The organism is Bradyrhizobium sp. RDM12, from assembly GCF_051917485.1.
GTDB lineage: Bacteria > Pseudomonadota > Alphaproteobacteria > Rhizobiales > Xanthobacteraceae > Bradyrhizobium.
In genome coordinates, this window is the sequence record NZ_CM133064.1 from 4,369,969 (window position 1) to 5,272,558 (window position 902,590).

783 protein-coding genes, 14 tRNA genes and 136 pseudogenes (1 of these 933 cut by a window edge) are annotated in these 902,590 nt (G+C 63.7%); 547 read left to right on the top strand and 386 right to left on the bottom strand.

From position 1 onward, the window contains the following. The first annotated feature begins 456 nt into the window (after positions 1-456). From rplJ to ACTGJ9_RS21265, 6 genes and pseudogenes are all read left to right on the top strand, one after another. Positions 457-975, top strand: coding sequence for a 50S ribosomal protein L10 (gene rplJ, locus ACTGJ9_RS21240; RefSeq protein WP_456672722.1), 519 nt, complete (start codon positions 457-459; stop codon positions 973-975). 52 nt (positions 976-1,027) lie between these two features. Next, positions 1,028-1,399, top strand: a complete 372-nt coding sequence (gene rplL, locus ACTGJ9_RS21245) for a 50S ribosomal protein L7/L12 (RefSeq protein ID WP_247436956.1) — start codon at positions 1,028-1,030, stop codon at positions 1,397-1,399. 473 nt (positions 1,400-1,872) lie between these two features. After that, a complete protein-coding gene (rpoB, locus tag ACTGJ9_RS21250; protein WP_456672723.1) occupies positions 1,873-5,991 on the top strand; it encodes a DNA-directed RNA polymerase subunit beta in 4,119 nt (1,372 codons plus the stop codon). A 128-nt stretch (positions 5,992-6,119) separates the two neighbouring features. After that, a pseudogene (gene rpoC / locus ACTGJ9_RS21255) lies at positions 6,120-10,314 on the top strand (DNA-directed RNA polymerase subunit beta'). 192 nt (positions 10,315-10,506) lie between these two features. Continuing rightward, entirely contained in the window at positions 10,507-12,579 is a 2,073-nt protein-coding gene (locus ACTGJ9_RS21260) for an FAD-dependent oxidoreductase (RefSeq protein ID WP_456672724.1), read from the top strand. Between the two features lie 135 nt (positions 12,580-12,714). Continuing rightward, positions 12,715-14,732: pseudogene (locus ACTGJ9_RS21265) on the top strand (ABC transporter ATP-binding protein). Here the strand turns inward: ACTGJ9_RS21265 and ACTGJ9_RS21270 are convergent. Continuing rightward, positions 14,654-15,897, bottom strand: a pseudogene (locus ACTGJ9_RS21270) (FAD-dependent oxidoreductase). The pseudogenes ACTGJ9_RS21265 and ACTGJ9_RS21270 sit on opposite strands and share 79 nt — an antisense overlap. A 667-nt stretch (positions 15,898-16,564) precedes the next feature. On the opposite strand from ACTGJ9_RS21270, the gene rpsL reads away from it, so the two are divergent. The 35 genes and pseudogenes from rpsL (at position 16,565) to hisC (ending at position 39,683) form a co-directional block, all read left to right on the top strand. After that, on the top strand, positions 16,565-16,936 hold the full coding sequence (gene rpsL / locus ACTGJ9_RS21275; RefSeq protein ID WP_007603006.1) for a 30S ribosomal protein S12: 372 nt from the start codon (positions 16,565-16,567) through the stop codon (positions 16,934-16,936). 15 nt (positions 16,937-16,951) lie between these two features. Then, on the top strand, positions 16,952-17,422 hold the full coding sequence (rpsG, locus tag ACTGJ9_RS21280; RefSeq protein WP_148750332.1) for a 30S ribosomal protein S7: 471 nt from the start codon (positions 16,952-16,954) through the stop codon (positions 17,420-17,422). 33 nt (positions 17,423-17,455) lie between these two features. Continuing rightward, positions 17,456-19,528, top strand: coding sequence for an elongation factor G (gene fusA / locus ACTGJ9_RS21285; RefSeq protein ID WP_456672725.1), 2,073 nt, complete (start codon positions 17,456-17,458; stop codon positions 19,526-19,528). 40 nt (positions 19,529-19,568) lie between these two features. Further along, on the top strand, positions 19,569-20,759 hold the full coding sequence (tuf, locus tag ACTGJ9_RS21290; protein WP_008136415.1) for an elongation factor Tu: 1,191 nt from the start codon (positions 19,569-19,571) through the stop codon (positions 20,757-20,759). A gap of 84 nt (positions 20,760-20,843) precedes the next feature. After that, the gene (gene rpsJ, locus ACTGJ9_RS21295; protein ID WP_002712302.1) at positions 20,844-21,152 is read left to right on the top strand and encodes a 30S ribosomal protein S10; all 309 of its coding nucleotides are present in this window, start codon (positions 20,844-20,846) and stop codon (positions 21,150-21,152) included. 53 nt (positions 21,153-21,205) lie between these two features. Beyond that, positions 21,206-21,922: a 50S ribosomal protein L3 gene (gene rplC, locus ACTGJ9_RS21300; RefSeq protein WP_456672726.1), complete on the top strand. Its 717-nt coding sequence runs from the start codon at positions 21,206-21,208 to the stop codon at positions 21,920-21,922. Position 21,923: 1 nt separating this feature from the next. After that, positions 21,924-22,544, top strand: coding sequence for a 50S ribosomal protein L4 (gene rplD / locus ACTGJ9_RS21305; RefSeq protein ID WP_011088150.1), 621 nt, complete (start codon positions 21,924-21,926; stop codon positions 22,542-22,544). Next, on the top strand, positions 22,541-22,843 hold the full coding sequence (locus tag ACTGJ9_RS21310; RefSeq protein WP_027535292.1) for a 50S ribosomal protein L23: 303 nt from the start codon (positions 22,541-22,543) through the stop codon (positions 22,841-22,843). Before rplD ends, ACTGJ9_RS21310 begins: the two co-directional genes overlap by 4 nt. 12 nt (positions 22,844-22,855) lie before the next feature. After that, the gene (gene rplB / locus ACTGJ9_RS21315) at positions 22,856-23,689 is read left to right on the top strand and encodes a 50S ribosomal protein L2 (protein WP_128951222.1); all 834 of its coding nucleotides are present in this window, start codon (positions 22,856-22,858) and stop codon (positions 23,687-23,689) included. Between the two features lie 12 nt (positions 23,690-23,701). Continuing rightward, positions 23,702-23,980, top strand: a complete 279-nt coding sequence (gene rpsS / locus ACTGJ9_RS21320; RefSeq protein ID WP_008136357.1) for a 30S ribosomal protein S19 — start codon at positions 23,702-23,704, stop codon at positions 23,978-23,980. 10 nt (positions 23,981-23,990) lie between these two features. Further along, positions 23,991-24,365: pseudogene (gene rplV, locus ACTGJ9_RS21325) on the top strand (50S ribosomal protein L22); the annotation flags it as partial. A gap of 32 nt (positions 24,366-24,397) precedes the next feature. Beyond that, positions 24,398-25,123, top strand: a complete 726-nt coding sequence (gene rpsC, locus ACTGJ9_RS21330) for a 30S ribosomal protein S3 (RefSeq protein ID WP_456672727.1) — start codon at positions 24,398-24,400, stop codon at positions 25,121-25,123. A gap of 32 nt (positions 25,124-25,155) precedes the next feature. Then, positions 25,156-25,569, top strand: a complete 414-nt coding sequence (gene rplP / locus ACTGJ9_RS21335; protein ID WP_148750337.1) for a 50S ribosomal protein L16 — start codon at positions 25,156-25,158, stop codon at positions 25,567-25,569. Positions 25,570-25,574: 5 nt separating this feature from the next. Then, positions 25,575-25,781 carry a 50S ribosomal protein L29 gene (rpmC, locus tag ACTGJ9_RS21340; protein ID WP_456672728.1) on the top strand — a complete coding sequence of 69 codons (207 nt, stop codon included), beginning with the start codon at positions 25,575-25,577 and terminating at the stop codon, positions 25,779-25,781. A 13-nt stretch (positions 25,782-25,794) separates the two neighbouring features. Next, positions 25,795-26,043 carry a 30S ribosomal protein S17 gene (gene rpsQ / locus ACTGJ9_RS21345; protein ID WP_027535298.1) on the top strand — a complete coding sequence of 83 codons (249 nt, stop codon included), beginning with the start codon at positions 25,795-25,797 and terminating at the stop codon, positions 26,041-26,043. Positions 26,044-26,126: 83 nt separating this feature from the next. Then, a complete protein-coding gene (gene rplN / locus ACTGJ9_RS21350) occupies positions 26,127-26,495 on the top strand; it encodes a 50S ribosomal protein L14 (protein WP_456672729.1) in 369 nt (122 codons plus the stop codon). Beyond that, on the top strand, positions 26,495-26,809 hold the full coding sequence (gene rplX, locus ACTGJ9_RS21355; RefSeq protein ID WP_027535300.1) for a 50S ribosomal protein L24: 315 nt from the start codon (positions 26,495-26,497) through the stop codon (positions 26,807-26,809). Before rplN ends, rplX begins: the two co-directional genes overlap by 1 nt. Next, on the top strand, positions 26,802-27,359 hold the full coding sequence (gene rplE, locus ACTGJ9_RS21360; RefSeq protein ID WP_148770526.1) for a 50S ribosomal protein L5: 558 nt from the start codon (positions 26,802-26,804) through the stop codon (positions 27,357-27,359). Before rplX ends, rplE begins: the two co-directional genes overlap by 8 nt. A gap of 46 nt (positions 27,360-27,405) precedes the next feature. Next, positions 27,406-27,709 (top strand): annotated as a pseudogene (gene rpsN, locus ACTGJ9_RS21365) (30S ribosomal protein S14). A 14-nt stretch (positions 27,710-27,723) separates the two neighbouring features. Beyond that, on the top strand, positions 27,724-28,122 hold the full coding sequence (gene rpsH, locus ACTGJ9_RS21370) for a 30S ribosomal protein S8 (RefSeq protein ID WP_027535303.1): 399 nt from the start codon (positions 27,724-27,726) through the stop codon (positions 28,120-28,122). 16 nt (positions 28,123-28,138) lie between these two features. Continuing rightward, positions 28,139-28,672: a 50S ribosomal protein L6 gene (gene rplF / locus ACTGJ9_RS21375; RefSeq protein WP_456672730.1), complete on the top strand. Its 534-nt coding sequence runs from the start codon at positions 28,139-28,141 to the stop codon at positions 28,670-28,672. Positions 28,673-28,683: 11 nt separating this feature from the next. Continuing rightward, positions 28,684-29,046, top strand: coding sequence for a 50S ribosomal protein L18 (gene rplR, locus ACTGJ9_RS21380; RefSeq protein ID WP_027535305.1), 363 nt, complete (start codon positions 28,684-28,686; stop codon positions 29,044-29,046). 44 nt (positions 29,047-29,090) lie between these two features. Then, positions 29,091-29,684: a 30S ribosomal protein S5 gene (gene rpsE, locus ACTGJ9_RS21385; protein ID WP_027535306.1), complete on the top strand. Its 594-nt coding sequence runs from the start codon at positions 29,091-29,093 to the stop codon at positions 29,682-29,684. A 25-nt stretch (positions 29,685-29,709) separates the two neighbouring features. Beyond that, positions 29,710-29,904 carry a 50S ribosomal protein L30 gene (gene rpmD, locus ACTGJ9_RS21390; RefSeq protein ID WP_148770529.1) on the top strand — a complete coding sequence of 65 codons (195 nt, stop codon included), beginning with the start codon at positions 29,710-29,712 and terminating at the stop codon, positions 29,902-29,904. Between the two features lie 75 nt (positions 29,905-29,979). Continuing rightward, a complete protein-coding gene (rplO, locus tag ACTGJ9_RS21395; RefSeq protein WP_456672731.1) occupies positions 29,980-30,465 on the top strand; it encodes a 50S ribosomal protein L15 in 486 nt (161 codons plus the stop codon). 150 nt (positions 30,466-30,615) lie between these two features. After that, entirely contained in the window at positions 30,616-31,947 is a 1,332-nt protein-coding gene (gene secY / locus ACTGJ9_RS21400) for a preprotein translocase subunit SecY (protein ID WP_456672732.1), read from the top strand. Between the two features lie 278 nt (positions 31,948-32,225). Further along, the gene (locus ACTGJ9_RS21405) at positions 32,226-33,116 is read left to right on the top strand and encodes an adenylate kinase (protein WP_456672733.1); all 891 of its coding nucleotides are present in this window, start codon (positions 32,226-32,228) and stop codon (positions 33,114-33,116) included. A gap of 188 nt (positions 33,117-33,304) precedes the next feature. Continuing rightward, positions 33,305-33,673, top strand: coding sequence for a 30S ribosomal protein S13 (rpsM, locus tag ACTGJ9_RS21410; RefSeq protein WP_014494511.1), 369 nt, complete (start codon positions 33,305-33,307; stop codon positions 33,671-33,673). A gap of 131 nt (positions 33,674-33,804) precedes the next feature. Further along, a complete protein-coding gene (gene rpsK / locus ACTGJ9_RS21415) occupies positions 33,805-34,194 on the top strand; it encodes a 30S ribosomal protein S11 (protein ID WP_007603045.1) in 390 nt (129 codons plus the stop codon). A gap of 111 nt (positions 34,195-34,305) precedes the next feature. Continuing rightward, the gene (locus ACTGJ9_RS21420) at positions 34,306-35,337 is read left to right on the top strand and encodes a DNA-directed RNA polymerase subunit alpha (RefSeq protein WP_035972803.1); all 1,032 of its coding nucleotides are present in this window, start codon (positions 34,306-34,308) and stop codon (positions 35,335-35,337) included. Between the two features lie 142 nt (positions 35,338-35,479). Next, positions 35,480-35,896 (top strand): 50S ribosomal protein L17, encoded by a 417-nt coding sequence (gene rplQ, locus ACTGJ9_RS21425; RefSeq protein ID WP_148770535.1) that lies wholly within the window; start codon positions 35,480-35,482, stop codon positions 35,894-35,896. 264 nt (positions 35,897-36,160) lie between these two features. After that, on the top strand, positions 36,161-36,949 hold the full coding sequence (locus tag ACTGJ9_RS21430; protein ID WP_456672734.1) for an SDR family NAD(P)-dependent oxidoreductase: 789 nt from the start codon (positions 36,161-36,163) through the stop codon (positions 36,947-36,949). A 9-nt stretch (positions 36,950-36,958) separates the two neighbouring features. Continuing rightward, positions 36,959-37,255, top strand: a complete 297-nt coding sequence (locus ACTGJ9_RS21435) for a DUF1330 domain-containing protein (protein ID WP_456672735.1) — start codon at positions 36,959-36,961, stop codon at positions 37,253-37,255. Between the two features lie 56 nt (positions 37,256-37,311). Further along, complete coding sequence (locus ACTGJ9_RS21440; RefSeq protein ID WP_456672736.1) at positions 37,312-38,628, top strand: chloride channel protein; 1,317 nt, start codon at positions 37,312-37,314, stop codon at positions 38,626-38,628. Then, positions 38,625-39,683, top strand: coding sequence for a histidinol-phosphate transaminase (hisC, locus tag ACTGJ9_RS21445; protein ID WP_456672737.1), 1,059 nt, complete (start codon positions 38,625-38,627; stop codon positions 39,681-39,683). Before ACTGJ9_RS21440 ends, hisC begins: the two co-directional genes overlap by 4 nt. Before the next feature lie 133 nt (positions 39,684-39,816). On the opposite strand, the pseudogene ACTGJ9_RS21450 reads toward hisC, so the two are convergent. Further along, positions 39,817-40,829 (bottom strand): annotated as a pseudogene (locus ACTGJ9_RS21450) (zinc-binding alcohol dehydrogenase family protein). A gap of 121 nt (positions 40,830-40,950) precedes the next feature. Between ACTGJ9_RS21450 and ACTGJ9_RS21455 the strand changes: the two are divergent. Further along, a complete protein-coding gene (locus ACTGJ9_RS21455) occupies positions 40,951-41,337 on the top strand; it encodes a winged helix-turn-helix transcriptional regulator (protein ID WP_456672738.1) in 387 nt (128 codons plus the stop codon). Positions 41,338-41,376: 39 nt separating this feature from the next. On the opposite strand, the gene ACTGJ9_RS21460 is transcribed toward ACTGJ9_RS21455, so the two are convergent. Continuing rightward, positions 41,377-42,984, bottom strand: coding sequence for an OprO/OprP family phosphate-selective porin (locus tag ACTGJ9_RS21460; protein WP_456672739.1), 1,608 nt, complete (start codon positions 42,982-42,984; stop codon positions 41,377-41,379). A gap of 314 nt (positions 42,985-43,298) precedes the next feature. On the opposite strand from ACTGJ9_RS21460, the gene ACTGJ9_RS21465 reads away from it, so the two are divergent. From ACTGJ9_RS21465 to ACTGJ9_RS21500, 8 genes and pseudogenes are all read left to right on the top strand, one after another. Further along, the gene (locus ACTGJ9_RS21465) at positions 43,299-44,702 is read left to right on the top strand and encodes a DegQ family serine endoprotease (RefSeq protein WP_456672740.1); all 1,404 of its coding nucleotides are present in this window, start codon (positions 43,299-43,301) and stop codon (positions 44,700-44,702) included. Further along, positions 44,699-46,033: a replication-associated recombination protein A gene (locus tag ACTGJ9_RS21470; protein WP_456672741.1), complete on the top strand. Its 1,335-nt coding sequence runs from the start codon at positions 44,699-44,701 to the stop codon at positions 46,031-46,033. Before ACTGJ9_RS21465 ends, ACTGJ9_RS21470 begins: the two co-directional genes overlap by 4 nt. 49 nt (positions 46,034-46,082) lie before the next feature. After that, positions 46,083-46,373, top strand: a complete 291-nt coding sequence (locus ACTGJ9_RS21475) for a type II toxin-antitoxin system RelE/ParE family toxin (RefSeq protein WP_456672742.1) — start codon at positions 46,083-46,085, stop codon at positions 46,371-46,373. A gap of 9 nt (positions 46,374-46,382) precedes the next feature. Further along, complete coding sequence (locus tag ACTGJ9_RS21480; protein WP_456672743.1) at positions 46,383-46,700, top strand: HigA family addiction module antitoxin; 318 nt, start codon at positions 46,383-46,385, stop codon at positions 46,698-46,700. Continuing rightward, a pseudogene (locus ACTGJ9_RS21485) lies at positions 46,697-47,910 on the top strand (RluA family pseudouridine synthase). The gene ACTGJ9_RS21480 and the pseudogene ACTGJ9_RS21485 overlap by 4 nt, the downstream one beginning before the upstream one ends. Positions 47,911-48,270: 360 nt before the next feature. Then, positions 48,271-49,063, top strand: a pseudogene (locus ACTGJ9_RS21490) (ATP12 family chaperone protein). 54 nt (positions 49,064-49,117) lie between these two features. Then, a pseudogene (gene fliK / locus ACTGJ9_RS21495) lies at positions 49,118-50,738 on the top strand (flagellar hook-length control protein FliK). Beyond that, positions 50,735-50,997 (top strand): annotated as a pseudogene (locus ACTGJ9_RS21500) (EscU/YscU/HrcU family type III secretion system export apparatus switch protein). The pseudogenes fliK and ACTGJ9_RS21500 overlap by 4 nt, the downstream one beginning before the upstream one ends. 70 nt (positions 50,998-51,067) lie before the next feature. Here the strand turns inward: ACTGJ9_RS21500 and ACTGJ9_RS21505 are convergent. Both ACTGJ9_RS21505 and ACTGJ9_RS21510 read right to left on the bottom strand, forming a co-directional pair. Beyond that, positions 51,068-51,664, bottom strand: coding sequence for a hypothetical protein (locus ACTGJ9_RS21505; protein WP_456672744.1), 597 nt, complete (start codon positions 51,662-51,664; stop codon positions 51,068-51,070). A gap of 167 nt (positions 51,665-51,831) precedes the next feature. Further along, positions 51,832-52,236: a DUF4260 domain-containing protein gene (locus ACTGJ9_RS21510; protein ID WP_456672745.1), complete on the bottom strand. Its 405-nt coding sequence runs from the start codon at positions 52,234-52,236 to the stop codon at positions 51,832-51,834. A 149-nt stretch (positions 52,237-52,385) separates the two neighbouring features. Here ACTGJ9_RS21510 and ACTGJ9_RS21515 point away from each other — a divergent pair, with 149 nt between their 5' ends. After that, positions 52,386-53,918, top strand: coding sequence for an acyl-CoA carboxylase subunit beta (locus ACTGJ9_RS21515; protein WP_456672746.1), 1,533 nt, complete (start codon positions 52,386-52,388; stop codon positions 53,916-53,918). A gap of 103 nt (positions 53,919-54,021) precedes the next feature. Further along, positions 54,022-54,368: pseudogene (locus ACTGJ9_RS21520) on the top strand (hypothetical protein). Positions 54,369-54,377: 9 nt separating this feature from the next. Here the strand turns inward: ACTGJ9_RS21520 and ACTGJ9_RS21525 are convergent. Next, positions 54,378-54,530: a hypothetical protein gene (locus ACTGJ9_RS21525; protein ID WP_456672747.1), complete on the bottom strand. Its 153-nt coding sequence runs from the start codon at positions 54,528-54,530 to the stop codon at positions 54,378-54,380. A 93-nt stretch (positions 54,531-54,623) separates the two neighbouring features. Continuing rightward, a complete protein-coding gene (locus tag ACTGJ9_RS21530) occupies positions 54,624-55,265 on the bottom strand; it encodes a glutathione S-transferase family protein (protein WP_456672748.1) in 642 nt (213 codons plus the stop codon). Between the two features lie 192 nt (positions 55,266-55,457). Here ACTGJ9_RS21530 and ACTGJ9_RS21535 point away from each other — a divergent pair, with 192 nt between their 5' ends. Together ACTGJ9_RS21535 and ACTGJ9_RS21540 are read left to right on the top strand one after the other, a co-directional pair. After that, on the top strand, positions 55,458-55,772 hold the full coding sequence (locus ACTGJ9_RS21535; protein ID WP_456672749.1) for a hypothetical protein: 315 nt from the start codon (positions 55,458-55,460) through the stop codon (positions 55,770-55,772). Between the two features lie 130 nt (positions 55,773-55,902). Beyond that, a complete protein-coding gene (locus ACTGJ9_RS21540) occupies positions 55,903-56,181 on the top strand; it encodes a twin-arginine translocation (Tat) (RefSeq protein WP_456672750.1) in 279 nt (92 codons plus the stop codon). Positions 56,182-56,314: 133 nt separating this feature from the next. On the opposite strand, the gene ACTGJ9_RS21545 is transcribed toward ACTGJ9_RS21540, so the two are convergent. From ACTGJ9_RS21545 to ACTGJ9_RS21555, 3 genes and pseudogenes are all read right to left on the bottom strand, one after another. Then, entirely contained in the window at positions 56,315-56,560 is a 246-nt protein-coding gene (locus ACTGJ9_RS21545) for a GCG_CRPN prefix-to-repeats domain-containing protein (RefSeq protein ID WP_456672751.1), read from the bottom strand. A 204-nt stretch (positions 56,561-56,764) separates the two neighbouring features. Beyond that, positions 56,765-57,776: pseudogene (locus ACTGJ9_RS21550) on the bottom strand (alpha/beta fold hydrolase). Between the two features lie 123 nt (positions 57,777-57,899). Beyond that, entirely contained in the window at positions 57,900-58,598 is a 699-nt protein-coding gene (locus ACTGJ9_RS21555) for a metalloregulator ArsR/SmtB family transcription factor (RefSeq protein WP_456672752.1), read from the bottom strand. A 164-nt stretch (positions 58,599-58,762) separates the two neighbouring features. Between ACTGJ9_RS21555 and ACTGJ9_RS21560 the strand changes: the two genes are divergently transcribed. From ACTGJ9_RS21560 to ACTGJ9_RS21570, 3 genes are read left to right on the top strand one after another with little or no spacing between them, the layout of a single operon-like run. Next, positions 58,763-59,071 carry an NIPSNAP family protein gene (locus tag ACTGJ9_RS21560; protein ID WP_456672753.1) on the top strand — a complete coding sequence of 103 codons (309 nt, stop codon included), beginning with the start codon at positions 58,763-58,765 and terminating at the stop codon, positions 59,069-59,071. Between the two features lie 24 nt (positions 59,072-59,095). After that, on the top strand, positions 59,096-59,446 hold the full coding sequence (locus tag ACTGJ9_RS21565) for an antibiotic biosynthesis monooxygenase family protein (protein ID WP_456672754.1): 351 nt from the start codon (positions 59,096-59,098) through the stop codon (positions 59,444-59,446). A gap of 51 nt (positions 59,447-59,497) precedes the next feature. After that, the gene (locus ACTGJ9_RS21570; protein ID WP_456672755.1) at positions 59,498-60,307 is read left to right on the top strand and encodes an isocitrate lyase/PEP mutase family protein; all 810 of its coding nucleotides are present in this window, start codon (positions 59,498-59,500) and stop codon (positions 60,305-60,307) included. Positions 60,308-60,487: 180 nt separating this feature from the next. Here ACTGJ9_RS21570 and ACTGJ9_RS21575 read toward each other — a convergent pair whose 3' ends face one another. Next, positions 60,488-60,916: a hypothetical protein gene (locus ACTGJ9_RS21575; protein ID WP_456672756.1), complete on the bottom strand. Its 429-nt coding sequence runs from the start codon at positions 60,914-60,916 to the stop codon at positions 60,488-60,490. Positions 60,917-61,078: 162 nt separating this feature from the next. Between ACTGJ9_RS21575 and ACTGJ9_RS21580 the strand changes: the two genes are divergently transcribed. Next, the gene (locus tag ACTGJ9_RS21580) at positions 61,079-61,723 is read left to right on the top strand and encodes a trimeric intracellular cation channel family protein (RefSeq protein ID WP_456672757.1); all 645 of its coding nucleotides are present in this window, start codon (positions 61,079-61,081) and stop codon (positions 61,721-61,723) included. Between the two features lie 123 nt (positions 61,724-61,846). Here the strand turns inward: ACTGJ9_RS21580 and ACTGJ9_RS21585 are convergent, their stop codons facing one another. Then, positions 61,847-63,058 carry a cytochrome c gene (locus ACTGJ9_RS21585; RefSeq protein WP_456678583.1) on the bottom strand — a complete coding sequence of 404 codons (1,212 nt, stop codon included), beginning with the start codon at positions 63,056-63,058 and terminating at the stop codon, positions 61,847-61,849. A gap of 281 nt (positions 63,059-63,339) precedes the next feature. On the opposite strand from ACTGJ9_RS21585, the gene ACTGJ9_RS21590 reads away from it, so the two are divergent. The 9 genes and pseudogenes from ACTGJ9_RS21590 to ACTGJ9_RS21630 all read left to right on the top strand — a co-directional run bounded on the left by ACTGJ9_RS21590 (position 63,340) and on the right by ACTGJ9_RS21630 (position 75,860). After that, entirely contained in the window at positions 63,340-66,831 is a 3,492-nt protein-coding gene (locus ACTGJ9_RS21590) for an indolepyruvate ferredoxin oxidoreductase family protein (protein ID WP_456672758.1), read from the top strand. A 499-nt stretch (positions 66,832-67,330) separates the two neighbouring features. Continuing rightward, positions 67,331-68,488 carry a thiolase domain-containing protein gene (locus ACTGJ9_RS21595; protein ID WP_456672759.1) on the top strand — a complete coding sequence of 386 codons (1,158 nt, stop codon included), beginning with the start codon at positions 67,331-67,333 and terminating at the stop codon, positions 68,486-68,488. Continuing rightward, a complete protein-coding gene (locus ACTGJ9_RS21600; protein WP_456672760.1) occupies positions 68,488-68,877 on the top strand; it encodes a Zn-ribbon domain-containing OB-fold protein in 390 nt (129 codons plus the stop codon). The genes ACTGJ9_RS21595 and ACTGJ9_RS21600 overlap by 1 nt, the downstream gene beginning before the upstream one ends. A 199-nt stretch (positions 68,878-69,076) precedes the next feature. Continuing rightward, on the top strand, positions 69,077-69,937 hold the full coding sequence (locus ACTGJ9_RS21605; RefSeq protein ID WP_456672761.1) for a MaoC/PaaZ C-terminal domain-containing protein: 861 nt from the start codon (positions 69,077-69,079) through the stop codon (positions 69,935-69,937). A gap of 164 nt (positions 69,938-70,101) precedes the next feature. Then, positions 70,102-70,979, top strand: a pseudogene (locus ACTGJ9_RS21610) (SDR family oxidoreductase). A 132-nt stretch (positions 70,980-71,111) separates the two neighbouring features. Continuing rightward, on the top strand, positions 71,112-72,065 hold the full coding sequence (locus tag ACTGJ9_RS21615) for a dihydrodipicolinate synthase family protein (RefSeq protein ID WP_456672762.1): 954 nt from the start codon (positions 71,112-71,114) through the stop codon (positions 72,063-72,065). Positions 72,066-72,069: 4 nt separating this feature from the next. Then, positions 72,070-72,862, top strand: a pseudogene (locus ACTGJ9_RS21620) (NUDIX hydrolase). 37 nt (positions 72,863-72,899) lie between these two features. Further along, positions 72,900-73,082 (top strand): annotated as a pseudogene (locus ACTGJ9_RS21625) (EamA/RhaT family transporter); the annotation flags it as partial. A 90-nt stretch (positions 73,083-73,172) separates the two neighbouring features. Then, on the top strand, positions 73,173-75,860 hold the full coding sequence (locus tag ACTGJ9_RS21630; RefSeq protein ID WP_456672763.1) for a PAS domain S-box protein: 2,688 nt from the start codon (positions 73,173-73,175) through the stop codon (positions 75,858-75,860). A 60-nt stretch (positions 75,861-75,920) separates the two neighbouring features. On the opposite strand, the gene ACTGJ9_RS21635 is transcribed toward ACTGJ9_RS21630, so the two are convergent. Then, positions 75,921-76,274 carry a GrlR family regulatory protein gene (locus tag ACTGJ9_RS21635; protein WP_187437378.1) on the bottom strand — a complete coding sequence of 118 codons (354 nt, stop codon included), beginning with the start codon at positions 76,272-76,274 and terminating at the stop codon, positions 75,921-75,923. A 260-nt stretch (positions 76,275-76,534) separates the two neighbouring features. Here ACTGJ9_RS21635 and ACTGJ9_RS21640 point away from each other — a divergent pair, with 260 nt between their 5' ends. After that, positions 76,535-77,023 (top strand): hypothetical protein, encoded by a 489-nt coding sequence (locus tag ACTGJ9_RS21640; RefSeq protein WP_456672764.1) that lies wholly within the window; start codon positions 76,535-76,537, stop codon positions 77,021-77,023. 48 nt (positions 77,024-77,071) lie between these two features. Here the strand turns inward: ACTGJ9_RS21640 and ACTGJ9_RS21645 are convergent, their stop codons facing one another. Then, positions 77,072-77,458: a VOC family protein gene (locus ACTGJ9_RS21645; RefSeq protein WP_456672765.1), complete on the bottom strand. Its 387-nt coding sequence runs from the start codon at positions 77,456-77,458 to the stop codon at positions 77,072-77,074. A 429-nt stretch (positions 77,459-77,887) separates the two neighbouring features. Between ACTGJ9_RS21645 and ACTGJ9_RS21650 the strand changes: the two genes are divergently transcribed. The 3 genes from ACTGJ9_RS21650 (at position 77,888) to ACTGJ9_RS21660 (ending at position 79,032) form a co-directional block, all read left to right on the top strand. Beyond that, on the top strand, positions 77,888-78,166 hold the full coding sequence (locus ACTGJ9_RS21650) for a hypothetical protein (RefSeq protein WP_456672766.1): 279 nt from the start codon (positions 77,888-77,890) through the stop codon (positions 78,164-78,166). A gap of 158 nt (positions 78,167-78,324) precedes the next feature. Then, the gene (locus tag ACTGJ9_RS21655) at positions 78,325-78,798 is read left to right on the top strand and encodes a hypothetical protein (RefSeq protein WP_456672767.1); all 474 of its coding nucleotides are present in this window, start codon (positions 78,325-78,327) and stop codon (positions 78,796-78,798) included. Between the two features lie 158 nt (positions 78,799-78,956). Then, a tRNA-Arg gene (locus ACTGJ9_RS21660) sits at positions 78,957-79,032 on the top strand. A gap of 402 nt (positions 79,033-79,434) precedes the next feature. Here the strand turns inward: ACTGJ9_RS21660 and ACTGJ9_RS21665 are convergent. The 3 genes and pseudogenes from ACTGJ9_RS21665 to ACTGJ9_RS21675 all read right to left on the bottom strand — a co-directional run bounded on the left by ACTGJ9_RS21665 (position 79,435) and on the right by ACTGJ9_RS21675 (position 82,628). Further along, positions 79,435-80,193, bottom strand: coding sequence for an outer membrane protein (locus ACTGJ9_RS21665; RefSeq protein ID WP_456672768.1), 759 nt, complete (start codon positions 80,191-80,193; stop codon positions 79,435-79,437). Between the two features lie 868 nt (positions 80,194-81,061). Beyond that, positions 81,062-81,943, bottom strand: coding sequence for a polyphosphate kinase 2 family protein (locus ACTGJ9_RS21670; protein ID WP_456672769.1), 882 nt, complete (start codon positions 81,941-81,943; stop codon positions 81,062-81,064). A gap of 179 nt (positions 81,944-82,122) precedes the next feature. Next, positions 82,123-82,628, bottom strand: a pseudogene (locus tag ACTGJ9_RS21675) (MarR family winged helix-turn-helix transcriptional regulator). 1,824 nt (positions 82,629-84,452) lie between these two features. On the opposite strand from ACTGJ9_RS21675, the pseudogene ACTGJ9_RS21680 reads away from it, so the two are divergent. Next, positions 84,453-86,012 (top strand): annotated as a pseudogene (locus tag ACTGJ9_RS21680) (porin). 669 nt (positions 86,013-86,681) lie between these two features. After that, positions 86,682-87,788, top strand: a complete 1,107-nt coding sequence (gene ltrA / locus ACTGJ9_RS21685) for a group II intron reverse transcriptase/maturase (protein WP_456672770.1) — start codon at positions 86,682-86,684, stop codon at positions 87,786-87,788. A 235-nt stretch (positions 87,789-88,023) separates the two neighbouring features. Here the strand turns inward: ltrA (ACTGJ9_RS21685) and ACTGJ9_RS21690 are convergent, their stop codons facing one another. Further along, on the bottom strand, positions 88,024-88,989 hold the full coding sequence (locus ACTGJ9_RS21690; RefSeq protein ID WP_456672771.1) for a helix-turn-helix domain-containing protein: 966 nt from the start codon (positions 88,987-88,989) through the stop codon (positions 88,024-88,026). Positions 88,990-89,397: 408 nt separating this feature from the next. Further along, positions 89,398-89,660: pseudogene (locus ACTGJ9_RS21695) on the bottom strand (hypothetical protein). Between the two features lie 305 nt (positions 89,661-89,965). On the opposite strand from ACTGJ9_RS21695, the gene ACTGJ9_RS21700 reads away from it, so the two are divergent. The 3 genes from ACTGJ9_RS21700 to ACTGJ9_RS21710 all read left to right on the top strand — a co-directional run bounded on the left by ACTGJ9_RS21700 (position 89,966) and on the right by ACTGJ9_RS21710 (position 92,210). Further along, positions 89,966-90,412 (top strand): hypothetical protein, encoded by a 447-nt coding sequence (locus tag ACTGJ9_RS21700; protein WP_456672772.1) that lies wholly within the window; start codon positions 89,966-89,968, stop codon positions 90,410-90,412. A gap of 89 nt (positions 90,413-90,501) precedes the next feature. Further along, positions 90,502-91,380: a DMT family transporter gene (locus tag ACTGJ9_RS21705; RefSeq protein WP_456672773.1), complete on the top strand. Its 879-nt coding sequence runs from the start codon at positions 90,502-90,504 to the stop codon at positions 91,378-91,380. 89 nt (positions 91,381-91,469) lie between these two features. Beyond that, positions 91,470-92,210 (top strand): hypothetical protein, encoded by a 741-nt coding sequence (locus tag ACTGJ9_RS21710; RefSeq protein ID WP_456672774.1) that lies wholly within the window; start codon positions 91,470-91,472, stop codon positions 92,208-92,210. A gap of 57 nt (positions 92,211-92,267) precedes the next feature. Here ACTGJ9_RS21710 and ACTGJ9_RS21715 read toward each other — a convergent pair whose 3' ends face one another. Next, positions 92,268-92,561 carry a histone gene (locus tag ACTGJ9_RS21715; protein ID WP_456672775.1) on the bottom strand — a complete coding sequence of 98 codons (294 nt, stop codon included), beginning with the start codon at positions 92,559-92,561 and terminating at the stop codon, positions 92,268-92,270. Positions 92,562-92,872: 311 nt separating this feature from the next. Continuing rightward, positions 92,873-93,531 (bottom strand): annotated as a pseudogene (locus ACTGJ9_RS21720) (peroxiredoxin). 391 nt (positions 93,532-93,922) lie between these two features. On the opposite strand from ACTGJ9_RS21720, the pseudogene ACTGJ9_RS21725 reads away from it, so the two are divergent. After that, positions 93,923-94,500: pseudogene (locus ACTGJ9_RS21725) on the top strand (hypothetical protein). Positions 94,501-94,540: 40 nt separating this feature from the next. On the opposite strand, the gene ACTGJ9_RS21730 reads toward ACTGJ9_RS21725, so the two are convergent. Continuing rightward, entirely contained in the window at positions 94,541-96,397 is a 1,857-nt protein-coding gene (locus ACTGJ9_RS21730; protein ID WP_456672776.1) for an alkaline phosphatase family protein, read from the bottom strand. Between the two features lie 1,143 nt (positions 96,398-97,540). Between ACTGJ9_RS21730 and ACTGJ9_RS21735 the strand changes: the two genes are divergently transcribed. Further along, positions 97,541-97,990, top strand: coding sequence for a hypothetical protein (locus ACTGJ9_RS21735; RefSeq protein ID WP_456672777.1), 450 nt, complete (start codon positions 97,541-97,543; stop codon positions 97,988-97,990). Between the two features lie 13 nt (positions 97,991-98,003). Here the strand turns inward: ACTGJ9_RS21735 and ACTGJ9_RS21740 are convergent, their stop codons facing one another. Beyond that, entirely contained in the window at positions 98,004-98,318 is a 315-nt protein-coding gene (locus ACTGJ9_RS21740) for a hypothetical protein (RefSeq protein WP_456672778.1), read from the bottom strand. Positions 98,319-98,473: 155 nt separating this feature from the next. Beyond that, entirely contained in the window at positions 98,474-99,316 is an 843-nt protein-coding gene (locus ACTGJ9_RS21745; protein WP_456672779.1) for a GNAT family N-acetyltransferase, read from the bottom strand. A 125-nt stretch (positions 99,317-99,441) separates the two neighbouring features. Between ACTGJ9_RS21745 and ACTGJ9_RS21750 the strand changes: the two are divergent. Next, positions 99,442-100,144 (top strand): annotated as a pseudogene (locus ACTGJ9_RS21750) (SDR family oxidoreductase). A gap of 9 nt (positions 100,145-100,153) precedes the next feature. Here ACTGJ9_RS21750 and ACTGJ9_RS21755 read toward each other — a convergent pair. Then, on the bottom strand, positions 100,154-101,224 hold the full coding sequence (locus tag ACTGJ9_RS21755; RefSeq protein WP_456672780.1) for a serine hydrolase: 1,071 nt from the start codon (positions 101,222-101,224) through the stop codon (positions 100,154-100,156). Between the two features lie 282 nt (positions 101,225-101,506). Here ACTGJ9_RS21755 and ACTGJ9_RS21760 point away from each other — a divergent pair, with 282 nt between their 5' ends. Then, on the top strand, positions 101,507-101,923 hold the full coding sequence (locus ACTGJ9_RS21760; protein ID WP_456672781.1) for an ArsR/SmtB family transcription factor: 417 nt from the start codon (positions 101,507-101,509) through the stop codon (positions 101,921-101,923). 2 nt (positions 101,924-101,925) lie between these two features. Next, the gene (locus tag ACTGJ9_RS21765) at positions 101,926-102,417 is read left to right on the top strand and encodes an SRPBCC family protein (protein ID WP_456672782.1); all 492 of its coding nucleotides are present in this window, start codon (positions 101,926-101,928) and stop codon (positions 102,415-102,417) included. A 53-nt stretch (positions 102,418-102,470) separates the two neighbouring features. On the opposite strand, the gene ACTGJ9_RS21770 is transcribed toward ACTGJ9_RS21765, so the two are convergent. The 4 genes and pseudogenes from ACTGJ9_RS21770 to ACTGJ9_RS21785 all read right to left on the bottom strand — a co-directional run bounded on the left by ACTGJ9_RS21770 (position 102,471) and on the right by ACTGJ9_RS21785 (position 106,298). Beyond that, complete coding sequence (locus tag ACTGJ9_RS21770; RefSeq protein ID WP_456672783.1) at positions 102,471-103,694, bottom strand: ABC transporter substrate-binding protein; 1,224 nt, start codon at positions 103,692-103,694, stop codon at positions 102,471-102,473. 18 nt (positions 103,695-103,712) lie between these two features. Continuing rightward, positions 103,713-104,687, bottom strand: coding sequence for a Bug family tripartite tricarboxylate transporter substrate binding protein (locus ACTGJ9_RS21775; protein WP_456672784.1), 975 nt, complete (start codon positions 104,685-104,687; stop codon positions 103,713-103,715). Positions 104,688-104,723: 36 nt separating this feature from the next. Then, positions 104,724-105,604, bottom strand: a pseudogene (locus ACTGJ9_RS21780) (IclR family transcriptional regulator). A 184-nt stretch (positions 105,605-105,788) separates the two neighbouring features. Beyond that, positions 105,789-106,298, bottom strand: a complete 510-nt coding sequence (locus ACTGJ9_RS21785; RefSeq protein WP_456678584.1) for a NuoB/complex I 20 kDa subunit family protein — start codon at positions 106,296-106,298, stop codon at positions 105,789-105,791. Between the two features lie 230 nt (positions 106,299-106,528). Here ACTGJ9_RS21785 and ACTGJ9_RS21790 point away from each other — a divergent pair, with 230 nt between their 5' ends. Both ACTGJ9_RS21790 and ACTGJ9_RS21795 read left to right on the top strand, forming a co-directional pair. After that, on the top strand, positions 106,529-107,026 hold the full coding sequence (locus tag ACTGJ9_RS21790) for a ferritin-like domain-containing protein (RefSeq protein ID WP_456672785.1): 498 nt from the start codon (positions 106,529-106,531) through the stop codon (positions 107,024-107,026). Between the two features lie 266 nt (positions 107,027-107,292). Then, positions 107,293-108,135, top strand: coding sequence for a hypothetical protein (locus ACTGJ9_RS21795; protein ID WP_456672786.1), 843 nt, complete (start codon positions 107,293-107,295; stop codon positions 108,133-108,135). Between the two features lie 66 nt (positions 108,136-108,201). On the opposite strand, the gene ACTGJ9_RS21800 is transcribed toward ACTGJ9_RS21795, so the two are convergent. From ACTGJ9_RS21800 to mhpA, 4 genes and pseudogenes are all read right to left on the bottom strand, one after another. Next, entirely contained in the window at positions 108,202-109,410 is a 1,209-nt protein-coding gene (locus ACTGJ9_RS21800) for an ABC transporter substrate-binding protein (RefSeq protein WP_456672787.1), read from the bottom strand. A gap of 79 nt (positions 109,411-109,489) precedes the next feature. Beyond that, entirely contained in the window at positions 109,490-110,692 is a 1,203-nt protein-coding gene (locus ACTGJ9_RS21805) for an ABC transporter substrate-binding protein (RefSeq protein WP_456672788.1), read from the bottom strand. A gap of 57 nt (positions 110,693-110,749) precedes the next feature. Continuing rightward, a complete protein-coding gene (locus tag ACTGJ9_RS21810) occupies positions 110,750-111,601 on the bottom strand; it encodes a fumarylacetoacetate hydrolase family protein (RefSeq protein WP_456672789.1) in 852 nt (283 codons plus the stop codon). Positions 111,602-111,624: 23 nt separating this feature from the next. After that, positions 111,625-113,117 (bottom strand): annotated as a pseudogene (gene mhpA / locus ACTGJ9_RS21815) (bifunctional 3-(3-hydroxy-phenyl)propionate/3-hydroxycinnamic acid hydroxylase MhpA). A 205-nt stretch (positions 113,118-113,322) separates the two neighbouring features. Here mhpA and ACTGJ9_RS21820 point away from each other — a divergent pair. Together ACTGJ9_RS21820 and ACTGJ9_RS21825 are read left to right on the top strand one after the other, a co-directional pair. Continuing rightward, positions 113,323-114,470 (top strand): annotated as a pseudogene (locus ACTGJ9_RS21820) (ABC transporter substrate-binding protein). Between the two features lie 951 nt (positions 114,471-115,421). Then, positions 115,422-115,535, top strand: a pseudogene (locus tag ACTGJ9_RS21825) (hypothetical protein); the annotation flags it as partial. 143 nt (positions 115,536-115,678) lie between these two features. Here the strand turns inward: ACTGJ9_RS21825 and ACTGJ9_RS21830 are convergent. Then, the gene (locus ACTGJ9_RS21830; RefSeq protein ID WP_456672790.1) at positions 115,679-116,470 is read right to left on the bottom strand and encodes a DNA-binding transcriptional regulator; all 792 of its coding nucleotides are present in this window, start codon (positions 116,468-116,470) and stop codon (positions 115,679-115,681) included. Positions 116,471-116,615: 145 nt separating this feature from the next. Here ACTGJ9_RS21830 and ACTGJ9_RS21835 point away from each other — a divergent pair, with 145 nt between their 5' ends. After that, positions 116,616-117,599, top strand: coding sequence for a VOC family protein (locus tag ACTGJ9_RS21835; RefSeq protein ID WP_456672791.1), 984 nt, complete (start codon positions 116,616-116,618; stop codon positions 117,597-117,599). Between the two features lie 21 nt (positions 117,600-117,620). Here the strand turns inward: ACTGJ9_RS21835 and ACTGJ9_RS21840 are convergent, their stop codons facing one another. Both ACTGJ9_RS21840 and ACTGJ9_RS21845 read right to left on the bottom strand, forming a co-directional pair. Continuing rightward, on the bottom strand, positions 117,621-118,274 hold the full coding sequence (locus ACTGJ9_RS21840) for a response regulator (protein ID WP_456672792.1): 654 nt from the start codon (positions 118,272-118,274) through the stop codon (positions 117,621-117,623). Beyond that, a pseudogene (locus tag ACTGJ9_RS21845) lies at positions 118,271-119,654 on the bottom strand (sensor histidine kinase). Before ACTGJ9_RS21845 ends, ACTGJ9_RS21840 begins: the two are co-directional and overlap by 4 nt. Positions 119,655-119,840: 186 nt before the next feature. Between ACTGJ9_RS21845 and ACTGJ9_RS21850 the strand changes: the two are divergent. Further along, a complete protein-coding gene (locus tag ACTGJ9_RS21850) occupies positions 119,841-120,278 on the top strand; it encodes a DUF2380 domain-containing protein (protein ID WP_456672793.1) in 438 nt (145 codons plus the stop codon). Between the two features lie 12 nt (positions 120,279-120,290). On the opposite strand, the gene ACTGJ9_RS21855 is transcribed toward ACTGJ9_RS21850, so the two are convergent. From ACTGJ9_RS21855 to ACTGJ9_RS21865, 3 genes are read right to left on the bottom strand one after another with little or no spacing between them, the layout of a single operon-like run. Next, positions 120,291-121,322 carry an L-idonate 5-dehydrogenase gene (locus tag ACTGJ9_RS21855; RefSeq protein ID WP_456672794.1) on the bottom strand — a complete coding sequence of 344 codons (1,032 nt, stop codon included), beginning with the start codon at positions 121,320-121,322 and terminating at the stop codon, positions 120,291-120,293. A gap of 25 nt (positions 121,323-121,347) precedes the next feature. Then, positions 121,348-122,115, bottom strand: coding sequence for an SDR family oxidoreductase (locus tag ACTGJ9_RS21860; protein ID WP_456672795.1), 768 nt, complete (start codon positions 122,113-122,115; stop codon positions 121,348-121,350). Between the two features lie 12 nt (positions 122,116-122,127). Next, a complete protein-coding gene (locus ACTGJ9_RS21865) occupies positions 122,128-123,327 on the bottom strand; it encodes a mandelate racemase/muconate lactonizing enzyme family protein (protein WP_456672796.1) in 1,200 nt (399 codons plus the stop codon). 179 nt (positions 123,328-123,506) lie between these two features. Between ACTGJ9_RS21865 and ACTGJ9_RS21870 the strand changes: the two genes are divergently transcribed. After that, a complete protein-coding gene (locus tag ACTGJ9_RS21870) occupies positions 123,507-124,271 on the top strand; it encodes a GntR family transcriptional regulator (protein ID WP_456672797.1) in 765 nt (254 codons plus the stop codon). A gap of 42 nt (positions 124,272-124,313) precedes the next feature. Continuing rightward, complete coding sequence (locus tag ACTGJ9_RS21875) at positions 124,314-125,678, top strand: MFS transporter (RefSeq protein WP_456672798.1); 1,365 nt, start codon at positions 124,314-124,316, stop codon at positions 125,676-125,678. A gap of 9 nt (positions 125,679-125,687) precedes the next feature. Here ACTGJ9_RS21875 and ACTGJ9_RS21880 read toward each other — a convergent pair whose 3' ends face one another. The 4 genes and pseudogenes from ACTGJ9_RS21880 to ACTGJ9_RS21895 form a co-directional block, all read right to left on the bottom strand. After that, on the bottom strand, positions 125,688-126,938 hold the full coding sequence (locus tag ACTGJ9_RS21880) for an arsenic transporter (protein ID WP_456672799.1): 1,251 nt from the start codon (positions 126,936-126,938) through the stop codon (positions 125,688-125,690). A 25-nt stretch (positions 126,939-126,963) separates the two neighbouring features. Further along, positions 126,964-128,240 (bottom strand): annotated as a pseudogene (locus ACTGJ9_RS21885) (MFS transporter). A gap of 66 nt (positions 128,241-128,306) precedes the next feature. Continuing rightward, positions 128,307-128,746: pseudogene (locus ACTGJ9_RS21890) on the bottom strand (EamA family transporter). Between the two features lie 211 nt (positions 128,747-128,957). Next, positions 128,958-131,435, bottom strand: a complete 2,478-nt coding sequence (locus ACTGJ9_RS21895; protein WP_456672800.1) for a PAS domain S-box protein — start codon at positions 131,433-131,435, stop codon at positions 128,958-128,960. A 211-nt stretch (positions 131,436-131,646) separates the two neighbouring features. On the opposite strand from ACTGJ9_RS21895, the gene ACTGJ9_RS21900 reads away from it, so the two are divergent. From ACTGJ9_RS21900 to ACTGJ9_RS21915, 4 genes and pseudogenes are all read left to right on the top strand, one after another. Then, entirely contained in the window at positions 131,647-132,717 is a 1,071-nt protein-coding gene (locus tag ACTGJ9_RS21900; protein WP_456672801.1) for a zinc-binding metallopeptidase family protein, read from the top strand. Between the two features lie 174 nt (positions 132,718-132,891). Further along, a pseudogene (locus tag ACTGJ9_RS21905) lies at positions 132,892-134,906 on the top strand (acetyl-CoA carboxylase biotin carboxylase subunit). Between the two features lie 157 nt (positions 134,907-135,063). Then, positions 135,064-135,930 carry an isocitrate lyase/PEP mutase family protein gene (locus tag ACTGJ9_RS21910; RefSeq protein ID WP_456672802.1) on the top strand — a complete coding sequence of 289 codons (867 nt, stop codon included), beginning with the start codon at positions 135,064-135,066 and terminating at the stop codon, positions 135,928-135,930. Then, positions 135,927-136,225: pseudogene (locus ACTGJ9_RS21915) on the top strand (acylphosphatase). Before ACTGJ9_RS21910 ends, ACTGJ9_RS21915 begins: the two are co-directional and overlap by 4 nt. A 7-nt stretch (positions 136,226-136,232) precedes the next feature. On the opposite strand, the gene ACTGJ9_RS21920 reads toward ACTGJ9_RS21915, so the two are convergent. Next, positions 136,233-137,753 (bottom strand): ATP-binding protein, encoded by a 1,521-nt coding sequence (locus tag ACTGJ9_RS21920; protein WP_456672803.1) that lies wholly within the window; start codon positions 137,751-137,753, stop codon positions 136,233-136,235. Positions 137,754-137,990: 237 nt separating this feature from the next. Beyond that, positions 137,991-138,845, bottom strand: a complete 855-nt coding sequence (locus ACTGJ9_RS21925; RefSeq protein ID WP_456672804.1) for a LysR family transcriptional regulator — start codon at positions 138,843-138,845, stop codon at positions 137,991-137,993. Between the two features lie 111 nt (positions 138,846-138,956). Here ACTGJ9_RS21925 and ACTGJ9_RS21930 point away from each other — a divergent pair, with 111 nt between their 5' ends. Then, a complete protein-coding gene (locus ACTGJ9_RS21930; RefSeq protein WP_456672805.1) occupies positions 138,957-139,379 on the top strand; it encodes a tautomerase family protein in 423 nt (140 codons plus the stop codon). A 10-nt stretch (positions 139,380-139,389) separates the two neighbouring features. On the opposite strand, the pseudogene ACTGJ9_RS21935 reads toward ACTGJ9_RS21930, so the two are convergent. Together ACTGJ9_RS21935 and lipB are read right to left on the bottom strand one after the other, a co-directional pair. Then, positions 139,390-140,101 (bottom strand): annotated as a pseudogene (locus tag ACTGJ9_RS21935) (DNA helicase). A gap of 196 nt (positions 140,102-140,297) precedes the next feature. Then, entirely contained in the window at positions 140,298-141,035 is a 738-nt protein-coding gene (gene lipB, locus ACTGJ9_RS21940; protein ID WP_456672806.1) for a lipoyl(octanoyl) transferase LipB, read from the bottom strand. Positions 141,036-141,117: 82 nt separating this feature from the next. Here lipB and ACTGJ9_RS21945 point away from each other — a divergent pair, with 82 nt between their 5' ends. After that, on the top strand, positions 141,118-141,360 hold the full coding sequence (locus tag ACTGJ9_RS21945; protein ID WP_008141759.1) for a FliM/FliN family flagellar motor switch protein: 243 nt from the start codon (positions 141,118-141,120) through the stop codon (positions 141,358-141,360). A 141-nt stretch (positions 141,361-141,501) separates the two neighbouring features. Then, positions 141,502-141,585 (top strand) — tRNA-Leu (locus tag ACTGJ9_RS21950). 173 nt (positions 141,586-141,758) lie between these two features. On the opposite strand, the gene ACTGJ9_RS21955 is transcribed toward ACTGJ9_RS21950, so the two are convergent. After that, positions 141,759-142,016, bottom strand: a complete 258-nt coding sequence (locus ACTGJ9_RS21955; protein WP_456672807.1) for a hypothetical protein — start codon at positions 142,014-142,016, stop codon at positions 141,759-141,761. 229 nt (positions 142,017-142,245) lie between these two features. On the opposite strand from ACTGJ9_RS21955, the gene ACTGJ9_RS21960 reads away from it, so the two are divergent. Beyond that, entirely contained in the window at positions 142,246-142,620 is a 375-nt protein-coding gene (locus tag ACTGJ9_RS21960; RefSeq protein WP_456672808.1) for a hypothetical protein, read from the top strand. A gap of 10 nt (positions 142,621-142,630) precedes the next feature. Here ACTGJ9_RS21960 and ACTGJ9_RS21965 read toward each other — a convergent pair. Then, a pseudogene (locus tag ACTGJ9_RS21965) lies at positions 142,631-143,886 on the bottom strand (polysaccharide deacetylase family protein). Between the two features lie 180 nt (positions 143,887-144,066). Further along, positions 144,067-144,873, bottom strand: coding sequence for a polysaccharide deacetylase family protein (locus ACTGJ9_RS21970; protein WP_456672809.1), 807 nt, complete (start codon positions 144,871-144,873; stop codon positions 144,067-144,069). Positions 144,874-144,948: 75 nt separating this feature from the next. Between ACTGJ9_RS21970 and mgtE the strand changes: the two genes are divergently transcribed. The 4 genes and pseudogenes from mgtE (at position 144,949) to ACTGJ9_RS21990 (ending at position 148,825) form a co-directional block, all read left to right on the top strand. After that, entirely contained in the window at positions 144,949-146,370 is a 1,422-nt protein-coding gene (mgtE, locus tag ACTGJ9_RS21975; RefSeq protein WP_456672810.1) for a magnesium transporter, read from the top strand. A 238-nt stretch (positions 146,371-146,608) separates the two neighbouring features. Further along, complete coding sequence (locus ACTGJ9_RS21980) at positions 146,609-146,920, top strand: helix-turn-helix domain-containing protein (RefSeq protein WP_456672811.1); 312 nt, start codon at positions 146,609-146,611, stop codon at positions 146,918-146,920. Positions 146,921-147,061: 141 nt separating this feature from the next. Continuing rightward, a complete protein-coding gene (locus tag ACTGJ9_RS21985; RefSeq protein WP_456672812.1) occupies positions 147,062-147,880 on the top strand; it encodes an aldo/keto reductase in 819 nt (272 codons plus the stop codon). A 50-nt stretch (positions 147,881-147,930) separates the two neighbouring features. Further along, positions 147,931-148,825 (top strand): annotated as a pseudogene (locus tag ACTGJ9_RS21990) (hypothetical protein). 95 nt (positions 148,826-148,920) lie between these two features. On the opposite strand, the gene ACTGJ9_RS21995 reads toward ACTGJ9_RS21990, so the two are convergent. After that, positions 148,921-149,637 carry a DUF599 domain-containing protein gene (locus ACTGJ9_RS21995; protein WP_456672813.1) on the bottom strand — a complete coding sequence of 239 codons (717 nt, stop codon included), beginning with the start codon at positions 149,635-149,637 and terminating at the stop codon, positions 148,921-148,923. A 124-nt stretch (positions 149,638-149,761) separates the two neighbouring features. On the opposite strand from ACTGJ9_RS21995, the gene ACTGJ9_RS22000 reads away from it, so the two are divergent. From ACTGJ9_RS22000 to ACTGJ9_RS22020, 5 genes and pseudogenes are all read left to right on the top strand, one after another. Beyond that, positions 149,762-150,424 (top strand): glutathione S-transferase family protein, encoded by a 663-nt coding sequence (locus tag ACTGJ9_RS22000; RefSeq protein WP_456672814.1) that lies wholly within the window; start codon positions 149,762-149,764, stop codon positions 150,422-150,424. A gap of 88 nt (positions 150,425-150,512) precedes the next feature. After that, a pseudogene (locus ACTGJ9_RS22005) lies at positions 150,513-150,880 on the top strand (YidB family protein). 186 nt (positions 150,881-151,066) lie between these two features. Next, complete coding sequence (locus tag ACTGJ9_RS22010) at positions 151,067-151,270, top strand: hypothetical protein (protein ID WP_195804664.1); 204 nt, start codon at positions 151,067-151,069, stop codon at positions 151,268-151,270. 157 nt (positions 151,271-151,427) lie between these two features. Further along, entirely contained in the window at positions 151,428-152,417 is a 990-nt protein-coding gene (locus ACTGJ9_RS22015; protein ID WP_456672815.1) for a hypothetical protein, read from the top strand. A 42-nt stretch (positions 152,418-152,459) separates the two neighbouring features. After that, positions 152,460-152,900 carry a DUF1489 family protein gene (locus ACTGJ9_RS22020; RefSeq protein ID WP_456672816.1) on the top strand — a complete coding sequence of 147 codons (441 nt, stop codon included), beginning with the start codon at positions 152,460-152,462 and terminating at the stop codon, positions 152,898-152,900. On the opposite strand, the gene panC is transcribed toward ACTGJ9_RS22020, so the two are convergent. Then, positions 152,897-153,748, bottom strand: a complete 852-nt coding sequence (gene panC, locus ACTGJ9_RS22025) for a pantoate--beta-alanine ligase (RefSeq protein WP_456678585.1) — start codon at positions 153,746-153,748, stop codon at positions 152,897-152,899. The two genes, ACTGJ9_RS22020 and panC, sit on opposite strands and share 4 nt — an antisense overlap. A gap of 268 nt (positions 153,749-154,016) precedes the next feature. On the opposite strand from panC, the pseudogene ACTGJ9_RS22030 reads away from it, so the two are divergent. From ACTGJ9_RS22030 to ACTGJ9_RS22045, 4 genes and pseudogenes are all read left to right on the top strand, one after another. Beyond that, positions 154,017-154,938 (top strand): annotated as a pseudogene (locus tag ACTGJ9_RS22030) (division plane positioning ATPase MipZ). A 343-nt stretch (positions 154,939-155,281) separates the two neighbouring features. After that, positions 155,282-156,142 (top strand): alpha/beta fold hydrolase, encoded by an 861-nt coding sequence (locus ACTGJ9_RS22035; protein WP_456672817.1) that lies wholly within the window; start codon positions 155,282-155,284, stop codon positions 156,140-156,142. A 126-nt stretch (positions 156,143-156,268) separates the two neighbouring features. Then, the gene (locus ACTGJ9_RS22040) at positions 156,269-157,024 is read left to right on the top strand and encodes a VWA domain-containing protein (RefSeq protein WP_456672818.1); all 756 of its coding nucleotides are present in this window, start codon (positions 156,269-156,271) and stop codon (positions 157,022-157,024) included. A gap of 66 nt (positions 157,025-157,090) precedes the next feature. After that, positions 157,091-157,815, top strand: a pseudogene (locus ACTGJ9_RS22045) (DnaJ domain-containing protein). A 225-nt stretch (positions 157,816-158,040) separates the two neighbouring features. Here ACTGJ9_RS22045 and ACTGJ9_RS22050 read toward each other — a convergent pair. Next, a complete protein-coding gene (locus ACTGJ9_RS22050; protein ID WP_456672819.1) occupies positions 158,041-159,861 on the bottom strand; it encodes a D-alanyl-D-alanine carboxypeptidase in 1,821 nt (606 codons plus the stop codon). A 388-nt stretch (positions 159,862-160,249) separates the two neighbouring features. Between ACTGJ9_RS22050 and ACTGJ9_RS22055 the strand changes: the two genes are divergently transcribed. Further along, positions 160,250-160,588 carry a phasin family protein gene (locus ACTGJ9_RS22055; RefSeq protein WP_456672820.1) on the top strand — a complete coding sequence of 113 codons (339 nt, stop codon included), beginning with the start codon at positions 160,250-160,252 and terminating at the stop codon, positions 160,586-160,588. A 79-nt stretch (positions 160,589-160,667) separates the two neighbouring features. Here ACTGJ9_RS22055 and ACTGJ9_RS22060 read toward each other — a convergent pair whose 3' ends face one another. Beyond that, on the bottom strand, positions 160,668-162,317 hold the full coding sequence (locus ACTGJ9_RS22060; protein WP_456672821.1) for a pilus assembly protein TadG-related protein: 1,650 nt from the start codon (positions 162,315-162,317) through the stop codon (positions 160,668-160,670). 485 nt (positions 162,318-162,802) lie between these two features. Here ACTGJ9_RS22060 and clpS point away from each other — a divergent pair, with 485 nt between their 5' ends. After that, positions 162,803-163,135, top strand: coding sequence for an ATP-dependent Clp protease adapter ClpS (gene clpS, locus ACTGJ9_RS22065; RefSeq protein WP_456672822.1), 333 nt, complete (start codon positions 162,803-162,805; stop codon positions 163,133-163,135). 293 nt (positions 163,136-163,428) lie between these two features. Next, positions 163,429-165,835: pseudogene (gene clpA, locus ACTGJ9_RS22070) on the top strand (ATP-dependent Clp protease ATP-binding subunit ClpA). A 77-nt stretch (positions 165,836-165,912) separates the two neighbouring features. On the opposite strand, the gene ACTGJ9_RS22075 reads toward clpA, so the two are convergent. The 3 genes from ACTGJ9_RS22075 to ACTGJ9_RS22085 all read right to left on the bottom strand — a co-directional run bounded on the left by ACTGJ9_RS22075 (position 165,913) and on the right by ACTGJ9_RS22085 (position 169,572). Next, a complete protein-coding gene (locus ACTGJ9_RS22075; RefSeq protein ID WP_456672823.1) occupies positions 165,913-167,334 on the bottom strand; it encodes an MFS transporter in 1,422 nt (473 codons plus the stop codon). 184 nt (positions 167,335-167,518) lie between these two features. Continuing rightward, complete coding sequence (locus ACTGJ9_RS22080) at positions 167,519-168,544, bottom strand: aldo/keto reductase (protein WP_456672824.1); 1,026 nt, start codon at positions 168,542-168,544, stop codon at positions 167,519-167,521. Between the two features lie 122 nt (positions 168,545-168,666). After that, a complete protein-coding gene (locus tag ACTGJ9_RS22085; RefSeq protein WP_456672825.1) occupies positions 168,667-169,572 on the bottom strand; it encodes a LysR substrate-binding domain-containing protein in 906 nt (301 codons plus the stop codon). A gap of 225 nt (positions 169,573-169,797) precedes the next feature. On the opposite strand from ACTGJ9_RS22085, the gene ACTGJ9_RS22090 reads away from it, so the two are divergent. Continuing rightward, positions 169,798-171,120 carry an aspartate aminotransferase family protein gene (locus ACTGJ9_RS22090; protein WP_456672826.1) on the top strand — a complete coding sequence of 441 codons (1,323 nt, stop codon included), beginning with the start codon at positions 169,798-169,800 and terminating at the stop codon, positions 171,118-171,120. A gap of 19 nt (positions 171,121-171,139) precedes the next feature. After that, positions 171,140-171,988 carry an amino acid ABC transporter substrate-binding protein gene (locus ACTGJ9_RS22095; RefSeq protein WP_456672827.1) on the top strand — a complete coding sequence of 283 codons (849 nt, stop codon included), beginning with the start codon at positions 171,140-171,142 and terminating at the stop codon, positions 171,986-171,988. A gap of 49 nt (positions 171,989-172,037) precedes the next feature. On the opposite strand, the gene ACTGJ9_RS22100 is transcribed toward ACTGJ9_RS22095, so the two are convergent. After that, entirely contained in the window at positions 172,038-172,226 is a 189-nt protein-coding gene (locus ACTGJ9_RS22100) for a hypothetical protein (protein ID WP_456678586.1), read from the bottom strand. A gap of 149 nt (positions 172,227-172,375) precedes the next feature. After that, positions 172,376-173,332 (bottom strand): AraC-like ligand-binding domain-containing protein, encoded by a 957-nt coding sequence (locus ACTGJ9_RS22105; protein ID WP_456672828.1) that lies wholly within the window; start codon positions 173,330-173,332, stop codon positions 172,376-172,378. 197 nt (positions 173,333-173,529) lie between these two features. On the opposite strand from ACTGJ9_RS22105, the gene ACTGJ9_RS22110 reads away from it, so the two are divergent. Next, positions 173,530-174,546: a carbon-nitrogen hydrolase family protein gene (locus ACTGJ9_RS22110; protein WP_456672829.1), complete on the top strand. Its 1,017-nt coding sequence runs from the start codon at positions 173,530-173,532 to the stop codon at positions 174,544-174,546. Positions 174,547-174,573: 27 nt separating this feature from the next. Continuing rightward, complete coding sequence (locus ACTGJ9_RS22115; RefSeq protein ID WP_456672830.1) at positions 174,574-175,614, top strand: phenylacetaldoxime dehydratase family protein; 1,041 nt, start codon at positions 174,574-174,576, stop codon at positions 175,612-175,614. Here the strand turns inward: ACTGJ9_RS22115 and ACTGJ9_RS22120 are convergent. Together ACTGJ9_RS22120 and ACTGJ9_RS22125 are read right to left on the bottom strand one after the other, a co-directional pair. Next, on the bottom strand, positions 175,611-176,249 hold the full coding sequence (locus ACTGJ9_RS22120; RefSeq protein WP_456672831.1) for an HAD family hydrolase: 639 nt from the start codon (positions 176,247-176,249) through the stop codon (positions 175,611-175,613). The genes ACTGJ9_RS22115 and ACTGJ9_RS22120 overlap by 4 nt on opposite strands. A 73-nt stretch (positions 176,250-176,322) precedes the next feature. After that, positions 176,323-177,243, bottom strand: a complete 921-nt coding sequence (locus tag ACTGJ9_RS22125; protein WP_456672832.1) for a TRAP transporter substrate-binding protein — start codon at positions 177,241-177,243, stop codon at positions 176,323-176,325. A 251-nt stretch (positions 177,244-177,494) separates the two neighbouring features. Between ACTGJ9_RS22125 and ACTGJ9_RS22130 the strand changes: the two genes are divergently transcribed. From ACTGJ9_RS22130 to tsaA, 4 genes are all read left to right on the top strand, one after another. After that, the gene (locus tag ACTGJ9_RS22130) at positions 177,495-178,400 is read left to right on the top strand and encodes a transglycosylase SLT domain-containing protein (RefSeq protein ID WP_456672833.1); all 906 of its coding nucleotides are present in this window, start codon (positions 177,495-177,497) and stop codon (positions 178,398-178,400) included. 99 nt (positions 178,401-178,499) lie between these two features. Further along, the gene (locus ACTGJ9_RS22135) at positions 178,500-179,240 is read left to right on the top strand and encodes an AzlC family ABC transporter permease (RefSeq protein ID WP_456672834.1); all 741 of its coding nucleotides are present in this window, start codon (positions 178,500-178,502) and stop codon (positions 179,238-179,240) included. Continuing rightward, positions 179,237-179,587 carry an AzlD domain-containing protein gene (locus ACTGJ9_RS22140; protein WP_456672835.1) on the top strand — a complete coding sequence of 117 codons (351 nt, stop codon included), beginning with the start codon at positions 179,237-179,239 and terminating at the stop codon, positions 179,585-179,587. The genes ACTGJ9_RS22135 and ACTGJ9_RS22140 overlap by 4 nt, the downstream gene beginning before the upstream one ends. Positions 179,588-179,618: 31 nt before the next feature. Further along, complete coding sequence (tsaA, locus tag ACTGJ9_RS22145; protein WP_456672836.1) at positions 179,619-180,110, top strand: tRNA (N6-threonylcarbamoyladenosine(37)-N6)-methyltransferase TrmO; 492 nt, start codon at positions 179,619-179,621, stop codon at positions 180,108-180,110. A 115-nt stretch (positions 180,111-180,225) separates the two neighbouring features. On the opposite strand, the gene ACTGJ9_RS22150 is transcribed toward tsaA, so the two are convergent. From ACTGJ9_RS22150 to ACTGJ9_RS22165, 4 genes and pseudogenes are all read right to left on the bottom strand, one after another. Further along, the gene (locus ACTGJ9_RS22150; protein ID WP_456672837.1) at positions 180,226-180,654 is read right to left on the bottom strand and encodes an HIT family protein; all 429 of its coding nucleotides are present in this window, start codon (positions 180,652-180,654) and stop codon (positions 180,226-180,228) included. Between the two features lie 62 nt (positions 180,655-180,716). After that, complete coding sequence (locus ACTGJ9_RS22155) at positions 180,717-181,958, bottom strand: GNAT family N-acetyltransferase (RefSeq protein ID WP_456672838.1); 1,242 nt, start codon at positions 181,956-181,958, stop codon at positions 180,717-180,719. Between the two features lie 48 nt (positions 181,959-182,006). Beyond that, positions 182,007-182,756 (bottom strand): annotated as a pseudogene (locus ACTGJ9_RS22160) (glycerophosphodiester phosphodiesterase). A gap of 5 nt (positions 182,757-182,761) precedes the next feature. Further along, positions 182,762-183,229, bottom strand: a complete 468-nt coding sequence (locus ACTGJ9_RS22165) for a RidA family protein (RefSeq protein WP_456672839.1) — start codon at positions 183,227-183,229, stop codon at positions 182,762-182,764. Positions 183,230-183,452: 223 nt separating this feature from the next. On the opposite strand from ACTGJ9_RS22165, the gene ACTGJ9_RS22170 reads away from it, so the two are divergent. Both ACTGJ9_RS22170 and ACTGJ9_RS22175 read left to right on the top strand, forming a co-directional pair. Continuing rightward, on the top strand, positions 183,453-184,295 hold the full coding sequence (locus tag ACTGJ9_RS22170; protein ID WP_456672840.1) for a cell envelope integrity EipB family protein: 843 nt from the start codon (positions 183,453-183,455) through the stop codon (positions 184,293-184,295). Between the two features lie 72 nt (positions 184,296-184,367). Next, positions 184,368-184,770, top strand: a pseudogene (locus ACTGJ9_RS22175) (RidA family protein). 405 nt (positions 184,771-185,175) lie between these two features. On the opposite strand, the pseudogene ACTGJ9_RS22180 reads toward ACTGJ9_RS22175, so the two are convergent. Next, positions 185,176-186,464, bottom strand: a pseudogene (locus ACTGJ9_RS22180) (DNA polymerase IV). Then, on the bottom strand, positions 186,461-186,772 hold the full coding sequence (locus ACTGJ9_RS22185) for a DUF3572 domain-containing protein (protein ID WP_027530048.1): 312 nt from the start codon (positions 186,770-186,772) through the stop codon (positions 186,461-186,463). The pseudogene ACTGJ9_RS22180 and the gene ACTGJ9_RS22185 overlap by 4 nt, the downstream one beginning before the upstream one ends. A 275-nt stretch (positions 186,773-187,047) precedes the next feature. On the opposite strand from ACTGJ9_RS22185, the gene ACTGJ9_RS22190 reads away from it, so the two are divergent. Both ACTGJ9_RS22190 and ACTGJ9_RS22195 read left to right on the top strand, forming a co-directional pair. After that, entirely contained in the window at positions 187,048-187,413 is a 366-nt protein-coding gene (locus ACTGJ9_RS22190; RefSeq protein WP_008130064.1) for a response regulator, read from the top strand. 14 nt (positions 187,414-187,427) lie between these two features. Continuing rightward, the gene (locus ACTGJ9_RS22195; RefSeq protein ID WP_456672841.1) at positions 187,428-188,801 is read left to right on the top strand and encodes a PleD family two-component system response regulator; all 1,374 of its coding nucleotides are present in this window, start codon (positions 187,428-187,430) and stop codon (positions 188,799-188,801) included. Positions 188,802-189,052: 251 nt separating this feature from the next. Here the strand turns inward: ACTGJ9_RS22195 and ACTGJ9_RS22200 are convergent, their stop codons facing one another. Next, positions 189,053-189,664: a TetR/AcrR family transcriptional regulator gene (locus tag ACTGJ9_RS22200; RefSeq protein WP_456672842.1), complete on the bottom strand. Its 612-nt coding sequence runs from the start codon at positions 189,662-189,664 to the stop codon at positions 189,053-189,055. A gap of 152 nt (positions 189,665-189,816) precedes the next feature. Here ACTGJ9_RS22200 and ACTGJ9_RS22205 point away from each other — a divergent pair, with 152 nt between their 5' ends. Continuing rightward, a complete protein-coding gene (locus ACTGJ9_RS22205; protein WP_456672843.1) occupies positions 189,817-191,055 on the top strand; it encodes an MFS transporter in 1,239 nt (412 codons plus the stop codon). Positions 191,056-191,218: 163 nt separating this feature from the next. Here ACTGJ9_RS22205 and ACTGJ9_RS22210 read toward each other — a convergent pair whose 3' ends face one another. Further along, complete coding sequence (locus tag ACTGJ9_RS22210) at positions 191,219-192,382, bottom strand: mandelate racemase/muconate lactonizing enzyme family protein (RefSeq protein WP_456672844.1); 1,164 nt, start codon at positions 192,380-192,382, stop codon at positions 191,219-191,221. Positions 192,383-192,443: 61 nt separating this feature from the next. Continuing rightward, positions 192,444-193,691, bottom strand: coding sequence for a C4-dicarboxylate transporter DctA (dctA, locus tag ACTGJ9_RS22215; RefSeq protein ID WP_456672845.1), 1,248 nt, complete (start codon positions 193,689-193,691; stop codon positions 192,444-192,446). Between the two features lie 235 nt (positions 193,692-193,926). Between dctA and ACTGJ9_RS22220 the strand changes: the two genes are divergently transcribed. Beyond that, the gene (locus ACTGJ9_RS22220) at positions 193,927-194,817 is read left to right on the top strand and encodes a LysR family transcriptional regulator (RefSeq protein WP_456672846.1); all 891 of its coding nucleotides are present in this window, start codon (positions 193,927-193,929) and stop codon (positions 194,815-194,817) included. Positions 194,818-194,850: 33 nt separating this feature from the next. On the opposite strand, the gene ACTGJ9_RS22225 is transcribed toward ACTGJ9_RS22220, so the two are convergent. Next, entirely contained in the window at positions 194,851-195,837 is a 987-nt protein-coding gene (locus tag ACTGJ9_RS22225; protein WP_456678587.1) for a cysteine synthase A, read from the bottom strand. 464 nt (positions 195,838-196,301) lie between these two features. On the opposite strand from ACTGJ9_RS22225, the gene ACTGJ9_RS22230 reads away from it, so the two are divergent. Together ACTGJ9_RS22230 and ACTGJ9_RS22235 are read left to right on the top strand one after the other, a co-directional pair. Continuing rightward, on the top strand, positions 196,302-197,147 hold the full coding sequence (locus tag ACTGJ9_RS22230) for a transglutaminase-like domain-containing protein (RefSeq protein ID WP_456672847.1): 846 nt from the start codon (positions 196,302-196,304) through the stop codon (positions 197,145-197,147). Positions 197,148-197,399: 252 nt separating this feature from the next. After that, on the top strand, positions 197,400-197,744 hold the full coding sequence (locus tag ACTGJ9_RS22235; protein WP_456672848.1) for a hypothetical protein: 345 nt from the start codon (positions 197,400-197,402) through the stop codon (positions 197,742-197,744). A 79-nt stretch (positions 197,745-197,823) separates the two neighbouring features. Here the strand turns inward: ACTGJ9_RS22235 and ACTGJ9_RS22240 are convergent, their stop codons facing one another. From ACTGJ9_RS22240 to topA, 8 genes and pseudogenes are all read right to left on the bottom strand, one after another. Then, positions 197,824-198,090 carry a hypothetical protein gene (locus ACTGJ9_RS22240; protein ID WP_456672849.1) on the bottom strand — a complete coding sequence of 89 codons (267 nt, stop codon included), beginning with the start codon at positions 198,088-198,090 and terminating at the stop codon, positions 197,824-197,826. An 80-nt stretch (positions 198,091-198,170) separates the two neighbouring features. Continuing rightward, positions 198,171-200,000: a tetratricopeptide repeat protein gene (locus tag ACTGJ9_RS22245; RefSeq protein ID WP_456672850.1), complete on the bottom strand. Its 1,830-nt coding sequence runs from the start codon at positions 199,998-200,000 to the stop codon at positions 198,171-198,173. Positions 200,001-200,346: 346 nt separating this feature from the next. Next, positions 200,347-200,514: a 50S ribosomal protein L33 gene (gene rpmG, locus ACTGJ9_RS22250; RefSeq protein ID WP_008139339.1), complete on the bottom strand. Its 168-nt coding sequence runs from the start codon at positions 200,512-200,514 to the stop codon at positions 200,347-200,349. A gap of 125 nt (positions 200,515-200,639) precedes the next feature. Next, a pseudogene (locus ACTGJ9_RS22255) lies at positions 200,640-201,964 on the bottom strand (LLM class flavin-dependent oxidoreductase). Positions 201,965-202,220: 256 nt separating this feature from the next. Then, the gene (locus tag ACTGJ9_RS22260) at positions 202,221-202,967 is read right to left on the bottom strand and encodes an NUDIX hydrolase (RefSeq protein ID WP_456672851.1); all 747 of its coding nucleotides are present in this window, start codon (positions 202,965-202,967) and stop codon (positions 202,221-202,223) included. 32 nt (positions 202,968-202,999) lie between these two features. Beyond that, positions 203,000-203,439, bottom strand: a pseudogene (locus tag ACTGJ9_RS22265) (DUF983 domain-containing protein). Further along, positions 203,433-205,785: pseudogene (gene rnr / locus ACTGJ9_RS22270) on the bottom strand (ribonuclease R). The pseudogenes ACTGJ9_RS22265 and rnr overlap by 7 nt, the downstream one beginning before the upstream one ends. 8 nt (positions 205,786-205,793) lie before the next feature. Continuing rightward, a complete protein-coding gene (topA, locus tag ACTGJ9_RS22275; RefSeq protein WP_456672852.1) occupies positions 205,794-208,589 on the bottom strand; it encodes a type I DNA topoisomerase in 2,796 nt (931 codons plus the stop codon). A gap of 225 nt (positions 208,590-208,814) precedes the next feature. Between topA and ACTGJ9_RS22280 the strand changes: the two genes are divergently transcribed. Further along, positions 208,815-209,054: a hypothetical protein gene (locus tag ACTGJ9_RS22280; protein WP_456672853.1), complete on the top strand. Its 240-nt coding sequence runs from the start codon at positions 208,815-208,817 to the stop codon at positions 209,052-209,054. Between the two features lie 169 nt (positions 209,055-209,223). On the opposite strand, the gene ACTGJ9_RS22285 is transcribed toward ACTGJ9_RS22280, so the two are convergent. Then, complete coding sequence (locus ACTGJ9_RS22285) at positions 209,224-209,694, bottom strand: winged helix-turn-helix transcriptional regulator (RefSeq protein WP_456672854.1); 471 nt, start codon at positions 209,692-209,694, stop codon at positions 209,224-209,226. A gap of 122 nt (positions 209,695-209,816) precedes the next feature. On the opposite strand from ACTGJ9_RS22285, the gene ACTGJ9_RS22290 reads away from it, so the two are divergent. Both ACTGJ9_RS22290 and ACTGJ9_RS22295 read left to right on the top strand, forming a co-directional pair. Then, positions 209,817-210,590: an SDR family oxidoreductase gene (locus ACTGJ9_RS22290; protein ID WP_456672855.1), complete on the top strand. Its 774-nt coding sequence runs from the start codon at positions 209,817-209,819 to the stop codon at positions 210,588-210,590. 174 nt (positions 210,591-210,764) lie between these two features. Further along, positions 210,765-210,947: a hypothetical protein gene (locus tag ACTGJ9_RS22295; RefSeq protein ID WP_456672856.1), complete on the top strand. Its 183-nt coding sequence runs from the start codon at positions 210,765-210,767 to the stop codon at positions 210,945-210,947. Positions 210,948-211,016: 69 nt separating this feature from the next. On the opposite strand, the gene ACTGJ9_RS22300 is transcribed toward ACTGJ9_RS22295, so the two are convergent. Beyond that, entirely contained in the window at positions 211,017-211,625 is a 609-nt protein-coding gene (locus tag ACTGJ9_RS22300; protein ID WP_456672857.1) for an FMN-dependent NADH-azoreductase, read from the bottom strand. Positions 211,626-211,708: 83 nt separating this feature from the next. On the opposite strand from ACTGJ9_RS22300, the gene ACTGJ9_RS22305 reads away from it, so the two are divergent. Beyond that, positions 211,709-212,119 (top strand): winged helix-turn-helix transcriptional regulator, encoded by a 411-nt coding sequence (locus ACTGJ9_RS22305; protein WP_456672858.1) that lies wholly within the window; start codon positions 211,709-211,711, stop codon positions 212,117-212,119. Here ACTGJ9_RS22305 and dprA read toward each other — a convergent pair. After that, positions 212,116-213,201 carry a DNA-processing protein DprA gene (gene dprA, locus ACTGJ9_RS22310; protein WP_456678588.1) on the bottom strand — a complete coding sequence of 362 codons (1,086 nt, stop codon included), beginning with the start codon at positions 213,199-213,201 and terminating at the stop codon, positions 212,116-212,118. The two genes, ACTGJ9_RS22305 and dprA, sit on opposite strands and share 4 nt — an antisense overlap. A 23-nt stretch (positions 213,202-213,224) precedes the next feature. Here dprA and ACTGJ9_RS22315 point away from each other — a divergent pair, with 23 nt between their 5' ends. After that, the gene (locus ACTGJ9_RS22315) at positions 213,225-213,686 is read left to right on the top strand and encodes a hypothetical protein (RefSeq protein WP_456672859.1); all 462 of its coding nucleotides are present in this window, start codon (positions 213,225-213,227) and stop codon (positions 213,684-213,686) included. A 227-nt stretch (positions 213,687-213,913) separates the two neighbouring features. Then, on the top strand, positions 213,914-214,246 hold the full coding sequence (locus tag ACTGJ9_RS22320; RefSeq protein WP_456672860.1) for a virulence factor: 333 nt from the start codon (positions 213,914-213,916) through the stop codon (positions 214,244-214,246). Here ACTGJ9_RS22320 and ACTGJ9_RS22325 read toward each other — a convergent pair. After that, positions 214,243-215,226 carry an IS1595 family transposase gene (locus tag ACTGJ9_RS22325; RefSeq protein WP_456672861.1) on the bottom strand — a complete coding sequence of 328 codons (984 nt, stop codon included), beginning with the start codon at positions 215,224-215,226 and terminating at the stop codon, positions 214,243-214,245. The two genes, ACTGJ9_RS22320 and ACTGJ9_RS22325, sit on opposite strands and share 4 nt — an antisense overlap. A gap of 102 nt (positions 215,227-215,328) precedes the next feature. Here ACTGJ9_RS22325 and ACTGJ9_RS22330 point away from each other — a divergent pair, with 102 nt between their 5' ends. Next, entirely contained in the window at positions 215,329-215,565 is a 237-nt protein-coding gene (locus ACTGJ9_RS22330; protein ID WP_234684005.1) for a DUF6471 domain-containing protein, read from the top strand. A 1-nt stretch (position 215,566) separates the two neighbouring features. On the opposite strand, the gene ACTGJ9_RS22335 is transcribed toward ACTGJ9_RS22330, so the two are convergent. The 3 genes and pseudogenes from ACTGJ9_RS22335 to ACTGJ9_RS22345 all read right to left on the bottom strand — a co-directional run. Then, positions 215,567-215,884, bottom strand: a complete 318-nt coding sequence (locus ACTGJ9_RS22335; protein ID WP_456672862.1) for a hypothetical protein — start codon at positions 215,882-215,884, stop codon at positions 215,567-215,569. Beyond that, positions 215,881-216,546: a hypothetical protein gene (locus ACTGJ9_RS22340; RefSeq protein ID WP_456672863.1), complete on the bottom strand. Its 666-nt coding sequence runs from the start codon at positions 216,544-216,546 to the stop codon at positions 215,881-215,883. The genes ACTGJ9_RS22335 and ACTGJ9_RS22340 overlap by 4 nt, the downstream gene beginning before the upstream one ends. Positions 216,547-216,660: 114 nt before the next feature. Further along, positions 216,661-216,774 (bottom strand): annotated as a pseudogene (locus ACTGJ9_RS22345) (DNA-processing protein DprA); the annotation flags it as partial. Between the two features lie 90 nt (positions 216,775-216,864). Between ACTGJ9_RS22345 and ACTGJ9_RS22350 the strand changes: the two are divergent. Continuing rightward, positions 216,865-218,109, top strand: a complete 1,245-nt coding sequence (locus ACTGJ9_RS22350) for an amidase (protein ID WP_456672864.1) — start codon at positions 216,865-216,867, stop codon at positions 218,107-218,109. Here ACTGJ9_RS22350 and ACTGJ9_RS22355 read toward each other — a convergent pair. From ACTGJ9_RS22355 to ACTGJ9_RS22370, 4 genes are all read right to left on the bottom strand, one after another. Next, a complete protein-coding gene (locus ACTGJ9_RS22355) occupies positions 218,101-219,273 on the bottom strand; it encodes a patatin-like phospholipase family protein (protein ID WP_456672865.1) in 1,173 nt (390 codons plus the stop codon). The genes ACTGJ9_RS22350 and ACTGJ9_RS22355 overlap by 9 nt on opposite strands. A 150-nt stretch (positions 219,274-219,423) precedes the next feature. Continuing rightward, positions 219,424-220,020, bottom strand: coding sequence for a glycerol-3-phosphate 1-O-acyltransferase PlsY (plsY, locus tag ACTGJ9_RS22360; protein WP_456678589.1), 597 nt, complete (start codon positions 220,018-220,020; stop codon positions 219,424-219,426). Between the two features lie 98 nt (positions 220,021-220,118). Next, positions 220,119-221,420 carry a dihydroorotase gene (locus ACTGJ9_RS22365; protein ID WP_456678590.1) on the bottom strand — a complete coding sequence of 434 codons (1,302 nt, stop codon included), beginning with the start codon at positions 221,418-221,420 and terminating at the stop codon, positions 220,119-220,121. 5 nt (positions 221,421-221,425) lie between these two features. Next, positions 221,426-222,373 (bottom strand): aspartate carbamoyltransferase catalytic subunit, encoded by a 948-nt coding sequence (locus ACTGJ9_RS22370; protein ID WP_456672866.1) that lies wholly within the window; start codon positions 222,371-222,373, stop codon positions 221,426-221,428. A gap of 252 nt (positions 222,374-222,625) precedes the next feature. Between ACTGJ9_RS22370 and ACTGJ9_RS22375 the strand changes: the two are divergent. The 5 genes and pseudogenes from ACTGJ9_RS22375 to ACTGJ9_RS22395 all read left to right on the top strand — a co-directional run bounded on the left by ACTGJ9_RS22375 (position 222,626) and on the right by ACTGJ9_RS22395 (position 227,001). After that, positions 222,626-223,374: pseudogene (locus tag ACTGJ9_RS22375) on the top strand (M15 family metallopeptidase). 189 nt (positions 223,375-223,563) lie between these two features. Next, positions 223,564-225,207: an acyl-CoA dehydrogenase family protein gene (locus ACTGJ9_RS22380; RefSeq protein ID WP_456672867.1), complete on the top strand. Its 1,644-nt coding sequence runs from the start codon at positions 223,564-223,566 to the stop codon at positions 225,205-225,207. Then, complete coding sequence (locus tag ACTGJ9_RS22385) at positions 225,179-225,994, top strand: CPBP family intramembrane glutamic endopeptidase (RefSeq protein WP_456678591.1); 816 nt, start codon at positions 225,179-225,181, stop codon at positions 225,992-225,994. Before ACTGJ9_RS22380 ends, ACTGJ9_RS22385 begins: the two co-directional genes overlap by 29 nt. A 255-nt stretch (positions 225,995-226,249) precedes the next feature. After that, complete coding sequence (locus ACTGJ9_RS22390; RefSeq protein WP_456672868.1) at positions 226,250-226,681, top strand: hypothetical protein; 432 nt, start codon at positions 226,250-226,252, stop codon at positions 226,679-226,681. Positions 226,682-226,704: 23 nt separating this feature from the next. Further along, a complete protein-coding gene (locus ACTGJ9_RS22395) occupies positions 226,705-227,001 on the top strand; it encodes a CPBP family intramembrane glutamic endopeptidase (protein WP_456672869.1) in 297 nt (98 codons plus the stop codon). Between the two features lie 3 nt (positions 227,002-227,004). Here ACTGJ9_RS22395 and ACTGJ9_RS22400 read toward each other — a convergent pair whose 3' ends face one another. Both ACTGJ9_RS22400 and ruvX read right to left on the bottom strand, forming a co-directional pair. Then, positions 227,005-227,928, bottom strand: coding sequence for an AEC family transporter (locus ACTGJ9_RS22400; protein WP_456672870.1), 924 nt, complete (start codon positions 227,926-227,928; stop codon positions 227,005-227,007). 3 nt (positions 227,929-227,931) lie between these two features. Further along, positions 227,932-228,423: a Holliday junction resolvase RuvX gene (gene ruvX / locus ACTGJ9_RS22405; protein WP_456672871.1), complete on the bottom strand. Its 492-nt coding sequence runs from the start codon at positions 228,421-228,423 to the stop codon at positions 227,932-227,934. A gap of 46 nt (positions 228,424-228,469) precedes the next feature. Between ruvX and ACTGJ9_RS22410 the strand changes: the two genes are divergently transcribed. Next, on the top strand, positions 228,470-228,685 hold the full coding sequence (locus ACTGJ9_RS22410) for a hypothetical protein (RefSeq protein ID WP_456672872.1): 216 nt from the start codon (positions 228,470-228,472) through the stop codon (positions 228,683-228,685). Here the strand turns inward: ACTGJ9_RS22410 and ACTGJ9_RS22415 are convergent. Continuing rightward, positions 228,672-229,562, bottom strand: a complete 891-nt coding sequence (locus ACTGJ9_RS22415) for a LysR substrate-binding domain-containing protein (RefSeq protein ID WP_456672873.1) — start codon at positions 229,560-229,562, stop codon at positions 228,672-228,674. The two genes, ACTGJ9_RS22410 and ACTGJ9_RS22415, sit on opposite strands and share 14 nt — an antisense overlap. Before the next feature lie 96 nt (positions 229,563-229,658). On the opposite strand from ACTGJ9_RS22415, the gene ACTGJ9_RS22420 reads away from it, so the two are divergent. The 7 genes from ACTGJ9_RS22420 (at position 229,659) to gatB (ending at position 235,566) form a co-directional block, all read left to right on the top strand. Further along, positions 229,659-230,636 (top strand): NAD(P)H-dependent flavin oxidoreductase, encoded by a 978-nt coding sequence (locus ACTGJ9_RS22420; protein WP_456672874.1) that lies wholly within the window; start codon positions 229,659-229,661, stop codon positions 230,634-230,636. Positions 230,637-230,650: 14 nt separating this feature from the next. Further along, complete coding sequence (locus ACTGJ9_RS22425; protein ID WP_456672875.1) at positions 230,651-231,727, top strand: NAD(P)H-dependent flavin oxidoreductase; 1,077 nt, start codon at positions 230,651-230,653, stop codon at positions 231,725-231,727. Between the two features lie 77 nt (positions 231,728-231,804). Next, entirely contained in the window at positions 231,805-232,092 is a 288-nt protein-coding gene (gene gatC, locus ACTGJ9_RS22430) for an Asp-tRNA(Asn)/Glu-tRNA(Gln) amidotransferase subunit GatC (RefSeq protein WP_456672876.1), read from the top strand. Positions 232,093-232,110: 18 nt separating this feature from the next. Then, complete coding sequence (locus ACTGJ9_RS22435; protein ID WP_014494728.1) at positions 232,111-232,326, top strand: hypothetical protein; 216 nt, start codon at positions 232,111-232,113, stop codon at positions 232,324-232,326. Continuing rightward, the gene (gatA, locus tag ACTGJ9_RS22440) at positions 232,323-233,798 is read left to right on the top strand and encodes an Asp-tRNA(Asn)/Glu-tRNA(Gln) amidotransferase subunit GatA (protein ID WP_456672877.1); all 1,476 of its coding nucleotides are present in this window, start codon (positions 232,323-232,325) and stop codon (positions 233,796-233,798) included. Before ACTGJ9_RS22435 ends, gatA begins: the two co-directional genes overlap by 4 nt. Further along, complete coding sequence (locus ACTGJ9_RS22445; protein ID WP_456672878.1) at positions 233,789-234,091, top strand: hypothetical protein; 303 nt, start codon at positions 233,789-233,791, stop codon at positions 234,089-234,091. Before gatA ends, ACTGJ9_RS22445 begins: the two co-directional genes overlap by 10 nt. Next, positions 234,088-235,566, top strand: a complete 1,479-nt coding sequence (gene gatB / locus ACTGJ9_RS22450) for an Asp-tRNA(Asn)/Glu-tRNA(Gln) amidotransferase subunit GatB (protein ID WP_456672879.1) — start codon at positions 234,088-234,090, stop codon at positions 235,564-235,566. Before ACTGJ9_RS22445 ends, gatB begins: the two co-directional genes overlap by 4 nt. A gap of 66 nt (positions 235,567-235,632) precedes the next feature. Here the strand turns inward: gatB and ACTGJ9_RS22455 are convergent, their stop codons facing one another. Beyond that, positions 235,633-235,944, bottom strand: coding sequence for a hypothetical protein (locus tag ACTGJ9_RS22455; RefSeq protein ID WP_456672880.1), 312 nt, complete (start codon positions 235,942-235,944; stop codon positions 235,633-235,635). Between the two features lie 1,017 nt (positions 235,945-236,961). Here ACTGJ9_RS22455 and ACTGJ9_RS22460 point away from each other — a divergent pair. Next, the gene (locus ACTGJ9_RS22460) at positions 236,962-237,228 is read left to right on the top strand and encodes a hypothetical protein (RefSeq protein ID WP_456672881.1); all 267 of its coding nucleotides are present in this window, start codon (positions 236,962-236,964) and stop codon (positions 237,226-237,228) included. Positions 237,229-237,456: 228 nt separating this feature from the next. On the opposite strand, the gene ACTGJ9_RS22465 is transcribed toward ACTGJ9_RS22460, so the two are convergent. Both ACTGJ9_RS22465 and ACTGJ9_RS22470 read right to left on the bottom strand, forming a co-directional pair. Continuing rightward, positions 237,457-237,549, bottom strand: a tRNA-Ser gene (locus ACTGJ9_RS22465). Positions 237,550-238,071: 522 nt separating this feature from the next. Beyond that, positions 238,072-240,520 (bottom strand): annotated as a pseudogene (locus ACTGJ9_RS22470) (lytic transglycosylase domain-containing protein). A 296-nt stretch (positions 240,521-240,816) separates the two neighbouring features. On the opposite strand from ACTGJ9_RS22470, the gene dapA reads away from it, so the two are divergent. The 4 genes and pseudogenes from dapA (at position 240,817) to ACTGJ9_RS22490 (ending at position 243,319) form a co-directional block, all read left to right on the top strand. Beyond that, complete coding sequence (gene dapA, locus ACTGJ9_RS22475) at positions 240,817-241,707, top strand: 4-hydroxy-tetrahydrodipicolinate synthase (protein WP_456672882.1); 891 nt, start codon at positions 240,817-240,819, stop codon at positions 241,705-241,707. Positions 241,708-241,762: 55 nt separating this feature from the next. Further along, entirely contained in the window at positions 241,763-242,176 is a 414-nt protein-coding gene (gene mscL / locus ACTGJ9_RS22480) for a large conductance mechanosensitive channel protein MscL (RefSeq protein ID WP_456678592.1), read from the top strand. A gap of 73 nt (positions 242,177-242,249) precedes the next feature. Further along, positions 242,250-242,723: an SsrA-binding protein SmpB gene (gene smpB / locus ACTGJ9_RS22485; protein WP_018320004.1), complete on the top strand. Its 474-nt coding sequence runs from the start codon at positions 242,250-242,252 to the stop codon at positions 242,721-242,723. Positions 242,724-242,738: 15 nt separating this feature from the next. Next, positions 242,739-243,319: pseudogene (locus ACTGJ9_RS22490) on the top strand (peroxiredoxin). Here the strand turns inward: ACTGJ9_RS22490 and ACTGJ9_RS22495 are convergent. Together ACTGJ9_RS22495 and ACTGJ9_RS22500 are read right to left on the bottom strand one after the other, a co-directional pair. Beyond that, positions 243,316-243,991 (bottom strand): annotated as a pseudogene (locus ACTGJ9_RS22495) (uracil-DNA glycosylase). The pseudogenes ACTGJ9_RS22490 and ACTGJ9_RS22495 sit on opposite strands and share 4 nt — an antisense overlap. Further along, positions 243,972-244,616 carry a LabA-like NYN domain-containing protein gene (locus ACTGJ9_RS22500; RefSeq protein ID WP_148773836.1) on the bottom strand — a complete coding sequence of 215 codons (645 nt, stop codon included), beginning with the start codon at positions 244,614-244,616 and terminating at the stop codon, positions 243,972-243,974. The pseudogene ACTGJ9_RS22495 and the gene ACTGJ9_RS22500 overlap by 20 nt, the downstream one beginning before the upstream one ends. Positions 244,617-244,944: 328 nt before the next feature. Between ACTGJ9_RS22500 and rpoZ the strand changes: the two genes are divergently transcribed. The 11 genes from rpoZ to parC all read left to right on the top strand — a co-directional run bounded on the left by rpoZ (position 244,945) and on the right by parC (position 255,791). Next, positions 244,945-245,337, top strand: coding sequence for a DNA-directed RNA polymerase subunit omega (gene rpoZ, locus ACTGJ9_RS22505; protein WP_014494742.1), 393 nt, complete (start codon positions 244,945-244,947; stop codon positions 245,335-245,337). Between the two features lie 208 nt (positions 245,338-245,545). Continuing rightward, positions 245,546-247,831 (top strand): RelA/SpoT family protein, encoded by a 2,286-nt coding sequence (locus ACTGJ9_RS22510; RefSeq protein ID WP_456672883.1) that lies wholly within the window; start codon positions 245,546-245,548, stop codon positions 247,829-247,831. A gap of 45 nt (positions 247,832-247,876) precedes the next feature. After that, complete coding sequence (locus tag ACTGJ9_RS22515; RefSeq protein ID WP_456672884.1) at positions 247,877-248,629, top strand: pyridoxine 5'-phosphate synthase; 753 nt, start codon at positions 247,877-247,879, stop codon at positions 248,627-248,629. Next, positions 248,626-249,045 (top strand): holo-ACP synthase, encoded by a 420-nt coding sequence (gene acpS, locus ACTGJ9_RS22520; RefSeq protein WP_456672885.1) that lies wholly within the window; start codon positions 248,626-248,628, stop codon positions 249,043-249,045. The genes ACTGJ9_RS22515 and acpS overlap by 4 nt, the downstream gene beginning before the upstream one ends. Before the next feature lie 248 nt (positions 249,046-249,293). Then, positions 249,294-250,058, top strand: a complete 765-nt coding sequence (gene lepB, locus ACTGJ9_RS22525; protein WP_456672886.1) for a signal peptidase I — start codon at positions 249,294-249,296, stop codon at positions 250,056-250,058. Further along, positions 250,055-250,933 carry a ribonuclease III gene (gene rnc / locus ACTGJ9_RS22530; protein WP_456672887.1) on the top strand — a complete coding sequence of 293 codons (879 nt, stop codon included), beginning with the start codon at positions 250,055-250,057 and terminating at the stop codon, positions 250,931-250,933. Before lepB ends, rnc begins: the two co-directional genes overlap by 4 nt. Then, positions 250,923-251,849, top strand: coding sequence for a GTPase Era (gene era, locus ACTGJ9_RS22535; protein WP_456672888.1), 927 nt, complete (start codon positions 250,923-250,925; stop codon positions 251,847-251,849). The genes rnc and era overlap by 11 nt, the downstream gene beginning before the upstream one ends. A 21-nt stretch (positions 251,850-251,870) precedes the next feature. Next, on the top strand, positions 251,871-252,251 hold the full coding sequence (locus tag ACTGJ9_RS22540; RefSeq protein WP_456672889.1) for a hypothetical protein: 381 nt from the start codon (positions 251,871-251,873) through the stop codon (positions 252,249-252,251). Positions 252,252-252,318: 67 nt separating this feature from the next. Next, positions 252,319-253,071: a DNA repair protein RecO gene (recO, locus tag ACTGJ9_RS22545; RefSeq protein WP_456678593.1), complete on the top strand. Its 753-nt coding sequence runs from the start codon at positions 252,319-252,321 to the stop codon at positions 253,069-253,071. A 125-nt stretch (positions 253,072-253,196) separates the two neighbouring features. Further along, positions 253,197-253,472: a hypothetical protein gene (locus tag ACTGJ9_RS22550; RefSeq protein WP_456672890.1), complete on the top strand. Its 276-nt coding sequence runs from the start codon at positions 253,197-253,199 to the stop codon at positions 253,470-253,472. A gap of 60 nt (positions 253,473-253,532) precedes the next feature. Beyond that, positions 253,533-255,791: a DNA topoisomerase IV subunit A gene (parC, locus tag ACTGJ9_RS22555; RefSeq protein WP_456672891.1), complete on the top strand. Its 2,259-nt coding sequence runs from the start codon at positions 253,533-253,535 to the stop codon at positions 255,789-255,791. 3 nt (positions 255,792-255,794) lie between these two features. Here parC and ACTGJ9_RS22560 read toward each other — a convergent pair. From ACTGJ9_RS22560 to ACTGJ9_RS22570, 3 genes and pseudogenes are all read right to left on the bottom strand, one after another. Then, a pseudogene (locus ACTGJ9_RS22560) lies at positions 255,795-257,061 on the bottom strand (YeeE/YedE family protein). Between the two features lie 163 nt (positions 257,062-257,224). Continuing rightward, positions 257,225-258,608, bottom strand: a pseudogene (gene chrA, locus ACTGJ9_RS22565) (chromate efflux transporter). Next, positions 258,608-259,426, bottom strand: a complete 819-nt coding sequence (locus ACTGJ9_RS22570; RefSeq protein ID WP_456672892.1) for a chromate resistance protein ChrB domain-containing protein — start codon at positions 259,424-259,426, stop codon at positions 258,608-258,610. Before ACTGJ9_RS22570 ends, chrA begins: the two are co-directional and overlap by 1 nt. A 250-nt stretch (positions 259,427-259,676) precedes the next feature. On the opposite strand from ACTGJ9_RS22570, the pseudogene ACTGJ9_RS22575 reads away from it, so the two are divergent. Further along, positions 259,677-260,500: pseudogene (locus tag ACTGJ9_RS22575) on the top strand (N-acyl homoserine lactonase family protein). An 82-nt stretch (positions 260,501-260,582) separates the two neighbouring features. After that, a complete protein-coding gene (locus ACTGJ9_RS22580; protein WP_456672893.1) occupies positions 260,583-261,461 on the top strand; it encodes a DMT family transporter in 879 nt (292 codons plus the stop codon). A 22-nt stretch (positions 261,462-261,483) separates the two neighbouring features. Here the strand turns inward: ACTGJ9_RS22580 and ACTGJ9_RS22585 are convergent, their stop codons facing one another. Continuing rightward, a complete protein-coding gene (locus ACTGJ9_RS22585; RefSeq protein ID WP_456672894.1) occupies positions 261,484-261,675 on the bottom strand; it encodes a hypothetical protein in 192 nt (63 codons plus the stop codon). Between the two features lie 30 nt (positions 261,676-261,705). Beyond that, a complete protein-coding gene (locus ACTGJ9_RS22590) occupies positions 261,706-262,863 on the bottom strand; it encodes an MFS transporter (protein ID WP_456678594.1) in 1,158 nt (385 codons plus the stop codon). A 153-nt stretch (positions 262,864-263,016) separates the two neighbouring features. Between ACTGJ9_RS22590 and ACTGJ9_RS22595 the strand changes: the two genes are divergently transcribed. Further along, positions 263,017-264,276 (top strand): adenylate/guanylate cyclase domain-containing protein, encoded by a 1,260-nt coding sequence (locus tag ACTGJ9_RS22595; protein WP_456672895.1) that lies wholly within the window; start codon positions 263,017-263,019, stop codon positions 264,274-264,276. On the opposite strand, the pseudogene ACTGJ9_RS22600 reads toward ACTGJ9_RS22595, so the two are convergent. After that, positions 264,273-265,438, bottom strand: a pseudogene (locus ACTGJ9_RS22600) (MFS transporter). The gene ACTGJ9_RS22595 and the pseudogene ACTGJ9_RS22600 sit on opposite strands and share 4 nt — an antisense overlap. 229 nt (positions 265,439-265,667) lie before the next feature. Here ACTGJ9_RS22600 and ACTGJ9_RS22605 point away from each other — a divergent pair. After that, a pseudogene (locus ACTGJ9_RS22605) lies at positions 265,668-267,019 on the top strand (Nramp family divalent metal transporter). A gap of 72 nt (positions 267,020-267,091) precedes the next feature. Here the strand turns inward: ACTGJ9_RS22605 and ACTGJ9_RS22610 are convergent. The 3 genes from ACTGJ9_RS22610 to hemB form a co-directional block, all read right to left on the bottom strand. Beyond that, a complete protein-coding gene (locus ACTGJ9_RS22610; RefSeq protein WP_456672896.1) occupies positions 267,092-267,868 on the bottom strand; it encodes an arginyltransferase in 777 nt (258 codons plus the stop codon). Positions 267,869-267,998: 130 nt separating this feature from the next. Then, positions 267,999-268,535: an RDD family protein gene (locus ACTGJ9_RS22615; RefSeq protein ID WP_456672897.1), complete on the bottom strand. Its 537-nt coding sequence runs from the start codon at positions 268,533-268,535 to the stop codon at positions 267,999-268,001. Positions 268,536-268,694: 159 nt separating this feature from the next. Next, positions 268,695-269,756: a porphobilinogen synthase gene (gene hemB / locus ACTGJ9_RS22620; RefSeq protein ID WP_456672898.1), complete on the bottom strand. Its 1,062-nt coding sequence runs from the start codon at positions 269,754-269,756 to the stop codon at positions 268,695-268,697. Positions 269,757-269,916: 160 nt separating this feature from the next. Here hemB and ACTGJ9_RS22625 point away from each other — a divergent pair, with 160 nt between their 5' ends. The 12 genes from ACTGJ9_RS22625 (at position 269,917) to ACTGJ9_RS22680 (ending at position 280,583) form a co-directional block, all read left to right on the top strand. After that, on the top strand, positions 269,917-270,396 hold the full coding sequence (locus ACTGJ9_RS22625) for a DUF6163 family protein (RefSeq protein WP_456672899.1): 480 nt from the start codon (positions 269,917-269,919) through the stop codon (positions 270,394-270,396). Positions 270,397-270,883: 487 nt separating this feature from the next. After that, positions 270,884-271,402, top strand: a complete 519-nt coding sequence (gene ldtR, locus ACTGJ9_RS22630) for a transcriptional regulator LdtR (protein WP_027529973.1) — start codon at positions 270,884-270,886, stop codon at positions 271,400-271,402. A 213-nt stretch (positions 271,403-271,615) separates the two neighbouring features. Then, positions 271,616-271,849, top strand: a complete 234-nt coding sequence (locus ACTGJ9_RS22635) for a hypothetical protein (protein WP_456672900.1) — start codon at positions 271,616-271,618, stop codon at positions 271,847-271,849. Positions 271,850-271,884: 35 nt separating this feature from the next. Next, positions 271,885-272,106, top strand: coding sequence for a hypothetical protein (locus tag ACTGJ9_RS22640; RefSeq protein WP_456672901.1), 222 nt, complete (start codon positions 271,885-271,887; stop codon positions 272,104-272,106). 259 nt (positions 272,107-272,365) lie between these two features. Beyond that, positions 272,366-273,664, top strand: coding sequence for a serine hydroxymethyltransferase (glyA, locus tag ACTGJ9_RS22645; RefSeq protein ID WP_456672902.1), 1,299 nt, complete (start codon positions 272,366-272,368; stop codon positions 273,662-273,664). 29 nt (positions 273,665-273,693) lie between these two features. Further along, complete coding sequence (gene nrdR / locus ACTGJ9_RS22650; protein ID WP_007603426.1) at positions 273,694-274,176, top strand: transcriptional regulator NrdR; 483 nt, start codon at positions 273,694-273,696, stop codon at positions 274,174-274,176. Then, positions 274,173-275,321, top strand: a complete 1,149-nt coding sequence (gene ribD / locus ACTGJ9_RS22655; RefSeq protein WP_456672903.1) for a bifunctional diaminohydroxyphosphoribosylaminopyrimidine deaminase/5-amino-6-(5-phosphoribosylamino)uracil reductase RibD — start codon at positions 274,173-274,175, stop codon at positions 275,319-275,321. Before nrdR ends, ribD begins: the two co-directional genes overlap by 4 nt. A 1-nt stretch (position 275,322) precedes the next feature. Further along, positions 275,323-275,934, top strand: coding sequence for a riboflavin synthase (locus ACTGJ9_RS22660; protein WP_456672904.1), 612 nt, complete (start codon positions 275,323-275,325; stop codon positions 275,932-275,934). Between the two features lie 125 nt (positions 275,935-276,059). Next, a complete protein-coding gene (ribH, locus tag ACTGJ9_RS22665; RefSeq protein WP_456672905.1) occupies positions 276,060-276,551 on the top strand; it encodes a 6,7-dimethyl-8-ribityllumazine synthase in 492 nt (163 codons plus the stop codon). Between the two features lie 3 nt (positions 276,552-276,554). Then, on the top strand, positions 276,555-277,049 hold the full coding sequence (nusB, locus tag ACTGJ9_RS22670) for a transcription antitermination factor NusB (protein WP_456672906.1): 495 nt from the start codon (positions 276,555-276,557) through the stop codon (positions 277,047-277,049). Between the two features lie 176 nt (positions 277,050-277,225). Then, positions 277,226-278,224 (top strand): thiamine-phosphate kinase, encoded by a 999-nt coding sequence (gene thiL, locus ACTGJ9_RS22675; RefSeq protein WP_456672907.1) that lies wholly within the window; start codon positions 277,226-277,228, stop codon positions 278,222-278,224. A gap of 238 nt (positions 278,225-278,462) precedes the next feature. Further along, positions 278,463-280,583, top strand: coding sequence for a sodium-translocating pyrophosphatase (locus ACTGJ9_RS22680; protein WP_456672908.1), 2,121 nt, complete (start codon positions 278,463-278,465; stop codon positions 280,581-280,583). 109 nt (positions 280,584-280,692) lie between these two features. Here the strand turns inward: ACTGJ9_RS22680 and ACTGJ9_RS22685 are convergent, their stop codons facing one another. Then, positions 280,693-281,694, bottom strand: coding sequence for a Bug family tripartite tricarboxylate transporter substrate binding protein (locus ACTGJ9_RS22685; protein ID WP_456672909.1), 1,002 nt, complete (start codon positions 281,692-281,694; stop codon positions 280,693-280,695). 123 nt (positions 281,695-281,817) lie between these two features. Next, entirely contained in the window at positions 281,818-282,303 is a 486-nt protein-coding gene (locus ACTGJ9_RS22690) for an outer membrane protein assembly factor BamE (RefSeq protein WP_456672910.1), read from the bottom strand. Positions 282,304-282,401: 98 nt separating this feature from the next. On the opposite strand from ACTGJ9_RS22690, the pseudogene ACTGJ9_RS22695 reads away from it, so the two are divergent. From ACTGJ9_RS22695 to ACTGJ9_RS22740, 10 genes and pseudogenes are all read left to right on the top strand, one after another. Continuing rightward, positions 282,402-282,954: pseudogene (locus ACTGJ9_RS22695) on the top strand (ubiquinol-cytochrome C chaperone family protein). After that, positions 282,951-283,529 carry a YceD family protein gene (locus tag ACTGJ9_RS22700; protein WP_456672911.1) on the top strand — a complete coding sequence of 193 codons (579 nt, stop codon included), beginning with the start codon at positions 282,951-282,953 and terminating at the stop codon, positions 283,527-283,529. The pseudogene ACTGJ9_RS22695 and the gene ACTGJ9_RS22700 overlap by 4 nt, the downstream one beginning before the upstream one ends. A 300-nt stretch (positions 283,530-283,829) precedes the next feature. Next, positions 283,830-284,891, top strand: a complete 1,062-nt coding sequence (gene plsX, locus ACTGJ9_RS22705) for a phosphate acyltransferase PlsX (protein ID WP_456672912.1) — start codon at positions 283,830-283,832, stop codon at positions 284,889-284,891. Further along, positions 284,888-285,868, top strand: coding sequence for a beta-ketoacyl-ACP synthase III (locus ACTGJ9_RS22710; protein ID WP_456672913.1), 981 nt, complete (start codon positions 284,888-284,890; stop codon positions 285,866-285,868). Before plsX ends, ACTGJ9_RS22710 begins: the two co-directional genes overlap by 4 nt. Before the next feature lie 134 nt (positions 285,869-286,002). Beyond that, positions 286,003-286,344 (top strand): integration host factor subunit alpha, encoded by a 342-nt coding sequence (locus ACTGJ9_RS22715; protein ID WP_177243187.1) that lies wholly within the window; start codon positions 286,003-286,005, stop codon positions 286,342-286,344. A gap of 27 nt (positions 286,345-286,371) precedes the next feature. Next, entirely contained in the window at positions 286,372-286,950 is a 579-nt protein-coding gene (locus ACTGJ9_RS22720) for a MerR family transcriptional regulator (protein WP_456672914.1), read from the top strand. A gap of 106 nt (positions 286,951-287,056) precedes the next feature. Further along, positions 287,057-287,134: transfer RNA gene (locus ACTGJ9_RS22725), tRNA-Pro, on the top strand. Between the two features lie 486 nt (positions 287,135-287,620). Then, entirely contained in the window at positions 287,621-287,854 is a 234-nt protein-coding gene (locus tag ACTGJ9_RS22730) for a hypothetical protein (RefSeq protein ID WP_456672915.1), read from the top strand. Between the two features lie 129 nt (positions 287,855-287,983). Beyond that, complete coding sequence (locus ACTGJ9_RS22735; RefSeq protein WP_456672916.1) at positions 287,984-288,604, top strand: RNA polymerase sigma factor; 621 nt, start codon at positions 287,984-287,986, stop codon at positions 288,602-288,604. Further along, positions 288,601-290,700: an AAA family ATPase gene (locus ACTGJ9_RS22740; protein WP_456672917.1), complete on the top strand. Its 2,100-nt coding sequence runs from the start codon at positions 288,601-288,603 to the stop codon at positions 290,698-290,700. Before ACTGJ9_RS22735 ends, ACTGJ9_RS22740 begins: the two co-directional genes overlap by 4 nt. A 137-nt stretch (positions 290,701-290,837) precedes the next feature. On the opposite strand, the gene ACTGJ9_RS22745 is transcribed toward ACTGJ9_RS22740, so the two are convergent. The 3 genes from ACTGJ9_RS22745 to ACTGJ9_RS22755 all read right to left on the bottom strand — a co-directional run bounded on the left by ACTGJ9_RS22745 (position 290,838) and on the right by ACTGJ9_RS22755 (position 292,742). Continuing rightward, positions 290,838-291,302, bottom strand: a complete 465-nt coding sequence (locus ACTGJ9_RS22745; RefSeq protein WP_456672918.1) for a hypothetical protein — start codon at positions 291,300-291,302, stop codon at positions 290,838-290,840. Between the two features lie 61 nt (positions 291,303-291,363). Then, positions 291,364-291,708, bottom strand: a complete 345-nt coding sequence (locus ACTGJ9_RS22750) for a hypothetical protein (protein ID WP_456672919.1) — start codon at positions 291,706-291,708, stop codon at positions 291,364-291,366. A 737-nt stretch (positions 291,709-292,445) separates the two neighbouring features. After that, a complete protein-coding gene (locus tag ACTGJ9_RS22755) occupies positions 292,446-292,742 on the bottom strand; it encodes a PilZ domain-containing protein (RefSeq protein WP_456672920.1) in 297 nt (98 codons plus the stop codon). A 317-nt stretch (positions 292,743-293,059) separates the two neighbouring features. Here ACTGJ9_RS22755 and ACTGJ9_RS22760 point away from each other — a divergent pair, with 317 nt between their 5' ends. The 16 genes from ACTGJ9_RS22760 to ACTGJ9_RS22835 all read left to right on the top strand — a co-directional run bounded on the left by ACTGJ9_RS22760 (position 293,060) and on the right by ACTGJ9_RS22835 (position 304,996). Beyond that, the gene (locus ACTGJ9_RS22760) at positions 293,060-293,296 is read left to right on the top strand and encodes a hypothetical protein (protein ID WP_456672921.1); all 237 of its coding nucleotides are present in this window, start codon (positions 293,060-293,062) and stop codon (positions 293,294-293,296) included. Continuing rightward, a complete protein-coding gene (locus tag ACTGJ9_RS22765; RefSeq protein ID WP_456672922.1) occupies positions 293,289-293,537 on the top strand; it encodes a hypothetical protein in 249 nt (82 codons plus the stop codon). The genes ACTGJ9_RS22760 and ACTGJ9_RS22765 overlap by 8 nt, the downstream gene beginning before the upstream one ends. 323 nt (positions 293,538-293,860) lie before the next feature. Next, the gene (locus ACTGJ9_RS22770; RefSeq protein WP_456672923.1) at positions 293,861-294,463 is read left to right on the top strand and encodes a phage tail protein; all 603 of its coding nucleotides are present in this window, start codon (positions 293,861-293,863) and stop codon (positions 294,461-294,463) included. 320 nt (positions 294,464-294,783) lie between these two features. Then, the gene (locus tag ACTGJ9_RS22775; protein ID WP_456672924.1) at positions 294,784-295,299 is read left to right on the top strand and encodes a hypothetical protein; all 516 of its coding nucleotides are present in this window, start codon (positions 294,784-294,786) and stop codon (positions 295,297-295,299) included. Positions 295,300-295,308: 9 nt separating this feature from the next. Beyond that, a complete protein-coding gene (locus ACTGJ9_RS22780) occupies positions 295,309-297,102 on the top strand; it encodes a terminase gpA endonuclease subunit (protein WP_456672925.1) in 1,794 nt (597 codons plus the stop codon). Continuing rightward, positions 297,099-297,254 (top strand): hypothetical protein, encoded by a 156-nt coding sequence (locus ACTGJ9_RS22785; protein ID WP_456672926.1) that lies wholly within the window; start codon positions 297,099-297,101, stop codon positions 297,252-297,254. The genes ACTGJ9_RS22780 and ACTGJ9_RS22785 overlap by 4 nt, the downstream gene beginning before the upstream one ends. Positions 297,255-297,309: 55 nt before the next feature. Next, entirely contained in the window at positions 297,310-297,462 is a 153-nt protein-coding gene (locus ACTGJ9_RS22790; protein ID WP_456672927.1) for a hypothetical protein, read from the top strand. Next, positions 297,463-298,935 (top strand): phage portal protein, encoded by a 1,473-nt coding sequence (locus ACTGJ9_RS22795; RefSeq protein ID WP_456672928.1) that lies wholly within the window; start codon positions 297,463-297,465, stop codon positions 298,933-298,935. After that, positions 298,932-299,147: a hypothetical protein gene (locus ACTGJ9_RS22800; RefSeq protein ID WP_456672929.1), complete on the top strand. Its 216-nt coding sequence runs from the start codon at positions 298,932-298,934 to the stop codon at positions 299,145-299,147. The genes ACTGJ9_RS22795 and ACTGJ9_RS22800 overlap by 4 nt, the downstream gene beginning before the upstream one ends. A 246-nt stretch (positions 299,148-299,393) precedes the next feature. Then, a complete protein-coding gene (locus ACTGJ9_RS22805; protein WP_456672930.1) occupies positions 299,394-300,152 on the top strand; it encodes a hypothetical protein in 759 nt (252 codons plus the stop codon). A 24-nt stretch (positions 300,153-300,176) separates the two neighbouring features. Continuing rightward, positions 300,177-300,527 (top strand): hypothetical protein, encoded by a 351-nt coding sequence (locus ACTGJ9_RS22810; protein ID WP_456672931.1) that lies wholly within the window; start codon positions 300,177-300,179, stop codon positions 300,525-300,527. A gap of 143 nt (positions 300,528-300,670) precedes the next feature. Next, the gene (locus tag ACTGJ9_RS22815; RefSeq protein WP_456672932.1) at positions 300,671-301,249 is read left to right on the top strand and encodes a hypothetical protein; all 579 of its coding nucleotides are present in this window, start codon (positions 300,671-300,673) and stop codon (positions 301,247-301,249) included. Beyond that, entirely contained in the window at positions 301,167-303,041 is a 1,875-nt protein-coding gene (locus tag ACTGJ9_RS22820; RefSeq protein ID WP_456678595.1) for a phage tail tape measure protein, read from the top strand. Before ACTGJ9_RS22815 ends, ACTGJ9_RS22820 begins: the two co-directional genes overlap by 83 nt. Further along, entirely contained in the window at positions 302,987-303,382 is a 396-nt protein-coding gene (locus ACTGJ9_RS22825; protein WP_456672933.1) for a hypothetical protein, read from the top strand. The genes ACTGJ9_RS22820 and ACTGJ9_RS22825 overlap by 55 nt, the downstream gene beginning before the upstream one ends. 62 nt (positions 303,383-303,444) lie before the next feature. Beyond that, a complete protein-coding gene (locus ACTGJ9_RS22830) occupies positions 303,445-303,711 on the top strand; it encodes a hypothetical protein (protein WP_456672934.1) in 267 nt (88 codons plus the stop codon). A gap of 928 nt (positions 303,712-304,639) precedes the next feature. Then, positions 304,640-304,996, top strand: coding sequence for a hypothetical protein (locus ACTGJ9_RS22835; protein ID WP_456672935.1), 357 nt, complete (start codon positions 304,640-304,642; stop codon positions 304,994-304,996). Here ACTGJ9_RS22835 and ACTGJ9_RS22840 read toward each other — a convergent pair. Together ACTGJ9_RS22840 and ACTGJ9_RS22845 are read right to left on the bottom strand one after the other, a co-directional pair. After that, positions 304,983-306,017: a DUF2806 domain-containing protein gene (locus ACTGJ9_RS22840; protein ID WP_456672936.1), complete on the bottom strand. Its 1,035-nt coding sequence runs from the start codon at positions 306,015-306,017 to the stop codon at positions 304,983-304,985. The genes ACTGJ9_RS22835 and ACTGJ9_RS22840 overlap by 14 nt on opposite strands. An 18-nt stretch (positions 306,018-306,035) precedes the next feature. Next, positions 306,036-306,251 (bottom strand): hypothetical protein, encoded by a 216-nt coding sequence (locus tag ACTGJ9_RS22845; protein WP_456672937.1) that lies wholly within the window; start codon positions 306,249-306,251, stop codon positions 306,036-306,038. 28 nt (positions 306,252-306,279) lie between these two features. Here ACTGJ9_RS22845 and ACTGJ9_RS22850 point away from each other — a divergent pair, with 28 nt between their 5' ends. Together ACTGJ9_RS22850 and ACTGJ9_RS22855 are read left to right on the top strand one after the other, a co-directional pair. Further along, positions 306,280-307,233: a hypothetical protein gene (locus ACTGJ9_RS22850; protein WP_456672938.1), complete on the top strand. Its 954-nt coding sequence runs from the start codon at positions 306,280-306,282 to the stop codon at positions 307,231-307,233. Between the two features lie 40 nt (positions 307,234-307,273). Then, positions 307,274-307,540: a thermonuclease family protein gene (locus ACTGJ9_RS22855; RefSeq protein ID WP_456672939.1), complete on the top strand. Its 267-nt coding sequence runs from the start codon at positions 307,274-307,276 to the stop codon at positions 307,538-307,540. Between the two features lie 58 nt (positions 307,541-307,598). On the opposite strand, the gene ACTGJ9_RS22860 is transcribed toward ACTGJ9_RS22855, so the two are convergent. The 6 genes from ACTGJ9_RS22860 to ACTGJ9_RS22885 all read right to left on the bottom strand — a co-directional run bounded on the left by ACTGJ9_RS22860 (position 307,599) and on the right by ACTGJ9_RS22885 (position 311,467). Further along, positions 307,599-308,000 carry a hypothetical protein gene (locus ACTGJ9_RS22860; RefSeq protein WP_456672940.1) on the bottom strand — a complete coding sequence of 134 codons (402 nt, stop codon included), beginning with the start codon at positions 307,998-308,000 and terminating at the stop codon, positions 307,599-307,601. 77 nt (positions 308,001-308,077) lie between these two features. Beyond that, positions 308,078-309,226, bottom strand: a complete 1,149-nt coding sequence (locus ACTGJ9_RS22865) for a tyrosine-type recombinase/integrase (RefSeq protein WP_456672941.1) — start codon at positions 309,224-309,226, stop codon at positions 308,078-308,080. Between the two features lie 680 nt (positions 309,227-309,906). Then, positions 309,907-310,068, bottom strand: coding sequence for a PilZ domain-containing protein (locus tag ACTGJ9_RS22870; protein ID WP_456672942.1), 162 nt, complete (start codon positions 310,066-310,068; stop codon positions 309,907-309,909). Positions 310,069-310,073: 5 nt separating this feature from the next. After that, positions 310,074-310,301 carry a hypothetical protein gene (locus tag ACTGJ9_RS22875; RefSeq protein WP_456672943.1) on the bottom strand — a complete coding sequence of 76 codons (228 nt, stop codon included), beginning with the start codon at positions 310,299-310,301 and terminating at the stop codon, positions 310,074-310,076. Between the two features lie 65 nt (positions 310,302-310,366). Beyond that, on the bottom strand, positions 310,367-310,723 hold the full coding sequence (locus ACTGJ9_RS22880; protein ID WP_456672944.1) for a hypothetical protein: 357 nt from the start codon (positions 310,721-310,723) through the stop codon (positions 310,367-310,369). A gap of 576 nt (positions 310,724-311,299) precedes the next feature. Next, positions 311,300-311,467, bottom strand: coding sequence for a hypothetical protein (locus ACTGJ9_RS22885; RefSeq protein ID WP_456672945.1), 168 nt, complete (start codon positions 311,465-311,467; stop codon positions 311,300-311,302). Between the two features lie 258 nt (positions 311,468-311,725). On the opposite strand from ACTGJ9_RS22885, the gene ACTGJ9_RS22890 reads away from it, so the two are divergent. From ACTGJ9_RS22890 to ACTGJ9_RS22900, 3 genes and pseudogenes are all read left to right on the top strand, one after another. Further along, positions 311,726-311,872, top strand: a complete 147-nt coding sequence (locus ACTGJ9_RS22890; RefSeq protein ID WP_456672946.1) for a hypothetical protein — start codon at positions 311,726-311,728, stop codon at positions 311,870-311,872. 191 nt (positions 311,873-312,063) lie between these two features. Beyond that, positions 312,064-312,980: pseudogene (locus tag ACTGJ9_RS22895) on the top strand (SDR family NAD(P)-dependent oxidoreductase). A 284-nt stretch (positions 312,981-313,264) separates the two neighbouring features. Then, positions 313,265-314,380, top strand: coding sequence for an alpha/beta hydrolase family protein (locus ACTGJ9_RS22900; protein WP_456672947.1), 1,116 nt, complete (start codon positions 313,265-313,267; stop codon positions 314,378-314,380). Positions 314,381-314,412: 32 nt separating this feature from the next. On the opposite strand, the gene ACTGJ9_RS22905 is transcribed toward ACTGJ9_RS22900, so the two are convergent. Continuing rightward, positions 314,413-314,919: a MarR family winged helix-turn-helix transcriptional regulator gene (locus ACTGJ9_RS22905; protein WP_456672948.1), complete on the bottom strand. Its 507-nt coding sequence runs from the start codon at positions 314,917-314,919 to the stop codon at positions 314,413-314,415. 407 nt (positions 314,920-315,326) lie between these two features. Between ACTGJ9_RS22905 and ACTGJ9_RS22910 the strand changes: the two genes are divergently transcribed. Then, on the top strand, positions 315,327-316,811 hold the full coding sequence (locus tag ACTGJ9_RS22910; protein ID WP_456672949.1) for a porin: 1,485 nt from the start codon (positions 315,327-315,329) through the stop codon (positions 316,809-316,811). Between the two features lie 292 nt (positions 316,812-317,103). Here ACTGJ9_RS22910 and ACTGJ9_RS22915 read toward each other — a convergent pair whose 3' ends face one another. The 3 genes from ACTGJ9_RS22915 to ACTGJ9_RS22925 all read right to left on the bottom strand — a co-directional run bounded on the left by ACTGJ9_RS22915 (position 317,104) and on the right by ACTGJ9_RS22925 (position 319,015). Continuing rightward, positions 317,104-317,604, bottom strand: coding sequence for a GcrA family cell cycle regulator (locus ACTGJ9_RS22915; RefSeq protein WP_456672950.1), 501 nt, complete (start codon positions 317,602-317,604; stop codon positions 317,104-317,106). A 72-nt stretch (positions 317,605-317,676) separates the two neighbouring features. Continuing rightward, positions 317,677-317,874, bottom strand: a complete 198-nt coding sequence (locus ACTGJ9_RS22920; RefSeq protein WP_369723331.1) for a hypothetical protein — start codon at positions 317,872-317,874, stop codon at positions 317,677-317,679. Positions 317,875-318,073: 199 nt separating this feature from the next. Continuing rightward, positions 318,074-319,015, bottom strand: a complete 942-nt coding sequence (locus ACTGJ9_RS22925) for an acetamidase/formamidase family protein (protein WP_456672951.1) — start codon at positions 319,013-319,015, stop codon at positions 318,074-318,076. A 150-nt stretch (positions 319,016-319,165) separates the two neighbouring features. On the opposite strand from ACTGJ9_RS22925, the pseudogene ACTGJ9_RS22930 reads away from it, so the two are divergent. The 3 genes and pseudogenes from ACTGJ9_RS22930 (at position 319,166) to ACTGJ9_RS22940 (ending at position 321,997) form a co-directional block, all read left to right on the top strand. Beyond that, a pseudogene (locus ACTGJ9_RS22930) lies at positions 319,166-319,970 on the top strand (YdcF family protein). Positions 319,971-320,026: 56 nt separating this feature from the next. After that, positions 320,027-320,809 carry a DUF169 domain-containing protein gene (locus ACTGJ9_RS22935; RefSeq protein WP_456672952.1) on the top strand — a complete coding sequence of 261 codons (783 nt, stop codon included), beginning with the start codon at positions 320,027-320,029 and terminating at the stop codon, positions 320,807-320,809. Positions 320,810-320,818: 9 nt separating this feature from the next. Then, the gene (locus ACTGJ9_RS22940; RefSeq protein WP_456672953.1) at positions 320,819-321,997 is read left to right on the top strand and encodes a saccharopine dehydrogenase family protein; all 1,179 of its coding nucleotides are present in this window, start codon (positions 320,819-320,821) and stop codon (positions 321,995-321,997) included. Between the two features lie 113 nt (positions 321,998-322,110). Here ACTGJ9_RS22940 and ACTGJ9_RS22945 read toward each other — a convergent pair whose 3' ends face one another. Then, the gene (locus ACTGJ9_RS22945) at positions 322,111-323,307 is read right to left on the bottom strand and encodes an FAD-dependent monooxygenase (RefSeq protein ID WP_456672954.1); all 1,197 of its coding nucleotides are present in this window, start codon (positions 323,305-323,307) and stop codon (positions 322,111-322,113) included. 148 nt (positions 323,308-323,455) lie between these two features. On the opposite strand from ACTGJ9_RS22945, the gene ACTGJ9_RS22950 reads away from it, so the two are divergent. Further along, the gene (locus ACTGJ9_RS22950; RefSeq protein ID WP_456678596.1) at positions 323,456-323,932 is read left to right on the top strand and encodes a MarR family transcriptional regulator; all 477 of its coding nucleotides are present in this window, start codon (positions 323,456-323,458) and stop codon (positions 323,930-323,932) included. Here ACTGJ9_RS22950 and ACTGJ9_RS22955 read toward each other — a convergent pair. The 3 genes from ACTGJ9_RS22955 to ACTGJ9_RS22965 all read right to left on the bottom strand — a co-directional run bounded on the left by ACTGJ9_RS22955 (position 323,901) and on the right by ACTGJ9_RS22965 (position 328,087). After that, positions 323,901-325,157 (bottom strand): O-antigen ligase family protein, encoded by a 1,257-nt coding sequence (locus ACTGJ9_RS22955; protein WP_456672955.1) that lies wholly within the window; start codon positions 325,155-325,157, stop codon positions 323,901-323,903. The two genes, ACTGJ9_RS22950 and ACTGJ9_RS22955, sit on opposite strands and share 32 nt — an antisense overlap. A 158-nt stretch (positions 325,158-325,315) precedes the next feature. After that, the gene (locus ACTGJ9_RS22960) at positions 325,316-326,863 is read right to left on the bottom strand and encodes an undecaprenyl-phosphate glucose phosphotransferase (RefSeq protein ID WP_456672956.1); all 1,548 of its coding nucleotides are present in this window, start codon (positions 326,861-326,863) and stop codon (positions 325,316-325,318) included. A 120-nt stretch (positions 326,864-326,983) separates the two neighbouring features. Further along, complete coding sequence (locus ACTGJ9_RS22965; RefSeq protein ID WP_456678597.1) at positions 326,984-328,087, bottom strand: glycosyltransferase family 4 protein; 1,104 nt, start codon at positions 328,085-328,087, stop codon at positions 326,984-326,986. A 230-nt stretch (positions 328,088-328,317) separates the two neighbouring features. Between ACTGJ9_RS22965 and ACTGJ9_RS22970 the strand changes: the two genes are divergently transcribed. Further along, positions 328,318-330,531, top strand: coding sequence for a GumC family protein (locus ACTGJ9_RS22970; RefSeq protein WP_456672957.1), 2,214 nt, complete (start codon positions 328,318-328,320; stop codon positions 330,529-330,531). A 21-nt stretch (positions 330,532-330,552) separates the two neighbouring features. Here ACTGJ9_RS22970 and ACTGJ9_RS22975 read toward each other — a convergent pair whose 3' ends face one another. Next, positions 330,553-331,734 carry a GNAT family N-acetyltransferase gene (locus ACTGJ9_RS22975; RefSeq protein ID WP_456672958.1) on the bottom strand — a complete coding sequence of 394 codons (1,182 nt, stop codon included), beginning with the start codon at positions 331,732-331,734 and terminating at the stop codon, positions 330,553-330,555. 128 nt (positions 331,735-331,862) lie between these two features. On the opposite strand from ACTGJ9_RS22975, the pseudogene ACTGJ9_RS22980 reads away from it, so the two are divergent. Then, positions 331,863-332,904: pseudogene (locus tag ACTGJ9_RS22980) on the top strand (polysaccharide deacetylase family protein). Here ACTGJ9_RS22980 and ACTGJ9_RS22985 read toward each other — a convergent pair. Beyond that, positions 332,894-333,115, bottom strand: coding sequence for a DUF2842 domain-containing protein (locus ACTGJ9_RS22985; RefSeq protein WP_045003154.1), 222 nt, complete (start codon positions 333,113-333,115; stop codon positions 332,894-332,896). The pseudogene ACTGJ9_RS22980 and the gene ACTGJ9_RS22985 sit on opposite strands and share 11 nt — an antisense overlap. A 108-nt stretch (positions 333,116-333,223) precedes the next feature. Here ACTGJ9_RS22985 and ACTGJ9_RS22990 point away from each other — a divergent pair, with 108 nt between their 5' ends. Continuing rightward, positions 333,224-334,306 (top strand): COX15/CtaA family protein, encoded by a 1,083-nt coding sequence (locus tag ACTGJ9_RS22990; RefSeq protein WP_456672959.1) that lies wholly within the window; start codon positions 333,224-333,226, stop codon positions 334,304-334,306. Between the two features lie 8 nt (positions 334,307-334,314). Here ACTGJ9_RS22990 and ACTGJ9_RS22995 read toward each other — a convergent pair whose 3' ends face one another. The 6 genes and pseudogenes from ACTGJ9_RS22995 to ACTGJ9_RS23020 all read right to left on the bottom strand — a co-directional run bounded on the left by ACTGJ9_RS22995 (position 334,315) and on the right by ACTGJ9_RS23020 (position 340,283). After that, the gene (locus ACTGJ9_RS22995) at positions 334,315-334,659 is read right to left on the bottom strand and encodes a hypothetical protein (RefSeq protein WP_456672960.1); all 345 of its coding nucleotides are present in this window, start codon (positions 334,657-334,659) and stop codon (positions 334,315-334,317) included. Between the two features lie 109 nt (positions 334,660-334,768). Further along, on the bottom strand, positions 334,769-335,521 hold the full coding sequence (locus tag ACTGJ9_RS23000) for a class I SAM-dependent methyltransferase (protein WP_456672961.1): 753 nt from the start codon (positions 335,519-335,521) through the stop codon (positions 334,769-334,771). Between the two features lie 138 nt (positions 335,522-335,659). Further along, positions 335,660-336,940, bottom strand: a complete 1,281-nt coding sequence (locus ACTGJ9_RS23005) for an O-acetylhomoserine aminocarboxypropyltransferase (RefSeq protein WP_456672962.1) — start codon at positions 336,938-336,940, stop codon at positions 335,660-335,662. A gap of 128 nt (positions 336,941-337,068) precedes the next feature. Continuing rightward, positions 337,069-337,653 (bottom strand): CoA-binding protein, encoded by a 585-nt coding sequence (locus ACTGJ9_RS23010; RefSeq protein WP_456672963.1) that lies wholly within the window; start codon positions 337,651-337,653, stop codon positions 337,069-337,071. Positions 337,654-338,198: 545 nt separating this feature from the next. Further along, positions 338,199-339,361 (bottom strand): annotated as a pseudogene (locus ACTGJ9_RS23015) (IS110 family RNA-guided transposase). Between the two features lie 97 nt (positions 339,362-339,458). Beyond that, on the bottom strand, positions 339,459-340,283 hold the full coding sequence (locus ACTGJ9_RS23020; protein WP_456672964.1) for an enoyl-CoA hydratase: 825 nt from the start codon (positions 340,281-340,283) through the stop codon (positions 339,459-339,461). An 86-nt stretch (positions 340,284-340,369) separates the two neighbouring features. Between ACTGJ9_RS23020 and ACTGJ9_RS23025 the strand changes: the two genes are divergently transcribed. From ACTGJ9_RS23025 to ACTGJ9_RS23050, 6 genes are all read left to right on the top strand, one after another. Then, positions 340,370-340,798: a PaaI family thioesterase gene (locus ACTGJ9_RS23025; RefSeq protein ID WP_456672965.1), complete on the top strand. Its 429-nt coding sequence runs from the start codon at positions 340,370-340,372 to the stop codon at positions 340,796-340,798. Between the two features lie 158 nt (positions 340,799-340,956). Next, entirely contained in the window at positions 340,957-341,421 is a 465-nt protein-coding gene (gene rplM / locus ACTGJ9_RS23030) for a 50S ribosomal protein L13 (protein WP_456672966.1), read from the top strand. A gap of 1 nt (position 341,422) precedes the next feature. Then, positions 341,423-341,902: a 30S ribosomal protein S9 gene (gene rpsI, locus ACTGJ9_RS23035; RefSeq protein ID WP_007611021.1), complete on the top strand. Its 480-nt coding sequence runs from the start codon at positions 341,423-341,425 to the stop codon at positions 341,900-341,902. 230 nt (positions 341,903-342,132) lie between these two features. After that, entirely contained in the window at positions 342,133-343,365 is a 1,233-nt protein-coding gene (locus ACTGJ9_RS23040; RefSeq protein ID WP_456672967.1) for a diguanylate cyclase, read from the top strand. Positions 343,366-343,422: 57 nt separating this feature from the next. Then, on the top strand, positions 343,423-343,659 hold the full coding sequence (locus ACTGJ9_RS23045; protein ID WP_456672968.1) for a hypothetical protein: 237 nt from the start codon (positions 343,423-343,425) through the stop codon (positions 343,657-343,659). 98 nt (positions 343,660-343,757) lie between these two features. Further along, positions 343,758-344,054, top strand: coding sequence for an antibiotic biosynthesis monooxygenase family protein (locus tag ACTGJ9_RS23050; protein WP_456672969.1), 297 nt, complete (start codon positions 343,758-343,760; stop codon positions 344,052-344,054). Between the two features lie 6 nt (positions 344,055-344,060). Here ACTGJ9_RS23050 and ACTGJ9_RS23055 read toward each other — a convergent pair. Beyond that, positions 344,061-345,196, bottom strand: a pseudogene (locus ACTGJ9_RS23055) (AI-2E family transporter). A 256-nt stretch (positions 345,197-345,452) separates the two neighbouring features. On the opposite strand from ACTGJ9_RS23055, the gene ACTGJ9_RS23060 reads away from it, so the two are divergent. The 3 genes and pseudogenes from ACTGJ9_RS23060 to ACTGJ9_RS23070 all read left to right on the top strand — a co-directional run bounded on the left by ACTGJ9_RS23060 (position 345,453) and on the right by ACTGJ9_RS23070 (position 348,600). Continuing rightward, a complete protein-coding gene (locus ACTGJ9_RS23060) occupies positions 345,453-346,226 on the top strand; it encodes a gamma-glutamyl-gamma-aminobutyrate hydrolase family protein (RefSeq protein ID WP_456672970.1) in 774 nt (257 codons plus the stop codon). A gap of 237 nt (positions 346,227-346,463) precedes the next feature. Then, a pseudogene (locus ACTGJ9_RS23065) lies at positions 346,464-347,829 on the top strand (NfeD family protein); the annotation flags it as partial. A gap of 9 nt (positions 347,830-347,838) precedes the next feature. Then, positions 347,839-348,600: a slipin family protein gene (locus ACTGJ9_RS23070; RefSeq protein ID WP_456678598.1), complete on the top strand. Its 762-nt coding sequence runs from the start codon at positions 347,839-347,841 to the stop codon at positions 348,598-348,600. Between the two features lie 80 nt (positions 348,601-348,680). Here the strand turns inward: ACTGJ9_RS23070 and glnA are convergent, their stop codons facing one another. Both glnA and ACTGJ9_RS23080 read right to left on the bottom strand, forming a co-directional pair. Further along, on the bottom strand, positions 348,681-350,090 hold the full coding sequence (gene glnA / locus ACTGJ9_RS23075) for a type I glutamate--ammonia ligase (RefSeq protein ID WP_456672971.1): 1,410 nt from the start codon (positions 350,088-350,090) through the stop codon (positions 348,681-348,683). A gap of 151 nt (positions 350,091-350,241) precedes the next feature. After that, positions 350,242-350,580, bottom strand: coding sequence for a P-II family nitrogen regulator (locus ACTGJ9_RS23080; protein WP_007603495.1), 339 nt, complete (start codon positions 350,578-350,580; stop codon positions 350,242-350,244). Between the two features lie 383 nt (positions 350,581-350,963). Between ACTGJ9_RS23080 and ACTGJ9_RS23085 the strand changes: the two genes are divergently transcribed. Together ACTGJ9_RS23085 and ACTGJ9_RS23090 are read left to right on the top strand one after the other, a co-directional pair. Then, positions 350,964-352,463, top strand: coding sequence for an NAD(P)H-hydrate dehydratase (locus ACTGJ9_RS23085; RefSeq protein WP_456672972.1), 1,500 nt, complete (start codon positions 350,964-350,966; stop codon positions 352,461-352,463). Next, positions 352,463-352,897 carry a GNAT family N-acetyltransferase gene (locus tag ACTGJ9_RS23090; protein WP_456672973.1) on the top strand — a complete coding sequence of 145 codons (435 nt, stop codon included), beginning with the start codon at positions 352,463-352,465 and terminating at the stop codon, positions 352,895-352,897. Before ACTGJ9_RS23085 ends, ACTGJ9_RS23090 begins: the two co-directional genes overlap by 1 nt. A 10-nt stretch (positions 352,898-352,907) precedes the next feature. Here the strand turns inward: ACTGJ9_RS23090 and ACTGJ9_RS23095 are convergent. Beyond that, positions 352,908-354,235: pseudogene (locus tag ACTGJ9_RS23095) on the bottom strand (multicopper oxidase family protein). A 154-nt stretch (positions 354,236-354,389) separates the two neighbouring features. Between ACTGJ9_RS23095 and ACTGJ9_RS23100 the strand changes: the two are divergent. The 8 genes and pseudogenes from ACTGJ9_RS23100 (at position 354,390) to ACTGJ9_RS23135 (ending at position 362,971) form a co-directional block, all read left to right on the top strand. Then, positions 354,390-354,474 (top strand) — tRNA-Leu (locus ACTGJ9_RS23100). 179 nt (positions 354,475-354,653) lie between these two features. After that, positions 354,654-356,012 carry a trigger factor gene (tig, locus tag ACTGJ9_RS23105; protein WP_456672974.1) on the top strand — a complete coding sequence of 453 codons (1,359 nt, stop codon included), beginning with the start codon at positions 354,654-354,656 and terminating at the stop codon, positions 356,010-356,012. Positions 356,013-356,276: 264 nt separating this feature from the next. Next, a complete protein-coding gene (locus ACTGJ9_RS23110) occupies positions 356,277-356,909 on the top strand; it encodes an ATP-dependent Clp protease proteolytic subunit (RefSeq protein WP_426418486.1) in 633 nt (210 codons plus the stop codon). A 458-nt stretch (positions 356,910-357,367) separates the two neighbouring features. Then, positions 357,368-358,639: an ATP-dependent Clp protease ATP-binding subunit ClpX gene (clpX, locus tag ACTGJ9_RS23115; RefSeq protein ID WP_456672975.1), complete on the top strand. Its 1,272-nt coding sequence runs from the start codon at positions 357,368-357,370 to the stop codon at positions 358,637-358,639. A gap of 413 nt (positions 358,640-359,052) precedes the next feature. Then, positions 359,053-361,381: pseudogene (gene lon, locus ACTGJ9_RS23120) on the top strand (endopeptidase La). Between the two features lie 67 nt (positions 361,382-361,448). Continuing rightward, entirely contained in the window at positions 361,449-361,853 is a 405-nt protein-coding gene (locus ACTGJ9_RS23125) for a GFA family protein (RefSeq protein WP_456672976.1), read from the top strand. A 49-nt stretch (positions 361,854-361,902) separates the two neighbouring features. Further along, a tRNA-Val gene (locus ACTGJ9_RS23130) sits at positions 361,903-361,979 on the top strand. 131 nt (positions 361,980-362,110) lie between these two features. Beyond that, on the top strand, positions 362,111-362,971 hold the full coding sequence (locus ACTGJ9_RS23135) for a class I SAM-dependent methyltransferase (RefSeq protein WP_456672977.1): 861 nt from the start codon (positions 362,111-362,113) through the stop codon (positions 362,969-362,971). A 431-nt stretch (positions 362,972-363,402) separates the two neighbouring features. Here ACTGJ9_RS23135 and ACTGJ9_RS23140 read toward each other — a convergent pair whose 3' ends face one another. From ACTGJ9_RS23140 to ACTGJ9_RS23165, 6 genes and pseudogenes are all read right to left on the bottom strand, one after another. Next, on the bottom strand, positions 363,403-363,750 hold the full coding sequence (locus ACTGJ9_RS23140) for a hypothetical protein (RefSeq protein ID WP_456672978.1): 348 nt from the start codon (positions 363,748-363,750) through the stop codon (positions 363,403-363,405). A gap of 335 nt (positions 363,751-364,085) precedes the next feature. Continuing rightward, positions 364,086-365,063, bottom strand: a complete 978-nt coding sequence (locus ACTGJ9_RS23145) for a cation diffusion facilitator family transporter (protein WP_456672979.1) — start codon at positions 365,061-365,063, stop codon at positions 364,086-364,088. A gap of 2 nt (positions 365,064-365,065) precedes the next feature. Further along, a pseudogene (locus ACTGJ9_RS23150) lies at positions 365,066-368,274 on the bottom strand (efflux RND transporter permease subunit). Beyond that, a complete protein-coding gene (gene ihpB / locus ACTGJ9_RS23155) occupies positions 368,267-369,244 on the bottom strand; it encodes a divalent metal ion exporter adaptor subunit IhpB (protein ID WP_456672980.1) in 978 nt (325 codons plus the stop codon). The pseudogene ACTGJ9_RS23150 and the gene ihpB overlap by 8 nt, the downstream one beginning before the upstream one ends. Then, positions 369,241-370,513, bottom strand: a pseudogene (gene ihpA, locus ACTGJ9_RS23160) (divalent metal ion exporter subunit IhpA). The gene ihpB and the pseudogene ihpA overlap by 4 nt, the downstream one beginning before the upstream one ends. 61 nt (positions 370,514-370,574) lie before the next feature. Continuing rightward, complete coding sequence (locus ACTGJ9_RS23165; protein ID WP_456672981.1) at positions 370,575-370,934, bottom strand: hypothetical protein; 360 nt, start codon at positions 370,932-370,934, stop codon at positions 370,575-370,577. A 363-nt stretch (positions 370,935-371,297) separates the two neighbouring features. Between ACTGJ9_RS23165 and ACTGJ9_RS23170 the strand changes: the two genes are divergently transcribed. Continuing rightward, positions 371,298-372,194, top strand: coding sequence for a hypothetical protein (locus tag ACTGJ9_RS23170; RefSeq protein WP_456672982.1), 897 nt, complete (start codon positions 371,298-371,300; stop codon positions 372,192-372,194). Between the two features lie 9 nt (positions 372,195-372,203). On the opposite strand, the gene pepT is transcribed toward ACTGJ9_RS23170, so the two are convergent. From pepT to ACTGJ9_RS23190, 4 genes are all read right to left on the bottom strand, one after another. Continuing rightward, entirely contained in the window at positions 372,204-373,451 is a 1,248-nt protein-coding gene (pepT, locus tag ACTGJ9_RS23175) for a peptidase T (protein ID WP_456672983.1), read from the bottom strand. A gap of 161 nt (positions 373,452-373,612) precedes the next feature. Next, the gene (locus ACTGJ9_RS23180; RefSeq protein WP_456672984.1) at positions 373,613-373,912 is read right to left on the bottom strand and encodes an HU family DNA-binding protein; all 300 of its coding nucleotides are present in this window, start codon (positions 373,910-373,912) and stop codon (positions 373,613-373,615) included. 237 nt (positions 373,913-374,149) lie between these two features. After that, a tRNA-Asp gene (locus ACTGJ9_RS23185) sits at positions 374,150-374,226 on the bottom strand. Positions 374,227-374,465: 239 nt separating this feature from the next. Continuing rightward, entirely contained in the window at positions 374,466-374,669 is a 204-nt protein-coding gene (locus ACTGJ9_RS23190; protein ID WP_456672985.1) for a hypothetical protein, read from the bottom strand. A gap of 224 nt (positions 374,670-374,893) precedes the next feature. Between ACTGJ9_RS23190 and ACTGJ9_RS23195 the strand changes: the two genes are divergently transcribed. Next, positions 374,894-375,799, top strand: a complete 906-nt coding sequence (locus tag ACTGJ9_RS23195) for an alpha/beta fold hydrolase (RefSeq protein ID WP_456672986.1) — start codon at positions 374,894-374,896, stop codon at positions 375,797-375,799. 6 nt (positions 375,800-375,805) lie between these two features. Here the strand turns inward: ACTGJ9_RS23195 and ACTGJ9_RS23200 are convergent, their stop codons facing one another. Beyond that, the gene (locus ACTGJ9_RS23200; protein WP_456672987.1) at positions 375,806-377,098 is read right to left on the bottom strand and encodes a spinster family MFS transporter; all 1,293 of its coding nucleotides are present in this window, start codon (positions 377,096-377,098) and stop codon (positions 375,806-375,808) included. A gap of 155 nt (positions 377,099-377,253) precedes the next feature. After that, positions 377,254-378,444, bottom strand: a complete 1,191-nt coding sequence (locus tag ACTGJ9_RS23205) for a Rieske 2Fe-2S domain-containing protein (protein WP_456672988.1) — start codon at positions 378,442-378,444, stop codon at positions 377,254-377,256. Positions 378,445-378,623: 179 nt separating this feature from the next. Between ACTGJ9_RS23205 and ACTGJ9_RS23210 the strand changes: the two genes are divergently transcribed. The 33 genes and pseudogenes from ACTGJ9_RS23210 to ACTGJ9_RS23370 all read left to right on the top strand — a co-directional run bounded on the left by ACTGJ9_RS23210 (position 378,624) and on the right by ACTGJ9_RS23370 (position 409,800). Continuing rightward, positions 378,624-379,139 carry a MarR family winged helix-turn-helix transcriptional regulator gene (locus ACTGJ9_RS23210; RefSeq protein ID WP_456672989.1) on the top strand — a complete coding sequence of 172 codons (516 nt, stop codon included), beginning with the start codon at positions 378,624-378,626 and terminating at the stop codon, positions 379,137-379,139. A gap of 186 nt (positions 379,140-379,325) precedes the next feature. Continuing rightward, on the top strand, positions 379,326-381,575 hold the full coding sequence (locus tag ACTGJ9_RS23215; protein ID WP_456672990.1) for a TonB-dependent siderophore receptor: 2,250 nt from the start codon (positions 379,326-379,328) through the stop codon (positions 381,573-381,575). Continuing rightward, complete coding sequence (locus ACTGJ9_RS23220) at positions 381,493-381,879, top strand: PepSY domain-containing protein (protein ID WP_456672991.1); 387 nt, start codon at positions 381,493-381,495, stop codon at positions 381,877-381,879. The genes ACTGJ9_RS23215 and ACTGJ9_RS23220 overlap by 83 nt, the downstream gene beginning before the upstream one ends. After that, positions 381,819-382,745 (top strand): annotated as a pseudogene (locus ACTGJ9_RS23225) (PepSY-associated TM helix domain-containing protein); the annotation flags it as partial. The gene ACTGJ9_RS23220 and the pseudogene ACTGJ9_RS23225, both read left to right, overlap by 61 nt. Beyond that, a complete protein-coding gene (locus ACTGJ9_RS23230) occupies positions 382,742-383,152 on the top strand; it encodes a hypothetical protein (RefSeq protein ID WP_456672992.1) in 411 nt (136 codons plus the stop codon). The pseudogene ACTGJ9_RS23225 and the gene ACTGJ9_RS23230, both read left to right, overlap by 4 nt. Positions 383,153-383,220: 68 nt before the next feature. After that, positions 383,221-383,586: an NADH-quinone oxidoreductase subunit A gene (locus tag ACTGJ9_RS23235; protein ID WP_456672993.1), complete on the top strand. Its 366-nt coding sequence runs from the start codon at positions 383,221-383,223 to the stop codon at positions 383,584-383,586. Beyond that, positions 383,577-384,164 carry a NuoB/complex I 20 kDa subunit family protein gene (locus ACTGJ9_RS23240; RefSeq protein WP_456672994.1) on the top strand — a complete coding sequence of 196 codons (588 nt, stop codon included), beginning with the start codon at positions 383,577-383,579 and terminating at the stop codon, positions 384,162-384,164. The genes ACTGJ9_RS23235 and ACTGJ9_RS23240 overlap by 10 nt, the downstream gene beginning before the upstream one ends. An 11-nt stretch (positions 384,165-384,175) precedes the next feature. After that, positions 384,176-384,787 (top strand): NADH-quinone oxidoreductase subunit C, encoded by a 612-nt coding sequence (locus tag ACTGJ9_RS23245; RefSeq protein WP_456672995.1) that lies wholly within the window; start codon positions 384,176-384,178, stop codon positions 384,785-384,787. A 2-nt stretch (positions 384,788-384,789) separates the two neighbouring features. Next, on the top strand, positions 384,790-385,986 hold the full coding sequence (locus ACTGJ9_RS23250; RefSeq protein WP_456672996.1) for an NADH-quinone oxidoreductase subunit D: 1,197 nt from the start codon (positions 384,790-384,792) through the stop codon (positions 385,984-385,986). Beyond that, a complete protein-coding gene (locus ACTGJ9_RS23255) occupies positions 385,986-386,948 on the top strand; it encodes an FkbM family methyltransferase (protein ID WP_456672997.1) in 963 nt (320 codons plus the stop codon). Before ACTGJ9_RS23250 ends, ACTGJ9_RS23255 begins: the two co-directional genes overlap by 1 nt. Before the next feature lie 10 nt (positions 386,949-386,958). After that, positions 386,959-387,570 carry an NADH-quinone oxidoreductase subunit NuoE gene (nuoE, locus tag ACTGJ9_RS23260; RefSeq protein ID WP_148753629.1) on the top strand — a complete coding sequence of 204 codons (612 nt, stop codon included), beginning with the start codon at positions 386,959-386,961 and terminating at the stop codon, positions 387,568-387,570. Next, complete coding sequence (locus ACTGJ9_RS23265; protein WP_456672998.1) at positions 387,570-387,773, top strand: hypothetical protein; 204 nt, start codon at positions 387,570-387,572, stop codon at positions 387,771-387,773. Before nuoE ends, ACTGJ9_RS23265 begins: the two co-directional genes overlap by 1 nt. A gap of 15 nt (positions 387,774-387,788) precedes the next feature. After that, positions 387,789-389,114, top strand: a complete 1,326-nt coding sequence (gene nuoF, locus ACTGJ9_RS23270) for an NADH-quinone oxidoreductase subunit NuoF (RefSeq protein ID WP_456672999.1) — start codon at positions 387,789-387,791, stop codon at positions 389,112-389,114. A gap of 5 nt (positions 389,115-389,119) precedes the next feature. Next, complete coding sequence (locus tag ACTGJ9_RS23275) at positions 389,120-389,608, top strand: hypothetical protein (protein ID WP_456673000.1); 489 nt, start codon at positions 389,120-389,122, stop codon at positions 389,606-389,608. Between the two features lie 7 nt (positions 389,609-389,615). Continuing rightward, the gene (nuoG, locus tag ACTGJ9_RS23280; protein ID WP_456673001.1) at positions 389,616-391,691 is read left to right on the top strand and encodes an NADH-quinone oxidoreductase subunit NuoG; all 2,076 of its coding nucleotides are present in this window, start codon (positions 389,616-389,618) and stop codon (positions 391,689-391,691) included. A 4-nt stretch (positions 391,692-391,695) separates the two neighbouring features. Next, positions 391,696-392,763: an NADH-quinone oxidoreductase subunit NuoH gene (gene nuoH, locus ACTGJ9_RS23285; RefSeq protein ID WP_456673002.1), complete on the top strand. Its 1,068-nt coding sequence runs from the start codon at positions 391,696-391,698 to the stop codon at positions 392,761-392,763. Positions 392,764-392,777: 14 nt separating this feature from the next. Continuing rightward, positions 392,778-393,266, top strand: a complete 489-nt coding sequence (gene nuoI, locus ACTGJ9_RS23290; protein ID WP_027529879.1) for an NADH-quinone oxidoreductase subunit NuoI — start codon at positions 392,778-392,780, stop codon at positions 393,264-393,266. Between the two features lie 9 nt (positions 393,267-393,275). Continuing rightward, complete coding sequence (locus ACTGJ9_RS23295; protein ID WP_456673003.1) at positions 393,276-393,914, top strand: NADH-quinone oxidoreductase subunit J; 639 nt, start codon at positions 393,276-393,278, stop codon at positions 393,912-393,914. Next, positions 393,911-394,219: an NADH-quinone oxidoreductase subunit NuoK gene (gene nuoK / locus ACTGJ9_RS23300; RefSeq protein WP_008547737.1), complete on the top strand. Its 309-nt coding sequence runs from the start codon at positions 393,911-393,913 to the stop codon at positions 394,217-394,219. The genes ACTGJ9_RS23295 and nuoK overlap by 4 nt, the downstream gene beginning before the upstream one ends. 7 nt (positions 394,220-394,226) lie before the next feature. Further along, the gene (nuoL, locus tag ACTGJ9_RS23305; protein WP_456673004.1) at positions 394,227-396,335 is read left to right on the top strand and encodes an NADH-quinone oxidoreductase subunit L; all 2,109 of its coding nucleotides are present in this window, start codon (positions 394,227-394,229) and stop codon (positions 396,333-396,335) included. After that, positions 396,336-397,844 (top strand): NADH-quinone oxidoreductase subunit M, encoded by a 1,509-nt coding sequence (locus ACTGJ9_RS23310; protein WP_456673005.1) that lies wholly within the window; start codon positions 396,336-396,338, stop codon positions 397,842-397,844. Between the two features lie 22 nt (positions 397,845-397,866). Further along, positions 397,867-399,303, top strand: coding sequence for an NADH-quinone oxidoreductase subunit NuoN (gene nuoN / locus ACTGJ9_RS23315; RefSeq protein WP_456673006.1), 1,437 nt, complete (start codon positions 397,867-397,869; stop codon positions 399,301-399,303). A 1-nt stretch (position 399,304) separates the two neighbouring features. Continuing rightward, positions 399,305-400,111, top strand: a complete 807-nt coding sequence (locus ACTGJ9_RS23320; RefSeq protein WP_456673007.1) for a biotin--[acetyl-CoA-carboxylase] ligase — start codon at positions 399,305-399,307, stop codon at positions 400,109-400,111. After that, positions 400,111-401,781 (top strand): ribonuclease J, encoded by a 1,671-nt coding sequence (locus ACTGJ9_RS23325; RefSeq protein WP_456673008.1) that lies wholly within the window; start codon positions 400,111-400,113, stop codon positions 401,779-401,781. The genes ACTGJ9_RS23320 and ACTGJ9_RS23325 overlap by 1 nt, the downstream gene beginning before the upstream one ends. Positions 401,782-401,821: 40 nt before the next feature. Then, positions 401,822-402,226 (top strand): methylmalonyl-CoA epimerase, encoded by a 405-nt coding sequence (gene mce, locus ACTGJ9_RS23330; RefSeq protein ID WP_456673009.1) that lies wholly within the window; start codon positions 401,822-401,824, stop codon positions 402,224-402,226. Positions 402,227-402,236: 10 nt separating this feature from the next. Beyond that, positions 402,237-402,512, top strand: coding sequence for a DUF1467 family protein (locus tag ACTGJ9_RS23335; RefSeq protein ID WP_456673010.1), 276 nt, complete (start codon positions 402,237-402,239; stop codon positions 402,510-402,512). Positions 402,513-402,565: 53 nt separating this feature from the next. Next, the gene (locus ACTGJ9_RS23340) at positions 402,566-402,913 is read left to right on the top strand and encodes a hypothetical protein (RefSeq protein ID WP_456673011.1); all 348 of its coding nucleotides are present in this window, start codon (positions 402,566-402,568) and stop codon (positions 402,911-402,913) included. A gap of 33 nt (positions 402,914-402,946) precedes the next feature. Next, positions 402,947-404,233: an S-methyl-5-thioribose kinase gene (gene mtnK / locus ACTGJ9_RS23345; protein WP_456673012.1), complete on the top strand. Its 1,287-nt coding sequence runs from the start codon at positions 402,947-402,949 to the stop codon at positions 404,231-404,233. Positions 404,234-404,393: 160 nt separating this feature from the next. After that, positions 404,394-405,983 (top strand): ABC transporter substrate-binding protein, encoded by a 1,590-nt coding sequence (locus ACTGJ9_RS23350; protein ID WP_456673013.1) that lies wholly within the window; start codon positions 404,394-404,396, stop codon positions 405,981-405,983. Between the two features lie 57 nt (positions 405,984-406,040). Beyond that, a complete protein-coding gene (locus tag ACTGJ9_RS23355; RefSeq protein ID WP_456678599.1) occupies positions 406,041-406,964 on the top strand; it encodes an ABC transporter permease in 924 nt (307 codons plus the stop codon). Then, entirely contained in the window at positions 406,961-407,782 is an 822-nt protein-coding gene (locus ACTGJ9_RS23360) for an ABC transporter permease (protein WP_456673014.1), read from the top strand. The genes ACTGJ9_RS23355 and ACTGJ9_RS23360 overlap by 4 nt, the downstream gene beginning before the upstream one ends. Further along, positions 407,779-408,756, top strand: a pseudogene (locus ACTGJ9_RS23365) (ABC transporter ATP-binding protein). The gene ACTGJ9_RS23360 and the pseudogene ACTGJ9_RS23365 overlap by 4 nt, the downstream one beginning before the upstream one ends. Further along, a pseudogene (locus ACTGJ9_RS23370) lies at positions 408,749-409,800 on the top strand (ABC transporter ATP-binding protein). The pseudogenes ACTGJ9_RS23365 and ACTGJ9_RS23370 overlap by 8 nt, the downstream one beginning before the upstream one ends. A 135-nt stretch (positions 409,801-409,935) precedes the next feature. Here ACTGJ9_RS23370 and ACTGJ9_RS23375 read toward each other — a convergent pair. Both ACTGJ9_RS23375 and ACTGJ9_RS23380 read right to left on the bottom strand, forming a co-directional pair. Further along, a pseudogene (locus ACTGJ9_RS23375) lies at positions 409,936-411,206 on the bottom strand (IS110 family RNA-guided transposase). Positions 411,207-411,740: 534 nt separating this feature from the next. Next, a complete protein-coding gene (locus tag ACTGJ9_RS23380) occupies positions 411,741-412,265 on the bottom strand; it encodes a hypothetical protein (RefSeq protein WP_456673015.1) in 525 nt (174 codons plus the stop codon). A gap of 267 nt (positions 412,266-412,532) precedes the next feature. On the opposite strand from ACTGJ9_RS23380, the gene ACTGJ9_RS23385 reads away from it, so the two are divergent. After that, positions 412,533-412,724, top strand: coding sequence for a hypothetical protein (locus ACTGJ9_RS23385; protein ID WP_456673016.1), 192 nt, complete (start codon positions 412,533-412,535; stop codon positions 412,722-412,724). Between the two features lie 176 nt (positions 412,725-412,900). On the opposite strand, the pseudogene ACTGJ9_RS23390 reads toward ACTGJ9_RS23385, so the two are convergent. Then, a pseudogene (locus tag ACTGJ9_RS23390) lies at positions 412,901-413,517 on the bottom strand (LysR family transcriptional regulator). A 128-nt stretch (positions 413,518-413,645) separates the two neighbouring features. Here ACTGJ9_RS23390 and ACTGJ9_RS23395 point away from each other — a divergent pair. Next, entirely contained in the window at positions 413,646-414,038 is a 393-nt protein-coding gene (locus ACTGJ9_RS23395; protein ID WP_456673017.1) for a RidA family protein, read from the top strand. Positions 414,039-414,085: 47 nt separating this feature from the next. After that, positions 414,086-414,790 carry an L-2-amino-thiazoline-4-carboxylic acid hydrolase gene (locus tag ACTGJ9_RS23400; protein WP_456673018.1) on the top strand — a complete coding sequence of 235 codons (705 nt, stop codon included), beginning with the start codon at positions 414,086-414,088 and terminating at the stop codon, positions 414,788-414,790. A 280-nt stretch (positions 414,791-415,070) separates the two neighbouring features. Here ACTGJ9_RS23400 and ACTGJ9_RS23405 read toward each other — a convergent pair whose 3' ends face one another. The 3 genes from ACTGJ9_RS23405 to ACTGJ9_RS23415 are packed head-to-tail and all read right to left on the bottom strand — an operon-like array spanning position 415,071 to position 418,645. Beyond that, a complete protein-coding gene (locus ACTGJ9_RS23405) occupies positions 415,071-416,099 on the bottom strand; it encodes an ABC transporter permease (protein ID WP_456673019.1) in 1,029 nt (342 codons plus the stop codon). Between the two features lie 12 nt (positions 416,100-416,111). Then, the gene (locus ACTGJ9_RS23410; RefSeq protein WP_456673020.1) at positions 416,112-417,614 is read right to left on the bottom strand and encodes a sugar ABC transporter ATP-binding protein; all 1,503 of its coding nucleotides are present in this window, start codon (positions 417,612-417,614) and stop codon (positions 416,112-416,114) included. An 8-nt stretch (positions 417,615-417,622) separates the two neighbouring features. After that, positions 417,623-418,645 carry a sugar ABC transporter substrate-binding protein gene (locus ACTGJ9_RS23415; RefSeq protein ID WP_456673021.1) on the bottom strand — a complete coding sequence of 341 codons (1,023 nt, stop codon included), beginning with the start codon at positions 418,643-418,645 and terminating at the stop codon, positions 417,623-417,625. 701 nt (positions 418,646-419,346) lie between these two features. Here ACTGJ9_RS23415 and ACTGJ9_RS23420 point away from each other — a divergent pair. From ACTGJ9_RS23420 to ACTGJ9_RS23460, 9 genes and pseudogenes are all read left to right on the top strand, one after another. Next, positions 419,347-419,719, top strand: a pseudogene (locus tag ACTGJ9_RS23420) (DUF2946 family protein). Positions 419,720-419,806: 87 nt separating this feature from the next. Next, positions 419,807-421,883, top strand: a pseudogene (locus ACTGJ9_RS23425) (TonB-dependent receptor). Then, a pseudogene (locus tag ACTGJ9_RS23430) lies at positions 421,856-422,146 on the top strand (TonB-dependent receptor domain-containing protein); the annotation flags it as partial. The pseudogenes ACTGJ9_RS23425 and ACTGJ9_RS23430, both read left to right, overlap by 28 nt. Before the next feature lie 198 nt (positions 422,147-422,344). Continuing rightward, positions 422,345-422,860 carry a copper chaperone PCu(A)C gene (locus ACTGJ9_RS23435; RefSeq protein WP_456678600.1) on the top strand — a complete coding sequence of 172 codons (516 nt, stop codon included), beginning with the start codon at positions 422,345-422,347 and terminating at the stop codon, positions 422,858-422,860. A gap of 31 nt (positions 422,861-422,891) precedes the next feature. After that, on the top strand, positions 422,892-423,410 hold the full coding sequence (locus tag ACTGJ9_RS23440; protein WP_456673022.1) for a YcnI family copper-binding membrane protein: 519 nt from the start codon (positions 422,892-422,894) through the stop codon (positions 423,408-423,410). Beyond that, on the top strand, positions 423,410-424,972 hold the full coding sequence (locus tag ACTGJ9_RS23445) for a copper resistance CopC/CopD family protein (RefSeq protein WP_456673023.1): 1,563 nt from the start codon (positions 423,410-423,412) through the stop codon (positions 424,970-424,972). Before ACTGJ9_RS23440 ends, ACTGJ9_RS23445 begins: the two co-directional genes overlap by 1 nt. A gap of 146 nt (positions 424,973-425,118) precedes the next feature. Next, positions 425,119-426,438, top strand: coding sequence for a proline--tRNA ligase (gene proS / locus ACTGJ9_RS23450; RefSeq protein ID WP_456673024.1), 1,320 nt, complete (start codon positions 425,119-425,121; stop codon positions 426,436-426,438). A 73-nt stretch (positions 426,439-426,511) separates the two neighbouring features. Next, positions 426,512-427,792: a lipoprotein-releasing ABC transporter permease subunit gene (locus ACTGJ9_RS23455; protein WP_456673025.1), complete on the top strand. Its 1,281-nt coding sequence runs from the start codon at positions 426,512-426,514 to the stop codon at positions 427,790-427,792. A 7-nt stretch (positions 427,793-427,799) separates the two neighbouring features. Beyond that, a complete protein-coding gene (locus tag ACTGJ9_RS23460) occupies positions 427,800-428,501 on the top strand; it encodes an ABC transporter ATP-binding protein (protein ID WP_456673026.1) in 702 nt (233 codons plus the stop codon). A gap of 127 nt (positions 428,502-428,628) precedes the next feature. Here the strand turns inward: ACTGJ9_RS23460 and ACTGJ9_RS23465 are convergent, their stop codons facing one another. Then, positions 428,629-429,708, bottom strand: coding sequence for a quinone oxidoreductase family protein (locus tag ACTGJ9_RS23465; protein ID WP_456673027.1), 1,080 nt, complete (start codon positions 429,706-429,708; stop codon positions 428,629-428,631). Positions 429,709-429,817: 109 nt separating this feature from the next. Here ACTGJ9_RS23465 and ACTGJ9_RS23470 point away from each other — a divergent pair. Both ACTGJ9_RS23470 and ACTGJ9_RS23475 read left to right on the top strand, forming a co-directional pair. After that, positions 429,818-430,590, top strand: a pseudogene (locus tag ACTGJ9_RS23470) (helix-turn-helix transcriptional regulator). A gap of 232 nt (positions 430,591-430,822) precedes the next feature. Beyond that, a complete protein-coding gene (locus ACTGJ9_RS23475; RefSeq protein ID WP_456673028.1) occupies positions 430,823-431,974 on the top strand; it encodes a serine hydrolase domain-containing protein in 1,152 nt (383 codons plus the stop codon). Positions 431,975-432,178: 204 nt separating this feature from the next. Here the strand turns inward: ACTGJ9_RS23475 and ACTGJ9_RS23480 are convergent, their stop codons facing one another. Then, positions 432,179-433,390, bottom strand: a complete 1,212-nt coding sequence (locus tag ACTGJ9_RS23480) for a hypothetical protein (protein WP_456673029.1) — start codon at positions 433,388-433,390, stop codon at positions 432,179-432,181. A gap of 228 nt (positions 433,391-433,618) precedes the next feature. On the opposite strand from ACTGJ9_RS23480, the gene ACTGJ9_RS23485 reads away from it, so the two are divergent. From ACTGJ9_RS23485 to lpxB, 19 genes are all read left to right on the top strand, one after another. Continuing rightward, positions 433,619-434,125, top strand: a complete 507-nt coding sequence (locus tag ACTGJ9_RS23485) for a hypothetical protein (protein WP_456673030.1) — start codon at positions 433,619-433,621, stop codon at positions 434,123-434,125. Between the two features lie 342 nt (positions 434,126-434,467). Next, on the top strand, positions 434,468-435,187 hold the full coding sequence (locus ACTGJ9_RS23490) for an outer membrane protein (protein ID WP_456673031.1): 720 nt from the start codon (positions 434,468-434,470) through the stop codon (positions 435,185-435,187). Positions 435,188-435,713: 526 nt separating this feature from the next. Beyond that, entirely contained in the window at positions 435,714-439,217 is a 3,504-nt protein-coding gene (gene dnaE, locus ACTGJ9_RS23495; RefSeq protein ID WP_456673032.1) for a DNA polymerase III subunit alpha, read from the top strand. Positions 439,218-439,336: 119 nt separating this feature from the next. Then, positions 439,337-440,077 carry a carbonic anhydrase gene (locus ACTGJ9_RS23500; RefSeq protein ID WP_456673033.1) on the top strand — a complete coding sequence of 247 codons (741 nt, stop codon included), beginning with the start codon at positions 439,337-439,339 and terminating at the stop codon, positions 440,075-440,077. A gap of 174 nt (positions 440,078-440,251) precedes the next feature. Further along, entirely contained in the window at positions 440,252-442,663 is a 2,412-nt protein-coding gene (locus tag ACTGJ9_RS23505; protein WP_456673034.1) for a caspase family protein, read from the top strand. A 208-nt stretch (positions 442,664-442,871) separates the two neighbouring features. Next, on the top strand, positions 442,872-443,861 hold the full coding sequence (locus ACTGJ9_RS23510) for a 30S ribosomal protein S2 (protein WP_456673035.1): 990 nt from the start codon (positions 442,872-442,874) through the stop codon (positions 443,859-443,861). A gap of 136 nt (positions 443,862-443,997) precedes the next feature. Beyond that, complete coding sequence (gene tsf / locus ACTGJ9_RS23515; protein WP_456673036.1) at positions 443,998-444,921, top strand: translation elongation factor Ts; 924 nt, start codon at positions 443,998-444,000, stop codon at positions 444,919-444,921. A 60-nt stretch (positions 444,922-444,981) separates the two neighbouring features. Then, the gene (gene pyrH / locus ACTGJ9_RS23520) at positions 444,982-445,698 is read left to right on the top strand and encodes a UMP kinase (RefSeq protein ID WP_456673037.1); all 717 of its coding nucleotides are present in this window, start codon (positions 444,982-444,984) and stop codon (positions 445,696-445,698) included. Positions 445,699-445,764: 66 nt separating this feature from the next. After that, positions 445,765-446,328: a ribosome recycling factor gene (gene frr / locus ACTGJ9_RS23525; protein WP_426407304.1), complete on the top strand. Its 564-nt coding sequence runs from the start codon at positions 445,765-445,767 to the stop codon at positions 446,326-446,328. A gap of 130 nt (positions 446,329-446,458) precedes the next feature. Then, positions 446,459-447,217 (top strand): isoprenyl transferase, encoded by a 759-nt coding sequence (locus tag ACTGJ9_RS23530; protein ID WP_456673038.1) that lies wholly within the window; start codon positions 446,459-446,461, stop codon positions 447,215-447,217. Continuing rightward, on the top strand, positions 447,214-448,056 hold the full coding sequence (locus tag ACTGJ9_RS23535) for a phosphatidate cytidylyltransferase (protein WP_456673039.1): 843 nt from the start codon (positions 447,214-447,216) through the stop codon (positions 448,054-448,056). Before ACTGJ9_RS23530 ends, ACTGJ9_RS23535 begins: the two co-directional genes overlap by 4 nt. A gap of 4 nt (positions 448,057-448,060) precedes the next feature. Next, positions 448,061-449,284 (top strand): 1-deoxy-D-xylulose-5-phosphate reductoisomerase, encoded by a 1,224-nt coding sequence (gene dxr / locus ACTGJ9_RS23540; protein WP_456673040.1) that lies wholly within the window; start codon positions 448,061-448,063, stop codon positions 449,282-449,284. Between the two features lie 44 nt (positions 449,285-449,328). Beyond that, positions 449,329-450,480, top strand: coding sequence for an RIP metalloprotease RseP (gene rseP / locus ACTGJ9_RS23545; protein WP_456673041.1), 1,152 nt, complete (start codon positions 449,329-449,331; stop codon positions 450,478-450,480). Positions 450,481-450,656: 176 nt separating this feature from the next. Further along, entirely contained in the window at positions 450,657-453,212 is a 2,556-nt protein-coding gene (gene bamA, locus ACTGJ9_RS23550; protein WP_456673042.1) for an outer membrane protein assembly factor BamA, read from the top strand. Positions 453,213-453,357: 145 nt separating this feature from the next. Next, on the top strand, positions 453,358-454,425 hold the full coding sequence (gene lpxD / locus ACTGJ9_RS23555) for a UDP-3-O-(3-hydroxymyristoyl)glucosamine N-acyltransferase (protein ID WP_456673043.1): 1,068 nt from the start codon (positions 453,358-453,360) through the stop codon (positions 454,423-454,425). Then, the gene (gene fabZ / locus ACTGJ9_RS23560; protein ID WP_018320213.1) at positions 454,422-454,883 is read left to right on the top strand and encodes a 3-hydroxyacyl-ACP dehydratase FabZ; all 462 of its coding nucleotides are present in this window, start codon (positions 454,422-454,424) and stop codon (positions 454,881-454,883) included. The genes lpxD and fabZ overlap by 4 nt, the downstream gene beginning before the upstream one ends. 205 nt (positions 454,884-455,088) lie before the next feature. Next, entirely contained in the window at positions 455,089-455,880 is a 792-nt protein-coding gene (gene lpxA, locus ACTGJ9_RS23565; RefSeq protein ID WP_456673044.1) for an acyl-ACP--UDP-N-acetylglucosamine O-acyltransferase, read from the top strand. A 19-nt stretch (positions 455,881-455,899) separates the two neighbouring features. Further along, positions 455,900-456,757, top strand: a complete 858-nt coding sequence (locus tag ACTGJ9_RS23570; RefSeq protein WP_456678601.1) for an LpxI family protein — start codon at positions 455,900-455,902, stop codon at positions 456,755-456,757. After that, the gene (gene lpxB, locus ACTGJ9_RS23575) at positions 456,754-457,938 is read left to right on the top strand and encodes a lipid-A-disaccharide synthase (RefSeq protein ID WP_456678602.1); all 1,185 of its coding nucleotides are present in this window, start codon (positions 456,754-456,756) and stop codon (positions 457,936-457,938) included. Before ACTGJ9_RS23570 ends, lpxB begins: the two co-directional genes overlap by 4 nt. A 13-nt stretch (positions 457,939-457,951) precedes the next feature. Here the strand turns inward: lpxB and ACTGJ9_RS23580 are convergent, their stop codons facing one another. The 5 genes from ACTGJ9_RS23580 to ACTGJ9_RS23600 all read right to left on the bottom strand — a co-directional run bounded on the left by ACTGJ9_RS23580 (position 457,952) and on the right by ACTGJ9_RS23600 (position 460,751). Then, positions 457,952-458,725 carry a GntR family transcriptional regulator gene (locus tag ACTGJ9_RS23580; RefSeq protein ID WP_456673045.1) on the bottom strand — a complete coding sequence of 258 codons (774 nt, stop codon included), beginning with the start codon at positions 458,723-458,725 and terminating at the stop codon, positions 457,952-457,954. A gap of 168 nt (positions 458,726-458,893) precedes the next feature. Further along, the gene (locus ACTGJ9_RS23585) at positions 458,894-459,082 is read right to left on the bottom strand and encodes a hypothetical protein (protein WP_456673046.1); all 189 of its coding nucleotides are present in this window, start codon (positions 459,080-459,082) and stop codon (positions 458,894-458,896) included. A gap of 126 nt (positions 459,083-459,208) precedes the next feature. Next, the gene (locus ACTGJ9_RS23590; RefSeq protein ID WP_456673047.1) at positions 459,209-459,571 is read right to left on the bottom strand and encodes a hypothetical protein; all 363 of its coding nucleotides are present in this window, start codon (positions 459,569-459,571) and stop codon (positions 459,209-459,211) included. A gap of 66 nt (positions 459,572-459,637) precedes the next feature. Next, positions 459,638-459,970, bottom strand: coding sequence for a 2Fe-2S iron-sulfur cluster-binding protein (locus tag ACTGJ9_RS23595; protein ID WP_456673048.1), 333 nt, complete (start codon positions 459,968-459,970; stop codon positions 459,638-459,640). Positions 459,971-459,980: 10 nt separating this feature from the next. Further along, positions 459,981-460,751, bottom strand: a complete 771-nt coding sequence (locus ACTGJ9_RS23600; RefSeq protein WP_456673049.1) for a TenA family transcriptional regulator — start codon at positions 460,749-460,751, stop codon at positions 459,981-459,983. Between the two features lie 273 nt (positions 460,752-461,024). Between ACTGJ9_RS23600 and ACTGJ9_RS23605 the strand changes: the two genes are divergently transcribed. From ACTGJ9_RS23605 to ACTGJ9_RS23615, 3 genes are read left to right on the top strand one after another with little or no spacing between them, the layout of a single operon-like run. Next, positions 461,025-462,575, top strand: coding sequence for a hypothetical protein (locus ACTGJ9_RS23605; protein ID WP_456673050.1), 1,551 nt, complete (start codon positions 461,025-461,027; stop codon positions 462,573-462,575). 16 nt (positions 462,576-462,591) lie between these two features. Then, positions 462,592-464,088 carry an aldehyde dehydrogenase family protein gene (locus tag ACTGJ9_RS23610; protein WP_456673051.1) on the top strand — a complete coding sequence of 499 codons (1,497 nt, stop codon included), beginning with the start codon at positions 462,592-462,594 and terminating at the stop codon, positions 464,086-464,088. Between the two features lie 55 nt (positions 464,089-464,143). After that, on the top strand, positions 464,144-464,617 hold the full coding sequence (locus tag ACTGJ9_RS23615) for a GlcG/HbpS family heme-binding protein (protein ID WP_456673052.1): 474 nt from the start codon (positions 464,144-464,146) through the stop codon (positions 464,615-464,617). Positions 464,618-464,676: 59 nt separating this feature from the next. Here the strand turns inward: ACTGJ9_RS23615 and ACTGJ9_RS23620 are convergent, their stop codons facing one another. The 8 genes and pseudogenes from ACTGJ9_RS23620 to gltX form a co-directional block, all read right to left on the bottom strand. Continuing rightward, complete coding sequence (locus ACTGJ9_RS23620; RefSeq protein WP_456673053.1) at positions 464,677-465,444, bottom strand: SDR family NAD(P)-dependent oxidoreductase; 768 nt, start codon at positions 465,442-465,444, stop codon at positions 464,677-464,679. Beyond that, positions 465,441-466,555 (bottom strand): annotated as a pseudogene (locus tag ACTGJ9_RS23625) (ABC transporter ATP-binding protein). The gene ACTGJ9_RS23620 and the pseudogene ACTGJ9_RS23625 overlap by 4 nt, the downstream one beginning before the upstream one ends. A gap of 10 nt (positions 466,556-466,565) precedes the next feature. After that, positions 466,566-467,423, bottom strand: a complete 858-nt coding sequence (locus ACTGJ9_RS23630) for a carbohydrate ABC transporter permease (RefSeq protein WP_456673054.1) — start codon at positions 467,421-467,423, stop codon at positions 466,566-466,568. Then, a complete protein-coding gene (locus ACTGJ9_RS23635) occupies positions 467,416-468,345 on the bottom strand; it encodes a carbohydrate ABC transporter permease (protein ID WP_456673055.1) in 930 nt (309 codons plus the stop codon). Before ACTGJ9_RS23635 ends, ACTGJ9_RS23630 begins: the two co-directional genes overlap by 8 nt. Next, a complete protein-coding gene (locus ACTGJ9_RS23640) occupies positions 468,342-469,628 on the bottom strand; it encodes an ABC transporter substrate-binding protein (protein WP_456673056.1) in 1,287 nt (428 codons plus the stop codon). The genes ACTGJ9_RS23635 and ACTGJ9_RS23640 overlap by 4 nt, the downstream gene beginning before the upstream one ends. Positions 469,629-469,681: 53 nt before the next feature. Next, positions 469,682-470,860 carry an ROK family transcriptional regulator gene (locus ACTGJ9_RS23645; protein WP_456678603.1) on the bottom strand — a complete coding sequence of 393 codons (1,179 nt, stop codon included), beginning with the start codon at positions 470,858-470,860 and terminating at the stop codon, positions 469,682-469,684. A gap of 196 nt (positions 470,861-471,056) precedes the next feature. After that, on the bottom strand, positions 471,057-472,361 hold the full coding sequence (gltA, locus tag ACTGJ9_RS23650; protein ID WP_456673057.1) for a citrate synthase: 1,305 nt from the start codon (positions 472,359-472,361) through the stop codon (positions 471,057-471,059). Positions 472,362-472,506: 145 nt separating this feature from the next. Beyond that, a complete protein-coding gene (gene gltX / locus ACTGJ9_RS23655) occupies positions 472,507-473,934 on the bottom strand; it encodes a glutamate--tRNA ligase (RefSeq protein WP_456673058.1) in 1,428 nt (475 codons plus the stop codon). 156 nt (positions 473,935-474,090) lie between these two features. Between gltX and ACTGJ9_RS23660 the strand changes: the two genes are divergently transcribed. The 13 genes and pseudogenes from ACTGJ9_RS23660 (at position 474,091) to ACTGJ9_RS23720 (ending at position 487,104) form a co-directional block, all read left to right on the top strand. Beyond that, entirely contained in the window at positions 474,091-475,767 is a 1,677-nt protein-coding gene (locus ACTGJ9_RS23660; RefSeq protein WP_456673059.1) for a glutamine--tRNA ligase/YqeY domain fusion protein, read from the top strand. A gap of 9 nt (positions 475,768-475,776) precedes the next feature. Beyond that, positions 475,777-476,163 carry a YybH family protein gene (locus ACTGJ9_RS23665; protein ID WP_456673060.1) on the top strand — a complete coding sequence of 129 codons (387 nt, stop codon included), beginning with the start codon at positions 475,777-475,779 and terminating at the stop codon, positions 476,161-476,163. A gap of 83 nt (positions 476,164-476,246) precedes the next feature. After that, a complete protein-coding gene (locus ACTGJ9_RS23670) occupies positions 476,247-476,480 on the top strand; it encodes a DUF2171 domain-containing protein (RefSeq protein WP_148753702.1) in 234 nt (77 codons plus the stop codon). Between the two features lie 99 nt (positions 476,481-476,579). Then, a pseudogene (locus ACTGJ9_RS23675) lies at positions 476,580-477,797 on the top strand (ComEC/Rec2 family competence protein); the annotation flags it as partial. 492 nt (positions 477,798-478,289) lie between these two features. Next, complete coding sequence (locus ACTGJ9_RS23680; protein WP_456673061.1) at positions 478,290-479,924, top strand: hypothetical protein; 1,635 nt, start codon at positions 478,290-478,292, stop codon at positions 479,922-479,924. Further along, positions 479,921-480,256, top strand: a complete 336-nt coding sequence (locus ACTGJ9_RS23685; protein WP_456673062.1) for a hypothetical protein — start codon at positions 479,921-479,923, stop codon at positions 480,254-480,256. The genes ACTGJ9_RS23680 and ACTGJ9_RS23685 overlap by 4 nt, the downstream gene beginning before the upstream one ends. 12 nt (positions 480,257-480,268) lie before the next feature. Next, positions 480,269-480,970: a hypothetical protein gene (locus tag ACTGJ9_RS23690; RefSeq protein WP_456673063.1), complete on the top strand. Its 702-nt coding sequence runs from the start codon at positions 480,269-480,271 to the stop codon at positions 480,968-480,970. A 98-nt stretch (positions 480,971-481,068) separates the two neighbouring features. Further along, positions 481,069-482,034, top strand: coding sequence for a hypothetical protein (locus tag ACTGJ9_RS23695; RefSeq protein WP_456673064.1), 966 nt, complete (start codon positions 481,069-481,071; stop codon positions 482,032-482,034). 208 nt (positions 482,035-482,242) lie between these two features. Then, on the top strand, positions 482,243-483,325 hold the full coding sequence (locus ACTGJ9_RS23700) for a hypothetical protein (protein WP_456673065.1): 1,083 nt from the start codon (positions 482,243-482,245) through the stop codon (positions 483,323-483,325). Between the two features lie 647 nt (positions 483,326-483,972). Continuing rightward, on the top strand, positions 483,973-484,485 hold the full coding sequence (locus ACTGJ9_RS23705; protein ID WP_456673066.1) for a hypothetical protein: 513 nt from the start codon (positions 483,973-483,975) through the stop codon (positions 484,483-484,485). Positions 484,486-484,557: 72 nt separating this feature from the next. Beyond that, positions 484,558-485,085: a DUF5681 domain-containing protein gene (locus tag ACTGJ9_RS23710; protein WP_456673067.1), complete on the top strand. Its 528-nt coding sequence runs from the start codon at positions 484,558-484,560 to the stop codon at positions 485,083-485,085. A 106-nt stretch (positions 485,086-485,191) separates the two neighbouring features. After that, positions 485,192-486,589: an IS1380 family transposase gene (locus tag ACTGJ9_RS23715; protein ID WP_456673068.1), complete on the top strand. Its 1,398-nt coding sequence runs from the start codon at positions 485,192-485,194 to the stop codon at positions 486,587-486,589. A 263-nt stretch (positions 486,590-486,852) separates the two neighbouring features. Continuing rightward, complete coding sequence (locus tag ACTGJ9_RS23720) at positions 486,853-487,104, top strand: hypothetical protein (RefSeq protein ID WP_456673069.1); 252 nt, start codon at positions 486,853-486,855, stop codon at positions 487,102-487,104. A gap of 263 nt (positions 487,105-487,367) precedes the next feature. Here ACTGJ9_RS23720 and ACTGJ9_RS23725 read toward each other — a convergent pair whose 3' ends face one another. Continuing rightward, a complete protein-coding gene (locus ACTGJ9_RS23725; protein WP_456673070.1) occupies positions 487,368-487,547 on the bottom strand; it encodes a hypothetical protein in 180 nt (59 codons plus the stop codon). Positions 487,548-488,145: 598 nt separating this feature from the next. Between ACTGJ9_RS23725 and ACTGJ9_RS23730 the strand changes: the two genes are divergently transcribed. From ACTGJ9_RS23730 to ACTGJ9_RS23760, 7 genes and pseudogenes are all read left to right on the top strand, one after another. After that, positions 488,146-490,152, top strand: coding sequence for a PAS domain S-box protein (locus ACTGJ9_RS23730; RefSeq protein ID WP_456678604.1), 2,007 nt, complete (start codon positions 488,146-488,148; stop codon positions 490,150-490,152). Positions 490,153-490,188: 36 nt separating this feature from the next. Further along, a complete protein-coding gene (locus ACTGJ9_RS23735; protein ID WP_456673071.1) occupies positions 490,189-490,740 on the top strand; it encodes a recombinase family protein in 552 nt (183 codons plus the stop codon). A 165-nt stretch (positions 490,741-490,905) separates the two neighbouring features. After that, the gene (locus ACTGJ9_RS23740) at positions 490,906-491,163 is read left to right on the top strand and encodes a hypothetical protein (protein WP_456673072.1); all 258 of its coding nucleotides are present in this window, start codon (positions 490,906-490,908) and stop codon (positions 491,161-491,163) included. A 134-nt stretch (positions 491,164-491,297) separates the two neighbouring features. Continuing rightward, positions 491,298-491,663 (top strand): hypothetical protein, encoded by a 366-nt coding sequence (locus ACTGJ9_RS23745; protein WP_456673073.1) that lies wholly within the window; start codon positions 491,298-491,300, stop codon positions 491,661-491,663. 457 nt (positions 491,664-492,120) lie between these two features. Continuing rightward, positions 492,121-492,261, top strand: a pseudogene (locus ACTGJ9_RS23750) (hypothetical protein); the annotation flags it as partial. Between the two features lie 80 nt (positions 492,262-492,341). Then, the gene (locus ACTGJ9_RS23755) at positions 492,342-493,478 is read left to right on the top strand and encodes a tyrosine-type recombinase/integrase (RefSeq protein WP_456673074.1); all 1,137 of its coding nucleotides are present in this window, start codon (positions 492,342-492,344) and stop codon (positions 493,476-493,478) included. A gap of 35 nt (positions 493,479-493,513) precedes the next feature. Continuing rightward, positions 493,514-494,582, top strand: a pseudogene (locus ACTGJ9_RS23760) (ComEC/Rec2 family competence protein); the annotation flags it as partial. Positions 494,583-494,592: 10 nt separating this feature from the next. On the opposite strand, the gene ACTGJ9_RS23765 reads toward ACTGJ9_RS23760, so the two are convergent. The 4 genes from ACTGJ9_RS23765 to ACTGJ9_RS23780 form a co-directional block, all read right to left on the bottom strand. Beyond that, complete coding sequence (locus tag ACTGJ9_RS23765; protein ID WP_456673075.1) at positions 494,593-495,024, bottom strand: hypothetical protein; 432 nt, start codon at positions 495,022-495,024, stop codon at positions 494,593-494,595. A gap of 188 nt (positions 495,025-495,212) precedes the next feature. Then, positions 495,213-495,455, bottom strand: coding sequence for a hypothetical protein (locus ACTGJ9_RS23770; protein WP_456673076.1), 243 nt, complete (start codon positions 495,453-495,455; stop codon positions 495,213-495,215). A gap of 177 nt (positions 495,456-495,632) precedes the next feature. Next, positions 495,633-496,334 (bottom strand): transcriptional repressor LexA, encoded by a 702-nt coding sequence (gene lexA / locus ACTGJ9_RS23775; RefSeq protein ID WP_456673077.1) that lies wholly within the window; start codon positions 496,332-496,334, stop codon positions 495,633-495,635. A 176-nt stretch (positions 496,335-496,510) separates the two neighbouring features. Continuing rightward, the gene (locus ACTGJ9_RS23780; protein WP_456673078.1) at positions 496,511-497,722 is read right to left on the bottom strand and encodes a molybdopterin molybdotransferase MoeA; all 1,212 of its coding nucleotides are present in this window, start codon (positions 497,720-497,722) and stop codon (positions 496,511-496,513) included. A gap of 134 nt (positions 497,723-497,856) precedes the next feature. Here ACTGJ9_RS23780 and ACTGJ9_RS23785 point away from each other — a divergent pair, with 134 nt between their 5' ends. Further along, complete coding sequence (locus tag ACTGJ9_RS23785) at positions 497,857-498,084, top strand: hypothetical protein (RefSeq protein WP_456673079.1); 228 nt, start codon at positions 497,857-497,859, stop codon at positions 498,082-498,084. After that, positions 498,035-498,274: pseudogene (locus ACTGJ9_RS23790) on the top strand (type II toxin-antitoxin system RelE/ParE family toxin); the annotation flags it as partial. The gene ACTGJ9_RS23785 and the pseudogene ACTGJ9_RS23790, both read left to right, overlap by 50 nt. A 181-nt stretch (positions 498,275-498,455) precedes the next feature. On the opposite strand, the gene ACTGJ9_RS23795 reads toward ACTGJ9_RS23790, so the two are convergent. From ACTGJ9_RS23795 to ACTGJ9_RS23805, 3 genes are all read right to left on the bottom strand, one after another. Next, positions 498,456-498,650: a hypothetical protein gene (locus ACTGJ9_RS23795; protein ID WP_456673080.1), complete on the bottom strand. Its 195-nt coding sequence runs from the start codon at positions 498,648-498,650 to the stop codon at positions 498,456-498,458. Positions 498,651-498,786: 136 nt separating this feature from the next. Then, positions 498,787-499,413: an HAD family hydrolase gene (locus tag ACTGJ9_RS23800; protein ID WP_456673081.1), complete on the bottom strand. Its 627-nt coding sequence runs from the start codon at positions 499,411-499,413 to the stop codon at positions 498,787-498,789. Positions 499,414-499,421: 8 nt separating this feature from the next. Continuing rightward, a complete protein-coding gene (locus ACTGJ9_RS23805) occupies positions 499,422-500,549 on the bottom strand; it encodes an alpha-hydroxy acid oxidase (protein WP_456673082.1) in 1,128 nt (375 codons plus the stop codon). Positions 500,550-500,836: 287 nt separating this feature from the next. Between ACTGJ9_RS23805 and ACTGJ9_RS23810 the strand changes: the two genes are divergently transcribed. Continuing rightward, a complete protein-coding gene (locus tag ACTGJ9_RS23810; RefSeq protein ID WP_456673083.1) occupies positions 500,837-502,174 on the top strand; it encodes a S41 family peptidase in 1,338 nt (445 codons plus the stop codon). 155 nt (positions 502,175-502,329) lie between these two features. On the opposite strand, the gene ACTGJ9_RS23815 is transcribed toward ACTGJ9_RS23810, so the two are convergent. The 5 genes from ACTGJ9_RS23815 to ACTGJ9_RS23835 form a co-directional block, all read right to left on the bottom strand. After that, complete coding sequence (locus ACTGJ9_RS23815) at positions 502,330-505,050, bottom strand: bifunctional diguanylate cyclase/phosphodiesterase (RefSeq protein WP_456673084.1); 2,721 nt, start codon at positions 505,048-505,050, stop codon at positions 502,330-502,332. A gap of 343 nt (positions 505,051-505,393) precedes the next feature. Beyond that, positions 505,394-505,921, bottom strand: coding sequence for a cyclic pyranopterin monophosphate synthase MoaC (gene moaC, locus ACTGJ9_RS23820; RefSeq protein ID WP_456673085.1), 528 nt, complete (start codon positions 505,919-505,921; stop codon positions 505,394-505,396). Next, positions 505,921-506,742, bottom strand: a complete 822-nt coding sequence (gene trpC, locus ACTGJ9_RS23825) for an indole-3-glycerol phosphate synthase TrpC (protein ID WP_456673086.1) — start codon at positions 506,740-506,742, stop codon at positions 505,921-505,923. The genes moaC and trpC overlap by 1 nt, the downstream gene beginning before the upstream one ends. 7 nt (positions 506,743-506,749) lie before the next feature. Then, a complete protein-coding gene (gene trpD / locus ACTGJ9_RS23830) occupies positions 506,750-507,763 on the bottom strand; it encodes an anthranilate phosphoribosyltransferase (RefSeq protein WP_456673087.1) in 1,014 nt (337 codons plus the stop codon). Between the two features lie 14 nt (positions 507,764-507,777). Then, positions 507,778-509,676 (bottom strand): SurA N-terminal domain-containing protein, encoded by a 1,899-nt coding sequence (locus tag ACTGJ9_RS23835; RefSeq protein ID WP_456673088.1) that lies wholly within the window; start codon positions 509,674-509,676, stop codon positions 507,778-507,780. Between the two features lie 222 nt (positions 509,677-509,898). Here ACTGJ9_RS23835 and tpiA point away from each other — a divergent pair, with 222 nt between their 5' ends. The 3 genes from tpiA (at position 509,899) to ACTGJ9_RS23850 (ending at position 512,983) form a co-directional block, all read left to right on the top strand. Further along, positions 509,899-510,654 carry a triose-phosphate isomerase gene (tpiA, locus tag ACTGJ9_RS23840; RefSeq protein ID WP_456673089.1) on the top strand — a complete coding sequence of 252 codons (756 nt, stop codon included), beginning with the start codon at positions 509,899-509,901 and terminating at the stop codon, positions 510,652-510,654. Positions 510,655-510,796: 142 nt separating this feature from the next. Then, positions 510,797-511,186 (top strand): preprotein translocase subunit SecG, encoded by a 390-nt coding sequence (gene secG, locus ACTGJ9_RS23845; RefSeq protein ID WP_148753720.1) that lies wholly within the window; start codon positions 510,797-510,799, stop codon positions 511,184-511,186. Positions 511,187-511,351: 165 nt separating this feature from the next. After that, the gene (locus ACTGJ9_RS23850) at positions 511,352-512,983 is read left to right on the top strand and encodes a CTP synthase (protein WP_456673090.1); all 1,632 of its coding nucleotides are present in this window, start codon (positions 511,352-511,354) and stop codon (positions 512,981-512,983) included. On the opposite strand, the gene ACTGJ9_RS23855 is transcribed toward ACTGJ9_RS23850, so the two are convergent. After that, positions 512,946-513,275: a BrnA antitoxin family protein gene (locus ACTGJ9_RS23855; protein WP_456673091.1), complete on the bottom strand. Its 330-nt coding sequence runs from the start codon at positions 513,273-513,275 to the stop codon at positions 512,946-512,948. The genes ACTGJ9_RS23850 and ACTGJ9_RS23855 overlap by 38 nt on opposite strands. Continuing rightward, positions 513,259-513,519, bottom strand: a complete 261-nt coding sequence (locus ACTGJ9_RS23860; protein ID WP_456673092.1) for a BrnT family toxin — start codon at positions 513,517-513,519, stop codon at positions 513,259-513,261. Before ACTGJ9_RS23860 ends, ACTGJ9_RS23855 begins: the two co-directional genes overlap by 17 nt. A 190-nt stretch (positions 513,520-513,709) precedes the next feature. Between ACTGJ9_RS23860 and ACTGJ9_RS23865 the strand changes: the two genes are divergently transcribed. Continuing rightward, positions 513,710-514,795, top strand: coding sequence for an IS5 family transposase (locus ACTGJ9_RS23865; RefSeq protein WP_456673093.1), 1,086 nt, complete (start codon positions 513,710-513,712; stop codon positions 514,793-514,795). A 122-nt stretch (positions 514,796-514,917) separates the two neighbouring features. On the opposite strand, the pseudogene ACTGJ9_RS23870 reads toward ACTGJ9_RS23865, so the two are convergent. Further along, positions 514,918-515,563, bottom strand: a pseudogene (locus ACTGJ9_RS23870) (class I SAM-dependent methyltransferase). On the opposite strand from ACTGJ9_RS23870, the pseudogene ACTGJ9_RS23875 reads away from it, so the two are divergent. The 10 genes and pseudogenes from ACTGJ9_RS23875 to ACTGJ9_RS23920 form a co-directional block, all read left to right on the top strand. Next, a pseudogene (locus ACTGJ9_RS23875) lies at positions 515,529-515,681 on the top strand (response regulator); the annotation flags it as partial. The pseudogenes ACTGJ9_RS23870 and ACTGJ9_RS23875 overlap by 35 nt on opposite strands. A gap of 321 nt (positions 515,682-516,002) precedes the next feature. Next, complete coding sequence (locus ACTGJ9_RS23880) at positions 516,003-516,329, top strand: NIPSNAP family protein (RefSeq protein WP_456673094.1); 327 nt, start codon at positions 516,003-516,005, stop codon at positions 516,327-516,329. Between the two features lie 126 nt (positions 516,330-516,455). Next, positions 516,456-517,307: a 3-deoxy-8-phosphooctulonate synthase gene (kdsA, locus tag ACTGJ9_RS23885; protein WP_456673095.1), complete on the top strand. Its 852-nt coding sequence runs from the start codon at positions 516,456-516,458 to the stop codon at positions 517,305-517,307. Beyond that, positions 517,307-518,518, top strand: a complete 1,212-nt coding sequence (locus ACTGJ9_RS23890; protein ID WP_456673096.1) for an MFS transporter — start codon at positions 517,307-517,309, stop codon at positions 518,516-518,518. Before kdsA ends, ACTGJ9_RS23890 begins: the two co-directional genes overlap by 1 nt. Positions 518,519-518,661: 143 nt before the next feature. After that, entirely contained in the window at positions 518,662-520,755 is a 2,094-nt protein-coding gene (locus ACTGJ9_RS23895) for a methyl-accepting chemotaxis protein (protein ID WP_456673097.1), read from the top strand. 177 nt (positions 520,756-520,932) lie between these two features. After that, positions 520,933-521,385, top strand: a complete 453-nt coding sequence (locus ACTGJ9_RS23900) for a universal stress protein (RefSeq protein WP_456673098.1) — start codon at positions 520,933-520,935, stop codon at positions 521,383-521,385. Between the two features lie 185 nt (positions 521,386-521,570). Continuing rightward, positions 521,571-522,071, top strand: coding sequence for a hypothetical protein (locus tag ACTGJ9_RS23905; protein WP_456673099.1), 501 nt, complete (start codon positions 521,571-521,573; stop codon positions 522,069-522,071). Next, a pseudogene (locus ACTGJ9_RS23910) lies at positions 522,064-523,098 on the top strand (HlyD family secretion protein); the annotation flags it as partial. The gene ACTGJ9_RS23905 and the pseudogene ACTGJ9_RS23910, both read left to right, overlap by 8 nt. A gap of 76 nt (positions 523,099-523,174) precedes the next feature. Further along, positions 523,175-524,255, top strand: a pseudogene (locus tag ACTGJ9_RS23915) (IS5 family transposase). 122 nt (positions 524,256-524,377) lie between these two features. Further along, positions 524,378-524,578, top strand: a pseudogene (locus ACTGJ9_RS23920) (HlyD family secretion protein); the annotation flags it as partial. Positions 524,579-524,606: 28 nt separating this feature from the next. On the opposite strand, the pseudogene ACTGJ9_RS23925 reads toward ACTGJ9_RS23920, so the two are convergent. Both ACTGJ9_RS23925 and queF read right to left on the bottom strand, forming a co-directional pair. Beyond that, a pseudogene (locus ACTGJ9_RS23925) lies at positions 524,607-525,337 on the bottom strand (substrate-binding domain-containing protein). A 74-nt stretch (positions 525,338-525,411) separates the two neighbouring features. Continuing rightward, positions 525,412-525,900 carry a preQ(1) synthase gene (queF, locus tag ACTGJ9_RS23930; RefSeq protein WP_456673100.1) on the bottom strand — a complete coding sequence of 163 codons (489 nt, stop codon included), beginning with the start codon at positions 525,898-525,900 and terminating at the stop codon, positions 525,412-525,414. Positions 525,901-526,026: 126 nt separating this feature from the next. On the opposite strand from queF, the gene eno reads away from it, so the two are divergent. The 14 genes and pseudogenes from eno to ACTGJ9_RS24000 all read left to right on the top strand — a co-directional run bounded on the left by eno (position 526,027) and on the right by ACTGJ9_RS24000 (position 540,437). After that, entirely contained in the window at positions 526,027-527,310 is a 1,284-nt protein-coding gene (gene eno, locus ACTGJ9_RS23935) for a phosphopyruvate hydratase (protein WP_456673101.1), read from the top strand. A gap of 34 nt (positions 527,311-527,344) precedes the next feature. Beyond that, positions 527,345-528,483: pseudogene (locus ACTGJ9_RS23940) on the top strand (zinc-binding dehydrogenase). 111 nt (positions 528,484-528,594) lie between these two features. Next, positions 528,595-529,591: pseudogene (locus tag ACTGJ9_RS23945) on the top strand (MBL fold metallo-hydrolase). A 182-nt stretch (positions 529,592-529,773) separates the two neighbouring features. Next, a pseudogene (locus ACTGJ9_RS23950) lies at positions 529,774-530,325 on the top strand (NADPH-dependent FMN reductase). Positions 530,326-530,520: 195 nt separating this feature from the next. Beyond that, positions 530,521-530,838: an FtsB family cell division protein gene (locus ACTGJ9_RS23955; protein ID WP_027529774.1), complete on the top strand. Its 318-nt coding sequence runs from the start codon at positions 530,521-530,523 to the stop codon at positions 530,836-530,838. A gap of 91 nt (positions 530,839-530,929) precedes the next feature. Continuing rightward, a complete protein-coding gene (locus ACTGJ9_RS23960; protein WP_456673102.1) occupies positions 530,930-531,751 on the top strand; it encodes a glycerophosphodiester phosphodiesterase family protein in 822 nt (273 codons plus the stop codon). Positions 531,752-531,838: 87 nt separating this feature from the next. After that, a complete protein-coding gene (gene pdhA, locus ACTGJ9_RS23965; RefSeq protein WP_456673103.1) occupies positions 531,839-532,861 on the top strand; it encodes a pyruvate dehydrogenase (acetyl-transferring) E1 component subunit alpha in 1,023 nt (340 codons plus the stop codon). A gap of 30 nt (positions 532,862-532,891) precedes the next feature. Further along, positions 532,892-534,280, top strand: a complete 1,389-nt coding sequence (locus tag ACTGJ9_RS23970) for a pyruvate dehydrogenase complex E1 component subunit beta (RefSeq protein WP_456673104.1) — start codon at positions 532,892-532,894, stop codon at positions 534,278-534,280. A 3-nt stretch (positions 534,281-534,283) separates the two neighbouring features. After that, the gene (locus ACTGJ9_RS23975; protein WP_456673105.1) at positions 534,284-534,586 is read left to right on the top strand and encodes a DUF5076 domain-containing protein; all 303 of its coding nucleotides are present in this window, start codon (positions 534,284-534,286) and stop codon (positions 534,584-534,586) included. Positions 534,587-534,588: 2 nt separating this feature from the next. Beyond that, positions 534,589-535,041: a nucleoside deaminase gene (locus ACTGJ9_RS23980; RefSeq protein ID WP_456673106.1), complete on the top strand. Its 453-nt coding sequence runs from the start codon at positions 534,589-534,591 to the stop codon at positions 535,039-535,041. Between the two features lie 62 nt (positions 535,042-535,103). After that, positions 535,104-536,451: pseudogene (locus ACTGJ9_RS23985) on the top strand (pyruvate dehydrogenase complex dihydrolipoamide acetyltransferase). Between the two features lie 140 nt (positions 536,452-536,591). Beyond that, positions 536,592-538,010: a dihydrolipoyl dehydrogenase gene (lpdA, locus tag ACTGJ9_RS23990; protein WP_456673107.1), complete on the top strand. Its 1,419-nt coding sequence runs from the start codon at positions 536,592-536,594 to the stop codon at positions 538,008-538,010. Positions 538,011-538,136: 126 nt separating this feature from the next. Further along, a complete protein-coding gene (locus tag ACTGJ9_RS23995) occupies positions 538,137-539,378 on the top strand; it encodes a threonine synthase (protein ID WP_456673108.1) in 1,242 nt (413 codons plus the stop codon). 87 nt (positions 539,379-539,465) lie between these two features. Continuing rightward, a complete protein-coding gene (locus ACTGJ9_RS24000; RefSeq protein ID WP_456673109.1) occupies positions 539,466-540,437 on the top strand; it encodes a tripartite tricarboxylate transporter substrate binding protein BugD in 972 nt (323 codons plus the stop codon). A gap of 181 nt (positions 540,438-540,618) precedes the next feature. On the opposite strand, the pseudogene ACTGJ9_RS24005 reads toward ACTGJ9_RS24000, so the two are convergent. Then, a pseudogene (locus ACTGJ9_RS24005) lies at positions 540,619-542,795 on the bottom strand (lytic transglycosylase domain-containing protein). Between the two features lie 325 nt (positions 542,796-543,120). Here ACTGJ9_RS24005 and ACTGJ9_RS24010 point away from each other — a divergent pair. The 3 genes and pseudogenes from ACTGJ9_RS24010 to ACTGJ9_RS24020 all read left to right on the top strand — a co-directional run bounded on the left by ACTGJ9_RS24010 (position 543,121) and on the right by ACTGJ9_RS24020 (position 545,560). Continuing rightward, a pseudogene (locus ACTGJ9_RS24010) lies at positions 543,121-544,856 on the top strand (adenylate/guanylate cyclase domain-containing protein). A gap of 105 nt (positions 544,857-544,961) precedes the next feature. Further along, positions 544,962-545,138 carry a hypothetical protein gene (locus tag ACTGJ9_RS24015; protein ID WP_234684043.1) on the top strand — a complete coding sequence of 59 codons (177 nt, stop codon included), beginning with the start codon at positions 544,962-544,964 and terminating at the stop codon, positions 545,136-545,138. Positions 545,139-545,347: 209 nt separating this feature from the next. Further along, on the top strand, positions 545,348-545,560 hold the full coding sequence (locus ACTGJ9_RS24020; protein ID WP_456673110.1) for a hypothetical protein: 213 nt from the start codon (positions 545,348-545,350) through the stop codon (positions 545,558-545,560). Positions 545,561-545,587: 27 nt separating this feature from the next. On the opposite strand, the gene ACTGJ9_RS24025 is transcribed toward ACTGJ9_RS24020, so the two are convergent. Next, on the bottom strand, positions 545,588-546,283 hold the full coding sequence (locus ACTGJ9_RS24025; RefSeq protein ID WP_456673111.1) for a GntR family transcriptional regulator: 696 nt from the start codon (positions 546,281-546,283) through the stop codon (positions 545,588-545,590). A 210-nt stretch (positions 546,284-546,493) separates the two neighbouring features. Here ACTGJ9_RS24025 and ACTGJ9_RS24030 point away from each other — a divergent pair, with 210 nt between their 5' ends. The 10 genes from ACTGJ9_RS24030 (at position 546,494) to ACTGJ9_RS24075 (ending at position 553,325) form a co-directional block, all read left to right on the top strand. Then, the gene (locus ACTGJ9_RS24030) at positions 546,494-547,390 is read left to right on the top strand and encodes a VOC family protein (RefSeq protein ID WP_456673112.1); all 897 of its coding nucleotides are present in this window, start codon (positions 546,494-546,496) and stop codon (positions 547,388-547,390) included. Between the two features lie 40 nt (positions 547,391-547,430). Next, a complete protein-coding gene (locus ACTGJ9_RS24035) occupies positions 547,431-549,005 on the top strand; it encodes a bifunctional 3-(3-hydroxy-phenyl)propionate/3-hydroxycinnamic acid hydroxylase (protein WP_456673113.1) in 1,575 nt (524 codons plus the stop codon). Between the two features lie 34 nt (positions 549,006-549,039). Further along, positions 549,040-549,720, top strand: coding sequence for an MFS transporter (locus ACTGJ9_RS24040; RefSeq protein ID WP_456673114.1), 681 nt, complete (start codon positions 549,040-549,042; stop codon positions 549,718-549,720). Further along, on the top strand, positions 549,717-550,367 hold the full coding sequence (locus tag ACTGJ9_RS24045; RefSeq protein WP_456673115.1) for a hypothetical protein: 651 nt from the start codon (positions 549,717-549,719) through the stop codon (positions 550,365-550,367). The genes ACTGJ9_RS24040 and ACTGJ9_RS24045 overlap by 4 nt, the downstream gene beginning before the upstream one ends. Before the next feature lie 29 nt (positions 550,368-550,396). Continuing rightward, positions 550,397-551,245: a fumarylacetoacetate hydrolase family protein gene (locus tag ACTGJ9_RS24050; RefSeq protein ID WP_456673116.1), complete on the top strand. Its 849-nt coding sequence runs from the start codon at positions 550,397-550,399 to the stop codon at positions 551,243-551,245. 154 nt (positions 551,246-551,399) lie between these two features. Further along, complete coding sequence (locus ACTGJ9_RS24055) at positions 551,400-551,657, top strand: hypothetical protein (protein WP_456673117.1); 258 nt, start codon at positions 551,400-551,402, stop codon at positions 551,655-551,657. An 81-nt stretch (positions 551,658-551,738) separates the two neighbouring features. Beyond that, positions 551,739-551,987: a hypothetical protein gene (locus tag ACTGJ9_RS24060; RefSeq protein ID WP_456673118.1), complete on the top strand. Its 249-nt coding sequence runs from the start codon at positions 551,739-551,741 to the stop codon at positions 551,985-551,987. A 57-nt stretch (positions 551,988-552,044) separates the two neighbouring features. Next, positions 552,045-552,341, top strand: coding sequence for a hypothetical protein (locus ACTGJ9_RS24065; RefSeq protein WP_456673119.1), 297 nt, complete (start codon positions 552,045-552,047; stop codon positions 552,339-552,341). Beyond that, complete coding sequence (locus tag ACTGJ9_RS24070) at positions 552,338-552,544, top strand: CbtB domain-containing protein (protein WP_456673120.1); 207 nt, start codon at positions 552,338-552,340, stop codon at positions 552,542-552,544. Before ACTGJ9_RS24065 ends, ACTGJ9_RS24070 begins: the two co-directional genes overlap by 4 nt. Before the next feature lie 10 nt (positions 552,545-552,554). Beyond that, positions 552,555-553,325 carry a CbtA family protein gene (locus ACTGJ9_RS24075; RefSeq protein WP_456673121.1) on the top strand — a complete coding sequence of 257 codons (771 nt, stop codon included), beginning with the start codon at positions 552,555-552,557 and terminating at the stop codon, positions 553,323-553,325. Positions 553,326-553,373: 48 nt separating this feature from the next. Here the strand turns inward: ACTGJ9_RS24075 and ACTGJ9_RS24080 are convergent, their stop codons facing one another. Continuing rightward, positions 553,374-554,432, bottom strand: a complete 1,059-nt coding sequence (locus ACTGJ9_RS24080) for a Cj0069 family protein (protein WP_456673122.1) — start codon at positions 554,430-554,432, stop codon at positions 553,374-553,376. Between the two features lie 504 nt (positions 554,433-554,936). Here ACTGJ9_RS24080 and ACTGJ9_RS24085 point away from each other — a divergent pair. Next, complete coding sequence (locus ACTGJ9_RS24085) at positions 554,937-555,809, top strand: DUF1259 domain-containing protein (RefSeq protein WP_456673123.1); 873 nt, start codon at positions 554,937-554,939, stop codon at positions 555,807-555,809. Between the two features lie 33 nt (positions 555,810-555,842). Here the strand turns inward: ACTGJ9_RS24085 and ACTGJ9_RS24090 are convergent, their stop codons facing one another. Further along, entirely contained in the window at positions 555,843-556,904 is a 1,062-nt protein-coding gene (locus tag ACTGJ9_RS24090; RefSeq protein WP_456673124.1) for a nickel/cobalt efflux transporter, read from the bottom strand. Between the two features lie 5 nt (positions 556,905-556,909). After that, positions 556,910-557,188 (bottom strand): metal/formaldehyde-sensitive transcriptional repressor, encoded by a 279-nt coding sequence (locus ACTGJ9_RS24095; protein WP_092290650.1) that lies wholly within the window; start codon positions 557,186-557,188, stop codon positions 556,910-556,912. 437 nt (positions 557,189-557,625) lie between these two features. Between ACTGJ9_RS24095 and ilvD (ACTGJ9_RS24100) the strand changes: the two genes are divergently transcribed. Together ilvD (ACTGJ9_RS24100) and ACTGJ9_RS24105 are read left to right on the top strand one after the other, a co-directional pair. Further along, on the top strand, positions 557,626-559,350 hold the full coding sequence (gene ilvD / locus ACTGJ9_RS24100; RefSeq protein WP_456673125.1) for a dihydroxy-acid dehydratase: 1,725 nt from the start codon (positions 557,626-557,628) through the stop codon (positions 559,348-559,350). Beyond that, complete coding sequence (locus tag ACTGJ9_RS24105; protein ID WP_456673126.1) at positions 559,337-560,161, top strand: tetratricopeptide repeat protein; 825 nt, start codon at positions 559,337-559,339, stop codon at positions 560,159-560,161. The genes ilvD (ACTGJ9_RS24100) and ACTGJ9_RS24105 overlap by 14 nt, the downstream gene beginning before the upstream one ends. Positions 560,162-560,177: 16 nt before the next feature. On the opposite strand, the gene xth is transcribed toward ACTGJ9_RS24105, so the two are convergent. After that, complete coding sequence (gene xth / locus ACTGJ9_RS24110) at positions 560,178-560,975, bottom strand: exodeoxyribonuclease III (RefSeq protein WP_456673127.1); 798 nt, start codon at positions 560,973-560,975, stop codon at positions 560,178-560,180. 135 nt (positions 560,976-561,110) lie between these two features. Between xth and ACTGJ9_RS24115 the strand changes: the two genes are divergently transcribed. Both ACTGJ9_RS24115 and ACTGJ9_RS24120 read left to right on the top strand, forming a co-directional pair. Continuing rightward, positions 561,111-563,453 carry an ATP-binding protein gene (locus tag ACTGJ9_RS24115; RefSeq protein ID WP_456673128.1) on the top strand — a complete coding sequence of 781 codons (2,343 nt, stop codon included), beginning with the start codon at positions 561,111-561,113 and terminating at the stop codon, positions 563,451-563,453. A 164-nt stretch (positions 563,454-563,617) separates the two neighbouring features. Continuing rightward, on the top strand, positions 563,618-564,691 hold the full coding sequence (locus ACTGJ9_RS24120) for a dienelactone hydrolase family protein (protein WP_456673129.1): 1,074 nt from the start codon (positions 563,618-563,620) through the stop codon (positions 564,689-564,691). Between the two features lie 118 nt (positions 564,692-564,809). On the opposite strand, the gene ACTGJ9_RS24125 is transcribed toward ACTGJ9_RS24120, so the two are convergent. Continuing rightward, positions 564,810-565,649, bottom strand: coding sequence for a hypothetical protein (locus ACTGJ9_RS24125; RefSeq protein ID WP_456673130.1), 840 nt, complete (start codon positions 565,647-565,649; stop codon positions 564,810-564,812). Positions 565,650-565,861: 212 nt separating this feature from the next. On the opposite strand from ACTGJ9_RS24125, the gene ACTGJ9_RS24130 reads away from it, so the two are divergent. Further along, the gene (locus tag ACTGJ9_RS24130) at positions 565,862-566,569 is read left to right on the top strand and encodes a DUF4272 domain-containing protein (RefSeq protein WP_456673131.1); all 708 of its coding nucleotides are present in this window, start codon (positions 565,862-565,864) and stop codon (positions 566,567-566,569) included. Between the two features lie 245 nt (positions 566,570-566,814). On the opposite strand, the gene erpA is transcribed toward ACTGJ9_RS24130, so the two are convergent. Then, positions 566,815-567,144, bottom strand: coding sequence for an iron-sulfur cluster insertion protein ErpA (erpA, locus tag ACTGJ9_RS24135; protein ID WP_456673132.1), 330 nt, complete (start codon positions 567,142-567,144; stop codon positions 566,815-566,817). Between the two features lie 126 nt (positions 567,145-567,270). Here erpA and ACTGJ9_RS24140 point away from each other — a divergent pair, with 126 nt between their 5' ends. The 12 genes from ACTGJ9_RS24140 to surE all read left to right on the top strand — a co-directional run bounded on the left by ACTGJ9_RS24140 (position 567,271) and on the right by surE (position 578,695). Beyond that, the gene (locus tag ACTGJ9_RS24140; RefSeq protein ID WP_456673133.1) at positions 567,271-568,479 is read left to right on the top strand and encodes a deoxyguanosinetriphosphate triphosphohydrolase; all 1,209 of its coding nucleotides are present in this window, start codon (positions 567,271-567,273) and stop codon (positions 568,477-568,479) included. 9 nt (positions 568,480-568,488) lie between these two features. Then, entirely contained in the window at positions 568,489-570,279 is a 1,791-nt protein-coding gene (gene argS, locus ACTGJ9_RS24145) for an arginine--tRNA ligase (RefSeq protein WP_456673134.1), read from the top strand. 140 nt (positions 570,280-570,419) lie between these two features. Continuing rightward, positions 570,420-571,934 (top strand): SPOR domain-containing protein, encoded by a 1,515-nt coding sequence (locus ACTGJ9_RS24150; RefSeq protein ID WP_456678605.1) that lies wholly within the window; start codon positions 570,420-570,422, stop codon positions 571,932-571,934. 45 nt (positions 571,935-571,979) lie between these two features. Next, positions 571,980-572,423, top strand: coding sequence for a glycoside hydrolase family 3 N-terminal domain-containing protein (locus ACTGJ9_RS24155; RefSeq protein ID WP_456673135.1), 444 nt, complete (start codon positions 571,980-571,982; stop codon positions 572,421-572,423). Further along, complete coding sequence (locus tag ACTGJ9_RS24160; RefSeq protein WP_456673136.1) at positions 572,420-573,259, top strand: segregation and condensation protein A; 840 nt, start codon at positions 572,420-572,422, stop codon at positions 573,257-573,259. The genes ACTGJ9_RS24155 and ACTGJ9_RS24160 overlap by 4 nt, the downstream gene beginning before the upstream one ends. A gap of 21 nt (positions 573,260-573,280) precedes the next feature. Then, a complete protein-coding gene (gene scpB, locus ACTGJ9_RS24165; protein ID WP_456673137.1) occupies positions 573,281-574,033 on the top strand; it encodes an SMC-Scp complex subunit ScpB in 753 nt (250 codons plus the stop codon). Between the two features lie 170 nt (positions 574,034-574,203). After that, positions 574,204-574,440 (top strand): twin-arginine translocase TatA/TatE family subunit, encoded by a 237-nt coding sequence (locus ACTGJ9_RS24170; protein WP_426407209.1) that lies wholly within the window; start codon positions 574,204-574,206, stop codon positions 574,438-574,440. Positions 574,441-574,528: 88 nt separating this feature from the next. Beyond that, positions 574,529-575,092, top strand: a complete 564-nt coding sequence (gene tatB, locus ACTGJ9_RS24175; protein ID WP_456673138.1) for a Sec-independent protein translocase protein TatB — start codon at positions 574,529-574,531, stop codon at positions 575,090-575,092. Continuing rightward, positions 575,089-575,901 carry a twin-arginine translocase subunit TatC gene (gene tatC / locus ACTGJ9_RS24180; RefSeq protein WP_456673139.1) on the top strand — a complete coding sequence of 271 codons (813 nt, stop codon included), beginning with the start codon at positions 575,089-575,091 and terminating at the stop codon, positions 575,899-575,901. The genes tatB and tatC overlap by 4 nt, the downstream gene beginning before the upstream one ends. Positions 575,902-576,053: 152 nt before the next feature. Continuing rightward, a complete protein-coding gene (gene serS, locus ACTGJ9_RS24185; protein WP_456673140.1) occupies positions 576,054-577,385 on the top strand; it encodes a serine--tRNA ligase in 1,332 nt (443 codons plus the stop codon). A gap of 95 nt (positions 577,386-577,480) precedes the next feature. Further along, positions 577,481-577,840 (top strand): hypothetical protein, encoded by a 360-nt coding sequence (locus ACTGJ9_RS24190; RefSeq protein WP_456673141.1) that lies wholly within the window; start codon positions 577,481-577,483, stop codon positions 577,838-577,840. 87 nt (positions 577,841-577,927) lie between these two features. Then, positions 577,928-578,695, top strand: coding sequence for a 5'/3'-nucleotidase SurE (gene surE / locus ACTGJ9_RS24195; protein WP_456673142.1), 768 nt, complete (start codon positions 577,928-577,930; stop codon positions 578,693-578,695). Between the two features lie 3 nt (positions 578,696-578,698). On the opposite strand, the gene ACTGJ9_RS24200 is transcribed toward surE, so the two are convergent. Then, on the bottom strand, positions 578,699-579,070 hold the full coding sequence (locus ACTGJ9_RS24200; protein ID WP_456673143.1) for a response regulator: 372 nt from the start codon (positions 579,068-579,070) through the stop codon (positions 578,699-578,701). Positions 579,071-579,310: 240 nt separating this feature from the next. Between ACTGJ9_RS24200 and ACTGJ9_RS24205 the strand changes: the two genes are divergently transcribed. From ACTGJ9_RS24205 to ACTGJ9_RS24225, 5 genes and pseudogenes are all read left to right on the top strand, one after another. Further along, on the top strand, positions 579,311-579,961 hold the full coding sequence (locus tag ACTGJ9_RS24205) for a protein-L-isoaspartate(D-aspartate) O-methyltransferase (RefSeq protein WP_456673144.1): 651 nt from the start codon (positions 579,311-579,313) through the stop codon (positions 579,959-579,961). A 109-nt stretch (positions 579,962-580,070) separates the two neighbouring features. Further along, on the top strand, positions 580,071-581,459 hold the full coding sequence (locus tag ACTGJ9_RS24210) for a peptidoglycan DD-metalloendopeptidase family protein (RefSeq protein WP_456673145.1): 1,389 nt from the start codon (positions 580,071-580,073) through the stop codon (positions 581,457-581,459). Between the two features lie 446 nt (positions 581,460-581,905). After that, on the top strand, positions 581,906-582,880 hold the full coding sequence (locus tag ACTGJ9_RS24215) for a formylglycine-generating enzyme family protein (RefSeq protein ID WP_456678606.1): 975 nt from the start codon (positions 581,906-581,908) through the stop codon (positions 582,878-582,880). Between the two features lie 205 nt (positions 582,881-583,085). Then, positions 583,086-583,208: pseudogene (locus tag ACTGJ9_RS24220) on the top strand (hypothetical protein); the annotation flags it as partial. 95 nt (positions 583,209-583,303) lie between these two features. Next, positions 583,304-584,656 carry a sulfatase-like hydrolase/transferase gene (locus tag ACTGJ9_RS24225; protein WP_456673146.1) on the top strand — a complete coding sequence of 451 codons (1,353 nt, stop codon included), beginning with the start codon at positions 583,304-583,306 and terminating at the stop codon, positions 584,654-584,656. Positions 584,657-584,927: 271 nt separating this feature from the next. On the opposite strand, the gene ACTGJ9_RS24230 is transcribed toward ACTGJ9_RS24225, so the two are convergent. Beyond that, positions 584,928-585,950: an ATP-binding protein gene (locus ACTGJ9_RS24230; protein WP_456678607.1), complete on the bottom strand. Its 1,023-nt coding sequence runs from the start codon at positions 585,948-585,950 to the stop codon at positions 584,928-584,930. A gap of 160 nt (positions 585,951-586,110) precedes the next feature. Between ACTGJ9_RS24230 and yajC the strand changes: the two genes are divergently transcribed. The 6 genes from yajC to ACTGJ9_RS24260 are packed head-to-tail and all read left to right on the top strand — an operon-like array spanning position 586,111 to position 591,761. Then, positions 586,111-586,479 (top strand): preprotein translocase subunit YajC, encoded by a 369-nt coding sequence (gene yajC / locus ACTGJ9_RS24235; protein WP_148753779.1) that lies wholly within the window; start codon positions 586,111-586,113, stop codon positions 586,477-586,479. A 47-nt stretch (positions 586,480-586,526) separates the two neighbouring features. Next, complete coding sequence (gene secD, locus ACTGJ9_RS24240) at positions 586,527-588,125, top strand: protein translocase subunit SecD (RefSeq protein WP_456673147.1); 1,599 nt, start codon at positions 586,527-586,529, stop codon at positions 588,123-588,125. A 16-nt stretch (positions 588,126-588,141) separates the two neighbouring features. Next, entirely contained in the window at positions 588,142-589,167 is a 1,026-nt protein-coding gene (secF, locus tag ACTGJ9_RS24245) for a protein translocase subunit SecF (RefSeq protein ID WP_456673148.1), read from the top strand. A 60-nt stretch (positions 589,168-589,227) separates the two neighbouring features. Further along, positions 589,228-589,611 (top strand): Mth938-like domain-containing protein, encoded by a 384-nt coding sequence (locus tag ACTGJ9_RS24250; protein WP_456673149.1) that lies wholly within the window; start codon positions 589,228-589,230, stop codon positions 589,609-589,611. Further along, positions 589,608-590,471 (top strand): phytoene/squalene synthase family protein, encoded by an 864-nt coding sequence (locus tag ACTGJ9_RS24255; protein WP_456673150.1) that lies wholly within the window; start codon positions 589,608-589,610, stop codon positions 590,469-590,471. Before ACTGJ9_RS24250 ends, ACTGJ9_RS24255 begins: the two co-directional genes overlap by 4 nt. Positions 590,472-590,516: 45 nt before the next feature. Further along, entirely contained in the window at positions 590,517-591,761 is a 1,245-nt protein-coding gene (locus tag ACTGJ9_RS24260; protein ID WP_456673151.1) for a threonine ammonia-lyase, read from the top strand. A 6-nt stretch (positions 591,762-591,767) separates the two neighbouring features. Here the strand turns inward: ACTGJ9_RS24260 and ACTGJ9_RS24265 are convergent, their stop codons facing one another. The 5 genes and pseudogenes from ACTGJ9_RS24265 to ACTGJ9_RS24285 form a co-directional block, all read right to left on the bottom strand. Next, entirely contained in the window at positions 591,768-592,946 is a 1,179-nt protein-coding gene (locus tag ACTGJ9_RS24265; protein ID WP_456673152.1) for an aminotransferase class V-fold PLP-dependent enzyme, read from the bottom strand. Positions 592,947-593,036: 90 nt separating this feature from the next. Further along, positions 593,037-593,612 (bottom strand): CAP domain-containing protein, encoded by a 576-nt coding sequence (locus tag ACTGJ9_RS24270; RefSeq protein WP_456678608.1) that lies wholly within the window; start codon positions 593,610-593,612, stop codon positions 593,037-593,039. A gap of 76 nt (positions 593,613-593,688) precedes the next feature. Then, positions 593,689-594,783: an AMP-binding enzyme gene (locus ACTGJ9_RS24275; RefSeq protein ID WP_456673153.1), complete on the bottom strand. Its 1,095-nt coding sequence runs from the start codon at positions 594,781-594,783 to the stop codon at positions 593,689-593,691. Between the two features lie 7 nt (positions 594,784-594,790). After that, positions 594,791-596,213 (bottom strand): annotated as a pseudogene (trmFO, locus tag ACTGJ9_RS24280) (methylenetetrahydrofolate--tRNA-(uracil(54)-C(5))-methyltransferase (FADH(2)-oxidizing) TrmFO). 126 nt (positions 596,214-596,339) lie between these two features. Further along, complete coding sequence (locus ACTGJ9_RS24285; RefSeq protein WP_456673154.1) at positions 596,340-596,492, bottom strand: DUF1127 domain-containing protein; 153 nt, start codon at positions 596,490-596,492, stop codon at positions 596,340-596,342. A gap of 630 nt (positions 596,493-597,122) precedes the next feature. Between ACTGJ9_RS24285 and ACTGJ9_RS24290 the strand changes: the two genes are divergently transcribed. Continuing rightward, the gene (locus ACTGJ9_RS24290) at positions 597,123-597,449 is read left to right on the top strand and encodes a hypothetical protein (RefSeq protein WP_456673155.1); all 327 of its coding nucleotides are present in this window, start codon (positions 597,123-597,125) and stop codon (positions 597,447-597,449) included. An 80-nt stretch (positions 597,450-597,529) separates the two neighbouring features. On the opposite strand, the gene ACTGJ9_RS24295 is transcribed toward ACTGJ9_RS24290, so the two are convergent. Both ACTGJ9_RS24295 and ACTGJ9_RS24300 read right to left on the bottom strand, forming a co-directional pair. Next, a complete protein-coding gene (locus ACTGJ9_RS24295) occupies positions 597,530-598,354 on the bottom strand; it encodes a lytic murein transglycosylase (RefSeq protein ID WP_456673156.1) in 825 nt (274 codons plus the stop codon). Positions 598,355-598,502: 148 nt separating this feature from the next. After that, positions 598,503-599,405 (bottom strand): DUF2189 domain-containing protein, encoded by a 903-nt coding sequence (locus ACTGJ9_RS24300; protein WP_456673157.1) that lies wholly within the window; start codon positions 599,403-599,405, stop codon positions 598,503-598,505. 331 nt (positions 599,406-599,736) lie between these two features. On the opposite strand from ACTGJ9_RS24300, the gene ACTGJ9_RS24305 reads away from it, so the two are divergent. Beyond that, positions 599,737-600,150: a DUF3597 domain-containing protein gene (locus ACTGJ9_RS24305; RefSeq protein ID WP_456673158.1), complete on the top strand. Its 414-nt coding sequence runs from the start codon at positions 599,737-599,739 to the stop codon at positions 600,148-600,150. Positions 600,151-600,204: 54 nt separating this feature from the next. On the opposite strand, the gene ACTGJ9_RS24310 is transcribed toward ACTGJ9_RS24305, so the two are convergent. From ACTGJ9_RS24310 to ACTGJ9_RS24320, 3 genes are all read right to left on the bottom strand, one after another. Continuing rightward, positions 600,205-600,480 carry a GNAT family N-acetyltransferase gene (locus ACTGJ9_RS24310; protein WP_456673159.1) on the bottom strand — a complete coding sequence of 92 codons (276 nt, stop codon included), beginning with the start codon at positions 600,478-600,480 and terminating at the stop codon, positions 600,205-600,207. 54 nt (positions 600,481-600,534) lie between these two features. Next, complete coding sequence (locus ACTGJ9_RS24315) at positions 600,535-600,810, bottom strand: GNAT family N-acetyltransferase (protein ID WP_456673160.1); 276 nt, start codon at positions 600,808-600,810, stop codon at positions 600,535-600,537. A gap of 123 nt (positions 600,811-600,933) precedes the next feature. Beyond that, on the bottom strand, positions 600,934-601,299 hold the full coding sequence (locus ACTGJ9_RS24320) for a hypothetical protein (RefSeq protein WP_456673161.1): 366 nt from the start codon (positions 601,297-601,299) through the stop codon (positions 600,934-600,936). A 198-nt stretch (positions 601,300-601,497) separates the two neighbouring features. Here ACTGJ9_RS24320 and ACTGJ9_RS24325 point away from each other — a divergent pair. From ACTGJ9_RS24325 to ACTGJ9_RS24335, 3 pseudogenes are all read left to right on the top strand, one after another. Beyond that, positions 601,498-603,104, top strand: a pseudogene (locus ACTGJ9_RS24325) (acyl-CoA synthetase). Between the two features lie 9 nt (positions 603,105-603,113). Then, positions 603,114-603,973 (top strand): annotated as a pseudogene (locus ACTGJ9_RS24330) (PCC domain-containing protein). 9 nt (positions 603,974-603,982) lie between these two features. Continuing rightward, positions 603,983-604,362, top strand: a pseudogene (locus ACTGJ9_RS24335) (AAA family ATPase); the annotation flags it as partial. Between the two features lie 97 nt (positions 604,363-604,459). Here the strand turns inward: ACTGJ9_RS24335 and ACTGJ9_RS24340 are convergent. Then, positions 604,460-606,528, bottom strand: a pseudogene (locus ACTGJ9_RS24340) (DUF1217 domain-containing protein). 905 nt (positions 606,529-607,433) lie between these two features. Further along, positions 607,434-608,074 (bottom strand): annotated as a pseudogene (locus ACTGJ9_RS24345) (HAD-IA family hydrolase). A gap of 72 nt (positions 608,075-608,146) precedes the next feature. Here ACTGJ9_RS24345 and ACTGJ9_RS24350 point away from each other — a divergent pair. The 4 genes from ACTGJ9_RS24350 to ACTGJ9_RS24365 all read left to right on the top strand — a co-directional run bounded on the left by ACTGJ9_RS24350 (position 608,147) and on the right by ACTGJ9_RS24365 (position 610,507). Next, complete coding sequence (locus ACTGJ9_RS24350; RefSeq protein WP_456673162.1) at positions 608,147-608,368, top strand: DUF433 domain-containing protein; 222 nt, start codon at positions 608,147-608,149, stop codon at positions 608,366-608,368. Positions 608,369-608,371: 3 nt separating this feature from the next. Next, the gene (locus ACTGJ9_RS24355) at positions 608,372-608,695 is read left to right on the top strand and encodes a DUF5615 family PIN-like protein (protein WP_456673163.1); all 324 of its coding nucleotides are present in this window, start codon (positions 608,372-608,374) and stop codon (positions 608,693-608,695) included. Next, entirely contained in the window at positions 608,679-610,076 is a 1,398-nt protein-coding gene (locus tag ACTGJ9_RS24360) for an IS1380 family transposase (protein ID WP_456673068.1), read from the top strand. Before ACTGJ9_RS24355 ends, ACTGJ9_RS24360 begins: the two co-directional genes overlap by 17 nt. 170 nt (positions 610,077-610,246) lie before the next feature. Continuing rightward, on the top strand, positions 610,247-610,507 hold the full coding sequence (locus ACTGJ9_RS24365) for a hypothetical protein (protein ID WP_456673164.1): 261 nt from the start codon (positions 610,247-610,249) through the stop codon (positions 610,505-610,507). Positions 610,508-610,738: 231 nt separating this feature from the next. On the opposite strand, the pseudogene uvrA reads toward ACTGJ9_RS24365, so the two are convergent. Then, positions 610,739-613,722: pseudogene (uvrA, locus tag ACTGJ9_RS24370) on the bottom strand (excinuclease ABC subunit UvrA). Positions 613,723-613,838: 116 nt separating this feature from the next. On the opposite strand from uvrA, the gene ACTGJ9_RS24375 reads away from it, so the two are divergent. Further along, positions 613,839-613,985 carry a hypothetical protein gene (locus ACTGJ9_RS24375; RefSeq protein ID WP_456673165.1) on the top strand — a complete coding sequence of 49 codons (147 nt, stop codon included), beginning with the start codon at positions 613,839-613,841 and terminating at the stop codon, positions 613,983-613,985. A 23-nt stretch (positions 613,986-614,008) separates the two neighbouring features. On the opposite strand, the pseudogene ACTGJ9_RS24380 reads toward ACTGJ9_RS24375, so the two are convergent. Then, positions 614,009-614,691 (bottom strand): annotated as a pseudogene (locus ACTGJ9_RS24380) (outer membrane protein). 481 nt (positions 614,692-615,172) lie between these two features. Here ACTGJ9_RS24380 and ACTGJ9_RS24385 point away from each other — a divergent pair. The 3 genes and pseudogenes from ACTGJ9_RS24385 (at position 615,173) to gyrA (ending at position 618,834) form a co-directional block, all read left to right on the top strand. Further along, positions 615,173-615,670 carry a single-stranded DNA-binding protein gene (locus tag ACTGJ9_RS24385; RefSeq protein ID WP_456673166.1) on the top strand — a complete coding sequence of 166 codons (498 nt, stop codon included), beginning with the start codon at positions 615,173-615,175 and terminating at the stop codon, positions 615,668-615,670. Positions 615,671-615,768: 98 nt separating this feature from the next. Next, a pseudogene (locus tag ACTGJ9_RS24390) lies at positions 615,769-615,918 on the top strand (DUF2306 domain-containing protein); the annotation flags it as partial. Between the two features lie 168 nt (positions 615,919-616,086). Next, the gene (gene gyrA / locus ACTGJ9_RS24395; protein WP_456673167.1) at positions 616,087-618,834 is read left to right on the top strand and encodes a DNA gyrase subunit A; all 2,748 of its coding nucleotides are present in this window, start codon (positions 616,087-616,089) and stop codon (positions 618,832-618,834) included. Positions 618,835-618,869: 35 nt separating this feature from the next. On the opposite strand, the gene ACTGJ9_RS24400 is transcribed toward gyrA, so the two are convergent. Beyond that, the gene (locus tag ACTGJ9_RS24400; protein WP_456678609.1) at positions 618,870-620,723 is read right to left on the bottom strand and encodes a potassium transporter Kup; all 1,854 of its coding nucleotides are present in this window, start codon (positions 620,721-620,723) and stop codon (positions 618,870-618,872) included. 189 nt (positions 620,724-620,912) lie between these two features. After that, positions 620,913-621,170 (bottom strand): hypothetical protein, encoded by a 258-nt coding sequence (locus ACTGJ9_RS24405; RefSeq protein WP_456673168.1) that lies wholly within the window; start codon positions 621,168-621,170, stop codon positions 620,913-620,915. Positions 621,171-621,429: 259 nt separating this feature from the next. On the opposite strand from ACTGJ9_RS24405, the gene coaD reads away from it, so the two are divergent. The 5 genes and pseudogenes from coaD to queA all read left to right on the top strand — a co-directional run bounded on the left by coaD (position 621,430) and on the right by queA (position 624,625). Then, positions 621,430-621,927, top strand: a complete 498-nt coding sequence (gene coaD, locus ACTGJ9_RS24410) for a pantetheine-phosphate adenylyltransferase (RefSeq protein ID WP_456673169.1) — start codon at positions 621,430-621,432, stop codon at positions 621,925-621,927. A gap of 37 nt (positions 621,928-621,964) precedes the next feature. Further along, positions 621,965-622,540 (top strand): peptidylprolyl isomerase, encoded by a 576-nt coding sequence (locus tag ACTGJ9_RS24415; RefSeq protein ID WP_456673170.1) that lies wholly within the window; start codon positions 621,965-621,967, stop codon positions 622,538-622,540. Positions 622,541-622,548: 8 nt separating this feature from the next. Beyond that, positions 622,549-622,974, top strand: a complete 426-nt coding sequence (locus tag ACTGJ9_RS24420; RefSeq protein ID WP_456673171.1) for a hypothetical protein — start codon at positions 622,549-622,551, stop codon at positions 622,972-622,974. Then, positions 622,971-623,435 carry a peptidylprolyl isomerase gene (locus ACTGJ9_RS24425; RefSeq protein ID WP_045007486.1) on the top strand — a complete coding sequence of 155 codons (465 nt, stop codon included), beginning with the start codon at positions 622,971-622,973 and terminating at the stop codon, positions 623,433-623,435. Before ACTGJ9_RS24420 ends, ACTGJ9_RS24425 begins: the two co-directional genes overlap by 4 nt. Positions 623,436-623,552: 117 nt before the next feature. Continuing rightward, positions 623,553-624,625, top strand: a pseudogene (gene queA, locus ACTGJ9_RS24430) (tRNA preQ1(34) S-adenosylmethionine ribosyltransferase-isomerase QueA). 114 nt (positions 624,626-624,739) lie between these two features. Here queA and ACTGJ9_RS24435 read toward each other — a convergent pair. The 4 genes and pseudogenes from ACTGJ9_RS24435 to ACTGJ9_RS24450 all read right to left on the bottom strand — a co-directional run bounded on the left by ACTGJ9_RS24435 (position 624,740) and on the right by ACTGJ9_RS24450 (position 628,915). Continuing rightward, positions 624,740-625,777, bottom strand: a complete 1,038-nt coding sequence (locus ACTGJ9_RS24435) for an aspartate-semialdehyde dehydrogenase (protein ID WP_456673172.1) — start codon at positions 625,775-625,777, stop codon at positions 624,740-624,742. Positions 625,778-625,994: 217 nt separating this feature from the next. Then, on the bottom strand, positions 625,995-626,600 hold the full coding sequence (locus tag ACTGJ9_RS24440; protein WP_456673173.1) for a PepSY domain-containing protein: 606 nt from the start codon (positions 626,598-626,600) through the stop codon (positions 625,995-625,997). A 267-nt stretch (positions 626,601-626,867) separates the two neighbouring features. Then, entirely contained in the window at positions 626,868-627,626 is a 759-nt protein-coding gene (locus tag ACTGJ9_RS24445; protein WP_456678610.1) for a TetR/AcrR family transcriptional regulator, read from the bottom strand. Positions 627,627-627,774: 148 nt separating this feature from the next. After that, positions 627,775-628,915 (bottom strand): annotated as a pseudogene (locus tag ACTGJ9_RS24450) (patatin-like phospholipase family protein). 229 nt (positions 628,916-629,144) lie between these two features. On the opposite strand from ACTGJ9_RS24450, the gene tgt reads away from it, so the two are divergent. Further along, positions 629,145-630,293 (top strand): tRNA guanosine(34) transglycosylase Tgt, encoded by a 1,149-nt coding sequence (gene tgt / locus ACTGJ9_RS24455; protein WP_456673174.1) that lies wholly within the window; start codon positions 629,145-629,147, stop codon positions 630,291-630,293. Position 630,294: 1 nt separating this feature from the next. Here the strand turns inward: tgt and ACTGJ9_RS24460 are convergent, their stop codons facing one another. Beyond that, positions 630,295-630,513, bottom strand: coding sequence for a hypothetical protein (locus ACTGJ9_RS24460; protein WP_456673175.1), 219 nt, complete (start codon positions 630,511-630,513; stop codon positions 630,295-630,297). A 221-nt stretch (positions 630,514-630,734) separates the two neighbouring features. On the opposite strand from ACTGJ9_RS24460, the pseudogene cysK reads away from it, so the two are divergent. Next, positions 630,735-631,706 (top strand): annotated as a pseudogene (gene cysK / locus ACTGJ9_RS24465) (cysteine synthase A); the annotation flags it as partial. 8 nt (positions 631,707-631,714) lie between these two features. Then, complete coding sequence (locus tag ACTGJ9_RS24470; RefSeq protein WP_456673176.1) at positions 631,715-631,957, top strand: BrnA antitoxin family protein; 243 nt, start codon at positions 631,715-631,717, stop codon at positions 631,955-631,957. A 74-nt stretch (positions 631,958-632,031) separates the two neighbouring features. On the opposite strand, the gene ACTGJ9_RS24475 is transcribed toward ACTGJ9_RS24470, so the two are convergent. Together ACTGJ9_RS24475 and ACTGJ9_RS24480 are read right to left on the bottom strand one after the other, a co-directional pair. After that, a complete protein-coding gene (locus tag ACTGJ9_RS24475; protein ID WP_456673177.1) occupies positions 632,032-633,456 on the bottom strand; it encodes a caspase family protein in 1,425 nt (474 codons plus the stop codon). Between the two features lie 207 nt (positions 633,457-633,663). After that, positions 633,664-634,539 (bottom strand): DMT family transporter, encoded by an 876-nt coding sequence (locus ACTGJ9_RS24480; RefSeq protein ID WP_456673178.1) that lies wholly within the window; start codon positions 634,537-634,539, stop codon positions 633,664-633,666. Positions 634,540-634,685: 146 nt separating this feature from the next. On the opposite strand from ACTGJ9_RS24480, the gene ACTGJ9_RS24485 reads away from it, so the two are divergent. Beyond that, on the top strand, positions 634,686-635,084 hold the full coding sequence (locus ACTGJ9_RS24485; RefSeq protein WP_456673179.1) for a RidA family protein: 399 nt from the start codon (positions 634,686-634,688) through the stop codon (positions 635,082-635,084). 51 nt (positions 635,085-635,135) lie between these two features. Here ACTGJ9_RS24485 and ACTGJ9_RS24490 read toward each other — a convergent pair whose 3' ends face one another. The 3 genes and pseudogenes from ACTGJ9_RS24490 to ACTGJ9_RS24500 all read right to left on the bottom strand — a co-directional run bounded on the left by ACTGJ9_RS24490 (position 635,136) and on the right by ACTGJ9_RS24500 (position 636,736). Continuing rightward, a complete protein-coding gene (locus ACTGJ9_RS24490) occupies positions 635,136-635,681 on the bottom strand; it encodes a hypothetical protein (protein ID WP_456673180.1) in 546 nt (181 codons plus the stop codon). Then, positions 635,626-635,966 (bottom strand): annotated as a pseudogene (locus ACTGJ9_RS24495) (hypothetical protein). Before ACTGJ9_RS24495 ends, ACTGJ9_RS24490 begins: the two are co-directional and overlap by 56 nt. A 182-nt stretch (positions 635,967-636,148) precedes the next feature. Then, positions 636,149-636,736: a formyltransferase family protein gene (locus ACTGJ9_RS24500; protein WP_456673181.1), complete on the bottom strand. Its 588-nt coding sequence runs from the start codon at positions 636,734-636,736 to the stop codon at positions 636,149-636,151. Positions 636,737-636,924: 188 nt separating this feature from the next. Here ACTGJ9_RS24500 and ACTGJ9_RS24505 point away from each other — a divergent pair, with 188 nt between their 5' ends. Further along, positions 636,925-637,209: a hypothetical protein gene (locus ACTGJ9_RS24505; RefSeq protein ID WP_456673182.1), complete on the top strand. Its 285-nt coding sequence runs from the start codon at positions 636,925-636,927 to the stop codon at positions 637,207-637,209. A 214-nt stretch (positions 637,210-637,423) separates the two neighbouring features. Continuing rightward, a complete protein-coding gene (locus tag ACTGJ9_RS24510) occupies positions 637,424-637,660 on the top strand; it encodes a hypothetical protein (RefSeq protein WP_456673183.1) in 237 nt (78 codons plus the stop codon). A 6-nt stretch (positions 637,661-637,666) separates the two neighbouring features. Here the strand turns inward: ACTGJ9_RS24510 and ACTGJ9_RS24515 are convergent, their stop codons facing one another. The 3 genes from ACTGJ9_RS24515 to ACTGJ9_RS24525 form a co-directional block, all read right to left on the bottom strand. Continuing rightward, positions 637,667-637,969, bottom strand: a complete 303-nt coding sequence (locus ACTGJ9_RS24515; protein WP_456673184.1) for a hypothetical protein — start codon at positions 637,967-637,969, stop codon at positions 637,667-637,669. Positions 637,970-638,097: 128 nt separating this feature from the next. Beyond that, complete coding sequence (locus tag ACTGJ9_RS24520; protein WP_456673185.1) at positions 638,098-640,146, bottom strand: acetoacetate--CoA ligase; 2,049 nt, start codon at positions 640,144-640,146, stop codon at positions 638,098-638,100. A 370-nt stretch (positions 640,147-640,516) separates the two neighbouring features. Then, positions 640,517-640,744 carry a hypothetical protein gene (locus ACTGJ9_RS24525; protein ID WP_456673186.1) on the bottom strand — a complete coding sequence of 76 codons (228 nt, stop codon included), beginning with the start codon at positions 640,742-640,744 and terminating at the stop codon, positions 640,517-640,519. Between the two features lie 230 nt (positions 640,745-640,974). Here ACTGJ9_RS24525 and ACTGJ9_RS24530 point away from each other — a divergent pair, with 230 nt between their 5' ends. After that, positions 640,975-642,192: an AI-2E family transporter gene (locus tag ACTGJ9_RS24530; RefSeq protein ID WP_456673187.1), complete on the top strand. Its 1,218-nt coding sequence runs from the start codon at positions 640,975-640,977 to the stop codon at positions 642,190-642,192. Between the two features lie 51 nt (positions 642,193-642,243). After that, complete coding sequence (locus ACTGJ9_RS24535) at positions 642,244-642,636, top strand: NUDIX hydrolase (RefSeq protein WP_456673188.1); 393 nt, start codon at positions 642,244-642,246, stop codon at positions 642,634-642,636. A 164-nt stretch (positions 642,637-642,800) separates the two neighbouring features. Here the strand turns inward: ACTGJ9_RS24535 and ACTGJ9_RS24540 are convergent, their stop codons facing one another. The 11 genes from ACTGJ9_RS24540 to ACTGJ9_RS24590 all read right to left on the bottom strand — a co-directional run bounded on the left by ACTGJ9_RS24540 (position 642,801) and on the right by ACTGJ9_RS24590 (position 654,530). Then, positions 642,801-644,198, bottom strand: a complete 1,398-nt coding sequence (locus ACTGJ9_RS24540) for an IS1380 family transposase (RefSeq protein ID WP_456673189.1) — start codon at positions 644,196-644,198, stop codon at positions 642,801-642,803. A 309-nt stretch (positions 644,199-644,507) separates the two neighbouring features. Continuing rightward, the gene (locus ACTGJ9_RS24545; RefSeq protein WP_456673190.1) at positions 644,508-644,795 is read right to left on the bottom strand and encodes a YciI family protein; all 288 of its coding nucleotides are present in this window, start codon (positions 644,793-644,795) and stop codon (positions 644,508-644,510) included. A gap of 73 nt (positions 644,796-644,868) precedes the next feature. Continuing rightward, a complete protein-coding gene (locus ACTGJ9_RS24550; RefSeq protein ID WP_456673191.1) occupies positions 644,869-645,843 on the bottom strand; it encodes a sugar ABC transporter substrate-binding protein in 975 nt (324 codons plus the stop codon). A gap of 43 nt (positions 645,844-645,886) precedes the next feature. Continuing rightward, a complete protein-coding gene (locus tag ACTGJ9_RS24555) occupies positions 645,887-646,864 on the bottom strand; it encodes an ABC transporter permease (protein ID WP_456673192.1) in 978 nt (325 codons plus the stop codon). Beyond that, positions 646,861-647,811: an ABC transporter permease gene (locus tag ACTGJ9_RS24560; protein WP_456673193.1), complete on the bottom strand. Its 951-nt coding sequence runs from the start codon at positions 647,809-647,811 to the stop codon at positions 646,861-646,863. The genes ACTGJ9_RS24555 and ACTGJ9_RS24560 overlap by 4 nt, the downstream gene beginning before the upstream one ends. Then, complete coding sequence (locus tag ACTGJ9_RS24565) at positions 647,804-649,318, bottom strand: sugar ABC transporter ATP-binding protein (protein ID WP_456673194.1); 1,515 nt, start codon at positions 649,316-649,318, stop codon at positions 647,804-647,806. Before ACTGJ9_RS24565 ends, ACTGJ9_RS24560 begins: the two co-directional genes overlap by 8 nt. Continuing rightward, positions 649,315-650,706, bottom strand: coding sequence for an FAD-linked oxidase C-terminal domain-containing protein (locus tag ACTGJ9_RS24570; protein WP_456673195.1), 1,392 nt, complete (start codon positions 650,704-650,706; stop codon positions 649,315-649,317). Before ACTGJ9_RS24570 ends, ACTGJ9_RS24565 begins: the two co-directional genes overlap by 4 nt. A gap of 135 nt (positions 650,707-650,841) precedes the next feature. Further along, the gene (locus ACTGJ9_RS24575; RefSeq protein WP_456673196.1) at positions 650,842-651,654 is read right to left on the bottom strand and encodes an NAD(P)-dependent oxidoreductase; all 813 of its coding nucleotides are present in this window, start codon (positions 651,652-651,654) and stop codon (positions 650,842-650,844) included. A gap of 107 nt (positions 651,655-651,761) precedes the next feature. Next, positions 651,762-653,126, bottom strand: a complete 1,365-nt coding sequence (locus ACTGJ9_RS24580; RefSeq protein ID WP_456673197.1) for an amidohydrolase family protein — start codon at positions 653,124-653,126, stop codon at positions 651,762-651,764. A 4-nt stretch (positions 653,127-653,130) separates the two neighbouring features. Then, positions 653,131-654,210, bottom strand: coding sequence for a maleylacetate reductase (locus tag ACTGJ9_RS24585; RefSeq protein WP_456673198.1), 1,080 nt, complete (start codon positions 654,208-654,210; stop codon positions 653,131-653,133). Then, the gene (locus tag ACTGJ9_RS24590; protein ID WP_456678611.1) at positions 654,207-654,530 is read right to left on the bottom strand and encodes a Dabb family protein; all 324 of its coding nucleotides are present in this window, start codon (positions 654,528-654,530) and stop codon (positions 654,207-654,209) included. The genes ACTGJ9_RS24585 and ACTGJ9_RS24590 overlap by 4 nt, the downstream gene beginning before the upstream one ends. A gap of 107 nt (positions 654,531-654,637) precedes the next feature. Here ACTGJ9_RS24590 and ACTGJ9_RS24595 point away from each other — a divergent pair, with 107 nt between their 5' ends. Continuing rightward, complete coding sequence (locus ACTGJ9_RS24595) at positions 654,638-655,558, top strand: LysR substrate-binding domain-containing protein (RefSeq protein ID WP_456673199.1); 921 nt, start codon at positions 654,638-654,640, stop codon at positions 655,556-655,558. A gap of 424 nt (positions 655,559-655,982) precedes the next feature. On the opposite strand, the gene ACTGJ9_RS24600 is transcribed toward ACTGJ9_RS24595, so the two are convergent. The 3 genes from ACTGJ9_RS24600 to ACTGJ9_RS24610 form a co-directional block, all read right to left on the bottom strand. Then, a complete protein-coding gene (locus ACTGJ9_RS24600) occupies positions 655,983-656,222 on the bottom strand; it encodes a hypothetical protein (RefSeq protein ID WP_456673200.1) in 240 nt (79 codons plus the stop codon). A 151-nt stretch (positions 656,223-656,373) separates the two neighbouring features. Further along, positions 656,374-656,616 (bottom strand): hypothetical protein, encoded by a 243-nt coding sequence (locus ACTGJ9_RS24605; RefSeq protein ID WP_456673201.1) that lies wholly within the window; start codon positions 656,614-656,616, stop codon positions 656,374-656,376. A 164-nt stretch (positions 656,617-656,780) separates the two neighbouring features. After that, the gene (locus tag ACTGJ9_RS24610) at positions 656,781-656,951 is read right to left on the bottom strand and encodes a hypothetical protein (protein WP_456673202.1); all 171 of its coding nucleotides are present in this window, start codon (positions 656,949-656,951) and stop codon (positions 656,781-656,783) included. Positions 656,952-657,229: 278 nt separating this feature from the next. Between ACTGJ9_RS24610 and ACTGJ9_RS24615 the strand changes: the two genes are divergently transcribed. From ACTGJ9_RS24615 to ACTGJ9_RS24660, 10 genes are all read left to right on the top strand, one after another. Beyond that, positions 657,230-657,904, top strand: a complete 675-nt coding sequence (locus ACTGJ9_RS24615) for a hypothetical protein (RefSeq protein ID WP_456673203.1) — start codon at positions 657,230-657,232, stop codon at positions 657,902-657,904. A gap of 1,082 nt (positions 657,905-658,986) precedes the next feature. Continuing rightward, entirely contained in the window at positions 658,987-660,204 is a 1,218-nt protein-coding gene (locus ACTGJ9_RS24620) for a tyrosine-type recombinase/integrase (protein ID WP_456673204.1), read from the top strand. Next, entirely contained in the window at positions 660,201-660,806 is a 606-nt protein-coding gene (locus ACTGJ9_RS24625) for a hypothetical protein (protein WP_456673205.1), read from the top strand. Before ACTGJ9_RS24620 ends, ACTGJ9_RS24625 begins: the two co-directional genes overlap by 4 nt. Before the next feature lie 690 nt (positions 660,807-661,496). Further along, entirely contained in the window at positions 661,497-661,991 is a 495-nt protein-coding gene (locus tag ACTGJ9_RS24630; RefSeq protein WP_456673206.1) for a hypothetical protein, read from the top strand. Positions 661,992-662,174: 183 nt separating this feature from the next. Then, on the top strand, positions 662,175-663,146 hold the full coding sequence (locus ACTGJ9_RS24635; protein ID WP_456673207.1) for an AAA family ATPase: 972 nt from the start codon (positions 662,175-662,177) through the stop codon (positions 663,144-663,146). An 837-nt stretch (positions 663,147-663,983) separates the two neighbouring features. Continuing rightward, complete coding sequence (locus ACTGJ9_RS24640; protein ID WP_456673208.1) at positions 663,984-664,148, top strand: hypothetical protein; 165 nt, start codon at positions 663,984-663,986, stop codon at positions 664,146-664,148. Positions 664,149-664,164: 16 nt separating this feature from the next. Continuing rightward, positions 664,165-664,368, top strand: coding sequence for a hypothetical protein (locus ACTGJ9_RS24645; RefSeq protein ID WP_456673209.1), 204 nt, complete (start codon positions 664,165-664,167; stop codon positions 664,366-664,368). Between the two features lie 26 nt (positions 664,369-664,394). Next, entirely contained in the window at positions 664,395-664,799 is a 405-nt protein-coding gene (locus ACTGJ9_RS24650) for a hypothetical protein (RefSeq protein ID WP_456673210.1), read from the top strand. Positions 664,800-664,858: 59 nt separating this feature from the next. Further along, on the top strand, positions 664,859-665,293 hold the full coding sequence (locus ACTGJ9_RS24655; protein ID WP_456673211.1) for a hypothetical protein: 435 nt from the start codon (positions 664,859-664,861) through the stop codon (positions 665,291-665,293). Next, a complete protein-coding gene (locus ACTGJ9_RS24660) occupies positions 665,286-665,792 on the top strand; it encodes a hypothetical protein (protein WP_456673212.1) in 507 nt (168 codons plus the stop codon). The genes ACTGJ9_RS24655 and ACTGJ9_RS24660 overlap by 8 nt, the downstream gene beginning before the upstream one ends. A gap of 42 nt (positions 665,793-665,834) precedes the next feature. Here ACTGJ9_RS24660 and ACTGJ9_RS24665 read toward each other — a convergent pair whose 3' ends face one another. After that, positions 665,835-666,677, bottom strand: a complete 843-nt coding sequence (locus tag ACTGJ9_RS24665) for a hypothetical protein (RefSeq protein ID WP_456673213.1) — start codon at positions 666,675-666,677, stop codon at positions 665,835-665,837. Beyond that, positions 666,674-667,381 (bottom strand): HipA family kinase, encoded by a 708-nt coding sequence (locus tag ACTGJ9_RS24670; protein ID WP_456673214.1) that lies wholly within the window; start codon positions 667,379-667,381, stop codon positions 666,674-666,676. The genes ACTGJ9_RS24665 and ACTGJ9_RS24670 overlap by 4 nt, the downstream gene beginning before the upstream one ends. Before the next feature lie 289 nt (positions 667,382-667,670). On the opposite strand from ACTGJ9_RS24670, the gene ACTGJ9_RS24675 reads away from it, so the two are divergent. Continuing rightward, positions 667,671-667,919, top strand: a complete 249-nt coding sequence (locus tag ACTGJ9_RS24675; RefSeq protein ID WP_456673215.1) for a hypothetical protein — start codon at positions 667,671-667,673, stop codon at positions 667,917-667,919. 297 nt (positions 667,920-668,216) lie between these two features. Here ACTGJ9_RS24675 and ACTGJ9_RS24680 read toward each other — a convergent pair whose 3' ends face one another. The 3 genes from ACTGJ9_RS24680 to ACTGJ9_RS24690 all read right to left on the bottom strand — a co-directional run bounded on the left by ACTGJ9_RS24680 (position 668,217) and on the right by ACTGJ9_RS24690 (position 668,846). Continuing rightward, the gene (locus ACTGJ9_RS24680; RefSeq protein ID WP_456673216.1) at positions 668,217-668,396 is read right to left on the bottom strand and encodes a hypothetical protein; all 180 of its coding nucleotides are present in this window, start codon (positions 668,394-668,396) and stop codon (positions 668,217-668,219) included. 97 nt (positions 668,397-668,493) lie between these two features. Further along, positions 668,494-668,655 (bottom strand): hypothetical protein, encoded by a 162-nt coding sequence (locus tag ACTGJ9_RS24685; RefSeq protein WP_456673217.1) that lies wholly within the window; start codon positions 668,653-668,655, stop codon positions 668,494-668,496. Then, positions 668,652-668,846 (bottom strand): hypothetical protein, encoded by a 195-nt coding sequence (locus tag ACTGJ9_RS24690; protein WP_456673218.1) that lies wholly within the window; start codon positions 668,844-668,846, stop codon positions 668,652-668,654. Before ACTGJ9_RS24690 ends, ACTGJ9_RS24685 begins: the two co-directional genes overlap by 4 nt. A 280-nt stretch (positions 668,847-669,126) precedes the next feature. On the opposite strand from ACTGJ9_RS24690, the gene ACTGJ9_RS24695 reads away from it, so the two are divergent. Next, a complete protein-coding gene (locus ACTGJ9_RS24695) occupies positions 669,127-669,642 on the top strand; it encodes a hypothetical protein (RefSeq protein ID WP_456673219.1) in 516 nt (171 codons plus the stop codon). Positions 669,643-671,087: 1,445 nt separating this feature from the next. Here ACTGJ9_RS24695 and ACTGJ9_RS24700 read toward each other — a convergent pair. The 4 genes from ACTGJ9_RS24700 to ACTGJ9_RS24715 form a co-directional block, all read right to left on the bottom strand. Next, complete coding sequence (locus ACTGJ9_RS24700) at positions 671,088-671,345, bottom strand: hypothetical protein (RefSeq protein WP_456673220.1); 258 nt, start codon at positions 671,343-671,345, stop codon at positions 671,088-671,090. A 224-nt stretch (positions 671,346-671,569) separates the two neighbouring features. After that, positions 671,570-671,791 (bottom strand): hypothetical protein, encoded by a 222-nt coding sequence (locus tag ACTGJ9_RS24705; protein ID WP_456673221.1) that lies wholly within the window; start codon positions 671,789-671,791, stop codon positions 671,570-671,572. Between the two features lie 4 nt (positions 671,792-671,795). After that, complete coding sequence (locus ACTGJ9_RS24710; protein WP_456673222.1) at positions 671,796-672,089, bottom strand: hypothetical protein; 294 nt, start codon at positions 672,087-672,089, stop codon at positions 671,796-671,798. 327 nt (positions 672,090-672,416) lie between these two features. Further along, positions 672,417-672,638 (bottom strand): hypothetical protein, encoded by a 222-nt coding sequence (locus tag ACTGJ9_RS24715; protein ID WP_456673223.1) that lies wholly within the window; start codon positions 672,636-672,638, stop codon positions 672,417-672,419. A gap of 188 nt (positions 672,639-672,826) precedes the next feature. Here ACTGJ9_RS24715 and ACTGJ9_RS24720 point away from each other — a divergent pair, with 188 nt between their 5' ends. Continuing rightward, positions 672,827-673,483, top strand: a complete 657-nt coding sequence (locus ACTGJ9_RS24720) for a methyltransferase domain-containing protein (protein ID WP_456673224.1) — start codon at positions 672,827-672,829, stop codon at positions 673,481-673,483. A 102-nt stretch (positions 673,484-673,585) separates the two neighbouring features. Here ACTGJ9_RS24720 and ACTGJ9_RS24725 read toward each other — a convergent pair whose 3' ends face one another. From ACTGJ9_RS24725 to ACTGJ9_RS24740, 4 genes and pseudogenes are all read right to left on the bottom strand, one after another. After that, positions 673,586-673,903, bottom strand: coding sequence for a hypothetical protein (locus ACTGJ9_RS24725; protein ID WP_456673225.1), 318 nt, complete (start codon positions 673,901-673,903; stop codon positions 673,586-673,588). A gap of 349 nt (positions 673,904-674,252) precedes the next feature. Beyond that, positions 674,253-674,328 (bottom strand) — tRNA-Lys (locus tag ACTGJ9_RS24730). A gap of 273 nt (positions 674,329-674,601) precedes the next feature. Further along, a pseudogene (locus tag ACTGJ9_RS24735) lies at positions 674,602-677,269 on the bottom strand (glycosyltransferase). Between the two features lie 217 nt (positions 677,270-677,486). Beyond that, complete coding sequence (locus tag ACTGJ9_RS24740; protein WP_456673226.1) at positions 677,487-678,080, bottom strand: beta-1-3, beta-1-6-glucan biosynthesis protein; 594 nt, start codon at positions 678,078-678,080, stop codon at positions 677,487-677,489. Between the two features lie 333 nt (positions 678,081-678,413). On the opposite strand from ACTGJ9_RS24740, the gene ACTGJ9_RS24745 reads away from it, so the two are divergent. After that, entirely contained in the window at positions 678,414-679,973 is a 1,560-nt protein-coding gene (locus tag ACTGJ9_RS24745; RefSeq protein ID WP_456673227.1) for a glycoside hydrolase family 17 protein, read from the top strand. Here ACTGJ9_RS24745 and ACTGJ9_RS24750 read toward each other — a convergent pair. Further along, a complete protein-coding gene (locus ACTGJ9_RS24750; protein WP_456673228.1) occupies positions 679,933-680,313 on the bottom strand; it encodes a hypothetical protein in 381 nt (126 codons plus the stop codon). The two genes, ACTGJ9_RS24745 and ACTGJ9_RS24750, sit on opposite strands and share 41 nt — an antisense overlap. Before the next feature lie 387 nt (positions 680,314-680,700). Next, positions 680,701-682,145 (bottom strand): annotated as a pseudogene (locus ACTGJ9_RS24755) (hypothetical protein). 168 nt (positions 682,146-682,313) lie between these two features. On the opposite strand from ACTGJ9_RS24755, the gene glmU reads away from it, so the two are divergent. Continuing rightward, entirely contained in the window at positions 682,314-683,681 is a 1,368-nt protein-coding gene (gene glmU, locus ACTGJ9_RS24760; protein ID WP_456673229.1) for a bifunctional UDP-N-acetylglucosamine diphosphorylase/glucosamine-1-phosphate N-acetyltransferase GlmU, read from the top strand. A 6-nt stretch (positions 683,682-683,687) separates the two neighbouring features. On the opposite strand, the gene ACTGJ9_RS24765 is transcribed toward glmU, so the two are convergent. Further along, positions 683,688-683,903 (bottom strand): hypothetical protein, encoded by a 216-nt coding sequence (locus ACTGJ9_RS24765; protein WP_456673230.1) that lies wholly within the window; start codon positions 683,901-683,903, stop codon positions 683,688-683,690. Between the two features lie 220 nt (positions 683,904-684,123). Between ACTGJ9_RS24765 and glmS the strand changes: the two genes are divergently transcribed. From glmS to ACTGJ9_RS24780, 3 genes and pseudogenes are all read left to right on the top strand, one after another. Beyond that, positions 684,124-685,950 (top strand): glutamine--fructose-6-phosphate transaminase (isomerizing), encoded by a 1,827-nt coding sequence (gene glmS, locus ACTGJ9_RS24770; RefSeq protein WP_456673231.1) that lies wholly within the window; start codon positions 684,124-684,126, stop codon positions 685,948-685,950. Between the two features lie 79 nt (positions 685,951-686,029). Further along, on the top strand, positions 686,030-686,800 hold the full coding sequence (locus ACTGJ9_RS24775; RefSeq protein ID WP_456673232.1) for a DUF502 domain-containing protein: 771 nt from the start codon (positions 686,030-686,032) through the stop codon (positions 686,798-686,800). Positions 686,801-686,908: 108 nt separating this feature from the next. Further along, positions 686,909-687,760, top strand: a pseudogene (locus tag ACTGJ9_RS24780) (NAD(P)-dependent oxidoreductase); the annotation flags it as partial. A gap of 53 nt (positions 687,761-687,813) precedes the next feature. Here ACTGJ9_RS24780 and recG read toward each other — a convergent pair. Further along, positions 687,814-689,916, bottom strand: a pseudogene (gene recG / locus ACTGJ9_RS24785) (ATP-dependent DNA helicase RecG); the annotation flags it as partial. 185 nt (positions 689,917-690,101) lie between these two features. Here recG and ACTGJ9_RS24790 point away from each other — a divergent pair. Both ACTGJ9_RS24790 and mfd read left to right on the top strand, forming a co-directional pair. Continuing rightward, positions 690,102-690,395, top strand: a complete 294-nt coding sequence (locus tag ACTGJ9_RS24790) for an FAD assembly factor SdhE (protein WP_456673233.1) — start codon at positions 690,102-690,104, stop codon at positions 690,393-690,395. Next, a pseudogene (gene mfd, locus ACTGJ9_RS24795) lies at positions 690,392-693,908 on the top strand (transcription-repair coupling factor). Before ACTGJ9_RS24790 ends, mfd begins: the two are co-directional and overlap by 4 nt. A 118-nt stretch (positions 693,909-694,026) precedes the next feature. Here mfd and ACTGJ9_RS24800 read toward each other — a convergent pair. From ACTGJ9_RS24800 to ACTGJ9_RS24810, 3 genes are all read right to left on the bottom strand, one after another. After that, entirely contained in the window at positions 694,027-695,250 is a 1,224-nt protein-coding gene (locus ACTGJ9_RS24800) for a GGDEF domain-containing protein (protein WP_456673234.1), read from the bottom strand. An 84-nt stretch (positions 695,251-695,334) separates the two neighbouring features. After that, positions 695,335-696,837 carry an AMP-binding protein gene (locus ACTGJ9_RS24805; protein ID WP_456673235.1) on the bottom strand — a complete coding sequence of 501 codons (1,503 nt, stop codon included), beginning with the start codon at positions 696,835-696,837 and terminating at the stop codon, positions 695,335-695,337. 4 nt (positions 696,838-696,841) lie between these two features. After that, positions 696,842-698,701 carry an extracellular solute-binding protein gene (locus tag ACTGJ9_RS24810; RefSeq protein ID WP_456673236.1) on the bottom strand — a complete coding sequence of 620 codons (1,860 nt, stop codon included), beginning with the start codon at positions 698,699-698,701 and terminating at the stop codon, positions 696,842-696,844. A 260-nt stretch (positions 698,702-698,961) separates the two neighbouring features. Here ACTGJ9_RS24810 and ACTGJ9_RS24815 point away from each other — a divergent pair, with 260 nt between their 5' ends. Next, positions 698,962-699,780: an invasion associated locus B family protein gene (locus ACTGJ9_RS24815; protein ID WP_456673237.1), complete on the top strand. Its 819-nt coding sequence runs from the start codon at positions 698,962-698,964 to the stop codon at positions 699,778-699,780. Between the two features lie 97 nt (positions 699,781-699,877). Here ACTGJ9_RS24815 and hspQ read toward each other — a convergent pair whose 3' ends face one another. Then, on the bottom strand, positions 699,878-700,210 hold the full coding sequence (hspQ, locus tag ACTGJ9_RS24820) for a heat shock protein HspQ (protein ID WP_354138138.1): 333 nt from the start codon (positions 700,208-700,210) through the stop codon (positions 699,878-699,880). A 106-nt stretch (positions 700,211-700,316) separates the two neighbouring features. Here hspQ and ACTGJ9_RS24825 point away from each other — a divergent pair, with 106 nt between their 5' ends. Next, positions 700,317-701,270, top strand: coding sequence for an AEC family transporter (locus ACTGJ9_RS24825; RefSeq protein WP_456673238.1), 954 nt, complete (start codon positions 700,317-700,319; stop codon positions 701,268-701,270). Between the two features lie 19 nt (positions 701,271-701,289). Here the strand turns inward: ACTGJ9_RS24825 and ACTGJ9_RS24830 are convergent, their stop codons facing one another. Beyond that, a complete protein-coding gene (locus ACTGJ9_RS24830; protein WP_456673239.1) occupies positions 701,290-702,474 on the bottom strand; it encodes a UbiH/UbiF family hydroxylase in 1,185 nt (394 codons plus the stop codon). A gap of 140 nt (positions 702,475-702,614) precedes the next feature. Between ACTGJ9_RS24830 and pcsA the strand changes: the two genes are divergently transcribed. From pcsA to ACTGJ9_RS24845, 3 genes are all read left to right on the top strand, one after another. After that, complete coding sequence (gene pcsA / locus ACTGJ9_RS24835; RefSeq protein WP_456673240.1) at positions 702,615-703,340, top strand: phosphatidylcholine synthase; 726 nt, start codon at positions 702,615-702,617, stop codon at positions 703,338-703,340. Continuing rightward, on the top strand, positions 703,337-704,071 hold the full coding sequence (locus ACTGJ9_RS24840) for a TerC family protein (protein WP_456673241.1): 735 nt from the start codon (positions 703,337-703,339) through the stop codon (positions 704,069-704,071). The genes pcsA and ACTGJ9_RS24840 overlap by 4 nt, the downstream gene beginning before the upstream one ends. 75 nt (positions 704,072-704,146) lie before the next feature. Further along, a complete protein-coding gene (locus ACTGJ9_RS24845; RefSeq protein WP_456673242.1) occupies positions 704,147-705,121 on the top strand; it encodes a quinone oxidoreductase family protein in 975 nt (324 codons plus the stop codon). A 163-nt stretch (positions 705,122-705,284) separates the two neighbouring features. On the opposite strand, the pseudogene ACTGJ9_RS24850 reads toward ACTGJ9_RS24845, so the two are convergent. After that, positions 705,285-706,480, bottom strand: a pseudogene (locus ACTGJ9_RS24850) (acetylornithine transaminase). A gap of 134 nt (positions 706,481-706,614) precedes the next feature. Here ACTGJ9_RS24850 and ACTGJ9_RS24855 point away from each other — a divergent pair. From ACTGJ9_RS24855 to ACTGJ9_RS24865, 3 genes are all read left to right on the top strand, one after another. Continuing rightward, the gene (locus tag ACTGJ9_RS24855; protein ID WP_456673243.1) at positions 706,615-706,854 is read left to right on the top strand and encodes a hypothetical protein; all 240 of its coding nucleotides are present in this window, start codon (positions 706,615-706,617) and stop codon (positions 706,852-706,854) included. Positions 706,855-706,922: 68 nt separating this feature from the next. Further along, complete coding sequence (locus ACTGJ9_RS24860) at positions 706,923-707,708, top strand: hypothetical protein (RefSeq protein ID WP_456673244.1); 786 nt, start codon at positions 706,923-706,925, stop codon at positions 707,706-707,708. Next, positions 707,666-707,863, top strand: coding sequence for a hypothetical protein (locus tag ACTGJ9_RS24865; protein WP_456673245.1), 198 nt, complete (start codon positions 707,666-707,668; stop codon positions 707,861-707,863). Before ACTGJ9_RS24860 ends, ACTGJ9_RS24865 begins: the two co-directional genes overlap by 43 nt. 99 nt (positions 707,864-707,962) lie before the next feature. On the opposite strand, the gene rimO is transcribed toward ACTGJ9_RS24865, so the two are convergent. Continuing rightward, entirely contained in the window at positions 707,963-709,282 is a 1,320-nt protein-coding gene (gene rimO / locus ACTGJ9_RS24870) for a 30S ribosomal protein S12 methylthiotransferase RimO (RefSeq protein WP_456673246.1), read from the bottom strand. A 418-nt stretch (positions 709,283-709,700) separates the two neighbouring features. Between rimO and ACTGJ9_RS24875 the strand changes: the two genes are divergently transcribed. From ACTGJ9_RS24875 to ACTGJ9_RS24905, 7 genes and pseudogenes are all read left to right on the top strand, one after another. Further along, the gene (locus ACTGJ9_RS24875; RefSeq protein WP_456673247.1) at positions 709,701-710,129 is read left to right on the top strand and encodes a hypothetical protein; all 429 of its coding nucleotides are present in this window, start codon (positions 709,701-709,703) and stop codon (positions 710,127-710,129) included. A 148-nt stretch (positions 710,130-710,277) separates the two neighbouring features. Continuing rightward, a complete protein-coding gene (locus tag ACTGJ9_RS24880; RefSeq protein WP_148772657.1) occupies positions 710,278-710,868 on the top strand; it encodes an ANTAR domain-containing response regulator in 591 nt (196 codons plus the stop codon). Beyond that, a complete protein-coding gene (locus tag ACTGJ9_RS24885; protein ID WP_456673248.1) occupies positions 710,865-712,028 on the top strand; it encodes a CmpA/NrtA family ABC transporter substrate-binding protein in 1,164 nt (387 codons plus the stop codon). The genes ACTGJ9_RS24880 and ACTGJ9_RS24885 overlap by 4 nt, the downstream gene beginning before the upstream one ends. Before the next feature lie 351 nt (positions 712,029-712,379). Next, the gene (locus ACTGJ9_RS24890; protein WP_456673249.1) at positions 712,380-713,210 is read left to right on the top strand and encodes a formate/nitrite transporter family protein; all 831 of its coding nucleotides are present in this window, start codon (positions 712,380-712,382) and stop codon (positions 713,208-713,210) included. Positions 713,211-713,223: 13 nt separating this feature from the next. Continuing rightward, the gene (locus ACTGJ9_RS24895) at positions 713,224-715,014 is read left to right on the top strand and encodes a NirA family protein (protein ID WP_456673250.1); all 1,791 of its coding nucleotides are present in this window, start codon (positions 713,224-713,226) and stop codon (positions 715,012-715,014) included. Continuing rightward, positions 715,011-716,622, top strand: a pseudogene (locus tag ACTGJ9_RS24900) (sulfite reductase subunit alpha). Before ACTGJ9_RS24895 ends, ACTGJ9_RS24900 begins: the two are co-directional and overlap by 4 nt. A gap of 210 nt (positions 716,623-716,832) precedes the next feature. Then, positions 716,833-716,985: a hypothetical protein gene (locus tag ACTGJ9_RS24905; RefSeq protein WP_456673251.1), complete on the top strand. Its 153-nt coding sequence runs from the start codon at positions 716,833-716,835 to the stop codon at positions 716,983-716,985. Here ACTGJ9_RS24905 and ACTGJ9_RS24910 read toward each other — a convergent pair whose 3' ends face one another. Genes ACTGJ9_RS24910 through pxpB form a run of 3 tightly spaced genes read right to left on the bottom strand, consistent with a single transcriptional unit; the run spans position 716,986 to position 719,550 of the window. Beyond that, positions 716,986-717,756 (bottom strand): LamB/YcsF family protein, encoded by a 771-nt coding sequence (locus ACTGJ9_RS24910; RefSeq protein WP_456673252.1) that lies wholly within the window; start codon positions 717,754-717,756, stop codon positions 716,986-716,988. A gap of 28 nt (positions 717,757-717,784) precedes the next feature. Continuing rightward, complete coding sequence (locus ACTGJ9_RS24915) at positions 717,785-718,822, bottom strand: 5-oxoprolinase subunit C family protein (protein ID WP_456673253.1); 1,038 nt, start codon at positions 718,820-718,822, stop codon at positions 717,785-717,787. After that, entirely contained in the window at positions 718,819-719,550 is a 732-nt protein-coding gene (gene pxpB, locus ACTGJ9_RS24920) for a 5-oxoprolinase subunit PxpB (RefSeq protein ID WP_456673254.1), read from the bottom strand. The genes ACTGJ9_RS24915 and pxpB overlap by 4 nt, the downstream gene beginning before the upstream one ends. A gap of 236 nt (positions 719,551-719,786) precedes the next feature. On the opposite strand from pxpB, the gene ACTGJ9_RS24925 reads away from it, so the two are divergent. After that, positions 719,787-720,485, top strand: a complete 699-nt coding sequence (locus tag ACTGJ9_RS24925) for a ribonuclease activity regulator RraA (RefSeq protein WP_456673255.1) — start codon at positions 719,787-719,789, stop codon at positions 720,483-720,485. An 18-nt stretch (positions 720,486-720,503) separates the two neighbouring features. Next, the gene (locus ACTGJ9_RS24930; RefSeq protein WP_456673256.1) at positions 720,504-720,908 is read left to right on the top strand and encodes a (R)-mandelonitrile lyase; all 405 of its coding nucleotides are present in this window, start codon (positions 720,504-720,506) and stop codon (positions 720,906-720,908) included. Between the two features lie 75 nt (positions 720,909-720,983). Here ACTGJ9_RS24930 and ACTGJ9_RS24935 read toward each other — a convergent pair. Together ACTGJ9_RS24935 and ACTGJ9_RS24940 are read right to left on the bottom strand one after the other, a co-directional pair. Continuing rightward, positions 720,984-721,846 (bottom strand): annotated as a pseudogene (locus tag ACTGJ9_RS24935) (DUF2147 domain-containing protein). 171 nt (positions 721,847-722,017) lie between these two features. Then, the gene (locus tag ACTGJ9_RS24940; protein WP_456673257.1) at positions 722,018-722,800 is read right to left on the bottom strand and encodes a transporter substrate-binding domain-containing protein; all 783 of its coding nucleotides are present in this window, start codon (positions 722,798-722,800) and stop codon (positions 722,018-722,020) included. Positions 722,801-722,926: 126 nt separating this feature from the next. Here ACTGJ9_RS24940 and ACTGJ9_RS24945 point away from each other — a divergent pair. After that, positions 722,927-723,531, top strand: a pseudogene (locus ACTGJ9_RS24945) (DUF1993 domain-containing protein). 90 nt (positions 723,532-723,621) lie between these two features. On the opposite strand, the gene ACTGJ9_RS24950 reads toward ACTGJ9_RS24945, so the two are convergent. The 6 genes and pseudogenes from ACTGJ9_RS24950 to ACTGJ9_RS24975 all read right to left on the bottom strand — a co-directional run bounded on the left by ACTGJ9_RS24950 (position 723,622) and on the right by ACTGJ9_RS24975 (position 729,740). Further along, complete coding sequence (locus ACTGJ9_RS24950) at positions 723,622-724,125, bottom strand: hypothetical protein (RefSeq protein ID WP_456678612.1); 504 nt, start codon at positions 724,123-724,125, stop codon at positions 723,622-723,624. 169 nt (positions 724,126-724,294) lie between these two features. Further along, on the bottom strand, positions 724,295-725,284 hold the full coding sequence (locus ACTGJ9_RS24955) for a hydroxyacid dehydrogenase (protein WP_456673258.1): 990 nt from the start codon (positions 725,282-725,284) through the stop codon (positions 724,295-724,297). Positions 725,285-725,318: 34 nt separating this feature from the next. Then, positions 725,319-726,418, bottom strand: a pseudogene (locus ACTGJ9_RS24960) (ABC transporter ATP-binding protein). A gap of 6 nt (positions 726,419-726,424) precedes the next feature. Beyond that, on the bottom strand, positions 726,425-727,330 hold the full coding sequence (locus ACTGJ9_RS24965) for a carbohydrate ABC transporter permease (protein WP_456673259.1): 906 nt from the start codon (positions 727,328-727,330) through the stop codon (positions 726,425-726,427). After that, positions 727,330-728,268, bottom strand: a complete 939-nt coding sequence (locus ACTGJ9_RS24970) for a carbohydrate ABC transporter permease (RefSeq protein WP_456673260.1) — start codon at positions 728,266-728,268, stop codon at positions 727,330-727,332. Before ACTGJ9_RS24970 ends, ACTGJ9_RS24965 begins: the two co-directional genes overlap by 1 nt. 131 nt (positions 728,269-728,399) lie before the next feature. Further along, a complete protein-coding gene (locus ACTGJ9_RS24975) occupies positions 728,400-729,740 on the bottom strand; it encodes an ABC transporter substrate-binding protein (protein WP_456673261.1) in 1,341 nt (446 codons plus the stop codon). Positions 729,741-730,223: 483 nt separating this feature from the next. Here ACTGJ9_RS24975 and ACTGJ9_RS24980 point away from each other — a divergent pair, with 483 nt between their 5' ends. Together ACTGJ9_RS24980 and ACTGJ9_RS24985 are read left to right on the top strand one after the other, a co-directional pair. After that, positions 730,224-731,012 carry a Spy/CpxP family protein refolding chaperone gene (locus tag ACTGJ9_RS24980; protein ID WP_456678613.1) on the top strand — a complete coding sequence of 263 codons (789 nt, stop codon included), beginning with the start codon at positions 730,224-730,226 and terminating at the stop codon, positions 731,010-731,012. A gap of 111 nt (positions 731,013-731,123) precedes the next feature. Next, positions 731,124-731,501 (top strand): response regulator, encoded by a 378-nt coding sequence (locus tag ACTGJ9_RS24985; protein ID WP_456673262.1) that lies wholly within the window; start codon positions 731,124-731,126, stop codon positions 731,499-731,501. 81 nt (positions 731,502-731,582) lie between these two features. Here ACTGJ9_RS24985 and ACTGJ9_RS24990 read toward each other — a convergent pair whose 3' ends face one another. From ACTGJ9_RS24990 to glk, 3 genes are all read right to left on the bottom strand, one after another. Continuing rightward, the gene (locus tag ACTGJ9_RS24990) at positions 731,583-731,771 is read right to left on the bottom strand and encodes a hypothetical protein (protein WP_456673263.1); all 189 of its coding nucleotides are present in this window, start codon (positions 731,769-731,771) and stop codon (positions 731,583-731,585) included. A 112-nt stretch (positions 731,772-731,883) separates the two neighbouring features. Further along, positions 731,884-732,087, bottom strand: coding sequence for a hypothetical protein (locus tag ACTGJ9_RS24995; RefSeq protein WP_456673264.1), 204 nt, complete (start codon positions 732,085-732,087; stop codon positions 731,884-731,886). Positions 732,088-732,226: 139 nt separating this feature from the next. After that, positions 732,227-733,195 carry a glucokinase gene (gene glk, locus ACTGJ9_RS25000; RefSeq protein WP_456673265.1) on the bottom strand — a complete coding sequence of 323 codons (969 nt, stop codon included), beginning with the start codon at positions 733,193-733,195 and terminating at the stop codon, positions 732,227-732,229. Positions 733,196-733,465: 270 nt separating this feature from the next. Between glk and pncA the strand changes: the two genes are divergently transcribed. The 4 genes from pncA (at position 733,466) to ilvD (ACTGJ9_RS25020) (ending at position 739,896) form a co-directional block, all read left to right on the top strand. Then, on the top strand, positions 733,466-734,092 hold the full coding sequence (gene pncA / locus ACTGJ9_RS25005; RefSeq protein ID WP_456673266.1) for a bifunctional nicotinamidase/pyrazinamidase: 627 nt from the start codon (positions 733,466-733,468) through the stop codon (positions 734,090-734,092). A 73-nt stretch (positions 734,093-734,165) separates the two neighbouring features. Further along, positions 734,166-735,224, top strand: a complete 1,059-nt coding sequence (locus ACTGJ9_RS25010) for an alpha/beta fold hydrolase (RefSeq protein ID WP_456673267.1) — start codon at positions 734,166-734,168, stop codon at positions 735,222-735,224. Between the two features lie 139 nt (positions 735,225-735,363). Next, positions 735,364-737,397, top strand: coding sequence for an NAD(+) synthase (locus ACTGJ9_RS25015; RefSeq protein WP_456673268.1), 2,034 nt, complete (start codon positions 735,364-735,366; stop codon positions 737,395-737,397). A gap of 648 nt (positions 737,398-738,045) precedes the next feature. Next, positions 738,046-739,896, top strand: coding sequence for a dihydroxy-acid dehydratase (ilvD, locus tag ACTGJ9_RS25020; RefSeq protein WP_456673269.1), 1,851 nt, complete (start codon positions 738,046-738,048; stop codon positions 739,894-739,896). A 141-nt stretch (positions 739,897-740,037) separates the two neighbouring features. Here the strand turns inward: ilvD (ACTGJ9_RS25020) and ACTGJ9_RS25025 are convergent, their stop codons facing one another. Further along, complete coding sequence (locus ACTGJ9_RS25025; RefSeq protein ID WP_456673270.1) at positions 740,038-741,636, bottom strand: IS1182 family transposase; 1,599 nt, start codon at positions 741,634-741,636, stop codon at positions 740,038-740,040. A 290-nt stretch (positions 741,637-741,926) separates the two neighbouring features. Here ACTGJ9_RS25025 and ACTGJ9_RS25030 point away from each other — a divergent pair, with 290 nt between their 5' ends. The 4 genes from ACTGJ9_RS25030 (at position 741,927) to ACTGJ9_RS25045 (ending at position 744,513) form a co-directional block, all read left to right on the top strand. Further along, positions 741,927-742,253, top strand: a complete 327-nt coding sequence (locus ACTGJ9_RS25030) for a hypothetical protein (RefSeq protein ID WP_456673271.1) — start codon at positions 741,927-741,929, stop codon at positions 742,251-742,253. 310 nt (positions 742,254-742,563) lie between these two features. After that, positions 742,564-742,653 (top strand) — tRNA-Ser (locus tag ACTGJ9_RS25035). Between the two features lie 49 nt (positions 742,654-742,702). Continuing rightward, on the top strand, positions 742,703-743,446 hold the full coding sequence (locus ACTGJ9_RS25040; protein WP_456673272.1) for a DUF7168 domain-containing protein: 744 nt from the start codon (positions 742,703-742,705) through the stop codon (positions 743,444-743,446). Between the two features lie 410 nt (positions 743,447-743,856). Next, positions 743,857-744,513 (top strand): DUF2865 domain-containing protein, encoded by a 657-nt coding sequence (locus ACTGJ9_RS25045; protein WP_456673273.1) that lies wholly within the window; start codon positions 743,857-743,859, stop codon positions 744,511-744,513. Positions 744,514-744,642: 129 nt separating this feature from the next. On the opposite strand, the gene ACTGJ9_RS25050 is transcribed toward ACTGJ9_RS25045, so the two are convergent. Then, complete coding sequence (locus ACTGJ9_RS25050; RefSeq protein ID WP_456673274.1) at positions 744,643-745,215, bottom strand: ester cyclase; 573 nt, start codon at positions 745,213-745,215, stop codon at positions 744,643-744,645. A 251-nt stretch (positions 745,216-745,466) separates the two neighbouring features. Between ACTGJ9_RS25050 and ACTGJ9_RS25055 the strand changes: the two genes are divergently transcribed. The 3 genes from ACTGJ9_RS25055 to ACTGJ9_RS25065 all read left to right on the top strand — a co-directional run bounded on the left by ACTGJ9_RS25055 (position 745,467) and on the right by ACTGJ9_RS25065 (position 746,771). Further along, entirely contained in the window at positions 745,467-745,811 is a 345-nt protein-coding gene (locus tag ACTGJ9_RS25055; protein ID WP_456673275.1) for a helix-turn-helix transcriptional regulator, read from the top strand. A 60-nt stretch (positions 745,812-745,871) separates the two neighbouring features. Next, on the top strand, positions 745,872-746,081 hold the full coding sequence (locus tag ACTGJ9_RS25060; RefSeq protein ID WP_456673276.1) for a WYL domain-containing protein: 210 nt from the start codon (positions 745,872-745,874) through the stop codon (positions 746,079-746,081). A gap of 498 nt (positions 746,082-746,579) precedes the next feature. Beyond that, positions 746,580-746,771, top strand: coding sequence for a hypothetical protein (locus ACTGJ9_RS25065; RefSeq protein WP_456678614.1), 192 nt, complete (start codon positions 746,580-746,582; stop codon positions 746,769-746,771). A 140-nt stretch (positions 746,772-746,911) separates the two neighbouring features. Here the strand turns inward: ACTGJ9_RS25065 and ACTGJ9_RS25070 are convergent, their stop codons facing one another. Then, on the bottom strand, positions 746,912-747,268 hold the full coding sequence (locus tag ACTGJ9_RS25070; protein WP_456673277.1) for a hypothetical protein: 357 nt from the start codon (positions 747,266-747,268) through the stop codon (positions 746,912-746,914). An 886-nt stretch (positions 747,269-748,154) separates the two neighbouring features. On the opposite strand from ACTGJ9_RS25070, the pseudogene ACTGJ9_RS25075 reads away from it, so the two are divergent. Further along, positions 748,155-749,080 (top strand): annotated as a pseudogene (locus ACTGJ9_RS25075) (septal ring lytic transglycosylase RlpA family protein). Between the two features lie 10 nt (positions 749,081-749,090). Here ACTGJ9_RS25075 and ACTGJ9_RS25080 read toward each other — a convergent pair. Next, positions 749,091-750,047: an alpha/beta fold hydrolase gene (locus ACTGJ9_RS25080; RefSeq protein WP_456673278.1), complete on the bottom strand. Its 957-nt coding sequence runs from the start codon at positions 750,045-750,047 to the stop codon at positions 749,091-749,093. A 153-nt stretch (positions 750,048-750,200) separates the two neighbouring features. Between ACTGJ9_RS25080 and ACTGJ9_RS25085 the strand changes: the two genes are divergently transcribed. From ACTGJ9_RS25085 to ACTGJ9_RS25125, 9 genes are all read left to right on the top strand, one after another. Then, complete coding sequence (locus tag ACTGJ9_RS25085; RefSeq protein ID WP_456673279.1) at positions 750,201-751,463, top strand: D-alanyl-D-alanine carboxypeptidase family protein; 1,263 nt, start codon at positions 750,201-750,203, stop codon at positions 751,461-751,463. Positions 751,464-751,465: 2 nt separating this feature from the next. After that, positions 751,466-752,152 carry a dTMP kinase gene (gene tmk / locus ACTGJ9_RS25090; RefSeq protein WP_456673280.1) on the top strand — a complete coding sequence of 229 codons (687 nt, stop codon included), beginning with the start codon at positions 751,466-751,468 and terminating at the stop codon, positions 752,150-752,152. Continuing rightward, the gene (locus ACTGJ9_RS25095; RefSeq protein ID WP_456673281.1) at positions 752,149-753,195 is read left to right on the top strand and encodes a DNA polymerase III subunit delta'; all 1,047 of its coding nucleotides are present in this window, start codon (positions 752,149-752,151) and stop codon (positions 753,193-753,195) included. Before tmk ends, ACTGJ9_RS25095 begins: the two co-directional genes overlap by 4 nt. 46 nt (positions 753,196-753,241) lie before the next feature. Next, positions 753,242-755,212 carry a methionine--tRNA ligase gene (metG, locus tag ACTGJ9_RS25100; protein WP_456673282.1) on the top strand — a complete coding sequence of 657 codons (1,971 nt, stop codon included), beginning with the start codon at positions 753,242-753,244 and terminating at the stop codon, positions 755,210-755,212. Positions 755,213-755,224: 12 nt separating this feature from the next. Further along, a complete protein-coding gene (locus ACTGJ9_RS25105) occupies positions 755,225-756,001 on the top strand; it encodes a TatD family hydrolase (protein WP_456673283.1) in 777 nt (258 codons plus the stop codon). A 13-nt stretch (positions 756,002-756,014) separates the two neighbouring features. Further along, positions 756,015-756,812, top strand: a complete 798-nt coding sequence (locus ACTGJ9_RS25110; protein WP_456673284.1) for an MBL fold metallo-hydrolase — start codon at positions 756,015-756,017, stop codon at positions 756,810-756,812. 147 nt (positions 756,813-756,959) lie between these two features. Continuing rightward, entirely contained in the window at positions 756,960-757,565 is a 606-nt protein-coding gene (locus tag ACTGJ9_RS25115) for a TRAP transporter small permease (RefSeq protein WP_456678615.1), read from the top strand. Between the two features lie 2 nt (positions 757,566-757,567). Next, positions 757,568-758,881, top strand: coding sequence for a TRAP transporter large permease (locus ACTGJ9_RS25120; protein WP_456673285.1), 1,314 nt, complete (start codon positions 757,568-757,570; stop codon positions 758,879-758,881). 40 nt (positions 758,882-758,921) lie between these two features. Beyond that, positions 758,922-759,899, top strand: a complete 978-nt coding sequence (locus tag ACTGJ9_RS25125; RefSeq protein WP_456673286.1) for a TRAP transporter substrate-binding protein — start codon at positions 758,922-758,924, stop codon at positions 759,897-759,899. 100 nt (positions 759,900-759,999) lie between these two features. On the opposite strand, the gene ACTGJ9_RS25130 is transcribed toward ACTGJ9_RS25125, so the two are convergent. From ACTGJ9_RS25130 to ACTGJ9_RS25145, 4 genes are all read right to left on the bottom strand, one after another. Beyond that, positions 760,000-761,661, bottom strand: coding sequence for an acyl-CoA synthetase (locus ACTGJ9_RS25130; RefSeq protein WP_456673287.1), 1,662 nt, complete (start codon positions 761,659-761,661; stop codon positions 760,000-760,002). A 26-nt stretch (positions 761,662-761,687) separates the two neighbouring features. Beyond that, positions 761,688-763,571: a TRAP transporter large permease gene (locus tag ACTGJ9_RS25135; RefSeq protein WP_456673288.1), complete on the bottom strand. Its 1,884-nt coding sequence runs from the start codon at positions 763,569-763,571 to the stop codon at positions 761,688-761,690. A 27-nt stretch (positions 763,572-763,598) separates the two neighbouring features. Continuing rightward, on the bottom strand, positions 763,599-764,618 hold the full coding sequence (locus tag ACTGJ9_RS25140) for a TRAP transporter substrate-binding protein (protein ID WP_456673289.1): 1,020 nt from the start codon (positions 764,616-764,618) through the stop codon (positions 763,599-763,601). A gap of 373 nt (positions 764,619-764,991) precedes the next feature. Next, positions 764,992-765,678: a carboxylesterase family protein gene (locus ACTGJ9_RS25145; protein ID WP_456673290.1), complete on the bottom strand. Its 687-nt coding sequence runs from the start codon at positions 765,676-765,678 to the stop codon at positions 764,992-764,994. 322 nt (positions 765,679-766,000) lie between these two features. Here ACTGJ9_RS25145 and ACTGJ9_RS25150 point away from each other — a divergent pair. Continuing rightward, positions 766,001-767,196: pseudogene (locus tag ACTGJ9_RS25150) on the top strand (M24 family metallopeptidase). Positions 767,197-767,214: 18 nt separating this feature from the next. Here ACTGJ9_RS25150 and ACTGJ9_RS25155 read toward each other — a convergent pair. The 5 genes from ACTGJ9_RS25155 to ACTGJ9_RS25175 form a co-directional block, all read right to left on the bottom strand. Beyond that, positions 767,215-767,871, bottom strand: coding sequence for a hypothetical protein (locus ACTGJ9_RS25155; protein WP_456673291.1), 657 nt, complete (start codon positions 767,869-767,871; stop codon positions 767,215-767,217). A 14-nt stretch (positions 767,872-767,885) separates the two neighbouring features. Beyond that, positions 767,886-768,380 (bottom strand): type II 3-dehydroquinate dehydratase, encoded by a 495-nt coding sequence (locus ACTGJ9_RS25160; protein ID WP_456673292.1) that lies wholly within the window; start codon positions 768,378-768,380, stop codon positions 767,886-767,888. Between the two features lie 31 nt (positions 768,381-768,411). After that, entirely contained in the window at positions 768,412-769,692 is a 1,281-nt protein-coding gene (locus ACTGJ9_RS25165; RefSeq protein WP_456673293.1) for a TRAP transporter large permease subunit, read from the bottom strand. Positions 769,693-769,744: 52 nt separating this feature from the next. Then, on the bottom strand, positions 769,745-770,254 hold the full coding sequence (locus ACTGJ9_RS25170; RefSeq protein ID WP_456673294.1) for a TRAP transporter small permease: 510 nt from the start codon (positions 770,252-770,254) through the stop codon (positions 769,745-769,747). Between the two features lie 74 nt (positions 770,255-770,328). Beyond that, complete coding sequence (locus ACTGJ9_RS25175) at positions 770,329-771,348, bottom strand: TRAP transporter substrate-binding protein (protein ID WP_456673295.1); 1,020 nt, start codon at positions 771,346-771,348, stop codon at positions 770,329-770,331. Between the two features lie 229 nt (positions 771,349-771,577). Between ACTGJ9_RS25175 and ACTGJ9_RS25180 the strand changes: the two genes are divergently transcribed. Both ACTGJ9_RS25180 and ACTGJ9_RS25185 read left to right on the top strand, forming a co-directional pair. Continuing rightward, a complete protein-coding gene (locus ACTGJ9_RS25180; RefSeq protein ID WP_456673296.1) occupies positions 771,578-772,237 on the top strand; it encodes a GntR family transcriptional regulator in 660 nt (219 codons plus the stop codon). Positions 772,238-772,258: 21 nt separating this feature from the next. Continuing rightward, positions 772,259-773,134: an SMP-30/gluconolactonase/LRE family protein gene (locus ACTGJ9_RS25185; protein WP_456673297.1), complete on the top strand. Its 876-nt coding sequence runs from the start codon at positions 772,259-772,261 to the stop codon at positions 773,132-773,134. Here ACTGJ9_RS25185 and ACTGJ9_RS25190 read toward each other — a convergent pair. Further along, positions 773,131-773,946: a hypothetical protein gene (locus tag ACTGJ9_RS25190; RefSeq protein ID WP_456673298.1), complete on the bottom strand. Its 816-nt coding sequence runs from the start codon at positions 773,944-773,946 to the stop codon at positions 773,131-773,133. The two genes, ACTGJ9_RS25185 and ACTGJ9_RS25190, sit on opposite strands and share 4 nt — an antisense overlap. 202 nt (positions 773,947-774,148) lie before the next feature. Here ACTGJ9_RS25190 and ACTGJ9_RS25195 point away from each other — a divergent pair. Next, positions 774,149-774,720, top strand: a pseudogene (locus ACTGJ9_RS25195) (helix-turn-helix domain-containing protein). Here the strand turns inward: ACTGJ9_RS25195 and ACTGJ9_RS25200 are convergent. The 3 genes and pseudogenes from ACTGJ9_RS25200 to ACTGJ9_RS25210 all read right to left on the bottom strand — a co-directional run bounded on the left by ACTGJ9_RS25200 (position 774,717) and on the right by ACTGJ9_RS25210 (position 778,791). Beyond that, positions 774,717-776,710 (bottom strand): annotated as a pseudogene (locus ACTGJ9_RS25200) (primary-amine oxidase). The pseudogenes ACTGJ9_RS25195 and ACTGJ9_RS25200 overlap by 4 nt on opposite strands. Positions 776,711-776,724: 14 nt before the next feature. Continuing rightward, complete coding sequence (locus ACTGJ9_RS25205; protein WP_456673299.1) at positions 776,725-777,921, bottom strand: serine hydrolase domain-containing protein; 1,197 nt, start codon at positions 777,919-777,921, stop codon at positions 776,725-776,727. A 186-nt stretch (positions 777,922-778,107) separates the two neighbouring features. Next, positions 778,108-778,791: a hypothetical protein gene (locus tag ACTGJ9_RS25210; protein WP_456673300.1), complete on the bottom strand. Its 684-nt coding sequence runs from the start codon at positions 778,789-778,791 to the stop codon at positions 778,108-778,110. Between ACTGJ9_RS25210 and ACTGJ9_RS25215 the strand changes: the two are divergent. Further along, positions 778,790-778,990: pseudogene (locus ACTGJ9_RS25215) on the top strand (helix-turn-helix domain-containing protein); the annotation flags it as partial. The gene ACTGJ9_RS25210 and the pseudogene ACTGJ9_RS25215 sit on opposite strands and share 2 nt — an antisense overlap. A 99-nt stretch (positions 778,991-779,089) precedes the next feature. Here the strand turns inward: ACTGJ9_RS25215 and ACTGJ9_RS25220 are convergent. From ACTGJ9_RS25220 to ACTGJ9_RS25235, 4 genes and pseudogenes are all read right to left on the bottom strand, one after another. Continuing rightward, a complete protein-coding gene (locus ACTGJ9_RS25220) occupies positions 779,090-779,755 on the bottom strand; it encodes a methionine ABC transporter permease (protein ID WP_456673301.1) in 666 nt (221 codons plus the stop codon). Beyond that, on the bottom strand, positions 779,745-780,878 hold the full coding sequence (locus ACTGJ9_RS25225) for a methionine ABC transporter ATP-binding protein (RefSeq protein WP_456673302.1): 1,134 nt from the start codon (positions 780,876-780,878) through the stop codon (positions 779,745-779,747). Before ACTGJ9_RS25225 ends, ACTGJ9_RS25220 begins: the two co-directional genes overlap by 11 nt. A 232-nt stretch (positions 780,879-781,110) precedes the next feature. Further along, positions 781,111-781,218: pseudogene (locus ACTGJ9_RS25230) on the bottom strand (anion permease); the annotation flags it as partial. A gap of 20 nt (positions 781,219-781,238) precedes the next feature. Further along, positions 781,239-782,045 carry an enoyl-CoA hydratase/isomerase family protein gene (locus ACTGJ9_RS25235; RefSeq protein WP_456673303.1) on the bottom strand — a complete coding sequence of 269 codons (807 nt, stop codon included), beginning with the start codon at positions 782,043-782,045 and terminating at the stop codon, positions 781,239-781,241. 122 nt (positions 782,046-782,167) lie between these two features. Between ACTGJ9_RS25235 and nthA the strand changes: the two genes are divergently transcribed. From nthA to ltrA (ACTGJ9_RS25255), 4 genes are all read left to right on the top strand, one after another. Beyond that, entirely contained in the window at positions 782,168-782,800 is a 633-nt protein-coding gene (nthA, locus tag ACTGJ9_RS25240; RefSeq protein WP_456678616.1) for a nitrile hydratase subunit alpha, read from the top strand. Then, complete coding sequence (nthB, locus tag ACTGJ9_RS25245; protein WP_456673304.1) at positions 782,797-783,456, top strand: nitrile hydratase subunit beta; 660 nt, start codon at positions 782,797-782,799, stop codon at positions 783,454-783,456. The genes nthA and nthB overlap by 4 nt, the downstream gene beginning before the upstream one ends. Continuing rightward, a complete protein-coding gene (locus ACTGJ9_RS25250; protein ID WP_456673305.1) occupies positions 783,456-783,836 on the top strand; it encodes a nitrile hydratase accessory protein in 381 nt (126 codons plus the stop codon). Before nthB ends, ACTGJ9_RS25250 begins: the two co-directional genes overlap by 1 nt. Positions 783,837-784,329: 493 nt before the next feature. After that, positions 784,330-785,706, top strand: a complete 1,377-nt coding sequence (gene ltrA / locus ACTGJ9_RS25255; protein ID WP_456673306.1) for a group II intron reverse transcriptase/maturase — start codon at positions 784,330-784,332, stop codon at positions 785,704-785,706. 182 nt (positions 785,707-785,888) lie between these two features. Here the strand turns inward: ltrA (ACTGJ9_RS25255) and queC are convergent. Beyond that, a pseudogene (queC, locus tag ACTGJ9_RS25260) lies at positions 785,889-786,601 on the bottom strand (7-cyano-7-deazaguanine synthase QueC). A 127-nt stretch (positions 786,602-786,728) separates the two neighbouring features. On the opposite strand from queC, the pseudogene mazG reads away from it, so the two are divergent. Beyond that, a pseudogene (gene mazG, locus ACTGJ9_RS25265) lies at positions 786,729-787,579 on the top strand (nucleoside triphosphate pyrophosphohydrolase). 157 nt (positions 787,580-787,736) lie between these two features. Here the strand turns inward: mazG and hflX are convergent. From hflX to dusB, 7 genes and pseudogenes are all read right to left on the bottom strand, one after another. Next, complete coding sequence (hflX, locus tag ACTGJ9_RS25270) at positions 787,737-789,119, bottom strand: GTPase HflX (RefSeq protein WP_456673307.1); 1,383 nt, start codon at positions 789,117-789,119, stop codon at positions 787,737-787,739. Between the two features lie 11 nt (positions 789,120-789,130). Next, positions 789,131-789,379 (bottom strand): RNA chaperone Hfq, encoded by a 249-nt coding sequence (hfq, locus tag ACTGJ9_RS25275; RefSeq protein ID WP_007591126.1) that lies wholly within the window; start codon positions 789,377-789,379, stop codon positions 789,131-789,133. A gap of 248 nt (positions 789,380-789,627) precedes the next feature. Next, entirely contained in the window at positions 789,628-790,998 is a 1,371-nt protein-coding gene (gene ntrX / locus ACTGJ9_RS25280) for a nitrogen assimilation response regulator NtrX (protein WP_027536085.1), read from the bottom strand. A gap of 17 nt (positions 790,999-791,015) precedes the next feature. Further along, positions 791,016-793,448 carry an ATP-binding protein gene (locus ACTGJ9_RS25285; RefSeq protein WP_456673308.1) on the bottom strand — a complete coding sequence of 811 codons (2,433 nt, stop codon included), beginning with the start codon at positions 793,446-793,448 and terminating at the stop codon, positions 791,016-791,018. Between the two features lie 489 nt (positions 793,449-793,937). Further along, a pseudogene (ntrC, locus tag ACTGJ9_RS25290) lies at positions 793,938-795,379 on the bottom strand (nitrogen regulation protein NR(I)). A gap of 9 nt (positions 795,380-795,388) precedes the next feature. Further along, positions 795,389-796,564 (bottom strand): two-component system sensor histidine kinase NtrB, encoded by a 1,176-nt coding sequence (locus tag ACTGJ9_RS25295; RefSeq protein ID WP_456673309.1) that lies wholly within the window; start codon positions 796,562-796,564, stop codon positions 795,389-795,391. Beyond that, positions 796,561-797,562 carry a tRNA dihydrouridine synthase DusB gene (dusB, locus tag ACTGJ9_RS25300; RefSeq protein WP_456678617.1) on the bottom strand — a complete coding sequence of 334 codons (1,002 nt, stop codon included), beginning with the start codon at positions 797,560-797,562 and terminating at the stop codon, positions 796,561-796,563. Before dusB ends, ACTGJ9_RS25295 begins: the two co-directional genes overlap by 4 nt. A 283-nt stretch (positions 797,563-797,845) precedes the next feature. Between dusB and ACTGJ9_RS25305 the strand changes: the two genes are divergently transcribed. Beyond that, positions 797,846-799,042, top strand: a complete 1,197-nt coding sequence (locus ACTGJ9_RS25305) for a bifunctional 2-C-methyl-D-erythritol 4-phosphate cytidylyltransferase/2-C-methyl-D-erythritol 2,4-cyclodiphosphate synthase (RefSeq protein WP_456673310.1) — start codon at positions 797,846-797,848, stop codon at positions 799,040-799,042. A 3-nt stretch (positions 799,043-799,045) separates the two neighbouring features. Further along, a pseudogene (locus ACTGJ9_RS25310) lies at positions 799,046-799,655 on the top strand (CinA family protein). 6 nt (positions 799,656-799,661) lie between these two features. Here the strand turns inward: ACTGJ9_RS25310 and ACTGJ9_RS25315 are convergent. The 3 genes from ACTGJ9_RS25315 to lipA form a co-directional block, all read right to left on the bottom strand. Further along, entirely contained in the window at positions 799,662-800,438 is a 777-nt protein-coding gene (locus ACTGJ9_RS25315) for a mechanosensitive ion channel family protein (RefSeq protein WP_456673311.1), read from the bottom strand. A gap of 566 nt (positions 800,439-801,004) precedes the next feature. Next, on the bottom strand, positions 801,005-801,487 hold the full coding sequence (locus ACTGJ9_RS25320; protein WP_456673312.1) for a type II toxin-antitoxin system RatA family toxin: 483 nt from the start codon (positions 801,485-801,487) through the stop codon (positions 801,005-801,007). A 6-nt stretch (positions 801,488-801,493) separates the two neighbouring features. Next, positions 801,494-802,450, bottom strand: a complete 957-nt coding sequence (gene lipA / locus ACTGJ9_RS25325; protein ID WP_456673313.1) for a lipoyl synthase — start codon at positions 802,448-802,450, stop codon at positions 801,494-801,496. Positions 802,451-802,580: 130 nt separating this feature from the next. On the opposite strand from lipA, the gene ACTGJ9_RS25330 reads away from it, so the two are divergent. After that, on the top strand, positions 802,581-803,183 hold the full coding sequence (locus tag ACTGJ9_RS25330; RefSeq protein WP_456673314.1) for a DNA-3-methyladenine glycosylase: 603 nt from the start codon (positions 802,581-802,583) through the stop codon (positions 803,181-803,183). On the opposite strand, the gene ACTGJ9_RS25335 is transcribed toward ACTGJ9_RS25330, so the two are convergent. The 8 genes and pseudogenes from ACTGJ9_RS25335 to ACTGJ9_RS25370 all read right to left on the bottom strand — a co-directional run. Then, entirely contained in the window at positions 803,135-806,056 is a 2,922-nt protein-coding gene (locus ACTGJ9_RS25335) for a valine--tRNA ligase (RefSeq protein WP_456673315.1), read from the bottom strand. The genes ACTGJ9_RS25330 and ACTGJ9_RS25335 overlap by 49 nt on opposite strands. Before the next feature lie 128 nt (positions 806,057-806,184). Continuing rightward, a complete protein-coding gene (locus ACTGJ9_RS25340; protein ID WP_456673316.1) occupies positions 806,185-806,964 on the bottom strand; it encodes a PopZ family protein in 780 nt (259 codons plus the stop codon). Positions 806,965-807,267: 303 nt separating this feature from the next. Continuing rightward, the gene (locus tag ACTGJ9_RS25345) at positions 807,268-808,653 is read right to left on the bottom strand and encodes a TolC family outer membrane protein (protein ID WP_456678618.1); all 1,386 of its coding nucleotides are present in this window, start codon (positions 808,651-808,653) and stop codon (positions 807,268-807,270) included. Between the two features lie 203 nt (positions 808,654-808,856). Beyond that, a pseudogene (locus ACTGJ9_RS25350) lies at positions 808,857-809,518 on the bottom strand (protein-L-isoaspartate O-methyltransferase family protein). A gap of 161 nt (positions 809,519-809,679) precedes the next feature. Then, on the bottom strand, positions 809,680-809,829 hold the full coding sequence (locus ACTGJ9_RS25355) for a hypothetical protein (protein WP_456678773.1): 150 nt from the start codon (positions 809,827-809,829) through the stop codon (positions 809,680-809,682). A gap of 175 nt (positions 809,830-810,004) precedes the next feature. Then, a tRNA-Asn gene (locus tag ACTGJ9_RS25360) sits at positions 810,005-810,079 on the bottom strand. A gap of 136 nt (positions 810,080-810,215) precedes the next feature. Continuing rightward, positions 810,216-810,584 (bottom strand): hypothetical protein, encoded by a 369-nt coding sequence (locus ACTGJ9_RS25365; RefSeq protein ID WP_456673317.1) that lies wholly within the window; start codon positions 810,582-810,584, stop codon positions 810,216-810,218. A 211-nt stretch (positions 810,585-810,795) separates the two neighbouring features. Then, a pseudogene (locus ACTGJ9_RS25370) lies at positions 810,796-811,016 on the bottom strand (flotillin family protein); the annotation flags it as partial. 321 nt (positions 811,017-811,337) lie between these two features. Between ACTGJ9_RS25370 and ACTGJ9_RS25375 the strand changes: the two are divergent. After that, the gene (locus ACTGJ9_RS25375) at positions 811,338-811,559 is read left to right on the top strand and encodes a hypothetical protein (RefSeq protein ID WP_456673318.1); all 222 of its coding nucleotides are present in this window, start codon (positions 811,338-811,340) and stop codon (positions 811,557-811,559) included. Positions 811,560-811,643: 84 nt separating this feature from the next. After that, positions 811,644-811,717, top strand: a tRNA-Cys gene (locus ACTGJ9_RS25380). A gap of 333 nt (positions 811,718-812,050) precedes the next feature. Here ACTGJ9_RS25380 and ACTGJ9_RS25385 read toward each other — a convergent pair. The 5 genes and pseudogenes from ACTGJ9_RS25385 to ACTGJ9_RS25405 all read right to left on the bottom strand — a co-directional run bounded on the left by ACTGJ9_RS25385 (position 812,051) and on the right by ACTGJ9_RS25405 (position 822,024). Then, a pseudogene (locus ACTGJ9_RS25385) lies at positions 812,051-812,790 on the bottom strand (tRNA-uridine aminocarboxypropyltransferase). A gap of 36 nt (positions 812,791-812,826) precedes the next feature. Further along, positions 812,827-815,934 carry an efflux RND transporter permease subunit gene (locus ACTGJ9_RS25390; RefSeq protein ID WP_456673319.1) on the bottom strand — a complete coding sequence of 1,036 codons (3,108 nt, stop codon included), beginning with the start codon at positions 815,932-815,934 and terminating at the stop codon, positions 812,827-812,829. Continuing rightward, positions 815,934-819,086: an efflux RND transporter permease subunit gene (locus tag ACTGJ9_RS25395; RefSeq protein WP_456673320.1), complete on the bottom strand. Its 3,153-nt coding sequence runs from the start codon at positions 819,084-819,086 to the stop codon at positions 815,934-815,936. The genes ACTGJ9_RS25390 and ACTGJ9_RS25395 overlap by 1 nt, the downstream gene beginning before the upstream one ends. A gap of 36 nt (positions 819,087-819,122) precedes the next feature. After that, complete coding sequence (locus ACTGJ9_RS25400) at positions 819,123-820,547, bottom strand: efflux RND transporter periplasmic adaptor subunit (protein ID WP_456673321.1); 1,425 nt, start codon at positions 820,545-820,547, stop codon at positions 819,123-819,125. Then, positions 820,537-822,024 (bottom strand): efflux transporter outer membrane subunit, encoded by a 1,488-nt coding sequence (locus tag ACTGJ9_RS25405; RefSeq protein ID WP_456673322.1) that lies wholly within the window; start codon positions 822,022-822,024, stop codon positions 820,537-820,539. The genes ACTGJ9_RS25400 and ACTGJ9_RS25405 overlap by 11 nt, the downstream gene beginning before the upstream one ends. 450 nt (positions 822,025-822,474) lie before the next feature. On the opposite strand from ACTGJ9_RS25405, the pseudogene ACTGJ9_RS25410 reads away from it, so the two are divergent. Beyond that, positions 822,475-823,508 (top strand): annotated as a pseudogene (locus tag ACTGJ9_RS25410) (cysteine synthase A). Between the two features lie 24 nt (positions 823,509-823,532). Here ACTGJ9_RS25410 and ACTGJ9_RS25415 read toward each other — a convergent pair. From ACTGJ9_RS25415 to ACTGJ9_RS25435, 5 genes and pseudogenes are all read right to left on the bottom strand, one after another. Next, on the bottom strand, positions 823,533-824,066 hold the full coding sequence (locus tag ACTGJ9_RS25415) for a DUF805 domain-containing protein (RefSeq protein ID WP_456673323.1): 534 nt from the start codon (positions 824,064-824,066) through the stop codon (positions 823,533-823,535). A 225-nt stretch (positions 824,067-824,291) separates the two neighbouring features. Then, positions 824,292-825,032: an amino acid ABC transporter ATP-binding protein gene (locus ACTGJ9_RS25420; protein ID WP_456673324.1), complete on the bottom strand. Its 741-nt coding sequence runs from the start codon at positions 825,030-825,032 to the stop codon at positions 824,292-824,294. An 11-nt stretch (positions 825,033-825,043) separates the two neighbouring features. Beyond that, positions 825,044-826,563 (bottom strand): annotated as a pseudogene (locus ACTGJ9_RS25425) (amino acid ABC transporter permease). Further along, positions 826,560-827,764: pseudogene (locus tag ACTGJ9_RS25430) on the bottom strand (amino acid ABC transporter permease). Before ACTGJ9_RS25430 ends, ACTGJ9_RS25425 begins: the two co-directional pseudogenes overlap by 4 nt. Positions 827,765-827,787: 23 nt before the next feature. Beyond that, on the bottom strand, positions 827,788-828,804 hold the full coding sequence (locus tag ACTGJ9_RS25435) for an amino acid ABC transporter substrate-binding protein (RefSeq protein ID WP_456673325.1): 1,017 nt from the start codon (positions 828,802-828,804) through the stop codon (positions 827,788-827,790). 386 nt (positions 828,805-829,190) lie between these two features. Here ACTGJ9_RS25435 and metC point away from each other — a divergent pair, with 386 nt between their 5' ends. The 4 genes and pseudogenes from metC to ACTGJ9_RS25455 all read left to right on the top strand — a co-directional run bounded on the left by metC (position 829,191) and on the right by ACTGJ9_RS25455 (position 834,056). After that, positions 829,191-830,381 (top strand): cystathionine beta-lyase, encoded by a 1,191-nt coding sequence (gene metC / locus ACTGJ9_RS25440; protein ID WP_456673326.1) that lies wholly within the window; start codon positions 829,191-829,193, stop codon positions 830,379-830,381. A gap of 102 nt (positions 830,382-830,483) precedes the next feature. After that, positions 830,484-831,104, top strand: coding sequence for an adenylate/guanylate cyclase domain-containing protein (locus ACTGJ9_RS25445; protein WP_456673327.1), 621 nt, complete (start codon positions 830,484-830,486; stop codon positions 831,102-831,104). After that, positions 831,056-832,258 (top strand): tetratricopeptide repeat protein, encoded by a 1,203-nt coding sequence (locus tag ACTGJ9_RS25450; protein ID WP_456673328.1) that lies wholly within the window; start codon positions 831,056-831,058, stop codon positions 832,256-832,258. The genes ACTGJ9_RS25445 and ACTGJ9_RS25450 overlap by 49 nt, the downstream gene beginning before the upstream one ends. Before the next feature lie 111 nt (positions 832,259-832,369). Continuing rightward, a pseudogene (locus ACTGJ9_RS25455) lies at positions 832,370-834,056 on the top strand (Na/Pi cotransporter family protein). Positions 834,057-834,066: 10 nt separating this feature from the next. Here the strand turns inward: ACTGJ9_RS25455 and ACTGJ9_RS25460 are convergent. The 6 genes and pseudogenes from ACTGJ9_RS25460 to ACTGJ9_RS25485 form a co-directional block, all read right to left on the bottom strand. Continuing rightward, positions 834,067-834,405: a lipid-A-disaccharide synthase N-terminal domain-containing protein gene (locus tag ACTGJ9_RS25460; RefSeq protein ID WP_456673329.1), complete on the bottom strand. Its 339-nt coding sequence runs from the start codon at positions 834,403-834,405 to the stop codon at positions 834,067-834,069. Then, a complete protein-coding gene (locus ACTGJ9_RS25465; RefSeq protein ID WP_456673330.1) occupies positions 834,402-835,136 on the bottom strand; it encodes a glycosyltransferase family 2 protein in 735 nt (244 codons plus the stop codon). The genes ACTGJ9_RS25460 and ACTGJ9_RS25465 overlap by 4 nt, the downstream gene beginning before the upstream one ends. Positions 835,137-835,201: 65 nt before the next feature. Continuing rightward, on the bottom strand, positions 835,202-836,047 hold the full coding sequence (locus ACTGJ9_RS25470; protein WP_456673331.1) for a phosphatase PAP2 family protein: 846 nt from the start codon (positions 836,045-836,047) through the stop codon (positions 835,202-835,204). Between the two features lies 1 nt (position 836,048). Then, positions 836,049-837,791: an ArnT family glycosyltransferase gene (locus ACTGJ9_RS25475; protein WP_456673332.1), complete on the bottom strand. Its 1,743-nt coding sequence runs from the start codon at positions 837,789-837,791 to the stop codon at positions 836,049-836,051. Between the two features lie 50 nt (positions 837,792-837,841). Continuing rightward, the gene (gene pbpC / locus ACTGJ9_RS25480; RefSeq protein ID WP_456673333.1) at positions 837,842-839,974 is read right to left on the bottom strand and encodes a penicillin-binding protein 1C; all 2,133 of its coding nucleotides are present in this window, start codon (positions 839,972-839,974) and stop codon (positions 837,842-837,844) included. 8 nt (positions 839,975-839,982) lie between these two features. Beyond that, positions 839,983-845,187 (bottom strand): annotated as a pseudogene (locus ACTGJ9_RS25485) (alpha-2-macroglobulin family protein). A gap of 401 nt (positions 845,188-845,588) precedes the next feature. Between ACTGJ9_RS25485 and ACTGJ9_RS25490 the strand changes: the two are divergent. Together ACTGJ9_RS25490 and ACTGJ9_RS25495 are read left to right on the top strand one after the other, a co-directional pair. Next, a tRNA-Arg gene (locus ACTGJ9_RS25490) sits at positions 845,589-845,665 on the top strand. Between the two features lie 170 nt (positions 845,666-845,835). Further along, a complete protein-coding gene (locus ACTGJ9_RS25495) occupies positions 845,836-846,069 on the top strand; it encodes a hypothetical protein (protein ID WP_456673334.1) in 234 nt (77 codons plus the stop codon). Between the two features lie 342 nt (positions 846,070-846,411). On the opposite strand, the gene ACTGJ9_RS25500 is transcribed toward ACTGJ9_RS25495, so the two are convergent. From ACTGJ9_RS25500 to ACTGJ9_RS25515, 4 genes are all read right to left on the bottom strand, one after another. Continuing rightward, entirely contained in the window at positions 846,412-846,564 is a 153-nt protein-coding gene (locus ACTGJ9_RS25500; protein WP_456673335.1) for a hypothetical protein, read from the bottom strand. Positions 846,565-847,289: 725 nt separating this feature from the next. Beyond that, entirely contained in the window at positions 847,290-847,793 is a 504-nt protein-coding gene (locus ACTGJ9_RS25505) for a hypothetical protein (protein ID WP_456673336.1), read from the bottom strand. Between the two features lie 503 nt (positions 847,794-848,296). After that, positions 848,297-848,509: a hypothetical protein gene (locus tag ACTGJ9_RS25510; protein ID WP_456673337.1), complete on the bottom strand. Its 213-nt coding sequence runs from the start codon at positions 848,507-848,509 to the stop codon at positions 848,297-848,299. An 89-nt stretch (positions 848,510-848,598) separates the two neighbouring features. Next, positions 848,599-848,835 carry a hypothetical protein gene (locus tag ACTGJ9_RS25515; protein ID WP_456673338.1) on the bottom strand — a complete coding sequence of 79 codons (237 nt, stop codon included), beginning with the start codon at positions 848,833-848,835 and terminating at the stop codon, positions 848,599-848,601. A gap of 259 nt (positions 848,836-849,094) precedes the next feature. Here ACTGJ9_RS25515 and ACTGJ9_RS25520 point away from each other — a divergent pair, with 259 nt between their 5' ends. Beyond that, positions 849,095-849,442 (top strand): DUF6481 family protein, encoded by a 348-nt coding sequence (locus ACTGJ9_RS25520; protein WP_456678619.1) that lies wholly within the window; start codon positions 849,095-849,097, stop codon positions 849,440-849,442. Between the two features lie 166 nt (positions 849,443-849,608). Here the strand turns inward: ACTGJ9_RS25520 and ACTGJ9_RS25525 are convergent, their stop codons facing one another. Then, on the bottom strand, positions 849,609-849,848 hold the full coding sequence (locus ACTGJ9_RS25525; RefSeq protein ID WP_456673339.1) for a pentapeptide MXKDX repeat protein: 240 nt from the start codon (positions 849,846-849,848) through the stop codon (positions 849,609-849,611). Between the two features lie 341 nt (positions 849,849-850,189). On the opposite strand from ACTGJ9_RS25525, the gene ACTGJ9_RS25530 reads away from it, so the two are divergent. Genes ACTGJ9_RS25530 through ACTGJ9_RS25540 form a run of 3 tightly spaced genes read left to right on the top strand, consistent with a single transcriptional unit; the run spans position 850,190 to position 853,118 of the window. Further along, complete coding sequence (locus tag ACTGJ9_RS25530) at positions 850,190-851,212, top strand: TRAP transporter substrate-binding protein (RefSeq protein ID WP_456673340.1); 1,023 nt, start codon at positions 850,190-850,192, stop codon at positions 851,210-851,212. Further along, positions 851,209-851,763, top strand: coding sequence for a TRAP transporter small permease (locus tag ACTGJ9_RS25535; protein WP_456673341.1), 555 nt, complete (start codon positions 851,209-851,211; stop codon positions 851,761-851,763). Before ACTGJ9_RS25530 ends, ACTGJ9_RS25535 begins: the two co-directional genes overlap by 4 nt. Further along, complete coding sequence (locus ACTGJ9_RS25540; RefSeq protein WP_456673342.1) at positions 851,760-853,118, top strand: TRAP transporter large permease; 1,359 nt, start codon at positions 851,760-851,762, stop codon at positions 853,116-853,118. Before ACTGJ9_RS25535 ends, ACTGJ9_RS25540 begins: the two co-directional genes overlap by 4 nt. Positions 853,119-853,231: 113 nt before the next feature. Here the strand turns inward: ACTGJ9_RS25540 and ACTGJ9_RS25545 are convergent, their stop codons facing one another. From ACTGJ9_RS25545 to ACTGJ9_RS25560, 4 genes and pseudogenes are all read right to left on the bottom strand, one after another. Next, positions 853,232-854,143, bottom strand: a complete 912-nt coding sequence (locus ACTGJ9_RS25545) for a hydroxymethylglutaryl-CoA lyase (RefSeq protein WP_456673343.1) — start codon at positions 854,141-854,143, stop codon at positions 853,232-853,234. A gap of 1 nt (position 854,144) precedes the next feature. Beyond that, positions 854,145-856,159: pseudogene (locus ACTGJ9_RS25550) on the bottom strand (acetyl/propionyl/methylcrotonyl-CoA carboxylase subunit alpha). Positions 856,160-856,163: 4 nt separating this feature from the next. Next, positions 856,164-857,769 (bottom strand): annotated as a pseudogene (locus ACTGJ9_RS25555) (carboxyl transferase domain-containing protein). 39 nt (positions 857,770-857,808) lie between these two features. Next, on the bottom strand, positions 857,809-858,936 hold the full coding sequence (locus ACTGJ9_RS25560; protein ID WP_456678620.1) for an isovaleryl-CoA dehydrogenase: 1,128 nt from the start codon (positions 858,934-858,936) through the stop codon (positions 857,809-857,811). 170 nt (positions 858,937-859,106) lie between these two features. Here ACTGJ9_RS25560 and ACTGJ9_RS25565 point away from each other — a divergent pair. After that, positions 859,107-860,133: pseudogene (locus ACTGJ9_RS25565) on the top strand (AraC family transcriptional regulator). A 44-nt stretch (positions 860,134-860,177) separates the two neighbouring features. On the opposite strand, the gene ACTGJ9_RS25570 reads toward ACTGJ9_RS25565, so the two are convergent. Both ACTGJ9_RS25570 and ACTGJ9_RS25575 read right to left on the bottom strand, forming a co-directional pair. Further along, positions 860,178-860,672: an Lrp/AsnC family transcriptional regulator gene (locus tag ACTGJ9_RS25570; RefSeq protein WP_456673344.1), complete on the bottom strand. Its 495-nt coding sequence runs from the start codon at positions 860,670-860,672 to the stop codon at positions 860,178-860,180. A 95-nt stretch (positions 860,673-860,767) separates the two neighbouring features. Further along, entirely contained in the window at positions 860,768-861,073 is a 306-nt protein-coding gene (locus ACTGJ9_RS25575) for an ETC complex I subunit (RefSeq protein WP_194462258.1), read from the bottom strand. Between the two features lie 255 nt (positions 861,074-861,328). Between ACTGJ9_RS25575 and ACTGJ9_RS25580 the strand changes: the two genes are divergently transcribed. After that, positions 861,329-862,507 (top strand): OpgC domain-containing protein, encoded by a 1,179-nt coding sequence (locus tag ACTGJ9_RS25580; protein WP_456673345.1) that lies wholly within the window; start codon positions 861,329-861,331, stop codon positions 862,505-862,507. Between the two features lie 52 nt (positions 862,508-862,559). On the opposite strand, the gene ACTGJ9_RS25585 is transcribed toward ACTGJ9_RS25580, so the two are convergent. Further along, positions 862,560-862,754 carry a hypothetical protein gene (locus tag ACTGJ9_RS25585; protein ID WP_456673346.1) on the bottom strand — a complete coding sequence of 65 codons (195 nt, stop codon included), beginning with the start codon at positions 862,752-862,754 and terminating at the stop codon, positions 862,560-862,562. A 306-nt stretch (positions 862,755-863,060) separates the two neighbouring features. On the opposite strand from ACTGJ9_RS25585, the gene ACTGJ9_RS25590 reads away from it, so the two are divergent. Further along, positions 863,061-863,219: a hypothetical protein gene (locus ACTGJ9_RS25590; RefSeq protein WP_456673347.1), complete on the top strand. Its 159-nt coding sequence runs from the start codon at positions 863,061-863,063 to the stop codon at positions 863,217-863,219. A gap of 256 nt (positions 863,220-863,475) precedes the next feature. On the opposite strand, the gene ACTGJ9_RS25595 is transcribed toward ACTGJ9_RS25590, so the two are convergent. Together ACTGJ9_RS25595 and ACTGJ9_RS25600 are read right to left on the bottom strand one after the other, a co-directional pair. After that, complete coding sequence (locus ACTGJ9_RS25595; RefSeq protein WP_456673348.1) at positions 863,476-863,880, bottom strand: hypothetical protein; 405 nt, start codon at positions 863,878-863,880, stop codon at positions 863,476-863,478. Between the two features lie 178 nt (positions 863,881-864,058). Continuing rightward, positions 864,059-864,795, bottom strand: a pseudogene (locus tag ACTGJ9_RS25600) (outer membrane protein). Between the two features lie 271 nt (positions 864,796-865,066). Between ACTGJ9_RS25600 and ACTGJ9_RS25605 the strand changes: the two are divergent. The 3 genes from ACTGJ9_RS25605 to ACTGJ9_RS25615 all read left to right on the top strand — a co-directional run bounded on the left by ACTGJ9_RS25605 (position 865,067) and on the right by ACTGJ9_RS25615 (position 868,395). Further along, on the top strand, positions 865,067-865,288 hold the full coding sequence (locus tag ACTGJ9_RS25605; RefSeq protein ID WP_456673349.1) for an RNA-binding protein: 222 nt from the start codon (positions 865,067-865,069) through the stop codon (positions 865,286-865,288). Between the two features lie 713 nt (positions 865,289-866,001). Beyond that, complete coding sequence (locus tag ACTGJ9_RS25610; protein ID WP_456673350.1) at positions 866,002-866,823, top strand: hypothetical protein; 822 nt, start codon at positions 866,002-866,004, stop codon at positions 866,821-866,823. 312 nt (positions 866,824-867,135) lie between these two features. Beyond that, entirely contained in the window at positions 867,136-868,395 is a 1,260-nt protein-coding gene (locus tag ACTGJ9_RS25615) for a tyrosine-type recombinase/integrase (RefSeq protein WP_456673351.1), read from the top strand. Positions 868,396-869,762: 1,367 nt separating this feature from the next. Here ACTGJ9_RS25615 and ACTGJ9_RS25620 read toward each other — a convergent pair. Further along, complete coding sequence (locus ACTGJ9_RS25620; protein ID WP_456673352.1) at positions 869,763-869,909, bottom strand: hypothetical protein; 147 nt, start codon at positions 869,907-869,909, stop codon at positions 869,763-869,765. A 73-nt stretch (positions 869,910-869,982) separates the two neighbouring features. Then, positions 869,983-870,312, bottom strand: a complete 330-nt coding sequence (locus ACTGJ9_RS25625) for a hypothetical protein (RefSeq protein ID WP_456673353.1) — start codon at positions 870,310-870,312, stop codon at positions 869,983-869,985. Positions 870,313-871,196: 884 nt separating this feature from the next. On the opposite strand from ACTGJ9_RS25625, the gene ACTGJ9_RS25630 reads away from it, so the two are divergent. The 9 genes from ACTGJ9_RS25630 to ACTGJ9_RS25670 all read left to right on the top strand — a co-directional run bounded on the left by ACTGJ9_RS25630 (position 871,197) and on the right by ACTGJ9_RS25670 (position 876,149). After that, entirely contained in the window at positions 871,197-871,631 is a 435-nt protein-coding gene (locus ACTGJ9_RS25630; protein WP_456673354.1) for a hypothetical protein, read from the top strand. Continuing rightward, positions 871,631-871,909: a hypothetical protein gene (locus ACTGJ9_RS25635; RefSeq protein ID WP_456678621.1), complete on the top strand. Its 279-nt coding sequence runs from the start codon at positions 871,631-871,633 to the stop codon at positions 871,907-871,909. Before ACTGJ9_RS25630 ends, ACTGJ9_RS25635 begins: the two co-directional genes overlap by 1 nt. 469 nt (positions 871,910-872,378) lie before the next feature. Continuing rightward, positions 872,379-873,119, top strand: a complete 741-nt coding sequence (locus ACTGJ9_RS25640; RefSeq protein WP_456673355.1) for a hypothetical protein — start codon at positions 872,379-872,381, stop codon at positions 873,117-873,119. A gap of 118 nt (positions 873,120-873,237) precedes the next feature. Beyond that, positions 873,238-873,603: a hypothetical protein gene (locus tag ACTGJ9_RS25645; protein ID WP_456673356.1), complete on the top strand. Its 366-nt coding sequence runs from the start codon at positions 873,238-873,240 to the stop codon at positions 873,601-873,603. Positions 873,604-873,765: 162 nt separating this feature from the next. Further along, entirely contained in the window at positions 873,766-874,131 is a 366-nt protein-coding gene (locus ACTGJ9_RS25650) for a hypothetical protein (protein WP_456673357.1), read from the top strand. Next, entirely contained in the window at positions 874,128-874,379 is a 252-nt protein-coding gene (locus tag ACTGJ9_RS25655) for a hypothetical protein (protein WP_456673358.1), read from the top strand. Before ACTGJ9_RS25650 ends, ACTGJ9_RS25655 begins: the two co-directional genes overlap by 4 nt. Before the next feature lie 52 nt (positions 874,380-874,431). After that, complete coding sequence (locus ACTGJ9_RS25660; RefSeq protein ID WP_456673359.1) at positions 874,432-874,758, top strand: hypothetical protein; 327 nt, start codon at positions 874,432-874,434, stop codon at positions 874,756-874,758. Positions 874,759-874,767: 9 nt separating this feature from the next. Further along, positions 874,768-875,241 carry a hypothetical protein gene (locus tag ACTGJ9_RS25665; protein ID WP_456673360.1) on the top strand — a complete coding sequence of 158 codons (474 nt, stop codon included), beginning with the start codon at positions 874,768-874,770 and terminating at the stop codon, positions 875,239-875,241. A 29-nt stretch (positions 875,242-875,270) separates the two neighbouring features. Next, the gene (locus ACTGJ9_RS25670; protein ID WP_456673361.1) at positions 875,271-876,149 is read left to right on the top strand and encodes an SIR2 family NAD-dependent protein deacylase; all 879 of its coding nucleotides are present in this window, start codon (positions 875,271-875,273) and stop codon (positions 876,147-876,149) included. Between the two features lie 199 nt (positions 876,150-876,348). On the opposite strand, the gene ACTGJ9_RS25675 is transcribed toward ACTGJ9_RS25670, so the two are convergent. Continuing rightward, complete coding sequence (locus tag ACTGJ9_RS25675; protein ID WP_456673362.1) at positions 876,349-876,585, bottom strand: DUF6894 family protein; 237 nt, start codon at positions 876,583-876,585, stop codon at positions 876,349-876,351. A gap of 148 nt (positions 876,586-876,733) precedes the next feature. Here ACTGJ9_RS25675 and ACTGJ9_RS25680 point away from each other — a divergent pair, with 148 nt between their 5' ends. Next, entirely contained in the window at positions 876,734-877,039 is a 306-nt protein-coding gene (locus ACTGJ9_RS25680; RefSeq protein ID WP_456678622.1) for a hypothetical protein, read from the top strand. 118 nt (positions 877,040-877,157) lie between these two features. After that, on the top strand, positions 877,158-877,328 hold the full coding sequence (locus tag ACTGJ9_RS25685) for a hypothetical protein (protein ID WP_456673363.1): 171 nt from the start codon (positions 877,158-877,160) through the stop codon (positions 877,326-877,328). Positions 877,329-877,624: 296 nt separating this feature from the next. Here ACTGJ9_RS25685 and ACTGJ9_RS25690 read toward each other — a convergent pair whose 3' ends face one another. The 15 genes from ACTGJ9_RS25690 to ACTGJ9_RS25760 all read right to left on the bottom strand — a co-directional run bounded on the left by ACTGJ9_RS25690 (position 877,625) and on the right by ACTGJ9_RS25760 (position 887,190). Further along, positions 877,625-878,119, bottom strand: a complete 495-nt coding sequence (locus ACTGJ9_RS25690) for a DUF4142 domain-containing protein (protein ID WP_456673364.1) — start codon at positions 878,117-878,119, stop codon at positions 877,625-877,627. 601 nt (positions 878,120-878,720) lie between these two features. Beyond that, positions 878,721-879,056, bottom strand: a complete 336-nt coding sequence (locus tag ACTGJ9_RS25695; protein WP_456673365.1) for a P27 family phage terminase small subunit — start codon at positions 879,054-879,056, stop codon at positions 878,721-878,723. A 420-nt stretch (positions 879,057-879,476) separates the two neighbouring features. Then, positions 879,477-879,665 (bottom strand): hypothetical protein, encoded by a 189-nt coding sequence (locus ACTGJ9_RS25700; RefSeq protein ID WP_456673366.1) that lies wholly within the window; start codon positions 879,663-879,665, stop codon positions 879,477-879,479. Between the two features lie 205 nt (positions 879,666-879,870). Next, a complete protein-coding gene (locus ACTGJ9_RS25705; RefSeq protein ID WP_456673367.1) occupies positions 879,871-880,437 on the bottom strand; it encodes an HK97 family phage prohead protease in 567 nt (188 codons plus the stop codon). A gap of 158 nt (positions 880,438-880,595) precedes the next feature. Beyond that, positions 880,596-881,180 (bottom strand): hypothetical protein, encoded by a 585-nt coding sequence (locus tag ACTGJ9_RS25710; RefSeq protein ID WP_456673368.1) that lies wholly within the window; start codon positions 881,178-881,180, stop codon positions 880,596-880,598. Continuing rightward, entirely contained in the window at positions 881,181-881,711 is a 531-nt protein-coding gene (locus ACTGJ9_RS25715; RefSeq protein WP_456673369.1) for a hypothetical protein, read from the bottom strand. 325 nt (positions 881,712-882,036) lie between these two features. Further along, positions 882,037-882,480 carry a hypothetical protein gene (locus ACTGJ9_RS25720; protein ID WP_456673370.1) on the bottom strand — a complete coding sequence of 148 codons (444 nt, stop codon included), beginning with the start codon at positions 882,478-882,480 and terminating at the stop codon, positions 882,037-882,039. Positions 882,481-882,754: 274 nt separating this feature from the next. Further along, positions 882,755-883,507 carry an AAA family ATPase gene (locus tag ACTGJ9_RS25725; protein WP_456673371.1) on the bottom strand — a complete coding sequence of 251 codons (753 nt, stop codon included), beginning with the start codon at positions 883,505-883,507 and terminating at the stop codon, positions 882,755-882,757. Then, entirely contained in the window at positions 883,438-883,956 is a 519-nt protein-coding gene (locus ACTGJ9_RS25730) for an AAA family ATPase (protein WP_456673372.1), read from the bottom strand. The genes ACTGJ9_RS25725 and ACTGJ9_RS25730 overlap by 70 nt, the downstream gene beginning before the upstream one ends. 58 nt (positions 883,957-884,014) lie before the next feature. After that, positions 884,015-884,194, bottom strand: coding sequence for a hypothetical protein (locus ACTGJ9_RS25735; protein WP_456673373.1), 180 nt, complete (start codon positions 884,192-884,194; stop codon positions 884,015-884,017). Positions 884,195-884,301: 107 nt separating this feature from the next. Continuing rightward, a complete protein-coding gene (locus ACTGJ9_RS25740; RefSeq protein ID WP_456673374.1) occupies positions 884,302-884,562 on the bottom strand; it encodes a helix-turn-helix transcriptional regulator in 261 nt (86 codons plus the stop codon). A 241-nt stretch (positions 884,563-884,803) separates the two neighbouring features. After that, positions 884,804-884,880 (bottom strand) — tRNA-Pro (locus tag ACTGJ9_RS25745). A 93-nt stretch (positions 884,881-884,973) separates the two neighbouring features. Next, a complete protein-coding gene (locus ACTGJ9_RS25750; RefSeq protein WP_456673375.1) occupies positions 884,974-885,459 on the bottom strand; it encodes a DUF192 domain-containing protein in 486 nt (161 codons plus the stop codon). A 128-nt stretch (positions 885,460-885,587) separates the two neighbouring features. Continuing rightward, complete coding sequence (locus ACTGJ9_RS25755) at positions 885,588-886,220, bottom strand: cold-shock protein (RefSeq protein WP_456673376.1); 633 nt, start codon at positions 886,218-886,220, stop codon at positions 885,588-885,590. A 208-nt stretch (positions 886,221-886,428) separates the two neighbouring features. Next, positions 886,429-887,190, bottom strand: coding sequence for an SIR2 family NAD-dependent protein deacylase (locus ACTGJ9_RS25760; protein WP_456673377.1), 762 nt, complete (start codon positions 887,188-887,190; stop codon positions 886,429-886,431). 269 nt (positions 887,191-887,459) lie between these two features. Between ACTGJ9_RS25760 and ACTGJ9_RS25765 the strand changes: the two genes are divergently transcribed. Further along, positions 887,460-887,624: a hypothetical protein gene (locus ACTGJ9_RS25765; protein ID WP_456673378.1), complete on the top strand. Its 165-nt coding sequence runs from the start codon at positions 887,460-887,462 to the stop codon at positions 887,622-887,624. A gap of 85 nt (positions 887,625-887,709) precedes the next feature. On the opposite strand, the gene ACTGJ9_RS25770 is transcribed toward ACTGJ9_RS25765, so the two are convergent. Continuing rightward, positions 887,710-887,997, bottom strand: coding sequence for a hypothetical protein (locus tag ACTGJ9_RS25770; protein ID WP_456673379.1), 288 nt, complete (start codon positions 887,995-887,997; stop codon positions 887,710-887,712). A gap of 293 nt (positions 887,998-888,290) precedes the next feature. Between ACTGJ9_RS25770 and ACTGJ9_RS25775 the strand changes: the two genes are divergently transcribed. Together ACTGJ9_RS25775 and ACTGJ9_RS25780 are read left to right on the top strand one after the other, a co-directional pair. Next, on the top strand, positions 888,291-888,506 hold the full coding sequence (locus ACTGJ9_RS25775; protein ID WP_456673380.1) for a hypothetical protein: 216 nt from the start codon (positions 888,291-888,293) through the stop codon (positions 888,504-888,506). Between the two features lie 108 nt (positions 888,507-888,614). Beyond that, entirely contained in the window at positions 888,615-888,740 is a 126-nt protein-coding gene (locus ACTGJ9_RS25780; RefSeq protein WP_456673381.1) for a hypothetical protein, read from the top strand. Here ACTGJ9_RS25780 and ACTGJ9_RS25785 read toward each other — a convergent pair. Continuing rightward, positions 888,737-888,934 carry a hypothetical protein gene (locus tag ACTGJ9_RS25785; RefSeq protein ID WP_456673382.1) on the bottom strand — a complete coding sequence of 66 codons (198 nt, stop codon included), beginning with the start codon at positions 888,932-888,934 and terminating at the stop codon, positions 888,737-888,739. The two genes, ACTGJ9_RS25780 and ACTGJ9_RS25785, sit on opposite strands and share 4 nt — an antisense overlap. 149 nt (positions 888,935-889,083) lie before the next feature. After that, positions 889,084-889,434 (bottom strand): GrlR family regulatory protein, encoded by a 351-nt coding sequence (locus ACTGJ9_RS25790; protein ID WP_456673383.1) that lies wholly within the window; start codon positions 889,432-889,434, stop codon positions 889,084-889,086. On the opposite strand from ACTGJ9_RS25790, the gene ACTGJ9_RS25795 reads away from it, so the two are divergent. After that, positions 889,433-889,717, top strand: a complete 285-nt coding sequence (locus ACTGJ9_RS25795) for a hypothetical protein (RefSeq protein WP_456673384.1) — start codon at positions 889,433-889,435, stop codon at positions 889,715-889,717. The genes ACTGJ9_RS25790 and ACTGJ9_RS25795 overlap by 2 nt on opposite strands. Here the strand turns inward: ACTGJ9_RS25795 and ACTGJ9_RS25800 are convergent. The 3 genes from ACTGJ9_RS25800 to ACTGJ9_RS25810 form a co-directional block, all read right to left on the bottom strand. Further along, positions 889,714-890,016, bottom strand: a complete 303-nt coding sequence (locus ACTGJ9_RS25800; RefSeq protein WP_456673385.1) for a hypothetical protein — start codon at positions 890,014-890,016, stop codon at positions 889,714-889,716. The genes ACTGJ9_RS25795 and ACTGJ9_RS25800 overlap by 4 nt on opposite strands. Positions 890,017-890,192: 176 nt before the next feature. Further along, the gene (locus tag ACTGJ9_RS25805; RefSeq protein ID WP_027531020.1) at positions 890,193-890,489 is read right to left on the bottom strand and encodes an HU family DNA-binding protein; all 297 of its coding nucleotides are present in this window, start codon (positions 890,487-890,489) and stop codon (positions 890,193-890,195) included. A 318-nt stretch (positions 890,490-890,807) separates the two neighbouring features. Next, positions 890,808-891,596, bottom strand: coding sequence for an AraC family transcriptional regulator (locus ACTGJ9_RS25810; protein WP_456673386.1), 789 nt, complete (start codon positions 891,594-891,596; stop codon positions 890,808-890,810). Between the two features lie 176 nt (positions 891,597-891,772). On the opposite strand from ACTGJ9_RS25810, the gene ACTGJ9_RS25815 reads away from it, so the two are divergent. The 4 genes from ACTGJ9_RS25815 (at position 891,773) to ACTGJ9_RS25830 (ending at position 894,544) form a co-directional block, all read left to right on the top strand. After that, on the top strand, positions 891,773-893,257 hold the full coding sequence (locus ACTGJ9_RS25815) for a carboxylesterase/lipase family protein (protein WP_456673387.1): 1,485 nt from the start codon (positions 891,773-891,775) through the stop codon (positions 893,255-893,257). A 320-nt stretch (positions 893,258-893,577) separates the two neighbouring features. Then, positions 893,578-893,763 (top strand): hypothetical protein, encoded by a 186-nt coding sequence (locus tag ACTGJ9_RS25820; protein ID WP_426406901.1) that lies wholly within the window; start codon positions 893,578-893,580, stop codon positions 893,761-893,763. Between the two features lie 133 nt (positions 893,764-893,896). Then, positions 893,897-894,205 carry a hypothetical protein gene (locus ACTGJ9_RS25825; protein WP_456673388.1) on the top strand — a complete coding sequence of 103 codons (309 nt, stop codon included), beginning with the start codon at positions 893,897-893,899 and terminating at the stop codon, positions 894,203-894,205. A gap of 162 nt (positions 894,206-894,367) precedes the next feature. Then, positions 894,368-894,544 carry a hypothetical protein gene (locus ACTGJ9_RS25830; RefSeq protein WP_456673389.1) on the top strand — a complete coding sequence of 59 codons (177 nt, stop codon included), beginning with the start codon at positions 894,368-894,370 and terminating at the stop codon, positions 894,542-894,544. Between the two features lie 132 nt (positions 894,545-894,676). Here the strand turns inward: ACTGJ9_RS25830 and ACTGJ9_RS25835 are convergent, their stop codons facing one another. The 5 genes from ACTGJ9_RS25835 to ACTGJ9_RS25855 form a co-directional block, all read right to left on the bottom strand. Continuing rightward, positions 894,677-894,907, bottom strand: a complete 231-nt coding sequence (locus tag ACTGJ9_RS25835; RefSeq protein WP_456673390.1) for a hypothetical protein — start codon at positions 894,905-894,907, stop codon at positions 894,677-894,679. A gap of 66 nt (positions 894,908-894,973) precedes the next feature. Beyond that, positions 894,974-895,177 carry a hypothetical protein gene (locus tag ACTGJ9_RS25840; RefSeq protein WP_456673391.1) on the bottom strand — a complete coding sequence of 68 codons (204 nt, stop codon included), beginning with the start codon at positions 895,175-895,177 and terminating at the stop codon, positions 894,974-894,976. A 483-nt stretch (positions 895,178-895,660) separates the two neighbouring features. Further along, positions 895,661-895,828, bottom strand: a complete 168-nt coding sequence (locus ACTGJ9_RS25845; protein WP_456673392.1) for a hypothetical protein — start codon at positions 895,826-895,828, stop codon at positions 895,661-895,663. A gap of 225 nt (positions 895,829-896,053) precedes the next feature. Then, positions 896,054-896,407: a hypothetical protein gene (locus ACTGJ9_RS25850; RefSeq protein ID WP_456673393.1), complete on the bottom strand. Its 354-nt coding sequence runs from the start codon at positions 896,405-896,407 to the stop codon at positions 896,054-896,056. Further along, the gene (locus tag ACTGJ9_RS25855) at positions 896,404-896,775 is read right to left on the bottom strand and encodes an MBL fold metallo-hydrolase (RefSeq protein ID WP_456673394.1); all 372 of its coding nucleotides are present in this window, start codon (positions 896,773-896,775) and stop codon (positions 896,404-896,406) included. Before ACTGJ9_RS25855 ends, ACTGJ9_RS25850 begins: the two co-directional genes overlap by 4 nt. Here ACTGJ9_RS25855 and ACTGJ9_RS25860 point away from each other — a divergent pair. Continuing rightward, positions 896,759-896,962: a hypothetical protein gene (locus tag ACTGJ9_RS25860; RefSeq protein WP_456673395.1), complete on the top strand. Its 204-nt coding sequence runs from the start codon at positions 896,759-896,761 to the stop codon at positions 896,960-896,962. The two genes, ACTGJ9_RS25855 and ACTGJ9_RS25860, sit on opposite strands and share 17 nt — an antisense overlap. 158 nt (positions 896,963-897,120) lie before the next feature. Here ACTGJ9_RS25860 and ACTGJ9_RS25865 read toward each other — a convergent pair whose 3' ends face one another. Further along, positions 897,121-897,762, bottom strand: coding sequence for a plasmid pRiA4b ORF-3 family protein (locus tag ACTGJ9_RS25865; RefSeq protein ID WP_456673396.1), 642 nt, complete (start codon positions 897,760-897,762; stop codon positions 897,121-897,123). A 165-nt stretch (positions 897,763-897,927) separates the two neighbouring features. After that, positions 897,928-898,635 (bottom strand): hypothetical protein, encoded by a 708-nt coding sequence (locus tag ACTGJ9_RS25870; RefSeq protein WP_456673397.1) that lies wholly within the window; start codon positions 898,633-898,635, stop codon positions 897,928-897,930. 293 nt (positions 898,636-898,928) lie between these two features. On the opposite strand from ACTGJ9_RS25870, the gene ACTGJ9_RS25875 reads away from it, so the two are divergent. Both ACTGJ9_RS25875 and ACTGJ9_RS25880 read left to right on the top strand, forming a co-directional pair. Then, on the top strand, positions 898,929-899,381 hold the full coding sequence (locus ACTGJ9_RS25875; protein ID WP_456673398.1) for a VOC family protein: 453 nt from the start codon (positions 898,929-898,931) through the stop codon (positions 899,379-899,381). A gap of 275 nt (positions 899,382-899,656) precedes the next feature. Next, positions 899,657-900,295 carry a glutathione S-transferase family protein gene (locus tag ACTGJ9_RS25880; RefSeq protein WP_456673399.1) on the top strand — a complete coding sequence of 213 codons (639 nt, stop codon included), beginning with the start codon at positions 899,657-899,659 and terminating at the stop codon, positions 900,293-900,295. A gap of 129 nt (positions 900,296-900,424) precedes the next feature. Here ACTGJ9_RS25880 and ACTGJ9_RS25885 read toward each other — a convergent pair whose 3' ends face one another. Both ACTGJ9_RS25885 and ACTGJ9_RS25890 read right to left on the bottom strand, forming a co-directional pair. Continuing rightward, the gene (locus ACTGJ9_RS25885) at positions 900,425-900,664 is read right to left on the bottom strand and encodes a hypothetical protein (RefSeq protein WP_456678623.1); all 240 of its coding nucleotides are present in this window, start codon (positions 900,662-900,664) and stop codon (positions 900,425-900,427) included. A 47-nt stretch (positions 900,665-900,711) separates the two neighbouring features. Beyond that, entirely contained in the window at positions 900,712-900,933 is a 222-nt protein-coding gene (locus ACTGJ9_RS25890; protein WP_456678624.1) for a PilZ domain-containing protein, read from the bottom strand. Positions 900,934-901,191: 258 nt separating this feature from the next. Here ACTGJ9_RS25890 and ACTGJ9_RS25895 point away from each other — a divergent pair. Continuing rightward, positions 901,192-901,266, top strand: a tRNA-Glu gene (locus ACTGJ9_RS25895). Positions 901,267-901,402: 136 nt separating this feature from the next. Here ACTGJ9_RS25895 and ACTGJ9_RS25900 read toward each other — a convergent pair. After that, positions 901,403-902,590: the 3' portion of an acyltransferase family protein gene (locus ACTGJ9_RS25900; protein WP_456673400.1), read on the bottom strand. It continues 651 nt past the right edge of the window; only the last 1,188 of its 1,839 coding nucleotides appear in the window; the start codon falls outside the window, past its right edge; the stop codon is at positions 901,403-901,405.

The window sequence follows — 902,590 nt, forward strand, 5'->3', positions numbered from 1 at the left end:
GCGCGTCTGTGCACGCATTCCGAAAACCCAACGCGCAGGAGATCATTCCTTTTCAGGACGTCCGCAAGGATTTGCCCGGAAAGGAAGGAAAATCCATCGATTGGTGGGATGCGGGCAGAGGTCAGGCGGTTCGCCGGCTGGCCTTGTCCTGTCCAAGACTGCAGGCGCCTGCGGGAAATTTCGATTTCTCAACGGCTTAATCGCATGGCCTGCATAGACGGGTGAAGACCGGATTTCACTTCGCATCCCACCTTTGGGTGGTCGCGGAAGGAGTTTGGTTCGGACCTCGACACGCCGTGGGCTCTCACCAGCTCCCGGAGGGCAGGCTTTGAATTGTCGTCTCGCCCGGCGCGTGTCCGATGGGTTTTGACCCTGAGGTTCAGGTTTTGGGTGGGACGATGGGTGCAACCCGGCGGTCCCGCTTTTGCGATGACCGCCAACCGGAAAGAGCTTGCTGTGGAACGAGCGGCAAAAAAGGAAGCGGTCGAACAGCTCAATGGGGTCTTCAAGACCACGAGCGTCGCGGTCGTTGCCCAATATTCCGGCCTGACCGTTGCCCAGATGCAGAAGCTGCGGACGCAGATGAAGCAGGCTGGCGCCTCGGTGAAGGTCTCGAAGAACCGTCTCGCCAAAATTGCTCTTGAAGGCACTGACGTCGTTGCCATCGGCCCCATGCTGAAGGGACCGACCGTGATCGCCACTTCGAACGATCCGGTAGCGGCGCCAAAGGTCGCCGTCGAATTCGCCAAGACGAACGAAAAGTTCGTCATCATTGGCGGATCGATGGGAACGACCGTCCTGAATGTCGAGGGCGTGAAGGCTCTTGCCTCACTGCCGTCGCTTGATGAACTGCGTGCCAAGATCGTCGGCCTCCTCGTGGCTCCGGCGACCAAGCTTGCGCAGCTCGCAAACGCGCCCGCGGGCAAGCTCGCGCGCGTCATCCAGGCTTATGCCTCAAAGAGCGAAGCGGCCTGACGCCCTTCGCAAAACTCAAACCCGAACCAGACTAGTTTAAGGAAACAGAACAATGGCTGACTTGCAGAAAATCGTTGACGACCTCTCGAGCCTCACCGTGCTCGAAGCCGCCGAACTCGCCAAGCTCCTCGAAGAAAAGTGGGGCGTGTCCGCCGCCGCGGCAGTGGCCGTTGCCGGTCCCGCTGCTGCTGCCGCCGCTCCGGCTGAAGAGAAGACCGAGTTCACGGTCGTTCTGGCCGCCGCCGGCGACAAGAAGATCGAGGTCATCAAGGAAGTCCGCGCCATCACCGGCCTGGGCCTCAAGGAAGCAAAGGACCTCGTCGAGGGCGCGCCGAAGCCTGTCAAGGAAGGCGTGAACAAGGACGAGGCCGAGAAGCTCAAGGTCCAGCTCGAGAAGGCTGGCGCCAAGGTCGAGCTTAAGTAAGCAACGCTTACGGGCGAGGTCCCGGGCTGACGCCCAGGACCTCGGTCCATCCCTCAAAAGGATGGGCCAGATGCAAAAGGCGTGCGACGGATCGTCCCGACGCAGGTCGAACACGAAAATGTGTGGGGATTTGAGGGTATACCCCTCGGATCTCCACTATTGTCGCCCCATATCGGGTCGGCAGCACGAAAGCGCGGTGGGCAGGGATGCCGGATTTCCCTGGAAGCCGTTGGGAGAGCAGGCTATTTCGGGCTTTTGCAGTCCGTGAAGACGATCGTTGTGACGGGCGGGCGTGCCTATGCGCCCCGCGCGTCGTTTTGCGTTTTGAAGGTCTGAAGAACAGATTCAGGACATGACGGCCTGAAACTGGATTTTCGGTCCCCAAAACGGGTTCGAAAAATTCAACCCGGGGAGCGGCGGCAGCCGAGTCCTGGACGGCGCGCCCAGAGCGGGCGACGAAATGAGAGGCCACGATGGCGCAGCAGACATTCACCGGTCGCAAACGGGTTCGCAAGTTCTTCGGACACATCAAGGAAGTCGCCGAGATGCCGAACCTCATCGAGGTTCAGAAGGCGTCCTACGACCAGTTCCTGATGGTCGATGAACCCGCGGGCGGTCGCCTCGACGAGGGCCTGCAGGCTGTGTTCCGCTCGGTGTTCCCGATCTCGGACTTCTCGGGCACCTCGATGCTGGAATTCGTCCGCTACGAGTTCGAGCAGCCCAAATACGACGTCGACGAGTGCCGCCAGCGCGGCATGACCTTCGCGGCTCCCCTCAAGGTGACGCTGCGCCTCATCGTGTTCGATATCGACGAGGAAACCGGTGCGAAGTCGGTCAAGGACATCAAGGAGCAGGACGTCTACATGGGCGACATTCCGCTCATGACGATGAACGGCACCTTCATCGTGAACGGCACCGAGCGTGTGATTGTCTCGCAGATGCACCGTTCGCCCGGCGTGTTCTTCGATCACGACAAGGGCAAGACCCATTCCTCGGGCAAGCTGCTGTTCGCCGCCCGCGTGATCCCGTATCGCGGCTCCTGGCTCGACATCGAGTTCGACGCCAAGGACATCGTCTATGCGCGTATCGACCGTCGCCGCAAGATTCCGGTGACGTCGCTGATGTTTGCCCTCGGCCTCGACGGCGAGGCGATCCTGTCCACGTTCTACAAGAAGATCCTCTACAAGCGGACCAAGGAAGGCTGGCGCGTTCCGTTCGACGCCAACCGTTTCCGCGGTTACTCGACCATCAACGACCTGATCGACGCCGACACCGGCAAGGTCGTGCTCGAGGCCGGCAAGAAGCTCACCGTGCGCGGTGCGCGTCAGATGCAGGAGAAGGGGCTCAAGGCGCTGCGCCTGTCGGATGAGGAACTCGTCGGCAACTACCTCGCCGAGGATCTCGTCAACCCGAAGACCGGTGAAATCCACGCCGAGGCCGGCGAGGAAATCACGGACAAGTCGATGAAGGCCCTCAACGAGCACGGCTACAAGGAACTGCCGCTGCTCGATATCGACCACGTCAATGTCGGCGCCTACATCCGCAACACGCTCTCGGCCGACAAGAACATGACGCGTGAAGACGCGCTGTTCGACATCTACCGCGTGATGCGTCCGGGCGAGCCGCCGACGCTGGATTCGGCCCAGGCGATGTTCCAGTCGCTGTTCTTCGACGCCGAACGTTACGACCTCTCCGCGGTCGGCCGCGTCAAGATGAACATGCGCCTCGACCTCGATGCGCCCGACACCCAGCGCACGCTGCGCAAGGAAGACATCCTCTCCGTCATCAAGACGCTGGTGGATCTGCGCGACGGCAAGGGCGAGATCGACGACATCGACCATCTCGGCAACCGCCGTGTGCGCTCGGTCGGCGAGCTCATGGAGAACCAGTACCGCATCGGCCTCCTGCGCATGGAGCGCGCGATCAAGGAGCGCATGTCCTCGGTCGACATCGACACGGTCATGCCGCAGGACCTGATCAACGCGAAGCCGGCGGCTGCCGCCGTGCGCGAGTTCTTCGGCTCCTCGCAGCTCTCGCAGTTCATGGACCAGACCAACCCGCTGTCGGAGATCACCCACAAGCGCCGCCTGTCGGCACTTGGACCGGGCGGTCTGACCCGCGAGCGCGCCGGCTTCGAGGTGCGCGACGTGCATCCGACGCATTACGGCCGCATCTGCCCGATCGAGACGCCGGAAGGTCCGAACATCGGTCTGATCAACTCGCTCGCCACCTTCGCGCGCGTGAACAAGTACGGCTTCGTCGAGACGCCTTATCGCAAGGTCAAGGACGGTCGGGTCACCGACGAGGTCGTGTACCTCTCGGCGATGGAAGAGGGCCGCTACACGGTCGCGCAGGCCAACGTGCCGCTCGATCCGAAGGGCCGCTTCACCGAAGACCTGGTGGTCTGCCGTCACGCCGGCGAAGTCTTGCCGGTGACGCCGGACAAGGTCGACTACATGGACGTGTCGCCGAAGCAGCTCGTTTCGGTTGCCGCGGCGCTGATCCCGTTCCTCGAGAACGACGACGCCAACCGCGCGCTGATGGGCTCGAACATGCAGCGCCAGGCGGTGCCGCTGGTTCGCGCCGAGGCGCCGTTCGTCGGCACCGGCATGGAAGGCGTGGTTGCGCGTGACTCGGGTGCTGCGATCGCGGCGCGCCGTTCGGGCGTGATCGACCAGATCGACGCGACCCGCGTCGTCATCCGCGCCACCGAAGATCTCGATCCGACCAAGTCGGGCGTCGATATCTACCGGCTGATGAAGTACCAGCGTTCCAACCAGTCGACCTGCATCAACCAGCGTCCGCTGGTGAAGGTGGGAGACATCGTCAAGAAGGGCGACATCATCGCTGACGGTCCGTCGACCGATCTCGGCGAACTCGCGCTCGGCCGCAACGTGCTCGTCGCGTTCATGCCGTGGAACGGCTACAACTTCGAAGACTCGATCCTGCTCTCCGAGCGGATCGTGAAGGAAGACGTGTTTACCTCAATTCACATCGAAGAATTCGAGGTGATGGCCCGCGACACCAAGCTCGGGCCCGAGGAAATCACCCGCGACATTCCGAACGTTTCGGAAGAAGCGCTGAAGAACCTCGACGAAGCCGGTATCGTCTACATCGGTGCGGAAGTGCGCGCCGGCGACATCCTGGTCGGCAAGATCACGCCGAAGGGCGAGAGCCCGATGACGCCGGAAGAAAAGCTTCTGCGCGCCATCTTCGGCGAAAAGGCCTCCGACGTTCGCGACACCTCGCTGCGCGTTCCCCCGGGCGTGCAAGGCACGATCGTGGAAGTGCGCGTGTTCAACCGTCACGGCGTCGACAAGGACGAGCGTGCGCTGGCGATCGAGCGGGAAGAGATCGAGCGCCTGGCCAAGGACCGCGACGACGAGCAGGCGATCCTGGACCGCAACGTCTACAACCGTCTTGCCGAGCTCCTCGAGGGACGGCAGGGCATTGCGGGCCCGAAGGGCTTCAAGAAGGACACCAAGATCACCCGTGCGGTGCTCGAGGAGTACCCGAAGTCGCAGTGGTGGCTGTTCGCTTCGCCGAACGACAAGCTGATGGCCGAAATCGAGGCCATGCGGAAGCAGTACGACGAGTCGAAGAAGGGGCTTGAACAGCGCTTCCTCGACAAGGTCGAGAAGCTTCAGCGCGGTGACGAATTGCCGCCCGGCGTGATGAAGATGGTCAAGGTCTTCGTCGCGGTGAAGCGCAAGATCCAGCCCGGCGACAAGATGGCCGGTCGCCACGGCAACAAGGGCGTGGTGTCGAAGATCGTGCCGATCGAGGACATGCCGTTCCTCGAGGACGGCACGCATGCCGACATCGTGCTCAATCCGCTCGGCGTGCCCTCGCGCATGAACGTCGGACAGATCCTCGAGACCCATCTCGGCTGGGCTTGCGCCGGCCTCGGCAAGCGTATCGGCCAGACGGTCGATGCCTACCTGTCGAAGCAGGACATCAAGCCGCTGAAGGATACCTTGAAGAAGGTCTACGGCGAGGACGAGACGATCAAGTCGCTCAACGACAATGAGCTGCTTGAACTCGGCCATAACCTCAGCCGCGGCGTGCCGATCGCGACGCCGGTGTTCGATGGTGCCAAGGAAGCCGACATCGAGGAGATGCTGAAGCTTGCCGGTCTGGACGCTTCGGGTCAGTCGACCGTCTATGACGGCCGCACCGGCGATGCCTTCGATCGCAAGGTGACCGTGGGCTACATCTACATGCTCAAGCTGCACCATCTCGTCGACGACAAGATCCATGCGCGTTCGATCGGTCCGTACTCGCTCGTCACCCAGCAGCCGCTGGGCGGCAAGGCGCAGTTCGGCGGCCAGCGCTTCGGCGAAATGGAGGTGTGGGCGCTCGAGGCTTACGGCGCGGCCTACACGCTCCAGGAAATGCTGACCGTGAAGTCGGACGACGTCGCCGGCCGTACCAAGGTGTACGAGGCGATCGTGCGTGGCGACGACACCTTCGAGGCCGGTATTCCGGAATCGTTCAACGTGCTGGTCAAGGAAATGCGCTCGCTCGGCCTCAACGTCGACCTGCACAATTCCAAGGTGGGACCGGCGCCGACGTCGGAAGCAGCCGAGTAATACGACCTTTCATGCCCGGCCTTTGCGGCCGGGCATTGGCGCCCCTCCCGATGCCTTGAGGGCAGGGCGCCCCGCTCAGTGATTTTCGAATTTGCGGCCGCAGGCGACCGGCACGCGAGGAGAAGACGATGAACCAAGAAATTATGAATCTCTTTAACCCGACGACGCCGGCTCAGGTCTTCGACCAGATCCGCATCTCGATTGCGTCCCCGGAGAAGATTCTGTCCTGGTCCTACGGCGAGATCAAGAAGCCGGAGACCATCAACTACCGTACCTTCAAGCCTGAGCGCGATGGCCTGTTCTGCGCGCGCATCTTCGGGCCGATTAAGGACTACGAGTGCTTGTGCGGCAAGTACAAGCGCATGAAGTACAAGGGCATCATCTGCGAGAAGTGCTCGGTCGAGGTCACGCTGTCGCGCGTCCGGCGCGAGCGCATGGGCCATATCGAGCTCGCGGCTCCCGTCGCCCACATCTGGTTCCTGAAGTCGCTGCCCTCGCGCATCGGCCTGCTGCTCGACATGACGCTGAAGGATCTCGAGCGGATCCTCTACTTCGAATATTACGTCGTGCTCGAGCCGGGCCTCACCGCGCTGAAGGACCGTCAGTTGCTGTCGGAAGACGAGTATCTGAAGGCGCAGGACGAGTACGGCCAGGATTCCTTCACCGCCATGATCGGCGCGGAAGCGATCCGCGAGCTGCTCAAGGGCATGGACCTCGAGAAGCTCGAGCTGACCTTGCGCGCGGAGATGCAGGAGACCGACTCCGACATCAAGCACAAGAAGCTCGCCAAGCGCCTGAAGATCGTCGAAGCCTTCCGCCACTCCGGCAACAAGCCGGAATGGATGATCCTGACTGTCGTTCCCGTGATCCCGCCGGACCTGCGTCCGCTGGTGCCGCTGGACGGCGGCCGCTTCGCGACCTCGGACCTCAACGACCTCTACCGCCGCGTCATCAACCGTAACAACCGCTTGAAGCGGCTGATGGAGCTGCGCGCGCCCGACATCATCATCCGCAACGAGAAGCGCATGCTTCAGGAAGCGGTCGATGCGCTGTTCGACAACGGCCGCCGCGGCCGCGTCATCACGGGGCCAACAAGCGCCCGCTGAAGTCGCTCGCCGACATGCTGAAGGGCAAGCAGGGCCGTTTCCGCCAGAACTTGCTCGGCAAGCGCGTCGACTATTCGGGCCGTTCGGTGATCGTGGTCGGTCCCGAGCTGCGCCTGCATCAGTGCGGCCTGCCGAAGAAGATGGCGCTCGAGCTGTTCAAGCCGTTCATCTATTCGCGGCTTGATGCCAAGGGCCTGTCCACCACCGTGAAGCAGGCGAAGAAGCTGGTCGAGAAGGAGCGGCCCGAGGTCTGGGACATCCTGGACGAGGTGATCCGCGAGCATCCGGTGCTGCTCAACCGCGCGCCGACGCTGCATCGCCTGGGCATCCAGGCGTTCGAGCCGGTGCTGATCGAGGGCAAGGCGATCCAGCTTCACCCGCTGGTCTGCTCCGCGTTCAACGCCGACTTCGACGGCGACCAGATGGCCGTGCACGTTCCGCTGTCGCTTGAAGCGCAGCTGGAAGCGCGCGTGCTGATGATGTCGACCAACAACATCCTGCACCCGGCGAACGGTCAGCCGATCATCGTGCCGTCGCAGGACATCGTGCTCGGTCTCTACTACGTCTCGATCATGCGCGAAGGCCTGCCCGGCGAGGGCAAGCTGTTCGGCGACATGGCCGAGCTTGAGCACGCCCTGCACGCCAAGGTCATCCACCTCCACACCAAGATCAAGTATCGGTGGGAGGGCATGGACGAGACCGGCAAGGTCTCCAAGCGCTGGATCGAGACCACCGCCGGCCGCGTCATGCTGGGCAATCTGCTGCCGAGGAACCCGCGGATTTCGTACGAGATCATCAACAAGCTGATGACCAAGCGCGAGATCTCGGGCGTCATCGACCAGGTCTACCGTCACTGCGGCCAGAAGGAGACTGTGATCTTCTGCGACCGCATCATGGCGCTCGGCTTCTACAATGCGTTCAAGGCCGGCATCTCGTTCGGCAAGGACGACATGGTCGTTCCGCACTCAAGTGGAAGATCGTCGACACCACCCGTACGCTGGCGAAGGATTTCGAGCAGCAGTACAATGACGGCCTGATCACGCATGGCGAGAAGTACAACAAGGTCGTCGATGCCTGGTCGAAGGCCACGGAAGAAATCGCCAAGGCGATGATGAAGGAGATCTCTTCCACCAAGAAGACGGCGAGCGGAGCCGATGCCGACATCAACTCGATCTACATGATGGCTCACTCCGGCGCCCGCGGTTCGCCGGCCCAGATGCGCCAGCTTGCCGGCATGCGCGGCCTGATGGCCAAGCCGTCAGGTGAGATCATCGAGACGCCGATCATCTCGAACTTCAAGGAAGGCCTCTCGGTTCTCGAGTACTTCAACTCGACCCACGGCGCCCGTAAGGGCCTCGCGGACACCGCGTTGAAGACCGCGAACTCGGGCTACCTGACCCGTCGTCTGGTCGACGTCGCGCAGGACTGCATCATCACGCAGTCGGACTGCGGCACCAAGCTCGGCATCAAGATGCGCGCCATCGTCGATGCCGGCACCGTGGTTGCTTCGCTCGGCTCGCGCATCCTCGGACGCACGGCCTGCGAAGACATCCGCGACAGCTCCGGCAAGGTGATCATCAAGCGCGACACGCTGATGGAAGAGAGCCATCTGGACGCCATCCAGCAGGGTGGTGTGCAGGAGGTGAAGATCCGCTCGGCGCTGACCTGCGAACTCGTCAACGGCATCTGCGGCAAGTGCTACGGCCGCGACCTCGCCCGCGGCACGCCGGTCAACCACGGCGAAGCGGTCGGCGTCATCGCGGCGCAGTCGATCGGCGAGCCGGGCACCCAACTCACCATGCGCACCTTCCACATCGGTGGTGCGGCGCAGCTCAACGAGCAGTCCTTCGTCGAAGCCAATTTCGACGGCAAGATCGTGATCAGGAACAAGGCCATCGCCCGCAACAGCGAAGGTCACCTGGTTGCGATGGTGCGCAACATGGTGGTGGCGATCGTCGATGCCGACGGCACCGAACGTGCGACGCACCGTATCCAGTACGGCGCACGCCTGCACGTCGACGAGGGCGACATGGTCAAGCGTGGCCAGCGCATCGTCGAGTGGGATCCCTACACCCGTCCGCTGCTCACCGAAGTCGAAGGAACCATCGGCTTCGAGGATCTGGTCGAAGGGCAGTCGATCACGGAAACGCTGGACGAGGCCACCGGTATCGCCAAGCGCGTGGTCATCGACTGGCGCTCGACCCGCGGCGGCGCGGACCTGCGTCCGGCCATCGTGGTCAAGGGCAAGGACGGCAAGGTGCTCAAGCTCGCCCGCGGCGGCGATGCCCGCTACATGCTGTCGGTCGACGGCATTCTGTCGGTCGACGTCGGTGCCAAGGTCAATCCGGGTGACATTCTCGCCCGTGTCTCGACCGAAAGCGCCAAGACGCGTGACATCACCGGCGGTCTGCCGCGGGTGGCGGAACTGTTCGAGGCACGGCGTCCGAAGGATGCGGCGATCATCGCCGAAATCGCGGGCACCATCCGGTTCGGGCGCGACTACAAGAACAAGCGTCGCATCTCGATCGAGCCGATGGACAAGACCGACGAGGCGCGCGAGTACCTGATCCCGAAGGGCAAGCACATCCACCTTCAGGACGGCGACGTCGTCGAAAAGGGCGACTTCATCGTGGAAGGCAACCCGGCGCCGCACGACATCCTCGCGGTCAAGGGCATCGAGGAGCTCGCGGCCTATCTGGTCAACGAGATCCAGGAGGTCTACCGGCTTCAGGGCGTGCTCATCAACGACAAGCACATCGAGGTGATTGTCCGTCAGATGCTCCAGAAGGTGGAAGTCACCGACCAGGGCGACACGGACATGATCTCCGGCGAGCAGGTCGACAAGATCGAGTTCGACGCGCTGAACGAGAAGGCCAAGGAAGAGGGCAAGAAGATCGCCACGGGGACGCCGGTTCTACTCGGCATCACCAAGGCGAGCCTCCAGACCCGCTCGTTCTTCTCGGCGGCCTCGTTCCAGGAGACCACCCGCGTCCTCACGGAAGCGGCGGTCAACGGCAAGGTCGATCCGCTCGAAGGCCTCAAGGAGAACGTCATCGTCGGCCGGTTGATTCCGGCGGGCACCGGCGCCTCAATGGCCAAGATCCGCGAAGTCGCCGTCAAGCGCGACAAGATGATCCTGGACGAGCGCGAGAAGCAGGCGGCGGTCGTGTCGCCCGCGCCGGAGGCGGAGCTTCCGGCGCTGCCGCCCGCGGAATGATGGCTCATCCGTAGGAATACCGAGGACAATGAAAAGGCCGGCGGAAGCCGGCCTTTTTGCTGCTTTGTTTGCCTGTTGCGGTGCGGGATCAATCTTTGTTCATCTTTCCTTCAGTCAGAAAAGCGCTTCTGCTAGGGGAGCTTAGACCGGTGGTCCCGTGACGGGGGCAGGGCCGGAGACCACGGAACTGATATGCTTGATCTCGCAATCGTAGGCGGCGGCCCAGGCGGGCTGATGAGCGCCTGGTACCTGAAGCGTAAGCTCGGCGATCTCTGCCGCATCACCATCTATGAAGCCTCCGACCGGCTCGGCGGCAAAATCGTCACGCGCAAATTCGATTCCGCACCGGCGATGTATGAGGCCGGCGTGGCCGAGATCTACGACTACTCGATGACGGGTCCCGATCCGCTGCGCGAGCTGATCCAGCACTTCGGATTGCAGACCATTCCGATGGACGCCGAGCAGGTGCAGTTCGGCGGCGAACTGCTCAACGACATCGCCGGCATGCGCCGCAAATACGGCGCCAAGACTGCGGCTGCCATCGAGTCGTTCCGCAAGCGCTGCGCCGACGCGATGTCGCCGATCGAATATTATGAGGGCGTCGGCGCGCATGACAACGAGAACCCCTGGGCCTACAAGACCGCCGAGCAGGTGCTCGACGAGGAGGTCGAGGACGAGATCGCAAAGCGCTTCTTCAAGGTGATGGCGCGCTCCGATATCGCGACCGAAAGCCACAACACCAACGGCCTCAACGCGCTCAAGAACTACCTGATGGATGTCGAGGGCTATATCGGCCTCTATTCCATCCAGAATGGCAACGAGCAGCTGATCGAATGCCTGCAGTCGGAGGTCAACGCCGACATCCAGCTCAATCACCGCGTGCTCACCGTCGGCAAGGCGCCGACCGGCCGCTATCAGCTCAAGATGATGAACGGGAAGGGACCGGAGACACGCGACTTCGATCTCGTGCTGGTCTGCCTGCCGCATTCCTGGCTCTCCACCGTCGGCTGGGAAGGCGAGCAACTGCGCAAGTCGATGGTCAAGCACGTCTCCTATTTCGACCGTCCCGCGCATTATCTGCGCGTCTCGATCCTGTTTGATTCCCCGTTCTGGGGAGACAAGATTGCCGGCGCCTGGTTCATGTCGGAAGCCTTCGGCGGCTGCTGCGTCTACAATGAGGGCGCGCGCCACGACGTCGGCAAGCATGGCGTCCTGAACTGGCTCATTCCCGGTTCTGATGCGCTGGCGTTCGCCAATCTGTCGGATCAGGAACTGATCGGCGCCGCGCTGAAATCGCTGCCGGCCTCGCTCGGCGATGCGCGCGCGCATTTCATCGAAGGCAAGATCCACCGCTGGCTGTCGTCGGTGAATGCGATCCCGGGTGGTCTGCCCGTGCGCGACGTCATGACCAATCACCGGCCCGAGCCGAAGCAGCATCCGGGCATCGTCGTGGTCGGTGACTATCTGTTCGACTCCACGCTGAACGGCCTGCTCGACTCATCCGACGCGGCGACCGATATCATCCTGACCGAGATGATGCGGCTGCGCCGCGAGCATGCCCAGGACAGCAAGCCAGTCTCGGACAAGATCGACCGCAACTATTTCGAGAACTATCGCGGCGTCGGCCCTTACAGCGAAGCGTGGCGGCAGTTCACCGATCCAGACTACCTTGCAAAGCTGATCGGCATCGTCTGGGGGACGGCGAAGGGCGCAAAACTCCTGGTCGCGGGCTCCGCCAGCGGCGAGCTGGTCGGCGCGCTGCGCGAGCGTGGCATCGATGCCTGGGGCATCGAGAACAACCGTGCCATTCACGCCAAGACGCCGAAGGCGCTGAAGAAGTACAACAAGCTGGGATCGATCCTGGACATGCCGTTCAAGGACGGCGCGTTCGATTACGTGTTCGAGACCAGCCTCTGCCACGTTGCCCCGAAGCAGGTGGTCCGCGCGATCCGCGAGTTGAACCGCGTGGTCAGGACCGGCCTCGTGTTCGGCTCAGTCACCTCGGACATGGCCTCAGTCGTGATCGACCGCTACGACCTGCTGCGCGGGGTCAAGAAGCTCGGCACCTGGTGGGAATGGTCCGAACTGTTCTTCGGCAACGGCTTCGACCTGTCGATGCATCGCAAGGACTGCACCGACGCGCTGTGGGCGGCGACGCTTGCCGCCAACAAGGGGCCGGGGCAGTGGTATGCCGACGCCGACTCCTTGCGTTATTCCTTCTTCGACAAGGTCGAGGACGAAGACGACGACGACAACGACGACTAGCATCACAGGGCGGATGAATTCGCCAATTGTTTTGCTGAATTCATCCTGATCGCATAGAATCGGTGGAAGTGGCGGTGTTCCGCTATTTCCCTGCTTTCTCTGCGGTCATGCCGGCCGTCAGCATCGGTTGGTTTCATGGCGTCCAAGCCTCTCTCTCCCGACAAACAGAAGTTCGCCGCACCCGAGGCGGCCGAGCTTGAGGACAAGCTCGCTACCGGTCACGAGCCGGAGCTCGAAGAGGACGACGAAGACGAGGACGACGACGAGCTTGAGCTCGACGACGATGATGACGAGGACCTCGTCGTCTTTACCGCCCGCGAAGCAGCCGGCGCGCTCGCGACCATCCTGGGATTCGTCAAGCCGTTCCTGTCCAGCTACAAGCGCATCCTGGGCTATGTGGCGTTCGGCGTTCTGGTCGAGACCCTGTTCAACGTCATCATGCCGCTCAGTCTGAAGTTCCTGATCGACGACGCGCTCGGCGAGGAGGATTTCCAGGCGCTGTACAAGATCCTCGGCGTGCTCGCGGTCTCCGGCATCTTCACCTCGATCGTCGCGGTCTGGTACGAGCGCTGGGACGCGCGGCTGGCCGCCTGCATCATCTCGGACGTCCGCAAACGCCTGTTCGAGCACGTCCAGGACCTGCCGGCCGCCTATTTCGGCCGCACCAAGCGCGGCGAGATCCTGTCGCGCTTCTCGGTCGACCAGGCGGCCTTCGAGGGCTCGGTCAAGACCTTCGCCAACAGCGCGGCGCTGCCGTTCCTGGAGTTGATCGCCGGCATCATCCTGATGTTCTTCTTGAACTGGCAGCTCGCCTTGGTTGCACTGCTGGTGTTCCCGATCACGCTGATCGGGCCGCGCATGCTCACCCCGAGAGCGGTGCAGGCCAATTACGAGCAGAAGCTCAATGAAAGCGCGCTGCTCGGCATGGTGCAGGAGAACGTGGCGGCGCAAGCGGTGATCAAGGCGTTCAGCCTGCAACGCAGGATGTTCGGCTTCTTCAGTTTCCGCAACGACGAGACCCGCAACAGGATTGCGTCCGCCGCATTCCTGTCGACCATGGTGGAGCGGACCGTCACCATCTCGGTGCTGCTGCTGCACCTCGTCGTGCTCGCGATCGGCGCGTATCTGGCGACCAAGGGCCAGATCACCATCGGTACCTTCGTCACCTTCGAGAGCGCCTTTTGGGAGGTCTCCTACAACATCGCCCATGTGATGCACTTCATCCCGGTGTCGATCTCCTCGGCGGCCGCGATCCGGCACATGCAGGAGTTGCTGGACGAGCCCACGCGCGGCGCCGATCGACCCGGCGCGCCCGATCTGCCGCGCATCACCCACGACATCACCTTCGACCACGTGACGTTCCAGTACGAGGGCAGTCAGACGCCGGTGCTGGACAATCTCAGCCTCAAGCTCAGCGCCGGCAAGAGCATCGCCATCGTCGGCCCTTCGGGTTCCGGCAAGAGCACGCTGCTCAATCTGATCCTGCGGCTCTACGTGCCGGACGAGGGGCGGGTCACCATCGACGGTGTCGACGTGCGCAAGGCGACGCTGGATTCGCTGCGCCGGAGCATGGCCGTGGTGTTCCAGGAGAACATGCTGTTCAACATGTCGATCCGAGAGAACATCCGGCTCGGCAAGGAAGGCGCGACCGACGAGGAAGTGGAGGACGCCGCCAAGAAGGCCGAGATCCACCGCTATATCATGAGTCTGCCGAAGCGTTATGATACACAGGTCGGCGAGCGCGGCGACACGCTGTCAGGCGGCCAGCGCCAGCGCATCGCGATCGCGCGCGCCATCATCCGCAATCCCTCGGTGTTGCTGCTCGACGAAGCCACCTCGGCACTCGACCAGACCACGGAGGCAGCGATCAACCGCACGCTGCTCAAGGTCGCCAAGGGCCGCACCATGATCTGGTCGACTCACCGCCTCTCCTCGGTGGTCGAGATGGACGAGATCATCGTGATTTCAGGGGCAGGGCGATCGAGCGCGGCTCCCATACCGAGCTGCTCGCCAAGAACGGCACCTACCGCAAGCTGTGGAACGACCAGACCCATCAGCCGCATGGCGCGGCGGCTCAGGCCGACGACGATAGCGACGATGACGAGGACGACCTCGACGAGGGTGATGAGAACGAGGACGAGGACGAGGAGTGACCGAGGAAGTTGGGCTCCAGGTGGAACGTACCTCCCAGCCGTCGCAATAATCCTTGGGCCGACCACGCCATGAAGCGCGCCCAGCGCTGCGCGGTCCAGTACGGGCTCGTCGCAATCGACACCGAGCGGAAGTCGAAGGCTTTCGCCGCCGACCATTCATCGCAGGCCCGCTTGACCGGGTCGGCGTAGAAGGCGGCGATCTTGTCCGCATCCATCCCGTCGGACGCCAGCCATTGCGGGATGTGAACGTTGCAGAGTCGCTCGACGTCGGTGAACACCTTGTCGCAGCCGGTACCGGCGACCGGGCAGGAGGTGGCGAAGGCATCGCCCACCAGCACCACGCCGTGCTGATGGCTGGCATCATTCACATAGAGATCGACCGGGCGGAGCTTCAGCTCGCCTTGGACGTCGAAGGGGCCGGTGATGCGCTTGAGCCGCGGCAGGGCGGCGTCCAAGGTCGCGGCCGGCGCGCGCCGCAGTTCGCGCAGCCAGGGATCGTCGAAGCCGCGGTAGACGAACAGATTGGCGCGCATCCGCGGGCCGATCGGAAACAGCGTGATGTAGGGGATGCGGTCGTTCGGCCGCTCCGAGAAATAGGTCAGCGCCGGGAAGTCGAACGAATTCCGCCCGGCCGGGGCGACGTCGAAACCGATCGAGATCGAATGGCAGGCGCTGATGATGTTTCGCGTGATGCCGAGCTGATGGCGCAGGCCGACATTCAGGCCGTTGGCGAGCACGACCAGGCGGGCCGAGATCGTCTCGTCGTTGGCGAGCGCGATTCTCGAGCGTTCCGGGCTGGTCTCGACCGACACTGCCTTGGTCCAGATTCGCTCGATGGTTTCGGGGATCTCCTCGCGGATTGCGTTGACCAGGGAATCGTAAAGGATGTTGAACTGCTGGCTCGGTGCCTTGTCGAGGAGATGCCCGAACCGTGCAATCCAGTTCTCGCCGGAGAACGTCGCGCGACGCAGCACTGAGTCGGCGATTCCCGTCCGCTCGAATCGCTCGACCTGACCGTGACCGCTGAGTTTCTCGACGCGAAAATCGGCTGGATAGGTCTCATGCGGGTCGATCAGCGCCGCCGAAATGCCGGCACGCCCGAGCATCGCGGCAGCCGTCGAGCCGGCAAGCCCCCGCCGATGAGGGCAATGTCGGTGTACCGCATGGCGTCTGCCTCTGCCGAAGAGGCCAGATTGACGCATCAAGAGGAAAAAAGCCTTAGCGCGGGTTATGAAAGTATATTTCTCCCGGATATAATTGTCGTCGGGCTGGCGGAACCGGTGCTTTGACCCCATATAGCGGAGGCGTGGGGAAGAAGCCGAACAGGCTTTTTCTTCAGGCGCGATAAGCGCTTTCTGACGGTCATTTCACCTTGACTTGATCGATTCTCACTTATAGAAAGCGCCTCACTTAACGACAGGCGGTGAGCATCGCCAGCGTCGGTACGGAGCACCTGCCTGATCCCGTTGGGATCGTTCGGCAGGCACCAACCTCGACGAATGCCGCTCAAACGCTGTCGCTTATAGCTAGGCAATGCCAGGCGAATTTAGGTCTCTTGAGCACGTTCTCTTGAGATCGAACTCGGATGCATGACCTCGGTGCGCGGGCTGCGGCGTTTTCGCCGATTGGCCCGAAGGCTGCGGTCCTCTGTGCGTCGAAACGCTTTCCGCTCAGTGATGGAGCGGTTGGCGCAATTTCGCTTTGCGCGGATTGTTTCGTGCGGGGCGACCCCGTCGGGCGGGTAGCTCGAAAGAATTTGCGGTCCCGGCAACGGGCCGCGGCAAGACAGCGGGCCCGCAAGGGGCTGCGGCATAACAAAGGGTAAGGCCAGGATGCCGACGATCAACCAGCTGATCGCTCAACCGCGTGAAGTGCAGAAGTCGCGCAAGAAGGTGCCGGCGCTGCAGCAGTCGCCGCAGAAGCGTGGTGTTTGCACCCGCGTCTACACCACGACCCCGAAGAAGCCGAACTCGGCGCTTCGTAAGGTTGCCAAGGTGCGCCTGACCAACGGCTTCGAGGTGATCGGCTACATCCCGGGTGAGGGCCATAACCTTCAGGAGCACTCGGTGGTCATGATCCGCGGCGGTCGCGTCAAGGACTTGCCCGGCGTGCGCTACCACATCCTCCGCGGCGTTCTGGATACCCAGGGCGTCAAGAACCGTAAGCAGCGTCGTTCGAAGTACGGCGCCAAGCGTCCGAAGTAAGCGGGAACCAGCTCAATGTCTCGTCGCCACTCAGCGGAAAAGCGCGAAGTTCTTCCCGATCCGAAGTTCGGGAACATCATCGTCACGAAGTTCATGAATTCGGTGATGTACGCCGGCAAGAAGTCGGTCGCCGAAGGCATCGTCTACGGTGCGTTCGGTCTCATCGAGAGCAAGACCAAGCAGAACCCGCTCGGCGTGTTCGAGCAGGCTCTCGAGAACGTCATGCCGACGATCGAAGTGCGCTCCCGCCGCGTCGGCGGCGCGACCTATCAGGTTCCGGTCGAGGTTCGCTCCGTGCGCCGTCAGGCTCTGGGCATCCGTTGGCTGATCTCGGCTGCGCGCGAGCGCAACGAGAAGACGATGACCGAGCGGCTCTCGGCTGAGCTCCTGGACGCCTCGAACAACCGTGGCAACGCCGTCAAGAAGCGTGAAGACGTGCACCGGATGGCGGAAGCCAACCGTGCCTTCTCGCACTATCGCTGGTAACGGCGAAACAAACGGATTCGCAAGGAACACCCCATGCCCCGCCAACATGCCATCGAAGACTACCGCAACTTCGGTATCATGGCGCATATCGACGCCGGCAAGACGACGACGACCGAGCGCATCCTCTATTACACCGGCAAGAGCCACAAGATCGGCGAAGTGCACGAAGGTGCCGCGACGATGGACTGGATGGAGCAGGAGCAGGAGCGTGGCATCACGATCACCTCGGCTGCCACCACCGCGTTCTGGGCCGGCAAGCGCCTGAACATCATCGACACCCCCGGCCACGTCGACTTCACCATCGAAGTCGAGCGTTCGCTGCGCGTGCTCGACGGCGCCGTCTGCGTGCTCGACTCGAACCAGGGCGTTGAGCCCCAGACCGAGACCGTCTGGCGCCAGGGCGACAAGTACAAGGTTCCGCGCATCGTCTTCGCCAACAAGATGGACAAGACCGGCGCCGACTTCTTCAAGTGCCTGGCCGACATCGTTGACCGCCTCGGCGCCAAGCCGATCGCGATCCAGCTTCCGATCGGTGCCGAAAACAACTTCAAGGGTCTCGTCGACCTCGTGAAGATGAAGGGCATCGTCTGGAACGACGAGTCGCTCGGTGCGAAGTTCGACTATGTCGACATTCCGGAAGATCTGGTCGAGCAGGCCAAGGAATACCGCGAGAAGATGGTGGAAGCCGCCGTCGAGCTCGACGACGATGCGCTCGCCGCTTTCCTCGACGGCAACGAGCCGGACGAAGCGACGCTGAAGCGGCTGATCCGCAAGGCGGTGCTGACCGGCGCGTTCTATCCCGTGCTGTGCGGCTCGGCCTTCAAGAACAAGGGCGTCCAGCCCCTGCTCGACGCCGTCGTCGACTATCTGCCGTCGCCGATCGACGTGCCTGCGATCAAGGGCACCGACGATCGCGGCAACGAGGTCGTGCGCAGGGCCGACGACAAGGAGCCGCTCGCGCTGCTCGCGTTCAAGATCATGGACGACCCGTTCGTCGGCACCATCACCTTCTGCCGCATCTACTCCGGCGTTCTCCAGAGCGGCACCGGCGTCGTGAACTCGACCCGCGAGAAGAAGGAGCGCATCGGGCGCATGCTGCTGATGCATGCGAATAACCGCGAAGACATCAAGGAAGCCTATGCCGGCGACATCGTCGCGCTGGCCGGCCTGAAGGAAGCGCGCACCGGTGACACGCTGTGCGATCCCGACAAGCAGGTGATCCTGGAAAAGATGGAATTCCCCGAGCCGGTCATCGAGATCGCGATCGAGCCTAAGTCCAAGGCCGACCAGGAAAAGCTGGGCGTGGCGCTGGCGAAACTCGCTGCGGAGGATCCGTCCTTCCGCGTGTCGACCGACCAGGAGTCCGGCCAGACCATCCTCAAGGGCATGGGCGAACTCCACCTCGACATCAAGGTCGACATCCTCCGTCGCACCTACAAGGTCGACGCCAACATCGGCGCGCCGCAGGTGGCGTTCCGTGAGCGCGTCACCAAGAAGGCCGAGGTCAAGTACACCCACAAGAAGCAGACCGGCGGTACCGGTCAGTTCGCTGAAGTGTCGATCGTGGTCGAGCCGAACGAGCCTGGCAAGGGCTACGAGTTCGAGTCCAAGATCGTCGGCGGTGCGGTTCCGAAGGAATACATCCCCGGCGTCGAAAAGGGCCTCAACAGCGTGATGAGCTCTGGCGTGGTCGCGGGCTTCCCGGTGGTCGACGTCAAGGTTCAGCTCGTCGACGGCAAGTATCACGACGTCGACTCGTCGGCGCTCGCCTTCGAAATCGCATCGCGCGCGGCGTTCCGCGAAGCACTGCAGAAGGGCAAGTCCGTCCTGCTCGAGCCGATCATGAAGGTCGAAGTGGTGACCCCGGAAGACTACACCGGCTCGGTCATCGGCGACCTGAATTCCCGGCGCGGTCAGATCCAGGGGCAGGACATGCGCGGCAACGCCAACGTCATCAACGCGATGGTGCCGCTCATGAACATGTTCGGTTACGTGAATAACTTGCGCTCGATGAGCCAGGGTCGCGCGACCTTCACCATGCAGTTCGACCACTACGCAGAAGCGCCGGCCAACGTGTCGGCAGAAGTCCAGAAGAAGTTTGCCTGATTGTCGTCGGTCCAGAGCTGACGATTGAACGGAGAGTCAAATGGCCAAAGCAAAGTTTGAACGTAACAAGCCGCACTGCAACATCGGCACCATCGGTCACGTCGACCATGGCAAGACGTCGCTGACCGCGGCGATCACCAAGGTTCTCGCCGAAGCCGGCGGCGCAACGTTCACCGCGTACGACCAGATCGACAAGGCGCCGGAAGAGAAGGCGCGCGGCATCACCATCTCGACCGCACACGTCGAGTACGAGACGCCGAACCGCCACTATGCGCACGTCGACTGCCCCGGCCACGCCGACTACGTGAAGAACATGATCACCGGCGCCGCCCAGATGGACGGTGCGATCCTGGTCGTGTCGGCCGCTGACGGTCCGATGCCGCAGACCCGCGAGCACATCCTGCTCGCCCGCCAGGTCGGCGTTCCCGCGCTCGTCGTGTTCCTCAACAAGTGCGACATGGTCGACGATCCGGAACTGCTCGAGCTCGTCGAGCTCGAAGTTCGCGAGCTGCTCTCGAAGTACGACTTCCCGGGCGACAAGATCCCCATCATCAAGGGTTCGGCGCTCGCCGCTCTCGAAGACAGCGACAAGAAGCTTGGTCACGACGCCATCCTCGAGCTGATGAAGAATGTCGACGAGTACATTCCGCAGCCGGAGCGTCCGATCGACCAGCCGTTCCTGATGCCGGTTGAAGACGTGTTCTCGATCTCGGGCCGCGGCACCGTCGTCACCGGCCGTGTCGAGCGCGGCATCGTCAAGGTCGGCGAGGAAATCGAGATCGTCGGTCTCCGGGCGACCCAGAAGACCACCGTCACCGGCGTCGAAATGTTCCGCAAGCTGCTCGACCAGGGCCAGGCCGGCGACAACATCGGTGCGCTGCTCCGCGGCACCAAGCGCGAAGACGTCGAGCGCGGCCAGGTGCTGTGCAAGCCGGGTTCGGTCAAGCCGCACACCAAGTTCAAGGCTGAGGCTTACATCCTCACCAAGGAAGAGGGCGGTCGCCACACCCCGTTCTTCACCAACTACCGTCCGCAGTTCTACTTCCGCACCACCGACGTGACCGGTGTCGTGCATCTGCCGGAAGGTACCGAGATGGTGATGCCGGGCGACAACATCGCGATGGAAGTGCACCTGATCGTGCCGATCGCGATGGAAGAGAAGCTCCGCTTCGCGATCCGCGAAGGTGGCCGCACCGTCGGCGCCGGCGTCGTCGCTTCGATCATCGAGTAAGCAGCGAACAGGGAATGGCGAGTAGCGAGTGGACCAGAACCATTCGCTATTCGCTACTCGCCACTCACCAAGAAAGACACGGCAATGAACGGCCAAAATATTCGTATCCGTCTCAAGGCGTTCGACCATCGTATCCTCGATACGTCGACCCGCGAGATCGTGAACACGGCGAAGCGCACCGGTGCGCAGGTCCGCGGACCCATTCCGCTGCCCACCCGCATCGAGAAGTTCACCGTCAACCGTTCGCCCCACGTCGACAAGAAGAGCCGCGAACAGTTCGAGATGCGCACTCACAAGCGCCTGCTCGACATCGTCGATCCGACCCCGCAGACCGTCGATGCTTTGATGAAGCTCGACCTGGCCGCCGGTGTCGACGTCGAGATCAAGCTCTAAGATTTTTGGATCACGTTCGCACCTAGCGGACAGAAAGAACAGGAAGCACGCCGATGCGCTCCGGAGTGATCGCACAAAAGGTCGGGATGACGCGGGTCTTTACAGAGGCCGGCGAACATATCCCCGTGACCGTGCTGAAGCTCGGCAATTGCCAGGTCTTAGGCCACCGCACCGAAGAGAAGAACGGTTATGTCGCGCTCCAGCTTGGTTCTGGCAGCCGCAAGACCGTGTACATGCCCAAGGCAGAGCGCGGCCAGTTCGCGGTCGCCAAGGTCGAGCCGAAGCGGCAGGTCGAGGAGTTCCGCGTTTCCGCGGATGCCATGATCCCCGTGGGCGCCGAGATCCTCGCCGACCACTTCGTCGTCGGCCAGTTCGTCGACGTCACCGGCACCTCGGTCGGTAAGGGGTTTGCCGGCGGCATGAAGCGCTGGAACTTCGGCGGTCTGCGCGCCACCCACGGCGTGTCGGTCTCGCATCGCTCGATCGGTTCGACCGGCGGTCGTCAAGATCCCGGCAAGACCTGGAAGAACAAGAAGATGCCCGGCCACATGGGTGTCGACCGCATCACCACGCTCAACCTCCGCGTCGTTCAGCTCGACGTCGAGCGTGGCCTGATCCTCGTCGAAGGCGCCGTTCCCGGCTCCAAGGGCGGCTGGATCCGCGTGCGCGACGCCGTCAAGAAGCCGTTGCCGAAGGAAGCTCCGAAGCCCGGCAAGTTCAAGGTTGCAGGCGGCGAAGCGGAAGCCTCGGCCCAGCAAGAGGGTGCGTGAGATGGAATTGAAGGTCACCACCCTCGAGGGCAAGGAAGCCGGCTCCGTCCAGCTCTCCGACGCCATTTTCGGCCTCGAGCCGCGCCAGGACATCATTGCGCGTTGCGTGCAGTGGCAGCTCAACAAGCGTCAGGCCGGCACTCACAAGGCCAAGGGCCGCGCCGAGATCTGGCGCACCGGCAAGAAGATGTACAAGCAGAAGGGCACCGGTGGTGCTCGTCACGGCTCGGCCCGCGTGCCGCAGTTCCGCGGCGGCGGTCGTGCCTTCGGTCCGGTCGTGCGCTCGCACGCCACCGACCTGCCGAAGAAGGTCCGCGCGCTCGCTCTCAAGCATGCGCTCTCGGCCAAGGCCAAGGACGGTGATCTGCTCGTGATCGACAAAGCCGCGCTGGAGGCCGCCAAGACCAAGGCGCTGCTCGGCCACTTCTCGGGTCTGGGGCTCACCAACGCGCTGATCATCGACGGCGCCGAGCTCAACAACGGCTTTGCCGCTGCGGCCCGCAACATCCCGAACATGGACGTGCTGCCGATCCAGGGCATCAACGTCTATGACATCCTGCGCCGTCAGAAGCTCGTTCTGACCAAGGCCGCCATCGATGCGCTGGAGGCGCGCTTCAAATGACGAAGAACATCGAGGCTCGGCATTACGACGTGATCGTCGCCCCGGTCGTCACCGAAAAGGCGACGCTGGCGTCCGAGCACAACAAGGTCCTGTTCAAGGTGGCCGCCAAGGCGACCAAGCCGCAGATCAAGGAAGCGATCGAGAAGCTGTTTGACGTCAAGGTCAAGAGCGTCAACACGCTGGTCCGCAAGGGCAAGACCAAGGTCTTCCGCGGCAATCTCGGCTCGCAGTCGAACACCAAGCGCGCGATCGTGACCCTCGAAGAGGGTCATCGGATCGACGTGACCACCGGTCTGTAAGGTCGCACGACGATGGCACTGAAGAAATTCAATCCCACGACACCGGGCCAGCGCCAGCTGGTCATGGTCGATCGTTCAGCCCTCTACAAGGGCAAGCCGGTCAAGGCGCTCACCGAAGGCAAGCACTCCTCGGGCGGTCGCAACAACACCGGTCGCATCACCGTGCGCTTCCGCGGCGGCGGTCACAAGCAGACCCTGCGCATCGTCGACTTCAAGCGCGACAAGGTCGATGCGCCCGCGACCGTCGAGCGGCTGGAATACGATCCGAACCGCACCGCGTTCATCGCGCTGGTCAAGTACGAAGACGGCACCCAGGCCTATATCCTGGCGCCGCAGCGTCTGGCAGTCGGCGATTCCGTGGTGGCCGGCAACTATGTCGACGTGAAGCCGGGCAACGTCATGCCGCTCGGCAACATGCCGGTCGGGACGATCATCCACAACATCGAGGTCAAGATCGGGAAGGGCGGCCAGCTCGCCCGCTCCGCCGGGACCTACGCCCAGCTCGTCGGCCGCGACCAGGACTACGTCATCATCCGCCTGAACTCGGGCGAGCAGCGTCTCGTGCACGGCCGTTGCCGCGGCACGATCGGCGCGGTGTCGAACCCGGATCACATGAATACCTCGATCGGCAAGGCCGGCCGCAACCGTTGGCTGGGCCGCAAGCCGCATAACCGCGGCGTGTCGATGAACCCGATCGACCATCCGCACGGCGGTGGTGAAGGTCGTACCTCGGGCGGTCGTCACCCGGTCACCCCGTGGGGCAAGCCGACCAAGGGCAAGAAGACCCGCAGCAACAAGTCGACCAACAAATTCATTCTCCTAAGCCGCCACAAGCGGAAGAAGTAAGGAACGCCGGACATGGTTCGTTCAGTCTGGAAAGGCCCGTTCGTCGAGGGTTCTCTGCTCAAGAAGGCAGATGCCGCGCGCGCGTCCGGCCGTCACGACGTCATCAAGATCTGGAGCCGTCGCTCGACGATCCTGCCGCAGTTCGTCGGCCTGACCTTCGGCGTCTACAACGGTCAGAAGCACGTGCCGGTGGCCGTCAACGAGGAAATGGTCGGTCACAAGTTCGGGGAGTTCTCGCCGACCCGGACCTTCCATGGCCACTCCGGTGACAAGAAAGCCAAGAAGGCTTGAGGATTAAACGATGAGCAAACCTAAGCGCGAACGGAGCCTCGCCGAGAACGAGGCCAAGGCGGTCGCCCGGATGCTGCGGGTGAGCCCGCAGAAGCTCAATCTGGTCGCCCAGCTCATTCGCGGCCGGAAGGCTTCCGCTGCGCTCGCCGACCTGCAGTTTTCGCGCAAGCGGATCGCGGTTGACGTGAAGAAGTGCCTGGAATCGGCTATCGCCAATGCCGAGAACAACCACGATCTCGACGTCGACGATCTCGTCGTGGCGCAAGCCTTCGTCGGCAACGGCCTCGTGATGAAGCGCTTTGCCGCCCGCGGCCGTGGCCGCTCGGGCCGTGTCTACAAACCATTTTCGCAGCTGACGATCATTGTTCGTCAGGTCGAAGCCGAGCAGCAGCGGCTTAAGGGTCGCAGGAGAAAACGATGGGTCAAAAGATCAATCCGATCGGTCTGCGTCTCGGCATCAACCGGACCTGGGATTCCCGCTGGTTCGCCGGCAAGCAGGAATACGGCAAGCTGTTGCACGAGGACGTCAAGATCCGTGAGATCCTGCACAAGGAGCTCAAGCAGGCGGCCGTCGCCCGCATCGTGATCGAGCGTCCGCACAAGAAGTGCCGCGTCACCATCCACTCGGCTCGTCCGGGCGTGGTGATCGGCAAGAAGGGCGCCGACATCGACAAGCTTCGCAAGAAGGTCGCGGACATCACCTCGTCCGACGTCGTCATCAACATCGTCGAAATCCGCAAGCCGGAGCTCGATGCGACGCTGGTGGCCGAATCGATCGCGCAGCAGCTCGAGCGCCGCGTCGCGTTCCGCCGCGCCATGAAGCGCGCCGTTCAGTCGGCGATGCGTCTCGGCGCGGAAGGCATCCGCATCAACTGCTCGGGTCGTCTGGGCGGTGCGGAAATCGCGCGCATGGAGTGGTACCGCGAAGGTCGCGTGCCGCTGCACACGCTGCGCGCCGACATCGACTACGGCGTTGCGACCGCGTTCACGACCTTCGGCACCTGCGGCGTCAAGGTCTGGATCTTCAAGGGCGAGATCCTCGAGCACGATCCGATGGCCCAGGACAAGAGAATGGCCGAAGGCGAGACGGGCGGCAGTGGTGATCGTGGCGGCCGTCAGCGCCGCGACAACGCTGCGGCCTGACGCCAGCACAGAGAATTTGAGGGCTTGAAGCCATGATGCAACCTAAGAAAACGAAGTTCCGGAAGGCGCATAAGGGCCGGATTCACGGCGTTGCGACTTCGGGCGCGACGTTGGCGTTCGGCCAGTTCGGCCTGAAGGCGACCGAGCCTGAGCGCGTCACCGCGCGCCAGATCGAAGCCGCCCGCCGCGCGCTGACCCGCCACATGAAGCGTGCCGGTCGCGTCTGGATCCGCGTGTTCCCCGACGTTCCGGTGTCGAAGAAGCCCGCCGAAGTCCGCATGGGCTCCGGCAAGGGTGCGCCGGAACTGTGGGTCGCGCGTGTCAAGCCGGGCCGGGTGCTGTTCGAGATCGACGGCGTCAACACCCAGACGGCGCGTGAGGCGCTGACGCTGGCGGCCGCCAAGCTGCCGATCAAGACGCGCTTCGTCGAGCGCATTGCGGAGTAATGGCCATGGTCCAGATGAAGATCGAAGATATCCGCGCGATGAGCCCCGACCAGCAGGACGACGCCGTCCTGAACCTGAAGAAGGAGCGCTTCAACCTGCGCTTCCAGCGTGCCACCGGGCAGCTCGAGAACACCTCGCGCCTGCGCGAGGCCCGTCGTGACATCGCCCGGATCAAGACCGTCGCCGCGCAAGCGCGCGCGAAGAAGAAGTAAGGGGCTAACGGATATGCCGAAACGTACTTTGCAAGGCGTGGTCGTCAGCGACAAGACTGCCAAGACCGTCGTGGTGCGCGTCGATCGCCGCTTCACGCATCCGATCTACAAGAAGACGATCCGCCGTTCGAAGAACTACCACGCGCATGACGAGAACAACGAGTTCAAGCCGGGCGACATGGTGTGGATCGAGGAATCGAAGCCGATCTCGAAGTTGAAGTCCTGGATCGTGATCCGGGGCGAGCACAAGAAAAGCGCCTGATCTGTTGGCCTTGGCCGACTGACTTCAGGGAAATGTTGAGCGTCGGCTAGGCTGGCGCAAAAAGAAGAGGACGAGGTGCATCAATGATTCAGATGCAGACCAACCTCGACGTGGCCGATAATTCCGGCGCACGCCGTGTCATGTGTATCAAGGTGCTCGGGGGCTCCAAGCGCCGCTACGCCACGATCGGCGACATCATCGTCGTCTCGATCAAGGAAGCGATTCCGCGCGGCAAGGTGAAGAAGGGCGACGTGATGAAGGCCGTCGTGGTGCGTGTCCGCAAGGACATCCGCCGCGCCGACGGTTCGGTCATCCGCTTCGACCGCAACGCCGCCGTCCTGATCAACAATCAGTCCGAGCCGGTCGGCACCCGCATCTTCGGGCCCGTGCCGCGCGAGCTGCGTGGCAAGAACCACATGAAGATCATCTCGCTCGCGCCGGAGGTGCTGTGATGGCTGCGAAGATCCGCAAGGGCGACAAGGTCGTCATGCTGACGGGCCGCGACAAGGGTCGCACCGGCGAAGTGTTCGAAGTGCGTCCCGACGCCGGTACCGCGCTGGTGCGCGGCATCAACATGGTCAAGCGTCACCAGAAGCAGACGCAGGCGCAGGAGGGCGGCATCATCTCGAAAGAGGCGCCGGTCCAACTGTCCAACATCGCGTATGTCGGCAAGGATGGAAAGCCGACCCGCGTCGGATTCAAGATTCTGGCGGACGGCAAGAAAGTCCGCATCGCCAAGCGCTCGGGAGCTGAGATCGATGGCTGAGGCCGCTTACACGCCGCGTCTGCGCGCGGAATATGACGCGAAGATCCGCACGGCGATGACCGAGAAGTTCGGTTATGAGAACGTGATGCAGGTTCCGCGTCTGGACAAGATCGTGCTGAACATGGGTGTTGGCGATTCCGTCAACGACCGCAAGAAGGCGGAGACCGCCGCTGCCGAGCTGACCCTCATCGCCGGCCAGAAGGCGATCGTGACCTACTCGCGTATCGCGATCGCGACCTTCAAGCTGCGTGAGAATCAGCCGATCGGCTGCAAGGTCACGCTGCGCAAGGCCCGCATGTACGAGTTCATCGATCGCCTGGTGACGGTCGCGCTGCCGCGCGTCCGCGACTTCCGCGGCCTGAATCCGAAGAGCTTTGACGGTCGCGGCAACTACTCGCTCGGCATCAAGGAACACATCATTTTCCCCGAGATCGACTTCGACAAGGTCACGGAAGCCCGCGGTATGGACATCACCGTCTGCACCACGGCCAAGACCGACGAAGAGGCGAGGGCCTTGTTGACCGCTTTCAATTTCCCGTTCCGGCAGTGAGACGCTGACCTAAAGCCTCTCAAACGCGGATACCCAGGAGCCAAGCATGGCAAAGAAGAGTTCAGTCGAGAAGAACAACCGGCGCAAGCGGATGGTGAAGAACGCCGCCCCGAAGCGCGAGCGGTTGAAGGCGATCATCGCCGACAAGACGCTGCCGATGGAGGAGCGGTTCGCCGCGACCCTGAAGCTTGCGGAAATGCCGCGCAATTCGTCGGCCACCCGCGTTCGCCTGCGTTGCGAGCTGTCGGGCCGCCCGCGCTCGAACTACCGCAAGAACAAGCTGTCCCGTATCGCGCTGCGCGACTGGCTCCAAGGGCATGGTCCCGGGCCTCGTGAAGTCGAGCTGGTAAGGAGGGTCGTTTAGATGTCTACGCACGATCCAATCAGCGATCTGATCACCCGCATCCGCAACGCGCAGATGCGTGCCAAGAGCAAGGTCTCCACGCCTGGCTCGAAGATGCGCGAGAACGTCCTCGAAGTGCTGAAGAGCGAGGGCTACATCCGTGGTTACGCCACGCTCGAGCATTCCTCGGGCCGCAGCGAGATCGAGATCGAGCTGAAGTATTTCGACGGCGAGCCCGTCATCCGCGAGATCGAACGTGTCTCCAAGCCCGGGCGTCGCGTTTACGCCTCGGTGAAGAACCTGCCGCGGGTCAATAACGGACTCGGTATTTCGGTGTTGTCGACGCCGAAGGGGATCATGGCCGACCACAGTGCGCGTGAAGCGAACGTGGGCGGTGAAGTCCTCTTCACGGTGTTCTGAGAAGGATTTTTGATCCATGTCACGTGTTGGCAAAAGGCCTGTGGCGGTGCCGTCCGGTGTGACCGCGACCGTCGATGGGCAGACCGTCAAGATGAAGGGCCCCAAGGGCCAGCTTCAGTTCATCGTCCATGACGATGTCGAGGTGAAGCTCGAGAACGGCCAGGTCAAGGTGAACCCGCGGGTCGAGACCAATCGCGCGCGCGCCTTGTACGGCACCGCTCGCGCCCAGGTCGCGAATCTGGTCGAAGGCGTCACCAAGGGCTTCGAGAAGAAGCTCGAGATCACCGGCGTCGGTTATCGCGCCGCGATGCAGGGCAAGAACCTGCAGCTCGCGCTCGGTTACAGCCACGACGTGGTCTATGCGATCCCGGAAGGGATCACGATCACCGTGCCGAAGCCGACCGAGATCACGGTGACGGGCAGCGACATCCAGCGCGTCGGCCAGGTCGCCGCCGAGATCCGCTCCTATCGTCCGCCGGAGCCCTACAAGGGCAAGGGCGTGAAGTATGTTGGCGAATTCATCTTCCGCAAGGAAGGCAAGAAGAAGTAACGGAGCCGGTCATGTCCAAAGCCAAGGTTACCAATGCCCGGCGCAAGCGGAGTGTGCGGCTGAAGCTGCGCCGCTCCGGTGCTGGCCGCCCGCGTCTGTCGGTGTTCCGCTCGTCCAAGCACATCTACGCCCAGGTCATCGACGACCTGAAAGGCGAGACGCTGGCCTCTGCCTCGTCGCTCGAGAAGTCGATGCGCGACGGCGGCAAGACCGGCGCCGACATCGATGCAGCGAAGGCGGTCGGCAAGTTGCTGGCCGAGCGCGCCGCCGAGAAGGGCGTCAAGGAAGTCGTGTTCGATCGCGGCAGCTATCTCTACCACGGGCGCGTGAAGGCTCTTGCCGACGCTGCGCGTGAGAGTGGGCTGAGCTTCTAACAGAATTTGAGGATTGAGGCGTAAGCCTCTGAAGGATTGGAAAAATGGCAGAACGCGAACAACGTGGTGGACGCGATCAACGCGGCGGCGGACGTGACCGTCAGCAGCGCGAGGAGCGCGACAGCGAGTTCGTCGACAAGCTCGTCCACATCAATCGCGTGGCCAAGGTCGTCAAGGGCGGCAAGCGCTTCGGTTTCGCAGCGCTCGTCGTGATCGGCGACCAGAAGGGCCGCGCCGGCTTCGGTCACGGCAAGGCGCGCGAAGTGCCCGAGGCGATCCGCAAGGCGACCGAATCCGCCAAGCGCAATCTGACCCGCGTGTCGCTGCGCGAGGGCCGTACGCTGCATCACGACATCGCCGGCCGTCATGGCGCGGGCCGTGTCTATCTGCGTGCCGCTCCGGCCGGTACCGGCATCATCGCCGGCGGTCCGATGCGCGCCGTGTTCGAGACGCTCGGCGTCCAGGACGTGGTGGCGAAGTCGATCGGCTCCTCGAACCCCTACAACATGGTTCGCGCGACCTTCGATGCGCTGAAGCACCAGGACAGCCCGCGTTCGGTCGCGGCGCGTCGCAACATCAAGGTGTCCACCCTCCAGGGTCGTCGCGTCGGCGGCGATGCCGAGGCGGCTGCGGACTAACGAACGCTTTTCGGAGTAGACCACGATGGCCAAGGCCGCAAAGACGATCAAGCTCGAGCAGACCGGCAGCGCGATCCGCCGCCATCACTCGCAGCGTTCGACGCTGATCGGGCTCAAGCTCAACAAGATCGGCCGCACCAGCGAACTGCCGGACACTCCGGCGATCCGCGGCATGATCGAAAAGGTTCACCATCTCGTTCGCATTGTCGACGAGAAGTAAAATTGCGCGCATGATCCCGAAAACTGGATACCGGTTTTCGGACCAGATCATGCGCAAAACACAAGGAGCAGGGCGATGAAGCTCAGCGATATCGCCGACAATGCCGGCTCGCGCAAGAAGCGCATGCGCGTCGGCCGTGGCATCGGTTCGGGCAAGGGCAAGCAGTCCGGCCGTGGCGGCAAGGGTCAGACCGCGCGTTCGGGCGTGCGCATCAAGGGTTTCGAAGGCGGCCAGATGCCGATGCATCGCCGTCTGCCGAAGCGCGGCTTCAACAACATCTTCCGCGTCGAGTTCGCCGAGATCAATCTCGACCGGCTCCAGGATGCGATCGATGCCAAGAAGCTCGACACCGGCAGCGTCGTGAACGTCGAGGCCCTGGTGAAGGCCGGCGTGCTGCGCCGCGCCAAGGCCGGCCTGCGGCTGCTCGGCCGCGGCGAGCTCAAGGCCAAGCTGAACATCGAAGTGCACGGCGCCACCAAGACCGCGATCGAAGCGGTCGAGAAGGCCGGCGGTTCGGTGAAGATCCTCGCCCCTGCCAAGGAAGAAGGCGAGGCGGCGTAACAACTGCGTCATTGGCCCGCGCCTCGCGGGCCTTTGCGCATGCGGGACGATGGACTTATCGAAGCCGAAGCCCCAGATAACGTCCGGCGTCCGCTAGAATAGCCCGGCCGCGGGTATGACGGCGCAAAAGGCGGCGGGAGAAAGTCCAATATGGCCTCAGCAGCGGAACAACTGGCAGCCAATCTCAATTTCGGCGCGTTCGCCAAGGCCGACGAGCTGAAGAAGCGCATCTGGTTCACCCTGGGGGCGCTGCTCGTTTATCGGCTCGGCACCTACATCCCGCTGCCCGGCATCGATCCCAATATCTGGGAGCAGGTGTTCAAGTCGCAGGCAGGCGGGATCCTCGGCATGTTCAACATGTTCGCCGGCGGCGGCATCCACCGCATGGCGATCTTCGCGCTGAACATCATGCCTTACATCTCGGCCTCCATCATCATCCAGCTCCTGACCACCGTCTCGCCGCAGCTCGAGGCGCTGAAGAAGGAAGGTGAGTCCGGCCGCAAGCTGCTGAACCAGTACACCCGCTATCTGACCGTGATCCTGGCCGCGTTCCAGTCCTATGGCATTGCGGTAGGCCTCGAGGGTGCCGGCAACGTCGTCAGCGATCCCGGCATGTTCTTCCGTCTCTCCACCGCGATCACGCTGACCGGCGGCACCATGTTCCTGATGTGGCTGGGTGAGCAGATCACCTCGCGCGGCATCGGTAACGGCATCTCGCTGATTATCCTCTCCGGCATCGTCGCCGAGCTGCCCTCGGCGCTCGCCAACATGCTCGAGCTCGGCCGTCAGGGCGCGATGTCAACCGGCCTGATCCTGGTCGTGATCGTGATGGCGGTCGCCGTGATCGCCTTCATCGTGTTCATGGAGCGCGCCCAGCGCCGGCTCCTGATCCAGTATCCGAAGCGCCAGGTCGGCAACAAGATGTTCGAGGGCCAGTCCTCGCATCTGCCGCTCAAGCTCAACACCTCCGGCGTGATCCCGCCGATCTTCGCGTCCTCGCTGCTGTTGCTGCCGACGACGGTTGCGAACTTCAACGCGGGCAAAGGGCCGGAATGGTTCCAGTGGATCACGACCCAGCTCGGCCACGGCCGTCCGCTGTTCCTGATTCTCTATCTCGCGCTGATCGTCTTCTTCGCTTTCTTCTATACCGCGATCGTGTTCAACCCGACCGAAACCGCGGACAATCTGAAGAAGCATGGCGGCTTCATCCCGGGCATCCGTCCGGGCGAGCGCACCGCGGAATATATCGACTACGTGCTGTCGCGCATCACGGTGCTCGGCGCGATCTATCTGGCGATCGTGTGCTTGATCCCGGAAATTCTGATTTCCTACGCCTCGGTGCCATTCTACTTCGGCGGCACGTCGCTGCTGATCGTGGTCAGCGTCACCATGGACACGGTGGCGCAGGTGCAGGGTTATCTGCTGGCCCATCAGTATGAAGGCCTGATCCGCAAGTCGAAGCTCCGCGGCCGCCGCCGCTAAGACGCGGCGTCCTCTCAAGGCGGCGCGCCGGCGCCGCCGATTCGCCGCGCGAGCAACGCGCGGCGCCTGCCTGAGGCGATCAGCCAGTCATTCAGTCGCATCGGCAGAGCTGCTCTCACTGCCGTGCAATCACTGATTTCAAAGGCGTTCTTGGCGTCCGGGCATTTGCTCCCTTATGATATGGGTAGCGGTGCGGCGCCGATTATGGTTTGCACTGTTGTCAAACTTGAAACACGGGTGCGCGACGTATCGCTCACCAATCGGGGGGGCGTACGCCGATGAGAATTATCCTGCTGGGACCGCCGGGATCGGGCAAGGGGACCCAGGCGCAACTGCTGGTGCAACGCTATGGCATCGTCCAGCTTTCGACCGGTGAGATGTTGCGTGCAGCCGTCGCGACCGGAACGCCGGTCGGGCTGAAGGCCAAGGAGATCATGGCCAGCGGCGGGCTCGTGCCCGACGATGTCGTGGTTGGAATCATCTCCGACCGCATCGATCAGCCGGACGCGAGGCACGGTTTCATCCTCGATGGTTTCCCGCGCACCGAGCCGCAGGCCGAGGCGCTGGACGAACTGCTCAAGCACAAGCACATGAAGCTCGACGCCGTGATCGAGCTCCGCGTCAACGAGAGCGCCCTGCTGAGTCGCGTCGAGACCCGCGTCGCCCAGATGCGCGAGCGCGGAGAGGAGGTCCGGGTCGACGACACCCCGGAGGTCCTGACCAAGCGGTTAGCCAGCTACCGCAGCCAGACGGAACCGCTGATTCATTACTATTCCGAGCGTCGGAAGCTCTCCACCATCGACGGCATGATGGCCATCGACGAGGTCACCCGCGCCATCCACCGCCAGCTCCTGGCGCTCGGCGCGGTCGAACCCAAATCCCATGGCAAGAGCCATGCGCGTAGCGCGGCCAAGGCGGCGCCCGCCAAGACGGGGGCCAAGAAGGCCAAGACAGCCAAAAAGCCTGCCAAGAAGGCATTCAAGAAAGCAGCCAAAAAGCCGACGAAGACGGCCAAAAAGGCTCCCAAAGCGGCTAAATCCGCTAAAAAGGCCGCAAAGGGCGCCAAAAAGGCGGCCAAGAAGACAGCCAAGAAAGCGGTCAAAAAGACCGTCAGAAAAGGTTCGAACAAGGGTCCAAAAAAGGTCACGAAAAAGCGAGCCAAGCGCTAGCGGCGGTTGACGAAAGCCCCCTGAATCCCTTAATAAGCCCCGCATCCAAGTCGGATAGTTTCAAACGATGCCGGGCCCCAGGAAGACCAGGGGTGGGCGTCGTGTTCGCGTTTGTGAACACCTGCCCGAGAAACATAAGCACTTAAAGCCCGATTCCTGACGAGGGATCGGGGACAGGAGAGAAGGCCGTGGCCCGTATTGCCGGCGTGAACATTCCGACCAACAAGCGCGTGCTGATCGCGCTCCAGTACATCCATGGCATCGGCCAGAAGATCGCTGGTGAGATCCTCGAAAAGGTGAAGATCCCCGAGGATCGTCGCGTCAATCAGCTCAGCGACGCTGAGGTGCTCCAGATCCGCGAAGTGATCGACCGCGACTATCTCGTCGAGGGCGATCTGCGTCGTGAGGTCGGCATCAACATCAAGCGGCTGATGGACCTCGGCTGCTATCGCGGCCTGCGTCATCGTCGCGGTCTGCCGGTGCGCGGTCAGCGGACCCACACCAATGCGCGTACGCGCAAGGGCCCCGCCAAGGCAATCGCCGGCAAGAAGAAGTAAACTGGCGAATAGGGTTTGGCGAATGGCGAGTAGGGAGCGTCCCTATTCGCCATTCGCTACTCACCATCCGCTTCCACAGGTGTAGCCGCTGGCATTACGGCGGCGTTTGAGATCTCCAGGAAAGGTAGTCTATGGGCAAGGAAGCCACCCGCGTTCGTCGTCGTGAGCGCAAGAACATCGCCTCCGGCGTCGCGCACGTGAACTCGTCGTTCAACAACACGACCATCACCATCACCGACGCGCAGGGCAATACGATTGCGTGGTCCTCCGCCGGCACGATGGGGTTCAAGGGCTCGCGCAAGTCGACGCCGTATGCCGCGCAGGTCGCCGCCGAAGACGTGTCCAAGAAGGCGCAGGAACACGGCATGCGCACGCTGGAAGTCGAAGTCGCCGGTCCCGGTTCGGGCCGTGAGTCGGCGCTCCGCGCGCTGCAGGCGGCGGGCTTCACCGTCACCTCGATCCGCGACGTGACCACGATCCCGCACAACGGCTGCCGTCCGCGCAAGCGTCGGCGCGTCTGATACGAAGTTGCGGGCGCATCGTCGCCCGCGATGCTTTTTTAAGAAGCCGCGGGTTTGATCCGCGGCCTTTCTCCAACGCCAGTATTTGAATTTTCAAATCGACTGGCCTGTATGGGTGAAACAGTGACGATCCAGAAAAATTGGCAAGAACTGATTCGACCGAACAAGCTCCAGATTCAGCCCGGCAGCGATTCGACCCGCTTTGCGACCATCGTCGCCGAGCCGCTCGAGCGCGGCTTCGGCCAGACGCTCGGCAACGCGCTGCGCCGCATCCTGCTCTCCTCGCTCCAGGGCGCGGCGGTGCAGTCGGTGCACATCGACGGCGTGCTGCACGAGTTCTCCTCGATCGCTGGCGTCCGTGAGGACGTCACCGACATCGTGCTGAATATCAAGGACATCGCGATCAAGATGCAGGGCGAAGGCCCCAAGCGCATGGTCGTGAAGAAGCAGGGCCCGGGCGCTGTCACCGCCGGCGACATCCAGACCGTCGGCGACGTCGTAGTGCTCAATCCCGACTTGCAGATCTGCACCCTGGACGAGGGCGCCGAGATCCGCATGGAGTTCACGGTCGCGACCGGCAAGGGCTACGTGCCCGCCGAGCGCAACCGTCCCGAGGACGCGCCGATCGGCCTGATCCCTGTCGACAGCCTGTACTCGCCGGTCCGCAAGGTCTCCTACAAGGTCGAGAACACCCGCGAGGGCCAGATCCTCGACTACGACAAGCTGACCATGACGATCGAAACCAACGGTGCGCTGACGCCGGATGACTCCGTGGCTTACGCCGCCCGCATCCTGCAGGATCAGCTCAACGTGTTCGTCAACTTCGAAGAGCCGCGCAAGGAAGTCGCCCAGGAGATCATCCCGGACCTCGCCTTCAACCCGGCCTTCCTCAAGAAGGTGGACGAGCTCGAGCTGTCGGTACGTTCGGCCAACTGCTTGAAGAACGACAACATCGTCTACATCGGCGACCTCGTGCAGAAGTCGGAAGCGGAAATGCTCCGCACCCCGAACTTCGGCCGCAAGTCGCTGAACGAGATCAAGGAAGTGCTGGCCCAGATGGGTCTGCACCTCGGTATGGAAGTGCCGGGCTGGCCGCCGGAGAACATCGACGAGCTCGCCAAGCGCTTCGAGGATCACTACTAGGCGAAGAGGGAGTGGCGAATGGCGAATGGAAACAATTCGCTACGCGCCATTCGCTACTCGCTATCTGGGCGAACGCAGGCAGCCAACCTGAGCAACATGTCCGACGAACCGTCGCGGCAGTTCATACGTAAGGAATAGACATATGCGTCACGGCAAGGTTCATCGGAAGCTCAACCGCACGGCCGAGCATCGCCGCGCGATGTTCGCCAACATGGCGGCCGCGCTGATCAAGCACGAGCAGATCGTCACCACGTTGCCCAAGGCCAAGGAGCTTCGTCCGATCGTCGAGAAGCTCGTCACCCTCGGCAAGAAGGGCGGGCTGTCCCTGCGGCGCCAGGCCATCTCCGAGATGCGCGACAAGGACCAGGTCAGGAAGTTGTTCGACGTGCTGGCCCCGCGCTACAAGGACCGCCAGGGCGGCTACACCCGCATTATCAAGGCGGGCTTCCGCTATGGCGACAACGCCGCGATGGCCGTGATCGAGTTCGTCGATCGCGACGTCGATGCCAAGGGCCAGGACTCCGGTCCGGTGCAGGCGAAGGAAGCCGAGGCGGCGTAAGCCGGCGGGTCCTGAGATTCGAGACAGCGGCGCCTTCGGGCGCCGCTTTTTTATGACGTGAGCGGTAGGGTGGGCAAAGGCGCGCCCTTAGCGCGCCGTGCCCACCATTCTATCCGCGCGCTGTGCTGACATGGTGGGCACGCTACGCTTTGCCCACCCTACAAGTCCGTCATTGCGGCGATAGATCCTCACGCATCGGTGAGCGCTGATTGCCATGATGCTGGCAACGCCCAATATCTCCGTCGATATCAACGGAGATCACAGATGAATATCGACCTTTCCGGAAAGACCGCCCTCGTGACCGGCTCGACCGCCGGCATCGGCCATGCCGTCGCCAAGGGGCTCGCCGGCTCGGGTGCGAGCGTGGTGATCAACGGGCGCAGCCAGGACAAGGTCGATGCGGCAGTGCGTAAGCTGGAAGGGACGGGTGCCAGGGTGCGCGGCATCGCCGCCGACGTCTCGACCGCTTCAGGCTGCAAGGCGCTTCTAGCGGCGCTGCCCGAAGTCGACATTCTCATCAACAATGCCGGCATCTTCGAGCCGAAGGACTTTTTCGACATTCCGGACGAAGACTGGAGCCGCTTCTTCGAGGTCAATGTGATGAGCGGCGTGCGACTCTCGCGCGCATATATGAAGGGCATGCTCAAGCGCAACTGGGGCCGCATCGTCTTCATCTCCTCGGAATCCGGGCTCAACATTCCCGTCGAGATGATCCACTACGGCATGACCAAGACCGCGCAGCTCGCGGTCGCGCGGGGCCTCGCGCAGCTCACCCGCGGCACCGGTGTCACCGTCAATTCCGTGCTGCCGGGTCCGACCATGTCCGAGGGCGTTGAGACTTTCGTGAAGGATCTCGCCCAGCAGAACGGTCAGTCCCTCGATGAAGCTGCCGCCAGTTTCGTCAAGCAGCATCGCCCGAGCTCGCTGCTCCAGCGCTTCGCTGGCGTGGACGAGATCGCCAACATGGTGGTCTATGTCGCCTCGAAGGAGGCGTCCGCGACCAACGGCGCAGCGCTGCGGGCGGAAGGCGGCATCGTCAATACCATCGCATGAGGCCCGCCTGTGTCGGCCTATGTGATCTCCGAGGTGGAGGTACGTGATCGGGCTGCTATGGAGGCCTATCGCACGCTCGCGTCCCAAACCATCGTGCAATATGGCGGCCGCTATCTTGCGCGCGGCGGTCCGGCCGAAGTTGTGGAGGGCGGTCCGCCGCCCAAGACCATCATCATCGTGGAGTTTCCCTCGATGGCCCGCGCGCGCGAATGGTACGCCTCGCGGGAATATGCCGAGGCGCTCAAGCTGCGGCAGACCGCGCTGGAGCGGCGACTGTTGTTCGTCGAGGGCATAGTCCCCGCCTAGCTGGTCTGCCCACTTGCCGCTTCAATTCGGAGCGCGACCGGCTAAAACGGGGGGCCATGCTCAGGCCCCTTTCGACCCGCCACAAACGTCTGTTCAGGCTGACATCCGCGCGATGGCAACGGCGGGCGATCTTTGTGCTTGGCGGGATCGCCGTCGGCGCTGCGGCGGTGGCGCTGGCACAGCTTGCTGATCTCGCCCAACACGCTTTTGTGCTCCTCTTGGCCAAGTCGCGCTATGCCGTGTTGGCGGTGACGCCGCTCGGCTTCATGCTGTTGGCCTATCTGACCATCCGTCTGTTCCCCAACGCGCAGGGCAGCGGTATTCCGCAGGCGATCGCCGCGCGGCATCTGACCGATCAGGCGGCGCGCGAGAGCCTGGTCTCGATCCGGATCGCGATCGGCAAGATGATCCTCACCCTGTTCGGGCTCCTGTGCGGCGGCTCCGTGGGGCGGGAAGGGCCGACCGTTCAGGTCGGAGCCTCCATCATGTTCGCGCTCGGCCGCGTCTCGCCACGCCGCCAGCCCGGGCTGATTCTGGCGGGTGCGGCCGCCGGGGTCGCCGCGGCCTTCAACACGCCGCTCGCGGGAATCGTCTTCGGCATCGAGGAGATGAGCCGCGCTTTTGAGACCCGTACATCCAGCCTCATCATTGCAGCCGTCATCGCGGCCGGCCTGACCTCGCTCGCGCTGGCAGGCAATTACGCCTATTTCGGCAGCAGCGCGACATCGCTTGCGCGTGGCGCTGATTGGCTGGCCGTTCCGCTTTGCGGCGTGGTCGGCGGTCTCGCGGGTGGCCTGTTCAGCCGCGTTGTCATCGCGATGGCGCGCGGTTTCAAGAACCCGCTCGGGCGAGCGATCAAGCGCCATCCACTCTGGTTTGCATTTGCTTGCGGCCTCGCTGTCGCGATTTGCGGCCTGATATCGGGCGACACGATCTATGGCACCGGTTATGTGCAGGTGAAGGAGGCGCTGGATCACGGCACGCCGCTGCCGCGAGACTTCGGCGTTCTCAAGCTCCTGGCCACCACCTTTGCCGCGATCAGCGGTATACCGGGCGGCATCTTTTCGCCGTCGCTCGCCGTCGGCGCCGGGATCGGCAGCAATATCGCCGCGTTGTTTCACGACGCGCCGCTCGGCGCGATCATGCTGCTCGGCATGGTCTCGTATTTCGCAGGCGTGGTGCAGGCGCCGATCACCGCCTTCGTGATCGTGACCGAGATGACCGACAATCACAGCATGGTCGTGCCGTTGATGGCGGCGGCGCTGATCGCGCATTTCGTCTCGCGGATGATCTGCGAGGAGGGCATCTATCACGCGCTCGCAAAAGGCTTCGTCGAGCGGGCGACGCGTCCGCGTGAGGGGGAAGGAACATGAGCCGTTTCTGGAGCAGCTTGACGCATGATTTGAAGCCCTACGTGCCGGGTGAACAGCCTCGCATGGCGGCCCTGGTCAAGCTGAACACCAACGAGAACCCGCTCGGTCCGTCTCCGCGTGCGCTGGAGGCGATCCGCGAGGCGGCAGCCGATACGCTGCGTCTTTATCCGGACCCGCAGGCGACCGCGCTGCGGGCCGCCGTGGCCAGCTATCACGGCGTGAGACCCGAGCAGGTTTTCGTCGGCAATGGCTCGGACGAGGTGCTGGCGCATGTCTTCGTCGCCCTGCTGAAGCATGATGCACCGCTGCTGTTCCCTGACATCACCTACAGTTTCTACCCGGTTTACTGCCGTCTGTTCGGCATCGCGCACGAGACCGTGCCGCTCGATCAGGCCATGCAGATCCGCATCGCCGATTACTGTCGGCCGGCCGGCGCGATCATCATCGCAAATCCGAACGCGCCGACCGGGATGGCGCTGTCTCGCGCCGAGATCAAGACACTGCTGGAGGCGCATCCGGATGTGCCTGTGGTCATCGACGAGGCCTACGTGGATTTCGGCGCCGAGACCGCGATTCCGCTGGTGGCGTCCCATCGGAATCTCCTGGTCGTGCAGACCATGTCCAAGTCGCGCGCGCTGGCAGGGCTTCGGGTCGGATATGCGATCGGCGATGCCGATCTGATCGATGGGCTGACGCGCGTGAAGGACAGTTTCAATTCCTATCCGCTCGGCCGGCCCGCTCAGGCCGGCGCGATTGCCTCCCTGGAGGACGAAGCCCATTTTCAGCAGAGCCGCGTTCGCGTGATCGAGGGTAGGGAGCGGTTGAGCCGCGGACTGAAGCGAGCTGGCTTTGAGGTGCTGCCGTCGCTGGCCAACTTCGTCTTCGTGCGCCATCCCGCGCACGAGGGTGCCGCGCTTGCGGCGGCGCTACGCGAGCACGCCGTGATCGTTCGCCACTTTACCGCTCCCCGCATCTCGGATTTTTTGCGGATCACCGTCGGCACGGATGAGCAGATCGACCGGCTGTCGTCGGCCTTGTCCGGGATCCTGGGCTGATTGCGAAATTGGTAGGGTGGGCAAAGCGCAGCGTGCCCACCATTTTGGCTGCGTGTGTTGCGAGATGGTGGGCACGGCGCTTGTGCGCCTTTGCCCACCCTACGAGGACTGAATCTACCTACGAGGACTGAATCTACCAGCCCTCCAGCACGATCTTGCCGCGCGACTTGCCGCTTTCGAGCAGCGCGTGCGCGCGCTTCAGGTTGGCTGCGTTGATGGTGCCAAAGGTCTGGTCGAGCGTGGTGCGGAGCACGCCTTTGTCGATGAGGTCGGCGACATCATTGAGCAGATGATGCTGCGCGATCATATCCGCCGTCTGAAACGATGAGCGCGTGAACATCGATTCCCAGTGCACCGAGATCGCCTTGCCCTTGAATGCGCTCACGTTGAACTCCGAGGGATCGTCGATCAGGCCAAATTTGCCCTGTGGCGCCATGAATTCGGCGATCGCCTTGTAGTGCTGCTCGGTGAAGGTGAGGCTCGCGACCAGGGCGACCGGGGCAGCTTCAGCTTCTCGATCTGCTCCTTCATCGGCTTGCCGTGGTCGATCACCGCATGTGCGCCGAGATCAAGGCACCATTTCTGCGACTCCGGCCGCGTCGCGGTGGCGAGCACCGTCAGCCCGGTGAGACGGCGGGCGAACTGGATCAGGATCGAGCCGACGCCGCCGGCGCCGCCGGTGATCAGCAGCGTGCGCGGATCGACGCTCTTGCCCGGCACAGCACCGAGGCGGTCGAACAGTAATTCCCAAGCGGTGATGGAGGTGAGGGGAAGGGCGGCCGCCTGCGCGAACGAGAGCGACTTCGGCTTGTTGCCGACGATACGCTCGTCGACCAGATGGAATTCGGAGTTGGTGCCGTGGCGCTGGATCGATCCCGCGTAAAACACCTCGTCGCCCGGCTTGAACAGCGTGACCTCGGGCCCGACGGCGTCGACCACGCCTGCCGCGTCATAGCCGAGGATCTTGGTCTCGCCTTCGGGCGGGGCCGCGCGTTTGCGCACCTTGTAGTCGACAGGATTGGCCGAGATCGCCTTCACCGCGACGCGGATGTCGCGCCCCCTCGGTTCCGGTTTGGTGGTCTCGAAATCAATCAGCGCGTCCTGATCCTCGATCGGAAGCGATTTCTTGTAGCCGACGGCCTTCATGGCTTGTCTCCATCAGATGGCGTATTCGCCTGCCGTTCTAACTGTCGCCCTGGCTCCCATTTGGCAAGTACTGTAAATTCGGGGATATAGTCCCTGTTTGGATACTATTGGGAAAGCACGCATGAAACGGCGCAATTTTGCCCGTCGTCCCGGCTGCTCGGTCGAGGCGACGCTGGATCTGATCGACGGCAAGTGGAAAGGCGTGATCCTCTATCACCTCCAGAGCGGGACCCAGCGCTTTGGCGAACTGCGTCGCATGATGCCCGGAATCACCCAGCGCATGCTGACAAAACAGCTTCGCGCGCTGGAGGAGGACAGGCTCGTCATCCGCAAGGTCTATGCCGAAGTGCCGCCGCGGGTGGAATACACGCTGTCTGAACTCGGCGAAAGCTTGCGCCCAGTGATCGACATTCTGAAAGCGTGGGGTGAGGGCCATCAGGAGCGGCTGTCCAGCGCGCCGGCGCCTAAGGTCGAGCCCGTCGTCAAGAAGCCGAAGCGCGCTGCTTGACTTCCGGGAGCGGCCACGCCGCCCCCGGAATCGATCGCGTCAGAAGGCGAACTGCGTGCGCATCGCCACGGCGTCAAAGTTCGAGCCCGTGTTCGCGAATGCAGTCGGCGGCAGCGTCTGTTTGGAGACGGTGCCATGCAGGTAATCGAGCATGAAGCGGACGTTACCGTTGACGTACCAGTTGAGCGCAAGCGTGTAGATGTTCTGGCGCCCACCGGCGACGCCGTTGGCGCTCGCAAGCTGATCATTGAGGTCGATCGTCGAGAAGCGTCCTGCGATCTCCCACGCACCCCAGCCGCCGCCATCGAGCGAGAACGGATGCGCAGGCTTGACGCCGTTATAGGCAGCGTTGGCAGCGTTGTAGGTGTGGGTCTCGCCGGTCAGCACGTAGCCGGCCTGCGCGTAACCGCCCTGGAATTTCAGGCTCGGCGCGCCGACCAGCGGCACGCCGGTGTTGGCGGTGCGCTCGACGTTGTACCAGAAATACTCGCCCTGGAGGATCAGCGGTCCGTAGGTCGCGGCCGCCTCAACGCTGTAGACCTGAGCGCCCGAGACATTGGCAATCGCACCGGTCGACACCAGCGTCGTCGGGTCGAGACGCAATTCCGGACGGTCGCTGAGCGTGACTGTCTGTGTGTTGGCGATCAGATTGCGCGGCGGCTGGATCAGCCATTGCGCGTCGGCGCCAATATGCACCGAGTAGTCCTTGCCGCTGATCGGGTTGCCGGCAATACGCGCCACCGCGCCATATTGCTCGCTCGTTCCCGCCGGTGCGGCGCTCGAGGCGGAGTGAATCGCTCCGGTCGACGGTCCGGTGACATAGCCGCCGATCCAGAGCTGGTCGTTGAACCAGCGCGTGCCTGCCGCGGAGCGGAAGTCGCCTGCAGCAATGTTGGTCGCGACCACGCCGGGCGAGGCGCGCTCCATGAACATGATGTCGTTGGAACTCGTGGCTTCGTCCAACGTGTACGGCACGTCCATGATGCCGGCCTCGATGGCCATCCGGCCGCCGAACGGCTTCAGGCCAGTGTAACTGAGGTTGGCATTCTCCAGGCCGGAGACGCCGCCGCCGGGGAGCGAGCCGGGCGCTGCGCCGCCAAAACCGTCGGACGAGCCGCCGAAGTCGTAGACCAGCGCGAAATTCCAGTCGTTGAAGAATTTGCCGGCGAGGCCAATGCGTGCGCGGCGGACATTCTCGCCGCTGTCGAGCTTCTGCGGGACGGTTGACGCAGTGTTGGGTCGATAGTCGTAGCCGCCGACATCCCAGTGGACGCGGCCGGTGATGGCAACGCAGTTCGCCCCGTCGGATGTGCAGATGGTCGGCCGGTTGTTCGGCATCGTCACGATCACCCCGGCTGTCGGCGGCGCGCCCTTGACCGGAAACGCCGCATTGGCATTGGCCACAACCGCCTTCGCCTCGGAGCGAGCTTCGGCTTTCGCTTCTGCCTTTGCTTCTGCCTTCGTCTTTGCCGCATTCGCAGCGGTCTGGCTTTGGAGCTTGTCGAGCTTCTGCTCCAGCATCTTCAGCTGCTGTTTCAGCAGCGCGATCTCCTGTTCGCTGCTGCTTGCCGATTGGGCCTGGGCCTGCGAGGCCGCCAAGGCGCCGGCGAGACCAATCGCCGCGGCTGTAATTCTTGTCCTGCTCACGTCATGACTCCATCGTTTGACGAGATTCCCCAAGTCGAGCACGGGAGAGCCTAGGATCGATCGATGACTGCCCCGCGACGATGCGCGTCCGGTTGCGCGGTTCCCACTGGTGCAGGTTCGCCGCAACCGAATCCGTCATCAGGCAGAATGCAAGATGACGCGCGTCATGCCAATCCGCGCTCCGGACAAATTGCCATTTCGCACGCTGGGCTTGCATTTGGGAGACACCGGAAGGGGCAGAATATTGCCGCCCTGCGCCCTTCTATTGAGGGGCGAACGCGCCTATATTCCGGCGTCTTTTCCGAGAGGTAGGAATGTTTCGACCGATCCGTGCCGCCGTCTTCACCGCATTGTGCGTAACCCTGCTGGGCTTCCTTGCTCCGGCCTCGGCGCAGGACCGTCGTGTCCCGTCCTCGCCGGCCGAGTTGCGGCTTTCCTATGCGCCGATCGTGCAGCGGGTGCAGCCGGCGGTCGTCAACGTCTATGCCGCCAAGGTGGTGCAGAACCGCAATCCGCTGCTGGACGACCCGATCTTCCGCCGTTTCTTCGGCGGCGGCCAGCAACAGGAGCAGGTGCAGCGGTCACTCGGTTCGGGCGTGATCGTCGATTCCTCCGGGCTGGTCGTCACCAACGTTCACGTCATCGAGGGCGCCGACCAGGTGAAGGTGTCGCTGTCGGACAAGCGCGAGTTCGAGGCCGAGATCGTGCTGAAGGACTCCCGCAGCGATCTCGCGGTGCTGCGTCTGAAGGACACCAAGGAGAAATTTCCGGCGCTCGAATTCACCAACTCGGATGAGCTGATGGTCGGCGACGTCGTCATGGCGATCGGCAACCCCTTCGGCGTCGGCCAGACCGTGACCCACGGCATCATCTCGGCGCTTGCGCGCACGCAGGTCGGCATCACCGACTACCAGTTCTTCATCCAGACCGACGCCGCGATCAATCCCGGCAATTCCGGCGGCGCGCTGGTCGACATGAACGGCCGGCTTGCCGGCATCAACACCGCGATCTACTCGCGCTCCGGCGGCTCGCAAGGGATCGGCTTTGCGATCCCCGCCAATATGGTGCGCGTCGTCGTCGCCTCCGCCAAGAGCGGCGGCACGGCGGTGAAGCGGCCATGGCTCGGTGCGAAGCTGCAGGCCGTGACGCCCGAGATCGCCGAGAGCCTCGGCTTGCGCTCGCCGACCGGCGCGCTGGTCGCAAGCGTCGTTCCCAACGGTCCTGCGGCAAAGGCCGGGTTGAAATCCTCCGACCTCATCATCGGGATCGACGGCCAGGCCGTGGACGATCCCAATGCGTTCGACTACCGCTTTGCCACCCGTCCGCTCGGCGGCACGGCGCAGATCGACGTGCAGCGCGGCAGCAGGCCGCTCAAGCTGGCGATCGCGCTCGAGACTGCGCCGGATACCGGCCGCAATGAACTCGTCCTCACCGCCCGCTCGCCGTTCCAGGGTGCCAAGGTCTCGACCATCACGCCGGCGCTTGCCGATGAGCTGCATCTCGACGCCGACACCGAAGGCGTCGTGATCACCGATCTCGGCGGCGACAGCGCGGCGGCGAGTGTCGGCTTCCAGAAGGGCGACATCATCCTGGCCGTCAACAACCAGAAGATCGGCAAGACCGGCGATCTCGAGAAGGCGGCGGCCGCAAGCCAGCGGCTCTGGCGCATCACGCTGGTGCGCGGCGGCCAGCAAATCAACGTCACGCTGGGCGGATGAGTCCGAAGCGACCACAGGAGACGCCAACCCTCTTTGCCGCGGCGGGGCTCGACCACGAGGCCCCGCATCCGCTGCCGGACCGGCTGCGGCCGCGTGCGCTGTCGGAGGTCGTCGGCCAGGACCACATCCTCGGCCCCGACGGCGCGCTGACGCGCATGCTGGAGACGCGCACGCTCGGTTCGCTGGTGTTTTGGGGACCGCCCGGCACCGGGAAGACCACCGTGGCGCGCCTGTTGGCGGATGCGACCGACCTGCATTTCGAGCAAATCTCGGCGGTGTTCTCCGGAGTCGCTGATCTCAAGAAAGCGTTCGAGGCCGCGCGGGCCCGCCGCGAGATGGGCAAGGGCACGCTGCTGTTCGTCGACGAGGTGCATCGCTTCAACCGCGCCCAGCAGGATTCGTTTCTGCCGGTGATGGAGGACGGCACCGTCGTGATGGTCGGTGCCACCACCGAAAACCCGTCCTTCGAGCTCAACGCGGCGCTTCTGTCCCGCGCCCGCGTCCTGGTGTTTCGCTCGCTCGATGCTGCCGCGATCGAAAAACTGTTCGCGCATGCCGAGGAGGTCGAGGGCCGCAAGCTGCCGCTCGATGAAGAGGCGCGCGCCGTGCTGGTGCGCATGGCCGATGGCGATGGCCGCGCGTCCCTGACGCTTGCCGAAGAGGTCTGGCGTTCGGCGCGGGCGGATGAGATTTTCAATGCCGCACAGTTGCAGGACATCCTGCAACGCCGCGCGCCGATCTACGACAAATCGGCTGATGGCCATTACAACCTGATCTCGGCGCTGCATAAATCGGTGCGCGGCTCCGATCCCGATGCCGCGCTGTACTATCTCGCGCGCATGCTGGACGCCGGCGAGGATCCGCTGTTCCTGGCGCGGCGCGTCGTGCGGATGGCGGTCGAGGACATCGGCCTTGCCGATCCGCAGGCGCTCGTCATCGCCAATGCGGCGAAGGACGCCTTCGACTTCCTCGGCCATCCCGAGGGCGGGCTCGCGATCGCGCAGGCCGTGGTCTATCTCGCCACCGCGCCGAAATCGAACGCGGTCTATACCGCTTTCGGCACGGCGATGCAGGTCGCAAAACAGGCCGGCTCGTTGCTGCCGCCAAAGCACATCCTGAATTCGCCGACCAAGCTGATGAAGTCCGAGGGCTACGGCGCGGCTTACGAATACGACCACGACGCCCCCGATGCCTTCTCGGGGCAGGACTACTTTCCGGAAGCCCTGGGCCGCCAGACCTTCTACGACCCGCCCGAGCGCGGTTTCGAGCGGGAGATCCGCAAGCGGCTGGATTACTGGGCCAAGCTGCGCAAGGAGCGGGGCGGGAAGTAATGGCTCCCAGCAATTTACCATTTACGTAACCCGTAAATCCTGCTAATGTTTGGGTACGATCGTCAGCTACCGCGACAAGCGCACTGAGCGATTTGCCGCTGGCCAGCACGTCAAGGAGTTCTCGGGATTTGCCCGGCAAGCAGAGACGCGCCTCGATCGATTGGACGCAGCGACAAGTCTGGGCGATTTGGCGGCATTACCCGGTAATCGACTTGAAGCTTTGAAAGGCGATCGCGCAGGCCAATTCTCGATCCGGATCAACAATCAATGGCGGATCTCCTTCAGTTGGCCGGAAGGATCGCCCGGCCCGATTGATGTGGAGATTGTCGACTATCACTGAAGGAAGCCTATGTCCCGCACGCCCATTCATCCCGGAGAACAGCTCGCCGAAGAGTTGCGTGAACTCGGCATCACGGCCGCGGAGCTGTCTCGTCAGATCGACGTGCCGGTCAATCGCATCACTGGCATCATCAATGGGCAACGCGGCATTACTGCCGATACGGCTCTGCGCCTCGGTCACTGGTTTGGCACCAGCCCGCAATTCTGGATGAACCTGCAACAGCAATATGAGCTGCGGCTGGCGGAGAAAGAGGTGGGCGCGCAAGTTGCGTCCCTGCCCCGCCGCGCCAACGCGCAGTCGACGCGAAAGCTTGGAAAAACCGCATGAGCCGCCGTATCAAGAGAATGGACCCAAAACCCCGCGAGCGCGACGAGCGCAAGGAGGCGCGTCCGTATCAGGCGCGCAGCGCGAAGAAGGCTGGGCTGCGTTCGGACGGGAAGCCCGGCGCCAAGCCGCCGCGCTTTGCGGGCGAGCGCGCCGAGCGGCGTCCGCCCAAACCGGAGCTGGAGAAGGCCGCGCCGGCAAAGCCGGTCGAGGTGCTGCTGCCGACCAAGGTTCAGACCGTCAAGGTGACGGCGGACGAGAACAACATGCGCGTCGATCGCTTTCTCGAAGCGCGCTTTCCGGGCCTGTCGTTCTCCCACATCCAGCGCGTTGTCCGCAAGGCGAGCTGCGTGTCGACGGCAAGCGCGTCGACAGCAAGGATCGCCTCGAGGAGGGGCAGAGCGTGCGCATTCCGCCGCTGAAGCTCGACGCGCCGAAGGCGGCGGGTGAAATGTCGGAAGGCGCGCAAAAGACGCTTGCTGCGCTGAAGGAGATGACGATCTACGAGGACGACGACGTCCTCGTGCTGAACAAGCCCGCCGGCCTCGCCGTGCAGGGCGGCTCGGGCATGACACGACACATCGACCAGATGCTCGAAGTATTGCGCGATTCCAAGGGCCAGAAGCCGCGGCTCGTGCATCGCATCGACAGGGAAACGTCCGGCTGTCTGCTGATCGCCAAGACGCGTTTTGCCGCCTCGCATCTGACCGGAGCCTTCCGCTCGCGCTCGGCGCGGAAAACCTATTGGGCGCTGGTGCCGGGCCTGCCGAAGCCGAAGCAGGGACGCATCTCGACTTTCCTCGCGAAGGAGGAGAGCGAGGACGACACCATCATGCGCATCGCCCAGCATGGCGACGACGGCGCCAGCCACGCGGTGACCTATTACGCGGTGGTCGAAACCGCCGGCAACAAGCTGACCTGGGTGTCGCTGAAGCCGGTGACGGGGCGCACCCACCAGCTCCGCGCCCACATGGAGCATATCGGCCATCCGATCGTCGGCGATCCCAAATATTTCAACATCGAGAACTGGCAGCTGCCGGGCGGCCTGCAAAACCGGCTGCATCTGCTCGCGCGCCGCATCGTCATCCCGCATCCGCGCGGCGGCGTGATCGACGCCACCGCGCCGCTTCCGCCGCACATGCAGCAGTCGTGGAATCTGCTCGGGCTGGATGCGAGCCGATTCGACCCGATCGAGAACGCGCCGGAGGAGTAGGGGTACTGCTAGCCACGCTCTCACTGTCATCGCCGGCGAAGGCGGGCGATCCAGTATTCCAGAGGCCGGCCTTAGCGTGTTCGCTCTCATCACATCCGGCACGGAGTACTGGATGCCCCGCCTTCGCGGGGCATGACAGCAGTGATTGTGGTTGCGACCGGAAGCCGCCCCGCTCAATTCCGAAACTGAGATTGCGGACGAGCGATTCCGGGGTGCCAAAGCGGGCCTCAAAGCCGCCGAACATGGCCACAATGCCCGCAAGTTCCCTCATGCCCGCTCGCTTTATCGGCCGCCGCTCTTACCTTAAAAGCCGATCTTATTTCAAAAGCCTGCATTCAGCGGCGGAGACCGAAAACTCAGATGCGCGAATTGTTCGAAGAAGCAGCCGGCCAACCCCCGGCGGATCCGCGGAATCGGCGCGTGCGTCCGCGCGGACGCCGCTGCGCAAGCGCTTCTACAAGGAAGTGGGCGTCGCCGAGGCCAATGGCGGATTCGCCATCACGCTCGACGGCAAGCCGATCCGCACGCCGTCCGCCCGTCAGGTAGTAATCCCGGTGCGGGCGCTGGCCGATGCCGTGGCCGCGGAGTGGGCTGCACAGGGCGAGGCGATCGATCCCGTGACCATGCCGCTGACGCGGATCGCCAATAGCGTGGTCGAGGGCGTGGTCGATCGCGTCGACCTCGTCACTGATGACCTCGCAAAATACTTCGAGGCCGACCTGCTGTTCTATCGCGCCGGCCACCCCGAGGGGCTGGTCGCCCGCGAGGCCGCGCATTGGGACCCCGTGCTGTTCTGGGCTGCGGAGGCGCTGGGGGCGCATTTCATCCTGTCCGAGGGGTGATGCACGTGAAGCAGCCGGACGAGGCGCTCCGCGCCGCCCGCGCTGCGCTGCCGGGAGATCCCTGGTCGGTCGCCGCCCTCCACATCGTGACGACCCTGACCGGCTCCGCGCTACTGGCGCTGGCGCTGGCCCATGGCATGCGTGATGCTGGCCAGGTCTGGGCCGCCGCCCATGTCGACGAGGACTGGAACACCGACCAGTGGGGCGTGGACGAGGAAGCGGCCGCCCGCCGGGCCACGCGCTTGCGGGATTTCGAGGCCGCCGTGGCGGTGCTGGCCGCCGTGAACCCGCCCGCGGCCGGAGGTCCTTAACGAGAGGTTTACGGGGGGACCTTAGGGTGGAGCAACAATCCCCGGGCCCCTGAGATGCCGACGCCGATAAGCTCGATCGTTCCCGTCAGTGCCGCCAGCCCCGTGGCTGATGCGGCGACGCCCGATCTCGTGCTGCAGGCCGGCAGCGTCGTCGATGCCAAGGTCATCAGCGTGCTCGCCGATGATCTGGTGCGGATCGCGATCGCCAATCTCTCGATGAACGTGATGTCCGAGGTGTCGCTGACCCCCGGGCAAAATCTTCAGCTCGCGGTGTCGCAGAACGACGGCACGATACGCCTCGCTGTAGTCAACGGAGCAGGCGAGGCAAGCGCCGATCAGGTGACGCTGACGCCGACGGCGGCGTCGCTGGTCGACAGCCCGTCGCTTGTGCCATCCGCGACCGCGGCACGCAATTCCCTGATGCCGGCCGAGCAGGTGGCCGTCAGCGCAGCCTCGGCCGAGGCCGTGACCAAACAGGGCAGCCAGGCGCCGCTGTTCGCCAATGTGGCCTCCGTCGTGACCGGTAGCGATCTGCCTGATGGCCTGAAGCAGGCCGTGCTGCGCGTGCTGGCGCAGCGGACGCCGCTCAACACCGCGCTCGATGGCGGCGATATCGAATCCGCCTTCCAGAAGTCCGGCCTGTTTCTCGAGGCCTCGCTTGCCGCAGGCATAGCGCCGTCAGGCGCGGTGCCCGATTGAAGGCAGCGCTGCTGGTGCTGCGCCAGACGCTGGCCGCAACATCAGCTGCGCTCGAGACTGCCGCGCCCCCACACAGGCCGTTGCGGTTGCGACGAACGCCCTCGCCACAGTGGAGGCCGCAAGCTCACCGTCTCAAATTATGGGCGAGGCTGTCCAGGCGCTTCTGCCTGACGCAGAGACATCCCAATCGCGGCCAGGACCGCGCAGCGCCAATGTCGTGACCGCCGTACTTGCCGACATGGCCGACGCACCGCAAGCGGCGCCGCCGCGGACGATCTCCGCAGGCCTTGCCGCGAGCCTGCTGCAAGAGGTTACGCAAAACCTGCCGCGCCTGACCGGCAACGTGCCGGGCGGCACCAAGGCCGTACCCGACGGCCACGTCTTCGAAGCGGCCGCGCGCACCACGACGCCACCGCCGTTCCGCGGCGCGTTGCCATCGCCGCAAGCGGTCGCCTCGCCATCGCTGACGCCTAACACGCCGCTCGCCGCGACCGTGCATCGCCTGCTCGACGACACCGATGCCGCGATCGCGCGACAGACGCTGCTGCAGGTCGCTTCGCTGCCCGGTCGCGTCGATGCCGGCGGCCATCGCATCGATCCGGCTGCGCCGCAATGGAATTTCGAGATTCCGTTCGCGACGGCGCAGGGCACCGCGATCGCGCAGTTCGAGATTTCGCGTGATGGCGGCAACGAGCAGGCCGATCCCGCCAAGCGCGCATGGCGCGCGCGCTTCACGCTCAATCTCGAGCCGAGCGGACCCGTGCACGCGCTGATCACACTCAATGGTGACAAGACTTTCGTGCGGATGTGGGCCGAGCGGCCGGCGACGGCGCAGCAACTCCGCGCCGGGATCGGCGAGCTCAATCACGCGCTGACCAAAGCTGAGCTCAAGCCCGGCGATATCGTCGTGCGCGACGGCACCCCGCCGCAACCGGCGCCAGCCCGCACCGGGCATTTCCTGGATCGCGCCACATGAGTGACGAATCCAAGCTCGCGATCGCACTGCATTACGAGAAGGGCAGTGGCGCCCCTGTTGTCGTCGCCAAGGGCAAGGGCACGATCGGCGCCAAGATCGTCGAGATCGCCAAGGCCAACGACATCCCGGTCGAGGAGAACGAGATTTTAGCCGGCGCGCTCTCAAGGTCGAACTCGGCGAAGAAATCCCGCCTGATCTCTACAAGGCCGTCGCCGAAGTGCTGGTGTTCGTGCTGCGGCTGTCGGGCCGGGCGCGGTAGCGCATGAAGCTGGCGTGCATCTCTCTCCACGCGTCATTGCGAGCCGTGCGCGCTGTCAATTTGCGCGGTATCAGGTCTTGTCGGCCGTCTTCTTCGCCGTCAGCGCCTGGTCGATGGCGAAGCCGCCGATCTCGCTCATGGTGTGCGAGATCACGTCGCCCTTCTGTGCAGATCCGCTGGAGAGATAGTCGAACTGGGTACGTGCGAGGCGCAGCACTTCGATCGGTACGGAGACGAAGGTCTCGTTGAAGCTGTCGACGGAGGCGCGCAACGTATCGAGCTCGGCCGTGAGCTTGCCGATGTGGCTCTCCGCATTCTGCATCAGGCCGAGCAGCTTGCCGCGCTCGGTGTCGAACGCGGCCCGCTCCGCGGCCGCGGCCGACGCCACCTCGGCAAGATGCGCCCGCAGTGCTGCGATCTGGCTGGCCATGGCGTCGGAGGCGAGCTCGGCCGCCTGGCGCAGCTCGAGATGCAGCGAGTTCTCTTCCTGCTGCCGGTGATAGAGCCGTTCGGCCGTCATCGCGCGCTGCGTCAGCGACTCGATCAGGGTTGCCGCGCGCAGCAGCATCTCGCCGTTCCGCCCCGACACCATGCTGGCCATCCGCCGCAGGAAACCGGTGGTTTCGGATGCGCTGTTCGGAAGCAGGGGAACGACCGTGGCGGACATGAGGTGATGCTTGCAGCCGGACGTGATGACCGCCGCCGTACCGACTGAGCTCACGCAACATTCGGCGCCTGATCGCAAGGTTGGAGCAAGCCTGAATCGGCAGGCGCGGTCAACCGGCCAAGGGTGACAAAATGGCGGCCATCCCGCCGCGAAAGCGCGCAACAGCCTCAGGCGTCTTTCTGCCGGCCGATCCGTCCGAGATGGGTAAAGCCGAACCCGGCCGAATATTTCAGGCCGTAACCCAGCGCCCGGTCGATGCCGATATGGGCGAGCCAGATCAAGGCGATTGACAAGGTGAGGGGCGAAGCAAAGCCGAAGCCCAGCGTCATCAGCGTCACGGGGGCGAGGTAGCTGTGGGCGGCATTGTAGACCAGCGCGCCAAACCTGGCGTCCGACAGATAAGCCAGGAAGCTCAGATCGGGCACGAAGAAGAGCAGGGCAAAGACCAGCCAGGAGCCGCCCCAGGCTGCGTAAAGCATCACCATTCCCGCGAACAGGACCAGCCCCTCCACGCGGAGCAGGATGTTGACGCCACCTGTCACGGCCCCGGCCTCGGCAGGTTGCTCGTCCATGATCACCTCCCAGGCAAAACTTTGTAATTCCTTGCGCTTTCACGCTGCGGCAAGGCAGCCCTGCGGCGCCGAAAGCCGCTTCCCGGCTCGCAAAATGCCGTGTTAGAACCCCCGGCAATCGCATTTAGGCTAAGAACTGGCGGGAGCAAATGAAACATATCCTGGACGCCCTTGAAGACCGTCGTGCCGGCGCAAAGCTCGGCGGCGGGGAGAAGCGCATCGAGGCGCAGCATGCCCGCGGCAAGCTGACCGCGCGCGAGCGCATCGAGCTCTTGCTCGACAAGGGATCGTTCGAGGAATTCGACATGTTCGTCGAACACCGCTCCACCGAGTTCGGCATGGAGAAGAACAAGATCCCCGGCGACGGCGTCGTCACCGGCTGGGGCACCGTCAACGGCCGCAAGACGTTTGTCTTTGCCAAGGATTTTACGGTTTTCGGCGGCTCGCTCTCGGAAACGCACGCGCTGAAAATCACGAAACTCCAGGACATGGCGATGAAGGCAAGGGCGCCCATCATCGGCCTCTATGACGCGGGCGGCGCCCGCATCCAGGAGGGCGTCGCCGCGCTCGCCGGCTATTCCTACGTGTTCCGCCGCAACGTGCTCGCCTCGGGCGTGATCCCGCAGATCTCCGTCATCATGGGCCCCTGCGCCGGCGGCGACGTCTATTCGCCTGCGATGACCGACTTCATCTTCATGGTGAAGAACACCAGCTACATGTTCGTCACCGGCCCCGACGTGGTGAAGACCGTGACCAACGAGGTCGTCACCGCAGAAGAGCTCGGCGGCGCCTCGGTGCACGCCACGCGCTCCTCGATCGCGGACGGCGCTTTCGAGAACGACGTCGAGACGCTCTTGCAGATGCGTCGCCTGATCGACTTCCTGCCCTCCAACAACACCGATGGCGTGCCGGAATGGCCGAGCTTCGACGATACCGCCCGTATCGACATGTCGCTCGACACGCTGATCCCCGATAATCCGAACAAGCCCTACGACATGAAGGAATTGATCCTGAAGGTCGTCGACGAGGGTGATTTCTTCGAGATCGCGGAGAGCTTCGCCAAGAACATCGTCACCGGATTCGGCCGCATCGCGGGCCGCACCGTCGGCTTCGTCGCCAACCAGCCGATGGTGCTGGCCGGCGTGCTCGACAGCGATGCCTCGCGCAAGGCCGCGCGCTTCGTGCGTTTCTGTGATGCCTTCAACATCCCGATCGTCACCTTCGTCGATGTGCCGGGCTTCCTTCCGGGGACCGCCCAGGAATATGGCGGCCTGATCAAGCACGGCGCCAAATTGCTGTTCGCCTATTCGCAATGCACCGTGCCGCTGGTCACCATCATCACCCGCAAGGCCTATGGCGGCGCCTTCGACGTCATGGCGTCGAAGGAAATCGGCGCCGACATGAACTACGCCTGGCCGACCGCCCAGATCGCGGTGATGGGCGCCAAGGGCGCGGTCGAGATCATCTTCCGCTCTGACATCGGCGACCCCGACAAGATCGCCGCGCGCACCAAGGAATACGAAGACCGCTTCCTGTCGCCGTTCATTGCGGCCGAGCGCGGCTACATCGACGACGTCATCATGCCGCATTCGACGCGAAAGCGCATCGCACGGGCGCTGTCGATGTTGAAGGACAAGAAGGTGGAAACGCCGGCGAAGAAGCACGACAATTTGCCGTTGTAGAGGGAAGCGTCGGGCGGGTTAGCAAAGCGTAATCCGCCACTCATCTGAATTCGGCGGATTACGGCTGCGCCTAATCCGCCCTACAGTCGGTATCTAAAATCCGATGACCGAAGACGATCCGACCGACGAAATCTCCGACATCGAAGATCGATCGAGCGGCTCGCCGAGATCGCCGAGCGGTGCCGGAAGTACATTATCGTTTCCAAGATCGCCATCGGCGGTGGTGGCGCGCTGCTGCTGATCACGATCCTCGGACTGTTTGGATTGGGCCAAACCGCGGCACTTGGATCGATCGCCTTGGTGCTGGGCGGCATCGTCTCGCTCGGCTCGAACATCAGCACGCTGCGGCAGACGGATGACGCGATCCACGCCGCGGAAGCGCGTCGTGCGCAATTGATCGGCAGGATTGACCTCCGCGTGGTCGCCGATACGCCGATGAAGCTGGTGTGACGCGCTGTCTCAGGCGGCAGTCCGTAGCGTCAGCGCCGTCAACTCCGCGCGGCATTCGGCGGCGAAGGCTTGCAGCCGCTCCACGGTTTGCTGGTCGAGGACGGTTTTCGCCAGACGCTCGGCGCGGGCAACCTGCTCCTTGAGATAATCGATACGGCTCATGTGGCACCTCCCGCGGGAATAATTTGAAGCAAATTGCTTCGTTCCGGCGGCGGTGCGGAGATGGTGAATGGCGGGTTAATTATGTGCGGCGGGTCACGCCCCGCGCGCCTCGTCTGCCGCAGCGAAATGCGCGATCTGATCCGCGTGGGCCTTTGCGAAAGCGGGGCGGTCCGTGGCGCGCGCCACGTAGGCGCGGCAGGCAGGGCTGTCCGCGAGCCCGCCGAAACGTTCGACGACACGCAGCACGTCCGACATCAGGATGTCGGCGACGGAAAAGGATCCCGCCAGCCATTCGCGGTCGGCCAGCACCATCTCCATGTGCTTGAGGCGAAGCTTGAGGAAGTCGTCGAAAAATTTCGATCCCGGCTCGCCCATGAACTTCAGCATCGTCCACGGCAGGCTCGCCATCTCCACCGAATTGAGCGCGGCGAATACCCATTCCGTCGCCTCGCTGCGGCCGCGCGGATCGGCGGGCAGCAGGGCGTCGCTGAGCTCGCCGAGATGCAGCAGGATTGCGCCGGTCTCGAAGATCGAGAGATCGCCGTCGGTCAGCCATGGCGCCTGGCCGAACGGCTGGTGCGCCAGATGCCCAGGCCCGCGCTCGTCGAACGGCGTGCTGGCGACGCGATAGGGCAATCCAGCCTCTTCGAGCGCCCAGCGCACACGAAGGTCGCGGACATAGCCGCGCGGCGGCGGGGGAACCCAATCGTAGGTGATCAGGGTGAGGTCGGGCATGCGGTGTCTCCGTGCTGTCTCAAGCATAGGACGGATGAATGGCGCGCGTTCCGACGGCGTGAGACCGTTTTTTCTTCGCAGGCAGGACCGGTCGGGTGGGCAAAGGCGCGATCGTCATGTTCCGTCGCGCGGGCTTTTTGTTGCCGGCACTATAACCAGCTATGCTGCGGCCAAACAAAAGGAGGAAATCCGATGTTCGCCGCCTACTTCGTCGTCCGCGCCATCGTCGCCGATGCCAGCAAACGCGCCGCCTTCGACAAATGGTATGAGACCGAGCACGTGCCCGACGCGGTGAAGGCGTTCGGCGTAGCCAAGGCCTGGCGATTCTGGAGCCTGGACGATCCCTCGCTGCACCAGGCCATGTATCAGTTCGATGACGAGGCCGAGCTTCAGGCCATGCTGAAGGGCGACGCGCTGACAAAGCTTGTCGCCGATTTCAACCGCGACTGGCCGGAGGTGAAGCGCTCGCGCGAGACGCTGGTGCTGGCGCAGGAATTTGCGAAATAGGACACGCTCCTGTCGGCTTTGCAATGAACCTGAACGCGCGATTCAGCGGCAGTTCATGTCGCCAGCCCGACACTTCCTTTGCATCACTTGATCGATAAAGCAGAGGACATGTCATGGAGCGCCGGAATTTTTGAAGCTCGCATTCGGTGTCGCGGCCGGTGCCGCCGCGTTTACGGCCGCCGCACAGGCGGCGCCAATGGTGCCCCAGGTGCTCGGTGATCCGCGCATGCCGCAAGGCAATCCGGACGCTCATCCCGCCGTGACCAGCAGCGAGGAAGCAGCGCAGCTCAAGCCCGAGCAGGTGCGCTGGCATGGCCACGGCCACTGGCATCACCGGCACTGGGGCTGGCGCCATCGCCATTGGGGCTGGCGTCGTCGCTGGCATCGCCGCCACTGGCGTCACTGGTAACGTCGCGCCTGGACTGAAAAAGGGGATCGCGATTGCGATCCCTTTTTGCCATGGACGAATTGCTATGGGCGAAGCCTCTCAACGAAAATGGCCGCGCAGCTTCCGCCGCGCGGCCATTCGCAAGTGCAAAAGATCAGAACGGACGACAGCGGCCGGCGTACCAGCGGAAGCCATAGGGGCACACGCGCGGACGCACTACGACGACCGGCGGGGCGACCACGACCGGGGCGGGGGCCACGACGACCGGACCGCGCATCGGACGGCAGCCGCCATAGGCGCCGCGGTACCAGCCCGGGCCGCAACCACCGGCGGCGCTGGCCGCCTCGCTGAAGCCCACGACCGCGCTGGCGAGCATCACGGCGGCAAACAGATATTTCATTTGATCTTCCTTCTCGTCCTTGGAGGCAGGTGTCTGGGGTAAGTTTCGGGGTTTGCGCGCTTGCGGCGCACAATGAATCAAAAGATACGATTCGACATGTTAATTTTTGCGACATGTCGGCACGGCGCGATCCAAACCTGCCAATCATGACCTGAATGCGGCATGAACATTCGTCCCGTACGGCCTCGGGCGACAGCGATGGCCTTAGCGGCCGAGAAAGCCCAGCACCAACTCCCGATACTTCTCCGGCGCTTCCAGGAACACGAGGTGACCCGTGTCAGGAATGACTTCAGCCCGCGCATTCGGCATCTTCGCCGCGAACGCTTTTGCCAGCTCGGCGTTCTCTCCCATCTTGGGCCGCAGCGCCTCCGGCGCGTTCGGCCGGCCCGGCGCGTTATGGTCATCGGCGCCCATGATGAACAGGGTCGGCTCGGTAATGAGCGGAATCTCGTGCGCCACCGGCTCGCGATAGATCATCTGGCCGGACGAGACGAAGGCGCGCAGCCAGCGCGGATAATCCGGGCTGCCCTTGATGTTGAAGCGGGCGTCGATGAACGGCGTGATCGCATCCGGCGGTAGCTTGATCGCGTAATTGGTCTGCAGCTGTTTTCGGTAGCCGTCGGCGGTGAGCTTGTCCTCGGTCTCGATGATCTTATCGGTCGGCGTCGGCGGCACGTAGAGGCGGTAGTCTTCCAGCCCGATCGGCGCGGTCAGCACGAGATGGGCGACGCGGTCGGGATAAGCGCGGGCGATGCGCACGCCGAGCATGCCGCCGAGCGAATGCGCGATGATATCGGCTTTGTTGATCTCCAAGTGATCGAGCAGCGCGATGGTGTTGCGCGCCAACGTGTCGAAATGCAGTTCGCCCACGGGCTTGGAGGATTTGCCGAAGCCGATCTGGTCCGGCACCACGACGCGATAACCGGCCTCGTTGAGCATCTTGATGACAGGCGCCCAGTAGCTCGAGGGGGAAATTGCGCCCGTGCAGCAGCACCACGGTACGGCCGTTCGGCTGCGTCGGCGCCACGTCCATGTAGGCCATGCTGAGCTGCTCGCCGTCATTGACGACCGGCAACAGGTGCACGGGATAGGGATAGGCAAAGCCTTCGAGCGCGATGCCATAGGGCTCGCGTTGCGGCGCGTCGGCGGCGTGGCTGACTGTGATCGGGGAGCCGAGAAGAACGGCGGCGAGCGCGGCCGGGATGATGCGGTTCATAAGAGTCTCCGTCACGCCCGGGGCTTGTCCCGGGCATCCACGTCGGCCGCAATAAACGCGTGGATGACCGGGTCAAGCCCGGCCGTCGCGAGACTGGCAGCTCACACGCAATTGTGTGCGTGATCACTCCCTCTCGCCACCGAACAGCGCCGCAAACTGCTTCTCGCCGGTGCGGGTGAAATTCACCACGCGGCTGCCGGGCGTGGCATCGCGCGCGGCCCATTTCAACTCGGCAAAACGCTGCATCATCGCAGCGCCCAAGGTCCCGGCGAGGTGGTGGCGCCGCTCGCTCCAGTCAAGGCAGGCCTTGCACACCGGACGGCGCGGATGGCTGAGCATGTCAGTCGAGATCTGCAGATTCTTGGCGAGGAAGCGCTCGCCCTCGGCGGTCAGCTCGATCTCCTGCTTTTTCTGCTTGACCAGGTTTCGCGCACGCAAGCTATCGAGCATCTGCACGCCGAGATCGCCGGCGAGGTGGTCGTAGCAGATCCGCGCGCGCCGCAGCGCCGGATCTTTCGGCCCGGTGCGCACGCGCATATGCCCGGTGCGCGCGGCAAGGCCGGCGAGCCCTTCGAGCACGCCGGCGACATCGTCGTCGGTGAGCCGGTAGTAACGGTGACGGCCCTGCTTCTCCGGCTCGACCAGTCCGCCGGCCTCGAGCTTCGCAAGATGCGAGCTCGCCGTCTGCGGCGTGATGCCGGCCTCCTGCGCGAGCTCGCTTGCCGTGAGCGCACGTCCGTTCATCAGCGCCGTGAGCATGTTGGCGCGGGCGGGGTCGCCGACCAGCGCGGCGACCATGGCAATGTCGGGTCCTGATTTCATGCTTCGATGATAGCCGAAGCATTGCGGTCGGGCAAGGCGGTAATCTCTCAACTCCTCATTGCGAGGCGCGCAGCGACGAAGCAATCCAGACTGTCCCTGCCGCGGGATTCTTGGAGTGCTTCGCTGCGCTCGCAATGACGGAGGAAACATCAGGAGAGTGCCTCATGTCCGTCACCGTTTTCATCCGCTACCAGCTCGATCCGTTCAAGCGCGCGCAGTTCGAGGAGTATTCGAAGCGCTGGCTCACCATCATCCCGAAATGCGGCGGCGATCTGATCGGCTATTTCATGCCGCATGAGGGCACCAACAACATCGCATTCGCGTTGATCACCTTCGAGAATCTTGCCGCCTACGAGGCCTATCGTGCGCGGTTGCGGCAGGATGCCGAAGGCATGGCGAACTTCCACTTCGCCGAGGACAACAAGTTCATCCTTGCGGAAGAGCGCACCTTCCTGCGCAAGGTGGTAGTGTAGTCCATCAACGATAAGGAGCCGCCCATGATCGCCGTGATCTTCGAAGTCTGGCCCAAGCCGGAACACCGCCAGGACTACTTCGACCTCGCGGCCGATCTGAAGCCGCTCCTGCAAACCATCGACGGCTTCATCTCGGTCGAGCGGTTCGAGAGCCTGACCGAGAAAGGCAAGGTGCTGTCGCTGTCGTTCTGGCGGGATGAGGCCGCGGTCGAAGCCTGGCGCAACACGATGGAGCACCGCCGCACGCAGGCCAAGGGTAGGGCGCAGATTTTTGCCGACTATCATCTGCGCATCGCCAGCGTTGTCAGGGACTACGGCATGAACGATCGCGCGCAGGCGCCGAAGGACAGCCGCGCGGTGCACGACGCGCACTAGCGCTCGCGGGCGCGTGTGCCTATCTCTGCGCGGCCAACAAGGGAGAGAAACATGCATGTGACAACGGCTGACAAGCGCGCGAATTTCAAGAGAATGCACGAGAGCGGCTGCTTCATCCTGCCCAATCCGGTCGATATCGGTAGCGCCAAGGCGCTGCAGCATCTCGGCTTCAAGGCGATCGCGTCGTCGAGCGCGGGCTTTGCCTGGACCATCGGCAAGGCCGACAATCGCGTCACGGTCGAGGATGTCTGTCAGCATCTGGCAGCACTGAGCTCTTCCGTCGATATTCCCGTGAATGCGGATTTCGAGGGTGGCTTCGCGGTCGAACCGGACAAGGTCGCGGACAATGTCGCGCGCGGCGTGCGCACCGGCGTTGCGGGCCTGTCGATCGAGGATTCCACCGGCGACAAGGACAAGCCGATCTTTGATCGTGCGCTCGCGATCGAGCGTATCAAGGCATCGCGCGAGGCAATCGGCGACAGCGGTACGCTGCTGGTCGGCCGCTGCGAGGCGTTCCTCTGGGGCGTGACCGACCTCAAGCTCGTCATCGATCGGCTCACCGCTTACGCGGACGCCGGTGCCGACTGTCTTTATGCACCGGGGCTGAAGACGCGCGAGGACATCGCGGCAGTGGTGAAGGCTGTCGCACCAAAACCGTTCAACCTGCTGATCGGCGGCTCCGGCCTGTCGTTGAAGGAAGCCGAAGATCTCGGCGTCCGTCGCATCAGCGTCGGCGGCTCGCTCGCCCGCGCCGCCTGGGGCGGCTTCATGCGCGCTGCGAAAGAGATGGCGGAGAAGGGGACGTTTACCGAGCTCGCGAGCGGCTATTCCGGCGGCGAGCTCAATAAGATGTTTGGCTAGCGCCAACCAAAAGCGGCGGGATGTTGTGTCCCGCCGCTCTCTCTTCGCTCGCTTCGCTCGGTGTCATGCCCCGCGCAGGCGGGGGCATCCAGTACGGTGTGGCCGATCGATCAATCGCTGCCGTCTCGCGGTACTGGATCGCCCGGTCTCAACATCAAGCCGGGCGATGACAGTGGTGCGTTACTTCGCGCCGTCAGACGGAGTCTGCGTATCCGGCGCCGGCTTTGCCGCAGGCGTATCCGGAGCCGGGGCGGCCGGCTTGCTCGACGCGGCGCCCGTGGTCACGCCGGGCGCGGTGTTGTTGCGCGGCGTCACGTCACGCATGCCGGGAGGCGCGGCGGGATTAGCCGGAGCCGTCTGCTGCGCGGTCTGCGTTGTCGGCGTATTGCCGGCTTGGTTGCTCGTGCTCGTATTATTCAAGCCGTAGAACACGGCGCCCAGCACCAGGGCAATCGCCACGGCAAACAGCGCGATCTTGCCGCTGGAGGCGGGGCCTTCGCCCAGCTCGGGATCGACCTGCAGGTCGGAATCCCGGCGCGCCGCGCGAAGGTACTCATCGTCGGCGAGGTTCGGGCGGTACGGATCGTTGGGAAAACGGTCGTCAGCCATCGATTGGGTCTCCTCGTTGATTGCGCCTGACAACCCGGAGGTGCGAGATTCTGTTCCGCATGCCTTATGCTTTCGTCGCATGTTGCCCTCGTGACGGAATCGGGAACCAGTTTGTTCGGGAACCCGGCGCGATGGTTCCATCGATGAAGAGGAAACAAGGCGATGTGGAGCCTGCCGCCGAGCGATAGCGTGCTGCATTTCCTGTCCCTGGTCGCGGTCGCCGCGCAGGGCATGACGGCTGCGCTCGCGGCCGGCCGCCGCAGCATGGACTGGCTTGGCGTCTGCTTCCTCGGCTGCATCACCGCGCTCGGCGGCGGCACGCTGCGCGATCTCTTCCTCGGCCATTATCCGCTGGCCTGGGTACAAAACCCGATCTATCTCGCGCTGGCCGGCGGCGCGGCCTTCCTCACCATCCTGTTCGCGCGGCTCGTGCACCGGCTCAAGCTCGCCTTCATCGTGCTCGATGCCATCGGCCTTGTCGTCTTCACCATGACGGGCTGCGACATCGCCTGGCAGATGGATGCTTCGCTGCCGATCGTGATCGTCTCCGGCATGGTGACGGGCTGTGCCGGCGGGGTGTTGCGTGACGTGCTCTGCAACGATGTGCCGCTGTTGTTTCGCTCCGAGCTCTACGCCAGCGTCTCGGTGGTGACCGGATTGTTCTACGCCACCGCGTTCGGTCTCGAGCTCAACGCCGAGCTCTGGACCATTTTGACTTTTGTCGTCGGCATCAGCTTCCGCCTGCTCGCGGTACGCTACAAATGGGAAATGCCGAAATTCGTGTTCACGGGAGATGAGGAGCGGTAGCGGCTCTATCCACCGCTCTATCCACGTCATTGCGAGCGAAGCGAAGCAATCCAGAGTCTTCCCGCGGAGGCAATCTGGATTGCTTCGCTTCGCTCGCAATGACAGAGAGGATGCACCGGAGAGCTACGGCTCCTGTCCGCGTGCCTTCGCCACCTGCGCCGGCGTCACCAGCGGGCCGGCGTTGCCCCAGGAATTGCGGATGTAGTTCGTCACCGCCGCGATCTCGTCATCGGACAATTGCTTGGCGTAGCCTGGCATTTCGCCGGTGTTCGGCGCCCGCGGCGTCGTCACGGTGTGGGCGCCGTCGAGGATGATGCGCAGGGTGGAGGACGGGTTGATCGATTGCAGCAGCGCGTTGGCCGGCAGGGGCGGGTAGATGCGCGGCGCGCCAGAGCCGTCGGCTTCATGGCAGGCGATGCAGAGCTTTGCGTAGACGGCCTGGCCCGCTTTCATCTCGGCCTCATCAGGCGGCGTCACCTTCGGTTCGCGCCGTACCGGCGGCAGGTCCTTGAGATACGCTGCTATGGCGCGCACATCGGCATCGCTCATCTTCGAGGTCGAATTGACGATCACCTCGGCCATTGGCCCGCCGGCGTGGCTCCGCGCGTTCCGGCCGCTCTGCAGATATTCGGTGATGTCGTCCGCGCTCCACGACTGCAGGCCGGTGCGGGCGGCGCCATCAAGCCGCGGCGCATACCAGCCGCCAAGCTCGCTGCCCGACAGCGCCTGCACGGTCTTGTCCGCGCCAAAATAGTTCTTCGGCGTGTGGCAGGCGCCGCAATGGCCAAGCCCGGTGACGAGATAGCCGCCCCTGTTCCACGCCGCACTCTTGCTCTGGTCCGGCTCGAACAGGCCGGGTGTGAAGAACAGCAGCCTCCAGGCCCGCATCAAACCGCGATAGCCGAACGGCCAGCGCAGCTCCGGCGGCCTGTTGCGGCTGACGACCGGCGAGAGCGTGCCGAGATAGGCGCGGATCGCCAGCGTGTCGTCCTTGGTCATCCGGGTGAAGTAGGGGTAGGGGAAGGCCGGGTAGTAGAGCGAGCCGTCCGGCGCCGTGCCATAGCGCACCGCGCGGGTGAAATCCGCATCGCTCCAGGTGCCGATCCCGGTGTCGCGGTCCGGCGTCAGGTTCGGCGCATAGATCGCGCCGAAGGGTGTGTCGATGCGCTTGCCGCCGGCGAACGGTTTTGCGGGATCGGCGGTGTGGCAGCCGGCGCAGTCACCGGCCTCGACCAATGTCTTGCCGTAGGCGATCAGCTCGGGCGACGGCTCGGCGGCAACGGCTGCACCGGCAACCGCACTGCACAAGACCAGACTCGCCAGAATCCTCCGCATCATCGACCCTTCTTGCTGCGACTCATCAGCCCATTCGCATCCTACGGGCGGCACGTCGTTTCGTGACGCCGGGCTATGGTGACACAAATTGAAAACCGCCATGCCTTTCCGGGCACGAAATTGCGTTTTTTTCCCGTCCCCGCCGAAGGCCCAGATTTGTGATGCGCCGCGTTAAATATCCGACATAGAGTGGCGGAGGTGGTCGGCGCGCCCTAGCTAAAAACAACGGGCAGGCAACGGCTTAATGAGCAAGACCTGAGCAGGGCGGCAAAGAGGACAACATGGGCATCAACCAGGGTCCGATCAGTCTCGATCAAAAATACACCCAGGACACCGGCCATATCTTCACGACGGGCATCCAGGCGCTGGTCCGCCTGCCCATGGCTCAAATCCGCCGCGACCGTGCCGCAGGCCTGAACACGGCGGGCTTCATCTCCGGCTATCGCGGCTCGCCGCTCGGCGGCTACGACCAGCAGCTCTTCGCCGCGCGAAAGCATCTCGAGCAGTACAACATCAAGTTCCAGCCCGGCGTGAACGAAGACCTGGCTGCCACCGCCGTCTGGGGCTCGCAGCAGCTCAACCTCTCGCCCGGCGCCAAATACGACGGAGTCGTCGGCATGTGGTACGGCAAGGGCCCCGGCGTCGACCGCTGCGGCGACGTGTTTCGTCACGGCAATGCCGCCGGCTCCGCTAGGAACGGCGGCGTGCTGTGCCTCGCCGGCGACGACCATGGCGCAAAGTCCTCGACGGTCCCGCATCAGTCCGATCACGCCTTCATCTCGGCCCTGATGCCGTATCTCTATCCGTCGAGCATCCACGAGATGATCGAGATGGGCCTGCTCGGCATCGCGATGTCGCGCTATTCGGGCTGCTGGGTCGGCATGAAGGTGATCACGGAGACGGTGGAGACCACCGCCGAGATCGACCTCACCGACGAGATGAAGCCTTTCATCATCCCACCCGATTTCGAGCTGCCGCCCGGCGGCCTCAATCTGCGCTGGCCTGACGACCGTTTCGAGCAGGACCGGCGACTGCAGGACTACAAGGGCTTTGCCGCGATTGCCTTTGCGCGCGCCAACAAGGTCAACCGCGTCACCATGGATTCGCCGAACGCCCGCTTCGGCATCATGGCCTCCGGCAAGAGCTACGAGGACGTCCGCCAGGCGCTGCGCGAGCTCGGCATCACCGAGCAGGTCGCTGCCAAGATCGGTCTTCGCCTCTACAAGATCGGCATGCCCTGGCCGCTCGAGCCGGAAGGCGTGCGGCAGTTCGCCGTGGGCCTCGAGGAGATCTTCATCGTCGAGGAACGCCGTGAGATCGTCGAGAACCAGGTGAAGCAGGAGCTGTTCAACTGGCGCGATGACGTTCGCCCGCGCATCGTCGGCAAGATGGACGAGCACGACAAGCGCTTCCTGACATTCTCGGCCGAACTCAGCGTCGCCTCGCTTGCGACCTCGCTCACCGAGCGGCTTCTTCGATTGAATCTCAACCCCGAGATCGCGGAGATGCTTCGCGTCAAAGCCGACTGGTTCAACGGCCGCCAGGCCACCCAGATGCAGGCCACAGCACCTGTCTCCCGCACGCCCTACTTCTGCTCCGGCTGTCCCCACAACACATCGACGAAAGTCCCCGAAGGAAGCCGCGCCCTGGCCGGCATCGGCTGCCACTTCATGGCGCTGTGGATGGACCGCTCGACCGAGACCTTTACGCATATGGGAGGCGAGGGCGTGCCGTGGGTCGGCATCGCGCCCTTCACCAACGAGAACCACATTTTCGCAGATCTCGGCGACGGCACTTACTTCCACTCCGGCCTTCTCGCCATCCGGCAGGCGGTCGCCTCCAAGACCAACATCACCTACAAGATCCTCTACAATGACGCCGTGGCCATGACCGGCGGCCAGCGTCACGACGGCGATCTTTCCCCGCAGCAGATTACCTTCCAGCTCCACGCCGAGGGCATTCGCGAGATCTACCTGGTCTCGGAAGCGCCCGACACCTATCCGGCCGACACCATCGCGCCCGGCGTGAAGAAGTATCACCGCGACGAACTCGACAACGTCATGAAAATGTGCCGCGACTACAAGGGCACGTCCGCGATCGTCTTCGTGCAGACCTGCGCCGCCGAGAAGCGCCGCCGCCGCAAGCGCGGCCTGATGGAGGATCCGGCGCGCCGCGTCATGATCAACCCGGCTGTCTGCGAAGGCTGCGGCGACTGCTCGGTGCAGTCGAACTGCATCTCGGTCGAGCCGCTGGAGACCGAGTTCGGCCGCAAGCGCGCCATCAACCAGTCGTCCTGCAACAAGGATTTCTCGTGCCTCAAGGGCTTTTGTCCGTCCTTCGTCACCATTGACGGCGGGGCGCCGCGCCATCGTGCGCCGGCCGATCTGTCTGACATCGGTGCTATTCCCGAGCCGGCGTCGCGCCCGACCCTGGACAAGCCCTACAACATCGCCATTGGCGGCGTCGGCGGCACCGGCGTGCTCACCATCGGCGCGCTGCTCGGCATGGCCGCGCATATCGAGGGCAAGGCCTCGATGATCCTCGACATGTCCGGTCTCGCGCAGAAGGGCGGCGCTGTGCTCAGCCACGTCCGCCTGTCGGATCATCCGGCCGAGGTGACATGCTCGCGCATCGTCACCGGCACCGCCGACGTCGTGCTCGCCGCCGACGAGGTGGTCGCGGTCGCCAAGGACACGATCTCGCTCTGCGACACCGGCCGCACCCGCGGCATCATCAACAGCCACGTCATTCCCACCGCCGATTTCGTCCTCAACCGCGATTTTAACTTCCAGACCCGCAAGCTGAACGGGCTTTTGGAAACGGCGCTGCACGAGGACTCCGTGTTCTTCGACTTCACCAAGCCGGCCGAGCAGTTGCTGGGTGACAGCATCGCCACCAACATGATGATGATGGGCTATGCCTATCAGAAGGGCCTGCTGCCGCTGTCAGCGGAAGCGATCGAGCAGGCGATCGAGGTCAACGGCGTCTCGATCAAGATGAACAAGGAAGCCTTCCGCCTCGGCCGCCTCGCGGTCGCGGACCCCGCGCGCCTTGCCGACATGCTGAAGGGGACGGACGAGGTTGCGGCACCCAAGACGCTGGATGTCATGACGCTCGACGAAGTGATCGAGCACCGCACAAGGCATCTCACGGCTTACCAGAATGGCCGGCTGGCCAAGCGTTACCGCAAGCTGGTCGACCAGGTCCGCGATGCCGCGGAGAAGGGCGGCTATGGCGACGCGCTGCCGCGCGCGGTCGCGATCAACTACGCAAAGCTGCTGGCCTACAAGGACGAGTACGAGGTCGCGCGGCTCTTCACCGACGGCGCCTTCGAAAAACAGCTGCGCGACCAGTTCGAGGGCGATTTCAAGTTCAGCTTCAACCTGGCCCCGCCGATTCTGGCGTCCGGCGTCGATGCGCTGGGCCAACCGAAGAAGCGTGCCTTCGGCCCGTGGATGCTGAAGGCATTCCGTGTGCTGGCGAAGTTCAAATTCCTGCGCGGCACGGCACTCGACATCTTCGGCCGCAGCGCCGACCGCAAACTCGAGCGCGATCTGATCACAGGCTACGAAAAGGACGTCGCCACCGTGCTCGGCCTGCTGTCGCCGCTCACGATCGACACGTCCGTCGAACTGCTGTCGCTGCCCGACCGTATCCGCGGCTACGGCCCGGTGAAGGAGAAGGCGGTGGCGGACGCCAAGGCGCGTTACGCGCAGCTCGCCGCGGATTTGGCGAGCCCGCCGCCGGCCCCAAGGCAGATCGCGGCGGAGTAGCGAGAACCTTCGTAGGGCGGGCAAAGGCGCAAAGCGCCGTGCCCACCATCTTGCCAACATTGCGGTCTGAAGAGGTGGGCACGCTTCGCTTTGCCCACCCGATTTCCTGTTTGAAATCAACCACCGTCCTACTGTGCATGGGGTTGTTTTCATAAAGCGGGCTGCTTTCGATAAAAGCGAAGATCGCTTGTGCCGTCGGGCAAAACACCTTTATGATTTTGGCCGATCGAAGCTCTCGTGCCCCGGACGCAGCGCAGCGCTTCTTTAGCGGTGCGCTGCAGAGCCGGGGCCCATGTTGCCACGACGTGCGCGGGCGGCATGGGTCCCGGCTCTGCGCAGCGACGCTAAGGCGTTGCAGCGCGTCCGGGACATGAGACATCAGCGTGAATTGCGCCAAGCCGCTATCCTCTCGCCCGACGGAATATTTCCGCGCTTGCCAATCAGCCCGGTGCGGTTCAGAAAAACGAGCCAAGAAGAAACGCGAGCGGAGACCTCTGTATTGACCATCAAGGGCAAGGCCTACATTGCCGGGATCTACGAACACCCGACCCGGCATGCACCGGACAAATCCACCGCCCAGCTCCACGCCGAGGTCGCCAAGGGCGCGCTCGAGGATGCCGGGCTCAGCAAGGACGATGTCGACGGCTATTTCTGCGCGGGCGATGCGCCCGGCGGCGCCTGGCCGATGGTCGATTATCTCGGCCTCAATACCAAAAAGCTCCGGCACGTCGATTCCACCGAGACCGGCGGCTGTTCCTACATCATCCATCTCGGCCATGCGGCTGAAGCGATCGCGGCGGGCAAGTGCTCGATCGCGCTGATCACGCTGGCCGGCAAGCCGCGCACGGGCGTGATGCCGCCGCGCGCGGCCGGCGCGGAAGCCGATTTCGAGTCCGCTTACGGCGCGACCACGCACAATGCCTATGGCATGTGTGCCATGCGTCACATGCACGACTATGGCACCACCTCGGAACAGCTCGCCTGGATCAAGGTCGCGGCCTCGCACCATGCGCAGTACAATCCGCATGCGATGCTCAAGGACGTCGTCACCGTCGAGGATGTGCTGAACTCGCCGATGATCTCCGATCCCCTGCATCGCATGGATTGCTGCGTCGTCTCCGATGGCGGCGGCGCGCTGATCGTGACGACGCCCGAAATCGCCAGGAGCCTGAAGAAGCCGCTGGTCAAGCTGATCGGCCATGGCGAGGCGATGAAGGGGCCGCGCGGCGGCAAGGATCTCGATCTCACTTACTCCGCCGGCATCTGGTCCGGCCCGCGTGCGTTCGAGGAAGCCGGCATCACGCCGAAGGACATCAAATACGCCTCGATCTATGACAGCTTTACCATCACCGTGCTGATGCAGCTCGAGGACCTCGGCTTCTGCAAGAAGGGCGAGGGCGGCAAGTTCGTTGCCGACGGCAATCTGATCTCGGGTGTCGGCAAGCTGCCGTTCAACACCGATGGCGGCGGGCTCTGCAGCAACCATCCCGTCAACCGCGGCGGCATGACCAAGATCATCGAGGCCGTCCGGCAGCTGCGCGGCGAGGCGCATCCGAAGGTGCAGGTCAAGAATTGCGATCTCGCCATCGCCCACGGCACCGGCGGCCTCTTGGGTGTTCGCCACGCCGCCTCGACCGCCATTCTGGAGCGCGTGTGATGGTAGACGCGAAAAAATATCCGGCCCCGGTCACGAACCCCGAGACCGCCGCGTTCTGGGACGCGGCCAAGCAGGGCAAGTTCCTGATCAAGCGCTGCACGGCTTGCGGCGAAGCGCATTACTTTCCGCGCTCGATCTGCCCGTTCTGCTATTCCGATAGGACGGTGTGGGAAGAGGCCTCGGGCGAGGGCACGATCTACACCTGGAGCCTGATGCGGAAGTCGCCGACCGGTCCGTATGCGATCGGTTACGTCACGCTGAAGGAGGGCCCGTCGGTGCAGACCAATTTTGTCGACTGCGATCTCGAGAAGCTGAAGATCGGCCAGAGGGTGAAAGTGGTGTTCAAGCCGACCGACGGCGCCCCGCTGCCGTTCTTTACGCCGGCGTAAGATTCTTCCCTTCTCCCCTTGTGGGAGAAGGTGGCGCGAAGCGCCGGATGAGGGGTATCGCTCCGCAGAAAGACTTTCACTGCGGCGCCAACCCCTCAGCCAAACGAGTTTGCCGCAGGGCTCTCGCAGCCCTCTCCCACAAGGGGAGGGCACTTCGACTGGCAGCGGCGCACACGAATCCCGGGAGGAAACAAACAAAATGTCCGCCAGATACGAAGAACTCAAAGGCCTCAAAAACATCGGCCAGAAATATGCCTACAGCGATCGCGAAGTCATGCTCTACGCCTGCGGCATCGGGCTCGGCGCCGATCCGATGGACGAGAACGAGCTCGCTTTCGTCAACGAAGGCACGTTCACGCCGCGACCGCTCAAGGTGGTGCCGACCTTTGCATCGGTTGCCGCGTGGGGCTCGGGTCCGGGCGAGATGAATCTCAACCGCGTGATGGTGGTCGACGGCGAGCGCGACATCACCTTCCATCAGCCGCTGCCGGTCGCCGCCAACATCACCGCCGACTCCTCCGTGGTCGAGGTCTACGACAAGGGCAAGGACAAGGGCGTCGTTATCAGCCATCAGACCGTGCTGAAGAACGAGAAGGGCGAGAAGCTCGCCACGCTCGTTGCCTCGCGCTTCGCCCGTGGCGACGGCGGCTTTGGCGGGCCGAACCTGACCCAACCCGATCCGCACAGGATCCCCTCGCGCGCGCCCGACAACACCATCGACATTGTCACGCGCCCCGACCAGGCGCTGGTCTATCGTCTCTGCGGCGACCGCAATCCGCTGCACTCCGATCCGGAGTTTGCGAAGAAGGCCGGCTTCCCGCGTCCGATCCTGCACGGCATGTGCACCTACGGAATCACCTGCCGCGGCGTGCTGCAAACCTATGCTGACTACGATGTCAGCGCGTTCCGCCAGCACGTCGCGCGGTTCTCTTCTCCGGTCTTTCCCGGCGAGACCGTGACCATGGACCTCTGGAAGGACGGCAACACGATCTCGTTCGAAGCCAAGGTGAAGTCGCGCGGTGTCACCGTGATCAAGAACGGCAAGACGGTGCTGGGTTAAGAAAGGTCTCGTGCCCCGGACGCAGCGCAGCGCTTCTTCAGCGCTGCGCTGCAGAGCCGGGGTCCAGAGCGACCCAACAAGAAGCCGGGTCCCGGCTCTGCGACGCAGCTTTCACGCTGCATCGCGTCCGGGACACAAAACAACAAAAACAGGGAGAAGCCATCATGGGACTACTCGACGGCAAGGTTGCGCTGATCACCGGCGCGGGCGGGGGCTTGGTGAGGCCTACGCCAAACTGTTCGCGCGGGAAGGGGCCTCGATCGTCGTCAACGATCTCGGCGGGCCCCGCGACGGCTCCGGCGCCGACAAATCGATGGCGCAGCTTGTGGTGGACGCGATCAAGGCGGAGGGCGGCAAGGCGGTCGCGAATGGTGCCGACATCTCGACCATGGAAGGCGGCCAATCGGTGTTCGACGACGCCATCAAGCACTTTGGCCGCGCCGACATCCTCGTCAACAACGCTGGTATCTTGCGCGATCAGACCTTCGCCAAGGCCAGTGAGTCCGATTGGGACAAGGTCATCAAGGTGCATCTGAAGGGCACCTTTTGTTGCACCTTGCCGGTGTTTCGCTGGATGCGGGAAAACGGCGGCGGCGTCATCGTCAACACCTCCTCGACATCAGGACTGATCGGCAATTTCGGCCAGAGCAATTATGGGGCGGCCAAGGGCGGCATCTGGGGCCTGTCCAACGTCCTGGCGATCGAGGGCCGCAAATACAACATCCGGGTCTGGACGCTGGCCCCGGGCGCGCTGACCCGCATGACCGCAGACCTGCCCCGCTATAAGGAGAACCCCTCGGCGGCGCTGGGGCCGGACGGGATCGCACCGGCCGTGCTATACATGGTCAGCGACTTGTCGGGCGACCAGACCGGGAAGGTGCTGGGCGTGTCCGGGCCCCGCGGCGTGCGCGAAATGCGGATGATGGAGATGGAAGGCTGGAAACCCCCGCACTCGGGCTGGAACGCCCGGGACATCGCTGAGCATGCCAAGGAGATCTTCTTCTCCGAGGAGCAGATCAAGATGGGCGCGCGGCGGTTTTAGCCACACGGTCATTCCGGGGCGCGACGAAGTCGCGAGCCCGGAATCCATAACCCCGGCTTGTGGTTATAGATTCCGGGCCTTGTCCCTTCGGGCCATCCCGAAATGACGAATAGAGAGAGACAGGGAAAGACGATGAAACTCACCGCCGATGCCAAGGGCACCTTCGCAATCGCGCCGACGCCGTTCCACGACGACGGAAGGATCGACGAGCGCTCGATCGACCGCCTGACCGATTTCTATGAGGAGGTCGGCTGCGACGGCGTTACGGTGCTGGGCATCCTCGGTGAGGCGCCGAAGCTCGATGCCGCCGAGGCCGAGCAGGTGGCGGTGCGCTTCGTCAAGCGCGCCAGGAAGATGCAGGTGATCGTCGGCGTCTCTGCACCCGGCTTTGCCACCATGCGCTCGCTGGCGAAGGCCTCGATGGACGCAGGCGCCGCCGGCGTCATGATCGCGCCGCCGCCCTCGCTCCGCACCGACGACCAGATCATCGGCTATTACAAGCAAGCAGCAGAGGCGATCGGTCCTGACGTGCCCTGGGTGCTCCAGGACTATCCGTTGACCCTGTCGGTGGTGTTCACGCCGGCCGTGATCCGCAAGATCGTCACCGACAATGCGAACTGCGTGATGCTCAAGCACGAGGACTGGCCGGGCCTCGAAAAGATCTCGACCCTGCGCAACTTCCAGAAGGACGGCTCGCTGCGTCCGCTGTCGATTCTCTGTGGCAATGGTGGGCTCTTTTTGGATTTCGAGATGGAGCGCGGTGCCGACGGCGCCATGACCGGCTACGCCTTCCCCGAGCTTCTGATCGACGTCGTGAACCTGTCCAAGGCTGGCAAGCGCGATGCCGCGCATGATCTGTTCGACGCCCATCTGCCGCTGATCCGCTACGAGCAGCAGCCGGGCGCCGGTCTTGCCGTGCGCAAGCACGTGCTTCAGAAACGCGGCATCATCGCCTCCAGCGCCCAGCGCAAGCCCGGCGCGACCATCACGCCGGCGGCGAAGGCCGAGGTCGATTACCTGCTGTCGCGCGTCGCCCGCGTCGACAAGCGCGCCAATTTTGGCCCGCAGTCCAGTGCCGCAGGTTAGCTGAATGGTGATATCAGCATCACGCCCGGCCTCGACCATCCTCCTGCTGCGCGACGGCGCAGCAAAGGAAGTCGAAGTCTTCATGATGGTCCGCCATCATCAGATCGAGTTCAACTCGGGCGCGCTGGTGTTTCCCGGCGGCAGCGTCGATGCCGGCGATCAGGAGATCGTCAAGCGGTCCGACCTGTATTCGGGGGCGAGGGTCTCGGCGAGGCGGACCGCGGCTTCCGCATCGCTGCGATCCGCGAGACGTTTGAGGAAAGCGGCATCCTGCTGGCGCGTTTGAAGGGCTCGAACACGCCCGTTGATGCGAAGCGCGCCGGCGAGATCGCCGACAAGCATCGCGTCGCGCTCAACGAGCACAAGATCAGCTTCCTCAGCATTCTCGCCGACAACGGGCTCCAACTCGCGCTCGACACGCTCGTGCCTTACGCACACTGGATCACGCCGGAGGGCATGCCGAAGCGTTTCGACACCTGGTTTTTCTTGCGGCAGCGCCGCCCGACCAGCTCGGCGCGCATGACGGACGAGAGTCGACCGACTCGATCTGGGTCTCGCCGCGCGAGGCGGTTGAGGGCGGCGAGAGCGGCCGCTTCAAGCTGCCGTTCCCGACTACGCGCAATTTGATCCGGCTGGCGAAGCAAGGCAGCGTGAGCGCTGCGCTCGATCATGCCAGGGAGATGTCGATCGTCACGGTGATGCCGGTGATGACCAAGACCGACAGCGGCCGCCAGCTGCGCATTCCCCGCGACGCCGGCTATGACGGCGAGGTGTTCGAGGTCGGCGCGGTCGGCTAGGACATTTCGACAACCAACGAAGTATTGGCAGGCCGTGCTCGGCTCGGTCGGCACCACCGCACAGGCCTATCTTCGTGTCCCGATTGGGGTCGCCATCAGCGTCGCCTTTCTGGGAGAAACCCTGAGCCAGACGGCCTGGATTGGCTTGGCCTGCGTCGTCCTCGGTGTTGCCGCCATGACGATTCCGGCCCGACGTCCGGCTGTCGCTAAACCATCATGAAAAACAGCCCGTTCCGGCCGGCGGAGGCATGTTCCCCCGGAGGGGCGATACAGCGTATATTGGGGGTGAATGGAGTCCGGTTCCGCCCCAATGCCTGTCAAAACGCCACCGAATCCGCCGCCGAAGCGATCGTTTTCGCTGTCGATCGGTCAGATGACGTTCGGCAGCTTCATTCTGGTGCTGGTTGTGATCATCGTCACCTCGACGGCCAGCGTGATCGCGATCAGGCATATCGACGCCACCTTCGCCGAATTGCAGCGGCTGCAAAGCGTCGGCGATCTCGCGGAAGACATTGACCGCCGCATGAACGATTTGCGGCTCGCCGCGCGTGACTTCGTCACCGACCCCGGCGCCGGCATCCAGTTCAAGCAGGTGGGCGAGGCCGCCTCGACGCTGAGCGACATCCTCAAGAAGACCCGTATCGATCTTGCCCCCGAGCAGCAGGACATGATCGACGGCGTCTCCGAGCGGCTTGCGACTTACCGCAGCGGGCTGGAGCGGATATCGACCCTGATCGATCGCCGGGCGCAGTTGCTGGCCGGGCTGCCGCCACTGCGCGATCAGTTCGATGCGGCGGTCTCCGAAAGCGGGGACCGCGATCTCGCCGCTCGCCTGTCGGAGGCGCAGAGCCGGATCGCGCTCGGGCTGCTTGCGCGGAATCCTTCCGCCGCCGAACAGGCCGCGCAGGGCATGCGGGCGATGGACATCACAGATAGCAGGCTGAAGTCGGCCGTGAACAATTACGCCGATGCCCTTGTCGCGGTCGCCGTCCGCGAACGGCAGATCGCCGATATCGACCGCGAGGTGCTGGGAACCGAGGGCCGGCTGATTGGCCGCGTCACCGAATTGCTTCGTGACGTCAGCGACCGCCGCGGCCATGTACTGTCGCGCGATTTCGCCCGGACGCTCGCGGAGGCGCGCTGGCAGAGCATTGTGCTCGGCAGCATGGGTGTGTTGATCGGCATCCTCGCCGCGGGCTTTGTGGTGCGCCGGACGGTGCGTCCGCTGGCCCAGATCGCGCGCTCCATTCGGGCCCTTGCGGCGGGCGAGAAGAATACGTCGATCCCGTCGGCCGATCTTAACAACGAGATCGGCGACATCGCGCGCGCGGCAGAGGTATTCCGTCGCGCGCTGGAAGAAGCCGACACCGCGCGAGAGGCAGCCGTGCGCGCGCTCACCGAGCAGCGGCTGGCCGAGGAAAGCTATCGCAAGCTGTTCGAGGGTTCGGTCGACGGCATCTACGTGACGACGCCGTCCGGCGATCTCCTGAACGCCAATCCGGCGCTGGCGCGGATGATGGGCTATGACAGCCCGCAGCACCTGATCGACAGCATCAACGACATCGCCCACACCATCTACGTCGATCCCGCGGCCCGCGAGGAGTACCAGCGGCTGATGCATCGCGACGGCATGGTCCGCGAGTTCGAGTATCAGGTGCGCCAGCGCAGTGGCAATATCCTCTGGCTGTCCGACAGCGCGACCGGCGTGCGGGACGAGCAGGGCAGGATCGTCCGCTACGAGGGCACGCTGCGCGACATCACCGACCAGAAGCGGGCGGAAGACGCCATCGCCGAAGGCCGCCGCCTGCTCCAGCAGGTCATCGACACCGTGCCGGCCGTCATCAACGTCAAGGACCGCGACCTCCGTTACGTGCTGATGAACCGCTATATGGCCGGCATCTTCGGCATCGAGCCCGGCGACGCGCTCGGCCGCACCACCGCCGATCTGATGTCGCGCTATGGCGCGGCCAAGACGGACGAGAACGACAAGCGCGTGCTCAACTTGCGAAGAGGTCTCGGCTTCTACGAGGAGGAGTACAAGGATTCCTCTGGTAACATGCGGCAATGGCTGGTCAACAAGCTGCCGCTGCTGGATGCCGAGGGCGAGATCGAGCGGATTGTTACCGTGGCGCTCGATATCGGCGAGCGCAAACGCGGCGAGCAGGAGATGCGGAAGGCCAAGGATGCCGCCGAGACGGCGCTGCGCAATCTGCGTGAGACGCAGGCCTCGCTGATCGAGGCGGAAAAGCTCGCGGCCCTCGGACGCCTGGTCGCCGGCGTCGCGCACGAGGTCAACAATCCCGTCGGCATCAGCCTCACGGTCGCCTCTGCGCTGGAACGCAAGACGGCGATGTTCAGCGCCGAGGTCGAGCGAGGCGAGCTTCGCCGCTCGACGCTCAACGACTATCTCAACACCAGCCGCGACGCGTCCTCGCAGCTCGTCTCCAATCTCAACCGCGCAGCCGAGCTGATCCAGTCGTTCAAGCAGGTCGCGGCCGATCGCAACTATTCGGACCAGCGAAGCTTCGATCTCGCCGACCTCACCGAGCAGGTGGTGATGAGCCTGCGGCCGGGCCTGCGCAAGCAGAACCTGACGCTCAACGTCGAGTGCCAGCCCAACCTGACCATGAACAGCTATCCCGGTCCGTACGGCCAGGTGTTGACCAATCTGTTCCTGAATTCTGTGGCGCACGCCTTTCCGGACGGACGTCCGGGGATCATCGACATCCGGGTGCGCGAGTCCGGCAAGGACAATGTCGAGATCATCGTCTCCGACAATGGCTGCGGCATGTCGCTTGACGTACGTCGCCGCGCCTTCGATCCGTTCTTCACGACGCGGCGCGACCAGGGCGGCACCGGTCTCGGACTGCACATCGTCTACAGCATCGTGACGAACCGGCTCGGCGGGCGGCTCGACCTCGATTCCGAGCCGGGCGAGGGGACGCGCATCCAGATGATCTTGCCGCGCACCGCTCCGCTGGAGCAGGCTGCCGAATAGCATCTATTGTTTGAGCATGATCTTCTCGGAACACCGCTACACACTTTTCCGGATCATGCTCTAGTCGGCCTCTGCGAGCTTGTGCAGGGTGGCGCCGAAAATCAGGCTGGCCTTGCCGACCAGCGCCGTTCCCGTCATCTCCGCGCGCGTCTCCGTGTAGGTCCCGCTGACACCGATGCCGACCGGGGCAGGGCCGCCGAACAGCGGATTGTCATCGCCCCGCGGCGAGGTGTGCCGTTGCACCAGCACCTCGCCTTTGAAGGTGTGGTCGTCCTTCACCACGTAGCTGCCGGTGTAATAGAGGTAGGCATCGCCGCCGAGAATCTTGCCATCGCGAAAAAGAATCACGCCGCTGCCCTTGCCGACTCGACCGTCGAGCAGGCTCACGTGAATCGAATAGAGGCCGTTCTTCATCACGTCCCGTCGGCCGGCCGCCATCGCCCAATGGAGGAACCGGCGAAGCTTTTATGCCAAAGCGAAAGCCGTCGCGCAACGCGGCAGTTTTACCGGCGGGTGTGTCCCATGCCGGCACGCGAACCGTCATTGTCCCAACGTGTGTGACACGGTTATGACGGTCTCATTCTACGGCGACGCCAGTCGTTGCGAATCAGACTTGGCCCGCGAAATGCATAACCATTGTTGCACTGGCCGCGGGGTGCTGGAGCAAGACGAACGTGAGCAACTGGATCGATTCCGGCGGCGATGAGCCGCGTCTGTACAGTGTGCGTCCCGCGAATTGCGAAACACAACGACGGCGGATTGGCCGTCTCATACGGTGGCGAAGCGCGGCAGGGCTTGCTTGCGCGCTGGCGCTGATTGCTCCGGTTGGGCACGCGCGCGACCGCGGCCAGTTCGTCAACACCAGTGCAGAGCTGAAAGCCTGGTTCGACGGCTTGCGCAGCGGCAAGGGGCCATGCTGCTCCGATGCCGACGGCTCCGCGATCTCGGACTCCGATTGGGAGAGCAAGGGCGGGCACTATCGTGTCCGCATCCCGCGCCTTGGCTACGTGATCGAGGGCCGGGAGCAAGAGCTCGTCTGGGTTGACGTGCCCGAGGAGGCCGTGATCTCGGAGCCCAACCGGGTCGGACGCACCATGGTCTGGCCGATCTACGGCTACATGGGCGTCACGATCCGCTGCTTCATGCCCGGCAGCATGACTTAGCCGGGCGACAGCACCCGGCCTATCGTCGATATCAGGTGCGGCGCTGCGTCAGGTATACTTCTTGTCGCGCTCGAGCAGCTCGATGGAGATGCCTTCGGGGCCGCGGATGAAGCAGATGCGGACGCCGGGCCGGATCGTGGTCGGCTCTCGGGTGAACCTCACGCCCTTGGCCTTGATCTCGGCGGCGACGGCATCGATGTCCTTCACGGTGAGGCCGAAATGGTCGAGGCCTTGGTGGGGGTGCGGGGGTGGCGGGTTGACGGCGCTCTCGCCCTCCAGCGGCGCGATAAAGATCCTTGCACCGCCCAGGTTCACGTCGATGCGTCCCGGCGCGCGCACGATTTCGCCGCCAAGGATGTCGCGCAGCCAGGCGGCGGTCGTTTCCGGATCGGGGCTGCGCAGATGGATGTGATCCCAGGTGACGACGACTGGCATTTCAATTTCTCCCGATCGGGCCTTCGCGATGTTGCAACGCATGTTAGCGATCCCGCTCCACGATCGCCACCGTGGCTCCTATCCGAGATTCGCGCCGTTGCGGGAACCTTAGTTCGTCTCACGGATTGAGGAAGCAGGCGAGTAATGCACCCATGAAAACAGGGTTTAGCCGGATCGGACTGGGAAGCTTTGCTGGGAATGGCCAGGATCGGCCACGGCTCCAGTCCCCAACTGGTGTCTGGCTCAAGCGAGGCCTGTTGTGGTGGCTGGTGGCGCTCGTGGTGGGCGGTGCCGTCTGGCTGCTGATGCTGCCCTCCGAAGGCAATGTCGCGCAAACCGCGCCTATGAAATTGGCGCTGGGAAGCGTCGATCCAGCTCCCCGACGGCCGCCTCAGACACCTCCCCGGGGAGGCGGCCGGGCTCGATCGGATGAAGATTTCGTCGCAGACTTGGCGCCGCGGCGGGCTCGGCTCAAAGGCACTTGTTACCTTCACCGTGCGAAATGACAATGATTATGCCGTAAAGAATGTCGAGATCATCTGCGCCTTCACGCGGCGAGATGGCAGCCATCTGACCGACCGCGGCCGTGTGCTGGCCGACATTGTCGGCATGAAGAGTCGCAAGACCTTTGCGCACGTCCCCATCGGCTTCGTCAACGTGAATGCCGATCAGGCGACCTGTTCGCTGGTGACGGCGCGGCGCGCCTGAAAGGCCCACATTTCGCTAGCGGAAAAGTTACCGTCCTGCCCCTGGTCCAAAAACTTGGCGTTGCCATTTGAACCAAACGGCTGGGCTTAGGAACCAATTGAAGGATCGCCGGTTAAGGCGAAGAGCCCACGCGGGGATGCGGGGGCGGAGCGCGGCCAATGCCCATCTTACGCTATTTCATGTTTGTCGGTGGAGCTCTGCTCGCCCTGTTGTTCGCGGCTGATTTCGTTTGGCCGACGTCGCCGGTTGCGCAGGTCGTTGCGGGTGCAACCTACGATCAGCCGGTGATCCGGATCCGCTCGGATCGCCATCTGCCTGAACGTGTCGTGCTCGACACCAGCCAGCCGACCATTGCCGCGCCGGTGACGAAGACGGCTGCCGTCGCGGCGCCTCAGCCGCCGGCACAAGCGGACGTATTGGCTGACATGACGGCAAAGGCGCGGGTGCGCGAGACCTTTGCGCAGTTCACCTCGAAGGGCGATGTGGCCGCGGCCAGGAAGGTCGTCGACGCCAAGGCTCCGGCTCAGCCCAAACGCAAGGTCGCCAGGGCGCGTCTGGCGCCGCAGCGCGATCAACCGATGATGCTGGTCGCACAGCAGCCGCATTTCGGTCTTTTCAACACGACCTGGTGACAACGCGCCTTCTGCCCCGTCTAGATAAAGGCAGGGAGGGCTTTTTATTGTCCGACCTCTCTGCTAATTCGTACCGGTCCGAGCGTCGCAGATCAGCTGGCCTCAAGCCTATGTCTGCGACGCTTCGGTTTGTGGCCCAATACCCCGGGGTCATCAGGGCGCTCGTAGCTCAGCTGGATAGAGCATCGGATTTCGATTCCGAGGGCCGGGAGTTCAATCTCTCCGAGCGCGCCATTGCGTATAGAACCACGAACATTTCCGTTCTCGGTCAAGTTTGCCGGCAATGGCGGTCTGGAGGATGTCCTTGCTGCCGATGATACGGGCGGCCTTATCATCGACCTCGACGTCGATGATTGAATGGATTTAGCCCTTCCGCGTATTGGTATCCGCAGTATCGAGTTTCTCATTCATCAGCCGCGCGAACGCGTCGATCTGCCCAGCATCGATGCGGCTGCGGTACCGCATCATGGTCCAGCACCGCCTTGGCACGCGCCCGCTGCGATTTAAGGGCGGCGCTACGTTCTCGCAGGATTTGTACATTGCAAACGTCAATTTCGGGAAACTACTATTTCTTTTCATAAAAAAAGACCGGCTTTTCTGCCGGCCTTTTCTTAGTTGCAATGCTCAAGGACGTGATCAGTATCTCGCGACGACAGGACCGCCGAAGCGATAGTTGATGCGGGCGGTGATGAGATTGACATCCGATCTGGTGTTGGCGGTGATCGAGGTCACGGCAGGTGCCAGGGTGGGTGTCGCGAAGGTGCTGCTGTCGCTGACCCTGAAGAGATAGTCGTACTCGAGGGCGACCGACCAGTTCGGCGCGAAGCCGTACTCAATCCCGGTTCCGACGGTGCCGCCCCAGCGTGTCCGTTCGGCTTGATTGATGCCTATCCCGGTGGCGGTGTTGTAGAGGTCCCAGCGCTGGTTAGCGACTGCGGCGCCGCCTTTCACGTACCAAAGCACGTTGTTCCAGGCGTAACCGATCTGGCCGGTGAAGAGACCCAATGCGTTGGTCTTCGTGGACCAGGTATTTCCCGGGAAGAACAGGCTGTCGTCCCTGTTGCGGAGGTTGGCCCAGTCACCCTGGGCTTCCAGTCCGAACACGAAGTTGTTGGTCTGCCATCGATAGCCGATCTGACCGCCAGCGACGCCACCGCCGGCATCGCGGCAACCCTCGGCGCCGGCGATGCCGACAGCGCCGACCGCAGTGACATCGAGACACCGATGACTCCAGCCATATCCGGCATTCGCACCGATATAGAACCCGGTCCAGTCGTAGACCGGATTCACCATCGGGGGCGGAGCTTTCGTGTAGGGACGTGCAGCCAGATCCGCCGCCGCCGCCGGAGCGGTTACTGCAACGAGCCCTGCCGTGACTAACAGAAGTTTCCTCATTAGCTTTATCTCCATCCCGTCGCGTTCACCTTTCGATTTACAGCGAAGATGCGCGTGCGATCCCGTGTTGCATTGCCTGAAACACCCCAGCCCAGGGAAGGCTACAACAGCACGCTCTGAAATTGTGTAACATACTCGCAACACGCGCTGACTAATGCATCTTAGGACAGCATTCGTGACCTTTGCTCGCGGAAGTCACACTTCACCGGGCGGTGGGCGGGGTAGGCGATGATCGGTAGTGTTGGGCGAGAGCACGTGTGAGGTAGAGCTAGGCCCGGCGCAAGGAGTGTACGCCGGTGCCGTCGCGGAATGAGATCGGATCCATCCTTCGGAATACGAAGGATGTTACTCGGTTGAGTCGGCCGCTCCGTCAGCTCGATTTAATTCGGCGGCAGCCTAGCAGACGTTCACCGTCTGCCGGACGTAAGCATAGCCATTCCAGACGTTCCGGGTCTGATAGCACGAAGAGCCGTAAGCTGCGGCTGCACCAAGTGCTGCGCCGGTTGCAACGCCGGCCGCTGCGGCGCCCCAGCCATAGCCTCCGCGGTAATAACCTCCACGATAATATCGTCCACCGCCACCGGCCCATCGGGCGCCGCCGCCATGGAAACGGGCTCCGCCTCCATGGAAATGAGCTCCACCACCGTGGAAATGAGCGCCGCCCCCATGCGGCGCGCGTCTGCCGCGTCCGGAAGGGCGGTTGCTGCCGCAGCAGCGAAGCCAAGGGCTAGCAAAGCTTTGGTCGGCCGCATTGTACTCTCCATTGCAAGAACAACTCGGCGGGGATGCGTGGCGACCTGATTTAGTTCCCCGTTCCCCGTTCCGCGTTGCTTGTTGCGACGCTGCAGCGCGGGGAATTGTCGCGGAGTCAGTTCTCCGCAAGCAGAATCTTGCGCGCCTTGGCAAGCTCCCGTCGTGCGGATGGCGACAAGGACGGAAAATGCAGGTCCAGTCTGGACATGGCGCTTACGATCCGCGCACCTACGACCAGCCTTGTGAACCATTTGCTGTCAGCGGGGGCAACGCACCAGGGCGCATCAGGATGACTCGTGTGCCGGATCATGTCCTCATATGCGCGCTGATATTGCCTCCAGTGCTGACGCTCCTTAACGTCATTCATCGAGAACTTCCAGTTCTTGGAGGGCGTGTCTATGCGCTCAAGGAAACGTTTTTTCTGTTCCTCCTTCGAGACATGCAGGAAAAACTTAAGAACGATCGTGCCGTTGCGTAAAAGATGCCTTTCGAAGCTCCTTATGTCGTCCATGCGCTCCTTCCAGATATTCTTAGTGACGAGCGAAGGGGGCAAGTTTTGATCTGCGAGAACTTGCTGGTGAACTCGGGCGACAAGTACCTCCTCATAGTATGAGCGGTTAAAAATTCCGATGCGTCCTCGCTCAGGCAAATGTCGTGCTGCTCTCCAAAGAAAGTCGTGGTCGAGTTCCTCGGCGCTCGGCTGCTTGAAGGAATGGACCTCGCACCCTTGCGGATTGATGCCCGACATGACGTGCTTGATAGCACTGTCTTTTCCTGCCGCATCCATGGCCTGAAAAATCAGCAAAACCGACCAGCGATCGTCGGCGTAAAGGCGCTCCTGCAATTCTGATAGTTGCTCGATTCCCGATTGGAGAAGATTATTAGCTTCCTTTTTGTGGATATCGAGGCCGCCAGTATCATGCGGCTTGATCTGGCTCAGGCGAAACGAACCTGGATGCCCCACCAGGTAAGGTTTGACGAACTTCGCCAGATTCATCTGTGTCTCCGCAAATATCTGACCTGCTCAACCGTGGTGTTCGAAATCGTGCAAACGGCTGCATCCAGCATTTTGCTGCGGTTGCCCCGAACGAAGTGCGACACGCAAATCGCGATACACCGCGTCCAATCGCATCATTAGCCCGTGCGACAATCTGACTGGCAAAAACGATGCGCGCCTCAGAAATCGAGGGAGATCCTGACGCAGGCCTTTTCGAGCCGGGTCTTCAGCGTCGCGAGCTTGCTGGTGAACTCCGTCATCTCGTTCTCATCGAACTCCTGGAAGACGAATTCGCGAATGGATTTGTACTGCTCATTGAGGCTCGCGATGTGCTTCTGCGTCTTCTCGACCAGCGACAGCCGCACCACGCGGGCGTCGGTCAGCGAGGGCGGCGGCGCAGGAGGCCCTTCTTCTCCAGCAGTTTGGACTGGGTAGTGACGAAGGACGGATCGACGTGAAGCAGCTTGGAGACCACGTTGACGGGCACGCCATCGTCCTTGTCGAGGTCTGAGATCGCCATCAGGATCAGCCATTGCGGCCCACTGATACCGAGCGTCCTGGCCCACAGCTGACGCAGCTCCTCCAGATGCGTGTTGATCGACGATATCTCCCAGGTGAATCGCCTGATGATATCGAGATTGCCGGTGGAGCGCCGGCGCGCACCTTCTTTTCTCGTCGCTGACACAGCGTTACTCCCGCGAGCCGATTTCTCTTTTGGCCGGTGTTCGCCACGACATAGTCCATGCAAGTCTGTCCTGACGCAAGGGCAGAGCAGAATAATTATGTTAGCCATTTCACGAATGTGACCTGATCAGCCAAATTGGCAGGCATTGGCCTCCACATTAGCGCTGACCGCGCGAGTAGCCGGGTCGAGCGCTCCGACAGGTGTCGGAATAATCTGATGCATTAGACTAGCTTGGGCGAGCTGCAACTTCTGAGCAATCAGTGCCTCGTCTTCCGACGCTTTTGCCCAAGCGACCCTTAGCGCGGCGGCGATCTCCGAGCCCGTTCGCGAGCGCGGCTGCCAGCGTCTCTTTCCCTGGGCGGCAATGTCATCCGGAACAGCGTGGGGTCGGCACCCATCTGAAAATCAGACGCGATCTAACTTCCCGAAATTTTGGAATTTTGCAGCAACCGCAGATTTCTTCCCTCAGCGCTCTGCGGTCGCCAACTAAAGCTAGGGTCCGACAGTCGATGCCCTTGAAGGCATAGGCGCGCCGCTGAGACGATGCCGAGCCGGCCTAAGCCCACGGCCAGCTGATTGCAGCGATCCACACGCTTAGGAAGAGTGACATGCCTGATCGTCATGCCTAAGGATCTTGACCGGATCGCCGCGTCATTCCGGAAGCTGTAGAGACCGCCGGGGTGAGGATAGCGTTTCAGAGATCTCCTGAGCTGTAGGCCGGGCTTCGCCTGCCGCAGCGCACGCTAGTGCGTCCAGCGGCGATCCAAACCCTGACGCTACTCGGAATTGGGGACTATCGCCGCAGCTTAAGAGCCCGTGCATTCCCGCAGGGGTTGCATCATCGTTCGACACTAACGCGACAGCTGCCGCCAAGCTCAACCTCGATGATCCCGGCCCCTGCAGCTGTCACCAACCGGCGTAGACGGGAACGAGTGTTGGCACGGAATCTCCGCCGGCTGAATCTAAGGCCCGATCCTCGGACCGACTATAGAACTACAAGGCGGCCGACCCGTACGGACAGCTCAATCGAGCGCCTCGACGGCGAGATTAAGCGAGGGGCGTGGTCGCATTCTTCGCGGTTAAGACGCGGTCATTCGTCTCATAGGAGGCAATCCTGCCCCCAGCAAAAACGATGAATGGGCCGTCCAATGCGCGCGGCTATCGCCAGATGGCCGACCGAGCATCGGTCGGCGAACGCGAAGATGCACCAGCGATGCCATACCAAAGACACGATCTCCGATCGCCAGTTCGAAAAATTCGCTGCACGACTTTGGTCCGTTCTTGCAAATATAAGAAGTTTTGACGATCCACACTCAATCCAAGCCAACCCGGTGCTGCCGAGATCTTCCTGTGGTTGTCTGGCAATTCATTGCTCTGTTCTCAGGTATCTCTCCTCTTGATTCGGCTCCAAGAGCGGTCCGAACTCCCGCGCTCGTGCGGTGAACGCGAGCGCAGCAGCACAGAGCGCGCGATCGCTCACGGTGCTGTGAAGAGTAATATCTTTTATATTCAAGTGGTTAGCTTTGTTCCGGCGCGGGACCTCCCGTGATTTTTGTGCAACACCCGCCTAGATTCCGACGCAACTAGCGCTTTTGCCTCGGTTCCGATGTTGCTTATGCAAGGGGCATCGATCATCGTCATTGGGCGACGGAGGGGGGCATCCCAAAGTCGTCCCGTTGGTGGTTCCTTAAGTCCCTCGCGTTCAGCGGGTGTGTCCGAAGACGCGAAGCACTCAGCGGTAAGTTAATGGTCAAGGAACCAATCTTAGGGTGCGTCACCCCGTGGATCCGGAACCTTCCTCACAGCAAACTTTGGAGGTTTAACATGAAGTTGGTTAAGAGCCTTTGCTCGGTTCAGCGGCAGGTCTGATTGCCGTTGGTGGAGCGCAGGCAGCCGATCTCCCCGTAAAGGCCAAGGCGGTCGAATACGTGAAGATCTGCTCGCTATACGGTGCCGGATTCTACTATATGCCTGGCACTGATACCTGCATCAAGTTCGGCGGCTATCTCCGTGCCGACGCGTTGCTGGGTACAAACAATGACTACGGCTTCGCCGGTGGCGTCACTGGCGCTCAAAACCGTCTGAGCAACTACTTCACCAGCCGCGCTCGTATGGATCTGACGATCGATACGCGCACCGCGACCGAGTATGGTGTCGTCCGCACCTATGCTGACCTCGTCTATACCTGGACGGGTGGTGGCTACACTGCGACCGGCACCGGCGGTACGGTTTACGACAGCACCGGGACCAACGCGACCATCGGCGGCGCTCAGCTGGGTGTCTACCACGCGTTCATCCAGTTCGCTGGGTTCACCTTCGGCCGCACGGTCTCGATCTTCGACGCCCCGTGGCAGAGCTATCCGGCTGGCGGTCCCGACACGCTTCCGGGTGGTTCCAACCATGTCACCGGTGTGAACCAAATCGCTTATACCGCTGACTTCGGCCAGGGCATCACCGGTTCGCTCGCTCTGCAGGATCCGACCCAATACAATCAGTCGAACCTGTTCAACCTCGGCGTTGCCCCGGCGGTTGCGCCCCGATTGCTGCGTTGTTGCCCGCACTTAGCGGCGGCTACGGTGCCAACGATTGGGGTGGCACGCGCGCTCCTGACATTATTGGTTCGGTCCGTGTTGACCAGGCCTGGGGTCTCGCGCAGTTGTCGGTTGCTGGACATGACATGCATGCCGCCTACTACGGTGGAACCGAGCCGACGGGTCATCCTGAAGACAAGTGGGGCTTCGCCGTCCAAGGTGCCTTGTCGATCAAAAACATCCCGACCGGCGCTGGTGACAGCCTCAACTTGCAGGCTGTCTACACCGACGGCGCGACTCGGTACAACTTCCAGAGCTTGTTCCCGCAGGGCTTCGCTGTCTACGGCAACACCAGCCTGGCTGGTGCCTACCAGAGCGTCGCGTTTGTTTCCCTTGCTGACGGCACCTTTGGTCCGGGCCAGGGTATCGAAAGCGTGAAGACCTGGGGCTTCCGTGGTGGCTTCACCCACAACTGGACGCCCAACTGGTCGAGCAGCGTTTACGGTGCCTATGCTCAGCTGAAGTACGGCAACAATGCAAAGACCACTCTTTGCGGCGCGGCTGGCACGGGTGTTGGCGGTACGCTGGGTGTGGCAGTCGCAGCTGGCGGCGCCGGCTTCGTCGGAACCTCTTGCAACCCCGACTTCAACATCGGTGTAATCGGTGGCAACGTGGTTTGGACCCCGTGAAGAACCTTGCTTTCACGGCGGACGTCAACTGGACGCGTATTGATCAGAAGTATGCTGGTACGTTCGGTGCTGGCAACGCGGCTGTGGCAAAGCCGGTTGCTATCTACGAAGCGAGGGATCAGAACGCAGTCAACGTGCTGCTTCGCGCCCAGCGCAACTTCTAAGATCGGTTCTCGTTTGCTCTGACAGCGCCCTCGGCGGGAAACCGCCGGGGCTTTGCATTGGTGCGCCCAGCATGGGCGCACTCTTGTGGGTGAAAGTCCCATCGTGAGTTGATCACAACGAGCGAAGCGAAGCGCAACTGCATGAGGGCGACCGAGTGTGGGGAGGAAGCGTGGAACGAAGCTGCGGGCCGATGAACAAGAACTGGATGGAAGGCGGTGCTTACCAGGGCGAGCGGGCCAATAACCGCGAAGCTCTCGTGATCAAGGGGAAGCGGCGTAGATCCGGCGGTCGTGCAGTGAAGGAGTGCGTTCTTACCTGGGGAGATCTCGCCTTATGCCTGAAAGGGCGACGGTGTCGAGCCGGAGCGAGAAGTCAGCAGAGGCCGTAGTAGTCGGCGGGAAGGCTGCGGAGCCATCCCGCAGGTGAAGGGCCGAACGAGAGGGAGTGTTTGAGGCCATGCCGATGCGGCGAGCATCGCATCAGATGCCTGCGCAAGCAGGGCGGTCCGGGGTAGGACGCGGTGAATCCGCGTGGCCCGGGCAGCGATGAAGCTCGTCGCCCGCGGCATGAACCGAAGGGCACAGGGTCGGCGCTGCTTTTAGCGGCGCTGACGAGAGAACCTGCAACGGGCGTGGAAGCGGGTGCGAGCCAACAAAGGCGTAGCCGGTGTGGATGGTCTGGACATTGATCAGACCGCTGCGCATCTGCGTACGGCGTGGCCTGTGATCCGCGAGCAACTGTTGTCGGGGACGTACCGGCCTGGTCCGGTGCGACGGGTAGCGATTCCCAAGCCCGAGGGCGGCGAGCGTGAGCTTGGCATCCCGACGGTGACGGATCGTCTGATCCAGCAGGCGCTGCTGCAAGTGCTGCAGCCGATTCTTGATCCCACCTTCAGCGAGCACAGCTACGGCTTCCGGCCGGGCCGAAGTGCGCATGACGCCGTCCTTGCGGCGCAGTCATACGTGCAATCGGGCCGCCGAGTCGTGGTGGACGTTGACCTGGAAAAGTTCTTCGACCGGGTCGATCACGACATCCTCATCGACCGCCTCCAGAAACGGATCGGAGACGCCGGGGTCATCCGGCTGATCCGGGCGTATCTGAACAGCGGGATCATGGACGATGGCGTGGTCCGGACGCGTAGGATGGGGACGCCGCAGGGCGGCCCGCTATCGCCGCTTCTGGCCAATGTCCTGCTCGATGAAGTGGACAAGGCGCTGGAACGTCGGGGCCATTGCTTCGTGCGCTACGCCGACGATGCGAACGTTTACGTTCGCAGCCGCCGGGCGGGTGAACGGGTGATGGCGCTGCTTCGGCGGCTCTACGGCAAGCTGCGCTTGACGGTCAACGAGACCAAAAGCGCGGTGACCAGCGTGTTCGGTCGCAAGTTCCTGGGCTATGGCTTCTGGCCGGGTCCGGGTGGCGTGATCAAACGCAAGGTCGCCGACAAGCCGCTGAGGACGTTCAAGCAGCGCATCCGGCAACTGACCTGCCGCAGTGGCGGGCGCAGCATGCAGGATGTGGTGGATCGTCTGCGGCCCTATGTTCGGGGATGGAAGGCATACTTCCGGCTGGCGCAAACCCCACGAGTCCGGCGAGAGTTGACCAGTGGCTGCGTCATCGGCTGCGCGCCATCCAGCTCAAGCAGTGGAAGCGCGGCACGACCATGTACAGGGAACTGCTGGCGCTGGGAGCCAAGCCTGATGTGGCGCGACAGGTGGCAGCCAACAGCCGTCGCTGGTGGCGCAACAGCGGCATGCTCATTAATGCCGTGTTGACCCTGAACTGGTCAGACCGGCTGGGACTGCCCCGTCTCTCATGACCTCAACTTCTCGAACCGCCCGGTGCGGACCCGCATGCCGGGTGGTGTGGCAGGGGAGCGGCCCACAAGGTCGCCCCCTATGCCGATTTGGAGTTCGCCATCCTGTATTGTGCTTGAGGATGAGACGATTTGCTCGCTCCGCAGCGGCCTCACGCGCGACCCAGGGCAGGCACTGCGCGGCTTGGTTGTGATCAGTTGGCCGGAAGACCGGTTTGCCGGGCCCGCGCCAGAGTGTCCGAGGGCGCTTCGTGGAAGATCGCCCGGTACGCTGCGGCAAACTCGCCGAGGTGATGAAATCCCTGGGCGCGCGCGCACGAGGCGACCGACGCACCACCGCTCCTGAGAAGCTGCGCGCGGGTGGCCCACAGCCGCTTCAGGCGGATGTATTGATGCAGGCTCATGCCGCGCACCTTGGCCACCGCACCGCCGAGGGTCCGGATCGAGACGCCGAACTCACCAGCAAGATCGGCGGTATAGATCGGGGCGGTCGGATAGGCTGTGACGTAATCGTCGATCCGCTGCACGAGCCTGGCAGATCGCGCGCCGGCATTCGGGGCGCTACGCTTCGACAGCGGATTCGTTCGAAATAAGTCGTCAAAGGCGAGCAGCAGCCCCTCCTGGAGATGGGTGGCCGCTTCCGTGGTCTCGAACATGTGCGGCGCGACTGATGCGGTCCTGAGGATGTCTTGCACGAGCTGTCGCGCGTAGAGATGAGCGGCGGGGTCTCCGATCCGAACCCATAATGCGTCGGCGCGATCGAACCAGCCGCGATCCCCGAGCGTGGGTGAGAACATGATCAGCGCATGATGATTGATCTGAGGCTCGACGAAATGGCAGTCGTGGTAGCCGCGCAAGGCAACGAAGAAGCGCGAGTCGATATCCGTTCCGCTCGAGCTGGCGCGCAGATCATCGCTCATCGGTAGGATCACCATGCCTCCCGGCGCGCGGTAGGCGGTGTCAAGGATACGCGCAAACGATTTCGCGAGGATGATTCTGCATGCCGGCAGGTGCACGATCGCCCGCGCCGCTGCGAAATTGGCGACATCGAGCGGAATGCTGCGGGAGTCTTCCAGCGACTCAGCCGGCCGAAACGCGTCGACATCGGTAAACCGGGTCAACTGGAGCGCAGAGGAAGGCGCGAGAGCGTCGAAGAACATGCGTCTGGCCGGATGCTGCAATGTGACAATAAAATGAACGTCGGTATACGGCCATCAATGGCGAAACAAGACGATTCAGTAAACAGCATTCAGTGCCGTAATATTGCGGACATCATGCCACGAGCGGCTATCAGATGGATGTCACGGCCAACGGTCTCGGCTCATCGGCTGACCGGTGGCGAGATCAATGAAATGAAGCCTCGTGAAGGCTGGGCAGGCGAAGGACTCGAAGCTTCGCCCCTCGCTCCGTGCGGCTTCTCGAAACGGGTTTGCACGTTGATGCCGTCCCCAGGGCACCGGAAAACAATCGTGGCAGCATCCTCGCCGAACGGCTCGACACCGCGCTCAGCCCGGTGGGACTTCGGCCCTCACCAGGCCGGCCGCCGCAAGGTAACGCCGCGGCGCCGCTCAGTAGCAGGGGTGGCGTCGGCCGTCCTGGCCGACATAGGCGGCCGCGCTCTGGTAGCAGTGGTTGGTCGACGGGCCGTCATAGAAGGCGAAGGCGGCGGGGTGATACCCGGGCCATAATTGTGCAGGTAGCTGATCGGGTAGGGCAGTGGGTTGGCGTGATAGCGGTGGTGCCGGTGATGTCCCCGGGCCTCCGCAGCCCCAGAGGATAGGATTGCCGCCGACAGGGCAACAATCGCGGCTACAAGCTTCAACTTGCTCATCTCGATTCTCCGGAACCCGCGCGACTAAGTCTTTCATCTATAGCCATTTCGGGCCGCCGGGGCACCCATCCGGGGCCCGGAAATCGGGGCAAGCCCGGCAGATTCCCCGGTGGGTGTGACAGAATTGCCGGGACTGCACTCGAACCCTGCCCATTTTTGGCCTTTTCGGGATGCTTAACGAATTCCCCACACAAGTATGGCCAAAGAGAATTCGGTTTAAGATTCCTCCGGCCGCCGTCCTGGGGTTTGCCTTGGGGGCTCTTCGAGGCCGGTTCATTCCTGCAAGGTTTCGTCGTCACGCTGCCATGCGCATCACGCTCCTCAGCCTGCTGTTGCTCTTCGTCGCTGCTGCCACGCCGGCGCGCGCCGAGTTGCACATCACCCGTGACCATGGCGGCTATGTCGAGGAGTACAAGCTCAAGTACAAGCGCGTTCGCGACAAGGGCGAGCGCGTGATCATCGACGGCATCTGCAACTCAGCCTGCACGCTGGTGCTCGGCATCGTGCCCATGAACAAGATCTGCGTGACGCCGCGCGCAAGCCTCGGCTTCCACCAGGCCTATTACGACAAGGCCTTCACCTTCGGCATGAAGATCACCAGTGCGGAAGGGACGTCCGACCTGATGTCCTACTATCCCGACACGGTGAAAGACTGGATCCGCCGCAATGGCGGGCTCACTACCGACATGAAGAAGATCAAGAACGGCGTCGAGCTCTGGAAGATCATCGATCCCTGTCCGGAAGAATGGTGATCGGCTGATCTGAGCCGTCGTCTTCCTCGCAACGCAGCATCCGAAATTCGCATTGCCGCACCGTCCCCGGTCGGGCAATGAGGGCGGCAATGAATCAAAATCAAGATCATCTGGCCGCGCGGGCGGCACCGGTGCTGTTCGTCCTGCTCTGGAGCACCGGCTTCATAGGCACCAAATACGTCATCAACAACGCGGATCCCTTGACCTACCTCGCCATCCGCATGGCGGTGGTGGTCGGCTTGATGACGATCATCGCAGGCATTGCCCGTCCGAAATGGCCCGACCGTGTCGGCATCGCGCACAGCGCAGTCGCCGGCATTCTCGTCCACGGCTTCTATCTCGGCGGCACCGCGATTGCGATCGCGCATTCGATTCCGGCGGGACTCTCAGCACTCATTCCGGGCCTGCAGCCGATCCTGACCTCGACCATCGCCAACCGCTGGCTCGGCGAGAAGGTGACGCCGGTGCAATGGGGCGGACTGCTGCTCGGTCTCGGCGGCGTGGCGCTGATCCTGCATAATCGCCCCATGACCGGCGAGGCCGGGCTCGGCTGGCTCGCCTCGGTGGTCTCTCTGATCAGCATCACGCTCGGCACGCTCTATCAGCGCCGCTATTGCAACCACATCGACTGGCGCGCCGGCAACCTCGTCCAGTATGTGGCGGTCACGATCTTCTTCACGGTCGGGGCCTTCCTGTTCGAAGAGCGTGTCGTGCACTGGACGCAGGAGTTCGTGCTCGCGCTCGGCTGGCTCGCGGTCGCGCTCTCGATCGGATCGATCGGGCTGTTGTACTGGCTGATCCGCCACGCCGCGGCGACGTCGGTTGCGAGCCTGTTCTATCTCGTGCCGGCCGTCACGGCGCTGATGGCTTATCTGCTGTTCGGCGAGAAGCTCGATGCGCTGGCGATCGCCGGCATGGCGATGTGCGCGGCCGCGGTATTCGTGGTCAACCGGCGCTTCGTCTCGTAGGCCCCGCTGCCGGAGTACCTCCCAGACGTGCGGGCCGCGTTCGTGCTAGGCTCGCCGCATTTCAGTTTCCCTTTCACGTGGTGATTTCCATGAAGAAGGCGAAGCGCGCACTGCTCGCAAGGTCCCTGAAGCCGGTTCGGATTGCCTGCATCAACTACGCCCGGGAGTCGATCAAGGACCGTGAGATGAGCCAGCTCACCGCGGCGCTCCAGAAGTGTTACGATAGGCATTTCCTGCCGGTGTGGGGTTATCCGGTCGACCTCTATGTCACGCGCAAGCCGAAGGCCACCGACTGGCAACTGGTCTATTTCGACGATGCGTTGCACAAGAACATGCTCGGGCGCCATGAGCTGACCCATCGCGGCCAGCCGATCTCGAAGATCTTCGTCAAGGCACTCGGCGAGGAGCCGATCAGTGTGGCGGCGTCGCACGAGCTATTCGAGATGGTGCTCGACCCCATGGCCAATCTCTGGGCCGACAAGAATCCGAACACCCAATATGCCTATGAGGTCTGCGACGCCGTGGAGGAGGACTCCTTCGACGTCGACGGCTTGCCGATGTCCAACTTCGTCTATCCGTCCTGGTTCGAGCCATTCAAGCATCCCCGCGGCACCAAGTTCGACCACAAGGGAACGCTGAAGGCGCCGTTCTCGATGACCGAAGGTGGCTACGTCATCAAAAAGGTCAACGGGAGGAAGGTGATCAAGGCGTTCGGCTCACCCGCGAAGCGGCGGCGCTTCAACGCCGAAGACCGGCGCGGCCATCGCAGCGAATTTCGCGATCCGAAGGGCAAGCACCATCCGGGCCGGCGCGCGTCAAAGCGAGGGTAGGGCCTGTGGAGGAGATCTCCGGGCGCACCCGTACCCGGAGACTTGCGCTCACTCCGATCAGCGCTTGGCCTTCTTTTTCTTCTTGGCAGCCTTCTTCGCGTTTTTCTTGGTGGTTTGCTTGGTTGTTTTCTTGGCTGTTTTCTTGACGGCCTTCTTCACGGACTTCTTTGCCTTTTTCGACGACTTCTTGGCTGCCTTTTTGGCCTTCTTCTTGGAAACCTTCTTCGGCGCGATTTTCTTCGCGGCCTTCTTCACCTTCTTCACGGCGGTGACTGCGGCGTCCTTGGTCGCTTCCACGGCGTTGGTGATCGTCTCCATCGCCTGCTCGGTGATCGGCTTCTCGTCGTCCATATCGTGTCCCCCACGGTTTGCATGGAGCGATGACGATAGCCGGTTTCAAAATTGTGTCAAAGCAACGCTCAACCTTTGGGGAAGCGGCGAGCGCACGCTCGCGTCCCTTGCCATAATCGACGATCGGTTGCGCAGTGTCGTCGACCGCGGGTCTGTTGATGCGGATCCTGTGACCTGACGCGGTCAGTCCGGGGCGGTCCGTAGGACCGAACTCAGGTGCGCGCTTGCGCACCTGACAATCTCGATATCCCGGCTCTCGTTGTTCGGACGATCCCGGGATGATCAGCGGTTGCTGGCGCAGCCGCAGCCGTTCACTTCGGCTGCGGCACGATCCGGATGTAGGGCTTCGGTTCCTTCCAGCCCTGCGGGTACATGGTTTTGGCCTCGTCGTTGGAGACCGAACCCGCGATGATGACGTCGTCGCCCTGCGACCAGTCGGCCGGCGTCGCGACGCGATGCTTGGCGGTGAGCTGGAGCGAATCGATCACGCGCAGGATTTCCTGAAAATTCCGGCCGGTGGTCATCGGATAGACCAGCACCAGCTTGATCTTCTTGTCCGGTCCGATGATGAAGACGTTGCGGACGGTCTGGTTGTCGGCCGGCGTGCGGGTGAGGGGATCGCCCGAGGTCGAGGCTGGGAGCATGCCGTAGAGCTTGGAGACGTTGAAATCGGTGTCGCCGATCATCGGGTAGTTCGAGCGGCACCCTGGGTCTCCTTGATGTCCTCCGACCACTTCGAATGGCGATCGACCGGGTCGACGGAGAGGCCGATCAGCTTGACGCCGCGCTTGTCGAATTCCGGCTTCAACTTGGCGAGAGCGCCGAGTTCGGTGGTGCAAACCGGCGTGAAGTCCTTCGGGTGCGAGAACAGCAGGGCCCAGCTGTTGCCGATCCAGTCGTGGAACTTGATCTTCCCTTCGGTGGTCTCGGCTTCGAAGTCGGGCGCGGTGGTGCCGATCGGAAGTGTCATGGTTCTACCTCATCTCATTGAATTCGCTTGTAATTTATATCTTGCCGTCAGCGTCATTATAGGCTCTCGGCGACCTCAAGTGAACGCCAAGTGAACCGCTTCAAGTAAAATGTGAATTCTTTCTCTGAAGGGCCGATTTCCTAGCACCTTTCTGTTAGAGGGGCGACTGCGGCGAAAGATCTCCTCCGGGGCTGACCGGGCTGGATTGCCCCGATAAAGCCTTTTATGACTCGCATCACGCTCGCCCGACGCTCTCCGGAACCGAAACGGTCCTCATAGCGACTAATCGGCAACCATTGAGAAAAGTCGCGATCCCCATATCGAATCGTTAACCGCCCCTTTACGCCCGCATGAAAATGCTGGTCGATCAGAAGAAATCTGGAAGTGAACTATGTCCGCCGCACTGCCCAAGTCCGTTGAAAAGTCCGTCGAGTCGCCGTCCCTCGAGCCGTCCTGTCGCGATACCGCGGCCCATGCGCTCTCCGTGGTGCGCGACGGCGTGATCACCGGCGAAGGCCCGACCACCAAGGGCCGGGTGCACTTTTCCCGCTCGCTCGATGCCGATGACGCAGCCTGGTGCGCCCGTATCCTGACCGCGACCGCCGTCAACGACCAGCCGGTCAGCCGCGCCGAAGCCGAGGCGCTGTTCGAGATCAACGAGGCCGCGACCGAGCGCAACGATGATGGCCGGTTCGACGATCTGCTCGCCAAGGCCGTGGCCCATTACGCCGCGAGCGCCTCTGGCCTGAAGGTGCCGCCGCGCAACGTCGCGCTGGCGCAGGATATCGAGAGTTGGGCCCCGGCCTATGCCTCGAAGGTCAACAGCGAGATGCTGGAGTGGATCGCCGGCCAGATGCGCGGCAAGCGCCACAACAACCGTCGCCTGATGGCGATGGTGGCGACCTTCCTGGGCGCCACCGCACTGCTCTGGCGGGCCAATTGCCGAACGTGTTCGACATCGGCATGTAATTTTCGCACCTCTTCATAAGGGCGAGAGAAAGCGGCGAGGTTATTTCCCCGCCGTTTTTTGTTTGCCGGCGTCAGGCTCGAGGCCGAGCGTGCGGCCGGGGAAGCCGGCAGCGTCGAAATAGCGCTGGCTGCCGACGCGCTGGACGTTGAGCACGGTCTCGAGACCGTTCTCGGACTTTTTCTTCGACTTCTCCACCGCCCTGAACGCCTTCGGCACGAGGCCGTTGGGCAGCGCCTCCGACATGACCCGGCCGACTAGGCCGCCATTCTGCGAGCCGCGCAGGCCGAGGAGCTGAGCCGCAGTCATGCCGACGTCGGCATTGCTGACCGGGAGCTCATCGACGAAGCCGGCTTTGAAGTCCGGACCGATCGCCGCCATGAAGTTGTATGTGTCGCCGCGGCTGAAGCTGCCGTGCATGCCTTGGCCCTGGCGCAGCACGGTGTCGGCCACCTGCACCGAGCAGTTGGTCGGCGCCTCGCCGCACTCGCTGGCATAGGAGCGGAAGTTGACCACGATCGCCGGTGTCGGCGTTGCCGCCTTGCCGCGCAGGTTGACGCGCGACAGCGGCAGGGTGCCGGGGAAGCGGCCGAGCTGGTCGTCGACGAACACGCCGGAGACGTAGTCCTGCTCCATCAACGCCTTGATGGTCTTGGCTGCCAGCTTCTTGTCCTTATTCGGCAGGTAGATCAGGTCCGAACCGCCATTGGTGGCGATGACGAGGTCGGGCTTGGTTGGATCCTTGCCGAGCACGCCGTTGCCGGCCTTCGGGTGGGCGTTGCCGCTGACGGCGGCGTTCTTGTCGTTGGGGTCGAACAACGGCAGGTCGAGCGCTTTCGCAAGGTCGATCGCCAGGAAGCCCATCGGCAAAAAGTCTTTGGGCGTGTCGTCGGAGCTGAGCCTGGCCGAGGGGCTGGTCTTGCTTTCCTTCGAGATGGTCGAGAAGCCGTGGTCGGCCTGGACCATGATGTTGGTGGTGGCGGAAAGGCCAAGCTCGTCGAGTGCCTTGCGGAGCTGGGCGAGGTTGTTGTCGGCGTTCTTGATACCGGCCATCGAGGTCGGCCCGTTGATGCCCGGCAGGATCCGGTTCAGGCTGTCGCCGGTGTTGTGCTGACTGCCATCGGGATCGCGCGACCAGAAAACGAGGACGAACGGCTTGTTGCGTGACTTGAACATCGGCAGCAGCACCTTGGTGGCGACATCGGCGAAATAAGCCTGCTGGGCGACGTTGGCGACGGTGGTGCCGGGCGTCTTGGCATCGCCGGCCTTGGCATTGTCGCCGCGCGACGGAGCGGCGAGGGCAAGGCCCGCCTTGGTCAACGCCGCTTTCACCTCGTCCGACAGCGGTACGCCATTCTTGGTGCCGGTGGCGTCGTCGAACACGACCGAATGCAGGCCGGGCTTGTCGGGATGATCGGTGTGGTCCCACTGATAGCTCGGACCATGCTTGCCCAGCGCGGCAGTGCTGAAGCCCTTGTCGCGCGCCATCTTCAACACGGTCTCTTCATTGAGATAGTCGCCCTTGAAGTGCTCGTCGATGTCGCCGAGCACGGCGTCGTTCTCGATGAAGGGCACCACGGTGTCACCGGCGGGCACCGAGGTGTAGTTGGTCCAGATCGTGTTGGAGAACACGCCGGTGTCGCCGAGATAATGGCCGGTCGACATCGCCGAGCCGTTGGCCATGGTGAAAGTCGGGAACAGCGAGTGCGAGTTCTTGAAATTGACGCCCTTGTCGCGGACCTCGGCCATCGCCGGCGCGGTCTCGGGGGTGATCTTCAGTGCACGCAGCCCGTCGGGGATGAACAGGATCAGGTTGCGGGGCGTGTTGTTCTGGGCGGAGGCAAATCCGGTGGAAAGCACTGTCAGTCCGGCTGACAGCAACACCAGTGAACGGCGCATCAAGATCTCCTAGCGGTGAGGCGGCTTGGCCGCCAAACCGCGGCCCCCGGCCAGTCGTTTAGTTTTGCTGTGTGACGGTTTTGTTACAAGAGCGAAAGCGCACAGAAGATTGCTGGGTGGGTTCGTGTCCCGGACGCGCTGCAACGCCTCTTAGCGTTGCTGCGCAGAGCCGGGACCCAGGAAGCTACACGGCTTGCTGACGCATGGGCCCCGGCTCTGCAGCGCATCATTTCGTGCTGCGCAGCGTCCGGGGTACGAGACAGTCTTTGAAATATCGACATGAGTTCGCATCCTCGCGGCGCATTCGCCCGAGCTTTGCTCTCTCGCCTCACCCTCATTTGAAAGAGGGCGCAGGAAGGCCGGGAGCCGGCTGGCGCCCATTGACCGCTATGCCATGAGTAGATTGCGCTACACTGCACAGCGGGTAACAGGGCAGCCGGAGGCATCCCGGCCTTCCCTGCGCGGATGGTTGGAACGGCCTATGTCGTGCTCTCCCCGGGGAGCGATGCACTATTGCCCCCGTCGCCTCGCGGCTGATCGGTGCGCGAACCCGGTCGGGCCGCACGCATCACTGCGAGACTTGACGCACAGACCCCGGGCGTCAGGACCACACGATTTGGCCGTACGCAGATCACACCGGTCGTGTGCGCGACGCTTTTGCTCACCGTTGCCCGCCCTGCAAAACCCTTCGCGCCGATGTGGCCTGCGTCCACCGCCGCCCGGCCCGCGTTCGTGACGATCGCGATACGCCCCTCTTCCTTGGGTACGCCCCTCTTCCTTGGGCCGGAACGGGTCGATACATACGTCGTTTCCGAATTTCGGTAAAGTGGAATATTTTCGACGATGCGGGTTGCCCCACGCCTAGCGTGTTTTGCCCGTCGGACCGCGCAAGTTCTTGCAATCTTGTAATCCGGATTGCGCTGCAGCGAAATCCGGGATTCCATCCATGCGAACGCGGCGGCCCCGGGTATCGCCGCGCTCCGGGCTACGGTCGCCAAATTCCGGGGCGTTCGGCCGCACCCGGTTCCCTGTTAACCCCCTGCCTTAACCAACAATTAATTATACGTTTGCGGGTGGGCGACAGCCCGGCCTAGCGTGCGGTGGGGAGCCGCTATCCGCGAAGCCAACGAGTTGGTGCGTATCATGATGTCCATGTCAAATGGGGCCTTGCTCGCCTCGCTCAGCGCAGCCGCGCTGCTCCTTGCCTCCAGCGACAGTTTTGCACGACCGGGTGGCGCCGCCCCGCATGGCATGGTGAGCGCTGCCGCACCGTCGGCCGCAATACGTCCGCCAATCGCGCCGGGCGCGCGCTTCCGCGGGCGCAACAATTCCTTTGTCTACTGGCCCGGTGGCGGCGGGTTCTTCAACGACGGCGCAAGCTACAGCGAACCGTTCGCCGATGCCGGACAGCCCGTCAGCAGTGACGTTCGCTATACCTACACCTACGACGTTCCCTGGGACTGGGCGCATCGCTTCCCGCCGAACGTCGTGCCGTCCGATCGGCCCTATGTGCCGAGCTGTCCGACGGAATCCGTGACGGTGCCCGGCCGCGGTGGCGGCGAGCACACCGTCAATATCATGCGCTGCTACTGAGCAGTCCAACTCACTACAAGGTTCCTGCCGCGGCTGCCCGGTCGCGGTCGGATTGTTTCTGCCTGACGCTCGCGAGTTCGCGGCTGCAAGCCGCAAAGGAGGTCGTCCCGGGGCGCAGCTCGAACTGACCGCAGACATCCCGATCCTCGTCGGCAATGACGCGCACGAGCTCCGCCTCGGCGGCCTGGCGCAGCGTGGGAGCCGAGACGAGCACGTGAAGGGCGAAGGCCGCCACAACGGCGAGCAGCAACGCAGCCCCAATTCCAAGGCGCGGCAGGTCGTCGGCCGTATGCTGAGAAGGGCGAGACTTGCTTCTGGTTTCGGTCATGAAATCCTCGCGAATGAAATATGATAATCAGAAAAATAGTGATCGAGCCGTCCGGGAAAATCGGCGGATCGAGCACGAATACACGCCGCGCCGCAGCGGGGACGTGAAACAGATTACAAATTCAGGCCGGTATGGGCCAAAATTAAGAGGCGATACTAGCCGAGTTCAAAACTGGTTACGCCGAACACGCGGTCGAGCCGCTGTGACGGGACGGGTCCAGTGTACATTCGCGCCGTTTCGAATGTCGGCTTCAGGCCAAGGGATTCCGCCAGTGCAATACCTTCGCGGTTCACCGCGGGGATGTCGAGCACAATCTCGTTGCTTCCGGGACTGGCCAGCAAAGCCTGCACGATGGCGTCCGCGGCGGCGCGGTCATCGGCTACCAGCGGGCCGATCTTGCGGCCGATCCGGCATGGCCGGATCACGCCCCATGCGGCGAGCCTGCCGCCGCGCAGCAGCGCACGGCCGGCGTGGCCGGGCGTGTCGACCCAGGCGCGCAGGAAGGCGCCGCGCCGAGCGGGGAAGACGGTGGCGTCATCGGCTTCCACAAGCGCAAACGGGATCGTGCCGAGCGCAACGACGTCGGCCCGCGCCCTCTGTGGTGCGGTGATGGCGCCGCCATAGCGGATATTGGCGTAAGCCAGCTGGAAGCCGGATTTCCTGTAATTGTCCTGTTGTGCGACGACACCGTCGAGGCCGATCACGCGCGAGCCCGCATGCGCCATCGCAGCATTCCAGATGCGCAGGCCGTGGCCTCTGCCGCGAAAGCCTGCGCGCACGATGTAGAATCCGAGGAAGGCGAAACGGTCGTCGTAATTGACACAGGAGACGGTTGCGACGGGCTCGCCGTCGATCTCGCCGACCAAGAAGCCGTTCGCGTCCGGGATTGCGAAGCACGCGGCGTCGTGCAAGCCGGGATTCCAGCCCTCGGCCGCGGCCCAGTCGATCGCGATGGAGATCTCCTCAGGGCCCAAATGGCGGATCTGCAAATCGCTCATGTCGTGGTGCCTCGTGGCGATCGGCTTGTTAGCAAGTCTGGTTTGCGGGCAAGTCTGGTTGTAGAAGGCCCGATGACAGGCTGAGCCGTCGGTTCGCCTCAACGCTATCACAGGGATGCTCGGTCATGGCAGCAGAGAAGGTCGCACTCGTCACCGCAGGCGGCAGCGGCATGGGGGCAGGGGCCGCGCGGCGGCTCGCAGCCGACGGCTTTCGCGTGGGCGTCCTGTCGTCCTCCGGCAAGGGTGAGGCGCTCGCCGCCGAGCTCGGCGGGTTCGGCGTGACCGGCTCGAACAAATCCAACGACGACCTGAAGCGCCTCGTCGACGACGCGCTGGCAAAGTGGGGACGCATCGACGTGCTCGTCAACAGCGCCGGACACGGCCCGCGCGCGGCCATCACGGAGATTACCGATGAGCAGTGGCACCTCGGCCTCGACACCTATTTGCTGAACGTGATCCGTCCGACCCGGCTGGTGATGCCGGCAATGCAGGCGCAGAAGGGCGGCGCCATCATCAATATCTCGACCGCCTGGGCGTTCGAGCCGAGCGCGATGTTCCCGACCTCGGCGGTGTTCCGCGCAGGCCTGGCGGCTTTCACCAAGATTTTCACCGACACCCACGCGGCCGACAACATCCGCATGAACAACGTGCTGCCGGGCTGGATCGACAGCCTGCCGCAGCTCGATGCGCGCCGCGAGTGTGCCGCTGAAGCGCTACGGCAAGGTCGAGGAGATCGCGGCGACGGTGTCGTTCCTCGCATCTGACGGCGCCGCCTATATCACCGGCCAGAACATCCGCGTCGACGGCGGGCTGACGCGCTCGGTCTGAGGCAGCGTCTCAGTGCGACGCCAGCAGGCGCGCCAGCGCGGCAAGGATCTTGTAGCGGGCAATCTCGTGCGGATATTCGCCGCGATTGGCGAGCAGCACAATGCCGATCCGGTGGGCCGGTACGAGACCGATATAACCTGACGCGTTGTTGAGGCCGCCCGGCTTGTCGACGACGGTGACGCCGGGAAGGTGCACGGTCTCCCAGGCCATGGCCTGGCCGAACGTGGCCTGCCCGAACCTTTGGTCGATGTGGAAACGTTCGCGCTGTGTCATGCGCAGCGCTTCGCGCAGGTGCGGATCGATCGAACGGCCGTCGACGGCCGCCGCAACGAAGGTCGCAAGATCCCGCGCGGACGAGAACATTTGGCCGGTGCCGGGGAAGTCGAAATAGCTCTGCTGGTCGCCAATCGGACCGATCGCGCTGCCCTGGTCGGAATAGCCCTGCGCGACGCGCCGCATCGAGGCGGCATCCATGATCGCGCGGCTGTCCACTCCGCATTCGGGAATGTACGTGTCTTGCATGCCGAGCGGCGTGAGCACCCGGCTCTCGATCAGTCCGGCGATCGGCGTGTGATAGCAGCGCTCGAGCACGAGCTTAAGGAGGACGTAGCCGGCATGACTGTAGATGCGCTGCTTGCCGGGCGCGACGCCGGCGGGCGGTGTCCAGGCGTTGAGCATCGCGATGAATTGCGTCTGCGAGTAGGATTCGTTCGGCCAGGGCGGGTGATCGGTCGGCAGCAGCAATCCCGAGGTGTGCGTGACGAGCTCGCCGACGGTGACACGGCGGATATAGTCGCCGTCGAGCTCCGGCAGATATTTCGGCAGGGGATCGTCGAGCTGCAGCTCACCGCGGAGCGCGCCGAGTGCGACCAGCGTCGCCTCGAACGGTTTTCGCAAGGAGGCGAGGTTGAACAGCGTGTCCGGCGTGACCGGCCGCTTGGTGACGCCGTCTGCGAAGCCGTAGTTGAAGAATTCGATATGGCGGCCGGCGTATAGCGCGGCTGCGAGGCCGCCGGGATGGTCCGGCGTTGCGGTCGGCGCGAGTTCCGCCGCAACGATGTCGCGCATCTGCGCGATCATGTCGGAGTCCGCAGATGCGCGACGCGGCCAGAGCGCGATCGCAAGAGGAGCGAGCGCGGCGCGTGCGACGGTTCGCCGGGTGATTTGCGGTGAGATGACAACAGGCAGCACGTGATCCGGATGATATGTGTGTGTGCCCCCGGGGAATCTTCTAGCGGGAAGCGCCCGCTGTCCCAAGTCACAATTGCGCGCTCCGGGTTCCACATCGCGGTCACGCGAAAAACTTAGCTTATGAGCTAACAATCATTGACGCCGGATCGCGGCAGGCTTATAGTTAGCTCCATGGCTAACCAATTATCCCATCTCGACCAGGTTTTTGCGGCGCTCGCCGACCCCACGCGGCGGGCGATCGTGATGCGGCTGTGCGCCGGCGAGGCCTCCGTCGGCGAGCTCGCCGAGCCCTTCGAGATGGCGCTGCCGAGCTTCATGAAGCACATCCACGTCCTGGAGCTGAGCGGACTCGTGCAGTCTGAGAAGTCCGGCCGCGTGCGCACCTGCCGCCTCACTCCGGACGCGCTCCTCAGTGCGGAAGACTGGTTCCAGCACCAGCGCGCGATCTGGGAGGCGCGGCTCGACCGGTTCGAGGCTTACGTGATGAAGCTCAAGAAGGAGAGGGTGACCGCCAGGCGGCCGCCTAAGACGACCGGCAAGACAACCGGCAAGACCACCAACAAGACAAGCAAACGGAAAGGTGCCTGACGATGACGAGTTCTGCCAATGCTGCCCTGTCGCAATGGTCGATGGACCGCGAGATCGTGATGTCGCGCGTGATCGACGCGCCGCGCGATCTGGTGTTCGAGGCCTGGTCCGACCCAAAGCACCTGCCGCAATGGTTCGGGCCGAAGGGATTCAAGATCGAGACTTTCGAGATCGACGTGCGCGTCGGCGGCGTCTGGCGCTTCAACATGATCGGTCCCGACGGCACCGTCTATCCGAACCGCATGCGCTTCCGCCGCATCGAGCGGCCGTCATTCATGGAGATGGACCACGGCGTCGACCAGGACGATGACCCCGGCATGTTCCGCTTCACCATCACTTTTGCCGAGCAGAGCAACGGCAAGACCGTGCTGATGATGCGGCAGCTGGCAGCGAGCACCGAGCAGCGCGACGGCATGATCGGCTTCGGCGCCGTCGAGTACGGCTACCAGACGCTGGACAAGCTGGCGGCTTACGTGGGCGGGATGAAGACGTAAGATTGCAAGTGGGGCCATTCCGCAGCGGGAGGGGAGCTTCCTCGTGGGCTCCCTCACTCCTTCGCTTCGTCGGTGACGATGCCGCCGAGCTTCTGCCAGCGCTGACCGTCGAACTGCACCATCTGGAACTGCTTGTTGACGCGGTAGTCGGTCGGTGACGTCGTCACTGAGATGCCCGGCAGCGTCAGGTCGAGTTCGATGTTCTTCAGGCTGGCTGCCTGGCGCATCACATTCTCGCGGGTGAGATCGTCGCCGCATTGCTTGAGCACCTGCACCAGGAGCTGCGTGGTGATATAGCCATAGACGTTCAGGTTGGAATCCTTGTCGCCGTCAGGATAGTAGTTGGCCATGAAGGCGAGATAGCGCTTCATTCCGGGATCGTCTTTCCATTCGGGATCGGCGGAATCCTTGACATAGCCGACGCTGACGACGCCCTTGGTGTTGTCGAGTCCGGCGGGTTTCAGCACCGCGCTGACCGAGGAGGCATTGATGTCGATAATGTGCAGCGGCTTCCAGCCGATCTCGGCGACCTTCTTGATCGCCTGCGCCGCCTGTTTCGGTGTCGTGGCGCTGAACAGCACGTCGGCGCCGGCGTCCTTCAGCCGCAGGATCTGAGAGTCGATGGTCGGTTCGGTGATCTCGTAGGACGTTTCGGCGACGACCATCTTCGCCGCCTTGTCGCCGAGACCGGCTCTGAGGCCGGCGAGATAGTCCTTGCCGAGGTCGTCGTTCTGGTAGAGCACGCCGATCCTGGCGTCCGGATAGTTTTTCAGGAGATATTGCGCATAGATGCGGCCCTCAACGAGATAGGATGGGTTGAAGCCCATGGTCCACGGAAAGTTCTTCGGGTCTGTGAAGCGCGCCGCGCCCGTCGCGGCGAAGAGCTGCGGCACTTTCTTGGCATTGAGGTATTTTTGCACGGCGACGTTCGGCGCAGTGCCGATGATCTGGAACGTCAGCAGCACCTCGTCGCTCTCGACGAGCCTGCGGGTCTGCTCAACCGTCTTTGGCGGAGAATAGGCGTCGTCGTACTGGATAAGATCGATCTTGCGTCCGTTCACACCGCCCTGGTCGTTGATCATCTTCATGTAGGCCGCCTGCGTCTTGCCGATCACGGCATAGGCGGAGGCCGGACCGCTGAGTGGGACGGTCTGGCCGACCTTGATCTGGGTATCGGAGGCGCCGGGATCGTATTTCTTCTGTGCCTGCGCGGCCGGGATCGACAGCGCGACGACCAGTGCTGAGGCCGGGGCAAGCTTGAAAAGAGCGTTCGTCATGTCCATCCTCTGTGATTCTCACTCGCCCTTGAGGCCCGCCTCGCGGATCAGCCCCGTCCACTTTTTTGTCTCGTCGTCGATGAACCGGCCAAACTCGGCCCCGGTGCCGGCACGCACTTCGAGGCCTTGGGCAGTCAGCTTGTCCTTGATTGCGGGCTCGGCGAGCGCGCGCAAAACTTCGGCCTGGAGCTTGTCGACGATAGCGCGCGGCGTCGTTGACGGCGCCATGAAGCCGTACCAGCCTGCGGCGGCCACGTTGGCAAAACCCTGTTCACGCAGTGTCGGTGCCTGCGGGTAGAGCGTGCTACGCTCATGAGAGGCAACTCCGAGCACGATGAACTTGCCGCTCTGGATGTAGGGCAGCGCCGTCGGCAGTGCTGTCAGCGTGGCATCGACGCGACCGGCGAGCAGTTCCGTGTAGGAAGCCGCGTCACCGCGGAACGGAATGTTGAGACCCTTGACGCCGGCGTCCCGGAACAGCAACTCGCCGGCAAGATGCGGCTGCGAGCCGGCTCCGGGCGAGGCGAAGGTCAGGCCGTCCGGTTTGGATTTGCCGTAGGCAATGAGTTCCAGCAGTGTCTTGAAGGGCGCGTCTGCACTGATGATCAGGAACAACGGCGCGACCACTGCCATGGCTACGGGCTGAAGATCCGTGCGATCGTAGGTCAGCTTGCCGAACAGCGCTTCGGCGGTCGCATAGGGTGCCGCGACATAGAGAATGGTGTAGCCGTCTCCCGGCGCATGCGCCACGGTATCATTGGCGATGCGCGTGCCGGCGCCCGGCTTGTTCTCGACGATGAACTGCTGACGCAGGTTGCGGCTGAACTCCTCAGCGAGCAGCCGCAGCGAGATGTCGTTGGAGCCGCCGGGGCCGTAAGGCGAGATCAGCCGCACCAGGTGCGAGGGCCAGGACTCCTCAGCGCGCGCGCAGAATGGAAGTGTTGGCAGTGACAGGGCGAGGGTGCCCAGCAATGTTCGGCGTGTGATGGTCATGACGGCCTCCCGGTGCTGGAGTGCCAGCGGTCTTGTTCATCTCCTGGCCCTCTTCTTGTTTTGCTTATTCGTTTCGGCCGCCGGCTGGGCCGCGCCAACGGTAGCGCGGATGCTGTCGGCGAGCGCTGCGATGCGCGGGCCGATTTCGCTCTCCAACTGGCCGGACTGGAGCCGGAATGCCGGGATGCCGCAATTGATCGAGAATGACTGCTTCGTCTCACCGAAGTGAAACAAGGGCGCCGCGACAGCGTGTATCGAGGCCATGTACTCGCCCCAGCAGGTGCAGAAGCCGCGGCCGACGCATTGCGCGAGGCCGGCGCGGTACCTGTCGCAAAAGGCCGACCACAGTTCGGTATCCTCGGTCGCAATGCGCTCTTCGAGCAGCGCTGCATCGGCCGGCGCCAGGGTCGCTGCCGCGGCGCGGCCCATCGCGGTCATTACGACTGGAATGGGCATGCCAATGTCGGGAGCGTGCGGGCCAACGTCCCCTGAGCGCGCGGTCTCGACATAGATCATCGATGTGCCGTCGAGCAGGCCGATCGAGACCGTGCCGCGCACGCTCTGCGCCAGCTCCTGCATCATCGGACGCGCGATCTGGCGGAATTGCAGGTCGGCTAGCAGCGGATGGGCCATCCGCAGGACGCGCGCGCCAACGCGATATTTGGTGCGCTCGGATCGTAGCGGAGGTAGCCGAGCTCGGCGAGCGTGTGCGTCAGCCGCGCCACCGTCGGCCGTGGAATCCCTGTTAGCGTCGACAGCTCCATGTTGCCGAGCCGAGTCGTTCCGGCCTTGAAGGCTTCGAGCACCACGAGGCCTTTTGCCAGCGTCGTTGCGAACGCGGCGTCATCTGCGCTCGAAGCCAGCACTGCGGCTGCGGACGAGGGTATGGAAGGTGGTTTGGACGCAGTTCGAGCCATGCGAGATTAGTGAACCCGGCGAAGGTGTTTTGTCCAATAAATTCGGTCAGCACCGGATATTGGTCCACTATGCGGACAGCAGGCGAGTAAAACATGCACGGAAATCTCGCCGCACACAGAACGTCATCTCTATCGTTCGATCGTGCTTGTCCGCCGTATTTTCCTTTTGGAGCAGCAATACGCCCTAGAGCAGCGCCTCCGCGGTCGGCGGGCAACCGGGGACATAGATGTCGACCGGCACCACGCGGTCGCAGCCGCGCACGAGGGAATAGGAAAAGTGATAATAGCCGCCGCCATTGGCGCAGGATCCCATCGAGATCACATAGCGCGGCTCGGGCATCTGGTCGTAGATCTTGCGGAACGCGGCGGCCAACTTGTTCGTCAGGGTGCCCGCGACGATGATCACGTCGGACTGCCGCGGCGAAGCCCGAGGCGCGAAGCCGAACCGTTCGGCATCATAGCGGGGCATGGACATCTGCATCATCTCGATGGCGCAGCATGCCAGACCAAATGTCATCCACATCAGCGATCCGGTCCGGGCCCACGTAATCAATTCCTCGGCGGTGGCGGTGAAGAAACCTTTGTCTGCGAGGTCATCGCGGATCTGCATGAAGTAGGGGTCGGATGAGTTGTCGGGCGGTCCTTGTCTCGGACGCGGGGTCGACAGATTGCCGGAACGTGGAGAACCATCGATCATCAGGGCGTTGTTTCCGTGAGTTGGGGGTCCACAACTTCGCCGTAAATCGCAACCGCGGGTGGAGCCCGGCGTTTCCGCGCCGGGACCTGTTTGGCGTTCCGCTATCGCTGGGCCGGAACATTTGCCGGAGTGGTCCAGAGTGCTGTGGCATCGGCCGGGCCCGATTAGGAACGATCGCCAGCAGGACGCAGTTTGCGGCAACGAGGCCAGTCAGATGGAGGACAGAGATGGCTAACGCAGCCCGCGATACGTTCGTGGTTGGACTACGCAATGCGCATGCGATGGAGGTGCAGGCGCGGGAATTGATGGAGCGCCAGTCGGAACGGCTGGACGATTATCCGGAGGTGAAGGCGAAGGTCGCTGCTCACCTGCAGGAAACCAACGAGCAATTGAAGCGGCTGGAGAGGTGTCTCGAAGGCTGTGGCGAGAGCACATCCAGCCTCAAGGATACGACGCAGTCGATGATGGCCAACATGCAGGCGATGACGCATTCGGTCGCCGGCGACGAGATCCTCAAGAACACCTTCGCCAACAACGCCTTCGAAAATTTCGAGATCGCCGCCTACAAGTCTCTGCTCGCCTTGTGCGGCGCCGCCGGCGTGGCGGAAGCCAAGGAACCGCTCGAGACGTCGCTGAAGGAGGAGCAGCGTATGGCCTCCTGGATCGACTCCAATGTCGAGAAGGTGACGATGGAGTTCCTGAGTCACCAGCGCCACGCGGCGTAATTCGGCACCCTCGCGATATCGAGCCACCGGCGTGCTACAGCGCCGGTGGTTTTTTACGCCTCGGCCGGATGCCTCGCCACACCGGCAGGAGCGATAGAGGGCCCGTCGCGCCGAGGGGCGGTGAGCGCAGTCATTCGGATCCGCCCCTTGCTGAGCCGATTGCGAATTATGACAGTTTCGTCACGCAGATTTTTGTCGCGTCGTGCTGCTGACTTATGACAGGATTGCTACCGTTGGATGTCATATCGATTACAGCGGAGCGATTCATGTTGCAGTGGCAGGCGCGGTCAAATCCCCTTGCGTGGTGGTGGGGATCCCTGACGCTGGTCAGCGCTGCCAACATTCTCGTCTGGTTCATGCTGTACCGCGAGTTCTATCCGACCATTGCCGGCAGCGTCGGTGGCGGTTCGGATATCGGCCTGATGTTCCTGCTCTGTGCGGGGTATGTGTTCGGCTGCGCTTTCCGCTCGGTGCTGCCGCGCGCCGACGTGCAGCGTATCTGCCTGTTCGACACTTGGCTGTCGAGCGTGTTCGTCGGCCGCACGGTCGCAACTGTGGCCGAAGTCTGCTTCGCCGCCCAATGGGCGATCATCCTGCATCAACTCGGTCACATGACCGGCGCAGCGACCGCGGTGAACATCGCGCTGGTGATCGTGCCGATCATCATCATCGCGGAGTGTTTTTCCTGGTATGCGGTGGTGACCACCAACTTCCTCTTCAACGCGATCGAGAACTCGCTGTGGGCGGTGACCTTCTTCCTTGCCGGCATCGCGCTGTGCCGGCTGATGCCGGAATTTCAGGGGGCCGTGCGCTGGGCGCTGATTGCCGGCATCGTCGGCATCGCCTGCTTCCTCGCCTTCCTCGTCACCGTCGACGTTCCCATGTACCTCAGCCGCTGGCGGGCAGGGCACGAGGAAGGTGGCAGGTTCCTCGGCTTCCTCGAGGGCCTGCATGACGTCTCGACGCGATGGGTGGTGACCCACGACATCGCGCATTGGAAAGGCGAACTGACCTGGATGTTTCTGTATTTCAGCGCCGCCGTGTGGTCGAGCCTCGCGCTCTGCGCGCTCTACGCCATGGAAGGTTATCTCACGCGCTATCTCGCCTGAAGACGGACTCCACTGTTTCATGCGTTTTCCTGACGCGAACGGGTATCCAGTTCGCTTGAAAACGCTTTACTTGCCAACTAGGCTGCACTTGCTGCGATCGAGCGGGCGGAAGGCCTGGTCCGGCGGAATGGTCGCGACCAGCTTGACGAAGTCCCACGGGCCCTTGGATTCCTCGGGCGTCTTGACCTGCACCAGATAGAGATCATGCACCATGCGCTGGTCCTCGCGGATGCGGCCGTTGGGCGTGTAGGCGTCCGACACCGGCGTCGCCTTCATCCTGGTCAGCACGGTCGCGCCGTCGTCGGAGTCGGAATCCTTCACGGCTTGCAGATAGTGCCGCACCGCCGAATAGACGCCCGCCTGGATCTGGGACGGCATCGCCTTGCGTCGCGCGTAGAACGCATCCGAGAACTTTCGGGCCGCCAGTGAAACGTCCTCGAAGAACGAGGTGACAATGAGATCGCCGCGCGTCGCCTTCAGGCCGACGGCCGCGATATCGACGTTCTGGAATGACATCGGCACGATCTTCATGCCCTGGTCGGCGAGGCCGAATTCCTCGGCCTGCTTGATCGCGGTGGCGTTGTCGCCGGCGACATTGATCGCGAGAATCTTGGCGCCCGAGGACTGCGCCTGGAGCAGGAACGATGAGTAGTCGGGCGTGCCAAGCTGGGCCTTGACGCTGCCGGCGACCTTGCCGCCGAGCGCCGCGATGCGATCGCGTGCGGTCGCCTCGATCGAATGGCCGAAGGCATAGTCGCCGGTGATGAAGAACCACGGCTCCTTGCTGGTCTGCATGATGCCGGAGACCACCGCGGTCGCGGTCGAATAGGCGTCCTGGGTCCACTGCACGCTGCTGGGCGCGCAGGCGTCATCGGTGAGCTGGTTGGCGCCGGCGCCGGAGACGAGGAAGATTTTTCCGTTGCCGCGCACGAGCTCCTGCACGGCAAGCGCCGCGCCGGAGCTGCCGCCGTCCGCGATCGCCTGGACGCCGTCGCTGAACCATTTTCGCGCGAGCGAGGCCGCGAGGTCCGGCTTGCTCTGGTGGTCGGCCTGCAAGATCTCGATCGGCTTGCCGTCGATCTTGCCGCCGAACTCTTCCGCCGCCATTCGTGCCGCCTCGACCGAGCCCGGGCCCATCGCAGTTGCGAAGATGCCGTTCATGTCCGTAAGGACGCCGATTCGGATCGCGTCGCCCTTGATCTCGGCGCGCGCAGCGCCTGCGACCGACAGCGTGATCAGCAGGATAGCGGTGAGTCTCTTGCGATGGATGCCCATGATGTCTCTCGATCCCGGTTGAAGGTGAGCGCGGCAATCGCCGCCCTGGATGGGCCCGTGCGATGACGCAAGGTGTGCTTCAGTTGACGATCTTGCAGGCGGGATCCTCGGGACCAAAGGCTTGATCGCCGGGAATCTTCGTCAGGAGCTTGTAGTAGTCCCAGGGGTATTTCGATTCCTGGGGCGTCTTGACTTGAGCGAGCCAGAGGTCGTGCACCATGAGGCCGTCGGCCCGAAGCTTGCCACCATGCGCGAAGAAGTCGTTGATTGGCGTGTCGCGCATCCTGCTTGCGACCTTGCCGGGATCGTCGGTCCCGGCTGCCTTGACCGCGTTGAGATAATGCGTGACCGCGGAGTAGACGCCCGCTTGCCACATCGTCGGCATGCGCTGCATCTTCGCGAAGAAGCGCCTCGACCAGGCCCGCGTCTGCTCATCCATGTCCCAGTAGAAGGCGGTCGTCAGCAGCAGGCCCTGGGCGCTTTGCAATCCAAGCGCATCGATGTCGGTGATCAGCGCAAGCAGGGCAGCCATCTGCTGCCCGCCCTGAAACAGGCCGAATTCGCCGCCGGTCTTGATCTCGTTCACATTGTTGGGTGGGCCGCCGGCGATTCCGATGATCTTCGCTTTCGAGGCCTGCGCCTGAAGCACGAATGACGACATGTCGGTGGTTCCGAACGGCGGCCGAGCCGATCCCAGCACCTTGCCGCCCTCGCGCTTGATCACCTCCGTAGCGTCACGTTCCAGCGCGTGGCCGAACGCTATATCGTCGGTGAGAAAGTACCAGATGTCGCCGCCGCGCTTGACGACTTCCTGGGCCGTACCGACAGCGAGCGCGTGCGTGTCGAACACCCACTGCATGGTGTAGCGCGAACAGAACTTGCCGTGAAAATCCGCCGTTCCGGTCGCGGTGACGATGAGCAACTTCTTCTTCTCGGTCGCGACCGTTTGCACGGCGAGCCCCACCGCCGACACGGGAACATCCACGATGAGATCGACCTGTTCGGTGTCGTACCATCGTCGCGCGATGGCAGCCCCGATATCGGGCTTTATCTGATGGTCTCCGACGATCAGCTTGATCGGCTTGCCCAACACGCTGCCACCGAAATCGTCAATGGCCATTTGAGCCGCGGTGACAGAGCCTTGACCGGTTGGCGTGGAGGAGGGCCCAGTCATATCCGATAGCACGCCGATTTTGACTACATCGTCGGAGAGCTGGGCATGAGCGGCTGTCATCGCCAGGATTGCAGCGGTCACGATGAGTGCGCGAACCAAGCCGTGCATATTGATTCCTCTCTTGGACGCCGGATGTGTCCCTTTTCGGGATCGTCTCGGTGGCGGTCAGGCCGGTTCGGCCATGACGTTGTTGCGCAAAATTCCGATGCCGGAGATTTCGACCTCGACGGTGTCGCCGGGACGCATCCACAAAGGCGGCACGCGCTTGGCGCCGACGCCGCCCGGCGTGCCCGTGACGATGACGTCACCGGGGACAAGCGCGCAGATCGTCGAGATATAGGTGATCAGCTCGGGGATCGCGGTGATCAGGAGATCGGTGGTGGTGTCCTGCACGACCGTGCCGTTCAGCCGGGTCTGAAGCGTGAGCTTCGACGGATCGGGGATCTCGTCCGCCGTGACCAGCCATGGTCCGAAGCTGCCGCTTTCCGCAAAGGTCTTGCCGGAGAGGAACTGGCTGGTGTGGCGCTGCCAGTCGCGGATGCTGCCTTCATTGTAGCAGGCGTAGCCGGCGATATGGTCGAGCGCGCGGCTCGCGGGAATGTGGCGGCCATCCTTGCCGATCACGAGCGCGAGCTCGCCCTCATAGTCGAAATCGTCGCTTACCTTGGGTTTGACGATGGGCTGGAGATGGCCGACCTGGCTGCACGGGAAGCGCACGAACAGAGCCGGCTTCTCGGTCACGGTGCGACCGGTTTCGGCGACGTGGTCGCGGTAGTTGAGGCCGACGCAGATGATCTTGCCGGGATCGGGGATGACGGGGGCGAAGCTGATGGTGTCGAGCGCATGATCGGGTGCGGTGGACGCGACCAGCTTTGCCGCCTCGGCCACGCGGCCGGCGTCGAGCAACTGCCGCAGCGTGGTGCAGGCCGCCATGCGCGTACCGAGATCGACCACGCCGTTGTCCTTGACGGCTCCGAAGGAGGGGCGGCCGTTGGCGATGAAAGAGAGCAGCTTCATAAGGTGTCCTTGAGAGTGTTCGGTCAGGCCGCGGACGGCACGTGGGTGGGGGCGTGATCGCGGAGATGAGCCGGTCGAACTCCGCATCGTTGCGGGCGGTGCCGCGGATATAGCGGTCGGGGCGAACCAGCGCGGCGGTGATGCCGTGCTCCCGCAGCCAGGGTCCGATCCCCTCGGCATCGTCGCTGGTCAGGATATTGATCCCGGGCCGCGAGAGAGCGAGATGCGTCGCGCTCTCGACGAGGAGGACATGGCCGTAGCCGATCCGGTCGTCGCCGCGACTGCCATCATTCAGCATGAACTGCGGCGCGAGATGTCCGGCGAGCGGCAGGTCGCCGAGCGCGTGGCCGGGGCCGAGCAGGGTTTTTTCACTTCGAGCTTCACGGGCGCATTTTCACGCGCTTGCCCCGCGGCGAGGCCAGCTTCGATCGCCTTGGTGTTGATGACACCGCCGAGGCGAATCGCGAGCTCGATGAACTCGCGTACATGCGGCCGGCGCTCGCTTTGATAGGTGTCGAGTATATCTGACGACGCGTCGTCGCGAATGACCGCAGCGAGTTTCCAGGCAAGATTTGCGGCATCGCGGATGCCGGCGCACATGCCCTGGCCGAGGAAGGGCGGGGTCTGGTGCGCGGAATCGCCGGCGAGCAGCAGGCGCCTGTGGCGCCATTGCTGCGCGATGACGGAATGAAAGGTGTAGACCGCGGCGCGCTCGAGCACGGCATCGTCCGGCGTGATCCAGCGTGACAACAACTCCCAGACCTTTGCCGGCTGCGCGACGTCGTTCAGATCCTCGTCCGGGAGGACCGTAATCTCCCAGCGCCGCCGCGTGCCGGTGCCGCGCACATAGGTCGCCGGCCGGTGCGGGTCGCAATGCTGGATACTGTAGTCACCGAGATCGTCGCGCGCGCGCTTGAGCAGCACGTCGATCACCAGCCAACGCTCGTGGAAGCCGAGATCGTCCATGCCGGAGCCGATGAAGCGGCGTACGAGAGCGCGCACCGTCGCAGCCGATCACATAGCCAGCGCGGACCTCGCTGAGCTTTCCGTTGGAAAGATCCTCGTAGCGGACGCGCACGCCAGTTTCGTCCTGATCGAGGGCGAACACGTCGCAGCGGCTGCGCAAGCTGACGTGCGGCCAGCGATTCAAGCCGCCGATCAGCACGTCCTCCAGATAGGGCTGGTGGAAGCGATAGCTGAGATTCCAGCCCATCGGCGTCAGCGTCTGCGGCCGCGACCAGTCCAGCAGCATTTTGCCGTCGGCGTCGAGGAAGAGCATGCCGGGGCTGAGGATGACCTGCGGCAGGATTGCGTCCGCAAGGCCGATGGTCTGGAACACGCGCATGCATTCGTCGTCGAAATGCACCGCCCGCGGCAGATGATAGGTCCGCGCCTCGCGCTCGAGCACCAGCGTCCGCACGCCACAGAGACCAAGCAGATTGGCAAGCGTGGCGCCGACCGGGCCACGGCCGACGATCACGACGTCAAATTCCTCGGGGGCGGATTTATCCTGCATGGGGCTATCTCTTCCCCAGGCGGTGCCACCGCTTCAACCGCATCGGGCGAAGTGTCCGCCCAGCGGACGCGGGCTGGGACGACCTGTCCGCCAGCCGGACAGCTTGTTGATGGCGCTACGCGCGGGCACCCGGCTTTCGCTAGTGAAGAGTCAATCAGAATAAAGGCAGGCCGCGGAAGTAGGCCGTCAAGCGGAGGACATCGTGATGCTGCGATCTATCCTGGGCGTGTGTGTTGCAGTACAATTGTTCGCGGCACCCGGCTTCGCGGCCGATATCAACGTCGGGATCATCCTGTCAGCGACCGGGCCTGCGGCTGCGATCGGCAATGCCGAGCGGAACGGGACGGTCTTTGGTCCCACGGAGATCGCCGGCAAGAAAGTCAATTATCTCTTCCTCGATGAAGCCTCCGACACCACCGCAGCGGTAGCCGCTCTTCGCAAACTATTCCTGGAAAGCAAGATCGACATTCTGGTGGGCCCAACCACTACGCCCGGATCGTTTGCTGCGATCGATCCGGCGGTTGAATACAAGTTGCCGTTGATCACTCTGGCTCCCGTCAACGCGCTCGTTGCGCCGGTCGATGCGCGGCGCCGCTGGATATTCAAGACCACAACCAACGACGACCACGAAGCAACACCGCTATTCGCCAACATGAAGAAGACTGGCGTCAAAAAGCTGGCGCTGATCGGATTTGGCGACTCTATGGTGACGCCTGGAGCAAGGTCAGCGCTGACATGTGCGCGGAAGCCGGAATCGATCTGGTCGCGAACGAGAAATACGCGCGGACCGACACCGCTGTCGTGGGCCAAATTCTCAAGATCATCGCGACGGAGCCGGACGCCGTGTTGATCGCCGCCTCGGGCGCGCCGGCGGCCCTTCCGCTGCTGCAACTGCGCGAGAAGGGCTTTATGGGGCAAATCTACGGCACCCTCGGCGCGACCTTCGGCGATTTCCGCAAGCTGACTGGTGCGGAAGGTGACGGCATCTTCGTGCCGCTCAGCCCTGCGGTCGGTGCGGCGTCTTTCCCGGACGAATATCCCGCAAAGAAAGCCGCGCTCGACTTCATCCAGCGTTATGAGGCCAAGTTCGGACCAGGCAGTCGCAATATCTTCGCAGGCTCCGCCTATGACGCGCTGATCTTGATCGAACACGCAGTACCCTCCGCATTGAAGGCGGGCGAGCCGGGGACCGCCGAATTTCGCGAAGCGCTGCGGAGTGCGATCGAGCAGCTCAAGAACGTAGCCGGCTCGCGCGGCGTCTACAATTACGGTCCCAACGATCATACCGGACTGGATCAGAGTGCGCTGACGCTCGGCAGGCTCGAGAAGGGCGAATGGGTCGCCGTGCGCTGAACGGGCGATTGCGGGGAGGGACGGAGCGGGAATGATGTCGGCTGCAATGGATTGCCCCGTCTACGATGTCGATCTCTACGACGATGATGTTCTTCGCGACCCCTATCCGCACTATCGCGCATTGCGTGAGATCGGCCCCGTCGTCTGGTTGCCGCGAAACGCACTCTATGCGCTTGGCCGTTTCGAGGACGTTCGCGCCGCCTTGCGCAATCCCTCCTTGTTTTCTTCGGCGCAAGGCGTTGCCGCCAACGACCACGTCAACGAGATGTCGCGTGGTACGACGCTCGCGAGTGATGCGCCGTTGCACGACCGGCTGCGTGGGATCATCGCGGCGCCGTTGCTGCCGCGGGCGCTGGAGGAGATCGGCCCGGAGATCCGGGCCGAGGCGCGGCGGCTCGTCGACGACCTCGTGGCCCGGGGGCAGTTCGATGCGGTCGCCGATCTGGCTCAGCATCTGCCATTGACCATCGTGTCAAAGCTTGTCGGTCTGGAAGATTATGGCCGTGGCAGCATGCTGCGGTGGGCGTCGGCCACGTTCAACGTCCTCGGTACGATGAACGAGCGAGGCTGCTCAGCGATGGCCGACGTACAGGAGATGCGCGGTTACCTGGGCGGCACCGCAATCCGCGAACGCCTGCTGCCGGGAAGTTGGGGCCAGCGCATATTCGAGGCTGCGGACCGCGGCGAGGTCGAGCCGGAACGCTGCCCGGTTCTGATGCGCGACTATCTCGGGCCGAGCCTCGACACGACGATCTTTGCTACTGCAAACCTGATTCTGCTGTTTGGTCGATACCCCGAGCAATGGGATCTGCTGCGGAAGGAGCCCACGCTGATTCACAACGCGATCAATGAGGCGCTGCGGCTGGAATCGCCGATCCGGGGTTTTACGCGCCATCTCACCGATGAGGCGACGATCGGTGGCATCCGCGTGCAAGGGGGAGCCGGGTCCTGCTGCTCTATGCATCGGCCAATCGCGATGAGCGGAAATGGCAGGACCCGGAACGCTTCGACGTACGGCGCCGGGCGAGTGATCATCTCGGCTTCGGCAACGGCACGCATATGTGCGCGGGTCTTCATCTGGCGCGACTGGAGATGACCGCATTGCTGGAGGTCATGCTGGAGAAGGTGAGGCGGTTCGAGATTGGCGAACCCGTGCTTGCGCTTAACAATGTCCTGCGCGGCCTTGCGTCCCTGCCGGTCCGGGTCAGTTAAGGACTGACCGGAATGGCCGCCGCCGTCTCCTGAAGCCGGCCGACGAACTGCGCCATCGCTTCCTCGATGCCCAGCGCCGAACGAATCCAGATGATGGAGATGCAGCCGAACACGGCGTCGCTGCGGACAATGGGTACGGCGATCGACGCTGTCTTGGGATTGTACTCGCCTTCGCTGCGGATGGCGTAGCCTCGCGCGGCCGTCTCCGCGATCATGCGGTCGAGGCGGCCATCGTCGAGGAAGGGGCGGTCGTCGGCCTCGTCGATACGGCGGAGATGGGTGATGATGAGGTCGCGCTCGCGCGCGGGGCAGGCGGCGAGATAGGCGCGGCCCGCCGAGGTTCGCAGCATCGGTAGGCGCTTTCCGATCATGCCGCGGTCGATCGAGAGCGGGCTGCGCGAATGGGTGGTCTCCTGCACCACCATCGCGGCGTTCTCGTAGGTGGAGAGATCGACTGGCCAGACCAGCGTTTTGCTGAGCTCGGCAAGATAAGGCGCGGCCGCCTGGCAGATCACCACGCCGGGGTCGTAGCCATCACCGAGACTGAGGGCGAGGCGGGTGACGCGAAAGCGGTCGTCGCTGGCGCTGCGCGCGACATAGCCGAGTGCCTCCAGCGTTTCGAGCAGGCGGTAGACGGTCGGGCGGGGCAGATCGAGCGCGCGCGCGACGTCGCCGGCGCGGATACCGCCGGAGCGGTTGACCTCCTGCAGCACGTCCAGCCCGCGCTTGAAGGCGCGCACGCCCTCCGACTGCCGCGGCTGGCCGTTCCGCGTCCGCTCCTTGGACACCTCGCATTTCCTCCCTTGTGCGGCTTCGCCCCGCGATTATCGTCATTGCGAACGCGTAGCGATTGCGGCGTCACCGTAGGATCGTGCGCGGCCGGTATCAAGTTCGCCGCACTGCAGCGGATGCGATGCCCTTGGGAGAAATTCGATGGAAATCACCGCGCTCGGCTATATCGGGATCAATTCGTCGCAGCTCGACCAGTGGGGACAGATGGCGACCGGACTGCTCGGCATGCAGCAGGTCGATCGCGGCGGCAAGATGCGCGCCTTCCGCATGGACGATCGCAAGCAGCGCCTGATCGTCGACGGCAGCAGCGATGCCGGCCTTGCGGTGATGGGCTGGGAAGTTCCCTCGAGCGCGGAGCTGGACCAGTTGGCCGGACGGCTGGAAAGCCACGGCGTCAAGGTGACGCGCGGTTCGCGTGCGCTGGCTGACGAGCGGTATGTCGCCGAGCTCATCATTTTCGCCGATCCCGCCGGCAACCGGCTGGAAGCGTTCTGCAAGCCCGAGCTGGCAAGCGAGCCGTTCAGGCCGGGCCGGCCGATCTCGGGCTTTCGCACCGGCGCGCTCGGCATGGGCCACGCCGTGATGAACGTCGTGGACGTCGAGCTGTTGCTGCCGTTCTATCGCGACGTGCTGGGTTTTCACGTTTCCGATTTCGGGCTCAAGCCTTACGGACTCTATTTCTTTCACGTCAACGGCCGCCATCATTCCTTTGCGATGGTTGGCTCCGGCCGGAAGGCTCTGCACCATTTCATGGTCGAGCTCGGCAGCCTCGACGATGTCGGGCAGGGTTACGATCTCGCGCAGCTCGAAGACGGTCGCGTCGTCTACACACTGGGCCGGCACACCAACGACCACATGACCTCGTTTTATGTGAACACGCCGTCCGGCTTCTTCATCGAATATGGCTGGGGTGGCCGCATCATCGACCCCCAGACCTGGCAGCCGCATGAGACCTTTGACGGGCCTTCGCTGTGGGGCCACGAACGGCTCAACATGCCGGAAGAGCAGCGCAGGCGCCTGCGCGACATGCGGATGGATGCTGCGGCGCGCGGCGTCCGCGTTGCCGATCCGCGCGTGCCGCCGCTGAACTGCGCGTGGCTGGACCAGGTGGTCGCGCGCGAATGATCTGCCGCCTCGCGGTGTCGTTCACGCATCGCCGAGATCGAGCTGCGTCAGGATTCCCTGGCGTAGCGCCAGCCGGACCAGCTCGATATCGGAACCGACGCCGAGCTTGTCCTTGATCAACGAGTGCAAATTCGCGACCGTTTTCGGGCTGACGTGCAGTGTCTCGGCGATCTCCTCCGTCGTATTCTCGGCGAGCAGCAGCCGCAAGACCTCGAACTCGCGCGGGGTGAGGACGTCGGCGGCGGAGTTCTCGCCGCTGATCCGGCTCAGCGCGAGTTCGTGGTCGATATCGGGACTGATCGCGATCTTGCCGGCGAGCACGTCCATCACCGCGCGCACCAGCGTCTCCGGCGGGCTGGTCTTGGTGACATAACCTCGCGCGCCGGCGCGGATCGCCTGCACGGCGAAGCCGGCATTCTCGTGCATGGTGAAGACGAGGATCTTGGCGGCCTTGTCCCATTGCCGGATGCGCCTGACCGCCTCGACGCCGCCGATGCCGGGCATGCTGAGATCCATGATGACGAGGTCGGGCGTCTCGGATTTGAACAGGCGATAGGCCTCCGCACCGTCGCCGGCTTCGGCGATGACGCGCAGGCCCGGCTGCTTCTCGAGCACGGAGCGATAGCCTTCGCGGACCACGGAATGGTCGTCGACCAGCAGAATGGTCGCGGTCATGCCGCGTGCTCCAGCGCCTGCGGATTGGCGGCTGCGAGCGGAATGACGACGCGCAACGCAGAGCCGCCGGCGGGGCCGGCCTCAAAACTCAGCCGCCCGCGCAGCGCCGCGACGCGCTCGCGCATGCCGAGCAGGCCCATACCGGATTTCGCGGCAGGATCGGTCGAGCGTCCGTCATCGTCGATGGCGAGTGCGATCTCGTCGGCAAGCATCGTCAATTCCAGGCTGACCTTGCTGGCGCCGGCATGCTTGGCGGCATTGGTGAGCGCTTCCTGCACGATGCGGTAGAGGTTGGCGCTGATCGTGGCCGGCAGGGTCTCGAAGGTGCCCTCGAAGCGGATCGAAAAACGCGTCTCGCCTCTGCTGCGTCCATTCCAGCCGGCGACGAGGCCTTCGAGACTGGCGACGAGTCCCAATTCCTCCACGTCAGGCGGGCGCAGCCGGAACAGGGTGCCGCGCAGCGTCTCCATCATGCCGGTTGCAGTTCGCGCGATGCCGTCGCACTCGCCAAGCAAGGAGGGGCAGTCCTGCGCAGCGGTCTGGCGGGCGGAGGAGGCGAGCGCGCGAATAGCCGCGAGCGACTGGCCGAACTCGTCGTGCAGCTCGCGGGCGAGATGGCGGCGCTCCTCGTCCTGGAGCGCGATCAGTTTCCGCGTCAACTCGGCCCGTTCGGCCAGCGCGGTGTCGAGGCTTTCAGCGAGATGGTTGAAGACGTCGCGAACTGCGGAGAGTTCAGCGAGATCGAATTGCGGGAGCCGCGTGGTGAGGTCGTTGGCGGCGATCCGCTCGAGGCCGGCGCGGATCATGTGCGTCGGGCGCAGCGCGCGGGCCAGCGCCGCGTAGACCAGGACGCACAACAGCGGCAGTGCAATTGCCAGTGCGAGCATCAGGCGGCCGGCCTCGTGCCAGGCCTCGGCCGTCTGCACGGCCGGATCGACCGAGACCACGGCCTCGCCGAGCTTGGTGCCGCGCAGGATCACGGGCCGCGCCGCCTCGCGGCCGGGGTCGAACAGGCTGTGGTAGAATGCCGTGAAAATCTGCGGCGGCGGGTCCTCCGGGATCGGCGCGCCGCAGAAGCGCTGCAGCATCTCGCCGCTGACGCCACGGAAGGCCAGGCACAGGCCGGGCGTCATCACATAAGCCGAAACGGGATCGAGATTGGGAAAGTCCGAGCGCGGGCTCGCCGCCCACAGCACCTTGCCCTGTTGCAGCTCCAGCGTCTTCGCCACGATGGTAGCGATGGCGTCGATGCGCGCGTGCGCGGCGCGATCGGCCGTGATCAGGAAATAGGCGGAGATCGCGGCGAAGCAGGCGGCCGATATGGCGGCCACGCGCAAGGTCAGGCGGACCTTGAGATCGAGATCTCGGGCGGTTCCACATCGGCGGGCACCTGGCGCGAACGGAATTGTCGCCCTCGCATTTAAGGGCAGAACGCCGGTCGCGGAAAGCGGCACCCTTACCGCGGTGCAACGTCGTGAAATTTTCCCGGTGCCGGTCGGGATGGCCACGGCTGCGCCGAGCGAAGCGCCCGCCTAGCGTGAAGTCTTCCGTCACGCGAGGGCTGTCATGCGCCGTACCCTGTCTTTGCTGTCTTTCGTTGTTCTTCTCGGCGCTGGGCCGGAGGGCCGGGCCGTAGCCGCTGAGACCACCGTTGCTCTCGACGATTTCAGCTATGCCGATACCTCGGCCGAACCGACCGACCAGAGCGCTGCCCACGAACGGCGGCTGCAGGCGTTCATGGTCGCGCTCCGGCGGGATATCGCCGCCGACCCGCGCTACCGGCTTGCGCCGTCCGTGCAGGAGGGGGCGGCGTTCAAGGTCATCGGCGGCATCCAGAAGACCAGCACGCTGGTGCAATGGGCCAAGGTCGCGGTGATTGACGTCGGCGCCAAAAAGGTCGTCATGGACAAGCTCTACACGTTCCGCGGCGACAACGATGAATCGTGGGAGCGCGCCGAGATCTTCGTGTCCCGTGAGGTCATGGCCGCGCTGGCGCAGCCCTGAGGGCGACGGGCGCTAGAATGTCAGCTGCACCTTCATCGATTGCGAGCGGTCGCTCGCGAGCTCGAAGGCGGCGACCGCGTTCTCGAATGGCATGGTCGCCGTGATCAGCGGCTTCACGTCGATCAGACCTTCGCCCATCAGCCGTACCGCCAGCTCGAACTCCGGATCGAAGCGGAAAGTGCCGCGGAGCTGCAATTCCTTGGCGACGATGGAGTTGATCGGCAGCGTCATCTCGCCGCCGAGGCCGAGCTGCACCAGGGTTGCGCCGGGACGGAGCACGTCGAGTGCGGTGCGCAGCGCGGCCTGATTGCCGGAAGCTTCGAACAGCGTGTCGAACACGCCCTTGCCGGCGCGCCAGGGATCGAGCGCGGTTGTATTGTTCGCGACGTTGATCGCATGCGTGGCGCCGAGCCTTTTTGCGACCGCGAGCGGCGCGTCGGCGACATCGGTCACGACGATCTCGGAGGCGCCGCCGAAGCGCGAGACAAGAATCATCAGCGCGCCGATCGGGCCGCAGCCGGTAATCAGCACGCGCTTGCCGAGGAGGGCGCCGGCCTGCTTGCCGGCGTGGAGACACACCGCGAGCGGCTCGGCGACCGCCGCTTCGGCGAGCGACAGCTTGTCTGAGATCGGCACCGCCTGCGTCGCATCGACCGTGATGAACTCGCGAAATCCGCCCTGCACATGGGGAAAGCGCATCGCGCTGCCGAGGAAGCGCATGTCGAGGCACTGGTTGCGTAGGCCTTCCTGGCAATGCAGGCACTTGCCGCATGGCTTGCTCGGATTGACCGCGACGCGCGTCCTGGCTTTCACGTTGGTGACGCCGTCACCGACGGCCGCGACCACGCCCGCGATCTCGTGCCCCAGCGCCATCGGCTGCTGGATCCGGACGACGCCAAAGCCGCCATGATGGTAGTAATGCAGATCGGAGCCGCAAATGCCGCCATTGGCGATCTTGACGCGGACCTCGCCCGGACCGGGTGCGGGATCGGGATAGGTATCGATCCGCAGATCCTTCGGGGCGTGAATGACGACGGCGCGCATGGTCCCGTTTCCTCAGGTTTCGCGATTACATCGCGGCGATCATGCCGCCATCGACATAGATGATCTGGCCGTTGACGTAAGTGGAGGCATCCGAGGCGAGGAAGATCGCTGCGCCGACCAGCTCGTCCGGCTTGCCCCAGCGCTTGGAGGGAATGCGGCCCATCAGCCAGTTGTTGAAATCGGTATCGTTGACCAGCGCCTCGTTCATGTCGGTGAGCATGTAGCCGGGGCCGATCGCATTGGCCTGGATGCCGTGCTGGGCCCATTCCACCGCCATCGAGCGGGTCAGGTTCTTGATGCCGCCCTTGGCCGCGGTGTAGGGCGCGATGGTGGGACGCGCCAGCTCGCTGCCGAGCGAGCCGATGTTGATGATCTTGCCGTGCTTGCGCGGGATCATGCGCCTGGCGGCCTCGCGGCCGATCACGAAGGCGCTGGTGAGGTTGGTCTCGATCACCTTGCGCCATTCGTCGGTGGTGAATTCGACCAGCGGCTTGCGGTGCTGGATGCCGGCATTGTTGACGACGATGTCGACCGCGATGCCTTGCCGGTCGAAGTCGTTGAAGGCGGCGACGATCGCGGGTTCGTCAGTCACGTTGAAGGGGGCGCCCTCAGCCTGATGCCCGGCGGCGCGAAACTCGGCGACGGCCTGCTCGACGCGCTTGGGATCGACGCCGTTCACGATGATTCTGGCGCCGGCCCTGGCCATGCCTTCGGCGATGGCGCGGCCGAGGCCGCGGGAGGAGCCGGTCACAAGGGCGGTGCGGCCGGAAAGGTCGAAGAGGGCGGTGCTCATCTCAAAACATCCTCAGGCGTTGGAACGACGCGCGGTCAAATCGGAGCGATCGAACACGGCAGGCAGAAGGTCGACGCCGAGACCGAGGCCTTCCATCGGATAGACATAGCCGTCCTTGATCGTGGGCATCGTGGTGACGAGCTCATTGTACCAGCCCTTGTAGAAGGCGCGCACCGATTCCTGGATCAGCGTGTTGGGCTGGCTGAACGACATGTGGACGGCGGCGATGAAGCCGATCGGGCCGATGCAATCATGCGGCGCGAAGGGCCGGTGATAGGTCTCCGCCATCGCCGCGATCTTGCGGCCCTCGGTGAGGCCGCCGGTCCAGCACAGATCGGCCATGACCACATGCATGGCGTCGCGGTCGAGCATGTCCTTGTAGGGGAAACGCGAGCCCAGCGTCTCGCTGGCGCAGACCCAGACGTCGGTCGAGCGCGCATATTCGGCGAGCGCCTGCGGCGAGTTCATGCGGATCGGGTCTTCGTACCAGGTCGGCTTGTAGGGCTCAAGCGCGCGCGCGATCTGCTTCGCGGTCGGCAAATTCCAGAGCGAGTGGAGCTCGACCATGATCTCCATCTTGTCGCCGACGGCTTTGCGGATCTTCTCGAACGGCTCGATCGCCCGCTTCATCTGCGCGGCCGTAATGTAAAGGCCCTTGTTCTCCTGCGCCGCAGGATCGAACGGCCAGATCTTCATCGCGGAGATGCCGCTCTCCAGCAGGTTTTCGGCGAGCGCGTCGGCGTGGTGCATGAAGCCGTCGAGGTCCTCGTAGGGGCCCTTGGCGGCACCGAGATTCCAGTTGGCGACCGGGCTGATATTGGTCGAGCGGACATATTGCGTCCCGGCGCAGGTATTGTAGATGCGCTGCTTGTCGCGGCAGAGGCCGCCAAGCATCTGGTGCACCGGCTGATTGCAGACCTTGCCGAACAGATCCCACAGCGCGATGTCGATCGCCGACGCCGCGCGATATTCCACGCCGGTCGACGACTGCGCCATCGGCAGGTTCAGCATGTCACGATGGATCGCCTCGATGTGGAGGGGATTGCGGCCGAGCAGGCGGCCGGCAAAGGTGTCGTGAATCTGCGCTTCGACTGCGCCGGCACCATAAAAGGTTTCGCCGAGACCGATCATGCCCGTGTCGGTGTGGACGCGGACCCAGATGACGTTGGAGAATTCCTCGGTGCGCAGCGTCTCGATCGACGTGATCTTCACAGCGATTGTCCTCCCATCACAGGCGCTTCGCACCGGTCGTGTTTTCATTTTGCGCTGCAGCATGTAGCGCATCCGCGAAAGCTTTACGCTTGCTTGTAATATATCACAACATGTTTTAACGGTGCCACAAATAGAGCGCCATCCGGCGACGAGAGCGCGGGCTGACGGGAGAGGACGACATGGCACGGCGCAAGCGCACGCTCGAGGTGGTGAGAAACGACGACGGCGAGGGCAAGCCCTCGCGGCGCAACCGGCTCAATTTCTTCGAGCTGGCCTATCAGAAGATCGAGGAGTTGCTCGTTCATTGCGAGCTCAAGCCCGGCCAGTTCATGACGATGCTGGAATTGCAGCAGATCACAGGCTTCGGCCGCACGCCGGTGCATCACGCCGTCAATCGTCTGTCCGCCGACACGCTCATCATCATCCGCCCGCGCCACGGCCTGCACATCGCGCCGATCGATCTCGCGCGCGAGCGCATGCTGCTGGCCTTGCGCCGCGACATGGAGCGCTTCGTGGTGCGTCTTGCGGCCGATCGCGCCAGCCTCTCGCACCGCAATCAGGCGCTGCACATCGAGCGCTTGCTGCGCGAGCGCCGCGCCACCCTGACCCTCGACGAGTTCAACAGCATCGACCGCCGTATCGATGCGCTGGTGCTGGAAGCCGCGGGCGAGCCGTTCCTGGTGCATACGCTGCGACCGCTGCACACGCTGTATCGCCGCATCGGCTATATCCACCACCGCTTCATGCCGGGACAGACCGACCTGTCCGGCACGATCGATCACCATCTTGCCATTCTCGCTTCCGTCGCCGGCCGCCGCGTCGAGGACGCGGTGAAGGCGAGCGATGCGCTGATCGACTACATGGACCAGATGTTCACAGGCATGGAGGCGGGGATCGATCCGCGCCTGCTCGACTGCAGCATCGAGCCGCTGCTTGGCGCTTAAGAAGTACTTGGCGCGTAAAGAGTTTTGAAGAGAGGACCCAACATGTCGACGATGGCCGTGCCACAACCGACCGCGAGCGAAGCCGCGGTCCGCTATCTCATCACCAATTACAGTCCCAAAGGCAACAAGGTCGGCTGGCTGATGATGGCCTCGATCCTGGTCGAGGCCTGGGATCTCTATTCGATTGCCTTCGTGCTGATCTTCATCAAGGAGCAGTACAATCCAGATCCGCTGATGCTCGGCCTTGCCGCAGCGGGCACGCAAGGCGGCGCGCTGATTGGTGCGCTGCTCGGCGGTTGGCTGTCCGACAAGATCGGCCGCCGCGTGATGTTCCTGGTGACGATGGTGATGTTCATCGTGCTGGCACTGGCGCAGGCCTTCGTACCTAGCGTCGGCTGGCTGGTCGTGATCCGCTTCCTGCTCGGCGTCCCCCTCGGCTCGGATATCTCGACCGGGTACACCTACATCATGGAATCCATGGCCAAGGGTGAACGCGAGGTGATGGGCAACCGCTGGCAGTTCATGTTCGCCGTGGGTGAGGTCCTGACCATCGGCGTCATCGTGATCTTCCTGCTGCTCGACATTCAGCACGAGATGCTCTGGCGCGTGACGCTCGGCCTCGGTGCGGTGCCGGCGCTGATCATCCTGATCATGCGCCACGACGTGCCGGAGACGGCCGTGTGGCTGGTGCAGAAGGGACGTTATCGTGAGGCCAAGCAGGTCGCGCGCGAGATGTTCAACGACGATCTTGCCATGCTGCCGGACCAGGATGTGGTGGTGCCCAAGGTCTCCACCCGCGCCTTCCTCGCCGACCTGAGGCAGGACCCGATCCGCTGGCGTGCGACGATCTACGGCTGGATCGCCTGCTTCGCGCAAGGCAGCGAGTTCTCCACCTTCGCGTTCTACCTCCCCGTGCTGTTCGTGATGGTCGGCGTGTCGAGCGTGCTCGGCATCAACCTGGTGACGATGGCGCTGTTCTGCTTCGCCGCGCTGTCCGGCTGGGTCGGGCCGTTGCTGACGCCGAAGATCGGCCATCGCGGCATCTCGATCGCCGGTTTCGGCATTGTGCTGGCCTCGCTCCTGGTCGCGGCTTTCGCGCTCTACACCGACAACAAGGTCCTGCTGCCGTTCGCGGCCGCCGCCATGCTGTGGGGCCATTATTGGGACGCCTCGAACTGCATGACGATCCCGACCATGGTCGCCAAGCCGAAGTATCGCGGCACCGCCAGCGGCTTCGCCTACATGTTCGTGAAGCTGCCGTCATTCCTGGCGATCTTCCTGTTCCCGTCGCTGTTCGCTGCGGTCGGGCAGGCCAACGCCACGCTGTTCGTCGCGATCTTCCCGCTGATTGGATTGCTCGCCGCAATCTTTATCCTGCCGGAGGTCTACGGCTACGAAAACGACTGACGAAGCCCGTTACCTGATCGCGGCAGCCAAGGCCGCGATCAGGGCCGGCGGCGTTACCAGCATGCTGAGCTTGAGGAAGCGCCAGGCGCCGACCTCAATCTTCTCCCGCCGCAGGGCGACCAGCCAGAGGATGGTGGCGAGCGATCCCGTCACCGACAGATTGGGTCCGAGATCGACGCCGATCAGGAGGGCGCTCACGACAGGTGCGGGCAAATGATCGTTCGCCGCGACCGAGCCCGCGACCAGGCCGACCGGCAGATTGTTGGCGATGTTGGTGGCGATTGCGGTGGCGACGCCGACGCTCCAGGCTGCTTGCGGGATGGATTGTGCCACCGCTTCATGCAAGAGCGCGCTGAGCTGACCGATGACCCCGGTCTTCACCAGCGCTTCCACCATCACAAAGAGCCCGCCGACCAGCGGCAGCACGCTCCAGGAGACGCCGCGCAGCACGGGTAACGGCGATTGGCGGCCGATCAGGAGCACGAAGGCGGCCGTCACCACGCCGCAGATGAAGGTCGGCAGGCCGAGTTGCTTGTCGAGCGCGGAGGCCGTGACCAGCACGACGCCGATGGCGATGATGCCCATAGCGGTCAGCTTGCCGCCGCGGCCGAGCTTTGGATGTGGCACGCTGCGCGCGATGGTCTCTTGCTTCAGCGCGCGATGCTGGGTCAGGCGCAGCACGACATAGGTGAGCAGGATCGACGCCGCCGAGGGCAGGGCGAACAGGCGCAGCCATTCCGTCAGTTGCGGCATGCGTGCGCCGAACACGACGAGATTGGCGGGGTTGGAGATCGGCAGCACGAAGCTCGCGGCATTGGCGATGAAGGCGCAGACGAACAGATAGGGCAGCGGCTTGGCGCCGGCGGCGCGTGTTGCCGCATAGACGGCGGGCGTCAGCACGATTGCGGTGGCATCGTTGGAGAGCAACACGGTGACGACCGTGCCGACGATGTAGATCAGCAGGAACAGCCGCTGCGGCGAGCCGGATGCATATTCCACCGCGAGGGCGGCCAGATAGTCGAACAGGCCTTCGAGCCGGGCGAGCTCTGCGATCAGCATCATGCCGATCAGGAAGAGATAGACGTCGACGCCTTTCTCGATGCCGGTGAGCGCATCCTGCCACGGCAGAAAGCCGAGCAGGACCAGAGCGCCGGCGCCGAGCACGGCCCAGATCGCCTCGGGCAGTCGAAAAGGGCGGATGATGACGCCCGCGGTCGCGACGACGATGATGCTCCAGGCCCAGATGGCGTCAGACGGCACGTTTAATCCTTAGAGTGGAATGAGTTCATTCGGCAGCGATAGCGGATGCCGGCGCTGCTGTCTTCCCCTGCGGACGCGGACCGCCATCGGCGGTTCGCCGCGTCTCGGGAAGGGCGAGGAGGCAAATCACGGCCCCGATCGCCGCGACGGCGCCGAGCGTGATGAAGGCCGCGCCGTATCCCGAGCCGACCACGACGAAGCCGGCGAGCGTCGTCGACAAGGCCGCGCCAATGCTCTGAGCCGTGATCACTGCACCTTGCGCGACGTTGAAGCGACCGGTGCTGCGCGTGAGGTCGGCGACGATGACGGGAAAGATCGCGCCATAGATGCCGGCGCCGACGCCGTCGAGAAGTTGAACGCTGACCAGCCAGAACGGGTTGTTCGAGAGCGTATAGAGCGCGCCGCGAATGGGCAGGATCAGGAGGGCGGCGAGGAAGAAGCGCTTGTGGCCCCAGCGGTCTGCCTTGGCGCCGACCAGCATCGCGAAAGGCACCATCACCATTTGGGCCGCCACGATGCAGGCCGACATCAGGCTGGTGCCCATGTTCTTGTCCTGCAGCGCCAGCTTTTGCCCAACCAGCGGCAACATCGCCGCGTTGGAGAGATGGAACAGCAGCACGCACATCGCGAAGACGAGCAGGGGGCGACAGGTCAGCAGCACGGCGAGGCCTGACGGCTGCTCGCTCTGTGTATCGGCGTCGTTCAATCCGCGGGCAAGGTCGTGGTCGATGGCGCGTTCGGGGATCGCCAGGATGCTGACGAGGCTTGCGATCGCCATGGCGCCGAGAAGGTAGAACACGACGGTGGGGCCGAACCAGTAAGCGGAGAGCCCTGCGAGGCCGGCCGCGACCGCGTTGCCGGCGTGGTTGAACGTCTCATTGCGTCCGATCCGTCCGGTGAAGGCGGCATGACCAAAGATGCCAAGCGAGACGGCGGCAATCGCCGGGGAAAGACGACAGCGGCGGCCTGCGCGATGCCCTGCGAGATCGCAACGGGCCCGAAGGTGGGAAACAGCGGTAGCGACAATGAGGCGAGGGTTACCAAGACGGCAGCAATCACCATCACCATCCGCTTCGCCCGCGTGGCGTCGACCAGGGCGCCGGCCGGCGTCTGCGCGACGATGCCGGCGACGGTCGCGATCGACATCACGAGGCCGATCCGGGCTTCGTCCCAATGCTGCTCGGTGAGGAGATAAACGGCGAGATAGGGGCCGAGGCCGTCGCGGACGTCGGCAAGGAAGAAATTGGCCGCATCGAGCGCGCGTCCGGCCTGCCTTGCCTGGTCGAGGTTTTCGCGCGACATCGGTCTCTCGATCGAGGCTGGGAAGCGCCCAGGCAGAAACCAATCTCATGCCACCTTTGTTCCGCCCTAAAACTTCACAGCCAGGAGAACCGCGCCTGCGCCGATCATGGCGATGCCGCCCCAGCCTTGCGCGGTCGGACGCTCGCCGAGAAAGGCGAAAGCGAACAGGGCAACCAGCACGACGCTGAGCTTATCGATGGGCGCCACCAGCGTCGCAGGTCAAGCTTGAGCGCACGGAAGTAGCACAGCCACGACGCGCCGGTGGCAAGCCCCGACAGCACCAGAAACAGCCATGTTTTCGACGAGACTGCCGAGGGCACGGCGAATTGGCCAGTGAAGAACAGCAGCACCGAGAAGGCCAGCAGCACCACAATGGTCCGGATGAACGTGGCGAGATCCGGATTGATATTCTCGACGCCGACCTTGGCGAAGATCGCGGTCAGCGCGGCGAAGCAGGCGGAGAGCAGGGCCCAGGTCTGCCAGGCAGAGAAGAGGGCGGGTTTCATGTATGTGCCGCTTTCATAGGGTCATTCGCACTCCGTTGTCGTCCCGGACAAGCGAAGCGCAGATCCGGGCCCCATAACCACAGGATCTAGTTTGGCGAAGATTGGTGGCTATCAGCTTGCCCGATAACCTCTTCCTGTGGCTATGGATCCTGGATCGGCGCTCCGCTTCGCTGCGCTTGTCCGGGACGACAGCGGAGTTCTTGGCTCACTCTCACCGCGCCACCGACAGCTTCTCCGTGATCGCCTTGCGCAAAATGCGCGACAGCGACTCCACCGAATACGGCTTCTGGATCAACTCAAATCCGCGGTGGGCGTTTTCGGCGAGCACGTTGCTGTAGCCGCTGGTCAGCACCACGGGCAGGCCCGGATAGCGCTCGCGGATGATGCCGGCGAGCTCGACTCCGTTCATGCCGGGCATGATGACGTCGGAGAACACCAGATCGACCGCGAACTCGTTCTCGCCGAGGATGGCGAGCGCGGCGTTGGCGTTGGCGACACGGCGGACGATATAGCCGAGGTCTTCCAAAAGTTCGGTCGAGAACTGGCCGACATCGTCATTGTCCTCGACCACGAGCACACGGTAGCCGCGCCCGGTGGTCGCGTTCTCGCTGGTGAGCGATGCGGCTTTGTTCTCGGTGGCCGGGCTCTCCGCCTGCGGCAGGTAGATCGTGAAGGTCGCGCCGTTACCAGGCGTGCTCGCTACGGCGACGTCGCCCTCGGACTGCTTTGCGAAGCCGAACGCCTGGCTTAGGCCAAGGCCGGTGCCCTTGCCGACCTCCTTGGTGGTGAAGAACGGCTCGAAGATGGCGTCGATATTTTCGGGCGCGATGCCGCTGCCGGTATCTGCCACCGAGATTGCGACGTAATCGCCACCGCGCGCCGATTGCGCGCGCAGGCTCGGAATGCCCTGGACTTTGCGGACCGCGATGGTGAAGCGGCCTTCGCCCTCCATGGCGTCGCGGGCGTTGATGGCAAGGTTGATCAGCGCAGTCTCGAACTGCGCGATGTCGGCGACGGTAAAACAGTCGGCATCGTCGATCTCGACCGCGATCTCGATCCGGCCGCCGACCAGCGGCCGGACCAGCTGCGCCACGCCCTCGACCTGGCTGCCGACGTTGAAGATCTGTGGCTTCAGCGGCTGCCGCCGTGCGAACGCCAGAAGCTGTGCGGTCAGTTTTGAGGCGCGCTCGACAGTTTCGGAGATCGCATCGACGTAACGGCGGCGGCGTTCTTCCGGCAGCTCGCGCCGGCGCAGAAAGTCGGTCGCCGAGCGGATGATGGTGAGGAGGTTGTTGAAGTCGTGGGCGACGCCGCCGGTGAGCTGGCCGATCGCCTCCATCTTCTGTGACTGCCGCAGCGCCTCCTCGCCGCGGCGGCGCTCGGTGATGTCGACGGCCTCGGGCACGGCGCCGGTGATGTTGCCGTGGCGGTCGAGCACCGGGCGCATGCCGAATTCGAAATCGCGCTCGCCGACGGGAAGGCGCAGCCGCATCTCCATCCGTACCGCTTCGCCCTTGAGCACCGTGTCGAAGGCCTCGCGCACGGTTGCGCTCATGCCATGGGTGCCGGTGAACCAGGGCGTATCCCAGAAGGGCTTTCCGATCACGTCCGACGAGTTCGCCCTGATGCCATCGAGCGCGGTCTTGTTGGCGTAGAGCAATTCACCCTTGAGATCGACCAGCCCCTGGTACTGGTTGCTGGTCCCCAGGATCGCGCGCAGCCGCGCCTCGTTGGATTCGAGCTCGGCGGTACGCTCGACAATGCGCTCTTCCAGCGTCTCGTTGAGCTGCCGCAATTCGATCTCTGCCCGCTTGGCGACGGTGATGTCGTGGGCGACGCCGATGAAGCCGATATGCTTGCCGGTCGGATCCCAGCGCGGCTGCGATTCCGATCGCAGCCAGCGCCATTCGCCGGAGGCATCCTTGTAGCGCGCCTCCAGCACGAACGGCTTGAGCGAGGCTTCACCTTGCACCGATTGCTGCAAGACATGCGGCAGGTCGTCAGGATGCAGCACCTTGCGCCAGTCGAATGCGATGGCCTGATCGTAGGGCAGGCCGACGAAGTCGACATAGGCCTGGTTGGCGAAGGAACGGGTGCGGTCGAGCTTTGTGACCCAGATCGGCACCGGCGCGCTGTCGGCGATCAGCCGAAAGCGCTCCTCGCTCTCGCGCAAGGTCTCGCGCACCAGCATCTGGTCGGTGGCGTCGATGTGAGCGCCAACGAGGCGGATCGCGCGGCCGTCGCCGTCACGCTCGATTTTGGCGACGACGCGGATCCAGCGGGTCTCGCCGTCGTTGGGGCGGATGATGCGGTATTCGGCGGTGTAGTCCCCGCTGGTCCCGGCCAGCGCCTCGAAGAAATGTTTGACGGTCGCGTCGCGGTCATCGGGATGGATGCGGCTGACCCAGTCTTCATGGGTCTCGTCGGCGGCCTCGGGCGGCAGCCCGTGGATCATCAGATATTCCGGCGATCGGCGGTTCTTGAAGCCTTCGCGGAAGTCGACCTCGAGCCCGCCGACCTTGCCGATGCGCTGGATGCGCGCGAGCTCCGCCTCGCGCTCCTGGAGCGCACGATAGGCTTCATCGCGCTCGCGCGCGGTGTCCTCGAGGTGCTGGCGCAGCCTTTCGGCCGCAATGGTCTCGGGCAAAAGATCGTTCAAGGCGTCGGCCGTTGTGATGCGGGAGCGCACGTGCCGAGCCGATATTCACACAGACAAAGCGTGATAGCCATTGCTCAAAAGGGAATAGATAAGAAAACGCCGCCGAATGGCGTGTGCGGGTATGACCAAACGCGGGGTCTGGCTATTTGTTCCAAACATTGGAACGATGGGCCCTCGATGGGCGTATCTGCGAGGCGCTACAATTCCCATTCATAAACTCCCTATCCGGAGAGGCTAAATCTTGAAGCTCTTTGTCTGCCAGGCCTGCGGCAATGTTCTCTATTTCGAGAACCGCGCCTGCGGACGGTGCGGCCACAAGGTCGCCTTCCTGCCGGAGAAGGAGACGATGTCGGCGATCGAGCCGGACGGTCAGGGCTGGGCCACGCTCGCCGACAAGGGCAAGGGGCGGATGCTGTGCCGCAATGCCGGATACGATGCCTGCAACTGGCTGACGGATGTGAGTGATACCACCGGTTATTGCCGCGCCTGTCGTCATAACGGCATCGTGCCTGATCTCTCGGATCCCGCGCAGCTCGCCGGTTGGCGCGAGCTGGAGGTGGCGAAGCACCGGTTGTTCTATTCGCTGATCCGTTGGAAGCTCCCGCTCCAGACCCGGCAGGACAATCCCGGGCACGGGCTGATCTTCAATTTCCTGGCCGACGATCCGAACAGCGGCCAGAAGATCCTGACCGGCCATGACAACGGCCTGATCACGATCGCGCTGACTGAGACCGATGGCATCGAGCGCGAGCGGCGCAGGCTGGAGATGGGCGAGCCCTACCGGACGCTGCTCGGGCATTTCCGCCACGAGGTCGGGCACTATTTCTGGGACGTACTGGTGCGCGATGGCGGGAAACTGGAGGAATGCCGCGCCATGTTCGGCGACGATTCCGCCGATTATGGCCAGGCCCTACAGCATCACTATGCCGAAGGCGCGCCGCCGGACTGGCAGCAGAATTACGTGTCGGCCTATGCGACGACGCACCCCTGGGAAGATTTTGCCGAGACCTGGGCGCATTACCTCCACATCGTCGACACCTTGGAGATGGCTGGCGAATTCGGCATGGAGGTGCGTCCCAAGGTCGATCGCGACGGGGAGTTGTCGACGCGGATCCGGTTCAACCCATACGAGGCGAAAGGCGTCGAGGCGATCGTCGAGGCATGGCTGCCCTTCACCTTCGCCATGAACAGTGTCAACCGCGCCATGGGCCTGCGCGACCTCTATCCCTTCATCCTCTCGCCCGCGGTGGTCGCGAAACTGGGCTTCATTCACAGCCTGGTCCGGGACGTGGCCAAGGCCGGGAAGTCGTAGCTCATCCGAGGCGTTCGCCAGGCCCGATCGGTCTTGCGCTGGCACGCCAGCGGGGTCGGATTTAGACCGTTGCCTCCGGCCAATTTTGATGTACCACGGGAGCCACACGGCCCGTCCTATAGGCCCCAACGGCCCAGGGAAGGGTCCCGCCCAAGGTCGAGACTCAAGAAAAGCATGTTCAAACGCATTCTGATCGCCAACCGCGGCGAAATCGCCTGCCGGGTCATCAAGACCGCGCGCAAGATGGGAATTCAGACGGTTGCGGTCTACTCCGAGGCCGACCGCGATGCTCTCCATGTCGAGATGGCCGACGAGGCCGTGCTGATCGGCCCGCCGGCCGCGGCCGAGAGCTATCTGGTGATCGAGAAGATCGTGGAAGCCTGCCGCAAGACCGGCGCCGAGGCCGTGCATCCCGGTTACGGCTTCCTGTCGGAGCGCGAGGCGTTTCCGCGCGCGCTGGAAGCCGCCGGTATCGTCTTCATCGGCCCGAACCCGGGCGCGATCGCTGCGATGGGGGACAAGATCGAATCCAAGAAGGCGGCTGCGAAGGCCAAGGTCTCGACCGTGCCGGGCCATCTCGGTGTCATCGAGGACGACAAGCACGCGGTCCGGATCGCCGACGAGATCGGCTATCCCGTGATGATCAAGGCCTCCGCCGGCGGTGGCGGCAAGGGCATGCGCATCGCGCATTCGAAGGCCGAGGTCGCGGAAGGTTTCAATCTCGCCAAGGCCGAGGCCAAGGCTTCGTTCGGCGACGACCGCGTCTTCGTCGAAAAGTTCATCGTCGATCCCCGCCACATCGAGATCCAGGTGCTGGGCGACAAGCACGGCAACGTGATCTATCTCGGCGAGCGCGAATGCTCGATCCAGCGCCGCAACCAGAAGGTCATCGAGGAGGCGCCGTCGCCGCTGCTCGACGAAGCCACCCGCCGCAAGATGGGCGAGCAGGCGGTCGCGCTGGCCAAGGCCGTGAACTACGATTCCGCCGGCACCGTCGAGTTCGTCGCGGGGCAGGACAAGAGCTTCTACTTCCTCGAGATGAACACGCGTCTTCAGGTCGAGCATCCCGTCACCGAGCTCGTCACCGGCGTCGATCTCGTCGAGCAGATGATCCGTGTTGCCGCCGGCGAAAAGCTCGCGCTCACGCAAAAGGACGTCACGCTCACCGGCTGGGCCGTGGAATCGCGCCTCTACGCCGAAGACCCGTTCCGCAACTTCCTGCCCTCGATCGGTCGGCTGGTGAAGTATCGCCCGCCGGCGGAAGTGAGCAAGGACGGCATCACCGTGCGCAACGACACCGGCGTGCAGGAGGGCGGCGAGATCTCGATTCATTACGATCCGATGATCGCAAAGCTCGTCACTCACGCCCCGTCGCGTGCGGCTGCGATCGAGGCGCAGGCGACCGCGCTGGATTCGTTCTATGTCGACGGCATCAGGCACAACATCCCGTTCCTGTCGGCGCTGATGCATCATCCGCGCTGGCGTGAGGGCAATCTGTCGACCGGCTTCATCGCCGAAGAATTTCCCAAGGGCTTTGCGGTGCGCGTGCCCGAAGGCGAGGTCGCGCGACGGATCGCCGCCGTCGGCGCCGCCATCGATCACGTGCTCGGTGAGCGCAAGCGGCAGATCTCCGGCCAGATGGGCGGCCGCATCGTGCAGCGCGAGCGCCGCCGTGCGGTCTGGCTCGAACGGCAGGAGATTTTGCTCGAGGTAGCCCGCGACAGTGAGGCGATAGCGGTGCGCTTCGTCGATGCCGACGGCAAGGCCGGCAGCGCCCATCTGCTGCAGTCCGCATGGAAGCCGGGCGATCCGGTCTGGCAGGGCACCATCGACGGCCACGTGGTCGCGATGCAGGCGCGCCGATTCCGAACGGCATCCGCCTGGCGCATCAGGGTGTCGAGGTGCCGGTCTATGTCTGGACCGAAGCGGAATCCGCTTCCGCGCGGCTGATGCCGGTGACGACGGCCTCCGACACCGGCAAGAAGCTGCTTTGTCCGATGCCCGGGCTCATCGTCTCGATTGCCGTGACGGAAGGCCAGGAGGTCAAGGCGGGCGAGACGCTGGCTGTGGTCGAGGCCATGAAGATGCAGAACGTGCTCCGCGCCGAGCAGGACGGCACCGTGAAGAAGATCCACGCCAGCGCCGGCGCGACGCTCGCGGTGGACGCGCTGATTTTGGAGTTTGCGTAAAGTGTAAGTGGGGCTCTCGTCCCGGCCCCACGAACTTCGTCATTGCGAGCGCAGCGAAGCAATCCAGACTGTCGCCGCGGAAAGATTCTGGATTGCTTCGCTGCGCTCGCAATGACGGAGTATGTTGCGACGGCGCCGCACTGATCGAGACTTCACCATGGCCTTTCGTTCCCGCCGCGAGAAACTGCGTTCCATCCTGTCGGGCGGGACCTGCGTCCATCCCGGCTCGGTCTATGACGCGATCTCGATCCGCATTGCCGAGGATCTCGGCTTCCCGCTCGGCATGTTCGGCGGTTCGGTGGCCTCGCTCGCTGTGCTCGGCGATCCCGACGTCACCCTGATCACGCTCACCGAGTTGGCCGAGCAGATGCGGCGGATGTCGCGCGCCGCAGCGCTGCCGGTGCTGGTCGATGCCGATCACGGCTACGGCAATGCGCTCAACGTGCGCCGCACGGTGCAAGAGCTGGAGACAGCGGGGGCGGCGGGTCTGACCATCGAGGACACGCTGCTGCCGGCCGCCTTTGGCGAGGCGAGGGCGCAGCTGATCTCGCTGGAGGAGGGCGTCGGCAAGATGAAGGCCGCACTCGACGGCCGCAGCGATCCGTCGCTGGTGATCATGGGCCGCACCGGTGCGGCCTCGATCAGCTCGATCGAGGACGCGATCCATCGCGCCAAGGCCTATGAAGCCACCGGCGTCGATGCACTGTTCTTCACTGGCATCAAGTCGCGCGGTGAGCTCGAGGCGGTCGTGTCCGCAACGCATCTGCCGATCGTGCTCGGTGGTGCGCCGGACGAATTGAACGCGATCGACTATCTCGCCAGCCAACGCGTTCGTATCGCGCTTCAGGGCCACGCGCCGATCGCGGCAGCGACTCAAGCCGTCTACGAAGTCCAGAAGGCATTGCGCGAGGGCACGGCGCCGAAAGCGCTGAAGGGATTGCCGTCGGCGGAGCTGACCAATCGTGTCATGCGCGAAGCCGAAGTGAAAGCGCGCAGCGCCGATCTCCTCGGGCTGAAAAAATGAGCCAGGCGATCCTCCAGGTCATGATCCGCGGCCGCGTGCAGGGCGTCGGCTATCGGGCCTGGGTCGAGTCCCAGGCGGTGACCTGCGGGCTCGAAGGCTGGGTGCGCAACCGCCGCGACGGCAGCGTGGAAGCGCTGTTCGCGGGTCCGCCGAAGCATGTCGCTGACATGGTTGCACTCTGCCGCCACGGCCCGCCGTCCTCGCGCGTGGATAGCGTGACGAGCGAAACGGCAAGTGCCGATGAGCTGAACCTGCGCAGGGCGGGGAAACGTTCTCGGTGCTGCCGACGGTTTAGTCGGCCATCACCGCGGCAGCTTCGCGATCGCTTCGCTGAGCTCGTGGATCTCGTACGGCTTGCGCAGGATCGGGAAATCGCCGCGCACGCTGGCGGCGGCTTCGCTGTAGCCGCTGGCGAGCAGGATCGGCAGGTCGGGGCGGATCTGGCGCAGGCGATGGGCCAAGCCAAGCCCGTCCATATTGCCGGGCATGACGATGTCGGAGAAGACGAGGTCGACGCCGTTAGTCTCGACCTCACGCAACGCGGATTCGGCGTCCGCAACCTGGCGCACGCGATAGCCGAGCTGCTCCAGCAGGCCAATGCTGACCATCGCGACATCGGGATTGTCTTCGACCAGCAGCACCGTGCCGCTGCCGCGCACCGGCGCTACTTCGAAGGCCTCGGCCGGCGTGATCGCGGTTTCGCGCGGCAGCAGGATAGTGAAGGTGGTGCCCTTGCCAAGCTCGCTTGCGACCTTGATCGTGCCGCCGGCCTGATGCGCAAATCCGTGCACCTGCGACAGGCCGAGGCCGGTGCCTTTTCCGACCGGTTTCGTCGTGAAGAACGGCTCGAAAATCTTGTCGACGACGTCGGAGGGGATGCCGACACCGGTATCGGCGACGGTGATGGCGACGAATTCGCCGCTGTGGAGCGGACCGTCCAGCACGATGTTGTGGGCGCCAATCGTCACCGTTCCGCCGTCGGGCATGGCATCGCGGGCGTTAATGACGAGATTGAGCAGTCCCGTCTCCAACTCGGAGACGTCGGCCTTGACCGGCCAGACCTTGCGTTCGATGTCGAAGGCGAGGTGAACCGCGCTGCCGACGCCGGCGTGAAGCACTTCGCGGATGGCCTCGATGCGGTCGCCGAAATGGATCGCCTGCGGATTGACGCTCTGCCGCCGCGCGAAGGTCAGGAGCTGTCCTGTCAGCGCGGCGCCGCGCTTGGTGGCGATGTCGATCGCCGAGATCGCGCGCTGGAACTTGGAATCGTCGAGATCGCCCTTCTTCAGGACGTGAAGGCTGCCGCTGATGATCATCAGCAGGTTGTTGAAGTCGTGCGCGATGCCGCCGGTAAGCTGGCCGAGCGCATCGAACTTTTGCGACTCCGCAAGCTGCGCCTGCATCGCCTCGAGTTTGATCTGGGCATTGCGCCGCTCGGTGATGTCGCGGGTGATCTTTGCGAAGCCCACGAGGGCGCCGTTCTCGCGGATCGGATCGATGATGACGCTGGCCCAGAAGAAAGTGCCGTCCTTGCGGACGCGCCAGCCTTCCTCCTCGTAGCGGCCTTGGTCTCGCGCAATGCCGAGGGCCCGCGCGGGCTTGCCGTTGGCGCGGTCGGTCTCGGTATAGAACCGCGAGAAATGCTGGCCGATGATCTCCTCGGGCGAATAGCCCTTGATCCGCTCGCCGCCGATATTCCAACTCGTGATGATGCCGGTAGGATCCAGCATGTAGAGCGCGTAGTCCGCGACTCCTTTCACCAACAGCCGAAAACTCCGCTCGCTTTCGAACAAGTCCCTCTGTTGACTGGATTTTTTTATCATTCCCGGACCCCGCCTCGACGGGGGCAAACGTTCAAGAGGGCGTTTCGGTTCCTTTCTCTGGGACGTTTTTAGGCAAAAACTGCGGTCGGTATGCAGGGCTGCAATCGCGGTCCTTGGCTGGCGCGGCGCTCTGCGGCGTCAGGGATCTTGCGGCGATGCGCCGGCTCGGCCGCATGAGTGTTCCTGCAGAGGGGCCGGGGTGATGCTGATCGCCAGCCTCGATCAGTGGAGGTGATATCAGATGGTGGCCACACTTCGAAACGTCGCCGCCACTGCACGCAGCGCCGCGAGCTTCCCTGAATCGCTGACCTTCGAATGCAGCATGACGTTCGAGATGCCGAGCTTCGGCAGCTTGTGCGCCGGCCCGATGTCGATCAGCCCGGGAGGCGCGATCCGCCGCGCCAGCGGAGCGACCGCGAGCCCGGCAAGCGCGGCTGCTACCACCGCGGTGACGCCGCCGCCGACGAAACGCTCGCGCCAGGCGAGACCAGCCTTGTCGAGCGCGCGCACGGCGAGGGCCCGAACGCCGCAGGGCGGGGCGAGCGTCGCAAGCGGCAGCGGCTCGCCCTTTGGCAGCGCGAAGCGCCGTGCGGCGAACCAGCCGAACTCGTCCTCGGTCAGCTTCTCGCCGCCGCGGCGGCTGCCCTCCTGGCGGACGATCACGGCATCGAGCTCGCCCGCATCATAAGCATCCTGCATCTCGCGCGAGAAGCCGATGGTGACCGCGAGGGTGAGGTTTGACGACATCGCGTGCAGGCGTTCCAGCAGCGGCACCAGTTCAGGGCCTGCGGCGTGATCGGAGATGCCGAGCGAGAGCGACTGCGCGGCCGGTGCCTCGCCCGATAGCGCACGGTCATGCGCTGCCATCAGCGCGCGGGCGCGATCGAGGAAGCCGGCGCCGTCGCCGGTGAGCCGGACCGCGCGCGGCGAACGCTCGACGAGACGTTTGTCGAGCAGCGCCTCCAGCCGCTGCAGCTTCAGACTCACCGCTGCCTGCGTCGTGCCGAGCGCCTCCGCGGCGCGGGTAAAGCTCTGGAGCTCAGCGACCAGCAGGAAGGCCTGGACGGTGGCTATGTCGAGTGTCGCTGGCATTACGAATGGTTATCACTGGTATCAATACAGATAAGGTACCAAAATGACGCGGAGAGGTCTAGCTTCTTGCCAACGCCGCGCAAACAGCGCGACATCTTGAGGAGAACCACAATGCCCCTGATCACCGTGTCCTACGCCACCTCCCGCCAGTCGCCCTCGCTGAAGACCGACATCGCCAACGCCGTCTCCGAGCTCACCGCAAAGATCCTGCACAAGGATCCCAAGGTCACCGCCATCATCGTGAAATCGGTCGATGCTGGCGACTGGTTCGCCGGCGGCAGGTCGCTGGCCGAGCAGAAGCTAGCGAGCTACTGGATGGATATCCACGTCACCGAGGGCACCAACACGAAGGACGAGAAGGCGGCCTATCTCGCTGCGATGTTCAAGCGCATGGCCGAGATTTTGGGCCCGCTGCATCCCGAAACCTATCTGCACGTCGACGAGGTCAAGGGCGACGCCTATGGCTTTGGCGGCTTGACCCAGGAACGCCGCTACATCGCCGGCAAGCTCAACGTGTCGCTGGCTCCGGCGTGAGGCTTCGCCGTCAGCTCGCCGCGCAGAACTGAACCTCGGAATTGTTCATGAAACACATCTTGTCGAACAGTTTCAGGTCCAGCGGATTTGGGAGCCGACATCGCTGAGATCAGGGCAGGGCTTGACGGAGGGTCATAGGATCGATCGATCTGCGAGATGAAGACGACGATCAGCCCCTTGTCGCACGCGAAGGATTTTAGCGCGCGCACCTGAACCGTCAGATCAGGGTTTTCACGTCTTTGGTCGAGCAGTTGCAGATAATCGATCACAACGACCGTGCCGCGAGGCGCTGTCGCCATTTGCTTGACGATGTAGTCCGCGCTGATCGTGTCGGAGCAATCGATCTCGAAGAGCTTGTCGAACCCCGCCGGCTCCACGCCAATCGCACGCAAGCGGTCCAGCACGTCCTTCTCGGTGTATTCGAGTGAGAAGAATGCCGCACGACTGCCGGACTTCATGGCCTCCACGGCAAGCTCAAGGCTCATCAAGGTTTTGCCCTGACCGGGACGCGCCCCGACCAGCACAAGGTCGCCGGGCTTGAATTGCGGAAACAGCCTGTTGGCCGGTGTCGCGGCGGCCGCTTTCGATGCGAGCATGCTCCAGGCGGAAAACCCTTCCGTCGCGGCAATGCGGTCGAGCGCGGCGTGCAGCGGGATGCCTTCGTCGCGGGACAGGCGCTTCGCTTTTCGCTTCAGATGATAGATCGGTGCAGACAACTTCATGGTCAAAACCTCCCATTGCGAGCAGAAGCGCAATCCCTCCTTATGCCTGGCGCTCGAACAGTCGGTCCGAGGGTTTAGTCGCCCGGCATGAAGTCTGCTGTCCCGGCGGAGGGGAGGCGTGGGCGGCACCTGATACAAGCGTAACCGATTCCGTGGCCGTGGAGAACGCGCGCGGTGCGCCTCCAACAGGAAAGCGTCAGGCGGCTGCTTCCGGCAGCAGCGCGCGTGTCGGCCCGAACAGCTCTTCAAAAGCCTGCCGAAGCGCGACGTCGATATCGGCCAGGGTCACCAACTGGCCGAGATCGACCAGCGACGTTACGCCATATCGAGGATCGGCAACGCCGCAGGGAACGATGCCGGCGAAATGCGAAAGCTCCGGCTCCACATTGATGGCGATGCCGTGGAACGAGACCCAGCGCTTCAGCCGCACGCCGATCGCCGCGATCTTGTCCTCGTGCTCAGGCCCTTTGTCGGGCCGTTTCACCCAAACGCCGACCCGGTCCTCGCGCCGCTCGCCGCGGACGTTGAAGGCGGCGAGCGTTTTCAGGATCAGTTCCTCCAGGCTTGCGACATAGGCGCGGACGTCCGGCCGGCGGCGCTTGAGGTCCAGCATGATATAGGCCACCCGCTGTCCCGGGCCGTGATAAGTGAGCTGCCCGCCGCGCCCGGAGGCAAAGGTCGGGAATCGCGGATCGAGCAGGTCGGAGTCCCTGCCAGAGGTGCCGGAGGTGTAGAGCGGGGGGTGTTCGAGCAGCCAGACCAGCTCGGGTGCCTCGCCCGCCGCAATGGCGGCGACGCGGGCCTCCATGGCGGCCACCGCCTCCGGATAGGGCACGGGAGCGTCCGAGATTCGCCACGCGACGGGCGCGCCGCCGGTGGCGGAAAACGACCTCAAATCGAGCTCTTGGCGAGGGTTTTTGGGCAAATTAACCATTGGCTAACCATAACGTGGTGATGATCACAGGCGCAAATGCCAAGTCCTTTGGCGTAAGTCTCCAGTTGCGGTGGTGCTGACAGTGCCTACTCTCGACAAAGTCACCGTGGATCTCATGGTCGTCCTCGGGACAACCACCATGCCGATCCATCAAGTATTGCGTCTTTCTCGCGGTGCCATCATCGAGCTGGACGCAACCGAGGCCGACGAGGTCAAGGTTCTCGCCAACAATCTGCCGGTGGCCTCCGGCGTCGTTCTGGTCGACCGCAACCGCATCGCCGTCGAGGTCAAGCAGATGTTGCCGCGGACGCAAGGCACGAGATAAGGCCGATCAGGGGCGGGGCAGGAATTTTCCTGCCAAGCTTGTGGAATTCGGGGCCTTTGCAGGCTTGTACCCCACTGATGGATTTGTTAGATCGGCGCCGTTGATCCGGCAGGCCTCAAGCCCCAAGCCGGCATCCCCAAAGCGCTCGTGGCGGAATTGGTAGACGCGCTGCCTTGAGGTGGCAGTGAGTAAAATCGTGGGGTTCGAGTCCCTCCGAGCGCACCATCCAATTAAAACTGCTCAAGTTTTCAGGCCCGCAGGGCGCGCTTTTGCGCGGCTCCTCCCCAGACTATCCACAGGGATATACCTGTCGGGCACACAGGGGTGGCGGCCGATACCGGCCAGGCGGAATCCCGGACGAAAGAAGCGGCGCAGAGGCGCCTGCGAACAGGTCTCACCTAGCCATATTCTTCGCCAATTCCGTATTCGCGGTAGATCTCGAGCGGATCGAGGTCGGGGAACAGGCGGCATTTGGCCTGGGCGAGATGCAGGCTCACTGCGGCCGGCTCTTTGCCGTTCGACAGCAGCTTGCGGATGTCCTCCATATGCGTGCCTGGCTGGTGCTTGGCCTCGAGCTGTTCCAGCGCGACCAGCGCGGTTGCGAGTGCCTCGGTGAGAACCCAATCGTCGTGGCCCGTGATTCCCTTCTTCGGCATCGGCAGACCCCAATCCGCAGACCTCACGTGAGGCAGCGGCAACAGTCTACCGTAGCTTCAGTCGGATCTCCATCGAGCCGCGGCGCGTAGGATACGGCGAACGGCTGCGCTCTCGCTTGCATTATGGCAGCGCGTGGCTAAAAGGCGGCGGCACGCGGGCGATGATATCCTTGTTGAAACAAAGTTGGCGTAGACGGGCCCCGCGCGACCTCTCTCGGCTGGAGCCAGCATGGTCTTTCTAAGCTTCGTCTACCGTTTCCTGACCAACTTCGCATTCATGGCGCTGGTCTATTTCAGCCTGAACTTCATGGAGAAATATCAGAACCGGGCGATCCTCGCGATCCTGGTGCTGGTCTATAGCGGCATGCGCTCGGCCTCGACGCTGCGTGCGTTCTACTTCTTCCAGAAGATCGAGAAGCTGGAAGCCGAGACCAAGCGTCTGCAGGGGCCGATCAATGATGGCTCGGGCGGAACGAGTGCGCGCAAGCAGGCCGTGGCCGACGTGGCCCGGCTGCGCCGTGACGGCGAGCTCAAGTCCTACATGGACCTGTTTTTCCTGGCGCTGATCGTGCTGCTCTGCGTCGCCAACATCATGCGGCAGTAACAGTTTTTACTCAGGCCCGCTTCTTCACGCTGGTGGCGACGCGGGTGGGGCGGGGCGCCGTGCTCTTGGCTTGAGCCGCGTGCTTCGGCGCTGGGTGTGCAGCATGCGCGGTTCGGCGGGTCTGCATCTTGGCCCCCTTGCCCCTGCCGGCACGCGGTGCTTCGGCTGCCATCGCGAGCCGGGTTGCAGCCCGTCGCGACAAGGTCGTTGACAGCAGCACCTCGACCGTGCCCTCGGGGATCGCGAAGAGATCGCGCGCGGGCGCGGGCAGGGTGGCGGCGACATCGGCCCGCGCCATGGTCTTGCGCGGCAACACCAGCGGCTGGTGCGCGGTCTGCGTGTTGAGATCGGCGAGGCCAGGCGCAGGCAGCGTCGCGGTCTGCGTGAACACGAAATTCGGCACGGAAGGCCAGCGCGCGATCGGCGTCGTTTCCGTCGGCGGATGCAGCAGCCACTCCACGGCCGTGGTCGGCGTTGCCGGCTGGTCGGCGGTCGCGGGCACCACGTGAACGACGCGATAGCCGCGCGCCTTCAGGTCGCGGATGATCTTTGGCAGCGCGGCCACGGTGCGCGCCTGGATGTCGTGCAGCAGCAGGATGCCCTTGCCCTTGGCCTCCAGGCGCTGGATCGCGAGCTGGTAGACGCGATCGGACGAGATGTGACGCCAATCATCGGCTGGGAAGTCGGCGCTCCAGACCTGGATGCCGCGCGAGATCAGCAGGTTTTCGACGCCCTCGGCGCGCATCAGGCCGGGGATGCGGAAGAACGGCGCGAGCTTGGACGGATCGGTCATCGCAGCCGACGCCCACTCGATGCCGCCGTTGATCTGCGCCTCCGCCTTGTCGAGCGGCATTTTGTTGAATGTCAGCGGATGGTTCATGCTGTGCGTGCCGACGGTGTGGCCGCCGCGACCAGCTTGCGCACGCCTTCCGGGTTCGCCTTGGCCTGTTCGCCGATGATGAAGAAGGTCGCCTTGATGCACTCGTCGGCGAGGATCTGGAGCACCTGGTTCGAATATTTCGGCAGCGGACCGTCGTCGAAGGTCAGGACGACCTCGTGGTCTTTCAGCGGCAGCGTCTCGCGGTACTGCATGGTGCCGATGCGCGGATGCTCATGCGGGTCGACGACAAGCGTGCGGGAGGTGCCGAGTGCGCCGGGATGGCCGGGGCATTCGGCGGCCAAGGCCGCCGGCGATGCCGTGGTCAGCAACCCCAAAAGCAGGACTGTCCACGATCGCGTCCGAAAAGCAACGCTACTGCCGATCATGAACCCGGTCTGCCCTCATCTGCGTTTGCCGCCATGGTAGGTCGGAGACATCAGGAAACGGTTCAGGCGCAAAGACCTTTCACCGCCAGGGGTCCCCCTCGATCTTTGCAGGGCGTAGCATGAACGGAGTGTTAACAGGCCTTAAATCACCCCAATTTGGTCAGGCGTGACATTCCGGCATCAACGCGCGGCGGCGTTCAGCTGTGGTGTGCCCGCCGGAACCAAATGAACCACGTGAAAGCCGTTCTCCCGCAAATACCGGAGGAAGGCCGGCATCATGGCCGCCGTACGCGCCTGGGCATCGTGGAACAGGATGATGCCCTTGCGGGCGGCGGCTACGCGCTCGGTGATCAGCTTGAGTTCCTGCTCCGGCGTCATGTCATTCCAGTCGCTGGCCCAGAGATCAGCCCCGAACACGACGATGCCACGCGACTGGAGCAGGTCGAGCTGGGCTTGCGTCTGTTCGAAATAGGGGAAACGGAAGAACGGCGTCGACGGCGTCGACGTCGAGACCCCGTGGAGCGCCATCTCGTCAGAGGCTATGCCGCGGTCGATCTCGTATTTCGCCGCATCTGCCGGGATCCGGGCCATGTACGGATGCGACCAGGTATGATGGCCGATCGTGTGACCCTCGCGGGCGATGCGCTTGACGAGGTCAGGGTGTTCGGCGGCGCTCCGGCCGACCAGGAAGAAGGTCGCGCGCACGCATTCCTGCGCCAGCGCCGCCAGCACCTTGGACGTCGTCGGCGGATGCGGGCCGTCGTCGAAGGTCAGGACCACCTCGTGATCCGCGAGCGGCAGCGTCTGCGGAAAACTCTTCAGTCCGACGCGCGGCGTGGTCTTGGCATCGACGCTCAGGATACGGGACGTGCCGAGCGCATCGCTGCGCGGGCAATCCGCGGCTTGGACTGAGCCGATCGCGGCGACGGCAGCGAGAGTCGGGCCCACAATGATCGATGTCCAGTTTGGTCGACGCATGTTTGCCATTGCGCTCGCGATTGCCTTGTGGGTATTGCCTGACCGTCAACCCAAACGATCAACCAGTCAACGGCGAGGCGTCCCATGGACGAGCATATGGATGGCGCCGCTTCCACCGAGAGCTTGGTACTCGACCACGTCCCGATGCGCAATGAAGATGGCGAAATTCGGCACGAATTCGTCGAGGAAATTGCGCATGCGATCGAGGCCGCCGACAGCGCCGCGCTGCGCGCCTGCGTCGCGGACCTGCACGAGGCCGATCTAGGTGATCTCATTGCGGCGCTCGCGCCCGACCATCGTGTCCGCCTGGTCGAGCTGACGGGGCGCGACTTCGACTTTTCCGCATTGAACGAGGTCGACGAGAGCGTCCGCGAGGAGATCCTCGACGAGCTGCTGCCCGAGACGGTCGCCGAGGGCGTCCGCGAACTGGAATCCGACGATGCGGTCGAGCTGCTCGAAACCCTCGACCAGGAGGAGCAGGAGGAGATCCTCGAGAAGCTGCCGCTGCGGGAGCGCGTCGCGCTCGAGCGCAGCCTGCTGTATCCGGAGAACTCCGCGGGCCGGCGCATGCAGACCGAGTTCATCGCCGTGCCGCAGGATTTCACGGTCGGGCAGGCGATCGACTACATGCGCGATACGCCCGATCTGCCGGACCGCTTCTACGAGATCTACGTCGTCGACAAGGACCAGCACTGGCAGGGCGCAGTTCCGCTGGATGTGCTGCTACGCGCGCGCCGCCCGGTGCCGCTGACCGAGCTGACCGACGAGGATCGCCGCCGCGTCTCCGTCCTGGAGGACCAGGAGGAAGTGGCGCGCATGTTCGGCAAGTATAACCTCGTCGCAGCACCCGTGCTCGACACCCAGGACCGCCTGGTCGGCGTCATCACCGTCGACGACGTCGTCGACGTCATCGAGGAAGAGGCGGACGAGGACCTCAAGGCGCTCGGCGGTGTCACCAGCGACGAAGAGCTATCGGATACCTTTCTCACCATCGCGCGCGGCCGCTTCAACTGGCTGCTGATCAATCTCGCCACGGCTTTCCTGGCGTCCTCCGTGCTCGGGCTGTTCGAGGGCCAGCTCGAACAGATGGTGGCGCTCGCAGTGCTCGCGCCGATCGTGGCGAGTCAGGGCGGCAATGCCGCGACCCAGACCATGACGGTCGCGGTGAGGGCGCTTGCGACCCGCGAGCTCGGCTCCTCCAACGCCTGGCGCGTGGTCGTCCGCGAGGCGCTGGTCGGTCTCATCAACGGCGTTGCCTTTGCCGTGATCACCGGTATCGCCGCGGTGGCCTGGTTCAAGATCCCGGGCCTCGGCATCGTCATCGGGCTCGCGATGATCTGCAACCTCATCGCCGGCGCGCTCGGCGGCATCCTGATCCCGATGGCGCTCGAACGCGTCAGGGCCGATCCGGCCGTGGCCTCCGGCACCTTCGTGACGACGGTGACGGATGTCGTCGGCTTCTTCTCCTTCCTCGGCATCGCCACGCTGTGGTTCGGGTTGAAGTAGTCTCGCGCCTCTGCTCCGTCATTCCGGGGCGCCGCGCTCTCTGGTCATTGCGAGCGAAGCGAAGCAATCCAGCATCCCTCCATGGTGACAGTCTGGATGCTTTCGTCGCAAGAGCTGCCTCTTAATGACGGGGTGAGTAACGGCCCCTCAACTGACGAGGCTCGGTCGCGTCCGGGAACGAGACCTTCTTTAATCCCACCTTAAGCGTGCTGCCGCATGATCTCTCGCGCTTGGGGGAATGAGCATGCGGTTGCGGCTGAAGGCGGACGGACGGGTCGTTGAGTTGCGGGACGGGCAAGAGTTTCCCGTGCAGCCGGTCGCGTCTGCGGTCGAGACTCCGGCGGCAGAGGCCGGTTCGCTCGCGGTGCGCGATTTGCGCCGGCGCGCCCGTCTCACGCAGATGGAGTTCGCCGCCAAGCTCGGCGTGCCGGTCGAGACCATCCGCAACTGGGAGCAGGGCAAGCGCACCCCGCGCGGACCCGCTCGCGCACTGCTGGCTGTAATCGCGCATGCGCCCGACACGGTGTTCCAGGCGCTCGCCAAAGCCTGAAGACCTGACGCGAACCTCCCGTTAGCATTGCGCTGAAGATCCAGGCCCGAGCTCGGCGTGCTCAGTTGCACTCCGACGGATCGGGTCCATAATGATGCCGGTGACGACATCTGGGGGCTGCCGCAACAGAGAGGATTCCTCATGCTGTTCGTCGAGGCCAATGGCGCGAAAATTCCAGCGATCGGGCTCGGGACCTGGGAGCTGAGCGGCCGCACCTGCGCGCGCGTGGTCGAGCAGGCGCTGCGGCTCGGTTACCGCCACATCGACACCGCCCAGGTCTATGACAATGAGCGCGAGGTCGGCGATGGAGTGCGCGCCTCCGGTGTCCGCCGCGATGACGTCTTCGTCACCACAAAAGTCTGGACCAACCATTTCGCGCCCCACGATCTCGAACGGTCGATCAAGGAAAGCCTGGTGCGCTTGAGGCTTCCCGCCGTCGACCTCGTGCTGCTGCACTGGCCCAATTCGCATGTGCCGCTGGAGGAGACGCTGGGCGCGCTGGCGCACGCCAAGCGCATGGGCCTGACACGCCACATCGGCGTGTCCAATTTCACGGTGGCGCTGATCGAGCAGGCGGTCGCGCTGTCACCCGAGCCGCTCGTCTGCAACCAGGTCGAATATCACCCTTATCTGGATCAGGCGAAGGTGAGGGCGGCCTGCGACCAGCATGGGATGGCGCTCGTTGCCTACAGCCCGATCGCCAGGGGCCGCATCAAGGCCGACCAGACGCTCGCCGGTATCGGCCGCGCCCGCCACAAGACACCGGCGCAGATCTGCCTGCGCTGGCTGGTGCAACAGAATGTGTCCGCGATTCCCCGAACTTCGCGTGTCGAGCGTCTGTCGGAAAACATCGAAATCTTCGATTTCGAGCTCTCCGATGACGAGATGGCCCAGGTCGCCGCACTTGCCAGCCCCAAAGGCCGCCTGACCGATTTCGGCTTCGCGCCGAAATGGGATTGAGGGGGCTGTTCCGGTATGCTAGGAGCAGGCCGGCAACCCAAGATCGGGCGATGGAACCGCGGAAGATCATACGGACGGACATTGCGGCGTCAGCCATCGCGCATCTGACGCTGGTGGCGCTGATCATCGTGATCAGCGAGGTCCGTCCGTTTCATTCCGCGCCACCCGAGACTGTCGCGGTCGATATCGTCACGCCGGAGCAGGTGAAGCAGGAGGAGGCCGAGGCAGAGGAAAAGGCCGAAGAGAAGGCTAAGGAGAAACCGCCTGAGCCGCTCCCCGAGCTTAAGCTGCCGAAGCTGGATATCAACGACAAGCCGGACGCTGCACTGAAGTCTGCGCCGGCCAAGGAGAAGGCGGCGTCGCAATCATTGCCGCAGAAGGCCTCGCAGGAACCGCAGCAGAAGCAGCCTCAGCCCCAGCCATCGCAGATGACGCCGCAAGAGCCGCCGCCTCAGCCTCAGGCGGCTCAGCCGCCGTCGCCGGCAATGCCGCAGGCCGCGCCACAGGCGTATCGGGCGCCGGAGCCTGACGTCACGGTCAAATACGGGGTGATGCTGGGCCTTCCGCCCGAATTGCCGCCCGCGCCGAAAGATGCGCCGAAGGATGACGGCGGCGATGCCAAGGATCTCGATCGGCGCCAAGTTGCCGCCCGAGATCGTTGCCGAGCTTCGCCGGCACCTGAGGAGCTGTTCGAAACTTCCGGCCGGTGTCGCACCGGCCGATGCCGTACGCATCAGGCTGCGTGCGGTGCTCGCCACCGACGGCTCGCTGGCGCGCCCGCCGATCCTGATCGAGGCCCCGCCATCGGCGAAGGGCGTGGCCATCGTGGAATCGGCGATGAGCGCGCTGCAGGCTTGCCAGCCCTACAAGATGCTGCCCGTTGACAAGTACGAGGAATGGAAAGTGATGGACCTGTCATTCACGCCGGGGGATTTCGGGTCGTAGTTCGTGGACCGGATTTCGCTTCACCCCATCCGGGCTAAAGCGATCACGTTCGGCGCTCGCTCGCGAGCCATATGAACGCAGGGCGAGAGCCGGGCTCAATGACCGCGCTTCGGCGCTCCGTCGTCCACCATCACATCCGGCGCCATCGCCGCCCATGCACTGGACGCAAACTGCCGTCGCCAGGTCACGATCACCACGGCACCCGTGGTCACGAACAGCACCCAGGGGCTGACGAACCAGCCGAGATAGCCGAGTGCGAAGAAGAAGGCGCGCTGGCCGCGATTGAAATGGCGGCCGGCGGATTCGAAGACGCGCGAGGTGCGGACGACGTGGGCTTCGGCCTCCGGCGTGTCGCGCAGCGCAGCCGGTGGCATGCCGCCGAACAGGATCGCGACATAGTTGAACAGGCGATAGGCCCAGGCGAATTTGAAGAAGGCATAGACGCAGATCAGCACCAGCCCGACGCATTTCAGCTCCCACATCGCCGGCGACGGACTGAGGTCGATCGGCAGCTTGCCCAGAATGGTGATGGCGTCGTTGGTCGCGTGCAGCAGCGCCAGCGCACCGCCGAGCGCGAACAGGCTGGTGGAGGCGAAGAAGGCGGTGCCGTTCTGGAGCGAGGCCATGATCTGCATGTCGACCATGCGCGTCTCGCGGTCGAGCAGACGGCGGACCCAGACTTCGCGATAACGGTTCATCCGCGCCGACAGGCTGTCGCGGCCATAGGCGGAATGCTCGAGGGTTGCGGCATAGACCAGCCATTCGATGATGAAGAAGCCGACGGCGGTGATGTCGACCCAATGCCTGCTCATGTCTCTCTCCTCGCAAGGATCGCAACGATTGGCATGCATGGTAGGTTGCGGCAACGATTGATTGGCGGCAGCCGATGGCGTTAAAAGCAGCCGCATCCAAGAGGACTTACGGAAGGACCCGGACATGGCAGCGCTCAAGCTCGCGATCGGCAACAAGAACTACTCGTCGTGGTCGATGCGGCCCTGGCTTGCGCTGCGCGCCAACGATATCCCGTTCGTGGAGACTGTCATCCCGCTCTACACCGACAACCCTGAGGACAAGGAGCAGATCCTGTCCTTCAGCCGCGCCGGCAAGGTGCCGGTGCTGGTCGACGGCGACATCACGGTGTGGGATTCGCTTGCGATCATCGAGTACCTCGCGGAGCGTTATCCGGAAGTGAAGCTGTGGCCCGATGATGTCGCGGCCCGCGCGTTTGCTCGTTCGGTGTGCGCCGAGATGCATTCAGGCTTCATGGCCTTGCGCAACGAATGCGGCATGAACCTCCACCGTCCCGTGCGTCCGGTGACGCTGTCGGCGGACGCCAGGGCCAACGTCGCGCGCGTGCAGGAGATCTGGCGCACGTGCCGGACCCGCTACGGTGCCGGCGGGCCGTTCCTTTTCGGCCGCTTCGGCGCGGCGGATGCGATGTATGCCCCGGTCGTGCATCGATTCCGGACTTACGCCATCGAGGTCACGCCGGAGACCAAGGCCTACATGGACACGATGATGGCGATGCCGGCGTTCCAGGAATGGACCCGCGATGGGCTCGCCGAAACGCTTGTCATCGAAAAGTTCGAGACTGTCTGAATCAGGATTGTGATTGAGCGTCGCTTGACGGCATGCCGGCTCGCGGCGCTCAATCATCCGAGACAACGGCTGAGGAGAGGGGACAGCCATGGGAATTCTGGATTCGCTGGAGAACAATCCCGCGCTACGCAGCGCGCTGGGCCAGCTCGGCGCCGCCGTTCTGCCGGCCGTGATGAACGAGGTGCTCGGCAGCAACAACCAGGGCGGCCTCGGTGCGATCGTCGCAAAGCTCCAGCACGCGGGTTTCGGCGACCAGGTCAAATCCTGGCTCGGCAACGGCCAGAACCTGCCGATCTCCGCCGACCAGCTCCGCGCCGTGCTGGGCAATGACACCGTCCGGCAGCTTGCCGCGCGCTACAACATCCCGGTCGACCAGCTGGGCGAGATCCTGGCCCAGGAGCTGCCCAAGGCCGTGGATCAGGCAAGTCCGAGGGCCATCTGCCTCATGGCGCCTGAGGCCTGGTTGCAGCGGTCGTCCGGGCCGGCTCTGTTCCCGTTATCGTCCTGAAAAGACTTCAAGATCGGCAGATTTGCCATGCTCGCATGAGGCTGGTCAAAAACGCCGCATGCGTGCTATAGAACGGCTGGGCTTCCGGCCGCTTCGCAGTGGGACCACGGGCGAGGCAGGCGTTGTTTGAGTGAATGGAGAGGGTGTTGAAGCACAAATTCCCGATTGGAACGCGCGTATTGTTCACTGCCAGCAACGTCGCGCGCCCGGCTGCGAGTGGTTCGTACGAGATCATTCGCCTGCTGCCGACGGAAGGTGACGACTGCCAGTACCGGATCAAGAGCTCGACCGAAGCCTTCGAACGGGTCGCCAAGGAAAGCCAGCTCGCGCTCTCGTAGGGCGCTGACGGCACCATCATTGACATCGCGGATGAATTTGCTCCGCCCGCCGTCAAAAGGCCCCGCTTCGGCTCGACAAGATGGGCCGGGGGGCAGTTGCCGGTTCGCGGTGCTCGCTTGACCATTCGCTCTTTGCTCGCGTGAGGGGACATCGCGCATGGACTGGGCATGGGCCTCGTCGCTCGACCAACTCTGGCGCTCGCCGGCCTTTCCGATGTGGATGACGCTGGCGGCCGCCGGCTTCTTTGGATTGATCCTGCTGACTACGCTGCTGCGCGCCGAGAGATCGGTCGCTAACGGGGCGTTGACCGTTATCACGCTGCTCTCGATCGGCATCGCGGTGGCCGCCACCATGCGCGTTTACGGCCCCGTGGGCCAGGCCGCGCCGAGTGAAGCGCGTGCGCTAGCCGTGGCGAATACAAGCCTGCCGGCACTGTCCTGCCTCGACGATCTCGCCGGTGATGCCGTCGCCGTCGGCTGCGAGAAGGCGCTGTTCGGTGCGCCTGACGCAGCGGCTGCTGCCGTCGCTTATACGGCGGCCCGGATCGACCGGCTGACTGCGCTCGGCGACGTCGCGACCGCCGACCAGAGCCTGACACCGGACACGAAGGTGCTGCGCAAGTCGCTGGAGCGCGATCGCTACGGCCTCGTTGCCCAGGTACTGGTCGTGCGCGACGGCTGTACCCAGTTCGATTGTGCCGCCTTCCACTCGCTGACCGATCAGCAGCAGGTCGTCGCCAATATGGACGCCCATCGCTACGACATGCTGGTCGCGCGCTACGCGCCGACCTGGAAACCCGCCGCGGCGCCGGTGGGGGCCTCGGGCCCGGTCGCCGCGCTGCCGCCGTCGATGCCCACGGGCAAGCCTACCAATGCGGATTTCCCGAGCGCCTCGTCGACGCCACCGGTGAGCATCATGAATCCTGAGCCGCCGACCGCGGCCACGCGCCAGGGATCGGCCTCCAATGCGGCCGCGGCGACTGCTGCGGCGCCGGCGCCACGTGCCGCGGCTACGAGCTCGGCCCAGGCCGCAGCACCGGCTGCGAAGAAGCCGCCGGCGCCGAGGGCTGCGCGCGCGCCCGCGGCCCCGCCGGTTCCGCTCGCGCCGCCGCCGGGCCCGGCTCCCGCGGCTGCGGATAACAATTAGTTCGGCTTTGAAAACCTGTGGCTGGCCCGCTAATGCTGGGCCATGCCACTCCATCTGATCAAGCTTGCCGTCGGCTGTGACTCCGTCAAGGAATTGAAGGGGTGGATCGCCGAGCGGATGCAGACGGCCAAGAAAAAAGGCCTGCCGCAACACCACATCCACGTCACCCGCATGGTGCCGAAGCGCGACGCCGAGATTCTGTCGGGCGGATCGCTTTATTGGGTCATCAAGGGCGAGATCGCCGCGCGCGAAAAAATCATCGGCATCGAGCCGTTCCGCGACAAGGACGGCATCGGGCGCTGCCGAATCGTGATGCAGCCGAAGGTGATCTCGGTATCGCCGCGTCCGATGCGCCCGTTCCAGGGCTGGCGCTACCTCGCCGATGATTCCGTGCCGCCCGATCTCGGCAAGTCCGCCGCAGGCACCATTGCGGCGATGCCGGAGCCGATGCGGCGCGAGCTGCGCGATCTCGGACTGCTCTAAACCGCCATATTGTCGATCAGCCGTGTGGTGCCGAGCTTGGCTGCGACCAGAATCCGCAGCGGCCCGTCCTTGCGCGAGGTGACAGGCGCCAGCGTCTCGGCATGACGGAGCTCGAAATAATCAAGCGCAAAGCCGGCTGCCTTGATCACCTCCGCCCCGCGCGCCAACGCGCTTGCGATGGCTTCGCCAGCCCGGATCCGTCCGGCGCTGTCCTTCATGGCGCGGTGCAGGGTGGTGGCGCGCTGCCGTTCCTCGGGCGAGAGATAGACGTTGCGCGACGACATCGCGAGCCCGTCGCGCTCGCGCACTGTGCGGGAGCCGATCACCTTCACGCCAAGATCGAGGTCGCGCGCCATCTGTGTCACCACGCGCAACTGCTGAAAGTCCTTCTCGCCGAAGATCGCGACATCCGGCCGGCATTGTGTGAACAGCTTGCCGACGACGGTCGCGACCCCGCCGAAGAAGTGTGGCCGGAAGCGGTCCTCGAGGCCGGCCAGCGCCGGTCCCTCCGGCACGATGCGCGTCGCAAAGCCGTCCGGATACATCGCCTCGACGCCGGGGTGCCAGACGATGTCGACATGCTCGGCCGCAAGCTTGGCGATGTCGGCCTTCCAGGTCCGCGGATAAGCGCCGAAATCCTCCGCCGGCGCGAACTGGGTCGGGTTGACGAAGATCGACACGACGACGCGGCTCGCGCGTCGCTTGGCGAGACGCACCAGCGACACATGCCCGTCATGGAGTGCCCCCATGGTCGGAACCAGCGCGACCGTGGTCTTTCGCTTGCGAAGATTGTCGACGGCACGTCGCAGGGCGGGCACCGTGCGGGTGATCAAGGGGTTTCGTGGCATCAGCACTCAGGGATCATTGGGGTGGGCGCGCCTGCCGCGCTTGCGGCTAACCTTAACAATTGGCGGTCGTGGACGCCATGCATCGACATGCGGCACAGCATCCCCAGTGAGGATGTCGCGCCATTGTGGGCTGGATATCAGACGCGTCACCGCGACACGATTCATGATGGAGACCAGCACACTGTGATTTCGACATCCTGTCACGCATTTCACTTGACCGCAGACGCGGCCAACTCGAAGATATCGTTTAGCGGTGTCGAGGATTGCCATGCTTGTGCAGGCTAGCCAAAGCCAATCCGGCTCGGCGCATGTCGTCGTGCTCGGCAATGAAAAGGGCGGCTCCGGCAAATCGACCACCGCCTTGCACATTGCAGTTGCGCTCCTGAAGGCCGGCCAGCGCGTTGCCACCATCGATCTCGATTGCCGCCAGCAAAGCTTCACCCGCTATATCAACAACCGCTCCGCCTGGGCGCGCCGCACCAAGATCGACCTCGAGCTGCCGATGCATCGCTGCATCAAGCTCGGCGAGACCATGCAGGTCGCCGAGAACGAGAATTCGAGTTCCTTCAATTCATGGAGGCGGTCTCGGCGGTCGAGAGCAGCTTCGACTTCATCGTGATCGATACGCCGGGCACCGACAGCTATCTGATGCGGCTGGCCCATTCGATGGCCGATACGCTGGTCACGCCGATCAACGACAGCTTTCTCGACTTCGACGTGCTCGGCACCGTCGACCCAGCCAACTACGCCGTGACAGGTGAGAGCCATTACGCGGAGATGGTGCGCGACGTCAGGCGCAAGCGCCGCCAGCTCGACGGCTCGACCACCGACTGGATCGTAGTGCGCAACCGCCTCTCGATGCTCGGCTCGCGTAACAAGCAACTCGTCGCCGAGGGGCTGAAAGATCTGTCGCTGCGGCTCGGCTTCCGCTACGTCGATGGCTTCGCCGAGCGCGTCGTCTATCGCGAGTTTTTCCGCGCGGCTTGACGGCGCTCGACGAGATCGACGAGGCCACGCTCGGGATGCGGCCTAATCTCGGCCATCTCACCGCGCGCGAAGAGGTGACAAGCCTGCTTCGCCAGCTCAAGCTGCCGCTCGACGAGCGTGGCCGTCGCCGTGCGGCAAATCGCGCCGAGTGGTTCAGCCAGGTCGACAAGCCGCTCGAGGTCCACGACATCCTCGGCGCCTGATCAGGCGGTATAACACTACTTCCAGTCGATCAAAATGGCGACTTCCCGCGGGAACTGCGGGCGTGTTCGGCCGTTTTCACGCCACGTTTACCGCGAAATTCAATCCAATCGAGACGGATTGCGTCGGATGGTGACTTGGATCCTGACGTAGCCCCATGAGAACGGAGTGCCCAAGAAACGTGTGCGGCGCACAACGAAAGGGCTGCCGCTTCACAATATTTGGCCTTCCTGTCACGCGGCTGTGACATATATTAGGGAATAGGCGCGAAGGGGCCGAAGAGCTCCTCGAACAACACGATTTTCAACAGGGATCAGGTCCCAAGACCTGAGGCTGAGGACGAAAATGAAGCGTGGAATTGCCGTTCTGGTTTCTGTCGGTGCCCTCTGCGGCGTCGCCTATTTCACGGCGAGCAAGTGGGCCATCAAGCACGAGACCATCACCTTCTACGACGCTTCGCGCGACAACCGTCCCGTGCCTGTCGACATCGCGATCCGTCGCGATAAGGAAATGCAGGCCAATGCCGGCTTGATTACCATGCCGGTTGCCGTGATCAATCACGGCAACACCGTCAAGAATACCGAGTACGGATTCCTCGCCAACATCTTCGCCGCGCGCGGCTATCTCGTCGTCAGCCCGCAGCATGATTTGCCGACCGATCCGCCGATGGTGACCAAGCCCGGCGAGATCTATGTCGGCCGCCTGCCGCAGATCCTGCGTGGTGTCGCCAACATCCATCTGGCGATGCAGGAAATGAAAAAGGTTCAGCCCAACGCCGACTATTCCAGGGTGACGATGGTCGGCCATTCCATGGGTGGCGACATCACGATGTATTTCGCCAAGCAGTATCCCGACGAGGTCAAGAAGGTCGTGACGCTGGACAATCTCCGCGTGCCCTTTGTCACCGCCGGCAAGTTCAAGATCCTGTCGTTCCGCTCCAAGGACCCGCAGTTCAAGACCGATCCGGGCGTGATCCCGAGCGAGGAGGAGTGCGAGAAGGCGGGTATTCAGGTCGTGAAGACCGACTTCCAGCACAACGACATGCGTGACACCGGTCCGGACGGCGCCAAGAACTCGATCCAGGGCATGCTCGATAAATTCCTGAGCGACACTGACAGCGCGATCGCGCCTGTCGACACCACGTCGTCACCGCCAAAGGTGCTCGAGCCGGGTCCCGTCGCCCTGATGTCGCCGGCCAAGAGCTGATCCGTCCGACTATCGTTCGAAACGCGCTTCAAAGCCTCCGCCGGCTCACGCCTGCGGAGGCTTTGCACATTGACCGACCAGGGCGCGCTATCCACATTGGTGGCGTGAGACCATGTGCGATCCCAGATGCCTGGCGACCCCATTAAACCGCGCAATAGCGACGCCGTCTCGGCGACAGCCCAAAGCGACGGCGCGTTGCCGCGGGCAAAGACCTCGACCTCGGAGGATGTCGCCGCCTTCGTCGCCAAGGCGCGTGCGCTGTCGCCGCATGCGCCAGGTGCGAAGGGCCGCCTGATCTTCGCGCTGGATGCGACGATGAGCCGGCAGCCGACCTGGGACATGGCCTGCGCGCTTCAGGCGGACATGTTTCGCGAAGCCGCTTCGCTCGGCAGCCTCGACATCCGGCTCGTCTACTATCGCGGCTTTAACGAATGCCGTGCCACCGGGTGGATTTCGGACAGCAGCAAGCTTGCGACGCTGATGAGCAAGATCGATTGCCGTGGCGGCGATACTCAGATCGGCAGGGTGCTGACCGATGCGCGGCGCGAGGCGGTCGCATCGGGGGTACGTGCCGTGGTCTTCGTCGGCGACGCCATGGAGGAGAAGGTCGACGCGCTGTGCGCCAAGGCCGGCGAGCTCGGCATGCTGAATGTGCCGGTGTTTCTGTTTCAGGAAGGCCATGATGCGATCGCCGAACAGGCGTTCCGCGAGATCGCGCGCCTGACCGGCGGCGCCTGGTGCCGGTTCGATCCGGGCGCGGCGGCGCAATTGCGCGAATTGTTGCGGGCCGCTGCGGCCTATGCCGCCGGCGGTCGCGAGGCATTGTTGAAACTGGCGAAGACGGCGAGCGGTGCGGCGCAGCTGATCGGGCAGATGAAGTAAGCCGATCAAGCCGGCGCAGCGAAACGACGCCATGCTTTTCGACAAGAGGGCGACTATATTCCCGCCATGACCCTGATCGCCGGCGTTGTTGCCGTTATCACGATTTATTTGTTGCTCCAGATGTTCCGCGCTGCCAATCCGGCCGTGCTGGCACGCGCCATCAAGGTCGGCGGCGGCGTGGTCGCGCTCGCGGTGGCCGCCTTCACGGGCTTGAGGGGCGAGCTGGCGGTTGCGATCCGCTCGGGATATTCGGCGCCGGACTGCTTGGCTGGGCGCCATTGGCGAATGCGGGCTTCGGCAATATCGGAGGCTTGTTCGGCGGCGGCGCGACGCGCTCGTCGAGCCAGAGCTCGCGCGTGCGCTCGCAATTCCTGGACATGCGGCTCGACCACGACTCCGGTCAGCTCTCGGGCCAGATCGTCGCGGGGCCTTATGCCGGGCGCGGTCTCGACGAGTTCGATCTTGCAAGCCTGTTGGCGATGATCCCGGCGTTCGACGCCGAGAGCGTGGCCTTACTTGAAAGCTATCTGGACCGCCGGTTTCCCGCTTGGCGTCAGAACGCGCAGGGCAACGCGGCAGGGGGGCAGCGCCGCACGACGTCGAGCGGCAAAATGACGGCGGAGGAGGCCTATCAGATCCTTGGCTTGCAGCCGGGGGCGGGGCGCGACGACATCAGCCGTGCGCACAAGTCCCTCATGAAGAAACTGCATCCCGACCAGGGGGGCTCGACGTACCTCGCTGCCCGTGTAAACGAGGCCAAGGATACTCTGCTTCGTACGCATAACGGCTAACTCCGGCACCACGCTACAAAACGCCCGTACCGCGTGAGCTCCGCTTGCTCTGTTTGCCGTCGCCCCGATGCCCGCCATTGTCGGCGTGGTCGATCCCTTCGGTAAAGTTTTAACCGTAAATTCTTGACGAGAGGTTGTCGCGGAACAGCCTCCGGCGCCACCGCACCCCAAAAACGAAAATGCCCGCGCAAGGCGCGGGCATTTTGTTCGGAAGGGTAAGGGAGATCAGTTGCGGACAGTCATGCAGGAGATGTCGGCGCGCTTCAGCGCCTTGCACACCGCTTCGGCCTGGTCTCGCTCGAGCCCGGCAAAGCGGGCGCGGTAGAGCTTGCGATTGTCTCTGGCGACGACAGGCTCGGTGAACGGATCGGCCTTGCTGAGCAGGCCGCGGGCCGAGCTGCGGGCAGCTTCAATTCGCTGCTGGGCCTCGCTCTCGCTATCGAGCGCGCCGACCTGGACGATCCAGCCGCTATGGCTGGCGACGGGCTTGGTGACGGGGCTCATCTGGATCGACTGCGGCGCCGGATCGGCGGAGGCGAACCTGGCGACCGGGGCGGGCGCCGCGGCAGCGGCCGTCGCCGCCGGCAGCACGCCGAGGATGCCGTTGCCGGTGCCGAAGCCCGCCGGCTGCTGCGGCATCTCGGTCCGGGTGACCTCGGCCCGGGCGGGCTCCGGCTTGTTGATGATGTCGGCCCTCGCGACGACAGCGCCGGAGGTCTCGGCGACCTCGGTGCGGGACGAAATCGTGCTGGTGACCTGCGGCGGGACCTGGGTCGGGGCGGCGGACGCGACCTTGACCGCGCCGGCCTTGACCTGAACCGTCTTGACTCGGACCGGCTTCATCGGCTCGGACGAGCCCGGAATAACGGCGAGCGGCTGGCTCGAGATCACGCCATTGGTGAGCGGCGCGGGCTCGATCTTGGACTCCATGGGCTTGGCTTCGGGCTTGGGCTGGGCCGGCGGCATCGCGGCGGTCGCAGCTGCAAGGGCCGACAGGCGCGAGGCGGGACGTGACGCGGGTGCCTCGGGGGCAGGGGCGGCCGCGACCTGAACCGGCGCAGCGGGACGGGCCGGGGTATCCGAAGCGTCGGCGACATCGGTGCTGGTGTCGGCGCTGTTGCGCTCGGTGACCGCCACGACAGTGTGGGACGTCGCGGCCTTCTCGAGATTTTCCGCGAGCAGGTTGCGCATGATGGCATCGCGCGAGCCCCCGCTGCGGCCGCCGAGCACGACGCCGATCAGATGGCGGTTGCCGCGGCGCATCGAGGTCACGAGGTTGAAGCCGGAGGCGCGGGTGTAGCCGGTCTTGATGCCGTCCACGCCCTCGACACTGCCGAGCAGGTGATTGTGGTTGCGGATCTGCTCGCCGCGCCAGGTGAACGACGTGGTCGAGAAATAGCGATAGTAGCGCGGGAAGCGCTCCTGGATGGCGCGGCCGAGCGTGGCCTGGTCGCGCGCGGTCGTCACCTGCTCGTCGTTGGGAAGGCCGTTGGCGTTGCGGTAGACGGTCTTGTTCATGCCAAGCGCGCGCGCCTTGCGGGTCATCATCGCGGCGAAATCGTCCTCGTCGCCGCCGATCGCTTCGGCGATCACAACGGCAGCGTCGTTCGCGGAGCGGGTGACGAGACCCTTGATCGCGTCCTCGACGCGGATGGTCTGGCCCGCACGCAGATTGAGCTTGGTCGGATCCTGATCGGCGGCGTGCTGCGACACCGGCATCTCGGTATCGAGCTTCATCTTGCCGGATTCGAGACGCTCGAACAGCAAATAGAGCGTCATGATCTTGGTAAGCGAAGCGGGATGGCGAAGCCCGTCGGGGCTGGTCGCCTGGAGCACCGCGCCGGAATTGCCGTCGACGATGATCGACGCGAATTGCGGGCTGTAGCTTTCGGAAACGTCGCGATGCACCCGGTGGTGCGCGTAATGGCGCCGAGAGCGCCGCGCGTCGGCGGCATCGGTTGTGAAAATCACGGCTGTGGTGACCGCGAGAAGTCCGAAAACGCCAACCCGCGCCAAGCGCGAGCAAGACCAGTTGTTACGAAGCATGGAACCCCGTCCCCGTTTGTCACTTGATCACCGGCTCGTGAGGCGAAATTGTGCCCTGCGGATCCGGGATCATTACCTGCTCAGGCTGTCCCTCCGCGGGTGCTCGCCGCGGGAGATGTTGGGCCTGAGCCGCTGTTCTGGCTAAGGTGATGTTCTCAAGCGGCTTTTGACCGTCTGCGGAAGGTGAATACGTCCAGGGAATCAGGGTAGGGGCCGGGGGTTTCCAAAAGCTTAAGGAACTCTTGCGGGAAACCCTGGGAATCTTCGTAACTTGCATCGTTTTTTGTGCGACGCACAAGATTGTTGACTTTTTTGTGCGTTGCACTATTTGTGGGCAGAGTCAGGGAGCCGGGGCTTCCGGACGCGAGCCAGGGAAAAGGATTCCAAGATGTTCAAGGTTGAAGACTTTCAGAACTACGGGAAAGAGCATTTCGAGACGTGCGTTGCTTCCGCGACTTCGGTGCAGCACGGCCTCCAGGCGATCGCCAGCGCTTACGGCGACTACACCAAGAAGTCTTTTGAAGACACCAAGTCCTTCGTCGAGAAGCTTTCCGGCGTGAAGTCGCTGGACAAGGCGATGGAAGCCCAGACCGATTTCGCCCGTTCCGCCTACGAGACCTTCGTCGCGGAATCGCAGAAGATCGCCGGCCTCTACAGCGACCTCGCCAAGCAGGCGTTCAAGCCGGTCGAGACGGTCGTGTCGAAGTTCACCCCGGCCGCGAACTGACGCTCTCGCCAGGTCCAGCAATCAAAAAAGCCCGGCTGAATCAGCCGGGCTTTTTCGTGCCGGATGCAGGATATTGCGATCACCTCGCCAGACGCAGTTTGCTCAGCGCCGCTCCAATCGTGTTGAAAATGGTCGCGATCTCGGTGGAACTCTTGATCTCGTAGAACTTGTCCGGAGTGGTCGCGCAGTATTTCAGGATCTTCGAGGTCGGGTCGCCGCTGGTGTTCACCTGAATCGTGTAAACGGTGTACATCGGTGCGCCGTTGGCGTCCTTGGCATTGCGGATGTTGTCGCACTGGGTCTGCTGCCGAGCATCGATCGAACCGGGGAAGGTGCTGTTGCCATAAGTGGTGGTCTGGTTGCTGCCGTCGCCATAGGCCGGCCAGCGGTCTTCGGTGTTCAGACCGTCGGACAAGAGAATGATGACCCTGTTATAGGTGGTGCCGCTGGTCGTGCTCTCCGCCGGGGCATTCAGAGGATCTCCCTGCAAGAGTGACTGCCAGCCCCAGGCAAGTCCGATGGCCTGGTTGGTGCCGCCGGTCGGCTGCATTGCATTGACCGCGTTCTTAAGGGCGCTCCAGTTGTAGCTCAACGGGATAATCGGCTTGAGGTTGGGCGACGCGCTGCTGCTGCAATAGGATGTGCCGTTCTCGTAGTATTGCTCTGCCGGGAACAAGGTGGCGACATTGCCTGCGCTCGGCGCCGTGGACTGCTCGTCGTAGGGCTGGGTCCGATCCGTAATGCATCCGCTCCACGTCGAGCGGGAATTCGGGCGCCAAGTGTGCGTATACGTTGAGCCGGATGCTACGCTGTCATAGCAGCCATTGATCAAATAGTGGTACTTGTACGAGTTACTGCCGTCGGTACCGGGGCAGATCAGCCCTTTGTTCGAGCCCGAGTTCGGGATGGTGCTGACCGCCGATCTGCTCCCCGGACCGTTCACGCAAGTGAAGCCGTTACGTGACATTGTCCATGGACAGTTTGAGCCGGGCCCGATGGTCGCCCAATTCGAGGGTTTGGACGACACGAGGTCCGGTGCCTCCGCCTCCCAGCTCGTCCAATCGATCCAGCTCTGCGCGTAATTGCTGGATCCAACATTCACGTCCTTGGCAAATGGGACGACCGAAATATAAACATCGCCGTTGTTCTTGCTGAGAGCGCTGAGTTGGTCGATGAGTCCGCCGGACCCGGCCACGGCATTTCTCAGGGCCGTGATCTTGCCGTTCTGCGACATCGACCCTGTATTGTCGAGCACCAGCGCCACGCGCATTTTCGCGTTGCCCCAGGTGGAGGTCGAGGTGGTGTTGAAGCCGAGCGTCGGAAAACCGGCAATCTGCATGAAATCGGAGTTGATGTAGCCGGAGCCGCTCAGCAGCAGGGTGGCCGCCGCACTCGTCGTAGCAGCCGTGTAGGTGGGAGTGACGGTGACGCCTTTCGCCTCCATGTCGGTATAGAGACCCGAGAAGTAGCTCTGCGCCTTCGTGCTGATGTCCGAAGTCGTGATCGTTCCCGCCGTCAAATCCTTGGACAGCATCAGCGCGGTGGAGTCGAGGGCGGCCTGCATCGACGAACGTGCGCGGGATGCGCGGGAGTAGTCGACGGCAGCGCCGACCATACCGAGGATCGGGATCAGGGTGATCGCGAAGATGACAGCGATGTTGCCTTGCTCGGCGGACGCAAAGCGAGCAAGCAATCGTCCGATGCGGCTGACAACGGGCAGGCGAAACATGGCGATCCCGGGTATCTGAGGTTTTGCCCGATTTCGCGGCATACGTTTGAAAGAGGGGTAAATGGGGCCGTAGAAAACCGGAGGGATTCCGCACCAAACCGCCGCGGTTGCGCCCATCTCAGGGTTCCTGGTCAACACCCGCTGAACGGCCAACGGGAAATTTTTGGCAAATCGGTCCGGATTGGTTAACCTTGGCCTGGATCGCCCGAACCGGGAATCGGGACCGCCGCGGCCGCATCGGCTCGGCCGTTGCACGCTTGCGGCGAGCCGGGGGTGGCCCCATATTCCCTGCAATCGATCCGGCTTCGACCGGGCCGGTTGGAAGCGGCGATCCAACAGGGCGGCGCGCCCGTGCGAGGCTTCCCGGTGCGGGGCCGTGCGGCAAGCTGCCATACGCTTCCGTGGGGAATTTGAACGCCTGAGCCATGCCGCAATTGACTTCCAGACTCGATCCGTCCGCGGCCGCCGCCGCCCACGCTCCCCGAATGAGCAACGATGAGAACCGTTCCGGTGGCCCGGCGGGTCCGAACGCGTCCGTCATCACCAAGGTCAAGCCAAAGACCAAGCGGCCCAACCTCTATCGCGTGCTGATCCTCAATGACGACTACACGCCGATGGAATTCGTCGTCCACGTGCTGGAGAAGTTCTTCCAGAAGGATGTCGAGGCCGCGACCAAGATCATGCTGCACGTCCATCATCACGGGATCGGCGAGTGCGGCGTGTTCACCTACGAGATTGCCGAGACCAAGGTGACGCAGGTGATGGATTTCGCTCGCAAGCACCAGCACCCGCTGCAATGCGTGATGGAAAAGAAGTAACTGCGCGTTCGAGTCCCGAGCTCTCTGGATCGGTTCTGTTCGTGCGGTGTGTGATGTCAGCGGATACCGCTGCATGGTTCGGCGAAAATGGGCGCCGACGCCAATCCTGCCCAAACGGCTAGTTTTGCCCAAATCGGAACGGGTTTTGCATTGAGAGTGCGGTGGGCGCGCAACGCCCACCGAGTCGCGGAACCGGTCTTTTGCCGCGGTCTTGTATAACTATATGTGACAAAGGTTGTTGTTGCCTGACCGGGCGATGGCGATCATGATGGTGGGGGCCATAGAGGACGCGAATGCCGACTTTTTCCCAAAGCCTTGAACAATCCCTGCATCGTGCGCTGGCGATCGCCAACGAGCGTCACCACCAATACGCGACGCTCGAGCATCTTCTGCTCTCCTTGATCGACGATTCCGATGCAGCCGCGGTCATGCGCGCCTGTAGCGTCGATCTCGACAAGCTCCGCACGAGCCTGGTCAATTATCTTGAGACCGAATTCGAAAATCTGGTGACGGATGGCGCCGACGACGCCAAGCCAACCGCCGGTTTCCAGCGCGTGATCCAGCGCGCGGTGATCCACGTGCAATCCTCCGGTCGCGAAGAGGTGACCGGTGCGAACGTGTTGATCGCGATCTTCGCCGAGCGCGAGAGCCATGCCGCGTACTTCCTGCAGGAGCAGGACATGACGCGCTACGACGCCGTCAACTACATCAGCCACGGCATTGCCAAGCGGCCGGGCGTCTCCGAGGCGCGGCCGGTGCGCGGCGTCGACGAGGAGACCGAGACCAAGGGCCGAGGACGCCAAGAAGAAGGGCGAGGCGCTCGAGACCTATTGCGTCAACCTCAACAAGAAGGCGCGTGACGGCAAGATCGATCCGGTGATCGGACGCAATTCCGAGATCAACCGCGCCATCCAGGTGCTGTGCCGCCGCCAGAAGAATAATCCGCTGTTCGTGGGCGAGGCCGGCGTCGGCAAGACCGCGATCGCGGAGGGCCTTGCCAAACGCATCGTCGACAGCGAGGTGCCGGAGGTGCTGGCGGCTGCGACCGTGTTCTCGCTCGACATGGGCACGCTGCTCGCGGGCACGCGCTATCGCGGCGACTTCGAGGAGCGTCTCAAGCAGGTGCTGAAGGAACTCGAGGCGCATCCCAATGCCATCCTGTTCATCGACGAGATCCACACCGTGATCGGTGCGGGCGCGACGTCGGGCGGCGCAATGGATGCATCGAACCTGCTCAAGCCTGCGCTCGCCTCGGGCACGATCCGCTGCATGGGCTCGACCACCTACAAGGAATACCGTCAGCATTTCGAGAAGGACCGCGCGCTGGTGCGGCGCTTCCAGAAGATCGACATCAATGAGCCGACGGTCGAAGACGCCATCGCCATCCTCAAGGGCCTCAAGCCGTACTTCGAGGACTATCACCGGCTGAAGTACACCAATGAGGCGATCGAGGCTGCCGTGCAGCTGTCCTCGCGCTACATCCACGACCGCAAGCTGCCGGACAAGGCGATCGACGTGATCGACGAGTCCGGTGCCGCGCAGATGCTCGTTGCCGAGAACAAGCGCAAGAAGACGATCGGCATCAAGGAGATCGAGACCACGATCGCCTCGATGGCGCGGATCCCGCCGAAGAGCGTGTCGAAGGACGATGCCGAGGTGCTCAAGCATCTCGAGCAGACCCTGAAGCGCACCGTGTTCGGCCAGGACAAGGCGATCGAATCGCTTGCCGCCTCGATCAAGCTCGCACGCGCGGGCCTGCGCGAGCCGGAGAAGCCGATCGGCTGCTACCTGTTCTCGGGCCCGACCGGTGTCGGCAAGACCGAGGTGGCCAAGCAGCTCGCAGCGTCGCTCGGCGTCGAGTTGCTGCGCTTCGACATGTCCGAATACATGGAGCGGCACACCGTGTCGCGCCTGATCGGCGCGCCTCCCGGCTATGTCGGCTTCGACCAGGGCGGCCTTCTGACCGACGGCGTCGATCAGCATCCGCATTGCGTTGTGCTGCTCGACGAAATCGAGAAGGCGCATCCCGACCTTTACAACGTGCTGCTCCAGATCATGGATCATGGCCGGCTCACCGACCACAACGGCAAGCAGGTCAATTTCCGCAACGTGATCCTGATCATGACCACGAATGCGGGTGCTTCGGATCTCGCCAAGCAGGCGTTCGGCTTCACGCGCACGAAGCGGGAGGGCGACGACCATGAGGCGATCAACCGGCAGTTCGCGCCGGAATTCCGCAACCGTCTCGATGCTGTCGTCTCGTTCGGTCACCTCAGCGTCGAGGTGATCGGCACTGTGGTCGAGAAGTTCGTGCTTCAGCTCGAGGCGCAGCTTGGCGACCGCGACGTCACCATCGAGCTGTCCGAGCCGGCCAAGGCCTGGTTGGTCAAGCACGGCTATGACGAGCAGATGGGTGCGCGGCCGATGGCCCGTGTCATCCAGGAGCACATCAAGAAGCCGCTGGCCGACGAGGTGCTGTTCGGCAAGCTCAAGAGCGGTGGCCACGTTCGCGTCGTCCTGGTCAAGGACGAGGCCGACGAAACCAAGGAAAAGATCGGATTCGAGTTCGTCGAGGGCCCGGTCACGCCGAAGCAGGAAAAGCTGCCCGGTGCCCGCAAGCGCCCGCCGGGCAAGTCCCAAGCCGGGCGGCCCCGGCGGCTCCAAGGGCCGACCTCGAAGGGCCCGCTGGTCAAGGCGTGATCGGCGTATCATGAATCGAAAAGGCCGGCTGAAAAGCCGGCCTTTTGTTTGGGTCGCAATCTCAGTTGGGGCGCCTGCTATTCGCCGCGCAGGCGCTGGTCGTCCTGCACGCGGACGTGCTCGGCGCCGCGCGCACCCGCAGGCGACAGCCGCAGCATGCTCAGGATCGCGCCGCACACAGCAAATCCAACGCCGGTGAGAAGCGCAATCCGGGTTCCCTCAACCGGATAGCGGCCGAGGAACAGCGCCACCAGCGCAGCCCCGGTGGTTTGGCCGAGCAAGCGCGCCGTGCCCAGCATGCCGCTGGCGCCGCCGGCGCGCTGGCGGGGCGCGGCCGCGATCATGGTGCGGTTGTTGGGAGTCTGGAACAGGCCGAAGCCGGCGCCCGCCAGCGCCATCCGCCAGACCACGTCGAGCGGCGCCGGGCTCGTGGGCAGGAAGGCGAGCGCGGCGAGGCCACAGGCGAACAGCGTCAGCCCGATGCCGCCGAGCAGGCCTGCCGGATAGCGCTCGACCAGGCGGCCGGCCAGCGGAGCCGCGAACGCCACCGCGATCGGCCACGGCGTGATCAAGAGGCCCATATGCACGGCCGAATAGCCGAAGCGGCTCTGCAGGTAGAAGGGGATGGCGACGAAGGCCAGCATCTGCCCGCAGAACGAGGCGATCGAGGTCGCAATCGACAGCCCGAACACCGGAATGCGCAACAGGTCGACCGGCAGCAGCGGCGACTTCATGTGCGTCTCGCGATAGATCAGCAACGCGCCGGCGCCGATCGCGATGGCGAACTGGACGAGGCACATGATCGGCGCCTCGCCGTGGCCGACGCTGTCGATCGCGGCGATGCCGACGCCGAAGGTGATCGCCGAGAGTCCCGCGCTCTGCCAGTCGAAGGAATGGCTCGCCAGTTTCGTATGCGGCAGGCTGCGCAGGCCGAAGACCAGCGTGACCACGCCGAGCGGAACGTTGATGGCGAACAGCCAGGGCCAGCTGCCGACTGCGAGAATGCCGGCTGCGAGCGTCGGCCCGACCGCGGCGGAGAAGGCGACGACGAGCGCGTTGAGCCCGATGCCGCGGCCGAGCAGGCTGCGCGGATAGGTGAAGCGAACCAGCGCCGCGTTGACGCTCATGATGCCGGCCGCGCCAAATCCCTGGACGATCCGCGCGATCGTCAGCAGCGGCAGCGTATGCGCGAGCGCGCAGAAAGCGGATGCAAGCGTGAACAGCACGAGCCCAACCAGATAGACGCGACGATAGCCGACGATCTCACCGAGCGACGCCAGCGGCAGCAGTGAGATCGTGATCGCGAGCTGGTAGCCGTTGACGATCCAGATCGAGAAAGCGGGGCTCGCGTTCAGGTCGGCTGCGATCGTCGGCAGCGCGACATTGGCAATGGCGCTGTCGACGACGGCCATGGTGATGCCGAGCGCAATGGTCAGGATCGCCTGATTGCGTTGCGGTTGTGGCAGGCCGTCGGCATGCTCGATCGGGACGGACGACATGGTGGAGGCGTGCTTGATTCGAGCCGTGATGATCCCCGGATTAGGAAATTGCGCGATGCATCGCAACCCGGCAGGACACGGACGGTTCCTGTGCCGGAAGCAGGTCTCCCGGCGCCACAGGCATGGATCGGTCAGGCCTTTGCAGGCTTACCAGCGCCATGTCCAGCTTTTGCGGGTAAGCCAATTACACCGGCGGCGGATTGCGATCGGAGAAGGTCCCCCGCTGATGCCAGTACGGGTAGGGCAAAGTCACCTTGCTGGCGGCGTCGAGCTTTTCGATCTGGTCCCTGGTCAAGGACCAGCCGACCGCGCCGAGGTTTTCGCGCAACTGTGTTTCGTTGCGGGCGCCGATGATCAGCGTCGAAACCGTTGGACGCTGCAGCAGCCAGTTCAGCGCGATCTGGGAGACGCTCTTGCCCGTCTCCTTTGCGACCTCGTCGATGGCATCGACGACGCGATAGACGTGTTCGTCCGGTACGGGCGGCCCGAAATCGGCGGTCTGGGGCAGACGGCTCACTTCAGGCTTCGGCTGGCCACGGCGGATCTTTCCGGTGAGGCGGCCCCATCCGAGCGGTGACCAGACCACGGCGCCGAGCCCCTGATCGAGGCCAAGCGGCATCAGCTCCCACTCATAGTCGCGCCCGACCAGCGAATAGTAGGTCTGGTTGGCGACGTAGCGCGGGAAACCGTGCTTGTCGGCAATGCCAAGCGACTTCATCAGGTGCCAGCCCGAGAAATTCGAGACGCCGACATAGCGGATCTTGCCGGCACGTACGAGGGTGTCGAGAGTCCCGAGCACCTCTTCGGGCGGGGTGAAGGCGTCGAAGCCATGGAGCTGGAACAGGTCGATATAGTCGGTGCCGAGCCGGCTCAGTGACCCGTCGATGGCCGCGAGCAGATGCTGGCGTGACGAGCCGATGTCGTTCGGGCCGTCGCCAAAGCGGAACGTGGCTTTGGTCGAGACCAGCACCTTGTCGCGGCGGCCCTTGATGGCTTCACCGAGGACCCGCTCGGATTCACCGAGCGAATAGACGTCGGCAGTGTCGAACATCGATACGCCGGCCTCGAGACAAATGTCCAGAAGGCGCCGCGCTTCCGTGGCGTCGGTCGTTCCCCAGGCCGCGAGACGGCCGACGCCGCCGAACGTGCCCGTGCCAAGGCTCAAAGCGGGCACCATGAGGCCGGACCGGCCCAAGCGTCGGTATTCCATCGAACTGCTCCTCGCGGCCGCTGATTGATTGGCGCGGCCTTGGTGCCGGATGCTAATGCAGGCAGGCGCGTTGCCCTACGACGCCCTCACATAGCGGTTCTGCATTGCTGGGTCCGCACGCGTCACGCCACGCATGTCGCCTGCAGATTCGCAGCCGGGATCTTTGCACGCAGCCAGGCTTCGAATGCGCCGACATGGCTGCGGCCTTTGGCTTCAGCGGACCGCACGAGATAATAGGAGACCGTCTCGACCTCGAATTTAGGCTGATGGAAGGGCGCGACCAGCGTGCCCTTCTCGAGTTCGTCGGCAGCGAGGATCTCGCTCTCCAGAACGACGCCGAGACCTTCAACGGCGGCATCGATGGCCATCGTGGATCGGTCGAACCACAATTCGTGGCGCGCCTTGATGGTCGAGCCCAAGACCTGTCGCAGATAGTCGGTCCAGGTCAGGGCGTTTGAGGAATGGATCAACGTGGCCCGGGCGAGATCGCCGGGGTCGCGAAGCCCGAGCTGTTTGATCAGCCGCGGACTGCAGAGCGGGCGCAGACGCTCCGCCAGCAACGGTTCGATCTGCCGGCCATTGCCAACGGGAGGACGGCCATAGGCGATGGCGAGATCGAAACGAATGGTTTCGAGGTCGCGCAAATCAGTGATGGTCGACAGCCTGATCCCGATCTCCGGGTGCTGGCCGATGAAATGTCCGATCCGCGGCTGCAGCCATTTGGCGCCGAAGCTCGGACCGCTCGCGATGAAGAGGTGATCGCGCTGCGACTGCGGCGCCACCAGCCGCGTTGCGCCCATGATCGTTCCGAACGCGCGCTCGATTTCGCTGGCATAGGTGCGGCCCGCATTGGTGAGGACTGCGCGGCCGGCGTGCCGGGAAAAGACGGGAACGCCGAGGAAGTCTTCGAGCTTCTGGATGTGATGGCTGATCGCGGACGGCGTGACCCCGAGCTCCTCGGCGGCGCGGCTGAAGCTGCCGTGGCGTGAGGCCGCTTCGAACGCCGACAGCGCCTTGAGCGGAGGCATTCGCGGCCGCTGCGTTGAGCTCGCCTCATCGGCTGCTGAGTTTTTGAACTGGTACCCATCATGTCCGCTCGGTACGAATGTTCCCGTTGCTCAGGCAAGTCTCGTACCGCAAACGCCCCAAAGCAACAGCTTCGTACCCCCAAACCGACCCGACAACGGCGAGCGGCTCCCGCATCGCCGCGCCACACGGCCGTGCGGCCGATGCCGCTTGCCCGAGGAGAATGCATGACCTCTGCGCTGAAACAAGCCGCCGACGAATTCCTCGTTCGATACGGCGGAGACGTGTTCCCGAACCTCTTCACTTCGGCGAAGGGGACGATCGTCACGGACAGCAACGGGCGCGACTATCTCGATTTCACCTCCGGCCAGATGTGCGCCACTATCGGCCACAACCATCCGGCCATCGTCGCAGCGGTGGAAAGAGCAGGGAAGAAGGCGTTTCATCTCTTCAGCGGGATGATACCCGAGGTGGTCGCCGAGCTTGCTCAGGTGCTGGCCACGGATTGGCTGCCCGGAGATTTGAAGCGTTCGATCTTCATCAATACCGGTTCGGAAGCGACCGAAGTCGCGCTCGGATGGCCAAGATGTACACCGGTGGCTACGAGGTGCTCGTCCTTGGCGGCTCATGGCACGGCATCACCGGCGGAGCGGCCTCGGTCTCTATGGCCAGCGACCGCAAAGGATATGGCGTCCCGCCGCCAGGCGTGTTCGTCATTCCCGAGCCGAATGCCTATCGGCCCTACATCGCAAAAAGACAGCGAGGACGAGTCCGCGCTCGCAAATCTAGAGCTCGCCCTGAAGATGTTCGACATGCAGTCGAGCGGGCGGGGTGCTGCGATCATCGCGGAGCCCGTGATCAGCGCCGGCGGCGTGCTGGTGCCGCCGAAGGCATTCATGGAGGCACTACGCAAGGCGGCCGATGAGCGCGGCATGCTGCTGATCTTCGACGAGGCCCAGACCGCCTTCGGGCGCATCGGCAAAAAAACAGGATCGGAATATTTCGGCGTCGTTCCCGACATCATGACCATGTCGAAGACGCTTGGCGGCGGGCTTCCGCTTGCGGCGGTGTCCACCACCGAGGCGATCGAGAGCAAGCTTCACGACGATCACTTCACCTATTATACAAGCCACGTCTCCGATCCCCTGCTTGCCGAGGCCGGGCTTGCGGTGCTGCGCGTGATCACTGAGGAAAAGCTCGTTGCACGCGCCAACGAGATGGGCGCCTACCTGCGCGGCCGGTTCGAAAGGCTCCAGCAGAAATATGAGCAGATCGGCGACATCAGAGGCATGGGTCTCCTGCTCGGCATCGAGCTGGTCGGTGATCGCAACAGCCGGCGCCCAGCTCACCAGCTTGGGGGCCTGACGACGAAGAAATGTTTTGAGTACGGGCTGAGCATGAACATCCGCCGTCGCCCCGAGCGCGGGTCGGTGTGGCGTATCGCGCCGCCTCTGACCGTCTCGACCGAGGAAATCGACCGCGCTGTTGAAATCCTGGATCGGGCTTTGAGGGAAAGTCTCGACGAGCTGTCGCGAAACCCCACTGCCTAGCAACTTGTCGGAGGCTGACATGATCCGCAAATCTGTGCCGACCCTCGCCGTTGCCGTCGTGTTGCTTGCACTGCTCGATATTCCGGCGGCGCGGGCGGCCAGCCAGACCCTCGAAAAGATCAAGGAGGTCGGCAAAATCACGTTCGGCTACCGCGAGGCGTCGATTCCGTTCGCTTATCTCGGGGCCGATCAGAAGCCGACCGGACTTTCGCTCGACCTCTGTTCGACGGTGGCCGACAAGATCAAAGCCGCGCTGCAGCGGCCCGAACTCGGGATCGAATACGTTCCGGTCAATGCGTCCAATCGCATTCCGCTGCTGCAGAACAGCACGATCGACGTCGAGTGCGGCAGTACGACCAATACCGCCGAACGGCAGAAGCAGGTCTCGTTCTCGATCGCGACCTATGTGGCATCGCCGCGTTGGCTGGTGTTCGGCTCGTCTCGGGTGACTGAGCCGCGAGAGCTCGATGGGCAGACTGTGGTCATTACACAGGGCTCACTGAACTTCGGGGTCGCCAAGAAGATCATCGATGACCAGAAGCTGAATGTAACGATCGTCCAGGCCAAGGACCACGCCGAATCGCTCCTCATGCTGGGAACGGGTCGAGCCGCGGCGTGGTTTGAGGACGATATCCTGGTTGCCGGGCTTGTCGCGAACGCACCCGATCCCAAGGCTTTCCGGATGTTGGCGGCCACCTATGCGCCGTCCTATTACGGGCTAATGACCCGGAGGAGGACCCGGAGTTCAAGGCCCTCGTCGATGCCGCAATCAAGGAAAAGATGGCGTCCGGCGCATTCGACCGGCTCTACGTCAAATGGTTCGAGTCGCCGATTCCACCGAGGGGACAGAACCTCCAGCTTCCCATGAGCGAAGCGATGAAAGCCCGCGTCGCTGCTCCGAGCGATGCGCTGGTGCCTTAGTCGTGTAGAAGCATGTCGTCGAGCACAGTGTCGACGACATGCGAGCCGACCACCTTTGATGGCTGCGCCTCAATGCTTGTTACCACTGACGGAGCGCAGGCGACTTCGCTACTGCGATCCTCTCGCGGCAGGAGACTGAGGCCCCAGCCCACCAGGACCAGCACCGCCAGCCGGATCGCGATCACGCCCAGCAACAGCTCCGATCCGCTTATCGTCGCGTGAGTCCTCATAGATGCGAGCCTGATGCAGACTGCACGACCTGACAATCTGGAATTGGCGAGCGTTGCCTTCGCCTGAGGCGAAGGCAAGTGATGATGGCTGACCGGAACGGATCTCAGTGCCGCAGCTGACACTGCCGGAAGTCGCGCGGTGACATCCCGAAATGCTCGCGGAAGACGCGGCCGAAATGCGAGAGATCGTTAAAACCCCAGGCAAATGCAATCTCGCTGATATGGCGCTGGGCGAGCGCGGGCGAGGCGAGGTCGCGTCTACATTGGGCGAGACGCTCGGCAAGCACATGGCGCTGGAACGAGGTGTCCTCGTCGGCGAGAAGATCGTTGACGTAGCGCGGGGAGATGCCGAGCGCGGCGGCGGTTTCGGCCAGCGAGAGATCGGGGTCGGCGAGGCGTGTGCGGATATGCGCCTTGAGCCGGTAGAGCAGGGCGGAGCGATGGGTCGAGGACGGCAGCGACGTCCCGCCGAGCCGTTCGCTCAGCGCCATCGCGAGCAGGTCGACGGCTTGCTCGGACAGGATAGCGGCGCTGGTAGGCGCAAGCCGGTCCGCGGACTGGCAGAGGCGGAAGATGAAATCATAGGCGAGCCGCTCGATCGGTGCATCGGCCTCGAATGTGATCGCGGTGAGTGTCCCGGTGCCGCCGAGCCGGCGCTGCAACATCTCGCGGGGCACCTTGAAGATGGTCTGGGAGAACGTGTCCTTGAACTTCAGCTCATAGGGACGCGTGGTGTCGTAGAGCGCGAACTCGCCGGGATGGATCACGGTCTCTCGACCATCCTGCACCACGCCGCCATCGCCGCGATGGCCGAGCGCGACGAGAACGTAATCCTGATCCGAGCGCGCGATGCGCGAGGGCGTACGGAAAACGTGCTGACGGTCTGAGCAGACCTCAGAGCAGACGGCCTTGCCGAGCGCGACCTGCGTGACCGAACCGTGGAAGGCGCTGCCGAGGTCGGACTTGCAGTCGAGCCCGACGAAGACGTCGCAGACGATGTCCTGCCAGAGGGCGAGCCGGCGGTAGCCGGGGCTGCCGTGTGTCGTGAACTGGATTGGCATCTCACAAGCCTCCCTTGCACATCCAGCAAAACCGCGCGGTGGCGCAGATCCAGCCTGACTGCAGGCAAGTTCCGTACCGGGGCGGCGATCCTCCCAGTCGAGTTTTTGTTCCGCCCTGGTCGAGCGCGCGGCTGCACGGCTTGGCCCAATAGACTGCATCGGACGTGGTCTCTGATCAACCGGCAATGGAGGCGGCAATGGGCATCGAACATCCGAAATACAAGGTCGCGGTGGTGCAGGCGGCGCCCGCCTGGCTTGACCTCGACGCCTCGATCGACAAGTCGATCGCGCTGATCAGGGACGCCGCGGAGAAGGGCGCCAAGCTGATCGCCTTTCCGGAAGCGTTCATTCCCGGGTATCCCTGGCATATCTGGATGGACTCGCCGGCCTGGGCGATCGGCCGTGGTTTCGTACAGCGGTACTTTGATAATTCGCTGTCTTACGACAGCCCGCAGTCCGAGAAGCTGCGCGATGCGGTGCGCAAAGCAAAGCTTACGGCCGTGTTCGGTCTGTCCGAGCGCGACGGCGGCAGTCTCTATCTCGCGCAATGGCTGATCGGACCGGATGGCGAGACAATTGCAAAACGCCGCAAATTGCGACCGACGCATGCCGAGCGCACCGTCTATGGGGAGGGCGACGGCAGCGATCTTGCGGTCCATGCGCGCCCCGACATCGGCCGCATCGGCGCGCTGTGCTGCTGGGAACATCTCCAGCCGCTGTCGAAATACGCCATGTACGCCCAGAACGAGCAGGTGCACGTCGCGGCCTGGCCGAGTTTCTCGCTGTACGACCCCTTTGCGCCGGCGCTCGGCGCCGAGGTCAACAACGCCGCCTCGCGCGTCTATGCGGTGGAGGGCTCCTGCTTCGTGCTCGCGCCTTGCGCGACGGTCTCGCAGGCGATGATCGACGAGCTCTGCGACCGGCCCGACAAGAACGCGTTGCTGCATGTGGGCGGCGGTTTTGCCGCGATCTATGGCCCGGATGGCAGCCAGATCGGCGACAAGCTCGCGCCGGACGAGGAGGGGCTGCTGATCGCCGAGATCGACCTCGGCGCCATCGGTGTTGCCAAGAATGCTGCCGATCCCGCCGGGCATTATTCGCGGCCCGATGTCACGCGGCTGCTGCTCAACACGAAGCCGTACAAGCGCGTCGAGCAGTTCGCGCTGCCGCTCGACACTGTCGAGCCCACGGAAATTGCCGCGGCGGCGAGCTGATCGGCGGGATCACGGGAGGGCATGGCCATGGAATCCGCAATTCCTCTGCATATCGAGACACAGCGCACCCGCCACAAGCGCGTGCCGGACGATTATCAGCCGCCATATCCATCGTTCGTGGCACGCTACAAGCCCGCCGTGAGCCGCGTCGTGATGGCCTATTTCGGCGTGCAGTATCGGGGGGCGACGCCGGCGGCCGCGGCGGAAGCGCTCGCTGAAATCGCCGGGCTGTTCGCCGGCGAGGATGGGCCGTCGCATTGGGACCGCGCGCACTATGTCGACCAGGCCGGCCACGCGAACATCGTCTCGGTGGCCTATTGGGACGACATCGCGCGCTTCGACGCCTGGTTTGTCCCGGCGCGCGAGGCGTGGACTGGAAAGCACCGCGACGGGATCGGCACCTTCATCGAGGTGTTGCGTCCCACGGTGACGCGGCACGAGACGCTGTTCTCCTCGCTCGGCAGGCCCGAAGGTGTCGCAGCGATCGCCGAGGGCATGAGCGGCGAGGTTCAGGAGCACGCCTATTGGGGCGGCATGCGTGACCGCATTCCGCTGTCGCAGACCGATCCGATGTCGCCGGGCGGAAATCCGGAATTGATCCGTGACGGCGCGCGGCTGCGCGTGAAGGCGCACGACAATCTCTGCGTGATCCGCTCAGGCCAGGACTGGGGCGATACCGAGGCCTCTGAGCGCAAGCTCTACCTCGACGATGTCGAGCCGGTGCTGCGCGAGGGCATGGATTTCCTGCGCGATGACGGGCTCACGATCGGCTGCTATGCCAACCGCTACATGCAAGTGCTCTCCGCTGACGGCAAGGCGAGTGAAAAATCCTACGGCCAGAGCTGGTGGAAAAGTCTCGCCGCACTGGAGCGCTGGGCGGAATCGCATCCGACCCACGTGAAAATCTTCGGTGCGGCGATGAAATATCTCTCGACGCTGGGGCCGTCGGCGAAGCTGCGGCTCTATCACGAGGTGACGGTGGCGGCGGCGGATGAGCAGTTCTTCGAATATCTGAACTGCCATCCGAAGACGGGAATGCTTGCGGCGGTCGAGACGGTTGCGGCTTAGGCGACGCAGTGGCCGAGCAGCTCCGGATGCGCGGCGCAGATGTGATGCGCGCCGGCGTCCCGCAGCTCGGCTTCGCTGCCATAGCCATAGAGCACGCCGATCGCCGTCATTCCGTTGGTGCGGGCGCCGACCACGTCATGGCTGCGGTCGCCGATCATGATGGCGCTGTTTGCATCGATGCGGGCCTCGTCCAGCGCGTAACGGAGCAGGTCACGCTTGTCGACGCGTGTGCCGTCGAGCTCGGAGCCGAACACGCGCTCGAAATGGCGCTTTAGGCCAAAATGATCGACGATGCGGGTGGCGTAGACGCCGGGCTTGCTGGTCGCAACGAACATGCGCTGGTCGGTCGCGGCAATCCTCGTCAGCGTGTCGACGATGCCGGCATACGCCTCGTTCTCGAACAGGCCGATGTCGCTGAAGCGCTCGCGATAGAGCAGTAGCGCCTGGTCGGCCAGCGCGTCGCTTCCGGTGAGCTTCTTCAGGCTCGCATGCAGCGGCGGACCGATGCACCAGGTCAGCTCGTCCTCGCTCGGCACCGCGAGGCTTAGCCGCTCAAGGGCGTACTGGATCGAACGGGTGATCCCGGGTTTCGGATTGGTCAGCGTGCCGTCGAGATCGAAGAAGATTGTCGCCATCGGGGAGCCGGCTCGCGTTGAAACTGCCGGTCCGTTGCTAGTCGGATCGGGTCTCAAGTCAAGACCCGTTGCATCATTGCTGCTTGGTCCATTCGACGATCGCGGTGGCATCCGCGCCCGCTTGCGCCTCCCACGCGGTGATCGTGCCCGTTGCGGCCGTTCGGAGCGCCGTGACGAGCGACGCTGGCGCCGGTTCTGCAATGCGGACGCCGTTGTCGCGCATGCGCGCATAATTTTCGGAGGTGCGATGGGCCAGGAGCGCGAGCTGGCTCTGCTCGGTTTCGGCTGCAGCCGCCAGCACCTCGCGCTGCATCGGCTCCGGCAGCGCGGCAAATGCCTCGGTGCGGACGAAGGCGATCGAGGCTGGCATTGCGTAGTTGATGGCCGTGAAGTAGGGCAGGAAGTTCCACAGCTTGCGTCCTGCGCCGCCGTCGCCGGAGGTGAGGAAGGCGTTCAATTGATGCTCGTTCAGACCGGCAAGTGCCTTGTCCATCGGCAGGAACTGCGCGTTCGCGCCAGCCGCCTTCATCACCTCGCTCGAATTGGCATCGTAAGCCCGCAAATTGAGTTTCGGCAGGTCGTCGGCGCCTGCAAGCGGCCGGTCCGACCACAGGCCGGTGGCCGGCCAGATCGTCAGATAGAGTAGCTTGAGGCCATGGGCGGCGAGGGCCTTTTCGTAAAGCGGCCGTGCGCGCGCATTGGTGGCGTGAGCGATCTCGACCGATTGTACCAGGAAGGGTAACGTCGAGAGGCTGAGCACGGGGTCGAGGCCCGAGAGCGCGCCTGCAAAGGCGTCGCCGCCCGCGATCCGGCCGTCCAGCGCCGCGCGCGGCATCTCGCCCGAGCTGATCTTCAGCTGATTGTCGAAGGCGTTGGTCACGCTCACGAAACCGTTTGTGCGCGCGGCCACGCGATCGGCGAAAGTGTTGAGCCCGATCCCGGATATGTTGTTCTCGGGATATTCGGTGGTCAACCGCCAGTTCACTTGTGCCATCGCTGGCGCGGCGGAGAGGATCAATAACGCGAGGGCAAGGATCGCATGGATCCCCTTGGCGGGGAGCGCATTGGGGGAAGCAGGTCAGTCAGCATTTATTGGCAACTCGTCGAACCATGGTACGACGCCACGACATGGCAGATCATCTTGTTGCATGCCGCGCCCGCTTGCGCCAAGGCGATACTTGGGCACGGCTGACGCGAATTGCATCGTGCATTGTCCCCGCACTGCTCCTGTCCGCGATACAGGCGATGGCCTGGGACAGCTCACCTGCAAAGACCAACGTTGCTGTTCCGAGCGTCGAAGAGCTTGCGATGCCCGCGGCGAAGCCGGCGGACGGCCGCGAGAGCGACACGCGGGAATCGATCTGCCTGATCGTTGAGGCGGCCGCACGCGATGCCAACCTGCCGCTGGAGTTCTTCGCCCGCGTGATCTGGCAGGAAAGTCGTTTCCAGGCCGATGCGGTGGGTCCGATGACGCGCAGTGGCGAGCACGCGCAGGGGATCGCGCAGTTCATGCCGGGCACCGCGAGCGAGCGCGGGCTTCTCAATCCCTTCAATCCGGTGCAGGCCCTGCCGAAATCGGCGGAGTTCTTGAATGAGCTCCGCAACCAGTTCGGCAATCTCGGCTTGGCTGCGGCCGCCTACAATGCCGGACCGCGGCGGGTGCAGGAATGGCTCGCTGGCACCGGTGGCATGCCGGAGCAGACGCGCAACTACGTCTACGCCATCACCGGTGCGACGATTGACGCGTGGGCCAAGGCCGGCAGCACCGGCAAGGGACCGGCGAGCTCACCGCCCACGAGCTGTCGCGAGCTGATGGCGCTGTTGAAGCGCGCGCCGAACCCGTTCGTGGCCGAGCTCGAGCAGCACGTCGAGCTCGCCGCCGCCAAGATCTGGGGCGTTCAGCTCGCCGCCGGCTTCGATCGCAACAAGGCGCTGGCGATGTATTCCCGCGCCGTCACGCGCCTCAGCGCCGTGATCGGCGAGCGCGATCCCAGCCTGTTGAGCTCGGTGCTGCGCAGCCGCGGCTCGCATCCCTTCTACCAGGTGCGCATCGGCACCGACACGCGCCCCGAGGCGGACGATCTCTGCAACCGCATCCGGAAAGCGGGAGGGGCTTGCTTCGTCCTGAAGAACCGAGGCGTGAGCGGGTAGGGAGCGCGCGCATGCCAGCCCCGCCGCGTGTTTCCTTGACGCGGCCGCCCGCATTGCCCGTTATGCGGGCACGATTCCGCAATCTCGGCCGGCCGTCCCGTGGCGTTTCCTCCGCTCGATTCCCCTCAATGGCAAAGTCCGTGGCGCGCCTTCGGCTGGGGGCTGCGTGCGATCACGCAGACGATCCTGACGCTCGTCCTGTTCGCGACCTATCTCGGCATCGGCGCGCTCGCCCATGACAGCCATTTCAGCCTGCTCTGGGCACTCTGCTCAACACTGTTCGTCTGGGCCGGGCCGGCGCAGATCATTCTGATCACCACGCTCGGCTCGGGGGCGACCGTCATCCAGTCGGCGATCGCGGTCACCGTCAGCGCGATCCGGCTGTTTCCAATGGTGGTCTCGGTGCTGCCGCTGATGCGCACGCCGACGACCAAGCGGCGCGAGCTGTTCTTCGCGGCGCATCTCACGGCCGTGACGCTGTGGGTCGAATGCCATCGATTCCTGCCGCAAGTGCCGCGCGAGCGGCGCATCGCTTTCGTGAACGGGCTTGGCTTCGGTCTGGTCTCGGTATGTCTGATCGCCAACACGATCGGCTATTTCCTCGCCGCCAACCTGACTCAGACATTGGGCGCGGCGATCCTGCTGCTGACGCCATTGTCCTTCCTGTTCTCGACCGCGCGCAACAGCCGCGAGGTCGCTGATGTCGTCGCGCTCGCGCTTGGGGTCCTGCTCTATCCTCTGGCCGCGAAGATGAACTCCGGCCTCGATATCCTCGCCAGCGGCCTTGCGGCAGGCACGATCGCCTATGGCGTGCACTGGTGGCGGGAGGTGCGCTCATGAGCGCCGCGCAACTCATCGGCGACTGGCACGCGCTGGTCGTGCTGTTCGTCGCCGGCGTCATTCCCAACCAGATATGGCGCATGCTGGGCCTGTGGTTCGGCGGCGGCATCGACGAGGGCTCCGAGCTGCTGGTCTGGGTGAGGGCGGTCGCGACCGCGATCCTGGCCGGCGTCATCGCCCAGATCGTCGTCGAGCCACCCGGCGCGCTCGGCAGCGTGCCGGATGGCCTGCGCTACGGCGCGGTCGGCGCCGGCCTCGTCGTGTTCCTGCTGACCCGCCGCTCGATCTTCGCAGGCGTTGTCGCCGGCGAGGTCTTCATGCTGGCCGGCAAATGGTGGTTGGGCTAAAACCGTCGCGAACAGCCAAGGAACTGGAAATATGGTTCGCGAAAACGAACTCCGCGAGGGCGAGGTCGCCATCGAATTGCCGTCGACGGAGGATGCCGGCCTCGTCTTCATCGGCCGTATCCGCACGCCCTGGACCTCGCGGCTGGAGACGCCGCGCCAGGGCCGCGCCGACGGCCCGGTGTGTCGGCTCGAGATCTTCGAGCCGTTCTTGCCCGCGATCAAGGGTGTCGATTTCTACAGCAATCTCGAGGTGCTCTACTGGCTCGACAAGTCGCGCCGCGACATCGTGCTGCAGAGCCCAAAGAACAACGAGAAGACCCGCGGCACGTTTTCGCTGCGCTCGCCGGTCCGGCCCAATCCGATCGGCACCTCGATCGTGAAGCTGGTCGGCATCGAGGACGGCACGATCCTGGTGCGCGGTCTCGATTGCCTCGACAACACGCCGCTGATCGACATCAAGCCCGATCGCTGCGAGTTCACGCCGCTGGCCGCGCCGCAGCCGGGCGATTTTCAGACGGAGTAGGACCCGTCATTCCGGGGCGCGCCTCTTGGCGCGAGCCCGGAATTCCATCGGGCCGCAGAGATTGATGTGAAATGGATTCCGGGCTCGACGCTCCGCGTCGCCCCGGAATGACAGGCTAACCCGCTTTCAACGCCCCGATCAGCTTGATCGCATTCTCCTCCAGCACCTTGACGTCTTCCTTGCGGCTCGCAGGCGGTAGCATCGCGACGCCGTCGTGGCGGGGCATCACGTGCACGTGGAGATGAAACACCACCTGTCCGCCGGCGGTCTCGTTGAATTGCTGCACGGTGATGCCATCGGCCCTGAAGGCCTTCATCGCGGCGGCCGCGATCTTGTGCGTGCCGCGGGCGACGTGGGCGTAGTCGTCGGGGTTGATGTCGAGGATGTTGCGGGCAGGCGCCTTCGGGATCACCAGCGTGTGGCCGGGCACCCGCGGCATGATGTCGAGGAAGGCGAGGACATGCTCGTCCTCGTAGACCTTATGGCAGGGAAACTCGCCGCGCAGGATCTTTGCGAAGATGTTGTTCGGGTCATAGGCGGTCATGCGGCGGCTCCCAGGAATTTTGGCTTGGTTTTGCGGTTACTGTCATCAGCGATAGCAAACCGTCAAGGCGCCTCGTCGATGCCCTTCCGGAACGGGCCGAGCTCGGCGAGCTCGCGTCCGGCCTCCGCGACATAGGCGCGCTCGCGCTTGAGGTAATCGTCGATGGCGCGGCGCAGACCGGGATCGGCGATGAAATGCGCGGAGTGGGTGGTCCGCGGCAGGTAGCCGCGTGCGATCTTGTGCTCGCCCTGCGCGCCGGCCTCGACATGCGTGAGGCCGCGCTTAATGGCGAAATCGATTGCCTGGTAGTAGCAGACCTCGAAATGGAGGAACGGGTGATGCTCGACCGCGCCCCAGTTGCGGCCGAACAGCGTGTCCGAACCGATGAAGTTGATCGCGCCGGCGATCCAGCGGTCGTTGCGACGGGCCATCACCAGCAGCACGTCCTGGCTCATGGTCTCGCCGATCAGCGAGAAGAATTCGCGCGTGAGATAGGGGCGACCCCATTTGCGCGAGCCGGTCTCCATGTAGAACGCGTAGAAGGCGTCCCAGGCGTCCTCGGTGATGTCCTTGCCTATGAGCCAGTGGATGGTGACGCCGGCGGCCAGCGCATCGCGCCGCTCGCGCTTGATCGATTTGCGATGGCGCGAGTTCAGCGTCGCCAGAAAATCGTCAAAGGCGGCAAAGCCCTCGTTGCGCCAGTGGAACTGCTGGTCAGTGCGCTGGAGGAAGCCGTGCTGGGCAAGCAGCTTCCACTCGGCCTCGCGCGCGAAGGTGACGTGGACCGAGGAGGCCTTGCTGACACCGCACAGCGCCACGAGCCCGCTCGCCAGTGCCTCCGTGATGCGCTCGCGGTCGACGCCGTCGCGGACGAGGAGCCGCGGACCCGTCGCCGGTGTGAAGGGGACGGAGACCTGCAGCTTCGGATAATAGCGCCCGCCGACGCGCTCATAGGCGTCGGCCCAGCCGCGGTCGAAGACGTACTCGCCTTGGCTGTGCGATTTCAGATAGCAGGGCACGACGCCGGCGACACGGCCGTTGATCTTGGCTACCAGATGCCGCGGTCCCCAGCCGGTGCGGATCGTGGCTGAACCCGATTTCTCAACGGCGGAGAGAAACGCGTGAGATACGAATGGGTTATAGGCTGGCTTTAAAAGGCCGAAAGAATCGCTTGGAAGCCTTGATGAAGTTCCCGTGCCATGCCCGTTGCAGGCCTTGCCAGGATTGGCGCAGGCGTCCCAATCCTCCGGCGACACTTCGCCAATCGACGGTACGGCTTCGAGCGTGATGTCCGATGATCCCATTGCGCCCAAGATCGTGCATTGCAGCAGCGACTTCAAGGGTGGGGAACATCAAGCCTGCGGCACGAAGCCCTCAAAGATCATCTGATCGGCATGTTGCCCGACCCGCGTCCGCTGTTCCGGCGTGCGCACGGTCCAGCCGAGCAGGGCGCAGCCGAAGACGTTGCGGGCGATCCAGGGGCGGGCGCCGGCAGGTGGTCGACCTTGAAGGCGACGAAGTGGGGCTGGGTCTGGAAGCCGTGGCGAAGGTACAGCATGCTGTCGCGCTGCGCTTGCGTCAGGTGGGCCCAGTACTCGTCCTCATAGCTCCGCTGCGCGACGATGCCGCGGGGGGGAGGGCAGCAGCTCGCGCAGCGCCAGCACCTGGTCGGGGTCGAAGGACATGCCGACCGCTTGCCCCTGATATGACGCCAGCACCTCGGCCATCCGCTTCACCAGCTTGCGGTCGCCGTCAAAATGGCTCTTCACCTCGATCACCAGCGGCACACGGCCAGCGACCATGGCGCAGAGGTCGCTGAGCGACATCATCCGGTCAGGCGTATCCTTGAACTTGATACCCTTCAGCTCCGCCGCGCTCTTTGTCACCACCGGGCCGGTGGCCTCGGTGAGGCGGCCAAGCGCGTGGTCGTGATGCACCATCGCCTCGCCGTCGGCGGAGAGCTGAATGTCGACCTCGATCGAGAAATTGCCCGCAACCGCCGCCTGCACAGCGCCCGGCATATTCTCGACGATACCGCGAGAGATGTCATGCAGACCGCGATGGGCGACCGGCCGCGCTGTCAGCCAATCCGGAGCACGCATCGACGTCAGGCGACCTCGAACACGCCTTCGACCTCGACCGCCGCATCCGCGGGCAGCGAGGCCACGCCGACGGTGGTGCGGGCGTGGCGGCCCTTGTCACCAAAGGCGGTGACCATCAGGTCGGAGGCGCCGTTGAGGACCTTTGGCCCGTCCAAAAAATCCGGCGCCGAGTTGATGAAGCCGCCGAGGCGGACCACGCGCACGACCTTGTCGAGATCGCCCAGCGCCGCCTTGACCTGTGCGAGCAGGTTGACGGCACAGCCGCGCGCGGCCGCGGCACCTTCCTCGAGCGAGACGCCCGCGCCCAGCTTGCCTTTGGCGATCAGCTTGCCGGCGGGATCGAAGCAGACCTGGCCGGAGACGAACAGCAGATTGCCGGTGCGCACGAACGGCACGTAGTTGGCGACGGGAGTGGGGGCCTCGTGCAGCTTGATGCCCTGTTCCGCCAGTTTTTGTTCGACCGCGCCCGCCATGTCTCGACCTCGATGTCCGAAAAATCATCCGCCCCGGCGCGTCGGGTGACCGCCGGGCGCGTCCTGTTTCGCCCATCATGCCGCCACATGCAAGCAACAGCATTTTCCCCAGGCAGGTCAGCAGGTTCAACGAAGAGGCGCAACTTTACGTGAAACTGCCGCAGTTGCGACGCAATGGAACGGTCATTAAAGTATCGAATCTGCGCGTCCCCAGGGAACAGACATGGTGCACCTTTTCCGGACTTCACTCGGTGTGATGGCGCTCGCGGCGGCGGCTGTCGGCGCCGGCAGCGCGCATGCAGCGAACGGTCCGTTCCTCGCGCACCAGGCGCTCTATGATCTGAGCCTGGTCAAATCGCGCTCCAATTCCATCAACAGCGCACGCGGCCGCATCCTCTACAATTTCGCCGGGAGCAGCTGCGAGGGTTATACGTCCGAATTCCGCCAGGTCTCCGAGCTCGACAGCGGCGAGGGCAAGATCACGCTCAGCGATCTCCGCTCCAATTCCTGGGAGGACGCCACCGGAAAAAGCTACCGCTTCAAGGTCGAGACGCGGATGAACGAGACCGAGGCCGGCCTGGTCGACGGCTCGGCCGAGCGCGACGGCGACCACATCAACGTCAAGCTGAAATTGCCGGCGCCGAAGAATTTCACCCTCGACGGCAAGATCGTGTTTCCGACCGAGCAGATCCAGCGCATCATTGCGGCGGCCAAGGAAGGCAAATCGCTCCTGGAGCTCTCCGTCTATGACGGCTCAGACGATGGCCAGAAGGTCTACAACACGCTGACCGTGATCGGTCAGGCGATCCCCGCCGACCGCACCGCGTCGCCCGATCCGTCGACCTCGGACGAGCATATGAAAACGTTGAAGCGCTGGCCGGTGACCGTCAGCTATTTCGATCGCGACGTCCAGCAGAAGGAAGGCGAGCAGACGCCGGTTTATGCGATGTCGTTCGAGCTCTACGAAAACGGCGTCTCCCGCCAGCTCGTGCTCGACTACAACGACTTTGTCATTTCCGGCGCGATGGGCAAGTTCGACGTCAAGGACACCAAGCCCTGCAACTGAGCGCCGACACTAGCCCTCAACACCATCTCCAGTTACGCTCCCTCCCAACCACAAACTCCGGGAGCCAGCACCATGCCCAAGCTCGACCATCTCCGCCCCAGCGGCCTGCACCACCACAATCCCGCTTATTCCCACGTCGTCACCGCCTCCGCGCGCGCACGATCTACATCTCCGGCCAGGTGTCGGTGGACGAGGAAGGGCGCATCGTCGGCGAGGGCGATCTCGCCGCGCAGACCACGCAGGTGATGCAGATCTCGGCCATGCCCTGAAGGCAGCCGGCGCGACCTACGCCAATATCGTGAAGATCACGACCTTCGTGGTCGGCTACAAGCCGGAGCTGCGCCCGATCATCGGCAAGGCCCGCTCGGCCTTCTTCGAGGGCATGGAGCCGCCGGCCTCGACGCTCGTCGGCGTCTCCGCGCTTGCCGCGCCGGAGTGGCTGATCGAGATCGAGGCGATCGCAGTCGCGGATTGAAGTCATAATCCGGGCGGCTCACGCTGAGGAAAAACGGAGCGATGCGCGGGCCGCGCTCCCTCCTTGCCGAGCCGCGCCGGCTGACGCTTCCGCCAAAAACGAAAAACAACCCCATGCACAGTAGACGGGCGGTCGCAGAAGGGCACAACGTCCGTTCAATCAAGCTAAAGCCGACAGCCTACGGGACAGCAATTCAAGGGTCAGCAAAATTTCGCATTTAGCGAATTTCAATTGACCCGTCGGGCAAAACAGTGGCACTCTGCCATGCTGGTGTTTTTTGAGAGCGGCAAGCGGCAGCCGATTGGGCGGGCGATCAGTCTGACGATGACCACGATTATGGAGAGCGGTGATCGGGAGGAGATGGGTTTCGCAAGGGCTCAACCCATCCTACGGATTCGGCTGCGATCATTCCTGCGCTTTCTCCGGACCGTGATAAGCGATGCCGCGAATGACGGCGGCGCTGCCGAATTTCTTGCGCAGAGTGTCCACGGCGCGCTCGGCATGGGCGGCGCGGCGGTCGAGCATGTCGGTGTCGTCGGCGGGCGAGCCTTCGCGCAGCGCGCTGACGCCGGCACCCATCAGGCGGAAGGCGGTGCCGTCGATCTCTTTCGCCAGCATCTCGCGGCAGATCGAGAAGATCTTTGCGGCGAGCTGCGTCGGCGCTGCGATCGATTGCGAGCGCGTGCGCTGACGAAAATCGGCGGTCTTCAATTTCAGCGTGACGGTCGAGCCGGCCAGCTCGCTGGTCTTGAGCCGCGACGACGTCTTCTCGCACAGCCGCCACAGGATCTTCTCCAGCGAGGCGAAATCGCGGATGTCGGTCTCGAATGTGGTTTCGCTCGAAATCGTCTTGGCGCCGCGATCGGCCTCGACACGGCGATCGTCGATGCCGCGGGCGAGCCGCCATAGCCTGCGGCCGTCACTCGGAAACTGCCGCATCAACTCGATCTCGTCGGCCTTCTGCAGGTCGGCGATGAGGCGGAAGCCGCGCTGCACGAGGCGCTCCTGCGTCGCGGGTCCCACGCCGAAGATGAAGCCGACCGGCCTCGAAGCCAGCATCGTGCGCGCTTCCTCCTGATCGAGCGCAGCAAAGCCGCGCGGCTTGTCGAGATCGGAGGCGATCTTGGCCAGAAACTTGTTGCAGGAGAGGCCGACCGAGACGGAGATGCCGACATCGCGCTCGACGTCGCGGGCAAAGCGCGCCAGCACCTTGGCCGGGATCATGCCGTGGACGCGCTCGGTACCGGAGAGGTCGAGAAAGGCCTCGTCGATCGACAGCGGCTCGACCAGCGGCGTCAGCGCCTGCATGGCCCGGCGTACCTCGCGGCCGACGCGGACATACTTCGCCATGTCCGGCCGGATCACGATCGCATGCGGACAGGCGTCCAACGCGCGATACATCGGCATCGCCGAGCGCACGCCATAGGTGCGGGCGATGTAGCAGGCGGCCGACACCACGCCGCGTTTTCCCCGCCGATGATGACGGGCTTGTCGGCGATATCGGGATTGTCGCGCTTCTCGACCGTCGCATAGAAGGCGTCGCAGTCGATATGGGCGATGGTCAGGCTCGCGAGCGCGCGGTGGCGGACGAGGCGAGGCGAGCCGCAGGCGGAACAGCGCCGCACGCCCATATCCAGATCGGCCAGACAATCCCGGCAGAAGCAGCGCCGCCCGGCCGGGTCGGGGGCGGTCACGGCACGTCGCGCTCCCAGGTCCGGTCGCCGAGCGCATCGCCCAGCACCTGCCGCGCCGCGGCAACGTTGGTCGGATGCAGTTCCGAGGCCTTGGCAAAGGCTTTCACGGTGTCGTCATCGCGCAGCACGAAATCGAGCACGCTGAGCAGGAAATGGGGGTCAGAGGCGGCGTTCCGGAGCGTCTCCGGGCCGACCCCTGTCTCAGCCAGGAACAGGCCCAGCCTTTCGGGATCGCCGGCCACGAAGGACAGCGCCTGAATCGCAACGATTTCAGCGACTTCGCGAGGGTTGTGAACAGGCTTTTTCACGGGGCCGGTTTGCCTTTCCGTTAACTTTCGGTGTCTACTTTGGAATATGCCCGAGTCTTCTGACTGAGTCTCGGGACTGAGTCTTGGGACCGGTCTCGGCCTTGAGCTTGCGGGCCCAGACAAGCAACTGGAAACCACATCGCAGAAAGTGGCCCCTCGGGTTTAACGAAACTCAAGCGAATCTGAGGCTAGTTTGAATCCAGTTTTCGAAGCGCCGGAAAGCGGCGCCTGAGGCGTCACATGCATCGGCTTTTGGGACCAAACAGGAGGGCGGGATGGCTAAGACCGTCCTGATCGTGGAAGACAACGAGCTCAACATGAAGCTCTTCCGCGACCTGTTGGAGGCGCACGGCTACCAGACTTCGGGCACCAGCAATGGCTACGAGGCGCTCGACCTCGTGCGCAAGATGCGGCCCGACCTGGTGCTGATGGATATCCAATTGCCGCAGGTCTCGGGCCTCGAGGTGACGCGCTGGATCAAGGACGATCCGGAGCTGCGCTCCATTCCCGTCGTCGCGGTCACGGCCTTTGCGATGAAGGGCGACGAAGAGCGCATCCGCGAGGGCGGCTGCGAAGCCTATTTGTCCAAGCCGATCTCGGTCGGCAAATTCATTGAGACGGTCCGGCGTTTTATCGGATAGGAAGTGAGTTCACAGTGTCTGCGCGTATCCTGGTTGTCGATGACGTTCCCGCCAACGTCAAACTCCTCGAAGCCCGTCTCTCGGCCGAATATTTCGACGTGATGACCGCCTCGAACGGCACCGAGGCGCTGGCGCTGGCCCGCCGCGCCGAATGCGACATCATCCTGCTCGACGTGATGATGCCCGACATGGACGGCTTTGAAGTCTGCCGCCGCCTCAAGACCGATCCGGCCACGCACCATATTCCCGTCGTGATGGTCACTGCGCTCGACAGTCCGTCCGACCGCAATCGCGGACTGGAAGCTGGCGCCGACGATTTTCTGACAAAGCCCGTTTCCGACGTCGTGCTGATCGCGCGCGTGCGCTCGCTGACGCGGCTGAAGATGATGACCGACGAGCTGCGCATGCGCGCCATCACCTCGCTCGAGATCGGCATGCAGGCGCCCGAGCGCGGCGCCATCGCCGATGCAGGCAAGGGCGGCCGCATCCTGCTGGTCGACGACCGGCCGTCGTCCTATGAGCGGCTGGCGACGATCCTCGCCGCCGAGCACACCATCGACGTCGAGCCCAATCCGACCGAGGCGCTGTTCCACGCCGCCGAAGGCAATTACGATCTGCTGATCGTCTCGCTCGACCTGAACAATTTCGACGGACTGCGGCTCTGCAGCCAGGCCCGCTCGCTGGAGCGCACCCGGCACGTTCCGATCCTGGCGATTGCGGAAGCGGAAAATGCCACGCGGCTGCTCCGCGGCCTCGAGATCGGCGTCAACGACTATCTGCTGCGGCCGATCGACAAGACCGAACTGCTGGCGCGGGCCCGCACCCAGATCCGTCGCCGCCGCTACACCGATCATTTGCGCGACAACGTGCAGAACTCGATCGAGATGGCGATCACCGACGCGCTCACCGGCCTGCACAATCGCCGCTACATGGAAAGCCATCTGGCGACGCTGGCCGAGCAGGCCTCGACCCGCGGCAAGCCGCTGGCGCTGATGATCCTGGACATCGACTATTTCAAGTCGATCAACGACAATTACGGTCACGACGCCGGCGACGACGTGCTGCGCGAATTCGCCGTGCGCGTCCGCAAGTCGATCCGCGGCATCGATCTCGCCTGCCGATACGGTGGCGAGGAGTTCGTCATCGTGATGCCGGAGACCGATCTGCACGTCGCCGGCATGGTCGCCGAGCGCCTGCGCCGCTCGATCGCGGGCGAACCCTTCGCCGTCCACAAGGGCACCAAGCGCATCGAGGTCACGATCTCGATCGGGCTCACCACGCTGGAGCAGAAGGGCGAGGCGGTCGCCGACGTCCTCAAGCGTGCCGATACCGCGCTCTACCGCGCTAAGCACGACGGGCGCAATCGCGTGGTATCGCAGGCGGCGTGAGGCCGTCCGCGCCGGTGCTTGATGCGTTGGGCAAAACAGGAGCACGATGTCTTCGCGCGGTGGGTCCGGCGTTTAGCTCTGTGCCGTCGCCGTTTCCACAAACTCCGCTGTCATTCCCCGCGAAGGCGGGAATCCAGTACTCCGCGGCTTCTCGGATCAAACCTCACTGTCTCTGGAATACTGGATCACCCGCTCCAGTGCGAAATTGCGCACAAGGCGGGTGATGACACCGAGAGGTACGGCGACGGGATTTATTGTGGCGCGGGCTTGCCTCGCTTTATGACCGGCTTCGCCCCACCACCACCGACATCCACGCCCGCATTCCGCAGCAGCACCTTCGCCGCTTCCTTCGCTGCGCGCGCCATGGCGGGGTCGTCGCGGACGAGGTCTTGCGCAATCGAGCCGTCGACCAGCAGCACGAGCTGCGTTGCGAGCGCGTCCGATTCCGGCACGCCGAGCTCGTTCAACCGTTCGCGAAACCAGACGCGGCGGCTTTCCTTGAACGCGATGGCGATCTTCTTCACGGCGCGGTCTGACGGGCCGAGCTCGGCGACGGCATTCACGAACGGGCAGCCGCGAAAATCCTTGGCCGCAAAGCGCCGCTCCAGCGAATCGAAGGTGCCGAGAATCTGCTCGGCCGCCGGCTTGTCGGAGGGGCGTGCATGGACGAAACGGCGCTCCAGGTACGCCGCGATCAGCGCGTCCTTGGACGGGAAGTGGTTGTAGAGCGTCCGCTTGGAGATGCCGATCTCGGCCGCGATGGTGTCGACGCCGATGGCGCGAATGCCTTGCAGATAGAACAGCTTGTCGGCGGTCTCTAGGATCCGCTCTTTCATCGTCTGTGGGGCGGGCGAGGGAGCCATGCGTCGGCGACCATCCTGGTGAGCTTCTCTTTGATTTCTCTTGGCTTGACAGCGCTGCCCTTCTATAGACTAATTACACAGGTCTGTGTAGCCAAAATCAGCGCGGATTGCAGACGCTGGCACGCGTGCCGTGCCCATGAGGGAGAACAACAATGCCCCTGTTGCAGGTCCTGCGTCCGACATTGCCGATCCTGATCGGCGCCTCGATCATGCTGACGCTGAGCATGGGACTGCGGCAGTCGCTCGGCATCTTCATGCAGCCGCTGACGCACGACATCCACCTCTCGGTGTCGGACTTCACGCTGGCGCTCGCGGTGCAGAACCTCGCCTGGGGCTTTCTCCAGCCGCTCGCCGGTGCGATGACCACGCGTTACGGTTTTCGTCCGATCATGATCGTGGGTGCCCTGATGTACATTGTGGGCCTCATCCTCATGGCAACCGCGAACGGTCTTGTCGCCATCATGATCGGTGCCGGCGTGCTGATCGGCACCTCACTCGCCTGCACCGCGGCAGCGATCGCGATGTCGGTGGCGGCGCGCGCGGTCCCTGCGACGGTGCGCTCGACCGTGCTTGGCATCGTCTCCGGCGCGGGCTCGCTCGGCGCGCTGCTGTCGGCGCCCATCGGGCAGCTGCTCAATGAGGGCTTTGGCTGGCGCGTCGGGCTCGCCGGCTTCGTCGTGATGTCGGTGCTGATGATTCCCGCCGCCTGGTATGCCGGCCGCGTCGACGCGATTCCGCTGCCGAAGCCGGCCGCCGACGACATCGGCGATGCCACGGCCATGACTGCGGCGAAGACCGCGTTCGGCAACGCCTCCTTCGTGGTGATGACCTGCGCCTATCTCGTCTGCGGCATGCAACTGGTGTTCTTGACCACGCACCTGCCGTCCTATCTGGCGATCTGCGGCCTCGATCCGATGCTGAGCGCGCAGACGCTCGGCATGATCGGCGGCTTCAACGTGCTGGGCTCGCTGTTCTTCGGCTGGGCCGGCCAGCGCTGGAACAAGCTGGCGCTGCTCGGCGGCATCTACATCTTCCGCTCGCTCGCGCTTGCCTGGTATTTCATGCTGCCGGCCACACCCGCGTCGACGCTGCTGTTCGGCGCGATCATGGGCTTCCTCTGGATGGGCGTCGGCCCGCTGGTCGCAGGCGCCGTCGCCGAGATGTTCGGCCTGCACTGGCAGGCCATGATCCAGGGCCTCGCCTTCATGAGCCACCAGATCGGCAGCTTCCTCGGCGCCTACGGAGGAGGGCTGATCTACGACACACTCGGCTCCTACACCATGGCCTGGCGCATCGGCGTCGCGCTCGGCCTGGCCGGCGGCATCATCCAGGTCGCCTTCGCGCTGATCCGCCCGTCGCAGCCACCGGCCCCGGTGCTGCGCACGGCGTAGGCGAGGCGCGGGCTCATCATAGGTGTGAAGCGGATGTCGCGACGCCTGGTTGCGACTGGCCGCTTCTGCCGCCAACATTGATGTGTGTGCCGGCGACCCCGCAACGAACTTCTCGTCGTATGCGGGATCGCTTTTGATGGCGCTTTCGCCTGAACTGCCAGGTCTATTCGGCCAATTCGCGCATGACTTTGATCAGATCCGACTTGCCTTCGAAGCCGATGCCCGGAATGTCCGGCATGATGATATGGCCGTCTTCAACCCGGACCGAATCCGGAAATCCCCCGTAGGGCTGGAAGAGGTCGGGGTAGCTCTCGTTGCCGCCGAGCCCCAGGCCGGCGGCGATGTTCAGCGACATCTGGTGACCGCCGTGCGGGATGCATCGCGACGGTGACCAGCCGTGTTGGGCCAAGACGTCCAATGTCCGGAGATATTCAACGAGACCATAAGACAAGGCACAGTCGAACTGCAGCCAGTCGCGATCCGGACGCATGCCGCCGTAGCGGAGCAGGTTGCGGGCGTCCTGGTGCGAGAACAGGTTCTCGCCCGTGGCCATCGGGCCGGGATAGAATTCCGCGACGGCGGCCTGGAGGGCGTAGTCGAGCGGATCTCCGATCTCCTCATACCAGAACAGCGGGTACTCGCGCAGCATCTTGGCGTAGGCGATGCCGGTCTCGAGATCGAAGCGACCGTTGGCATCGACGGCCAGCTTGGCCTGCGATCCGATCTCCTTGAGCACGGCCTCGATGCGGCCGCGGTCCTCGTTGATCGACGCGCCGCCGATCTTCATCTTCACGACGTTATAGCCGCGCTCCAGGTAACCGCGCATTTCCCCTTGCAGCGCGGAGTTGTCCTTGCCAGGATAATAGTAGCCGCCGGCAGCGTAGACGAAGACCCGCGGGTTGGCCTCCTTGCCCTTCATGTCCGCAAGCAACCGAAACAGGGGCTTGCCGGCAATCCTTGCGGTCGCATCCCAGATCGCCATGTCGAGCGTTCCGACGGCGACCGAGCGTTCGCCGTGACCGCCGGGCTTCTCGTTCGACATCATCTTCGTCCAGATGCGGTGCGGATCGAGATTGGTACCATTGTCGTTCAGTAAGCTCGCGGGTTCGGCTTCGAGGATGCGGTCGCGGAAGCGCTCCCGGATCAGCCCGCCCTGACCGTAGCGGCCGTTCGAATTGAAGCCATAGCCGACCACCCGCCGCCCGTCGCGGACGACGTCGGTCACGACGGCGACAAGGCTGGAAGTCATCTTCGAGAAGTCGATGTAGGCATTCCGGATCGGTGACGAGATTGGCTTGGTCGTCTCGACGACGTCTACGATACGCACGGCGTTCTCCTTCTGTGGTTCGCGATATCTTCGGTTGGGGATCGGTTGCTGGAAATTCGGTCTAAGCCGTGGCGGGCTTGTCGTGGCGTAGCCGCACGGCTTCGATCGCCTGCTTCTGATCGAAGGCGCCGTCCCACTTGGCGATCGCGATCGTCGCGATCCCGTTGCCGATGAGATTGGTCACGGCGCGGGCTTCGTTCATGAAGCGGTCGACGCCGAGCAGAAGAACGAGGCCGGCGACGGGAACGGTGTGGATCGACGACAGGGTTGCGGCGAGCGTCACGAAGCCGGCGCCAGCGACGCCCGCGGATCCCTTCGACGTCAGAAGAAGCACGCCCAGCAGGACGATCTGATCGCCGAGAGAAAGATCCGTGTTCGTCGCCTGCGCGACGAAGATGGCGGCCATCGAAAGGTAAATGGAGGTTCCGTCGGCGTTGAACGTGTAGCCGGTGGGCAGCACCATGCCGACGACGGTCTTGTCGCAACCGAGCCGCTCAAGCTTGACCAGCATCTGCGGCATCACCGCTTCCGTCGAGCAGGTACCCAGGACGATGAGGATCTCGTCCTTGAAGTAGCGGAAGAACTGCGGCAGCGGAAAACCGGCCCACGCCGCGATGCCGCCGAGCACCAATACGACGAAGAGGATCGTGGTAATGTAGACGCCGAGCATCAGATAACCGAGCGACCAGAGCGTCGCGATCCCGTACTTTCCGATCGTGAAGGCGACCCCCGCTCCAGCGCCCAGCGGGGCGAGGCGCATGACCATGGCCACCACCCGGAACAGGGCGTGCAGCAGGATGTCGATAACGTTCACCAACGGCTTGCCGTAGTCGCCGAGTTGGACCATGGCGATGCCGATCAGCACCGAAACCAGGATGACCTGCAGCATCATCTCCTTGGCGAAGGCATCGACGATCGTGGTCGGGATGATGTCGAGCAGGAATTCCACGAAGCCGTGGTTGCCGTCGGCGGCCTTCACGTAGGCTGAAATCGATCCCGCATCGATGTGGCTGGCGTCGATGTTCATGCCGGCGCCGGGCTTGATCACGTTGACGACGACCAGGCCGATGACAAGGGCCAAGGTCGAGACCACCTCGAAGTAGATCAGCGACTTCACGCCGATCCGGCCGACCTCCTTGATGTCGCTCATCTTGGCTATGCCGACAACGACCGTACCGAAAATGATCGGCGACAGCAGCATCTTGATCAGCTTGATGAAGCCGTCGGCGAGCGGCTGAAGGCTGGTTCCGACCTGGGGCCAGAGATAACCGATCAGGCCCCCCAGCACGATAGCAAGCAGGACCTGCACGTACAGTTCGCTCAAATATCCGAAAGAGTGCGAATTTTTCAATGTTTTCTCCCTGACGGCTACGTCTATGCTGGGCCTTGGGGGCCTCTGTCGCTGTTTGGGAAGGGCCACTCCGGCCTCCGGAACGGCTTCCGTGCTGCTGCGGCGTTGTGTAGCTTGCGGCGATCCGTAGGCTTCGGTCGGAGAGAACGCCAATGCTGTTGCCGAGATTAGTTATGCCGGTCAGGCATCACCGATGGAGCTGATCTGGTTCGAGGATTATCTGGCTCTCTCGGAGACCTTGAGCTTCTCCAAGGCGGCCGAAGCCCGTCACGTGACCCAGCCGGCCTTCAGCCGTCGGATCCGGGCATTGGAGGATTGGGTGGGGGCCCCGCTATTCGTTCGAACGACACACAGCGTGACGCTCACGCGCGCCGGCGAGCATTTCCATGGCCAGGCCGAAATTCTGGCCCGGGCGCTGCATCAGTTGCGCCGCGAAACCCTCGAAGTGGCCGGACGGGGCACCGGGCCGCTGACGATCGCGGCGACGCACGTGCTGTCGTTCACGTTCTTTCCGAAGTGGGTCCGGAGCAGCGAGAAGATTCTCGCCTTGGGGAATCTCAATCTCGTCTCGGACAGCATGTCGGCGTGCGAGCGGATGATGCTCCGCGGCGACGTGTCGTTCCTGTTGTGCCACTACCACCGCAGCATGGGCAGCCGGCTCGACACCAGGCAGTTCAAGAGCATCGTCGTGGGGACCGACACACTCGTTCCCCTCAGCGTCGCTGACGCCGGCCGGAAGCCGCGGTGGTCGCTGCAGAACGACGAGACCGTCCCCTACCTGGCCTACAGCCCGCAGTCGGGGCTGGGCCGCATCGTGGCAAGCCACTTGGCGAAGAGGGACCTGAAGAAGATCTTCACGTCGCATCTCGCCGCGACGCTGCTCTCGATGGTCAGGTCCGGAGACGGTGTCGCCTGGCTTCCTCGAACGCTGGCGGAAGACGACATCGAGGCGGGTTCGCTCGTCGAGGCCGCGGACGCCAAGTCCGCGATCCCGATCGAGATACGGCTCTTCCGCCCGGCAGCACGACAGGGACAAGAAGTTGAAGCTCTGTGGTCGGCATTCGAAGCCGCAGAGGTCGGCTGAAGAAACACTCGGCAGCCATGCGCTGCCGGGTTGCTATTCCATCCAACGTGGGGCGGGCAGGTTCTTCTGACGCAGGAAATACGGGTTGAACAGCTTGGATTGATAGCGCTGGCCGCCATCCGCGAGGATCGTCACGATGGTCTTGCCTGGACCGAGCTCGCGCGCGAGTCGCATGGCACCAACGATGTTGATGGCGCTCGACCCACCGAGCGCGAGTCCTTCATGCTCGATCAAGTCGAATAGAACGGGCAGCGCTTCTTCGTCCGTGATCTGGTACGCCGTGTCGATTGGCGTGCCTTCCAGGTTCCTCGTCACACGCACTTGCCCGATGCCTTCCATGATCGAGTCTCCTTCGGTCGTCAGCTCGCCCTTGGTGAACCAGTTGTAGAGCGCGGCGCCCATGGGATCGCTGAGCGCAATCCTGACGGCTGGATTGCGCTCCTTCAGCGCTCGCGCAACCCCACCCAAAGTCCCGCCACTGCCGACCGCACACGTAAAGCCGTCGATTTTTCCGCCGGTTTGTTCCCAAATCTCAGGTCCTGTCGTGCGGTAGTGGCCCTCGCGATTGGCAACATTGTCGAACTGGTTAGCCCAGAACGCACCGAGTTGTTCGGCGAGCTCGCCGGAGTAGCGAGCGTAGTGACCGGGATTCGAATAGGGAACGGCGGGGACCAGCCGCAGGTCCGCACCACACAACCGCAACATGTCCTTCTTTTCCTGACTTTGCGTGTCGGGCATCACGATCACGCTGCGATAACCGCGTGCATTGGCCACGAGCGCAATGCCGATGCCGACATTTCCGGCCGTGCCTTCGACAATGATACCGCCCGGTCTGAGCTTGCCGCTCTGCTCGGCATCGTTGATCATGGCGAGGGCCGCACGATCCTTGATGGAGCCACCGGGATTAAGAAATTCGGCCTTGCCGTAGATCTCGCAGCCGGTGGCCGCCGACGCCATTCGCAACCTGATCAATGGCGTGTTGCCAATGGCGTCCAAGAATCCCGTTCGCACGCCGTTCATCGCCCGCCCGCCTTCGCTCTTCGGCAACTTTAGGCTGCTCAGGCGGCAATTCCGTTCTCTTGTTCGGGCGGATTAGGCAATGACTTTGGCGTCCAAGGCCGCTCAATCGGCTATTTTATTCCCGAGCGGTGTTTCGCTTCCGCTTGTCGGGCCCGCAGCAAACGCCGCCTGTCCTTATCCGTCGCATACACTGTTGAACTTTAGGCCCTTGGGGCTATTGTCCTGGGATCGCCGAGTTGGACCTGGCATCGGCGCCTGAGAGCCCATTTCGCTCCCGCCAGTCAGCGGGGCGAGCTCATGCACGAGGAGCGTCTGACAATCGTCCCGTCGATTGCCGTTGCCGACGCCTCAAAGAACAAATCGGCAATCAGCAGATGCGCGAAACTGCTGCAGGAGACGGCGCCAGCAGTCGCGTGGTGCCGACGTGCCTTTCTCAGAAAACCAGCTGGAGTTGGGCCCCTCGCATGAAAATCCGTGTCGGCTTCGAGATGATCTACGACTTTCCGCAACCAACGCCTTTGATCGCGGTGATGGGCATTCACTTCACGCGGGCCTCCGACATCATCGTGCCCGATTACCTCACGAGCCAGCCCTCGGTGCCGATCACGCCTTATCGCGACGGCTTCGGCAACTGGTGCAGCCGGATCGTCGCGCCCGCCGGTCGTGTGCGCCTCGCCGCGGATGGGACGGTGCGCGATAGCGGTCTGCCCGATGTGATCGTGCCTTCAGCCACGCAACACGCCGTCGAGGATCTGCCGGCGGACACCATCGTTTACCTCCTCGGGAGCCGGTACTGCGAGACCGACCGGCTGTCCGACACCGCATGGAAGCTGTTCGAGAAGACCAGGCCGGGTTGGGCCCGGGTCCAGGCGATTTGCGATTTCGTCCACGGTCATATCGCGTTCGGCTACGAGCATGCCCGTGCAACCAAGACGGCGTGGGAGGCCTTCAACGAGGGCAAGGGCGTTTGCCGCGACTACGCGCATCTGGCCGTTACGTTCTGCCGCTGCATGAATATTCCCGCGCGCTATTGCACCGGCTATCTCGGCGATATCGGCATGCCGCCGCCCTATGGGCCCGGCGATTTTGCCGGCTGGTTCGAGGCCTATCTCGGCGGCCGCTGGTACACCTTCGATGCGCGCAACAACATTCCGCGTATCGGCCGCGTCCTGATCGCGCAAGGCCGCGATGCCGCAGATGTTCCGATCACCCAGACGTTCGGACCCAACACGCTTCTCAGCTTCAAAGTGTGGACGGACGAAGTCGTGGAGGCGTCCGGCGCAGCCTCCAGCCCAAGCGATCGCGATTGACCTCGCTATTCGGGAGTGGGCCTGCTACACTCCTTACATCACCGCACGCTGCCGGGCTGTTATCGGTGACTGAGAGCATTGCGCTCCCGCCTTGATCTTGAAGGGCGGTCTGAATGGCAAACACAGCAATCATCAGGGATGCCTACGGGATTCCGGCAACCTTCGTCGGGTCAAAAACCGGCCGGGACGATGCTCCTTTCGTTTTTGTCAGGGTCGGAGACGAGGAACGCCGGATGCGATGGTCCGAATGGGATGCGCTTCCAGCCTGGACCGGCGCGCCGCCATCCTGGGCCGGCAAACAGAAACAATGACGGGATGCTCCACATGAAAATTGTCTGGATAACAACGTCGATGACGACACTTGTCCTGATCTCCGCGCTTGGCCTGTTCGCGCGCGCTGCTCTCGCCGCGGAGCCAAGCTGTCGAGCCATCGAAAGCACCTCCGCGCGACTTTCCTGTTATGACGCGGCGTTTCCTCCCAAGGCGAAGAAGCCCGCCGTGGCCAATCTCGATTCACGGACTGGGTACAAGGATCCGTTCGCTGATGAAGAAGCGCGAACCGCGGCCAAGCTGAAGAACATCTGCCGCGGCTGCTAGGGGTCGCCGATCACACGGATACTTTGGAGGCAGAGGTATCCGGGGTTGACGCTTACGGCGATGTCCTGGCGCTCATCTGTCAGTCACTGACTGCGCTTGCATCTGCGGCCTGTGCGTTAGCGAGATCGATCGAACCGATCGAGACCATCTCCATGGAGCCGCGGACGTTCTCTGAAGGCACCGTGATCATCGTCGCGACGCGGCGATAAACCGGGAAGCTGAGACCCTCGATCGCCTCCTCGTCGGTGACGACATCATATGTGCCGGCGGGCAGCAGCCGCTCGATGCCGCGGATGCGAAACGGATGTCTGAACGTGACGGTTTCTCGCCGCGAGCGGATGGTCATGTGGGCCTGCCTTTTCGACAAGAGGGCTCAACCGACGCTGGCTGCAGGACCATGCGCCCGTTGCGCGACAATAGCCAGCGCTATCGTCGAGACGTTGCGCGCCGCGCCCGCCATGCGGCGACCAGCCTTTCGAGTTCGCGGCGAACGTCCTCCACCACATTGGCCCAGTCGCCTCGCTTGGGCTGCCTGAACAGTTTCATCGAGTGATACCACGGGCTGTCGTCGCGGTTGAGCAGCCAGCGCCAGTCCGGGTTGAACGGCACCACCGTCCAGACGGGGACGCCCAGCGCGCCGGCGAGGTGAGCGACGCTGGTGTCGACCGAGATCACCAGATCGAGACAGGACATCAGCGCCGCTGTCTCGCTGAAATCCGTCAGATGTTCCGTGAGGTCGAGGATGTCACGGCGTTCGGCCAGGAAGGCCCGGTCCTGATCTCGGACGGCTTTTTGCAAGGAGACGAACTGGGCGTCGCAATCGAGCAGCGGCGCCAGCGTGCGGAGCGCCATCGATCGATTGTGATCGTTCTTGTGATCGGGATTGCCGGCCCAGACCAGACCGACGCGGAAGCGATTGCGGGGGCCAAGCCGGTCGTCCCACGCCTTCACGCGCGGCGCCGGTGGCGCGGGAATGTAGCCTTGCGCGAGCGGGATCGTATCCAGTCGCGTCTTGAACGCCAACGGCAGTGCTCCAAGCGGGCAGTGCAGGTCGAACGCCGGCGAAGACGACCGGCCAACGCACGCTGCGACCCCGGCGATGCCGCCGAGACACTGCTGGATCGGAGGGGCGACCTCCAGGATGACTCTGGCTCCGAGCGCGGCCACCATCGGCACGTAGCGGGCGAACTGAATCGCATCGCCCAATCCCTCGTCGGAGTGCAGCAAGATGGTCTTGCCTTCGAGCGGCTGGTCACCACGCCAAAGGGCTTGCGAAAAGCCGCGATCGACCAGACCGACAGACGGCAGCCGCCAGCGCGCCTCGCGCGCGAGCCAGCCGCGCTCGAAGTCGCCGGTCAGGAGCTGAAGCGTTGCCAGATAGAACAGCGTCTGCGCATCGTCGGGGGCGGCCGCCAGCGATCTCTGCACGGTCGCGAACGCTTCATCCAGCAATTGCAGATGCATCAGGACCACGGCCTTGTTGTTGAGCACGGCACGAAAATCCGGGCGAAGGGCCAGCGCCCGATCGAAGCAGGCAAAGGCCTGTTCCAGCCGGCCAAATCGCCAATGCAGCAGGCCGAGATTGTTGTGCGTCTCCGCGAGGCTCGGATCCAGCGCAATGGATTTTTCGTAGTCCGCCTCCGCATCCTCGAAGCGATTCACGGCCGAGAGACAAACCGCGCGCATCTGATACAGGGCTGCGGATGGATTCAGCTTCTCGGCGATGTCGAAGCATTTTAGGGCTTCGGCATGCCGGCCGAGTTCGAGCAGCAGCATGCCGCAATTATGTGCGGCCTCCCAATATCGCGGATTCAGCGCCAGAGCCTGCTGCAAGTGCTGCGCAGCCTCGTCCTTGCGTTCGAGCTGCCAGAGCAGATTGCCGAGGTGATTCCAGAGGCTCGCATCATCAGGCTTGAGGCTCAAGGCGTGGCTGTAATGGTGCCGTGCGTCCTCGAGCCGACCTTGCCGCTCAAGCACCGTGGCGAGGCTCAGGAGATACTCGGCCTTGGGCGCCTGGCGGACTGCGCGCCCAATCCATTCAACTGCGGAGGCGGGCTGCTGTGCGTGAAAGCAAAGCACGCCCAGCAAATGGAGCGCATCCGGGTGTTGCTCGTCCAGCGTCAGCGCCTGCTGGCAGCAAAGCTCGGCCTCGGCAATTCGTCCGGATTGAAGATGCGCGAGGCCGGCCCGGCCAAGCGCCGCTGGCGTCGCTTGTGCGGATGGTGTGGCCGCGCCCGGGCGTTCTCTGAAATTCATGAATCGCGGGAAATGATCGCGCTCCCGGCTGATGACCTGGAGAAGTTGTAGCAGCCTCGCAATTGAAGGCCGCGAGGCTATTCCTTCTAACCACGCCAGGATTTCGCGAGGCTGACGGCGCCTCGCCACCGACCGCGCTCCCGTGCCCCGGACGCAGCGCAGCGCTTCTTCAGCGGTGCGCTGCAGAGCCGGGGCCCATGTCTCCGCATTCTGCCGTGTTGCTTGCTGGATCCCGGCTCTGCGCAGCAGCGTTTCACGCCGCAGCGCGTCCGGGACACGAGAGAATGGCCAAAACGAAAACGGGGCCCGAAAGGGCCCCGCAAAACTCTTCAACGCTGCGCCGATCTTACTTGATCTTGGCTTCGCGGAATTCGACGTGCTTGCGCGCGACCGGATCGTACTTCTTCTTGACCAGCTTGTCGGTCATGGTGCGCGAATTCTTCTTGGCGGTGTAGTAGAAGCCGGTGTCAGCCGAGGACACGAGCTTGACCTTGATGGTGACCGCTTTGGCCATGTTCTGAACCTCAGAATATCGGGGAATCTGGAGCCGGCCAAACGGCCTGCGTTGGGCGGCAACCTAGCCACAAACCGCCTGATGTCAAGGTTTCACATCCCGAAAACCACTCGAATCGGGCCTTTTCACTCCTCGAAGAAGCGGTTTTTCGGCCGGGAAGGCCCAGATTCTCCCTCAAAGTGGCCCCTTCATATTCCTTCCGGAAAATCCCGCGCCGCTGCAGCTCCGGGACGACCTTGTCGACGAAATCGTCGAGGCCGGCGGGCAGGAACGGGAACATGATGTTGAAGCCGTCGGAGCCGCGCCCGACCAGCCATTCCTCCATCTGGTCGGCGATGGTCTTCGCCGTGCCGACGAACGACAGCCCGCCATAGCCGCCGACGCGCTGGGCAAGCTGGCGCACGGTGAGCTTGTCGCGCCTGGCGAGATCGACCATGCGCTGCCGGCCGCTCTTGCTCGCGTTGGTTTCCGGGATGTCAGGCAATTGTCCATCCGGATCGAAACCAGAGGCATCGGTGCCGAGGATGACCGAGAGCGAAGCAATGGCGCTGTCATAGTGCACGCGCCTGTTGAGCAGCGCGCGCTTCTCCCTGGCCTCGTCGACGCTATCGCCGACCACGACGAAGGCGCCGGGGAGAATCTTCAGATGCTCGGGATCGCGGCCGATTGTCTCCATGCGGCCCTTGATGTCGGCATAGAGCTCTTGTCCGTCGGCAAGGCTGCCGCCGCCGGTGAATACGGCTTCCGCGGTTTCGGCCGCGAGCTGCCTGCCGTCTTCCGAGGCGCCGGCCTGCACGATCACCGGCCAGCCCTGCACCGGGCGGGCGATATTGAGGGGACCGCGGACCTTCAGATGTTTGCCGTTGTGGTCGAGCACATGCATCTTCGACGGATCGAAGAAAAGTCCGCTCTCGACATCACGCACGAAGGCGTCATCGGCGAAGGAGTCCCACAGGCCGGTGACGACGTCGTAGAATTCGCGGGCGCGCTTGTAACGCTCGGCGTGCTCCATGTGGTCGTCGAGGCCGAAATTCAGCGCCGCATCCGGGTTCGAGGTGGTGACGATGTTCCACCCCGCACGGCCGCCGCTGAGATGGTCGAGCGAGGCGAAGCGGCGCGCGACATGATAGGGCTCGTCGAACGTCGTCGAGCCGGTCGCGATCAGGCCGATGCGCTCGGTGACCGCCGAGAGTGCCGAGAGCAGCGTGAACGGCTCGAACGAGGTCACAGTGTGGCTGCGCTTGAGCGCATTGACCGGCATGTTCAGCACGGCCAGGTGATCGGCCATGAAGAAGGCGTCGAACTTGCCGGCCTCGAGCTTCCTGATCAGCGTCTTGATGTGGCCGAAATTGAAATTGGCGTCGGGCCAGGCCCCGGGATAGCGCCAGGCGCCGGTGTGGATGCTGATCGGGCGCATGAACGCGCCAAGCTTGAGTTGCCGTTGTGCCATCGCGCCCAAAATCCCGTTCTGGTGTCATTGGGAAAGACATAGGCACGCCGGGGAACTCCGCCATTGGAAAGGCGGGAAGAATATTTTGTTTTTCGATGCGCGCGAAGCACATTCCTGTCATTCCGGGGCGCGCAGCGCGAGCCCGGAATCCATCACTCGTCAATCTCTGCGGCCCGATGGACTCGGGCTCGCCGCTTCGCGGCGCCCCGGAATGACGGAGGATCGGGCTCGGCCGAACGACGACCGTCAACGCTGATCAGCTCAAAATGTCCTTCTGCATCTTGCCGCCGTAGAAATGGAAGAACGGCACCGGAGCGTCGTGGCGCAGCGGGCCGGTGGCAAGGCGGGTGTCGAGCTCGTTGAGCACGTTGCGCGTCATGGGATGCAGATCGGCGAGCGGTTTTGAGCCGAGCTCGACCCAGACCAATTCGACCAGCTCCGCATCCGCATGGATCACGCCCTCGACGCGGTGGGTGATCGCGGAGGCATCCGCCGTGAAGAAGCGCGTGTCGAACCGCTTGACGCGGCCGGGCGGGGTGATTGCGCGCGCGATCAGGAACAGGCTGGACGGATCGGGCAGCAGGCCCGCATCCGCGAACGGCTTCCAGGGGCCTTCGAGCCTGGCGTTGCCCTCAGACTTGCGTCCAAGGCAGAGACCGGTCTCCTCGCAGGCCTCGCGGATCGCGGCGATCGCCAGTGACTTTGCGCGCGAGGCCGGGGTCTTCGGGCTGCCCTTGGCAAGATTGGCCTCAAGCTCGGTGGTGATGGGGGCCGCGACCGGCACGCGATAGTCGTCCTTGTCGACGCGGCCGCCGGGGAAGACGAATTTGCCGGGCATGAACACCACCTTGTCGTGGCGCTTGCCGACCAGGACTTTTGGAATGACGCCGCTGCGATCGACCAGGATCAGGGTCGCGGCATCCCGGGGACGGAAATAGGGGTGGTGATCGGCTTCCTTCTGATCGTGGACTTTCGCCTTTTCGTCCTGCGCAATATCCGTCATATCCTCACCCAAACCGCTTTTATTTATTTTGCTTACACCGGCGGAATACCATCCGGCGGGTTGTCGTCAAACCCGTGCATGCGCAGAGCCCATTGCAAGCCGACCACAGCTCCCTTCACCGGCTGCAACAGCCCCAGCGAAGCGAAGAAGGTAAAGGGCAGATAGGCGGCGAAGGTCAGCCAGGCCGGCGTCGTGTAGTTGGTCTCGATCCACAAGATGGTCGGCACGGTGATGTGGCCGACGATGATGATCACGAGATAGGCCGGAAGATCGTCGGCGCGGTGCGGCGTGAAGTCGAGGCCGCATTTTGCGCAACTGTTCGCGGTCTTCAGGAAGGCGCGGAACAGTTTTCCTCGCCGCAACGCGGGCAGCGGCCGCAAAAACCGCGCTTCATCGCCGCCCAGAGGTCGCGCTTCTCGACCAGGCCGGTCTCGCGGGTCCAGATTTTTGGGGCCGTGCTCATGGTCACCATGCCTTGCCCTTCTTGCCTTTGCCCTTGTTCTTTCCTTTGCCCTTCTTCGCCTTGCCTGATCCTGGCTTCGGCGGCTTGGGTTTTCTGTCGGGGCTGCGTCCGGGATGCGCCTTGAACGAGGGACGGCGCTGCGGACCAGGTTGCCTGCGCTCGCGCGGCGCCGTCTCGCTGGATGACGACAGCAGCTCGAAGCGCAGCGCGCCTGCGATGGGAGCGGCCTCGATCAGACGGACGTCGACGATGTCGCCGAGCTGGTACATGGTGCGGCTGCGCGTGCCGACCAGCGCGTGCCGGCCCTCGTCATAGTTGAAATATTCCGTGCCGAGGGATCGGATCGGGATCAGGCCGTCGGCGCCGGTTTCAGCGAGTTTGACAAAGAGCCCGGCGCGGGTGACGCCGGAGACGCGGCCCTGAAAACTCGCGCCGATGCGGTCGGCGAGGTGGTGCGCGATCAGGCGGTCGACCGTTTCGCGCTCGGCCTTCATCGCGCGCCGCTCGGTCAACGAAATATGCGCGGCGACTTCGCCAAGCGATTCCGCGGTCTCGCTGTCGGGCAGGGCGCCTTCGCCGAGGCCAAGGGCGCGGATCAGCGCGCGGTGCACGACGAGATCGGCATAGCGGCGGATTGGCGAGGTGAAATGCGCGTAGCGGCGCAAATTCAGGCCGAAATGACCGTAATTCTCGGAGGAATATTCCGCCTGCGCCTGGGCGCGCAGCACGACTTCGCTGACCAGCGGGAAGTGGTCATGGCCTTCGAGCTGTGCCAGCACACGGTTGAACAAAGCAGGGCGCAGCGCCCCGCCCTTAGCGAAGGGGATATCGAGTGTCTGCAGAAACTCCGAGAGCGCGTGGACCTTCTCCAGCGTCGGCTCGTCATGCACGCGGTAGATCAGCGGGAGCGATTTCTTCTCCAGCATCTCGGCGGCCGCGACGTTGGCGAGGATCATGAACTCCTCGATCAACTTATGCGCATCCAGCCTTTCTGGAACGACGACGCGATCGACCGTGCCGTCGCTTTTCAAGAGGATCTTGCGCTCGGGCAGATCGAGATTGAGCGGATCGCGCTCGTCGCGCGCACGCTTGATGCAGGCGTAGGCTGCATAGAGCGGCTTGAGGATCGGATCGAGCAGGGGGCCGGTGGTGTCGTCCGGCCGGCCGTCAATCGCGGCCTGCGCCTGCGCGTAGCTCAGCTTCGCGGCCGAGCGCATCAGGATGCGATGGAATGAGTGCGAGCGCTTGCGGCCGTCCGGCGCGATGATCATCCGCACCGCGAGCGTGCCGCGCGGCTCGCCCGGCACCAGCGAGCAGAGATTGTTGGAGATGCGCTCGGGCAGCATCGGCACGACGCGGTCGGGGAAATAGACCGAGTTGCCACGATCAAGCGCGGCGCGGTCGAGCGCAGTGCCCGGCCGGACATAGAAGCTCACATCCGCAATTGCGACATCGACGATGAAGCCGCCCTTGTTGTTCGGATCGGGATCGGGCTGCGCATGCACCGCGTCGTCGTGATCCTTGGCATCCGGCGGATCGATGGTGACGAGCGGCACGTCGCGCCAGTCCTCGCGCCCTTTCAGGTTCGCGGGCTCGGCCGCTTCCGCCTCGCGCTCGGCGGCGGAGGAGAATTGCAGGGGGATGTCGTGGGCGTAGATCGCGATCAGGCTGATTGCCTTCTCGGACTTGACCGAGCCGAGCTTCTCCTTGACCCGGCCGGAGGCGAGCCCAAAGGCGCGGGAGCGGACGATGTCGACGCTGACGAGGTCGCCGTCCTGCGCGCCGTACGCGTCAGCGGCGGCGATGTTCAATTCGCGGTCGGCGGACTTCTTGTCGACCGGGATCAGCCTTCCGCCGCCTTCGGGCAGGCCGCGGAAGACGCCGAGAATGCGGCTCTTGGTCTTGTCGAAGACCTTGATGATGTGGCCGCGATAGGCCGGGCCTTCGGTCTCGTTGGTCGGCTCGACCCGCAGCAGCGCGCGATCGCCGACTCCGGCTGCGGTGCCAGGCTTCGGCCGGCGCGGCATTGCGATGAGAATTTTTGGCGGTTCGCCGCTTTCGACCTCGTCCCATTCGGTAGGGGAGGCGATCAGCTCGCCGTCAGGATCGCGGCCGGTGATGTCGGCGACCAGCGTCGGCGGCAGGCTGTCCGGTTCCGAGACCGTGTGACGTTTTTTTCTTGATGGTGCCGTCGTCGGCCAGCTCGCGCAGCAGGCGCTTGAGCTCGATGCGATCGGCATTCTTCAGGCCGAACTCGCGCGCAATTTCGCGGGTCCCGACCTTTCCTGGATGTGCCTTGATGAAGGCGACGATGGCGCTCCTGTCGGGAAAGCCATGGTCATGCTTGCGTTTCACTTAACCTCTTAAGTCGTGCCGGCACTTTTCTTGGCCGGAGCTTTGGCGGCCGACGCCTCGGTCGGCGACGCCTTGACTGCTGAAGTCTTGGCGGTCGACGACACGGCGGCGCGCGCCTTGCTGGTGGATTCGGATTTGGTTTTGGCTGCGGCTTTCTTCGCGGCCGGTTTCTTCTTCGGCGCGGCGTCGCCGCCATCCGCAGCCTTCGCTGCAGTTTTCTCTATGGTTTTCTCTACAGTTTTCTCTACAGTTTTCTTGGCCTTGGCCGGCTTCGCCGCCTTCTTGGGCTTCTTGCCGCCGCCCTTGGCCGCGCGCTCGTCGATCAGCGCGATCGCCTGCGGCAACGTCACCGTGTCCTTTTCGAACTCGGCAGGGATCGTGGCGTTGACGCCGCCCGCGGTCACATAGGCGCCGTAGCGGCCGCTCTTTACGGTGACGGTGCCGAGCGTCGGATGATCGCCGAGCGCCTTGCCGGGATCAGAACCAAAGCGCCGGCTCGGGCCCTTGGCGACCTTCTCGGCGATCAGCGTGACGGCGCGGTTGAGACCGATATCGAACACCTCGTCGCCGGCCTCCAGGCTGGCGTAGGTCTTCTCGTGCTTCACGAACGGCCCGAACCTGCCGAGGCCCGCGGTGATCGGCTCACCAGTCTCCGGATGCTTGCCGATCTCGCGCGGCAGCGACAATAACTTCAGCGCAAGCTCGAGATCGACATCGCTGGGCGAAGTGCCCTTCGGAATACCTGCACGCTTCGGCTTCGCGCCTTCCTCATAATCCTTCTGCTCGCCGAGCTGGATGTAGGGACCAAAGCGGCCGGCCTTGACCCAGACATCGCGGCCGGTGTCGGGATCCTGGCCGAGCGAACGATCCGCGGTGGTCTCGCTGTCGGCGGCGAGCTGACGGGTGTAGCGGCACTCCGGATAGTTCGAGCAGCCGACGAAGGCGCCGAACTTGCCGGCTTTCAGATTCAGCCGGCCGTTGCCGCAGCTCGGGCACTGCCTGATGTCACCGCCATCCGTGCGCGGCGGATAGATGTGCTGGCCCAGCATCTCGTCGAGCACGTCCAGCACCTGGGCGACGCGCAGATCCTTGATCTCGTCGACGGCACCGATGAAGCCGGTCCAGAAATCCTTCAGCACCTGCTGCCAGGAGATCTCGTTGTTGGAGATGCGGTCGAGCTGCTCTTCCAGATTGGCCGTGAAATCATATTCGACATAGCGGTTGAAGAAGCTTTCCAGGAACGCGACCACGACGCGGCCCTTATCCTCGCCGTGCAGGCGCTTCTTCTCCAGCTTGACGTAGCCGCGGTCCTTCAGAACCTGGAGGATCGAGGCATAGGTCGAGGGCCGGCCGATGCCGAGCTCTTCCATGCGCTTGACCAGCGATGCCTCCGAGAAGCGCGGCGGCGGCTCGGTGAAATGCTGGGTGACGGACAGCGACTGCCGCTTGAGCGCGTCGTTCGGGCTCATCGCGGGGAGGCGGCGCGAGTCTTCGTCCTCCTCGTCGTCGCGACCTTCCTGGTAGAGCGCCAGAAAACCATCGAACTTGACGACTTGGCCGGTGGCGCGCAGCTCCAGCGTGCGGGCGCCGGCCTTCGCCGTGATGTCGACGGTGGTGCGCTCGAGCTCGGCCGATTCCATCTGGCTTGCGATGGTGCGCTTCCAGATCAGCTCATAGAGCCGCGCCTGATCGGTATCGAGCTTGCGGCTCATGCTGTCGGGCCGGCGCGACATGTCGGTCGGGCGGATCGCTTCGTGCGCTTCCTGGGCGTTCTTGGCCTTGGCCTGGTACTGACGCGGGGCGTCCGGCACGTAGGCGTTGCCGTAATCCTCGCCGATCACCTTGCGCGCCTGGGTGATTGCGGAGGGATCGATCTGCACGCCGTCGGTACGCATATAAGTAATGAGTCCGGTGGTCTCGCCGCCGATGTCGATGCCTTCATAAAGACGCTGCGCAATGCGCATGGTGTGCGCGGGCGCAAAGCCGTATTTGCGGCTGGCTTCCTGCTGCAGCGTCGAAGTGGTGAAGGGCGCCTGCGGATTGCGCCGGGCCGGCTTCGCGTCGACCGCGGTCACGGAGTAGACGGCTGTTTCCAGCGCCTTCTTGAAATCTTCGGCTTCCGCGCCGGTGCCGATGTCGAGGCGCTGGATCTTCTTGCCGTCGGCGCCGACCAGGCGGGCCTCGAAGGCGTCGCCGCGCGGCGTCAGCAAGGTCGCGATCAGCGACCAATATTCGCGGGCTACGAATTTCTCGATCTCGAGCTCGCGGTCGCAGACCAGACGCAGCGCCACCGACTGCACGCGGCCGGCCGAGCGGGCGCCCGGCAGCTTGCGCCACAGCACGGGGGAGAGGGTGAAGCCGACCAGATAGTCCAGCGCACGGCGCGCCATATAGGCGTCGACCAGGGCGCCGTCGATCTGGCGCGGATGCTTCATTGCGTCCGTGACCGCCTGCTTGGTGATGGCGTTGAACACCACGCGCTCGATCTTGTGGTCCTTCAGCGCGCGCTTCTCTTTCAGCACCTCCAGCACGTGCCAGGAGATGGCTTCGCCCTCGCGATCAGGGTCGGTCGCCAGAATCAGGCGGTCGGCGCCCTTCAGCGACTTGGCGATGTCGTTGAGCCGGCCGGCCGCCTTGGGGTCGATCTCCCAGATCATCTTGAAATTGGCGTCCGGATCGACGGAACCGTTCTTTGCGGGAAGGTCGCGGACATGGCCGAACGAGGCCAGAACCTCGTAGGACGAGCCCAAATACTTGTTGATCGTCTTGGCTTTCGCCGGCGACTCCACAATAACGATATTCATGTAGTTCCAGTAACTTACGGGGAAATATGAGGCCGAAATCGATGAGATTCGGGTCGGCCGTTTCGACCCGAACATGGGTGGTGAGGCCCTCGCTGTCAAATCGAAGGATGTTGAGAGGCCGCCAAATGGGAAAAGTTTCATATCGAGAAAGTTGCAAACCACCACCTTGGAGTTGCGGCCGATGTAGGCGTAATGTGCCCGTGGGGCATGGATTCGGGTGGGCTGGTGACAAAGCCAGGAAAGAAACGCCCGCGCGCCGCATCGGGCGTGCGGGGAGGATCGCGCAGCGAGGAACCGGGCGAGGGCGGAGTCGATGAAGCCGTGGCCTTCATCGCCGAGCAGGCGGGCGCGCTGCGCAATCTCGCCGAGCGCCACAAGCTCGATGTGCTGCATTATCTTCTGGGTATGACCAAGCTCGAGGCTGACGAGCACCTGCGGCTGCGAAGCAAGCGCAAGCTGTCGTGAGGGTGGCGGTGCTCCACAAACGCTGTCATGCCTCACGCAGGCAAGCGGGAATCCAGTACGCCGTAGTCTCTCCGTATCCATCGCTGTCTCTGGAATACTGGATCGCCACTTCGCGGGCGATGACATCGAGAGTGGGCGAACGGCGTGCCGGGAGCTCGCCAGCGCGCCGCTAATTGGCCGATCGCCGTCGCCGCACCGGCCGCAGTTTTAGCGTGGTATCCGCCTGGCTGAGCAGGCGGCCGTCCTCTGCGCGCAGTTCGAGCTTCCGCACCGGGCGGCCTCGGTCGCGATCGACCAGCACGCTTGCGATCTCCTCGGGGTGATCGTCGAACTCTTCGCTCCATTGCCGGAGCGCCACCAGGATCGGGAAGAGGCCGCGTCCCTTCCGCGTCAGCACGTATTCCTGGTAGGCGCTGCCGTCGGAGGCGGGGGCGGTCGCCAGAATGCCGTGCTCGACCATTGATCGTAGCCGCACCGACAAGATGTTCCTGGCCATGCCGAGCTTGGTCTGAAACTCGCCAAAGCGGCGTACGCCGAGCATCGCTTCGCGGATGATCAGGAGCGTCCACCAATCGCCGATCGCCTCCAGCGACCGCGCGACCGGGCAACCGTCACCCTCAAAACTCGTTCGTTTCACCATCGTCGTGGTCCCGTCGCGTTCGCTCCGATTTGGGCGAAGATCACGCGCTTGTGTGGTTGCATCATAAAACCATGGGGCCTAGATGGCAACATAGTTTCATAATGCAACCACTGGAGACGAACGTGAGGCTGAAGAACAAGACGGCACTGATTACCGGGGGCAATGGCGGCATCGGACTGGCAACCGCAAAGCTGTTCGTCGCCGAGGGCGCCAAGGTAATCATCACCGGGCGCAACAAGGAGACACTGGAGGCCGCTGCGAAGGAACTCGGTCCGAACGCGTTCGCATTGGTGGCCGATGCGACCGACATCGCCGCGACCGAAGCCGCAATCAAGCAGGGCACCGAGAGGTTCGGCAAGCTCGACATCGTGTTCGCCAATGCCGGCATCCCCGGCGGCACGCCGCTGGGATCGGCGACGCTCGAGGTGTTCGAGAAGGTCATCAGCACCAACCTGACCGGCGTGTTCTTCACCGTGCAGTCGGCGTTGCCCTATCTCAACGACAACGCCTCGATTATCCTCAATGGTTCGGTGATCTCCGTGCTCGGCATTCCCGGCTACTCGGCTTATGGCGCGGCGAAGGCCGGCGTACGAGCGATGGCGCGGATCATGGCATCGGAACTATCGCCGCGCGGAATCCGCGTCAACGTGGTTGCGCCGGGTGCGATCCGCACGCCGATCTGGGGCGCCGCGATCGCGACACCCGAAGCGGAGAAGGCGTTCGAGAAGCGTATCGCGCTGTCGACGCCGTTGGGACGTATTGGCGAACCCGATCACATTTCGAAGACGGTGCTGTTCCTTGCCTCGGACGATGCCGCGCATATCCAGGGACAGGAGATATTCGTCGATGGCGGCGCTGTTGCGTCTCCGAGCGGCGCACCGATCTATCGCGGTTGATCAAGTGATGTGAAAATTGAATCGGTCGGCGCGCCAGAAGCAGTTGCGCCGGCCGGTTCCCACGTCTTGCGAGACGTATTTTCTGAAGCTTGCGGGATGCTTTGAACCTTCGCGCGTGCTGCCAAGACATTTCTACGGGCAAGGGTTACAAGACTCATTTTGAAGGAGCCCGTGATGCCAAAGGCAGCTCGCATTTATTCTCCGATTTCAGCACCGCGTATTTACACCGAGCGTTCCGCGGTTCCCGCCAAGCGTTCCGACACGTCCGAGTTCATTGGCGTCGCGCTCTTTTCCGGCGTCGGGCTTTTCATTTCGCTGGTCGCTGTGATCCTGGGTGTACAAGGGGCCTGGTTTTAGCGTCGCGGAATATCCGCCGGTGCATCAGCCGCCACGGACACTTTGGCGGCTGATGATGTCGGGGTGCCCTCAGGCCGCGCGCAGGTTCGTCGCCGCCTGGAGCGCGCCGGCCAGCGCCTTCTCGCGATGTTCAGGGCCGACCTGGATGCCGTCAGCGACGATGAATTCGGGGCTCGTGACGCCCATGAAGGCGAATACGCCGCGCAAATAGGTTTCGAGATGCTCGAGCGATGCGGCCGGCGTGCCCGGGCCGTAATAGCCGCCGCGCGAGATCGCCACGATCACGCGCTTGCTGCCGGCAAGGCCCTGCGGTCCGTTCTCGCCATACTTGAACGTTTTTCCCGCCACCAGCACACGATCGATCCAGGCCTTGAGCTGGCTTGGAATCGTGAAATTGTACATGGGCGCGCCGATCACGACGATATCGGCGTCGAGGAACTCGTTCAGCACGGCCGCGCTGGCGGCAAGGTCGGGCCCGAGTTCGGCCGGCGCAACTGCTCCCTGCGCGGCCGCGAGATGCGATCCGGAGAGATGCGCGAGCGGGATCTGGGTCAGGTCGCGATAGATGAGGTTGAGCGAAGGCGTGGCCTGCCGCAGCCGGTCGACGATTGCCGCGGAAACCTGCCTGGAGACGGAGTGGGGGCCGAGCACGCTGGAGTCGAGATGGAGGAGTTTCATTTGGGTCACCCATGGTATAGATTTGTAACCCGCACTACATGAGTGACTGTCGAATTCCCCGCAAGAACGCACTTTTTTGAGCCATGGGCACATCTTTGAGACCTGCACACACCGATTTGCCTGCACCGCGCAGGCCGGATCCTGATCATGCGGACTGCCGTGGAGTCGCCTCCGTGCTGTCTCGCGTCGGCGACAAATGGAGCGTGTTCGTGATCATGATGCTGAGCGACGGACCAAAGCGCTTCAATGAGCTGAAACGGATGATCAATGGCATCTCGCAGCGGATGCTCACCTTGACGCTGCGTGGCCTCGAGCGCGACGGCCTCGTAACGCGCACGATCTTCCCGACCGTTCCGCCGCGGGTCGACTACGAGCTGACCGATCTCGGTCGCGGGCTGCAGGAGCCGGTGAAGGCGCTGGGAGAGTGGGCGATCGCGCATCAGGAGCAGATCGCATCGGCACGCACGCGCTTCGATGAGCGCAACGGCACCTAAATCAACGACACCGATCCGCCGCCGTGACGTTCGAGCCGTCCGGCGAGCTCCAGCTCCAACAGCACCGTGCGCACGATCGCGGGCGAAGCGCCGGACATCCGCACGAGGTCGTCGATTGTAACAGGCGTGGGGCCGAGCAGGCCCGTGATCTGGTCGCGGTCGTGTCCTTGCGGATCGCTCTCGAACGGCTCGCTGTCGGGTTCGCTCATCGGATGCATCGGCGGTCGCTCCATGATCGGTGCCACGGCGTTGACGATGTCGGCGGCTTCGGTCACGAGGGTCGCGCCCTGCTTGATCAGATCATTGGTGCCGGCCGCGCGCGGGTCGAGCGGCGAGCCGGGGACCGCAAACACCTCGCGGCCCTGTTCTGCGGCCATGCGCGCGGTGATCAGCGAGCCCGAGCGGTGCGCCGCCTCCACCACGACCACGCCGAGCGCAGCGCCGGAGATCAGCCGGTTGCGGCGGGGAAAATCGCGGGCGCGCGGCTCGTGGCCGAGCGGCATTTCGGACATCGCAGCACCCTGGTGATCGAGGATCGCGGTGAGCAGATCGCCATGTTCGGGCGGATAGATGCAATCATGGCCGCCGGCGAGCACGGCGATGGTACCGCTCTCCACGCTGGCCCGATGCGCGGCCTGATCGACGCCGCGCGCGAGCCCCGAGATGATGATGAAGCCGGCCTCTCCAAGCGCACGCGCAAGCTGGCCGGCGAACTTCAAGCCGGCGCCGGAGGCATTGCGCGAGCCGACGATCGCGATCATCGGACGCATGAGCGTTGCGTTGTCGCCGCGCACGGCGAGCAAAGGCGGCGCATCGTCGAGTGTCGCAAGCCGCGCCGGATAGCCGTTCTCGCCAGGCGCAAGCCAGGCGATGCCGAATTTGCGGCTCGCGGCGAGCTCGGCCTTCGCCTCGTCCGCGCTACAGATGCGCGCCGATCGCGCCGCACCGCCGCGGCGCGCCAGATCCGGCAGCCGCTCCAGCGCGGCCCGCGCCGTGCCGAAATGATCGACCAGCGAGCGGAAGGTGCGCGGTCCCGGTATTATGGCGCAAACGCCACAAGAACTTTGAACGGTCGCGCCCATCTCCACCGCAAAGGAGATCACCAATGGCGCGACACAGACCGACGCAAAACCCGTACACTCGACCGGCCATCTTCACCCTCGAACGGCTTCATGCCGAGCTAGGCGGGGCCATCCTTGAGAACCGGCAGAAGTACGATGAAATGAGCGAGCAGATGCGGCAGGTGGAAGCCGTCATCAAAATGCTCGACCCGACCTACAACCTGGCTGGCATCGCCGTGAAGCGGCGGAAGCCGAACAAGTGGTTCAAGCGCGGCACATTATATAGGAAGGCCGTGGACGTGCTCAGGACGGCCGCAGAGCCCATGACGGCTCAGGAGCTAGCTGCCGCCATCCTCGCCGCTGCCGGCGTACAGGACGCCTCCAAAGAGGACGTGCAGAACGTCGCGCTGGGGATACAGCACAGCCTAGCCAACCACGACGGTAAAGGCGTAGAGCGTGTCGGCGAGGCAAGGCCGTACCGCTGGACCCTTAAAATTGGGCCTTAAACCCCCTCTAGACATCTCTGGCACCCTCGGAACGCGTTGCGCCCGGGCTGGTTGTATGTAATCTGACTCCCATCAGCTTTCGGGAGGAATCGGCCCAGACCGATTGAGAGCGGAGTTTCCGTCATGAAGCGTTGGCACACTCGGCAGACCGCACCTAAACTTGCGGTTGCGCGTGGACTCGGCCACAATAGCAAATGGGCAAGGTTCCTCGGGGAAAGGCAACCAGAGTGTACGCAATTTGCTTTGATTTAGACCAAGAGCGTTTGGCTCAACACTATCCCGGGGCTAGCTCGAATAATGGCTATGCCGAGATCTGCAATATCCTTGGCAAACATGGCTTCCATCCTCAGCAAGGAAGCGTCTATTTCGATGACGAACATCAGACGCCGGTCACTTGCGTGCTGGCTGTGCAGGCCGTGCAGCAGGCTTGCCCATGGTTTCGCCATGCGGTGAGCGATATCCGCATGCTTCGCATTGAGGAAAACAACGACTTGAGTCCAGCGTTAGGAGAGCCGGACCTGTTGGATTTGGCTGGCGGGGCGGTTGCTGCTACCGGCTAATCAACAATGTGCCGCTGCCAGTAGCCAGTGAAGTCCACGGACTTGCCGCGCTTCAAGGCCAGCCCGGCAATCCGCTGCGTCTGATCGCCATTCGAGACGCGGCGGTTATCCTCACGCCATGAGGACTCCTGAGCGTAGCGGAGCAGGTACGGGCCGGCGATGTGGTGGTGAATGCCGATCTCGCCCCGACGCAGGCGGGAGAAGTATTCCTCGGCCATGTTCGTGCAGGCGCCGTCAAGGCTGTACGCCTCCTGATGGTTGATGCGCTTCACTTCGTAACGCTCATGGAGGTGATCCCAAGCGGCGGCTTCATCGGCGTGAACCGTGGTGCCTTTGGCGATACGGGAGCGGATGAAAGCGGCAGCTTGGCTCTCGCTGTTGAACACGGCCGGAACCGAGTTACCGCCGCGCTCGCGAACGATCACCACCACCTTGCGCTTGCCGGTCTGGTTCTGAGCGAAACGACGGTCTTTGCGATCCTCCTTGAGGTTGGCGGGCTTCACGTAGCCACCGAAATAGCCGCCGTCCACCTCAGCTACCTTGCCTTCGCCGCCAACCACGCGGCCTTTGAGTTCATCGGCCATGGCTTCACGGAGCTTGTGCAGGAGCACGAAGGCGCACTTATAGGAGACGCACAGATCGCGTGAGAGGGCCAGAGCGCTCTGGCCCTTCACTTCGTTGCAGAAGATCGCAATCGCCGCCAGATAGCAGCGGAGGGGCAGCTTGTGACTAGAGAACAGCGTCCCGCTGGTAAGGGTGAAGTCCTTTTTGCAGGCGCGGCAGCGGAAACGCGGAGCCCCCTTCAAGCGGCGGCAATCGTAAGCGTCAAGGCTACCGCACTGCGGGCAAACCGGCTCGCCGTTGGTATCAGCCCAGCGGATGCGGCGGAACGCCATTTCGGCATCGGCATCCTTCATCTGGAAAACCTGGGCCAGCGAGAGGGTCTTAGCCGCCCGGGAAAGAAGAAAGTGCTGTGCCATTTGGTGCCCCTCTCGTTTATGAAAGCTATCATATGTGAGAGGTTGCGACCTTGTCAACACCAATCTATCAGATATGATAGCCCCCAAATTGGAGGTGACGCCATGAACATCAAATCTGAAGAGGAGTGGGCCGAACGGGCCGCCGCCTTCCTGAAACACAAGCTGAAGGATACCGAAGTCACCTATGCCGAACTTGCCAAGCGGCTCAGGAAGCACGGGCTGAAGGAAACTGAGGCATCGATCACGAACAAGCTGGCTCGCGGGACGTTTCCCGCGACGTTCTTTCTAGCGTGTATTGCAGCTCTGGAATTGGAGGGTGTGGCGCTGGAGGAGATTTGAGCTAGTTGACCTTAAGATAAGCGCGCACGCTCGTCATAACAGCTTCGGCTTTTGGCTTTAGCTGAACGAACTTGTCGGAAAACCTAGCGTTTATGACGCCGAAGTAGTTTGGACTATTTACATTCTCTCCTTGCAAAAAAAACTGTCTAGATTCTTGCAGAGAATCATTCAACACGTTCTGCATGATCGACACGTTATCCGCAATCGCTCGATCAAAATCTTTAACTGCTCCCAACACCGGATTGGGTAAACGGCCCGATTCTGCAAACCGGGAAAGCATCGCACTGGAATTTTGATATTTCTTAGTGAGGATGATCATGGCGACTTTGCTTGGGTCCGGGTTATACGTGAATCCTCCCGGAGTCCGACTAAAACCGCCGCCAGCAATTTCTGCATCAAAGTGCACATGCTCCCGTTTTTGAGATACGGGGTCATATCAAACACATTTGTCTTTGTTCTTTCATTGGCCTCTAGTCTTGCTTTGGTCATTCTTACGTTGATCAAAAACATACTAGGAAAGTCGAATATCTCTCGCAGGTCCATTTCTGATTTCGACCCGATAAACGTTTCAAGTGCGTTGATCTCGTCCAATTGCGACTGGAACAGATATGGAGGGACTGGTTCTTGATGCCGAAAATTAATCAGCCAGCCACTTCCTATGAAAATAACAGTGAGAATAGAGGACAGAACCGATTTTCTGCCACGAGACCTAACCGGATCAAGATAGATTGCGAGAAGACCGACGGCGCATCCGCAAGATAGAAGTATTACAGCGATCACCAGATCGGACGAAGTCATTGCGCCGATCCACAACGCAATGACAACGCTCGTTTCTGTGGCGCGAATGAAATTGCGCCACCCACCCCCAAAACGATCTGCGGGGAGTGTTTTCGGCGGCATTTCCTGCCATTTGCGCGGCTGTTCTCTCGCGAGCCGCTGGCGCTCGTTCTGTAATTTTTTGTCCAAATCGGGTTGAGACATGGATCGCTTCCCCCTGGCTGAGACAATACCCTAGGGGTGGCAACCTTTGAATGTGGGTAAATCGCCTGTCCCGAGGTCATTTTCCGACCCCGGTGGCGTTTGCGCCATAATACCGCGCGGTCCGACATTGTCCGAGCGGATCAGCCGCAAGCGGTCGATCCTGTCGGCCTCGGTCAGTTCTATGCTGTTATTGATGGCGTCCACGGCGTCTCCTTGCGGACGCAGAATGGAACAACCTGAGGGCGTGGGCAACAGCTCCGTGTGCTTGCGTGGCCTCGTCGTGATGCTAAAAGCCATCCCAATAAGAAGGATTTTGCCATGATCTCGCTCGCCGACCTCCAGCGCCGCATCGCGAGCGGCGAGCTTTCCCCTGATGACGCCATCGCCCAGTCGCATGCGGCGATCGAGGCCAAGGAGAGGGACGTTCGTGCCTTCGTCCGTCACGACAAGTCGGCGAAGGCGCAGGCCTTCGGCCCGCTGCGGGGCATCGCGGTCGGCATCAAGGACATCATCGATACCGCTGATATGCCGACCGAGATGGGCTCGGAGATCTATCGCGGCTGGCAGCCGCGCGCGGATGCGCCTGTGGTGATGATGTTGAAGCGGGCGGGCGCCACCATCATCGGCAAGACCACGACCACGGCATTCGCCTCGCGCGATCCGACCCCGACGCTCAATCCGCACAATCTCGGCCATACGCCGGGCGGCTCGTCGTCGGGCTCCGCGGCGGCCGTCGGCGCCGGCATGATCCCGCTGGCGCTGGGCACCCAGACCGGCGGCTCGGTGATCCGGCCGGCGGCCTATTGCGGCGCCGCTGCGATCAAGCCGTCGTTCCGGATGCTGCCGACCATCGGCGTGAAATGCTATTCCTGGGCGCTCGACACGGTCGGCCTGTTCGGATCACGCGCGGAGGATCTCGCGCGCGGACTGTTGGCAATGACCGGGCGCACTGAGTTCGCGGGCATTGCGCCGGCGAAGTCGCCGCGCATCGGCGTGGTCCGGCAGGAGTTTGCCGAGGCGGTCGAGCCGGCGGCGGAAGAGGGATTGCAGGCGGCGATCAAGGCGGCCGAGAAAGCCGGCGCCAGCGTGCGGACCATCGATCTGGCCGAGGCGGTCAAGGAGGCCTGGCGCATCCATCCCATCATCCAGGATTTTGAGGCGCATCGGGCGCTCGCCTGGGAATTTGACCGGCATCACGACGCGATCGCGCCGATGCTGCGCGAGAGTCTCGATGCCACCGTCGGACTGACGCCGAAGGAATACGACGACGCCCGCCGGATCGCGCGTCGTGGCCGCCGCGAGCTTGGCGAGCTGTTCGACGGCTTCGACGTGCTGCTCACCTATTCGGCGCCCGGCACCGCGCCGGCCAAGGAGCTCGCCTCGACCGGTTCGCCCCGCTACAACCGGCTCTGGACGTTGATGGGCAATCCTTGCGTCAACGTGCCGGTGATGAAGGTCGGCGGTCTCCCGATCGGCGTCCAGGTGATCGCGCGCTTCGGCAACGATCCTGGCGCGTTGGCGGCGGCGTGGTTCCTGGAGAATGCGCTGGCGAAATCAGGCTAGCGCGGGCTCGCGATCGTCCGATTTGATCCGCACCGCGGCGGCGGGCGAACTCTGCCCGAGCCAGCGTCCGGCGGCTTCGCGGCCGCTTCGGTGCAACAGGCGGATGAAGCCGCGGCCGAGATCGGTCGACGAGCGCTGCGCGAGGCCCTCGATCGAATCTTCAGCGGCGATTTTGGAGAGCCGCAGCGCGGGGGCTGCGTGCGACTGCGCCCATGCGATGGCCGCGATCTCGGCCTTGAGCGCGGCGTTGGCCGCGATCTGGTCGAGGCGGCGATCGATCGCGGCGAGCGTGATCGGAACATAGCTGTCGCGCGTCGGCGTGACCTGGACGAGCAGCAGGTCGGCAGTTGTCGATTGCTGCGCCAGCTCGATCAGCGGCGGATTGCCGCCAAGCCCGCCATCCCAATAGGCCTCGCCGTCGATCTCGACGGCGCAGTGAACCAGGGGCGGGCAGGTCGAGGCCAGCGCGACGTCGGCAGTGATCGCGTCATTGCCGAAAATCTGCTGCTGGCCGTCGCGGATCCGCGTTGCCGCGATCAAGAGCTTCGGGCTTCGGGCATCGCGCAAGCCGGCAAAATTGATGTCGCGTGATAGCGCGAGGCGCAGCGGATCGAGATCGAACGGATCGAACTGGCCGGAGCGCAGCGTCGGCCCGAACGCGACCGAGCTTCCCGCCGGCGAGAAGCCGCCGATCAGCATCAGCGAGCGGAACGAGGCCTCGTGCATCAGCCGGATCCAGAACCGGTTCAGCCGCGAGCGGGCGCCTTCGCGGCCGCCTTCGGCAAGGCCGCAAGCCAGCAGCAGCGCGTTGATGGCGCCGGCGCTGGCGCCGCTGATCGCATCGAATTCGATGGACGGCTCTTCCAGCAGCCGTTCCAGCACGCCCCACGTGAAGGCGGCAAAAGTCCCGCCGCCCTGAAGCGCCAGCGACAGATTTCGCGGCGGCCATTGCCCGGCGCGCGGCTGCGCAGGCGCAGCCCTGGTTACGATCTCGACCGTTGCAGGAGCTTGCAACACGGGAGCAGATGGGTGAGCGGGGACACGCTTCGGCGCGGGCGGCGGTGAGGGCGCATCGAACCAGATGTTGGTCGACGAGAGCAGCCGGCTTGCCGCAGTGCCCTGCGAGCCACCATCGTCATGCGTGCCGTCCATCTTCTCGCTCATTCTGAGCAACCGCGTAACACCATTTCTGCTGTCAGGATGACAGGCATCGAACCCGTTCGCCACTGCGGGCCGCGAAGCCCGTCCGAGTTGCGAACAGGAATTGGCATATAATGCGGAGACCCCGCGGCGGTATCCGTACTTTTTCCGGCCTTACGCCTTCTCGCCGATGCGGCTTTCCTTGCCCGATTGCAGCCGCTTGATGTTCTCGCGATGCGCGTAGAACAGCAGCAGCGTCAGCACCACGGCGAGCGCTGCGAGCGCGAGGTGGCCGAACCACCACAGGAACAGCGGCGTGATGAAGGACGCCACCAGCGCGGAGAGCGAGGAATAGCGGCTGGTGAAGGCGGTGGCTAACCAGAGCACGCAGAATACGACCGCGGCCGGCCAGAACAACCCCAGCAGAATGCCGATATAGACCGCGACGCCCTTGCCGCCTTTGAACTTCAGCCAAACCGGGAAGAGGTGGCCGAGGAAGGCGCCGAGGCCAGCGACCATCGCAGCGTTGGGGCCGGCGATATAGCCGGCGATCACCACCGCCGCCGTGCCCTTGAGCGCATCGAGCAGCAGGGTGCCGGCGGCGAGGCTCTTGCGGCCAGTGCGCAGCACGTTGGTGGCACCGATGCTGCCGGAACCGATCGAGCGGATATCCTGCGTGCCGGCAAGTCTGGTCAGCACCAGCCCGAACGGAACCGATCCGAACAAATAGCCGATGATGAAGGCCACCGGCAGGAATGCATCAAGCTCCATGGCGGTGTCTCCATGGCTGACATAGCCCGCGCCCATGATCCGGTCCCGACGTGTTGCCGCGACGCGAGACGAGGTCCGCGTCGCCAAAAGACTGTCTCTTAGACATGCTCAAAAACCGTCCGTCCGCCGACGATGGTCCGCACCACGCGGCCTGTAAAGCGGGCTTCGTCGAACGGAGTGTTCTTGCAGGGCGATTTGAGGTCGGCGGGATCGACCACCCAGGGCACGTCGGGATCGATCACGATGACGTCGGCCGGGCTGCCTGCGCGCAGGGTTCCGCCGGGCAGGCCGAGCAGCTCGGCCGGCCGCGTCGACATCGCCCGGATCAGCGTCTTGAGGTCGAGTTCGTCATTGTGAACCAGCCGCAGGCCCGCCGGCAGCATGGTCTCGAGGCCGATCGCGCCGGGAGCCGCTTCCGCGAACGGCAAGCGCTTCATCTCGACGTCGTGCGGATTGTGATCGGACATGATGACGTCGACGAGGCCGGAGGCCACCGCCTCCACCAGCGCACGGCGATCGTCCTCGCTGCGCAACGGCGGCGACAGCTTCAGGAAGGACCGGTAGGGGCCGATGTCGTTCTCGTTCAGCGCAAGATGATTGATCGAGACCGAGGCGCTGACGGCAAGGCCGGCATCACGGGCGCGCTTCAGGATCTCGAGCGACTCGATGCAGGAGAGAGAAGCAGCGTGATAGCGGCCGCCGGTCAGCGCGACCAGGCGCATGTCGCGTTCGAGGATCACGGCCTCGGCGGCCTTGGGGATGCCCATCAGGCCGAGGCGCGAGGCGAACTCGCCCTCGTTCATCACGCCTTCGCCGACGAGATCGGGATCCTCGGTGTGATGCACGATCAGCGCGTCGAAATCGCGGGCGTAGGTCAGCGCGCGCCGCATCACCTGCGCATTGGTGACGCTGCGGTCGCCGTCGCTGAAGGCCACGGCGCCCGCGGCCTTGAGCAGGCCGAACTCGGTCATCTCCTCGCCGCGCATGCCCTTGGTCAGCGCCGCCATCGGCTGGATGTTGACGATCGCGGTGTCGCGCGCGCGCCGCATCACGAAATCGACCGTCGCGGAATTGTCGATGACCGGAGATGTCTCGGGCTGGCAGATGATGGTGGTGATGCCGCCGGTCGCGGCCGCCTGGCTCGCGGACGCGAAGGTCTCGCGATGACTGAAGCCGGGCTCGCCGACGAAGGCGCGCATATCGATCAGGCCGGGCGCCACGATCTTGCCGGAGCAATTGACGACGTCGGTACCCTCGGGGACGCCGGCCGCACCGATGCCGCGACGGGTTTCGCGGATGACGCCGTCGGCAATCAGGACGTCGCCGGGGCCATCGAAATCCCTGCCGGGATCGATGATGCGGGCGTTGGCGAGCAGGATCGGGCGGCGGTCAATCAGCATGAGCATCACGCGTTCGGCAGGTTGCGGGCGAGCGCTTCGAGCACCGCCATGCGTACGGCCACGCCCATCTCCACCTGTTCGCGGATCAGGGACTGCGCGCCGTCGGCGACTGCGGTGTCGATCTCGACGCCACGGTTCATCGGGCCGGGATGCATCACGAGCGCGTCGGGCTTGGCGTAGCCGAGCTTCTTCTGGTCGAGGCCGAAATAGTGGAAATATTCGGACGTCGACGGCACGAAGGAGCCGTTCATGCGCTCGCGCTGCAGCCGCAGCATCATGACAATATCGGCACCGTTGAGCCCTTCGCGCATGTCGCGCGCGACCTCGACGCCCATCCGCTCGATGCCGGGCGGCAGCAGCGTGGAAGGGCCGACGACGCGGACCCGGGCGCCCATGGCGTTGAGCAGGATGATGTTGGAGCGGGCGACACGGGAATGCAGCACGTCGCCGCAGATCGCGACCACGAGACCCTCGATCCGGCCCTTGTTGCGGCGGATGGTGAGCGCGTCCAGCAGCGCCTGCGTCGGATGCTCATGCGCGCCGTCGCCGGCATTGATCACGGAACCGTCAACCTTGCGGGCCAGCAGTTCCACCGCGCCGGAGGCGTGATGGCGCACCACCAGGATATCCGGATGCATGGCGTTCAGCGTCATCGCGGTGTCGACCAGCGTCTCGCCCTTCTTGATGGACGAGGAGGACACCGACATGTTCATGACGTCGGCGCCGAGGCGCTTGCCGGCGAGCTCGAACGAGGACTGGGTTCGGGTCGACGCCTCGAAGAACAGGTTTATCTGCGTCCGTCCACGCAGGACGGTGCGCTTCTTGTCAACTTGGCGGTTGAGCTCGACATATTCTTCGGACAGGTCGAGGAGGCCGCTGATGTCGGCCGCGGAAAGGCCCTCGATGCCCAGCAAATGCCGGTGGCCGAGGACGAAGGTCGATTTCGATGTCATTAAAGCGAGAGCTATAGGCGCGGATGGCGGGGGGAGCAAGGGCCAATGCCCGGGCAGGGAGTTATCCCCTGATCTGTCTGTTTTCTCGCCGTGGCGGGACCTCTTCTTCGTCATGCCCGGGCATAGCCGTCCGAAGGACGGCGTCGCTTCCGCTAGCCTATGTTCCGGGTATCCACGATCTTCCATCGCATTTGACGCAAAAAGGACGTGGACGGCCGGGACAAGCCCGGCCATGACGATGTGGAGCTCCCGTTGAAAACAAGCCTGACAGCGCTCTTGGCAATAGCGACCATCAGCACAGCCCAAGCCCAATCGCTCCCCGGCGGTTTCGCCTATTTGCGCGATGTCGATCCCAGCATCATCCAGGACATCCGCTACGCCACCGCGAACAATTTCGTCGGCCGTCCGCTCGCCGGCTATGGTGCGGGCGAATGCGTGGTGAAGCGCGAAGTCGGATTGCGGCTGAAAGCAGTTCAGCAGGAACTCGCCCGGCAAAATCTCTCGCTCAAAATGTTCGATTGCTACCGGCCCGCGCGCGCCTCGCTCGATATGGTGAAATGGTCGCAGAACGGCCGCGAGACATCGGCCGATCGGCGCTACAATCCGAGGATTCCCAAGACCGAGCTGTTCCGCCTCGGCTATATCGCGAGCCGTTCGCAGCATTCGACGGGTGCCGCACTGGATCTCACGCTGGTCGATCTCAAGGCTGACAATTCCGCCAGGATCGATCCCGCAAAATCCTATGCCGACTGCACCGCGCCGGTCGAGGCGCGGCTGCCGGAAGGCAGCGTCGACATGGGCACCGGTTATGATTGCACCGACGCGAAAGGGCATACCGCGGCACCGTCGATCAATCCGGATCAGCGCGCCTGGCGCAAGCGGCTGGTGACGGCGATGGCGAAACAAGGCTTTGTGAACTATTCGAAAGAGTGGTGGCATTTTCCCTGCCGGGGGCGGGCGGGGCGGCCTATGATTTCCCGATCCAGCCGCGAACAAGGTAGAGTTCAATTGAAGCGGAAGCAGCCGCGAGTCGGGTTGCCTCTCCCAAGGGGAGAGGTCGGCGCGAAGCGCCGGGTGAGGGGATCAAGTCCCCCGGCACAGCGTAACCCCTCACCCGCGCCTTCGGCGCGAGCTCTCCCGTCGGGAGAGGTGGCACCGCTCGTGCCGAGACAGATTGATCGGAAGTGCAGATGACCCAGCCGAGCTTCGCGACCCACGAGGTCTTCAACCAGTCGCCGCCGTTCGAGGACGTCGACCTGTTTGCCGTCGATCGCCCGCTGGTCGACGCCGTGAAGGCCAATGGCGGCGCCGCGGCGGAGCGGGAGCTGTCCGAGTTCGGGAAACATTGGGGTTCGGCGGCGATGGCCGATCGCGGGCGTGCGGCGAACGAGAACGCGCCGAAACTCCGCAGCTTCGATGCCAAGGGCAATCGCCGCGACCAGGTCGAATTTCATCCCGCCTATCACGAACTGATGGCGCACAGCGCGCATGCCGGCGTGCACAATTCGACGTGGACGGCGGATGGGAAACCGGTGGGCGATGCCGCCGAAGTCATTCGTGCCGCAAAATTCTACATGGCCTCGCAGGTCGAGACCGGCCATTTATGCCCGATGACGATGACCCGCGCCTCCGTTGCGGCGCTGGCGATGCAGCCGGACCTGCTTGCCAAGGTGATGCCGGTGTTATCGACGAAGAGCTACGATCCAAGCTTCACGCCGTGGTGGGACAAGCGCGGCATGACGCTCGGCATGGGCATGACCGAGAAGCAGGGCGGCACTGACGTGCGCGCCAACATGACGCGCGCGGTGCGCGACGGCAACGCCTACCGCATCACCGGCCACAAATGGTTCATGTCGGCCCCGATGTGCGACGCGTTCCTCGTCCTGGCGCAGGCCGAGCAGGGATTGACCTGCTTCTTCATGCCGCGCTTCGCGCCTGACGGATCGGTCAATCCGATCCAGTTCCAGCGGCTGAAGGACAAGCTCGGCAATCGTTCGAACGCATCCTCGGAAGTGGAGTTCGTCGGCGCCCATGCCGAACGCGTTAGCGAAGAAGGCAAGGGCATCCGCACCATCATCCAGATGGTGCAGTTGACGCGGCAGGATTGCGCGATTGCCTCCGTCGGCCTGATGCGCTCGGGGCTCGCGCACGCGCTGCATCACGCCCGTCACCGCAGTGTGTTCCAGAAACATCTCGCCGATCAGCCCTTGATGCAGGCCGTGCTGTCCGACATGGCGCTGCATGCCGAGGCGAGCACCGCACTCGTCATGCGGCTCTGCCGCGCCTTCGACCGCACGCCGTACGACGCGGCTGACGCCGCCTACATGCGGCTGCTGACGCCCGCGATCAAATACTGGACCTGCAAGAGCGCACCGCCATTCCTTTACGAAGCAATGGAGTGCCTCGGCGGCAATGGCTATGTCGAGGACGGCATTCTGGCGCGCCACTACCGGGAGTCGCCGGTCAACGCGATCTGGGAAGGCTCGGGCAACGTGATGTGCCTCGACGTGCTCCGCGCGCTCTCGCGCGAGCCGGAGGCTGCCATGGCCGTGCTGCAAGGTCTTGCGGCCGAGACGAAAGACCTGCCTGGGGCGAGCGAGGCGGTCGCCTTCATCGCCAGGACCTTCGGTCGTGCCGATGGCGAGCGCGTCGCGCGGCTCGCGGTCGAGAAGCTGGCGCTGCTGGCCGCCGCAGCCGCGCTCAACGGCGTCTCACCCCACCACGCTGAGCTGTTCGCCGCGACGCGCCTCGCCGTCAATCACGCCAGCATGTACGGTGCCGTGGAGCTCGATAGCGGTGACGTCCGTGGGCTGCTGGAGCGGGCGCTGCCGTGAGCCTGCCAAACGAAAGCCTTCTGATGGATTCCTCAATCCCGATCATCCGCCGCTGATCCTCAGGTCAGCGCCCCCGCGCGTCTGGAAGTTCTGGGGCACGGCGCTGTGGGGCCTGCTCGTCTTTGTCGCGATGTTCGTCGGCCAGGTCGGGGCGATCCTGCTGCTGGGGCTCATGCGCGGGCTGCCGCTCGACATGGACTCGATCCAGTCGGTCGGCCGCGAGCCGCAGGCGCTCGCGCTTTCGGTCATCATGGGCCTGCCTGCGACGCTCGCAGCGGTGTGGCTTGCCATCCGCCTCAAGAAGGCATCCTTCGTCGACTACCTCGCGCTGCGCTGGCCGTCCTGGAGGCAATTCTTGCTCGGCGCCGCCGGGCTCATCGTCACCGTGATGGCCTGGGAGATCGTGTCGCGATCCCTCGGCCGCGAGGCCACGCCGGGCTTTATGGCCGATCTCCTGAAATCCGGCCGCGACAAGGGCGCGGCGCTGTTGCTGTTATTCGCCTTCAGCGTGGCAGCGCCGGTGTCGGAAGAAGTGCTCGCACGCGGCTTCCTCTTCCGCGGCTGGTCGGCGAGCTTCCTGCGCGTGCCGGGCGCGATCATCCTGTCGTCGCTGGTGTGGACGGCGGTGCATCTGCAATACGATCTGTACTTCCTCGCCGAGGTCTTCTCCATCGGCCTCTGGTTCGGCTACATGCGCTACCGCGCCAACTCGCTCTGGCTTACCATCGTGCTGCATGCGCTGAACAACATGACGGCGGTGGTGCTGACGATGTGGTTGGGGAGCTGAGGCGGGCGATTGCCTCACGTTCCGTCATTGCGAGCGCAGCGAAGCAATCCAGATTACCTCGGCGGAGACAGCCTGGATTGCTTCGTCGCAAGGGCTCCTCGCAATGACTGTTGAGAGAGGTGCGCTCGCAAGGACGTTGGTTTGGCAGTCTGCTCTGAACTACAGGCATAAGAGCAATTGCCCGGCGAAATCTCAATTTGTATGTTAGGTAGAAGCGATTATTAATTTCGCTAGAAGTTGTTGCGGAAGCCAGTCATGTCCGAACTCGAAAATGCTCGTCCCCTAGGGGCAGACCCATCCCCGCAACCTCGCACATTCGATTTCTTCGAAACCTTGTTGGTCGCCCTAATCACCTATGCGGCGTTCCTATTCGCAGCCCAGCTCACGATCATGTTGAGCTTACCGGCTTTTATGAACGGGTTATCGTCGGAGCAGGTCGACGTATTGTGGAAGCAGCCGCCCCGGCAGGGCGCGGCGGTGATTTTTGCGACTCCGGCAGCGATCGCAGTACTTTGGGTTGCGATCCGACGGGCGGGAAGGGAATTCACCGAGTATTTAGCTCTGAATTGGCCAAGCAGAGACGACATCGTCATTGTTCTTGGCATCATGACAATTTTTTTAGCAGTCGAAGCCTTCGTAACGATCAAACTTGGAATACGCGACCTCAAACCAACTCAGAACTTGTAGTTGGAGGTGCAACTGGACTGATAATGTTCGCTGTGATCATCTGCGTAGCTGCTCCGATCCTTGAGGAGTTCGTATTTCGTGGATTTATGTTTCGAGGGTGGTCGCAGTCGTTCCTGGGGCCGATCGGTGCGATCATGCTTACGTCGGTGCTATGGGCGATGCTGCATAGCCAGTACGGTTGGTATGAGCGCTCCTGGATATTCGTCGATGGTCTCGTACTCGGTTACTTTCGCCTTCGTTCCAATTCCACTTGGCTGACGGTCGTGGCTCATTCAGCCATGAATATGGCTATCCTGTTTTTGGGCGGGCCTTACGTCTAACGCTCACGCCACCAACGCGATCGCGATCGGCATCGTGATCGCCGCCAAAATTGTCTGCAGCGTGATGATCTGCGCCAGCAGCGGCGCATCGCCGCCCATCTGGCGGGCCAGCACATAGGCGCTCGGCGAGGTCGGCACCGCCGCGCAGATCGCGACGATGGCGAGGTTGGTACCTGACAGGCCGAACCAGACGGCGAGCACCAGCGCAAGCACCGGCATCAGCGCCAGCTTGAACGCCACGCCGATCGTCGCGGCCATGCTCGGACGGAGCAGGCCCTTGAGCTGGAGGCCGGCGCCGGTGACGAGCAGGCCGATGGCGAGCGAGGAGCGGCCGAGCGCGTCAGCAACCTCGTGCCAGATTTTCGGCAGCGGCAGGTGAACGACGTTGATGAAGAGGCCGATGGCGCAGGCCCAGATCAGCGGATTGCGGATCACCGTCATGACGATGGCGCGCGCCGATTGCTTCTCCGGCGCGGCGTAATGGGCGAGCACGGCGACGCTGAACACGTTGACGAGCGGAATGATCGCGACCATGGCGACCGAGGCCAGCGCCAGCCCGACGTCGCCGTACAGATTGGCGGAGACGGACAGCGCCACATAGGTCTGCCAGCGCGTCGCGCCCTGGAAGATCGAGGTGAAGGCGGGGCCGTCGATGTCCAGCCGCGACAGGATGGGTCGCAGCGCGAGGCACAACAGCGACATCGCGAGCGCCGACAGCAACAGCGCGCCGCCGACGCCGGCGACCGGCACCTTTGTGAGGTCGGCCTTCACCAGCGTCTGGATCAGGAGCATCGGAAACAGCACGAAATAGGTCAGCCGCTCCAGCCCGTGCCATTGCGTGTCCAGCCGCATCAGGCTGCGCCTGAGCACCACGCCGAGCACGATGAGGATGAAGACCGGCAGCAGCGCCGCGATCACGATGGCCATGGATCAGCCATTGTCTGAAGCCGTGCGAAGATTGGCGAGCCGGTCGAGCGCGCCCTGCAGGATGAAGATCGCAGCGTGCTCGTCGATCACCTCGGCGCGCTTGGCGCGGCTGACATCCATGCCGATCAGCTCGCGCTCGACGGCCGCGGTCGAGAGGCGCTCGTCCCAGAGGCCGATCGGAAGCGTGGTCAGGTTGGCCAGATTGCGCGCAAACGCGCGGGTCGACTGGGCGCGCGGGCCCTCGCTGCCGTCCATGTTGATGGGCAGGCCGAGCACGAAGCCGACGACCTTGCGTTCGGCTGCGATGGCGAGCAGCCGCGCGGCGTCCTGCTTGAACGCCTTGCGCTGGATGGTCTCGACACCGGTCGCGAGCCGGCGGTCCGGATTGGAGACGGCAACGCCGATGGTCTTGGTGCCCAAGTCAAGGCCGATCAACCCGCCGCGGTCGGGCCAGTGGGTTGCAGCGTCGACGAGGGGCAGGATAAGAGCCGGCATGGACTAGCGCATATCACGCGTCACGCCGCGGAGTGAACCCTGAACGATGGATGCACTGACACTATTCGGCCTGCTCGCCGTGACGGCGATGCTGGTCACCTACGCCCTCGAAGACCGCAGCCACTGGTTCGTGCTGCTGTTTGCCGCTTCTTGTGCGCTTGGCTCGGCCTATGGCTTCCTGCAGGGGGCCTGGCCGTTCGGTCTGGTCGAGGCGATCTGGGCCTTCGTTGCGCTGCGGCGGTGGTTCATCAGGCCGCGATGATGTCGTCGTCCCTGGTCAGGCATGACAGGAAGCCCTGAAGCGCGCTGGTTTGATGGCCGGCACGGCGCTGGATGAACAGCGTCTCGACGCGAGAATGCGACGGGCTCAGCGGATGCATCGTCACGCTGCCGTTCATCGCGCTGCGCTCGACCACCGCGCGCGGCAAGAGCGTCACGCCCATATCGGCGGCGACGCAGCCGATCATGCCGTCGAGCGTCCCGAGTTCGAAGCGCGCGGCCGAAGGCCAGCCGAACTCGACGAAGATTTGCTCGAGCCGCTGCCGATAGGTGCAACCGGTGCGGAACGCGAGCGCCGTCGGGCCGGATTCGGGCGTGCCGGCGCGCAACTCGGTCAGTGAAGACCAGCGCCGCGCGCTGACCAGCACCAGCTTTTCGCGGAACGCGCTGGTTACGGCGAGGTCAGCATGCGCGATGGGACCGGCGACGAAGGCGCCATCGAGCGTGCCTTCGAGCACGCCGGTGACGAGATCGGCGGTCGGCGACGTGCGCAGGCTCAGCCGCACGGCGGGGAAACGGCGGTGGAAATCGGCCAGCAGCGGCGGCAGCCGCACCGCGGCCGTCGTCTCCATCGAGCCGATCGAAAGCGGTCCCTTCGGCTCGCCATCGTCACGCGCCGCGAGCACGGCCTCGCGCGACAACGCCGCCATCCGTTGCGCGTAAGGCAAAAGGCGCTTGCCGGCGCCGGTCAGCGCCATGCCGCGGCTATGGCGCTCGAACAGCGGCGTGCCGATCTCGGCCTCCAATGCCTTGATGCGCTGGGTGACGTTGGATTGTACCGTGTTGAGCTCTTCGGCGGCGCGGGTGATGCCCCCGGTGCGGGCGACCGCGGCAAACGTCTGGATGTCGCTCAGTTCCATGGCGTCGTTTCGCTTTTGTGATGGCTGCGTTCGCTACAATTCATTTTTCGAGAATGCTAGTTGCGCCTAAGGTCTCTGTCCAGAGCGGGAGACCTCATGCCGATCACCACGCCGCTAACGGAGCTTTTCGGGATCAGGCATCCGATCTTGTCGGCGCCCATGGACACGATCGCGGGCAGCCGGCTCACCCGCGCCGTCAGCGAAGCCGGCGGCTTCGGGATCCTCGGCGGTGGCTACGGTGACTGCGCCCGGCTTCAGGCCGAGGCCGCGGAGCTGAAGGGCTTTGCGCCGTTCGGCATCGGCTTCATCACCTGGAGCCTGACAAAACAACCTGAGCTTCTCGACATTGCGCTCGATGCCGGCCCGCAGGCCGTCATGCTGTCGTTCGGCGATCCCGCGCCATTCGCGCCGCAGATCAAGGCGAGCGGTGCGCGATTGATCTGCCAGGTCCAGAGCGAGGACATGGCGAAACAGGCACTCGATGCCGGCGCGGAGATCTTGATCGCGCAGGGTACCGAGGCGGGCGGCCATGGCGCATCGCGAACGACAGTCGATATCGTGCCTGCAATCGTCGACCTCGCGGCCGGGCGCGCGCCCGTCGTTGCGGCCGGCGGGATCGCCGATGGCCGCGGCCTCGCCGCGATGATGATGCTCGGTGCATCCGGCGTGCTGGTCGGCACGCGCTTCTATGCGAGCGTGGAGGCCAATGGCGCCGCCGAAGCCAAGGAGCGCATCCGCACAGCCGACGGCAATGACACCGTGCGCGGCGTCGTTCCCGACTGGTCGCGAAAACTGTTCTGGCCGGCGCCGTTCACCGCGCGAACGCTGGTCAACGGCCATATCAAGAACTGGACTGGCCGCGAGGTCGAGCTGATGCAGCGCGCAGACGAGATCGCCAGGGAGTATGCCGCGGCAAAAATGGCGGGCGATTTCGAAATCGCGGCCGTGTTTGCAGGAGAAGCGGTCGGCCTGATCCATGATATTCCACCGGCCGCCGAGATCGTCGAGCGGATTGCGACCGAGGCCGAGCAGCTCCTCGCCGGCCGGCGCAACTCGATCGCATCGCTCGCCTGAACCAAAGAGACACCATGTGGCCCGACCGTCGACTGATTGATCTCTTCAAGACTGAATTTCCGATCGTGCTGGCGCCGATGGCCGGCGTGATGGACGCGGAGCTCGTGATCGCCGTGGCGGAGGGCGGCGGGCTCGGCTCGTTGCCGAGCGCGATGCTGTCGCCGGAGAAGGCGCGCGAGCAGGTCAACATCATCCGCCAGCGCGTGAAGGCGCCGGTGAACATGAACTTCTTCTGCCACACGCCGGTCGAGCTCACGGCCGAGGCCGAAGCGCGCTGGAAGCAGCGGCTCGCGGGCTATTACAGCGAGCATGGCCTCGATCCCGCTGCGCCGATCAATGCGGCGAACCGCGCACCATTCGATGCTGGTTTCTGCGCGGTTGTCGAGGAGCTGAAGCCGGAAATCGTCAGCTTCCATTTCGGCCTGCCGGAGCCGGCGCTGCTCAAGCGCGTGAAGGCGGCAGGCTGTCTCGTCATCTCGTCGGCCACGACGGTGAAGGAAGCGGTCTGGCTCGAACAGCGCGGCGCCGATGCCGTGATCGCCCAAGGCGCCGAGGCCGGCGGCCATCGCGGCATGTTCCTGACCGATGAGATCTCGGAGCAGCCCGGCACGTTCGCGCTGGTGCCGCAGGTCGCCGATGCCGTGAAGGTGCCGGTGATCGCGGCCGGCGGCATCGCGGACGGGCGCGGCATTGCGGCGGCCTTTGCGCTCGGCGCCTCCGGCGTGCAGATCGGTAGCGCCTATCTGCGCTGTCCGGAGTCCAAGGTCAGTGCGGGCGGCCGCAAGGCACTTGCCGAGGCGCGGGACGATTCCACCGTCATTACCAATGTGATGACCGGCCGTCCGGCGCGTGGTGTCCAGAACCGCCTGATGCGCGAGACCGGCCCGATCTCTCCGGATGCGCCGCCGTTTCCCCATGCGGCGACCGCGCTGGCGCCGCTGAAGGCGGCCGCCGAAAAGCAGGGCAGGGTGGATTTCACCAATCTCTGGGCTGGACAGGCCATCGCGCTCGGCCGTGAGATCCCCGCAGCCGAATTGACCCGGGATCTGGCCAGATCGGCGCTGGCCCGCATGAAGGCACTGGTTGGGTAAAGTCCCGGCGCCGGTTGCGGTGCAAAACCGGCCTCTGCTATACGGCACATAGGTTTTGCCGTGAGAGGCCTTATATAATGTCCGTCGACGCCGCTACCGTCCGCCGCATCGCGCATCTGGCGCGCATCGCGGTTTCCGACGACGAGGTTCCGCATCTGCAGGGCGAGCTCAACGCCATGCTCGCCTTTGTCGAGCAGCTCTCGGAGGTCAATGTCGAGGGCGTGGAGCCGATGACCTCGGTCACCCCGATGCAGATGAAGAAGCGGCAAGACGTGGTCAATGATGGCGGGATCGCCGACGATGTCGTTGCCAACGCGCCTGCGACCGACGGTCACTTTTTCCTGGTGCCCAAGGTGGTCGAGTAATTTCTAGGACCAAGTCCCATGTGCATGCTTTGCGACGATGAGAAGGCCTATCAGGCCTACATGAACTATCTCGACAAGATGGAGCGGCAGGGCAAGGCTGCCGATCCCAATGTCGCCGTCAATGCCGTGCTCGACGAGATCGAGGCCGCTGCGAACGCCGCCGCCAAGAAAAAAGACGACCCGGCCAACGACAAGACCCTGTCTCCGTTCTTCTGCAGCCCGATCAATAAATGACCGATTTGACATCGCTGACGCTCGCCGAGGCCCGCAAAGGTCTCGCGGCCAAGACTTTCACGTCACTCGAGCTGACCGACGCGCATCTCAGCGCGATCGAAGCGGCGCGCGTGCTCAACGCCTTCGTGATGGAAACGCCCGATCGCGCGCGTGACATGGCGAAAGCCGTGGACGAGAAGATCGCCAAGGGCGACGCCGGTCCGCTCGCGGGCATCCCGCTCGGCATCAAGGACCTGTTCGCAACCAAGGGCGTGCGCACCACGGCCTGTTCAAAGATCCTCGGCAATTTTGTGCCGACTTATGAATCCACCATCACCTCGCAGCTCTGGCGCGACGGCGCCGTGATGCTCGGCAAGCTCAACAACGACGAGTTCGCGATGGGCTCGGCGAACGAAACCTCGTGCTTCGGTCCCGTCGGCAATCCCTGGCGGCGCGACGGGAGCAACACCACGCTGGTGCCGGGCGGCTCGTCCGGCGGCTCGGCCTCCGCGGTGGCGGCGCTGCTCTGCATGGGCGCGACCGCGACCGACACTGGCGGCTCGATCCGCCAGCCGGCCGCGTTCACCGCGACCGTCGGCATCAAGCCGACCTATGGCCGTTGCTCGCGCTGGGGCATCGTCGCCTTTGCCTCCTCGCTCGACCAGGCCGGTCCGATCGCGCGGAGCACCCGCGATGCGGCGATGCTGCTGCGCTCGATGGCCGGTCACGATCCGAAGGACACGACCTCGGTCGACGTTGCCGTGCCGGATTACGAAGCCGCCATCGGCAAATCCGTGAAGGGCCTCAGGATCGGTATTCCCAAGGAGTATCGCCTCGACGGCATGCCGGCCGAGATCGAAAAACTCTGGAGCGAGGGTGCGGCCTGGCTGAAGGCGGCCGGCGCCGAGCTTGTCGAGGTGTCGCTGCCGCACACCAAATACGCGCTGCCGGCTTACTACATCGTGGCGCCGGCGGAGGCCTCGTCCAACCTCGCGCGCTATGACGGCGTCCGCTACGGCCTGCGCGAGCAGGGCAAGAGCGTCATCGAGCAGTACGAGAACACGCGTGCCAGAGGCTTTGGTGCGGAGGTGCGCCGCCGCGTCATGATCGGCACCTATGTGCTGTCGGCCGGCTATTACGATGCCTATTATCTGCGCGCTCAGAAGGTGCGTACGCTGATCAAGAAGGACTTTGAGGATTGCTTCGCCAAGGGCGTCAACGCGATCTTGACGCCGGCAACGCCGTCGGCGGCCTTCGGTATCGGCGAGAAGGGCGGCGCCGACCCCGTCGAGATGTATCTCAACGACATCTTCACGGTCACCGTGAACATGGCGGGCCTGCCGGGCATCGCTGTGCCCGCGGGCAAGGACGCGCAGGGCCTGCCGCTCGGGCTGCAGCTGATCGGTCGTCCCTTTGACGAGGAGACGCTGTTCTCGCTCGGCGAGGTGATCGAGCAGGCTGCCGGCCGCTTCACGCCCGCGAGGTGGTGGTGAATGTCGCCGCGTTCATCGCGAGCCTCGACGGCGCGGCGCCCGCGCCGGACCTGAGCGCGCCGCTCGCCGGTCTCTGGTGGGCCGCGAAGGGCGACTGGGACCAGGCGCACAAGATCGTCCAGGACGACAATGGCCGCGATGCCGCCTGGGTGCACGCCTATCTGCATCGCGTCGAAGGCGATCTCGGCAATGCCGGCTATTGGTACCGCCAGGCCGGCCAGCCTGCGGCGAAGGATTCATTTGAAGCGGAGTGGGAGCGGATCGCTGCCACGCTGCTCGGGAGCAAGACATGAGCACGGCCACGCACAAGCTTCTGAAGGGCTCAACCGGTGAGTGGGAGATGGTCATCGGCATGGAGATCCATGCCCAGGTGACCTCGAACTCGAAACTGTTCTCGGGCGCGCCCACCGCATTCGGCGGCGAGCCGAACTCTCATGTGTCGCTGGTCGATGCCGCGATGCCAGGCATGCTGCCCGTCATCAACGAGGAATGCGTCAGGCAGGCTGTCCGGACCGGGCTCGGCCTCAACGCAAAGATCAATCTGCGTTCGGTGTTCGACCGGAAAAACTATTTCTATCCGGACCTGCCGCAGGGCTATCAGATCAGCCAGTACAAATCGCCTGTGGTGGGCGAGGGCGAAGTGGTGGTCGAGCTCGACGGCGGCCGCAGCGTCTCCATCGGCATCGAGCGGCTGCATCTGGAGCAGGACGCCGGCAAGTTGCTGCACGACCGGTCGCCGACCATGTCCTATGTCGATCTCAACCGCTCCGGCGTGGCGCTGATGGAGATCGTCTCCAAGCCCGACATCCGCGATGCCGAGCAGGCCAAGGCCTATGTGACCAAGCTGCGCTCGATCCTGCGCTATCTCGGCACCTGCGACGGCGACATGGAGAAGGAAGCTTTGCGCGCCGACGTCAACGTCTCCGTGCGCAAGCCGGGCGGGCCGCTCGGCACCCGCTGCGAAATCAAGAACATGAACTCGATCAACTTCATCGGCCAGGCGATCGAGTACGAAGCGCGCCGCCAGATCGAAATCCTCGAGGATGGCGGCCAGATCGACCAGGAGACGCGGCTCTACGACCCCAACAAGGGCGAGACGCGCTCGATGCGCTCGAAGGAAGAGGCGCACGACTACCGCTATTTCCCCGATCCGGACTTGCTGCCGCTGGAGTTCTCGCAAGGCTTTGTCGACGAGCTGAAGGCCGAGCTCCCCGAGCTGCCGGACCAGAAGAAGACGCGCTTTGTCGCCGACTTCGGTCTGTCGGCTTACGACGCGAGCGTGCTCGTCGCCGAGCGTGAGAGCGCAGTGTTCTACGAAACGGTGCTCGACAGGCTCGCCAACCGCGCCCGCGACGGCAAGATGGCGGCGAACTGGGTGATCAACGAGCTGTTCGGCCGTCTCAACAAGGAAGGACGGGATATTACGGGCTCTCCCGTCAACGCCGAGCAGCTTGCCGCGATCGTCGATCTGATCGGCGAGGGCACGATCTCCGGTAAGATCGCCAAGGATCTGTTCGAGATCGTCTGGCAGGAGGGCGGCGACCCCCGTGCGCTGGTCGAAAGCCGTGGCATGAAGCAGGTGACGGATCTTTCGGCGATCGAAAAGGTTGTCGACGACATCATCGCGGCCAATCCCGACAAGGCCGCGCAGGTGAAGGACAAGCCGCAGTCGCTCGGCTGGTTCGTCGGCCAGGTGATGAAGTCATCCGGCGGCAAGGCGAACCCGCAGGCCGTCAACGAGCTGCTCAAGTCCAAGCTCGGCGTCTGACGTCGCGCGCTCGGACGAGGTGACGACACACTTCGTCACCTCGCATCCGCTTCGCGATGCACGCACTCACGCGTCATCGGCAGCAACATCATCCCGATCAAGCGCGATGCGGCGGCCGAATCGCGGTGGCACGATCTCGCGCAAAACGGCGACCTGCACGCGCTCCGACGAGCCCTTCCGCCGGTAAGCATGAAAATAATTTCGTTGCCAAAATTCGCGACTCAGAGTCCGGCGACTCGCCCTCGCGACGCCCTCGCGCGCTTTGCCGTGCGGGTCGTCGCACTGATCAGTCGTGATGTGCATGCGCAGAATAATACTTGCAGCATAGCGTTTTCCTGCAATCGCGGCGTTTGCTGAGGGCGACATCGCGAGAAGCATTTGCAATCGCAGAGGCGCGTCTCTGCGTGTCGGCAAATCAAGGGCGGCTGGCGCACACGCGCTACGTCGTCAACACTTCCTTAAGTGAGAAGATGTTTTTTTCGTCGTGTTGGTGTATTCGGGGTGAGTGCACATTCGATCCCCGAATGCGCGCAGCGATTAAAGCCATCTCACACATCGGAGGGCAACATGGCCAAGAAAGCGAAGAAGGCGAAGAAGGCGAAGAGCGCAGTGAAGAAGACTGCGAAGAAGACCCGCAAGGTCGCGAAGAAGAAGAAGTAACTTCGACTTCTGAAGTTGCCGGCTCCCAGAGAGCCGGCACGTCATCAGCGCCTCCTGGAGGTTCTGGTCGACGATAGAGGGTGTCGGCGAGACATCAGGTCAACGGTCGGATCGTCAGCTTTCACGGGCTCGCTCGTCAAAGTCCGGTCCGGCAGAAGAAACAAGTTTTCTTCGTTCGGTGCGGCGCCTTGAACAAAGGCTCCGCAATTCCACAGACGGCCTTCCGGCCAACTTGGAATCTGGTCCTGACGTGTTCGCCGACGCCCTCGTTCCCTGAGGCCGGGGTATTGCCGGCATTCCTTTCCCGACATTGTTGATCTGACCACGACGATAGCCGCACTGCGCAGTCGCGTTGCCTTGGCCGCGGGCCTTGGGGCAGGCGATGGTGCGGCGAACTTTCATTGCCGCGACGCCAACGCGCGCGATGGTTATCGATGTCCGAAAATCCCAAGGTAAACCAAATCTGACGAATCGCAGAAGTACCTGAAAATCAGGGGCTTCTTGAATTGCCGTGCCTTTGGCGCGCGCTTCCGTTTACGTCTGCTTCATCGCGATACTTAAACTGCCATTCAAATTTGCCCGCCATCATCGTCTCCAACAAGCCGGCAAACGGCTTGGGCAAGAAGATTTGGGATGAGTTGAACAGCGCATGATCCCAGAAGGGATCACGCAAATCAGAGTTGGACGGGGGCCGCCCTCGGGGAACGAGGCGGCATAAGAAAAAGGGGATGCGTTATGTTTCAGGGTACTTTCGATCTCGATGCGGCAACGCCGATCGATGCAAGCGCGCTGTCGGACGTTCTGTTCGAGCGGGGGATCTATTGGGCGAGCGGCCGCTCGGGCGTGGTCGACCTCGTCGCCGCGCACAAATGGTTCAACCTCGCTGCGCTGAAGGGCCGCAAGGACGCCGTCGCGCTGCGCCAGGAAGTGGCCGGCCAGATGTCCGAGGCCGAGATCTCGGCCGCGCAGCGTGACGCGAGGGCGTGGGTGTCCGCTCATTGAATGGAGAAGCGCATCCGGCGCCGTGATCTCACGCGATGATGCGGCTGCGCTGAATCGAGTTCCCGCGTCGTGCTGCCACCTCGCGCCCGACGATTGCGATTGGGAACTCGGACGTATTTAAGGAGCGCGCGTATCGGGCTGAGTACAGCCGCGCAGATCCTGCCGCCAGGCTATCGCGGCCGTGCGACGATCGCTTTCAGATGAACAGATGTGGATTCTGGCGCTGGGTGGCGGAGAGGGAGGGATTCGAACCCTCGATACAGCTTGAGACCGTATGACGCTTTAGCAAAGCGTTGCCTTCAGCCACTCGGCCACCTCTCCGGTGCGAGCCTTATGCATCTAATTGCTTGGGCTGGTCAATTTGGAAGCGCGTGTTTTCGCTCGAATATTCCCAACGATTTCCGCAGGACTGCGCGTCAATAGAGGCGGTTTGCTTTCCAGTCGCGAAACATCATGCCGAAACAGCGGACGCAGAACGGAAGCGTTTGGCAAAGTTGATAGGGACAGTTTTCGCGGGCGATGCCGTGTCTGCTCTATCAAGCGCTTGAACTTGCTGGAGTTTTCTCGCGGCGATCGGCTCTGCGAGGCAAGATGCCGGCCTTATGAAGCCCAGCTACACAAGGAGTCTGCCCCGTGCCGGCCGTTTGCACGCATCCGGCTGGAGATGACCCACGGTTAGGAGGCGTTACACGTCCCTTGGGTCTGCGTGTCAGAGACGCCTCTGTGTGTAAGCCGACCCACGCACCATCGGATCGGGAATCTCGGTGGCGCCTGGAGTCGGCAAGAAAATCCTAGTAGAAACAGCAGGTTATGAGCGACTCCTACACGCGCGAGAGCGGGTCGCTATTCCACGCTGCCGGCGCCGCGGCGCAAATCGGCCTCGATCTGGAGCCGCGTGCCGCCGCCGAAGCGGGCGCGGTAGACTTGGAGATTCTCCATGATCCGCTGCACGTAGTTGCGTGTCTCGGAGAACGGGATCAGCTCGACCCAGTCGACGGCATCGACCTTGGGGTCTCGCGGATCACCGTAACGGTCGATCCACTTCTTCACGCTGCCGCGGCCGGCGTTGTAGGCGGCAAAGGTCATGATGTAGGAGCCGCGATAATCCTCGAGCAGGCCGCCGAGTTCGGCCGCTCCCAGCGTGGCGTTGTAGGACGAATCGTTCTTCAGTCGCGAGAGGTCATAGGTCGCGCCGTGCCGTTTGCAGACGTAACGCGCGGCGTCCGGCGTCACCTGCATCAGGCCATAGGCCTGCGCCGGCGAGACCACGGAGGGATTGAACGCGCTTTCCTGTCGCGCGATCGCGTAGACGATGCTGCGCTCGACCTCCGGCCCAATCTGCGTGAACTGCGGAATGCCGTTGATGGGATAGGCGTAGAAATCGAACGGCAGGCCGCGATTGAGCGCGGCCTTGCCGACCAGCAGCATGCCGCGCGCATCACCATAGCGCTGGGTCAGCTCGCCGAGGCCGGTCAGCGCCTCGGGATCGCCATTCTCTCCCATATCGGCAAGCATCGGCACGGCGAGCTCGCGCTCGTCGAGCTCGTAGAGCAATTGCGCCGCGCGCACGATTTCCAGCCGTTCGGCGCCGCGGCCGCGTGGCTGGCTGTTCAGCTCGATCTGCGGCAGGCCGAGTTTTGCGCGCGCGAGCTGGCCGTAATAACTGGTGGATTGTTCGGCTGCGCGGGCATAGGCGTTGCGCGCCTCCTGCTGGCGACCGGCGGCCTCGGCCGCGCGGCCCTGCCAGTAGCCGGCACGCGCCAGCGTGGTCGGGTTGACGCTGCCGACGCCGATGCGGGCAAAGTGCTGGGCGGCTGCTGTCGGATCGTTGAGGAAGCGCAGGGCGATCCAGCCCGCCGTGAATTCCTGCTCGGTCTTGTAGATGTCGCGCGAGGGGAGCGCCGCGTCGCGCGCGATCAGATAGGCGCTGCGGAATTGCTCGGTGTCGATCATCTTGCGGGCCAGCAGGCGCCGCTCGATCCACCATTCGTCGAGATTGTAGAGCCGGTTCGGATCCTTCGGCGCGGACAGCATGAGCTGGGCAGCTTCGGCAAACTTCTCCTCGCGCCTCAGCAGCTGGATCTTGCTGAAGATGAAGCCGGGATCGTTGTGCAATTCGCTCGGCACTTGCTCCAGCAACGCGCGCGTGTTCGGCGCTTTCCTGAACGAGGCGATCCGGGCCTTGGCGAGCGCGACATAGCCGGCGCCAAGCCGTTTTGCCGCGCGTAGTGCCGCCTCGTGCTCGCTGCCGTAGAGCAACGTGTCCATCCGCGCCTTCTGGTCGCCCGGCGTGAGCAAGGCGCCGAACTGGTCGAGCGCGTTGTTTTCGGTGTCCTCCGACATCGGATCGCTGCGCCAGGCTTCGCGCACCAGCCGTTCGGCATTGGCGCGGTCGCCGCGCGCCAGCATCGCCTTCGCGAGCACGAAGCGGCCCTTGGCCGAAACGGGGGGATTCGTTTTCGAACCACGACCAGCCAACGGAATCGTCGCGCCTGTCGTCCCACATCGCGGCCTCCAGGCGCCGGCGCAGGAAGGTCTGCGACGGCCAGCTCGGATTGGCGGAGAGGAAGGCGCGGTAGCGCTCGACGCTCGCGCCATTGTCCTCGCTGCGCAGGATGATCCATTCCGCGAGCTTTCGCGCAACGGGATCTGAAATCGAATCGGCGTAACTGGTGGCGTCGGCCGGCTTGCGCTTGCGCACCAGCTCGATGACGTTCTCGAGCGTGTCCTTGTCGGCTTGCGATGTCGACGAGGTCGCAGCAATCGCGGCCGGCGTGACCGGCCTGCGCGGTGCGGCGTGCTGGCGGGTCGCGGGCGCCAGCACCGGCGTTGCGACGGGCTTGGCAGGGGCCGGGGCGGAAGGTCTGACGGTGGCCGTCGCCGCCGGCGCGGTCTGCAAGGCCGGAGCATTGGCCGCGGGTCGTGCTTTTGGCGCGGGGGCGGCGGCCGTGGGCTTCGGTTTGTCCTTGGCGGCATCCTTGCCGGCGGGCTTCTTCGCAGCATCCTTCTTCGCAGGATTCGTGACGGCCGCCGAAGCCGCTCCCTTGCTCGCGCCCTTAGCTGTTTCTTTGCCTGTGTCCTTGGTCGCTGGCTTAGTAGCTTCCTTTGTCGCTTCCTTGGCCGGCCCTTTGGCCGATCCCTTGGTCGCGTCCTTCGCGGACGGCTTGACGGCTGGTTTCGCGGTTCCCCTATCAGTTCCTTTGGCGGCCTGCTTGACCGGTTCCTTCGCGGTGTCCTCGGCCGTCTCGTTGGATTTGGCCAAGGCGACGCAGCCGAACGACAGGCCGGCCATCAGGCATATGGCCAGACCGGCAGATCGCCATGCGGAAGAAGGAAAGGAGGTCACGGAGGTTCGTCGCCCCGAATCAGTCAATTGGCTCAAGACCTATCTGTACAAGATCTGGCTGTATTTGATTGAATATGCGGACAAAATACCAACAGCCGCTTACCGCCGCCCGGTTTGCACCACCACCGCGGCAAAATCGCGGCTTAAACGGTGCGTCAGCCGGCGGCAGGTCTTTTACCGGCCGGACAGACCCGATAAGAAAGGGCCTTGCTCTAAATTCTCGCCGCGTAGGGAGGAAGTCCATGGCAGCCAAGACGAAATTCCGGGGGTCGTTCACCGCCTTGGTCACGCCGTTCAAGAACGGCTCGTTGGACGAGGCGGCGTTCCGCTCGCTGGTCAACTGGCAGATTTCCGAGGGCACCAACGGCCTGGTCCCGGTCGGCACCACCGGCGAGAGCCCGACGCTCTCTCACGACGAGCACAAGAAGGTGGTCGAATGGTGCATCGAGGAGGCCAAGGGCCGGGTGCCCGTGATCGCCGGCGCCGGCTCCAACTCCACCAAGGAAGCCGTCGAACTGGCCCAGCACGCCGAAAAGGCGGGCGCCAACGCCGTGCTGGTGGTGACGCCCTATTACAACAAGCCGACCCAGGAAGGCATGTACCAGCACTTCAAGGCAATCAACGATGCGATCGGGATTCCGATCATCATCTACAACATCCCGCCGCGCTCGGTAATCGACATGTCGGTCGAGACCATGAAGCGGCTGTGGGAGCTGAAGAACATCGCCGGCGTCAAGGACGCGACCGCCAGCATGGTGCGCGTGTCGCAGCAGCGCGCGGCGCTCGGCGAAGACTTCAACCAGCTCTCCGGCGAGGACGCCACCATCATCGGCTACATGGCGCATGGCGGCCATGGCTGCATCTCGGTGACCTCGAACGTCGCGCCGCGCCTGTGCGCGGAGTTCCATGCGGCGTGGCAGAAGGGCGATGCCAAGGCGGCGCTCGCGATCCACGATAAGCTGATGCCGCTGCACAACAACCTCTTCATCGAGAGCAATCCGGCACCGGTCAAGTACGCGATGTCGCTGCTTGGCAAGTTCGACGAGACGCTGCGGCTGCCGATGGTTCCTGTGTCCGAGCCGACCCGCATTGCCGTGCGCGATGCCATGGTTCACGCCGGCCTGATCAATTGATGCGCTAGCTTCCGGGGAGCCTGTCATGAGCGCAGTCGACGAAAAGGGCAGACGGATGCTCACCGAGTTCCGCGACTTCGCCATGAAGGGCAATGTCGTCGACCTCGCGGTCGGCGTCATTATCGGCGCGGCCTTCGGCGCCATCGTCACTTCGCTGGTCGGTGACATCATCATGCCGATCATCGGTGCCGCAACCGGCGGCCTCGACTTCTCGAACTACTACGTGCCCTTGTCGAAGGCGGTCACCGCCACCAACTTAGCGGATGCGAAAAAGCAAGGCGCGGTGCTCGCTTACGGCAGCTTCCTTACGCTGACGATCAACTTCATCATCGTCGCGTTCGTGTTGTTCCTGGTGATCCGTGCCATGAACACGCTGAAGCGCAAGGAAGAGGCCAAGCCCGCAGAGCCGCCGAAGCCGTCGGCGGAGGTCGTGCTGCTGACCGAGATCCGCGATCTCCTCAAGAAGTGACGCGCGCGCTTCATCCAGACTGTTAGCTTACGCGCGTATCTCGATCAGGTTTGTTGTCCGGATTTTGTAGGTCATGGCCGAAAAGAACGAACGTCCCATCAAGGTCATGGCGGAAAATCGCAAGGCGCGCTTCAACTATGCGATCGAGGATACGATCGAGGCGGGCATTGCGCTGACCGGAACCGAGGTGAAGTCCATCCGCAACGGCAAGAGCACGATCGCGGAGTCCTACGCCGACTCCAAGGACGGCGAGATCTGGCTGATCAACGCCACCATTCCCGAATACCTCCAGGGCAATCGCTTCAACCACGAGCCCAAGCGGCCGCGAAAGCTGCTGCTGCATCGCCGGCAGATCAACAAGCTGATGGGCGCGGTCGACCGCGAGGGCATGACGCTGATCCCGCTCAAGCTCTATTTCAACGAACGCGGTCGGGCCAAACTGCAGCTCGCCGTTGCAAAGGGCAAGAAGCTGCACGACAAGCGCGAGACCGAGAAGAAGCGTGACTGGAGCCGGGAGAAGGGCCGGCTGATGCGGGCGAGGGGGTAGCGGCAAGAGGACGGGATGTCTCAGAAGAACCTGCTCGAGGTCGATTGGAGCCAGATTCCCGCGCCCGCCGACGACGGTGGTGCCGCGCATCTGAAAGGCCTGACGCTGCCTGCGATCAGCCTGCGTGCGACCGATGACAATTCGGTCGATCTGTCGGCGCTCCAGGGCCGCACCGTGGTGTTCGCCTATCCGCGCACCGGCGAGCCCGGCAAAATCGCGCTGGTCGATGATTGGGACATGATCCCCGGGGCGCGAGGCTGCACGCCGCAGACATGTGCGTTTCGCGACCTGTTCGCCGAGCTGAAAGCGGCCGGCGCTGCCCAGGTCTACGGCCTTTCGACCCAGAGCAACGCCTACCAGACCGAAATGGCGTCGCGGCTGCATCTGCCGTTTCCGGTGCTCTCGGACGAGAAGCTGGCGCTCCGCGCGCCCTCAATCTGCCGACCCTGGAAGTCGCGGGCCTGACGCTGATTAAGCGTCTCGCGCTGATCGTCGACGACGCCAGGATCAGCCATGTGTTCTATCCGGTATTTCCGCCCGACCGGAACGCGGGCGATGTGCTGGACTGGCTGAAGGCCAATCCCGTCAAGACCTAGTCGAGGTCGGCCTTCACCTTTGCGAACACGCCACGGAACATGTCCGTCGTCAGCACGCCGGTGTTCGTGTTGTACCGGGAGCAATGATAGCTGTCGTAGAGCTTGAACCGGCCAGCCTGGTGCACGGCGCCGTGGCCGAAGGGCGTCTGCGAGGCCTTCAGCTTCAGCGGCTTCAGCACGCTGTCATGCGCGATCCGCCCGAGCGCGATGATCGCGCGCAGCTTCGGCATCGTCTCGAGATTCTGCGATGAGAAACTGGCGACAGGTGTTGATCTCGACCGGCAGCGGCTTGTTCTGCGGCGGAACGCAATGCACGGCATTGGCGATGCGGCAGTCGACCAGCTTCATGCCGTCGTCAGGCCGGGCCTGATAGCTGCCCTTGGCAAATCCGTACTCCAGCAGCGTGGCGTAGAGCAGATCGCCGGCATAGTCGCCGGTGAAGGGGCGGCCGGTGCGGTTGGCGCCCTGCATGCCGGGCGCGAGACCGACGATCAGGAGGCGCGCCGTGATGTCGCCGAACGGGGCAACCGGAGCGTTGTGCCAGAGCGGCTCGCGCGCGCGGTTCGCCTCGCGAAAGGCGACCAGGCGCGGACAGAGAGGACAGTCACGGTCGGGAACGAGGGCGGGGGCCTGGCGGCTGGGCCGGGCCGCCTCACTCCTCGAAGTCGTCATCGCCCCTCGGCGCCATCGTGGTCGCGCGCTGGAGGAACTGCGGGGCGTGGTGGCGCGCCTCGCGCTCGCCGCGATCACGCGGGGCAGGGCGCTCGGACGGATCACGGCCAAGCTTGGACTGCAACTCGACGAGGTCGGTGAAGACGTCGGCCTGGCGGCGCAGCTCGTCGGCGATCATCGGCGGCTGGCTGGCGATCGTGGAGATCACCGTGACCCGTACGCCACGGCGCTGCACGGCTTCGACCAGCGAGCGGAAGTCGCCGTCACCCGAGAACAGCACCATCTGGTCGATGTGCTCGGCGAGCTCCATGGCATCGACCGCGAGCTCGATGTCCATGTTGCCCTTGACCTTGCGGCGGCCGGAGGCGTCGATGAATTCCTTGGTCGCCTTGGTGACGACCGTGTAGCCGTTGTAATCGAGCCAGTCGATCAGGGGACGGATCGAGGAATATTCCTGATCCTCGATGATCGCCGTGTAGTAGAACGCCCGCAACAACGTCCCGCGGCTCTGAAATTCCTTCAGAAGGCGCTTGTAGTCGATGTCGAAGCCGAGAGTTTTCGCCGTTGCGTAAAGATTAGCCCCGTCGATGAAGAGCGCGATCTTGTTGGTAGGGGAAGGTGACATTCAGTTTGCTCGCGTCGTGTTCGTGATAAATCGTTTGTTGTTGGCGCAGCGGCAGCAAGCCGCGCAGTTCAAAGTCCTGCCGAAACCCGTCGAAACCGCAAATCCGGAGAAGTCAGGGCAATCAAGGTATAGTTATGGCGGACTTTCAGAGACCCGGCGCCACCCTCAGCGGCAGCCCGGCAAACCATCCATCGCAACCCCAATGTGGAGGTAGCAGAGGCGTTTGGCGAGGCCAAATCACAAATTTGCCTTGCGAAACCGCCCCGGCCCCTATAACTACCCCCAATCATCCACATATTTCGTCCCACCCACAACGGAGCGACAGTCTATGGCTCGCGTCACCGTAGAAGATTGTATCGACAAGGTCGACAACCGGTTTGACCTGGTCCTGCTGGCCGCCCACCGTGCCCGCATGATTTCGTCCGGTTCACAACTAACGGTTGACCGCGATAATGACAAGAACCCTGTTGTATCTTTGCGTGAAATTGCCGACGAAACCATCTCGCCGGAGGATCTCCGCGAGGAGCTGGTGCACTCCCTCCAGAAGTTCGTGGAGGTGGACGAGCCCGAGCCGGATACGGTGCCGCTGATCGGTTCCGCCGGCGCCAGCGTCGATGCCGACGATACCGAAGTCGCTGTGGAGCGCATGACCGAAGAGGAGCTCCTGAAGGGCCTCGAAGGCCTGGCGCCGCCGGAAGAGCAGCCCGAAGAGGACGAGTAATCGTCCCATCGTGATCGTCGACTTCTTGTGATCTTATCAAAGGCCCGAACCCGCGTTCGGGCCTTTGCTTTTGTTGGCGTTTTCGTGGTTACCATGGCGTTGCCGGTTGGGCCGCGCGCCTGTCATTGAATTGATCGGCCGCGTCGGCGATCGGAGCTTAGGATGTATACAACGGGCCGTCTCATGGTCCGTTTGAAGGCAGGACGGCATGGTGTATCGACGCCGCAGACCCACGCAGATGCAGGCCGCAACCGAATCGGTTGCCGTGGCCCCGACTGCGCCGGTGGCACGGCCAGCGAAGCCGCGCGCGCGCATGATGCGTCAATACGATCTCGTCGAACGCGTCCGGTCCTATAATCCGGGCACCAACGAAGACCTGCTGAACCGCGCCTATGTCTACGCCATGAAGGCGCACGGCTCGCAGACCCGCGCCTCCGGCGATCCGTATTTCTCGCACCCGCTCGAAGTCGCCGCGATTCTCACCGACCTGAAGCTCGATGACGCGACCATCGTCGCCGCGCTGCTGCACGACACGATCGAGGACACCGAGGCGACGCGGGCGGAGATCGACCAGCTGTTCGGCCCCGAAATCGGCGCGCTGGTCGAGGGCCTGACCAAGCTGAAGCGGCTCGAGCTGGTATCGCGCGAGGCCAAGCAAGCCGAGAACCTGCGCAAATTGTTGCTGGCCATTGCCGACGATGTCCGCGTGCTCCTGGTCAAGCTCGCCGACCGCCTGCACAACATGCGCACGCTCGACTTCGTGCCGACCGAATCGCGCCGGCGCATTGCCGAGGAGACGCTCGATATCTACGCGCCGCTGGCCGGCCGCATGGGCATGCAGGAAATGCGGGAGGAGCTCGAGGATTTGTCCTTCCGCACTCTCGATCCCGAAGCCTATTCGGTGGTGATGCAGCGGCTCGATGCGCTCGCCGAGCGCAACCGTAATCTGATCGGCGAGATCGAGGACCAGCTCTCCAACAATCTGCGCCATCGGGGTCTCGGCGCGCGGGTCTATGGCCGCCGCAAGAAGCCGTTTTCGATCTGGACCAAGATGGAGCGCAAGTCGGTCGGCTTCGAGCAATTGTCAGACATCTTCGGCTTCCGCGTCGTCGTCAACGACATCGAGGCCTGCTATCGTGCGCTCGGTATCGTCCACACCACCTGGCCGGTCGTGCCGGGGCGCTTCAAGGACTACATCTCGACGCCGAAGCAGAACGACTACCGCTCGATTCACACCACCGTGATCGGCCCCGGCAACCAGCGCGTCGAGCTGCAGATCCGCACCGAGGCGATGGACCAGATCGCGGAGCGCGGCATCGCGGCGCACGTCTTCTACAAGGAAGGCGTGGGCTCGCCGACCGAATTCCTCAAGCGCGAGTCCACGGCGTTCGCCTGGCTCCGCCACACCATCGGCATCCTCTCGGAGAGCGCCAACCCCGAGGAATTCCTCGAGCACACCAAACTCGAGCTGTTCCACGACCAGGTGTTCTGTTTCACCCCGAAGGGCAAGCTGATCGCGCTGCCGCGCCATGCCAATGTGATCGACTTCGCCTATGCCGTGCATACCGACGTCGGCAACAGCGCGGTCGGTTGCAAGATCAACGGCAAGTTCGCGCCGTTGTCGTCCGAACTCCAGAACGGCGACGAGGTCGAGGTGCTGACCTCGGAGGCGCAGTCGGCACCGCCATCGGCCTGGGAGACGCTCGCGGTCACCGGCAAGGCGCGCGCTGCGATCCGCCGCGCCACGCGCACGGCGGTGCGCGATCAATATGTCGGCCTCGGCCGGCGCATCGTCGAGCGCCTGTTCGAGCGCGCCAAGATCGAATACGCCGACGACAAGCTCAAGGGCGCGTTGCCGCGGCTTGCGCGCACCTCGATCGAGGACGTCATGGCGGCGGTCGGCCGCGGCGAGATCAAGGCCTCCCACGTCGCGCGCGCGATGTATCCCGACTACAAGGAGGAGCGCGTCGCGCGCTACGGCGTCAAGAAGGGGCTGGCCGCCAAGCTCAAGGAGAAGTCGCCGGAACCGTCGCGCAGGCCGGTTGCGATTCCCATTGGCGGCAACAATTCCGACCTGCCGGTGAAGTTCGCGCCGAACGGGGGTGCCGTGCCGGGCGATCGCATCGTCGGCATCGTCACGCCAGGCGAGGGGATCACGATCTATCCGATCCAGTCGCCGGCGCTGAAGGATTTCGAGGAGGAGCCGGAGCGCTGGCTCGATGTCCGCTGGGACATCGAGGATTCCGCCCCGCAACGCTTCCCGGCGCGCATCAAGGTCGAGAACGTCAACGAGCCGGGCGCGCTGGCGCAGATCGCGACCGTGATCGCCGAGCACGATGGCAACATCGACAATATCAGCATGCAGCGCCGCTCGCCCGACTTCACGGAGACGACGATCGATCTCGAAGTCTACGATCTCAAGCATTTGAGCGCGATCCTGGCCCAGCTGCGCGCCAAGGCGGTCGTCGCCCGCGTCGAACGTGTTAATGGATAGGCCCCTGTCGCAGTCGCCTGTTGCTCCGATCTCGTGAGTCCTGAAATGCCTGCATCTCCGCTCCGCCTCGGCGTCAATATCGACCATGTCGCGACCGTCCGTAACGCACGCGGCGGCCGCCATCCCGATCCGGTCCGCGCTGCGCTGCTTGCGATCGAGGCCGGCGCCGACGGCATCACCGCGCATTTGCGCGAAGACCGCCGGCATATCCGCGACGAGGACATGGCGCGGCTGAAGGCGGAGATCTCCAGGCCGCTCAATTTCGAGATGGCGGCGACCGACGACATGATGCGCATCTCGCTCGCCACCAAGCCGCATGCGGTGTGCCTGGTGCCGGAGCGGCGCCAGGAGGTGACGACCGAGGGCGGCCTCGACGTGGTCGGGCAGCACAATGCGCTCGCACCCTATATTGCGCGGCTGAACGATGCCGGCATCCGCGTCTCGCTGTTCATCGCCGCGGACCCTGCGCAGATTGAAATGGCGGCGCAGCTGCGCGCGCCCGTGATCGAGATCCACACCGGCGCGTGGTGCGATGCCGTGGTCGACGGCCACGGCGACAAGGCGGAGGCTGAATGGCGGCGGATCGTGGCGGGCGTGAAGGTCGCTAAAGATGCCGGGCTCGAGGTCCATGCCGGCCACGGGCTCGACTACGCCACGGCCGAGAAGATCGCCGCGTTGCCTGAAATCATGGAGCTCAACATCGGTTACTACATGATCGGCGAGGCGCTCTTCGTTGGTCTTGCCGAGACGGTGCGCAAGATGCGCGCGGCGATGGATATCGGGCGGAGCCGGGCATGATCATCGGCATCGGCTCCGATCTCATCGACATCACCCGCGTGGCCAGGGTGATGGAGCGCCACGGCGAGCGCTTCCTGGACCGCATCTTCACCGCGGCCGAGCGGGCCAAGGCGGAGCGGCGGGCCAAGAACGAGAAGATGGTGGTGGCGACCTACGCCAAGCGCTTTGCCGCCAAGGAGGCCTGCTCCAAGGCGCTCGGCACCGGCATCAGGCAGGGCGTGTGGTGGCGCGACATGGGGGTGGTCAACCTGCCCGGGGGCCGGCCGTCCATGCGGCTGACCGGGGGAGCGCTGGCCCGGCTCCAGGCCATGACGCCGGAGGGATTCGAGGCCCAGATCGATTTGTCGATTACCGACGATTGGCCGTTGGCGCAGGCCCTCGTGGTTATTTCCGCCATGCCGCGGGCGAAGCCCTGAGGGTCGGTCGTAATTTTATAATTCGTGTTAAAAATCAACAAGTTATTGGTTTTTGACACGATCCTTGATTGCGTGGCCTGCGACAACCGTCTAAAAGTCCGCGGACGCAAATCAGGCTGGGCGAATTCGGCTTTACGCCGGAATTGGCCCTCACTATCAGAATCAGGACACTCTCCTTGGGCCGCGAACCCGTGGGCCGTTCGCGGGAGGAGGGCGTTCTGTGATCGCCGGCCGAAATTGAGAGAGCAATGAGCGTGACTTCGGGAACGAAAACTGAAAGCGGCGTCGGCGAAACGATCCGGGTCGTGATCCATGCTCTCCTGATCGCGCTGGTGATCCGCACCTTCCTGTTCCAGCCGTTCAACATCCCGTCCGGCTCGATGAAGGCGACGCTGCTGGTCGGTGATTATCTGTTCGTCTCGAAATATTCGTACGGCTACAGCCACTACTCGATTCCGTTCTCGCCGCCGCTGTTCTCGGGACGGATCTGGGGCTCGGACCCGAACCGTGGCGACATCGTCGTGTTCCGGCTGCCGAAGGACGATACCACCGACTACATCAAGCGCGTGATCGGCCTGCCTGGCGACCACGTCCAGATGAAGGACGGTCTGCTCTACATCAACGACACCCCGGTCGAGCGCCAGCGCATGAGCGAGTATGTCGGCGAGGATCCCTGCGGCTCCGAAGGCGGCGGGATCTCGCGGGTGAAGCGCTGGAAGGAGACATTGCCGAACGGTGTCTCCTACGAGACGCTCGATTGCGCCGACAACGGCTATATGGACAACACCAACGTCTACACCGTGCCACCCGGCCATTTCTTCATGATGGGCGACAACCGCGACAACTCCACCGATAGTCGCTTCCTCGGCCAGGTCGGCTATGTGCCGCGGGAGAACCTGATCGGCCGCGCCCAGATGATCTTCTTCTCGATCGCCGAAGGCGAGCATGCCTGGATGTTCTGGCGCTGGCCGTGGGCGGTGCGCTGGAATCGCTTCTTCAAAATCGTCCGATGAAAGACGAAGCCAAGGACATCGTGATCCAACCGATCGAGGCGCAAGCCGCTCGTGAGGGCGAAGCTGCAACCAAGACGCTTGCGACCAAAACGCCTGAAGCCAAGCTACCGGAATCCAAGCCACCTGAATCCAAGCCACCTGCGAAGAAGCGGACGCGGAGCCGCAAGGCCAAGGGGGCTGACGCGAACGCGGCGCTCGAGGCGCGGATCGGCCACAGCTTCACTGACCCGAACCTGCTGATGCAGGCGATCACGCATGTTTCGGCGCTGAAATCCGGACGCAAGCGCGGCGACAGCTATCAGCGGCTGGAGTTCCTCGGCGACCACGTGCTCGGGCTCGTGGTGTCCGACATGCTCTATCATGCCTTCCCGAATGCCGATGAGGGCGAACTGTCCAAGCGGCTTGCCGAGCTTGTGCGCAAGGAGAGCTGCGCCGACGTCGCCAAGTCGCTCGGTCTGCTCGATGACATCAAGCTCGGTTCGGTCGGCTCCAGCGCCGATGCGCGCCTGCGCAAATCCATCCTCGGTGATATCTGCGAGGCGGTGATCGGCGCGATCTTCCTCGACGGCGGCCATGCCGCGGCGGACGAGTTCGTCAAGCGCAACTGGACCGAGCGTATGCACAAGCCGCGAAGGCCGCTGCGCGATCCCAAGACCGTGCTGCAGGAATGGGCGCAGGGGAAGGGGCTGCCGACGCCTGTCTATCGGGAGGTCGAGCGCACCGGCCCGCATCACGATCCGGAGTTCCGCGTTGCGGTGGACCTGCCGGGTTTGGCGCCGGCCGAAGGCACCGGCGGCAGCAAGCGCGCGGCGGAGAAGGTCGCGGCCTCCGTCATGATCGAGCGCGAAGGCGTTGGTGGCGGCAATGACGGCTGAAGCAAGCGGCGAGGCGCCTACCGCGACGCGCTGCGGCTTCGTTGCGTTGATCGGGGCGCCGAACGTCGGCAAGTCCACGCTGGTCAATGCGCTGGTCGGGGCCAAGGTCACGATCGTCTCGCGCAAGGTGCAGACCACGCGCGCGCTGATCCGCGGCATCGTGATCGAGAACAATGCGCAGATCATCCTGGTCGACACGCCCGGCATCTTCCTGCCCAAGCGCAGGCTCGATCGCGCCATGGTCTCGACCGCCTGGACCGGGGCGCATGACGCCGACCTCGTCTGCGTGCTGCTGGATGCCAAGAGCGGGATCGACGAGGAGGCCGAGGCGATCCTCACGAAGGTCGCGAGCGTCAACCACGACAAGATTTTGGTGATCAACAAGGTCGATCTGGTCCAGCGCGAAAAGCTGCTGGCGCTGGCGCAGGCCGCCAATGAGCGGATGCCCTTCGCGAAGACCTTCATGGTCTCGGCGATCTCCGGCGATGGCGTCGACGATATTCGCAGCACTCTTGCCGAAATGGTGGCGCCGGGTCCGTTCCTCTATCCCGAGGACCAGATGTCGGATGCGCCGATGCGACATCTCGCGGCCGAGATCACCCGCGAGAAGATCTATCGCAAGCTGCACCAGGAATTGCCCTACCAGTCCACGGTCGAGACCGACAAGTGGGAGGAACGCAAGGACAAGTCTGTGCGCATTGAGCAGACGATCTTCGTGGAGCGCGAAAGCCAGCGCAAGATCGTGCTCGGCAAGGGCGGCGCCAGCATCAAGTCGATCGGCGCAGACTCGCGCAAGGAGCTCGCCGAAATCCTCGGCGTGCCGGTGCACCTGTTCCTGTTCGTGAAGGTGCGCGAGAACTGGGGTGACGATCCCGATCGCTATCGCGAGATGGGCCTGGAATTTCCCAAGGAATAAGCAAGAAAAGATCGGTATTCGATGAGCGTGCCCACGAACGTCCGGCGCTTCGAAGCGTTGCTCTATGCGTCGCTGATGCTGGATGCGCTGTCTGTGGCGGTGCAGGACCGTACGCCGAATGCCGAGATGACCGAGCAGATGATCATGATGGCGACCTTGCTCGCCGGCGGGATGATCTTGTTGCTGGTCTATTTCGTCTGGTTGGCTGCACATTGGCGCAAGAACTGGCCGCGCTGGGTGCTGGCGGCAGCCTTGGTGCTGTCCGTGATCTCGCTCGGTCAGATCCTCGGCCAGCGGGGCCTCGAGCTCGACAGTGCCATCGAGATCGTGTCCTGCGTGCTGACGGGGCTCGGCCTGTATTTCTCGTTCACCGGGGACGCGCAGGGCTGGTTCAACGCATGAGATCGAATTGGCGGGCATGCTTCGCTTTGCCTCCTACGATCACCTGAAATACGCTACACTTCATCCCATGGAATGGACCGACGAAGGCATCGTGCTGGGCGTGCGGCGGCATGGCGAGAGCAGCGCCATCGTCGAACTGCTGACGCGCCAGCATGGCCGGCATCTTGGTCTCGTGCGCGGTGGTGCCGGCTCGCGGATGCGGCCGCTGCTGCAACCCGGCAACAGCGTCAGCGTGGTGTGGCGGGCGCGGCTCGACGAGCATCTCGGCACCTATGCGATGGAGGGATTGAAGCTGCGCGCGGCGACGCTGCTGGGATCGTCCCATGGCGTCTACGGCGTCACCCATCTGGCCTCGATTGCGCGGCTGCTGCCGGAGCGCGATCCGCACGAGGACATGTTTGCGCTGCTCGAACATTCGCTCGACGATTTCGACGACATCGGCAGCGCCGCCGTGCACGTCGTCCATTTCGAGCTGGCGATGCTCGCCGAGCTTGGCTTCGGGCTCGCTCTTGAGAATTGCGCGGTGACCGGAGAAACCACGGAGCTGATCTACGTCTCTCCCAAATCCGGCGGCGCTGTGTCGCGCGGCGCGGGCGAGCCGTGGCGCGACCGGCTGCTGCGGCTGCCATCCTTCCTGCGCCATGGCGAAACCGCAAGCGAGCTCACCGACCAGGATCTCCAGGACGGCTTTCGGCTGACCGGGCTGTTCCTGCTGCGCCATGTCCTGGAGCCACGCGGGCAGGCCCATTCCGACGCACGCGCCGGATTCATCAATGCCCTGACGCGGCAGCAGGCCAAAGCCGCTCTTCCCGCGCCCTGAAAAGGCGGCAATTTCTCCGCCGCCATGATGCCTGCGCGGCTCTGTGTTGCTCAATCAGGCAGCTTTTGGCGGAACCAAAGTGGGTTTCCCGGATTGGCCCTTGGGTTCCAACCGGGGATAACCTGATGCTGATCAAGGGACTTATCGTATCGGCAGCGCTGATTGCGCTGGCGCCGGACGCTCTCGCAGGCGAGCAACCAAGTGTGTTTCGTCGCGCCTCCTGCACGGTCGTCAGGTTCTATGTCGCCAAATATTCCGCTGCGGCCGCAGAGGCATGGGCGCGGTCCAAGGGCGCGACGGAGGCGGAGATCGAGACCGCCCGGCGTTGCCTGGCCAATGCGCCTGTCACCGCTCAGGCCAAGGTCCAGCCGACCGTGACCGCGGGCTGGGCAGGGCAGTAGCAGCCCACAGCGAACCAATCCATCCTTGCCCGATTCGCCTCCACGGTTTAACCGGGCGGCATGGGAAAACGAATCGTTCCGCCGGAAGAACCGGCCGAAATTCATGATGTGCCGCTGCGTGAAGCGCTGGAAGAGCGCTATCTCGCATACGCGCTCTCCACCATCATGCATCGCGCGCTGCCCGACGCGCGCGATGGCCTGAAGCCGGTCCACCGGCGCATTCTCTACGGCATGCGCCTGCTCAGGCTCGACCCCGGCACGGCCTTCAAGAAATCCGCCAAGATCGTCGGCGATGTGATGGGCTCGTTCCATCCGCACGGCGACCAGGCGATCTACGACGCCATGGTGCGCCTCGCGCAGGACTTCTCCTCGCGCTACCCGCTGGTCGACGGTCAGGGCAATTTCGGCAATATCGACGGCGATAATCCGGCCGCCTACCGCTACACCGAAGCGCGCATGACCGATGTCGCGCGGCTTCTGCTCGATGGCATCGACGAGGACGGCGTCGAATTCCGTCCCAACTACGACGGCCAGTCCAAGGAGCCGGTCGTGCTGCCCGGCGGCTTCCCGAACCTGCTCGCCAATGGCGCGCAGGGCATCGCGGTCGGCATGGCCACCTCGATTCCGCCGCACAACGCCGCCGAGCTCTGCGATGCTGCGCTGCATCTGATCGAGAAGCCCGATGCGAAATCCAAGGCGCTCCTGAAGTGGGTGAAGGGTCCGGATTTCCCGACCGGCGGCATCTGCGTCGATTCCAAGCAGGCCATCGCTGAGGCCTACACCACCGGCCGCGGCTCGTTCCGCGTTCGCGCCCGATGGGAGCAGGAAGAGGGTACGCGCGGCACCTGGGTCGTCGTCGTCACCGAGATTCCATTTCTGGTGCAGAAGTCGCGCCTGATCGAGAAGATCGCCGAACTGCTGGATCAGAAGAAGCTGCCGCTGGTCGGAGACATCAGGGACGAATCCGCCGAAGACGTCCGCATCGTGATCGAGCCGAAGTCGAAGAACGTCGATCCCGCGCTGATGATGGAATCGCTGTTCCGGCTGACCGAGCTCGAAAACAAGATTCCGCTGAACCTGAACGTGCTGATCAAGGGCCGCGTGCCCAGGGTGGTGGGGCTCGCGGAGTGCCTGCGCGAATGGCTCGACCATCTGCGCGACGTGCTGATCCGTCGCAGTAATTATCGCAAGACGCAGATCGAGCATCGGCTGGAAGTCCTCGGTGGTTTGCTGATTGCCTACCTGAACATCGATGAGGTGATCAGGATCATCCGCACCGAGGACGAGCCGAAGCCAGCGCTGATGAAGGCGTTCAAGCTCACCGAGGTGCAGGCCGAAGCCATCCTCAACATGCGGCTCCGCTCGTTGCGGAAGCTTGAGGAAATGGAGATCCGTACCGAGGACAAGGATCTGCGCAAAGAGCTGAAGGGCATCGAGGGACTGCTCGCGTCCGAGCCCGAGCAGTGGAAGAAGGTCGGCGAGCAGGTCGGCAAGGTCCGCGACATGTTCGGACCCAAGACGCCGCTCGGCAAGCGCCGCACCACTTTTGCGGATGCGCCCGAGCACGATCTTGCCGCGATAGAGGAAGCCCTCGTCGAGCGTGAGCCGGTCACCGTCGTCGTCTCCGACAAGGGCTGGATCCGCACCATGAAGGGCCATGTCGAGGATCTCTCGGGGCTTGCCTTCAAGCAGGACGACAAGCTCGGCTTCGCCTTCTTCGCGGAGACGACCTCGAAGCTGCTGCTGTTCGCGACCAACGGCAAATTCTACTCGCTCGATGTCGCAAAGCTGCCGGGCGGGCGCGGTCATGGCGAGCCGATCCGCCAGTACATCGACCTCGAGCCGGAGGCCGCTCCCGTCACGCTGTTCGTCAACAAGGGCGGTCGCAAATTCCTGGTCGCGAGCCACGAGGGCCAGGGTTTCGTAGTCAACGAGGACGATTGCGTCGGCACCACCAAGAAGGGCAAGCAGGTCCTCAATGTCGACATGCCGAACGAGGCGCGAACGGTCACAGAGGTGCTCGGCGACACCGTCGCGGTGATCGGCGAGAACCGCAAGATGCTGATCTTCCCGCTCGACCAGGTGCCGGAGATGGCGCGTGGCCGCGGCGTGCGGCTGCAGAAGTACAAGGACGGCGGTCTCTCCGATGTTGCGGTCTTCGAGGCCAAGGCGGGCCTGACCTGGAAGGACTCCGCAGGCCGCGAATTCTCCGCGACCATGAAGGAGCTCGCCGAGTGGCAAGGCACCCGTGCCGACGCCGGCCGCCTGCCGCCGAAGGGTTTCCCGAAGTCGAACAAGTTCGGCAGGGTGATCGGGTAAGCCTTAATGCTCGTTCCGTCCGGTAGATGTTACCCTATCGTTCGGCACCGGGCCTCGGTTCCGTTCGACGGCCAGCCCGAACAGCGGTCGCAGTTGCGTCCCCAGGATGTTGCCGATGAAAGCCGCGACGAGCCAGCACCAGCCGTGCAGGCTGCCTGACGCGATTCCGCTGAAATAGGCACCGATGTTGCAGCCATAGGCGAGGCGCGCGCCGTATCCGAGCAGCAGGCCGCCGACGATCGCGGCAAGCAGCGAACGGGCGGAGATCTGCCACGTCGGATGGAATTTGCCGGCGAGGGCCGCCGCCAGCAGCGCGCCGAAAATGATGCCGAAATCCATGACGGAGGTGATGTCGGCGAAGACGCTTTGATGCAGCGAGGCCGCGCGCGCGCCTTGCCAGTAGGGCCATGACGCAACGTCGACGCCCGCTCCCATCAGGACTTTCGATCCCCAGAGCGCGAAAGCGGAGGTGATGCCCCATGGTCGCCCCGCAAGATACAACGTGGCGAAATTGCCAATCGCGAGCAAGACCGCGCCCCACAGCAGAGGCCACGGCCCCTGCATGAAGCGGCGCGCTCCGCGCAGCTTTGTCCGCGCGCCCGGTTCGAGCGCGCCATGCCGGCGGAGCTCCGCCTTGACGGTGAGGAGATAGATCGCAGCCATCACGATCCAGCACAGCACCAGCGCTGGCAGCCATCCGAACCTTTCGATCAATGAGACGGTGCCGATATTCGGCAGTCGGCTCCACCAGGGCAGATGCAAGGCTCCGAGCGTCGATCCCGCGATGAACGCCAGCAGCGTCACCACCATGCGAGTGTTGCCGCCGCCGGCCGTATACAGCGTTCCCGATGCGCAGCCGCCGCCGAGCTGCATGCCGAGACCGAACAGGAACGCGCCGGTCAGCATGCCGACGCCGACCGCGCCGAGTTCGCCATGCACGGCTCGGCCGAGCATGTGCCTTGCGCCAATGCGGGAAAGAACAGCGCCGTCGCCATCGCAAGCATGACCATTTGCGCGCGCAGCCGGCGCCCCGTCGCGCGACGATGAAGACGCGCCACGCCGAGGTGAATCCGAACAGCGCATGATAGAGCGTCAGGCCGAACGCGCCGCCCAGCAGGAACAACAATCCGTGCTGCCACGAGATCGTGCCTGACAAGGTCACCGCGCCGGCGAGGAGAATGGCCGCAGCCACGGCGACGATCGGGAGGTTTGCGTGGTGCCGATCATTGTCGGGAGCGAGCAGGCGCGCATCAATGGACAGATCAGTCATGCTCTTATCCGCGGAACTGGCAATGACAGCTAACCGTGGCGAACAGCCAGCGTTCCAATCGTCGCGCTGCTTGGGGGTGTGCGAGACCAGTCGAGGAACCGCGCCGAGGTATGAGACGTGGGTGCCGCCGGCGAAGCGATCGCAGCGAGACGATGCAAATGCCCTAGATCACCCCGGCCAACCGCAGCGCTACGCCCGCGGCACAGCTGCCCGCCAGCACCGTCAGCATCCCGAGCTTGAAGCGGAAGATCGCGGTTGCGGCTGCGATCGACAGCAGTAACGCCGGAACGTCGACGCTTGAAAGCACCGGCCTGTCGAAATCCAGCGGGAAGGCGTGCACCGGCACGGTCTCGCGGAACAGCGTGTGCAGCGCGAACCAGATCGAAAGGTTGAGGATCACGCCGACAACAGCGGCCGTGATTGCGCCGAGCGCGCCGGCTAGCCCGGTATTGCCGCGCAAGCGCTCGATGTAGGGGGCGCCGACGAAGATCCAGAGGAAGCAGGGGTGAAGGTGACCCAGGTCGCGAGCAATCCGCCGAACGCCGCTGCAAGCATCGGCGACAGGCCGCTCGGATCGCGGTAGGCCGCCATGAAGCCCACGAACTGGAGCACCATGATCAGCGGGCCCGGCGTGGTTTCGGCCATGCCGAGGCCGTCGAGCATCTCGTGCGGCTTCAGCCAGTGATAGTGCTCGACCGCCTGCTGGGCCACATAGGCCAGCACCGCGTAGGCGCCGCCGAAGGTGACCAGCGCCATCTTGGAGAAGAACAACGCGATCTGGCTGAACACGCTGGCCGGTCCGAGGACCAGCAGCAACACGATCACCGGCACGAGCCAGAGCGACAGCCACAGCGCGGCGGTCCGGGTCGCGCGCGCGTTGTTGGGGCGGACATGCTCGGGCACGGCTTCGCCGAGCATGCTGTCGATCACGGCGCCGCTGCCGCCATGGCCGTGACCGGCGGGCGCGAACTCCGGACGTCCGCCGCGCGCGCCGGCATAGCCGATCAAACCGGCGGCGATGATGATGATCGGGAAGGGGACGGCGAAGAAGAAGATTGCGATGAAGGCGATCGCGGCGAGCGCGATCATGATGCGGTTCTTCAGCGCGCGCTTGCCGACGCGGAAGACGGCCTCGACGACGATGGCGAGCACCGCGGCTTTCAGGCCAAAGAACAGCGCCTCGACGAAGCTGACATTGCCGTAAGCCGCGTAGACGTAGCTCAGGCCCATGATTGCGATGATGCCGGGCAGGATGAACAGCCCGCCCGCCAACAGCCCGCCGGCGGTGCGATGCATCAGCCAGCCGACATAGGTCGCGAGCTGCTGTGCCTCCGGTCCAGGCAGCAGCATGCAGTAGTTCAGCGCATGCAGAAAGCGGCCCTCGGAAATCCAGTTCTTCTCTTCGACCAGGATGCGGTGCATCACTGCAATCTGGCCCGCAGGCCCGCCAAAACTCAGGCAGGCGACGCGGAGCCAGACGCGAAAAGCCTCTCGAAGCTGATGCCGTGACCGACATCAGCTTCTACTTGGGCGTTCCGGATATCCATCACGCCTTCACCTTGTTGGTCGGCCAGTTGTGGGTCTCACCCGTGGCGTCGCGGCACCAGCGGTAGAAGGCGTCGTAGAGGATCATGCCGGCCTCGAGCTGTTCGAGGTCGTCATCGTACATCCGCGACAACCCGAGAGAGGCAGCAAGCAGGCCGGCCGCCTCGGGGGCAAGGTCGGGGCGCGCGGTGTCGGCGCCGCGCACCAGTGTTGCCAGCCGCAGCAATGCCGGGGTGCCGATCCCGAACTCCTCGATCATGACGTCGAAGGTGCAGAGCTCGCCGCGGTGACTCCAGAACGTGTTCTCGATGTCGAAGGGGGCTGCGTTGAATCGCTCGCCGACGGCGACCACTTCGGACGGTGCCACATACAAAAACACCGCGTTGGGGTCGACGAAGCGGCGGATCAGCCAGGGGCAGGCGATGCGGTCGACCTTGGGCCGCGCACGCGTCACCCAGACGGTGCGGCCCCTGGCATCGCGCGGCGGCAGTTTTGACGCGTCGATCAGCGGCAGCTTTGCGGCCTTCCAGCCCTCGAAGCCGCCCTCCAACGTCTCGGCCTGCACGCCGAGCTGCCGCAGCCAGGCCGCCGTGCCCTGCGCGAGCTTTGCGCCGCGCAGACAGGCGACGATGGCCGAGCGGCCGGAAAGTTCGCTGCCCCAGTCGGAGACATTATCGTGGCTGAGCTTGATTGATCCGGGGATCAGCCGCGGGTCGGCGGCAAAATCCTCGTCCGTCCGCACGTCGACCAGGACAGGGGCATTCGCTGTGCCGATCAGCCGTGTTAGTTTGTCAGATGATATGGTCGTGAATGTTGACATGATGCGTCCTCGCATAAACGAAACGGGACGCGATACTTGGGCATGTCGCCTCGTGGGGAGATCGCTTAAATCCCCATGACTGCATTACAGCGAAATCGCGCGGGACTGTCAATTGCCGGTTTCATTGATATCGAACGTTAGAAAGATATGCGGCTCGCGCGCAGAGTGAGCGCGTGGAAGCGGAATTCTGCGGCAGGGGCGGGGTTGATACTCGGTCGCAGCAAGAAGGCGCTACCAAGGAGGACCAAGGATGATACGCAAGATCACGCTCGCTCTCACCGTTGCCGCACTCGCGCTGTCCGCCCAGGCTGCGTTCGCGCAAAAGCCCGGTGTCGAGAAACTCTACATCATGAATTGCGGTGAGGGTGTTGCCGGGGACATCGGGCGCTGGTCACCCGGAGTGAACGAAGGCCAGTCGATGGATTTCGTTGATACCTGCTACCTCATCAAGCACAGCCAGGGCTGGTTCCTGTGGGACACCGGTATCCCAGACGCCGTCGCCGCGATGCCGAACGGGCTTGCACCTGCCGATCCAAAGGCCGTGACCTGGAAGCGGCCGAAGACGCTCGCAGCCCAGCTCGATCAGGTCGGCGTCAAGCCCGCCGACATCAAGGCGATGGGCGTCTCGCATACGCATCCCGATCACATCGGCAATGTCGAGATGTTTCCTCAGGCGATGCTCTACGTGCAAAAGGCCGAATATGACTGGCCGGGCGCCAACAACGAGCCGCGCTTCAAGCCGTCGCATCCGGTCGAGCTGCTCGCGGGCGACAAGGACGTGTTCGGCGACGGCAGCGTGACTGTGTTGTCCACGCCTGGTCACACGCCGGGGCACCAGTCGTTGCTGGTGAAATTGCCGAAGACCGGCGCGGTCGTGCTTTCCGGGGATGCTGTCCACTTCAAGAGCAATTGGGAGAACCGGCGCGTTCCCGTCAACAATGTCAGCAAGGACCAGTCGGTCGCCTCAATGCAGAAGATCGCCGACACGCTGGACAAGGAGAAGGGGCAGCTCTGGATCAACCACGACAAGGCGCAGCGCGACGCCAGAAGATGTCGCCGGAGTTTTATGAGTAGCTTTCCTGGCGACCTGTTGCCACGATGGTGACAGCAGGGACGTGCTAGGTGCCTCCAGAAGCTACGGGACGGGAGGCGAAGCGTGGGGGAATGGCTCGGAGTCGCGATCGCGCTGACGTCGAGCAGCATCGGCGGCACCGCTGCTGCGATCACCCGATATCTGGTCACCGATGCCGATCCGGTCATGCTGGCTATCCTGCGCTGGGGAATCGGCTTCCTCTGCCTCTTGCCATGCGCGCTGCTGCTCCGCGTGCGTTGGCCGCAGAGCGCGGACTGGCCGGCCGTGATGACGCTCGGCATCTGCTTCTTCGGGCTGTTCTTCATCCTCTACAATATCGCCGTCTCCTACACGACCGCTGCGCGCGCCAGTCTCGCGCTGGCGACGCTGCCGCTCCACACCATGGTCGTCGGCGCGATCCTTGGTGTGGAACGGCTGACGGCGCGCAAAATCATCGGCGTCGGCATTGCCGTGCTCGGTGTTGCCGCGGCATTGGCGGTTGGCCTGGCGCAGAGCCCGCCGGGCGCCTGGCGCGGCGAGTTGATCATGACAGGCGCGGTGTTCTGCATGGCCTTCTACAACGTGTTGTCGCCGCCGCTGATGCAGCGCTCGAGCGCGCTCGGTTTTCTGACGGTCGGCATGGGCGCAGGCGCTGCGGTGCTGGTGATCGTGGGTCTTGCGAAGGGCAGCTTTGCCGCACTCGACCATTTCACGACGGCGCAGTGGATCGCCGCAATCTATCTCGGCGCCGGCGGCGGCGCGCTCGCCTTCATCCTCTGGGTCATGGCGCTGGCGCGCGCGACGCCAACGCGCGTTGCCAACACCATGACGGTCAATCCGATCGCGGCGACCTTGCTCGCGGCACTGCTGATCGGCGAGCCGATCACGCCAAATCTCCTGATCGGGCTGGTCGCCGTATTCGCCGGCATCGGGATCGCGACCAGCCAGCCGAAGCCGGCTTAGCTCTCCGGATTAGTTCTCCGGATTAGTTCTTGGGCGCAGTGACAGTCGGCGGGCTCGTGTCCGGCGTCTTCTTCGGCTTCAGCGTGCCGGCATAGAAGGAGACGAGCCAGACCAGGATGATGGCGAGGAGATAGACGCCCCAGGCTTGCGGCGGCGTCGCCGCCCACCGCAGGAGGCCCTTGAACGTGCGGGGCGGACGATTGTCTTCGGCCATCGCCCGTTGTGCGCGAAAGCCGTGGCGCGGTCAATCGGGCGTGCGCTCGGCGCGGATCAGGAACAGGGCGGCCAGCGCCGAGAGGCTGAGCGCGGACGAGACCATCAGCACCTTGGCGCCCATGACATCGATGAGCAGACCGAAGGCCAACGGTGCCACCGCCTGCGCCATCCGCGCCGGCGCGCCGATGATGCCGAGGCGGTAGCCAAAATCCTTCGGCCCGAAGATCGACAGTGGCAGCGTGCCACGCGCGATGGTGAGGATGCCGTTGCCGGAGCCGTGGAACAGCGCAAACGCGCTTGCCGCAGGAGCTCCAAAGATGGCGACGACGGCTGCGCCGATCGGATGGGTGAGGCAGGCGAGCCGCGTCGACCACAGCGGATGAAAGCGACTGAGAAACCCCGCCTCCAGAAGGCGCGCGACCACTTGCGCCGGACCGATCAGCGCGCCCGCTGCGATCGCCTCGACATGGGTCGCGCCCATGGTCTCCAGGATGCGCGGGAAATGCACGGCCATCGCGCCGGTGACAGTCCAGACCGCGGCGAAGACGAAGGCCAGCAGGATCATGGTGCGGTTGAGCGGCAGATGCGGCTTTTCCGCGGTCGAAGCCGCCTGCTTGGCGCCGTTGATCGCCGGAAGCAAGAAGAAATTGAGCGGCAGCCCGATCAGGATGTTGGCGGCGGCCCAGGCGAAACAGGTGTCGCGCCATCCGATATGAGACAGGCCCCAGGCAGTGAGCGGCCAGCCGACGGTCGAGGCAAAGCCCGCCATCAGCGTAATGCCGGTGATGGGCCTGCGCGCTTCGGTGCCATAGATGCGGCCGAGTGCGGCGAAAGCGGCATCATAGAGCCCCATGGCCATGCCGATGCCGAGCACGAGCCAGGCGAGCGCCATCACCGGAACGGACTGCGACAATCCAAGGAGCACCAGGCCGGCGGCAATCGTCAGGTTCGAGCCCGACAGCACCTGCCGCCCGCCGACGAGATCGATCTGCCGCCCGATCCGCGGCCCCAGCAGCGCGGAGATCACGAGCGAGGCCGAGAACGCGCCAAAGATCCAGTTGGTGGAGATGCCGAGGTCGTGCGCCATGGGATCGGCGAGCAGGGCCGGCAAATAATAGCTGGAGGCCCAGGCCAGGGTCTGAGTCGTGCCGAGCGCCAGGACGATCGGAAGCTGGCGCCGGCTCATGTTGCCGTATGTCTGGTCGTCGGTGTCATCGTTTGCATTTGCGGCCCGCGGCGCGCGCGCGTCAACCACGCGCGCGACATATTCGACCTGCTGCAGGGGGGCCCCTGGTTGTGCCCGGCCTTTCCCCGTCACGAAGGCACGCCATAATGGCGCATGCAATTGACCTCGCGCCTTGCGCTGATGAACTGGGTCGCCGGCCAGGGGCTCACCGGCCTGCCCGAACCCGAACTGCTGCGCGGCTTCTGCGAGCGCTGCCGGGCCGAAGGGCTGGAACTCTCGCGCGGGCTCGTGGTCATCGACACGCTGCATCCGATCTACGAGGGCCGCGCCTTCCGCTGGAGCGACACGCCGACCAACGAGAGCGACGTGGTCGAATACGGCTCGACGGCCGAGGGCGACGCGGCCAAGAACTGGCGCCGCTCGGTGTTTTATCATTTGCTCGAGCATGGCCATGACGAGATGTTGATCGACCTCGCCGACGCGCCCTCGCTCGATTTCTCGCAAATCGGCGACCTCGCCGAAACGGGCCACCGCCATTTCCTCGCTTTCGTGCACCGCTTCGGCGAGACCGGAGCGCTCGGGCAGATGGACTGCCTCTACTCCTACTGGACCACGCGCCGCGAGGATGGCTTTACGGAAGCCGAACTCGCCGCGCTGCGCGATCTGGTGCCGGTGCTGGGACTCGCGATCAAGTCGGCGCAGCAGGTCGACATCGTGCGGACGCTGGGGCGCGTCTACCTCGGACGCGATGCGTCGGAGCAGGTCCTGCGCGGACGCATTTCGCGCGGCGTCACCGAGCGCATCAATGCCGTGCTCTGGTATTCGGATCTGCGCGGCTCGACCGGGATCAGCGAGAGCATTGCGCCCGACGAGATCATCCCGTTCCTCAACGATTATGCCCAGGCCGTGATTGACGCGATCCACGACGCGGGCGGCGACGTGCTGAAGCTGATCGGAGACGGCGTGCTCGCGATGTTCACCGGTGAGGACATGGCTCACGCCCGCCGCGCCGCGCTACGCGCCGAGCATTTGTTCCGCAACAATGTCGGGGCGCTGAATGAACGCCGGGCGGCCGACGGCCGTCCAACCACGTCGGCCTATATCGGCCTGCATGTCGGGGAAGTCTTCTATGGCAATATCGGCAGCGAGGACCGGCTCGATTTCACCGTGGTGGGACCGACCGTCAACGAGGTCAGCCGCATCGCCTCGATGAGCCGCTCGGTCGATCGCGAATTGCTGGCATCGGCAGAGTTCTACAAGGGTCTCGACGCTGCCGGCCGCCGCTATCTCGTCTCCACCGGCCGCTACGCGCTACGCGGCATCGGCCGCGCGCAGGATCTCTACACGCTCGATCCGGAGGTCGAGGCGAGCGAGCCGGTGACCGGGAGCTACGAGCGGTATCTGGCGAATTAGCCCCGCGCCGTCACTTCGTCCCCTACCATGGCCGGCTGCCGATCCAGCGCTACCGCAGGCGAGAGCCAAATGATGAGCGCCTGCACGCCGAACACGGCTGCGGCGAGGTAGAGGCACGCTTCCGCACTGTAAAGGCCGCCGACGATGGCGTCGAGCGCCGAGCCGAGCGGACGGGCGCCGTAGCTCATGATGTTGATCGCGGACACGCGCCCAAGCAGACGCGGCGGCGTCACGGACTGGCGCAGCGTCGTGGTCGAGATCACCCACAGGATCGGCCCGACGCCGAGCAGGAAGAAGCTGAGACCAGCGAGCCACGGTGAGGGCACCAGCACCGTCAGCGCCATCACGACGGCTGCGACGAAGCCGGTGACCGGGCCGAGGCCGACCACGGTGCCGAAGGCGATGCGCTTCATCACCCGCGTGGCGAACAGCGCGCCGATCACCATGCCGACGCCATACATCGTCAACACGATGCCGACACCGGCAGCGGTCAGGCCAAGATGGCGCACTGCGTAGGGCACGAACACCGCGATCTGCAGGAACCAGCCGGTGTTGAAAATGAATTGCGTGACGAACACCGGCCGCAGCAGCGGGTGGTGAAACACGAAGGCTGCGCCTTCACGGATGACCTGGAACGGATGGCGCCGCGGCACCGGCGCACGCGCCGGTTCATAAATGCCGGAGAGCAGCACCACGGCAATGGCCGAGAGGCCCGCGGCAAAGCCGAAGGCCGGGCTCGCGCCCCACCAGCCGACCAGCGCGCCGCCGAGCGCGGGCCCGCTTGCGAAGGCAATGGTGCGCGCAAGCTCGATCGAGCATTCGCAGCCGGCAGCAGCTCTGCGCTCACCAGCGAGGGCACCAGGGCCGGCGCGGCCACGCTGTAGACGACGGTGCCGCACACAGCGGCAAAGCCGAGCAGCGCCAGCAGCGGCAGGTTGAGCGCGCCGAGCGCGAGCAGCAGTACGATCGTTGCCAGCGCTACCGCCCGCAGCGCCTCGGCGCCCGCCATCAGCGAGCGGCGGGAGATGCGGTCGGCGAGCAGGCCGGCCGGAATGGCAAACAGGACGAAGGGCAGGGTGAGGGCGGTCTGGAGCAGGCCGGTCTGGCCCTCCGCCACGCCCAGCGTCAGAACGGCGACGATGGGGGCCGCGGCCAGCGCGATCTGCTCGGCCGACTGGGCCGCAAGGTTGGACCAGGCGAGGCGGTTGAAGGTTTTGGGGAGGTGAGGCGGATTTGGCATGGCGCGGTTCCTGCAAAGTCGAGTTGCCGCCAGTAGACGCCCCGTGGGACGGCCAAACCCACCCGCTTCCCGACAGGGCTCCGGGAACCGATGCGGCTAGATGCAGTTGCAAATGAGTTGCAATAAGGTCCGACATGGGTATTGTGCCAGCATGGATGCCCGATCGCCCGATCTGACCCCTGAAGCCACCGGCTGGCAACAACGATGCGCCGACCACCAAGAGCCTGGCCGAGGTGAACGCCACGGTGACCATCCCCGCAGCGGGGGCATGGTGGCGGCGGCTGCTGGCCTTTGTCGGCCGGGCTATATGGTCTCGGTCGGCTACATGGACCCCGGCAACTGGGCGACCGACCTCGCCGGCGGATCGAAGTTCGGCTACACGCTGCTCTCGGTCATCCTGCTCTCGAACTTGATGGCGATCCTGCTGCAGTCCTTGGCGGCGCGGCTCGGGATCGTTACCGATCGCGATCTCGCGCAGGCCTGCCGCGCGACCTATTCGCCCGCGACGAACTTCATGCTCTGGCTCGCCTGCGAAGCAGCGATCATCGCCTGCGATCTCGCCGAGGTGATCGGCACCGCGATCGCGCTCAAGCTGCTGTTCGGCATTCCCTGGTCGGCGGCGCGCTGATCGCTGCGCTGGACGCCTTCCTGCTTCTCATCCTGATGAATCGTGGCTTCCGTTTCCTCGAGGCCTTCGTCATCGCGCTGCTGGTCGTGATCGCTGCCTGCTTCACGGTCCAGCTTGCCGCGGCAGCGCCGCCGGTTGCCGAGATGCTCAGGGGATTTGTGCCGAAGGCCGAGATCTTCACCAACCCCGAGATGCTCTACATTGCGATCGGCATCATCGGCGCAACGGTGATGCCGCATAATCTTTATCTGCACTCCTCGATCGTGCAGACGCGCGCCTATGAGCGCAACGACACCGGCCGGCGCGAGGCGATCAAATGGGCGACGACGGACTCGACCATCGCCCTGATGCTGGCGTTGTTTATCAACGCCGCGATCCTCGTGGTCGCCGCGGCGACCTTCCACACGAGCGGCCATTCCGACGTCGCCGAGATCGGCCAGGCTTTTGAGCTGCTGTCGCCGCTGCTCGGCCTCGGTATCGCCTCGACATTGTTCGCGGTGGCGCTGCTCGCATCCGGCCTGAATTCAACCGTGACGGCGACGCTGGCCGGTCAGATCGTGATGGAGGGCTTTCTCGATTTGCGCCTGCCGAGCTGGGCGCGCCGCCTGGTGACGCGCGGCATTGCGATCGTTCCGGTGATTGTCGTTACCGCGCTCTATGGCGAGCGCGGCACCGCGGATCTGCTGGTGTTCAGCCAGGTCGTGCTGTCGATGCAGCTGCCCTTCGCGGTGATCCCGCTGGTCCGCTTCGTCTCCGACCGCCGCAAGATGGGGCAGTTCGCGGTTCCAGCATACGTCGCGGCGATCGCCTGGATCGTTGCGGGCGTGATCGTGGTTTTGAACCTGAAGCTGCTGGCGGATACGCTGTTCGGGTGACTGGCGAGTAGTGAGTGGCGACTAGCGAGCCGCGTTTGTTCAATTCGTACTCGCTACCCACCATTCGCAACCTCAATCCTGCGGCTCGGACGCGGCGTCTCCTTGCGCGTCCACCCGCAGCCAGCCGGACGGGGCCAGCCGCTGTTGCGGCAGGAAGCGGGCCTTGTAGTCCATCTTCTTGGAGCCTTCGATCCAGTAGCCGAGATAGACGTAGGGCAGGCCTTGCCGCGCGGGCGCGGCGATGTGGTCGAGGATCATGAAGGTGCCCATCGAGCGGCTGACCTGGCCCGGCTCGAAGAACGAATAGACCATCGAGAGGCCGTCGCTGAGCACGTCGGTCAGCGCGACCGCGATCAGCTCCTCGCCACGGCCGGTGATGCCGCTGTCGGGACCGCGCTTGCGGTACTCGATGATGCGGGTCTCGACATGGCTGTCCTCAACCATCATGGCGTAATCGAGCACGGTCATGTCGGCCATGCCGCCATGGCGGTGGCGGGCATCGAGATAGGCGCGGAACACCGAATATTGCTCGGAGGTCGGGACCGCGCTGCGCTGCTCGCCAATGATGTCGGCGTTGCGCGCCATCACCTTGCGGAAGTTGCGGGACGGGCGGAACTCGTTGGCGACCACGCGGACCGACACGCAGGCCCGGCACTGGTCACAGGCCGGTCGGTAGGCGATCGACTGGCTGCGGCGGAACCCGCCATGGGTCAGGAGATCGTTGAGGTCGCCCGCGCGCTCACCCACGAGGTGCGTGAACACCTTGCGCTCATGCCGGCCCGGCAGATACGGGCAGGGGGACGGCGCCGTGAGGTAAAATTGTGGGGTGTCGCGCGAGTGCTGGGTCAAGGGACGTCGTGGGCCTCCAAAGTAAGTGTCAGCATCGCGCTACGAAAGCTCCGGGTCAATCGGTCCGCTCGGCAGGTCAGATCAGTCAGCTTAGCGGATCCTGGTTAGTAGGTCCTTGATCGCCGGGTCCTCAATAGGTCCTTGCCGTCTGGGGCGCGGGCGCCCGAACGGAATTGTTGATCACGACCGTTCCCAGCACGAAATCCTGCAACAGGCGCCGGCGGCCGTTGAACAGGCCGACCAGCACGACGAACGGCGACAGGAACGACACCGTCACCCAGAACAGCACGGCATGGGTGGCGCCGAGGACAAAGTAGCCGGGCGCGCCGTACCAGGTGCGTAACTCAAGGTCCATGATCCGCATCCCGATCGTCGCGGACGAGGGACCGCCGACGCAGGCGCCATAATAGACGATGGCCCAGACCACGGAGGCGGGCCAGGCCAGCCAGAACAGCGCCCAGCCGATGCCGAGCGTCACCACGCCGAACACCGCGATGAAGAGGTAGCCGAGAATGACGGGAACGGAGATCACGACCATGTCGATCAGGAACGCGAACACCCGCCGCGTCGCGACACCGCGGAACAGTTCCGGATGCAGATAGGGATCGTAGGCGTGAGCCGCGCCATCACTGCGCCAGGCGCCTGAACCACCCGAGTCATAAGACATCGTCCGTCCTCCCAGGGAAAACTCCCGTGGCAGGACATGGGAACAGGCTATTCCCCTGCCAAGGGTGCGCAGAGGTTAACAAGCCGAAATATTCCGGCGATTCGGGGGCGGGGGAGGCGTCACCGCGACGCGTGAGATACGCCCACTGGTTACAAGAGCTTATCCTTGGCTGCGCAGCTTCTCCGCCGCCTTCGGCGCAAAATAGCTGAGCACACCATCCGCGCCGGCGCGCTTGAAGGCCAAGAGGCTCTCCATCATCGCGCGGTCGCCGTCGAGCCAGCCGTTGTTGGCGGCGGCAGCGATCATCGCGTATTCGCCGGAGACCTGGTAGGCGAAGGTCGGCATCGCAAACGTGTCCTTCACGCGGCGCACCACGTCGAGATAGGGCATGCCCGGCTTCACCATCACCATGTCGGCACCTTCGGAGATGTCGAGCTCGACTTCGCGCAGCGCTTCGTCGGTGTTGGCGCTGTCCATCTGGTAGGTGCGCTTGTCGCCGGTGAGCGTCTTGGCTGAGCCGATCGCGTCGCGGAACGGGCCGTAGAAGGCGGAGGCATATTTGGCCGCATAGGCCATGATCTGCACGTCGAGCAGGCCGGTGCGGTCAAGCGCCTCGCGGATCGCCGCGACGCGGCCGTCCATCATGTCCGAGGGGGCAATGATGTCGCAGCCGGCCTCGGCCTGCACCAGCGCCTGACGCACAAGCACGGCGACCGTCTCGTCGTTCAAAATCTTGCCGTCGGCGATCAGGCCGTCATGGCCGTGGCTGGTGAAGGGATCCAGCGCAACGTCGCAGAGGATGCCGAGATCGGGAAACTCTTTCTTGATCGCGCGCACCGCCTGGCAGACCAGATTGTTCGGGTTGGTCGCTTCCGAGCCTTCCTCGTCGCGCAAGGACAGGTCGGTGTAGGGAAACAGTGCAAGGCAGGGGATCGTCAGCTTCATGGCGCGCTCGGCCTCGCGCACGGCTTGGTCGACGCTGAGACGCTCGACGCCGGGCATCGAGGCGATCTGCTCGCGCTTGTTGCTGCCGTCGATCAAAAACAGCGGCCAGATCAGGTCGTCGGTGGTGAGCACGTTCTCGCGCACCATGCGCCGGGCCCATTCGGCCTTGCGATTGCGGCGAGGGCGGACGGTCAGATCGAGCGCATGGGGCACAGCTGCACCAGTCCCGCGCGCGACCTCGCGCAGTTCGATCGGACGTCCGTATTTGATCGCCATCACTCTTCCTCCGGCTGGAATTATTCTTATACCAGTTCGCATGGTTCCCGTCACCGCGGCTTGACCCGCCGCAAGGCAGAATTGAATCGACCTGCGCTGCCGATTGATTTTGCGGGGCGAAACAGCCAGAAGGGGACCATGTCCGAGATATCAACCCGCGATGCGACCCGCGACAGCGCCAGCCAGGGACGCCATCAGAGACAGCGCCCGCGACAACGCGATGTCGGTGGCCGCGATCTCGTCGAAACGGCAGGAGTCCGACGACAATGTCTGGACGCGCCGGCTGGTGCTGTTCCTGCGGGTGATGGCGCTACTGTCGATCCTGAAGGGGCTCTATCACTGGGCGCAGGTGACGGGTTTCGTCGGCGGCGAGGACGAGGCGTTCGAGAACCAGTCGATGGCCTGGCAGGCCTCGACCATCTACTTCGCCGTGATCGAGCTCGTCGCCGCCGTCGGCCTCTGGCTCGCCACGCCCTGGGGCGCGGTGGTGTGGCTCACGACCGTGGTCTCGATGGCGGTGATCGAGCTGATGTTTCCCGGCATCTATGGCGGCAGCCTGGTCGTGGTCGGCGTCGAGGCCTTCATGCTCGCTGCCTATCTTGCGCTCGCCTGGATGGCTGCGCGCGAACGGCCGCCATAGCGAACTCTCGTGCCCCGGACGCGATGCAGCGCGCCGCATCTGCGGCGTGATGCGTTGCAGAGCCAGGGCCCATGTCTGCACAACCGAAGCTCTGGCTTCTGGCTCCCGGATCTTCGCTGCGCTTGTCCGGGACATGAGAACGCGCGTTTGGTTGACCACTCCTTGCGTAAAATTCGAGGTAAGTTTTCGTTGACCTCGCGATATCCGCCACAGCTCCTAAGCGTCCGTTTCGAAACGGGGCGGGGCTGTTCTGGAATGCGACAGAACGTGCGGACGGAGGGTGAACAGGACCTTGCGACGGTCAACAGAGGGTTGCGAAAAGCCCTTGTGGTACAGGCTTAATCCGCAATTCACTGTCTTAAATTCATGATCTCTTTATTCTCTTATTTAAGCCGATCTTCAAACGCCCCCCTTAAGTTGCACCTATCAGGCGGGACACAAGTTTCGTCGAATGAGTGTCGATAAAAACGACAACAGGGGAAGTGTCATGATGAAAGCCGTCGCAACTGCGGCAGATACCGCAGAGCGCGTTTCGGGCCCGCAGGGTTCGGTGCAGTCGCTCTATCTGGAAGCATTGACTCTGGTGGAGCGGCTGCATCGCCGTCTCCTCGACGTGATCAAGGACGAGTTCGATCGTCGTGGCCGCGCCGACATCAATTCCGTGCAGGCGCTCCTGCTCTATAACATCGGAGACAAGGAGCTGACCGCGGGCGAACTGCGCACGCGCGGTTACTATCTCGGCTCCAACGTTTCCTACAATCTGAAGAAGCTCGTCGAGCTCGGCTTTCTCGATCATCAGCGCTCGCGCGTCGATCGCCGGTCGGTGCGCATCCGCCTGACGCCGCAGGGCCAGGAAGTCCGCCGCATCGTCGACTCGCTCTACCAGAAGCACGTCAAGACCGTTGAACAGGTCGGCGGCATCTCGGGCGAGGAGTTCTCGACCCTGAACAAGTCGTTGCACCGCCTCGAGCGGTTCTGGACCGACCAGATCCTGTATCGGCTCTGAGTTTTCGAAGGGATTTGGCCAAGCCGGCTCAAAACAAGACCGGCAAGCCGACCCGAAAGTGTCTGCCGAACCTACCTGGACTTCCCCAAGCGCGCCGGCCCGGCTTCTGTCCGGACCGGTGCGTTTTGTCGTCTCGCGGTTGCGAAAAAAAATCGACGGTCCGGCGGAACCAGTTCCCTGCCTTGCGGTTATCTCGCCGGATCGGAGGATGCGATGCTGGTTGAACGCGGGTTGCAGGCTGCGAACATCGAGCTCGTGAGCGATTCCTACGCGATCGCCGCGAATTACCTCCGCCGCTCGGGCGCGATCCCCGACACGCTCGCCACTAATGAGCGCCTGCTTGAGACTATCATCAAGCTGCTCCAGCACGGCGAATTCAACAAGATCAGGCTCGCCAACAAGGCCATTGTCAGGTTCGAGGCGGGGTCCGGTGCCCGAGCCGCCTGATCAAGACTCCCAAAATCCCAGTGAACCAGGGTGCCATGGAAGCCGCCATCGACCGCATCATGCAGACCTATGATCTGCTCGCCAACCGCACGTCCGCGGCGAGCGCAGAGGCGCGAGCCAAAGTGACGAACTACCTGAACACCTTGATGGAAGCCGGCGAGAAGGACCCCCAGCGGTTGACGGTGTGCGGCCTGACCTATTTGCGCCAGCTCGACGGCAGCGTGGACCCCGTGAAGGCGGGGTATACCGGGCTGTAGGGGAAGTCCGGCAGACGCCAACGAGCCATTTAGGGTCCAAAGCGGGCTCTTTAAGGATGATCGGATCGGGGCGGTTCAAGAAAACCGTCCGCGGCCCGAAATCCTTCAATCCCACCATATCTTGCATAAATATCGCGCCCGACCCGCAAATGCTTGGCCGGGGGCGGGCGATGTGGTAGATCGCGCTCGCCGCTTCCGATCACCACACCAGACCGCCCGCAGCCCGCCAAAAGGCTGCGGCGGTGGAGATATTCGCAAGATGACCTTCGCCAAGACCGCCTCAGCGCCCGATTCGTTTTTCACCGCCTCGCTCGAGCAGGCCGATCCGGAAATCGCCGCCGCCATCAAGGGCGAGCTCGGCCGGCAGCGCCATGAAGTCGAGCTGATCGCCTCCGAGAACATCGTCAGCCGGGCCGTGCTGGAAGCGCAGGGTTCGGTGATGACCAACAAATACGCGGAGGGTTATCCGGGCGCGCGCTACTACGGCGGATGTGAGTGGGTCGACGTCGCCGAGAACCTCGCGATCGATCGCGCCAAGAAGCTGTTCGGCGCCAACTTCGCCAACGTGCAGCCGAACTCCGGCAGCCAGATGAACCAGGCGGTGTTCCTGGCGCTGCTCCAGCCCGGCGACACCTTCATGGGCCTCGATCTCGCGGCCGGCGGCCATCTCACCCATGGCTCGCCCGTCAACATGAGCGGCAAATGGTTCAAGGCCGCGCACTACACCGTGCGCCGCGACGACCAGATCATCGACATGGACGCGGTCGCCAAGCAGGCCGAAGAGGTCAAGCCGAAGTTGATCGTCGCCGGCGGCTCGGCCTATTCGCGCGCCTGGGACTTCAAGCGTTTCCGCGAGATCGCGGATTCGGTTGGCGCTTATCTGCTGGTCGACATGGCGCACTTTGCGGGCCTCGTCGCCGGCGGCGTGCATGCCTCGCCGGTGCCGCATGCCCATGTCACCACAACCACGACGCACAAATCGCTGCGCGGTCCGCGCGGAGGCCTGATCCTCAGCAATGACGAGGTGCTCGCGAAGAAGCTGAACTCGGCGATCTTCCCCGGCCTGCAGGGCGGCCCGCTGATGCATGTGATCGCGGCCAAGGCGGTTGCCTTCGGTGAGGCGCTGCGTCCGGACTTCAAGGTCTACGCGAAGAACGTCGTCGAGAACGCCAAGGCGCTGGCCGAGACGCTGAAGAGCCATGGCTTCGATATTGTCTCGGGCGGCACCGATAACCATCTGATGCTGGTTGACCTCAGGCCGAAGGGTCTGAAGGGCAACGTCTCGGAGAAGGCGCTGGTCCGCGCCGCCATCACCTGCAACAAGAACGGCATTCCGTTCGACCCCGAAAAGCCGTTCGTCACCTCGGGCCTGCGTCTCGGCACGCCTGCGGCGACGACCCGCGGCTTCGGCGTCGCCGAATTCCAGCAGGTTGGCGGCATGATCGCCGAGGTCCTCAACGCGATTGCGCAGTCCGACGATGGCAAGGCGCCGCTGGTCGAGGCCGCGATCAAGGAACGGGTCAAGGCGCTCACCGACCGATTCCCGATCTATCCGTAAGGTCCAAGTAAACTGGTCAAGGTACACGGATGCGCTGCCCGAACTGCAACAGTCTCGATACGCAGGTAAAGGACTCGCGTCCGACCGAGGATTCCTCCGTCATCCGCAGGCGGCGCGTGTGCGTCGCCTGCAATTTTCGCTTCACCACCTTCGAGCGCGTGCAGTTGCGCGAGCTCACGGTGATCAAGCGCAACGGCCGCCGCGTGCCGTTCGATCGCGACAAGCTGATGCGCTCGGTATCGATCAGCTTGCGCAAGCGGCAGGTCGAACCCGAGCGGGTGGAGAAGATGGTCTCCACCATCGTGCGCGAGCTCGAGACCGGCGGCGAGGCCGAGATTTCCTCCGAGGTGATCGGTGAGACCGTGATGGAGCATCTGCGTACGCTCGACGACGTCGCCTATGTGCGCTTCGCCTCCGTCTACCGCAATTTCCGCGAGGCCAAGGATTTCGCCGATGTGCTCGGCGAGCTCTCCGGTGAGGAGGAAGCGCGGCTCGCCGCGATCCGCAAATGATCTTCCGCATCCTGGAGGATCAGTTCGCCCGGAAGATCCGCGAGACCAAGGATTCCGATCGCCGCTTCATGCAGCTTGCGCTGGCGTTGGGGAGGCGCGGGCAGGGGCGGACCTGGCCCAATCCAGCCGTCGGCGCCGTGATCGTCAAGGACGGTGTCATCGTCGGTCGTGGCTGGACGCAGCCGGGTGGGCGCCCGCATGCGGAGCCTGAGGCGTTACGGCGGGCCGGCGAGGCGGCACGCGGTGCCACGCTCTATGTCACGCTCGAGCCATGCTCGCATTTCGGCAAATCGCCGCCTTGCGCCGACGCGGTGATCGCGGCCGGCATCAAGCGGGTGGTGGCGGCGATCGAGGATCCCAATCCGGACGTGGCGGGGCGTGGCCATGCGCGATTGAGCGCGGCCGGCATTGCCGTGGATGTGGGCCTGTGTGCGGCGGAGGCCGCGTTCGACCATGCCGGGCATTTCCGCCGCATCTGCGACAAGCGTCCGCACGTGATCCTGAAGCTGGCGGTTTCACCTGACGGCAAGATCGGCGCTGCCGGCGGGACGCCGATCGCGATTACGGGCGAAGCTGCGCGTAACCGCGTGCATCTGTTGCGCGCCTCGAGCGATGCCATCCTGGTCGGCATCGGCACGGTGCTGGCGGACGATCCGCAGCTCAATTGCCGCCTGCCGGGCATGGAAGCGCGTTCTCCCATGCGCGTCGTGCTCGACCGGAATTTGCGCATTCCGACCGCCAGCCAGCTTGTTCGTTCTGCCCGGGAGACGCCGCTCTGGGTCGTCAGCTCCGAACTCGCAGAAGCTGCCGCGGCGACGCGCCTTGGTGCTGCCGGCACGCAGGTGATCCGCGTATCGCCGGGCGGAGGAGCCGGGCTCGATCTTGCGACCGTGCTGGATGCGCTCGCTGACAAAGGCATCACACGGCTGATGGTCGAGGGCGGCAGCCGCGTTGCGGCTTCGTTCGTGTCCGCCGATCTTGTCGACGCGATCTGGCTGTTCCGCGGAGCGGAAGAGGTCGGCGCTGGCGGGGTCGATGCGCTCGATGCATTGCCCCTGTCGAAAATCACGCAGTCGCAGGCCTACAGGGTTCATGCTAGCGAGACATTCGACCGCGATACTCTCACCATCTACGAGCGCGCCTAACATGTTCACCGGCATTGTCACCGATATCGGCGAGATCGTCAGCTTTAAGCCCGTGGCACAGGGGCAGTTGCACCGGCTGCGTATCGCCTGCGGCTACGATCAGACCACCATTGCCGACGGCGCCTCGATCGCCTGCAACGGCGTCTGCCTCACTGTCGTCGCCTCGGGCATCGCCGCAGGCAAAACCTGGTTTGACGTCGATGCCGCCGCCGAGACGCTGGCGCTGACGACCGCAAAGCACTGGAAGCTCGGTACGCGGCTCAATCTCGAGCGTGCGCTCAAGATCGGCGACGAGCTCGGCGGTCACATCGTCGCCGGCCATGCCGATGGCATCGCAACCATCGTCAGCCGCGAGGACCTGCCCGATATGGCACGGTTCGAGCTCTGCACCACGCGGGAGCTGGCGCGCTTCATCGCCACCAAGGGCTCGATCACCCTCGACGGCGTCTCGCTGACGGTCAATACGGTGAAGGATGTGGCCTTTTCGGTGCTGATCATTCCGCATACGCTCGATGTCACGACGATCGGCGCCTGGAAGACGGGCGCCGAGGTCAATATCGAGGTCGATTTGATGGCCCGCTATGCGGCGCGGCTGACGGAGATGACGGCGTAGCCGTCATTTCCGGGACGGTCCGCAGGGACCAGACCCGGAATGACAGTTTCTAACTGGCTTACCCGCGTGCGGCGACTACATAACGCGCCGACCCAAGAGACGATTTCACGAAACGGATTGAGACGATGGCAGACGCGCGGCGCGCACTCCTGAAGGACCAGACCGACATTTCCGGCGCGCGTGCGCTGATTGTCGAGGCGCGGTTCTATGACGATCTCCAGGACGCGCTTCTGGACGGCGCAGTCACCGAACTGAAGGCAGCTGGCCTGACGCATGACGTCATCACGGTTCCCGGCGCGCTGGAGATCCCGGCGGCGGTGGCGATCGCGGTCGATGCCGCTGCGGCCAATGGCACGCCATATGACGCAGTGATCGCGCTCGGCTGCGTCATCCGCGGCGATACCATCCATTTCGAGATCGTCTCGCAGGAATCCTCGCGCGCGCTGATGGATCTCGCGGTGGCGCGAAAGCTGCCGCTCGGCAACGGCATTCTCACCGTCAACAATGAGGACCAGGCCTGGGCGCGGGCGCGCGCCAGCGAGCTCAACAAGGGCGGCGATGCCGCGCGCGCAGCACTTGCGATGCTGCGCATCAAACGCCGCACGGCGCGGGCCTGAGCGATGGCTGACATCAAGAAACCGGCGGGGCTGACGGAGAAGAAGGCGAACCGGCGCGGTGCCGCACGGCTCGCGGCGGTCCAGGCGCTCTATCAGATGGACATCGCCGGCGCCGGCATCAACGACATCTTTGCGGAGTTCGAGAGCCACTGGCTCGGCAACGAGGTCGAGGGCGATACTTACCTGCCGGCGGAAGCCGCATTCTTCCGTGACGTCGTCTCCGGCGTCGTGCGCGACCAGAAGAAGCTCGATCCTCTGATCGACGAGGCGCTATCGAAGGGCTGGCCGCTGAAGCGGATCGAGGCGATCCTGCGCGCGGTGTTGCGGGCAGGGGCCTATGAGCTCCAGCACCGCAAGGACGTGCCGGGCCGTGTCGTGGTCTCCGAATATGTCGACGTCGCCAATGCCTTCGTCGACCGCGAGGAGACCGGCATGGTCAACGCCGTGCTCGACCAGATCGGCCGCCAGTTTCGCAGTGACGAGTTCGGGCGGGGGTAGGACAAGACGCAGGGCGGTGAAGTGATGCGATGCGGGTGCCGCATACTCCGGTGTCATGCCCAGCGAAGGCGGGGCATCCAGTACGCCGCGGCCTATCGATTTCATACGAACGTCTCTGGAATACTGGATCGCCCGGTCAAGCCGGGCGATGACAGCGATATGTTGGGTTGACGCTGATGACCATTCTGCACAATCCCTCCGCCGAAGACTCCCTCATCGCGCGCTATTTCAGGCCGCTGGCGACCGATCCCGGTGCCTTGGGGCTGATTGATGATGCTGCGATCCTGTCCTCGTCCGGCGACGACATCGTCGTGACCACCGATGCCGTGGTCGAGGGCGTGCATTATCTTGCTACCGATCCACCCGACACCATCGCGCGCAAGGCGCTGCGGGTGAACCTGTCCGATCTCGCCGCCAAGGGGGCTGTGCCCGCCGGCTTCGTGCTGACGCTGGCGCTGCGCAGCAAGGAGGATGCCTGGCTCAGGCCGTTTGCGGATGCGCTCGGCGAGGACGCCAAGAGCTTCGCCTGCCCGCTGCTCGGTGGCGACACGGTGTCGACGCCGGGACCCCAGATGATCTCGATTACCGCCTTCGGCCGCGTGCCGAAGGGGCGGATGGTCGGCCGCACCGGCGCGCGGCCGGGCGATGTCATCCTGGTGACGGGGACGATCGGCGATGCCGCGCTCGGCCTCGACGTGCTCACCGGCGGGGCGGCGGCCGCAGCGCTTGCGTCCGATCCAGCTGCAAGAGAGGCGCTGATCTCGCGCTATCGGATCCCTCAGCCGCGCAATGTGCTGGCGCAGGCCGTGCGCGACCACGCGACAGCGGCGATGGACGTGTCCGACGGGCTCGCCGGCGACCTGACGAAGCTCTGCGCGGCGTCCGCCGTCTCCGCCACGGTCAATGCGGCGAGCGTGCCGCTCTCGGCCGCGGCGGCAGGCCTCGTCGCGCGCAGCGCCATTTGTGTTGAGACGCTGCTTGCCGGGGGCGATGATTACGAGGTGCTGTGCACGGTCCCGCCGGATCAGAGCGAAGCGCTGGTGGAAGCGGGGCGGGCGGTGGGCCTTGCCGTCACGGCGATCGGCACCATCGTCGCGGGCCGTGAGCGGCCGCGCTTCCTGGATGGGCAGGGTCAGGAGTTGGCCTTGAAGCGTCTGTCCTACAGCCACTTCTAGGAATTGCGCCGGGCCGCCCGCCGGGCGCGCGGGATCAGGTCTAAATACTTGCCGAGATCGGCTTTTTCGGCCTCATCCGGCGTTGCACCCTCAATTTGATTTTGGCAAGCTTGTGACCGACTGGGGCCACCCCTTCGTGCATGGGGCGGCCCTGTTCAACATAAGGGCGCCGCACCGCTTGACGGAAAAACAAAAGGCGCCGGGGGTACGTACATCAAGGATCTGAGGCAAAAATCAAATGACAGCATTATGGTTGATTGTGCTCTGCGGAGTGCTTTCCGTCGTCTACGCGATTTGGGCGACGTCTTCGGTGTTGAGTGCGGATGCGGGGTCACCGCGCATGCAGGAGATCGCGGGAGCTGTGCGTGAAGGCGCACAAGCGTATCTCCGGCGCCAGTACACCACGATCGGCATCGTCGGCATCGTTATCTTCGTGCTGCTCGCCTATTTCCTTGGGCTTTATGTCGCGATCGGCTTTTTGATCGGCGCCATCCTGTCGGGGGCGGCCGGATTCATCGGCATGAACGTCTCGGTCCGCGCCAACGTGCGCACCGCCCAGGCTGCGACGAAGTCGCTCGCCGGCGGCCTCGAGCTCGCCTTCAAGGCGGGTGCCATCACCGGCATGCTGGTGGCGGGTCTCGCGCTGCTCGGCGTGACGCTCTATTTCGGCTTCCTGGTCCACGCGCTGAAGCTCGCGCCCGATAGCCGCACCGTGGTCGACGCCCTGGTGGCGCTCGGGTTCGGCGCGTCGCTGATCTCGATCTTCGCCCGTCTCGGCGGCGGCATCTTCACCAAGGGTGCGGACGTCGGCGGCGATCTCGTCGGCAAGGTCGAGGCAGGTATCCCGGAGGATGATCCGCGCAACCCCGCCACGATCGCCGACAACGTCGGTGACAACGTCGGTGACTGCGCCGGCATGGCCGCCGACCTGTTCGAGACCTATGCGGTGACCGCGGTCGCCACCATGGTGCTCGCGGCGATCTTCTTCGCCAAGACGCCGATCCTCTCCAACATGATGACGCTGCCGCTCGCCATCGGCGGCATCTGCATCATCACCTCGATCATCGGCACGTTCTTCGTGAAGCTCGGGCCGAGCCAGTCGATCATGGGCGCGCTCTACAAGGGCCTGATCGCAACCGGGGTCCTGTCGCTGATCGGCATCGCCGGCGTGATCTACTATCTGATCGGCTTCGGCAAGCTCGACGGCGTCGACTATACCGGCATGTCGCTGTTCGAGTGTGGCATCGTCGGCCTCGTCGTTACCGCGCTGATCATCTGGATCACCGAATACTACACCGGCACAGACTATCGCCCGGTGAAGTCGATCGCGGCCGCATCGGTCACCGGCCACGGCACCAACGTGATCCAGGGCCTTGCGATCTCGATGGAGGCGACCGCTCTGCCCGCGATCGTCATCATCGCGGGCATCCTCGTGACCTACAGCCTCGCCGGCCTGTTCGGCATCGCGATCGCGACCGCCACGATGCTGGCGCTGGCCGGCATGATTGTCGCGCTCGACGCCTTCGGTCCGGTGACGGACAACGCCGGCGGCATCGCCGAGATGGCGGGCCTGCCGAAGGAAGTGCGCAAGTCGACCGACGCACTCGACGCGGTCGGCAACACCACCAAGGCGGTGACCAAGGGCTACGCGATCGGCTCCGCCGGTCTCGGCGCGCTGGTGCTGTTTGCGGCCTATAACCAGGACCTCAAATTCTTCATCGCTGACTCCGCGAACCACGTCTACTTCAAGGGCGTCAATCCGGACTTCTCGCTCAACAATCCGTACGTGGTGGTGGGCCTGTTGTTCGGCGGTCTGCTGCCGTACCTGTTCGGCGCGATGGGCATGACGGCCGTGGGCCGTGCCGCCAGCGCGATCGTGGAAGAGGTACGCCGTCAGTTCCGCGAGAAACCGGGCATCATGCAGGGCACCGACAAGCCGGACTATGGCAAGGCGGTCGATCTGCTCACCAAGGCGGCGATCAAGGAGATGATCATTCCCTCGCTGTTGCCGGTGCTGTCGCCGATCGTGGTCTACTTCCTGATCTACGCCATCGCGGGCGGCGGCGCGGCCGGCAAGTCGGCGGCGTTCTCGGCCGTCGGCGCGATGTTGCTCGGCGTGATCGTGACGGGCCTGTTCGTCGCGATCTCCATGACCTCGGGCGGCGGCGCCTGGGACAACGCCAAGAAATACATCGAGGACGGCCATTACGGCGGCAAGGGCAGTGATGCCCACAAGTCGGCCGTGACCGGCGACACCGTCGGCGATCCCTACAAGGACACGGCGGGTCCGGCGGTGAACCCGATGATCAAGATTACCAACATCGTGGCGCTCTTGCTGCTGGCGATTCTGGCGCACTGAGCCGCAAACGACACAAGACAAAACCCCGCGGCGCGAGCTGCGGGGTTTTTATTCGATGGACCGCGCGCTCTCACCCGGTCATTGCGAGCTCTTGCAACGAAGGCGGCGCTTACTGCACGTCCATCTGCAGGCCTTCTTTCTGGATGATTCCGGCGAACTTCTTCGTCTCGGCGTCCACAAAGTCCGCGAATTGCTGCGGCGTGCCGTAGTCGGCGCGGGCGCCCATGGCGGTGATCTGCTTCTTCATGTCGTCGCGCTCCAGCAGCGCCTTGACCTGCAGATTGAGCGCCTCGAGCGCAGGGGCAGGGACGCCCTTCGGCAGAAACACCGAGAACCATGACGACACATCGAAGTTTGCAAGCTCCGGCGCGCTCTCGCGCATGGTCGGCAGGTTCGGTGCGAGATCACTCTGCTCGGGTGTGGTGACGCAGAGACCGTTGAGGGTGCCGTTCTGAACCTGCGGCAGGCTCGGATAGAGATTGTCGAACAGGATCTGGATGTCGCCAGCAAGTGCGGCTTGGAGCGCAGGCCCGGCGCCACGGAACGGGATGTGCGTCATCTTCAGCCCGGTGAGCTGGAGAAACCAGGCGCCGGTGAGGTGAGGGCTCTGGCCGACGCCGGAGGAGGCGTAGCTGAGCTTGTCCGGGTTGGCCTTGAGAAAGGCAATCAGCTCGGCGACCGACTTGATGCCGGTCTTCGGATGCGCCGACACGATGTTCGGGATCCGGATCATGTTCGACACCGGCTGGAGCTGGTCCGGCTTGTAGCTGAGGTTCTTGAAAATGCTGTAGGCGATCGCGTTCGGACCGGGGTTACCGATCAGGATGGTGTGACCGTCGGCCTTGGATCGAACGACCTCGGCCGTTCCGATCGTGCCACCGCCGCCAGAGCGATTCTCGACGACCGCGGTCTGGCTCCAGGCGGACTGGAGATGGGCTGCGAGCAAGCGCCCCATCACATCGGTCGAGCCGCCGGCCGCAGCCGGCACGATGACGCGGATGTTCTCGGTCGGCTTCCAGTCCGCAAGGCTCGATCGCGGCAGGATGGCTGCGGCCGACAGGCCGGCGGCACCGGCGAGCACGCGACGGCGAGACAGAACTTTGTTGGGCACGAATCCACTCCCTGCTTCTTGTTTTGCAGAGAGCGTATGGAACCCGGCGTGCAACGGCAAGCCGCATTGGGCGTCGTGCGGAGAGCGGCACGACGCCGCAGGCCGAAATGTTAGCTCACGATCTCAGTTGAAACTGAGCAGCTTGAACAGCGGCGCGAGGTAGCTCATTTCCTGACCGGAGGTCGGCGTGGTCCGGCTGATGGAGTCGAAGATCTTGCCGTCCTGAAGGCCGTAATTCGCAAGGCGGCGCACGCGCCGGTTCTTGTCGAAATAGACGGCGATGACGCGCTGGTCGACCACCTTCTGGTTCATGAAGGCGACCATGCGCTCCGAGCGCTGCGAGATGTAGTAAAACACTTCACCGTCCAGCGTTGCCACCGTGGAGGGCGTGCCCATCACGATCAGCACCTGGTCCTGGCTCGCGCCGATCAGGATCTGCTCGAGTGCGCCAGGCGGCAGGATGTAGCCCTTCTGGAATTGCTCGCCGGTGCATCCCGCAAGGGCGCCACCGACCAGAGCCACGGCTGCGAGCATGCGCAAGCCGCGCCAGCGTGCATGAAGGCCGCGCCGCTTGTCTGCGCGCAGGCTGGTCTGGTTCGTTATCGTCATAGCGGAACTGATTCCGTCCCCTTGCGTCGCGCGAGGCGCTGAAGTACCGGGCGGAGGCTCTGAATGCAACTCGCGCGCGCCCGCTTGCGGAAACCACAATGCTTTGGCCGTTCAATCACTTCAGGAAACCCCGGCTAACCCCGGCCGGCACCATTGGGGCCATCTATGGCATGATCGTGACGCAGGCGCGAGAACCCATATTTTACCGGGAGTTGGGCGTGCCGGATACGGTTAATGGCCGTTTCGACCTGTTGCTGCTGCACCTCTGGCTGTTGCTGCGACGCTTAAGGACGCGCCCACGGCGGGGTGGAGCTGTCGCAGGCTCTGTTCGACCGCTTCTGCGAGGACATGGACGACAATCTGCGCGAGATGGGCGTGGGCGACCAGACCGTCCCGAAGCGGATGCGGGCCTTCGGCGAGGCCTTTTACGGCCGCGTCCAAGCTTACGACCAGGCGATCGACACCGGCGCCGAGGGGCTGGCGCAGGCGATCTGCAAGAATATCTTGAACGGCGTCGGGCTGGATCAGGCGCGGCGACTCGCTGCTTACGCAGAGGTCGCGAATGCGGGTCTCGGTCAAATCGACGATCCCGCGCTGCTGCTCGGATCCTTCAAATTTCCCGCACCGCCTCGCGAGGATGCAACGTTATGAGCCGACCATTGACCGGAACTGAACCCGACCCTTGGCGCGCGCCCGTGACCGTTGCGCACATTCCCGACACCGGCTTGCACCGTGAGCTGGAGGCCTCGGCCGCGGAGCGGCAGGCGATGGCCGGTCTTGCGGGCGTGCACGACATCCTGTCGGCTCAGGCCACCTTTGACGTCGTGCCGAAGAGCGGCGGCCGCCTCCAGGTCACCGGCCATGTTCGTGCCCGGGTCGGCCAGACCTGCGTGGTCACGCTCGATCCCATGGAGAGCGAGATCGACGAGAAGGTCGATCTGACCTTTGTGCCAGAGTCCGAGACGCGGCGGCTGGAAGACTTGATCGAGGAGGGGCGGGACGGCGAGGAGCCGGCGGAGGTCGCCGATCCGCCGGAGGCCATCGTCAACGGAATTATCGATCTCGGCCGTATCGCCACCGACGCGCTGTTCCTGGCGATCGACCCTTATCCCCGTAAGCCCGGGGCTGTGTTCGAGGCCGAGGTCACCGCACTCGACCCCATGGACCATCCGTTCGCGGCGCTGAAGGCGCTCCAGGACAATAAGGGCAAGAAGAAACGCAGATAGCTGGGCATTCCCCGTAACATCGCTGTGCTGCGGGATGTGAGGTGTTTGCGGGACTGGTTTGAAAGGCCCGTCTATCTTTCTGATTTTTAGGTGTTTTTTGTGAATTCGCACATGCCTCGACGGGTCGCCCTTAATCCAAAAGGCTTGGGGCAAGAGGTTGTTTCGGGATAACAAAACGCTATTGTCCGGCCCGGTCCGGGTGCGGCGTGGCGCTTGGCCGGTCGCCATGTCCATGGCGGATCCATTTCGCGGTCCCGCTAGCGGCGGACGACCGCGCCAGACCAGGTTTCCGGGATTTTGATGCCAAGCAAGGTTCGTATCGCGCTTGACGCCATGGGGGGCGACGTCGGCGCCCCTGTCGTCATTCCAGGCGCGGCCGTCTCGCTCGGCAGGCATCCCGAGACCGAGTTCCTGCTGGTCGGAGATCGCGCCCGGATCGAGCCCGAGCTCGACCGCCACCCCAGGCTCAAGGCCGCTTCCCGGATCATTCATACCGACGTTGCCGTCAGCGGCGAGGACAAGCCGAGCCAGGCGCTGCGCCGCGGCCGCAAGACCTCCTCGATGTGGCTCGCCATCGACGCGGTGAAGAAGGGGGAGGCGGAGGTTGCCGTTTCCGCCGGTAATACCGGCGCGCTGATGGCGATGGCGCGCTTCCATCTGCGCACGCTGCCTGGCATCGACCGCCCGGCGATCACCGCTGTGTGGCCGACCATGCGCGGCTCGTCCGTCGTGCTCGATCTCGGCGCCACGATCGGCGGCGATGCGCACCATCTGGTGGCGCTGGCGGTGATGGGCGCGGCGATGGCGAGCGTGGTGTTCGGCAAGAAGCGCCCGACGGTCGGCCTGCTCAACATCGGAACCGAAGAGATCAAAGGCCACGAGGAGATCCGCGAGGCCGGCGAGACCCTGCGCGCGATGAACCTGCCGGAACTCGATTATGTCGGCTTCGTCGAGGGCGATGGCATCGGCAAGGGGATGGCCGATGTGATCGTGACCGAGGGCTACAGCGGCAACATCGCGCTCAAGGCCGCCGAGGGAACCGCGCGCCAGATGGCGGACTTGCTTCGCAACGAGATTCAGCGGAGTTGGCTCTCCAGGCTCGGTTATCTCTTTGCCCGCAATGCCTTCCAGGCCCTGCGCGACAAGATGGACCCGAACAAGTCGAACGGTGGCGTGTTGCTCGGGCTGAACGGGCTCGTGGTCAAGAGCCATGGCGGAATTAACGCCGAAGGCTTTGCCTATGCGATCGATGTTGGATATGACATGGCCAAATTCGATCTTCTGAACAAGATCAATCAGATGCTCAACCGCGATGGGGGTGCGCTCGGTTCCGCACCAACCGCGCCGGAGGATGTTTCGTGACCAAGATTCGTTCGGTCGTGCTGGGCTGCGGCTCCTATCTGCCGGAGCAGGTGGTGACCAACGCCCAATTGGCGGCGCGCATCGACACGTCCGACGAGTGGATCGTGCAGCGGACCGGCATTCGCGAGCGCCACATCGCCGCTGAAGGCGAATTCACCTCGCATCTCGCGATCAAGGCTGCGCAAGCCGCTCTCACCGATGCCGGCCTGGATGCGCAGTCGATTGACCTGATCGTGCTCGCGACCTCCACGCCGGACAACACCTTCCCTGCGACGGCGGTTGCCGTGCAGCACGGGCTGGGCATCAATCACGGCGCGGCCTTCGACCTCCAGGCGGTGTGCTCGGGCTTCCTGTTCGCACTTGCGACGGCCGATAATTTCCTGCGCAGCGGCGCCTTCAGACGCGCTCTCGTGATCGGTGCCGAGACCTTCTCGCGCATCCTCGACTGGAACGATCGCGGCACCTGCGTGCTGTTCGGCGACGGCGCCGGTGCGGTCGTGTTGGAGGCGCAGGAGCAGCCGGGGAAGGCCGCAACCGACCGCGGCGTGGTGACCACGCATCTGCGCTCAGATGGCCGCCACAAGGCAAAGCTGTTCGTCGACGGCGGGCCGTCTTCGAGCCAGACGGTCGGCCATCTGCGCATGGAGGGCCGTGAGGTCTTCAAGCATGCGGTCGGCATGATCACCGACGTCATCGTCGACGCCTTCGAGGCGACCGGGCTCAATGCCGACAGCATCGACTGGTTCGTGCCGCACCAGGCCAACAAGCAGATCATCGACGCTTCCGCCCACAAGCTCCATATCGCGCCGGAGAAGGTGGTGCTGACGGTGGACCGTCATGGCAATACCTCTGCCGCCTCGATTCCGCTGGCGCTGTCGGTGGCGCGCAAGGACGGCCGCATCAAGCGCGGCGACATGGTTCTCTTGGAAGCGATGGGCGGCGGCTTCACCTGGGGCTCGGCGCTGGTGCGCTGGTAAAGCCACATTCGATAAAATTCTGCCGGAATTGGCGCCGATTATCGATCCGTCTGCCTTGATGAGCGGTGTTGACCGCCGTAACGTAAGCTCATAATTTCAGACGACAATTGTTCGCCGTGATGTGGGGCAGGGCGATGACCGATACAAGTAAAACCGTAACGCGTGTTGATCTCTGTGAGGCCGTCTACCAGAAGGTGGGTCTGTCGCGCACGGAGTCGTCCGCCTTCGTGGAACTCGTGCTGAAGGAGATCACCGACTGCCTCGAGAAGGGCGAGACGGTGAAATTGTCCTCGTTCGGCTCCTTCATGGTCCGCAAGAAGGGCCAGCGCATCGGCCGCAATCCGAAGACCGGCACCGAGGTGCCGATCTCGCCGCGCCGGGTGATGGTGTTCAAGCCATCGGCGATCCTGAAACAGCGGATCAACGCCCAGCACCGCACCAATGGCGACGCCAGCAAGGCTCAACCCGAGGCGTAACTCGCCCTCGCGCGAAGGATTTGGCATTTGGACAAGGCGCCGGATGCGTTCCGAACCATCAGCGAAGTAGCGCAGGAACTCGACATTCCGCAGCACGTGCTGCGGTTCTGGGAGACGCGATTCTCCCAGATCAAGCCGATGAAGCGCAGCGGCGGCCGCCGCTATTACCGCCCCGACGACGTCGATCTGCTCAAGGGCATCCGCCGTCTGCTCTACGGGGAGGGCTACACCATCCGCGGGGTGCAGCGGATCCTGAAGGAGCACGGCGTCAAGTCGGTGCAGGGTCTGGCCGACGGCTCGGCCGCGGTCTCGTTCGGCGCCATCGAGGACGCCATCGGCGCGAGCCTGATGGAGCCGGACGACGAGCCTCCCATCAAGGGCGTCACCTCTGCCGACGAGGACGACTACCAAGGCGACGAAGAGGAGGGCATCGACTTCCGCTTCGCGGAGGTCGACGACGAGGACATCCTCACCACCTTCCGCAAAGGCGGCACCCCCGCCGCGCCCGCCGGTCCCAGCGCGCTGGACCGGGAGCGGCTCGGACGGGCGCTCGCCGACCTCGTTGCCTGCCGGGATATGCTCGATCAGGCGCTGAAGGACGGCTAGCGCCGCGTACCCCGTCGGCTTTGCAGGCAGTTCCGGGACAGGGCGACCAAAATGGTGCGTGCCTCGCCTTGCGCAAAGCAGCGATCCTAGCTAATGGAACGACGTTCGGAGCGTGGCGCAGCCCGGTTAGCGCACTAGTCTGGGAGACTAGGGGTCGGAGGTTCAAATCCTCTCGCTCCGACCAATAAAATCAAAGGCTTAGCGGGAAGCCTTTCATCCTCAAAATTCGACTTGGGAAACACCGGGGAAACATTAGCGGCGAGGGGAGCCCCGCGCGCGAGGATTTTTTTTTATTGGCCGAGAAATGTTCGTTGAGATTGGGCGTTTAGCAACTGAGATTGTTCATTGAAGCGCAAGCAGGGGCGTGATGCCCCATTGATTGCCAATACGATGCACCATCGCGTAGAGACGACATAAGCACCTTGAAAGCGTACCGCCTAAGCTTCGGAGGCAAGGCGGATGGTAGGAGCGGAATGTTCAGGCACAGGGACGTGTCTATCCGCCTCCAACACCGAAGAAAAACGGTGGGCCACCTTACGGGTGGTTTGCAGGTAATCCCCGGCAAGGGCAGCCTGCGGTTTCGCGACACGTCCCTACTAGTCTAGACCGACCCGCGGGGCGGTCTCCGAAAGCAACCCATCAATCCTCCACAGCTTTCGGAGCCACGGCTATGACTGCCCAAACAGATCGCGCGCCGCGCGAAACCATTCCCCATGACTTTCCTCATCCCGCTCGCCTAGGCGGACGCGACCTCTTCATCGAGGTGCTCGGCGGACCTTCGGTCACGTCCTTTAACCGCTGGTTGGCGGCAGGAAAAATCCCGCAGCCTCGTAAGCTCGGTCACTTGAATCGGTGGCTCGAAACCGAGATGGCTGCCGTGCGCGACGCTGGCTTCGAGCAGTGACTCTCGCCCGCCGCACAGCGCACCAATCCCGCAAACCCGCCCGATAGAGCTGCGACCCGCGCCTTTGCGACCCGCCCTTCAACGGGCGTTCGTGGTTGCGCGCTCGGTCGATAATCCGAGGACTCAATTTTGAAACACATCTCGCCCGACGCGCTTTGCCGCGTCGATAACTATGCATCCAATCCGTCCGCGTTCAGAGACGAATTGCTGAAATGCGCACCCGCTCTCCGTCGATATGCAGGCAAGCTAGGTGGCGCCGATCTTGCCGATGATCTTTTGCAGGCGACACTTGAGCGCGCCCTTAAGCGCGAAGCGGTCTATACGGCGCAAGGGGCGATGGCTGCATGGTTGCGGCAAATCATGAAGAACATTGCCCTCACTCAGCACAAGCGCCGCAAACGCTATGATCTCTTCTGCGATCTCGCCCCTGTTACAGCGGACGACGATTCCGGCGGCGAAGCCGAAGACTACGCGGCAACCGTTGGCGACGAAACCACTCTTCTCGGCGCTCGCGAAAGGCAGCTTGATGCAAAAAACCTTATCGAGCTTGCTGCGAAGGTCATCGGCCCGGAAATATGGAGATGCCTGGAGCTAACGGGGGCGGGATTTTCCTCGGAAGAGGTCGCGGCAGAACTCGGCATTAGCGCCGCGGCGGTGAGGCAGAACGTCTCGCGCGGTCGCAAGGCGATGGAAGCTCTTCGGGCGGACCCCAAGCACAACGTCTCTAAGTCGATCAGGAAGAAGTCATGATGAAGCCGAGTCAGATTGACAACTCGGGTGCGCGTAGATCGCGTAATAAGATGAATGCGATGCAGTTCGCGCAGGTTGGCCTGTATGTCTTCCCGAGTGACGGGAAGGTGCCGCTTGTGCCCCGATATAACCGAGCGGACACCTCGCTCAAGAAGGAAGAAGTAGAGGAGGCCGTTGAAGAGTTTATGGAGAAGCACGAGGTTGAGCCCGCACACGTCGGCGCCACTCGTGACATCGAAGTAATCAAGCGCATGTGGCGCAAATTTCCCGATGCTGTGCCGTCGATCTCGTGTGGACCTTCGCGGTTGATTGTTCTGGACGCCGACGCCAAGGATGAAGGCCCTGCCAAGATGGCAGAGCTGTTCGCCGAGATCGGCGGCGTGCCCGAGGGCGTGCCCATCAACCCGACGAAGTCGGGCGGGCAGCACTTCGTGTTCGCCGATCCCGAGAGCAAGTTCTCGAACAAAGCGGGCCTGCTCAAAAAGCAATACGGCACCGACGTGCGCGGCACGGGCGGGCAGTTCGTCGCGCCCGGTAGCATCCGCGAGGACGGCAAGACGTACGGCTCAGATGCCGACCGTATCAACTTCCTGCGCGCGATCACGAGTGGCAAGATTCCGCAGCTCCCGTCAGAGATCGTCGAGCTGATCGGCGCGCAATCCGCTGACGCGCAGAGCGAGCAGGTTACGCCCACCCAGGAGCGCGAAGTCATCCGCCAGCTCGAAGGGGCTGATTGGGACCTCTACCAGCATGACTTCGACCCTGATCTCGGCAAGTACGACCTCGGGGCTCTCAAAACCGAGAACACCGACTTCGCGAAGCTCTACGATTCTCCCGGCGCGGATTGCTCGACCAACCGCTTCCTCGCCGCGCGCCATATCATGCGTGAGTGGCCCGACATGGCGCCGCCGTCACTCGCCCTGTTCTTTTCCCATTGGGAAGGCGCGGGCGCGTTCTCCGACGAGAAGCCGAAGTCGGGCGAGTACGACAACCGACAGATCGCTCGCGAGTGGATCAAAAACCAAGGGCTGAAGAAGGAGAAGCCGTCAAACGGTGACGCTCTCGGCCCTGTCGAAGACGAAGAGGAAGAAGCGGAGCAGGGAGGGGCGGACCCGACTTCCCAACTCTCGAAGCGCTTTGTCCTAATCGAGAAGATACGCGGAGCAACGCTCCGGCTGCTCGATTGGGCTGTCAAGTTCTTCGTGGCCAGAGGGACCACCTCTGTAGCCACGGGAATGTGGGGCGCAGGTAAGACCGCCGTCTTCAGCGATATCGGGCTTCACATCGGTCACGGCTTTGAGTGGCGCGGGCGCAAGGTGAAGCAGGGCGTTGTAATCTATGTGGCGCTGGAGAACTCGGAAGATGTTGAGCGCCGTGTGGCAGCTTGGTGTGAGGGGATGGAGAAGGCGGGGCGCGACCTAAGCAGCGGCGCGTTCGTCTTGCATCGCGGGCCGTGTCGCCTCTACGACCAGAGCGGTAAGTCTACCCAGGACGAGAAGGACCTCATAAAGATCGCCAAGTTTGCGGCCGATCATTACGGGCTGCCGGTGGCAATGATTGTTATCGACACTCTTGCTCAGAGCATCATGCCGGGGAACGACAACGACGCGAAGGACGCGGGTATCTATACTGCGAGCATGCAGCGGATAGCCGCCGCAACGGGCGCAAACGTGACGGTGCTCGCGCATCCCACAAAGGCCGGAGAGGGAGTGCGAGGAAGCGGCGCGCTACAAGCCAACGTAGATACGGTGATTGAGGTAACTCGCGACAAGGCAACAGGCGTAGGACAGATCAAAGCTGGCTCGAAGTTTCGCATTGGCGATCCTGCCAAGGTGAACTTCTACTACCGGCTAAGGTCCCACAGCATTGGAGTGGATGAAGACGGCGACGAGATCAGCGTGGTTCTCGCGGAGGACCGTCCGATGACAGACATGCGTGTGGACGATTCCGACGACGATGCATTGCCGGTCCCCTGGACGGGCCGTCCGATAAGCTCGCAGCGACGATGCGGGTGTTTCGGGAGCGGGCGGAAAGGATCGCTGCCGAGACGGGCGATCCGGTCGAAGAGATCGGGTTGGCCTCTAAGGACGTGTTAGAGGCACTAAACATCGACAGGAAGCGCAGCGGCCTGGACGAGCTTAAAGAGCGCACGGCCGTCCCGCGATTGTTGGCGAAATTGGTGGAAGCCGGTGAGTTGGTTAAGTCGGGAGATAACAGACGAACAGAATATCGCCTAGCCTGACGACTCTCTTGCCTTCAGCAGTCTTGAAACTGCTGTGTTGAGTTCAGCTTCATCTTTTAATGCCTGAGTAAGACGTTCGGCCAGTTCAACAAGAACTAGCCGAACGGCTTGTGCAAGCTCAAGGCATCGTTCGTCAGTATGTTCATGCACGCCCGCGCTTAGAGCGGAGTGGAGTAGGGTGAGTGGATTATGGCTGTTGATCAAGATCGAGTCTGGCAGGCCAAGCTTGACAGATGAAACGGCTTTGCTGAACTGAATCTCGCCTTTTGCCTCTCCCAAAGCAGCGATAGTCTCAGTAGAGGCGCCTTGTTTGCGAGATACTGCAATCATCTCATCAAGAATTTCATTCTTTTGACTCTCCACGACTCGGCGATAGTACGCGAAGGCGCCGATGCCGAGTCCCTGGTTCTCGCAGCGTCGACCCTTCAAGAAGTTGTCGCGCTGCTTCCCCAACATCTTTAGTAGGCGATTGGGAACCGCTACCCCGAAGGGGGGCATCTCACCATACTTGTACACTTCAGCATTGGCTGGTTCCGGTAGGACGCGTAGATGGATTGAGAAGGTTTTTTTGAAACCAACGGCAGTTCGAACACAGGTATTTGAGATATAAGCTCGCGGCATCCCTTAACTGTGTGTCTCCGTCTTCCGCTCGGAAGTTGCGAAGGCCGCCACACTGCTCGCAATGCAGTTCCAACGATGGCGGCTTAAGGTGCATGTATAATTCCAGGCCCTTCCCCTGCTTAGAGAAGCCAGGCGTCCCGAAGTCGGTCACACGACGTGATTGTCCGGGTGGGATGCTTTGAAGGAATTCTGCAAAGGGCATGGTTTCCGCTTCGGCCGTTGCAACTTCTTCTTCGGTCATTTGGCTTCTCGCTGGTCATTCAACTGTGCAGATTCACCGTGCACCGCAATGGCATGCACGGTTGCTGCACGGTACCGTGCACGGTAGCGCTGCACGGTCAGTGCACGGTCAGATGCACGGTTGTTCCATATCACTATCAGGCACTTAGAGGGACCGTGCAACGACCGTGCATCAACCGTGCACTGAATTTCCCATCAACCGTGCACGTCTCTCCCTTCCCTAGAAGGGAGACGGCACGAAGGGCTACTGGTTCGGGGAGAGTTACCGGGAGCCTTGGTGGGAATCGAAGAGATGAAGGTTGCAAATCCGTAACGTCTGAACCTGTCACAGACGGCACTGCTCAGCCGTTACATCATTAGGAGCGCCACTAGGGCGCCCTTCAATCTCTCTGGCCGCTCGGGCAACGGCCATCCAAAAAGTGCACCCGACCGCACCTCATCGCATGGGGGGCACGCTTCCACCCCCGGCGCAGCACAACGGCGTGTCGCGCTGGCTCGGTGGGGCAGGCAGTCTCCTCGGAATTCCAACACCGGGCAGCGCTCATCAGCCGTAAGGCTGGCCTAGCAGATAAGCCTTGGTCGAATTACAGGGCCACGAGAGTAAGGAGGGGACGCAGCATAGGTGCGCTCCAACAGATTCATTCGGGAAGGTCGCAAAGGGCTGAGCGGGAGCCCGACCTACACCCGGAAGCGCCGCGCTCGGGGCCGAAAGAACCTCGGGGTCATTGAGCGCGGCGCTTATCCCGCCAACGGTCGAGCAAAGGCATCCGCCAATGTCGGCGAGCGACGACGCAGAAGGAAGGAGACGCCGCAAAGCGTTCCCTTTCTCCACACGACGCGGCAGATGAAGATTGCAGAATGGCCGTCGAACGACAGCGCAAATTCGTTCGCAAACACGTAGTAGGGCGTGGAGATGCATGCTCCCAGGGCGTTGATATCGCGCACCATACACGGATGTGTCCCACGAATTTCACCGAATGACAGCCGCGCCGCCCGGTTGATCGGCATGCGCTCCATTGCACGACGTTCGATCATGGCGAGATACTCCAAAATGGGAAGGTAACTTCCAATGGAAACGAACCGCAGCGATAGCGATCCACGTTCACAAATTTAGTTTCCTGGCCCCGCCGACAGCCTGGAAAACGGCAATACCCGCATGTTGAGTCGCGTGACCTCACACTAACAAGCAGCGTTGTTGTCCAATTAAAAATGATTTGAGTTTGTAGTTAATTCGCACGTCTGATGCCCGAGCTTACCCGCAACACAGAGAAGGACCGCTATGACCACTCAATCCGATCAGACTATAGGACTGACCGACCTACTCGCGCTGTCCGAAGACGCCCGCTTGGGACGTGCCGCCGACGCGCTCGAAAAAGATCGCTGCCGCCGCGCCTCAGCTTGAACGCGTCGCGGACGTTCTGGTGACGCTGACCGCATTGCTCGCAAGCTGCATCGGCGTGGGCGCTGCTCGGTGTTACGCCGAGGGCGAGGGGCAGGGCAAAGAAGTTCCGCTGAACTATCTGCGCACCGGCAACGGCGCCAAGCCGTTTGCGTGCGACGCTGACAATGCGGAGAGCGGCAATGACTGATCACGTAATCGTGGACGCGCTGAACGCGCTCGCGGACACGCTCAACCAAGCCGCCGCGATGTTCGAGGCAGTCGGTCGCCTACCGTCTGTGGACGCGCTGCGCATGCGGGGTGATCACCACGCGGTGCCGGGCATTGAGGCGCATTCACCGATGGGCGTCATGGTCGAGCAGGGTAGGCGGTTCGCCGCAATGATGCCCGAACCGGCTGAGCGTACGATATGGGTACCGCCGAAAGCGTAGGTCAACTGCGAGCCGCGCAGCATACTCGCTGCGCAGCTCTGTATGGGTCAGCGCTGGTGACCCAGGCCAAACCCCAAAACAAGCGCTTTCTGACGTAGCGCACCAATGCTGCGCTTCATCTCCTTGGAGATTATCACAACCGGCGTCCGATCCTTCGAGTGCTTCTTGAGAGTCCGCAGATCAGCGGATGTCCACTCGCGGCGCGTCGACTTCTTCTTCTTGGTAGGACGTTTCAAGTTAGCTCGCTCCTTAGTTCTCAGATGGACGGCGCTGATAGCACAGCGGCCGCGATCTACAAACTAACAAGTAGGTAATAGCGCACCATGCCAACGATCAGTGTAACGGTTGACGCAAGCAAATTAGAGAAGTGGGCGACGGAGTTGTCCGCTCGCGGCATTCGCAATGCTATTAGACGCGCTGTCGATAAGTCAGCGACAGCAGCGCGGAAGATCGCGTTAAAGAAGATCGCGGCAGACATCGGGGTGAGCGAAAGCTATATCAAAGACTCCGTTGGCAAGGTGAAGCGCACTACGCAGGGCTCGCTCGCCGCGAGCTTTACGACCGTTAAGAAGCGCATCAGCATCATGCGAGTCAGTGGCGCATCAATCGGACCCGGTGGACTGAAAGCGTCAACGCACCGCCTGGGCGGTGGCGGCTCGACCTCACTCGACGTCCGCCGTGCGTTCATCGTAAAGACCGCGGCCGGTGGCTCTTTTGTCGCCTACAGAACGAGCGGTTCACGTTTGCCCATCAAGGGAATTTATGCCGAGCACGGGGCAACCGCGATGGGCCAGCCGGGCGGCCCGGTGCAGGAAGCCTGGAGGCAAGAGGCCGAGAAGCAAGTCAGAGAGCGCCTCGGAGTCGAACTGCAAAAGCAGTTGCTCAATGAAGGCCTTGGCTACTCGGCCCCGCCTGACTCCGACTAACCGAACACAACACCGTCGTTGAAGCAGATCGACACGCTCGCGACGACTAGCGCGCCGCGCCCGGCCGGAGCGGGAGACGACGCCCTGTCGGGCGTGGCGCGCGCCTAATCAAAGAAACGAGATATGCACGAAGCGCGCGGCTAACGGCCTCTTCAAAGGTGTTTGGGTCCCCCTGGGGCCGCTCGCCTAAGCGCTGCGGGCCGCGGCCGCATGAGTCGCGCTTGAAATCATTGAATTTTCATAGCCGACCAACTCAGCCGCCGCATCGCCGCGCTGGAGGGGCCGAGTTTCGGTATGCACAAATGCAGGAGTAAATCGCCATGGCTAGGCCGAAGGGCCAGATTGCCCGGGCCGCTGAGGCGCTCGGCGTCGACCCGGCAAGCGTTCGGCGCGCGGTGACGCAAGCCGGGCTCGACCCGAAGACAGTCACGTTCCAGACGGCGCATCAGCTCGCTGCGGCCGTCGTGGACGCGTCGAAATCGATAGATCACGCGGCCAACGGCCGGGGCGAGGGCGGGCATAACGCCACCTCCGATCTTGCCGCCGCAAAAGCCCGACTCGCCGCAGCCGCAGCACGCAAGGCGGACATTCAAGCCGCGCAGCTCGCAGGCGAGCTAGTAGACCGCGCTGCGATTCAGGACGTAGGCGTCCGCATGATCGCAGAAGCGCGCACGGCGCTGCTCGCATCGTCGCACCGCATCGCCGACAGAGTGGCGGGGCTCACCGACCGAGCGCAGATCGCCGACATCGTTGAAGACGAAATTCGCACCGCGCTTGGCGCGTGTGCTGACGAAGCGCGGTTCTGGGCAACGCTGGACCGAGACGCCTTGAGCTAAGGAGAACGCGTGCCGTACGAGATCGCACGGGAGTGGTTGCGCGCCTGGGCGCCGCCGCAGATAATCAAACCGAGCACATTCGCTGAAGCTGAAATCTATCTTCCCGCCAGCGCAAACGCCCAACCGGGACCGCTACGACTTACCAGCTATCAGCGCGAGATCGTCGACAGCATAGCCGACCCGGAAGTCGAATTTATCATCTTGCAGTTAGCCTCGCAGGTGGGAAAATCTGCAAGCGTGAATGCAATGCTGAGCTGGATTGTCGCATGCAATCCCGCGCCCGTCTTACACGTTTCACCGACGAACGACCGCGCCGAAGAATTTGTGCGAGAGCGCTGGCAGCCGTTAGTTGATAGCTCGACTGCGCTGAGAGACTTGATCGGCCGAGGCCAGCACACCCGGAAGGGCAGCGGAGGCGGCGCTAATTCGCTCAGCTTGCAGAGCTACCCGGGCGGGCAGATCGCGTTCGTCAGCTCGCATCGTCCCGACCAGCTCGCGGCCCGCGCCGTCAAATTTGTATTCGCAGATGAGGTGGATCGCTTCGCGGTCAGTGCGGGGGCCGAAGGCGACCCGCTGCAACTTGTCGTCAAGCGTACCAAGACGTACGAAGGCCGAGGCCGAAAGCTGATCTTTGTCAGCACGCCAACGTCACGGTCAAGCCGCATTAATGCTTGGTACGAACGGGGAGACAAGCGCCGCTTTCACGTCACATGCCGCGAGTGTAGCACCGCAGCGCCGCTTGAATTCGAAAACCTGCGCTGGGATGCGGGAGTACCTTCGAGCGCCTATCACGCCTGCGCATCATGTGGAGCCGTCCACGACGAACACACGCGGCGCCAGATGATACGGAATGGTTATTGGAAGCCGACCGCGAAAGGCGAGGCCGGTATCCGCAGCTATCACCTTGACGAACTGTCGTCGCTATTCAGCACGATGGCGAGCGTGGCCCAATCGTTCGAAGAGGCCACGACGCCCGAGGCTAAGACCGCGTGGTATAACACGACGCTCGCTCGCGTGTACGAAGCGAACGTAGAGTTTAACGTCAACCCCGACGACCTCAGAGCGAGAGCCGTAAGCGTCAAGCCGCCATATGCTGCCGACATCGCCCACCTAACGATGGGTTGCGACGTTCAGGCAGATCGCGTCGAGCTAACCTACCTCGCTGCCCACACGGATGGGACGTACACGGTGCTTAATCACTTGTGCCTGCGAGGCTCAACGTCTGACGTTGAAGTCTGGCAGAAACTCGACGTGGCGGCTGGCGCGACGTTCCAACTGGCGGACGGCAGAACACTCCCCGTTGCGGTGCAAGCCGTCGACGCGGGCTTCAACTCAGACCGGGTCGCCGAGTATGTGCGGTCACAGCAGCGCAAAGCGAGAAGTGCGTTCGCGCTTGTCGGGCGCGCAGGCTTCGAGCGCGCATTGATCGCCAAGGGCAATCGACTTCGAGGATCAGGACTCACGGTTATGATCGTGGGCGCTGACAGCGCGAAGCTGATCGTCGGCAAGTCGCTTGTGTCGGAGCAGATCAGAGTACCCGACCACCTAGACCTCGATTACTACGACGGCCTCGCCAGCGAGGAGCTTCGTACAAAGCAGGTGGGAGGCGCGGTTCGAATGTATTTCGAGCGCGTAGTTCGCAGGAACGAGCCGCTGGATACGCTCTGCTACGCCCTGGCCGCATCCCGACTTGTTGCGCAACGGCAATCTGCCACGGCGCAATTACAACCCACTAAGTCAAACCAAACGTTCGCAGACAGCGCGAAGAAGCTGGCTGAACTATCAGGAGCCAACCGACAATGACCAGATCGAACCGTAGACCCGTCGCCGCAAGTGAAAACGCGGCCATCGCAGCCGAGCGCTTGCGCGTTGCTGCAATCCTCGAAAGCGCCGAAGGCAAGCGCAACCCGGCCATGGCACAGAAACTCGCGCTGTACAGCGTGCTGAGACGCTGAAACGGCAATCGGGATTCTCGCTGATGCGCCGTCAGCTAATCCATATTTGGAAGCGATGAGCGTCCAAGGCCCCATCGGCCTCGGCGGCGCCGCCGTCGAAGTCTCGAATGATCCGAAGGCCGCTCGCCTGCGCGAACTGGGACAGAGCGTTGCGGCGTTCAACGCCGAAAAGGGATGGACGAAGCCTGCCAAGGACGGGAGCCAGTAAGTGGCAATCACCGATAAGTTTCGCGCGCTATTCGGCGGAAGCGCCAAGCCGGAAGCGCTCGCGCCTGTTCAGGGTGTGACTACGCCGACCGCGGGCATCTTAGACGGCACAGACGGCAGGCCAGCAACCATCTGGCAGCGCTACAGCAACGGCCTCCGGCCGATGACTTCCGGTTATCTCAACGGCTGGCAGCCCTTCTACGGTACGCCTGGCAGTGAGATCAGCCGCGAGCGCGGGATCGTCTCTCAGCTCAACCTCGATTTGCTCTTCAGCAACCCGGTTGTCAGCACACTTGTGGAGAACTACGTCACCTACGCGGTGGGCAACGGGCTCACGCTGTCGTCTCGCCCCTGCGCAGAGACGCTTGGCATCTCCCCGGAGGAAGCTCGCAGCCTCGCGCATCAAATCGAGACCGCATGGGCACAATGGTCTAACAGTGCAAGCGAAGCGGACGCGTCGGGCAGACATACCCTGTCCCAGCTCGCGGCGGCCGGTTTCCGCAGTTACCTGCTCACGGGCGAAACGCTCTTCACGCTCGACTGGATCATGGCTCGCGGCGCGAAGACGCGTACCAAGCTGTGTCTGCTCGATAGCCGTCAACTCGACCAAAGCATTACACGCGTCGCTGAGGGCAACGGCAACGCCTCGATTATGCAGGGCGTGCAGTTCGATCAGAACGGGCGCTTGCAGGGCTATCACATTCGCAAGTTTGTCTTGGGCAGCTTCGCGTCTGCACCGCAAGCGCAGTTTGTCACTGCTACTACGTCGTGGGGGCGCCCTCGCGTCGGGCATCTCTTCGACCTGCTAGTACCGGGGCAGGTGCGTGGAATGTCACCGCTGGCGGCGGCGCTCACGCCAGCGCACTCGAAAGCAACGTTGCGCGAATTCTCGCTTGCGAGCGCGTTGGTGCAGAGCATGTTGGCCGTTAGCATCGAGTCCGATTTGCCGCGTGAGCAGGCGCTCGGCACGCTCAACGCTGAAGACCCGCTTGCTGGGCTCGCGGCACCGAAAGGCGTATCACCGGAAGATTGGGCGAAAGCCAAGCTCGACTTCTACGATAACGTCAAGGTCGACTTGAAGCCTGGAGTGATCAACCATTTGCTTCGCGGCGACAAGATGCACATTCACCGGCCTCAGGCGCCGAGCAGCACATACGCCGACTTCGACGCGTCGCTCGCGCGTGAAGCCGCTAAGGCAAGCGGCGGCAGCGCGGAGGACGTGAGCGGCGATTACTCGAAGACCAGCTTCTCCGCTTCGAGGCTCGCGCTTGAGCTGCCCTGGCGGATCAATCTGCGGCGCAGGCAGAACATCTTGGAGCGAGTGTATCAGGCGACCTACAGGGCATGGCTTGAAGAGGCGTGCGAAGTGGGGACCATCAAGCTGCCAAAGGGGCTCCCGCGTTCTGGGAGTGTCCCGAGGCATACACCGCTGCGGCGTGGCGCGGAAGCGCTAAGCCTGTCGCCGATCAGATGAAGGCGGCGCAGGCTGATTCTCTGGAGATCAGCAGCGGGCTCTCCACAATGGAAGAGAAGCTCGGTGAACGTGGTCTCGACCTCGAAACCGTAATCGCGCAGCGCAAGGCCGAGCGCGACATGCTTGCAGAAGCTGGGCTTACCGGTCCCGCTCTGGTGGACAAGACTTCGGAAACAAGGCCGGGCGACAAGCGCGGCGATCAAGAGGACTAAACGAAAAATGAATAACTGCAACGGAAGCGGCGGGCCAGCGCCCGCCGTCGACAACCCGTGCGCAACGCTGCCTCAGCTTCGCGCCGCTCTCTATCAGCTTCTAGCGGGACAGGCGAGAGCCGTCGTGCGTAACGGCGATCAGTGGCTGGAATTCCAAAAGGGCGACGCCAAGGCTTTGCAGCACGAAGTGCGACGCTTGGAGATCATCTGCGGCGGACGCATCGGCGCCGTGCGCGTGAGGTGAGCATGTTCGAAGAAAAAACAGCGTGGACTAACCCGAACCCTCTGCTTCAGGGTTTCGTGATCCTGCCGGATGGTCTCGAAATCGAACGCAGCGAAGCTGAAGCGCTAGGCTTCAAAATTGCTGCTTGGCCTGAAGGCGAGAAGACTGCGACGCCGCATCCGCATGCGAAGGACTCAGTAGTCCTCCCGAGGGGGCGTGTTTTGAGTCGGGAGAGTGCTAAAGAATGGGGGTTCACTGTTGCTGAGCACGCGGGGCGCAACGCGCCGAAGGGCTGGCGGGCGGCAATCATGACCCTGGCGGAAGCGAGAGACCGCCCGTCCGCAACGGCGGAACTGCTTACCTCCCGAACACCGGAGACAATCTCGGTCGAACAGGCACGCGCGTTCCTGCGCGGCCTTCCCATCGAACAAACGGATACCACGGAAGAGACCATGACAATCACCAACGAAGACCCGGCCCGCGCGGCCAGACTCGCGGAAATCTCCGGCAGCATTGCATCCTTCAACCGTGATCGCGGCTGGACGGAGCGGCAACGCACTACGCCGAAACCGGCTCCGGCCGTATCGAGCGTCGAGCCCGAGAGGTTGAAGCGGCTCGCTGAGATCAGGTTCAACGCGCTTCAGATGAATAGTCAGGGGCACACCCAGGAAGCCAAGAAGCTCAAATGCGCGCTCGACGCGCACGCCACGACCGGAGCGCCGCTGAGTCGATTGCTGGCACAGCTCGAAGTCGACACGTCGAAGTTCGTTCCGTCCACCTAGCCCGCACGTTCAAGGAAACTTACAATGTCCAATACTGAAACCTTCAAGCTGTCGCGCTCCCTCAAAACGCACAATGGGGAAATCGACACTCTCACGCTACGTGAACCGACTGCCGGGGCCTTCGTCGATAACGGCGAGCCGTTCAAGGTCGTCACGAAAACAAACGCCGAGGGTGAGCCCTCCGGTATTGATATCGTGTACGACAACAACCGCGCGCTTCTCCGGTTCATCATCGACATGGTTATGGAAAAAGTCGACGAGATCATCCTCAAGAGCCTGACCGCTGCCGACTTCATGCGACTGCGCGGTCTAGCAACGAACATTATCCTGGTGGGGATTGGCCCCAAGGACCCTACCGCACCGTCCGTAGGCTGATCACTGTATTGATCACGGACCATGGGCTCCAGCCTTCCGAGTTGGAGCCCATGCGCCTCGGACGGATAATGAACTACGTCGAGATGCTCGCCGATCTAGGGAAGATGCGCGCGAAGCAGCAAGGAAAATAGCGGGAGACGAGAGTGTCCAACCCCTCAGTGGTCGCAACTATCTCAGCCAATGATCAGGCCAGCCCTAAGCTGAGAGAGTTGCTCGACCTGACAAAGAAGATCGAAAGCACAGCGAAGGCCGCGTTCAAGGAGAATGGCGGCAATGCTCTTGCTAACAGCTACCGGCAAGCCACCTCTGCCGCACAGCAGCATCTCACCGTGCTGGAAAAGATGCACTCGGTGCATGCGGCTATCGCCAAGACCGTCGCTGGCTACGCGGCGGCCAAAGCGTTTAGCAAAGGTATCGATGCCGTTAAGGACTACGTCCCGTATGAGCGGGAGCGTCGATTCCAGACAGCGGCGGGCGGCTACGACGCAAGGTCCCAGCGGTTGCTCGAAGAGCAGCGCCGCGACCTAGCGGTACGCAAGGGCATCCAAGTGGAGGACTCCCTGCACGCGCAGCGAGGAATTCACAAAGCGCAACTACAGCGCCCCGATCACGGCGGCTGCGACGAATTCGGCGATCCAACTGTCGCGCTCGCTTGGCGTTCCGGCAGAGGCGGCCGCGCGGATGATCGAAGGCATGACCTTTGGTCGCGGCGTGACGTTTAACGACGCGGCGCAGACAGCGCGGGAAACCATGCGCTCAGCCGATATCGCGACGGTCGCAGCGAAGAAAGGTGCGATGAGCGGCGAGGATATTCAGCAGTTCTCGAAGTATTCATCGGGTATGGTTCACGCGGCGAACATCAGTCAAGAGCAGGCCTGGGGCGTCGGTATGACGCTCAAGAAGATGGGCGTCGGCGGCGACGAGAGCGGAGTCTTTACCCGACAGTTGGCGGCACGCATCATGGCGCCGACGAAGGCTGCACACGACGCGATGATCGCAGCGGGTATCAACTACGACGACTTCGCAAAAAGCGGCAACGTCTCGGTTGAGTCAATCGACAAGTCGATGCGGCGTAGGTTCGGCAAGGGCCTTAGCGAAGACGGGCGCAAGGCGCTGGAGGAGAAGTTTAACGATAAAGACTTCAGGCTCGACCGCGACTCGTTTGGCTCGGCAGTGCACGACGCCATGGGCGGCTCAGGCATGTCCAAGCAGGATCAAAAGCTCGTGCAACAGCAAGCTATGCGGATGTTTGACATGGCGAAGAGCGGCCTAAATGGCGGCGGCCTGTTGGAAGCAGTCTTGTCAAAGATGAGCCCGCAGCAGCTGCAAGCGTTTCTGGGCGACAAACAAGGCGGCCGAGGAAACATTCTCCTAAACAACCTCGAAGCCTATCAGAAAAACAAAGGAGAGATTCAGCACAGCGGCGGCCTTACTGACAGAATCGCCGAAGAGCGACAGCAGGGCCTCGCCGCAGCGACGGACAGACTAGCAGCCTCATTTGATACGCTCTCTAAATCAATGGTCGACGCGAATTCGGGATGGCTCACGCCGCTAGTTGAGGCGGGCGCCAAAGTTGCGGGCTTTGCAGCCGGTCTAGGCGACGCAACGAAGGTCGCGCTGAGTTTCTCGGCCGGTGCGGCTGGCGTTGCCGCGATGGCCTCAATGGCGTCGACGGCAGTGGGTGTGATCGCGGGTTTGAACTCGCTTTCGGCATCAGCCAACATTGCGGCTGCATCGCTCTCGCAGATCAATGGCGCCGCGAACATGCCGGGCGGAATATTCGCAGGCGGCTCAACCGGTACGTTCGGCAAGATAGCCGACTTCGCGGCGAAACTAGCCACACTCACCACAGCCATCGGGCTCGCCGCGTCGGCACTGACAGCCCTATACGAATACGGCAAGGGAAAGAAATGGTGGGATGCTGACAACGTCAAAGACAACGCGGCAAACAACCATAACCCGCGCATGGGCGGTGGAAAGCGAACGTACGAAGGTGAGCAGGCCGAGTTCTGGAAAGGCATTCCGCTCCCGGCGCAGCGAGTAGAGGTAACCCCCGGCCCGGCCCGCATGGGGGGCGGCAAGCACTCTTATATCGATCCGGTCGGAAGGTTGATAGCCGGGGAGCAAACCGATTCGGGATCAGGCGTTTGGGATACGGCGCGGACGTTTATTAGCGGCAACACGGGCAAGAAGGGGGACGGCTTCGAGCACGTTGACGTTAGCGGCACAGTCTCCGGCAGCGCTGAAATCCACAATATCGTGGAGGTGCGGCCCGGCAGTGCATTGCTCGACGTGGTGAACCAAGCGCGGAGCATCGCCAACATGGGCCTCAACGGAAAGCTTGGCACTTCGATGCAAGGTCCCGGCGACAACGCGACGAAGCCGAGCCAAGGCACAACGATGGGGGACAATAGGAAAGACAGATGTTGTTTCCAGATACGAACAACTGGCGCGCGGGCATGCAGGACGTGTCCGCCGCAATTGACGATAGCATGGGGGAGCTGGTGGAGGTAACGCCGCATAATGGCACGCCAGTACCTAACTTCCCCGTGGTGCCTGATCCTTCGCGAGCTGTCACGGTCACAGCAGTTTTCACGAACAAGGCGAAGTCCGTGATCATGGGCGAGAACAATGGCCGGATTGCTTCCGGCCATTCGATCAGCCCGATTATCAGCACGTCCGAGCCAATCTTCTCGTTTGGTTATGGTGCGCTCCCGTTCGCGCTCTTGCAGGGCTATCGCATCATGCGGCTGTGCAACCGCTCCCTATACGAAGTAAGGGACGCAAAGCCCGATGGTGTTTCGCGGATCGAAGTCAACGTGGTTCAGCTTGGCCTCGCCAAGGAGGAGTTCTAGTGGAGCGCATCCAATACGCCCCGCGACAAGGCGCAACGTATGAGCCGTCGCTAGACATCTTGGTGCCTGCGCTCGCAAAGCTGCGCGAATGTCAGACCTCGATTGACGCTCTCGTGCTGATTGACTCGCTGCCGGACATGATCTTGCCCGGCTTGGCTTACGCGGCTTCGCGCCGACAGCACATTCCGCGCGATGCGGTTCAGGCCGTGGTGACCTACTGCGGTGATCGCTTTCTGGAACGGTGCCTGGGGCGCAGATGTTCGCGAGAATTGCTGAAGCGCTATCCGAAACGTGCTGCGCTGTCGGGGCTCGTTCGCTATGACGCCTAGGCGTAGCTGGCAACTATCGCCGCGCTCGCGGAGCTAGTTCTTTTTCAAGGGCTAAGGCTCGGTCGACTTCCCGCATAACAGCGGCTTCGGCAGCGGAGGCGCTCGAAGCCGCTCCGGTGCGATGCAGGCGAACGCTTAGCCTAACCGTCCAGAGCCACTTGCCCTGCTCAGTCAATTCAGAGATGCGATAACTGCGGCCTCGGTATTGCACTATGCGAGAACCACCCCATCGGCAATGATGTCGGCTCGTAGGCGCGGGGCAGCGAAGGTTGTGTAATCTCACAAACCTGACAATCTGCGAGTGTAATAATGGCACGCTGCACTTGGCTGGTCAACCTAGCAGTATACCGGACTTCCCGAGCGTCGACCGATTTGACAATCTGTGCGCGGGCGCTTTGGGTGCGTCGCCATCAACGGGGGCAGGGGAAAATGCATAAGACGAAATTCACCGTGGCGACTCGTATCTATCTGGACAGATCGACCGGATTGGTTTGTCGGGACCGCCTCGTGCGGGCCGGGCGCAATAAGTTCTATCTGATCGAAGAGCCCGACAGTGCGAGCAGGCGCGAAGTCGCTCGGTCTCTCAGTCTCGAAGACGTGTTCGATTGGTATAGAGTTGAGCCCTGGCAGATCACGCGCACGGTGATCAGCTATGAGCACGCGTATGGCGGATAGCGAGGTGCCTGCCGATCTCGCGCGGCTCATGCAGTTGGTCGTAACCCGACACGTCTGGGGTAGAGGGCTTACGGCAGAGCAGATGCGGGAGAAACTTGCGTCTGCTCTCGACGAAGGCCGCACTGATCTCGTTTCCGTTCGGACATTGCCTAGCGGTCGACTAGAAGTCGAGTTTGACACTAAGCTGGGCGATGTTGGGCGAGCCTTTGAGGAAGCCTCGAAGGCAACCCCTAGCAAGCTCAACTAGACAGTGATGAGCGACGTTGGGGATTTGCTGCCTGATCAGCCCATCACGTTAAAGACAGTCTGCGAGGAAATCTTCCAAGGAAGCATCAGCCCCGCGACCCTCAAAGCGGAGCACGCGCGGGGCAACCTTGAGATTTTCAAGATCGGCCGGGCGTACTTCACGACGCGGCGACACGTCGAGGTGATGATTGAGAAGTGTCGCCTTCAGGCTCGATTCCCTGAGTCGAGACCGAACAACAATCTGGAAGAGCGAGCGAGGGCTGAAGCTGCACGCGCAGCTCTGAAGCTGACCATAGACAAACTCAAAGCCGCACGGGCCGCAAAAAGAACTGAGCCGAATCCCAGGGCTATTAAGCGGAATTGACCTGCGAGCTGGGGTCTAGCTGTCTGTAGAGCTCGCTACCGGGTAGTTTCACGTAATTGAGTACCTCAATATCTGGGAGCGCAGCTCGCACCTTAGCTGAGTACTCAGAAAACGCGTTGGACGCCGAATTTGCGAAAATAGTAGCGATGGCTTTGCCTGCGTCGGTCAAGAGATAAACGGGAACGACCGGACGACCATCTTCAGATCCTATCGGAACGATCCCCATCGGAGAGTTCGGAGGCGTGAAAGTCTTTGGGATTGAGAGGGCTTGTCCATCATCCATAATTACCCAAAACTCTTTGCCCGCTGCCGTCGTCTGCGTGTCATACCTAACGATGTGGCCCGCCATTCCTGGGTCTATGAGAAGCCCAGCCATAACGAGCGGGGACAATTCTTGAAACGGCAATTCGCCAATAAGGCATTTGGGCAAGTAATCCCGGATGCGTGAGCCGCATACGCGCTCAAAAAGATTAGCAGTGTCCGTTTCGATTTCATCCACGATGCGCAGCACCTTCGGAGAGAAGGTGCCGGGCTTTCGCACTTCAGATGAAAGTACACGCCCCCATTTCTGCTGAAGTTTGGCGGTGGACGCTCCCTCTGCGTAAGTCTCAAGTCTGTCGATGAATTCTTCGGCTAGTTGATCCTCTCCGGCGGCTGACGCTTCATCTGTTGGAGGGGAGTGCCGCAAATCCTCTAGAGCCTCAATCAGCACCCGATCTTTGTTCGCCTGCTTCTCGAACAGACGAGTGAAGAACTTCTCGGCTGTCCTTTCGGCGAACTCTGGATCGCACTTTAATTTCTCAATGCCGAATTCTGTGACTGCCTCGACGAGCTTGACTTCTCCGGCCGAAATTGCCCGCTGACGGGTTATGCGACGCTCCATTGGAGCGTTGACTATCTCAATCAGATTGCCGCCGAAACGGTCGACCGCTGCGACGAAGCGGCTCTTCGCCTTCGCTTTGACGCCCGTCTCCGTCAACTCGACGGACACTGATGTGGTCTTATCCAAATGATCTTGCATGGCCTACTATCGCACCCGTTAGCCCGAGTATGTGTTGAACCTGCCGTGCTTCACGCCGCGAACATACCCGCGCGACACACGCTCTTCCATTTCGCGCTCTAGAAATTCATTCGCAATCAACAGCGCCTTCACAGCTTCGCGCGCGTCACCGCCGCAAGCCGCGATTGCCTGATCGGCGGCAGCTTCCAACGCCTGCGCATCGGATTGCAGCTTGGGAGCGACGGCTTCAGGCATGGGGATAGTCCGGAGGATGGGCTAGCCAATGTTCTCATTTCGTTCTAGACAAGTCAAGATTGAAAAATCCTCTGTGGGCTTCCGAATGGTTGGAACGTGCAAGCTTTGCGGCAAGACGGCGGACTTACAACAGAGTCATGTCCTACCGTCGTTCGTCTTCAAGTGGATGAAGCAAGCTGGCCACATTCGAAGGTCCGGTTTGCCAAATCGGCGATCCCAGGACGGGGACAAAAGGGAGTGGCTTTGCTGGGATTGCGAGCAGCTTTTCAATTCATGGGAAACGCCGTTCGCAACGAACATTTTTCACCCATACGATCTCGACCGATCGCTTAAGGTCCGTCACGGCGAGTGGATGGCAAAATTTTGCGCCTCCGTAGCGTGGCGCACTCTTTCCGCTTTGCGAGAAGATGGAAAATTCCAGCATCTGACTCAAGACCAAGCTGCCCTAGCCGAAAGGGCGCTTGAAACGTGGTCGCGTTTCTTGATGGGCCGCTACAAGCACACCGGAGAATTCGAACTGCACATGCTATCATGCGGCGAAATCGAGAGCGCGTCCTTCTCCCTGACCACTCCGAACATCAACCGGTATCTTACCCGCGCGGTCGATATCGACCTAGCGACAAATAGTTCAACGTGCTTCAGCTACTCCAAGCTTGGCCCGTTCGCTATTTTCGGTTTCGTGCAGTCACACCCTGGACAGTGGAAAGGCACAAAGATTCCTGACGGAGCCGGTTGGTTCCAACCTCACAGCGTCACTGTGCCGAAACAGCTATGGGGCTACCTGAACGACAGGGCGCTTCACATCCAGCGAGTAATGGAGACAATATCTCCCGTTCAGCAGCGGAAAATTGCCGATGCGTTCCGAGCAAACCCAGATCAATTCTTCCAGTCAGGGCTGTTCCGTGCCATGCAACGAGATGTCGAGATTTTCGGCGACAAAGCGTTCAGCAAGTATTCCGACGAGCGAAAAAAGGATGTTTAGGAGATTGACGCGAAACATTGCGGGTCCCGCTCTCGCGTGCGTGCTGCTCGTCGTATTCAGTAGCGGTGCAATACCGAACGATTTGGTCGGACGGGCAAGCATCATTGACGGCGACACGCTCGAAATTCACGGCACGCGCATTCGCCTGTGGGGCATTGATGCGCCCGAAAGCTCGCAGCTCTGCCGGGGTGAGGACAGCTTGCCTTATCGTTGCGGAGCGAAGGCCGCGAATGAGCTGGACGCCTCCATAGCGCAACTGCCGGTTAGCTGTGAGCCGATTGAGCCGCACTGCTATCAGCGCTATTGAACTTTGACCGTTAAATCGAGAAGGGCCGTAGAGTAAGGCGGCCCTCCGTCGCGGGAAATCAGCAAGGCCCGACAACGTAAGTGATTGCCTCGCAGGAAAGCGATACGTTTTTGATTAAAGTGAGTAAGTCCTGCCCGGTGGGATAGCCGTATGCGGTCCCCTGCCAAACTTGATTACCTTGGTTGCGGCAATGCGTGTGGCCCGGAAACATTGTGATCTTCTTTCCAGTGCTACTCGGAATTATCGCCCCACGATCATCGAGCAAATTAAGGTAAAGCGTGCCGTTATGCGGTTTATCGTTCGATTGCGTTTTATTGTACTGATCAGCCGACAAACTCCATGAAACGGATCCGACCGCATCATCTGCGAAGATGGCAACCTTAATGTTGCTAAAGACAATATTGGCTTGTCCGGGATCAATCGTAAAATCGGGAGGCGTGAAGTCGAGATGCTTGGGCATGACAACACTCCAATGATACTGAGAAGCAACACGATCTTATGAAACCTCAGCGGGAAAGGCAAGCGAGTAGCAGCATTCTAGGGGCCGCTTACCTGCGGTGGAATGGCCGACTCAATCGCCATAATCGCTGCAAGCTTCTCCTCAAACATATGCCATCTAGCATATACGCCCGTCACGCCCTTGTCGTTGTGGTTCAGCAGCGCTTTGACGTAATCGACGGGCAGTCGGGCTGCCTGCACGACCGTTGCGGCCGTCCGCCGAAGGTCGTGGGGCGTGAAGGCTGCAAGCTCTTTGTCTTCCAGCAAACGCCGCACGGCCTGGCTCATTGAGTGGCGCGAGAGCATCGCGACGCTTTCGAAGCGGCTGGCGAACACGGGCCTGTCGCCTTTGTCCTCTCCCTCTTCCGGCTTGCCGATCTCCAAGGCCGCTTCGATCAGCTTGACCGCAGTCGGGGAGAGGGGGACCGTATGTTCGGCTTTCTTGTTCTTCGTCCTGGCAGCCGGAATGATCCAGTGGGGCTTGTCTCCCTCGAGACCGTGAAGCTCGGAACGCATCATGCCCGCGACCTCGCCCGGTCGCTGGGCTGTCAGCAACACGCCTTTCAGTGCCAAGCGTGTCCCGTCTGTGATGCCCGCCTTGTCGTCGTTGAGGATCGCAAAGAAGGCCTTCAACTCATCGAGCGTGAGCACGCGGTCTTTCTCGACTTCCTTGCCTCCAACCTTTTTCATGCCGTGCAGGAAGTTCTCCGTCAGAAGCTCGCGGTCGTTGGCGTAGCCCCACATGGTGCGGATAACGGACTGGGTCCGGTTCGCCGAAGCCGGAGAGGTCTCAGCGATCTCTTCGAGGAACTCCCTGATCTCGCCCCGTGTGACCGAGCCCACCGAGCGCTTCCCGAACTTCGCCTTGGGGCGCTTCAGATACCCTTCGTCATTTTTCCAACTGCTCTTACGCGGGCTGCCGGTGCGGGGGTCGATGGCCTTTATGTACGCCAAGTACTGGTCGCACAGCTCGCCGAACGTCACGACGCCTTTACGGTGCTCCAGGAGCTGGCGCTCTTGCGCCGCTTTGGGGTCCTCACCCTGGCCGTTCCTGGCCTCTTCCCGGTCCCGTGCGTCCCGGGCGAGCTTTAGGCTGAGGGCAGGGGCCTTGGGGCCGTACAGGCCTAGCGTCACCCTGCGCATGCCGCCCTTGGCGCGGGAGCGGTAGGCAAAGGTCCACTTCGCCACGCCTGACGGGGGCAGCGCAAGACGAGGCCGCCCCCGTCGCTCAGCTCTATCCGTTTCCCCGTATCCTTGGCCTCCGTAATGGCCTTCTCGACCGCTTTAGCGGCAAGCCTGTTTCGACCCGTAGCCACGTTCCGCCCCCTAGCGCCCTAGTCTGTAATGGTGTGCCGGAGGCAGTTTATAGCGGATTGGGAAACTTTTGGGAAACATTGGCGCGGGATTGGGCGGTATCTGCCGGTAACCTATGCGCATTAAAAGATCGAGCTATGTGATTGAAAAAAGAAGTTATTGCTCCGTCATGGACTCTGTTGGTCCTTCCCGCTATCCAGTGTCGGCATCACTGGGAGACTAGGGGTCGGAGGTTCAAATCCTCTCGCTCCGACCATTTTCTTCAATATTCTCAATGTTGTTTTCGAGCTGTTGGTTTGCAGACGACCTTTGGTTTGCAGACAAATTGAAGATCGCGATTCTTTCCGCTGCTGACGTTTCTGGCTGGTGTGGCGCAACGCTTATGGAGCGTGGGCGCAAGGTCACTTTCAGCCCCTTCGGCTACGTCCCCCGGGGCAAGCATCACCAACGCGCCGGTGATCAACCTGTTCGTTTCTAATCAAACGTCACCCCCATCCTGAACGAGGTTCGCCAGACGACGCGACAAGCCAGCTTCAAATTGTCTTCTGGAATGGTCAACGTGAAGACCGGGGGATTCCGTCGGTCCAGTCAGAGAATTGGAGCGCTGCGCCCGTAGTGGAAATGTCACGTATCGTGCAGCGAGTTGTGTCGCCCCCACGTTCGATCAGTGCTGGCTTGCACGCCCGAAAGCGGGGTGCGTGGCGAGTTTCCACCATGGGCTTCACTCCGCTGCTCGGAAATTGGTCCCGAAATCATCAGTGCTCTGGTTGATCCAGAGAAGCGCCTCGCGGCAATCCAACCAAACAATTTGATCGTGGTCCTCTTCGCCGGGAGCGATGTGCAGTAGAAAAGACTGCTCACCGAATCGGAAAAGCGTATCGAGCGCTTGGCGCTCGATCAAAGTCTCGGCGTCGACAAATGAATACTTCCGTCTAGCGATAAGCCTCATTCCGAGAGTCCCTGCCATGATCCAACGGGGAGGTATGAATGTCGCCGAGCGATGCGCTTGCGGTTTCAATGACGGAGAGCGGTTGCGCTACTTGGGCTCGATCCCAAATGATGAACCATTCGGCGAGCCCCCTCTACTGAATCCGCCAGCTCCCCGGCTCGCTTGATGAGTTCGTTGATTGAAGGATCATCGCGGAACTCGGACAGAATAATTTTGATGCACCGGTTAGTGAGATCCAGAATCCAAAGCGCGCGCTTCATGTCATCTTGGCTGCGGAGGTTCATGCCGTTCAGTTCAGACATCACGGTTGCGAGCCCTTGAAGCCGAAGAACCGCGGGATGCAGCCTGGATTGCTTTCCTGCTGCGCGGGGAAAATTAACAACCTCTGGCATGGAATTCGCTTTTTCATAAAAATGCGACATAGTATTATGATCACAATCTGACGCTTCAATCATTAGTGCTTTGATAAGAACCCTGTCGTTATTCAGCAGCCCCCCGATTTTTAGCTATCGTTATTCGGCGACTGAGATCTGGGAAATTTCCCAGGGTCCGAAGCTCTGGCCGGTGGCTCAATTTGAGCTTCACTGATGCGTCAGGACGCCTGTCAGGTGTCTCTTGGCCCTGGCACGGGAAACAGAATCCAGAGTCACGACCGCAGATCCTGGGTGCCATCGGTGATTTCGGTCAGCGCTGAACGTACGACGCCCAGCACGCGCGATCTGCTGTATCCCTGATAGCGTCGATCTTGCCGCGCGCGCGAGGGCGGCCGGCGTGCCGGTCGATCTGCATCTGCTCCGTGACCAGCCGCACAATTATGCGCTGATGCCGGCGCCGGGGGGCGACAGGCGCGTGCGGTCATCTTGCGTGCGATTGCTTGAGGGTGAGTGCGTGACGGTTGTCACAAAGCGCGCCGCCGCAATGGGTCTGGCGCAAGCCGTGCTCGCGCGGGGAAAAGGCGGTCCCGGGCGTTTCCTCGACATCAGTGGTTTTGCGGGGCCTTAGGCGTGGCCCTTGATCTCGTAGTGACCCGGTACGCATTTGTAGCGCTCGAGGCGCCAGTTGGCGTGGTAGATCGGATGCTCGCCCATCCATTTTGCAAGCGGTGCCTGCGCACCGACGGCACACGCCATCATCGACATATCGGGCGTCATATTGCTGTCGGTCACGATTTCCTCGACACAGCCGCCTGAGGCAGCAGCGCTAAGCCGGCAGAGCACGGCAATGACGGTTATGAACATTCCAGTCACCTCATCGGTAGTTTCGACCACGAGGAGGATGCAAGCCGAGTGCCACAGCCTGTGGCGGAAACGACGCGCCGGGCCTGCTCGCCCCAGCTTTCCCCATTCGATGATTCGGATTGTAAAAAAATTGCCCTTAAACCGAAGCCGGACAAATACGGGGAGCCAACAGGAAAAGACGCAGGAATGAGCGATGTAGGGTCGGCGCCGCGCGATCCGCGCTTGGCCGGCGCAGCAGATACGCTCGAGCGTGCGATGCTGGAGGCCTCGCCGGCACAGCAGGCCGCGACCTGTGAGGCGCGGGAGGCCCTCGGCGCGTCGAGCGCCGACTAATCCGCACCCCGAAATGATGTCGAACAGCAGCGCCGATCCGCTTTTACCTGCCGGGGCGGCGCTGCTACATTTTACGCGCGTCGCCTTCGCGGCGCGCCAACGACGAAGAAACATGCCGTTAAGCGAAGGGCCGAGATCCCATGAAGGAATTTGCTGGAAAGATCGCTGTCATCACCGGTGGTGGTACGGGCATGGGGCGCGAGCTCGCCCGGCAGCTTGTTGCCGAGGGCTGCAACGTAGCGATGTGCGACATCTCAGAGGCCGCGATGGCGGAGACCCGGCGGCTCTGCGAGGTCGAGAAGCTGCCGCAAGGCCTGCGCGTCACGACCCATGTCGCGGACGTCTCGATCGAGGATCATCTCAAGCGCTTCCGCGACGAGCTCGCCGAGCAGCAGAAGACGGACAAGATCCATCTGCTGTTCAACAACGCCGGTATTGGCGGCGGCGGCAGCCTGTTCACCAACACGCGCGAGCAGTGGGAGCGCACCTTCAACATCTGCTGGGGCGGCGTCTATCTCGGCATCCGGACGTTCCTGCCGATGCTGGTCAAGGCCGATGAAGCCCACATCATCAATACCGCCAGCGTCAACGGCTTCTGGGCCTCGATCGGCATGGGCCAGGCGCACACTGCCTACAGCTCGGCCAAGTTCGCGGTGAAGGGATTTAGCGAAGCGCTGATCAACGACCTCCGCTTGCACGCGCCCCACGTCAAATGTTCGGTGGTGATGCCCGGCCACGTCGGCACCTCGATCGTCTCCAACTCACGCAAGGTGCAGAGCGGCGACGGATCGGAGCGCCTCGACGCCGAGGGGTCGTGCTGACGCGCAAGCGCATGGTTGCGGCCGGCGTGCCAGATGCTGACAAAAATCGGACGAGGAGATGCAGGCGGCGTTCGCCGAACGCCCGCACCTTCCTCGAGGAGGCGCCGACGACGGCCGCGCAGGCCGCCAGGATCATCCTCGACGGCGTGAAGGCGGAGCGCTGGCGCATCCTGGTCGGCGAGGATGCCAAGCTGCTCGACGAACGCGTGCGCGCGGCGCCCGAGGAGGCCTATGACCGCGCATTCTACGAAAGCTTTACCCAGGAAGCCGGTTGGCGACTCGGCTGACTGTCTTTGGCCCGGGACTGTCAACGAGGGTGCGCAGATGTAGGGATGATGATCATCATCGCAAGAGGTGCGCAGGCAATTTGTTCAGGTCATTTTGATCGGCTAATTTTACTGCCTCCCGCGCGCATGCTCTTATGAGGATACGGAATGTCACGCATGCGACATGTGAGACGCGTTCAAGCGATGGTGATCTCGAACGGGTCTCATTCGGTGCACGGCAGCTTGGTTGGCGAACTGAAATAGTTTAGTTAATCAGGATAGCGTCACGATAAAGCGTAGCTCCGATGATACCCGCATGCCTCTCCGACGACCTTATCCTCTGCCCGGAGAGTGAGGATATCTCCGCCGAGTTCACGCGGCTGCTGACGGCGGCGCAAGAGGGCGGCGCCACTATCGCCGAATGCCTGATGATCGCGCGGCAGCTGAAGCGCGGCGACGAGCAGTCCTGGCATCGCGAGTGGAAGAAGCTGGCACAAGCCAACCGGAATCGTGCCGAGGCGGCGTTCGCGGAAGGCCACATGGCGACCGCACAGCGCAACTGGTTGCGCGCGATGAACTACTACAGTGCGGCCGCGATGCCACTCGATTCCGCCGAAGAACGGCGCTGGGTCGCGGTGCTCGCGATGCAGGAATGCGCCCGCCGTTTCCTCACGGCGCGCGGGCCGGCCGGCGAAGTCGTGACAATCCCGTGGGTCGAAGGACATTCGTTGCAGGGTTATTTCCTGCCTGCGCCTGCGGCGAACGGTCGTGCCCCGACGGTGATCTGCATCGGCGAGCCCGGCCATCGCAAGGAAGAGTTCTTGTTCAAGCTTGCGCCCCATGCGCGCGAGCGTGGGTTGTCAATGCTCGCGCTGGACCTGCTCGGCGACCAGCGCGACGATTACGCCGACATGCTCATGCGGCGCCGTGATCTCGAAAGCTCGGTTGCCAGCGCAATGGATTATCTGGAGCAGCGCAAGGACGTCGATTTTGATCGCGTTGCGATTGTGGCGGACGGGTGGGGCTCTTCGTTCGTGACGCGCGCGGTGTTGCAGGAGCCGCGTCTCGCCGCGGCCGTCTGCGACGGCGGCCTGTGGGACCTGCACGAGCGCTCCTTCTTTGCCAGTCGTTTTGCAATGAGCAACCTCAGCGTCGTCCCGGTGCCGCATGCGCCGCTGATGGCCTCCGGCGCCGAATGCCCGGTTTTGATCACGCTCGGCGAGGACGGCTGGCTCAAGGCCGATCGGGCGCGTCAGATCCTGCAAAAATCCCAGCTCGGCAACTCGGATATCGTGCTGAAAGTGTTCACCGCGGCGGAGACCGGCGCTGCACAGGCTCACGCCGACAATCCGAGCCTTGCCAACGAATACATCTTCGACTGGCTCGAATCGCGCCTCGGTGCCGTCGGCAAGCGGGTCTGAGCGCGGCCTCCTGCCGAGAGCGGAAGCGCGCCTCAGAAGTCGAGGGTGATCCTGACGCAGGCCTTTTCGAGCCGGCTCTTCAGCGTTGCGAGCTTGGCGGTAAACTCCGTCAGCTCGTTCTCATCGAACTCCTGGAAGACGGATTCGCGAATCGACTTGTACTGCTCGTTGAGGCTCGCGATGTGCTTCTGGGTCTTTTCGACCAGCGACAGCCGCACCACGCGGGCGTCGGTCGGTGAGGGGCGTCGGCGTAGCAGGCCCTTCTTCTCCAGCAGCTTGGACTGGGTGGTGACGAAGGACGGGTCGACATGAAGCAGCTTGGAGACCACGTTGACGGGCACGCCATCGTCCTTGTCGAGGTCGGAAATCGCCATCAGGATCAGCCATTGCGGTCCGCTGATGCCGAGCGTCCTGGCCCAGAACTGACGCAGCTCCTCCAGATACATGTTGATCGACGATATCTCCCAGGTGAATCGCCTGATGATATCGAGATTGCCGGTGGAGCGGAGGCGCGCCCCTTCTTTCCTCATCGCTGACACAGCGTTACTCCCGCGAGCCGATTTCTTTCCGGCTGGTGTTCATGGAGGCCATAGTTCACGCAAGTCTGCCCTGACGCAAGTGCAGAGCAGGATAAATATGTCACCTAAATGTCAAATATGACCCCATCAGCTTTGTAGATCAGGTCAGGTGTTGCGCCAAGGACACAGAGTTTGCGAAATTACAAAGCTTATCTAATAAACTATTTTGATTAGTAGAATGGCGCAGGCATATTGATCCGCGACGGTGGGGGTTCTCGATCGTCCCGTTGCAGGTGGTTCGCTCACGTCCCTCGCTTCGAATGCGGGTGTGTCCGAAAGCGCAAAGCGGCCGAGCGGATTTGAAGAGACGGGGATCTGGGGGCCTCACGGTCCGGTCTCCGCAAAATGTGCAACTTGGAGGTTTTAAAATGAAAATGGTGAAGAGCCTTTTGCTCGGCACTGCGGCGGGTCTGATCGCCGTCGGCGGAGCTCAGGCGGCTGATCTTCCGGTCAAGGCCAAGGCGGTCGAATACGTGAAGGTCTGCTCGCTGTACGGTGCTGGTTTCTATTACATGCCGGGCACCGACACCTGCATCAAGCTGGGTGGTTACCTGCGCGCCGACGCAATTCTCGGCGGCGCCGGCGACTATGGCTTCAACAACAGCACCAGCAGTGCGAACGGTGGGTCAAACAACCGTCTGACCAACTACTATTACAGTCGCGCCCGTTTCGACTTCAACGTCGACACCCGCACGGCGACCGAGTACGGCGTTGTTCGCACCTACGCCGACATGGTTTTCACCTACGATACGTCCAACGTCACCGGCAACAGCCCGTCCACGATCTCGCCCAGTGCGCCTTCGCTCGGTCTCTTCCATGCGTTCCTCCAGTTCGCCGGCTTCACCTTCGGCCGCACGGTCTCGATCTTCGACGCCCCGTGGCAGAGCTATCCGGCTGGCGGTCCCGATACCATTCCGGGCGGCAGCAACCACGTCAATGGCGTGAACCAGTTCGCCTACACGGCTGACTTTGGCCAGGGCATCACCGGTTCGCTGGCGTTGGAAGAAGAGACGACGGCGACAAACGGCCAGTCGAACCTGTGGAACGTGTCGGCCGGTACGGCTGCTCAGTTCGTGACGGGCGTCTATGGTGCCAACGATTGGGGTGGAACGCGCTCACCCGATATCATTGGTGCTGTCCGTGTCGATCAGGCTTGGGGTCTGGCCCAATTGTCGGTTGTCGCGCATGACCTCCATGCCGGCTACTACGGCGCGACTGAAGTCAGCGGTCACCCCGAAGACAAGTGGGGCTGGGCTGTGCAGGGCTCGTTGTCGATCAAGAACATCCCGACCGGTGCGGGCGACGTGATCAACCTGCAGGGCGTCTACACCGACGGTGCAACTCGTTACAATTTCCAGAGCCTGTTCCCGCAGAGCTTCTTCATGTTCAGCGGTAGCGGCACGGCGTATCAAAGCACCGGTTTCGCCGGCCTTGCTGACGGCGTCTTTGGAACGGCTACCGGCATCGATACCGTCAAGACCTGGGGCGTCCGTGGTGGTTATACCCACAACTGGAGCCCGAACTGGGCGAGCGCCGTCTACGGTGGTTATGCTCAGCTGAAGTACGGCAATACGGGCAAGGGCCTGATCTGCACCAACTTCGCTGCGATCGCCGTGGCCGGTTCGACTTGTAACCCGGACTTCAACTTCGGTGTTGTCGGTGTCAACACCGTGTGGACTCCGGTCAGGAACCTGGCGTTCACAGCCGACTTGAGCTGGTCGCGTCTGGACCAGAAGTACTCCGGTGCCATCGCGAGCCCGGGCATTGCCAGCGCAGCGAAACCGGCGGCCGTGTACGAGCTGAAGGACCAGAACTCGGTGACCATGATGCTGCGCGCTCAGCGCAACTTCTGATCATCGATCGCGCAGATCGACCAGAAACCCCGGCGGGAAACCGCCGGGGCTTTTTTCTGGAGCGATGTAGGTTTGGAAAAATCGAACTCACCTGCGCGGACGGCGAAGACGAGCTATGCGAATCGATCACCACAAACTTATTTACTTAGCTGAGTTGCTCAGCTATATAGTTGTCAGCCGGTTTGAAAATCCCGGCTCTTAGCTTCACGCTAAGCCTCCAGAAGCCTCCGGTAATGCCCTACCGGAGGTTTTTCGTTGGGGCCAAGATTGTGGGTCCAGGCGACGGCTCGCTTCAGCCGCGCATGACACGCGCACGCGAGTTCGGCTTGTAGGCGAGGCGGCTGTGGCCGGCGCAATAGGGCTGACCGTCATGGACGGCGTTGCCGCAGAAGCAGAAATCCTCGGCACCGGGCGTTGAGATCGGCCAGCGGCAGCAGTTTTCGCCGAGCTCCATCAGCGAGCAGCGATTCGCCTCGTCGATCGGCCCGGTCGCGACAGGCCCGTCCGCTTCTCCGTAGATTGTCGCGAGCATTTCGAATTGCAGCCGGGGAACCGCTCTTTGCGCACGCGGCGCGCCAGTCCTGTTATGATTTCTGTCCTGATTTCTGTGTTGAAGCCCGCGCTCGTCGGCCGAGCGGCCGCGCGTGAGATTCAGGCGCGACAGCTTGCCGATCACGGCGTTGCGGCTGACGCCGATGTCGGCGGCGATCTCGCGGCAGGAGAGACCGGCCTCGAAATGTTGCTTCAGAAGTTCAATTCGTTCGTTGGTCCAGGTTGGTGAGAGAACAGGCATTGTAGCGGTCCCAGGTTGCGACAATCGACCAACCGCAGCTCGAGATCCGTCCGCTTCACGTTCGGCGTGCGCTCACGTCCTGCCATTGTCGCAGATCGACAAAAGCCCGTCCTTGATGGCGAGACGGATGCCTTCCTCGATCAAGGTCCGTGCGACGCCGGGAACGCTGGTGCCGTGAGTGCCCTGTCTCACCAACTTCTCCAGGTAGGTGATGGTCGAGAGCGCCAAGGTTACGGGAATGCGGTCAGTCTCGGCTTTTTCGGTGGCCATGGCCCGAACGCTAGCCTCTTACTCGGGTACATAAAAGTAACGATTAAGACTCTATTTAGGGTCAGTGGTAGAGTCAAATACAGACCGAGCCCATCGCTTAGCCCGTTGGAATCGTGCACGAAATCAGGCGCGATGCAGCGCGCCGCCGGCATGTCCAGGCGATGGGCAAGCGTGGAGTGGCCAGGAAGTGCTGGCGCGATCAGCCGTGCACGATCGCCTTTTCGATCATGCAATGGATGCCCTTGGAGCCGTTGACGGTCTGGGTCACCCGCAGATCGGCCGCGAGACTGCATAGTGTATAGGCGTCCTCGCGCGACAGGTTTCGCGTCTCGCCAAGCAGCACGATCATATCGCGGAGCGCCCGCACCGCGCATTGGTCGAGGTCGGGGTCCATCGCCATGGTCATGTAGTGGGTCGGCGTCTCCGCGCGCGGATACTCGAACCGCAAATCCTTGCGCAGCGTCAGCCGGAAGCGGCCCTGCAACGCCGTCTCGATCGCGGTGACGCAGACCTCGCCGTCGCCCTGCACGCCATGACCGTCGCCGCAGGAGAACATCGCGCCCGGGACAAACACCGGCAGATACAACGTCGCGCCGGCGCCAAGCTCCTTGTTGTCGAGATTGCCGCCCGTCGCGCGCGGCACGAGCGAGGAGATGCGGCCCCAGGCCGGCGGTGGCGAAACGCCCATGACGCCGAAAAACGGTTTTAGCGGCAGGTCGAGGCCCCAAGGCATCCGGCCGACCATCCGCGACCGGTCCAGCGGGATGTTGAGAATCCGGGTCTCGTGGAAATCGTCGGGGAGGGTGCCGGAGAGCGGCTTGATCATGTTCCAGCCCCAGTCCTGGCGGAGCTGGACGTCGAGGATCTCGACTGCGAGCACATCGCCGGGCTCGGCGCCGTCGATCGCGATCGGGCCGGTCAGGATGTGGCCGGGAAGCATGCGCTCGTTGTTGGCATGGACCTCTGATATCTCCGGCGGAACGTGAAACTTGCTGCGGTCCGGCAGCATGTCCGGGCCGCCGCTGATGGTGTCGACGGTCACCTCGTCGCCGCTCGCGATGGTAAGGACGGGCTTGAGCGCGGCTTCAAAGAAGCCCCAATGGCAGGTTTCGGGACTTGAATGCAGGTGATGATGGGTCATTTGCCGCGTCCAATCGGATTCATCAGAACTTGTCATGAGATCCTGTTATGCCCGGGCTTGACCCGGCAATCGATCCTCTCCCAAAAAGATTTCTGAAGATGGGTGGGCGGGCCAAACCCGCGCAGTACGATCATTTCAGCGAGGTTTGTCCTGTTTTTCTTTCTTTCAAAGACGTTTGGTGCCGCACTGGTGCCGATCAATCTTCTGGTCGAGCTCGGGATCATCTCGGTCGTGCTGATGGCAACACGCTTTGCCGGGCTCGGCCGGAAACTGGCCGCGACGACGCTGGTTCTGCTCGCGCTCGCCGCGTTTTCGCCGCTCGGCAATCTGCTGCTCTATCCGCTGGAATCGCGCTTTCCCGCGTGGGATCCGTCGCGCGGCGCGCCCGACGGCATTGTCGTGCTGGGCGGCTCGGTCGATACCGATCTGTCGGCCGCACATGGCACGCCGGTGGTCGCGCACGCGGCCGATCGTTTTTTTGCGCCGGCCATGCTGGCGCGTCGCTATCCGAATGCGCGCATCGTCTTCACCGGAGGCGCTTCGAACCTGATCCCGACCGATGCCAAGGAAGCCGACTATTCCGCGCCGATCCTGGAAAGCCTCGGCATATCCAAGGAGCGGCTGATCCTTGAACGCGATTCCCGCAACACCTGGGAGAATGCGGTCTTCACGAAGAAGCTGGTTGCGCCAAAACCGGGCGAGCGGTGGCTCCTCGTCACTTCCGCCTTCCACATGCCGCGCTCAATGGGGATCTTCCGCAAGGCTGGCTTCGACGTCGAGGCCTATCCCGTCGACTGGCGGATGGGCGGGCGCGATGATGTTCTCTCCTTCACGAACAATGGCGCGGACGGGCTCGACAGGACCAACGTGGCCGTGCGTGAATGGATCGGCCTTTTTGGCCTACCGCCTGATGGGCAGGACCAGCGAGTTGCTTCCCGGGCCGGGCAAGGACTAGAACAGGCCACAAAAGCCCAACAATAAGCGTCGGAAACGGCGCGCCGGGAGGATGCCATGGAGCAGTCAGCCGCTGATACGATCGATCTTGCCGGCCTCGTGGCCGATCTCAACAGTCTGTTGCGGTTGAAGACCACGGTGATCGGCATGAAGCTGTTCGCGCATGTCGCGGACATGGAGGCGATCCCGAAAATCCGGCGGCCGAATGCGCTCCACACCACCGACCAGATCGTCAGCATGGCCTCGCGCCTGGGATGGACCGTCGGCATCACCGGCGACGATCTCGTCGGCGCGCAGTGCCGCGCGGTGATCGGGCTCAGCCCGCAGGACGAGAAATGGCTTGCCGGCGAAAATTATGTCGGCGTCTGGCACGGCACCGCGGAGGATGCACGCAAGCGCCAGGAGGCGCTGGACGTGGTTCCGTTCGGGCAATACCAGGCGCTCGCGGTCAGTCCGCTGGCGAGCGGGCGGCTCGATCCACCCGACATCTGCCTCGTCTACGCGACGCCAGGGCAGATGATCATCCTGATCAACGGGCTGCAATATACCGGCTACAAGAAGTTCGAATGGGGCGTGGTCGGCGAAACCGCTTGTGCGGATTCCTGGGGGCGGGCGCTCAAAAGCGGCGAGCCCAGCCTGTCCTTGCCATGCTATGCCGAACGGCGCTATGGCGGCGTGCCGGACGAGGAGATGCTGATGGCCTTGAAGCCTGCGCATCTCGCCAAGGCGATCGTCGGCATGAAGGCGCTTGCCAGGAACGGCCTGCGCTATCCGATTCCGCCCTATGGGATTCAAAGCGACGTCCGCGCCGGCATGGGCGTGAGTTACGCGAAGAAGTAAAGGCCAGTCATGAGCTCTGCGAAATTCGACATCGTCGTCTACGGCGCGACCGGTTTCACCGGTCAGCTCGTCGCTGAATATCTGACTCAGCATTATAAGAGCGACAACACGCTCAAATGGGCGATGGCGGGGCGCAGCCTTGGGAAGCTGAAATCGGTGCGCGATGCGATCGGCGCGCCGGGCAATACGCAGTTGATCGTGGCGGATGCGTCGGACGCGGCTTCGCTGAAGGCGATGGCGGAACAGACGATGTCGGTGATCACCACTGTCGGTCCGTATCAGCTCTACGGCGAAGAACTGCTCGCGGCCTGCGTCGCCACCGGCACGGATTATTTCGATCTCTGCGGCGAGCCGATCTGGATGCGGCAGATGATCGACAAGTACGAGGCGGCTGCAAGGGACAGCGGTGCGCGCATCGTATTCTCCTGCGGCTTCGACTCCGTGCCGTTCGAGCTTGGCGCGTTCTTTGTGCAGGAAGAGGCCAAGCGCGTCTTCGGCGCTCCGGCCTCGCGTGTGAAAGGCCGCGTGCGCGACATGCGCGGCGCGCTGTCGGGCGGCACCGCGGCGAGCGCCAAGGCGACCTTCGATGCCGTTGCCAAAGACATCAGCCTCATCACTATCCTGAACGATCCGTTCGCGCTGACGCCGGGCTTCACCGGACCGAAGCAGCCGAAGGGCAACAGGTCCCTGCTCGAGGAAGATCTGCAATCCTGGGCCGCGCCGTTCACGATGGCGCTGATCAACACCCGCAACGTCCATCGTTCCAACATGCTGATGGGCTTTCCCTACGGCCAGGACTTCGTCTACGACGAGATGGTTCTGACTGGTCCCGGCGAGAAGGGCGAGGCCAACGCCAAGCTCGTCATGGCGGCGAACGCCGAGAAGACCGGCCCGGGCGCGCCCAAGCCGGGCGAAGGCCCCTCGAAGGAAGAACGAGAGAACGGCCGTTTTGATCTGCTCTATGTCGCGATCGCGCCTGACGGTCGCCAGATCCGCGCCGGCGTCACCGGCGACCGCGATCCCGGTTATGGCTCGACCTCGAAGATGATCTCCGAATGTGCCATCTGCATGCTGCGCGACGTGACCGATGTTCCAGCCGGGCTCTGGACGCCGGGCGCAGCAATGCAGCACAAGCTGATCAAGCGCTTGCGGGAGCATGCGGGGCTGACGTTCGCGGTGGAGGGCTAGATCCGCTATCGTAGGGTGGGGCAAAGGCGCAACGCGCCGTGCCCACCATATCTCCATGAGCATCTTTGCGAGTGGTGGGCGCTCCGCTTTGCCCACCCTGCGGCACCGTGCCGTTACACCGCCCGTGCGTCATACCCGTACATGAAATCCATGCTCTTCGACCCCAGCGGCAGCAGCCATTTCATCATCTGGTTTCTAACCCAGGCGCCGGTGGCGCTGAATTCGCGCTTGCTGTTGCCGTTGCGGCGGGCAATGGCGACGATCTTCTCGGCGCGGGGGCGCCGCTCGGCCTCGAAGGCCTGGAAAGTGGCGGTTAGCTCCTGGCCTTCCTGCATCAGACGGGCGAGCCGCATCGCATCCTCCAGTGCGAGCGACGCGCCCTGGCCGGCATGGGGGCTGGTTGCATGCGCGGCATCGCCGATCAGCAGCGAGCGTTTGCGTGACCATGTAGGCAAGGTCGCGACGTCGAGCGTGTCGGTGACCACGATGTTCTCGGCCGCCTCGATGATCGCAGGGATCGGATCATGCCAGCCGTGATGGAAGCCGCGCAGATGTTGCTTCAGCGTCGCCTCGTCGAGCGCGCGGAACATCGCGGCATCCATGCCGTGCGCCGGCTGCGTGCTCCACCACATCACGCCGTCCTTCGGGTCCGGGCTGCAATAACCGTGGCCGAAGTAGCCGCTCTGTCCGAAGGTGGTCTCGACATGCCGGCCGATCGCGCGGCCGTCGAGCACAGCATGCGGCACGAAGCCGCCGAAACCGATCAGGCCGGTGTTGAATGGCTTTGGCCCGTCCGGCACCACTTGCCGCCGCGCCACCGAATGCACGCCGTCGGCGCCGATCAGGAAGTCGCCCTCGGCCGTGGTGCCATCGGCAAAATAGGCGATGACCGGCTGGTCGCCGCGATCCTCGATCTTGATCAGGCGCTTGTCGAAATAAAGCGAGACGCATGCGCACCACGCCTTGTCGATCAGCATCTCGTTCAAGGTCGCGCGGCAGACGTTGACCGCGGGCTGGCCGAAGCGCCGCGCCATGTCGCGGTTGATCGAGCCGAGCCTTTGGCCCTCTTGCGAATAGAAATCGAAAGACTCTGCGGTCGAGCCGCGGCTGATCAACTCCGCCGCAAGTCCGATCTCGTCCATCACGTGCATGCCGTTGGGCGCGATCTGGAGGCCACCGCCAATGCCCTTGGAGTAGGGCCAGGCTTCGTAGATCGCCGATTCGATGCTGGCGCGGCGCAGCAGGATCGCTGCAACCGGGCCGGCGATGCCGGCACCGATGATCAGGGCCTTGCGGGGACGATGAGGCATTGGCTTGCTCCCGACGTTTCCATGGTGCTAGGAAAAATTACGGCCACTAAATCTCTTAGTGGCTAAGATATATATCGACTAAGATATGAGGTGAGCCTTGTCAAGGGCGAAGGCGCGCGCGACGCTACTGGGAGAATTGGAAGAGGCGATGCGGCGGTCCTCGGCGCAGGGCGTGCTCTATGGGCAAGCCGTTGCGAACGCGGCCGGAATTGCCAACTCCGACCTCGAATGCATGGACATCCTTTATCTCGAGGGACGCGTGACCGCGGGCCGCCTCGCCGAGGTGACGGGGCTGACGACGGGCGCCATCACCGGCGTGGTCGATCGGCTCGAGAAGGCCGGACTGGTGCGCCGCGAGCGGGACGAGACCGATCGGCGCAAGGTCTTCATTACAGTCGTACCGGAGACCGGAGCGAAAATCGGCGAACTCTACGTGCCGATGCAGCAGGCCATGGAGAAGGTCTTCAGTACCTACTCGGACGAGGAACTGCGGCTACTGCTGCGCTTCGCCAATGAGGGTTACAAGGGCGTGCTTGCGGCGACCGCTGCACTGAAGGGCCTGCTCGACACGCCGCCGGAGAAGCGGCCCGCGCTCAAGCTGAAGAAGCATCCTCGCCAGACCTGATCTTGTAGGCCTGTGCGGCCGCGATCATGCCCCACATCGCGCCCAGCATCATCCAGAAGTGCCGCCAGTGGTCGGTGTCGATCACGAAACTTTCGCCGACGGTGCCGACGAAGGCCGAGAACACCGCGAGATAAGCGCGCTGCCAGGGGACGCGGACGAAGATGTGGCGAAAGCCCGTGATGACGGTCGTGAAGACCAGCGCGGGATAGCAAACGCCGGAGAGCCAGCCGCCGGACATGAAGGCGTTCAGATAGGAATTGTGGGTGTCCTCGGGGAAGAAGCGGTGGAATTGTAAGGGACCAATGCCGAACGGCAGGTCGAGCGCCATCTCCGCGCCGAGGATGTGCCGGCCGAACCGGCCGAAGCGGCCCTCATCATAGCTCTGGTCGAAGCTTGCGCGCTGCTTGAACATCTCGGCGATGGAATCGAACGACAGCAGGACCGCGATCAGCGCGAGGCCCAGCACCACCGCGACGACGGCCATGATGATGATGCGCGAGCGTTGCGCGTTGGTGCGGCTGGTCAGGACCATCAGCGCCAGCATGAAGGCGGAGGTCAGGACAAGCCCGCCCCAGGCGGCGCGGGAGAAGGCGAGCAGGATCGCCAGCGACATGATGCCGAAGGCGATGACGTTGCGGAACGCCTTGGCGAGCTTGTCCGAGACCACGCTCTGGAGCGCGAACAGAGCCGGCAGGATCAGGAAGGCGCCGAGTACGTTCGGGTCCTTGAACGTGCCGCGTGCGCGCTCGTAGAGCGTCAGGAGATCGTGGCCGCCGGGAACGAGATTGAAATAGCCCGCGATCGCCGAGAGCGAGGCGATCATCGCGCCGAGCACGAGGCCGCGGCGCAGCATGTCGAGCCGCGCCGCCGTGTCCTCGGAGGTCACCATGGCGAAGAACACCACGGTCACCGCCATGTACCAGGAGGTCGCGATCCAGCTTGCGACCTCGGACTGGTCGAGCAGCGGGATCGCGCTGATGGTGTAGCCGACATTGAGCAGGACCAGGGCCAGCACCAGCGGCATCAGCACGAGCTTGAGCCGCAGGCCGGTGGCGAAGAAGGCGACGGTGGCGAGCAGGGTCGCGACCTCGTAGGGGCTCGGCTCGATGAAAACGATCGCGCCGGACGCACCGACCAGCCACACCAGCGCGCGCTGGAGGGCCAGCACGCCGGGCGCGGCCGGTGCGGCTATGTTCATTCCACCGGCTGTCGCCGCATATGCCATTATGGGCTCACGCTACTCGTACACAACACTTCCGCCGTCATGCCCCGCGAAGGCGGGGCATCCAGTAATCCGAGCTGTTCGTGGCAGTTTCCGCTGCCGGCGATTACTGGATCGCCCGGTCAAGCCGGGCGATGACAGCGTGGCTCGGGCACTACCACTCAATACGCGTTCTCGTTCTTGGTCAGCAGCGAGAGCGGCGTCTTCAGGAAAATGACGAGATCGAACAGCACCGACCAGTTCTCGATGTAATAGAGGTCGAACTCGACTCGTTTCTGGATCTTCTCTTCATTGTCGATCTCGCCGCGCCAGCCGTTGATCTGGGCCCAGCCGGTGATGCCGGGCTTGACGCGATGGCGAGCGAAATAGCCGTCGACGGCTTCGTCGAACAGGCGGCTCTGCAGCTTGCCCTGCACCGCGTGCGGGCGCGGCCCGACCAGGGAGAGATTGCCGGAGAACACCACGTTGAAGAGCTGCGGCAGCTCGTCGAGGCTGGTCTTGCGAATGAAGCGGCCAACGCGGGTGACGCGCGGATCGTTCTTGGTCACGACCTTCGATGCGGTCGGGTCGGCCTGGTGATGATACATCGAGCGGAACTTGTAGACGTCGATCCGCTCATTGTTGAAGCCAAACCGCTTCTGGCGGAACAGGACGGGGCCGGGGCTATCGAGCCTCACAGCCAGCGCCACCAGCGCCATCACGGGAAGCGCGGCGAGCAGCGCGAGGCTGCCGACGACGCGGTCGAACAGCCATTTCATCACCAGGTCCCAGTCTGTGATCGGCGCCTCGAATACGTCGAGCGTCGGCACTTCGCCGAGATAGGAATAGGAGCGGGGGCGGAAGCGCAGCTTGTTGGTGTGGGCGGAGAGGCGGATGTCGACCGGCAGCACCCAGAGCTTCTTGAGCATCTCGAGGATGCGCGTCTCGGCCGAGATCGGCAGGGCGAACAGCACCAGATCAACCCGGGTGCGGCGGGCGAATTCGACGATGTCGTCGACCTTGCCGAGCTTGCGCGCACCCGCGCAGGTGTCGAGCGCGCGGCTGTCGTTGCGGTCGTCGAATACGCCGAGCACGTGAATGTCAGAATCCTCCTGCGCCTTCAGCGCCTCGACCAGCTGCTCGCCGTTGCTGTCGGAGCCGACGATTATGGTGCGGCGATCGAGCCGGCCCTGGCGCGCCCAGCTGCGCACCAGTGAGCGCAGGATAAGCCGCTCGGCGACCAGCGCGGCGAGGCCGAGGAAGTAGAAGGCGGCAAGCCACAGCCGCGACATCTCGCTGCCGAATTTGGCGAAAAAGGAGATGCCGATGAACAGCAGGAAGACGAACGACCAGGACGAGATCATCCGCGTCATCTGTCGGAGCTGCCCCCGAAACAACTGCACCTGATAGATGTCCGCGGCCTGGAAGCAGACCACGGCGGCGACCGCGACGGCGACGATCTCTGCGGGATAGACCCAGTTGAAGCCGGCGAGCGGCATGACGTAGCCGACATACACCGCGATGCCGACCACGCTCAGCAGCACGAAATCGGTAGCGCGCGCAAAGCCGGTGATCACGATCGGCGAATAGGCGCGTGCGACCTTCTGGTTCACGACGTCGAGTGCGGCCGGCGTCAGGCGGCGGCGTCGCTCGACAAAAGCCTGGTCAGCCGGCTTTGCCGCGGCGCTGGTCGCGGCATCGAGCATCGAGCGTGCGTTGAGCGGTTCCACGGGCGTCCACGTCCATTCCAAAGATCCGCGGGCGCCGCGTTGCGCTCCGGGCGAGCATCCCCCAAGGCTCATCGGATATCGGACAAATCGGAAGATTCTCTAAAGCGGCCTTGAGAGTGGTTAATGATTTGCGAATGCATCGCGGTAACCCGCGAGCACGCCGTCAACCATCGCCCGCTGGGAGAAATGCGCCGAGATCCGCTCGCGGAGCGACAATGCGCGCTGCGCGGTTCCCTGCGGATTTTCGAGCGCCGCGGCGATTGCCTCGGCCATGGCCTCGGCGTTGCTCGCTGCGAACAGCGCCGGGTTCTCGGGTCCAAAGATCTCGGGGATGCCGCCGACGCGCGCTGCGATCATGGGAATGCCGGCCGCGCCCGCCTCGATCACGACATAGGGCATGGAATCGCCGCGCGAGGGAACGACCAGCAGGCGCCCCTTGGAAAAGCCGTAGCGCGCCTTGACGTGGCCGATGAAGCGGATCGCGTCCGTCAGGCCGAGCCGCTCGACCTGCGCTTTCAGCGTCGCCGTCTCCTCGCCGTCACCGCCGAGCGTCAGCGTGACCTTCTTGCCGCTTTCATGCAGCCGGGCCACTGCGTCGACCAGGAGGTCGGCGCCCTTGATATGCCGGAACTCGCCGACATAGGCGAGGTCGGTGGCGTCATCGGCGATCACGACCGGCTCGAACTCCTCCGGCGTCACGCCGTTGAAGACGCAATGCACCACGCCCTTGGGCGTGCCGACGATGCGCTGGTAGGTGTCGCGGGCAAAGGCACTCTCGAACAGGAACAGGTCCGTCGCATCTATCAGCGTGCGCTCGAGCCGCGCGTAAAACTCACCCTTCAGGGTGTTGAGCGGATAGTGCAGCGAGCCGCCATGCGGGGTGTAGATGCGGATGGTGTCATCCGCGCGGCGCCGCATGCGCACGAAGGCGCCGGCCTTTGCGCCGTGGCCATGCATGACGTCCGGCTTGAGCGTGGCGATCAGGCGGCGCATCCGCAGCCACACCAGGAAATCCTCCGGTGAGGGTTCGCGGCGGATCGCCAGCCGGTGCACGCCGAGCTTCAGCCGCGGTGCAAGCTCGGCCAGCGCCTTGTCCGCGCGCTCGCCGCCGGTAATGCCGTCGGCGAGAATGCCGACCTGATGACCGCGATCGACCTGGCCGTTGGCGAGGTCGAGGATGTGCCGGAAGATGCCGCCGACTGGCGCGCGTACGGCGTGCAGGATTCGAAGCGGCTGGTCGGGAGAGGGGGCATGATCAAACCAGCGCTCGACGGCGAATGCCGAACAACGTTCTCGAAATATCGAGATGGATTAAGGGGCCTCGTGGTTAACAAATGGTGACGAGCGCGCCTGCGTTACTCGCAGGACGTCGCGATTAACCCCGCGGCAACCTTAATGGAGTGTAATCGGCCCGGTTGATCTACACGAGTGGCGTTGCCCTGCGGGAGTGTTCGATGCGTTTAGCGTTCTGGCGTGCCGGCAAGGACAAGGCCGTCATCGAGCGGGCCGTTTCGAAGGCCAAGCTTGGGACCAAGCCCAGAGTTGAAGCCAGGCCGGCGGCGGTCGTTGCGCAGCCGGCACCTGCCGAATCCGGTGACATCGATCTGCACGCGCTTGGTGGCGCACTCGCGCACAAGCGCGGCTGGATCATCGTGCCGACGGTGCTGGCTCTCGTCGTCTCCGTCGCCGTCATCAATCTCATCACGCCGCGCTACAAATCCGAATCGCGCATCCTGATCGACGGCCGCGAGAACGTCTTCCTGCGGCCGAGCAGCGACCGCAGCACCGAGGAGCGGCAGGCGCTTGATCCCGAGGCGGTCACCAGCCAGGTGCAGCTCGTGCTGTCGCGCGACCTCGCGCGTGAGATCATCAAGAAGAACAAGCTTGCGGAGCGCCCCGAGTTCGACCCGGTGCTGCAAGACGTCTCCCCGCTGAAGTCGCTTGCGGCCCTGGTCGGCATCGGCCGCGATCCGTTCTCGATGACACCGGAAGAGCGCGTGCTCGACGCCTATTACGATCGCCTCCAGGCCTACGCCGTCGACAAGTCGCGCGTCATCGTCGTCGAATTCCAGTCGCAGGATCCCGAGCTGGCGGTGCGCGTCGCCAATTCGATCGCCGACGGCTATCTCGTGCTGCAGCAGAATGCGCGCCAGGATCAGGCCCGCAACGCCAGCCAGTGGCTTTCGGGCGAGATCGAAAATCTGCGCAAGAAGGTCTCCGACGCCGAAGCCAAGGTCGAGGACTTCCGTTCCAAATCGTCGCTTTTCGTCGGCACCAATAACACCACGCTGTCGAACCAGCAGATGGGCGAGGTCAACACTCAGCTCAACAATGCACGTTCGATGAAGGCGGATGCGGAATCCAAGGCGCGGCTGATCAAGGAGATGCTCCAGAGTGGCAAGCCGATCGAAGCTTCCGAGGTCGTGAATTCCGAGCTGATGCGGCGGTTGTCGGAGCAGCGAGTGACGCTGCGGGCCCAACTCGCCGAACAGTCGTCGACGCTGCTCGGAAATCACCCGCGCATCAAGGAGCTGAAGGCACAGCTCGGCGACCTCGACAATCAGATCCGCGACGAGGCGGCCAAGATCTCGCGCTCGCTCGAAAGCGACGCGCGGATCGCCGGCGGCCGGGTCGACGGCCTGATCGCGAGCCTCGAGCAGCTCAAGAAGCAGGCGACCTCGACCAACGGTCAGGATGTCCAGCTGCGGGCACTCGAGCGTGAAGCCAAGGCGCAGCGCGACCTGCTCGAGACCTATCTTGGAAAATACCGCGAGGCCAGCACCCGCGAGAGCATCGATTCCGCGCCGGCGGAAGGCCGCATCATCTCGCGCGCCATCGTCTCCAACACGCCGGCCTATCCGAAGAAGCTGCCGATCGTGCTGATCGCGACGCTGGCGACACTGCTGCTCTCGTCAGGTCTCGTCGTCACCGGTGAGCTTCTGCACCAGACCGCGCCGCGTGCCCTTGCCGCGCTGCCGCGGCCTGTGACTCGCCAGGAGCCGGTCGTGGATGCGGTCGAGCCGGCCCCGCTTCAGCCAACGATGACGGCCAACGCCGATGCCAGCGAATTCGCCGAGATCGGGCAGCTGGCCGAAAGCCTGATGGCGGCAGGAGCGGGTGCAAAGAAGGTCACCGTGCTCGGCACCGCCTCGGGCGATGCCATCACGCTGTCGACGCTGACGCTCGCCCGCCACCTCGCGCGCAACGCGCGCGTCGTCGTGGTCGATCTCGCCGCGTCCTCGCCGACGATTGCTGCGGTGTCGGTCGATCCGATGGCGCCCGGTCTTGCCGAATTGATGCAGGGACAGGTCTCGTTTGCGCAGGTCATCACGCGCGACAAGCTCTCGCGGTTGCATCTGGTCATGGCCGGCCGTCCCGGCTTCGATCGCAGCCTGCTTCAGTCGCCGCGGGTGACGCTCGCGATCGATGCCCTGCTGCGGGCCTACGACCACGTGCTCGTTGACGCCGGCAGTGCCGAAGACTTGCCCGCAGAGCTGCTGACGGCGAGCGCTCGCGCCGTCGTGGTGCCCGATGCCTCGATGGATCTGGATGCGCGCACGCTGATGTGCGAGCAGCTCAAGGCGGTCGGCTTCAGCGAAGTGACGATGCTGAGCCGGCCGGTGCAGCCGTCCGAGGGCATGGAAGGACCCCGCGTGGTGGCGGCGTAAGGAACGGGAGTGCTTCGGTGCTTATCCAAACGCTTGCCGCAGCCGTCGCGCCAGGTCGAACAGCATCTGGTTCTGCTTGACCAGGCGCTTGCCGTGGTTGAGTGAGGACATTGCCATCGCCGCGAGCTTGCCGCGCGAGGTCATGGGCACGAAGCTGTCAAAAATGTCCTCGTCGTCCTTGCAGAACATGCGCTTGTACTCGTCGGTTCCAATACCGAGGTCGAGCGAGCGATAGCCGCGCTCGGCGTAGCGGTCGATGATGTAGCGTATCAGGATCAGACCCGGGCTGTAGCGGGCGTGCTCCGACATCGTGTAGGTGTTGAACATCATCGAGAAGCGCTGGCCGTCGGCGACGCCGGCGAAGATCGCGATCACCTCGTCTTCGCATTCGAGCGCATGAACGTCGATGACACGGCCTTCGCCGCGCGGCGCGAGGCAGGCGCTGCGGATGAACTGCTCGACCCCTAGCTCGGCAAAGACGTTCGGCAGCTTCTGCTCGGCCATCCGGACCGGCTTGACCCGGAAGAACCAGTCGAGCAGGCGGCTGATGTCCGCGTCCGTCGTCGCAAGATGATAGCGATAGCCGGCGAGCGTCTGAAGTTTTTTCTCCTTGCTCTTCAGCCGGCGGCGGAAGGAGTTGCCGATCCGGGATGCGGGCGGGCCACCGGGCTCCATCGTCAGCAGCGGGCAGCCATTGATCGCGCTCTGCTGCGGCAGCAGCGCAAACGGGTTCTGCTGGTCATGCCAGCGTTTCGGCTGCTGCATCAGCGCGAGAACATCGACCCGATCACGTAACGGCGCGAACAGCACGTCGAGATCGGCGGCAACGGCCTCTGCCGCGAACTCTGCGTTCCACAGCGCCATGTTGAAGGTCGTGTGCTTGCCGCCCATGAAGCAGGCCGTGCGCACGCCGTGGCCCTGGCGCAGCGCGAGCGGAAGCAGCGCGAGCGGAGTCTGCTCGGCGTCGCGGGCGATCACGACGAACGGACGGGCGCCTTCGCGTTCTCCGGCCGATCGTTGCCACGAACTCAGGAGATCGAACCGCTGATAGGGCGTGAAGAGATGACCGGGCTCTTCGAGGGCACGCCAAGCCGCCTCAGCCTCTGCAATATCGCTGATGAGGTCGACATGCGCGATGCGGCTCGCTTTCGACCGCGCTGGCGATTCTGCCGTCCGGCTTTGCATCGCCGCAGCCATGGTCATCCGCGAAACCTGTCGAGAAAACGAAAATACGTATTTCGGCCTGTGGCCGACCTTTGCAAATAAATGTCAACAAAGGGTAATGACAATAGCTGAGGGAACGGGCCGCCGGCGAACGCGAAGGTGGGATATTGGCATCCGTCGATAGATGGCCGGAGCGGTTGCGGCTCGAGCTAGCCTGGTTCACCGGCCAGCCGCTGCTGCGCAGCCGTGGCGCCGGCGCAATCCTGCGCTTCGAGCGCGTGCGGCCGCGGCAGAGCGGCGCCTTCCAGCCGCTGCGCCGAAACGAGATCACGCCGCAATTTCTCGATCGCGCCATTCGCGCGCTGAAGCGCTGGAAGTATGATTTTGTCGGCATGGACGAGGTCTGCCGGCGCGCGGTGACGCTGCCGCAGAGGCGGCGCTTCGTGGCGCTCACCTTCGACGGTGCGCCTAAGGACTTCATCAGCTTCGCCTATCCGGTGCTGGCGCGCCACGCCGTGCCGTTCACGCTCTACGTTCCGACCGCCTTTCCGGATGGGATCGGCGAGGCGTGGTGGCTCGGGCTCGAGCAAGTGATCGCGCGCCAGAGCCGCATCAGCCTGATGATGGGCGAGGGAGCAGCGCTTCACCGTCACTGATAATGCGGAGAAGCAGGCGCTGTTTTCGTTCATCGAGAATTGGCTGCGCTCGCTGCCGCCGGCGGAGCTGTCCGCCGCGATCGCCGATCTTTGCACGCGCTACCGGATCGATCTCGCCGCACTTTCGCGCGAGGCGTCGATGGATTGGGAGGATCTGGCCAGGTTAGCTGCCGACCCACTGGTCACGATCGGCAGTGCGACCGTGAACTATCCCGTTCTCGCCAATCTGAAGGACACCGCCGCGTTGCGCGAGATGACGATGGGCAAGGCGGTGGCGGAAGCGGCTTTCCACCGCGAGATCCGGCATCTGGCGTTTCCGTTGGGCGATCGCGGCTCGTTCCGGCGCAGCCACGTCGTGATGGCGGAGGAGGCCGGCTTCGCCAGCGCGGTGTCGACCATCCCGGGCATCGTGGACGCAGAGGGGCGCACCAATCTGCGCGCGCTACCGCGGATTTCCTGGGACGGAAGGGTGCGCTCGCTGCGCGTGATGCGGGTGCTGGTGTCCGGTGTCGCGTTTGCGCCGGTGAAACCGACGGGCAGCGTTACGAGCTAGATTTGGCGCGATCGGGCCGCTGCATCCAACTCACGATCGGCATGGCCGGCAGTACCCAGCCCATGCCGACCACAACGTAGTAGATCGCCTGCCGCCAGCCGGACTCGGCGATCCACGGCATCTGCGCCGCTGCCATGCCGAGCAGGGCCCAGACAGTGGCCAGCACGAGGAGCAGGATGGCGCCGAGGAACTTGCGGGTGCGGATGGTCATGGCGGAATATTGCGGCTTTCGCGTAACTTGCACTGCGTGAGCGGGGACTATAAGGGGCACGCAGTCCGGTTCAAGTAGCTTAGGTACAAGCTTGGTCTTGCCCCTGAAATGACGACGAATTCCGTTCCGAAAAACCCGCATCGCGCCGTGCGCTGGTGGCTGATCTCAGTGGCTGCCCTGATCGCGCTCATGGTGCTGGTCGGCGGCGCGACGCGGCTGACGGAATCGGGCCTGTCGATCGTCGAGTGGAAGCCCGTCACCGGCAGCGTTCCGCCGCTGTCGGAGACGCAATGGACCGACGCATTCGATGCCTACAAGAAGATCCCGCAATATCGCGAGCTCAACGCCGGGATGTCGCTCTCCGAGTTCAAGCAGATTTTCTGGTGGGAATGGAGCCATCGGCTGCTCGGCCGCTTCATCGGCATCGCCTATCTGCTGCCGTTCCTGTTCTTCCTGTGGCGCGGTGGCCTGCCCGGTGAGTTGAAGCGGCGGCTGTGGCTGCTGTTCGGGCTCGGCGGCCTCCAGGGGGCGGTCGGCTGGTGGATGGTGGCGTCAGGTCTGTCCGAGCGGGTCGAGGTGTCGCAATATCGGCTCGCGACGCATCTGGTGCTGGCGCTGCTGATCTTCGCGGGCATCGTCTGGACGGTGCGGCGGCTCGCCGACCGGCCGCAGCCTGCCGTTCCGGCGCGGCTGCGGTTCACCAGCGCGGTGCTGGTGGTCGTGACCTTCATCCAGATCTATTTCGGTGCACTGGTCGCGGGCTTGCGCGCCGGACGCGCCTACAATACCTGGCCGCAGATCGATGGCGCCTTCATTCCGTCCGCGGAGCGGCTGTGGTTCGAGACGCCGTGGTGGCGCAACATGTTCGACAATGTACTGACGGTGCAGTTCGAGCACCGCATGACGGCGTATCTGCTGTTCGCACTGGCGGCACTGCATGCGTTCGACGCGCTGCGTTCACGCGCAGGCTCGGCGGCGAGCGGTGCGCTCTGGCTGCTGGCGGCCGTGAGCGTGCAGGCGGTGCTCGGCATCCTGACGCTGCTTAACCAGGTGCCGATCGATCTCGCGCTTTCGCACCAGGCGGTTGCGATCGTGGTGCTCACGCTTGCGGTGATGCAGGCGGAACGGCTCGCTTCTCGGCAATCGGTTGAGATGCAGCCGCGCGTGATACCGATCGGTCAGGCCGGCTGATCAGCTGGTCAGCAATAGCCGTAGATGCCGCACGCGTAGGGCAGACGCCAGAAATAATCGACCTGATTCCCGCCATAGTATGGGCGCTGATAGTCGTAGTCCCAGGGGCGACCGTAATAACCCGGCAGCGTATATGAGCCCGGCAGCAGCGGCGTGCCCGGCAGATTGCGGATGTAACTGCCGACGCCATAGGCCGGCGAGATCAAGGCATCCGGATCGGTCTCGATATAGACCCTTGGCGGTTCCTGCGGCGGAGCGACGGCCCGCCGCTTCGGCGTCGCCGGCAGATCGGCGGCAACAGCGGCTGAAACGGTCAGCATCGCCGCCAGGGCAGGTACCATCCAGCGCAGCATTTTCGGCTCCGAATCAAAGGCGTGATCCAAAGACCATATATGCGGCAGATGTGGTTAATGACTGTTAACCGCGGTCCGTTCCGTGACGAACTTTCACGCGCTCTGTTGATCAGGCGGGGAAGGTCCTGACCGGGGTGACGACCGCGTCGAATTGAATGCTCACCCTGTTCTTCAGAACGTGCTGGATGACCTCTGTTTCCGACTTGTCGAAAAACTCTTCCCAGTTCGCGGCTTGACCAAACTCTCTCGCGAAATCGACCTCGGCGAATTTTCCAAGGAAGAGGGCCGTGACGTCAGATTCATTGTTCTTCGCGAACAAATGCTTTTGTCCCGACTTCTTCATGTACAGGCCGATCATGCGGAGCGCCTTGTAGACTAGCGTGCTGTCGTGAAAGAGAACGATCGCATCGCTCTTCACCAGCGGAAGCGTCCACAGGAAGTCCCTGAAGCAGGCGATGTCGGTGTGCTCGCCGTCGATGAAAGCGATGTCGAAGCTGTTTTCCGCCCCCTGGACCGAATCCACCGAGCCGTCGAACGTTGTCAGCTTGGACGTCGGAACGCCACGAGACACCAGATTGTCGACCATGGTCTGGTGCGTGATCCCGGAATAGTCGTACCTGGCGCCCCTCTCGTCCGGCTGTTGCCGCCCCCTTTCATCGATTGAAAGCACCGCCTTGCATGCGGGGTCGAGCAGAAACGGGGTCAGGCTCCCGCCGAGATAGGAGCCGATCTCGACGAAAGAAAACGAGCCCAGCGCTCTCTTGGCGAGAGCTATGGTCTGCAACAAGAACCTTTTATCGTGAGCGCTGGTTTGCGAGGGAATTGGGAAAAGCGTTTCGATGTCCGGCACGGCGATATTCATGGCCATCCTTGGGCAGTCGCGATCATGATGCCCGGTTGAACCGTGGGAGCGTTGAGCGACCGTAGCGACGGAAGCTGGCGCGGAGCCTTCGGCATGGCGCTGCGCCAGATCCCGGTCCGGATGGACGGCGTTGAAGCGCTACGCGCTCAGCGCCTGCTCCAGGTCTGCGATCAGGTCTTCCTTGTCCTCGATGCCGATCGAGAGCCGGACCACGTCGGGCCCGGCACCGGATTTGATCTTGGCGGCGTCGTCGAGCTGGCTGTGCGTGGTCGAGGCCGGGTGGATGACGAGCGAGCGGGTGTCGCCGACATTGGCCAGATGCGAGAACAGTTGCAACTTCGACACCAAATTGACGCCGGCGTCATAGCCGCCCTTCAGGCTGAAGGTGAACACGGCGCCCGCGCCCTTCGGTGCGTATTTGCGCGCGAGCTGGTTGTATTTGTCGCTTGCCAACCCGGCATAGTTCACCGAGGACACCGCGGAATGGCCGGCGAGGAATTCGGCGACGGCCTTGGCGTTGTCGCAGTGCTTCTGCATGCGCAGCGGCAGCGTCTCGATGCCGGTGAGGATCATGAAGGCATTGAACGGCGACAGGGCGGGCCCGAGATCGCGCAAGCCGAGCACGCGGCAGGCGATGGCGAAGGCGAAATTGCCAAACGTCTCCTGAAGGCGGATGCCGTGATATTCCGGCCGCGGCTCCGACAGCATCGGATATTTTCCGCCGGTCGACCAATCGAAGGTGCCGGCATCGACGATGATGCCGCCGAGCGAATTGCCGTGGCCGCCGAGGAACTTCGTCAGCGAGTGCACGACGATGTCGGCGCCGTGGTCGATCGGGCGGATCAGGTAGGGCGAGGCCAGCGTGTTGTCGACGATCAAGGGCACGCCCGCCTTGCGCGCCACCGTCGAGATCGCCTCGATGTCGGTGATGCTGCCGGCGGGGTTGGCGATGGACTCGATGAAGATCGCCTTCGTGCGCGGGGTCACCGCCCGCTCGAAGCTGGCGACGTCATCGGGATCGGCCCACACCACGTTCCAGCCGAAGCTCTTGAACGCATGCGAGAACTGGTTGATCGAGCCGCCATAGAGTTTTCGCGCGGCGATGAACTCGTCGCCGGGCTGGAGCAATTGCTGCAGCACCACGACCTGCGCGGCATGGCCCGAGGCCACTGCAAGTGCGGCGGTGCCGCCCTCGAGCGCGGCCACGCGCTCTTCCAGCACCGCATTGGTGGGGTTGCCGATGCGGGTATAGATGTTGCCGAACGCCTGCAGGCCGAACAGCGAGGCGGCGTGGTCGGCGTCGTTGAATACGAACGATGTCGTTTGATAAATCGGAGTCGCGCGCGCACCGGTGGTGGGATCGGGCTGTGCACCGGCATGCACGGCGAGGGTCGAAAATCCCGGAAGGCGATCGCTCATTGGGGCGTCCTGTTCTCATGGTCTGAAATCGCGCGCCATGCTGATCGGCGCCGCGCCCGTCGTCAAGCCGCGGCTTCACAGGGTCGGCGCTGCGCATTGTCACGCTCGCGCAATGGAGATCTATCGCGTCAGCTTTGCTCGCTTTTGTTTTTGGCAGCACGGTCGGAGGCCGCGGTCTCGCCGCCGCCGACACTCATCCGATTGAGGGATAGCCGCATGCCTTGCGTCGGCGCAGGCGGCCGCTTGGAACTGAGCGTGCGCGAATTGACGCCCATCCAGGAAATTTCCGACGACAGCCGGCCATATTCGATTTTTGGGCAGCGGTTCATCACGACCTTGACGCCCGCGGCCTCGGCCTTTTCCGCCGCCGCATCGTCACGCGCGCCAAGCTGCATCCAGATCACCTTCGGCAGCGGGTCGAGTGTGAGGGCTTCCTCGACGACCGGCATGATGTGGCTGGAGTTGCGAAAAATGTCGATCATGTCGACGGGACGCCCGATGTCGCGGAGCGAGGCGACGAAGGGCTTCCCGAGCAGCTCCTTGCCGACATGACCCGGATTGATCGGGATCATGTCGTAGCCACGCTGCACCAGATATTTGAACGCGAAATAGCTCGGCCGCACGTTGACGGGCGAGGCGCCGACCATCGCGATCGACTTCACGCTGTTGAGGATGCTGCGGATGTAGTTGTCGGGATAGGCGTCGTGGTTCATCTGACTCATCTTTTTGCTGTCATTGCGAGGAGCGAAGCGACGAAGCAATCCAGCCTGTTCCGCCGAGGGAATTTCTGGATTGCTCACATGGGGATTAGGTGTGTCAAGGCGGTTGTTCAGCTCTTTGTTCGATTGCAGGCCAGCTCTTCGTCCCGACCGCGGGATGTTTCGGATGGCGCGCGGAGATCGCGTCAAGGTCGGCTCGTTAGAGCCGCCGCGCAGCGGCTTGACCTTGACGTGATCGAGCACGCCATCAGGCTTGTGTGGTCGGGAGGCCGCGGGCGAACTACTCCTTATGGTTCAGCGATCTCAGGGTCGAGCCGGTTTTGACAATCTGGTTTTGCGTGCCAGATCAAACTCACATCCGGTCGTCGCGCGGTAGTGACTGCACCAACATTCCGCTTGCGGCGGGCAGGCTCGAGAGGACGGGACCATTCTTCGTTGCGGCGTTTGAAGCCATGCAATCCATCGGTTCGTCCACCCCGGATCGGCCGAGGCTGATCGTTCCTCGGCTGATTGGTTTTAAGGCTGCGGGAAGCGTTGCATCAGGCGACGGTCTTCATCACGGCTCCCTCGATCACGACGCCGGCGGTCACGTACTTCCACAAGGCCACGAGCAGCTTGCGGGCCAGCGCCACGATCGTGCGCTTGCGGCCGCGCTGGCTGTTGCCTTGAACCACTGGGTCAGCGCCGATTGAGGCTGGTGGCGTATCCACAACCAGGCGAGCTGGATCATCGTGGTCCTCAGCCGCGGATTGCCGGCCTTCGACACCCCTTGTTCGCGCTCGATGCCGCCGCTCCGCCATGGCGTGGCCGCAAGACCGGCATAGGACGCAACCTGACGGCGGTTGGCGAATTGCCGCCAGAACGCCTCCGTCCAGAGAACGGCCGCGAAGTTCGGGCCCATGCTCTTCAGGGCGAGCAGCATCGTGACGGGATCCGCCTTCTCCCCGGCTGGCTTGCTCACGACCAGCAACGCCTCCTGCTCGCGCTCCACCGCCGCGATCTGGTCGAGCAGCAGTTCGAGACGATCGAGCTCGCGGCTGATCTGGGCCTTCAGATGCGCCGGCAGCATGCGCCCATCTCCGGTCCGCAAGGCTTCGAGCCGTGCCCGTCGATCGCGCCGCAGCGGCACGTAGCCGAATATCCCTTGCGCGAACAGAACGCCCTTGATCCGGTTCACATGCTCGATCCGCTCGGCGATCAATGTCCGCCGCTCGCGGCAAAGCCTGCGGCGGTCCTCCGCTTCCGGAGAGGGCGCCACCACCATCGCGCAGACCCGCGGCTCGCCGCGCTTATAGGCCAGAAGCGCCCGCAACAGCGTCTCGCCATCGAGCCGATCCGTCTTGGCCCGCCTGCGCCGGCGCGGCGTCGCAATCGAGGCCGGATCGACCACGTGGCTCTCGATGCCTTCCTGCTGCAAAGCGCGGTGCAGCCAGAACCCGTCCAGCCCCGCCTCCTGGATCGTGATGATCGGATAGCTCTCACCCGTTCGCGCCTGTGCCTTGCGCTTCAGCTCCGCAAACAGCTTCAAGAGTTCCGCAAGATCGCCGGCCTCCACGCTGCGCTTCGACATCTTCTCGCCCTTGCCGGGCGACAGCGAGGTCACCAGCCATGTCGAGCGGCTCAGTTCCAATGACACGAAAATTGCGCCAAACTGCGTGCGGATAGCGGCCAGTCCGTCGGAAGGATGATCGAGCAACATCATTGTCTCCAGGTTGAGTGTTTCAGCAACCTCAGTCTGGCCTCAGACTTGGCTGCTATCCACTCCCCATGGAATCTTCGCTTCGCTCGCAATGACGGAATTATTCATCCCGCCATGTCGGCGTGCGCTTCTCGATGAAGGCGCCGATGCCTTCCTCGGCGTCGCGGGCCATCATGTTCTCGGTCATCACCTCTGCCGCATAGCGATAGGCGTCCGCAAGACTCATCTCGGCCTGGCGGTAGAACGCCTCCTTGCCGAGCTTGACGGTGTAGGCCGATTTCAGCGCGACTTGTTGGGCAAGCGCGATCGCGGCGTCGCGCTCGGTGCCGGCGGCGACCACGCGATTGACGAGACCGATCTCGCGGGCGCGCGCGGCCGGGACCGGCTCGCCCGTGAGCAGCATCTCCATCGCCTGCTTGCGGGGCACATTGCGCGATAGCGCCACCATCGGTGTCGAGCAGAACAGGCCGATGTCGACACCGGGCGTGGCGAAGCTCGCCGCCTCCGACGCGATCGCAAGGTCGCAGCTCGCCACCAGCTGGCAGCCGGCCGCGGTCGCGATGCCCTGGACAGCAGCGACGACCGGTTTCGGCAGATGCACGATGGCCTGCATCATCGCGCTACAGGCATTCATCATCTCTGCGAAGAAGGCGCGGCCGCGATCGGGATCGGTGCGGCGTGCGGTCAGCTCCTTCATGTCGTGACCGGCCGAGAAGGCGGGACCGTTGGCGGCGATCACGACCCCGCGGATGGCCTTGTTGTCGCGGATCTCATCGAGCTCGACACGCAGGGAGGCGATCGTCGCTTGCGACAGGCTGTTGCGCGCGGCCGGTCGGTTCAGCGTCAGCACGGCGATGGGGCCGACCATTTCGCGCAGCAGAATTGGCGGTTGCGGAGAGGGGGCGCGGGCGGCGTGGGCGGACATTGCGGCGTTTCCGGTTGGATTATTACGTTTGGATGATGCAGATAACTTAATGTAACAGGCGATGTGAAGCGAGGGTGGGGAACAGCATGGCGTTAGCGAAAATGAGCGTGGCGGAGGTCGAGCAGTTTCTCCGCGACGAGTTTCCCCAGGCCTTCGGCGGCGACGACATCACGATCGAGAGCGCGGACGGCCAGACCTGCCTTTTGCGCCAGCGCTTCAGCGAACGGATGCTGCGGCCGGGCGGAACCGTGTCCGGCCCCACGCTGATGGCGCTGGCCGATTTCGCCATGTACGTGGTGCTGCTGTCGGCGATCGGGCCGATCGGGCTCGCGGTGACCACCAATCTCAACATCAATTTCCTGCGCAAGGGCCAGCCCGGGCAGGATGTGCTGGCGGAGGCCCGGCTGCTCAAGCTCGGCAAGCGCCTTGCGGTCGGGGAGGTGAACCTGTTGTCTGGGACCTCGCCGGATCCGATCGCCCATGTCACATCGACCTATTCCATTCCAAATGTTTGATCTTTTTGCAGGTACTATAGCACCATATTTTTAAGATACTGATTTTGTTGATATAATTTAGATCTTCGGGCATTGACCGTTGCGAGGCTCTTCTCTAGAAAGCCGCGCAGTCCGGTGCGGTGTTCGCGCCGCTATTCCCCGTCCACGGAAACTCTGACATGAAAACCTTTTCGGCAAAGCCGGCCGAGGTGACGAAGAAGTGGGTGCTGATCGACGCCAAGGGTCTGGTCGTCGGCCGTCTCGCCACCATCGTCGCCATGCGTCTGCGCGGCAAGCACCTCCCGACCTACACCCCGCACGTTGATTGCGGCGATAACGTCATCATCATCAACGCCCAGCATGCTGTCCTCACCGGCCGCAAGCGCGAGCAGAAGACCTACTACAAGCACACCGGCTATGTCGGCCACGTCAAGGAGCGCACCGCGCGCCAGATCCTTGAAGGCAAGCATCCCGAGCGCGTGCTCGAGAAGGCCGTCGAGCGCATGATCCCGCGTGGTCCGCTCGGCCGCGTCCAGATGGGCAACCTCCGCGTCTATGGCGGTGCTGATCATCCGCACGAGGCCCAGACGCCCGAGCAGATCGACATCGCCAAGTTGAACCGCAAGAACACGAGGGCCGCATAACATGGCCGAATCCATTCAGTCGCTCGACCAGCTCTCGCAGCTCAAGACCGCGGCGGCGCCCGATGCGCCCAAGCACGAGAAGAAGGTCGACAAGTTCAATCGCGCCTACGCCACCGGCAAGCGCAAGGACGCGGTCGCCCGCGTCTGGATCAAGCCGGGCGCCGGCAAGGTCACCGTCAATTCGCGCGAGGTCGAGGTCTATTTTGCCCGTCCCGTGCTGCGCATGATGATCGAGCAGCCGTTCTCCGTGGCCGCCCGTTCCGGTCAGTACGACGTGATCTGCACCGTCGCCGGCGGCGGTCTGTCCGGTCAGGCCGGTGCTGTTCGCCACGGCATCTCCAAGGCGCTCACCTATTTCGAGCCCGAGCTGCGCACCGTGCTCAAGAAGGGCGGCTTCCTCACCCGCGACTCCCGCGTGGTCGAGCGCAAGAAGTACGGCAAGGCCAAGGCCCGCCGGTCCTTCCAGTTCTCGAAGCGTTAATCGCTTCGGTCACATTCGCCGCGAAAGCGGCTTCAATGAGATGCAAAAAGGGCGCTGATTTCAGCGCCCTTTTTGCTGTTCGTTTGTATGCAAATTGAAGACGAGTTTCCCGAAAACTTGGGCTCCCGTGAAAACCTGAATGGAAGGCGCGGGACATAGCGTCGCATCCGGAAGGGCGCGCAAATCGGATGTGCCGATCGCGTAACTGCTATGTTCAAGAGGGGGTCGACATGATGTCGCTCGATAGCATCACGCTCTATTTGGTCGCCACGATGGTCGCCGCATTGCTCGGCGCCATGATGGTGTTTTTCGGCAGACAGGAGAACAGCCCCGCGCTGAAATGGTGGGGCACCGCTTATCTGCTCGGCGCAGCCTCCGTCGCGCTGTGGACGGCGACGGGCGACAAGCTCGGCCCGCACCTCTCTCTCGCATTGAACGCGGTCGGCTTCGTCGCCTGCGGCATGGTGTGGAATGCGGCGCGCGTCTTCCACGGCCGCAAGCCGAATTGGGCCGGCCTCGTGCTCGGCGCGCTCGCCTGGATCGCGACGGTGATGCTGCTCGATCCCACCGCGTCCATGCTGCGCATGATCGTCGGCGCCGGCATTGTCTCGGTCTATGCGGCGTTGACCGCGAGCGAGCTCTGGGTCGAACGGCGCAAGAGCCTGCAACGACGCTGGCCGGCTTTCGTGGTGCCGGTGATGCACGGCGGCGTGCTGATGCTGCCGATCCTGCTCGGCAGCTTCCTGCGCCCGAACGATGCCGGCTTCTCCGGCAGCGTCTGGGTCACCGTGTTCGCGGTCGAGCTCGTGCTCTATGCCGTCGGCACCGTGTTCGTGATCTTCATGCTGGTGTCGGAGCGCACGGTGACGGCGCACCGCACTGCCGCGTCGACCGATCCGCTGACGGGCATGCTCAACCGCCGTGGCTTCTCGGAAGCTTGTGCGCGGATGATCGAGCGCGAGGCCAAGGGCGGCCGCCCGGTCACGGTGATGATCTTCGACATCGACCATTTCAAGTCGATCAACGACCGCTTCGGCCATCCCGCCGGCGACGAGATGCTGAAGCTGTTTTCGACCGTGGTGATCAACAATCTGCGCATCTCGGACCTGTCGGGCCGCATCGGCGGCGAGGAGTTCGCGGCCCTGCTGCCGTGCGCGCTGGAGGAGGGTGTGCTGGTCGCCGAGCGCGTACGCGAGGCGTTCGAGACCTCCGGTGTCGTCGTCGATGACGGCCCGGTCGACACCACCGTCAGCATCGGTGTGGCCGGCGGCCCCGCCGGCACCGAGCTCGAGGTGCTGCTGGCCTCGGCCGATACCGCGCTCTACCAGGCCAAGCGCGGCGGCCGTAACCGTGTCGAGGCCGCGGAGGAGCTGCCGTTGTCGCTGGAAAACTGGCGCCGCCAGAGCGCCGCGCGGATCGGTGCCGCGAAGCCGGACTCCAAGACACAGCCGGCCACGGCCTGAGACGATAGGGCTTCGCGGTAATCCCCTGTTTACCATTCGGTTCCTACCATTGCGGTCATGGAATCGATCCGTCCCCAGAACCCGCAGGCAGCCCTGATGTCGCTCGAAGCCGCGGCGGTCTCGACGCGCGGCGGCTTCGCTTGTCTGTTCTCGACCGCGGACGAATACGAGACCGCGCTGATTGCCGAGCGCCGCGCTCAGGGGCGCTACACGCAGAGCCGCAGCTATTGGCCGATCGCGCTGTTTCTCGGTTGCGCGCTCATCGTTGCTGGCACCGTGTTGCTTTTTGCCTGAGAGCGCCGCATTTTCGGCCGGGCAGGGCGCCGTTTCGGCGCCTTTTTCTTTGGTGCCAGCTGCGGTAGATTCGCTCACCAAGCAAAGGGTGGAAACCGATGATCACCGAGATCGCGCAAATCGACGTCAAGCCGGGCAGCGAGAAGGATTTCGAGGCCGCCGTCGCCAAGGCCAAGGCCGCCTTCGGCCGCTCCAGGGGCTTTCACGGGTTTGAGCTGCACAGATCGATCGAAAAGCCGCAGCGCTACCGGCTGATGGTGAAATGGGCGACGCTGGAGAACCACACCGTCGATTTTCGCGGCTCCGATAATTTCACGGAATGGCGCGGACTCGTTGGCCAGTATTTTGCCTCGCCCCCGGAAGTCGAGCACACCGAGACCGTGCTGACGACCTGATCGGGGTCAGGCCGCCGCTGCGAGAGGCGGCGTCTCATACGTCTTGAAATGGTCGATCATGACCTTGGCGATGGCGACGAGTGGCAGCGCCAGCGCCAGGCCCCAGACTCCGAAGACGACGCCGAGCAGGATCTGGAACGCGAACAGCGTGGCCGGCGGAATGTCCAGCGCCTGGCGCTGGAGCAGCGGCGTCAGCACGTAGCTCTCCATCGCGTGCACGCCCAGGAACAGGATCAGCGCCGATAGCGCGGGAATCCACCCTGACGCGAGGCTCGCCAGCACCACCACGACGCCGGCGATGATGGCGCCGACGGTCGGGATGAAGGCGAGCAGGCCGGCCTGGATTCCCAGGATGAACGAGCCCGGAATGCCGATGATGGCAAGCCCGATCCAGGTCACCACGCCGACCGCCAGCATGACGATGATTTGCGCGATCAGCCAACGCTCCAGCGTCTCGCCGATGCGGTCGATGACAAGGGTCGTGCGAATGCGATGTTTCGCCGGTGCGAGAAACAGCAGGCCGTCGTGATAGACGCGGGGTTGCGCCGCGAAGGCCAGCCCCAGGAACAGCACGATGAAGATGTTGCCGACGGCGCTGATCGCCCCGAACAGCAGCTTGAAGGTCTGGCTCACGATCGCCCCGCCGCTGGAGGCAAGCGCGCCGGCGCCCGGCAATGGGCCGTGTGCGTTCGAACTCGGGGCAGGCGTCGAGGCCGCGTCGCTGGTGGAAGAGGCGGGCGCGGCGCTGCCGAGATCAAAGAAGCTGGTGTCGATGCCGCGATTATCGAGGAAGGATTTGACGTGTGCAATCTGCGATTTGATGGTGTTGCTGAGCAGTGAAGCCTGCTCGGCGATGGTGGCGCCGCCGAGATAGGCCACCCCGCGAGCATCAGAGCGAGTGCCGTACAGACGATCGCGAGCCGCAACGGATGCGGCAGGTGCACGCGTCGTCCGAGCGCGTTGGTCAGCGCGTTGAGCCCGACGCCCAGCAGCATCCCGGCAAAGATCAGGAGCAGGGTCGCGGCAAAATACCAGGTGAAGGCCAGTAGGGTGGCAAACAGCACGACGCCGATGCCCCCAAACGACATGGCCCAGGCGAGGTCGGTGCGGGTCCGGGACCGTTCATCTGTGGGATTGGTCACATCGTTTCCTTTTCGAAGGCGGCAGGACCACTCTTTCGTGAAATCCCCTCAGGGAGCAAGCTGCAGCCGCGCGCCGGTTTGACGCGACCGGGACCTCCTGGGGCCAACGCCGGCCCCTTGAAGGAGTGCCATGGCCGTCATCCCATGGGCATTTGCGCGAAATAGCATTGCCGTCCCGCGATCCCTTCTGTTGAATTTGTTCCCTCCGAAGGGCATCTTTGGAGAATCTTCTTCGGCGGGGAGGTCGGAACGGGAGATGAGAAAGCCGGTCGTCGGCGTGATCGGGAACGCCCATCGCGTCGAAAATCGATTTCAGGTCCAGATGGTCGGCGAGCGCAATTTGCGCGCCGTGGCCGAGGTCTCCGGCGGCTTGCCGATGATGTTCGCGGGCTCGCCCGACATCACCGATATCGCCGCTCTGCTCGATACCGTCGACGGCATCGTGCTCACCGGGGCGCGCGCCAACGTGCACCCGACCCGCTTCAACGTCGACCCCTGCCAGAAGCACGAGCCTTACGACATCCATCGCGACGAGGTCGCGCTCGCGCTCTCCGTCGCCTGCGTTGCACGCGGCATCCCGCTGTTCGGCATCTGCCGGGGCCTGCAGGAGATGAACGTTGCCTTCGGCGGTTCGCTGCATCCGGAGATCCGCGAAATCCCGGGCCGCATGAACCACCGCATGCCCCGGCTCGAAAATGGCGAGATCCATCCCGATCCGACCGTCGTATTCGCCGACCGTCACGACGTCGATCTCACGCCGGGAGGCGCGTTCGCAACGCTCCTCGGCTGCGAGAAGATCCGGGTCAATTCGCTGCACGGGCAGGGCATCCTCGATCCCGGCAAGCGCGTGCTGATCGAAGGTATCGCCGAGGACGGCACCATCGAAGCGATTCGCATCGGCGAAGCGGCGACCTTCGCACTCGGTGTGCAATGGCACGCCGAATACGACCCGCAGCGCAATCCCGTCAACCGCAAGCTGTTCGAGGCTTTTGGCGAGGCGATGGTGGCGAAGCAGAGGGCGGCGGCATAGGGCGCATAGCGCCGTCGCTCCAATCGCATCGTCGTTGCGAGCGCGCAGCCAGCCCGCGGACTTGCCGACGTTGGCACCGGTCGGATCACAAACGAAAGGCCGCTCCTTTCGGACGCGTTTTGCTTGTCCGCAGTTCGATCGCATCCATTGCATCGCACAATCGCGGCTGCGGACGACAAGCCTCCGCATTGAGGTTTAAGAGACGAACGCCATATCTTCGGCAAGGGAGCCCTTGCCGTGCAGACCATGAAGGCGGCCCGCGTTGCGGCGATCGGCATCGTCGCCTTTCTTTCCTGTCTCCGTCCCGGCTCAGCGGAGGAGAATCGCCGCCTTGCACTCACTGTCACAATCGACGGAGCCATTGGCCCGGCGTCGGCCAGCTACGTAAAGGAGGCACTGGCAAAAGCGAGTGAGCGGCGCGCTGAGATCGTGCTTCTGACAATGAACACTCCCGGCGGCCTGAACTCCAGCATGCGCGAGATCATCGCAGATGTGCTCGGCTCGTCCGTTCCCGTCGTCGGCTACGTCGCTCCTCCGGCGCCCATGCGGCGAGTGCGGGGACCTACATCCTCTATGCGACCCACATCGCGGCAATGGCGCCAGGCACCAATATTGGTGCCGCGACGCCGGTGCAGATTGGCGGACCGCTTCCCGGTCTGCCGAGTGGTGCACCTGAGAAGGACAGCAGGGACAAGAAGGATGAGCCGAAGGACGCGATGACGGCGAAGGTGACGAACGATGCCGTCGCCTTCATCCGCAGCCTCGCCGAACTGCGCGGCCGCAATGCCGATTGGGCCGAGAAGGCGGTCCGAGGGGCCGCCACCCTATCCGCCAATGGGGCGTTGCAGGCGCACGCCATCGACCTCGTCGCGCGCGATGCGGCCGACCTGCTCAGGCAAATCGATGGTCGCGTTGTCGAGGTCGCGGGCGGCGCGACGCAGCGCCTGGAAACGCAGAACGCGGTCATCGAAGCCGTCGACCCCGGGTGGATCTCCCGATTCCTGGCGGTCATCACCGACCCCAACGTCTCGCTCATTCTCCTGATGGTCGGCATCTACGGCCTGATCTTCGAGTTCGTGTCGCCCGGTGCAGTCGCTCCGGGGTGGTCGGGACGATCTGCCTGCTGCTCGGCCTCTACGCCCTCAATCTGCTGCCGATCAATTATGCCGGACTCGGCTTGATGCTGGTCGGGATCGCGCTCCTCGCGATTGAGGCGTTCAATCCGACCGTCGTGATCGGCCTTGGGGGCGTCGTCGCCTTTGTGCTGGGCGCCATCATGCTGGTCAGGGTCGAAGCGCCGGGGTACCGGCTGTCGTGGTCGGTCATCGCCGTCGTCGCCGCGATGCTCGCCGGTTTCGTTCTGGTCGTGCTTGGCGCGCTTCAGCGGGCCCGCCGCGGTCCGCCACGGGTTGGCGCGCAGGCCATGCGAGGCCTGAGCGCCGAGGTCCTCGACTGGAACGAGAACGAGGGGCATGTCTTTACGCATGGCGAGCGCTGGCAAGCGCGCAGCGCCGATAGCTTCAGGCCCGGCGAGAGGGTCGAGGTCGCCAATATTGCCGGCTTGACGCTGGTGGTCCGGCGTCCGAACCCTGCGAGCGGCAAGGAGGCCAATCTGATGATTGAATATTCGATGTACGCAGTGCTTGCGCTGATCGTCATCCTGTTTCTTACCCAGGCCGTTCGTATCCTCAGGGAATACGAGCGCGGCGTTATCTTCACGCTCGGCCGCTTCACCGGCGTGAGGGGGCCGGGCCTCATCATCCTGATTCCGGTCGTGCAGCAACTCGTCAAGGTCGATCTCAGGGTGATGGTGCAGGTCGTGCCTCCCCAGGATGTGATTTCGCGGGACAACGTCTCGGTCAAGGTCAATGCGGTTCTCTACTTCCGCATCGTCGATCCCGAGCGCGCCATCATCAAGGTCGGCGACTACATGGCCGCGACCAGTCAGCTCGCCCAGACCACGCTGCGCTCGGTGCTTGGTAAGCACGAACTCGACGAGATGCTCGCCGAACGCGACCGGCTGAACGCCGACATCCAGGAGATTCTCGACAAGCAGACCGACGTCTGGGGCATCAAGGTCACAGGAATCGAAATCAAGGACGTCGATCTCAACGAAACCATGGTGCGCGCGATCGCCAAGCAGGCCGAGGCGGAACGGTTGCGGCGCGCGAAGGTGATCAACGCGATGGGCGAACAGCAGGCCGCCGAAAAGCTGGTCGAAGCCGGCCGGATTCTCGCGCAAGAGCCGCAGGCGATGCAGCTGCGTTATTTCGCGGCTCTGCACGACATCGCAGGCGAGCGGTCGTCAACCATTGTCTTCCCGCTGCCGGCAGGCCTGCTCGATCATCTGATTCCGCGGCGTGAGAACCCGTAGCCGGCAGGTCCCGCACTCAAACAGGAAAAGGCGCCTCCTTTCGGAAGCGCCTTTTGCTTGTCGCAACCTGTTCGGGCCGATCAGCCCGAATAGTACATGTCGAACTCGACCGGGTGCGGGGTCATTTCGAAGCGGGCGACTTCGGTCATCTTCAGCTCGATGTAAGCGTCGATGAAGTCGTCGTCGAACACGCCGCCGGCCTTGAGGAAGGCACGGTCCTTGTCGAGATTTTCGAGCGCCTCGCGGAGCGAACCGCAGACGGTCGGGATCTGCTTCAGCTCTTCCTTCGGCAGATCGTAGAGGTCCTTGTCCATCGCCGGACCCGGATCCATCTTGTTCTTGATGCCGTCGAGGCCGGCCATCAGCATCGCGGCGAAGCCGAGATAGGGATTGGCGAGCGGATCGGGGAAGCGCACCTCGACACGCTTGGCCTTCGGCGAAGCGGTGTAGGGAATGCGGCAGGACGCCGAGCGGTTGCGCGCGGAGTAGGCGAGCAGCACCGGCGCTTCATAGCCCGGGACCAGGCGCTTGTAGGAGTTGGTCGACGGGTTGGTGAAGGCGTTGATGGCCTTCGCGTGCTTGATGATGCCGCCGATGTAGTGGAGGCAAGTCTCCGACAGGTCGGCGTACTTGTTGCCGGCAAACACCGGCTTGCCGTCCTTCCAGATCGACTGGTGCACGTGCATGCCCGAGCCGTTATCGCCATAGACCGGCTTCGGCATGAAGGTGGCGGTTTTGCCGTAGATGTGGGCGACCTGGTGGATGCAGTATTTGTAGATCTGCAGATGGTCGGCCATCAGCGTCAGCGTGTCGAACTTCATGCCGAGCTCGTGCTGGGCAGAGGCGACCTCGTGATGATGCTTCTCGACCTTGACGCCCATCTTGGCCATGGCGCCGAGCATCTCGGAGCGCATGTCCTGCACTGAGTCCTGCGGCGGAACGGGGAAGTAGCCGCCCTTGGTGCGGATACGGTGGCCGAGATTGCCGCCCTCATATTCGGTGTCGGTGTTGGTCGGCAGCTCCGAGGAGTCGAGCCTGAAACCGGTGTTGTAGGGACCGGAGGAGAAGCGCACGTCGTCGAACACGAAGAACTCGGCTTCGGGGCCGACGAAGACGGTGTCGCCCACGCCCATCGACTTCACCATGGCTTCGGCCTTCTTGGCGATGCCGCGGGGGTCGCGGTTGTAGGGCTCGCCGGTGGTCGGCTCGAGCACGTCGCAGGTGATGACCATGGTGGTCTCGGCGAAGAACGGATCGATCGTCGCGGTCACCGGATCCGGCATCAGGCACATGTCGGACTCGTTGATCGCCTTCCAGCCAGCGATCGAGGAGCCGTCGAACATCGTTCCTTCGGCGAAAATGTCCTCATCGATCATGCTGACGTCGAACGTCACGTGCTGCCACTTGCCGCGCGGATCGGTGAAGCGCAGGTCGACGTACTTAACGTCGTTGTCCTTGATCGATTTCAGGACGTCTTTGGCGGTCTTCATGCATACCCCTTTTGGCTCTGCGGGTCGGTTTCCAGGTGAGCAGATTGTTCTCGCTTTCGGCGAGTTCGGGCGCAACCGCACAAACGAAATCAGGCCGCCGAAGCAGCCTTTTTCTTGTCAGAGTGTCGCAAGATGCTGGATAGCACCCGGCTCAGATAGCGTCCAGCCCGGATTCGCCGGTTCGGATGCGGATCGCCTCTTCGATGTTGGAGACGAAAATCTTGCCGTCGCCGATGCGCCCTGTTTGCGCGGCGCGGCGGATCGCGTCGATCGCGCGCTCGACCAGGTCGTCGCCGATCACGATCTCGATCTTCACCTTGGGCAGGAAGTCGACGATGTATTCTGCGCCGCGGTAGAGCTCGGCGTGGCCTTTCTGCCGGCCAAAGCCCTTGGCCTCGGTCACGGTGATGCCCTGAAGGCCGACTTCCTGAAGCGCTTCCTTCACCTCGTCGAGCTTGAACGGCTTGATGATGGCTTCGATTTTCTTCACTGCGCGCCTCCCGGCCTTTCGATCAAATAGCAACGTCTTCGTCAGGATACGCCTTATCTCACGCGCGACCTTGTCTTCGCTATGCCGGGATACCTGACCCGCCCGGCAACAACGGCCGGCCACACCCAGATAGATTGCCAGTGAGCACGACGAACCGAAGCGGCTTCCTCGAAAGCAGGGTCTATGCCAAGTTGCAAATGCCCTGTTTATTGGAGCGTTATCAGCCTTTTAACGAGCATCTCTGAGAGGTGGAGCCGACCCGCTCAAAATACCTCAGACTACGAAATAGGCAAACGGTTCAATATCTATGCAGATCGTTGTTCCGTCGCTTGGGTCGGCACGGAACGTGCCTGTTGAAAAGGCGTTTGGACCAGGGAAGTGGCATGGAAGTTCTAACCACCGCCGAAATGCAGCGGGCTGATCAACTCAGCATCACGGCCGGCACGCCCGGCTTCAAGCTGATGCTGAGCGCAGGCCAGGCGATCGCGGACGCCGCGAACGCTCTGGTGGAGGAGGGGCCGATCCTGATCGTGGCCGGCCCCGGCAACAATGGCGGCGACGGCTTTGTCGCAGCCGCCGAGCTCGCCGCGCAAGGCCGCGAGGTCTCGGTCATCCTGATGTGCGAGCGCGACCAGCTCCAGGGCGACGCAGCCTCCGCCGCGCGCGGCTGGAAGCACCCGGTGCTGCCGTTCAATCCGCAGGCGATCGGAAAACCCGCGCTGATCATCGACGCGCTGTTCGGTGCGGGTCTGAGCCGTTCGGTCGACGGCGAGGCGCGGGCGATGATCGAGGCGATCAATGCCAATGGCGCGCCGGTGGTGGCGGTCGATTTGCCGAGCGGCGTCAACGGCACCAGCGCAGCCGTGCTGGGCGCGGCGGTGAACGCCACCGAGACCGTCACCTTCTTTCGCAAGAAGCCCGCGCATTTGCTGCTGCCAGGTCGCATGCATTGCGGCCGCGTGCGCGTCGTCGACATCGGCATCGACGCGCAGGTGCTCGACGAGATCGCGCCGCAGACCTTTGAGAACGATCCGGATCTCTGGGGCGCCGCCTTTCCGGTACCGCGCATCGACGGCCATAAATACGCACGCGGTCATGTGCTGGCGGTCTCCGGCGATGCGGCCGCGACCGGTGCTGCGCGGCTCGCCGCCCGCGGCGCCTTGCGTGCGGGCGCCGGCCTCGTGACGCTCGCGACCCCGCGCGATGCGCTCGCGATCAATGCAGCCGCGCTGACCGCCGTGATGGTTCGCCCCGTCGACACCGTGGTCGAGTTCGGTGAGTTGCTCGGCGACAAGCGTTACAACACTTGCATGATCGGTCCCGGCGCCGGCGTCGGTGAGCGCACCCGCGATATCGTTCACACCGCGATCTCGGCGCAGCGCCATGTCGTACTCGACGCGGATGCGCTGACGAGCTTTGCCGCCAATCCCGAGCGGCTGTTTGAATCGATCAAGTCTTCGCCCGAGGCCCAGGTGGTGCTGACGCCGCATGAGGGCGAGTTTCCACGGCTGTTCTCCGACCTCAGCAACAAGACTCCGGGCCGCTCGAAGCTCGAACGCGTCCGCGCCGCTGCCGAACGCTCCGGCGCCGTCGTGCTCTTGAAGGGCCCTGACACCACGATCGCCGCGCCCGACGGCCGCGCCACCATTGCCGCCAACGCCCCGCCATGGCTCGCCACCGCCGGCGCCGGTGACGTGCTCTCCGGCGTCATCGCAGGGCTGCTGGCGCAGGGCGTGCCGGCGTTCGAAGCCGCCAGCATCGGTGTCTGGATGCACGGCGAGGCGGCAAACGAAGCGGGGCCGGGGCTGATCGCGGAAGATCTCACCGAGACGCTGCCGGCCGTGCACCGGCGGATCTACAACGCGTTCCGGATCGAGTTCTGATGCTCCGGTCGCTCGCGCTTACCGATATGGGCGCGGCGGCGCAGGTCCATCGGGCCGCATTTGACCAGGCGATGCCATGGCTCACCGGGCTGCACACGCCGGACGAGGATCACTGGTTCTACCGCGAGCGTGTCTTTCCGACTTGCCGCGTTTGGGGATGTTTTGAGGCGGATGTGCTGGGCGGGATCATCGCGTTTCGTGATGGCTGGATCGAACAGCTCTACGTTCGTCCCGCCGCGCAGGGCCGCGGCGTCGGCACGGAACTGCTCGACATCGCCAAAGCCGCCAGCGAGCGGCTCCAGCTCTGGACCTTCCAGCGCAACGCGCCTGCACGGCGCTTCTATGAAGCGCGCGGGTTCAGGCTGGCCGAGGAAACGGACGGAACGCGGAACGAGGAGAAGGAGCCGGACGTCCGCTACGTGTGGACACGCTAGGGCCGATGCCTCACTCCACCCCATACCACCGAACCAGCCGCGGGGCGGCCCAATCCGTGACCACGGACTCGATCAGCCATCGTCCCGGCGAGGTCGCGGCGAAGGCGATGCGCTGGGTCTGGCCGGGCTCGATGGCGAGCGTGTCGAGCCAATAGGGCTTCCAGCCGTCGTCGAGCCGGTCGAGCAGGCGGAAATGGTGGCCGTGCAAATGGAAGGTTCTGGTAATGGGGGCGGGGTTCTTCACCGCCAGCACGACGGTCCGGCCGGCCTTGGCGCGGAAGGCTGGGGCTGAGGCGGTGGAGAAACTGGCGGTCGGACCCAGCCAGCGTCGGATGAGCCGAGCGCGACATCGAACCGCAGGGCGCCCTTCAGGTCGAGTTTCTCGGGAAGGCCGTTCGACGGGAGCGGCTGTGGCGGCGGCAGCGGCGCGCGCCGCTCCAGTTTGCCGGAGACGACGAGGCGCCCGATCGGGTGCGCCTCCTTGCCGTCATGCAGCACGAACGCGGCCGACACGGCTGCATCCACAAAGGCGTCGGCACGGGCGCCGGGGGCCAGCACCAGAGCGCCGTTGCGGGCCGGGAAGGGTTCGGCCGGCTGTCCGTCCAGGGCCATCACCTGAACCTCGTGACTTTCCAATTTGATCGCCAGAACAGAGCGTTGCGAGCCGTTGATGAAGCGCAGCCGCAGCCGCTCGCCGGCGGAGGCTGAGAGTTCGCACGAAGTCCGCCCGTTCAAGGTAAAGAGAGAGACGGTGTCCTGCGGGTCCAGGCCCGCGGGAAGCGCGGTGCCGTCCGGCCGCAGGCGCCATTCCTCGATCAACAGGAATTCGTCGCGATCGACGGGAACGCTGGTCGTCTCCGCAGCGATGATCGAGAGCGGCCGCGCGGGCTGCTTCAGGCGCTCCTCGAAGAGACGGAAATTGGCCAGCAGGGTTCCTGCATTTGGTATTGAAATAATTGATGTTTCGGTCGAATTCGGCGACGTGGGCGCGCGTCCTCCCAACGGGTCGACCAAAGCCGCGCCGTTGAGGCCGTACCAGACCGGCGCAAGCGGCACAGGCAGATCGTTCCGGAAGACCACTTCACAGCGATCCCCGCGCTTGAAACGGACATTGCCGACATGGCTTGCGGCGGCCAGCTCCCAGACCGGTGTCGCCGCCCGAGCCGGCCCGAGAGCCAAGGTTGCCGGCCGTGCCTGAAGCAGGACCTGGGCGGTCGGGAGCGGGCCCGCGCCGCCCGCCATCAGCCCGGCCGCTGAGGCTCCGAAGGAGGCTCCGAGCGAGGCACCGAGGCCGGCCAAAACCTCGCGTCTGCTCGGGTCGAAAATCCGCGGTGTCATAGGCGAGATCCGGACCACGCCGCGCTGGATAAGTCCAGCCATCGTGCCTACTTGGAGAGTGCCTCGATCAAGCCATTTTTTTGCTGCGAACAGGCGGGCACATGCTATAAGCCCGCCGCCCGCGGCATCGCGGCCGGTCTAGATGCAAATTTAAGCGGGCGTGGCGGAACTGGTAGACGCGCTGGATTTAGGTTCCAGTGACGAAAGTTGTGGGGGTTCGAGTCCCTCCGCCCGCACCAAGCGCTTTCAGCGTTTGCACGGATTACTGAGGGGCCTCGCTCCGCGCGGACGTTTTTCCGCCTGGAGCCGGGCTCGATGAACCACCGGCGTTGAGGCGTTTGCCTCGCGCCGCATCGATTAATGACAGCGTCCCGACGCGCGAGCGTGCCGGGACCGAACGAGAAGAAGATTGGACGCCATGCAGGTCACAGAAACCATCTCGGAAGGCTTGAAGCACGAGTTCAAGATCAGCGTTCCCGCCTCTGATCTCGACGCCAAGGCCGGCGCCAAGCTCGTCGACCTCAAGGACAAGGTGCGCCTCAACGGCTTCCGTCCCGGCAAGGTGCCGGTTGGCCACCTGAAGAAGGTCTATGGCCGCTCGGTGATGGCCGAGACCATCGACCAGACCATCCGCGACACCAACACGCAGCTGTTCTCCGAGCGTGGCTTCAAGCTCGCGACGGAGCCGAAGATCACCATGCCGACCGAGAAGGCCGAGGTCGAGGAACTGCTCTTGGGCAAGTCCGACCTGACCTACACGGTCGCAATCGAAGTGGTGCCCGCCATCGCGCTCGCCGATTTCAAGACCTTCCAGGTCGAGAAGCCCGTTGCCGACGTCTCCGATTCGGACGTCGACGAGGCGATCAAGCGCATCGCCGACACCAATCGCGGCTATGCCGCCAAGGGTGAGGGCGCGAAGGCTGAATCCGGCGACCGCGTCACCATCAGTTTCAAGGGCACCATCAACGGCGAAGCCTTCGAGGGCGGCGCCGGCGAAGGCATCCAGGTCGTGATCGGCTCCAACACCTTCATTCCGGGCTTCGAGGAGCAGCTCATCGGCATCGGCGCAAACGAGACGCGCACGCTGAAGGTGTCGTTCCCCAAGAACTACATGAGCGAGAAACTCGCCGGCCAGCCGGCCGAGTTCGAGACCACCGCGACGCTGATCGAGGCGCCGCAGGATCTCACCATCGACGACGAGTTCGCCAAGACGCTTGGCCTCGAATCGCTCGACAAGCTCAAGGAAGCCGCGCGCGAGCGGCTGGTTGCCGAATACGCCGGCGCGACGCGCCAGCGCGTCAAGCGCGCGCTGCTCGACCGTCTCGACGAGGCGCATCGCTTCGAGGCGCCGCCCTCGCTCGTCGATGAGGAGTTCAATCTGATGTGGAACTCGGTCAGGGCCGAGATGGAGTCCGCCGGCAAGACCTTTGCCGACGAGGACACCACCGAGGAGAAGGCGAAGGAAGAGTACCGCAAGATCGCCGACCGCCGCGTGCGTCTCGGTCTCGTGCTCTCCGAGATCGGCGAGAAGAACAAGATCACCGTGACCGACGACGAGGTCGGCCGCGCCGTGATCGAGCGCGCCCGCTCGATGCCCGGCCGCGAGAAGGAAGTCTGGGACTATTACCGCAGCAATGCCCAGGCGCTGGCCCAGCTTCGTGCACCGATTTACGAGGACAAGGTCGTCGACTTCATCCTCGAACTCGCCAACGTGACCGAGAAGAAGGTCTCGCGCGAGGATTTGTACAAGGACGACGAGGAAAAGACTGCGGCCTGAAGGCTTTGAGACAGTCTTCCATTAAGGATGATCAGCGAACAGGCCCAGCTAGCCAGATGGCCGGCTGGGCCTTTTTGCGAGAATCAGCTTCAAGTACCCAGTGGATTCAGCCTTAATTCGTTCCGCACTTGTCTGGCGCAAATTGGGCTATATCTGTCGGCTGACCCTGTATCTACCCGTTTCTTCTACCAACTTCCTGCATCACGGGACGTCCCTCGGCCTTCCGGCAAGAGTGGCGACGTCCTCCGAAAACCTAGGTGACTCATGCGCGATCCGGTTGAAACCTACATGAACCTCGTGCCCATGGTGGTCGAGCAGACCAACCGTGGTGAGCGCGCCTACGACATTTTCTCGCGCCTGCTGAAAGAGCGCATCATCTTCCTGACCGGGCCGGTCGAGGACGGCATGTCGACGCTGGTCGTCGCGCAATTGTTGTTCCTCGAGGCGGAAAATCCGAAGAAGGAAATCTCGATGTACATCAATTCGCCGGGCGGCGTGGTGACGTCGGGCCTCGCGATCTACGACACGATGCAGTTCATCCGCCCGCCGGTCTCGACGCTGTGCACGGGCCAGGCCGCCTCGATGGGCTCGCTGCTGCTCGCCGCTGGCGAGAAGGACATGCGCTTCTCGCTGCCGAACGCGCGCATCATGGTGCATCAACCGTCCGGCGGCTTCCAGGGCCAGGCCACCGACATCATGCTGCATGCCCAGGAGATCCTGAACCTGAAGAAGCGGCTCAACGAAATCTACGTGAAGCACACCGGGCAGACCTACAAGTCGATCGAGGACGCGCTGGAGCGCGACAAGTTCCTGACGGCGAACGACGCCAAGGAGTTCGGGCTGGTCGACAAGGTGATCGACAAGCGCGCCGAGGAACCGGCGGCGAAGCCCCAGTAACGCGCACGAGGCGGCAATATCGATCCCTGGAGTTCGGGATTCCCTGGGATCGTCAGGGCGACGTTCACGTTAACGGCGCACTTCGCGAGGACGCAGAAAACGCAGCTTTGCGCCCCGCAACAGGCAGAAAGTTCCGCTTTCGTGCTTGTCTTTCGTGGTAATCCAGCAACGCCGGGGTGATTTCGCTCACTTCGCCCGTGCCAAGACGTGAAATCACGGTATTGTCACGGGTTGCCGGCGACCCCCCGATTAGCGAATTCTTGATAGTCGGGTGACAGCATGGTTGGCTATGAATGATCGGCTATGATCGCGGACAATCGAGCAACCGTGATTCGCACGGTATGTAGCGCGCAGGGTCTTTTTTGGTACGGAATTTGCTCTATTTGAGTCCCTTACCCTTGAACGTTTCGGGATGGGACGATCGAGCGGACGGGATCGAACCGCGGACGGAGACATGAATGAGTAAGGTCGGCACGAGCGACTCCAAGAACACGCTATATTGCTCGTTCTGCGGCAAGAGCCAGCACGAAGTCCGTAAACTGATCGCGGGTCCCACGGTCTTCATTTGCGACGAGTGCGTTGAGCTCTGCATGGACATCATCCGCGAGGAGAACAAGTCTTCGCTGGTCAAGTCGCGCGACGGTATTCCGACGCCGAAGGAAATCTGCAAGGTGCTGGACGATTACGTCATCGGCCAGAGCCATGCGAAGAAGGTCCTGTCGGTCGCGGTGCACAACCACTACAAGCGCCTCAACCACCAGACCAAGCACAACGACGTCGAGCTCGCGAAGTCGAACATCCTGCTGATCGGTCCGACCGGTTCGGGCAAGACGCTGCTCGCGCAGACCCTCGCCCGTATCCTGGACGTGCCGTTCACGATGGCGGACGCGACCACGCTGACCGAAGCCGGTTATGTCGGCGAGGACGTCGAGAACATCATCCTGAAGCTGCTGCAGTCCGCCGACTACAACGTCGAGCGCGCCCAGCGCGGCATCGTCTACATCGACGAAATCGACAAGATCAGCCGCAAGTCCGACAATCCCTCGATCACGCGCGACGTGTCGGGTGAGGGCGTGCAGCAGGCACTGCTGAAGATCATGGAAGGCACGGTGGCTTCGGTCCCGCCGCAGGGCGGCCGCAAGCATCCGCAGCAGGAGTTCCTGCAGGTGGACACCACCAACATCCTCTTCATCTGCGGCGGCGCGTTCTCGGGCCTCGAGAAGATCATCTCGGCGCGCGGCCGCTCGACCTCGATCGGTTTCGCCGCCCAGGTGCTGGCGCCGGAAGATCGCCGCACCGGCGAAATCTTCCGTCACGTCGAGCCCGAGGATCTCTTGAAGTACGGACTCATCCCCGAGTTCGTCGGCCGTCTGCCGGTCGTGGCGACGCTGGAGGATCTCGACGAGACCTCGCTCAAGAAGATCCTGGTCGAGCCGAAGAACGCGCTGGTGAAACAGTACCAGCGGCTGTTCGAGATGGAGAACATCGAGCTGACCTTCGCCGACGAGGCGCTTGGCGCGGTCGCCCGCAAGGCGATCGAGCGCAAGACCGGCGCGCGCGGCCTTCGTTCGATTCTCGAGGCGATCCTGCTCGAGACCATGTTCGACCTGCCGGGCCTGGAAGGCGTGGAAGAAGTCGTGATTTCCCGCGAAGTCGTGGAAGGAACGGCGCGTCCGCTCTATATCTATGCCGATCGGTCCGATCGCGCCGTTGAGAACGCCAGCGCCTGATTTTCAGCGCTGAACGCTCCAAACGTCTGCCATACTAGCGGCTGCGGGAATGTACTCCGCAGCCGGAATTGCGTCTTATCCCGGTGCGTAAGCGCCTGATGGCGCGCGTTTTTCATTGACTTGACACCCCCCCGGTCGATAGCCACCTAATGCAGGCGGCGAGCGAAAATCCTGTTCAAGATCTGCCTCAGTTCAGATCCGGCAAGCCCGGTCCCACCTTCAAATGGTAGACCGGTCTGTGGATCACCTCGGCACCTTGTGGCGGTTGCGCATGAGAGAAGCGGGCTGCGTGCGAGGGGGCAAAGCAAAAGGAAAAGGCCATGACTAATCCAAAACCCCGGCCAACCATCGTCCATGGCGAGACGCACGCTTATCCCGTGTTGCCGCTGCGCGATATCGTGGTCTTCCCGCACATGATCGTTCCGCTCTTCGTCGGTCGCGAGAAGTCGATCCGCGCGCTCGAAGAGGTGATGAAGAACGATGCGCTGATCATGCTCGCGACGCAGAAGAACGCGTCCGACGATGATCCGGCGGCCGATGCCATTTACGAGACCGGTACGCTTGCAAGCGTGCTGCAGCTCTTGAAGCTTCCGGACGGCACCGTGAAGGTGCTGGTCGAAGGGCTCGAGCGTGCACGCGTGCAGAAGTACACCGATCGCGCCGACTATTACGAAGCCACCGCAATTGCGCTCGCCGACACCGACGCGAAGTCTGTCGAGGCCGAAGCTCTCGCGCTCGGTCGTGTCCGACTTCGAGAGCTATGTGAAGCTCAACAAGAAGATCTCGGCCGAGGTCGTCGGCGTCGTGCAGGCGATCACCGATTTCGCCAAGCTCGCCGACACGGTTGCCTCGCATCTCGCGGTCAAGATCGCGGATCGCCAGGGCATCCTGGAGACGCTGTCCGTCACCACGCGCCTGGAGAAGGTGCTGGGCCTGATGGAGAGCGAGATCTCGGTGCTGCAGGTCGAGAAGCGCATCCGCTCGCGCGTCAAGCGCCAGATGGAGAAGACCCAGCGCGAGTATTATCTCAACGAGCAGATGAAGGCGATCCAGAAGGAACTCGGCGACGACGACGGTCGCGACGAACTCGCCGATCTCGAAGAGAAGATCTCCAAGACCAAGCTCTCCAAGGAAGCGCGCGAGAAGGCGCAGCATGAGTTGAAGAAGCTGCGCCAGATGTCGCCGATGTCCGCGGAAGCGACCGTCGTGCGCAACTATCTGGATTGGCTGCTGTCGATCCCGTGGAACAAGAAGTCCAAGGTGAAGAAGGATCTGGAAGCCGCGCAGACGGTTCTGGACGCCGATCACTATGGGCTCGAGAAGGTCAAGGACCGTATCGTCGAGTATCTCGCGGTGCAGTCGCGCGCCAACAAGCTGACCGGACCAATCCTGTGCCTCGTCGGGCCTCCAGGCGTCGGCAAGACCTCGCTCGGCAAGTCGATCGCGAAGGCGACGGGGCGCGAGTTCGTGCGCGTCTCGCTCGGCGGCGTGCGCGACGAGGCCGAGATCCGCGGTCACCGCCGCACCTATATCGGCTCGATGCCCGGCAAGATCATCCAGTCGATGCGGAAGGCGAAGTCGTCCAATCCGCTGTTCCTGCTGGACGAGATCGACAAGATGGGCGCCGATTTCCGCGGCGATCCGTCGTCGGCTTTGCTCGAGGTCCTCGATCCCGAGCAGAACGGCACGTTTGCCGACCATTATCTGGAGGTCGACTACGATCTGTCGAACGTCATGTTCATCACGACTGCGAATACGCTCAATATTCCGGGACCGCTGATGGACCGCATGGAGATCATCCGGATCGCCGGCTACACCGAGAACGAAAAGGTCGAGATTGCGCGCAAGCATCTGATCCCGAACGCGGTGTCCAAGCACGGCCTGGACTTCAAGGAGTTCTCGATCGATGACGACGCGTTGCTGCTTCTGATCCGCCGCTACACCCGCGAGGCGGGCGTACGTAACCTGGAGCGTGAGCTCTCCACACTCGCCCGCAAGGCGGTGAAGGAGCTGATGATCTCCAAGAAGAAGTCGGTCAAGGTCACCGAGAAGACTCTGGAAGAGCTGCTCGGCGTGCCGAAGTACCGCTTCGGCGAGATCGAGAGCGAGCCGCAGGTCGGCATCGTTACCGGCCTGGCCTGGACCGATGTCGGCGGCGAGTTGCTGACCATCGAAGGCGTTATGATGCCCGGCAAGGGCAAGATGACGGTCACGGGCAATCTGCGCGACGTGATGAAGGAATCGATCTCGGCGGCGGCGTCCTACGTCCGCTCGCGTGCGATCGTCTACGGCATCGAGCCGCCGCTGTTCGACCGGCGCGACATCCACGTGCACGTGCCGGAAGGCGCGACGCCGAAGGACGGTCCGTCGGCTGGCGTGGCGATGGCCACCGCGATCATCTCGGTCATGACCGGCATTCCGGTTCGCCACGACGTCGCGATGACCGGCGAGATCACGCTGCGCGGCCGCGTGCTGCCGATCGGCGGCCTGAAGGAGAAGCTGCTCGCCGCTGCTCGCGGCGGCATCAAGACGGTGTTGATCCCCGAGGACAACGCCAAGGATCTCACGGAGATTTCCGATGCGATCAAGGGCGGCATGGAGATCATCCCGGTCTCCCGTCTCGACGACGTCGTTGCGAAGGCATTGGTGAAGAAGCTGGTGCCGATCGTCTGGGAAGAGGATACCAAGGTGACGGTGAAGCCCGACGGCGACGAAGCCGCTGGCGGCCTGACCGCTCACTGAGATCGCAATTGGAAAAGATGATAAAACGGCGCCTTCGGGCGCCGTTTTTGTTGGAGAAGGGGATGCAATGCAGGTCGACGGGCAATGCCATTGCGGCAAGATCACCTTCGAAGCCGAAATCGACCTTGAGTCGGTCTCGGTCTGTCACTGCCGCGACTGCCAGACCCTGACCGGATCGCCGTTCCGGGTGACCGCGATCTGCACCGCCGCTGATGTCAATCTCACCGCCGGCACGCCGAAGGTCTACGGCAAGCGCGGCGACAACGGCCGGGTGCGCCTCCAGCACTTCTGTGGCGACTGCGGTTCCCCGCTGTTCACCAGCGGCGAGGGCGACCAGGCCGACGATTGGGGCATCCGCTGGGGCTCGATCCGCCAGCGCGACACATTGCGCCCGGTCAGGCAGATCTGGTGCCAGTCGGCCGCGATGTGGATCGACGCGGTGCCGTTGCTGCCGGGCAGGCCGCAGGATTGATTTTCGGTACTTGCCCCTCCCGGGCGGGTGGGGATAAAGAGGCGGCTAGGGGCGGTTAGCTCAGCTGGTTAGAGCATCTCGTTTACACCGAGAGGGTCCGCGGTTCGAATCCGTGACCGCCCACCAGCCTGCGCTCGCGGAGCGAAGCAGGCTGCCGCGCCGTAGCCCAACAGGTCGAAGGCGGGCTTTTCAACGCGAGCTTCGGCTCGGCAAGCCAGCCTTGGCGCGATGAGCTCTGTCGAGCGAGGGAGGCCCTGATGCAGCAGCTTGGCGGACACGAGCAAAACGCCGACCAGATCGCCTATTGGAACGGTCCGAGCGGGCAGCGCTGGGCCGATCGCCACGCGGCGCAGGAGAGGCTGCTCGGGCCGATCGCGGATGTCTTGCTCGACCGCGCCAAGCCGAAGCCCGGCGAGCGCGTAATCGACGTCGGCTGCGGCTCGGGTGCGACCACCGTGGCGTTCGCGAAGGCGGTGGCGCCGGATGGTTTTGCGCTCGGGCTCGATGTCTCCGATCCGATGCTGTCGCAGGCGCGTGCATTTGCACCCAAAGGCCTGCCGCTGGATTTCGTGCTGGCGGATGCGACGGTGCATCCGTTCGATCCCGCGAGCTTCGACCTGCTCGCCTCGCGCTTCGGCGTGATGTTCTTCGCCGATCCCGTTGCCTCCTTCACCAACCTCCATCGCGCGCTGAAGCCGACGGGGCGGCTCGCCTTCGCCTGCTGGCGCGAGCCGAAGGAAAATCCGTGGATGATGGCGCCGCTGATGGCGGTCTACAAACACGTGCCGAAGATGCCGCCGGTCGGGCCGGAAGAGCCGGGGCCGTTCGCCTTCGCCTCGGAGGAGCGCGTGACGCGCATCCTGAAAGGTGCCGGCTTCGTTGACGTCGCGATGGAGCCGCACAATCTTCCCATGGACATTGCCATCGGCGGCGGGCTCGATGCCGCCGTCGACGGCTCACTCCAGATCGGCCCCGCCAGCCGCGCGCTCCAGGGCCATCCGCCGGAGACGTACGCTGCCGCCAAGGCATCGATCCGCGAAACGCTCGCGCCGTTCCTCAAGGGGCAGTCGGTGGCCTTGCCGGGCGCGATCTGGATCGTGACGGCGAAGGCGGTATAGGCGAAGCCAAGCTCTCGCGACACTGCCGATCGGCATCGATGTCGCCTTGACGATGGCAAATAGCTGGGTCGTGCTCGCAGGAGGCTTTGATGTAGCGCGCGTGCGCCGCCTGCACGACGGGACCTGTCACGTCTCCGGAGTCATATCGCGTGGTATCACGACCGTGGCGGCCCTGTTTGCAATGATCCCGTGCGCCTCGTTCTTTCCGGGATACGTTGCGATCAAGTCTCGACCGAACAGCGCAAGCGCGGACGCTACGGCGACGGAGATTTCGTGCAGCTACGAAGGCGTCCCGCTCACTTAATTTCGTCGTTCCAAAGCCCTCGATTGAGATATCGCCAACCGAGTTTCGCGCCAATGTACAGAGTCACCAGCGCTGCTAAAGTCCAAACCAGCCAATCCATTTAGTTGTCCAATCATTGCCATGTAATTCACTGCCATGTAATTGAGTAGGTCCGCCCGTTCGAATTCGGATCGCTGTTGTCGCTCGCCGAGAAGATGATGCCTGCGCCGCGCCAATGCGAATAGCTGCCGTTGATGACTTTTGAGGGACTGTGCGGCGGCCCGAGTGGCCGACCATCTTCGAACAGCGTAATGGTCGATCTGGTTGGGCCATAATCGACATCGGCGAGGCCGTCGAGTTTTGGGACAAAGACCTGATAGGCTGTCGCATCCAGCTTGCGGAACGGTCCGGACAAGGTCGCAGCCTTCGGCGGGTCAGGCTGCTGAACGTAACTGTACTTTAGATAGAGCGCGACCGGGAAATAGACGGCAAGCAAGACAAGTCCTGCCTTGCTGACTTGTGAAAGTGTCCAAGACGGTATTTGGCGCGTAGCCATCGCGTTCCTCGAAGTTTGGTCTGTAGCCTTACTCCACGACCCCCAGGTTCATCAATCCAACACAAGGACGCTCACATGAGCCTTTTTCCTGGGCTTCGCCGTGGGCGGCGCAACCGTCTGTTTCTGGCCTTCGCTCAAACCCAAGCTTTTGCCTGGTATGACGCCATGGTGGCGAAGATCTGATGCGCCGGGATGGGCCGGGCGCGATCTGGATCGTGACGGCGAAGGCGGTATAGGCGAAGCCAAGCTCTCTCCGCCCGTCATTGCGCGCTCCCTCACACCACATCATCCGGCGCCAGCGCGCAGCCATTGTCCGGATGGGTCTCGACCTGCAGCGTGGTGTGGCCGATGCGGAAGGATGTCCTCAGCTGCTGCGCGGTTTCCATCAGGAATGCGTCGGCGGTGCCGGCGGGCATCACGAGATGGCAGGTCAGCGCGGTCTCGGTGGTGGAGATCGGCCAGACGTGGAGATCGTGGATCCCTGACACCCCCGGCCGCGCCAGCAGGAACGCCTTGATCGCGACGAGGTCGGTGCCCCTGGGGGCAGCCGCCATCGACATGTCGATAGAGCCGCGGAGCAGGCTGGTGGTGCCCCAGAGGATGCTGGCGCAGATGACGAGGCTCGTGAAGGGGTCGAGCCAGAGCCAGCCCGTCCAGATGATCAGCGCCGCCGAGACCACGACGCCGAGCGAGACCGCGGCGTCGGCCGCCATGTGCAGATACGCACCTTCGATGTTGATGTCATCCTTGCCGCCGCGTGCGAACAGCATGGCGGTAAAGCCGTTGACGAGGATGCCGATGCCGGCGACCACCATGACGGTGACGCCCGCGACCGGCTCCGGCTCGCGCAGGCGCAAGATCGCCTCCCAGCCGATTGCGCCGGTTGCGACCAGCAGGAACACCGCGTTCGCGAGCGCCGCCAGAATGGTGGAGGCGCGAAAGCCATAGGTGAAGCGGCCGCTCGGCGCGCGCCGCGCCGCGATCGAGGCGCCCCAGGCCACGACCAGGCCGAGCACGTCGGACAGATTGTGGCCGGCATCGGCGAGCAGCGCGGTGGAATTGCCGAGATAGCCGTAGACCGCCTCGGCCACGACCAGCGCGGTGTTGAGCGCAATGCCGACCACGAACGCCTTGCCGAAGTCGGCGGGCGCATGGACGTGCCCGTGACCGTGCGAATGGCCGTGGTCATGACCATGATCGTGCGCGTGGCCGTGATCATGGCGGTGATGACCGTGATGGTCGTGGCTGGCCAAACCTAGCGCTCCCCGGAAATCGCCAAATCAGGCGCCATTGTAGGCGTTTCGCCCGCGCCGTCACGCCGGAACAGCAGGTAGAGTGCCGGCAGCACGAGCAATGTCAGCACCGTCGAGGAGATGATGCCGCCGATCACGACGGTCGCGAGCGGCCGCTGCACCTCGGCGCCCGCGCCGGTGGCAAGCGCCATCGGCACGAAGCCGAGGGAGGCGACCAGCGCGGTCATCAGCACCGGGCGGAGCCGCGTCAGCGCACCCTCGCGGACGGCGTCCGCGATAGGGCGTCCTTCGCCGCGCAGGCGCTCGATGAAGGCGATGATGACGAGGCCGTTGAGCACGGCGACGCCCGATAGCGCAATGAAGCCGACCCCCGCGCTGATGGACAAGGGAATCCCGCGCAGCAAGAGCGCCACGACACCCCCGTCAGGGCCAATGGCACGCCGGAGAACACCAGCGCCGCGTCCGCCGCCGATCCCATGCCCATGAACAGCAGCAGGAACACCAGCAACAGCGCCACCGGCACGACGATGGTCAGCCGCTTGGTCGCCGAGACCAACTGCTCGAATTGTCCGCCCCAGCCGATCCAGTAGCCGGGCGGCAGCTTCACTTTCCCGGCGACGGCAGCCTCGGCCTCAGTCACGAATGAGCCGAGGTCGCGGGCACGGACATTGGTGGTGACGACGATGCGCCGCTTGCCGTTCTCGCGGCTGATCTGGTTCGGGCCGGGCGTCGCATCGACAGTGGCGACCGACGACAGCGGCACGTAGCGCATCTGGGCGAGAGGCGAGGCCGGCAACGCCGTCCGGATCGGCGCGCTCGCCTCCTCGCTCGGTGGCAGCGGGATCGGAATCGCCCTGATCGCATCGAGATTGCCCCGAAGCTGTTCCGGCAGACGAACCACGATGTCGAAGCGCCGGTCACCCTCGAACAGCTTGCCCGCCGATTTGCCGCCGACCGCGATCTCGACGATGCCCTGCACCTCGCCGATGCTGAGCCCATAGCGGGCCAGTGCCTGACGGTCGAGCCGGACGGTGAGGATCGGCAGGCCCGAGACCTGTTCGATCTTGACATCGCTTGCACCCCGGATGCCGCGGATCGCAGCCTCCACCTGTTTTGCTGCGCCTTGCAGGATGTCGAGGTCGTCACCAAAAATCTTGACGCCGACATCGCTGCGCACGCCCGAGATCAGCTCGTTGACGCGGAGCTGGACCGGCTGGGAGATTTCATAGGCGCTGCCGGGAATGTCGTCGGCGGCTTTGTCGATGGCCTCGATCACCTCCGATTTCGGCTTGGCCGGGTCGGGCCACTCGGCGCGCGGCTTGAGCATGATGTAGCCGTCGGCCTGCGCCGGCGACATCGGGTCGGTCGCGACCTCCGCGGTGCCGATGCGGCTGAAGAACTCCTTCACTTCAGGAATCTGCGTGATGCGCTTTTCCAGCGCCTTCTGCAGGTCCAGCGACTGCGTGAGGCTGGTGCCGGGAATCCGGATCGAGGCCAGCGCGACATCGCCTTCGTCCAGGCTCGGGATGAATTCGCCGCCCATGCGCGAGGCGGCGACGCCGCTGGCGATGACGATGATCGCGGCCATGACGGCGACTGCGCCCGGATTGTCGATGGCAAGACGGAGCAGGGGAGATAGGCGCGCTTCGCCATCCGCATGAACAGGTTCTCCTGGTCGGATACCTTGCCGGTGACGAAGAGGGCTACGGCTGCCGGCACGAACGTGATGGAGAGCAGCGCGGCGGCGCCGAGTGCCATGAGCACGGTCAGCGCCATCGGCGTGAACATCTTGCCCTCGACACCCGTCAGCGTCAGCACGGGCAAATAGACCACCGCGATGATCAGCGTACCGAACAGGCTCGGCTTGATGACCTCGCTCGAGCCGCGCAGGATGGTGCGCAGCCGTTCGGACGTGGTGAGCAGCCTGCCTTTCTCGCGCTGGGCTTCGGCGAGCATGCGCAGGCAGTTCTCGACGATAATCACGGCGCCATCGACGATGATGCCGAAGTCGATCGCGCCGAGGCTCATCAAATTCGCACTGACCCTGGTCTCGACCATGCCGGTGACGGTCATGGCCATGGACAGGGGAATGACGCAGGCCACCACGAGCGCGGCGCGGATATTGCCGAGGATCAGGAACAGCACGGCCACTACCAGCGCCGCGCCTTCGAGAAGGTTGTTCTCGACCGTGCGGATGGTCGCCTCGACCAGGTGGGTGCGGTCATAGACCGTCCGGGTGACCACGCCCTCGGGCAGCGATTTGGCGATGTCCGCGAGACGGGCTGCGACGCTGGTCGCCACTGCGCGGCTGTTCTCGCCGATCAGCAGCATGGCGGTGCCGAGCACGGTTTCCTCGCCGTCGCGCGTCGCTGCGCCCGTGCGCAAGTCGTGCCCCTCCGTGACGGTAGCGACATCCTGATCCTGACCGGATTGCCGCCGCGCGAGCCGATGACGATGTCCCGGATTTCGCTGATGTTGCCGACCTGGCCCGGCGAGCGGACCAGATATTGCTCGCCGTTGCGCTCGATATAGCCGGCGCCGACATTGGCGTTGTTGGCCGCCAACGCCGTCATGACGTCGCGAAAGCCCAGCCGGTAGGCCATCAGCTTGCCCGGGTCCGGCAGCACGTGAAACTGCCGTTCGAAGCCGCCGATGGTGTTGACCTCGATCACCCCCGGCACGTTGCGAAGCTGCGGCCGGATGATCCAGTCCTGCACGGTGCGCAGGTCGGTCAGCGAATAGTCGTGACCGCCTTGCGTCTTCGCGCCTGGCTTCGCCTCGACGGTATACATGAAGATCTCGCCGAGCCCGGTCGAGACCGGCCCCGTCGCCACCTCGACGCCCGCCGGAAGCTGGTCCTTGACCTGTTGGATGCGCTCGCCCACGAGCTGGCGGGCAAAGTAGATGTCGGTGCCGTCCTTGAAGACGACCGTCACCTGGCTCAGTCCGTAGCGCGATAGCGAGCGCGTGTGGTCGAGCTTGGGCAGGCCGCCCATCGCGGTCTCGACGGGGAAGGTGATGCGCTGCTCGGTTTCGAGCGGCGAATAGCCGGGCGCGCGGGTGTTGATCTGGACCTGGACGTTGGTGATGTCTGGCACGGCGTCGATCGGAAGCCGCTGGAAATTCCAGGCTCGAAGGCGATCGCCGCGAGCGCGAGCAGGAGGACGAGCCAGCGCTGTTGCAGCGAGGCGGCGATGAGGCGCTCAATCATGCTCGGCCTCGCCCTTGCCCATTTCGGCCTTCACGACAAAACTGTTCTCGGCGACGTAGTGTTCGCCGGCTGAGAGGCCGGCGCGGATTTCCACGAATTGCGGATCGGAATCCCCAAGCTCCACCGGGCGCGCCTCGATCTTGTCGCCGTCCTCGCGGACGAACACGATGGCTCGGTTCTCCAGCGTCTGGATCGCACTGCGGCGCGCGGCAACCGCGACGATGCGGGCGGCGAGGATCAGCCGCGCGGTGACGAACAGACCAGGTCGCAAGCGTCCGTCGGGATTGGCCAGCACCACGCGGGCCAATGCGGTCTGGGTCTCGCTGCTTCCGATCGGCGCCAGGTAGGAGATCTTGCCCTTGATCTCGCCGCGGCCGTCGTCAGGATCGATCAGCACCTCGTCATTGAGGCGGACGCGCCGGAGGTCCTGCCGGTAGATCGACAAATCGACCCAGATCGAGGAGAGGTCGGCGAGGACGAAGGCCGGCTTCTGCTCGGAGGCGTATTCGCCGAGCGAGATCTGCCGTTCGATGACGGTGCCGCCGATCGGCGCCTTCAGCTCGTAGACGGTCAGGCTCTGGTTGCTCTCGATGGTAGCGAGCAGGTCGTCCTTGCCGATTTTGTCGCCGATGCGCTTCTGGATCGATTTTACAAGGCCTGGAAAGCGCGGGGTGACCTGAACCACGGCCTCCTGGTTGGCGCGCAAGATGCCGTTGAAGGCCAGCGTATCGGTCAGTGTGGCGCTCGCGGCTTCCGCGAGCGTCACGCCGGCAGCGGCCAGCTTGACGTCGGAGATGCGGATGCGGTCGGCGCCATGCTCGTCCTGCTCGACATGATCATTCGGCCTCTCCGGTTTCTTGTCTTCGGCATGTTCGGTCGGCGCGACCTTGGCCGGGGCGAGCAGGGAATAGCCGTAGGCGCCGAGCGCGGCGGCAAGGATGGCGATGAGCACGGTGGAGGACGCCTTCATCGCGCGCTCTCCCGGGCCAGCGCAAAGGGGCTGCCGACGAGGCCTTCGATGGTGGCAACGCCGGCATGGAAGTTCTGCAGCGCCTCCTGCTCGCGAAGCCGCGCCTGGGCGACGCTGGCCTGGGCATCGAGCACCTCCAGCAGGGTGAAGCGGCCCTGGCCGTAGCCCTGCGAAATCGCCTCCGCCGCTTCCGTGGCCTTGGGGATCGCGATCTCGCGCAGGACCGCGAGTTCGCGCAGCGATCCCTGCAGCGAGTCGTAAGCGCGGCCGGCGACCACGATCAGCGTGTTGCGGTTGGCCTCGCGCTCGGCCCTGGTCTTGGCGAGGCTTTCCTGCGCCGAGGATGTTGCCCTGGTTCTGGTCGAACACAGGGATCGGCACCGAGACGGTGAGGCGGACCGCGTCGTCATTGGTCTCGTTGAAATGGCGCCAGCCTGCCGCGATCCGCACATCGGGATAGGGCCTCAACCGCGCCATCAGCAACTCGGCATTGCGCTGCGCATAGACTGCGGTCCAGCGCACCAGCTGCGGATTGGCATCGATGGCGGCAACGACGGATTGGAAGGTCGGCGGTTTGCCCATGGTGTCGAGCCGGCCGGAGACCTCGCCGAATTTCGCGGCGGGATCGCCCATCAGCACCGCAAGCTCGCGGCGGGCGCTTGCCAGCGTCGCCTTGAAGCGCTCGCGGTCGGCCTTCACCAGGGCGGAGGCGACCTCGGCGCGCCCCGTCTCGGCCGGCGAGGAGGCGCCGGCCTCGACGCGGCGGCGGAGCAGCGGCGTCAGGCGATCGATTGCGGTGATCTGCTCGTCCAGGATCTGGATGCGCCGCTGTGCGCCAAGCACGCTGAGGAAAGCGATCGCCGTCTCCGACAGGACTTCGAGCCTGACGGCTTTGCGCTGGATTGCGGCGACTTCGATGCCGGCCGCGCCCGCTGCGATCCGCGCGTCGCGCTTGCCGAACAGCTCAAAAGCCTGGCTGATCTGGAGCGTGGTCTCGGCCGATCTGGTACCGCGATAGATGCCCGAGCCGAACGAATTGTCCTGTTCATAGGACAGTTCCGGATTGAGCAGCGCGCCGGCCTGGATGCGCTGGCCTGTGGCGATACCGACGTCGCGTTCCGCCGCTGTCAGGCGCGGGCTCGCGGCCAACGCGCGCGACAGCGCCGCGCGCATCGTCAGGGTCTGCGCGTGGGCGTGCGGCGTCAGCCAAGGGCTGACGATAATCGCCATCGCGCACGAAAGGCGCGCGGCAGTCCGTCTGCAAGACATGAAGGTGACCTGTGAACAATAGCATTGTGGGCGCACGCGGCGCCCGGCTGATCAGTTCAGGTCAGATGTTTGGGGGCGGCGAGTCGGTATCGGGCGCAATCCCGATCAGCGCAGGCGCGTGCTGCGGGACCGGCGCTGCAACGATGTCGGCTGTTGCTTCCGCCTGCACCACCTGTGCCACTGCAATCGAGAAGCAGCCGTGGCAATGATGACCACCGATCGCCTTCTGATCACCGTGACCGGCTGGGCCGTCATCGAGGATCGAGGCCATCTCCGAACCGCCGGCCGGACTGGTCACATCGATGTCGTGCGCGCCATGCAGCGCACCCGACAGCAGGTACATCGCCGCAACGAGCACAGCCAGGAGGCCTCGCCAGTTGCGCAGCGCACCAATGCTATAGAGGCGACGGATCGAAATCACTGGGGCACTCAGGGTCCTGATCCGCTTCGGGTAGCATGGCGCCAGGAACAGTGTCGACCCGCAATAGTATTACGTGTGGGGAACTCGATGTCGCATGGTGAAGACGAAAAGGCCCCAGCCCGGGCTGACCGGCTGAGGCCTTTGGTGCTCACAATCCCATCCTCCGGGACCTGTGCAGACAATTCGCATCCCGCCGCTGCGTTCCCCTTCAATGCAAAAATTAGGAACGTTCGCCAGCTCCCCTCATTAGCGCCTGGGAACATGAAGGAGGATGGGACTATGGACGGACTGATCTATCTGATCGGCCTGATTGTCGTGATCATGGCGATCTTGTCGTTCTTCGGCCTGCGCTGAGGAACTGCTATGGCGATCGAAACACTCGTGCGGGAAGACGTGATGGAAGGCGGCGGCTCGATAGGCGCCGAGGAGCTCCGGAGCATCCAGTGGAGCTCCGTTCTCGCCGGCGCTTTCGCGGCCGGCGCGATGTCGTTCATCCTCGTCAGTTTTGGCGTGGCTATCGGCCTTGGCGTCAGCTCGGCCTCGCCGACCTGGCGCGATGCATCGGCGGCGCTGGCGCTGCTGTCCGGGCTGTATCTGATCATCCAGGCCATCATCAGTTTCGGCTTCGGCGGTTACATCGCCGGCCGAACGGCGCGGCCAGCGCCTGCGCTGGCAAGGATCGAGGATGACGGCGAGCGGCGCGACGGACTTCATGGGCTGACGTCCTGGGCGTTGGCCATACTGATGGGAGCGACGCTGCTGGCGCTCATCGGTGCGGCGGCGATCGATCGTTCGCCGATGCGCAGCTCGGGCGCCAACGCGACATCTGCCGAGCCACTGTTGAGCTACGAGCTCGACAAGCTGTTCCGCGCCCCCGGGCGGCCGCCTAATACCGATATGCGGGAAGCCCGTGCCGAAGCCGGACGCATCCTGATGACGTCATCGAGCCATGGCGGCGTCAGTGTCGACGATCGCGCCTATCTGGTGCAGCAGGTCGCTGCGCTGACGGGATTGGCCGCGCCAGACGCCGAGCGGCGCGTCGATGCGTCGATCGTCGACGCCCATGCGGCGATCAATCGTGCCCGGCGCAATTCGGTGATCGTCGCTTTTTCGATTGCGGCGGCCGCCCTGATCGGAGCCGCCGTGGCGTGGGCGGCAGCCGTTGCCGGCGGACGGCACCGCGACGGCGAGCCGCTGCCGAACTGGATGGCAAGCTCTAACCGCTTCCATCGTGGCCGGCGCGCAATGCGCGTGCCGTAGCCGCGGGACCTACGCCTTCTCCTCCCAGATCATCGCCAGATGGACGATGGTCTGGACAGCCTTCTCCATGTCCTGCCGGCTGACCCATTCCAGCCGCGAATGAAAGGCGTGCTCGCCGGCAAAGATGTTGGGACAGGGCAGGCCCATGAAGGAGAGGCGGGAGCCGTCGGTGCCGCCGCGGATCGCGGTGCGCATCGGACGCAGGCCGGCGCGATGGATCGCCTCGATCGCGTATTCGAGGATGTGCGGGTGCCGGTCGATCACCTGCTTCATGTTGCGGTACTGCTCGCGGACCTCGAACTTGTAGGTCGAGCGCGGAAAATCCTTCATCACGTCCTTGACGATGGTCTCGAGCAGGATCTCCTTCTCCTTCAGCCCTTCCTCGGCGAAGTCGCGCACGATGAAGGAGAGGGTCACTTGTTCCAGCGCGCCTTCGATGCCGACCGGATGCAGGAAACCCTGCTTGCCCGACGTCGTCTCCGGCGAGCAGCCTTCCTTGGGCAGACGCTCGACGATGGCGGCTGCGATCTTGATCGCGTGCTCCATCTTGCCCTTGGCATAGCCGGGATGGGCGCTCACGCCGGTGATGGTGATGGTGACGCCGTCGGCGGAGAACGTCTCGTCCTCGACACTGCCGGCGCTCTCGCCGTCCATGGTGTAGCCGAAATCGGCCCCCAACTTCTTGATGTCGACATTGTCGACGCCGCGGCCGATCTCTTCGTCCGGAGTGAACAGGATCTTGATGGTCCCGTGCTTCACATCCGGGTTGTTGATGAAGAAATGCGCGGCATCCATGATTTCGGCGACGCCGGCCTTGTTGTCGGCCCCGAGCAGCGTGGTGCCATCGGTGGTGATGATGTCGTTGCCGATCTGGTTCTTCAGCGCGGGGTGCTCGGCCAAGCGGATCACCTGGGTCGGATCGTCCGGCAGGGTGATGTCGCCTCCGCGGTAGTTCTTCACGACTTGCGGCTTCACATCCTTGCCCGTGACGTCGGGCGAGGTGTCCATGTGCGAGCAGAAGCAGATCACAGGCACCTTCTTGTCGGTGTTGGCCGGGATCGTTGCGTAGGCATAGCCGTAATCGTCGAGATGGGCGTCGGTGACGCCCATGGCCTTCAGCTCGGTGACGAGCACGCGGCCGAGATCTTTCTGTTTCTCGGTCGATGGCGAAGCCGGGGAATTCGGATCGGACTGGGTGTCGATGGTGACGTAGCGCAGGAAGCGCTCGGTCACGGTATGCGCGAAGGTCAGGGACATGTCTGGTCAAACCGCCGGTGCTTTTGGGAGCAGATCTTCTGGGAGCAGGTCTTGTCGAAGAAGGTCTTGTGGGAGTGGGTCTGGGAAGCAACCGGTATACCAGAAAAGCGGGCCGCGTTGCGGCCGGACGAAGGCGGATCAGACAAACCGAAAGCGAGGCGTCAGATCGCCTCTTTCAGTTCCTTCACCGGGCGGAACGCGACCTTCTTGCTGGCCTTGATGTGGATCGCCTCGCCGGTGCCGGGATTGCGGCCAGTGCGGGCGGCCCGCTTGCGGACCTGAAGGATGCCGAGCCCGACGATGCGGACGCGGTCGCCCTTCTTCAAATGTTTGGTGATGAGCTCGACGAGGTCGGTGAGGACCGCCTCGGCGTGCTTCTTCGACAGGTCCTGGCTTTCCGCGATCTCGGCCGCGAGGCGCTTGAGCGTGATCGTGGCTGGAGCAGCTGCCTTCTTCGCCATCTCGGGCCTCCTGTCGCGCGGAAGCTTGCCGGTTCTCAAACTGGCAAGTTCCGAAGGCCTAGACGATTCGGGATGGGACTGACTATGGCGGCCAGCGGGAGTGGGATTTGGCGTGATCTGTCAGGCAAATCCGCGCATTCCTGCCAGCCCCGGACCAGCGCCGGGGGAGCTACGACACAGGCATCACGAAGTGGGCTGAGGATGTTCTGCTAAGCTTTTGAAGATGTTGCCATAAAATGGCGCGAGAGACGGGGCTCGAACCCGCGACCTCCGGCGTGACAGGCCGGCGCTCTAACCAACTGAGCTACTCCCGCGTGACGCGTATGTGTCCGCGCGGAACGAGGGGGGACTTAAAGGGGGGACATGGTGAAGTCAAGGACGTTGCGTTCACGGCGAGCAAACGCCTGTTGGCGCCCCGCGGGACCCTATCGCGATGGCCCCGACCAATCTCGGCAACACGCTGGTGCATAGGCCTGAACCCCTCGGAGATTGACCGAAAGCAAAAGGCCGCCCCGGGGCGGCCGTTTCGTCTCAAGCCGGACGTTTTCCGCCATTAGCGGATCGTGGAGCTGCCCGAGCTCGTGATCGCCACCGGCTTGCCGGCCTTGAGCACGTGAGTGGATTGGGCGGTCTGGCTGTAATCGGCGTTGGTGCGGGCTGCGATCCCGAAGGCGGCCACTGCGATTCCGGCCACCAGCGCCACCACCACGATCTTCAGGTGGGTACCCCGATCTGCAGAGTGAATTGAGTGGTTCATTCGAGCCTCCCGACGGGCTTTGGCGCCGTCTGTAGGCTGATGTCTTAAGGAGCATCTGTTTCCGGATCGTTTCGCGGGTTCCGCAAAATGGTTTCATCTGGTCATTTCCGCGCGGCTTGAGTGATTTTACCTGCCGCGTAATCGCGGAGGCCAAGTCCCTTCGTCATGATCGTTTTCATCGGCCGCGACCGACGCGCCGAACGATCCGGCAAGGGAGAAGCGCCATGAACCGTCGAACGGTCCTCGAAGCCACGTTGTCTGGAACTGCCCTTGCGGCAGCATCGGGTGCGAGCACGCCAGTGGCCGCAGCCGAGCCGGCGCGGTCGCCCTATGTGACGGCCAGGGACGGCACAAAACTGTTCGTGCAGGATTGGGGCAGCGGTTCACCGGTGCTGCTGCTGTCGGCCTGGACCTTCAATGCCGGCAGCTGGGGCAGCCAGATTGTGGCTCTTAATGAGAAGGGCTTCCGTTGCATTGCGCCTGACCGGCGCGGGCATGGTCGGTCCGAGATGCCGTCGTCGGGCTATGATTTGGACACGCTGACCGATGACATTGCTGCCGTGATCGAGGCCCGCGACCTGCGCGACGTCACGCTGGTGGGCTTCTCGATGGGGACGGCCGAGGCGGTGAACTATCTCGGCCGATACGGATCGGACCGGATTGCAAGGCTGGTGCTGGTCGCGCCGACGACGCCGTTTCTGGTCAAGACCGAGGACAATCCGGATGCGGTCCCGAAGGCGATGATCGAGGCTGACAACGCGGCCGTCGCGCGCGATTTCGCGAAATGGATCGCGGCGAACGAGGCGCCGTTCTTCACCCCTGACACACCCGAGATCACGCGGACCTGGATCCGCGAGATGATGCTGAGCGTGCCGCTGCCGGTGGCGCTGGCGTGCCGCAAGACCACCGCGTTCGCCGATCTGCGCGCGGCTGCCGCCAGAATCGATCGGCCGACGCTGATCCTCCATGGCGACAAGGACGCCAGCGCGCCGCTGCCATTGACGGGCGCCAAGACCGCAAAGCTGATCAAGGGCAGCAAACTGATCGTCTATGAGGGCGGGCCGCATCCGCTGCCGCTGACGCACAGCGAGCGGCTGATGTCGGACATGCTCGCATTCATGAGCGCGTGAGCGCGCTCAGTTCGCGCGCGCGATGTCGGCGCGGATGGTTCGCGCCGCCCAGACAAACAGCAGGGCGCCGAGCGTGGTCGTGACCGCTGCCGAGAGCAGGGAATAGCGCACGGCGTCCGCGCCGTAGCTGCCCTTCAGCGCGTCGTTGACCACGCCGACCGCGAGCGGACCGACGCCCTGGCCGAAGCAGGTCGCGGTGAGCGCGATCAGCGCGGAGGCGAGCGCGCGCATGCTCGGTCTCGCCACCGTCTGCGCGATCGCAAAGATCGGCCCGAGATGGAAGCCGACCAGGAACGAGGTCAGCGCCAGCATGGCGATCATCATCGCAAAATCCTGCGTCAGCATGCACAGTGCAAAGACGGGGCCGGCGAGGCCGGAGGTGATCGCCGGCGCCCACAGCTTCCAGCGGTCGTCGCGGCGGCTGACATTGGCCACCACGAAGCCCCCGAGCAGGGTGCCCGCCATGCCGGCAAGCCCCTTGAACGTGCCGGCATAGGTGCCGATCTCGGCGCTCGACAGATGATGCACGCGTGCCAGGAACGGCGGGATCCAGGCCGCCGTCGCATAGTTCGTGTAGGTGGTGAGGCAGAAGCCGATCAGCACGATGACGAAGCTTTGCTGGGAGGCCAGAAAGCGCAGTGTCGCCCCGAGCGGCTCGGGCACGAAGCTTTCCTGCATCGCGCCGCGCTTCGGCTCCGAGATCGTCAGCCACAGGATCAATGCGAGCAGGATGCCCGGCACGCCCGCAACATAGAAGGCCATCCGCCAGCCATAGTGCTGGTTGATGGTGCCGCCGACGAAATAACCGAGGAAGACGCCGAGATAGGTGCCGATGGCGTAGATGCCGAGCGCGCGCGGGCGCTCGTTCTTCGCAAAGAGATCGGCGACGATCGACTGCGAGGCCGGAGAGCCGGCGGATTCGCCGATGCCGACGCCGATCCTGGCAAAGGCCAGCGCGGTTGCGCTCGAGGCCATGCCGCACAGCGCCGTCATCGCGCTCCAGAACGCGAACGCCAGCGCCACGATGTTGCGGCGGTTGAGCCGGTCGGCGACGCGCGCGATGGGGATTCCGAGCAGGGAATAGAACAGCGCGAAGCCGAAGCCCGCGAGCAGGCCCATCGTGGTGTCGCTGAGCTGAAATTCCTTCTTGATCGGCTCGATCAGGACGTTGAAGATCGCGCGGTCGAGGAAGTTCAGCGCGTAGATGATGGTAAGCAGCCCCAGCACATAATAGCGCCGCGCCGCGGGCTTCGCCGCGGCGGCCGTTTGCACCGGCACCTGTGACGTGACATCGACCATCGCTTCCCCCAATTTGTCTTTGTTATCTTTGTGGGTCCAGCCCTTATTGGAACTGGTTGCCTGAAAGCGTTTTCGAGCGAAGTGGATACCGGTTCGCGTGAAGAAAACGCGTCAAACAAAAACCAGAGCCTCGTCCGATCACATCGGACGAGGCTCTACCCTTCGCAGATGTAGTTCCCCGCTTCGAACTCGACCGGCGCAGCGCTTACGTCGAACGAGACCCCGATGGGGTCGCGACCCGCTTCCATCGCTTCGAGTTGGTCGCTGAGCATACGTCGGATCATCAGAATGCCGCGGTCGCTCTGGCCGAAATGCTCCTCCGAATGCGCCGTCACCGCGCCCTGGCCGACCTGGGCCTCGTAATCGCCCGGGAATTGCTGGTGCTCCTGCTCCGTCATGTCCCACCAGAATTTTCCGTTGAACTTCGAGCGCATGCGGCCGATGTCGCCGGACTTGCTGACGCGGCCGGCGACATAGATGCGGAACGAGGTGTCGTCGATCGGCAGCGTCCAGCCGATCGATTCCACCCGGGCGAACTGCGCCACGCGCGGGTTCGGCACCACGCGCAAAGTCGGGAGAGCGGCCTCGGTGACGCGGTAAAATACCTTGCCGTCGTCCTGCTTGCGGATCGAGCGCACGGCGATGCCGCGCGGTGTCTTTTCGAACGTCACCTCCGGCATCGAGGCCATCATGTCAGTGAATTGCGGGCCCGAGAACGAGCCGTGCAGCACCGGCACGTGGTAGGGATCGACCACGTTCTCGAAATGCTGCAGCCAGTTGCAGGGGATGACCGCGGGCCCGCCGCCGCCGATCGAGGAATCGTCGGCCTCGACGAACTCGCCGTCGTCCATGTTTTCGAGGCACTCGTAGCGCGGCAGCACCGGGCGTTTCTCGGCCGGACCCATATAGGCAAAGATCAGCCCGTAGCGCTCCTCGACCGGGTACCAGGGCTGGCGCACCTTGTCCTTGAATTGGCCGCCCTCGGGCTCGCAGGGCTGCTCCAGGCAATGGCCCTCGGTGTCGAACTTCCAGCCGTGATAGCAGCAGCGGATGCCGTCCTCTTCGACCTTGCCATAATAGAGCGTGGTGCCGCGGTGGCAGCAGCGGGCATGGAGGAGGCCGACGCGGCCGTACTTGTCGCGGAACAGGATCAGATCCTCGCCGAGCGCACGCACCTTCTTTGGCGTGTCGGTGGCGTCGCTGGTGAGCCCGACCGGATGCCAGTAGCGGCGGAGCAATTCGCCCATCGGCGTGCCGCGCACGACCGAGGTGAGTTCGGTGCGCGTCTGCGCCGGCTTCATCGCATAAGCCGTGCCGAGATCGCGATCCCGCTGGGTCATCGTCATGCTTGTTCCTCCCGCCGCGGGCCTTGATGGCCGGGTCGCCTTGCGTTGACCCAGTGAAAATTAATTCGATGACAATGTCAACGATCTTGCTGAGTGTCTCCTGATTGCATTTGGACGAGGCTGGGGAGGTTGCGCTACCAAGGCTTGGCACGTCCTGGCTTTCTTGGCAGAGGTGGAGCATGAGCCAGACATCGAGCAGGGACGGGCGCGCATCGTCCGATACGGACGACAATCACTCGCCGGCGCCGATCACCGTGATGCTGTCGTCACGGCTGATGGTGCTGGCCAACCTGCTCAAGCGCGGTGCGATCCTGCGCTACAAGCGCCTCGCCGGATTGTCCTCGGTCGAATTCGGTCTGGTCGCCTCGCTCGGCCGGCGGCCGGCGATGAGCGTGGCACGGCTCGCCGAAGCCGTCGGCCAGGACAAGGGCCAGATCAGCCGTGCGCTGGCCGAACTGGTCTCGCGCAAGCTGATTGCGAAGTCCGAGAATCCCAAGGACAGCCGCGAGGTGCTGGTGTCGCTGACGCCTGCCGGGCTCGCAGCGCATGACGCGATCGTCGAAGGCGCACAGGAGCGCAACCGGATGCTGCTCGCGCAATTGAGCAATGACGAGCTGGAGACGTTGCTTGCGCAAATCGATCGTCTCACCGCGACGGCGGAAGCGATGCTCGAAGCCGAGAAGGTTTCGCGCTGATCGCGCAGCAATCTCCGGAAATATTCGAGCGCTTCTAAGAGACTGTCTAAGAGTCGTTCTAAGAGCTTTTCAACTAGCGAAGTCGCGCGCGCTCCCCTAAGCGTCACCCAATCGCATGCCGTCCCGGGATAGGCGGCATGACGCATCATGTTGCACTTTTGGGGTGGCGCGTTGAACAGTCTTGGAATGCTGCGGTCGGCCGTATTGGCGACCGCGTCCGCTTTGGTTTTGATGCCGCAGGCATCGCTCGCACAATCGTCGGCACAAAATGGCGCGCAGAGCCTGCCGCCGGTGACGATCGCGGCGCCGGAGCAGCGTCGCCGCGCAGCCGCACCCGCGCCGCGCCGTGCACGGAATCAGGTACAGACCGCCAACAACCGCAAACCGCAGCCGCAACGTGACGTCGGCGCTGTCGAGACGCCGCGCGGACCGGTGCAGGGTTATGTCGCTCATCGCAGTTCGTCCGGCACCAAGACCAACACGCCGATCATGGAGACGCCGCAGTCGGTCTCGGTGATCGGCGCCGACCAGATCCGCGACCAGAAGCCGAACAAGCTCGACGAAGTGCTGCGCTACACCGCCGGCGTGCGCGCCGGCACCTTTGGCGCCGACACCCGCAACGACTGGTGGCTGATCCGCGGCTTCAAGTCCGACGACGTCGGGCTGTTCCTCGACGGCATGCAGCTGTTCTACACGTCCTATGCGAGCTGGAAGCTGCAGCCGCTGAACATGGAGCGGGTCGAAGTGCTGCGTGGTCCGTCGGCCGTGCTCTATGGCGGATCGAGCCCGAGCGGCATCGTCAACGTCATCAGCAAGATGCCGCCGGCCGAGCCGGTTCGCTACATCGAGACCGGCGTCAACAATTCCGGCAACGCCTATGTCGGCTTCGACGTCGGCGGTCCCGTCGCGACGCAGCCCCAGGATGGCAAGCTGTTCTACCGCGTCGTCGGTCAGTTCCAGAACGGCGGCACGCAGGTCAACTTCACGCCCGACAACAACTACTTCATCGCGCCATCATTGACCTGGAAGCCCGATGCCGACACCACCTTCACGGTGCTGGCGTCGGCCTCGAAGCAGGACACCCGCGGCATCAACTTCCTGCCCTATCAGGGCACCGTGACCAACGCGACGTTCGGCAAGATTCCGTCCAGCTTCTTCGTCGGTGATCCCAACGTCGACAAGTTCACGCGCGAACAGGAGATGCTCGGCTATCAGTTCGAGCGCAATCTCACCGACGACCTCACGTTCCGGCAGAATGCACGGTTTGCGCATATCGACCTGACCTATCGCGGCTTCATCGGCAATGGCTGGGACAATATCAACACGGCCACGATGGGCCGCTACAATTGGTATGCGAAGAACACCGCCAACCAGGCCGATCTCGACAACCAGCTGGAGTACCGCTTCAACACCGGTCCGCTGAAGCACACGATGCTGTTCGGGGTCGATCTGAAGGGCTATCAGATCGACGACTACCAGGCGTTCAATTTCGGCACGGTGCCGTCCATCAACGTCTTCAATCCCGCCTATGGTCTCGACATTCCGCTCACGGGCGCGCCGTTCCGCAATTTCCTGCTCACGCAGAAGCAGGCCGGCACCTACGTTCAGGACCAGATGAAGCTCGGCAATTTCACGCTGGTGCTGAGCGGCCGCAATGACTGGGTCGAGACGACGCAGGCCGCCCGCGACACGGGTGCAAATATCGCCCAACGCGACGACAGCAAGTTCAGCGGGCGCGCCGGGCTGATCTACAATTTCGACAACGGCATCGCGCCCTACGTCTCCTATTCGACGAGCTACAATCCGATCATCGGACTCAACGCGCAGAACCAGCTGTTCCTGCCGGAGACCGCCAGGCAGGCCGAGATCGGCGTGAAGGTCGCGCCGAAGGGATTTGACGGCTATTTCACCGCTTCCGTGTTCGACCTGAAGCGCCAGAATGTGGCGACGACCGATCCGTCGAATGTCTTGCTGCAGAACCAGACCGGTGAGGTGACCTCGCGCGGCATCGAGCTCGAAGCGGTGGCCAACGCCACCAGGGAACTGAAGTTCATCGGCGCGTTCACCGCCTATCATCTCTTCACCAGCAAGGACCTTGATCCGACCCTGATCGGCAAGACGCCGACCAACACGCCGGAGATGCTGATCTCGGCGTGGGCCGATTACACCTTCAAGGACGGACCGCTTGAGGGATTTGGTTTCGGCGGCGGCGTGCGTTATGTCGGCGCGTCCTGGGCCGACACCGCCAACACGCTGGAAGCTCCCGCGGTGGTGCTCGGCGATCTCGCGGTCCACTACGAATGGCAGAACTGGCGCACCGCAATCAACGTGATCAACCTGACCGACAAGATTTATGTCGCCAGCTGTGCGTCGGCCTCGTCCTGCTTCTACGGCGATCGCCGCCGCGTCACCGCCAGCGTCTCCTACAAATGGTGAGGCAAATTGTACGGCTCGGCGAGGGGAGGGTTTTGTGAAGGCGCGTACGGTCAGACTTTGGTCCGTGGTCCATACCTGGGCCAGCCTGATATCGACCTTGTTCCTGTTGTTGCTCTGCCTGACTGGGCTGCCGCTGATCTTCCATCACGAGCTCGATGAGCTCCTGGGCTACGCCCCCAGCCCGAAGCTCATGCGAGCGCGGCGCGCGCGACGCCCCAAGTCGTCGCCGACGCCGCGCTCGCCGCGGATCCCGGTCGCGTCCTGCAATATGTTTCCTGGGACAGGGACGAGCCCGGGATCGTGATGGCCTTCACCAACAGCGCCCCTGACGGTGCGCCCGACAACGCGACCGTCCGCGCCTTCGATGCGGTTTCGGCCAGGCTGCTCGGGCCGGTCGGCGTCGGGCCGATGCTGATCGTGCTCAAGCTGCACACCGACATGTTCGCCGGCCAGGCTGGAAAGCTGTTCCTCGGTGCGATGGGGCTGCTGTTCGCTGTGGCGATCGTCTCGGGCGTGGTGCTGTACTGGCCGTTCACCCGCCGCCTGCGCTTTGCCACGGTCCGTGACAGTGCCGCGCGCCGCGTCCGCTGGCTCGACTGGCACAATCTGATCGGCGTGGTGACGGTGGCCTGGGCGCTGGTGGTGGGCTTGACCGGCGTCGTCAACACCTGGGCCGAGCTGATGCTCAACCAGTGGAAGGCGACCGAGCTTGCCAGCATGGTCGCGCCCTATGCCGGCAAGCCGCCGCCGGTGCGTCTCGCCTCGCTCGACGACGTCGTCGCGCGTGCGAGGCAGGCCGCGCCCGGCATGGAGGTCGCCTTCATCGCCTTTCCGGGCACGCCGTTCACGTCCTCGCACCATTTCGCCGCTTTTATGCGCGGCGATACGGCTTTGACCGCGCGACTGCTCAAGCCTGTGCTGCTCGACGGCGAAACCGGGGAGGTCTCCGATATCAGGGCGCTGCCGCTCTATCTCCAGGCGCTGCTGATCTCGCAGCCCCTGCATTTCGGCGATTATGGCGGCATGCCGCTCAAATTGATCTGGGCCGCGCTCGACGGCCTCACCATCGTTGTGATCGGCAGCGGCCTCTATCTCTGGCGGGCACGGCGGCGCAAGCGGGTCCCTGCCAGAGCCGAAACATTCGCCAGACGAGCCACGGTCCCGTCGTGATGCATGGCTCCTCTGACCGCGCGCGGCTGTGGATACGTGTCTTTGCTGCACCTGGCCTGCTTGCCGCCGCGACCATCACCGGTCTCCTGACTGCATTGCTGTGGGGAACAGTCGGCCAGTATGTCGCCTGGGTGACGCTTGGAGCGCCGGTCGCCGTCGTCGCCTGGGTTTGGGTGCGCCACCGGCTCCAAAACCGGGCCATTTTCGCCGACCAGACGCGCCAAATAGCTGGCGCTGCCTGTGCGCCGCAATCTTGGAACGGCTGCCCTGCAAAACTGTGGCCGCCCTTGCTGGGTTTGCCGATCTGCTCCATACCAGCGCGGGGTGATTCCGGGATTTCTACCGTGCTGGGGGCGGCAAAGGGCCTGAAAAGAGCGTGTCTTGCGCCCATTGGTGCACTGCGCTAAGGCTCAGAATAATTCCAAATCGGACGAATCCGTGGCTGTCCCGAGGCTGCGGGAAAAAGGGCTCGCCAATGAGCGGCATTCTACAGAACTATCTTCCACTCGTCGTCTTTATAGGGGTAGCTGCTATCATCGGCCTGGTGCTGCTGATCGCGCCGTTCATCGTGGCGTTCCAGCAGCCGGACCCGGAAAAGCTGTCGGCGTATGAGTGCGGCTTCAAGGCCTTCGACGACGCCCGCATGAAGTTCGACGTCCGCTTCTATCTGGTCGCCATCCTCTTCATCATCTTCGATCTCGAGGTGGCATTCCTGTTTCCCTGGGCGGTGGCGTTCGGCAAGCTTGGCGCGACCGGCTTCTGGTCCATGCTGGTGTTCCTCGCCGTGCTGACGGTGGGCTTCGCCTATGAATGGAAGAAAGGCGCACTCGAATGGGATTGAACACTGCACCATCGGCTGGCCCGATCGTAACGCCGGCCCCCAAGGGCATCCTGGATCCCTCGACCGGCAAGCCGGTCGGGGCCAATGATCCGTTCTTCCTCGAGGTCAATCACGAGCTGTCCGACAAGGGCTTCTTCGTGGCCGCGACCGACGACCTCATTACCTGGGCCCGTACCGGCTCGCTGATGTGGATGACCTTCGGCCTTGCCTGCTGCGCGGTCGAGATGATGCAGGTGTCGATGCCGCGTTACGACGTCGAGCGTTTCGGCTTCGCCCCGCGTGCCTCGCCGCGTCAGTCGGACGTGATGATCGTCGCGGGCACCCTGACCAACAAGATGGCCCCGGCGCTGCGCAAGGTCTACGACCAGATGCCCGAGCCGCGCTACGTCATCTCGATGGGCTCCTGCGCCAATGGCGGCGGCTACTATCACTATTCCTACTCGGTCGTGCGCGGCTGCGACCGCATCGTGCCGATCGACATCTACGTGCCGGGCTGCCCGCCCACGGCGGAAGCGCTGCTCTACGGCGTGCTGCTGCTGCAGAAGAAGATCCGCCGCACCGGCACCATTGAACGCTAAGGTTTTACGTCATGGACGACGCCAAGCTCGACGCCCTGGGGCAGACGATCGTGAGCGCGCTTCCGGGCGCCGCCCTCGGTCACTCGGTCGCCTTCAACCAGCTCACGGTTGATGTCGAGGCCAGCAAGATCGTCGAGGTGGTCACGTACCTCCGCGACGATCCGAACTGCCGTTTCGTCAACTTCACCGACATCACGGCGGTGGACTATCCGGATCGCGAGAAGCGTTTCGACGTGATTTATCATTTCCTGTCGCCGACCCTGAACGCGCGGATCCGCCTCAAGGCCCAGGCCGACGAGACCACGCAGGTGCCGTCGCTGATCGAGGTGTTCCCGGGCGCCGACTGGTTCGAGCGCGAGGCCTACGACCTCTACGGCGTGTTCTTCGTCGGCCATCCCGACATGCGCCGCCTCCTTACCGATTACGGTTTCGAGGGCCATCCGCTGCGCAAGGATTTCCCGACCACCGGCTTCCTCGAAGTCCGCTACGACGACCAGGAAAAGCGCGTGGTGTACGAGCCGGTCCGGCTCAACCAGGAATTCCGCAAGTTCGATTTCCTCTCGCCGTGGGAAGGGGCGGACTATCCGCTTCCCGGTGACGAGAAGGCGGGACCGAAGGCCTGATCATGAACGAGCAACCCGAACAGCTTCGCAATTTCACCATCAACTTTGGCCCGCAGCATCCGGCTGCCCACGGTGTGTTGCGTCTTGTGCTCGAATTGGACGGCGAAGTCGTCGCGCGTGTCGATCCCCATATCGGCCTGCTTCACCGCGGCACCGAGAAGCTGATCGAGCAGAAGACCTATCTGCAGGCGATCCCTTATTTCGACCGCCTCGACTACGTCGCGCCGATGAACCAGGAGCACGCCTTCTGCCTCGCCGCTGAAAAGCTGCTCGGCATCGAGGTGCCGCGCCGCGGCCAGCTGATCCGCGTGCTCTATTGCGAGATCGGCCGCATCCTGTCGCATCTGCTCAACGTCACCACGCAGGCGATGGACGTCGGCGCGCTGACCCCGCCGCTGTGGGGTTTCGAAGAGCGCGAGAAGCTGATGGTGTTCTACGAGCGCGCCTCGGGCAGTCGTATGCATGCGGCTTTCTTCCGCGTCGGCGGCGTGCATCAGGATCTGCCGCAGAAGCTGGTCGACGATATCGAGGCCTGGTGCGATCCGTTCCTGAAGGTTGTCGACGACCTCGACCGCCTGCTTACTGCCAACCGCATTTTCAAGCAGCGCAACGTCGACATCGGCGTGGTATCGCTGAAAGAAGCCTGGGAATGGGGCTTTTCGGGCGTCATGGTGCGCGGCTCGGGCGCGGCCTGGGACTTGCGCAAGTCGCAGCCCTATGAGTGCTACGCCGAGATGGATTTCGACATTCCGATCGGCAAGAACGGCGACTGCTACGACCGCTACCTGATCCGCATGGAAGAGATGCGCCAGTCGGTGCGCATCATGAGGCAGTGCATCCAGAAGCTGAATGCGCCTGATGGCAAGGGCCCCGTCGTCGTCGAGGACAACAAGGTCTCGCCGCCGCGCCGTGGCGAGATGAAGCGCTCGATGGAAGCGCTGATCCATCACTTCAAGCTCTACACCGAAGGCGTCCACGTGCCGGCCGGCGAAGTCTACGCCGCGGTCGAGGCGCCGAAGGGCGAGTTCGGCGTCTATCTGGTCTCCGACGGCACCAACAAGCCCTACAAGTGCAAGATCCGCGCGCCGGGCTTTGCCCATCTCCAGGCGATGGACCACATCTGCCGCGGCCATCTGCTCGCCGACGTCTCGGCCATTCTCGGTTCGCTCGACATCGTGTTCGGAGAGGTCGATCGGTGATGGCGCAGGCGCCAATCCAGTTTGACCGTGCCTCGGGGGCCCTTGAAGGGGCCAACCTGTGGGAGCGGACGGCTGCCTTGGCGCTGGTGACGGGATCGAAGATCTCGTCGCACTTCTCGCATATGGGCTACATCGCCTGCGCGAATTTGCTGCGGAAGACGCTGCCCGAGCGCAACATCGCGATCAAGCTCAACGCGGACGCCGTGTTCGAATTCCCTTACGGCGACGGTTACTGGAGCAAGCTGCTCAACCGCTCCTATTGCTACGAGGACGAGCTGGAGCTGTTGTTTGCCGACTCCATCGACGTCGACTACACGCTGCTCGATTGCGGCGCCAATTACGGCTACTGGTCGGTGCTGGTCTCGAGCAAGCCGTTCGGCGCGCACAAGGCGATCGCGATCGAGCCGTCGGGCCAGAACTATCCGAAGCTCGCGAATAACGCCCGCATCAACGGCAATCGCTTCGAGACCATGAAATGCGCGATCGGCGCGGCGCGCGGCACCGCGCGGCTGTCAGGCACCAAGCACGAGGCCTTCAGCATCGCCGGCGCTCCGTCGGACGGCGGCGAGGACGTGCCGGTTCTCGCGCTCGATAACCTCATCGAGGACGGCAAGGTCGCGGCCAGCGGCAAATATTTGATCAAGCTCGACGTCGAAGGCGTCGAGATCGAGGCGATCAAGGGCGGCGCCCGGCTGCTCCAGACCGATAGCGTCATCATGTGCGAGGAGCATGGCAGCGACCGTTCTCATGCGGTGTCGCGGTACATCCTCGAACAGACCCCGCTGAAGCTGATCGTGCTTGATCCGCGCACCAACCGGCTGGAGACCGTGACCGAGCTGTCGATCCTCGACCGCATCAAGGTCTCGACCCACGTCGGCTACAACGTTTTCGGCACCGCAAGCGCATTCTGGCAGGACAGGATCAATGCCCTGAATGCGAAACCCGCGCGCCGCATGCAGTGAGAGATAAGACATGTCCGTTCGCCGATTAGCACCGAAGGAAGTCCAGCCCGCGAGCTTTGCGTTCACGGACGAGAACCTTGCCTTCGCCAAGCAGCAGATCGCGAAATACCCGGCCGGCCGGCAAGCTTCCGCCGTCATCGCCATCCTCTGGCGCGTGCAAGAACAGCACGAAGGCTGGGTCTCGGAAGCCGCGATCCGCGCCGTCGCCGACCTGCTCGACATGCCCTACATCCGCGTGCTCGAGGTCGCGACCTTCTACACGATGTTCCAGCTCGCGCCGGTCGGCAAGAAGGCCCACGTCCAGGTCTGCGGCACCACGCCGTGCCGCCTGCGCGGCGCAGAGGACCTGATCCATGTCTGCGAGAGCCGGATCCATCACGATCCCTTCCATCTCTCCAAGGATGGCAATTTCAGCTGGGAAGAGGTCGAGTGCCTCGGGGCCTGCGTGAACGCGCCGATGGTGCTGATCGGCAAGGACACCTACGAGGATCTGACCAAGGAAACTTTCGGCAAGGTGCTCGACGGCTTCGCCTCGGGCAATCCGCCGAAGCCCGGTCCGCAGAACGGCCGCCAGTTCTCCGCGCCGGCGGGCGGGCCGACCACGCTGAAGGAGACCACCTGATGGGTCTTCCGTCTCAGGCGAACCGGGGGAGCGACGCCGTGAACAAATGGGGCTTCGTCGCCATGCACTCCGCGCTCGCGGCCATATTCATGTTCCCGCTGCAGCGCTTCGTGATGAACGCGACGCAGGAAACCAGTCTGCTCTGGGCGCTGACCTTCGCCGTCTGCGCCGCCGGGCTTGCCTACAAGCAGGCCAATCGTTGATCGGAAAGCACTGATATGCTCGAGGACAAGGACCGCATCTTCAAGAACCTGTACGGCCTCCACGATTGGGGGCTCGAGGGTGCGCGGCGCCGCGGCGCCTGGGATGGTACCAAGACCATCATCGACAAGGGCCGCGACTGGATCATCAACGAGATGAAGGCGTCGGGCCTGCGCGGCCGCGGCGGCGCCGGCTTCCCGACCGGTTTGAAGTGGTCCTTCATGCCGAAGGAATCGACCGACGGCCGGTCGAGCTATCTCGTCGTCAATGCCGACGAGTCCGAGCCCGGCACCTGCAAGGATCGCGAGATCATGCGGCACGATCCGCATCTCCTGATCGAGGGCTGCCTGATCGCGAGCTGCGCGATGAACGCGCACACCTGCTACATCTATGTCCGCGGCGAATTCATCCGCGAGCGCGAGCACCTTCAGGCTGCGATCGACCAGGCCTATGACGCCAAGCTGGTCGGCAAGGACAACGTCAACGGCTGGCCGTTCGACATCTACGTCGCGCACGGCGCCGGCGCCTATATCTGCGGCGAGGAGACCGCGCTGCTCGAAAGCCTCGAGGGCAAGAAGGGCCAGCCGCGCCTGAAGCCGCCGTTCCCGGCCAATGTCGGCCTGTTCGGCTGCCCGACCACCGTCAACAACGTCGAGTCCATTGCCGTTGCGCCGGACATCCTGCGCCGTGGCGCCGCCTGGTTCGCCGGCATCGGCCGTCCGAACAATGTCGGCACCAAGCTGTTCTGCATTTCCGGCCATGTCGAGCGGCCCTGCAACGTCGAAGAAGCCATGGGCATTCCGTTCCGTGAGCTGATCGACAAGCATTGCGGCGGCATTCGCGGCGGCTGGGACAACCTCAAGGCCGTGATCCCCGGCGGCTCGTCGGTGCGCATGGTGCCGGCCGAGCAGATCATCGATACGCCGATGGATTTCGACTCCTTGAGCAAGCTGCGCTCGGGCCTCGGCACCGCGGCCGTGATCGTGATGGACAAGTCGACCGACCTGATCCGCGCCATTGCCCGCATCTCCTATTTCTACAAGCACGAGAGCTGCGGCCAGTGCACGCCGTGCCGCGAGGGCACCGGCTGGATGTGGCGCGTGCTCACCCGCATGGCCGAAGGCCGCGCCCACAAGCGCGAGATCGACATGCTGCTCGAAGTCACCAAGCAGGTCGAAGGCCACACCATCTGCGCGCTCGGCGACGCAGCCGCCTGGCCGATCCAGGGTCTGATCGCGCATTTCCGTCACGAGATCGAAGCGCGTATCGACCAGTATTCGCACAAGGCCGACATCGACGATGCCGGCGTCCGCGATCCCGAGAACATGATCGCGGCGGAGTAATATCGATGTCGCAACCGAGTTCCTGGTGGCAGAGATACGGAACGCTGGCGCAGATGGCGCAGGCGAGCGTCGCGCTGCTCGGCTTCGTTGCGATCCTGTTCCAGATCAACGAGATCCGCACCGGCAACCGCGCCGCCAGCGCGCGTCAGGCTTTTCTTGGCTACACCGACCTGGCGTTCAAGAATCCGAAGTTTGCGCAACCGGACTACGAGAAAATCAAGGCCGGCGACCGCGACGAGCAGGTTCAGTACGAGAGCTTCGTCACCTACTTGCTTTACGCCTGCGAGGAAGCGATCAGCGCGTTCTCCGGAAAGCGCGAGTGGCTGGCGTCCTGCGACTATGACCTGAAGCCGCATCTGCCGTTCCTGTGCGAGAAGAGCGCCGCGCAGCCGGCCTATCTGGCCACCTACGGCGCCGAGACCCAGCAATGGATCAAGGCCTCGCTGAAAGCGGCCAGCATTACACCGCCAGATTGCAAGCTGGGAAAGACTTGAGACGAGAATGACCAAACTCATCATCGACGGCAAAGAGATCGATGTCCCCGCCGAGTACACGCTGCTTCAGGCGTGCGAGGCGGCCGGCGCCGAGATTCCGCGCTTCTGCTATCACGAGCGGCTGTCGATCGCCGGCAATTGCCGGATGTGCCTCGTCGAGGTGAAGGGCGGCCCGAAGCCGGTCGCAAGCTGCGCCTGGGGCGTGCGCGACTGCCGTCCGGGTCCCAAGGGCGAGCCGCCGGAAATCTCGACCCGTTCGCCGATGGTGAAGAAGGCACGCGAAGGCGTGATGGAATTCCTTCTGATCAACCATCCGCTGGATTGCCCGATCTGCGACCAGGGCGGCGAGTGCGACCTGCAGGACCAGGCGATGGGCTATGGTGTCGACACCAGCCGCTTCGCCGAGAACAAGCGCGCGGTCGAGGACAAATATCTCGGCGCGCTGGTCAAGACCTCGATGAACCGCTGCATCCAGTGCACGCGCTGCGTCCGCTTCTCGGCGGAAGTCGCCGGCGCCCCGGAGATGGGCGCGACCGGGCGCGGCGAGGACATGGAGATCACGACCTATCTCGAGCACGCGCTGACGTCGGAATTGCAGGGCAATCTCGTCGACATCTGCCCGGTCGGCGCATTGACCTCGAAACCCTATGCCTTCGCGGCGCGTCCGTGGGAACTCGGCAAGACCCAGTCGATCGACGTGATGGACGGCCTGGGATCGGCAATCCGCGTCGACACCCGCGGCCGCGAAGTCATGCGTATCCTGCCGCGCATCAACGAGGCGGTGAACGAGGAGTGGATCTCCGACAAGACCCGCCACGTCGTCGACGGCCTGCGCACCCAGCGGCTCGACCGGCCCTATATCCGCGAAGCCGGCAAGCTGCGCGCGGCAAGCTGGCCCGAGGCCTTCGGGGCGATCGCTGCCAAGGCGGCGCGCACCGACGGCAAGCGCATCGGCGCGATCGCGGGCGACCTCGCCGGCGTCGAAGAGATGTTCGCGCTGAAGGATCTGCTGGCAAAATTCGGCTCGGCCAATCTGGCGGTGCAGGGCGGCGACGCCTTCGATCCCGCGCTCGGCCGCGGCTCCTACATCTTCAATCCGACGCTGGCGGGCGTCGAGCAGGCCGATGCGCTGCTGATCGTCGGCGCCAATCCGCGCAAGGAAGCGGCCGTGTTCAACGCCCGCATCCGCAAGCGCTGGCGCGGCGGCGGCTTCAAGGTCGGCGTGATCGGCGCCAAGGCCGATTTCACCTACGACTATGACCATCTCGGCGCGGGCACCGAAACGCTGGGCGAGCTCGCAGCCGGCAAGCACTCCTTCATGGACGTGCTGAAAAACGCCCAGAATCCGATCATTCTGGTCGGCGCGGGCGCAGCCTCGCGTCACGACGGCGCCGCTATCCTCGCCGCTGCCGCCAAGCTCGCGCTCGACGTCGGCGCGGTGAAGGACGGCTGGAACGGTTTTGGCGTGCTGCACGAGACCGCCTCGCGCGTCGGCGCGCTCGACATCGGCTTCGTCGCGGGTCCCGGCGGGCTGAACGCTGCGCAGATGACGACGTTCGGCACGCTCGACCTGCTGTTCCTGCTCGGCGCCGACGAGATCAAGGCGCCGGAAAGCACCTTCGTCGTTTACATCGGCACCCATGGCGACCGTGGTGCCCACCGCGCCGACGTGATCCTGCCGGCGGCGGCCTACACCGAGAAGTCCGCGATCTACGTCAACACCGAAGGCCGCGTGCAGATGACCGGCCGCGCCGCATTCCCGCCGGGTGAAGCCCGCGAGGACTGGGCGATCGTTCGCGCGCTCTCGGAAGCCCTCGGCAAGAAGCTCGGCTACGACTCGCTTGCCGCGCTGCGCCAGGCGCTCTTCAAGGCCGTGCCGCATCTGATCCGTCTCGATCAGATCGAAGCGGGTGCAGCCGACCACATCAAGAAGCTGGCGGGGAAGGGCGGCTCGACCGAGAAGGCGCCGTTCAAGCCTGTCGTCGAGGACTTCTATTTGACCAACCCGATCGCGCGTGCGTCCGCCGTGATGGCGGAATGCTCGCGGCTTGCCTCCGGGCAGATGCTGACCGCAGCGGAGTAAGCCGATGGAATTTTTCGCAAGCGCATTCTGGACCGGCTTCCTTTGGCCGCTGATCATCATGATCGCGGAGAGCGTGCTGGTGCTCGTCGTCCTCTTGGTCGCGATCGCCTATATCCTGCTCGCCGACCGCAAGATCTGGGCGGCGGTGCAGATCCGCCGCGGCCCGAACGTGGTCGGACCCTGGGGCTTGTTCCAGTCCTTCGCCGACCTGCTGAAGTTCGTGCTCAAGGAGCCGATCATTCCGTCCGGCGCCAACAAGGGCGTGTTTCTCCTTGCTCCCTTGGTCTCGTGCGTGCTCGCGCTTGCGGCCTGGGCGGTGATCCCGACCAATCTCGGCTGGGTGATCTCCGACATCAATGTCGGCGTTCTCTTCATCTTCGCGATCTCGTCGCTGTCGATCTACGGCATCATCATGGCCGGCTGGTCGTCGAACTCGAAATATCCGTTCCTCGCTGCGCTGCGCTCGGCGGCGCAGATGGTGTCCTACGAGGTCTCGATCGGCTTCGTCATCATCACGGTGCTGCTCTGCGCCGGCACGCTGAACCTCTCGGCCGTCGTCGAAGCCCAGCATATCCGCGGCCTTGCCAGCCTGATCGGGCTGCCGCAGCTCACCATCCTGAACTGGTATGTGTGGCCGCTGTTCCCGATGTTCGTGGTGTTCTACGTCTCGGCGCTCGCGGAAACCAACCGCCCGCCGTTCGACCTCGTCGAGGCGGGATCCGAGTTGGTCGCCGGCTTCATGGTCGAATACGGCTCGACGCCGTATCTCTTGTTCATGCTCGGCGAGTATGTCGCGATCGTCACGATGTGCGCGCTGGCGACGATCCTGTTCCTCGGAGGCTGGCTGCCGCCGGTTGATCTGCCGCCCTTCAACTGGGTGCCGGGGATCATCTGGTTCTCGCTCAAAGTCTTCTTCATGTTCTTCCTGTTCGCGATGGCAAAGGCGATCGTGCCGCGCTACCGCTACGACCAACTGATGCGCCTCGGCTGGAAGGTGTTCCTGCCGCTCTCGCTGGTGATGGTTGTCGTGGTCGCGGGCGTGCTGCAGTTCGCCGGCATCGCGCCGAAGTGAGGGCCGTCATGGGTATCAACATCAACGCCACTGCACGCTCGCTTCTGCTGTCGGAATTCGTCTCGGCGTTCTTTCTCGCCATGCGTTATTTCTTCCAGCCGAAGCCGACGCTGAACTATCCATTCGAGAAGGGCCCGATCTCGCCGCGCTTCCGCGGCGAGCATGCGCTGCGTCGCTATCCCAACGGCGAGGAGCGCTGCATCGCCTGCAAGCTGTGTGAAGCGATCTGCCCGGCGCAGGCCATCACCATCGAGGCCGGACCGCGCCGCAACGACGGCACCCGCCGCACCGTGCGCTACGACATCGACATGGTGAAGTGCATCTATTGCGGCCTCTGCCAGGAGGCCTGTCCGGTCGACGCCATCGTCGAAGGTCCGAACTTCGAGTTCGCGACCGAGACCCGCGAGGAACTGTTCTATGACAAGGCCAAGCTGCTCGCCAACGGCGACCGCTGGGAACGCGAGATCGCAAAAGCGATCGAGCTCGACGCGCCGTACCGGTGAGATGAGAGCATGATCCTTCCCGCGCTGTTCTTCTATCTCTTCGCCGGCGTCTGCGTGGCCTCGGCTGTGATGGTGATTGTCTCGCGCAATCCCGTGCACTCCGTGCTGTACCTGATCCTGGCCTTCGTCAACGCCTCCGGTCTGTTCGTGCTGATGGGCGCCGAATTCCTGGCGATGATCCTGATCGTCGTCTATGTCGGCGCCGTCGCGGTGCTGTTCCTGTTCGTGATCATGATGCTCGATGTCGACTTCCTCGAGCTGCGCGAGGGCTTCATCCAGTACCTGCCGGTCGGCGTCGTGATCGGCGGCATCTTCCTGTTCGAGCTGCTCTTGACCGTCGGCGCCTGGGTCATCAATCCGACCGTGAGCAAGACCATCACGGCGCCGATCCCGACCAACGTCTCGAATACCGAGGCGCTCGGCCTCGTGCTCTATACGAAGTACGTCCACTACTTCGAGCTCTCGGGCATGGTGCTGCTGGTCGCCATGATCGGCGCCATCGTGCTGACGCTGCGCCACAAGGCGAACGTGAAGCGGCAGGACATCAACGTTCAGAACGCACGCACGCCCGAGATGGCGATGGCGATGCGCAAGGTGGCATCGGGGCAGGGGCTCCAGGACGCCGATGCGGCGGAGTGGGTGAAATGACGATCGGGCTCGGACATTATCTGGCGGTCGGCGCGATCCTGTTCACGCTCGGAATCCTCGGCATCTTCCTGAACCGCAAGAACATCATCGTCATCCTGATGTCGATCGAGCTGATCCTGCTCTCGGTCAACATCAATCTGGTGGCATTCTCGACCTTCCTCGGCGACATCGTCGGCCAGGTCTTCGCGCTGCTGGTCTTGACCGTTGCGGCTGCCGAAGCCGCGATCGGTCTCGCCATCCTCGTGGTCTATTTCCGCAACCGCGGCTCGATCGCGGTTGAGGACGTCAATCTGATGAAGGGTTAACCCGGCTATGCTCCAGGCAATCGTTTTTCTGCCGCTGCTGGGCGCCATTCTGGCCGGCGTGATCGCGCTGTTCGGCGCGCATGCCCGCAACCCTTCAGGCGACACCGTCGAGCATCACGACAACCACGGTCATGGCGCGCAAGCCCATGCGGCCGATACGATCAATGAGGATGCCTCGGTCATCCACGAGACCCATCACGAGCCCGGCGACGGCCATGACGACCACGGCCATGGCCCGGTCGAGCCGCCGGCCGCCGGCTCGCGCGGTGCCGAGCTGATCACGACCGCACTGCTGTTCGTGGCGGCCGCGCTGTCCTGGATGATGCTGGTCGATGTCGGTTTCAATGGCCATGACGCCCGAATCCAGCTTCTGCCCTGGATCTTCTCCGGCGAGCTCGAGGTCTGGTGGACGCTGCGCGTCGACACCCTCACGGCCGTGATGCTGGTGGTGGTGACGTCCGTGTCCTCGCTCGTGCACCTCTATTCCATCGGCTACATGGACGAGGATCCGAACCGGCCGCGCTTCTTCGGCTATCTCAGCCTGTTCACCTTCGCCATGCTGATGCTGGTGACCGCGGACAACCTCGTGCAGCTGTTCTTCGGCTGGGAGGGCGTGGGTCTGGCGAGCTACCTCCTGATCGGCTTCTGGTACCAGAAGCCGTCGGCGAACGCCGCCGCCATCAAGGCGTTCGTGGTCAACCGCGTCGGCGATTTCGGCTTCGCGCTCGGCATTTTCGCGATCTTCTACCTGACCAGCTCGACCGATTTCGAGACCATCTTCCATGCGGCGCCCGGCCTCACCGGCAAGACCATCGACTTCCTCGGCTGGCACGCCGATGCGCTGACGCTGACCTGCCTTTTGCTGTTCATGGGCGCGATGGGCAAATCGGCGCAGTTCCTGCTGCACACCTGGTTGCCGGACGCGATGGAAGGCCCGACGCCGGTCTCGGCGCTGATCCACGCGGCGACCATGGTGACCGCCGGCGTGTTCATGGTGGCGCGCCTGTCGCCGCTGTTCGAACTCGCTCCGAACGCCCAGGCCGTCGTCATGTTCTTCGGTGCGACCACGGCGTTCTTCGCGGCGACCATCGGTCTCGTCCAGAACGACATCAAGCGCATCGTCGCCTATTCGACCTGTTCGCAGCTCGGCTACATGTTCGTGGCGATGGGAGCAGGGGCCTATTCGGTCGGCATGTTCCACCTGTTCACGCACGCCTTCTTCAAGGCGCTGCTGTTCCTGGGCTCCGGCTCGGTGATCTACGCGATGCACCACGAGCAGGACATCCGCAACATGGGCGGCCTCTGGAAGAAGATCCCGTACACGTTCGCGGTGATGACCGTCGGCACGCTGGCGCTGACCGGCTTCCCGTTGTTCGCCGGCTACTTCTCCAAGGATGCGATCATCGAGTCCGCCTACGCCTCGCACAATCCGTTCTCGATGTATGCCTATCTGCTGACGGTCGCAGCCGCCGGCCTGACCTCGTTTTATTCCTGGCGTCTGGTGTTCAAGACCTTCTTCGGCGAGCCGCACGACCAGGAGCATTACGAGGCCGCGCACGAGAGCCCGATCTGGATGCTGATCCCGATCGGCGTGCTGGCGGTTGGCTCGGTCCTCGCCGGCTTCCCGTTCAAGGAGCTGTTCACCGGTCCTCACGGCGTGGAAGAGTTCTTCCGCGAGTCCGTAAAGATGAACCCGCATATCCTCGAAGATATGGAGCACATGCCGCATCTGTTGGGCTGGCTGCCCTTCGTGATGATGGTCGGCGGCTTCCTGGTGTCCTACACCTTCTACATCCGCAAGCCCTACCTCCCGGTCGAGCTCGCGAACACGCAGCCGATGCTGTACCAGTTTCTGCTCAACAAATGGTACTTCGACGAGCTCTACGACCTCATCTTCGTCCGTCCGGCGAAGTGGATCGGCTATCAGCTCTGGAAGAAGGGCGACGGCTACATTATCGACGGCCTCGGTCCCGACGGCATCTCGGCCCGCGTGCTGGACGTCACCCGCAACGTCGTGAAGATCCAGACCGGCTATCTCTATCACTACGCATTCGCCATGCTGATCGGCGCCGCCGGCCTGATCACCTGGTTCATGTTCGGCTTTGGAGGCCAGTAAATGACAACCTGGCCTATCCTATCGGTCACGACGTTCCTGCCGCTGGTCGGTGCGCTGATCGTCTATCTCAGCCGCGGCGATGACGAGGCGGCGCGGCGTAATTCGCGCTGGATCGCGCTGTGGACCACGCTGATCACCTTCGCGGTGTCGGTGCTCCTGGTCATGCGCTTCGATCCGTCCAATGCCGACTTCCAGTTCGTCGAGAAGTCGGCCTGGCTGGCGACCGGCATCACTTACCACATGGGGGTGGACGGCATTTCGCTGCCGCTGGTCATCCTCACCACCGCGATCATGCCGTTCTGCATCATCGCGAGCTGGAAGGCGATCACGAACCGCGTCCGCGAGTACATGATGGCGTTCCTGATCCTGGAAACGTTGATGATCGGCACCTTCTCGGCGCTCGATCTCGTGCTGTTCTATCTGTTCTTCGAAGGCGGCCTGATCCCGATGTTCCTGATCATCGGCGTCTGGGGCGGTCCGCGCCGGGTCTACGCGTCGTTCAAGTTCTTCCTCTACACGCTGCTCGGCTCGGTGCTGATGCTCCTTGCCATCATGGCGCTGTACTGGAACGGCGGCACCACCGACATTCCGACCCTGATGCACACCGCCGTGCCGCGGTCGCTGCAGACCTGGGCGTGGCTTGCCTTCTTTGCCTCGTTTGCGGTGAAGATGCCGATGTGGCCGGTGCACACCTGGCTGCCCGACGCCCACGTCGAGGCACCGACCGCGGGCTCCGTGGTGCTGGCCGCGATCCTGCTGAAGATGGGCGGCTATGGCTTCCTGCGCTTCTCGCTGCCGATGTTTCCGCTGGCGTCGCACGACTTCGCGCCGCTGATCTTCACCTTGTCCGCGATTGCCATCATCTACACCTCGCTGGTGGCGCTGATGCAGGAGGACATGAAGAAGCTGATCGCGTACTCGTCGGTGGCGCATATGGGCTTTGTCACCATGGGCATCTTCGCCGGCACCATGCAGGGCGTCGCCGGTGGCGTGTTCCAGATGATCTCGCACGGCATCGTCTCCGGCGCGCTGTTCCTCTGCGTTGGCGTCGTCTACGACCGCATGCACACCCGTGAGATCGCGGCCTATGGCGGCCTCGTCAACCGGATGCCGCTCTACGCGCTGACCTTCATGGTCTTCACCATGGCCAATGTCGGTCTGCCCGGCACGAGTGGTTTCGTCGGCGAGTTCATGACGCTGCTCGGCACCTTCAAGGTCTCGATCCCGACCGCGTTCTTCGCCACGTCAGGCGTGATCCTCTCGGCGGCCTACGCGCTGTGGCTCTACCGCAAGGTCGTGTTCGGGGCGCTGGTCAAGCCGTCGCTGGCGAGCATGAAGGATCTCACTTTGCGTGAGTGCGTGACGCTGTTCCCGCTGATCGCGCTGACGATCCTGTTCGGCGTCTATCCGAAGCCGGTGCTCGATATGTCGGCGGCCTCGGTCCAGCAACTCGTCAATAATTACAACACCGCTGTGACGGCCGTTAAGGCCGCCGCACTGCTCCATTGATCGGGCAGGTCAGGATATCGCAATGAGCTTTACGACTGCAGGTTATCAACTGGCGCCGGTGCTGCCCGAGCTCGTGCTCGCGATCGGCGCCATGGCGCTTCTGATGCTCGGCGCCTATCGCGGGCAGGGGGCCACCGGCGCGGTGAACACGCTCGCGGTGCTGCTGCTGATCGTGGTCGGCGTGCTCGAATACATGCAGCCTGCGGGCAAGCAGGTGACCTTCGGCGGCAGCTTCATCGTCGACGACTTCGCCCGCTTCATGAAGATCCTGGCTTTGATCGGCTCGGCGGTGACGCTGGTGCTGTCGACCGAATTCCTGTCCGACCCGTCGCGCCGCATCTTCGAATACGCGATCCTGGTGCTGCTCTCGACGCTCGGCATGATGGTGCTGATCTCGGCCGGCGACCTGATCTCGCTCTATCTCGGTCTCGAATTGATGTCGCTCGCACTCTATGTCGTGGCGGCCTCGAACCGCGACAACGCCAAGTCGACCGAAGCCGGCCTGAAGTACTTTGTGCTGGGCGCGCTGTCCTCGGGCATGCTGCTCTACGGCGCTTCGCTGATCTACGGCTTCACCGGCACCGTCAGCTTTGCAGGCATCGCCTCGGCTGCAACCGCTGCCAATGTGGGCCTCGTGTTCGGCCTGGTGTTCCTGCTCGCCGGCCTCTGCTTCAAGGTCTCGGCCGTGCCGTTCCACATGTGGACGCCCGACGTGTACGAAGGCGCCCCGACCCCGGTCACCGCGTTCTTTGCCTCCGCGCCGAAGGTGGCAGCACTTGCCGTGTTCACCCGCGTTACGCTGACCGCATTCCCCGGCATCGTCTCGCAGTGGCAGCAGATCCTGGTCTTCGTGGCGATCGCCTCGATGGCGCTGGGTTCGTTCGCCGCGATCGGCCAGAGCAACATCAAGCGCCTGATGGCCTATTCCTCGATCGGCCATATGGGTTTTGCCCTGGTGGGCCTTGCTGCCGGCACCGTCGAGGGCGCGCAGGGCGTGCTGATGTACATCGTGATCTATGTCGCAATGACGCTCGGCTCGTTCTCGATCATCCTTGCCATGAAGCGCAACGGCCAGGCCGTCGAGCAGATCAGCGACTTCGCCGGTCTGTCGCGCACCAATCCGCTGCTCGCCTTCATGTTCGCGATGCTGCTGTTCTCGCTCGCAGGCATTCCGCCGCTCGCCGGATTCTTCGCGAAGTGGTACGTCTTCGTCGCCGCCATCAAGGCGAATCTGTTTACGCTCGCCGTGATCGGCGTGCTCTCCAGCGTCGTGGGCGCCTACTACTATCTCACCATCGTCAAGACGATGTATTTCGACGAGCCGGCCGGCCAGGTCGATCCGGTGCGCGTCGAGGTCAAGACGGTGCTGGCGGTCGCGGGCCTGTTCAACATCCTGTTCGCATTGTTCGCGGGTCCGGTGGTGAGTGTCGCCTCCGCCGCCGCCAAGTCGCTGTTCTAGGATGGGGTTCGCGCTCGGTTCTCGTGCAATTGCGGCGGGCTACAAGCTCGCCGCCCTGGAGCGGACCGGCTCGACCAATACGGATGCGATCGAAAGCGCGCGCGCCGGCGAGCGTGGCCCGATCTGGTTCGTGACAGCGGAGCAGACGGCGGGCCGCGGCCGCCGCCAGCGTGCCTGGATCTCGCCGCGCGGCAATCTCGCCGCCAGCGTCCTCGAGGTCATGGACGTGGCCCCTGCGGTCGCTGCGACGATAGGTTTTGCCGCCGGGCTGGCGCAGGAAGCAGCCCTGGAGAAAGTCAGTATCGAGGCCGCGCTGCGGCTCGGGCCGGACCGGCCGCGCTACGCCCTGAAATGGCCGAACGACGTCCTCGCCAATGGCAAGAAGCTGGTCGGCATCGGGCTAGAGGCCGAAGCTGTCGGCGATCGCCTGGCGATCGTGGTCGGCATCGGCACCAACATCGTGGCGGCGCCCGAGGGCACGCCGACGCCGGCGGTGTCGCTTGCGGCGCTCGGTGTCCAGATCAGCGCCGAGGAGCTGTTCTCGGCGCTTACAGATAGCTGGGTCGAGTTTCGCGGCATCTGGGACAATGGCCGGGGCTTTGCCGAGATCCGAAAACTCTGGCTGGAGCGCGCCGCCCGCCTTGGCGAGCCGATCGCGATCCATACGGGAACCATGGTGCTGGAAGGCATTTTTGACACGATCGACGACACCGGTTGCCTGATCGTCCGCACCGCGGAGGGGCGGCGCGTGCCGGTCGCCGCGGGCGAGGTGTTCTTCGGCCCGGTTCGTTCGGTGGGAGCTGCGTGATGGCAAGGCCCGACGAACTGGTGTTTGCGCCGCTCGGCGGCGTCGGCGAGATCGGCATGAACCTGTCGATCTATGGCCTTGGCAACCGCCAGCAGCGGGCCTGGCTCGCGGTCGATCTCGGCGTCTCCTTCGGCGACGAGGAGCATCTGCCCGGCATAGACCTGATCATGCCCGACATCAGCTTCCTGGAGAAGGAGCGCAAGAACCTGATGGGCCTGGTGCTGACCCACGCCCATGAGGACCATTTTGGCGCCATCATCGACCTCTGGCCGCGGCTGAAATGCCCGATCTATGCGACGCAATTCAGTGCGGCGCTGTTCGAGGCCAAATGCGCCGCCGAGCGCAACGCGCCGAAGATTCCCGTTACCGTGGTCCCCTCGGGTGGCCGCATCGATGTCGGACCCTTCAACGTCGAGTTCATCCCGGTCGCGCACTCGATTCCGGAGGCGCATGCGTTGGCGATCCATACCGAGGCCGGCACGGTGCTGCACACCGGCGACTGGAAGATCGATCCTACTCCGACGCTCGGCCGCCCCACTGACGAGAAGCGGCTGCGCGAACTCGGCGAGGAGGGGGTGATTGCGCTGATCGGCGATTCCACCAATGCGGTGCGCGACGGCCGCTCCCCGTCGGAGGCCGAGGTCGCCCGCACCATCGTCGACTTGGTGAAGGCCGCCAAGGGCCGCGTCGCCGTCACGACCTTCGCCTCCAACGTCGCCCGCATCAAGGCCGTCGCCGACGCGGCGAAAGCCGCCGACCGCGAGGTCGTCGTGGTCGGCCGCGCTATGGAGCGCGTGGTGCAGGTCGCGCGCGAGACCGGCTATCTCGACGGCGTCCAGAATTTCCGCTCGCCCGAGGTCTACGGCCATCTGCCGCAGGACAAGGTGCTGGCGCTGTGCACCGGCAGCCAGGGCGAGTCCCGCGCCGCATTGGCCCGCATCGCCAATGACGACCATCCCGAGATCACGCTGAACCGCGGCGACAGCGTGATCTTTTCCTCGCGAACGATTCCCGGCAACGAGAAGGCGGTCGGCTCGATCATCAACAATCTGGTGCTGCAGGGCGTCGAGGTCCTCACCGACCGCGACCATCTGGTCCACGTCTCCGGCCATCCGCGCCGCGACGAGCTGCGCGACCTGATCTCCTGGGTGAAGCCGCAGCTCCTGATCCCCGTCCATGGCGAAGCCCTGCACCTGAACGAGCACGCCAAGCTCGCGCGCGCCGCCGGCGTGCCGCGTGTCCTGGTCATTCGCAACGGCGACCTCGTCAAGCTCGGTCCCGGCGATCCCGGCGTTATCGGCGAGGTGCCGTCCGGCCGGCTCTACAAGGACGGCACCATTCTCGAGGATTCCAAGTCACGCGCCGTGGTCGAGCGCCGCCGCATGGCCTTCTCCGGCTGTGCCTTCGTCGCCATCGCTATGACCGCGCAGGGCGAGCTCGCCGACGATCCCGAGGTCGATCTGGTCGGCATCCCCGAGAAGAACCGGGCGGGCGAGCCGTTCGACGACATCGTCTTCGATGCCGTGATGTCCACGATCGAGGGCCTGCCGAAGGCGCGCCGCAGGGATCCGGACGCGCTGGCGGAGTCGGTGCGACGCGCCGTCCGATCCGTGATCAACGAACATTGGGGCAAAAAGCCGCCCTGTCTGGTACACGTCCTGACGGTGTAGTTGAGCATGGTCTTCGGATCATGCTTTAAGGGAGAAGCACATGCTGGGTCGCCTCAACCACGTCGCGATCGCGACCAGGGATGCCGTCAAATCCGCAAGGATCTACGGCGCGGCATTCGGAGCGCAGATTTCGGAAGCCGTCGCGCTGCCCGAGCATGGCGTCACCACCGTGTTCGCGACGCTGCCCAACACCAAGATCGAGTTCATCGAGCCGCTCGGGGAGGACTCGCCGATCGCAAAGTTTCTCGAGCGCAATGCCGACGGCGGCATCCACCACGTCTGCTACGAGGTGGTCGACATCATCGCCTCGCGCGACACCCTGGTGAAGGAGGGCGCCCGCGTGCTCGGCGACGGCGTGCCGAAGATCGGGGCCCATGGCAAGCCGGTGCTGTTCCTGCATCCGAAGGACTTTTCCGGCGCGCTGGTCGAAATCGAGCAGGCGTAGGGCCGCACCCATGGCCTATCAAATCTCGACCGGGCTTGCGATCTACTTCGTGATCTGGTGGATCGCGCTGTTTCTGACGCTGCCGTTCGGCGTGCGCAGCCAGCATGAAGACGGTGCCGGTGCGCCCGGCACCGACCCCGGCGCACCGGTCCTGACCGGCATGCGGCGCAAGCTGATCTGGACCACGGTCCTCTCGATCGTCATCTTTGCCGCCGGTCTGGCGGCCTATCACGCCGGCTATCTGCAGATCGAACGCTTGTCGAAATTGATGGGAATGCCGTTTTAGTTTCACCTCTCCCCTCGGGAGAGGTGAACACAGTTTCGCTTTGGGGGGAACGAATGATTTTTCAGAGAATCGTCGTCGCGCTTCTGGTGCTGATCGTCGCCGGTCTCGGGGCCATCGGCTATTTTGAATGGAGGACGGCCGTGCAGGCGCGAACGCTGAAGGCGTTCGTCGAGGGCTACGTCTTCAACGAAGCCGTGATGGCCTGCGAGCAGGCCAAGAGCTCGACGCCGTTCAAATGGAACGGCGGCAAGAGCACCTCGGTGATCGGCCTGAACGCGGTCAAGCTGGACAAATACACCGTCAGCGCCAGCTACACGCTGGTGGCGGACAACGTCTATTGCGATTACGATCCCATCAAAAGAAAGGCCGAGATCGGCTCGAGCTTCCTGGAGCGGGAGTAACGGTCCGGCCATCAAGGATGGGATGGGTTCGTCATGACGGAGGCGCGGGGGGACTATCGGATTCTTCAGGAAGCGGCCTTGCGGGACTATCTCGCAGGCCTGCCTGAGATTGCGGCACTGCTCGGCGGCGCGCCGGCCGCCTGGGGGATCACCGAAGTCGGCGACGGCAATCTCAACCTCGTCTTCATCGTCAAGGGCGACCGCGGCGGCATCGCCGTAAAGCAAGCGCTGCCTTACGTCCGCCTCGTCGGCGAGAGCTGGCCGCTGCCGCTGTCGCGGGCCCATTATGAATATCTCGCGCTGACCCGGCAGGCCGAGCTCGCGCCCGGCCTCGTTCCGGCGCTGCTGCACCACAACGAGGCGTTGGCACTCACCGTGATGGAGCTGCTCGAGCCCCACATCATCATGCGCAAGGGGCTCGTGGCTGCTACCTGCTATCCGCGCTTCGTCCACGACATCACCACCTTCATGGCGCGGACGCTGTTCTTCACGTCCGACCTCGCGCTCACGGCCGCGGAGAAGAAGGAGGCCATCGCGGCCTTCGCCGGCAACCATGCGCTGTGCAAGATCACCGAGGATCTGATCTTCACCGATCCCTATCGCATCGCCGAGCAGAACCGCTGGACCGCGCCGTATCTCGACGGCCTGGCCGCGTCCTTGCGCGACGACATGGAGCTGCATGTCGCGATCTCCCGGCTGAAGCTGAAATTCATGGCGAGCCCCGAAGCACTGCTCCATGGCGATCTCCACACCGGCTCGATCATGGTGACCGAAGCCGAAACGCGGGTGATCGACCCGGAATTCGCCTTCTATGGCCCGATGGGGTTTGACGTCGGCGCGGTGCTGGCCAACCTGCTGATGGCCTTTTTCGCCTCCGCCGGCCACGAGCGCGCGCCGGGCGAGCGGCAGGCGTTCGAGATCTGGGTGCTGGAGACAGTCGAGAAAGTCTGGAACGAGTTCGCGCGAAAATTCCTCGACCTCTGGCGGACGGACGCCCGCGGCGACGCCTATCCGGTCTCGCTCTTCGCCGGCGACAAGGGCGCCGCCCGGCTCGAGATCGAGCGGCAGGCGTATCTGCAGCGTCTGTTCACCGACACCGTCGGCTTTGCCGCCGCCAAAACGATCCGCCGCATCTTCGGCCTCGCCCACAACATCGATTTCGAGCTGATCGAGGACCCCGGGAGGCGCGCCATCAGCGAGGCCCGCGCGGTACGGCTCGCACGCGGAATGATGGTCGAGGCCGCGGCGTTTCGGACGATCGCCGACGTCACCGGCGCTGCGCGAAAACTGCGCGATTGGCAGCCGGAATTGTCAGGCTGAAGGCCCGCTTGCGGGATGTGCAGCGCAAGAGCGCGCTGCGACAGCCAGGCGTCCTGCAGAGGGCCGCGTTCCGGAACCCGTCGCCCTCAAAAACGAAGCTTGCGTTCGACGGGCTCCGAATGATCAAATCCCTGATCGGAATACCTGCGTTGGGGGACACATGATGCTCAGGATGATCGCGATCGTCGCGGGTTTGGGTCTGGCGCTCGCCGGATCAGCGGAGGCCCAGACACCGCGCAAGGGCGGAACCATCCGCATGACGGCGCCCTATGGCTCGAGCTTCACCAGCCTGGACATCCACACCACCCAGCGAGCCCAGGACGAGATCTACGCCAAGGCCCTGCATCGCTCGCTCTACATCTGGGATTCCGCCGAAGGAAAGCCGGTCCCGGAATTGGCCAAGGAGGTCGTCGTCTCCGGCGGTGGTCTCGTCTATACCTTCAAGCTGCGCGACGACGCCTATTTCCACAATGGCCGCAAGATGACGGCTGACGACGTCATCTGGTCCTACAACCGGATCATGGACGGCACCAAGGCCTTTCCCGGCGCACGCTATGTGCGCATCATCGAAGGCGCGGCCGCGGTTGAGAAGGGCCAGGCGAAGGAGATCTCCGGCCTGAAGAAGATCGACGATTTCACCGTTGAGATGAAGCTGACCGAGAAGGTCGATCCGGCGTTCTACCTGTTCACCGCACTGACCTCGATCTATCCCGCCGACGAGGCCGCCAAGGACAGCTTCATCCAGCACCCGATCGGTCTCGGACCGTTCAAATTCGTCGAGCACGTGCCGGGATCGCGCATGGTCCTGGAGCGGTGGGACCGGTTCTACAAGCCCGGCAAGCCCTATGCCGACAAGGTCATCGTGTCGATCATGGGCGAGGCCGCGGCGCGCGATGTCGCCTTCCGCAACAAGGAGATCGACACCTCGGTGCTCGGGCCGGCGCAATACGTCGCCTATCAGGCCGACCCCAACCTCAAGGGCACCATCGCGGAGGTCGCCGAGGTGTTCACGCGTTACATGGGGATGAATCCCGCATTCAAGCCGTTCGCCGACAAGCGCGTCCGGCAGGCGATCAACTACGCGATCGATACCGATTTGATCATCAACAAGCTGGTCAAAGGCAAGGCCTATCGCGCCACCAGCTGGCTGCCGCTGACCTCGACGGCCTACGACAAGGCGATGAAGCCGTACCCCTACGATCCCGCCAAGGCCAGGCAGCTGCTCGCTGACGCCGGCTATCCCTCCGGCTTCGAATTCGAATGGACCACCAGCCAGAATGAAAGCTGGGGCCTGCCGATCGTCTCGGCGGTGATCCCGATGCTGGACAAGGTCGGCATCAAGGTGAAGGTCAAACAGGTCGAGACCGCGGTGCTGTCGGAGGTGGTTCGCTCCGGCGACTACCAGGCCTTCATCTATTCCCAGCAGACCGGCCCGGATCCCCAGGCTGCCCTGAAATGCTTCCACTCGTCGACCCCGCCATCGGCCTGCAACTACATGAATTTCAAGAACGCCGAGTTCGACAAGATTCTCGACGAGGCAGGGCAGGCTGACGATTCCGCAAAGCGCGTCCAGCTGCTGCAAAAGGCCAATGCGCTGCTCTACGACGAGGCGCCGGTCTGGTTCTTCAACTACAACAAGGCGGTCATGGCCGTGCAGCCGTGGCTCCACGGCGTTCAGCTGAACGCGACGGAGCTGACTCACCAGAACGTCGAGGACCTCTGGGTCGACGAGACCTCGCCCGCGAAGTGACACGCGTTCTCGTGCTCCCTCCATCGCAGTGAACGATGGGGGAGGAAGAAAGTGCCGATGCTCTCCTTCCTGATCCGTCGCCTGCTGCAAACCATTCCGACCGTGCTCGCCGTCGTGGCTCTGGTGTTCGTGCTGTTCAGCGTCGTTCCCGGCAGTATCGTCTCGTCCATGAGCGACGACGCCGATCCCCAGGTCGAGCTGCGCCTGAAGAAGCAGCTCGGCCTCGACGATCCCGTCTATGTGCGTTTCGGCGCCTATATGGCCAAGCTTGCCACCGGTGATTTCGGCACGTCGTTCCGGACCCGCGAGCCTGTTACGACCATGATCGCCAAGCGGGCCCGGCCGACGCTGCAGCTGATCTTCACCGCCATGGCCTTTTCGGTTCTGCTCGGCGTGCCGCTCGGCTTCATCGCGGCATTGCGGCCGGGCGGTCTCGTCGACACGCTCGCGATGGTCGTGGCGGTGTCGGGCCTGTCCATCGCCAAGTTCTGGCTTGGACTGGTGCTGATGTATCTGTTTGCGTTGAAGCTCGGCTGGCTGCCGAGTTTCGGCTATGGCGATGGCGGCCTGAAATATCTGCTCTTGCCGGCCGTGACGCTCGGCGTCTCGCCGATGGCGCTGTTTGCCCGGACGACGCGCGCTGCGGTGCTCGAGATCATGACGGCCGATTTCGTCCGCACCGCGCGCTCCAAGGGCATGAGTGAGACCCGCGTCGTGAAGTGGCATGTGATGCGCAACGCGCTTGTCATCATTCTCACCACCGTCGGCCTGCAGTTCGGCGGGCTGATGGGGCAGGCGGTCGTCGTCGAGAAATTGTTCTCGTGGCCGGGCATCGGCTCGCTGCTGGTCGACAGTGTCCTGCAGCGCGACCTTCCGGCCGTCCAGGGCTCCATTCTCGTGGTGGTGCTGGCGTTTCTCGCGATCAATCTGCTGATCGACGTGCTCTATGGCGTGATCGATCCCAGGATCAGATACGCATGAAGCTGCGCGCCAATCTCATCATCGGCGGCGCGTTGTTCGCGCTCGCGATCCTGGTCGGCGTGCTCGCGCCCTGGCTGGCGCACACAGATCCCGTCATGGACGCCAACCTCATGAACGCGGAGGAGCCACCGAGCTGGATCTGGTGGTTCGGCACCGACGACCAGGGCCGCGACATCTATTCCCGGGTCGTCTACGGCGCGCGTGTCTCGTTGACGGTCGGCATCGTCTCGCAGCTCATCAACAGCGTCATCGGCGTGGCGCTGGGCCTGAGCGCCGGCTATTGGGGCGGCTGGTGGGACGACGTCGTCAACGCCCTGACCAATGTCATGCTCGCGATCCCTTCGCTGATCTTCGCGTTGGCCATCATGGCGGTGCTTGGACCGGGCCTGACCAGCCTGCTGATCGCGCTGGGGCTGACCAACTGGTCCTTCACCTGCCGGATCGCGCGGGCCTCGGCGCTGTCGCTGAGGAGCCAAGGCTATGTGCAGGCCGCGACCGTGCTCGGTTACGGCGATCTGCGCATCATGATCACGCAGCTGTTGCCGAACATGCTGGGGCCGATCGTCGTCATCGGCACGCTCGGCATGGGCAGCGCAGTCCTCTCCGAGGCCGCCTTGTCGTTCCTCGGGCTCGGCGTCCGCCCGCCGTTTCCGAGCTGGGGCAGCATGTTGTCGGACGCCCGTGACCAGATCACGACGGCCCCGTGGCTCTCGGTGTTTCCCGGCCTCGCCATCTTCCTGACGGTGCTCGGGCTCAATCTGCTCGGCGACGGCCTGCGCGATATTCTCGACCCCCAATCGCGGAGCCGGCGGACATGACCGGCGCGCCGCTGATCGAGGTCGAGGATTTGCGCATCGATCTCGACGATGGATCGCGGCGCGTTGCGGCGGCCGAGGGCATTTCATTCCGCATCGATCGCGGCGAGACCTTCGGCCTGGTCGGCGAATCCGGCTGCGGCAAGAGCATCACGGCGCTCGCTTTGATCGGCCTGCTGCGGCCGCCTTTGTCGATTGGCGGCGGCGTCGTCCGGTTTGACGAACGGGAGATCCAGCACCTGTCCGCCGCCGCCCAGCGGGATCTACGCGGCAATCGCATCGCCATGATCTTCCAGGAGCCGATGACGGCGCTGAATCCGGTCTCGCCGGTCGGACGGCAGATCGCGGAGATGTTCGTGCTGCACAAGGGCAAGAGCTGGCGTGAGGCCAACCAGCTCGCGGTCGAGGCGCTGGCGAGCGTCCGCGTTCCCGCGCCCGAGCGGCGCGTGCACGACTATCCGCACCAGCTCGGGCGGCATGCGCCAGCGCGTCATGATCGCCATCGCGCTCGCCTGCGGCCCGGATCTCCTGATCGCCGACGAGCCGACCACCGCGCTCGACGTGACCGTGCAGGCCGAAATCATCGAGCTGATGCGCAATCTATGCGCCGAACGCGGCACGGCGATCCTGATGATCAGCCACGATCTCGGCCTGGTCGCTAATGTCTGCCGCCGCGTCGCCGTCATGTATGCCGGCCGCATCGTCGAGGAGCGCGGCTCAGCCGACATCTTCCGCGCCCCCTCGCATCCTTATACGCAAGGCCTGGTTGCCTCGCTGCCGCGGCTGGGAAGCCGTGCTGCGCTCGGCCGGAGCAGGTTGAAGGAGATCGCGGGCGTCGTGCCGGCGATCACCACTTCCCGGAGGGCTGCCGGTTCAACCCGCGCTGTACGCAGGCGACTGAGATTTGCCGGAGCGTGGCGCCGAATGTGGAGTTTCTGCAGGCCGGCGGTCTGGTGAGGTGTCATCACCATGCATGAGCCCAAAGACAGGTCGGGTGAGGGCAGGCCGGACGACGATCTCATTCTCAGCGTCGAGGATCTCGCGGTGCATTTTCCCCTGGGCGGCGGCTTGTTCGGCCGCGGCCAACGGCTACTTCGTGCCGTCGACGGCGTCGATCTCAGGCTGAAGCGCGGCGAATGCCTCGGGCTCGTCGGCGAGTCCGGTTCGGGCAAGTCGACGGTCGCCTTGTCGATCCTGGGCCTGCTGACGCCGACGCGCGGCCGCATCGTGCTGGACGGGCAGGTCGTGACGGACAGGCCGTCTGTGGACCGGAAGTCATTGGCCCGCATTGTCCAGATCGTCTTTCAGGATCCCTACGCCTCACTCAATCCGCGCCAGACCGTGCGCCGCACATTGAAGATCCGCTGCGCGTGCATGGCGTGACCGCAAGCACCGAGATCGAGGACCGCGTCGCGACCATGCTGCGGCACGTGGGCTTGCGGCCCGAGCAGGCCGATCGCTACCCGCATGAATTCTCCGGCGGCCAGCGCCAGCGCATCGGCATTGCGCGTGCGCTGATCCTCAACCCCAAGATCGTCATCTGCGACGAACCCGTCTCGGCGCTCGACGTCTCGATCCGCGCCCAGATCATCAATCTCCTCTTGGAATTGAAGGACACGCTCGGCCTCTCCTACATCATGATCAGCCACGACCTCGGCGTGGTCGAACACATGAGCGACCGGGTCGCCGTGATGTATCTCGGCCGCATCGTCGAGAACGGCGACTGGCGCGAAATTTTCGAACGCCCGGCGCACCCCTATACCCAGGCCCTGATCGCCGCCATCCCCGATCCCCTGCGCCATGCCCCGATGGCGACGACAGGCGGCGATCTTCCCAACCCGCTCAATCCGCCGAACGGATGCGCGTTCAGCCCACGATGCCGGTATGCCGAAGCGGTGTGCCGGAGAGAGCCGGGTCCGTCGCTGGAGACGCGTGCGGACGGTCATGCGGTGAGGTGCTGGCGAGCGGATGAGATTACGGGGCAGGCGGCATTCGCTTCGAACGAGAGCGAGCACTTCTAGGATGGTGGGTGCGTCCGTCTTGGCATGCTATCTCCCCATCGTCATTGCGATCGCAGCGAAGCAATCCAGAATCCTTTCGCGGTGACAGCCTGGATTGCTTCGCTGCGCTAGGAAGAAACGGTTGGTCGTTTGGCGTCAGGCGGCCTCCGCTATGGGCTGGAGTTGAACGGCGAAGCCGAGCTTTTTGAGACGTGCGACCAGTCGGCTTGCTTTGACCTCGGTGGGCCGGCGGTCGAAGTAGTCGGCGCCGAGGTCATGGTGCTCCGTGCCGTTCTTGAGGATGTGATAGATGGCGGTGAGGATCGAGGCGGCGACGGCACAGATGGCTTTTTGCGGCCCGCGTTTGGCCTGCAAGCGGAAGAATTGGGCTCGGTAGTAGCTGTTCTTTGCGCGCTTGGCGGCCCAGGCACATTGAACGAGCATGGTCTTGAGCCACGGTGCCCCTTGCGCAGGCGCGAGGACTTGCGCTTGCCGGCGCTCTCGTTCTGCCCGGGACACAGTCCGGCCCAGGCGACGAGATGGCCGGCGGTCTGGAAACGGCTCATGTCGGCGCCGATCTCGGACAGAATGGCTGGCGCCGCCACTGCGCTGACCCCGGGAATCGTGGTCAGCAATTCGATCAGGTGGCGAAAGGGGGTTTTGCCGCCATCGATTTCCGCTTCCATGCCCTCGATCCGCTGAGCGATTTCGGCATCGAGCTTGCGAATCGTTTCATCCAGACCATCCCATTGGCGCAGATGAAGCGCGAGCAGGAAGCGGTGGTGATCCGTCAGGCGCCCGTGCAACGCATCGTAAAGCTCCTTTGGCGACGCCTTGATCTGCTTGCCGGCAAGCTCGGCCAGCTTGTTCGGCTGCCGCACGCCCTCGATCATCGCCTGGATGATCCGCCGCCCGCTCGCGCCCATGATGTCGGAGATTACCGAGCCGAGCTTGATGTTGGCTTCCGCCAGCGTCTTGTCGATCCGCTGCACGTGCCGCGTCTGCTCGCGCACCAGTTGCTTGCGCGTCCGCGTCAGCGCGCGCAGCTCCTGCACCTCCTCCTCCGGAATGAAGCTGCCCTTGATCAGCCCGCAGGCCAACAGATCGGCAATCCACATCGCATCGTTCATGTCGGTCTTGCGTCCCGGCACGTTCTTGATGTGCGCTGCATTGGCGATGATCAGGTCAAAGGCGCCTTCGCCCAGGATCCGGAACACCGGCATCCAGTAGACTCCCGTCGCCTCCATCGCCACATGCGTGCACCGGCATTCTTCCAGCCACCTTCGCAGTTCCACAAGCTGCTCCGTCGTGGCCAAAAAGGTCCGGCACTCCCGCTGCGCCTTGCCATCGACCATGATCCGCACACAGGCCACGACCGTGTCCCTGTGCACGTCCAGGCCTGCCACCCGCTCGTACAAAATATCCATGCTTCTCTCCTCAACATTTGGCGCCGGCGGCATAGGCGCCTGTCAGAAAAGAATGCTAGGAAGCGTGCTCCAGAGCCTTGCGGCTCCTCCGCGCCAGTGTGGGTCATCCAGGCAACCCGGGTCCAACTCGCAACCGGGCTCTCACGCACCAGAGAGTAATCGACCTCTTTGCCGACGGCGCTCCAGTCTACCGCCTTCGCCCACCCGTGAAAAGTTTCATTCAGCGCGCGTCGGCTCCTCAAGCCGGTCCCAACTCGCAATGACGAACTCGGTTGAGCGAGCGTCGCCCCATCACCGTCATCCTGAGATGGCCGCGTCTTCAGCGGCCCTCGAAGGACGACGGCTCGGCTGGCAGTTCGGCCGTTCATCCTTCGAGGCTCCGCATGCGAACGCTTCGGGATCAGGGGCGGGCGGAAGTCCTTAGATCGTCGCGTCCACTCCACTGGGGCTGTCGTCGCTTTCTTCGGTACAGCGGCCGTACTTTAGACATCAAAGGTCCGCCGCGGCGAACCTTTGATGAAACCCAAGATCAGACTATTTCTGGTCGACGTTGCTGGTCCCTGAGCCCGGGGTGCCGATCGGCAGGCCGTTGGCCGCATGGCCGACACCGACGCCAGGTGCGCTGACAGCGCCCGGAGTTTCCGACTGAGGAAGTGTCTTGTTGCCGGTTCTGGCTTGCTCGGCCGGGCTGATGGAGTTGCCGTTGCGGTTAGCCGCCGCCGTGGAATTGCTCGAAGCTCCGTTGCTTGTGTTGCCCGGCGCGGTCCCGTTCGGGGTCGCAGACTGGATGTTGGGATCTGTTGCCGAGGTGTTGGTGTGAGCGCCGGTGTTGTTACCGCTCGTGCCCATACCGGATGGTCCCGATGGACCGCCGTTCGCGCTGGGCGAGGTACCGGTGCCGGTTCCTGCACCGGCGGCGCCTGACGACGATGATCCGCCACTCGCTGCGGCGCCACCGCCGGCACCGCCACCTCCACCTCCGCCGCCTCCACCCTGAGCCAGCACGGGTGTTGCGATGGTCAAGGATAGCGCTGCGGCTAGAATAGCTTTCCGGTTCATGACCTTCTCCCTGGTGAAAAGCGTCAACCGCGCCCGCTCAATGATAGTTCCTAGGGGTTCACTCCCTCGGGGAGCTGCTACCGACGCCCACATCATCCTGCTCTTGTTTTGCCGGAGGTGTCAGGCGGCATCGGCTCAGACTGAGGACGGGCATCTCTAGGATGGAGAGGACGTCCGCGAGGCTGAAAGTCTGGCCAGACTTTCAGCCGCCCTCAATTCGAACGATTTGGCCATCTGCTGTTGCGCAACAACGAGCGACCGTTCGAAATGAGCCTGCGCCTGCTCGACGTCAGGCGGATCGAGCGCCAGCGCCACATCTCCGGCGATGCGGCAGGCTTCCGCCTCCTGCCAGCATCGTTGATCAGCAGCAATGCGTCGTCACTGCAGCGTTGCGCATCATCTAGCCGCCCGATCCGGGCGTATGTCGCGCCCAAAGCGGTGAGGTACCACGGTGCGTAGGCTATCGGGCCGGTGGACCGCATGGCCGAGATCCCGGCCTCGATGATGTCGGCGGCGGCGCGGTCCTGCCCTCGAGCGCGAACATCCGGCCGTGCTGGAGCTTCGCGTAAGCGTCCCAGAAACGTGCACGACCCGTCAAACGTCGCCCCGGCAAGGCCATGGATTAGCGGTCAAGCCTATCGTCTGATGTCGACTAGACGAGGGCGGCGGTTTGCGAGTGGGGTCTCGGACGGCAGGGCGCGCAACCATTGGCGGAAGCTGGCGATTTCAGGGCAATCCGCCGTGCCTTCAGGCGCGATCAGCCAATCGCCCAAGCCCTGATCGACTCGCTCGCAGCGATAGCCCGGATGGTGGCCGAGACCGCGTGCGATCAGCAGGTCGACCTTGCCCTCGACCAATTCATGCAGGCCGGCCGGGTGCAGCACCCGCAAGCCGATCTCCGTATGCGCGCTGCGAAACCGCGCCAGTTCGAGGCGGCGCAGGTCGAAGCTGCCATGGACTCCCAATTGCAGCAGCGCCGCGCCGGCCGGCTTCAATTGCAAGGTCGCCTCCGCAATGTGGCGAAAGCCTTCGGAGACCCCGGGCAGATAGGCCTGCCCGGCCGCGGTGAGGATGAGCTGCTTATGCAGCCGATCGAACAGTTGCACGCCGAGGCGCGCTTCCAGCGCTTTCACTTGCTGTCCCACGGCGGCGGGTGTCACGTGCAGCTCGTGCGCGGCAAGCTTGAAGCTGAGATGCCGGGCGGCAGCCTCAAAGCGCGGAGCGCGTTGAGGGGTGGAAGGGTGTAGGTCATCGCGCACCAGTTTGACACCGATAGGCCGCGGCCTTGCAATAGATTTTCTTGCGCTGAGCTGCAGGAATGATGCTTTGCGCGACGCCGATGCCGCCGGATACGGTCGGCCCGCACTCCGGAGAAACCCCATGCCCGCAGCTCACATCGTCAGTTACAATCCCGCAACGGTCCATGCTCCTGCCGGCGGCTACAGCATGGGACTCGAATTGAAGCAGCATCGCCGCTTCTTGTTCGTCAGCGGTCAGGTCCCCGAGACATCCGACGGCACCGTGCCCGAAGGTTTTGAGGCGCAATGCAAGCAGGCCTGGCGCAACGTGATCGAGGTGCTCGCCGCCGCTGGGCTTGGCGTCGAGCACCTGGTCAAGGTCACCACGTTCCTGACTGATCGCAATCAGGTCGTGGCCAACCGCACCATTCGTCGCACGATGCTCGGGGAACACCAGCCAGCGCTGACGGTCGTGATCGTCGAGACCGTCGACAGCAAATGGCTCCTCGAGATCGAGGCGATCGCCGCGGAGTGAAGCCGGGTTGGCCGATCGTGCAATGAGCCAATCATATCAGGTGTCCAATGGCTGAGAACATCCATCCCTTCTACGAGACGCATCGGGGCGCAATGCAGGCCGCCATGCGCCATCGACTCGACCTTGCCGATGCAATGTTGCGGGAGCGCGCGCATCTCACCGGGATCGACGGGATCAGACGGGAGGTGATGGACGAGTTCGAGATCGTGCTCACCCAGATGCCCTATGTCGGCGGCGCGGCAAGCCGCATGAGCGATTTCTTCATGCGTCTGATGGGTTTTATGGCCATCAGTCGGGTCCTGCGACGGCACGGCGTGCCGGTGGCCGTGATCGGCGAGATCGAGCGGGAGACCTACAAGGCGCAATTGCTCACCGTATCAGAAGCGGAACGCCTCGCCTCGGGGCGTCAATTCATGTCGTCCGAGAACCAGGCTCTGCTGTGCGAGCAGGCGGCAGCAAGCGCCACTGAAAGCCATCAGAAGGATTTTCCGGAAGATTTCGTCTATGACTTCGTGGAGCCCGGTCCGGACGACAACTTTGAATTCGGTATCAACTACAAGGCTTGCGGCTTCTGCAAACTCGCGGCGCGCCATGGCGACAAGGAAATCCTGCCGAACATCTGCGGGCTTGATTTCGTCGCCTACGCAGCGCGAGGCATTCGCCTGGAAAGGACACAAACGCTAGCGGGCGGCGCGAACCATTGCAATTTTCGCTTCTCGCGGCTGCTGTCTGAACAGAAGACCGGGAGTTAAGCAGCTTCTCTGCCGCCGCCGCGTCGTCATTGCGAGCGCAGCGAAGCACTCCAGAATCTTTCCGCGGCGGCAGGCCGGGTTGCTTTCCTGCGTCGGCAACCACGGTGTGCGGGACACGGTCCTGACCTCACTGACGCACACCGCGATGATGACATCGTGCTCCTGTTTTGCCCGACGTGTCAAATGCCGCTGAGGCGACGGCTCAAGCCGCTCCGCAGCAAATTCCCCAATGCTTCTTACTGTGCATGGGGTTGTTTTCGCGGTTTTGTTTTGGGGCGGGCTACTCCGCCGCTTTTTCTCGCAAGCGCTGCGCATAGACGTTGATGATCAGCGCCGCCAGCAGGATCAGGCCGCGGATCAGGATCTTCAGGAAGCTGTCGATGTTGACGTGGTCGAGGCCGTTATTGAGAACACCGAGCACGAACAGCCCGACGATGGTGTTGCCGATGCCGCCGCGGCCGCCGAACAGGCTGGTGCCGCCGACCACGACGGCGGCGATGGAGTCGAGCAGGTAGGTGTCGAACTCGTTCTGCTGCGCGCTGCCGAAATGGGCGACGCCGAGCATGCCGCCGACGCCCGAGCACACCGCGGAGATCACCATCACCGCGCCGAGGATGAGCTTAACATTGAGGCCGGAATATTCGGCCGCCTCGCGGTTGTCCCCGACCATGTAGACGTAGCGGCCGAACCGCGTGTAGGTCAGCACCAGATGGCCGCCGAGCAGCATGACGGCCGCGACGATCACGATCCAGGGGATACCGCCGATCGATCCCGAGCCGAGCGTCGTGATCAGGCTCGGTACCTTGTAGGCGATCTGGCCGCGCACGAGCAGCGCCGAGATGCCGGCCGCGATCTGCATCATCGCCAGGGTCATGATGAAGGAGGGGATGCCGATCACGGTCAGCCCCAGCGCGTTGACGAAGCCGAGCGCCGCGCAGAGCAGGATCGCGAGCAGGATCGCGGCGGCGCCGGGAAGGGGGATGTTTGGAATGTTGACGTAGGATTCTTGCAGCGTGAAGTAGGCCACCGCAATGCCGGTGACGTTGGCGATGCCGGCAATCGACAGATCGATCTCCGCGCACAGGATCACGAAGGTGAGGCCCACGGCGATGATGCCTGTGACCGACACCTGCGTCAGGATGTTGCCGAGATTGTCGACCGTCGCAAAGGAGGGGCTGGCAAGCGCGAAGAAGCCGGACAGGAAGATCAGCGTCAGGAACGGCGCGATGTTGCGCATCTGCGAGCGCAGGAAGGGCGCAAGGCCCCGTGCGCGCTGGCCCGCTGCTGGAGCCGTCTCACTGCTCGCCATGGTGCTTCTCCGTCACGCCGCTTCCAGCAGGCGGTCCTTGCTGACCGGCTCGTTCTTGAATTCCCGCACCAGTGCGCCGCGCTTGAGCACGAGGATGCGGTCGGCCAGCGACAGCACCGTCTCCGGCTCGGTCGACAGCACGATGATCGCGAGCCCCTTGGCGCGGAGGTCGCGGACGATGTTGATGACGTCGTTCTTGGCGCCGACGTCCATGCCGCGGGTCGGCTCGCACAGCACCAGCAGCTTTGGCGGATAGGTCAGCCATTTTGCCAGCGCGACCTTCTGCTGGTTGCCGCCCGAGAGCATGCCGAGATCGAGGCCGACCACCGGCGGCCTGATCTGCAGCTGCTCGACCTGACGCTGCGCGATATCGCGCTCCTGCGCCGGCTTGAGCAGCAGCGACGAGATGCGGTCGAGAATGCTGATCGATATGTTCTTGTAGACCGGCTCCTGGTGGAACAGCATGGCGCGCCGGCTTTCCGGCACCAGCGCCACGCCGGCGCGTCGCGCCGCCGCCGTGCTGGCAAATGTCCTGGGCTTGCCGTCGACGGCGAGCGTGCCGCCATCCGGCTTCAGCTTGCCGAACAGGATGCGCGACAGCTCCTGCTGCCCGCAGCCCATGAAGCCGTAGATGCCGAGCACCTCGCCGGCGCGGGCCTCGAAGGAGACCTCTTGCAGGCTGCGCGCAAGCGACAGCTGGTCGACCTTGAGCACGACCGAGCTGTCGCTCGGCCGCGGCAGCATCAGATCGTCGCTATAGCTGTGCTCGAGCGCTTCGCCGCCGCGACCGATCATGGCCTCGATCAGCGCGCCCTTGCTGGTCGCGGCGCTCGCGGTCTCGGCGACCTTGCGGCCGTTGCGGAACACGGTGACGGTGTCGGACACGCGAAGAATGTCCTCGATGAAATGCGAGATGAAGACGATGGCCGTGCCTTGCTCCCGGAGCCGCTTGAGCGTCGCGAACAGCCGCTCGACCTCGGGTGGGGAAAGGGCGGAGGTCGGCTCGTCCAGGATGACGATGCGGGCGCCCGAGAACAGCACGCGGGCGATCTCGATCAGCTGCTGCAGCCCGATCGGCAGGTCGCCAAGCCGCGACATCGGATCGACGTCGATGCCGAAGCGAGCAAGCTGCTCGCCGGCGTCGTGCGCCATGCGCCGCCATTGCACGAGGCCAAGCCGGTTGGTCGGCTGGTTGCCAAGAAACACGTTCTCCGCGACCGTGAGATCGGGCGCGACGCTGAGCTCCTGATGCACCATGGCGATGCCGGCCGCGTGGGCGTCACGTGCCGAGCGGAAATGCGTCTCCTGTCCGTCGATCAGGAAGCGGCCGGAGAACTCGGTGTGCACGCCAGCGATGATCTTCATCAGCGTGCTTTTTCCCGCGCCGTTCTCGCCGACGAGACCGTGGATCTCGCCGGGAAGAAGCGCGAAGTCGACACCACGAAGCGCTTCGACGCCGCCGAAGCTCTTCGTGATGCCCTGGAGTTCCAGGATGGGCGAACGACCCTCAGGCATGGAGAATTTCAGATCAGGAAGTGATCTTCCATCCACTGCATGCCGGGGGCGTTGGCCTTGGTCACGACCGGGCCGTCGGTGACGACGTTCTTGGGGATGCCTTGGCCGCTCTTCTCGCCGCCGACCACCGCCGCGACACCGGCGATGATCGCGCCGCCGTGGATGCGGCAGGACGGATTGCGAACGGTCGCGAACATGCGGCCCTCGCTCACCGCCTGGATCGCCGGCGGCATGGCGTCGACGCCGCCGATCAGGATGTTGGTGCGGTTATGCGCCTTCATGATGTTGGCGGCCGCAAGCGCCATGTCGTCATTGTGGAAGAACGCCGCGTCGATCTGCGGGTACTTGGTCAGATAGGTTTCCCACAGCCGCGCCGTCTTGGAGACGTCCCAGTCGGCCGGCTGGGTGTCGAGCACCTCGATGCCGGGGAATTGCTTGATCACGTTGTTGAAGCCCTTGGCGCGACCCTGCGCGCCGGTGTGGCCGAGTGCGCCCTGGGTCATGATGATCTTGCCCTTGCCGCCCATCGCGTTGCACAGGGCCTGCGTCACCGAGGCGCCCATGAATTCGTTGTCCGGGGCGAGGAAGGAGTGGACGTTGATCTGGTCGAGCGGCGCAATCAGCGTGTCCATGTCGATGACAGGCGTGCCGGCGTCGATCATCTTCTGCACGGGCTGGGTGAGGGTGCCGATGCCGAAGGCCTGGATCGCGACGAAGTCCCATTTCTGCGAGGCCATGTTGTCGATCGCCGCGCGCTGCTTCACTGCGTCGAGCTGGCCATCGAACCAGGTGACCTCGACGTTGAACAGCTTGCCCCAGAATTCCGCGGCCTGCTTGCCCTGTGCGCACCAGGTCGCCTGAAGGCCGGCGTTGGAGAATGCCGCCTTCAGCGGCTTCTCGGATCGTCCGACTTCGGTTGCCAATGCCGGGTTTATGCCCATGCTGCCGAGGATGGCTGTTGCGGCGCCGGCGGTCGCCGCCGCCTGAAGAAGATCACGCCTCGTCGTCGAGAAATCTTTCGTCCCGGACATCGCTCGCTCCCATATATTTTAGCGTCGGTGCGTCATTGATTGCGCTACCGATGTGGAAAGTGTCTCACAATCGAAGAGTTCACGCCACCCAATCTGCTGACGCGCGGGATATCGCCTCCGTCGGGATGCTCGCGCAGCAGACGTTGATAAACCAGCGGCGTGAGATCCGGGCCGCGCGAGGCCGCGATCTAAAAACTGTGTTCGATTGGATGGGGCGTTCATCGGCGCATCAGCCGCTCAAGTCAAAAAAGAGCGGGGCCCTAGCCCCGCTCAAAAATTGTGTCGACCCTATTATCCCCGATTCTAAGATTTGATCTTGATTGGCGGGGCGACGCTGCATTTTGCGCGCCAGGGGCTCCTCCCGAGACTTGGACCACCAGACTTTGACCTCGCGGCTAGCCTGAGCAGGGGGATGCTAGATCAACTTTTCTCACTTGTCATCATTTTCGGCAACGATTGTTCAAAATTCGAGCAGTTGACGAAATGATCGGGCTTTTAAGCCTATAAGCATATGACAAACATAAGAAATCTGTGGATGGGCAGGCCGGCGCGAGTGCCTCAATTGCCGGACGAAGCCCCCAGCTGGGACTCTCCGGGCACAGTTTTCGAGAAACTTGCGCGACCCCAACAAGGCTGACGAAGTGACCTCGACTCGGGACGGGGGTGGTGTTTAGTTGGCAGACGAACGGATGGTTCGGCGGATGCGCGCTCGGCTGCAAAAATTCTTACCGTTGGTCCTGCTCGCTCTGGCGATGCAGGTGCTGGCGCCGATTGCCGCCTGCTGGGCGGCCGGCCAGGCCGTTGCCGATCCGCTTGGCACCGGCGTCATCTGCCACACCGTCAGCGAGCAGGGTACTCGAACGACCAGAACGGGGCGCCGACCGCACATGCCGGCGCCTGCGCGCTCTGCTGCCTGGCGCAGGCTAACGCGTCCTGGATTCGCAGTCGCAAGCGACGCCGTCCGTTCCCTTTCGCCACGCCGAGCGCGTGGTGTGGCACGAGGCGGAGGCATCCGCTGTCGCTGCGCATAGCGGCTCAAGCGCCCAAGCCCGGGGACCTCCCCACTTTTCCTGACGACCCTTCGTGATCGCCTCGGGTCATCCGTTGGCGATTGATGTTGTCGAATGGCCGGAAGAGAAAGCCGGCGTCAGGAATCCCCAAATGTTACCTCGTCATGCCCGCTGCGGCGTGAGTGTCGTTGCCGTTCAGGCCGCGCTGCTTGCCTCGTCGAGCGGCGTTTTCGCCCAGAGCAGCCCAAAGGAGCTGCCCGCGGTGACCGTCGATGCACCTGCGACGGTGAAACCCAAGCCGCGCAAGCCGGCGGCGCAAACCGCTGGCGCCAGGAGAAATTCGGCAAAGCCTGCGATCGAGCGACCGGCCTCGGTTGCGGCTGACCAGGGCGCGGGTGGCGCCCGGGCGTCGCTGGATCAGCCTGAGGCGGTAGCCCGCTATCAACTGCCGCAGCGGTCCTTCAGCATCACGGCAAAGCAGGTCGACGAGACCATCAACCTCAAGGACCCCGAAGACGCCGTCAAATACATGCCGAGCCTGTTCGTGCGAAAGCGCAACGACGGCGACAACCAGACGGTGCTGGCGACGCGAAGCTGGGGACTGAACTCCAGCGCGCGGACGCTGATCTATTACGACGATCTCCTGATCTCCGCGCTGATCGGCAACAACAACTCCGGCGCCTCGCCGAAATGGAACCTGATCTCTCCCGAGGCGATCGGGCGGGTCGATTTCCTCAACGGCCCGTTCGCGGCCGCCTATCCCGGCAATTCCATCGGCGGCGTGCTGCTGATCACCTCCAAGATGCCGGACAAGCCGTTTGCGGTCGCCAAGGAAACGGTCTCGGTGATGCCGTGGAATCAATACGGCACCAAAGATACCTACGTGACGAGCCAGACCAGCGCAGCTGCAGGCAATCGCGACGGCAAGCTATCCTGGCTCGTCACTGCAAATCATCTCGATAGCTACCAGCAGCCACTGACCTACACGACCTTTGGCACCGTTTTTGGTGTCGGCCCGGCAAATACCAACGGAACCATTGGCGCATGGAACAGGACGGGCGGCGTTGCGAACGTCATTGGCACCGGCGCGTTGGCGCATTCACAGCAGACGTCCGGGAATCTTAGAGTTGCCTATGATATATCGCCGTTCGTGCAGGCGACCTACTCGCTGGGCATCTGGAATAATCACCAGACCTCCGATCCACAGACATATTTGTCGTCGACGCTGAACGGGCAACCAACTTTTGGCGGTCAAGGTGCGTTTGCAAACAATAAGTACATTTGGGATCAGACGCATTTGAGCAACGCTGTATCGCTCAAGAGCGACACCAAAGGCGCTTTCGATTTCGATCTTTCAGCGTCGAGCTACAACTACTTGGAAGATATCCTCCTCAATCCGTTCACCGTGACTCCGACCGGGGTCGGCTATTCGCTGAACGGCAAAATTACCCGTAACGATGGTACGAACTGGCAGAATGCTGATGCCAAAGGCATCTGGAGGCCGTTCGGCATCGATGGTCCTCACGAGCTCAGCTTCGGTATCCACGGCGACCGGTATCGGTTGGAAAACCCGGTCTATTTGTCCTCGGTCTGGTACGCGACGTCCTCGACCGGCACCGGTCAGCTTTTCACCACTGGCGTCGGCGAAACCCGTACCGGTGCTCTTTGGCTGCAGGACGCCTGGAAGATCGTTCCCAATCTGAAGCTGACGCTGGGCGGGCGGCTCGAGACCTGGCGCTCACTGGATGGTTTCAATATCAACTCCAATCCGACTGTCACGAGCGGTATCCCGGCGGCGCCGATTCCGGTCTTCGCGCCAGTCCCAAAGAACCAACCAGGACTCAACTCGACCAACTTCTCGCCGAAAGCCTCTCTCTTATGATCTCAGCAAGGAGTGGAACGTCACCGCGAGCTTTGGTGAGTCGTATCGCTATCCGACTGTCACCGAACTATATCAGAACATAACGGTTGCCGGTGTCGCGACGTTCGCTAATCCCAACCTGAAGCCTGAACAGGACTTCACCGGTGAATTGAACGTTGAGCGGAGATGGAATGATGGCCGTGTCAGGCTGACGCTGTTCAAGGAGAGGACCAACAACGCAATCATCTCGCAAACCACGAACGTGACCAATTCGACGGGTGGTCAGACTCCACGACGACCATCGGCAACGTCGACGCAATCCGGATGCAGGGGGTCGAGATGTCGGCCGACAAGGATAACGTGCTGATCAGTGGGTTGCAGGTGTTTGGCAGCATAACCTATGTGGACTCTCGGATTCTAAGCGATCCGACGTTTGTCAGTACGATCGGTGGCACAACCGCGACCGGCAAGCGCGTGCCCAATGTTCCAGAATGGCGCTCCACACTGGGGGTCACCTATCGGCCGAACGACAACTGGGCCTATACGGTCGCCGGGCGCTACACCGGAAAGCAATATGCGACGCTCGATAACACCGACACCTTTGCACACGTTTATCAGGCCTTTGACCCGTTTTTGGTGTTCGACATGAAGATTCACTACAAAGCGACGCAGAACTTCTCGTTCGATTTCGAATCGACAACATCTTCAACGCGCAATACTTCCTGTTCCATCCGTTCCCGGGACGAACGTTCGTTCTCGCCGGCAAGTACACGTTCTGACCAGCGGGACACTCTCAACGGCGACAAGAAAGACAATCGACATGAACAAATCTCACGCATCTTCGCGCTCGCAGCGCTCTCAGCTGTGGTGATCGCAGCTCCCGTCCGCGCCGAGGATATCAAGGCGGGCGACCTCGTCATCTCGCAAGCCTGGAGCCGGGCGACCCCGAGCGGCGCGAAGGTCGCCGGTGGCTTCCTGACCATCGAGAACAAGGGCTCGGCGCCCGACAAGCTCGTCAAAGTGACCGCCGAGATCGCCGGCAAGGCCGAGGTCCACGAAATGACGATGGACAACGGCGTCATGAAGATGCGCCCGGTGGACAAGGGCCTCGTCATCGAGCCCGGCAAGACCGTGAAGCTCGCCCCGGGCGGCTACCATCTGATGCTCCAGGATCTCAAGGCCCCGTTCAAGGAGGGCGAGAAGGTGCCGGTGACGCTCGAGTTCGAGAAGGCCGGTAAGGTCGCCGTCGCGCTCGATGTCCAGGGCGTCGGGGCGCAGGCGCCCGGCGGCGGTGGAAGCATGATGATGAAGAAAATGCCCGACCATTCGGGAATGAAAATGTGAAGCGCGTGATCTAACCTCCGGGAGATCGAGCATGTCGAAGACACCCTGGCTGATCCTGATGGCTGCGCTCGCCGCATCGCCTGCGGCGGGACATGTCTATCTGGAAGGTAAGCAAGCCACGGTCGGTGCGTCCTACAAGGCCGTCTTCGCCGTGCCGCACGGCTGCTCCGGCTCGCCGACGGTCAAGATCCGCGTGCAGATCCCCGAAGGCGTCATCGCGGTGAAACCGATGCCGAAGGCCGGCTGGAACGTCGATACCGTCGAGGGCCAGTATGCCAGCGCGTACGACTATCACGGCAACAAGCTGACTTCGGGCGTGAAGGAAGTGGTCTGGTCCGGCGGCAAGCTGCCGGACCAGAATTACGATGAGTTCGTCTTCAACAGCTTTCTCACCGACAGCTTGAAGCCCAACACCACGCTGTATTTCCCGGTGGTGCAGGAATGCGAGAAGGGCGTCAGCCGCTGGATTGAAATTCCGGCTGAGGGGGCAGCGCACTCGCATGAGGACAAGTCGCCGGCGCCCGGCGTGAAGCTGCTGCCCAAGCCGTAATGCGTCGTCTCGCTGCGCTCGCGATGCTGCTCGCGGTCTCCGGCGGTTCGACCGGCGCCTCGGCGCACGCGGCGCTGATCTCGGTTGAGCCGGCGAATGGCAGCCTGCTCCAGAGCGCGCCCAAGGCGGTTGAGCTGCGCTTTAACGAGGCGGTGACGCCGGGTGCGATCCAGCTGATCGACGGCGCGGGCAGGGCGCGCGACGATGCGCGCATCACGACATCGGGCGAGAGCATTTCGGTTGCGATGCCACCGGACCTGCCGCAGGGCACGGCGGTCGTGAGCTACCGGGTGATCTCGCAGGACGGCCATCCCGTCGCGGGATCGGTGATCTTTTCGGTCGGCGTGCCGACCGCCACCCAGCCGCCGGCCAATGTGGACGGCGGCGTGAATGTGTTGATCTGGCTTTCGCGGATCGGCCTCTATCTCGGGCTTTTTGTCGGTGTCGGCGGCGTGTTCTTTGCCCGCTGGATTTCGTGGTCAATGGCGGGCATGAGCGTGCCGCGCGCAGCGCTCGCGATCGGCTTTCCGAGCGCCGTTATCTCAGTGGGCGTGCTGGGGCTCGATCTCCTTGGCCTACCGCCGGCAGCACTCGTGACCGCGGCTCCCTGGACAATCGCCTTCGCGACCAGCGCTGGCCCCGCCTTGCTCGTCGCCATTGTGGCGATGCTGCTCGCGCTGATGGCGCTGGGCCTCGCGTGGTACGGGCGCGCTCTTGCGGCCCTCGCGTTCGTCGGCGTCGGCTTGTCGCTCGCCATGACCGGGCACGCCGCGACAGCGCCGCCCGAAATGCTGACGCGGCCGGCGATCTTCTTTCACTGCCTCGGCGTCGCCTTCTGGATCGGAGCCCTGGCGCCGCTGACCGCGTTGGTGTCGAAGCCGACGGCGGGCACGCTGCCCCTCCTGAACCGCTTCTCGCGCATTGCCATGCCGGTGGTCGCCGCGCTGGCGTCGACCGGCCTGCTGCTTGCGATCATCCAGCTCGAAAAGCTGTCGGCGCTGGTCGAGACCAGCTACGGCATCATCCTTTCGGTCAAGCTGGGATTGGTCCTGTGTCTGCTGGCGCTCGCCGCGGTCAACCGCTTCCGATTGACACCGGCTCTATCAGGGGATCACAAGGCCGCGCCTGCGCTCAAGCGTTCGATCCTGCTTGAATGCGGGGCCGCGCTCGGCATCTTCGCCATCGTTGCCGGCTGGCGCTTCACGCCGCCGCCGCGGACCATCGTTCCGGAGACGCCGCTGGCGATCCACATCCACACCGATAAGGCGATGTTCCAGGTGCTGGTGTCCCCCGGCAAGGCCGGCTTGGATGATTTCGTGCTTCAGCTCATGACCGGCGAGGCAACGCCGCTGAAGGCCAAGGAGGCGACGCTGACGCTCAGCCTGCCCGAGCGCGGCATCGAGCCGATGGAACGCGACGCCGAACTCGGGCCTGACGGCTATTGGCACGTTCGCAAGGTCGAGCTGCCCTTCGCCGGCCGCTGGCATGTGCGGATCGATGCGCTGGTGACCGATTTCGAGAAAGTCACCCTAGAGGACGAGCTCGACGTCGCGCCGCCATAAGTCGGTACGGTTCAAGTCGAACCTGAAGTCGACGGAAAAATGACAGGAATTCCGCCGCGTTAGCGGCTTTTCCTCATTCCCGGTCTTGTGTTTTCGCTCCCAATCCGGTTTCACTGCGGGCCATCACTGATTCCCAGAGTATTGCCATGCGGTTGTCGCAGTTCTTTCTGCCCATTCTGAAGGAAAATCCGAAAGAGGCGGAGATCGTCTCGCATCGGCTGATGCTGCGCGCCGGCATGATCCGGCAGGAAGCGGCCGGCATCTATGCCTGGCTGCCGCTGGGCTTCCGGGTGCTGAAGAAGATCGAGCAGATCGTGCGCGAGGAGCAGGACCGCTCCGGCGCGCTGGAACTGTTGATGCCGACGCTCCAGCTCGCCGACCTCTGGCGCGAGAGCGGCCGCTACGACGCCTATGGCCCGGAGATGCTACGCATCGCCGACCGCCACAAGCGCGAGCTGCTGTACGGGCCGACCAACGAGGAAATGATCACCGAGATTTTTCGCGCTTACGTGAAGTCCTACAAGAACCTGCCTCTGAATCTCTATCATATCCAATGGAAATTCCGCGACGAGCAGCGTCCGCGCTTCGGCGTGATGCGCGGCCGCGAGTTCCTGATGAAGGACGCCTATTCCTTCGATCTCAACGAGGCCGCCGCGCGGGTCGCCTATAACAAGATGTTCGTCGCCTATTTGCGCACCTTCGCGCGGATGGGGCTGAAGGCGATCCCGATGCGCGCCGAGACCGGCCCGATCGGTGGCGACCTCAGCCACGAGTTCATCGTGCTCGCCGAAACAGGCGAATCCGGTGTGTTCATCAATCGCGACGTGCTGAACCTGCCGGTGCCGGGCGAGGACGTCGACTATGACGGCGACCTGACCCCGATCATCAAGCAGTGGACCTCGGTCTATGCCGCGACGGAAGACGTTCATGATCCCGCGCGATTCGAGCAGGAAGTGCCCGCGGACAAGCGCGTGAACACCCGCGGTATCGAGGTCGGCCAGATCTTCTACTTCGGCACCAAATATTCCGAGCCGATGAAGGCGATGGTGGCGGGCCCGGACGGCGTCGACGTGCCGATCCATGGCGGCTCCTACGGCGTCGGCGTCTCGCGCCTGCTCGGTGCCATCATCGAAGCCTGCCATGACGATGCCGGCATCAAATGGCCGGAGGCGGTGGCCCCGTTCCGTGTCTCGATTCTCAACCTCAAGCAGGGCGATGCGGCGGTCGATGCGGCCTGCGAGAAGCTCTATGCCGAGCTCCAGGTCAAGGGCGTCGATGTGCTCTATGACGACACCGACCAGCGCGCCGGCGCCAAATTCGCCGCCGCCGACCTGATCGGCATCCCCTGGCAGATCATGATCGGGCCGAAGGGCCTGGCCGACGGCAAGGTCGAGATCAAGAAGCGTAGTGACGGCTCCCGCGAGACGATGTCGCCAGCGGATGCGGTCGCCCGCCTGGTCGGCTGAATATTGTTCATCGCCTGATATCGCGGCCGCCAATCCGGCCACAATTGACCCCGAATCATGGGACTATCGAGCGATGGATGAAACCATGACCGAAACCGTTCAAACCGCGCCTTTCGCGCCTTTCGAGTGGATGCTGTCGGCGCGCTATTTGCGGGCGCGGCGCAAGGAGGGATTCATCTCGGTCATCGCCGGATTCTCGTTCCTCGGTATCATGCTGGGCGTCGCCACGCTGATCATCGTCATGGCCGTGATGAACGGCTTCCGCAAGGAGCTGCTCGACAAGATCCTGGGGCTGAACGGCCATATCCTGGTCCAGCCGCTGGAATCGCCGCTGACCGACTGGAAGGACGTGGCCGAGCGCATCAGCCAGGTCCAGGGCATCCGGCTGGCCGCCCCCGTGGTTGACGGCCAGGCGCTGGCGTCCTCGCCCTGGAACGCCTCGGGCGTGCTGGTGCGCGGCATCCGCTCCGATGACTTGAATAACCTCACCTCGATCGCCAAGAACATCAAGCAGGGCTCGCTCGAAGGCTTCGATGACGGGCAGGGCGTCGCGATCGGCCGCCGTCTCGCCGACCAGCTGTCACTGCATGCCGGCGACAGCGTGACATTGGTGGCGCCGAAGGGCGCGGTGACGCCGATGGGCACCACGCCGCGCATAAAACCGTACAAGATCGTCGCCGTGTTCGAGATCGGCATGTCCGAGTACGATCTCGGCTTCGTCTTCATGCCGCTCGCCGAAGCGCAGGCCTATTTCAACCGCAGCAACGACGTCACCTCGATCGAGGTGTTCACCACCAATCCCGACAAGATCGACTCATTCCGCAAATCCGTGACGGAGGCTGCGGGCCGACCGGTGTTCCTCGTCGACTGGCGGCAGCGAAACTCGACCTTCTTCAACGCGCTCCAGGTCGAGCGCAACGTGATGTTCCTGATCCTGACGATGATCGTGCTGGTCGCCGCCCTCAACATCGTCTCCGGCCTGATCATGTTGGTGAAGGACAAGGGCAGCGACATTGCGATCCTGCGCACGATGGGCGCTTCGCAAGGCTCGATCATGCGGATCTTCCTGATCACGGGCGCGTCCATCGGCGTGGTCGGCACGCTGGTCGGTTTCTTTGTTGGGCTGGTGATCTGCCTCAACATCGAATCGATCCGGCAATTCCTGTCCTGGTTGACCAGCACCGAGCTGTTCTCGCCGGAGCTCTACTTCCTGTCGAAACTGCCCGCCGAGATCGACATCGGCGAGACTACGGCCGTCGTCGTCATGGCGCTGACGCTGTCGTTCCTGGCGACGCTCTACCCGTCGTGGCGTGCCGCGCGCCTCGATCCGGTCGAAGCGCTGCGGTACGAGTGAGGGGCTGATGGAGCAGCAGGGGGCGGAAGATGTACCGGTCATCTATCTCCACGAGATAAAACGGCAGTACCTGCAGGGCGAGGCGGCGCTGACGATCCTGGACAATGCCAAGCTCGCGCTGTGGGCCGGACAGTCGGTCGCGCTGGTCGCGCCGTCGGGCTCGGGCAAGTCGACGCTGCTGCACATCGCGGGTCTGCTCGAAGCGCCCGATTCCGGCGAGGTCTACGTCAATGGCGCGCCGACCTCGCAACTGCCCGACATCGAGCGCACCCAGTTGCGCCGCACCGACATCGGCTTCGTCTACCAGTCGCACCGGCTACTGCCGGAGTTCTCGGCGCTGGAGAACGTCATGCTGCCGCAGATGATCCGCGGCCTGAAGAAGTCCGAGAGCGTCAAGCGCGCCAAGGAGATCCTTGGCTATCTCGGCCTCGGCGACCGCATCACGCATCGTCCGGCGGAGCTGTCGGGCGGCGAGCAGCAGCGTGTCGCGATCGCACGGGCGGTCGCCAATGCCCCGCGGGTGCTGTTCGCGGACGAGCCGACCGGCAACCTCGATCCGCACACTGCCGACCACGTGTTCCAGGCCCTGATGCAACTGGTCAAGGCGACCAAGGTCTCGATGCTGATCGCGACCCACAACATGGAGCTCGCCGGCCGCATGGACCGGCGCGTGTCGCTGGCCGACGGTCAGGTCATCGAGCTCGAGTAAAAGCGCGAAAACAACCCCATGCACAGTAGACGGCCGTTGCCGGCCACGGTCGAGGTGACGTCCTCCAGTGACTTGATCGATCAGGCAAACCCGCTGCAGCAGCGCATTGCCGCCGCGGGCAGGCCGATTACGGCCGGATCACCGTCAATTTGAACGGTCCGCTGTTGGCGGCGGCGTGGGCGACGGCGTCATTGACGTGGTCGAGGTCGAAATCCGTCGTCACATAGTCGTCGAGCCGCAACAATCCTGCGCGCACCAGCGCAATCAGGCGGCTCGCCGCATCCGGCGGATACATCCAGACGCCGTGGATGGAGATGCAGTTGCGCATCAGCCAGGGGTAGGGCAGTTCGAGGCCGGGACCGCCTGCCATACCGACGCCGCCCATCAGCACGACGCGGCCGTGGGCGCGCACCGTCATGACCGCCGCCCGCACCACGCGCGTGCTGACCGAGGGCGGCATGATGTCGAACACGCAGTCGATCGGACCGGGCGCGGCGCGCTTCATCGCCTCGCGGTCGTCGTCCTCGTTGCCGGTGAGCCTGACCGGCTTCACCCGTGCGCCGAAGCGACGGACGAGATCGGCCAGCACCTTTTCGTTGCGGCCGGGCGTCACCACGCAGGCTGCGCCCATCGCGAGTGCGACGGAGACGGCCGCGCTGCCGAAATTGCCGGTGGCCCCGCTCACCAGCACGGTCTCGCCCGGTTGCAGGTTTGCGGCAAGAAAGCCGCCATAGGGCACCAGCGCCGTCCCGAGCGCGCACCATTGCGAGGCTTCTTCGGACGTGATCGCGCCAAGGCGCTTCACGTTCTCGGTCGGCACCCGCATCTGCTCGGCATAGGAGCCGTGGCGAAAATGCTGCTGCAGGCGCATGCCGCCGGGGCCCGCCGCTGTGAGCCCCTGCAGGGCGATGTCGGGCGCCACGACATCGTCGCGCGACCGCACCGTCGGGTCGGAGAACACCCAGTCGCCAATGCCGAGCCTGGTTGCGTCCGGACCGATCGCGCGCACCCGGCCGATGCCGCCAGGGCCCGGGATGACCGGCAGGTCGAGCGCATAATTGCGCTCACCGCTGAAGACCTCGTTCATGTAGGACAGGACGCGCGTGGCGACGACGTCGACGATGACCTCGCCGGTGCCGAGCACCGGGTCCGGAGCATTCTCGATCACCAGCGGGCTTCCAAAGGATTTGAGTACGGCAGCTTTCATGTTCTCACCTCGAAGTCGGGTGACACCGATATGCGCCGGGTTTGACGGAACAAGAAGGCCTGGTATTATCCTAGTATTATAAAAACCCTCCATCGCGGGAGCACACGCCATGGCCGACCCACGCCGCGTCGAATTCGGCGATTTCCTCCGCTCCCGCCGCGAAAAGCTATCGCCGAAGACCGTCGGCCTTCCCGCAGGGACGCGGCGGCGCACCGCGGGCTGCGCCGCGAGGAGGTCGCCCAGCTCGCCGGCATTGGCGTCGACTGGTACATCCGCCTCGAGCAGGGCCGCACCGTCAGCCCGTCGGTCACGACGGTCGATGCGCTCGCGCGTGCGCTACGACTGAGCAAGACTGAGCATTCTCATCTAAAGGCGCTGGCGCGCGACGGCGCGAGAGGTGCGTTCACCCGCGAAATGGTGCCGCTGCCGATTCTGCGGTTGCTCGAAAGCCTGCCGCATCCGGCCTACATCACCGGGCGGCGCTGGGACGTGCTGGCCTGGAACGAAGCCGCCGAGGAGATTTTTGCGTTCGGCCGGTTGCCGGAGGAGGATCGCAACACGCTGCTGCTGATGATGACCAACAAGCGGACGCGAAAATCCTACGGCGCAGGGTGGGCCGATGTCGCCAAGCGCATGGTCGCGATGTTTCGCGCCACCCACGACGTCTGGGCCGGCGATCCCGCCTTTGCGGAATTGCTGAGGCGGTTGCGCGAAGGCAGCCCCGAATTCGTGAAATGGTGGGGCGCGCACGAGGTGCATGGCACCTTGTCGGGCCGCAAGACCATGACCCATCCGACCAAAGGCGTACTGCATTTCGAGCACACGAGCTTTCAGGCCAATGACGATCCCGCGTTGAAGCTTGTGATCTACACGCCGGTGTGAGGACGAAGACCACGGGAACCTGCGTCGACCTCCGCGACCACGGCGCCGAGACTGAGCACAGCCTCGTGCGATGTGGCGACGTGCCTGCAGGCGGGGCAAAAGATCGCGCACCATCATTGCGGTCAACGCAAAGTAATGTTACAGTCGGTAACATTAGCTCGCGTGGAAAGCGAGGTCGGCGAGGGATCGGATGAGGCGTCGGCAATTCATTTCGCTTCTCGGCGGGGCTGCCTTGGCGCCAATCGCCGGGTCTTCGGTCTGCGCTGACCCGCCGGCCAATTGTACCGCTCCGGCGAAGCGTGATGACGGCTGGTCTATTCCGTCCGCCAATGAAGACAATGACGTCGACCGGGCCGCGCTGTGCAGGATGGCCGACCGACTCGAAAGCTCCGGTTCTAACATTCATGCCGTGCTGGTCGCTCGCCACGGTAGACTGGCGTTCGAGCGATATTTCAAAGGATCTGATGAGGTCCCCAGTCGCATCTTCGGCGTCCGGGTCACGGACATCAGCTTCGACGCCGATATGCTGCATAATCTCAAATCATGCTCAAAGAGCGTTGCGTCACTCGCAGTCGGGATCGCGATCGACCAGGGCATCATCCGAAGCCTCGACGAACCGGTATTCAACTTCTTCCCCGAATTGTCCGACCTGCGGTCCCCGGACAAGGATCGCATCCTGCTCTCGCACGTGCTCACCATGTCGATGGGCCTGAAGTGGGTGGAGGCAACTCCGGCGACAGGTGACGACAATGACGAAGTGCGCATGCATATGGCGCGGGATCCCGCTCGTTACGTCCTCGATCTTCCCGTGACCGCGCCGGCCGGGCAGGGGTTCTTCTACAACACCGGTGCGCTCACGCTGCTCTCGGCGATCGTCCACAAGGTCACCGGCCGACCGCTCGATGAATTTGCACGTACAACACTGTTCGACCCTCTCGGCATCAGCGACCTCGAGTGGAGCAGGATCAAAGGAGACAGCGATGCCGGAGGCGGATTGCGTCTGCGGCCGCGCGACATGGCGAAAATCGGCCAACTGGTCCTCGCGGGCGGTCGCTGGAACGATCGGCAAATCGTTTCCAAAGCATGGATCGAAGCGTCGACCACCATGAAGCTCAAGGCGACCGACGGTCAGTCGTATGGATATTTGTGGTGGCTGGGGCGCTCCCGGGTCGGTGGTCGTGTAGTCCAATGGATTGCCGCGCAGGGCCGAGGTGGCCAGTCGATCCGCATCGTCCCGGAGCTCGATCTCGTCGTCGCGGTGACCGCGGGATACTATCAAGACTATAGCCCTGAAACTTTCAAATTGCAGTACGGCGTGTTCAGGGAGGTCTTGCAGGCGATCGCGCCTCCGGTGCAAGGCCTCGCGAACCGCTTTGCGAAATGACAAAGTTTCGGACCAGGTTCGTTATCGGCGGCATCATCGGGTGCGCTTGCACTGTGACTGGTACGAAACGAAGGCACGAGGGAAGCGGCCGGGTGACGCTCGAGGCGGTTGCCAGTTCCGCGCGAAGATCTCAGCGGCAAGCTGCCCACGACGCAGCCAGCCGTCCAGGCGGCGTCAAAACAGCGCCGCCCGATGCTTGCGGCCCTAGCTGCCGCGACTTGGCAGAGGAGCCGATGGCCAGGGGCTCTTCGGGACGGCCGTCGCGGGTGGGCAAGATGCCTCGAGCTGCCTCCACGCCGAAGGCAGACCCGTGGCGTCAATGTCGAACTTTGTCGCGTCTGTCGTTTCGTCCTGCAGGGAGCGCGAGGCCATGATCGCCCTAAACATACCGAAATCGAGCGAGCCGATCCACATTTCGTAGTTGCCGACGTACGCCGCAATTCCTCCGACTTCCTCTTTGGAATCGGCGTCCGCCGTCATCGTGATCGTGCTCTTGCCGATCGCCGCATCGTCGATCTCGGCCGCGAACATCAGCGGCACGCGATTCTTGGTTTCGCAGAACAGGCGCCATTCCATGGTCCGGAATGACGCATCGTTCTCCTTCTTCAGCACTGCGAACTTGCTGACGTAGGGCCACGTTCCCTTCTCCAGCCGCCACATCGCCTCGGCAAGCGGTCGTGTGTCGATCCCGAACCGGTACAGTTCGGCACGCGTCAGCAGGTGCAGATTTTCGAACTTCACGGTTTGGATCAGATCATCAAGCTCGCGCCTGATCCCCATCGACGCAATGTAGGCGGTACGCTCGCGGTCGGCGCTTGCGGTGCGACGCTGCCTGAATTCTGCCAGCAACGCCGGAGGCGGATGGCCGTGTATGGCGAATACGAGCCTGGAATTATGCACCGCCAGCGCGGCGTCGGGTGCGACCTCGCGCGAGGTCGCACCGAGAAACAGGTAACCGCAGGCCGAGTTGCACATCGCATGGTAGGTGGTGAGCTCGGCCTCGACTTCGCCGCCTGCGTTCTTCGTTGTCTGGCACGCGGCGTCCACCTGCGTGCCCGCGGCACATGCCGTCGCGATGGTCTGCCCGATCCGCGCGACTGCCTTGCGGCTGCGCAAGAGGCGTCCGATGACATAGGACTGCTCCACATTGCCGCCGGGCGAATGAAGGTAGATCGGACGCTGCGTGTCCTTGATGCCGGCGAGGAAACGACGGACGCGCGACGCGGCGTCATTGTCGATCTGGCCCTCGATCGCGATCCAGCGGTCGCAGCCCGGCCCGCAAGCATCAGGGGTCCCCTTCGCAAGATAGATCCTCAGCCTGGCGGCAAATCCGGCCCTCTCGGCCGTTGTCTGTTCTGCACGCAATGCGCCGGGGATCGAGAGCGCGGCCACGAGGAGCAGGATACGGGCAAGCATTAATGAGCAGACCGGGCAGGGGAGGACACGCGCCGACGGTACAGGATGATCGGAGCAGCCACAACTTTTAGTGGCATGTTGGAACGTCGTGAGATCATTCTATCAAGGACGGAGGTCTATCTTCCGTTGAGACCCACGAGGCATGGATCGAGAGGCAGGGTTCGATCCCGCTGCCTTCTCCCGTCAAGGCCGTGCCACGTTGCCGGTGTCAAACGCCTGGATCAGCTTGTGGCTATTGACCCGCGGCCGCTCACGATCACGCGGCCGGGTGCGTTGCGCGCCTTGGCAATGTGCCGGGATGCGTTGGTGTTGTGCGCGGCTCTGCGACAGCACGGCGTGCCCGCCCGCGTCCGCTGCGGTTTCGGCACATACTTTACCGGGCACGGCTATCACGATCACTGGGTGTGCGAATATTGGGCGCGGGGTGAACAACGCTGGGTCTTGGTTGACGCGGAACTCGACGAGCCGCACCGTCGTCTTCTCAAGTTCGATTTCGATCCAACCGACGTGCCGCGTACGGCAGGTGTCGAGGCGTGGCAACGATGCCGAAGCGGGGCGATTGATCCCGAGCAACTGGGGCAGGGAATGTCGACCGGTCTGTTCATCTTGAACTGGATGAAGCCGCTCTGTTGCGTTGTGATGGTCTGGCGCAGCGAGGTGAGGAGGAGCCGTCGAGGTCGCGCCATCACTGGACGCTCCGCCCTGGCCATAAGATATCCGGGCGCGCGCCCTTAATCGCGTGCTCGCAGCCGACATGAATGCACTCGCGGCGATCGCGCTGGGAATGTGGCGAGAATGCGAAGATGGAACAACGCGCGCATTCTTTAATTCTCGGATCACATGATTGTGCGCGCGTCGTTGTTTCGCGCGTTCGCACTGTGTATCGCGTCGACAACATTGGAACTGCTGAAGAGTCTCGTTTCAAAGCGTTTCCGCGCGTGAATCGCTAAACTTTCATTAATGTAGCAGGGCCCTTTGACGTGAACTGTTGCGTCGAGGTTACAGCAATTCCGTCGATGGCTGTTATGACGTCGCCACGGCCCGGGGGCCTAACGACGAAACTGGAACGGGATTCAAATGAACAAGAATATGTTGCTTGCTGCCATGAGCCTCGTCGCGATCAGCGCGACTGCACCGGCACTGGCTGCTGACCTCGCTGCGCGTCCTTACACCAAGGCGCCCGCGATGATCGCAACTGTCTATGACTGGAGCGGGTTCTACATCGGCATCAATGGTGGTGGCGCTTCCGCTCACACGACCTGGGATCAGACCGCTCCGCTGGTTGGCGGCGAAGGTTCCCACAACGCCACCGGCGGCACGGTCGGTGGTCAGGTCGGCTATCGCTGGCAGTCGGCACAGTGGGTGTTCGGCCTGGAAGGCCAGGGCAACTGGGCTGACTTCTCCGGCGACAACCTCAGCGCGCTGACCGGCTTCACCGATCGCTCGAAGATCGATTCGTTCGGTCTGATCACCGGCCAGGTGGGCTACGCCTGGAACAACGTCCTGCTCTACGTCAAGGGCGGTGCGGCTGTGGTTGGCACCAAGAACGAGCTGCGTACGGCCGGCGTGACCGTTGCCTCCGTCAACGACACCCGCTGGGGCGGCACCGTCGGTGCGGGCCTCGAGTTCGGCTTCGCTCCGAACTGGTCGGTTGGCGTCGAGTACAACCACATCTTCCTGTCGGACAAGGACATCACCTTTACCGGCATTCAGACCGATCGCGTCCGCCAGGACGTCGACATGGGTCTCGTCCGCCTGAACTACAAGTTCGGCGGCCCGATCCTCGCCAAGTACTGAGCAAAACACTGAGACCAGCCGCTCCTTCCGAGCGGATGTCGAAAGCCCCGGCCTAGCGCCGGGGCTTTTTTATCGTGTGAATTCAGCGAGTTAACCATCTGATTTTGAAGCGGCCGAGTTTGCTTGACTCTTGAGAACGAAATGAGAACAATGTTCTTCATACGTTCTGGTGATGGAGCAAGCCATGTTCAGGATTTTCGTGGAAGAAGCCGCTGCACTGACGTCGATCGCGCTGTTCGTCGGGATGATCGCGATCTGGGCCCAGGTGATCCCGCAGCTCTGATCCCCCAGCTCTGATTCCGCAGTTGAAGACCAGCGGTTTTGGAAACCGTTGGTCGGGAAGCTGACGGCGGCCGCTGGGGGGCGCCTTGGGGAAAAGCGGGATGAGGTGGCCGATCGGCGGCTCTGGCGTGGACTCTGGCGCAGCGAGCCCCCACCATTGTGAGGCGAGTCGGCCGGGCGAGTGCAAGATGCCTCCACTGCCGGCAACCGCTCCACCCCATCTGCAAGAGGCCGTCACGCGACCATGCCGAGCGCCGGATTTGTCCACCTTCACGTTCACTCGGCCTATTCGCTGCTCAAGGGCTCGATCAAGATCGCCAAGCTCGCGGAACTGGCGAAGAAGGATCACCAGCCGGCGCTGGCGCTGACCGACACCGACAATCTGTTCGGTGCGCTGGAATTCTCCGACAAAATGGCGGGCTCCGGCATCCAGCCGATCGTCGGCTGCGAGCTCGCGATCGATTTCGGCGACCAGGATCCCAATGCGCGCAACGCGCTGCCGCCTTCGCGGGTGGTGCTGCTGGCAGCGCAAGAGCGCGGCTATCGCAGCCTGATGCGGCTGAATTCGCGCGCGTTCCTCGAATCGCCCGACAGCCACGCGCCCTTCATCAAGTTCGACTGGTTCGACGGCGAGACCGAGGGCCTGATCGCGCTGACCGGCGGCCCGGACGGGCCGATCTCGCTCGCGCTTGCGAGCGGCCAGGCTGAGATTGCGGCCGCGCGCTGCGAGCGTCTCGCCGGCCTGTTCGGCGACCGCTTCTATGTCGAATTGCAACGCCACAACCTCGACAAGGAACGGCGCGTCGAGAGCGGACTGATCGACATGGCCTATGCCAAGGGCCTGCCGCTGGTCGCAACCAACGAACCGTATTTCGCCGCGGCGGACGATTACGAGGCCCATGACGCGCTGCTCTGCATCGCCGGCGGCCGTCTGATCGCGGAGACCGAGCGCGAGCAGCTCACGCCCGATCACCGCTTCAAGACCCGCGCCGAGATGGCGGTGCTGTTCGCCGACATTCCGGAAGCGCTGGCGTCGACCGTGGAGATCGCCGAGCGCTGCTCGTTCCGCCCGATGACGCGCAAGCCGATCCTGCCGTTCTTCACGGTCGGTGCCGCGGCGAGCTCCGATGCCGCTGCGGTCGAATCGGCCGAGCTGAAGCGGCAGGCGGAGGAGGGGCTCGCCAATCGTCTGCGCGTGCACGGCCTGTCGCAGGGCACGACTGACGAGGACTACAACAAGCGGCTGGCGTTCGAGCTCGACGTCATCATGCGCATGAAGTACGCGGGCTACTTCCTGATCGTGTCCGACTTCATCAAATGGGCAAAGGCGCAGGGCATTCCGGTCGGACCCGGCCGTGGCTCCGGCGCAGGCTCGCTGGTGGCGTGGGCGCTGACCATCACCGACCTCGACCCGATCAAGTTCGGTCTGCTGTTCGAGCGCTTCCTCAATCCCGAGCGCGTCTCGATGCCGGACTTCGACATCGACTTCTGCCAGGACCGCCGCGGCGAGGTGATCAAGTACGTGCAGGAGCGCTACGGCCGGGACCAGGTCGCGCAGATCATCACCTTCGGTACGCTGCAGGCGCGCGGCGTGCTGCGCGACGTCGGCCGGGTGCTGCAGATGCCTTACGGCCAGGTCGACAAGCTGACGAAATTGGTGCCGCAGAACCCGGCCGCGCCGGTCACGCTCGCCGCTGCGATCGAGAGCGAGCCAAAGCTTCAGGCCTTCCGCGACGAAGACCCGGTGGTGGCGCGCGCCTTCGACATCGCGCAACGCCTCGAAGGCCTGACGCGGCACGCCTCGACCCACGCGGCCGGCATCGTGATCGGCGATCGCCCCTTGAGCGAGCTCGTGCCGATGTACCGCGATCCGAAGTCGGACATGCCGGTGACCCAGTTCAACATGAAATGGGTCGAGCCGGCCGGCCTCGTCAAGTTCGACTTCCTCGGCCTGAAGACGCTGACCGTGCTCGACGTCGCATGCAAGCTGCTCAAGCCGCGCGACATCCATGTCGATCTCGCGACGCTGCCCATCGACGATGCCGAGAGCTACCAGATGCTGGCGCGCGGCGAGGTGGTCGGCGTGTTCCAGGTTGAAAGCCAGGGCATGCGGCGCGCGCTGGTCGACATGCGTCCCGACCGTTTCGAGGACATCATCGCGCTGGTCGCGCTCTATCGCCCGGGCCCGATGGCGAACATCCCGACCTATTGCGCGCGCAAGCATGGCGACGAGGAGCCGGAATATCTCCATCCGGTGCTCGAGCCGATCCTCAAGGAAACCTTCGGCGTCATCATCTACCAGGAACAGGTGATGCAGATCGCGCAGGTGATGTCGGGCTATTCGCTCGGCGACGCCGACCTGTTGCGCCGCGCCATGGGCAAGAAGATCCGCGCCGAGATGGAGAAGCAGCGCGAGATCTTCGTCGCCGGCGCGGTGAAGAACGGCGTGCCGAAGGGGCAGGCCGAGACCATCTTCGAGCTGCTGGCGAAATTCGCCGACTACGGCTTCAACAAGAGCCACGCGGCGGCCTATGCGCTGGTGTCCTACCACACTGCCTATATGAAGGCGCATTATCCGGTGGAGTTCATCGCAGCGTCGATGACGCTCGATCTCAACAACACGGACAAGCTCTCCGAATTCCGCTCCGAGGCGCAGCGCCTCGGCATCAAGGTCGAGCCGCCGAACATCAACCGCTCGGGCGCGACTTTCGAGGTCGGCGACAAGGTCATCTACTATGCGCTCGCGGCGCTCAAGGGCGTCGGCATCCAGGCGATCGACCAGATCATCGAGGAGCGGACCAGGCGGGGGTTGTTCACCTCGCTCGCCGACTTCGCGGCGCGGGTCAATCCGCGGGCGATCAACAAGCGTATCATCGAGAGTCTGGCTGCCGCCGGCGCCTTCGACACGCTGGAGCCAAACAGGGCACGGGTCTTCGCCGGCGCCGACTCGATCCTCGCCGCCTGCCAGCGCGCGCATCAGGCCGAGACCATCGGCCAGAACGACATGTTCGGCATGTCGGCGGATGCCCCGACCATCATGCTGCCGCAGATCGAGCCGTGGCTGCCGGCCGAGCGGCTGCGCCGCGAATATGACGCGATCGGCTTCTTCCTGTCGGGCCATCCGCTCGATGATTACGCCACGGTGCTGAAGCGGCTGCGGGTGCAGAGCTGGGTGGAATTTTCCCGCGCGGTGAAGACCGGCGCTACCGCCGGCAAGGTCGCGGCCACCGTGGTGTCGCGCATGGAGCGGCGTACCAAGACCGGCAACAAGATGGGCATCATGGGCCTGTCGGATCCCACGGCTCATTTCGAGGCCGTGCTGTTCTCCGAAGGCCTCGCGCAATATCGCGACGTGCTGGAGCAGGGCGCTGCGGTGCTGCTCCAACTCGGTGCTGAATTGCAGGGCGAGGACGTCCGCGCCCGCGTCCTGCATGCCGAGCCGCTGGATGACGCCGCCGCCAAGACGCAGAAGGGCTTGCGCATCTTCGTGCGTGACACCAAGCCGCTGGACTCGATCGCCAAGCGTCTGGCCGGACCGGAGGCCGCGAGCGCGAACGGCGCTGCGCCAAAGATCGGCAGCCCCGGCATCGCACCGCGCGGTGGCGGCGACGGCGAGGTTTCGCTGGTGATGATGCTCGACCTCCAGACCGAGGTCGAGATGAAGCTGCCCGGCCGCTTCAAGGTCTCGCCGCAGATCGCCGGCGCCATCAAGGCGGTCGCGGGCGTCGTGGACGTGCAGCAGATCTAGCCTGCTGCCGCGAAGGCCCGTGGCGGATGTAGTGGTTTCGTCACGTGATCGCGGCTATGATCGGCCGCGATGGTGCTCGTCCATGAGGGCGCGTCCGTCGCGCCGGGAGGGAGCGGGACATGTGCAATCAGTGCTCTGGAACCATGCCTGACAGACCGGCGCCGTCGCGGCGGTCCGCGATGCTGCTGACGGCGGCCGCACTTGGCACCGCCTTCAGCGGCCGAGCCTTCGCCAAGGACAACAAGGCGCCCCCCAAACCGCAGAACGTGCTGTCGCCGGATGCGGCGCTGAAACGGCTGATGGAGGGCAATGCCCGCTACGTCGACGGCGTGACGCGGCGCCACGACTTCAAGCACGAGCGCGAGGCTTTGGCCGGCGGGCAGAATCCGTTCGCGGCGGTGCTGAGCTGCGCCGACTCGCGCATCGCGCCGGAATATGCCTTCGACACCGGCCGCGGCGATCTCTTCGTTTGCCGCGTCGCCGGCAATTTTGCCGGCACCGAGACCATCGCCAGCCTGGAATACGCGGTCGCCGTGCTCAACACGCCGCTGATCCTCGTGCTTGGCCATGATGCCTGCGGTGCGGTCGATGCCACGCTGAAGGCGCTGAAGGACAACACATCGCCGCCGGGACGCATTCCCTCGCTGGTCGATGCGATCGCGCCGGCCGCCAAAGCTGCGATGCAGCAGGGCGGGCAGGTGCTCGACAACGCGATCCGGCAGAACGTGGTCGACAACGTCACCAAGCTGAAGGCGGCCGCGCCGATCCTCAGTGCAGCCATGGAACAAGGCAAGCTGAAGATCTCCGGCGGCATCTATCGGCTCACCACGGGAACGGTCGATCCGATCGCGCAAAGCTGAGGCTCGAGGCTGACGCTCACGCAAAACGGCTGAGGCTTACGCGGAGCTTACGCAGGACATCGCGCTCGGCTGACGCCATGCCGTCGCCTCAATCCGAGCCTTTCGTTCAACTGCCGTTCAGCCGGCCGCGCGTCTGATGCGCAGCGGCATCTCAACAACAACAACGAGCAAGCCATGCGCGGGACACACAAGGTCTTCATCTGCCTCCTTCTGCCAATCCTCTTCGTGGCGGGCGCACTGACGCCGGTTCGCGCGCAGCAGCAGGAAAAGCGTATCGCGCTCGTGGTCGGCAACGGCGCCTATGCGAAGTCGCCGCTGGCAACCACCGCGAACGATGCCGGCCTGATCGCGCAGACGCTGCAGGCGGCGGGCTTCGACGTGGTCGGCGCACGCGATCTCGACGGCGACACGCTGCGCAAGAGCTTGCGCGATTTCATCCAGAAGGCGCAGGCCTCGGGCCCCGGCACCGTCGCGATGATCTATCTGGCCGGCTATGGCATGCAACTTGCCGGCGAGAACTATTTCATTCCGGTCGATTCCAACATCAGCCGCGACACCGACGTTCCGACCGAGGCACTGCGCATCAGCGATTATGCCCGCCAGCTCGCTGCGATTCCGCTCAAGGCCAACATCATCGTGCTCGACGCGGCGCGCGCGCAGCCCTTCATCGAGGGCGGCCAGCAGCCGATCGCGAGCGGCCTGGCGCTGGTCGAGCCAGATCCGAACATGCTGATCGCGTTCAACGCCGCGCCCGGTACGGTGGCGCCGGAGGAGCCGGGGCCGTACGGAATCTATGCGCAATCGCTCGCCGAGATGATCCGCGCCGGGGGCCTGTCGTTGCCGGAGGTGTTCGACCGCGTTCGCTTGCGCGTCAACGAGGCCTCCAAGGGCGGGCAAGTGCCGTGGGACGACCAGAAGGTCACCGAGCAATTCGCGTTCTTCGAACGCGCCCCGGACGCGCCGCCGCCGCAGGCGGCACCCGACCAGGTCGCGGCGATCCGCAACAAGCCGATCCGCGATCTCGGCGTACAGGACGCCTATGCGGCTGCGCTCGAGCGCGACACGCTGCCGGCCTATGAGGAATTTCTCGCCGCCTATCCCGGGGATCCCATGGCGAAGCGCGTGATGGCGATCGTGGCGGCGCGCCGCGAGGCGATCACCTGGCGGCGGTCCTATCGCGCCGATACGCCGGACGCCTATTGGTCGTATCTGCGCCGCTATCCGCGCGGACCCCATGCGGGCGACGCACGACGCAGGCTTGCGATCCTGACCGCGCCGCTCGAGCCGCCGCCGACCTTTGCGATGATGGACTATGACGTGCCGCCGCCGCCGCCGGCCGAAGTGGTCTATGTCGATCGTCCGGTGCTGTATTTCAGCGACCCTGATTTCGGCTTCGCGCCGCCACCGCCGCCGCCGGATTATTTCTGTCCGCCGCCACCGCCGGACTTCGTCGTGCTGCCGCCGCCGCTGCCGGTGGTCGGCCTGTTCGTGCTGCCGCAGCCCATGTTCGTGCCGATCCCGGTGTTCGTCCGGCCGCCGGTTTATGTCGCGCCGCCGCCGAACAACATCATCTTCAACAACATCCATAACACCACGGTCATCAACACTGTGATCAACCAGGCGCCGGCCGCGCCGCCGGCCGGGAATGCCGCTGCGGCCGCAGCCATTGCAGCGAACGGACCGGGGCGCGCAGGCGGGATGACGCAGGTGCCGACGGCCGTGAAGCAGCAAGCGCAGACGATCCAGGCCAATCCGAACCAGCAGCTCAAGCCGAGCCAGGCGGCATTCGTCACCAATCCCACGGCAAAGCCGGCGGCGATGATGGCGAAGCCGGTCAACGCCACGCCGACTGCGGTTGCGCCGCAGACCACGCCGCCGGCGGCCGGCCATGCGCTTCCGGTTCCGGGCAGCCACAATACGCCGCTCGCACCGGCCGGCGCGGGCCAAGGACCGAACCGGCTGGCGCCGACGGCAACGGCACCTGCCAACGGCCTGCCGCAAGTGCATCCCAATGCAGCAGCGGCCCCCGCCAACGCGGCAGCTCCCGCCAACGCCGCCACCGCACCGGCCTCCAAGCCGCCCGTGAAACCGCCCGTGGCACAAACGCCGGCAGTCGGTGGGCCGGAGCCGCGCGCGAAATCATTGGCACATGAGCCGGCGGGGACCCCGCCGACGAGTCCGGCGGGCAAGCCGGCCGTGACCAATGCGAAGCCGACGCCGCCTTCGCCGCCGGTCGCGGCGCGGGAGCCGATCAGGCCGCAGAATCTGCGGGCCACGCCACCGCCTGCGCAGGCCGCAAAGCCGGCGCCGGCCCCGCCGCATCCGCAGGCGGTTGCAAGACCGACGCCACCGCCCCGGGCCGCTGCGCCGCCTCCGCGGCCGCCGGTGGCCGCTGCACGGCCCGCGCCGCCACCGCCACCCCGGCCGCCAGTCGCCGCCGCCCGGCCTGCGCCGCCACCGGTGGCCCGCCCGGGACCGCCACCGCCGCCCCGGGTGGCTGCGGCCCCGCCGCGGCCGGCCGCGCCGCCGCCGCGCCCGCCTGCGGCGGCGCCGAAAAAGTGCCCGCCGAACCAGCCAAGATGCTAGCGGACAGGGTCGAAATCCCGGAATGGGCCTTTCGCGGGCGGTAAAGCCCCGAAAGGCCCTTATTTCCTTGCTTCTGGCCGAAATGGCGCTATACAGCGCGCCATCTCACACGGAAGCATGGCTCACAAGGCCGTCCGGTGGCAGCCGGGGCGACAACGCTCCGTCTTGCTCACACGCTTCCGGAGGAACCAACCGGAGAATTAGAACGATGGCACTACCCGATTTCACTATGCGTCAGCTGCTCGAAGCTGGCGTGCATTTTGGTCACCAGTCTCACCGCTGGAATCCAAAAATGGCTCCGTTCATTTTCGGCGCCCGCAACAACATCCACATCGTCGACCTCGCCCAGACCGTGCCGTTGCTGCACACGGCGCTTCAGGCCGTCAGCGACACGGTTGCCAAGGGCGGCCGCATCCTGTTCGTCGGCACCAAGCGCCAGGCCCAGGACGGCGTCGCGGACGCGGCCAAGCGCTGCGCGCAGTATTTCGTCAATTCGCGCTGGCTCGGCGGCACGCTGACCAACTGGAAGACGATCTCGGCCTCGATCAAACGCCTGCGTCACCTCGATGAGGTGCTGGCCGGCGGCGAAGCCAATTCCTACACCAAGAAGGAGCGCCTGACGCTGCAGCGCGAGCGCGACAAGCTCGACCGTTCGCTCGGCGGCATCAAGGACATGGGCGGTCTGCCCGACCTGATCTTCGTGATCGACACCAACAAGGAAGACATCGCGATTCAGGAAGCCCAGCGGCTCAACATTCCTGTCGCCGCGATCGTCGACACCAACTCCGATCCGAAGGGCATCACCTATGTGGTGCCGGGCAATGACGACGCCGGTCGCGCCATTTCGTTGTATTGCGATCTGATTGCGCGCGCCGCGATCGACGGCATCTCGCGCGCCCAGGGCGATTCCGGCATCGACATCGGTGCATCGGCCCGTCCGGTCGCCGAAGAGCTGCCCACGACCGCCGGCTTCCAGGGCCTTGCCGGCCCGCGCGGCACCGCCGACGACCTCAAGAAGCTCCCGGGCGTGTCGGGCGCGATCGAGAAGAAGTTCAACGACCTCGGCATCTTCCACTTCTGGCAGCTCGCCGAGCTCGATCACGACACCGCGCACAAGATCGGCGAAGAAGTTGGTCTGCCGAGCCGTGCGGATGCCTGGGTGGCCAAGGCCAAGGCGCTGACCGCGGAAGCGGAATAGTCAAAAAGAGCGATCGGTTGGCCGGATAGGATCCGGCCACCATCTCATTCAGTTGACGCGAATTCCTGAGATGGACCGCGGCGGGGCGATTGAAGCCGCGCCGCGGCGAACCGGCAGGCAAGAAGGATTTTCAACGATGGCAACGATCACTGCTGCGATGGTCAAGGATCTGCGCGAGTCCACCGGCGCAGGCATGATGGACTGCAAGGCCGCGCTGACCGAGAACGACGGCAACATGGAAGCAGCGCAGGATTGGCTGCGCAAGAAAGGCCTGTCCAAGGCCGCCAAGAAGTCGGGCCGCGTCGCGGCCGAGGGCCTGATCGGCGCGCTCACCAAAGGCAACAAGGGCGTCGTGGTCGAGGTCAACTCCGAGACCGACTTCGTCGCGCGCAACGGCCAGTTCCAGGGCCTCGTCAAGATGGTCGCCCAGGTCGCTTTCGACGTCGGCGCTGACGTCGAGAAGATCAAGGGCGCCAAGGTGGGTGACGTCACCGTGGAAGCCGCCATCAACGACGCGATCGCCACCATCGGCGAGAACATGACGCTCCGTCGTGCCGCTTCGCTCGAAGTGAGCCAGGGCGTGGTGTCGAACTACATCCACGGTGCGGTCGTCGAGGGCGCCGGCAAGATGGGCGTGATCGTGGCGCTGGAATCTCCCGGCAAGGCCGACGAGCTCGCAGCGCTCGGCCGCCAGATCGCGATGCATGTCGCCGCCACCAACCCGCTCGCGCTCGATCCGTCCGGTCTCGATCCGGCCGTGGTCAAGCGCGTGAAGGACGTGCTCGCCGACAAATACCGTCAGCAGGGCAAGCCGGAGAATGTCATCGAGAAGATCGTCGAGTCCGGCCTGAAGACCTACTACAAGGAAGTCTGCCTGCTCGAGCAGGCCTTCATCCACGATACTGGCAAGTCGGTGGCGCAGGCGGTGAAGGAAGCCGAAGGCAAAGTCGGTGGCGCCGTGAAGATCGCGGGGTTCGTGCGTTATGCCCTCGGTGAAGGCATCGAGAAGCAGGAATCGGACTTCGCGGCTGAGGTCGCGGCGGCCAGCGGCAAGAAGTAAGCGCCGGAACGTTCCTTCCGGCGTGCCGCCGGAAGCGGCGCCCGGACGAGGAAAGTGCTCATGACTGATCCGGTCTATCGTCGCGTCGTGATCAAGCTGTCCGGCGAATACCTCGCGGGACAGCAGGGCTTTGGCATCGATCAGCCGACCATGGACCGGGTTGCGGACGATCTGATCGCCGCCCGCCAGCTCGGCACCGAGGTTGCGGTGGTAATCGGCGGCGGCAATATCTTTCGCGGCGTCGAGGTGTCCTCCCGCGGCGTGTCGCGCCCGACCGGCGACACCATGGGCATGCTTGCCACCATGATGAACTGCCTCGCGCTCGAAGCCACGATCGAGCGCAAGGGCACGCCGGCGAGGGCTCTGTCGGCGTTCGTCATGCCCGAGGTTTCCGAGTTGTTCACCCGCACCGCGGCGCACAAATACCTCGCCGAGGGCCGGATCCTGTTGCTTGGCGGCGGAACCGGTAATCCGTTCTTCACCACGGACACGACGGCGGTGCTGCGCGCCGCCGAGATCGGCGCCGAGGCGGTGCTGAAGGCGACCAATGTCGACGGCGTTTACTCGGCCGATCCGAAGAAGGACCCGTCGGCCACGCGATTCGACCGGCTAACCCATTCACAGGCCGTCGAGGGCGGCTACAAGGTGATGGATGCGACCGCCTTCGCACTTGCCCGCGAGACATCGCTGCCTATCATCGTGTTTTCGATCGCGGAGCCCGGTTCGATCGGCGCGATTCTACGCGGCGCAGGCCACGGGACGATCGTCGCCGGCTGACGGCTCATCTGGTGCGCCCGAGGGAAGGGCGCGGTGAGGTCGCCGGGATATTGAAGGAGAAACGTGATGGCCACGGGTAATTTCGACCTCAACGAAGTGAAGCGCCGCATGCAGGGCGCGGTCCAGTCGCTCAAGCACGAGCTTGGCGGCCTGCGTACCGGCCGCGCGTCGGCCTCGATGCTCGATCCGGTGCAGGTCGAGGCGTATGGCAGTCACATGCCACTCAATCAGCTCGCCACGGTCAGCGTGCCCGAACCGCGCCTGATCTCGGTACAGGTCTGGGACAAGTCGATGGTGAAGCCGGTCGAGAAGGCGATCGTCGATTCCAATCTCGGCCTGTCGCCTGCGACCGAAGGCCAGGTGCTGCGCCTGCGCATCCCCGAGCTGAACGAGGAGCGCCGCAAGGAGCTGGTCAAGGTCGCGCACAAATACGCCGAAGCCGCCAAGGTGGCTGCGCGTCACGTCCGTCGCGACGGTCTCGATGTTCTGAAGAAGCTCGAGAAGAATCACGAGATGTCGGAGGACGATCAGAAGCGTCACGCCGACGAGGTGCAGAAGGTGACCGATGGCACCATCACCGAGATCGATCAGCTGCTGGCCGCCAAAGAAAAAGAAATCCTCACCGTCTGAAGCGCGATGAGCGATTATCATCCCGCTTTGGAGTATTGTTCGCGCATGATCTCCGCGCAAGCGCGTTCAGCGTTTGTCGCGAGGGAACACCGCTTCGCGCTCCTCCGGATCATGCTTTAAGGCCGCCTCCATGTCTAACGCCGCCGCGCCCGCAACGGAAGGACCAGACCGGTCCGACGCGCCTGCGCATGTCGCCATCATCATGGATGGCAACGGGCGGTGGGCGGCCGCGCGTGGTCTGCCGCGGGCGGAGGGGCATCGCCGCGGTGTCGAGGCGCTGCGCCGCGTGGTGCGTGCCTCGCACGAGCTCGGCATCCGCTATCTCACTATCTTCTCGTTCTCCTCGGAGAACTGGTCGCGCCCGGCGAGCGAGATCGGCGATCTCTTCGGTCTGCTCAAGCGCTTCATCCGCAACGACCTCGCGACCCTGCATCGCGATGGCGTCAAGGTTCGGATCATCGGCGAGCGCGACGGGCTCGAGGGCGACATCTGCGCGCTGCTGAACGAGGCCGAAGAATTGACGCGCGACAACACGCGCCTCACGCTCGTCGTCGCCTTCAACTACGGCTCGCGGCAGGAAATTGCGAAAGCGGCGCAGAAACTTGCGCGCGAAGTTGCAGACGGCAAGCGCGATCCTGCCTCGATCGACGCCGACGCGCTCGGCGGCCATCTCGACGCGCCCGACGTTCCCGATCCCGATCTCATCATCCGCACCAGCGGCGAGCAGCGGCTATCCAATTTCCTGATGTGGCAGGCCGCCTATAGCGAGCTCGTGTTCGTGCCGGTCCACTGGCCCGATTTCGACAAGGCGGCGCTCGAAAGCGCGATCGCCGAATTCGCCAGGCGCGAGCGCCGTTTCGGCGGCCTGGTCGCGAAAACCGCCTCGTGAGCGAACCCGACGCCGCATCGGCGGGCTCTGCGCCCGCTTCCAGCAACCTCGTGATGCGAGTCCTCGCAGCGCTGGTGCTGGCGCCGCTTGCCATTGCGCTCGCCTATGCCGGCGGTTGGCTGTGGGCGCTCCTCGTCACCCTGGTGTCGATCGGACTGTTCGCGGAATGGCTGATGGTGGTGGGGGCGGGATCTGCCGCGCTGACCGCTTCCGGGACCATCATTCTCGCCATCATGGGCTTCTGCGTTGCGTTCGGTGCATTGAAGACTGCCGTGATCACCGGCTGCATCGGCGGCGCGATCGTGACGCTGATCGCGCGGGGCAAGTTCGTCTGGGCGGCGACTGGATTCGCCTATGCCTCCGCGGCCCTGCTGGCCTCGATCCTGCTGCGGCAGGATCTCGCGCACGGCTTCGCCGCGCTGATGTTCGTGCTGCTGGTGGTGTGGGCGACCGATATCGGCGGTTATTTCGCAGGCCGCAGCATTGGTGGACCGAAGCTTTGGCCGCGCGTCAGTCCCAAGAAGACCTGGGCCGGCGCGTTCGGCAGCGTTGCGGCGAGCCTTGCGGTCGCGGCCGGCTTTGCCGCCTGCGGAATCGGAAAGGCGGTTCCGCTGCTGCTCGTGAGCGCCGTCCTGACGGTGGTTTCGCAGCTCGGCGATCTCTTCGAATCCGCAGTGAAAAGACGCTTCGGCGTCAAGGATTCCAGTCACTTAATTCCCGGCCATGGCGGACTTCTGGACCGCCTCGACGGCTTTGTCGCCGCCGTCCTGGTGGCATGGATTATCGGCTTCCTCCGCCATGGCGTGCATAGCGCCGGAGGCGGTCTTATGGTTTGGTGAGGATATGAGTGCAGTCCCTTTGCGTAACAACAAGCCTGTTGCGGCCGACATCCGCAGCGTCACGGTGCTCGGTGCCACCGGCTCGATCGGCGACAGCACGATGGATCTGCTGCGCGCCTCGCCCGAGCGCTATCGCGTCGAGGCGCTGACCGCGAACGGCAATGTCGAGGCGCTGGCGAAGCTTGCGAAGGAATTCTCCGCGCGCTTCGTCGCGATCGCAGACGCCTCAAAGTTCGCCGAACTCAAGTCCGCACTTGTGGGCACGCGCACCGAATGCGGCGCCGGCGAAAGCGCGGTCATCGAAGCGGGCGCGCGTCCGGCCGATTGGGTGATGGCGGCTGTGAGCGGCGCGGCCGGACTGAAGCCGGCTCTGGCCGCGGTCGATCGCGGCGCGCATGTCGCGCTCGCGAACAAGGAATGCCTGGTTTGCGCCGGCGATTTCTTCATGCAGCGCGCGGCGAAAGCTGGCGCCTGTATCTTGCCGGCCGATTCCGAGCACAACGCGCTGTTCCAGGCGCTGGCATCGGGCAATCGCGACGAGCTGGTTCGCGTCATCATCACTGCCTCGGGCGGCCCGTTCCGCACCTGGAAGCCGGCCGACATCGAGCAGGCGACCCTCGAACAGGCGCTGAAGCATCCGAACTGGAGCATGGGCCAGAAGATCACGATCGATTCCGCCTCGATGATGAACAAGGGGCTCGAGGTGATCGAGGCGTCCTATCTGTTCGCGCTGAGCCCTGATGAGATCGACGTCCTGGTGCATCCTCAGTCGATCATTCACGGCATGGTCGAGTTCTCCGACCGGTCGGTCATGGCCCAGCTCGGCTCGCCCGACATGCGTACGCCGATCGCCCATTGCCTTGGCTGGCCCGATCGGATCAAGGGACCGGCAGCCAAGCTCGATCTGGCCAAGATCGGCCAACTGACTTTCGAGGCACCGGATTTCGAGCGGTTCCCCGGGCTTCGCCTGGCGTTCGATGCGCTCCGGCACGGGAAGGGGGCAACCACAGTCTACAACGCCGCCAACGAGGTCGCGGTCGCGGCCTTCATCGCCGGCAAGATCCGGTTCGGCGCCATTGCCCGGTTGGTCGAGGCGACGCTGGAGGACTGGATCCGGGGCGGGAACCAAGCCCCCATGACGTCAGCGGATGATGCAATATCCGTTGACCATGTTTCACGAAATAAAGCTGCCGCCCTATTGCCTCAAATTGCCTTAAAGGCATCCTAGATGGTTCGGGGCCAGGGCCTAGCGGCGCTGGGTGAGGGAATTCGATGATCGACTTTTTCGTCCATAGTTTCAATACGTTGAGCCATGGGCTCCTTGGTTACGTGGTTCCCTTCCTGTTCGTCCTGACCATCGTCGTGTTCTTCCACGAACTCGGCCATTTCCTGGTCGCGCGCTGGGCTGGCGTTCGGGTGCTGACTTTTTCGCTCGGTTTCGGACCTGAGCTCGTCGGTTTCAACGATCGCCACGGCACCCGCTGGAAGATCTCGGCGATCCCGCTCGGCGGCTATGTCAAGTTCTTCGGCGACGAGAGTGAGGCTTCGACCCCCTCGGCTGAAGCGCTCGCGGCCATGACGGCCGAGGAGCGCGCCGGGAGCTTTCACCACAAGAAGGTCGGCCCGCGCGCTGCCATCGTCGCGGCAGGTCCAATTGCCAATTTCATCCTCGGCGCCCTGATCTTCGCAGGCATGGCCCTGTATTACGGCAAGCCGAGCACGATCGCGCGCGTCGACGGCGTCGTGGCCGATGGTGCTGCGGCCGCCGCCGGCTTCAAGATCGGCGACGTCGTCGTGCAGATCGACGGCAAGCCGATCGAGAGCTTTGCCGACATGCAGCGGATCGTCGCGACGAGTGCCGGTTCAGCGCTGTCTTTTCAGGTGAAGCGGGATGGCACGATCGTGTCGCTGACCGCGACGCCGGCGCTGCTCGAGCGCAAGGATCCGTTCGGCAACAGCCACCGCGTCGGCGTGCTTGGCGTCGAGCACAAGTCACAAGCCGGTGAGGCCTCGACCGCGCCGGTCGGTGTCGGCGAGGCGCTCAAGATCGGGGTCGAGCAGGTCTGGTTCATTATCACCAGCACCTTCAAGTTCCTGGGTTCCTTGTTCATCGGCCAGGGCAATCCGAATGAGGTCAGCGGCGTTCTCGGCATCGCCAAGATGTCGGGGCAGGCGGCCAGCGCCGGGTTCCAATTTGTCATCAATTTGTGCGCCGTGCTGTCGGTGTCGATCGGGCTTCTGAACCTGTTCCCGATCCCGCTGCTCGATGGAGGCCACCTTCTGTTCTACACGGCCGAGGTGGTGCGTGGCCGTCCGCTGTCCGAGCGGACCCAGGAGATGGGCTTCCGAATCGGGCTCGGTCTGGTGCTGATGCTGATGGTGTTCGCGACCTACAACGACATCCTGCGGATGGCGGCGTCCTAATAGGGGCTTTTGTGTGGCGTTGCTGATGAGCAACGTCTTGGAATGAAATTGAAATTACAGCGCGTTCGGCCGTTTGCGGTGTCGGGGAAATTGGCTACAAGCGGCTTCGAACTTGGGGAATCTCCCAGACCGGCTTTGGGGTTGGGTCTGGTAAGCTGATAAGGGCGCGTTGCGCAATGAAGTTTGGACTGCGACTCCGGGGGGGCTTGCTCGCAACCCTGATCATGTTCGGCGCGCCGGTGTTTGCCCCGGTTGGGGCTGTTTTGGTGTCTTCGCCTGCGCTCGCTCAGACCGTGCAGTCGATTTCCGTCGAAGGGAATCGCCGCGTCGAGGTGGAGACGATCCGCTCCTATTTCAAGCCCGGTCCGGGTGGGCGCCTCGATCAGGCTGCCATCGATGACGGCCTCAAGGCGCTGATCGAGACGGGCCTGTTCCAGGACGTGAAGATCAACCGCGGCGCCGGTGGCCAGATCGTCGTTTCCGTGGTGGAAAACCCGGTGATCGGGCGCATCGCGTTCGAGGGCAACAAGAAGATCAAGGACGAGCAGCTCACTGCGGAGGTCCAGTCCAAGGCCCGCGGCACGTTCTCCCGCGCCATGGTGCAGTCGGACACGCTGCGGATCGCCGAAATCTATCGCCGCTCCGGCCGCTATGACGTGACCGTCACGCCGGAGATCATCGAGCAACCGAACAACCGCGTCGATCTCATTTTCACGGTCAACGAGGGCGCCAAAACCGCGGTCAAGTCGATCGAGTTCATCGGCAACACCGCGTTCTCGTCCTACCGCCTCAGGGACGTCATCAAGACGCACGAATCGAACCTGCTGAGCTTCCTCAGTAGCGGTGACATCTACGATCCGGACCGCGTCGAGGCCGACCGCGACCTGATTCGCCGCTTCTACCTGAAGAACGGCTTCGCCGACGTTCAGGTGGTGGCTGCGCTCACCGAATACGATCCGGAGAAGAAGGGCTTCAACGTCACCTTCAAGATCGAGGAAGGCCAGCAGTACCGCGTCGGCTCCGTCGATTTCCGCACCAGCATCCAGAACTTCGACCCGAGCACGCTGCGCAGCTTCTCGCGCATCAATGTCGGCTCGCTCTACAACGTCGAATCGGTCGAGAAGTCGGTCGAGGACATGCAGATCGAGGCCTCACGCCGCGGCTATGCCTTCGCAGTGGTGCGTCCGGGCGGCGATCGCAATTTCGATGCGCACACCGTCTCCGTCGTGTTCAACGTCGATGAAGGTCCGCGCACTTATATCGAGCGCATCAATATCCGCGGAAACACCCGTACCCGTGACTACGTGATCCGTCGCGAGTTCGACATCTCCGAGGGCGATGCCTACAACCGTGCTCTGGTCGACCGCGCCGAGCGCCGCCTGAAGAACCTCGACTACTTCAAGACCGTGAAGATCACGACGGAGCCGGGCTCTTCCAGCGACCGCGTGGTCCTGATCGTTGATCTCGAAGAAAAGTCGACCGGCGACTTCTCGGTCTCTGGCGGTTACTCCACCACCGACGGTGCGCTGGCCGAAGTCTCGGTCTCCGAGCGTAACCTGCTCGGCCGCGGCCTGTTCGCCAAGGCGTCGGTCACATACGGCCAGTACGCCCGCGGCTATTCGCTGTCGTTCGTCGAGCCGTATCTGCTCGACTACCGCGTCGCGCTGGGCCTCGACATGTATCAGCGCACCCAGCTGTCCAACAGCTACATCTCCTACGGCACCAAGACGCTGGGCTTCTCGCCGCGCCTCGGCTTCGCGCTGCGTGAGGACTTGTCGCTCCAGCTGCGCTACTCGATCTACCGGCAGGAAATCACGCTGCCGTCCTTTCTGGCGAACTGTAACAACAACCAGTTCCTGGCTGACGGTGTGACACCGAATCCCGCATTCAATCCGAGTCCGGCTTTTGCGAATGCGACTGGCATCGCCCTGGACCCGGCAACCAACGGTCTCGGCTGCTATAGCGATGGTGAAGCGTCGCTCCCGGTCCGCAAGGAGCTGGCGAACGGCAAAACGCTGACCTCTGCGCTTGGCTACACGCTGACCTACAACACGCTCGACAACAACAAGAACCCGACCGACGGCCTGCTCATCGACTTCAGGCAGGACTTCGCCGGTGTCGGCGGCGACGTCTCCTACCTGAAGACCGTGGCCGATGCGAAGTACTACCAGTCACTGGTATCGGACCTGGTCGGTGTCGTCCATCTCCAGGGCGGCATCCTGAACAAGGTCGGCAGCGATCTGCGCATGCTGGATCATTTCCAGATGGGCCCGAACCTCGTCCGCGGCTTTGCGCCGAACGGCATCGGTCCGCGCGATTTGAATCCCTTTGGTACGCAGGACGCGCTTGGCGGCACCAAATATTGGGGCGCTTCGCTGGAATTGCAGATGCCGTTCTGGTTCCTGCCGAAGGAAGTCGGTCTGAAGGGCGCTGTCTACGCCGACGCCGGTGGTCTCTTCGACTATCAGGGCCCGACGACGTGGTCGGTGACCAACGAAATGACCACGACCAGGAACTCGAACTGTACGCCGTCGACCGTCAATCCGGCCAGCGCTGGAACTTGTACCGGCCTGGTGTATGACAATGGCAATGTGGTCCGGTCGTCGGTCGGTGTCGGTCTGATCTGGGCCTCGCCGTTCGGTCCGCTGCGCTTCGACTATGCGGTGCCGCTCACCAAGGGCAAGAATGACCGTACGCAGGAATTCCGGTTCGGCGGCGGCACCTCGTTCTAATTCGATCGGCAGGCATGATCCGGCCCGCTCGGGAGTCCAGGGGCTTCCTGGGGGCCGGTTGCCAAAAAGATCGTGCTCAATCCATGAGATGAGGCATGATGCGGCCTTTCCGCTTCATGCCGAAGCCGGACCGCGACGGGGTGGAATGGCGCAGCCGACCTTCTTTAGGAAACCGCCGGCATCAACGCTGGCTGACATCGCCGCGCTGACAAGGGCGCAATTGGTCGATCCTGTCAGGGGTGGTCATGTCATCACGGGTCTTGCTTCGCTGGACGAAGCCGGCCCGATGCATCTGGCGTTCTTCGACAATCTCAAATACGCCGATGAGCTCAAGGCGACCAGGGCTGGCGCTTGTCTGGTGAGCCCGCGTTTCGAAAGCCAGGTGCCGGCGCATGTGGCCGTGCTGCGGGTGGCGCAGCCGTTCCGCGCCTTTGTCGGGATCGCCCGGGAATGGCATGGCGATGCGTTGCGCCCACAGTCCTGGTTCGGCAATGACGGCATTGCGCCGTCTGCCATCATCGACCCGTCGGCGCGGCTGGAGGACGACGTCATCGTCGAGCCGCTGACCGTCATCGGTCCGGATGTCGAGATCGGCAGCGGCAGCGTGATCGGCGCCGGCGTGGTGCTTGGTCCGGGCGTCAAGATCGGGCGGGACTGCAATGTCGGCGCCCGCACGGCCATCCAATGCGCATTGATCGGCAACAACGTGCTGATCCACCCCGGTTGCTCGATCGGCCAGGACGGTTATGGCTTCATCTTCTTCGGCCCCGAGGGCCATCTGAAGGTGCCCCAGACCGGCCGTGTGCTGATCCAGAACAACGTGGAAGTCGGCGCCGGCACCACCATCGATCGCGGCTCCCTGCGGGACACGGTGATCGGGGAGGGCACCAAAATCGACAATCAGGTCCAGATCGGCCACAATGTGACGATCGGCCGGAACTGCCTGCTGGCGGCCCAGATCGGGCTCGCGGGCAGCCTGACGATCGGCGACAACGTCGCCTTGGGAGCAAAGGTGGGCATCAACAATCACCTCAAGATCGGTGACGGCGCCCAGGTCACCGCGATGAGCGGGGTCAAGGATGACATCCCGCCGAACGGTCGCTGGGGCGGATTTTTTGCCAAGCCGACCAAACAATGGTTCAAGGAAATTATTGCGGTGGAGCGCCTGGTACGCGACAGCAAGGCCGATCCGAAGGACGAGGGGCGGGAATGACGGCGGAATCACCTGTTAAATTCGAGCTGGTGGATATCAATGCGATCCTCCAGACCCTGCCGCACCGTTTTCCGATGCTCCTGATCGACCGTGTGATCAACATCCGGGCCGATTACAGCGGCATCGGCATCAAGAACGTCACCTTCAACGAGCCGGCCTTCCAGGGCCATTTCCCCGAACGTCCGGTCTATCCGGGCGTGATGATGATCGAGGCGATGGCGCAGACCGCCGGCGTGATCGGCATCAAGTCGGTCGAGGGCACCGAGAAGCCGCGCGCGGTCTATTTCCTCACGATCGACAAGTGCAAGTTCCGCAAGCCGGTGCTGCCCGGCGATACCATCGAGTATCACATGCGCTCGGTCGGCCGCCGCAAGGCCATGTGGTGGTTTCACGGCGACGCCAAGGTCAACGGCCAGGTCGTCGCCGAAGCTGATGTCGGGGCGATGCTGACGGACTGAGGCGGACTGGCGAATGGCGAGCAGGGAGTGGATAGCGAGCAGGGAGTGGCGAATAAGCTGCTCTATTCCCTTCTGTTCGCTACTCTCGATTCGCCATTTGCTCTGAGCGAAACACGCCGAGATCATGCGTCACTGGACAGATCGGGCGCAGTCGCGCTAACCACCGGAAAGCTGAGCAAGTTCAACACATAGTCAGACCTTCTTGATGAGTAAGATCGACCCCACCGCACGGGTGGAAAACGGCGCCGTGATCGGCGAGGGCACCGAGATCGGGCCCTTTTGCATCATCGGTCGCAACGCCAGGATCGGGGCCAATTGCAAGCTGATCGGACAGGTCACCGTGATCGGCCATACCTCGGTCGGGGACAATTGCGTGATCTCGCCGTTCGCAGTGCTCGGCGGCGCGCCGCAGGACCTCAGCTACAAGGGCGAGCCGACCACGCTCGAGATCGGTTCCGGCTGCACCATCCGCGAGGGCGCGACCATGAACGTCGGCACCGTCAAGGGTGGCGGCAAGACGCACGTCGGCAACGACGGCTATTTCATGAACAACAGCCATGTCGGCCATGACTGCATGGTCGGCAACAACGCGATCTTCGCGACCTCGGCGACGCTCGGTGGCCATTGCGAGATCGGCGATGCCGTCTATATCGGCGGGCTGTCCGCGGTGCACCAGTTCACGCGCATCGGCTCCTATGTGATGGTGGGCGGCCTCTCGGGCGTGCGCGACGACATCATCCCGTACGGGCTCGCGAACGGCCAATATGCGGTGCTGGAGAGCCTCAACCTGATCGGCATGAAGCGGCGCAAGTTCACCAGGCAGCGCCTCGCCACCGTGCGTGCGTTCTACCAAAAACTCTTCCATGGGCCCGGCACCTTGGCCGAGCGGCTGGAGGCGGCGCGGCCCCTCGAGAGCGAAGATCCTGCGATCGCCGAAATCCTCGGCTTCATCGGCAAGGGCAAGCGTCCGCTCTGTCTTCCCGCCATCGAGAAGTGACAGCGGGATGGCCGCGGACATGACATCGGCGGCTCCAGGGATGTCATCGCCGGTCGGCGTGGTCGCGGGCGGCGGCGCGATGCCGTTCGCGGTTGCCGAGTCGCTTGCCGTGCGCGGCATCACGCCAGTGCTGTTTCCGTTGCGAGGCGCCTGCGATCCGGTGCAAGTGGAGAAATTCCGCCACCGCTGGATCTCGGTCGGTCAGCTCGGCCGCGCCATGCGGCTGTTCCGCGAGGAGGGCTGCCGCGACCTGATCTTCATCGGCACGCTGGTGCGGCCTTCGCTCACCGAGATCCGGTTCGACGTCACCACGTTGCGGCTGCTCGGCAACGTCATCCGCGCCTTCCGCGGCGGCGACGATCATCTGTTGTCGGGCGTCGGGCGCATTCTCGAGCAAGGCGGCTTCCGAATGGTCGGCATCAAGGACGTCGCGCCCGACCTGCTGATGCCCGAGGGCTGCATCACCCGCGCCTGGCCGGCCGACAATGCCAAGGGCGACATCGAACGCGGGCGCGCGGTGCTCACCGCGCTCGGGCCGTTCGACATCGGTCAGGCCGCCGTGGTGATCGACGGCCATGTGGTAGCTGTCGAGGACATCGAGGGCACTGATGCGCTGCTGGCGCGCGTGGCGCGGCTGCGCGAGGAGGGCCGTATCCGTGCTGCGACCGGGCGTGGCGTGCTGGTGAAGGCGCCGAAGAGCGGCCAGGATTTGCGCTTCGACCTGCCGACGATCGGCGCGCGCACGATCGAGGGCGTCGCCAAGGCCGGCCTTGCCGGCGTCGCCGTGATCGCCGGCAACACCATCGCCGCCGAGCCGCAGGCGATGATCGGGCTCGCCGACGCCAAATATCTTTTCGTGGTCGGTCTGCCCGCCTGATGCAGACCCGCGATCCCCAACGGAAGATCTTTCTGATCGCGACGGAGGAATCCGGCGACCGGCTCGGTTCGGCGCTGATGAAGGTGCTGCGCCAGCGCCTCGGCGACGGCGTTGAGTTCGAGGGCGTCGGCGGCCGCACCATGGCGCGCGAGGGGCTCGAGACGCTGTTTCCGATCGAGGAGCTGTCGATCGTCGGCTTTGCCGCGGTGGTGCAGCAGCTGCCGAAAATCCTGCGGCTGATCCGCGAGACCGCGGATGCCGTGACCGAGGCCGCGCCCGACGCGCTGGTCATCATCGACAGTCCCGATTTCACCCATCGCGTGGCGCGCCGCGTCCGCGCGAAGAATCCGGAGATCCCCGTCATCGACTACGTCTCGCCCTCGGTCTGGGCCTGGCGACCGGGCCGCGCGCGCGCGATGCTTGGTTATGTCGATCACGTGCTGGGCCTGCTGCCGTTCGAGCCGGAGGAGTACCGCAAGCTGAAAGGGCCGCCATGCAGCTATGTCGGCCATCCTCTGATCGAGCAACTGCCGTCGCTGCGCCCGGACCCTGACGAGCAAGCGCGCCGCGACAGCGACCCGCCGGTGCTGCTGGTGCTGCCGGGCAGCCGCCGCAGCGAGATTCGGCATCATCTCGGCCTGTTCGGCGCTGCGCTCGGGCGATTGCAGGCTGCGGGCCGCATGTTCGAATTGATGCTGCCGACAATGCCGCATCTGGAAGCCACGGTCCGCGCAGGCGTGGCGACATGGCCGGTCAAGCCGCAGATCGTGGTCGGCGAAACCGAGAGGCGCGCCGCATTCCGGATCGCGCGTGCAGCGCTGGCGAAATCCGGGACGGTGACGCTGGAGCTCGCGCTGTCAGGCATTCCGATGGTGACCGCCTATCGCGTCGGCGCGATGGAGGCTTTCATCCTGCGCCGCGCCATCCAGGTCTCCTCGGTGATCCTCGCCAATCTCGTGATCGGCAAGGACGTGATCCCCGAATTTTTGCAGGAGGATTGCACGCCGGAGAAGCTCGCAGCAGCACTGTCCGAGGTGCTGACGGAGACGCCGATGCGCAAGCAACAGGTCGAAGCCTTCGCGCAGCTCGACACCATCATGTCCACCGGCAATAAATCACCGAGCGTGCTCGCCGCCGACATCGTGCTCGCGACGATGCGCAAGGGGCGGCGCTCGTCCTGAGCTTTTTACCTGGCTACTTCTTCGCGCGTCCGCCGGCGGCGCGGCGGGCCCGCGGCTTTGCGGCCGCCGTGCTCGGTCGCGCGGGCATGGCGTCCAGCGACTGGTCTTCCTCGGGAATTTGGAGGGTCGACAAAAAATCGGCGCCGGCCCGCATCACATGCTCTGCGGCAAGCGTGGCGGCAGCGCGCTCGTCGCCTGCGATGATGGCGCGCAGGATGCCGGCGTGCTCGTCCCAGGTCCGCGCCTGGCGCACCGGATCGGTCGGAGCGAACAACATCGCGGTTCTTTCGCGCAGCCGTTTGAGCAAATCGGCGAGGACGCGATTGCGACCGGCCGCAGCGAGCTCGTTGTGGAATTGCTGGTTGAGGCCAGGCAGCAGGTCGAAGCGCTTGGCGGCCACGGAGTCGGTGCCCTTGTTCAGGACCGCTGCGATCCGTTCTAGAATATCCTGATCGCGGCGGCGCGCGGCCAACCGCGCGTTCTGTCCCTCCAATAGCGCGCGAACCTCGATCGTCTCGCGTGCCTCCTCGTCGGTCATGGCAAGGACCGATGCACCGCGCCGTGCCGTCACCTCGACCAGGCCCTCGCTGGTGAGCACGCGGATGGCTTCTCGCACCGGGTTGCGGGAGACGCCGAACTCCTCGGCGAGGCGCCCTTCGACCAGTCGCTCGCCGGGCTTGAGCCGTCGGCTCAAGATGGCCTGACGCAGCTCCTCGATGACCCTGTCGTGGAGGGAGAGATAGTCGTCGCCCAGACGTCGTTTCGAATTTCCCAGCCTGCTAGCCATGAGATGACCTGCTCAGCCGCTCCGGTTTGATGTTTCCGAACCGCGCGGCGAGATCCGATCTCGCCACCGACCGAACGGAATTCCCGGCAGGGACGGCATGAACGTACTTAGACTGCCCACTGCGCAGCGGCAAGCCGCTGTAGCGGGGGGCCGGTATCGCCCGCCCAGTCAATCGAGCGAATCGGACGCGGGTCTCGTCGAGACCGGGCGAGCCCCTGCGGCGGCCGGTCTTGGCGTCCAGGACACGCTGACGTCGCCGGTGAGAAACGTCTGGCACGCCATCCGGTAGCCGGCGGCGAACTGCTCCTCAGTGAGGTGCTTGCGTTCCTTCGGCTTGATCGCATCGGTATTCTCCAATCCCTTCTCGATGAGGCATTTGCACGTGCCGCAAATTCCCCGCCGCACTTGAAGGGGATGCCACCCTGTTCACGCAAGGAGATCCGCAGCAGATTGCTGTCGACGGGCGCCGTGACGGACTTCCCGCTATTGGTCACGAATGTGACTTCGATCATGCCGGTCTTCGCGGCGGGCTGATTTGTGCTTTCGGACGTCACGACTTGCGTAGCTTTGTGTCCATGTGGCCGAACGAGGTGAGGTGTTCGAGCTCGCGATAGGCCAGCTCGGGCGTTGCGAACTTTTCGAGGAACTTGAGGGCACCTTATTCACGATAGGCGGCGACCAGGCTTCGTCGATCACCTTGATCTTGGTTTCCTCGAGCAATTCCGCGATCACGAAAGTTGCCTTTTTGGTGCCGTAGAACAGATAATCGTAGGAGGCGAGGGCCGCAGCCCGTCGATGATCTCGGTCCGGAACAGTCCGTCCTTGCTGGTCAGGATCACGGTACATGGCTCACATCTCCCGTGTTGGCGAGGATTGCCGCAAGGCCGGTGCGGGACCCGGGCACTCAAGGAATCAGCCGACCTTGTCAGGTGCGACAACGTCGGTGAGCGGGCTTGCTTCCTGCGACAGCTCCACGTCATGGGCGAGCCAGAGCTGACAGGCCAGCCGATAGCCGGCCTCGATTCTCGTGCCGAGCCGCTTCTTTTCTTTCCAGTTCGGCTCGGGCAGGTGCTCACCTCCCTTGATGATCAGGGCCGCGCACTTCCCGCATTTGCCCATGCCGCAGCCGTAGAGGAAGTTCGGATAGGGAAACTGCCGGATCCCCGCTCTCACGACGAGATTGGTGTTCTCCTTGATCTCGCCGTGAAAGGTCTGGCCGTTCCTGTGAAAGACGACGTTGGGCATGCCGCGTGGCTCAGGCTTGCAGCAACGCACGTTCGTCGGCGGGCACCTTGTTCTCGGTCATGTCGAGCTCGGCCAGCGGAATGTCGTTGGCGACATAGTCGTGGTACAGGGCGGTCGTGTAGAGCAGCCGCATCTGCGCTCCGATTTCGCAAATCTTCAGGCAGCGCTGCTGCAACTCGACCGTGTTGGCGTGCTCGAGCACGATCTGATAGCCGCGCTCGCCGTGAATCTCGTCCGACACGATGTGAAGGTCGAAGAACTCGACTTCCTCGTCGGTGAACTTGTACTTCTCGCGCAAGGTCGGCGTCTGCTTACGGTAGATCGATGGCACCTGCGATTCCAGGCCGACTACGAGACCCGCCACGGCCACGATCGGGTCCTCGCGCATCGCGACGGCATAGCACCAGCTTTGCAGCCCGCGCGTCGTCGCGGTCATGTTGTCCGGATTCTTGACGCGTTCCGCGGTCGTGCCGCAGGCCTCGGCGAAGCGGATCAGCAGGTCGGTATGGCGGTCGCCACCGATCTCCTCCTCGTACATGTTGGCAAGCAGGAAGTCCTTGGCCTCCTGATATTGCTCCGGCATGCGCACATAAATGTAGCCGAGATAATCGGCGAACGGGCCGACATAGTGATAGTGGTTCTCGGCCCAGCACGCGAGATGCGCACGGCTCAGCTTGCCGCTCGCCCAGGCGATGCTGAAGGGAGCCTTGTTGGCGCTCTTGCCCTTGATTGCATTCTCGAGGGCCGTGCGGAATTCCACATGATTCATCAGCTTTTGCATCTCGCGCTCCTCTGTCGCCGAAAGGGTAGGCCGGGTTCGTCGCGGCCACCGCGGCCTTCGAGTATACAGTATACAATTTTGGCCGAAACGTCAACGCGTCGAACGACGAGGAAAGCCACCTCGGATGCGCAGCCTCAACATTTCCAAATAAATACAACGCTATGCCTGTGGGCCAGCTTCTCTGTTCAAGCGCCTCTGCATGCCGGTCACACTTAACTGTTGCTTTTTAGAATACAGTATACAAAATTAGGCTGCTTTTGGGGAGTGCATCGCATGACGACAATGCCGCATGTTCCGATCGTCGCCGCGCACTGGGTCTACCTGTTTGGTGTGGCCCTCATCGTCGTGACAATGATCTGGCGCGCCAACGTGGTCGTGCCGTCGGTCCTTGCGACCTTTCTGGTGGCGCTGGCCTGGACGCACAGTCCGATTGCCGCACTCGGAAGCATCTTCAATGCAAGTTTCACGGCGGCAAAGGAGCTGTTCAACATCTTCCTGGTGATCGCGCTGATGACCGCGCTGCTCAATGCGCTGAAGGTGTTGCGCTCCGACATCCGCATGGTGGAGCCGTTCCGCGCCGTGATGAAGGACGGGCACACGGCCTATTTCGTTCTGGCCGGCATCACCTACGTCATCTCACTCTTCTTCTGGCCGACACCGGCGGTGCCGCTGGTCTCGGCGGTGTTGCTGCCGGCGGCGATTGCGGCGGGACTGCCGCCGCTCGGTGGTGCGATTGCGATCGCGATCGCAGGCCAGGGCATGGCGCTGTCATCGGACTACGTCATCGGCGTCGCTCCGGGCATCAGCGCCAAGGCCGCGGGTGTTGCCGTCAGCGCCGCTACGGTCGCGGACCGCGCGCTGGTGCTGTCGCTGATCACCGGCAGCGTCGCGCTCCTGCTGGGTTACTTCGCCATCCGCAAGCTCATCTCCAAGCCCGATGACAAGCTGCTCGAGCGATGGCAGGCGCAGTCGAGCAACGGCGAGCTCGCGCGCATCGCGGAGGAGGGCACCTTCGACAAAGCGGAGATCGCCCGTGGCACCGCTGGCAACCGGAAGCCGTTCGCGACCCAGGCGCAGATCGACAGGGCGCTTGCCGCGATTCCCGGCTCTCGCGAAAAATGGTCGAAGATCTTCGCGGTGGTGACGCCGCTCGCCTTCCTCGGCGTCATTGTGGTGATGGTGCTCTCGAAGCTCGGCATCGGCCATGACCTCAAGGGCGGTGACGCCGCGGCGCTGGTCGGCGGCGTCGCCGCCGTGCTGATGATCTGCGCCTCGTTCGTCACCGATGAGTTGCGCAAATTCCTTGATGCCAGCGCCGACCATGTCACCGAGGGGTTCGTCTTCGCGTTCAAGGCCATGGGCTCGGTGCTGCCGATCGCCGGCTTCTTTTTCCTCGGCGCCGAGCAGGGATTGTCCGCCCCGATCCTCGGCGTCCCCGCGGCTCAGGCGCCCAATCTCCTGTTCGAACTGGTCCAGGCTGCGCAGCACTGGATTCCGGGTAACCAGGTCTTCGTCGCGTTTGGCGTTCTGATCGCCGGCATGATCACCGGGATTGACGGGTCGGGTTTTGCCGGGCTGCCGCTCACCGGGTCGCTCTCGGGCGCGCTGGCGCCGACCGTCGGGCTCGATCCCGCGACGCTCGCGGCCATCGGCCAGATGGGAGCGGTGTGGACCGGGGGCGGCACCCTGGTGGCGTGGTCCTCCCTGATCGCGGTGGCCGGATTCGCGCGTGTGCCGGTATTCCAGATCGTGCAGACGGTGATGGTGCCGGTGTTGGCGGGGCTGGTGACCTCGACGATCTGCGCGGTCCTGATCTGGCATTGAAGAAGGTTCGGTCATCATGAGCGACGCTGCGACGATAAGTGCCCGCGGTTCCGACGAACACGGCGCCCAGGTCGAGGAATTCCCGAATCTCGTCAATGGCGAGCAGTTGCGCGGCGTTGCGAAGCCGTTCGACAACACCAACCCGGCCGATACGTCCGATATTGTCGGTCGCTTCCAGGCCTCGACGGCGGCCGAGGCGAAGCTCGCTGTCGGCGCGGCCGCGGCCGCGTTCGAGCGCTGGAAGAAAACGCCAATCTCGGCTCGCGCAGCCATTCTCAATCGCGCGGCGGATCGTCTCGAGGCGCATGCAGACCAGATGGCGCGAGACATGACCCGCGAAATGGGCAAGGCGCTCAACCTCGCCAGAGACGAGGTCCTCCGCTCGGCGCAGACGTTGCGATTCTATGCCGTCGAAGGCCAGTCGCTGGTGGGTGAAGTTTTTCCCAACGATGATCCCGACATGACGGTCTACACGCTGCGCGAGCCGCTCGGCGTCGTCTCGGTCATCACGCCCTGGAATTTTCCTGTCTCGATCCCGGCACGCAAGATCGCGCCCGCCCTTATTGCCGGCAATGCGGTGGTGTTCAAGCCGTCGTCGGATGCGCCGCTGAGCGGCTACCGTCTCGCCGAGGCGCTGGTGGCGGCCGGCCTGCCCAAGGGCGTCCTGAATTTTATCACCGGCATGGCTGGCGAGGTCGGCCCCGCCATCACCGAAGCGCCCGAGATCCGCGCCATTTCGTTTACCGGATCGACTTTGGCCGGTGAACGGATTTGCCGGGCGGTCAGCTTCACGACGCGCACGCAGATGGAATTGGGCGGCAAGAATCCACTGATCGTGATGGACGATGCCGATCTCGACAGGGCGGTCGACCTGACTGTGAAGGGCGGCCTCTCGCTTGCAGGCCAGGCTTGCACTGGCACCAGCCGTGTCCTGGTCATGAAGCAGGTTCGTGCCGAGTTCACGGAGCGGCTGGTTGCCCGGGTCAGGGCCTTGAAGATCGGCAACGGCCTCCTTGCCGGCATGGACCTCGGGCCGCTCGCCACAGCAAGGCAGCTCGAGACGGTGCTTCGCTATATCGCGATCGGAAAGCAGGAGGCGACGCACCTCTGCGGCGGCGAACGGCTCACCGGCGCCGGCTATGATGGCGGCTACTACGTTACACCGGCGATCTTCACCAACGTCACGCAGCAGATGACGATCGCCCGCGAGGAAATCTTTGGCCCCGTCATTGCGATCATCGAGGTCGAATCCTACGCGGACGCCATCGCCAAGGCCAACGACAGCGAATACGGATTGTCGGCCGCGATCGTGACGCGCAACCCGCGCATCATGCACGATTTCGCCAACGACATTCAGTCGGGAACCGTCAAGATCAACCGCACCACGACCGGCAATCTGATCAATGCGCCGTTCGGAGGCGTAAAGCGGTCGAGTACATCGACGTTCCGCGAGTCCGGCCGCGCCGGACTCGAATTCTACACGCAGATCAAGACCGTATATCGCGGATGCTGAGGGACAACAGGCGAAGCCGTGCGCGGGGCGTCGCAGCCGGCAGAAAAGGCATGAGATGAGGAAATCGATCAAGCTCGAACTATCGGAAGCCAAGCCCATGGCCGCAGCCGCACTGAAGAAGGCCGCCGAAATAGGCGTGCTCGAGACGGTCTGCATCACGGACGACGGCGGCTACCCGCTCATCCTCGAACGGATGGATGGCGCGCGCGTTACCGGCCCCCAGATCGCCTGGAACAAGGCCTTCACGGCCGCCGGGCACAAGCGCTCGACCCATCTTTTCAACCAGGTGCCGAACGGGCCGGCCCTGCCGGGCAACGAAGCCTTCGGAATCCAGTGGAGCTTCGAAGGTAAGTTCGCCGTGTTCGTCGGCGGCTTCCCGATCGTGGTCGACGACGAAGTCGTCGGCGGCGTGGGACTCAGCGGCGGCAACGGTGAGCAGGATACGCTATGCGGCGTGGCTGCACTCCAAGCCTTGCAGGAACTGCTGGCCAACCATCGGGTGGTCGTCGCCGCCGATATCAAAAAATGAGTGTCGATGCGAGCGCGGATGCCGTCGCCCCGCCCGACACGATCATGTCGGTAAATTAGCTAGCCGAGACCCCCGTCGACCTGAAAGCATTGGCGCGTGATCCGCTGGCTTTGGTCGGACGCGAGAAACAGCGCCATGTTCGCGATGTCGTCGGGTGTCACCGCATCGGGAATGGCCTGGCGCGTGCGCAGCTCGGCGATATTCTGCTCACTCGGATACCACAGCCGGCGCTGTCGCTCGGTGATCACCATTCCAGGTGCAATCGCGTTGACGCGGATGCGGTCGGGGCCGACCAGCCGGGCCAGCGAGTTGGTGAAGCCGACAATCGCCGCCTTTGCCGCAGCGTAGGTCGGCAATGCCGGCGCGCCGCGCATCCACGCGATCGACGACATGTTGATGATCGAGCCGCCGCCGCGCGCCTGCATCTGCGGCACGATCGCCTGCGCGGCGAAGAAGACGTGCTTGAGATTGACGCCGATCATCCAGTCGAATTCGGCCGGCGTCACCTCCGACAGCACCTGGCGCTGGTCGTTGGCGGCATTGTTGACGAGGACCGCGGCATCGCCCAGCGATCCCTGCACCTTCGCCAGTGCCGCGCGCAGGGCTTCAATGTCGAGGAGGTCACAGGGTATGAATAGCGGTGCGGTGCCGGACGTTTTCGCTACGTCGTGGGCCAGCGCTTCACCCGCCTGCGTGTCGATGTCGAGGAAGGCGACGCGGGATCCTTGGTCGGCGAAAGCGCGCACGAAGGCGGCGCCGATACCGCTGGCGCCCCCGGTGATCAGCACCACGCGATCCGCGAGGTCGGCATAGCTCGTCTTGGTCATGCGATCAGTCGCTCCGTCTCAGGGTCGAACAGGCAAATGCGGCGGGTATCGAGGGCGAAGGAAGCGGTCCCGCCCGGGATCGGGCGGATCTCCGGCGAGATGCGCGCCTGCGCGGGCTCGCCGCCAAGCCGCAGCAGGACAATGGTCTCCGCACCGGTGGGCTCGACCAGCTCGACCGGCGCAGTGACGATGAGCGGCGCGCCCGTAGCGCCAGAGAACACGCGATCTCCTCGGCGATGCATTCCGGCCGAATCCCGAGCACCACCTCGCGGCCGGCATAGGACCGGGCTGCGTCGTAGTCTTGCAGGCGGAGACGGACCTCGTCCGGCCGGCCTGCGCCGATCACCGCCACGGGCTTGCCGGCGTCGGCCTCCAGCCGTGCCGGCATCGTGTTCATCGGCGGCGAGCCCATGAAGCGGGCGACGAACAGATTGGCCGGATAACGGTAGACGGTGTCGGGGTCGGCGAATTGCTGCACCACGCCGCGATGCATCACGGCGATGCGGGTTGCCATCGTCATCGCCTCGATCTGGTCGTGGGTGACATAGATGATGGTGGCGCCGATGCGCTGATGCAGCCGCTTGATCTCCATCCTCATCTCGACGCGCAGCTTGGCGTCGAGATTGGAGAGCGGCTCGTCGAACAGGAATAGCAGGGGGTCGCGCACCAGCGCGCGCCCCATCGCCACGCGCTGGCGCTGCCCGCCCGACAGTTGCGACGGCTTGCGGCCGAGCAGCGGCTCGATCTGGAGCAGCTTGGCCACGTTGGCCAGCGCCTTCTCCTGCTCCGCCTTCGGTACGTGTCGGCATTCCATGCCGAAGGTGATGTTCTGGCGCACCGTCATCGACGGATAGAGCGCATAGGACTGGAACACCATGGCGATGTCGCGGTCCTTCGGCGGGACGTCGTTGACCACGCGTCCGCCGATCTCGATCGTGCCGTCGCTCGCCCGATCGAGCCCGGCGACGATGTTGAGCAGCGTGGACTTGCCGCAGCCGGACGGCCCGACCAGCACGGTGAATTCACCGCTCTCGATCTCGAGGTCGATGCCCTTCAGCACCTCCAGATTGGCGTAGCGCTTCGACAGCGCCCGAATGCTTAGTGCTGCCATGATACATCCATCATTTCACGGCCCCGGCAGTGAGGCCGCGTACGAAATACCTGCCACCGACGAGATAGATCAGCAAAGTGGGTAGGGCCGCGATGATGACAGCTGCGCTCTGCACGCCATGCTGCGGGATGTCCGCGACCGCGGCAGATAGCGCGATGAGTGCGGCCGTCACGGGCTGCTGCTGGCCGGTCGTGAATGTCACGCCATAGAGGAACTCGTTCCAGATGTGCGTGAACTGCCAGATCACGGTGACGATCAGGATCGGCGACGAGAGCGGCAGGATGATGCGCCAGAAAATACGAAAGAACCCGGCGCCGTCGATGCGCGCGGCCCTGATCAGTTCATGCGGAATGGCGATATAGTAGTTCCGGCAGAACAGCACGGTGAAGGAGAGCCCCTGGATCGTATGGATCAGCACGAGACCCGACAGCGTGTTGATGAGCCCGATGTCCCGCAGCACGATGGTCCAGGGCAGCAGGCGCATCTGCTGGGGCAGGAAAAGGCCGAGAGTGACGATGCCGTAGATCCAGTTGTCGCCGCGAAAGCGCCAGAGCGACACGGCGTAACCCGCGACAGCACCAAGCAGGGTGGAGAAGATCGTCGCGGGGATCGTGATGAGTGCGGAATTCAGCATATACGGCCGGATGCCGGCGCAGGTCTCGGCGAGACAGAAACCGCTCCAGGCGAGGGCGTAGTTGCCCCAGGCCAAATGTTGCGGCCAGCCGATCATCGAGCCCTGCGCGATCTCCTCATTGGTCCGGAGCGAGTTCAGCACGACGACGACCAGCGGCGCGAGATAAGCAGCCGCAAACAATGTCACGACGAGATAAATCAGAATTCGGCTCGGGGCGAAGCTTCGGTCACGCATGGGTGGCCTGCCGTCGCTGGACATAACGCCACGCTGCATAGGGCAGCAGCACGGCGAGCAGAATGAGCAGCATGAGCACTGCCGCCGCCGCGCCGCGGCCGAGCTGGCCGCGCTGGAACATCAAATCGTAGACGACAAGGGCCGGCAGCTGGGTCGCTATGCCGGGCCCACCGTTGGTGAGCGCGCGGACGAGGTCGAAGGCCGAAATCGCAAATTGCAGCTGGACAACGACGACGGTGATGGTGATCGGCCAAAGCGTCGGCAGAATGACGCGCCAATAGGTTCGGATCGGTCCGGCGCCGTCGATCTGCGCGGCCCTGATGATGTCGGCGTCGACAGAGCGAAGGCCGGCCAGGAACAGGGCCATGGCGAAGCCCGAGGATTGCCAGATCGCGGCAATGACGATGGTCCAGATCGCCATGTCGCGGTTGACCAGCCAGTCGAAGTGGAACGAACTCCAGCCGAGGTCATGGACGAGCTTCTCGATCCCGATACCGGGATTGAGCAGCCAGCTCCAGACCGTGCCGGTGACGACGAACGACACCGCCAGGGGGTACAGGAAGATGGTGCGCAGCACGTTCTCGCCGCGAACGCGCTGATCGAGCAGGATCGCGAGCACGAGACCGGTGATCAAGCTCAGCAGCACGAAGGCTATGCCGAACAGCAACAGATTGTCGAACGCGATTTGCCAGTTCCGCGACGCCAGGACCGAATTGTAGTTGCGCAATCCCACCCAGCCCGTGACCGGAACAAGGGTGGATGGCGTGAACGAAATCCAGATCGTCCAGATCGAAAACGAAACGAGGTGCGCTGCGGACAACAGCAGCGGCACCCAGATCATCAGATATTCGGGCAGCCGGCGCACCGAGTCAGAGGTTGTCGGCCAGCCCGGTCGTGTTGCTGTGGAGACCGCGTCGGTCAACGTGCGCCCTCAACAGCCTCGGCAAGGCGGGTGACCGCCTGATCCGGCGTAATCGTCTTGTTCTTCGCGTATTCGGTGAACACGTCGATCATCGCGGCAGTCAGGCCATTTTCCTGCGCCATGTTGTGCGCGAGGCTCAGCACGGCCTGATTGTTGGCGACAGCGTCCTTGAGCGCGGCTGCGGTTCGCCGTTGACCATCGGACCAGCCTTCACCGGACAGATCGACATCGGTGCGCACGGGGATCGACCCCGTGATTTGCGAGTACATGGTCTGGATCGCCGGATCCATGACGAGCTGCGCCATCAGCGCCTGACCGGCCTGCAGATCGGGCTCCTTGCGCTGCCAGAAGATGAAGGCATCGGCATTCAACAGGAATACCGGCTTGCCATTGTCGCTGGGGCCTGGCGCGATGACGAAGTCGTCGAACTTGAAACCGGCGTTGCGCAACACGCCCTGCGCCCATCCGCCCATGATCAACAGGCCCATGTCGCCGTCGACGAAGCGCTTCAAATTGGTGGCATAGGGTTGGGCGCCAACATTGGGATCCATCCAGTTGGTGATCTTGCGCATCTGCGCGAAGGCAGCCTTCATCTCGGGACCCTCGAGGGCTTTCTTGTCGAGATTCATGGCGGCTGCGCGATATGCGGTGGGACTGATGCCGGCGAGCGAGGCCTCGAATTTTTGCCCATCGTCGGCGCGGGTGCCACCATTGGCGACGGGGAAGGTGACTCCGCCGGCTTTCATCTTCTCGGCGAGATCGTTGAAGTCAGCCCAGGTGACGGGGATCTTGTCGGCCTTGGCTTTGTCCATCGCGCGTTTGGAGAGAAACAGCATGTTGGTGCTGTAGATCTGCAGCGGCAGGGCAATCCACTTGCCTCCCGGCTTGTGCAGTTTTGCAAGGTCCGGTGCGACGACCTTTTCGTAGCCGGCGGCCGCGACAACGGCGTCAAGATCGACGGTCGGCGCAATCTTCGACCAGGCGGCAATCTCCGGACCCTTGAGCTGGGAGCAGGCCGGCGGATCGCCGGCGATGATCTGGGCGCGCAGCTTGTTCATCATCTCGGTGGTGAAGCCGGGGACGGGCGAGTGCTGCCAGACGCCGCCCTTCTCCTCGAACTTCTTGCCGAGCGCGGTGATCGCCGCTCCGTCGCTGCCTGCGGACCATTGCGAGATCACTGTGAGGCGCGGCTTGACCGCGCCTTGCGCACGAGCGAAGGCCGGCAGCGCGAGCGCGGCAGCGGATCCAGCGAGCAGACGGCGCCTTGTTGTTGTGATCGGCATGGCAAGTTCCTCCCGGGTGTGAACTCTTTTGCGCGAGAGCCGCGCAGGCTATGTCAGGCGGCCTCCGTCGATGCGGCCGGCATGCCGCCGCTTCTGGTCAGGCAGAGCGCGGCGAAGGCAAGTGCCGCCTGCGGATCGTTGCCCATCGAGGGCGGCACGAAGGCGAGCGACACCTGCGCCAGTTTCCGGCCGCCGAGCAGGCAGGAATCGATCCCGTCGATGACGGCCTTTCGATCGTCTTCAGTGAGCAGCGACGGCCAGCCGCTGACGACAACGCCGCGGCATGGCTTGACGTTCAATGTGTTGCCGATGGCGAGGCCAAGCCTGAAGAGGCGCTGGCGCAATTCGTGGCGCACCCGCGATGTGAGGGGGATCGCGGTCACCCATTCACTGCCGAGCTGAAGCAATTCTGCTTCGGTGACGCGCAGAAGCTCGGCGAGAGCGGGCAGCGACGTATAGGCTTCGACGCAGCCGTGGTGTCCGCAGCGACAACGTGGCCCGTCGGTTCCGAACACCATGTGGCCGAGCTCGACCGGGTCGAGCGCGTCGTTCTCGATCGGATCATCCAACCAGGCGCCCGCGACGCCCTGGCCGACGAAGACGAACAGATGCGCATCGCTGAACGGATAATTCTCGGTGCGGCAGCGGTGAAAAGTGGCGTGCGCCACCACCGAATTGGTGAAAGTGACCGGCACGCCCGCGAACAACTCGCCGAACATGTCTGCGATACGTCCGAGGTCGCACGGAATGATCGGATTGCCTGATACGCTCAGGCGGCCGAGTCCCGGAACCGTCACGCCGACCTGTGCGAGCGTGATGCGGCGCCGGCGCGTCCAGTCGCGCAACAATGCCAGCGCTTCACGAAACACCCGGCCGACGGATCTGACGGTCGGTTTCTTCGGCAGCGGCACACGCTCGGTGTAATGCAGATCGCCCGAGAGGCCGCCGACGCCGACACTGAGCCATTGGCCGGTCAGTTCGAGGGCGGCAAGCGCCACCGTGCGGTCGAGCGACACCAGACCCGTCGGGCCGCCGACATAAGGGGCGGGGCGCCGTACTTCCTCGATCAGGCCTTCGGCCTTGAGGTCGAACAGGATGCGCGACAGGCTTGCTTCGGACAGGCGCACGGCGCGCGCCAGCGGCGGCCGGAACGAGCCGCCGGATTGGAGCAAATGAGTCAAAATGGCAGCACGCGTCTGCCGCCGACTTCTCGGCTGCTCCGGCATTTCCATCCCTGTCGTCATTCTTACTTAGTGTAAGAATTTGCGCGCGGAGCCTTTCAACTGTCAAGCGCTCACAGGCACGATGCGCCGACTTGTTGTTGTGCGCGGCAGCAAGATTTGGGGCGACCCACCCGACAAGGTGATCGCAAAACAAAAACGGCGCCATCCAGAGATGGCGCCGTTTTGATAGCCCTCAGGCTGAGACTTACTTGCGATCCTTGATCGCGACGTAGTCGCGGCGGGTGACGCCGGTGTATAGCTGGCGCGGACGGCCGATCTTCTGCTGCGGGTCCTCGATCATCTCGCTCCACTGGCTGATCCAGCCGACGGTGCGGGCGACCGCGAACAGCACGGTGAACATCGAGACCGGGAAGCCCATCGCCTTCAGCGTGATGCCTGAATAGAAGTCGACGTTCGGATACAGCTTGCGGTCGATGAAGTACTGGTCGCTGAGCGCGATCTTCTCGAGCTCGAGCGCCACCTTCAGCATCGGATCGTCGCCATGCCCGGTCTCCTTGAGAACGGCGTGACACATCTTCTGCATGATCTTGGCGCGCGGATCGTAGTTCTTGTAGACGCGATGACCGAAGCCCATCAGGCGAACTTCGGAGTTCTTGTCCTTCACCTTGGCGATGAACTCGGGGATCTTGTCCACGGAGCCGATCTCGGCAAGCATCGCAAGCGCCGCCTCGTTGGCGCCGCCATGCGCCGGGCCCCAGAGGCAGGCGATGCCGGCGGCGATGCAGGCGAACGGGTTGGCGCCGGAGGAGCCGGCGATGCGCACCGTCGAGGTCGAGGCGTTCTGCTCGTGGTCGGCGTGCAGGATGAAGATCTTGTCCAGCGCGTCAGCAAGCACCGGATTGATCTTGTACTCCTCGCACGGCACGGCGAAGCACATGTGCAGGAAGTTCTCGGCGAACTTCAGCGAGTTCTTCGGGTACACGAAGGGCTGGCCGACCGTGTACTTGTAGGCCATCGCCGCCAGCGTCGGGATCTTCGCGATCATGCGCATGGAAGCGATCATGCGCTGCTTGGGATCGTTGATGTCGGTGGAGTCGTGGTAGAATGCGGCGAGCGCGCCGACCGCGGCCACCATGATCGCCATCGGGTGGGCGTCGCGGCGGAAGCCCTGGAAGAAGCGGGCCATCTGCTCGTGCACCATCGTGTGATGGATCACGCGATCGTCGAAATCCTTCTTCTGCGCGGCGGTCGGCAGCTCCCCGAACAACAGCAGATAGCAAGTCTCGAGGAAGTCGCCGTTCTCGGCGAGTTGCTCGATCGGGTAGCCGCGGTATTCCAGCACGCCCGCGTCGCCGTCGATATAGGTGATCTTGGACTGGCAGCTCGCAGTGGAGGTAAAGCCGGGATCGTAGGTGAACAGTCCGGACTGGCCGTATAGCTTGCCGATATCGACGACATCTGGCCCGACGCTGCCGCTGTGAATCGGGAGATCGTAGTTCTTATTTCCGACCGTGAGCGTGGCGGTCTTATTGCTTGCTTTTGCGTCCATCAGAGGTCCCCGATGTATGGTGAAACGGGCCGGACCCGGAAGGCCCCGATGACATGGTGGGGCAAGCCGGATATTCCAGAAGGTACGGTCCAGATGGGTATATTATTGCTGTGTGCGCTGCAAGATCGCCGCACGCATGGTCGACTTACGTCGTAGCCTGGTCCTTCAGCCGGCCCAGACTTTCCTGGCGTCCCAGTACGTCCAAAACCTCAAATATCCCGGGCGACGTGGTGCGCCCGGTCAGCGCGGCCCGCATGGGCTGGGCGACTGCGCCGAGCTTGAGACTATTTTCCTCGACAAAAGCGCGCAGTGCGGTTTCCGTGCTGGCGCCGTTCCAGGTCTCGACATTCTCCAGCGCGGAATGAAGCTGGCCGATCAGCTTGCGGTTCTCAGGTGTCAGCAGGGCTGCGGCCTTGGGATCGAGCTGCAGCGGGCGGTCGGCGAAAATGAAATAAGCGCCGTCGATCAGCTCGATCAGCGTCTTGGCGCGCTCCTTCAGGGCCGGCATCGCCTTGAGCAGCTGCGCGCGCGTGGTGTCGTTTAACTTGGCCTTAATCTCGTCGCGGGCGGGCACCAAATGGTCGAGCACGTCCTCGAACATCTTCACGAGCGATTGATCGTCGGCATGGCGGATGTAATGGCCGTTGAGGTTTTCCAGCTTGGCGAAATCGAAGCGGGCGGCAGCGCGGCCGACATTGGCAAGGTCGAACGCGGCAATCATCTCCTCGGTCGAGAAGATCTCCTGGTCGCCATGGCTCCAGCCGAGGCGGACGAGGTAGTTGCGGAGCGCGGCCGGGAGGTACCCCATGGCGCGGTAGGCGTCGACGCCGAGCGCGCCGTGCCGCTTGGACAGCTTTGAGCCGTCCGGACCGTGGATCAGGGGGATGTGGGACATGCTCGGCAGCGCCCAGCCCATCGCATCGTAGATCTGCTTCTGGCGCGCGGCGTTGATCAGATGGTCGTCGCCGCGGATGACGTGGGTGACGCCCATGTCATGGTCGTCCACGACCACCGCGAGCATGTAGGTCGGGTTGCCATCGCCGCGCAGCAGGACGAGGTCGTCGAGGTTCTCGTTCTGCCAGACCACGCGGCCCTGGACCTGGTCCTCGATCACGGTCTCGCCGGTCTGCGGCGCGCGCAGGCGGATTGTCGGCTTGACGTCGGATGGGGCGGTCGCCGGATCGCGGTCGCGCCACAGCCCGTCATAGAGGCGGGTGCGGCCCTCGCTACGCGCCTTCTCGCGCATGGCGGTGAGCTCCTCGGCCGTGGCGTAGCAACGGTAGCCCTTGCCGTCGGCGAGCAGCTGCTCGGCAACCTCACGGTGCCGGGCGGCGCGGCTGAACTGGTAGATGACGTCGCCATCCCAGCCGAGCTCCAGCCATTTGAGGCCGTCCAGGATGGCGCCGATCGCGGCCTCGGTGGAGCGCTCCCGGTCGGTGTCCTCGATCCGGAGCAGCATCTTGCCGCCGTGCTTCTTCGCATAGAGCCAGTTGAATAGCGCCGTGCGGGCGCCCCCGATATGGAGGAAGCCGGTCGGGGAGGGAGCGAAGCGTGTGACGACGGGATCGGTCATTCGTGGCAGGGCCTATGCATGAGAGGCGGTGGTATATAACAGGACCGGAGCATAACTAAAGCCCGGCAGCGGACCGCCTAACGCCTTGCTTGAGCTCTTGGCTCAGCCAAGCAAATTTGGCAGAAGGACCGCTGATTTCCCTGCAGGATTTTCGTAATGACAGAACCGGTGGCGAACGAGGTTGGGCGCGATTTCATTCGTGACATCATCCGGGCCGACCTCGATCAGGCCAAGTACAAGGAGATCGTGACCCGGTTCCCGCCGGAGCCGAACGGTTATCTGCATATCGGCCACGCCAAGTCGATCGCCCTTAATTTCGGCATCGCCCAGGAGTTTCCGGGCCGCTGCCATCTGCGCTTCGACGACACCAATCCGGTCAAGGAAGAGCAGGAATATATCGATGCCATCCAGGCCGACGTGCACTGGCTCGGCTTCGACTGGGGCAAGAACCTGTTCTTTGCGTCGGACTATTTCGACCGGCTGTACGAATGGGCAGAGCAGCTGATCCGCGACGGGCTCGCCTATGTCGACGACCAGTCCCAGGAAGAGATCCGGCTCTCCCGCGGTACGCTGACCGAGCCCGGCAGGAACTCGCCCTTCCGCGACCGCAGCGTGGACGAGAATCTCGACCTGTTCCGCCGCATGAAGGCCGGCGAATTCCCGAACGGCGCGCGCGTGCTGCGGGCCAAGATCGACATGTCCTCGGGCAACATCAATCTCCGTGATCCCGTGCTGTATCGCATTCTGCATGCGCACCATCCGCGCACCGGCACCAGGTGGAGCATCTATCCGAGCTACGACTATGCCCACGGCCAGTCGGACGCCATCGAGGGCATCACGCACTCGATCTGCACGCTGGAGTTCGAGGACCACCGGCCGCTCTATGACTGGTTCATCGAGAAGCTGCCGGTGCCCTCCAAGCCTCACCAGTACGAAATGGCGCGGCTCAATTTGACCTACACGCTCTTGTCCAAGCGTGTGCTGACCCAGCTCGTTCGCGACGGTCATGTCGCCGGCTGGGACGATCCGCGCATGCCGACCATGGCGGGGATGCGCCGCCGCGGCGTGCCGCCGGCGGCGTTGCGCGAATTCGTCAAGCGCATCGGCGTCGCCAAGGCCAACAGTGTGGTCGATATCGGCATGCTCGAATTCTGCATCCGCGAGGAATTGAATCGCACGTCGCAGCGGCGCATGGGCGTGCTGCGGCCACTCAAGGTCGTGATCGAGAACTATCCGGAAGGGCAGATCGAGGAACTCGAGGCGATCAACCACCCCGACGACGCCAGCGCAGGCACGCGGAAGATCACGTTCGGCCGCGAGCTCTATATCGAGCAGGACGACTTCATGGAGAATCCGCCCAAGAAGTTCTTCCGCCTGTCGCCGGGCAACGAGGTGCGGCTGCGCTACGCCTATTTCGTCAAGTGCACCGGCGTGATCAAGAACGACGCCGGCGAGGTGGTGGAGCTGCGCTGCACCTACGATCCCGCGACCAAGGGCGGCAACGCGCCCGATGGCCGCAAGGTCAAGGCGACCATGCACTGGCTGCCGGCGGCGAATTCGGTGCCGGCGGAGATCCGCATCTACAACCAGCTATTCGCCAATCCGAGCCCGGACGCCTCGAATTTTGCGGCCGACCTCAATCCGCAGTCGCTGGAGATCCTCGCTGATGCCCGGATCGAGGCATCGGTTGCGGAAAGCAATTCGACCGAGCCGATGCAGTTCGAGCGCCAGGGCTATTTCGTGCGCGACAAGGATTCGGCGCCGGGCAAGCCGGTGTTTTCGCGGACGATCGGCCTGCGCGACACGTTCGCGAAGGAAGTCGCCAAGGGCTGAGGATCGCAAATGAGCAACGAAGCCGACGCAGTCGTTTCCACCATCATCGCGAAATGGTGCGCCGGCTTCGCCACCCTCGATGCGGCCGCACTGTCATCGCTCTATGCGAAGAACGCATTCTTCTTCGGCTCCAACCCAAAGCTCTATCGGGGCAGGGACGGTGTCGTCGATTATTTCGACGGCCTGCCGCGCTGGCGCAAGCCGAGCGCGGTGTTTTCCGAGGTGAACGCAGCGCAGGCCGGCGCTGACCTGATCAACATGGCCGCAATCGTGGCGTTCGACCTCGCCGGTGAGCGGCCGGAGTTCTCGGTCAAGATGAGCTGGGTGATCCAGCGCGAGGAGGGCGACTGGAAGATCGTCAACCACCATGCTTCGTCACGCGCGCCGTTGATCTGACCGGGCACACGGCATCGTCATTCCGGCGAGGCAACGAACGCGCATCCCGCGCGTTGTGTGGGTCCCCAATTGAGGATCCCACCATGCAGAACATCGCAGAGCATATGGAAGTCATCGGCGCCGATGGCGTCCATGTCGGCACGGTCGACAAGGTCGAGGGCAATCGCATCAAGCTGACCAAAAAGGACAGCGGCGAGGGCAGCCATAAGGGCCATCACCATTTCATCGACAAGGGTCTGGTTGCCGATGTCGAGGGCAACAAGGTCCGGCTGTCGGCCAAGGCCGATGTCGCCGTGACGATGGAAGAGGAAAAGTAGGGCTTTTCCACTGCCCGTTCCTGATCCGTACCGCTATTCGCCCCGCCGCACGTTCCGGTAGCCTCCGCCTCCGTCGCGTATCGCAAGGGTTGCTAGGGAATGGCGGAGCCGGGCCGGCCAGTGCGGTCCCAAACTGTCGCAGGGACTTGGCCCGTCGGCCGAACTGCCTCGGCCGGTGGCTTTGCGCCCGCAGGCTTGGGCGTCTGGCCCACGCTCGTTGAGACGCTGCACGAATGGGCCCGCGCCGAAGCCGGCGCCGGACGATTGTTCCCGTGGGTGCCGATCGCCTTCGGCTGCGGCATTGCGCTCTACTTCTCAGCTGATCACGAACCGGTGCTCTGGGTCGCCGCAGCGACGGCCGTCGCCCTCACCCTTGGTGCCGGCCTGTCGCGGCGGAGCCGGTGGTTTGCGCCGGCGATCATGATCGCGGCGGTCGCGGCCGGCTTTGCCATGGCGACGTGGAAGACGGCGCGCATCGCGCACACGGTGCTCGCAAAGCCGCTTTATTCGGTGTCGCTGTCGGGCTTCGTCGAGACCCGCGACATCCGCGAGCGCACCGACCGTTTCGTGCTGCGCGTCACCGCGATGGAGGCGCAGCGCAGCGACGTGAAGCTGGAGCGCGTCCGCCTCTCCGTGCGCAAGGGGACGGCTCCCGATGTCGGCAGCTTCGTGCAGCTGAAGGCGCGGTTGATGCCGCCGCTCGCGCCGCTGCGGCCGGGAAGTTACGATTTCTCGCGCGACATGTTCTTCCAGGGCATCGGCGCCTCCGGCTTCGTGATGGGAGCGATCACCGCCGTGGCGCCGCCCGACGCCGGCGGCCTGCAACTGCGCTATGCGGCTGTCATGCAGGGGCTGCGCGATGCGATCGACGCGCGCATCCGCGCCGTGCTCGATGGCGACAACCGCGCGATCGCGACGGCGCTCCTGACCGGCCGGCGCGATGCGATCACCACGCCGGTCAATGATGCGATGTTCATCTCCGGCCTCGGCCATGTTCTGTCGATCTCCGGTTACCATATGGCCGTCGTCGCCGGCGTCGTCTTCTTCGCGGTTCGCGCGCTGCTGGCGCTGATCCCCGGGATGGCGGCCGGCTTCGCAATCAAGAAATGGTCGGCGGCCGCGGCGCTGGCCGCGTCCGCGTTCTATCTGCTGCTCTCGGGCGCGGAGGTTGCGACCCAGAGGTCGTTCTTCATGACCGCCGTGGTGTTGATTGCGGTGATGGTCGATCGCAGGGCGATCACGTTCCGCACGCTGGCGGTGGCAGCGCTGATCGTGCTCGCGGTCGCGCCTGAGGCGCTGGTGCATCCGAGCTTCCAGAGCGTGGACGCTCCGGCGGTTTAGCATCCGGAAACGCTAAAAAGAACGGTAAGTATCAATCAGTTAGGCTGGATGCCGAGACCCTCGCGGTAGAACAAAAACCGATCGGAAACCGGCATAAATCCGAATTTGGTGGCGAAGAGTCCCGGAAAATATCCCGGAGGTTCGCCGGCCGTTCTGTCGAGGCGACGGGAGGGCTCCGCGCATGAGCGAAACCATCGAGCTGTTGGCCGAGCTGAATTCCGATTGGCGCATTGTCGTCCTGCCGGCAGCCCCAGGGCGGCGGAGCAGGGCGTGGTGGTTGCAACAGCGCGTGGCCGGAGACTGGCAGGGCAAGGGGCTTGTGCGGAACGTGGAGATGCTCCGCGCGCTCGTGAAAGCGCACGCCGGGCCTGTCGACCCGCGGGCGGCTGCAATCATTGAAGCGCTACCCGCGAGAAGCGACATCCCCCCGCAGGGATCCGCAGCGCGGCGCCGACGGGAGCCGCGGACATGACCGTGGTCGCGCAGTTGGGTGAGCGATGGCGCGTGGTGTGCGACACATTCCAGTGGGTCCTGCAGGGTCTCCACGAGGACGGCGAGTGGCATGCGCGCGCGCACTGCCGCTCGCGGGCGGCCCTCGGGCGGTGCATAGAGCTTCACGTGGGTGGTCCCGTGAGCATGTCCGAGCTCGCGCGCGTCGTTGATCTGCCCGACCGGCCCGGCATGGTCGAGCCGCCGGTGGCCGCGACCTTGACCAGCAGCCCCGTCAAGCCGCCGAGCAGGCCCGTGGTGAAGCCTGCTCCGCCACCACGGCCTCCACGGCCTCAGCCGATCGTGGCGCGGCGCGGCGAGAGTGACGACGCCTTTCCCGTCATTGCGAGGTTGAGCGTCGGCTGGCGCATCGTCGCGGCACTCGACGGAACGGAATGGATTCTACAGCGCCAACGAGGACATCAATCTGCGAACGATTGGCGCGCGCGCGCTCATTGCCGGACGCGCCATGCGTTGCTGAATTGCATTCGGACGTACGTGAAGGGCGACGTCGATCCAGCGTCGCTAGCGATCGTAGACGCGTTACCGGGACACGTTGATTGGGGCGCCCCAAGCCGCCGCGTGTCCATCTTTATCCACCAACGACCACCTAAAAGGAAACCGGGGCACACAATGGCCGCACCAACCTATCAATTTGCGAACAACGCCAACACCATTCTGGCTGCCCCGATCAATACGGTGGCGACCGCGCTGCAGGTCGCAGCCGGAACCGGCGGTGCATTCCCGACGCCTGTAGCCAACCAGCCCTTCCTCCTGACGCTGATCGACGCGGCAACGCAGACGGTGAGCGAGATTGTTCTGGTGACGCAGCGCGTCGCCGACGTGCTGACCATCGTTCGCGCGCAAGAAGGCACGACTGCAAAGGCGTGGCTGGGCGGTGATATCTGCGCAAATCTCGTCACGGCCGGCACCGTGCAGAACATGGAGCAGATTCCCCAGGCGCAGGCCGCGGCTCATAATTGGGCGCAAGATACCGGTAGCGTGAACAGCTATGTGGCCACTTACTCGCCGCCGATCACGCAGCGCACTCAGGGCATGACGCTGCGCATCAAGATCGCGAATAGCAACAACGGGCCTTGCACGCTCGATATCGGCGCGGGGCCTTCGGCATGGGTTAATCCAGACGGCAGCGCTCTCGGCGCTGGCGCACTCATCTCCGGCGGGTGGGCGGAGTTTGTCGACAACGTCACGAACTATCAGCTGATCAGCTCGTCGCAGCAGGCCCAATCGTCGGCCGGCGCGGCGACGACTGGAGACATGAAATTCCGGACGACTAACGAGTCTATTACCGGATGGGTAGTCGCAAACGCGACCACAATCGGCAATCCGCATCGAACGCGACGCAGCGCGCCAACAACGACACGGCCAACCTGTTCGCTTGGCATTGGAACAACTACTCGAACACGCAGTGCCCGGCGTTCACCAGCGCTGGCGCTCCAACCACGCGTGGCGCGAATGCTGCGGCCGACTTCGCAGCCAATAAGCAAATCCAAGTCTACGACAAGCGCGGCAAGGGCGTGGTCGGCGTCGACACAATGGGCGGCGCACCGACCACACGCCTCACCGGTGTTCCGGTCACGACCGGAGCCTTGACGACGCCCGGCTCGGTCATCGGCGAAAACCTTCACACCCTGATCGTCAATGAACTAGCCAGCCACTTTCACTCGGCCGGGATATTTGATCCGACGCATGTCCACGGCGTTGGGGGATCGGGTCCGAGCCCGATCTATGGCAACCAGGGCGGCGGCGGCGTTGGTGGCGGCGGCGCTTTCGGCCTCACCGGGACGTTTGCTATCGCTGCCGCCGCAACCGGTGTTCGCGTCAACAGCTCCAACGGTCTTGACACTACGTACAGCTCTGGCGGCAACGCCGCACACAACAATGTCGGGCTGGCCGATACCGTTTACTACTATCTCAAACTCTAAAGGTTGACAGTCATGACGCACAAAATCCTGAAGTCCGCGCTCGCTCCGCCGCCCGTCACCTTCGACCAGGCGAAGCAAGCATTTGGCAAGCTGGTCGACGCGTTCATCCACGAGCTGCAGACGTGGCACGACCACGACATGATCGTGAAGGCGCAGCAGCCCATGCGTCCTCAGCCGCAGCCGTCCGATCATGCAGACGCAGAGGACCCGGCATCCGCTTTCTGGAGAGACACCGCCGCGTGGCAAGCCGAGATACGGGTTCGCCACGAACCGTATCCGGCGCCGATCGCTCATCCCGACATTGTTGCCGCGGTCGCGACGAACATCGGAGCTGACGGCACAACCTATGCGCCGGACTTCGAGATCGAGAACGACGATCCGACTCCGGAGCACATACTAGCGGCCCGGAAGGCGCTTCTGTTGCAGGCGATCGAACAGGCCGAGGAGGACGCGGTGAACTGTCTGCTGCTTCCAGTGGGCAAGCGTCGCCTGGCCGATCAGCGCGAAGTCGATATTCGGCGCGCCGATCCCACCGACATCAGCGAATCCGACAAGGAGCATCTCGCCGATCAGGAATCGCGTCGAGCGCAGGTCGACGCCATCGTGAGAGCGGCGGCGCAGGTCATGAGCGACATCGAGAACCTGACAGCAGACAACGTCGACACCTTCGAGCTTCCCATCCGCTTTGTCCTCAAGACCGAGACGCGGCCCTAATAGGGACCGAAACTAGGGAACACGCGCGTTGCGATTTTCCCGATGATTCTGCTCATAATTGCCAGAGGCACACTCCGCCACGCTGAAGGGTAAAGACCTTGCGCTACTACCGAATTGAAATAGACGGCGGCAAAACCGTCTTCACCTCCCACCTCAACGGCCAGAACATCCGCGGCGCGCTGCAGGTGGAGCTGGACATCCCGGTTGCGGCGATGCATTCGCCGGCCAACGCCGGTGCTTTCATCAAAATCTGGGGCATACCGCTGCAGATGATTTCGCAGGCAGAGAACCTGCGAAACAAGGAGATCAAGGTCTACGGCGGTTTTCAGAAGGGCTTGCCCCTGGCCAACCCACAGCAGGCCGGCCTGCTCGTGCGGGGTTTCATTTTCCAATCATTCGGCAATTGGGTGGGCACGGATATGAGCCTCGACATCGTCATCGCCGCGGGGTCGCCGCCGCCAGCGAACTCGCCACCCAACGCTCCGAAGAACCTCGCGCTCGCGTGGAAAAAGGGGCAGCCGGCCGACGCCGCGATCAAGTCTGCGCTGACCACCGCTTATCCCGGTTACACCATCAAGACTAACCTAAATGGCAATCTGATCGCTCCAGAGGATTTGCCCGGCATCTACACGGGCGTGAAAGCGTTCGCCGAATATATCTTCGCAGCAAGTCGGTCGATCATCAACAAGCCTGACTATCACGGCGCGCAGATCCTTTTCGATGGCAACACGATCAACGTCTACGATCAGCCGTCCAGCACCAAGCCGAAACAGATCGCCTTCACCGACTTGATCGGGCAGCCTACTTGGCTATTGGCGCCGGAGATCGCGTTCAAATGTGCGATGCGCGCGGACATCCAGGTCGGTGATTTGGTGCTGATGCCAAAGACCCTGATCACCAATACCCAACAAGCGCAAAGCTCGCTGTTGAACCAAAAGGCGGCGCAGCAGGGTACGTTCATGGTGACGTCGGTCCACCACTTCGGAAACTTCCGGCAGCACGACGCCTATAGCTGGGTCACCGAATTCAACGCGGTCCCGACGACCATACAGGGGACCGCTTAACGTTCGAATTCTATCGTTTTGGAAGAACGGATTTCGAAACGTAAAATCACAGTGGTAACAAGGCCACTCGAAGGCTTCCAAAACCTGTTAGCTTTTGGAACGCAGGTAGCACACAAGGAAATGCCGCCCGGCTGTGAACCGAGCGGCATTTAGAAACAGAGCTTTTGACCGGGCTCTAGACCACCACCCGTAACAGGAGGCGGCTTCAGTGCCAGCAACCTACCGCACCGATTCGGTGAACGCAACCGACCGTTTCGGCATCGTCCGCAACGAGCGCGACAAGACTGAAGCCCGGCGCAACCGTCGACGCAGGGGCGGCCGGCCGACATCGCCTGCAGACGTTCGCGAGTGTGAGCTTTACATGTCCGTCAATCACCTATTCGGCGCCAGCCTGCCGGATGATGACTATGGGCGTGAAGTGCTGCGCGAGCTGCTCAACCAGCTTGCGCTACGCGGCGCCGCCCAGGAGGAAATGAGGGATGCCGCCCTCGATCTAATGCCCGAGATCGACGACGACGACAGTCTCGACATCATGGTCAAGGAGATCGGCAAAGGCCGGAAGCGCAGTGCGGATCAAGTCGCCCGCGCGCTCGGCGTCACGTATGAGATGCGGACGTTCCTCGACCTCCGGACGATCGGCGCCTGCGACATGCTCAAGAAACAGCGCGACGCGATCCAGCGACAGAAAGAGGCGGCCGATAAGCGGTGGAAGCGCGAACAGGCCGGCGCGAAGCCGCAGGCAGAATCCGAACGGCGCCGCAAGCCATGGGAGCTGGAGGGCATCAGCGAGTCGACCTACCGCCGCAGGAAACGGGCGGCCAAAACCGCCGTGACAGCGGTTCGGCAACCATACTCTTCTTCCATCTCATTGACGGAATGCGGTCACCCGATGGAGGAGGAAGAATGTCGCTGCGCTCCGCCGCTCCCTCCGGTCGCTGTCTGTGGGTTAGATGCTCCGGTCGATTCGAGCACGCCACACCGCCAAGCCCCTTCTTTCGATCAACCAGAAACGGAAGGCGTCGTGTCGGAAGTGCCAGCGTCCTATGGCGCCGTTAACTTCGCTCGCCTGCGATTGCTGGCGCTCGCGGAGAACGCCGCAGAGGACCCATTTCCCGCACGGTGGTCTGACACGATCCTCGCCGCGACCGCTGAATGGCGACGGGCGCAGCGGGCGGCGGCGGCCGGTGAGACACCCGTCATCTCGAGCTTTGGGGTAGACGGCTTCGGGCCGGCCGCTGTGCGGGCCACGTTGTCGTTTGAACAATCTGCGGCGCGCGCCTACCTCTGCTGAAGCTGCGCGCGAAGCTTTGCGGCGATTTGCTCATGCCGGCGTTGTTCGCCCACGTCGAGCCGCAGGCGGCTAGCGCGGCCTGGTGTCGGTGCGAATTCACGGATGACTCGAGCCGCTTGCCCTCTTCGTGGTCGAGGTTCGCCATCACGCTGCTCCCGGAAAAGCGACACGGCCGCGCGGTGCATGCCGCGGGCCGTGTCATCTGCGGCCGGCGAGTCCATCCGTCGCTCGGCCCTCAAAACATCGCCCGCCCCCCGGGTCAGAGGCCAAGGGGCGGGCGATCACAGGTGCGACCTCGGAGATCCATCGCGCTGTCACCATGCCGCATGACGCGCTGAATAGCAAACCGCGCGGCGCTTGCTTGTTACCCGCAAACCCTATCCACAAAGGGGTTTTGATAAACTCGCGCGTGGCTGTACGGTGCATCCACACAGGATACCGACCCGCAACCAACTCAAAGTGAAACGGAGATACCAAGATGGACGCTGAACAACTTAAGACGCTGATGGACGCCGTGGATGCGATGCGCACCGACATCACCGCGTCGATCAGCGCGGTGAATGCGAAATGCGGCACTCGCTGAAGACGTCAAGGCGAGCAAGAAAGCCGACGAGGCTGGCGAGCGCGATCGCGGCGTCGACCAGACAATGGGCCAACGCGTCGCAGCCGACAGCGTTGGCCGCAGCGAATTCGCCGCGTTGGCGTCGAGCGTTGCCGGCATGCAAAGAAAGCAGACCCGCCCGATGGCCGACTTGAATGCGTTCGCCGACGTCCAGGCGAAGGCCGATTCTGTGATGCGGGCGTTGGGCAGCGCGGCAGAGCCGCCGATGGCTGGTGAGGATCTAGTTGCCTACAAGATCCGCACGACCCGCAAGATGCAGTCTCACTCTCCGCGCTGGAAGGGCGTCGAGCTGCAGATCATTGCGGCGGACCATGTCGCACTAGAAAACGTAATCAGCGAAATCCGCAGCGATGCGATGGCGGCGTCGATGAGCACGGAAGGCATGCGCGAATTCGAGCACCGCAAGATTACGAAGACGATGCCAGGCGGCCACATCGTCAACGAGTTCATCGGCACCGGCACGATTTTCAAGCAGCTCTCGCGCCCGGTCCGGAACGTCCAGCGCTTCGGGCCCAGGTGGGAAGGCGCGGGCAGATAGGTGGATGTAACATGCGCTGGCCATCGGCACCCGCTGCCGATGGCCCCCTGATTCCTGACATGGTGGCGTGTGGTGACCAAACCGGCGTGGCAGAAAGCCGCTGAGGCAGCAGATGCGCCAGCAGCACCTTCAGAAGCAGCGACGAAGGCAGCTCAAAAAGCAGCGCCAGAAGCAGCGACGAAGAAGGTCCGGGGCAAGCCATTCGTGAAGGGTAAGAGCGGCAACCCGGCGGGCCTGAAGCCGGGGACGCGACACCGCAAGACCCTATTGCTTGAGCACATGAGCGATGACGATCGCGCGGCTATCGTCTCCAAGATTATCCGACAAGCCAAACGCGGGGATCGGCCATCGCAAAAGATGATCGTCGACAGGATCGAGCCGCCGCGGAAAGGTCGCGCCGCACCGTTCGCGCTGCCGCCGATCAAAACTGCGGCCGATGTTGTCGGCGCCCTGGCGGCCGTCACAGCGGCTATGGCGGCCGGCAAGGTATCACCGGCTGAGGCGGTCGAGATCGCCGCCGTTATCGAGACGGCGCGCCGCGCGATCGAAACGCAAGATGTTGAAACCCGGCTGCACGCATTGGAGGAGCGCTTCAAATGAGCGACGAACTAACCCGCATTTCTCACAGTGTTGAGGCGCATCGGGGCGCGAATCAGCGAAAGTTCTTTTGCGAGAAGGACTTCGCGGTGATTCAAGGAATGCCCCGATGCCGGCACAGTGTAGCGCAGAACGGTTTGATTTTGGAGAGGTGGAAGGCCGCATCGTGGAAGCGGCTTTTGATGGTGGCCTGGTGACGTCGGATGCGGGCGCGCTGCTGCTGGGCGCGTCTGATCGGGCGATTGATCTGGTGGGGCGCTTTGCCGATTGCTTTCGCGATCATCGCCGGGTGGACTTGATCGAGCACGCAGTCGGAACGTTGGTCGGACAGCGGGTCTTTGGCATCGCACTTGGCTACGAAGACATCAACGATCACGACGAGTTGCGGCACGACCCGCTGATGGCGGTGCTGGCGGGCAAGCTTGTTGCCAGGCGCGAGGACTGCGCACCGGTGGCCGGCAAGTCGACGCTGAACCGGCTGGAACTGGGCCGGGAGGAACCTTCGCGCTATCACAAGATCGCCTACGACGCGGCGGCGATCGAGGCGTTGCCGGTGACGCTGTTCCTGGAGGCGCACAAGCGACCGCCGCCGCAGATCATCCTCGATCTCGACGCCACCGACGATCCTCTGCACGGGCATCAGGAGGGGCGCTTCTTCCACGGCTATTACGACTGCTACTGCTATCTGCCGCTGTACGTGTTCTGCGGCCGGCATCTGCTGGCGGCCAAGCTGCGGCGCGCCGACATCGATGCCAGCGCAGGCAGTGTCGCGGAGATCGCGCGGATTGTCCGGCAAATCCGCGCCCGCTGGCCGTTCGTGCGCATCGTGCTGCGCGCCGACAGTGGCTTTGCGCGCGAGGCGCTGATGGCGTGGTGTGAGCAAAACCGCGTGGATTATCTGTTCGGGCTCGCCCGCAACACGCGCCTGGTCGCCATGATCGAGGAGGAGCTCGCCGCGGCGAGAGCCACAGCCGAGACGACCGGCCAACCGGCACGCCGCTTCAAGGACTTCCAATGGCGTACGCGCGACACCTGGAGCCAGGAGCGCCGCGTCGTCGCCAAGGCGGAGTGGACGCAAGGCGAGGCCAATCCGCGCTTCGTCGTCACCTCGCTCAAGCGCAGCGCGGCGGGCGTGCGGCAGCTCTATGAGGACATCTACTGCGCCCGCGGCGACATGGAGAACCGCATCAAGGAGTGCCAGCTCGATCTCTACGCCGACCGCACCTCGGCCGCCACCATGCGCGCCAACCAGCTGCGGCTGTGGTTCGCCTCGATGGCCTATGTGCTGATCTGTGCCCTGCGGCGCATCGGCCTTGCCGAAACCACCTTTGCGGACGCCACCTGCGGCACCATCCGCCTCAAGCTCCTCAAGATCGGCGCACTGGTGCGCATCAGCGTCCGCCGCATCAGGATCGCCATGGCCTCGGCCTGCCCAGCCGCTCAGCCGTGGGGACACGCGGCTCGTCGCCTGGCCGAAGCCGCCAAGGCTCGCGCCTCGCCGGCCTGACACGCGACGCTGCGACGCGCTCAATCGGCGGCATCACCAACAGGCCCAACGGAGACATTCAAAACCAAACCGCCGGCTGCGCCTTCAGCGCCACGGCTCCCCGTTGCCTTGCCAAATCCTCCTATCCTCCGTCGCTGAGCAATCGGTCGTGTGAGAAATGCGGGCTAACCCGCCGTCTCGAAGCACTGGAGAAGCGCTTGAATTCATCGGAACACCGCGGTGGATCATCCCAGCCGCTTCGCGTTGTTGTCGTGTGCGGTTGCTTGCCGCCCGGCATCCCGTTGTGGGCCACCGCGGGATCACACGAATGGTTTCCCGATCAGGGCGAAGAACTCGAAGGCTTCGCCGATCGTGCGGCGGCGGCTGCGCGAGAGCTGAAAGAACCACTGCTGGTGCTCGGCGGTCTCCCGAGGACGCAGGCGCAGAGCGATGTAGCGCTTTCCGCTTATGATGCTTGGCTACTGACCGATGACAGCGTGCCGCCGGTAGAGCCGGGCCGTGGAATCCACCCGTGACCGGCCCCACCGTCAAGGCGAAGCCCAGGGGTGCCCCCCCAACCGACGACAAAGACGGCGATCGGCGCCTGAGGCCGACTCGCATGTTTCGAGACATCGGGTCGCCGGTTGCGGAAGCCGACTACCGGCCACGCATCTACGGAGATCCCGATCAGACCCTCGCCCTGGTCTTCGCCCGGATTGGCCGCGACTACGGCGGGCCGTTGGCCGCAGCCAGATGCTCACCGTCAGCGAAATGAAAGAGGCCGCCCACGAGGCGGGCCTTACTGCTTTGTATGGTGCTTCAAGACAGCGACGCGCCGATCTCGCTGCCACACTTCCAAATCGTGGCCGTCGAGCATCTGCGTAGCCTTGGCCTTGGCTTCCTCGTCGCTCGCGCAGTCGAGCTCGTGCACGCCCCTGATCCGCCCGTCCTCGCCCATGATGTAAGCGCGGTAGTCCATCGCAATCGTTCCCCGCTATGAACCTAGTACACGCCTAGAGCCGTCCGGGAATTAACATGGGTTGAGCAAATCAGGCCATTCCAAAATTCAACTTAGGCGCTCCGGGTGCTGGCCTGTTTCCGAGCGAGGCGGCCTAGTTTGAATTTGACGATGGCTCGATTTGAAAGTGGCCCCAGCTCTGGGGCGCGACGGGGATCGCGAGCTGGGGCCGGTATGCGTCACCACTCGTGCGATTCGAGGTGTCCGCACCGCCCGAGGCGGAGATTGGCACGACAGCAAGGTCCGTAATCCGCTGGCACGCCCACTCTGGCCCGCCTCGATGTCAGACGTTCGCAGGAGCGGAGGACATCTGTTCGCAGCGAATATGGGCACTTTGACCCAACGGGATCCTGGTCCCTTCGCAGCGACCGGCCAAGCTGTCTCAGTTCGGCCAAAGGGGGACAGCATGCGGCGCGGAACCACACTTTGTCTCCGCAGTTGTTTGTTGTGGCCACTGGAGTCCCGCCGCTTGCAAAGCCCTCAGTCAAAACTTGACGGGATCGGAGATACCGCACGACTTCAACTACTTATCGACGCCATCGTGGACTACGCCATCTACATGATCGACGTCGACGGAACGGTGCGCAGCTGGAACTCCGGCGCGCAGCGGTTGAAGCGCTACTCGCCCGACGAAATCATCGGCAAGTCCTTCGCATCCTTCTATACGCCAGAGGATCGCGCCAATGGTCTTCCCGAGCGCGCCTTGAGCGTCGCTGCACGAGAAGGCCGCTTCAGTGCCGAAGGGTGGAGAGTTCGCAAGGACGGAAGCCGTTTCTGGGCATCGGTCATCATTGATGCGGTCCGGAATCAAGCCGGTGAACTGATAGGCTTCGCCAAGGTCACGCGGGACGTTACGGAGCGTCAGCAAGCCCATGAAGAGCTTCTCAATAGTGAGCGTCGCTACCGGCAGCTGATCGAGGCCGTGGTCGACTATGCTATCTTTCAGCTCGACCCGCTCGGCAATGTGACAACCTGGAATCCCGGAGCCGAGCAGATCAAGGGTTACGGGCCGCTGGAGATCGTCGGTCGGCATTTCAGCGCTTTTTACACGCCCGAGGACATCGAACTCGGTGTCCCCAAGCGTGCGCTTTCAGAGGCGGCGGAGCATGGTCGCTTCGAAGCAGAAGGCTGGCGCCTGCGAAAAGATGGCTCCCGCTTTTGGGCGTCCGTCATCATCGATCGCATCACGGACGAGGCCGGAAACATCGTCGGGTTCGCCAAAGTCACGCGCGACGTTACGGACCGGAAGCGCGCCGAGGACGAGCTCAAGCACGTTCAGGAGCAACTCGCCGCATCCCAAAAGCTGGAAGCGGTGGGGCAACTCAGCGGCGGCATCGCGCACGACTTCAACAATCTGCTCATGATCGTCCTTGGCAATCTCGAAACAGCTGAACGGCACGCCAAGGCGCCCGGAGCCAATCTGAGCCGGGCGCTCGCAAACGCGAAACGAGGGGCGCAGAGAGCCGCGGCGTTGACCAGTCGCTTGTTGGCATTTTCGCGCCGACAGGCGCTCGATCCCAAGCCGATCAACGTGAACAACTACGTCAATAGCCTGCAGGAATTCCTTCAGCGCACGCTCGGAGAGAGCATCGAAGTCCAAACGGTCGGAAGTGCGGGTCTATGGCAAATCGAAGCGGACGCCAACCATCTGGAGTCAGCCATCGTCAACCTGGCGATCAACGCTCGGGACGCCATGCCTGACGGCGGAAAGCTGACTTTGGAAGCTGCCAATATCGCCGCCGACGAGGATTACTGCCGTCTCAATCCTGAATTGGCGCCCGGTCAGTACGTCGCCATTTGCGTGACCGACACCGGAGGCGGAATGCCGCGGGACGTTCTCAGTCACGCGTTTGAACCCTTCTTTACGACGAAGGAGCCGGGCCACGGCACCGGCCTTGGTCTGAGCCAGGTCTATGGCTTCGTCAAACAATCCGGAGGCCACGCAAAAATCTACAGCGAAGTGGGCCAAGGCACGACGATCAAGATGTATTTCCCGCGCTTCACCGGGAGTGCCCGACATGAGGAAGTGGCCCCTGAGGAGCTCGCTGAGGGTGAAATATTCGAGACCATTCTCGTGGTCGAGGATGATGAAGATCTGCGCGTCTATATTTCTGACGTCCTGCGGGATCTCAACTACCGCGTCCTTTCGGCCCGCAGCGCTCAAGCCGCTCTGACTATTCTCCTGCAGGACGACTCGAAGGTCGACCTTCTACTAACCGACGTGGTCATGCCAGGGATCAATGGACGCGAGCTTGGAAGGCGAGCGCACCAAATCCGACCGGAACTGAAGATCCTGTACATGACCGGATATTCGCGCAATGCCGTCGTTCACCAGGGAAGGCTCGATGAAGGCGTCAATCTGTTGGAGAAGCCGATTTCCCAAGCGAAACTCGCGCTGCGGGTGCGAGATTCTAGACCAGAACGAATGAATTGGCGAAGCGGGCTGGTAAAGCCCTTTCGGGCACTTGCGGGTCGGGCATTGGGGAAGCTGCGCCCGCGCCTGGTCACTCCGAAACCCAACACTAATGAAAGGACGGCGGTTGCCCTGACCTTGTTACCCATTTAGCCTCCGTAAGCCGAGATTCCAAAACGGGGGGCAACGATGAAGATTGGGTACGCGAGGGTGAGCACTTCCGCGCAGGATCACGCTTCGCAGGTGGAGGCCCTGAAGGCCGCCGGTTGCGAGCGCGTCTATTCCGAAAAGCGCTCGGGCAAGTCGACCGACGGCCGCACCGAGTTTAAGCGGCTGATGCGGGGCCTGGTGCCCGGGGATACTGTCGTGGTGACGAAGCTGGACCGGCTGGCCCGTTCCGGCCGCGACCTGCACAACATCCTCCACGAACTGGAAGGCATCTCCTGCGGCTTCCTGAGCCTTGGCGAGAGCTGGTGCGACACGACGACTGATGTTGGCCGGTTGATGCTGACGATCATGTCTGGCATCGCCGAGTTCGAGCGCAAGCTGATCCTGTCCAGGACCGAGGCCGGGATCGCGCGGGCCAAGAAGCAGGGCAAAAAATTCGGCCGCCCCTCGGCTCTCGACGTTGGCCAGCGGCGTGTGATCGCCGATCGCTACGCCAAGGGTGCCACGATGGCCGAGCTTGCCAGCGAGTACCGGGTCGGCGAGGCGACGATCCATCGCGCCTTACACGCTTAAATAAATAATCGTCTTGGAAATCAGAAAGGTATCGGAGGTTGTTGGACGCGTGTTGGACGCCGGTCGCATGTTCTGATTTTTGCTCGCGATCGATTCGCGCTATAGTGGGCGGACTGACTGGTGTTGGAAGCACCAGCCAGCCCTAACTCCAACCATGAGGTAACCATGGCCAAAGCTGACGCGGACGTTACGTCCGAACACCGACTATTTCCACCCTTCACCCTCTTCGTCTGTCTGGTTGCGATGCGCGAGGAGATCGGCGCCCGCAAGGGCACCGTCACTCCCTCCGAGCGCGACTGCCGCGCCGCATATAACGCTGCCCTGGTCGATGCCATCGCCGCAGAGGACGATACCGGCGACGACTGTTGCGAGCTGGAGGCGATGCACGCGGCACAGCGACGCGCCAGACGCGGAGGACGATAGCGATGAGTGACCAAGGGAAAGGATCCGACCTGACAAAGTCGTATCGTCCAGCGGGATGGGTGAAGAGACATCTGCAGGGATGGACGCCTGAGCATGGATGGACCCCGAAGAACGGGCATAAGGTCAAACGAAACATGCCGATCCGCGATACCAAAACCAAGGAGCACGATCCCGTCACCGTCGAGCGCCCGACGCGCGCTGCTCTTCCGAAGGAGGCGACTCTCCCGGGCGACGAAGTCACTGTCGAGCGCCTTGAGCGTGCTCTTGCGGTGGTGGCGTATCTCGTCGCGCGGGACGGCCCCAAGAGGATCCCGCTGTTCGAGCGGCTGGAACGGGAGCTCGCGGCGATGCGGCAGACCGAAGATGCCATGGGGCGCGCCAGGCGGCTGCTGGAATCCTACAGCGACCGGCATCTTTTGCTCTCGCTGGCGCCGCCGATCGACCAGATTGAGGATGGGCCAAGCACCGGTGTTCACAGCACCGCGCCCCAACCAGTGTAGGACCCACAGAAAGTAATAAAATGAAAGAGGCCCCGGAGATGATCCGGGGCCTCAATCGTTTCAGCCCTTTCGTGTTCGGCGGACCGCGGTCATCTTACTGATGAACGGAGCCCGCTTTGGCCCGGGGACGTCGCCAGTTCCCTTGCAGGGTAGGCAGACCGGTGGTGGGTCGATCGGCTCGCCAGGCTTTGTATCAATGGGGGCATATCCGGACCCGCCGCACTGTGGGCACTTCATTTTGCTCTCCTCGCGCCCGGTGCTGGGCGCCCGGAGAGCCTGCTCCGATGAATTCTCGTCGCAACGCACTTGCGACCCACCGGACAGTATTGAAGCGTTTTGCAGCCTTTTCGCTTGTTACCGGACTATCGCGCGCTCCAATCTTATGATTGGTTGCGTCTGTCCACGGTGTCTTTGCCCTCCATCACGATCCCCGAATTTCACCGGGGGAGAGGCATGTATGTCTGGGCAACCACTGCAACCAACACCGGCGCCGCTGTTGACGCCGCGCGAAGCCGCCCACCGGCTCAAGATCACTGAGGACCAACTCAGCGCGTTGGTCCAGGACGGCGAGATCAGCTACATCAACGTGGGGCGGGGGAAGAAGCGCCCGCGCCGACGATACGCCGAACAGGATATCGTCGAGTTCGAAGCACGCCGACGGCAGCGAGAGGCGCCACCATGTCAGTCTACAAGGACAAGCGATCGCCGTACTATCAGTACGACTTCCAGCTCAGTGGTCGTCGGTTTCATGGCTCAACGAAATGCACGGCTCGCAAAGAAGCCGAGCGGTTCGAATCCGACGAGCGAGTGAAGGCCAAGGCGCTGGTCAAGGCGATGGCACGATCCAAGACGTCGCTCGCGATCGATGACGTTGCCGCTCGGCTCTGGGACGACCTGGCGCAGCACGACGCCGATCCGAAAGCCACCGAGGCCAACCTTGCACGGCTGATCGCGTATTTCGGCAAGGCGAAGTCTCTCACCGAGATCGATCACAAGGCAGCCAAAGAGCTTGTGGCGTGGCGCCGCGGTCATTGCGTCTCACGGCGCGGCAAGCGCCTCAGCAAAGAGCAGCGGGCCGCGCTGCCGAAGATCGCCAACGCCACCGTCAATCGCAGTGCCACGAAGGTGTTGCAGCGGCTTTTCACGTTCGCCAAGGCCGAGGGCACCGTATTCGAGAGCGAACCGAAATGGGACGATCTATTGCTGCCCGAACCTGCCGAGCGCATCCGGGAGCTGAAGAGCGAAGAGGCAACCGCGCTCGATGACGCGATGCGTGAGGACTACGGACCGTTCTTCGATTTCGCACGCGCCACCGGCATGCGGCTGAAGGAATGCGTGACGCTACGATGGTCGGAAGTGGACTTCGGTACCCGGCAGATCGTCAGGACCGGCAAGGGCGGCCTGCGGGTGGTGTTTCCAATCACCTCGCATATCCGCGAGATCCTGTTTCCACTGCGGGGCCAGCACCCGGAGTTTTGCTTCACCTATGTCGCGATGTTTGCCCACAAGAAGCTCGGCCGGGTGCGTGGCCAGCGCTACCCGCTGACGTACACCGGCGCCAAGACGGCCTGGCAGCGAATCCGCGCCAATGCGGGTTTGTCTAACTTCAGGTTCCACGACTTCCGCCACGACTTCGGGACCAAGCTGTTGCGCGACAGCGGCAACCTCAAGCTGGTGCAGAAGGCGATGAACCACGCCGACATCAAATCGACCCTCCGCTACGCGCATGTGCTCGACGAAGATATCGCCGTCGCCGTCGAGCGGCTCGCGGAATCCCGGAAAAATCCCCGGAGCAAGGTGCGCAAGGTCAGCTAGCATGTTGATGACACAAATGATTTTGGGATCGGCCTCCCGCCTTCCAGATGTCGTTTGCGGCAACGCTCGGGCTCGTCGCGCTGGTGCAGATCGGCATGCCGAACCTGTTTGCCTCGCCCGATCATTCGACCACCGCGCGCATCGCGCTGTGGGGCGGCCGCGAGATCGCGATGCTGTTCATGGCCTCGATGATCGCGGGGCTTGCGACCACGCCCTATGCCGCCTTCCATTTCCACCGCGTCACGCCCTACGGCGTGCTGGCCAATCTCGGCGCGATGCCGGTGGTGTCCGCGCTGGTGATGCCTGCGGTTGGGATTGCTCGCTGCGCCCTTCGGGCTCGACGGCGTGTTCTGGTGACTCATGGGGATCGGCATCGACTGGATGGTGGCGGTGTCGCGCTGGGTGGCGGCGCTGCCCGGAGCGATCGGCCACGTCGGCGCTTTCGGCACCGCGCCGCTGATCGCGGCGAGCGTCGGGCTGATCCTGATGGGCTTGCTGCGGACGCCCTTGCGCTGGTCGGGCGTACTCGTGCTCGTCGCGGCGATCGTCTGGGGGCTGTCGGTTCGGCAACCCGACATTCTCATCGCCGGTGACGGGCAGAGCGTCGCGGTGCGGGGCAGGGACGGGCAGTTGCATCTGATCCGGACGAGCAAGGACAGCTTTCTGCTCAAGGAGTGGCTCGCGGCCGATGCGGACTCCCGCGATGCCGGGAGCGCCTCGCTCAGTGACGGCGTGTCGTGCGACGACACCGGCTGCGTGACGCCACTCGCCGACGGGCGCATGATTGCGCTGGCGCTCCGCATCGACGCGCTGGCCGACGATTGCAGCCGCGCGGCACTGGTGGTGACGGCAAGGCCCGCGCCGCCGGATTGTGGTGCGATGGTGGTCGATCGGCCGCGTCTCGCGCGCCAAGGCGCGCTGGCGCTGACGCCGCGCGGCGACGGCTTTGCCATTCAGGCGGTGAAGGCGAGGGGCGCAAACCGCCCCTGGTCGCCGGCGGCGGCCGGCGATGGAGATTTCGAACAGTCCCTCATGCCACGGTCGGCAGCTCCGCGTTCCAAAGACGCAACGCCGGCCGACGCCGACCTGCAGGCCGAGGATTAAGATCGACCGCTTAGCCGATCGGCAGGCGCGGCGGCGTGGAGCGGCTGTCGGCGATCTGCGGCTTGTGCTCGCGCTCGCCGAGCGGCTGGGTTACCGGCAGTTGCAGCACGGTCGCACGCTGGCCTTCCACGAGCTGCGTTACCAGCACGTATTTGCCGTCGGGGAATTCGATCGCGTCGTGATGGCGGTCGGGAATGTGCGGATCGACCTTGCCGAACTTGCCGACACGCGAATTGATGGTGCGCGTCCAGATCCAGCGATTGTCGTAGCGGACGTTGTCGGCGAAGGCGAGCTCCGTTCCCGGCAGCAGGCAGACCGCGACGGACATGTCGGCTTCGGAGGCGAAGCCGCGCGTCGAGGTGCCGCGGAACGTTGTCGTGACGATGGTCTCACCGACTTCTGCGGGACGCGTCGCGACGGCATGCAGGCTATAGTCACACATCGGGTGCTCCTCAATCAGGATAGAGCACCGGCGCCTCTGTCTCTGAGGCACAGGCCCCTATCAGAGTGGAAGCTGATCATATGCTTGTTTGTTGGCAAATCTGCGGCTCGCATCGACAGAGCGCGATCACATTATCTTTTGCAAATGCACGAGGAACAAAGCCTGCTCCCGCGCATTCGGTGAGCGCGTCATCTCAGCGGCCTGCGGGCGCCGACCAGCCCGAATATTGCCAGGCCGGCTGCGTCGGCTGTGCGACGGGCGTTGCGGGCATCGCGGAATTGCTCGCTCGTTGCCTGTGGCGCTTTGCGCGCGTGATGCTGCGGCTGAGCAGCCAAGGCCTGCGACCCCATCAAGGCCTGCGAGCCTAAGGCCTGCGGCGCCGATGCTGCGATCAGCGTCATCGTGGCGGTGCCCAAAATGATCTTGCGCATGGTGGTCTCCTCGGTCGGTCAAAGCGCCTGCGAAGCGATGGGGCTTCGTTGCGGCGTGCCGAGGATGTAGCGCTGGAGAGGTAGCCGGATAATCTGTGCAAAACCAGAAAGACCATCCAGCCGGAGCGGACAATCGTCCGCTCCAATCGTTGCTGACGGTCGTCGATCGCGACCCGCTCAGTACTTCCGGTACAGCCCGATCAGCTTGCCCTGGATCTTGACCCGGTTGGGCGGCAGGATGCGGACTTCATAGGCCGCGTTCGCCGGTTCGAGTGCGATCGAAGCACCACGGCGGCGAAAGCGCTTCAACGTCGCTTCCTCATCGTCGATCAGGGCAACCACGATGTCGCCGGTATCGGCGCTCTCGTTGCGCTGAATCAGCGCCATGTCGCCGTCGAGAATGCCGGCCTCCACCATGGAGTCGCCGCGCACTTCCAGCGCGTAATGCTCCCCGGAGCCGAGCATGTCGGGCGGGACGCTGATGGTGTGGCTGCGGGTCTGCAACGCCTCGATCGGCGTACCGGCCGCGATCCGGCCCATCACGGGCACCGCGACGGGACGCTCGCCCTCGTCGGCCTGCGGACTCGACGTCGTGCGCACCTTGCCGAGATTGCCTTCAATGACGCTCGGCGTGAAACCGCGGCGGCTGCCGGCGGCGGCCTGGAGCTCGGGCAGCTTGATCACCTCGATGGCGCGGGCGCGGTTGGGCAGGCGGCGGATGAAGCCGCGCTCCTCGAGCGCAGTGATCAGGCGATGGATGCCCGATTTCGAGCGCAGATCGAGCGCGTCCTTCATCTCGTCGAAGGAGGGCGGCACGCCGCTTTCCTTCAGACGCTCGCTGATGAACCGCAGGAGCTCGTATTGTTTGCGCGTTAACATCTCGACCAAAATCCCCCGGTTGATGTCGTTCGATTCCGAGACGCTGAATTCAGCAATAAGCCGCTACATGCTCGAAACAAATCATGAACGGACACTATATGTTCGATACATGTTCCGCAACTGCTTAATTTACCGTGAACGCGACAAAGTTCGCAGAACGGTTGCGAACGATGCGCTCAAACGGGCAGCCGCAGCACCTCGCAAGGCGCTCCCGCTTCGGCCTTCGGTGCTAACGGTGCGCGCACGAGAAGTGCCTGTGCCGCAGCGAGATCTGCAAGCAGCGAGGAGTCCTGGTGGTTGACGGGAAGGGCGACGAGGGTGCCGTCATCACGCAGATCGAGGCGGGCGCGAAGATAATCCTCGCGCTGGTCATTGGCGCCGATGTCGCGGCCGAGCACGGCGCGTTCGCGACGGTGATGAATCACCGAACGGCCCGACAGCGCTCGAATCAGCGGCACCATGAACAGGAAGCCGCAAACGTAGGATGATGCAGGATTGCCAGGCAGGCCGATCACGTGCATCGCGCCGAGCTGCCCGTTCATCATCGGCTTGCCCGGCCGCATCGCGATCTTCCAGAACGCCATCGAGGTGCCTTCATCGCGGAGCGCCTGCTGCACCAGATCGTGGTCGCCGACCGAGGCACCGCCCGTCGTGACCAGGATGTCGGCGCCGGATTCGCGCGCGCGGCGGATGCCGGCGGAGGTGGCTGCAAGCGTGTCAGCGGCAATCCCGAGATCGATGGTGTCGGCTCCCTCGCTCCGGGCGAGCGCATGCAGGGCGTAGCCGTTGGAATAGACGATCTGGCCATGACCAGGCGTCGTGCCCGGCATCACCAGCTCGTCGCCGGTGGCAAGAATCGCGACCTTCGGACGCCGGCGAACGGCAAGCTGCGGGTGGTTCATGCCGGCGGCCAGCGCGAGGTCGCGCTCGGTCAGCCGCGCGCCCGCGCGCAGCAGCACGTCACCTTCGCGAAAATCGATGCCGGCTGGACGAATGTGCCGCCCGGCGACGGCGGCCTCCTTGATCGTGATGCGCTTGCCGTCGGCGACGGTGTCCTCCTGGATCACGATCGCATCGGCGCCGTCGGGGACGACGCCGCCGGTGAAGATCCGCACAGCTTCTCCAGCGCCAACAGTTCCTGCAAATGGACGGCCGGCTGCGACCTCGCCAATGACGTTGAGCTGCGCATCGACCCTGGCTGCATCCGCCGCTCGGACAGCATAGCCGTCCATCGCCGACATCGCCTGCGGCGGCTGCATGCGCCGCGCCGCGACGTCGTGCGCGAGCACGCGATGAAAGGCCGCATCGAGCGCGACCGTTTCCTCGGGCAGCGGCTCCGCGCCGTCGAGCACGGCGGCCAGCGCATCAGTAACCGGCATCAAGGCCACGGTGAACTCCCGCAACAAAAGCGAAGGAATTGGTCGGCAAGGTTCTAGCCGAGCCGAGGGCCGACGCAAAAAGGGCCTCCTCTAGCGAGAAACCGCACTTCCTTTCGGCGCCAGCTCGGCTTACCTTACCTTCCATGACGAAACTGCTCGAGAAGGCGCTTCAAGCCGTGCGACAGCTTCCTGCGGATAGTCAGGATGAGATCGCCCGCGCAATGCTGGCTTTGACCGGCAACGCTGGAGAGCCCGAGGAGATCGATCCCGCACATCTTCCAGCGGTCCTCGAGGGGCTTGCACAAGCCAACCTCCGGCAGTTTGCGTCGGACGCCGCGGTCGAAGCCGCGTTCCGCCGCTTCGAGCGATGAAGCTCAGATTCACGCCGCCGGCATCGCTGATTATGTCCGGGAGCACAGCCCCCAAGGCGCATTGCGCGTGCGCGCCGCGATCCTTGAATCACTCCAGAATCTCGTTGGTTTTCCGCGTCTCGGACGGCCTCAAACGACCGCGGGCGTGCGCAAGCTCGTGACGCGGCGATACCCCTATCTGGTCTACTACACGGTAGACGAGGAAGCCGGCGAACTCGTGATTCTCACGATCCAGCATCCCGCCCAAAACGCGACCACTCGGACGCTTGAAAAAATCAGGTCCGCCGCGGCGCGATCCGGAAGGCGGCATAGAGTGGCACGAGGATCGCCATGGCGAGGACGCGAATGACCAGAGCCACGACCAGCATCGCTCAGGTCCCCGGCTGCTTATCCGGACTGACATCGGGCGCATGGGGCCCTTGATCCCTGTCGGGCATCGGATCTGCCTGAGCTTTCAGATCCGCCGCCTTGCTCATCAGCTTGGCGGAAAGCTCGGCATCTGAGGTTGTCCTGGCGAATTTGACCAGCAGTGAGGCCTGCTTGGTGAGGTAGGTTTTGCCCAACACGATGATGCGTCCGATGTAGAATTCCCAACCGAGTTATGAGTCCTGAACCGGACATTCGTTCCGGGAACTCTGTACAAAAATGCACAAAGTGAGTTGGTTCCTCGTTTCCGGGCGAAAATTGTTCCGGAATGGACGCTCAGATCCCCAGCGCCCTGAGTGCATTGCCGACGTCGCGGGGCGAGGTGACATGCACCGCCGTCAGCCCGCGGGCGCGGGCGCCTTCGACGTTCTCGGCGAGGTCATCGAAGAACACGATCCGGTTGGCCGGCACGCCCATCGCGGCGACGACATGGTCGAAAGCTTCCGCGTCCGGTTTGCGCAGGCCGATGCTGGAGGACAGATACAACTCGCGAAAATGGCCGAGCAGATCGGCATACTCTTTCGAAAAATGGTCTACATGCGGGCGGTTGGTGTTGGAGAAGGCGTAGAGCGGCATCTGCTTCGCCGCGCGCGGCAGCAATTCCGCGATCTCGGGCATCTCGCCGGCGAAGATCGCGTTCCATCCTTCCAGGAACTGCGCATCCGAAATGGCAATGCCGAGCGATGAGCGCAGCGACTGGAAATAGTCCTCGTCGCTGATCTTGCCGACCTCATGCAGCCGGTAGGCTTCGCTGTCCCGCACATAACGCGCGAGGACGGCCTCAGGGTTGCAGCCGGCGTGTCCCGCCCAGCAGGCGATCGCCTTGGAGAAATCGATGTCGAGCACGACGCGCCCGAGATCGAACAGAAGCGCATCCGCGCTGCCGGGAGAGAGCGATGTCATTCTGTCCTTCAGTATCGGTAGGGTTCATGGTCGAACAGGGGGAACGCGCTGAACACACTAGGCGCATTGGTTGCGGCGGCCTGGTGCAGGCAGGATTTGTTGACCTCGGCGAACGAGGTGGCGCCGAGGAGACCGAGGCAGCGCAGCACCTCGTCCTCGAGCAGTTCGAGCATTCGCACCACGCCGGTCTCGCCGGCCGCCGCGAGCGCCCAGCACTGCAGCCGGCCGATGCCGACGAGGTCGGCGCCCGCTGCCATCGCCTTGACGATGTCGGTACCGCGGCAGATGCCGCCATCCACCATGATCTTGGCGCGACCCTTCACCGCATCGACGATCTCGGGCAACACATGCATGGCGCCGCGGCCGTGATCGAGCTGGCGACCGCCATGGTTGGAGACATAGATCCACTCGACACCGTGATCGACCGCGATCTGCGCGTCCTCGGCGGTGGCGATGCCCTTGAGGATCAGCGGTATCCTGAACTTGTCCTTGACCATCTTCACGGTCCGCCACTCCAGGCCCTTCTGGAAATCGCCGCCAGTGGCGCGCAGGCGGCTTTCGCGAACGTAGCGCTTGGCGATATCACGCTCACGACGGCTGTAATGGGCAGTGTCGACGGTCAGGCAGAAGGCGGCATAGTTGGCCTTCTCGGCGCGGCTAACGACGTCGGCGACGAATGCGTCATCGCCGCGGACATAAAGCTGGTACATGCGCAGCGCATCGGGGGCGGCTTCGGCGGTCTTTTCCAGCCCGGGCTCGGAGACCGAGCTCAACATGTGCGACGCCCCGAAGGTGCCGGCCGCGCGCGCGACGGTGGCGGCCCCATGCGGGTCGAAGATTTCCAGCGCGCCGACGGGGGCGAGCACCACGGGCAAGCGCATCTTGCGGCCGAACTGCTCGACCGCGCCGGAGACCTTGCGGACGTCACGCAGCACGCGCGGGCGGAACGCGATCTCGTCCAGCGCCATGCGATTGCGGCGCATCGTGGTCTCGGTCTCGGCGGCGCCGACGATGTAGTCCCAGGCGTTCTGGTTGAGGTTGGAACGCGCCTTCCGGATGAATTCGTGCAGGTTCTGGAACGGCTCGTTGCTGGCGCCGAGTTCGACGTTCCGTTCCGGCCGGAGTGCTTCGTTCATTGTTATCCTCCCGAGAATTTGAAGCCTTCTGCCATCGCCTATCCCGTCCGGCTCTCCAAAACCATCCTAAAGTGGCGTAGTTGCAAAGCTTGGTTCGGCGGACCGATTCCGCTTGGCGGCGAGGTTTCGGAACGTTGCCAAAAGTTAAGGCCAGGGCGAAGGGATTTTTGCGGTATACCCGCGAGCGTGGCAGCCCGGCCTTGAAGAAACCTGAATGGTATTGTGAGAACCGGACTGCATTGCCATTTGCGTGGCGTCCCGTCCCAAGCGAAAAGGCCACCCATTCCATGAGGAAAACCCTGCTGTTCCCCCTCGGCGCGCTCACCGGAGTGTGCCTGACCCTCCTCATATCCGGTCCGCAGGGCGGACCATGGGCAGCACGGGCGGCAGCGGGCGCGGATGATGCCTATTCCCAGCTCAACCTGTTCGGGGAAGTCTTCGAGCGGGTGAAGGCGAGCTATGTCGAGAAGCCCGACAATTCCAAGCTGATCGAAGGCGCGATCACGGGCATGGTGACCTCGCTTGATCCGCATTCCCGCTACATGAACGACAAGGCCTGGACCGAGATGCAGGAGACCACCTCCGGCGAGTTCGGCGGGCTCGGCATCGAGGTCACGATGGAGGAGGGGCTGGTCAAGGTCGTCTCGCCCATCGACGACACGCCGGCGTCAAAGGCCGGCCTCATGTCCGGCGACCTCATCAGCAAGATCGACGGCGAGGCCGTGCAGGGCATGACGCTCGAGCAGGCCGTCAACAAGATGAAGGGGCCGGTCGACACCAAGACGAAGCTGACCATCGTGCGCAAGGGCGCCGATGCGCCGCTCGATGTCGCGATCACGCGCGAGATCATCCATGTCCGCCCCGTCCGCTTCCACGTCGAGAACGGCGACGTCGGCTATATCCGCGTCACCTCCTTCAACGAGCAGACCACCGACGGCCTGAAGAAGGCGATCGCCTCGATCTCCAAGGACGTCCCGCAGGAGAAGCTGGTCGGCTACGTGATGGACCTGCGCAACAATCCGGGCGGCTTGCTTGACCAGGCCGTGTCGGTGTCCAGCGCGTTCCTGCAGCGCGGCGAGGTCGTCTCGACCCGCGGCCGCAATCCGGAAGAGACCCAGCGCTTCACCGCGCATGGCGGCGACCTCACCAAGGGCAAGCCGCTTGTGGTGCTGATCAACGGCGGCTCGGCCTCGGCGTCCGAAATCGTCGCCGGCGCACTGCACGATCACAAGCGTGCCACGATCGTTGGCACCCGCTCGTTCGGCAAGGGCTCGGTGCAGACCATCATTCCGCTCGGCGCCGGCAACGGCGCGCTGGCGCTGACCACCGCGCGCTACTACACGCCGTCGGGCCGCTCGATCCAGGCCCAGGGCATCGCGCCCGACATCGAGATCCTCCAGGACGTGCCGCCCGAGCTGAAAGGCCGCGTCGACACCATGGCGGAGTCGCAGATGCGCGGCCATCTGCAGGCCGCCGATGGCACCGAGCAGACCGGATCGCAGTCCTATGTCCCGCCGGAAGAGAAGGACGACAAGGCGCTGCACGCGGCCTACGACTTCCTGCACGGCGTCACCGTGAACGCGGCAGCCGCGAAGCCGGCACCGAAGACCACGGTGCCGAACTAAGCGCCATCGGTCCTTGCTAGCTTCGGAGATCGCCCGGGAGCGGATGACCACTCCCGGGCGATTTCGTTCGGGACTTCGTCTCAGCCGGGATTCATCGCGGCAAAGATCATCGTGATTGGATCAGGGCAAACGTGGCGATCGCCGTCGCACGCCGACTAGCTGGCCTCGCGGCGGCGAGCTTCGCTGCCATTGCGCTGGGCGAGGCGGCTGCGATGGAGCGCAAACAGCTCCATGACCTTGTCGGCAGGCTTCGCCGCGCTGAACAGGTAGCCCTGCATCTCGGAGCAGCCCAGTGCGCGCAGCAGCCGCTGCTGTTCCTCGGTCTCGACACCCTCGGCCGTGGTTGCCATGCGGCGGGCGCTGGCGAGATTGACCACGGCCTGCACGATGCTGGCAGAGCCGTCCGGGCCTGCGATGTCGTTGACGAAGCAGCGGTCGATCTTGATCTTGTCGAACGGGAACCGGTGCAGATAGCTCAGCGATGAGTAGCCGGTGCCGAAATCGTCGAGCGCGATGCGGATGCCGATGGCGCGGAGCTGGTGCAGGATCGCGAGGGCGGTCTCGTCGTCGCGGATCAGCACGGCCTCGGTGATCTCGAGTTCGAGCCGGCTCGCCGGCAGATTGGAGGCGGCCAGCGCTGCCATGATCTTCAGCGCCAGCGTGCCGCTCTTGAACTGCACCGGCGAGACGTTGACCGCGAGGCGGATGTCGTCAGGCCAGCCGGCGGCGTCGCGGCAGGCAGTCGCCAGCACCCATTCGCCGATCTCGTTGATCAGCCCGGTGTCCTCGGCAATCGGGATGAACTCGGCCGGCGAAACCATGCCGCGCTCGGGGTGGCGCCAGCGCACCAGCGCCTCGCAGCCGGTGATGCGGTCGTCCTTGAGGCTGAGGCAGGGCTGGTAATAGACCTCGAGGCCGCCATAAGCAATCGCGTGGCGGAGATCGATCTCCAGCTGGCGCCGCTCGCGCACCTTGGCTTCCATTTCCGGCTCGAAGAAGCGGTAGGTGCGGCGCCCGGCGGCTTTGGCGGCATACATCGCCATGTCCGCGTTCTTCAGGATCTGGTCCAGCGCGGTGCCGTGTCCCGGCGCCAGCGCAATGCCGATGCTGGCATCGGTGGTGAGATGATGGCCCATGCAGTCGAACGGCGTGCGAATCGCCGCGAAGATCCGCGCGACGAGCTCGATGACCTGGTCCTGCGAGGTCACCGCGCTCTGCACGATCGCGAACTCGTCGCCGCCGAGCCGCGCCACGAAGTCGGTGGGGCCGACGCAGCGGCGGAGGCTCTCCGCCACCGACTTCAGCAGCTCGTCGCCGACCAGGTGGCCGAGCGCGTCGTTGACGCCCTTGAATTCGTCGATATCGATGTAGTGCACCGCGAGCTCTCCGCCGTCGACGATGGCAAGGAGCTCTCCGCGCAGATGTTCGTGGAACATGGTGCGGTTCGGCAGGTCGGTCAGCGCGTCGTAGTGCGCGAGATGGGTGATGCGTTCCTCGATACGGCGACGTTCGGTGATGTCCTCATGGGTCGCGACCCAACCGCCGTCGTCGAGCGGCTCGTTGACGATCTGGATCGAGCGGCCGTCGCCGGTATCGACGACCATGGAGTTGCGCACGTGGATATCGCGCAGCACGCGTGCGACATACTGGTCCACGTCGCCCGGGAACGAACCCGTGGCCTTGCGGTGCGCGATGATGTCGAGAAAGCTGTAGCCCGGCTTCACGATCGCGGCCGACAAGCCGTACATCTCGATGTAGCGCTGGTTGCAAACCACGAGCTTTTGCGACGCGTCGAACAGCAGCAGGCCCTGGGTCATGTTGTTGACGGCGCGGTCGAGGCGCTGCTTCTCCAGCGTCAGCCGCTCCCGGGATATGCGATGCTGCTCCAGGAGCTTGCGCACTATCGCGATCAGCACGCCGGCGATCGCGAGCGCAGAGGCGCCGGCGACCGAAATCAGGATGCCGATCTGCTCGCGCCAGTCGGCAAGCGCCGCTGCGCGCGTGGTCGTCGCCATCATCAGGATCGGGAAGTGGGGCAGCGCACGCGCCGAGACCAGCCGGTCCTCGCCGTCGACCGGGCTCACGATACGTCCGGCGAAATGATCGAGCGCGAAGATCTTTTGCTGCTCGAACGAGCCGTTCCTGAAATTGCGTCCCATCATCTCGCTGGAATGCGGGAAGCGGGCAAGCAAAGTGCCGTCCCGATGCAGCATCGATATCGTCGCGCCCTCGCCGAGCAGGACGGTCTCGAAGAATTTCTCGAAATTGGCCGGCTCGATGCCCCGTCCGACGATGCCCATGAACTCGCCATGCGCTCCCATGATCTTGCGCACGATCAGGATGGTCCAGGCGCCGGAGATGCGGCTGTGCACCGGTTCGATCAGCACGTCGGGCGCCTGCGGATCGTATCGGAAGGTGCGGTAATAGGAGCGGTCGGCAACGTTGACCTTCGGGGCCGGCCATGCCGTCGAGGAATTGATGACATTGCCGTCGGCATCGATGATGTTGACGCCGCCCATGTAAGGCAGCGCCTCGATCTTCGAACGCAGCATTTGGTGCACGTCCTGGCCGGCGAGGCGCCTGCGATAATCCTCTGCGGTCGTGATTCCGCTCGCGCGCACATGGCCGACGAAATCCCGCTGGATGACCGCGAAATCCTGCAATTGCTGATCGAAATGATGGGCAAGCAGCAGCACGGTGTTTTCCAGCTCACGGCCGGAGTTGCGTAGCGCGCGCTCGCGGAAGTTCTGCGCCATCAGCACCGCGCCGACGGCGATCGCAGCGATCAGGAGTGTGCCGCCCACCACCAGCCATCGGATCGGTCCGCTGCGGACGAAGGCCTGGTCAAGGAGGCGACTGCCGTATCTCGTCATCATGTCGTCGTTGCCGTACACACGCCAGGGTCAATTCACGACCCCCGTAACATCCGTCGGTTTACGGGATCGATGTGGAGGCGGCGTTAGGAAGCGGGGTTAACGCGACATAAACCGCAACACACAAATGCAATCGATGCGCATGGCGAGAGGCGTGCAGGATTTGCCTGCGACGATCGAGATACCGGTCAATCCTTGCCGGTCGCGGCAACGTCAACCTGCGCTTAACCACCTAACGTGTTGACAATCCATCGCGCTCGCCATCATCACCATCGTGAACGGCATGCGCAGCGAGCTCGACGCAAAATTCGGCTCGATCGGGGTGGTCGCCGAACGTGAGCTCTGGTCAGGCGCGGTAGTGGCCCGACTTGCCGCCGAGCTTCTCGACAAGCCGGATGCCCTCGATGCGGACGCCGCGTTCCACCGCCTTGATCATGTCGTAGATGGTGAGGCAGGCGACCGAGACCGCCGTCAGCGCTTCCATCTCGACGCCGGTGGGACCGGTCACCTTGACGCTGGCACGCACAACGCAGCCCGGCAGCTTCGCGTCCGGCTCGATGTCGACCGTGACCTTCGACAGCGCGAGCGGATGACAGAGCGGGATCAGCTCGGAGGTGCGTTTCGCCGCCATGATTCCGGCGATACGCGCGGTGCCGAGCACGTCGCCCTTCTTGGCATTGCCGGAGACGATCAGGTCGAGCGTCGCCTTCTCCATGACGACGCGGCCTTCGGCGACGGCGAGCCGCTCGGTTGCCGTCTTGTCCGAGACGTCGACCATCCGCGCCTCGCCGGAGGCGCCGATATGCGTGAGGGCAGGGCTCGCCTCGTTCGAGGGGGTGGTCTTCTGCTTGGTCTTGGACGTCTTGCGCGCCATCAGCGCGTGCCCGTGGCGCGGGCCTTGGTCTCGCGCGCGAGCAGTGTGCGCGTCGCCGCGGTGACGTCGGCCTGCCGCATCAGGCTCTCGCCGACCAGGAAGGTCGACATGCCGACCCGCTCGAGCCGGGCGAGATCGGCAGGCGTGAAGATGCCGCTCTCGCCGACCATCAGCCGCTCGCCGGGGATCAGCGGCGCCAGCGTTTCGCTGGTCGCAAGCGTGGTCTCGAAGGTGCGCAGATTGCGGTTGTTGACGCCGATCATCGGCGAGCGCAGCTTCAGCGCCCGGTCGAGTTCGGCGCGATCGTGGATCTCGATCAGCACGTCCATGCCATAGGCAATGGCCGCGTCTTCGAGGTCTCTGGCGGTGGCGTCATCGAGCGCGGCCATGATGATGAGGATGCAGTCGGCGCCGTGCGCGCGGGCCTCGACGACCTGATAGGTGTCGAACAGAAAATCCTTGCGCAGCACCGGCAGCGAGGTCGCGGCGCGCGCCGCCACCATGAAGTCGAGATGGCCCTGGAACGAGGGCGTGTCGGTCAGCACCGACAGGCAAGCCGCGCCGCCCGCCTCATAGGCCCTGGCGAGCAGGGGCGGATCGAAATCGGCGCGGATCAGCCCCTTGGATGGCGAAGCCTTCTTCACCTCGGCGATCAGCGCATAGTCGCCCTTGGCGTGCCTGGCCCTGATCGCGCGCACAAAGCCGCGCGGTGCGCCTTGCGCCTTGGCCATTGCCTCCACCGCAGCGAGCGGCTGGACGCGTTTGGCTGCAGCGATCTCCTCGCGCTTGTAGGCTTCGATCTTGGTCAGGATATCAGACATGACAGGCTCAGCTGTTCGAGACCGCGATCAGGTGCTTCAGCCGCGCGCTCGCCGCGCCACTGTCGAGCGATTCTGCGCCGATCGCGACGCCCTCCTTAAGGTCCCTGGCGCGGCCGGCAACGATGAGAGCGGCGGCGGCGTTGACGAGTGCGACGTCGCGATAGGGGCTCGGCTTGCCGTCGAGCACGCTTTCCAGCGCGATCGCATTGGAATCGGCATCGCCGCCCTTGAGTGCTCCGGGCTCGCAGCGCGACAGGCCGGCGTCCTCGGGCGTCACCTCGAAATTACGGATCTCGCCATTGTGGAGCGCGGAGACGAAGGTCGGGCCGGTGAGGGTGATCTCGTCCAGGCCGTCGGAGCCGTGCACCACCCAGGCGGAGTCGGAGCCGAGATTCTTCAGCACCTGTGCCAGCGGCTGGACCCATTGCCGCGAAAACACGCCAACCATCTGCCGCTTCACGCCGGCCGGGTTGGACAGCGGGCCGAGCAGATTGAAGATCGTGCGGGTGGCGAGCTCGACCCGGGTCGGGCCGACGTTCTTCATGGCAGGATGATGAGCCGGCGCGAACATGAAGCCGATGCCGCATTCGCGCACGCAACGTCCGACCTGCTCGGGCCTGAGGTCGATCTTCACGCCGAGCGAGGCCAGCACGTCGGCGGCGCCCGAGCGCGAGGACAGCGCGCGGTTGCCGTGCTTGGCGACCGGCAGGCCGGTGCCCGCGACGATGAACGATGCGCAGGTCGAGACGTTGACCGAGCCGGAGCCGTCGCCGCCGGTGCCGACGATATCCACGGCGTCCGCAGGCGCGTCGACCGTGAGCATCTTCGAGCGCATCGCCGTCACCGCGCCGGTGATCTCCTCCACGGTCTCGCCGCGCACGCGCAGCGCCATCAAGAGGCCGCCCATCTGCGAGGGCGTGGCCTCGCCGGACATCACGGCGTCGAAGGCGGAAGCGGCCTCGTCACGCGACAGGCTGGCGCCGGTCGCCACTTTTCCAATGATCGATTTCAGGTCGTCCATCGCGTGCTTTCAACTCACTGGTTCGCGCCGGTCACCTGCGCGAAGGCGGCCTGATTAATGGTAGTCCCGATGTCGGCTTCAAGCTTGTTGACGTAGGAAGCAACCTGCTCGTCGGTCAGCGACCGGTCGATGCCGTCTTTCAGCTTCTTGACGGCGTCGGAGGCGGTGTCGACCGGGGGATCGACGATGTCGGTGACGCGGTAGACGATGACTTCGCTGCCGCCGGTCACGGGAGCCTGTCCGACGCCGTCCTTGGCGGTACGGAAGGCGGCTGCAACGATATTCGCGGGCACGCCGGCGGGCGTGTCTTCGCGCTTGAAGCCGCTGGCGGTCTCGACCTTGGCATTGATCGCTGCCGCCTCGTCAGCAAGCTTGCCGCCCTGTTCGAGCTTCTGCACCATCTCGGTCGCCTTCGCCTTCAGCTTGGTGGCGATCTGGTCCTGGCGCCAGCGGGCCTCGACCTGATCGCGAACCTCATCGAGGTTGCGGTCGCGCGACGGCGTGATGGCGAGAACGTCGTACCAGACATAGCCGCCCTTGAACGAGATCGGGTCGTTGTCCACGCCGACGTCGCTGTTGAACGCCTGCGACACCACATCGAGACCCTGCGGAATGTTGGCGACGGTCTGCCCGTTCGGCGCGCGGCCCGAGCGGTCGACGGCATCGATGGTCACGGCGCTGAGTCCGAGCTTCTGGGCGGCATCGGCGACGCTGGTGCCGGCGCCGCGCTCGTCTTCCATCTTGTCGCGGAGCTCGCCCACTTTGACGCGGGCACGCTCGGTCGCGATCTGGCGCTTCAGGTCGCCGGCAAATTTGGCGTAGTCGGCCTGGACGCCCGGCTCGATCTTGTCGACCTTGACGATCGAGACGCCGAGACGACCCTGGACCGGCTGGCTGATCTCGCCTGCGGCAAGCGCGAAGGCAGCATCGCCGACGGCCGGTTCGAGTGCAGATTTGGCCACGAGCCCGAGATCGACGTCGGTGGCGCTCAGTCCGCGCTCCTTGCCGAGATCCTCGAAGGAGAGGCCGCCGACGAGGCGCTCGCGCGCGGCTTGCGCGTCGGCCAGGTTCGGAAACACGATCTGCTGGATCTGGCGCTTCTCAGGCGTGGAGAGCTGGTCCTTGCGCTGCTCGAACAGTTTCTTCGCGTCGTCATCGGAAACGTCGCTCCACTTGGCGATCTCCTCGGGGGAGATCACAGCGAAGACGATCTTGCGGTATTCGGGCGCGCGGAACTGAACCTTGTGATCCTCGAAATAGGCTGCGAGCGCCTCGGGCGAGGGCGCCTCGATGGTGCCCGCCTGGGCCGTATCGAGCCTGACGAACTCGATCGCGCGCTGCTCGTTCTGGAAGCGCGTCGCGACCTCGAGCATGGCTTTCGGCGGCTCGAGGCCGGCGCCGATCGTGCCGGTGATCTGCCGGCGCAGCGCCACCTTGCGCTGCTCGGCCACGTAGCGCTGCTCGGTGTAGCCGAAATTGCGGATCAAGCTCTGGAAGCGGTTCGGATCGAATTTGCCGTCGACGCCCTTGAAGTTCGGATCGTTCATGATGAGCTCGCGAATCTGCGCATCGGATTGGCCGAGCCCAAGCTGGCGTGCGTTTTCGTCGAGGGCGGCTTCCGCAATCGTCTGCTGGAGCACCTGGCGGTCAAGGCCGAACGCGCGCGCCTGTTCCGGTGTCAGCGGGCGGCCGAACTGGCGGCCGATCTGCTGGAGGCGATCGGTGTAGGTCTGACGGAACTCGTTCAGCGAAATCTCGGTGTGGCCGACCTGGGCCACCGTGGACTGCCCGAAGCCGCGGAAGATGTCGGCGATGCCCCAAATGCCGAAGCTGATGATCAACACGCCCATCACGACGGCCATGATGGTCTTGCCGACCCAGTTTGATGAGGCCTTGCGCATTCCTCGAAGCATTTGGTCCAACTTGTCTGAAAGGAGGGGAACGGGAGCGCGTCTTAATGCAGATTCCGCAGAAGCGCGTCACCAAATTGATATGCCATCATAAAGTGGCGGCTTTCCCCCCGCAACCTCAGCTCAGGCCGCCGTTCGAAGCTGCGGTTAAAAGCCCCTGGTCTCTGGAACTGCCGCGGCACCTCTGCTAGCGCATGCACAAACCTCATTTTGCTGGGAATTGATATGACCGACGCCATCCGACGGCTAATTGCCGGCAATTGGAAAATGAACGGCCTGAAGGCCGCGACCGCCGAATTCGACGCCATGCTCAATGGCGCGGCAGAGGTGGCCGGCAAGGCCGATTTGCTGGTCTGCCCGCCGGCGACCCTGATCGCAGCCTTTGCCGAGAAGGCGCGCGCCAAGAAGGTCGCCGTAGGGGCCCAGGATTGCCATCCCAAGGCCTCCGGCGCCCATACCGGCGACATCGCGGCCGAAATGCTGGCGGACGCGGGTGCGAGCGCCATCATTGTCGGCCATTCCGAGCGCCGTGCCGACCATGGCGAGGGCGATGGGCTGATCCGGCAGAAGGCGGAAGCCGCCTGGCGGGCCGGAGCGTTCGCGATCGTCTGCATCGGCGAGACGCAGGCCCAGCGCGATGCCGGGCAGACCCTGGACGTCCTCCGCGGTCAGCTCGGCGGCTCGCTCCCGGATGGCTCCACCGCCGCCAATCTGGTGGTGGCCTATGAGCCGGTCTGGGCGATCGGCACCGGCCTGACCCCCACGTCCCAGGATGTCGAGCAGATACATGGTTTTATCCGGGAACTCCTGACCTCCCGTTTCGAGGCGGATGGGGCGGCGATGCAGATCCTGTATGGCGGCTCGGTCAAGCCCTCGAACGCGGCCGAGCTGATGGCGGTCAAAAACGTCAACGGCGCGCTGGTGGGGGGCGCTAGCCTGAAAGCGGCCGATTTCCTTGCGATTGCCAAGGGCTGCCCCTAGCTAAACGTAAAGCGCGGGGCCGTGGCCGATCGGGGGTGGCAATGCCGTTTCCGATCGTGTAACACCGCGCAACTTCAGGAAAACCCGCGAAGCGCGATCGGCCGCCGGTCTCGGCGCTGTCGGCTTGTGACGGAAGGATACTATGCAGACTGTTGTCATCGTCATCCACCTCATGATCGTTGCCGTCATGATCGGTGCCGTGCTGCTCCAAAAGTCTGAAGGCGGAGGCCTCGGCATGGGCGGAGGCGCAGGCTTCATGTCGAGCCGCGGCACCGCGAATTTGTTGTCGCGAACGACCGCGGTCCTGGCTGCCGGTTTCTTCCTGACCAGCCTGTTCCTGTCCTGGTACGCCGGCTACAACCGTGCGCCGTCCTCGATTATCGGCCAGCCGGCGTCGCAGACCCAGCCGGCCGGCGGCGGGCCGATCACCCCGCCGACCTCGGGCGGCATTCTGGACACGCTGAAGAAGGCGGACGAGCAGCAGCAGGCGCCGGCAGCGCCGAGCGGCCCGCAGGTGCCTCGCTCGCAATAAAGCAGGGGGCCCATGCAGGGCGATGGCTACCGTCCTGCATCAACAATCCCCATCAAGGCTCTGTCACCACTCTTACTTTTGGCTCACCCACAGGCCCGCAGATCTTTGGGGCGGAATGCGAATCGCTTTGGCGAATCGGATTCGAGGGATTAGAGGTTAGGTCCCATGGCGCGGTACATATTCATCACCGGCGGCGTGGTTTCTTCGCTCGGCAAGGGTTTGGCTTCGGCGGCACTGGGTGCCCTGCTGCAGGCCCGGGGCTACAAGGTCCGCCTCCGCAAGCTCGACCCCTATCTCAACCTCGATCCCGGAACGATGTCGCCGTATCAGCACGGCGAAGTGTTCGTGACCGACGACGGCGCGGAGACCGATCTCGATCTCGGTCACTACGAGCGTTTCACCGGGCGGCCTGCGACCAAGCAGGACAACATCACGACGGGGCGCATCTACCAGGACATCATCTCGAAGGAACGCCGCGGCGATTATCTCGGCGCGACCATCCAGGTGGTGCCGCACGTCACCAACGCGATCAAGGAATTCGTCCTCTCCGGCAATGACGACTACGACTTCGTGCTGGTCGAGATCGGCGGCACCGTCGGCGACATCGAAGGCCTGCCGTTCTTCGAGGCGATCCGCCAGCTCAAGAACGAGCTGCCGCGCGATCACGCCATCTACATTCATCTGACGCTGCTGCCATACATCCCGAGCGCGGGCGAACTGAAGACGAAGCCGACGCAGCACTCGGTGAAGGAGCTGCGTTCGATCGGCATCCAGCCGGACATCCTGCTCTGCCGCACCGATCGCGAGATCCCGAAGGAGGAGCGGCGCAAGCTCGGCCTGTTCTGCAACGTGCGCGAGAGCGCCGTGATCGAGGCGCGCGACGCCGACAGCATCTATGCCGTGCCCGAAGCCTATCACGCGGCGGGCCTCGATGACGAAGTGCTCGCCGCCTTCGGCATCGAATCGCGCATCCCGCCGGTTCTCAAGAGCTGGCACCACATCAACGAGCGCATCCGAAATCCCGAGGGCGATGTCACCATCGCCATCGTCGGCAAATACACCGGCATGAAGGATGCTTATAAGTCGCTGATCGAGGCGCTCTCGCATGGCGGCATCGCCAACAAGGTGAAGGTCAATCTCGACTGGATCGAGAGCGAGATCTTCGAGAAGGAAGATCCTGCGCCGTTCCTCGAGCACGTCAACGGCATCCTGGTGCCCGGCGGCTTCGGCCAGCGCGGCGCGGAGGGCAAGATCAAGGCGGCTCAGTTCGCGCGCGAGCGCGACGTGCCGTATTTCGGCATCTGCTTCGGCATGCAGATGGCCGTCATCGAGGCCGCGCGGAATCTCGTCGGCATCGAGGAGGCCAACTCCACCGAGTTCGGTCCGACCAAGGAGCCGCTGGTCGGCCTAATGACGGAGTGGTTGCGAGGCAACGAGCTCGAGAAGCGCTCGCAGGCCGGCAATCTCGGCGGCACGATGCGGCTTGGCGCTTATCCCGCCGCCCTCAATCGCGGCAGCCGCGTCTCGCAGGTCTATGGCGGCGCGACCGAGATTTCGGAACGCCACCGCCATCGGTACGAGGTCAACACCGCCTACAAGGACCGCCTCGAGCAGCACGGCCTGAAATTCTCCGGCCTCTCGCCCGACGGCGTGCTGCCGGAGATCGTCGAGTATGAGGATCACCCCTGGTTCATCGGCGTCCAGTTCCACCCGGAGCTGAAGTCGCGGCCGTTCGAGCCGCACCCGCTGTTCGCCTCGTTCATCCAGGCGGCAATGGTGCAGAGCCGCTTGGTGTAATCGGCTCAGCCCGCCTTCTTGACCATCTTGCGCAGGGCTGCATCGATCTTCGATTGCAGCCAGGCCCCTTCGCCTTGAAGTGCTGAACCACTTCAGGGCTGAGCCGGATCGACACCGGAATTTTGGTCGGACTCTTCTGAGGGCCGCGTTTGCCGACCAATGAGGCAAGCTGAGCCGGTTTGATGTCGCTCAACCGGACTCCAGCGGGAAATTTGCTCGCCTTCGCAAAGTCCTCCCGGGTCCACTCGGGATTCTCTTTGTTGGCGGCAGGTTGCCTAGTCTTCCGGGACATGACGCTTCACCTCCTTGGCATGAGCACGCCGCAGGCTGATCGGTCGATACCGCTCGTCGCGAATGGTGAACACCAGGCAATGCGCCACACCGTCGATGAGCCCATATGCCCGATAGCGCGGATCGCCGTAATCAAAAGGTTCGACCCTGACGACGGCCCTAACCTCCATATCCGACCAACGCGCCAGCGAGATTCCGTGCTTCGCGATATTGGCCGCATCCTTCGCGGGATCGAAATCCACCATTTTTTCGTATATACGATTTGGGTGATGCCGGGTCAACCGCAATCGTATCGCGGCGCCATTGGGCTGCAACCTCGCCGGCGGTCCGCCTTACGGAGTTAGGGTGCAATCGCGCTAGCAGTCTGCTGAAGAACCCCTCGCCACGGAGGAGGCTTGATGATTCACTTATCATCTCGATTCGGCGGAGGCGATCATGCGCGGCAGGTTTACGGATCAGGGCGGCCTGTTTTCGTACATCGCGCCGGATAAGCGTGTGCCAGCGAACCACCCGCTGCGGAAGGTCCGGGAACTTGTCCGGGATGTTTTGAGTGATTTGAACCGCAGCCTTGGGAGGCTCTACGCCAGCGAGGGACGTCCTTCGATCCCTCCGGAGCAATTGCTGAGTGCGCTGCTGCTGCAGGTGTTCTACGGCATCCGCTCGGAACGTCAGTTGATGGAGCAACTGGACTACAATCTTTTGTATCGGTGGTTTGTGGGACTGTCGCCGGACGATCCGGTCTGGGACCCGACCACCTTCACCAAGAACCGGGAGCGGCTGCAGAACGGCGATGTATTCACGAAGTTCATGACCAGGCTTCTCAACCATCCACAGGTCAAGCCGCTGCTGTCGGACGAGCACTTCTCGGTGGATGGAACGCTGATCGAAGCCTGGGCTTCACAGAAGAGCTTTCGTCCCAAGGACGGCAGCGGCGACGATGATGACGGCGCGAACTTCCATGGCCAGAAGCGCAAGAACGACACCCACGCGAGCACCAGTGACCCCGACAGCCGGCTTTATCGCAAGGCGGCCGGACGGGAGGCCAAGCTTTGCTATATGGGCCACGCCACCATGGAGAACCGGCATGGGCTGGCGGTGGCCGGCAGGGTCACGCATGCCAATGGCACCGCCGAACGCCGGGCTTCGGAGACCATGCTGAAGGCGAGACGCAAAGCCGCAGGCCGCCGCATCACGGCCGGTGAGGACAAGGCGTACGATACCGCCGATCATGTCGCCAATCTTCGCGCCATCGGCGTGACGCCGCATGTGACACAGAACCAGGCCGTCACCAAAACCGGCAAGACCCGCAACAGCGCCATCGACGAACGAACCACGCGGCATCCAGGGTACGGCATGTCGCAATCGCGCCGGGCGATGGTCGAGTGCATTTTCGGATGGGGCAAGCAACACGGCACCATGCGCAAGACCAAACATCGCGGCATCGCTCGCGTCGCCGCCGACTTCCTGCTCAATCTGATCGCCTACAACCTGATCCGCATTCCAAAACTGCTTGCCCCTTAGCCACCCGGCGTCAGGGTGCCCCCAACACCAGGCTAGAAATCACATCCAACTCCGCCACGCCGCCCCAACAACGACCGGACAGAATAAGAAAACTCTCCATTTCAAGGTTTTTCAGCAAACTGCTAGATGTTCATCGTCGCTAACGTTCCTCTCGTCGATTGCTCGGGGGCAACGGATCCCGCGATGAGCGTCATCTGCGGCCGTCGCGTCAGCTTGTAGACGGCGGCGGGCGGCACGTTCAGGAAGGTGCGATCCACCAGCGTTGCGCGCAGGCCGAGACGGTCGAGCACCGGCCCGCGGGATCGGGCAGCTCATGCCATAAGTGAACTGGTAGAAGGCCCCGCCGGGGCGGACATAGCTGAACGCGCCACTGAGGATCGAGACCACCTTGCGGGTCGACATGTTGAGCAGCGGAAGGCCGCTCACGACTGCGCCGACGGGCGCACCGTCATAGAGCCGCTCGGTCGCGAGCCGTGCCGCATCCATCCACAGCACGCGCGCGCCGGGGAAGCGCATTTGCAAGAGCTTCATGAAATCCGAGCCGTATTCGATCAACGTGAGATCCTGCGGCCTGACGCCGCGCCTCAAGAGCTTGTAGGTGAAGGCGCCGGTGCCGGGACCGAGCTCGAGGATCGGGCCGGTCTTCTCGGTGATCTCGCGCGTGATGAGATCGGCGAGCGCCGCGCCCGATGGCGCAATCGCGCCGACCCGGCGCGGCGAAGACATCCAGGACAGGCTTCGCGCACGCGCCGACGGCGTGCCGATCATCGTCCTGACCGCGCGCGGCGAGCTCGCCGACCGCATCGCCGGGCTCGACAGTGGCGCCGACGACTATCTCGCCAAGCCGTTCGCCGTCGAAGAGCTGTTGGCGCGACTGCGTGCCGTGCATGGCGGACAGGTTTCGGTCACCGACGCGGTGCACGGCGGCACCTGATTCAGAATGACGCTGCGGCCAAGCCCGCAGATTTGATTCAATCCGCGTTTCGCGGCTCACCGCGCAATGCTGTCGCAATCCCTCGCGAGCAAAATCCGCATGATCCGTCACCTCAACCGCATTGACCGCTTTTAGCGGCCCGATCATTGCGGCAGCATTGCGGGAACGATCCAGCCATGCGCGAAACGCCGCGGGGGGCGGCCGGGCGGGGCCCAAGACAGCATCAGCGCCGATCGTTATAACCTCCGCACCTGTTCAGGGAGGAAAACAACAATGATCTATGAAATGCGCGTCTATCGCTGCCTGCCCGGCCGCCTGCCGGCGCTGTTGAAGCGGTTCGAGACGGTGACGCTGAAGCTCTGGGAGAAGCACGGCATCCGCCAGGCCGGCTTCTTCACGACGCTGATCGGTGAATCCAACCAGGAGTTGACCTATTTCCTGGCCTGGGAATCGCTTGCGGAGCGCGAGAAGAAGTGGGGCGCCTTCATGACCGACCCGGACTGGATGAAAGCACGCGCCGAGAGCGAAGCTGACGGCCAGATCATCAATAACATCGTCAGCCAGCTGCTGACGCCGACCGCCTTCTCGTCGGTCAAATAGCGTCTGTCCGGCATGGGTTGCGACGGGGACCCCTCGCGCAACCCTGATATTCTGATAGCCCGGGCCGAATCGGGTTGATCGGCTCCTCATCGCCGCTATGGTCGCGGCGAAACGAGGGAATTGGCCTTGAGCGCTTCATCATCCGCGGCCCCGGTCGTCAGCGTTGGCACGGTCAAGTTCGGCAATGATCTGCCGATCTCGATCATCGCCGGCCCGTGCCAGCTCGAAAGCCGTCAGCATGCGCTGGAGGTCGCCTCCGCGCTGAAGGAGATCGCCGCGCGGCTGAAGATCGGCCTCGTCTACAAGACGTCCTTCGACAAGGCCAACCGCACCAGCGCCTCGGCGGAACGCGGTCTCGGCCTCGCGCAGTCGCTGCCGATCTTCGCCGAGATCCGGTCCTCGCTCGGTCTGCCAGTGCTCACCGACGTGCACGATGCCGCGCAATGCGCCGACGTCGCGCAGGCCGTCGACGTCCTGCAGATTCCGGCCTTCCTGTGCCGGCAGACCGATCTGCTGCTGGCCGCGGCCGCAACCGGAAAGGTCGTCAACGTCAAGAAGGGCCAGTTCCTGGCGCCTTGGGACATGACGAATGTCGTCGCCAAGATCACCAGCGCGAACAATCGCAATGTGCTCGTCACCGAACGCGGCGCGTCCTTCGGCTACAACACGCTGGTGTCGGACATGCGTGCGCTGCCGATCATGGCGCGCACGACCGGTGCGCCCGTGATTTTCGACGCGACCCATTCGGTGCAGCAGCCGGGCGGGAAGGGTGCGTCCTCCGGCGGCGAGCGCGAATTCGTGCCGGTGCTGGCGCGCGCGGCGGTCGCGGTTGGCGTGGCCGGCGTCTTTATCGAGACACATCCCGATCCGGATCGCGCGCCTTCCGACGGCCCGAACATGGTGCCCCTGCGTGAGTTCGAAGGCCTCATTCGCACGCTGATGGCGTTCGATACGATCACCAAGGGCCAAGCGCGCTGATGCACGAGCCCGTGGCCAGGCCGTCGTCCGACCAGAAGTTTCCGCCTGCGATCAACATCATCGCGCTTGCGAGCTTCTCGGCTGCGTTGTCGACGCGCGCGCTCGACCCGGTACTGCCGCATGTCGCGGAGGAATTTTCGATCAGCATCACGACCGCGGCGAGCATCGCGGCCGGCTATGCCCTGATCTACGCGTTGATCCAACCGGTCGTCGGCGCGGCCGCCGATCTGTTCGGCAAGGCACGGCTGATGACGTTGTGCCTGGCGCTGCTCGGCGTCGCCTGCATTTTGGGCGCGCTCTCGACGTCCTTCTCGGGTCTGTTCGCGAGCCGGATGCTTGCCGGCATCGCCTCGGGCGGCGTGTTCCCGGTTGCGCTCGGCCTCACCGCCGACCTCGTCGCGCCGGCGAAGCGACAAGTGGCGATCGGGCGCACGCTTGCCGGTTCGATGACCGGCAACCTGCTCGGCGCGACCGCCTCGGGCATCATCGGCGATCTCGTCGGCTGGCGCGGCGTGCTCGTGATCATCGGTGCGCTCGGGCTGATCGCGGCCGTCGCGGTCGCGGCGGGCTTTCGCGGCGCCGCCCTGACGGCGCCGCCGAAGAGCGACCTGAAAACCCTGCGGCAGGGCTATCGCACCATTCTCGCCAATCCCAACGCTCGCTATTGCTATTCGGCCGTGTTCGTCGAGGGCTGCTGCGTGTTCGGCCTGTTTCCCTTCATTGCCGCCTTGCTGTTCGATCTCGGCGAGACCTCGCTGTCGATCGCGGGCATCGTGATCGCGGGTTTCGCGGTCGGTGGGCTGTTCTACACGTTCACGGTCTCGCGCTTCCTGCCGCGACTGGGCGTCAGGGGAATGATGATCGCAGGCGCGAGCCTCGTGGCGCTCCAGCTCGCGGCACTCGCCCTTGGGCCCGGCTGGAAAGTCCAATTCGCTATCATGCTGCTGATGGGCTGGGGCTTCTACATGATCCACGGCTGCCTGCAGGTGTTCGCCAGTGAGCTGTCGGTCGAGGCGCGTGCGACGGCGATGTCGCTGCACTCGTTCTTTTTCTTCATGGGCCAGACGGTCGGACCGCTGGCTTACGGGTTCGGGCTTGCCCACACCGGCAAGGCGCCCACCCTGGTCGCAAGCGCCGTCCTGATGGTGCTGCTGGGCCTTGCCTGCGCAGCGCTGCTCAAGCCGCGGGCACCGACCGACGCGCGTGCCTGAGGCCGGTATCTCTCTGCCAATCCCCGTATTTTTCCGTGGGCCGGCGGTGGCCAAATCGCCTCAATCTTAAACCAAATCTCACGCTTCGCTCCGTAGAGTGCCGCCCAAACCGCTAGCCGGCGGCAACATCTGTGGATCAGTCGATGCAAAAGCAGCGTTCGGTCGCCCGCATTCTCGGGGCGGTAGTCGGGTCTCTCGGTTTCATCCTTGTCGTCATCTGCGCCTACGCCCTGAAGCTGGCGGTGACGCGCTATTCGGACAGCAACCGCATCGTCTCGCTCACAATCGCGAGCCGAGACCTGACCAACACGCTGGTGATCTTTCGCCTGGAGCGCGGTGACACGCTGAGTTATCTGGCCTCCGCGGCGCCCGCGCCCGACAGCGTCATGAGCAGCCTCGCCGATCAGCGCGCCACCGTGCAGAAGAACTACGCGCGGGCCTTGCAGAGCCTCGCCTCCGTCGACGCGCCCGGCCTCACCGAGAAGCTCGACAAGCTCCGCGGCATCTGGGCACAGCTCGAGGAGCTGCGGCCGCGCGCGATCACCGCGTTGAAACAAGAGAAGGCAGCGCGTGAAGCCAGCCTGCAGCCGAGCTGGGCCAAGATCAGCGACGCCTTCATGGATGGGATCGGCGATGTCACCGCCCATGTCGACAACGCGATGACGCTGATCGACCCCGTGGTCGATCGCCTCCTGATCGCCAAGCAGGCCTCCTGGCAGGCCCGCGCCAATGCCGGCCAGACCATTCTGGTCCAGTTCTCCTCGATCCTGGCCAACAAGACCTGGACCGCGGCCGACGGCGTCACCTTCGCCGATCTGCGCGGCCGCATCCAGCAGGCCTGGCTGGTGGTGCGCGACCTCAGCCCCAACGTGGCTTCGCCCGAACTGTTGCAGGCGATCCGGACCGCCGAGCCGGAAATCTCCGGCGCGCTCAGCGACGAGCGCAATGCGATTGCGACCAAGCTGCTCGCCGGTGAGCCCGCCGGCATCGCCGGTATCGACTACCGCGATCGCCAGCTGGTCGGCGCCAACAACGTCGTCATCGTCACGCAGACCGCGCTCGCCAACATGATCTCGCGGGCCGAGGAGGGCGCTTCGCGCGCCCGTTTCAGCCTGATCCTGTTCGGCCTCCTGGTGCCGGCCTCGCTGGCGCTGATGATCGGCGGCCTGATGCTGATGCGCAACCGCGTGACCCGGCCGCTGATGGCGATCACAGGCGTGATGACGCGTTTTGCCGATCGTGATTTCGCCGGCGAGGTGCCGGGCCTCGACCGCAACGACGAGATCGGCCGCATGGCGTCGGCCTTGCAGGTGTTCAAGGAGGCCATGATCAACGCCGAGCGCCTCTCGGGCGATCAGGCGGCCGAGCGCGCCGACAAGGAGAAGCGCGCGAGCGAGCTCACGGGCCTCGTGCGGCAGTTCGAAAGCCGGATCGGCCAGATGGTGCAGACGCTGTCGAGTGCCTCAGGCGAATTGGAGACGACGGCCCGTTCGATGTCCGGCACCGCGGCGGAAGCCCAGGCCCAGGCCGGCTCGGCCTCGACACTGGCCGGCCAGGTCGGCGGCGGCGTGCAGACGGTTGCGGCCGCGGCCGAGGAGCTCAATGCCTCGATCCGCGAGATCAACCGCCAGGTCGAGCAGGCGAGCCGCGCCACCGAGCATGCGGTCGTTACAGTCAAGGAGACCGACTCTACCATGCGCGCGCTCGCCGACGGCGCCGACCGCATTGGCGAGGTCATTGGCCTCATCACCTCGATCGCGGGCCAGACCAATCTGCTGGCATTGAACGCGACGATCGAGGCCGCGCGCGCCGGCGAATCCGGACGCGGTTTTGCCGTCGTGGCAAGCGAGGTGAAGAACCTCGCCTCGCAGACCGCAAAGGCTACGGAGGAGATCAGCGCCCAGATCACGGAGATCCAGGGCGCGACGCAGAAGGCGGTCTCTGCCATCGACGGGATCGTCAAGACCATCGATGAGGTCTCGAGCATCAACCGGGTCATCGCCGCGGCGATCGAAGAGCAGAACAAGGCGACCGCCGAGATCGCCAACACCGTGCAGCACACGGCCGAAGCCACCTCGACCGTGACGCGCAACATCGCAACCGTCTCGTCGGCGGCGAACGAGACCGGCCGCGCGGCGTCCGGCGTGCTGAAGGCGGCCGCCGACCTGTCGAGCCAGTCGGCCTCGCTCACGGGCGAGGTGGACAGCTTTATCACCAGGGTGCGTGAAGTGGCGTAACCGGCAGAGCGGAAGCGCGCCTCGTAAGGATGCCACGAACGACGCGCTCAGTGAACGGATGGCTGCGCAGGGGGCCAGAGATATCGAGATTGAAATAAAAGCGAATAGACCGGGGGCCCTGATCGGACCATACTCGGAGGCATCACTTGCGGGGGCAATCAGCAAGGGAGCCACCGAATGTACGCCAACATCCTCTTGAGCACCGATGGTTCGGATGTCGCAAGAAAAGGCGTTGAGCACGGAATTGCTTTGGCAAAAGCCTTGAATGCCACAGCGACAATCGTCACCGTGACTGAACCGCAGCCGATCGACTATGGCGGCGGACACGATTCAGAATGGATTCCTTCGCAGGAAGAGATTGATCATTTTGACGCAGCCTGCAAGCAGCACGCCGGCAAAGTGCTCGATCAAGCGCGGACCATGGCAGAGCGGAGCGGGCTCTCGGTCGAACTCCTGCACGTACCGAATGCGCACCCAGCCACCGCGATTGTCGAAACGGCAAAGTCCAGGGGCTGCGATTTGATTGTGATGGCCTCTCATGGACGTCGCGGCCTCAGGAAATTGTTCCTGGGAAGTCAGACATCCGAAGTTCTCGTCAACGGAAGCGTGCCGGTATTGGTCGTGCCGTAGTCGCGGGCACTCCCGTTGGCGGCCAATCCGCGTGCAAACGCGAAGGCCTGTTTTCCCAGCGCGTACGAGACGGGCCGACACGCATCTTGAGGGTGTGGCACGAGCTTTGTGCTTGCCAAGTTCCGGCGTTGTGAAAGAATGAATTTGGAGCGGTCGGCTCCCAATGAAATTTCGGGGAGAGACGCGTGAGTGAATCGCTTCATCCCGCTGCCCCGCATCACCTGCCTTCCTTCATCACCGCGCCGGGAGATACCGATGTCCTGATGGTTGTGGTCGGGATCGTTCTGGTCGGCGCCGTTCTCGCGGTCGGGAATATCTATTTGCACCTGCACACTTTGCCGGAGCGGATGGCCCACAAATCGCAGAAATTCCAGTTTGAGGTCGTGGCCGTACTGGGATTGCTGGCGCTGTTCACGCACAACCATCTGTTCTGGGTGATCGGCCTGTTCCTCGCCATGATCGATCTTCCCGACTTCAGCACGCCGCTGCGCAAGATTGCCGGCTCGGTCGAGAAGATGGCCGGCGTCGCGCCTGAGCAAGATCCGACCGAGCCGCCGATTGGAGCTGGTCCGGCGCAACCTCCTGTGGCCGGCGATGCCAAGCCTGAGAGCGTCAAGGCTGAGAGCACCAAGGCTGAGAGCGTCAAGGCTGAGCGCGCCAAGAGCGAGGTGCCCGGTCATGCTTGAGCTGCTGCTGTGCTCGCTCCTGACAATATTTCCCGACTATCTCTATCGCCGATATCGGCAGGGAAAGCGCCTCGGGCAAGAGATTACGCTTTATTCGGTCTGGTTCGAATTGCGATTTGGCATCATCGCCTGCCTGATACTGACCGTCTCGCTGATTACGATGATTTTCTATTATCACCCGTCGACCACATCGGCGACGCTGTACTATCGGACCGTGCCTATCGTCCCCGAAATCACCGGACGGGTGGCAGAGGTTCATGTCGACTACAGCGCGCCGGTCAAGCAAGGCGACGTGATCTTCAGGCTCGACAATTCCAAACAGCAGGCGTCGCTGGAGACGGCGAAACGCAAGATTGCCGAAGTCGATGCATCGATGCTGACGGCGCAGGCCGATATTCTCAAGTCGGAAGGCCAGATTCAGGAAGCCAAGAGCGCATTGCAACAGGCCAACGACGAACTCGACGTCAAGCGCGAGCTACAGAAGCGCAATCCGGGCATCGTGCCGCAGCGGGATATCGAAAAGCTCGAAGTGGCCGTCGCCGGCCGTCAGGGCTCGGTCGATGCTGCAACTGCGGCAAGGCAGTCCGTAACGACACGCGTCAGCGCGCTTCTCCCGGCAGAGAAGGCGAGCGCGGAGGCCGCGCTCGCTGAAGCGCAGGTCGATCTGGACAAGACTTACATTCGCGCCGGCGTGGACGGCCGTGTCGAGCAATTCCTGCTGCGGCCGGGCGACATCGTTAATCCCATGGTGCGGTCCGCGGGCGTCCTGATTCCCGAAGGCGCAGGGCGACGCGCACTTTCGGCGGGGTTCGGTCAGATCGAAGCGCAAGTCATGAAAGTCGGAATGGTGGCCGAGGTCGCCTGCATTTCCAAGCCATGGACCATCATTCCGATGGTGGTCACGGACGTGCAGGATTACATCGCAGCGGGCCAGTTCAGAGGCGGTGAGCAACTGCTTGAAGCGCAGAATACCATTCGACCCGGCACGATTCTCGTTTTCATGGAGCCGATCTACGAGGGCGGTCTAGCAGTCTGCTGAAGAACCCCTCGCCACGGAGGAGGCTTGATGATTCACTTATCATCTCGATCTGGCGGAGGCGATCATGCGCGGCAGGTTTACGGATCAGGGCGGCCTGTTTTCGTACATCGCGCCGGATAAGCGTGTGCCAGCGAACCACCCGCTGCGGAAGGTCCGGGAACTTGTCCGGGATGTTTTGAGTGATTTGAACCGCAGCCTTGGGAGGCTCTACGCCAGCGAGGGACGTCCTTCGATCCCTCCGGAGCAATTGCTAAGTGCGCTGCTGCTGCAGGTGTTCTACGGCATTCGCTCGGAACGTCAGTTGATGGAGCAACTGGACTACAATCTTTTGTATCGGTGGTTTGTGGGACTGTCGCCGGACGATCCGGTCTGGGACCCGACCACCTTCACCAAGAACCGGGAGCGGCTGCAGAACGGCGATGTATTCACGAAGTTCATGACCAGGCTTCTCAACCATCCACAGGTCAAGCCGCTGCTGTCGGACGAGCACTTCTCGGTGGATGGAACGCTGATCGAAGCCTGGGCTTCACAGAAGAGCTTTCGTCCCAAGGACGGCAGCGGCGACGATGATGACGGCGCGAACTTCCATGGCCAGAAGCGCAAGAACGACACCCATCGCGAGCACCAGTGACCCCGACAGCCGGCTTTATCGCAAGGCGGCCGGACGGGAGGCCAAGCTTTGCTATATGGGCCACGCCACCATGGAGAACCGGCATGGGCTGGCGGTGGCCGGCAGGGTCACGCATGCCAATGGCACCGCCGAACGCCGGGCTTCGGAGACCATGCTGAAGGCGAGACGCAAAGCCGCAGGCCGCCGCATCACGGCCGGTGAGGACAAGGCGTACGATACCGCCGATCATGTCGCCAATCTTCGCGCCATCGGCGTGACGCCGCATGTGACACAGAACCAGGCCGTCACCAAAAAGACCCGCAACAGCGCCATCGACGAACGAACCACGCGGCATCCAGGGTACGGCATGTCGCAATCGCGCCGGGCGATGGTCGAGTGCATTTTCGGATGGGGCAAGCAACACGGCACCATGCGCAAGACCAAACATCGCGGCATCGCTCGCGTCGCCGCCGACTTCCTGCTCAATCTGATCGCCTACAACCTGATCCGCATTCCAAAACTGCTTGCCCCTTAGCCACCCGGCGTCAGGGTGCCCCCAACACCAGGCTAGAAATCACATCCAACTCCGCCACGCCGCCCCAACAACGACCGGACAGAATAAGAAAACTCTCCATTTCAAGGTTTTTCAGCAAACTGCTAGAGGGTGTGACGCCCGGCAGCAGTTGCATTGCTAACGCCTATACCAGCAATCACGAATTGATCGCGTCGGGCAAAGTCGGTGCGTTCAAAAGCTTCGCATTGCACATCGTCGATGCGACCGGACTCGTGCACGCCATGCTGTTGCGGATTCAGGCCCTGCTGTTGCCGGTCAAGACGCTGGTGCTGAGCGGGCATTGATCTGCCCGCGAGCTCGCCTGCGTGGACACTAAGGCCCGATCGGCTCCATGCCGCTCGCGATGATCGCGTCGCGGGCCGCGGGCGACGCGAGGAATTTGATCAGGGCCCGGCCGCCGTCTTGTTCTTTCGAGACGGTCGCGATCCCGGCCGAGAAGATCGTGATCTGCTGCAATTCCTTCGGCAGCGGACCGACGATGTCGATGCCCTTCACGGGCTTCAATTCGCTGATCTGCTGGAAGCCGAGTTCGGCCTCGCCGTGCGCGACGATCTCGCCGACGGGAGTAGCCGGAATCTTTCGCGCCTTGTCCTTCATGGCCTCGGTGATGCCGAGCTTGTCGAACATCTCGGTCGAGACGTAGACGCCGCTGGCGCTGTCGGAATAGGCGATCGTCTTCGCAGCCAGCAGCGTCTGCTTGACCGCGTCCACCGAGCTGATGTCCGGCTTCGGCGCGCCCGATTTCACGGCAACGCCGATCGGCGACCGCGTCAGGTCGACCTGGCTGCCGGCAACGACCTTGCCCTTGTTGACGAGATCGGTGAGCGCGTAGCCCACCATGATCAGCACGTCCGCCGGTTCGCCGCGCTCGAGCCGGACCGGGATCGCATTGGCGGTCGTGCCCATCGACGGCCCGTAGGCAGTCAGCACCTTGTTGCCGGTGGCTTTCTCGAACTCAGGCACGAGCGCCTGATAGGCCGCCGTCAATCCGCCCGAGATCATCACGCGGATCTCGGCAGCGTGGATGCGCCGGCGAACCACAGGACGCTGAGAAGGCCGACCGCGACGCCGCGGAATTTCGCAGGAACCTATCGATGTCATCGTCGTCAGTCTCCAACTAGCCCCGGCCGCGATAGGGCGCGACGCCTTGCTCGGGCAACCACAGGCCCTTCGGCACGCGGCCGGTCTGCCAGAACACGTCGATCGGGATGCCGCCGCGCGGGTACCAATAGCCGCCGATGCGCAAGAATTTCGGCTTGATCTCGGCGGCGATACGCTTGCCGATCATCACGGTGCAGTCCTCATGGAAGGCGCCGTGGTTGCGGAAGCTCGCGATGTAGAGTTTCAGCGATTTCGACTCCAGCAGCCATTGGCCGGGCGCGTAGTCGATCATGAGATGGGCGAAATCGGGCTGGCCGGTCACCGGGCAAAGCGAGGTGAACTCCGGCACGGTGAATCGGACCAGATACTCGGTCCCCACTTGCGGATTCGGCACCCGGTCGAGCTTCGCTTTTTCGGGCGCATCCGGCCATTCCACGGCGCGGCCGAGCTGCAGCGCAGGGGAATCTGAACGTGAGTTGTTCGATTTGCTTGGCTTTTTCGACATGAGGTCGCCTCCGAGCGGCCCTCTTAGCCAATCGTGGCGCGGCCGTCACCCGGCCTTTTCGGTTTCGATGCATTGCGGTAGAAGCACCGCCAACTGCCCCCCTTTGTTCCCCGAAAAGAGGCCCTCATGACCGCCATCATCGACATCATCGGACGCGAAATCCTCGATAGCCGCGGCAATCCCACCGTCGAAGTCGACGTCGTTCTGGAAGATGGCGCGCTCGGCCGCGCCGCCGTGCCGTCCGGTGCCTCCACCGGCGCCCATGAGGCGGTCGAGCTGCGGGACGGCGACAAGGCCCGCTATCTCGGCAAGGGCGTCACCAAGGCAGTCGGCGCCGTCAATGGCGAGATCTTTGAGGCCCTGAGCGGCCTCGATGCCGAGCAGCAGGCGCAGATCGACCAGATCATGATCGACCTCGACGGCACGCCGAACAAGAGCCGGCTAGGCGCCAACGCCATCCTCGGCGTGTCGCTCGCCTGCGCCAAGGCGGCCGCGAACTCGCTCGACATGCCGCTCTATCGTTATGTCGGCGGCACCTCGGCGCGGCTGCTGCCGGTGCCGATGATGAACATCATCAATGGCGGCGTGCACGCCGACAATCCGATCGACTTCCAGGAGTTCATGATCCTCCCCGTCGGCGCATCGTCTTTCGCCGAGGGCCTGCGCTACGGTGCGGAAGTCTTCCACACGCTGAAATCGGAGCTGAAGAAGGCCGGCCACAACACCAATGTCGGCGACGAGGGCGGCTTCGCCCCGAACCTGCCGTCGGCGGACGCCGCGCTCGAGTTCGTCATGAACGCGATCGGCAAGGCCGGCTACAAGGCCGGCAGCGACATCGTCATCGGTCTCGACTGCGCCTCGACCGAGTTCTTTAGGGACGGCAAATACGTCTATGAAGGCGAGGGCAAGACCCGCTCGATCTCCGAGCAGGCGAAGTATCTTGCCGACCTCGTCGGCCGCTATCCGATCGTCACGATCGAGGATGGCATGTCGGAAGACGACATGGACGGCTGGAAGGAGCTCACCGACCTCATCGGCAACAAGTGCCAGCTGGTCGGCGACGATCTCTTCGTCACCAACGTCAAGCGCCTCGCCGAAGGCATCAAGGCCGGACGGGCCAACTCGATCCTGATCAAGGTCAACCAGATCGGCACGCTGACCGAGACGCTCGCCGCCGTCGAGATGGCGCACAAGGCCGGCTACACCTCGGTGATGTCGCACCGCTCGGGCGAGACCGAGGATTCCACCATCGCCGACCTGGCGGTCGCCACCAACTGCGGTCAGATCAAGACCGGCTCCCTTGCACGTTCCGATCGCACCGCCAAATACAACCAGCTCCTCCGCATCGAGCAGCAGCTCGGGAAGCAGGCGCTCTACGGCGGCAAGGCGGCATTGAAGGCGCTGGCATAAGCCGGCGCTTGAACAAGGACAGGGGAGGATCGACATGAGCGACGGCAAGACCGGACTGCAACTGCGTTCGCTGATCAAGAAGAGCGGTGAACTCGAGATCTCGCTCGTCGACGTGCCGACCCCGAGCCTGCGGACGACGAAGTCGTCGTCCGGATCGAGGCGGCACCGATCAATCCGTCCGACCTCGGCCTGCTCGTCGGTGCTGCCGACATGAGCACGGCGAAGGCGTCCGGCACGAAAGAGGCGCCCGTCATCACCGCGAAGGTGCCTGATGGCGCAATGCGCGCAATGGGCGCGCGGCTCGACCAATCCCTGCCAGTCGGCAATGAGGGCGCTGGCGTCGTTATCAAGACCGGCTCGTCCGATGCGGCGAAGGCGCTGATGGGCAAGACAGTCGCGATGATCGGCGGTGCGATGTACGCGCAGTACCGGACGCTGAAGGCGAGAGACTGCCAGCCGCTGCCCGAGGGCACGACGGCGGCCGAGGGCGCGTCCTGGTTCGTCAATCCGCTCACTGCGCTTGGCATGACCGAGACGATGCGGCGCGAAGGCCACAAGGCGCTTGTGCACACCGCGGCCGCCTCCAATCTCGGCCAGATGCTGAACAAGATCTGCATCAAGGACGGCATCGGGCTCGTCAATATCGTGCGCAGCAAGGAGCAGGCCGAGATCCTGAAGAAGATCGGCGCCAAGCATGTTGTCGATTCCAGCGTGCCTGATTTCCTCGACGATCTCACGGCCGCGCTGGTCGAGACCGGCGCGACCATCGCCTTCGACGCCATTGGTGGCGGCAAGCTTGCCGGCGATATCCTCAACTGCATGGAGATCGCGATCAACAAGACCGCGAAGGAATACAGCCGCTACGGCTCCAGCGTGCACAAGCAGGTTTACGTCTACGGCGCGCTCGATATCCGTCCGATCGAACTGCCGCGCGGCTTCGGCATGGCCTGGGGCGTTGGTGGCTGGCTCTTGACTCCGTTTCTGCAGAAGATCGGACCTGCCGATATCGGACGGCTGCGTCAGCGCGTCGTGAGTGAATTGAAGACCACCTTTGCCAGCCACTACACCAAGGTGGTGTCGCTGCAGGAGGCGCTCGATCCCGCCAACATCGCGGTGTACGCCAAACGTGCCACCGGCGAAAAATTCCTCATCAATCCGAATAAATCTTCGTGATCCGCGGCGGCAGGTCACCCAAAAGAGGTCTTGCCTTCTGAGCGAGGCGGGAGATTATTCCGCCGCGTTGAAAGCGGAAAATCCGCAACGCGCTCAGAAGGGGACATCGCCATGACCGATCTCAACCGTCGTCATCTGTTTGCAGGCGCCGCGGCGATCGGCGCGGCCGCCGTCACGGGATTGCGACCAATCGCAACCAATGCCGCGGTGCCGCAAGCCGGCGCGCAGGCGCCGGGCTTCTATCGCTACAAGGTCGGCAGCTTCGAGTGCACCTCGATCAATGACGGTGCGCGCAGCTTCCCGATGCCGGACAAGTTCGTCGTCAACATTCCGAAGGAGGAGGCGCTCGCCGCTGCCGACGCCGCCTACATGCCGAAGGGCATGGTCACTGTCCCGTTCAATCCGCAGCTCATCAACACCGGCTCCAAGCTCGTGCTGATCGACACCGGCAACGGCGTCGCCAATCTGGAGCCCAGCAAGGGCGCGGTGGGCCGCACGCTGCAAAACCTGCAAGCCGCCGGCGTCGATCCGAAGAGCATCGACATCGTGCTGCTGTCGCATCTGCATCCGGACCACACCAACGGCATCCGTTTGGCCGACGGCTCGCTCGCGTTCCCGAATGCCGAGATCATGGTGCCGGTGAAGGACTGGGAGTTCTGGGCCAGCGAGGAGAACGCGGGCAAGGCGCTCCAGCGACATGATGAAGAATTACTTCGGCAACGTGAAAAAGACCTTCGCCGGCATCGAGTCCAAGGTGACGAAGTATGAATGGGGCAAGGAGGTCGTTCCCGGCATCACCTCGATCGCGACGCCCGGCCACACGCCTGGTCACACCTCGTTCGCGGTCGCCTCGGGCGACAAGAAGGTACTGATCCAGTCCGACGTCACCAACATTCCCGAGCTGTTCCTGCGCAATCCGGACTGGCACGTAGCCTTCGACACCGACGGCGCGCTGGCGCAGCAGACCCGCCACAAATTCTACGACATGGCGGCCGCCGAGAAGGCGACCGTGGTCGGCTTCCACTTCACCTTCCCCTCGGTCGGCCATGTCGAGAAGGACGGCGCCAAGTACCGCCTGATCCCGTCGGCGTGGAATCCGACGATCTGATCCCGGTTGCAGATTTGCACGAAAGTTCGGGCCGCCGCTTGGCGGCCCGATTGTTTTGGGTGACCATCCGCTTTCGAGAAACTCAGGGTTTCCAAATCGGATCGGTTCATGCACTTGCATCCATCGACCCGGATCGCTTAAGTGCCGCCCGGCACTTCCCTCCAAGGTTTCAAGGACAATCCATGGCCTACAACATCGTCGTGATCGCCGGCAGCCTCCGCAAGGACAGCTTCTCGCTGAAGATCGCCAACGCGCTCGCAAAACTTGCTCCGGCATCTCAAGCTCGAGGTCATCACCCCCGCCGGCATCTCGTTCTTCAACCAGGACCTCGAGGCCGCTCCGCCCGCCGACTGGCTGGCCTTCCGCGAGAAGCTGCAGAAATCCGACGGCGTCATCTTCGTCACCCCGGAATACAATCGCGCTATCCCGGGCGTTCTGAAGAACGCCATCGACGTCGCCTCTCGCGGCCTTATGGCAAGAGCTCGTTCAACGGCAAGCCGGTCGGCATCATCTCCAACTCGCCGGGCCCGCTCGGTGGCGTCAGCGCTGCCAAGACGCTCCAGAACATTCTGCCGGGCATTTCCGGCCCGATCCTGCAGCAGCCCGAGATCTATCTGAACGCGGTCGGCGACGCTTTTGATGCCGAGGGCAATCTGGTCAAGGAGTCGCTCAAGCCCGTGCTCCAGCAGTACATCGACGCGTTCGCCGCGCACGTTGCCAAGCATCACGGTTGAGGTCGAAAAACCCCGCGGCCACACCGGAAGTCCTCATCCCGAGGAGGCGCGCCAGCGCCGTCTCGAAGGATGGCCGCGGGCAACACCTGGCCTTCATGGTTCGAGACGGCGCTTCGCGCCTCCTGACCATGAGGGTCGGGCAGGCGATGGCTTGCAGTTAGTACTCCCTTAACCAAGCTGCCCCATCTTGCCAAAATGGTCTCTCGCGCCCGCCTCAAATCGATCCTGACCGGTCTCGCCCTCTATGCGATGGCGGCCGCCATCGTCGGCTATTTCGGGGTCAACGCCTATACCGGCAAATACGGGCTCAACGCCCGCCAGGAGCTCGATCAGGAGATCATCGCGCTGACGAGCGAACTCGCCCAGCTCAAGCGCGAGCGCGCCCGGAGCGAGCAGCGCGTCTCGCTGCTGCGCACCGAAAAGATCGACCCTGACATGCTGGACGAGCGGGCCCGATTCCAGCTCGACTATGTCAATCCGCACGATCTCGTTCGGATGATCCCGCAGAACTGAATCGTCTGTCTGCCGTCATCCGCTTGTCAGAGTCTTGAGACAAGACGGCAAGCCCGGCATCGATGCGATGCCGAGAAGGTGGAGGCTTGTCATGACGAACGATCGTTGCCGACGGACGCTTCGTGTTGGAGCGATGCTGCTCGGCGCGGCGCTCCTGCCGCTGTCGATGGCCTCCGCACAGACTGCGTCGTCGCCATCAGGCGCAAAGCCCTTCCTGACCGTCGACGGAAAGGCACCGTTGATCCTCGGCCATCGCGGCGTGCCGGGAATGGTGCCCGAAGAGACCGAGGCGTCGTATGACCTCGCCGCAGCGCTCGGAACCGACGCGCTCGAGGAGGACCTGCACCTCACCAAGGACTGTGTCCTGGTCGTGCGTCACTACCCCTGGCTCGCCGACAACACCGACGTGGCCGAGGTGGCGAAGACCAATGCGGTCGTCGCGGCCCGCAAGCGCACAGTGCCCGGCGTGCGCGTCAAGGCGCCGTCTCCCACCAACGGGCCCGCCGACTACCTCGTCGATCTCACCGATCCGGCCGATCCCAGATCGGTGCTGAAGTCGTTGATCGTCGACGGTGAAGATCACACCAACGACTGGTCGATCACCGATTTCACCATGGCCGAGCTGAAGGAGTGGACGCGCACAAGCTCGGCCTGTTCGTCCACGTCTTCACGTTCCGGAATGAGAAGAAATATCTCGCGGCCGACTATCACGCCGATCCGGCCCAGGAATATCTCAAACTCTTTCGTCTCGGCGTCGACGGGGTCTTCACCGACTTCACGCACACCGGTGTTGCCGCCCGCGCAACGTATTTGCGAGAGCTCGGCTGGTGAGGCGAGCATTGCGAAAGCCGAATGTTGCCTGATCAAGCCCAAAGATTTTGCAAAATTTCGGCCACGTTGCAGTGCGGCATAATGAAAACCGTGCCATGTCGCTGCGGTGCTTTCACACGCGATTGAGTTGGGTTAGAGAGGGCTTAGTTTTCTCTGACCCGGAATTCCCATGGCCGCCCCCAAGAAAGCCGCCGCAAGCAGCCCTCAAAACAAGACCGACGGCGGTTCGCCCCCGGAGTTCACCAGGGAGCAGGAGCTGAAGGCGCTCCGCGCTATGTTGCTGATCCGGCGATTCGAGGAAAAGGCTGGCCAGCTCTACGGCATGGGCGCGATCGGCGGGTTCTGCCACCTCTACATCGGCCAGGAGGCCGTGGTGGTCGGCATGCAGATGGCGCTGAAAGAGGGTGATCAGGTCATCACCGGCTATCGCGATCACGGCCATATGCTTGCCACCGGCATGGAGGCCAACGGCGTCATGGCCGAGCTCACGGGGCGCCGCGGCGGCTATTCCAAGGGCAAGGGCGGCTCCATGCACATGTTCAGCAAGGAGAAGCATTTCTACGGTGGTCACGGGATCGTGGGGGCCCAGGTCTCGCTCGGCACCGGTCTCGCCTTCGCCAACAATTATCGCGGCAATGGCAATATCAGCGTCACCTATTTCGGCGACGGTGCCGCCAATCAGGGCCAGGTCTATGAGAGCTTCAACATGGCGGAGCTCTGGAAGCTGCCGGTGATCTTCGTCATCGAGAATAACCGCTACGCCATGGGCACCTCGGTCTCGCGCGCCTCGGCGCAGCAGGATTTCTCCAAGCGCGGCGCGTCTTTCAACATCCCCGGAATGCAGGTTGATGGCATGGACGTCCGCGCCGTCAAGGCGGCGGCTGATGAAGCTGCCGCCTGGTGCCGCTCCGGCAAGGGGCCGATGATCCTGGAGATGCAGACATACCGCTATCGCGGCCACTCGATGTCCGATCCCGCAAAGTATCGCACGCGCGAGGAGGTCGAGAAGGTTCGCCACGACCAGGATCCGATCGAGCAGGTGCGCAACCGGCTGCTCGCGGCCAAGGTCAGCGAGGCCGACCTCAAGGCGATCGATGCCGAGGTGCGCGACATCGTCAATGCGTCCGCCGACTTTGCCCAGCACGATCCCGAGCCGGATGCCGCCGAGCTCTGGACCGACGTTTACCGCTGAAGCGCGCGCAAGCTTTCTCTTGGAGAAGATATGCCAATTCAAGTGCTGATGCCCGCGTTGTCGCCCACGATGGAAAAGGGCAACCTCGCCAAATGGCTGAAAAAAGAGGGCGAGACGATCAAGTCCGGCGACGTGATCGCCGAGATCGAGACCGACAAGGCCACCATGGAGGTCGAGGCGACCGATGAGGGCACGCTCGGCAAGATCCTGATCCCCGAGGGCACCGCCGACGTTGCCGTCAACACGCCGATCGCGACCATCCTCGCCGACGGTGAGAGTGCCGCCGATCTCGCCAAGGCGCCCGCGCCGGCCAGGCAGGAGAAGGCTGCGGAATCCGCACCTCCCGCCGCTGCCAGGGCCGAAGCGCCCGCGCCGAAGGCCGCGCCTGCGCCGCAGGCCGTCGCCGAGCCCGATCCGGAGGTGCCCGCCGGCACCGAGATGATCACCCAGACCATTCGCGAAGCGCTGCGCGACGCGATGGCTGAAGAGATGCGCCGCGACGCCGACGTCTTCGTGATGGGCGAAGAGGTCGCCGAATATCAGGGCGCCTACAAGGTCACCCAGGGCCTGCTGCAGGAATTCGGCGCCAGGCGCGTCATCGACACCCCGATCACCGAGCACGGCTTTGCCGGCGTCGGGGTCGGTGCGGCCATGACGGGCCTGAAGCCGATCGTCGAGTTCATGACCTTCAACTTCGCCATGCAGGCGATCGACCAGATCATCAACTCCGCGGCCAAGACGCTCTATATGTCCGGCGGCCAGATGGGCTGCTCGATCGTGTTCCGCGGACCGAACGGCGCGGCTGCGCGCGTCGCCGCCCAGCACAGCCAGGATTACTCGGCCTGGTACTCCAACGTTCCCGGCCTCAAGGTCGTCGCGCCGTTCTCGGCCGCCGACTACAAGGGCCTGCTCAAGGCCGCGATCCGCGATCCCAATCCAGTGATCTTCCTCGAGAACGAGATGCTCTACGGTCACACCGGCGAGGTGCCGAAGCTCGACGACTTCGTGATTCCGATCGGCAAGGCGCGCATCGTGCGCACCGGCAGCCACGTCACCCTCATTTCCTGGTCGAACGGCATGACCTATGCGCTCAAGGCCGCCGACGAGCTCGCCAAGGAGGGCATCGAAGCCGAGGTGATCGATTTGCGCACGCTGCGCCCGATGGACACCGAGACCATCATCAACTCGGTCAAGAAGACCGGCCGCGCCGTCACGGTGGAAGAGGGCTGGGCGCAGAGCGGCGTCGGCGCCGAGATCGCCGCGCGCATCATGGAGAACGCCTTCGACTATCTCGATGCGCCGGTCGCGCGTATCACCGGCAAGGACGTGCCGATGCCCTATGCCGCGAACCTGGAGAAGCTCGCGCTGCCTTCGGCAGCGGAAGTCGTCGAGGCCGCCAAAGCCGTCTGCTACAGGTAGGCCATGACGGGCCCGAAGGAGCAGCCACTGCCACCCGACGTCCTCGCCCGCGACGATGCGGTCGAGATCCTGCGCGTGTTCGTGCTGGATGGCGGGCTGTCGATGGCGTTCCAACGCGCCTTCGAGGAGCCCGACATGTGGGGCCTGCTGCTGGTCGATCTCGCCCGTCATGCCGCGCGCGCCTATGCGCGCGAGAGCGAATATAGCGAGGAGGACGCGATGAACCGGATCCTCGAGATGTTCCAGGCCGAGATCGAACGTCCGACCGACACCGGCACCACGACGCCGCGCGGGAAGGGACACTGACCGTGGCGATCGAATCCCATCATTACGATCTCATGCTGGAGGCGATCCGCGAAGCGGAAGCCTCGATTGCGCAAGGCGGCCTGCCGATCGGCGCCGTGCTGACGCGCGACAACAAGATCATCGCCCGCGGTCACAACAACCGCGTGCAGGAGAACAATCCGATCCTTCATGGCGAGATGAGCTGCCTGCGCGAAGCCGGTGCGATCTCGTTCCACGACACCGTCATGTACACCACGCTGTCACCATGCTCGATGTGCGCCGGCGCGCTCGCCTTGTTCAAGGTGAAGCTGGTGGTGATCGGAGAATCCGTCACCGTTGAGGGCTCCAAGGATATTCTCGACAAGTTCGGCGTTCCCTGGATCGACCTTGCCGACGACCGCTCCATCACCATGATGAAGAATTGGCGTTCCATCCCTGCCAATGAGCGCCTGTGGCAAGGCGACATCGGCAACTAAACCTGGTCTGTTCGTCTTCGCTGTCGGAGACGACGTTTTGCAAAATTCTTCTTGAGGTCAGCATGCCCATCAACATCCTGATGCCCGCTCTTTCGCCGACGATGGAGAAGGGCAACCTCGCCAAATGGCTGAAGAAGGAAGGCGACAAGGTCAAATCCGGCGATGTGATCGCCGAGATCGAGACCGACAAGGCCACCATGGAGGTCGAGGCCATCGACGAGGGCACGATCGCCAGGATCCTCGTGCCCGAGGGCACGCAGGACGTGCCGGTCAACGACGTGATCGCGGTGCTCGCCGGCGAGGGCGAGGACGTGAAGGCCGCTGGTGCCGCCAAGCCCAGCGCCTCGGCCGCGCCGCCGAAGGCCACGGCGCCTCCCGCTGCGGCGGCCGCTCCTGCGCCCGCTGCGCCCAAGGCGGCGCCCGCCGCCGCTGCTCCGGCGCCGCAGGCTGCCGCTCCCGCCGCGCAGAGCAACGGCCATGGCGGCCGCGTGTTCTCCTCGCCGCTGGCGCGGCGTCTCGCCAAGGACGCCGGCATCGATGTCGGCATGGTCACCGGAACCGGCCCGCACGGCCGCGTCGTTGCACGCGACGTCGAGCAGGCCAAGTCCGGCAAGGGCCTCAAAGCGCCCGCCGCGACACCGTCGTGGTGCGCCCTCGATCGCACCGACGATGTCGGACAAGCAGATCCTGTCGCTGTTCGAGCCCGGCTCCTACGACATCGTCCCGCATGACGGCATGCGTCGTACCATCGCGCAGCGCCTGACCGCGTCGATCCAGAACGTCCCGCACTTCTACCTGACTATCGACTGCGACATCGGCAAGCTCCTCGCCGCGCGCGAGGAGATCAACGCCGCCGCGCCGAAGGACAAGGAGAAGAAGCCACTCTACAAGATCTCGGTCAACGACTTCGTCATCAAGGCGATGGCGGTCGCGCTGCAGAAGATCCCGAACTGCAACGTCAGCTGGACCGAAAGCGGCATGGTCAAGCACCATCATTCCGACGTCGGCGTTGCCGTTGCGATGCCGGGCGGCCTGATCACGCCGATCATCCGCAAGGCCGAGACCAAGACGCTCTCGACCATCTCCAACGAGATGAAGGATTTTGCCGCGCGCGCCCGTTCGCGCAAGCTGAAGCCCGAGGAATACCAGGGCGGCACCACCGCCGTCTCCAACCTCGGCATGTACGGCATCAGCCACTTCACCGCGGTGATCAACCCGCCGCATGCCACCATCCTCGCGGTCGGCACCAGCGAGGAGCGTCCCGTCGTGCGCGGCGGCAAGATCGAGGTCGCGCACATGATGAGCGTGACGCTGTCCTGCGATCACCGCGCCATCGACGGCGCGCTCGGCGCCGAGCTGATCGGCGCCTTCAAGCAGCTGATCGAAAATCCCGTCATGATGATGGTGTGACGAGAGAATTCGCGTCGTCATTGCGAGCGAAGCGAAGCAATCCAGCACGTGACCGGCAGACTGGATTGCTTCGTCGCAAGAGCTCCTCGCAATGACGGTCTCGAACATTGAGACCGGTTGAACGGGAACGAGCGCAAAGCATGGCCGACACATCCTTCGACGTCATCATCATCGGCTCCGGTCCTGGCGGCTATGTCACCGCTATCCGGGCCGCGCAGCTCGGCTTCAAGGTCGCGATCGTTGAGAAATCCTATCTTGGCGGCATCTGCCTGAACTGGGGCTGCATCCCGACCAAGGCGCTGCTGCGCTCGGCCGAGATTTATCACTACATGCAGCACGCCAAGGATTACGGCCTGTCGGCCGATAACGTCTCTTTCGATCCGAAGGCGGTGGTGCAGCGTTCGCGCGGCGTCTCCAAGCGGCTCAACGACGGCGTCGGCTTCCTGATGAAGAAGAACAAGGTGAGCGTGATTTGGGGCGCCGCCTCGATCGACGCGCCCGGCAAGGTCACCGTGAAGAAGTCCGACGTCGAGGCACCGAAGGGGTCGCTCGGCGAGGGGAGCTATCAGGCCAAGCACATCATTGTCGCGACCGGCGCGCGGCCGCGCGTGCTGCCGGGGCTCGAGCCCGACAAGAAGCTGATCTGGACCTACTTCGAGGCGATGGTGCCGGAGCGGATGCCGAAATCGCTGCTGGTGATGGGCTCGGGCGCGATCGGCATCGAGTTCGCATCTTTCTTCAAGACGATGGGCTCGGACGTCACGGTGGTCGAGGTGCTGCCGCAGATCCTGCCGGTCGAGGACGCCGAAATTGCCGGACTTGCCCGCAAGCGTCTCGAGAAGCAGGGCATCAAGATCCTCACCAACACGGGCGTCACCAAGCTGGAGAAGAAGAGCGACAGCGTCGTCGCAACGCTGGACGACGGCAAGACAAAACAGACCGCCGAGTTCGAGCGCGTGATCTCGGCGGTCGGCGTCGTCGGGAATATCGAGAATCTCGGCCTCGAAAAGCTCGGCGTGAAGACCGACCGCGGCTGCATCGTGATCGACGGCTACGGCAAGACCAATATTCCCGGCATCTACGCCATCGGCGACGTCGCGGGCCCACCGATGCTCGCGCACAAGGCCGAGCATGAAGGCGTGATCTGCGTCGAGGCGATCAAGGGCCTGCATCCGCATCCCATGGACAAGCTGATGATCCCGGGCTGCACCTATTGCCAGCCGCAGGTTGCCTCGGTCGGCCTCACGGAAGCCAAGGCCAAGGAGAACGGGCGCGAGATCCGCGTCGGTCGCTTCCCCTTCGTCGGCAACGGCAAGGCGATCGCGCTTGGCGAGGACCAGGGCCTGGTCAAGGTGATCTTCGACAAGAAAACCGGCCAGCTGCTCGGTGCCCACATGGTCGGCGCCGAGGTGACCGAACTGATCCAGGGCTACGTCGTCGCCATGAATCTGGAGACCACGGAAGAAGAGCTGATGCACACGGTGTTCCCGCATCCGACCCTGTCGGAGATGATGAAGGAAGCCGTGCTGGATGCCTACGGGCGGGTGCTGAACATTTGATCGCCACCCCCTCATCGCGAGCGGAAGCAATCCAGACTGTCTCTGCGGAAAGATTCTGGATTGCGTTGCTGCGCTCGCAATGACGAGCGGCGAGAGCCGTTTGCACAATAAGAAGGAAATCACCCCATGCACGACAACGACAATCTGACCATCGAACGCCCGACCTTCGTCACCCACCTCGAATGCGCGATGGAGGGCGATCATTATGCGGCTGATCAGGTCCACAATCTCTCCAAGGCCGGCAAGCCGCTGCTGGTGCGTTACGACCTCGTCGGCGCGAAGAAGGCGCTGACCAAGGATGCGCTTGGCCAGCGCCCCGCCGACATGTGGCGCTATCGCGAGCTGCTGCCGGTGCGCAAATGCAAGGACATCGTCTCGCTCGGCGAAGTCACCACGCCGCTGATCCGGCTACCCAAGCTCGGCAAGAAGCTCGGCGGCGGCGAGATCATCGTCAAGGACGAGGGCCGGCTGCCGACCGGCTCGTTCAAGGCGCGCGGCCTGGTGATGGCGGTGTCGATGGGCAAGGCGCTCGGCATCAAGCACATGGCGATGCCGACCAACGGCAATGCCGGCGCTGCGCTCGCGGCCTATGCGACCTCCTGCGGCATCAAGACCACGATCTTCTGCCCGGCCGATACGCCAGAGGTGAATGTCAGCGAGATCGAGCTGCAGGGCGCGACCGTCTATCGCGTCAACGGCTATATCGATGATTGCGGCAAGATCGTCGGCGAGGGGAAAGCAAAGGTCGGCTGGTTCGACACCTCGACCTTGAAGGAGCCCTACCGCATCGAAGGCAAGAAGACGATGGGGCTGGAGCTTGCGGAGCAGCTCGGCTGGGACGTGCCCGACGTGATCTTCTATCCGACCGGCGGCGGCACCGGCCTGATCGGCATGTGGAAGGCGTTCGACGAGCTGGAGAAGATCGGCTTCATCGGCTCGAAGCGTCCGCGCATGGTCGCGGTGCAGGCTTCGGGCTGCGCACCGATGGTGCGCGCCTATGAGGCCGGCACCGAGCACGCCACGCGCTGGGAGGACGCCCACACCATCGCCTCCGGCATCCGCGTGCCGCAGGCGATCGGCGACTTCCTGATTTTGCGCGCCGTGCGCGAGAGCAAGGGTTTTGCCATCGCGGTCGACGACGACAAGATCTCGGCGGCGCTGAACGAGGTGGCGCGCGAGGAGGGGCTGTTGCTGTGCCCGGAGGGTGCCGCGACCTACGCCGCCTACAAGGAGAGCCTCGCCGACGGCCGCGTCGGCAAAACTGACCGCGTGATGCTGTTCAACTGCGCCACGGGCCTGAAATACCCGCTGCCGCCGGTCACCCGCACGCTCGATCGCCACAAGCCGATCGACTACACGCAGTTCTAGCGCGTCATTTCGTCTCTTCACGAACGAGCTCTCTTCCCGTACGCGGGAAGAGACAAAAACAGAAACGACATCGTCGGGGAGAACACAATGAACAAGGCCGTCTGGGCCGGGCTGATCGGTATTCTCGCTCTCGCAGGCAGCGCGCGCGCCGATGATTATCCGTCGCATCCCATTACCATCATCGTTCCCTTCGCGGCCGGCGGCCCGTCGGATGCGATGGCGCGCGTGCTCGCCGAGCGGATGCGCACCTCGCTCGGCCAGCCCCTGGTGATCGAGAACGTCACCGGCGCCGGCGGCTCGATCGGGGTGGGGCGCGCCGTGCACTCGCCGCCGGACGGCTACACCATCTCCTTCGGCCATCTCGGCACCCACGTCGCCAACGGCGCCGTCTACAAGCTCAACTACGATCTCGTTGCCGATCTCGAGCCGGTGGTGCTGCTGCCGAGCAACCCGATGATCGTGGTCAGCAAGAACGCCGTGCCTGCGACCTCGCTGAAGGAATTGCTGGCGTGGCTTAAATCGCGACCATCGCCGCCGACGGCCGGCACCGCCGGTGCCGGTTCCGGCAGCCACATCGCCGGCGTTTATTTCGAGAGCGTCTCCGGCATCAAGCTGCAATACGTACCCTATCGCGGCACCGCGCCCGCGCTGAACGATCTGATCGCCGGCCAGATCGACATCATCGTCGACCAGACCTCCAACTCAATCAACCAGGTTCGCGCCGGCACCATCCGGGCCTACGCCATCACCGACGACAAGCGCCTCGCTTCGGCGCCCGACATCCCGACCGCGGATGAAGCGGGCCTGAAGGGCTTCAACATGACGCTGTGGTCGGGCCTGTGGGTGCCGAAGGGCACGCCAAAGGAGATCGTCACCAGGCTCAATGCGGCCGCCGTGGAAGCGTTGAACGATCCCGGCGTGAAGAAGCAGCTCGAAAGCCAGGGCCTGGAGATGACGCCCAAGGATCAGCTCACGCCGGAGGCGCTCGGCGCCCGGCAGAAAGCCGAAATCGCAAAGTGGTGGCCGATCATCAAGGCAGCGAAAATCACGGTGGAATGAGAGCGCTCGCCGCGCATTGCACACGCTCTGACCTCATCCTGAGGAGGCCGCCAACGGTCCGCGCGAAGCGCGGCCCGATGACAGGCTCCGCGGCCGTCTCGAAGGATGACCGCGGGCAAGGTCGGGGCCTTCATCCTTCGGGACGCCTGCTTCACAAGCTCTCAGGATGAGGAGTTAGGCCTCACTCCGGCCCCGCGAATCCCACCGGCGTCGCCTTGGCGCTGGCATCTTGCGTCACCACGCGCTGGTCGCTCTTGCCGGCCACCATACCGCTGCCCTCGAACCGTGCGCGGTAAACCAGCACGTTTTCCATCACGCGCTGGACGTAGTTGCGCGTCTCCGACAGCGGGATGCGCTCGACCCAGTCGACCGGATCGATGTTGGGGTCGCGCGGGTCGCCGTGCGCCTGCACCCATTCGCGCACCCGGCCGCGGCCGGCATTGTAGCCGGCGAATGTCATGATCTGGTTGCCACGATATTCCGACAGCAACGCGCTGAGTTCGGCGGCGCCCATCTGCGTGTTGTAGACGGGATCGGACACCATCCTGTCCCAGTCATAGGTCACGCCGAAGCGCTTTGCGGTGTCGCGGCCCGCCTCCGGCGTCACCTGCATCAGGCCGACTGCGTTGGCGGCCGACTTGTCGCGCTGGTTGAACGAGCTCTCGGTCCGCGCCACCGAATAGATCACGCTGGCCTCGATCGCGGGCGCGACCTGCTTGTGCTCGGGGATGCCGATGGTCGGGAAGGCGTATTGGTCGAGCGCCAGCCCGCGCGCCAGCGCCGACTTGCCGACTTCGAGCATGACGCGCGCGTCGTTGCGTCGGCCGGCGAGATCGCCGAGCGCTTGCAGCGCCGCGACATCGGTGCTCTCCTTGGCGAACTCCTCGGCGAAGTAGTACACCGTGTCGCGCTCGCCGATCTCGTACAGCATCTCGGCGGCGCGCACGCGCTCGTCCGCGGCCGGCTTGTCGGCGGAGGCCAGCACGGGCGAGGGCGCCCGCAGCTCGATCCCTGAAGGCCGAGCCGTGCATGGGCGAGCTGGCCGTAATAGGCGGTCGGATAGCGCGCGGCGGCCCTGTAGCTCATGCGCGCGTCGGCTGTGGCCCCCATGGCTTCGGCCGCGCGTCCGCGCCAGTAATGGGCGCGCGACAGCGCGAGCGGATTGGGCGAACCCTCGTCGATCGCCGCAAAGTGCATCATCGCGGTCTTGGGATCGTCGAGATAGCGCAGCGCGATCCAGCCGCACATGAAGTGATAATCGACGCGATAGACTTCCATCGCCGGCACCGCGGCCGCGCGCACCACGTCATAGGCCGTCCTGGACTTGCCCTGGTCGAGCAGCTTTCGCGCCAGCAGGCGGCGCTCGCGCCACCAGGCATCGGTATCCTGCGCCGCCATGGTGTCGGGCGCCGCAGCGAGGATCAGTTCGGCGGCATCGTCGATGCGGTCCTTCTGCAGGTGCCATTGCGCGCGGCACAGGACATAGCCGAGATCGCGGCGCGCATCGACCGATACGTCCTCGAGATAATCCTTGGCCTTGTTCTCCTTGCCGTTGACCGCGGCGCAGGCTTTTACGATCGCGAGCGCATCCTCGCCGAGATGTTTTGCAGCGCGCCGCGCGCCGGCATAGTCCTTGGCGCCCAGGCGCTTGTCCATGCGGGCACGACGATCCTCGGCGGTGAGGAGATCGCGGAACGCTGCGTAGGAATCCTCTTCGCTGCGCTCGGACAGTTCCTCCGAGCGCCAGGCCTCGCGCACCAGACGCGCGGCCCTGTCGCTGTCGCCTTCGGCGAGCAGCACGCGGGCGAGCGCGAAACTGCCCTTGGCACTGGTCGGCCGGTCCATTGTGAAGGCGTGAACCGTGGCCGCATCGGTCTTCTCCTGCCACAGCCGCGCCTCGGCGCGCCGGCGCAGCAGCGCGGCGCTCGGCCAATCCGGATTGGCGGTGAGGAAGGCGGCGTAGCGCTTGAAATTAGCCGTGCTCTCGGAATGGCGCAGCATGAACCAGTCGGCGAGCTTTTGTCCGGCGGGATCGGCAATGCGGTCGCGCGCCGCGGTCGCGTCATCGGTCTTGCCCTTGCGTGCAAGGTCGATGGCGTCCTTGAGTGCGGCGAGGTCGCCGGTCAGCGGCGGCGGCGCGGGCTTCTCCGCGGACCCGTCGTCCTGCTGCTTCGATTTGCGCTTGGCCTCGGCATGCTTGCCGTGCTTGGCGCTCGCAGCATGGCGCTGCTTGCCGGCTTTGGCCTCATGCGTCTTCTTCGGCGCTGATGATTTGCTCTTCGCTGCCAGCTCCGTCGGGAGGAGCGCCAGTGCGGCCATGGCAACGACACACGCGAGCGAGCGTAGGCACTGGTTCATTGCGTGGTCCCCCTGCGAAACCAGTACAAACCAAAGTCCGCGACGACATGCGGCTCGAGAATCAGAACGATGTCAAAAACGGCGACACGGCATCGTTGCGCATTCCTCACGCTCCCGCAACAATGCGGCAAAATACGGATGGAACGCGGGAACCTGTGCAACGGAGGATAGATGGGACCTTTTAACCCTTGTTGATGAAGAGGGCTCACGCATGGTTACGGACGGTCAGGACGCAGCAAACGGCCGGAAATGCACGTGTTCCCGTGCCTGAATCCGGTGTATTGAGGGTTCCAGACCCGTCCTTGCAGCCATCAGCCCCACGCCCATGCCGATTTTCAACCAATCGATCCGGCGCAAGATCGTCGGCATCGCCCTCGGATTGATCGTCCTGATGCTGGTCACCTCGATCCTGTCGATGGTGATGTCCAGCCAGGTCGGCATCCTCCTTGACGAGCTGACCAACCGCTACATCCCGGCCTACGGAGATCTGGCGCGCGCCAATATCCGTTCGCTGGAGCGGGCGGTGGCGCTGCGGCGCATGGTGATGACGAAGATGCAGTCGCCAGCGGACGAGGAGGCCTATGCGGCGCGCTTGCGCGAGTTCGAGGACGCTGACCGCAAGATCGAGCAGGAGGCCGAGAGCGCGCGCAAGCAGATCAACGCGATCATCGACGATACCAGGACGCCTTCCGACAATGCCGCGCTGGCCCGTATCGAGACCCGGATCGAGACCGCCGTCACCGAGCTGCGCCGCGATCAGAACGAGGACCACGCGAAGCTGCTCAAGCAGATCGACGCCCAGCAGATGATAGAGGCCCGCAATACGCTGGAGCATATCGACGCGCTGCGCGACCAGTTCAACCAGAACATCGACGCGATCCGGGCCGACATGCTGAAGCAGGTTTTCGTCTCTACGTCGCAGGTGATCCGGCACCAGCGGCAGGCGATCATCATTTCCGGCATCGTCACAATCCTGGCGGCGGTGGTCGGATTTGCCTTTGCGCTGCTGGTCTCGAGCGGCATCACCCGCCCGGTGCGGCTGCTGCTTGCCGGCACCCGTGAGGTCGAGGCGGGCCGCTTCGATAAGTCCATCACGGTCTCGACCCAGGACGAGATCGGCGAACTCGCCGCCGCCTTCAACCGCATGATCGAGCAGTTGCGCCACAACGAGCGCATCCGCGAGACGTTCGGCCGCTATATCGATCCCAAGGTGGTGCAGGGGCTGATCGACCGGCCCGAAATCGCCATCGACGGCCAGCGCCGGGTGATGACCATCATGTTTTCTGACATGAGCGGCTTCACCTCGATGAGCGAGGGCATGACCCCGCGCGGCCTCGTCAAGGTGATGAACCACTATTTCACGGTGATGTCCGCTCCGATCCGGAACAACCGCGGCGTGATCGACAAATATATCGGCGACGCCATCATGTCCTATTGGGGCCCGCCCTTCGTCGAGGAGGACGAGCAGGCGCTGCTCGCCGGGCTTACCGCCATTGAGATGGCCGATGAACTGCCCGCGCTGCAGAAGCAATTGCCGGATCTGCTCGGCATCCGCGCCATGCCGGTGCCGTGCGACTTGCGCATCGGCATCGCCACCGGCGAGGTCCTGACCGGCAGCATCGGCTCCGAGCTGATGATGAGCTTTACGGTGATGGGCGACGCGGTGAACCTCGCCTCCCGGCTGGAGGCCGTCAACAAGGTCTATGGCACCCGCATCCTGATCTCGCAGGCGACCGCCGAGGCGATCGGCGCGCTCCTCGAATTGCGCGAGATCGACCGTCTCGCAGTTGTGGGCCAGAGTGCACCGCAGCCGGTCTTCGAGGTCATGGGCAGGGCGGGCGCGCTCACGGCTGCGCAGGAGAGCCTGCGGACGCATTACGCCGAGGGTCTCGCCGCCTATCGGGCGCGCCGCTTCGATGATGCACGCACCGCGTTCAACGCCGCGCTCGAGAGCGCCCCGGCGACGGCCCCGCGCGCAACATGCTCACCCGCATCGCGCAGTTCGAGACCAGTCCGCCGCCCGCCGATTGGGACGGCGCCTGGCGGTTGGAGAGCAAATAGCCATCCATCCGCGAATAATTTATTCTACCTCATAACGATGTTCGCTGTGACCTAATTTCCGGGCTTAGGTTTGCTGTCCTTGAGGCGTTTAATGGGGATACGCCAATGACAGAACTTGAGGACAGGCTGGAGCGGTTCGAGACGCTCACCGCTGAATGCGAGCTGATTGCCAAGCTCGCCACCGACAGCAAAAAGCGCGAGTTCTACCTGAAGCTCGGGGAGCAGTACCGTCAGCTTGCGGTCGACATGCGTCAGGCGATCGCGACCAGGGCTGCGGCCTGAAATGGCCTAACGGTTCCAGTTGGAACGAGGCAGGACGCGGCATCGCCGCGTTTGCCGGATGGCACGCGATCGCAATCCGTTGTTAACGATTGAGACGCATTCTCAAGGGGGAAGCGGGGAGTCGCGTATTGCGCTTCCCGATGATGGGAATGCCTGGGGCAACGTCGCCATGCGAAATTGCCCGTAGCTGGTCCGATGGTTGACATCCCATGCGTCTGTTTGCGGTCATCTTGTTGGCGCTTGTGACGGCAGCCTGCAATCAGGAGCAGGACGTCACGGGCTCGACACCGCTCTGCGCGCTGCGGAACTACAGCTCCTACAATCCCCGCGACATGAACCAGTGCGTTGCCGCCTGCAAGTCGTGCGACCACGGCAATACGGTCACATGCACCACCTCCTGCACGCTGCGCGGCGCGCATTGAAAGCAAGGCCCGAGGCTGCGGCGTCCGTCAGCCGCGGCCCGCTTCGCGCCGCAATTCCGGGAAAATCGTCTCGTCCTGGAGAATGACGTCGGCGGTTCGCCGATAGTGAGCCGTGAGCAGCGCCACTGCCAGATCGGAATCCCCGCTCAACACCGCATCCACGATCGCCGCATGCTCGTCACCGACATGGCGCGAGGGAAAGGCCTTGCTGATCGACAGCCGCCGGTAGCGATAGAGCTGGTCGGCAAGCTGGCCGCAGAACGCGATGAGGGATTGCGAACCGCACTGGCCGATCAGGGCCCGATGGTAGATGCGATGTAGCCGCTCCCATTCGGAATTGTCCTCGAACTCCGTGGCGCTCAGCGATCGTGGCACGCGGCTCAGCCGATGCTGCGCGAGCACGAGTTGCTCCTCCCACTGGGGCGTGGACGCCGCCATCGATTCACGCAACGCAAGAGCCTCGACCCAACAGCGCGTCTTGGTGAGCTCGGCAAGCTCGGCACGGCTGACGTCCTTGACGTAGAAGCCGCGCTGCTCGCGGACCTCGACGAGTCCGTCGGCGGTCAGCCGGTTGAGCGCTTCGCGCAGCGGCGTTTGACCGGTTTGATAGGTCTCCATCAGAAACCGCATTTGCAGCTTGCGCGACGGCGCGAGGCGTCCGGACAACAGGTCCTCGCGCAGGCGGTCGTAGACATGGCTCGCCTGCGTCGAGGGCGCCGACAAGGGAGCGCCGCAGTCACATCCACTGCTCAGATCTCCGGTTTTGGTTCAAGCGACGATACATATCATATACATCTACCGATGATCTCCAAAAAATCTATAAATTATTCTTGTGAAATTCGTTTTGTGTAATAAAAGATCGATGCGCTTGGCCGCTGACCAACGACCACGATCAAAAAGAGCCTCGCCGGCGACCTAACGGAGGAACGTCTTATGCCCCGGTTTCCGGTGACAGCGCTGCGCAGCGTCGAGCTCGGCACGCCGGACCTGGACGGGTCCGTGAGATTCTATTGCGAGGTCTGGGGTCTTGCGCTCGTCGCGCGCGCGGCCGGCATCGTCTATCTGCGCGCAACCGGCAGCGATCATCACGTCGTCGCGCTCTACCAGAGCGAGCGGCCGGAGCTCGGCGCGGTGACTTTTCGCGTCGCGAGGCCGGACGATCTTGCTTCCATTGCCGCCCGGGCTGTTGCCGAAGGAGCTCAGTTGCTCCGCGGCCCGACGCCCAACGACGCGCCCGATGGCGGCGTGGCGATGACCATTCGCGCGCCCGAAGGCGGCCTCCTCCGTTTCGTTCACGGGGATATCAGCCATGCCGCGGAGCCCCAGCAAGGCGACCGGCCTGAACGGCTCGCGCACGTCAATCTCAACAGCACCGATGTCGATCGCTCCGCCGCGTTCTACGAGAGCGCGCTCGGCTTCCGGCTCACCGACCGTTCGAAGGCGATGGCGTTCGTCCGCTGCAACAGCGATCACCATGCGGTCGTGATCGCCGACGCCAAGGTCAACGGACTCAATCACGTTGCCTTCCTGATGCCGAGCCTGGAGGCCGTGATGCGCGGCTCGGGGCGGATGATCGATGCCGGCTTTCCGATTGCCTGGGGCGTCGGGCGCCACGGGCCCGGCGACAACGTGTTCTCCTATTTCATCGATCCGGTGGGAACCGTGATCGAATACACCGCCGAGGTGCTTCAGGTCGACGACAGCTACGTCGTGCGGGGGCCGGATCAGTGGGTCTGGCCGCCCGGCCGCACCGATCAATGGGGCATCGCGCCGCCGAAGGCTGAACGCGTCAAGGCGGCGCAATTGTCCGTTCGCTACGCCGCGCCCTGAGCGCGGCCATTCATCAACACTCACACGGGGTGTGCAGAGCTTGGTATCCAGTTCGAACCGCGCGAACGAGTTTCAGATCGCTGTCGTGGGCTTCGGTCCGTCAGGCGCCGTCGCCGCCAGCCTGCTGGGCGCGCAAGGTATCCGCACGCTGGCCGTCGACCGGGACCGCGCCGTCTACGACAAGCCGCGCGCGATCGCAATCGATCACGAGATCCTGCGGCTGTTCGACAATCTCGGAATTGCCGGGCAGCTGCGTCCGTACATTGCGCCGTTCCCGGCTTCCGAACATTTCGGTGCGCGCGGCCAGTTGATCCGCCGCATCGACATGGTGAGCGAGCCTTATCCGCTCGGCTATACGCCGACCATGGTGTTCACCCAGCCGCCGGTCGAAGAGATCTTGCGCGCGCATGCGCGATCCCTCCCGTCGGTCGTCGTGGAGCTCGGTACCGAACTGCTCCGGCTCGACGAGGCGCCGAACGGCGTCACGCTCGAATTGCGCGACGACCAGGGCACAAGGAATGTCGCCGCCGTTTATGTCATCGCCTGCGATGGCGCGTCGAGTCCGGTCCGCCGGCAGCTTGGAATCGGCTTTGACGATCTGGTGTTCGACGAGCCCTGGCTCGTAATCGATCTCAACGTCAACGATGCGGGGATTGCAAAACTGCCGCGGACGGCGGCGCAGTTCTGCGATCCGGCGCGGCCGACCACCTATATCGTCGGACCCGGCTCGCATCGGCGTTTCGAGATCATGCTGCTGCCGGACGAGGATCCGCGCGCGATGGAGCAGCCCGAGCAGGTCTGGCGGCTCCTCGCGCGCTGGCTGACGCCCGGTGATGCCAAGCTGTGGCGGGCGGCGAGCTATCGCTTCCACGCCCTCGTCGCCAGCAAATGGCGCGAAGGGCGCGTCTTCCTCGCCGGAGATGCCGCTCACCAGCAGCCGCCGTTCATCGGACAGGGCATGTGCCAGGGCATTCGCGACGTCGCCAATTTGGTCTGGAAGCTCGCGCGGGTCTTGCGCGGAGACTCCGGCACGGCGCTGCTCGACACCTACCAGGACGAACGCAGTGCCCATGTCCGCGAACTGACGACGCGCATCAAGGCGATCGGTCATGTCATTTGCGAGCGCGATCCGGACGCGGCCGCCGCACGCGATGCCCGCATCCTCAGCGAAAGCGGCGGCGTGCCGCGTACCATCACCCGTCAGGAGATCGTGCCGCCGCTCAGCTGTGGCCTGCGCGCCGAGGTGCCGCATGCCGCGAACGGTACGCTGTTTCCGCAGCCGTGGGTGCTGACCGCAGGCGGCCGGCAATTGCTCGACGCGGTCTGCGGCGCCGGATGGCGGCTCGTGCTCGGGGGCGACAGCGCGTTGGCGCGCTCGCGTGCGATCGCGGCCCGCGCCGGGGAGATGGGCTTGCGCCTGATAGGAATCGCGGAGGCGGATCGCGATGCTGCGCCGGATGTGCTGCGGGAAGAGAGTGGCGTGGTGGCGCGGTGGTTCGCACGGCACGCCTGCGCGGCTGCGATCGTGCGCCCCGATCACTACGTCTACGGCGTTGCGGCCGATGAAGCCGCGCTAGCGGCGATGCTGTCCGGTCTGGAGGCGCGGCTGCGATGAACAAAACAGCAATAAAATTCAACAGGGGGAAATCATGTCGACATCGCCGAGCTTGACCACGGCGCCCGCGGTGCCCGCGCGCGCCTACGCCGTCCTCATCATGCTGTTTCTGTTCCAGACGATCAATTTCTTCGACAAGCTTGTCTTCGGTCTCTCGGCGGTGCCGATGATGAAGGAGCTGTCGCTCAGCCCGAAGGAGTTCGGCCTCATCGGCAGCAGCTTCTTTCTGCTGTTCTCGCTCTCGGGCATGGCGGTCGGACTGTTCGTCATCGGCCGATTTCCCGTGAAGTGGATCTTGATGCTGCTCGCCGCCGTCTGGTCGGCGACGCAGCTTCCGGTGTTCTTCTCGAGCTCCGTCATGGTGCTGGTCGTGTGCCGAATTCTTCTCGGCGCGGGCGAGGGGCCAGGCCTGCCCACGGCGTTGCACGCCTGCTACAACTGGTTTCCCGCCGACAAGCGCAGCGTTCCAAGTGCGGTGGTCCTCCAGGGCATCAGCGTCGGGCTTTTGGCCGGCGGCCCGCTGCTGACCTATGTGATCATCAGTTACGGCTGGCGTGCGGGCTTTCTCGCGTGCGGCCTGCTCGGCATCGCCTGGATGGTCGCCTGGAGCATCGTCGGCGGAGAGGACCTTACGCTGCCACGACCGCCCGCCAGGATGCGCCGGCAGCCGCGCCAAACCTGCCGGCGCGCCTGTTATGGTGCGACCCGACGGTGATCGGCGTCATCATCATGTCGACCATGTCGTACTGGATCGTCGGCATCTCCGCGACATGGCTGCCGCCGTTCCTCCAACTCGGGCTCGGCTACAAGCCGACCGATGTCGGCTGGATCATTTCGGCCATCTACATGTTCCAGTCGCCGCTGTTGCTCAGCGGCTCCTGGATCACGCAAGCGCTTCAGCGTCGGGGCTGGAGCTTGCGCGCCTGCCTTGGCAACGCATCGGGATTGGCGCTGCTGATCGCCGGATGTGCGCTGCTGCTCAGCATCGTGACCTCGGGCGCGCTCCAGCTCGTCTGCGTGGCGATCGCCTTCGCGGCGCCCAGCCTGACCACGATCTTCGGTCCGGTGGCGCTTGGCGCAGTGGCGCCGGCCGCCCAGCGCGGCCGGTTGATCGTCGTGATTTACTCGGGCAATGCGGCATCCGCGCTGTTCTCGAATGCGCTGACCGGATGGATCGTCGGCGAAGCGGGCAGCAACAGCGCGCTCGGCTATGCGCACGCCATGACATTCACTGCCGGCATTCTCATTGTCGGCGCGGTTGCCGCTTTCGCACTCATCTTCCCGGAGCGGACCATCGCGCGTTTTGCGAAGACCTCCTCGCGGTCATCTTCAGCTACCGTTCTTCCTGCCACGTCGACCTGATCGGCCCCTTCCAACATCAAGGACACCACATGAAATTCGCAAGCTTCAACGTCGACAACGCCGCCTCGTGGGGCCTCGTGGAGGGCGACAGCGCGGCCGATCTCGGCCCTATTCTGAGGGATCGCTACCCCGACCTGAAATCGGCGATCGCAGCAGGCGCCCTGGCAGAGGCGGCTGCGGCCGCCGCCAGGGCGAAACGCCATCCGCTGTCGAAGATCACGTTTCTACCGGTGATCCCGAACCCCGACAAGATCCTCTGCATCGGGTTGAACTACGAAAATCATCGCAAGGAGACCGGGCGCACGGAGGTCGAGAATCCCACCGTGTTCGCTCGCTTCGCCAACAGCCAGACCGGCCATCTCACGGACATCATCCGCCCGAGAGTCTCGACCCAGCTCGACTTCGAGGGCGAACTCGCGGTCGTGATCGGCAAGCCCGGTCGTTACATTTCGCGCAGCGAGGCCTGGGGCCATATCGCCGGCTATGCCTGCTACAACGAGGGCAGCGTGCGCGACTATCAGCGCCACACCCACCAGTTCACGCCGGGCAAGAATTTTCCTTCAACCGGCGGCTTCGGCCCGTATCTGGTGACGCCGGACGAGGTCGGCGATGTCGGTCCGCTGCGCTTGCAGACCCGGCTCAATGGCGAGGTGGTGCAGGACACCACGATCGACCAGATGATCTTCGATATCCCGCGCCAGATCGAATATTGCTCGCAGTTCACCCGGCTCGAGCCCGGCGACGTCATCGCCACCGGCACGCCGGGTGGCGTCGGCTCCAGGCGCACGCCGCCGATCTGGATGAAGGCGGGCGATGTCGTCGAGGTCGAGATCGACAAGATCGGCTGCCTGCGCAACGGGATTGCCGACGAAGCCTGATGCGAAACCGGTGATACGCGACGGAACATTGGCACGGATGTGGCCGCGACCGGGGAAGAGCGAGCGCTGATGTCGGTTGGCGGTGCCACGACACCGGAACGATCACATGGGATAATCATTGGGAGTAGGTGGGCAGGAGACGGAGTCCTTGTGGATGGGTATGCTCGATCCCGGCCGGTTTCTGGTGTCTTGCTCGCATTGCGAGGCTTGGCCGATGGCGGCCAACGTCAAACGCGCGAGCTGGTCGGCGCAGCCGCATGAGGTTCGCTTCGTCTGTCCGCGCTGCCGCCGTGAGGAGACCGCGATCATCTCTGCGTCCGGACAGCTGCTACCGATCAAGCGTGTCGACATTCCCCCGCAAGAGGTGACGGCGGCTTGGGACCAGGCCCAACGCCCGCGCGGACGAACCTAGGGGGTTGCGTGCTCCCGGTTTCGGAACTCGGCCGCCAGCCGGACGTTGCCGTCGCGACACCAAAGCATCAAGGCCGTGCGAATGATCAGCGAGCATTTCGACACCCGCACACGGATCAACATGAAGCTGGCGCTGGACCGGGTTTGCCGTAATCGCCCCGAAGGCGAGGACGACAGCTTCCGCAGGTCGGCTGCCGAAAATATCATCCGCTGCGCCCTGACAGGCCGCACCGGCATCGGCCAGCTCGTCGATGCCGGCGAGCAGGCGAGGATCAGGAGCCGCGCGGAGCCGGAGCAGGACCGATTGCGAGCTGGCGGAATCCGTCGATAGCCGTGGTAGGCTCGTCGCCGGGAGTTCATCCATGGTGCTCACGGGGCGCGCGACAGCTTGAACAATGAGGTCCATTGGCGCGACGACATCGCCTCGCTGGTGTTTCCCGTCGCCGCTCATGGCGCGATCTGCGCCGTGCACCGGGGCGCCTTCCGGACCTTGCTGGGCACCGAGCCGACGCCGGACGCCTGCCTCGGCTATTTCCGCCAGTTTGAGGCCGCCTTTCTCGCCGCGGCCGATGCCAAGATAGCCCGCAAGCTTATTTTGCCGGGGACGAGCCTGCATCTTACCAGTCGCGACATCGCCCGGAAGCTGCTAGAAGACGCGCAAATCGCCAATGGAGAACCGCCATGAGCCAGTCGCAGCTCGCAAACGCCCAGGTCACGGCTCAAGTCACGCTTCCGCTCGCCGCCGGGCAGGTGGGACGGCTGTCGCAGGCTCTGATGGCCATGGTGCTCGGCGTGTTCGTCATCGGCATGGTCGGCTTCTCCCACATCGACGTCGTCCACAACGCCGCCCATGACGTGCGGCACTCGAACGCATTCCCCTGCCACTAACCGGGGTGGCATGAGCACATTTCGCTCGATCGTTTTCGCGTCGGTCATTGCCGGTTTCATCGTCGGTCTCATCGTCACTGTCGTCCAGCAGTTCGGCACCGTCCCCCTGATCCTGAAGGCGGAAGTCTTCGAGAAGGCGGCGGAGGCGCACCAGCATGGTGCCGCAGCCTCACCGCAGCAGGCGGCTGCCGGGCATGACCACGCAGACCACGATCATGGCGCCGGCGGCCACGACCATGGCACCGGGGCCTGGGAGCCGCGCGATGGTCTTGAGCGCAACGCCTATACTGCGGCCGCCAATATCCTGACCGCGATCGGATTCGCGCTGCTGCTGGCCGGCTTCTTCGCCGTGCGCAGCGGCGCTACCGGGGCCCTTGTCTCCTGGCATGAAGGCCTGCTGTGGGGCCTTGCGGGCTTTGCCGTCTTCACCCTGGCGCCCGGCCTCGGCGTGCCTCCGGAGCTGCCCGGCGTGCCTGTTGCGCCGCTTTTGTCGCGCCAGATCTGGTGGCTCGCCGCCGTGCTGGCCACGGCCGGAGGGCTCGCTTTGATCGCCTTTCGCCGCTCGGTGCCGGCCGCGATCGCCGGCGTGATCCTGCTGACCCTGCCGCATCTGATCGGCGCACCGGAGCTCGCCAACATCGAGACCAACGTGCCGTCGTCGCTGACGCATCAGTTCGTCACGGCGGTGACGGTGACGAGTTTGGTGTTCTGGACCTTGCTCGGCGGTCTCACCAGCGCAGTGTTCGCGCGTTTCGATCGCGGCGCGGATCAGCGCACCTGAAGCTTGCGCCATGGCCGCAAGGAAGGCGATCCGCTTGCGTCGGAGCAACTACCGCCTCGCGTTCACCAGCCGCTCGCGAACCGTCCGTGCGATCGCCGCCGGCGCTTCATCAGGGATCGCGAAGCAGGAGCTTGCATTGATCTCACAGAGAACATAGGTGTCTGCGCCATCAGCATCGCGCGGGCCGTAGAGGAAGTCTGCGTCCCAGATGACCGGCATCAACGCTTCGTCGATGGCCAGCAGATTCATCATCCGCGGCGTCCATTCGTCTTCCATCAGCCTTCGCAGCGCCCGGAATTGCGGCGCATCGGGGCCGTGCATGATCCGCGGCCCCGGTTGGGCCTCGGGAGAGTCCGGCCCCTGTGGCGGTGGCGGGATGAGTGCCTTGATCAATTGGTGTCCGAAGCCCGCGACCCTGGCGCCGCTCATGTAGCAGCGGATCATTCCGTCGGGGAGGCGAGGTTGAAACGGCTGATCGATGATGCAGCCGCCCCAGCCGAAATAGGGTTCGCATCGCGCGATGAAAGCATCGAGCGGCATGTCCTGGGGGAGGCTGCCGCGCTGGGCATGGAGCACGCGAACCGTCGGGGTCGCACTCGGCAGCGCCTCGACTTTCCACACGCCTTGGCCGCCATTGCCGCGATTCTGCTTGAGCACGCGGGGTCCGTCGGCTCGCAGGCGCCGCGGAAATTCCGCTGCCAAGACGGCAGCACTGTCATAGCGATGGGTGTCGGCGCCCCAACCGAGATCGCGGGTCCGGTAAAGCACCTCCTTGACGCCCATTTTCAGGATGACGTCGGGATGCGCGCTGACCCACGGCCCGTGTGCCGCGACGTCGCGCAGCAGGTCGTCCAGTCCGGCGCGCGTCTTGCCCTGGTGGATCGGGTCGACCCAGACCAGCACGCCGTCGACCGCAAGCAGTTGATCGCGGACCGCATCCGCGAAGCTCTCGTCGTAGATCGCCGGTTGCGCCGCGATGCCGGCGGAAGCGAGGGCTTCGAAGACGCGAACGAAGCGGCTGTTTTGCGCGGCGGCGTCGCGGCGCATGCCTGCGTCGCCCCGCGAAACGATGGCTACGGAATATCGGTGAGGGGATTGGGTGTCCATGCGCAAGCTCCACGAATTGCGTGCTGCGCAGACTTGGACCGAAGTCTCACGGGGAGTCTGCCTTGTCCCCACCGCGACATTCTATGCGGGATCGTCCGGAAACCGCAAGACGTGACGACGTGGCTTCCGCAGGCCGGCCGGCCGAGAGTGGTCAAATCGATTTCGTTCCATGGGATCGGCGAAATATTTTTGGCGGATCCGCTCACGACGCGCGATTGACAGGTTGGACTCCCGGGTTTCTAGTCGAGTCATCGGGGATATGCGGTCTCCCCGCGAGGCGACATGCCCAAGCATCGCGTCCTGACACAAGGGCGCAGCATGTCCAATTCATGCACCCCCGATTTCATTCGACAGATTGGCTCGTTCGTCTCGCGCGGCATGCGGCGGCGCGCGCGGTGCGGATACCTGAGCCTGAAAACAGATGCGACCTGGGGCAGGGACACCAGGAGAACGACCATGCGACTACGAACAGTTTGTCACGCAGCCTTTTTGCTGGCCGCCGTCATGGTCCCAGCATCGCTCCCGGCGCAATTCATCGCGCCGGCCCAGGCCGAAGACATCGATTGGCAGACGATCGACCAAACGCTCGGCCGCAAGGCCGCCGTCTCGGATGATGTCCACCGATACGGCTTTCCTCGCAACGATCTCTCCGTGACCCTGGACGGGGTCGCGATCAAGCCGGCGCTGGCCCTCGGCGGCTGGGTGGCGTTCAAGCCAGCCCATGGTGGCGCCATGGTCATGGGCGACCTTGTGCTCCTCGAGACCGAAATCAATCCCGTGATGGCGAAGATGATCGCGAGCGGCCTCGAGATCACGGCCGTGCACAACCATCTGCTGCGCGCGAGCCCGGCGACATTCTACATGCATGTCGCGGGACACGGCGACCCCGTCAAATTGGCCTCTGCGATCCACGACGCACTCGCCGTAAGCAAGACTCCGATGACCGTTGCCGCACCGGCCGGTCCGCCGCCCGCCGTCGATCTCGATACAGCCAAGCTCGACCAGATTATCGGCGCGAAGGGACAGGCCAATGGCGGCGTCTACCAATTCAACGTCAAGCGTCGCGATCCGATCACACAAGAGGGCATGCCGCTCACTCCCGCCGGGGCAATGGGCGTCGCGATCGGCATCAACTTCCAGCCAACTGGCGGGGGCAAGGCGGCCATCACCGGCGACTTCGTTCTGTCGGGTGAAGAGGTGAATTCGGTGCTTGCGGCGCTGCTGGCGAATGGGATCGAGATGACGGCACTGCACAGCCACATGCTGGATGAGCAGCCACGGCTCTTCTTCATGCACTTCTGGGCCCATGACGATGCCATCAAGCTCGCCAAGGGCCTGCGGGCCGCGCTGGATAAGACTGCGAGCACGAAAGGCTGACCGGACAAACCGCAGAGGCCGCCCCGCTGCCCATCACACCATCAGTTCGTGCAAACCCGTCCAGCCGGTGTAGAGGCCGACAAAGACGATCAGGGCCGCCGACACGTAAGGCGCGCGGTGGGCGTAGCGGCTGAAGCCGGCCCAGTGCCGTTCGACGTGCCGCAGGCTGAGCGCGGCGAGAACGCCGGCCGACACCATCGTGATCGCAAGCCCGACACCGAAAGACAGCACGAGGACGAAACCGAGGCTGAACTGCTTCAGCTGTATGCAAAGCAGCAGCACGGTGATCGCGGCGGGGCAGGGGATCAGTCCGCCGGTGAGGCCGAACAGCACGATCTGCGCCGTCGTCACGTTGCGCCCCCCAAAGCGCTTGCGGATGTCCGCGGCATGGGCGCGCGCGTGCGCGTCGTCCTCTTCGCCGAGATCCATGTGGTCGTGATCATGTTCCTCAAACAGGATCTCGGTGGCGTCGCCGGCAAGGGCGACGCGCGCCTTGAACGCATGCGGCTCGGGAATCTCCGCGACGCTTTCGAGGTAGCCATCGCAAGCGGCAAACGCGAAGGTCTGCTCCGAGCCGTCCTCGCGGATGGTGGTCACCTTGATGTCGCGGGCCGCAGGAAGTTCGCCGGTCTCGTTCCGGATCCGCCAGCGAGGGGGCACGCCGTCTTCGAACACCTCCAGCAACAGTGATGCCCCGGCCAGCGAGATGGATTGCGGCTCGTCGTGGTGGTGATGGTCGTGCGTGTGATTCTGCTCACGCCAGGTGCGCCAGACCATCCAGCCGGCGATGCCGACAATGATGACGGCGGACGCTATTTGCAGATAGGCCTCGCTGCGTTCGCCGGACAATTCCTGGCCGAAATACAACCCCGCGAGTGCGATCGCCCAGACGATGGCGGTATGGGAGACGGTCGCCGAGAGGCCGAGCAGCACGGCCTGGAGCACAGTGCCTCTGATTGCAATGATGAACGCAGCCATCATGGTCTTGGAATGCCCGGGCTCGAGACCGTGCAGCGCGCCGAGGAGGATGGCGCTGGGCACGAACAGCCATGCGTGCGCGCTGCTCTGTTGGAGCAGCTGAGACAGGTCGGTCATTGCGTTCACTTCAAATAGGTTCGGACGACGTCGATGAGGTCGGCGGCGCCCTTGGCCTTTTCCGGATCCTTTTCGTGCGCGGGATCCACGACATGGTGGCGGATGTGGTCTTCCAAGAGCTCGGTGGTGAGACCGCTGATCGCACCTTTCACCGAAGCCACCAGCATCAGCACATCGGCGCAGCCGATCTCCGACTCGAGCGCGCGTTCGACGGCGTCGAGCTGGCCCTTGATGCGCCGGACCCGTCCGATCAGCTTCGACTTGTGTTTGATCGTGTGTGACATGCTGATAAGATAGGGGGTACCCTATATGAGTCAACGCTGATGCGCCCCCATGGCTCGCAACCCCAGGATGATGGGAGGGAGAGCGGGGCGACTCAGTCGGGCTTCGCTCGTCATCGCACCGAATTCGGGGCGCGCCTCTCCGTTTCCAAAATCTGTAGTTGTGGATTGCTCCTCGTGCGAGGTAACACAGTAGGCATTTCCGTGTCTTCCACGCCACGATTGTGCTTTGCATGCAACATTCCTGCGCGATTTAACCCTTATCGCAGGCGGTTCGTATCGGCGCCGCTTTTTGGCCACACCCAAACATGAATAAAATCGCTCCTATATTTAGGGGGCTGGGCTGGCTCCCTGCAGGCGGTGGGAAATCCCAAGGTCGATTCAAATCTTGGGTCTGATGTTCCGGGTCTGACAAGGGTTAGCCAAGGAAACTGGTCGCAATGGACGCCAAGACCAACATCAAGCAGAGGCTGCCGAGCCGTCACGTGACGGAAGGCCCTACGCGCGCGCCCCACCGGTCCTACTTCTACGCCATGGGTCTGACCACCGAGCAGATCCATCAGCCCTTCGTCGGTGTCGCCTCGTGCTGGAATGAGGCCGCTCCCTGCAACATCTCGCTGATGCGCCAGGCGCAGGCGGTGAAGAAGGGCGTGGCGTCCGCCGGCGGCACGCCGCGCGAATTCTGCACCATCACCGTCACCGATGGCATCGCCATGGGCCATGACGGCATGCGCTCCTCGCTGCCGTCGCGCGAATGCATCGCCGATTCCGTCGAGCTGACGGTCCGCGGCCACGCCTATGACGCGCTCGTCGGTTTGGCCGGCTGCGACAAGTCGCTGCCGGGCATGATGATGGCGATGGTCCGCCTCAACGTGCCCTCGATCTTCATCTATGGCGGCTCGATCCTGCCCGGCAATTTTCGCGGACAGCAGGTCACCGTGCAGGACATGTTCGAGGCCGTCGGCAAGCACTCGGTCGGCGCGATGTCGGACGAGGACCTCGACGAGATCGAGCGCGTGGCATGCTCCTCGGCCGGCGCCTGCGGCGCGCAGTTCACCGCCAACACCATGGCGACTGTGTCCGAGGCCATTGGGCTGGCGCTGCCTTACTCGGCCGGCGCCCCCGCACCTTATGAAATCCGCGACGCCTTCTGCATGACCGCCGGCGAGAAGGTGATGGAGCTGATCGCGTCCAATCTCCGGCCGCGCGACATCGTCACGCGCAAGGCGCTCGAGAACGCGGCCGCCGTGGTCGCGGCCTCCGGCGGCTCGACTAATGCTGCGCTGCACCTGCCAGCGATCGCGCACGAGGCCGGCATCAAGTTCGACCTTTTCGATGTCGCCGAAATCTTCAAAAAGACACCTTATGTCGCGGATTTGAAGCCGGGTGGCCGTTATGTCGCCAAAGACATGTTTGAAGTAGGTGGCATACCGCTTCTGATGAAGACGCTGCTCGACAACGGATTTCTCCACGGTGACTGCATTACCGTCACCGGTCGAACGATCGCCGAAAACCTCAAGAGCGTGAAGTGGAATCCGCACCAGGACGTGGTGCACCCGGCAGACAAGCCCATCACCGTCACTGGCGGTGTGGTTGGTCTGAAGGGCAATTTGGCGCCAGAAGGTGCGATCGTGAAAGTCGCGGGAATGTCCAACCTCAAGTTTACCGGTCCGGCCAGGTGCTTCGACCGCGAGGAGGATGCTTTCGAGGCGGTCCAGAAGCGCACCTACAAGGAAGGCGAAGTCATCGTGATCCGCTACGAGGGCCCCAAGGGCGGCCCCGGCATGCGGGAGATGCTCCAGACCACCGCTGCGCTGACCGGCCAGGGCATGGGCGGTAAAATTGCACTCATCACCGACGGCCGCTTCTCCGGCGCCACCCGCGGCTTTTGCATCGGCCATGTCGGGCCCGAGGCGGCCATCGGCGGCCCGATCGGGCTGCTCGAGGATGGCGACATCATCGAGATCGACGCCGACAACGGGACCCTTAACGTAAAATTGAGCGACGCCGAGCTCGCGCAGCGCAAAACCAAATGGAGTGCTCGCGCGACTAACCACACGACGGGCGCGCTCTGGAAATATGCTCAGCAGGTTGGACCAGCGGTCGGTGGGGCAGTAACCCATCCGGGCGGCGCGCACGAGAAACAGTGTTATGCGGACATCTAGGCGTGCCATCGTTGCGTTTGTGTTGGGGGCTACCGCGTTGGCTGCGCCGGCGATCGCCTTTGACGGCGCGCCGGTCAACCCGAAGGATGCCACCATCCCGGTCGTGACAACCTTGCCCGGTGCTGCGGGCGCGGTGCGCAAGGCCTTGCCGCCGGTCGCGACCCAGGAAACCTCGCTCAGCGCTCTGCAATATGCCGCCGAGGGCGGTCACCCGATCGCGCAGTGGAAGCTCGGCCGCATGTACGCCAGCGGCGACGGCGTGGCCCAGGACGACGTGCGGGCGTTCGAATATTTCACCCGCATCGCCAACGCGCATGCCGAGGACAGTCCGTCGGCGCCGCAGGCGCAGGTCGTGGCCAACGCCTTCGTCGCGCTCGGCCGCTACTATCTGAGCGGCATCCCGAACTCGAAGATCAAGGCCGACCCGGACCGGGCGCGGGAGATGTTCTCCTATGCCGCCTCCTATTTCGGCAACGCGGATGCCCAATACGATCTCGCCCGGCTCTATCTGAAGACGCCGGATGCGTCGCGCGAGGATTTCCGCTACGGCGCACGATGGCTTGGCCTCGCCGCGCAGAAGGGCCAGCACGAGGCCCAGGCACTGCTCGGGCAGATGCTGTTCAACGGCGACCGCCTGCCGCGGCAGGCTGCGCGCGGCCTGATGTGGCTGACCCTGGCGCGTGACAGCGCCGGCACTGACGAGACCTGGATCAAGGAAAACTACAACCGCGCCTTCGCCAAGGCGTCGGACGACGACCGCGCCATGTGCCTGCAAATGCTGGAACAGTGGGTGCAGGGCCGCCACGAGTGATCGGGCAGAGGCGGCGTTACGCCGCCTCCAGATCCAGATCCGCCCACACCGGCACGTGGTCCGACGGCTTCTCCCAGGCCCGCACATAGCTGTCGATGCCGACATTGGCGAGTCGGTCGCTGGCCTGTGGCGACAGAAGCAGATGGTCGATGCGCAGGCCCTGGTTCTTCTGCCACGCCCCGGCCTGGTAGTCCCAAAAAGTGTAGAGGCCGGGCTCGTCTGTGACGGCCCGCAGGGCATCGGTCAGGCCGAGGCCGAGCAGGGACTGGAAGCTCTCCCGTGTCTCGGGCTTGAACAGGGCGTCCTCGGTCCAGGCGGCCGGGTTGTGGACGTCGCGGGCGTGCGGAATGACATTGAAGTCGCCTGCGAGGATCAGCGGCTCCTCCGTCTTAAGGCGTTCCTTCGAATACTCAAGAAGCCGCGACATCCATTTGAGCTTGTAGGGATATTTCTCGGTCCCGACCGGGTTGCCGTTGGGCAGATAGAGGCAGGCGATGCGCATCACGCCGCGCTTGAGCGTCACCACGCCCTCGAGGAAGCGGGCATGCGCATCCTCGTCATCGCCGGCGAGGCCCGATTTGGTCTCGTCGAACTTGAGCTTGGAGAGCAAAGCGACGCCGTTGAAGGTCTTCTGTCCGTGGGTCACCACGTTGTAACCCAGCGCCTCGATCTCCAGCCGCGGGAACGCCTCGTCGACACATTTGATCTCCTGCAGGCAGACGATGTCCGGCTGGCACTCCTTCAGCCAGGTCAGCAGAAGGTCGATCCGCTGCCGGACCGAATTCACGTTCCACGTAGCTACTCTGATGGGCATGTCGGCGGGCTCCGGGCAGGGGGCCATGGTTAGAACAAAATGCAAACGTGCCCGTCAAGGACGCCGCAAAATCTCCCACAAAATTAACCCGGCTTAAGCCGGCCATGCGCCATTGATACCGAAAAGGTTTTTCGAATGGGATGGCCGGAGAAATCGTCGCAGCGCACTGAGCCGCAGGATGGCCTGAAAGACGGCTTGATCGGCGCGTTCCTGTACTGGCTCGGCGGCTTCGAAATCGAGGATGGCCTGACCGCGGATCTCAGCGAGCGCCAGCTGCGCCGCATCCGCGCCAAGCAGATTGATGCGGTCACGCGGGCAATCCCGGCGACGATGGCCGTCACCATGCTCAACGTCGCCATTGTGTTGGTCCTGTTCTGGGGCCGGGGCTGGAACGATTTCCTTGCGATCTGGGGGACGACGCTTGCCGCCACTGCCTCGCTCGCGGTGGGTGCGTGGCGGCGCGCACAGCAGAATCCGCCGCAGGAAGCCTCACGCCGCGCAACGCGGCAAATGACGCGGCAGGCATTCTTCCTGGCCGCGATCTGGGGCACGCTGCCACTGACGTTGTTCAGCCGGGTCGAGCCGACCAGCCAGTTGATCCTGGCCTGCCTGATGGTCGGCATGATGTCGGGCGGCGCCTTCACGCTGTCGACCTTCCCGCGCGCGGGCCTCGTCTATCTCGCGACCATGACAGTTGCCTGCGCCGGCGCGATGCTGTTGTGCGGTGCTGGTCCGTATGCCCTGACCGCGGTGTTCCTGCTGCTGTTCGCGTTCTTCATGGCGCGCAACATCGTCTCCCAGGGCAATCTGTTCCTGGGCAATCTCAAGGCCCAGCTCGAGCTCGAACGCCAGACCGAGATCATCTCGCTGCTGCTGAAGGATTTTCAGGAGAACGCCAGTGACTGGCTGTGGCAGACCGATGCCGAGGGGCATCTCACCGATGTGCCGCAACGCTTCGCCGACGTCGCGCAATTGCCGCTTCCGCTGCTGAAGGGATCGCTCTTCGCCGACGTGCTCGACATGCTGTGCCCCGAAGACAAGGCGGCGGCCTACAACGTCGTCGGTCTGATGGAGCAGGCCGAGCCGCTGCACGAGATGAACCTCAGGATCGTTGCGGGCGGTGAGGCGCGGCTGTGGTCGCTGACGGCGAAACCGGCTTATGACCGCGGCGGGCAATTTTTAGGCTATCGCGGCTTTGGCCGAGATGTCACCGAGCGCTGGCGCGCGGAAAAGGCCGAGGCCGAGAGCCGCGCGAAGTCGGATTTCCTGGCGGTGATGAGCCACGAGATACGCACGCCCATGAACGGCGTGCTCGGACTTGCGAGCATGCTGCTTGAAACAAAACTCGATGCGGAGCAGCGCGAGGCCGTCACCACGATCCGCGAATCCGGTGACAACCTCCAGCGCATCCTCAACGACATCCTCGATCTGTCCAAGCTCGAGGCCGGGCGCTTCGCGTTCGAGGCGATCGATTTTACGCCGCAGACGCTGGTCGAGACGGTCGCGACCGTGGTGCGCGCAAGCGCCAAGAGCAAGGGACTCGCGGTCAAGGTCGAACTCGATCCGAACCTGCCGCCGACGCTGCGCGGCGACGTCGCGCGTATCCGGCAGGTGTTGCTCAATCTCGCCTCCAATGCGGTGAAGTTCACCGACCAGGGCGAGGTGACGATCAAGGCCATTTGCCTGGCGCGGCGCGATCTGCTCGCGACCGTCGAATGGACCGTCTCGGACAGCGGCATCGGCATTGCGCCCGAGAAGCTCGGGCAGCTGTTCTCGGATTTCGCCCAGGCCGATGCGTCGATCAGCCGCCGCTTCGGCGGCACTGGCCTCGGCCTCGCGATCTCCCGGCGCATCATCGATCAGATGGGCGGCACCATCGGTGTCATTTCGACGCCGGGCGAGGGCTCGACCTTCCGATTCACGCTGGTGCTGCCGTGGAACCAGGTGCAGACGTCCAGTGAGGACGCGGGCCGCGATGACGCCGATGACCTCAAGGCTCGCATCGCGAGCCTCGACCGGCCGCTGAGAGTGCTGGTCGCCGAGGACGATGCCGTCAACCGCATGGTCGTGAGCAAGATGCTCGGTGCCTTCGAGGTCGAACTCCGGGTCGTGGCCGACGGCGTCGAGGCCGTCGCGGCCGTCTCCGAAGGCGATTACGACATCGTGCTGATGGACGTGCGCATGCCCGAGATGGATGGCCTTGCCGCGACCCGGGCGATCCGCGCGGAAGGCGGGCGCTTCGCGGCCCTGCCGATCATCGCACTGACAGCCAACGCCTTCCCCGAAGACGTCAAAATTTGCCGCGAGGCCGGCATGTCGGACTTCCTGGCCAAGCCGCTACGGAAACCCGAACTGGCCGCGGCGCTGCTGCGTGGTCTGGACGGTCACGTGATGGCAGAGGACGCGCCGCTCCAGCCGGAATTGATTCCGGTCGAGGTGGCGTGGACGGACGAGGAAAGGCAGATGACCGGCGCGTGAGGCGCTAACCCTGCGCATGAATATGCGTTTCGCACCAGTTGGCCGGAGGCTGGCAATTCGGATGCGCCGTGTTACCTTGCTGCGTCATGCGTCTTGTTGCCCTGCTTCTCATCTTGTTCACGGCCTCCGTCCGCGCGGGCGACGGGTCGCTGATGAGCGCGCATATGATGTTGCCTGTCGTGATCTCCGGCAGCAAAGTGTCGCTGGAAAGCTTCGTGGTTCGTCCTGATCGTCCCGGCAAATTTCCTCTCGTCGTGATTGCTCACGGAATGCCTGGCATCTTCGGCGATGAATTCTTCACTGAAATCCTCAACCGCTCTCCGGTCGGCTACAGCAAGGCGGCCGTCGCCTTCGCGCAGCGAGGATATGCAGTGGTCTCGATCATACGTCGTGGCTATGGCCGATCTGGGGGAGGGTTCTCCGAGTCTTTGCGGCAGGCCTGCGACTATCTTCCGGCCGTGCGCGCTTCCAGCGACGATGTCATTGCGGCGGTCGCTTCACTGCGCAATGAGCCCTGGGTCGACGCTGAGCATGTTGTCTTGCTCGGTCATTCCGTTGGGGGGCTCACGGTGATGGCCGTCGCCGCACAGAACACACCGGGGATCGTTGGCACCTTGAATTTTGCCGGTGGTCGGCACAGTTTCTCAGAACCCAACCAACCTTGCTCGCCTGATAACTTGGTCGATACAGTCGCCGCATTGGGGCGTACAGCGCGTGTCCCGGCGCTTTGGCTCTATGCTGAGAACGATCCATTCTACGGTCCCGACTTGGCGCGGCGCATGTTCGCTGCCTACAGCGCTGGCGGTGCGCCTGCGCAGTTGCACGTGCTGCCTCCATTCGGATCGAACGGCCACGATACCGTCGTGCTCGCGCCGGCAGACACCTGGTTTCCGTCCGTCGCCCCCTTTCTTGAAAAGTTAGGTCTTCCAACCAAGACTATCATAGAGGCGCCGTTCTTCGCTGAGCTGCCAATCCCGCCGGAAGCTGTCGCCGCTTGTCAGAAAGCGTTCGCGGACTACCTCGCAAATCCCGATGATGCCAAGGCCTTCGCGGTGAGCACGCGCGGCCACTGCGGTACTGGATTTGGCCGCACAGCTCTCGATGCGCGCGAGCCTGCTTTGATGAAATGCAAGATCAATTCGCGCGGCGAAGATTGCAGGCTTTACGCGGTCGGACAGAGGCTTGCGGGGATTGAACCAGAGTCCACTCGATCCTTAGCAAGATACGAAATCCTTTGATTTATGCAGAAATGATGACTCTGGCCGATTGTGACGAAGTGCGCGGCCGCACGCACTTGGTCGCGGTTGGAGCAGAGCGGACGCGGGCTAGCAACGCCGGCAATGTAACGCGGCGCCGTCACAGTCGTCCATAGACTCGCCCGGCGACCGCCTTCAGGCGCTCGACCGAACCGGACTCCGGATGCGGCTTGACCGGCGCGAACAGGATCGAAGCCTGCCTGCCGTTCTTCCAGACGAAGATGTTGACGGCATTGCCGTTGCCCTTGGTGCAGGAATGCTCGCCGAAGGCTTCACTGCCGAGCTCGGGGATCGTCACGTGCTGGCACGGGCCCGTGCGCTTCATCATGCTGATGACCGTGTCGCGCGAGATCGCGATCACGGCTACGGTCATGGTATTCGCCTCGCGATCGAACATCATGCAGCTTCCTGCGCCGGTCCGCTGGACCTGCAGCGTGCTCTTGTCGAGGAAGCCGTCGGCATCCGCGGCAGTGAGCCACTCGCAATTGCCGAACCGCTCGCTGGTCTTGCTCACGTTGGCGATGGCAACGCGCGCGGCTTCGGTGAGCGGTCCGAGCAGTGTGTCGCCGGCGCGCCGGCCGATCGGATAGACGCCGATCTGCAGAATGTAATCGCCGGACAGGGCGATGACCGAGGCCTCCTGGCGCTGCGCGTCGGCGGCGGTCGTCCCGCGCTGGCCTTCATCGCCGATCCCGGACACACCGCTAAGCGGCATGCGCTCGCCGAGCGTCTTGACGAAGGTCGCATACAATTCCTTGGCGCGGTCCTTGTCGGGATTGCGGAACACGGTCAGCATCATCGTATCGCCGCGCCCGGCCTGGTAGATGCAGCCGCGGCCGTCTTGATTTGAAATCAGCGACCATTTGAGTGCCGGCATCGCGCCGGCGAGCTCCTGGGCGCTGATGAACGGGCAGGTTTCGGCAGCGTGCGCAGGACGCACCGGGACGGCTGCAACTGCAAGGAAGAGAACGAGGCAACAGACCAGACGATCAATAATGCGCATTGGATAATGACTACCGCTGTTGGCGCGCTATGGCCGATGAAGATGGGCACGACTCCTTCGCCGTGGCGCCATGATGCTGCAGTCTGGCATGCGCGCCAAGCGGCAGCATGCTCGATCTTGTCGCGGCCGAGGATGTCTCGTGATATTGTATGTCTGACAAGCGTTGGGGGATTGGCGCGATGAACGGGAGGATGTCAACGGAGAATGGGGGGATCTCAGCGGAAGCTATTGATAGAAAATTCAGATCGGAGAGGATCCTTCAAGCCGAGGGCATACCTTTCTTTGCCGCATTACCCGTTATTGAGACCACGGCTGAGGCGCTGAAACGATCTAAAGAAGAAGTCGCGCTGCGCACTCTTTGTCTCCTTTTTGTTGCTGCAAAAGGCGAGGGACTTGAGGAAGAATTAGTCGAACGACTTCTAGAAACATACGAACTCCGGCCGCATCTGACTCGCAAGGAACTGGCGTTCGTGCTCGACAATTCCCCTTCGCAGCACGACCGGATTCAATTCACCTGGAGGCACGAAGCCGCCTGGACTCTGCTTTGGGCATTGGGCTTCGTGGCTCAACTGGGCAAGCCAGCTCAGATTTGCGACGTGGAATTCGCCGCGAAGACCATGGCCGAAAGGACGACCTCTGAGTTTATCGACGACTCCGAACTTCGTCCGATCACCGACATTCTTGATCAGGCCGATCTGATCTACAGGTACCACTGGGCTGTCAGAAACGCGCGTATTAAAGGACAGCAGGTACCGGCAGCTGTAGATCCTGGCGTCACGGAGGAAAGACACCACGCTTTGAACTGGCTTATCGGATACGGGCAACAAACGTGGGATCATGTCACCACTCACACCTAACGCCACTGACGAGATTCAAACTTTTTCGAAGGATTGGACTGCGGCAAGGGACGCTTCGGCGTTGGGCTGTATCGACCCGCCCCGTGTGCGCCCGGTCGAGCTCTCCGACCTTGGGGGATCTCGCGATGATGATACATTACCCCTGTTTTGCCCGACGGATCAACCAATCTTCGCAAAAGCCGAAATACACCGTGCCGGCGTCCCGGCTACTGTGCATGGGGTTGTTTTTCACCTTTTGAGTTCGGCTAGATCGAGAAGCTGGTCCCGCAGCCGCACGAGGCAGTGGCGTTCGGATTGTTGACGCGGAACGAGGCGCCGATCAGATCGTCAACGAAATCCACCTGTGAGCCCGCCAGAAACGGTTGCGAGGCGGGATCGACCAGCACCACCGCGTTCTCCTGCTCGATCACGAGATCGTCGTCGGTGCGGTCGCGGTCGATGTCGAACTTGTACTGGAAGCCAGAGCAGCCGCCGCCCTCGACGGAGATGCGCAGCATCGCGCCTGTACCTTCGCCCTTGAGGATCTCCCCGATCCGGCGCGCGGCGCGGTCACTGATGGTCACAGCAGTCGTCATAGCTCGTCTCCGGTCGTCGGTCCGCGGTCATACCAAATTCACCTGGCCAATTCATTTGGTATCCCGCGTCCGGCATAGTTAAGTGCAAGGATACGCAGAATCAAATGGATAGGGACTAAATTCGTCGTGTCCGTCGGAATGGCAGCCCCCCGTGCGCCCTATGCCTGCGACCCCGATCGCAGCCGAGGCCGGCTGGTCGCCGAGCCCCCGAGCCGGACCCGGAGCCCGTTCCGGCGCGATTGCGACCGGGTGATCCATTCCACTGCGTTCCGCCGCCTGAAGTACAAGACCCAGGTCTTCGTGTTCCACGAGGGCGACCATTATCGCACCCGGCTGACCCACTCGCTGGAAGTGGCGCAGATCGCCCGCGCACTGGCGCGCCAGCTTGGGCTGGACGAGGATCTCACGGAAACCCTGGCGCTCGCCCACGACCTCGGCCATCCGCCGTTCGGCCATGCCGGCGAGCGGGCGCTGGATGCCTGCCTGAAGGATTTCGGCGGCTTCGACCACAACGCCCAGGCGCTCCGCGTCGTCGGCTCGCTGGAGCACCGCTATCCCGAATTCGACGGGCTGAACCTGACCTGGGAATCGCTTGAGGGCATCGTCAAGCACAACGGCCCGCTGACCGATCGCAGCGGCGCGCCGGTCGGGCGCTACCGCGAGCACGGCATTCCCGTCGGCATCGCGGACTATATCAAGACCGACGACCTCGAACTCTGGAGCTTCGCCTCGCTGGAGGCGCAGGTCGCGGCGATTGCCGACGATATCGCCTATGACGCCCATGATATCGACGACGGTCTGCGCGCCGGCCTGTTCCACCTCGATGATCTCAAGGTGATGCCGCTCACCGCGGAGATCATCGCCGAGACCTCGGCGCATTATCCCGATCTCGACGACGTCAGGCGCGGGGCTGAGCTGGTGCGCGAGCTGATCTCGCATCTGATCGGCGCGGTGTTTGCGGAGGCGCAGAAGAACATTGCCGCGGTCAAGCCGCAATCCGCCCAGGACGTGCGCCAGCAGAGCCGGGCGCTGATCGCGTTCCCCGCCGAGGTCGCCGAGGAGGAGGCCGCCATCAAGCGGTTTTTGTACCAGCACATGTACCGCCACAAACGGGTGATGCGGGTGATGGCGGAGGCGGAACAGATCCTGTTCGACTTGTTCGCCAAGTACCTGACATCGCCGGCCGACCTGCCGCCGGAATGGCTGGTCGGGGCGGAGGCGGACGACGACGGCGACCGGGCCCGCCGGATCGGCAATTTCATTGCCGGAATGACCGACCGTTTCGCCCTGACTGAGCACCAGCGGCTCTTTGACTCGACCCCGGATTTGCGTTAGGCGGCGCCCATGCCCGACACATCCTCAGCACCGCATTTGTTCGCCGACGTGCTCGCACGCGTGCACGCCGCCTGCCGCGCGCTCGCGGCCGAAGCCAACTGGCCTGAGGGCATCGATGTCTCGCGCGTGGTGGTCGAGCCGCCGCGCGATGCCACCCACGGCGACATGGCGACCAATGCCGCCATGGTGCTCGCGAAAGAGGCGAAGGCAAAACCCCGTGAGCTCGCCGAGCAGATTGCCGGACGGCTGCGCGCCGATGCGCTGATCGCCAAGGTCGACGTCGCCGGTCCCGGCTTTATCAATCTGACGCTGAAGCCCGCCGCCTGGGCCGAGGCGCTGCGGACGGTGCTGCGCGAGGGCGCAGATTACGGCCGCGTCCGCGGCGGCTCCAAGGTCAATGTCGAATACGTCTCGGCTAATCCGACCGGACCGATGCATGTCGGCCATTGCCGCGGCGCCGTCTTTGGCGACGCGCTGGCGAGCTTGCTTCAGTTCGGCGGCCACGACGTCACGCGCGAATATTACATCAACGATGCCGGCGCCCAGGTCGACGTGCTCGCGCGCTCCGCCTTCCTGAGGTATCGCGAGGCGCTCGGCGAGAACATCGGCGCCATTCCGGAAGGCCTCTATCCGGGCGACTATCTGAAGCCGGTGGGTGTGGCCCTGGCCGAGGAGCATGGCGACAAGCTCCTCACGATGAGCGAGGCGCAATGGCTGCCGACGGTGCGGGCCAAGGCAATTGCGATGATGATGGACGAGATCAAGGATGATCTCGCCGCGCTCAATATTCGCCACGACGTGTTTTTCTCGGAACGCTCGCTGATCGAGACGGGCAACAACAAGGTTGCGGAGACCATCGATTTCCTGAAGGCCAAGGGCGACATCTATGAAGGCCGCCTGCCGCCGCCGAAGGGCGCGCCGGTCGAGGACTGGGAAGATCGCGAGCAACTACTGTTCAAGGCAACCGCCTACGGCGACGATGTCGACCGTCCGTTGATCAAGTCGGACGATTCCTACACCTACTTCGCCTCCGACATCGCCTACCACAAGAACAAGTTCGACCGCGGTTTTGCGGAGATGATCGACGTCTGGGGCGCCGATCATGGCGGCTACATCAAGCGCATGCAGGCCGCGGTGAAGGCGACGACCTCCGGCAAGGGCGCGCTCGACGTCAAGATCGTCCAGCTCGTGAAGTTGCTGCGCAACGGCGAGCCGGTGAAAATGTCCAAGCGGAGCGGGGACTTCGTCACTTTGCGTGAGGTGGTGGATGAAGTCGGCCAGGACGCCGTCCGCTTCATGATGCTCTACCGCAAGAACGACGCGGTGCTCGACTTCGACCTCGCCAAGGTCATGGAACAGTCGCGCGACAACCCGGTATTCTACGTCCAGTACGGCCACGCCCGCGGCCACTCGATCTTCCGCAACGCGCGGGTGGAGGTGTTTCCGGAACTCCCCGAGGACGCCCGCGAGCGGATTGCCTGGCTCAGTGAGTCGGCCGTGGAACGGCTGTCGGACCCCGTTGAACTCGACCTTCTCAAGCGCCTCGCAATTTATCCGAGGATGCTGGAAGCCGCCGCCGCGGCTCACGAGCCGCACCGTATTGCCTTTTATCTCTATGACTTAGCGAGTGAATTTCACGCACTTTGGACGAAGGGGCGCGATTTGCCCTATTTACGCTTCATTATCAATAATGATGCAGTTCTAACGAAGGCGCGGCTGGCCATGGTCCAGGGCGTCGTCTCTGTCCTGGCATCGGGCCTCGCCATCCTCGGCGTCCATGCTCCGGACGAGATGCGGTAGTTTGGGGCGAACTACTTAAGAGGAATATTGGGGGTACCGGCAGAAGCCGGATCGCTTAGACTTGGTTCAAAGCCTTGTGGGTCGAAAGCCGCGCCTTGGTCGAGGAGCGCGCGGCTTTCCCGAAGGGACGCATCATCACGATGGCCGATCGATATCACGACAGACCGTTTCCGTCCGAGGACTATGGCCGCGGCGCCGACCAGCATGGGAAGGCGGAAAACGATCCCTTGGCCGAGCTCGCCCGCTTGATCGGGCAGACCGATCCGTTCGCAGCACAGGGCCGCCCCGGTGCGCGCCCGGCGGCAGCGCCAGCCCAGACTTATCAGGATGACGATTATTCGCAGGACGGCTATCAGCAGGACTATGCCGAGCAGGCTGCCCCGCCTCAGCCGGGGCCGCCGTCGTGGATGCGCCGCGCCAACGTGCAACCGCAGCCGGCGCCCGAACCTGACTATCCCGTCGCCGTGAATCCCGTTCATCCACTGCATCGCTATGCGGCCCCGCCGGCTGCGCCGGAGCGTGAGCTCCATCAGCCTTACCAGCCTCAGGCCTATCCTCACGAGCAGGCCCAGGAGCAAGCCTACGAGGCGCCGTACGAGCAGCCCGATCCGGCGCGTTACGATGATGCGCTCTACGGGCGGCTCGAAACGGGCGAGCAGGATTTTCAGCGTGAGCCGGCCTATCCGGACGACCCCTACGCGTTCCAGAGCGACTACCCCGAGGCCGATCTCGACGAGCCCAGGAAATCGCGCGGCGGCATGATGACGGTCGCCGCGATCCTCGCACTGGCCGTGGTCGGAACTGGCGCTGCTTTCGCTTACAAGACCTATATCGGATCGCCCCGCAGCGGCGAGCCGCCGATCATCAAGGCCGACAACACGCCGACCAAGATCGTGCCGGCGCCGTCGGACTCCTCGGCCAAGGTGCCGGACCGCATGGCGAGCGGCGACGGTAGCGAGAAGATCGTGCCGCGCGAGGAGGCACCCGTCGACGTCAATGCCAAGGCGGCTGGCCCGCGCGTGGTGTTTCCGCCGCTGAACCAGAACGCGAACCCGCCGCCGGTTGCGAGCGTGTCGCCGTCCAACGTGCTGCCGCCCAATGCCGGTCCGACCCCGAGCAACGGGACGATGCCGAACAGTGCGCCACGCTCCGTCAAGACCGTGGCTGTGAAGGGTGACCAGATCGACAGCGCCGCGCCGCAGGCCGTTGCGTTGTCAGCGGCCAAGCCGGCTGCGCCTCCGAAGCCGGTCGCCGCGCCGGTCGTACCGCGTACGCCGCCGACCTCGGCCAATGCCAGTGCCAATCAGCCGCTCTCGCTGGCGCCGCAGGCGCCGGCCGAACCGCCGCAGCGTATGGCCGCGACCAATCCGACCCAAATTGCGCCTACGCCCAGCGGTGGCGGCTTCGTCGTGCAGGTTTCCTCGCAGCAGAGCGAGGACAGCGCGGCTGCGTCCTACAGGGTGCTGCAGAGCAAATATGGCAGCGTGCTCGGGGGCCGCTCGCCGGTCATTAAGCGGGTCGATCTGACCGATAAGGGCAAAGGTATCGTCTACCGCGCCTTCGCCGGACCGTATGGCTCGGCCGACGAGGCGGTGCAGGCCTGCAACAATCTGAAGTCGGCTGGCCTGCCGTCCTGCTTCGTCCAGAGGAATTAGCGGCCGTTTCCTTGACCCCCTTCCGGGGTGGGGTTAATCGGCCCCATGAGCACGCAGGCCTTCAATACCGGCGCGTCCGGAACGGAACTGACCGCCGCTGAGCGGGCGTTTGGCCGTGCCGAATGCTCATGGGACTTGATTCTCTTCAGGCGTAGCATCGAAATATCCCGACAAGTTGCGGTGCTTCCAAAGGAATTGGCGGTCACGAGGGTGACCGCGGCCGATCTCGGCAGTGTCAGCATTCCCGTGGATGGCGTCCCCGAGCCCGCCCATCCGGTGACGACTTCTGCGACAATGATCGCTCAGGTGATTCGTAGCGCAATCGGGTTCCAGGGTTTGTTAATGAGTGATGACGTGCCAATGAGCACGCCGGCGGGCGGAATCGCCGAGCGAACGCACGCTATGTTCGCGGCCGGCTGCGACACGACGATTCACAGCAACGACAATGCGGAACGGGACGCATTGATCGCAATCACGGCATCCGCATGACTGCAGAAATCCTATCGTTTGAAACCGGGCGGCCCGCAGAGCTGGCCGAGGGCGAGCCGGCATTGGTGGTCGACGTCGAAGGCTACGAGGGCCCGCTCGATCTGCTGCTGGCGCTGGCGCGGCAGCAGAAGGTCGATCTCGCCAAGATCTCCATTCTGGCGCTGGCCGACCAGTACCTTCACTTCATCGAAGCTGCGCGAAAAATCCGGCTCGAGCTTGCCGCCGACTATCTCGTGATGGCCGCCTGGCTTGCCTTCCTGAAGTCGCGTCTGCTGCTGCCGGAACCGCCGAGTGCGGAAGGTCCGAGCGCCGAAGAAATGGCAACTGCGCTCGCCAACCGTCTGCGCCGCCTGGAAGCCATTCGCGAAGCCGCTAACCGCCTGATGAACCGGCAGCAATTGCTGCGCGACGTTTTTCCGCGCGGCGAGCCAGAGCAGATTGCCGAGATCCGGCATCCGAAATACACGGCGACGTTGTACGACCTGCTCACGGCTTATGCCTCACAGCGGCAGTCGCGCGTGCTGGCAAGCGTGCATCTGGCCAAGCGCACGGTGTGGTCGCTCGCCGAGGCGCGCGCCACGCTGGAGCGGCTCGTCGGCAGCATTAGCGAACAGGATGACTGGGGCGTTCTCGACGACTTCCTGATCCGCCACGTCGCCGATCCGACGCAGCGCGCCACGGTGTTCGCCTCGAGCTTCGCCGCCGCGCTCGAACTGGTGCGTGAAGGCCAGCTCGAGCTGAATCAGAAAGAGGCGTTTGCGCCCATCTATTTCCGAAAGGGGCGTCCTAAACCGGTTCTGGACGCAGCTCCTGCGCCCGATGCGCCGGTCGCTTAATTGCAAGAAGGAGAATCTGCCATGGCAAGCCTGGCTGAAGTGCGGGTAGACGAGGCGGAGCCGATGGAGAACGAATCCCAGGCACGTCCCGAAGAATTGCGGCTGCTGGAAGCGCTGCTGTTTGCTTCGAACGAACCTTTGGATACCGCGACGCTGGCCAAGCGCATGCCCGAGGGCGTCGACGTCAAGGCTGCGCTCGAGCAGCTTCAGGCTGATTACGCCATGCGCGGCGTGAATCTCGTGCGGGTCGCCAATAAATGGACATTCCGCACCGCCGGCGATCTCGCTTGGCTGATGACCCGCGAGAGCACCGAGACCCGGCGCCTGTCGCGTGCGGCCATCGAGGTTCTCGCGATCATCGCCTACCACCAGCCGGTGACGCGCGCAGAGATCGAGGAGATCCGCGGCGTCGTCACCTCCAAGGGCACGCTCGACGTGCTGCTGGAGACCGGCTGGATCAAGCCGCGCGGCCGTCGCAAGACGCCCGGCCGTCCGCTGACCTTCGGAACCACCGAGGACTTCCTGTCGCAGTTCACCCTGGAACAACTCGGCGACCTGCCGGGTCTGGAGGAGCTGAAGGGCACCGGGCTGCTGGATTCGCGACTGCCGACGGGCTTCAGCGTGCCGACGCCGTCCGATGATCCTCAGCTGCGCGAGGACGAGGACCCCCTGGAACCGGGCGAGGACCTCGATCTGGCCTTGGCGCCTGCGGTTGAACCCGAGACGCCGCCGGAAGGCGGCAATGAGGGCGGCGATGGCGGGACCGAGGAGTGATCCTCCGGTCCTTCGGCGGGCCGGCTGCGACCGGTTAACACTAGGCAAGATTACGTAGCGCCAACAGCGAATTGGCGCTGCCTTGGTCCTTGTTTTTGAGGCCTGCGAAGCCTAGGTTTCGGTGAAGATCGGCCGGGGGTCCCGGCGATGCGCGTTTGGAGGGTTGCAGGATGGGTTCACTTAGCATTTGGCACTGGATCTTGGTGATCGCAGTGGTCCTGCTGCTGTTTGGCCGCGGCAAGATTTCGGATCTCATGGGCGACGTGGCGCAGGGCATCAAGGCCTTCAAGAAGGGCATGCAGGACGACGACAAGGTCGCTGACAAGCCCGCCGAGCCGTCCAAGTCCATCGAGCACACGGCCGCGCCGACCGCTGCGCGATCCGACGTCGGCAGCAAGGCCGTCTGAGCCAGGAGCACGCGAAGCACGGGTAGTGGCCCCGATCCTGCGCGTGAGGGATCGGGCCTATCGTGATTTTGCGTGAACGGAAGACGTCATGTTCGACATCGGGTGGAGTGAACTGGTTCTGATCGGGGTCGTGGCCCTGGTCGCCATCGGCCCGAAAGAGCTGCCGGGCGTGCTGCGCATGGTCGGTCAATGGATGGGCAAGGCCCGCAAGATGGCCGCCGAATTCCAGGGCCAGTTTCAGGAAGCCATGCGCGAGGCCGAGATGGCCGACCTCAAGAAGAGCTTTGACGAGGTCAAGGAAGCCGCCTCCAGCTTCACCGGCGGCGGTCTGATGACCTCGCTGCAGAAGGACGTCAGCGACGCGCTGCGCGTCGACGCGCTCGACAAGCCGGCCGAGACCACCGCGACTGCTGCCGTCGAACCGGCGGCGACTTCAACTGAAGCGCAGGCGACTTTGGGGGAAGCGCTTGCAAATTCAACTGAAGTGCCGGCAAGCCCGACCACGCCTGAAGCGCCGACGCCGGAGACCTTTGTGGAAGCCGAGGCACATGCGGCTGTAAACGAGCCGCTGGCCGTCACCCGTGAGGTCGAGCAGACCCCGGTTGCGCAGGATACCGCGCCCGAAGCGATTAAGGACGCCAAAGCGTCATGAGCGACGCCGAGATCGAGGCCAGCAAGGCCCCCTTGATGGACCATTTGATCGAGCTGCGCTCGCGGCTGATCAAGGCGCTGCTCGGCTTCGGCGTGGCCTTCATCTTCTGCTTCTTCTTCGCCAAGCAGATCTACAACGTGCTGGTCTGGCCGTTTGTGTGGGTCGCAGGTGCCGAGAACTCGAAGTTCATCTACACGGCGCTGCTGGAATATTTCATCACCCAGCTCAAGCTCGCGCTGTTCGGCGCCGGCTTCATTTCCTTCCCGATCGTCGCGACGCAAATCTACAAATTCGTCGCGCCCGGCCTCTACAAGCACGAGAAGCAGGCGTTTCTGCCGTATCTGGTCGCGACGCCGTTCTTTTTCGTGCTCGGCGCGGCGCTGGTCTATTTCGTCGTGCTGCCGATGCTGATCCGCTTCTCGCTCGGCATGCAGCAGGCCGGCAGTGACGAGACCGCGCAGATCCAGCTTCTGCCCAAGGTCGGCGAATATCTCTCGCTGATGATGTCGCTGATCTTCGCCTTCGGCATCGCCTTCCAGCTTCCGGTGATCCTGACCCTGCTCGGGCGGGTCGGCATCATCACGTCAAAGATGCTGCGCGAGAAGCGCCGCTATTTCATCGTCCTGGCCTTCATCATCGCAGCAGTCCTGACGCCGCCGGACATCCTCAGCCAGTGCTCGCTGGCGATTCCCCTGCTTGCGCTCTACGAAGGCTCGATCATCGCAGTCTCGATGGTGGAGAAGAAAGCCGCCGCCTCGGCGTCCACGACCGGCACCGACGTGTCGACGCCGGCGAATCCGGCGGAGTAGGGCACCTCGTCCTCGGTGTCGTTCCCCGCGACCCCTGTCCCTGGAATAGTGGATCGCCTGCTTTCGCGGGCGATGATAGCTGTGCTACGGGGAACACGCTGACGTACAACGTTCTTCGTTGTATGTTTACGCGCCGATCCAGGACCGCCGCCATGCACGACATCAAATCGATCCGCGAAAATCCGCAAGGCTTCGACGCCGGCCTCGCCCGGCGCGGCCTGAAGCCGTTGTCGGCGTCGCTCCTCGCGATCGATGAGCGTCGACGGTCGTCGATCCTGGCCTCCGAGCAAGCACAGGCGCGGCGCAATGCGGCGTCCAAGGAAATCGGCGACGCCAAGAAGGCCAAGGATGAGGCGCGCGCGGCCAAGCTGATGGCCGAGGTCGCCGAACTCAAGACCACGATGCCGGAGCTCGAGGCCCTTGCGAAAGCCGCAGACGAGGAGCTTGCCACGGCACTGTCGGCGATCCCCAATCTGCCGCTCGGCGAAGTGCCCGACGGTCTCGACGAGCACGGCAACGTGCAACGCCATGTCTTCGGCAACCGGCGCAACTACGCGTTTGCGCCCAAACCTCATGACGATCTCGGCGGTGCGCTCGGTGACATGGACTTCGAGACGGCGGCAAAGCTCTCCGGCGCGCGTTTCGTCGTGCTGAAGAAGGGGTTGGCGCGGCTCGAACGGGCGCTCGGCCAGTTCATGCTGAATCTGCACGTCGACGAGCACGGCTATATCGAGATCAATCCACCGCTGCTGGTCCGCAACGAGATCATGTTCGGCACGGGACAATTGCCGAAATTCGAGGACGATCAGTTCTGGGCGATCAAGGGCGAGCTGCTCGCCGCACCCGATCTGGAGCGGTTGCGGACCGAGCGTCTCGGCATCATTCCGACGGCGGAGGTGGCGCTCACCAACCTCGCGCGCGAATCCATCCTCGACGAGAAGCAACTGCCGATGCGGCTGACTGCGCTGACGCCGTGTTTTCGCGCGGAGGCGGGTGCCGCAGGCCGTGATACCCGCGGCATGATCCGCCAGCACCAGTTCACCAAGGTCGAGCTGGTGTCGATCACGACGCCCGAGACAAGCAAGGACGAGCACGAGCGGATGCTGGCCTGTGCCGAGGAAGTGTTGCGCCGGCTCGATCTGCATTACCGCGTGATGACGCTGTGCACCGGAGATATGGGTTTTTCGTCGCAAAAAACCTATGACATCGAAGTGTGGATGCCCGGCCAGGGCGAGGGCGGCGCATTCCGCGAGATATCGAGCTGCTCGGTCTGTGGCGACTTCCAGGCGCGGCGCATGGACGCGCGCTCGCGTGGGCCGGACGGCAAGCCGCGCTTCGTGCACACGCTGAACGGCTCCGGCACGGCACTCGGCCGCGCGCTGATCGCCGTCATGGAGACCTATCAGCAGGAGGACGGCTCGATCGCCGTTCCCAGCGTGCTTCAGCCCTATATGGGCGGGTTGAAGGTGGTCGCGCGCGAGTAATTCGCGTTGCCCGTCTGAAACGCAGAAACGGTTGGTTGCGAAGATCGGGCGGCCGGTTATCCTGCTGGCCATCCGCCAACGCGAACCGACCGTCCATGGCCTTGCACAGCGACATCTTCTGGGTCGGCCGACAATGGGCGGTGACCGGTGCCGGTATCCAGGCCGTCGACCAGCGCCTGCGTGGCGTGCTGGACATCGAGATCGCACGGCTCTGGGACGACACGCATGTACAAAGCCGGCGAGCCAAGCCGGGCGTCAATGTGGAGGATTTTGACACGGCGGTAGCGGTCGCGCGCGAGCGCTTTCCAGGAACGCCCGTGTCGGCTCCGTTCCTTGCGCAGCTGAAAGCGCTGGGTGTGATTGAAACACCCGTCGGCCCCGGCATGCCGGCGATGCAGCTGCGCATGGAGGGCAGGCTCGCGCGCTTCCTGCCGCAATGGCGGGTCCGCCGTTAATAATGCATCTGGCCTGAATACCGGTTTGCTTGGTCTGCCATAGCCGGATAAGACGGCCTGACCCCAGCTCAGGAATTGACCACCGGCATGCGCATTCTCTGCACTAATGACGACGGCATTCACGCCCCCGGCCTCAAGGTCGTGGAGGAGATCGCACGCGCGCTGTCCGACGACGTCTGGGTGGTCGCGCCCGAACTCGACCAATCCGGCGTGTCGCATTCGCTCTCGCTGAACGATCCTTTGCGCCTGCGCGACGTCGGGCCGCGGCACTTCGCGGTGCGCGGCACGCCGACCGACTGCGTCATCATGGGCGCGCGCCATATCCTCGGCGCCAAGCTGCCCGATGTCGTGCTCTCCGGTGTCAACAAGGGCCGCAACGTTGCCGAGGACGTGGTCTATTCCGGCACCATTGCCGGTGCGCTGGAAGGCACCATCCTGGGGATCCCGTCATTCGCGCTGTCGCAGGAATTCAGCGTCGAGACGCGCGAGCGGCCGCCGTGGGACACCGCGCGCAAATTCGGCCCCGACATCCTGCGCAAGGTGATCAAGGCCGGCATCCCGAAGGACACCGTCATCAACGTCAACTTCCCGTCCTGTGCGCCGGAGGATGTGCTCGGCATCCGGGTCACACGGCAGGGCAAGCGCAATCTCGGCTTTCTCAGGATCGACGAGCGCAGGGACGGCCGCAACAATCCCTATTTCTGGATCGGCTTCGAACGTGCCGCGATGATGGACACGCCGGCCGAAGGCACCGATCTCGCGGCGCTGCGCGAGCGCTATGTCTCGGTCACGCCACTGCGGCTCGATCGCACCAATGAAGCGTTTTCCGAAGAGCTGAGCGCGATGCTGAAGTAGAAGCTAGCTGCTGCGAAGGGCGGCTTCGATGGTCTTGCCGAGCGCATCGAGCTGAAACGGCTTCTGCAGCGCTGGCCGGTCGCGATATTGCTCGGGCAGGCCCGACGAGCCGTAGCCGGTGGCAAAGATGAACGGGCAGCCCTTTTCCCTGATGACATCGGCAACCGGCGAGATGACCTTGCCGTTGACGTTGACGTCGAGGATGGCGATGTCGAACTCGGTGGCCTGGGCCAGCCGCAGGGCCTCGTTGATATCGCCCGCTTCCGCCGCGACCTTGTAGCCGAGCTCCTCCAGCATATCCGCGACCATCATTCTGATCATGACCTCGTCTTCGACGAGGAATACAGAGCGGCCCGAAAGCCCGGTCGCGGTCATTGTCGTTGAGTCCTTGCCCATCTCCGGAAAACGTTCGCAGATAACACGAATCGACGCAATGCGCGTTTCGGCAGTGGACGCCCGAAAATGGCGTTTGCGGGTGGCCCGCCGCAGGCCGATTTGTGGTCAAATACCGCAGCAAAAGGCTATCATAGGTTCCGGAGCAGGAACAGGATTCTTGCCCGGGCCTAAGCCAGGCGTGCGACGATCCGGCCCTCCGACGAGACGATGTAAGCAGCAATGACCTCCGATCAGCCCCCGCCGGAAAAGATGATGTTTCAGCTCTCGCTGAGGCGTCGCGGCATCAGCAATCAGACCGTGCTGCGGACCATGGAAGAGGTGCCGCGCGACCTGTTCGTCGAGGCCTCCGATCGCGACGCGGCCTATCGTGACAGCGCGCTGCCGATCGCTTGCGGGCAGACCATCAGCCAGCCTTTTGTCGTCGCCTACATGACCGAGCAGCTGCAGCTCCAGAAGAGCCACCGCGTGCTCGAAATCGGCGCCGGCTCCGGTTATCAGGCCGCCGTGCTGTCGCGGCTTTCGCGCGAGGTGCTGACGGTCGAGCGCTACCGCAAGCTTGCGGACACTGCGCGCGCCAGGCTTGAAAAGCTCGGCTGTCACAATGTCGAGGTGATGCTCGGCGACGGTCTCAATCTGCCTCCCAATATTGGCCCGTTTGACCGCATCATCGTCACCGCCGCAGTGGAGCAGATTCCGGAAAACCTGATCGAGCGGCTCGAGGTTGGCGGCATCCTGATTGCGCCGGTCGGGCCGCACCAGGGCGTGCAGACGCTGACCCGTCTCAGCCGTACCGAAGCCGGGATCGAACGCAGGGAACTCGTGGAGGTCCGTTTCGTGCCGGCGCTGCCCGGCGTGGCGCGGGAGCTGTAGAATTCCGGATCGGCAGTCCATCCAACATCTTATTGGGAGGGTTAAGCCGTTATTTACTCGGCGCGTGTTTACTTAAAAGACCAGTTCTGTTGCGTACGAGTGAGTAACCATGTCTGTTGTCGCCGAGTTGCTTTACTCGCGCCGCGTACCGCAGGTCGCGGTGCTGGCGCTGATTTCCTTCAGCTTCGCAGGGTGCAGTGCCGACATGCAGTCGCGGCTGTCCCAGTCGAACTTCTCCAATCCCTTCTCTGAATCGACGGGATCGGTCCAGCAAGCCCCGCCGCCGCAGCGTGAGCTGCCGCAATATGCGCGGCCGCAGAGCCAGTCCGGCTACTATCAGTCTCAGGCCTTGCCGCCGCCGGCTGTTGCTGCGCCGCAATCCTATCCGGTTGCGTCGGGTGGGGGCGTTTCGGGAGGTGGTCGCGGCGTTGGCTCCTACACGCCGCCGGCTCAGCCGCGTCTTGAAGCGACGGGCACCGTGCCGCCGCGCTCGGTCGCAGCTACCCAGCCCGCCGGCGGGACCAAGATCATCGTCGGCACCAGCGACACGCTCGACGTGCTCGCCAAGCGCTACCATGTGAGCGCGCAGGCGATCATGGCCGCCAACGGCTACAAGGGCCCGCGTGCGCTTTCGCCCGGCCAGCAGCTGGTCATCCCGCATCCGGGTGCAACGGCTGCTGCTCCCGCGCCGGTCACGGCTCCGGTCGCCGCGGCTCCTGCAATGGCGAAGCCGGTTGCTGCCGCCGCTGCGGCGTCGAGCTACCACTTCGTCAATCACGGCGACACGCTCGCCAGCATCGCGCGCAAGAACCATATCTCCGCGGGCGAACTCGCTCGCGCCAATGGTCTCGAGCCGTCGGCCAAGCTGAAGCTCGGCACGAAGCTGACCGTGCCGGGCGCCAAAACCGCAGCGGTTGCCGCTCCGCTTGCCGCGGCACCTGTCGCCGCAGCCCCCGTGGCGGCTGCGCTGCAGCCGGTTGCTGCCGCGCCCGCACCGACCACCAGGATGGCCGCTGTTGCCCAACCGGCGCAGAGTGCGCGCCTGGCTCAGGCCACCGCCAATATCGAAGAGAAGCCCGCCGAGACGCCGGCGAAAGCGGCGGAGACCACCAGCTCGCTGCCGACTTTCCGCTGGCCGGTACGCGGCAAGGTGATCACGAGCTACGGCGCCAAGACGAACGGCAAGTCCAATGACGGGATCAATGTCGCGGTGCCTGAGGGCACGCCGATCAAGGCGGCTGAAGACGGCGTCGTCGCGTATTCCGGCAACGAGCTGAAAGGTTACGGCAATCTGGTCCTGGTTCGGCACTCCAACGGCTACGTCACCGCATATGCCCATGCGAGTGAGCTGTTGGTGAAGCGCGGCGATCCTATCAAGCGCGGTCAGGTCATTGCCAAGTCGGGTCAATCGGGGGAGGTGGCATCGCCGCAGCTCCACTTCGAGATCCGCAAGGGCTCGAGCCCGGTTGACCCGCTTCAATTCCTGAACGGGGCGTGAGGCGCAGGCCCGCAGAGTCAATATCACGCAGCCGCCGGCATCGCCCGCTCCAGTGCGCAATTGCGCATTGGAGCGGGCGATCTCGTATTCCGGATACAGCACTCGTTAAGCAGAGAGCCACCGTATAGTTTGGCGTCGCTCCATTCACGCTTGCTGAGTTCGGGCCGCCAATGCCGGAGGAGATCAGGTTTGATTCGAGGCTTTTGCGACCGAGCGATCAAAATATAAAAAACAACCCCATGCAAGATAGCCGATAGCTACCGCTACTATGGCCTAATGCTCTGAATCCACGTCGGTTTCGACGAGACAACGGCATGACGGTTGGCGATCCCGCAATGCGACATCTCGACGGAAATTCGTCGCGCGCCGAAACTGCATAGACGCGCGTGATCGCCAGCGGTAGATCTCGAGGCCGTCGGATCATGAATGCAGCAGTGTCTCAGATCATGCTCGAGCTCAAAGCACTCCGGCCCCACCATTCGGACTCCACCGACTTGATCTGGATCCCCGGAGGTACGTTTCGCATGGGTTCGGACAAGCACTATCCGGAGGAAGCGCCGGCCCATCGCGTTACGGTGGACGGTTTCTGGATGGATCGCCATCCCGTAACGAACCGACAGTTCGCGGAGTTCGTGCAGGCCACGAACCACGTCACCATCGCCGAGATCGTACCTGATCCAAACGATTATCCCGGAATGCTGCCGCACATGGTCTATGCGGGCTCGTTGATGTTCTCGCCGCCTCGGCACGAGGTTGGTCTGCGCGACTTCAGCCAGTGGTGGACTTTCGCCAAAGGTGCAGACTGGCGGCATCCATATGGACCGAAGAGCAACATCCGAGGGCTTGACGATCATCCCGTTGTGCACGTGGCCTTCAGCGATGCGCTCGCCTACGCAAAATGGGCTGGCAAGGATTTGCCGACCGAGGCGGAATGGGAATTTGCGGCGCGCGGCGGACTGGACGGTGCCGAGTTTGCATGGGGAGATGAGTTTGCGCCGGGCGGCCGTCACATGGCCAATACCTGGCAAGGCGTATTTCCACGCCAGAACACGAAGGACGATGGCTTCGAGCGGACATCGCCGGTCACCGCATTTCCGCCGAACGGTTACGGGCTCCACGATCTGATCGGCAACGTCTGGGAGTGGACGTCCGACTGGTACTCGCCTCGGCACGAAGCCGATGCTGCAAAAGCCTGCTGTATTCCAGAGAACCCGCGCGGCGGCCGCGAGGCCGACAGCTGCGACCCCAGGACGCCCAACGTCAAGATTCCACGCAAGGTCATCAAAGGCGGCTCGCATTTGTGCGCGCCGAATTACTGCCGGCGCTACCGGCCGGCTGCGCGCCACGCGGAGCCGGTCGACACATCCACAAGTCATCTTGGATTTAGGTGCATCAGGCGAGGAGCCTCTGACGCATCTTAATGGGAGAGCGATGCCATGTTGAATTGCGTATTCGATGACAAGCTTTCGGTCGCAACGCCACTCAAGAAGCAAAACTGGCTCAAGCGGGCGCTGCTCGGTGCGACGATGATGATACCGGCTTCCGGTTTGGTCAGCGCGCCAGCGGCCGCCCAGCCGGCGCAAAAAGCCCAACATCCTCTTCATCATGGGCGACGACATCGGCATCATGCAGCCGAGCATCTACCATCGCGGTTTGATGGTCGGAGAAACGCCAAACATCGATCGTATCGGAAACGATGGTGCGATCTTCATGACATACTATGCCGAGCAGAGCTGCACCGCCGGGCGCAACGCCTTCTTCACCGGCATGCATCCGCTGCGTACGGGCATGATACCCCCGCAGCTGCCGGGCAGCCCGTCCTGGCTGCGGCCCGGTACCCCGCCGTGGCCAAGTTCCTGCTCGACCTCGGTTACAATACCGGCGAGTTCGGCAAGAATCACCTTGGTGACAATCCCGAGGCGTTACCGACTGCGCACGGTTTCCAGGAGTTCTGGGGTTATTTGTATCACCTCGACGCGATGCAGGGGGTGAGCTTCCCAGACATCAACAAGAGCCCGACCGTGCAAGGCATTGCGCCGCCTTGCAAGGCAACGCCCGTTCCGGGCCTCGCGGATGTCCCAGGTGCCGTTGATCCTCGAATAACGACGTGCCTGACGCCGCCGCGGCCGGTCATTGCGTGCAAGTCGTCGGACGGCTCGCAAGCAAACCAGACCTGCAAGGACGAAGGTCCCTTGACGCTCGACCGATCGCGAGGCGTGGACGAAGAAATCTCGGCCAAGGTGATCGACTATCTTGATCGCAACGATCCCAAGAAGACCAACAAGCCTTTTTTCGTCTGGTACAACCCGGCGCGCATGCACATCACGACCGTGCTGCCGCCGAAATACGAGGCAATGATCGGTGAGCCCGGCGGCAAGGACTGGGGCCTCAACGAGGCCGGCATGAAGCAGATGGACGACAATATCGGCTATGTCCTCAAGAAACTCGAGGACATGGGCCAGCTCGATAATACCATCGTCATCTTCACGACCGACAACGGTGCCGAGAACATCACGTTTCCTGACGGCGGCACCACACCGTTCAAAGGCGGCAAGCTGACCACCTGGGAAGGCGGCATGCGCGCCCCGCAGGTCGTTCGCTGGCCGGGCCACATCAAGCCGGGAACGGTCAAGAACGAGATGATGTCGGCACTTGATTGGCTGCCGACGCTCGTCGACATCGCCGGCGGACCGAAGGGCGACGCTTTGAAGAAGCAGATCGAGGCTGGAAGCTATCCCGGCATCGTCAAGACGACGCTCGACGGCGTCGATCAGCGCGCCTATCTCGAAGGCACGGACAAGTCAGCGCGCGACGTCTTCTTCTACTACACCGGCGCACAGCCGTCGGCGGTACGCTACAAGAACTGGAAGATGTACTACACGATGGTGCCGGACACCGGGACCGGCGGATTGTTCGGAGCGCAGAGCTTCCATTGGACGCAGGTCGCCAACATCAAGCGCGACCCATTCGAGCAGACGGTCGGCTCCGATGCCAAATCCTTGCTGGGCTATGCCGGTTCGATCGGCTCGCCGAGCACGGCCTACCTGTATGACTGGAATATCCTGCCCCTCGGTCAGCTGCTCTGGGAAAAGGAGCTCTTCTCGTACAAGGACTTCCCTCCGATGCAGGCGCCGGAGACCTATAATCTCGACGGCATCCTCGCAGAAATGAAGAAGTCCGGTCATCAGAGCGAGTAACTGAGAGCGCTGCGGGGTCCAACATCGATGGCCGGCCCAAAGGCCGGCCAACTTTCAGCGGGCGAGCTCGCTCGCGCCAATGGGGGTGAGGCCCTCTCCGGTTCTAGCGTCCTCCCTACGAACAGTGTCATCGTCCGCCCTGTGCGCGATTGCGCACTGGAGCGGGCGATCCAGTATTCCAGAGACAGCAATCGAATACGGAGAAGCAGCGGCGTACTGGATTCCCCGCCTGCGCAGGGAATGACAGTTGTGGTTGAGGCGAGACTGTCCGTTACTTGGTCGCGAGCTTCACGCCGAGCCGTCCCGCCAGCTCCTGCACGAACTGCCAGGCGACACGGCCCGAGCGCGAGCCGCGCGTTGTCGACCATTCCAGCGCCTCGCGCTCCAGCGCCTCATCGTCGACCTTGATGCCGAAATGGCTGCAATAGCCGCGCACCATGGCGAGATATTCGTCCTGGCTGCAGCGGTGGAAGCCGAGCCACAGGCCGAAGCGATCCGACAGCGAGACCTTTTCCTCGACCGCTTCGCCGGGATTGATTGCGGTCGAGCGCTCGTTCTCGATCATCTCGCGTGCGAGCAGGTGGCGGCGGTTGGAGGTGGCGTAGAGGATGACGTTCTCGGGCCGGCCCTCGATCCCGCCTTCGAGCACAGCCTTGAGCGACTTGTAGGACGCATCATTGCCGTCGAAGGAGAGGTCGTCGCAGAACACGATGAAGCGGAAGGACGAGGCGCGCAGTTGCTCCATCAGCGCCGGCAGGCTCTCGATATCCTCGCGGTGGATCTCGATCAGCTTCAGTTTGTCGGCGGGTTTGCGGTCGGCGTTGATGCTGGCGTGGGCGGCTTTCACGAGCGAGGACTTGCCCATCCCGCGCGCGCCCCAGAGCAGGGCGTTGTTGGCGGGCAGGCCGTTGGCGAACCGCTCGGTATTCTCCATCAGGATGTCGCGCATCCGGTCGACGCCCCTTAGCAGGAACAGCTCGACGCGGCTGACCCGCGGCACCGCAGCAAGGCGGCCGTCGGGGTGCCAGACATAGGCGTCCGCCTGTGTGAACGACTCGCGCTCGATAGCGGGCTTGCCCTGCGCGGCGAGGTGGGCCGCAATGGTCTCCAGTGCGCGCACGATGCGCTCCTGGGAAAGATCCTGGGAGGCCTTTGAGGCACCATTGGCGGCCGCCTTTGGGATCACCTTGGGGCGTTTTGCCGCGACATGGGCGGGTTTCGTGGCAGGGCTATGGGGGCCTTTGCCGGCCGGGCTTTTGCTTGGTTTTTGGGCATGTCCGAAGTTCCTGAGAATGCAGCCTTATCGGGCCTGACGGCCCGCCGCAAGGTGGCCAAATCGACCGTCTGGCAGCGTTGCAATTGGGGCAATGGCCGCTATAGTCCGCGCGAATTTGACCGGACCGGTCGCCGTAAGGGCCTGACCGGCTTCCCCTGTTTCCACGAGGATCGTCCGAATGTTCATTACCCCTGCGTATGCCCAGGCCGCGGGCGCCGGTGACACCAACAGCATGTTGATGTCGCTGCTGCCGTTCGCCCTGATCTTCGTGATCATGTACTTCCTGATTCTGCGTCCGCAGCAGAAGAAGGTGAAGGACCACGCCGAGCTCGTGAAGAACATCCGTCGCGGCGACACCGTCGTGACCTCCGGCGGCCTGGTCGGCAAGGTCACCAAGGTGGTCGACGACGACCAGATCGAGTTCGAGATTTCCGACGGCGTGCGCGTGCGCCAGATGCGGTCGATGATCTCGGGCGTGCGCGCCAAGGGCGAGCCGGCCAAGGATAGCGCGAAGGAAAGCGCCAAGGACGACGCCGCGGCGAAGTGAGCGCGTCCGCGAGTCTCTCAAATCTCCTGATCTGACAGGTCCAGTCGATGTTGTATTTCACGCGGTGGAGGGCGCTCGGGATTATCCTGACGGCGCTGATCGTGTGCCTCTGCGCGGTCCCGAACTTCTTCCCCGAGGCGCAGGTCAAGACCTGGCCCGCCTGGGCGCAGCGGCGCCTGGTGTTGGGTCTCGACTTGCAGGGCGGATCCTCTCTGCAGCTTGAGGTCGACTCCAACTATGTGAAGAAGGAAAAGCTCGACCAGATCCGCGACGACGTCCGTCGCGTGCTGCGCGAGGCCAAGATCGTGTACACGGGTCTCGTAACGAAGGGCGATGCCGTCGAGGTGCGCGTCAAGGACGCGGACGCCCAGACGGTGCTCGCCAAATTGCGTGAGCTTGCGCAGCCGATTGGTGGCCTTGTGGGGTCCAGCGGTCAGCGCGACCTTGAAGTCGCCGATGCCGGCGGCGGATTGATCCGCCTCAGTATTCCGGAGGCCGCGATGATCGATCGTTTGCGCAAGACCATCGAGCAGTCGATCCAGATCGTCGAAAAGCGCGTCAACGAACTCGGCACCGTCGAGCCTATCATCCAGCGTCAGGGTAACGACCGCATCCTGGTGCAGGTGCCGGGTTTGCAAGACCCGACCCATCTGAAGGAACTGCTGGGCAAGACTGCGAAGATGGAATTCCGCATGGTCGATCCCTCGGTGCCGCTGGACCAGGCGCAGCAGGGTGGGTTGCCGCCGGACTCTGAGTTTCTGCCGAGCGCCACGCCGCCGTCCCCCGGCTACGTGGTCAAGAAGCAGGTGCTGGTTGCGGGCGGCGATTTGACCGACGCCCAGGCGACCTTCGACCAGCGGACCAATGAGCCGGTCGTCAGCTTCAAGTTCAATAGCTCGGGCGCGCGGAAGTTCGCGCAGGCCACGCAGGAGAATGTCGGGCTGCCCTTCGCGATCATTCTCGACAACAAGGTGATCTCGGCGCCGGTCATTCGCGAGCCGATCACCGGCGGCCAGGGCCAGATCTCCGGCAGTTTCACCGTGCAGTCGGCCAACGACCTCGCGATCCTCTTGCGCGCCGGCGCGCTACCGGCGCCACTGACTGTCGTGGAGGAGCGCACGGTCGGCCCGGGCCTCGGACAGGACTCGATCGAGAAGGGCGAGCTCGCTGCGTATGTTGGCTCGATCCTGGTCGTCGTGTTCATGCTGTTGACTTACCGGCTGTTCGGCGTGTTCGCCAACATCGCCGTCTGTATCAACGTCGCAATGATCTTCGGCCTGTTGTCGCTGCTCAGCGCCACGCTGACCCTGCCCGGTATCGCCGGCATCGTGCTAACGGTCGGTATCGCCGTCGACTCCAACGTGCTGATCTATGAGCGCATCCGCGAGGAGTTGCGCGGCGGGAGAAGCCCGATCTCGGCGATCGACGCAGGCTTCAAGCGTGCGCTTGCCACCATTCTCGACTCCAATATCACCACCTTCATCGCCGCTGCTGTGCTGTTCATGATCGGCACCGGTCCGGTGCGCGGCTTCGCAGTGACGCTCGGCATCGGCATCATCACCACGGTCTTCACCGCCTTCACAATGACCCGCCTGATCGTGGCATGGTGGGTGCAGTGGAAGCGGCCGAAGACCGTGCCGATTTGATCATTCGAGGCCGGCCGTGACCACTACTCAAATCGTTCTCATCTCCCTCGGCGTCCTGATTGCCGTGCTGACCGTGGTCAGCGTGCTCGGACTGCTGCCGTCGCTGCGCATCGTGCCGGACGACACGCATTTCGACTTCACCCAGTTCCGCCGTATCTCGTTCCCGATCTCGGCGACGCTGTCGATCGTGGCCATCGTGCTGTTCTTCACTCACGGCCTGAATTTCGGCATCGATTTCAAGGGCGGCACCCTGATGGAGGTGCGCGCCAAGTCAGGCACGGCGGACCTCGCGCAGATGCGCTCGACCCTCGGCAGCCTGGGCCTCGGCGAAGTCCAGCTGCAGCAATTCGGCGGCCCCGCCGACGTGCTGCTTCGCGTTGCCGAGCAGCCGGGCGGCGACAAGGCACAGCAGGCAGCCGTGGACAAGGTTCGCGGCGCCCTTGGCGAGTCCGTGGAGTATCGCCGCGTCGAGGTGGTGGGCCCGCGTGTCTCCGGCGAGCTGCTGGGTTGGGGCATGGCCGGCCTGATGCTGGCGATCGGCGCGATCCTGATCTACCTCTGGTTCCGGTTCGAATGGCAGTTTGCGCTCGGCGCCATGATCGCCAACGTGCACGACATCGTGCTGACCATCGGCTTCATGTCGATCAGCCAGGTCGATTTCGACCTGACCAGCATCGCGGCGCTTCTGACCATCCTCGGCTATTCGCTCAACGACACCGTCGTCATCTATGACCGCATTCGTGAAATGCTGCGGCGTTACAAGAAGATGCCGATGCCGCAGCTGCTCAACGAGTCCATCAACTCGACGCTGTCGCGCTCGATCATCACCCACTTCACGGTGACGCTGGCGTTGCTGGCGCTGCTGCTGTTCGGCGGTCACGCCATCCACAGCTTCACGGCCGTCATGATGTTCGGCGTGGTGCTGGTCGGCACCTACACCTCGATCTTCATCGCAGCGCCGATCCTGATCTATCTCGGCGTCGGCGAGCATCGTGAGGATGCGAAGGAAGCGGCTGCGCCGGCGAAGAAAAACAAGGCATGATCCGAACCGCATGCCCTCGCATGAGTTTGCGAGGGTAGTCAGCTCATTCGGACGAAATTCATGGCCGGCGATCCCAACGCTCCCCATTTCCCGCGCTCGGCGCCGATCGAGGCCTATGGCAAGGGCGGTTTTGCCTTCGCCGGCATGTCGCACCGGGGCTCGCTGCTCTGCCTGCCTGACGCGATCTGGGCCTGGGACGTGACCGATCCCACCAGGATCGACCGCTATTCGCTGGATCGGGTTTTTGCGGCCGCCAACAGCATCGACACGCTTCTGGTCGGGACCGGAACCGGCGTCTGGCTGCCGCCGCCGGAGCTGCGTCAGGCGTTGAAGGCGGTGAGAGTGGTGGTGGACACCATGCAGACCGGGCCGGCCGTGCGCACCTACAACATCATGATTGGCGAACGGCGCCGCGTTGCGGCTGCGCTGATTGCCGTGCCATGAGCAGAGGCGCGACGCCGCCCGACACCGTGACATTCTGCGCCGACCTCGTGCGCAGCCACGACTTTCCACGCTATGCCGCGACCTTGTTCACGCCCGCCGCCGAACGTCGGGCGCTGCTGGCGCTCTACGCCTTCAATGTCGAGATCGTCCGCGTCCGCGATCAGGTGAGCCAGCCCTTGCCCGGCGAAATCCGCTTTCAATGGTGGACCGATCTGTTCGCGGGCCTTGTTCACGGCAGCGCCGAGGGCAATCCGGTGGCGGCCGAGCTGTTGCGCGCGATCCGCGATTTCGACCTGCCGGTCGAACCGTTGTCGCTGCTCGTCGACGAGCATCAGTTCGATCTCTACAACGATCCGATGCCGACCATGACGGCACTTGAAGGCTACCTGGCGGCGACGTCTTCGGCCTTGTTCGCGCTCGCGGCGCGGATCATGGGCGAAGCTTCGGATGTGAGCGAGCACCTCGCGCGGCACGCCGGGTTGGCGCAGGGCATCGCGCAGGTGATCGCAAACCTGCCGCGAGACTCGGCCCATCGGCAATTGTTCCTGCCGCAGCAATTCCTGACCAGCCATGGCTGTGGCATCGAGGATGTGTTCGCCGGGAAGCAGACGCCAAATCTGAGCGCCGTGCTGGACCAACTCATGGGCGAAGCCCGGCAACATCTGGCGACGGCCTCGTCCCTCCTGGTGCAGGTGCCGCCGCCAACGCGGGCGGCATTCCTGCCGCTGAGCCAGGTGCGGGCCGATCTCGACCGCCTGTCGCTGACGGGGCGCAATCCCTTCGCGCCGCAGCCGGTGTCGCGGTTGCGCACGCTATGGACGCTGTGGCGGGCTTCACGATCCCGGGAATTTACCAAATAGCGGTCGGCTTATCGCCCGACACGGCCAAATGCTCTATGCTGTCCCATGGCCGAATTGTCCCAAACCGCAACCCCAGATCTGAGCGGCCTTCCGGTCGCACCGGGCGACATTCACGCTGCTGCCGAAACCATCCGCGGCGCCGTCGTCGAGACGCCCTGCAGCTACAGCCGGACGCTGAGCAACATTTGCGGCTGCGAGCTCTGGCTCAAATTCGAGAACCTTCAGTTCACATCGTCCTTCAAGGAGCGCGGTGCGCTGAACCGGCTCACGGCGCTGACGCCGCAGGAGCGTGCGCGCGGCGTCGTCGCCATGTCGGCGGGCAACCACGCGCAGGGCGTCGCCTATCACGCCAAGCGGCTCGGCATTCCCGCCACGATCGTCATGCCGGTGGGAACGCCGATGGTGAAGGTCGAGAACACCAGGCATCATGGTGCCGAGGTGATCGTCACGGGCGCGACGCTGGAGGAGGCGGCTGCGTTTGCGCGAAGTCACGGCGAAACCCGCGGCATGATCTTCATTCATCCCTACGACGATCCGCTGGTCATTGCGGGGCAGGGCACGGTCGGGCTGGAGATGCTCAAGGCGGTGCCGGAGCTCGATACACTGGTCGTCCCGATCGGCGGCGGTGGCCTGATCAGCGGCATTGCCATTGCGGCGAAATCGATCAAGCCGTCGCTGCGGGTTCTCGGCGTCGAGGCCTGGCTCTATCCCTCGATGTACAATGCCGTTCATGGCGGCACTCTGCCAGCGCGCGGCGATACGCTCGCCGAAGGCATCGCGGTCAAATCACCGGGCAAGATCACCACTGAAATCGTCCGCAGACTGGTCGACGACATCGCGCTCGTCAACGAAGCCGAGCTCGAGCGTGCGGTCGCAACCCTGATTTCGATCGAGAAGACGGTCGTCGAGGGCGCTGGCGCCGCGGGCCTTGCCGCGATCATGTCCGATCCCACGCGCTTCGCCGGCGAGAAGGTTGGTCTGGTCCTGAGCGGCGGCAATATCGACACAAGGCTGATCGCTTCGGTGCTGACGCGCGAACTCGCGCGCGAGGGACGGTTGACGCAGCTCTCGCTCGATATTCCTGACAGGCCGGGCCAGTTGGCCGCGGTTGCCGCGCTGCTCGCCGAAGCCGGCGCCAACATCATCGAGGTCTCGCACCAGCGGACCTTCTCGGACCTGCCGGCCAAGGCGACGCTGCTGCAACTCGTCATCGAGACCCGCGACAGCGCGCATCTCGACGAAGTCATGGCCAAGCTCGGCGCATCCGGACTGAGCGCGCGCTGCACCTGAGCGGCGCTATCGCGGCGCCATACCCGCGAGGTGGGCGATCAACCGATCGATCTCGGCTTCCGTATTGTAGTAGTGCGGAGATGCCCGCACGACCACCGGCAACGCGCGGACTTCGGCGTCGATGCGCGTGCTCGACGGATCCGAGGCGCCGATCGTGATGCCGGCCGCGGCGGCACTGCGGACGATAGCGTCCGCCTCATGCCCCTCCATCGTGAAGCTGACGATCGCGCCCGGCGCACGGCCGAGGTCGCGAATGGTGATGCCGCTGATAGCGCCGAGGCCATTGCGGAGACGGTCCGCCAGCAGGCGGCAGCGCTGCTCGATCGGGCCGAGGCCGATCGCCAGGGCGTAATCGACGGCAGCGCCGAGGCCAAGCCGGGCCGTGTAATTGTTCTCCCAGGTCTCGAACCGGCGGGCATCGTCGCGGAGTTGATAGTGCTCCCGCGAGACCCAGGGCGCCGCAAAGTGGTCGATCATCGGCGGTTCGAGCTGTTGCAGCAGCGGCCTGCGGACGTAAAGGAAGCCGGTACCGCGCGGCCCGCGCAGGAATTTGCGCCCCGTGGCCGACAGCATGTCGCAACCGATCGCTTCGACGTCGATCTGCATCTGGCCGACCGCCTGGCAGGCATCGAGCAGATAGGGAATGCCGTGTGTACGCGCGATTCTGCCGATCGCTGCGGCGGGGTTGACGAGCCCGCCATTGGTCGGAACCCAGGTGATGGCGATCAGCTTCGCCCGGTCGTCGATCATGCGTTCGAGCGCCTCGATGTCGAGTTCGCCGGTCGCGTCGCTCGGCACGATATCGATGACCGCGCCTGTGCGCCTGGCGACCTGCATGAAGGCGACATAGTTGGCGGCGTATTCCGCCTCAGCGGTCAGGATCCGGTCGCCGGCGCGAAACGGCAGGGCATAGAATGCCATCTGCCAGGCGACTGTCGCGTTCTCCATGAGCGCGATCTCGTCCGGCGAGGCATTCAGCAGTCGCGCCACCGAGACGTACACCGCATCAAGCCGCTCGGACTCGCGGTCGGCGGCGGCATAGCCTCCGATCTCGCTCTCGAGATCGATATGCTGTTTCATCGCTGTGACAACCGCCGTCGGCATCAGCGCCGCGCCGGCATTGTGGAGATAGGCGAGCCGGGAGGCGGCCGGTGTATCGGCTCGTATTCGCTCGATGTCGATCATCTGCACCTCCGCGTCTTGCGACCTCTGCGCTTGAATTAGACGCGCCTGAGAACGCGAGCAAGATGTCGGGTCGGGAAGCCAGGCTTCGCCTCAGATGCAGAGGCCCAGCAGCTTGATATGGCAGTTGCTGGATTTGGGCTTGCTGGCGGACGTAACCTCGCGTTTCACGGCCACCAGCGGCTCGCTGTCGTTTCTGCCTTTGCCCGGCTTCGGCTGGTAGTCGCCGGCGATCACCATGGCCCAATAGGTGCGCTTGCCGCTGGCGTTCTTCGCGCTCGCGATCCCGACGCGGGAGGCGTTGTGCAGCAGCAGGTTCTTGCGGTGCCCGGAGGAATCGATCCACTGTCCGAGCGTTTTCTCGAAATTGTCGTAGCCATAGGCAATGTTCTCGGCGGCGCGGCCCGCGCCTGAAGGCGCAACGCGCTTGTTGAACGGGCCGAGGGCGTCGTGGCTGAGATCATCCTTTGCCGCCATCGCACGGGCCTGGTCCAGGGCAATGCGGTCGAGGGTTGTGTCGCGCGCGACGCGACCCTCACCATGTTTCAGCCGGAAGCTGGAGATCTGTTCGGCAGGAGACTCCGCGGCCATCACAGGCGCGGCCGCCAGCAGCGCGAGAGCTGCGATCAGCAGGGCGACGCGGCGCCTCATGGTCCCCCAGCGATTCATCGTTCCCCAACTCAGCGTGATCTCCGGCTTCTCCACCGGCATTGTGGAGGCTTCAAGGCGCGGCGCACCCCGTAGTCTAAGTGGCGGGCAGGTCCGCTTCGAAATTGAAGCGATCGCGCAGGTTCTTTCTCTGCTCCAGGATGTCCTTGAGGAAGGCGCGGTCCTGATCGTTCTTCATCATCGGCTCGATCAGGTCGAGCTGGTTCATGGCGACCAGTTGCAGGATCTCGGTACGCGGCTTGCCGCTGATGTCGCGCGGTAGCGCGCGGACGACTTGAATGTGTTCCGGCGGCTTCGGACCATTGGCGGCCGTGAGCTCGTTTCGCAACTGGCTCTCGAGCGCGGCCTGATCCGCCTCCACGAACGCATAGAGCCCAACGCCCGAGCGGCGATCCGCAAAGGCGACGATGGCGGCGTCGCGGACGGCGGGGTTTTGCCGGATCAACTCGGCCAGCACCGGCGCGTCATTGACGAGACGGCGGCCGCCGCCCTCGCGGTCGGTGAAATTGAACAGGCCGCGGGTGATCGCGCGGTAGACCTTCTTTCCGGTGGCAAGCCATAGGCTCGCGGCGAACGACTTCTTCGCGAGAATCTTCCGTTCGCGCGGTGTCAGCGCCTCGGGCGCGTAGGAGCGCTTGTGCTTGAGCAGATGCCGGAGGTCTTCGTAGGCGAGGATACGATAGAGCCGGCCACGTCGGTTGAAGCAGGCCGCAAGTTGGAAATCGGTCACATAGGCCCGGCCGTCGCGGCCGACCAGCCAGTTCTGTTCCTTGGCGAGATCGTTGTGGCAGATCCCGGCGCGGCGCAGCCTTCGCAGCGCCACCTTGGCCGAGCGGAAATAGGCGAGATCGCCATGGGGTTTTGCCAGATGCAGCGCGACGCCGTCGACGAAGCCGCGCACAAGAGCGCGGCGGCCGGCCCAGAGCAATTCAGGGCCGACATTGAGGTCCTTGGCGAGCTCCAGCGCGTGCTTCTCGCGCGCGAAAAGATGACGCGCCAGCAGGAACGACCACCACGGCACTTCATCGAGCCGCCGCAGCACCGCGTCGACCTCACCACTGTCAGCGCGGAAGCGGCCGCGCTCGACGGTCGAGAACACGTCGCGCTTGAGCAGCACGCCCTCGGTCCAGCGCGCCGAGAGCACCGCGGCGTCGTCTTTCGGGAGACTCATCGAAAACTCACGCGGCTGCGGCAATGCGCAAATGATCGGCGATCCAGCGATCGAGATCGGCCAGCGCGAGGGCGCTCATTGCCTGCTTCTTGGCGATCGTCTTCTCGTTGCCGCGCAGGCGCGTGCCGTCGGGCTTCTTCGTCGGTATCATGGCGAGCGGCGGGAACAGGCCGAAATTGATGTTCATCGGCTGGAACGAGCGCGTGCCCGGCTCGATGGTCTCGATATGGCCGCCGGTGATGTGACCGAGCAGCGATCCGAGTGCGGTCGTGCCGGGTGGGCTCGCCAGCGTTTCGCCGCGCGCGTCGGCTGCCGCATAAAGGCCGGCGATCAGGCCGACGCTGGCGGATTCCACATAGCCCTCGCAGCCCGTCATCTGGCCGGCAAAACGCAGCCGCGGCTGCACGCGCAGCCGCAACTGGCTGTCGAGCAGCTTTGGCGAGTTGAGGAAGGTGTTGCGATGCAAGCCGCCGAGACGAGCGAATTCAGCTTTCTCCAGCCCGGGAATGGTGCGGAAGATGCGCTGCTGCTCGCCATATTTCAGCTTCGTCTGGAAACCGACGATGTTGTAGAGCGTGCCGAGCCTGTTGTCCTGGCGCAGTTGCACGATCGCGTACGCTTTCGTCGTGGGATCGTGCGGGTTGGTGAGGCCGACCGGCTTCATCGGGCCGTGGCGCAAGGTCTCGGGGCCACGCTCCGCCATCACCTCGATCGGCAGGCAGCCGTCGAAATAGGGCGTGTTGGTCTCCCATTCCTTGAACTCGGTCTTCTCACCGGCGATCAGCGCGGCGACGAAGCCCTCATACTGCTCCTTGGTCATGGGACAGTTGATGTAGTCGGCGCCGTTGCCGCCGGGGCCGACCTTGTCGTAGCGCGACTGGAACCAGGCCACCGACATGTCGATGGATTCGGTGCACGATCGGCGCGATCGCGTCGAAGAAGGCGAGCGCGTTCTCGTCGGTCAGCTTGCGGATGGCATCGGCCAAAGGCGCGGAGGTCAGGGCCGGTCGCAACGATGACGTTGCTCCAGTCCGACGGCGGCAGGCCTGCGATCTCACTGCGGGCGATCTCGATCAGGGATGCTCGCTCAGCGCCTTGGTGACGGCCGCAGAGAAGCCGTCACGATCGACCGCGAGCGCGCCTCCGGCGGGCACCTGGTTGGCATCGGCAGCGCGCATGATTAGCGAGCCGAGGCGGCGCATTTCAGCGTGCAGCAGGCCGACCGCATTGTTGGCGGCGTCATCGGAGCGGAACGAGTTGGAGCAGACGAGCTCGGCAAGCCCGTCGGTGCGGTGCGCCTCGGTCATCCGCTCCGGCCGCATCTCGTGCAGCACCACGGGTACGCCTGAATTTGCCACCTGCCAGGCGGCTTCTGAACCGGCAAGGCCGGCGCCGATGACGTGCACGATATTGGATAAGGGTCCTGTCATGGGGCGGACAGGTAGCGCTTTTCGGCGGTCAGTGGAATCGCCGAGATCGAGTTTTCTGCCACCGGATGCGACAACGCCCGCACGAGGCGGGCGCTATCGGTTCGTCCGGTTGAGGGCTGAACGATATCAGCCTTGAGACTGACCGGCGGCAACGCGCGGGATGTCCGAGCGATCGAGGCCGATGTCGGCCAGTTCGCGGTCGCTGAGCTGGGACAGCTCGGCAACATTGCGCTGATAATCCCGGAAAGCTTGGATCATGCGGATGAGCGAGAGCAGCATTGATAATCTCCTGTAGTTTGATTCAGCCCTTGCCTTGGCGTCATCGTTGAAATGAATATAGGTGAGATTAGTGCACTGCGAAAGTTCCGATGTTGCGATGCAGCTAAGCGAAGAACGCATGGCAACGATAAGAGACGATTAACCTGTCGGCAGCCGCGCCTAGGGGCTAGGCGTAAATCCTCGATGGCGCAATAAGTGCCCGTGTAATCACGGGTTTACCACGAATCCTTCGGATCTGGTACTGCTGGAGGTAAGTTGTGTTCCCGTCATCAACAAGATTAGACGGCAGCTTCTAAGCCCAAGACTCGCATGCGTGATTTGCATGAACCACTGGCTTATAGAAATGAATATATATTCAAAAATGATGTCGAAGGCTGCTCTTCTGAGAAGAGACGCCGCGACCATTCGCAGGTCCCACGGCGGCCGGGAGCTGCGTGACGCGCGTCGCTCCTTGGCTGAGGTTCACCACCTCCCTTTATTGATGCGGTGCACACACGTGATGCGTGCACCCCGGATTACAAAGTTGTAATGGAAATCAGAAATTTCGCATGCAGCTCTGCGCAATGCGCAACATCACGCAATTCTCGCGGGGAATTTATTGCGGCAAGTTGCCGCGCCGGCAGCAAAGTCATGTTGCGGATTCCGGCAATGTCGCTGGGTCTGTCCCAAGAAAAAGAGAAGGAAAGTAACATCATGACGAAGTTACTCGGGGTTATCGCAATTGCCGCCGTCGCATTCGCCGTCGCGCCGGCTCAGGCCGCCAAGCACAGCATGGGCGGCTGCAGCGGGGCCAATCTGGAAAAGACGGAGACCGCGATCGAGGCCATGCCCGACGGCGACGGCAAGTTTGTCGCCGAGAAGGAGATCACGGCTGCGCAGGACGCGCTGCTCAATGGCAAAATGGGTGCGTGCGGCATGCACCTGAACAAGGCGATGCAAGCCACCATGGGCAAGTAAAGCAGGTAGGTAAACGCAGATCAAGAGAGGGCCGGTCGCGAGGCGATCGGCCCTACGCATTTTGTGTCTGGGCGGATGCTTTAAGGGGCGTGGGCGAGCTGGGTAGCAAAGTAAGCCACCGTTTTGGAATAGACCTCGCTCTTGTTCCACTGCTGGAGCACCGCGAAGTTCGCGCTGCCCGGCTGCCAGTCCTTGCCCTTCTGCCAGCCATAGCCGGCGAGATAGTTGGCGGTGGAGGCCAGCACGTCGGGCGCGTTATGCAAGAGGTCGCGTTTGCCGTTGCCGTCGAAATCGACCGCGTATTTCATCCAGGATGAGGGCATGAACTGGGTCTGGCCGAGCTCGCCGGCCCAGGCGCCTTTCATGTCGGCCGGGGCGAGATCGCCGCGCTGGACGATACGCAGCGCATCCATCAACTCGCCGCGAAACTGCTCGGCGCGCCGGCAATCGTAGGCCAGCGTCGCCAGCGAGCGGATCGTCGCGAACTTGCCGGTATTGATGCCGAAATCGGTCTCGAGGCCCCAGATCGCAACCAGAATCTCGCCCGGCACGCCATAGGTCTGCTCGATACGCGACAGCACCGAGCCGTATTGCTTCATCATGTTGGAGCCGCGCGTCATCCGCGGCGGCACCATGCGACCGGAAAACTCTTCGAAGGTCTGGCTGAAGACCTTTTGCGATTTGTCACGGTTCAGCACGCTCTGGTCGAGCGTCACGCCGGCAAGCCCGGCGGCGATGGCCTGCTGTGAGATGCCTTTGGCCGCCGCCTCGGCTTTGAAATCCGCGAGCCAGGCGTCGAAATTACCCGAGCCGCAGGCGACCGCAGAGAGTGCAGGTTCGGCTGACAGGACTGACGCGGAGAGGGCGAGGACTGCGAGAGCGAGACGAGAAATCGTCAGGGGCATTCGAGTAAATTGATTCCGTGAAGTGGCATGACAGGCCGCGGCAATTTCGGTTGTAACCGCGGCCAAAGCAAGGCGTGACACCAACCGATCCTGCCCCGGGGGGTCCCGAGGTGGGATCGGTTGTAACAAGGATCGTCAGGCGCCGGCGCTATTCCCTATTCCGCCACGGGAACAGATTGGCGGGGAAATCGGCCGCCGGCTTGCGCGGACGCTGCGGCGGAGGCGGCACCGGCCGTGCACCGGGCTCGGAGACGATGACCTTGCGGTAGAGATGCCAGGTGGCGTGGCCGAGCAGGGGAATGACGACGGCGAGCCCGAGGAACGCGGGGATCGTTCCGAGCGCCAGCAGCACCGCCACGATCAAACCCCAGGCGGCCATTGGTACCGGGTTTTTGGCGACGACGCGCAGCGACGTCACCATCGCGTCCAGAGCGCCGGCATGCCGGTCGAGCATCAGCGGGAATGAGACGGCGCTGATGCAGAGTGCGGCGAGCGCGAACAGGAAGCCCGTGCCGCATCCGATCACGATCAGCCACCACCCCTGAGATGTCGTCAGCACGCGCGTCACGAAATCCGAGATTCCGGCCACGCCTTCATAGCCGAATGCCGCAACATAGATCGCCTGTGCGGTCGCGACCCAGGTCACGAATAGTGCCAGCAGCAGCGTGCCGAGGCCGAGCATCGCGCCGAAGGAGGGCGAGCGCAGCACCTCCATGGCATCCCAGGCGCTGGCCTGTTCATGGCGTTCGCGACGGCTCGATAGCTCATAGAGACCGAGTGCGGCGAACGGGCCGATCAGGGCGAAGCCCGCGGCCAGCGGAAACAACAGCGGTATCACCGAATAGCCCATTGCGACGCGCGCGATCACGAGGCCCAGCACCGGATAGATCACGCAGAGGATGATGGCGTGGCTCGGAACGGCCTTGAAATCTTCCCAGCCGCGCTTGAGCGCGTCGTGCAGGTCGGAAAGTTGAATCGTTCGGATCAACGGTCCAGCCGCGTCTGCGGTCTGGCCCATCCTAGGGACATTGCCTTGATAGAGTGTCGCCATGGTTGACTTGCTCCCTTGCCAAGCAGCCGAATTCGGCGCCGACAACGGCGCATGCGGCCGCTTTTCTGAGTTTCGCGAGTCCAACCAGGCGCGAATTCCGGATGGCATCGCGAGCTGAACGAGAATCGTACGCCTATTTCCAAGTCCTGTCCCTCACGCTTGGGTGAGATTCGTTGCCGCAGTGCAACCTCGATGACGTCATCCGGTCGTCATTTCGCCGCAGATAAGCTCATGCTGTTTGTGGTTCGCGCAACTTCGCGGGCGCAACGGCGTAACTTCGTCTATAGGTGCCCACTCAGGGCGTTCCAATGGATCCATTTCGGGAGCAGACATGAGCATTTTCGGGAAAATCATGGGCGCAATTTTCGGCAGCCATCCGGCTTCCGCTGCGCCCGCCGGCGGCGCACCCGCGGGCAGCGCGCCGGCAGGGGCCGCGCCGGGCGGATCGGCGCCAGCGTCCACGCCGGCTGCCGCGCCTGCGGCACCGGTGGATGTGGCTGCGATCGTCGACGCAGCCGTCGCCGCGCACAAGGGCGAGAAGCTGGAATGGCGCACCTCGATCGTCGACCTCATGAAGGCGCTCGACGTCGATTCGAGCCTTGCTGCCCGCAAGGATCTCGCCAAGGAGCTCGGCTACACCGGCGACATGAACGACTCCGCCAGCATGAACGTCTGGCTGCACAAGCAGGTGATGTCCAAGCTCGCCGCCAACGGCGGCAAGCTGCCGCCTGAAATCAAGCACTGACCGGCGAGCATCGGTCGAGGCGAAGGGGCCGCGATCTCGCGGGCCCTTCCGCTTTCAAGCAACAAGATCTGCATCCTCCGGATGCTTGTCAAGATAATCGACGACGAAACCGCAGCCCGCGATCATCTTCCTGCCGTCGCGGCGGATCCGGTCGAGCGCGCCCTTGATCAGCTCGGAGGCAATGCCCCGGCCACGCAGCGCGCGCGGCGTCTCGGTGTGGGTGATGATGACAGCCGACGGCGTCAGCCGGTAATTGGCGAAGGCCAACTCGCTGCCGACTTCCAGCTCGAAGCGGCTCCTGTCCTTGTTGTCGCGTACCGATGCCGCCATGCCTGATCCTTCTGAAGTCGCTGAGAAAGCCGGGAGCTGTGAGGGCGCGGTCAGTTAGACCTTCACCAGGTCCTGATAGTCCGGATGCTTCTCGATCCACGCCTTCACGAACGGGCATTCCGGGATCAGTTTCAAGCCGGCCGCGCGGACCTGGTCGAGCGCGCCTTGCACCAGCTTTGAGCCGACGCCCTTGCCGCCCAGCTCCTTCGGCACGTCGGTATGCTCGAACGTGATGACATTGCCGTCGAGCTTGTAATGCTCGGTCGCGAGGTGGCCCTCCACCTCGAGCTCGTAGCGGTGATGGTCCCTGTTGTTGATGACGTCGCTCATGATGTCTCCAGTCAGCGCTTCAGCGCGTCCGTGTTCTCCACGTCAAGATAATGGCACGCGGCCACGACCGAAATGGCCATGTCGGCGCGATATCTCAGTAAACCGAAGTACGCGCGGTTCGGTTCAATCGGCCGCCCTGGCGAGGCGTGAATCTTCCGGCTGAGCCTTGGCGGGGAGGCAACCCTGGCAGATGACAAGGGAACGGTTGACCTTGGCGTCCTGCTCGGCCTCGATGCCGTCCTGGGCCTGCCACCATTCCTTTGAATAGGGCTGGAACGCGGCTTGCGACTTGGTGCGCTCGGACGTCGCGGCGCGCATTGCGCGCGATGGTTCGGCAGCGGAATGAGGCCGGTTCGGATCCTCGCCTGCGCCATCCCAGGCATAGCGGGCGGGCTTGAAGGCGGGATCCGAGGTGAGATGAGCTTGCGGGGCCACGGCACATCCGGCGAGCGCCAGCGTGAGCAGGAGAACGACGGGCGCTTTGACCATGATGCGGCACTCTGTACGCGGATACTGAGCGAGGTTGCCCCCATCATGTTTAAAATTCCTTGAACGAGCGCAATTCCTTGAACGAAGCACATGGATGACATGGCGCCCGGTGGTCTTGCTAGGCCACTCCCGATGGCGATAAATGGGCTCCAATGAGCGGGCGGTTTGCGTGCCGTCTGCCGCCGAAGAGGAAGCCCGATGCAGCCGCTCCGCATGTCCCGCCGCGTCATGAATCTCGCTTACATGCTGACCCAGAATGCGCGGCGGCACGGATCGCGTCCCGGTTTCGTCTGGGGTGACAAATCCTGGACCTGGCGCCAGGTCGATGCGCAGGTTTCCGCACTGGCGGCTGCCCTTGCTGCGCGCGGCATCGCCAAGGGCGACCGCATTCTCGTTCATTCCAAGAATGGCGACGAGATGTTCTTCTCGATGTTCGCGGCGTTCCGGCTCGGTGCGGTCTGGGTGCCCACCAATTTCCGCCTGATGCCGGACGAGGTGGCCTATCTCGCACGGGCGTCGGCTGCGAAGGCGTTCTTGTGCCATGTCGATTTTCCCGAGCACGCGGCCGCCGTGAACGGCGGCGCGCTGGAATTCACCTGGAGCATCGACGGCGAGGCATTGTTCGCCGAGCGCTCGGTGGCCGACGCCATCGTTGCGCAGACAGGCCAGGTGGTCGAGAACGTTGCCGTCGAGCACGATGATCCCTGCTGGTTCTTCTTCACCTCCGGCACCACCGGCCGCTCCAAGGCTGCGGTGCTGACCCATGGCCAGATGGGCTTCGTCGTCACCAATCATCTCGCTGATCTCACCCCGGGGTCACGGAAGCGGATGCGTCGCTGGTGGTGGCGCCGCTGTCGCATGGCGCCGGCGTGCATCAACTGGTGCAGACCGCGCGCGGCGTCTGCACCGTGCTGCTGCCGACCGAAAAATTCGACATCGACGAGGCTTTCCGCCTGATCGCGGCGCATCATGTCGGCAATCTCTTCACGGTGCCGACGATCTTGAAAATGATGGTCGAGCACCCCGCTGCGGACAAATACGATCATTCCTCGCTGCGCCACGTCATCTATGCCGGCGCGCCGATGTATCGCGAGGATCAGAAGGCCGCGCTGAAGAAGCTCGGGAAAGTCATCGTGCAATATTTCGGCCTCGGCGAGGTCACCGGCAACATCACGGTGCTGCCGGCGGCGCTGCACGATCCCGAGGACGGCCCGTATGCGAAGATCGGCACTTGCGGCTTCGAGCGGACCGGCATGCAGGTCTCGATCCAGGACGACGAGGGCCGCGAACTTGGGGCGAACCAGAGCGGCGAGATCTGCGTGATCGGGCCTGCGGTGCTCGCCGGCTACTACGACAATCCCGAAGCCAACGCGAAGGCGTTCCGCAACGGCTGGTTCCGCACCGGCGATCTCGGCCACATGGATGAGGAGGGGTTCGTCTACATCACCGGCCGTGCCTCGGACATGTACATCTCCGGCGGCTCCAACATCTATCCGCGCGAGATCGAGGAGAAAATATTGACCCATCCCGCGGTCGGCGAGGTCGCCGTGCTCGGTGTGCCCGACGCGACCTGGGGCGAGGTCGGCGTCGCCGTTTGTGTCGCACGCGAAGGCGAGAAGCCCGTGAGCGAAGCGGAGATGGCGGCGTTCCTGCTGCCGAAGGTGCCGCGCTACAAGATGCCAAAACGGTTCTTCTTCTGGGAGGCGCTGCCGAAATCCGGCTATGGCAAGGTGCCGAAACGCATGGTGCGCGACGAGCTCGAGGCGCGCGGGCTGCTCGATCTCGACAAGACCAAGACGAGCTGAGTTTAGGTGATGCGGACTGTCAAGCAGCCGGGCGCGCCGGTCACCGAGCGTATCCAGTGGGTGGAGGCGAGGGGCGCCCCTTTTCGTTCACGCTTGCAGCCGGCCTGCCGCTGCTCGAAGCTGCGCGCCGCGGTTTTGCCGAGGAAGGATTTGCAGCTGGCGTGTTGAATTTCGGCCACGGTGCACTCGGGCCGTTCGGCTATGTCATGCCGGCGCTGTCGAAGACCGGCGACAACGCGGCATTCTACAGCGACACCCATCGGCCCGGGGGCGTGACGCGCACCAGGCTCGGCAGCATGACGCTCGGCATGCGCGACGGTGCGCCGTTCTTTCATTGCCACGGGTTGTGGACCGAGGCGGATGGCAAGGCGAGCGGCGGCCACATGCTGCCGGACGAGACTATTGTCGCCGAGCCGTTCGAGGCCGAGGCCTTCGGCATCGACGGTGCGACGTTCACCGCCGAGCCCGACCCCGAGACCAATTTCAAGCTGTTCGGGCCGGTCGTCTCCGCAAGCACCGGCGCGCGAACGACCAGCCGCGCCTTCGCGCTGCGCCTGCGGCCCAACCAGGATTTTGCCTTCTGCCTCGAAGCCTTTTGCAAGACGCACGGCATTGCGCGTGCGAAGATCCACGGCGGTGTCGGCTCGACCATCGGCGCGCGCTTCACCCATGGCGGCGTGACCGAGCCGTTTGCCACGGAGCTGGCGATAACCGCCGGAACGATTGCGCCGGATGCGTCTGGCGCATTGGAAGCTGCGCTCGAAGTCGCCCTGATCGACTACACCGGTGGCATCGCCGAGGGTCGTCTGGTCCGCGGCGACAATCCCGTGCTGATGACCATGGAGTTGGTGGTGGAGGCGCTGGGGTAGGCACTGTGTCTGGACAAGGCCGCGCGTGATGCTGGTCAGGTCGGCCCCGATTTCCTGTCGCACTCCCACGGCGAGGGCTTCCTGCGCTTTTTGAAGAACGCTGCCAGCGCCAGGGCATTTTTATCTTCGATGAGCCGGAATCTGCGCTGTCGCCAGCGCGTCAAATCGAATTTTTGAAGCTGCTGCGGCACATGCAGGATTCCCGCATCTGCCAGGTAAGCATGGCGACCCACGCGCCGCTGCTGATGGCCTATCCCAATGCGCAACTGCTGCGGCTCGGCAAATACGGGCTCGAGCCAACAACGGTGGAGCAGACCGATCACTACCGGGTCATGCGGGAATTCTGCGCCGATCCGCGCGGCTTCGTCGAAGCGACGCTGGCGGACTAGGTGAGGGACGCAATCAACAAATGCGCTCGCAATGACGGCTTTTAGTACCTGCTTGGTCCTTCTATTGGCGCTTGAAATCGCGGATACGTCGGTCGATTTACCACGGACTGGCGCGCATTTTCGCCATGGCCAGGTACGTCGATTCGCTGAAGCCTGATGTCCCCGAGCTCGATCCCTGAAACAGGTCGAGCACGGGCGAGTAGGTCTGGCTGGCGTTCCTCGCATCATACATGGCCGAGAAGCGGCCCAGCAGCTTTGCCACTTTCGTGGGATCCCCGAGATCCTTGATATTGAGGTATTTCTCCACGATCTTGGCTTGCTGATCGATCTGCATCGAAGCCATCTGATCAGGCAAGTCGAAGGTGGTCCGAAACACCTCCGAAAGAGCCTTGTCGGCAAGAATGTCGTAGGCGGACGTGATGTGTCCCGCCATCCGCTGGAAATACAGCGCCAGCCGCACGCCGGGATCTGTATCGCCCTGCTGCTGTTCCAGGCTTTGCTCGAGATAGTTCTTTTGCGTTGCCAGAAATTGATCGCGCTTTTGCGGGCCCACTATCGGAAGACGCGCAACGTTACCGTTTTTGTCGAAATTGAACGACGCCGCGATCTCGGCAAAACGCGGGTCGCTCTCGGTGTTTGCGAAGCTCTTGGGATCATTCAGATCAGAGGCGAAGATCTTCTCCAGATACGCGGTGCTCACCTTCGCAGGGTCCAACCCCTTGGCGACAAGAATGAAGTTGACCACCTTCCTGTTCGTCAGCAGGTCGGAAACGCTGTCGATGTCGCCTATCGACTGTTGATAGTCCGTCGCGTCCTTCTGAGCTTGAGCCTTGATCTTCGCCTGGTCCTGCGTGCTTGCAGACTTCAATTTTGCAATGACGTAGTCCTTGGCGATATCGAGAACTTCGGCCGAATCCTGAGCCGTCAGGGTGTCGTCAGATTGCCTTTGTCGTCAAAGTTGAACGCGCGCGCGAGCTTGACGTATCGATCGTCCCTAAGCGTATAGACGTAGCTCTTGGGGTCGTTGAGGTCGCTTTCGAGAACAGCCTTTACGGTGGACTGCGGGACTTTTGTGGGATCGAGGCCGACGGCTGCCAGCGCAAAATCATACGCGGCTGGCGTGGCGACCAGCGCCTCGAGTGAATTCACATTGGGGATGGCTTTTCTGAATTGCCCGATGATCAGGGCTTCCTGCAATGGGCTTGCCGCCGAATAGACAGCCGACTTGCTGTCGTCGAAGCTCTGGTTCGTGCTGGCGAGGTTTGCAGCAGTCTGCGCGGGTGTACCTGCTGGAAGCGATCCGTCGGCGGAAAACTCGAACGCGCCGGCCAGATTCATGAACCGGCCTGTGGTCGCGATGGCGTCGTTGGTGCTGGAAATGCTGCTCACGGCTGACTGCAGGCGATATCTTTCCACCAATATTTGTACGTTCAGCTGATCGACGTCAGCGCCGGGCTGCGACAGTTGCTTCGTGTAGTCGGCTATCTTCGAACTGGCGTCGGTTGCATCCGATTTGGCCTGGGCCAACTGGGCGTTGAGCCCGTCCAGCTGAGACGAGAAGGTGACATTGACGTAGCTGTTCGGATCGGATGGATCGCTGGACAAGACCTGCTTGATGGTGTCACGCGGCCACTTGCTTTGATCGATCCCGAATGCCGAAGCGACATAGTTGCGAAGACGGTCGTCCTCGAGAAGCTGGTCGGCACTGGTCACGCTGCCGATCGTGGCATTGTAGTAATTCGTGTCGGCGGCGACTGCATCGACGTTGCTCTTCATGGCGTCCGTGTACAGCCCGATGATGTCGTCGGTCTGGCTGTCCGACTGCGCAACCTTCGTTTCACCGCCGCCGAAGGAAAACGCCGCGGCAAAATCGCGGTAACGCTTGTCGATCAGCGTGTTGGCAAAGCTCTTCAGATCCGAGAGATCGCTCTGCAGCACTTTCTTCATGAAGGCCTTGGCGTAGGCCATGTCCTCAAGGCCATAGGCTTTGGTGACGTAGTGATACAGACGATAGTCCTTCATCAGATCGTCGACGGTGTGCACCTTGCCGATGTTGGCTTTGTAATAGGCGGCATCGCGCGATACGTCGGTTTGCTGCGCCACCCGCGTCAGGGTCTGTGCGAGATTACGCGCGACGTAGCTGTAGCCAAAATAGGTGGACACCATGGGGAATTCCTGACGGCTCGGCGGGTCCTGGACGTCCGTCAATCATTGCCGGGTCGCAAGGCAGGGGCTGGCATCATGCCGGCACACAGAAACATTGTTACAACTCATTACTGCGATTCCGGGCGATAACTTCAGTTATGATTTTGCGTCCAAGTGCCGCATCGTACGGATCGCTCCGGCAAGCTTCCCGCAAGCAAGACATGAGTAAGGTGGATCTTCCCGTCGGCATCTGCGATCGCGGGCATGTCTTCGCGTCCTCGCGGCACGTGGTGCCCGAGCTTTGCGGCGGTTGCCGCCCTCGAAAGTGCCGAGGGCGCAGGGAAGGCCGGGTGCCGGCTGGCACCCGCGGTCCACTGTGCGATAATCGCGCTACAAGAGGCTGCACAGCGGCATACAGGTGAAGCCAAACATCCGGCCTTCCTGCGCAGTGGGTTGACGGCTTATGTCGCGCTCTCCCCGGGGAGCGATGCACTATTGCCCCCGTCGCCTCGCGGATGGCTGACGTATGCGCCCGGTCGGGCAACACCCGTCACCGCAAGACTTGGCGCACAAACCCCGGGCGCCAGGACCACACGATTTTGCCGTACGCAGATCACGCCGGTCGTGCGCGCGACGCTTTTGCTCACGGTTACCCGCCCTGCAAAACCCTTCGCGCCGATGTGACTGCGTCCACCACGTCCCATCCCGCATTCGTGACGATCGCGAGCGCCCCTCGGCCGGGTTGGGATCGCCGAAATATGATGCATCTCCGAATTCGTGTAAAGCGAATTAATTGGCGCTGCCAGCATTGACCACCGTCTAGCGTGTTTTGCCTGACGGGCAGCGCAAGGGCTTGTGGCTCGGGAGCAGCGCTCCCCGCAGCGACATCGCCATCGGTCTCGATTCGGGGTCGACTTCGGGCCCGATCAGGCTTTTGCCGGCGTCCGGCAGATCGCATCCGCGATCTCATCCATCTGCGCGAACATGTAATCAGGGGCAAGCGCTTGCAGCGCGGCCGGCGCAGCATAGCCCCAGCTGACGGCACCGCAGGCGATGCCGCCCGCGCGCGCCGCCTCGATATCGCGGACTTCATCGCCGATCGAAATGACGCGGCCGGGTTCGACGCCCGTGTGCCGGATCACGCGGCGGAACTTTGCCGGCTTGCCGAATACCGAGGCTGCGCAGTCGAAATGCGAGAACAGACCGGCGGCCGGCCCAAGCTTTTCGCGCGCGTTGGCCTCGCTGTCGGAGCTCACGAGTACCAGCTGCACGCTGTTGTCCGCGAGTGTCCGCAGCATCGCTTCAGCGCCCGCAAACAGCGAAATCTCCGCCGCCGCTTCGCCCTTCAGCCGCCGCGCATAGCGCGCAATCGCAGGCAGCTTCCACAAGGGCACCTCGAGCCGTGCGAGAATCTCGCGCGTCGACGCATGCCGCAGATCCTCGACATCCTCATCCCTGACGCGCCGAAAGCCGAAGCGATCGGCGACGTCGTTGATGGTGCGGAGGAACCACGGGAAGCTATCGACGAGGGTGCCGTCGAGGTCGAAGATGGCGAGGAGTAGGGCATAGAGGCGAGTTTTGAGGTGCGCTGACAACCGGCGTGTGACGTGCTACTATTCGACAGAATTCGAGGATAGCCATGCGGCACGAGCGGATTGAAATCAACCCGGAGGTCATGGACGGCAAGCCCGTCATCCGTGGGACACGCGTGCCGGTCGAATTGGTGCTCAGGGAGCTGGGGGCAGGTATGACCACAGAGTCCATCATCTCGGAGCATCCGCGGCTTACCCCTGATGATATTCGGGCAGCCCAGGCTTTCGCAGCTGACTATTTGGCTGACGAAGACATCATCTACCGCTGAATAGTGCGCTGGTTAGCGGACGAGTGCGTCACAGTCTCTCTGGTTCGAGAGCTGCGCGGCGCTGGTCACGACGTGCTCTATATCGCTGAATTCGCCGCTAGCCTCAGTGACATGGAGCTCATCGCGCTGGCGTCTCGGGAAGGGCGTCTCCTTCTCACGGCTGACAAGGATTTCGGCGAGCTTGTCTTTCGTCGGGGCCAAGCTGTACCTGGCCTAGCCCGCATTTCTCACAGTGTTGAGGCGCATCGGGGCGCAAATCAGCGAAAGTTCTTTTGCGAGAAGGACTTCGCGGTGATTCAGGAATGCCCCGATGCCGGCACAGTGTAGCGCAGAACGGTTTGATTTTGGAGAGGTGGAAGGCCGCATCGTGGAAGCGGCTTTTGATGGTGGCCTGGTGACGTCGGATGCGGGCGCGCTGCTGCTGGGCGCGTCTGATCGGGCGATTGATCTGGTGGGGCGCTTTGCCGATTGCTTTCGCGATCATCGCCGGGTGGACTTGATCGAGCACGCAGTCGGAACGTTGGTCGGACAGCGGGTCTTTGGCATCGCACTTGGCTACGAAGACATCAACGATCACGACGAGTTGCGGCACGACCCGCTGATGGCGGTGCTGGCGGGCAAGCTTGTTGCCAGGCGCGAGGACTGCGCACCGGTGGCCGGCAAGTCGACGCTGAACCGGCTGGAACTGGGCCGGGAGGAACCTTCGCGCTATCACAAGATCGCCTACGACGCGGCGGCGATCGAGGCGTTGCCGGTGACGCTGTTCCTGGAGGCGCACAAGCGACCGCCGCCGCAGATCATCCTCGATCTCGACGCCACCGACGATCCTCTGCACGGGCATCAGGAGGGGCGCTTCTTCCACGGCTATTACGACTGCTACTGCTATCTGCCGCTGTACGTGTTCTGCGGCCGGCATCTGCTGGCGGCCAAGCTGCGGCGCGCCGACATCGATGCCAGCGCAGGCAGTGTCGCGGAGATCGCGCGGATTGTCCGGCAAATCCGCGCCCGCTGGCCGTTCGTGCGCATCGTGCTGCGCGCCGACAGTGGCTTTGCGCGCGAGGCGCTGATGGCGTGGTGTGAGCAAAACCGCGTGGATTATCTGTTCGGGCTCGCCCGCAACACGCGCCTGGTCGCCATGATCGAGGAGGAGCTCGCCGCGGCGAGAGCCACAGCCGAGACGACCGGCCAACCGGCACGCCGCTTCAAGGACTTCCAATGGCGTACGCGCGACACCTGGAGCCAGGAGCGCCGCGTCGTCGCCAAGGCGGAGTGGACGCAAGGCGAGGCCAATCCGCGCTTCGTCGTCACCTCGCTCAAGCGCAGCGCGGCGGGCGTGCGGCAGCTCTATGAGGACATCTACTGCGCCCGCGGCGACATGGAGAACCGCATCAAGGAGTGCCAACTCGATCTCTACGCCGACCGCACCTCGGCCGCCACCATGCGCGCCAACCAGCTGCGGCTGTGGTTCGCCTCGATGGCCTATGTGCTGATCTGTGCCCTGCGGCGCATCGGCCTTGCCGAAACCACCTTTGCGGACGCCACCTGCGGCACCATCCGCCTCAAGCTCCTCAAGATCGGCGCACTGGTGCGCATCAGCGTCCGCCGCATCAGGATCGCCATGGCCTCGGCCTGCCCAGCCGCTCAGCCGTGGGGACACGCGGCTCGTCGCCTGGCCGAAGCCGCCAAGGCTCGCGCCTCGCCGGCCTGACACGCGACGCTGCGACGCGCTCAATCGGCGGCATCACCAACAGGCCCAACGGAGACATTCAAAACCAAATCGCCGGCTGCGCCTTCAGCGCCACGGCTCCCCGTTGCCTTGCCAAATCCTCCTATCCTCCGTCGCTGAGCAATCGGTCGTGTGAGAAATGCGGGCTAGTCTTGCTGCGGATCGATCCGGAGAACGGGCCGCTGGTGCGGACGCGGCTTCTGGATGCCGTCGACCAGTTCGGTCAGGGCCTCTTCGGTCGTTATGTCGTGATTGACGAGGTCCGTTTCCGATCCCGTTCCTTGTTACCGCAACCTGCGGACGTGAACATTGATGTCGATATCGATGTTCTTGACACAAGTTTGAGTGGTTCGATGCGACCCGCCCTCGTGCCAGCGGCCATCGCGCCGGCGAGCGTCGCCGACACCCGCTAGCTTCAGACATCGCCATTGCGGCAGAGGCCAGCTACTCTCGCCAGCAAACTGCCAAGCCAGCACAGTCTCCTCACCGCTCCTATCAGTACCAATGATATGCGGGCACAGCTCTCGGTAGCGCCCCTCATAGACGCAGGTCACCTGCTGTTCGGCGAGGATGGCGTTCCGAAAGAGCGCATAACTCCGACCCGGCATAGAGATCGCTCCACGCTGGTTGGATCCCCGAAGGCATTACTCCGCAGCCTCGCTCGTCCTCCGCCGCTTCGGCTTCCGCGCCTTCTCCAGCACCGGCGCCAAAAACTTGCCCGTATAGCTCCGCGGCGCTTTCGCGATGTCCTCCGGCGGACCCCAGGCGACGATCTCGCCGCCGCCGTCGCCGCCTTCCGGGCCGAGGTCGATGACCCAGTCGGCGGTCTTGATGACTTCGAGATTGTGCTCGATGACGACGACCGTGTTGCCCTGCGCGACCAGCTCGTGCAGCACCTCCAGCAGCTTCTTGACGTCGTGGAAGTGCAGGCCGGTGGTCGGCTCGTCCAGAATGTAGAGCGTTCGGCCGGTGGCGCGCTTTGACAGCTCTTTCGCCAGTTTCACGCGCTGGGCTTCGCCGCCCGAGAGCGTCGTCGCCTGCTGGCCGACATGGATGTAGTCGAGGCCGACGCGGTGCAGGGTCTGGAAGGTCTCGCGCACGCGCGGCACCGCCTTGAAGAACTCGGCGGCTTCCTCGACGGTCATGTCGAGCACATCGGCGATGCTCTTGCCCTTGAACAAGACTTCCAGCGTCTCGCGGTTGTAGCGCTTGCCCTTGCAGACGTCGCAGGTGACGTAGACGTCGGGCAGGAAGTGCATCTCGATCTTGATGACGCCGTCGCCCTGGCACGCCTCGCAGCGACCGCCCTTGACGTTGAAGGAGAAGCGGCCGGGCTCGTAGCCGCGCGCTTTCGATTCCGGGAGCCCGGCGAACCACTCGCGGATCGGCGTGAAGGCGCCGGTATAGGTCGCGGGGTTCGAGCGCGGGGTACGGCCGATCGGCGACTGGTCGATGTCGATAATCTTGTCGATATGCTCGAGGCCCTCGATGCGATCATGCGGCGCGGCACCGTCGCTGGCATTGTTCAGCTTGCGCGCAATGGCCTTGTAGAGCGTGTCGATCAACAGCGTCGACTTGCCGCCGCCGGAGACGCCGGTGACGGCGGTGAACAGGCCGAGCGGAATTTCGGCCGTGACGTTCTTGAGGTTATTGCCGCGCGCGTTCACCACCTTGATGGTGCGGCGATGGTTCGGCGGACGCCGCTCCGGCACCTCGACCTCGAGCTCGCCGGTGAGATATTTGCCGGTGAGCGATTTCGGGTTGCGCATGATCTCGGCGGGCGTGCCTTCGGCGATGATGTTGCCGCCATGCATGCCGGCGCCGGGGCCGATGTCGAGGACGTGGTCGGCGAGCAGAATCGCGTCCTCGTCATGCTCGACCACGATCACGGTGTTGCCGAGGTCGCGCAGCCGCTTGAGCGTGTCGAGCAGGCGGGCGTTATCGCGCTGGTGCAGGCCGATCGAGGGCTCGTCCAGCACGTAGAGCACGCCCGTCAGGCCCGAGCCGATCTGCGAGGCCAGGCGGATGCGCTGGCTCTCGCCGCCGGACAGCGTGCCGGAGGAGCGGGAGAGGGTGAGATAGTTGAGGCCGACGTCGAGCAGGAAGGTGAGGCGCTCGCGGATCTCCTTGAGGATGCGGCCGGCAATCTCGTTCTGCTGCGCGTTCAGCGCCTCCGGCACGGTTTCGAACCAGGCGCCGGCGCCCTTCACCGATAGTTCGGATATCTCGCTGATATGCTTGCCGCCGATCTTGACGCAGAGCGCCTCGGGCTTGAGCCGGAAACCGTTGCAGGCGCCGCAGGGCACGTCGTGAAAATATTTCGCGAGCTCCTCGCGCGCCCACTCGCTTTCCGTTTCGCGGTAGCGGCGGTTGATGTTGGTGATGACGCCTTCGAACGGCTTCTTGGTGTCGTAGGAGCGGACGCCATCCTCGTAGGAGAACTTGATCTCATCCTCGCCGGAGCCATGCAGGATCGCGTTCTGCGTCTTCTTCGGCAGATCCTTCCACTTGGTGGTCAGCGTGAACTTGTAGTGCTTGCCGAGCGCGGTCAGCGTCTGCACGTAGTAGGGCGACGACGATTTGGCCCAGGGCGCGATCGCGCCCTTGCCGATCGCGAGCTCCTTGTCGGGGATGACGAGGTCCTCGTCGACGTGCTGCTCGACGCCGAGGCCTCCGCAGGCCGGGCACGCGCCATAAGGGTTATTGAACGAGAACAGGCGCGGCTCGATCTCGGGAATGGTGAAGCCGGAGACGGGGCAGGCGAATTTTTCCGAGAACAGGATGCGCTCGGGCCCGCTCTTGTCGTGGATCTTTGCGGTCTTCTTTTCTCTTTCTCTTCGGCAGGCGCAGCAGCAGCCGGTGCATCGGCGTATTCGACCACGGCAAGGCCCTCCGCGAGCTTCAGCGCGGTCTCAAAGCTTTCGGCGAGGCGCTGGCCGATGTCGGCGCGCACCACGATGCGGTCGACGACGACGTCGATGTCATGCGGGAATTTCTTGTCGAGCGTCGGCGCTTCCGCAAGCTCGTAGAAGGTGCCGTCGATCTTGACGCGCTGAAAGCCCTTCTTGAGCCATTCGGCGAGCTCTTTGCGATACTCGCCCTTGCGGCCGCGCACGACCGGCGCGAGCAGATAGAGGCGGGTGCCCTCGGGCAGCGCCAGCACGCGATCGACCATCTGCGAGACGGTCTGGCTCTCGATCGGAAGTCCGGTGGCCGGCGAATAGGGCACGCCGACGCGGGCCCAGAGCAGGCGCATGTAGTCGTAGATCTCGGTCACCGTGCCGACCGTCGAGCGCGGGTTCTTCGAGGTTGTCTTCTGCTCGATCGAGATCGCCGGCGACAGCCCGTCGATCTGGTCGACATCAGGCTTCTGCATCATCTCGAGGAACTGGCGGGCATAGGCCGAGAGCGACTCGACATAGCGGCGCTGGCCTTCCGCGTAGATCGTGTCGAAGGCGAGCGAGGATTTGCCGGAGCCTGAGAGGCCGGTGAACACCACAAGCTTGTCGCGGGGAATCTCGACGTCGATGTTCTTGAGGTTGTGCTCGCGCGCGCCACGGATCGTAATTGCGCGCAGACTCGAGCCCGCGGTCTGCTGTTGGCGCTTCGCCTTGATCACTTCATCCATCCGAGTTGCCCTCAAGGAATCCCAAGGTGCGCGATCGCGCCGACGTAGAGGGCGCGCTTCGCCCGGAACCGGGATCGGCGCCGATGGGTATGCCAGCGAACGTAGGAAGAACGGAGATGGATTTCCAGTGGGCTTTGCGAATCGTCAACGGATTGTTGGTGCGCTGGCGGCATCTGGCAGCAGGAGCTCGGCCGAAGGCTCCGCGACAACAAGAAAATGCTCTGCGAAAACAAAAAGGCCGGCGCAAGGCCGGCCTTTCGTGACGATGTGACGTCGGTGGCGAAGATCAGTACTTCGCGACCACCGGGCCCCCGAAGTGATAGTTCACGCCGACCTGCACGGTGTGGAAGTTGAGCGTGCCGGTGGGCACGACACCGAAGTAGGTCTCGCCGGCAAGGCTGCGATAGAGGTACTCGCCCTTGACCGACCACTGCGGAGCGAAGAACGCTTCGACGCCGGCGCCGACGGTCCAGCCGGAGTGGAACTTGCTGTCGGAGACGGAGAGAGCGCCCAAGGTGGCGGTGACCTTGTTGTCGATCCAGGCGTAACCACCGGTGCCGTAGAACAGGACGTTGTTGACGGCCCAGCCGATACGGCCGCGCACGGTGCCCATCGCGTCGGTCTTCGAGCTCACCGAGGCGGAATCGCACCGACGCCGGGAACAAAAACCGCACCAGCCGCCGAGGCGTTGACGTCAGCCCAGGCGCCATCGGCCTCGATGCCGAACACGACGTTGCCGGTCTGCCAGTTGTAGCCGCCCGTGCCGCCGACGAAGCCGCCCTGCATCCGCGGGCTGCCCGAGTCTTCCCAAGCGCCGCCACCGACGACACCGAGATAGAAGCCGGTCCAGTTGTAGACCGAAGCCACGGCCACCGGAGCCTTGGTGTAGGGGCGAGCCGCCAGATCGGCAGCCGAGGCGGCGCCGGTGAGAGCGAGCAGACAGGCCGAAGCCAACAAGATCTTCTTCATTTCAACAAATCCCAGTCCCAGTTTCTGTTTTGGACTTCCGTGCGTCGGAAGCAGCATCGGACGCTGTGGTCCAACTTGCGTCGTGCTTACATCACTGAAGCCGCAAGTTGTGTCTCTCAAAAGTCACAAGAGACGCAAAATGTAATGGTTACTGACGTATAGTTCCCTCCGGGGAACTCACAGCAAAAAGCCGGCGCGAGGCCGGCCTTCCATGTCCCAATGAAATCCGAGGGATTATTTTGCGCTGGAGCCGCCACCACGGTTGATGCCGATGTGGAAGCCGCTCCAGTCATAGACAGCATCGGCCGCGTCAATTTCGAGTGGAACAAATCTGGAACAAATGTTCGGCCGGTGCTATATGTGGGGATAACCGAGGGCGCTGCGGGCTGATCGGCGCTCGCAAGCGTATAGGGTCGGCCCAACAGGCGGCAGCGAGGGCGCGCCTTTTTAAATCGAGTGGCATTTGGAGTGGAGAGCGGCGATGGCGGGAAGCGTCAACAAGGTCATTCTGGTCGGAAATCTCGGCAAGGATCCGGAAATCCGCCGCACCCAGGACGGGCGGCCGATCGCGAATTTGAGCATCGCCACCTCGGAGACCTGGCGCGACAAGAACAGCGGCGAGCGCAAGGAAAAGACCGAGTGGCATCGCGTCGTGATCTTCAATGAAGGACTCTGCAAGGTCGCCGAGCAGTACCTGAAGAAGGGCGCCAAGGTTTACATCGAGGGCGCGCTCCAGACCCGCAAATGGACCGATCAGGCCGGCGTCGAGAAGTACTCCACGGAAGTCGTGCTGCAGGGCTTCAACTCGACGCTGACGATGCTCGACGGCCGCAGTGGCGGAGGAGGCGGCAGCTTCGGCGACGAGCCGGGCGGCGATTTCGGCTCCTCCGGTCCGGTCAGCAGCGCACCGCGACGTGCCGTCGCCGCCGGCGGCGGTGGTGGCCGCAGCAACGACATGGACGACGATATCCCGTTCTGATGCGTCCGGCTCCCAGGCCGGAGGACGCGTCACATGAGCTTCGCGCCACTGTTTGATGCGGCCCCGGCGATCCCGTTGCACCGCCGTCGCGGCGCTGGTTACCGCTCGCGGTGTGGCGGGCGCACACGCATCGCGTGACCGATCACCGTCGCATCCTGATCCTGCTGTTCACCGGTGCGCTGGTCGTGGCTGGCCTGTTCACGCTGGTGCCCGGGCGCATCATGCACCAGGTGTTTTTCGGGGCATAGCGGGCGGTTGCAGGCGGCTCGTTCCAGCGCCGCCGACGACGGTGTCGAGAAGCGCGTAAGTCTCTGGAAAAACAAACGGAAAAACCGCTTCCCAAGGGCTCGCAAGGGTGGTTATCAGGGCCTCGATGCGCTATATGATTCCCAGATAAAAACTCACCGGATTCTCCCTTGGCAGACGACGACAACAAGAAACCCGGCGATGAGCCGGAGCGCTCGGATATTCGCCCCGTCTCCATCTTCGAGGAGATGAAAAAGTCGTACCTCGACTACGCCATGAGCGTGATCGTGGCGCGTGCGTTGCCTGATGCCCGCGACGGTTTGAAGCCGGTTCATCGCCGCATCCTGTACTCGATGCATGAGCAGGGCCACACGCCCGACAAGAAGTACGTCAAGTCCGCCCGCGTGGTCGGCGACGTCATCGGTAAGTACCACCCGCACGGCGACCAGTCGATCTATGACGCCATGGTCCGCATGGCGCAGGACTTCTCGATGCGCGTGCCGCTGATCGACGGCCAGGGTAATTTCGGCTCGGTCGATGGCGATCCCCCGGCAGCCTATCGTTACACCGAAGCGCGGCTGACCAAGGCGGCGCTGGCGCTGCTGGCCGATATCGACAAGGATACGGTCGACTTCCAGCCGAACTACGACAACAACGAGACCGAACCGTCGGTCTTGCCGGCCAAGTTCCCGAACCTTCTCGTCAACGGCGCCGGCGGCATCGCGGTTGGCATGGCGACCAACATCCCGCCGCACAATCTCGGCGAGGTCATCGACGCCTGCGTTGCGTTGATCGACAACCCCGCGCTGACCGTCGACGAGCTCATCAACATCGTGCCGGGACCGGATTTTCCGACCGGCGGCGTCATTCTCGGACGCGCGGGCATCCGTGCCGCCTATCACCTCGGCCGGGGCTCGATCGTCATGCGCGGCAAGGTCGCGATCGAGACCATCCGCAAGGAGCGCGAGGCGCTCATCATCACCGAGATTCCCTACCAGGTGAACAAGGCGACGATGGTCGAGCGCATCGCCGAGCTGGTCAAGGAAAAGAAGATCGAAGGGATCGGCGACCTGCGCGATGAATCGGATCGCGACGGCTACCGCGTGGTCATCGAATTGAAGCGCGACGCCGTGCCCGACGTGGTGCTCAATCAGCTTTACAGATTCACGCCGCTGCAGACGAGCTTCGGCGTCAACATGGTGGCGCTCGACAGCGGCCGTCCGCGGATCATGCATCTGAAGGACCTGCTGGCCATCTTCGTCGACTTCCGTGAGCGGGTCGTCACGCGCCGCACCAAGTACCTGCTCGCCAAGGCGCGCGATCGCGCCCATATCCTGGTCGGTCTGGCGATCGCGGTTGCCAATATCGACGAGATGATCCGCGTCATCCGGACCTCGCCCGACCCGACCACCGCGCGCGACACCCTGATGTCGCGCGACTGGTCGGCCCGGGACGTCGAGGACATGCTGACGCTGATCGACGATCCGCGCCACCGGATCAGCGAGAACGGCACGATCCGGCTGTCGATGGAACAGGCGAAGGCCATTCTCGACCTGCGACTACAGCGCCTCACCGCCCTCGGACGCGACGAAATCCGCGAGGAACTGGACAAGCTCGCCGGCGAGATCGCCGATTATCTCGACATCCTGCGCTCGCGCGAGCGCGTGCTGGGAATCATCAAGACCGAGCTCGCCGAGGTGAAGGCCGAGTTCGCCACGCCGCGCCGCACCGTGATCATGGAGCAGGAAGGCGAGGTCGAGGACGAGGACCTGATTCAGCGCGAGGACATGGTCGTGACCGTGTCCCACGCCGGCTACGTCAAGCGCGTGCCGCTGTCGGCCTATCGCGCCCAGCGCCGCGGCGGCAAGGGCCGCGCCGGCATGCAGACCCGCGACGAGGATTTCGTCAGCCGCCTGTTCGTGGCCTCCACGCATACGCCGGTGCTGTTCTTCTCGTCACGTGGCCAGGTCTACAAGGAGAAGGTCTGGCGGCTCCCGATCGCCGCGCCGAACGCCCGCGGCAAGGCGATGATCAACATCCTGCCGCTGGAGCAGGGCGAACGCATCACCACCATCATGCCGCTGCCCGAGGATGAATCGACCTGGGGCAACCTCGACGTGATGTTCGCGACCACCGGCGGCAATGTCCGGCGCAACAAGCTGTCCGACTTCGTCGATGTCCGCCGCTCCGGCATCATCGCAATGAAGCTTGACGACAACGAGGCGATCGTCGACGTGCAGATCTGCACCGAGCGTGACGACGTGCTGTTGACCGGCGCCGGCGGCCAGTGCATCCGCTTCCCCGTCACCGATGTGCGCGTGTTCACCGGGCGCACCTCGATGGGCGTGCGCGGCATTGCGCTTGGCGAGGGCGACAAGGTGATTTCGCTGGCGATCCTGCGCCATGTCGAGACCACCTCGGACGAGCGCTCGGCCTACCTGAAGATGCGTCGCGCCGTCGCCGGCGAAGCCGCGACGGACGAGGCTGCGGTGGACGCCGAGCCCGAGGAGACCTCCGGCAGCTTCCAGCTTGCGCAGGAGCGCTATGCCGAGATGTCGGCGGCCGAGCAGGTCGTGCTCACCGTCTCCGTCAACGGCTATGGCAAGCGGACCTCGTCCTACGAGTACCGCACCACGGGCCGCGGCGGCAAAGGCATCGTCGCCATGAGCGTCAACAACCGCAACGGCAACCTCGTCGCGTCCTTCCCCGTCGAGGATGCTGATCAAATCATGCTGGTCACCGACAAGGGCCAGCTGATCCGCTGCCCGGTCGAAGGCATCCGCATCGCCGGCCGCTCGACGCAAGGTGTCATCGTGTTCGACACTGCTGAGGACGAGCACGTCGTCTCGGTCGAGCACATCACGGAAGAGGCCGAGAGCGGCAACGGAACGAATGGGGAGCAGGCGAATAGCGAGTAGGGGCTCACCCACTCGCTATTTGTCACCAACCATCGCTAAATCTCCAGCTCCGTGCCGAACTCCACGACCTGCTTGGTCGGCACGCCGAAGAACGCGGCGGAGCGTTCGGCGTTGCGCTGGAGGAAGGCGAACAGGCCTTCGCGCCAGACCCACATGCCCGGGATGTCCTCGCTCGGGATGATGGTCTCGCGGCCGACATAATAGGTGATGTCGGAAAGATCGATGCCGGGCAACTTGCCCTGGCGGCACGCGAGCGTCAGGCCCTCGTAGATCGTCGGGTTCTGCATGAAGCCGTAATGCAGGACCACGCGGGTGATGCCCGGAATGATCTCGATCACCTCGCAGCGGTCCTGGTCTGCGATGTGAGGCAACTCCTCGATCTGCACGGTGACGAGGACGATGCGTTCGTGCAGCACATGGTTATGCTTGACGAATTGCGTCAGCGCCAGCGGCACGCCGTTCGGCGCTGATGCCAGGAATACGGCGGTGCCGGGCAGGCGTGCGCGGCATTTGTTGACTGCAGTCTCGATCAGGTCCTCTTCGGGCTGGCGCAGCTTTCCGCGCGCCGCCTCGACCAGCTTCACGCCGGCGCGCCAGGTCAGCATCAGGAAGGCAACGAGGGCGGCGAGCAGCAGCGGAAACCAGCCACCCTCGAACAGCTTGATCGAGTTGGCGGCGAAGAAGATCACGTCGATCACGAAGAAGAAGCCGTTCACCGGGACCACGATCCAGGGCGAATAACCCCACTGGATCGCGACCAGGGCGGCAAGCAGCGTGGTGATGGCCATCAGCAGCGAGACCGCGATACCGTAAGCGCCGGCCAGCGCGTCCGATGTGCCGAAGCTGACCACCGCGCCGAGAGTTGCGGCGGCCAGCAGCCAGTTCACCAGCGGCACGTAGATCTGGCCGATGGCGGCGCTGGTGGTGTGGCGGATCTGCATGCGCGGCAAGAAGCCGAGCTGGATCGACTGCTGGGTCAGCGAGAACACGCCGGAGATGATCGCCTGCGAGGCGATCACGGTCGCCACGGCCGAGAACGCGACCAGCGCGTAATGCAGCACGTCGGGGCAGAGCTGGAAGAATGGATTCTCGATCATGCCGGGATCGGTGATCAGGAGCGCGGCCTGGCCGAAATAATTCAGCACCAGCGCCGGCAGGCAGATCGCGAACCATGCAAGCCGGATCGGCAGGCGCTCGAAATGCCCCATGTCGGCATACATGGCTTCACCGCCGGTCACCGCGAGGAAGGCCGCGCCGAGGATCGCGAAGGAGACATGGAAGTCCTGGTGGATCAGGAAGTCGAAGGCGTAGAGCGGGCTCAGCGCCGCCAGCACCGCCGGCGCCTTGACGATGCCGTGGATGCCGAGCGCGGCCAGCACGAAGAACCAGGCCAGCATCACCGGTCCGAAGATGCGGCCGATGAAGCCGGTGCCCTGCCTCTGCATCATGAACAGGCCGACCAGGATGACGATGGTGATGGGCACGACCGCCGGCGCGAGCGACGGGGCGTCGACCTTGAGGCCCTCGATGGCTGACAGCACCGAGATCGCCGGCGTGATCGCGCCATCGCCATAGAGGAGCGCCGCGCCAACCAGGCCGACCACCAGGAGATGGGCGCGCCAGGTGCCTGGCCGGGCGTGACGGGCATGCAGCAGCGCCAGCAGCGCGACGATGCCGCCTTCGCCGCGGTTATCCGCGCGCAGGATCAGCAGTGCATATTTCAGCGAGATGATCAGCAGCAGTGCCCACAGGATCAGCGAGGCAACGCCCAGGACAGCCTCGGGAGTCACTGTGCCGCCATGCGCGGCCGCCTTGGCGGCTTCCTTCAGGGCGTAGAGGGGGCTGGTGCCGATATCGCCGTAGACCACCCCGAGGGCGCCCATGGTCATGGCAATCGGCAGCGGGTCAGGATGATGGCCGGAAGCGACTGCGGGCGTACTGGACAAATGCGACCCCTCAATGGGACCGCGCCCGTCGGGCCATTCCGAGGGGCGCGAGCGTCACACAGTCTGCGACGAGACGCCGCAAATATCCATGGTGTTTATCGCGAGGTTTATGACGCCGAGCTGACAGTCCGCCTACGGCGTGCGATCTGCCGTCACCAGGCGAGCGACGCGAACGTCAGCCTTGGTGCCGGCGCGGCGCAGGCAGGACGCCTCGAAATTCGGCCAGGCCTGCTGCGAGCAGTCCCTGCCGATGGTCTTGATGTCGAGCCGATCGCTCTTGGCAAGCGGCTGCAGGACGCTCGCTTCAACGCTGGGAGCAAAACCGGGCAGGAGGGTGAGGGCTGTAGCAATACACGCAGCAATAACGATCGCTGAAAGAGCCTTGATCATGTGACGGTCCCCTGTGATGCGGCCGCTACGCCCAGTGTGCGGCCCGTCATTCGTTGGCTGGATTAGTAACCATGACCAGTTTCCGGACGTCTTCGCCGACGCCGGAAATGGTTTCGTTGGTGCGCCGTTGTGTTTCGTGGACACCCCGAGGACGAAACAATCCGGGGCTTTCCGACAGGGACTGGCGGAAAAATCGGCAGGAAACAGACAAGGAACCTGTCCGGCTTGCCGGGCCGGGCGGAGCGCGGTAGGACGTGCCATGCCGCGCATTGCCTTCTATCCGGGTTCCTTCGATCCCATCACCAACGGCCATCTGGACGTAGTCCGGAACAGTGCCCCGCTGTGCGATCGCCTGGTGGTCGCGATCGGGGTCCATCCCGGCAAGAAGCCGCTATTCTCGACCGAGGAGCGGCTCAAGATGCTCCACGAAGTCTGCGGGCCGATCGCGGCCCAGGCCGGCTGCACCCTTGAGGCCGTGACCTACGACGATCTCGCAGTCACCGCGGCGCGCAAATTTGGCGCGACCATCACGATTCGGGGGCTGCGCGACGGCACCGATCTCGACTACGAGATGCAGCTCGCCGGCATGAACGGCACCATGGCGCCCGACGTGCAAACCGTCTTCCTGCCGGCCTCCCCGGTGGTCCGCCCGATTACCGGCACATTGGTGCGCCAGATCGCCGCCATGGGCGGAGACATCTCGGCCTTCGTACCGCCGCTCGTTGCATCCCAGCTCAAGGCAAAATTCGCCGGATAACGGCGCGCTTTTTCACCTCACCTGATCCGGAGTTTCCATGATCCGCCGTCTCGCAATTCTTGCCACGATGTTCGTCGCGCTGATGGGCGCAGTCCCGGCGGTAGCGCAGCAGCTGCCGGCCAATCTCGACAAGGCCAATGCGCTCGTCATCGACACCACCAAGGGCCGCATCGTCATCAAGCTCAGGACCGACCTTGCTCCGCAGCACGCCGAGCGCCTCAAGCAGCTCGCGCGCGAGGGCTTCTACAACAACGTGCCGTTTCACCGCGTGATGGATGGCTTCATGGCCCAGACCGGCGATGGCCAGAACGGCAACGGCACCGGCGGCTCGAAATATCCGAACCTGAAACAGGAATTCTCCAAGGTTCATTTCGCCCGCGGCATCGTCGGCATGGCCCGGCGCGGCGACAGCGTCGATACCGCCAATTCGCAGTTTTTTATCATGTTCGCCGACGGCGGCAGCCTCGATAACCAGTACACCGTGGTCGGCGAGGTCGTGCAGGGCATGGATGTGGTCGACAAGCTGAAGAAGGCGCCGGCCGGCTCGCCGAGCGGCACCGTCACCGATCCCGACAAGATGGTGAAGGTGCAGGTCGCCTCCGACATCAAATAGGAGAGGCGATGGGGCGCGGCGGCGAAAAGCTCATCGTAGCTGCCGCAGCGCTGCTGTTCGGCATCTCCAGTGCGGTCGCAGAGGACGCACCGGTCAACACCATCCAGGACATCTTCCAGCACCTGCGGACCTGCTGGAAGCCACCACCGCCCAGCAAGGCTCGCCCTATCGACATCACCGTCGTCGTGAGCTTTAACCGGGCCGGAAACATTCTGGGCCATCCGAGGATTACCTATGAATCCGCGGAGGCCTTCGACAGTGACCGGCTGCAATACCGGATCGCGGTGATGGAGGCGTTGCAACGTTGCACGCCGATGCCATTTACCGATGCAATGGCCGGCGCCGCCGCCGGGCGTCCATTCGCGATCCAGTTCCGTAACCGCAAATCTTCACCTGACAAGGCTTCACCCCCAACGCAAGAGAGACGAGCATGAGCGCCACCGAAAACACATTGATCCTCGAGACCACGCAGGGACCCGTCACCATCGAGATGCGGCCCGATCTGGCGCCCGGCCATGTCGCGCGCATCAAGGAGCTGGTCCGCGAAGGCTTCTACGACGGCATCGTGTTCCATCGCGTGATCGACGGCTTCATGGCGCAGACCGGCTGCCCCCATGGCACCGGCACCGGCGGCTCGGGCCAGAAGCTGAAGGCCGAGTTCAACAAGGAGCCGCATGTGCGCGGCGTGACCTCGATGGCCCGTGCGGCGAGCCCCGATTCCGCCGACAGCCAGTTCTTCATCGTTTTCGACGACGCCCGCTTCCTCGACAACCAGTACACGGTGTGGGGCAAGGTCACCGAGGGCATGGAGAACGTCGACAAGATCAAGCGCGGCGAGCCGGTGCAGAACCCCGACAAGATCGTCAAGGCGCGGATGGCGGCTGACGCGGAGTAACGGTTGCCGCTGTCATGCTCCGCGAAGGCGGGGCATCCAGTAACCGCCGGCTCGGGTTACGACAAAGATCGTGAGTACTGGATCGCCCGCCTTCGCGGGCGATGACAGGTTCTGGAAATGCGCACCGACTTGTTCGACTTCGACCTGCCGCCCGAGCGCATCGCGTTGCGCCCGGCGAGCCCGCGCGACTCCGCCAGGATGCTCGTCGTGGCGAACGGCGCACTGCGCGACCACACCATCTCCGACCTGCCGCAATGGCTGAAGCGGGGCGACCAGCTCGTCGTCAACGATACCAAGGTGATCTCGGCACAATTGAGGGGCCGCCGCATCGGCCGCGACACCGAGCCGAAGATCGAGGCGACGTTGATCAAGCGCCTCGACGGCTCGCGCTGGCAGGCGCTGGTGAAGCCTGCGAAGAAGCTCACGGTCGGCGACCGCATCCGCTTCGGCAACGAAGGCAAGGTCTGCCTGCTCGGCCATCTCGATGCCGAGGTCGAGGCCAAGGAACGGAAGGCGAAGTGACGCTGTCATTCTCGTTCCACGGGCCGGTGCTCGATCAGGCCATCGCCGATCTCGGCAGCCCGCCGCTGCCGCCCTACATCGCTTCGAAACGTACGCCTGACGATCAGGACCTCGCCGACTACCAGACCATGTTCGCGGCCAACGAAGGCGCGGTCGCCGCGCCCACCGCGGGCCTGCATTTCACGCCGGCGCTGGAGCGGGCGCTCGGTGCGCGCGGCGTCGGCATCAACCGCGTTACGCTGCATGTGGGGGCAGGGACCTTCCTGCCGGTCAAGGTCGACGACACCGACGGCCACAAGATGCACGCGGAGTGGGGCGCGATCTCCGCGGAAACGGCGGAGCGGCTCAACACCGCGCGAAAAAGCGGCGGCCGCATCATCGCGGTTGGCACCACGTCATTGCGGCTGCTTGAAAGCGCAGCCACCGAGGATGGCACCATCCAGCCGTTTGCGGCCGAGACCTCGATCTTCATCACCCCCGGCTATCGCTTCCGCGCGGTCGATGTGCTGATGACCAACTTCCACCTGCCGAAGTCGACGCTCTTCATGCTGGTGTCGGCTTTCGCCGGCCTGGATACGATGAAGCAGGCCTATGCGCACGCGATCGCGGGCGGCTACCGGTTCTATTCGTATGGGGATGCGTGCTTGTTGTTTCGGGCGTGCGACTAACACCGGCGATGTAGTAGGGTGGGCAAAGCGAAGCGTGCCCACCATCTTTCTTGAATGCGCGGTAAGAGTGGTGGGCACGGCGCTTGCGCGCCTTTGCCCACCCTACGATTCCGGTTACGCCATCACCCGCTGCGGCAACAGCTCTGCGATCTGCACGGCATTCAGCGCGGCGCCCTTGAGCAGCTGATCCGCCGCCACGAACATCGAGATCGAATGCCCTGAGGGATCGCTGAGATCCTTGCGGATGCGGCCGACCAGGACCTCGTCCTGGCCCGAGGCGTCGATCGGCATCGGAAAGTAGTTCTTCACGCGATCGTCGACGACCTTCACGCCCGGGGCCTGCGCCATGATGGCGCGAACCTGGTCCTCGGTGATCGGCTTCTCGCATTCGAAGGTGATGGCCTCGCAATGGGCGCGCAACACGGGCACGCGGACGCATGTCACGCCAATGGCGATCTTCTCGTCCTCAAAAATCTTGCGGGTTTCCTTGATGACCTTGGTTTCTTCGTCGTTGTAGCCGGTCTCGGGGTCGACGGCGGTGTTGTGATTGAACAGGTTGAAGGCGTAGGGGTGCGGCATCACCCTGGGCGTATAGACCTGCCCGTTGAGATTGGCGCGGGTGGACTCGACGAGTTCGTCCATCGCGGCAGCGCCGGCGCCGGAGGCTGCCTGATAGGTCGAGATGATCACGCGCTTGATACGGTTGTTCTGATGGATCGGCCAGAGCGGTACCAGTGCGGTGATCGCCGCGCAGTTCGGGTTGGCGATGATGCCCTTGTGGTCGCGGATGCGGTTACCGTTGACCTCGGGGATCACCAGCGGCACGTTCGGGTCCATCCGGAAGGCGGAGGAGTTGTCGACGACGACGGCGCCGGCCTTGACCGCGATGGGCGCGAACGTCCTGGAGATGCCGCTGCCCGCGGAGAACAGCGCGATGTCGACGCCATCGAAGGCGCGCTCGGTCAGCTCCTCGATGACGACATCCTTGCCGCGGAACGACACCGTCTTGCCGGCCGAGCGGGCGCTGGCGAGCGCCTTGAGCTTGCCGACGCGAAAGCCGCGCTTGTCCATGGTGGCGATGAATTCGGCGCCCACCGCACCGGTGACGCCGACAATCGCGACGACGGGATCGTTACTCACTGTGTCCTCCATTGAGATCGATTTAGACAACAAAAAAGCCCCGGACCATCATGGGCGGGGCTTCGGTGGAGCAGATGCGTTTTAGTCGACGACTACGCGCGCACGCCTCCCCGGGCCCCGAAGGCCGTGGTGGTTTTGGTCGCGCGTTTGGTGGTCGTGAACATGGCGGCGACTTATGCGGGAGAGTCTTGCGTCCGTCAATGGCGTCTGGGCGGGATTGTGGCCTGCGCTATTTGCCCCGGACGCCCGGCGGCTCGAGGATGACCTCCTTGAGGTCGTCACCGCTGATGACGACGATCGCGAAATTCAGCCGGCCGCGGTCGCGGACCAGCCCGCCACTGATAGCCTTGCCGGACGCCGCCTGCTCGGCGACGCGCACCGCATCCGCCAGGCGGTGCCTGATGGTGCCGAGCGCCGCGAGATTGCTGCGATCCTCGTGGTCCAGCTCGGCCAGGGGCAGGGCGGCTTCGCCGCCCACGAGCTCGCCGGTCGCGGCGTTGACGGTGTGCCGCCAGATCCGGTCGTTGAGCAGGGTCTTGACCCGGTACACCGGTACGCCCGAGCCGCCGTCGAAGCTGACATCCGCGGTCGTGGCCCCGGCATGACGGGCTTCCGCGATCGCCATGGCCTGGCTGATCGAGATCGACGAGCCGCGGAAGCGTTCGATCTCGCGGCTGACGGCCTGGCGGTCCGCTGCGGCGTCCCCATCTGTCTCGTCGTGGAGGGCGGTGGGTGTGCTGCCCACCGAGACGACTGCGCTGGCGGGCGCTGCGACGAGCAGCCCCGATAGCGCGATCGCCAGTAACCCGTACACCCGTCGTCTCGTCGCACTCATGGTCAGATCCTCGGGCGGCAAGCCTTGAGCCAGCAAGTGTGCCGGATAATCGTAAAGAAGTCGCGGCCGACCACGGGCAATGGCCGGCCGCTGATAGCCGCAACGGGCTGTACCCGTCGTGGCGATCTAAGCGCTCCGGTCCTCTTTTGGGGCTGGTGAAAAAAGTGGCCCGTCACGCTCGATAAACAAAACCATACCGTATCGTTTTTTTCGGTCAACGAAGAGACCCGCGTCCCCAGGGGACACATCGCAAGTTTCACGGAAATGTCAGCGGGAACGGCGACGCCGTTGGGGCGCTTTGGTCATGTCTTTGGACGTGCTTTGCACGCGGCCGGCAGGTCCGAGCGCACCGGCCAGAAACAGTTTGATCGCCGCGCGCATCCGCTTCTCTGCGGCCTTGAACTCCATCGGCGTGCCGAATGTCGCCATGCGGTGGGTGTGGCCGACGACGACGTCGAGAAACACTTCGGCCGCGATCGTGGTGTCGTCGACATCGAGCGCGCCTTGCGCCACCAGATGGTCGAAGAAGCGCGTGGTCGTCGCCACGGCCTTCAGCCAGCCTTCTTCCTTGCCGAGCTTGGCGACGTCGGGGAAGTTGATCGCCTGTGACGTCATCATGCGGCTGAACGCCATGGCGTCGGGGCCGCAGGTGAAATTGAGCATTTCGCGCCCGATCTCCACCAGGCGCTGCTCGACCGAAATATCGGACGAGCTGCCGAGCTGCGTCTCGGCCGCGGCCGACAGCGGCGCAAGCCAGCGCGCGATTTCGCGCCTCAGCACCGCGGTGAACAGCCCGCGCTTGTCGCCGTAACGGGAATAGACGGTCGGCTTGCTGACGCGAGCCGCTTCCGCCACCGCGTCGAGCGAGGTCGCATCAAATCCGCGATCGAGGAACAGGCGGGTGGCAACCTCGATCAGCCGCTGGTCGCGCTCGATCGCAGCGCTCTTGGTCGGCCGACCGCCGCGCGATTTCGAGGCCTCGCGGTGTGGTGCAGCCGTTCTTGTCCTGGTCGCAGCCAATCCCATGCCCAATGATATGCCCAATGATTCCTGCGCGATCGTGCCAGTGCTCATTGTTCTATAACGCGCAGCGACCGGGCCGTCATCGCGAATCTGGCCGAATTGGCCGTAGCGTCGACAGTCTCGCTGCGAACGCCGTTCCGCGACGCGGACGTCACGGCATCCGCGAGGTCCAGGCCTGCCCGCCCGCCGCTTTCTCGTATCCGTATTGGTAGAGCGCCCGCATATAGCCGGTGTCGAAGCCTTCGGACGGGGGCGCCGGATAATCGCGGTCGATATAGGAGAGATGGAAGCCGAGGTGGTTGCGCTGGGCGAAATCATAGGTCGAGAAGATGATCGAGCGCGTCTGGGATTGCGTGATCGAGGACAGGCTGCGTGAGGCGACATCGATCGTGCTGTTGGCGACGAGTTCGAAATTGCGCTCGATCTTCTTGTTGACGAGGATGTAGATGTCCATCTTCGCTTTATCAGGCAGGCGCCCCTGGAACAGGAGGGCCTCCGGCAAGGTCAGCACCGGCGCCGTGACGCCGCCATCGACGTGCATCTCCTGAAATTTGCGGCCCTCGCCTTCGGCCTCGATCAGGATCGGCGGAAACACCAGGGGGATGCTCGCGGACGCCGCCATCACGTCGCGGAACAGCTTGAGCGCCTCGGGCGTGCCGACCGCGGCGATCTTGCCCATGTCCCAGATCGCGGTGCGCTGGGTATCGAGATCGGTGGTGACCACCAGCAGCCGTCGTCCCCTGGCGTTCTCGCGGGCGACCTGTGCCATGATTTCCGGCCCGACATAGCGCGCGACCAGCTCGCGCAGCCGTGTATTGCCGAACAGGCCGGAGCCGAACAGCACGCGCATGATGCTGGGATCGTTCAGCAGGCTTTCGGCGATGCCGCTGGTATAGAGCTCTCGAAGCGTGTCGTCATATTGCGGTCCGAGGAAGGCAAAGGGCGCGATGAGGCCGCCGGTGCTCACGCCCGAGACGACAGAGAATGTCGGGCGGTTACGCGCTGCGGTCCAGCCGTTCAGTACGCCGACGCCATAGGCTCCATCGGCACCGCCGCCCGACAGCGCAAGATAGGTTCTGCTTCCGGTCGCCTTGTCCTGCTCGAAGCTGAATTTCGTGATGGGCTCGTCGGCGTAGCGCCGCAGGCCGTCGCGAAACATTCGCATCGGCCGCCGTATACGGTGTGCGCGGCAGCGAGGTGCAGGCGGCGAGTGCCAGGCTGCACGCGAGTGCCAGCGACCCGCTCAGGCGGGGGCCTGTCCGCTTGGTCCAGCCAACGGGGAGGCTGGACATCTCAGTCGAACAATTGGGAAGGGGCATCGGTCGGTGGGCTGACGATCACGCATTTGCGGCCGCAGGGAATTTGCCGCGGCAACTCGTCCAACCCGCGCTATTAAACTATACTGTATCGTTTTGTCTATCAAGCGTGACCGGTATCACGTCCGCGTCAGTGGTGTTCCACTCTGGGGCATCGCGGTCGGGCGGGTTGATCGGCATGTCCCGACACGCAATAAGCACCGCCATGAGTCTCCCCGATACTGGTCTACCCAATCATTTCGAACTGCTCGCCACCGATGGCTCGGCGCGCACCGGCCGCCTGACCACGCCCCATGGCGTGGTGCGCACCCCGGCCTTCATGCCGGTCGGCACGGCCGGCGCCATGAAGGGCATGCATTGGCGCGAGGTACGCGATGCCGGCGCCGACATCGTGCTCGGCAACACCTATCATCTGATGCTGCGTCCGGGCGCGGAGCGCATCAACGCGCTGGGTGGCCTGCAGAGATTTACCGGCTGGAACGGGCCGATGCTCACGGATTCCGGCGGTTTCCAGGTGATGTCGCTGTCGGACCTACGCAAGATCAGCGAGCACGCCGTCACCTTCCGCTCGCATATCGACGGGGCCAAGATCGAGCTGTCGCCGGAGCGCTCGATCGAAGTGCAGCGCCTGCTCGGCTCCGACATCGCGATGCAGATGGATGAATGCGTGCGCCTGCCGGCGGAGCGCGCCGATATCGAGCGCGCGATGCTTCTGTCGCTGCGCTGGGCCGAGCGAAGCAAGCGGGCCTTCGAGAGTGCACCCGACGGCTACATGCTGTTCGGTATCGTCCAGGGCGGCGACATCCCTCAACTGCGCCATGCCAGCGCGCAGGGCCTCGTCGAGATCGGCTTCCACGGCTATGCGATCGGCGGCCTTGCCGTCGGCGAACCGCAGGAGGTGATGCTGGCGATGATCGACGAGACTGCGCCGGCGCTGCCGAGCGACCGGCCGCGTTATCTCATGGGCGTCGGCACGCCCGATGACATTCTCGAGGCGGTGAAGCGCGGCGTCGACATGTTCGATTGCGTGATGCCGACGCGCAATGGTCGCCACGGCGTGGCCTTCACGCGCTTCGGCCAGGTCAATCTGCGCAACGCGCGTCACGCCGACGATCCGCGTCCGCTCGACGAAGAGAGCTCATGGCCCTCGGCGCGCAATTGCGCGCGCGCCTATCTGCACCATCTCGTCAAGGCCGGCGAGACGCTGGGGGCGATGCTGCTGTCCGAAATCAATATCGCTTACTACCAGTCCGTGATGCAGGGCATCAGGGACGCGATCGCACATGGAACATTTGAGGAGTTCTATCGGCGTACGCGCGAGGACTGGGCGAGGGGCGACATCGCCCCGCGCTAGATCAATTGCACACGAGCCGCTGTTTGACAGCATGCTTGGTGACGAAGCCGTAGCCGCAGGTGTCGCAGGTCCAGAGATAGCTGATCACGTGGTCCGAGATATAGGCCGAAGCCTCTGCGGCGACCATGGAGTCGGCGCAGACGGGACAAGTGGGCAACTCGCTGCAACGCGGATCGCGCCTTGGCGCTATGGTCGACAACACTTCAGCGACTGCTGACATCGTGGTGACCTCTCTGCTTCCAGACCTAATTCTAACATAAGCAGAATCAGTTGACGAGGTCGCAACACAAATGCGTTGCTTTTCTGATAATTAAAGCTCACGCGATTTTGCAATGCAGCGTATTTAACGCGTGCAGCATTGTCGCTTGCGTGTCGTCGCAGGCCGTTTCTAACTTTGCAAAAGCTGCGATGAAGCACAATCGTTGCCACAGGGAGTTCATCATGGACGCATCGTCCAATGCGGGTGCAGCGCACCAACCCGGCCGCGGCCGGATCTACTCTTCGATCGTCGAGGCTTTTGGCGACACGCCGATCGTGCGCCTGCGTCGGCTGCCGGGGTTGCACGGCGTCAACGCGACCATTCTGGCAAAGCTTGAATATTTCAGTCCGGCTGCGAGCGTGAAGGACCGCATCGGCGCGGCCATGATCATCGCCATGGAAAAGGCGGGCATCATCAAGCCCGACACGGTGCTGATCGAGCCGACTTCCGGCAATACCGGCATCGCGCTCGCCTTTGTCGCTGCATCACGCGGTTACCGGTTGAAGCTGGTGATGCCGGAATCGATGTCGATCGAGCGGCGCAAGATGCTCGCCTTCCTCGGTGCCGAGCTGGTGCTGACGCCGGCCGCACAAGGCATGAAAGGCGCGATCGCGGCGGCCGAAGAACTTCTGAAGACGACGCCGAACTCGGTCATGCCGCAGCAGTTCAAGAACCTCGCCAATCCCGAGGTGCATCGCCGCACCACCGCGGAGGAGATCTGGAACGACACCGCCGGCAACCTCGATTTCTTCGTCGCCGGCGTCGGCACCGGCGGCACCATCACCGGTGTCGGTCAGGTCCTGAAGCCGCGCAAAGCGTCGTTGCGCGTGGTTGCGGTCGAGCCCGAGGAGAGTCCGGTGCTGTCAGGCGGCCAGCATACGCCGCACAAGATCCAGGGCATCGGCGCGGGCTTCGTGCCCGACATTCTCGACAGCTCCGTGATCGACGAGATCGTGAAGATCAACTCGACCGTGGCGATTGAGACCTCGCGGGCGCTGGCCCGGCATGAGGGCATTGCGGGCGGCATCTCCTCGGGCGCCGCGATCGCTGCAGCGCTTGAGATCGGCAAGCGGCCGGGAGCTGCGGGAAAAACCATCCTGGCTATAGTGCCGTCCTTCTCCGAGCGGTATCTTTCGACGGCTCTGTTTGAAGGATCTGAGAGATGGCGGATCAACCACCGAGGCGGCCGCGCACGCTTGGCGATGCGCGGTCGGAGGCCGAGGCGGCGTTCAAGAAGGTGACGGCGAAGGTCGCCGCGGCGGCGCGGAAGCAGAACGTGGCGCCGGGGATCAAGGAGCAGGTCAGCCTGCGCATTGATCAGGACGTGCTGGAGTTCTTCCAGGCGGGCGGCCCCGGCTGGCAGGACCGCATCAACGAGGCGCTGCGCAAGGCTGCGGGGAAGTAGCTTCCTCCCTGCGAGGACGTCCGACGAAAAAGCCCGGCGCGAACCGGGCCTTCGTGTCTGCGATCAGGTTCGCCTCAGCGGCGGAACATGCCGCCCACCATGCCGCCGACCACACCGCCCATGAAGGCCGCGCCGGCATCGCCGCCACCGCCCTGGCGGGGTGCGGGAGCGCTCTGGGCGGGCGCAGCGCGCCGGGCCGGCTTCGGGCTGTTGTCGCTTGCGGTCGTCGTCGAGGCGACGATCTCCGCGAGCAGCGCCTTGTGCTGGAGCTTGTTGAGGAAGCCCGTCGACGGATAGCCGCGGGCGGCCTGCCAGCGCTTGAGCACCGTGCGGGTCTCGTCGTTGAATGCGCCGGTCACCTTGGTGTCGAAGCCGAGGCCGTTGAGGCGGCGCTGCACGTCGCGGCGCTGGCCCTTGTCGAGGCCGATCTGGTCCTCGGTGAGCTGGCTGGCGTCATCTGTGAAGGTCGCGGGATCGACCCCGGCATTCAGGTTGCGGGTTGTGGAGGACGGACCGTTCTGGATCGCCGCGAGCCGCGCCAGCGCCAGCGCCTTGAACTGGCCGTTCGGATAGGTCGAGAGGTAGGCGTTGAGCTCTTCCGGCTTGTTGGTTTCTTTTACCGAGCGCCAGTACTCGAGCTCGACACCATCGGAGCTGCTGCTGGCCGTCGCCGTCGGCGTGTTGCTCGAGGCGGCGGTCGGTGCGGCGTTGGCGACTTGCTGGGTCTGCTGCGCCGGGTTGAGATAGACGGCGCCGATCAAATTGGTGTGGCCCCAGGGCAGCTGGCCCTTGTGGGTCTCTTCATTGACCTGGGCGCGCACCGAGGTCATCGCCTGCTGGATCTCGACGCCGGGCTTGGTGATGTTGTCGATCAGCGCGCGGGTGAACGGGCTGTTGTTGCCCTCCTGGCCATCGAGCGCGGTCTGGCCCGGGCCGGTGGCGAACGCGATCAGCGTGCCTTCGCCGGACTTCATTTCAGCGAGGCCGCTCTGCACGTTGACGCTGCGGGTCGCCGAGTTCGATTTGATCTTGGCGGCGAACGGATTGTCGCGGCAGGCGTCGAGGAACACCAGCTTGACCTTGGCATCGCCCATGGTCTGGTCGAGCGTCAGGTCTATGTTGATAGCAGCCCCCAACTTGACGTCCATCTCCGACTTGATGTCGGCATCGACGGGCAGGAGATAGTTGCTGCCGCCGACGGCGATGCCGTGACCGGCATAATAGAACACTGCGACATCGGAGCCCTGTGCCTTGCGGCCGAAGTCGAGCAGCTTCTCCGTCATCTGGTCGCGGGTGAGGTTGGATCCCTCGATCACTTCGAAACCGACATTGCGCAGCGTCGATGCCATCGCCTTGGCGTCGATCGGCGGGTTCGGCAATTGCGCGACGTTCTTGTAGGCGCCGTTGCCGACGACGAAAGCGACGCGGCGGTCGGCCTTGGCGGCGCTGACCGACAGCGCCACGCACATCAGCGAAACGATGATGGTGAGAGTGCGCATCTGAAATCCCCAACAGAATCGAATGACAGGCAGCAACAAATTGAGCTCGATCTATACGAAGCGCCCGGCTTCGCGCCAGCAAAACGGCATTCCTCCGATTTACCCAACCCGCTGCTGTGATCGAATGTGCACGATGGAATACCTCTCCAACCTGATCCAAATCGCGCTCGACCACGCTGATTTTGTCGCGTCAAACGGTGCGCCGGTTCACTGCGCGCGGGCGGGAATCGGGGCGGCCGGCTTCAAATTCAGCAGGTTGCCGCACAGGATCAGGGCCGCGCCGAGCACGGTCCAGGTGTCGAGCCGCTCGGAATAAAGCAGCCAGCCGGCGGTCGCGGTGAGCGGAACCCGCAGGAAGTCCATGGGAACGACGATGGTCGCGTCCGCATAGCGCAACGCGCTGGCGAGGCAGTAGTGCGAAAAAGTGCCGCAGACCCCGATCACGAAGAGCCAACCCCAGAGGCTGGCTGACGGCCAGGTCCAGACATACAGGGTCGGCAGCAGTCCCACGACCATCTGCACAATGATCATCCAGAACAGGATGGACAGGGCGCTCTCGGTCCAGGTCAGGGATTTTGCGAGGATCATGGAGATGCTGAAGCCGATCGCGGCGCCGAGCGCGATCAACTGGCCCGGATTGATCTCGCCCGTCGCGGGCCGCACGATCATGACGACGCCGACCACGCCGAGCGCGACGGCGGCGATCTTCCAAATCGTCATGCGCTCAGACAGGAACGTCGCGGCCAACAGCGCGGTCCAGATCGGCATCGTGAATTCGATCGCAACGACCTGGCCGATCCCGATCAGCGTCAAAGCGTAGAACCAGCCAAGCTGCGCGAAATAATGCACCCCGTTGCGTGCCAGGTGCTGGGGCAAACGTTTGGTCGCGACCGCCTTGAAGCCGCCGGAGCGGTAGATGATCGGCAGCAGCAGCGTGAATCCGATCAGCGAGCGCACTTCCATGATCTGGAAGACGTTCAAATCGCGCGTGGTTTCGCGCCCGGCCACTGCCATGACCAGCATCAGGGACAGCCAGCCGGCCATCCACAGCGCGGCCATCGTTTTTGACGGTGTCGGTGTCATCAGGGGCGCGGGAGATCGAATTCGAGGGAGGGCCGGTATCCGCGACATCGCCGCTGTTTGCAACGGCCAAATCTGCCGGTGCGGCCATGCATGGTGACGTGCTAAGCCAAGCGCAGATCAACAAGAAAATCGGGAGAGCTCCACTCATGCGCATCTTGCAGCCGGCCGAATGGAAGAAACCGCGCGGCTTTTCGCATGGCGTGGTGGCGGAGGGCCCGGGCCGCTGGGTCGTGCTGGCCGGGCAGACCGGTGGCGACGAGACGGGCAATTATGATTCCGACATGGCCGCCCAGGTTGCGACTGCGCTGAAGCGGATCACCAAGCTTCTCGCGGAGGCCGGCGCCGGCCCCGAGCATATCGTGCGCCTGACCTGGTATCTGACCAGCCGCAGCGAATACGAGGCCGCAGGCGCCGGCATAGGTGCCGCCTGGAAGGAGACGCTCGGGCGCAATTTCCCGCCCTCGACGCTGCTCTATATCGGTGGTCTCGTGGACGATCGCGCCAAGGTCGAGATCGAGGTGACGGCGTTCGTGCCGAACGCATAAAAAAGATCCGGCGCCGGGCACCGGATCTTTTGTCCTCAAGCGAGGCGCGCGTTAGCGCGACATCGAGATGTTGGCGCCGCGGAACTGGCTGTCCGCGCGGATCGTGACGGTCTGCTTGCTGCCGCTCGTCTTCAGCGCGATGTTGGCGTTGAAGCCGGCGGCCGCGGCGACCACCTCGAAGTTCCCGCCGCCGCCACGGCCCTGCAAGGAGCCGCTGATGTTGCGGCTGGCCTCGCTCCAGCTGCCGGTGATGGCACTGCCTTCGGCCCTGACGTTGGCTGCGAGGTTGAACTTGTAGGCGTCGCTGGCGCAGGTCAGCGACATCTCCATCGTCGGCCCGATCGGCGCGTATTTGGCCCGGCAGCGGATCCGCTCGGTCGAGCCGTCATCGAGGACGACGGTGCCGCCGCCGCTCCAGGCTCCCGCCATCGGGGCAAACGGACCGGACTGGGCCCTGCTTTCAGAATTGGCGATAGATGCCACAAACAACACGGCGGCCGCCATGAGCAGCCGCCGGTTTAGGACGCTGATCCCGAATTGCTTATTGGCGCGATGCTTCCCACCGCCCGCTGCACGGTATGCCTGCAGATGCTCCATTCCACTTTCCCGATCCGGCGTTGCCGCTGAGTTGACCGTTAGCATATGCACCATTGATCGAAACTTTCACAAGTCCCCACTGCCGATGGTGCCGGAAACGTTAGCGCCGGGAGCGCTGATCTTGCCATCGGCAACCGTCAGCATGGAGCTTGCGGTCGGCTCGCAGGAGCCGGTCTTGGTCACGATGGTGACCTGCCAGTTGCCGTCAAACGGGGTCTGGGCAGCCGCGGGGGCGGCGGTAATAACTGAAGCGGCACAGAACGCCGCAATGCGACCAAAACGCATGAATTCCGTCCTCGAATTTGTCTGATATGCTGACCCTTATTCGGATTAAATGTGACGGAAGTTTGGTGCGACGCAAAGTCGAAAATTGTTCCTGTGGAAACAATGGTTTATTTGTGTTTCCGGCTCCAATTTTCGAAGCAGAATCAATGCGGCTTCACGTTAATCGTTAACGTCGGAGCGACTCACGAAAGACTTGGCGCCGACGTCGCGAACTGCTCGTCCTGTGGCTTGGCCGGCAGGGCCTTGTGGACCTTGGCATAATCGATCACGTCGGCCAGTAGCTTGAGGCCGAGCGGGGCCAGCGCACGCTCCCAGAGTTCGCGGGCGGTCTCGCCCTTTTTGACGAAGCACCAGTCCTGGGCGGCGATCGCGCCGGCGTCCATGCGGTCGGCGAGGTGATAAATCGTGCCGCCCGCGATCGGATCGCCTTCCTTGATGGTCCATTCCACCGCCGCCTTGCCGCGATGACGAGGCAGCAGCGACGGGTGATAGCCGATCCCGCCGAGCTTCGCCGCAGCCAGCGCGTCCTTGCCGATCCGGGCGTGGCTGTGGGCGGTGATGATCAAGTCGGTGTCGGGCGCGATCTCGGAGGCCACCACCAGCTTGGGACCGGCCTGCACCACCACCTCGATGCCGGCGGCCTTGGCGGTCGCGGCGAGGCGGTCATCCGCGTCGGCCACCACAACCCGCACGATCCCGACGCCGTGCTCGCGAAGCATGTTCAGAGTGGTCACGCCGAAATGGCGGGAGCCGACGAGGGTAATGCGCATGGGTGTCTGATCCGTCTCGCAGCTGCGTCATCCCCCGATAACACGTCAGGCCGCCCTGTCACCACCCGCGCGGCGTTTGCTCCGGTTATCAACAATGCGAAGGGCGTGGGGAGGATGAACTCGGCGATTGCGCCGTTGGCCGTTCCGGTGCTTCCATGGGCGGGTTGCGACCTGGCCGGAGCGAGCACATGCGGTGCGCGTGGTTTGTCCTTCTCGTTGTCATGATTGCGGCCGCTCCGGCCCATGCCGGCGGACCTTACCCGGCAATTCCGCCCGAGAACGGGGTGGCACCCTTCATCGGCCCGTCCTGGGATGCCTATCGCTGTGCTGAAGGGACGATCTACAATTTCTACCATGACGCCTATTACGGCGAGGAGCCGCCGGCGCTCTATCGCGGCTATGCCTACAGGCCGTACTACCGCTACAGCGCCTATCGCAAATGGCCGCGCAAATATTTCTGCGTCATGGACTAAACGTTGTCGCCGGGGCTAGCCACATTCCATCCCGGATTCCTTTTCGAGCGCGGCTTTTTCATTGTTGCCATCACGAAATCATCAAACGGTAACGCGTTCTCAACCTGCCTGTCGTATCGACGAATCCGTCGCGGATTTGTATTGCGTACCGCGACACCAAGAATGTCCCGCCGGCGTCAGTGCGCCGCGCGGCATTTTTGCCGGGACCGATTTCATGCCGAACGCCATTGAGCAGATCGTGGACGCCTATGTGCGGCTGAAGAACCGCCGCGGCCTCGACGAGCTGATGATGCACAGGCAGCGGCTTGCGGTCGATCTGAAGAGCAGGTCAGGCAGGTTCGATTTCAGCCTGCCGATCGGCAAGATCGACGAGGAGATCGCGATCATCGAGGCCGGACTGGCCAGGCTCGCGGCGGATGTGTCCGAGCTTGGAACGACGCGGTCCCGCTAACAATGCTCAGTCGCGCCGGCCGCCATCGATCACAGTGAACAGCGGCCGCGCCGGGGTCGGTTCGACCAGCAATTCCTCCACCAGCGCCGCTGCCGCATCGACATATTTGCGCGTCGGCTTGTCGAGCTCGCGTTTCGCCTCGTCGTCGAGCGCGATCTTGGCGGCTTCGACCAGCTTGCGCATCCGCACGGCGTGGTCGTCACCCGCGGTCAGCGTCGCACGCGCCAGCGAGCGCAGCACGAACAGCTCGCCTTCGAGGCGGAGCAGGCGGTCGTTGAGCCTGGAGAGGACGGAGTTGAGGTCGGCCATGGCTGCGGTTCGTTTGCAGGGATCCCTGACCCGTCTAGCGATGATGGGTGAACGGAGTGCAAATGCCGAAGGTGCAATTGGGCCGATCTGTCGCGTCCCTGATCCTCAATTTCGGCGCCGGCTGAGGTTTACGCAGCGGTTCGCGCCAGATAGTCGCGGGCGAAGGCGAGGTACCAGTCGAGGCAGGCCGGGTTGGCCATCGCTTCCTTGTTGATGACCTTTTCGACGGGCTGGCCTAGCAAGAGCTTCTTGATCGGCAGCTCCTGCTTCTTGCCCGAGAGCGTCCGCGGGATCTCGGCGACCGCAAAAATCTCATTCGGCAGGAAGCGGCGTGACAGGCCGGCCTCGATCGCCTTGTTGATCTTCGCCTGCATCGCGCCGTCGAAGGCGACGCCGTCGCGCAGCACCACGAACAGCGGCATGTAGCTGTCGCGGCCGAGATACTCGAGGTCCACGACAAGGCTATCGAGCACCTCCGGCAGTGCTTCGATCGCGGAATAGAGTTCGCTGGTGCCCATGCGCAGGCCGTGCCGGTTGATTGTCGCATCGCTGCGGCCATAGATCACGCATGAGCCGTCGGGATTGACCTTGAGCCAGTCGCCGTGCCGCCACACCGGCCCGTGGCCGCTGCCGTCGAAATTGTCCGGGTAGGTCTCAAAATAGCTCGCGAGATAGCGCGCGTTGCCCCGGTCGTTCCAGAAATAGAGCGGCATCGACGGCATCGGCTCGGTGCAGACGAGCTCGCCGACCTCGTCGATCACGGCGCGGCCCTGTTCGCTGAAGGCTTCCACCGCTGCTCCCAGCAAGCGGCACTGCATCGCGCCCGGCGTCTGCGGCAATTCGCGATTGCCGCCGATGAAGGCGCCGGCGAAATCGGTGCCGCCGGAGATGTTTGCCCACCAGATGTCGGCCTGTGCCGCACTGCCGTTGGTTTTCGACAGCGCCGCGAAACGATCGTTGAAGCAGGCTTGGGTGTCGGCGCTGAGCGGCGAGCCGGTCGAGCCGAGACAGCGCAGTCGCGACAGATCGCCGGCTGCGGTGAGATCGATCTCGGCCTTGGCACAATTGGCAAAGAATGCAGCGCCCGCGCCGAAGAAGGTGGCTTTCGATTGCGCCACGAAGCGCCACGACGTGGTCCAGTCCGGCTTGTCCTTTGTGCCGCCGGGGCTGCCGTCGAAGATGCAGCAGGTGGTGCCGCCGAGCAGGCCGCCGACCTGCGAATTCCACATGATCCAGCCGGTCGAAGAGTACCAGTGATAGCGCTCACCGAACGAGTTCTGGTGATAGGAGCAGCCGATGTCGTTGTGCAACCCCAGCAGCGCCAGCACCACGATGACGATGCCGCCATGGCCGTGCACGATCGGCTTCGGCAGGCCGGTGGTGCCGCTGGAATAGACGATCCAGAGCGGATGATCGAACGGCAGCCACATCGGCTCGAACGCGTCGATCGCTGCACCCATCCTTGCGGTGATATCGGAGAGCAGGGCGTCGGGTGCGGCCGGAGCTGTGGCGTCGCTGTGCAGGATGACATGCTCGACGCTCGGCAGCGATCGCCGCAGCTCGGCGACGACGTCCTTGCGGTCATGCCGGCGCCCGGCATAGATCACGGCATCGCAGGCGATCAGCACCTTTGGCTCGATCTGCTTGAAGCGGTCGATCACGGCGGGCGCGGCCATATCGGGCGCGCAGACGCTCCAGACCGCGCCGATGCTGGCGCTGGCGAGAAACGCGATGATGGTCTCGGCGATATTGGGCAGATAGGCCGCGATGCGGTCGCCGGGCTTGATCCCCTTGTCTTTCAGATGCAGCGCGAGCGCGGACGCCTTGTGCTTGAGCTCCTTCCAACTGGTCTCGCGGAGCTTGCCGTCTTCGCCGCCGCTGACGATCGCGGGCAGGCCGGCGGCATGCGCGGCGTCGACATGCCGGAATACCTGCCGCGCATAGTTCACCTGCGCGCCGGGAAACCAGACCGCGCCCGGCATCTTGCGCTCGGTGATGACGGCCGCAAACGGAGTCGGCGATTGCAGATCGTAATAGTCCCAGATGCTGCGCCAGAACGCATCGAGATCGCGCACAGACCATTGCCGCATCTCCTCGTAATTCGCGAAGCTGAGGCCGCGCTGCGCGGCGAGCCAGTTGCGGTAGAGGGCGATCTGGGGAACGAAGGGTGCTGTCATTGGGTATCGGCTTTGGTGGCGGGGAAGGGTCTATCCCGTGTCGCCGCTGAGCAGAAGCCGCGGTTTTCGCAGATCGCATTGACCGTAAGTTGGGCCTGCGTACGTCGCTAGGGCCGTGAGGCACCGCTGATTCAACGAGCTCGTCATTGCGAGCGCAGCGAAGCAATCCAGAATCCCTCCGCGGTAGCAGTCTGGACTGCTTCGCTGCGCTCGCAATGACGGAGCAAGGGGCACCATGGCTATGCTCTAAATCGCATCTCGACTCGCAGCCATGCCTTCGCCTTCTCGCGGCATCTTGCCCGAGTTTTGCTCCATCACATCGCCCTTACTCACAGGTCAAGGACTGCAACTGAGAGCGCTGTGCCTCGGGCTACCAACCCACTCCCGCCCATCGCCTCCCGAACACCGGCGGCTTGGTCTTCACCGCCTGCCAGCCGAAGAAGTGATGCTTGCCGGACCAGGAGTGCACCACGCTGCTGCAGATGCTGCATTTGAACTGGCCTGAATGCGGCTCGGCGTGCTCCTCCCTTGTCGCGGTGTAGTTCATGCTGCAACCGGGGCAGGTGAATTCTTCGGTCGTCCAGATGCTGTTGGCCATTGCACCGCAGTTTGTTTTTGGGACCTCGGCCCAGAGCGTAGGTGCGGGCCTTTGCATCGGCGTAAATCCGGCGGCTGAAATCCGGTTAATCGCCGTTAGCCAAACCGGGATGCGGCCGGTCCCTGACGGGCCGGACGCTCATCGGGTTCGTCTTGACGCCCGGCTCTTGGCTGGCAATAACCCTAGCCCGCGCAAGTGCCGGAAACCGCGTCGATACCGCAAGGAAAGCCGTGCCTGTGAAAAGTCTGCGTCAGCTCCTGACGGGTGAGGACGTCATCCAGCTCGTGATCCGCCTCGGCCTACTGGCGCTGCTGATCCTGTGGACGCTCTACATCATCAGGCCGTTCGTCCCGATCCTGGCCTGGAGCGGTGTGCTGGCGGTCGCGTTCTATCCGGCCTTCAGCTGGGTCGCCAAAATCCTCGGCGGCCGACCCAAGACCGCGGCTGCGATTCTCACCCTGATCACGCTCGGCATCGTGCTCGGCCCGGCCACATGGCTCGGCGTGAGTGCCGTGGACGGGGGCAGGGAGCTGGCGCACCAGCTTAGCACCGGCGACCTCACACTTCAGGGGGCGCCGGAGTCGATCAAATCATGGCCGGTGATCGGCCCGACGCTCTACGAACTCTGGGACCAGGCCTACAACAATATCCGCGCCGTGCTGCGCGAGGTCGCGCCCTATCTCCAGCCGCTGGCGGGACCGCTGCTGGTGCTTGCGGGCGATGCCAGCCTCGGCACGCTCCAGTTCCTGGTCTCGGTGTTCGTGGCCGGCTTCCTGTTTCCGCACGGACCCCGGCTGGTTGCGGCCGGGCGCGCTTTCCTGTCCCGCATCGTGCCGGAGCAGAGCGAGCATTTTCTCGAGCTGGGCGGCGCCACCATCCGTGCGGTGGCGCAAGGCGTCATCGGCGTCGCCATTGTGCAGGCGCTGCTTGCCGGCATCGGCTTCAAGCTCGCAGCCGTGCCGAGCGCGGGCCTGCTTGCCTTCATCGTGCTGCTGCTGTCGATCGTGCAGATCGGCGCCTTCCTCGTGCTGCTGCCGGTGATCATCTGGATCTGGACAGCCAAGGACGTCACCACGGCTCTGGTGTTCACCGTGTTCTTCGTCCTTGTGGGCTTCCTCGACACCATGTTGAAGCCGCTCGTGATGGGACGCGGTCTCAACACGCCGACCATCGTGATCTTCGTCGGCGTGATCGGCGGCACGCTCGCCCACGGAATCGTCGGCCTGTTCATCGGGCCGATCATCCTGTCGGTCGCGTGGGAGATCGCTGCGGCGTGGATTGCACCGGAGACCGAACCGCGGCTGCGAAGCCGAAGGCGATACCGCCACCCGACGAGGTTCGCTAGCCGGGCAGACCCGGCGGGTGGCCCAGACATTTGCCGCACCTCACATCCGTGTGGACAGCGATGGGAGCCGACGGGATCCAGAGCGGTGGCGGAACTTGTCTAATGAAATAGACAAGTTACGATGGTCCGATTCTTTTCTCGGTTTGCGACAGGTATGGCGAAGTCTTCCAAGCTGGTTGCCGCCAAGCGCGGCAAGGTTCTGTTGGTCAGGCGACGGGTGGACGGCCTGTGGATGTTTCCGGGCGGCCGCAAACGCGCGCGCGAGACTGAGAAGGACTGCCTGCGGCGCGAGATCAAGGAAGAGCTGCCCAAGCTGAAGCTCGGCCGGATCAGCCTCTGGAAGGAAGTGAAAGCCAAGAACAAGCGCTCGGGCCGCAGGATGAGCGACGCGATCTTCATCGCCAAGCGCGCCAAGGGCCGGCTCGCGATCGGCGACAAGAAGGAGATCGACCGAGCCGCTTGGCAGAAGCCACGCGGGATCCGCCTGACCGCAACCTCGCGCTACATCCGCGATCGCCTGTTTCCAAGAAAGCCGCGGCGGAGCTAGCCCGCATTTCTCACACGACCGATTGCTCAGCGACGGAGGATAGGAGGATTTGGCAAGGCAACGGGGAGCCGTGGCGCTGAAGGCGCAGCCGGCGATTTGGTTTTGAATGTCTCCGTTGGGCCTGTTGGTGATGCCGCCGATTGAGCGCGTCGCAGCGTCGCGTGTCAGGCCGGCGAGGCGCGAGCCTTGGCGGCTTCGGCCAGGCGACGAGCCGCGTGTCCCCACGGCTGAGCGGCTGGGCAGGCCGAGGCCATGGCGATCCTGATGCGGCGGACGCTGATGCGCACCAGTGCGCCGATCTTGAGGAGCTTGAGGCGGATGGTGCCGCAGGTGGCGTCCGCAAAGGTGGTTTCGGCAAGGCCGATGCGCCGCAGGGCACAGATCAGCACATAGGCCATCGAGGCGAACCACAGCCGCAGCTGGTTGGCGCGCATGGTGGCGGCCGAGGTGCGGTCGGCGTAGAGATCGAGCTGGCACTCCTTGATGCGGTTCTCCATGTCGCCGCGGGCGCAGTAGATGTCCTCATAGAGCTGCCGCACGCCCGCCGCGCTGCGCTTGAGCGAGGTGACGACGAAGCGCGGATTGGCCTCGCCTTGCGTCCACTCCGCCTTGGCGACGACGCGGCGCTCCTGGCTCCAGGTGTCGCGCGTACGCCATTGGAAGTCCTTGAAGCGGCGTGCCGGTTGGCCGGTCGTCTCGGCTGTGGCTCTCGCCGCGGCGAGCTCCTCCTCGATCATGGCGACCAGGCGCGTGTTGCGGGCGAGCCCGAACAGATAATCCACGCGGTTTTGCTCACACCACGCCATCAGCGCCTCGCGCGCAAAGCCACTGTCGGCGCGCAGCACGATGCGCACGAACGGCCAGCGGGCGCGGATTTGCCGGACAATCCGCGCGATCTCCGCGACACTGCCTGCGCTGGCATCGATGTCGGCGCGCCGCAGCTTGGCCGCCAGCAGATGCCGGCCGCAGAACACGTACAGCGGCAGATAGCAGTAGCAGTCGTAATAGCCGTGGAAGAAGCGCCCCTCCTGATGCCCGTGCAGAGGATCGTCGGTGGCGTCGAGATCGAGGATGATCTGCGGCGGCGGTCGCTTGTGCGCCTCCAGGAACAGCGTCACCGGCAACGCCTCGATCGCCGCCGCGTCGTAGGCGATCTTGTGATAGCGCGAAGGTTCCTCCCGGCCCAGTTCCAGCCGGTTCAGCGTCGACTTGCCGGCCACCGGTGCGCAGTCCTCGCGCCTGGCAACAAGCTTGCCCGCCAGCACCGCCATCAGCGGGTCGTGCCGCAACTCGTCGTGACCGTTGATGTCTTCGTAGCCAAGTGCGATGCCAAAGACCCGCTGTCCGACCAACGTTCCGACTGCGTGCTCGATCAAGTCCACCCGGCGATGATCGCGAAAGCAATCGGCAAAGCGCCCCACCAGATCAATCGCCCGATCAGACGCGCCCAGCAGCAGCGCGCCCGCATCCGACGTCACCAGGCCACCATCAAAAGCCGCTTCCACGATGCGGCCTTCCACCTCTCCAAAATCAAACCGTTCTGCGCTACACTGTGCCGGCATCGGGGCATTCCTTGAATCACCGCGAAGTCCTTCTCGCAAAAGAACTTTCGCTGATTCGCGCCCCGATGCGCCTCAACACTGTGAGAAATGCGGGCTAGCTAGCCGCCTGGGTGTGACAAATCGTCCGATCATTCCCTCGCGGCAGATGTGAACCAGTTCACAGGGAACCGCGGAAAGAGCTGCTATAAAGGCGTTATTGCCTTACCATTCCATTTTGCTTGAAACGCCCCAGTGCTCCCAAGCACTGGGGTTTTTTCGCGTCTGGCGACGCGCGCCGGATTGCTCGGACTGGTCTGTCAGCCTTGTCTGTCAGCCTTGCCGCCGCAGGAAGCCCGTGATCGTGACCTTCTCCCAGATGCCGGCCGCCGCGAACGGATCGGCGCGATTGAAGGCCTCGACTTCTGCGCGGCCGGGGGCCTCGATCAGAAACAGGCTGCCGATCATGGTGGCGCCATCGTCGGAGACCAGCGGTCCCGACATCACGATCTTGACGCCGAAGCGCGAGGTGTCGCCGAGAAAGGCCTTGTGGGCGTCGTAATTGGCAAGCCGCGTCGGCAGCGCGCCGGTGCGGTCGATGGCGTGGATGGCAAACAGCATGATGTCTCCGGGATTCTTTTTGGGAACGGCTGTTATCGCAGCCATTCCTATGTTTGATCAGAACAGGCTGCGGTTACTTCGCGCCGAGCTTGCCGGCTTCTTCGAAGGTCGGGCAGGTGCGCTGCTCGAGCGGCTGGTCGAACGGCTGGTAATTGTCCTTGGTGATGACGGTCGGCTTCAGCACGATCTCGTTGATGATCGGCTGATTGCGCAAGCTGCGCACCGCCATCATGGTGCCGAGGCAGCCCTGGAAAAATCCGTTGTAGTCGCCGCTTGCGAGCAGCTTGCCGGACTTGATGGCGTCGATCGCTTCCTTGGTGCCGTTGATGCCGATCACCTGCGCCTTGCGGTTGGCGCCGTCGAGCGCCTCGATCGCGCCGACTGCCATGGCGTCGTTGGCGGCGAGCACGCCGTCGATCTGCGCATTCGACTGCATCAGGTTTTCCATGACCTGGAGCGCCTGGAGCCGCTGGTAGTTGCCTGGCTGCGACGCCAGGAGCTTGGCGCCAGGATTTTCCTTCAGCGCGTCGTTGAAGCCGCGGACGCGATCGACATTGGTCAGCGAGCCCTTGACGCCCTCGATGATGACGATGTTGCCCTTGCCGCCGAGCGTCTTGAGCAGGAAGCGCGCGGTCTCGAGCCCGAGGCTGTAATCGTCGGCGCCGACGAAGGAGAGGAATTTTCCGCCGGCGGAGCGGTCGGTGATATTCACGACGGGAATCTTGGCGTCGTTGATCTTCTCGACGCCGGGCACCATCGCCTTGTAGTCGACCGGCGTGAACACGATTGCGCTCGGCTTCTTCACCACGACGTCCTCGATCTGGCTGAGCTGCTCGGGGATCGAGTCCGGCTTGGTCGGAATGTACTGCAGCGTCTTGGCGTTCAGGATCTTCGCCATGTTGTCGGCGCCGACCCGCACCGTCTGGAAGAACGGGTTGGTCTGGTTCTTGGTGAACACCGCGATGGTCTCGCCGTCGGCGCGCGCCTGCGTCGTGAAGGCGGCCGCCATCATGAGCGGCAATGCGAGATAGCCCAGTCTCTGTTTCATGTCGTCTCCATCCCCGTTTTGGTTTGTTGGGTTGCCTGAAAGTTCATTGCGCGCGGCGGCGGGTCTTCATGTCGAGCCAGACCGCGAGAATGACGATGATGCCGGTCACCAGCGGCTGCCAATTGGCGCTGACCGAGAGCAGGTTCATCCCGTTCAGCACCAGCGTCAGGATCAGCGCGCCGATGAAGGTGCCGAACACGGTGCCGACGCCGCCGAACAGCGAGGTGCCGCCGATCAGCACGGCCGCGATCGCCGGCAGCGTCAGGCTTTCGCCGATATCGGCCTCGGCCGAATTGAGCCGGGACAGGAAGATGATCGAGGCAAGTCCCGCCATGGTGCCGGAGACGGCATAGACCAGCAGCAGCCGCCGCGTGACCGGAATGCCGGAGAGGCGGGCGGCAACCGGATTGGCGCCGATCGCATAGATCTCCTGGCCCCAGATCGTGCGCTGGGCAAACAGCGTGCCGATGCCGAGGAACACCAGCAGCAGATAGACAGGGATCGGCAGCCCGAACAGATAGCCGCTGCCGATCTGGCGGAAGCCCGCGGGAAAACCGTGAAGTGTCTCGCCCGCCATGTACCAGTACGTGAGTCCGTTCAGCACCCAGAGCATGCCATAGGTGGCGATGAAGGAGGGGATGCGCAGCGCCGTCACCATGATGCCGTTGAGGAGGCCAACGATGCCGCCGCAGGCAAGCCCGGTCAGGACGCCGAGCGTGGGTGAGCCGGTGGTGTGGATCACGGTCCCGGCGATGCACGCGGACAGCGCGACATTGGCGCCGATGGAGAGATCGAGGCCGGCGGTGAGCACCACCAGCGTCAGGCCCGAGGCGATGAAGAAGGTGAGGCTCGCCTGGCGTAGCACGTTGAGGATGTTGCCGAGGCTGAGGAAGGAGTCGTTCAGCACCGCCAGCACAGCGCAGATCAGGAAAACCGCGAGCAGGCGGTAAAACAGCTGGATCGCGTCCTGGGACAGGAAGGAGCGTGGCGGCGACAGGGTCTCCTTGGCGATGTCGGTCATGCCCGGCTCCTGAGGCCGTCGAGGAAGAGCGCCACGATGACGAGGACGCCGACGCTTGCGACCTGCACGGAGGAGGGCAGCGAGATCAAATTCAGCCCGTTGCGCAGCACGCCGACGGCGATGACGCCAAGCAGGGTACCGAGCAGCCAGCCATTGCCGCGCTCGAACGAGGTGCCGCCGACCGCGACCGCCGCAATCGCATCGAATTCGAGGCCGAGGCCTGCGGTCGGATGCCCCGAGTTCATGCGGGCGGTCATCAGCAGGCCGGCAATGCCGGCCATGGTGCCGCCGATCGCATAGACCGCGATCAGGAGTTTGTTGGGCGAGAGGCCGGCGTAGCGGAGCGCCTCGCGGTTGCCGCCAAGTGCGAACACGTAGCTGCCGAAGCGGGTGTGATAGAGCAGGCCGTGAAAGGCCGCGTAAGTCACCAGCGCGATCACGATCGGCACGGGGATGCCGAGCAAGCTCGCCGAGTAGATGTCGCGGACGCCATGGGGAATGCCGACCACGCTCTGGCCGTCGGAGACGATCAGCGACAGGCCCTGTGCCATGCCGAGGGTGCCGAGGGTTGCCACGAACGGCGGGATGCCGAGGATGGCGACAAGCCAGCCATTGACGGTGCCGAAGGCCGCGCCGACCACCACGCCGGCGCACAGCCCCAGCAGCATCGATTGGGTCGCGAGCGAGACGATGGCGACGCAGAGCGAGGTCAGCGTCAGCACCGCGCCCATCGAGAGGTCGAGCCCCTCGGTCATGATGATCAGGGTCATCGGCAGCGCCAGCATGGTCAGGATGGTCGACTGCACAAGCACGTTGGAGAGATTGGCCGGGGTGAGGAAGCCGGGCGCGATCGCGCCGAACAGCACGATCAGGGCGCCCAGCACGATGGCGACGCCGGGGATGCGCTGGAGCGGATTGGGTTGCGATACGACCGCTGCTTCACGCATGATGCATCCCCAACCGCACGATGTTTTCCTCGGTCAGCTCGTTGCGCGCCAGATGTCCGGCGACGCGGCCCTCCCGCATCACATAGGCGCGGTCGCAGACATGGCAGATCTCGACCTGCTCGGAGGAGATCATCAGCGCCGCCGCGCCTTCGGCAACCAGCCGGTCGATCAGCGCAAAGATCTCGGACTTGGCGCCGACATCGATGCCGCGGGTCGGCTCGTCGAAGATGAAGAGCTTTGCACCGGCGGCGAGCCATTTGCCGATCACGACCTTCTGCTGATTGCCACCTGACAGCAGGCCAACGGTCTGGCGCGGGCTCGGGGTGGCGATGCGGAGCTGGCGGATCAGGCCATCGGCGGCGCGCTGGCCGCTGCGCGGATCGAACAGCCCGCTCGGGAACAGTTTTCGCAGCGCCGAGACCACGAGATTGTCGCCGACCGAACGCAGGAGCGCGAGCCCCTCGCTCTTGCGGCTCTCCGGGATCAGCGCGATGCCGCGGCGGGCGGCGACATCAGGCTCGCCGGAGATCGGCCTACCGTCCAACACGATCTCGCCCGAGGCGACCGGATCGGCGCCGAAGATCGCGCGCGCAACCTCGGTGCGGCCGGACCCGACCAGGCCGCAGAGGCCGACGATCTCGCCCCGGCGTACCTCGATGTTGATGTCGGAAATGCCGGTGGGCGAGGTCAGGCCCTTGACCTGAAGCAGCACCTCGCCAGGCTTGTCGGCGAAATTGCGCGGATAGGTCATGTCGACGGTGCGGCCGACCATCATGCGGACGAGCTGGTCGGGCGTGACGTCGGCCGGCCGAACGCCGTCGATGCGGCGGCCGTCGCGCAGCACCGTGATGCGGTCGCCGAGCGCAAACACCTCGGCCAGGCGGTGCGAGATGTAGACGATGGAGACGCCGTCGGCCTTCAGCTTGGCGATCAGCGCGAACAAGAGCTCGGTCTCGCGGTCGGACAGCGCGGCAGTCGGTTCGTCCATCACCAGGATGCGCGCGTTCTGGCTGATGGCTTTGGCGATCTCGACCATCTGCTGCTGGGCGACGCCGAGCGTGTTGACGACGACGGAGGGATCGATATCGAAGCCGATGGTGTCGAGCAGGCGTTTTGCGTCGGCCAGGATCTTGCGGCGGTCGATGGTGCCGGGAATGCGACCTTTCGGCTCGCGGCCGAGGAAGATGTTCTGGGCGATGTCGAGATAGGGGACGAGCGAGAACTCCTGGAAGATCACGGCAATGCCGAGCTTCTGCGCGTCGGCCGTCGAGGCGATCGTGACCTTCTTGCCCTCAAAGAAGAACTCGCCGGAATCGGCGCTGTAGGCGCCGCACAGCACCTTCATCAAGCTCGACTTGCCAGCGCCATTCTCGCCGAGCAGCATGTGCACTTCGCCGGCGTAGAGTGCAAAGGAGACGTCGTCGAGCGCCTTGACGCCCGGAAAACTCTTGCTGATGCCGCGCAATTCGAGCAGCGGCGTCGCTGCGGCGTCGCCGGAAGCGTTCATGGCCGTGCTCCCGCAAAGATCTTGCCGGGGTTCATCAAACCGTCAGGATCGAGCGCGGTCTTGATCGACCGCATCACGTCGACGGCTTCGCCGAGCTCGTCAGTGAGGTAACCGATCTTGCCGAGCCCGATGCCGTGCTCGCCGGTGCAGGTCCCGTCCATCGCGATGGCGCGGGCGACCATGCGGGCCTGCAGCGCCTTGGCGCCGTCGATCTCATCTAGCTTGGCGGGATCGACCAGGATCAGCATGTGGAAATTGCCGTCGCCGACATGGCCGACGATGGGCGCGGTGAAGCCGTGCTCATCGGCATCGCGGCGGGTCTCGGTCAGGCATTCGGCCAGCCGCGAGATCGGCACGCAGACATCGGTGATGACCGCGCGTGCGCCGGGCCTTAAGCCCAGGCCGGCATAGAGCGTGTTGTCGCGGGCGTGCCAGAGGCGGCTGCGGTCTTCCGGCGCCTTGGCCCACGCAAAACCACGGCCGCCATGGTCAGCAGCGATCGCCTGTGCGAGCTCGGCCTGCTCGGCGACGGCGCTCTCCGAGCCGTGGAATTCGAAGAACAGTGTCGGCGCCTCGCGATAGCCGAGTTTTGCGTAGGCGTTGATGCCGCGCATCATGACGTCGTCGAGCAGCTCGACGCGCGCGATGGGAATGGCCGCCTGGATGATGCCGATAGCAGCATCGACGGCGTTGTGCAGGGTGTCGAAACTGCACACCGCCGCGGAAATCGCCTGCGGCAGCGGATGCAGCTTCAGCGTGATCTCGGTGATGACGCCAAGTGTGCCTTCGGCGCCCACGAACAGCCTCGTCAAATCGTAGCCGGCTGCCGATTTGCGGGCGCGGCGTGCAGTCCGGATCACGCGACCGTCGGCCAGCACCACTTCCAGCGCCACGACATTGTCCTTCATGGTGCCGTAGCGCACTGCCATCGTGCCGGAGGCGCGCGTGGAGGTCATGCCGCCGATCGAGGCATCCGCGCCGGGATCGATCGGGAAGAACAATCCGGTGCCGCGCAGCTCGGCATTGAGCTGCTTGCGGGTGATGCCGGGCTGCACCACGACATTCATGTCGCTGTCGTGCACCGTCAGCACCTTGTTCATGCGCGCGAAGTCGATGCAGACGCCGCCTTCCGCCGAGGATGCATTGCCCTCGAGCGAGGTGCCGGCGCCGAACGGCACGATCGGCATGCCCGCGCCGGCGCAGAGCTTGACGATCTCGGCGACCTCTGGGGTCGTTTCCGGATAGACGACGATGTCCGGCGGCAGGGCGCGATAATAGGACTCACTCTGGCCGTGCTGGTCGAGCACGCCGCGCGCGATGGTCGCACGCGGACCGATCACGCCTGTGAGGCGTTCAGCCAATGCGGCAATGTTGACCCGCGGTCCCATCGTCTCTCCCCGTCGTCCGTCTTTGTCGCGGACTGTTGTCAGTCCGTCGAGTCTACGTTCGGCTTACGCCGCCTGCGCGTTTACCGCGCCGGCGATCGTGTTTTCGCTGAAATTACGCAAATTCGCCTCCGTCGATCAGAGTTTGGGCTCGCCAAGGCCCGAGAGACCTTCGAGATGCCTCACGGTCGCGATGAAATCGGTCTCGCCGTCGCCCTGCGCGACCAGTGCGCCGTAGGTCTCGCGCACCTGGGCTGCGAGCTGCAGTGGCACGCCGACGGCATGGCCGGCGCCGAGGATGAGATCGAGGTCCTTGGCCATCTGCCTGCAGGAGAAGCTCGACACAAAGTCGCGGGTGCGCAGCGGCGCGGTCTTGTACTTCACCATCGGGGAGGCGACGGCACTCTCATCCAGCACCTTCAGAATGTCGTGCCAGCCGATGCCGCCCTTGCGCGCCAGCGCCAGGCTCTCGGCCATCATCGCCGCCGAGACCGCGATCATGAGATTGACCGCGAGCTTCGCATAGCGGGCTTCCTCGCCCGCGCCGAGATAGGTCTGTGCGCGGGTGAAGCTCGCAAACAGCGGCTTGGCGCTCTCGAAGGCGTCCTCGGGACCGGAGACGAAGCAGCTCAGCGCACCGGTGTGGACGATGCTGGCATTGCCGGAGACTGGCGCCCGCAGATAGGAGATCCCGCGGCCCTCTGTGGCGGCATCGATCTCAACCGAGGCCTCGGCGCTGACCGTGCTGGTCTCGATCAGCACGGCCTTGGGCGCCATCGCGCCGATCAGCCCGGTCGGGCCGAGCATCACCGTGCGCAAGGCGGCGTCGTCGGGGAGCGACGTGATGACCACGGCGCGGTCCTTGACCGCCCCGGCGAGCGAGCTCGCGACAGCGATACCGTGTTCGCGCGCCTCGTTGAGCCGCGCGGCGCTCTGGTCGAAGGCGGTCACGGCGTAGCCGGCCTTGGCGATGAAGCGACATCGGCAGGCCCATCTTGCCGATGCCGATGAAGGCGATTTGTTTGCTTGTCTCAGTCATTGTTATTGTCCGTTAGCCGCTATGTTGCGGCGTGCCGTTGTCGTTCGATGTCCCGCACCAGCCGCTGGCCGGACTGAGCGAGCAGTTCTTTTTTCCGGTCGAGCCCGTCGGCCAGCAACCGTCCGTTCCGCTTCCTCCAGCGGCCTCCGATCATGACCGAGTCGATATTGGCGAGGCTCGTCTGCATCACCACGGTGGCGACGGGGTCGTGGACCGGAAAGAGGTTGAGATCGTCGGCATTGATGATCACGAGATCGGCGAGTTTTCCGGGCGTCAGCGAGCCGATCTCCTTCTCGCGGCCGAGCATGCGCGCGCCCTCGGTGGTGACCCATGTCAGCGCCTCACGCGCTGGGATGGTGGTCGTCGCGGGGATCGTGCCCTCGCTCTTGCGCATCTCCGCATTGTCGAGCGCGCGCTGCATCGACAGCGCAACGCGAGCCGCGGAGAAGAGATCGCCCGCCAGCACGGATTCCAGGTCGATGCCGATGGTGGGGCGTACGCCGCGCTTGAGCAGTCGCCCCGTGATGGGAAAGCCGTGGCCCTGGATCATCTCGTTTTCGGGCGTCACCGAGAAGCTGACGCCGAGATCGATGAGTCTTTGCAGGAGATCATCGGGAAGGTCGTTGCCATGGACGATGTTGACGTGGGGACCGACGAGGCCGGCCTCGATCAGCTTCTTCCAGCCGCCTTGTGTCTTCGCCGGGCCGCCGCCCTGATGCATCGAGGCGGTCAGGCCGAGTTCCAGCGCCAGCTCAAAATCATGCAAGGACACGTCGAGCGTCGAATAGTGCGGGCCGAGAATGGCAAGTCCGAGCGTCACGAGCCCATCGCGATCGGCAAGGGGACCTGCCAGCAGCCGCTCGACCTCGCGGCGGGGATGCGGCACCTCCGAGAAGTGCGGCTCGCCCGGCTTCGGCTCGGGCTTGGGTGAGCCGTGGAAGAAGGCGGCCCGGATGCCGCTATCGAGCAAGCCGCGCACGGCTGCGTCGGTATGGGCGGGCGTCGGGTTGTTGTGGCACCAATCGACCAGCGTGGTGGCGCCGCAATTGATCTGATTCAGCGCGCCAACGAGGGTGGCGATGTAGATGTCGTCGGGGGCGAACAAGGTCGCGAGCCCGGCATGCATGCGGCGGAAATATTCGAGCAGCGTCCAGTTCGCAGCATAGCCGCGGAGCGCCGTCTGCCAGGTGTGCATATGCGCGTTGATGAGCCCGGGGATGACGATGCGGCCGCGGCCGTCGACGATCTCGGCATCAGCGGCTTCGATACCGGGACGCACCTCGGCGATCCGCCCGTTCTCGACCAGCACGTCGCCGACGGGGAGATCGCCGATGCGATCGTCCATGCTGATGACCGTTGCTGACTGGATCAGGGTGCGCCGCATGTCGTCAGGCTTCCGCTTTGGCTGCGACCGGCGGCTCGCCGGCCCAGGCGCGCGCGATGAGGTCGCGGATGGCGTTGCGCGCGAGCTTGCGCGGATTCCAGTAGGCATTGGTCACGGCGAGATCGGCCGCCTTGTCGATGCCGCTCTCGGGCATACCGATGTCGCGCAGCGCGATCTTGGCCCGTAGTCGTTTGGCGAGGTCGTAGAGACCTTGCGCTGCATCGGCCGCGCCGATCGCGCCCGCGATCCGCGTCATCGCGTCAGGCACGGCCGGGGCGTTGTAGGCCAGCGCATGCGGCAGCACGATCGTATGCGTCTCGGCATGTGGGAGGTCAAAGGTGCCGCCGAGGGTGTGGCAGAGCTTGTGATGCAGCGCCATGCCGACGGTGCCGAGGCACACGCCGCACAGCCAGGCGCCATAGAGTGCATCGCCGCGGGCGGCGCGATCGTCGGGCCTGGCGGCAATCGCGGGCAGGGCACGCGCCAGCGCGCGGATGCCTTCTTCCGCCATCAGCGAGGTCACGGGATTGGTGTCGCGCGCATAAAGCGCTTCGGCCGCGTGGGCGATGGCGTTGATGCCGGAGGTGGCAGTGAGCCCGACCGGTAGCGTCAGCGTCAGGTCGACGTCGTAGATCACGGTCTCGGGCAGCACGGCGGTGTCGCGCACCGTGGTCTTGAGGCCGTTCTCGGTCTGACCGAGGATCGGGGTCATCTCCGACCCTGCATAGGTGGTGGGAATGCAGAGCTGGTTGACGCCGGTGCGCAAGGCGAGCGCCTTGCCGAGTCCCGTTGTCGAACCGCCGCCGAGCGCGACCACGCAATCGGCATCGCAACCCTTCATCGCCTCGATTGCGCGCTCGGTCACCTCGACGGGCGTGTGCATGATGGCGCCGGCGAAGCTGCCGGCATAGAGCGGACCAAGCGCGGCACCGAGCGCTTTGCCTTGCGCTTCCTGCTGCGGCGTCGTCAGCACCAGCGCGCGCTTGCCGCCGAGGCGCTCGATCTCGGCTTTGGCCGAGGCAAGCGTTCCGCTGCCGAACACGACGCGGCAGGGCAGATTTTCATAGGTGAACGAACCGATCATGCGCCGGTCCCTTTGACGGGATAATCGACCTGGAAGCGCCCGATCCGCAAGTCGCCCAGCTCCTCGCGCACCCGCAGATGTTCCGGATGGCTGGCATAGGCCTTCAGGGCTGCGCTGTCGGTAAACTCGGAGACGAGGACAACGTCGCAGGCATAATCGACATCGCTGACGTCAGCGCCGACCTCGATATGGGTGAGGCCGTCGATCCGGCCGCGGAGGCCTTCGAACAGGGTCTTGACCTTTGTCCGGGCGGCCAGGCGCTCAGCCCGGGTCTCGCCGCGCAGACGCCACATCACGATGTGCTTGATCGGACCCGACATTTCCCGAAATTCCTCGCCTGCGATCTTGTTTGTTGGGGCCATTTTGCCTTGCAGAAATCGGAAATAAAGGCCAAAAATCGTAAGTCTCTTTTCCATTGTGAGGAAGAATGGACCGCCTTCTGCAGCTCGAGGTGTTCTCCAGGACGGCCGAGCTCGGCAGCCTCTCCAAGGCCGCCGACGCCTTGCGGATGTCGAATGCCGCGGCGAGCCGGCACCTGAGCGCGCTGGAGGAGCGGCTCGCGGTCCGGCTGATCGAGCGCAACACGCGCCGGCAGTGGCTGACCGAGGCCGGACAGGAGCTATTGCAGCGTTGCAGCACGCTCTTGAACGAACTCGCCGAAGCCGAGGACGCCGTCAGTGACCGCGCGCTGTCGCCCAAGGGCATGCTGCGCGTCACGAGCTCGCTGTCGTTTGCGATGATCTATATGGCGCCGATGCTGCCGGCGTTTCGCAGGCTCTATCCGAAGCTCGACGTCCAGATCATCGCCGCGAACCGCTATCCCGATTTTATCGAGGCCGGCATCGATGTTGCGATCCGCACGCGGGAGCAGGAACCGGATTCCAACATCATCATCCGCCGCATCGGACAGATGCGCCGGGTGCTGGCCGCCGCGCCGTCCTATCTCGCGGCGCACGGCATCCCCGAGCATCCCGCCGATCTCGCGCGCCTCGACATGCTGGTCTACAACCTCGCCAACGATCCTTATTCGCTGCGACTGAGCCAGGGTAGCACGACGCAGACCGTCCGCATCGCGCCGACGCTCGACAGCAATGATGGCCAGATCATCTGCGGCGCTGCCCGCGCAGGGCTCGGCATCCTGATCCAGCCGCTTTACATCGTGCAGAGCGATATCGCGGCCGGCAAGCTCGTGCCGGTCCTGACCGATTGGGAATTGCCGCTGCTGACGATGAACGTGGCCTACCAGAACCGCGTCCGGCTGCCGGCGAAGATCAGGGTGTTTTCGGACTTTCTGGTCGGCCACATCCGCGCGCATTCGGATGCCGGGATCTGGATCGAGGCGACGTAGTCGGCCGACCGGGCGCTATTCCGATCGCTCCTGCATCCGCGTCCGTCCGACGGACGACCGCGACCGGGGAGCGACGCGCGGCTCGGACGCGGCCGAACGCCTGGCTGCCTCAGCCTCGTACTGTTCTTTCCGGGCTACTCGCGCGTTTCGCATCGCCCGCTTGATGAAGGGATGTTGTGAGTCCTCGGCGAAGAACAACACGACTTCGCAACCGGGACATTGCCTGGAATAGCCGTCCTGCAACCGTCCCGCGCGATCGCGAAACATCGTCTTGCAGCGCGTGCACTGAACCTGGACGAAGCTCATCGGGGACAATCAATGACGATTGGAAATCGACAGCCACGGTGAGCCGAATATCTGAAGAAAGCCTGAAAGCCGATTGCGACTTTGGCGAACGTCGTGCGGCGCAACCGGCCGCGCGCCGCTATTGTTTCGCCGCCATCGCATCCAGGCAGTGATTGAGATAGTCGGTCCGATCTCGCAGCAGCACTTTCGCCAGATCCGCCTTCAAGGCGCATTCGCGCTGACGGATCTGCTCGGCGCGGCGCTTCTCCGCAGCCTCGCGGTATTCGGGAGCAACCTTGCTGGGATCGACCAGGCCCTGAGATCGGGCAGGCGCCGTGGCAAGCAGCGCAATGGCTGCAACGAAAATGACCTGCTTCAAATAAGCCTCCGTAAAAGGCTCATCCTAGCGCCTGGTTTTGGAAGGCTCAAATGGCAAGTGTGATGGGGCCGATCGATAGCCTTGCCTGGTCCACCCAGATCGCCAGGGACCGGCTGTCAGGTTTGACGTGAATCTGGCCGCGTGAAGCCCGTCACTTCGGGGCGTGGTCGATCTTGTGCCCCAAATGCCCGGTGTCGTGATCGCGGCGCAGCTGGCTGAGCGACGTCTCGTTCAGCTGATGCAAGACCTCGCTGAGCTGGGTCGCATCCGGGTAGCCGGCCGCAAACCCCTTGCCGTAGATCTTGCGCAACGTGCCGACCAGCGTGTTGCCGTGCTTTTTGCTGATCGCGCCATCCTTGTCCCGATGACGACCATCCAGGCCCGCTTCCTTCATGTGTCTCTCCCCGTGCGGCGTCTGCGCGCCTGACGTCAGCGTGCTCCCAAAAGTGTAGATTGGCAACGATGGGGCCCGCGGGAGTTGCACTTCGGCAAACGCCGCAACAACGCCTCGTCCAATGTTGGCCGATGCGGCGAGATCGCTTGCGCGGAAGGTGGTGGCTAGGCTGCTTGCTCTTCAAACGAGGTGTAGATCCGGCCTTTGGGATCGACGATCTGGACCTCGCGGCATCCGTCCTCGATCAGCTCCCTGGCCTTCTTGAGGGCGGCGGCGAGCGACTCCCGCTTGAGGTTGACGACGCCTGCCGTGTCGAAACCGGTGATTTCAAACATGCCGCTCCTCCCGTTTGCTCGAATCCTACACCTTTCCAGCGGGTTGTCTCCTGGCTTTTTTGGCAGGCGGCCGGAACAGAACGTTGGGTCTGCGCCGCAATTCCATCGCACCGCCCCGTAGTCGGCCGGGGTGGCTGGACATGCCGGGCGGCCACGCTGCTAACCTGGAATTAATCCAAAACGCCCACAATTTTAGACAGTTGTAGGTGGGTGTTGCGTAAAGGAGGCGTCGCGAGGACGTTCCGGCGACGGCCTCCTTTTGCTCGCTCATGAGGTCAATGCGCATGACCACGACATCCGAAACGCTGGGGTTCGCCGAACACCTCGACGCCGCAGCACTTGCAGCCGCAGCATTCGAACCCCAAGCCGAATCCGCAGCCGCGGAAGCTCCAACACCGGCCAAACGGTCCAGCCGGAAATCGGTCCTGGCGCTGTCGGTGTGCGCCCTGGCCATCAACGGCGCGGCGGCGATCTATACTTTGCCGTTTGATCTTCCGTCGCCTAACATCAGCAGCCTGGCTGCGCTGCTTCCCCGCCAGGGAGAGTCCGTCGCAAAACCGGATCCGATTGTCGCCGCCCTGAAGGACATTCGGTCGGCCCAGCAGCAGCAGGCCGCCTCGCTGCAGGAGATCAATGCCTCATTGCAGCAAAATGCAGCCCTGCGACAGCAGGATTCGACGATCCTCGTTTCTCTCCGACAGAGCATCACGGACGAACGGGGCGACGTGAAGAAGATATCGCCGCAGCTTTCGACACTGATCGCGAAGATCGACTCCCTGCAAACAGCGATGACGTCCGACGTCACGTCCTCGATTCGACGAGCGCATGCTCGCTATGGACTTTCCGCAGCGATGCGCAAACGGATGGTTCGGCAGTCGAAAACAGTAGGGCCCGTTTCGGTCGGAGGCGCGCCACTGACTGCGCCCGCGACGGTTGCCGCGCCGGAGAGCTGAACACACTATGAGGCCGCATGGCACGGGAGCCCTGTGCGACTGATGCGCTCTACATCGGCCGAGTGTGCTTCAAGTTTAGCTTGTGCCCTGCCGTGGCCGGCAAGAAGATCTCCGGCATCTGACGACGAAGGCCGCAGCAGGGAATACTGCTGCGGCCAGCGCGGGTCAAAAATTCCGGGTGAAAAATGTCTCAGTGGAATATGGAGCCAGCCCCGGCATCCGCGATGCTATGCCTCTGTGTGTTCGAATCAACGTAAATCGTTGTTCCCGTTGCCGGAACTGCGTCGATTGTTGCCCAATGGACGACAGCGATTCTGACATGGACAGCGGGTCGGTCCCACTCATTGAGATAGAAGCACCGCGGGTGCTGCAAGATCACAAAAGCGGTCCGCTCGGGCGCGATGGACAAGGTAAGCTAAGGGCCGGCTCAGTGGGCGGGCTCTTCGTATGCGCCGGTTCACGCTGCCGGGCCTTTAATTGCGCTCAGGCTACTTGCACATGGCTGTGAACAGCGACGCGAAGCTGTCAACCGCGGCGCACTCGGCCGCGGTTTGATACAGGCGCGATTACCAAAAAAGCGACGATAGCGCGATGACGGCAATCGTCATCAGCGGCGACCAGGTGTGGTCATGTTTGCCCATGATCGACCGCGGTCATCGGCGCTCTCTTGTTTGCACGTGGTGTGCACAGGTGCCTTTTGAAAGCGGAGAGGGGCTGCCAAAAAGTCTGTTAAGTACTTGACCTTGTTTGGTGAGCGCGCTGGGGCTCGAACCCAGGACCCCGTGATTAAAAGTCAAATTCGAGGTGACGACCTAACCCATTGATCGAGAGTCATTTTCTCGTGTGGGCACCGAAATCCCCGAAAAATTAGCGAAAATCGCCGAAACCCCTTGATGTTTGGATGAAGCTCGTTGAAGCTCGCATCGGCTTCAATGTGCCCACACAGTGCCCACACGGGGAAGGCGGATGCAGCAGATCAGCGAAAAGGTTGTGGCCGGCCTGCCGACGCCCGCAAAGGGCAACAAGGTCCACTTCTTCAGCGGCGCGACATTGCAGGGAGGAAGGCGCCGGCTGGCTTTGGCGTGCGCGTCACCGCGGGCGGGACCAAATCGTTCGTGCTCTTCCACAGAGTCGACGGTCGCAAGTTCCTGGAGACGCTGGGGCGATGGGACGAGAACGAGCAGGGCGGAACGCTGACCGTTCGGGACGCGATCGTCAGGGCCGACAAGCTCGCGAAGGACATCAAGAACGGCAGGCGGGAGGATCCCCGGCCGGATCGCACCCGCCGCCTTGAGGACGGGGATAGCCCCGAGGGGCTGAAGGTGGGCGGTGCGTTCGATCCTGATGCTGACGAGGCCGATCGCGAGCAGAAATACCCCGGCTTGCTGGACATGTTCGTCGACCGCTACTGTCGCAAGGAAGCGCAGCTGAAGAGCGCGGACCAATACGCGAGCACGTTCCGGCGTCTCGTCGCTCCCGACATTGGGGACCTGCCAGTATTCGGGGAAGGGCGGCTGCGCCGTTCCCACGTCGTCGACATGCTCGACGAGATCGAGGATGAGAACGGGCCCGTCATGGCCGACCGGACGCTCGCCTACCTCCGCAAGGCGTTCAATTGGTTCCAGGCGCGCGATGAGGACTTCACCAACCCCATCGTGAAGGGCCTCCGCCAGGTCGGCACGAACTCGAGAGACCGCGTTCTCACTGATGACCAACTGCGCGATTTGTGGGCGGCCCTCGACATCGTGGAGAACGTGCCGGCCTGCTACCCGCGGTTCGTCAAGTCGCTTCTCCTGACGACCACCCGGCGCAACGAGGCGGCGCTGATGCATTCCAGCGAGCTCGACGGCGACCACTGGACGATTCCGGCCGACCGCTACAAGACCGGCATTGACCACGTCATCCCGCTCAGCGCGGCCGCGCGCGAGTTGATCGGCGAGAAGCCCGCCGGCGCCAACGGCAACTCCTGGTTCATCTTCACGACCACCGGTGGCGTGAAAGGTTTCAGCGGCTTCAGCAAGGCGAAGCGCGAGCTCGACAAGGCAACCGCGAAGGTCCGGGCGGAGGCCGGGCGGGAGCCTATGCCGCATTGGGTGCTGCACGACCTCCGACGGACAGGGCGCTCGCTGATGTCGCGCGCTGGCGTTCCTGCCGATCATGCGGAGCGCTGCCTGGGGCACGTCATCGGCGGCGTTCGCGGGGTCTATGACCGCTACGCCTATCTCGATGAGAAGCGCGCGGCATTCGACAAGTTGGCCGGCCTAGTCTCTCAGATCGTGAAGACCGCGGTGCGGCCGTGAGCGCAGGACCAGAGCATGCCTCGCCAAAGGCCTTCAAGGCGGCGTTGGCGGCTTATAAGCCGGTCGGCGATCGCCATGCGGACTTTGTGAAGGTGTGGTCGGGACACCCATCCAAGACTGAGCTGTGGCAGGCCATTTCGCACGCTGCGGCAAGGCATGGCTTGGCTGCTCCCGAGCCACTGGACTTCATTGGCGTAGTGCTCGGTTGCACGATGCCAGCGGCCAGACTGAATGACCACAGAGAGAACGTTCGCGATGAATTCGAGAGGATCAAAAATCAGATCGTCGCGATTGTGCAGGACGCCGACTACCCGCTAAACTTATGGCGGGACCTCGAGCGCTTTGAGGCTGCGCTCCGCGACCTTGACCGAAGCGACTACGACATGCACTCGCCCGCCGCCGGCGGCCGGAAAGATGTGAAAGGTTCCCGCGATCGTAGGCTGTTCGCGCGGCGCTTGGTGCCATACCTCGAAGAGGTCTGCGGGGAGCCGCTGATCGATCAGGTTGCAGAGATGATCGATATTGTCTTCGAGACCGAGGCGCCGACGGACCCGAGCCTTGTCAGACGATGGCTCGGACGTTCACGCGGGCGGGTTGTCTAGGACCGTTCGCGATCGAATTTCCGTTTCGAACGGTCCGTGTCAAACGGCATGACCTCGGCAATGTTCGTGCAGGTTCAACGCACGGACACCAGCAAATGTCTGATTTTCGATTCGACGGCTATAATTCCCGGGCTGCAACGGCCGCACAGGTGGGTCAGCAGGTACGCGGGCGCCCCTACACCGAGCGCACCTTCATCAACTGGGAATTGGACGGCAGAGGGCCGCCGGTGACGCGCATCGGGCGCGATGTCACCTATTTCTGGCCGTCCGTGGAGAAGTGGCTTCGCAGCCAGGAAAAAGAGCGCCGCATGACCGAGCGCACCCGCTTCGGCAGAAGCAGGCGGGCTCGGCAGGCGATCTCGGAAGGTGGTCTCAGCGGACACCTCGATATCGCGGTCGACCCGGCTTTCGCAACGCACTCCAAATCTGCCTCAATCGCCGAGGACAGGCCGCCGACACATCGGATGTGGCGCGACCGACGCGGGAATGCCCTGGTGTTCGGCCTGCGCTCCTACCAGGGCCGCGCATACGGCGAGGTGCGGATCTACTACACCAACAGCGCCGGCGTCCTAGCCCCTCGCCAAAGGGCATCACGTTTGCGCTCAACAAACTACCCGAAGTGGCGAAAGCGCTCAGCAAAATGTGCGCCGAAGCCCGCGATCTCGGTCTCCTCAAGAGCGAGGGCGACGAATGAACGCGCCTGTCAAATTGCCAGCCACCGAAGCACTCGGCACCGTCGGGGACTTCATGGAGGCTTGCCGCGCGCAGCGCTGGTTCGTCGACGAGGGATGGGTCAGCAAGCAGGTTGCGGTCGACGGCCTGCAATTCCTCACTGAGCACGCTGGATATGAGACCGAGTTTGGAGTTGACGCTACGCAGCGCTGGATGAGCGAAGCGTTCGCACCTATGCCGGAATTGCCAAACGACTATGTGAGCAGTCTAGTCCGCGATTGGGAATTATCTGATTTCCGTGATGCCTGGCGCTGGACAGGTGAGCCGCGGCCAGTGCAGCCAACCGTGACGAAGAAGCCGATACCGTACGAGCCAGCCACCAGCACCATAGACGCATTCCTCCACATCGTGCGGCTCGGAGATCCCGCGCATCTTGCCGCATGGCTGGCGTCTCACCCGGCCGACGCGCCGCATCTGATGAAAATTTACGAGGCAAGACATGCTGTCGCGTGAGCAGGTTATGCAGGCCTTCGCCGCAGCCGGTGTCGACACCCGGGATGAGCCTCCGCCGGATGATGCGCCTCCGCACGATTGTATCCCGCAGGGGGCTGACGATGTGCTCATCTTGGACCGAGTCCCCCGGCGGGACCACTGACGCTTCCGCCTCTCACGGCCGCCGAATGGCGCCAGCGCGACTTGCCGCCTCCCGACTTCGTGCTTGGCTCCGTGCTGACCACGACCACGCGGATGCTGCTCTCCGCGGCAACGGGCATCGGCAAGAGCAACTTGGCGCTTGCGATCGCTCAGCATATGGCCGCCGGACTGCCGTTCCTACACTGGCGGGCCTATCGCCCGGTCAAGGTGCTTTACATCGACGGAGAGATGTCGCGCCGCCTGCTCAAGGAGCGCATTTTTTCGGAGGAATCGCGGCACACCGGCAATATCGACAGCTTGTATGTGCTGAGCCGGGAAGACGTTCAGGGCTTCCAACCTTTGAATACGCCGGCTGGACAGGAATGGCTGCTGAAGCTGATCCAGCACTGCGGAATCGAGTTTGTAATCTTCGACAACATCATGTCGTTGACGCTTGGCGACCAGAAAGACCCCCTGGTTTGGCAGCAGACATTGCCTTTTTCCCTCGCACTGACGCGCAAATCGGTCGGTCAACTGTGGATCCACCACACCGGGCACGACACCGGAAAGGGATACGGCGACAAATCTCGCGAATGGCAGATGGACACCGTCGCCCACATGGACGCGGTCGAGCGTGAAGACACCGACGTGAGCTTCCTCTTGAAGTTTCCCAAGGCACGCGAGCGCACGCCCGCAAATCGAGCAGAGTTTCAGGACGTCAAGATAGCGCTGGTAAACGATCGCTGGGAGGGCAGCATCGAAGGCCGCCATGCCGAGCCCATGCCTATCAGCCCGGGCATCCAGAAGGCGCTGGACGCGCTCCTCAACGTGTTGGCCGGCGATGCCGTCACCCTGCTGCCAGGCAACCGCCGCGCCGCTCACCGCGACCAGTGGACGGCTGAATGCAATGCCCGCGGTCTAATCGATCTGGAGGGTAAGGCGGCGAGCGCGCGCACCTTGATGAACCGGTTCCGGAAAGAGCTCGTCGACGCCAACCGCATCGCCTGCGAAGGCCCGCTCCAGTGGCTCCGGTGATTGTTTCAGAGGCTGTTTCAGCACCCCCTGAAACAACGTCTGAAACAATGGAGCCGCAACAACGCGAAACAGCTGAAAAACAAGACTGAAACAACGTGCAACAGCCAGCGAAACAGAGCCTGAAACAATGCAAAACACCTCTACAAGGTGGCGAGGTTGTTTCGCCCTCGCGCGCATCCACCCTCACCCGCTCCTGCCCGTCATCGCTACGCCTACGGCTGCGCACTGCCGTGCGTCGCTGGCAGCAGCATGTGACAGAGGGCCAGGTAACCAGCGTGATCAGGGGAAGAAAGGGGGCAGACCACGGCAATCACAGCACAGACGGAGAGATCACCAGCCAGAAGGAGGTCACGAAAGAGGGTGTGATCAGGTGTCGTGAGATCGCAAGAGGCGATCGGATTGTTTGCGGCGGTGGCTGCCGGTGCGGCTCATCAGCGGGCAGGGGACTTGATCGAGTGCGAGGACACCAGGCGAAGGCGTGCACCGATCACCGCCGGCAGCGCTCAGCGCCCACACAGCGCCCACTTGAATCTCGTGACATTCACAAAGCACTGCAAATCAGCGACATTCCGCTGCAGACCACGTGATTGAAGATCACGAGCAGGGCTTTATGGGCGCAGCGAAGCAACTGACAGTTAAGGGGATGCGCGAGCGCCCGGGCACGCGCGAGGCCGGGGGTGGCCCTCCGATCCAGACCCGCCGCGCGGACCCGGTGGGGGCAAAAATGGTCGCTGATCGAGCCGCTGGTATCCGCCTCTCGCGACCGAGCCCGGAAACACCCCGACCCAATTTTTTGTTGAAGCTGAAAATTTTCCGACATCCTTGCGAGGTTCTGAAATGAAGATCGTCCGAACTGCACCGCCGCCGAGCCCACCCTCGCGCCCGATCATGAAATTTGCCGCCCCACCTCCCGCACCGAAGCCGCCCTCGGCCGTGCCGCCGATCAAGATGGGCGCGGCGCAGGGCGACGGCGAAATCGATCCGCGCCAGCAGCGCTACTGATCCGAGGGGCCTGACCGTGCCGCTTTTCACCCTGACCGTTTATGCGCAGACCCCCGCGATGGAGAGGAAGGCCAGCGAGCTTTCGTTCATCCGGCGCGCCGTCACCTTGGCTGTGCAGGATGCGCAAGCCGCCGGCGGCGCGAAGACGTCTGGCGACATCCTGAATGACGGCGCCGTGGTGATCGGCAGCTGGAGTTTCAACTCGCAGAGCGCAAGTTGACTTTCAACATCCGGAGAACCCCCATCATGACCGCGAACATCAGCCGCCCGACTCCCATTCCCACAACGCCGCCGCCCGGCTGGGAGCGGGAAGTGCCGAAATATCGCATCGTTCTCCCGGTGCAACCGTCTCCAAACTCCAGGCATCGGTTTGAGCCGCCTTTTTCCTCTTTCAGTGATCCGAGCGTGTGGCAACAGGGGGACCGCACTTATGCGTCGGGCGAGACGATTGAAACCCGCGAATGGCCGCACCCTGCGTTTCATCCTTTGAACTACTCGGCGGCGAAGGTGCTCGAGTTCTACCGCAGCCGGGTCAAATCGCGGTTGCAGCGCGCCCCGTGGCAAGGCGACAGAATTGTTCTGACCGACGGCTTGGGCCTGACCGGCAGCGGGCCGCGGCCGCAAGTCAAGACGGCCGACGTACACGCGTAACGAGCCACGGGCGCAAGTCGACGGCTTCCACCGGTCACCTGCAATGAGGACGTTCGCCAATGAGCATCGCGCGGCCGGTCACGGGCTATCAGGGCTTCGTCGAAACCTGTCGCGAGCGGGCCGAAGAGTTGTCGATCAGCCGACTCGAGATCGATCGGTTGGCCGGCCTGACACCTGGCTATAGCGGTAAGTTGCTCGGCAATGGCAAGAGAAAGCGGATCTGGCCCGTCGGCTTTGAGGCGCTGCTCGGCGTATTGGGCTTGCAGGTACTCCTGGTCGAGGATCCGATCGCCACGGCGCGCACATTGGAGCGGCGAGAGCCGGTCGACCATCGCCAACAGCGATTTGGCAACTATCCCCGCGGGCCCGGCGCTCAGTTGCGGTTGGCCGCACCAGAGCAACGGCCCATCGCTCCCCCACAGACCAAGCCACCCCTGGAATCGCGTGCCCATCTCCGCGTGGTCCAGATGAAGCGTCGGGGCAAACATGGCTGAACTCGCGACGACCACGAGATTCCGCCAAAGGTCGTCGATCATGTCTGAAAAACCCAAGTCGATTTCGCTGAAGGTGCGCACTGCGGTCGACGCCCTGGTCGAGGGCTCTGCGAAGGATATCACTGCCGCCGCGGAACTAGCAGGACTGAGCCGCGAGCACCTATCCCGCCAGTTGAACAGGCCGCACATCACGGCCTTCTTCCGTCAGAAGGTCGAGCGCCATCTGGTCCTCAACGCTGCGAAGGCTGGCCGGACCAAGATCAGCTTGCTCGACTCGCCAAACGAAATGGTGAGAGACAGATCCAGCTCCTATGTTTTGAGCTTGGCAGGCATTAAGCCCGACGCCGACCCGGCGAGCCGTCCCAACATCCAACAGCCTGGATTGCAAATTGTAATCGTCCAGCCTCCGGGCATCACCGCGCCGTCGCCGCGCGTCATCGGCCCCGAGCCGGTGCGGCAGATCGAGCACGAGCCAGCCAACCCGCGATCTTCAGCCTAGCGGCCGCAGGTACGCCCAAATGCTATGCTCGGTGGATCCCACCTACGCAGCCAGCGCCAATACCTGATTTGCTGCTTCTGGAACGCTGTACGCGGGCATCACATCGAGGCCGTCTTCACTTGCTTCGTGCTTTAGCTCGGCGATTGCTCGCACTGTTGCCTGCAAGGCCTTTTCGCTATACGTCAGGTCTTCCTCGCGGGGCGCGCCCAAGATCACTGCGCCGCGGCTCACAACGCCTTCACGCTTGACCATCACCAACTCGTAGAGCTTACCGCGCACAGTACCCACGGACGCCGAGAGACCGTTCGGTCGCAATGTCGCGAAGTTGGCTGCTCTGCGATCGTGGAGGAAACCGATCCGGGGCGGCAAGCCGTTCGAGATGAGTTGCACGTCACGATTGAAGCTGTTCGCCAGTTCAGGACGTCGTTCAATGACGCTTTGCCTTACTTGCACTTGCCACTGCTTAGCGCCCTCCTGAGCGGTGGCTTCGTCCTCTTGCGCGTCGAGGTCGTCAAGACTGGCCATCGAGCACGACCGATACACAGCTTGACGCAGCACCCCGTACCGCTCCGCGCGCGACGATGCTTCCTGCCACTGGCCTAGGGAAAAACCCGTCAACGGGATTGTGGGGTTGCTTTCCCCACTCTGCGACCGCAGCGCGCCCAAGACGAAGTCGATCATCTGCGACAGGTGCGCCCGCTTCGACCCATATAGGGTCTTGAGCACTTCGTCGCGCACGGTGCGCTTCACTTCGTGACCAGCCGCGTCCGACACCACAATGGCGACCGTAATCCGTTCGCCTGAACCCGTGATAGGCTCGAAAAACACTGGTGCCCAACTGGCCCGGTAGGAAGGCCCCCGCTGGACATCGAGATTGATGCTCATAGCTGCATCCTAAGCTGCGTGTTGGGGAACCTTAGCCCGATGTGGTTAACGATGTTCGTCAGACGATCGCACACAAAAGTGGCGAATGCTTGGGGTAGATCAGGACCCGCGGCCCCGACCAGATCCGCCGCGCACTCACGAGCCTGGGCGTCATCGAACAAGGTCGCAAACTGCAGTGCATCGCGCTTAAGGCGCTGCTGTGCCACTTCGTCGCCGTTGGCCACAAAAGCGAGCCAGCACTCGATCATTACGTTGCGATCGGCGTAGCTCGGATCGAGGTTGAGCGCCTTCCCGTGGTCGATCAAGGCAAACGTGTTCTCGTCTTGCCAGAGGATGTTTTGGAGGTTTCGGTCGCGGTTGTTGATCCATTCGTCAAAGGCCGCGACCTTTGGGAGTGCTGGCCATTTGCCGAGCAATCCGCCAAGCATCGCTTGCGACTGGGGGCTCGCGGGGTCGAAGTTTAGGAACTGCGAGCAGTTGGGGTGCGGAAGATCGACCGATCCAAACATCCACGCGCCGGTGGCCTGATCCTTCAGGAGCAAGGGCTCTGGAGCCGGAAGGCCAACCGCGCGGCACAGAAGCGAGCAGTAGATCTCGCCGAGGATTTCAGAGTTTGGCAGCTTCTTGGCGACGACCGCCACGTCCGTGCCCTGAACGTCCGCAAACCCGCGCACCGCGCCTTTCAGTCCGGTACCAACGGGCACGGCTCCGAGAAGTAGAACGCCAAATCGTATGGGCATGGGCTGGGGGTGTGTCATGTGGCCTGCCCGAATGGTGGGGGCAGCTCTATGGCCGAGTCAATGGCGCAGTATAGGACGGCGCTACCCGCAACCGCAGGGCGAGCGCAAGAGCGCCTGAGCTCGCGGCGCTATTGCTTGGCAGGTTCGGTAGGCGGCGGTGATGCGGGAGCAACTGCCGCCTGAGCTCGCGGCTTTGGCTTCGCGCGGGATTTGGGTTGCGCCTGCGGCTGTAGAGGCTCGGGGTCGGGCTCGGGTGGCCCCCAGCCGCGGCGGCGTCGCCACCGGGCCTGCCCTGGAATTGGATGTTGCACTTCTTGGCGATCGAGGCCTGCTCAACGGCGACCATCTGCCCCTTCATTTGAGCGAGCTCGGCGGCGGTTTGCTTGTCGCCACCGACAAAGAAGGCTGCCGGCCAGAAGATGACGATCGCCGCTGCGGTCGCCACGCCATCCTTTGTGCGCTGACTATCCTGAGCGCCAGACAGCGCCGCCGCGCGCGTTGAGATAGACTGAGCCTCGAGGGCTAGCTGTTGGCAGGTGTAAGACTGATATTGAACCGGTGAGACGTAGGCCGGCGTGATGTCTGCTGCCGACGAGGCACACCCGGCGAGCGCGGCGCCAAGCGCCACGATTCCCAAATTTCGCATTGAATGCAGCCCCCCGGCCAATTCGTGAAAGGTCCATCAAGCGCAGCCAGCACGCGCGTGCAAGGGAAACGCACTGCAACAATTGGTAGACAAGCAGTTTTCCGCCTTTGACCCGCCGCAACTCAGGAGCCGGCTCCGCACGCGCTCGTCACCTTACCTTTCGCGCGGCGGGGCGCGATTGAAATCCCTGGCGGCAAGCTCGAGCTCAAACTCGGTGATGCGCTCGAAGATGCGGGATGCGATTGTCTCTGATTCCTCGGCCGTCAGGGACCTGATGCCGATAGCTGCAAGCTCGTCTCTCAGGACTTTCGCCACGATCAATTGAATGGCCATGAAAGAAGATCCTAAAAGCCACATCCAACCGCAACTTACGGTCGCGAGCAAGTCCAGATGCGCCGAGGCGCCCAGACAAAATTGACGGGCAACCTCCCTAAGCTTCGATCGTTCGTTCGTAGCTCAGCCTCGCGAGTGTCGCGCGGAAGGCCGCCAGATCGCGTAACAGCTGGTCGCGCTCGGGCTCCTGCGGAAGCTTACGGGCCTTCGCTTCCGCCTCTTCGGCTTGCTTTTTCAGCTCGTCTAGCGCCTGGCTCATTTTTTTGCCTTCAGCCCAAGCTCGACAAGCCGGCGAATGGCTTCTGCGCGAGTCGGCCGGTCAGCCTGATGCGCCACCCAATTATCGAGGGCGTCTAGCGGAGCGGGCTGCATGCGGACAACAATCTGCGTGCCCTTGCCAGTCGGGGGCGGCCCGCGTCTTTTCTTTGCTAGCAGGGTTTTCTTTGCCATGAAACCATGCTAGCATGGAAACAGGCCGGAGTGAAGGTGCGAACTTCTCTCCGGCCCTAACCTCGATCAAAGAAGGGCATTCAAGATGACCAAGGCTGATAGCGTGCATAGCACGCCACCCCTAAACACGTCTCCAACCGACCCGATGGGCGCGCCATTGGCCAGCCTAGCAGAGTCCGTGGATTCGTTCCCGTCCCACCACGCCACCGGACAGCGGGGAAACCCCGAACGCACCAGCGAGTCCCGCAAGCCCGCTGAGGGCCTGTCCCGCCGTGCGGGTATGAGCAACGTCATTGACCTGTCCGCGCGTATAGCGACGCGTGCTGCCGCCGTCGCGCTGCCTCCCGACAACGTCGCCGAAGTCGAGCCGCCCGCGCGGCGTCATGCACAAGAGCCTCAAACCGAGACCGCCAAAAACAAGCAGCTTCGAGAGCAGCGCCGGGCCGCGTGGAATGCGGCCAATGCGCAAGCAGAATACTGGAAAGCCCGGTTAAGGATGCAAGACGCAATCTACATCGTGCGAGACCGCGGTTTGTCCGAAGGGCAGTTGCACCCGGAGGTGAATTTCGAAGATTGGACTCCGCTATTGGCAACTTTCCGGGAAGCGATGGCCAGGCAATTTTTGACGCCGGCTCCGACACTTGATGCAGTCGAGTGGAAGCGAAAGAAATTGGCGGCCGGAGGGCACAAGTACACCGGCCTTACATCCGAGCACATTGAGTTAGTCATCGCTCAGGATCTGGCGTTTCTGGCGTCGCATCCGATGCGCCGGGTGCGCCAGGAGCGTATCCAGTGAAGCGTCGGCGCCGATTGCACAGGAAGCGGCGACCGGCAGCGGTTGGCAGCTCAGGTCATGAGGCTGAGGAAACGGAGCTGAAATAAATACGCCGCCGGGCTCTAATGCAGTGTCCCGGCGGCGTTTATTCCAATCCAGCCCCGAGATTGGGATTAGCAAAAATCTCGGTACTCATGAGTATGGGCGTGGAGTGTGAAGGTTCAGTTCACTTTTGAAAAAGCAAAGGCCCGCCGGTTCACGCTGGCGGGCCTAGCACTCCCGGCGCTCTAATCCGCAATTGGATCGGCAGCCGGGAGCATTGGGGGCTGGAAAGCTAGCGGTGCCATGCTCGCCCTTGAGTTACAATAGGCCGAGATCGCACTCCGGTAGTTTCCCCGACTCCATTTTCGGAACGGGGTGTTCTACTGTAAGAACACCGGCGAGATTTAAGTACTCATCAATTTTCAGGCTATCCGGTATGGCCGCAGTGGGGGCTGGAACCACCCTGCGGCCTTTCCCTTGATAGGTCCGGGGTTCTTGCTGGAAACAGACCGAGTCTCGGCGCATATTGGCCAGATGCAGGTGCCGTGCCCCAAATGCAAGGTGATCGTCGCCGTTGGGTCCACCAAGTGGTTCTTTGACGGCGGCGAATGCTGGGAGCTTCGCGGCACAGCGGCCGGCGATGCTGGGAATACGAAAAGTGCCCGGTGCTGATCGAAGCGGCGTCTAAGGCTGGAAAGAATGCCACTACCTAAGCGAGCGCCTTAAGGCCGCCCTACGTCGGCAGGGAAATTCAGGAGGGGTCCAGCCGCTTCGGACGTACGTCGAAAATCCAATCATCTGCTATCAAAAGAAGGCGCATCTAATGCCACTCGAGATCATTGTGATGCTGGTCGCGGCCGCTCCGCGACCAGGCGGCCGGGCACCTTGCCTACCTCAAACCTACCCCGAGGCAGTTGCTGCTCGGCCGCCATCACAATTTGCGCGACTTCTGTTGCGTCTCGACGAGGCCCATGCATCATGAGCCCGCTGTCGGCAGGCGCCGACGCCCTCGGCTCCCCGTGCTTGGGATCAGGTGCGGACCTCCAGGCACGGGGGCCGATGACCATCAGGGCGCAGCTTCAATGGAAAGTATTAGAAGGGCGCTGGAGCAACTACTCACTCCGATCTGCGGGGACTGCCAACCGATGAAATGGTTTCGCTCAGATCTGTGGCCGGCCGAAGAGGCCATCTTGCACGTATTTGTCTGCCCTGCTCGCGAAGACGTTAGCGAGACCTACACGCCAGTGAAGCACCCCAACGAGTAACGCCGCATTGGTTCGAGACCTTCTTCATCTGGATCTAAGCGGAGAGACGGCCCCGGCTTAGGGCAGGGGTTGGGGTATCGCCGGGGCCGCTCCGCCGGCTCCGGGGGAAGCCGGCCACCCAGCAAACGGCATAGTCAGCGCTCTGTTCCTAACGGAGCGTCAGGAGATCTGGCTCGGCCTCAGCAGCCGCACATAGGTGCCGCTCTCATGCAGCTCGAGCAAGCCCTTCTCGACGGCGAATTTGATGCCCGCGCCGAACTCAGCGCCGCTCGCCTTGAGCGTGAAGAGGAACGGGTAATTGATTTTCTCGATGTGGATTCGTCCGTCCTCCACAGCGTCGGTTGCGGCCGCAAGCTCGACCAGCTTGCGAGCGGCAGTTTCCGGATCGGCAAAAGGACGTTCGCTGACGAGTTTCATTGCGGAATCAAAACCTAAAGCCACCGCTTGATGACTAGATCGACCCGGAATGTCATGCCAATTCGGGACCTATGCACAGATCCTGCGGCTGAGGCGGCAATTCGTCGGGCCCCGCTGCGTTGCAAACGGGACAGGGCGCCCCTGCGCCGCCACAGCCGCAGGCCTTCGGGCCTTCCCATGGACGATCGCGATGGTTCTCACAGACCCAAAAAGTTCCGGCGCAGTTAGGGCAGGACTCGGTCATCGTGCCTCCTGAACAGCGTTGTCAGCGCATCAACGATTGCAGTTGCCTCATGGATTGGTTCGGGGCCGTAACGAGCTAGGACCTCCTCCTCCGAAATCAGGATGCCGGGAGGCCCGAGCGTCTCGACTGTTTCGCGGATCATTCGCAGAGCCGCCCATGCGTTCTGCAAGTTCTCGCGCCAAATAGCGTTCGAATCGGTCATCCGATCATCGATCCCTCTTCAGCTTGCGCCGGCCCCAATGCGGCTCTTTGCCTTTGGGGTTGAACTCCGGGACGTAATGTCGGTTCAATGCGCGCATGACGCCGATGCGGGCGAACATCGTCGGGCCGCCGCTTTCCGCCACCAGGATCAGCGCCTCCATCGCAGCTTGCCATTCCGGAGCAGCGTGCTCGCTCTTCGGTAGCGCCATGATGTACTCGCCGGCGTCCAGCAAAGTCACCAGCCTGCGGCCGTCCACCTCGATCGGATTTTGAAAAGGCCGCCCCCAGCCCTTGGTCATTCGTGTTTCCATACTCCGTCGATGGAACGGCGGGGAAAAATAGCAGTTAGGTCATATTGTTCAGTAATTGACGGAGGCCGACTTGATTACAGCCGCCAAGTGCAGAGAACTCGCAAATCATTACAGAGCGCTGTCTGTAAGTCCTAACATTTCCGCGAGCCAAGCCTTTTTGTTGAAGAATATCGCCAGGACCTTTGCCGGTTCTGCTGGTCAATTGGACAGACTTGCCGCTCTGATGAGAGCCGAGGAGAGAGGAGAGACGGTAAAGCAACGCGGCCAATTCGAGTAGCGTTGCGAAATGGGGCTCGGAGAACGTGCGAGGCTAGATCATTTCCAAACCGGCGCGCCTGTCCTGATCCGCTCACTCCGGGCGATCTCCTTAGCGATCTCTTCCGCTTCCTTCTTGCTCGGAAGACCGGTTATTGATCGCCGGCCTGGATTCTCATCGAACTGCACGAAGGTCGAAACGCGGATCTCGTATCGGTGGTTCAGGTCACCATCATCACAGCAGATCAGACGGACGTGGGTATAGGGCTTTGGCTCGTGCATGCCGCTATCGAACCTCGGCGGAAGCGAGAGTCAAATTGTCGATTACTGGTGCCCTGGAACGCGCGCGAGCTACTGCTTATCGTGTCCTGCATTCGCATCACTCGAGACCCGCTTCTCCAATACTGACTTGACCATTTCCATATGTTTCTGATTGTTCCCTTGCGGAGATGCAAAAAGGGCCGACCGCCATGAGTTTGATACAGAAGATGCGGCGCAGGCTCTTTCGGCCTCGTGAGGTGATCGAAGGGTACGAAAATGTGGAGCTCGTCGAAACCATCTATCGCAAGACCGTTGCATTCCAAGCAGAAGGCAATTGGCCGCTCGAGAATGTGGAAAGCGTTCTCGATTTCGGCGGGGGTGCTGGCATCCACTACAAGGCCGCGCGCCGGCAGTCGCCCGATGTTCGTTGGGCGGTTGTTGAGACGCCAGCGATGGTGCGGCGCGCCAAGGATCTTGCGACCGACCGGCTGATGTTTTTTGAGCGGATCGAGCAGGCGGCCGATTGGCTGGGAAGCGTAGATCTCGTCCATTCAAACGGCGCCATACAATACGTCCCCAAGCCGTTTGAAACCATCAGGGCCCTTTGTTCGGTGCGGCCCGCAACGATAGCGTGGCATCGGGTCCCGATCAGCGATGGCGAGCCTAGGCGAGAAGTTCAGACCTCATATTTGAGCGACAACGGTCCCGGAATGTCACTCACGTCCATCGACAAGGTCGTAAAATACGAGCGGACCTGGCTTTCCGAGCAAGCCTTCATCCAGGCTCATGAGGGTTATCGCATCGCCGAGCGCGGTCCCGATCCGGCTGAGCGGGGAACGCAGCAATTTAGATTTGTGCCCGGCTAGCCGGACCGCGCGAGCTACTGCGTATCGGGGGTGTTAGACAAAGCGGGCCGCAAGGGAGGCACGTTAGCTGGCTTTACGAGTGTCGCTCAGTACGAGTGTCGCTCAGTGCCTTGCCACTCTTTCAAGGAATTCCAGCATGGCGGGCGCCATGTCCTCCAATTCGACGAAGCGACGGCGCAGCTCATCCGCGATATCCGCGGTCACATCGCGCGACCATCCCTGGGTCGTGTTGAAAGCGACGATGCGAGCTGGACGAATGTAATGGCCTTCGATCAGGTGCCGCAGCAGAGTCGAACGATTGCCGTCCTCTTCCGCCGTTTCGGACCAAGCCCGCCCCAAACGGCCGCCGAAGTCCTCAAGCACAATGTAGACATCGCGGTTGGCCGCACTCTGCGGCACGATGGATGGAGACTGAGCCATGAGAACGCGCTCAACCAGAGTTCCTTCAGGATCAAACCTGACCCTAAACGGTCGAGAAGCCTACGGCTAAAAAGGGTAGCCGACCCGGGCTTGGTCCGGGCCACCATCGCGGAATCGCGGCAACCCATAGCTTGACGGCGATGGCCGCGCTGGAGGGGATCCTCGGCTTTGGGCGACATCAGCACGACATCGACGAGCGCGCGCTTGGAGCGTCTCCCTGCGACCGGCCGCGGCCATGCCGACGGAGCGGGATCGAGATCCTCTAGTTGAGGCAATGCATTTGCCAACACAGTGCCCACACGGAGCTTTTTCGATCTCTTTTAGATTTGCCTTAAGTGCTTGATTTTGTTGGTGAGCGCGCTGGGGCTCGAACCCAGGACCCCGTGATTAAAAGTCACGTGCTCTACCGGCTGAGCTACGCGCTCCCATGGCCGCTGATGGCTTCAGAAATCGATCGCCATCATCTTCGGTCATTTGGAAAAGCATGTCTTGCCGCCGCGTTTGACTGAAGTGCTGCGGGGAAAACCGGCTGTTTCCGGATCATGCTTTCGGCCCGCGCTGTGTAGGGGGACGGGACGCCGAGGTCAATAGCACGCGCGGCTGCCGAAGATCGCGTCAGAGGCGGGGATTTTTACGACATTTCCATTGCTTAGCCCGGGATTTTCAACCCGATTGGCGGCCGGTCATCCACGCCGAAGTCAGTTCGCCTCCCGCCGCACCTCGCTCCGCACCGGCTGCGCGTTGCCGGGCGCCGGCAGGGCGACGGGGCGCAGGCCGATCAACTCGGCGGTGCGGATCGAACTCTCGCGCCAGAACTGGAACGAGTTGATCCGGCTGAGTTCGAGGATGGCGATGGCGACTGCGGCCAGGAACGGCAGGCTTTGCAGCACCAGCACGCCCGCGAAGATGTAGATCTCGGTGATCTGCCTGAAACTGTTGGAGGCAATCAGCACGCCGGAGCCGATCAGGAGCAGGGCGCCGATCACGGCCTCCCAGAACGCCTGGAACTCGATCGACATCCGGGACAGGCCACCCTTGGAGGTGCGCGCGAAGGCGATGTGCTCGGTGATCAGTCCTTGCGCGACCGCGCGCGAGACCGTCCATTGCACGCTCATCGCGGCGATCATGGCGCCCAGCATCTGGCCGGGTTTGATCGCGACGCGCGCGCGGTACATCGACAGGAAGTGCGCGAGCGAGACGACGAAGGCACCGATGATCGGCAGCGTCAGAGATCTTGTCGGGGATGGCGATGTCGGCGAAGGCGACGATCGGCACCCAGATGAGGTTGAGCAGGGCAACGACAACGCCGAGGCTTTCGGCCCCGAGCCAGTTCAACCAGCCGAGACCATATTCGCGCTTCTGGTCCGGCGTCAGCCGGCTCCTGCCGGGCAGGAACTGCCGCCAGTGCTTCTTCACGATCTGGAGGCCGCCATAGGCCCAGCGGTGACGCTGCTTCTTGAAGGCCTCGTAGGTATCGGGGAGCAGGCCCTGGCCGTAGCGGTAGCGGGTGTAGTGAGTGGTCCAGCCGAGCTCCTGGATCGCAAGCCCGAGGTCCGAGTCCTCGCAGATCGTGTCGCTCGACCAGCCCCCAGCCATGTCCATCGCGGCGCGGCGGATCAGGCACATCGTGCCGTGCACGATGACGGCGTTGAGCTCGTTGCGCTGGACCATGCCGATGTCGAAGAAGCCGGCATATTCGCCGTTCATGATGTAGTGCATGATCGACAGACCGCCGTCGCGGTGCTCCTGCGGCGCCTGCACCAGGCCGACGCGCGGGTCGGCGAAGGCCGGCACCAGATCCTTCAGCCAGTCGGGCTCGACGACATAGTCGGCATCGAGGATGCCGATGATCTCGGCATCGACGGCGGTGCGGTCCATGGCGATGCGCAACGCGCCGGCCTTGAAGCCCTGCACCTTCTCGGCGTTGATGAACTTGAAGCGTTCACCGAGCGCGCGGCAGTGATCCTGGATCGGCTGCCAGAAGGCGGGATCCGGCGTGTTGTTGATGATGACCACGCATTCGTAGTTCGGATAGTCGAGCCGCGACAGCGCATCGAGCGTCTGCTTGAGCATCTCGACCGGCTCGAAATAGGCGGGGATGTGGATCGAGACCTTCGGGTAGTAATTCTCGGGCACGTTCTCGATCGGCTTGCCCTTGGCGAGCAGCCGCTGCGGCGGCCGGCCGAATGCGACGGCCGCGATCTCGTCGATCCGGGCCATCGCGATGAGGACAAGGGGAACAAGAAGGATCATGCCGAGCGTCAGCGCGAAGGCCGAGCCGAAGATGAAATAATGCCCGTTCCAGAATGCGAACACGGTCGCGGCCCAGGCGCCGACGCCGTTGGCCGCGGCTGACAGCAAAAACGCCTGCCTGGCGGTCGGCTGCTCCAGCCGCAGGATCGGCAGCGACAACAGGATGCCGACCAGCAGCGCGATCGTCATCAGCTTCCAATAGTCCGGGTTCTCGACCGGACCCGTCCAGGCGAATTTCGGTTCGCGGCTGGCATTGAGGATGCCCCAGTAGGGACCGACGCCGCCCTCAAAATACTTCCAGGGCTGATCGATGGCTTCGACGATGTTGTATTCCATGCCCATGGCTTCGGCACGGCTGACGAAATTGCGCAACGTCAACGCTTGCTGGAACGGACCCGGATCGGCCTTGCGCAGATTATAGCCTGCGCTCGGCCAGCCGAACTCGGCGATCACGATGCGCTTGCCGGGAAACAGGTTGCGCAGCAGGTTGTAGCGGTCGACGGCTTGGTCGACTGCCTCGTCCGAGTGGAAATTCTCCCAATAGGGCAGCACGTGCGCAGCGATGAAGTCGACGTTGGAGGCCAGGTCGGGGTTGTCGCGCCAGATGTTCCAGATCTCGCCGGTGGTGACGGGCACGCGCACTGCGCTCTTCACCCGCTTGATCATCTCGATGAGGTCTTCGACCTTCTGCTCGCCGCGGTAGATCACCTCGTTGCCGACGACGACGCCGTTCACGTTGCTGTTCTTGCGGGCGAGCTCGATCGCGGCCTTGATCTCGCGCTCGTTGCGGTCCTTGTCCTTGTCGATCCAGGCGCCGACGGTGACCTTGAGGCCGAATTCGGCGGCGATCGGCGGCACCAGCTCCACGCCGCCCGTGGACGAGTAGAGGCGTATCGCGCGCGTCATCGTCGACAGCGTCTTCAGGTCAGCGCGGATTTTTTCCATGGTCGGGACGTTGTCGATGTCGGGATGAGCCGAGCCCTCGAATGGCGCGTAGGAGACGCTCGGCAACAGCCCCTTGAAATCAGGCGCGGGTTCCTTGTCGCGCAGGACTCCCCAGAGGCCGGCGTGGAGCATGGACACGAGCAACAGAACGGCGGCGACAACGCGCATCGCGGCTAAACCAAAAGGGGCTGAGGGGGCAGGGAAGCGGATCCGACCCCGAGATCCGACCAAGTCCACGGCAAAGGGAGCATACCTCTGCCGCGTGGTTTCTCAACTGTCATGGCCTCATGTCCTTATCAGGGCATGGCCTTCTGCGGTCAACGCGCGGCAGTGCCGTCTGTTGCTATCGCCGATCGTTCCTGAACGGAGGCTGAAACGATCGCGGCTATTTCTGGGGTGCGGGCGACGGGCTCGCTGCAGGCGCGGGGCTCGCGGCTGGCTGGGGCGGCTGCGAATTGCCGGTGGTCGGCGCTGCCGGCTGGGAGGCCGCGGCAGCCGCCTGCTGCGGCTGGGAGGCCGGGTTGATCCAGCAAGCGTGCACACGGCTGTCCAAGGTCTCGGCGATCTTGGGATCGATCTGGGCGCCGAAGCGGGTCAGGCAGCGGAACGCGGCCTGGATGTGGCCGCCGGGGCAGCCGAAGCGGTCATAGAGGTCGAGATGGCGGAATGCGGTATCGAGGTCGTCCCGCCACATCAGCCGCACCACGCGCCGGCCGAGCCAGACGCATTCGGGATTGCCGGCCGGGCCGTTGATGACTTGCGCCGCTTCCGCGAACTCGTCGGTCCGGCGCTGGTTCTGGGCCGCGTCCTTGGCGGCGTCGGCGGGTTGGCCGGCGGCCTTGCCCTGATCAGGAGCGGGGGCGCCGCTCTGGGCGGAGGCGGCATCGAAGCCGGCCAGCAGGACAAGGGAGGTCACGGCCAAGGTGGCGGCGAACTGCCGCAGGACCGCACTTCGAAACTCGAACACCCGTCGCCGCATGAATTCCCCAATATCTCAGCCGCCCGTCCGCACGGCAGGACCTCGCGGACGCCGAGACGTGATGGCGTCCAAATGGGTCTCCAATGCGGCGGAAAAGTCCCGCAAAATCCAATGACCTGTAATTGGATTTTTGTCCAGCAAAGTCACCGTCCTAGGGCCCGGTCGAACGGCCGCAGCCCAATTCGCCGGGGAGAGCGCGCAGCCGACCCGCCTCACCCCCCTTGGCAGACGGCGTGCGAGCAGGTAATCGACGGACCCTCGCGGAGGACGGAACCGATTTCACTTCGTACGCCACTGGCGCTCCTGCTTGTCTCCCTCTGTGCGATTGCTGCCGTGTGGTGGTGGCTGGCCACGCCGATCACGCTCGCGCGCGCACCGATTGATCCGAATGACAAGGTTCAATGCGTCTCCTACGCGCCGTTCCGTGGGGATCAGACGCCGCTGAACGCATGGACCCATATCGAGGCCGATCAGCTCGAGCAGGATCTGCGCCAGCTCAAGCAGATCACCGACTGCGTCCGCACCTACTCGATCGAGAACGGGCTCGACCAGGTGCCTTCGGTCGCGGCCAGGATCGGCGGGCTGAAGGTGATCCAGGGCATCTGGCTCGGCAGCAATCGCGCCAAGAATTTTGCGCAAGTTGCGACCGCAGTTCGCCTCACCAAGGAATTCCCCGACACCATCTCCGCGCTGGTCGTCGGCAACGAGGTGCTGCTGCGCGGAGAGATGACGACGTCGGATCTCACCGCGATCATCCGCTCGGTGAAGGCGCAGGTCACCGTGCCTGTGACCTATGCCGACGTCTGGGAATACTGGCTGAAGAACCGCGAGGTCTATGACGCCGTCGATTTCGTCACGATTCACATCCTGCCTTATTGGGAGGATATGCCGGTGAAGGCGAAGTTCGCCGCGAGCCATGTCGAGGCGATCCGCGAGCGGATGGCGGTGGCGTTCCCCGGCAAGGAGATCCTGATCGGCGAGACCGGCTGGCCGAGCGAAGGCCGCATGCGCGACGGCGCGCTGCCGTCACGCACCAACCAGGCGCGCGTCGTCTCGGAGATCCTGGGGCTCGCGAAAGCGCTGAAGTTTCGCGTCAACCTGATCGAGGCCTACGACCAGCCGTGGAAGCGGCGGCTCGAAGGCACCGTCGGCGGCTATTGGGGCCTGATCGATTCCGTGCGGCGCCAGCTGAAATATCCGCCGGGCGAGCCGATCAGCAATTTCCCGTTCTGGAAATGGTACATGGGCGCCGGCATGATTCTCAGCGTGCTGGTGTTCGCGGTGGCCGGCATTACGCTGCGCCGCCGGCCGTGGACGCCGCGCTTCTCGGCCTGGCTCGGCGTCGGCATCTCCGCGACATCGGCGGGCATCCTGCTCGGGATCGCCACCGACAAGATGATTTACGAGAGCTACGGTTGGGGCGGCTGGCTGCAATGGGGCATGCTGCTGCTGGCCGGCATCTTCTCGCCGATCTTCTGTGCGCAGGCGCTTGTCATCGGCCGCAGTCTGCCGAGCTTTCTCGACCTGCTCGGTCCGCGCGAGGGACGTAAATCGTCGAAACTCTCGGCCGTGCTCGGCCTCACGCTTGCGGTGACGGCGGTGATCGCGACCGAGACCGCGCTCGGCTTCGTATTCGACCCGCGCTACCGCGATTTCCCCTATGCCTCGCTGACGATGGCGGTGGTGCCGTTCGCCGTGTTGATGCTGAACCGTCCGCAGATCGGCATGCGCCCGATCGCGGAAGCGGTGTTCGCAGGGCTGCTGGCGCTCTCGGCCGTCTACGTGATCCTGAACGAAGGCCGCGATAACTGGCAGGCGATGTGGACCTGCGCGATCTATCTCTTGTTCGCGCTCACGCTGTGGCGGGCGCGGGCCGAGCAAAGCCAAGGATGAGCAGCCCGATCGCCAGGCCCGACAGCGCGATGTTGTAGAGCACGATGCCGAGGCCGGCCGCAACCACGCCGAGCGTGAGCAGCACGATCGAAGGCCGCATCAGGTTCAGCGTCGCGATCACGAGCGCGACGATGCCGAACACCAAATTCTTGAACAGCGACGTCGAGACCGAGCGCGCCTTGCAGATCATGGTCTGCAAGCCGGCATCGCATGCGAGCGCCACTTGCGAGAACTCGACGGCGAGGTAGCGCACATAGAGCGCCCAGCCGACGGTCACGAATCCGACGACGATGAGAAACTGCACCTGATACGGCGTGAGGCGAAACGGCTTTTTTGTCATGAGGGCAATATGGTCGGGATGGCGGAAGGGAGCAACAGGGGGCGACGCATTTTTACGCGCGGGTCAGCTCCCGCGGCATGCTTGCGGCACCCCGAAACGCATCGGAACCGTAGCCATACGGATTTGCGAGATTTCCAACGTGGCCTAACGTCCGAGTTGAAGCGTGACGTGATCGCGGATTCGGTCAGGAGCAGATCACGTTGTTCAAGAACGCGACTGCGAGGATGCGAGCGAGGCTGGCAATGGTTGAGGCGCTGCAGGTCAATTTTGCGCTTTGGGGCATGATCATTTGCGCGGCCATCAAGATCAGCCAGTTGATGGCCATTCATTGAGTGGCGCAGTCTCGGGCGAGACGCTCCGGCGATTCAATCAGAAGCCTCGATAGTCCTACCGCCTGAAGAACGACGCTATCGTCGAACTCGCTGACGCCGTCTCCGGCTTGGCCTGAGCGGCCGGCTGTGCCGGAGGCGCCGGCACGGGCTCCTCGCGCTTTGACGAGCGCTTGGAAGAATAGCTGCGACGGTGCTTGTCTGGCTTGACCGTGGGCGCGAGCGCAGGGGCGGCTTCAGCCTGCGGCACCGAGTCCTGGCTCGTTTCCGAACTCTTGTCCTGGTTTTGGTCTGAACCCTTGTCCTGGGCTTTGTCTTGAGCTTTGTCCTGGCCTTTATCGTGGGACTTGTCTGAACCGCCGCGCATCGACAGGCGCTGGCCGTCGAACACTGTCGTCTCGCAATGGCGATCGTTCTCGGCCAGGCCGGCGCAAAGCTTTGCGGCGGCGGCGGCATTGATCAGGGGGCCGGCACCCAGGCGCAGCTGCATCCCGAGGCCATTATTGCCTTCCTTGATCATGATGATCGGCCGAAGTGCTGCGACCTCCGGATTGGATTTGCTCAGGCTGCGCCAGAGCGCGCGCAGGCCGTCGACCGAATTCGCACCGCCGAGATCGATGGCAAAGCGCGTCTGCTGGACTGCGATTGCGGGAGGCTCGGCTTCGGTTGCCTCCGGCGGTTTGGCTGGTACCGCTGCGACTTCGGTGGGCGCGGGCGCCGGCTCGGGTTTCTTCTCTGGGACGTCCGGCTGGGTCAGTTTCGACGCCGCCGCATCAGGCGGCGCCATGATCGACTTCGACGGCAACAGCGGAAGGATCGGCAGCGCCGACGGCATCACCGGCGACTGCGGAACCAGCGAGGCGGCAGCCGCGGTCTGTGGCGGCGGGCTTGGCTGATCCTTCGCAGCGTCTTTCGAACTGTCCTTCGAGCCTTCCTTCGACGCTTCCTTCGACTCCTTACCGGTAGCCGCGCGCGGCTTGTCGACCAGCGAGGCTGCGGTCGAGGCGACCGGTGCGACATCCGGGGCCGGGGCTGCGCGGCGGCAACGGGCGAGTCCTGCGGCTTCGAGGCAGGGGCCTGCGGCTTCGACGCAGCGGCCTGCGGCGATGTCGCGCTCTGCCTGGCGATCGCGCCGGTCACGGAATCAAGCCCCTGCTCGAGCACCGTGACGCGCGAATAGAGCCGGTCGCGATCGGTGTTCAGCGTCTCGATGGCGGAGGCAAGGCGGCGCGCTTCGATCTGACTTTCCTTGGTCAGCACCTGGAGACGGTCGGACTGGCGGGCGAGATCGGCGGAGGCGACCTGGTCGTGGCGCCAGCCGAGCTGGGCCTGGTTGGCCATCACGGCGATCACGACGGCGCCGACAGCGGCCGCGCCCCACGAGCCCAGCCGCCACATCATACTGCGATCGAACGTGCTTTCTTCAGCCAGGAGTCCGGAGAACAGCCCGCCGGTCTCCTTGTCGCCGAAGGCATCCGCCAGTGGGTCGGAATCCTTTGCCATGAACGTTTAGTGCCCAGCCCTGCGTGGCTTCCCCGAATCAATCAAGGAACATTAACAGGAAAACCCACTCGCACTTGAATTCCGGGTGTTTGCGGGGGTAGCAAGGCGACAAGCTCTCGTCGCCCATTGGGGTAATGGTTTGATTCGGCCGTATTTGACAGGATTGCGATGACCGCCCGCTCAAGCCTCACGATCGTGCTCGCCGCCGGCGAAGGCACGCGCATGCGATCCAGCCTGCCGAAAGTGCTGCATCCCGTCGCTCACCAGACGCTGCTTGCCCACGTGCTCGGTGCCGCGCCGCGCGGAACCGGTACTGCGCTTGCGGTCGTGATCGGTCCCGATCACCGCGCGATCGCGGACGAGGCGAGGCGGATCCGGTCCGATGCGCTCATCTTCGTGCAGGCCGAGCGGCTCGGCACCGCGCACGCGGTGCTGGCGGCGCGGGAGGCGATTGCGCGGGGCGCGGACGACGTCCTGATCGCCTTCGGCGATACGCCGTTGATCTCGGCCGAGACTTTTGCGCGGCTACGTGCGCCGCTCGCGAAGGGTGCCGCGATTGCCGCGCTCGGTTTTCGCGCGGCGGACCCGACCGGATATGGCCGCTTCATCGTCGAGGACGACCGCCTGATCGCGATCCGTGAGCACGCCGATGCCAGCGCGGATGAGCGCAAGATCGACCTGTGCAATGCTGGCGTGATGGCGATCGACGGCCGCCGCGCGCTCGCGATCCTCGATAGAATAGGCAATGCGAATTCCAAGGGCGAGTACTACTTGACCGATGCGGTCGGCGTCGCCCGCGACAATGGATGGGAGTCCGTGGTGATCGAGACCAGCGAGGACGAAGTGCGCGGCATCAACACCAAGGCCCAGCTCGCGGAAGCTGAAAGCGTGATGCAGGCCCGGCTGCGCAAGGCAGCGATGGAGGCCGGCGTCACGCTGATCGGCCCCGAAACCGTCTATCTTGCCGCCGACACCGTGTTCGGCAAGGACGTCACCATCGAGCCGTTTGTGGTGATCGGGCCGGGCGTGTCGATCGCCGACGGCACAGTGATCCATTCCTTCTCGCATATCGTGCAGACCACGCTCGGCAAGAACGTCTCGATCGGTCCCTATGCGCGGCTGCGCCCCGGCACCTCGCTCGGCGATGGCGCGCGGATCGGCAATTTCGTTGAGACCAAGGCCGCGACGCTGGAGGCGGGCGTCAAGGTCAACCATCTCTCCTACATTGGCGACGCCACGGTCGGCGCCAACTCCAACATCGGCGCCGGCACCATCACCTGCAACTACGATGGCTTCAAGAAGCACAAGACGGTGATCGGGCAAGGCGCCTTCGTCGGCACCAACTCCTCGCTGGTCGCTCCGGTGAAGATCGGCAACGGCGCCTATATCGGCTCAGGCTCGGTGATCACGCGCGACGTGCCCGACGACGCCATGGCGCTGGAGCGGAGCCCGCAGACCATCCGCGAAGGCGGCGCGGCGCGCTACCGCGAGATGAAGACCAGCGGCAAGAAAACGGAAAAGAAGCCCGAGACGTGAGCGGCGTTACTCGTCGGCGAATTCCGAGAAGATCGCGCGGGTGAGGCGCCAGCCGCGCGGCTTGGCGCGCTTCGCCGGCTCGCCGGCAGCGTGCTTGATGAAGACCGGCTTGGCTTCCTTGCCGCGGTGGGGCGGCGGCCATTGCGCAAGGTGCGTGCCCGTGGTCTCGCTGGCGAGCAGATACGTCGGTGACGGACGTTTGCGGTCGGACGTGGCTTTCATGGCCTTGATCTCCCGTGAGGGAATCGTTGGCCAAATTTGTTGACAACAAGTTAATTCGCGCGGTTAAAGCCGGCCACATCGACGCAGGCGAAGGCATGCCGTGATCTGACACTGTCGCAATCCGTCACAATTATTGAGTAACTCCTTCCTTGGGAACTTCGCTAAAAACCGAGCGCGTCGTTTAGGCGATTTTTCGACGATTTGGGGGATATTGATCCGCATGTGCGGGATTGTCGGCATTCTCGGGCGCGAGCCGGTTGCAGAGCAATTGGTGGATTCGCTCAAACGTCTCGAATATCGCGGCTACGATTCCGCGGGCGTCGCCACGCTTGAAGGCCAGCATCTCGAGCGCCGCCGCGCCGAGGGCAAGCTGAAGAACCTTGAGAGGCGGCTGGAAGCCGAGCCGCTGAAGGGCACCACCGGCATCGGTCACACCCGCTGGGCCACCCACGGCAAGCCGACCGTCAACAATGCCCATCCGCATGCGACCGAGCGCGTCGCGGTCGTTCACAACGGCATCATCGAGAATTTCCGCGAGCTGCGCGAGGAGCTCGAGAAGAAGGGCACGGTGTTCCACACCGAGACCGACACCGAGATCGTGCTGCACCTCGTCGACGATCTCTTGACGCGCGGCAGCAAGCCGGTGGAAGCCGTCAAGCTGACCCTGGCGCGCTTGCGCGGCGCCTTCGCGCTCGGCTTCATCTTCGCCGGCGACGACGACCTCATGATCGGCGCCCGCAACGGCCCGCCGCTGGCGATCGGCTATGGCGACGGCGAGATGTATCTCGGCTCGGATGCGATTGCGCTCGGCCCGTTCACCGACACGATCAGCTATCTTGAAGACGGCGATTGGGTGGTCCTGACCCACAAGAGCGCTGCGATCTTCGACAAGGACGGCCATGCCGTTGAGCGCGACAAGATCAAGCACGCCGCCTCGACCTCGCTGGTCGACAAGGCGAACTACCGCCATTTCATGGCGAAGGAGATCCACGAGCAGCCGGAAGTGGTCGGCCATACGCTGGCGCGCTATATCGACATGGCGACGGAGCGCGTCTCGCTGCCGGTCAAGCTGCCGTTCGACTTCAAGGACATCCAGCGCATCAACATCACGGCTTGCGGCACTGCAAGCTACGCCGGCATCGTTGCAAAATACTGGTTCGAGCGTTTTGCACGGCTGCCGGTCGAGGTCGATGTCGCCTCCGAATTCCGTTACCGCGAAGCGCCGTTGCGCAAGGGCGATCTCGCCATCTTCATCTCGCAATCGGGCGAGACCGCCGACACCCTGGCGGCGCTGCGTTACGCCAAGGCCGAGGGCGCGCACACCATTGCCGTCGTCAACGTCCCGACCTCGACCATCGCGCGCGAAAGCGAGACCGTGCTGCAAACGCTGGCCGGCCCCGAGATCGGCGTCGCCTCGACCAAGGCCTTCACCTGCCAGCTCATGGTGCTGGCGAACCTGGCGATCGCGGCCGGCAAGGGCCGCGGCGAAGTGTCCGCTGAGGACGAGACCAAGCTCGTCCATGGCCTTGTCGAAATCCCGCGCCTGATGTCGGATGCGCTCACGGCCGAGATCCAGATCGAGAAGCTCGCACATCGAATCGCAAAATCCCGCGACGTGCTCTATCTCGGCCGCGGCACCAGCTACCCGCTGGCGCTCGAAGGCGCGCTGAAGCTGAAGGAAATCTCCTACATCCACGCCGAGGGCTATGCCGCCGGCGAGCTCAAGCACGGCCCGATCGCGCTGATCGACGAGACCATGCCGGTCGTCGTGATCGCGCCCTACGACCGCGTGTTTGAGAAGACCGTCTCCAACATGCAGGAGGTCGCCGCCCGTGGCGGCAACATCATCTTGATGACCGACGCCAAGGGCGCGGCGGAGGCGACGGTGGATTCGCTCGTCACCATCGTCATGCCTGACATGGCCTCGGCCTTTACGCCGATGGTCTATGCCGTCCCCGTGCAGCTGCTCGCCTACCACACCGCGGTGGTGATGGGCACCGACGTCGACCAGCCGCGCAATCTCGCGAAATCCGTGACGGTGGAATAGGCAGAACGGACCAGGCCGCGCTCTTCCAAAACCTGCTAGAAGCCCCTAGCTTGAACGAAGCGACCGACCTGGAACCAGAATGACCACCCGCGACGACGCGCCTGCGCCTCTTGACCCCGCCCCGGAACCGCACACCGGCCTGATGGGCCGTTTTCGTAATTATTTCTTGACCGGCCTCATTGTCACGGGGCCGATCGCGATCACCTTCTATCTCGTCTGGTGGTTCGTCACCTGGGTCGACGGCGTGGTGCGTCCGTTTGTTCCGCTCGCGTATCGACCGGAAACCTATCTGCCGTACGTCATCCCGGGCTGGGGACTGGTTGTCGCATTCTTCACGCTGACACTGGTCGGATTCCTCGCAGCGAACCTGATCGGCCGCACGCTGGTCGATGTCGGCGAGACCTTGCTCGGCCGGATCCCGGCAGTGCGCGCGATCTATCGCGGCCTCAAGCAGGTGTTCGAGACGTTGTTTTCGGGCAAGGGCTCCAGCTTCCGCAAAGTCGGCCTCGTCGAGTTTCCATCGCCCGGCATGTGGTCGATCGTGCTGATCTCGCAATCGCCGAACGAGGACATCGCGCGCAGCCTGCCGGGGCAGGAACAACATGTCTCGGTGTTTCTGCCGTGCTCGCCGAACCCGACCACCGGCTTCTTCTTCTACGTGCCGAGGAGCAAGATCATCGAGGTCGACCTCAGCGCCGAGGATGCCGCGACGCTGATCATGTCCGCCGGCGTGGTGCAGCCGGGTGCCGCGCCCGACTCGAAGAAGGCCGCCGCACTCGCCGGCATGGCGAATGCCGCGCGCATCGCCAACGCCTCCACGCTCCAGCCCGAGCCTGCGAAGGCGGAGTAGGGCTATTCCGCGGCGGGATGGCCTGGGATCACGCGGGCGTTCGCATCCTCTGCTAATGTTCCGGTCGAACTGAGCGTCAATGCTCGGAATTCGAACCGGAGTGCCCCGATGTCGAAAACCATTGCGATCCTCGCGCCCGGTGCCATGGGCAGCGCGGTGGCCCGCCGCCTCACCGAAAACGGCGCGCGCGTGCTGACGTCCTTGCAAGGGCGCAGCAAGGCGACGCTGAAACGTGCCGCGGATGCCGGCATGATCGGCGCCGAGGACGAGGCTATCGCGGACGCCGACATCATCCTCTCGATCGTGCCGCCGGGCGAGGCGGTGGCGCTGGCCGAGCGGCTCGCCGCATTGATCGTGAAACGTAACAAGAAGCCGGTCGTGATCGACTGCAACGCCGTCAACGTCGACACAGTGAAGCGGATCGAGGAGATCATCGGCTCGGCGCAGGCGCCGTTCGTCGACGGCGGCATCATCGGCTTTCCGCCGCAGCCCGGCGGCAAGAGTCCGGCATTCTACATGTCAGGCGAACATGCCGGGGATGTCGCGGTGCTCAGGGAATTCGGGCTCGACATGCGCATCGTCGAAGGCCCGGTGGGTGCCGCCTCCGCGCTCAAGATGTCCTACGCCGGCATCGTCAAGGGCCTCGCCGGGATCGGCGCCGCCATGGTGGTCGCCGCGACGAAAGCGGGAGCCGCTGATGCGCTGCGCGACGAGCTCGCGCTCAGCCAGCCCGCGATCCTGACGCGGCTCGAAGTCGCGCTGCCCGACATGATCCCAAAGGCCTATCGCTGGGTCGCGGAGATGCAGGAGATTTCCGGCTTCCTGGGGCCGGATCATCCGGCAAGCGAGATCTACCGAGGTTTTGCCAGATGGTTCGGGCACCTGGCCGGGGACGCAAAGGGCGAGGCGGTCGATGCCTCGCTGTTGAAGGCGTTTGCCGCCAATATCGGGAAGAAAAAGCCTAACCGGCAGGCATTTCGCTGCGCTCGCAGCGACGAGGAGGCGGCGCTATCCGCTCCGATCAGCGGGATCGCCTCGTCCCGCTCGTACAGATACAGCAGGCAGCGCAGCGCTTCGCCGCGCTCCCCTTTGAGCTTCGGATCGTCCTGCATGATGCGCAGGGCCTCGTCGCGGGCTTGCGCGATAAGCTGGCCGTGGACCTCCGGGCGCGCGATGCGGTAGCCGGGCAGGCCGCTCTGGCGGACGCCGAGCACGTCGCCTTCGCCGCGCAATTTCAGATCCTCTTCGGCGATACGAAACCCGTCGGTGGTCTCACGGATCACTTTCAGCCGTGCCTTCGACATTTCGCCGAGCGGTTCGCTGTACAGCAAAATGCAGGTCGAGGCCTCCGAGCCGCGCCCGATGCGGCCGCGCAGCTGGTGCAGCTGGGCGAGGCCGAAGCGTTCGGCATTCTCGATCACCATGATGGTGGCGGCCGGCACGTCGACACCGACCTCGACCACGGTGGTTGCGACCAGAAGCCCGATCTCGTGCGCGGCGAACTGGCCCATCACGCGATCCTTCTCGGTGCCTTTCATTTGGCCGTGGACGAGGCCGACGCGATCGCCGAAGCGCTTCTGCAGGTTCTCGAAGCGCTTGGTCGCGTTGGTGAGATGCTCGATCCCCTCGGCCTCGGATTCCTCGACCAGCGGGCAGATCCAGTACACCAGCTTGCCGGACTCGAGCGCGCGGCCGACGCCGTCCATGACCTCGCCGAGCCGGCTCATGGCCACGGCGCGGGTGTCGATCGGCTGGCGGCCGGCGGGCTTTTCGCGCAACTCGCTGATGTCCATGTCGCCGAAATAGGTCAGCACCAGCGTGCGCGGGATCGGCGTTGCGCTCAGCACCAGCACGTCGACGGCTTCGCCCTTCGAGGTCAGCGCCAGGCGCTCGCGCACGCCGAAGCGGTGCTGCTCGTCGACGATGGCCAACGCCAGATCGTGGAAGATCACGTCGTCCTGGATCAGGGCATGGGTGCCGACGAGGAGATCGATCTCGCCCTCGGCGAGTTCAGTGATGATCTGGCGCCGCTCCTTGCCCTTTTCGCGGCCGGTGAGGATCGCGACCCGCATCCCGGCGCGCTCGGCGAGCGGAGCAATGGTCTTGATGTGCTGGCGCGCCAGAATTTCGGTCGGGGCCATCAGCGAGGCCTGCTTGCCGACTTCGGCCACAGCGGCGGCCGCCAGCAGCGCGACCACGGTTTTGCCGGAGCCGACGTCGCCCTGGAGCAGGCGCAGCATGCGCACGGGCTGTTGCAGATCGTTCGCGATCGCCGCAGCTGCGTCGCGTTGGGACGACGTGAGCGCATAGGGCAAGGCATCGATGATCTTGTGGCGCAGGTGCCCGTCACCGGCATTGCGCACCCCGGCGGGGCGGCGCAGCTGCGCGCGGATCAAAGCGAGCGCGAGCTGGCCGGCAAGCAGCTCGTCGAAGGCGAGGCGCGACCAGAATGGCTTTTCGGGCAGAATGTCCGTCAGCTCGACCGGCTGGTGCACGCGATTGAGCGCTTCCGCGATCGGCGGGAAGTTGCAGCGACGCAGCACCTCCGGACTGATCCACTCGGGCAGGGCGGGGAGCTTCAGAAGCGCCTGCGCGACCGCGCGGCGGAGCGAGCCGAGCGCGAGGCCCTCGGTGAGCGGATAGATGGGGTCGATGCCCGAGAGCTTCGAGATCGCCTCCTCGTCGAGCACGCGGTCGGGATGCACGATCTGCGGGATGCCGTCATACATCTGCAGCGTGCCGGAGACGAAGCGCTTCGCGCCCATCGGCAGCAGCTTCTCGACGTAGCCGGGCTTGGCGCGGAAGAAGGTAAGCACGACGTCGCCGGTGTCGTCGCTGGCATAGACCAGATACGGCGCGCGGGCGTTGCGCGGCGGGGGCGGACGATGGCGGTCGACGGTGACCTCCAGCGTCACCATGGTTCCCTGGACCGCGTCGCGGATTTTCGGCCGCGCCCGGCGGTCGATGACCTGGCTCGGCAGATGCAGCAGCAAATCGACCAGCCGCGGCGTCTCGTTGCGGCTGAGCAGATATTGCAGCAGCTTGTCCTGCTTCGGACCGACGCCGGGCAGGCTGGTCACGGGAGCAAACAGCGGATTGAGCAGGCTGGGGCGCATGAGAGCAGATCTAGGATCGTTTCGGCTCGTCATGCCCGGCTTTATGCCGGGCATCCACGGCTTTTTTCGCAGTCCTTCGCGGGCATCAAGCCATGCCAAATCGAGGGCTGACACGGCAGGTTCGAGTAGCTATATCACCCCGGCCCGGCACGTCCGGGCTTTCTGCGTTTGACTGGATTTGAGACATGACGGGAACGACACGATCAAGCAACGGGCTGGACGACCGCCGCAAGCGGTTGCTGTTCCGTTGCTGGCACCGCGGCACGCGCGAGATGGACCTGATCCTCGGCCGCTTCGCGGATGCCGAGATCGCCCATCTCTCCGAGGTTGAATTGACCGAGCTCGAGACCCTGCTCGAAGAGTCCGATCCCCATCTTTATGCCGCCATCACCACCGGTGACAAGGTGCTGTCACCTGATGTCACCGGTACGCTGTTTGCCCGCATCAAGGCGTTCCCGATCACGGACGGCGATTTATGAAACCGGGTTTGAAGTCGCCGGCCGGGCTGCTCACGCCCGGCCGCGCGCTAACGCTTGCCAATGTCGCGGAAGGCGCCGAGGGGCTCGTCGTCTCCGATCTCGCCCGCGCCATTGCGGCGCGGCCGAAAAAGCCGGCCGTCAGTCTTGCCGTGGTCTGCCGCGACGGTCCGCGGATGCAACAGCTCGAACGCGCGCTGCAATTCTTCGCGCCCGATCTGCCGGTGCTGACCTTTCCGGCTTGGGACTGCCAACCCTATGACCGTGTCTCGCCACATGGCGGAGTCCTGGCGCAGCGCCTGACGACGCTGGCGCGGCTCGCCCGCTCACCGGCAGCGACAAGCCGCTGATCGTGCTGACCACGGTGAACGCAATCGTGCAGCGCGTGCCCGCGCGCGAGCTCGTCGCGGCGCAGGCTCTGTCGGTTGCGCCCGGCAATGTCGTGCCGATGGACACCATCGTCGCCTGGCTGGAGCACAACGGCTACAATCGCTCCTCGACGGTGCGCGAACCCGGCGAATATGCCGTGCGCGGCGGCATTCTCGACTTGTTTCCGGCCGGCCTCGAACAGCCGGTCCGGTTCGACTTCTTCGGCGACAGCCTGGAATCGATCCGCACTTTCGACGCCGAGACCCAGCGCACGCTGCTCGACATGCGCGCGCTCGACCTGGTGCCGATCTCGGAATTCCAGCTCGTCACCGACACCATCCGCCGCTTCCGCATGGGCTATGTCGCCGAGTTCGGCGCGCCCGATCGCGATGACGCGCTGTACGAGGCCGTCAGCGAAGGCCGCCGCCATCCTGGCATGGAGCACTGGCTGCCGCTGTTCCAGGACCGGATGGACACGCTGTTCGACTATCTGCAAGGTGCGGCCGTCGCGATCGAGCCGCAGGCCGAAGATGCCGTCCGCGAGCGCTTCAAGCAGATCCAGGACTACTACGAGGCTCGCCGCGATGCGATGGAGCATCCCGGCGGCGGCGCCATCTACAAGCCGCTGCCGCCTGATCGGCTCTATTTGACCGAGGACGAGTGGGGCAAGCGTCTTGGCGATATCCCGTTGGCGCGGCTGACGCAGTTCTCCGTACCGGCCGACGGTACTCGGTCGTCGATGCCGGTGCCCGCAAGGGCCGCGACTTCGCGCCCGAGCGTAACGACAGCACGGTCAACGTGTTCGAGTCCGTCGTCGCGCATGTCATGGGCCTGCAGGCGAACCGCAAAAAGGTCGTGATCGCACTCTGGAGCGAAGGCTCGCGCGATCGCATGACCTCGATGCTGCGCGACCACAAGCTGACCCACACCACCAGTGTCAATGCCTGGCGGACGGTGCAAGCGACGCCGCGCAACGAGACGATGCTCGCCGTGCTCGGCCTCGAAAGCGGGTTCGAGACCGACGAGATCGCCATCATCAGCGAGCAGGACATCCTCGGCGACCGCCTGGTGCGGACGCGCAAGGCCAGCCGCAAGCTCGACAACTTCATCTCGGAGATCACGAGCCTTACCGCGGGCGACATCGTGGTCCACGCCGATCACGGCATCGGCCGCTTCGTCGGCCTGCAGACACTCGACGTCGCCGGGGCGCCGCATGACTGCCTCGAGCTGCGCTATGCCGCCGACGCAAAACTGTTCCTGCCGGTAGAGAACATCGAGCTGCTGTCGCGCTACGGCTCGGACCAGACCACGGTCGAACTCGATCGTCTCGGTGGTTCCGGCTGGCAGACCCGCAAGGCAAAACTCAAGAACCGCATCCGCGAGATCGCGGGCGAGCTGATCAAGATCGCCGCTGCGCGCCATTTGCACGAGGCACCCAAGCTGCCGGTGCAGCAAGGCATCTATGACGAGTTCTGCGCACGCTTCCCCTATGACGAGACCGAGGACCAGTTGGGGGCCATCGAATCCACCCTGAAGGACCTCGAACTCGGCCGGCCCATGGACCGCCTGATCTGCGGCGACGTCGGCTTTGGCAAGACCGAGGTCGCGCTCCGCGCGGCGTTTGCCGTTGCGCTCGAAGGCAAGCAGGTCGCGGTCGTGGTGCCGACCACGCTGCTCGCCCGCCAGCATCACAGGACCTTCACCGAGCGCTTCAAGGGCTTTCCGGTGAACGTGGCGCAGGCCTCGCGCCTGGTCCCGACCAAGCAGCTCAACCTGGTCAAGAAGGGCATCGCCGACGGTTCGGTCGATATCGTCGTCGGGACCCATGCGCTGCTCGGCAAGGCCATCAAATTCCGCGATCTCGGCCTCGTCATCGTCGACGAGGAGCAGCATTTCGGTGTCACGCACAAGGAGCGGCTGAAGGCGCTGCGCTCCGAGGTGCACGTGCTGACGCTGTCGGCGACGCCGATCCCGCGCACGCTGCAACTGGCGCTGACCGGTGTCCGCGAGCTCTCGATCATTGCCTCGCCCCCGGTCGATCGTCTCGCGGTCCGCACCTTCGTCGCCCCGCACGATCCGTTGATGATCCGCGAGGCGCTGTTGCGCGAGCGCTATCGCGGCGGCCAGGCGTTCTACGTGGTGCCGCGCATCGACGACCTCGCCGAGGTCAAGGATTTCCTCGACAAGCACGTGCCGGAGATGAAGGTCGCGGTCGCGCACGGCCAGATGCCGCCCGCCGTGATCGAGGACATCATGACCGCGTTCTACGACGGCAAGTTCGACATCCTGCTGTCGACCACCATCGTCGAATCCGGCCTCGACATTCCCAACGCCAACACGCTGATCGTGCACCGCGCCGACATGTTCGGGCTCGCCCAGCTCTACCAGCTCCGCGGCCGCGTCGGTCGTTCCAAGCTGCGGGCCTATGCGCTGTTCACGCTGCCGGCACAGCAGAAGATCACGGCCCAGGCCGAGCGCCGGCTCACCGTGCTCCAATCGCTTGAGACGCTGGGCGCCGGCTTCCAGCTCGCCTCGCACGACCTCGACATCCGCGGCGCGGGCAATCTCTTGGGCGAGGAGCAGTCCGGCCACATCAAGGAGGTCGGCTTCGAGCTCTACCAGTCGATGCTGGAGGAGGCGATCGTCAACCTCAAGGCTGGCGTGTCCGAGCCGGCCGCCGACCGCTGGTCGCCGACGATCACCATCGGAATGCCGGTGCTGATCCCCGAGGATTACGTCGGCGATCTCTCGGTCCGGCTGTCGCTGTACCGGCGTCTCGCCGATCTCGACAGCGAGGAGGAGATCGAGAACTTTGGCGCCGAGATGCGCGACCGTTTCGGCGTGCTGCCGGACGAGGTGCGCTATCTCTTCAAGGTCGCCGCGATCAAGGCGTTCTGCCGCCAGGCCAATGTCGAGAAAATCGATGCCGGTCCGAAGGGAGCCGTCATCACTTTCCGCGACAATTCATTCGCCCATCCCGACCGTCTGGTGAGCTTCATCCGCAGCCATGGCCAGGCCGCCAAGGTGCGGCCGGACATGAAGGTCGTGTTCCTGCAGGATTGGGAGACGCCGGAGGAGCGCCTCGCCGGGACCACCGAGATCATGCGACAGCTGGCGCAACTCGCGCAGAAAAAGAAGGCGGCATAGGTGAGGTGAGGTGCGGTAGGGTAGGCAAAGGCGCTCTTGCGCCGTGCCCACCATTTTTCCGCGACGATAGATGTGGTGGGCTCGCTTCGCTTTGCCCCCTATGAGATCGAGATCGTAGCTACGACGCTGCCCTTGACGCGTCAGCCGACAGCCGTCCGAGCAGCGACCTTGCCGTATCCGACGGCGATAGTGAATCTACGCTGACCACGGGATCGCTGCGCATCTCGTGCTTCCCGTTGGAGGTGTGCTTCATCACCGCCGACAGGCGACGGGCGATCATGTGGGCCGTGCGGAAGTCGGTCTCGGCGAACACCACGATCACCGAGCCGTCCTTCTGCGCTGTGCCGAAATCCATCTGCCGCATCAGGCGGCTGAGGATGCGTGCGGCATCGAGTTGCGCGCGAGGATTGCCGGGATCGAAGGCGAAGCGCGCCACCGACAGGCCGCCGCCGCGGGCGAGCGTCTGCTCGACCGCCTTGGCAAAATCGCGGGCGAAAGCTTCCACGGTCAACAGGCCGCTGCGCGGATCGAGCCAGCCGCCCGCGTCGATCGAGCGCAGCGTGCGGCTCAGTTGCGCTTCGATCGCGTGTTGGCGGATCAGCGGCAGCGCATTGGCCGCGACCTTGGCAGGCTCGCCTGCGATCAGCTCGAGATTGGGCAGGTCGTAGCTCTGGGTGAGCTGGTGCGCGGTGACGACCACGGGCAGGTTGCGGAAGCGCGTATCCTCCGCGAGCACCGTGAGGAAGGCATCGGTGACACGCGGGGTGAAACCGTCCGAGAGCACGACGCCATCGATGTCCCGGGTGTTGAGGTGTTTTGCCGCGGCCTCGATCGAGAGCGCGCCGACCACACCCGTCCGCTCGCCGAGTGCGACGGAGAGCGCAGGGTAGGCTGCGCCGCGGCCGATCAAGAGCACGACGGCATCGCGCACCGGATCGGTCTCCGGCACCGCCACCTTCGCCTCGGGCAGCCGGCGCAGCACGGTCGCGTGCAGCGTGCGGATGCGGATCGCGGCGCGCAAGCGCGCGATCAGGCGTTCGCCAGCGTTGCCGCGCGTGGCGAAGGGCAGGGCGTTGTGGGGCAGCGAAGCCTGCGCATCCAGCGCGACCAGCGGGAGATAAAGCGGCTGATCGGCGACCCTCTTGGCGAGCAAAGCCATCTGCGGCTCGTGTCCAGCGGACATGGCGGCGAGGACGGCGGCCGGCTGCACCTCGCTGACGGCGCGTGCGGCGCTCGCCCAATCGCTGTCGACGACGGGAAAGAGACGGGCCTCGTCCAGCGCCGCAATGAAGGTGGGGCGCTCGGCATTGGACACAAACAGGATCGGGCCCGCTTGGGACATGGGATACTCTGATCACGCAATCGATGCTGCGCAATCTAGTCCGGCCGCCTTAATGCAGCGTCAATGGTTTCGGCGAAACTGCGCCTAGATCGGCCCCGAGCGGTCGCGAAAAGCCTCGACCATCAAGGGGTTAAGGCCCAGCTCGCTGAGCGCCTCGCGGGCTCGGGTATTGTCCTGGGCCCGGCCGGCCAGCCGATGGCCCGAGAGGCGATCGGGCAGGGCGGTCAGCAGCGCGCCCTGGCCGAGCCGGCGTGCCCATTCCTGGAGGTCGTTGGAAAGGAAGCGATAGCCCCCGACCGCCATGATGCCGGAGGGCGGCGCGGTGATGCAGATGGCGCCGCTGGCGCGATCGATCCGCGCGGCGTAGCCGGTGTCGACATAATCGCGCGGCGGCTGCGCAATCAGCGTCTCGCCGACCGGCTGCGGCGGCGCGTAAGCCGCGATCGGCACCATCGGACCGCGCAGGCCGAGCGTGCCCTTCGGTGTCAGCAGGATTTCGCCCGCGATCGAAGAGCCGGATTGCTCGCGCGGGGCGCCGTGCGGTCCCGGCATCATCGCCACCGGCACGCCGTCCTCGCCGCGCCGGGCACCGAACAGCCCGGCCTCGCCGAACAGATAGACGTCCGTAAGCGGCGCATGCGGCGCGATCCAGGCTTCGCTCGCGGCCACCTGCTCCGGCGCGCGCCAGAGCCCGATGACGTTGCGCAAGGTCGGCATCCGTGCCGCGAGGCTGGAATCGCCAAGCCGCAGCGCAAGCTGGGCCGGCGCGATCAGCACGTCGCATGCGTGCTCGTTGATCTGCTGCTCCAGCACCTCGCTCTCGAACGGATGATGCAGTGCCAGCGTGCCGCCGCAAAGCAGCCACACTGCGAGCGAGGAGGCGAGGCCCGCGAACGACATCGGCGTGAACGCCGCCATCACCGTCGCACCCTGCTGGATGTCGGCCTCCAGCGACATCGCAAGCCCGCCCGCGATCAGGCTGAAATGCGGCCGCGGTACCGGGCGGAAGCCCTCGGCCGTGACATCGAAGGAGATCATCGCCGCCTTGCGGCCGTCCTGGATCACCGCGCGCGTGGTGCCGGGCGGGCGCGCCAGCACCTCGTCGAGCGAGGCCATGCCCTCGGGCAGATCAGCACCAAAGCCAAAGACGTGGCGGATCGAGAAGGCCTCGGCGGCGGCGTGCATCGCGAGGTCGGAATAGCTGACGCCGTCGACCTTGCTCATGGTGACGATGGCGCGCGCCGCGGTGCGGTTGAGTGCGGCTGCCAGTTCCGCCTGCCGCCACAGCAGCGGCAGCACGGCGACCACCAGGCCGGCACGATGGGCGGCGAGCACCGTCAGCACGAACTCGACCGTGGAAGGCAGCTGGATCGCGATCACCGAATTGGCCGGCAGGCCCGATTCGACGAAATGCGCCGACAGCGCATCGATGGCCGTGTCGGCTTCGGCGTAGGTCAGCCGCCGCGGCTGGTGTCCGGTGATGCGGGATTTGTTGAGGGGATCGAGCAAAGCGGGCGCGTGCGGCTGCCGCATCAGCGTCCGCTGGAACAGCGTGTCGAGCGTCGGCGATACGGCTGGCTGGTTCACGGCGTCACTTCGCTGGACTGGCTTGAGGCTCACTCTTCGACCACCAGGTCTCCGGCAGATAGCCGGACAACGCAGTGGTCGATGGCCGTTCTATCCGATTCCAGCGCGCGATCCATTGCTCGGATACGTTAAACAGGGGGATTGTGTAGCAGCCGGCGATCAAAGCGCGGTCGAGCGCCCGCACTGCGGCGACAAAATCCGTATGATCACGGGCCTCCAGCAGGGCCCTGATCATGGCATCGACCGCGGGATCCTTGGCGCCCATGTAGTTGCGGGTGCCCGGACTGTCCGCGGCAGCACTTCCCCAATAGAAATATTGCTCGTTGCCGGGCGACAGCGACTGGTCCCATCGGTTCTGGATCATGTCGAACTCGTAAGACAGCCGGCGCTGGTCGAACTGCACCGGATCGACCGAACGCACGCTCGCCGCGATACCGGCGCGCTTGAGGTCGCGCTGGAACGCGAGCGCGATGCGCTCCTGGTCGCGGGTCGGCACCAGCATCTCGAAGGTGAAGGGTGCCTTGGTCGCACTGTTGCGCAGCACGGTGCCGTCGAGATCGTAACCGGCCTCGGACAAGAGCTTGAGTGCTGCGCGCAGTGTCGTCCGGTCGCGCCCCGAGCCGTCGGTGACGGGAAGCCGGTAGCTGCCGTCCATGATCTCAGGCGGAATTTGCGCGACGAAAGGCTTTAAGAGCTCGCGCTCGCGCGCATCCGCGGGCCGGGCATAGGCCGACAGGTCGGAGCCCGCAAAATAGCCGGCGACGCGCGAATAGAGTGAGAAAAAATAGTTGCGATTGACCAGCTCGAAATCGAACAGCAGCGTCAGCGCCTGGCGCACGCGGATGTCGGCGAAGATCGGGCGGCGGGTGTTGAACACCAGGAATTCCGAGGGCTGCGGCACGCCGGGCTTGATCGTGTCGCGGATCACCTCGCCGCTTCTGGCTGCCGGAAAATCGTAGCCTTCGTGCCAGCGCAGCGGCTCGTTCTCGACGCGGAAATCATAGAGGCCGCGCTTGAAGGCTTCGAACTGGCCGTTGGCCTCGCGATAATAGTCGAGCCGGATCTCGTCGAAATTGAACAGCCCGCGATTGATCGGGAGATCGCGGCCCCAATAATCGCGATTGCGCGAGAGCGTCACGCTGGCGCCTGGTTTCACGGCGGTGACGCGATACGGGCCCGAGGCAATCGGCCCGGTCAGCGTCGTCTCCTCGAAGGTCGCGACGTCGACGGCATGCTTCGGCAGGATCGGCATCAGGCCGAGGATCAGCGGCAGCTCGCGGTCGTTGGCGCCGGTGATGTCAAAGCGGATTGTGAGGGGATCGGGTGCCCAGGCCTTGCCAACCTTGGTGTAATATTGCCGGAGGTTGGGACGGCCGTGGTCGCGCAGCAGCTGCCAGGAGAACAATACGTCCTCCGCAAGCACCGGCTTGCCGTCGGAGAAGCGGGCGCGGGGATCGAGACGGAAAGTGACGTAACTTCGCTCGTCGTCGGTCTCGACGGATTTGGCCAGCAGGCCATAAAGCGTGAACGGCTCGTTCTGGCCGCGCGCCAGCAGGCTTTCGACGACGTAGTTTCGGATCGGCTGTACGGCCAGTCCCTTGACGATGAAGGGGTTGAGGCTGTCGAAGGTGCCGAGGAGGCCCCAGGTCAGCCGGCCGCCCTTGGGGGCATCGGGGTTGGCATAGGGCATGTGGGTGAAATCGGCCGGCAGCGCCGGCTTGCCGTGCATGGCGATTGCGTGGTCTTCCTCGGCCCTGGCGCCGCTGACCGGCAGGCCGACGGTGAGAGCCAGGCTATTGAGGACCGCGGCAAGGCTGCAGAGGCGGACACCGGGGCCCTCGAGCAGGCGCTGGAACATGAACATTCGGACACGTTGATTCGAGGGCCGGCGAGGGCTGAATCCTATCACAGGGATTTCACTGAGCGTCCGTCCGGAGACAGCCAAAAATGCTTGTCGGCATTGATCTTTCCGTCGACCGCGTTAAGAAGGCACGCAATCGCGCAAGAGCGCCGAGCCCGTCACGCATCTGCCTCAATTGACGGGGAGAGAGCCGCGCCCAAGGCGGCTTGTTTCGGTGCTTCGGAGCGGTTCGGGCACTTCCCGTTCAGAAAGGGTTTTCTGCAATGAATTTCCGTTATTTGGCCGCGTCCGTCCGGCCGCGCGGGCGACTTCTCGCCCTGTTGACGGCGACGGCGTTGGTCGTTCCGTTTGCCGCCGAGGCCCAGGCTCCGGCTCCGGGCGCGCCCGCGCCGAAAATTGCCCCGAAAGCCGCTCCGAAGGCTGCGCCCAAGGCACCGGCTCCGGCGCCCGCGCCGGCTCCCCAGGCCCAGCAGGCGCCCGCCCAGCCGGGCGCTCCGGCGGCGCAGGGTGGCCAGCCCGCGGATCAGCAGATCCAGCTGATTTACGCGCCTTGGACCAAGTTCTGCCTCAAGGGCCAGGACGCCAACGCCAAGCAGGTCTGCTTTACCGGCAAGGACGGCCGCATCGAATCGGGCCAGCCTGTCATCGCGGCTGTGATCATCGAGCCGGAAGGCGAGCCGAAGAAGATCCTGCGCGTGACGCTGCCGCTTGGCATGCAGCTGGTGCACGGCACGCGCATCATCGTCGACAACAACCCGCCGCTGCAGAGCCCGTATGTGATCTGCTTCCAGAACGGCTGCATGTCGGACTACGAAGCCACGCCCGAACTCATCGCCAATTTGAAGAAGGGCCAGAACCTCGTGGTGCAGGCGATCAACGCCAACGGTGCGCCGCTGACCCTGCCGCTGCCGCTCGCGGGCGAATTCCAGAAAGCCTATGACGGTCCGCCGACCGATCCGAAGGTGTTCGAGGAAACCCAGAAGAAGCTTCAGGAAGAGCTTCAGAAGAAGGCTGACGAGCAGCGCAAGAAGCTCGAGCAGCAGGGTGCGGCACCCGGCGCACCTCCGACGGCCCAGAAGTAATCGGGCTCAGATCCCGGACATGAAAAAGGCGCTCGGTTCGAGCGCCTTTTTTGCGGGCCGCTTGTCGGCGGTGACAGGTCGAGCAGGGACGGACGGCTCAGTTCAGCGAAGGATTGCGCGGGCGGTAGCCGCCATCCTTGCTCTTGATGAAGATCTCGGCGACCTGGGAATGCCGGATCGGCTCGCCGGACTCGTCGGGCAGCAGGTTCTGCTCGGACACGTAGGCGACGTACTCGGATTCCGCATTCTCCGCGAGCAGATGATAGAACGGCTGATCCTTGTGAGGCCGCACCTCCTCGGGAATCGACAGCCACCACTCCTCGGTGTTGTTGAACTCCGGATCGATGTCGAAAATCACCCCCCGGAACGAGAAGATCCGGTGGCGAACGACCTGACCGATCTGAAATTTGGCGGTCCGCGTTTTAATCATTCCCCGTCGATAGACCAGGATTGTGGCCGATGCTAGTGCCCTCACTTGGAATTAATGTCTGCTTAAGTAGCAGATAGCCGCCGGGTCTTCAGAAAACGCTTCATCAATGGTCGATATCCTCAATCTTGCATTACCTTATTTTGGCTTGATCTTCGTCGGTTTCGCGTGTGGCAAAGTCAAGTCACTACCGGAATCGGGCCTCGCCTGGATGAACTTCTTCCTGCTCTACGTGTCGCTGCCGGCGCTGCTGTTTGCGATCATGTCGAAGACGCCGTTCTCGGAATTGAACAACCCGCCGTTCCTGGTCGCGACCACGCTGTCGACCGTTGCCGCGTTCACGATCGCGCTGGTCGTCGGCAAGCTGCTCGGCGGCCTGACGCTGCGGGAAGCGACACTCGCGGGCCTGTCCGGCGGTTACGGCAACATCGGCTATATGGGGCCGGGGCTCGCGCTCGCAGTGCTCGGGCCGAAGGCGTCGGCGCCGACCGCGCTGATCTTCTGCTGCGACAGCATCTTCCTGTTCACGATCGTGCCGCTGCTGATCGAACTGTCCGACCGCGACCATCCCTCGATCGTGCATGCCTTCGGCGTCGTGCTGAAGCAGATCGTGCTCAACCCGCTGATCATGTCGGCCTGCTTTGGCGCAGCCGTGGCCGCGCTCCATATCGAACTGCCGGTCGCGCTCGACCGCACCATCACCTTCCTCCAGAACGCGGCAGCTCCGACAGCATTGTTCGTGCTCGGCGTGACCGTGGCGCTGCGCCCGTTCGACCGCGTGCCCTGGGAGGTGCCGGGCGTGATCGCGGTGAAGCTCCTAATCCATCCGCTCGCGGCGTTCGGCCTGATGCTGGCGTTCGGTCCGTTCGCGCAGCCCTGGGCCGCGACCGCTATCCTGATGGCCTCGCTGCCGCCGGCGCTGAATGTGTTCGTGATTGCTCGCCAGAACGATGCCTGGATCGAATCCGCCTCCGTCGCCGTCCTGCTCGGGACGTTCGCATCCGTGGTCACGCTGACCAGCGTGATGTGGTTGCTCCAGACCGGCCGGCTGGTGTTTCCGTAAGCGGCGACCAGCGCGGCGGCTACTTGCGCCACGTCGGCGTCAGCCCCTCGCGCATGGCAAAACGCCGGAGCGGACCGATGGCGCCGAGCAGGTGCATGCCGACCGCGCGGACCGGCTGCAGCGGCAGGAAATCGTTGAGCAGTGATCGATTGGCGATATCGATCGCAAAGGTCCGGCTTAAAATGTCCGGACGCCGCGCCCGGTCGTAGCGCTTGAGCACGTCGGCTGCGCCAGGATCCTGACCCGATGCGATGGCCGCGCCAGCCAGCCTCGCAATGTCGGCAGCATCCCGCAGACCGAGATTGAGGCCCTGGGCACCGATCGGTGGAACCACATGGGCGGCTTCGCCGACCAGCGCGATGCGGTCGCGCGCGAAGGAGTTTGGCCGTTCGATCGCCAGCGGAAACAAACTTCGGCCGGGCTCGACCGTCATGCGGCCGAGAATGGAATGCGACTGCTTCTCGATCGCGGCGGAGAGCTCTTCGTCGCTCAAGCCCCGCAGCCGCTCGGCCTCCGCGGGGGCCGAAACCCAGACGACGCTGGAACGGTCGCCGAGCAGGGGCACGAATACGCAGGGCCCGTGCGGCGTGTGGAACTCGGTCGAGACGTTGCGGTGCGGGCGGGCGTGGCTGACGTTGAAGGTCAGCGCCGTCTGCGTCAGGTCGCGCCGCGTCACGGCGATGTCGGCGGCCTCCCGGCACAGCGAGTGCCGGCCATCGGCGCCGACCACGAGCCGCGCGGTCAGGAATTGTCCGGAAGCCGTGCGGATCGCGACGTCATCGGCTTCGATGACGACGTTCTCGGCCTCGTCGTCGAAGCGGACGAGGTTGGGAAGCTCGGCCGCGCGCGCCTCGAGCGCCAGCATCAGCGAACGGTTGTCGATGTTGTAGCCGAACGCGTCGAGCGCGATCTCATGGCAGGAGAACCGAACCTCCGGCGCGCGGAACAGCCGCCCGGTATCGTCGACGAGGCGCATGACCACGAGCGCCGCCGCCTTGTCCCGGCAGCGCGGCCAGACGTCGAGGCTTTCCAGGAGATCGACTGAGGCACCCAGCAGCGCGGTGGTGCGATTGTCGGCGTAGGGCAGGCGCCGTGCCAGCAGCGCGGTCCGCGCGCCGGCCTGTGCCAATGCAATTCCTGCCGCAAGGCCTGCCGGTCCGCCGCCGATAACGCTGACGTCGAAGGGTGTGGATGCGTCTGTCATGGAACGACATTTGACACGCCCTGCGGCAAATACAAGCCCAGCTGTCTTGCCTGGTTTTATGACGAATTGCGCGACGCAATGCCGCGACGGCGGATGTGCAAACCGGTCCCGTTCTGGTAGCAGGAGCCATGGAAACTCAGATGGACAGCCAAGAGGATTCCCTCAAGCCGACGCCCGCGATCCGAGCCGCGGCGTTTTCGGTGCACATCTTCACCGCTTTCGGCGCGGCGATCGCGCTGTTGGCGATGCTGGAGGCGGTGCGCGAGCACTGGGCGGCGATGTTCGGCTGGCTGGGCGTCGCCCTGATCATCGACGCGATCGACGGGCCGATCGCGCGCCGGCTCGACGTCAAGAACGTGCAGCCGAACTGGTCGGGCGACGTGCTCGATCTCGTGGTCGACTTCGTCACTTATGTCTTCGTGCCGGCCTATGCGATCGTGGCGAGCGGCCTTTTGCTGCCGGTGGCGGCGCCCTTGCTCGGCATCGCCATCATCGTCACCAGCGCATTATATTTCGCCGATCTGCGCATGAAGGCGGATGACAATCATTTCCGCGGCTTTCCGGCGCTGTGGAATGCGGCGGCGTTCTATCTGTTTCTGCTGCACTGGCCGCCGTTCTCGTCGACGCTGCTGGTCGCGGCGCTGGTGGTGCTGACTTTCGTGCCGTTCCATGTGCTGCATCCGGTTCGCGTCGTGCGGCTGCGCTGGCTGACGATGTCGCTGATTGCGATCTGGTCGCTGCTCGGGCTCTACGTGCTGGCGATGGATTTTCGCGTCGGCGCCGGGGTGACGGTTGCGCTCTGCGCGATCGCGCTCTGGATCGTGTTCAGCGATGCGCTGATCCGCCTCGCAAGGTTCTTCGCATGATGCATTTGCTGACCAGCCCGGAGGCCTGGGCCGCGCTGCTCACCTTGACCTCGCTCGAGATCGTGCTCGGCATCGACAACGTCATCTTCCTGTCGGTGATCGTCTCGCGCATCCCCGAGCCGCAGGCCCATCGCGCGCGCCAGATCGGGCTGGTGCTGGCGCTGGTGTTCCGCATCATCCTGCTCAGCGTGCTGGTCTGGCTGATCGGCCTGACCGCGCCGGTGTTCTCGTTTGCGGGCTACGACTTCTCATGGCGCGACCTCATCCTGATCGGCGGCGGCCTGTTCCTGATCGCGAAGGCGACGCATGAGATCCATGCCGAGGTCGAGGCCGATGGCGGCGAGGGGAAGAAGGAATCCGGCGGCAGCGCCTTTTTCTGGGTGGTCGTCCAGATCATCGTCATCGACATCGTGTTCTCGCTGGACTCGATCATCACCGCGATCGGCATGGCGCAGGACCTGGAGATCATGATCGCGGCCGTCGTGATCGCCTGCCTGATCATGTACATTTCGTCGGGACCGGTGGCGCGATTCGTCGCGGAGCATCCGACCACGAAAATGCTGGCGCTGGCATTCCTGGTGCTGATCGGCGTCGCCCTGGTTGCGGACGGATTCAAATTCCACATCCCGCGCGGCTACATCTATTTCGCAATTGCGTTCTCGGCGGCCGTCGAGTTCTTCAATGTGCTGGCGAAGCGCAACCGCAAGAAGGCCAGCAGGCCGTCCGTCTGATCGCTCCAATTTGGGGCAAGTTGACAAGGCGGCCGGTATGTCTTTCGCTGGCCTTGGAGAAGAGGAGGTCAGGTGATGACCAAAGCCGTCCGTGTGCACAAGGTCGGAGGCCCCGAAGCGCTGGTCTATGAGAGCGTCGACGTCCCGGCGCCTGCTGCCGGCGAGGTGCGTATCCGCCAGCATGCTGTCGGCCTGAACTTCATCGACGTCTATTACCGCACCGGCCTCTACAAGGCGCCGGGTCTGCCCTTCATTGCCGGCAACGAGGCCTCAGGCGAGGTCTTAGCCGTCGGGCCGGGCGTGACGAATTTCCATCCCGGCGACCGCGTCGCCTACTACCACAATCTCGGCGCGTATACGAGCGAGCGCAACATTCCCTGGGAGAAGCTGGTCAAGCTGCCCGACCACATCACCCACGAGCAGGGCGCCGTGCTGATGCTCAAGGGGCTGACCGTCTGGTACCTGCTGCACAAGACCTTCAAGGTCGAGCCGCATCATCGCGTGCTGATCCACGCCGCCGCCGGCGGCATCGGCCTGCTCGCCTGCCAATGGGCGAGGGCGCTCGGGGCCCACGTCATTGGCACCGTCGGTTCGCGCGAGAAGGCCGAACTTGCCGAAGCGAATGGCTGCGACCACGTCATCCTCTACAACGAGGAAGATTTCGTCGCGCGCGTGAAACAGATCAGCCGCAACGAGGGCTGTGACGTCGTCTATGACGGCGTCGGCAAGGCCACCTTCCCGGGCTCGCTGTCCTGCCTGAAGCCACGGGGCATGTTCGTTTCTTTCGGTAACGCGTCGGGCCCCGTGCCGCCGTTCTCGATCGCCGAACTGAACAATCACGGCTCGCTGTTTGCGACGCGGCCGAAGCTCAACGACTACGTCGGCACGCGCAACGAACTGCTGGAAGGCGCCGACACGCTGTTTTCCGCCGTCATCAACGGCAAGCTGCACGTGCCGATCAACCACGCCTATGCGCTCAAGGACGCCGCGAAAGCGCATATCGATCTCGAAAGCCGCAACACGACCGGCGCGTCGATTTTGAAGCCGTAGTCTTCCGTCGTCATCCGCTCTCGTGTCCCGGACAAGCTGCAACGCGCAGGCGTTGCGGCGCAGAGCCGGGACCCAGATGCGGCATCCGGCGCGGGTGATGGCCCCGGCTCTGCAGCGCACCGCCGAAGGGGCGCTGCGCTGCGTCCGGGGCACGAGGCCGTCTCTACGCAACCCTCCGTGCCGCGCCGGCCTTGGTTAGGATACCATCGAGACAATCGATCATCTCGGCGATCTCCCCCTTGGTGACGTTGAGCGCCGGCATGAAGCGCAGCGCGTCGAGCTGCGGTGCGTTGAGGAGCACGCCGGCTTCGAACGCCTGCGCGACGATGTCGGGCGCGATCGGCAGCTTGAGGTCGAGCGCGAGCAGCAGCCCGCGTCCCCGCACGCCGCCGAGGCCGTGCCGCGCCGAGATTTTTGCAGCTCGCTTTCGAGCAGCAGGCCGCTCTCGGTGACCGACTTCAGGAATTCCGGCTTGCCGACCGCATCGAGCACCGCAAGGCCGGCCGCGCACATAACCGGGTTGCCGTTGAAGGTGCCGCCCTGGTCGCCGTGCTGGAAGCAGGAGGCGCGTTCGGTCGCAAGCAGTGCTGCGAGCGGCACGCCGCCGCCGATGCCCTTGCCGAGCGTCATGATGTCGGGCGCTATCCCTGTATGCTCATAGTGGAAGAGCTTTCCGGTCCGGCCCATGCCGGTCTGGATCTCGTCGAAAATCAGCAGCAGGCCGTGCGCCTCGGTGAGTGCGCGCAGCTCACGCAAGAACTGATCGGTCGCCGGCCACACCCCGGACTCGCCCTGGATCGGCTCGAGCATCACCGCAACGGTGTTGCTGCCGATCAGCTTCTCGACCGAGGCAACATCGTTGAGCTTTGCCTTCTTGAAGCCGGCAACCTTCGGCTCGAACAGCGGCTCGAACGCCTTCTTGCCCGAAGCCGACATGGTTGCCAGCGTCCTTCCGTGGAAGCCGCCTTCGAACGTAATGATCTCGAACGCGCCGCCTTTGTGCAGGGTGCCATATTTGCGCGCGAGCTTGATCGCGCCCTCATTGGCCTCCGCACCCGAATTGGCGAAGAACACCTGGTCGAACGCGCTGTTCTCGACGAGCGCTTGCGCGAGCTTGAGGCTCGGCTCGTTGTAGAAGGCCGGACTCGGCGTGAGCAGCCGCCTGGCCTGCGAAGCCAGCGCATCCGCAACCGCCGGCGGGGAGTGGCCGAGGCAGTTCACGGCCCAGCCCTGCACGAAATCGAGATAGCGCTTGCGGCTGTCGTCCCAGAGGTATGAGCCGGCGCCACGGACGAACACGGCCTTGGGCCGTGCGGTGATGTCCATCAGCGCGTCATACGGATGGGTGGCGGTGGTCATGTCGAACTCCTCTTGAGGTAGCGAAGATCTGGGGGCGGGTGAAAAGGGACGCGAAAAGCAAGAAGGCCGCACTTTGCGGGTGCGGCCTTCTCGAAAACTGTGCTGAATTTACTGGTTCAGCGGCGTCGTCGGACATGGCGCAACCCATCATCGTCGCGGGAGCGACGACGCATGGCCTGGCGCAAATGGGTCCGGGAATTGATCATGGGCCGCGTCCCTACAGCCGAAAGGCCTTGCTTGTCAAGCGGGAGCTACCGAACGCCGTAAGGCGCGAAGCTATCGGCGATGCCGGGATTGATCGCGTGAATGCATGTCATTTGATTGCTGCGGAGAAACCAACAAGCCTCTGGCGCGTTTGTGATCTCGGAACGTGAATTGGTTCGAACCGGCGGCGGGCCGGGACACACCAAGAGGGACGGGACCAACCAGACAGTTTTCAGCCTTGTCCGAGACGCCTTATCCGATCGACCTCGACAGCATTCGCGGCGCGTTTCCGCCGGGTATCGAGGCGCCGCCTTTGCTGCTGGATTTTGCCGGCTGGCTCAACGGGCGCGCGTGGGGCAGCGTTGGATGCTTCTCGCTGCAAGGCCAGTTCTCGGACCAGGCCCCGATCTTCGACGGCAGTCCGCTGCGCGATCGCTTCGCGCTCTTCATGCGCCTGCCGGACGGCTGGGCCGTCGGCGGATGGTACGGCGCCGGCCTCGACCGTGACGATCCTCCGATCGTGGGGCTGGGCTCGGAGGGCAATTACGAACTGCTCGCGCCGTCTCTCGACGCGCTGCTTGCAAAACTGACGTCGCAGCAATTCGACAAGGCCTGGCACGATCTGCGGCCGCATGACGAGGTCGAGCCCCAGACGGTCGAGCTTGCGCAATGGCTCGCCCGACAACCGACCGGCGCGCCTGTTACGTGCGAGGACGGTGCATGCGAGCTGCCCGACTTCCGTGGCTTCGTCGAGAAGTGGAGCCGGGACCGCGAGGAATACTGGGCCAATCACCGCCTGATGGCCGAGCTGGGCTGGCGGCTCGCGGCGCATCTGCCGGTGGGCAAGAACGCCTGGGACAAGACGCATTTCGAGGTCGCAATCGTCGGCAAGCAATACGAGGCGCGCGTCCTGTCGCGCGGGCCGCAGCCGTTCGAGGAGGCCGCCTCGATCGATCCCTGCTGCGCGATCTGCGCGAGGAGATGCGCCGCGCGCAGCCCGAGCTCGGGCTGTGGTACGCGATGAAATTCGGTCTCTATGCCGATGGCCGCGTCATGCCGAACTTCGAATACGATGTGCGTCCGACCATCGAGGGCGAGCCGGCGCAATTGTCTGAGGCTCAAGCCGATCTCGCCCGCGCCCCGCGCCCGGAGCGCTGGGTCCCGAAATGGCTAGTGTGATTGCCTCCGCATCGTCATTGCGAGCGCAGCGAGGCAATCCAGAATCCCTCAGCGGAAAGACTTTGGATTGCTCCGCTGCGCTCGCATTGACGGAGTACCTCAGAATCCTGCGACGCTGCCGTGCAGATCGTATTGGTCCGCGCGCTCGATCTTCGCGGTGACGATCTCGCCGACGCGCAACGGCCGGCGGCTCGAGAGATAAACCGCGCCGTCGATCTCCGGCGCATCGGCCTTGGACCGGCCCTTGGCCACCGTCGGCCCGACCTCGTCGATGATGATCTGCTGGCGCGTGCCGATCTTGCGCTTCAGCCGGCGCGCGGAGATCTTCTGCTGGCGCGCCATCAGCGCGTTGTAGCGCTCCTGCTTGATCTCGGCGGGCACGGCACCTTCGAGCGCATTCGACGTTGCGCCCGCAACCGGCTCGTATTTGAAGCAGCCGAGACGATCGATCTCGGCTTCATCGAGCCAGTCGAGCAGATAGGCGAAGTCGGCGTCGGTCTCGCCGGGGAAGCCGACGATGAAGGTCGAGCGCAGCGCGAGATCGGGGCATTCCTCGCGCCAGCGCTTGATGCGCGCCAGCGTCTTGTCCTGTGCGGCCGGGCGCTTCATCGCCTTCAGCACCTCGGGGCTCGCATGCTGGAACGGGATGTCGAGATAGGGCAGCACCTTGCCCTCGTTCATCAGCGCGATGACCTCGTCGACATGCGGGTAGGGATAGACATATTGCAGGCGAACCCAGGCGCCGAGCTCGCCGAGCTCGCGCGCGAGATCCAGGAATTTGGCGCGGACCTGGCGGTCCTTCCACGGGCTCTCGGCGTATTTGAGATCGACGCCGTAGGCCGAGGTGTCCTGCGAGATCACCAGGAGCTCCTTCACGCCGGCGCCGACCAGGCGCTCGGCCTCGCGCAGCACGTCATTGGCCGGACGCGAGACCAGATCGCCGCGCAGTTTCGGGATGATGCAGAACGTGCAGCGGTTGTTGCAGCCCTCGGATATCTTCAAATAGGCATAGTGCCGCGGCGTCAGCTTGATGCCCTGCGGCGGCACCAGGTCGAGATGCGGATTATGCGCCGGCGGCAGCGCACGATGGACGGCTTCGAGCACGCTCTCATATTGCTGCGGGCCGGTGATGGAGAGCACGCCGGGATAGGTCTCTTCGATCTGCTCGGGCTCGGCACCCATGCAGCCTGTCACGATCACCTTGCCGTTCTCGGCCATGGCCTCGCCGATCGCCGAGAGCGATTCCTGCTTGGCGCTGTCGAGGAAGCCACAGGTGTTGACGATGACGATATCGGCGCCGTCATGCCTGCGGGCGAGCTCATAGCCCTCGGCGCGCAGGCGCGTGATGATGCGCTCGGAATCCACCAATGCCTTGGGGCAACCCAGGCTGGTAAAAGAAATGCGCGGCGCTCTTTCCATGTAATCGCCTGGAACCTGGATTTGAATTGTTCGGATATGCGATCCAACTAATTGGTCCCATGACGAAATTCAATAACTAAGGTGCGCGGAGCGAAGCTAAAGCAGTGTTCGTGCATGAAATGAGGGCGATCGGCTGGCAATATGGGAGGTATGGACCGACTGAGGGCCCCTGAGGTGGAAGCTCGGTCCGATTGCGCGACTGGATGAGCCGGACGAATTGCTCGAACGTGCACGTGTTGGTTGTTATTCTCTTTCTTGCTTGATTCCAGGGAGCTGAATTGCGATGCGCCGTTTCATCGTCGGCATGGCTTTCGTTACAGTTTTGTATGGCGCGATGTGTCCGGTGCGAGCTGAAGTCGACAAGATCCTCCATGTCTGCGATCGGCAAGAAGGATTGTGCCCGGAATTTCGGCCACGCGTGAAGGCACCTGATGGGTGGGCGAGGGATGAGGCCGCGAGTCTCAAATACGGCGCCTCGATGTTCGTGCCTAACGGCAAGAAATTCGGCAAAGCCGATGCAATCATCTATGCGGAAGGCCGCTACAACAAGGATCGGACCGAATTGGTTCAGTGGGTCGCTGCCAGCGATCGGGATTGGACGATGACATCCGGCAAGAACGCCAGGATAACCACGCTTCCCTCTGTCAACTCCAAGGTCATTATCAACCGCTACGACGATCCGGCCCTGAAGGACCAGCCGATCGAAGTCATCGCGCACTACGCCGATCTCGACAAGGACGGCAATTCTTATGTCGTGCGGCTAGCAGTCTCCGGCCTCACCGAGACGGCGGTGCTGGCTGCTATGCCACTGCTCGACAAGACGATCGTTGGCGCGAAGATTCCGTAGAGAGAAGCTGACCCTGGGCGCAGCCGTCTGATCCATATCCAAACCTGCCTGATTGACAGGCTTGAGCTAGTTCCAATTGCTCATAATTACAACCCTTTGCAGGGCCGTTCGGCATGCTATGGATGAATCGCCTGGTTGCGAGTGAGCAATGAGCGCCGAACAGTCGCCTAAAATCGTGATTGTCGACGAGAGCCCGATCCGGGCTGCGATTCTCGAGGAGGGGTTGCGGGAGGCCGGATTCACGCAGATCGTCCATATCCGCGAGATGCAGAGCCTTCTTGCGCGCATCTACGCCGTTGATCCCGACATCATCCTGATCGATCTCGAAAACCCCAGCCGCGACGTGCTGGAGGCGATGTTCCAGGTCAGCCGCGCCGTGCGGCGGCCGATCGCGATGTTCGTCGATCAGAGCGATTCATCCTCGATCCAGGCGTCCGTGGAGGCCGGGGTGTCCGCCTACATCGTCGACGGGTTGAAGAAGGAGCGCATCAAGCCGATCCTCGATCTCTGCGTGTCGCGCTTCAACGCTTTCGCGAAACTCCAGGAGGAGCTGGAGCGGACCAAGTCGCAGCTCGAGGACCGCAAGATCATCGAAAAGGCCAAGGGCATCCTGATGAAGGTCAAGGGGCTCACCGAGGACGAGGCCTATGTGCTGCTGCGCTCCACCGCCATGCGCGAGAAGAAGAAAATCGGCGAAATCGCGCAGTCGATCATCACTGCGTCGGAGATGCTGAAATGACCGCACCCCTCCGCATCGGGTTCATCCCGCTGGTCGATGCCGCCGCCCTGATCGTCGCCGTCGACAAGGGCTTTACCGCAGCCGAAGGGCTCGAGGTCGAGCTGGTGCGCGAGGTGTCCTGGTCCAACGTGCGCGACAAGCTCAACATCGGCCTGTTCGACGCTGCACATCTGCTCGCACCCGTGGCGATCGCGTCCTCGCTCGGGCTCGGTCACGTCAAGGTGCCGATCGTCGCGCCCTTCAACCTCGGCATCAACGGCAATGCGATCACGGTGTCGCCGGCACTCCTTGCCGCCCTGATGGAGGAGATCGACGGCGATCGCTTCGATCCGCTCGCGACCGCAAAGGCGCTGGCGAAGGTCGTCGCCATCAGGCGCAAAGCCGGCGCCGAGCCGCTGACCTTCGGCATGACCTTTCCGTTCTCGACCCACAATTATCAGCTGCGGTTCTGGATGGCGGCGGCGGGCGTCGATCCGGACGAGGACGTGCGCCTGGTTGTGCTGCCGCCGCCCTACATGGTCGACAGCCTCAAGAGCGGCCACGTCGATGCCTTCTGCGTCGGCGCGCCCTGGAATTCGATCGCGGTCGATCTCGGCATCGGTCACATCCTGCATTTCGTCTCCGACATCCTGGTGCGCGCAGCAGAGAAGGTGCTGGCGGTGCGCCAGGTCTGGGCCGACAAGCACCCGGACGTTGTCGCGGCACTGGTGCGCGCGGCCGTGAAAGCGGCCGATTTCATCGAGCAGCCTGCAAACCTCGCCGAGACGTCGCAGATCCTGGCGCAGCCTGAGCGGATCGGCGTCGATGCCGAAGTTATCCAGCGCACACTCACGGGACGGCTGAAGATTTCGCCCGACGACACGTTCCGTGAAAGTGGTCGCTACTTGCTGGTCGGACGCGAAGGGGCAGGGCGCCCAGAGCCGGTCCAGGCTGCCTGGCTCTATGCGCAGATGGTGCGCTGGGGGCGAACGGCGCTGAGCGCCGAGGCGCTCAAGACCGCGATGGCCGTGTTCCGGCCGGACCTCTACGATGCTGCCTCAGGGCGCGGCGGAGACGGTCAGGCCAATGCCCCATTCAGGGCCTTTGCCGGACCGGCCTTCGATCCCGCAGATCTCAGCGGCTATCTGTCCTCGTTTGAGGTCCGGAAAAAGGCTCCATAGAACCTGCTCATTGTTTAATCACGTCGATTCGAAGCTTAATCTTTGGGCCATTGCTGCCCGAAGCAGCATGAATTGCGGTCCACTTCATGCGCTGCACACAAGCCTAAGTCGTTGACCTTATGTTGCTTTGCAGTTTGTGCTGCGTTGGCACACTCCTTGAATAGGGAGGACCCAAGCCGCCCGGCGTGGGCGCCGGCGGCTCCAGTCCATGGTGGATTTCCGCAGCAACGAAGCTGATCGGATCGTTCCGGGTTCCGGCCTGGCGCTGATGCGCCTCCAACCGGCTCCCAGCGATCAACGTCCGTTCAACCCGTTGACGCCGCCTTTCGCGCGGCAAGCTGGAGCTTCGATATGGATTACGCGAAACCCTCCGACGTTGTGGCCTCGATGGTCGATGCCAGCTTGAAGAAGCTGGCACTTGCCCCGCGCGACATCATGATCCGCGGCGCGATTTCCGGCGCGCTGCTTGGCGCCGCCACCACGCTCGCCTTCAGCGGCGCTCTCACCACCGGCCAGCCCCTCGTTGGCGCGCTCATCTTTCCCGTCAGCCTCGTGATGATCGTTCTGCTTGGCCTCGAGCTTGTCACCGGCAGCTTCGCCATCATTCCGCTGGCGCGCCTCGAGGGCAAGGCGAGCTGGAATGCGGTGATCGCCAACTGGTCCTGGGTCTTCGTCGCCAATCTGCTCGGCAGCCTCGCCTTCGGCGCGCTGATCGCGATCTCGCTCACCAATATGGGAAAGGTCGAAGTCGCCGGCGTCGCCGCCCGGATCGTTGCGGTGGCCGAAGCCAAGACCATCGGCAATGCCGCGATCGGCACCGCCGGCATGGTCTCGGTCTTCGTCAAGGCGATCCTCTGCAATTGGCTGGTATGCCTCGGCGTCGTCATGGCGATGACCTCGACGTCTACGGTCGGGAAGATCGCGGCGACCTGGTTGCCGATCTTCCTGTTCTTCGCGCTCGGCTTCGAGCACGCCGTCGTCAACATGTTCGTCATCCCGACCGGCATGCTGCTGGGCGCCAAGGTCAGCCTCTCCGACTGGTGGATCTGGAATCAGATCCCGGTGACGCTGGGCAATCTCGTCGGCGGCTTCATCTTCACCGGCCTTGCGCTCTACGCCACGTACAAGCCCGCCAAGACCACGGCCGATGTCGCGCAGGTCGCGGTCCAGGCAGCAGAGTAGGTCGATTCAGCCCATGAAACTCGATACAGCACCCACGGCCGATTTCTCCGACGAGCAGAAGCGCTATCTCGAAGGTTTCATGTCCGGCATGCAGGTCGGACGTGTCGGGCGCGCCTTTGCAGCCGGCGGTGCGCCTGCTGGCAATGCCGAGCCAATCGGCCCTGACGCGGCGCATATCAAGGCGCAGGACAAGCTCACGGCGGCGGGCAAGAAGCTCGCCGACCAGGAGAAGTTCAAGCGCGAGCTGCATCCGTTCGATGCCTATGATCACTTGAAGGACCAGGCGCGCAACAACGCCAGCCCGACGCCGGCGGACAATTTCCGCTGGCGCTATTACGGCATCTTCTGGGTGGCTCCGGCGCAGACCTCCTACATGGCGCGCCTGCGCATTCCCAACGGTATTTTGAAGCATTGGCAGATGTCGGGGCTTGCCGACATCGCGGAAAGCTGTGGCGGCGGCTACACTCACGTCACTACCCGCGCCAATTTCCAGATCCGCGAGATCGAGCCGAAGAACGCGGTGGCGCTGATCGAGGGCGTCCAGGATATCGGCCTGTGCTCGCGCGGTGCGGGCGCCGACAACATCCGCAACGTCACGGGTACGCCGACGGCCGGCATCGATCCGCAGGAGCTGCTGGACACACATCCGTACGCGCGCGAATGGCACTACCACATCCTCAACGACCGCTCGCTGTTCGGCCTGCCGCGCAAGTTCAACGTTGCCTTCGATGGCGCCGGCAAAATCGCCGCGCTGGAGGAGACCAACGACATCGCCTTCACCGCGGTCGAGGTGAAGGAGGGCTTTGGCGTCGAACCCGGAATCTGGTTCAAGCTCGGCCTCGGCGGCATCACCGGTCACAAGGATTTTGCGAAGTATTCCGGCATCGTCGTTCGTCCTGAAGATGCGACCGCCGTGGCCGATGCCATCGTGCGCGTCTTCATCGAGCACGGCGACCGTACCAACCGCAACAAGGCGCGGCTGAAATACGTGCTGGACAATATGGGGCACGACGGCTTTCTCAAGCTGGTCGAGGAGCGCCTCAACAAACCGTTCGCGCGTGTGCCGGCGGAGGCGCTTCTGCCGCGCCCCCTGTCGGACCGCATGGCCCATATCGGCGTGCACAAGCAGAAACAGGCCGGGCTCAACTGGGTCGGCGTGGCGCTGCCGGTCGGCAAGCTGACCTGCGAGCAGATGCGCGGCATCGCGAAGATTGCGCAGGATCTCGGCGACGGCGATATCCGCCTCACGGTCTGGCAGAACCTGCTGATCTCGGGCGTGCGCGACGAGAGCGTCGCGCTCGTTACCGCCGCGGTCGGGAAGCTCGGCCTCGCCACCGAAGTCTCGAACGTGCGCGCCGGCCTGATCGCCTGCACCGGCAATGCCGGCTGCAAGTTCGCGGCCTCCGACACCAAGCGTCATGCCGCCGCGATCGGCGACTGGTGCGACGAGCGCATCAATCTCGATACGCCGCTCAACATCCATCTGACCGGCTGCCATCACTCCTGCGCGCAGCACTACATCTCCGACATCGGCCTGATCGCGGCCAAGGTGCCGGGTGCGACGGAGGATGACCAGGCCGAGGGCTATCACCTCTTTACCGGCGGCGGCTTCGGTCCCGATGCCGATATCGGGCAGGAAGTGTTTCACGATCTGAAGGCCGAGGACGTGCCGAAGACCGTCGAGGGGCTTTTGAAGGCCTATCTCGCCAACCGTTCCTCGCCCGAAGAGACGTTCCTGACCTTCTCCCGTCGCCATGACGGCGAAGCCCTGCGCAAACTCGCCGACGCGGAACTAGCAGCATGACCCAGATGTCCGTGCCTCCCAAGATCGAGATCATTCCGGCCAATGCACCCTTCAGCGAAGACCAGCGGCTGTGGCTGAACGGGTTTCTCGTCGGCATGCTCGGCCTCGACGGCTCGACGGCGCTGTCTCCGATCGAGAACGGGGGCATGGTCGCGCCGCAAGGCGACGGCGATGATGGCGAGGCGCCCTGGCACGATCCGGCGATGGCGATCGCCGACCGCATGAAGCTCGCGGAAGGACGTCCGCTCCGTCGCCGCATGATGGCGGCGATGGCGCAGCAGGATTGCGGCCAGTGCGGCTACAATTGCGCCGACTATTCGGACTCGATCGCCAACAAGAGCGAAGCACGCCTCAACCTCTGCGCCCCCGGCGGCAAGGAGACGGCGCGGATGCTCAAGCAGCTCTTCGAGGAGATCGACAAGGCGCCGGCCGCAAAACCTGCGGCAGGGGCGAGCAACCGCGAGTGTACCGGCTGCGCCGGAGGTGAAAGCCGAGCTCGGCCGTGCCCGCGAAAATCCGGCTGAAGCGACCTTCCTGTCGCGGCGCCTGCTCAACAAGAGCGGCTCGGAGAAGGAGACCTATCACGTCGAGTTCGATCTCTCCGAGAGCAAGCTCGACTATGTCGTCGGCGACAGCTTTGGCGTGTTCGCGCGCAACGACCTTGGCCTCGTCGACCAGATCATCGCGTTGCTCGGAGCGTCCCACACGACCAAGGTCAACAACAAGACGCTGCGCGAGGCGCTGGTCGAGGACGTCTCGCTGTCGCCGGCACCCGACAAGCTGTTCGAGCTGCTCTCCTTCATCACCGGCGGCGCGCAGCGCGAGAAGGCGCGGGCGCTGGCGCAGGGCGAGGATCCCGATGGCGATGCGGCAACGCTCGACGTCATGGCCGCGCTGCAGAAATTCTCCGGCACGCGGCCGCATCCGGAAGCCTTCGTTGAGGCGCTGGAGCCGCTGCAGCCGCGGCTCTACTCGATCTCGTCGTCGCACAATGCGACGCCCGGAAAGCTGTCGCTGACGGTGGATTCCGTGCGTTACGTCGTCGGCAAGCGCAAGCGCCTCGGCGTCGCATCGACCTTCCTCGGCGAGCGCATCAACGAGGGCGACAAGCTCAAGGTCTATGTGCAGAAGGCGCATGGTTTCGGTCTGCCGGAAGATCCGAAGATTCCGATCATCATGATCGGTCCCGGCACCGGCATTGCGCCGTTCCGCGCCTTCCTGCTCGACCGCAAAGCGACCGGCGCGCAGGGCAAGAACTGGCTGTTCTTCGGCCATCAGCGCAGCGATTGCGATTTCTTCTATCGCGACGAGCTCAACGCGATGAAGACCTCAGGCCTTCTGACGCGCCTGTCGCTCGCCTGGTCGCGCGACGGCGAGAAGAAGTTTTACGTGCAGGACCGCATGCGCGAGCTCGGCCGCGAGGTCTGGACGTGGCTTGCGGAGGGCGCGCATCTCTACATCTGCGGCGATGCCAAGCGCATGGCCAAGGACGTCGAGCGCGCGCTGGTCGACATCGTCGCCCAGTTCGGGGCGCGCTCGACCGACGAGGCCGTCAGTTTTGTCGCCGATCTCAAGAAGAAGGGCCGGTTCCAGGCTGACGTCTACTAGGCCCTTCTCCCGCTGTCGTTCGCGTGTCATCCGAGCCGGTTCCAGCTGGCTCGGGTTTAACAAATAAGATTCTCGGAACCTGCGGGTGAAGAGAATTTGTGACTACGATGTGCGGTCTTCAGAGATCGCTATCGATATTTGCGCGGCGATCTTGCCCACCACCGGGGTCGATCCTTCATAATCCCGCACATGCGGCGTTGGAGATCGACCATGCGCGAACTATCGGCGGAAGCCAGGCTGCACTTCTACGCGCGCTCGCTCTCGCGTCGGACCGCGGCGAACGCCCGTCACATCGGGCTCTACAGCGCCTTCGCCGTCATCGCCGCACTCGTGTTCGGCACGTTATCGGTGCACCCATTCTGATCACGCGCCGCGCTTGAACGGCGCGACCTCGATGCAGGCATCCTTCAACGACTGACGCAAGGTGCGCGCGATCTGGACCGCGCCGTGCGTGTCTCCATGGATGCACACCGTGTCCGTGCGCATCTTGATGACCTTGCCTGTCACCGACACCACGGCGCCGTCCTGCACCATGCGCACCACGCGATCGGCGATCGCCTTGGCATCGTGCAGCACCGCGCCGGGCTTCTTGCGCGAGACCAGATTGCCGTCGTCCTCATAGGCGCGGTCGGCGAACACCTCGTGCACCATCGGCAGGTTGGCCTCTTCGCCGGCCTTCACCAGCTTCGAGTTGGCGAGTACGACGAAGATCAGGCCGGGGTCGACCGCCCTGATGCCGGCGGCAATCGCCTTCGCCGTCATGTCGTCCTCGCAGGCGACGTTGGAGAGCGCGCCATGCGCTTTCACATGCGTCACCTTGTGACCGGCCGCGGTGGCGATCGCCTGCAGCGCGCCGATCTGATAGGCGACGAGATTCTCGATCTCGGATGACATCAGCCCCGCGATCGGGTGTCGGCCAAAACCGTGCAGGTCGCGATAGCCGGGATGGGCGCCGACCGAGACACCGCGCGCTTTCGCCAGCTCGACCGTCCTGCGCATGATGTCGGGATCGCCGGCATGGAAGCCGCAGGCGACATTGACCGAGCTCGCGAGGTCGATCATGGCAGCGTCGTTGCCCATCTCCCACGCGCCAAAACCTTCGCCGAGGTCGCAATTGAGATCGATCGTCTTCATGGCTGCTCTCCGCCTTTGGTCTTGTTGTTTACGGCTCGGCCGTCACCTGCCAGGTTCCGGTATCCATCGCGCTGACCGCATAGCCCGCGACATTGGCGTCGCTGAGCGCCTCGATGTTGAGCTCGACCGTGTCGGATGAGCGCAGGCGATCGGGCAGGGTGCGGATCAGCTGTTGAAATTTGCGCGCCTCGTCCTGCGCCTCGGCCATGGTGACGGCCTTGAAGCGGAACGCCGTTCCGGCCGAGGTCTGGGCGAGACGGCCGAGGTCCGCCGTGATCACGGTTGCGATCTTCGGATAGCCGCCGGAGGTGCCCCGATCCATCATCAGCGCGATCGGCGCGCCGTTGCCGGGGACCTGGATGCTGCCATTGACGGTACCATCGGAGACGATGTTGTGGCCGTGCAGGTGTTTGATCGCGGGACCCTCGAGCCGGTAGCCCATGCGGTCGGAGGTCGCCGAGATCTTCCACTCGCTGTCGAGGAACAGCGCCTTGTTGGCGTCGTCGAACTCGTCGTCCTGTGGCCCCAGCACGACGCGGATCGGACCGCTCACCGGCTTCGGCAGTTCGATCCGCAATTCCGGCGCACCGCTCGCGACATCGACCGTGAACTCATCGCCGGCCTGCAACGGGCGCGGGTAGGGGCTGCCGAGACCTGCGCGGGCATTCACCGCGAGGCTGCCGAACACCAGCTCGCCCTTGATGGCGCCTTCGATCGCGAGATAAGTGAACGCGCCGCCGCGGGCAAAACCCAGCGTCAGCGTCTCGCCATCCTTCAGCGTGACGGATGTGTCCATGGCCATCGGCCGCCCGGCGATGTCCGCGTTGCGCGGTGCGCCCGCGAGGGCGACGCGCACGGCGCCGTCCTTGGCCGTGAAAGTGGCGCCGAACGGGCCGATTTCGACCGCGGCCGCGAGCGGCTCGTTGCCGACCAGCGTGTTCGCCGCCGCCAGCGCCAGCCGATCCATCGCGCCGCTGACCGTCAGGCCATAGCGCTGTGCGCCGTGACGGCCGCCGTCCTGGACGGAGCTTGCAGGCCCGATGCTGGCGACGATGAGGCGGCTCATGCGATCACCTGCTCGGCGATGATCTCGCCTGCTTCCGCAGCGCGGTCCTGCTCCTCGAACGTCTTGTGGTCGATGGCAAAAAACGTCACGCGATCACCGGGTTCGGTCAGGAAGGTCGGATTCCGGTGCAACTGATACGTTCTGACAGGCGTGCGGCCAAGCAGGTGCCAGCCGCTGGGCGCAGCGAGGCACTGGATTCCGGCCTGGATGCCGCCAATGGAGATGGTGCCGGCAGGCGTTAACAGCCGCGGATTCTGCCGCCGCGACATGTGCAGGGATTTGTCGAGGCCGCTGAGATACGACCAGCCCGGCGTGAAGCCGATCATGGCCACGCGATAGTCGCCGCCGACATGACGAGCGACGATGTCGTCCGGCGTAGTGTTCAGCGCTTTCGCGACATCCTCGAGGTCGATGCCGTGCTCGCCGCCATAGGCGACGGGAATGCGCCAGCGTCGCGCCTTGGTCGACGGCGGCAGCGGCTGGCAGGCGATCGGCCGCAGCTTTTCGCAGAGCGCGTCGAAGCCGATCTTGCCGGGATCGTAATGCACCAGCAGCGAGCGATAGGTCGGGATGGTCTCGGAGATGCCCTCGATGGGCGTGGCGGCGAGCGCCTTGTCGAGCGCAAGCACGCGCTCGTTGGCGGCATCGTCGATGGTGCGGCTGAACTCGACCGTGACGGCGCTGTCGCCACTGGGCAGAAGGCGGGGCGGGGGGAGCGTCGCGGCCATGAGATGTCGAAATCGGGCCTTTGGAAAAGCGCGGGCTCGGCCTTGAGTTCCGCATCACCCTGCTTCGCGTAAATGCGCCCGCAAGTCCAATAAATTAATACTGGGGGCGGCGATAACGCCTTGTTATCGCGTCGCATAACAGCCCGGCTGGACCGCATTCTTGGGCCTTGACGGCAGGCGCCCGGCTCGCAAGATGCGCGCGTTCTTTCCCGCCCATCCGGAGCTCGTCTGTTTCCATGTCGCTGTCCCCCGAAGCCCGCAAGACCCTCGCCGGCATCACCACTGCCACCATCACCACGGTCCTGCTGAAGAAGGGCCTGCGTAATGTGTGGATGCGCGGCGCGCGTCCGCTGCGCCCGGGCCTGCCGCGCCTGGTCGGTCCTGCCTTTACGCTGCGCTTCGTGCCGGCGCGCGAGGATCTGGCGACGCCGGAATCCTGGTCATCGCCGATCTCGACCCGTACCGCGATCGAGGCGATGCCGGAAGGCTGCATCGCCGTGGTCGACGCTATGGGCATCACGGACGCGGGCATCTTCGGCGACATCCTCTGCGCCCGCATGATGAAGCGCGGCGTCACCGCGCTCGTCACCGACGGCGTGGTGCGCGACGTCGAGGGCGTGCTCGGCACCAATCTTCCGGTGTGGTGCGACGGCTATGCCGCGCCGCCGTCGGTCGCGGGCCTCACTTTCGTCGGCTGGGGCGAGCCGATCGGCTGCGGCGGCGTCGCCGTGTTCCCGAACGACATCGTGGTCGCCGACCAGGACGGCTGCGTGCTGATCCCGCAGGCGATGCTCGAGCACGTGCTCAACGAAGGCGTCGAGCAGGAGCGGATGGAAGCCTGGATCGTCAACGAGGTGAACAACGGCGCGGCGCTGCCGGGTCTCTATCCCATGAACGCCGACACCAAGGCGCGCTACGCCGCCAGCAAGAAGTAACAGGAAACGAGGACCCCCATGGACGTCACGCTCGCAGGCACGCGGCCGACCCGCCGCGCGCCCAAGGAACACTTCACCGGCACCGTGCTGCAGGATCCCATCAACATGGCGCCCGCGCCGGCGCGGCTGAACGTCTCGCGCGTTTCGTTCGAGCCGGGCGCCCGCACCAACTGGCATCACCATCCGCTCGGGCAGACGCTCTACGTGATTTCGGGTGTCGGCCGCGTCCAGACCAAGGGCGGCGCGGTCAAGGAAATCCGTCCGGGCGACACCGTCTGGATTCCGCCGGGTGAAGTGCACTGGCACGGCGCCTCGCCAGGCAACAGCATGTGCCACATCGCCATGCAGGAAGCGCTCGACGGCGTGTTCTCGACCTGGCTCGAGCCGGTGACGGACGCCGAATACGGCGCGGCGGTCGGCTAGCAGTCGCTCGCGTGCCCAGGGCAAGACGCATCGCTTCAGGCGATGCGTCGCCGATCCGGGCCCAGAGGTGCGAACCTAGTTCACGCGCGTCCAGGTCTGGCCGCCGCAGAACATGCCGCCGAAGGCGCAGCCTTGCACGCGCAGGCGGTCGCCTCCTTCAGCGCGATTGTCGAGTCATAGGTCGAGCCGGTATTGGGATCGAGGAGGCGGCCGGACCATTTCTGGTCCTTGTTCTGATCCTTGCCGGGCTTCATGTTGATCAGGATCTGTTCGCCGTTCTGGTTCGATTTGCTGTCGACCGAATAGCCGCAGAGGTTGTTGCCGCACTGCTCGATGCGGACCTTGCCTTCCTTCTCCTCGGTGAGCCAGACGCCGAGCGGTGAATTGAGATCGCGCGTCGGGGCGACTGCAGGGGCTGGCGGCGCAACGGCCGCGGACTGGACAGGAGCGGGCGCGGCGGCAGGAGGCGGCGGCGGTGCGGGCGGAACCGCGGCCACCGTCGGGACGGTGCTGGGCGCCGGTTGAGGCGGCGGCACCATCGCATCTTCGGTCGGCGCGTTGTTTGCCGCGGCGGCCGGCGCTGGCGGTGCGGCGGGAGAGGCTGCGGCCGCGGGAGCTTGGGCAGGACTCTGCTCGGCCGCCGGAGCCTCGGCGACGGGTGCGGGCGCCGGTGCGGGGTTGGCCGGCGGCTGCGGATCAGCCTTGGCTTGCTGCGGTGCCTGCGGTTCGGCTTTCGAAGTTCCTTTGGCGTCGCTCTTGACGTCGCTCTTGGCCTTCTTGGCCTTGCCCTGACCGGTGTTGTCGTAGACGCCCGGAATCTGCACCGTGCCGCGGTCCGGATCGATGCGGATGGTGCGCCCGCCATATTCGAAAGTGTACTGCGCCTGCGCCGCGGTGCTCGCCAAAAGGAATGCGGCCGTGGCCAACAGCTTCCTCATTTCCATCTCCCGAACAGGTGGTCCCAGCACCGACGCTTACGCCCCGGCGGGATCGCGAAAAGTGATCTAGATCACTGTTTCTCGGTATGAGTCGCCCTCTCGCGGTCCCCGGTTCAATAGACTGGGAGCCAGCCCAAAGTTTGACCGGGGCAGGCGACAGGAGGACGCGAGTTAGTCGAACCAGGCGGCGTAGATCTTCTTGTAGCTGCCGTCCTCCATGGAGATGTGCAGCCACTGGTCGACGAAAGCCTTCAGCGCCACGTCGCGCTGGAGCCAGTAGGCCTTCTCCGAGAAGTCGAACGGTTTGTCGGGATGCACCGCGCAGAGCACGCCAGAATGCTGCTTCTGCTGGTAGCGGGTCTCGGAAGCGTCCGTCATCATCAGGTCGGCGTTGCCCTTGGCGATCTCGTCGAAAATCGCGGTGTTGTCGGGAAAGACGGTGATGTCGGCGTCCTTGACGTTGGCGCGCGCGAAACGCTCATTGGTCCCGCCGGGATTGACGATGACGCGGGTACCCTTCTTGTCGATGTCGGCGATGCTCTGATACTTGCCGACGTCGGCGCAGCGCGCGATCGGCGTTTTGCCCTCGCGCATGATCGGCACGGTGAAGTAACCCTTCTTCTGGCGGTCGAGCGTGACCGAGATGCCGCCCATTGCGATGTCGAACTGGTCGGCTTCGAAATCCTTCATCAGCTTCGGCCAGGCGGTCGGCACGAACTCGACCTTGACGCCGAGCGCCTTGCCCAGCGCCTCCGCCATATCGACGTCGAAACCGGAGAACTGCTGTGTGGCCTTGTCCAGATAGGTGAAGGGCTTGTAGTCGCCGGTCATGCCGACGCGCAACGTGCCGCGCGTCATGATCTCGTCGAGGCGGGAGGGCGCTGGCTGTTGCGCGTGCGCCGAGAGGTTTGCCAGCAACATCACGGCTAAAGCCGCCAGGATCTGAACACTCATTCGAACGGTCATCTCTTTTCCACCCATGCCCAAGCTGTCATTGTGCAGCTCTCGAGACGTGGATTTAGACCAGATGCCAATTTCTGGCGAGATGGAATTGAAGGGAATCTCAAAGTGACGATTTCGATGTACGAGGCCTCGGTCGGCCTGTTCGTGCCTTACCTGCGCAACCTGTCCGTCCTGCTCGACAAGGGCGTCGCCTATGCCGAAACCCGCAAGTTCAATCCGGCGGTTCTGCTCGGCATGCGCATGGCGCCGAACATGTACGATCTGGCGCAGCAGATCGGCGAGGCCTGCCGCCACGCCACCGTCGCGCCGGCCCTGCTCGCGCAGTGCCATCCGGTCGCGCTGCCGCCGCTCGAGCACGACATGGCCGGGCTTCAGGCGCGCATCGCCACCTCGATCGAATTCATTGAAAGCCTGCCGCGCGCGGAGATCGATGCGGCGGCGGAGCTCAAGGTCTTCTTCAGGCTAAAAAACGGGACCGAGCTGCCCTTTACCGGCCGGACGCTGCTGCTCACCAACAGCGTCCCGCAATTCTTTTTCACGTCACGACCGCATACGACCTGCTGCGGCACGCGGGCGTCGAGCTCGTGAAGAAGGATTTTTGGGGAGGAAGTAATTGGCGGGCTCGATATTCACCTCTCCCCGACGGGGAGAGGTCGGATTGCGCCTGGCGATGCGAAGCATCGTCCAGCGCAATCCGGGTGAGGGGCCGCAACATCCGGTGAGGCTTTAACCCCTCACCCGGAGCGCATCTTTCGATGCGCTCCGACCTCTCCTACGGGAGAGGTACGGAGACATCCGATCTGCAAGCTGGCTTACGCTTCACCCTTGCGTTCGTAGTCGGCGAGCGAGCTGCGGCCGGCGATCTCGCTGCGCAGCAGTTCGAAGCGCCGATGCGCCTCGCTCTCGTGTTCGTCGACGAAATGCACGGCGGCCTCGCTGCTCATCGGGCCGCTGACCACGGGGGCGGACTGCTCGCCGATGGTCTCGTGCACGTAGTACTGGCCGTCGTCGCCGCGATGGACGGTCCATTTCAGGCGGATCGCCACCATGGGCCCCGGACCGACCTTGCTGTAGCCATCAGCGTCGGTGTGGTCGGGCACCAGCGGCTGCTCCTCCACCACCGGATGCTCGTCAGAGGCTTCATCATCGTCGGCGGCTTGATCATCGTCGGAGACATGATGCTCGTCTGCGACCGCATAGTCTTCGGCAACGACCGTTTCCGTCTCGGTGTCGCGGACGACGAGAACGGACTCGGGGTGCTCCAAAATGCTGGCGATGGTCGCCAGCGCGTGGTCGGTCGGGTCGATCTCTGACAAGGGTCCATCCTCCAGCTCGACGCGGCCGGCAAAGTCTGTCTCCCCTGCCGCCGCGGCCGGATACATTACGCGGGTTTGATTAAGGCTGAGTTGGGGCCCGATCTGCACCAAAATGGGACGCATTCTGGCCATCCGAAGGCGACCTGATTTGGCTGCCTTCGGATTCACTTCAGCCCAGCACGTCCTGATTGATGACGTTCTGCCGGATCGGATCGCCGTCCAGCACACTCAGGATGTTGCGCGCAGTCTGCTCGCTCATGCGGCTCACCGCCTCGACGGTGACGCCGGCCACGTGCGGGGCCATGATGACGTTGGGCAGCGCGAACAGCGCATTGCCGACCGGCGGCGGTTCGACTTCGAACACGTCGATGCCGGCACCGGCGAGCTTGCCGGAGACGAGCGCGTCGTACAGCGCGGCCTCCTTCACGATGCCGCCGCGCGCAGTGTTGATGAGATAAGACCTTGGCTTCATCCGGCCGATCCGCGCCGCATCGAACAGGCCGATGGTTTCCGGCGTCTTCGGACAGTGGATGGTGACGAAGTCGGCATTGGGCAGCGCCGCGTCGAGATCCGCGACTGGCTCGCAACCGGCCGTCTTGATGTCCGCGGCGGGCTTGTAGGGATCATAGACCTGCACCTTCATCTCCATCGCCAGGCAGCGCTTGGCGGTGCGGGTGCCGATGCGGCCGAAGCCGACGATCAGCACGGTCTTGCCGTAGAGATCGAACGGCAGCATGGTGAGGCGGTTGGCCCATTGGCCGTCCTTGACGCAGGCGTGCATTTCATTCGCGCGTTTTGCCAGAGTCAGCATCATGAAAAGGGCTTGCTCGGCGACGGATGGTGAATTGGCGCTGCCTGCGACCATCAGCGGCACCTTGCGGCGGGAAAGGGCGGGCACGTCGACGGCGTCGTAGCCGACGCCGATCCGGGTCACCACCTTCATGTCCTTGGACGCTTCGATCTCGGTTTCGCCGAAGGCGGTCGCGCCCAGCGCCACGCCGTGAACCGGCGCATGGCTTTTGAGCAGGGTCTCAAAATCCTTGGCGGAGATCAGGTTCGGAAACTCGACGAGTTCGATATCGTCCCGCTGGGTGAGGAGGGTGCGCGCCCCTTGCGACAAAGTTTGTGTAACGAAAATCTTCTTCTTGTTGGTCGCCATCGCTCCCCGCCTGCTCGCGTTTCTTGAACCAGCGTCACAGCACGACGCCGGTCTCCCCGTTTAGCAGGTGCATGTTGTTGAGGTCCATCGCCAAACGCATGGGAGCCCCGTCCCTGGCGCCGGCGTTGGGATTGACACGGCCGCAGACCGGCGTGCCGTCGAGCCCGAAATAGACCAGCGTCTCCATCCCCATCGGCTCGGTGACGTCGAGCACGGTATCGAAAGTCTCGACGCCGGGTTCGAGATGCGCATTCGATTCCGTGAGATGTTCGGGCCGGATACCGAGCAGCAATCCGTCGTTGCGCGGCAGAGCGTTGTAACGGACGGCGCGGGCGGGGGCAGCGGGAAGGAGATGCGGTCGGTCAGGCGAATGTTGAGCTTGCCACCGGACTCCTCCAGCCGGCATGGAATGAAATTCATCGCCGGCGAGCCGATGAAGCCCGCGACGAAGCGCGTCGCCGGCTTGTGGTAAAGTTCGTTCGGCGTGCCGATCTGCTCGATGCGTCCCTTGTTCATCACCACCACGCGGTCGGCCAGCGTCATCGCCTCGACCTGGTCGTGGGTGACGTAGACGGTGGTGGTGCGCACCTTCTGGTGCACCTTCTTGATCTCGATGCGCATCTGCACGCGCAGCTTGGCGTCGAGATTGGACAGCGGCTCGTCGAACAGGAACACCTTTGGATTACGCACGATGGCGCGTCCCATGGCGACGCGCTGGCGCTGGCCGCCGGAGAGCTGCTTCGGCTTGCGGTCGATCAGATCGGTGATGTCCAGGAGACGTGCGGCCTCCGTCACCCGAGCGTTGATCTCGGCCTTGGGATAGTGCTTCAGCCGCAGCCCGAACGACATGTTCTCCGCGACCGTCATGTGCGGGTAGAGCGCGTAGTTCTGGAACACCATCGCGATGTCGCGGTCCTTGGGCGGCACGTCATTGACGACATCACCGCCGATCATGATGTCGCCGTCGCTGATATCCTCGAGTCCCGCGATCATGCGCAGCGTGGTCGATTTGCCGCAGCCGGAAGGCCCGACCAGCACGATGAACTCATGGTCGGCGATATCAAGGTCGATGCCGCGCACGGCCTCGACATCGTCGTAACGCTTGACCACCTTCCGCAGTGCAACGTCAGCCATGAGCAATCAACCCTTTGTCGCGCCGGCGGTCAGGCCGGCAATGTAATAGTCCATGAGGAAGGCGTAGATGACGAGCGGCGGCGCCGCACCCAGCAGCGCACCGGTCATGATCTGACCCCAGTTGAATACGTCGCCCTTGATCAGCGTCGTGGTGATCCCGACCGGAAGCACCAACTGGTCCACGGACGTGGTGAACACCAGCGGATAGAGGAACTGGGCCCAGGACACGGTAAAGGCGAAGATAGTCGCGGCGATTAGGCCGGGCAGCGCCACCGGAATGAAGATCCGCAACAGGGTCTGCAGCCAGGAAGCGCCGTCGATGATCGCGGCCTCGTCGAGCTCCTTCGGGATCGAGGCGAAATAGCCGATCATGATCCAGGTGCAGAACGGCACGGTCAGGGTCGGATAGATGAACACCAGCACATACCAGCGGTTCAGCAGCGTAATGCCGGTGAAGTCCTGGATCACCGCCAGCATCTTGAACAGCGGAATGAACAGCAAACTGTCCGGAATCAAATAGGTGAGAAACACGCCGGTCGCGAGCGTCGCCGATCCCCAGAACTTCATCCGCGCCAGCGCGAACGCCGAGGGGATGCTGATCAGCATGGTGACGATCACGACCACGATCGAGATGATCGATGAATTCCAGAAAAAGCGCAGGAACTGGTTCGAGGTCAGGAGCTCGACATAGTTCGAGAGCGTCGGGTGAAACACCCACCACGGGTTGGTCGCCGCCGATATCTCCGCGCTGCTCTTGAGCGAGGTGATCAGCATGTAGACCGGCGGCGTCAGGAAGAAGATCGCAAACAGCACCAGGAAGAAATAGGACCAGCGCAGCGCCCATTTGCGGTCCCGGCTCATGCTGCCGAGTTTGCGGGTTGGTCCGGCCTTGTCGATCGCGAGCGTGCTCATCAGGCTTCGTTCCCACGTTTGTTGACATCGCGCAGGATGAAGACCGCCGCGACGGCGAGGATCGGCACCATGAACAGCGAGACGCAGGCGCCGAGCGGGATGTCGCTGCTCTGGATGCCGACCTGGAACGCCCAGGTGGCGAACAGATGTGTCGTATCCAGCGGGCCGCCCGAGGTGAGGATCTGCACGATGTCGAAATTGGCGAAGGTGACGATCAGCGAGAACAGCGTGGTGATGGCGATGATGTTGCGCATCATCGGCAGCGTGACATACCACATCTTCTGCCACCAGTTGGCGCCGTCGATCGCGGCCGCCTCATAAAGTTGATCGGGGACCGACTTCAGCGCCGCGAGGTACATGATCAGGAAGAACGGCGCGCCGTACCAGACGTTGACGAGGATAACTGAGAAGCGTGCCCAGAAGGTGTCACCGAGCCAGGGGATCGGACCGACGCCGAAGAAAGAGAGTGTGTAGTTGAAGGCGCTGTAGGAGGGATCGAACAGCCAGAGCCAGGCCAGCGTGCTCATTGCCGGCGGAATCACCCAGGGCACCAGCAGCATGCCGCGCCATTTGCGCTGCTTCTTGCCGGGAATGTTGTGGACGAAATGGGCGACGATGAAGCCGATCAGTGCCTTGAAGATCACGGCGGTGATCGCGAAGATGCAGGACTGCTTCACCACCATCCAGAACGTCTCGCGCTTGAACAGGAAGGTGAAATTGCCCAGGCCGACGAACTTCGTCATCGCCTTGTTCAGCGTCGCCAGATAGAGCGAATAGAAGGCCGGATACAGCACGAGCAGCGCGATCAGGAGGATCAGCGGCAGGGTCAGGAAGAACGCCACGGTCGATTTCCGACCCAGGACGTTGCGCAGGCTCGCACCCTTTCGCGTGCGCGCGGAACTGACGTGACGACCTTGCTCAACGACGACATCGGCCATGGGGCAAACTTTCTGACGGAAGATTTAAGGACGAAGCCGGCGACCGGTCGGCTTCGTTGTCATGCGCGGGCGGAGAGCGCGCCTTGGCGGCTCACGCGAGAGCGCATGAACCGCCATGGCACACACCCGGCTCAGGTCCGCATGAAGCCCTCACATTCATCCTCGGCCCAGGCGAGCGCCGTTTCCAGCTTCTCGCCTTGCGCAAAGCGCAGCGCCATCTTGGTCAGCGTCGCCTGGAAGTAGATCTGCTGGGCGATCTTCGGCGGCGCTGGTGACGCGGCGATCGACATCGTCTGCTGCTTGTAGGGGTCCGGATAGTGGAAGAGCGTGCCCTTCGGCGGGCCTTCCTCGGCCCAGGTCTTGAACTTCGTCATGTTCGCATAGGCCGGGAGATCGTACCCGCCGCTCGCCGCTACGAACTTTTCAATCGCCGCGGGCGAGGACAGATGGATGAGCAGGCTCTTGGCGGCTTCCTTGTTCTTCCCGAAGCTCCAGACGCCCCAGAAATAGGGTAGGAACGGCGCAAAACGTCCCTTCGGGCCGGCGGGGAAGCCGTGCGTCCAGCATTGCTCGGCGACCTGCGGTGCGTCGCGCTTGGCGACCGCCCAAGCGCTTGGCGGGTTCAGGATCATCGCGCCGCGGCCCGAGATCAGCCATTTGTTGTTGGAGGCGTCATCCCAGGACGGCGCGTCCGTGGGCAGCACTGCGATCAGTTTCTTGTAGAATTCGAGCGCCTGCCGCACAGCGTCGGTCTTGACGGTGATGTCGCCCTTGGCATTGACGAGCTCGGCGCCGAACGACTGGAAGATCGCACCGGCCGTGTCGACGCTGTCGGTGGTTTCGCCGAGACCGATACCGAATGGGAAGCCGGCCTTATGGCAGGCTTCCGCCGCCTTCAGGAACGTCTCCATCGTCCAGTTGTCGGCTTTCGGCGGGCTGCCGGCCGGATACATCTCCTGGACGTCGATGCCTGCGTATTTCTTCATCATATCGATACGTGAGCAGGGGCCTTTGATCTGGCTGCCGGGTGTCGCGGGCACCGCAAGCCATTTGCCGCCCGACTGCCCGAGATATTTGACGGTGCCGTTCACCTCACCATTCTGCTTGATGAGTGGCTCCATGACGTCGTTGAGCGGCTCGAGATTCTCGGAATAGGCGTGCGGCCACCAGCTCGGCATCTGAAGAATGTCATGACCGGACTTGGCCTGCGCTTCGGCCGCTGCGGTCAGCTCAATCTTCTTGTTGTTGCTAGTGATGTAGTCGATCGAAACCTCGACCTTCTCCTTGTCGGCCCATTCCTTCACGAGCGCGGTGGAGGCGTCGTTGGCATTGGGCACCCAGTGGTCCCAGAAGCCGATCGAAAGTTTGCCGGCGGCGTAAGCGCCTCGGACATAGGGCGCCGTGATCAATGCCGTGGAGGACATTGCAGTGGCAGCCACAAATTGACGTCGCGTCAGTGTCTTGCGTGACATCTCGTTTCCTCGCCTTGGTGTGCTTTATTGTTCTGTCGTTTCCTCTGACTTTTCTGAGTTTGTTTTTTGATTTTGTTGTTGGGCGTTTCTTATTGGCGTCGTCATCCCAGAAGGCAAATCATGCGCGGGACACGACAAATTGGTAGCGCGATCAGATCATGATTGATTGCGTCTGTCGAGAAAGCCGAATGCCTCGGTCTCTAGAACTAACGTTGTGTAGGGAAAGACTGCGGCGTGCGCCGAACGTGAGCTACGAGTGCTCTTATTGCGACGCACACTTCCGCCTGCGACGGCTGGGAACGATGCATGCGCAATTACGCCGCAGTTCCGAATAAGCCTGCATAACCGCTTCGCGCCAAAGGCCTTCCAAACGGGGACAGCGATGGTCCGCGCCTAGACCTCGGCGTCGCGAAAACGATAGAGTTGCAACCGGCAGGAGGCCTGCCGTTTCCAAAGGGCAAGCAGATCGAGATGAAGACCCAGATAATCACCCCGGCGCCGCCCTTGCGGCTTCGCCTGCGACGATGGCTCGCACTCGGCTCCGTCGTGACAGTGCTGATCGGCGCGGCCGCAGTTGCGAATGCACAAGGTTTGGTCAAGGGCGTTCAGGACGGCGCTGCGGCCGGCAACAAGGCGGCAGGCCCCGTCGGTGGTGTTCTCGGCGGCGCCATTGGCGGCGTAGTCGGCGTCTTCACCGGTGTGCTCGGCGTCGGGAACAACAATGGCCAGGCGCCGGCTGCCAAGGACGCAAGCAAGGATGCGAAGGACTCCAAGCAGCCCGGCGCGGCCAAGGACAAGGATGCCAAGAGCGCGAAAGCCGGCAAGGGCGCCAAGGCGAGCAAGGAGGCCAAGAACGCTCCGGCGGATGCCGGCAACAAGGACGTTACGGTCCTGACCCAGCCCGGTGCGCCGCAACTGACCGCCGACCAGATTGTCTCCAACAGCGATTCCTATATCGAGCGGATCAAGACCGAGCTGAACCTCACGCCAGATCAGGAGAAGCACTGGTTCGGCTTTTCCAGCGCGATGCACTATCTCGGGCATAATGGCGCCGAGCGGCTCAACCTGCGGATCGAGCGCGCCAAGCGGGATCCGCCCGACGACATCATCGAGCAGATGCGCAACGAGGCGCAATTCCTGATCGACCGCGCCTCCGATCAGCGCAACGTCGCCGATGCCGCCGAACCGTTGTTCTCGAGCCTCGACGACAAGCAGAAGCAGGTGTTCATCCAGGAGATGGTGCGCCTCAGCCATGAGCGCGGCCTGGATTGATCAAGCTTGAGTTGGATTGCATGTATTGGTGGAATTTGAAGGCCACGAATTCGTGAATCCTTCTCGCGAATGGGGTATGCTTAGCTGCGCAAGGCGGCTGAGAGGTTGATAATGGCGGACGGGCTCTCCGTTTTCCTGGTCGAAGACGAGGCGTTGATCCGGATGATGATGGCTGACATGGTGGAGGAGCTTGGTCACCATGTGGTCGCGGAAGCGGACAACGTGCGCGATGCGAGCGCCTTTGCGATGACCGCGCAGTACGATTTCGCGATCCTCGACATCAATCTGATGGGTGTTTATGTCGATCCGGTCGCCGATCTGATCGAGCGCCGCGGCAAGCCGTTCCTGTTCGCGACGGGCTATGGGCCCGAATTGCTGCCGTCCTTGCTCCGGCGTCGTCCGATCCTGCGCAAGCCGATTGCGCTCGACCAGCTCAGGATCATGATCGACTCGCTGTTTCCGGATGCACCGGCCAAGGCGCCACACTGACCTCGTTAGCGATCGCGACATCGTCAACGAAAATGACCGCCCGAAGGGACGGCCATTCAGGACGAATGAGTCGTCAATGTCTCACATCAGGCCGGCGCTGAGGTCAACGCCGTGCGCCATCAGGCTGAACGAGGCGAGAAGGCCTGCGCAGCAGAAGATGAAAATGGCTTTGAAAGAATAATCGGTCGGCCGGGTCTGGATGGCAGCCGGCATTTCGGCGAGCGAAATCATGCTCATGTTCATTCCCCCTGTGTTGATCCTGAATTGCATCAGGCGAGGGAACTCTTAGAGCAAAGAGTTTGACATAGGCTTGCGAGAGATCGTTAACGAAATCGCAATCGATTGCGGACTCGTCGGCCGGGCGACAGGAGGTCCTGCAAGCCTAATTACGGCCGGCGTTGAGCACCCTGGCGATGGTGTGGGCCGTCATGGCGGCACGGTCCGAGGCGCGCTGCGCGGCCAACCGGTCCCGGGCCTTCTCCTCGATCAACAGCTCGATCAGCGCCATGCGCTTGTCGTCATCGTCTGCCTCGGTCAGCAGCCGGTGATAGCGATGATAGTCGAAGCCCACATCCTGCTTACGCATGTCACGCCCCCGTACCTACGCCACGCACTCCTTGAATTGTTGCTCATCGGAAACGATGGAGCAAGCACGATCCTGCCTGGAACCGCGCGTGCGCTGCAGTCAGCTGTGAATTGCCGGACGAGAGACGGAAGGGCGGGCCTCAGTCCAGATTGTGGTCGGCGAACATCTTCAGGCCAACGAAGCTTGCATCGGGCTTCATGACGAGGCGGGTCGGGATATTGCGCAAATAGTCCTGGAAGCGCCCTTTGGCTTCAAAACGCGCGCGGAACGCTGAAGCCGAAAGGAATTCCGGAAAGCGCGGCGCGATTCCACCGGCAATGTAGACGCCGCCTCTGGCGCCGAAGGTCACCGCGAGGTTGCCCGCGACCGAGCCGAGGATGGCACAAAACATCTCCAGCGCCGCGCGACTGAGCTCGCAGGTCCCGTCCAGCGCCGACTTGGTAACCGCTGCCGCGTCGCGTTGCGGCACCTGAGCTTGATCGACCTCGGCCATCGCTTCGTAGAGGGATTGCAGCCCGGAGCCGGAGAGGGCGCCGCGCTCGATGGAGACGTGGCCGAAGCGCCGGCGCATGGCGGCGATGACGCGCTCCTCGCGCTCGTTCTCCGCCGGCAGGGTGGCGTGACCGGCCTCCGTGACGACCGCCAACCGGGAGCCGTGGCGCTCGACCAGGCAGGAGACGCCGAAACCCGTCCCTGGCCCGACCACCAGCAGCGGCTCCCCGGACATGCCATCCTGTCCGCCGAGCGGAATGAGGTCCGCCGGCTGCAAAGCGGGCAGTGACCATGCCACCACCTCGAAATCGTTGAGCACGTGGACGCTGTCGAAGCCGAGCCCCAGCTGCAGCTCGTTGCCGTCGATCACCCAAGGACTGTTGGTCATAACGCAACGGTTGTTGGTGACGGGACCGGCGACGGCGAGAACGGCCCTGGCCGGCTTCTCGCTGTCCGCGCGCCGCAGCACGTCGGCAATGGCTTCGCGGACCGTCGGATAGTCGGCGACCTTCACATAATCGATCGGTCCGGTCTGCTCGCGATTGCTCAGCGCGAAGCGCGCGTTGGTACCGCCGATATCGGCGAGAAGAATGTTACCTGTCTTGCCGATACTCATGACCAATTGGCTGCCTTAGCCTTGCAGGCTTCGGGAACCCGTTCCTCCGCTCCTTCGCCGCGATCCGCATGCCGCGGATATCAGAGATTCCGCCCTCGGGTACAGCTAGTCAACACGGACGAGGCCAAAGCGTTGCATCCATGAGGATCAGCCGGCCGGTTCGCGCGACATCGTTGCAGGATGCTGGAGGTTGCGAAGCGGCGCGGGAAGATCGACATTGACGACAGCGGCGGCGCCTGTCGCGCCGGACGGACGCCATGGGACCTTGCGATGAAGATAACCGACCGCGACGTGCTGCTGGTGATCGACGTGCAGAACGATTTCTGCACCGGCGGGGCGCTCGCCGTTCCCGGCGGCGAGAAGGTCGTCCCCGCCATCAACCGGATCGCCCAAAAATTCGTCAATGTGGTGCTGACGCAGGACTGGCATCCAGGCGATCACGTCTCCTTCGCGTCGAACCATGCGGGCCGCCAGCCGTTCCAGACCGTCGAGCTCGACTACGGCACCCAGGTGCTCTGGCCGACGCATTGCGTCCAGGGTACGGCCGGCGCCGAATTCCATCGGGAGCTTGAGGTCCCCCGCGCGAACCTTGTGGTGCGCAAGGGCTTTCGCCGCGGGATCGATTCCTACTCGGCGCTGTTCGAAAACGACCACAAGACGCCGACCGGTTTGCTCGGCTATCTGCGCGAGCGCGAGCTCAAGACGGTTTTCGTCGCCGGCCTGGCGCTCGATTTCTGCGTCCGCTTTTCCGCGGAGGATGCGCGCAAAGCGGGATCTGAAATTGCCGTGATCGAGGACGCCTGCCGTGGCATCGATCTCGACGGCTCGGTCGCAGCGACCCATCGCAGCTTCAGGGAGCTCGGCATCTCCGTCGTCAGCCTGGAGGCGTTTTTGTGAGGATCATGCGATAATGGCGGCGGGGAAGAGCGGTCAACAGACCGGTGGAGCGGGGCGCGCTCCCGACGACCCCATGCTGTGGCCGTTTGCGGCGGCACGGCTCACCATGGAGGCCTGCTTCTGGTGGCTGGAGCGCGGCGCGGCGGAGCAGGGCGCGTGCGATCTTCCCTGGACCACGCCCGGCACCGGGGCGCTGGAGCTCGCCACCATGCGGCTGCGCGACTGTTCGCGGACGCGATCCGGTCAGCCGGCGCTGGTCTGCGCCCCGTATGCGCTGCATCGGGCGCAGATCGCCGACTTTGCACCCGGCCACAGCGTGGTGCAGTCGCTGCAACAGGGCGGTATCGAACGAATCTATCTCACCGACTGGCGCTCGGCCACGCCCGACATGCGCTATCTCTCGATCGACAGCTATCTCGGCGATCTCAACGTTGCCGTCGACGAGATCGGCGCGCCGGTCGATCTGGTCGGCCTGTGCCAGGGCGGCTGGCTGTCGCTGCTTTATGCCGCGCGGTTTCCGGCCAAGGTGCGGCGGCTGGTGCTGGCAGGTGCGCCGGTCGATCTTTCGGTCGAGTCCAGGCTATCGCAACTCGCCCGCAACGCCCCCGGGTTGGTCTACGAGCAGCTCGTCGCGCGCGGCGGCGGCAATGTCAGCGGCGAGGAGATGCTGCATGTCTGGTCGAAAGCGCCTGACCGCGAGGACATGGCGGCGGCGTTGCAGAAGGACCTCTCGGACGAGGAGGGCGCGGCCCTCCTCGCGCGCTTCGAGCGCTGGAACACCGAGACGCTCGATCTGCCGGGCACCTATTATCTCCAGATCGTCAACTGGATCTTTCGAGAGAACCGGATCGCGTCAGGCAATTTCACCGCACTCGGCCGCACGATCGACCTGAAGGACGTCAAGGCGCCGGTCTTCCTGCTGGCCGGGCTCGACGACGATGTCGTGCCGGCGACGCAGGCGCTCGCGGCCGCCAGCCTCATCGGCACGCCGCCCGCCTTCGTCGCAGCGGCCTCCGAGCCGAGCAACCATCTCGGTCTGTTCATGGGCGCGCGGACTCATGCCCATGCCTGGCCCCGGATCGCGGAATGGCTGCGCAACGACCTCTCCAGCGTGCTCGCGCGCAGCGCGTGATTCTGCCAAAAAAGCCGGCCGGCGAAGCTGCAAATCCGTTATGCATGATGGCGGATGGCCTGCACGGGATGCGGTCGATGGGTTACATAGAGTGCAGGGCCGGCGGCCGGTCCGGCAAGATTTGAGGGTCCTTTGCCCGATGAGCTTCCACTCGATCTACGCCCACGGGTTTGCGCGCGTTGCGGCCTGCGTCACCACCTCCCATGTGGCCGATCCCGCGGCCAATGCGAACGCCGTCGTGGCGGCAGCAAAGACCTGCGACGCGCAATCGGTCGCGGTGGCCGTGTTTCCCGAGCTGTGCCTGTCCGGCTATGCGATCGAGGATCTCGTCAAGCAGGATCCGCTGCTCGACGCCGTCGAGCGCGGGCTTGCTGCCATTGTCGAGGCCTCCGCGGCGCTGATGACCGTGCTGATCGTCGGCGCACCGCTGCGCTTTGGTAATCGCATCTACAATTGCGCGGCCGTCATTCACCGCGGCAGCATTTTGGGCGTCGTGCCCAAGAGCTATCTGCCGACCTATCGCGAATTTTACGAGGGCCGCCATTTCGGCTCCGGCGCCGGCATCGGCGGCGAGGCGATCGTCATCGGCAGACTCCCCGCGCCATTCGGGACCGACCTGCTGTTTGCCGCCGAGGATGTCCCCGGCCTCACCATCGGCGTCGAGATCTGCGAGGACATGTGGATCCCGGTGACGCCGGCCTCCGAGCTCGCGCTGGCCGGTGCGAGCGTGCTGATCAATCTGTCGGGCAGCCCGATCACGATCGGCCGGGCGCGTTCGCGTGCGCTGTTGTGCCAGTCGACCTCGGCGCGCTGCCTTGCGGCCTATGTCTATTCCGCCGCCGGGGCAGGGGAATCCACCACGGACCTCGCCTGGGATGGCCAGACCTCAATCTATGAGAACGGCGTGCTGCTGGCCGAGGGCGAGCGGTTCCGGCAGGACGGCCAGATCACGCTCGCCGACGTCGACCTCGACCTGCTCAGGCAGGAGCGCGCCCTGATGGGCACGTTCGACGACAATCGCCGTCAGCGCGATGGCCGTTTCCGCAAGGTCGACTTCACCCTGAAGCCGCCGGCCGCCGACATCGGCTTCCTGCGCAAGGTCGAGCGCTTCCCGTTCGTGCCGAGCGATGAAAGCCTGCTCGAGCAGGATTGCTACGAGGCCTATAACATCCAGGTCGCCGGCCTCGTGCAGCGCATGCGCGCGACCGGCACCAAGCGCGTCGTGATCGGCGTATCGGGCGGTCTCGATTCCACCCACGCCCTGATCGTCGCCGCTAAGGCGGTCGATCTCCTGGGGCTGCCGCGCGAAAACATCCTTGCCTACACCATGCCGGGCTTTGCCACCGGCAGCGAGAGCAAGACCAATGCCCTGGCGCTGATGAAGGCGTTGCGGACGAGTTGGCAGGAGCTCGACATCCGCACCACCGCCACGCAGATGCTGAAAGACATCGGCCATCCCTCCGGCAGCGGCGAGAAGGTCTACGACGTCACCTTCGAGAACGTGCAGGCGGGCCTGCGCACCGACTATCTCTTCCGGCTTGCCAACCACCATGGCGGCATCGTCATCGGCACCGGCGACCTCTCCGAGCTCGCGCTCGGCTGGTGCACCTATGGCGTCGGCGACCAGATGGCGCACTATAATGTCAACGCCGGGGTGCCGAAGACGCTGATCCAGCATCTGATCCGCTGGGTGATCGCCTCGAAGCAATTCAGCGGCGACGTGAACGGGACGCTGGCCTCGATCCTGTCGGCCGAAATCTCGCCGGAGCTAGTTCCGGCCAAGCCGGGCGAGAAGCCGCAGAGCACGGAAGCCTCGATCGGGCCCTACGAGCTGCAGGATTTCAACCTGTTCTACACGCTGCGCTTCGGCCTGCGGCCGTCCAAGATCGCGTTCATGGCGTTCCAGGCCTGGAAGGACGTCGTCACGGGCGAATGGCCGCCGGCATTCCCGGCCGACAAACGCAGGGCCTATGATCTTCCGGAAATTCGGCGCTGGCTTGAAGTGTTCCTGCGCCGCTTCTTCGCCTTCAGCCAGTTCAAGCGCTCGGCGATGCCGAACGGCCCGAAGGTCTCCGCCGGCGGATCGCTGTCGCCGCGCGGCGACTGGCGGGCGCCGTCGGATTCGAGCGCTGCGGCATGGCTGGAAGATCTCGAGCGGAACGTGCCGAAATAAGAAGGCAGTCCAAAACGACTTCGCGCCGCGCGGCTCAAGCAGCCGGCGGCGCGAGATTGCGTTCGATGTAGAAAAGCACGAGGTCCGGAGTGCCTAGGAGTCCGGACCTCGTCACCTTGCCCCAGCCTTTGATCCCCCGCCCCAAGTGGTCCCCCAACCCCGTGGTGCGCGATCAGAGGGTGATGCCCTTGGAAGGCCGCCGATCGATGTCCCGCGATGTACGCGAGATAGGGTTAGGACTCTATTCCGGATCACTACGGATTTAATCGCGGTTGATTTCGCGCAGCGCATGCATGCGCCCGAGCGCGCTCGAAAGCGGCAAGCTGCGACTGGCTGCGCGATCGGCTCGATCGACCCTGCACTAGAGGCTCAGATCTCGTGTCCCGAACGCGCTGCAGCGCTCTTGCGCTGCTGCGCAGAGCCGGGACCCATGTCGCCGCACCCACTCCTGGCCCCGGTTCTGCAGCGCACCGTTTCACGCTGCGCTGCGCCCGGGGAACGGGCGGAGAGGCCGCGCCGGGAGCAGGGGAGCCCTGCCGGAGCCAAGTTCCCGTTGCGCGCGTCGACCCCGTGCGCTATCCGGCCGGAAAGGCCTGAGGCGGCTTCGATATTTCCGCCTGGCCGGTCAAACCGAGGACGGAAACCGCCATGCCAGCCTATCGCTCCCGCACCACCACCCACGGCCGCAACATGGCGGGCGCCCGCGGCCTCTGGCGCGCGACGGGCATGAAGGATGCGGATTTCGGCAAGCCGATCATCGCGGTCGTCAACTCCTTCACCCAGTTCGTGCCCGGCCACGTCCATCTCAAGGACCTCGGCCAGCTCGTCGCGCGCGAGATCGAGCATGCCGGCGGCGTGGCCAAGGAGTTCAACACCATCGCGGTCGATGACGGCATCGCCATGGGCCATGACGGCATGCTCTACAGCCTGCCGTCGCGCGAGCTGATCGCCGACAGCGTCGAGTACATGGCCAACGCGCACTGCGCCGACGGCCTCGTCTGCATCTCCAATTGCGACAAGATCACGCCCGGCATGCTGATGGCAGCGCTGCGGCTCAACATCCCCGCCGTGTTCGTCTCGGGCGGGCCGATGGAGGCCGGCAAGGTCAAGCTGCAGGGCAAGACCAAGGCCGTCGATCTCATCGACGCCATGGTGGCGGCTGCTGACTCCAAGGTCAGCGACGAGGACGTCAAGGTGATCGAGCGCTCGGCGTGCCCGACCTGCGGCTCCTGCTCGGGCATGTTCACCGCCAATTCGATGAACTGCCTGACCGAAGCGCTTGGCCTCGCGCTGCCCGGCAACGGCACGGTGGTCGCGACCCATGCCGACCGCAAGCGGCTGTTCGTCGAAGCCGGCCACACCATCGTCGATCTCGTCCGCCGCTATTACGAGCAGGACGACGCCTCCGTGCTCCCGCGCAACGTCGCGAACTTCAGGGCGTTCGAGAATGCGATGACGCTCGACATCGCGATGGGCGGCTCGACCAACACCGTGCTGCATCTCTTGGCCGCCGCCCATGAAGGCCTGGTCGAATTCACCATGCAGGACATCGACCGGCTGTCGCGCCGCGTGCCCGTGCTGTGCAAGGTCGCGCCATCAGTTGCCGACGTGCACGTCGAGGACGTGCATCGCGCCGGCGGCATCATGGGCATTCTGGGCGAGCTCGATCGCGCCGGCCTGATCGACACCTCGGTCTCGACCGTGCATGCGGCGACCATGAACGAGGCGCTGGAGCGCTGGGACATCAAGCGCTCCAGGAGCGAAGCGGTCCGCACCTTCTTCCGCGCTTCGCCCGGCGGCATCCGCACCCAGGTCGCCTTCAGCCAGGAGCGCCGCTACGACGAGCTCGATACCGACCGGGAGAAGGGCGTCGTGCGCAATCTCGAGCACGCCTTCAGCAAGGACGGCGGGCTTGCCGTGCTCTACGGCAACCTCGCGCAGGACGGCTGCATCGTGAAGACCGCGGGCGTCGATGCCTCGATCCTGAAATTCTCCGGCCCCGCGCGGGTGTTCGAGAGCCAGGACGCGGCCGTCGAAGGCATTCTGGGCGGCAAGGTCTCGGCCGGCGAGATCGTGGTCATCATCTACGAAGGCCCGCGCGGCGGCCCCGGCATGCAGGAAATGCTGTATCCGACGAGCTATCTGAAATCGATGGGCCTCGGTAAGGCCTGTGCGCTCGTCACCGACGGACGCTTCTCCGGCGGCTCTTCGGGCCTGTCCATCGGCCATCTGTCGCCGGAAGCGGCCGAAGGCGGCAACATCGGTCTGGTGCGCACCGGCGACCGCATCGCCATCGACATTCCGAACCGCAGCATCAACCTCGAGGTCTCCGACGAGGAGCTCGCCAGCCGCCGGGCCGCGGAGGAGGCGAAGGACGATGCCGCCTGGCAGCCCGCAGCACGCAAGCGCAACGTCTCCACCGCGCTGCAGGCCTACGCTGCGCTCACCACCAGCGCCGCCCGCGGCGCCGTGCGCGAAGTGAAGCGGCGCGCGAAGTAAGCGCGTCTTGTAGCCTGGATGGAGCGAACGGGTCGGCGCGAAGCGCCGCCCGAGAGCGCAATCCGGGGCAAGTGCCAGACCAGACGGGACACCGTCCCGGATTGCGCTGCGAGACTGGGCAAGAATTGTATTGCGCGCTGATTATGTGGCTATGGCGAAGGTCAGGCGCACTTTGCCTTGGGAGAGCGGCATGCTGGCTTGTAGGCGGTTGACGATGGCCGAGACGGCTTTGAGCAGCAAGAACGCCCAATATGGATGGCGGTTGGCCAGATAAGCCATGAAACTGTCGCTGCCGAGGATGTTCAGCACGCGGGAGAAGTTGTAGCAGAGTGCCATCAGGCTCCATTCGCCGCGCACCTTGTCGAAGCCGCGAACGAGGAAGTGGCGATAGCCCGCCCGGCATTTCAGGGTACCGAAGGGATGTTCGGCGAGTTCTGCCCGGCGTCGCATCTGGGCGTCGGCGTCCTGCATCCGCGCACGATGCCGCTCGAGCACCGCCTCATGCTCCCAGCGGTAAACGGTGCGCGTCGGCGTCTTGGCAGAGAGGCAGCGTGAGCGTAGCGCGCAGGCGTCGCAGTCGGATTTGCGGCTGACATACCGGATCTCGATCCGTTTGCCGTTGGTCTTGCGGCCGTCCGTCGGGCTCAGGAGCCTGCCGGCGGGACAGCGATAGACATTGGCTTCGGTGTCATAGGCGAACTCTTCATGGCTGATGCGATCTTGCGCTTCGAGCCGCGCGGTCCGCCTGGCTTGCGGAACGTAGGCCACGATCCCGTTCTCCTCGCAGTCCTTCAGCGTGTGGCCGTTGTAATAACCGGTATCGGCCAGCGCCGTGAGCGTCTCGACGCCAAGCTCCTCCTTCGCGGCTTTGGCTATATCGTAAAGCTGGCCGGTGTCGTTGCCGTCGTTGACGACCTCGCTCGCCACGATCAGCTTGTGCTTGTCGTCGACGGCGATCTGAACGTTGTAGCCCGCCACCACCTGGCCGTTCTTTGCCAGCAAGCGGGCATCCGCATCGGTTCGCGACAACTGCGTCTGACCACTCTCTTCCAGCCGCGCCAAATCCGCCTTCAGGGCTGTGCGCTTGGCCATCAAGGTCGCCACCTTCTGCGCGACGTCCCCGCCGCCTTCGCCCCCGCCACCATCTGGCCCCGCCGGCGGACGTTCCGCCTCCACGCTGTCGTTGGCCTCCAGCGCGGCACCATAGGCTTCAATCTCCTGTTCGATCTCCGCCAGCCGCTTGGCAAGTCGGCGTTGCGTCTTGATGCTCGCCTTGCTGGCGTTGCCATCAAAAAACGCCCCGTCGATCGCCACCACCTCACCACCCAGAAGGTCGAGTTCACGCATCAGCAGCACGAACTCCCGGTTCGCCGCCTTGAGCGCCTTCCAGTTGTCCCGGCGGAAATTGGCAATGGTACGATAGCCGGGCGCCAGGTGCTTCATCAGCCAGATAAGTTCGAGGTTGCGCCCGGCCTCGCGTTCAAGAGCGCGCGAGGAGCGGATTCTGTTGATGTAGCCATAAAGATAGAGCTTCAGCAGGTCGGCGGGATCGTAAGCAGGTTGTCCTGCCCCGCCGCCTGACCCAGCATGGCCGAAGCCAAGCCGTTTAAGGTCCAGCGCTGCGACAAAAGCATCGATGGCGCGAACAGGGTTGTCGCCAGCCACGTAATCTTCCACTCTCGGCGGAAGAAAGCTCGCCTGATCCCGGCTTACCCCGGTCTTGAACATACGATTCGTCATACCGAATCGTACACTCCTCTGCACAAACGGCTAGATTCTTGCCCAGTCTCTGCGCTCCATCCGGGCTACCAGTGCCGCCGCGCGGCGCCACCAGGCATGGTCAACGATTCCTTATCGATCGCCTGTGGCTGCGCGTTCGCGTTAAGGATGCCCCGACGAACTTCGGCACGGCAAGGTTTTGCGGCGTATACTGGCGCGACCTTCGCAGATCCATTTCGGGCAACTGGGGCACCACCATTATGTCTCGTACTCTTGCTGTCGTTTTCTCAACAGTCGCCGCTGTACTTGCCATGACGACCGCGGCCTCCGCCGGCTGCTACAATTGCTACGCGCCGCCGCAGCCGTGCACGACCTGCTATCAGCAGCAATACGTCGCGCCGCAATACCGCGCCGTCGACGAGACCGTGATGGTGTCGCCCGGTGCGACCGTCGCCCACCGTACGCCGGCGCAGTATCGCACCGTGATGGTGCCACAGACCGTGATGGTGGCGCCGCCGAGCGTCCAGTACGAGCGCATCCCGCCGCAATACGCCACGCGCCAGCGCGTCGAGATGGTGTCGCCGGGATATTCCTATTACGCGCCGGTGGCGCCGAGCTGCGGCAATTGCGGCTACTGAGCCGACGCAACAACAACCATCGCAACAAGCAGGCTTCGCGCGGTGCCCCCAAAAGGGCGCCGCGTTTTTTTGCGGGCGAAGCCGAACGAGGCCCGGAAATGGACGTGAATCCAGCCGGGCCTCGCGACCGGCGACGCCCTGGGAGGTGTCGCCAGTCCCGGCCGAGGCTAGAGCACCAAACTGACACGCGCCTGACAGATCCCATTCCTGCGAAAAGGCCGGGCAGGCGCAGCGCGCCGTCCAACTTCGCGTTGCCTTGCGCGGCCGACTACGTTAAGCGACAGCCGTTCCGGACTTGCATTCCGGGCCTGGAAGGGTGGCCGAGTGGTTTAAGGCACCGGTCTTGAAAACCGGCGTGCCCGCAAGGGTACCGTGGGTTCGAATCCCACCCCTTCCGCCAGTCGATCCGACCGGGGTCTGCCCGTCGGGCTTTCCCGGGCAGGTGATCGGTGAATCAGACGTTCAATCCGGCGGCGCTCGACAAGCTGAAGCTCCGCATTCAGGCGTTGCGCGCCAAGACCATCGCCAACGGCTGCACCGAGGACGAGGCGCTGTCGGCCGCCGCCAAGGTCGCCGAGCTGCTGGATCGCCACGATTTGTCGCTCTCCGACGTCGAGCTGCGCGCCTCGCCGTGCGAACGGAGAGTCTACGAGACCCATCGCAAGAAGCGAATCCCCCTGGATGACTGCATCGGCGCGATCGCTCATTTCTGCGATTGTCGGGTCTGGCGCGAGAAGAATGCGGCCGGCGAGAGCAGCTATGTGTTCTTCGGTCTCGGCGCGGATGTCGAGGTCGCGCACTATCTGGCCGAGTTGATCGACGGCGCCGTGCGCGCCGAGCTTGGCCGCTTCAAGACCTCGGTCGACTACGCCCAGTTCCGGCACCAGCAGCGGCATCTGGCCAATGCCTCCTTCGCGCTCGGGATGGTGGCGTCGATCGCGGACAGGCTGATGGCGATCAAGGCCAGTCGCGATCAGGTCAACGAAGGCACTGGCCGCGGGCTGCTCGTTCTCAAGACCTCGGTGGTCGATGCAGAATTCGACAAGCTCGACCTCAAGCTCCGGACCCAGCGCAGTAGCGGCCGGATGGTGTCGATGACAGCCTATGAAGCCGGCGGCGCCGCCGGCGCGTCGCTGGCTATCAATCCCGGCCTTGGCGAGTCGCAGTCAGGGACCAATCCTAAGGGAAGCTGATCGCATCGGGGAGGGCGCGGCTTCAGCCGGAGCTGAGACCGTGGCGATATGTCGCTCGTCTATGCTGCCAGCGCTGCCATCGGCATGCGTGGCGAACGTGCTCATGATGCAGCATCACCGTAATTCCGCTCGTTGAGGTCCGCTTATTCAGGCCCGGCGGACTAGATTTGCTCAGGTTGAGTTCTTCGCATTTTGACCTGAACCGGACGTCGGTCGGTTTCAACGCGGCGCGGACTCGGGGGGATCGCGGCTGCGACGGCGTCCCATAACGGCCGAAATGTGGCGCTTGCCGTGGCCACTCGCCCATTTCTTTCCCCTTCTCCGCCCAGCTTGGAGCGCGTTTCGTATCCACGATTGCCGCAAGCGCCCGAGGTGCTGAAGAGAGTTCGTTGCGTCCGGTGGAGCAAGCGATGCGTACGGAATTGTCCTTTCAGCGCAAGCTGCGTCGCATGCTTGTTGCTGTCGCCATCGTTGGCCCCGTGGCGCTGACGCCCGAAATGAGTGCGGCCGAAGGCTTGCTTGATTTCTTTTTCGGTGGCGGCCAAAAGCAACAGCAGGAGACCTCGTCTTTCAACAACAATCCGCAATCACCACCGCCGCGGCCGGTCGTCGTAACCGCGGGACCTGCCTTCTGCGTGCGCAGTTGCGACGGCAAATATTTTCCGCTGATGCGCGGCACGGCATCGTCGGCGCAGATGTGCCAAGCCTTTTGTCCGGCAAGTCCGACCAAGGTTTTCTTCGGCTCCAGCATCGACAGAGCCTATGCCGCAACCGGCGAACGATACGCCGATAGCGAAAACGCCTTCGCTTATCGGAAGGCGCTGCGAGCCGATTGCACCTGCAACGGCCACAGTCCCGCCGGTCTTGCGTCAGTCGATCTCGCGATGGACGGTTCGTTGCGCTCGGGCGACGCGGTTGCTACCGCTGACGGGCTCGTCGCCTATTCCGGCATACGGATCGGCAACAACCAGAGCCCAGACTTCACTCCGTTAGCGTCTTCCGAGTTGACTCGCACGCCGCTTCCGGGGGCGACCATCACGCCAAAGCCGGTGCCCGCGCGCGAGTAGCGCGTAGATGCAGATTGATGTGCAATCAAGTCCGACGATCACCTCTTGCAGAGCGTCAGACTGCCACCGCTGCAGGACGTGCGTTGCTGGCTTGATCACAAGTGAAGTGATCAGGCCACCGTGCCGCCGCTACTTGATCGGCGATGGCGAGGTCCATCTCTCCTGTGCCGTGGTGTCCGGCCAGTCGCTCCCGATGGGGTGCATGGCCTGCCACGTCTCGGCGAGCCTGCCGTTCACTGCCCGGTAGGTCTGAATGCCCGATTGCGACTGGGACTTGCCTGTCTCGGGGTCCGTCCACTTGAACGAGAAGCGGAACCATGCCCGGTTCCCCACGAACCAGTGATCGTAGACCACCGTGCGGAAGTCGGGCTTCTCCTTGCGGATTGTCGCGACTTCGGCGGCATAGTCCTCGCGCGTCACAACTCTCGTGCCCTTCTCGTTGTGCCTGATGTAGTTGTCCTCGATACAGCTAGGCACCAGGTCGAACTTGCCGCCGTGCCATACTTCCTCCCAGCGGTCGAACAGATCACGCATTTGGTTGTCTTCGGACACAGTCGAACTCCACGTCGTGTTAAATTCGGTGGATGTCGCTGCAAGCGCAGATCGGCATGTCGAAGACGTGAGCAGTGTCATGCCAAGCGTCATCATCACATCACGCCTTGTGCTCTGCAGTGCCGACTTGAATGTGATCTTGTCGGTCATGCCGTCGTCTTTACTTGCTGCGTTTGTCGTCCTGGCAGCGGCATACTACACCCCTCCTGACAGCATGGTGTCAGGAATGACCGAGGGGCCAGGACTATCGCAGACACCTGCCGCGTAGTCCGTGTTAGGCCGCGCCTCACGCCATCAGGATGGCAGCTCTATGCGCCGCGCCGACCGCCTCTTCGAGATCATCCAGATACTGCGCCGCAAGAAGAAGGCGACACGCGAGCGACCTTGCTGTAATCCTGGAAGTGTCCGAGCGCACCGTTTACCGGGACGTCAGGGACATGATTGCGCGAGGTGTGCCCATCGACGGTGAAGCCGGGGTTGGCTACATCCTGCGGCCCGGCTTCGACTTGCCGCCTCTGATGTTCGACGAAGACGAGATGGAGGCGTTGCTTCTCGGTGCCCGCATCGTTCAGTCGTGGGCCGACCCTGAACTCGCGGCGGCGGCTGCCAAGGTGATCCACAAGGTAGGCGACGTACTGCCCGAGGCACTGCGACATCATCTAGAGCTTGCGGGGCCGTGGGCACCGGCTGATCACACAGGCAAAGCCATCGGCTTCGATCAAGCCGCTCTGCGTCACGCGATCTGAAGGCAGCAGAAGGTCAAGTTCACCTACGAAGACCTCGAAGGGCAGTCGAGCGAGCGCGTGGTGCGTCCGCTGATCATGGCCTTCTACGGTCCGGTCTGGCTGCTGGCAGGGTGGTGCGAGCTTCGGGTTGGTTTCAGGGTCTTCAGGCTCGACCGGATCACTGCATTCACCGTTCTCGACGATGTCTTCAAGCCGGAGGCGGGCCGCACCGCAGCGGACTTCTTGAAGTGGGATGAAGAGCGGAAGCGATCCCGTCTTGCGCGGAAGTGAAGAGCTACGAGTGCGCAGCGCGGGGGTACCGGGCGGCGTACTGGCTGCTCGACTGAGATGGAACTGACACTTGCCCCATGGGAAAAGCCGCAGCGTGGTTCCAGCCCCACTGCGGCATTCCCGGGCAAATCAAAATTGGTCGGTACTCAAATCTCGCCGGTGTTCTCACAGTAGAACACCCCGTTCCGAAAATGGATTCCGTACAACTACCGGAATGCGAGTTTCCGGGCATGTCAGTCGAAAGCGACATGGCATCGCTCGCAAACCGTAAGTTTGCAATTTTCGGAATAATAGCATTTTGCCACTGTTTTGCCCGACGCGTCAACCGGCGCATGCGGGGACGCGCATGGTGGGCGCGCAAGACTTTGACTCGCCACGGCGCGGGCTACTGTGCATGGGGTTGTTTTCGACGTTTTAGCGGGGGACACGGAGCCGGAGCGCCCGATGGGTTCGGGCGCCTCTCGCGGAACCTTTTCCTTACCGCCGCGTTATCACGCCATGACAGAAGATCTTTCCTTCCGACGCAAACCCTTGACGCCCGAGCAGCGCCAGGCGCGCGATGCGGCGCGCCGCGTCGAGGCCGAGAAGGCCATGCGCGACCACGAGGCGGCGCAGAAGGCGTTTTACGAAAATCGGGAACGGCTGAGGGCGGAGCGGCTGGCCCGAGAGGCGGCCGCGGCCAAAGTCTGACGGCCGCCAGATCCGATCGGTCAGATTTCTCCAACCAGTTTCGCCTCGCGCCTCCGCTTCAGTGCCGGGGCGCGCGGTTGTCGTTGCACGCCATCGCTCGCAGCTCGCGGCCGCAGCGAGCAGCCGGCGGTGGATTCAATTCACTCGGGCTGCCTGCGCGCGGTGGCGTCGCTGACCTTGTCGACGAAAACGATCCCGACCGCCGAGGCGACGAAGGTGATATGGATCAGCACCTGCCACATCACGCCGCTCTCGGTGAAGCTGGCGCGGCTCGAGCCGAGATTGCCGGCCTCGATGGAGGTGCGCAACAGCGCGATCGAGGAGATGCCGATGATCGCCATCGCGAGCTTGATCTTGAGCACGCTGGCGCACTGCGCCAAGATCAGCCCGAGATAGAGCGGCAGCTGCAGCCAGCGCGAACCGAAGATGACCATCGGCAACAGGGCGAGCCGCGGCGAGGGTAGGCGGGGTCGGATGGTTTCAGGTTCTGCCGACATTCAACCCGACCGATCTGGATGACCTCGTCCTCATGTACGCCGCCGGATTGGCAGGTGGAAGACGCCGCGTGCGATCCGTAGCCGATCGGGTCGGGAGAGGCGGACGGTGCTTGCAGCGGCATTGGCAGGAGGCTCGGGCGGGCCGCGTCAGCAATTGGAGCGAAGCTTGCCGCTGGCGCTTACTCTGCCGCGGCAGCGGAGTGCTCTGAGAAAATCCGGAAGTGAGGGTTAGCCGAAGGCCAGGGCCACGAGGCTCGAGCAGAGCAGGACCAGACCGCCTGCGGTCAGTGCCAGAAAGCCGTCGGATACGAGGTCATGTTTGCGCATGGGGACACCTGTTGCTCTCGTCTTCGATGCTCGATCGGATTGATTAAGATTGTCCGAACATGCCGTCATGAAGAGGTGATGCAATGTCGCCCGCGCGAGCGCCGTCAGGCCCTCGTGCGGTAGCCTTCAAACGCATGGGCCAGAAAGATCCCCGCGCTTAACAGACCCATCAGTGCCGAAACCGTCTCGATCATCGTTAAATTCCAATCCGCCCCTGCAGCCGAGAAAACGCGGGCGGCCTTGCACAGTCAAAAGAATTCCGGTGAAGCCGGAGACAATGGGGGTGGAGTGAGCTTTTGGCGCAACAGCTTGTGCGGGACTGGCACAAAGCAGGCGGCGCCAAAGCCCTCACGCTCCGTAGATCAACGGAGAATGCCAAACGTCCTGTTTACCATCCCAGCGCGAACGCTGTGGGCTCCCCATTTCCGCCGTGTTCGGGTTGCGTTATCGTTACCGCCTCTGAGACGGTGGTGGGCCGGCTCGGAGCTTGAGGTCCGGAAGGCACTCCCCGTAAGCAAGCGGGTTGGGGCCGTCTCCGGCGAAATGGTATTTGGGGCGAATGGGGATTCGACGGTCAGATTCGGTAGTGCGGGCCGCGCGTAGCGTTGCGGCGGTCGCCACCTGCCTGGCGCTCGCCAATTGCGCCTCGTCCAACAAGTTCGCCAGCCGGGTCGATCCCAAATACGGCGTATCCTCGAGCCCGCGAGTCGTCGCCTGGGGCGATCCCGTTCCCAAGGGCGGCGGCACCTATCGCGTTGGCAAGCCCTATGTCGTGGCGGGCCGGACCTACGTGCCGGAGGAGGACGTCAACTACCGCGCCGAGGGCCTGGCGTCCTGGTACGGTGACGATTTCCATGGCCGCCAGACCGCCAATGGCGAAGTGTTCGACATGGGTTCGCTGACGGCGGCGCATCCGACCCTGCCGATGCCGTGCTATGCGCGGGTCACCAACCTATTGAACGGCAAGTCGCTGATCGTCCGCGTCAATGACCGCGGCCCCTATCACGGCAACCGCCTTATCGATGTCTCGAACAAGGCCGCTGAACTGCTTGAATTCAAAGGCAATGGCGTCGCCAGGGTTCGCGTCGAATATGTCGGCCGGGCGCCGCTCGAAGGCTCCGACGACCGCCAGCTGATGGCGACCTTGCGCACCGGCGTTCCGGCGCCGTCGCCCTCGATGGTCCGGATCGCCTCGGCGCGGCCGTTCGTGCCGGAGCTGTCGTCGAGCCGTGGCGCCATCCGGGGGATGTCCCGATGCCGGAGGGGCGGCCGTATTCGCTCGGCAACACCTCAGCCGACGTCGCCTCGATCAACGCGACCTCGGAAATGTCGGCCTCGAGCCGCAGCCGGGGCCGGGCGCTCCAGAATGCCCGGCAAGTGTCCTATGATGAGGACGGCCGCTATGCTGCCGAGAGAGGTCCTGCGGCGTCCGATGACGGGGCATCCGAAGCCCGCAGCATCCTGACCGGCCGCGGCCTCTACTGACTGCCGCGCATTAGGGCGAGGCCGCTTCGCGCAGGAACTCGACCAGCGCGGCGTTGACCTCGTTCGGCCGCTCCTGCTGCACCCAATGGCCGGCGCCCTCGATGATCAGCTTGCGCGTCAGATTGGGCAGCACCCGCTCCAGCTCGTTGACCCGCTTGGCGCCGATCAGGCCGGTGATGACGGCATCCTGCGCACCGGCGATGAAGAGGGAGGGCTGCCGGATCTGCGCGTCCTGCCAGGGCGCGGTCAGCTCCCAATTGCGATCGAGATTGCGATACCAGTTCAGTCCGCCGCGGAAACCCGACTTGCGGAAGGCTTCGGTGAAATAGGCGAGATCAGCCTCGCTCAGCCACGCCGGCAGCTGCACCTCGGCGCTGGCATGGCCGAGAAAGCCCTTGCCCTCCTGCACGAACGTCGCAGCGTTCGGATCGGCAAGTCCACGTCCGCCGAGCACGGTGCGCATGGTGCGGGCGACGTCACGCTCGAACTCGGCCTCCGCGACGCCGGGCGCCTGGAAGTACTGCCAGTAGAAATTGGTGATGCCGCCTTGGCGCAGCAGCTCGAGCGGCTTGCCGCGTCCGCGGAATGGCGGCGGCACGCTCAGGCCTGCAACGGCCGTAAAGATATCGGGGCGGAACAGCGCCGCATGCCAGGCGACCGGCGCGCCCCAGTCGTGGCCGACCACCACCGCCTTGGTCGCGCCGAGCGCCTGAACCAGGCCGACGACGTCGCCGACGAGATCGAAGATCGAGTAGGCGGTCACGTCAGGCGGGGCCGCGCTCTGGCCGTAGCCGCGCATGTCCGGGGCCACGACGTGAAAGCCGGCAGCCGCGAGCGCCGGGATCTGGTGCCGCCAGGAATAGGATAATTCCGGCCAGCCATGGCACAGCACCACCAGCGGTCCCTGGCCGGCCTCGCGGATGAAGAGGTCGATCCCGTTGGCCTTGATCACGCGGGTGGTAGACATCGCTTTTCCGCCTTGTTTCAGAGATTTGGTCGAGAAACATGAGATGCCACGATAGGGACGCAAGGAGAATCGTGCAATCTCGGAGGCAAGCACCGATCGTCGTGTTGTTCGCACCCGTTCCAACTGTTAGAAGGCCGCTCTCAGGGCTCCGCCATGGCATTTCGTCTTATCTCGCCCGGTCATACCGGATTTACGGCCGGGGCACTGGCGCGCGGGCTGGTCGCGGCATCGCTCGCTTTGAGCCTCAGCTGGGGCGGGGTCATCTACGCCGCCAACCAGAGCGTCCAGGGCGCCAAGAAGACCGAGGATGCCGGCTTCGACGGCGATGCCCCCACCGCGATCCTGATCGAGGCCTCCAGCGGCAGCGTGCTGTTCGAGAAGAACGCCGACGAGCTCCGCGCACCCTCCAGCATGATGAAGCTCATGACCGCGGAAGTCGTGTTCAACGCGATCAAGAAGGGCGACGTCAAGCTGACCGACGAATACCGGATTAGCGAGAACGCCTGGCGCAAAGGCGGCGCGCCCTCCGGCAGCTCGACCATGTTTGCGGCCATCAACAGCAAGGTTTCGGTCGACGACCTCCTGCATGGCGCGATCATCCAGAGTGGCAACGACGCCTGCATCGCGCTCGCCGAAGGCATCGCCGGCAATGAGCGGATCTTTGCATCCGACTTCATGACCAAGCGCGCCCGCGAGCTCGGCCTGACCAAATCGACCTTCGCCAACTCCAACGGCTTGCCCGACGCCGGCAACAAGATGACGGTGCGCGAGCTCGGCATGCTCGCCCGGCACATCATCCTGGACTTCCCCGAATTCTACAAATTGTTCGGCGAGAAGGAGTTCACCTGGAACAAGATCCGCCAGCCCAACCGAAACCCGCTGCTCAATTCGATGGAAGGCGCTGACGGCCTGAAGACCGGCTACACCAAGGAAGGCGGCTACGGCATGGTCGGCTCGGCCGTGCAGAACGGCACGCGACTGATCGTCGTCGTCAACGGGCTTGAGGATAGCGAGGACCGCGCCACCGAAGCCAAGAAGATGCTGGAATGGGGCTTTCGCAATTTCGAGACCCGTACGCTGATCGCGGCCGACCAGCCGGTGGGCTATGCCAAGGTGTTTGGCGGCGAGAGCCGTTCGGTGAAGCTCGTTGCGAAAGAGCCGATAAAGGTGATGGTGCACAAGAGCGGCGGCGACAAGCTGATCGCGCGCGTGGTCTATAACGGCCCAGTGCGCGCACCGGTGCAGGCCGGCCAGCAGGTCGGCATGGTCAAGGTGTGGCGCAGCGGCAATATCGCCGTCGAGACGCCGGTCTATGCGGCCGAAGCGATCGGCACCGGTTCGACCGTGCGGCGCGCGATCGACGGCGCCAGCGAGCTCGTGATCGGCATGTTCCGCGCAGGCGCCGAGAAGCTCTGACCATGAGCGAGCGCACGGGACAGCGGCCGTCCGGACGCGGACGTTTCATCACCTTTGAAGGCGGCGAGGGGACGGGTAAGTCGACCCAGATCAAGAAGCTCGCCGACCGTCTTGGTGCGGCGAAGCTCCGTACCCTCGTCACGCGCGAGCCCGGCGGCTCGCCGGGCGCCGAGATCATGCGCCATCTGGTCCTGTCGGGCATGGGCAAGCTGCTCGGTCCCGAGGCCGAGACGCTGCTGTTTGCGGCCGCACGCGACGACCATGTCCGCACCGTGATCGAGCCTGCGCTCAAGCAGGGCGTGTGGGTCCTTTGCGACCGCTTCGCCGACTCAACGCGGGCCTATCAGGGCAGCCTCGGCAGCGTGCCCGCCGGTTTGATCAACGCCATGCAGCGGGTCACGATCGGCGATCTCAAGCCGGACCTCACCATCATCCTCGACCTGCCGATCGAGATCGGCTTGGCACGCGCGGCGGCGCGGCGCGGCAGCGGCACGCCTGACAGGTTCGAAGGCGAGAAGCTCGCCTTCCACCACGGCCTGCGCGAAGCCTATCGCAAGATCGCCGCGGATGAACCCGCACGCTGCGTGCTGATCGACGCCAATTCCGATCCTGATACGGTGGCCGAACGCGTCTGGACCGCGCTGCGCGACCGTCTCCTGCCGACGCCCGCATCGGTGGTCTCAGCATGAGCCCGCGTCAGGTCGAGCGTGAATCCGCCATTCCGCACCCGCGTGAGACAAGCCGTCTGTTCGGCCATCGCGAGGCGGAGACCGCGCTGCTCACCGCCTACCGCAGCGGGCGCATTCCGCACGCCTGGCTGATCGGCGGGCCGCAGGGCATAGGCAAGGCGACGCTGGCCTATCGCATGGCGCGCTTCGTGCTTGCTCACGGCCAGCCGCTGGCGCCCGCCGTTCAAGGCGCCGAGGACCTCGCGATCGATCCTGATGACGCCGTGGCGCGGCAGGTGGCGGCAAGCTCGCATGGCGGCTTGCTGACGCTGGAGCGCAGCGCCAACGAGCGTGGTGTGTTGCGGACGGTCATCACAGTCGACGAGACGCGCGAGACCATCGCGTTCTTCGGCTCGACCGCGGCGGCCGAAGGTTGGCGCGTCTGCATCGTCGACACGGTCGATGAGCTCAATCCGAACGCGGCGAACGCGTTGCTGAAGATCCTCGAGGAGCCGCCGCAGCAATCGCTGTTCCTGCTGGTCAGCCACGCGCCCGCACGCGTGCTCGCCACGATCCAGTCGCGTTGCCGCAAGCTGCGTTTGCGCTCGCTCACGACCGACGACGTGATTGCCGCAACCGCCACGGCCGCCGACCTCGCTCCGACCGATCTTGCGTTGCGCGAGGCGGCGGAGGCCTCCGAAGGCAGCGTTGCACGGGCACTCACGCTGCTCGGCGGCGATGCGCTAAAGCTGCAGCAGCGCACGGCGGCGCTGCTGGCACGTCTGCCGCAAGTGGATCCGCGCGAATTGCACACGCTCGGCGAATCCCTCGGCACCAGTGACCGCGTCGCGCTTGCGGCCTTCATCGACGGCATCGATCGCTGGATCGCGGAACGCCTCCATTCCGACGAGGCCAATGCCAACCAGAACCTGCCTCGCCTTGCGCGCCTAGCTGAGGTATGGGAAAAGATCGTCCGCGCTGCGCGCGACACCGAAACCTATAATCTGGAGCGAAAGCCCTTGGTGTTCTCGGTGTTCGGTTGGCTGGCGGACGCAACGCGCTAGGCGCAGGTGCGTTTCCAATTTTGAGAAGCCGGTAAAGGAATTCGTGGTGGCAGCGCGAGCTAAGAAAACCGTCAAGAGCAAGAGCGGCAAGAAGGCTGCGAACAAGGCCACGAGAAAGGCTGTGAAGGCGCGTGCGGCGAGGGAAGCCAAGAAAAAGACCAAGAAAGCTGCCGCCAAGAAGCGCTTGACGAAGACGACAAAGAAAGCCGCCAAAAAAGCTGCAAAAAGGCAGGTCGTCGCCAGGAAGGCGCCGAAGACGAAGGCCGCCAAGAAGCCCGCCAAGGCTTCCACGACGAACAAGGCTTCCGCGACGAACAAGGCTCCCGCGAAGAAGGTGGCCAAAAACGCCAAGGCAGTTGCGCCGCCCGCGGCGCCAGCTCCCGTCGTCGCTCCGCTGAAACCTGTAAAGCCGAAGGTGCCGCGTGCGGCGAAGATCGTTGCCCCGAAGGCAACAGCGCCCGTGACGACAGTTGCGCGTGACAACGTCTTCTACATCTCGACCGCAATCGCCTATCCGAACGGCAACCCGCACATCGGTCATGCCTATGAGGCGATCTCGGCCGATGTGCTGGCACGTTTCGCGCGGCTCGACGGCAAGGACGTGTTCTTCCTGACCGGCACCGACGAGCACGGCCAGAAGATGGTTCAGACCGCGCAGAACGAGGGACTGACCCCGTCTGCGCTCGCAACCCGTAACGCCGACCGCTTCAGGCAGATGGACCAGCGCCTGAACGTGTCGTTCGACCGCTTCATCCGCACGACTGAAGAACAGCACCACCGCTCCAGCCAAGAGATCTGGCGGCGCATGGAAGCGAACGGCGACATTTATCTCGACAGCTATTCCGGCTGGTACTCGGTGCGCGACGAAGCCTATTACGCCGAGGACGAGACACGACTGAACGACGACGACGTGCGCCTGGGCCCGCAAGGCACGCCGGTCGAATGGGTCGAGGAGAAGAGCTATTTCTTTCGTCTGTCGGCCTACCAGAACAAGTTGCTCAAGCTCTATGAGGAGCATCCGGAATTCATTGGACCGGATGCGCGCCGCAACGAGGTCGTGAGCTTCGTCAGAAGCGGCCTGCGCGATCTCTCGATTTCGCGCACGACGTTCGACTGGGGCGTGAAAGTGCCCGGTGCCGAAGATCATGTGATGTATGTGTGGGTCGACGCGTTGACCAACTACATCACCGGTGTCGGCTTCCCCGACGAGAGCGACACGAACTGGCGCTACTGGCCGGCGGACGTGCATATCATCGGCAAGGACATTATCCGCTTCCACGCGGTGTACTGGCCGGCATTCTTGATGTCGGCGGGCATCTCGCTGCCGAAGCGGGTCTATGCCCATGGCTTCCTGTTCAACAGGGGCGAGAAGATGTCGAAGTCGGTCGGCAATGTCGTCGATCCCTTCAACCTCGCCGACCAGTATGGCGTCGACCAGATGCGCTATTTCTTCCTGCGCGAGGTCTCTTACGGCCAGGACGGCAACTACAATCACGAGGCCATCGTCGCGCGCATCAATGCCGATCTCGCCAACGATCTCGGCAATCTCGCGCAGCGCTCGCTGTCGATGATCGCCAAACAGTTCGGCGGCGTGCTGCCGGAGCCGGGCGAGTTGAGCGACAACGACAAGGCGATCCTGGCGATGGCCGACGGCATGATCGCCGCGTCGCGTGAGGCGATGGCGATGCAGCAGATCCATCACTGGCTTAACGCCGTGTGGGCTGTGGTTGCGGAGGCCAACCGCTATTTTGCGGGCGAGGCGCCGTGGGCGCTCGCCAAGACCGATCCGGCGCGACAGAAGACGGTGCTCTACGTCACCGCCGAAGTCGTGCGCCAGATCGCGATCTTGGCACAGCCGGCGATGCCGACCGCATCGAGCCTGCTGCTCGACAGCCTCGGTATCCCCGTGGACGAGCGCAATTTCGCGATGCTGGGCGGCGACAAGCGGATCGCTGCTGGTTCGACGCTGCCGGCGCCGACGCCGGCGTTCCCGCGCTACATCGAGCCGGCGGCCTGAGGCGTACGAGCGATGCTGGTCGACAGTCACTGCCATCTGGATTTTCCCGACTTTGCGGAGGATCTCGACGGAATCGTGTCGCGTGCCCGCGCGGCCGGGATCGGCCGTATGGTCACGATCTCGACGCGGGTGCGAAAGCTCGATCAGCTTCTCGCCATCGTGGGGCGGTACGACGACGTCTATTGCTCGGTCGGTACCCACCCGCACAATGCGGATGAGGAAGACGGCATTTCGCCGGACCAACTGATCGCGCTGACGCAGCATCCGAAGGTGGTTGCGCTCGGCGAAGCCGGGCTCGATTATTTCTACGATGACGGCTCGCCGGAGGCGCAGGCGAGGGGCTTTCGTGCCCATATCGCCGCGGCCCGCGCCACCGGGCTGCCGCTGGTGATCCACACCCGCGAGGCGGACGAGGATTGTGCGCGCATCCTGGAAGAAGAGGCGGCACGCGGATCGTTTCGCGCCGTGCTGCATTGTTACACCGGCGGCCGCGAGCTGGCGCTGAAGGCGGTATCGCTTGGGCTCTACATCGGCTTCACCGGCATCCTGACCTTCAAGAAGTCGGATGCCTTGCGCGCGCTGGCGGCCGAACTGCCGTCCGACCGTATTCTGGTTGAAACAGATTCACCCTATCTTGCGCCGGGCAAGTTCCGGGGCAAGCGCAACGAGCCGGCGTATGTGGTCGAGGTCGCGAAAGTGCTCGCCGAGACGCGGGGCGTGTCGCTCGAAGAGATCTCGCGCCAGACCAGCGAAAACTTTTTCCGCCTGTTCTCGAAGGTGAAAGCTTGAGGTTCTGAGCCGCATGACGCTGACGCTGACGATCCTGGGGTGCGGCTCTTCCGCTGGCGTCCCGCGCCCGGCCCTCGGCTGGGGCGCCTGCGATCCCAACAATCCCAAGAACCGCCGCCGGCGCTGCTCGTTGCTGGTCGAACAGACTTCCGACCACGGCACCACGCGCATCGTGATCGACACCTCACCGGACCTGCGCGAGCAGTTGATCTCGAGCGATGTCGACCACATCGACGCGGTATTCCTGACGCACGAGCATGCCGACCAGACCCATGGCATGGACGATCTGCGCTCGGTCGTGATCCATATGCGCAAGCGCATTCCGGTCTATTTCAACCAGTCGACCGCGAAAGATATCATGGCGCGGTTCTCCTATTGCTTCATCTCGCCGGAGGGCAGCGACTATCCGCCGATCCTGACGCGGCATTCGATCGAGGCAGGCGGGAGCCAGATCATCCGCGGCAAGGGCGGAGACGTGACGATGACCGCCTTCCGGGTCCAGCACGGCAACATTCCCGCGCTTGGCTATCGCATCGGCAATGCCGCCTACACGCCCGACCTCAACGACATCCCGCCCGAGAGTTTTGGCGCCCTGGAAAACCTCGATCTCTGGATCGTCGATGGCCTGCGCTACACCCAGCATGTCAGCCATTTCAGCATCAACGACGCGCTGTCCTGGATCGAGCGCTTCAAGCCGAAGCGCGCCGTCATCACCAACATGACGGCAGATGTCGACTACGAGGTCATCCGGCAATCGCTACCCGCGGGCGTGGTGCCTGCCTATGACGGCTTGCGGCTGGAGACGCACTGAATCCAACGGAAAACGTTGCCGAAGCCCGGCATGCTCCTTGCTTTCGCAAGCCCCGTCATGTTGGTCTAACGTCTCAAAGACAAGCGTCGGATGGAGGCGATAATCAAGCGAGGCTGGCGATGTCGCCGAGCTTGATTGAGCCGCGATATGAGGATGGGGGCCGGGTTGGCAGGACACGGCGATAACGTAACGGCTGTTGGACCGGTCCGACGGGTTCTGGATCTGCTCTACCTCGGTGCGGGTTACGCTGCCGGCGTCTTCCTGTTCGCGATCTTCGCAATCATGATGGTCATGTCGATCGGGCGGCAGTTTGCGCTCAATATCCCTGCCGGTGACGATTTTGCATCGTGGTGCATGGCCGCGATGGCGTTTCTGGGCCTTGCCCACACCTTCAAGCGCGGCGAGATGATCCGGGTCGGCCTGCTGCTCGAGCGCTTGCACGGGCGAAGCAAGCAGGTCGCGGAGATCGTGGCACTCGGCATTGCGACGGCCTTCGTCCTCTACTTCACCCGACATGCCGTGCAGATGACCTACGATTCCTGGCGCTTCAACGACGTTGCGCAGGGCGTGGTTGCACTTCCTCTCTGGATTCCCCAGCTCGGCTTTGCCGGCGGTCTTGCGATCCTGTCGATCGCGCTGATCGACGAAATGGTCAATGTCGTCGGCGGCCACCGTCCGAGCTACGACAAGAGCTCTCCGGACGAGACGCCGGATGAATTTATCGAACGGATCTCGCAAGGCGGCGGCGGTTGACCATGGCCAATCCTGGCATGATCGAGCTATCGCTCATCCTCCTCGGGGTCATGATCTTGCTGCTGGGAAGCGGCATCTGGATCGCGGTTTCGCTCGGGCTCGTCGGCTTCGTTGCGATGGCGCTGACCACGAGCCTGCCACTGGGGTCGGTGCTTGCAACCACCACCTGGAGCGCGAGCGCGTCCTGGACGCTGGCGGCATTGCCGCTGTTCATCTGGATGGGCGAGATACTGTTCCGAACAAAACTGTCGGAAGAGATGTTCCGCGGACTTTCGCCCTGGGTTCAGTGGCTGCCAGGGCGCCTGACCCATGTCAACGTCATCGGCTGCGGCATCTTTGCGGCTGTGTCGGGCTCCTCGGCCGCGACCTGCGCAACGATCGGCAAGATCGCACTGCCGGAGCTCGACAAGCGCGGCTACGACAAGGGGCTCAGTCTTGGGTCGCTGGCGGGCTCCGGCACCCTCGGCTTGCTGATCCCGCCGTCGATTCCGATGGTCGTCTACGCGGTGACGGCGAACGTGTCCGTGCTTCAGGTCTTCCTTGGCGGCTTCCTGCCGGGCGTGCTCGTGATGGTGCTCTATTCCGGCTACATCATCATCTGGTCGCTACTCAATCCCAAAAAGATTCCGCCGCGCGACCCGCCAATGCCGTTTCGCCGGAAGCTGCAAGAGTCCGCCAAGCTCGTCCCGTGCCTGCTTCTGATCCTGGCCGTCTTCCTCTCGCTCGTGCTGGGTTTTGCGACCGCGACCGAATGTGCCGCCTGGGGTGTTAGCGGCGCGCTGCTGCTGGCGTGGTGGAGCGGCACGCTCACGCGCAAGACCTTCTTCGAAAGCATCATGAGCGCGACGCGCCTGACCTGCATGATCATGCTGATCCTGGCAGGCGCTGCCTATACGACGGCCGCGATGGCCTATACGGGCATCCCGGCGGCGCTTGCCACTTGGGTCCAGGGACAGCAGCTCACGCCCGGGATGCTCGCGCTGTATCTGAGCATCATGTACATCATTCTCGGATGCCTGATTGACGGCATCTCGATGATCGTCCTGACCGCGGTCATCGTGCTGCCGATGGTCAGGCAGGCCGGGCTCGACCTGGTCTGGTTCGGCGTCTACCTCATCATTCACGTGGAGATGGCGCAAATCACGCCACCGGTCGGCTTCAACCTGTTCGTGCTCCAGAACATGAGTGGCCGCGATACTTTCACCGTGGCGCGTGCGGCGTTCCCATTCTTCGTCCTGCTGCTGGCGGCGGTGTTCATCATCACCGAATATCCGCAGATTGTGCTGTACCTGCCCAAGCTCGCCTTTCCCGACTGATCGCACCTGGGCTTCGAAATTGACCGTGAGGAGAAGTACGATGACCTTTCATTTACTCCGCGCAGGCCTGATTGCAGGCGCCGTGTTGGCCGCTGGGCCCGCCTTGGCCCAGACGAAATGGAATCTGCCGGCGGCATACCCGTCGGACAATCCGCACTCGGAAAATCTGGTTGCCTTTGCCAAGGACGTCGAAGCAGCCACGTCGGGAAAGCTCCTGATCACCGTTCATCCGAACGCGTCGCTCTTCAAGGCGCCCGACATCAAGCGCGCGGTCGTGACCGGGCAGGCGCAAATGGGTGAGCTGCTGCTTTCAATCCACGAAAACGAAGATCCCGTTTTCGGGATCGACGTCGTGCCGTTTCTCGCGACCAGTTTCGCGGAGTCGATGAAGTTGTATCAAGCCTCGAAGCCGGCAATTGCCAAGAGACTCGATGCACAGGGTATCAAGCTGCTCTTCGCCGTGCCCTGGGCACCACAAGGCGTTTATGTCAACAAGCCGCTTGCCACGATCGAGGATATGAAGGGACTGAAATGGCGCGCCTACAACGTCGGAACGGCGCGCATCGGCGAGTTGGTCGGCGCCCAGTCGGTCACGATCCAGGCGGCCGAACTGCCACAAGCTCTTGCGACCGGCGTGGTGAATTCCTTCATGTCGTCTGGCGGCACGGGGTACGATTCCAAAGCCTGGGAGTCCCTCAAGTATTTCTATGACGTGCAGGCCTGGATTCCGAAGGACTACACCTTCGTCAACAAGGCTGCATTCGAGGCGCTCGACAAGCCCACGCAAGACGCCATCCTCAAGGCCGCCGCCGCTGCCGAAACGCGCGGCTGGAAGGCCTGGGAAGACAAGGCCAATTGGTACATCGATCAGCTCAAAGCCAAGGGTATGATCGTTGAGCCGCCCAGCCCGGCGTTGAAGGCCGGGTTCCAGAAGGTCGGCGAGCAGCTCACCGCCGACTGGCTCAAGAAAACAGGTGCGGACGGCCAGGCATTGATCGACGCCTACAAGAAGATGTGAGGACGGGGAGGGCTTTCGTCCGCCGCGTGCGAGCGGGCGGAAGCCTCCTGCACATTCGTGACGGCCCGCGTTTCTACATGTGTCCAAAACCGGAACGAAGTCAGGCTGTGATCGCTTTGGCCGAGCCGACCTCGTTGCGCAGCAGGAATTTCTGGATCTTGCCCGTTGACGTCTTCGGGATCGGCCCGAACACGACGGCCTTCGGAGTCTTGAAGCCGCTCATATGCGTGCGGCAGAAGGCGATGATGTCGGCCTCGCTCGCGCTTGCGCCGTCCTTGAGCTCGACGAAGGCGCAGGGCACTTCGCCCCATTTCGGATCGGGCTTTGCCACCACGGCAGCAAACAGCACGGCCGGGTGTTTGTAGAGAATGTCCTCGACCTCCACCGACGAAATATTCTCGCCGCCGGAAATGATGATGTCCTTGGAGCGATCCTTGATGGTGACGTAGCCGTGCTCGTCGAGCACGCCGAGATCGCCGGTGTGAAACCAGCCGCCCTCGAAGGCGTCCTTCGTCGCCTTCTCGTTCTTGAGGTAGCCCTTCATCACGATGTTGCCGCGGAACATGACCTCGCCGATGGTCTCGCCATCGCGCGGCACCTCCTGCATGGTCTGCGGATTGATGACCGTGACGCCTTCCTCGAGCGGGTACGGCACGCCCTGCCGCCGCTTCATGCGCGCCCGCTCGGGCGCTGGAAGCTCGTCCCAGCCGGGCTGCTCGGCGCAGACGGAAGCGGGGCCGTAGACTTCCGTCAGGCCATAGACGTGCGTGAGCTTGATATCGATGCTTTCCGCGCCTTCGAGCACGGCGACCGGCGGCGCAGCGCCGGCGATGAGACCGGTGACTAGGCGGCCCGTCCCGCCGGTTGACGTTTGTTTGGGCGCATCGGGCGCATTGATCAGCGTGTTGTAGACGATCGGCGCGCCGCACATGTGGGTGACGCCGTGCTGCTTGATCAGCTCGAAGATTTTGGTCGGCTCGACCTTGCGCAGGCAGACGTTGATGCCGGCAGCCGCCGCGATGGTCCAGGGGAAGCACCAGCCGTTGCAGTGGAACATCGGCAGTGTCCAGAGGTAGACGGGATGTTGGCCGAGCTGGCCTGCGAGGATGTTGCTGACGGCATTCAGATACGCGCCGCGATGATGGGTGACGACGCCCTTGGGATTGCCCGTCGTACCCGACGTGTAGCTCAGCGCGATCGCGTCCCATTCGTCCTCGGGCGAGATCGCCGTGAAGCCGGGATCGCCTTGCGCGACCGCCGCTTCATATTCGATTTCGCCGATGCGCTTGCCGCCCTTGAAGGCGACATCGTCGACGTCGATCACGAACGGCTTTGGCCCGCTCATCTGCGCCAGCGCGTCGGTGATCACGCTGGAGAATTCGGGATCGACCAGAATGATTTTTGCGCCGCCATGGTCGAGCTGAAACGCGATCGAGGGCGCATCGAGGCGGATGTTGAGCGCATTGAGCACGGCACCGGTCATGGGCACCGCGAAGTGGGCCTCGTTCATCGCCGGAATGTTCGGCAGCATCACAGCGACGGTATCGCCGACGCCGATGCCCTTGCCGGCGAGATAGGACGCAAAACGCTTGCAGCGTTCATGGGTCTGAGCCCACGTGAAGCTGCGGCCTTCGTAGACCGTGCTGACGTGATTGGGATAGACAGCGGCGCTGCGCGCGAGGAAGCTCAGGGGCGACAGCGGCACATAATTGGCGGGGGTCTTGTCGAGGCCGATATTGTACTGGTTCTGCCGATCACTCATCGACACCCTCCTTGACGCCGCGCGGTTTACAGGAATCCGATCGAGATCCAGGGGAAGACCGCGACGATGATCAATCCCGCCAGCAGCGCCAGCAGATAACCCCAGATCGGCCTGACGCCCTCGGCCGGATCGACGCGTCCGATGGCGCAGGCGGCATAATAGCCGACGCCGAATGGCGGGGCGAATAGCCCGATACCCATCGCCAGGATAATGATCATGGCGTAGTGCACCTCATGCACGCCGACGAGCCGCGCGATCGGAAACATCAGCGGTCCGAACAGCACGATGGCAGGAATGCCCTCCAGCACGCTGCCGAGGACCACGAAGGCCAGGATCGAGACGGCGATGAAGGTGGCGGAGCCGCCGGGCAGGCCGGTCATGGACGCTGCCAGCGCGCGCGAGAAGCCGGATTGGGTCAGGCCCCAGGCCATGCCGGTCGCGGTCCCGATGATCAGCAGGATGGCGCCGGACAGGCACGCGGTCTCGATCAGCATCGGCAGCAGCCGCCGCCAGTCGAATTGGCGATAGATCAGGAGCCCGATGATCAGCGCATAAACGATGCCGATGGTCGAGACTTCAGTGGCGGTCGCAATGCCTTCGACCACGGCGTAGCGGATGACAAACGGCAGGGCCAGGGCAGGGATGGACACGACTAACGCACGGGCAATCTCGCCCCACGTTGCACGTGTGACGTGGCTCAGATCCTCGCCGCGATAGCGCCACCACACCAGCCCCGACAGCGTCAGCGCCAGCACGACGCCCGGCAGCAGGCCACCGGTGAACAGCGCCGAGATCGATACGCCCGTGACCGAGCCGATGGTGATCAGCACGAGGCTCGGCGGAATGGTTTCGGTCTGGGCGCCGGTGGCAGCCAGGAGCGCAACGAGATCGCCGGGACGGGCGCCACGCTGCTTCATTTCCGGAAACAGCACGGGCGCAACGGCGGCCATGTCGGCCGCCTTGGCCCCGGAGATGCCGGAGACGAGATACATGGCTCCGACCAGCACATAGTGCAGGCCGCCGCGGACATGACCGAGCAGGCTCGCCAGGAACGTCACCATGGCCCGCGCCATCCCGGTCATCTCGATCAATAGCCCCAGAAACACGAACAGCGGCACCGAGAGCAGGATGAGGTGGCTCATGCCCTCGTCCATCCGCCCGACCAGCACCATCAACGGCGTCCGCGTGGTCAGCGCCAGATAGCCAAAGATCGCCAGGCCAAATGCGAACGCGATCGGCACGCCTGCGAACACGCAGAAGCCGACCACGCCGACGAAGAAGATGATGAGATTGATATTGCCGAGCGGCTTGAGCAGCGGCTGCGCGAACCAGAACAGCGCGATCAGGACGACGACCGTGGCGGCCGCCGCCAGCAAGGTCTTGAAATCGCCGACGCGGAGCAGCCGCAGCACTGCAAACAGCACCATCAGGCAGATGCCGACGGGCAGCGCCGCGGCGCGCCAGGTGTTGGAGATCTGGAGCGCCGGCGTGGTGATGAAACTCTCTTCGTAGGCGTATTCGTAGGCCGGATGCACGATGAGCAGCAGGAACGCCAGCGCTGCGCAAGTCGCGACCACGTCGAGATAGGCCCAGAGCCTGGGGCCGGCGCTCGCGACCAGCGCCGTCATCCGCATGTGCTCGCTGCGGCGGAACGCGACCGCCGAGCCAAGCATCGCCAGCCACAGGAACAGCATCGAGGCCAGCTCGTCCGACCACACCAGCGGCGCATGCAGCGCGTAGCGCGAGACCACGCCGGCAAACAGGATCACGACCTCGGCGACGACCAGGATCGCCGCCGGGATTTCGACCAGCCATTTCAGTGCAAGCTCGATGGAACCGAGCACAGGCCGGCGGCGAGGGGGTGTTGCCACCTCGCCGGCCACAGCCGGCGTCATATCGACATGAGCCATGGCAAGGCCCCTATTGCTGCTGACGCGTTACGACAGCTTGCCGACGGACTTTTCGAGCAACTCCCAGGGCTTCTCGCCGTACTTGCCCTTCCACTCCGCGTAGAAGCCGGCCGCGCGCAGCTTGTCGCGGAACGGCCCAACCTCGGGCTGGTTGAACGTGAGACCTTTGCCCGCCAGTTCCTGCCTGACGCTGATATTGAGCTTCTCGGTGTCCTCGCGCTCCTTCACGGCGGCGGCGTTGACGTTCTTGGCGACGATGGTCTTGATGTCGTCCGGCAGCGCCGCCCAGGCGCGGCGGTTCATCAGGAACCAGAAGCCGTCCCACATGTGATTGGTCAGCGAGCAGTATTTCTGGACCTCGTAGAGCTTGGCCGTCGAGATCAGCGCCAGCGGGTTCTCCTGGCCCTCGACGATCTTGGTCTGCAGCGCCGAATAGACCTCGGCGAAATTGATCGAGGCGGGCGAGGCATCGAACGCCTTGAACATCGAGGTCCACAGCGGCGACACCGGCACGCGGATTTTGAAGCCCTTGAAGTCGTCCGGGCCGTTGATCGGCTTGGTCGAGGACGTGGTCTGGCGGAAGCCGTTGTCCCAGATCTTGTCCATGACCTCGAGGCCGGCCTTGTTGATCTCGCCGCGCACATAGGCGCCAAGGTCGCCGTCCATGGCCTTCCAGACCGTGGGGTAATCCGGGAACGCGAAGCCGATGCCGTTGATCGAGGCCGCCGGCACCAGGGTGGCCAGGATCAGGCCGGACAGCGTGAAGAACTCGACGCCGCCGGAGCGCACCTGGCTCAGCATGTCGGTGTCGGAGCCGAGCTGGCTGTTCGGGAAGACCTGGAGGTCGAACCGGCCGTTGGTCTCTGTCTTGATCGCAGCCGCCATCTCACGGGCGCGCGCCACGAAGGGATGCGACTCAGGCAGGTTGTTGGCGAACTTGTAGGAGAACTCGGCGGCCTGGGCACGGGCGACATAAGGCGCGCCGACGCCGCCAAAGACGGCGGTCGCGGCGGAGGCCTTGAGAAGCGTGCGGCGGGAAAAACTCATGGGTCTGCTTCCTCGGAAGTTTGTTCTTGTTGTGAGACGCAAACCTATACGGACGTCCGGTCGGCAGTCATCTGCGATCTCGCGAAGCTCGCTTATTGCAGCCGGACAAGGTCGCGGCAATATCGGCTTTCGGCAGATAGGCCGAATTCAAAAAGGCGAAAACAACCCCATGCACAGTAGCCGTCGAGAGCTGGGGCGATGGCCGATGATCGGTCCGCACATCGGCCGGAAGCGAAGGCGTGGTGACAGGAACTTTGCCTAAATAACTGATACAATTAGATATAAAGATATTCCATAATATACCTTATGCGAATTACGGATATGGCTATCCCGGCTTAGGTGCGGCTTGGCGCCTAGTCGCTTAAATGCCTCCTCACCCGGTCAGGGCTGGCCTCGCAGGCCGCGGCCATCGCGACGCATCGTCGCCGCGCGGGCCTCTCAGGCTGTGCTTGCTTCGAAACGGATGTCGTCCGCGAACGGTGTCATCCGAGAGCGTCCGGCCGGCGATCAGGACGGCGCTGCGAAGTCGTAAGAGATCCGTCAGGCGATAGGCCGCCGAGACGACGATGATGCCCTTGGCCGCCAGCTTGGCCGCGTTGAACTCGACCTCGGAATTGTTGCCGTGGCGGTTGCCGCCGCCGTGGTAGTACACCATCACCGGGAGCGAGGCGCTCGCGGGTTTCGCCGGGGCCCAGACGTTCAGATAGAGGCAGTCTTCGCTGTCCTTGGGATCCTTCGCCGCGTCCCAATAATATTCATTGAAGTAGAACGTCCCCGGCGGATTGGCGCCGGCGAGCTGGTAGCATCGGTTCGGCCATGCGCTGCTGTCCTTGACGCCCGACCAAGGCATCACGGGCTGAGGTGCCCTCCAGCGGTTGTCGCCCACCGGAGGTGCCGCGAACGGCACCGCCTTGTAGATGGTGACCCCTACAACGTCGGAAGCAACGCCGCGAATCTTGCCGCCTTCCACTGCGATGGAGGACTCAGAGGTCTGGGCAGACGCGGACGACGCAGCAAGTCCGGCCAGAGCCACAACGGACAGCAGTCTGGTGAGCTTCATAAGCCGTTCCTTCCCTTTTACTGTTGGCTCATTGCAGCCCGAACCAACTTATTGCCGGCTACATTGGACGACGGGGGCTGCGAGCACTAATGCCTTATCGGAATGGCTTGAGAACAAAACGGTATGTGGCGTCGGATTGCCGGCCGAGCGCCTGCAAGCTCACGCCTTGGTGAAGAGACCGCGCCGGCCAAATCCAGGGCTATCCGGAACTCCTCTCCTGGCCCACAATCAATCCAACTTAAGGACCTTCCGACTGTTCATCGGATGGTCGCGGCTACGACAGGAAGCGCGGTCCAAACCGCCATCGACTGGGAGGTCCATCATGCAGGAGAACGTCGCTCGCGCGATCAGCTCGCGCGCCATTCCATTTGACGCCGCCAAGCTCGATCGTCTCATGGAGGCCGCAGGGCTCGATGTCCTGATCGCGACCTCCAAGCACAATGTGCAGTACCTGCTTGGCGCCGAGCGCGCGATCTTCTTCGACTACATGGATGCCCTGGGCGTCAGCCGCTATCTGCCGGTGCTGGTCTATCCCAAGGGCGCGCCTGACAAGGCTGTCTATATCGGCCATCGGCTGGAGACCCATCAGCGCGCCGTCGCGCCGCCCTGGGTGCCGCAGGTCCGCACCGAGTCGAACGGCTCGGTCGACGCGATCACGCGCGCGGTGACGCTGATCCGGGATGCCGGTGTGCTGTTGAAACGGGTCGGCGTCGAGATGGCGTTCCTGCCGATGGATGCAGGAAGGCGCTGGCCGACGCTCTGCCCGGGGCCGAGCTCAAGGACGCGCTGCTGGTGCTGGAGCGGCTGCGGGCGGTGAAGTCGGCGGATGAACTGAGGCAGCTCAAGACAGCCTCGGAGCTCGTGATCGCATCGATGCTGGAGGTGATTGGCAAGCACGGGCCGGGGACGACCAAGCAGCAATTATCGGACGCGTTGCGCATCGCCGAAGCCAGCCGCGGGCTGACCTTCGAATACTGCCTGCTCGCCTGCGGCAGCAGCCACAACCGGGCGCCGTCATCGCAGCGCTGGGAGCAAGGCGACGTGCTGTCGCTCGACTCCGGCGGCAATTATTACGGCTATATCGGCGATCTCGCGCGCATGGCCGTGCTCGGCGAGCCCGACACCGAACTGACGGATTGTCTCGGCGAGATCGAGGCGGTGCAGCGCGCGGCCTTTGCCGCGGTCCGGCCGGGCGCCATGGGCGGTGATATCTATGTCGCGGCCGAGCGGCAGCTCGCCCGGATCAGCCAGCGCGGCTGCACGGAGTTCTTGGCCCACGGCATGGGCCTTGTCAGCCACGAGGCCCCTCGCCTGACCGCCACGGGTCCGGTTCCCTATGACGACACCGATGCCCGGCTGCCGCTCGAGCCCGGCATGGTGGTGTCGATCGAGACCACGATGAAGCATCCCAAACGCGGCTTCATCAAGCTTGAGGATACGGTCGTGGTGACGCCTGGCGGTCACGAGATCTTTGGCGAAGGTGGCCGCGGCTGGAATCTCGGCGGCATCGCGCTCTAGCGCCATAGGACGTCGCGATCAGCCGAAATCGGCGACGCGGGCGTCGAGCGTAAACATGGTTTGATAGACTTCCGGCTCGCTGGCCCGGCCGAGAACGTCGGGCGCAATCGTGACCGCCTGCTGCAAGGCGGCCTGCAGCGAGGCGGCGTCGAGTGCCTCGATCAACAGAAGGCCTGTGAAGAAACCCTCCTGCTTCCGCATGCCCTTTTCGGTGGTCGGCACCGATGTCCGCGCCGCGTCGGTTGCGCCGATCTGGACGGCGGCGATGCCGTCGCACCCAACGAGCACCTCGGCCAATTCTTGCGGGTTGCCGGGCAGCTTCTCGATGCGCAACGCGGCGATCGTGGCCCCCTCGCCGCGCCCTGCGCGCGTCACCATGGTGCCGCCGCCCCGCATGAAATTGCCGAGCTTGGGCATGATGCGCTGCGACCACGACGTCGGTGCATTGAGGCGCGCCAGATAGGCTTCGCCATCGAGGACCTCGGGTGTTTCCAGCTCGTACAGGATGAAGAAGCGATTGACGTCGTCCCGCGTCGCGCGGAAGACGCGCGATGCCAGAAAACCCCTGGTCGTGACGCGCTCCGTGGTGTGCTCGCGCGTCAGCCAGTGGCGGTAATCGGTGAGGTCCTGCGCCGCGACGTCGCTCCAGATGGCGAGAAATCCAGATCCGCGCATTGCGTTCTCCTGGCTTACGTCCGACCAGCAGCCGCAAGCCCGTGAAGAGCCGGCGGGATTGTTGCCGGCAGCTGCCCGAGCTTTTGGACGGCCGCGAGCATCGCGGCGAGATAGCCGTATGGGCCCAGCCCGCAAATGACGGCCGTGCAGGCGCCCGATGTGATGGAGTGGCGGTGAAGCTCGTCGCGCGCATGGATGTTGGAGATGTGCAGCTCGATCTTCACGCCTTCGAAAATCTTCAGCGCATCGATCAGCGCGATCGAGGTGAAGGAATAGCCGGCCGGGTTGATGATGATCACGTCCGCCTTGCCATGAGCTGACTGGATCAGGCTGACGAGTTCGCCTTCCATGTTGGACTGATGGAACGAGATCGCGACGCCGAGTTGGTCGGCCAGCGCCTGGCAGCTCGCCTCGATCTCCTGCAGCGTCGTCCGGCCATAGATATGCGGCTCCCGGATGCCGAGGAAATTGAGATTGGGCCCATTGAGGATCATGATTTTCGCGGCCATTGCCCTGCTCCGTTCCGTTGTGTCCGATAAACTAGCCGCCGAACCACTTGGCCGGGATTGTCACCAGTCCCGGGAATAGCACCATCGCAAACAGGACAATCAGTTGCGCGATCATGAAGGGCCAGACGCCCTTGATGATCTCCTCCATGCTGATCCTGGAAACACCGCAAACGACGTTCAGCACCACCCCGACTGGCGGCGTGATGAGGCCAATGGCGTTGTTGATGATGAAGAGCACGCCGAAATAGACGGGATCGATATGCGCCGCCTTGATGATCGGCATCAGGATCGGCGTCAGGATCAGGATCGTCGGCGTCATGTCGAGCGCCGTGCCGACGATCACCACCACGACCATGATCGCGAGCATCAGCAATGTGTTGTTGCCCATGAATGGCTTCAAGAGATCGACAACCTGTGCCGAAATCTCCGATACGGTGATGAGCCAGGAGGACACCAGCGCGGCCGCGACCAGGAACATCACGATGCTCGTCGTCACCGCGGAGGAAACGAACACCTCATAAAGCTGCGACAGCTTCAATTCGCGATAGATGCAGGTCGCCACGAACAGCGCGTAGACGGCGACGACGACCGCAGCTTCGGTGGGCGTGAAGATACCGAAACGCAGACCGACCACGATGATGACAGGCAGCATCAGTGCCCAGAATCCGTCGATGACGGCCTTCATGATCTCGGACAAGGAGGCCCGCGGCGGCGGCGTCAGGTTCTCCTGCCGCACCACCCAGGCCCAGGCGAGGCAGAGCCCTGCCCCCAACAGCAGTCCGGGCACGATGCCCGCCAGAAACAGTTTTGAGATCGAGACGCCGGCGGCGACGCCGAAAATGACGAACCCGATGCTGGGCGGAATCACGGGGGCGATGATGCCGCCGGCTGCCACCAAGCCCGCCGCATAGGACTTCTTGTGTCCAGCCGCCACCATCATCGGCACCAGAAGCGCCGCAAGCGCCGCGGCGTCGGCCGCGGCCGAGCCCGACAGCGAGGCGAGGATGCAGGACGCCAGGATGGTGACATAGCCAAGTCCGCCGCGAAAATGCCCGACGGCAACGAGTGCGACATTGACGATGCGCTTGGCCAGACCGCCCTTGTTCATGACCTCGCCTGCGAGCATGAAGAAGGGAATGGCCATCAGCGGAAAGCTGTCCGCGCCATTGATGACGTTCTGCGCCACGATCTGGGCGTCGAACATGTCGATCGTGCTCATCAGGGCCACGCCGCAGACGATCAGCGCGAAGGCGATCGGCATGCCGAGCGCCATGGCGCCGAGCAGCGAGAAGGTGAAGACGGCGATCGTCATGGCATGATCCCGGTGGTGCGCGTGCCAATCGGCAAGATCTGGGGCGGCAACATCAGTGCTCTTCCGATTCCTTGATGGCCACCATGTCGGCTTCGCTGGCCTGCCCGGCGAGGACACGGAAGAGGTCGTAAAGAAGGATCACCGCAGCGGACGCGCCGAAGATCACGCCGACGGCGTAAAAGATACCGAGCGACAGACCGGTTGCCGGCGCCCGATCGTCGATGTTGATGATGGTCTGACGCCAACTGCCCGAGAGCAGCAGCCAGTCGGCAAACAGCATCAGGCAGTAGTTGACGACGAAGCAGATGCGCTTGCCGGTGGCCGGCAACATCCGGACCAGACTATCGACGCCGAGATGGGCGTGCTCGCGTAGTGCGACGATGGCACCGAGGAAGGTCAGCCAGACCAAGAGCCAGCGCGACAGCTCCTCGGAAATCGTGATGCCGGAGTTGAAGCCGTAACGCAGAACGACGTTGCCGAACACCAGCACCACCATCACCGCAAGACAGGCGGCGATGACGGCCTTCAGGAAGCTGCAATAGAGGTCGAGAGCTCGCGCCATGCGTGACGTCCCGGCAAATGAGGGGTGAGCCGGCCAGTGGCCGGCTCCGCCGCCCGCGTGATGAGAGAAATCGGCTATTTCACGTCCTTGCGGATGCGCTCGACTTCATCGTTGAAGAGCTTCACCGTCTCGGGACGAAGACCGGCAGCGATCTTGTCCGCGACCGGCTGCGACGTCTTGCGCATGCGCTCGGTCTCCTCGGGAGCGATCGCGTTGTACTGCATGCCCTTGGCCTGCAATTCCGCCAGCGCCTTGTCGGTCTGAAGCCGCGTCTGCTCCTTCTGATAGCCGCGGCTTTCTTCATAAGCCTCGCGCATCAGGCGCTGCTCGGTCGGCGACAGCTTGTCCCAGAAGATCTTGCTCACCAGAATGATGTTCAGCGTGAAGGTGTGATTGGTGGCGGAGACGTATTTCTGCACCTCGTAGAATTTGTTGGAGAGAATGACCGTGTAGGGATTCTCCTCGCCGTCGACGGTGCGGGTCTCCAGCGCCGAATACAGCTCGCCGAAGGCCATCGGGACCGGATTGGCCTTAAAGGCCCCGAAGGTCTCAAGATAGACCGGGTTCGGAATCACGCGAAGCTTGAGGCCGCTGAAATCTTCGACCTTGGTAATCGGCCGGGTGCTGTTGGTGACGTTGCGGAAGCCCAGGCCCCAATAGCCGAGGCCGATCAGCCCCTTCGAAGGCAAGGTGTCGAGCATCGCCGTGCCGAATTTGCCGGTCGCGAGCGCATCGGCCTGCTCGGTCGTATTGAACAGGAACGGGAAATCGATAAGACCAAATTCCGGAACGACCGTCGCGAGCGATGTCGTCGAGGCCGACAGCATCTCCTGAGTGCCGCCGCGCAGTGCAGACTGCTGCTGCAGCTCGTTGCCGAGCTGTGAGGCCGCGAACTCGCGGACCTTCATCTTGCCCCCGCTCTTCGCCAGCAGGATTTCGGCGAACTTCCGTACGCCAAAGCTGACGGGGTGATCGGTATTGTTCAGGTGCCCCCACCTGATCGTCCGCTCCTGGATGTCATCCGCGGCGGATGCGCCGACCGTCAGCGCCACGCAGATCGCCGTCGCCGACAGCGCCCGTAACAACAAGCTCATCGTTTCCTCCCTGTTCCCTGGGGCACGAACGGCGGCTTTATGCGCTTGTTTTCCGTGTCCTCAGCTTATTCAGACATCATAGATGTATTTCTATGTCAAATGACATTCTGTGCTTCATATGAGATTTCTATAGACGGTGGATGTTTGAGTCTGCTATAGTGCTGGCGATATTGATGGTTCGACTGCCCCACGGCGGATGGCGGTCCGGACGAGCGGGATCAGAAGGCATATGATGGCACTCGAGGAACGGCCTTTGTCGGCGGGCGACAGCGGCTATCAACGCATCCGTTCCGACATCATTTTCGGCGTGCTGACGCCCGCCGGGCGTCTCAAGCTCGATGCCATGAAGGAAGACTACGGCGTCAGCATCTCGACGCTGCGTGAGATCCTCAATCGCCTCACGTCTGAGGGGTTCGTGGTGGCCGAAGGCCAGCGTGGGTTCGAGGTAGCGCCGATCTCGATCCAGAACCTGCGCGAGCTCGCCGATCTGCGCATCCTGCTGGAGCATCATGCCATGGCCGAGTCGTTCCGCGCCGGCGACGTCGAATGGGAAGGCCGCGTGGTCTCGGCGCATCACAAGCTGGCCGCGACCGAACGCACCGTCCTCACCGATGGCGACGATCCCGAGCTGCGCAAGCGCTACGACGGTGAATTCCATCAGGCGCTGATTTCGAGCTGCGGCTCACGCGAGTTGATGCACACCCACGCCATCGTGTTCGACAAATACTTCCGCTATGCGTTGCGCTATCGCGGCGCGGAGACGATCAACCAGCACAAGGCGCTGCTGGAATGCGCGCTGAAGCGAGACATCAAGAACGCACGGGCCGTGCTGAGCGAGCATATCAATGGGTGCGTCGCTCACGCCCTGTCCTCCTGGAAGGACGCCTGATCGCCCTCGCCCGCCCGCAACATGACCATGAATTCGATTTCCTCCGGCAAGGTCGAGACCGCAGTCGCCAGCACGGATATTCTCGGCGAGACGCCATTGTGGTGCGACCGTTCCCGCAAGCTGTGGTGGATCGACATCGACGGCAGGCTGCACCAATCCTTCGACCCGGCGACGGGCACCCATCACGTGACCTCCTACGATTGCCAATTCCTCGGCAGCCAGGCCCTGACGGCAGGCGGTTCGCATCTGCTCGCGCAGGATTTGACCCTCCACCATCGCCAGACCGTTATCGACGTCGAACGCGGCCGCGACAACCGCCTCAATGACGGCCGCGTCGACGCCCGTGGCCGGCTATGGATCGGCACCATGGACAACCAGCTGCACCGCCCGAACGGCGCGCTCTATCGGGTGACCGGAGACAGACAGGTGGCGCGCATCTTCGGCGACGTCATCGTGACCAACGGGATTGCGTTCTCGCCGGACAATCGCACGCTCTATTTCACGGACACGCGGCGCTACCGCACCTGGGCGTTCGACTTCGATCTCGACGACGGCGTGATCCGCAACAGACGCCTGTTTGCGGATTACAGCGCCTCGCAGCAGCGACCCGACGGCGCCTGTGTCGATGTTGCCGGCGGGCTCTGGACGGCGCTCTTCTCGGGCAATCGGGTGGTGCGCTATCGGCCGGATGGCACGATCGACACGGTCATTGCGCTGCCGGTCACCAATCCGACCTGCCTTTGCTTCGGAGGCAGCGACCTCAAAACGCTGTTTGTGACGACGGCGCGGAAATTCCTGGATCGGCGGCAGCTCAGCATCGAGCCTCAGGCTGGTCATGTCCTTGCCGTTCACGGCGTCGCGCAGGGGCTGCCGGAGCACCGTTTCCTGGCTGGTTAGCGCAGCGACAGCAGCTCGAGCTGGCTCTGCGCCTTCTTGACGGCCGACGCGTACCAGCTCTGGCTCGGCGCCTCCCTGGCGAAGCACTTTGCGTAGGCGTCCATCGCCTGATCTTCCTTCGCCATGGAGTCCTCTGGGACCTTCCTGGCCATCATCTGCTTCCAGACCTTCTCACAGACCGGAATCTCGGCCGTCTTGATGGCGTCGGTCGCGGCGAGGAAGAACATCTTCTCGCCCTGGATCGCGACGACGTCGATCTCGTGCGGCGGCCCTTTCAGGTCGCCATTGCCGCGCACGCCGAGCACGGCGACCGCGACGCTCGCGGATGCGGGTTTGGTGATCGGCAACTCGGCATATTTGGCGAACGCGGAGTCCTGGATTGCTTGATAGTAGAAGCGCTCCGACTTGAACGCCGCATCGATCTCCTGCGGCATACCGTCCTCGCGGTGCTCGCGCAGCCAGTGCTTGAGCAGCGTGGTCGTGGTCACCACGGCCTGAAGCTTGTCGCCCTCTGAGGCAAAACCGAGCCCGTCGAGATGGCCGAAACCGGAGTCGCCCTTGAACAGCGTGTCGGCGTTCGATTTGCCCTCAGCCGGCAGCCCCTTGATCGTGACGGGACCGACCAGGCCGCGCAGCACCCCGGTCAACTCATTGAGCGCGGCATCGTGCTGCTTGGAGGTGTCCTCGCCTTCCTTTGCCTTGGAGAACATTGCAATGTAGCGGTCGCGCAGATCGAGATAGTGCTGCTCGGGCGTGGCCGCGTGTGCGGGCGCGGCGAAGGCGAGCAGGCAGAGCAAGGCAAGCGATCTCATTGCGATGACCGGAAAGCTGGAGGCGATCTCCAGTCTTGGTGGCGTTGCCGAGCCGGAAGGTTCATCCGGCGGCGCGCCCTGCCCCGTCCGAGAACCAATCCTTCACCATGGCTTGCAGGTTCGATTGAGCGCAGGGAACCGGAGAGGTAAAATTCAACTGCAGATTTTTCAGCAAAGGCTGGGGCATCCCGGGGCGACGTCCATGAGCGAATTGCGCGCTGCGACCAGGCAATCCACGGCGAGGACCGGGATCATCGAATTTGACGGCGCCAGGGGCACCGTGAGCATCCCGTGCACCATCGCTGATGTCTCCGGCACCGGCGCACGGCTGAAGCTCGACTGGTCGCTGGCATTCCCGAAGGAGGCGACGCTGGTCTTTGCCGACGGCTTGCGAAAGACCTGCCGTGTGGCCTGGCAGAAACGCCGGCTGCTCGGCGTCGCATTCGCCGATGGTGTCGCCAGCGCGGCTGAGCAGGCGCTGATGATGACCGAGGAAGAGCAAGCCCTGCACCGGCAGCATATTGGCGCTCAGGTCAAGGAGCGCGCGAGGCGCGTGGCTATACCGAGGCCCAGATTGCCAACCTCGTCGGCGTCTCGCCCGAGTTCGTCTCACGCGCCGAGAGCGGTGAGATCAGCATCCCTCTTCACCAGCTCACCCACATGGCCGATCTGCTGCTGGTCGATCTCGACAGCCTCGTTGCAGGCCCGGCGTCGATGGAAGTGCCGCCGGCCGAGCTAGCTGCGGACGCCTCTGCCGAGGCCCTCCTCGGTTAGCTCTTGTGGCAGCACGAGCCGCCGTCCGCGCTCTGCGGATCGCCCGCCAGCACGCTGCGGCTGTTGCGCTCCGGCGGGATATCGCCGGCGGCATTGGCCGCAAAGAAGCCGGTCGGCTTCAGCGTGAAGCCGGCATATTCGACCGGCATGATCGGAAAATCCTCCGGCTTGCAGATATGGGTGTGGCCGAAGGAATGCCACACCACGATATCGGTGTTCTCGATGTTGCGGTTCTGCGCGGCGTAGCGCGGCAAGCCGTCGCCGCCGGCATGGTTGTTGGGATAATCGCCGCTGGCGTACTTTTCGTCCCGATCGAACGCGGTGACCCAGACGTGCCTGGTCGCAAAGCCGCCGCGCTTGCGCACGTAGCTACCCTCCTGCGCCAGCATCAGCGGGCTCGGGTTGACGACGAGCTTGTAGGCGGGTGCATTGCCGACCGAATTGGTCTCGTTGGGATTGCTGATCTTCCAGAACCGGCCGGTCTCGCCATTGGCGATGGCTGCGGCATCGCGCTCGCGTGAAAGAATGCGCGCCGTCGTGTCGAACGCGTTGCCGTGCGGATTGTCGTGGCCCCAGGGCCGCGGCACGAAGTCGTGCTCGCTGACGGTGTTGCCGCCACCGTCGAGATCCATGTGTAGGCGCACGTTGAAGAAATGCTGGTGCGTCGGGCCGCCGAGATTGTCGTCGACCATGCCGCCCCATTTGTACTTCTCGCCCGGCTGCACGGCGGCGGTCTGGATGATGCCGGTGAGCTTTGTCTCCAGCTGGATCGTGCCGTCCTGGTAGAGGTACCAGTAGAAGCCGTAATCGTAATTGCCGACGGTGGCAAAGAACGAGATCACCAGCCGGCGTGAGCGCCGCACCTCGAACAGGCCGTTGCGGAATTCGTAGTGCTTCCAGGCAATTCCGTAGTCTTCTTCATGCATGCAGATAGCGTTCTGCATGACAAAGGGCTCGCCCTTGTTGTCGGCGGCCGGCACGTCGAAATAATGGATGTTGCCGAGGCAGTCGCAGCCGAGCTCGAGCGCATTGGCGAGCATGCCGAGCCCGTATTCGCCGGCATCGAACGCCGACTTCCAGAAATGGTTCGCGGTCGGATCGGCGTAAGGCACCACCATCTCGGTGACGCTGGCGCGATGAATCAGCGACCGCCTGCGCATCCCGTCCTGATAGGCAAGCTGATGCAGCACCAGGCCCTCGCGCGGCGTGAAGCCGATGCGAAAATTCCATTTCTGCCAGTCCACCTTCCAGCCATCGACCTTGAAGCTCGCACCCTCGGGCTGCTCGATATGCAGCGGCTTGATGTCGGTGCGCGGGCTGGTGACTTCATGCGCACCGTAGTTCCGCTTCTTGCGCGGGATCGGCACGATCGGATCTGCGTCGGTGAGATCGATGACCCTGCCACCGATCAGGTCGACCACGGCGACCACGCCCTCGATCGGATGGGCATAGCCGTTGTCCTGGAGGTGCTCGCGAAAGAAGCTGACGGCGCGGACGATGCGCGCGCCGCGCTCATATTCGAAATCGAAGAAGCCCGAGGAGAACGGGTCGACCTGGACCAGTTCGATGTCCTTGTCCGTGAGCCCGCGCCGATACATCGCCTTGCGCCAGCCGGGATCGGCCTTGACCACGGCTTCGCACTTGAAGAACTCTTCGAGCATCACCGACGGCTGCCCATAGGGCGCCTCGCGGTTCGGAATGACTTTTCGGATGACGATCTCATTGCGGGCGAGATCGACGATGTGCTCGATCGCCTCGCCGGTCACCACGTCGAGCGTCAGCACGAAGGCGCGGCGCGGCGTCCGCCTGCGGCCAGCTCCTGCTTGGTCGGCTCTTCCAGCCGCACCGTCGGGAAGCGGCAATTCTCGGGCGAGGTCGCCGCCGCACGCACCAGCGCACAGGCCGCCGCGATCTCCTCGGCCGTCAGCGGATCGAGTGGATGCGGCGTCGCGGTCCGCGTCGACGGTTTGGCTTTGACGGTGTCGAGCATGTGGTGTCCTGACGTCAGCGCGGGGAGAGATGCGAAGCGATAGCGCGGAAGCCGGCGAGCCAGCGGAGGTCGATCGGGACGTCCATCGCCTTCGGCTGGGTCGCGAGCTTGACGATGACGGTGTCCGAGTCGAGGTCGACATGCAGCAGTTGGCCGTGGATGCCGATCGCGGTGAGCGCATTGCGTGCCGGATCGACCGTGAACCATTTGCTGCGATAGCGCGCGCCCGGAAAGAACTCGGCGAGGTCGCCGTCAGCCCACGCCTTTGGATCGCCGTTCTCGCGGATATCATCGATCCACCATCCCGGCACGACCTGGCGTCCCTCCGCCACGCCGCGATTGCGCATCATCTCGCCGAAGCGCAGCAGGTCGCGCGCGGTGACGGAGATACCGCCGGCGAGGCGGCCCATGCCGTGGCTGTCGAGCGTGAGCGAGCCGTCCTCCTCGGTGCCCAAGGGCTGCCAGAGATATTCGGAAAGGATGCGATGGTAAGGCATGCCGCAGGCACGCTCATAGACCCAGCCGAGCACCTCGGTGTTGGTGGAGACGTAGTGGAACACCTTGCCATGCGGCTTGCCGGTGCCGCGGAGTGTAGCGAGATAGGCCCGCTGATGGCCGGGCTCGACGCCGGGCGGCGGCACATCCCAGCCTGACGAGAAGCGATAGCGCGCGACGTCGCCGGCCGGGTCTTCGTAATCTTCCTCGAATTGGATGGCGACGGCCATGTCGAGGAGGTGCCGGACGGTGCACGTGCCGTAGACCGAGGTCTCCAGCTCCGGCACATAGCGCACCACCCTCGCCTCGGGATCGACCAGGCCGCGCGCGGCCAGCACGCCGCCGAGCGTGCCGGCGACCGCCTTGCTGATCGAACAGATCAGATGCGGCGTGGTGGCGCCCATGCCGTCGCCGTACCATTCGTGGATCAGCGTGCCCCGATGCATGACCAGCAGCGTGTCCGCAAAGGTCTCGCGCAGCGTGGCTTCGATCGTGGTCGGCTTGCCGTCGGGCGCGGTGAAGCCGAGCTTTGCCAGCTCGCGTGGCGCGCTTGGCATCGGCGTCGGGCGCGCCGAGCGGCGGATTTCGGCGGTCGGCAGCACTTCGCGGGTGTGGGTAAAGCCCCAGCGGATGGCGGGGAAGCTGCGCCAGTTGGCGCGGGTGACCTGGGCCTCGGGCGCGGGCGGGCTGCCGCGCATGATCTCGGTCGGTCGCATTTCGGTCCCTCCGCAGAACGCGATCCCGGCTACGATGCCGGGCATGGCAATGAGGAAGACTGCACGCCGGCCGCATCGAGCGTTATCGAGATCCGGCAATATTTTGCTGGACAGCGCCCGTGGCCGTGCCAGTCTGGCGTGGTTCTTGCTAGCCCGGTTGTCAGATTCTGACGTGCTGTCATGGCCTTAAGCGCAATTCTTCCGGTTCAAGACTCGGTTGCCAGCCTGTTTCAGGCGATTAGCAGTGATGTGGACGAGCATTGCGCCTCCCTCGGCCGCTGGCGGCTGAGCTACGACCAGATCAGTGCCGGCGCATTCACGGGAAGCTTTACCCAGCTCTCCCTGCCGCGCGTCCAGGTGTTCCGCGAGGTAACCGGCCAGCGGGTCCGCCAATACGGCCAGCTCGGTGCCGACAGCTTTGGCATCGGGCTGCCCTGGCATGGCGACGGCGAGATCAATTGCAACGGCGCCAGCGTCGCAGGCACCCAGGTCATCGCCTGCATCGACGCCGAGGTCGACATGTGCACGCCGAAGGCGTTCGAGCTCCGCGGTGTCGTCACCAGCGCGGCGCTGATCGAGGAACTGGCTGCCAAATTCGACATCGAATTGCCGCGCGCGGTCTGGCACCAGTTGCGGGCAATGGAGATGGCCGAGGCGCCGGTCGCGCGGTTGCGCCAGCTTCTCACGGCGATCCAGGAGACCATCACGAGCGCGCCCAGGCGTTTCGACGATTCGGCCGCCCGGCGGGCGCTCGAAGATGCCCTGCTCGTCGAGATCATGGACATGCTGCCGACGGCGCGCCCTGCCGATCGCGGCCGCAGCGCGGCAGCGCGCAAGCGCACTGTCGACCGCGCCCGCACGCTGATGCATGGCAGTGGCGACCGTTCCCTCTCTGCTCGAGGTCTGCAAGGCGGTCGGCGCCAGCCCGCGCAAGCTCGGCTATTGCTTCCAGGAAGTCCTGGGCACGAGCCCGATGCATTATTGGCGCGCGATGCGGCTGAACCGCGTGCGGCGTGATCTCAAGCGCGGCGCCGAGACGTCGGTCTACGACATCGCCGTGCAGCATGGCTTCTGGCACTTCAGCCAGTTCTCACGCGACTACAAGCGCCATTTCTCCGAGCTTCCTCGGAGACGCTGCGGCGCGCCAGGCTGGCTCTGCCTCACTCTATCAGCGGTGCCGCAGCCGGCGGTTGACCCGGCGCGCCAGATAGTCGCCCGCGCTCTGGACCAGTTGCACCAGCGCTATCAGAACGACGACGACGGCCAGCATCATCTCCGGCATGAAGCGCTGGTAGCCGTAGCGAATGCCGAGATCGCCAAGCCCGCCGCCGCCGACGGCGCCGACCATGGCGGAATAGCCGAGCAGGCTGACCACCGCGAGCGTCAGCGCCAGTAGCAGGCCCGGCAGCGCCTCGGGGATCAGGACCTTGAACACGATCTGGATCGGCGAGGCCCCGAACGAGGACGCGGTCTCGATCAGGCCGCCGTCGACCTCACGGATCGCGGCCTCGACCAGGCGCGCAATGAACGGCGCCGACGCAATGGTCAGCGGCACGATCGCCGCGGTCGAGCCGATCGAAGTGCCCGCAACGAGCCGCGTGAACGGGATGATGGCGACGACCAGGATGATGAAGGGCGTCGAGCGGGTCGCATTGACGACGATGCCGAGCACGCGATTGACGGCGGGAGCCGCGAACAGCTCGCCCTTGCGGCTGGTGGCGAGGAAGACGCCCAGCGGCAGGCCAAAGGCCGTGCCGAGCAGCGCCGCGATGCCGACCATGTACAGGCTCTCGAAGGTCGCCTGGATGATCAGATTGATGAGTTCAGGCGACATAGCCGAGACGCTCCGCCGAGAATTGATATTGAGACAGCCAGGCCAGCGTGCGGGTTGCCGCGCCCTCGCCGCCAGAAATGCCGATAGGTATGCCGAGCACCAGCGAGCCGACGTGCTGGCCGCCGATCTCGTCAATGCGCGCCGACAGCAGCGAGACGTCGAGACCGAGCTCGCGGGCGAGCCGCGCGATCAGCGTGTCGCCGGCCCCTGCCCCGCGCACCTGGATGCGGATCACGGCGTGGCTGCCCGGCTCCTGCACGATCCGGCTGGCCAGCGAGACCGGTAGGCTGTCGCCGGTCACCTCGGCCAGGAAGGACTGCGTGATCGGATGCTTCGGGTGGGTGAAGATATCAGCGACGTGGCCGCTCTCGACCACGTGGCCGGCATCGAGCACGACGACTTCCTTGGCCAGCTGGCGCACGACGGACATTTCATGGGTGATCAGCACGATGGTCACCCCGAGCTCGCGGTTGATGTTGGCGAGCAGATCGAGGATCGCGCGCGTGGTCTGCGGATCGAGCGCGGAGGTCGCCTCGTCCGACAGCAGTACGCTCGGCCGGGTCGCCAGCGCACGGGCAATGCCGACGCGCTGCTTCTGGCCGCCGGAGAGTTCTGAGGGGTAGCGGTCGTGCTTGTCGGCGATCCCGACGAGGTCGAGCAGTTCGGTCACGCGGGCGCGGATGTCGGCCTTGGCCCAGCCGGCGATCTCCAGCGGCAGCGCGATGTTGTCGGCGGCGGTGCGCGACGACAGCAGGTTGAAGTGCTGGAAGATCATGCCGATCGAGCGCTGCGCCAGCCGCAACTCGCGGCCCGTGAGCATCGAGATGGCTCTGTTGTCGACAACGACGCGGCCCGTGGTGGGCTTCTCCAGCCCGTTGATGAGCCGAACCAGGCTCGACTTGCCGGCGCCGGAGCGGCCGATCACGCCGATGATCGAGCCGCGCGCGATCGCGAAGTCGATGCCTTGCAGCGCGTTGACGCCGGGCTTGCCGCGATAGGCCGGATAGGCTTTCGAAATATTTTCGAACCGGACCATCGCCTCCGGCTCAGCCGCGGCGTCTCGGATATGAACCGGCTGTCCGATCACCAGCGATGGGTGCGCATTCATGGAAACGGCTTTCATGCACGATATTTAGCCCGCCCGCCGCAAAGGCGCACGAGAACCAGGTCGCTCGCAGTCCAAGCGAGGGAGGGTGGAACAGTGGCAGGACCCGAATAACGGCGCTGCACTGCAGCACACCCTCGCTTTTTCCGGTCTTTCTTGCAATTTCAGATATTTGCGGGGAGTTAGGCGAAGTTTTCCCAATCCTTCGCCCTGGAAGCAAATTCGTCTCCCCGGAGGATCCACCTTCGGCACCGATGAACCACTGGCCCCAGCTAAGATCGACGCCGACCGTCTTCCTGGCCATCGCGAGTGCCGCCGCGTTCGGCGCCAGTGCAGTGAAGAATAGCGAGCTCGTGACATCGCGACCACATAGCCGATCTAGCGCCCCCTGAAGCGCGGTTTGCGCCGCGTCAGGAACGCCTCGACGCCCTCCCTGTGGTCCTCGCTGAGGCTTGCCAGCGCAAACTGGTCGACGTCCATGTGACTGGCGAGATCGTCGAGCGCATGCGCAAGCCGGTTGACGGTCAGCTTGGTCATGGCGACCGAGAGCGGAGGCTGCGCGGCCACCTTGCGCGCCAACTCCATGGCGGCATCGAAGGCGTGGCCGGGGTCGACGACCTGCTCGACAAGGCCCCATCGATAGGCCTCGTCAGCGGAGATGCGCTGGTCGGCCAGGATCACGGCCTGCTTGGTGCGGGCAGGTCCAATCAGATGCAGCATGCGAGGGATGCTCTGCCAGCTCATGTTCATGCCGAGCCCGATCTCGGGCACGCGCAGATGTGCATCGCTCCCCATCACGCGGAAGTCGAGCGCGACCGCAAGCGCCACGCCGCCTCCGACGCAAAAGCCTTCGATCGCCGCGATCGTGATCTGCTCCATCTCCTGCCAGGCGCGCGTCAGGCGCGGCCCGAGCTTGAGGTGCCGCCGCAGCGCGCCGAGATCCATCTCCTTGCGCGAGCGCCCTTCGGCGTCCTTCAGATCGAAGCCAGCGCTGAACGCGCCCGCATTGCCCGTCAACACCACGACGGATGTCATCGCATCATCCTCGAAACTGCGCGCCGCCGCCGTGAGCTGGCGCAGCGCCTCCGGTGACAAGGCGTTGACGCCATCGTGGCGATCGAACCGCACCACCGCGATCCGCCCCTCGGGACCGAGGCCTTTCTCGATCTTGACGAAGTCCTTCATGGCGCATCTCCGAAGCTGATTTTCGCCTGATCGTAGCGCACAAACGGCGTCACGAATACGTGGCTGGATTGCGCCGCAACGAGCCCTCGACAGGCAGGGAAGGATTCGCTTAATCTTTCGTGATGAGCCACGATCACGACCATCATCATCACGACCACGATCATTCGGAATTGTCGGAGACTGAGCTGCGCGTGCGCGCGCTCGAGACGATTCTGACCGAAAAAGGCTATGTCGAGCCGGCCGCGCTCGATGCCATCATCCAGGCCTACGAGACCAAGATAGGCCCGCACAACGGCGCGCGCGTCGTCGCCAAGGCCTGGACCGATCCGGCGTTCAAGCAGGCGCTGCTGGAGGACGGCAGCAAGGCGATCGGTACGCTCGGCCATGTCAGCCGCGTCGGCGACCATCTCGTCGTGGTCGAGAATACGCCCGAGCGTCACAACATGGTCGTGTGCACGTTGTGCTCCTGCTACCCCTGGGAAATGCTCGGGCTGCCGCCGGTCTGGTACAAGGCCTCGCCCTACCGTTCGCGCGCGGTCAAGGATCCGCGCGGCGTGCTTGCCGATTTCGGCGTGACGCTGCCGAAGGACATGGAAATCCGGGTTTGGGATTCCACCGCGGAGACGCGCTTCCTGGTGCTGCCGATGCGCCCCGCAGGCACGGAAGGCTGGAGCGAGGATCAGCTCGCCGAGCTTGTCACGCGCGACTCCATGATCGGTACCGGCTTTCCCAGGACGCCCGGAGCGCCGTCGTGAACGGCGTCCACGACATGGGCGGCATGGACGGTTTTGGCAAGGTCGAGCCCGAGCCGAACGAGCCGATGTTCCACGAGGAATGGGAGGCCCGCGTGCTGGCGATGGTGCGCGCGATGGGCGCGGCCGGCGCGTTCAACATCGACACATCGCGCTTCTATCGCGAGACACTGCCGCCGCATGTCTACCTCTCCAGCTCCTACTACAAGAAGTGGTTTTTGGGGCTCGAGGAGATGCTGATCGAGAAGGGCTACCTCACCCGCGAGGAAGTCGCCGCCGGCCATGCGATGCAGCCGGGCAAGGCGCTCAAGCACGGCAAGTTCGACCTCGCCAATGTCGAGCGCATCATGGTGCGCGGCAAGTTCGGCCGTCCTGCCCCGGCGCCGGCCAAATTCAACATCGGCGATCGTGTCTGCGCCAGGAACATTCATCCGACCACGCACACGCGGCTGCCGCGCTATGTGCGCGGCCATGTCGGCGTAGTCGAGTTGAATCACGGCTGCCACGTGTTTCCGGATTCGGCCGCGATGGAGCTCGGCGAGAACCCGCAATGGCTCTACACCGTCGTGTTCGAAGGCCGCGATCTCTGGGGCGCTGATGGTGATCCGACCCTCAAAGTCTCGATCGACGCGTTCGAGCCCTATCTGGATCCGGCGTGATGAGCAGCAACGCTGCTGCCGCTGCGACGGCGGCCATTCCGAGCATTCCGCGCGACGACGACGGCCCGGTGTTCCGCGCGCCGTGGGAAGCGCATGCCTTTGCGATGGCACTGACACTGCACGATCGCGGCGTGTTCACCTGGCCGGAATGGGCCACAGCCCTGGCCTCCGAAATCAAGCGCGCGCAGGCCGCCGGCGACCCCGACACAGGCGAGACCTACTATCTGCACTGGCTCGCCACGCTGGAAGGGCTGGTGGCGCGCAAAGGCGTCGCATCGACGGAGACCCTGCATCGCTACCGCGATGCCTGGGACCACGCAGCGGATCGCACGCCGCACGGCAAGCCGATCGAGCTGACGCCGGAAGATTTTGCGCGGTAGTTTTTGGTGGCGCGTGCGGCACGCTCTGGCCCCGTCCAACACTGTCATTCCCCGCGAAGGCGGGGAATCCAGTAGTGTGCCGAGTATGAACGACAGCTTGGAGGTGGAAGTCCTCTATCCAGCCTGATGACGGCGAAGGATTAGCAAAGCGCAAGGGCGTCATCGCGAGGTGGGGTCTGAAGACAGCGTGGAGCAAAGCCGCGGCCCGATGAACAAACACCGGATAACGAGGTCTACCCGACCGGACGAGCGAGCTACTGATCGCGAAGTCCATAGTCATCAAGGGCCGGGGTGGTAGATCCGGCGGGCGTGCGGCGAAGGCGGTCGATCTTACCTCGGGAGGTCTGCACGGTGTCCCGGCAACGGGACTGAGGTCGCCGCAAGGCGGCCTGACCGCAGTGCAGAAGTCAGCAGAGGGCATAGTAGGCGGCGGCGCGCCGCCGAAGGCCTGAACGGTGGAAGAGGCCAGTAGAGCGGCGATCTCGTGCGAGCCATGCGGCAGAAGAATCAGGTCGAGCTGAACTTGGGCACCGGGGCGGAGGGTGAAGCCCGAAGCGCTGCCGCCCGAGAGCCTGAAGCCTGCACGGCGGAAGCCTGTCTCGAACGCCCGGCGGTCGCGGGACCGTCGATGGAAGACGTTGTCGGGCGTGAGAACCTGAAGGCAGCGTTGGCGCGAGTGAAGCGCAACAAGGGTGCGGCAGGCGTTGACGGGATGACCGTCGGCGAACTGCCGGCCTATCTGAAGGAGCACTGGCTCGCGATCCGGACCCAGCTATTTGGCGGCACCTACAAACCGCAGCCGGTGCGGCGGGCGGAGATACCGAAGGCGTCGGGTGGCCTGCGGCCGCTCGGCATTCCGACGGTGCTCGACCGCTTCATTCAGCAGGCGGTGATGCAGGTGCTGCAGGCGGATTGGGACGGAACGTTCTCCGAGACGAGCTTCGGCTTTCGGCCGGGCCGCTCGGCGCATCAGGCGGTGGAACGAGCGCAGGCGTATATTGCGTCCGGGCACACTGTCGTCGTGGACATCGACCTGGAGAAGTTCTTCGACCGGGTCAACCACGACATCCTGATGGGGCTCATTGCCAAACGGGTTGCTGACAAGCGTCTCCTGAAGCTCATCCGCAGCTTCTTGAATGCGGGTGTGCTGGAGGGAGGATTGGTCAGTTCGACGGAAGAGGGCACGCCGCAAGGTGGACCGCTCTCGCCGCTGTTGTCGAACCTGATGCTGGATGTGCTGGACAAGGAGCTGGAGAAGCGCGGCCATCGCTTCGTGCGCTACGCCGACGACTGCAACATCTATGTGCGCAGTCAGAAGGCGGGTGAGCGGGTGCTGGCGGGCATCGAACGTTTCCTCGAAAAGCGCCTCAAGCTGAAGGTCAACAGGGCCAAGAGTGCGGTGGCCAAGCCGAGCATCCGCAAGTTCCTGGGCTTCAGCTTTACCCGCGAGCCGCTGCCACGACGGCGCATTGCGCCGCAGGCGATCGCCCGCTTCAAGGCGAGAGTTCGGGAGCTGACGCGACGCACGTGTGGCCAAAGCCTTGCGCAGACTGTCAAGGAGCTGTCACGCTATCTGATCGGATGGCGTGGCTACTTTGGCTTCTGCCAGACGCCGTCGGTGATGCGCGCACTTGACGAATGGATCAGGCGGCGGTTGCGCGCCATCGCCTGGAAGCAGTGGAAGCGTGGACCGGCTCGCTTCGCCGAGCTGCGACGCCGCGGCGTCGGCCGGGTTCTGGCGGCAAAGACCGCCGGCAGCCCACGTGGCCCTTGGCGGCTCAGCAACAGCCCCGCGCTCAACATTGCCGTGCCAAAAGCTCTCTTCGGTTCGCTCGGTCTGGCTTCCATCGCGGCACAGCGGCCCGCATGATCCATCGAACCGCCGTATACGAGACCCGTACGTACGGTGGTGTGGGAGGGAGGAGTCGCGAGACTCCCCCTATCCCGATCGCCGCGGCCCTTCCGTTTCCCACGAACGCCTCTGGAATACTGGATCGCCCGCCTTCGCGGACGATGACAGCAGTGGTAATGGCAACGGCGGAGACTGGAGCGCTATCGCCCCGCCACAAACTCCCGCCAGCCCTTCGCCCGCAAACTGCACGCCGGACATTCCCCGCAGCCATAACCCCACTCATGCTGCGCGCCGCGTTCGCCGAGATAGCAGGTGTGCGACTGCTCGCGGATGAGATCGACGAGCCCCGCGCCGCCGAGGTCATGCGCGAGCTTCCACGTCGCCGCCTTGTCGATCCACATCAGCGGCGTATGCAGCTCGAACTTCCGGGCCATGCCGAGCGAGAGCACTGCCTGCATGGCGCGAATGGTGTCGTCGCGGCAATCGGGATAGCCGGAATAATCGGTCTCGCACATGCCGCCGACGATGTCTGTGATGCCGCGCCGGTAGGCGAGCGCAGCAGCAAAAGTCAGGAATACGAGATTGCGGCCGGGCACGAAGGTGTTGGGCAACCCATCGGCGCCCATCGCGATGGCGACGTCGCGCGTCAGCGCGGTCTCGACACGGCCGCGAGCGTCGGGATCGACAGCGTATGGCTCTTGCCGAGCTTCGCGGCCCAATCGGCACGCAGGCCCCTGATGCCGTCGAACAGCCGGTCGCGGCAATCGAGTTCGACGGCGTGGCGTTGTCCGTAGTCGAATCCGAGCGTCTCAACGCGCGCGAAGCGGCTTAGCGCCCACGCGAGACAGGTGGTCGAATCCTGGCCGCCGGAGAACAGCACCAGCGCGGTTTGTGATGAAGATGCGTCGCTCATGGCCCTGCGCTTTAGCACCACGGAGCGACTCCGCCAATCGATGGAAATCGGCCTGTTCCGCATGCCGGTGCTGGGCTCGGCGGCCCGCTTTTGGCATAAGATTTTGGACCCAGGAGACTGCCCCGCAATGACCCCTTCCCGCGACATTTCCCGACTGATCGAGATCATGGCCGCGCTGCGCACGCCGGTGACCGGCTGCCCCTGGGACCTCGAGCAGAATTTTGCGACGATCGCGCCCTACACGATCGAGGAAGCTTATGAGGTGGTCGACGCCATCGACCGCGGCGATCTCGACGATCTCAGGGAGGAACTCGGCGATCTCCTGCTGCAGGTGGTGTTCCACGCCCAGATGGCCTCGGAGCAGAACGCGTTTGCGTTCGGCGATGTCGTCGAAGCCATCACCCGCAAGATGATCCGGCGTCACCCCCACGTCTTCGCCGACGAGGATGGCAATCTCGCCGCCTCCCACGTCAAGGAAATCTGGGACCGCATCAAGTCCGAAGAAAAGGCCGAGCGCGCGGCGCGCCGGCTGCCTGAGGCAACGCCGCCGCACCAATCGCTGCTGTCGGGCGTCAAGGCCGGCCAGCCCGCGCTGACGCGCGCGATGGAGCTCCAGCGCAAGGCTTCGACCGTCGGCTTCGACTGGAACGACCCGCGCGCGGTCTTGCAAAAATCCGCGAGGAAGCCGACGAGATCGAAGCGGCGCTGGATCGCAACGACAAGCAGGAGATCGCGGAAGAAACCGGCGACCTCATGTTCGCCCTCGTCAATCTCGCCCGCCACGTCGACGCCGATCCGGAAGCCGCGCTGCGCGCGACCAACGCGAAGTTCGAACGGCGCTTTGCCTATATCGAACGCGTGCTGGAGGCGCAGGGGCGCACGCTGGAGCAGGCGTCGTTGGACGAGATGGACGCGCTGTGGAACGAGGCGAAAGGTGTCGAGAGGCCAGCGTCAGAGGGCGCTCACTCGCAGCCCTAGCTCCGCTGTCGTCACGGCGAAGGCCAGGACCCATAACACAGGGAGGAGTTTGGCAAACAGTTGTCGTTCTGTACTTCTACCGATCGCAACCGAGAGATCACGCGGTATGGATCCCGGCCCCCGTGCGCAATTGCGCACCAGGCCGGGACGACAATAGTTACGCCGACAGATGCGGCACGGCGTCGAACCTGTTCACCACGATATCCCGCTTGGTCTCGTCCACCCGCACGGTCATGTCGAAACGGCCGTCGTGCAGCTCCTTGGCCAGCACCTCGGCATTCCGATGCAGCCAGGAGATACCGGCGCCGTCGGCGGCGTCGATGGAGAGGTCGAGCGTGGTGCGCTTGGCGGCGAGCCGCTCCTCGATCGCGCTGAGGAGCGCATCGATCCCCTCACCTGACACGGCGGAGACCAGCATCGCCGGATGATCCTCCGGCCGGCGCGCTGCGATGTTCAAAAGCTCTTCGCGCTGCTCGGAATCGTAGCGGTCGATCTTGTTCCAGACCTCGATGATCCGGCCCGAATCATCTGGATTGATACCGAGCTGGCGCAGCACCGCATCGACGTCGCTCTGCTGCGCCTCGGCATCCTCGTGCGAGATGTCGCGCACATGCAGGATGACGTCGGCCTCCAGCACCTCTTCCAGCGTGGCGCGGAAGGCGGCGACGAGCTGAGTTGGCAGATTGGAGATGAAGCCGACGGTGTCAGACAGCATCGCCTTGCCGCCATGCGGCAGCGTCAGCGCGCGCAAGGTGGGGTCGAGCGTGGCGAACAGCATGTCGGCGGCCTGCACGTCGGCTCGGGTCAGGCGGTTGAACAGCGTCGACTTGCCGGCATTGGTGTAGCCGACCAGCGCGACGACGCGGTACGGCACGCGCTGACGGCCGGCGCGATGTAGCCGCCGCGTCGCCTGCACCTTCTTCAGCTCACCCTCGAGCTTGGAGATGCGCTCCTGGATCAGGCGGCGGTCGGCCTCGATCTGTGTCTCGCCGGGGCCACCCATGAAGCCGAAACCGCCGCGCTGGCGTTCCAGATGGGTCCAGGATCGCACCAGGCGCGAGCGCTGGTAGTTGAGATGCGCAAGCTCGACCTGGAGCGAGCCTTCCTTGGTCTTGGCGCGGCGGCCGAAGATTTCCAGAATAAGCCCGGTGCGGTCGAGCACCTTGGCGTGCAATTCCTTCTCGAGGTTGCGCTGCTGGATCGGCGCCAGCGCGCAATCCATCACCACGAGTTCGGCGTCGAGGCTCTTGGCCAGCGCGGCGATCTCCTCGACCTTGCCCTTGCCGATATAGGTCGCGGGCCGGATCTGGCTGATCGGCGCGATAATGGCGTCGGCAACGACGAGATCGATGGCGCGCGCGAGGCCGGCGGCTTCGTCGAGCCGGGCCTCGGCGTCGCGTTGGACATGGCTTTCCGATTGCGCGTCCGCACCGCCTGCGCGCGCTCGCAAATAGGGGCCGATGACAAGCACCCGCCCCGTCTGCTTAGCCCCTGCCGGCCGCGGACGGTCGGCATCCCCGTCGAAGTTCCGGGGTTCCAATCAGATCACTCTCAAGCGGGCTGATCCTCGCCGCCTTCGAACAACTGGATCGGAGCGCCTGGCATAATGGTCGAGATCGCATGCTTGTAGACGAGCTGCGAATGACCGTCGCGCCGAAGCAGCAAACAGAAATTATCGAACCAGGTCACGATGCCCTGGAGCTTCACTCCGTTGACCAGAAAGATCGTCAGTGGCGTTTTGGTTTTACGAACGTGATTGAGGAAGGTGTCCTGGAGGTTTTGTGCGCGGTCTGCCGCCATTGTTTTTTTCTCGCTTTGAGTTTCTTTTTATTGCGCCGGTCGTGACCCTGTTTTCAAAATGGAGGCCTTCTTCCGGTTGCCGTCCCTCATGAGATCCCCCTCGGAGGAACAGCAGGTCGATTAGAGGACAGGTCGGCTTATTAGGCAAGCCGCTTGACGCGGCAGGGCCTGCTCGGCTGCCCCGAAAAAATACGGAAATCGATGATTTCTCTCGCTTATCCCTGCGCTCCGGCCAAGTCGTTGGGGCGTTAGCCGACGCCGAGCGCCTTTAACTTCCGGTGCAGCGCCGAACGTTCCATGCCAACGAACTCGGCCGTGCGAGAAATATTTCCTGAAAAACGGCTGATCTGGGCAATCAAATAGTCGCGCTCGAACACTTCGCGGGCCTCGCGCAGCGGCAGGCCCATGATGTGCTCGCCATTGTTGCTGGTCGGCATCGCCGGCACCATGGAGCCGACGTCCTGCGGCAGCATATCGGCGGTGATGATCACCTCCGGTCCGCCCGCGGCCAGAATCATGACTCTCTCAACGTTGTTGCGGAGCTGGCGCACATTGCCCGGCCAGACATGCGATTGCAGCACCGCCATCGCGTCCTGCCCGATCTGTCGCTTGGGCAGGCCGCTGCCCGCCGAGATCTGCTCCATGAAATAGTCGATCAGCTCCGGAATGTCCTCGCGCCGCTCCGACAGCGCGGGCACGCGGATTGGCACGACCGAAAGCCGATGATAGAGGTCCTCGCGGAAATGGCCGGCCGCGATCTCCTCCTCGAGGTTGCGCGCGGTCGAGGAGATGATGCGGACGTCGACCTGCACCTTGCCGGTGCCGCCGACGCGCTGGAACGACTGCTCGACCAGCACGCGCAGGATCTTGTTCTGGGTCTCGCGCGGCATGTCGGCGATCTCGTCGATGAACAGCGTGCCGCCATGGGCTTCCTCGAGCGCGCCCGCCTTGCGCGGCTGTTCGCCGTTGGACTGCTCGACGCCGAACAACTCATGCTCCATCCGCTCCGGCGTGATCGCGGCGGCATTGATGACGACGAAGGGGCCGTCGGCGCGGCCCGACGCCGTATGCAGCGTACGGGCGGCCAATTCCTTGCCGGCGCCGGCGGGGCCAACGATCAGGATGCGGCTGTTGGCCTTGGCCGCGCGCTCGATGGTCTGGCGCAACTGGTTCACACTCGGGGAACGGCCGACGAGCTGGCTTGCGCTCGGCGCGAGCTGTTTCAGCTCCTTGACCTCGCGTTTGAGGCGAGAGTTCTCCAGCGCGCGGTTGGCGACCAGGATCAGCCGGTCCGCCTTGAACGGCTTCTCGATGAAGTCATAGGCGCCACGCTTGATCGCCGCGACCGCGGTCTCGATGTTGCCGTGGCCGGAGATCATCACGACCGGAAGATCGGCATTGTCCTTCTTGACCTGCTCCAGCAGCTGCAAGCCGTCGAGCTTGGAGCCCTGCAGCCAGATGTCGAGGAATACGAGATGCGGTCGGCGATTGGCGATTTCGGCCAGGGCCGAGTCGCTGTCGCGCGCGGTTCGGGTGACGAAACCCTCGTCTTCGAGGATACCCGCAACGAGATCCCGAATATCGGCCTCATCATCGACAATCAGAATTTCACTTGCCATGGATCGCGCCTGTCTTGTCAGATGCCCGTTGAGGCTTCGATTTTGCTTGAATCATTGGTCTTTTCGGCGGGGTCTTTGGTTTCGTCCGCCGGCTCTTTTGTTTCCTGCGTCGTGACGGAATCCGCAGCCGTTTCCTTGATATCCACCGTGGTTGCGTCCTTGGCGGTTGCCTCGGCTGCTTCCTTCGCCGGTTCTGTGACCGCCGGAGCCTGCGCGGCTCCCTCGGCCTTCTTGGCCTCGCCGGAGATCGCAAAGCGCATCCGCATCCAGGCGCCGCGCTGGCCCTCGCGGAAGTCGGAGGCGTCCTTCAGCTCGATACGGCCGCCATGGTCTTCCAGCACGCGGCCGACGATAGCAAGGCCAAGGCCGGTGCCTTTGGCGCGCGTCGTCACGTAGGGCTCGAGCAGCCGCGAGCGCGCGACCTTGGGCAGGCCGATGCCGTTGTCGACGACGTCGATCAGCACATCCTCATCCTCGCGCGACACCACGACGTCGATGCGGCCTTTGCCGAGCTCTGCCGCCGGGACCTGCTCGATCGCCTCGGTAGCGTTCTTGATGATATTGGTCACCGCCTGCGAGATCAGCCGCCGGTCGAACTGGGCACGCAGCGGATCGTCCTTGAACTCGGCCTCGATATCGAGCTCGGGATGGGCGACCTTCATCAGGAATACGGCCTGCCGCACGGTGTCGGCGACGTCCTCGCCTTCCATCACGGGCTTCGGCATCCGTGCAAAGCGCGAGAACTCGTCGACCATGCGCCTGATATCGTCGACCTGGCGCACGATGGTGTCGGTGCACTGCTCAAAGATCTGCTTGTCCTTGGCCTCGGTGATGTCCTTGCCGAACTTGCGGCGGATGCGCTCGGCGGAGAGCTGGATCGGCGTCAGCGGGTTCTTGATCTCGTGGGCAATGCGGCGCGCGACATCGCCCCAGGCCGAGGTGCGCTGCGCCGACACCAGCTCGGTAATGTCGTCGAGCGTGATGATGTAGCTGTCGTGCGGCTGGTTCTTCTCAGCGCTCACGCGGACCGAGAGATTTCGCTCGGTGCCGTCGCGCGTGATCGTGATCTGGCCCTGCACCAGACGCTGGGTCCCTTCCCGCGACGTCTTCATCATCTCGTCCAGCTCGGGCAGCACGTCGGAGAGCGGACGGCCGAGCGTCTCGGCCTCGGAATGCCCGATCAGCTTCTCGGCGGAACGGTTGAGGATGCCGACGCTGCCCGCGCTGTCGACGCCGATGATGCCGGCGCTTGCAGAGGACAGCACCGCCTCGATGAAGCGGCGGCGGCTGTCAATCAGGTCGCTGGCGCTGACGAGCTCGTCGCGCTGGCTGCGCAATTCCTGCGTCATCTTGTTGAAGGTCTCACCGAGCTGGGCGAGATCGCCTTCCGATTGGTGCACGGGCACCTTCACATGGAGGTCGCCGGTCGAGACAGTGTGGGCCGCGTTCATCAGCCGCCGGATCGGCGCCACCAGCGAGTTGGCGAAGTTCAGGCCGATCAGCACCGAGGCCATCAGGATGGTCAGCGCGATCACCGCAAACATCAGCGCAAACGCCACCTGGATGCCGAGCCGGCGCGACTCGATCTGGGCGTATTCGGCGACGCTGATCTCGGTCTGCTTGAGCTGACTGACGACCTTCGGATCGAGGGGACGAGCGACGTACAGGAACGTGTCGCTGAAGGCGCGAAGGCGGATCACCGCAGCGACGTAACTCGCATCCGGCAGCACCGCGATCTCGGGCTCATTCTCGTTGACGTTGCTAAGGAAGTCCGGCGCCGGCGGCGAATAGGCCAGCCGCATGCCGGTGTCGGCGGACTCCAGGATATTGGTGTTCTTGTCGATGATCATCGCGCCCGGCAGATTGCGCGAGCCGGCGCTGGCAGTCAGCAGCTCGCGGAACGACCGGCGATCCTGATCGTAGAGTGGCCGGGCATGGGCGATGTCATTGGCCATGCCGATGATGTCGCCGCGGATTAATTGCGCATGGTCCTGCATATAGGCCCGCGCGATATCCAGCGAATTCTGAATGACTTCCTTGGTCGGCCCCGAGAACAGCCGGTCGAGGCCGCGTTCGAGCGTGACGTTGGCGACGACGGAAACAAGCACGGCCGGCAGCACCGCGACAATCGAGAACAGGCTGACGATCTGGACATGCAGGCGCGCCGCCGCCCTGCCCCGCCGCCGCGCCAGGATCAGCTGCCAAAGCTCGCGCACGATGATGCCGACCAGCAGCAGGATCGTGCCCGCATTGATCAGGTAGAAGGAGCGGACCACCTCCGGTGTCGGATCGATCCTGGTGAGGCCGGTGAGGACCAGAAATGTCAGGAGGCCCGACAACAGTGCCAGCGCCACCGCAAACGGCACCAACAAGCGCCGCACCGACCAACGCCGGGGCTCTTCCGCTGGGGCCGTGTCAAAGGATGCGGCCGAGGTGTCTGCGCTGGTCATTCCGGCAATGGGTGCTGAAAACGGGTCCGCGATGGGCGGGTACTGATGTATTCATATCACATTGTTGCCAAATTACGACAATTCCGCGGCGTGTTCGCCGCGACGGACGCGCGCACCACAGGGGATGACGCCCGTTGCCGATGACCCGGAACAGAATCATGCCGTCCCGGCTTGACCCGGCATGGAGAGAATATTTCTTGCGATCATGGTGTCGGCCGTGCTGCTGCTGATCGTGGCCTCTGACCTCTTGGTCAATGGCCCCGGCAGGCAAGAGCAGACGGCCGAGATGGCCAATATCCAGCCGGTTATGGCGCGCCTGATCAGATAGCTGCGACGCTGCGCTCTGCGGCCGAATGACGAACTCGAACGTTCCAGAGGAACATTCAGCCCGATCGGGACTTCAGCTCACCGCGTCAGCCACACAGGCCAGCGCGATCCGGACAGGCTCAGCTCACCTTTGATAAGGGGAGCTGAGCCACCGTTCCGAAATTAGCCCCCGCTCCGATACACTTGGATATCGAGATCCCGGATCTTCTTCCTCAGCGTGTTGCGGTTGAGGCCGAGCAGGTCGGCGGCGCGGATCTGATTGCCACGGGTGGCGGCCAGCGCGGCCGTCAGCAGCGGCACCTCGATCTCCTTGAGGATGCGGTGATAGAGGCCCGGCGGCGGCACGCCGTTCGGGAAGCCCTGGAAGTGCGATGAGAGATAGGCCTCTACCGCGCCGCCAAGATTGTCGACGCCCTGCTGGACCGCAGCACCGGGGCTGACCGAGGGCGGCGCGAGCTCGCCGTCGATGACGGAGGCCGTGATCACGTCCTGCGGATAAAGTGCGGCGAGACGCCGCGCGAGGTTTTCGAGCTCGCGCACGTTGCCGGGCCAGCGATGCTGCTTGAGCCGGTCGAGCGCCAGCGAATCGAGCTTCTTCGGCGGCAGCCCATCTTTCTCGGCCAGCGCGAAGAAGTGACGGATGAGATCGGGCAGATCCTCGATTCGCTCGCGCAAGGGGGCAGCCGCAGCGGCACGACGTTGAGGCGGAAGAACAGATCCTCGCGGAACAGACCCTGCTGGATCAGGACGCGCAGATCCTTGTTGGAAGCCGCGACGATGCGCACGTCCGTCTTGATCGGCGTGCGGCCGCCGACGGTGGTGTATTCGCCCTGCTGCAGCACGCGCAGCAGGCGGGTCTGCGCCTCCATCGGCATGTCGCCGATTTCGTCGAGGAACAGCGTGCCGCCCTCGGCCTGCTCGAAGCGGCCCGACGCCCGGGTGTTGGCGCCGGTGAAGGCGCCGCGCTCGTGGCCGAACAATTCGGATTCGATGAGGTCGCGCGGGATCGCCGCCATGTTGACCGCGACGAACGGGCCGTTGCGGCGCTTGCCGTAATCGTGCAGCGCGCGTGCGACCAACTCCTTGCCGGTGCCGGACTCGCCCGTGATCATCACGGTGAGGTCGGTCTGCATCAGCCGCGCGAGCACGCGGTAGATTTCCTGCATCGCCGGCGATCGGCCGACCAGCGGGATCGCCTCCATCTCGGAATCGTCGTCCGGCGCCGCGACCCGCTCCTTGGGCTCGGCCAGCGCGCGGCCGACGATGGCGATCAGCTCCTTCAGGTCGAAGGGCTTGGGCAAATATTCATACGCGCCGCGCTCGGAGGCGCGGATCGCCGTCATGAAGGTGTTTTGCGCGCTCATGACGATGACCGGCAAATTCGGCCGCATCTTCTTGATCCGCGGCAGCAGGTCGAAGGCGTTTTCGTCCGGCATCACCACGTCGGTGATGACGAGATCGCCCTCCCCCTGGCTGACCCAGCGCCATAGCGTCGCGGCATTGCCGGTCAGCCTGACTTCATACCCGGCCCGGGAAAGTGCCTGGTTGAGAACCGTGCGGATGGCGGTGTCGTCATCAGCTACGAGAATGCTACCTGCGGGCATCGTTAATCCTCATTTTGCCCCCTGTGATGCAGACGACGACTTCCCGGCAGAGCCGTCGCGACTGCTGTGATCGGCATGTTTCACCGATGTGGAATACATCGGCATCAGCACGCGGAAGGTGGTCTTGCGCGGCTGAGACTCGCATTCGATGATGCCCCCGTGATCGCCAATGATCTTGGCGACCAGCGCAAGACCGAGGCCAGAGCCGGTCTGCTTGGTGGTCACGAAGGGATCGAACAGATTGGGCAGAAGATCGTCGGGCACGCCTGGTCCATTGTCCCTCACGCAGAATTCGAGCGGCAGGGATACCCGGGATTTTTGACCGGGGACTGACAGGCGCACGCCGGGCCGGAACGCGGTGGTGAGCTGTATCTCGGCGTCGGGGACATCGATCAGCGCTTCGGCGGCATTTTTCACCAGGTTGAGGAAGACCTGGATCAGCTGGTCCTGGTTGGCAAGCACCGGCGGCAGCGAGGGATCGTAGTCCTCGATGAAGCGGATGTTGCGGGCAAAGCCCGACTGCGCCAGCCGCTTCACGTGGTCGAGCACCGAATGGATGTTGACGGGACCGCGCACCACGGGCCGCTCGTCGCCGAATACCTCCATCCGGTCGACCAGCGTCACGATGCGGTCGGCTTCGTCGCAGATCAGACGTGTCAGCATGCGGTCTTCGGACGAGGCCTGCTGCTCCAGCAATTGTGCCGCGCCGCGGATGCCGGAGAGCGGGTTCTTGATTTCATGCGCGAGCATGGCGGCTAGCGCGATCACCGAACGCGCGGCGCTGCGATGGGTGAGCTGCCGGTCCATCTTGTCGGCGATGGAGCGCTCCTGGAGCATCACCACGATGTGGCCGGGCCGCTCGGTGAGCGGGGCGACGTGCAGATCGACCTGGCGGTCGCCGCCCATGCGCGGTGTGCCGAGATCGACCTTGTATTCGTTGACCGGCGAGTTCGACGAGCGCACCTGGTCGATCAGCGCCAGCAAGGGACTGCCGAACGGCACCAATTCTTTCAGCGACTGCCGCTTCAAGAACTGCGTCGAGATATCGAAGAACGCTTCGGTCGCGATATTGGCGGCGACGATCTTGCCGTCCGGCCCGATCATCAGCACGGGATTGGGCAAGGCATCCAGGATCGCGTCGCTCTCGGACGGAAGCGGCCGGCGATGGTCAGCGGCTGTGGTCATGCAGCGGCGCTCCATGCGAAATCGTCGAAGGCATCCTGCAGTGATTGATGGACGAGGCCAGGGTCCTCGGACGTGAGAATCTTGCGGCGCCAGGCCTTCAGCGTCTCGGCCGGCGCGCCGCTCGCATCGGCTGCGACATCGAGCGCCCAGCCGAGATGTTTTCGCGCATGCTTCAGGCCCACGCGCAGGCCATAGAGTACGCAGACGCCTTCATAGAGCGTGCGGACATAATGCAGCTGCGTTGCGAGCGACGGCGTGGCTTCCGCCGCCCCGCCGTTCAGGCGCCGGCCGATCTCGCCGGGCAGCCATGGCTGGCCCTGTGCGCCGCGGCCGATCATCACGGCATCGGCGCCGGAAGCTTCCAGCGCCGCGAGCGCCTTCTCGAAAGTGGTGATGTCGCCGTTGACGACGAGCGGAATCGAGATGGCCTCGCGCACCGCGCGGATCGCATCCCAATCGGCCTCGCCCTTGTAGAACTGGCAACGGGTGCGGCCATGCACGGTGACGAGCTTGATGCCGGCGGCCTCCGCGCGACGCGCGAGTTCCGGCGCGTTGCGGGTGCGGTCGTCCCAGCCGAGCCGTATCTTCAGCGTCACCGGAACCTTCACTGCGGCAATTGTCGCCTCGATCAGGCTGACGGCATGATCGAGGTCGCGCATTAGCGCCGACCCCGACTGGCCGCCGGTGACGTGGCGGGCTGGACAACCCATGTTGATGTCGATGATGTCGGCGCCCTCAGCCTCGGCGATCCGGGCGCCCTCCGCCATCCAATGCGCCTCGCAGCCGGCAAGCTGGACCACATGCGGGCCGATGCCGGTCGCTTCGCAGCGCAACCGCGACATGCGGTGACCGTTGGCGAGCTCATCGCTGGCGGTCATTTCGGAGACGACCAGACCCGCCCCAAGCTCGGCGGCCAGCCGGCGGACGGGTGAGTCCGTCACTCCCGACATCGGTGCCAGGAAGACCGGGCTAGCGATTTCAATATCGCCTATTTTCAGTGGCTTAGAGCCTGATCCTACCGAACCGGTCACAGGGGTCTCGTTGAGTGGACAGGGGCCTCATCGCGCCTGCCATGGCCTATCTTGCGCACAATTCTTGTGCAGTCAAGCGCCATGCCTACAGTTTAGACAGTTCTGCAAATCTTTCAAGTGCAGTGCAGCAAAATGCTGAATCCCACAATCCGGGGAAATCCCCTTTTTTGCGGGCCTGCCGTGCTAGAGGCATGCCGGTAATCACCCCATGCCCGGCGCCTCTCCTTCAACGGTCGAATATTTGAGTCCTATGTCGAAATCACAGCGCAGCGCAGTCGTTCTTGTCGCGGCCGGTCGTGGCCTGCGCGCAGGCGCGGGCGGGCCGAAGCAATATCGTGAAATCGGCGGCGTGTCCGTGATCTACCGCGCCATGGAAGCCTTCAGCACCCACGCCGACGTGTTCGCCGTGCAGCCGGTGGTGAACCCCGACGACAGCGCCATGTTCACGGCAGCGGTCACAGGGCTGAAGCATGAGGCGCCGACCAATGGCGGCGCGACGCGTCAGGCCTCGGTGCTCGCCGGTCTTGAAGCGCTCGCCAGGCACAAGCCCGACATCGTCCTGATCCACGACGCCGCGCGTCCCTTCGTCTCGGCCGGCGTGATCTCGCGGGCGATCGAAGCGGCAAGCCGGACGGGCGCGGCGATCCCCGTGGTCCCCGTCACCGACACCATCAAGGTCACCGGCCCGGATGGCAATGTCGAGGACACGCCCGACCGGGCAAGCCTGCGAATCGCGCAGACGCCGCAATCCTTTGGTTTCGATGTCATCCTCGAGGCGCATCGTCGCGCGGCAAAGGACGGACGAAGCGATTTCACCGATGATGCCGCGATCGCCGAATGGGCAGGATTGACGGTCGCGACCTTTGAAGGCGATGTTGCCAACATGAAGCTCACCACTCCCGAGGATTTCGTGCGCGAGGAAGCGCGCCTGGCCAGCCTGCTCGGCGACATCAGGACCGGCACGGGCTACGACGTCCATGCCTTCGGCGAAGGCGACCATCTCATGCTCTGCGGCCTGCGCGTGCCGCACACCAAGGGTTTTCTCGCCCATTCCGACGGCGATGTCGGCCTGCATGCGCTGGTCGATGCGATCCTCGGTGCATTGGCCGACGGCGACATCGGCTCGCACTTCCCGCCGAGCGATGCCAAGTGGAAGGGCGCCTCCTCCGATCAGTTTCTGAAGTATGCCATCGAGCGCGTCACGGCGCGCGGCGGCCGCATCGCCAATCTCGAAGTGACGATGATTTGCGAGCGGCCGAAGATCGGGCCGCTGCGCGATGCCATGCGCGCGCGCATCGCCGAGATCTCCGGCGTCGACATCGCCCGCGTCGCGGTGAAGGCGACCACCAGCGAGCGGCTCGGCTTCACCGGGCGCGAGGAAGGCATCGCGGCCACCGCGAGCGCCACCATTCGCCTGCCGTTCAACGAGAAGATTTGGAGCGTCTAGGCCATGGGCGGCAGCGACGCACGCGCCCTCTCCCGCTCGCTGCTCGATTTATGCCGGATGCGCAAGCTGACGATCGCGACCGCCGAGTCCTGCACCGGCGGCCTCGTTGCCGGTGCGCTGACCGACATCCCCGGCTCCTCTGACGTCATCGATCGCGGCTTCGTCACCTATTCCAACGACGCCAAGCGCGCGATGCTCGGGGTCGAGGCCAGCACGCTCACCAATTTCGGCGCCGTCAGCAAGGAGACGGCGACTGCGATGGCGGTCGGCGCGCTGGAGCGCGCCGGTGTCGATCTTGCGGTGGCCATCACCGGCATTGCCGGGCCCGGCGGCGCCACGCCCGGCAAGCCGGTCGGCCTCGTCCATTTTGCGGCTGCCGCGCGCGACGGCCGCATTATCCATCGCGAGCAGCGGTTTGGCGCGATCGGCCGCACGGCCGTGCGCCAGCGCTCCGTGGTCGAGGCGCTGCGCATGTTGATGGAACTCGCCCGCAGCCCCCAGGCCGCGGCCAAGCCGCGCCGCACCCGCCGCAACGAGGCTGCGTCCCCGCGTCACCCGTTCGCCGCGCCGGCATGCGGTGAAGCGGCGGCCACCGCCGTCGCCGCGCGGGTGACGCACGCTACGCCGCCGCCAGCAGGGCGCTGGCGCGGTCCAGCACACGCTGCTTGACCGCATCGGTATCCGACGGCTTCACCTTCGCACTCACCGTCAATTCCACGACAGGCGCGGCCGGATCGACGGCGATCACCTTCGACACGTTGACCGACGGCTCGGTCCGCGCGTCGACACGTGGATCATCACGCAGCTCCTTCAGGATCTGGTTCGCGAGCACATTGGCTGAACCTGCCCGGACTGGAAACGTCACCTTGACCTCGCCGGTGCCGGGATAGGCGCTGTGATTGATGATCGCGGCACCCCACACTTGCCCGTTCGGCAGCAGAATCTGCGTGTTGTCGGCCGCGACCAGCTCGGTCATGAACAGCGACAGCGATCTGACCTTGCCTGCCTTGCCGCCGACCTCGACGTCATCGCCGATGTGGAAGGGCCGGAATAACAGCAGCATCACCCCGGCCGCGAGATTGGACAGGGTGCCTTGGAGCGCCAGACCGATCGCGAGAGAGGTCGCGCCCAACACCGCGACGAGGCTCGCGGTCTGAATCCCGAAGAGCTGCAGCACGGCGATGCCGACCACTGCCAGCACGCCGTAACGCGTGACGCTGGAGACGAACAGGGTCACAAGCGGATCGACGCGATGGCCGACATTGAGCACGCGCGTGACGACACGCTGCAGGGCGCCGGACAGGTACCAGCCGATTGCCAGTAGCAGGATCGCGTAGATCGCGTTGAGCCCATACAGCACGAGCGAGGCTTTCAGCGTGTCGAAATTGATGGTCATGAGGCCTCCAACCCGGAACATTCGGTTGAAAACTCGCAGCTGCGTAAAACGATCCCTTTCGCGCCTGCCCCTCAGACGTCTGTTGCTGGACTACATGGATGAGGTCGGCCTGAAACCCGGGAATTGACGGGAATCGATCGGAGGGAATTCGACGTTCAAGACAGGTCGGATCCTTGCGAGGTTCGCTCGGTCCGATGGATGACGGGAAGCCTTTGCTCAATCGCCTTCGCGAGCACGGTTCCCATACTCCGACCGAGCTCCTTCGCGATCATCGTGATTGGTTTAGTCCCTGCAAGTTTCCTGAGCCGATCGAGGTCGTCGTTGCTCCACGATTGCTTCCAGCGCGCCATGTCTCCTGGTCCCGCTCCACAAGCCCTTCGCCCGAATCGGATTGTAATCGTAGCCCTCACGAAACGCAGCCGGTCCGGATGTGCCGTGCACGGCAAGGGGTGTTCCGTCACTCTCCAGCGTTTTGGCACAAACTGCACTTGTCACCGTCGCTCATCGAGGCGTGACTGACTTGTTAGGCCTCGCAGCCGTCGGATGTGGTCAAGGCCGTGGATTGATCAGGACGACGCCAGCTTCGGCCGGCCGTAGATCGCATCGGCCCGCTTCTCGAACGCGGTGGAGAAGCGCGCAAACGCAGCGTCGAACATCGAGCCCATCAGCATCGCCAGCATGCGGCTCTTGAATTCATAGGCGAGGAAGAAACCGACATCGCAAACGTCGTGGCCCTCCTGCTGGCTTTTGGGCTCGAACGTCCAGCGGTTTTCGAGATTGCTGAACGGACCTTGCAGATATTCGACGAGGATTTTCAGATTGGCGCGATCGAGCGTCACGCGGCTGGTGAAGGATTCCTTGACCAGCTTGAACGACACCGTCATGTCGGCGACGAGCACCTCGGTGCCGTCGGGTTTCGGCATGCGCTGGCGGATCTTCAGCGCGCTGCATAGCGGCACGAATTCCGGGTACCGCTCGACATCGGCCACCAGATCAAACATCTTGGATGCGCTGTGATTGACACGGCGCTTGCTCGAAAATTTGGGCATATCGGTTCAGCGGGCGTGCGCGGCCCGCGCAGCCTTCAGTCTCGCAAAGTCCTCGCCTGCATGATGCGACGAACGGGTGAGCGGGCTCGCCGATACCATCAGGAAGCCCTTGGTGTAGGCGACCTTTTCGTAGGAACTGAACTCGTCCGGCGGCACATAGCGCATCACGGCGTGATGCTTGCGCGTCGGCTGGAGATATTGCCCGATGGTCAGGAAGTCGACGTCCGCCGAGCGCAGGTCATCCATCACCTGCTGCACCTCGTGACGCTCCTCGCCGAGGCCCACCATGATGCCGGACTTGGTGAAGATCGCGGGATCGAGCTCCTTGACTCGCTGCAGCAGCCGGATCGAGTGGAAGTAGCGCGCGCCGGGCCGCACTGTCAGATAACGCGACGGCACGGTCTCGAGATTATGGTTGAAGACGTCGGGCCCCGCCGCGACGACCACTTCCAGCGCGCCTTCCTTGCGCAGGAAGTCGGGCGTCAGGATCTCGATCGTGGTCGACGGGCACGCGGCCCGGATCGCGCGGATGGTCTGGGCAAAATGCTCGGCGCCGCCGTCGGCAAGATCGTCGCGGTCGACCGAGGTGATGACCACGTGAGCAAGGCCGAGCTTGGCGACGGCCTCGGCAACATTCTGCGGTTCGGCCGCATCCAGCCCGTTCGGCATGCCGGTCTTGACGTTGCAGAAGGCGCAAGCCCGGGTGCAGGTATCACCCATGATCATGAAGGTCGCGTGCTTCTTGTCCCAGCACTCGCCGATATTCGGGCAGCCCGCCTCTTCGCACACCGTGTGCAGGCCATTGGCGCGTACGATGTTGCGGGTGTCCGCATAGCCGCGGGTGTTGGGGGCGCGCACGCGAATCCAGTCCGGCTTCGGCGGCGAAGCGGAATCGGGACGGTTCACCTTTTCGGGGTGGCGCGGGCGCAATGGGTTCGCGATGGTATCGACAATAACGACCATGATCTGTCCGGTCTGTTCAGGTCCTACCTAGTCGGTCTGGTTGCCTGCCGCAACCCGGCTCGCCCTGCTTCAGGGAACATGGCAGATATGGGCAGCATCCTGCTCTGTTCTCTGGCGATTCTCACCTCGAATGGCTCCAACCTCGAAGGCTTCCACACCGCGGCTCGGCAAACCCCTGAAGCGCGGCTTTTTCGACCGCAGCGTCCGCGAGGTCGCGCCCGATTTGATCGGCGCGACCATGCTGGTCCACGGCGTCGGCGGGGTCATCGTCGAGGTCGAGGCCTATCATCATACCGAGCCGGCGGCGCACTCCTACAACGGCCCGACGCCGCGGAACCAGATCATGTTCGGCCCGCCGGGCTTTGCCTATGTCTATCGCTCCTACGGCATCCACTGGTGCGTCAATTTCGTCTGCGAGGAGGAAGGCTCGGCTGCCGCCGTGCTGATCCGCGCGCTGGAGCCGACCCACGGCATCGCCACGATGCGGCGCCGCCGCCACGCGGTGGACGTTCACGCGCTTTGCTCGGGTCCGGGCAAGTTGACCGAGGCGCTCGGCATCACGATCGCGCACAATGCCCTGCCGCTGGATCGACCACCGATCGTGCTGCATGCGCGCACGGAGGATGTGGAAGTCGCGGCCGGCATCCGCATCGGCATCACCAAGGCGGTCGAGCTGCCCTGGCGCTATGGCGTCAGGGGCTCGAAATTCCTCAGCAAGCCGTTTCCGAAATAGGACGCCTGCTTCAGCCGCTCGAGCGCTTCCAGCAGCTTGGCCTTGCGGGCCAACGCCGCCTCGCGCTTTTCGCGCTCCTCCTCGACCACCTCTTCGGCGGCGTTGGCGACGAATTTCTCGTTCGCGAGCTTCGACTCGGCGCGCTTGATGTCGGCGTCGGCCTTCACGATCTCCTTGTCGAGGCGCGTGCGCTCGGCCGCCACGTCGACCACGCCCTTCAGCGGCAGCGCGGCCACTTCGCCACGGACGAGGAGCTGAACCGCACCATCAGGCGCGCGGTCGGCGAAGGAGATGTCGGAGAGCCGGGCCATGCGCTTGATGACGTCGATCCAGCGCGATGCGCGCTCCCTGGTCTCGGCCGAGGCACCCGCGAGCACGAGCGCCGTCAGCGTCGCCGGCGGGATGTTCATCTCGGCGCGCACCGAGCGGATCTGCGTGACCAGATCGATCACCCAGCCGATCTCGGCTTCGGCCTTGGGATCGGTGAAGTCGGCATGGTCGAAGATCGGCATAACGAACGCAGGCGAGACGAGCGGATCAGTCTGTCCGGCCGCAGCCGCAAGCATTGCAAGCTGCTCCGGCGTGGGACCGGACGGCTTCAGCGGCCACGGAGCCAGCGCGAGCAGACCGTCGCGCTTGGCCGTCACCTCCCAAAGCTCTTCGGTGATGAAGGGCATGAAGGGATGCAGCAGCTTCAGGATCTCGTCGCGCGCCCAGGCAACCATGGCGCGAGTTTCGTCCTTGGCAGGGCTGTCCGGACCGAGCAGCACAGGCTTGGCGAGTTCGACATACCAGTCGCAATAGACATTCCAGACGAAACGGTAGATCGTGCCGGCGGCGTCGTTGAAGCGATAGGCTTCGATCGCCTCCGTCACTTCGCGCGTGGTGTGCGCGCTCTCATGCGCGATCCAGCGGTTCAGCGTTGCCTTGGCTTTTGCCGGCTCGAAACCTTCGGGCACCGCGCAATGGTTCATCTCCGCGAAGCGGCAGGCGTTCCAGAGCTTGGTCGCGAAATTGCGATAGCCCTCGACGCGGCTGGTGGCGAGCTTGATGTCGCGCCCCTGCGCCGCCATCGCCGCCAGCGTGAAGCGCAGAGCGTCCGCACCGTATTCGTCGATCAGGTTGAGCGGGTCGATGACATTGCCCTTCGACTTCGACATCTTGGCGCCCTTCTCGTCGCGGACGAGGGCGTGGATGTAGATGGTCGAGAACGGCACCTCCTTCATGAAGTGCAGGCCCATCATCATCATCCGGGCAACCCAGAAGAAGATGATGTCGAATCCGGTGACCAGCGCGCTGGTCGGGTAATAACGCTTCACCTCGGGCGCGTCTTCCGGCCAGCCCAGCGTCGAGAACGGCCACAGCGCCGAGGAGAACCAGGTGTCGAGCACGTCCTCGTCGCGGCTGATGAAGCCCTCGCGCTTGTTGCGGTCGAGCGCCATCTCGCGGCCTTGCTCGGCCGTGATCACTTCCTGCTCGACGTAATAGCCGAGCGCGTGGCTGATCGCCTCCTCCTCGGTCTCGGCGACGAAGACCTTCCCGTCCGGCCCATACCAGGCCGGGATCTGATGGCCCCACCAGAGCTGGCGCGAGATGCACCAGGGCTGGATGTTCTCCATCCACTCGAAATAGGTCTTTTCCCAGTTCTTCGGCACGAACGACGTCTCGCCCGAACGCACCGCTGCCATCGCCGGTTTTGCGAGTGTCTTGGCGTCGACGTACCACTGATCGGTCAGATACGGCTCGATCACGCTGTTGGAGCGGTCGCCATGCGGCACCATGTGGGTGTGCGGCTCGATCCGTTCGACGAAACCGAACGATTCCAGCCGCTCGACGATGCGTTTGCGCGCAGCGAAGCGGTCGACCTTGTTGAACTCCTCGGCGAATTGCGAAGCGCCTTCCGGCAGGCCGCGCAGATAATCCTCGTTGTCGAGGAGATCGAGGCAGCCTTCCCTGTCGAGCACGCTGATGCGGCGCAGGCCATGGCGATTGCCGACCTCGAAATCGTTGAAATCGTGCGCCGGCGTCACCTTCACCGCGCCCGAGCCCTTCTCGGGATCGGAATATTCGTCGGCGACGATCTTAATCCTGCGGCCGACCAGAGGCAGGATGACGTTCTTGCCAACCAGCTTCTGGTAGCGCTCATCCTCCGGATGCACGGCCACGCCGGTATCGCCAAGCATGGTCTCCGGGCGCGTGGTGGCGACCACGATAAAGGTCGTGGGATCCTCGGGATTGAAGGTCTTGCCTTCGATCGGATAGCGCAGATACCAGAGGTGGCCCTTCACCTCGGTCTGCTGCACTTCGAGATCGGAGATCGCGGTCAAGAGCTTGGTGTCCCAGTTCACCAGCCGCTTGTCCTTGTAGATCAGTCCGTCGCGGTGCAATTCGACGAACACCTTGACCACGGCCTTGGAGAGGCCCTCGTCCATGGTGAAACGCTCGCGCGACCAGTCGCAGGAGGCGCCGAGCCGCTTGAGCTGGTTGATGATGGTGTCGCCGCTCTCGGCCTTCCACTGCCAGACCCGCTCCAGGAACTTCTCGCGGCCCATCTCGCGACGGCCGGGCTGCTGGCGCTCCATCAGCTGCCGCTCGACCACCATCTGGGTGGCGATGCCGGCATGGTCGGTACCGGGCTGCCACAGCACGTCCCGGCCGCGCATGCGCTCGAACCGGCACAGAATGTCCTGCAGCGTGTTATTGAGGGCGTGGCCCATGTGCAGCGAGCCCGTCACGTTCGGCGGCGGGATCACGATAGTAAAAGGCACGGCGTCGCGTCGGTCGGGCCGGCCGGCCTTGAAGGCGAGGCTGTCCTCCCACACGACGGACATGCGAGCTTCGATATCGGCGGGCTGGTAGTTTTTCTCGATCATGGGGCGCTAGAAAGCCGCGCGCGGGGTTCAAGTCAACGGAAAGCTCAGCGGCAAAAGGGCTTTCCGGCCCGACCGGCAGGTCGATTATGGCACAAGAGCAGGGCTTTATCGGAGCCGAGCGGCCTACTTCAGCGGCCGCCGCGCGAGACCCGCTCGATTTCGGCCTTCACGATGCGTTCGACGAGCCCCGGCAGATTGTCGTCGAGCCAGGATTTCAGCATCGGACGCAGCATCTCCTTGACCAGATCCTCCAGCGTCCGCGCATTGCTGCTGAGCACCGTGTGGGCCAGCGAATTGAAGGCGGATTCGACCGCCGAGACGGTCGACTGGGCCAAGATCGGCTGCTGCGGCGGTAGCGGCGGCGCATCGAAGTCGACCGATGCATAGGACGGCGGCGGTGATGTCGGATGAGGCGACGGCGCCTCGGCGAATTCGAGATCGTCGCGCGGCTCGACCCTGCGGAAGTTCGGCGGCGGTGGCGCGGGCGTCTGCTCCGGCTCCATCGCCATCTCGTCGGTCAGCTCGAGCACATCGGGTTCGGGCTCCGGCTCGGGTTCCGGGACTCGCACCTCTGGCGCAGGCGTGGCCTCGTCGAGCCCCGCCAGCAGCGCGTCGATGTCGTCCTGGTTGTTGGGGCCGGCATCCGCTGCAGGCGCGGGTGCTGGTGGCGGCGCGGACTTCGCGGCCGGCGTTGGCGCGGGCTTTTCAGCGGCAGGTTTTGCGGGCGCGACCTTGGATGCTGGAATATCCGCCATCGCCTGCGGCTTTGGTGCGGGCGCGGCGGGCGCCGCTGCAGGCTTCGCTGCCTCTGCCGGCGGCGGCTTGGCCTCATCATCGGCAATGATGCGCCGGATCGAGGCCAGAATCTCCTCCATGGAGGGTTCTGTGACCTTTGCAGGCTGCGTCATCTCCGACTCCACATCATCAACGCCCTCGCATGCGTTGTTTTACACCAAGCACGACAGGATTGGCCGGTTCCGGATGTGTGCCTCGACATTTTCGTCGCGACAGCCAGACTTGTCCCCAGATCACAGCTCAACGTGAGGCGGCGCGCCCCTGCCCCGTCACTCAAGCATTACGCATGCAACATTGAACGCGGAGCGAATCGACCCGCAGCTTCTTAGCAAGGCTATGTCAGGGATTTTGGTGATTGCAAGCAAAGCACCGGTCGGCCCTCGCAGTTTGCGAGGCCGACCGGAGGACTACGGGATTTAGCGCCCGTCAGGCGTGCGCACGCCGGCCCAGCTGTCGCGGACCTGCTGGTAGTGCACACTGGGATCATAGACGGTTGTCGCAAGGCCGAGCACCTGCGGCGACAGGCGGCCAACCGCGTTGAGCACGGAATAGGACGCCACCACGCGGTCGTGCTGCGCGGTGACGAGGGCGACGCGCGCGTTGACCAGCGCCTGCTGCGCGTTGAGCACGTCGAGCGTGGTGCGCTGACCGGCCTTGGCCTCTTCGCGCACGCCGTTCAGCGCGATCTCGGACGCCGTGACCTGGGCCTGCGCAGACTGCACCTGCGCCTTGCCGGCTTCCAGCTGGCCCCAAGCCTGCACGACGTTGGCACGGGTCTGATCGCGGGTGGTTTCAAGATTCAGACGCTGCTGCGCCAAGTTCTCTTTCGATTGGCGGATGAGCGAATATTCTGCACCGCCCTGGAAGATCGGCACGGAGGCCGTTGCGATGGCGGAAGCCGTATTCGTTCGGAAGATCGTCAGGGTCTGCTGATAGGCTGTGCTGACGGCAGCCTGGAGCGAGACCGTCGGCAGCAGCGCGCCTTCGTTGATCTTGACCTGAAGATAGTTGACGTCGATGCCGTACATCGACGCCGTGACGTTGGGATTCTCCACCAGGCTGAGACTGACCGCGGAGGCGATCGTCCCGGGCAGGAAGCGATCGACCGGCGAGCCGGGGGCAAGGTTGGTCGGCTCGTTTCCGATGATCCGGCGGAAAGTCGCGCGTGTCGTCGTGAGATCTGATTCGGCGGTCAGCGCTTGAGTCTTGCCGGCAGCCAGCTGCGCTTCGGATTGCGCCACGTCGGTGCGCGTGACCTCGCCGACGTTGAAGCGATCGCGCGTCTGCTTGAGCGTCTGCTCGAGCACGCGCACGTTGCTGCGCTGAACCTCGAGAGTTGCCGCATCACGCAGGTAGTCCATGTAGCTCGTGGCAGCCTGCAGCAGGACCGTCTGCTCGAGCACACGCAACGCCTCGCGGGACCCCGAGACCTGGCTCTCCGCCGCGCGCGTCCTATTTGCGGTCTGATTGCCGTTGTAGAGCGTCTGGTTGACGGTCAGGCTCGCGCTATTGGGCTGGGGAACGCCGTTGATCGACGGGGTCCTCTGTGCCGCCTGGACATCCTGATACTGATACCCGGTGCTGAGGGTCACATTGACCTTGGGGCGATAGCCCGACAAAGCCTGCGGCACGTTCTCGTCGGTCGAGCGCACCTGGGCGCGCTGTGCGTTGAGCTGCGGATTGTTCTGATAGGCGCGCACCAGCGCGGCCTCGATCGTATCCGCCAATGCAGGCGTCGGTCCGGCAAGCGCCGTCAGGAGGACCGAAACCGCTGCTCCGGTGAAGAACTTCACCCCATGCATCCCTGAAAATCCGTTCATGCTCACGTCAGGCTCGTGCCCGCGAGCCTGGTTACCGTATCAAGTGGAGTCGATGCCCCGTCGCAACATAGGACGCGGTTGAGCGCGACGGAACTACCTACGGGTAGTTCTCAGTGGAAACTCTTCACGTGCAGCATCCCGGCCACACTTCTGATTCAGCATGGGATTTTACGGGGTTTTGGCCGTCAGAAGACGAAGGCGGCGGCCCGTTCGAGCCCGGGAAGTACCGGGGCGGCGGCGTCGAACAGCGGCCGGTGGCCGAATTCGCCGTGGGTGCGGGTCACGATCATGGCCCGTGATGGCCTGGATTCGGCCGAGACCCCCACCAGGCGTCCGCCTTCCTGAGCTGGCCGAACAGCCCGTCCGGTGTCACTTCGGTCGCGCCGTTGAGGATAATCACGTCATAGGGCGCGGCAGCCGGATCGCCCTCCGCACAGGCGGCGGCCTTGCAGGTCACGTTGGTGAGCCCGATTGCGGCGAAGGCGTCCTTGGCTTTCGCGACCAGAGCCGAATCGCTTTCCGTCGCAATGACCTGGCGCGCAAGCTTGGCGGTTAGCGCGGCGAGGTAGCCGGTGGCGCAGCCGACGACCAGCACATTGTCGCCTTCGCCGACCTCGGCGGCCTGGAGCAGCTTGCCGATCAGCTGCGGCTTGATCAGGAAGCGCTTGGCGCCACCCTCGCTCACATCGAGATCCAGATCGAGATAGGCCAGCGCCTGCCGGCTCGCCGGCACGAAGACCTCGCGGGGAACCGACAGCATAGCATCGAGAATGCGGCGATCGGTGACGTCATTGGTGCGCACCTGGCCATCGACCATTTTTTGGCGCGCGGTCGAGAAACCGGACATTTGCGGACCCTGCAAGGCGGACGATGCCGCGGACGAAAGTTGCGGCATATTTGGAGCAGGCACCGCGAAAACGCAACACGTCCGTTGGCCCCGAAGGCTGACGCCACGCACAGCTTCAGGAGGGCGGACCCTCTATTCGATCGCGATCGCGAGGCGGCCAATCAGCGCTGCAACTTCATCCAGTCGCACCGAATCGGGGTCTCGACCGCACGGGCAAGCCACGCGAGGCATTCATCGTCGCTGAGCCCGGGAATGTCGGCCGGCAGAATCGAGGGGACCACCTGGGAACGGTCGATCTGGATGTCTCGCATGGGAATCAGCTCCGTGAGGGCCGGCCCCGGCAAGCTCGATCCGAATTGAGTCGATTTGGCGTCACCGCGGCGGCAGCCGTCGCGCCGACGAACACTTCCACTTGAGACTCTACTGCAACACAATTGCGCGTCCGCTTAGAGTCTGGATACAAGCCGGTGAAATCGCTGCGGAATTTGGCTCCCCGGGCTGGATTCGAACCAGCGACCATCCGATTAACAGTCGGATGCTCTACCGCTGAGCTACCGAGGAAAAGGCGAACCAGTCGTTCGCGCGCGGCTGCGTATAACAAAGCCGGTTGCGCTTGCAAAGGACGAATTCGTCATCCTTCGCAAAGCATCGCGGAAGGGCCCGCGGGGCCCCTCCTCGGGCACAGGTCGGGCCAAGGTTACTCGGCCGTGAAGGACGTGGTCTTGGTGCCGGGATCGCAGCGCAGCCGAAGCGCGGTCATCTTGCACAGATTGACGTTCTTCCAGAGCACGGACTCGTCGTAGTTCTGCCAGTCGACGCGGATGTTCCAGACACAGCCCTCGTCGTCCTCGTCGAACTCGACATAGGTCGAGGCCTGGTTCTCCAAAACCTTGTCCAGCTCGTTGTCCCATTCGTCCATGCCATCGTCGGGCGCGTTGAACCCCAGGAATTTGATGGCGTAGCCGGTCTCGTTGACGACGGTGACGTTGCGGGCGTCGGCGGCAAAACAAGTAGTGGCGGCCAGCGAAAGACCCACGGCGATCAGTCCAGACAGAAAATACTTCATGTGAAATTCTCCGGATCGAAACAGGGGCCGGCGCCTGACGTCGATCGACGCAGGCGCCGCGGCAACCAATGGCGTTGCCTTGAAGGGGCGTCGGAGCGAGATCGAGAGGTTCGACACCCCCTCGATCCGCGCTCCGGCTCGTTGCGCGACGCGAGACGCGCAACGACCCGGTTCATATCGTTTCGAATTCTCCGCAGCAATGAACCGGCATTCATAGATCGGCGGTGTTTGTCTTCTCCGCCGCAGGCAAAGCCACCGGCGCCGGGGCACCATTGGCCTTGCCAGTCACGGCGCCGACCAGCGCCTTCACGGGATCATCGCCCGCGCAAAACCGTTCTGGCGCAGTATCTCGTCAATCATCGGACGCAGCGCGTCGACCTTGAGGAGCTCGCCGGCAAGCCCCTCACCGAAGCCGACATCGCCACCACATCCGCGGGTACCTCGCGGTCTCCACAGCCTGTCCGCAGCATATCCACAGGCCGACTATTGCCGGATTCGCAGCCGTAACGAGCCACTTGCTGCGCACAAATCCACAGACCGGGTATGTCAGCCGCCGGCCTCGTCGAACACGGTGCGGCAAGCCTCGCTAGCTTGAGCGGTTACGGCGGAGGAACCTAGCCTCTGCGCGGGGATTTTCAGGAATCGCTAACCAAACGGATCTCGATCGCCCGATCGTTAAAATACGAACGATCGGGTCAATCGGGAAACAAACCGGCTTTGCGACAGTGCGCCATCCGCGTTCCGGAGGGTGTGATGAGCGAAGCCGAATTCAACTTGCTGCTGGATACTGTCCGTGACGCCATGATCGATGAAGATTTCGCGACCGCGCCGGAGGAGGAATTCGTGCCCCGCTCGTGGAGCTTTCACGCGACTTCCAAGAGAATTCCAATGGCCAGAACACCAATGGCCGCGAACGACAATGAGGGTGCCTGGCCCCTCCTGCCCTTTCCGGACGGCTGGTACGCCGCCTGTTGAGGCCTCGTCGTAAAGGCCGACATAGCGCGGCGGCCGCGGGGTTGCCTAAACCGCTGATCCCCTATATTGCTCCGCCCTCGTTGAGGCCACGTGGCGGAGTGGTTACGCAACGGTCTGCAAAACCGTGTACACCAGTTCAATTCTGGTCGTGGCCTCCATCATAACCCCCTGACATTCCAGCATAAAGCGCGCCGCGCCTGTCGCGCCTGCGGGCATCGCCTGCGCGAGGCGCCCACCGGGTTTGCCCGGGGGGTGGCCCCGATTCAGGTCGCTTGGCATAGAGTTCGCATCACACGGGTGATGCAGTCCCCAACAAGCGAGCGCTGGAGAGCACGTGGGCGAGATCGTCCGATTTGTCCCGAAGTCCGAGCTGGAGCGGGCTCGCCTCATTCGTCAGGCGCGCGCGATCTATGACAGCATCTTCCCGCCGTCCGCCCCGGACCAGGGGACGCAGGACGACGAGGACAGCGTCAAGAACTAGCAGGCTCAAGTCAGGACCGTTTACCCCGCCGGACACCGCGCCGGCGGTCTTGACCACCGGTTTTGGCGCCAGTTCCGGCATCTCGGCCTGAACCTCGCGGTAGCGTGTCAACAGCCGTTCAAAGCTCGCGTTCAGCGTCTCGGCAATGTCGGGGCGCTGCTCGAGACCGGCCAGCAGCGTTGCGGCCGCCTCGATGGTCGACAATCCGTCCTTGCGCGGCTCGCGGCGTAGCCGCCCGTAGCGCGAGGGATGCGCCGGGTTGAGGATCACGCGCTGGCATTTCAGCATCCAAGGATTGCGCCACCACAGGGCCTTGGCCTGGCTCCAGGTGCCGTCGAGCAGCACCACACCTTCGAGCTTGCCGAGGATGGCGCGCTGGTTCTCCGCGACCTCGCCCTTGCGGTTGAGGGCGACGATCTCACCCTCCACCTCGAGGTCGGCTGCGCGGGCCGAGCCGAGATAGAGGACGGCCCAATGCGAGGCGTTTTCAACGGGGTGATTGAGCGCCTTCGACAGGCTCGGCCAGGACAGGCCGACCCGCACGGTCGCATCGGCAAAATGCCTGGCCAGCAGCCGCGCCGTGCCAAGCGCCCTGTCCTGCTCTTGCGGATGCTGGAGGATCAGGAGTTCGAGACGATTTTCGATCGCCGTGACACTGTCGCAGATGCACAGCGGCATCGGCTTCCGGCAGTGCGGACATTCGGGAATCGGCTCCGGCGCTGCGGCCGTGGTTTCAGCTGGGTTCGACATGCCGCCGCTATACGCTTGTGGCGGCGCTGCAACAACCTATTCCGCCGGCGCCGCTAGTGGCTGCGGCTCGGACCGCCGGCGCAGGCGGTCGATCAAGAGGTAGATCACGGGTGTCGTGTAGAGCGTGAGGATCTGCGAGACGAACAGGCCGCCGATGATGGTGATGCCGAGGGGACGGCGCAGCTCCGTGCCGGGCCCGGTCGCGATGACAAGCGGAATGCCCGCGAACAGCGCCGCCATGGTTGTCATCAGGATCGGACGGAAGCGCGCCTGGCAGGCCTCGAAGATGGCTTCGGCCGACGACAGGCCACGCTGGCGCTCGGCATCGAGCGCGAAGTCGACCATCATGATTCCGTTCTTCTTGACGATGCCGATCAAGAGGATGATGCCCACGAAGGCGATCACCGTCAGCGGCGTGTTGGTGATCTGAAGCGCGAGCAGCGCGCCGAGGCCGGCCGAGGGCAGCGTCGAGATGATCGTGAGCGGATGGACAAGGCTCTCATAGAGCACGCCGAGCACGATATACATCGCCACCAGCGCGCCGAGGATCAAGAGCGGTTGGCGCCCGCTGGTCTTGGCGAAATCGCCGGCATTGCCGTCAAAGCTGCCGCGGATGCCCTCGGGCATGTGCAATTCGTCGACTGCGCGCTGGATGTTTTGCGTAGCGGCCTGGAGCTCCACGCCCGGCAAGGTGTTGAACGACACCGTGGTCGAGGGCACCGACTGCGAATGATAGACCGCAAGCGCAGCGAGCCCGCGCGTCGCGTGCACCACGGCGGACAGCGGCACCTGCACGTCGCCAGCGCCGGCGACATAGATGCGATCGAGGTTGGACGGATCGACCTGAAATTTCGGATCGATCTCCAGCACGGTCATGTACTGGTTACGCTGGGTGTAGATGATCGAGATCTGGCGCTGCGAGAAGGCATTGTTCAGAGCATTGTCGATGTCCTGAACCTTGACGCCGAGCGCGGCTGCCTTCCGGCGGTCGATGTTCAATGTCAGCTGAAGTCCGCCGGGATCGCGGTCGCTGGAAATGTCGGTGATGCCCTCGACCGTCTCCATCCGCTTGGCGACGATCGGCGCCCACTTCTGGAGCAGGTCGAGGTTGGTGCTTGAGAGCGTATATTGAAAGTTGGAATCGCTCTGCCGGCCGCCGGCGCGGACATCCTGGGCAGCAAACATGAAGAGACGGATGCCGGGCACGGGGAACAGTGCCTTCCGCAGCCGATCAATCACGACCTGCGTCGAGATATGATCTCGCTCCTCGGGCGGCTTCAGGCTGATGTACATGATGCCCCGGTTCGAGGTCGCCGCCCCCGGCCCGCCGCCTCCACTGCCGACCGAGGAGCCGATGCCGGCCACGGCCGGATCCTGCATCACGATGTCGGCGAGGCGCTGCTGCAGGGTCAGCATGGACTGAAACGAGATGTCGGCCGAGGCGCGCGTCGCGCCGATGACGAAGCCGGAATCATCCGTCGGGAAGTAGCCCTTGGGCACCTTGATGTAGAGCATCACCGTCAGGCCGATGGTGGCGAAGAACACCAGCAGCGTCAGCAACGGGAACTCCAGCACCGCACGCAAGCTGCGGGCGTAAAACGAGACGATCCGCGACAGCGAGCCTTCGATCAGGCGGTCGAACAGCGTGGCGGACCCAGAGGTGGTCTGCCGAATGTAATGGGCGCAGATCATCGGCGTGACCGTCAGCGACACGAGGGTCGAGACCACGATCGCGAAGGTCAGTGTCAGCGAAAATTCGCGCAGCAGGCGACCGACGATGCCGTCCATGAAGATCAGCGGTGTGAATGCGGCGATCAGCGACAGGCTGATCGAGACCACGGTGAAGCCGATCTGCCGGGCCCCCTCCAGCGCCGCCTGCATCGGCCGCATGCCATGCTCGAGATTGCGGAACATGTTCTCGATCATGACGATGGCATCGTCGACCACGAAGCCAACCGAGATCGCCAGCGCCATCAGCGACAGATTGTCGATCGAGAAGCCGGCCACCCACATCCCGGCGCAGGTGCCGGCCAGCGCCAGCGGCACCGAGATTCCGGCGGCGATAGTCGGCGTCACGCGGCGGAGGAACACGAACACCACAACCATCACCAGGACGGCGGTCGCCAGCAGCGTCCATTGCATGTCCATCACGCTGGCGCGGATCGTACTGGTGCGGTCGACCAGGGTGGAGACGTCGACGCCAGCCGGGATCCACTGCTTCAGCGCGGGGATCAGCGCCTTCACCCGGTCAACAGTGTCGATAACGTTGGCATCGCCCTGCTTGGTGATCTGGATCAGCACCGCCGGCTGCTTGTTGAACCAGGCGATCGAGCGCGCGTTGCGGACAGAATCCTCGATGTCGGCGACGTCGGAGAGCCGGACGAAATTGCCGTTCGAGCTCTTGATGACGATGTCGCGGAATTCCTTGGCCGTGCGCATCTGTCTGTTCAGCGACAGCGTCTCGCTCTGGCGCTCGCCATTGAAGATGCCGACCGGACCGAGCGGGTTGGCGTTGATGATGGCGGTCCGGACGTCGTCGGTCGCGATCCCCGCATTCGACAGCGCGACCGGGTTGAGCTGGATCCGCACCGCCGGCTGGTCGGCGCCGCTCACGGTGACGTCGCCCACGCCCGGCACTTGCGAAATGCGCTGCGCTAGCACGGTATCGGCGACGTCGTAGATGGCGCTGGCGGACAGTGTCTTGGACGTCAGCGCCAGCACGAAGACGGGCGCACCGGCCGTGTTAGCCTTGCGGAAGCGCGGCAGCGCCGGCAGATCACTCGGCAGGTCGACCAGCGCGGCGTTGATCGCGGCCTGCACGTCGCGCGCCGCCTTGTCGATGTTGCGGCCGATGTCGAACTGGAGCTGGATGTTTGCCGTGCCGAGCGACGAGGTCGACGTGATCTGGTTGATGCCGGCGATTTCGCCGAGCCGCCGTTCCAGCGGCGCGGCCACGGTTGCCGCCATCACCGACGGATCGGCGCCGGGACGGCTTGCCGAGACGAAAATGGCCGGGAAGTCGACATTCGGAACCGAGGCAACGGGGAGGAACTCGTAGGCGACGCCCCCCAGCAGGAACAGCCCGATCGACAGCAGCGTGGTCGCGACCGGACGGCGGATGAAGGGCTCCGAGATCGATGCCATCACTGCATCCCCTCGGTCGCGCCGGCCGTGGGCGGCGCGTCGGGCTCGGGCGGCGGCAGCGCCTGCTCGAGGCGGCGGTTGATGCGGTCGAGCGCGAGGTAGATCACGGGCGTCGTGTAGAGCGTCAGCAGCTGGCTCAGCAGCAGGCCGCCGATGATGGAGATGCCGAGCGGAAAGCGCAGCTCGGCGCCGGTGCCGCTCTCGATCGCCAGCGGCAGCGCGCCGAACAGCGCGGCCAGCGTCGTCATCATGATCGGGCGGAAGCGCAACAGGCACGCCTGCACGATCGCCTCATGCGCCGGCATGCCCTGCCCGCGCTCGGCCTCCAGCGCGAAGTCGATCATCATGATCGCGTTCTTCTTGACGATACCCATCAGCAGGATGATGCCGATCAGGCCGATGACCGAGAGATCCTGTCCGCACAGGATCAGCGCCAGGATGGCGCCGACACCGGCCGACGGCAGCGTCGAGAGGATCGTGATCGGGTGGATGTAGCTCTCGTAGAGCACGCCCAGCACGATGTAGATCGTGATCACGGCGGCGAGCAGCAGCCATGGCTGGCCGGCGAGCGCCTTGGCGAACTCGGCGGCGTCGCCGGCATAGACGCCGACGATGCTGTTGGGCATTTCGATGCGGGTCTCGATCGCCTTCACCGCCTTGACGGCGTCGCCGAGCGCTGCGCCCGGCGCCAGGTTGAAGCTGAGCGAGATCGCCGGGAACTGGGCCTGGTGCGAGATCGCAAGCGGCGCCGTGGTGCGTTTCAGCGTGGCTACCGCATCGAGCGGCACCTGGGCGTTTGGCGCGCCGACGAGGGCGCTGCTGGCGCCGCCCGGCAGGTACAGTTTTGACAGGATCGAGGGATCACGCTGGTACATCGGCAACGCCTCCAGCACCACGCGGTACTGGTTGGCCTGGCCGTAGATGGTCGAGATCTGGCGCTGGGCAAAGGCGTCATTGAGCGTATCGGTAATGGCTTGCAGGCTGACGCCGAGCTGGCCGGCGCGGGTGCGGTCGACGTCGAGCTGCGCGCGCAGGCCGCCTTCCTGGGCTTCCGAGGACACGTCGCGGAACAGGGGATCGCGCCGCATCTCGCCGACGAGCTTCTTCGCCCATTCCGACACCAGCGTCGCGTCGGTGCCGGTCAGCGTGTACTGGTATTGCGAGCGGCTCGACTGGGTCGAGATCTGCACGTCCTGCACCGGCTGGAAATAAACGGTCATGCCGGGGATGCCGGAGATATTGTCCTTCAACCGCGCAATGACCGCGCTGACATCGTCGCGCCGCTCGCCGCGCGGCTTCAGCGTCATGACGAGGCGGCCGACATTGGTGGTCGGATTGACCGAGCCCGCACCGATCACCGAGACCACGCCGGTTACGTCAGGATCGGCCTTGATGGCGTCGGCGACCTCGGCCTGCCGTTTCTGCATTTCTCCGAACGACACGTCGGGACCTGCTTCCGTCACGGCCGTGATCGAGGCGGTGTCCTGCAGCGGCAGAAAACCCTTGGGGGCGACGACGTAGAGGACCAGGGTCGCGGCCAGCGTCGCAAAGGTCACGACCAGCGTGGTGCGCTGATGTCGCAACACCACGAGCAACGTGCGATGGTAGAACTCGACGGTGCGGTCGATGAAGCCGCTGACGGCGGCGAGCCCCGGCACCGCGAACTCCTCATGAGCGTGCTTGAGCAGCCGCGAGCACATCATCGGCGTCAGCGTCAGCGATACCACGGCCGAGGTCACGACCGCGATGGTCAAGGTCAGCGCGAATTCGCGGAACATGCGGCCCACCAGGCCCGACATGAACAGCAGCGGGATGAACACTGCGATCAGCGACACCGTCAGCGAGATCACGGTGAAGCCGATCTCGCTGGCGCCCTTCAGTGAGGCCTGCATCGCGCTGTCGCCATTTTCCATGTGGCGGACGATGTTCTCGATCATGACGATGGCGTCGTCGACGACGAAGCCGGTGCCGATCGTGAGCGCCATCAGCGACAGATTGTCGAGGCTGAAGCCGGCAAAATACATGATGCCGAAGCTCGTGATCAGCGACAGCGGCAGCGCGACGCCCGCGATCAGCGTGGCCCGCAGCGAGCGCAGGAACAGCAGCACCACCAGCGTCACCAGCACCACGCTGAGGATCAGCGTGAACTGCACGTCGTGGACCGAAGCGCGAATGGTGACGGTGCGGTCGGAGACGATGGTCAAATGCACGCCTGCCGGAATCGCGCGCTGGACTTTCGGGATCTCGGCGCGGATCTGGCTGACGACGTCGATGACATTGGCGCCGGGCTGGCGCTGGATGTCGATGATGACGGCCGGCGTGCCCTGATACCAGCCGCCGGTGCGGTCGTTCTCGAGCCCGTCGACGATCTGCGCGACGTCGCCGATCGTGACCGGCGAGCCGTTGCGATAGGCGATGATGATCGGCCTGTAGGCGTCGGCGGCGGCGATCTGATCATTGGCCGCGATGATGTAGGCTTGCTGGGCGCCGTCGAGCGAGCCCTTCGGCCCGGAGACGTTGGCATTGGCGATGGCGGCGCGCAGATCCTCCATCGCGATGCCGTAGGCCGCCAATCGCGCCAGATCCGCCTGGATGCGTACGGCCGGCTTCAGCCCGCCGAGCACTGACACTCGGCCGACGCCGGAGATCTGGCTGAGCCGCTGCGCCAGCAGCGTATCGGCGATGTCGCTCATTGCGCGCAGCGAGATCGTGTCCGAGCGCAGCGCCAGCGTCATCACCGGCGCATCCGCCGGGTTCACCTTGGCGTAAGTCGGCGGGTAAGGCAGCGTCTTGGGCAGCACTCCGGCGGCCGCATTGATCGCGGCCTGCACGTCCTGGGTCGCGCCATCGATGTCGCGGTTCAGGTCGAACTGCAGCGAGATCTGGCTGACGCCGAACGAGCTCGTCGAGTTCATCGCCGTCAACGACGGGATTTGGCCGAGTTGCCGCTCCAGAGGCGCGGTGATCAGCGAGGCGATCACGTCGGGGCTCGCGCCCGGCAGTTGCGTCGACACCTGCACGGTCGGAAAATCGACCTGCGGCAGCGCGGAGACGGGCAGCGCGAAATAGCCGAGCGCGCCGCCAATCAGCAGTGCTATGCCGAGCAGCGAGGTCGCGATCGGCCGGCGGATGAAGGGTTCGGAGACACCCATGAGATGCGCCTGCCGCTCAGGCGGCTGTTGTCGGGATCATGGCTGCTTGGCTCCAGGTCCCGATGGTTGAGCCCCCGGCCCCGGCGCCGGACCGGTCTGGCCCTTCTGGTCGCCTTCACTGCTGCTCCGCCTGGCGCGGTGCTCGCCGTCCTTGCCCGGCCCGTCCTTTTGCCAATCCTTCTGCCCGTCCTTGGCCTGACCATCCTTCTTCTGGCCGTCCGGCGCACGCGTGCGCTTGCGCGGGGCGAGGTCGGCCGACGGCGTCTGCTCGTCGCGGCCAATGATGACCTTGGAGCCATCGGACAGATTGGCGAAGCCCGTGGTGACGACCTTGTCGTTCGCGGTCAGGCCGCTGGCAATGACCGCATCATGCTCGTTCTGCTGCGTCACCGTCACGGGCTTGGCCGAGACGACGTTGTCTTCGCCGATGACATAGCTGAATGTGCCGATCGGTCCGCGCTGCACCGCCGACGTCGGCACCACCAGCGCCTGCGTCAGGGTTTCGACCTTGAGGCGGACATTGACGAACTGGCCGGGCCAGAGCTGGTAATTGGCGTTGGGGAATTCGGCCTTGAGCTTGAGCGTGCCGGTGGTCTGGTCGACCTGGTTATCGATGCCGGTGAGCTTGCCGGTGTCGATCACGGTGATGCCGTCGTTGCCGAACACGTCGACCGCGAGCTGTCCCTTGGCCGCGGCCGCATTGACCCGCATGATCTGCTGCTGCGGCAGGCTGAACCACACCGCGATCGGCTGCAATTGCGTGATGACGACGAGGCCGGTGGTGTCGGCGGCGTGGATGATATTGCCCTGGTCGACCTGGCGAAGGCCAGCACGGCCCGACAGCGGCGCCACGATCTTGGTGTAGCTCAGCGTCGCCGCTGCGTTGTCGATCGACGCCTGGTCGGCCTTGACCAGCGCCTCGGTCTGCGCGACCGCGGCGCGCTGGGTGTCGGCCTGCTGCTTCGAGCCGGCATTGGAGGCCGCGAGCTGCTCGTAGCGCGTCAGGTCGATGCGCTGGTTGGCGAGCTGGGCTTCGTCCTGGGCCTTCTTGGCGACGGCCTGGTCGTAAGTCGCCTGGTAGAGCGCCGGATCGATTTCGCCGAGCACGTCGCCCTTCTTGACGTCCTGGCCTTCGGTGAACTTCACCGCGATCAGCTTGCCGTCGACCTGCGAGCGCACGGTGACGGTGTTGAGCGCGCGGACCGCGCCGACCCCGTCGAGATAGACAGGCACGTCCTGAACCTTGGGCGTCGCGGCGAGCACCGGCACCGGCAGATCGGGCCGCTGCTGGTTGCGGCCGTTCCCCGCCTGTTGCGGCTGCTGATGCATCACGGTCCAGCCGAGATAGCCGAGGCCGCCGAGGATCGCGAGCGTGATCAGGGTCATGACCAAGCCGCGTCCGCGCGACTTTTTCGCCGTCCCCGCTTTCGCGTTGTCCTTCGTATCCGGCTTAAAGAGCATTGACCGGTTTCTCCATTCGCGGCTCCCAGCCGCCGCCAAGCGCCTGATACAGGCTGACGATGGCAAGAAGGCGTGCGAGCTGCGCCTGCCACAGCGCGTCTTCCGCCTGAAATAGGGTCTGCTGGACGTTCAGCACGGTCACGATGTCGGCGGTGCCGGCGCGCAGCTGCTGTTCGGCGAGGTCGAAGGCGCGCTGCGAGGCGTTAACGACATCGCGCTGCAATTGCAGCTTGATCGTGGTCTGTTTAATCGAGAACAGCGCATTGTCGACATCGGTGAAGGCCTGGACGATGGTCTTGCGGTAGGTCTGGAGCAATTCGTCCTGGCGCGCCTTGGCGTACTCGAAATTGCCGAGGATCTTGCCGCCATCGAAGATCGGCTGGGTCGCGCTGCCGACCAGCTGGAAGAACGCCGCGTGCGGCTGGAACAGCGACACCAGCGCCGAGCTCTGGTAACCGCCATTGCCGGTCAGCTGGATCGTCGGGAAGAACTGCGCGCGGGCGTTGCCGATATTGGCTGTCGCCGAGGCGAGCTGCGCCTCCTGTCGGCGGATGTCGGGGCGCTGCGTCAGCAGCTCCGACGGCAGGCCGGGCGTGACGCGCGGGATCGCGATCCGGTCCAGCGAGCCGCCCGCGACGCGCACGCTCTCCGGCGGACGCGACACCAGCACCGCCAGCGCATTGGTGTTCTGGTCGAGGGTCTGGCGCAGGGGTGGCACCAGCGCCTTCTGGTTGGCCAATACGCTTTCCTGCTGGGCGACGTCGAGATCGGTGCCGGTCCCGGCCTTGCGGCGCTCGCGGATGGCATCGAGAATGCGCTGCGCGCTCGCAATATTGCGCTGGGCGGTGCGCAGGCGATCCTGCGAGGACAACACCTGGAAATAGGCATTCGCGACGGCTGCGAGCGTCGTCAGCGCGACGGTGTCGCGGTCGAACCGGCTGGCATTGGCGGTTTCCTCCGCCGTCTGCAGCGCGTCGCGGTTCTGGCCCCAGAAATCGAGCTGGTAGCTGGCGCTCAGCGAGGCGGAATAGTTGACGACCTCACGGCCGCCATTGGTCAGGCCCGATGCGCTCGAGCCGGATGTGCGCGAATAGGTCTCTGAACCGCCTCCCGACAGACTGGGCAATAGCGCTGCGCCCGCCTGGCGCGCCTGGGCGTCGGCCTCGACGATGCGCGAGACTGCGGCCGCGATATCGAGGTTGACGGTCTGCGCCTCCTCCATCAGCTGCGTCAGTTCAGTCGAGCGGAAGCCGCGCCACCAATCCAGCGTCGGCGGGGCGTTCGCCTTCCCGGCGTATTTGTATTGTGTGGGAACATCGAGCGCGGGATCGGGAAGGTCCTGGGTCAGCACACAGGCGCCCGAGCTCGACGCCAGGCAGACCACGGCGACCGCACGCAGCGTTCGAGACGCAGACCCCAAGAGCGGCTTCAGGAAGTGCCGCTTGGCGAGGGCCGGAACACGCTGCGTCACATCCACCCCCTACCGGGCAGATCACACCGCCACCGCGCAACCGGATTAGCCGATTCGCGGGCGGACGACCGGAGGCCTTTTTGTAACTCGTTCACAGCGTGATGCTTTCTGCGGAGCCTGAGATTCATCCTAGCCGGGCGCGGAACTGCGGGACAGTCCCGCACCTGCGAAAAGCACACCCGATCGCCTCCGCGATCTGAACGACGAAAATACAAAAAACCATTGTCTCGCAATGGCTTTTTAATTTGCCGCGCCCTTCGGCAGCGCGTTCAAGCTTACCAAGATTTCATGTGATATTGCGGCCACACTGGCTGCGAGACCAGCAACGGCCGCTTTTGCTCCACTGAAACCTGCGCCGCAACGCACAGTAGCTTGTTTGCGCCCTCGCCTTGTGTGCCCGGCGACCCTACTTTAGGGTCTCGATGACTTCCCGCATCCAGCCGGTAATCGCCTGACATGACCATCAAAAACGACGTTGTCGAAGCCATCGGCAACACCCTCTCATCAAGCTCAAGCGCGCCTCCGAGCTGACCGGCTGCACCATTCTCGGCAAGGCTGAGTTCATGAATCCCGGCCAGTCAGTCAAGGACCGCGCCGGCAAATGGATGATTCAGGAAGCCGAGAAGCGCGGCGAGCTGAAGCCGGGTGGGCTCGTCGTGGAAGCGACGGCCGGCAACACCGGCATCGGGCTGGCGGTGGTCGCGAGCGCACGCGGATATCGCACGCTGATCGTAATCCCGGAGACGCAGAGCCAGGAGAAGAAGGATTTTCTGAAACTCTGCGGCGCCGAGCTGCTGGAATCGCCGGCGCTACCCTATTCCAATCCGAACAACTACCAGCATGTCGGGCGCCGCCTTGCCGACGAGCTGCGCAAGACCGAGCCGAATGGCGTGTTGTTCGCCGACCAGTGGAACAACCTCGACAACGCGAAGGCGCATCACGACTCGACCGGCCCCGAGATCTGGGAGCAGACCGGCGGCAAGCTCGACGGCTTCGTCTGCTCTGTCGGCAGCGGCGGCACGCTCGCCGGCGTCAGCCGCTATCTGAAAGAGAAGAACAAGAACATCCGGATTGCCTGCGCCGACCCGCACGGCGCCGGCATGTTTGAATATTTCAGGACCGGCGAAGCCAAGGCAACGCCGGGCGACTCCATCACGGAAGGCATCGGGCTCGGCCGGAAAACGGCGATCGTCGAGAGCGCCAAGGTCGATGATGCCTATCTCATTCCCGATGCCGAAGCCGTCGCGGTGATTTACGAGCTGCTCCAGCACGAAGGCTTGTGCCTCGGCGGATCCACCGGCATCAACATCGTCGGCGCGATGCGGCTCGCGAAGCAGCTCGGACCCGGCAAGACCATCGTCACCATTCTCTGCGATTCCGGCAGCCGCTATCAGTCAAAACTGTTCAACGCTGATTTCATGCGCGCCAAGAACCTGCCGGTGCCGGAATGGCTGGAGAAGCGCAGCAACATCAAGCTGCCGTTCGTCTAGCTCCAGGCTTTCAGCTCCAATTTTTCAGCTCCAAGTCGGACGCGCAGTGCCTTGCGACACGCGCGCAAGGCGCTGGTCCGATGTCGACGGCTTGCCGGCTGCGCGCGCGGGCGGCTCGAAGGGATCTGTGTATACCTCACTTTCGGCGCTCGGCCAGAAGGTGAGCGCCAGCAGCAGGGCGAGATTGACCAGCCCGCCGACCATCGTGCCCTGATGCTCCCGGCCGATCGCCCAGGCCGGAAACCGGCCCGCCGCCACATGATCGACGATCATGAGCGCGATCCAGGCCGGGATCACACAGACCGGGTCCCAGCCGATGTCTCGAATGCGCATCGATTGCAGCGTGAAGGTCGCAACCCCGAACAACACCATCGCAGCAATGATGGCCCAGTTTCGGGTGAGATCTTCGGCATGGACCACGCTCGGCGATGTCGTGCGCAGCGCGGCCATCGCGATCGCAAAACAGATCGCGGTCAACACGATCGCCAGCGCGACCGTAGCCAGAAAGAAATGCAGGCGCCCTAGGCGGGCATTGAGGCCAAACACGAAGCCGAGCATGTGACACATCCCCTTTTGTCGCCTTATGCGCAGAAGGAGCTTTCGGACGCGTGAAGCGACGGGGTGTCGTCATCGGCACGGTTTTTGGCCGGTGTCGGAATTGCGTAAAATTTTTACGCGGTGCCGTAGGATGGGCAAAGCGCGTCGTGCCCACATTCTGTCCGCAATCGCCGAAAGATGGTGGCACGGCGCTTGCGCCTTTGCCCAACCTACCCGCTATGGGGATCAGCGCAGGATCTGGCTCAGGAATAGTTTGGTGCGGGCATGCTGCGGTGTGGCGAAGAATTCGTTCGGCGTGTTGGCCTCGATGATCTGGCCGGCGTCCATGAACACCACGCGGTTGGCGACCTCGCGGGCAAAGCCCATTTCGTGGGTCACAACCAGCATGGTCATGCCCTCGTTTGCGAGATCCACCATGGTGTCGAGGACCTCCTTGACCATTTCGGGGTCGAGCGCCGAGGTCGGCTCGTCGAACAGCATCACCTTCGGGTTCATAGTCAGGGCGCGCGCGATCGCGACGCGCTGCTGCTGGCCGCCGGACATCTGGCCCGGAAACTTGTTGGCCTGGTGCGGGATCTTGACCCGCTCCAGGAATTTCATCGCGGCCGCCTCGGCGTCCTTCTTGGGGATGTTGCGCACCCAGATCGGCGCCAGCGTGCAATTGTCCAGCACGGTCAGGTGCGGGAACAGATTGAAGCTCTGGAACACCATGCCGACTTCGCGGCGCACCGCGTCGACATGCTTGAGGTTCGGCCCGAGTTCGATGCCGTCAACGACGATCTCGCCTTCCTGGAATTCCTCGAGCGCATTGATGCAGCGGATCAGCGTCGATTTGCCTGATCCCGAGGGTCCGCAGATCACGATGCGCTCGCCCTTTTTGACCTCGAGGTCGATGTCGCGCAGCACATGAAACTCGCCGTACCATTTGTTGAGGCCGGAAATGTTGACGATGGGATCAGCGGACATGATGACCTCGATCAGTTGCGGCGATGGACGTTGAGGCGGCGCTCGACGAAGAGCGAGTAGCGCGACATTCCGAAGCAGAAGATGAAGTAGATGATCCCGGTAAACGCGAAACCGGTGAAGGCGGTCGACGGCGTGGTCCAGACCGGATCGGCGAATGAGGCGCGCATCGAGCCGAGAAGGTCGAACAGCGCGACGATCGAGACCAGCGACGTGTCCTTGAACAGCGAAATGAAGCTGTTGACGATGGCGGGAATGACATGGCGCAGCGCCTGCGGCAGTACGATCAGTGAGGTGGTATTCCACCAGGACAGACCGAGGGCGGAGGCCGCCTCCCCTGCCCGCGCGGCACCGCGGCCAGACCGCCACGCAGGTTCTCGGCCTGATAGGCGCCGGTGAACAGGGAAACGCCGATCAGCGCGCGCACCAGTCCGTCGACGGTGAAGTTGCCCGGCAGGAACAACGGCAGCATGTAGGTGGCGAAAAACAGCACCGTGATCAGCGGCACCCCGCGCCAGAACTCGATATAGGTGATCGAGAATATCCGGATCAGGGGGATGGTCGAACGCCGGCCGAGCGCCAGCGCAACGCCGATCGGCAATGATGCCACGATGCCGGTAATTGCGATCACCAGCGTCACCAGCAGCCCGCCCCACAGCCGCGTATCGACGACAGGCAAGCCGCCGTGATCGAGCCCCATCAGCTTGATCACCGCCGCCATTCCGGCGAACGTGCCGAGGCTGGCGATCAGCGGCCGCGCACCGGCGCGCGCGCCGCCGCCGAGCATGAACAGGATCACCGATACGATCACGGCAGTGATCAGGAAGTCGGGCCAAAGCCCTTGTCCTGCCGCCTGCATCTGATCGCGCAGCCAGGTCAGCGGAAAGATCACCCAATGCAGCAACGTGCCGAGCAGCGCGATGACGCTGCCGATCGCCCAGAGTAGCGGTCCGGCGGCCGACGTCTTGCTCAGGCCGACCACAACCTCGCCGACGCCGCTGATGCTGTCAGCGAACAGTTGCAGCAGGCCCGCGACCCAGCTCACGCCGAGGCCGGTGATGCCGCCGCCATGCAGCAGGAAGAATGCTGCCGCGGGAAAGGCGAAGAAGAACAGCCCGGCATTCGAGCCCTTGGCCGGCAGCCGCGGAATGAGCAGCGGCAAGAGCAGCACTGCACCCAGCGCGAAGGTCAGGTTGACCCGCCAGCGTTCGGCCTCGGGATAGAAGCCGTAGAAGAGCTGCGGGAACTTGGCCTGGATAAAGGGCCAGCAGGCACCGACCGGATGGCCGACATTCTCGGCGAGGCAGGCCGTGCGGTCCTTGCCGCTCCAGACTGCATCGATCAGCACGAACTTGATGCTCGGAATGACGGTGTACCAGAGCAGCAATAGGCCGAGGATCGTCAGCAGAATATTGGTGGGCGAGTTCAAGAGGCGCGTACGCACGAAGCCGAGAAAGCCGGCGGTCTTGACTGGCGCCGGGCGCTCGGCAACCAAATCCTGACGGACGAAGGATGACGCCGCGATGTCGGTCATGCGCCGAGGCTCCGACTGATACGCCAGCCATAGACGCTCATGATGGCGCTGGTGACGAGTGAGGTCAGGAGATAGACGCCCATGGTCATCGCGATGATCTCGATCGCCTGCCCGGTTTGACCAGGGCCGTGCCGGCGAACACCGAGACGAGATCGGGGTAGCCGATCGCGACCGCAAGCGAAGAGTTCTTGGTCAGGTTGAGGTACTGGTTGGTGAGCGGCGGCACGATCACGCGCATCGCCTGCGGCACCACGATCAGCCGCAACGTCGCGCCTCGACTGAGGCCCAGCGAGGAGCCCGCTTCCATCTGCCCCTTGTGGACCGACAGGATGCCGGCACGGACGATCTCGGCGATGAAGGCTGCCGTGTAGGTCGACAGTCCCACCGTCAGTGCGACGAGCTCCGGAATGACCCGCGCGCCCCCGGCAAAGTTGAATCCCTTGAGTTGCGGCAATTCGAACGTGACGGGCGGGCCGAACGCTAGGATCGTGATGAGCGGCAATCCGACGAGCAATGTCAGCGCGTATGGCCAGATCCGGATCGCTCGGCCCCGATCAAACAGCGCCCGCCTCGCGTAGCTGCGAAGCGCCAGCGACGTGAAAAGTCCGAAAGCCAGCACCGCGAGGAATGGAACAAGGCCGGGCTGCCCCAGCGGCGATGGCACGATCACGCCGCGATTGTTGAGGAAGAAGGCGCCGAGGATCGAGACGCTTTGCCGCGGCGCCGGCAGCGCCGCGAGCACCGCGAGATACCAGAACAGGATCTGGAACAGCAGCGGCAGGTTGCGGATGGCCTCGACATAGAGACCGCCGACGCGCGATACCAGCCAGTTGGGGGACAAGCGACAAAGTGCGACGACGAAACCGATTACGGTGGCGAAGAAGATGCCGATCACCGAGACCAGCAGCGTGTTCAGGACGCCGACCACAAAGACACGGAAGTAGGTATCGGATCCCGAATAGGAGATCAGGGTCTGATTGACGTCGAAACTGGCGCTGTTTTGCAGAAACCCGAAGCCGGCGGCGATGTGCTGGGTTTCCAGGTTGGTACGCGCGTTCGATATGATCTCATAAGCAATCCAGGCCAGGATCGCGCCAAAGACAAGCTGGACGGCAACGCCTTTCCAGCCTGCCTTGCCACCGAGCGCGCGCCTCAGCTTCAGCGCGACCTGCAGTGGCGGTTTCCGGGCCTCGACGCCCATCGGCGCAGCCTGCGGGTTTGCGATCAGCGGATCGGCGGCGCGTATTGCAGGCCGCCCTTGGTCCAGAGATTGTTAATGCCGCGGCTGATCTTAAGCGGGGAGCCGTCGCCGACATTGCGATCGAACGACTCTCCATAGTTGCCGACCGCCTTCACAATGCGGATCACCCAGTCCTTGGTGAGGCCCAGCTGTTCGCCGAGATTGCCGTCAGTTCCGAGCACTCGCTTCAGCTCCGGCTTGTCGGATTTCGCCATCTCGTCGACGTTCTTCTGGGTGATGCCGAGTTCCTCGGCCGTGACCATCGCGAACAGCGTCCATTTCACGACGTCGAACCACTGATCGTCACCGTGGCGCACCATCGGACCCAGCGGCTCCTTCGAAATGATCTCGGGCAGCACGACATGATCGGCGGGATTCGTCAGCTTCAAGCGGCTGGCATAAAGTCCGGATGAATCGTCGGTGAATACGTCGCAGCGCCCGGACTCGTAGGCCTTGATCGCTTCGTCGATCGTGCCGAACGCAATCACTTCATACTTCATGTTGTTGGCCTTGAAGTAGTCGGCAAGGTTCAGTTCAGTGGTGGTGCCGGTCTGGACGCAAACGGAGGCGCTGTTGAGCTCCAGCGCGGAATTGACCTTGAGCGACTTCTTCACCATGAAGCCCTGCCCGTCATAGTAGGTGACGCCGGTGAAATTGGCCCCAAGCGACGTATCGCGCGAAACCGTCCAGGTGGTGTTGCGCGAGAGCACGTCGATCTCGCCGGATTGGAGCGCCGTGAAGCGGTCCTTGGCTGACAGCGGCACGAACTTGATCTTGGTCGGATCGTTCAGGACCGCCGCCGCGATGGCGCGGCAGACGTCGACGTCGAGGCCGGTCCAATTGCCCTTGTCGTCGGGTAAGGAGAAGCCCGGCAGGCCCTGGCTCACGCCGCAGGACAGCATGCCCCGGTCCTTGATGGTCTTGAGCGTTTGCGCGTCGGCGGCTTGGGCAGTCAGGCCGGCGGCGAGAGCGAGAGTGAGAGCCAGGGGTACGCGTTTCATGGGCTTCAGGCCTTTCAAAGTCATCTCAAGGTCAGGAACGGTGTCTCTGCCAAGACTTTCTTTACAAAAAGGGTAGCCTTGCAAGAGTCATGCTGGAAAACCTTGCCGAACACTCGCCCATCTTGGGAGGCCATACCTTAATCCTCGCCGCAGGCGCCCGCCGTTGAGGCTGTGGCGCAAGGTCCGGTCAGACGATGGATCGAAGGTCGCGGCAGGCCCCTCAACATGCGGCGACTGAATAGCACCCGCGCATCTGAGAGCGACTGGCGAGCCGGGTCAAGGGGTTGACGGGACTCTTCTGTGTTCTGTTATTAACGTCAGTGGCCTCCGGGCCGCCCGACCGCGCGATCCGCGCCCGGTGGAAACGCTTTTTTGAAAGCAGACGCATGGATCCCTCGCACCCCGCACAGCAGCACGCCGAAACCCGGCTGGTCACCTCCGGCCGCGACACCAAGGCGCAGAAGGGGTTCGTCAATCCGCCCGTGTTCCACGGCTCGACCGTGCTCTATCCGACCGCCGAGGATCTGCACGCCCATCGCGGCGAGTTCACCTATGGCCGCCACGGCAGTCCGACGACCCGGGCATTCCAGGACACGCTGATGGCGCTGGAGGGGCCGCAATGCGCCGGCGTCGGCATTGTGCCGTCGGGCCTGTCGGCGATCTCGACCACCCTGCTCGCGGTCTTGAAGACCGGCGACCACATCCTGGTCTGCGACAATGTCTATCGTCCCACCCGCAATTTCTGCAACGGCATGCTCGCCCGCCTTGGCATCGAGACCAGCTATTTCGATCCCCTGATCGGCGCCGGAATCGAGAAGCTGTTCAAGCCCAACACCCGCGCGGTGCTGGTCGAGGCGCCCGGCTCGCAATCGTTCGAAATGCCTGATATCCGCGCGATCGCGGAGGTCGCGCATGCGCGCGACGCGCTCGTCATCGACGACAACACCTGGGCCACGCCGCTCTATCATCGCTCGCTCGAGCAGGGCGTCGACATCAGCATGCAGGCGGCGACCAAATATATCGGCGGCCATTCCGACATCATGTTCGGCACCATCTCGGTCAACGCCAAGGCCTGGCCGCAGATCGCAGAAGGCATCCGCTTGCTCGGCGTCTGCGCTGGCCCCGACGACGTCTTCCTGGCGCTGCGCGGCCTGCGCACGCTGTCGGTACGCCTTGCGCAGCACCAGCGTTCCGGCCTCGACATGGCGCGCTGGCTCGCCGGCCGGCCCGAGGTCGCGCGCGTCCTGCATCCGGGGCTCGAGACAGATCCAGGCCATGCCATCTGGAAGCGCGACTTCACCGGCGCCTCCGGCCTGTTCAGCATCGTGCTGAATCCCGCGCCGCAAAAGGCGGTCGACACCATGCTCAACACGCTCAAGCTGTTCGGCATGGGTTTTTCGTGGGGCGGCTTCGAGAGCCTCGCGATTCCCTTCGATTGCAACGACTATCGCACAGCGACGAAATGGGCGCCCGGCGGCCCGACGCTGCGGCTCCATATCGGGCTCGAGAGCACCGACGACCTCAAGGCCGATCTCGATCGCGGCTTCGCGGCGCTGAAGGCTTCGTCTGGTTCCTGAGGCGGATCGGTCTGCTATCGACGGCTCGCCCTGCCTGACGTATATTCTTGTAAAATTGCGTCCGCTCGCCGAAGCGATTGATAGTTTTATGGATTTGACAGCATGACCGTCCGGGTCGATCGCCGTCTGGCAGCCATCCTGGCGGCCGACGTCGCTGGCTACAGCCGGCTGATGGGCGAAGACGAGGAAGGCACGCTCTCGCGGCTGAAGAGCTGCCGCCAGTCCCTCATCGATCCCAAGATCAGCGAGCATCGCGGACGGATCGTGAAGACGACCGGAGACGGGCTGCTGGTGGAATTCGGCAGCGCGGTCGATGCCGTGCGTTGCGCGGTCGAGATTCAGCGGACGATGGCCAACGGCTTCGTCGATATGCCGCATGAAAAGCGCATCCAGTTTCGGATCGGCATTCACGTCGGCGATATCATCATCGACAGCGACGATATCTTCGGCGACGGCGTCAACATCGCGGCGCGCATGGAGGGGATTGCCGAGCCCGGCGGCATTTGCATCTCGGACGATGCCTATCGCCAGATCAGGGGCAAGACCGAGATCGCCTATGACGACATGGGGCAGCAGTCGCTCAAGAATATCTCCGAGCCGATGCGAGCGTGGCGGGCCGTCCGGCAGCGGGAGCGGCGTCCTCGACGAGGATTCCGGATCGAGCGGCCCCCCTGGTGCTGCCTGAGAAGCCCTCGATTGCCGTCCTGCCCTTCACCAACATGAGTGGCGATCCGGAGCAGGAATATTTCGCTGACGGCGTGGTCGAAGACATCATTACGGCGCTGTCGCGCATGACCTGGCTGTTCGTCATCGCGCGCAATTCGAGCTTCACCTACAAAGGCAAGGCGGTCGACATCAAGCAGGTTGGCCGCGAACTCGGCGTCCGCTACGTGCTGGAAGGCAGCGTGCGCAAAGCCGGCAACAGGGTGCGCATTACCGGACAGCTGATTGACGCCTCGAACGGTGCGCATTTGTGGGCAGACCGGTTCGACGGAGCGCTCGAAGACGTGTTCGAGCTTCAGGACGAGGTGACGACCAGCGTGATCGGCGCGATTGCGCCGAAGCTCGAGCAGGCCGAGATCGAGCGCGCCAGGCACAAGCCGACCGACAAGCTCGCGGCCTACGACCACTACCTGCATGGCATGGCGAACATCTATCAGGGGACGAGAGACGCCAACGTCGAGGCCCTGCAAAACTTCCAGCGGGCCACGGAGACCGATCCCAATTTCGCGACCGCCCATGGCATGAGCGCGTATTGCTATGTGTGGCGCAAGGCAAACGGCTGGGTCACCGATCCCAAACAGGAAACCGCCGCCGCGGAAATTTCGGCAAGAAAAGCCGCCAGACTCGGTCTCGACGACGCGATCGCGCTCGCTCAGGCGGGCTTCGCCTTGGCATTCGTCGCCGCCAATCTCGACGACGGCGCCGCGCTCATCGATCGGGCCCTGAACCTCAACCCCAATCTGGCGGCAGCCTGGCGCTTCAGCGGGTACGTCCGGGCTTTTCTCGGCGAGCCTGAACTCGCCATCGAGCATCTCCAGCGCGCGATACGGCTGAGCCCGCTCGATCCATTGATCTTCATCGTCCAGAACGGGATCGTGCTGGCCCACTTCTTTGCCGGACGCTACGAAGAGGCGCTGGACTGGGCTCAGCGCGCCCTTCGGCAGAACCCGAACTACGCCGCCGCGCTGATCATGGCGGCGGTTAGCGGCGCGCTTGCCGGACGCAAGGAGGATCGCGACAAAGCCGTCGCCCGGCTGCGCGAGCTCGACCCACAGGTCCGGATCGCCAATTTCGCAAATGTATGGCCCTTGCGACGCGCTGGCGACCTTGCCGCCTTCGAAAAAGGCCTACGTCTGACGGGCCTGCCGTCATAAGCGGCAAGCATGCCTGCGGTGCAGGCACGCGGAAACTTCTTCCGAATAAAATGATTGATCCCCAGTCGTTTGGGGGTAGCTTCACCGTTCGACTCAATCCGGACACGGAGCATGGGAACGTTGGTTCTGCTCGATCTGATGGGCGGCGTGGCGCTGTTGCTGTGGGGCCTGCATATGGTCCAGAGCGGCATCCTGCGCGCGTTCGGCCCCGACCTGCGACGCCTGCTCGGCAAGGCACTCGGCAACCGCTTCAGTGCCTTTACCGCCGGCCTTGGCCTTACCGCGCTGCTTCAGAGCAGCACGGCGACCGCACTCCTCACCAGCTCCTTTGCCGCCGAGGGTCTGCTCAGCCTCGTCGCCGCGCTCGCCATCATGTTGGGAGCCAATGTCGGCACGACGCTGATCGTGCAGGCGCTGTCTTTCAATATCGCAGCGGTAGCACCTGTGTTGTTCGTGGTCGGCCTCGTCGCGTTCCGGTCCGGTCCACGTTCCCGGATCAAGGATATCGGCCGTATCGCGATCGGCCTTGGACTGATGCTGCTGTCGCTGCACATCCTGCTGGATACGCTGGCGCCGGCGGAGAACGCGCCGGGCGTGCGCGTCGTGATGTCGGCGATAACAGGCGATCCCGTACTTTGCATAGTCATCGCTGCGCTCGTCACCTGGGCGGTACATTCGAGCGTCGCCAGCGTGCTGCTGATCATGTCGCTGGCCTATTCGCAGTTCATCACGCCCGATGCGGCGCTGGCGCTGGTGCTCGGGGCCAATCTCGGCAGCGCCGTCAACCCCGTGTTCGAAGGCGCCAAACGCGACGATCCCGCGAGCTATCGTCTGCCGGTCGGCAACCTCGTCAATCGCATCGTCGGGATTGCGCTGGTCCTGCCGTTTCTGGGCACGATTGCTGGCCACATGCACGCCTGGCAGCCCGATCTCGCCAAGATGGTCGCGGCCTTCCACATCGCCTTTAACGTCGGCACGGCCGTCATCTTCATCGGCATGCTCGACGCCATGTCGCGCCTGCTGACGAAGCTTCTGCCGGATCGCGTGCAGGAAACCGACCCGGCGCGGCCGCGCTATCTCGACGAGACCGCGCTGGAGATCCTCGCTCGCGCTTGCGGACGCCGCCCGCGAGACATTGCGCATGGGCGATCTGGTCGAGGTAATGTTGCGCAAGGTGATGGCCGCGATGATGACCGGCGACCGCTCGCTGGTCGACCAGGTCTCGAAGACGGACAATGTGGTCGACAGTCTCGACGAAGCCATCAAGCTCTATGTCACCAAGCTGACCCGCGGCAGCCTCGATGAGAGCGAGGGCCATCGCGCGATGGAGATCATCTCCTTCGCCATCAATCTCGAGCATATCGGTGACATCATCGACAAAAATTTGAGCGAGCTCGCGACCAAGAAGATCAAGCGGCGCTTCCAGTTCTCGCCTGAGGGCGCAGAAGAGCTCGCCGCGTTCCACAAGCGCACAATGGATTCGTTGCGGATCGCCTTCGGCGTCTTCATGTCGGGCGATGCCAACGAGGCCCGCAAGCTGCTGGTCGAAAAGACCGCGCTGAAGAACACCGAACTCGCCGCCGTCGAACGCCATCTCGACCGCCTGCGCGAGGGCCGCCCCGAGACCATCGAGACCACGTCGCTGCATCTGGACGTGCTGCGCGATCTGCGCCGCATCCACTCGCATATCTGCTCGGTGGCCTATCCCGTGCTGGATGCGGCAGGCGAGCCCTATCGCCGGACCGAGGCGGAGACGGGCACCCTGCCCGCCTCGGGTGCAACGGCGCTGCCGCGCTGATCAAGCCGCTTCAGCGGTCCAGCGTCTTCGACATCCGGCTGCGGTTCTTGATGATCAGCATGATGTTGCGAATGTAGATAATCGTCGCCAGCGCCTGTCCGAGGATGATGACCGGCTCGCGTTTCACGACGCCGTAGACCAGCGTCATCAGCCCGCCGCCCATCGAGCAGAACCAGAATGCCATCGGCACCACGCTGTTGCCGGCGCGTTCGCTCGCGATCCACTGCACCAGGAAACGCGCCGTGAAGAACAGTTGCGCAACCAGGCCGAAGGCGAGCCAGAAATCGAACTTGGCGACGAAGACGTCGTAGAGATAATTGTTCAGCGCCTGGCCGTATTGGATGATCATGCCTTCACCTCAGTCACTTCTGGCGTCGGCTTCTTGCGGCGGATCAGCCACCACACGCCGGCGAGATCCATGATCCCGATCCACAGCCGGTCGAAGAAACCGTAATTGGACACCCCGGAATGGCGAGGCCGGTCGATCACGTCGACATAGGCGATGTCAAAACCTTCGCGGCGAACCAGCGCCGGCAGGAAACGATGCAGCCCGTCGAAATAGGGCATGGCCAGGAAGACCTCGCGCCGGAATGCCTTCAGCCCGCAACCGGTGTCGCGCGTGCCGTCCTTCAGGATACCGTTGCGCACGCCGTTTGCCACCCGCGACTGGAATTTCTTGAAGCCGGTGTCCTTGCGCCCGACGCGCTGCCCCGCGGCAAGCCCGACATTCGCGCCCTTCTCAACTGCCGAGATCAGCTCCGGCAGGAAGACGGGATTGTTCTGGCCGTCGCCATCGAGCGTTGCCACGATCGCGCCGCGGGCCGCACGCACGCCGCTGCGCACCGCCGCCGACTGGCCGGCCGATCTGGAATGACGCAGCTGCCGTAGATTATCCCGCTGCGCCATGATCGCCGCGAGCCGCTCGCCGGTCGCATCGGTCGAGCCGTCGTTGACGTAGATGATCTCATAAACCCAGCGGCCATCGAGCGCGGCCGTGATCTCCTCGACCAAAGGCGCGATGTTGTCGGCTTCGTTGCGTACGGGGACGACGATGGAAACCGAAGGCTGGGACGACGACAAATCGAAGCTCGTGGTTGGAATTGGCCTGTCTCCGGGGAACCGGCAGCCCCGGGAAGCAGCCGCTTTTATGGGGCAGATGCCCCGCGGGCAACCCTTTTGAGGCGCCGGGGAAGCGGTCCCGGAAGCGGCACGATGGTGCCGTCGGCCCGAATGGCAAAAGCGAGCCGGCGCGCCGCAAACCAGTAGCGGACCGCCATGGCGCCGACGATGCCGACCAGCGCACCGGCCGTGACGTCACTCGGATGATGCGCGAGCAGCACCAGGCGCGTGAGGACGATCACGATTGCGTAAGCGAACATGAACACGCGCAGGCGCGGCCAGAGCACCGAGACCGCAAAGGCCAGAGCGAACGCCGTCACCGCGTGCCCTGAGGGCAGGCTGGCATAAGCCCCCGTGCCCTCGAGCGGCATGAAGTTGAACGGATCGGCCTTGCCGCCGACGAACGGACGCCCGCGGCCGATGAGATATTTCAGGATCTCGGTGACGAACACCGACAGGGCAACGGAGAGAAACAGATATTGCAGCCGCGTGCCGAAGCCGAGCAACAGCGCGCGGCGTGTCCCATGCAGGCCTGCCGCAACGAGGGCCACGACGACGAGCGCTGCGCCCAACACCGAGAGCACATTCTCGTCCTTGCCGAAATCGGTGAGGATGCGGATCGGCCAGAGCGCCGGCGTGCCGCGCGCCGGCATCAGCTGGATCTCGGTCCGGTCGAACACGACCATGAGTACGATAATCAGAGCGGCGCCCGCCGCGCTGAGCCAGAGCGAATGCCGCGCCAGCTTTCGCGCGGCCTCGGCGCGGCGCGAATGCGAGGGCGTGCGCACGAGCTGAGCCAACGCCCCGCCGGAGATCGCGAGCAATTGCGCGGGGTACCTCGCGCGCGGCGCAAGATCGGTGGAGGCCGGCATCCTATTCGGTGCCTTCGGAACGGAAAATCGAGATCGAGATCGCGCGTCCCTGCGAGAAATTATAGCCGTCGATGCGCGCCCCAACCTTGTAGCGCAGCCCGATCGCCTCGGCGCGCTGAACGAAGCTGCGCTCCGAGCGCTGCTCGATCAATGCAAACCGGCAGCTTCCCTGCCTGAGGAAATCGGCGGCTCCCGATCCGTCGGTCAGCAGCGTCTGCGTTCCCGTCAGGAACACGAGGCTCGGCTCGTGATAGCCGGCCGACGCCGCTCTGGGACCGACGCAGGTGACGCTGCGCAGGGCGCGCGCGACCTCGACGCTCGGAAATAGCGGCGTCAGCGACGGCAGCACGATGCCGTAGACCACGACGGCCAGCATCAGCGCCGCAACCAGCGCGTTCAGCACCGAGCGTTCGGCGCGGTTGCTGTCGAAGAGCCACCAGGCGAACAGGCCGAAGATCAGCGAGGCCGCGATGAACGGCCAGGCCACGAAGGCGGGCTGCCGCGTCAGCATGACGGCGCCGACGACCGCGATGATCGAACCGCCCGCCGGGATCGCGAACCACCAGGCCGAGCCGCGCGCCAGCCAGGAGCGCGACAGCACATTCCGCTCCAGCGCGCCCGCGGTGAGGATCGCAATCGCGGGATAGAGCGGCAGCACGTAGTGCGGCAGCTTGGTCAGCACAGCCTCGAACACGATCCAGGATGGGATCAGCCAAGCCAGCAGAAACTGCGCGCCGGGCTCCCGCCGCGCCCGCCACACCGCAGGCGCGGCCATCGCCGCGAGCGGCGCGCCCGGCCAGAAGGTGATCCAGAACAGCGCCAGGTACAGTCCGGGCGGCGCGCCATGGGATTCCTGTGCGCCGATCTTGCTCAGCATGTCGCCGCCGACGGAGTCGGCGAAGAAGGCATCACCCGCGCGCCAGAAGATCGCGATGAACCAGGGCAGCACCAGCACCAGCATCCACATCAGGCCCCAGACAGGGCGCAGCTTCCACAGCCAGGAGGAATCGCGATCCTGGATCGCGAGTGCAATGATGGTCAGACCTGCGAACATCAGGATCAGCGGGCCCTTGATCAGGATGCCGACAGCGAGCGCGGTCCAGAAAATCGCAGGCCAGCTCCAGGGCGGATGGGTTTCGTCCTCGGCGCGCTGCCAGGACAGATAGGCGCGCGCCATCGCGCCCATCGCGGCGACCACGCAGAACAGCAGCATCGCGTCGGTCTTGGCGAGCCGCGCCTCGACGCCGAGCAGCACGGAGGAGCACATCAGGAGCCCGGCAAGGACCGCGGCGCGCCGCGTGACGAAGCCAAGCGCCGCCCAATAGGTCATCAGCACGGCGCCGATCGCCCCCAACAGCGACGGCAGCCGGTAGACCCAGATCCGGAGTTCAGCCTTCGGCAGCTTCAGCGCGGTCGCGAGTTCGACCGCCGCGGATTGCAACCAGTAGATGCCGACCGGCTTCTTGTAGCGCACGTCCTCCTGGAAGCGGATGTCGACATAGTCGCCGCTCTCGACCATCTGCTTGGTGGCCTGCGCAAAGCGCGCCTCGTCGCGATCGACCGGCGGAATGGTGAAGAAGCCGGGCAGGAAGAGCAGCAGCGCGCACAGCACGAGGAAGGCGACAGCGCGGGCGTGGCTGGCGGTGACAAAGTCGAGCATCAGCACGAGCCGGCTGCCCGGATTCACAGGCGTTTTCGGCTGTCGGGGCGCTCCAAAACGAGGCGTTGGATAGGTCTCGGCCATTGGTTCCGCTTACGCTGAAACCGCCATCGCCACAACCGCTTGAGCCACAGTCATTGAATTCGAATGACAACTGTGTCCGCGGCGCCAGCGGCGTCGATCACGGTCAGCCGTGCAAACCCCGGGCCGGGCGGATCGATCAGGCGCTGGCGCCGCCCGTCGATCTCGCCGAGCGCGGTACCGTTGACCATGACAGTCATCGGCAACACCCCGCCGGCGACCTTCACGGGCATGGCCGCAGCTTCAGTCCCGCCCGAGCGATCCACGTCGATCCGGGAGCCGTTGAGCGGGAATTGAATGTGGAGGGCCTGCTCGCCGCCGGTTCGGATGAGATCCCCCACCGGACGGAACCGCCTCAGCGGCAACGGCAACTTCGCGTTGCTGGCGACGAGGGTTCCCCTGGGCGGCTTCGGCAGTGGGCTCAACGTCTTGCCGGTCCGGGCGAAGGAGTCGAACAGGATTGGCGCCGCGGCGATGCGGCCAATCAAGCCGGGCACCGGCGCACCGTCGGGCCGGCCGACCCAGACGCCGATGGTCATGCGGCCGTCGAACCCGACCGACCACGCGTCGCGATAGCCATAGGAGGTGCCGGTCTTGAAGGCGATACGGTTATGCGCGGCGTTCTCCGGCGGTGGGGTTCCCAGGAGCACATTGCCGACCTGCCAGGCCGCGACCTGATCCAACAGCCGCAGCGGCTCGCGGTCGTCCGTGGCCGCCATGATCTCGCGCAGCGGCTTGGTGGTGCCGAGCCGGGCGAAGCCGGCATAGAGCTGGGCGAGATCCTGCAGCGTCACGCCGACGCCACCGAGACCCATCGCGAGCCCCGGTGCTTCGTCTTTGGGCAGAACCAGATTGCCGCCTGCCTGGCGCAGCCGGGAGGCCAGCCGGCTCGCGCCGACGCGGTCGAGCAGCACGATCGCCGGGACGTTCAGCGACAACTGCAGCGCCTTCTTCACCGGCACCGTGCCCTGGAATGTCATGTCGAAATTTTCCGGCGCGTAGGAGCCGAAACGGACCGGGCGGTCGTCGATCAGACTATCGGGATGAACAAAACCATCCTCGAAGGCGAGGCCATAGATGAACGGCTTCAGCGTGGAGCCCGGCGAGCGGATGGCGCGGGTCATGTCGACTTGCCCTGCCCGGCTCTCGTCGAAATAATCGGCAGACCCCACGCGTGCGAGCACGTCGCCGCTCTCATTGTCGACCACGATGATGCCAACCGAGATGTTCGGCCCGAGTGCGATGGCGCGGTCACGCGCCAGGGGCTCCAGCACCTTCTGTAGATTGGAATCCAGCGTCAGCTTGATGAGGGGCGCGTCCTTGACCGTCGCAAGCGCGTTGTCGGACGCGTGCGGCGCCAGGATCGGCATCGGCTTGCGCAGCTTTGGCACGGGCACGGCTTGGGCCTGCTTCGCGTCGTCGGCGCTGACCACATGCTCCTCGATCATGCGATCGAGCACCCGGTCGCGGGCGATGCGCGCGGCGTCCGGATAGCGGTCGAGCCTGCGCGTCTCCGGCGATTGCGGCAGCGCGACCAGCAGCGCTGCTTCGGCCAGCGTCAGCCGCTTCGGCTCTTTGCCGAGATAGGCAATCGACGCCGCGCGGATGCCTTCGAGATTGCCGCCATAGGGCGCGAGCGCAAGGTAGAGATTGAGAATCTCGTCCTTGCTGAGCGTCCGCTCCAGCTCGATCGCGCGCACGATCTGGTGCAGTTTTGCGTAGAGCGAGCGCTGCCGCCTCGGTTCCATCAGCCGGGCGAGCTGCATCGAGATGGTCGAGCCGCCGGACACGATGTGGCCACGCGTCGAGAGCTGCACCGCGGCGCGGCCCAGCGCCAGCGGATCGATGCCGTTGTGGTCGTAGAAGCGCTGGTCCTCATAGGCAAACAGCAGCTTAAGATAGGTCGGATCGACACCGGCCTTGGCATCGACCGGCAGCCGCCAGCGCCCATCCGCCATGGCATAGGCGCGCAGCAGCTTTCCGTTGCGGTCGACGACACTGGTCGAGACGCGCCGCGCCTCGTCGAGCGGCAATGGGCCGAGGGAATAGACCCAGCCGACGAAGCCGATGATGGCGAGAATGAATCCGAGAGCGAGGGCTGAGAGGACACGATGTCCCCTGCCCCTCGCTGTGCCATGGCCCGGCTTATCCTGGCCATTCGCGCCGCCCTTCAACACCTCGCTCATCTCACCACTCACTTCGCGGCCCGCACTTCGACCGTGCCCGTGCCGGTGCGGCCATAGCGCGAGGGATTGTACATGTCCTCGACATGGGCCTGCGGCAGCACGTACTTACCGGGCGAGACTACGCGCACGACGTAGGCGACGGTGAAGACCGCCTTGGAATCCGAGGCGCGATCCACGGCCGCCGTGAAGCGGTCGTCCCGGAACTCGGTATCCTCCGGCTCCTGGCCGTCCTCGATCCAGTCCAGCGTGCCACTGTCGCCCGACGACACCAGCTTGGGATTGTCGATCTCAAGACCAGCCGGGAGATAGTCGGACACCATGATATGGCCGTGCTCGGGCTTCGCCTCCGTAATCTTCAACACCACGGCGAAGCGATCGTTCTGTTTGACCTTGCTGATATCGGCCGGCTTGCCATCCAGCGTAAAGTAGTTCCGCTCGATCTTGAAGCCGTTCGATGCAGCCGGCTCGGGCGTGACCGGCGAGCCCGACACCGAGATCACCGCCTGCACTGGCGCATCGCCGGTGTTGGTGATCTTCAGCGGCTTGCCACCCAGCGTGTCCGCCTTGTAGCTGCGGTAGAGCGCAGTCTTGACCGGCTGACCGTCGACCTCGATCGAGAGGTTTTCCTTGGCCAGCGCCCGCGCGGCCAGCACCAGCCACGCATTCTCCTGCGTGGAGGTGTAGGGCGTGAGCCCGCGCGCGGTTTCGACCCGCATCACCGCTTGCGTCAGCGTCGTCTTGGGCGCGTTGCCCTCGCTTGCGAGCGAGACGAGTGCAGCGGCATCGCGGAGCTGCGAGCCGTAGTCGGTGCGGCCGAATTCCAGCACCGGCTTTGGCGCAAGGCTGTCGAGCGCCGCGCCGTAGACCCGCGCCCGCGCGGTTGCGATCGCCGACCAGCGCCAGCGCCGCTGCAAGCTGCGACTTCGCAATCGGGGTTGCGAGGTTGTTCAGCTTGGTATCGGCGAGATAGCGGAGATCGCCGATTGGAGCAGCGCCATTGCGGGCGAGCACGTAGAGGCCGTAGGCGAGATCGCGGCCGCCATCCTTCTCCGGCTCATTGCCGTTGACGACCGAGTTGCGGATACGATCCAGCGCGTTCTTGAACAGGACGTCCGGCACCACAAAGCCCTTTTCGCGGGCGCGGGTGAGGAAGTCCGTGACGTACGCATCGAGCCAGGCATCGTCGCCGCCCGCCGACCACAGGCCAAACGAGCCATTGGATCCTTGGCGGGCCAGGAGCCGCTCGATGGCGTCGCGGATGCGGCTATCGACCTCGGTGTCCATAGCGAGATGTGCCCCGGCTGCGAGGTCGTTGACATAGAGCAGCGGCATGGCGCGGCTCGTGATCTGCTCCGAGCAGCCATAGGGATAGCGGTCGAGCGCTTTCAGGATCGTCGCTGCATCGAGGGCGGTCGACAGGCTCGCCGAGACCGAGACGCTGCCGGTACCCGGCACCAGGTCGGAGAACATGTCCGAAGTCAGCGTCAGGCTCTCACCCTTCGCCAGCGTCCGGATCGAACGCCGTGCCAGCACCTGGGTTGCCGCCTTGACGTCGAGGGCATAGTGCCGCGCCAGCGCAAGGCCGTTCGGTCCCGTGATGTCGATGTCGAGCGTCGCCTGCCCCGCCGCGGTCGCGTCGATCGCCAGCGTGAACGAATTGCGCTGCTTGGCGGCGAGCTTGACGGTGGTGGCGGCATTGCCGGTCATCTGCACCGGTCCGCCCGTCTTGACGCTGATGACGTAGTCGCCGGGCTGCCCTTCGACATTGTCGATCTCGAGATTGACCGTGCCGTGGTCGCCATTGAGCAGGAAGCGCGGCAGCGTCGTGGTCAGCACGACGGGATCGCGGATCACCACGTCCGTGTTCGCGCGCCCGAGCTTGGTCGCGGTCCACGCCACCGCCATACACGCGCGGTGCCGGCGAACTCCGGAATATCGAAGCTCACCTCCGCGCTGCCATCGGCGCTGACGGTGACGATGCCCGAATAAAGCGCGAGCGGCTTCTGCGTAGGCGGCGATCCCTGGAGCTCGGCAGCGCCGGCGTCACCGCCTGACTTGATCTGGCCGCGCGTGCCCGACATACCGTCGATCAGTTGTCCATAGAGATCGCGGATCTCCGCGCTCAGGCGGCGCTGGCCGAGATAGTAGTCATCCGGCGCCGGCGGCTTGTAATTGGTGAGGTTGAGGATGCCGACATCGACCGCGGCGATGACAATTTTGGCGTCCTCGCCCGGATTGAGCCCGTCGAGCTTGACCGGGATCTTCAGCATCGCGTTCGGCCGGACCAGCGCCGGAGGCGTCAGCTTCACCTGGAGCGTACGCGTCTGCTTGTCGATGCCGAACCATTTCAGGCCGATCGCACGACCCGGCATGCGCTGGGCAGCCGCATCGAGCGGACGGCGCAGCGTCGCGACGACGTAGGCGCCGGTGCCCCAGTCCTTGCCGACCGGTAGCTTCACCTGCGCGGTGCCCTCCTTGACGTCAATGGTCTGCGTCGTCAGCAGGCGGTCGCCAAGCACGTTGACGGTCAGCTTGCCGGCACTGCGCACGTTCACAGACACCGTCATGGTATCGCCGGAAGCGTATTGCGGCTTGTCGATCGAGGTCTCCAGCAGGTCCGGGGTATCGGCGCTGCCATCGGAGTACCAGCCGACGTCGAACTGCACCGAAGTCACGGGGCCGTCGGCATCGGTCGACTTCACATCGAGCCGGTAGCGGCCGGGCTGGGGCGCGAGCGAAATTCGCGACGGCTTGTCGGCGGCAATCGTCACATCGCCGTCAGCGACGCGCGAGGTCGACTTGACCGGCTCATACTCCCAGTAATTGTTCTGGCGGTACCATTGGTAGCGCGACTCCATCTTCAGGAGCTCGTAGCGCAGCCCGTCGCGCGGAAGCGTCTTGCCTTCGGGCGAGACGAACACGATGTCGAACTCGGCCTTGTCGCCTTCCGCGACGTTCTTGTCGCCGAATAGCGGCTTGATGCCGATCAGCGCTGTCGCCGGTGCGACGGGCAGCACGAGCTTGCGCTCGACGGCGCGGCCGCCGGTCTCGACCATGCGGACGAAGATCTGCGCCTCCTGCGGACGCGTCGAGGCCGGCTGCTTCTCCAGAGTCACCGGGAAGGTCGCAACGCCGTTGGCGTCGGCTTCCGGCAAATTCTCCAGCGGCGTTCGCTCGTTCGAGGTGGTCTGCTCGTCATCGACGCCGAACTGGTAGCCAGCATAGCCCCGGCGCTCGCTCGCGGGCGCGATCAGCATGTCGCCCTCGAGCTGGAGGCCGGATGCGGGCGCGCCATAGAGGAAATGACCATCCGCCTTAAGCTCCACAGGAGCGTTGGCTTTGATCAGCTTGTCCTTGGCCGACAAGTCGAATTCGATCCGATCGGGGACGTAATCCTCGACCATGAACGTGGTCTCGCCAACCGACGATCCCTTCGGATCGGTGAAGGCGCGCACCCGCCACGTCCCGGTCGGAACGGCCGAGTTCAGCGGCACGGCAAGCGTGCGGCCGCCGGCGCCCTGGTCGGACAGCACGGCGCGGCGAAATTCAACGCCGTCGGGGCGCTCGATCACCAGGGTCAGCGGCCCGCCATTGACGGCATTGCCCTGCCCGTCACGAAGCAGCGCAGTGAGATAGACCGTCTCGCTGGAGCGATAGACGCCGCGCTCGGCATAGACGAAGGCATCGGCGCCCACGGGCACCGCGCGACCCGCAACGCCGCGGTCGGACAGATCGAAGGCCGAGGTCTTCAGGCTGAGGAAGGCGTAGTCGGCTTTCTCGCTTGTGACGGTCAGCATCGCCGGCGACAGGCCGCCCTCGCCGCGCGCAAGCCCCGCCTCGAACAGCACGTGGCCACTTTCGTCGGTCTTGCGCGTCGCCAAGATCTCGTTGTTGCGGGCGACCAGCCGCACCTCGGCCTTGCCGACCGGATCGGTCGAAGCCAGCGAATTGACGAACACATGAATGCCGTCATTGCCGGAATACGCCGCGACGCCGAGATCGGAGACGATGAACCATTGCGTGGCGAGCTGGTAATCGTCGTCACTGCCCGGGCCCTTGGCCGCTGCCGTCATCACATAGACGCCCGGCTGGAGCTCACCCAACGCCTGGTCGACCGGAAAAGCGGTGATGACGTCCTGGTTCAGATTCATTGCCGTGGCGAGCTCGCCGGTCCAGACTTTCACGCCGCGTTCGCCGCCGAGATCGCTGAGCTGGTATTTGGGCAGCGTCTTTTGGAAATCGCTGTCGACGACCGTGTTGATCAGATTGCGATCGCCGATCCGGAATACGTTGACCGTAACCGCCGGCGTATTGACGCTGACCACGGGGATGCCGCGCTGGCCCGTACGCGGCAGCACATAGGCACGGCTGGTGAAGCGCACGAACGGCTTGCGGTCGCGCACGTAGATATTGAACTCGGCCGATTTCGGCAGACCTTCCTTCACGGTCGACGGCAGGCCCGCGCGCAGGTTGATGTTGTAACGCTCGCCGTGCTTCAGCCCGTCGACGCAGAGCTGCTTGCCCTCGGCCGACAGGGCCGGCTTGTCCTGGCCGGCAAGCGCAAGGAACGGCGCGAAGTCGGTGCGCTTGGCGAGCTCTTCCGAGAACTGGAAGCAGGCACGCGGGCTCGCCGAATCCGAGTCCACGGTGTAATCGAGCAGCCGGAAGCCGTGCTCGTCGCGCAGCTTCTCGTAATTGCCGCGAACGTCGGCGACCTCGCGCATATCGAGCGACAGCCGCAACGCATCCAGCGCCGGCCGCCACAGCTTGCGTTCGGCGAGCGACTTGCCGAGCACGGCGAGCGCATCCGCCCCCTCGCCCGGATTGCCGGCGCGCTGGTAGGCGATGTAGGCAGCGGTCGAGGCGCGCTCCAGCAGGAAGGTCTGCTCGCTCGAGCTCTTCGGCGTGATCTGGAAGATGACTTTTGCGAGCCGCAGCCAGTTGCCGGCGTCATCAGGCGTGACGGCGGCGATCTGGCCAAGCACCGAGAGCCCGGTGCGGTAATCGTTGCGCCTGAAGGCGGCATCCGCGTCGGTGCGCAAGGTTGCTCCGGTCTTCGCGACCGGCCCCGCCTCGCTCTTGATCTGCGCTTCCAGCTTGATGGCGGAATCGGCGAGATCGTCGCGCTTGAACGCTTTGTCCGCGGCTTGCGCCGCGCTCAGGCCAAACGCCAGCATGGCGCAGAGTGTGACGGCGCGAACCAGACCGATCATGAAGGGACTCCCGGAAATCGCGGACGAACGCCGCGGCGGTGATACAGTGCGCGGAAAGGTGACGGACTCATGGCGATGGAACCAAAGGTGGAAAACGTCGCATTCGCCATGGCAAGGCACGCCCAGAGGAGACCGATCGCGCTATCGCCGCGCACGCCGTCCTGAGGCGCAGCCATATCGGACCAATCGACCGGCGGCCGTGTCCCGGAAGCTGATCAGCGCCCCCGGCGATGTGATCCATCGTCCAGTACGCTGCCGCTCGACCCGGCACCCTGACACTCCGCCGTTCCGCTTTGTCGCGTCTCCCGGGAAAACGGTTCGGTTCAGGCTTGGCGAAACACCAGATTTTTCATATTGGCATGATATATGACAGCCAGCCCCCGTACCGGGATGGCCAGGACGGTCCCGTAGCTCAACTGGATAGAGCATCAGATTTCTACTCTGAGGGTTGCAGGTTCGATTCCTGCCGGGATCGCCAGCCCCGATGTTGTCGACCGGTGCCGGCGTTTATCACCGACGCCACAGCGTGACGTCCAGTTGCGGTTCGCGGCTCTCACGAACGCGTGGTTAACCTTGTGGCGGTCTTTGAACCATGGGGTGCGCCCTATTATGCGCGGCGGGCGACCTGCGCCCGATCAAGGATTGTCGATGCCGCAAGCCGAACTGACGAGAATGGGAATTGCCTGTGCGGTGGCGATCGTCGCGATATCGTTTCTGGCGCTCGACGCAATCGTGGACGTCAACTCCAGCGCGATCACAAAGCGCATCGAATTGGCGCAGGCGTCCATTGTCGACGTCGCGATGAGCCAGCATCAGCTCGCCTCCGCCGTTCAGGCCTGGGCGCGTCGAGGCCACCAGAAGCAGCGGTCGGCTATCGAGTGATTCTAAATTGGGGCCTGAATGGTCCAGCATTCCGTTTGTTCACGGTCCGACTCCGCTCCGTTCCCAAAGCACGAATCGCGACCGCAAAACCACGACGGCGCATGTCTTAACGGTGCGTTTCGCAACCAAACCCGACACGCATCGATCGCGGCGTTTTGGCGAAATCTGACGGCCGCGTGGAACGAGATTCCGACTGCCATGTTGTCTGCGACGACACAGAGTGGTGCCGACCTGCTAGCTCCGGTCGGCTTTGAAGGACCCCGTGCTTGCCCCCCCGAGCACGGGGCTTTCGCATGACCGGTGCCGAGACCCGAACCGGGCGGACTCGGCTGTCAGGCGAAATCAGCCCCTTTGCTCGTCGTCGCGCCGATCGCGAGCGAGCTGATGCCAAGCCAGGGCCAGCTCGATGAGTCGTTGCCGGTCGGGGCCTTCGGACGCCGCGGCGCGCTTCATCGCCGCCTCGGCTTCATGCTGAGGGTCGTACTTGGTACACATGCGGTCAATTCTATTCGCCCGATATGGACAAGGGCGTGGCAATTTCGTCCGTATGATTGCGGTGGACGAAGGTCGCACCTTATGCGCGCTTCAGCATGATGTTACCGCGGCGAATTTGCGCGCGCACAAACCGTTGAAGCCGGCTTCATTCTGGCGGATCTGTGAATTGCATCACAGCCGAGTTCCGGCGCGTTCGCTAAACAGTGCATCACGCGCCGAAAGAACGCGACACAGGAAGGACGGCTGTTCCCCTCATGGCACCAAAGGTCGAAGCCGCAGCACAGGCAGATGCATCATCGCGCAGGAGCGACGCGTTCGGTCTCGCCCTTCTCTCGGCGATCGTCCTGGTGATGGCAGCCTGGATCGGCGGTCTGGTCTGGGGCCGCGATGGCGTTCCTGACCTGGATCGTCTCCTGAGCGCAACCCGATCGCGCGCGTTAGAACAGGCAGTGCACCAGTTGCACCGCCTTGATCCCTCCGCAAACGATCATGGCCCATAGCGCCAGGCTGATCTGGATCGCATCCAGCATATTCCTCTCCCCGCGACTCACGTCTCCGTTTTTTTCTTTGATCAAGGCGCGTTGCGGCAGGAAACGCCAGAGAAAAGTTGGGACAGTTGTTGCGCGTCGCCGCGACCTCGTCAGACCGCGTCTCCACGCGGGCTCCACGCAAATGAGGCGGGCACCGGGCCCGCCTCATTCATGCCGGATATCGCCGCGAGGCGTTCAATAGCAGGCGCGCGGATCGGCCTGCACATACTGACCGCTCGGATAACGGTAGTAGCAATTGCCTTGAGCGAGATAGTAGCCGGGGCGCGAAGCAGCGGTGGCACCGGCAATCGCGCCAGTCGCGCCGCCGATCACGGCGCCTGCGGCCGCACCCGAGGCGTTGCCGGAAATCAGGCCGCCGAGCACGCCGCCGACGATAGCGCCACCCAGCGCGCTCGCGCCGGCATCGGGGGCGGGCGGCGGAGGTGGCGGCGGTTCATAGGCGACCGGCGGGCCGGGCGGCGCATAGGCCACCGGCACGTCGTCGATATAATCTTCGGAAATGTAGGCGGGCGGACCGTCCATCCGCTGCGGATAATAGTACCAGACGCCGCCGACATCCCACCACCAGCCGGAGCGGCCGTTGTGGACCTCGTGGCGCCAGCGTCCGCCGTCCCAGGCAAGATTGCCACGATAGGCGTGTCCGCCCCAGTCGCGCGCCGGTGCGGGACCGCGTGCCATGTAGCGACCGGATCCCGGCGGCGGGCCACCGGCATTACGCGGTCCGGGACCATGCGGGCCGGGAACTGCTCCTGGACCGCCTCCTGGACCTGCCCCGGAGCCATGCGGGCTTGGGGCTGAGGCCCGGGGTGCACGCCCTGTTGTGGCGGAGGACCCTTGCGCATGTTCTGATTGCCCGGGGATGGGCTACCTGCGCCCTGCCCTGGCGGTTGGCCGCCCTTCGGCAGCCCTGTATCCTGCGCTTGCGCAGACAATGCCAGCAACGACATGGCCGAAACCATGGGAATAATGATCTTCAAGCGGCTGGACGCACTCATGCGGGTTTGCCCCCTCAACTTTCGCAATTGCCGTAGTCCACGCGCGATAGACGATTCGGATCGCGCCCGGGTGATGCCGACGGACATGACTGACCTGTCAAACTGACGCGACAAGTCGGGGATGTCCCGTTACAAATGATTAAGATCACGGCAATTTTCCGTCCGGACGCGCCCGGCGAAACCGCTCTAGCGGGCCGGCTCGATCACATTGCAATTGCTTCGCCCGGACATCACGCAGTCCTGCATCTTGCTGGCAGCCGTGAGGTCGCGGGCGAGCCACAACCCCACACCGAGAATGACAGCTGCGATGATCAGCCCCGCAATCGCGCCGCGGCGGCTATCGCCGGATTGGGGCCTTGGCGACACGTTAGGCTTCTCGGATGGGTCGGGTCTGGACATGGCTACTTGGATTTGGGGACCTTGTCGCACGGTGAGGCCCTTTATCACCTCTGCGACGTCGCGTCACATTCTGCTCAGTCCCTCGCCGGTCAGCCTCTGGTTGCCCTCTGCGCCTCCTTGCGCGAGGTCTCGACCGCCGGAATCGCCTGTTGCGGGCGCGGCGCGCAGCTGGTCAGGATGAAGGCCGTCTGGGTGCACTCCCATGCGGCTCCCAGGACGGTGTTCTCGATGGGCCGCGGGCGCGCGAGTAACAGCGCCGCACCTGTTACCGCCACTGCGGCGGCCGCGATTGCAAGGGCCTTCAGCCTCAGCCGGAAAAAGATCATGCCCGTGCTCCGTCTCGTGGCGGACGCTAGGCGCCGCCGTTGGGGTGTCCTTATGAGGGACATCACAATTCGGCAGTTTTTCCGGGCTACGAAGGATCGGCTGGTCGAGCGATTTTCGTTGACCTGATCGGCTGCGATTATGGGTGGCTTCGCGGCGCGTGACGATGTACACGCTTCTGCGTCGCGTGGTGCCTGCTTATGCCCAGCCGACGTACCAACAGTCACCGATGTAGGATTGAAAGCGAGGAAGGCAAGGCCCGTGAGTGGATTTAGGGAACCCGGGTTTTCAGACCGGCAAAAGGCGGCGCAGGAAGCACGCAAGAATCTTTTGAACAAATTCAAGTCGCAGCCTGGGCCTGATGATCCTGCGGTTGTGGCGAAGCGTGCCGAGCGCGAGGCTCTCGCGATCAAGCGCGCCGAGGCCAAGGCTGCGCGCGATGCAGAAAAGGCCGAGCAGAAGCGTCGCGAGGAAGAAGCCGCAGCGCTGGAAGCCGCGCGGATCGCCCGCGAAGAGGAAGAAGCGGCAGCAAAGGCGGCTGAACTCGAGGCCGAGCAAAAAGCCAAGCGCGACGCGCGTTACGCCGCCCGCAAGTCCAAGCGGAAGTGACCTTCAACAAAATTTGACCTGAAGCGCACGTGCTTCAGGTCAAATCCTGACGGTACGGGCCACCGCGTCCACGCGAACGCGCGCGCACGATGATAGGCCTGTGACCGAACCGGACTAGCGCATGCCGGGCTCGCCCCGTCGGGGCGCCCGGCACGACGGCATAAGATCAGTTCTTCTTCATGCCGTCGTCCTTCTTCATGCCATCCTTCGACATCGTGTCCTTCTTCATGCCCTCGTCCTTGGACATGGTGTCCTTCTTCATGCCGTCCTTGGACATCGTATCTTTTTTCATCATACCGTCGTCCTTGCCCATCTTGTCCTGGGCGAAAGCGGCCGGCGACAGCGCCAGGCCAAGCGACAGAGCGGCAGCCGAGACGCCGAACACGATGCGGGTGCGGATGGTCATGAGAATTAATCCCTTCGAGATGGTGTTTGTCAGCGACTTGTGCCGCTAAACAATCTCGACGGATCGACGCGCATGCTTGTTACGCGACGTTCCGATTTTTTCGCATGTCGTCTGCCGATCCCGCGATCGGCGGGTGAGGCCCTGCGTTATCGAACGAAATAGTGAGGCCCGCCGTGTGCAGCGCAGCAAGGCCAACACTTGCCGCGGCATTCGGTCTCGAACTATCAGATGAGAGAACTCTGGGTCGAAGACCGGCTAGGATGGGCCTCCACATCGGTCTCATGACCTACCCAGATCACGTCAAACAAATACCGTCCAAAGAGCTGCCAAGGGGATTTTCCATGTTCACGCGCCGCCATCTGCTCGCGACCGCCGTCGCCGCGCCCGCCATTCTCCGCTTCGGCGTCGGTACTGCGCAGGCCGCGACCACACTGAAAATCTCGCATCAATTCCCCGGCGGCACCATCGACAAGGGCGATTTCCGCGACCGGCTCTGCCGCATGTTCGCCGCCGAAGTCAGCAAGCGCAGCAACGGCGACATCGCGGCCGAGATCTATCCGAACTCCTCGCTGATCAAGACCAACGCGCAGTTCTCGGCGATGCGCAAGGGCGCACTCGACATCTCGCTGTATCCGATGCCCTACGCCGGCGGCGAATTGCCCGAGACCAATATCGGCCTGATGCCCGGCCTCGTCACCACCTACGATCAGGGCATGCGCTGGAAGAAGGAGCCTGTCGGCAAGGCGCTGACCGATTTCCTGGCTGACAAGGGCATCATTCTCCTGAGCTGGGTGTGGCAGGCCGGCGGCGTCGCCAGCCGCTCCAAGCCAATCGTGTCGCCGGAAGACGCCAAGGGCATGAAGGTGCGCGGCGGCTCGCGCGAGATGGACATGGTGCTGCAGACCGCCGGCGCCTCGGTGCTGTCGGTCCCCTCGAATGAAATCTACGCGGCGATGCAGACAGGAGCCTGCGACGCCGGCATCACCTCCTCCACCAGCCTGATCTCGTTCCGCCTCGAAGAGGTCGCGAAGTCGCTGACCTCGGGCGCGGGCGCGTCCTACTGGTTCATGCTCGAGCCGCTGATGATGTCGAAGGCGATCTTCGACAAGTTGCCGAAGAACCAGCAGGACATCCTGATCGCCGTCGGCGACGAGCTCGAAGCCTTCGGCCGCAAGGGCGCGCAGGATGACGACGTCGAGGTCGCCAAGGTCTACGAGAAGGCCGGCGCAAAGGTCTCGGCGCTCGATGCCGCGACCGTTGGCAAGTGGCGCGACATCGCCCGCGACACCGCGTGGAAGGATTACGGCGCCAAGACCGCCACCGCGGCGAACCTGCTCAAGCTCGCCTCCGACGTCGCTGCATGAGCCACGGTCCACTTCCGGATCGTGACGACACGACGAATGCTGCCGCAACGACTGGCCTTGCGGCGGCACTCGATCGCGGCCTCGCTATCCTCAATCGCATCATCGTCGTGTTCGCCGCGCTGGCACTGGTCGCCGCCTGCGCCATCCTGAGCTACAGCGTGCTGAGCCGGGCCTTGTTCAAGGCCGCCAATTACTGGCAGGACGAGGCCGCCGTGTTCCTGCTGGTCGGCGCCACCTTCATGACGGCCGCCTATGTGCAGCAGAACCGCGGCCATATCGGCATCGAGGCCTTCGTCGGCCTGCTCTCGCCGCTGGCGAACCGGATCCGGCTCTGGATCGTCGACGCCGTGACGTTCCTGTTCTGCGTCTTCTTCGCCTGGAAGTCGTGGACGCTGGCGCATGAGGCTTACGTCGACGGTCAGGTCTCGAATTCGATGTGGTCGCCGCCGCTCGCCATTCCCTATTCACTGATGGCGCTTGGCATGAGCCTGCTCTGCGTCCAGGTCCTCGTGCAGCTGGCGCTGCCGTTCGCGGGAGCCAAGCGTCCATGAGCGTATTCGGTATCGGTATCGCTTACGGGGTCGCGACGCTGCTCGTGATGTTTTCGGGCATGCCGATCGCGTTCGCGCTCGGCGCGGTCGCGGTCGTGTTCATGGGCATCTACATGCCCGCGGCATCGCTCGATACGGTGACGCAGAATGTCTATGAGGAGATGGCCTCGATCACGCTGCTGTCGATCCCGCTCTTCATCCTGAAGGGCGCGGCGATCGGCAAATCGCGCGCCGGCCAGGATCTCTATTCGGCGCTGCACGCCTGGCTGCACCGCGTCCCCGGCGGCCTCGGCGTCGCCAACGTCTTCGCCTGCGCGCTGTTTGCGGCGATGGCGGGCTCTTCGCCCGCGACCTGCTCGGCGATCGGCTCGGCCGGCATCCCCGAAATGCGCAAGCGCGGCTATTCCGGCGGCTTCGCGGCCGGCATCATCGCCGCGGGCGGTACGCTCGGCATCCTGCTGCCCCCTTCGATCACCATGATCCTGTTCGCGGTCGCCGCGGAGAAATCGCTGGGACGCCTGTTCCTCGCCGGCATCGGTCCCGGACTGCTGCTGGTCTCGCTGTTCGGCGGCTATGCCGTGATCCGCTTCCGCCGGGAATATGCCGCGGCTGAGGCGGCCTACAAGAACGGCGGCCCTGAAGCTGCGATCCTCGCCCGTGACGAATATACGCTTGCCGAGCGCTTCAGCGTGCTGCCGCGCGTGCTCCCCTTCGTCCTGCTGCTCACCGGCGTCATGGCGGCACTCTATGGCGGCTATGCCACGCCGTCGGAGACGGCCGGCCTCGGTGGCCTCCTGGCGCTGGGGTTGATCGCGGCGATCTATGGTGTGTGGCGTCCAGGCGATCTCGGCCCGATCATGAAGTCGACGATCCGGGAATCGACCATGCTGATGATGATCATCGGCATGTCGCTGCTCTATTCCTACGTGATGAGCTATCTCCACATCTCGCAATCGGCGGCAGAATCGGTCGTCGCCATGCATCTGCCGCGCTGGGGGCTGCTGTTTGCGATCCTCGTCATGGTGGTCGTGCTCGGCTTCTTCCTGCCGCCGGTCTCGATCATTCTGATGACCGCGCCGATCATCCTGCCGCCCTTGCGCGCCGCCAATTTCGACATCATCTGGTTCGGCGTGGTCATGACCATCGTGATGGAGATGGGTCTGATCCATCCACCCGTCGGCCTCAACATCTTCGTCATCCGCAACGTCGCGCCGGACATCTCACTGAGCGAAGTGATCTGGGGCACGCTGCCATTCGTGCTGCTGATGATGGGCGCCGTGCTGCTGCTCTGCCTCGTGCCTGATATCTCGACTTGGCTGCCGGACCTGGTGATGGGTCCGGATGGGAGCAGGTAGAGGCAGGCAAGCTGCCGTAGGGTGGGCAAAGCGAAGCGTGCCCACCACTTGCGAGTGCGATTGCGGAGAGATGGTGGGCACGGCGCTGCACGCCTTTGCCCACCCTACGAGAGCTATGATACCGCCCGCTTCTTCTTCGCATTCAGCGCGGATGCCACGCGGCTCACGGGCGGCTTGCCCAGCACGCTGCTCATCGTATTGGTCGCCGCCAGCAGCTTCTCCATGTCGACGCCGGTCTTCACGCCCATGCCCTCGAGCATGTAGACGACATCCTCGGTCGCGACATTGCCCGTGGCACCCGGCGCATAGGGACAGCCGCCTAGCCCTCCGGCGGCAGCGTCGATGACGCGGACGCCCTCCTCCAGGCCGGCATAGAGATTGGCCAGCGCCTGGCCATAGGTATCATGGAAATGCATCGCGAGCTTTGCGGCGGGAATATTGGCGGCCACTGCGCGCAGCATCGCCTTGGCCTTATCGGGCGTGCCGACGCCGATGGTGTCGCCGAGCGAGATCTCGTAGCAGCCGAGATCCCACAGCGTGCTCGCAAGATCGGCAACCGCGTTCGGCTCGATCTCGCCGTCAAAGGGACAGCCGAGCACGCAGGAGATATAGCCGCGCACCTTCACGCCGTCGGCCCTGGCGCGCGCCAGCACGGGCTTGAACCGCTCGATGGACTCCGCGACCGTGCAGTTGATGTTGGCGCGCGAAAAGCCCTCTGAGGCCGCCGCGAACACCGACACCACTTTGGCGCCGGCGGCACGCGCGGCGTCATAGCCCTTCTCGTTCGGCACCAGCACGTGGAATTCGGCGCCGCCCATGTGGGCGACGCCGCGCAGCACGGCATCCGAGCTCGCCATCTGCGGGATCGCCTTGGGGGAGACGAAGGCGCCGACCTCGACCGTATCGAGACCGGCGGCGACCAGCGCCTCGATGAAGGTGATGCGGGCCTCCACGCTGACCGGCGTCTTCTCGTTCTGGAGGCCGTCGCGCGGCCCCATCTCGATGATGCGGACGGGATCGCTCATGTCACTCCCCGGAAGCCTCGACCACGGCGAGTTCGACGCCCTCCTGCACGATGTCGCCGACCTTGCACTTGATCGATTTCAGCACGCCGGCATAGGGCGCACGCAGCGTCTGCTCCATTTTCATGACTTCCAGTGTCAGGATCGGCGCGCCCTTCTCGAGCTTCGCCCCCTCCTCAGCCAGCACCGCGACGACCGTGCCCGGCAAGGGTGCCGCGATCTTGTCCGCGCCGGCCTGCTCCTCGGTCTCGCCGCCGAAGGGATCGACCCAGTGCAGGTCGAAGCGGCCGTTGCGCGTGCGCAAATACAGCTCATGGCCGTCGATCACGGCGGCGACGGAGGATTTGACGCCGTCGAGCGTCAGGTCGAAGCCGCCATCCTTCGGCGCAAATGTGAACGCCAGCTCGCGTTCGCCGATCACCAGCGTCGACGGCCCGCTGCCGTAGTTCAGACTGATCTTCTGCTCCGGCCCGTGGCCGACCCGGAACGCGAAGCTGCGCTGGCGGCGGCCGACCGGCATCCAGCCAAAGGTCTGCCAAGGCGACATCAAAGGCGAAATCGCCGCCCCGCGCGATGCCTGCCGCTCGTCATTGACGATCGCGGCCACTGCGGCACACAGCTCGAGTTCGCCGGGCGCCGGCGCCGTCGAGGTCAGGGCTGGCAGCTCGCGCTCGATGAAGCCGGTGTCGATGGCATTCGCCCGCACCTTCGGGTGCGTGATCAGCGCCGACAGGAACGGGATATTGATGACGATGCCGCGGACGTCGGGTCTTCCAGCCCGCGGTTGAGCCGGTCGATCGCAACATCGCGCGTTGGCGCCCAGGCAATCATCTTGGCGAGCATGGCGTCATAGTACGGCGAGACCGTATCGCCCTCGCGATAGCCGGCGTCGATGCGCAAACCGCCTGTCTCCACAGGCAGGCGCCAGGTCGAGATCCTGCCGACCGACGGCATGAAGTTCTTGGTCGGGTTCTCGGCATAGACGCGCGCCTCGACGGCATGCCCGTTAAGCTTGATCTCGTCCTGCTTCAGCGGAAGCGCCTCGCCGAAGGCGACGCGCAGCTGCCATTCGACGAGATCGATCCCGGTGATCAGCTCGGTCACGGGGTGCTCGACCTGCAGGCGCGTGTTCATTTCGATGAAAAACACGTCCTTGCCGTCGGAGACAAACTCGATGGTGCCGGCGCCGACATAGCTCACCGCACCCGCCGCCTTGCGGGCAGCCGCGCAAACGGTCTCGCGTTGGACGGCATTCAGCGTCGGCGACGGCGCTTCCTCGATCACCTTCTGGTGCCGGCGTTGCAAGGTGCATTCGCGCTCGAACAGCGACAGCAGATTGCCGTGGCTGTCGCCGATGATCTGCACCTCGATATGCCTCGGATTGTCGACATATTTTTCGATCAGCATGCGGTCGTCGCCGAACGCGGCCTTGGCCTCGCGCTTGGCGCTGACGATCGCCGGCGCAAGCTCGGCGGCCGAGCGCACGATGCGCATGCCGCGGCCGCCGCCGCCGGCCGAAGCCTTCACCAGAATGGGGAAGCCAACCTTCTCGGCCGCCTTCGCCAGTGTCGCGTCGTCCTGCGCCTCGCCATGATAGCCGGGCACCAGCGGCACGCCCGCCTTCTCCATTAGCGCTTTCGAACCGGATTTCGAGCCCATCGCGGTCATCATCGCGGCGGTCGGGCCGACGAAGACGAGGCCGGCATCGAGACAGGCCTGCGCGAATTCGGCATTCTCGGACAGGAAGCCGTAGCCGGGATGCACGGCCTCCGCGCCGGTCTTGCGCGCGGCCTCGATCAGCCGCTCCACATTGAGATAGCTGTCGCGGGCCCGCGCGGGCCCGAGCAGCACGGCCTCGTCGGCGAGCGTGACATGCATCGCGTCGCGGTCGGCCTCGGAATAGACCGCGACGGTACGCAGGCCCATGGTGCGCGCGGTGCGGATGATGCGGCAGGCGATCTCGCCGCGATTGGCGATCAGGAGCGTGCGAAAACGGCGGTAGAGCTTTGAGCGGTCCATCGCATCACATCCTGAACAGGCCGAATTTCGTCGGCTCGATCGGCGCATTCGACGCCGCCGAGAGGCCGAGCCCGAGCACGAGCCTTGTGTCGGCCGGGTCGATCACGCCGTCGTCCCAGAGGCGCGCGGTCGCGTAATACGGATGGCCCTGGCTCTCATATTGCGCGCGGATCGGCTCGCGGAATTTATCTTCCTCGTCCTTCGACCAGCTATCGCCCTTGGCCTCGATATTGTCCCGGCGGACCTGGCTCAACACCATGGAGGCCTGCTCGCCGCCCATCACCGAGATGCGCGCATTCGGCCACATCCACAGGAAGCGCGGCGAGTAGGCGCGGCCGCACATGCCGTAATTGCCGGCGCCGTAGGAGCCGCCGATCACCACGGTGAATTTCGGCACCGACGCGGTCGCAACCGCCGTCACCAGCTTGGCGCCATCGCGCGCGATGCCGCCGGCTTCGTATTTCTTGCCGACCATGAAGCCGGTGATGTTCTGCAGGAACACCAGCGGAATGCCGCGCTGGCAGCACAGCTCGATGAAATGCGCGCCCTTCAGCGAGCTCTCGCTGAACAGGATGCCGTTGTTGGCGATGATGCCGACCGGATAGCCCCAGATATGCGCGAAGCCGCACACCAGCGTCGTGCCGTAAAGCTTTTTGAACTCGTCGAACTCGGAGCCATCGACGACACGCGCGATGATGTCGAGCACATCGAATGGCTTGCGGCCGTCGACGGGCACCACGCCGTAGATCTCCTCTGCCGCGAACAGCGGATCGCGCGGCGGATGCATGTTCAGGTTCGGCCGCGCCGATGGCTTCAGCGTACCGACGATGCGCCGGGCGATGCCGATCGCATGCGCATCGTTCTGGGCGTAATGATCGGTCACGCCCGACTGCCGCGAATCGCACGTCCGCACCGCCGAGCTCCTCCGCGGTCACCACTTCGCCGGTCGCGGCCTTCACCAACGGCGGTCCGCCAAGGAAGATGGTGCCTTGATTGCGCACGATGATGCTCTCGTCCGACATCGCCGGCACATAGGCGCCCCCGGCCGTGCAGGAGCCCATCACGATCGCGATCTGCGGGATTCCCTGCGAGGACATCTGCGCCTGGTTGTAGAAGATGCGGCCGAAATGGCGCTCGTCCGGAAAGATCTCGTCCTGCAGTGGGAGGAAGGCACCGCCGGAATCGACCATGTAGACGCAGGGCAGATTGTTCTGCCGCGCGATGTCCTGCGCGCGCAGATGCTTCTTCACGGTCATCGGATAATAGGTGCCGCCCTTGATGGTGGCGTCGTTGGCGACAACAACGCATTCGCGGCCGGAGATGCGCCCGACCCCAGTGACGATGCTCGCCGAATGCACGTCGCCGCCATAGAGGCCATGGGCCGCCAGCGGCGACAGCTCCAGGAACGAGGTCCCGGGATCGACCAGCAGATCGACGCGCTCGCGTGCCAGCATCTTGCCGCGCGACGTGTGGCGGCTGCGCGAGGCCTCGCCGCCGCCGCCGGCAACCTGGCTGAGCTTTTCGCGCAAATCGGCGACGAGCCCGCGCATGACGTCGGAGTTGCGCGCAAAATCTGATGAAGACGGATCGATGCTGGAATGAAGCGGCATGAGGTCCCGCGTTTCTGGTGACGTGGTTGCGTGGAGGGTTTAAGTGGTTTCCGCCATCAGCTCACGGCCGATCAGCATGCGGCGAACCTCGGACGTGCCCGCGCCGATCTCGTAGAGCTTGGCGTCGCGCCAGAGACGGCCGACCGGAAACTCGGATGTATAGCCGACGCCGCCCAGCGCCTGGATCGCCTCGCCCGCCATCCACGTCGCCTTCTCCGCGGAATAGAGGATCGCAGCCGCAGCGTCCTTGCGCAGCGTGCGCGCGTGATTGGCGCGGTCGCAGGCCTTTCCCACTGCGTAGACATAGGCGCGCGTGGCCTGCCAGGTCGAATACATGTCGGCGAGCTTGCCCTGCATCAGCTGGAAATCGCCGATCGGCTGGCCGAACTGTTTTCGTTCGTGCATGTAGGGCACCACCGCGTCCATGCAGGCCGCCATGATCCCGAGCGGACCGCCGGAGAGCACCGCGCGCTCATAGTCGAGGCCCGACATCAGCACCTTGACGCCCTCGCCCACGCCGGCGAGCACGTTCTCCTCCGGCACCTCGCAGTCGTCGAAGAACAGCGGATAGGTGTTGGAGCCGCGCATGCCGAGCTTGTCCAGATGCTGGCCGTGGGTGAACCCCTTGAAGCCTTTCTCGATCAGGAAGGCGGTCATGCCGCGCGGGCCGGCCTCCGGATCGGTCTTGGCGTAGACCACCAGCACGTCGGCATCGCCGCCATTGGTGATCCACATTTTCGAGCCGTTGAGCACATACCAGTCGCCGCGCTTGTCGGCGCGCAGCTTCATCGAGACGACGTCGGAGCCAGCGCCCGGCTCGGACATGGCGAGCGCGCCGACATACTCGCCTGAAATCAGCTTCGGCAAATAGCGCTGGCGCTGCGCGTCATTACCGTTGCGGCGGATCTGGTTGACGCAGAGGTTGGAGTGGGCGCCGTAGGAGAGCCCGATCGCGGCCGAGCCGCGCGAAATCTCCTCCACGGCGACGACGTGGGCGAGATAGCCCATGTTGGAGCCGCCATATTGCTCCGGCGCGGTCATGCCGAGCAAACCGAGGTCACCAAAACGCTTCCAGAGATCGGCCGGGAACAGATTGGCCTTCTCGACCTCCGCCGCGCGCGGCGCCACCTCCGCCTCGACAAAGGCGCGCACGGTGTCGCGCAGCATGCCGATGTCTTCGCCCAGATCGAAGTCGATGCTCGGGATGTTCAAGGCGATTCCTCCAGTTCCCTGCGAATTTCTTGTCGGCCCCGAACCTACCGCCGCCCGAGCGCCGTGGCGGTCGAAAAGGTTGCATTTTCCGCCAAGTTTGGCGAGGATTTTCGAAAGGACTTCATATGCCCTTTCAGGCCGCAACCGCTACGCCCCGTCGCGCCATGACGCCCGCCGCCTTCGTCCGCGGCGTGGTCGCCGCCTATGCCCGTTATGGGCGGGATCCGGCCGAGGCCTTGAGCAAGGGGCAGGTCCTGCCCGACCTCCTCGGATCAGCGGACGGGCGGGTCACCGCCGCGCAGTTCGAGGCGCTGGCGGGCCACGCCATGCGCGAGCTTGACGACGAGGCGCTCGGCTGGTTCTCGCGCAGGTTTCCATTCGGCACTTATGGGATGCTGTGCCGTGCCTCCATCACCGCGCCCACCCTCGAAGTCGCGCTGAAACGCTGGTGCCGGCATCATCGCCTGCTCACGGAAGATGTGCTGTTCGACCTTGCTGTCAGCGGCGAGGCCGCGACCATTTCCATTCGCGAGCAGCGCGATCTCGGGCCCTTGCGCGAGTTCTGCCTGGTCACCCTGCTCCGCTATGTGCTCGGCTTCTCCTGCTGGGCGGTGGATTCCGCGATCGCGCTCCGCGCGGCGGAGTTTCCCTATGCCGAGCCCACACGTCTCGGTCTATCCGACCATCTTCTGCAAGCACGTCCGCTTCGACGCAGACGGTGCCCGCATCGTCTTCGACAAGCACTATCTCTCGCTGCCGCTGACCCGCAGCGCCGCCGACCTCGACAGCATGCTCAAGGGCGCGCTCCGGCTGACCGTGCTGCCCTATCGCCGCGATCGTTTGCTGGTCGAGCGTGTCCGGCGCGTGCTCCGCGAGGCGCGCGGACGCATCCTTGGCGCGGAGGATGTCGCCAGCGAACTCGCGCTCTCCACCCGCACCATGCACCGCCGCCTGCGCGAGGAAGCCACCTCGCTGCGCGACCTCAAGGAGGAAGCAAAGCTCGAGCTCGCCAAGCAGGAGCTGATGCGCGGCCGGACGCAGATCAAGCGAATTGCGGAACTCGCCGGCTTCCGCAACGAAAAGAGCTTTTCCCGGGCTTTTCGCAGCTGGACCGGCGCAAGCCCGCGCGAGTTTCGCGGCCGCTATCGCTGAAGGGTGCAGTCGCCGTCGGCCTTTCCGTCAGCCTCGCGCGGCCGCTATCCTGCCGGCGCCGCAGCCGCGATTTCCTGCACCGGCAGCGGCACGTCCTTGGCGACACCCAGCACCGGAAAGCTGCGCACGTTCTTCACGTTCGGCATCGCGGCGAAATGCAGGAGCTGCTGATGCATGCTCGCGACGCTCGGCGCGACGCATCTCAGGAGATAGTCGGTGTCGCCGGAAATCCGCCAGCACTGCTGGATGCGCGGAATCGCGGCGATCGATCCCTCGAACGCCTCCAGCACCGGCTGGGCCTGGCTGCCGAGCTGGATCGAGACGAACGACACCACCTCATAGCCGAGCAATCGCTCATCGATGACGGCGCGCACCGCGCGGATTACGCCGCGGCTGAACAGCGATTTGAGCCGCCGCAGACAATTCGGCGCGGACACGCCGACGCGCAGCGCCAGCTCATTGTTGCGAACCCGCCCGTCCTGCAGCAGCTCGGATAAAATCTTCAGATCGACGCCGTCGAGCTGGTCACGCCCCGCCATCCCCCACCTCGTCATGGTCCGGTCATGCGGACCAGCGAAGCACGCGGCGGATTGGGTGCCAAGGGCTCCCCGCAGAGGACGGCCGGTGCTCGCGCTCAATGCGTCCAGGGCTCACCGCGGCGGAAGGAGAAGTTGTCGGCATACGCGACCTGACGGTGCAGCGATTCCTTCGGCTCGATCACCTGGTAGGCGATGCCCTTGCGCTCGCAATAGGCGATCGCCTCGTCCTTGGTGTGAAAGCGCAGCGTAATCTGCTGCTTCATGTCGCCGGACGAGGTCCAGCCCATCAGCGGCTCGACGGCGCGCGGCTGCTCCGGCTCATAGTCGAGTTGCCATTCCTTGGTCTTGGACCGGCCGGATTGCATCGCGTTCTTGGCGGGCTTGAAAATGCGTGCGGTCATTGGCGGTCCGGCCTCTTGGTCTTTTCGTTCGATTTTGATGCGCAACGGTAGCGATTGGTGGAAACCGCGGGCATAGTATAGAGACACCTTTCGGGAACTGATCGGTGATTCCGGGTGCCCGGGTCCCTCACCGACGGGTATAGTCATTATGCTGCACTGTGACAATTCCGTACCCGCCGTCCGCCCGGGAATCCTGCCGGGCGGCCCCGCCTCGGCGACTTCAGCGTATCCGTCCCCTTCGAGAGCTTCCGTCGCATGGCCTTCCTGAATATCAACGCCACGCTTCCCGAGAAGGGCCGTGACCTCAGGCTCGACCTGTTTCGCGGTGTCGCCAACTGGGCGATCTTCCTCGATCACATCCCCGACAACGTCGTGAACTGGATCACGACGCGCAATTACGGCTTCTCCGACGCGGCCGACCTGTTCGTCTTCATCTCTGGCTACACGGCCTCGTTCGTCTATGCCCGTATGATGCTGGAGCGCGGCTTCATCGTCGGCGCCACCCGCCTCACCAAACGGGTCTGGCAGCTCTATGTCGCCCACATCATCCTGTTCGTGATCTACATCGCCTCGATCAGCTATCTGGCGCTGCGCTTCGGCGATTCCGAGATGATCAACGAGTTCAATGTCGCAGGCCTCGTCGACAACGCCACCGAGACGCTGCGCCAGGGCCTGTTCCTGCGCTTCAAGCCGGTCAATCTTGACGTGCTGCCGCTCTACATCGTGTTGATGGGCCTGTTTCCGCCGGTGCTGTGGTTCATGCTGCGCAAGCCCGATCTGACGATGGCAGTCTCCATCATCCTGTGGCTGACCGCGCGCCATTTCGGCCTGAACCTGAACGCCTACCCGGCCGGCCAGTGGTACTTCAATCCCTATTGCTGGCAGGTGCTGTTCGTGTTCGGCGCCTGGTGCGCGATGGGCGGCGCGCGCCGCTCGATGACGCTGATCAATTCGCCGATCACGCTGTGGCTCTGCCTCGGCTATCTCCTGTTCGCGCTGGTCATGACCATGGCCGGCCGCTTCCCAACCCTCGGCGGCATGCTCCCGGAATGGCTGTTCTCGGCATTCAATCCGAACGACAAGACCAACCTCGCGCCTTATCGCTTCATCCACTTCGTCGTGATCGTGATCCTGGTGATCCGCTTCGTGCCGAAGGACTGGCCGGGCCTGGAGTGGAAGATCTTCGATCCGGTGATCGTCTGCGGCCAGCAATCGCTCGCCGTGTTCTGCGTCGGCGTGTTCCTGTCCTTCGTCGGCCATTTCGAGCTGTCGATGAGCTCGGGCTCGCTGTTTGCGCAGCTCTTCGTCTCCATCGCGGGCATCGCGATCATGACGACAGTCGCCTATTACATCTCCTGGTCGAAGCGACAGGACAAGCCGCTGAAGCCGCCGCCGGCGAAGCCCGCGGCTGCTCCGGCCTCCAAGGCGGCTTGAACGTAAAAGGCTGCGTGAAAAAGCCCGCCTGAGACGCGTGGCGGCGGAAGGCTCAGGCCGCCGCCTCGCCGTCGTATTCGGTGAACTTCTTGTAGATCCAGTCGCGGCCGTCGTGACGGCGCCAGACCCTGCCGTAGACGAACTGCCCGTTGATCGAGCGGCGCGGCACGATCACGGTCCAGAGGTGCCAGATCTCGGTCCAGTTCGACCGTTGGCGGGCTGTTTTGTTGGTGAGATCGAAAGTCATGGCGGACAACTCGCGCGAAACGAAATGCCGCGACGAATGTGACCTCGTCTGAGCCGCTGATGGGGCGTCGTCGCGTGCCGGGACCGGTTTGATAGCAGTCGTCAAAACGGCCGCAACGACGGCCCGTGCTTAACCTAACCGATCAACCTTACTTGCCGGCAGATCGCCGCCTTGCCGGTTGAAACACCTGCCCATCTTTCCTAAGATGAGCGGGCGATTTGAGTATGAGTGCGCCGTTTCCGAAGCGTGCCTTGTTGATTTCAAGCTCCGGCTGAATTTTCAAACGACTGACTGCAGGTCGAGACCATGAATTTGCAATTTGCTTATTCGCATCTGGCGATGATTTCATCGCCCCCGACGCCGGTTGCCAGGCCGCCCCACGACACGTCGACGAGGGCTGCCAACGACAATTATCCGGTGTGGCCGCTGATCCCGTTTCCGGCGGGTTGGTACGCCTCGGGCTGAGCTCTCAAAGCGCAACGCCGCGCAAGCGCAATATCATCGCTTGGCGGCGTCCGTTTAGGCATTGGGCGCTGAAATCCCCAACACTGATGTGTCTTTGGCGACAGCCAAAGGTTCGATGAAGCCTGGGCAATTCTGCGCTGGTTAAGGTGTTTTGATTCCAGCAAAATCGCGCAGTGATCGAAGCCTCCGAACAACAGGCCCAAAACGTTCGGCGGCGCGCTTGGCCAGGCTTTCCGCCAGCGCGGTTGATCGCGGCTCAGACCCCGCTGCTCGCAGCCGAGGCGCTGGCGGCGCCGGAGCTCAGCGCGCCCTGCGAATTGTAGGTCTGTCCCGGCTGGTTGCCCTGGCTGGCCTGCGAGCTGGCGGGGGTCGTCTCCGCCTCGGTCGTGCCGTCGGAATAGGTGATCGTCGTCGTCATCCCGTTCACGGTGGTCGAGACCTCGCTGACGACCGTTTTGGACGAACCGCCGCTGCCTCCCGAGCCCGAGCTTGCGCCGGCCGACTGCGAGGACGAGGACGCTGACGTCGACGACGTGGATGATGCCGACGAGGTCGCGGATGTGGATGACGCCGATGATGTTACTGACGTCGACGACTTCGCGGCGGTCGACGGGGTCGCCGTCACCGCCGCTGAGGATGAAGCAATCGCACTGGTCGACATGAAAACCTCGTCTGAAGGAGAATTGGGCGCGGCGCCATGTGAGCGCCTGCTCTTTCCCTTCAACGCGGACCGCACCAAAATCAGGCGTCCGCTCCGCGACGAAATGTCAGTGCGAGCAATCGGCAGCGGGTTAGTCGCGGCGGCTCGGACCGCCGCCGCGGTTTGCTCGGTACTTCACTCAGTACTTGGCGATCACGGGACCGCCGAAGCGGTAGTTCAGTCGGACCAAGCCCATGTCGACGTCCTGGCGAACATGAATGGTGCCGCCAGCGCCACCACCGGGGACCGCCGTCAGCACGGTGTCGTGGCTATCGAGGAAGATGTGGTCGTATTCGACACCGAGCGACCAGTTCGGCGCAAACCCGAACTCCAGGCCCGCACCAACGGTGCCACCCCAGCGCGTCGCCTTGGCGGTATCGACCACGGCACCGGCGAAGATCTCGTCGTATTTGTCGCTCACGACCGCCGCGCCGCCCTTCGCATAGACGAGAACGTTGTTCCAGGCATAGCCGACCTGACCGGTGAGAAGCCCGAACGCGTCGATCCGGGTTTGGATGTTCCCCCGCCAAACGGGTTGCCGCCGATCGGCGCGACATTGCTACCCGAGAAGCCGGCCCAGTTGCCCTGCCCCTCGAGGCCGAACACCCAGTTGGCCGACTGCCAGCGATAGCCGACCTGGCCGCCGACGGTACCGCCAGTTGAGTTGTGGCATCCTTCCGCGCCGAAGCCGACCAGGTCCCAGCAAGTATGGGCCGAGCCGCCGCCGCCGTTGATGCCGATGTAGAAGCCGCTCCAGTCATAGATGGCGGCAATCATCGGGGGCGCCTTGGTATAGGGACGCGCGGCAAGATCGGCGGAGAACGCGCTGCTGGCGCTCATCGCCAAAATGGCGATCGCGAGTGGCAATTTTTTCATTGGGTGATTCCCCGAGAAATAACTACGTAAATCCCTACCACTGCTTCGCGATTCGAGGTGTCACCCGGGAAGCACACTTGCAAAAGGGTGTGCATGCGCTCGCGCGCTGAAAAAGAGGACGCGCCGGTCGGCATCGATTTCCGGCCGAACGGCGGCAACCAATTAAGTTCCAACGAGTTGCAGGGTCTTCCCGACTGTCCAGAGCCGAGGCAAGCGAACGCCGCCGTGGACAGGAGGATCACTCACGTCCGTGTGAGTTGGAGCGCAGCCGGTGAATTTTCGCGAGCGAACGCAGACCAACGAACAGCAGGCCGTTGGCCAAGGGGATGCTGTGAGCCAGGTTGATACGACCGAGAAACAGTCAGACGCAGAAGAGCCCCGGACATCGCTGTTTGCAGTGTGCGCGCTCGGGATCGCGGCGATCGCGATGGTGGGCTGGATCTGCGCGCTGGGCTGGCTGGCCTGGCGCCTGGCCGACTGGCTGTTGTCCTGACGCCCGAGCTGGCCGGCTGTGACATGCCGTCGGCTCCAAATCATATCGGTGGCGGTAGTTCACGCCCGATCGTCGCGAGGGTCTACAGAATGTGGATCGATTCAACCGACGAGGCTATACCGCAACCGCACAAATCGAGGGCGGTTCATGACGACCATTCTTCGAGGATTTCTCGGACTGGTCATTGTTGCGGAATCTGCCTGATCTGTCTTAGGTTCTCTTGAACGAGTGTTTTCTGCATGACGAGGTAGAGTAATGCGCGGGGCGCTGTTCGTTGCCACGGCCGTCGCAATCTGTGTCTCGCTAGTTTGCGTTGGCAACACGTTCGGCCATTTTCTCGCGCCGATCCCGAAAATTGGTTTCTCGACGGCTACATGGTCTTGGTCCCTGCTCGCGGCTCCTGCCTATGCCGCGGCCGGATTCTGGACCCTGCGCCGCGCTCCATTTTCGTTCGGCTATTTTGTCGCGTTCTACTTCTATTGTATCGTGTTGGGGTATTTGTGGATCGCCCCTTCTCGCGGCTTCAGTACTCCCATGGGGTGGCACTCGTCTCCGCATTCGCTTCAGGGCTTATCCTTCCGCTTTTGGCGTCCTCAAACAGCATAAGGCTGCCGGCCGTTGCACAGCCGGCCATAGCCACCGAACGCCTTTGCGTCGCCTTTCTCGTTGTCGCGGGCCTCACAATTGCTGCCGGCGCGAACTACAATTTTCGATTGGTGGGACTGTCGGAGATTTACACCTACCGGAATGACCTCGTCGAATTTCCGGCGCCGATCCGCTACGCCAATGGGATCCTCCTCTCGACATTGTTGCCGTTCGCCTTTGCTTGGTTCATCGAGATCCGCCGGCATGCGCTCGCGGCGATTGCGCTCGCGCTCATGGCCGCATTCTATCCGATCGTCCTGACGAAACTTTCGATATTTGCGCCGTTCTGGCTGCTCTTTCTGTTGACCCTTACCCGGTTTGCCGAGGCGAGATGCGTGGTGATCCTATCCATGTTGCTGCCGCTGGTGATCGGGTTGGCGGCGCTTACTGTCGAGGCGGCGAGAGGTCAGCAGGTCTACCACGTCTTCGGCGTGATCAATTTCCGGATGATCGCAATTCCGTCGATCGCGCTTGAAATCTACAACGCGTTTTTCTTCGATCACCAGCCGACCCATTTCTGTCAGGTCAACATCGTTCGAACTCTGTTCGGTTGCCCCTATGGTCCGCAGCTCGGGGTCGAGATCGCCAAAATCTACGATCTCGGAAACTTCAATGCGTCCATGCTGGCGACCGAGGGCATCGCGTCGGTCGGGGCGCTGTGGGCGCCCCTCGTCGCGCTGCCCTGCGGGATCGCCATCGCGCTGGCGAGTTCGATGGCTTCGCATCTGCCGCCGAGATTTGTTTTGCTCTCGTCGGGCGTCATGGTGCAACAACTGATCAATTTGCCCCTGACGACCGCGCTTTTGTCGCACGGAGCAGCGCTCCTTTTCTTGCTTTGGTATCTGACGTCGAAGGCCGCGCTGGAGCCCGCACCGGCCGCGTCAGCATGACGGGTGGCCGTGGGCTTGAACACCCGGACCAGAATAGGCGTCCAACCGATTGGCGTCGGAGCGCGCCGAATGCATAGACCCTTGGCGGGAGCTTGTTGGTCGGGGCAGCTGGATTCGAACCAACGACCTGCAGTACCCAAAACTTATTAGACCTTTTTCCGGTGAATACCGCTTGGTGGCTCTGATTTCCGTTTGTTGCGTAAGTAACTGAGAATAATATGTATTTATCGCCACCTCATTTCCGTTGCTTTCCCCTCGTTTCCGCTCAATACATGATGCGGTGGCTACTCGGTGGCGACTCTGGGGGAAGCAATGCCAATCCTTAAGCTTGGACGACGTGCCGTTGCCGGCCTGCCATCCGTTACGAAAACAACGATTTTCTATGACTCCGACCTGACGGGGTTTGGCGTCAAAGCCACAGCCAAAGGCGCCCTCTCTTGGATAGTCGAATATCGGCCAGGCGAAGGCGGTAGGCGCGTCAGCAAGCGGCGCATGGTGATTGGTACCCCCGCCACGCTGTCGCCTGAGAAGGCCCGGGAAGCCGCTGAAAGGCTACTTGCTAAGGTGAAGCTGGGCGCTGACCCAGCCGCTGAGCGCGGCGCCGCCAGGAAGGCCGAAACAGTCGATGAATTGCTAGAGGCCTTTACCACGAAGCATCTTGAGCCGAAGCGGAAGGCTGGGACCATTCGATTGAACGGCGGATATATCAAAAACCACATTCGCCCTGCCCTCGGCAGGAAGAAAGCCACGGGTGTCACGCACTCCGACGTGAGCCGCCTTCACAACAGGATAGGCGAGACGCACAAAGTCGCCGCGAACCGCGTTGTGGCATTAATCGGTACCATCTGGGCGTTCGGGCTGAGGGAGAAGATTTTACCGAAGGGCGCTGAGAATCCCGCCGTTGGCATTGAGCATTTTGACGAGAAGCAACGGCAGCGCTACCTGACGGGGGAAGAACTACAGCGCCTTGGTGACGCTCTCCGCGAGGCTGAAAGCGCTGGCATTCCGTGGGAGCCTGATCCGACGAAGAAGACCAAGCACGCTCCCAAGCCTAAGAATCGCCTGACCAAGATCGATCAGCATGCCGCAGCAGCATTGCGTTTGCTGTTGTTCACCGGCTGCAGATTGCGCGAGATTCTCGATCTTCGTTGGAAGGAATACGACGCAGGCCGCGGCCTCCTATTCCTGCCGGATTCAAAGACCGGCCAGAAGACGGTTGTCCTGTCCGCGCCCGCTATCGCGATTTTGGACGCCCTACCTCGGATCGGGGTCTATGTGATCGCAGGGGAGTCGGCCGGCACGAAAGACGAAACCCCACGCTTCGATCTAAACCGACCCTGGCGTGCAGTCCGCAAGCGAGCTGGGATTGATGACGTAAGAATCCATGACCTGCGCCATAGCTTCGCCAGCGTTGGAGCGGGCTCCGATCTTGGCCTTCCCATTATCGGGCGCCTGTTGGGGCATAGTCAGGCCAGCACCACGGCGCGCTACGCGCATATTGCCGTCGATCCTGCAAAACGGGCTGCGGATCTGATTGCAGGCAAGATCGCTGCCGCGCTGAGCGGGAAATAGAAACAGCCTGCCCGCGCACTGTTGATCCTGTTCGCATGTGTTTCATAGCGGACTAGATTCCTTGAGGTATCTCAAGGGTCGGCACAAACCGAAAACGGACGCTGAGGTTAGGCCCGCGCCAGCGTGACCGGCCTGCCTCCATTTTCGATCAAGCAAACTGAACCTTCACACTCCATGCCTATACTCATGAGTATCCGGGATTTTTTGCTAATCCCAATCTCGGGGCTGGATTGAAACAAAGCCGCCGGGACGAAGGTATTGCGTGCCCGGCGGCGTATTTTTTCACCGAAAAACCTCAGGTGACCATCTCCGCCGCCGCTTCTTAATGGGTTTCATCTCGCCTGTGCTTTCGACCTGCGCGGTCTCTTCATGACCACACCTTGCGCACCGAAACTCAATTTGGGGCGACAGGCTTGGCCAGCTGGAGTGGATGAAGTTGGCGGGCATCGGCCAAGCATGACAGTTCGGGCAATCACGTAGGACATGATCTGGAGAGAGCACGGGCAGTCATCTCCCAACAGCCAGAGCACCCCGATCATTGCCAACGGTGCATTTTTTCGGGTCGTTCCGATAAAACGGCCCCAGCCGACTGGCGGCGGGGCTGGGGCCGTGGGGACGCTCCGGTTCGCAGGGGAAGGAATCCGGAGCTTAGGTCGATGATGTGTATCGCCCCATTGTTCCCAAAACTCGTACGGTAGTCCTAAATTCCTATCTTACGCCCATGCGTAATCGCGTACCGAAGCTCTGCCTGGTGAAAGCCTGCAAGCAGGTTTCATGATACTCTCGGACGTCAGGAACGTATTGCGTCAATCGCGTGGGCGATCAGGATTGCAACGCTAACCGCGATGATGATGACCAGCAGCCAAATGATCACGTTCGCCTCCATCCGGGGAGTTGAACGCGCTCGACCGCGCACAGTCAAAAACATCCAGCCGAAAACCTTAATTTCGGCGCTAGGCTGAGGATTCAAAGCAACTGTTGCGTCCGCTGTCGGCCCTATAGGCGAAATGCCATGAAGAGAAGCACACCGACAACGCACGCCGCTAGTGAGAGAAAGTAAATACCCACGGCTCCCCCGACTCACTAGGGATTTGCATGGAACTTACACCCTCCGGCGGTCAACCCGAAGTACTCCCTGCATTTTCAGGTGTTCGCAGCCGTCTGACGGCGCTTCGGGTGCCCAGTTTGAGACAAGAGCGCCGTCGGGGGACTGGCATTTCGAGCCCGGCAGCGCTCTCCTTACTGTTCTGGTTCGCCTGCGGAAGGCCGCGCCGGTCACGCCAATTAGCGTGACCACCCACCAGCCAACGGGCAACGCCCACACGGCACGGGCCAAATTCTTCCACTATGGAAGAATTCAGGCGGGCCTATTCCGCCGCCGCGGCGACCTCGTAAGCCATGCCAATCGACGGGCAAACGCGCGGGTCGGAGGTGAATCCGTACACCCAGTAATCCGTGCCCCACGTCTCGGCGACTGCCCAGATTTCGATTGAGCCGTTCTTGAAGATGAGCATGGCTATTCCGCAGCTTCGGCAACTGGTGCAACGACCTTGAGGATCGCAGATCTCCGCGCTTCCGGCCGGGACTTCAATGGCATGTCGGGAAAGAGCGCTGCCGTAAGGTCACGGTTGCAAAAATCTTCAAGCCCAATATCGCGACGATCAATCCCGTGGGTCTGCTCAATCCAGAGAACCAGCCCAGCCGCGCGCCGCTGCGTGCGCTCAATAATTCAAGGTGGTCATCAGAGGAATTCCCTGGGTCACACATTTCGCTTTGGATAAACACCGCCTGAGCAAGCGCCTCCATCGCCGTAACCGGCCGAATGAAGGACATGCTGCGCATAACCTCATAAACACCTTTGTGTTCTGCATCGCCGACATCCTTGGCGCCGAAACTATCCTTGTGCTTGAACGTCATCCATAAATCGCGGAATAGCGCTAGCATTCCCATGCCGGCTGACGCGGGTGTGGACAGCTCAGCGCGAGCACTGGTTTTTGTGCAGTTTTTGTATTGATTAGCCATAGTGTGATGCAGCCCCTTCAGAATCAAGGCCGAGACTATTCAGCGGCCCGCATTTTTGGTACACCGTAAATATGTCGAAGTCAATTATGGTGCACCAAAAACGGCGCGGACGTCCAGCTACGGGACGTGACCCTGCGGTTACGATAAGGCTTCCGCAGGACGTCCTAGACGCCGTGGAATCCTGGGCCTCGAAACAAGGCGACAGGCCAGCCCGGTCGCCGGCAATCCGCCGCCTAGTCGAGATCGGGTTAAAAGCAAAGAAATGAGAGGCGAGATTTACTGATGGCCGCTCGTTTAGGCGTTGTTCTTTGTTGGCTTGGGATCATCGTGGCCGTTCTGGCAATTCTGGCCGGTGCGACTGTCACCGTGATCATGATCAGGGGTGACAATCCGAACGATATCAACGCTGCGCCATACGTGGGAGCTGGAATAGCCATAACTGGCTTGATCCCGTACCTTCTGGGACGTGCCTGTCGATACGTTCTCGCAGGCCGCTTCTAAGCCCCCGGCCTGCGCCCTCACACACCACGAGGCGCAATGGACGAAACCTGGCGGGTAATTCTCGCGATGAGCGCGACGGCGATCGTAGGTGCGGGCGCCTATTTCGCGATCCGTTTCATCATTGGATTGCACCTGTAACACCACCCGTATTTTTCCGGTGTTGATTTCGCCAGCCAGGGCGCCCCCATTTTCGCAGGGTGGTCACGCGCGCAAGCTATTGATCTCGCGCAGCGGTTGAGATGGATGTGCCTCTTTTTTTCGGCCGGGGGCTTTTTCCTATGCGTAAACTTGCGATTGCGGCGCTTTGCGCCGCACTGGGCGGCTGTGCCGCGGCACCAAAAATGGTCTGGCTCCGTGTTGACGGACAGACTGTTAGAGAGAATCCGGTTCTTCAAACGCAGGCCGAAATTGACGGCACTTCGTGTCTTGGAGAGCGCAATAAGGCGGCCCTATCTGGTGTCACCGTCGCGAGCGGCGGTCTAGCCGGCGCGATGGCAGCCGCCGACCGATCCAACGCGGCAGATACTGTCGCTCGGGGGTGCATGGCCGAAAAAGGATATCTCCTGGTTAGAGAAGACGAGGCCGATGCCAAGCGTGCCGAGTTGGCCAGGGTAGCCGAGCTGAAAAAGCAACAGGAAGCGGCGGCTGCAGCAGCGGCCGCCACGAAGCAGCGGAAGCCGGCTTCTAAATCCACCGTCGCACCTGGTACGTGATGAACCCGATCCGATCCGTCGCGATTATTCTTTTTGCATTCGGCGTTCTGATCTCCTCTTGCGATGCCCAGGCTCGCGAATTCGGCGGTTACGACTGCTCCGATGATTGTTCGGGTCACGCCGCCGGGTATCGGTGGGCGGAAGCGCACAATGTGACGTCCGAATCCAGTTGCCCGCTGCGAGGCAACGGAATGTCGTTCTACGAAGGCTGCTTAGTGTACGTCGAGGACCCAGACCGGGGAGCCGACGAAGACGACGACGGTGACGATATCGACTGATGATGGCGCTCTAAGCTCCTACCCCGCCGCTCGCCCGTCCGTTGCGGTTGGATATCAGATCAACAATGCAAATTCGGAGATAGCTCATGAAGGTGATTGCGATCGTTGCGAGTCTAACGCTGCTCATCGACCTGACAGCACAGGCGAGCGCACGCGGTGGTGGACACGGCGGCCGCGTCAGCTATGGCGGAGGCCATCACACCTCTAGCCACGGCGGCAGCTTTTTCAGGCGGCTCGGGTTCCTCCCATCGAGGTGGGACCTATACCAATTCAAACACTGGCAATCGGTACGGCACCCATCAATAGGAGCGCGGATGATTGGTGCTGTTCGGCACTGGCGCCCTGCTCGCTCACACAGATTTCGACGGTGAGCGGCCGATTGAAGCACACGGCGACGTTCGGGTAACGCGGTAGAAAATATCGCGGCACCGCAAGCAAGACATTGGAAACACGAAAATCTAGAGCTGCCATGATGGACAATGGCGATATCGACAAGGGCGCTTTTGCGCCGGACGGAAAGAAGAAAGCGGCTCGACTTGCATTAAATGCAATCAGCGGCGCGATTCCCTTCGTCGGTGGATTACTCTCGGCTGGGGCGGGATACTGGTCCGAACAGGACTCAGAGCACGTCACCAATGTGCTTCGCCAGTGGATTCAGATGCTAGAGGATGAGCTGCGAGAGAAAGGCAAAACGATTGCCGAGGTGATTGCGCGCATCGACATGCACGACGAGAAGGTCAAGCAGCGCATCGAGTCACCCGAATATCAGGCCCTGCTGAAGAAGGCATTCCGCAATTGGTCTTCGGTAGATACCGAGTACAAACGTCAACGACTTCGGAATATCCTTGCAAACGCTGCCGCCGCGCAGACCGCCTCGGACGACGTAGTTCGCCTCTTTATCGACTGGATAAATACTTACACTGACTTCCATTTCGAGGTGATCGCGGAGATATATCGGAATCCTGGCATTACGCGTGGTGCGATGTGGGACAATCTCGATAAGCCGCAGGTTAGAGAGGACTCCGCGGAGGCCGACCTTTTCAAGATGCTGATCCGCGATTTGACGCTCGGAAGCGTCATTCGTCAGCATCGACAGACGGACTACGCCGGAAATTTTCTCCGTAAGAGACGCCCAGCAAAAGATCCGCCCCAGGACAGTCCTCCATCACGACGAAGTCTGCATTTGATGAAACCGAGCCCTATGAGCTGACCGATTTGGGACGTCAATTCGTCCATTATGCAATGAACGAAATCACCGCCAAGATCGAATTTAAGGAGTTCGGCGATTAAGCTGAGCTAGGGCGAACAGACAAAGGGGCAAGCAGCCTATGAATTACACAATGATCCTGGCGTCCTGCATCGCAATTCTGCTCGGTCCTAAAATAGCCGTTGCGTATCCAGTTCAAGGTTTGGGGGCCACGAGTTGCGCGGAATTCGCGAAGATGTATCAAAGCGATCCAAAGAACATGGAGCTCTATTTTTTTACATGGGCTCAGGGCTACATGTCCGGCCTCAATATGGGACTGCTGGCGAACAAACAGGAAGCAAAAGAATTGGGAGCCGAAACCAACGACCAAGCCCTAGCGCTTAGGACTTATTGCGCTGACAACCCCCTAAAAACCTATATGGATGCAGTACTGAACCTTTGGAAAACGCTTCGACCCTTCAATCAAAACACCAAAGGAGCGAAGTGACTGATTTTGTTGTAACCCATCTGCAGCCTGACGATTTGACTGCGGTTGACGACTGGATAGCTGGGGCAGGACAAGTCTCCACTCGCCCGGAAGCTATTCGGACACTAATCCGTCTGGGGGCGCGGCGACTACAATGAAGGTTGATAGGAAGTGGAGACGAAAATGGACGCGGGTCTGACAGCGGCCGTATTCGGTTTAGTCGGCGCACTAATAGGATCCGCTTCCTCGGTGGCCACGATAATCGTCCAATCGAAGCTAAAGGACCGGAGGGACCGATCCAAACAGCTATTGGATCTATCGCTCGCGGAATTCGGTCACCACCTAGACCTAGCGAAGTCGAATGGCGGAGGGGCGATTCTTCCAATCTCGGCCTACATCTACAACAACCACCTGATCCTCAAAGCACTTGAGGACGGCTCATTTGGCCCAGAAACCCTGACTGAAATCGCCCAAAAGGGTGACGAGGTGATAAGGGCCATAAACGAAACGGAGACCAAACGCGGTAGGCCTGGAGTGGCTCATCCATGAAGATCGCAATCTTATCTGCCGCAGACGTTGCTGGTTGGTATACCGCGACTCTAATGGAGCGCGGGCACGAGATCACGATTGGCCCCTTCGGCCACGCACCTTCAGCGGTGACCGGCATGATTGAGGACGGAATTGATGGCGTTCTCATCTTGACCGAAGACGATGATAACCTGGAGGAGATTGCTGCGCGCTTCACCAGGGCGACGGGCCGGCCCATATGGCGCAGCATGACCGAAATCCCGCGATGATGGCCGCTGCCCCGTGACGGTTGCGATTGATTCTTCCTGCAGAGTTCAAACCATGTCCAAAGCTGTAAATCTCGGCCCCTCTCTCAACTTCGCCAACATCAAACTCGCCAAGTCGCATTTCGATCCTTACAGAACCGGCGGCGCGTTGAACCAAGACGTTCCGATCGAGCAGTTCGAGCAGCTGAAAGTCCTCTACGAAAAATATTGCGCCAACACCCAGTATGATCTCCCGGCTGCGGTCACCGCGTTTTTTCCAACAATGGAAAAGCGCAGCGCCGGATACACCCGATGCCTCGGTGTACGGTTTGCCGACGGCTCTTCGAAGACGTTCTCTCTCGACAAAGCACTCAGTGCGGTCGCATCCGCCGATAGTAGATAGCAGGAAAACATGGCTGACGCAGTCGCACCCGACGTTAATGCCGAATATCTGAGATACCAGGAGCGCACCGGCGCCCTTATCCGCGACACGCTGGACGAAATGCAGTGCCAACCAATCTTTTTCGTAGGCTCAGGAATACCCAAGCGGTATTTTGGCTCTCCCGGCTGGCTGGAGCTACTTCGTGAAATTGCAACTCAGATGGGCATCTTGGAGGATGAGTTCAATTATCTCATCCAGAAGCATGACCACGGCCCTATTCAGCTAGGTCAAGAGTTGCAAGAGCGGGCCTTCGAGTGGGCTTGGAAAGCTGGCAAAACCAAGTTTCCCAGCGGCTACTTCAAAACAGACGTGCATCGCGCACAATTCTTAAAGCACATGGCTTGTGAGATTCTCTCCAAGAAGGTCCCCAAGGAGAGCGCGATCAAACGGCTTCCCTGTTTAATGAGATTGCTCTACTACAGGCCACCGCGCCGCACGCAATAATTACCACCAACTACGACAACTTCCTCGAAGTGCTTTTCAAGGGCTACGAATCCATCGTCGGAGAAAAGGTCATCCGTTACAACCTCAACATGGTGGGTGAAATTTTCAAGATCCACGGGAGTACCGATGATCCGTCAACTTTGGTGCTAACTCACGACGACTACGAAAACTATCGCGAAAAGAAAAAGTATATATCGGCCAAGCTTCTGACTTATTTAGCCGAGCACCCGGTGTTCATATTGGGATACGGGTTTGGCGATCCCAACGTGACGTCTATCATTGAAGACGTCGGCGAGATCATCGGGGGCGACGATCGCTTCATCAAGAACATTTTTTATGTCCAGTGGAATGGAGACATTCACGAAAAAACATCTTTTCGCGAAGAGTATGTGGTCGGCGCGGGGGCCAAGCAATATCGAGTACGGGCAATCGAATCCAACGAATTCTCGTGGATTTATACGGCCATCTCTCAGGAGCGCCAGATCAAGGCGATCAATGTGCGCACCCTGCGAGCCGTCGCTTCTAGAATGTACAAGCTCATCCGGACTGACATTCCGCGCCGTCAGTTCGAGGTCAACTATCAGGCGCTAGAAGGCCTTATGAGTTCGGACGAGAACTTGCCAAACCTGCTTGGCATTGTCCCGGCTAATAACACCAACATGACACACCCGTTCGTGCTCACGCAAGTTGGCCAGAGGCTGGGCTACCCTGGCTGGCACGGCGCAAGAAAGCTGATCGAGAAAGTTCGTGCGGAAAAAGGAATCAACCTCTTCGAAACGGACAATCGCTATCACTGCGCTGTGAAATCTGGGACCGGACCTAAATCGACAGTTGGGAAATACTCAGCAGAGCTAGTCGCGCTGCTGAAATTGGTCAAGGCTGGCTTGCCTTACGCGGTGACGTTGTGATTTCGAAGCTGTTGCTGAACGCTCTGAATAAGCAACTCTTTCCAGAGACGCCCTTGCGGTTGCGCAGTGTCTGCTGGTGGTTGGAATAGCCTGGCAGCCTCAGCAATATCACCATCCCGACATAGCATCGCATCAACTATCACTTTGGCCCGAGCCCGGGCGTCCGCTCGCATCATTGCCATATCCACTCGCCTGCCCCTCACTTGCACCTCCTCCACCGCGCCCGCTCCCCAACCCCATGCCTCGCGATCTCTGCACCCGAGGCGTCAACTACGATCACGACCGTGCCCGCATCAGGGTCATAATCGGGATCGCTGGCGATATCGCGAGCAACACGGGCGCCGTATCGGACAGCTAATTCAGGCGAGCGAAATAGCTCCCCCACATCGTCCGGCTGTATCTCGCCGTTGTGGAAAATCGGGAAGTAGTAACGCATAGCAGCGGCCCTCGTCCTTAAGCCGCGATCATGCCCACATGTCGGGACGGCCCGCACCTGTCGAAAAAGACAGGGTTCGGCTCTCGCCCATGAAGATGACCGCTTTCGTCGCTGTCGGAACGATCTCACCGGAATCCCGTTGTCTCTGATGGTCAAAACGTCCGATAAATTTCGCGAAAATGCCGATAACTGCTCGCAGCTCGCCGAGGCGGCGACCAATGCGCAGGCGGCACTCCGCTACAAACGGATGGCGCGGGCGTGGTCCGCTTTAGCGACCGAACAGGATTGGCTCGACGGATATCCGACACAGAGTGATCGGGCCAGCGAGTTGGCCGGAGATGCGATCGATGGCTTGCGCGATAAAGATGCTAGCGCCGATGCGGCCAAGGCTCGCAAGAGTCAACTGATAGATGGACCGGTTGAGTTTAGGGACTCCCGCGTGGACAACGATTGATCGTCAGCCACTCGCCTTCGTCCCGCCTACTTTTCCGAGAGTATCGCGAATGAGACGGACGGCCTCACAGAGCTAATCGCTCCTGGGGCCGTTACCCGTAAGATCGCAAGCGCACTCCATGCGGCGGGATGATGAGGCCGGGATCTCCCGCCGCTGGAACCTGGTCAGTAACTACTTCGACCCGGTCGCAGGTGCTGTGGATGGCGCGCTTGCGGGAGAACCGGCGCCCGAGCCGGTCGTTGTCGACGGGTTTGTCGAACTGGTCTTGGTTGTGGGCGCGCTGGTCTGATTTGACGCGGTCGTGTGGTTACCAGTGCTGTAGAAAATGGCGGCGATAGCTATGATCACGACAATTGCACCAATTGCCCAACCCGTGGTGTTGGTCTGGCGCGGATTGTTCCGGTAGTTCTGATCTGGATTGGTCATGGGTAATCCTCTTGGATAGAGAACCACCAAACCCGAGACCCGTCCTCGCGTTCCTACCGTCAGTTGTTCCCGATTAGTCAAGCCCGACACTCTCCGCCGCTGCGGCCTTTTTCATTTACGACATAACCTGAACGCCGACAGCGAATTCCCAGGGTCGGATCAACTACCGGCCTTCAACGATTTTGCCGTGTCCAGATGCTTTTGCAGCGTGTCTATCTGGCCTGAAGCATATTCGCCGGCAGCATCCTTGCTTTTTGATGCCTTCTTGTACTCGGCGATATCCTTCTGGTGATCTGCGACCATGTGGGTAGCGAACATCTTATCGAAGCCTGGGCCGGACATTTTTGCCATCTTGTCATGTTCGGCTTTTTGTTTCGCACTCGGGCCGCTCGGCGGGTTCATTCCTGCTGCTTGGGCAGCAGCTAAAGCCTTCTGATTGGCGGCAGCGTGGTCGGTGGAGAGCATCCTGCCGAACGACTTGACGGCATCGCTCTGGCCGTTCTGCTGCGCCAGCTCCCCCATGCTCACTTCAGCGAAATTGCCCTCGATTGCCTTCTTAAGGAACGCCTCGCTTTGCTTATCTTTCGCAGATGCGTTCGCAACTGAGATCGCCATCAAGGCTACTGTCCCGAGCGACACAAGCATTCTGTTCATCGGCGACTCCTGGATTGTTTGCCGATGAACACTCAGATGCGGAAGAGGTTCCAATTGAACCATGGCGCTTGGTACTAACCTCTCCGCTTCTCCTCTGCAATTCCGCCCGCAAACCGAGAACGACATCGGCCGGCTCACGGTCGCAGCCGAGCAGCGACTGTGGATTGCGGTCTAGCGGGCTGGCGCGGAATTTCGATCGGCCAAGCGCTTCGGCAAGCGTGATCCTGATGGACTGGTCCTGCGGGGCGCGAATACCCCGCCGAAACAGGACAACGGCTTGGCTGGTTATGTGCGACGTTCTGCGCCGCCGATCTCGTCTCGACCGCGCAGGCATCAAGGCGGCCCGAATTCGGTCAAAGCCCAAGGTGGTCCGTAGCGGCTTGGGCCGTTTGGATCCGGATGGCATACTCCTCAAGAAACGCCCGGCCGTATCGCCGCCAGGCAGCGAGTGTCTCCCCGCGGTCGGGACGGTCATCGTCATCCAGCGCGATTCCTGCCCAGCGCAGATCCGAAAAGCGGTCATGTCCGGTCTCGAATACTTCACCCCAATCCTCGGGAGCGGCAACCGCGCGATGCTTATTCTTCTTGGGGCGCGGCGGCATCAGCGGCGAGTCCCATACGTTGCATCCCGCGGCATTCGCGGGCCGTCGCCCGGCTCAACGTCCAAGCCGAGTTCGCGGCAAAGAATCCGGAATCGGTTCTGCGCTTTGTGCTCGATGTCGCACCATGGCGAGGATTTTTGGCAGCCGAACCTGTCGAGCACGACATGGCCATGCTCTGCCAGTGCGGCGCGAGCCTTCTCCGCCTCGTCCATGCTTTCGCAGGCCAAACGCAGCAAGTGTCGGTGATGGTCATCCAGGTCATAATCCGAATGGACCTGGCGCCACCACGTCTTGGCTGCCCGGGACAGGTGGTTAGGCGGTTTCGGCGAGGCCATTTAGGTCTCCAAAATATTTTAAACTCTGGGGCAAAGCGCGCGATTGTTGAGGTATGGGGCCGGTTTCTAAAAAACCAATATCTATGAAAGTTGCTACACCCCTCCGCCCCATCACGCTGCTACCCTATGCTCAGGGTCAACACACCGTTATTCGACCACAACTGACCAACGACGTGCGGGTCCGCTGTAGGAAGGCCAGTGAGAACAAGCTTGCCAGCGGCGTTCACGGTGAACGCCACACCGTTAAAGTTGACAGAGCCACCAGGCTCAAGAGTAAGACTGTCACCACCAAGATCGCGGTGAACCTTTGTGCTATAAGTGCTCATTAAAATCGCTCCTCTTTAAATCGCTGCATCACCACACCCGCAGAACGTCGACAACGTCGCCATCATCATCGACAACGAACTCAGCGCGGCCCGGTCAGCCGAACGGCTCCGGTGTCGGCGCGCGGTGGCGAACTTCGCTAACCGTGTCGGCGTAAAGGATCTGCCCGTCTACGATGACGACGAACCTCAGATCGCTCGGCTCACCGGCAATCCCGACGACGCGACAAGATTGCCACTTTCCGCCGCACTTGAATTCGGCGGTGAATTCTTGAATGGCAATCACGCCAAAACCTTCCGCAACTGCACGGCGTCACCATCATTCGCCGCGAGGAATTCAAATGCATCACCAGCCATAGGCCGAACCACACCCGCCTCGCGGAGTGCCTTGCGCGTGATCGCGTGCGCAGTGCCGTCGCTGGCGACTAGCCATAACCGACCGAGGCCACTGTCAGCGACGATGCGCTGTAAAGTCCCAAAGTTCATGACGCTCATTGGACTAACGGAATTCCGCGTTTGCGCATCGCCTCTCGCCGGGTCGCTATGCGGCGCTGGGCGGCTACGTTGTTGGTGTTGGCTCGCGAACTAACCCATGCGCTGGTAGCTTCGTAAGCCGGATTCGCTAAAAGCGAAACCTCGTAAAGCTCGATCTCGCGAATGGTCCGTGTCGGGATCGGACCATCGTCGGACCAATCATCCCAAAGGACCCGGAAACCGAAGCTACAGCCCTTCACCGCACGTTCGCGCACGGTGCCAAGCGCCTCTGCACCACTTGGTGTGCTGACGTCCGCGTCCAATTCAAAGCTGAGCCCAATTGGCGTATCTTTGAGACGGAGCGATCCCGCGGACTGCCTGGCCAGTACACGGCCCCAATCGTGCGCCAACAGGGCAACCACGTCCCCGTTGGCGATTGTCTTTGTAAAAGCGCCGGGCTCGATGCGCTCGACAAACTCCCCCGCGATCGTCACCGGCACATCGTATAGCGCACAATAACCCCGAATGACGGAGCCCGCTTGCTCAGCCGGAGCATCGCGTGTCTCTGTCTCAGCGACCCGCAAACTTAGCCTCCATCGCAGCTCGTTTCGCCTTGAGTCCCCCGGGCTTGCTCTTTCGCAGCGCGCGGGCGATTGCGACTGGATCGGGATCGTCGACGTTCAGAACCCTGCCACGCAGGGTGACCTTACGAAGCGGTTTGGCTGCACGCTTATCGGCTCGCTCAAACATTGTGACCAGCCTCCCGCACTTCCTTCAGAAAGTAGAAAACCTTGCCTTCACGTCGATCGCCTAGGAAATGCGCGCGCACAGGGCGCAGATAGCCGAGGCGAACATCCTCGCTCTCCAAGTCATCTAGTAGCGCGTCGTGCTCTTCGCGCGCCGCCTCCAACGCACGCGCCGCTTCACACAGCGATTTTAATCGGCGCTGATATTCAAGCAGCGACGCGCTGCAAACAATCTTGCTCGCTTTGTCTCGCGCCTCATCGGTACGTCGGCGCAGCACTTCCCGAGTGTCTTCGATAACTCCCATTTCGGCGACTACATCGCGCAGTCGCTTTGAAAGTTCAGTGACGCTGCCTTCCGCCTCTTCACCCAAAAGCCTAGCCACACCAGCACTAAGACGTTCTCCGCCAGCCGCTTTTGCGGCTTTGATCTCGTCAAGGAGATTCGAGCGCTCAGCGTTGAGCTTCGAATAGCTCTGCTCCAGCTCGTGCCGCTTTGCGATGAGTGCAGCGAATTCAGGGCTAGTTTCAGCTAAGCTCATGACGCGAAATTCGTCGGCGGGCCTCTTCTTCAAAATTGCCACCTAGTTCACCCTTCCAAAAACTTTGTCCAATACGTCAGCAATCACATTCGCAGGCACTGTCGTCGCAGTGCGATGTCCATGCCGCTCCCAATGTCCGGCGTCGGCTCCAGCTGTCCGAAAGCGCGCCACACCAAAACCGCTCCTAACGATGGCTTCCGGCCAACTTCGTACGAATTCGATCGTGGAGCTACGTGCATCCGAGTCGCCACCGCGCGCCTTCTCAACGAGAAGCTCGATGGCATCGAACGCTGTGCGTGCAACCGATTCTGGCGCGTCTGCAGGAATGATGGTGCCAGCCGGCACCAGGCCGGTGTAGGTCGCGAGGTCGTGATCGGCGAGTCTGATTTTGCTGGTGACTGCAATAGCCAAGATCAAGCGCAACGCATCGGTGTCGCTCAATTCCGGCGATTTAGCTGGCCCGCCGGCCGGAATCACGCCAGCATCTCTTAGGCGTATTGCGACCACCTTTGAGCGCCTCGGGTCAAAGCCGAGCGCATCGATAGCCGACAAGACGTCGGCAAGTTTCGCCATGGTATTTCGTTCTCAATAGAAAGAGTTTTGTTGAAGGCTAAATAAAAAGCCGATTTCGGCGGATCACGGCACTGCGCCGGAAAAAGGTGGCGACGCCAGGTGGTGACCGGCGCGCGCCAAAGTCTGCACGTCACGTCAAGCCACAAACGTGGTCTCATATCTCTGTCATCGAAACCGATGATTAGCGCAAACTGCTAGGCGGCAATAAGCTCGGCCAGTTTTCGCGCGGCACGGACTACTGCCTGTTTGCCGATTCCCTCGTATGTCCGCTTGCTGCTACCTGGACCGGCAACCAGCTCGCCGATCTCGGCCGCCGAGCTGTCGTCTAGAACCGCATCGAGAACTTCAGCGTGCCTGCCCATTTTGATCCTGAGTCGGCCCTCGTCGATACTCCGGACCATGACGTCCTCGACCGTTTGGGTATTAACTTGGGCAGGCGAAGCCTTGGCCTTACGAGGGCGGCGGAACCGTTCGATGTGCATGGCCATGCTGTACGGGGGAGTTTCTTTTCGAAGGTGGGATCTTTCTTCGCCTTCTCGTCCTCCTCGTACATTGCAATCAAATCTTCGGCTTCCATCGTTTCCATAAGGGTTTCGACGATGGTGCCTTCGGGCGTAGCGGGCTTATTGACGGGCCGCGCTGGTTCGGCGTGGTTGTCGTTATCGGCAACGAGCGCTTTGCCGGTGAGTTCTGACCATGCGTTGATGCTGTGCAGCGTGGTGGTATCGCCAGCCTTGTGGAGGGCCGGAATGAGCTGGGATCGGTTCACAGTGGAATATCTCTCATGACGTGCTGTGTCTGGCCGCTTGTCCGCGGTCTTGGTGTGGCCTGTGGCTGCACACGTTTAGGAAATCGGCCTTCAGGCTAGAGGGATCAAGCGCTTACCTGAGAAAACAGGCGCCGAGGAAATCGGGGTCTTCTTGGGTGGAATTCCAACCCGTCTACCAACGGGGTTGGGTGTTCCAACCCAACGGGGGTATAAGGGGTTGGAACACACACCTCGTTGGTACCCGTTGGTAGGGCGTTGGTAGACCGTTGGAAGGCTAGTCGGCGGCCATCCGTTTCTGCCGAATCTCGTCTTCGACCACCACCAATCGCTCGCGCGATCTTGACGGTGGCCCCTCCTTGATGATCGCAATCTTCTTTTCCGCAAACAATCTAGCCATCGACTCCTCCAGCGCTCTCTTGCTCGTTGCCCCGCGTTCTGGCATGGCGACCATCACAGTCGGCGCATACGTGCTGCTCCTGGAAGATGAGACCCGCCTGCCGCTTCCGTTGATTGAGGTAAGCAACCTCAGGAACACCTCATCGGCGTGGTTGGCGAGCAACGCTACGTGCGCAGACGGCTCACCGTCATCAAGAACAAAAGCGCCTTCATGCCAGCGCAGTTTGGTTTCAGCGCCTTTCCTGCCGTAGTTGGCCTTCATGTTCTTCAATAGGCGTAGATCCTCATCGTTCTTATCTGCGGTGAAATACAGCCTCGATCGCACTGAGTTATTCCACGCCGTCGATCCCGACAGTCCGGTGCCAGTCTGCATGCCTTGCACAGATGGATGCGACAGCAGAAGCACGGCCAAATCACAGTCCATCGCAAAGCGCCGCAGTATCGAGACGAAGAAGCGAACTTGCTTGCGGCTGATTTCGTCACCGCCGAACACGTCCGCTGCTGTATCGAGGATTAGAAGCTTCGGTCGGAACTCCGTCAGCAGATCCGTAATCTGCTGAGCTAAAGCTGTAAGCTCAAGCTCCCGACTCCGGCGTTTTTCGGAGACCAGTTCGGCGTCCTTCCCGGCCATAGGAATGACCCGCATGCCCCCTTCAGGTCGGCAAAGGTTCGTCCCATAGCGGTTAGAATGTCATGGCCACGCCGCTTAAGCTCGCCCTCGTCATCTTCCGCGGCGAGGTAGACCACTCGCCCTTGCGCCGGCCTGTACTCGATCGTTTCGACACCTAGCACTCCGGCCAAGCCGATCTGATAGGCCAGCAGACTCTTGCCGGTGCCGCCATCACCGGAAAGCAAGGTGACCTGCCTGTTGGGGATCAGGCCCTCAAGGTACCACTGCCGCTCCGGGATTGGTTGCCCTTCCCAGTCCGAAGGATCGATGATCTTGATTCCGTCGGTTTGGTTGTCGTTGGCTGGAGCCGGTGGCGACGAGGCCTCTACAATGTCGCGCGCAGCAACGGCCTGCCACATCCAGCCCATGATCTTTGGGTCGATTTCCTCCGCGCAAACCTCAGCTGTCATGCCGATGGGTGGCAGCGTGGTAGGGTCTTTGTATTCAAACGGGGTCGCAGTGAATGTTCTAGCCGTCATGATGGCTACCGCCCCCCGCTGCTACTGCGGCTTTCGCAAGCTCGTTGGCAATACCGACATCGAGGCGGCAACCGTCGCTGAAAACGCGGTAGCTGCCATCCGGCTTGCGGATTAGAGAAAGCTTCAGGAGGCGGACCCCAGGAGCCACCTCAGCGTCGAATACGGCCATGCGCCGTCGCCCGCTACTAGCGGGGCGGTAATCCAAAATTTTCAAAGGGAGTATCCAGATAAAAGTGGAGGCAGGTAGTACGCGCTGAAGCGCGTTCTTATGCGGCTTTAGGCGGCTTGGCTGCCGCTCTGCTTGTTGTCGCTCGTGCCCCAGGTCGAGGTTCGCCGCCGCGACAGCACCCAGGCGTCTACGTCGGCGCGGTCGTATTTGACCTGACGGCCAATTTTGAAGAATGCCGGCCCGGTGCCATCGCATCGGCGCTTGGCGAGCGTCGACCGCGACAGGCCGGTGGCGGCTGTCATTTCGTCCAAGGTGAGAAGATTCAAAAGAGCCTCCGATAAGGAGGTTACGTTGAACGCCCCGGCCACGGCCAGTCGGCGCCTATAGAGTAGTGCGCTTGGTCTCGCAAAATACTAAGCGGTCCCTGTCGAATTCAGTGTGCGCCGCTGAATTCCGATGGATACCCACTATTGTTGATCTAGGGGCTGCACACTAAGGCGGTATGCAAATTATTTAGGCCGATGACTGCTACTGGATGTCCGGTGGCTACCCGGTGGCTACTCGGCGAATTTCAGGTTTTCAGACTTCCGCCTAAGTACTTGATTTTGTTGGTCGGGGCAGCTGGATTCGAACCAACGACCTGCAGTACCCAAAACTGCCGCGCTACCAGGCTGCGCTATACCCCGAATGTCCGGCGAGCCCCGTCGATACACAATTCGCCAGGCGCCAGCAAGCGTCCCAAACCGCCGAAACCGCGCCCGTTAGCTTGATTTGCCGACCTATTTGCTGCCGAACAGGGGGTGGCCGACGCGATCGCCGGGCCGGATGCCGTATTTCTGCGCTGTTCCCGCCACCACCTCGAGCACGGCCCGGGCGGGGCCTCCCGACGAAATGATCTTGGTCGAGAGCGGCACGGTATTCTCGGCGATGCGCAGGATGCGCCCGTCCGCCCGAATGAAGATCATGTCGAGCGAGACATAGGTGTTCTTCATCCACATCGAGACTTCCTGCTCGGGATTGAAGTCGAACAGCATGCCTTTGCCGTCGGCCAATTCCTTGCGGTACATCAGCCCGGTCTGCTTCTCCTCGTCCGTGGTCGCGATCTCCACCGAGAATACCTGCACGCCATTCTTCGTGACGATCTCGAGCGGCTGGAAGCTGGCCGCGCGAACGGACCCGGTTGCGATGGCAAAGCCGGCGACGACGAGGATGGCAGCAAGCCAGCCCCTGGCAAGGGACCGGGCGGCCTTTCGATCAAAGCTCATGGAAATGGACTCATTGGGCTGACGGCGTGAGATTGCGACATCCTTACGCGGCGATCATGACAAAAGCCAGAAGCGCACGACCCTGGGGCCGCGCGCTTCTGCTCACGAATACGAAAACGGGAAGCCGGCTAGTGCGACTGGAGACCCGGCGATCCGGTTTCCGGATGGATCTCGGCCGCCATCATGCCCTTGGAGCCCGGCCCAAAGCGGACCAGCACATACTGGCCCGGCCGCAACTCGGTCATGCCGAAGCGGCGGAGCGTCTCCATGTGCACGAAGATATCGGGGGTGCCCTCGCCGCAGGTCAGGAAACCGAAGCCACGTAGCCGGTTGAACCATTTGACTTGGGCTCTCTCGAGCCCGCTGGTCGCGGTGACCGTGACATGGGTGCGCGGCGGCAGCATCTGCGCGGGATGGATCGCGGTCGACTCGTCCATCGAGACGACGCGGAAGGCCTGATAACCCTTGGCGCGCTGGATGCACTCGACGACGATGCGGGCGCCCTCGTACGCGGTCTGGAAGCCGTCGCGCCTAAGCACGGTAACGTGCAGGAGCACGTCGGGCCGTCCATTGTCGGGAACGATGAAGCCGTAGCCCTTTGAGGCGTCGAACCATTTGATGACGCCATGAACCTCGACGAGGTTGGCGCTGCTCTCGCCCAGCCCGGTGAAGGGACTGAGCGCACTATCTCGACCGGCGCCGTGCTCGCCCGGCGCGGGAACTCCCAGCTTCTTGGACTCAAATCCGTCCGACGACCCCATAACCCCGGACCCCACACATGCCATGCACCCCGCCTCAATGGCGGGGTCGAATCACGCGTCTCTAGAGAACCTTCAGAGAATCTTCTCAATCGACGCGACGCAGATCTTTCGAATCAAAAGATAACACTCCCGGTTGCGAGGCATAGACAAAAAAGAGATTCGCCGGAACCTATGAACAGCTTGCATAGGCGCGGATCAAATTGATGCCTCAATTCCCGGTAAAGGGCCCGAGTGCTTCGCCGATGTCGTGACGGATGACGAGGTCGGCGATGTCGTCCTGCTCGGTCGGCTCGCGATTGATGATGACCAAACGTGCACCGGCGTTCTTCGCCATCATCGGAAAGCCCGCCGCCGGCCACACCACGAGCGAGGAACCGATCGCGATGAAGAGATCGCAAGCCTGCGACAGCTCGGTCGCGCGCTGCATTTCATGCTCGGGCATGGCCTGACCAAAGGAGATCGTTGCGGTTTTTACCGGCTCGTCGCATGCGCTGCAGTTGGGCGCGGCACCGTCCTGGTCGAAGCGGCGCTTCACCCAGTCGAGCTGGTAGGCCTGACCACATCCGATGCAGCGCGCGTAAGTGGTCTTGCCGTGAAGTTCAATCACGCGATCGGCGGCGAAGCCCGAGGCCTGGTGCAGATTGTCGATGTTCTGGGTGATGACCGCGGGAATCTTGCCGGCGCGATGCAGCGAGGCGAGCGCGCGATGGCCGCGGCCGGGTTTCGCCGCGGCGAACACCTCCTCCATCGCAAAACGCCGGCGCCAGGATTCATCGCGCGCCTCCTGGCTGGCCACGAACTCGTCGAACGGAATCGGACGGTTGCGGGTCCAAATTCCACCCGGCGAGCGAAAATCAGGGATGCCGCATTCGGTCGAGATACCGGCGCCGGTGAACGGCACGATGATCCCAGCGCTCGCGATCATGTCGCCGAGCCGTTCGACACCATTCTGAAGGTTCGATGCAATCACTCGCCGCCTCCTGACTTGCCGTCGCGCCAGTTGCAACATCTGCAAGCGACAAGATTGTTGACGCTGTTATCCACCGCGCGCAAGTCGTGAGCTGCGATAGGGCCGCAATTTTTTCCGACTTTCGCTTATCACAATCCTGCAATGCCTCCTCCCCATTGACGCCCCAATCAGAAGCGCCAATGCATGTGTTGACGCGACTCAACGTGATTGCGGCGGCAGTGCTTGAGTTCAGCAGTGCACATAGACTCAGGTGTAGTGGGGGATTTGACATGACCGAGGACGAACAACGCAAAATCCGCGAACGCGAAGAGATCGCCGCCCGCGTCGCCGCGTTCCGTGCCACGCAGGAAAAATTCAAGCGCGAGCGTGAGGAGTATTTCGTCTCGACGCTCGCGAACGCCCGCAAGGTAGAACGGCCCTCGCTCTGGCCTTAAGACGTCACGCAGGACGTGCGCGAAACAAGACCTGCGCGCGAGAAAAAGCCCGGAGCATCGCTCCGGGCTTTTCGATCGTCAGCCGTCACCAGCGGCGGTAGTAATGGTGGTGTCGGTAGTACGGTCCGCCATAATAGGCGTACGGGCCGGGACCGTAGGCGTAGGCCGGGCCGCCATAGTAGCCATAGCCCGGGCCGTAATAGCCATAGCCATACGGATGCGAGGCGGCGATGGCGCCCGCGGTGATCGCACCGGCTGCCAGACCGAACGCGAGGCCCGGGCCGATACCGCGCGCCTCGGCAGGCGCAGGGGCCGCGACCGCGGTCGCGCCGACGGCTGCGACGGTAGCAAGGACTGCGAGTGTCTTCTTCATGATCTCCTCCTTCGCATTCGCGGAGACAACGCGAGCCCGCCGGGATGGTTCGCCTCCGGTGGAACCGCGCCGCCCAGAAAAATCTCGCCGCCACGGGAACAATACCGGCAAGCCCGGATTGAACCTGCAAGTGCGGGAGCCTCCGCCATCCGGGTCGAGGCGACAGCACGAAGACCCCGCCAGCATCTCCGCGGTGCTGGCGGGGTTTTCAGTTTCGAGAGACAAAATGGCAGCAGAGATCGATCGCTGCCAACGGGGCGGAGGTCGAGGAGAAGAGATTGCCGCTATCCGCTTTGCTGGCCCGCATCCGCAAGCTTATTCCCAAGTCCAACGCGCAGCATTACGAAGAGATCGTTCGCAACTTCGGTGTGGGCAGCTTGCGCCCGCCGCCGACGCCGATGAGCGACCGTGAACTAGCCCGCGCCATCGCCGAATTCCTCAAGGACTCGCCCTCGGCGGAATCGGTTGCGGCATTGGGGCGGCGGCTCGATCCCAGCTCGCGACTCTGAGCGGCATTTCGTTTCCAGGTTTCTTTGCAAATCGCTTTGCAAGGCGGAACAGGCACGCCCCTGCACACGTTGAGGTAGTCTTCCCGCAAGTGCAAGAAGGGGCTCGTCATGCCTGCCTGGCTCGAAGTATTGCTCAACCTGTCCGCCTATGCCGGTTTCGTGGCGCTTGCGACCCGCGGCGCCACATGCCCGCGGGACTCCGCCGACGATGAGGTCTATGGCAGCAAGCGCTAGTTCGCGTGCGGCGGCTGTCCTGCCGTGCGCACCAGCCGGTCGGCCTTGACCGCGGCGCGCGTGTCCTCGACCTCGGGCCGCAGCGAAAGGCTGATCACCACGAACGCGAGACAGAACAGCGTGCCGACGACAGCGACGCGGCGATAGGTCTGGCGGTCGCCCTGATAAAATGACGGTTCTAAAAACGGGGTCATAATGGTTCTTGGCAAAAAATCGATGTCTTGTTGTCTTTGCCAGACACCTATCCCAACCCGCGGCAAGCGCAACGCGATTGGGCTTTTAACCTAACCGAATAGGGTTATCGCGATCGCTGCAAGCTTTCGTTAGGAGCCAGCGAAGCGTCTCACGCCTCGGCCAGCCACTTCAGCGACGCGCGAAAGCCGAGGCTGCGATGGCCCGCGACCAGCACGGTGCCGTACACCTCGGCTCCCTCCTCGCTGAACGTCCCGGAGAAGCCGCTGGTCGCCTCGGTGCCGGCGAAGAGCGGCCTGACAAGCGGATCGGCGAACCGCGAATGCTGGTTGGTGGCGAGCTCGCCCTTCCAGGTGCCGTTGCCGACGACGTAGGAGCCGCGCGACCAGAAATACGGTCCGCCGCCGAGCAGCACGCCATCGCGCAGGATCAGCACACCGCTGTCGCGGCCCTTCACGCCGTCGAGCATGTGGATGTGGATGGAGTAGAGCCCGTTCTTCATGGATGCGCCCGCCGTGGCCAGCGAGGATAGCGCGGTGCGTGGGGAGCGTCGAGCCGGCCACGCACAGTGTGTCGCCCTGCACCGACCTTCTTTGTTCCAGCTTCGACTCCATTTCGTTCTCGAAGAACGAATCGGAGTCGAGCAAATCAGCGCGACACAGGATCTGGATGCGGAGTTCTTCCGCGGCCGGGCCCTTGAGCTTCCTGAGCTGGTTCCAGAGCCGGATCACTTCGCGCTGTTTCTCGACTGTCATGAGTCACCTCCAAAAGCGGTGACTCACTAGAACAAAATGAGAACAGAAAGTCCAGCCCATGCGCGAAATTTCATGGGCATATCGAACCTCTTTGGCGCGTCGAGCACCCACGGAGGGCCGGGTTTCAGCGCCCGGTCACATGGCAGCGTCGCTTGACGATCATATTCCGTCACCGCGGCGCTGTTGCTTTTTGGATTTTCAACCTTAGTTCGAGCCATGGCCGATGGCCAGGCGCTGAAATCCCGACGCCGTCGGCTAGAGAGCCCGTGCGCAAGCGCGGGTTTTTTCTTTTGGAAATGGGACGATGACTGGCGGGGATTGCCGAGCACGATCTCTCTTTGCGCGGTGAACTTTTTCAGTGCTGGCGCGTCTCATAGATGAAGCTTTCCCCCAAGCTTCACCCCATCAGAAAGCCCCGCTCCCCCAGGCGGGGTTTTTGCCTTTGTCGGCATCACGCGGCCGGTCCGCGCGCTCAGGGCACGCAGACAGCGCGCGATCGCCGGGATCAGACCGAGTCCTTGGCGACCTTCAGCGGCGAGGCCTTGACCGACTTGCTCGCCGGCTTCGCAGCAAACTGCATCGGCTCCTTGGTGAAGGGATTGACACCCATGCGGGCTTCGGTCGCAGGCTTGTTGACGACCGACATCTTCACGAAGCCGGGAATAACGAACTCGCCGGACTCGTTGAGCTCCTTGTAGCCGACGGTCGCCATGTATTCGATGACCGACTTCACGTCGTTCTTCGCAAGCTGCGTGCCTTCCGCAATTGCATCAATCAATTGGGTCTTGGTCATCTTCGCCATGTCTGGAGTCCTTTTGGAAGGTCTGGAGTTCTGTGAATTTGGTGCGCGCGAGCTACGATGCAGCTCTGCCTGGGAAGCGGTAAAACTACGCAGCGCGCTTGGTTCATGCTTACGGCCATGAAGCGACCGGGCTTAGAGCCTATTGAGGCCAAAAAGGCAAGCAGCAGTTCGGCGCAAGTTCCGCAGCTTTCCGCCCAGTCGCATCTGCCGCGAGACGGCAAATCGAATTCAACAATATCCCCATGGAGTTCTGCCGGCAGCAAGCTGTCGGCGCTATCGAGGCCAACTCTATCCAGGCCAAGTCTATCGAAGCCAAGTCTATCGAGACACACTGCTCAGATATTTCGCCGGCGGCTTTCCCAGCGCCTTCCTGAACATGGTGATGAAGGCCGTGACTGATTCATAGCCGAGATCGGCGGAGACCTGCTGCACGCTCGCACCCGCAGCGAGCTCGCGGATCGCAACGATCAGATGCAGCTGCTGACGCCAGCGTCCAAACGTCAGCCCCGTCTCCTTCGCAACGAGACGCGCAAGACTGCTCTCGCTGAGTGCGACCTGATCGGCCCATTCGGCCAGCGTGCGGCGGTCCGCGGGATTGTCCGCCAGGGCTTCGGCAATGCGCTTCAACCGCGGCTCGCGCGAGAGCGGCAGATGCAATTGCTGCACGGGCATGCGCGGCAGCTCGCCGAGCAGCACGCCGATCAGGCGCTCCCGCCGCGCCGCGTCATGCTGCGCACCGTCGGACAGCTCGACGATCAATTCGCGCAGCAATGGCGAGATCGAGATGGTGCAGCAGCGATCGGGCAGACCGACCAGCTCCGCCTCGATGTACACGAAGAACAGACGCGCGTTGGCACTGGCGCGATTGCTGTGCGGCATGTCGCGGGGAATCCAGACCGCGCAATGCGGCGGCACCATCCACAGCCCGCTCGGAACGCGGCAGGTCACGCCGCCGCCGAGCGACATCACGAGCTGTCCCTTGCGATGGCTGTGGTCGGGCACCTCGCCCTTGGTCCCGTCGGCATCGACGCGCACGGCAATGACCGGCGCGGAGGCATCGTCCACATCCAGGTCCAGCCAGGGGTATTGGAGCTTTTGCCGGGTCATTGACGGTTTTTAGCGATCAATCGAATTAATGCATAAATTCACCCATCGAGAAAGTCGATAGATCTCGCCTCCTCCCCAAATGCCTCCTCCCCAAATAAGGAGTTGCGACCGTGCATGGCTCGATCATCTCAAAAGCAATACAACCGGGCCGAACCATTCGCACGCAAGCCGGTCCGGTGCGCGGCGAGCCACGCGACGCCGGCGGCGTGCTCGCATTCAAGGGCATTCCCTACGCAGCACCGCCGGTCGGGCCGCTACGCTGGCGCGCGCCGCAGCCGCCGACACCGTGGATCGACGTGCGGGATGCGCTGGCCTTCGGCCCGGCGTCTCTGTCGTCGCTCGAAAATGATCCGCGCCCCGGACCGCGCAGTGAAGATTGCCTCACCCTCAACGTCTGGACCGCTGCGAGCGAGGCTGACGAGAAGCGGCCCGTGATGGTGTGGGTTCACGGCGGCGGCTTTCAATTCGGCTCGTCGGCCAATCCCGCCACGGACGGAAGCCGGTTGGCGGCCAAGGGCGTCGTCGTCGTCAGCTTCAATTATCGCCTCGGCGTCTTGGGGTTTCTCGCCCATCCCGATCTCGATGCGGAAGCACCATCGGGCAATTACGGCCTGCAGGATCAACTCGCGGCGCTCCGCTGGGTGCAATCCAATATCGCCGCCTTTGGCGGTGACCCCGGCAACGTCACGCTGTTCGGCGAATCCGCCGGCGCCATGGCCGTCGGCATTCTGATGGCGTCGCCGCTCGCGCGCGGGCTGTTCCACAAAGCCATCGGCGAGAGCGGCGCGTTCTGGGATGGCCGCCGCGGGCCCTTGCAAACCTTCGACGAAGCACGCGCGCGCGGCCGCGCCTTTGCACGCCGGCAAGGCGATGTGTCGATTGCGGCCCTGCGCGCGATGCGGGCCGAGCAGTTGAATGCAGCGGCGCCCTGGAGTTTTGAGCGCGATCACATCACCCAGGCATTCTCGCCGAGCATCGATGATCATGCGGTGCCCGAGGTGCCCGCGCGACGCTTCCTGCACGGCGAGCAGATGCGCATCCCTCTGCTGGCCGGTTGGAATAGCGCCGAGGGATTTCCGTTCATGTCGCAATCCCCGCCCGCGCACTCCGCTCGAGCTTTTCGCGCGGCGGCCGAAGCGACATTCGGCGCGGACCGGTTCGCGGAGTTTCTCGAACTCTATCCCGCCGACACCGACGCGCAGACCAAGGCGTCTGCCGCCGCGCTCACCGGCGACATGGTCGTCGGCGAGCAGTGCTGGCAGTGGTTGCGGCTGCATCGAAGCACCACGCGCGCGCCCGTCTATGGCTATCACTTCAATTACACCTCGCCCTACACGCCGCTCGCCTCGCACGTCACCGAGATCCCCTTCGTGTTCGGCACGCTGACGCCGCAGCGGGTGATCGGCAGCACCGCGCCGCCGGCGAGAGCCGACCGCGCGCTGGCCGAAACCATGATGAGCTATTGGGTAAACTTCGCGACCCGTGGCGACCCCAACGGGCTCGGCCTGCCGTCCTGGCCGTCCCTTGACGAGAGCGACGTCGTGCAGATCCTCGGCAACACCATCGAACCCCGCCCCAATCCGCATGCTGATCGCTTCGGCTTCATTGGCAGTTTCAGGGAGGACGGCGTGCTTCCGATGCGCTGGCGGGAGGCGTTGTAGACGGCACGGACCGAGGATTGCTCCCGGTCGAGACAGGGCAATCGCATATGGCATTTTGCGCGACCTGAGTGCGCGCCTCGTCCTTCGAGACGCCCGCCGTTGGCGGTCTCCTCAGGATGAGGCTAAGCGGCATCGGTGCTCGTCAAAACTGCGGCCGCACACTCGGTCCTCATCCTGAGGGCCCGCCAACGGCGGGCGTCTCGAAGGATGGCCACAGGGGATCGCCGCCCTCATATGCGATCGCCCTGAGGTCGAGACCGTTTCTCGCCATGACCGCAATCAAGGGTTCTCTTTTCGGACCATTTCCTGCATAATGCTGCATGGCAAAAACAAAAGTGACCTTCAGAACCGCCCGGATTGCAGACAACGAGTGGAAGATCCTGGCTGATTACCCCGACCACGAGCAGCGCCAGATTACCGGCTTCACCAGCAAGGCAGATGCCGACGACTGGATCAACGGCGACCGGAAGATCGCCTGGCTCCGTTCCCAGGGCTATGCCAAGTGAGCTAGCCGAGTGAACACGCGAGCTCGCGTCGTCACCTTACCCTGAAACTTGTGACTCGACAGATATTGTTCAGACTCTGGTAACCCAACGCATCCACTCTCCATTCAGTATCGTTGCGTTGGAGTATCCCACAGTGCTGGATTTTGACGAGCTGCGTGAACTCGCAGCCGATGTTCGCGTGTTTGTCGATGTCGCCGAAGACAAGGCCGAGGCGCTCAGGGCGGTCATCCGCGCCTATGACGTGGTGCTGGCGATCTTCCCGTCCGGAGACGGCATGGGCCTCCACGTCATCAAGGGCAAAGAGATCCTCGACAAGATCGCGACATCGCGCACGCATGTGGCCTACAGCCACACGGCGATTGCGGTTCCCGACGTCGAGCATGCCGAAGTGCTGAAGCTGCTGACGACGGCAGCGCCGGTCGTGCAGCGGATTGCAGCGTAGTTGCAGGCGGGCGCCCCCGCGACGTCGTCGCATCGGTACGCGTTGACAACGAACCGGTTCCCGGCAGATGCAACCGTTGTTCCGGTGCAGTCTTGCAATGGTGACGCGCCGGAACGGTCGCTTGTAACGCGCGTTAACTCGTCTCCAGATGAGGAGATGATCATGAGCGTTGAAGGCAAGGCGAAGGAAGCCGGTGGTTTCATCAAGGAAGAGTTGAACGAACACGGCAAGTCCGCCGAGAGCCAGAGGAAGGCTCAGGAAGGCCGCGATCTCCGCAACGAAGGCCGCGTCGAAGACGGCAAGCCGCCGAAAACGACGAAGCCCGGCACCGGCCACTAAAGTCCTTTTTCATTCCTTTTTCGAAGACCGCCCCTGGCGATACCGGGGGCGGTTTTTCACGTCGGCTCTTGCCGGCGATACCTGAATCGAGTCGCGACGGTCGTTCTCGTTTTCAGGTGGCTGCATCGGAGCTCAATCTTTTTCGACGATCTCTGCGGCAAGCTCGGCAACCGCCCGCCTGCCCGCTTCGGTGAGACCGGCCAACGTCTGTGTACGCGTCTTTGCGCAGTCGACGATTTTTTCCGCCACGAATTTTCGTGCCACATGCGACACCAGAACGTCCGGCATCAGCTTGCAAGCCCGTTCCAACGCGACGTCCATGTTTGCAATGGCTCTCTCGCTGAATGCGTCCTTAAGCAACATGACATTCCCCCAGCACTGGATTGGAACCCGAACTGCAGAACGGCGGAGCCTCGCCCAGGAACCTGCCTAGAAGCCCTCCGTGACCTGATGAGTTGCAAGCTCGTGCCGACCGAGCTTGTGCATCCTGAACAAGCCGAAAGCCAGCTGCCGAAGGTCGTCCCGATAGGATCCCGGCGGCAGCTTGCGTGCGCGCAAAAACGTCGTCGCCGCCTGCTTGCGCAACGGAAGCGACGGCGCAACAGCCTTCTTCAACTGGGTTTGGTCGCTCATCGTGCCTCCTTCCTTATCGGGGCGGCTGCAGACCTGGTGACCGCAGCCATTCGTTGATCTTCGAAGCCGTCTCAGCCTGGCGCGCCAGCCGGATCAGATGATCCCGGCGAATGCTCGGAGAGCAGTCTCTGCGCCTTCTGGCGCAGGCTGAGGCTTCCTGCCGCATCGTATCCTGCGGCGACGACATCTGTTTGAAACTGCGCCAGGCAATCAAGGCGCGTCCTTTCCGCTGACCGCAAAAGTTCAATTGGATAACGCGATCATGCCCCAGGCCGGGCAACTCTTCGTTAACCATTGATAGAATGCAGCGCGAAAATTTAGGGACCGTCACGCGGCATCGCAGCAGATGGGCACGCTCTCCGCGGCGTGCGGCCGCAGCGCAACGTCATACGATTTTGATCCGGGAAACGACGATATTCTCGCTCGGACAGAGGCTTGCGCAGATATTTTAAATCCGGCTCAGGCCGAAGCCCTGGGCCAGAGTCAGGCGATCGAGGGCAACCGCCCGACCACTTGTAAGGCGACCATCACGATCACCGACAACCCAAGTGCCGACCCGAGAAAGGCCGGGTAGAGCGCAACGTCACGTTGCCCGTCGCCCATTCCTGAAAATGCCTTGCGCATCGCCGCCTCCGCTTTCTTCAAGAACATGCGATCGAACCATGTGTTCCTGCGCCAGAAAAAAGAAGGCCGGCAAAGAAAAAGGCCTCCGCGAAGGAGGCCAAGTTTGAAGGAGGAACGCACGTGAGCACGGCCAACCTCCCGTTGAAGCCGGCGTTCCCTGAGGGACGGCCAGCTTTCTGAAAACCTGAGGGGACTTTATCCTGGGTTTATCTGCTCGGAAGCCGTTGCACCGGTGCAGCGAGACGGAGCTACCTAGATGCTGGTGCTCCAAGGCACCAGAATTTCGCGATAACCATCCGCGGTCCGCTCGATATGGGCAAGGGCCGGGAATGGGTAATGAAAGCCCTGAACCAGCATCTTCTCCGCCACCAGCATATCGTAGATTCTGCGACGGGTGGCTTCGGCCATGACCGGGTCCTGATCGATCGCGGCGTGCCAGCCGGGATTTTCGACAAACAGCACCGGGATATGGGCGACGTCACCCTGAACGAACACGCTCTTGCCGCCCGAGGCGAGAACGAACGACGTGTGGCCGACGGAATGCCCCGGTGTTGCAACAGCGGTGAGCCCCGGCACAACCTCCTTGCCGGCCTCGAATGGCGTCACCTTGCCGCCGAGCGCCCCGATGATCCGCCTGGTGTTCTTGAACAGCCCTTCGATCCGTCCCTTCGAGCACGGCTCATCTCGCCGTCATCCATCCAGAATTTGAGTTCGGCGGCCGGCACGAGAATCTCGGCGTTCGGAAACGCCGGCCTGTTGTCCGCGGTCAACAGGCCATCCACATGGTCGACGTGGAAATGAGATATGACGACGGCATCAATATCTCCGCGATCAAGGCCCGCAGCCTTCAGGTTGGCCGCGAACTGACCCGCGGTCCCCTTCGTGCGCTCAACCGCGGCATCGCCAAGACCGGTGTCGATCAGGATCAGCTTCGCGCCCGTGTTGACGACGATCGGCGTGAACGGGACGGTCAAGCCATCCGTGCTGCGAAACGCCGCCGTGAGCGGCCTTGACCTGATCGGTGCTGGCATTGGTCACGAAGCCTTCAACCGGAAACCTGAGCGCGCCATCCGAAATGACGCTGACCTCGAAATCCCCGACCTAGTATCGATAGAAACCCGGCGCCTGCTTTCCGGCGAGCGGGGCCGCCGCACGGGATGACCCGGCACATGGCAAACCCGTTGCAGCAGCCAGTGCCGCGCTGCCAGCCAATAGTCCGCGACGAGATACGAGGGTCATGATATCTCCGGATTTGCGAGGGCCAGGCGAACCACTACTGTAGATGAGGCCGTTCGACTTGCAACGGTCCGCGCGAACCTTCACGAGCTAGAGTAACCCTCCGGTGAGGGCCGCGGGTTAGCTGCGTTTGGCGCGCGCGCCTGCGGGTTTGCGTGACCATTTTTGGCGAGCGCCTCAGCCTCTGTGGTTAGCCACTCGGCCTCGTCGGCATCAGGATCGAAGTCGTCGCCGATCCATTCGGTGAGTTCGGCGTGGCGTTCGTGGGTGGGGTCCTTGATGGCTTCGAGGAGTTCGGCATAGCCCCAGGGACCGCCACAATCCTCGGGAGGGCAGCGGCCGCTGACTTCGATCAGGCGCGGATAGAGCACGCCCGGCTCGGGATCGACGAGGCGCTCAATTTTGATTGTATGCTCCCAGCCATCGCCGAAGTCATAGAGGTATGTGAGCTTCTTTATTCCGACATCTTCGAGGATGTCGGTCAGCCGAGCCTTGCGGGCATCAAGGAACTCGCCGACGCCCCAATCTGCATCCGGGTAAGGCGTGCTCCACCCGACGTCGCCGGCGCGCAGTTCGTAGAGATGGCTGTTGGTCCAACCCATGGCCGCCTGGATGGTCAGGTGCAGGCGGTCGAGCTTGATGTCGCACGGCACGTCGATCCGGCGCAGAACCACCGGCTTGACGTCATCGAGCGTAATCTTGAGGCGAGCGATACCGACAGTCATGCCGCCAGTTTACGACGCTCCATCTCGGAGGCCCAGCTCCATGGCAGGAGTTCCGCGAGCCTGTGGGCAGCGTGATCATTGATGCGGGCAAGTCGGTCGCTATTACGCTATTACGGTGACGGTGCTGAAACTGCACCCTGATTTTGGCTACCGAATCACAAACGTCTACTGATTAGTCGGCGGCGGCTTGATCTCAAGCGAGAGCTTTAAGCCGTACTCCTTATTCAAAACATCCTGTAATCTTTGTAGAAGCGTCCATGCCTCCTTGGCATCCACGCGCGTCCGCTCGACCATGCCTACGATCAGAGAATCCAAGGCAACCATTTTGGGCTGAAGAAGCTTCATCTCTTCAGGTGTAAATTCAGCTCTACCAAGGGCGCCGACCATTTCCTGACCCTTCATGGTGCTTGTCAGAGAATTCCTCTCAACTCGGTACATCTCGAAAATATCGAGCAGCGAGTTGTGGAGGTCGTCGAAAGGCCCGATATCATTGAACAAAGCGAAGTCCAGCCGCAAGATTTCCGTCAGCTCCTTCGGTTCAAAGTGAATTTTGCTCGGTAGATTTGCTAGAGGGCTGATCAAGGCCCACGGTGGCGCTTTGACCTTCTCGATCCTAGCACGCGCGAAAGCCCCATCGAGGCTTCGCCTCAGAGTCTCGATCGTCGATGCTAGCCACATCATCTTCGTGAAAAAGTTCAAGCCCAGTGCGCGTCTTTCGTCGCGTTTGTCAGCTTCCTTTTGCCGCCTCGTCTCAGCGAATGTGTTCCGCTGAAGAAAGTAAGACACCGTTCGCGCTAATGGATGCGCCAAAGACAATGCTGGCCACCGCGGACCAGGATACACTGCTAAAAGACCGGCAACGAAATTCCACATTGCGAATTCTGTCCCTGGAGAATGTACCGCTGCCCACTACCACTAATTGAGATTACAACAAAGCAGTGTCCTAGTTTTCGTAACGGCATCGCGATCGTCTCTGCCTTGCGGGCATTGAAGCATTCGGGGGTGTACCGAGACTTATGCAGACCCTGCCAATGAGTGACGGCCAGAGTCGACCGCCCCGTTGCAGGAGTTCGTTGCACGCGCCCCCCTGCCCCTTCTCGCATTTTGCTGCTATTCATCGCCCCCGCCCGAAACCAAAAGACCCACCATCCAAGGGAGCAACAACCATGCGATACCTCCACACCATGCTGCGCGTGCGCAATCTCGATGTCGCGCTGAAGTTTTACCAGGATGCGCTGGGGCTGAAGGAGGTGCGGCGGATCGAGAACGACAAGGGGCGCTTCACGCTGGTGTTCCTGTGCTCGTCGGACGATCTCGCGGCGCTGAAGCAGCAGCCGCAAACGCGCGGCGCGCCGCTGGTCGAGCTCACCTGGAATTGGGACGAGGAGAAATATGGCGAGGACCGCTTCTTCGGCCATCTCGCCTATGAGGTCGACGACATCTACGCCACCTGCGAGAAGCTGCAAAAGGCCGGCGTCACCATCAACCGGCCGCCGCGCGACGGCAACATGGCGTTCGTCCGCTCGCCCGATCTGCACTCGATCGAGCTGCTTCAGAAAGGCGAGCCGAAACCGCCGCAGGAGCCATGGGCGTCGATGCCCAACACCGGCCATTGGTAAGGAACAAGCCCGTATCCGGCGCGTTTCCCTTCAACGATATGATTGGAGGAGGACGCGATGGGACGCGGAATTTTGTTGTGGCTGCTGGGTGTGCCGATCCCGGTGATCATTCTGCTGTGGCTGTTCTTCGGCCACTGATCCAGCGACGAACATGCGATGAAAAGCTCCGCCTCGGGCGGAGCTTTTGCATGAGCGACTCGGCGCAATCGTGCATCGTTCGCACGGGAAAATTCCGCTATCACCCGCAGCAAATGAAACCTCGCGGGAGGAGCGACATGCCGGACACACAGCTGACGATCTGGGGGCGCGCCAATTCGGTCAACGTGCAGAAGGTGCTGTGGTGCCTGACCGAGCTGTCCCTGCCCCATCAACGCATTGACGCCGGCATGCAATACGGCAAGACCCGCGAGGCCGGTTATCTCGCGATGAACCCCAATGCGCGGATCCCGACGCTGGTCGAGGGCGACTACACGCTGTGGGAATCCAATTCGATCATGCGCTATCTCTGCATGGCGCATGGGCGCGGCACGCCGATCTATCCGGAGGCGCCGAAGCTGCGCGCCGCCGTCGACCGATGGCTCGACTGGACGCTGTCGATGGTGCAGCCGGTCGACCGCCCGGTGTTCTGGGGCATCGTGCGCACGGCGCCCGCCGAGCGCGACATGGTGCAGGTTCAGAAGGATGCCGACGCGGCGGCCGAGGTCTGGGCGATCGCCGACCGGCTGCTCTCCACGCGGCCCTTCATGGAGGGCGACCGGTTCACGCTCGCCGATATCGCTGTTGGCGCCTATGCGCGGCGCTGGCTTGGCGTCGACGGGATCACCCGGCCGGCGCAGCCGAACCTGACGCGGTGGCTCGCCGAGCTCGGCACGCGACCCGGATTTGCGCAGCACGTGGCCCCGCCGATGTCGTGAGCCGCTGAGGCGGCTCAAGCTCTGACGAGCGCGCGCGAAATCGCTGTAAGCGCGCAAACCGCCCGCGGCTGGCGTTCCTCTTGGCGTCTACTGTGCATGGGGTTGTTTTCGCGTTTTTGTTCGGGCGGCCTAGCGCCCGGCGGTGGCGTCGATCCTGACCGTGCCGCCGATCTTCACGCAGGTCCCTTCGACCATCGTGAAGCCCCGGCCATAGGCGGCGCAGCCATTGGCCCTGGCAGACCCGGCGGCGCCCTTCAGCGGCAGGGTCTTGCCGGACTGCGGCTGATCGCTCGGCGGCAGGCGCAAGGTCTCGGCTCCGGCTGAGGAGGTCAGTACGAGCGAGATCAGAAGCAGGACAGTGCCGCGCATCCGCGCCTTGTAGCCCGGTCCTGCGTCAGGCGCCATCCGGGCTGCCGTCAGAGGAACTTGACGCCGGCCGACTTGCCGCGGCGCCAGACCACCTGGCAGCTCCGCCCGGTCCGTGCATCGCGCGCAAACGCCATCCGGATCACGCCCGGCAGCTGGCTCGCATCCTCGTCCAGCGTGATCCGGGCGCCCGAGGCCGAGATGTCCTGGACCAGGCAATGCCGCGCCGCGAATCCGCCCGCGAGCGTGATCCAGGCATGCCGCGACAGCAGTTGCGGGCTGGGCGCTTGTTGAGCGGTGGCATTGGCGAAAATCTCTCCTGCGCCAGCGCTAGCCCAGGGAACCCTAAGAATCCGTTGAAATCGCCGCTCGAATAACGCCGGGACAGGCTATCCACCGGGGCCCAAACAGCGGTCCGGAACGGCTTGCCCACGGGACCAAAGGCCACTATACGTTCGCCCGCTGCAAGCCGCCGGCACGACTCGCGCGGCCAGCGGGCCTGTCGCCAAATGCGGCCCGGCCTTGCGTTTGCTCCCTTCGTCTATCGGTTAGGACGCCACCCTTTCACGGTGGAGAGAGCGGTTCGATTCCGCTAGGGAGCGCCAAGCAGCGCCCATCCCCTCACCGCCTGCTTGACCCGCTCCATCTCCTCTCGATGCCGTCGCAAAAGCCGGGCATCCGCAGGACAGCCGGCTCGAGCGCAACCGGCGGCGAGATCAACAGGAAGATCGTCGGCGAGGATTACCGAATATTTCCGGTATCGGGCCCATGAAACAGGTCCCGGCCTATGACGTCGATAACCAGCTTCGCTCCACCCGGCGACAGATGAATCGCATCCGTTGCGATCACCTCGCCGGCAGGCGTCCGGACAAGGCATTGCCGCTCGTCGCAGAGCACCTTCCGCAGCGACACGAAATCGACGCCGGCGGATCGGCTGAAATTCGCCATCAATTCGTCCTCGGCCGAGCCAGACACGCCGGTCCCAAGCCGCTCCGGCAGTTCGTGTGCAAAGCGATAATGGTTGATGATCGCGTGCGGAAGCGTGCGCTTCCACACCGGCGGCGGCCCGAGAACGACCACACGTTGGACGCCGACGCTTCGAAGCCCGACAATGGTGCCGGCCAATTTCTTCAGGTCGTTGTCAAAGCCCCACATTGCGTGGAGTACGACAATGTCCGGGCGCCACGCCGCGATCAGCGCGAAGGCCTTGCCGTTGGCTTCCGCACACGCGACGGTCGGCCCCGCATTGAGGATCGGCGCGCAGCCTGGCGCCGTGAAGCGTCCCACTCGGAACGAGCTTTGCCGAGCGGCCTCGCTCACGGCCGGATAGAGCGCCGCGGCGTTGGAATCGCCCCACAGCAAAAGCAGTGGCTTGTCGCCCGGTTCGACACAGCTTGCGTCGAAACGACTCCCCGGCGCCTCGAGAAAGCAGTGGTCCCTGAAGGCCGGATTGTCCTTGGTGCTGACGGCCGCGATCGCCTGCAACTCCGGCGGAAATCGCCACAAGAAGCCCGCCGAAGCGACCGTCACCAGACCGATCGCGCCGATCGACGCCAGCGCGATCGACAAGACCGGCACCACATTGCGCCGATGGCGGACCGGCAATTCGATGAAGCGATAGGTCAAGATCGACAGCACGCCCGCAGCAAGGACTGCGGCCCAGATCTCGATAAAGTTAGGTACCCCGTGCCGCAGGATTCCAAGATAGGCCAGTAGCGGCCAATGCCAAAGGTAGAGGGGTAGCTCACGAGCCCAAGCAGAACGGCAGGCCGGCTCGACAGCAGCAGCCGGTTGGTCACGGCACTCGGCGACGCGATGACGAGCGCGGCGCCGAGAATGGGGACGAGCGCCAGCGCGCCCGGAAAAAGGCATCGTTCGGTCGAACAGCAGTCCGGACGCCACGATTGCGCCAAGGCCGATGGCTCCGAG

Bases quoted from the DNA above. Each gene is read 5' to 3' on its own strand.
- nuoG (WP_456673001.1), top strand. From the start codon at position 389,616: ATGACCAAACTCATCATCGACGGCAAAGAGATCGATGTCCCCGCCGAG.
- ACTGJ9_RS21480 (WP_456672743.1), top strand. From the start codon at position 46,383: ATGTCCCGCACGCCCATTCATCCCGGAGAACAGCTCGCCGAAGAGTTG.
- ACTGJ9_RS22750 (WP_456672919.1), bottom strand. From the start codon at position 291,708: ATGACCGAAGAAGAAGTTGCAACGGCCGAAGCGGAAACCATGCCCTTT.
- glnA (WP_456672971.1), bottom strand. From the start codon at position 350,090: ATGAAGACCGCCAAAGACGTCCTGAAATCGATCAAGGACAACGACGTT.
- tsaA (WP_456672836.1), top strand. From the start codon at position 179,619: ATGGTTCGCGAAAACGAACTCCGCGAGGGCGAGGTCGCCATCGAATTG.
- ACTGJ9_RS25495 (WP_456673334.1), top strand. From the start codon at position 845,836: ATGCCGCAAGCCGAACTGACGAGAATGGGAATTGCCTGTGCGGTGGCG.
- ACTGJ9_RS24985 (WP_456673262.1), top strand. From the start codon at position 731,124: ATGGCGGACGGGCTCTCCGTTTTCCTGGTCGAAGACGAGGCGTTGATC.
- ACTGJ9_RS25340 (WP_456673316.1), bottom strand. From the start codon at position 806,964: ATGACGCAGCCTGCAAAGGTCACAGAACCCTCCATGGAGGAGATTCTG.
- ACTGJ9_RS21985 (WP_456672812.1), top strand. From the start codon at position 147,062: ATGCTGTTCGTCGAGGCCAATGGCGCGAAAATTCCAGCGATCGGGCTC.
- ACTGJ9_RS25420 (WP_456673324.1), bottom strand. From the start codon at position 825,032: ATGTCCGCTGATCCCATCGTCAACATTTCCGGCCTCAACAAATGGTAC.
- gltX (WP_456673058.1), bottom strand. From the start codon at position 473,934: ATGACCGATCCCGTCGTCACACGCTTCGCTCCCTCCCCGACCGGCTTC.
- dprA (WP_456678588.1), bottom strand. From the start codon at position 213,201: ATGGGCGCGACCGTTCAAAGTTCTTGTGGCGTTTGCGCCATAATACCG.
- ACTGJ9_RS25525 (WP_456673339.1), bottom strand. From the start codon at position 849,848: ATGACCATCCGCACCCGCATCGTGTTCGGCGTCTCGGCTGCCGCTCTG.
- secD (WP_456673147.1), top strand. From the start codon at position 586,527: ATGTTGTATTTCACGCGGTGGAGGGCGCTCGGGATTATCCTGACGGCG.
- ACTGJ9_RS23665 (WP_456673060.1), top strand. From the start codon at position 475,777: ATGAGCAACGAAGCCGACGCAGTCGTTTCCACCATCATCGCGAAATGG.
- ACTGJ9_RS22945 (WP_456672954.1), bottom strand. From the start codon at position 323,307: ATGCCTCATCGTCCCCGCAAGGCCCTGATCATCGGTGCCGGCATCGCC.
- ACTGJ9_RS23460 (WP_456673026.1), top strand. From the start codon at position 427,800: ATGGAGCAGCAGGGGGCGGAAGATGTACCGGTCATCTATCTCCACGAG.
- ACTGJ9_RS24040 (WP_456673114.1), top strand. From the start codon at position 549,040: ATGTCGACATCGCCGAGCTTGACCACGGCGCCCGCGGTGCCCGCGCGC.
- ACTGJ9_RS24710 (WP_456673222.1), bottom strand. From the start codon at position 672,089: ATGACCAAGGGCTGGGGGCGGCCTTTTCAAAATCCGATCGAGGTGGAC.
- ACTGJ9_RS25590 (WP_456673347.1), top strand. From the start codon at position 863,061: ATGAATTTGCAATTTGCTTATTCGCATCTGGCGATGATTTCATCGCCC.
- nuoL (WP_456673004.1), top strand. From the start codon at position 394,227: ATGCTCCAGGCAATCGTTTTTCTGCCGCTGCTGGGCGCCATTCTGGCC.
- ACTGJ9_RS23200 (WP_456672987.1), bottom strand. From the start codon at position 377,098: ATGGTCGATGTCACGTCACAGGTGCCGGTGCAAACGGCCGCCGCGGCG.
- trpC (WP_456673086.1), bottom strand. From the start codon at position 506,742: ATGTCTGATATCCTGACCAAGATCGAAGCCTACAAGCGCGAGGAGATC.
- ACTGJ9_RS21960 (WP_456672808.1), top strand. From the start codon at position 142,246: ATGGTCTTTCTAAGCTTCGTCTACCGTTTCCTGACCAACTTCGCATTC.
- ACTGJ9_RS21615 (WP_456672762.1), top strand. From the start codon at position 71,112: ATGAAACTCACCGCCGATGCCAAGGGCACCTTCGCAATCGCGCCGACG.
- mce (WP_456673009.1), top strand. From the start codon at position 401,822: ATGCTGGGTCGCCTCAACCACGTCGCGATCGCGACCAGGGATGCCGTC.
- ACTGJ9_RS21755 (WP_456672780.1), bottom strand. From the start codon at position 101,224: ATGATCGCGCAGATGCGCGACATCGTTGCGGCGGAACTCGCGCCGACC.
- ACTGJ9_RS24510 (WP_456673183.1), top strand. From the start codon at position 637,424: ATGCCGAACGCCATTGAGCAGATCGTGGACGCCTATGTGCGGCTGAAG.
- ACTGJ9_RS22395 (WP_456672869.1), top strand. From the start codon at position 226,705: ATGTTCGCTGTGATCATCTGCGTAGCTGCTCCGATCCTTGAGGAGTTC.
- ACTGJ9_RS21770 (WP_456672783.1), bottom strand. From the start codon at position 103,694: ATGACGAACGCTCTTTTCAAGCTTGCCCCGGCCTCAGCACTGGTCGTC.
- ruvX (WP_456672871.1), bottom strand. From the start codon at position 228,423: ATGCCGGCTCTTATCCTGCCCCTCGTCGACGCTGCAACCCACTGGCCC.
- plsX (WP_456672912.1), top strand. From the start codon at position 283,830: ATGCCAAGCAAGGTTCGTATCGCGCTTGACGCCATGGGGGGCGACGTC.
- ACTGJ9_RS24160 (WP_456673136.1), top strand. From the start codon at position 572,420: ATGACTGCAGAAATCCTATCGTTTGAAACCGGGCGGCCCGCAGAGCTG.
- ACTGJ9_RS24415 (WP_456673170.1), top strand. From the start codon at position 621,965: ATGATCCGCCGTCTCGCAATTCTTGCCACGATGTTCGTCGCGCTGATG.
- ACTGJ9_RS25365 (WP_456673317.1), bottom strand. From the start codon at position 810,584: ATGAAGTATTTTCTGTCTGGACTGATCGCCGTGGGTCTTTCGCTGGCC.
- ACTGJ9_RS21740 (WP_456672778.1), bottom strand. From the start codon at position 98,318: ATGACCGAAACCAGAAGCAAGTCTCGCCCTTCTCAGCATACGGCCGAC.
- coaD (WP_456673169.1), top strand. From the start codon at position 621,430: ATGCCGCGCATTGCCTTCTATCCGGGTTCCTTCGATCCCATCACCAAC.
- rpsK (WP_007603045.1), top strand. From the start codon at position 33,805: ATGGGCAAGGAAGCCACCCGCGTTCGTCGTCGTGAGCGCAAGAACATC.
- ACTGJ9_RS25315 (WP_456673311.1), bottom strand. From the start codon at position 800,438: ATGACCATCAATTTCGACACGCTGAAAGCCTCGCTCGTGCTGTATGGG.
- nuoN (WP_456673006.1), top strand. From the start codon at position 397,867: ATGAGCTTTACGACTGCAGGTTATCAACTGGCGCCGGTGCTGCCCGAG.
- ACTGJ9_RS23660 (WP_456673059.1), top strand. From the start codon at position 474,091: ATGACAGAACCGGTGGCGAACGAGGTTGGGCGCGATTTCATTCGTGAC.
- ACTGJ9_RS23490 (WP_456673031.1), top strand. From the start codon at position 434,468: ATGAACAAGAATATGTTGCTTGCTGCCATGAGCCTCGTCGCGATCAGC.
- ACTGJ9_RS22870 (WP_456672942.1), bottom strand. From the start codon at position 310,068: ATGGTGGAAACTCGCCACGCACCCCGCTTTCGGGCGTGCAAGCCAGCA.
- ACTGJ9_RS23590 (WP_456673047.1), bottom strand. From the start codon at position 459,571: ATGTACCGTGATCCTGACCAGCAAGGACGGACTGTTCCGGACCGAGAT.
- ACTGJ9_RS25665 (WP_456673360.1), top strand. From the start codon at position 874,768: ATGGCTGACGCAGTCGCACCCGACGTTAATGCCGAATATCTGAGATAC.
- ACTGJ9_RS24640 (WP_456673208.1), top strand. From the start codon at position 663,984: ATGAAGATCGTCCGAACTGCACCGCCGCCGAGCCCACCCTCGCGCCCG.
- ACTGJ9_RS24500 (WP_456673181.1), bottom strand. From the start codon at position 636,736: ATGCGCATTACCCTCGTCGGCTCCCGCCATTTCGGCGTGACCACTCTG.
- rpsS (WP_008136357.1), top strand. From the start codon at position 23,702: ATGGTTCGTTCAGTCTGGAAAGGCCCGTTCGTCGAGGGTTCTCTGCTC.
- ACTGJ9_RS25770 (WP_456673379.1), bottom strand. From the start codon at position 887,997: ATGAAGAAGACACTCGCAGTCCTTGCTACCGTCGCAGCCGTCGGCGCG.
- ACTGJ9_RS24775 (WP_456673232.1), top strand. From the start codon at position 686,030: ATGACCACCCGCGACGACGCGCCTGCGCCTCTTGACCCCGCCCCGGAA.
- ACTGJ9_RS25085 (WP_456673279.1), top strand. From the start codon at position 750,201: ATGGCATTTCGTCTTATCTCGCCCGGTCATACCGGATTTACGGCCGGG.
- ribH (WP_456672905.1), top strand. From the start codon at position 276,060: ATGGCAGACGCGCGGCGCGCACTCCTGAAGGACCAGACCGACATTTCC.
- plsY (WP_456678589.1), bottom strand. From the start codon at position 220,020: ATGGAGCTTGATGCATTCCTGCCGGTGGCCTTCATCATCGGCTATTTG.
- ACTGJ9_RS21635 (WP_187437378.1), bottom strand. From the start codon at position 76,274: ATGAAGAACGGCCTCTATTCGATTCACGTGAGCCTGCTCGACGGTCGA.
- ACTGJ9_RS24090 (WP_456673124.1), bottom strand. From the start codon at position 556,904: ATGACCGACCTGTCTCAGCTGCTCCAACAGAGCAGCGCGCACGCATGG.
- gatB (WP_456672879.1), top strand. From the start codon at position 234,088: ATGAGCACGGCCACGCACAAGCTTCTGAAGGGCTCAACCGGTGAGTGG.
- rpoZ (WP_014494742.1), top strand. From the start codon at position 244,945: ATGGCTCGCGTCACCGTAGAAGATTGTATCGACAAGGTCGACAACCGG.
- clpX (WP_456672975.1), top strand. From the start codon at position 357,368: ATGAGTAAGGTCGGCACGAGCGACTCCAAGAACACGCTATATTGCTCG.
- ACTGJ9_RS22690 (WP_456672910.1), bottom strand. From the start codon at position 282,303: ATGACGATAACGAACCAGACCAGCCTGCGCGCAGACAAGCGGCGCGGC.
- ACTGJ9_RS22370 (WP_456672866.1), bottom strand. From the start codon at position 222,373: ATGACATCGAAATCGACCTTCGTCCTCGGCCACCGGCATTTGCTGGGC.
- ACTGJ9_RS25625 (WP_456673353.1), bottom strand. From the start codon at position 870,312: ATGACGTTCAAGCACAAGGATAGTTTCGGCGCCAAGGATGTCGGCGAT.
- lepB (WP_456672886.1), top strand. From the start codon at position 249,294: ATGAGCGTGACTTCGGGAACGAAAACTGAAAGCGGCGTCGGCGAAACG.
- ACTGJ9_RS23595 (WP_456673048.1), bottom strand. From the start codon at position 459,970: ATGCCCAACGTCGTCTTTCACAGGAACGGCCAGACCTTTCACGGCGAG.
- ACTGJ9_RS25865 (WP_456673396.1), bottom strand. From the start codon at position 897,762: ATGACTGTCGGTATCGCTCGCCTCAAGATTACGCTCGATGACGTCAAG.
- acpS (WP_456672885.1), top strand. From the start codon at position 248,626: ATGATCATCGGCATCGGCTCCGATCTCATCGACATCACCCGCGTGGCC.
- smpB (WP_018320004.1), top strand. From the start codon at position 242,250: ATGGCCGAAAAGAACGAACGTCCCATCAAGGTCATGGCGGAAAATCGC.
- ACTGJ9_RS24615 (WP_456673203.1), top strand. From the start codon at position 657,230: ATGCGCATGACCACGACATCCGAAACGCTGGGGTTCGCCGAACACCTC.
- ACTGJ9_RS22015 (WP_456672815.1), top strand. From the start codon at position 151,428: ATGGACTGGGCATGGGCCTCGTCGCTCGACCAACTCTGGCGCTCGCCG.
- ACTGJ9_RS22850 (WP_456672938.1), top strand. From the start codon at position 306,280: ATGTTCTCATTTCGTTCTAGACAAGTCAAGATTGAAAAATCCTCTGTG.
- ACTGJ9_RS25475 (WP_456673332.1), bottom strand. From the start codon at position 837,791: ATGGCCGAGACCTATCCAACGCCTCGTTTTGGAGCGCCCCGACAGCCG.
- ACTGJ9_RS22625 (WP_456672899.1), top strand. From the start codon at position 269,917: ATGCGACCCGCGACAGCGCCAGCCAGGGACGCCATCAGAGACAGCGCC.
- ACTGJ9_RS24320 (WP_456673161.1), bottom strand. From the start codon at position 601,299: ATGGTCAAAGCGCCCGTCGTTCTCCTGCTCACGCTGGCGCTCGCCGGA.
- ACTGJ9_RS21260 (WP_456672724.1), top strand. From the start codon at position 10,507: ATGCTTGATCTCGCAATCGTAGGCGGCGGCCCAGGCGGGCTGATGAGC.
- ACTGJ9_RS22615 (WP_456672897.1), bottom strand. From the start codon at position 268,535: ATGTCTTATGACTCGGGTGGTTCAGGCGCCTGGCGCAGTGATGGCGCG.
- ACTGJ9_RS24880 (WP_148772657.1), top strand. From the start codon at position 710,278: ATGAGCGCCGAACAGTCGCCTAAAATCGTGATTGTCGACGAGAGCCCG.
- rpmG (WP_008139339.1), bottom strand. From the start codon at position 200,514: ATGGCCAAAGCGGTCACCATCAAGGTCAAGCTCGTGTCCTCGGCTGAC.
- ACTGJ9_RS23670 (WP_148753702.1), top strand. From the start codon at position 476,247: ATGCAGAACATCGCAGAGCATATGGAAGTCATCGGCGCCGATGGCGTC.
- ACTGJ9_RS24610 (WP_456673202.1), bottom strand. From the start codon at position 656,951: ATGTTTGAAATCACCGGTTTCGACACGGCAGGCGTCGTCAACCTCAAG.
- ACTGJ9_RS21710 (WP_456672774.1), top strand. From the start codon at position 91,470: ATGAAGAAGGCGAAGCGCGCACTGCTCGCAAGGTCCCTGAAGCCGGTT.
- ACTGJ9_RS22875 (WP_456672943.1), bottom strand. From the start codon at position 310,301: ATGAGGCTTATCGCTAGACGGAAGTATTCATTTGTCGACGCCGAGACT.
- ACTGJ9_RS22460 (WP_456672881.1), top strand. From the start codon at position 236,962: ATGTTTCAGGGTACTTTCGATCTCGATGCGGCAACGCCGATCGATGCA.
- ACTGJ9_RS25115 (WP_456678615.1), top strand. From the start codon at position 756,960: ATGAGGATGGGGGCCGGGTTGGCAGGACACGGCGATAACGTAACGGCT.
- ACTGJ9_RS24665 (WP_456673213.1), bottom strand. From the start codon at position 666,677: ATGAGCATCAATCTCGATGTCCAGCGGGGGCCTTCCTACCGGGCCAGT.
- ACTGJ9_RS24885 (WP_456673248.1), top strand. From the start codon at position 710,865: ATGACCGCACCCCTCCGCATCGGGTTCATCCCGCTGGTCGATGCCGCC.
- ACTGJ9_RS21515 (WP_456672746.1), top strand. From the start codon at position 52,386: ATGAAACATATCCTGGACGCCCTTGAAGACCGTCGTGCCGGCGCAAAG.
- ACTGJ9_RS25780 (WP_456673381.1), top strand. From the start codon at position 888,615: ATGCCTGCCTGGCTCGAAGTATTGCTCAACCTGTCCGCCTATGCCGGT.
- dxr (WP_456673040.1), top strand. From the start codon at position 448,061: ATGAGTGCAGTCCCTTTGCGTAACAACAAGCCTGTTGCGGCCGACATC.
- ACTGJ9_RS23735 (WP_456673071.1), top strand. From the start codon at position 490,189: ATGAAGATTGGGTACGCGAGGGTGAGCACTTCCGCGCAGGATCACGCT.
- ACTGJ9_RS25335 (WP_456673315.1), bottom strand. From the start codon at position 806,056: ATGATCGAGAAAAACTACCAGCCCGCCGATATCGAAGCTCGCATGTCC.
- ACTGJ9_RS24825 (WP_456673238.1), top strand. From the start codon at position 700,317: ATGGTCGATATCCTCAATCTTGCATTACCTTATTTTGGCTTGATCTTC.
- ACTGJ9_RS21775 (WP_456672784.1), bottom strand. From the start codon at position 104,687: ATGACCATCACACGCCGAACATTGCTGGGCACCCTCGCCCTGTCACTG.
- ACTGJ9_RS22775 (WP_456672924.1), top strand. From the start codon at position 294,784: ATGGCTAGGCCGAAGGGCCAGATTGCCCGGGCCGCTGAGGCGCTCGGC.
- ACTGJ9_RS24940 (WP_456673257.1), bottom strand. From the start codon at position 722,800: ATGAGTGTTCAGATCCTGGCGGCTTTAGCCGTGATGTTGCTGGCAAAC.
- ACTGJ9_RS23805 (WP_456673082.1), bottom strand. From the start codon at position 500,549: ATGAACGAAGCACTCCGGCCGGAACGGAACGTCGAACTCGGCGCCAGC.
- dnaE (WP_456673032.1), top strand. From the start codon at position 435,714: ATGCCGAGCGCCGGATTTGTCCACCTTCACGTTCACTCGGCCTATTCG.
- ACTGJ9_RS23040 (WP_456672967.1), top strand. From the start codon at position 342,133: ATGATGTCGCTCGATAGCATCACGCTCTATTTGGTCGCCACGATGGTC.
- ACTGJ9_RS25630 (WP_456673354.1), top strand. From the start codon at position 871,197: ATGCGTAAACTTGCGATTGCGGCGCTTTGCGCCGCACTGGGCGGCTGT.
- ltrA (WP_456673306.1), top strand. From the start codon at position 784,330: ATGCGGCAGAAGAATCAGGTCGAGCTGAACTTGGGCACCGGGGCGGAG.
- ACTGJ9_RS24300 (WP_456673157.1), bottom strand. From the start codon at position 599,405: ATGGCGACACTCTATCAAGGCAATGTCCCTAGGATGGGCCAGACCGCA.
- ACTGJ9_RS24200 (WP_456673143.1), bottom strand. From the start codon at position 579,070: ATGACCGCGACCGGGCTTTCGGGCCGCTCTGTATTCCTCGTCGAAGAC.
- ACTGJ9_RS23600 (WP_456673049.1), bottom strand. From the start codon at position 460,751: ATGCAAAAGCTGATGAATCATGTGGAATTCCGCACGGCCCTCGAGAAT.
- pepT (WP_456672983.1), bottom strand. From the start codon at position 373,451: ATGTCCCTGACCTTCGCGCATACCGTGACCGAGCGCTTCCTGCGCTAC.
- rpoB (WP_456672723.1), top strand. From the start codon at position 1,873: ATGGCGCAGCAGACATTCACCGGTCGCAAACGGGTTCGCAAGTTCTTC.
- ACTGJ9_RS22315 (WP_456672859.1), top strand. From the start codon at position 213,225: ATGGCGCGACACAGACCGACGCAAAACCCGTACACTCGACCGGCCATC.
- ACTGJ9_RS23500 (WP_456673033.1), top strand. From the start codon at position 439,337: ATGTGCAATCAGTGCTCTGGAACCATGCCTGACAGACCGGCGCCGTCG.
- tpiA (WP_456673089.1), top strand. From the start codon at position 509,899: ATGACCGACGCCATCCGACGGCTAATTGCCGGCAATTGGAAAATGAAC.
- ACTGJ9_RS23250 (WP_456672996.1), top strand. From the start codon at position 384,790: ATGAACGAGCAACCCGAACAGCTTCGCAATTTCACCATCAACTTTGGC.
- ACTGJ9_RS22205 (WP_456672843.1), top strand. From the start codon at position 189,817: ATGCCCCTGTTGCAGGTCCTGCGTCCGACATTGCCGATCCTGATCGGC.
- rplC (WP_456672726.1), top strand. From the start codon at position 21,206: ATGCGCTCCGGAGTGATCGCACAAAAGGTCGGGATGACGCGGGTCTTT.
- ldtR (WP_027529973.1), top strand. From the start codon at position 270,884: ATGATGAAAGCCGTCGCAACTGCGGCAGATACCGCAGAGCGCGTTTCG.
- ACTGJ9_RS24535 (WP_456673188.1), top strand. From the start codon at position 642,244: ATGGCGAAGTCTTCCAAGCTGGTTGCCGCCAAGCGCGGCAAGGTTCTG.
- ACTGJ9_RS25840 (WP_456673391.1), bottom strand. From the start codon at position 895,177: ATGAGCGACCAAACCCAGTTGAAGAAGGCTGTTGCGCCGTCGCTTCCG.
- ACTGJ9_RS21590 (WP_456672758.1), top strand. From the start codon at position 63,340: ATGGGCATCAACCAGGGTCCGATCAGTCTCGATCAAAAATACACCCAG.
- ACTGJ9_RS23355 (WP_456678599.1), top strand. From the start codon at position 406,041: ATGCTCTCCTTCCTGATCCGTCGCCTGCTGCAAACCATTCCGACCGTG.
- ACTGJ9_RS23090 (WP_456672973.1), top strand. From the start codon at position 352,463: ATGCTCCGGTCGCTCGCGCTTACCGATATGGGCGCGGCGGCGCAGGTC.
- ACTGJ9_RS24070 (WP_456673120.1), top strand. From the start codon at position 552,338: ATGAGCCAGTCGCAGCTCGCAAACGCCCAGGTCACGGCTCAAGTCACG.
- ACTGJ9_RS24840 (WP_456673241.1), top strand. From the start codon at position 703,337: ATGATGCATTTGCTGACCAGCCCGGAGGCCTGGGCCGCGCTGCTCACC.
- ACTGJ9_RS23800 (WP_456673081.1), bottom strand. From the start codon at position 499,413: ATGACATCGCTCTCTCCCGGCAGCGCGGATGCGCTTCTGTTCGATCTC.
- rplX (WP_027535300.1), top strand. From the start codon at position 26,495: ATGGCTGCGAAGATCCGCAAGGGCGACAAGGTCGTCATGCTGACGGGC.
- ACTGJ9_RS25690 (WP_456673364.1), bottom strand. From the start codon at position 878,119: ATGAACAGAATGCTTGTGTCGCTCGGGACAGTAGCCTTGATGGCGATC.
- ACTGJ9_RS22635 (WP_456672900.1), top strand. From the start codon at position 271,616: ATGCTGGTTGAACGCGGGTTGCAGGCTGCGAACATCGAGCTCGTGAGC.
- ACTGJ9_RS21995 (WP_456672813.1), bottom strand. From the start codon at position 149,637: ATGAGCAGGCATTGGGTCGACATCACCGCCGTCGGCTTCTTCATCATC.
- ACTGJ9_RS23415 (WP_456673021.1), bottom strand. From the start codon at position 418,645: ATGTCCGGGACGAAAGATTTCTCGACGACGAGGCGTGATCTTCTTCAG.
- ACTGJ9_RS22000 (WP_456672814.1), top strand. From the start codon at position 149,762: ATGGCAGCGCTCAAGCTCGCGATCGGCAACAAGAACTACTCGTCGTGG.
- pdhA (WP_456673103.1), top strand. From the start codon at position 531,839: ATGGCCGCCCCCAAGAAAGCCGCCGCAAGCAGCCCTCAAAACAAGACC.
- ACTGJ9_RS22995 (WP_456672960.1), bottom strand. From the start codon at position 334,659: ATGCTGCGCTGGATGGTACCTGCCCTGGCGGCGATGCTGACCGTTTCA.
- ACTGJ9_RS24830 (WP_456673239.1), bottom strand. From the start codon at position 702,474: ATGACAGACGCATCCACACCCTTCGACGTCAGCGTTATCGGCGGCGGA.
- ACTGJ9_RS23180 (WP_456672984.1), bottom strand. From the start codon at position 373,912: ATGGCGAAGAAGGCAGCTGCTCCAGCCACGATCACGCTCAAGCGCCTC.
- ACTGJ9_RS23620 (WP_456673053.1), bottom strand. From the start codon at position 465,444: ATGACCAAGACGAGCTATGCCGACCTCGCGGATCGCGTGGTGCTGATC.
- ACTGJ9_RS21440 (WP_456672736.1), top strand. From the start codon at position 37,312: ATGCTCAGGCCCCTTTCGACCCGCCACAAACGTCTGTTCAGGCTGACA.
- ACTGJ9_RS24360 (WP_456673068.1), top strand. From the start codon at position 608,679: ATGCCGGCACAGTGTAGCGCAGAACGGTTTGATTTTGGAGAGGTGGAA.
- ACTGJ9_RS21580 (WP_456672757.1), top strand. From the start codon at position 61,079: ATGTGGAGCCTGCCGCCGAGCGATAGCGTGCTGCATTTCCTGTCCCTG.
- ACTGJ9_RS22845 (WP_456672937.1), bottom strand. From the start codon at position 306,251: ATGCCTGAAGCCGTCGCTCCCAAGCTGCAATCCGATGCGCAGGCGTTG.
- ACTGJ9_RS24605 (WP_456673201.1), bottom strand. From the start codon at position 656,616: ATGAAGGAAGCGGGCCTGGATGGTCGTCATCGGGACAAGGATGGCGCG.
- ACTGJ9_RS22300 (WP_456672857.1), bottom strand. From the start codon at position 211,625: ATGAAACTCCTCCATCTCGACTCCAGCGTGCTCGGCCCCCACTCCGTC.
- ACTGJ9_RS22770 (WP_456672923.1), top strand. From the start codon at position 293,861: ATGCCAACGATCAGTGTAACGGTTGACGCAAGCAAATTAGAGAAGTGG.
- ACTGJ9_RS24570 (WP_456673195.1), bottom strand. From the start codon at position 650,706: ATGGGACCGCGGGTCAACATTGCCGCATTGGCTGAACGCCTCACAGGC.
- ACTGJ9_RS22785 (WP_456672926.1), top strand. From the start codon at position 297,099: ATGACCAGATCGAACCGTAGACCCGTCGCCGCAAGTGAAAACGCGGCC.
- ACTGJ9_RS22415 (WP_456672873.1), bottom strand. From the start codon at position 229,562: ATGGAACTGAGCGACATCCAGACGTTTGCCGCGGTCGCCCGCACCGGG.
- ACTGJ9_RS21455 (WP_456672738.1), top strand. From the start codon at position 40,951: ATGAAACGGCGCAATTTTGCCCGTCGTCCCGGCTGCTCGGTCGAGGCG.
- ACTGJ9_RS23580 (WP_456673045.1), bottom strand. From the start codon at position 458,725: ATGGCTAGCAGGCTGGGAAATTCGAAACGACGTCTGGGCGACGACTAT.
- ACTGJ9_RS24915 (WP_456673253.1), bottom strand. From the start codon at position 718,822: ATGAGCCGCCTCATCGTCGCCAGCATCGGGCCTGCAAGCTCCGTCCAG.
- ACTGJ9_RS23350 (WP_456673013.1), top strand. From the start codon at position 404,394: ATGATGCTCAGGATGATCGCGATCGTCGCGGGTTTGGGTCTGGCGCTC.
- ACTGJ9_RS22130 (WP_456672833.1), top strand. From the start codon at position 177,495: ATGGCCTGGGACAGCTCACCTGCAAAGACCAACGTTGCTGTTCCGAGC.
- surE (WP_456673142.1), top strand. From the start codon at position 577,928: ATGCGCATTCTCTGCACTAATGACGACGGCATTCACGCCCCCGGCCTC.
- ACTGJ9_RS25635 (WP_456678621.1), top strand. From the start codon at position 871,631: ATGAACCCGATCCGATCCGTCGCGATTATTCTTTTTGCATTCGGCGTT.
- ACTGJ9_RS25330 (WP_456673314.1), top strand. From the start codon at position 802,581: ATGGCTCCAACCTCGAAGGCTTCCACACCGCGGCTCGGCAAACCCCTG.
- ACTGJ9_RS25650 (WP_456673357.1), top strand. From the start codon at position 873,766: ATGGACGCGGGTCTGACAGCGGCCGTATTCGGTTTAGTCGGCGCACTA.
- ACTGJ9_RS24435 (WP_456673172.1), bottom strand. From the start codon at position 625,777: ATGGAGGACACAGTGAGTAACGATCCCGTCGTCGCGATTGTCGGCGTC.
- lipB (WP_456672806.1), bottom strand. From the start codon at position 141,035: ATGGTTAATTTGCCCAAAAACCCTCGCCAAGAGCTCGATTTGAGGTCG.
- rpsJ (WP_002712302.1), top strand. From the start codon at position 20,844: ATGAACGGCCAAAATATTCGTATCCGTCTCAAGGCGTTCGACCATCGT.
- ACTGJ9_RS21510 (WP_456672745.1), bottom strand. From the start codon at position 52,236: ATGGACGAGCAACCTGCCGAGGCCGGGGCCGTGACAGGTGGCGTCAAC.
- ACTGJ9_RS25680 (WP_456678622.1), top strand. From the start codon at position 876,734: ATGGTCAAAACGTCCGATAAATTTCGCGAAAATGCCGATAACTGCTCG.
- ACTGJ9_RS22515 (WP_456672884.1), top strand. From the start codon at position 247,877: ATGCCTGCATCTCCGCTCCGCCTCGGCGTCAATATCGACCATGTCGCG.
- ACTGJ9_RS21655 (WP_456672767.1), top strand. From the start codon at position 78,325: ATGCCCATCTTACGCTATTTCATGTTTGTCGGTGGAGCTCTGCTCGCC.
- ACTGJ9_RS23680 (WP_456673061.1), top strand. From the start codon at position 478,290: ATGACCGTGGTCGCGCAGTTGGGTGAGCGATGGCGCGTGGTGTGCGAC.
- ilvD (WP_456673125.1), top strand. From the start codon at position 557,626: ATGGACGCCAAGACCAACATCAAGCAGAGGCTGCCGAGCCGTCACGTG.
- ACTGJ9_RS25785 (WP_456673382.1), bottom strand. From the start codon at position 888,934: ATGACCCCGTTTTTAGAACCGTCATTTTATCAGGGCGACCGCCAGACC.
- recO (WP_456678593.1), top strand. From the start codon at position 252,319: ATGGAATGGACCGACGAAGGCATCGTGCTGGGCGTGCGGCGGCATGGC.
- ACTGJ9_RS25050 (WP_456673274.1), bottom strand. From the start codon at position 745,215: ATGACCGACAAGATCACATTCAAGTCGGCACTGCAGAGCACAAGGCGT.
- ACTGJ9_RS21760 (WP_456672781.1), top strand. From the start codon at position 101,507: ATGGCTAACCAATTATCCCATCTCGACCAGGTTTTTGCGGCGCTCGCC.
- ACTGJ9_RS24765 (WP_456673230.1), bottom strand. From the start codon at position 683,903: ATGAAAGCCACGTCCGACCGCAAACGTCCGTCACCGACGTATCTGCTC.
- ACTGJ9_RS24015 (WP_234684043.1), top strand. From the start codon at position 544,962: ATGACAGAACTTGAGGACAGGCTGGAGCGGTTCGAGACGCTCACCGCT.
- bamA (WP_456673042.1), top strand. From the start codon at position 450,657: ATGAAGTTTGGACTGCGACTCCGGGGGGGCTTGCTCGCAACCCTGATC.
- ACTGJ9_RS24420 (WP_456673171.1), top strand. From the start codon at position 622,549: ATGGGGCGCGGCGGCGAAAAGCTCATCGTAGCTGCCGCAGCGCTGCTG.
- ACTGJ9_RS24105 (WP_456673126.1), top strand. From the start codon at position 559,337: ATGCGGACATCTAGGCGTGCCATCGTTGCGTTTGTGTTGGGGGCTACC.
- ACTGJ9_RS24375 (WP_456673165.1), top strand. From the start codon at position 613,839: ATGGATTTCCAGTGGGCTTTGCGAATCGTCAACGGATTGTTGGTGCGC.
- ACTGJ9_RS24845 (WP_456673242.1), top strand. From the start codon at position 704,147: ATGACCAAAGCCGTCCGTGTGCACAAGGTCGGAGGCCCCGAAGCGCTG.
- ACTGJ9_RS22900 (WP_456672947.1), top strand. From the start codon at position 313,265: ATGATACCCGCATGCCTCTCCGACGACCTTATCCTCTGCCCGGAGAGT.
- ACTGJ9_RS22880 (WP_456672944.1), bottom strand. From the start codon at position 310,723: ATGTCGCATTTTTATGAAAAAGCGAATTCCATGCCAGAGGTTGTTAAT.
- ACTGJ9_RS24085 (WP_456673123.1), top strand. From the start codon at position 554,937: ATGGTCCCAGCATCGCTCCCGGCGCAATTCATCGCGCCGGCCCAGGCC.
- era (WP_456672888.1), top strand. From the start codon at position 250,923: ATGACGGCTGAAGCAAGCGGCGAGGCGCCTACCGCGACGCGCTGCGGC.
- ACTGJ9_RS24585 (WP_456673198.1), bottom strand. From the start codon at position 654,210: ATGATCGGTTCGTTCACCTATGAAAATCTGCCCTGCCGCGTCGTGTTC.
- ACTGJ9_RS25250 (WP_456673305.1), top strand. From the start codon at position 783,456: ATGAGCAGCAACGCTGCTGCCGCTGCGACGGCGGCCATTCCGAGCATT.
- ACTGJ9_RS25025 (WP_456673270.1), bottom strand. From the start codon at position 741,636: ATGACGAATCGTATGTTCAAGACCGGGGTAAGCCGGGATCAGGCGAGC.
- ACTGJ9_RS22950 (WP_456678596.1), top strand. From the start codon at position 323,456: ATGCGGCGGTCCTCGGCGCAGGGCGTGCTCTATGGGCAAGCCGTTGCG.
- ACTGJ9_RS25105 (WP_456673283.1), top strand. From the start codon at position 755,225: ATGCTGGTCGACAGTCACTGCCATCTGGATTTTCCCGACTTTGCGGAG.
- ACTGJ9_RS22230 (WP_456672847.1), top strand. From the start codon at position 196,302: ATGAAAATCCGTGTCGGCTTCGAGATGATCTACGACTTTCCGCAACCA.
- ACTGJ9_RS24975 (WP_456673261.1), bottom strand. From the start codon at position 729,740: ATGTCACGCAAGACACTGACGCGACGTCAATTTGTGGCTGCCACTGCA.
- nusB (WP_456672906.1), top strand. From the start codon at position 276,555: ATGGCTGACATCAAGAAACCGGCGGGGCTGACGGAGAAGAAGGCGAAC.
- ACTGJ9_RS22260 (WP_456672851.1), bottom strand. From the start codon at position 202,967: ATGACGGATATTGCGCAGGACGAAAAGGCGAAAGTCCACGATCAGAAG.
- ACTGJ9_RS23005 (WP_456672962.1), bottom strand. From the start codon at position 336,940: ATGAGCGATCGCCTTCCGGGATTTTCGACCCTCGCCGTGCATGCCGGT.
- ACTGJ9_RS22285 (WP_456672854.1), bottom strand. From the start codon at position 209,694: ATGGTGAAACGAACGAGTTTTGAGGGTGACGGTTGCCCGGTCGCGCGG.
- ACTGJ9_RS23340 (WP_456673011.1), top strand. From the start codon at position 402,566: ATGATTTTTCAGAGAATCGTCGTCGCGCTTCTGGTGCTGATCGTCGCC.
- rplM (WP_456672966.1), top strand. From the start codon at position 340,957: ATGAAAACCTTTTCGGCAAAGCCGGCCGAGGTGACGAAGAAGTGGGTG.
- ACTGJ9_RS22140 (WP_456672835.1), top strand. From the start codon at position 179,237: ATGAGCGCCGCGCAACTCATCGGCGACTGGCACGCGCTGGTCGTGCTG.
- ACTGJ9_RS22075 (WP_456672823.1), bottom strand. From the start codon at position 167,334: ATGTCGTCCGTCCCGATCGAGCATGCCGACGGCCTGCCACAACCGCAA.
- ACTGJ9_RS25445 (WP_456673327.1), top strand. From the start codon at position 830,484: ATGACCGTCCGGGTCGATCGCCGTCTGGCAGCCATCCTGGCGGCCGAC.
- ACTGJ9_RS25530 (WP_456673340.1), top strand. From the start codon at position 850,190: ATGTTCACGCGCCGCCATCTGCTCGCGACCGCCGTCGCCGCGCCCGCC.
- tuf (WP_008136415.1), top strand. From the start codon at position 19,569: ATGGCCAAAGCAAAGTTTGAACGTAACAAGCCGCACTGCAACATCGGC.
- ACTGJ9_RS23505 (WP_456673034.1), top strand. From the start codon at position 440,252: ATGCGCGGGACACACAAGGTCTTCATCTGCCTCCTTCTGCCAATCCTC.
- parC (WP_456672891.1), top strand. From the start codon at position 253,533: ATGGGAAAACGAATCGTTCCGCCGGAAGAACCGGCCGAAATTCATGAT.
- ACTGJ9_RS24990 (WP_456673263.1), bottom strand. From the start codon at position 731,771: ATGCAATTCAGGATCAACACAGGGGGAATGAACATGAGCATGATTTCG.
- ACTGJ9_RS24485 (WP_456673179.1), top strand. From the start codon at position 634,686: ATGCGCATCTTGCAGCCGGCCGAATGGAAGAAACCGCGCGGCTTTTCG.
- lexA (WP_456673077.1), bottom strand. From the start codon at position 496,334: ATGTTAACGCGCAAACAATACGAGCTCCTGCGGTTCATCAGCGAGCGT.
- ACTGJ9_RS25580 (WP_456673345.1), top strand. From the start codon at position 861,329: ATGGCCTTCCTGAATATCAACGCCACGCTTCCCGAGAAGGGCCGTGAC.
- ACTGJ9_RS21730 (WP_456672776.1), bottom strand. From the start codon at position 96,397: ATGCGCCGTTCACTGGTGTTGCTGTCAGCCGGACTGACAGTGCTTTCC.
- ACTGJ9_RS24295 (WP_456673156.1), bottom strand. From the start codon at position 598,354: ATGCCCCTGACGATTTCTCGTCTCGCTCTCGCAGTCCTCGCCCTCTCC.
- ACTGJ9_RS21535 (WP_456672749.1), top strand. From the start codon at position 55,458: ATGTTCGCCGCCTACTTCGTCGTCCGCGCCATCGTCGCCGATGCCAGC.
- ACTGJ9_RS22080 (WP_456672824.1), bottom strand. From the start codon at position 168,544: ATGGAATACCGACGCTTGGGCCGGTCCGGCCTCATGGTGCCCGCTTTG.
- ACTGJ9_RS22680 (WP_456672908.1), top strand. From the start codon at position 278,463: ATGACAGCATTATGGTTGATTGTGCTCTGCGGAGTGCTTTCCGTCGTC.
- ACTGJ9_RS21630 (WP_456672763.1), top strand. From the start codon at position 73,173: ATGCCTGTCAAAACGCCACCGAATCCGCCGCCGAAGCGATCGTTTTCG.
- ACTGJ9_RS23995 (WP_456673108.1), top strand. From the start codon at position 538,137: ATGCACGACAACGACAATCTGACCATCGAACGCCCGACCTTCGTCACC.
- glmS (WP_456673231.1), top strand. From the start codon at position 684,124: ATGTGCGGGATTGTCGGCATTCTCGGGCGCGAGCCGGTTGCAGAGCAA.
- ACTGJ9_RS25795 (WP_456673384.1), top strand. From the start codon at position 889,433: ATGGATGCGCCCGCCGTGGCCAGCGAGGATAGCGCGGTGCGTGGGGAG.
- ACTGJ9_RS23255 (WP_456672997.1), top strand. From the start codon at position 385,986: ATGGCGCAGGCGCCAATCCAGTTTGACCGTGCCTCGGGGGCCCTTGAA.
- ACTGJ9_RS21705 (WP_456672773.1), top strand. From the start codon at position 90,502: ATGAATCAAAATCAAGATCATCTGGCCGCGCGGGCGGCACCGGTGCTG.
- rplB (WP_128951222.1), top strand. From the start codon at position 22,856: ATGGCACTGAAGAAATTCAATCCCACGACACCGGGCCAGCGCCAGCTG.
- ACTGJ9_RS22380 (WP_456672867.1), top strand. From the start codon at position 223,564: ATGACCCAGCCGAGCTTCGCGACCCACGAGGTCTTCAACCAGTCGCCG.
- ACTGJ9_RS22890 (WP_456672946.1), top strand. From the start codon at position 311,726: ATGAGCGATGTAGGGTCGGCGCCGCGCGATCCGCGCTTGGCCGGCGCA.
- ACTGJ9_RS22660 (WP_456672904.1), top strand. From the start codon at position 275,323: ATGTTCACCGGCATTGTCACCGATATCGGCGAGATCGTCAGCTTTAAG.
- nuoF (WP_456672999.1), top strand. From the start codon at position 387,789: ATGCTCGAGGACAAGGACCGCATCTTCAAGAACCTGTACGGCCTCCAC.
- ACTGJ9_RS22090 (WP_456672826.1), top strand. From the start codon at position 169,798: ATGACCTCTGCGCTGAAACAAGCCGCCGACGAATTCCTCGTTCGATAC.
- ACTGJ9_RS24865 (WP_456673245.1), top strand. From the start codon at position 707,666: ATGCGCCGCGCGCAGCCCGAGCTCGGGCTGTGGTACGCGATGAAATTC.
- ACTGJ9_RS22355 (WP_456672865.1), bottom strand. From the start codon at position 219,273: ATGAGCGAGAAGATGGACGGCACGCATGACGATGGTGGCTCGCAGGGC.
- ACTGJ9_RS21575 (WP_456672756.1), bottom strand. From the start codon at position 60,916: ATGGCTGACGACCGTTTTCCCAACGATCCGTACCGCCCGAACCTCGCC.
- ACTGJ9_RS22860 (WP_456672940.1), bottom strand. From the start codon at position 308,000: ATGCCCAAGCATCTCGACTTCACGCCTCCCGATTTTACGATTGATCCC.
- ACTGJ9_RS21925 (WP_456672804.1), bottom strand. From the start codon at position 138,845: ATGCCAGCGACACTCGACATAGCCACCGTCCAGGCCTTCCTGCTGGTC.
- ACTGJ9_RS25500 (WP_456673335.1), bottom strand. From the start codon at position 846,564: ATGTGTACCAAGTACGACCCTCAGCATGAAGCCGAGGCGGCGATGAAG.
- ACTGJ9_RS25155 (WP_456673291.1), bottom strand. From the start codon at position 767,871: ATGCGCGGATCTGGATTTCTCGCCATCTGGAGCGACGTCGCGGCGCAG.
- ACTGJ9_RS24700 (WP_456673220.1), bottom strand. From the start codon at position 671,345: ATGAAACTCGTCAGCGAACGTCCTTTTGCCGATCCGGAAACTGCCGCT.
- ACTGJ9_RS25395 (WP_456673320.1), bottom strand. From the start codon at position 819,086: ATGGGTGTCTCCGAACCCTTCATCCGCCGGCCGATCGCGACCTCGCTG.
- ACTGJ9_RS24660 (WP_456673212.1), top strand. From the start codon at position 665,286: ATGGCTGAACTCGCGACGACCACGAGATTCCGCCAAAGGTCGTCGATC.
- ACTGJ9_RS24565 (WP_456673194.1), bottom strand. From the start codon at position 649,318: ATGAACGCTTCCGGCGACGCCGCAGCGACGCCGCTGCTCGAATTGCGC.
- ACTGJ9_RS21560 (WP_456672753.1), top strand. From the start codon at position 58,763: ATGTCCGTCACCGTTTTCATCCGCTACCAGCTCGATCCGTTCAAGCGC.
- ACTGJ9_RS25235 (WP_456673303.1), bottom strand. From the start codon at position 782,045: ATGAAGGACTTCGTCAAGATCGAGAAAGGCCTCGGTCCCGAGGGGCGG.
- ACTGJ9_RS22330 (WP_234684005.1), top strand. From the start codon at position 215,329: ATGAACATCAAATCTGAAGAGGAGTGGGCCGAACGGGCCGCCGCCTTC.
- ACTGJ9_RS22500 (WP_148773836.1), bottom strand. From the start codon at position 244,616: ATGTCACCTTCCCCTACCAACAAGATCGCGCTCTTCATCGACGGGGCT.
- ACTGJ9_RS23395 (WP_456673017.1), top strand. From the start codon at position 413,646: ATGCCCGCAGCTCACATCGTCAGTTACAATCCCGCAACGGTCCATGCT.
- ACTGJ9_RS24855 (WP_456673243.1), top strand. From the start codon at position 706,615: ATGGCGCAACCCATCATCGTCGCGGGAGCGACGACGCATGGCCTGGCG.
- gatA (WP_456672877.1), top strand. From the start codon at position 232,323: ATGACCGATTTGACATCGCTGACGCTCGCCGAGGCCCGCAAAGGTCTC.
- ACTGJ9_RS21840 (WP_456672792.1), bottom strand. From the start codon at position 118,274: ATGACCGCGACCATTCTGCTGGTCGACGACCATTCCGTGGTCCGCGAA.
- xth (WP_456673127.1), bottom strand. From the start codon at position 560,975: ATGCCCATCAGAGTAGCTACGTGGAACGTGAATTCGGTCCGGCAGCGG.
- ACTGJ9_RS25620 (WP_456673352.1), bottom strand. From the start codon at position 869,909: ATGCTCATCTTCAAGAACGGCTCAATCGAAATCTGGGCAGTCGCCGAG.
- hfq (WP_007591126.1), bottom strand. From the start codon at position 789,379: ATGGCGGCAGACCGCGCACAAAACCTCCAGGACACCTTCCTCAATCAC.
- ACTGJ9_RS21930 (WP_456672805.1), top strand. From the start codon at position 138,957: ATGCCCCTGATCACCGTGTCCTACGCCACCTCCCGCCAGTCGCCCTCG.
- ACTGJ9_RS25210 (WP_456673300.1), bottom strand. From the start codon at position 778,791: ATGCATCAGCGTGCGGGCGCGGTCGACAGTGCGCTTGCGCGCTGCCGC.
- ACTGJ9_RS21980 (WP_456672811.1), top strand. From the start codon at position 146,609: ATGAGCATGCGGTTGCGGCTGAAGGCGGACGGACGGGTCGTTGAGTTG.
- ACTGJ9_RS23725 (WP_456673070.1), bottom strand. From the start codon at position 487,547: ATGGACTACCGCGCTTACATCATGGGCGAGGACGGGCGGATCAGGGGC.
- ACTGJ9_RS21465 (WP_456672740.1), top strand. From the start codon at position 43,299: ATGTTTCGACCGATCCGTGCCGCCGTCTTCACCGCATTGTGCGTAACC.
- ACTGJ9_RS24715 (WP_456673223.1), bottom strand. From the start codon at position 672,638: ATGCACGAGCCAAAGCCCTATACCCACGTCCGTCTGATCTGCTGTGAT.
- ACTGJ9_RS21525 (WP_456672747.1), bottom strand. From the start codon at position 54,530: ATGAGCCGTATCGATTATCTCAAGGAGCAGGTTGCCCGCGCCGAGCGT.
- pbpC (WP_456673333.1), bottom strand. From the start codon at position 839,974: ATGAGCGAGGTGTTGAAGGGCGGCGCGAATGGCCAGGATAAGCCGGGC.
- erpA (WP_456673132.1), bottom strand. From the start codon at position 567,144: ATGACGACTGCTGTGACCATCAGTGACCGCGCCGCGCGCCGGATCGGG.
- ACTGJ9_RS23605 (WP_456673050.1), top strand. From the start codon at position 461,025: ATGACGACAATGCCGCATGTTCCGATCGTCGCCGCGCACTGGGTCTAC.
- ACTGJ9_RS23770 (WP_456673076.1), bottom strand. From the start codon at position 495,455: ATGCGCAAGATCATTTTGGGCACCGCCACGATGACGCTGATCGCAGCA.
- ACTGJ9_RS23880 (WP_456673094.1), top strand. From the start codon at position 516,003: ATGATCTATGAAATGCGCGTCTATCGCTGCCTGCCCGGCCGCCTGCCG.
- ACTGJ9_RS22155 (WP_456672838.1), bottom strand. From the start codon at position 181,958: ATGGGATCATCGGACATCACGCTCGAAGCCGTACCGTCGATTGGCGAA.
- ACTGJ9_RS24650 (WP_456673210.1), top strand. From the start codon at position 664,395: ATGACCGCGAACATCAGCCGCCCGACTCCCATTCCCACAACGCCGCCG.
- ACTGJ9_RS22510 (WP_456672883.1), top strand. From the start codon at position 245,546: ATGGTGTATCGACGCCGCAGACCCACGCAGATGCAGGCCGCAACCGAA.
- ACTGJ9_RS25790 (WP_456673383.1), bottom strand. From the start codon at position 889,434: ATGAAGAACGGGCTCTACTCCATCCACATCCACATGCTCGACGGCGTG.
- ACTGJ9_RS22095 (WP_456672827.1), top strand. From the start codon at position 171,140: ATGATCCGCAAATCTGTGCCGACCCTCGCCGTTGCCGTCGTGTTGCTT.
- ACTGJ9_RS25190 (WP_456673298.1), bottom strand. From the start codon at position 773,946: ATGAGATCGCTTGCCTTGCTCTGCCTGCTCGCCTTCGCCGCGCCCGCA.
- ACTGJ9_RS23445 (WP_456673023.1), top strand. From the start codon at position 423,410: ATGCGTCGTCTCGCTGCGCTCGCGATGCTGCTCGCGGTCTCCGGCGGT.
- ACTGJ9_RS24705 (WP_456673221.1), bottom strand. From the start codon at position 671,791: ATGACCGATTCGAACGCTATTTGGCGCGAGAACTTGCAGAACGCATGG.
- ACTGJ9_RS22715 (WP_177243187.1), top strand. From the start codon at position 286,003: ATGACCGATACAAGTAAAACCGTAACGCGTGTTGATCTCTGTGAGGCC.
- ACTGJ9_RS21665 (WP_456672768.1), bottom strand. From the start codon at position 80,193: ATGAGGAAACTTCTGTTAGTCACGGCAGGGCTCGTTGCAGTAACCGCT.
- ACTGJ9_RS25375 (WP_456673318.1), top strand. From the start codon at position 811,338: ATGAGCGAAGCCGAATTCAACTTGCTGCTGGATACTGTCCGTGACGCC.
- ACTGJ9_RS25695 (WP_456673365.1), bottom strand. From the start codon at position 879,056: ATGGCCTCGCCGAAACCGCCTAACCACCTGTCCCGGGCAGCCAAGACG.
- ACTGJ9_RS23325 (WP_456673008.1), top strand. From the start codon at position 400,111: ATGGCAAGGCCCGACGAACTGGTGTTTGCGCCGCTCGGCGGCGTCGGC.
- rplR (WP_027535305.1), top strand. From the start codon at position 28,684: ATGTCCAAAGCCAAGGTTACCAATGCCCGGCGCAAGCGGAGTGTGCGG.
- ACTGJ9_RS24250 (WP_456673149.1), top strand. From the start codon at position 589,228: ATGGCCGGCGATCCCAACGCTCCCCATTTCCCGCGCTCGGCGCCGATC.
- ACTGJ9_RS24020 (WP_456673110.1), top strand. From the start codon at position 545,348: ATGCGTCTGTTTGCGGTCATCTTGTTGGCGCTTGTGACGGCAGCCTGC.
- ACTGJ9_RS21570 (WP_456672755.1), top strand. From the start codon at position 59,498: ATGCATGTGACAACGGCTGACAAGCGCGCGAATTTCAAGAGAATGCAC.
- ACTGJ9_RS24285 (WP_456673154.1), bottom strand. From the start codon at position 596,492: ATGCTGCTCTCGCTCATCCGCATGATCCAAGCTTTCCGGGATTATCAG.
- ACTGJ9_RS22110 (WP_456672829.1), top strand. From the start codon at position 173,530: ATGGGCATCGAACATCCGAAATACAAGGTCGCGGTGGTGCAGGCGGCG.
- ACTGJ9_RS25715 (WP_456673369.1), bottom strand. From the start codon at position 881,711: ATGGCGAAACTTGCCGACGTCTTGTCGGCTATCGATGCGCTCGGCTTT.
- ACTGJ9_RS21565 (WP_456672754.1), top strand. From the start codon at position 59,096: ATGATCGCCGTGATCTTCGAAGTCTGGCCCAAGCCGGAACACCGCCAG.
- ACTGJ9_RS24965 (WP_456673259.1), bottom strand. From the start codon at position 727,330: ATGAGCACGCTCGCGATCGACAAGGCCGGACCAACCCGCAAACTCGGC.
- rplQ (WP_148770535.1), top strand. From the start codon at position 35,480: ATGCGTCACGGCAAGGTTCATCGGAAGCTCAACCGCACGGCCGAGCAT.
- ACTGJ9_RS24445 (WP_456678610.1), bottom strand. From the start codon at position 627,626: ATGGGATTGGCTGCGACCAGGACAAGAACGGCTGCACCACACCGCGAG.
- ACTGJ9_RS23205 (WP_456672988.1), bottom strand. From the start codon at position 378,444: ATGACGATGACCCAGCGGGATCGCGATCTCGGCACGGCTTATGCGATG.
- ACTGJ9_RS25560 (WP_456678620.1), bottom strand. From the start codon at position 858,936: ATGCTGCGCGACACCGTGCGCGCCTTTGTCGAGGCGGAGGTGGCGCCG.
- ACTGJ9_RS25070 (WP_456673277.1), bottom strand. From the start codon at position 747,268: ATGTCGGCAGAACCTGAAACCATCCGACCCCGCCTACCCTCGCCGCGG.
- ACTGJ9_RS23010 (WP_456672963.1), bottom strand. From the start codon at position 337,653: ATGAACCACGACGCCTATCCCGACAACTACATCCGCAGCATCCTCAAC.
- ACTGJ9_RS25885 (WP_456678623.1), bottom strand. From the start codon at position 900,664: ATGCGCGGCACTGTCCTGCTTCTGATCTCGCTCGTACTGACCTCCTCA.
- ACTGJ9_RS23900 (WP_456673098.1), top strand. From the start codon at position 520,933: ATGTACGCCAACATCCTCTTGAGCACCGATGGTTCGGATGTCGCAAGA.
- rplD (WP_011088150.1), top strand. From the start codon at position 21,924: ATGGAATTGAAGGTCACCACCCTCGAGGGCAAGGAAGCCGGCTCCGTC.
- ACTGJ9_RS22225 (WP_456678587.1), bottom strand. From the start codon at position 195,837: ATGAACGGCGTGCGAACGGGATTCTTGGACGCCATTGGCAACACGCCA.
- ACTGJ9_RS25545 (WP_456673343.1), bottom strand. From the start codon at position 854,143: ATGAGCGATCCCGTCCGCATCATCGAGATGGGGCCGCGCGACGGCCTC.
- ACTGJ9_RS24000 (WP_456673109.1), top strand. From the start codon at position 539,466: ATGAACAAGGCCGTCTGGGCCGGGCTGATCGGTATTCTCGCTCTCGCA.
- ACTGJ9_RS21835 (WP_456672791.1), top strand. From the start codon at position 116,616: ATGGAAATCACCGCGCTCGGCTATATCGGGATCAATTCGTCGCAGCTC.
- ACTGJ9_RS23320 (WP_456673007.1), top strand. From the start codon at position 399,305: ATGGGGTTCGCGCTCGGTTCTCGTGCAATTGCGGCGGGCTACAAGCTC.
- ACTGJ9_RS25165 (WP_456673293.1), bottom strand. From the start codon at position 769,692: ATGACGATCGCCGTCTTCACCTTCTCGCTGCTCGGCGCCATGGCGCTC.
- ACTGJ9_RS25400 (WP_456673321.1), bottom strand. From the start codon at position 820,547: ATGCTCTTTAAGCCGGATACGAAGGACAACGCGAAAGCGGGGACGGCG.
- ACTGJ9_RS24720 (WP_456673224.1), top strand. From the start codon at position 672,827: ATGAGTTTGATACAGAAGATGCGGCGCAGGCTCTTTCGGCCTCGTGAG.
- ACTGJ9_RS25140 (WP_456673289.1), bottom strand. From the start codon at position 764,618: ATGAGTTTTTCCCGCCGCACGCTTCTCAAGGCCTCCGCCGCGACCGCC.
- ACTGJ9_RS23295 (WP_456673003.1), top strand. From the start codon at position 393,276: ATGATCCTTCCCGCGCTGTTCTTCTATCTCTTCGCCGGCGTCTGCGTG.
- ACTGJ9_RS25345 (WP_456678618.1), bottom strand. From the start codon at position 808,653: ATGCATGGGGTGAAGTTCTTCACCGGAGCAGCGGTTTCGGTCCTCCTG.
- ACTGJ9_RS23000 (WP_456672961.1), bottom strand. From the start codon at position 335,521: ATGAATATCGCCGTGCCGGACATCGAAACGCTTTTCCCAATTCCCTCG.
- ACTGJ9_RS23335 (WP_456673010.1), top strand. From the start codon at position 402,237: ATGGCCTATCAAATCTCGACCGGGCTTGCGATCTACTTCGTGATCTGG.
- frr (WP_426407304.1), top strand. From the start codon at position 445,765: ATGGCCACGGGTAATTTCGACCTCAACGAAGTGAAGCGCCGCATGCAG.
- glmU (WP_456673229.1), top strand. From the start codon at position 682,314: ATGACCGCCCGCTCAAGCCTCACGATCGTGCTCGCCGCCGGCGAAGGC.
- ACTGJ9_RS24545 (WP_456673190.1), bottom strand. From the start codon at position 644,795: ATGCTGTTTGCCATCCACGCCATCGACCGCACCGGCGCGCTGCCGACG.
- ACTGJ9_RS22420 (WP_456672874.1), top strand. From the start codon at position 229,659: ATGCCGATCACCACGCCGCTAACGGAGCTTTTCGGGATCAGGCATCCG.
- ACTGJ9_RS23855 (WP_456673091.1), bottom strand. From the start codon at position 513,275: ATGTCCCGGAAGACTAGGCAACCTGCCGCCAACAAAGAGAATCCCGAG.
- ACTGJ9_RS24540 (WP_456673189.1), bottom strand. From the start codon at position 644,198: ATGCCGGCACAGTGTAGCGCAGAACGGTTTGATTTTGGAGAGGTGGAA.
- ilvD (WP_456673269.1), top strand. From the start codon at position 738,046: ATGCCAGCCTATCGCTCCCGCACCACCACCCACGGCCGCAACATGGCG.
- ACTGJ9_RS23630 (WP_456673054.1), bottom strand. From the start codon at position 467,423: ATGCGTGACCGAAGCTTCGCCCCGAGCCGAATTCTGATTTATCTCGTC.
- ACTGJ9_RS22920 (WP_369723331.1), bottom strand. From the start codon at position 317,874: ATGGCCACCGAAAAAGCCGAGACTGACCGCATTCCCGTAACCTTGGCG.
- ACTGJ9_RS25645 (WP_456673356.1), top strand. From the start codon at position 873,238: ATGAATTACACAATGATCCTGGCGTCCTGCATCGCAATTCTGCTCGGT.
- ACTGJ9_RS25225 (WP_456673302.1), bottom strand. From the start codon at position 780,878: ATGAAAGCCGTTTCCATGAATGCGCACCCATCGCTGGTGATCGGACAG.
- ACTGJ9_RS22240 (WP_456672849.1), bottom strand. From the start codon at position 198,090: ATGACCATCCGCTCGCGGCGAGAAACCGTCACGTTCAGACATCCGTTT.
- gltA (WP_456673057.1), bottom strand. From the start codon at position 472,361: ATGGACGCAAAAGCAAGCAATAAGACCGCCACGCTCACGGTCGGAAAT.
- ACTGJ9_RS24630 (WP_456673206.1), top strand. From the start codon at position 661,497: ATGAACGCGCCTGTCAAATTGCCAGCCACCGAAGCACTCGGCACCGTC.
- ACTGJ9_RS25870 (WP_456673397.1), bottom strand. From the start codon at position 898,635: ATGTGGAATTTCGTTGCCGGTCTTTTAGCAGTGTATCCTGGTCCGCGG.
- ACTGJ9_RS22120 (WP_456672831.1), bottom strand. From the start codon at position 176,249: ATGGCGACAATCTTCTTCGATCTCGACGGCACGCTGACCAATCCGAAA.
- ACTGJ9_RS25640 (WP_456673355.1), top strand. From the start codon at position 872,379: ATGATGGACAATGGCGATATCGACAAGGGCGCTTTTGCGCCGGACGGA.
- nuoE (WP_148753629.1), top strand. From the start codon at position 386,959: ATGTCCGTTCGCCGATTAGCACCGAAGGAAGTCCAGCCCGCGAGCTTT.
- topA (WP_456672852.1), bottom strand. From the start codon at position 208,589: ATGAATATCGTTATTGTGGAGTCGCCGGCGAAAGCCAAGACGATCAAC.
- ACTGJ9_RS23235 (WP_456672993.1), top strand. From the start codon at position 383,221: ATGAGCGGCATTCTACAGAACTATCTTCCACTCGTCGTCTTTATAGGG.
- ACTGJ9_RS24695 (WP_456673219.1), top strand. From the start codon at position 669,127: ATGAGCAACGTCATTGACCTGTCCGCGCGTATAGCGACGCGTGCTGCC.
- queF (WP_456673100.1), bottom strand. From the start codon at position 525,900: ATGTCGAAAAAGCCAAGCAAATCGAACAACTCACGTTCAGATTCCCCT.
- ACTGJ9_RS25810 (WP_456673386.1), bottom strand. From the start codon at position 891,596: ATGACCCGGCAAAAGCTCCAATACCCCTGGCTGGACCTGGATGTGGAC.
- ACTGJ9_RS25505 (WP_456673336.1), bottom strand. From the start codon at position 847,793: ATGGCACGCGGTCCCGCACCGGCGCGCGACTGGGGCGGACACGCCTAT.
- ACTGJ9_RS25820 (WP_426406901.1), top strand. From the start codon at position 893,578: ATGGCAAAAACAAAAGTGACCTTCAGAACCGCCCGGATTGCAGACAAC.
- ACTGJ9_RS23765 (WP_456673075.1), bottom strand. From the start codon at position 495,024: ATGTGTGACTATAGCCTGCATGCCGTCGCGACGCGTCCCGCAGAAGTC.
- ACTGJ9_RS25660 (WP_456673359.1), top strand. From the start codon at position 874,432: ATGTCCAAAGCTGTAAATCTCGGCCCCTCTCTCAACTTCGCCAACATC.
- ACTGJ9_RS21870 (WP_456672797.1), top strand. From the start codon at position 123,507: ATGGCACGGCGCAAGCGCACGCTCGAGGTGGTGAGAAACGACGACGGC.
- tsf (WP_456673036.1), top strand. From the start codon at position 443,998: ATGGCAACGATCACTGCTGCGATGGTCAAGGATCTGCGCGAGTCCACC.
- ACTGJ9_RS21530 (WP_456672748.1), bottom strand. From the start codon at position 55,265: ATGCCCGACCTCACCCTGATCACCTACGATTGGGTTCCCCCGCCGCCG.
- ACTGJ9_RS21690 (WP_456672771.1), bottom strand. From the start codon at position 88,989: ATGTTCTTCGACGCTCTCGCGCCTTCCTCTGCGCTCCAGTTGACCCGG.
- ACTGJ9_RS23975 (WP_456673105.1), top strand. From the start codon at position 534,284: ATGACGGGCCCGAAGGAGCAGCCACTGCCACCCGACGTCCTCGCCCGC.
- pcsA (WP_456673240.1), top strand. From the start codon at position 702,615: ATGGACAGCCAAGAGGATTCCCTCAAGCCGACGCCCGCGATCCGAGCC.
- ACTGJ9_RS21650 (WP_456672766.1), top strand. From the start codon at position 77,888: ATGAAGATTTCGTCGCAGACTTGGCGCCGCGGCGGGCTCGGCTCAAAG.
- tgt (WP_456673174.1), top strand. From the start codon at position 629,145: ATGAGTCTCCCCGATACTGGTCTACCCAATCATTTCGAACTGCTCGCC.
- rplF (WP_456672730.1), top strand. From the start codon at position 28,139: ATGTCACGTGTTGGCAAAAGGCCTGTGGCGGTGCCGTCCGGTGTGACC.
- ACTGJ9_RS21800 (WP_456672787.1), bottom strand. From the start codon at position 109,410: ATGGGCATCCATCGCAAGAGACTCACCGCTATCCTGCTGATCACGCTG.
- ACTGJ9_RS25135 (WP_456673288.1), bottom strand. From the start codon at position 763,571: ATGGCTCATGTCGATATGACGCCGGCTGTGGCCGGCGAGGTGGCAACA.
- ACTGJ9_RS22245 (WP_456672850.1), bottom strand. From the start codon at position 200,000: ATGAATTTCAGAGAACGCCCGGGCGCGGCCACACCATCCGCACAAGCG.
- ACTGJ9_RS25220 (WP_456673301.1), bottom strand. From the start codon at position 779,755: ATGTCGCCTGAACTCATCAATCTGATCATCCAGGCGACCTTCGAGAGC.
- ACTGJ9_RS24725 (WP_456673225.1), bottom strand. From the start codon at position 673,903: ATGGCTCAGTCTCCATCCATCGTGCCGCAGAGTGCGGCCAACCGCGAT.
- ACTGJ9_RS22125 (WP_456672832.1), bottom strand. From the start codon at position 177,243: ATGGCACAAGTGAACTGGCGGTTGACCACCGAATATCCCGAGAACAAC.
- ACTGJ9_RS24810 (WP_456673236.1), bottom strand. From the start codon at position 698,701: ATGTTCATGTTCCAGCGCCTGCTCGAGGGCCCCGGTGTCCGCCTCTGC.
- ACTGJ9_RS23740 (WP_456673072.1), top strand. From the start codon at position 490,906: ATGGCCAAAGCTGACGCGGACGTTACGTCCGAACACCGACTATTTCCA.
- ACTGJ9_RS25125 (WP_456673286.1), top strand. From the start codon at position 758,922: ATGACCTTTCATTTACTCCGCGCAGGCCTGATTGCAGGCGCCGTGTTG.
- ACTGJ9_RS23085 (WP_456672972.1), top strand. From the start codon at position 350,964: ATGGAAGTTCTAACCACCGCCGAAATGCAGCGGGCTGATCAACTCAGC.
- ACTGJ9_RS25570 (WP_456673344.1), bottom strand. From the start codon at position 860,672: ATGGCGGGGCGTGACCAGCTCGACGGCGTCGATCTGAAGATTTTATCC.
- ACTGJ9_RS23190 (WP_456672985.1), bottom strand. From the start codon at position 374,669: ATGAACCACTCAATTCACTCTGCAGATCGGGGTACCCACCTGAAGATC.
- ACTGJ9_RS25595 (WP_456673348.1), bottom strand. From the start codon at position 863,880: ATGTCGACCAGTGCGATTGCTTCATCCTCAGCGGCGGTGACGGCGACC.
- moaC (WP_456673085.1), bottom strand. From the start codon at position 505,921: ATGGCGCGCAAGACGTCCAAGACCAAGCAGAAGACCACCCCCTCGAAC.
- ACTGJ9_RS23385 (WP_456673016.1), top strand. From the start codon at position 412,533: ATGAGCCTGCGCCTGCTCGACGTCAGGCGGATCGAGCGCCAGCGCCAC.
- ACTGJ9_RS22235 (WP_456672848.1), top strand. From the start codon at position 197,400: ATGCGCTTCCAGCCTGGACCGGCGCGCCGCCATCCTGGGCCGGCAAAC.
- rplP (WP_148750337.1), top strand. From the start codon at position 25,156: ATGATGCAACCTAAGAAAACGAAGTTCCGGAAGGCGCATAAGGGCCGG.
- rplN (WP_456672729.1), top strand. From the start codon at position 26,127: ATGATTCAGATGCAGACCAACCTCGACGTGGCCGATAATTCCGGCGCA.
- ACTGJ9_RS24955 (WP_456673258.1), bottom strand. From the start codon at position 725,284: ATGGCGACCAACAAGAAGAAGATTTTCGTTACACAAACTTTGTCGCAA.
- ACTGJ9_RS25575 (WP_194462258.1), bottom strand. From the start codon at position 861,073: ATGACCGCACGCATTTTCAAGCCCGCCAAGAACGCGATGCAATCCGGC.
- ACTGJ9_RS23815 (WP_456673084.1), bottom strand. From the start codon at position 505,050: ATGATGACGAGATACGGCAGTCGCCTCCTTGACCAGGCCTTCGTCCGC.
- ACTGJ9_RS24925 (WP_456673255.1), top strand. From the start codon at position 719,787: ATGTCGCTGTCCCCCGAAGCCCGCAAGACCCTCGCCGGCATCACCACT.
- ACTGJ9_RS21920 (WP_456672803.1), bottom strand. From the start codon at position 137,753: ATGATAAAAAAATCCAGTCAACAGAGGGACTTGTTCGAAAGCGAGCGG.
- ACTGJ9_RS25390 (WP_456673319.1), bottom strand. From the start codon at position 815,934: ATGGCATCGATCTCGGAGCCCTTCATCCGCCGTCCGGTCGCGACCACG.
- ACTGJ9_RS25080 (WP_456673278.1), bottom strand. From the start codon at position 750,047: ATGTCTACCACCCGCGTGATCAAGGCCAACGGGATCGACCTCTTCATC.
- ACTGJ9_RS21715 (WP_456672775.1), bottom strand. From the start codon at position 92,561: ATGGACGACGAGAAGCCGATCACCGAGCAGGCGATGGAGACGATCACC.
- ACTGJ9_RS25725 (WP_456673371.1), bottom strand. From the start codon at position 883,507: ATGGCCGGGAAGGACGCCGAACTGGTCTCCGAAAAACGCCGGAGTCGG.
- ACTGJ9_RS22585 (WP_456672894.1), bottom strand. From the start codon at position 261,675: ATGGCCGAAGACAATCGTCCGCCCCGCACGTTCAAGGGCCTCCTGCGG.
- ACTGJ9_RS25180 (WP_456673296.1), top strand. From the start codon at position 771,578: ATGATGGCACTCGAGGAACGGCCTTTGTCGGCGGGCGACAGCGGCTAT.
- ACTGJ9_RS25755 (WP_456673376.1), bottom strand. From the start codon at position 886,220: ATGGGGTCGTCGGACGGATTTGAGTCCAAGAAGCTGGGAGTTCCCGCG.
- ACTGJ9_RS22055 (WP_456672820.1), top strand. From the start codon at position 160,250: ATGTTCAAGGTTGAAGACTTTCAGAACTACGGGAAAGAGCATTTCGAG.
- ACTGJ9_RS21875 (WP_456672798.1), top strand. From the start codon at position 124,314: ATGTCGACGATGGCCGTGCCACAACCGACCGCGAGCGAAGCCGCGGTC.
- ACTGJ9_RS24255 (WP_456673150.1), top strand. From the start codon at position 589,608: ATGAGCAGAGGCGCGACGCCGCCCGACACCGTGACATTCTGCGCCGAC.
- ACTGJ9_RS21405 (WP_456672733.1), top strand. From the start codon at position 32,226: ATGAGAATTATCCTGCTGGGACCGCCGGGATCGGGCAAGGGGACCCAG.
- ACTGJ9_RS24590 (WP_456678611.1), bottom strand. From the start codon at position 654,530: ATGTCGGGTCCGATCAAGCACATCGTGATGTGGCGTCTGCGCGGCGAG.
- ACTGJ9_RS22825 (WP_456672933.1), top strand. From the start codon at position 302,987: ATGCAGGACGTGTCCGCCGCAATTGACGATAGCATGGGGGAGCTGGTG.
- ACTGJ9_RS22745 (WP_456672918.1), bottom strand. From the start codon at position 291,302: ATGTTGGGGAAGCAGCGCGACAACTTCTTGAAGGGTCGACGCTGCGAG.
- ACTGJ9_RS21470 (WP_456672741.1), top strand. From the start codon at position 44,699: ATGAGTCCGAAGCGACCACAGGAGACGCCAACCCTCTTTGCCGCGGCG.
- ACTGJ9_RS22570 (WP_456672892.1), bottom strand. From the start codon at position 259,426: ATGTCAACATTCACGACCATATCATCTGACAAACTAACACGGCTGATC.
- ACTGJ9_RS24385 (WP_456673166.1), top strand. From the start codon at position 615,173: ATGGCGGGAAGCGTCAACAAGGTCATTCTGGTCGGAAATCTCGGCAAG.
- ACTGJ9_RS22115 (WP_456672830.1), top strand. From the start codon at position 174,574: ATGGAATCCGCAATTCCTCTGCATATCGAGACACAGCGCACCCGCCAC.
- ACTGJ9_RS21955 (WP_456672807.1), bottom strand. From the start codon at position 142,016: ATGCCGAAGAAGGGAATCACGGGCCACGACGATTGGGTTCTCACCGAG.
- ACTGJ9_RS25205 (WP_456673299.1), bottom strand. From the start codon at position 777,921: ATGCGACCGACCGAGATCATGCGCGGCAGCCCGCCCGCGCCCGAGGCC.
- ACTGJ9_RS22755 (WP_456672920.1), bottom strand. From the start codon at position 292,742: ATGATCGAACGTCGTGCAATGGAGCGCATGCCGATCAACCGGGCGGCG.
- ACTGJ9_RS24315 (WP_456673160.1), bottom strand. From the start codon at position 600,810: ATGAGCGACGTCATCAACAACAGGGACCATCACCGCTACGAGCTCGAG.
- ACTGJ9_RS21505 (WP_456672744.1), bottom strand. From the start codon at position 51,664: ATGTCCGCCACGGTCGTTCCCCTGCTTCCGAACAGCGCATCCGAAACC.
- argS (WP_456673134.1), top strand. From the start codon at position 568,489: ATGCCCGACACATCCTCAGCACCGCATTTGTTCGCCGACGTGCTCGCA.
- ACTGJ9_RS22935 (WP_456672952.1), top strand. From the start codon at position 320,027: ATGGAGCAGTCAGCCGCTGATACGATCGATCTTGCCGGCCTCGTGGCC.
- ACTGJ9_RS24205 (WP_456673144.1), top strand. From the start codon at position 579,311: ATGACCTCCGATCAGCCCCCGCCGGAAAAGATGATGTTTCAGCTCTCG.
- ACTGJ9_RS22455 (WP_456672880.1), bottom strand. From the start codon at position 235,944: ATGCTTCTCGCGATGTCGCCCTCAGCAAACGCCGCGATTGCAGGAAAA.
- ACTGJ9_RS22595 (WP_456672895.1), top strand. From the start codon at position 263,017: ATGCAATTGACCTCGCGCCTTGCGCTGATGAACTGGGTCGCCGGCCAG.
- hspQ (WP_354138138.1), bottom strand. From the start codon at position 700,210: ATGATTAAAACGCGGACCGCCAAATTTCAGATCGGTCAGGTCGTTCGC.
- ACTGJ9_RS24460 (WP_456673175.1), bottom strand. From the start codon at position 630,513: ATGTCAGCAGTCGCTGAAGTGTTGTCGACCATAGCGCCAAGGCGCGAT.
- ACTGJ9_RS24115 (WP_456673128.1), top strand. From the start codon at position 561,111: ATGGGATGGCCGGAGAAATCGTCGCAGCGCACTGAGCCGCAGGATGGC.
- ACTGJ9_RS24685 (WP_456673217.1), bottom strand. From the start codon at position 668,655: ATGAGCCAGGCGCTAGACGAGCTGAAAAAGCAAGCCGAAGAGGCGGAA.
- tig (WP_456672974.1), top strand. From the start codon at position 354,654: ATGCAGGTCACAGAAACCATCTCGGAAGGCTTGAAGCACGAGTTCAAG.
- ACTGJ9_RS23110 (WP_426418486.1), top strand. From the start codon at position 356,277: ATGCGCGATCCGGTTGAAACCTACATGAACCTCGTGCCCATGGTGGTC.
- ACTGJ9_RS25880 (WP_456673399.1), top strand. From the start codon at position 899,657: ATGCCGGACACACAGCTGACGATCTGGGGGCGCGCCAATTCGGTCAAC.
- ACTGJ9_RS25655 (WP_456673358.1), top strand. From the start codon at position 874,128: ATGAAGATCGCAATCTTATCTGCCGCAGACGTTGCTGGTTGGTATACC.
- ACTGJ9_RS24970 (WP_456673260.1), bottom strand. From the start codon at position 728,268: ATGGCCGATGTCGTCGTTGAGCAAGGTCGTCACGTCAGTTCCGCGCGC.
- ACTGJ9_RS25805 (WP_027531020.1), bottom strand. From the start codon at position 890,489: ATGGCGAAGATGACCAAGACCCAATTGATTGATGCAATTGCGGAAGGC.
- ACTGJ9_RS22805 (WP_456672930.1), top strand. From the start codon at position 299,394: ATGTTCGAAGAAAAAACAGCGTGGACTAACCCGAACCCTCTGCTTCAG.
- rpsC (WP_456672727.1), top strand. From the start codon at position 24,398: ATGGGTCAAAAGATCAATCCGATCGGTCTGCGTCTCGGCATCAACCGG.
- ACTGJ9_RS24095 (WP_092290650.1), bottom strand. From the start codon at position 557,188: ATGTCACACACGATCAAACACAAGTCGAAGCTGATCGGACGGGTCCGG.
- ACTGJ9_RS21430 (WP_456672734.1), top strand. From the start codon at position 36,161: ATGAATATCGACCTTTCCGGAAAGACCGCCCTCGTGACCGGCTCGACC.
- ACTGJ9_RS24400 (WP_456678609.1), bottom strand. From the start codon at position 620,723: ATGACCATGGGCGCCCTCGGGGTGGTCTACGGCGATATCGGCACCAGC.
- ACTGJ9_RS23960 (WP_456673102.1), top strand. From the start codon at position 530,930: ATGACGAACGATCGTTGCCGACGGACGCTTCGTGTTGGAGCGATGCTG.
- ACTGJ9_RS25160 (WP_456673292.1), bottom strand. From the start codon at position 768,380: ATGGCCGCGAAAATCATGATCCTCAATGGGCCCAATCTCAATTTCCTC.
- ACTGJ9_RS22800 (WP_456672929.1), top strand. From the start codon at position 298,932: ATGAAGGCGGCGCAGGCTGATTCTCTGGAGATCAGCAGCGGGCTCTCC.
- ACTGJ9_RS24055 (WP_456673117.1), top strand. From the start codon at position 551,400: ATGGGTATGCTCGATCCCGGCCGGTTTCTGGTGTCTTGCTCGCATTGC.
- ACTGJ9_RS22040 (WP_456672818.1), top strand. From the start codon at position 156,269: ATGCCTGGCGACCCCATTAAACCGCGCAATAGCGACGCCGTCTCGGCG.
- ACTGJ9_RS23610 (WP_456673051.1), top strand. From the start codon at position 462,592: ATGAGCGACGCTGCGACGATAAGTGCCCGCGGTTCCGACGAACACGGC.
- ACTGJ9_RS23730 (WP_456678604.1), top strand. From the start codon at position 488,146: ATGATCGACGTCGACGGAACGGTGCGCAGCTGGAACTCCGGCGCGCAG.
- ACTGJ9_RS25765 (WP_456673378.1), top strand. From the start codon at position 887,460: ATGACCGAGGACGAACAACGCAAAATCCGCGAACGCGAAGAGATCGCC.
- ACTGJ9_RS22955 (WP_456672955.1), bottom strand. From the start codon at position 325,157: ATGGCATATGCGGCGACAGCCGGTGGAATGAACATAGCCGCACCGGCC.
- ACTGJ9_RS22170 (WP_456672840.1), top strand. From the start codon at position 183,453: ATGGTGCACCTTTTCCGGACTTCACTCGGTGTGATGGCGCTCGCGGCG.
- ACTGJ9_RS25285 (WP_456673308.1), bottom strand. From the start codon at position 793,448: ATGACCAGCGCAGACACCTCGGCCGCATCCTTTGACACGGCCCCAGCG.
- serS (WP_456673140.1), top strand. From the start codon at position 576,054: ATGCACGACATCAAATCGATCCGCGAAAATCCGCAAGGCTTCGACGCC.
- ACTGJ9_RS24740 (WP_456673226.1), bottom strand. From the start codon at position 678,080: ATGCGGCGACGGGTGTTCGAGTTTCGAAGTGCGGTCCTGCGGCAGTTC.
- ACTGJ9_RS22020 (WP_456672816.1), top strand. From the start codon at position 152,460: ATGCCACTCCATCTGATCAAGCTTGCCGTCGGCTGTGACTCCGTCAAG.
- ACTGJ9_RS25515 (WP_456673338.1), bottom strand. From the start codon at position 848,835: ATGATCTTTTTCCGGCTGAGGCTGAAGGCCCTTGCAATCGCGGCCGCC.
- ACTGJ9_RS21310 (WP_027535292.1), top strand. From the start codon at position 22,541: ATGACGAAGAACATCGAGGCTCGGCATTACGACGTGATCGTCGCCCCG.
- nrdR (WP_007603426.1), top strand. From the start codon at position 273,694: ATGCGCTGCCCGAACTGCAACAGTCTCGATACGCAGGTAAAGGACTCG.
- ACTGJ9_RS24310 (WP_456673159.1), bottom strand. From the start codon at position 600,480: ATGGCGGCATCGGTACGCGACAACAAGGACAGGAGCCGCTTCGAGCTG.
- ACTGJ9_RS24290 (WP_456673155.1), top strand. From the start codon at position 597,123: ATGTTGCGGATTCCGGCAATGTCGCTGGGTCTGTCCCAAGAAAAAGAG.
- rplO (WP_456672731.1), top strand. From the start codon at position 29,980: ATGAAGCTCAGCGATATCGCCGACAATGCCGGCTCGCGCAAGAAGCGC.
- clpS (WP_456672822.1), top strand. From the start codon at position 162,803: ATGAGCAACGATGAGAACCGTTCCGGTGGCCCGGCGGGTCCGAACGCG.
- ACTGJ9_RS22060 (WP_456672821.1), bottom strand. From the start codon at position 162,317: ATGTTTCGCCTGCCCGTTGTCAGCCGCATCGGACGATTGCTTGCTCGC.
- ACTGJ9_RS25355 (WP_456678773.1), bottom strand. From the start codon at position 809,829: ATGCGAGACATCCAGATCGACCGTTCCCAGGTGGTCCCCTCGATTCTG.
- ACTGJ9_RS23570 (WP_456678601.1), top strand. From the start codon at position 455,900: ATGACATCGGCGGCTCCAGGGATGTCATCGCCGGTCGGCGTGGTCGCG.
- ACTGJ9_RS25065 (WP_456678614.1), top strand. From the start codon at position 746,580: ATGACAGAAGATCTTTCCTTCCGACGCAAACCCTTGACGCCCGAGCAG.
- ACTGJ9_RS23215 (WP_456672990.1), top strand. From the start codon at position 379,326: ATGCTGCGGTCGGCCGTATTGGCGACCGCGTCCGCTTTGGTTTTGATG.
- ACTGJ9_RS23170 (WP_456672982.1), top strand. From the start codon at position 371,298: ATGGCGATCGAAACACTCGTGCGGGAAGACGTGATGGAAGGCGGCGGC.
- ribD (WP_456672903.1), top strand. From the start codon at position 274,173: ATGATCTTCCGCATCCTGGAGGATCAGTTCGCCCGGAAGATCCGCGAG.
- lpdA (WP_456673107.1), top strand. From the start codon at position 536,592: ATGGCCGACACATCCTTCGACGTCATCATCATCGGCTCCGGTCCTGGC.
- ACTGJ9_RS25170 (WP_456673294.1), bottom strand. From the start codon at position 770,254: ATGGCGCGAGCTCTCGACCTCTATTGCAGCTTCCTGAAGGCCGTCATC.
- ACTGJ9_RS25045 (WP_456673273.1), top strand. From the start codon at position 743,857: ATGCGTACGGAATTGTCCTTTCAGCGCAAGCTGCGTCGCATGCTTGTT.
- ACTGJ9_RS25320 (WP_456673312.1), bottom strand. From the start codon at position 801,487: ATGCCCAAATTTTCGAGCAAGCGCCGTGTCAATCACAGCGCATCCAAG.
- ACTGJ9_RS24490 (WP_456673180.1), bottom strand. From the start codon at position 635,681: ATGGAGCATCTGCAGGCATACCGTGCAGCGGGCGGTGGGAAGCATCGC.
- pncA (WP_456673266.1), top strand. From the start codon at position 733,466: ATGAAGATAACCGACCGCGACGTGCTGCTGGTGATCGACGTGCAGAAC.
- ACTGJ9_RS24475 (WP_456673177.1), bottom strand. From the start codon at position 633,456: ATGCGCACTCTCACCATCATCGTTTCGCTGATGTGCGTGGCGCTGTCG.
- metC (WP_456673326.1), top strand. From the start codon at position 829,191: ATGGATCCCTCGCACCCCGCACAGCAGCACGCCGAAACCCGGCTGGTC.
- ACTGJ9_RS24505 (WP_456673182.1), top strand. From the start codon at position 636,925: ATGCGGTGCGCGTGGTTTGTCCTTCTCGTTGTCATGATTGCGGCCGCT.
- rseP (WP_456673041.1), top strand. From the start codon at position 449,329: ATGATCGACTTTTTCGTCCATAGTTTCAATACGTTGAGCCATGGGCTC.
- glyA (WP_456672902.1), top strand. From the start codon at position 272,366: ATGACCTTCGCCAAGACCGCCTCAGCGCCCGATTCGTTTTTCACCGCC.
- ACTGJ9_RS21910 (WP_456672802.1), top strand. From the start codon at position 135,064: ATGGCCTTTCGTTCCCGCCGCGAGAAACTGCGTTCCATCCTGTCGGGC.
- ACTGJ9_RS22590 (WP_456678594.1), bottom strand. From the start codon at position 262,863: ATGAGCCGGCGCCAGCTTCCGATCGTCCTGGCGCTCGGCACGACTCAG.
- ACTGJ9_RS23785 (WP_456673079.1), top strand. From the start codon at position 497,857: ATGACGAAACTGCTCGAGAAGGCGCTTCAAGCCGTGCGACAGCTTCCT.
- ACTGJ9_RS25875 (WP_456673398.1), top strand. From the start codon at position 898,929: ATGCGATACCTCCACACCATGCTGCGCGTGCGCAATCTCGATGTCGCG.
- rpmD (WP_148770529.1), top strand. From the start codon at position 29,710: ATGGCCAAGGCCGCAAAGACGATCAAGCTCGAGCAGACCGGCAGCGCG.
- ACTGJ9_RS22975 (WP_456672958.1), bottom strand. From the start codon at position 331,734: ATGACCATGGCTGCGGCGATGCAAAGCCGGACGGCAGAATCGCCAGCG.
- ACTGJ9_RS21605 (WP_456672761.1), top strand. From the start codon at position 69,077: ATGTCCGCCAGATACGAAGAACTCAAAGGCCTCAAAAACATCGGCCAG.
- ACTGJ9_RS21790 (WP_456672785.1), top strand. From the start codon at position 106,529: ATGGCTAACGCAGCCCGCGATACGTTCGTGGTTGGACTACGCAATGCG.
- ACTGJ9_RS21735 (WP_456672777.1), top strand. From the start codon at position 97,541: ATGATGTCCATGTCAAATGGGGCCTTGCTCGCCTCGCTCAGCGCAGCC.
- ACTGJ9_RS22915 (WP_456672950.1), bottom strand. From the start codon at position 317,604: ATGCCTGTTCTCTCACCAACCTGGACCAACGAACGAATTGAACTTCTG.
- ACTGJ9_RS25835 (WP_456673390.1), bottom strand. From the start codon at position 894,907: ATGTTGCTTAAGGACGCATTCAGCGAGAGAGCCATTGCAAACATGGAC.
- lpxD (WP_456673043.1), top strand. From the start codon at position 453,358: ATGGCGCAGCCGACCTTCTTTAGGAAACCGCCGGCATCAACGCTGGCT.
- ACTGJ9_RS23410 (WP_456673020.1), bottom strand. From the start codon at position 417,614: ATGCCTGAGGGTCGTTCGCCCATCCTGGAACTCCAGGGCATCACGAAG.
- ACTGJ9_RS22925 (WP_456672951.1), bottom strand. From the start codon at position 319,015: ATGACCCATCATCACCTGCATTCAAGTCCCGAAACCTGCCATTGGGGC.
- ACTGJ9_RS24890 (WP_456673249.1), top strand. From the start codon at position 712,380: ATGGATTACGCGAAACCCTCCGACGTTGTGGCCTCGATGGTCGATGCC.
- scpB (WP_456673137.1), top strand. From the start codon at position 573,281: ATGGCAAGCCTGGCTGAAGTGCGGGTAGACGAGGCGGAGCCGATGGAG.
- ACTGJ9_RS22150 (WP_456672837.1), bottom strand. From the start codon at position 180,654: ATGACCGCCTATGACCCGAACAACATCTTCGCAAAGATCCTGCGCGGC.
- ACTGJ9_RS24170 (WP_426407209.1), top strand. From the start codon at position 574,204: ATGGGTTCACTTAGCATTTGGCACTGGATCTTGGTGATCGCAGTGGTC.
- ACTGJ9_RS22550 (WP_456672890.1), top strand. From the start codon at position 253,197: ATGCTGATCAAGGGACTTATCGTATCGGCAGCGCTGATTGCGCTGGCG.
- rpsH (WP_027535303.1), top strand. From the start codon at position 27,724: ATGTCTACGCACGATCCAATCAGCGATCTGATCACCCGCATCCGCAAC.
- ACTGJ9_RS25435 (WP_456673325.1), bottom strand. From the start codon at position 828,804: ATGAAACGCGTACCCCTGGCTCTCACTCTCGCTCTCGCCGCCGGCCTG.
- ACTGJ9_RS21600 (WP_456672760.1), top strand. From the start codon at position 68,488: ATGGTAGACGCGAAAAAATATCCGGCCCCGGTCACGAACCCCGAGACC.
- ACTGJ9_RS24150 (WP_456678605.1), top strand. From the start codon at position 570,420: ATGGCCGATCGATATCACGACAGACCGTTTCCGTCCGAGGACTATGGC.
- eno (WP_456673101.1), top strand. From the start codon at position 526,027: ATGACCGCCATCATCGACATCATCGGACGCGAAATCCTCGATAGCCGC.
- ACTGJ9_RS22990 (WP_456672959.1), top strand. From the start codon at position 333,224: ATGACGACGAATTCCGTTCCGAAAAACCCGCATCGCGCCGTGCGCTGG.
- ACTGJ9_RS24155 (WP_456673135.1), top strand. From the start codon at position 571,980: ATGAGCACGCAGGCCTTCAATACCGGCGCGTCCGGAACGGAACTGACC.
- rpsG (WP_148750332.1), top strand. From the start codon at position 16,952: ATGTCTCGTCGCCACTCAGCGGAAAAGCGCGAAGTTCTTCCCGATCCG.
- ACTGJ9_RS24750 (WP_456673228.1), bottom strand. From the start codon at position 680,313: ATGACAAAAAAGCCGTTTCGCCTCACGCCGTATCAGGTGCAGTTTCTC.
- ACTGJ9_RS24515 (WP_456673184.1), bottom strand. From the start codon at position 637,969: ATGGCCGACCTCAACTCCGTCCTCTCCAGGCTCAACGACCGCCTGCTC.
- ACTGJ9_RS25120 (WP_456673285.1), top strand. From the start codon at position 757,568: ATGGCCAATCCTGGCATGATCGAGCTATCGCTCATCCTCCTCGGGGTC.
- ACTGJ9_RS21555 (WP_456672752.1), bottom strand. From the start codon at position 58,598: ATGAAATCAGGACCCGACATTGCCATGGTCGCCGCGCTGGTCGGCGAC.
- ACTGJ9_RS24210 (WP_456673145.1), top strand. From the start codon at position 580,071: ATGTCTGTTGTCGCCGAGTTGCTTTACTCGCGCCGCGTACCGCAGGTC.
- ACTGJ9_RS23895 (WP_456673097.1), top strand. From the start codon at position 518,662: ATGCAAAAGCAGCGTTCGGTCGCCCGCATTCTCGGGGCGGTAGTCGGG.
- ACTGJ9_RS25830 (WP_456673389.1), top strand. From the start codon at position 894,368: ATGAGCGTTGAAGGCAAGGCGAAGGAAGCCGGTGGTTTCATCAAGGAA.
- ACTGJ9_RS22765 (WP_456672922.1), top strand. From the start codon at position 293,289: ATGACTGATCACGTAATCGTGGACGCGCTGAACGCGCTCGCGGACACG.
- ACTGJ9_RS21810 (WP_456672789.1), bottom strand. From the start codon at position 111,601: ATGAAGCTGCTCTCTTTCATCGCCAACGGCCGCCCCTCCTTCGGAGCC.
- ACTGJ9_RS24120 (WP_456673129.1), top strand. From the start codon at position 563,618: ATGATGTTGCCTGTCGTGATCTCCGGCAGCAAAGTGTCGCTGGAAAGC.
- ACTGJ9_RS22085 (WP_456672825.1), bottom strand. From the start codon at position 169,572: ATGCCTCCGCTCAAGGCGCTGTCGGCGTTCGAAGCGGCCTCACGCCAC.
- ACTGJ9_RS24930 (WP_456673256.1), top strand. From the start codon at position 720,504: ATGGACGTCACGCTCGCAGGCACGCGGCCGACCCGCCGCGCGCCCAAG.
- ACTGJ9_RS24080 (WP_456673122.1), bottom strand. From the start codon at position 554,432: ATGGACACCCAATCCCCTCACCGATATTCCGTAGCCATCGTTTCGCGG.
- rpsI (WP_007611021.1), top strand. From the start codon at position 341,423: ATGGCCGAATCCATTCAGTCGCTCGACCAGCTCTCGCAGCTCAAGACC.
- rpsE (WP_027535306.1), top strand. From the start codon at position 29,091: ATGGCAGAACGCGAACAACGTGGTGGACGCGATCAACGCGGCGGCGGA.
- ACTGJ9_RS23970 (WP_456673104.1), top strand. From the start codon at position 532,892: ATGCCAATTCAAGTGCTGATGCCCGCGTTGTCGCCCACGATGGAAAAG.
- ACTGJ9_RS23850 (WP_456673090.1), top strand. From the start codon at position 511,352: ATGGCGCGGTACATATTCATCACCGGCGGCGTGGTTTCTTCGCTCGGC.
- ACTGJ9_RS22010 (WP_195804664.1), top strand. From the start codon at position 151,067: ATGGAGAGGGTGTTGAAGCACAAATTCCCGATTGGAACGCGCGTATTG.
- ACTGJ9_RS23530 (WP_456673038.1), top strand. From the start codon at position 446,459: ATGTCTAACGCCGCCGCGCCCGCAACGGAAGGACCAGACCGGTCCGAC.
- ACTGJ9_RS24350 (WP_456673162.1), top strand. From the start codon at position 608,147: ATGCGGCACGAGCGGATTGAAATCAACCCGGAGGTCATGGACGGCAAG.
- rnc (WP_456672887.1), top strand. From the start codon at position 250,055: ATGAAAGACGAAGCCAAGGACATCGTGATCCAACCGATCGAGGCGCAA.
- ACTGJ9_RS21795 (WP_456672786.1), top strand. From the start codon at position 107,293: ATGTTGCAGTGGCAGGCGCGGTCAAATCCCCTTGCGTGGTGGTGGGGA.
- ACTGJ9_RS25145 (WP_456673290.1), bottom strand. From the start codon at position 765,678: ATGAAGCTCACCAGACTGCTGTCCGTTGTGGCTCTGGCCGGACTTGCT.
- ACTGJ9_RS23060 (WP_456672970.1), top strand. From the start codon at position 345,453: ATGAGAAAGCCGGTCGTCGGCGTGATCGGGAACGCCCATCGCGTCGAA.
- ACTGJ9_RS23135 (WP_456672977.1), top strand. From the start codon at position 362,111: ATGCAGCAGCTTGGCGGACACGAGCAAAACGCCGACCAGATCGCCTAT.
- ACTGJ9_RS24480 (WP_456673178.1), bottom strand. From the start codon at position 634,539: ATGACACCGACACCGTCAAAAACGATGGCCGCGCTGTGGATGGCCGGC.
- ACTGJ9_RS21585 (WP_456678583.1), bottom strand. From the start codon at position 63,058: ATGCGGAGGATTCTGGCGAGTCTGGTCTTGTGCAGTGCGGTTGCCGGT.
- ACTGJ9_RS25735 (WP_456673373.1), bottom strand. From the start codon at position 884,194: ATGGCCGTATTCGACGCTGAGGTGGCTCCTGGGGTCCGCCTCCTGAAG.
- ACTGJ9_RS23645 (WP_456678603.1), bottom strand. From the start codon at position 470,860: ATGGAAATGCCGGAGCAGCCGAGAAGTCGGCGGCAGACGCGTGCTGCC.
- ACTGJ9_RS24655 (WP_456673211.1), top strand. From the start codon at position 664,859: ATGAGCATCGCGCGGCCGGTCACGGGCTATCAGGGCTTCGTCGAAACC.
- ACTGJ9_RS24275 (WP_456673153.1), bottom strand. From the start codon at position 594,783: ATGAGTCTCCCGAAAGACGACGCCGCGGTGCTCTCGGCGCGCTGGACC.
- ACTGJ9_RS25110 (WP_456673284.1), top strand. From the start codon at position 756,015: ATGACGCTGACGCTGACGATCCTGGGGTGCGGCTCTTCCGCTGGCGTC.
- ACTGJ9_RS24580 (WP_456673197.1), bottom strand. From the start codon at position 653,126: ATGCGGCGCACCCTGATCCAGTCAGCAACGGTCATCAGCATGGACGAT.
- ACTGJ9_RS23210 (WP_456672989.1), top strand. From the start codon at position 378,624: ATGAGCCAGACATCGAGCAGGGACGGGCGCGCATCGTCCGATACGGAC.
- ACTGJ9_RS25585 (WP_456673346.1), bottom strand. From the start codon at position 862,754: ATGACTTTCGATCTCACCAACAAAACAGCCCGCCAACGGTCGAACTGG.
- ACTGJ9_RS21860 (WP_456672795.1), bottom strand. From the start codon at position 122,115: ATGAGCACCGCCCTCTTCGACCTTTCCGGCCGCACCGCCCTTGTGACC.
- ACTGJ9_RS22200 (WP_456672842.1), bottom strand. From the start codon at position 189,664: ATGGCTCCCTCGCCCGCCCCACAGACGATGAAAGAGCGGATCCTAGAG.
- ACTGJ9_RS24910 (WP_456673252.1), bottom strand. From the start codon at position 717,756: ATGAAGACGATCGATCTCAATTGCGACCTCGGCGAAGGTTTTGGCGCG.
- secG (WP_148753720.1), top strand. From the start codon at position 510,797: ATGCAGACTGTTGTCATCGTCATCCACCTCATGATCGTTGCCGTCATG.
- ACTGJ9_RS23400 (WP_456673018.1), top strand. From the start codon at position 414,086: ATGGCTGAGAACATCCATCCCTTCTACGAGACGCATCGGGGCGCAATG.
- rpmC (WP_456672728.1), top strand. From the start codon at position 25,575: ATGGTCCAGATGAAGATCGAAGATATCCGCGCGATGAGCCCCGACCAG.
- ACTGJ9_RS24305 (WP_456673158.1), top strand. From the start codon at position 599,737: ATGAGCATTTTCGGGAAAATCATGGGCGCAATTTTCGGCAGCCATCCG.
- tmk (WP_456673280.1), top strand. From the start codon at position 751,466: ATGAGCGAGCGCACGGGACAGCGGCCGTCCGGACGCGGACGTTTCATC.
- ACTGJ9_RS23480 (WP_456673029.1), bottom strand. From the start codon at position 433,390: ATGCTTGCCCGTATCCTGCTCCTCGTGGCCGCGCTCTCGATCCCCGGC.
- ACTGJ9_RS24470 (WP_456673176.1), top strand. From the start codon at position 631,715: ATGGCGGATCAACCACCGAGGCGGCCGCGCACGCTTGGCGATGCGCGG.
- mscL (WP_456678592.1), top strand. From the start codon at position 241,763: ATGCTCACCGAGTTCCGCGACTTCGCCATGAAGGGCAATGTCGTCGAC.
- ACTGJ9_RS24595 (WP_456673199.1), top strand. From the start codon at position 654,638: ATGGACCGCCTTCTGCAGCTCGAGGTGTTCTCCAGGACGGCCGAGCTC.
- gatC (WP_456672876.1), top strand. From the start codon at position 231,805: ATGTCCGTCGACGCCGCTACCGTCCGCCGCATCGCGCATCTGGCGCGC.
- ACTGJ9_RS24265 (WP_456673152.1), bottom strand. From the start codon at position 592,946: ATGATCGACATCGAGCGAATACGAGCCGATACACCGGCCGCCTCCCGG.
- ACTGJ9_RS21745 (WP_456672779.1), bottom strand. From the start codon at position 99,316: ATGAGCGATTTGCAGATCCGCCATTTGGGCCCTGAGGAGATCTCCATC.
- lpxA (WP_456673044.1), top strand. From the start codon at position 455,089: ATGAGTAAGATCGACCCCACCGCACGGGTGGAAAACGGCGCCGTGATC.
- ACTGJ9_RS24270 (WP_456678608.1), bottom strand. From the start codon at position 593,612: ATGAATCGCTGGGGGACCATGAGGCGCCGCGTCGCCCTGCTGATCGCA.
- ACTGJ9_RS22730 (WP_456672915.1), top strand. From the start codon at position 287,621: ATGACTGCCCAAACAGATCGCGCGCCGCGCGAAACCATTCCCCATGAC.
- ACTGJ9_RS25675 (WP_456673362.1), bottom strand. From the start codon at position 876,585: ATGCGTTACTACTTCCCGATTTTCCACAACGGCGAGATACAGCCGGAC.
- panC (WP_456678585.1), bottom strand. From the start codon at position 153,748: ATGCCACGAAACCCCTTGATCACCCGCACGGTGCCCGCCCTGCGACGT.
- rplE (WP_148770526.1), top strand. From the start codon at position 26,802: ATGGCTGAGGCCGCTTACACGCCGCGTCTGCGCGCGGAATATGACGCG.
- ACTGJ9_RS24215 (WP_456678606.1), top strand. From the start codon at position 581,906: ATGCTCGAGCTCAAAGCACTCCGGCCCCACCATTCGGACTCCACCGAC.
- ACTGJ9_RS21545 (WP_456672751.1), bottom strand. From the start codon at position 56,560: ATGAAATATCTGTTTGCCGCCGTGATGCTCGCCAGCGCGGTCGTGGGC.
- ACTGJ9_RS24425 (WP_045007486.1), top strand. From the start codon at position 622,971: ATGAGCGCCACCGAAAACACATTGATCCTCGAGACCACGCAGGGACCC.
- ACTGJ9_RS21420 (WP_035972803.1), top strand. From the start codon at position 34,306: ATGGGTGAAACAGTGACGATCCAGAAAAATTGGCAAGAACTGATTCGA.
- ACTGJ9_RS23265 (WP_456672998.1), top strand. From the start codon at position 387,570: ATGGGTCTTCCGTCTCAGGCGAACCGGGGGAGCGACGCCGTGAACAAA.
- ACTGJ9_RS22220 (WP_456672846.1), top strand. From the start codon at position 193,927: ATGGAGCTGATCTGGTTCGAGGATTATCTGGCTCTCTCGGAGACCTTG.
- ACTGJ9_RS24060 (WP_456673118.1), top strand. From the start codon at position 551,739: ATGATCAGCGAGCATTTCGACACCCGCACACGGATCAACATGAAGCTG.
- ACTGJ9_RS22540 (WP_456672889.1), top strand. From the start codon at position 251,871: ATGAGCGTGCCCACGAACGTCCGGCGCTTCGAAGCGTTGCTCTATGCG.
- nthA (WP_456678616.1), top strand. From the start codon at position 782,168: ATGAGCCACGATCACGACCATCATCATCACGACCACGATCATTCGGAA.
- ACTGJ9_RS23360 (WP_456673014.1), top strand. From the start codon at position 406,961: ATGAAGCTGCGCGCCAATCTCATCATCGGCGGCGCGTTGTTCGCGCTC.
- ACTGJ9_RS21765 (WP_456672782.1), top strand. From the start codon at position 101,926: ATGACGAGTTCTGCCAATGCTGCCCTGTCGCAATGGTCGATGGACCGC.
- trpD (WP_456673087.1), bottom strand. From the start codon at position 507,763: ATGGACGACCTGAAATCGATCATTGGAAAAGTGGCGACCGGCGCCAGC.
- ACTGJ9_RS23510 (WP_456673035.1), top strand. From the start codon at position 442,872: ATGGCACTACCCGATTTCACTATGCGTCAGCTGCTCGAAGCTGGCGTG.
- ACTGJ9_RS22435 (WP_014494728.1), top strand. From the start codon at position 232,111: ATGTGCATGCTTTGCGACGATGAGAAGGCCTATCAGGCCTACATGAAC.
- ACTGJ9_RS22425 (WP_456672875.1), top strand. From the start codon at position 230,651: ATGTGGCCCGACCGTCGACTGATTGATCTCTTCAAGACTGAATTTCCG.
- pyrH (WP_456673037.1), top strand. From the start codon at position 444,982: ATGACTGATCCGGTCTATCGTCGCGTCGTGATCAAGCTGTCCGGCGAA.
- ACTGJ9_RS22165 (WP_456672839.1), bottom strand. From the start codon at position 183,229: ATGGCGGGCGCGGTCGAACAAAAACTGGCGGAACAGGGCATCAAGCTG.
- ACTGJ9_RS25540 (WP_456673342.1), top strand. From the start codon at position 851,760: ATGAGCGTATTCGGTATCGGTATCGCTTACGGGGTCGCGACGCTGCTC.
- ACTGJ9_RS22190 (WP_008130064.1), top strand. From the start codon at position 187,048: ATGGCTAAGACCGTCCTGATCGTGGAAGACAACGAGCTCAACATGAAG.
- ACTGJ9_RS25130 (WP_456673287.1), bottom strand. From the start codon at position 761,661: ATGAGTGATCGGCAGAACCAGTACAATATCGGCCTCGACAAGACCCCC.
- dapA (WP_456672882.1), top strand. From the start codon at position 240,817: ATGGCAGCCAAGACGAAATTCCGGGGGTCGTTCACCGCCTTGGTCACG.
- ACTGJ9_RS22940 (WP_456672953.1), top strand. From the start codon at position 320,819: ATGAGCTCTGCGAAATTCGACATCGTCGTCTACGGCGCGACCGGTTTC.
- ACTGJ9_RS22985 (WP_045003154.1), bottom strand. From the start codon at position 333,115: ATGACCATCCGCACCCGCAAGTTCCTCGGCGCCATCCTGCTCCTCGTG.
- ACTGJ9_RS22840 (WP_456672936.1), bottom strand. From the start codon at position 306,017: ATGCAAGATCATTTGGATAAGACCACATCAGTGTCCGTCGAGTTGACG.
- ACTGJ9_RS24815 (WP_456673237.1), top strand. From the start codon at position 698,962: ATGAATTTCCGTTATTTGGCCGCGTCCGTCCGGCCGCGCGGGCGACTT.
- ACTGJ9_RS24050 (WP_456673116.1), top strand. From the start codon at position 550,397: ATGAAATTCGCAAGCTTCAACGTCGACAACGCCGCCTCGTGGGGCCTC.
- ACTGJ9_RS22035 (WP_456672817.1), top strand. From the start codon at position 155,282: ATGAAGCGTGGAATTGCCGTTCTGGTTTCTGTCGGTGCCCTCTGCGGC.
- ACTGJ9_RS24030 (WP_456673112.1), top strand. From the start codon at position 546,494: ATGCCCCGGTTTCCGGTGACAGCGCTGCGCAGCGTCGAGCTCGGCACG.
- ACTGJ9_RS25730 (WP_456673372.1), bottom strand. From the start codon at position 883,956: ATGACAGCTGAGGTTTGCGCGGAGGAAATCGACCCAAAGATCATGGGC.
- ACTGJ9_RS22325 (WP_456672861.1), bottom strand. From the start codon at position 215,226: ATGGCACAGCACTTTCTTCTTTCCCGGGCGGCTAAGACCCTCTCGCTG.
- ACTGJ9_RS23025 (WP_456672965.1), top strand. From the start codon at position 340,370: ATGGCGTTAGCGAAAATGAGCGTGGCGGAGGTCGAGCAGTTTCTCCGC.
- hisC (WP_456672737.1), top strand. From the start codon at position 38,625: ATGAGCCGTTTCTGGAGCAGCTTGACGCATGATTTGAAGCCCTACGTG.
- ACTGJ9_RS24905 (WP_456673251.1), top strand. From the start codon at position 716,833: ATGCGCGAACTATCGGCGGAAGCCAGGCTGCACTTCTACGCGCGCTCG.
- ACTGJ9_RS23380 (WP_456673015.1), bottom strand. From the start codon at position 412,265: ATGAACCGGAAAGCTATTCTAGCCGCAGCGCTATCCTTGACCATCGCA.
- tatB (WP_456673138.1), top strand. From the start codon at position 574,529: ATGTTCGACATCGGGTGGAGTGAACTGGTTCTGATCGGGGTCGTGGCC.
- secY (WP_456672732.1), top strand. From the start codon at position 30,616: ATGGCCTCAGCAGCGGAACAACTGGCAGCCAATCTCAATTTCGGCGCG.
- ACTGJ9_RS25535 (WP_456673341.1), top strand. From the start codon at position 851,209: ATGAGCCACGGTCCACTTCCGGATCGTGACGACACGACGAATGCTGCC.
- ACTGJ9_RS24790 (WP_456673233.1), top strand. From the start codon at position 690,102: ATGACGGGAACGACACGATCAAGCAACGGGCTGGACGACCGCCGCAAG.
- ACTGJ9_RS21970 (WP_456672809.1), bottom strand. From the start codon at position 144,873: ATGGCAAACATGCGTCGACCAAACTGGACATCGATCATTGTGGGCCCG.
- ACTGJ9_RS24525 (WP_456673186.1), bottom strand. From the start codon at position 640,744: ATGGCCAACAGCATCTGGACGACCGAAGAATTCACCTGCCCCGGTTGC.
- glk (WP_456673265.1), bottom strand. From the start codon at position 733,195: ATGAGTATCGGCAAGACAGGTAACATTCTTCTCGCCGATATCGGCGGT.
- ACTGJ9_RS25615 (WP_456673351.1), top strand. From the start codon at position 867,136: ATGCCAATCCTTAAGCTTGGACGACGTGCCGTTGCCGGCCTGCCATCC.
- ACTGJ9_RS25010 (WP_456673267.1), top strand. From the start codon at position 734,166: ATGCTGTGGCCGTTTGCGGCGGCACGGCTCACCATGGAGGCCTGCTTC.
- ntrX (WP_027536085.1), bottom strand. From the start codon at position 790,998: ATGGCAAGTGAAATTCTGATTGTCGATGATGAGGCCGATATTCGGGAT.
- ACTGJ9_RS21850 (WP_456672793.1), top strand. From the start codon at position 119,841: ATGCGCCGTACCCTGTCTTTGCTGTCTTTCGTTGTTCTTCTCGGCGCT.
- ACTGJ9_RS23640 (WP_456673056.1), bottom strand. From the start codon at position 469,628: ATGCCGATCACAACAACAAGGCGCCGTCTGCTCGCTGGATCCGCTGCC.
- ACTGJ9_RS21645 (WP_456672765.1), bottom strand. From the start codon at position 77,458: ATGCCAGTCGTCGTCACCTGGGATCACATCCATCTGCGCAGCCCCGAT.
- ACTGJ9_RS23465 (WP_456673027.1), bottom strand. From the start codon at position 429,708: ATGAAAGCTGCCGTACTCAAATCCTTTGGAAGCCCGCTGGTGATCGAG.
- ACTGJ9_RS25460 (WP_456673329.1), bottom strand. From the start codon at position 834,405: ATGATCATCCAATACGGCCAGGCGCTGAACAATTATCTCTACGACGTC.
- ACTGJ9_RS25175 (WP_456673295.1), bottom strand. From the start codon at position 771,348: ATGAGCTTGTTGTTACGGGCGCTGTCGGCGACGGCGATCTGCGTGGCG.
- ACTGJ9_RS23860 (WP_456673092.1), bottom strand. From the start codon at position 513,519: ATGGTGGATTTCGATCCCGCGAAGGATGCGGCCAATATCGCGAAGCAC.
- yajC (WP_148753779.1), top strand. From the start codon at position 586,111: ATGTTCATTACCCCTGCGTATGCCCAGGCCGCGGGCGCCGGTGACACC.
- ACTGJ9_RS23310 (WP_456673005.1), top strand. From the start codon at position 396,336: ATGACAACCTGGCCTATCCTATCGGTCACGACGTTCCTGCCGCTGGTC.
- ACTGJ9_RS24130 (WP_456673131.1), top strand. From the start codon at position 565,862: ATGTCTGACAAGCGTTGGGGGATTGGCGCGATGAACGGGAGGATGTCA.
- ACTGJ9_RS23245 (WP_456672995.1), top strand. From the start codon at position 384,176: ATGGACGACGCCAAGCTCGACGCCCTGGGGCAGACGATCGTGAGCGCG.
- ACTGJ9_RS24895 (WP_456673250.1), top strand. From the start codon at position 713,224: ATGAAACTCGATACAGCACCCACGGCCGATTTCTCCGACGAGCAGAAG.
- ACTGJ9_RS22305 (WP_456672858.1), top strand. From the start codon at position 211,709: ATGGGCACATCTTTGAGACCTGCACACACCGATTTGCCTGCACCGCGC.
- ACTGJ9_RS23890 (WP_456673096.1), top strand. From the start codon at position 517,307: ATGCACGAGCCCGTGGCCAGGCCGTCGTCCGACCAGAAGTTTCCGCCT.
- ACTGJ9_RS25510 (WP_456673337.1), bottom strand. From the start codon at position 848,509: ATGTCCAGACCCGACCCATCCGAGAAGCCTAACGTGTCGCCAAGGCCC.
- hemB (WP_456672898.1), bottom strand. From the start codon at position 269,756: ATGGCGATCAAATACGGACGTCCGATCGAACTGCGCGAGGTCGCGCGC.
- ACTGJ9_RS25750 (WP_456673375.1), bottom strand. From the start codon at position 885,459: ATGAGCTTTGATCGAAAGGCCGCCCGGTCCCTTGCCAGGGGCTGGCTT.
- nuoK (WP_008547737.1), top strand. From the start codon at position 393,911: ATGACGATCGGGCTCGGACATTATCTGGCGGTCGGCGCGATCCTGTTC.
- ACTGJ9_RS21670 (WP_456672769.1), bottom strand. From the start codon at position 81,943: ATGAATCTGGCGAAGTTCGTCAAACCTTACCTGGTGGGGCATCCAGGT.
- ACTGJ9_RS23045 (WP_456672968.1), top strand. From the start codon at position 343,423: ATGGAATCGATCCGTCCCCAGAACCCGCAGGCAGCCCTGATGTCGCTC.
- ACTGJ9_RS21855 (WP_456672794.1), bottom strand. From the start codon at position 121,322: ATGCGCGCCGTCGTCATTCACGCCCCGAAGGATCTGCGGATCGATACC.
- ACTGJ9_RS22740 (WP_456672917.1), top strand. From the start codon at position 288,601: ATGATGAAGCCGAGTCAGATTGACAACTCGGGTGCGCGTAGATCGCGT.
- ACTGJ9_RS24260 (WP_456673151.1), top strand. From the start codon at position 590,517: ATGGCCGAATTGTCCCAAACCGCAACCCCAGATCTGAGCGGCCTTCCG.
- ACTGJ9_RS23865 (WP_456673093.1), top strand. From the start codon at position 513,710: ATGCGCGGCAGGTTTACGGATCAGGGCGGCCTGTTTTCGTACATCGCG.
- ihpB (WP_456672980.1), bottom strand. From the start codon at position 369,244: ATGAAGGCGTCCTCCACCGTGCTCATCGCCATCCTTGCCGCCGCGCTC.
- ACTGJ9_RS23755 (WP_456673074.1), top strand. From the start codon at position 492,342: ATGTCAGTCTACAAGGACAAGCGATCGCCGTACTATCAGTACGACTTC.
- ACTGJ9_RS23810 (WP_456673083.1), top strand. From the start codon at position 500,837: ATGAGGAAAACCCTGCTGTTCCCCCTCGGCGCGCTCACCGGAGTGTGC.
- ACTGJ9_RS22050 (WP_456672819.1), bottom strand. From the start codon at position 159,861: ATGCTTCGTAACAACTGGTCTTGCTCGCGCTTGGCGCGGGTTGGCGTT.
- ACTGJ9_RS23705 (WP_456673066.1), top strand. From the start codon at position 483,973: ATGGGCCAACGCGTCGCAGCCGACAGCGTTGGCCGCAGCGAATTCGCC.
- pxpB (WP_456673254.1), bottom strand. From the start codon at position 719,550: ATGGCCGCGACGCTCCCCCCGCCCCGCCTTCTGCCCAGTGGCGACAGC.
- ACTGJ9_RS25845 (WP_456673392.1), bottom strand. From the start codon at position 895,828: ATGTTCTTGAAGAAAGCGGAGGCGGCGATGCGCAAGGCATTTTCAGGA.
- ACTGJ9_RS22295 (WP_456672856.1), top strand. From the start codon at position 210,765: ATGCCAAAGGCAGCTCGCATTTATTCTCCGATTTCAGCACCGCGTATT.
- ACTGJ9_RS24995 (WP_456673264.1), bottom strand. From the start codon at position 732,087: ATGCGTAAGCAGGATGTGGGCTTCGACTATCATCGCTATCACCGGCTG.
- lipA (WP_456673313.1), bottom strand. From the start codon at position 802,450: ATGGTCGTTATTGTCGATACCATCGCGAACCCATTGCGCCCGCGCCAC.
- ACTGJ9_RS24550 (WP_456673191.1), bottom strand. From the start codon at position 645,843: ATGAAACAGAGACTGGGCTATCTCGCATTGCCGCTCATGATGGCGGCC.
- ACTGJ9_RS22790 (WP_456672927.1), top strand. From the start codon at position 297,310: ATGAGCGTCCAAGGCCCCATCGGCCTCGGCGGCGCCGCCGTCGAAGTC.
- ACTGJ9_RS22640 (WP_456672901.1), top strand. From the start codon at position 271,885: ATGGAAGCCGCCATCGACCGCATCATGCAGACCTATGATCTGCTCGCC.
- ACTGJ9_RS22365 (WP_456678590.1), bottom strand. From the start codon at position 221,420: ATGCTGATTGACCGCCGCCCGATCCTGCTCGCCAACGCCCGCATCATC.
- ACTGJ9_RS23240 (WP_456672994.1), top strand. From the start codon at position 383,577: ATGGGATTGAACACTGCACCATCGGCTGGCCCGATCGTAACGCCGGCC.
- ACTGJ9_RS24800 (WP_456673234.1), bottom strand. From the start codon at position 695,250: ATGTCCCAAGCGGGCCCGATCCTGTTTGTGTCCAATGCCGAGCGCCCC.
- ACTGJ9_RS22700 (WP_456672911.1), top strand. From the start codon at position 282,951: ATGAGCCGACCATTGACCGGAACTGAACCCGACCCTTGGCGCGCGCCC.
- ACTGJ9_RS24560 (WP_456673193.1), bottom strand. From the start codon at position 647,811: ATGCGTGAAGCAGCGGTCGTATCGCAACCCAATCCGCTCCAGCGCATC.
- ACTGJ9_RS25095 (WP_456673281.1), top strand. From the start codon at position 752,149: ATGAGCCCGCGTCAGGTCGAGCGTGAATCCGCCATTCCGCACCCGCGT.
- rimO (WP_456673246.1), bottom strand. From the start codon at position 709,282: ATGGAAAGAGCGCCGCGCATTTCTTTTACCAGCCTGGGTTGCCCCAAG.
- ACTGJ9_RS25185 (WP_456673297.1), top strand. From the start codon at position 772,259: ATGACCATGAATTCGATTTCCTCCGGCAAGGTCGAGACCGCAGTCGCC.
- ACTGJ9_RS25415 (WP_456673323.1), bottom strand. From the start codon at position 824,066: ATGCTCGGCTTCGTGTTTGGCCTCAATGCCCGCCTAGGGCGCCTGCAT.
- ACTGJ9_RS23715 (WP_456673068.1), top strand. From the start codon at position 485,192: ATGCCGGCACAGTGTAGCGCAGAACGGTTTGATTTTGGAGAGGTGGAA.
- ACTGJ9_RS23440 (WP_456673022.1), top strand. From the start codon at position 422,892: ATGTCGAAGACACCCTGGCTGATCCTGATGGCTGCGCTCGCCGCATCG.
- ACTGJ9_RS24555 (WP_456673192.1), bottom strand. From the start codon at position 646,864: ATGACCGACATCGCCAAGGAGACCCTGTCGCCGCCACGCTCCTTCCTG.
- fusA (WP_456672725.1), top strand. From the start codon at position 17,456: ATGCCCCGCCAACATGCCATCGAAGACTACCGCAACTTCGGTATCATG.
- ACTGJ9_RS22335 (WP_456672862.1), bottom strand. From the start codon at position 215,884: ATGATCATCCTCACTAAGAAATATCAAAATTCCAGTGCGATGCTTTCC.
- ACTGJ9_RS23615 (WP_456673052.1), top strand. From the start codon at position 464,144: ATGAGGAAATCGATCAAGCTCGAACTATCGGAAGCCAAGCCCATGGCC.
- ACTGJ9_RS23275 (WP_456673000.1), top strand. From the start codon at position 389,120: ATGTCGCAACCGAGTTCCTGGTGGCAGAGATACGGAACGCTGGCGCAG.
- rpsQ (WP_027535298.1), top strand. From the start codon at position 25,795: ATGCCGAAACGTACTTTGCAAGGCGTGGTCGTCAGCGACAAGACTGCC.
- thiL (WP_456672907.1), top strand. From the start codon at position 277,226: ATGACCATTCTGCACAATCCCTCCGCCGAAGACTCCCTCATCGCGCGC.
- ACTGJ9_RS22410 (WP_456672872.1), top strand. From the start codon at position 228,470: ATGGATGCACTGACACTATTCGGCCTGCTCGCCGTGACGGCGATGCTG.
- ACTGJ9_RS23745 (WP_456673073.1), top strand. From the start codon at position 491,298: ATGCCGATCCGCGATACCAAAACCAAGGAGCACGATCCCGTCACCGTC.
- ACTGJ9_RS23125 (WP_456672976.1), top strand. From the start codon at position 361,449: ATGCAGGTCGACGGGCAATGCCATTGCGGCAAGATCACCTTCGAAGCC.
- ACTGJ9_RS21700 (WP_456672772.1), top strand. From the start codon at position 89,966: ATGCGCATCACGCTCCTCAGCCTGCTGTTGCTCTTCGTCGCTGCTGCC.
- ACTGJ9_RS24075 (WP_456673121.1), top strand. From the start codon at position 552,555: ATGAGCACATTTCGCTCGATCGTTTTCGCGTCGGTCATTGCCGGTTTC.
- ACTGJ9_RS22340 (WP_456672863.1), bottom strand. From the start codon at position 216,546: ATGTCTCAACCCGATTTGGACAAAAAATTACAGAACGAGCGCCAGCGG.
- fabZ (WP_018320213.1), top strand. From the start codon at position 454,422: ATGACGGCGGAATCACCTGTTAAATTCGAGCTGGTGGATATCAATGCG.
- ACTGJ9_RS25015 (WP_456673268.1), top strand. From the start codon at position 735,364: ATGAGCTTCCACTCGATCTACGCCCACGGGTTTGCGCGCGTTGCGGCC.
- ACTGJ9_RS22970 (WP_456672957.1), top strand. From the start codon at position 328,318: ATGCGTTTAGCGTTCTGGCGTGCCGGCAAGGACAAGGCCGTCATCGAG.
- ACTGJ9_RS25030 (WP_456673271.1), top strand. From the start codon at position 741,927: ATGACGACCGCGGCCTCCGCCGGCTGCTACAATTGCTACGCGCCGCCG.
- ACTGJ9_RS23455 (WP_456673025.1), top strand. From the start codon at position 426,512: ATGGATGAAACCATGACCGAAACCGTTCAAACCGCGCCTTTCGCGCCT.
- ACTGJ9_RS23955 (WP_027529774.1), top strand. From the start codon at position 530,521: ATGGTCTCTCGCGCCCGCCTCAAATCGATCCTGACCGGTCTCGCCCTC.
- proS (WP_456673024.1), top strand. From the start codon at position 425,119: ATGCGGTTGTCGCAGTTCTTTCTGCCCATTCTGAAGGAAAATCCGAAA.
- ACTGJ9_RS23690 (WP_456673063.1), top strand. From the start codon at position 480,269: ATGACGCACAAAATCCTGAAGTCCGCGCTCGCTCCGCCGCCCGTCACC.
- ACTGJ9_RS25470 (WP_456673331.1), bottom strand. From the start codon at position 836,047: ATGCCGGCCTCCACCGATCTTGCGCCGCGCGCGAGGTACCCCGCGCAA.
- tatC (WP_456673139.1), top strand. From the start codon at position 575,089: ATGAGCGACGCCGAGATCGAGGCCAGCAAGGCCCCCTTGATGGACCAT.
- ACTGJ9_RS22400 (WP_456672870.1), bottom strand. From the start codon at position 227,928: ATGGCCATCGTGATCGCGGCGCTGCTGCCGGTCTTCATCCTCATCGTG.
- ACTGJ9_RS24405 (WP_456673168.1), bottom strand. From the start codon at position 621,170: ATGATCAAGGCTCTTTCAGCGATCGTTATTGCTGCGTGTATTGCTACA.
- ACTGJ9_RS23020 (WP_456672964.1), bottom strand. From the start codon at position 340,283: ATGTCCGCCCACGCCGCCCGCGCCCCCTCTCCGCAACCGCCAATTCTG.
- ACTGJ9_RS22810 (WP_456672931.1), top strand. From the start codon at position 300,177: ATGTCCAATACTGAAACCTTCAAGCTGTCGCGCTCCCTCAAAACGCAC.
- ACTGJ9_RS22910 (WP_456672949.1), top strand. From the start codon at position 315,327: ATGAAAATGGTGAAGAGCCTTTTGCTCGGCACTGCGGCGGGTCTGATC.
- ACTGJ9_RS23050 (WP_456672969.1), top strand. From the start codon at position 343,758: ATGATCACCGAGATCGCGCAAATCGACGTCAAGCCGGGCAGCGAGAAG.
- nuoH (WP_456673002.1), top strand. From the start codon at position 391,696: ATGGAATTTTTCGCAAGCGCATTCTGGACCGGCTTCCTTTGGCCGCTG.
- ACTGJ9_RS22835 (WP_456672935.1), top strand. From the start codon at position 304,640: ATGAGCGACGTTGGGGATTTGCTGCCTGATCAGCCCATCACGTTAAAG.
- ACTGJ9_RS24520 (WP_456673185.1), bottom strand. From the start codon at position 640,146: ATGACAGCACCCTTCGTTCCCCAGATCGCCCTCTACCGCAACTGGCTC.
- ACTGJ9_RS25295 (WP_456673309.1), bottom strand. From the start codon at position 796,564: ATGACCACAGCCGCTGACCATCGCCGGCCGCTTCCGTCCGAGAGCGAC.
- ACTGJ9_RS22350 (WP_456672864.1), top strand. From the start codon at position 216,865: ATGATCTCGCTCGCCGACCTCCAGCGCCGCATCGCGAGCGGCGAGCTT.
- rpsL (WP_007603006.1), top strand. From the start codon at position 16,565: ATGCCGACGATCAACCAGCTGATCGCTCAACCGCGTGAAGTGCAGAAG.
- mtnK (WP_456673012.1), top strand. From the start codon at position 402,947: ATGACGGAGGCGCGGGGGGACTATCGGATTCTTCAGGAAGCGGCCTTG.
- mgtE (WP_456672810.1), top strand. From the start codon at position 144,949: ATGGACGAGCATATGGATGGCGCCGCTTCCACCGAGAGCTTGGTACTC.
- ACTGJ9_RS24440 (WP_456673173.1), bottom strand. From the start codon at position 626,600: ATGAGTGCGACGAGACGACGGGTGTACGGGTTACTGGCGATCGCGCTA.
- ACTGJ9_RS22105 (WP_456672828.1), bottom strand. From the start codon at position 173,332: ATGCCAATCCAGTTCACGACACACGGCAGCCCCGGCTACCGCCGGCTC.
- ACTGJ9_RS23835 (WP_456673088.1), bottom strand. From the start codon at position 509,676: ATGCTTCGAGGAATGCGCAAGGCCTCATCAAACTGGGTCGGCAAGACC.
- ACTGJ9_RS24680 (WP_456673216.1), bottom strand. From the start codon at position 668,396: ATGGCCATTCAATTGATCGTGGCGAAAGTCCTGAGAGACGAGCTTGCA.
- rplL (WP_247436956.1), top strand. From the start codon at position 1,028: ATGGCTGACTTGCAGAAAATCGTTGACGACCTCTCGAGCCTCACCGTG.
- ACTGJ9_RS24190 (WP_456673141.1), top strand. From the start codon at position 577,481: ATGGCCTTGCACAGCGACATCTTCTGGGTCGGCCGACAATGGGCGGTG.
- ACTGJ9_RS24690 (WP_456673218.1), bottom strand. From the start codon at position 668,846: ATGGCAAAGAAAACCCTGCTAGCAAAGAAAAGACGCGGGCCGCCCCCG.
- ACTGJ9_RS23220 (WP_456672991.1), top strand. From the start codon at position 381,493: ATGTCGCCAGCTGTGCGTCGGCCTCGTCCTGCTTCTACGGCGATCGCC.
- ACTGJ9_RS23195 (WP_456672986.1), top strand. From the start codon at position 374,894: ATGAACCGTCGAACGGTCCTCGAAGCCACGTTGTCTGGAACTGCCCTT.
- ACTGJ9_RS25305 (WP_456673310.1), top strand. From the start codon at position 797,846: ATGTCGAAATCACAGCGCAGCGCAGTCGTTCTTGTCGCGGCCGGTCGT.
- ACTGJ9_RS25685 (WP_456673363.1), top strand. From the start codon at position 877,158: ATGCGGCGGGATGATGAGGCCGGGATCTCCCGCCGCTGGAACCTGGTC.
- ACTGJ9_RS22390 (WP_456672868.1), top strand. From the start codon at position 226,250: ATGTCCGAACTCGAAAATGCTCGTCCCCTAGGGGCAGACCCATCCCCG.
- ACTGJ9_RS23405 (WP_456673019.1), bottom strand. From the start codon at position 416,099: ATGGCGAGCAGTGAGACGGCTCCAGCAGCGGGCCAGCGCGCACGGGGC.
- ACTGJ9_RS21805 (WP_456672788.1), bottom strand. From the start codon at position 110,692: ATGCACGGCTTGGTTCGCGCACTCATCGTGACCGCTGCAATCCTGGCG.